We start from the raw sequence: 902,323 nt of genomic DNA, 5'->3' as shown, positions 1-902,323 counted from the left end.
GGTCACAACTCAAAACCAACCTTTCTTGTCAGACTCTCCGAACAACTCAGTCATCCGTCTCACCTGCCAAGCCCGCAAGTATAGACCACTTTCCTCACCCCCGTAGGAGAAAGATGACAAAAAATTGTCATCAAACCCCTCCCCTCACTCCGGCCTCCAACGCATCCACGAACAACGCTACTGGATCAATGCCAACTGCGCGTATCGGATTTCACCAAGGACCTCCGAGCCTCAAGCCTGAGGCCCAACAGGAGGTGCCATGAGTAGGCAGAGATATCCTGAAGAACTCAAGGATTGCGCGGTCAAGCAGATCACCATGCGCGGCCACGAGGTGCCAGACGTGTCGGCCCGGCTGGGCGTGAGTCCAGCACAGTCTTTATCAATGGCTCAAGACTCACCGCACGTCGATCAGTGATCGGCAGGCGCAGGCCTCGCAGACAGACAAACTGCGACGGCTAAAGGCGAGCTCAAGCGGTTCACCGAGGAGCGCGCGACATCCCAAAAAAGGCCGCAGCGTACTTTGCCAAGCAGTCCGGTGAGTACGCGTTTATACAGCGCCATGAACGCGAGCACAGCGTTCGCAGGCTTCGCAAGGCATAGCCGTTCATCCCGGCGGCTATTACGTCTGGAAGACCAAGCCGACGAGTCTCGTGGCAAGGACGATCAACGTCTGTTGGGCCTTCTCAAGCCACTTGGCTGGCGAGTGGTGGCGTCTACGGCTAGCGCAAGCTGACCATGAACATGTGCGATCTGGGCGACACGTGCGGCAAGCACCGCGTGGCTCTTCTGCTCACGCTCGAAGAACTGCTTTCCCAGATGGGCTACTGGTAACGGATTGGAGCTCGTGGGGACAAGCCTGCTGTGGTTGCGCCCAATCGCCTGCAGCGACGCTTCATCATCAGCGAGCCCAACCAGTCTTGGGTCACCGACATTACCTACATCCGCACCCAAGAGGACTGGCTGTACCTGAGCGTGGTGATCGATTTGTTATCTCGCCACGTCATTGGTATGCGTACGACAAAGGCACCTTGCATTTTTTAACATTTCCTGCATGCCGCTGGATCGGCAGGAACTGGGGCCAATGACCTTGGCGCATACTGTGCCGAACCCAGGCGACACGAGACGATTCCGCCATCACCTCGCTGCGACCGGCGCCACGCCGCAGCCCCACCAAGGCGATCAACATGCGCGGATTTCTACTGAACAATCGCGAAGAGCTCATTCAGCGATGCAAAGCCAAAGTTGCGCAGCGACCTTTACGAGGCGCTACCCTTGAGCAACTATCACACGGCATTCCGATGTTTCTTGATCAGCTGACTCGCACCATCGAAGCCGAAGATGATGGTGACATTGCAGGAGGGATGCGAATTTCAGGGGCGTCTGGGGGCGAAGGCTCGGCGCTCACTGAGATGGGCGTCTCGGCGACAGTTCATGGCGGCGAACTGCTTGCACTCGGCTACACCGTAGATCAAGTTGTCCATGACTATGGCGACCTGTGTCAGGCAATCACTGATCTCGCCGTCGAACGCGACGCCCCATTTTCGGTAGACCATTTCCGTACGCTGAACCGCTGCTTGGACAATGCCATCGCCGATGCAGTGACCGAATTTGCTGCCCAGCGCGACGTCGAAGTGGCAAGACGGCAGGTCGAGGATGAGAACGAACGGCTTGGCTTTTTCGCGCACGAGTTGCGCAACCATTTGCACGTCGCCAAGCTCGCGTTCGCAGCCCTGGAGTCAGGCAGGCTTCCGGTTGGTGGCTCGACGGGTGCGGTTCTCAGACGCAGCCTTGGCTCGATGGAAGGTTTGATCAACGATTCCTTGGCGGCTGTTCGCAACGCGGCTCTTGCACCCTTGCATCCGCGAATCTTCTCGCTCGCAATCTTTTTGGCCGATGCCGGTCGCGTTGCGCAGCTCTATGCTGCCGACACGGGGTGCGTGCTTCGCATCTCGGAAGTGGATGCCCAGTTCGCGATTGAAGGCAATCGCGAACTGCTAATGGCGGCACTCGGCAATTTGCTACAGAACGCCTTCAAGTTCACTCGTCCTGGTAGCGAGGTCACGCTGCGCGCGCAGACGTCCGCTGATTCGATCAACATCGATGTCGAAGATTGCTGTGGTGGGCTTCCCGAAGGAAGCGCTGACACGATGTTCAAGCCTTTCAAGCAAGGCTTCGACGACAAGCGGGGCCTCGGACTGGGACTTTCAATCGCAAGGCGCAGTGTCGAGGCAGATCGCGGGCGGTTGACAGTGCAAGACAGGCCGGGCAAGGGATGCGTATTCACGATCAGCTTGCCGCTGCGGGGGCTGGCGTAAGGGGAAAACCACGCTGCACCAAGTACCTTCCAGTTCATCGTGCGCTCGCGTTTTGCGACACAGTGACGTGGACGCCAGGGATGAATTTGATCAGGGTTGCCCGCGGTATGGCAATAGATCTCTGATGCGGGTATTAAGTTGCTTCGGCAGTCGTTCCAACACGTTCTTGAGATAAGCGTAGGGCTCCAGACCGTTAAGTCGTGCGGTGTGTGCAACAGGCTCATGATGGCTGCAGCTCTCTGGCACGCGCCCAGGCTGCCAGCGAACAGCCAGTTCTTGCGTCCCAACGCGATTGGGCGGATCATGTTTTCGATGCGGTTGTTGTCGGCTACCAGATCGCCGTTGTCAATGAAGCGCGTCAGCGCCGCCCAGCGTTCGAGGCTGTAGTCGACGGCCTTGGCTGTCGCGCTGCCATCGGGTGGGTTTCTGCTGGTTGGCCATCAACGATGGCATGCAGCAGATTGGCCGCCGGCCGGCTCTTGATCTGGCGGATGCGCAGCCTTTGCTGCCCGTCCATTTTCTTAACCTCACGCTCGACGTCGTAGAGGACGCAGGACAGCTTCAAGGCGCGCTCGGCCAGGATACTGGTGTGGCTGACCACAACTCCTGCAATTTGCGACGTGCATGTGCCAGGCAACCCGCTTAGGTCACGCCTGCATTCAGGGATTGCTTTTAGCCCGAGTAGTCATCGCAGATGAGCGTGCCGCGCCAGCCGCCCACCCCGCCTTCACCGATGCCCAGGAAGCGACGGGCGTTGTGCGCCCGGCCCGGCTCGCGGTGAAGTCGAAGACGACCGCATTGATGTCATTCCAGACCATGGTGCAGCAACTCCAAAGGTAAGCACGATGCGTCTCGCTAAGGCCCGGCTTGAGCATGACCACCGGTGTCTCGTCGGCATGCAATACATGGCCTGATGAGCAGGTCCTCGAGCATCGCCTGGATCATTTGGCGCCAGTTGCACGCCGATGGTGCCCACCCACTCGGCCGAGTGGAACGGAAAACGGACACACCCGAGCGACCTATGATGGCCTCCAGCCGGAATAGTGGTTGGTGGTCAATGTACTGGACACGACCAGATTCGCCATCAGGCCGGCAGTTGCGATGCCTTTGTCAATGACAGCCGCCGGCACCGGCGCCTGGATGAGCGTCTGGCATTTGGCGCAAGCCCACTGGCCTAGCACATGCCGCTCGACCGCGAAGCTGCCCGATAGGTAGTCGAGTTTCTCCTAGATGTCTTCGCCGATGCGCTTGAGCTGGCAGCCGCAGCCCGGGGTGCGGCAGGTGATGTTTTCAGTCTCGTGTTGAACATCGCGCCGTGGCAGGTATGGTGGCAGGACCTGACGCTTAGGGAAGGTCTGCATAAATCGCCCCACGGCATCCTCGGCACCGGCGTGAAGCACTGAGATTATACGGGTAATGCAGCAACACAGCTTGGGCTTGGGAATGACGGCGAAGCCGAACGCGGCGGCGGGAATTCCTGGATGAGATGGAGAAGGTCGTACCGTGGGCCGAACTGGTGGCCCTGGTGTCGCCGTACCTACCCGAAGGCAAGCGGGGGCGTCCTCCGTTCCCGTGCGAGACCATGTTGCGTATCCATTTCATGCAGCAGTGGTTCGCGCTGAGCGACCCGGCGATGGAAGAAGCGCTGCACGACATGCCGGTATTCCGCGAGTTCGCAGGGCTTGAAGGCTGGGACGAGCGGCTGCCCGACGAGAGCACGATCTTTCGGTTCCGGCATGTGCTGGAGAAGCACAAATTGGCGGCGCAAATCCTGCAGACCGTCAACGATCTGCTCAGCGCCAAGGGCGTGATGCTCAAGAGCGGCACGGTGGTGGATGCCACCTTGATCGCAGCACCCAGCTCGACCAAGAACAGCAGCGGAGAGCGCGACCCGGAGATGAAACAAAGCCGCAAGGGACCGCAGTGGTACTTCGGTATGAAGTGCCATATCGGAGTGGACGCCGACTCGGGCCTGGTGCATACCGTGCGCGGCACCAGTGGCGCGGTCAATGATGTGATCGAGGCCAACAGTCTGGTGCGCGCAAGCGACCGGGATGTCTATGCCGATGCCGGCTACCAAGGCGCGGGTCAACGCCCAGATGCCAGGCGCGACGTGAATTGGCACATCGCCATGCGGCCCGGCAAACGTCACCTGCTCGACCCGGCCAAACCGATCGAGGCCCTGACCGGGAAACTGGAGCGCGTGAAAGCCAGCATCCGGGCGCGGGTGGAGCACCCTTTCCGAGTGATCAAGCGCCAGTTCGGCCACATCAAGGTGCGCTACCGAGGGCTGGGCAAGAACACCGCACAGTTGCACACGCTGTTTGCGCTGGCCAATCTCTGGATGGTGCGGCGCAAACTGCTGGGAGCCTCGGCATGAGTACGCCCGTAGTTCGCCAAACCGGCCATTCAGGCCGCCAGTTCGTGCCACAGGCACCGGAGCTGAGATAAATCAGGTTGGCCGCATCGCATTCCAACTGGCTCAGGGCATCAGCACGTTCGTGCGTGCTTTCTGCAGAGCTTCCCTAGAAAACTCTTTATATAGGTTGCAGCCAAAATCACAATCGCCATTTATCCATTAATTTCTCAGGACTCAAATTATCATACCCCTCAAAAGGCTGATGAATCCAAGGATTAGTAGGCAAAAATTCAACGGAATAATCCGAGGTAAAGCTTGAAATTGCCTTAGTCCAAATTACAGCACTCCGCAACTCCACAATGGGAGCATATTGAGTCTTCAGCAATTCTATAACCGCATTCAAAGTATGCCCAGAATCAGCCAAATCATCTACCAAAAGCACCTTACCTGCGATTTCGCCTTTAGGTGTAGTGATAAATCTCGCTATATCCAAGTGCCCTTGAATTGTCCCCGCTTCTGCGCGATATGAACTAGTGGACATGATTGCAAGCGGCTTGCTAAATATTCGACTCAAAATATCACCAGGACGCAACCCGCCACGGGCGAGACACAAAATCGTATCAAACTCCCAACCAGACTGGTGAATCTTAAGTGCCAATTTTTCAATTAAGCCATGATATTCATCATAACTCACATATAGATGCTTACCGTCTTCCGTTAACATTCAGTACTCCTGATTCACGCACCAACCTCACACAGTGACTAACTAGTAAATTTCAACTTACCAAGTATGGGTTATGCAATGTAATGGTGTGATCTCGATCAGGACTCGTGGAAATCATAGCAATTGGAACCCCAGTCACCTCCTCAATTCGCTCCAAATACCTTCTCGCATTAGCAGGTAGCTCTTCATATCTTGTCACCCCCACAGTCGATTCAGCCCAGCCGGGAATCGACTCATAAATGGGAGTGCAGCGGGAAATCTCCTCTGCACCCATCGGTAAAATTTCGATTTGTGCTCCATCAAGCTCATACCCCGTGCAAAGCATGAGTTCCGACAACCCATCTAACACGTCCAGCTTCGTGATACAAAGCCCTGTCAGTCCATTGACTTGGGCACTTCGCTTCAAAAGTGCTGCATCGAACCAACCACAACGGCGACTGCGGCCTGTAGTGACGCCTTTTTCCGCGCCTACCGTGCTCATGTGATAACCCGGTGTACCAGGAACTTCCCAATCCAGTTCCGTAGGGAAAGGACCTCCTCCAACCCGCGTGCAATAGGCTTTGGTGATGCCCAAAACATAGTGAAGCAGGTTGGGGCCCACGCCAGATCCCGCAGCAGCATTGCCAGCGACACAATTGCTGGATGTCACATAGGGGTAAGTGCCATGGTCGACATCCAGCAAGGTTCCCTGTGCGCCCTCAAAAAGCAAATTGGCTCCCGCTACATGGGCGGCATTCAATTCGCTAGATACATCTGCAATCATAGGACCAAGCAGTTTCGCATGTTGCATAGCCTCGTCGAAGACCGCATTGAATTGCACTTCTCCGTCAACCAAATAGGGTGCCAACGACTCGCCAAAAACAAAAGAGCCGGAGTTTAAAAAAGTCTTAAGAACATGGTTATGCAGTGCCAGCAACTCACGCAGCTTTTCAGCAAAACGGGCTGGATACTTCAGGTCTTGGACACGAAGTGCGCGTCGAGCAATTTTGTCTTCGTAAGCAGGACCAATGCCACGACCTGTTGTTCCTATTTTTTCGGTCCCCTGGTGCTCGCGTGCAGCCTCTCGGGCCACGTCGATGGCTACGTGAAAAGGTAAAATAAGTGGGCAGGCTTCGCTTACTCGAAGGCGCGATCGAACCTCAACCCCAGCTTTTTCCAAGCCTTTTATTTCTTCAAACAACTTCGCAACCGACAGTACGACACCATTGCCGATGTAGCATTTGACGCCCGGCCGCATGATGCCGCTTGGAATCAGGTGCAATGCCGTCTTGACGCCATTGATGACCAAAGTGTGGCCTGCATTGTGGCCACCTTGGAAACGAACAACGCCTTGGGCGCTTTCAGTAAGCCAATCTACTAGCTTTCCCTTGCCTTCATCACCCCATTGGGTGCCTACAACGACTACGTTTCGACCTTTGGTTGCTTTCATTTCAAACCCGATTCAATATATCTAATGCTTCAGATAACTTTTACGATCCAACGGTCAGCAACTTTGGCCAACTCTCGGTCGTAACGAAACTCGTCGAACTCGCTCTCATTACCGGGAAAAACGCACACAACGGTTTCACCGCGGCTTCGCAAATCGGCAACCGCCTCATTCACTCCGGAATCTTGTATCCACGGAGCCCTGATAGCAGTCTTCAACGCCCGTGGGGAGACGACTCCTACCAATTGTTTGATGTCCAAACTAAACCCGGCTGCCGGCCGGTTGCGGCCAAACACCGCTCCAACCTCATCGTACCGACCACCACGAACCACAGCATCGCTTGCCCCCTTGGCATAGATGGTGAAGCGAGTTCCGCTGTAGTAGGCGTATCCCCTCAAGTCCGCCAAATCGAACGTGACGCTGGACCCTACAAGGTGAGCGGCCAGAGATCGTAAGTTGGACAATATTTCGTCTACGCCGGGAACGTGATGAAGCGCTTTTTGCGCCTCGTCCAAAACAGAAACGTCACCATACAACTTCAGTAGCGCATTCAGCCCATCACGCGATGCGGAAGGAAAGCTGCGCGTGAGGCTTGCCAATTCGCTCGCATCCTTGGCAGCAAGTGCGGCATGGACTCTTCGTACCGTTAGCGCATCCAAAGAGAGGTCAGCGAGAAGACGCCGCACGATGCGCACATCAGCCAAATCCACACTGGTATCACGAACCTCAGCCACACGCAGACAGTGCAACGCCAGCAAAACCGCCTCTTGATCAGCTTCTAGACCAGCGTGACCATAAATTTCAGCACCAAACTGCAGCGGCTCTCTCGTAGCATGGGGTCGATCTGGCCTCGTATGCAGCACAGGCCCGCAATAACAAAGCCGCGTGACACCTTTGCGGTTAAGCAAATGGGCATCAATGCGGGCAACCTGCTGTGTCATGTCCGCACGTACGCCCAAGGAGCGTCCCGACAGCTGATCCACCAATTTGAAGGTCTGAAGGTCGAGCGCCTCGCCCGTGCCCGTCAGCAATGATTCCAGATGCTCCATCAAGGGAGGCATGACTAGCTCGTAGCCGTAGCCTTGAGCGGTGTCTATCAGCCCGCGACGTAGTTCTTCGATGTGGCGAGCCTCGGAGGGCAAGACATCGGCAATGTGATCCGGCAGGACCCAGGCAGACATGGAAAGTGGGAGGCTGTTAAAAACGCGATTCTACCGGCATGACAGCCAGCAGTGACTGCCTCCACAGACCGCGGCGAACTGACCAAGCGCTCAAATGCACGCGCCATCGAGGCAATGGATCGACGGAACACGTGCTGCACCAAGACAGCAGTGTCAGAATTCACAAGAAAGTAAGCGCGCCCAGCGAGAGCGCGCTATCCGTGTCTTCTACTTGCGTGTAGTGGGGGAAGGTGCAGCACCAGGACTGGCCACACCTCCACGGAAAGCTTTGAAAAATTCAGTGGAGGACGGGTCTACCACCATGACATCGCTCTTCTTATTGAAGCTTGACTTGTAGGCTTCCAGGCTACGATAGAACTGCGCGAATTGAGGGTCACGTCCAAACGCCTCTGCATAAACACGAGCGGCTTCTGCATCACCTTCGCCCTTCACCTTCTGCGCATCTCTATAGGCATTGGCGATGGCGACTTCGCGCTGACGGTCCGCATCAGCACGAATTTTTTCGCCTTCTGCAGCCCCTGTGGACCGCAGTTCATTGGCCACCCTCTTCCGCTCCGCCTCCATACGACGGTAGACGGATTCCGTAATGGCTTCAACATAGTCAACCCGAGTGATGCGCACATCAACGACGTCAACGCCCCAAGGCTTGGCACCTTGAACAACCTCCAGCACCTCGCGCTTCACGTCCGACATCAATGCATCGCGCTTAAGAGACAACAGTTCTTTGACTGTCCGCCTGTTGACCTCTTCTTGGAAGGCGTTGCGCACGACCCGATTCAACTGCAAAGCTCCAGAATTCTCATCAAGACCAACATTGCGAATGTAAGCAGATGGATCGGAGATCCTCCAGCGTACATACCAGTCAATTACAACCCGCTGCTTTTCTGCAGTGAGCATCGATTCGGTATCAGTGCTATCCAGTGTGAGCAACCGCTTGTCGATGTATCGCACATTTTGAAAAGGTGGAGGCATCTTGAAGTTCAGACCTGGCTCCGTAATCACCTCTTTGATCTGTCCAAGCTGGTAGACCACACCGAATTGGCGCTGGTCCACTACAAACAAGGTCGAACTCAAAAGAGCGAGCAAAACCAAGACAGTGGAAACAAAAAATCCGACTCTGTTCACAATGCGCTCCTATCGAGACTCGCGCTCACGCGTACGGCTGGAGTCCCGAGCACGGGGGTCAGCGGGGAATGTGGAAGCAGCTCCCGAAGGCGGAACAGCAGACGACGCCGCTGGCGGCAAGGAATCATTCGAGGCTGCAGCACCAGTCTGTGCGACACCCTGCATGATCTTGTCCAAGGGCAGGTATAGGAGATTCGACCCTTGACGGGACTCCACCAGCACTTTGGTGACGTTCGTGTAGATCTGCTGCATTGATTCAATGTACAGGCGGTCCCTTGTCACCTGAGGCGCCTTTTGATATTCGGCAAGCAGCGAACTGAACCGCTGCGCATCGCCTTGAGACTGAGCCACAATCCGCGACTTGTAAGCTGCAGCTTCTTCAGCCAACCGAGAGGCAGAACCGACCGCGCGGGGAATGACATCGTTGGCATACGCTTGCGCTTCGTTCTTGGCCCGCTCTCTCTCCTGCCCCGCTTTCAGAACATCATCGAAAGCTGCCTGTACTTGCTCAGGAGGACGCACTCCCCCCTGCTGCAAATTGATGCCCACAACCTCTACACCAACCTTGTAGCGGTCCAAGATCGTCTGCATGAGGGTACGCACCCTTGGCGCAATTTGATCTCGCTCTTCAGCCAAGGCGGTGTCCATCCGCATCTTGCCGACGATCTCCCGCACCGCTGTTTCGGCTGCTTGCACCACGGCATCTGCTGGGTTACGGCTCTCAAATAACCAGGCCCTGGCATCGTTCAAACGATATTGCACAGCAAATTTGATTTCGACGATATTTTCGTCTTCAGTCAGCATTGCCGATTCACGTAAGCCAGTGCTTTTGATCACCACATCCCGACCGACATCGGCAGACCGAATCTGCGTCACGAAAACGAGCTCGTGACGCTGAATTGGATAAGGCAACCGCCAGTTGAAACCGGCATTCACCGTGCTCTTGTATTTCCCGAACTGCGTTATGACGGCCTGCTGACCTTCCTGCACAATGAAAAAACCGGTCCCAAGCCAGATCAACACCGCAATTGCAGCAATCAAGCCGACACCGAAACCCGCATTTTTCATATCTGGCTGGAAACCCCCGCCGGAAGGACCGCGGCCTCCACCCTGCTTCCCACCAAACAGACCGCCCAGCTTGCGATTGAGGTCACGCCAGAGTTCATCCAGGTCAGGAGGTTGACCGGCCGTATTTTTGTCACGTCCTCGATTACCCGATGGAGGCGTAGATGGAGGACGCTCCGAATCGGAGTTTCCCGCGCCATCGTTCTTATCATCGCCACGACCCCACCGGGGGTCATTCAGATTCAACATTCCCCGGATGCGCTCAGGCAATATGGCCCAGCGCGGAGTACGGCTTTGAGGATTCATTCGCAAAATCTCTGTTTCTCTGAATACGTGAACAAAGCGGCATTGTGCCCAATCAGGCACTGTCTGGAGGCAATTCAGCATCGGCACCTAGGGTCATGGATGTCGGCTGGGCCTTGGGCACGCTGTCCGACAATCCGCGCCTCAAGGAAGGAAGCCCTTCTCCAGAGCCAGCACTCAGGAAGAACCGCTGAACGGGGGTACCTTGCATGTCGTAGATGTCATTCAGGACTTCCGGCCGTTGGTCGAGCGACAACATGTCCAGCTTGTTGAAGACCAGTATCTGGGGCACGTTCGCAGCGCCGATTTCAGAGAGCACCCGCTGGACTTCCGCAATTTGCTCTGGAAAGTTGGGATTCGATGCATCCACCACATGCAGCAGAAGATCTGCATCCACTGCCTCCTGGAGAGTGGCCTGGAACGCATCAATCAGTCCATGGGGAAGATCACGAATGAACCCCACGGTGTCCGACAAAGACACCGATCGCCCTGCCTCTGCAAGATAGAGTTGGCGAGTCGTCGTATCCAATGTGGCAAACAGCTGATCTGCGGCGTACGCTCGCGCTTTTACCAGTGCATTGAACAGTGTGGATTTACCGGCATTCGTGTACCCCACCAACGATATGTTGAAGGTATCCCGGCGCTTGCGCTGGCGTCGCTGTGTGGAGCGCTGACGCTTGACCTTTTCGAGTCTTTCGCGCGTGCGCTTGATCGACTCACCGATCATTCTTCGATCAAGCTCGATCTGTGTTTCGCCTGGCCCACCCCGGGCTCCAATGCCCCCGCGCTGACGCTCAAGATGGGACCAGCGTCGGACAAGCCTAGTGCTCAGGTATTGGAGTTTTGCCAACTCTACCTGCAGCTTGCCCTCATGGCTTCTGGCACGCTGGGCAAAGATTTCCAAGATCAACAACGTTCGATCATTGACCGGGAGATCCAGATGCCGTTCGAGATTGCGTTGTTGCGCCGGACTCAAGGCCTGGTCGAACAGCACTTCCACGGCCTGATGCATCTGCGCGAGCAGCCGGATCTCGTCCGCCTTGCCACTGCCTACAAACAAGGCGGCATCAGGGGCTTTGCGCTTGCAGGTGATTCGCGCCACTGGATTCAAGCCCGCCGTTTGAGCAAGCAGACCCAACTCTTCCAACTCACCGTCGAAATGGGGCAAACCAAAATCAACGCCAACCAGGATGACTGGCGTCTTCGGCGAGTCAGGCGTATCGTATGAACTCAAGACGATCCGCCCAAAGGCGTGTTCGCTACATGCCCGTCGGGCATACCACCTTCGTTCAAGAGTTACCGGCCTCGGCGTCGGGCGCTTCAGCCGTGGAGAAGTTGACAGCGCGACCTGGGACGATGGTGGAAATGGCGTGTTTGTAGACCATCTGGGTGACCGTGTTACGCAGCAGCACCACGTATTGGTCAAATGATTCGATCTGGCCCTGAAGCTTGATGCCGTTCACGAGGTAAATCGAAACGGGTACATGCTCGCGACGGAGCGCGTTCAGGAAGGGATCTTGAAGAAGTTGGCCTTTGTTGCTCACGATATTCTCCGTGTTCAGGAATATTGTTGTAAAGCGGCACCTTACCACAGCTGCAAGGGTATCGAAGGAAAACCGACGAAACCCCTCGCAAGCGCTGGGCTAGTGGTCACCCTTGTCGGTGAAGGGATTGTGCGACGTCTTCAACTCGATGCGAAGGGGGGTCCCGACCAGATCGAACTCTTTGCGGAAACGGCCTTCTAGGAAGCGCTTGTACGCTTCCGTGACATGCTCCAACGAATTGCCATGAACCACGATGACAGGCGGATTCATGCCGCCTTGGTGGGCGTATCGCAACTTTGGCCGGAACATGCCAGAACGCTTGGGCGCCTGGAACTGCACCGCCTCCAGCAACAACCGCGTCAATACGGGCGTGGACATCTTGCACATCGCCGCTTTCTGGGCCTGCACGATGGATGTCCACAAAGGGCCCAACCCCTGGCGCTTCTTTGCCGAAATGAAATGCAACGACGCAAACTTGAGAAACGACAACCGCGTCTCGATGGAACGCTCCAGCAGCTGGCGACCGTAGTCGTCCATGGCATCCCATTTGTTGACCGCCAAGACCACCGCGCGGCCACTTTCAAGAATGTATCCAGCGATGTGCGCATCCTGGTCGGTGACCCCCTGTGTCGCATCGAGGACGAGAAGCACCACATTGGCAGACTCAATGGCTTGCAGTGTCTTCACCACCGAGAACTTCTCGATGGCTTCGAACACCTTGCCTTTTCGACGCAAGCCTGCGGTGTCGACCAGCTCAAAACGCTGGCCATTGCGCTCGAAAGGAACGGAAATGGCGTCCCGCGTGGTCCCTGGCATATCGAATGCCACCAAGCGCTCCTCGCCCAGCCACGTATTGATCAGGGTAGACTTACCGACATTCGGGCGACCAGCTACCGCAAGCTTGACCACGCTCTTGTCTTCGGCTTCCGCGTCTTCATCCGGATCCGGCGAGTGCAGAGGCTCCAGAGCCAACTCAACCAAGCTGCGAATACCCTGTCCGTGGGCTGCTGAAATGGGATAGACCTCGCCCAACCCCAACTCATAGAACTCGACGAGCTGCACCCCCTCGCGCATTCCCTCGGCCTTGTTGCCGACAAGGAGGCAGGGCTTGCCCAGGCGCCGCAGGTAGTTGGCGATGTCATGGTCCTGAGCAGAAAGCCCGGCGCGGGCATCGACAACAAAGATGACGACATCGGCCTCCGCAACGGCCTGCTGCGTCTGCTTGGCCATCTCGCGGTAGATGCCGCTGGCGGCATCGGGCTCGAAGCCTCCGGTGTCGATCACGATGTATTCGTGCTTGCCCTGCTTTCCGTTCCCGTAGTGCCGGTCACGCGTCAAGCCTGCAAAGTCGGCAACGATCGCATCTCTCGATTTCGTCAGCCGGTTGAAGAGTGTGGATTTCCCCACATTGGGGCGACCGACCAAAGCGATGACTGGTTTCATCCAGATCAACCCGTCAATCCGGGCGAAAGCCGTAAACGCCGCCATTGCGCGTTACGACCACCAGAGTGCCACCGGCCGACACCGGCGCTGCAGCGATGCCCGAACCATCCGTGGTCATCCGATTCAGCGGTGAACCATCTTCACGCGAAAGCAGGTGCACCAAACCCGTGTCATCTCCGACGACGACCGACCTGCCAAGCAACAGCGGTGCGGTCAAGCGGCGGTATTGAAGTCGGTCCGAAGACCAAGCGCGCGAGCCATCGGCACGCCGCCAGGCAACCACCACGCCATTGCTCTCCGTGCCGAAAATCGTGGTGTCATCGCCGTGAATGCCTTCCGTTCCGTTGGCCGGCTGTGTCCAGGCCACGGTACCTCGCACCGTGTTCACACAGCCCACCGTGGACACAAAAGCACGGGCACAAACACTGTCGCCCTCGCGGCTGGTGCGGCCGACCAATTCAACCAACCGCTCGACATCATTGGTTCCTCTGGGGCTGGCCAGCGGCGCTTCCCAACGTACCGTGCCATTGTCGGGATTGAATCCGACCATCCGGCCCGCCAGTCCCGCGACCAGCGTGTCGCCCACCGCCGTCAATACACCCGACTGGCGCAACACCAAAGGCTCTCCCGGCCTGGGTTGATTCCACAAACGAAGCCCCGTAGCAGCATCAAACGCAGAAACGGACCGATCGGCCGCCAAGACAAAGATGCGATTGCCCGCAACCAACGGCGCTGTGTACGCTTGCGCGGACAGAGGCTTGCGCCAGATCTCGCGGCCATCGGACAAGGCAATCAACTGGTTATCGACGGAAACCACAGCGGCCCACTTGCCGTCGCTGCCCACACCAGCAGACAAAGGCGTGCCAAGGCTGGCTCGCCAGACATCACCGCCGGTGCGCGCATCGACGGCAGCGACCACGCCATCCGAAGAAGCCACCGTCACTGTGTTGCCATTGACATGCACATCCAGCGGCAGGCGACCGATGCCGCCCACTTTCGACGTCCACGCCTGACGCACACCGATCACTGGCACGTTCGCACCCAACTCGGCGGGTTTCGGCTTTGCGGGACCGCCCCACAGGGAGCAACCGGTCAACAGTAGAAAGCACGCCGTTACCACGGCAGCGACCGCTGCGCGTGGCGCACCCAAACGTGTTGTCTGAAAACCCATGCGACCGCGCATCATTTGGAGTCTCCTGCAGTCGCTGCCGAGGCCACGAGTTGTGGCTGCACACCCAGGGCATGGAGCTTCACCTCGACCAAGCGGCGGTACTCCATGCCTTCTTCCAGCGATTTGTAGGCACGCTGGTATTCAGCGATGGCTTCCGACTTCTTGTCCAGCAGCGCCAATGCGTCGCCCTTGCGGTCCGCAACCAAGGCATCGAACTCTGCAGGAAAACTTCCAGACAACTGCTTCAGCGCTTCGTCGTATGCCTTTTGGTCCATCAGTAGGCTGGCAAGTCGCAGTCTGGCCAGTGCTTTGTAGCCCGCATCCGAAGCATTGTCGGCAACCCAAGCCAGGGCCGCCTTGGCACCGTCTGGATTGCCGCTTTCCACCAAGCTTTTGGCCACCAGAAGACCGGCTTGCCCCGCCTTTGTCGTACCGCCATACCGCGATTTGAGGTCGCCGAAAGCCTGCTCCAAGCGCGCGGTGTCTTTTGCCTGCGCAGCCGTTTCCACGGCATCGGATAGCGCAGCGGCTTGTGCCGCCTGTCGGTTCTGCCAATACTGGTATCCGTTCCATGCCGCAAACGCGCCGAAAACCAACACCAGGATGCCACTGATCAGCGTGCCCCAGGTGTTCCAGAAATGCTTGAGTTGGTCAAGCTGCTCTTGTTCTTCAAGATCGAGGTGATTTGCCATGTAGGGTCTCTGTTAGCGGGGGGATTGTAGAGTGGGCGCCCAGTCGGGCAGCGCATCGAGCGCCCGCTCCACTTGGTCACCCCCGCCTTCCCGCAGTGGTTTGATCGTCACGGCCGATCGCGCAAGCTCGTCGGAACCAAAGATCAATGCATGCCTGCAGCCGCTGGCATCGGCCTTCTTGAACTGCGATTTCATGCTGCCCATGCCTTCGCCCCGAACCGCAGGGCTGTGCATCTGCACGCTCACACCCAAGGCCCGCAACTGCTGCAGCACGGCCATGACTGCGGGCAACGACTTCTCGTCCGGCACGATGGCATAGGCATCGGCCACCAGCATGGGTGGGGCCGCTTCTTGCTCTTTGACGAGTTCCAGCACACGCTCGACTCCAAGGGCCCATCCCACCGCCGGCGCGGGCTTGCCCCCAATTTGCTCGAAGAGATAGTCGTAGCGCCCCCCGCCGCAAATGGTGCCTTGGGAGCCGAGTTGCTCCGTCACGAACTCAAAGACCGTGAGGTTGTAGTAGTCCATGCCCCGGACCAGGCGCGGATTGACGGTCCAGGCCACGCCATTCGCATCGAGGATGGCCTTGACGGTATCGAAGTGGCGCCTGGATTCTTCGCCAAGGTAGTCCAGGAGCTTGGGGGCCGCTTGCACCAAGCTCTGCATGGCTGGATTCTTCGTATCCAGGATGCGCAGGGGATTGCTGTGCAGGCGGCGGCGAGCATCCTCGTCCAAGAGCTCGGAATGGCTTTCCAGATAGGCGATGAGTGCAGCGCGGTGGGCTTTGCGCTCTTCAGGTTGCCCAAGGCTGTTGAGTTCCAGGCGAACGTCTTTCAGGCCCAGTTCCTTCCAGAGCGCATCCGCCAGCAGGATCAGCTCGGCGTCGACCTCAGCGCCATGGAAACCCATGGCTTCGGCACCGATCTGATGAAACTGCCGGTATCGGCCCCGCTGGGGACGCTCATGGCGGAACATCGGACCCATGTAGTACAGGCGTTTGCCGCCGTCGTACAGCATCGAATGCTCCGCTGCGGCACGAACAACGCCTGCCGTCGCCTCGGGACGCAGCGTCAGATGCTCGCCGTTCAAACGGTCCTCGAACGAATACATTTCCTTTTCGACGATATCGGTCACTTCGCCCAAGCCACGCACGAACAGCGCCGTCGGTTCGACGATGGGCGTTCGCACATTGCGATAGGCATATCGGGCCATGAGTGCCCGCACCTTGTCTTCCAGCCATTCCCAGCGCGCCGAGTCAGTGGGAAGAATATCGTTCATGCCTTTGACGGCCACCAATTTGCCGGTCTTTGGCAGAGGATTGCTTGTCTTGTTGCTCACGGAATGCATCAATGGGTTAAGTGACTGGCACGCCAGCAGCGGCCTGCGCATGCGCAGGCTCGGAAGGCGGCTTTCAATTCAGATCAAGAAGCAGCGACCGCCGTGCTGAAGCGATCGGCGATGTAGCGTTCGACGAGTTGCTGGAACTCCTGCGCGATATTGTCGCCGCGCAGGGTCAAGGCCTTCTCTCCGTCGATGAAGACGGGCGCGGCCGGGGCCTCTCCGGTGCCTGGCAAGCTGATGCCGATGTCGGCGTGCTTGCTTTCACCCGGGCCGTTCACGATGCAGCCCATCACTGCCACTTTGATCTTTTCGACCCCGGGGTATTTGAGTCGCCAGACCGGCATCTGCGACCGCAGAAAGTCATCGATCTGCTTGGCCAATTCCTGAAAGGTGGTGCTGGTCGTGCGCCCGCAACCAGGGCAAGCGGTCACGCTGGGCACGAACATGCGCAACCCCAGCGCCTGCAAAATTTCGGAAGCCACGACGACTTCCTGGGTGCGGGCCTCGCCAGGCTGCGGCGTGAGGGAGACGCGGATGGTGTCGCCGATGCCTTCCTGCAAAAGAATCGACAAGGCCGTAGTGGATGCCACGGTTCCCTTGGTGCCCATGCCCGCTTCGGTCAGGCCCAGGTGCAAAGCGTAGTCGCAGCGCTTTGCCAACTCACGGTAAACGGACACCAGATCCTGCACTCCGCTGACCTTGCACGAGAGGATGATCTGGTTGCCATCCAGACCCATTTCCTCGGCGCGCTTTGCCGATTCGATGGCCGAAGTGATCAGCGCTTCATACATGACCTGCCGCGCATCCCAAGGAGACGGCCGTCGATTGTTGGCATCCATGAGCTCGGCGAGCAACTCCTGGTCGAGACTGCCCCAGTTGACACCGATTCGCACGGCCTTGTCCCAGCGCATGGCCGCGTCGATCATCTGGCCGAACTGGCGGTCGCGCTTGTCGCCCTTGCCGACATTGCCGGGGTTGATGCGGTACTTGGACAGCGCCTGGGCGCAATCGGGGTATTCGGTCAGCAGCCGATGCCCGTTGTAATGGAAGTCGCCCACCAGCGGAACGGTTTCGCCCATGCGATCGAGCTGTTCACGGATATAGGGAACCGCCGCAGCCGCTTCGGGCGTGTTCACGGTGATCCGGACGAACTCGGAGCCGGCCTGCGCCAGTTCCTTGATCTGTATCGCAGTGCCAATTGCATCAACGGTGTCGGTATTGGTCATGGATTGCACGCGAACGGGTGCGTCTCCGCCCACCGTGACAACACGCGAGCCCCATGTGATTCGGGCTTGCCGCGAGCGTCGCGGCTGGGGCGCCGCCATCGCGATCGGAAAAGTGGGGGTCAAGAAATGATTCACGGTTTCACCTCAAATCGGGCAACGTTTTCGCGCGAAACGCCTTTGAGTTCCAAAGGCTTGCCGTGGACGACCACTTCGGTGACGTCGGCCTTGCCGATGACCACGGACCATGGCGGGGTTCCCGGAACCGTCACGCTCTCGCCGGCCGCCAGGACACGCTGAAGGACGGTGGCTCCCGCCGCACTGCGCACCTGAACCCACGATTCTCCGCGCGTGCGAATGACCAGGGCGGCATCCGGACTACCTGCCGGTGCAGATGCCGGGGCCTCAGGCGCGGCCACTGCAGCCGTCGCCGCGGGCGATACGCCCGATGGGCTTGCCATGGAAGATGGCACAGAAGCCGACGGGGCTGGAGCCGAAAGTGCAGTCACTGGCTGGGCGGGACTGGCAGGATCGGCCCCTTTGGTCCCTTCGGCTTCCGGGGCCGTGCCTGTCACCGCCACTGTTTCATTTCCGGCCACGCCATCGGGCCGATGGGGCCACAGCAGCACGGCAGCAGCGCCCACCAGCAACACGATCACCGCGAAGATGGCAGTGCGGGAACCCGACCCGCTGGAAGACGACGCCAACTGGCCGCTGCCAGGCTTGAACGATGCGTTGATGCCTCGGTGCGCCGACAGTGCAGGCGGCTCATTGCGCGGCAGCAGCGCCAGCACGGGCGCAGGGTCCACCTTGAGCGTGCGGCACATGCTGGAGGCCAGGGCACGCACAAAAACCACGTCCGGAAAAACCTCGAAGTAACCCGCTTCCAAGGCTTCCAGCTTGTGCACAGGCACCTTGAGGGCCACGGCCAGCGCCGCGACGTGCACACCTGCGGATTCGCGGGCTTGACGCAGCATCAGGCCCGCAGCCACGCTGTCCTGGGTTGGCGAGACTTCACTGTTCAAAGGCTGTCCCTCGTGCCCCACCACCGGCTCATTCATTGAACGCCCCTCGGTCATATGCCATCAATTCTTTGGAGTCAGGAAAACGCTTGCGCAGTTGTTCGGCGAGCTGCCGCATCGCCACCGAATCACTCAACGCCCGCTCGATCTTGATGCCCAGCCAAAGCGATTCCGCATTGGCGAACTCGCTGTTGTTCAGGCGGCGAATGTAGAACTGCGCACGCTTGATCTCGCCGCGGCGAAACATGAGCGACGACAGGTTGTATCCCACCACAGGGTTGCCCGCATCCAGTTCATACGCTTTGAGCAATGTCTGCTCGGCTTCTGCGATCTGCCCAGCACGCTCCTGGCAAAGGCCTTGGGCCATGAGCGTTTTGCTGCGAGCGGTATAGGTCCGGCTGGCCAGGGCTCGCTCGAAATACTGCTGGCTTTCCGCGTACTTCTGTTGCTGGCACAAAAGCCAGCCATAGTTGTGCAGCAGGTTGGGCTCGGACGGGTGAAAGCCGAGTGCACGGCGAAAGCTCTCTTCCGCCAGCGGCAGATCCCCCAGGCGCAGATAAATCAGCCCGCGCAAGTTGTAGGCATCGCCGTACGACGGGTCGGTGGTCAGCGATTGGCGCACTTCGTCCAGCGCCACCGTGGTCTGGCCCATCTCAAGATAATTGGCAGCCAGTTCCAACCGGAGCCTGGCGCGGCGGCGGGTTTCCGTCTCTTCCGATGGCGTGACGTACTCCGCACTGCCAGACGAGGCATTCGAGCCGCCAGGCGCTGCGCACCCACTCAAGCCCGCCAACCCGACCGCGGCAAGGCACAAGGCCATCGCCCATCGGGCATGCCGCTCAACAACCGCGACCGATCTCGTCATGTAGATCCTTCCTGCTTAAGGGCAATGCGTGCCATGCGCCAGCTTCCGGAAAAGGTGATTTGAAAATCCCAATGGCGGCATCGCTTCACCCCTTTGCCCGTCACGGCGCTCTCCGAGATGGCGGGCCCATGGGGGTCACGCCGCACCGAAAATCACATCACAGGCTTGAGCACGATGGTGCGCTGCTTGGCCATGCGCTCGGCGGCCCGGGTGCGGTCTTTCACATCTCCCGCCAGTTGGCCGCACGCGGCGTCGATATCGTCGCCACGCGTTTTGCGCACGGTCGTAACGATACCCGCATCACTCAACAACTTTGCGAAAACCGCAACTTGCTGCGGGGTCGATCGGTGGAGGCCGGAAGCGGGAAAGGGATTGAATGGAATCAGGTTGAACTTGCAGCGAACACCCTGCCCATGGCGGGGTCGCACCAGATCGATGAGTTGCCGGGCATGTTCTGCCTGGTCGTTCACGCCATCGAGCATGCAATATTCGAAGGTGATGAAATCGCGCGGCGCATGCGCCAGATAGCGCTGGCAGGCATCCAGAAGCTCCTGCAATGGGTACTTGCGATTGAGCGGTACCAGGTTGTCACGCAGCGGATCGTTGGGCGCGTGCAGCGAAACGGCGAGTGCCACGGGGCAGTCCTGGGAAAGCCGATCCATCATGGGAACGACGCCCGAGGTCGACACCGTCACGCGGCGCCGGGACAGGCCGTAGCCGTGATCGTCCAGCATGGCACGCAACGCGGGCACAAGCGCGGTGTAATTCTGCAGCGGCTCGCCCATGCCCATCATCACGACGTTGGAGATGATGCGTTCTTCGCTGCCCAGCCTTCGGCGCAGCGCATGCTCCGCGAACCACAACTGGGCGATGATCTCGCCTGTGGTCAGGTTGCGGCTGAAACCTTGGTGTCCGGTAGAGCAGAAACGGCATCCCACGGCGCATCCGGCCTGGGAAGAAATGCACAGGGTGCCCCGGTCATCCTCTGGAATGAACACGGTTTCGACCGCATTGCCGTCACCCACGTCGAACAGCCACTTGACCGTGCCGTCCGTCGAGACATGCTCGCTCACCACCGGCAATGCCTGCACATGGGCGCAGGACTTTAGTTTTTCCCGCAGCGACTTCGCCAGATCGCTCATCTGGTCGAAATCGTGCGCGCCCCGCTGGTGAATCCAGCGGAACAATTGGGTCGCCCGAAAACGCTTCTCCCCCAGCTGCTCGCAAAACGCAGCCAGACCGTCGAGGTCGAAGTCAAGGAGATTGGTGGTCATCGGAGCGAAGGCTGTTCACGTCGATCACCGCCCCCCGCGCTGGGCGCGCGGCCTGGGCAGCGCTCCGGCGCAAGGGTGGATCGCATATCAGCGCGAGTAGATGTTGAGGCCAGGGAAGAAGAAAGCCACTTCTGCCTGAGCGGTTTCCACGGCGTCGGAACCGTGCACGGCGTTGGCATCGATGCTGTCTGCGAAGTCAGCGCGGATCGTGCCGGCTTCTGCCTTCTTGGGGTCGGTGGCGCCCATGAGTTCGCGGTTCTTCAGGATGGCGTTCTCGCCTTCCAGGGCCTGGATCATCACCGGGCCGGAGATCATGAAGTCCACCAGGTCCTTGAAGAAAGGACGCTCCTTGTGCACGCCGTAGAACTGTTCGGCTTCCAGGCGCGACAGGTGGGCCATGCGTGCTGCGACCACCTTGAGGCCAGCGGCTTCGAAGCGGGCGTAAATTTGGCCGATGACGTTCTTGGCCACTGCGTCGGGCTTGATGATGGAGAGGGTGCGTTCGATAGCCATGTTGATTTTCCTGGAGAGTGGTTGATCTATTTGAATTTTTCGCCCTGCGGACAAAGCCCTCGATTCTAACTGGGCGGATTAATTCCCCAAGGCGCGAAGGCTCAGCGACCGCCGCGGCGCGGCGGGCCGTTGCGTTTCTGGTCCTGCCGGTAGCGCGACAAGCTGTCCGTGCCGATGTAGCCCACCGACGTCTTCATCGGATCCGGCTGGCTGCCAGCGCCGCCACCGCCGCCCTGGCGCCCACCGGGTGCGCCGTCCTTGCCGCGCCCTGCGCCAGATCCATAGCCCGGCTTGCGCGCAGAAGATGGCGCGGCCGCATCGCGCGGCGCGCCATTGTTGCGACCACGGGGCCCGCCACGGCGCAAGCCGCTCTTGCGGTCCGCAGGTCCGGCAGGTGCCTCGACCGTCTCTCTGGGGGCCTTGTTGCCACCACCCACGGCCTGCATGAGCGCGCGGATATCGCGCTCGTCCAGTTCCAGCCACGCGCCGCGCTTGAGCCCGCGGGGCAGCATCATCGCGCCGTAGCGGATGCGGATGAGCCGGCTGACCGCATGGCCCACGGCCTCCAGCATGCGCCGGACCTCACGGTTGCGGCCTTCGGAGATGGTCACGCGATACCAGCAGTTGGAGCCTTCGCCGCCGCCATCCTCGATGGAGCCGAACGAAGCCATGCCGTCGTCGAGCTGCACGCCGTCAAGCAACCGCTGCTTTTCTTCGTTGCTGAGTGCGCCCAGCACCCGCACGGCATATTCACGCTCCAGGCCAAAGCGGGGGTGCATCAACTGGTTGGCCAACTCGCCCGAACTGGTGAACAGCAGCAAGCCCTCGGTGTTCAGGTCCAGCCGCCCCACGGACTGCCACTTTCCGTGGGCGAGCCGCGGCAGCTTGCGAAACACGGTGGGCCGGTTCTGGGGATCGTCGTGCGTCACCACTTCGCCCGCTGGCTTGTGGTACGCGATGACCCGGGCCGGAGGGGGATCGATGCGGTAGCGAATGGGCCGGCCATTCACCTTCACCTGATCGCCGAACTGCACGCGTTGGCCGATGTGCGCCGGCTCGTTGTTGACCGAAATCCGACCTTCCAGGATCAATTGCTCCATTTCCAGGCGCGAGCCCAGCCCCGCCTGGGCCAGCACCTTGTGCAGCTTGGGCGTTTCCACCTGCGGCAGCAGGACGCGACGCGCTGGCACTGCGTCGGCGGCCGTCTCGTCCTCATCCAGGCGGCCGGACACCACGTCGGCGAACTGATAGCCCGGTGTGGTACGCGCCCCCGCGGCCGGGCGAGGCCCCGAAGAACGTTCCGATCTGGGTGAAGCGGGCTCAGTCCGCACTGGCGCAGGGGCAGCCTCCACCGCCGTCCCGGCCGGTGCAGCGACAGCCTCGGCATCCTGCGCGGACTCGGCAGAAGCCTCCACCGGCTGGCCTGCTGCCGCGTCGGACGCCTTCGGCGCCTTCTTGCGGGGCGGCTTGCGGGCCGCGGGCTTCTTCACGCTGTCGTCTGCCTCGGCGGGCAACGCGGGCTGGTCGTCGGCAGGTTCTGAAATGGGATCGTTCATGGGAGACTCTCTGGTGTGCCGTTATCGGCGTCTTTTGGCTTCTCGTGCGAGGGGGCCAGCACGTCTTCTTCGTCGGATGGGCGCGGCGTGTCTTCTGTGGATGGGCCGGTGACCGGCTCCGTTTCGGAGCCCTGCGGCACCGAAGGCACCGCCTCTGCCACAGGGGGGTGATCCCCCGGCGCCGGCTCGGCAGGTGCGTCGAGCGGCAAGGTGCCGCCAGAACCCAGGGCTTCGAGCACGCTGGCCTGCACGGCCGGATTTTCCATCACGGGCAACTGGTCGAGCGACTGCAGCCCGAGGTCGTCCAGAAACTGCCGCGTGGTGGCGAACAGGGCGGGCCGGCCCACGGTTTCGCGGTGCCCGATGACCTCCACCCAGCCCCGGTCTTCCAGCTGCTTGACAATCAGGCTGTTCACGGTCACGCCGCGGATGTCCTCGATGTCGCCGCGCGTCACCGGCTGCCGGTAGGCAATGATGGCCAGCGTCTCCAGGGTGGCCCGGGTGTAGCGCGGCGGCTTTTCCGGATGCAGCCGGTCCAGGTACTCGCGCATTTCAGGGCGGCTCTGGAAACGCCAGCCCGTCGCGACCTGCACGAGCTCCACGCCCCGCAATGCCCAGTCCTGCTGGAGTTCCAGCAGGATGGTTTTCAGGGTATCGGTTCCGAGAGCGTCGTTGAAGAGCGTGCGCAACTCGCGCAGGGTCGCCGGTTGCGGAGCGCAGATCAGCGCGGTTTCAAGGACCCGTTTGGCGTCCACCGTATTCATGGTTCAGCAATTGCGGGGAAAGAGACGCCACGTGTCGAAAAGGGCGCCATGCCTGTCAAAGGGTTCGTTCAGCGGGACCGCACGCAAAGACCTTGGTGCTGTTCCCAGCCCTGCAGTGTGTCCATGCGGGCGAGTCGGCTGGTACAGCCGCTAGGCGCGATTGTAGCGCAGGCCCCAAAAATCCAAGGCGTTTTCCATGTCCTGTGGCAGAGGCGCATGGAACTCCATCGGCTTACCCGTCATGGGATGGGCGAAAGCCAGCCGGTACGCGTGCAGCGCCTGGCGCGCGAGCCCCCCCGCCGCTTCTCCGCCGTACAAGGCATCGCCCACCAGGGGATGGCGAAGCGAGGCCATGTGCACCCGGATCTGGTGCGTGCGCCCGGTGTGCAGCGTGCAGCGCACGAAGCAGACCGGATCGACGCTGTCGAGCAAGGCAATGTCCGTGCGCGCGGGCTTGCCCGACTGCGTGGCCAGGTCCACCACGGCCATGCGCAGGCGATTGCGCGGGTCGCGGCCAATGCTTCCCTCGACCACGCGCTGCTCCGGCCCGCTCCAGGGGCGGTGGCCGATGGCGAGGTACTGCCGGCTCACTTCGCGGGCGGCGATCATGCGCACCAGCGCATCCATGACGCCCCGCTCGCGCGCCACGACCATCAACCCGCTCGTGTCCTTGTCGAGCCGGTGGACGATGCCCGCCCGGGGCACCAGCAGCGCCTTGGGATCGCGGGCCAGCAGGCCGTTGAGCAAGGTCCCGCTCCAGTTGCCGGGCGCGGGGTGAACGACGAGCCCCGCAGGCTTGTGGATGACCAGCAGGTGCGCATCCTCGAACACCACGTCGATGGGGATGGACTCCGGACGGAAGGCCTGGCTCTGCTGAGTGGGCCGCAGTTCCACCGCGACCACATCGCCCGCCTTGACGCGGGCGGCAGGCTTGGCCGCGGCCTGCCCGTTGAGCAGAACGCCCCCCTGGGCCAGCAATTGCTGCAGATAGCTGCGCGAAAACTCGGGCACCTGATCGGCGAGCGCCCGGTCCAGGCGCTCACCGTGCTGCGCCTCGCCAATGGCGAACTCGCGAATCTCCTGCGAGGCTTCGCCGCCCTCCTCCAGGTCTTCGGTGCCGGCCTCTCCCTCGGGGAGCAGGCCGGGGCTGGACGGCAGCGTGTTCAACGCGCCGGCAGGTAGCGGGACGGATCGACCGGCTTGCCCTGGCGGCGGATCTCGAAGTGCAGCTTCACCCGGTCGGTGTCGGAGCTGCCCATTTCGGCGATCTTCTGGCCGCGGCGCACCGTCTGGTCTTCCTTCACCAGCAGGGTCTGGTTGTGGGCGTAGGCCGTCAGGTAGGTGTTGTTGTGCTTGAGGATCACGAGGTTGCCGTAGCCACGCAGGCCGGCGCCGGCATAGACGACCCGTCCATCCGCGGAGGCGAGCACGGGGTCGCCCGCCTTGCCGCCGATGTCATAACCCTTGTTGCGGGCCTCGTCGAAACCCGCCACGAGAGAACCCGACGATGGCCAGATGAAGGCCATGTCGTCCTCGCCGCCGGTTGCCGCAGGCGCGGGGCTGGGCGCAGGAGCGGGGGCGGCGGCCACGGCGGGGGCCGATGCGCCGGGCTTGGCACCGCTGGCGGGGGTGGCCGGGGCGATCGCGGACGAGGTGACCGGGCGGGTGACCACGCCGGTATCGCTGGCCACCGAGGGCGCTGGCGTGGCCGACGGCGCGGCCACGCGGAGCACCTGGCCAACCTCGATGAGGTTGGCGTTGTCCAGGTTGTTCCAGCGGGCGATGTCCTTCCAGCTTTGGCCGTTTTCCAGGCCGATGCGAATCAGGGTATCTCCTGGCTTGACCGTGTAGTAGCCGGGTTTGCCGGCGTTTTCAGCACCGGGCAGGGGCTTGGCCGCGGGAGCGACCACCATGCCGGGCTGGGAGGCGGATGTGGAAGCGGACGTGCCACGATCTTCCACCGGTGCCCTGTTGACGCGGGTACCGCAACCCGTCAGCACCAAGGCTGCGAGCGCTACCGAACCCCAACCAACAAGACCACGCGTAACCAACATAAGCAATCCCTTCAGGCAATCCCCGATTTTAGGGGGACAAAATGAACGGCCTCCAAAACGTTCTGTTTCAATCCGTGCGCCGTTTTGTCGATGACCAGCAACACCTGGTGGCCGCCGGCGCCCACCATGGGCGCCACGAGGCGGCCACCCACGGCCAGCTGGTCGATCCACGCCTGAGGGAGGGTCTCGCCGCCTGCCGCGGCGATGATGGCCGCATACGGCGCGCCCTTCGCATAGCCCACAGTGCCGTCGCCGAAGATGAGGTGCACGTTCGCGAGGCGCCAGGGACGCAGGTTGTCGCGCGCCTTCTCGTGCAACGCGCGCAAACGTTCGATGGTGTACACCTCGCGGGCCACGCGCCCCAGCACTGCGGCCTGGTAGCCGCAGCCGGTGCCGATCTCCAGCACGCGCCCCAGCCCGGCGGCGCGCGCGCCCTCCGCGCCCAGCAGCAGCTCCGTCATGCGGGCGACGATGCTCGGCTTGGAGATGGTCTGGCCCAGCCCGATCGGCAGGCTGGTGTCTTCGTAAGCCTGGTTGACGAGGGCGGTGTCCACGAAGCGGTGCCGCTCCACCGAGCCCATGGCCTGCAGCACGGCTGGCGATGCGATGCCCGAGGCCGCCAGGCGCTGCACCATGCGCGCGCGCACGGCGGCCGAATCGAGCCCCACGCCCTGCGGCATGGGCGGGGCATCGCGGCGCGGCGCGGGCTGCGATGGCGGCCGGGGCGCAGCGCCCGGCGGCGGGTCGATGCGGGCCGGAAAGCCGGGGCGGCGCTGGGTCATCGGGCGGGGGCCGGCGCGGGAGCGGCGGGCGCGTCGGGCACCAGGCGCGCCGCGGTCTGCGTCCAGTAGCCCAGGCCTTCGTGGTCGGTCAGGTCCACCTTCAAAGGGGTGATGGCCACATGGCCCTGGGCCGTGGCATGGAAGTCCGTGCCCTCGGCGTCGTCCTTGGCCGCGCCGGCGCCCCCGATCCAGTACATGACCTCCCCGCGCGGGCTTTGCTGCTCGATGACGCGCTCGGCCGCATGGCGGCGGCCCAGGCGGCACAGCCGCAGGGGCCGCAGTGCATCGAACGGCAGGTTGGGAATGTTCACATTGAGGAGCCAGGGCGCCTCGCCCACCAGGCTCTGCGCCTGCATCTGCTCGACGATCTCGCGCGCCTTGCGGGCGGCGGATTCGATCTCGCCCCAGCCCTTGTCCACCTGCGAGAACGCGATGGCCGGAATGCCGAAGAGGTAGCCCTCCATCGCAGCGCCCACGGTGCCGGAATAGATGGTGTCGTCGCCCATGTTGGCGCCGTTGTTGATGCCCGAGACGACCAGATCGGGCCGGTAGCCGAGCAGGCCGGTGAGCGCGATGTGCACGCAGTCCGCCGGGGTGCCGTTCACGTACCGGAAGCCGTTGGCCGCCTGGTGCACGTACAGCGGCGAATGCAGCGTGAGCGCATTGGACTTGGCGCTGTTGTTGTGTTCGGGCGCCACCACCTCGACGTCCGCGATGGTCTTGAGCGCATCGTGCAGGGCCACGATGCCGGGTGCCTGGTAGCCGTCGTCGTTGGAAATGAGGATCTTCATGGGTGGCAGGAAGCAGGGTGCGAGCGATTGTAGGCCGCGTCCGACACGGCCAGGCCGGGCCGCATCCTGGGCGCCCGCCCCTGCCGGCGGCCGCCGTCGCTCCAGGGACTCGCCACGCCGGCCCCCGCGCCTATCATGCGGCCACACCGACAGGAGACCTTCCATGCATGCTTGGCTTTGCACCAACCCGACGGGCGTCGACGCCCTGGCCTGGACCGAACTGCCCACGCCCACGCCGAAGGCGGGCGAGGTGCTGATCGCGATCAAGGCCGCCAGCCTGAACTTTCCCGACCTGCTCATCGTGCAGAACAAGTACCAGATGAAGCCCCCCCTGCCCTTCGTGCCGGGGTCGGAATACGCCGGCGTGGTGGAGGCCGTGGGCGAAGGCGTCACCCACCTGCGCCCCGGGCAGAGCGTGGCCTGCCTCACCGGCACGGGCGGCTTCGGCACCCACGCGGTGGCGCCCGCGGCGCTGTGCATGCCGCTGCCCGAGGGCTTTTCGCACGTGGATGCGGCGGCGTTCATCATGATCTACGCCACCTCGCACCATGCGCTGGTGGACCGGGGGCAGCTCAAGGCCGGCGAGACGGTGCTGGTGCTGGGTGCGGCCGGCGGCGTGGGCACGGCGGCCATCCAGATCGCCAAGAAGATGGGCGCCCGCGTGATCGCGGCCGCCTCCACCGAGGAAAAATGCAAGCTGTGCCTGTCCGTGGGGGCGGACGCCGTCATCAACTACACCGAGGAAAACCTGCGCGAGGCGATCAAGTCGCTGACCGACGGCAAGGGCCCGGACGTGATCTACGACCCGGTGGGCGGCGACTTCACCGAGCCCGCCTTCCGCTCGATCGCCTGGCGCGGGCGCTACCTGGTGGTGGGTTTCGCCTCCGGCCCCATCCCGGCGCTGCCGCTGAATCTGGCGCTGCTCAAGGGCGCCTCGATCGTGGGCGTGTTCTGGGGCGAGTTCTCCAGGCGCGAGCGGCAGGCCAACGCCGCCATGATGGCCGAGTTGGCCGCCTGGTACGGCGAGGGCGCCATCAAGCCCGTGATCGACCGCACCATGCCGATGGCGCAACTGCCCGCGGCCTATGCCCACATGGGATCGCGCGGGGTGATGGGCAAGCTGGTCATGGTGAACTGACACTGGCGCCGGCCCCCGCCCGCCAGGCCCTTCACCCAGGCCGGTGGTGCGCGGGACCAGCGTTGCACGGATGCCCTGCGGGCGCCTGTTCAAGCGGTGCGCCGTCTGTCACACTCGCGCATCTTTGCCTTTCCGTGCACGCCAGATGGCCGACCGCCCCCCTTCAGAAATCGCGCGAGAAACCCTCAAGCAGCTGGCCGCGCGCCGTTTGGCGCCCACGCCCGACAACTACCAGGCCCTCTACGACGAGATCGCCGGCAACCCCAGCCCCACCGCCTTTCCGGAAGGCCCTCTGCGCCACATCCTGCGCGTGCTGCCCGGACAGACCCCGGCGCAAAAGCGCCTGCTGGGCCTGTTCGAATCCGCCATCGACAACACCGACTGGGCCCAGTTGCAGAGCGTGCTCGTGGGCTACGCCAACCTCGGGCTGGCCAGCGTGGCCGCACCGGCCGCCGCGGCCGCGGAGCCCTCGGCCGCCACGCACCTGCCCGAGGAACTGACCGAGCAGCTCGCCCGCCTGATCGACAACACCCTGCCCGCGCTGGGCGAGGACGATGCCCGCGTGCATGAACTGGCCGCGCAGCTGACCAACTTCCTGCGCCAGCCCTCGCCGCCGATCTCGACCTTCGGCCTGATGCTGAACAACTTCAGCTACCGGCTGTCGTTCGCCACCGAGGACCAGGCCGCCATCCGCGCCAGCCTGCTCGAACTGCTGCACATGCTGTTCGAGAACATCGCCGTGCTGAGCCAGGACGACCGCTGGCTGCAGGGCCAGGTCGAGGCGCTGATGGCCGCCTCCACGCCGCCGCTCACGCTGCGCCGGCTGGACGAGGTGCAGCGGCGCCTGAAGGACGTGATCTTCAAGCAGACGGAGGCCAAGGAGCGCACCGTACAGGCACAGGAACAGATGAAGGAGCTGCTGGCCACCTTCATCGAGCGGCTGGTGCAGATCACCGCCTCCAGCAGCACCTACCACGACAAGATGGAGCACTGCGCCGAGCGCATCGGCCAGGCCAACAGCCTGCAGGAGATCACCCCGCTGCTCGAGGAGGTGATGAGCGCCACGCGCGCCATGGCCCTGGACAGCCGGGTGGCGCGCGACGAGCTGCAGGACCTGCGCGCGCGCTCCGATGCGCGCCATGCCGAGATCACCAAGCTGCAGGAAGAGCTGGACCGCGCCAGCGCCCAGGCCCGGCACGACCCGCTCACCGGCTCGCTCAACCGCAAGGGCCTGGACGAGGTGATGGAGCGCGAGATCGCCCGCGCAACGCGCAACGGCTCGCCGCTGTGCGTGGCCCTGCTGGACGTGGACAACTTCAAGCTCATCAACGACCGCCTGGGCCACACGGCCGGCGACGAGGCGCTGGTGCACCTGGCCGGCGTCACGCGCGAGGTGATGCGCCCGCAGGACATGCTGGCGCGCTACGGCGGCGAGGAATTCGTGCTGGTGCTGCCCGACACCGACCTGGACCAGGGCGTGGAAGCCATGAAACGGCTGCAGCGCGAGCTGACCACGCGCTACTTCCTGAAGGACCGCGAGAAGGTGCTCATCACCTTCAGCGCCGGCGTGGCGCAGATGGCCGAGCAGGAGGGCAGCACGGAAGCCATCCGCCGGGCCGACCAGGGCATGTACCTGGCCAAGCGCGCGGGCAAGAACCGCGTGATGGCCGCCTGAGCCCCTCCCGGGCGGCCTTTTCCGAGCGCCCGGCCTGACCGTTTCCGCTCGCGCACTGCAACCCTTCCCATGACGCAAACACCCCTGCTCTCGCGCCGGGCACTGCTGCAACGGGCCGCCTGGGCCGCGGGCGTGGCCGCCTGGCCCCGTTGGGCCGGGGCAGGCACCGGCGCGCTGCGGCACGACCCGTTCACGCTGGGCGTGGCCAGCGGCGACCCCTCGCCCGATGGGATGGTGCTGTGGACGCGCCTCGTGCCAGCGGAACCCGGCGCATGGAACCGCCCGCTTGCCGTGCAGTGGGAGGTGGCGCACGACGACGCGTTTCGCCGCATCGTGCAGCGCGGCACGGCCACCGCCCTTCCGGAGTTCGCGCACAGCGTGCATGTCGAGCTGCGGGGGCTGGCCCCGGGGCGCTGGTACCACTACCGCTTTCTGCAGGGCGACGCCGTCAGCGCCACCGGCCGCACGCGCACCGCGCCGGCCGCCGGGGATGTGGCGCCGGGCCTGCGCATCGCCTTCGCGTCGTGCCAGCGGTGGGAGCACGGCCACTACGCCGCCTGGGCCGACGTGTGCCGCCAGTCGCCCGACCTGGTGCTGTTCCTGGGCGACTACATCTACGAATACGCCAGCCCCAAGGACCCGGCCGGGCTGGCGCGCGTGCACGGCCTGCGCCTGGCGCACACGCTGGCCGACTACCGCGACCGCTACGCGCTGCACAAGAGCGACCCGTCGCTGCAGGCCGCCCACGCGCTGTGCCCCTGGGCCACGACCTGGGACGACCACGAGGTGCAGAACGACTACGCCGGCACCCACGGCCGCGGCGACGCCGCCGACTTCCTGGCGATGCGCACGGCGGCATGGCAGGCCTTCTACGAACACACGCCGCTGCGCGCCGCGAGCCTGGCGGCCAGCGGGTTCGGCGCGCTGCAGGTGTACCGCGCGCTGCCCTGGGGGCGGCTGGCGACCATCCACCTGCTGGATGCGCGCCAGTTCCGCGACCGCCAGGCCTGCCGCGCGGAAGGCAGCAGCGGCGCGGGCGCTGTGCGGCCCGGCGACTGCGCCGAACTGCAGGCGCCCGAGCGCAGCTTCCTGGGCACGGCGCAGGAGCGCTGGCTGGATGCCGGCCTGGCCGCCGATGCACGCGGCGGCGGTGTGGGAAGCGCCAGCGGCGACGGCACCCGCTGGAGCGTGGTCGCGCAGCAGACGCTGTTCTCGCCGCGCCACTACCCCTCCGGCGTGCAATCGACCGACAGCTGGGACGGCTACCCGGCCGCGCGCCAGCGGCTGCTGCAATCGGTGACCCGGCATGCGCCGCGCAACACGGTGCTGCTGGGGGGCGACATCCACCAGAACTACGTCTGCAACGTGATGGCGCCGGCCGACGGGGCCGCGCCTGCCGAGTCCTCCGTGGCCCCCACGGCCCGCGTGCTGGCCAGCGAGTTCTGCGGCACCTCGATCAGCTCGCGCTCGGGCACCACGCAGGACAAGGTGGACGCCATCGTCCGCCACAACCCGCACGTGCTGCTGGCGCGCTGCGACCTGCGCGGCTGGGGGCTGGCCGAGGTCACGCCCCGGCGCTGGACCACCACGCTGCGCACCGTGGACGACCCGCTGCGGGCCGACAGCGGCGCTTCCACCCTGGCCCGCTTCGTGGTGGAAGACGGTCGCCCCGGGCCCGTGCGCGACCTTTGATTTGCTACAAAATAAATAGCTAAATGCCCTAGTATTGATTGCGCCGGAGGCCAAAAAGACCAAAGGCGTCCAACGCAGGGGCCACCCACGCGCGCCGTTTCGGTAGCGGGGTGTAACACCCGCAGGCCAGGCCTGCACCCCGCATTACCATGGCGCCCACCACACCGGGAGACTCCATGACCCCCAAGCACCTGCCCGCCGCCCGGCTGGCCGCCCTCGCTGCCACCGCCCTGCTCGCGGCCTGCGGCACCAGCCCCCGCCTGAACTACACGCTGCCCGACCAGCCCGAAGGCGCGTCCGGCTACACCGAGAAGCCCGGCTGGGCGACGCAGAAGTTCGCCGTGGCGGCCGCCAACCCGCTGGCCACCGATGCGGGCTACCAGGTGCTCCAGGCCGGCGGCTCGGCGATCGACGCCGCCATCGCAGTGCAGATGGTGCTGTCGCTGGTCGAGCCGCAATCGAGCGGCATCGGCGGCGGCGCCTTCCTGCTGCACTCGGCGGGCAGCCGGGTCGAGGCCTATGACGGCCGCGAGACGGCGCCGGCCGCCGCCACCGAGAACCTCTTTCTCGGCGCAGACGGCAAGCCCGTGCCCTTCTACGACGGCGTGGTGGGCGGCCGCTCGGTGGGCACGCCCGGCGCGGTGCGCATGCTGGAGCTGGCGCACCAGGAGCACGGCAAGCTGCCGTGGGCATCGCTGTTCCAGCCGGCCATCCAGCTGGCCGAGAACGGCTTCAAGGTGAGCCCGCGCCTGAACACCCTGCTGGCCAACGAAAAGTACCTGGCCCAGGACCCGGCCGCGCGCGCCTATTTCTTCGACGCGGCGGGCCAGCCCTGGCCCGTGGGCCATGTGCTCAGGAATCCCGAACTGGCCGCCGTGCTGAAAGGCATCGCGCGCAACGGCTCCAAGGCGCTGCTGGAGGGCGAGGTGGCGCAGGCCATCGTCGCCAAGGTGCAGGGCCACCCCACCAACCCCGGGCGCCTGGCGCTGGCCGACCTGGGCGGCTACCAGCCCAGGAAGCGCGAGGCGCTGTGCACGGACTACCAGGTGGCCTCCAAGGACTTTCGCCTGTGCGGCTTTCCGCCGCCCAGCTCGGGCGCGATCGCCGTGGGACAGATCCTGGGCATCCTGAAGAACACCGACGCCACCACGATGGCGCTGCAGGAAGGCCCCAAGGGCGCGGGCGACTGGCTGCCCAGCGCCGACTGGCTCTACCTGTACAACGAGGCCTCGCGCCTGGCCTTCGCCGACCGCGGCCTCTACGTGGCCGACCCCGACTTCGTGCAGCCGCCGGGCGGCAGCTGGAGCACCCTGCTCGCCCCCGCCTACCTCGCCCAGCGCGCCCAACTGATCGGCCCGCAGAGCATGAAGGTGGCGCAGCCCGGCAACCCCGGCGCGGTCCAAACCAGCCATGCGCCCATGCCCGACCAGATCGAGCACGGCACCAGCCACATCAGCGTCGTCGATGCCTTCGGCAACGCGGTGGCGATGACGACCACCATCGAAGACCAGTTCGGCTCGCGCCAGATGGTCAAGGGCTTCCTGCTGAACAACGAGCTGACCGATTTCAGCTTCGCGCCCAAGGACGCGCAGGGCCAGCCCATCGCCAACCGCGTGGAGCCCGGCAAGCGCCCGCGCTCGTCGATGGCGCCCACGCTGGTGTTCGACAAGCAGACCGGCCAGGTGGTGATGAGCGGCGGCAGCCCGGGCGGCGCGCTCATCATCCACTACACGGCCAAGACGCTCTACGGCATCTTCAACTGGGGACTGATGCCGCAGCAGGCGATCAACCTGCCCAATTTCGGCTCGCTCAATGGCCCGACGATGCTGGAGGAAAAACGCTTCCCGCCGGCCACGGTGGAGGCGCTGCGTGCCCGCGGCGCCGAGGTGCGCGAGATGAACATGACCAGCGGCCTGCAGGCCATCACCCGCGCCGAGGTGCACGGGCAGCCGATGTGGCTGGGCGGCGCCGACCCGCGCCGCGAAGGCGTGGTGATGGGGGACTGAGCGCCCGCCACCCAAAAAAAGAGCACCCTGCGGGTGCTCTTGGGCGTTGCGGCCCGGGGCTGGCCGCCGCGCCAGCGCCTACTGCTCGGCGATCACGTCCAGGAACACCAGGGGCTCGGTGCCGGTGTTGGTCAGCCCGTGCGATTCGCCCTTGCGCACGATGGTCACGTCGCCCGGCTTCACAGCCACGTCCACGCCGTCCTTGTCCTTGAAGGTGCCGCGGCCCGAGACGATCACGTAGGTGTCCTCGTTGCTGGTGTGCTTGTGGTAGCCGATGGAGTCGCCCGGCTGCAGCGTGAGCCAGCTGATCTCCTTGATGGCCTGGTCCTTGAGCGCCTTGTCGCGGGTGAAGGCGTATTCGCCGGCCAGCGTGCCCTTGCCGCCACCGGCGCCCTCCTTGTTGGCTTTCAGCAGCGCCTCCTTGGGGTACACCTCGGCCGACGCCGTCAATGCCACCCCCACCAGGGCGAATGCGGCGGCCAGCAGGCGGAACGTTTTTTTCATGGGTTGTCTCCTTTGGAATGGTCGGATGGCAGCGCGGGCCGCCGCAGCATGCCGCGGCCCGTCCGGTGCCGATGCGATCTTATGCGCGGCCCCGCGCGCCCCGCACCGGCCAGCACCCCGGCGGTGCCCTGCGAAGCAGGCTTGGTATCAAAACAGGCTCCAGCACAATCAACACTAGGGCATATTGCTATTAAAACAATAGCAATCGAATCACCGCCTCAAGCCGGGGCCTGGGCCGGCGCCACGGAGGCGCCCTGGATGCCGTGCCGCTCCAGCGCGGCCTGCACGAAGCCGCTGGCCTTGGCCTCCTCCACGAAGGCATGGAGCACGCCCGCCGCGGCCGCGCCCCGGCCCTTGGGCAGCCCCATGGCCTGCTGGATGACCATGAAGCGGCCCGGCAGCAGGCGCAGGCCGCCGCCCAGGCGCTGCGCATCGGCCTGCAGCTGCTGCTTGACGCCCGCGGCCACGTCGGCGCCTTCGGCCAGGAAGGTCTCCACGACGGCGGGCGACGTGGGGGCGCGCACCAGGGTGGCGGCCTTCATTTCGCGGCTCAGATAGAGGTCGTAGGCGCTGCCCTTGCCGACCACCACCCGGTGTCCGGGCCGGTCCACGGCCTCGTTGTCGCGCAGCGGTGAATCGTCCCGCACCAGGTAGCAGCCTTCGATGAGCACGTACGGCGCGGTGAACGCGATGCCGGCGCCACGCAGCGGGTCCACGGCGAAGAAGCCCACATCGGCCTGCTCCTGCGTGACGGCCTCGACCGATCGGCCGGCCGCATCGAACACGGCGAAGGCGATGGGCACGCCCAGGCGCTCGGCCAGGGCCCGCGCCAGATCGACGGACACGCCGGACGGGTCCGCCCCCGGCGCACCGGCCTTGGCCAAAATGGGGTTGCCCAGGTTGATGGAGGCGCGCAGCACACCGGTGGGTGCAAAGGCCTGGAGGACGGCGGGATCGATGGACATGCGGCGAAGGACGGGGGGGTTGAACGAAGGCCGAGCATCTTCCAGCCAGCGCGCCGTGTAAACCCCCGCGGCCGCCTGGCGACGCAGCGCGTCAGGTGGCGGCGTCCTGCGGCCAGCGCACGGGCGGCAGGGCCTGCAGCGCGGGCCGGGCCAACAGGTAGCCCTGGAACAGGTCGATGCCCAGGCCGCGCAGGGTGTGCAGCTCGGCATCGGTTTCGACGCCTTCGGCCAAGGCCTGCACGCCCAGGTCATGGCACAGGCCCACGATGCCGCGCACGATGGCTTGCCGCACCGGGTGGCGGTCGACGCCGCGCACCAGGGCCATGTCGATCTTCAGCAGATCGGGCTGGAAGTCGGCCAGCAGGTTCAGGCCCGCGTAGCCCGCGCCGAAATCGTCGATCGCGCTCAGGAAGCCGTGGCGGCGGTAGGCGTGCAGGATGCCCTGCAGGTGCGCCTTGTCCAGCAGGTTCTCGCGCTCGGCGATCTCGAAGATGATGCGCTCGGTGGGAAAGCCGCAGCGCTGCGCGGCCTGCAGCGTGGCGCGGATGCAGGCCTCCGGCTGGTACACGGCGTTGGGCAGGAAGTTGATGCTCAGCCGGCAGGGCATGCCCAGCGCCGCGGCCAGTTCCACGGCCTTCACGCGGCAGGCCTGGTCGAAGGCGTAGAGGTTCTGCTCGGTCACCCGATCCAGGATGCTCTGGGCCGAACTGCCGTCCAGCCCCCGCACCAGCGCCTCGTAGGCGTAGACGCTGCGGTCGCGCAGATCGACGATGGGCTGGAACGCCATGGTGAACTCGAAGTCCAGCGCCTGGCCGTCGCGGCAGGCGGCGCAGGCGGGCGAAGAGGCGGTGGCCGAAGAGGCGGCGTGGAGGGAGGCGGGCTGATTCATGACAGCGATGGGCCACGGGCAATGGCGGGGCGGCGATCGAGCCGACAGCTTACGCGCATCTTGCGGCACATCGGTCCCGCGCGCGTCCCGTGACCCACCGGGCCGCGAGGGCTTTGGCGCCCGCGCCGCTCCCTCAGGCGGCCTTGCGCGCACGACTGCGGGGCCCGGCGCACCGCACCGGGCCCCTCGCCGCGCTCTTCTTCTCTCCCCTCTCTCTCTTGGTTCCTGTGGCTGCGCGCCGGCTCTCGGCCGTGTTCGCTCGCTCGTGCTCGTTCACCCCTCACGCCACCACGTGCACCAGTTGCATCATTCCCAGGTCTTCGTGGTCGAGCGCATGGCAGTGCCATACGAACTGGCCATGGAAGTCGGTGAACCGCATGCGGAAGGTGATGCTGCCCATCGGCGGCACCGGCAGCGTGTCGGCCCAGTACGGGTCGACCGGCTCGCCGTTGACCCGGACCACATAGCTGTCGTTGACGTGGATGTGGAACGGGTGCGGGTAGCGGTTGAGGTTCTGGATGGTCCACTCCTCCACCGCGCCCAGCGCCACCGTCTGCGTGGCCGTGAGCGACGACTGGAACGGCGACAGCCGGGCCTGCGGCGAGGCGTCGCCGGACGAGAACACGGTGTCGGTGAAGCCGTCGACGCCGTCCGACAGCGGGATGAACCAGCCCTCCCCCGCCGGAATGGGCTGGGCCAGGCGCTCGCTCGTCTTGGGCAGTACGGCCAGCACCAGGCTGCGCTGCTTGCCGCCATGGGCCGCCAGTTCCTCATCGGTGATGGGCAGGTGCTCGGCATAGCGCGGCAGGCGCGCGGGCTGGGGCAGCGGGGTGGACAGCGGCGTTCCCTCCACCACGATGCGCGCGACGATCTCGTCCTGCGACTCGCTCGACGGCGCCTTGACCGAACGCAGGTAGTACGTGCCGGGCACGTCGCTGGCCTTCACCACGATCGAATGGCGGTTGCCGGGATACAGCGCGTTGCCGGGCCAGTGGGCGTTGTCGAATTGGTCCGAGGTGGCCGCGTTGATGGGCTTGAAACGGCGGTTGAACACGTTGCCGTCCTTGGCATACGCCCAGAGCGTATGGCCGTCCAGCACGGGGTTGAACGGGTAGAACGAAGCCGTGTTGACGAAGTGCCACTGCTGCACCTCGCCCGGCCGCATCACGATGGTGGGCTGGTAGGCGCCGTTGAGCAAAAAGCCCGACGACGCGGTGCGGATGGAGTCGTAGAACGATTCCGTTTTGCCGTCGTCGGTCAGGTTGACCTTGTGCACGTGGATCGCGCGCTCGCGGATGTCCGGCGTGTCGATGAAGGTGTCCTGGGGGTCGTGAATGAGGATGGCGCCGAACATGCCGCTGGAGACCTGCACGTTGGACGACCCGTGCAGATGGGGGTGGTACCAGTAGATGCCGTTGGTGTGGTCGGCCGGGATGGCCACCTCGTGCTGGCGGCTGGCCCCCGGGAGCACGCCGGCCTCGGCCATGTCCACCACGTAGTCGCCGAACACGCCGGGGCGGATCTCCCGCGGATCGACGTGCAGGCCGTGGAAATGCAGGTTGGTGCTGTTCTGGTGGTTGAGGTAGTCCAGCGAGGACTGGCCCTTCACGTTGGCCGGCAGTTCGTTCACCAGCCGGATGCGCAGCGTGTCGCCGGGCTGCAGGTGCAGCGTGGGCGCCATGTACTGGCCGTTGAAGCTGCGCAGCGCGGTCTGCACCGTGCGGGCCACGCCCGGATAGGCCGGCGGCTGCGATCCCGCGATGCGCAGCGGCTGCGCGCCGTAGCGGGCGAACAGGTCCAGGCTGAGCTGGCCGCCGGACGACGTCAGCGCGGCGGGCTCGGGCAGCGTGTCCGCCGTGGCGCCGGAGGCGCTGCCGCCGCAGCCGGCCAGCGGGGCAACCACTGTGCCCAGGGAGAGCCCGAACATCCACTGCAGGCTGGCGCGGCGCGTCGGCTCCGGGGTCGAGAAAGAATCAGTCATGGCGGGCCTTCAGGCGAATGCGATGGGATGGGGTCGGACCTGCACGGCGGTGGACGGAAACGCCCCGCAGGCGGACGAGCGGTTGTCGCCCCAGGCGAGCAGCCCGGTGCCGGTGCGCGCCAGCACGTGGCCCGATCCGGCCGCCAGTTGCAGCACGCCGCGCAGCGCCGGCACCCTCAGCGGCCTGGCGGAAAAGGCCAGGCCATCCCGCGCGAGCTGCCCCATGCCGTTCCAGCCCCATGCGAACACGTCGCCCTGGCGCGACAGCGCCACGGTGTAGAACATGCCCGCATCCACCTGCGCCACGGCAAAGCCGGTGCGCACCCGCACGGGCCGGGCGAAATAGCGGGCCTCGCCGCCGCCCGCCTGCCCGTACTGGTTGGAGCCCCAGGCCCACAGCCCGCCTTGCGCGTCCACCGCGAAGCTGTGCGTGTCGCCCGCGGCCACCTGCACGATGCGCCCGGGCAGGTCCACCCGCACCGGCACGGCGGATTCCTTCAGCGCCCCGTTGCCCAGTTGGCCGGCCGCGTTGGCCCCCCAGGCCCAGACGCGGCCGGCCCGGTCCAGCGCCAGCACGTGCGCATGGCCGGGCGCCAGGTGCGCGATGGCACCCAGGCCTTCGATGGCCTGCGGGCCGGATTCGCGCGAGGCCGTCGCGCGGCCCAGTTGCCCATAGGCCGCCATGCCCCAGGAGCGCACCGTGCCGTCGGCCTGCAGCGCGAACGCGGCGGCTTCGGTCTGCGCCACCTGGACCACGGGGGAAGGCAGGCCCGACACGCCCACGCGGTCGGCGCCGTGATCCGGCGACACCACGGGCCGGCAGGCCACCACGGCGCCGCCCTCGCGCACGGCCAGCGTGTGGGAATGCCCGTCGTGCACCGCGGTGAACGGCAGCCCGGGGTTCAGCCACTGGGGCTGCGGCTGCGCGTAGCGGTTGTGGCCGATCTCGGTGGGGCTGGACGTGCACAGCTCGCCCGGATAGCCGGGCGGCAGCTGGGCGCCGAGCCGCTTGACGCCGCCCCAGCCGTAGGCCGCGCCGTCCGCGGCGAGGGCGATGGACCGGTCGCGGCCGGCACTGATGGTGAGAAATGGCATGGAATGCGCCTCGCGGGTCAGGGCAGCAGCACGAGGTAGGCGAACCCTTCGGCGCCGCCGATCGTGGCCTTGATCTGGATCTGCTTTTTCGATGTGGGGGCCTGGGACACCGTCACCCGGCCGGAGGGGCTGATCTGCACGCCGGAATCGCTCGGGTTGCACGACCAGACGGCCATGTCCTTGTCGATGGCGGCCCCCGAACTCAGGACGCCCCGGATGCTGAGGTCGTACGAGAACGGGGATTGCTTGGTGATCTTCGTGGCCGGGGACAGCAGCAGCCGCTTGAGTACCGGCACCGGCGCGCTCTGGTTGCCGTAGAGGATGGCCTTGCCTTCCAGCCGGCCCGATTGCCCGGGCTGGTCCGACAGGTACCAGGGCAGTTCGGCCTTGATCGTGTAGGCACGTGGCGTACGCTCCTGGCTGCGCAGTTGCACCAGGCCGCTGGTGCCTTCGTGGTTGGACACGTGCACGTCCGAGGCGTGTTCGCCCTCGACGCTCCAGATGGCGTCCTGGGTCACGTCCTTCCAATCGCTGCTGTCGGAGTAGCGCACCAGCGCCCAACCCTGCGCCGTGTCGGCCGTGGATTTGAAACCCTCGTAGAACTCGACCTTGAACTCCACGGGAACGGGCGGCGTGCGCACGTACAGCACCGGCATGGTCCACGGCACGGGTGGCTGCGAGGAGCCGTATTGGGTATAGCACCTGCCGTCGCCACGGCAGAATTTGATGCGGATGTTTTCCTCGTCGCCGTTGTACAGGTTCATCACCAGCGTGCGCAGTTCGTAGTCCGACTGGCCCCACTGGCGATCGCGGCGCTTGTAGACGTTGCGGGTGACGATGTAGCCCGGGCCGAGGATCTTGTAGGGCCTGGACCCCGCCTGCCCCAGGTCGGCGAAATGCCGGTAGCGGGTGGTGCCGTCGTGCTGGTACGACTGCGGCTTGAAGCCGAAATACCGCATGACTTGAGGCGTCGCGGCCGACTGTTCGCCGGAAGGCAGCCGATGGCGCACGGCGTCCGGCGGTATCAGGCTCTGCAGTTCGGTGATGCTGGGCAGGCGCCAGGGATTGCCCGCGCTCGCCGGGTCGGCCATCAGCCCTTCCAGGCCGTCGTATTCGAACATCTCCGGTTTCCACATCAGGCCGGTGTCGCGGTCCAGGATGCTGCCGTCGGCGAAGGGCTTGAGCCCGTTGGGGTACATCAGCCGCTGGCGCTTGAGGTGGATGTGGTACTCGTCCAAGTGCCGCTCCGCCTTGTCCAGCTGCGGCGGATCGCCCGCATGGGCGGCCTCGACCTTGAGATTGAGTGCCTGGGCCTGCAGTGCGCGCGCCTGGTTGAAGGCGTTGAACAGCAGGTCGTCATAGGCCGTTCCGGTGCGGCCCGAATAGAACTTGGGGTGGTCGTCCAGCAGCAGGCGGATCAGCCCCTTGGCATCGGCACCGGAGCCCACCTGGTTGTCGTGCAGCTGGGTCAGCACCAGGCTTTCATTCACGGACTTGACGAATTGCTCCTGAAGCTGGTCGGCCGTCGGCGGCGCATCCCCCGCTGCGCTGGCCAGCAAATCGGTCTTGTCCTGCACGAACGCCTTCAACGCCTCCAGCGCCGTCAGGCGGGTGATGTAGGCCGTGGACCGCGGCACCCTGCCGATCGCCTCGCTCAGCCGCTTGATCTCGGCCGTGATCGCCTGCAGCTGCTTGGCGGTGGTGTCCTCACCTTCGCCCAGCCCCAGTTCGTTCAGGAAGCTGTTGATCCCGCTGACCCGCATGAGCCAGCCCTTGACCTTGCCGCCGGCCCAGTCCTTGAAGTTGCCGGACAAGCCATCCACCAGGTCCTTGATGGTGGCGTCGGGGCTTTTGTCGGCGCCCAGCAGGCCAGCGGCGTTCCGTCCGAAACGCTGGACGGAGACCGTGGCGTCGATGCCGTCCGCCACCTGCCGGGTCAGGGCCTGCGTGCCGCCCGCGCCGCGCGCGGCCTGGTGGAAGTGGTCCGCATCCAACCGGTCGCAGTCCAGGCTGAAGCCCAGAGTCCCCACGGGAAGGTCGGGCGGCAGCCCCAGCGACTCCAGCACGCGCGCCTGGGCCCGCGCCAGCGCCATCCCCGGCTGCGTGGCGAGGTAGGCATCCACCAGCGTGGAGATCGGAGACAGCACGACCGCCGTGCCGGACCGGTAGTCCTCGAGCCGGGCGGCCAGATGCAGGCCGTCCCCCAGGTCCAGGACGAGGCGCAGGCCGCCCTGCGCCGCGTGCACCAGCACCGTGGCATGGCCGTCGAAGGCCGTCTCCACCAGCGTCTGGCCGCCCGCGCCGAAGACCGTGAGCCTGCCCTGGCCCGGGCCGCCCGGCTCGGCATGGACCGGCACCGACAGCGCATGGGGTGCAGGGCCAAGTCCGCCTTCGCCGCAGCTTCGGACAAGGTCAAGATGCTGCAGGGGGTCGAGGGGGCTGTCCACAGGGTGCATAAATTGTGTCCGGCAGGCCGGTCCATTGGGGTGATGACGCAGTTTTTTAGCCCGGGATCGGGCGGCAGGCCTGCCGCCCACCGGTGCATCGTCCCGTTTCGCACCGGCCATTTCAACCCGCGGATCCAGTGGGGATTTCTTACCCATGCCACGGTGGGAGCCCTTCGGACGGGGAATTGAGACACGCGGCCATTCCAGGCCCAGCGGGTGAGACGCAGGATCCATTTCGACCCCGTCGGCCGCACAGGGTTTTTTTCTCGACCTGTCGCGCGTGCACTACATTTCGAGTGGAAACACACAGAAAGCAACAGACCGCGGAAGGGAATTCATGGCAAACGAGGTCCGTCCGGCTCCCGATTCCCCTCCACACCGCCGCCATGCGGCGCTGGCCAGTCCGCACGCGCCGGGGACGCTGGTGGAGGTCGCCACCGATCCCGTGCCCCCTCGGGAGCGCCTCGACTTCTGGCGGGAATCGGTGCTCAGCCGCATGCGCCCCGAATCCGACGTGCCGGACGGGGCGGCGTTCGGCGGGCGGTTGCGGCGCATCGTCGGCCATGGGGCCGATCTGGTCGAGCACGCGAGCGAGGCCGTGCATGCCGTGCGCACCGAGGCCATGTGCCGCCGGGACGGCGCGGACGACATCAGCCTGTCGCTGATGGTGGAGTGCGACTGGGCCACCCAGGAAAACCACGGAGCGCAGCAGATCTCGGCCGGCATGCTCTACCTCGTGGACTACGCCCGGCCGGTGGAGATCCGGCGCTCACGCCACCGCGACATGTCCCTCATCGTGTCGCGCAAGACGATCCATGACACCCTGGGCCCCGGCTTCACCCTGCCCGACCAGCTGCCGCAGCGCCCGGGCCTGGGCAGCGTGCTGCAGACCCTGATGGCCGCCACCTGGCGCGAGGCGCCGCGCATGGGGATCGACGAACGCACCGTGGCGCTGAAAGCCTGCACCGACATGGCCCTGGCCCTGCTGCAGACATCGCAAAAGGCCGGCCTGCAGGCCGATGCAGGCCGCTTCGACGACAGCCTGTACCGGGCGGCCTGGGGCCTGGTGCGGCGCCACTGCGGCGACCCGGCCTTCGGCGCCGAGCGGCTGGCGGTGCTGCTGGAATGCTCGCGTGCGTCGCTGTACCGCCTGTTCGCACGCCATGGCGAAGGCGTGGCGGCGGCCATCTGGAGCGCCCGGCTGGAGGCCGCCTGGCAGCAGGTCACCGCGACCGCGGGCGCCGGCACCGAGCGGCCCAGCCTCTCGGAGATCGCGCTGCGGTGCGGGTTTTCGGACCCCTCCACCTTCCAGCGCATGTTCAAGCGCCGCTTCGGCCTCAGCCCGCGCGAGGCGCGCCACCCGGCGAACTGACCCGCGGGCCGGCCGGCGGGTGCCGGCACCGGCGCGTTGGGGGACAATCGCCGGGTGTCCATCCCCCAGTCGTTCATCCAGGAATTGCTCGCCCGCGTCGATGTGGTCGACATCGTCGGCCGCTACGTGCAGCTCAAGAAGGGCGGCGCCAACTTCATGGGGCTGTGCCCCTTCCACGGGGAAAAATCGCCCTCGTTCAGCGTCAGCCCCTCCAAGCAGTTCTACCACTGCTTCGGCTGCGGCAAGAACGGCAACGCCATCAGCTTCCTCATGGAGCACGCCGGCATGGGCTTCGTGGAGGCCGTGCAGGACCTGGCCCAGCAAGTGGGCCTGCAGGTGCCGCAGGACGACGTCTCGCCCCAGGAACGCGAGCGCGCCGCCGCCCAGCGGCAAAAGCAGGCCACGCTGACGGACGTGCTCGAAAAGGCCGGTGAATCCTTTCGCAAGCACCTCAAGGATTCGCCGCGCGCGGTGGGCTACTTCAAGGGGCGCGGCGTCTCCGGCACGGTGGCCAAGCGCTACGGCCTGGGCTATGCGCCCGAGGGCTGGCGCAATCTGGCCAGCGTGTTCCCCGAGTACGACAGCCCCCTGCTGGCCGAAAGCGGACTGGTGATCGTGAACGAGGAGGACGACAAGCGCTACGACCGCTTCCGCGACCGCGTCATGTTCCCGATCCGCAACGTGAAGGGCGAATGCATCGGCTTCGGCGGGCGCGTGCTGGGCGACGACAAGCCCAAGTACCTCAACTCGCCGGAAACGCCCGTGTTCCACAAAGGCCGCGAACTCTACGGCCTGTTCGAGGCGCGCACCGCCATCCGCGAGCACGACTACGTGCTGGTCACGGAAGGCTACATGGACGTGGTGGCGCTGGCGCAGCTCGGCTTCCCGAACGCCGTGGCCACGCTGGGCACGGCCTGCACGCCCGACCACGTGCACAAGCTGTTCCGTTTCACCGACACCGTGGTGTTCAGCTTCGACGGCGACGCGGCCGGGCGGCGCGCGGCGCGCAAGGCGCTCGACGGAGCCCTGCCCTACGCCACCGACACGCGCAGCGTGAAGTTCCTCTTCCTGCCGGCCGAGCACGACCCCGACAGCTTCATCCGCGAACACGGCACCGACGCCTTCGCCCGCCAGGTGGGCGAGGCGCTGCCTCTCAGCCGCTTCCTTTTGGAGGCGGCCCGCGAGAACTGCGACCTGGGCACCGCCGAAGGCCGGGCCCACATGGTGAGCAACGCGCGGCCGCTGTGGTCCGCCCTGCCGGACGGCGCGCTCAAGCGGCAGTTGCTGACCGAACTGGCCGAGCAGGGCCAGCTCGACGCGCGCGATCTGTCCGACCTGTGGAACCAGGCCGCAGCGCAGGACGCCAGCCGCCAGGGCGGCGGCGCGCACCGGACGGCCTCCGGTGGCGCCCCCCCGCCCGCCTACGCCGACGAACCGCCCTGGGGCGCCTCCGCGCAGGACGCCGGCTGGGCCCCGGCCGGTGAGCCGCCCGGCGGCGGCCAAGGCTATGCCGCCAAACCGTTTCGCAAAAACAACGGCGACTGGAAAGGCAAGGGCCGCTGGAAGAAGGAGGACGAGCGACCCATGCAGCCGCGCCTGCCCCGCACCCCGGCGGCGAGCCGCACGGACCACGCGGTGCGGCTTCTGCTGTCGCACATGGAGTTCCTGGAAGAACTGGCCCATGAGGACCACGCGGTGCTGTGCGCCCAGGCGGCACCGCACGGGCCCCTGTTCACCTGGCTGGAAGGCCAATTGCACGAGCACGGCCCGCTGGCCTGGGCCGTGCTGCGCGAGAGCCTACGCGGGCATGAGTGCGAAGGGCTGGCCGAACGCGTGATGACCGGCTCGCACGCCCAGACCGAGGGCGACGTGCAGGAGCTGCGGGCCGAGCTGCGCGACCTGCTCGACCGCATGCTCATCGAGGAGCTCAAGCGCCAGCAAAACGAGCTCATCCTGCTGGCAGCGCGCGACCCGGCGGCTCTGGCGCAATACCAGGCCCTGGAGCAGCGGCTCAAGGCATTGCGCGGAATTTCGCTCAAGCCGGCTTGAAATTCCCCTGGGCCGCTATAATGTAGGGTTCATCGGCAAGAGCGACAGCAGCACCTCCGGGCCGGGCAACCGTGACACACACGCACGACCGCCCTTCACACCGCAAGGACTGCACACCAAATGTTCGCCCACACATCTTGCCCCTGAGGGTCGCTCCCTCGAACCGCGAAGGCTCCGGCCTTTGCCGTGCCACCCGCGCCGGGATCCATGGCGCTTGCGTTTTCTTTGTGTCCGTTTTTGATCCTGAGGTGTCCATGCCTGCTCAAAAGTCCGCGAAGTCGCCCAAGTCCGCCCCAGACACCGCCGCGAAGGCCGCTTCCAAACCTGCTGCCAAAGCCGCAACGACCGAGCCCAAGAAGGCCCTGGCCGCCGCTGCTCCAGCCGCCAAGAAAGTCCATACCGTGCCCGTGAACAAGTCCTCTGACAAGGCCGAAGCCTCCGAAGAAACCAAGAAGCCCGCCCGCGCCAAGGCCGCCGCGGCCTCCGCCGACGACGAAACGCCCAAGAAGCGCCCCGGCCGCCCGGCCAAGGCCGCCGGTGCCGCCGCAGCCGACAAGACCCCTGCCAAGCGGGGCCGCAAGCCCAAGGCCGGAGCGGACGACGATGCGGTGGGCGACGATGCCGACCTGTCCGACATCGAGGCCGACCTCGAAGGCGAACCCGAAGCCGAAGCCACCCCCACGGCCACGGTCGAGAAGGTCAAGCCCCTTCGCATGAAGATCAGCAAGGCGAAGGAACGCGCCTTGATGAAGGAATTCGGCCTCGACGAGACCGTCCTGTCCGAGGAAGACCTGGCCAAGCGCCGCTCGCGCCTGAAGACCCTGATCACCCTGGGCAAGACGCGCGGCTACCTGACGCAGGTCGAAATCTCCGACCACTTGCCCGACAAGCTGGTCGATGCCGAGACGATGGAAGTCGTGGTCACGATGCTCAACGACATGGGTGTGGCCGTGTACGAGCAGACGCCCGATGCCGAGACCCTGTTCCAGAACAACGTGACGCCCACCGCGGCGACCGTCGAGGAAGCGGAAGAAGAAGCCGAAGCGGCCCTGTCCACCGTGGACAGCGAATTCGGCCGCACCACCGACCCCGTGCGCATGTACATGCGCGAAATGGGCACGGTGGAGCTGCTGACGCGCGAAGGCGAAATCGAAATCGCCAAGCGCATCGAAGGCGGTCTGCAGGCCATGATGGAGGCGATCAGCGCATCGCCCGCCACCATCGCCGAGATCCTGAACATGGGCGAAGAGATCCGCGAGGGCAAGGTCGTCATCTCCACCATCGTGGACGGCTTCTCCAACCCCAATGAAGCCGACGACTACGTGGCCGAAGAAGACTTCGACGAATTCGACGAAGAGGACGACGACGACGGCAAGGGCGGCTCCAAGGCGCTGACCAAGAAGCTGGAAGAACTCAAGCGCGAAGCCCTGTCCCGCTTCGACACCATGCGCGACCTGTTCGAGAAGGTCCACAAGATCTACGACAAGGAAGGCTACGGCACGCCCGCGTACATGAAGGCCCAGCAGGCCCTGTCGGCCGAGCTGATGACCATCCGCTTCACCGCCAAGACCATCGAGAAGCTGTGCGACATGGTGCGCGGCCAGGTGGACGACGTGCGCAAGAAGGAGCGCGAGCTGCGCCGCATCATCGTGGACAAGTGCGGCATGCCGCAGGAAACCTTCATCAAGGAATTCCCGCCCAACCTGCTGAACCTGAAGTGGGTGGAAAAGCAGGCGGCGTCCGGCAAGCCCTGGAGCACCGTGCTGCAGCGCAACATTCCGCCGGTGCAGGAACTGCAGCAGCGCCTGATGGACCTGCAGGCGCGCGTGGTGGTGCCGCTGCCGGAGCTCAAGGACATCAACAAGCGCATGAACGAGGGCGAATCGTCCTCCCGCGATGCCAAGAAGGAAATGATCGAGGCCAACCTGCGCCTCGTGATCTCCATCGCCAAGAAGTACACGAACCGCGGCCTGCAGTTTCTGGACCTGATCCAGGAAGGCAACATCGGCCTGATGAAGGCCGTGGACAAGTTCGAATACCGCCGCGGCTACAAATTCTCGACCTACGCCACGTGGTGGATCCGCCAGGCCATCACGCGCTCGATCGCCGACCAGGCGCGCACCATCCGCATCCCGGTGCACATGATCGAGACGATCAACAAGATGAACCGCATCTCGCGCCAGCATCTGCAGGAGTTCGGCTTCGAGCCGGATGCGTCCATCCTGGCGGCCAAGATGGAGATCCCGGAAGACAAAATCCGCAAGATCATGAAGATCGCCAAGGAACCGATCTCCATGGAAACGCCGATCGGCGACGACGACGACAGCCACCTGGGCGACTTCATCGAGGACGGTGCCAACACCGCCCCGATCGACGCCGCCATGCAGGCCGGCCTGCGCGATGTGGTCAAGGACATCCTGGACGGCCTCACGCCGCGCGAAGCCAAGGTGCTGCGCATGCGCTTCGGCATCGAGATGTCCACCGATCACACGCTGGAAGAAGTCGGCAAGCAGTTCGACGTGACGCGCGAGCGCATCCGCCAGATAGAAGCCAAGGCGCTGCGCAAGCTCAAGCACCCCAGCCGCAGCGACAAGCTGCGCAGCTTCATCGACTCGCTGTAGTCAGCCCGCGGCCGCCCTCCGGGCAGCGTCCATCGAAAAGCCTGCCCCCGCCTTGCGGGAGCAGGCTTTTTTCATGGCTGGACGTTTTCGCGGAAGCACCCCTTGGCCCGCACGGGAAAGAGCCCCACCACCCTTCGGAAGATGGCTGGACGCCACATGCGGCGCTTGGCGAGACATGCGAAATTGGCACGTGTTGCTTTCCAAAATTTCGCTTTGGATTTGAAAATCTGAAACATAAACTTACGAACGACATTGCACTACCAGCAAGTTTCCACGCAGATGGACAGGGAGGGAGGGTAGAAGCCGAAGCGGCTGACCCATGGGGCGAACCGCACGCCGCAAGAGGAAAGCATTGAAGTGCGCGCCACCTGCAACTCCGCCCCGGCACTTGCGGGTGGCGCATTTTTTTCTGCCCACCAAGAAAGAAAGAGCCACTTCCATGAACCACCGATTCTTCGGAAACCTGCGCATCGGCCCCCGCATCACGCTCGCATTTCTTTCCACGATCGTGTTGCTGCTTCTCGTGGCCGGCATCTCCATGTCGGCCCTGGGCAACGTCAATCAGGCGCTGACGCTGGTGACCAAGGACTATTACGTCAAGGTCCGATTGCTGAACGAGATTTCCGACGAGGTCGATCAGCAGGCCCGCTACGTGCGCAACCTGGTGATCTTCGATGACGCGGCCCAGCGAGAGCAGGAGATCAAGGGCATCGAAGGCAGCCGCGCACTCATCACCGGCATGTACGCCAAGCTCACGCCCACCGTGCAGAGCGACACGGGCAAGCGGCTGCTCGCAGACACGCAGGAGCAGCGGGCCGCCTACGTGAAGGACGTGGACGCGTTCCTCTCGCTGATCCGCGCAGGCCAGCCCGAGGAAGCCAAGGGCCTGCTGGCCAACACGCTGCGGCGCAACCAGCTGGCCTACATGGCAGCCCTCGACAAGATGTCCGATCACCAGCAGCTGCAGATGGACAAGGCCAGCGACGGCGCGGACCGCGAGGTGAAGACAGGCTTTCAGCTCATCATCGCCATCGCGTGCGCGGCGGTGGCCGTGTCGTTCGTGCTGGGCTGGCTCATCACGCGATCCATCACCCGGCCCATCGGGCGCGCGGTGCAGATCGCCGAAACCGTGGCGGCGGGCGACCTGACGTCGCACATCGAGGCGAACAGCAAGGACGAGGTGGGCCAGTTGCTCAACGCGCTGCAGCGCATGAACGCCAGCCTGGTGCAGATCGTGGGCAACGTGCGCACGAGCGCCGACTCCATCGCCACCGGGTCGGTGCAGATCGCCAATGGCAACGCCGACCTGAGCCAGCGCACCGAGGAGCAGGCCAGCAACCTGGAGGAGACCGCGGCGTCGATGGAAGAGCTGACCTCCACCGTGCAGCAGAACGCCGACTCGGCCCGCCGCGCGCACCAGCTGGCCTCCGGCGCCTCGGCCGTGGCCACGCAGGGTGGCTCGGTGGTGGGCAACGTCGTGTCCACCATGCAGGACATCCAGCAGAGTTCCGGCCGCATGGCAGAGATCATCGGGGTGATCGACGGCATCGCCTTCCAGACCAACATCCTGGCGCTGAACGCCGCGGTGGAAGCGGCCCGCGCGGGTGAGCAAGGGCGCGGCTTCGCGGTGGTGGCCAGCGAGGTGCGGTCGCTCGCGGGGCGCTCGGCGGAGGCCGCCAAGGAGATCAAGGCGATGATCGAAGCCAGCGTGTCGCGCGTGAGCACCGGCAGCGATCTCGTGGCCCAGGCCGGACGCACCATGGACGAGGTGGTGGCGCAGGTCACACAGGTGTCCACGCTGCTGTCGGAGATCAGTGCGGCCAGCGCCGAGCAATCGAGCGGCATCAACCAGGTGGGCGATGCGGTGCAGCAACTGGACCAGGTCACGCAGCAGAACGCCGCCCTGGTGGAGGAGAGCGCCGCTGCGGCCGACAGCCTGAAGTTCCAGGCCGAATCGCTTTCGCGCATGGTGGCCCAGTTCCGCCTGCCGGGCGACACCGATGCCGGCACGGCCGGAACCCCGGCACCCCCCGTCCGCAGCAACAGCCGCACTGGCGCACTGCCGGCGCCCGCGCAGCGGCTGATCGGCTCGTCGGGCGCCTACTGAACCAGCCCGCAACCGGAGATCAGCAGCCGAGCTCCCGCACCTGGAAGTAATCCCGGGCCAGGTCCAGCCAGGCGCGCGCCGCGGGCGTGTGCGGCACGCCGCGGCGCCAGGCCAGCGTGAAGTGCCAGATGGAGGGCAGATCGTCCACATCGAGATAGCGCACGCCGGGGTGCTTGCTCCAGCGCGTGATGGCGCGCGGCAGCAGCATCACGCCCAGTTGCTGCGCCACCAGCTGCACCATGAAATCGACCTGCCCCGTGCCCATCACCGACACGCGGGGGCGCACGCCCTGCCGCGCACAGGCCTGCAGCAGGGCCTGGTTCACGGTGGTGCCCTCCTCGAACAGGATGAGCGGCCATTGCGCCAGGTCCGCGAGCGAAATGCGCGTGGTGCCGGCGGGCACGAAGGCCTGCGGCACCAGGGCCACCACGGGCTCGGTGCGCACATGCTGCCAGTCGAAGTCGTGCGCGGCGGGCGCCACCAGGGCCGCCAGATCCACCTCGCCCGCGCGCAGCTGCGCTTCCAGCCGGTCGAGCGGCTCGACCACCATGGCCACGTCGATGGCGGGAAAGCGCTGCCGGAACTCGGTGAACAGCCCCGCGTAGTACGCGCTGGTACCCATGCGGGGAAAGCCGATGCGCAGGCTTCCGCGCTGGACCTGCTGCATTTCCGCCAGCTCGCCCTCCAGCCCGCGCATCTCATGCAGGATGTTCACCGCGCGGCGAAGCAGCAGGTTGCCGGCGGCAGTGAGGCCCTTGCCCCGGCCCGAACGCGCGAGCAATTGCACGCCCATTTCGGATTCGAGGCCCTTCATCGCCTTGCTGACCGCCGACTGCGTGGCGCACACCACCTTGGCCGCTTCGGCGAAGCTGCCGTGTTTGGCGATTTCCACGAAAAGGCGAAGGGTCTTGATGTCCATGGGAGTGGGTGGGCGCGAGAGGACACGAGAACAATGACCATACAAGCAAATACCGCCCCGTCACAGCGCCTTGGCCAGCATAAAGGCTCGCGCACGCCCCGCGCTACCCCCAAAGGCAAAAGCCCGGCATCGCATGGCGAAGCCGGGCAGCGGGGCGATGCCACCGGGGTATCGATTGTGATCAAACAGGCCTGCAGTGCATATGCTACTAAGGCATATTGCTCATATTTTTATAGCAAAACGCTTCGCCATATTCTCAGGAAGCCAGGGCCCGCATCTCCGCGATCAGGTCGGACTTGCCCTCGAACCCGATGCCGGGCAACGGTGGCAAAGTGACGTAACCGTTTTCGACCTTCACGCCGTCCGGGAAGCCGCCATAGGGCTGGAACAGGTCGGGGTAGCTTTCGTTGCCACCCAGGCCCAGGCCCGCGGCGATGGCCAGCGACATCTGGTGGCCGCCGTGGGGGATGCAGCGGCTGGGGGACCAGCCATGGTCCTTGAGCATGTCCAGCGTGCGCAGGTATTCCACCAGCCCGTAGCTCAAAGCGCAGTCGAACTGCAGCCAGTCGCGGTCCTTGTGCATGCCGCCGTGGCGGATGAGGTTGCGCGCGTCCTGCATCGAAAACAGGTTCTCGCCCGTGGCCATGGGGCCTTGGTACACCTCGCCCAGCCTGGCCTGCAGTTCGTAGTCGAGCGGGTCGCCGGCCTCTTCGTACCAGAACAGCGGGTACTGCGACAGGGCGCGGCCGTAGTCGATGGCGGTCGGCAGGTCGAACCGGCCGTTGGCATCCACGGCCAGCTGCTGGCCCGGGCCGAGGATCTTGAGCACCGACTCGATGCGCTCGCAGTCGTCGGCCAGCGAGGCCCCGCCGATCTTCATCTTGACCACCGAATAGCCGCGCGCCAGGTAGCTCTCCATTTCCTTGCGGAGGCCGTCCAGCCCCTTGCCGGGGTAGTAGTAGCCGCCGGCGGCATACACGAAGACGCGCGGGTCGGGCGTGCCGTTGCCGTAGCGTTCGGCCAGCAGCTGGTAGAGCGGCTGGCCGGCGATCTTGGCCACCGCGTCCCACACGGCCATGTCGATGGTGCCGACGGCCACCGAGCGCTCACCGTGGCCACCGGGCTTTTCGTTGATCATCATGCGGGCCCAGACCTTGTGCGGGTCGAGGTTCTCGCCAGTGCCGTCCACCAGCGTGGCGGGGTCGGCTTCGAGCACGCGGGGGATGAAGCGGTCGCGCATCAGCGCGCCCTGGCCGTAGCGGCCGTTGGAATTGAAGCCGTAGCCGATCACCGGCTTGCCGTCGCGGACCACGTCGGTCACGACGGCCACCAGGCTCAGGGTCATCTTCGAAAAATCGATGTAGGCGTTGCGGATGTCGGATTGGATGGGCCGGGTGGATTCGACGATATCGACGATTTTCATGGTGCTTGGGTGGTTGAGAAAAGAAGGATCAGCGGGCGAGCGAGGAGCCCCCGCAGATGGCGATGTCCTGCCCCGTGATGGCCGCCGCCGGCGGCGACAGCAGGTAGCCCACGAGCGCGGCGATCTCGCCGGGCTCGATGAGGCGGCCGATGGGCGGCAGGCGCGGTGCGCTGCCGGCGCGGGCCGGGTCGTTCAGCATGCCGGTGGCCGTGGCGGCGGGCGAGACGACGTTCACCGTCACGCCCTGCCCCGCCACCTCGGCCGCCCAGCTGCGCGCCAGCGCGACCAGCGCCGCCTTGGTGGCCGCGTACTGGCCGCGCCCGGGCATGCCCTGCGCCACGCGGCTGCCGATGAACACCACCCGGCCGCTCCCACGTGCGGCCATGGCGGGCACGATGGCATCGGCCAGGCGCGTGGCGGCATCGACGTGCAGGCGCCACATCAACCCGCCGCCCGCGTGGTCCAGCTGGCCCAGCGGGCCCACGCGCAGCACACCCGCGGCATGCACCAGGGCCTGGACGGCCTGCAGCCCCGCGGCGGCACGGGCGATGTCTTCGCCATCGGTCAGATCGACGGCCACGGGCGTGAACGCGGCGTGTTCGATGGCTGGCGCGGCCACGTCCAGCCCGCTCACCTGCCAGCCCGCGGCCAGCAGCGACTCGGCGATGGCGCGGCCGATGCCGCTGCTGCTGCCGGTGACGGCGGCATGGGCGCCGGGTGATGGCGAGCCGTCATTCCGCACGGATGTTGCCCTCGGTCACGATCTTCTGGGAGCGCTCCATGTCGGCGCGCTGGAACTTGGCGAAGTCGTCCACGCTGCCCGGCGTGACGAGCAGCCCCTGGTCCTTGAGCTTCTGGGCCATGTCGCCGGCCAGGGCCTTGTTCACCTCGGCGTTCAGGCGCTGCACCAGCGAGGGCGGCGTCTTGGCCGGGGCCCACAGGCCGTACCAGCTGTAGAACTCGAAGCCGGGAAGGGTCTCGGCCACCGTGGGCACGTCGGGCAGGTTGGGCACGCGCTGGGCGGAGGTCACGGCCACCACCTTGAGCATGCCGCTCTTGTGGTACTGGAGCGAGCCGAGGATGGGGTCGATGAAGCCGTCGATCTGCCCGCCGATCAGGTCCTGGAAGGCCGGCGCCGTGCCCTTGTAGGGCACGATGAGGTAGTCGATCTTGCCGGCCCGTTTCAGCAGTTCGGTCGAGAGATGCCCGGCCGAGCCGATGGAGCCCACGGCGAAGGTCATCTTGCCCGGGTGGCTCCTGGCGTAGCCCAGCAGGGATTTGATGTCGGTCACCGGCAGGTCCTTGTTGACCGCCACCGACAGGGGCGCCTTGGCCACCAGCGCCACGGGTGCGAAGTCCTGCGTGACGCTGAACGGCACCGATTTGAGCGTCATCGGCGCGGTCGTGAAGGTGGAGGCGCTGAACAGCAGCGTGTAGCCGTCCGCCGCGGCCTTGGCGACCGCGTCGCCGCCGATCACGCCGCTGCCGCCGGGCTTGTTGTCGATCACGAAGCTCTGCCCGGTCTGCTCGCCGAGTTTTTGCGCCAGCATGCGGCCCACGGCGTCCAGCGTGCCGCCCGGCGGGAACGGGATCACCACGCGCACCGGCTTGTTCGGGTAGGTCTGCGTAAAGCCGCTGGCGGCGGCGGTGAGCGCGAGGGCGCCGAGGACGGCGCGAAGGAATGGCTTGCGTTGCATGGCGTGTCTCCTGTCTTTATGGGGTCGCGAATGTCCGGTGCGGGCCGTGCGGTGCGGCCCGTCTTGTCATGCCATCCGCAGATCAGCGCTGCAGCAGGCCCGCCTGCCGGACGGCGGCGCGCAGGGCCTCGACCTCCTGGGCGTTGGGCGCCTCGGTGGGCGGGCGCACGGTGGCGTCGTCGATCACGCCGGCCAGGTACATGCCGCCCTTCATGCGCGCATGGGCCTCGCCCGTGGGCTCGCCGCCGCCGTACACCGCGTCCTTGAGCGGCGTGATGACGGCCTGCACGGCCATGGCTTTTTTCAGGTCGCCGGCCTTCACGGCGTTCCACAGATCGATGATGAGCTGCGGGATGAAGGTGGCGAAGCCCACCAGCGCGCCATCGACGCCCTGCACCATCGAGGCCAGCAGGTATTCGTCGTGGCAGGTGAGGATGGCCTTGGAGGCGTCGGCCTCGCGGATCGCCTGGATGTCGCGGGCGTACTTGTTCATGTCGCGCTGCCCCACCTTGAAGGCCTGCAGGTAGGGCAGCCGGGCGAGCTCGGCCAGCAGCTGCGACGGGTACGAGGCGCGCGTCCACGCCGGGTACACGTGGCACACCAGGTCCAGGCCCGGCGCGGCCCGGTGGATGGCCTCGAAATACTGCAGCGCATGGCCCGGCGTGAAGCCAAAGCGCAGCCAGTGGTGGGGCGGCATGACATCCAGCGCCACGGCGCCGGCGGCCTGGGCGGCGCGGGCATGTTCGGCGGCCTCGGCCAGGCCCTCGCAGACGATGGAGGAGATGACGGGCGTGCGGCCCTTCAGTTCGTCGGCCACGATGCGCGTGACCTCGGCGCGCTCGGCGGGGGTGAGGGAAAACACCTCGCCGGTGTGTCCGTTGGTCATGATGGCCACCACGCCCTCGTGGCCGGCCAACCAGGCGGCGAGCTTGCGCAGGGCGGGCTCGTCGATGCGGTGGTCGGGGGTGAAGGGGCACGAGATGGCGGGGATGATCCCGCGATAATTCGCGATGGAAGGCATTCAAGGTCTCCGTTATGGGTGCAGGGGAACGACAACGCAGCGGATCTTCCGGCGACGGCCCCGCACCGTCCAATACCCGAATCGCATACATCTATCTGCACGGAACACGACGCCCATGGGACCTGGCAACCGCCCCCTCGATCTCGAATGGCTGGAAGACTTCCTGGCCCTGGCCGAGTGCGGCAATTTCTCGCGCGCCGCCGAGGCCCGGGCCATCGCCCAGCCCGCGTTCAGCCGCCACATCCGCGCGCTGGAGGAATGGGTGGGCGTGGAGCTGTTCGACCGCAGCGCGCACCCGGCCGCCCTCACGGCGGCGGGGCAGCGCTTTCTGCCACTGATGGAGACCCTGCTGGCCAACCTGGAGGCCGCGCGCATCAAGGCGCGCGCCGCGCACGACACGGCAGCCGCCAGCCTGCGCTTTGCGGCCACGCACGTGCTCTCGCTCACCTTCTTTCCGCGCTGGCTGGGCCAGCTGGAGGCGCAGCTGCGCCTGGGGCCCATCCAGACCATGTCGGACAGCTCCCGGGCGTGCGAAGACCTGGCGCTGCAGCGGCGCGTGCAGTTCGTGCTGTGCCACGGCCATGCGGAAGCGCCCGGGCGCCTGGACGAGGCGCAGTACCCCATGCAGCGGCTGTCGGACGACGTGCTGCAGCCGGTGAGCGCGGCAGGCCCCGACGGCGGGCCGCTGCACGCCATCGGCCGGGACGGCGCGCCGCTGCCCCTGCTGGCCTACAGCGACGCCTCGGGCCTGGGCCGCATCATGCGGGCGCGCATGCGCGGCGTGTACGGCGATGGCGGGGAATCGGCCGTGCCGGGCGGCGTGGCGGTGGTGTTCACCGCGCACCACGCGGTGCTGCTCAAGACCATGGCGCTGGAGGGGCGCGGCGTGGCCTGGCTGCCGCGCAGCCTCATCGCCGACGACCTGCGGGCCGGCACGCTGGTGGCGGCCGGCGAGGCGGCCTGGGACGTGCCGGTGGAGATCCGCCTGTACCGCCAGCGCGCCGGCATGTCGGAGGTGGCCGAATCGCTGTGGGCGCTGGCCGGCGGCCAGGCCATCCCGGCCAAATAGCCCCGATGCCGGGAGATCGATTGCCTGTGTAGCTATTATTTTCATAGCAACCGGGCGATCCGGGTGCCTGGCCTCTGGCAGGTTGCCGGCACCCGGCACGGAACATAATGCAGGCCCTTCGCACTCCGACGGCCCCATGTACCGCGCAAGACTCTCCCTGGCATTCGCCGCCCTCGTGGCCCTGGTATGCATCCAGGCCGCGTTCGTGTACTGGGGCACCCACCGCGTCAACGACTACGCCCAGCACAGCCGGCTGGCCAGCGACATCCTCTCGGAGTTGCTGGACCTGTCGGCCAACAAGCAGCGGCTGCGCGTGTGGGCCACCCAGCGCCTGATGAACGCCAATGCCGTGCCCGAGGTGCGCGAGCGGCTGCTCGAACGCATGCACCAAAGCGCGGCCGCCCTGGCGGAGCTGGCCCGCCGCGACCTGGCCCTGTGGCACGAACTGGCCCACCGCGAGGGCATGTCCATGCCCCAGGAGGTGCCGCAGCTCGTGCGCGTGACGGAGCTGCTGGAGGACAACATCCAGGCCGTGGAGGCCCGCCTGGCGCAGCTGCAGCCGCTGGAGCCCGGGGCCGACTTCCCTGCGGTGTGGGAAGAGCTGAACGCCACGTTCGACATGGCGCGCGGCCTGGACCTGCGCGAGCTCATCAACGGCGCCATCGAACGCCAGCGCAGCGCCGTTCCCGTGGCGCGCGCCGCCACCGAGCGCGGGCTGGACGTGCTGCGCCAGCAGGCGATCACGCTGGTGATCGTCACCCTCGCCGTGGCGGCCCTGCTGGCGCTGCACCTGAACCGCCGCCTGCAGCGCCCCCTGGACCGCCTGCTGGCCGGCACGCGGGCCTTGCAGGCCGGCGCGCTGGACCACCGCGTGGCCACCGGCTCGAAGGACGAATTCGACCGCGTCGCCCAGCACTTCAATGCCATGGCGGCGGAGCTGCAGCAGCACCGCGCCCATGCCGATGCGGCGCGCCGCGAACTGGAGGACGCGGTGCAGGCCCGCACGCATGAACTGAGCGTGGCGCACGAAACCCTGCAGCGCGTGGACCAGCGCCGGCGCCAGCTGTTCGCCGACCTGGGCCACGAACTGCGCACGCCCGCCACGGCCATCCGGGGCGAGGCCGAGATCGCGATGCGCGGCGGCGACCGGCCGGCGCAGGAATACCGCCAGACGCTGCAGCGCATCGTCGGCGGCGTCGACCAGCTCACCAAGGTGATCCACGACCTGCTGCTGATCGCCAGGACCGAGGCGGACCAGTTGGTGATCCGCCCACGCCGCATCGACCTGCAGGCCCTGGTGACCGATGCGGCGGAGCAGGCCGCCGCGCTGGGCGGACTGCACGGCGTGGCCGTGGAGCCCCTGCCGCCCGCCCCCGGCGGCCCGCTGATGGTGAACGCCGATGCCGACCGGCTGCGCCAGGCGCTGATGATCGTGCTGGACAACGCGGTGCGCTATTCGCAGCGCGGCGGCACAGTGCGCGTGGGCTGCCAGCCCGGCCCCGACGGCGAAGCCCAGGTGCTGGTGCGCGACGAAGGCATCGGCATCGAGGCCGAGGAACTGCCCGCCGTGTTCCAGCGCTTCGTGCGCGGCCAGCGCGCGCGGGCACACCGCGCGGACGGCACCGGCATCGGACTGTCGATCGCGCAGTCCATCGTGCACGCGCACCATGGCCGCATCGACATCGACAGCCAGCCCGGCGTGGGCACGGTGGTCCAGATCACCGTGCCTTCGGCCAGCCACCCCGAAACCCTGTCCCCCGAGGAAACCGCATGAACATCCTGGTGGTCGAAGACGATCCGCGCGTGGCGGACTTCCTGCTGCGCGGCCTCAAGGCCGAAGGCTACAGCGTGGAGCTGGCGCGCAACGGCCCGGACGGCCTGGCCCTGGCGCGCACCGGCGATCCCGGGCTGCTGCTGCTCGACCTCATGCTGCCCGGCCTGAGCGGCCTGGAGCTGTGCCAGACACTGCGCTCCGAAGGGCGCCACGTGCCGGTGCTGATGCTCAGCGCACTCAGCAACACCGAGGACAAGGTCAACGGCCTGCGGCTGGGCGCCGACGACTACCTCACCAAGCCCTTCGCGTTCGAAGAGCTGCTGGCCCGCATCGAGGCGCTGATGCGCCGGGGGCGCGAGCAGCGCCAGCGCGCCAGCACGCTGCAGGTGGCCGATCTGGTGCTCGACCTGGAGCGCATGCAGGCCACCCGCGCCGGCCAGCCCATCGCGCTGACCGCGAAGGAGCTGGCCTTCCTGGAGCTGCTCATGAGCGCGCCCGGCCGGGTGTACAGCCGCGAGCGCATCCTCTCCAATGTCTGGGGCACCAACGAGGACCCGCTGACGAACGTGGTCGATGTCTACGTGCGCCGCCTGCGCGCGAAAATCGACGAGGGCCATGCCATCTCGCTTCTGAAAACGGTGCGCGGCTTCGGGTACCGGCTGGACGCCGCAGCCGAGTGACACCGGGGCGAAAGCCTGTTCATCCGCGGTTCATTTTTGCGTCATCTGCCCTTCATGGGGCTGCAACGGCCGTGTTCATGCGCGCCTTGAAGAATAGGTCCTGTATCGCATTGAGCGATGCAGTGCAGGCGAAAGCCGGCGCTTGACCCACTTTTCTCAAAGGATCCCATGAAGACGCTTCACACCGCCCTCTCCGCAGCTGCCCTGGCTCTGTTCTCCGTCTCCGCCCCGGCCTTCGCGCAGGGCCAGGGTGAGCCGGTCTGCTTCCCTGCCGACGAAAAGCAGATCTCCGCGCTGTTCGACCGCTGGAACGACTCGCTGCGCACGCTGGACCCTGACAGGGTCACCGCGAACTACGCGCAGGACGGCGTGCTGCTGCCCACCGTGTCCAACCAGCCCCGCACGACGCCGCTGGAAATCCGCGACTACTTCGTGAAGTTCCTCAAGAGCGAGCCGCAAGGCAAGATCGACAGCCGCAAGATCCGCATCGGCTGCAACGTGGCACAGGACGTGGGCACCTACACGTTCCGCTTCAAGGACGGCAAGACCGTGCAGGCCCGCTACACCTACGTGTACGAGCGCGTGAACGGCCAGTGGCTGATCGCCCACCACCACTCCTCGGCCATGCCCGAGACGGTGGCCGCCAAGTAAGCGGCCTTTCCACCGGCGCTCCATCGCCGGGCAGCGCAGGGGCCGGCATGCCGGCCCCTGCGCCGTGGCACCCGGCGTCAATACACGTCGCGGCGGTAGCGCCCGCTGCGCACCAGGCCCTCCATCGCGTCCTCGCCGAGAGCGGCGCAAAGCGCGGCATGCACGCCCTGCGCCATGCCCACCAGGCTGCCGCAGACGTAGATGGCCGCGCCGTCCGCCACCCAGGCACGCAGTGCATCGGCGGCCTCGGCCAGGCGGTCCTGCACGTGCACCCGCTGCGCCTGGTCGCGCGAGAACGCCAGGTCCAGGCGCGTCAGCACGCCGCTGGCCTGCCAGGCCTGGATCTCCGCGCGGTACAGGAAATCGTGCGCCGCCTGGCGCTCGCCGAACACCAGCCAGTTCGGGCCCGCCCCCGCCGCGGCGCGCGCCCGCAGATGGCTGCGCAGGCCGGCGATGCCCGTGCCGTTGCCGATCAAGACGAGGGGCCGAGCAGCGTTGTCCTGCAACCGGAAAGGCCCGTGCGCGCGCAGGCGCAGCGGCACGGCATCCCCCGGCGCCATGCCAGCGCACAGCCAGCCCGATGCCGCGCCGGGCGTGCCGTCCTCGCGCACGGCCTGGCGCACGGTGAGATGGATGCGTCCGTCGCCCGGCACCGAGGCGATGGAATAGTCGCGCGGGCGTTGCGGGTCGGCCGGCGCGCACAGTTGCACCAGGTCGCCGGACGCCCAATCGGCCGCGGTACCGGGCGGGGGCGCCAGTTCGATGTGGAACACCGGCGCTCCCAGGCTGCCCGGGTTGAGGTGGCGGCGCGCGGCCAGCGTCCAGTCGGCGAATGGCGGTGCCTCCCAGGCAGGCGCCCCGTTCAGGTTCGCGACCTGCGACAGCTGGTGCTGCCATGCCAGGAGCGCGGCCGGGGCGCCGTTGTCCATCTCCACCCGCTCGAACAACGGCACCGCGCCCTGCGCGCGCAGCCAGCCGTCCAGCTGGCGGCCGAAGCCGCAATAGTGCGCGTATTGCCGGTCGCCCAGCGCCAGCAGGCCGTACTGCAGGCCTGCCAGCGAGGGCGCCGCGGCCGCGCCCATCCACTGCCCCTGGAAGCCCGCGGCGTTGTCGGGTGCATCGCCCTCTCCGTACGTGCTGGCCAGCAACAGCGCGCGGCGCGTGCGCTGCAGCAGCGCCGCATCCACCGCGCCCAGCGCGCACAGGTGCACGGGCTCGCCGGCCGCGTGCAGCAGGCGCGCGGTCTCGCGGGCCAGCGCCTCGGCCTGGCCCGTCTGGCTGGCATAGGCCACGAGCAGCGGCGGCGCTCCGGCGCGGGCCGAGGCCAGCTCGGCCGCCTCGGCCCGCGCACGGCGTGCGCGGCGGCGCTCGCGCCGTGCGATGGCGGCGCACATCAGCCCATAGAGCAGGACCAGGATGAATGCCGCGGCAAGGCGCGGCACGGGAATCGAAAGAACCATGGGATGCAGCAATCGATGGCGTCAGGCCCCCGCCAGCGCTTCGAAGGCCGGCGTCGCGGCCCAGGACAGGCCCCGCGGCGTGCGCTCGCACACCAGTGCGGCCAGGCCCTGCCACCGCGCGAAGTCCAGGCCGTCCTGCGGGCCCAGCACGGTGATGACGGTGGCCAGCGCGTCGGCTTGCATGCACTCGGCATGCAGCACCGTCACGCTCGCCAGCGCGTGGTGCACGGGCTCGCCGGTGCGCGGATCGATGGTGTGGGAATAGCGGCGGCCCGCATGGTCGAACGCATGCCAGAGGTCGCCCGAGGTGGCCACCGCCATGCCCTGGAGCACCAGCGCGCGCGGTGCATGGCCCGCGGGATCGGCCACGGCCACGCGCCAGGGCTGCCCATCCGGCCGGCGACCGCTGGCACGCAGCTCGCCGCCCACCTCCACCAGAAAATCGGTCCAACCCTGCGCCTGCAGATGCTGCGCCACGCAGTCCACCGCATAGCCCTTGGCGATGCCGCTCAGATCGAGCTGCGCGCCACCCGGCTGCCGGGCCTGGCGGCGCGCAGGCTGCAACGCGATGCGGCCATGGCCCACGCGGGCCCGTGCATCGCTCAGGGCCTGGGGCGATGGGATGCGCGCCACCGGCCCGGCCTGCGGATCGGCCCCCGGGCCGAAGCCCCACAGGTCCACGAGCGGGCCCACGGTGGGATCCCAGGCGCCGCCGCTGCGCTGCGACCAGTCGAAGGCGCATTGCAGCACGGTGAAGAATTCGTCCGGCAGCGTGTGCCAGGTGCCGGCGGCGGCGCGGTTGAAGCGCGAGAGGTCGGAGTCCGGCTTCCAATGGCTCATCTGCTGCACGACCCGGCCCAGCGCGGCGTCGATGGCGGCACGCACCGGCTCGAGCGGCGCGAAGCGCGGGTTGCCCAGGCGCACGCGCCAGGTCGTGCCCATGGACTCGCCCGACAGCGTGTGCAGCGCGGCCGGATCGGCACGGCGCGGGCCCGGCGCCGTGGCGTACCCGGCCGGCACGAACGAAGGCAGGGCCGCGCCGCCCGCTGGCCGCGGCGGCAGCACTTCGGTGGTGGCGCCGCTGCGGCCACCGCCCTGCAGCGGCACGCCCGCATAGCGCACCCGCACGGGGGCGGACGGGGTCAGGGCAGTACCTCCAACGTGCCCACGTACGACAGGCGGCGTTCCTTGGCCTGGGGCAGCGACACCTTGTCGTCCCTGGCATCGGCATCGACCCAGTACATGCCGGCCTGCGGCCAGGTCACGCTGAACTCGCCCTTGGCATCGGTGGTGGCCTTGATCTCGTCCTGCTTGTCGCGGTAGCGCGTGGCACCCGCCACCAGCACCACCTCCAGCCCGGCGGCGGGCTTGCCGTCGATGTGGAAGGCGAAGGTGGCCTTTTCGCCCTTCACCAGGTCGTTGGGGTGCGTCACGGGCACCAGCTCCAGCCCCTTGCCGCTGGCCTTCACGGCGCTGGGCTTGCCCACCGTCACGTAGGTTTCGATGCGCCCGGCCGACTGCGTGACCTTGAGGTCCTGCGCGTCGGCGGGCACCTCGGCCGCGAATTTTTCCGCCGTGCCGCGCCAGCGCCTGGGCTGGCCGGCCTTGTCCTTGTAGGTGGCGAACAGGCCGTTGTTCAGCACGGCCAGGCGGTAGGTGCCGGTCTGCGTGAGGTTCAGGTCGAACACGCTGCGCAGCTTGCCCTTGTGCGCGTTCTCGGGCGCCACGGCACTGCCGTCGGGGGCGGTGACGGTGAGGTTTTCCAAGCCCAGCGGGAAGTGGTTGAAGAAGAACAGGTCGTTGGACACCGCGGCGTCCACCGTGATCCATTCGGCCTTGGACAGCACGGTGGTGGACGGCAGCAGCCACACGTTGTGGGCTTGCGCGGAGGTGAACGCGCCGCAGAGGGCGACGAGGCAGGCAGCGGCGAGGCGCGATGGGGTCTTGGAATGCATGCGGAAACTCCGGACGGATGGGAATGGGGGGTGAAGGGCTTGCCGGGTCAGGGCTTGAGTTCGAGCGTGATCTCGCCCAGCTCCGTGGTGCCCTTGGCCCGCAGGGGCTCGCCCTTGGCGGCGGGCCAGGCGAAAGGCACGGTCACCACCTCGCGGCCACCGACCTCGCGCGCGGCCTCCACCACCAGCTTGTAGTTGCCGGCGGGCAGCCGGGCGAGCGGGTTCGTGCCTTCGGTGAACTGCAGCAGGTGCTTGCCAGCGGGGCGCGTGGGACTGGTCACGCCGTCGATCGGCACCGACAAGTCGCGGCCCGTGCGGCGCCACCACTGGCGCATGTCCTTGAGCCACTTGCTGCCCTCGGCGTCCTTCATCTTCACGTCGTACCAGACGGCCAGGGTGGAGGCCACGGTGGCATCGGCGCGCTCGACCCACACGGCCACGTAGGGGCGGTGGTATTCGGCCACGTCCAAGCGCGGGATCTCGACCCCCACGCCGAGACCGGCCGCGAAGGCAGGCGCGCCCAGGCAGGCCCCCATCGCCACGGTGTAGCGCAACTGCAAATGCTTTTTCATGGGCATTTTTCCTCTTTCGGTTCAGTGGATAAACAGGAACGCCAGCAGGGCCGGCAGCACCAGGCCCAGGCCGACCATCGGCCACGTGAAGGGCCGGTTGCCGGCATGCATCTTCAGGATGAACAGGCCCGTGATGCAGAACACCAGGCAGGCGGCGGCGAAGGCGTCGATGAACCAGCTCCATGCCGCGCCCGTGTTGCGGCCCTTGTGCAGGTCGTTGAAGTAGGAGATCCAGCCCCGGTCGGTGCGCTCGTACTCGGCCTCGCCATCCGCCAGGCCCACGCGGATCCAGGCGTCGCCGCCGGGGCGCGGCAGCGAGACATAGACCTCGTCGGCAGACCACTCGGCCTCGCGCCCTGCCGTGTCGACGGACCACTGCGCCCGCGCCCAATGCTGCAGGGCCGGCGGCCAGGGCGCGCGGGCCTGCCCGACGGGGGGCGCCACAGCCTGGAGTACCGGCGCTGGCACGGTCGCCCGCAGGCTGGTGACCCGGGGCTTGGCCTCGATCTGGCCGGCGTGGTTGAGCGTGAACCCGGTCACTGCGAACAGCAGCATGCCGACGAGGCAGATGGCGGAACTCACCCAGTGCCATTCATGCAGGGTCTTGAGCCAGCGGGCGCGGCGGCGAGGGTCCGAAGGGCGGGTCATGCGGGAACGGAAGGGGCCGGATGGAGGGACAGGGAGCGAGCCACCGCACAGGGTGACGCCCGGGAAAACCCGCAATTCTAGGGCGTCCAATTGAAAATGAATCGCATTTGCAAAATCTTTACCCGGAGGTCGCCGGTGCAGCGATCCGCAGGCCAGGGGTCGCGTGCCGCGCGCCTGGCACCGATGAATGCCCGCTTCGGCGTCGATGTGAAACGCCTGTGACCCACGGGGGGCGCGTCCCCTCCACCAGGCTTGCCGTCACACGGCGGCGACGACGCGATGGCGCGATGACGCGATAGCGGTTGACCGGCTCGGCCGCCCGCCGAGCGCGGGCGCGAACGCCGAAGGCATCCGACCGGCATGGATCTGGCGGCACGGCCCGTTTCGCATCGCGAGGGTGCTCCAGCGCCTGGAGCGCGCCGCACCTGCGTGAACCGGGGCCTGCACGGCCCCTTCTGAGCGCCATGCCGGCCTGCGCGAAGGCCGGTGCGTGGCGGCTGCGTTTCAGTCCATCTTCACGTTCGCGCTTTTCACCACCTGCGCCATGCGTGCGGCCTCGCTGCGAAAGAACACCGCCGCCTGCTCGGGCGGCGTGAGCTTGATGTCGTAGCCCTGGGCCAGCAGGGCCTCGCGCGCCTCGGGCATCTCCATGGCGGCCTTGAAGCCGTTGTACAGCCGCGCCACCTCGGCCTTGGGCAGGCCCGCGGGGCCGATGGGGGCGATCCACCCTTCCAGCTCGAAGCCCGACAGGCCCTGCTCGGCGATGGTGGGCACGCTGGGCAGCGTGGGCACGCGCACGGCGGTGGTGACGCCCAGAGCGCGCAGCGCGCCCGCCTTGATGTGCGCCGCGGCCGGCGCCACGGCCACGACGCCCAGTTGCACCTGCCCACCCAGGATGTCGTTCATCAGCGGCCCCATGCCCCTGTACGGGATGTGCTTGATGTCCACCTGCGCCTGGTCCACGAACATCGCCGCACCCAGGTGCAGGATGGTGCCGTTGCCGGACGAGCCGTAGTTCAGCACGCCGGGTTTGGCCCTGGCATACGCGATCAGCTCCTGCACGGTCTTGGCCGGCACCGACGGATGCGCGACCAGCACGAAGGGCGTGGCACCCAGCACGGTGATGGGCGTGATGTCGGCCAGCGAATCGAACGGAATGTTCTTGTAGACGGCCGGGTTCACCACGTGGTTGTTCGAGACGACACCGATCACCGACCCGTCCCGCGGCGCCCGCACGATCTGCGCCGTGCCGGTGATGCCGCCCGCGCCGGGCAGGTTCTCGATCACGACCGGATGGCCCAGGGCCTTGGCCAGGCTGTTGCTGATGGCGCGGATGGCGCCGTCCGCGCCCGAGCCGGCCGACAGCGGCAGGATCACGCGCAGCGGCTTGTCGCCTGGCTGCGCGTTGGCCAGGCCCGGCACCGCGAGCGCAGCGGCGCCCCAGGCCAGTGCGCGGCGGCGGGTGAGAACGGCGGGGCGCAGCGCCAGTGCGCAGGGGGTGGGCAGCGATGTCATGGTTTGTCTCCGTGATCGTTGGGGGGATGAAGCGGCGGCGCGGTCTTTGCCGCGCTCGCATGCCGGTGTTGGGGCCGAGCCCGTTCTCGTCAGGCCACGGCGGCGGCCCCGTGCAGCGCGGCGATGGCCTCGGGCGCGTAGCCCAGGCCAGCGAGCAGTTCGCGCGTGTGCTGGCCCAGCTGCGGCGGGTCCAGCCGCACGCCCATGCGCTGGCCGTCCAGCCGCAGCGGCAGCAGGGTCACCCGCGCGGTGCTGCCGGCGCGCTCGCCGTCGGGCAAGGTGACATCGGCCAGGCCGCCCGTGGCATTCAGGTGCGGATCGTCGAACAACTGCTCCGGGCGCAGGATGGGCGCGAACGGCAGGCCGTGCTGCTCGAAGATGGCCGACAGCGCCTCGGCCGTGTGCTCGGCCAGGCGGCGGCGCAGTTCGGGCAGCAGTGTGGCGCGGGCGCGCACGCGGTCGTTGTTCAAGGCCAGGCCCGGGTCGGCCTTCAGGTCGGCATAGCCCATGGCGTCGCAGAAGGTGACCCACTGCGCGTCGCTCACGGCGGCCAGAAAGATCTGCCCACCGTCCTTCACACTGAACACGTCGTACACGGCCCACGACGAGATGCGGTCGGGCATGGGCGCGGCGGGCTGGCCCGTCACGGCGTACTGCATCATGTGCTGGCCGACGAGGAACACGTTGTTCTCGAACAGGGCGGAATCCACCTCCTGCCCCCGGCCCGTCTGGGCGCGCTGCATCAGCGCCGCCATGGCGCCGATGGCGCCGAACATGCCGCCCATGATGTCGTTCACGCTGGTGCCCGCGCGCAGCGGATCGCCAGGGCGGCCGGTCATGTAGGCCAGCCCGCCCATCATCTGCACGACCTCGTCGAGCGCGGTGCGGTGCTCGTAGGGGCCAGGCAGGAAGCCCGTGTGGTTCACGTAGACCAGCCGCTCGTTCAGGCGGGACAGCGCGGCGTAGTCGAGACCATACTTGGTCATCACCCCCGGCTTGAAGTTCTGCGCCACCACGTCGGCCGACGAGGCCAGGCGGATCGCCACCTCCAGCCCCTCGGGCTTGCGCAGGTCCAGGGCGATGCTCTTCTTGTTGCGGTTGAACATGGGAAAGAACCCGGCGCCCGCGCCCAGCAGATGCCGCGTGCGGTCGCCGTCCACCGGCTCGACCTTGATGACCTCGGCGCCGAGGTCGGCCAGCACCATGCCGCACGTGGGGCCCATGACCATGTGGGTGAACTCCACCACGCGCAGGCCCTCCAGGGGCAGGCGCGGGCGCTCGGCATTGGGGACGGAAGAAGGATTCAAGGGAGCGTTCATGGGCGCAACGATAAGGGTTCGGTCAGGCAGCGGACGCAACCGCTGCAGTGAGGGACGCGGCCGTGCGGGGCAGTCCGGCCTGCCAGAGCGCTCCGTGCAGGGTCTCCCCCTCCAGCCAGCCGGCCACGCGCTCGCGCAGCGCCAGCAACGCGGCCACGTCGAGGCCGGTGGAAACACCCATGCGCTCCAGCATGAAGGCGAGGTCTTCGGTGGTGACGTTGCCGCTCGCGCCGGGGGCATGGGGGCAGCCGCCGATGCCGGCCAGGCAGGCGTCGAATCGGGTGATGCCGGTCTGCCAGGCGGCGTAGGCGTTGGCCAGCCCCATGCCGCGCGTGTCGTGGAAATGCGCGCAGGCCAGCCGCTCGCCGACGAGTCCGCGGGCTTTCTCGAACAGGCGCTGCACACCTGCGGGATCGGCATGGCCCACGGTGTCGGCCAGGCTCACGCGGTCGGCCCCGGCGTCGAGCAGTGCCTGCATCAGGCGCAGCACTTCGCTTTCGGCCACCTCGCCCTGGAGCGTGCAGCCGAAGGCCGTGCCCACCCCGCCTTCGATCAGGGTGCGGCTGCCCGCCGCATCGCGCGCCGCGCGGATGCGCGCCACCTCGGCCACCACCTCGTCCGGCGTCTTGCGCAGGTTGGCCAGGCTGTGCGCGTGGCTGGCGGACAGCGGCACGACCATCAGGTCGGCCTGGCATTCGATGGCCCGCTCCGCCCCGCGCAGGTTGGGCACCAGCACCGAGGCGACCAAACCCGGCAGGGATTTGGCGTGCGCGAGCACCTCGGCGGTGTCGGCCAACTGCGGCAGCAGGCGCGCCGGCACAAACGAGCCGACCTCGATCTCCCGCTGGCCGGCCGCATAGGCGGCATCGACCCATTCGATCTTGCGGGCGGTGGGCACCACGGTGGCGATGCTTTGCAGGCCATCGCGCAGGCCCACCTCTCTCACGATGGCCTGGGCGGACGAAGGGGGGAGCGGATGGGCGGGCGGGCCTGCGGGCGTGCGGGGGGTCACGGAGTCTCCTGTCTGGGGTCTTGTACAGGCATTCTAGAAATTCCCTTCCATCAATTCATGCCAATTTTGGAAGGCCTAAGATTCCAGGCAGGAAAATCTTGAATCCCTTCCCTTCTTCCACATTCCTTCCATGCGCCTGCCCGACCTCCAGACCCTCAAGCTCTTCGTGGCGGTGTGTGAGCACCGCAACATCGCCCGCGCGGCGGAGCAGGAGTCCATCGTCGGCTCGGCGGTGAGCAAGCGGCTGGCGCAACTGGAGGACACGCTGGGCACGCCGCTCCTGGTGCGCAAGCGCCACGGCGTGGTGCCCACCGCCGCCGGCGAAACCCTGCTGGAACACGCCCGCACCATGCTGGCGAGCGTGGACCGCATCGAGCGCGACATGGCGGCCTTCGCCACCGGCATCCGCGGGCACGTGCGCATGCTGGTCACGGCCTCCGTCATGGCCGAATCGCTGGCGGACGACGTGGCGGCCTTCCTGCAGAACCCCGCGCACCGCGACATCCAGGTGAGCATGGAGGAACGGGTGAGCCCCGAGGTGGTCCGCGGCATCCGCGAAGGCAGCGCCTCCATCGGCATCTGCTGGGACGCGGCCGATCTGCAGGGCCTGGAAACGCGCAGCTACCGGCACGATCACCTGGCCATCGTCGCCCACCCCTCGCACCCGGTGGCGCGCCAGGACAGCGTGCGGTTCGCCGACGTGCTGGGCTACGAGTTCGTGAGCATGCCGGCCCTGAGCGCCGTGCACGTGCTGCTGGCGCGCGCCGCGGCGGTGGAGGGCAAAACGCTGGTGCACCGCGTGCTGGTGTCCAACTTCGATGCGGCGCTGCGCGTGGTGCGCGCCAACCTCGCCATCAGCGTGGTGCCCGCCGAGGTGGCGATGCCGTTCGCCGCGGCCACGGGGGTGCGCATCGTGCCGCTGGCCGACCCGTGGGCCCGGCGGCGGTTCGCGCTGTGTTTCCGGCCGGCGCCGGGCCTGGCGCCGGCCGCCCAATTGCTGGTCGCGCACCTGGTGTCGGCGGGTGCCGCTGCGCGCTGAGGGAGCGTCCACCGGGGCCGTGGCAGGAGTGCAACAATCCTGTAACACCTGAGTATTTTTACCCCGCAGCGCAAGTGGGGTGCTGCTCTGGAGCTATTAAACTTGTAGCAAAATGGTTTCCACGCTATATTCACAGCGTTCCGGCCGCCCGGGTTTTGCCCGCTGCCGGATTTCTATCTCTCTATCGCGCAAGGAGAAGCTTTCATGAGCTCCAAGGAAAACGCCGCCATCAACCAGCTGTTCGAAAAGCTCGAATGCCGCTATGCGTTGCGCGTGCTCTGGGCCCTGCGCGACGGCCACCCCCAAACCTTCCGGCTGCTGCAGGACAGCGTGGGCGGCATCACGCCCAACACGCTGAACACCCGCATCAAGGAACTGCGCGAAGCCGGCCTGCTGGACCACGGCAACGACGGCTACACCGTCACCCCCTCGGGCGTGGACCTGCTCAAGCGGCTGTCCGACGTGCAGGCCTTCGCCACCCGCTGGGTCGCGGCGCGGGTCAAGAAGTAAGTCGAACAAGCCGGCGCGAGGCCCCTCCAGCGTCCGCCACCCTGCCCGACCCGCGCGCTGCGCGGGTTTGGTCTTTTAGGGCTCCAGCGCAATAAGCACTAGGGCATATCGCTATCATTTCAGTAGCACTTCGAAAGGAACACCCATGGCATTCACCACCACCCCCTCCGGCCTGCAATACGAAGACACCGTCGTGGGCGAAGGCGCCGAGGCCACGCGCGGCAACCACGTCAGCGTGCACTACACCGGCTGGCTCTACAACAGCGGCGAGCAAGGCGCCAAGTTCGACTCCAGCCGCGACCGCAACGATCCGTTCGAGTTCGGCCTGGGCGCCGGCATGGTGATCAAGGGCTGGGACGAAGGCGTGCAGGGCATGAAGGTGGGCGGCCAGCGCACGCTGATCATTCCAGCCGCCCTGGGCTACGGTGCCCGCGGCGCCGGTGGCGTGATCCCGCCGAACGCCACGCTGAAGTTCGACGTCGAGCTGCTCGGCGTCGGCGGCTGATCGGCGCGGCGCGGTCCGCACCGAGACCGGCGCCCGGTGGGCGCCGCCTCCCCCCAAAGGGCTGTGCCTTCGCAAGAAGGCATGGCCCTTTTTCCATGTGGAGCGCCCTTGCCTGCCCGCCAGCGCTTCCATTTTCTTTTCACCACCCCCCACAACCTTTGGCAACGCTGCCCGCACTCACGACGGCAGAAAAATGACTGCGATCTTCCAACGGAGCAATCTTGAAAATATCCAGAATCTTGTGGGGTGCGGTGCCGGCGACGGCGTTGGTGCTGGCCGGCTGCGGCGGGAGCGACGCCCCACCGACGGTCACCTCCTTCACGGCCAAGGCCGTGGTGTCCGACGGCAGCATTGCAGGCACGCAGACCGATGCCAACCTGAAGAACGGCTGGGGCATCGCCTTCAACCCGAACGGCTTCGTCTGGGTGACCGCCACGGCCACGCAGAAGTCCACGCTCTATGACGGCAACGGCGTGCCGCAGACCCTGGTGGTAACCGTGCCCCCGGCCGGCAGCGCTCCGGCCAACCCCACCGGCATCATCTTCAGTGGCACCAGCAGCTTCCCGGTCACCAAGAACGGCGTGACCGGCCCCAGCCGCTTCGTGTTTTCCAGCGAAGACGGCAGCCTCTCCGGCTGGAGCCCCGCAGCCGATCTGGCCAACGCCATCGTGACCTACCGGGACGGCGGCGGCGCGGTCTACAAGGGCCTGGCCGTGGCCACCCGCAGCGGCGCGGACTTCCTGTATGCCACCGACTTCCGCAACAACAAGGTCGACGTGTTCGACACCAGCTTCCAGAAGGTGCAGCTGGCGGGCAGCTTCGCCGATCCGCAGCTGCCCGCCAACTACGCGCCCTATGGCATCCAGACCATCGGCACGCGCATCTACGTGACCTATGCGCAGCAGGACGCCAACCGGCGCAACGCCGTGGCCGGTGCCGGCCTGGGCGCGCTGAACGCCTTCAACACCGACGGCACGCTGGCGCAGCGCATCGTCACGCCCGGCGCCACGCTCAACGCGCCCTGGGGCATCGCCCAGGCGCCTGGCAACTTCGCCGGGGCCAGCAGCCGTCTGATCATCGCCAATGAAGGCGACGGCACGCTGCAGGCGTTCGACCCCGCAACGGGCGAATGGAACGGTGCCCTGGCGCAAAAGGACGGAACGACCCTGCAGCTGGACGGCGTGCGTGGCATCGCGTTCGGCAACGGCCTGAACCAGCAGCCGCTGAACACGCTGTTCTATGTGGCGGGTCCGAACAAGGGCGTGAACGGCGCCTACGGCCGCGTGGACGTGCAGCCCTGATCCGCGCCTTCCTGCCGCATCGCCACGGCGCTGCGGCAGGACCGGCCCGCTGCGCAGGGCCGGTCAGCCGAACAGCGCCCGCTCCAGGCGCCGGTATTTTTCATCGCCCACCAGTTCGCGGATCTTCGGCGCCAGTGCGGCGAGGTCGTCGAAACTGCGCGCGCCCTCGACCGCCAGGTTCAGCCGAAAGCCGCGCAGCCCCAGGCTGGACGTGATTTCCGTGGCGATCGGATAGGCTGCCTGGTAGCGCTCCATGGGCGAGGATGCCTCGCCGGTTGCCGGGGCCGCACCCGACGCGTCCGCCGGGGCCGGCATGCCCTCGGGCGACGCGTTCTGCAGGTCCGGCGCACTGCCGTCCGGCAACGACAGCAGGCCCTGCCCGACCATTGCCAGCACGTCGTCCATGCCGATGCCCATGGTCGCGGTGGCCGCCAGTACCTGCGCCAGCGTGCGCTTGCCATCGAACAGGATGAAGGCCGAACGCTGCCGCGAGGTCAGCGCGCCGTGGCGGTCCTTGAGGGCCAGATGGCCTGCAGATGTCTTGACGAGTAGCACGGTTCCCCCTGATCGTGTTCGGCGGCGTCGGGGACACGCGCCCGGCCGATGGTTGGGCGCAGCGTCGCACGCGGTCGGGGCTTTGTGAATCCGGGTTTATCCATAACCACCATCCCCGCCGCATCGCCGCGAGCCCCAGCGTGCGCCGTGGCGCGCGCACCCGCCGTTCACATCCCCGGCAGGCGCGAATGGACCGACGGCCCGGCCCCCGGCGCCCGCGTGAGCAGGCTCACCAGCCACGCGGTCGCAAGGCCCACCGGCACGCCGAACACGCCGGCCGAGATCGGCTGGATGCCGAACCACAGGCCGTCCGCCAGCAGCACGGCAGGCACCACGGCGCGCACGGCCTCCACATGCGACAGCAGGTAGTACACGGTCACGCCCAGCCCGCACAACATGCCCGCCACCGCGCCCTGCCGCGTGGCGCCGCGCCAGAAGATGCCCAGCACCATGGCCGGCACGAAGGCCGAGGCGGCGAGCGAGAACGAGGCCGACACCATGGGCAGGATCTCCGAGCGCTTGAGCGCCGCCACGAACGCGGCGGACAGCGCCACCGCCAGCAGGGTGAACTTGGTCAGGATCACGCGCTGCTCGGGCGACGCCCTGCGGCCCGTCTCGTGAAAGTACAGATCGCGCACCAGCGCATTGCTGATGGTGAGCAGCAGGCCATCGGCCGTGGAAAGCGCCGCCGCCAGCCCGCCCGCGGCGACCAGCCCCGAGATCACATAGGGCAGCCCGCCCAGTTCGGGCGTGGCCAGCATGATCAGGTCGGCGCCGAAGCGGATCTCGCCGAACTGCACGATGCCGTCGCCGTTCACGTCCTCCACCGACAGCAGCGCCGCATCCACCCGTGCCCACTGCCCGATCCAGTTGGGCAGCGCATCGAACGGGCTGCCGACCAGGTTGCTCATGACCTCGAACTTCACCAGCACCGCCAGCGCCGGCGCGCTGAGGTACAGCAGCGCGATGAAGAACAGCGACCAGGCCACCGAAGAGCGCGCGGCCGCCACCGAGGGCACGGTGTAGTAGCGCGTGAGCAGGTGCGGCAGCCCGGCCGTGCCGACCATGAGGCAGAACATCAGCGCGAGGAAATTGCGCCGGGTGTCCTCGTACGCCCGCTGCGCCTCGGGCGGGCCATCCGGGTCGCCCACGTAGGGCTGGCTGTGCGCGGGCAGGCCGCCCAGGGGGCGGGCACGCTCTTCGCTCTCGCGCATTTCGCGGCTCCAGCGCTCGCGGGCCGTGTCCTCGTCGCGCGGCATGGTGGCCAGCTCCCGGCTGGCCGCCACGATGAGGCCGACGTCCGCGTTCTGGTCGCGCAGCTGGCGGATGCGCTGGCGGGCCGCTTCGCGCTCGCGCTCCAGCGCCGCGCCCACGTCCTGCAACCGGGCCTGCAGCTCCTGCGCCCGCGCCTGGTAGGCCGCCACCACCTGCCGCTCCGCGGGATCGGCGAGCAACCGGGCCTCCATGTCGGCGATCTTGCCGATCTGGGTGCCATACACCAGCGGCGCCAGGGGATTGCCCAGCTGCTTGTAGGCCAGCCAGGAGACGGGAATGAGGAACGCGAGCAGCAGCATCACGTACTGCGCCACCTGCGTCCAGGTGATGGCGCGCATGCCGCCCAGGAAGGAGCACAGCAGCACCCCGCCCAGTCCCAGCATGATGCCGATCTCGAACTGCACGCCCGTGAGCCGCGAGGCGATCAGGCCCACGCCGTAGATCTGCGCCACCACGTAGGTGAACGAGCACAGCACGGCCGCGAGCGCCGCGATCACGCGAGGCCAGCGCCCGCCGAAACGCACCTGAAAAAACTCCGGGATGGTGTAGAGGTTCATGGCCCGCAGGTGCGGCGCGATCAGCAGCGCCACGAGGCAGAACCCGCCCGTCCAGCCCAGCAGATAGGCCAGCCCGCCGGCCTGCCCCGGCACGCCCGAGAAGCCCTGCAGGTACAGCGCGCCCGACAGGCTGATGAACGAGGCCGCGCTCATCCAGTCGGCCGCCGCCGCCATGCCGTTGTACACGGGCGGAATGCGGCGCCCCGCGACGTAGTACTCGTCGGCATCGGTCGTGCGCCCGTACACGCCGATGGCCGCATAGACCATGACGGACAGGAACAGGAAGATGGGGCCGATCCAGTGGCGCGACAGGCCGCGCTGCTCGGCCCAGGCCATGATGGCCAGGAAAGCGATCACCCCGGCCACGTAGAGCGCGAGGATGCGGCGCAGCCGCCGGCCGTAGGCGGCTTGCGGCGGCGCGTCAGCCATGCGGCTTGCCGGGGGCGCCCGGGCCCGGCGCGTCGGGGGTGGACGGCGGCGTGCCCGCACCACCGGCCACCGCGTTCGCGTCCTGCCGCTCGAAATGGTTCATCGCCACGCAGTAGATCGCCACGATGCCGATGAACACCAGCACCGCGCCCTGCGACGCGATCCAGTACCCCAGCGGCCAGCCGCCCACCACCATGAACTGCAGGTCGCGGGCGAAGTAGCAGGCCCCGAAGGACACTGCGGCCCAGACCAGCAGCAGGCCCGCCTTCAGCCAGAGGTGGCGGGCATCGTGCAGGTCGGGCGGAAAGGGATGTCCGGCCCCGGGCTCCTCGATCGCCGATGGGCGCGTGGGCATGGTCGCCGGACCGGGCCCGTCAGCGGGCCAGTTGCTGCCAGGTGGCGATCACGCTGTCGGGGTTGAGCGAGATCGACGAGATGCCTTCCTTGGCCAGCCACTCGGCGAAGTCCGGGTGGTCGCTGGGGCCCTGTCCGCAGATGCCCACGTACTTGCCCTGGGCCTTGCAGGCGGCTATGGCGCGCGACAGCAGGGCCAGCACGGCGGGATCGCGTTCGTCGAAGTCCTGCGCGAGCAGCTCGAGCCCCGAGTCGCGGTCCAGGCCCAGCGTGAGCTGGGTCAGGTCATTGGAGCCGATCGAGAAGCCATCGAAGTACTGCAGGAACTCGTCCGCCAGCACGGCGTTGCTGGGCACCTCGCACATCATGATGACCTTCAGCTCCGCCTCGCCGCGCTTCAGGCCATGCTTGGCCAGCAGCTGGGTGACCTTGTCGGCCTGCCCCAGCGTGCGCACGAAAGGCACCATCACCTGCACGTTGGTCAGGCCCATCTCGCCGCGCACGCGCTTGATGGCGTCGCACTCCATCGCGAACGCCTCGCCGAAATCGGCGCTGATGTAGCGCGCCGCGCCACGGAAGCCCAGCATCGGGTTCTCTTCCTCGGGCTCGTAGCGGCTGCCGCCGATGAGCTTGCGGTACTCGTTGGACTTGAAATCCGACAGGCGCACGATCACCGGCTTGGGCCAGAAGGCGGCGGCGATGGTGGCCACGCCCTCGGCCACCTTGTCCACGTAGAACGCACGGGGCGAGGCATGGCCGCGCGCCACCGATTCCACGGCCTTCTTCAGGTCGGCATCGACGGCGGGGTAGTCCAGGATGGCCTTGGGGTGCACGCCGATGTTGTTGTTGATGATGAACTCCAGCCGGGCCAGGCCCACGCCGTCGTTGGGCAGCTGGCAGAAGTCGAAGGCCAGTTGCGGGTTGCCCACGTTCATCATGATCTTGGTGCCGATCTTGGGCATTTCGCCGCGCTGCACCTCGGTCACTTCGGTTTCGAGCAGGCCGTCGTAGATCTTGCCGGTGTCGCCCTCGGCGCAGCTCACCGTCACCAGCGTGCCGTCCTTGAGCAGGCTGGTGGCGTCGCCGCAGCCCACCACGGCCGGAATGCCCAGTTCCCGCGCGATGATGGCCGCGTGGCAGGTGCGCCCGCCGCGGTTGGTGACGATGGCGCTGGCGCGCTTCATCACAGGCTCCCAGTTGGGATCGGTCATGTCGGTGACCAGCACGTCGCCGGGCTGCACCTTGTCCATTTCGGCGATGTCGCTCACCAGGCGCACGGGGCCGGTGCCGATCTTCTGGCCGATGGCGCGGCCCTCCGCCAGCACGGTGCCCGTGCCTTTCAGCTTGAAGCGCTGCTCGGCCTGGCCCTTGGACTGGCTCTTCACCGTCTCAGGACGGGCCTGCAGGATGTAGAGCAGGCCGTCGGTGCCGTCCTTGCCCCATTCGATGTCCATCGGGCGGCCGTAGTGCTGCTCGATCACCAGGGCGTAGTGGGCCAGTTGCTCCACGTCGGCATCGGACAGCGAGAAGCGGTTGCGCTGCTCGGTCGCCACGTCCACCGTCTTGACCAGCTTGCCGGTGGCGGCCTTCTCCTCGGCCGAGGCGAAGACCATCTGCACCAGCTTGGAGCCCAGGTTGCGGCGGATCACGGCCTTGTTGCCCGCCTGGAGCATGGGCTTGTGCACATAGAACTCGTCGGGGTTCACGGCGCCCTGCACCACCGTCTCGCCCAGGCCGTAGCTGCTGGTGATGAAGACCACCTCTTCGAAGCCGGATTCGGTGTCGATGGTGAACATCACACCGGCCGCGCCCAGGTCGGAGCGCACCATGCGCTGCACGCCGGCCGACAGGGCGACCACGTCGTGCGCGAAGCCCTTGTGCACGCGGTAGCTGATGGCGCGGTCGTTATACAGGGAGGCGAACACCTCCTTCATCTTGTGCAGCACGTCGTCGATGCCGACCACGTTGAGAAAGGTTTCCTGCTGGCCGGCGAACGAGGCGTCGGGCAGGTCTTCCGCCGTGGCGGACGAACGCACGGCGAAGCTCGCCTGGGGGTTGCCTTCGGACAGTTTTGCGAAGGCTTCCGCGATCGCCTGCTGCAGGTCAGCCGGGAACGGCTGGGCCTCGACCATGGCACGGATCTCGGCGCCGGCAGCGGCCAGGGCACGCACGTCTTCGGTGTCCAGCGCGGCGAGGCGCTTGCTGATCTTGTCGGCCAGGCCGTCGTGGGCGAGGAACTGGCGGAACGCGTGGGCGGTGGTGGCAAAGCCCGTGGGAACGCGAACGCCCTGGGGCAGCTGGGAGATCATCTCGCCGAGGGAGGCGTTTTTGCCGCCCACCGACTCGACGTCGGTCATTCTCAGGTTTTCAAACGGAACGACCAGGGCGGTCGCGTTGAAGAGTGCAGACATGGGATAGCTCCAGAAGTTGAAACTGGGTCTGCGCCTGCGCTCCGGGGGAGCAATCGCGGGCGAGCGCCCATGCACGGCGTTCGGCTTTGGTGTTGTGGTTGTGGGCCGCCGGGGTGCATGGTGAGAATTTGGATAATGGGCGCCATTGTAGGCTTGCCCTGCGCGGCCGCGCTGGCGGCGGGCTGACGGATCGTCCCCCTTCTTCGGAACCCCTGCCCATGCACACGCGCACCGTTTTCTTCATCTCCGACGGCACCGGCATCACGGCCGAAACCTTCGGCAACGCCATCCTGGCCCAGTTCGACATGAAGCCGCGCCACGTGCGCCTGCCCTTCATCGACACCGAGGACAAGGCGCACCAGGCCGTGCGGCAGATCAACCACACGGCGGACGTGGAGGGCAAGAAGCCCATCGTCTTCACCACCTTGGTCAACATGGGCGTGCTGCGCGTCATCCAGGAAGGCTGCAAGGGCATGCTGCTGGACATGTTCGGCACCTTCATCCGGCCGCTGGAGACCGAGCTGGGCACCAAGTCGCACCACCGCGTGGGGCGTTTTTCGGACGTGAGCCTGAGCAAGGAATACACCGACCGCATCGAGGCGATCAACTTCAGCCTGGACCACGACGACGGCCAGAGCCACCGCGACCTGGCCGGCGCCGACGTGATCCTGGTGGGCGTGTCGCGCAGCGGCAAGACCCCCACCAGCCTGTACCTGGCCATGCAGTGCGGCCTTAAGGTGGCCAACTATCCGCTGATTCCCGAGGACTTCGAGCGGCGCCAGCTGCCCCCGGCGCTGGAGCCGCACCGCAAGAAGATCTTCGGGCTGACGATCCAGCCCGAGCGGCTTTCGCAGATCCGCAACGAACGGCGCCCCAACTCCCGGTACGCGGCGCTGGACAACTGCCGCAACGAGGTGTCCGAGGCCGAGGCGATGATGCGGCGCGCGGGCATCCGCTGGCTGTCCACGACCACCAAAAGCATCGAGGAAATCGCCACGACCATCCTGCAGGAAGTGCGTCCCGAGCGGCTGGTGTATTGAATCGCGGCGATTTCGACAAAGGTAAAAATGCATCCGCAACCCATGAACAAACCTTTGCGGATCACCCTGCATGTAGCGTCCATCCTGGGCCTGCTGATCATGGCGCTTCTGCCACGAAATCAATACGACTTCATGCACGGGATGGACCCGTCCATTCCCGCCAACGCCATCGAAAACGGGTCGGGCAATGCCATCGTGGCGGCGGGTGCGATCTTTGCCCTTGTCGCAGTGGTCCAGATCGCCATCGCGGCGAAGGCCTCCCGGCCACGGGCCCGCGTTCTGCCCGTGGTGCTCGTTCTGCTTGGCCTGGCGATCCTGGCGATCAAGGTGGCCGGCTGAGTCGAAGAGGCCCGATGTCCGGCCCAGTTCTGCCAAAGGTGCGGCAGGACCGCTGGCCTACTGCACCGCCTCCGGTGCCGCGTGCCACAGGGCCTGGGGGCGGGGCTCGGGGTCGCGGTTTTCTTGCGCTGCCGCCTGGCGCTCCGGCCCCGGGGTCCAGTGGGTCTGCAGGCTGCGCAGCATGGTGCGAAAGTGCGAGGTCAGCCCCGGCATCTGCGACAGGGCCTGCAGGTTCACGATGATCTTGCGGGCCATGGCATCGCGATACGGGGCCTCGGCGGTGTGCGCGTGTCCCGTCATGAGCGCCATCGTGCTGGCCAGCAGCGCCTCGGTGCAGGGCAGGCGGTATTCCTCGTCGGTGGGGTTTTCAGTGTCCGGGCACGGTGCATCGGCAGCCATGGTCAAGCCTCCTTCGGAATTGCAACAGACCAGGCCAGCCACACCGCGGGCAGCTTGCGGCCCGGAGGGCCAACGACACCGCACGCCGAATCCACCATCCACGGACCGGACAGCGGATGCGCCATGCGAACGGGCGCAAACCTGGATCATTTGGGAAACGAAAGCGCTGGCTCGGAGCGCCGCACCCCACGGGTTGGCGCCTGGCTGGCTGCAGCACAGTATATGAGAATAATTCTCAAGCCGATGATGTCATTCGGCCCGGTGCTCCGCCGCACGCAGGCTCTGCCTTTAGACTGACAGGCATGCTTCTGGACTACGACCCCAACGACCTCGACGTCAAGATTTCGGAGCTGCTGGTCGCCACCAGCGACTCCGCCGACCCTGAACTTCCTGCCGCCGTCCCGGCGGTGCTGAAACTGCTGCGCACGCGGCTGGGCATGGACGTGGCCTTCGTGTCCCAGCTCACGGACGACCACCGCACCATCATGGCCGTGGACAGCGCGCCGGATTTCTCGCCGGTGGAAGTGGGCCGGTCCGACCCGGTCGAAGAAAGCTGGTGCCAACGGGTGGTCGAAGGCCGGTTGCCGGAACGGATGGAAGATGCCGCGCCCTACATCGCGTCCGGCAAGGCGCCGGACCCGGGGTTCCCCGTCGGCACCCATCTGAGCACGCCGGTGCGCCTGTCCGGCGGGGCGGTGTATGGCACGCTGTGCTGCTTCAGCCGCGGCGTTCGTGCCGATGCGGACATCGACCGGCTGCGTTACACGGCCAACCTGCTGGCCGCGCGGCTGGCGCCGGGTTCGGCAGGGGCTTGAGCAGGCCTTGCGCCATGCCATCAGGGCGGCGAATGCGCGCCGGCCTTCAACGCCCCTGCCCTTCGAATTCAACCGGCTGCGTCAGACCACGGCATGCATCTGCAGCAGGCGCTGCCGCAGGGCCTCGGCCACCGGGCTGAGTTCGCGCGAGCGCCGCTGCAGCAGCCCCAGGGTGCGCCACAGGTCGGGCCCGGTCAGCGGCACACCGCACACCTGGGAATGCGCGGGCGGCAGCGCCAGCTGCGGCAAGGCCGCCAGCCCCAAACCGGCCTCGACCAGGGCCAGCGCGCCGGTCACATGGTTGCATTCGTACCAGGCGACGGGAGGATTCGGCAGTTCCGCCATGGCCTGGTCCAGCAGCAGGCGGTTGCTGCTGCGGCTGGAGACCGACACCAGCCGCTGGCCGGCCAGTTCCTCCCAACGCACCTCGGTGCGCCGGGCCCAGGCGTGGCTGCGCGGCATGGCCAGCACGTAGCGTTCGCGCAGCAGCGGCTGGAACAGCAGCGCCGACTCCTGGGTGCCAGTGAAGCTCAGGCCGAAGTCCGCCTCGCCGCGGGCCACGGCTTCCAGCACCTGCTGGGCGTTCTCGTCGATCACGTGCACCTGCACATCGGGCATCGCCTGCGCGAAGGACTGGAGCGCCCGCGGAAGCAGGTGGTTGGCCACGGACGGCACGCAGGCAATGGTCACGCGGCCCCGGCGCAGCTGCACCTGGTCGCCGAAGCGCTGAACCGCCTCGTCCAGCCCGGTCAATGCCATGCGCGCCTCGTGCAGGAACTCCTGGCCCATGGCGGTCAGCTCCACCGTGCGGGTGGTCCGCTCCAGCAGCCGGGCACCGAGCGCGGATTCCAGCCGTTCCACCCGCCGGCTCAAGGCCGGGGCGGACAGGCACAGGATCTCGGCCGCCACGCGGAAGCTGGACTGGTCCGCGGTGACCACGAAGGCCTGCAGTTCCTTGAGGTCGAATTTGATGCTTCGCATGCAACAGTCGTTTCGTAAATTGCAATTTACGGATCATTGTGCCCCTCCTACGATGCGCCCTTGATCGCCAGGCCAACGACCCGGCGGCGCTTTCCCGGAGACATACCCCATGCAACGACGCCCCCTCATCGCGGCAGCCTTCCTGGCCGCCAGCTTCCCCCTCGCCAGCACCGCCCAGGCGCAGGACTTTCCGCCCAAGAAGCCGGTGACCCTCGTGGTCGGCTTCGCCGCAGGCGGCTCGGCCGACATCGCCGCCCGCATCATCGCCAAGAAGCTGGGCGAGAACATCGGCCAGAGCGTGGTGGTGGACAACAAGCCGGGAGCCGGGGGCAACCTGGCCCATGCCCAGGTGGCCAACGGCCCGTCGGACGGGTCCATGCTGCTGTTCGGCTCCATCGGGCCGCTGAGCATCGCGCCCCATTTCATGAAGGTGGCGTACGACCCGCTCAAGGACCTGGCGCCCATCTCGATGGGCGTGGCCTTCCCGAACGTGCTGGTGGTGCCCGCGAGCACCGGCATCAAATCGCTCGGCGATTTCGTGGCCAAAGCCAAGCGCGAGCCCGGCAAGCTGGACTACGCCTCCACCGGCCCGGGCTCGGCCGCGCACCTGGCGGGAGAACTGCTCAACGACGTGGCGAAGATCGACACGCTGCACGTTCCCTACAAAGGGGGCGCCCCGGCGCTGCAGGACGTGCTGGGCGGGCGGGTCACCGCGTTCTACGCCGCACCGCCCTCGGCCCTGCCCCACATCGAATCGGGCAAGCTCATTCCCCTGGCGACCACCGGCCTGACGCGCCCGGCATACCTGCCCAACGTGCCCACCGTGGCGGAGACCTACCCGGGCTTCAACGCCACCAACTGGTATGCCTTCGTGGCCTCGGCCAAGACGCCCAAGCCCCTGCTGGACCGCTGGAACACCGAGATCGTCAAGGTGCTCAACACGCCGGAGGTGCGCGACAACCTGCTCAAGCACGGGCAGACCGCCAGCCCCACGGGCCGCGAAGAGCTTGGCCAATTCATCGCGGCGGAGCACGCCAAGTGGGGCCGCATCATCCGCGAACGCAAGATCACCGCCGACTGAGACGGCAGGCCGGACGCATTCCCCCAAAAAAATCAGGAGACAAAGGACATGCCGCTCAACCTCCCGCTCACACCGGCCCCCACCACGGCCACGCCCAGCAACGCCCGGCGCCGCATGCTGCGCACCCTGCTGGGCACCGCCCTGGGCCTGGGCCTGGCCCTGGGAGGCGCCGCGCCGCCCGCTGCCCAGGCCTCGGAGATCCGCGTGGTCACCTCCGGCGGCTTCTCGGCCGCCTACGACCAGCTGGTGCCGCTGTACGAGCAGGCCACCGGCCACACGGTCGTCACGGCGCGTGGCGCATCGCTCGGCAACGCGCCCGACTCCATCCCCAGCCGCATGGCGCGGGGCGAGCAGTTCGACATCGTGATCCTGGCCGATTCGGGGCTGGACGAATTGACGGCGCAGGGCAAGGTGCAAGCGGGCAGCCGCGTCGACCTGGCCCGTTCCATGATCGGTATGAGCGTGCGCAAAGGCACGCCCAAGCCGGACATCAGCAGCCCCGAAGCCCTCAAGCAGACGCTGCTCCAGGCCCAATCGGTCGCCTATTCCGCCAGCGCCAGCGGCACCTACCTGGTCAACGAACTGTTCCCGCGCCTGGGCGTGGCCGAGGCGATGAAGACCAAGGCCACCAGGATCTACAGCGAACGCGTCGGCGCGGTGGTGCTGCGGGGCGATGCGGAGCTGGGCTTCCAGCAGGTGAGTGAATTGCTGCCGTTCAAGGAGCTGGAATTCGTCGGCCCCTTGCCGGACGCCGTGCAGCAGCGCGTGTTCTTCTCGGCTGGCGTGGCCGAGGGCGCGCAGAACGCGGATGCCGCGCGCCATCTGATCCGCTTCCTGGCATCGCCAGCGGCCGCCCCGATCGTGCGCAGCACGGGCATGGAGCCCGCGGCCACGCGCTGAGCGGGCGGGCGCTGAGCGGGCGGGCGGTCCGCACCGGCAATCGCCCTGGAGAGGCCTGAGGCCAAAACGGCCTCCAGCACAATAAACACTAGGGCATTACGCTATACAAAATATAGCAAACCCACTACGACGGTGCCTCGGTGAGGCTGCTGCGCCCCCACCCGGGCGGCGCGGGCAGGCCCCTTCCTTGGCGATCAACGGCCGCCCTGCCCCATGGCGGGATCGCTGAAGCCGTCGCGGCCCGTCTCCACCCGCCCGGCAAAGCGGCGGACGAACCCCGGCAGCGCGCTGCACGTGACCTGGAAGTCGTACCAGCGGGCGCTGCCGCCCAGGTCCCACTGCAGGTCCTGCGCCTGGCCCGGCGCCACCGTGGCGGTCCAGGGGCCGTCCTGGCGGTAGGCCAGGGCCTGCACGCGCAGCACGGCTTCCGCAGCGCCCGCGTTCATCAAGGTCAGGTGCACGTTGCCGTTGGCGATGTCGTAGCACACCCGCACTTCGGGCTGGGGCACGCCGGGGGCGCGCAGCGCGCCGAGCTGGCCCGCGAAGCTGCGGTGGAACCCGTTCGGCCCCAGCACCCACAGGTCGTAGGCGCCCGCATCGTCCGTGCCGGCATTCCAGCGGTCGTCGAGCTGCTTGCCCGCCTCCACCACGTAGCGGCGCGGGGCGCGGTCCAGGTGCAGCCGGTCGTAGACGTGGAAGACGGCCGCGCTGGTGCCGGTGTTCGAGAACAGCAGTTGCACCGTGCCCGCGGCCGGCTCCGCCCGGGCGCTGGTGTGCAGCTCGTACGGCAGCGCGCGCGAGGGCCGGGCCTGCACGGCCTGCTGCGGCAGGGCCTGCGGCGTGGGCACGGCGATCTGCGGCAGCGCCCCTTGCGCGGCGCGCAGGGCGTCGGCATCGTCCCGCGTGCGGCGGCCGGCGAGCGTGGCGAGCGGCCCGTCGTTGGGCGTGGCGAAGTTGAAGGCCGTGGTGAGGTCGCCGAACACCGCGCGGCGGTAGGGGCTGATCTGCGGCTCCTGCACGCCGAAGCGGGCTTCGAGAAAGCGCAGCACGGAGGTGTGGTCGAAGTTCTGCGAATTCACCCAGCCGCCGCGGCTCCACGGGGAGATCACCCACATCGGCACGCGCGGCCCGGGGCCGTAGCAGTCGCCATCGGGCGGCGGCATGCCGGTGCCGGGGACCGGGGTGTGCGTGTAGTACTCGTAGGCCATGTCCCGGTCGCTCAGCGTGGACTTGCCGATCTTGCCGCCGCTGGCATCCAGCGACGGCGCGCACGGCGGCGGCAGGTGGTCGAAGTAGCCGTCGTTCTCGTCGAAGTTGATGAGCAGCACGGTCTTGCTCCACACGTCGGGATTGGCCGTGAGGGCATCGAGCACCTCCTGCACGTACCAGCCGCCCTGCACCGGGCTGGAAGGGCCCGGGTGTTCAGAGTACGTGGCGGGCGGGATGACCCACGACACCTGCGGCAGCGAGCCGTCGAGCACCGCTTTGCGGAAGGTGCCGAGAAAGCCGCCGTCCGGCATGGTGTTGGCAATGCCCTTGTAGAGCGGGTTGCCGGTGTTGTCGCTCGCGGGGTCGTAGGCGGGGTTGACGTCGCGGTCATGGTAGACCGGCTTGCCCGAGGCGAGGTTGGCCTGGCGGTACTGCGGAAAGCCGAAGAGCGGGTTGTCGGTGAAGTTGTCGGGCATGTTCTGGTAGACCATCCACGAGACGCCGGCCTTTTGCAGGCGCTCGGGGTAGGTGGTCCAGTCGTAGCCGCCGGTGCGGATGTCGGTGTCCGAGTCGAGCTCGTCCAGGGCGTTGTTCACCACCACCCGGCCGGAGGGACCCGTGGCGCCGTTGGTGCCGGTCCAGTGGAACAGCCGGTTGGAATTGGTGCCGCCGTGCAGCGAGCAGAAGTACGCATCGCACACCGTGAAGGCTTCGGCCAGGGCGAACTGGAACGGGGCCTCCTGCTGGGTGTAGTAGCCCATGGACTGGGGCTGCTTGTAGCGCGCCCACTCCTGCATGCGGCCACGGTCCCAGGCGTTGCGCGCGTCGACCCAGCTGTGGGGCGTGCCGCTCACGCGCTGGGCATTGCCGGCCTTCTGGTCCAGGTGGTAGGGCAGCACGGGCGCGCCGTTCTTGTCCAGTTGCTGCCACACGCTGCGGCCGCCGGCCACGGGGATGGTGAAGCGGTCGCCGAAACCGCGCACGCCGGGCAAGGTGCCGAAGTAGTGGTCGAAGGAGCGGTTTTCCTGCATGACGATCACGACGTGCTCCACGTCCTGGATCGTGCCGGTGCGGTGGTTGGCCGGAATGGCCAGAGCCCGGCGGATGCTGGGCGGGAACAGGCTCAGCGCCGCGGCGGACGCGGTGGTGCCGGCTGCGGCCTGGAGGAACTTGCGTTTCCGGGAATCGATGGTCATGGTGTGCTCTGCGTGGGTTCGACGGGGAAGGCGTGCGCGATCAAGGGGCGCAGCGCAGCTGGGTCTTTTCGGCGCCCGGGGCATCGGCGGAGGTGCCGCCTCCCCCACTGCCGCCGCAGCCCGCCAGGGCCAACGCCATCGCCGAACCGGCCAGGAACAAGAAAAACGGCCGCGCCCAGCGGGGGCGCGATCGGGGGGCTGCAGGGATCAAGGTCATGGAAAGGTCTCGCGGGTCGAGTGGATCAAGCGGCGGACTGGGCCAAAGACCGAACTTCGGGGCGACCGCCTTGCAGTTGCAGAAAAGTGCATAAACGCAGGAATCTGCAACCCGAATGATCCGCCCGCACCGTGTCAGCGCCATGACGGCAGTGGCCTTCCAGGGGCAGGGGCGCCCCTCCCCCGCGCACGGCAGAACGGCAAAAAGCACAAGGCGGCCCCGAAGGCCGCCTTGTGCTTTGAAAAGACAGAAAAGAAGGAGCGGGGCGCCGTGGCGCCCCGTCATCCACCAGGCGCCCGGGCGCCTGCGATCACGCCGGTGCGGTGGTGCGGATCAGGTGGTCGAATGCGCCCAGGGCCGCCTTGGCGCCCTCACCCGCCGCGATGATGATCTGCTTGTACGGCACCGTGGTCACGTCGCCCGCGGCGAACACGCCCGGCACGTTGGTGCGGCCATGCGAGTCCACCACGATTTCGCCGAACTTCGACAGCTCCACCGTGCCCTGCAGCCACTGGGTGTTGGGCAACAGGCCGATCTGCACGAAGATGCCTTCCAGCGCCAGTTGCTTCGCTTCGCCGCTCGCGCGGTCCTGGTAGGCCAGGCCCGTCACGCGGTTGCCGTCGCCCAGCACCTCGGTCGTCTGCGCCTGGGTGATGACGGTCACGTTGGGCAGGCTGCGCAGCTTGCGCTGCAGCACGGCGTCGGCCTTCAGATCGGCCGCGAACTCCAGCAGCGTGACGTGCGCCACCACGCCGGACAGGTCGATGGCCGCCTCCACGCCGGAGTTGCCGCCGCCGATCACCGCCACGCGCTTGCCCTTGAACAGCGGGCCGTCGCAGTGGGGGCAGTAGGTCACGCCCTTGGTGCGGTACTGGTCTTCGCCGGGCACGTTCATGTTGCGCCACCGCGCACCGGTCGAGAGGATGACCGTGCGCGAGCGCAAGGTGCCGCCGTTTTCCAGCTCGACCTCGATCAGGCCGCCTTCCGCCGCGGCGGGCTTCAAGGCCTTGGCGCGCTGCAGGTTCATCAGGTCCACCTCGTAGTCGCGCACGTGCTGCTCCAGCGCCGCGGCGAATCGGGGGCCGTCCGTCTTGCTGATCGAGATGTAGTTCTCGATGTCCAGCGTGTCGTTGACCTGGCCACCGAAGCGCTCCGCGGCCACGCCGGTGCGGATGCCCTTGCGGGCGGCATACACGGCGGCCGCGGCGCCGGCCGGGCCACCGCCGACCACCAGCACGTCGAAGGCCTCCTTGGCCGAGAGCTTGGCCGCATCGCGCGCCGCCGCGCCGGTGTCCAGCTTGCCCACGATCTCTTCCACGGTCATGCGGCCCGAGCCGAATACCTGGCCGTTCATGAACACCATGGGCACCGCCATGATTTCACGGTCGGTCACTTCCTGCTGGAAGGCGCCACCCTCGATCACCGTGGTCTTGATGCGCGGGTTGAGGACGGCCATCAGCGACAGCGCCTGCACCACGTCCGGGCAGTTGTGGCAGGTCAGGCTCATGTAGACGTCGAACTCGAAGTCGCCATCGATCGCCTGGATCTGCTCGATCACGTCCTGCTCGACCTTCGGGGGATGGCCGCCGGTCCACAGCAGGGCCAGCACGAGCGACGTGAATTCATGGCCCAGCGGCAGGCCGGCGAAGCGCAGGTGGGTCTGCGTGCCGGCGCGCTGCAGGGTGAACGAGGGCTTGCGCGCGTCGTTGCCGTCGGTGCGCAGGGTGATCTTGTCGCTGCGCAGGCCCTGGATGGTTTCCAGCAGTTCGCGGGTCTGGGTGGACACCTCGCTGCCGTCCAGGGACGCCACGATCTCGAACGTTTGCGTCACGCGCTCCAGGTAAGCCGAAAGTTGGGTTTTGAGTTGGTCGTCGAGCATGGTGGTGTCCTTTGCGATTCGAGTTGTGTCGTTGGGCGGTGCGGCCAGTGCCGGGCACGGAGCGGAGAAATCGGGGATGAGCGGGCGAAAAAAAGCCGGACGGCATGGCGCGCACGCCATGCTGCTGTCCGGCCAGGGGCGCCCGAGGCGCCCCGCTCCTGCGGGAGGCCGAGGGGCTTAGATCTTGCCGACCAGATCCAGGGAAGGCGTCAGCGTCTTGGCGCCTTCCTTCCACTTGGCGGGGCAGACCTGGCCTGGGTTGGCGGCGGTGAACTGGGCCGCCTTCAGCTTGCGCAGGGTTTCCGACACGTCGCGGGCGATTTCGTTGGAATGGATTTCCTGGGTCTTGATCACGCCATCGGGGTTGATCACGAACGTGCCGCGCAGTGCCAGGCCTTCTTCAGGAATGTGCACGCCGAACGCGTTGGTCAGCTGGTGCGTGGGGTCGCCCACCAGGGGGAACTTGGCCTTGCCGACGGCGTCGGAAGTTTCGTGCCACACCTTGTGCGAGAAGTGCGTGTCGGTCGTCACGATGTAGACCTCGGCGCCGGCCTTCTGGAACTCGGCATAGTTGTCGGCCGCGTCTTCGATTTCGGTGGGGCAGTTGAAGGTGAAGGCCGCCGGCATGAAAATCAGGACGGACCACTTGCCCTTGAGGTTGGCTTCGGTCACTTCAATGAAGTCGCCCTTGCCGTCGCGGTTCACGAAAGCGGTGGTCTTGAAGGGCTGGACTTGCGTATTGATCAGGGACATTGCTGTTTCCTAGGTTGATGGCTGAACACGAAAACCTGAAGTTTAGGCGCTCCCAAGCCATCAATCCAATTAATTGACTTCATCAAGTCGATTGCCACAGGCTATAAAAAGTAGCGACTCGATGGCGTGGGCCAGGAGCGAACGACTGTATCTGAGGACGCCCAACGCGAACACAACTCAGCATCAAACGCAGCCATACCGTCCGGGCAGGGAGATTGCCTTGCGCCACGTGGCCCGCGTCATGACAATCGCACCCCAAACCCACACAAGGAGAATCTCCATGCAAGGCGACGCACAGGTCATTTCGCATCTGCAGGCCCAGCTCAAGAACGAACTGACGGCCATCAACCAGTACTTCCTGCACTACCGGATGCTCAAGCACTGGGGCTTCGACAAGCTGGCGAAGAAGGAATACGAAGAGTCGATCGGCGAGATGAAGCATGCCGACAAGCTCATGGACCGCATCTTCATGCTGGACGGCCTGCCCAACCTGCAGGACCTGGCCAAGCTGCAGGTCGGCGAGGACGTGCCCGAGATCCTCGAATGCGACCTGCGCTCCGAGCGCGGCGCCCAGGCCACCATCAAGGACGGCATCGCCCACTGCGAAACGGTGCGCGACTATGTCTCGCGCGATCTGCTGCAGGGCATCCTCGACGACACCGAAGAGCACATCGACTTCCTCGAAACGCAGATCGACCTGCTGGCCAAGGTCGGGCTGCAGAACTACCTGCAGTCGCAGATGGGCGAGATCGAATAACGCACCACCTGCCCGGCACCCGCCCCCGGGTAACCCGTGCTCCAGCCGGCCTTCGGGCCGGTTTTTCGTTTCCGGCCCGGTCCCGCCCCTCAAAGTGTGGCGCGCACGCATCAGGTGGCGTGCCCATCGCGCCCAAGTTCCCACTGTTTGTTGCGATTGCACACAACGGAATGCGAACGATTCTCATGAAACCTAGAATACCGGCCTAGCCAGCCAGTCAGTCCGCCCCGGGCCCCGTGCCCCGCCTGCAGCCAGCGCCCCAACCTGCATGGAGCCTTTCGATGCTGCACTGTCCTGCGCGCGCCTGTTTCGCCACCCCGGCCGATCACCCCTTTTCCGACACCCATTCCTGCGCGGCCGCCATCGCTTTGGTGGGCGCCGCCCGGCCATGAAGGCGGCCCGCGTCGACTGGCGCTACCGCCTGGCGATCACCTCCCGCGCCCTGGCGGGGGGGCTGGGTGGCTACGCGCTGGCGGCGGCCGCCACCGCCGCCCTCACCCTCGGCCTGATGCCGTTCATGCCGCGAGTGGAGGCGGTGCTCACCGCCACGCTGCTGTCGTGGCTGGTTTATGCCTGCGCCGTGGCCTGGGCCTTCTATGCACGCACGGCCTGGGGCGCCTGGGCCGCTCTCGGGCTGCCGGCGCTCGCCCTGGGCGCGCTGGCGATGGCGCCCCGCTGGCTGGGGGGCGCATGAAGCCGAAGACCGCACCCGAGCGCGAGGGTTTCCGCCAGGCCATGGCCTGGCTGCACACCTGGTCCGGCCTGATCCTGGGCTGGCTGCTGTTCGCCATCTTCTTCACCGGCACGCTGAGCTTTTTCAAGACCGAGTTCAACCTGTGGATGCGGCCCGAGCTGCATGCCCTGCCGCCCGCCAGCGCCGACGTGGCCGAGCGCGCGCAGCAGGCGCTGCACCGCAAGGCGCCCGACGTGACGCAGTGGTTCATGCGGCTGCCCGACGAGCGCCAGCCCGGCGTGACCATCCTGTGGCGCGGCAAGGAGGGCGGGCGCTTCAAGACCTTGCTGATGAACCCGCAGACCGGCGAGGCCATCGAGACGCGCGACACCATGGGCGGCGAGTTCTTCTACCGCTTCCACTTCGAACTGCGCACCGCGCAAAAGGGCCGCTGGACGCTGGAGGGCCGCTGGGTGGTGGGCGTGGCCACCATGCTGATGTTCATCGCGCTGCTGACCGGCGTGGTCACGCACCGGCGCATCTTCAAGGACTTCTTCACCTTCCGGCCCACCAAGGGCGGGCAGCGGGCGTGGCTGGACGCGCACAACGTCTCGGGCGTGCTGGTGCTGCCGTTCTATCTGATGATCACCTTCAGCGGGCTGATGATCTTCCACTCGATGTACATGCCCTCGGGCATTGCCGCGGCCTACCCCGGCCCCAAGGGCACGGATTCGCAGACCTACTTCGCCGAGATGCAGGGCGACACGGCCTCGGGGCGCAGCGCGCGCCGCGCGCCGGGCGAGGCCTTGCCGGCGCTGCCCCTGACCGATCTGGCGCCCGTGCTGGCCAGCGCGCACCGCACCTGGGGCGATGCGCGCATCGGCGGGCTCAGCGCCCGCCGCGACGGCGACCGGGCGGTGATCGAGGTCACCCGCCACGACGGCGACCGCCTGCAGTACGGCCCCGCCCGCATGCGCTTCGATGCCGCCACCGGCGAGACGCTCGCGCTGATCGACCCCGATTCGCCCGCCCTGCGCACCTACCGCGTGCTCTACGGCCTGCACCTGGCACGCTTTGCCGGGCCGGGCATGCGCTGGGGCCTGTTCGGCTTCGGCGTGCTGGGCAGCCTGATGATCGCCACCGGCATGGTGCTGTGGAGCGTCAAGCGCCGCCAGCAGGCGCAGCGCAAGGGTGCCGCCGCGCCGCCGCTGCGGCGCGGCGAGCGCCTGGTGGCCAGCCTCAATGTGGCCCTGCTGGGCGGCCTGCCGCTGGCCACGGGCGTTTTCCTGGCCTCCAACCGGCTGCTGCCGCTGGACCTGGACGGCCGCGCCGATGCCGAGCTGTCGTGCTTCTTCGGCGCGTGGGGCCTGGCCCTGCTGATCGGCATCGTGCGGCCGGACCGCTGGGGCTGGAGCGCGTTGCTGGGCCTGGCGGGCGCGGTGTTCGCCGCGCTGCCGGTGTTGAACGCCTTCACCACGCACACCCACCTGGGCGTGACGCTGCCGGCCGGCGAATGGATGTGGGCCGGCATGGACCTGTCGTTCCTGGCCACCGGCGCCCTGCTCGGCTGGATGGCCTGGCGGCTGCGCCCCGCGCGCGGCGCTACAGCGGCCGCCGCCCAGGGCCGGTCCACCACCGAGACCGGCTCCGCCACGCCCCCGAGCACCCCCTCCACCCCTGCCGCAGGAGCCTGACCGCCATGTTCGAATTCTTTCTCTGCTTTGCCGGCTGGTCGGGCCTGGCGCTGGGCATGGACCGCCACCACCAGGACGCCTGGAACCGCGAAGGCGGCGAGCGCCAGCTGCGCACGCTGCGCCGCGTGGGCTGGGCGCTGCTGGCGTTGTCGCTCGTGCATGCCGCCGCGTGGCCGGGCGACAGCACCGCCGCGCTCAGCGTGACGTGGTGGACCATGGCCCTGTCGCTGGCCGCCGTGTGCGCCACGGCCGTGGCCACCTGGCAGCCCCGCCGCCTGCCCGTGCTGGGCCTGGTGGCCGGTGCCGCGGCCCTGCTGGCGCTGGCGCTCTAACCCAGGGCCCGCCGGCCGGGTTCGCGCCCGGTTTCGTTTCTCCAGCCACCCGCAGCCCCCCGGCGCGCGGGAAGCCATGTTCTCCACGCCGTGTCGTTTCTTTCATCGACGGAAAGCCTTTCATGCGATTGCCTCCCCTGAACGCCATCACCGCGGCCGCATGGCTCGCCGCAGCCACCACCGCCCACGCCCAGACGGCGGCGCCCACCGTGGCCCTGCCCGAGGTGAAGGTGACCGATGCCCCGCAGGGCGAGGCCACCGAGGGCTCGGGCCAATACATCGCCCGCGAGATCAGCGTGGGCAAGCTGGTGCAGTCGCCGCGCGAGACGCCGCAGTCGGTGAGCGTGATCACGCGCCAGCGGCTCGACGACATGAACCTCACCAAGCTGGAAGACGCCGTCAAGCAGACCACCGGCGTGAACGTGACGCGCCTGGATGGCGCCGGCAACTACAACACCATCCAGTCGCGCGGCTTCGACATCGGCGCGCTGCTGCTGGACGGCGTGCCGATCCCGCAGGGCCCCAACTACGCCACCGCGATGGACACCGCCATCTACGACCGCATCGAGGTGCTGCGCGGCCCGTCCGGCCTGCTGCAGGGCGCGAGCGAACCCGGCGGCACCATCAACCTGGTGCGCAAGCGCGCGCAGTCCGCATTGGGGCTGAACGCCAACGTGTCCGCGGGTTCGTGGAACATGCGCCGCGCCGACGTGGACCTGACCGGCGCGCTCAACGCCGCGGGCACGCTGCGCGGCCGCGTGGTGGCGGTGAAGGACGACCGCGACAGCCACGTCGCCACGCTGAAGAACGACAAGACCCTGGGCTACGGCACGCTGGAGCTGGACATCACCCCGTCCACCACGCTGTCGGTCGGCCACACGCGCCAGAAGGTGCGCGCCACGGTGGACCAGGGCCTGCCCGCGTATGCCGACGGCCGGCTGCTGGACGTGCCGCGCTCCACGTTCGCGGGCATCGCCGCCAACCGCCAGGACCTGGACAACACCGACACCTTCGCGGAACTGGAGCACCGCCTGTCCAATGGCGGGCAGGTCAAGTTCGTGGCGCGCGACGTGCACCGCGAATCGCTGTACCGCTCGGTGCGGGCCAACTCGGCCGTGGCGGCCAACGGCAACTACCAGCTGCAGTCGGTGGACTTCCAGCAGGACCTGAAGGACCGCAACTACGACCTGTACATCGCCTCGCCGCTGTCGCTGGCCGGCCGCACGCACCGCGTGCTGCTGGGCGTGAGCCACACGACCAGTGAAAGCCTGGACGGCAACTCCGCCTTCGGCGCGCCCCGCACCGCCAACATCTTCAATCCGCAGTACGACCTGCCCTACCCCAGCATCACGCTGCCCGGCTTTCAGAGCGCCACCCGGCGCACCGAGAACGCGCTGTACGGCCAGGCGCAGGTCAGCGTGGCCGAGCGCCTGAAGGTGCTGGCCGGCGGGCGCCTGTCCTGGGCCAAGGCCGAGACGCGCACGCTGAGCACGGGCCAGACCACGGCCACCGCCGACCCTGGACGGCAGTTCATCCCCTCGGTGGCCGCGATCTACGAGCTGAACGAAAACCTGTCGGCCTACACGAGCTATGCCGAGACCTTCGTGGTGCAGTCCAGCCTGGACCGCGCGGGCCGCCTGCTCACGCCGCGTTCGGGCTCGCAGATCGAGGCGGGCGTGAAGGGCGAGTTTTTGAACAAGCGCCTGCAGACGCACTTCGCCCTCTTCCGCATCCTGGACAAGGACCGCGCCATCGCCGACCCGGACGTTCCCACCGCCTCCCTGGCCGGCGGCAAGGTGCGCGCGCAGGGCTTCGAGACCGAGGTGAGCGGCCAGGTCGCGCCCGGCTGGGACGTGCTGGCCGGCTACGCCTTCACCGCCACCAAGTACCTGCAGGCCCCCGTGTCGCAGCAGGGCCAGGTGTTCAGCCCCATCACGCCGCGCCACAGCGTGAACCTGTCCACCCGCTATGCCTTCAAGGGCCCGGTGCTGCAGGGGCTGAGCGTGGGCGGCGGCGTGAGCTACCGCAGCGAGTTCTTCGCGCAAAGCGGCACGGTGCGCCTGACCTCGGGCGACTACGCGCTGTTCAACGCCCAGGTGGCCTACCAGATCAACGACAAGCTTTCGGTGAGCCTGAACGTGGACAACCTGTTCGACAAGACCTACTACGAGAAGGTCTCCAGCCTGGGCCGCCAGAACTTCTACGGCGAGCCGCGCCGCGTGACGGTGGCGCTCAAGGCGCGCTACTAGGCGCACGGCCGAGCGGGGCCCCAATGCAGCCGGCCGCCATGGCCCTTTTGCATCAAAACGGCCTCCAGCGCATGTTCTTCTAGGGCATACCGCTATTTATTTGATAGCAAACGTTTTTTCAACCTCTGTTTCACAGGAGCTTTCCGATGTCCACCTTGCTCAAGCCCATCACCGCCGCCGTGCTGTCCGCGCTGGCGGCCACGGCCGTCCAGGCCCACCAGGTCTGGATCGAGGCCAGCGGCGCCCAGGCCCGCGTGCAGTTCGGCGAGTATGCCGACGGCCTGCTGGAAAAGTCGCCCGGTGCGCTCGACAAGTTCAAGGGCGTGCCGGTGCTCGAGCAGCAGCCACGCGGCGGCGAGGCCCGGCGCATCGAAGGCCAGCGCACCGCCACCGCGTTCACCTACGCCCTGCCGGCGCCGGCCGACACGCTGTTCGCCGAGGCGCCGTATCCGCTGATCGACCGCACCAAGGCCGGCCAGCCACCGCTGCTGTGGCGTCCCGCCGCGCGCTGGGTGGCCAGCCTGGCGCAGCCCGTGGCCGCCACCGCGCCGCTGGACGTGGTGCCCACCGGCAAGGCGGGCGAACTGCGCGTGGTGTTCAACGGCAAGCCGCTGCCCAAGGCCCAGGTGACCCTGGTATCGCCCTCGGGCTGGGCCCGCGAGGCCGCCACGAATGCCGAAGGCACGGTGCACTTCGAGCTGCCCTGGAAGGGCCAGTACGTGGCCGAGGTCAAGCACAGCGACAAGCAGCCCGGCGAACACGCAGGCGAGAAGTACGGCGAGGCCAGCTACCTCACGACGCTCACCTTCGTGCAGGCGGCCGGCATGGAATCGCCCCCGCTGCCCGCCCCGGCCGCGCACTGACCGCCGCGCCGGCCCGGCGCTGACCGGCCCACCGTCCCCGAAGACCTTTCACGGCCGCCGCGCCGTGACGGCGGCGGCGCCCTGCGCGCCGCATTTTTGAACCAAACAGCCCTCCTGCCAGCGGATTCATTGCCAGGAGCGCTATTGAAAAAGTAGCAAAATGACCTCGCACCTCCCTTCCCCGCATGCCCACGGCGCGCCCTGCCGCCCCTTGCCCCTGGCCGCCGCCCTGCACACCGCGATCGCGCTGCTGTGCGGCCTGGGCGCCAGCGCCGCCCAGGCCCAGTCCGCCGCGCCCGTGGCGGAAACCACGCTCGCCCCCGTGACCGTCAAGGCCGGCGCGGACCAGGAAAGCCCCACCGCGCCCGTCAGCGGCTTCGTCGCCAAGCGCGCCCTCTCGGCCACCAAGACCGACACGCCGCTCATCGAAACCCCGCAGGCCATCAGCGTGGTCACGCGCGACCAGATGGAGGCGCAAGGCGCGCTGACCCTGCGCCAGACCACGGCCTACACCGCCGGCATGGTCTCCAACTACTTCGACAGCCGGGTGGACAACTTCACGGCACGCGGCGGCAGCGTGACGCAGTACCAGGACGGCCTGCTGCGCACCTACGGCACCTACAACAACACCAAGGCCGAGCCCTACCTGCTGGAGCGCGTCGAATTCCTGCGCGGCCCTTCGTCCGTGCTGTACGGCCAGGGCAGCGTGGGCGGCGTGCTCAACCTCACCAGCAAGCGCCCGCAGGCCGAGCCGCTGCGCGAAGTGCAGGTGCAGTTGGGCAACTACGCGCGCAAGCAGATCGCCGCCGACATGACCGGCCCGCTCACCCAGGACGGCGAGTGGCTCTACCGGCTGGTGGCCGTGGGCCGCGACAGCGACTCGCAGGTCGACCACGTGAGCGACGACCGCCTCATCCTCGCTCCATCGCTCACCTGGAAGCCCAACGCCGCCACCTCGCTCACGCTGCAGTTCACGCACCAGAAAGACCAAAGCGGCTCGCTGATCGGCTTCTTTCCCTGGCAAGGCACACGGCTGTCCAGCCCCTACGGCCAGATCCCGACCTCGACCTTCATCAGCGAGCCGGGCTGGGACGCCTTCGACACCGAGAACAACTCCTGGGGCTATCTGTTCAGCCACCGCCTGAACGACCAGTGGACGGTGCGCCAGAACCTGCGCCGCACGGTGAGCGAGGTGGACTACCGCAGCATCTACACCAGCTTCAGCGCCAACCGCGCCACCGGCCGGCCGGCGCGCCCGGTGTTCAATGCGGACAACCGCACCTTGCTGCGCGACGCCTCCTGGCAGATCAACTCCAGCCGCCTGCTGCTGGCGGACACGCAGATCGAAGGCAAGGTGCAGGCCGGCGCCACCGAGCACACGCTGCTCTTCGGCATGGACGCGCAGCGCAACGAAACCAGCCAGTCCTCGTGGTTCCAGACCATCTCGGGCATCGATGCCTATGCGCCGGTGTACGGCAACTTCACTGCGCCCTCGGCCTCCGCGCTGGTGCGCCAGCCCAACGTCACGCAGCGCCAGCTGGGCTTTTACGCCCAGGACCAGATCCGCTGGGGCCGCTGGACGGCCACGCTCGGCCTGCGCCACGACAGCGCCAAGACCGAGACGGTCGGCCGCCCCGCCGCCGCCGTGGACGACACCGCCTGGACGAAGCGCGTCGGCGCCACCTACCAGGCCGATGGCGGCTGGGCACCGTACGTGGGCTACTCCGAATCGTTCCAGCCGCTGGGCGGCGTGGACTTCTTCGGCACCCCGTTCAAGCCCCAGCGCGGCGAGCAGTGGGAAGCCGGCGTGAAGTGGCAGCCGCAGGACCGGGGCATCAGCGCCTATGCCGCCGTGTACCAGCTGCGCGAGAAGAACCGCAAGACCAACGACCCCTCCAACCCGCTCAACAGCCTGCAACTCGGCGAGGTGAAAACCAAGGGCTTCGAGACCGAGATGACCGCCAGCCTGGCCCGCAACTGGGACTGGACGGTGGGCTACGCCTACACCGACGCCGTCATTTCGCGCAGCAACGCCGGCGACCAGGGTCTGCCCGTGGCCAGCGTGCCCAAGCACACGGCGTCGAGCTGGCTCATGCACCGCTTCGCGGCCGAAGGGCGCGGCGGCTGGACGGTGGGTGCGGGCGTGCGCTACACCGGCTCGCAGTGGACCGGCACCACGGCCATCACCACGCCATCGGCGCTCATCGCCGATGCCATGGCGGCCTACGACGCCGGCAGCTGGCGCCTGGCCTTCAACGTGGTCAACCTGGCCGACAAGGTGCAGATCACCCAGTGCCTGGCGCGCGGCGACTGCTTCTACGGCCAGCGCCGCACGTACACGATGACGGGCACCTACCGGTTCTGATGGCGGTGCCGCACCGGGGCCTCACCCCAGCCACCACCGTGCCAGGGCGCCGTACAGCGGAATGCCCAGCACGAGGTTGAAGGGAAAGGTGATGCCCAGGGACAGGCCCACGTAGAGCGCCGGCCGGGCCTCCGGCATCGCGTGGCGCAGCACGGCGGGCACGGCGATGTAGGAGGCGCTGGCGCCCAGCACGGCCAGCAGCGTGGCCTCGGGCACCGCCAAGCCCGCCAGCTTGGCCAGCCCCAGGGCCAGCAGCCCGTGCGCCACCGGGCCCACCACGGCGAACAGTGCCAGCGGCAGGCGCTGCGCGCCGAGCCCGGCCAGGCCCGGGAGGCTGCGCGCCGTCATCAGGCCCATGTCCAACAGGAAGAACGCCAGCAGGCCCTTGAACAGGTCCACGGTGAAGGGATGCATGGCCTGTTCGCCCTGCGCACCCGTCAACAGCCCCACCAGCAGCGCGCCCAGCAGCAGCACGGCGCCGCCGTCGGTCAACGCCTCGCGCAGCACCGGGCCCAGTGGCGAGCCCACCCGCGCCGGCCCGATGCCCGGGCCGCCAGCCATCACGGCCTGCGATCCCACGGCAATGGGGGCCACCGAGGCCGGGGCGCGCAGCCAATGCGCCATCACCACCGCCAGCACGATGGCGGGCGACTCCATCAGCGCCATGGCCGCGGCCATGTAGCCGCCGGCAGGGGTGCCCTGCTGCTCCAGCAGGTGGCTGGCGGTCACGAACGTCACGGCGCTGACGCTGCCGTAGGTGGCCGCCACGGCAGCCGCATCGAAGGGCGGCAGCAGGCGGCGCAGCACGCACCATGCGATGGCCGGCACGGCGACGGCGAGCACCAGGGCACTGACCAGGGCGGCCGAGACCTGCACCGTCCAACCGGATTGGGCCAGAGCGAATCCGCCCTTGAGGCCCAGCGCCATGAGCAGGTACAGCGACAGAAAGCGCGACAGCGGCGCGGGAATCTCCAGGTTGGAGCGCAGCAGCCCGGCCGCCAGGCCGAGCACGAAGAACAGAATCGCGGGATCGAGCAGGTGTTTCATGGGGCGCGATGCTAGGCGGCAATGGCGATGAAGGAAAATCGATACTGTCGATCCGACCCATCGGGATTCCTCTATGCATGCCACTTTCCGCCAATTGCAGATCATGCTGGCCCTGGCCGAGACCGGCTCCATCACCGGGGCCGCGCGCCACTGCCACGTGACCCAGCCCACGGCATCGATGCAGCTCAAGGAGCTGTCGGACGCCATCGGCCTGCCGCTGTACGAGCGCGTTGGCCAGCGGCTGCACCTCACCCAGGCGGGCGAGGCGGCGGCGCAGACGGCACGCGCCATCGCGGCCGACTGGGAGGCATTGGAGCAGCGCGTGGCAGCGCTCAAGGGCGTGAGCCAGGGCCGGCTGCGCATCGCGCTGGCCAGCACCGCCAAGTACTTCATTCCGCGCATGCTGGGCCGCTTTTGCGAAGAGCATCCGGGCGTGGACGTGGCGATGCAGGTGCTCAACCGCGATGGCGTGGTGCAGCGCCTGCTGGCCAACGAGGACGATCTCTACATCCTGTCCATCCCGCCGCGCGGCGTGCCGCAGGAACGGCAGGTGCTGCTGAGCAACCCGCTGGTGGTCATCGCCGCGCACGACCATCCGCTGGTCGCGCGCCGGCGCGTGCGGCTGGAGCAATTGCTCAAGGAGCCGTTCATCCTGCGCGAGACGGGCTCGGGCACACGGCTGGCGACGGAGGAGCATTTCAAGGCCCTGGGCTTCGCGCCGCGGGTGCGCCTGGAACTGGGCAGCAACGAGGCCATCAAGCAGTCCGTGGCGGCACGCATGGGCCTGGGGCTGGTGTCGCGGCATGCGCTGGCCGCAGACCCTGCCAGCGAGGGCGTGGCCATCCTGGCGGCGGAGCGCATGCCCGTGCCCTCGTCATGGTATGTGCTGTGGCCGCAGGGCAAGCGGCTGTCTCCCATTGCCGAGACCTTTCTGCGGCAGCTGCTGCAACAGGCGCGCCGATGGGAAGTGCACTCCTGATGCCAGCGAGCGGCACGGCGCGGCGCAAGCGCTTTTTCCCACAAGACAATGGCCTGCGACGCCCATGCCCCCCGCGATCGCGATCCCGTCGATAGGCCGGGGTTCAGCGGCCCGCGATCATCTTCACGCCCAGGCCCACGAACACGGTGCCGGCCACACGGTCCAGCCACAGGCCGGCGCGCGGCCTGCGCTGGAGCCAGGCGCCAATGGCACCCGCAAAATAGCCCAGCAGCCCGAACAGCACCGCCGCCTGCAGCGTGAACAAGAGCCCCAGCAGGCCCAGTTGCAGGGCGACGTTGCCTTGCGCCGGCACCACGAACTGCGGCAGGAACGACAGGAAGAAAAGCACCACCTTCGGGTTGATCGCGTTGGCGAGCATGCCCTTGAAGAACAGGCTCCGGAGCGACTGCGCCGGTGCGCCCGTGGCATCGACGCGGCCGGCGCCCGGGCTGCGCAGCGCCTGAATGCCCAGCCAGATCAGGTAAGCCCCGCCCAGCCACCGCAACGCCGTGAAGGCGACGGGCGACGCGGCGATCAGCGCACTCACGCCCACCACGGCCAGCAGCGTGTGGCTCAGGCACCCCAGCGCGCAGCCCAGCCCGAACACGATGCCCTGCCAGCGCCCCCTGGACATCCCCATGCCCAGCACCAGCAGGTTGTCGGGACCGGGCGTGGCCGTGATGAGCACGGCGGTGAGCAAGAACGCGAGCAGTTGGGCGAAGGTGAGCATCGGACGATGATATTCGCGTGCGGCTCCCTCTCCACCAGCCTGGAGCGCAGCATGCCTCGACCCCAAAAAAAGGCCGCGCTGTGCAGCGCGGCCTTTCGACGAACCGGTGGCGATCACACGTTCATGATCGACACGAGGCGCGTGTTCAGATGGGCTTCCACGGCCTCGGAGCCGCCTTCGGAGCCGTAGCCCGAATCCTTCAGGCCGCCGAAGGGCAGCTCGGCTGCGGGTGCGGCGGCCTGGTTGATCCAGAGCATGCCGACCTCCAGGCGCTGGGCCAGCAGGTGCGCGTTCTTGAGCGAGCGCGTGAAGGCATAGCCCGCCAGGCCGAACGGCAGGCGGTTGGCCTCGGCGATGGCGTCCTCGATCTTCTCGAAGCCGCGCACGGCGGCCACGGGGCCGAAGGGCTCTTCGTTGAAGATGCGGGCCGACAGGGGCACGTCGTTGAGCACCGTGGGCTGGAAGAAATTGCCTTCGCTGCCGATGCGTTCGCCGCCGGTGGCCAGTTGCGCGCCCTGTTGCACCGCGTCGGCCATCAGGTCGGTCATGGCGGTGATGCGGCGCGGGTTGGCCAGCGGGCCCATCTGCGTGCCGTCGGCCAGGCCGTTGCCCACTTTGAGGCCCTGCGCGTGGCGCGACAGCGCGGCCACGAACTCGGCGCGGATGCTCTCATGCACCAGGAACCGCGTGGGCGAGATGCACACCTGGCCCGCGTTGCGGAACTTGGCGCCGCCGGCGGCCTTGATGGCCAGCTCGACATCGGCGTCTTCCGCCACGATCACCGGGGCGTGGCCGCCCAGTTCCATGGTCACGCGCTTCATGTGCTTGCCGGCCAGGGCGGCCAGCTGCTTGCCCACGGGCGTGGAGCCGGTGAAGGTCACCTTGCGGATGATCGGGTGCGGGATGAGGTAGTTGGAGATTTCCGCCGGGTCGCCATAGACCAGGCCCACGGCGCCTGCGGGCACGCCGGCATCGGCGAACGCGCGGATCAGCTCGGCCGGGCTGGCCGGGGTTTCTTCCGGCGCCTTCACGAGGATGGAGCAGCCGGCCGACAGGGCCGCGGCCAGCTTGCGCACCACCTGGTTGATCGGGAAGTTCCAGGGCGTGAACGCGGCCACAGGGCCCACGGGGTCCTTCACCACCATCTGGCGCGCGGCCAGGTTGCGGGACGGCACGATGCGGCCATACACGCGCTGCGATTCGTCGGCGAACCACTCGATGATGTCGGCGGAGGCCATGGTTTCCATGCGGGCCTCGGCCAGGGGCTTGCCCTGCTCCTGCACCATGATCGCGGCGATGGCGTCGGCGCGCTCGCGCATCAGGGCGGCGGCGCGGCGCATGGTCTTGGCGCGGTCCACGGCGGGAATGTCGCGCCAGGCCTCGAAGCCCTTTTGCGCGGCCTCCAGGGCACGGTCCAGGTCGGCCTTGCCCGCATGCGCCACGCGCCCGATCTCCTTGCCGGTGGCGGGGTTGTGCACGGCGATGGATTTGCCGTCGGCGGCGTCCTGCCATTGGCCGGCGATGAAAAGGCGGGTGCTGGGGTAACTCATTGTGCGAATGCTCCTGCTGTCGGGGGTGGGTGGAAGGAAGAAGGGGGCGAACCCCTGCCGCGGCGGACCCTGCCGCGCGGCGCCAACGGGCAACTATAGGCCCGTTCGCCGGGCCGTGCAGTCCGCGCGGTTACATCCCCAAAGCCCGTGCGGGGCCCGGCCGTGCACACACGGGGTGCCCAGCGGATCAGGGCCGCGCTGCCGCCACCTGCGCGGGCGCGTCGCCCCAGCCACCGCCCAGCGCGCGGATGAGCCCCACCGTCGCCGTGTACTGCGCGGTGCGCACCTGCAGCGCCTGGCGGCGGTTGCGCAGCTCGCTGCGGCGCGCGTCCAGCAGTTCGAGCTGGCTCACCAGGCCGTTGCGGTAACGCGAGTCCGACAGCTGCGTGGCGCGCGCGGCGGCCTGCACGGCGCGGCCCTGGGCCTCGGCCTGGCCCGCCAGCAGGCGCAGGGCGCCCAACTGGTCCTCGACCTCGCGGAACGCGGTGAGCACCTGCCCCCGGTGCGCGGCGAGCGCCCCTTCCAGGCGGGCACGGGCGCCCTCTTCCTGCGCGGCGCGCTGGCCGCCGTCGAAGATCGGCAGCGACAGCAGCGCACCGATGCCCCACGACCGGGCCGACCACTTGAACAGGTCGCCCAGCTCGGGCGAGGCGTAGCCGCCGTTGCCCGTGAGCGTGACGGCCGGAAACCACGCCGCCTGCGCCACGCCCACGCGGGCCTGCGCCGCCAGCACCGAGGCCTGCGCCGCCGACACGTCGGGCCGGCGCGCCAGCACCGTGCCGGGCACGCCGGCCGGGATCACGGGCAGCACCGCTTCGCCGGCAGCGCCTGCAGTGCCCGCAGGCGCCACGGCGAAGCCGCTCGCCACGTCGCCCACCAGCACGGCCAGGGCGTTGTTCAGCAGCACCTGCTGGCGCTCCAGCGCGAGCGCCTCCGATTCGGTGGCGGCCACTTCCGTCTGCACGCGCGCCAGGTCCAGCTCGGCCACATCACCGGCTTGGTAGCGGCGCTGCGTGAGGCGCAGCGTGTCGCGGTACGCGGCCAGGCTTTCCTCCACCAGCACGCGCTCGGCCTGCACCGCACGCCATTGCAGATAGGTCTGCGCCACGTCGGCCTGCACCATGAGCCGCGTGCTCTGCAGCAGCGCATCGCGTGCCTGGGCGTCGAGCCGCGCGGCATCGCTGGCCTGCGACAGGCGGCCGAACAGGTCGAGCTCATACGACACGTTCAGGCCCGCCGTGGCCAGCGTGGCCGGCACCGGGCCGCCCGTGGCGGTGTTGGCGCCCGCCTGCCGCGATACACCGGTGGACACGCCGACCTGCGGGGCGCGGTTGGCATCGGCCGAGCGCAGCAGCGCCCGCGCTTCGGCCAGCCGCGCGGCGGCCTCCTGCACGGTGGTGTTGCCGCGGCCGGCACGCTCCACCAGGCCGTTCAGCACCGGGTCCTGGAACCCCAGCCACCACTCGCCGCGCGGCTGCGCCTCGGCGGGAGGCGCGGTGGTCCACGACCGCGCGCCGTCGGCCTCGCTGAACGTGGCCGGCACGGCCACGCCCGCATGCTCGGGCGCGGGGGCGACCGGGCTGCTCATGCAGCCGGCCAGCACCAGGGCGGCCGCCAGCGGTGCCAGGCGGGACCAGGACGGCAGAAAAATCGACTTCAAGGGGGCAGTCATCGCACGAACTCCTTCGCTCATTCGTCATGCCCGCGCGGCGACGCCAGCACGGGGTGGGCCACGGCGCCAGGGCCGGTCCCGGGGGTATCGGTCAGGGGCGCGGTGTGGCTGCCGTGCTGCTGCAGCGGCCGGTTGCCGGCCAGGCGGCGCAGCGCCACGTAGAACACCGGCGTGAGGAACAGGCCGAAGGCCGTCACCCCGATCATTCCGGCGAACACCGCCACGCCCATGGCGCTGCGCATCTCGGCGCCGGCACCGGTGGACAGCACCAGCGGCAGCACGCCCATCACGAACGCCAGCGACGTCATCAGGATGGGGCGCAGCCGCAGGCGGCTGGCCTCGATGGCGGCCTGCACCGGCGTGCGGCCGGCAAACTCCAGTTCGCGGGCGAACTCCACGATCAGGATGGCGTTCTTGGCCGACAGCCCCACCAGCACGATAAGCCCGATCTGCGTGAACACGTTGTTGTCGCCACCGGACAGCCACACGCCCGTCATCGCGGCCAGCAGGCCCATGGGGACGATCAGGATGATGGCGATGGGCAGCGTGAGGCTTTCGTACTGCGCGGCCAGCACCAGGAACACCAGCAGGATGGCGATGGGGAAGACCAGCACGGCGGAATTGCCGGCCAGGATTTCCTGGTAGGTCAGCTCGGTCCATTCGAAGCCGATGCCCTGCGGCAGCGTCTCGGCGGCGATGCGCTCGATGGCGGCCTGCGCCTGGCCCGACGAAAAGCCGGGCGCGGGCCCGCCGTTCACGTCGGCCGACAGGAAGCCGTTGTAGCGCATGGCGCGCTCGGGCCCGAAGCTGGGCTCGATCTTCATCAGCGCCGACAGCGGCACCATCTCGCCGGTGGTGGAGCGCACCTTGAGCAAGCCCACGTCCTCGGCACGCGCCCGGAAGGCTGCATCGGCCTGAACGCGCACGCTGTAGGTGCGGCCGAACTGGTTGAAGTCGTTGGCGTACAGGCTGCCCAGGTAGATCTGCAGCGTCTCGAAGATGTCCGTCACCGGCACGCCCAGCTGCCGCGCCTTGGTGCGGTCGATGTTGGCGTACAGCTGCGGCACGTTGACCTGCCAGCTCGTGAACAGGCCGGCGAGTTCCGGCGTCTGGTACGCCTTGCCCATGAAGGCCTTCACGGCGGCGTCCATGGCCTCGTAGCCCAGCGAGGCGCGGTCCTCGATCTGCAGCTTGAAGCCGCCCGTCGTGCCCAGGCCGGCCACCGGGGGCGGCGGGAACATGGCGATGAACGCATCCTGGATGCTGCCGAAGGCCTGGTTCAACTGGCCCGCAACGGCACCGCCGCTCTGGTCCGCGCGGCCGCGCTCGGCGAAGGGCTTGAGCGTGACGAACACGATGCCCGAATTGGAGCTGTTGGTGAAGCCGTTGATCGACAGCCCCGGGAAGGCGATGGCGTCTTCCACGTTCGGGTTCTTCTTGACGATCTCGCCCATGCGGCGGATCACGTCCTCGGTGCGGTCCAGCGTGGCACCGTCGGGCAGCTGCGCGAAGCCCACCAGGTACTGCTTGTCCTGCGCCGGCACGAAGCCGCCGGGCACGACCTTGAACAGGCCCCAGGTCGCGGCCACCAGCGCGGCGTAGATCACCAGCATCAGCGCCTTGCGGCCGATGACGCGCTTGACGCCGCCGCTGTAGGCCTCGGAGCCCCGGTGGAACACGCTGTTGAAGCGGCGGAAGAACCCGCCCAGCACCTTGTCCATGCCGCGCGTCAGCGCATCCTTCGGTTCATGGTGGCCCTTGAGCAAGAGCGCGCTCAGGGCGGGCGACAGCGTGAGCGAGTTGATCGCCGAGATCACCGTGGAGATCGCGATGGTCACCGCGAACTGGCGGTAGAACTGCCCCGTGAGCCCGCTGATGAAGGCCAGCGGCACGAACACCGCCACCAGCACCAGCGCGATGGCGATGATGGGGCCGGACACTTCGCGCATGGCGCGGTAGGTGGCCTCGCGCGGGGTCAGGCCCGCCTCGATGTTGCGCTCCACGTTCTCCACCACCACGATGGCGTCGTCCACCACGATGCCGATGGCCAGCACCAGCCCGAACAGGGACAGCGCGTTGATCGAAAAGCCCAGCAGGTGCAGCACCGCGAACGTGCCCACCACCGACACCGGCACGGCCAGCAGCGGAATGATGGAGGCGCGCCAGGTCTGCAGGAACAGGATCACCACGATCACCACCAGCGCCACGGCTTCCAGCAGGGTCTGGATGACGGATTTGATGGAGGCGCGCACGAACTGCGTCGGGTCGTAGGCGATGCGGAACTCCACGCCCTCGGGCATGTTCTTTTGCAGTTCGGCCATGGTCTTGCGCACGTTCGACGAGATGTCGAGCGCGTTGGAGCCCGGTGCCTGGAACACGCCCATGCCCACGGCCGGGTCGTTGTTGAGCAGCGAGCGCAGCGAGTAGTCGGCCGCGCCCAGCTCCAGCCGGGCCACGTCGCGCAGGCGCGTCACCGCGCCGTCGCTGCCGGTCTTGACGATGATGTCGCCGAACTCCTCTTCGGTCTGCAGGCGGCCCTGCGCATTGATCGACAGCTGCATGTCCACGCCGGGCAGGCCGGGCGACTGTCCCACCACGCCGGCCGCAGCCTGCACGTTCTGGCCGCGGATGGCGGCCACCACGTCAGCCGCCGACAGGCCGCGCTGCGCGACCTTCTGCGGGTCGAGCCAGGCGCGCATCGAATAGTCGCCGCCGCCGAAGATCTGCACCTGGCCCACGCCCTGGATGCGGGCGAGCCGGTCCTTCACATTCAGCACGGCGTAGTTGCGCAGGTAGTCGATGCCGTAGCGGCCGTTGGGCGAGACCATATGCACGACCATGGTCAGGTCGGGGGCGCTCTTGACCGTGGTGACGCCCAGCCGGCGCACTTCCTCGGGCAGGCGCGGCTCGGCCTGCGAAACGCGGTTTTGCACCAGCTGCTGCGCCTTGTCGGGGTCGGTGCCCAGCGCGAAGGTGACGGTCAGCGTCATCACGCCATCGGTCGTGGCCTGGCTGCCCATGTAGAGCATGCCCTCCACGCCGTTGATGGATTCCTCCAGCGGCGTGGCCACGGTCTCGGCGATCACCTTGGGGTTGGCGCCCGGGTACTGGGCGCGCACCACCACGGAGGGCGGCGCCACCTCGGGGTACTCGGAGATGGGCAGCGCGCGCAGCGCGATCAGCCCGGACAGGAAGATGAGCACCGACAGCACCCCGGCGAAGATGGGGCGGTCGATGAAGAAGCGAGAGAGATTCATGGTGTTCTTTCGGTGCGCTCCGCGATCACGCCGCGGGCTGCTTGGCGGCGGCGCGGGCCTCGGCGCCATCGCCGGCCATGCCGGCCTTGGCGGTCATGGGCACGTCCTGGGGGGCGACCTGGGCGCCGGGGCGCACGCGCTGCAGGCCGTTGACGACGATGCGTTCGCCGGCCTTCAGGCCCGAGGTGACGACGCGCAGGCCGTTCACCGGCGCGCCCAGCTGCACCTCGCGGTACTCGGCCTTGTTGCCCTCCCCCACCACCATCACGTACTTCTTGTTCTGGTCCGTGCCCACGGCGCGCTCGTTGATGAGCACGGCCTGGGTGTTCTTCACCTGGCCCATGCGGATGCGCGCGAACTGGCCCGGCATGAGCACGCCGTCGGCGTTGTCGAACACGGCGCGCACACGCACCGTGCCGCTGCGGGCATCCACCTGGTTGTCGATGAGCTGCAGGTGCCCGGTGTGCGGCGTGCCGCCGGCCGTGCCCGTGCCCATCTGCACCGGAATGCTCTCGATCAGGGTGCGCGCGCTCTTGCCCGAACGCAGGCCCTCCAGCGCCTTCGCCACGATCTGCTCGTCGGTGTCGAAACTCGCGTAGATCGGGCTCACCGACACCAGCGTGGTCAGCACCGGCGCGCCGGCGCCCGCGGCCACCAGGTTGCCCACGGTGACCTCGATGCGGCCCACGCGGCCCGCGACCGGGGCGCGCACCTGGGTGTAGCCCAGGTTCAGGCGCGCCGTCTGCAGCGCGGCCTGCGCGGCGCGCAGGTTGGCGTCGGCCTCGCGCTGGGCATTCATGCGTTCGTCGTGCTCGCGCTGGGCGATGGCACGCTCTTCCCACAGGCGCGTGGCTCGCTCCATTTCGCTGCGGGTGTAGGACACGCGGGCCTGCGCGGCGACCACCTGGGCCTCGGCGCGGTCCACCTCGGCGGCGTAGGGCGCGGGGTCCACGGTGACCAGCAGGTCGCCCTGCTTGACCAGCGAGCCTTCGCGGAAATGCACGGCCTGCACGGCGCCGCCCACACGCGGGCGGATGTCCACGCGCTGCACGGCTTCGAGACGGCCCGAGAACTCGTCCCACAGCGCGATCTCCTGCTGCAGCACGGCGGCCACCGAGACGGGCACCGCGGGCGGCGCGGCTTCCGGAGCCGGGGATTCGGCATGCGAGCTGGGCAGTCCGAAGAGCGTGCCGCCCGCGGCGGCGATGGCGGCCGCGGCGCCGGCGGCAGCCCACCAGCGGCGACGGGAAGGGGAAGTGTGTTGCGGGTTCATGGTGGAAGTCCTTCGGGGTTTTTCAAGGCAAAGGCAAAAAGTCGAAATCGATCGGGCAAGGGTTGCCCCTTCCGGCCCATGGGGGCCAGAAAACAAAAGGGACGCAGCAAACAGCGGAAAGGCGGCGAAAGGCAGGTCGTGCGGCTCGCCGAAGCGGATCGCAGTATCAAACCTCAACCGGGGTTGAGGTCAATGCACCCCGCGGGTCAGCGCGCGGGCAGGTCGGTGGTGGTGAGGGTCAGGGCGCAGGACATCGGGTGGCCTCGAAGAAACGGCTGAACTGCGCCTGAACCTCGGGCGCACAAGGACATTCGCCCGAACCGGGCTGCAGCAGGGCATCGGGCCACTGGTTCGCCTTAGCGAACACGTGCTGCGTGACTTCCAGTCCCGCCGCCTGCAGCCGGTTGGCGTAGGCGAGGGCTTCGTCGCGCATGGGATCGTCGTCGCCCACCAGCACCAGCGTGTGCGGCAGGCCGGCCAGCCGCTGCGCCATCGCGGGCACGGCATAGGGGTGTTCGGCATCGCGGGTGCAGCGCAGGAACTGCAGCCAGCCATCGGCCCACTTGCAGGCGGTCGATTCGCCCATGGCGGCACGCACCGAGGGCGTGGCGCCGCAGGGGTCGAGCATGGGCGACAGCAGGATCTGTCCGGCCAGCGGCGGATGGGACTGGTCGCGCGCCATCAGCGCCACGCCCGCGGCCAGGTTGCCGCCGGCCTCCTCCCCCGCCACGTACACTCCGGCGCCGGGACCGGCCAGGCGGGTGCGGTGCTTGTGCGCCCACTTGAGCACCAGGTAGCCGGCGTCCACCGGCTGCGGGAAGGGATGGTCGGGCGAGAGCGGGTACGCCACCGACACCACCAGCGCGCCGGCGCGCTCCAGCAGCCGGGCCACCGTGCAGCCGTTGTCCAGATCGCCCGCCACGAAGGCACCGCCATGGAAGTGCACCACGAGCGGCAGCGTTTCCTTGGGCTTCTTGCGGCCGTACATGCGCACGGACACTTCCTGCCCCTTGGCCACCTCAATGGTGGTGTCGGTGCAGGTGGAAGACGATGGCGATGGCGACGGGGTGAAGGTGCTGGACATGGCGGTGACCGGACAAGACCGGGTGATGTGAAATGTAGCGACGCAGCCGCCGACGATAAACCAGCCAAATGCCACAGCTCTGTTTCCGATTGCCGAACAATCGGCGGCACGGGCCCGTGTGAGAATTCCTTGGCCCCATTCGGGGCCAGAGAGAAGGAGGGCCCATGGACCAGATCCAGGCCATGCGGGTTTTTGCAAGGGTGGTGGAGGCAGGCACGTTCACGCGGGCGGCCGATTCGCTGCAATTGCCCAAGGCAACCATTACCAAGTACGTGCAGGCGCTCGAGGCGCGGCTGCGCGTGAAGCTGCTCAACCGCACCACGCGGCGCGTGACCGTCACGGCCGATGGCGCGGCCTACTACGACCGCACCGTGCGCCTGCTCGCCGATTTCGACGACATCGAGGCGAGCATGACGCACGCGCGCGCCACGCCCAGCGGCCGGCTGCGCGTGGACGTGGGCACTTCGGTGGCGCGGCTGCTCATCATTCCGCGGCTGGAGGAGTTCCATGCGCGGTTTCCCGACATCCAGATCGACCTGGGCGTGAGCGACCGGCCGGTGGATTTGATCGGCGACAACGTCGATTGCGTGATCCGCGGCGGCGAGCTGACCGACCAGTCGCTGGTGGCGCGGCGCATCGGCAACCTGGCCTTCGTCACCGTGGCCGCGCCGGCCTACCTGGAGCGCTACGGCACGCCCACCCACCCCCTCGATCTGGAGGGCGACCACAAGAGCGTGATCTATTTCTCGCCGCTGTCCACACGCCGCTATCCACTGGAGTTCGTGCGCGACGGCGAGATGATCGAGGTCACCGGGCCCTCGCAACTGGCGGTGAACGAGTCCAACGCCTACTCGGCGGCGCTGGTCGCGGGGCGCGGCGTGGGGCAGATCACGCTGTTCCAGGCGGCCCGGCAGCTGGAGCGCGGTGACCTCGTGCGGCTGCTGCCCGAGTGGTCCATTCCGCCCATCCCGATCTACGTGGTGTACCCGCCCAACCGGCACCTGAGCGCCAAGGTGCGGGCCTTCGTGGACTGGGCGGCCGAGCTGTTCGCCAGCGAGCGGTATCTGCAGACCTGAACGTTCGCTATATTTTTCATAGCTAAACGCCCTAGTATCGATTGCACTGGGGCCCTTTTCGATGCACACCCGCGCCAGGCCGCCCCCCACCGGTCGCGCGGGGCCGTATGCTTCCCGGCATGACCGAACCCGAAGTCCCCGAACCTGGCGAAACCCCAGCCCCCACCGGCGCCAACGCGCCCTCCACCCCGAACGCCACGCCACCCGCGCCTCCGGCCAGGCAGCCGCGCAACCCGCTGCATGGCATCACGCTCGAAGCCATCGTGGTCGCGCTGCACGACTACTATGGCTGGGAAGGTCTGGCGCAGCGCGTGGCCCTGCGCTGCTTCGAAAGCGATCCCAGCGTGGCGTCCAGCCTGAAGTTCCTGCGCAAGACGCCCTGGGCGCGCGAGAAGGTCGAGAGCCTGTACCTGTTCATGCTGCGCGAGCACAAGCGCCAGGGCGGCGGGCCGGGCTGAACGCGGCCGGCCCTGACAACCAACCCATCCCTGACGGCCCATTCGCGCTGCGCCAGCGCAGCTCAGGCGCCCGGGCCGTGCGTTCGTCGCAATCGGCTCGCGGCGGCAGGCCCCGGTGGGCACATTGGAGGCACGGAGAGGCACACGCCTGTCCTGATCCCCCAACCCGCCCCAGGAGCCTTCCATGCCCACCGTTTTCGACCGCCGCAACACCATCGCCTCGCCCCACGCCCTGGCGCGCACGGCCCTCGCCGCCTGCGCCCTGCTGGCCGGCTCCCTGGCCATGGCACAGACCAGCGCGCCGCCGGATGCGGCCACCGCAGCCGCGACTGCGCCCCGAGTGGTTGCGATGGATGCCCCCGCAGGCCGCACGCGCGCCGAGGTGATCGCCGAGCTGCAATGCGCGCGCGCCTCGGGCGAACTGGAGGCCATGGCGATGCAGTCCTATGGCATGCCCACCCCGCCCGTGAACCGGGCCGTGCCCGAGTGCGCCGCAGCGGGCGGCACGGCCGTGGCCGGCAGCGCCGCCTCGCGCCCGGCCCCCTGAGCCGCGGCGGGCCGTGCTTCAGGCCGGCACGGGCACCAGGAAGTCGCGGCTGATGCCCGCGCCCAATTCGTTCACCCGGTCCAGGAACTGCGTGAGGTACGCATGCAGCCCGGTGGACAGGATCTCGTCGATGCGGCCGTAGCGCAGGTCGGCCAGCAGCCGGCCCGCCTTGCGCTGGGTCTCCGACGACTGGTCGTTGGCCACCACCGCCAGGTTCTCGCCCACCTCGTGCAGGCTGGCGTGCAGCGAGCGCGGCATGTCGCGGCGCAGGATGAGCAGGTCGGCCACACGCTCGGGCGTGATGACGTCGCGGTACACGCGGCGGTACACCTCGAACGCCGACACGCTGCGCAGGATGGCGCTCCAGTGGTAGAAGTCGAACTCCTGCGGCGCGGCCCGGCTGCGGTCGCGCGTGCCCGATCCGTGGAAGTCGCTCTGCACCGCGTGGAACTTCACGTCCAGCAGCCGCGCGGTGTTGTCCGAGCGTTCGAGGAACGTGCCCAACCGCAGGAAATGAAAGGCCTCGTCCTGCAGCATGGTGCCCAGCGTCACGCCGCGCGACAGGTGCGAGCGGTACTTGACCCATTCGAAGAACTGGCCCGGATCGCGCTCGAACAGGCTGCCTTCGAGCTGGCGGTGCAGCTCCAGCCAGGTCTGGTTCTGCGTTTCCCACACCTCGGTGGTGAGCGCTCCGCGCACGGCCCGGGCGTTCTCGCGCGCGGCGCGCAGGCACGACAGGATGGACGACGGGTTGTTGCCGTCGCGCACCATGAACTCCAGCACCCCTTCGCGCGTGACCTCGCCGTGCCGCGCGGTGTAGGCGGGGATCAGCTCGCTGATGGACAGCAGGCCCAGCCAGCTCTCCTGCGCCACGTCGGCCGACTGCGGGAGCAGCGAAGTCTCGTAGCTCACGTTGAGCATGCGGGCGGTGTTTTCTGCCCGCTCGGTGTAGCGGGACATCCAGAACAAGTGATCGGCAGTGCGGCTCAGCATGCGGTCTCCTCGGGCAGCAAACCCTGCACGCCTTGCGTACCAAGGCCATGGGATGATGAAAAACGATCGTGGGCCAGCCGCTTCATGCAACGCTCCCTTCTTCTCCCAGCACCCAGGTGTCCTTGGTGCCGCCGCCCTGCGATGAATTCACCACCAGCGACCCTTCCTTGAGCGCCACGCGCGTCAGGCCGCCGGCGGCCATCTGCACCTTCTGGCCGCTCAGCACGAAGGGGCGCAGATCGATGTGGCGCGGGGCGATGCCCGATTCCACGTAGGTCGGGCAGCTGGAGAGCGACAGCGTGGGCTGGGCGATGTAGCCCGAGGGGTTGGCCAGCACCGCGGCGCGGAACTCCTCGATCTCGGCTTTCGTCGCAGCCGGGCCGATCAGCATGCCGTAGCCGCCGGCGCCGTGCACTTCCTTCACGACCAGTTCGTGCAGGTGGTCCAGCACGTAGGCCAGGTCGTCGGGCTTGCGGCACACCCAGGTGGGCACGTTGGCGAGGATGGGCTCCTCGCCCAGGTAGAAGCGGATCATGTCGGGCACGTAGGGGTACACCGACTTGTCGTCGGCGATGCCCGTGCCCACGGCGTTGCAGATCGCCACATTGCCTGCGCGGTAGGCGTTCATGAGGCCTGCGCAGCCCAGGGTGGAGGTGGGCCGGAAGACCTGGGGGTCGAGAAAGTCGTCGTCCACGCGGCGGTAGATCACGTCCACCTGCTTGAGGCCGCGCGTGGTGCGCATGTACACGAAGTTGTCCTTGACCACGAGGTCCTGGCCCTCGACCAGTTCCACGCCCATCTGCTGCGCGAGGAAGGCGTGCTCGAAGTACGCGCTGTTGTACATGCCGGGCGTGAGCACCACCACCGTCGGCTGCGCCGTGGCGGCGGGGGCGCTGGCGCGCAGGGTGTCCAGCAGCAGGTCGGGATAGTGGGCGACCGGCGCCACGCGGTGCGTGCGAAACAGCTCCGGGAAAAGCCGCATCATCATCTTGCGGTTTTCCAGCATGTACGACACGCCCGAGGGCACGCGCAGGTTGTCTTCCAGCACGTAGTAGATGCCGTTGCCGCTCGCGTCCGGGGCGCGCACGATGTCGATGCCGGCGATGTGCGCGTACAGGTCGCGCGGCACGTCCACGCCGGCCATCTCGGGCCGGTACTGGGCGTTCTTGAGGATCAGGTCCGAGGGGATGATGCCGGCGTGCAGGATGTCCTGGCCGTGGTAGACATCGTGGATGAAGCGGTTGAGCGCCGTCACGCGCTGTACCAGCCCCTGCTGCATGCGCGCCCATTCGTGCGCGGGGATGATGCGGGGGATCAGGTCGAAGGGAATGAGCCGCTCGGTGCCGGCGCCATCCTCGTCCTTGGCGCCGTACACCGCGAAGGTGATGCCCACCCGGCGGAAGATCATCTCGGCCTCGGCGCGGCGCGCCTGCATGGCCTCGTCTGGCTGGCCCGACAACCATTGGCCGTAGCGCTTGTAGTGGGGGCGCACGTCGCTGCCGTCGAACGGCAGCATCGTGTACATCTCATCGAACTTCTGCATAACTGGTGCCTCCTGTAACCAGCATAGCAAGTTGTGAGCCGGGTTTTGGCGACCGGCGGGCACGGGCGCGTTTTACCGCCGGCACGCCGGGGTGATGGCGCGCCGTCCTCACGGCAACGGAGCGGGTGCATGGTGCCAGTAGCGCCGGCCCGCGTCGCGTTCGCACCGCCACTGGCCGGGCGCCTCGGACGCCCAGGTGGCGGCGCCGCAGCGCGGCGAATCGAGCAGCACGGCGCCCCGCTCGCGGTACCGCGCCACCACCTCCGGCGCGGGATGGCCGAAGCGGTTGCGGTAGCCGGCCTGCACCAGCGCGGTGCGGGGCCGGGCCGCATCCAGCAGCGCGGGCGTGGAAGACGTCTTGCTGCCGTGGTGCGGCACCAGCAGCACATCGACCGGCGCGATGGCGCCGCGCGCCACCAGCGCGGCCTCCTGCGCCTGCTCGATGTCGCCCACCAGCAGCGCGGACGGCGCGGCGCCCTGCCCCGAGGTGCCTTGCGGCGCCGGGGCGGCCGTGATCCGCAGCACGCAGCTCAGGGTGTTGGGCCGCACGGCAGGCCGGGGCCCCTCGGATGGCAGCGATGCCTGCGCCTCCAGCGGGTGCAGCACCTCGAACAGCACGCCGTCCCAGGCCCACCGCTGGCCCGCCAGGCACGGCGCCGCGGGGCGCAGTTGCCGCAGGGCATGCTCGTTCTCGATCGAACCCATGAGCCCCGCCTGCGGCTGCTGCGCCAGCACGGCGGCGGCCCCGCCGGTGTGGTCGGTGTCGCGGTGGCTCAGCATCAGCAGGTCGATGCGCTCGCCCATGCTGCGCAGCAGCGGCACCAGCACGCGGTCGCCCGCATCGCTGTCCAGCCCATAGCGGGGCCCCGCGTCGTACAGCATGGCGTGGCGCGCGGTGCGCACCAGCACGGCCTGGCCCTGCCCCACGTCGGCGGCCAGCAGGTCGAACTGGTCCGGCGGCGGGCGGTGCGGCTGCCACCACAGCACGGGGATCAGCAGCGGCACGCCCAGGGCCCGCAACGGCCAGGGCCAGCGCAAGGCCAGCAGCGTGCCGCCCGCCACCCCGGCCACGCCCGCCCACACCGGAGCGGCGGGCAGCGACACCGCGGCCCACGGCAACGCGGCCAGCCACTGCAGCAGGCCGGCAAACGGCAGCACGCACCACGCGGCGGCGGTCCACAGCGGCGCCCACAGGGTGCCGGCCAAAGCCAGCGGCGTGACCAGCAGCGTGATCCAGGGAATCGCCACCAGGTTGGCCAGCAGGCCGACGACGGACACCTGCCCGAACAGCAGCAGCGTGAGCGGCGTGAGGGCGAGCGTGACCACCCACTGCTCACGCAGCATGGCGGCCAATCGGCCCGATGCCCTAGATTCATTTGCCTCCTTTGCTATTGAATCAGTAGCAAAAAGCACCGCCACCGCGATGAAGCTCAGCCAGAACCCCGCCTGCAGCAGCGCCCAGGGATCGGCCAGCACGACCACCGCGCAGGCCAGCAGCCAGACCTGGGGCCAGGGCCAGCGCCGCCCGGAAAGCCGCAGCAGCGCCACAGTGGCCAGCATGCACACCGTGCGCTGCGCCGGCACGCCCCAGCCGCTGAACACGGCATAGGCCCAGGCCAGCAGCACGCCCCCGGCCAGCGCCGCCGTCGGCGCCGGCAGGGCCAGGCACCAGCGCGGCACGCGGCGCCACAGCGCACCGACCACTGCGGCGGCCAGCCAGGCGAACAGCGTGATGTGCAGGCCCGAGATGCTGACCAGGTGCGCCACGCCCGTGGCCCGGAACACGTCCCAGTCGGCCCGGTCGATCGCGCGCTGGTCGCCGGTGACCAGCGCGGCCACCACGCCCGCTGCGCGGGTGCGGGCGGCGTTGCCGCCTTCGTCCAGGCCCGTGCCGACATCGACCGGCGCGAGATGGGCCAGGATGGCATCGCGCACCGCCTGGCGCGCCCGCTGCACCGGGTAACGCCAGGTCGCCTCCAGCCGGCGGGGCGGTTCGTCCCGCGCGCCGGTGCGCACGTAGCCGGTGGCCTGCACGCCCTGCTCCCACCACGCCAGCTCGGCATCGAAACCGTGCGGGTTGCGCAGGCCGTGGGGTGCCTTCAGGCGCACGGTCATGCGCCAGCGCTCGCCAGCCTGCACCTGGGTGGACAGCCGCCGCACGTCCGCCGCGCCAGCGGCCTCGCCGAAGGTGCCCACGTACCAGGCCACATCGATCACCGGCGGCACCGCGACCGCCTGGCCCTCCAGCACCGCCGATTCCACCGCCATGCGCAGGCGCACGCCGGATTCGCCGGTCTGCGGCATGGCAGCCACCACGCCCACGATGGCAACGTCGCGGCCTTCCAGCGCCGGCGGCAAGGCCCCCTGCAGGAACAGCAGCGCCCGCAGCCCCGTCGCGCCGCCCATGAAGACCAGGCCGCAGGCCAGCATCCACCCGCGCGAGCCGCACCAGGCAAGCCGCCGCACGCGGCCCGACGGCACCACCGCCGCCACGGCCCCCAGCAGCCCGCCCAGCGCCGCCGCCGCATAGGCGGCCAGCGGCCACAACGTCGCCTGCGTGAGCTGCAGCGCCGCTCCCGCGAGCACCCCGGCCAGCCACCAGGGCCAGCGCCAGGGGCGCGCCATGGCAGGCGTGGCGAGGACGGCAGGGGCGGGAGACGGCTGCGGCATGCGCGCATGCTAATGGCGGTCGACGGCAGCGTTTCCTTTTCGCTACAGCCCGGTGCTTTCCGCCTATTGGCATAGCCCAACTTCATGGCCAATCTAGGGTCGATTCACCTTTACTTTTACAGAATGTTGCTTATCATTTGAATCATATTTATCAAATAACCCATTTGGAGTGCCCTATGTCGCTGCGAAATCTCACCGTCAAAGCCCAGTTGACGCTTTCCTTCGGGGTGCTGGCCTTGCTCGTGCTGCTGGCCTCCAGCGTGGCGGTGTGGGGGCTGAACGGGGCTAACGAGAACTTCAGCGATTACGTGCACGGCGTGGCCGCCCGCGCCAAGCTGTCCGAGCAGATCCGCATGGCGGTGGACCGCCGGGCCATCGCGGCCCGCAACCTGGTGCTGGTGAAGAGCGATGCCGACGTGGCGGTGGAGAAGGCGGCGGCGATCGAGGCGCACAAGGACGTGCAGGCCAACATGGCCAAGCTGAAAGACATGGTCAGCCACGGCGAGGTCCCCCCGGCCATCAGGACCCTGGTGGGTGAGATCGACAAGGTGGAGCAGGCCTACGGCACCGTGGCCCTGGACATCATCAACCTGGCCGTGTCGGGCCAGCGTGAGCAGGCCACCACCAAGATGAACGCGGAATGCCGCCCCCTGCTGGCCGCGCTGATCGCCAAGACGAACGAATACTCGCTCGCCACGGACCAGCGGGCGACCGCCATGGTCAAGGAGGCGGAGGCCGAGTTCCGGTGGCAGCGGTCCCTGCTGCTGGGCGCCTGCCTGCTGGCCTTCGCCGCAGCGGCCATCGCCGGCGTGCTGATCACGCGCAGCCTCACCCGCTCGCTGGGCGCAGAGCCTTCCGAACTGAGTTCCGCGGCCCAGCGCGTGGCGCAGGGCGACCTGTCCGACATGGCCGGCCTGTCCAACGCCCTGCCCGGCAGCGTGCTGGCCTCGCTGGGCACCATGCAGCAGAGCCTGGTGTCCATCGTGGCGGAGGTGCGCAACGCCAGCGACTCCATCGCCACCGGATCGATGGAAATCTCCACGGGCAACACCGACCTGAGCCAGCGCACCGAAGAACAGGCCAGCGCGCTGGAGCAGGTGGCATCGACCATGGAACAGTTCAGCACCACGGTGCGCAACAACGCCGACAACGCCAAGCAGGCCGATCAGCTGGCCCAGGACGCGACCACGGTGGCCACCCAGGGCGGCGGCGTGGTGACCCAGGTGGTCAAGACCATGAAGGACATCAACGACAGCTCGCGGCAGATCTCCGACATCATCGGCGTGATCGACGGCATCGCCTTCCAGACCAACATCCTCGCCCTGAACGCCGCCGTGGAAGCGGCCCGGGCCGGCGAGCAGGGCCGGGGCTTTGCCGTGGTGGCCTCCGAGGTGCGCAGCCTGGCCGGCCGTTCGGCCGACGCCGCCAAGCAGATCAAGGGCCTGATCGGCACCAGCGTGGAGCGGGTGTCGCAGGGCTCCGAACTGGTGGACGAGGCTGGCCGCACGATGCAGGAAGTGGTCGGCGCGATCCAGCGCGTGACTGAAATGGTGGCGCAGATCCGCGGTGCCAGCGCCGAGCAGAGCGCTGGCGTCGGGCAGATCAGCCAGGCCATCAGCCAGATCGACCAGACCACGCAGCAGAACGCCGCGCTGGTGGAGGAAAGCGCCGCCGCCGCGCAGAGCCTGGAGCAGCAGACGCGCCGGCTGGTGGACGCGGTCGCGATCTTCAAGCTCGATGCCCAGGCCGTGCTGTCCGCCCCCGGCCAGCCCGCCCTGCGCAGCCCCGCCAAGGCCGCCCTGCCCCCGGCCTTCCAGCCACGCCGCCCGGCCATCGCCTGAGCGGGCGGCCACGGGATGACCGATCCCGGCGCGTGAGCGGGACCGGCGCGCCCCAGGTGCCGGCGCCGCCGCGAGGAACGGCGAACGCAGAGAACCGCCAGCCGGTTGTGCAACACTTGCGCGCTGCGCCGCAGGCCCCCGGGGCTTGCGGCCTTTTTCTGCCTTCTCACTCCTCCCGTTGCCAAGGAACACCATGAGCGTTTACGACAAGCTGAAAGAACTCGACATCACCCTGCCCCCCGTCTCGGTCCCCGCCGCGGCCTACGTGCCCTACGTGCAGACCGGCAACCTGGTGTTCCTGAGCGGACACATCGCGCGCAAGGACGGCAAGCCCTGGGCCGCGCAGTTCGGCCGCAGCATCACTACCGAAGAAGGCAAGGCGGCCGCGCGGGCCGTGGCCATCGACCTGCTGGGCACGCTGCATGCGGCCACCGGTGGCGACCTGAACCGGGTCAAGCGCATCGTCAAGGTGATGAGCCTGGTCAATTCGACGGGCGAGTTCACCGAACAGCATCTGGTGACCAACGGCGCGAGTGAACTGTTCGGCCAGGTGTTCGGCGACCGGGGCGTGCACGCCCGCAGCGCCTTCGGCGTGGCGCAGATCCCCATGGGTGCGTGCGTCGAAATCGAATTGATCGCCGAACTGGGCTGATCGCGCGCCCCCGTTGGCGCAAGGGGTGGCTGGCGCAGGCCTGGGCCTGGGGCACCCACCCCGTCGAGACCGGGACCTGCCCGCGCTGCGGGTCACCCCTGCTTTCGAAGGCCATCCCGCGATGGCCCCACAGCCGGCAGCCCCCTGATGCATCGGGGGCGTCGCAGCCGGTGCGTGTCAATGATTCCCTAGAACGACGTCCAGTCATCGTCCCCACCGCCCGCCGTCGCGCGTGCTGCGGCTGCGGGCTTCGGGGCAGGCGTGCTGCCCTTCGGTGGGGGCGGACTGGCAGGCGCGGGGCGGCCGCCTGCGGCCGCTGCGCTGGCCGATGATGCGCCTGCCGCCTGGAGCGCCGGCGCAGGCGTTGGCCTGGCCCCCTGGGCCGGAACCTGGGCCGGCGCCTTTGACGGTACGGCAGCGGCACGCGGTGAGGGGTTCGGTGCCGGACGCGGCGCAAGGCGCGCTGCAGGCGCGGCCACCGGGGCCGACGCCGCCGCGGCACCCGGCGCAAAACCCACCCCGTGATCCACCCGGAACACTGAAACGGTGCGGGTCAACTGGTCCGCCTGCTCGCGCAGGCTCTGGGCCGCAGCAGCGCTCTGCTCCACCAGCGCCGCGTTCTGCTGCGTCATCTGGTCCAGGTGGCCGACGGCCTGGTTCACCTGCGAGATGCCGGCGCTCTGCTGCGACGTCGCGGCCGTGACCTCGCCGATCATGTCGGCCACGCGCTGCACGGACTGCACGATGTCCGCCATCGTGGCGCCCGCGTCCTGCACCAGGCGCGAGCCCGCATGCACCCGCTCCACCGAGGCGCCGATCAGGCCCTTGATCTCGCGCGCGGCCTCGGCGCTGCGCCCGGCCAGCAGGCGCACCTCGCCCGCCACCACCGCGAAGCCCCGGCCCTGCTCGCCGGCCCGCGCGGCCTCGACCGCGGCGTTGAGCGCCAGGATGTTGGTCTGGAAGGCAATGCCATCGATCACACCGATGATGTCCTCGATCCTGCGGCTGCTTTGCTGGATCTCCTCCATGGTGGCCACCACCTGCGCCACCACCTCGCCGCCGCGCCGCGCCACGCCCGAGGCGCCCTCGGCCAGGCCGCTGGCCTCGCGCGCGCTGCCGGCGCTTTGCTGCAGGGTGCTGGAGAACTGCTCCATGGTCGCGGCGGTCTGCTGCAGGTTGCTGGAGGTCTGCTCGGTGCGTGCCGACAGATCCTGGTTGCCCGCGGCGATCTCCGCGCTGGCGATGGCGATGCTGTCGGTGCTGCGGCGCACCTGCTGCACCACGCGACCCAGCGAATCGCCCATGGTCTGCAGCGAGCGCAGCAGGTCGCCCAGCTCGTCGCCCCGCACCGAGGCCTGGGTGCCACTCAGGTCACCGCCCGCGATGCGCGCGGCCAGCGCGTTGGCCTCGGCCAGCGGCTGCTGGATGCTGCGGATCAAAAAATAAGCCCCCGCCACCATGCCCGCCACCAGCAGCGCCACGGCCAGGGCGCCCATGCGCACGGTCACGAGCCGCTCCGCGGCCACGGCCTGCTGCCCGGCCTGGGCATTGCGCTGCTGCAGCTGCACGAAGTCGCGCAGCGTCTGCAGATAGGCGGACACGGCCGGGTTGTAGCTTTGCTTGACCAGTGCGGTGGCTTCGGCCTGCTGCCCCCCAGCCTTCAGCTGGCGGGCCCGCGTGCGCAGGTCGATCGTCGTCTTGCGCGCGGTGGCGATGGTGGCCATCTGCGCCTTGTCGGCTTCTGACAGCGGCAGGGCCTCCAGCGATTTCTGCACCTCGGTGATCTGCGCGGACGTGGCCGCGATCAGGTCCTTGAACTCCGCCTCCACGGCCGGATCGCTGCTCACGATGACGGCCTGCGTGCGCGCGGCATTGGTCTCGGTGAGCCCGGCCCAGCGCAGGGCCGCTTCCACCCGCATGGCCATGTCGGCCGTGACCTGCGCGGAGCGGGCCTGCGTGGCGGCCGAGCGGTAGGCCGAAGTGCCGACCACGGCGGCCAGCGCGATCACGATCGCGGCGACAGCCCCCCAGAGCTTGTGGGAAATGCGCAGATTCTTCATGGCCGATCTCCGTTGGCTCCAACAACCCAGGAAAGAGGTCTCCATGGTGCGCATGGTTGGATGGCCTTGTGCAGGGCACAAACCCTTGGGCGCGGACCCGCGCGCCTGCGCAGCCCCAGCGCCCGTCGCCGCGGGCCGCTGGGCGGCTGCGCGGCGACCGGGGGGTTATTCGACCCGGAACACCGCCGACGGCTTGAAGCCCAGATCGGCGGCCTTGCCCTTGCGCCCGCGCGGCGAGCGGGCGTTGTTCAGCGAACGGATCTCCAGCGTCTCCTCGCGCTCCTTGCCGCCGCGCCCCAGGCCTTCCAGGCGGATGCTGCGCGTGTACGCCACTGCGCCCGCCAGTGTGTCCTTCGGCTCCAGGTCGATCAGCATCAGGCCCCGGCCGCCGTTGGCCATGGTCTTGAGCTCGCCGATCTCGAAGGTCAGGATGCGTCCGCCCGCCGATGCGCAGGCCACGTGCGTGGCCGGCGCCAGCAGTTGCGCGCCACTGGTGCCCCAGGCGTGGGACGGGCGGCATACGGTCTCGCCCTCGCCCAGCGAGAGGAAGGCCTTGCCGCCCCGCTGGCGCGCCGTCATGTTCTCGACCGAGGCGAGGAAGCCGTAGCCGCCCGAGCCCGCCAGCAGCAGCGTGGCGACCGCCGGCCCGGCGAAATAATGCAGCAGCTGCGTGCCCGACTCCAGCTCGATGAGCGTGGTGACCGGCTGGCCATCGCCGCGCGCGCCGGGCAGCAGCGACACCGCCACCGAGTACACCCGGCCGTTGCTGCCGAAGGCCAGCAGCGTGTCGACCGTGCGGCATTCGAAGGTGGCATACAGGCCGTCGCCCGCCTTGAAGGCGAAGCTGCCCGGCTCGTGCCCATGGCCGCTGCGCGCGCGCACCCAGCCCTTTTGCGAGACGACCACGGTCACGGGCTCGTCCACCACGCGCACCTCCGCGATGGCCTTCTTCTCGGCCTGGATGAGCGTGCGGCGCGCATCGGCGAAGGTCTTGGCGTCGGCCTCGATCTCCCGGATCATCAGGCGCCGCAGCGAACCGGGGTTGCCCAGGATGTCCTCCAGCTTGCCCTGCTCGGCGCGCAGCTCCTTCAGCTCCTGCTCGATCTTGATGGCCTCCAGCCGCGCCAGCTGGCGCAGGCGGATTTCCAGGATGTCCTCGGCCTGCCGGTCCGACAGCGCGAAGCGCGCGATCAGCGCCGCCTTGGGCTCGTCGCTGGCGCGGATGATGGCGATCACCTCGTCGATGTTGAGCAGCACGATCTGCCGCCCTTCGAGGATGTGGATGCGGTCCAGCACCTTGCCCAGGCGGTGCTGCGAGCGCCGCACGATGGTGCCCTGGCGAAAGGCGATCCATTCCTCCAGCATCTTGCGCAGCGACTTCTGCACTGGCTTGCCATCCAGCCCCACCATGGTCAGGTTGATGGGCGAGGAGGTCTCCAGGCTGGTGTGCGCCAGCAGCGTGGTGATCAGTTCCTGCTGCGGCACCTTGCCGGTCTTGGGCTCGAACACCAGGCGCACCGGCGCGTCCTTGCTGGACTCGTCGCGCACGGCATCGAGCACAGCCAGCACGCTGCCCTTGAGCTGCACCTGGTCCTGCGACAGGGCCTTCTTGCCGGCCTTGACCTTGGGGTTGGTGATTTCCTCGATCTCCTCCAGCACCTTCTGCGTGCTGACGCCGGGCGGCAGCTCGGTCACGATGAGCTGCCACTGGCCGCGCGCGAGGTCTTCGATCTTCCAGCGCGCGCGCACCTTGAGGCTGCCGCGCCCCGTGCGGTAGGCGTCGGCGATGTCGCCCGCCGTGCTGATGATCTGGCCGCCGCCGGGGTAGTCCGGCCCGGGCACGATGGCCATCAGCTCCGCCTCGGACAGCTGCGGCGCCTTGATGAGCGCCACGCAGGCATCGGCGATCTCGCGCAGGTTGTGGCTGGGGATTTCGGTCGCCAAGCCCACCGCGATGCCGCTGGCGCCGTTGAGCAGCGCGAACGGCAGGCGCGCGGGCAGCTGGCGCGGCTCCTGCGTGCTGCCGTCGTAGTTGGGCATGAAATCAACCGTGCCCTCGTCGATCTCGTCGAGCAGCAGGCTGGTGATGCGCGACAGCCGCGCCTCGGTGTAGCGCATGGCCGCGGCGCCATCGCCGTCGCGGCTGCCGAAGTTGCCCTGGCCATCGATCAGCGGGTAGCGCTGGTTGAAGTCCTGCGCCAGGCGCACCAGCGCGTCGTAGGCCGACTGGTCGCCGTGGGGGTGGAAACGGCCCAGCACGTCGCCCACCACGCGGGCGCTCTTGACCGGCTTGGCCGCCACGTTGCGGGTTGGGCCCGAATACCCCAGGCCCATGCGGTCCATGGAATAGAGGATGCGGCGCTGCACGGGCTTGAGGCCGTCGCACACGTCGGGCAGCGCGCGGCCTTTGACCACGGACAGGGCGTACTCCAGGTAGGCGCGCTGGGCGTAGCCGGCCAGGCCCAGGCTGTCGTCCGATTCGGGCGGGGAAAGATCGAGAGGGGTTTGGTCGCTCATTCGGGAAATCGAAGGTCAAGGGGCGCGCGGGGCGCCGACGGTGCGGGCCGGCTGGCCGGCCGCAGCGCTTTGGGAAGGGGTGTCATCGGAACCGGCGCCCAGTTCCATGCGCACGCGGCCCGGCGTGGCCCGGTGGGCCAGCAGCGGTGCCGGGGGCTTGAGCTGGGCATACAGGCCCAGCACGCTTTTCACGTAGTTCTGCGTTTCGCGGTAGGCCGGGATGCGGTTGCCGGCGCGCTGCACGGCGCCCTCGCCCGCGTTGTAGGCGGCCAGCGCCAGGTCGGTGCGGCCGTCGAAGAGGTCCAGCAGGTGCCGCAGGTAGCGCGTGCCGGCCGACACGTTGATCGCCGGTTCGGTGAGCTTTTGCTCCACCGAGCGGCGCGCCTCGCCCGCCACGCCGAAGCGGGACGCCGTGGCCGGCATGAGCTGCATCAGTCCCACCGCGCCCTTGGGCGATACGGCGCGCGCGTCGAAGCCCGATTCGGTGGCGATCAATGCCTGCAGCAGTTCATAGTCCACGCCGTTCTGGCTGGCCGATGCGCGCAGGTGGTGCTTGACGCGCTTGTAGTCGGGGGAGATGTCGAAGAAGGCCAGCAGCCGGGCACCGGACGGCGTGGCCGCGGTGGCGCCCGCGGATGCCGCCGCCGGGCCGTCGCGGGTGGAGTCGAAATCGTTGCCGCGAAAGAACAGCCCGTAGCGCCCGTCCACCTGCTCGGCCGCGAAGTGGGTCACGCCGCGCTCGTCCACATAGGCCCACAGGTCGGCGCGCGCCGTTTGCTGCAAAAACAATAGCAGCATGCCGGCGCAAACCATGCGCCAGAGACCTGAAAGGTCTGAACGTCCGAACCGGTCGCGCCAGGCCATGGCTCAGATGTCCACTTCCACGGCGTCGCCGTGCAGTTCCATCAGTTCGCGGCGCGCGGCGGCCTCGCCCTTGCCCATCAGCTTGGTGATGAGGCCCTCGGTGGCGGCGAAGTCCATGTCGCCCAGCTGCACGGGCAGCAGGCGGCGCGTGTCGGGGTTGAGCGTGGTTTCCCACAGCTGCTCGGCGTTCATCTCGCCCAGGCCCTTGAAGCGGCTGATCTGGCACTTCTCGCGCGCCACGCCGTCCTTGGCGCATTTGTCGAGAATGGCCACCAGTTCGCCCTCGTCCAGCGCATACATCTTGGAGGCCGGCTTCTTGCCGCGCGCCGGCACGTCCACGCGAAACAGCGGCGGGCGCGCCACGTAGATGTGGCCGGTCTCGATGAGCTTCGGAAAATGGCGGAAAAACAGGGTGAGCAACAGCACCTGGATGTGCGAGCCGTCCACGTCGGCATCGGACAGGATGCAGACCTTGCCGTAGCGCAGGCCCGAGAGGTCGGGCGAATCGTTGGGTCCATGCGGGTCCACGCCGATGGCCACGGAAATGTCGTGGATCTCGGTGTTCCCGAAAAGCCGGTCGCGGTCCACCTCCCAGGTGTTGAGCACCTTGCCGCGCAGCGGCAGGATGGCCTGGCTTTCCTTGTCGCGGCCCATCTTGGCGCTGCCGCCGGCCGAGTCGCCCTCAACCAGGAAGACTTCGTTGTGGGCCAGGTCGCGGCTCTCGCAATCGGTGAGCTTGCCCGGCAGCACGGCCACGCCGGAGCCCTTGCGCTTTTCGACCTTCTGGCCGGCCTTCTGGCGCGTCTGCGCGGCCTTGATGGCCAGCTCGGCCAGCTTCTTGCCATAGTCGACGTGCTGGTTCAGCCACAACTCGAGCGCCGGGCGCACGAAGCCGCTCACCAGCCGCACCGCGTCGCGGGAATTCAGCCGCTCCTTGATCTGGCCCTGGAACTGCGGGTCCAGCACCTTGGCCGACAGCACGTAGCTGGCGCGGGCGAAGACGTCCTCGGGCAGCAGCTTGACGCCCTTGGGCAGCAGCGAATGCAGTTCGATGAAGCTTTTGACGGCATTGAACAGGCCGTCGCGCAGGCCGCTTTCGTGCGTGCCGCCCGCGCTGGTGGGGATCAGGTTGACGTAGCTCTCGCGCACCGGGTGGCCGTCTTCGGTGAAGGCCACGCACCAGGCGGCGCCCTCGCCTTCGGCGAAGCTCTCGTGGTGCCGGTCGGCGAAGCCTTCGCCTTCGAACAGCGGGATCACCGGATCGGCGTTCAGCGTCTGGCCGAGGTAGTCGCGCAGGCCACCCTTGTACTGCCAGGTCTGCGTCTCGCGCGTCTTCTCGTTCACGAGGGAGACCGACACGCCGGGCATCAGCACCGCCTTGCTGCGCAGCAGGTGCGTGAGCTCGCCCATGGGCAGCGCGGTCGCCTCGAAGTACTTGCCGTCGGGCCACACGCGCACCGTGGTGCCCTGCTTGCGCTCACCGGCGGCCAGCGGTCGGGCCACCAGCGGCTCGGTCACGTCGCCGCCTTCGAACACCAGGCGGGCCACCTTGCCCTCACGGTGGGTGCTGGCCTCCAGACGCAGGGCCAGCGCATTGGTCACCGAGACGCCCACGCCGTGCAGGCCGCCCGAGAAGCTGTAGGCGCCGCCCGAGCCCTTGTCGAACTTGCCGCCCGCGTGCAGGCGGGTGAACACGAGTTCGATCACCGGGGCCTTTTCTTCGGGGTGCAGGCCGAACGGGATGCCGCGGCCGTCGTCTTCCACGCTGACCGAGCCGTCGGCGTGCAGCGTGACCTTGATCTTCTTGCCATGGCCGGCGAGCGCCTCGTCGGCCGCGTTGTCCAGCACTTCCTGGATGATGTGCAGCGGGTTGTCGGTGCGGGTGTACATGCCCGGACGCTGCTTGACGGGTTCCAGTCCCTTGAGGACGCGGATCGAGCCTTCGGAGTATTCGCTTGGCGGGGTGGAGGAGGGTTTGGCTGCCATGGGGGCGGATTGTAGTGCCGCAGGGCCGGATGGGCTGGATATAAACCCAGCCCTCTTTTCACCCGCCGCCGATGCCCGCGGTGGAATGGGTCGCGAAGGCGTGCACGCGAATGCGCCGCTTTGGCTACATTTGCCGGATGCCTCAAGACCCCCAGAAATTGTCCATGGCCCAGGTATTGGCGTGTGGCGCCGCCATCGTCACGCTGTCCATGGGCATCCGCCACGGCTTCGGGCTGTGGCTGCAGCCCATCACCCAGGACATGGGCTGGACCCGCCAGTCGTTCGCGCTGGCCATCGCGGTGCAGAACCTCGCCTGGGGCTGCTTCGGCATCTTCGCGGGCATGGCGGCCGACCGGTTCGGCGCCTTCCGCGTGCTGATCGGCGGGGCCGTGCTGTATGGACTGGGCCTGGTCGGCATGGCCCTGTCGCCCACGCCGGCGCTCTTCGCCCTGACCGCGGGCGTGCTGATCGGCGCGGCGCAGGCGGGCACCACCTATGCGGTCATCTACGGCGTGCTGGGCCGGCAGATCGCGCCGGAGAGGCGCTCCTGGGCCATGGGCGTGGCGGCGGCGGCCGGCTCGTTCGGGCAGTTCCTGATGGTGCCGGTGGAGGGCCAGCTCATCGTGCGCCTGGGCTGGCAAGAGGCGCTGCTGGTGCTCTCGGCCATGGTGCTGCTGATCGTGCCGCTGGCCTTCGGCCTGCGCGAGCCGGGCTTTCGAAGCCGCACCGCCACCCCGCGCTCGCAGACGGTGGGCCAGGCCATGGGCGAGGCGCTGCGCTACCCGAGCTTCCTGATGCTGACGGCGGGCTACTTCGTCTGCGGCTTCCAGGTGGTGTTCATCGGCGTGCACATGCCCAGCTACCTCAAGGACCACGGCATGTCGCCGCAGGTGGCCAGCTACGCGCTGGCGCTGATCGGTCTGTTCAACGTGTTCGGCACGTACATCGCCGGCACGCTGGGCCAGCGCAATCCCAAGCGCTACATCCTCGCCTTCATCTACTTCGCCCGGGCCGTGGCGATCAGCGTGTTCCTGCTGGTGCCGCTGTCGCCGCTGTCGGTGTACGTGTTCTCGGCGGTGATGGGCGTGCTGTGGCTGTCCACCATCCCGCCCACCAACGCCACGGTGGCGCAGATCTTCGGCGTGCAGCACCTGTCCATGCTGGGCGGGTTCGTGTTCTTCAGCCACCAGATCGGCAGCTTCCTGGGCGTCTGGCTGGGGGGCTACCTGTACGACACCACCGGCAGCTACGACCTGGTCTGGTACCTGGCCATCGGCCTGGGCGTGCTGGCCGGACTGGTGAACCTGCCGGTCAAGGAAAGCCCGATCCACCGGGCGCCGCAACCGGCCTCCGCCTGAAAAGCGCCGGAACATGCCGCCCACCCCGCACCCCTCGCCGGGCCCTGCCCGCACCGCGCGCCCAGCTCGCGCCCACCGGGCGTGGGCCTGGGGCGCCGCCGGCGCGGTGCTGCTGGCCGCCGTGTTCCTCCTGTATGCGGAGCCGGACTTCGTGGTGATGATGGCCGACCAGCTGTGGGCCTGCTTCTGACGATGGCGCCAAATCGCCTTCATGCCGGCGATTTCATTGCCTTGAATGCTATTATTTTCATAGCAAATGCCAGCCATTCACAGCCTTGAGCCGCCTTCGGAATGGGTCCGGCGCTGGGCCCATCTCCTGCCGCCCGGCGCCAGCGTGCTGGACGTGGCCTGCGGCAGCGGCCGGCACCTGCGCTGGCTCCACGGGCGCGGGCATCCCGTGACCGGCGTGGACCGCGACCCCGACGTGCTGGCCCCGCTGCGGGGGCTGGGCGAAATCCTCTGCGCGGACATCGAAGCCGGGCCCTGGCCGTTGGCGGGCCGCACCTTCGGCGCCGTGGTCGTCACCCGGTACCTGTGGCGGCCGCTCCTGCCCACGCTGGTGGCCAGCGTCGCGCCCGGCGGCGTGCTGCTGTACGAAACCTTCGCCGCGGGCAACGAAACCGTCGGCCGCCCGGCCCGGCCGGACTTTCTCTTGCGGCCCGGGGAACTGCTGCAGGCCTGCGCGGGTCTGTGCACGGTGGCCTATGAAGATGGCTTCCTCGATGCACCGGAGCGATTCGTCCAGCGCATCGCCGCGGTCCGGCTGCAAGAGGGGGCCGCACCGGCACGCCACCGGCTCGCACCGCCGCTCTAGTTAGAATGCTCCTTTACCCGTTTTCCACCGCGGACATGACCCCTCCCAGCTCTCTCACCGGCAGCATCGTCGCCCTCGTCACCCCCATGCACGAGGACGGCAGCGTGGACTACCCCACCCTGCGCCAACTGATCGACTGGCACGTCGCCGAAGGCACCGACTGCATCGGCGTGGTGGGCACCACCGGCGAGTCGCCCACGGTGAACGTCGAAGAACACTGCGAAATCATCCGCGTGGCCGTCGAGCAGGCCGCCAAGCGCGTGCCCATCATGGCCGGCTGCGGCGCCAACTCCACGGCCGAGGCCATCGAGCTGGCCCGCTTCGCCAAGAAGGTCGGCGCCGACTCGCAACTGCAGGTCGTGCCCTACTACAACAAGCCCACGCAAGAGGGCCAGTACCAGCACTTCAAGGCCATCGCCGAAGCGGTGGGCGACCTGCCCATCGTGCTGTACAACGTGCCCGGCCGCTCCGTGGCCGATATGCTGCACGACACCGTGCTGCGCCTGGCGCAGGTGCCCGGCATCATCGGCATCAAGGAAGCCACCGGCAACATCGAACGCGCGCAGTGGCTGATCCGCGACGTGCCCAAGGGCTTCGCCGTGTATTCCGGCGACGATCCGACGGCCGTGGCGCTCATGCTGTGCGGCGGCCAGGGCAACATCAGCGTGACCGCCAACGTGGCGCCACGCCTCATGCACGAACTGTGCGTGGCCGCGCTGGCCGGCGATGTGCGCCGCGCCATGGAAATCCAGTTCCAGCTCATGCCCACCCACAAGCAGCTGTTCGTCGAAGCCAACCCGATTCCGGTGAAGTGGGCGATGCACCGCCTGGGCCGGTGCGGCGGCGCGATGCGCCTGCCCATGACCCCGCTGAGCCAAGGCAACGAAGCCGTGGTGGAAGCCGCCCTTCGCGCCAGCGGCCTGCTGTAAATCCATCAAAGCCTGCCGCCTTGCCTGCCCCGCTCTCCCCAGACACCAAAGAGGATTTCCGCGTGAACGCTATCAACCGCCTGGGCCTGCTGGGCCTTGCCATGGCCCTGTCCGCCTGCTCCGTCCTGGAGAGCGACAAGATCGACTACAAAAGCGCCACCAAGGGCGCGACGCTCGAAGTGCCGCCGGACCTGAACCAGATCTCGCGCGACTCGCGCTACGCCGTGCCGGGTGGCGTGGTGTCGGCGGCCGCCTTCGAGGCCGGCCAGTCGCAAAAGCCCGTGGGCGCCGTGAACGCGGCCACGCGCAACATCGGCGACGTGCGCATCGAACGCGACGGCAACCAGCGCTGGCTGGTCGTGAGCCGCCCCGCTGACGTCCTGTGGGACCCGGTGCGCGACTTCTGGACCGAGAACGGCTTCGTGCTGGTGCAGGACCAGGCCAACCTCGGCATCATGGAAACCGACTGGGCCGAGAACCGCGCCAAGCTGCCGCAGGACATCATCCGCTCCACCATCGGCAAGATGTTCGACTCGGTCTACTCCACCGGCGAGCGCGACAAGTTCCGCACCCGCCTGGAGCGCGGCCCCAATGGCAGCACCGAAATCTTCATCAGCCACCGCGGCATGGTCGAGGTCTACACCTCCGCCCAGAAGGAAAGCACCGTGTGGCAGCCCCGCCCGGTCGATCCGGAACTGGAAACCGAATTCCTGCGCCGACTGATGGTCAAGTTGGGGGTAAGCCAGGAACAGTCCCGCGCCATCGCCGCCGCGCCCGCACAGCAAGTGCCCACGGCCCGCATGGCGCGCCAGGGCAATGTGCCCGTCGTGGAACTGGACGAGAACTTCGACCGTGCATGGCGCCGCGTGGGCCTGGCGCTCGACCGCACCGGCTTCACCGTGGAAGACCGCGACCGTGCCCAGGGCATCTATTTCGTGCGCTACGTCGAGCCCACCGAGAAGAAGGACCCCGGCTTCTTCGGCAAGCTGCTGGGCCGCTCGTCGGATGCCGCGGCACCGGTCAAGTACCGCGTCGTGGTGCGCAGCGCCGAGAACAAGAGCACGGTGTCCGTCCTGAACGCCGCCGGTGCGCCCGAGACGTCGGCCAACGCCGAGCGCATCGTGCGCGTGCTGACGGACGACCTGAAGTAATTCAGGGCCCGGGACTGCGTGCTGCGTTTCAAGAACCTGGGCAGCGGCAGTTCGGGCAACGCCACGGTGGTGGAGGGGCGCTGCGGCACGCAGGTGCGGCGGTTGCTCATCGACTGCGGGCTGGGGCCGCGGCAACTGGCATCGCGCCTGGCCGCTGCCGGGCTGTCGATCGACGACCTCGACGCCCTGTTCATCACCCACGAGCATTCGGACCACGTGGGCTGCATGGAGAAACTGGCGCTCAGGCACCGCATTCCGGTCTGGATGAGCCATGGCACCTACGCGGCCATCGGCGCGCCCGAACTGGACGGGCTGCTGAACATCGCACAGGATGGCCTGCCCATCGATCTGGGCGCGTTCGAGGCCCTGCCCTTCACCGTGCCGCACGACGCCCGCGAGCCGCTCCAGCTGCGCTGCAGCGATGGCGCGACGCACATCGGCCTGCTGACCGACCTGGGCCATGCCACCGACCATGTGCTGGCCCACCTCAAAGGCTGCCATGCGCTGCTGCTGGAATCCAACCACGACCCCGATCTGCTCGCCGTCTCCAGCTACCCGGCGTTCCTGAAGCGCCGTATCAGCGGCCTCTACGGCCACTTGGCCAACACCGTGGCCGCCGACATCCTGCGGGTCATGCAGCACACGGGGCTGAGCCGCGTGGTGGCGGCCCACCTCAGCGCGCAGAACAACCGCCCCGAACTGGCCCAGGCCGCGCTGGCCTCGGCCTTGGGGTGGGAAACCTCGCGCGTGGACGTGGCCAGCCCGGTCACCGGCTCCGGCTGGATCGCCTGCGGCTGATCTTTCGGCAGGCCGCGGACTTGGTAAGGCCTTGAGGTCCGCAAGGCATCTCGCATTTCGTACCCCTTCGAAACCAGCCAAAACGGCCCGCCCAATAAAAAAAGCCCCGACCTGGTGGTACGGGGCTTTTTGCCAGACTCCGGCACGGTGTGCCGAAGCCGGTTGGAGCGATCGCTTACTTGGCGGTGGAAGCGCCGGCAGCGGCTGCTGCTGCAGCATCGGCAGCGGCCTTGGCAGCGTCGCCTGCGGGAGCGGAAGCAGCGTCGGATGCGGGAGCGGTCATGGCAGGGGCTGCGTCGGAAGCAGCAGGCGTCACCACGGGAGCGGGAGCCGGTGCTGGTGCGGGTGCTTCCACAGGAGCGGGAGCCGGTGCAGGCGCAGCGGCTTCTTCCTTCTTGCCGCAAGCGGCGAGAGCGACGGAGGCGACCAGGGCAGCCAGAACGAGAGAGTTCTTCATTTCAGTTTTTCCTATTGGACAGACGGATATTGGAATTGCCGCCATTGGCGCCCTCTTGCAGCGTGCTCTTTGGCGGTGCTTGGCGCTCAGGGGCGCCTTTTTTTACTTCAACCGCAAATTATAGGGAGATTCCGTCAATACAGACTAACACCGACGGGACGTTTTGTTTCTCTTCGGTAAATCGCAAAAATGGGGAGCGCATTATTCACAGCCCCAGCGTGGTCGCCGGGAACCCCGGTGAACTCTTGCGCAGCAGCCATTCGTTGAGGGCCTCGCGCGCCAGCAGGCGGCGCTCGGGCTCGCGGCCTGCTACGCCGGCGCAGCGCTCAGGGTCCAACCGTTGCAGCACCCAGGCATCGGACCAGAGCACGCTGGGCAGTTCCAGGCGGTCTGCCGTGGGCGCGCGGCGGCATTCGATCACATGGTCCCACACGCCCCGCCAATGCACGAAGCGCGCGTGGCGCCGCACCATTTCGTCATACGTTCCGGCCAGCATCGTGAGGCGGCGCCCGCGGCGCGCCCAGGACTGCAGCGAATCGATCACCTCGCGCTCGCCAAGCGGCCAATCATGAAAGTCGAAGTCGCTCAGCACGATCTCGTTCCAGCCTTCCCGAGCCGCGCAAGCCAACGCGTCGCGCACCCATTGGCGAAAGTCTTCCCGGCCGTTGAAACGCCCGGCGGGCAGTGCGGCGACCGCTTCGGGATGGCGGGGGAGTGCATCGGACATCGGTGGCTCCTTAAGGTGACTGCACCTTTGCGCGTTCAAAGGCCCATCAATCAGGCGGCGACCAGGCGTGCGCCCAACCCGTTTCGCACCAGGACGACAACAGCTCCAGCGCATCGTCGCTGGCGCGCGCGAGATCGCGGGGGCGCAGCACGCGCTCATCGGCCAGCCGGCGCATGAGGGTGGCGTCGCGGCCTGCCGCCAGGTAGCTGTCGCCGTTGATGAACACATGGCGCACGTCATACGCCATGCGGGTGCGGCGGTCCAGTTGAACGCCTTCCAGCAGGCCGCCCACCGCCCCGGGCTCGAACCACACGTTGGGCTTGGGCTCGGTCAGGCTCTCGCCCAGGGCGCGCTCCAGTGCCAGCGGCTCGGACAGGGCGCGCTCCAGCGCCTGGCGGGCAAAGGCCTGCAGCGCCGGGGGAATCTCGCCCGGCTGCGCCACCGCGGCCTGTGACGGATCGCGGTACAGCTGGGGTGGCGCATCGTCATCGGCGGCATCATCGGCCAGGCGCGACAGCAACTCCTGCGCGATCCCGTTGCGTGCGGGGGAGCGGAACCCGATGGAGTAGGTCATGCATTCGCCTTCGGCGATGCCATCGTGCGCATAGCGCGGCGGCAGGTAGAGCATGTCCCCGGGCTCGAGCACGAACTCCTGCTCGGGCTCGAACTGCGCCAGCACCTTGAGCGGAATGCCCTCGCGCAGCGTGAGGTCCTTCTGCCGGCCGATGCGCCAGCGCCGACGCCCCCGGGCCTGGAGCAGGAAGACGTCGTAGCTGTCGAAATGCGGTCCGACGCCGCCGCCATCGGAGGCATAGCTGATCATCAGGTCGTCGAGCCGCGCGCGCGGCACGAAGCAAAACTGCTCCATCAGCGCATGCACCGCGTCGTCATGCAGATCGACGCCTTGCACCAGCAGCGTCCACTCGCGCGTGGTGAGCGGCGGCAGTGAACGGCGCGCGAAAGGGCCGTGGCGCAGCTTCCACGCGCCGGCCTTGTGCTGCACGAGGCGCGATTCGACGCCCTCTTGCGCGGCGAGCGCGAACAATTCGGCACGTTGCACCGGCGGGTCGAACGCGGCGATGGCCTGGCGAACCAGCAGGGGCTTTTTCTGCCAGTGGCGGCGCATGAACTGCGCCGGCGTGAGCCCGCCCAGCAGCGCCAGAGGTTGTTGAACATCCATGGGGAATTGATGCCGCGTGCGCGGACGAGGGTCGAACTGCGACAATTCTCCTATGGAAATCAACCAACAATGTGTGGTCGCTTTGACCTGGATCCTGAAAGACACCCTGGGCGAGGAACTGGACGTGCTCGATGAGCCGGTGGAGTTTCTCGTCGGCGGCGACGATCTGCTCGCGCGCATCGAAGAGGCCCTGCAAGGCCATGCCGCGGGCACGTCGCTGTCGCTGCACCTGGAGCCCGAGGAAGCCTTCGGCGACTACCAGGACCAACTGCTGTTCCTCGAACCGCGCAACCTCTTTCCCGCCGATCTGGAAGAAGGCATGACGGTCGAAGGCAGCGCGCTGCCGCAGGGCACCAACCCGGCGGCCCCGCGCGACGTGCTGTACACCGTGGCCCAGATCTATCCGGAGCACATCGTGCTCGACGGCAACCACCCGCTGGCAGGCATCGCGCTGCGCCTGCACCTCACGGTGCAAAGCGTGCGCGAGGCCACCGAGGAAGAGATCGGCCGCGGCTCGGCCGGCACCGGCTTCTTTCGCATCCAGCCGCCCGCGGCGGACGCGCCGACCCTTCACTGACCGATTCATCGACCCATGCAAAACGGGCCCCGAGGGGCCCGTTTTGCATGGGTTGCCTGCCACGCGTGCGCGGCAGGCGACGAGAGCATGGCAGGTCAGATGCGCGAGATCTGGCCGCCATACAGGCGCACGCGGTCGCCGGTGCGCAGGTCTCCTGGCGTGGTCACGTCATAGACGCGCTGGCCGCCCTGATCCAGCTGGATCGTCAGGCGGTAGCCCTCGGCCTGGCCGTCGTTGTTGTTGCCGGTGCGGCCTTCGATCTGGTTACCCACCACACCGCCGCCCACGGCACCCAGCACGGTGGCTGCGGCGCGGCCGCTGCCCTTGCCCACCTGGTTGCCCAGCACGCCGCCGGCCACCGCGCCCAGCACGGCACCCGCGCCGCTGGTGCCGCGGTTGCGCGCATGCAGGGTTTCGATGTTGGAGACCACGCCGAACTCGGTGCCGTTCTGGTTCTGGTTCTGCGCAGCGGGGTAGGAGGAATAGCCCGGCTGGGGCTGGGCGGGGTAGTTGTTGGAATAGCGCGGTTGCTGGGCGCAGGCCGAGAGCAGGGTCACCAGGGCGACGGAACCTGCCAGGGTGGCGGAGCGGATGAAACGGGACATGAGAGTTCTCCTTCAGAGCGATGCGCAGGCCTTCAAAGCCTTTGACGTGAAGCGGATTGCACCATGCAGCCCACCCCGGAACCCGACGGGCAATCGCGGCCCGGCAGGCAAGACAGATACCGGCAGCCATGTCGGCGCCGGCCTACAAAAGATCGGAAACAGATGGCGCGGCAGGCCGTTCAGGCCTGACCCGTCGAGCCGTAGCCGCCTTCGCCGCGCTGCGTGGCTGGAAAGTCGCTGACCACGTTGAACTGCGCCTGCACCACCGGCACGATGACCAGTTGGGCCAGCCGCTCCATGGGCTCCAGGGTGAACGCCGTGTTGCTGCGGTTCCAGGCGCTGACCATGAGCTGGCCCTGGTAGTCGCTGTCGATCAGCCCCACCAGATTGCCCAGCACGATGCCATGCTTGTGCCCCAGGCCCGAGCGCGGAAGGATCAGCGCGGCATACCCGGGGTCTTTCAGATAGATGGCGATCCCGGTGGGTACCAGTTGCCAGGCGTTGGGCTGCAGCGTGAGCGGCTCGTCCAGGCAGGCACGCAGGTCGAGGCCGGCGCTGCCCGGCGTGGCGTAGGAAGGCAGCTGCGCTGCCATGCGGGGGTCGAGAATCTTGACGTCGATCTTCACAGGTTCAATTCACTTCTTGGGAAAACGGGAATTCGGGGGCTGGCGCGCCGCCTGGCGCAGCGCCTCCAGCACGGTTTGCAATGCCGCGGCGCGGTCGGTGCCGGGCGATGATGGCGAGCCGCCGGACAGCAGGCGCCCTGCCGCGCCCAGGCCCCACCACAGCAGGCCGAGCGAGACGACGCCGAACAGCGAACCCCAGGCGAAAGCCAGCCACGCCACCGCTTTCGCCAGCACCAGCAGGAGCAGCACCGCCCGTGCCAGGCGCAACAGCCGGAGCCCTTGGGCGCCCGGCATCGTCAGAGAGGCCTGACGCGTCACCGCATCGCGGACGGGCGCCTTCAAGGCTGCGCCTTTCGCAGCCGTACCAACGACAGTCGGGCGGGCGCCGTAGTGGCCAGGCTCCTCACCGGGCGCCAACGAATGGGCCGGATGCTGCATCCGGCTGAGCCGCTCCACGTAGCTTGCGAAATCGCCGTCGGGCGGCGTGTCCCATTCGGGGCGCAAGGGATGCTGCACGGGTTGGATCGGTTTCAGACGGGATGTCAGGCGGCGCCCGCAATGCGCCGGGCGATCTCGGCCACCAACTGGCGGGCCAGCTCGCGCTTGGAGGCGCGTGGCAGTTCGCGGTGCCCCTGGGCATCGATCAGCAGCAGCGCGTTGTCGTCCTGCCCGAAGGTGGCTGGGCCGATGTTGCCCACCAGCAGCGGCACGCCCTTGCGCTCGCGCTTGGCGCTGGCGTGGCGCAGCAGGTCTTCGCTCTCGGCCGCAAAACCGACGCAGAACAATTGCCCCGAGAGCGCGCGCTCGGATTTCGCGACCTGGGCCAGGATGTCCGTGTTCTCCACGAACGCCAGCGCAGGCACCTCGCCGGAGCCGTCCTTCTTGATCTTGTGGCGGGCTGCCTGCGCAGGGCGCCAGTCGGCCACGGCAGCGGTTGCTACAAAAACAGTAGCATCCGAGGCATATTCCACTACGGCATCGAGCATGTTTTGTGCCGATTGCACGTCCACGCGGCGCACGCCGCGCGGTGTGGGCAGGTGCACCGGCCCCGCCACCAGCGTGACTTGCGCGCCGGCCTCGCGCGCGGCGCGGGCGATGGAAAAGCCCATCTTGCCGCTGGAGCGGTTGGTGATGCCGCGCACCGGATCGATGGCCTCGAACGTGGGGCCCGCCGTCACCAGCACGTGCTGGCCGGCCAGCACCTTGGGCGCGAAGAACGCCGTCAGTTCCTCCAGCAGTTCGGCCGGCTCCAGCATGCGGCCGTCACCGGTCTCGCCGCAGGCCTGGTCGCCGTTGCCCACGGCCAGCACGACGGCGCCGTCGCGCGCGACCTGCGCCAGGTTGCGCTGCGTGGCCGGGTGCGCCCACATCTCGCGGTTCATGGCGGGGGCGAGCAGCAGCGGCACGCGGTCGATGGGCCGGGCCAGGCAGGTCAGGCTCAGCAGTTCGTCGGAGCGCCCCTGCGCCAGGCGCGCGATGAAGTCCGCGCTGCACGGCGCGATGACGATCGCGTCGGCCTCGCGGCCCAGGTTGATGTGCGGCATGTTGTTGGGCGCGCGCGCGTCCCACTGCGAGTGGTACACCGTGCGCCCGGTCAGCGCCTGCATCGTGACGGGGGTCATGAACTGCGCGGCCGCCTCGGTCATCACGACCTGCACGGTGGCCCCGGCCTTGATGAGCAGGCGGGCGAATTCGGCCGATTTGTAGCAGGCGATGCCGCCGGAGAGTCCCAGGAGAATGTGTTTGCCGGCGAGCTCGTTCATGGCGCGCAATTTAGCAGACGGAGCCTGCGGGCTTGCAAAGCGCCGGCCGGGGCCTTGATGGCCGCCCTCTATAATCCCGATTTCCCACCACCAAAAAAGACATGACCAAATTTGTCTTCGTCACCGGCGGTGTGGTGTCTTCCCTGGGCAAGGGAATCGCCTCAGCCTCCCTTGCCGCGATCCTCGAATCGCGGGGCCTCAAAGTCACCCTCATCAAGCTCGACCCGTACATCAACGTGGACCCGGGCACCATGTCCCCGTTCCAGCACGGCGAGGTCTTCGTCACCGACGACGGCGCCGAAACCGACCTCGATCTCGGCCACTATGAGCGTTTCATCGAAACGCGCATGAAAAAGACCAACAACTTCACCACGGGCCGCATCTACCAGAGCGTGCTGGAGAAGGAACGGCGCGGCGACTACCTCGGCAAGACCGTGCAGGTCATTCCGCACGTCACCAACGAAATCCAGGAATACATCAAGCGCGGCGCCGGCGTGGGCACGGGCGACGCGGTGGACGTGGCCATCGTCGAGATCGGCGGCACGGTGGGCGACATCGAGTCCCTGCCCTTCCTGGAAGCGGTGCGCCAGCTGAGCCTCAAGCTCGGCCCCAACAACGCCGCCTTCGTGCACCTGACCTACCTGCCGTGGATCGCCGCCGCGGGCGAGCTCAAGACCAAGCCGACCCAGCACACCGTGCAGGAGCTGCGCAAGATCGGCATTCAGCCCGATGCGCTGCTGTGCCGCGCCGACCGCCGCATTCCCGAGGAAGAGCGCGGCAAGATTTCGCTGTTCACCAACGTGCCCGAGTGGGGCGTGATCAGCATGTGGGACGTGGACACCATCTACAAGGTGCCGCGCATGCTGCACGAGCAGGGCCTGGACGGCCTGATCTGCGACAAGCTGCGCCTGAACACGCCGCCCACGACCCTCAAGCGCTGGGACCAGCTCGTCTACGAGACCGAGCATCCACAGGGCGAGGTCACCATCGCCATGGTGGGCAAGTACGTGGACCTGTCCGACAGCTACAAGTCGGTGAACGAGGCGCTGCGCCACGCCGGCATGAAGAACCATGTGCGCGTGAAGATCGAGCACATCGATTCCGAGACCATCGGCGCCGCCGACGCGGCCGAAAAACTCGCTAAATACGATGCCATCCTGGTGCCCGGCGGCTTCGGCGCGCGGGGCGTGGAAGGCAAGATCAGCACGGCCCGCTATGCCCGCGAGCACCAGGTGCCCTATCTGGGCATCTGCCTGGGAATGCAGGTCGCCACCATCGAGTACGCGCGCCACGTGGCCGGTCTCAAGGACGCCAACAGCACCGAGTTCGAGCCTGCCACGCCCCACCCCGTGATCGCCCTGATCACCGAGTGGAAGGACGCCGACGGCACGATCAAGACGCGCAACGAAAACTCCGACCTGGGCGGCACCATGCGCCTGGGCGCGCAGAGCTCGGACGTGGCGTCCGGCACGCTGGCGCACGAGATCTACGGCAACATCGTCACCGAGCGCCACCGCCACCGCTACGAAGCCAACGTGAACTACCTCGACCAGCTGCGCAAGGCGGGCCTGGTGATCTCGGCGCTCACGCAGCGCGAGCAGCTCACCGAGATCGTCGAGCTGCCCAAGAGCGTGCATCCCTGGTACATCGGCGTGCAGTTCCACCCCGAATTCAAATCGACGCCGTGGAACGGCCACCCGCTCTTCAACGCCTTCATCAAGGCGGCCGTGGAGCGCCAAAAGAGCCAGCAGCCAGCCCTCGCGGCGGCCTGAAAGCCTTCTTCCGAAGCAACGACGAGAAAAGAAAGAACCCCTGCCATGAAACTCTGCGGCTTCGACGTCGGCCTGGAACACCGCTTCTTCCTCATCGCGGGCCCCTGCGTGATCGAGTCCGAGCAACTGCAGATGGACGTGGCGGGTCAGCTCAAGGAGACGGCGGCGGCGCTGGGCATTCCGTTCATCTTCAAGAGCAGCTTCGACAAGGCCAACCGGTCTTCGGGCACCAGCTTTCGCGGCCCCGGCCGCGAGAAGGGCCTGGAGATCCTGGCCAAGATCCGGCGCGACCTGGACGTGCCCGTGCTGACCGACGTGCACACCGAGGACGACATCACCGAGGCCGCCAAGGTGGTCGATGTGCTGCAGACGCCCGCCTTCCTGTGCCGCCAGACCGACTTCATCCGCGCGGTGGCGCAGTCGGGCAAGCCGGTGAACATCAAGAAGGGCCAGTTCCTCGCGCCGCACGACATGAAGAACGTGATCGACAAGGCTCGCGCCGCCGCGCTGGAAGCCGGCCTGCCCGAGGACAGCTTCATGGCCTGCGAGCGGGGTGCGAGCTTCGGCTACAACAACCTCGTGTCCGACATGCGCGGCCTGGCCATCATGCGCGAGACCGGGGCGCCGGTCGTGTTCGACGCCACCCACTCGGTGCAGTTGCCGGGCGGCCAGGGCACGAGCAGCGGCGGCCAGCGTGAGATGGTCCCGGTGCTGGCCCGCGCCGCCGTCGCCGTGGGCGTGGCGGGCCTCTTCATGGAAACGCACCCCGATCCGGCCAAGGCCCTGTCGGACGGCCCCAACGCCGTGCCGCTCAAGCACATGAAGGCGCTGCTGGAAACGCTGGTGGCGCTGGACACCATCACCAAGCGCAACGGATTCCTCGAAAACAACTTTGGAGCCTGAGCCATGAGCAGTGGTTACGTCATCGCATCCGTCACCGTCACCAACCCGACGCAGTACGAGGAGTACAAGAAGTGGAGCACCCACGCCATGCAGGTGCATGGCGCCGAGGTCTGCATCCGCGGCGGCAAGGTCGAGGTGCTCGAAGGCGACTGGAACCCCGGCCGCACCGTGCTGCTGAAGTTCCCGAGCTTCGAGGCGGCCCGCGCGTTCTACGACACGCCCGAGTACCAGAAGGCCAAGGCGGCCCGCGAAGGCGCGGCCGTCATGCGCATGGTGTGCGTGGAAGGCGTGTGAGCCGAGCACCTTCATTTTGCTGATTGATCAAATCTGCTGCACTCGCAACCAGCCGATGGCTTACTTTCCAGTGGTCGTGCTGTCTTCGGTGGTGATGGGGTTGTTGCTTACTCCAATGATCTATGTCGCCATTGGTGCGCTCAGCGGTTTCGCAATGGCATTTGCGTTTCTCTCCTTGCCATCGCTGCTTGCTTGCACGCTGATTCTCTCGTACCGATTTCTCGCGCGGCCTGGGGTGCGTGAGTCTTCAAGAGCAAGGTTTTCAGCAGTCGAGTCCATTGCCTGGCTTTTGGTGGGCTCTTTCTTGTTTGTCATTTCAGATTTCACCCTGCTGACTCTCTCAGAGCGCGTCGGTCTGTTTTGCACGTTGCTGTTGATTGCATCCTTTTTGGCTGCGCCCTGGATGGCACTGCGCCCCTGCGCGCTGGTGGTCCGCATCGCGCAATGGCCTAAACCACTGGTTTTGGCATGCTCATTGAGCGCAACCGTGCTTTTGATCATGGGTTCCGCGATCTACCTATACAAACCCGACCCATTTTTATAGCCCCACACCCTTTGCTGCATGGGTGAGTGCGGAGGATGGTAGCGATCGTCGTTGCCGTTGCCAGAGCACTACCTGGGGCCAATCGATAATTCTTTAAAACTGGAGAACCTTGAATGAGTGCCATCGTTGATATCGTAGGTCGCGAAGTGCTGGACAGTCGCGGCAACCCCACCGTCGAATGCGACGTGCTGCTGGAATCGGGCGTGATGGGCCGCGCGGCCGTGCCCTCTGGTGCGTCCACCGGCAGCCGCGAGGCCATCGAGCTGCGTGACGGCGACAAGGGCCGCTACCTGGGCAAGGGCGTGCTCAAGGCCGTGGAGCACATCAACACCGAGATTTCCGAGGCCGTGCTGGGCCTGGACGCCTCCGAGCAGGCCTTTCTGGACAAGACCCTGATCGACCTGGACGGCACCGACAACAAGAGCCGCCTGGGCGCGAACGCCATGCTGGCGGTCTCCATGGCCGTGGCCCGCGCCGCTGCTGAAGAGTCCGGCCTGCCCCTGTACCGCTACTTGGGCGGCATGGGCGGCATCCAGTTGCCCGTGCCGATGATGAACGTCATCAACGGCGGCGCGCATGCCAACAACAGCCTGGATCTGCAGGAATTCATGATCGTCCCCGTGGGTGCGCCGAGCTTCCGCGAAGCCGTGCGCTGGGGCGCCGAGGTGTTCCATGCCCTCAAGAAGATCATCAACGACCGCGGCATGAGCACCGCCGTGGGCGACGAGGGCGGTTTCGCCCCCAGCGTCGAGAACCACGAAGCCGCGATCCAGCTCATCCTGCAGGCCATCGACGCCGCCGGCTACACCGCCGGCGAACAGATCGCCCTGGCCCTGGACTGCGCGGCCAGCGAGTTCTACAAGGACGGCCACTACGTGCTGGAAGGCGAAGGCGGCATCCGCCTGACGGCCCAGCAATGGACCGACATGCTCGCCGCGTGGGTGGACAAGTACCCCATCATCTCCATCGAAGACGGCATGGCCGAAGGCGACTGGGACGGCTGGAAGCACCTGACCGAACGCCTGGGCGAGAAGGTGCAGTTGGTGGGCGACGACCTGTTCGTCACCAACACCAAGATCCTGAAGGAAGGCATCGACAAGCGCATCGCCAACTCGATCCTCATCAAGATCAACCAGATCGGCACCCTGACCGAAACCTTCGCTGCCATCGAGATGGCCAAGCGCGCCGGCTACACGGCCGTGATCTCGCACCGTTCGGGCGAGACCGAGGACAGCACCATCGCCGACATCGCCGTGGGCACCAACGCGGGCCAGATCAAGACGGGCTCGCTGTCGCGCTCGGACCGCATCGCCAAGTACAACCAGCTGCTGCGCATCGAGGAAGACCTGGGCGACATCGCCCACTACCCCGGCCGCGCTGCGTTCTACAACCTGCGCTGACCTGAACCCACCGCCGTGGCACGGTCCTCCCTCCTTCTGTGAGGGCCGTGCCACGGGCGGTGACCGATCCCTTTCCTGCCGCCTGATCTGACCGCCATGAGTCCCCGCATCGTTCCGCTGGTGCTGCTCCTCCTCCTCGTGGGGGTGCAGGCGCAGCTGTGGTCCGGCCGCGGCAGCGTCCACCACGTGCAGGAAATGAAGGAAAAGATCGCTGCGCAAAAGCAGGCCAATGCCGAGGCCCGCCAGGCCAACGAACGCCTCACCTCCGAAGTGCACGACCTGCGCGAAGGCCTGGACATGGTCGAGGAAAAGGCGCGCAACGAACTGGGCATGGTCAAGCCCAACGAGATCTACGTGCAGGTGACCCACCGCTGAGCGGACGGGGCCTCTGCAGCGTTCATTCCCACCGCCCCCCGAGTCCCTTGGCCGCCGATCCGGTCCGCATCGCCCTGCTGGGCGCCCCCGGCACCGGGCTGGAGGCTTTAGCGCGCGCGGTGGCACGGCACCTGCAGCCGGGGCATGCCTTGGTCGATGCCTGCCCGGCGCTGCATGCGGCCGTGTCGCGCTGCCTGCAGGCGCCGGTGGGCCCCTTGCAAGATGCGGCGCAGCAGGCGCTGGCAGCGCTGGCGGCGACCCATGCGGCAACGTGCCGAGCCACGCTGCTCGGCGGACTGGACGGCGCGACGCCCTCGAAAGCCTCGGGCCAGACACCGCAGCCCTGCGGGCAGGAGCGGTTCGATGCCTGCCTGCGCGGGGCGCTTTCCGAGGCCGGTGTGGCCTATCGCGTGCTGTACGGCAGCGAGAACGAGCGGCTGCGGGCGGCCCTGGATGCTATTAAAAAAATAGCACCCAGGGCATATGATCCGCCGGCACCCACCGTTTTTGATCAAGAAGCGCCGGCACGGCCTGCCCGCCTTCGTGCATGGTCGTGCGAGAAGTGCAGCGACCCCGAGTGCGAGCACAAGCTGTTCACGGCGCTGCGCGGCTGATGCGGGACCCGCGGGCCTTGCAGCCGGCGGCTACTGAACGCTGGACGGCCCCGGCAATTGCTTGCCGGGCTCGGTGAAGATCTGCGCCGCATCCACCGCGTCGTAGCGGTACTGCTGGCCGCAGAACTCGCAGGCCACCTCGATGTCGCCGCGCTCGGCGAGGATGCTCTCGGCCTCTTCCACCCCCAGGCTGCGCAGCATGTTGCTGACGCGCTCGCGGCTGCAGGTGCAGGCGAACCGCGGGCCGTCCACGCCCTGCTGGGGCACGAAGCGCAGCAGTTTCTCTTCCCAGAAAAGGCGGCGCAGGATGGTGTCCACGTCCAGGCCCAGCAGTTCGTCGCGCGTCAGGCTGGCCGCCAGGGTGGCGATGCGGTTGTAGTCCTCGTTGTGGCCGATCTGGTCCTCGTTCTCGCGGTGGGTCAGTTCGCCGGCGAGGTTGCCCTCGCCCTTGATCGGCATGCGCTGGATGAGCAGGCCGGCGGCCACCTGGTCGTCGGCGGCCAGCACCAGCGTGGTGTCCAGCTGTTCGGACTGCAGCATGTAGTGCTGCAGCACGTCGCTGAGCTTTTCGATCTTCTCGTGGTGGTCGCCATGCAGCGGCACCACGCCCTGGTAAGGCTGCCGGCCCGGCAGGCGGTCCTTCGGATCGAGCGTGATGGCGCAGCGCCCGCCGCCGCCCACGTTCACCATGTCGCTCAGGCGGGCACCGTCCGGCACTTCGCCGTTCACCGAGGCCGTGGCGCGCAGGCTGAGGTCCGACTGCACCTCGGCCACCGCCAGCTTGACGGGGCCGTCGCCGAAGACCTGCAGCACCAGCGCCCCGTTGAACTTGATGTTGGACTGCATCAGCACGCCGGCCGCGGCCATCTCGCCCAATAGCTCGCGCACGGGCGGCGGATAGGCGCCGGAGGTGGTGTTGCCGGCGCGCCGCGCGAGGATCTCGGTCCAGGCGTCGGTGAGGCGCACGATCATGCCGCGCACGGGCAGGCCATCGAAAAGAAACTTGTGGAGTTCAGACACCCTGGTTTTCCTGAAATGTTGGCGCCGCTCAAGCCAGCTTGCGCAACCCGGCTCGAAAGCGCTGGGCGTTGTCGATGTAGGTCTGCGCATTCCGGCGCAGGCCCTCGATCTGCTCGGGCGAGAGCTGGCGCACCGCCTTCGCGGGACTGCCGATGATCATGGAGCCATCGGGAAACTCCTTGCCCTCCGTCACCAGCGCGCCGGCGCCGACGAGGCAATGCCTGCCGATCTTCGCACCGTTGAGCACCACCGCGCCGATGCCGATGAGCGATTCGTCGCCCACCGTGCAGCCATGCAGCATGACCTTGTGGCCGATCGTCACGCGCTCGCCCAGCACCAGCGGCTGGCCGGGGTCGGAGTGCAGCACGCTGCCATCCTGCACATTGGTGCCGGCGCCGATGGTGATCGGCTCGTTGTCGCCGCGCAGCACGGCCCCGAACCAGATGCTGGACGACTCTCCCAGCACGACGTGGCCGATGACTTCGGCACTGTCCGCCACCCACGCCGACGGCGCGGTGCGGGGAGAAATGCCATCGAGTTCGTAAAGCGCCATCCAGGTCTCCTTTTTTGTCAGCGGGGCCGAATCCTAGAATTGTAGGGATGGACCTTCGCCAACGTGCCCTCGAGGCCCTGTGCCTGACAGACCCCCAGGCCAAAGCCGCCGCCACCCTGGACCTGCACGCGCGTGCGGCCGACCATGGCGTGGCCGCGACCAGCCCGCAGGGCCCCGCCGACCCCGCCACTCTGCCCGGCCGCCCCGAGCGGCCCGCCCTGCTGCGCCACACGGAGGTGGCGCGCCGCTCGCCGGCCACGCACGAGGGCCGCGCGGTGCTGATGCACGCCATCGCGCACATCGAATTCAACGCCATCAACCTCGCCCTCGACGCGGTGTGGCGTTTCGACGGCATGCCGCCGGACTTCTACCTCGACTGGCTGCGGGTGGCGGCCGAAGAGGCCAAGCACTTCGGATTGCTGCGCGAACACCTGCGAAGCATGGGGCACGACTACGGCGATTTTCCCGCCCACCAGGGCCTGTGGACCATGTGCGAGAAGACCGCGGGCGACATCGTCGCGCGCATGGCCCTGGTGCCGCGCACGCTCGAGGCCCGCGGCCTGGACGCCACACCGCTGATCCAGCGCAAACTGCGGCAGGTGGGCACCGCCGACGCGCTGGCGGCTGTGGACATCCTGGACATCATCCTGCGCGAGGAGGTCGGGCATGTGGCGATTGGTAACCATTGGTATCGCTTCCTGTGCGATCGGGAAGGGCTGGACCCGATGGCGCACTACGCCCTGCTGGTCCGGCGCTACGAGGCGCCACGCCTGAAACCGCCCTTCAACGCCGATGCCCGCCGCGCGGCGGGCTTCAGCGACGCCGAAATGGAGTGGCTGCAGCATGGCTGACCCGGCCGCGTGGGCAGCCGTTCTTTCCTACAATGCGCCCAAGCCCCGCAACCCCTTTGCCGAAGGGACGCGGCCCCTCCACCGATCGCCTTCCGTTCGCCATCCATGCCCCACACGCCTGTCGCCGGCAATTCCCCGTCCATTGCCCCCGAGAGCAGCCCTGCCGGCGCCATGATCGCCCGCCAGGCGATCATGAACGGGCAGCAGGCCGTGGTGGGCTATGAACTCTTCAACCGCTCGCGCTCCGGCCATGGCCACACGGCGGCAACGGACGTGTTCCTGGTGTTTACCGCGCTGTCGCACGCCGGCAGCGAGGAACTGGTGGGCAAGAAGCTCATCTTCGTCAACTGCACGCACGAGAGCCTGTCCGGCGGCCACCTGGAGCTGGTCGATCCCGACAAGGTCGTGCTGGAGATCCCGCCCCTGGGCCACGCGGCCGCCGAAGAGGTGAGTACGCGGCTGCCGATCCTGTCGGGCCTGCGCGAGCGGGGCTTCCACCTGGCCTTCAACCACACGGTGCTGGAATCGGCCTATGCACCGTGGCTGCCGCTGGCCGACTACATCAAGCTCGACCTGTCCGTACTGGCGCCGGACCAGCTGGCCGTGCTCATCAAATATGCCGGGCGGCACTCCAAGGCCGAGCTGATCGCCGAGAAGGTGGAGACGGCCAAGCAGTACGACATGGCCTCCAGCAAGGGGGTGCAGCTGTTCCAGGGGTATTGGTTCTCCCGCCCCTCGCTGGTGGAGGCCAAGCTGCTCACCCCCGCGCAAAGCAGCATCATCCAGCTCATCAACCTCGTGCGCCAGCAGGCCAGCACGGACGAAATCGAAGAGGTTCTCAAAAAGGACGCGGGCCTGGCATTCAACCTGATGCGGCTCATCAATTCGTCGGGTTTCGGGCTCTCCCGCGAGATCACCTCGTTCCGGCAAGCCGTGATGCTCATGGGGCTCAAGAAGCTCTTTCGCTGGGCCGCGCTGCTGCTCACCGCCTCGCGCGGGGGCGGCATCTCCGCCGCCGTCGGCCACACGGCCGTGGTGCGTGGGCGGTTGATGGAGCTGCTGGCCCTGGAGACCATGTCGCAGGAAGACGCCGATCAGGCCTTCGTGGTGGGCATCTTCTCGATGCTCGACCGCATGCTGAGCATGCCCATGGAATCCGCTGTGGGGCTGCTGCACGTGCCCGGCACCGTGTCGGACGCCCTGCTGCACCGCGCCGGCACGCTGGGCGAACTGCTGCGGCTCGCCGAAGCCTGCGAATCCAGCGACGACGCCGCCTTCGATCAGGCCGCCAGTTCGCTGCAACTGTCCAGCCAGCAAATCAACATGGCCCATTTGCAGGCACTGGCCTGGGCGGACCAGTTGACGGAATGAGCCCCAGAGTGGGCGACAGCGTGCGGCTCTGGTGGTAAGGTCACCGAATTCATCCCACTCACTGACGCAGACCCTCCATGTCGAGCAACTCAGACAACGTACCGGCTTTCGAGAACACCGCCCCGCAAGGGGAGGACGAGGACTCGAGCAACCTGGCGATCATTGCGCGCCAGGCGATCGTGGATGAGCAGCGTGCCGTTTTCGGCTACGAGCTGTTCGACCGTTCCACCGCCTCCGATGCCCACACCGCGGCCAGCGATGCCGCCCTGCTCTTCAATGCACTGTCGTATGCGGGCACCGAGGCCCTGGTGGGCAAGAAGACGGTGTTCATCAACTGCACGCACGAAAGCCTGGCCGGCGGCCACCTCGAACTGATCCACCCCGAAAAGGTGGTGCTGGAAGTGCCCCCGTTGCACGACGGCGCCACGGCCGAAGAGATCGAAGGGCGCGTGTCCACGCTCGAAGGCCTGCGCACGCGTGGCTTTCGCCTCGCCTTCAACCAGAACGTGCTACGCCGCACCTATGCCAGCTGGCTGCCGCTGGCGGCCTTCGTCAAGCTGGACATGCAGGCCTTCCGGGCCGAGCTGGCCGAGCCCCTGGTGAAGTTCGCGCGCGCCAACTCCAAGGCGACGCTGGTGGCCGAAAAAGTCGAGACCGCCGAGCAGCACGAGCGCATGTCCGCCCTGGGCGTGAAGCTGTTCCAGGGCTACTGGTTCGCCCAGCCCGCGCTGGTGAAGGCCCAGACCATCCGGCCTTCGCAGGCGACCATCATCCAGCTCATCAACCTGGTGCGAAAGCAGGCCAGCACGGCGGAGATCGAGGAGCTGCTCAAGAAGGACCCCACGCTGTCCTTCAACCTGCTGCGGTTCATCAACTCGTCGGGCTTCGGGCTGTCGTGCGAGGTCACCTCGTTCCGGCACGCCGTCATGATCCTGGGGCTCAAGAAGCTGTTCCGCTGGGCGGCGCTGCTCATGACCACATCGCGCGCCGGGGGCTCTCCACCCGCCGTGGGCCAGACCGCCGTGGTGCGCGGCCGCCTCATGGAACTGCTCGCCGCCGAACTGCTGCCGCCCGAAGAATGCGACAACGCCTTCGTGGTCGGCGTGTTCTCGCTGCTGGACACCATGCTGGGCGTTCCGCTGGAAAAGGCGCTCGACTCCGTCGCGCTGCCCCAGCCCGTGATCGATGCGCTGCTGCACAACACCGGCGTGTTCGCGCCGTTCCTGGAACTCACCAAAGCCTGCGAAAGCGGCGACGAGGTGGCGTTCGCCCGCTCGGCCGACGCGCTGCACCTGTCCAACCGACAGGTGAACTGGGCCCACTTGCAGGCGCTGACCTGGGCGGAAAGCCTGGGCGAGTGAGCGGCAAGGCCCCCGGTCGGTCCAGGCCGGGCCGGGGCTGGTTCCACGTTCTAACCAGCGTGTAACAGTGGGCTTTCACCCCGTTGCCTGCGACGAAACTCCGCAGGAGAACAGCGCACTTCGCGTTTGAAGAATTTGGTGAAGTTGGTCGCCTCGTCAAAGCCCAGCCTGTCGGCAATGGCGCCAATGGGCAAGTCCGTGTGCACCAGCAGCCGCTTGGCTTCGAGATTGATCCGTGCCGCGATCCACCCTTTGGCGGTCATGCCTGTAGCGGCGGCCAAAGACCGGCCCAGACTCTTTTCTGTATATCCGAGGTGACTGGCGTAATCGGCCACCTGATGCCAATTCGCAAAGCGCTCTTCAACCAGCGCCTGAAACCGTTGGAAGCGCTGTGACGCAGCGGAAACCGGCGGCTCATCCAACGGCCGCTGCCTTCCTTTCAGAAGGCTCAATCGTGCCAGCAGGGCGTGAAGTTGATGGCGCAGCAGAGCGTGCACGTGATCGAGGGAAGCCTCGAGGTGCGCGTCCTCGTACATCTGCTGAATCGAGCGACTCACCGTTCTCAACTGATCCTGGTCCAGAAGCAGCTTTTCCGGCAACCCGACCCGATCCGACACGAGCGCGGGGTCGCCCGATGCAGCAGATACGGGCATCGCAAACTCCGAGCGAAACAGGACGATCCAACCCTCCCAGTCTTCATCGCTCCCGAGGTTATGGGCCTGCCCTGGTCGAAGAATCAAAAACGTCCCTTGTTCGCAGGCAAACGGCTGGAAATCCACCCATTGAACGCACTCTCCTTGCGTGATGCACACCAGCATGAAAAAGTCGTAGCGATGGGTCGTTTGCACTTTTTCCTTGCCGCCGCGGCGCCATAGATCACCCGCCGGATAGACCTCCAGATCGAGCCGGTAGGGCGCCGTGGGGTCGTACTTCAGCCGCGGGATACCCGCATTGCTCATCCCTTTTGGAACACTCGCCACCTTCGACATCACTTGCCTCGCCTTTTGCATGAATGTCCCAAAAATACCATTTATTGTCCCAATAACATCGGGCAATTGGCCTTTATTTGTCCAACAATCACCATTCATATTTTATTGAAAGGTGATTTTTCATGACTGGCATCGACATTTCCAAGGCCTATATTCATGCGGTCCAGACGGGCGATCAGACGGCATTGATCCGACTGATTTCTCCCGATGTGATCTGGCACCAGCCAGGCAATCATCAGTTTTCCGGAACGCATCGCGGCATGGCGCAAGTCGGTCCGATGCTGGGCAAGATGATGGAAATCTCCAAAGGCACCTTCACGATCACCCACGCCAGTCACTACATGGCCAATGGCGACTGGGTTGCCGTGACGCTGGAGTTCGCTGGCGAGGCCAACGGCGTCAAGTTGAAGCAGCCGGGGGTCGATCTGATCCGCATCGAGCACAGCCAGATCGCCGAAGTTCGTCTCTTCTCCAGCGATCCAGCTCAAGAAGACTTGTTCTGGGGACGCGGCGCGGAGAATGAACCAGAAAGCGCCGTTCGCGCTCCTTCTACCGGCCCGCGCGCAGCTGCGTAGCGGAGTGAGTGTCGCGCATGCTCAGCCAAACGACCCCGCCACCTCCTGACAGCCGCATCAGTTCATCTGAATGCCCGCCGCGCGGATGATGCGGGCGTTGTTCTGCGACTCCTCAGCAATCTGCCGCACAAAGTCAGCCGCCTTGCCCCCTTGGGGCACGTTGTCGGTGGCTTCGAGCCGGGCGCGCAGGTCCGGCAGGGCCAGGGCGCGATTGATCTCGGCATTCAAACGCTCCAGGATTGGCGCCGGCGTGCGCGCCGGCGCGAACACGCCAAACAGCGAACTCACGTTGGCGGCCGGAATGCCCAATTCGGCCAGGGTGGGCACGTCGGGCAAAGTGTCGAGCCGGGCGGGCGCACCCACGGCCAGCGCGCGCAGCTTGCCGGCCTGGATGTGCTGCATCACCGCGGGCCCGGCATTGGTGGACAGCACTTCGAACTGCCCGCTGAGCGCATCGTTGAGCTGCTGGCCGCCGCCCTTGTAAGGCACATGCGTGATCTGCGCCTGGGTGGACTGCATGATCTGCTCCAGCATGATGTGCCCGAGTGACGCCAGCCCCGAGGTGGCCCATCGCACCGCCCCTGGCTGCGCCTTCGCGGTGGCGAGCAACTGGCGGAAATCCTTGGCCTGGCTGGCGGGCGTGCCCAGCAGCAGCACGGGAGAGACCATCACGCTGGCCACCGGCGCGATGTCCTTGGCCGGATCGAACGGCGATTTGCCCAGGTGCGGGTTCAGGACCAGCGGGCTGATGGACGAAAAGCCCAGCGTGTAGCCGTCCGGCGCCGCCTTGGCCACGGCATCCATGCCGATGGAGCCGCCCGCCCCGGCCTTGTTGTCCACCACCACTGAAGTGCCCAACTGGGCCGACAGCTTGTCGCCCAGGGCCCGGGCGACCACGTCGCTCACCCCGCCGGCGGGATAGGCCACCACGATGCGGATGGGGCGGGACGGCCAGGCGGCTGCCTGCTGGGCGTGGGCAGCGAACGGCAGCGTGGACAGCCAGGAACAGCTGGCGGCCAGCATCCATTGCCGGCGGGAAAGATCGGTCATGCAAAGACTCCGGGTGCACAAAAGGAAACCGCGATTGTCCGCGCCCTGCGCAGCTCCCACCCGCTTCCCGGCACCCAACTATCCGCGGGGATGGTGCTGCGCGTGCAGCGCCTTGAGCCGTTCGCGCGCCACGTGGGTGTAGATGGTGGTAGTGGAGATATCCGCATGCCCCAGCAGCAGCTGCACCACGCGCAGGTCCGCCCCGTGGTTGAGCAGGTGCGTGGCGAAGGCATGGCGCAGCGTGTGCGGCGACAGCGGCACGGTGATTCCCGCCGCATGCGCCTGCTTTTTCACGATGACCCAGAACATCGCCCGGGTCATGCCCGCGCCGCGCTGCGTCACGAAAAGATCGTCGGTCTGCTGCCCGCCCAGGATGGCCGCGCGCGCCTCGCCCAGGTAGCGCTCCAGCCATGCCGCCGCTTCGTCGCCGAAGGGCACCAGCCGCTCCTTGCCGCCCTTGCCCATCACCCGCAGCACGCCTTCACGCAGGCCCACCTGGAAGGTCTTGAGCGTGACCAGCTCGGTCACGCGCAACCCGCTGGCGTACATCAGCTCCAGCATGGCGCGATCCCGCAGCCCCAACGGGTGGCCGGTGTCCGGGGCGCGCAGCAGGGCCTCCACATGGGCTTGCGAGAGCGTCTTCGGCACGCGCAGCGGCTGGCGCGCAGCCTGCAGCCGGACCGTGGGATCGGCCGCGATGCGCCGCTCGCGCAGCGCCCAGTGGAAATAGCGGCGCAGCACGGTCAGGCGCCGATTGGCCGAGGTGGCCCGGGTCTGCCCATGGCGGGCCGCGAAATAACCCTGCAGGTGGTGTTCCTGCGTGCTGTCGATGGCCAGCGCGGACGGTTGCTCCGCCAGCCACTGGGCATACAGCGTCATGTCGCGCCGGTAGGCCGCCAGGGTGTTGCGCGAGAGACCGTCCTCCAGCCAGAGCGCGTCGATGAAGGTGTCGATGGAGGTCTGGCTTTCGGGCAGCATCGCAAAACCATAGCACGATAAAAAAGGCCCGCAGGCGGTGCCGGCGGGCCTGGTCTGAGCAAGCGAAGACGCGCTGGCTCAGTCGAGCGACAGCTTCTGCTTTTGCACCACGGTCTTGTAGACCTCGAACTCGGCCTTGATCTGCTCGGCGAACTGCTCGGGCGTGTTGCCGACGATGATCGAGCCGGTGTCCTCGATGCGCTTGCGCACGGCCGGATCTTCCAGCGCCTTGCGCACGCCGGCGTTGATCTTGTCCACCACGTCCTTGGGCAGGTTCTTGGGGCCCAGGATGCCGTAGTACGCCATGCGGTTCACCGGTTCCAGGCCCACTTCCTTGAAGGTGGGCACATTGGGCAGCGCGGCCACGCGCTGGGGCGCGGCGACCACGATGGGCACCAGGCGGCCATCCTTGATGAAGGCCAGCGCCGAAGGCAGGTTGTCGAAGATCATCGGCACCTGGCCGGCCACCGTGTCGTTCAAGGCCGGGCCCGCACCGCGGTAGGGAATGTGCGTGACGAAGGTGTCGGTCAGGCTCTTGTACAGCTCCATCTGCAGATGGCCGATGCCGCCCGTGCCGGACGACGAGTACGAATACTTGCCCGGCACCTTCTTGATCTCGGCGGCGAAGCTCTTGTAGTCCTTGGCGGGAAAGCTGGGGTTCACCGCAATGATGTTGGGCGTTGCGGCGATGTTGATGATCGGCGTGAAGTCCGTCAGCGGGTTGTAGGGCGTCTTGGGGTTGATCGCCGGGTTGGCCGCCGTGGTGGACACGGTGGCGATGCCCAGGGCATAGCCGTCGGGCGTCGCCTTGGCCGTCTCGGCCGCGCCGACCACACCACCGCCGCCCGCGCGGTTGTCCACGATCACGGGCTGGCCCAGCGCGCGCGACAGCGGATCGGAGATCACGCGGGCGATGATGTCAGTCGTCCCCCCAGGAGCAAAGGGCACCACCAGCCGGATCGGTTTGGTGGGATAGCTCTGGGCCATGGCACTGCCCGTGGCCACGAGGACGGCCAGACCCAGCCAGTTTCGGCGCTGCATAGAAGTCTCCTTGTACTGCTTGAACACGATGAAAACGATGGTGTGCATCCTAATCGCTGACGCACGCCGATCGTGGTCCGCATGGCAGTCCACAGTGAGGGATTTCCCGCACGCGCAAGGGCGGTTCCCGTTGGCAGGAGAAGGGTTCAGTGCCGTCGTTGAGGGGGTGGCGTTGCTCCTTGCAAGTCAGAAGCACGGGCCGGACGGGCCCCATGCGGAGGACGGTACGGCATCACGCCATCGCGTCCCAGATCAGCTTGACGCCGACCAGCATCGTGCCTGCCAGAAACACGGTTTTCATGCGCTCGGGCGACAGCACCCGGGCCACCCAGGCGCCCATCACACCGCCCAGGGCGCAGCCGATGAAGAGTGGAATGCCCCACTGGAAATCGACCGCGCCGTGGGTGATGAAAGTCGTCACGGACGAGCCCACCACGAGCAGGTTGAGGCGCGTCATGACCGAAGCGCTGTCGGAAAACGAAAGGCCGAAAAAATGCATCAGCGCAAAGATGAGAAAAGTGCCGAAGCCCGCGCCGAAAAATCCCGAATACACGCACAGCGCGAACACCGTGGCGATGCCGGCCAGGGGCAGCCGCGCGGCTGGCGCCGAGGTGGCTGCGCGTGCGGAAAAATCCGTCCGGTAGGTGATCCACAACACCACGGCCATCATGGTGGCGACGATGATTCGCAGCACCCGGTCATCGACCCCGGTGACGATCAGCGAGCCCATCACGGACCCCGCTGCCGCCAGGGGCCAGAGCACCCAGGGAATGCGCACCGGGGCCGCCACGCCACGGCGGTGGGCCAGCGTGCCGGTGAAGAACGAGCCCACGAGCGCGAACTTCACGGTGGCGATGGCCGCGGCGGCGGAATGCCCCATCAGCAGCAGCAACGGCACGCCGATGGTGACGCCCCCTCCGACCGTCACGGCCACGCCACCCACAACGAGCCCCATCAGGGCCATTGCGCAGAGCATCACCATGCGAGGGACAACTCGTCGTTGCTGAGCACGTCGATCGCGCGGCGCGACAGCGCATCCGCCGCCAGTCCCCTGGCGCCACCACCACCGTTGCCGCCGCTTCCTCCCCCCAGCGGCTGCGTCATGTAGCGCCGCAGCACGGCCATGCGCAGCGGCACGCCGTACGCGGCCTGCAGGAAATACTTGTTTTGCGGGGTCGGGTCCACGTCGGTGTCCAGCTCGTCCGTGCGAGGCAGGCAATGCATGACCGCCAGCCACGGTGGCGCCTTGGCCAGCAGCGCGCGGTGCACGCGGCATTTTTCCAGCTGGCGCTGGTACAGCGCGGCGTCGCTGAACATCTCGCGCTGCACGCGCACGACGTACAGCAGATCGACATGGCCCAGCATGGCCTGCACCGAATCGTGCAGATGGATGGGGCGGCGCGCCGCAGCGGCGAGGTCGGCCGGCAAAGGGCTGCCGTCGTCGGCTTCGCTGGCGGCATCGACGGCATGCAGCTCGACGTCGCGGAACTGCCCGAGGCCGACCAGCAGCGACTTCACCGCACGCGAGTAGCGCAGGCCGCCCACCAGCCCCACGCGCAGGCCATCGAGGGTGTCGAAATGCTCGCGGGCGGTGTACAGGTCGATCAGCGTCTGGGTGGGGTGCCGGGCGAGCCCTTCGCCGGCATTGATCAGCGGCACGTCGAGGGTGCCCTTGATCTGCTCCATCACGCCATGGTCGGCGTGCCGCGCGACCAGCGCGTCGGAGTAGTAGCCGGCCATGCGGGTGGTGTCGAGCAGGCTCTCGCCCAGGGGTTGGCGGGTGCTGTGCATGTCGCAAACGCTCAGCACGCGCGCGCCGAGGCGGTAGGCCGCGGATTCGAAACTCAGCCGCGTTCGCGTACTGGGCTGGCAAAACAGGGTGAAAACGATTTTTCCGGCCAGCGCATTTCCAAATTCCCCGGGAAACCGCCGAATGTCGTCGACATCGGAAAACAGCGTCTCGATTTCGCTGCGCGAAAGGTCTTCGATGGATATCAGGTTTTTTGAGGCCATGCGCCATCAATCATTGCAGCCGACAAATACAAGGCGCTATCGGTGCGCCAATGCGCACCGATAGCAGCTTGCTCCTCCCCTCCCGGCTTTTATTCAAGTCTCTGGAGTTTTTGCACGGGATGAATATTGACGGCATTCAATCCATAAGTGAAGATTTGCCGTCTTATACAAAACATAAGCTAAGCCTATGGAACGTACCTTGGATCTCGATCAATTACGGACCTTCGCGCTGGTGCTGGAATTGGGGAGTTTTTCTGCTGCGGCGCAACGGCTGGGAGTGACCCAGCCCGCGGTGAGCCTGCAGGTGAGAAATCTGGAGCGCCGGCTGTCGGTGCGCCTCATCGAGCGCGTGGGCCGCCGCGTGGGCCCGACCTCAGCCGGCGCGGATCTGCTGGCCCATGTGCCGCATGTGACGGCTGCAGTGGCCAATGCCGTGAGCGCCGCCACCTTTCATTCGGCCGGGGTGACGGGGCGCGTGCGGCTGGGCACGGGCCTGACCTCGTGCCTGTACCTGCTGCCGCCCATCCTGCAGGACCTGCGCAAGCGCTTTCCATCGCTGAGCATCCTCGTGAGCACGGGCAACACGGAGGACTACGTGCGCCGCATCGAGGACAACTCGATCGATGCCGCCATCGTGACGCTGCCCATTGTCTCGCGTGCGGTCGCCGTGGTCCCCATCCTGGAGGACGAGCTCATGGCCATCTCCCGCCGAGGCACCTGCCACTGGCCGCGGGCGGTCACCGCGCAGATGATGAACCAGCACCCGCTGGTGAAGTTCGAGACGGGCAGCAGCACGCGCGGGATCGTGGACGACTGGCTGAGCGCCGGCGGCACCCTGCCCACGCCCGCCCCCGTCATGGAGTTCGACAGCGTGGAGGCCATCAAGGCGATGGTGGCGGCCGGCCTGGGCTGCGGCATCCTGCCGCGCATGGCGCTGTCGGGCCACAGCCGCCGCCATGAAGACCTCGAACTGCGGCCGCTGGACCCGCCCCTGTACCGCACCCAGGCCCTCATCACCCGCCACGACAAGCCCATGAACCGGGGGCTGCAAAAGGTGATCGAGGCCATCGTCGAGGGCGGCAGGGCCGCGGCGCGGCCTGGTCCCTGAGGCGTCACCCGGGCCCGGCTTCGGGGGCCACCGGGGCGGGCCGCGCGGTATCCTGCGGGCCGTGAATTACGCGCAGCTCCTCCTTCCCGACTTTGCCCTCATCCTGTGCGGTTACCTGGTCTGCCGCTACACGGCCCTCAACCGCACTGTGTGGCAGCCGGTGGAAAGCCTGGTGTACTACCTGCTCTTTCCCATCCTGCTGTTCCAGTCCATCGTCAAAAGCCCGATCCAGATCGGCGAGGCCTCGGGGCTGATCGGTGCCGGCGTGGCAACGGGCCTGGTCGGCATCGCGCTGGCCTACAGCCTGCCGCGGCTGCCCGGCCTGCGTGGCCGCATCGACCCACGCGACCACGCGGCCAGCGCCCAGGTGGCTTTCCGCTTCAATTCCTTCATGGGCCTGGCGCTGGCGGAACGGCTGGCGGGCCCGCAGGGCCTGCTGCTCATCGCCGTGCTGATCGGCGTGTGCGTGCCGCTGTTCAACGTGGCCGCGGTGTGGCCCATGGCGCGCGCGGGCCAGCACGGTTTTTTCAAGGAGCTGCTGCGCAATCCATTGATCGTGGCCACCGGATCGGGGCTGGCCGCCAACCTGCTGGGCTTTCACATTCCCGTGTGGATGGAGCCCACGGTGAGCCGCATCAGCGCGGCGTCGCTCGCGCTCGGGCTCATGGCGGCCGGCGCGGGCATGCAGTTCGGCCTGCTCACGCGCGGCAAGCTGCTGTCGGCATCGGTGCTGGCGATCCGCCACCTGGTGCAGCCGGTGATCGCGTTCGGCATGGCGCGGCTGCTGCGGCTGGACGGGGTGCAGACCACGGTGCTGATGGCCTTCTCCGCCCTGCCCACCGCGTCCACCTGCTACGTGCTGGCGGCCCGCATGGGCTACAACGGGCCCTACGTGGCCGGGCTGGTGACGCTGTCCACCGTGCTGGGGGTGGTCAGCCTGCCCTTCGCGCTCGCCGTGCTGCGCTGACAAACCCATGCGGCCCACGGGCCGCTCACCACACGCCGGCCCAGTGCAGGAGCGCCGCCATCGCTGGCATGAGCAGCGCCGTGGCGATGCCGTTGAGCGCCATGGCCAGCGCGGCGAACGAGCCGGCGGTGGCGTGGGTCTGCAACTCGCGCGCCGTGCCGATGGCATGCGCCGTCAGTCCCACGGCGAAGCCGCGCACCACCGGGTCGCCATCGAGTCGCAGCGCGCGCAGCAGCGGGCCGGCCATCACCGCGCCGGCAATCCCGGTGACCGCCACGGCCACCGCCGCCAGCGATGCGATGCCGCCCAGCCGCTCGGCCACGGCGGTCGCGATGGGAATGGTGGCCGACTTGGGCGCAAGCGACATCAGCGTCTGCATCGACCCGCCCAGCGCCCACGCCACGAGCACGGCCGACCCGATGGCCGCCACCGATCCGGCGAGCAGCGCGATCGCCACCGGCCGCCAGATCTGCCGGATCCGGCCCAGTTGCCCGTACAGCGGCACTGCCAGCGCCACCGTGGCCGGGCCGATGAAGAAATGGATCAGCTGCACGCCCTCGAAGTACACCGGGTACGGCACGCCGAGCGCCAGCAGCACGCACACGATGCCCACCACGGCCGTGAGCACGGGCAGCAGGAACGGGTTGTGGCCGCTGCGACGGTACAGCCACAGCGCTGCGAGGTAGGCCAGCAGCGTGAGCGTGAGCCAGGTCAGCGGGGAGCGCTCCAGCGCCCCCAGCGCGGCCAGGCCGGTGGTGGGATCCGTCATGCGGGCGCCTTCATGCCGGCGGACCCGCGCGCCGACCCCGCGACAGCAGCCAATGCAGGGTGAGGGCCGTCACGGCCATCGTCACCGCCGCACCGACGATGCAGGCGATGAGGAAGGGCTTCCACTCGTCCGCCACCCGGCCGAAGTGCACCATCACGCCGGTGACGGTGGGGATGAACAGCAGCATCATGTGCTGCAGCAGGGTGGACGCGGTGGTGGCCAGCGACTCGGGAACGCGCCGCCGCCAGGCGAGCCAGGCCAGCAGCCAGAGCATGCCGACCAGGGCGCCCGGCAACGGCCAGCCCGTCAGGCGCACCGTGGCCTCTCCGAGCAACTGGAAGGCGATGAGAAGGCACAGGGCTTGGATCATGGGCAGGCCGGTATTGTCGGCCAGCCGCAGCCCGCCCGCACCCGGGCGTTTTGCCGCAGGCGAATGCTATTTATTTAATAGCACAATGCCCTAGTACTTATTGCGCTGGAGGCCGTTTTTGCTCCAAGCCCCAGGCCACGTGCTCCCGCACCAGAGCGCTGGCGTCGGCGGCGCGGGACCGCAGCGCGGCCTCGATGCCGGCGTCCCCCGTGGCATGCAGCGCATTGCCCAGCGCCACGGCCACGTTGCGCAGCCACCGTTCGTGGCCGATGCGGCGGATGGGGCCGCCTTCCGTCATGCGCAGGAAGGTGGGCTCGTCCCAGGCGAACAGGTGCGCGAGCTGCTGCCCGCCCAGGCCGGGCCGCGCGTCGAAATCGGGCAGCCCGCTGACCTGCGCGAACTTGTTCCAGGGGCAGATGAGCTGGCAATCGTCGCAGCCGTAGATGCGGTTGCCCATCGGGCGGCGCAGTTCGACGGGAATCGGCCCCGCATGTTCGATGGTGAGGTAAGAGATGCAACGCCGGGCGTCCACTCGGTGCGGCGCGACGATGGCCTGCGTGGGGCACACGTCGATGCACGCCTGGCAACTGCCGCAATGCGCGGTCACGGGCGCGCTGGGCTCGAGCGGCATGTCCACATAGATCTCGCCCAGAAAGAACATGGAGCCCGCCTCGCGGTTGAGCACCAGCGTGTGCTTGCCGCGCCAGCCCTGCCCGCTGCGGCTGGCCAGCTCCGCCTCCAGCACGGGCGCCGAATCGGTGAACACCCGGTGCCCGACCGGCCCCACGGCCTCGCCGATGCGGTCGGCCAGCTTCTGCAGCCGCTGGCGCAGCACCTTGTGATAGTCGCGCCCCCGGGCGTACACCGACACGATGCCTTCGGAGGGGCGCTCCAGCCGCGCGAACTCCACGGCCTGCCAGCCAGGGCCGGCGCCCGGCGCGCCGTGCGCGGGCCCGGCTGGCGTGTCGCGCGGCAGGTAGTCCATGCGCGCGGTGATCACGCTCACGGTGCCGGGCACCAGTTCGGCGGGCCGGGCGCGGCGCAGGCCGTGGGTTTGCATGTAATGCATGTCGCCATGGAACCCTTGCGCCAGCCACTGCATCAACCCCGGTTCTGCGGACGACAAATCCACACCGGCCACGCCGATTTGGGAGAATCCCAATTCGCGGGCCCAGCCTTGCATTTGAGGAACGAGTTGACTGCTGCTGAACATCACCCCCGGATTGTAGAAAGCCCCCCCGCGGACACGCCCGTCGCACTGCGCTGGGAAAGCGAGGAAGACACCGCCGCCTTCGCCGCCCGGCTGGCCGCCCAAGCCCCGATCGCCAACGCCTTCATCACCTTGCACGGCGACCTGGGCGCCGGCAAGACCACGCTGGTGCGCCACCTGCTGCGTGCGCTCGGCGTGCAGGGCCGCATCAAGAGCCCGACCTATGCCGTGGTGGAGCCGCACGAGGCACCGGGGCTGGCCATCTGGCACTTCGACTTCTACCGCTTCAACGACCCGCGCGAGTGGGAGGACGCGGGCTTTCGCGACATCTTCGCGGGGCCGGGACTCAAGATCGCGGAATGGCCCGAAAAGGCCGCCGCGCTCATCCCCGTTGAAGACCTTGCTATACACATTGAAGCAGGGGATGATGGCGAGCGGCACGTCACCCTGCAGGCCCGCACCGCATCGGGCCGCACCCTTGCACAAGGATCGAAGGCATGAGCGAAGCGCCACCTCCCCATCCACCCACGCGGCGGTCGCTGCTCCAGGCCGGCACGCTGGTGCTGCTGCTGGGCACGCAGCAGATCGCGCGCGGTGCCAGCATTCTGGCCGTGCGCGTCTGGCCCGCGCAGGACTACTCCCGCGTCACCATCGAATCCGACCGCCAGCTGGTGGCCAAGCAATTTTTCGTGACCACGCCGCCCCGCCTGGCGGTGGACATCGAAGGCATCGACCTGAACCCCGAGCTGCGCGAACTGGTCGCCAAGGTGAAGGCGGACGACCCCAACATCGCCGGCATCCGCGTGGGCCAGAACGCGCCCAACGTGGTGCGGCTGGTGCTGGACCTCAAGCGGCCCGCCCTGCCCCAGGTGTTCACGCTGCCGCCGATCGCGGCCTACCAGCACCGGCTGGTGTTCGACCTGTACCCGGCCGAGCCCGAAGACCCGCTGGAGGCCCTCATCGCCGAGCGCCTGCGCGAAGTGCCGCCGACCGCGCCCCTGCCCAACGTCGCCGCCGCCAAACCCGGCACGGCGGGCGATCCGCTGGGTGAGCTGATCGCCCAGCAGATCCAGCGCCCCGGCGCGCCGCCGCCGCCGGTGGGCCTGCCCGCCCCGGCCGCGCCCGCCGCGCCGCCACCGGCCGTGGCAGCGGCCGCTGCCGCCCCCACCCCGCCGCACGCGCCCTCGCCGCCACCGGCCGCGCCCGCTATCGCGAAGGCGACCGACCGGCTCATCATCGTGGCGCTGGACCCCGGCCATGGCGGTGAAGACCCCGGCGCCACCGGCCCCGGCGGCACGCGCGAAAAGGACATCGTGCTCAAGGTGGCGCACCTGCTGCGCGACCGCATCAACGCCACCACGGTCGGCGGCAACCCGATGCGGGCCTTCCTGACCCGCGACGCCGACTATTTCGTGCCGCTGGGCGTGCGGGTGGACAAGGCCCGGCGCGTGCAGGCCGACCTGTTCGTGAGCATCCACGCCGACGCCTTCACCACGCCCGCGGCGCGCGGCGCCAGCGTGTTCGCGCTGAGCCAGGGCGGTGCCTCCAGCTCGGCCGCGCGCTGGCTGGCCAACAAGGAAAACCAGTCCGACCTCATCGGCGGCCTGAACGTCCGCGTGCAGGACCGGCACGTGCAAAGCGCCCTGCTGGACATGAGCACCACGGCGCAGATCAACGACAGCCTGAAGCTCGGCAGCGTGCTGCTGGGCGAGATCGGCAGCATGGCCAAACTGCACAAGCCGCGCGTGGAGCAGGCCGGCTTTGCCGTGCTCAAGGCGCCGGACATTCCGAGCGTGCTCGTGGAAACCGCCTTCATCAGCAACCCCGAGGAAGAGGCCAAGCTGCGCACCGCCGCCTACCAGCAGCAATTGGCCGACGCGCTGATGCGAGGGATCACGCGATACTTCGCCAAAAACCCGCCGCTGGCACGCAGCCGGTCCGTCTGACGGCTCGGCGGGCCTGCGAGCGTGACCTGAAACCACGAGGAGAACCCCATGGCCCTGCACCACGCACGTTCCGGAGAAGTCGTCAGCCTGAGCCCGCTGGGCGACCGGCTGGCGGGCGCCGCCACCACCGCCATCATCAAGGCCGCCCAGCTGGAAGTGATCCGCGTCGTGCTGCCGGCCGGCAAGGATTTGCGCCAGCACGACACGCCCGGCGAGATCACCGTGCAGTGCCTGGAGGGCGAGGCGGAGTTCCACACCGCCGGCGGGGCGCGCCTGCTGCGCCCGGGCGACTTCGTGCACCTGCAGCCCCGCGCCGCGCATTCGCTGCGCGCGGTGAGCGATGCCTCGCTTCTCGTGACCATCTGCCTGGCCCCGGGCTGATCGGCAGCGCCGCGGTCAGGTGGGGCACCTCCTACAGCAGGCGGCCTCGCCTGCCTACACCGCAGGCGCGGTGCCGGGGCGATAGTGCAGGCATGGGTTGGGACAGGCAAATGCAGCGGTTTGAACGGATCGCTGCCCTGTCCGGATCCCATGCCCTCACAGATACCAGGAGCCAAGTCATGAACTACCGCCATCTCGTTTCCGCCGCCGCTGTCGCAGCCGCACTCGGCCTCGTCGGCTGCTCTTCCAACCCCACCAATGCACAGATCGGTACCGGCGTAGGCGCCGTGGCCGGCGGCGTGTTGGGCAGTGCCGTCGGTGGCACCACCGCGACCGTGATCGGTGCCGGTGCAGGCGCGCTGGTCGGCCACGAACTCGGTGAAGACCGCGATCAACGCCGCCGCTGATCTCACGGGGATGGTTTAACTCCCATCCTTCCGATCACAAAACGCCTGCAGGGCCCCAGTGCCCTGCGGGCGTTTTTGCGTGGATGCCAATCGGCGCCTCCCACCAGCACCGGTGCAAAACGATAAGGCGTTCTTCCACTAAACGATACGTTTTAGTACATTTAAAGCGCGTGGGTGCGGCTAACATTCTTGGCCTGTTCCACTCTGCAGAATCACTCCATGCGCCCGTCGCCCCTGGCCCTAGCCAATGACCCTCTTTCACCCGAGCCTGCCCTGAACCGCCGCCGTGCCGCGCTGCAACTGATGGCCATACCCGCCGCCATCGCGTCGGGCAGTGCCCTGGCGAACGGCACAGCGGATGTGGCGAGCGCTGCAGCCAAGAAGCGATTCACCACATCGCAAGGCTGCCACCTGCACTACCAGGATCGTGGCCAGGGCCCGGTCGTGCTGCTCGGGCACAGCTACCTGTGGGATTCTTCGATGTGGGCGCCCCAGATCCAGGCGTTGTCGCGCCACTTCCGGGTCATTGCCCCCGACCTGTGGGGCCACGGCGCGTCGGGGCCGCTGCCCGCCGACACGCAGGACCTGAAAGGCCTGGCGGCGCAGATGCTGGAACTGCTCGACGCCCTGCATGTCCGCGAATGTGCCGTGGTCGGCCTCTCGGTCGGCGGCATGTGGGGAGCGGAGCTGGCGCTGAAGGCGCCGGAGCGGGTTCGCAGCCTCGTGATGATGGACACCTACCTCGGGGCCGAGCCCGAGGCCACGCGCCTGCGCTACTTCGGCCTGCTCGATGCGATCGAGGCCGGCGGGCAGATCACCCAGCCGCTGGTGGATGCCATCGTGCCGATCTTCTTTCGGCCCGGCACCGATCCCTCGAGCCCCCGCCCTGCCGCGTTCGGCCGCAGCCTGGCGGCGATGGCGCCCGATCGATTGCGCCAATCGGTGGTGCCGCTGGGCCGCATCATCTTCGGCCGCGCCGATGCGATGGACCGGCTGGCGGCGCTCCGCCCCCAGGCCACGCTGCTCATGTGCGGCGACGAGGACATTCCCCGCCCGCCGCACGAGATGCACGCCATGGCCGAGGTGATCGGCTGCGATGCCGTGGTCATCCCCGAGGCCGGGCACATTTCGAACCTGGACAACCCGGAGTTCGTCACCCGCCAGCTGCTGCAGTGGCTGGACCGCACGATGCGCTGACAGCGCATTCGCTCGGGCAACCGGAGGACGGGGCGCGGTACCCCCGGCTCCCGCTCAGGCCGTTTTCTGGCGGCCGGCGCGCCAGCCGCCGTAGAGCGCGATCAGGCCCGGAACCAGGATCAGCGCCCAGATGATCTTGTCCAGATTGGCCTGCACCCACGGGAAGTTGCCGAAGAAGTAGCCCGCCGTGCAGATGCCCAGCACCCACAGCAGCGCACCGCCCACGTTGAACGCCGTGAACTTCGCCCGGCCCATTTCGGCCACGCCGGCCACGAAGGGCGCGAAGGTGCGGATGAATGGCATGAAGCGCGCCAGCACGATGGTGACGCCGCCGTAGCGTTCATAGAAGTCGTGCGCCTGCTGGAACGCGCGCCGGTTGAACCAGCGCGAATCGGGCCACTGGAACACCTTGGGCCCGAAATAGCGCCCAATGGTGTAGTTGCACTGGTCTCCGAGGATGGCGGCCGCGATCAGCACGGCGCAGGCCAGCGGAAAGTTCATGAGCCCCGCACCGCACAGCGCACCGACGATGAACAGCAGCGAATCGCCGGGCAGGAACGGCATCACCACCACACCCGTCTCGACGAAGACGATGAGGAACAGCAACGCGTACACCCACGGGCCGTAGGCGCTGACGAAGGCCGCCAGGTGCTTGTCCACGTGCAGGATGAAGTCGATCAGGAACTGGATGATTTCCAAGGGCGGACCTTCTGAGGAAAGTGGGATGGCGGGATTGCCAATGCGGCGCGTACTCTAACCGCACTGCCTAGAATGCCGGGCAATGACCACAGAGCCCACCCTGCGCCGACCGATCCGTGACCTGCCCGACGAACTCATCAGCCAGATCGCGGCCGGCGAGGTGGTCGAACGGCCCGCCTCGGCCGTGCGCGAACTGGTGGACAACGCGCTCGACTCCGGAGCCACCCAGATCGCCGTGCGCCTGCTGGCCGGCGGCGTGCGGCTGATTTCGGTGGAAGACGACGGCAGCGGCATCCCCCAGGAAGAACTGCCGATCGCCCTGCGGCGCCACGCCACCAGTAAGATCACCAATCTGCACGACCTCGAGTCCGTGGCCACCATGGGCTTTCGTGGCGAGGCCCTCGCCGCCATCGCTTCGGTGTCGGAAATGGCCCTGCTGTCGCGCACCGCGGAGCAGGCCAGCGCTTTCCTGCTGGATGCGCGCAGCGGCGAGCTGCGGCCCGCCGCACGCAGCCAGGGCACGACGGTGGAAGTGAAGGAACTGTTCTTCGCCACGCCAGCGCGGCGCAAATTCCTCAAGACCGACGCGACCGAACTGGCCCACTGCATCGAGGCCGTGCGCCGCCACGCGCTCGCCCGTCCCGATGTGGGCTTCGCCATCTGGCACGAAGGCAAGCTGGTCGAGCAGTGGCGCGCCACCCTGGCCGCTGGCGACGCGTCCGATGGCGCGCTGCAGCAGGCGCTCGACCGGCGGCTGGCCGACGTGCTGGGAGACGACTTCCTCGCGGAATCGGTCGCCGTGCGCCACCGCCACGGCGCCATCACGGTGACCGGCCGCGCCGGCCTGCCGGATGCGGCCCGCTCGCGCGCCGACCAGCAGTTCTGCTACGTGAACGGCCGCTTCGTGCGAGACAAGGTGCTCACGCACGCCGCGCGTGCCGCCTACGAGGACGTGCTGCACGGGCAGAAGCAGCCCGTGTATGCGCTGTACGTGGCCATCGACCCGCTGCGGGTGGATGTGAACGTGCACCCCACCAAGATCGAGGTGCGCTTCCGAGACAGCCGCGAGGTTCACCAGGCCGTGCGCCATGCGGTGGAGAACGCCCTGGCCGTGCCCCGTGCCCAGGCACTCGCCGCGAGCGGCGCCACCGAGACGGCGCCAGGGGCGGCCGCCCCGGCGCCCGCTCCCGGGATGGCGCCCGGCTGGAAGGCGCAGGCGGCGATCCGGTTCGACGAGCCCGTGGTCGGCCACCGGGTGACCGACCTGCAGGCGCTGTGGGGATCGCCGAAGGGGCCCGGCGTCGGCGCACAAGACGGCGCCTTCCCGGCCAGCGTGCAGGAGCCGCGCGCCGAATGGGGCCATCCCGGCGCAGCCGGCGCCGCGGCGGCCGGCACCGTTGCCTGGACTCCGCCCCCCTCCCTGCAAACCATCCCCCCTTCAGCGGCCGACGTGACGCCTGCGCCGCCCGCGCCGGACGACAACGCGCCGGCCTGGCCCCTGGGCCGGGCCGTGGCGCAGATCCAGGGCGTCTACATCCTGGCGGAAAACGCCCACGGCCTGGTGATCGTGGACATGCACGCCGCGCACGAACGCATCGTGTACGAGCGGCTCAAGGCGCAGGTGGACGGCACCGAACGCATCGCCAGCCAGCCGCTGCTGATCCCCGCGACCTTCGCCGCCACGCCGCAGGAAGTGGCCACGGCCGAAGCCCAGGCCGACACGCTGTCGATGCTGGGACTGGAGATCGCCCCCTTCTCCCCGAAAACGCTGGCCGTGCGCGCCGTGCCCACCTCGCTGGCCCAGGGCAATGCGGTGGAACTGGCACGCAGCGTGCTCGCGGAGTTGTCAGCACACGACGCCAGCACCGTGGTGCAGCGCGCCCGCAATGAAATTCTGGGTACGATGGCCTGCCACGGCGCGGTGCGCGCCAACCGCCGGCTCACCCTCGATGAAATGAACGCCCTGCTGCGCCAGATGGAAGTCACCGACCGATCCGACCAGTGCAATCACGGCCGCCCCACCTGGCGGCAACTGTCCATGCGCGAGCTGGACGCCCTCTTCCTGCGCGGACGCTGATCCCTGGGCGCTGCAGGCCATACGGATCCCACCCATGCCACTGCGCCGCCACCACCCCCATCACCTTCGCTCCGCCTGCCAGGGCTATGGCGTGGCGGCCCTGGCGGCCATCGCCGCCGTCACGCTACCGGCCCACGCGGGGCGGCCCCTCACGGTGGACGACGCCGGCGTGAATGCCCCCGGCGAAGGGCACGTGGAAGTGTGGTGGGAGGGCGTGCACCGCGACCGCGGCGCCTTCTACGTGGCGCCGGCCTATGCCCCGGTGGCGCTGCCGGGTCTGGAACTGGGCGCCCTGCTGGCGCGCGATCTGGACGGCCGCGCCACGGTGCAAAGCGTGGTGGCCAAATGGCAGTGGACGCCGCCGCCCGAGCAAGGCTGCCATGCGGCCAGCAGCGTGGGCCTGTGGCACACCCACCGGGAGCCGCGCAGCACGCGGGCCCTCAACCTGCTGGGCACCTGCATCGCCAGTTGGGGGGCCGTGCACGCCAATGCCGGCACGCTGCACACGCCCGACCACCGCTGGCTGCCCACCTGGGGTGCCGCGGTCGAATCCACCTGGGGCGCGGTCACGGCGCACATCGAGGCGTTCGGACAGCGTGGCAGCCCGCCCACCTTCCAGACCGGCGCGCTGTGGGAATGGACACCGGGCTGGCAACTGGACGGGGTCGTCGGGCGCCGGCAGGGCCGGACCCTGCTGAGCATCGGCGTCAAGCACAGCTTCTGACGCGCCCCGAAACGGTGGCCTGCCGCCGGCAGGCCGTCGACCGAGGGATCAGTCGTCCCGCGCCGCCTTGGCATGGTCGGGGAAGTCGGCGAACACGCCGTCCACGCCCAGGCGGTAGAACATGCGGTATTCGGCCTTCGGGTCGCCCTTGAAGTCGGAAGCCAGGCGGCGCGCCTCGCTGCGGAAGGTGTACGGGTGCACGAAGAGGCCGGCCGCGTGCGCGTCGGACACGACAGAGGTCGCGGGCATCATCACGCGGTCGCGCTCGTCGATCTTGCCGTCGCCGTTCAGGTCGTCGGGCTGGCCGTCCTTGTTGTCATCCACCAGCTTCGAGGGGATGAGGTACGGCTTCCAGGGGCCGATGCCGTCCGCATACGTCCTGACCTCCTTCAAGCCCGCAGGGGTCAGCAGGCTGGCAAACGTGCGCTGGTCGCCGGCCACGGCGAAGTCATAGGGCTTGTCGTAGGGCGCGGTCAGGTCCATGCTGCCGTCGGCCTTGATGTCGTTGGCATCCACCAGTTGCACCAGGCGCACCTGGGTCTTGGTGCGCAGGTACTTGAGGTTGGACACTTCGAACGACTGCAGGATGACGGGCGACGCCGCGGTGGTGTAGCCGTACTGCGAGAGCGTGGTGAGCAGCCGGTCCTCGAGCTTGAGGTTCAGGTTGGCGTGGTAGGTGGGGTGCTTGGTTTCGATGTACACGCCCACGGTGCGGCCCACGCGCGTGCCTTCGGACCGGGCGAGGTCCAGCACTTCGACCAGCGTCGGGATCTGGTACTTGCCGTTGAACGACTGGTCGCGCTCGGCCAGGGGCTGGATGGCGCGCAGGGTCTTGATCTCCGCCAGGGTGAAGTCGGAGGCGAACCAGCCTTCTTCCTGAACGCCATCGACCATCTTCTTGGTCTTGCGGCTGGCGAATTCCGGGCGCTGCGACACGTCGGTGGTGCCGGTGATGTTGGGTTCGTGCCGTGCGATCAGCACGCCGTCCTTGGTGGCCACGAGGTCCGGTTCGATGAAGTCCGCGCCCAGTTCGATGCCCTTCTTGTAGCCTTCCAGCGTGTGGTCCGGCAGGTAGCCCGCGGCACCGCGGTGGCCGATCACCAGGGGCTTGGCGCCGTTCAGCGTGGGGAAATCATCGTCGTTGCCGCCACAGGCGGCCAGGGCGGCAGCGGCGGCCAGGGCCAGCGCGGCCCCTTTGAAACCAGACAGGTGCATTGCTCTACCTCGTTGATCGTTGAAGTGCGCCACTGTGGAGGCGCCACATGACAGGACGGTGACTCGGGGAACTTTGTCGCGGCAGCGGTATCTCGGCGCCGAACGCACCGTTGTTGTGCGTTGTTGCCCTCCTTTGCCCCCGGAGTGCGCATCCTACGGGCCACCCAGTCCGGCCGTCACGGCCTATCGATGCTGCGCTGCAGCGTCAATGGGCGCTTTTCCGGGCTCCGGCCCTGGGCAGCGGTGCCGAAATCAGGCCATCTCTCCAGCACAATCCGGATGTAACAAAGCGCATCGACGGGCGCGTTTCTTGCAAAAGGCGGAAAAGCCGGGGATTTCCCGATTTGCTATTGAAAAGTGAGCAACCAAGGCAATCAAGACGCCGGCATACCCGCTGAAACACTGCCATAGAACTTTCCCGACACCGCGGCACTCAGTCCTACCCATGAAACGCTGGCCCCTCCTTTCATCCATCGCCCTCGCCATGGCCGTCACGGCAGGTTGCGCTACCCTCGACGCCAAGCAGCGCGAGTGGATCTTCCAGCCCAGCGACCGTGCCTGGGGCGGTGCCCAGTCCACCGACGACATGGAAGATGTCTGGATCGCATTCGACTCGAAAGCCACCGGCAAGCCCGAGAAGCTGCACGGCCTGTGGCTGCCGGCCGCCAAAGCCGATGCGCCCGTGCTGCTGTACCTGCACGGCGCGCGCTGGAACGTGTCGGGATCGGCAGGCCGCATGCGGCGCATGCAGAGCATGGGGTTCTCGGTGCTGGCGGTCGACTACCGCGGCTTCGGGCGCAGCAGCGCGGCCTTGCCGTCGGAGACCACGGCCCTGGAGGACGCCCGCGCCGCGTGGGACTGGCTCGCGCAGCGCGCGCCCGACCAGCCGCGCTACATCTTCGGCCACTCGCTCGGCGGCGCCATCGCCATCGACCTGGCGGCGATGGTGAACGACGAGAAGGGCACCATCGTGGAAGGCACCTTCACCAACATCCCCGAGGTCGTGGCCACGTTCAAATGGGGTTGGCTGCCGGTATCGGGCCTCATCACGCAGCGCTTCGAGTCGGCGCGCAAGGTCGCGCACATCGGCTCGCCGCTGCTGGTAGTGCACGGCAGCGACGACAGCCTGATCCCGCCCACGCTCGGCCGCAAGCTGTACGACGCCGCCCAGGAGCCCAAGCGCTTCGTGCTGGTGGAAGGCGGCACGCACCACAGCACGAACACGGTGGGCGAGCCGCAGTACCGCGCCGCGCTGGCGGACCTCTTCCAGGTGTACTGATCCGGCCGGCATGCGCGGCGACGGCCATCTGCGCTCCCGGTCGGGTGGCGCCCATCTGGTAGGCTCGCCCGCATGTCCGTCCCCCCTTTCGCTGCGGCGGGCCAGGAGCCGCCGGCCGTGGCCGTCGCGCCGGGTCTGGCCATCACCGTGCTCGCGCTGCTGCTGAGCCTGCAGCCCGTCACCACCGATCTCTACCTGCCTGCGCTGCCCTCGCTCACGCGCAGCCTGGACGCACCCGTGGCGTCCGCCCAGCTCACGCTCAGCGCGCTGCTGCTGGCCTTCGGATGCTCGCAACTCGCCTGGGGGCCGCTGTCGGACCGCTTCGGCCGCCGGCCGGTGCTGCTGGCGGGTCTTTCCATCTACACCCTGGCATCCATCCTGAGCGTGCTTGCCCCGTCGATGCAATGGCTGATCGGCTGGCGCGTGGCGCAGGGCGCGGCCATGGGCGCGGTGGTGATGTGCGCCCGCGCCATCGTGCGCGACCTCTACACGCCGGCGCTGGGCGCGCGGGCGATGTCGCGGGCCCTCACCGGGCTGGGCATCGCGGCCAGCCTGTGCGCACCGGTGGGCGGGCTGCTGACGGAGTGGCTGGGCTGGCGCGGGGCGCTCTCGGCCCTCACCGCCTACGGCGCGGCCACGCTGGCCGTGGTCGCCCTGGGCCTGCCCGAGACGCTGGCGCGGCGCAACCCGCACGCCCTGCGGCCGGCCACGCTGGCACGCACCTGGGCCACGGTGCTGCGGCACCGCACGTTCTGGGCCTATTCGCTGCTGACCACGGCCAGCTACGGCGGGCTGTTCACGTTCCTGGCGGCATCGTCGTTCGTCTTCATCGAGGCCCTGGGACTGTCGCGACCGCAATACGGCGCCGTGCTGCTGTCGACTGCGCTGGCTTACCTGGTGGGCACCGTGCTCTGCCGGCAGTTGCTCGCGCGCCTGGGCGTGCGGCGCACCGTGGCGGTGGCCGGCGGCGTCAGCCTGCTCGGCGGCACGCTGATGGCCGCGGTGGCCTTCGCCGGCTGGCACACGCCGCTGGCACTGCTGCTGCCGATGTGCGTGTTCATGGTGGCGCATGGCATCCACCAGCCCTGCGGGCAAAGCGGTGCGGTGGGCCCGTTTCCGCAGGCGGCCGGCGTGGCCTCGGCCCTGAACGGCTTCATGATGATGCTGGTGGCCTTCGCCGTGGGCCGATGGGTCGGCGCGCGGCTGGACGGCACCGTGTGGCCGCTGGTGCACGGCGTGTGGGCCTGCTCGGCCGCGCTGGCGCTGACCGCCTGGACGCTGGTGCAACGACACGGAGAGCCCCATGCGCCTGCCTGAGACGCTGCCCTGCATCGCGCTGGCCGGCCCCACCGCCTCGGGCAAGACGGCGGGCGCACTGGCGCTGGCCGCATCGCTGGCGCCGCATTGCCCGGTGGAGATCGTGAGCGTCGATTCGGCGCTGGTGTACCGCGGCATGGACATCGGCACGGCCAAGCCGACGCCCGCCGAACTGGCCGCGGTGCCGCACCACCTGATCGACATCCGCGACCCGTTGCACGCGTACAGCGCGGCCGAGTTCGTGGCCGACGCGACCCGCCTCATCGCGCAGATCCGCGCCCGCGGCGCGCTGCCGCTGCTGGTGGGCGGCACCATGCTGTACTTCAAGGCCCTGCTGGACGGCATCGACGACATGCCGCCCGCCGACCCCGCCGTGCGTGCCGAACTGGAGGCCCAGGCCGCCGCCATCGGCTGGCCCGGCATGCACGCCGAACTGGCCCGCGTGGACCCGATCACCGCCGCGCGCCTGGCACCGGCGGACAGCCAGCGCATCCAGCGCGCGCTGGAGGTGTGGCGCATCGCAGGGCAGCCGCTGTCGAGCTTTCATACGATTAAAAAAGGAGCAGAAGACGGCGCCAATACGGCGGTGGATGCCCTTTTCTCTCTGGAGCCCGAAGACCGCGCCTGGCTGCACGGGCGCATCGCCCAACGCTTCGACGCCATGCTGGACGCGGGCTTCGTCGATGAAGTGCGCCGGCTTCGGGCGCGCGGCGACCTGCACCCCGACCTGCCCTCCATGCGCTGCGTGGGCTACCGCCAGGCCTGGGAGGTGCTGGATGCCGAGGCGGCCACCGGCACGCTCGATGTGGCAGGCCTGCGCGAACGCGGCATGGCCGCCACCCGCCAGCTTGCCAAGCGCCAGGTGACCTGGCTGCGCAGCATGCCGGCACGCCACGCCATCCCCTGCGATGCCCCCGGCGCCACCGAACGGCTGGTGCAGGCCGTGCACCGGCGGCTGGCCGACGAGGCCGCGGCATGAGCACCGCACCGTCCAGTACCGCCGGCTCCGCGAACGCCGTGCTGCGCGTCGAACAACTGGGCAAGCGCTACGGCGAGGCCGACGTGTTCGCGCAGGTGGACCTGGCCGTGCACCCGGGCGAGTTCGTGGCCATCGTGGGCGAATCGGGCGTGGGCAAGTCCACGCTGCTCAACTGCCTGGCGGGCCTCGATACCTGGGACGCGGGCCGCATCGTGCACGGCGGCACCGACCTGTCCACGCTGGACGACACGCAGCGCGCACTTTGGCGGCGCGCGCACGTGGGCTTCGTGTTCCAGGCCTTCCACGTGCTGCCGCACCTGGACGTGGCGCAGAACGTGGCGCTGCCGCTCATGCTGCTGGGCCGCACCGATCCGGCACGGGTGGCGCACATGCTGGCCGCCGTGGGCCTGGAGGGCCTGGGCGATCGCCTGCCCCAGCAACTGAGCGGCGGGCAACTGCAGCGCGTGGCCATCGCCCGCGCGCTGGTGCACCGCCCGGCCCTGCTGCTGGCCGACGAGCCCACGGGCAACCTCGACCCCGCCACGGCCGCCCGCGTGATGGACCTGCTGCTGGCCCAGACGCGCGAACACGGCGCCGCGCTGGTCCTGGTCACCCATTCGGACGCCGCCGCAGCCCGGGCGGACCGGCGGCTGCGCCTCACGGCCAGTGGCATGGCACCTTCCGCCGGCCAATCCGGTCCGGTTGTGCCGCCCGCGACCTGACTTGCACCGGCCTCCATTCCCATGCTTCGCCTGCTGCGCACCTTCTCCTGGCAGGAACTGCGCCACCACCCCTGGCGCGCCGCAGCCGCCGTGGCCGCCGTCATGCTGGGCGTGGCGTTGGCCTTCGCGGTCCATGTGATCAATGCATCGGCCCTGTCCGAATTCGCGCAGGCCGTGCGCAGCATCAACGGCCAGCCCGACCTGGAACTGCGCGCCACGCAGGGCAGCCTGCCCGACGCGCTGTATGGCCCGGTCGCCACGCACCCGCTGGTGGCACGCGCCGGGCCGGTGCTGGAAACGTCCGCCCAGGCCAGCCTGCCCGGAACGGCGGGGTCCGCGGCGGTGGCCTTGCGCGTGCTGGGCGCCGACGCGTTGCTGCTGCCGGCGATGGCCCCCGCCCTGGTGCCCCGGGCCTTCGAAGGCGCCGACCGGCTGGCGCTGCTGGCGCCGGCCACGGTGTTTCTGAACGGCGCGGCCCTGCAGGCACTCGGGCTGCGCGGCGATGCCGTGGTGCCGGCACTGCAGCTGCGCACGGGCCTGCAGGTGCACACGGTGCGCGTGGCGGGCACGGTGGCTGCGGGCGGCGCGCCGCTGGCCGTGATGGACATCGGCGCGGCGCAGGACCTGTTCCAGCGCGGCGGGCAACTGAGCCGCATCGACGTGCAGCTGCGCCCCGGCGCCAGTGCCGACGCCTTCCGCCAGGTGCTGCAGGCCCTGCCCGGCGCATCGGCCGGCGTGGCCGTGCTGCAGCCCGGGGATGCCACCGCGCGCACCAGCAACCTGTCGCGCGCCTACCGCGTCAACCTGACCGTGCTGGCGCTGGTGGCGCTGTTCACCGGGGCCTTCCTCGTGTTCTCGGTGCTGGCCCTGAGCGTGGCGCAACGCGCGCCGCAGTTCGCCCTGCTGGCCGTGCTGGGCGCCACGCCCCGACAGCGGCTGGCCCTGGTGCTGGCCGAGTCGGCGGCGCTGGGCGCGGCAGGCAGTGCCGCGGGCATCGCGCTGGGCACGGCGCTGGCGGCCCTGGCGCTGCGCTGGCTCGGCGGCGATCTGGGCGGCGGCTACTTCGCCGGCGTGCAGCCGGCCCTGCAATGGAGCGCACCGGCCGCGCTGCTGTATGGCCTGCTGGGCCTGGCCGCAGCGCTCGTGGGCGGCTGGTGGCCGGCCCGCGCGGCCCAGCAGTTGCCGCCCGCGCAGACGCTCAAGGGCCTGGGCGCGGCACTGGGCGGATCGCAACGCGGCGGGCTGGCGCTGCTGCTGATGGCGGGCGGCGCGCTGCTGGCCGGCGCGCCACCCGTGTTCGGCATTCCGCTGGCTGCTTATGTGTCGGTGGGCCTGCTGCTGGTGGGCGGCATTGCCCTGCTGCCGTGGATCGTGGGCGGGCTGCTGCGCGGGCTGGCCCCCCTGGCCGGGCGGCACCTGCTGCCCTTGCTGGCGCTGGAGCGCGCCCGCCGCACGCGTGGCACCGCCGCCGTGGCGGTGGGCGGCGTGGTGGCCAGCCTGAGCCTGGCCGTGGCGCTCACGGTGATGGTGAGCAGCTTTCGCGGATCGGTCGGCCAGTGGCTGGATGCGGTGCTGCCCGCGCCGCTCTACCTGCGCCTGGCCAGTACGGCGGGAGCCACCGCCGGGGTGGACGATGCCGCGGCCTTTCCCCCCGGGTTCGACACCGCGGTGGCCCGGCTGCCGGGCGTGGCGCGCGTGCAGGCCCTGCGCACCAGCAGCCTCTTGCTGGACCCCGCCCGCCCCGCCATCGCACTGCTGGCCCGGCCGCTGGACGGCGACCCGGCCCAGGCGCTGCCGCTGGTGGGCACGCCGCTGCCCGTGCCGCGGGGGCGCATCGGCGTGTACGTGAGCGAGGCGGTGCTTGACCTGTACGGCGTGCAGCCCGGCATGGACTGGCCGGCACTTTCACAGTCTTTTCGGCCGCTGGCGCAAGAAAGCTCCCGGCAGGTTGCTCCGTTTTTCATAGCGGGCGTGTGGCGCGACTATGTGCGCCAGTTCGGTGCGGTGACGCTGGACCGTGCGGACTTCGTGCGCCTGACCGGCGACACGCGCACGAACGACCTGGCGCTGTGGCCGCAACCGGATGCGGACGAGGCGGCGCTGCGCCAGTCGATCGAGCGGCTGGCCAGTGCCTCATCGGACGCGGCGGCAGCGGGCGGCGCGGCGATCCCGACGGGGGGCGCGCTGGAATTCGCGTCGGCGGCGGGCATCCGCGAACGCTCGCTGCGCATCTTCGACCGCAGCTTTGCCGTCACCTACTGGCTGCAGGCGGTGGCGATCGGCATCGGCCTGTTCGGCGTGGCCGCCAGCTTCAGCGCCCAGGTGCTGGCGCGGCGCAAGGAATTCGGGCTGCTCGCGCACCTGGGCCTGACGCGCCCGCAGGTGCTGGCCGTGGTGGCCGGCGAAGGCGCCGCCTGGACCGCCATCGGTGCCGTGGCGGGCACCGTGCTGGGCCTGGCCGTGTCAGTGGTGCTGGTGCACGTCGTCAACCCCCAGAGCTTTCACTGGACCATGGACCTGCGGGTGCCATGGCTGCGGTTGCTGGCGCTGTGCGCGGCCGTGCTGGCCACCGGCACGGTGACCGCCTGGCTGGCGGGGCGCGCGGCCGGGGGACGGCAGGCTGTGCTGGCCGTGAAGGAAGACTGGTAGGCGGGCTGACCTGCATCAACGAACGTGTGTGATCTGGCCTTCGCCATGGGCGTTTTCCCGAGTGATGCACTGTCGTCACAGGCGTTAAATTTTGTTTGCAAGACAGTATTTATTTAGCGATGATGCGGCGTCGATAGTCAATTAGAAAACCGCAATGCGGACTCACACGGACATGGCTGACCGGGCAGGAGTGACCCGGTCGTCGAGCCTGTCCGGTCAAATCAAGGAATTCGGTATGAAACAAGCACTCGGGCGGCTCCTGGTTGGGTTGGCGACCGCTTTGGTCCTGTGCAGCCCCGCTGCCGCGCAATGGGTCTTTCCACCCGGTTCGTCGCTCGACGTTCCTGCGGGAGGCCAGACGGATCTGGGCTGCTCCGCGCTCGACATGCAAGGCACGCTGAACCTCAATGGCGGCACGGTGACCGTGGACACCGACGCCACCTTCAGTTCGGGCTCCAATGTCACGGGCAGCAATGGCGTCATTTCGGTGGGTGGCAATCTCATCTCCGGCGGCAACATCAATACCGGCAACAACACCGTGGTGCTGCGCGACGGCTGCGATCCCGGCAACACCAGCCAGATCAGCGGCAACTTCGTGTTCCAGAACCTGACCATCTCCAGCACCACCGGCCGCACCTTCGTGCTGCCCGCCGGCACGAACATCACCGTGCTGGGCACGCTCACCGTGCAAGGCGCTCCGGGGCAGAACGTGCAGCTCGTGTCGTCCAGCGGCAGCACGGCCGTGGTCAACCTGGGTCCCAACGCCACCGTGGTGCGCAACTTCGCCACTGTGACCGGCACTGTCCAGATCGGCGCCGCAACCGCCGTGGCAGCCATTCCGACGCTCAGCGAGTACGGCCTGATGCTGCTGTCGCTGCTGATCGGCATGGCCATGTTCTGGAAGCGGCGCGACATCGCGGCCCCTTCCCGCCGGATCGGCTGACGGACATCACCAGCGGGCCCAACCGCTGGAAAAGACATTCAACACACTGCTAGACAAGAGAGGGTTTCCCCATGTCCAAGAATCGCCTGCACCGCTACTGGGTCGTTCCCGCACTGAGTTCCGTCCTGGCCCTGCATGCCGCCGGTGTGCTGGCCGCGGACATCACCGTCACGCCCCCTGCCGGCGGAGGCTTCGTGGTCAAAGGCCAGGGCGGCCAGGAGCGCCTGCGCGTGCAAGGCACGGGCGAGGTCTATGTGCCCGGCCTGTCCGCCTCGCCGACCAACAGCAACCTGACCTGCTACGACGCCGGCACGGGCCAGTTGACGCAGTGCGCGGCGGGCGTGGGCACGGGCGCGACCGGCGCCACGGGTGCGACCGGGGCCGTCGGTCCCACCGGCGCCACGGGCCCGGCGGGAGCCACCGGGGCTACGGGAGCCACCGGAGCAGGCGTGACCGGTGCCACAGGCGCAACGGGGGTGACCGGTGCCACGGGCGTCACCGGGGCGACCGGCGTGACGGGCGCCACTGGCGTCACGGGGGTGACCGGTGCCACGGGAGTGACCGGCCCCACCGGACCCCAGGGGATTCAGGGCGTCACCGGCGTCACGGGCGCGACGGGTGTGACCGGCGCGACGGGAACCACCGGCGCAACAGGGCCGACGGGGCCTCAAGGCGCTCAAGGCAATCAGGGAGTTCAAGGCATCCAGGGCGTGACCGGTGCCACGGGTGTGACCGGTGCCACAGGCGCGACCGGTGTGACGGGCGCCACTGGCGCAACGGGGGCCACGGGCAGCGTAGGCTCGTTGACCACATCCCAGTCTGCTGCCACCAATTGCAACGGCGGTACTGGCGAGGACACCCGGACGGCGACCTGCAGCGCGGGCAACGTCGTGTCCGGCGGGTGCAATTCGACCGACTTCCGCAACGTCATCGCATCATCCTATCGCTCGTCCGCAACGCAGTGGTCCTGCAAGTTCAACTGCACCGAAGTCGCCAACGTGGTGGCTGAAGCGTATTGCCAGTAACGCCCCTCCGTGAGGCATCCCGGGATATGAACGCCTTCGGCTTTCCGTGCCTGCGGGTGCCACGGCACCCACAGTGATCCGCCCCCGCGTCTGCCTGAACATGATCGTGAAGAACGAGGCACCGGTGATCACCCGGTGCCTCGCTTCGGTGCGGCCGTTCATCGACCATTGGGTCATCGTGGACACGGGCTCCACGGACGGTACGCAGGACATCGTTCGCCGCTTCATGCACGACCTTCCCGGCACGCTGCACGAGCGCCCTTGGAAGAACTTCGCGCACAACCGCAACGAGGCCCTGGAACTGGCCCGCCCGCATGCCGACTACCTGCTGTTCATCGACGCCGATGAGCAGCTGCGCATGCCGGCGCAGTACCGGTGGCCGGCGCTCGACGCGGACGGCTACCTCTTCCTGTGCGACATGAACGGCTGGGAATACCAGCGCAACAGCATGGTGGCCACGCGCGTGGACTGGCGCTGGGAAGGCGTGCTGCACGAGTACCTGGCCGCGCCCTCGCACGGGCCCTGGCAGACGCTGGCGGGCCCGGTCATCGAGGTGGCCCATGACGGCGCGCGCGGGCGCGATCCCGACACCTACCTGCGCGACATCGCGGTGCTGGAGCAGGACCTGCGCGAGCACCCGGACAACACCCGCAATGTGTTCTATCTGGCGCAAAGCTACCGCGACGCGGGCCGCCTGCAGGACAGCCTGGAGTGGTACCGCCGCCGCGCCGGCATGGGCGGCTGGGAAGAGGAATCCTGGTACGCACTGTTCCAGGTGGCGGTGCTGACCGAGCGCCTGCAGATGCCCGACAGCGCGGTGCGCGACGCCTACCTCGCCGCCTACGCACAGCGGCCCCAGCGCGCCGAGCCGCTGTGCGAGCTGGCGCGCTACCACCGCCTGAGGTCGGAGTTCGCGCTGGCGCACCTGTATGCCCAGCAGGCCGCGCGCATCCCGAGGCCGGCGGACATCCTGTTCGTGGACGGCGCGGTGTACGCCTGGCGCGCGCTGGACGAACTGGCCGTCAGTTCCTTCTACGCCCCCGGCGCGCAGGACCAGGGCCGGGACGCCTTGCGCCAACTGCTGCGCGACCAGCGCTTTCCGGCATCGGAGACCGCGCGCATGCAAGCCAATCGCACGTTCTACGGGCTGTGATGCCCCGCTGAGGAAACGGTCGCAGGCGCTGCGGCGCTCCCCGCCTGCCAACCCACCACGGGACGGTCTGCCGGCACCAGCCACCGCGCCATGGGGCTGGCCACGTGCAGGCACCGATCGGTTTGCGCCAACCGCTTTTTTCCGCGCGGTGACAATGGCTGGATGCCCCTGCCTGCTTTCGTCATCCCCCTTGCCACCCGCCGCACCCTGCGTGCGCAAGGCCACCCGCCATGCACCCCATGAAACCGCCAGCGCCCCCTGCCCCGCCCGCCGGCTGGACGCGCCGCTCCTGGTTGGCGGCCACGGCCCTGGCGGGCGGCGCGCCCTGGCTGCCCGCCCACGCCCTCGCGCCCCGCACGCTGGTGTTCCCGCAGGACCATGGCAGCCATCCGGCGCTGCGCACCGAGTGGTGGTACATCACCGGACAGGCGCGCGCGGCGGGGCAGCTGTGGGGGTTTCAGGTGACGTTCTTTCGCTCGCGGGTCGAGGCCGCGCAGCCGCTGCAGTCGGCCTTCGCCGCCAGACAACTGGTGTTCGCGCATGCCGCGCTGACCGACCTGGGCGGCACCGCGCTGCACCATGACCAGCGCATCGCGCGCGCCGGCTTCGGCATCGCCGGAGCCAGCGAAGCCGACACCGACATCCGCCTGGGCGACTGGACGCTGGCTCGCACTCCCCGCGGTGCGGGGAGCCGGTATGCGGCCCAGGTTCGCGCGGCCGACTTCGCGCTGGACCTGCAATTCGACACCACGCAGCCCGTGCTGCTGCAGGGCGCACAGGGCCTGTCGCGCAAGGGCCCGGACGCCACCCAGGCCAGCTACTACTACAGCCAGCCACAAATGTCCGTGACCGGGCACCTGCAGCTCGCGGGCCGGCGCATGGCCTTGGAGGCCGCGGCACCGGGCAGCCTGGACAACCGCGCCTGGCTGGACCACGAATGGAGCGATGCACTGGTGCACCCCGATGCCGTGGGCTGGGACTGGATCGGCATGAACCTGCAGGACGGCAGCGCGCTCACGGCGTTTCGCCTGCGGCGCGGCGACGGTTCGGCGCTCTGGGCTGGCGGCTCGCTGCGCGCGGCCGGGGGCACCACGCAGGTGTTCGGGCCGCAAGCCGTCGCGTTCACCCCGCAGCGCCACTGGACCAGCCCCGCCAGCCAGGCACGCTACCCGGTGCAGTGGCGCGTGGACACGCCGGCCGGATCGTTCGAAGTGCATGCGCTGCTGGACGCGCAGGAGCTGGACAGCCAGGCCTCGACGGGCGCCATCTACTGGGAGGGCCTGAGCGAGCTGCGGGACGGGGCCGGCCGCGCGGTGGGGCGCGGCTACCTGGAGATGACCGGCTACGCCCGGCCGCTGCGGCTGTAGCCGCAACAGGGGCCTATGCGAATCGCCCCGGAGTCAGCCACGTACCCCGCGCGCTTCACCCCCCTTGGGCTCAGGTCTTGCGCCCGGCGCGCCGCGGCAGGCGCGCGATGATCTCGCCCATGATCCCGCGGCGGAAGGCCAGCACGCACACCACGAAGATGAGGCCGGTGACCATGGTGACCGACTCGCCCAGGGTGTTGAACCAGTCCACGCCCGTGATCGAGGCGACCAGGTGCCCAAACTCGCCGATCTTGTTTTCCAGCAGCACGACCACGGCCGACCCGACCAGCGGGCCCGACAGCGTGCCCAGGCCGCCCACCAGCGTCATCAGGATGACCTGGCCCGAGGCCGTCCAATGCACGTCGGACAGCGTGGCGAAGCCCAGCACCAGGGTCTTGAGCGAGCCCGCCAGCCCGGCGAGCGCGGCCGAGATCACGAAGGCCAGCAGCTTGAAGCGGTGCGTGTCGTAGCCCAGCGAAATGGCACGCGGCTCATTTTCCTTGATGCTCTTGAGCACCTGGCCGAACGGCGAGTGGATGGTGCGCACAATCAGCAGGAAGGCCAGCACCACCACCACCAGTGCCACGTAGTACATGGTGAGGTCGCTGGACAGGTCGATGAGCCCGAAGAGCTTGCCGCGCGGCACGCCCTGCAGGCCGTCCTCCCCGCCCGTGAACGGCGCCTGCAGGCAGGCGAAGAACAGCATCTGCGCCAGCGCCAGCGTGATCATCGAGAAATAGATGCCCTGGCGCCGGATGGCCAGCCAGCCGAACAGCAGCCCCAGCAGCGCGCCGCCGGCGGTGCCGGCCAGCAGGCCCAGTTCGGGCGTGAGGCCCCAGACCTTGATGGCGTGGCCGGCCACGTAGGCCGCGCCGCCCAAAAAGGCCGCATGGCCGAACGACAGCAGTCCGGTATAGCCCAGCAGCAAATTGAACGCCGAGGCGAACAGCGCGAAGCACATGAGCTTCATCACGAAGACCGGGTAGGCGCCCAGGAAGGGCGCCGCCAGCAGGGCGGCAAGCAGCAGGCCGTAGCCGATGGGGGCGAGTTTTTGGGAGTTCATGCGTGCGGCCCCTGCTTATCTCTCTTTGCCGAACAGGCCGGCGGGGCGGATGAGGAGAACGATCACCATGATGACGAACACCACGGTGGAAGAAGCCTCGGGATAGAACACCTTGGTGAACCCTTCGATCACGCCCAGGCCCAGCCCGGTGAGGATGGAGCCCATGATCGAACCCATGCCGCCGATCACCACCACGGCGAACACCACGATGATGAGGTTCTGCCCCATGAGCGGCGTGACCTGGTACACCGGCGCGGCCAGCACGCCGGCGAAGGCGGCGAGCGCCGCGCCGAACGCGTAGGTGAGCGTGATCATCACCGGCACGTTCACGCCGAAGGCCTCCACCAGGCGCGGGTTCTCGGTGCCGGCGCGCAGGTAGGCGCCGAGCTTGGTCTTTTCGATCACGTACCAAGTGCCCACGCACACCACGAGCGAGGCCACCACCACCCAGGCGCGGTAGTTGGGCAGGATCATGAAGCCGAGGTTGGTCGCGCCTTCCAGCAGTTCGGGCGTGTCGTACCCCAGGCCAGAGACGCCGTAGATGGAGCGGAACACCCCCTCGATCAGCAGCGTGAGCCCGAGGGTCAGCAGCAGGCCGTAGAGGTGGTCGAGCTTGTAGATCCAGCGCAGCAGCAGCCGCTCGATCAGCACCCCCAGGATGCCCACCACCACCGGCGCCGCCAGCAGCATCACCCAGTAGTTGATGCCCAGGTAGGTCATGCCCATCCAGGTGAGCATCGCGCCCAGCATGAACAGCGCGCCGTGCGCGAAGTTGATCACGTTGAGCAGGCCGAAGATCACCGCCAGCCCCAGGCTGAGGATGGCGTAGAACGACCCGTTGACCAGCCCCAGCAGAAGCTGGCTCAACAGGCCCGGCAGTGAGACACCGAAGATTTGCATGGGAGGGCGCGAGTGGCGGTGAAGCGGTGAAAAAAGAGGGTCAGCGGAACGGGCGGCGCGTCAGGGGTGTCATTTCCAGGCCGCGCACTTGCTCTCGGCCTGGGTGGCGAACACTTCCTCGCCGGGCAGCTTCTTGACGAGCTTGTAGTAATCCCATGCACCCTTGGATTCGGCCGGTGACTTCACCTGCATCAGGTACATGTCGTGCACGTAGCGGCCATCGGGGCGCAGCGTGCCGGAGCCGAAGAAGTCGTTCATCTTCATGCCGCGCCAGGCCTGCATCACCTTGTCGGCATCGGTGCTCTTGGCGGCTTCGACGGCCTTCAGGTAGTTCATGGTGGCCGAGTAGTCGGCCGCCTGGATCTCGGTCGGACGGCGCTTGGTCTTTTCCATGAACTTGTCGGCGAACTTGCGCGTGTCGTCGTTCAGGTCCCAATACCAGCTCGTCGTGAACTGCAGGCCCTCGGTGGTCTTGAGGCCCAGGCTGTGGATGTCGCTGAAGAAGATCAGCAGGCCTGCGAGCTTCATGCTCTTGCCGATGCCGAACTCCTTGGCGGCCTTGATGGAGTTGATGGTGTCGCCACCCGCGTTCGCCAGGCCCAGCACCTGGGCCTTGGAGTTCTGCGCCTGCAGCAGGAAGGACGAGAAGTCCGACGCGTTGAGCGGGTGCTTGACGCTGCCCACCACCGTGCCGCCCTTGGCCTTGACCACCGTGCTCGCATCGGCCTCCAGTGCATGGCCGAACGCATAGTCCGCCGTGAGGAAGAACCAGCTCTTGCCCCCGCCATCGACGATGGTGGCGCCCGTGCCCTTGGCCAGCGCCACGGTGTCGTAGGCATAGTGCACCGTGTAGGGGCTGCACTGCTCGTTGGTGAGTGCCGAGGTGGCCGCACCGTTGTTGATGAACACGCGCTTTTTCTCCTGCGCCACCTTGGCCATGGCCAGGGCTGTGCCGGAATTGGTGCCGCCGAACACCAGGGTCAGGCCCTGTGTGTCGATCCATTCGCGCGCCTTCGATGCGGCGATGTCGGCCTTGTTCTGGTGGTCCGCGCTCATCAGTTCGATCGGCATGCCCAGCACCTTGCCACCGAAGTCGTCGATGGCCATCTGGATCGCCACCGCGCCGTTCTTGCCTTCCACGTCGGCGTACAGGCTGGACATGTCGGTGATGAAGCCGATCTTGACCTTGTCCTGGGCCTGCACGGCCGATGCGGCCAGGCCCAGGGCGCCCAGCACCAGGGTCAGTCGGGTGAGTTGTCTGTTTTTCATGGCTTTGTCTCCTGATCTCGGATGTGTTTTTTTCGATCGTGCGCGTCAGCTCATTTCCACAGCGCGCATTTGCTCTCGGCCTTGGTGGTCCACACTTGGTCCGCAGGCAGCTTGCTCACGACCTTGTAGTAGTCCCAGGGCTCCTTGGATTCGGCCGGGGCCTTCACCTGCACCAAGTACATGTCGTGCGCGAAGCGGCCGTCCGGGCGGATCACGCCCTTGCCATAGAAGTCGTCGATGGGCGTGGACTTGAGCTTCTCCATCACCTTATCGGCATCGAGCGTCTTGGCGGCCTCCACGGCCTTCAGGTAGTTCATGGTGGCCGAGTAGTCGGCCGCCTGGATGTCGGTCGGCATGCGCTTGGTCTTGGCGAAGAACTTGCGGCCGAAGGCGCGGGTCTTGTCGTCCAGGTTCCAGTCCCAGCTGGTGGTGAGCAGCAGGCCTTCGGTGTTCTTCAGGCCCAGGCTGTGGATGTCGGTCACGAAGACCAGCAGGCCCGCCATCTTCATGGTCTTGTTGATGCCGAACTCGCGCGCGGCCTTGATGGCGTTGATGGTGTCGCCGCCGGCATTCGCCAGGCCCAGGATCTGCGCCTTGGAGTTCTGCGCCTGCAGCAGGAAGGACGAGAAGTCCGACGCGTTGATCGGGTGCTTCACGCTGCCCACCACCTTGCCGCCCTTTTCCTTGACCACCTTGGCCGTATCGGCCTCCAGCGCGGCGCCGAACGCATAGTCCGCCGTGAGGAAGAACCAGTCCTTGCCGCCCTGCCCCACGATCGCGCCGCCCGTGCCCTTGGCCAGCGCCACCGTGTCGTAGGCGTAGTGCACGGTGTAGGGGCTGCACTGCTCGTTGGTGAGCGCCGAGGAGCCCGCGCCATTGACGATGAACACGCGCTTTTTCTCCTGCGCCACCTTCGCCATCGCCAGGCCCGTGCCCGAATTGGTGCCGCCGAACAGCATCGTCAGGCCCTGCGTGTCGATCCACTCGCGCGCCTTCGATGCGGCGATGTCGGCCTTGTTCTGGTGGTCCGCGCTCAGCAGTTCGATGGGCTGGCCCAGTACCTTGCCGCCGAAGTCGTCGATGGCCATCTGGATCGCCACCGCGCCGTTCTTGCCTTCCACGTCGGCGTACAGGCTGGACATGTCGGTGATGAAGCCGATCTTCACCTTGTCCTGCGCCTGCGCGGAGAACGTCGCGAGGCCCGCGGCCCCCAGCAGCACGGCGAGCGCCTTGAGGTTCATCTTTTTCATGTCGTTGTCTCCTTGGGTCTTCGATGGAAAGGGGGATCGGGGTGCTCTGGGCGAAGGCGGTGGTCGAAGCCGTCCCGCGCCGGGTCAGACGCCCAGCAGCTCGTTGAGCACGGGCATCTTGGCTTGCAGCTCGGCGGCGCCGAACTGCTCCACGATGCGGCCGTGCTCCATCACGTAGAAGCGGTCGGCCAGCGGCGCGGCGAAGTGGAAGTTCTGCTCCACCATCACCACGGTGTAGCCCTTCTGGCGCAGCGTGGTGATCATGCGGGCCAGGGCCTGCACGATCACCGGCGCCAGGCCTTCGGAGATTTCGTCGAGCAGCAGCAGCTTGGCCCCGGTGCGCAGGATGCGCGCCACCGCCAGCATCTGCTGCTCGCCGCCCGACAGGCGCGTGCCCTGGCTGTGGCGGCGCTCGGCCAGGTTGGGGAACATGGCGTAGATCTCATCGACCGACATGCCCTGCGTGCCGGTCTTGAGCACCGGGGGCAGCAGCAGGTTCTCTTCGCACGACAGGCTGGAAAAGATGCCGCGCTCTTCCGGGCAATAGCCCACGCCCAGGTGGGCGATGCGGTGCGTGGGCATCTGGATCGTCTCCTGCCCGTGGATGCGCACGGAGCCTTTGCGGGCGCCCGTCAGCCCCATCACGGCGCGCATGGTGGACGTGCGGCCCGCGCCATTGCGGCCCAGCAGGGTCACCACCTCGCCGGGCTGCACCGTGATGTCCACGCCGTGCAGCACGTGCGACTCGCCGTACCAGGCCTGCAGGCCACTGATTTCGAGGGCCGGCGCGCTCATGCGTGGGCCCCCTGCAGCTGGCCATCGGTGGTGCCCATGTAGGCCTCCATCACCTGCGGGTTGCGCGAGACCTCTTCGTACGGCCCCTCGGCCAGCACGGCGCCGCGCTGCAGCACGGTGATGCGGTCGGCGATCGTGGAGATCACCTTCATGTTGTGTTCCACCATGAGGATGGTGCGGCCGGCCGAAACCTTCTTGATGAGCTGCGTGACGCGGTCCACGTCCTCGTGGCCCATGCCCTGCGTGGGCTCGTCCAGCAGCATCAGCTCGGGCTCCATGGCCAGCGTGGTGGCGATCTCCAGCGCGCGCTTGCGGCCGTAGGGCAGGTTCACGGTGGTCTCGTCGGCCAGGTCCTGCAGGCCCACTTCGGCCAGCAGCTCCATCGCGCGGCCGTCGAGCTGCTGCAGGCTGCGTTCGCTGCGCCAGAAGTGGAACGCCGTGCCCAGCTTGCGCTGCAGGCCGATGCGCACGTTCTCCAGCAGCGTGAGGTGGGGGAACACGGCGGAGATCTGGAACGAGCGGATCACGCCGCGCCGCGCGATCAGCGCGGGCCGCTCGCGGGTGATGTCCTCGCCGTTAAAGCGGATCACGCCGGAGGTGGGCTCCAGGAACTTGGTCAGCAGGTTGAAGCAGGTGGTCTTGCCAGCGCCGTTGGGGCCGATCAGCGCATGGATGGAGCCCCGGCGGACCGCGAGATTGACATCGCTGACCGCGGTGAAGCCTCTGAACTCTTTGGTCAGGCTGTGGGTTTCGAGAATGACGTCGCTCATTGCGCCTTGGCCGCTCCGTGGTGGTGCTGGGCGGGGCGCTTCGCCCGGGGGAGCGAGGCACCCTGGCCTGCGTTAGGTTGCACCGCATCCTAAGGCGCGCCCCCGCTGCGCAGATACTGGGACAAATGCCTATGTATAAACGCCTACCCGGCCGGCCGGCCGGCACCGCCCCCCTGGGGACGCCCGGGCGCGGTCCGGCCCAAGCCTTCCGCCCCAGGCAGGGCTCTGGATGAAAACTGCTCCATGCCCTAGATCCAATTGTCCGGATAGCTATTAAATTAATAGCAAACCTGTTTCGCGGCAGGCTTCACGGCAAGGCGCATGCCGATCCGGGCGCGGGCTCCTACACTGCGACCATGCCCTCCTCCTCCCCCACCCCCGGCGCCCCGCGCTCGCTCGGCGGCCTGCTGCCCTTCCTCCGGCCCTACGCCGGGCGCATTGCGCTTGCGCTGGTCTTCCTGGTGCTGGCGGCGCTGGCCACGCTGGCGTTTCCCCTGGCGCTGCGCGAACTCATCGACGGCGGGCTGGTGGGCGCCACCCGCGGCGAGCAGGCCATGGCGCTGCGCGAGCATTTCGGGCTGCTGTTCGCCGTGGCCGTGGCGCTGGGGCTGTTCTCCGCCGCGCGTTTCTACACCGTGAGCTGGCTGGGCGAGCGGGTGACGGCCGACCTGCGCAACGCCGTCTATGCGCACGTGCTGGAACAAAGCCCGCAGTTCTACGAAACCACGCAGACCGGCGAAGTGCTGTCGCGCCTGACCGTGGACACCACGCTGGTGCAGACCGTGGTGGGCTCGTCGCTGTCGATGGGCCTGCGCAACGCGGTGATGGGCGTGGGGGCGCTGGGGATGCTCGTGTGGACCAATCCGTACATCATGTCGGTGGTGTTCGCCGCCATCGTGGTCGTGGTGCTGCCCACGCTGTGGATCGGCCGCTGGGTGCGCCGCCTCTCCCGGGCCAGCCAGGACCGGGTGGCCGATTCCAGCGCCATCGCGGCCGAGGTGCTCAATGCCGTGCCCGCCGTGCAAAGCTACACGGCCGAATCGCGCGAGGCCCGCCGGTTCGAAGCCTCCACCGAGAACGCCTTCCAGACCGCCGTGCGCCGCAGCCGGGCTCGCGCGGCGCTGGTGGCCTTCATCGTGATCGCCAACGCGGCGTTGCTGCTGTGGGGCCTGTACCGGGGCACGCAGGCGGTGCTGGCGGGCGAGATGTCGGCCGGCCACCTGGGGCAGACGGTCATCTACGTCATGTTCCTCGCGGGCGCCGTGGCCGTGCTCGGCGAGGTGTACGGCGACCTGCTGCGCGCCGCCGGGGCCACCGAACGGCTCATGGAACTGCTCGCCAGCCGATCGCCCATCGCCAGCCCCGCGCAGCCCGCGGCGCTGCCGGACACGGGCGGCGGGCTGCGCGTGGACTTCGACCGGGTGGCGTTCCACTACCCCTCGCGGCCGCAGGCGCCCGCGCTGCGCGGCTTCGACCTGCACCTGTCGGCCGGCGAAACCGTCGCGCTGGTGGGCGCCAGCGGCGCGGGCAAGACCACGGTGTTCCAGCTGCTGCAGCGCTTCTACGACGTGGATGCCGCAGGCGGCGGCATCGCGCTGAACGGCGTGGACATCCGCCGCCTGGCGCTCGGCGACCTGCGTGCCCACGTAGGCATCGTGCCGCAGGACGCGGTGATCTTCTCCGCCTCGGCCTTGGACAACATCCGCTACGGCCGCCCCGGCGCCACCGAGCAGGAGGTGCAGGAGGCCGCACGCGCCGCCTTCGCACACGAGTTCATCGCGGCCTTGCCCGAAGGCTACGGCACTTTCCTGGGCGAGCGTGGCGTGCGCCTGTCCGGCGGGCAGCGCCAGCGCATCGCCATCGCCCGCGCCCTGCTCAAGAACCCGCCGCTGCTGTTGCTGGACGAGGCCACGAGCGCGCTCGATGCGGAAAGCGAACGCATGGTGCAGGCCGCGCTGGACGCCGCCATGCAGCGCCACAGCGGCCAGCGCACCACGCTGGTCATCGCGCACCGGCTCGCCACGGTGCAGAACGCCGACCGCATCGTGGTGATGGACCAGGGGCAGATCGTGGAGGAAGGGCGCCATGCGGACCTGGTCCGGCAGGGCGGCGTGTACGCCCGGCTGGCGGCGCTGCAGTTCACGCAGTGAAGGCCGGCGGGCCGAGGCCTGCCATCCGGTCGGCGATGCCGACGCACCGGCAGGCGGCTACTGCAAGGTTTCCTTGGCCGCGTCCGGAAGCACCAGGGGCATCACGGCGATCCCCTCTTCCAGCAGTTCGGCCGCTTCCTGGGCACTGGCCTGGCCGCGGATACCGCGCTCTTCGGTTTCGCCGTGGTGCATGCGGCGCGCTTCCTGCGCGAAGCGGGGCCCCACGTCCTCCGTGTGGGCCACGATGTGCCGGGCCACCCGCAACCACGCGGCCTGCAAGGCGGAATCGCCCGGGGGCATGGAAGGGGATGGGTGGGCCACCGCAGTGCTGCCAGCACCGTCCTCGCGGGCGCGCGGGGCAGCCGGGTTGGGCGTTGCGCCCAGATTCAGACGCGGGGCGCTCAGGCCCTTGCGGATCTCGCTGCTGCCGCACAGGGGGCATTGAACGAGATCGCGCGCCAGCTGGCTCTGGAAATCGGCCTCGGACCCGAACCAGCCCTCGAAGGCATGGCCCTGTGCGCAATGGAGATCGAGCACTTTCATGGCAATGGGAATGGAGCAGGCAACGGAGGCAGCCAGCCGGCGATGCGCAGCACCTCAGCCCTTGTTGCGCCGCAGCAGGTAGCGGTAGATGAACCCGGGAAACGCCAGCGTGATGAACAGCGTGGCGGTGATCGCGTAGAACTCCCACTGCTGGGGCGCGATCTGCCCCACGCGGCGCTCCAGCAGCAGCGCGACGCCACCGACCAGAAAGTACAGCAGGGCCATTTCGCCCAGGCGCATCGCCATGGGCTTGGTGAGCGCCGCCTTCGGGCCCACCAGCAGCCAGCGCTGGCTGAAGAACGGCAGGTTGGCCCCGATGGCCGCCAGCACGATCACCAGCCAGATGGATGCGGTGGCGGACACGGGAGGGGCAACGGCCTGGGAAAAGGAAACCCGGGCGCGCTCAGGTCGCCAGCGCGCGCACGACGGCGTCGGCGCACAGCGCCATCAGGCCACCGGGCAGCAGGCCCAGCACCAGCACCAGCGCGCCGTTGAGCGTGAGCACCATGCGCACGTCCAGCGGGGCCGACACGTTCGCGGCGGTGAGCGGCGCATCGAAGTACATCACCTTCACGACGCGCAGGTAGTAGAAGGCGCCGATCAGCGACATCACCACCGCGAAGACGGCCAGGGCGATGTACAGCGTCTGGCCCGAAGCCACCAGGGCCTGCAGCACCGACAGCTTGGCGTAGAAGCCCACCAGCGGCGGCAGACCGGCCAGCGAGAACAGGCACACCGCCATCACGCCGGCATACAGTGGGCTGCGCTGGTTCAGGCCCGCCAGGTCGGAGATCTCTTCGCTCTCGAAGCCTTCGCGGGCCAGCAGCAGGATCACGCCGAAGCTCGCCAGCGTGGTCAGCACGTAGCTCACCACGTAGAACATGGAAGAGCTGTAGGCGTTCTCGACCGCGTTGGCATCCACGTTGCCGTTGACCACGCCCGACAGCAGGCCCAGCAGCACGAAGCCCATCTGCGAGATCGTGGAGTACGCCAGCATGCGCTTGAGGTTGGTCTGGGCGATGGCCGCCAGATTGCCCACCAGCAGCGAGCCGATGGCCAGCACCGCGAGCATCTGCTGCCAGTCGATGGCCAGCGGCAGCAGCCCGTCCACCAGCAGGCGGATGGTGATGGCGAAGGCCGCCAGCTTGGGCGCGCCGCCGATGATCAGCGTCACGGCCGTGGGAGCGCCCTGGTACACATCGGGAATCCACATGTGGAACGGCACCACGCCCAGCTTGAAGGCAAGGCCTGCCACCACGAACACCAGACCGAACACCAGCACCTGGTGGCGAATCTGGCCGGAGTTGACCGCCTTGAACACCTGGCCGATGTCGAGCGAACCGGTCGCGCCGTAGATCATCGACAGGCCGTACAGCAGGAAGCCGCTGGCCATCGCGCCCAGCACGAAATACTTCATCGCGGCCTCGGTCGAGGTCGCATGGTCGCGGCGCAGGGCCACCAGCGCATAGCTGGACAGCGTGAGCAATTCCAGGCCCAGGTAGATCACCAGGAAGTTGTTGCCCGAGATCATGATGAACATGCCCAGCAGCGCGAACATCGACAGCGTGAAGAACTCGCCGCCGCGCAGCATGTCGCGGTCGCCGGCATAGGGGCGGCCATAAACGAGCGTGACCATCATGGCCACAGTGGCGAAGCACTTGAGCCAGTTGCCCATGGCATCGCTCACCACCATGTTGCCGAAGCCGTAGAACGTGTTGCCGGTGTTGGCGTACAGGGCCTGCAGCACGGCCACCACGGTCAGGGTGAGCATGGTGAGCACATAGGTGCCCGTGCGCCGTGGGCTGGTCACGCCCAGGTCCACGAGCGCGATCACGCAGGCCATGACCAGGAGCACGATCTCCGGATACACCGCCAGCCAGCTGATGTTGTCAATCATCTCGAGTCTCTCGTTTCAGTCTGGTCAGTTGAGCTTGGACAGCGCCACGTGCTTGAGCAGCTGCGCCACCGAAGCATCCATCACGTCGGTGAAGGGACGGGGGTACAGCCCCATGTACAGCACGGCAATCGCGAGCACGGCCATCACCAGGAACTCGCGGGCGCCGATGTCCTTGAGGTCTCTCACGTGGTCGTTGGCGACGGGGCCGAGGTAGACGCGCTTGTACATCCACAGCGTGTAGGCGGCGCCGAAGATCAGCGCCGTGGCCGCGGCCAGACCGATCCAGAAGTTGGCCTTGACGGCGCCCAGGATCACCATCCACTCGCCCACGAAACCGGCCGTGCCCGGCAGGCCGCAGTTGGCCATGGCGAACAGCAGTGCGAAGGCCGCGAACTTGGGCATGGTGTTGACCACACCGCCGTAGGCCGCGATCTCACGGGAATGCACGCGGTCGTACAGCACGCCGATCGACAGGAACATGGCGCCCGACACGAAGCCGTGGGCGATCATCTGCACCAGCCCGCCCGACACGCCCAGGTCGTTGAAGATGAAGAAGCCCAGGGTCACGAAGCCCATGTGGGCCACGGACGAATACGCCACCAGCTTCTTCATGTCCTTTTGCACCATCGCCACGAGGCCCACGTAGATCACGGCCACCAGCGACAGCGCGATCATCAGCCAGGCCCATTCGCGCGCGGCGTCGGGGGCGATGGGCATGGAAAAGCGCAGGAAACCATAGGCACCCAGCTTCAGCATGATGGCGGCCAGCACGGCGGAGCCGCCGGTGGGGGCTTCCACGTGCACGTCGGGCAGCCAGGTGTGCACCGGCCACATCGGCACCTTCACAGCGAACGCGGCGAAGAAGGCGAAGAACAGCAGGGTCTGCGAACGGGCCGACAGCGGCAGCTGGTGCCACGTGGCGATGTCGAAGCTGCCACCGGACTGGTTGTACAGGTAGATCAGCGCGATCAGCATCAGCAGCGAGCCGAGCAGCGTGTACAGGAAGAACTTGAACGCCGCGTAGATCTTGTTGGGGCCGCCCCAGATGCCGATGATCAGGTACATCGGGATCAGCGTGGCCTCGAAGAACACGTAGAACAGCAGGCCGTCGAGCGCGCTGAACACGCCGATCATCAGGCCCGAGAGGATCAGGAACGCGCCCATGTACTGGTTCACGCGCTCGGTGATCGACTCCCACGACGCGATCACCACGATCACCGTGATGAACGCCGTGAGCGGCACGAACCAGAACGAGATGCCGTCCACACCCAGGTGATAGTGGACGTTGAAGCGCTCGATCCACTGCACCTTCTCGACGAACTGCGCTGCGGCGGACGTGGCCTCGAAGCCGCCGTACAGCGGCAGCGTGACGGCCAGACCCACCAGCGACCCGATCAGGGCCAGCCAGCGCACGGCGCGTGCGTGCTCATCGCGGCCAAAGGCCAGCAGCAGGGCGCCAAACGCGATCGGCACCCAGATGGCAAGACTCAACAAACCCATTTTTGTTTTCCCTCTACTTGTTGAGCCACACGAAGTACGTCATGAGCGCGAAGATGCCCAGGATCATGACCAGCGCGTAGTGGTAGATGTAGCCGGTCTGGAACCAGCGCACCACCCCCGCCACGCGGCCCACCAGCTTCCACGAGCCGTTGACCAGCGCGCCGTCGATCACGGCCTGATCGCCGCCCTTCCACAGGCCGGTGCCCAGCGCGCGGGCACCCCGCGCGATGATGTTTTCGTTGATCCAGTCGAGGTAGTACTTGTTCTCGAACAGCACGTAGATCGGATGGAAGATGCGCTTGATCGCGGCCGGCAGGGCCGGGTTGACCATGTACATGTAGTAGGACGCCGCCACGCCCGCCAGGGCCAGCCAGAACGGTGCAGTCTGCAGGCCGTGCAGCGCCATGCCCACGGGGCCGTGGAAGATCTCCGCCAGTTCCGCCATCGCGGGGTGCTTGGCGGCATCGACGAAGATCACGTCCTTGAAGAAGTCGCCGAACAGCATGGGCTGAATGAACAGGAAGCCGATGACCACCGAAGGAATGGCCAGCAGGATCAGCGGCACGGTGACGACCCAGGGCGACTCGTGCGGCTTGGCATCGTGGCCATGGCCGTGGTGGTCGTCATGGGCATGGTGGTCGTCGTGGTGCGCATCCGGGTTCTGGTCGTAGCGTTCCTTGCCGTGGAAGACCAGGAAGTACATGCGGAATGAATAGAACGCGGTGACGAACACGCCCGCCAGAACGGCGAAGTGGGCGAAGCCCGCGGCCGGCAGCGTGCTGGCATGCACGGCTTCGATGATGCTGTCCTTGGAATAGAAGCCCGAGAACAGCGGCGTGCCGATCAGTGCCAGCGAACCCAGCAGCGACGTGATCCAGGTGATGGGCATGTACTTGCGCACGGCGCCCATCCAGCGGATGTCCTGGTTGTGGTGCATGCCCATGATGACCGAGCCCGCGCCGAGGAACAGCAGCGCCTTGAAGAACGCGTGCGTCATCAGGTGGAACACCGCCACCGAGTAGGCGGAGGCACCGAGCGCCACCGTCATGTAGCCCAGCTGCGACAGCGTTGAATAAGCCACCACGCGCTTGATGTCGTTCTGGATGATGCCCAGAAAGCCCATGAACAGCGCCGTGATCGCACCGATCACGAGGATGAAGTTGAGCGCGGTGTCCGACAGTTCGAACAGCGGCGACATCCGCGACACCATGAAGATGCCGGCCGTCACCATGGTGGCGGCGTGGATCAGCGCGGAGATGGGCGTCGGGCCTTCCATCGAGTCCGGCAGCCACACGTGCAGCGGAAACTGAGCGCTCTTGCCCATCGCACCGATGAACAGGCAGATGCAGATGACCGTGATCAGCATCCAGCTGGTGCCCGGGAACGACAGTGTTCCGAGCTCACCCGCCTTGCCGAAGATCTCGCTGTAGTTCAGCGTGTTGGTGTACGCCGCGATCAAGCCGATGCCCAGGATGAAGCCGAAATCGCCCACGCGGTTCACCAGGAACGCCTTCATGTTGGCGAAGATGGCGGTCGGCTTGTTGAACCAGAAGCCGATCAGCAGGTACGACACCAGGCCCACCGCTTCCCAGCCGAAGAACAGCTGCAGCAGGTTGTTGCTCATGACGAGCATCAGCATCGAGAAGGTGAACAGCGAGATGTAGGCGAAGAAACGGTTGTAGCCGTCGTCTTCTTCCATGTAGCCGATCGTGTAGATGTGCACCATCAGCGACACGAAGGTCACCACGCACATCATCATGGCCGTGAGGCTGTCCACGAGGAAGCCGACCTCCATCTTGAGGCCGCCGACCACCATCCAGGTGTAGAGCGTTTCGTTGAAGCGCGCGCCGTCCATGGCCACGCTCTTGAGCGTCATGGCGGACAGGACGAAGGCCGCCAGCACGCCGAGAATGGTCAGCGTGTGGCTCAGCCGCCGGCCGATCCGGTTGCCGCCGAAGGCGGTGCCGAAGATACCCGCCAGGGCGGATCCCACCAGCGGTGCCATGGGCACCGCCAGCAGTGTCGAAGCAGAAAGGGTTTGGCTCATTCTTGAGGACCTTGGCTAGTACCGGCGACTCAACCCTTGAGGGTGTTGAGGTCTTCCGCGTTGATGCTGGATTTGTTGCGGAACAGCAGCACCAGGATCGCGAGGCCGATGGCCGACTCTGCCGCGGCGACCGTCAGGATGAAGAACACGAACACCTGGCCGTGCATGTCGCCCAGGTAGTGCGAGAACGCGACGAAGTTCATGTTCACGGCCAACAGCATCAACTCGATCGCCATCAGCAGCACGATCAGGTTCTTGCGGTTCAGGAAGATGCCGATGACGGCGAGCGCGAACAGCATCGCGCCCAGCGACAGGAAATGGCCCAGGGTCAATGTCATGCCTTCTTCTCCTCGGCAGCGGGCATTGCCGCTGCTTCCTCTGCAGGCTTTTGCGTCGCGGCGACCTTCACCAGCGCCACGCGGTCGCTGGCGCGCACACGGATCTGCTGCGATGGGTTGATCGCCTTGCTGTCCTTGCGCTGGCGCAGGGTGAGCGCGATGGCCGCGATCATCGCCACCAGCAGGATGACCGCTGCGATCTCGACGGGGTACAGGTACTCGGTGTAGAGCAGCTTGCCCAGCGCCTTGGTGTTCGAGTAAGGCAGCACATGGCCCGCCGCATCGACCACGGCCGCCACCGCCTTGGGCTCGTCCATGCCACGGAAGCCGCCCATCAGCACGGCCGCCATTTCCAGGGCGATCAGCGCGCCGATGAAGGCCGCCAGCGGAAAGTGCCGCCAGAAGCCCTGCCGGATGGAATCGATGTGGATGTCCAGCATCATCACCACGAAGAGGAAGAGCACCATCACCGCGCCGAGGTACACCAGCACCAGGGCGATCGCGAGGAACTCCGCCTTCAGCAGCAGCCAGATGGCGGCCGCCTGCGAAAACGCGAGGATGAGATACAGCACCGCATGCACGGGGTTGCGCGCGGTGATGACCCGGAAGGCTGCAAAGAGCAGCACGACCGAGAACAGATAGAAGAAACCAGTCTTGGCGTCCATGAATCGGGTCTTTGTAGGGGTTCAGGAGCCGCGCTCAGCGGTACTTGGCGTCGGCCGCCTTGGCTGCAGCGATCTCGGCCTCGTAGCGGTCCCCCACGGCCAGGAGCATGTCCTTGGTGAAGTACAGGTCGCCGCGCTTTTCGCCGTGGTATTCCAGGATCTGCGTCTCGACGATGGAGTCCACCGGGCAGCTCTCTTCGCAAAAGCCGCAGAAGATGCACTTGGTCAGATCGATGTCATAGCGCGTGGTGCGGCGCGAACCGTCCGCACGCACATCGGACTCGATGGTGATCGCCAGTGCCGGGCACACGGCTTCGCACAGCTTGCAGGCGATGCAGCGCTCTTCGCCGTTGTCGTAGCGGCGCAGCGCGTGCAGGCCGCGGAACCGGGGCGACAGGGGCGTCTTCTCTTCAGGGAACTGAACGGTCACCTTGCGCCGAAACGCGTAGCGACCCGTCAGGGCCATGCCCTTGACCAGCTCCACCAGCATGAAGCTCTTGACAAAATCCTTGATCGAAAAGGATGCAGTAGCAGCAACAGCAGTCATCGGTGTCCCCGCTCAATTCCAGATGTTCCATGGCGAGTGCAGCCACGCGCCAACGATAAGCAGCCACACCAGCGTGACCGGAATGAAGATCTTCCAGCCCAGCCGCATGATCTGGTCATAGCGAAAGCGCGGGAAGGTCGCGCGGATCCAGATGAACATGGACACCACGAGGAAGGTCTTGAGGCCCAGCCAGATCCATCCGGGGATGAAGTCCAGCGCCGCCACCGGCGACAGCCAGCCGCCCAGGAACATGAGCACGGCCAGGATGGACACGAGCCACATGCTGGCGTATTCGGCCAGGAAGAAGATGGCGAAGCCCATGCCCGAGTACTCGACCATGTGGCCGGCCACGATCTCGGCCTCGCCTTCGACCACGTCGAAGGGGTGGCGGTTGGTTTCGGCCACGCCCGAGATGAGGTAGACGATGAAGATCGGCAGCAGCGGCAGCCAGTTCCATGACAGGAAGCCAAAGCCCTTCGCGGCTGCCATGCCGGCGCCCTGCCCCATCACGACTTCGGTCAGGTTCATGCTGCCCGACACCATGATGACGACGAGGAAACAGAAGCCCATAGCGATTTCATAGCTCACCATCTGCGCGGAAGCGCGCAGCGCCCCCAGGAAGGCGTACTTGGAGTTGGAAGCCCAGCCAGCGATGATCACGCCGTACACCTCGATGGAGGTGATGGCCATCACCAGCAGCAGGCCGGCATTCACGTTGGCCAAGGCCACATCCGGACCGAACGGAATCGCCACCCAGGCCGCCAGCGCAGGCATGATGGCCATGACGGGGCCGAGCACGAACAGGCCCTTGCTGGCCGCCGTTGGCTGGATGATTTCCTTGGTCAGCAGCTTGAGGCCGTCGGCCAGCGGCTGCAGCAGCCCGAATGGGCCAACCCGGTTGGGACCATGGCGCACCTGCATGAAGCCGAGCAGCTTGCGCTCCCATAGCGTGAGGTAGGCCACGGCGCCCATCAGGGGGGCCACGATGGCCACGATCTTGATCAGGTTCCAGATCACCGGCCACACCGCCGCCGTCCACCAGGACTGGGCGAACAGGTGCAGGCCGCCGTTGTACAGCGCGTCGATCATGCGGCAACTCCTTCAGCGGCGCGGCGTGCATCGGCCGTCAACTGCAGCGACGGCGCACGGCGAACCAGCCCGTCGAGCTGGTAGATGCTGGCCACGACCGGCGCGGCACCCGCACCGGCGGGCACGGCGATGGCAGCGCGCGTGCTGTTGCTCAGGCGGTCGGCAGGCAGTTGGGCCAGCGGAGCGGCCACCGTCGCACCCGTGGCTTTCGCCAGCACGTCCTGAGAGGTCTCGAAGTCGAGGCCCTGCACACCCAGCAGGTTGCCCAGCACCCGCAGCACCTTCCACGCGGGACGGGCATCGCCCAGCGGCTTGACCACGGCGTGGAAGCTTTGCAGGCGGCCTTCGGCATTGACGAAGGTGCCCGAGGTTTCGGTGAACGGCGCGATGGGCAGCAGCACATCGCTGAATTCCATGTTGGCCTTGAAAGGGCTCAGCGTCACGACCATCTCGGCACCCGACAGCGCAGCCTCTGCCTGTGCACCTGCGGCGGAGTCATGGACAGGTTCGGTGTTCAGCAGCAGCGCCGCCTTGAGGCCGCCCGCCAGCATCTGGCCGGCGTTCAGGCCACCCTTCTGCGGCTGTGCGCCGACGAACTGCGCACCCACCGTGTTGGCGGCTTCGGTGAGGTAGCCCACCACCGCCCCCGTCTGGGCACCGATCCACTGGGCCAGCGCCAGCAGGCTCGAGGCCTGGGCGTGGTGCGCAGCGGCGTTGCCCAGCAGGATGGCCCGGCCCTCGCCCGAAGCCAATGCACGGGCCATGCCGGCAGAGGCGTCGGTCACACGGCCGCTGGCCACGGGGGCAGCCACACCGCGGTCCTGCGCCACGGCGGCGGCCACGTCGGCCAGGACCGCAGCCCAGTCCTGGGCCGGCGCCACGATGGACTGCGCCACAGGCATGGCCCAGTCATAGGCAGCGGCGTTGAGGGCGCTGACGGTACAGCCCTTGCGCGCAGCCTGGCGGATGCGCTGGGCGAACAGCGGATGGTCCTTGCGCAGGTTCGAGCCCACGACCAGCACCGACTGCAGCGAGGACAGCGAAGCGATGCTCGTGCCCAGCCAATGGATGCCATCGGCCTGGGTGAACTCGGCGTGGCGCAGGCGGTGGTCGATGTTGTCGCTGCCGATACCGCGCACGAGCGCGCCGGCGAGGAACAACTCTTCCAGCGTGCTGTGCGGGCTCACCAGCGCGCCGATGCTCTGGGCGCCGTGGTCGGTGCGAATGCCCTGCAGGCCATTGGCCACGTATTCCAGCGCGGTTTGCCAGTCGACTTCCTTCCACTGGCCGCCCTGCTTGAGCATCGGGCGCGTCAGGCGCTCGTCTCCGTTGAGGGCTTCGTAGGAAAAACGATCACGGTCGGCGATCCAGCACTCGTTGACGTCTTCGTTCTCGAAGGGAACGACGCGCATCACCTTGTGGTTCTTCACCTGGACGATGAGATTGGCACCGGTGGAATCGTGCGGGCTCACCGACTTGCGGCGCGACAGCTCCCAGGTCCGGGCGCTGTAGCGGAAAGGCTTGCTGGTCAGCGCGCCCACAGGGCAGATGTCGATCATGTTGCCCGACAGCTCGGAATCGACCGTATCGCCCAGCACCGTGGTGATCTCGGAGTGCTCGCCGCGATGGATCATGCCCAGCTCCATCACGCCGGCCACTTCCTGGCCGAAGCGCACGCAGCGGGTGCAATGGATGCAGCGGGTCATCTCCTCCATGGAGATCAGGGGACCCACGTCCTTGTGGAACACCACGCGCTTTTCCTCTTCATAGCGCGAAGAAGAGCCGCCGTAGCCCACCGCAAGATCCTGCAGCTGGCACTCGCCGCCCTGATCGCAGATCGGGCAGTCCAGCGGGTGATTGATCAGCAGGAACTCCATGACCGACTGCTGGGCCTTGATGGCCTTGTCGCTCTTGGTGCGCACGATCATGCCTTGCGTCACCGGCGTGGCACAGGCCGGCATTGGCTTGGGCGCCTTCTCCACGTCCACCAGGCACATGCGGCAATTGGCGGCGATGGAAAGCTTCTTGTGATAGCAGAAATGGGGAATGTAAGTGCCCGCCTTCTCGGCCGCATGCATCACCATGCAGCCCTCGGCGACTTCTACCTTCTGCCCGTCCAGTTCGATTTCAACCATATGCTTTTCTCGCGATCAGGCAGAGGCAGACGCCTGAGGGGTCTTGTTGCGGATCAGCGCTTCGAATTCCGGGCGGAAGTGCTTGATCATGGCGCGCACCGGCATGGCGGCGGCATCGCCCAGGGCGCAGATGGTGCGGCCCTGGATGTTGTCGGCCACCGAATTGAGCAAATCCAGATCGCCGTCGCGGCCTTCACCGTGCTGGATGCGATCGATCACGCGCCACATCCAGCCGGTGCCTTCGCGGCACGGCGTGCACTGTCCGCACGATTCATGTGAATAGAAATACGACAGGCGCAACAGGCTCTCCACCATGCTGCGCGAATCGTCCATCACGATCACGGCGCCCGAGCCCAGCATGGAGCCGGCCTTGGCGATGGAGTCGTAGTCCATCGTGCATTCCATGATGACGGACGCCGGCAGCACCGGAGCGGACGATCCACCGGGAATCACGGCCTTGAGTTGGCGGCCCTTGCGCACGCCACCCGCCAGTTCCAGCAGCTTGGCGAACGGAGTGCCCATGGGCACTTCGTAGTTGCCGGGCTTTTCGACGTCGCCGGAGACCGAGAAGATCTTGGTGCCACCGTTGTTGGGTTTGCCGCAGGCCAGGTAGGCCGCGCCACCATTGCGGATGATCCAGGGCACCGCGGCAAACGTCTCGGTGTTGTTGATCGTGGTGGGCTTGCCGTAGAGGCCGAAGCTCGCAGGGAATGGCGGCTTGAAGCGCGGCTGACCCTTCTTGCCTTCGAGTGACTCCAGCAGTGCGGTTTCCTCGCCGCAGATGTAGGCGCCGAAACCATGGGCGGCATGCAGCTGGAAGCTGAAGGTGCTTCCCAGGATCTTGTCGCCCAGGTAGCCCGCAGCGCGCGCCTCTTCGAGCGCTTCTTCGAAGCGGTCGTAGGTCTGGAAGATTTCGCCGTGGATGTAGTTGTAGCCCACGGAAATGCCCATCGCGTAAGCGGCGATGATCATGCCTTCGATGACGATGTGCGGGTTGAACTGCAGGATGTCGCGATCCTTGCAGGTGCCCGGCTCGCCTTCGTCGGAATTGCAGACAAGGTACTTCTGGCCAGGGAACGAGCGGGGCATGAAGCTCCACTTGAGGCCGGTGGGAAAGCCCGCACCGCCACGGCCACGCAGGCCCGATTCCTTGACGGTCGCAATGACCTGGTCCTGGGTGAGGCCCACGCCTTCGCCCTGCTCCAGGATCTTGCGCAAGGCGGCATAGCCACCCCGCGCTTCGTAGTCCTTGAGGCTCCAGTTGGTGCCATCCAGACCTGCATAGATCTGCGGATCGATGTGGCGGTCGTGGAAGCAGGTTTGAACGCCCGTCGCCTGGAATTGCGACAGGATCTTCTGCGCAGCGGTCGTCATGCTTGCCCTTCCGCCCGGGCCGGGGATGCCACGCCTTCGGCTTGGCGCAGGCCATCCACGAGCTGATCGAGCTTGTCGTTGTCCATGAAACTGCACATGGTGCGGTCGTTGACCAGCATCACGGGCGCATCGGCGCAGGCGCCTAGGCATTCGCACTGCTGCAGCGTGAACAGGCCATCGGCCGTGGTCTCGCCCATCGCCACGCCCAGTTTCTTTTCCAGGTGGTGCAGCGCCTTCTGGCCATCGCGCAGCTGGCACGGCAGGTTGGTACAGACGTTGAGCTTGTACTTGCCCGTCGGCTGCTGGTTGTACATGTTGTAGAACGTGGTGACTTCGTGCACGGCGATCTGGGGCATGCCCAGGTAGCTGGCGATCACGGCCTCGTTCTCGGTGCTGACCCAGCCCAGCTCCTGCTGGACGATGGCCAGGCAGGCCATGACGGCCGACTGCTTCTGTTCCGCAGGGTACTTCGCCACTTCGCGCGCAAAGCGCGCCAGCGTCGCGTCGGTGATCTGGGACGCGGCGGGCACCACCGTCTTCGTTTCGGTATTCATCGGTCAATCTCCCCGAACACGATATCCATCGTGCCAATGATGGCCACGGCATCGGCAATCATGTGGCCACGGGCCATTTCGTCCAAGGTGGCCAGGTGGGCAAAGCCGGGCGCGCGGATCTTCAGGCGGTAGGGCTTGTTGGCGCCATCGCTCACCAGGTAGATGCCGAACTCGCCCTTGGGGTGCTCCACGGCTGCATACGCTTCGCCTTCGGGCACGCGGAAACCTTCGGTGAAGAGCTTGAAATGGTGGATCAACTCCTCCATGTTCGACTTCATGGATTCGCGCGAAGGGGGTGCCACCTTGTGGTTGTCCGTGATCACCGGGCCGGGGTTGGCACGCAGCCAGTCCACGCACTGCTTGATGATGCGGTTGGATTGGCGCATCTCCTGCACGCGCACCAGATAGCGGTCGTAGCAGTCGCCCGTCTTGCCCACCGGCACGTCGAAGTCCATGCGGTCATAGACGTCGTAGGGCTGCGTCTTGCGCAGATCCCATGCGATGCCAGAGCCGCGGATCATTGGGCCGGTCATGCCCAGATTGAGGGCGCGCTCCGGCGTCACGACACCAATGCCGACCGTGCGCTGCTTCCAGATGCGGTTGTCGGTGAGCAGTGTTTCGTATTCGTCCACGCACTTCGGAAACCGTTGCGTGAAGTCGTCGATGAAGTCCAGCAGGGAGCCGCTGCGGTTCTGGTTCAGCGCCTCGATGGCCTTGGCATTGCGGATCTTGTTGACCTTGTACTGCGGCATCGAATCCGGCAGGTCGCGGTACACACCACCCGGACGGAAATACGCCGCGTGCATGCGCGCGCCGGAGACCGCCTCGTACATGTCGAACAGGTCTTCGCGCTCGCGGAAGGTATAGATCAGGATCGTGGAGCTGCCGCAGTCGTTGCCGTGCGAACCCAGCCACATCAGGTGGTTCAGCAGGCGCGTGATCTCGGAGAACATCACGCGGATGTACTGCGCACGCACGGGCACATCCAGGCCCAGCAGCTTCTCGATGGCCAGGCAGTAGGCGTGCTCATTGCACATCATCGAGACATAGTCCAGGCGGTCCATGTAGGGCAGCGACTGGATGAAGGTCTTGTGCTCGGCCAGCTTTTCGGTGGCGCGATGCAGCAGGCCGATGTGCGGGTCGGCACGCTGCACGACTTCGCCGTCCAGCTCAAGCACGAGGCGCAGCACACCGTGTGCGGCCGGATGCTGCGGCCCGAAGTTCAGGGAATAGTTCTTGATTTCAGCCATGGTGGATCACTTTTCGGCGCGAGCGCCTCAGTGCAGGCCTCCGTACTTTTCTTCGCGGATGATGCGGGGCGTGATCTCGCGCGGCTCGATCGTGACCGGTTCGTAGACGACGCGGCGCTGCTCGGCGTCGTAGCGCATTTCCACGTGTCCGGACAACGGGAAATCCTTGCGGAAGGGGTGGCCGATGAAGCCGTAGTCGGTCAGGATGCGGCGCAGGTCGCTGTGCCCGTCGAACACGATGCCGTACAGGTCGAACGCCTCGCGCTCGTACCAGTTGGCAGAGTTCCAGAGGTCCGAGACCGACGGCACGACCGGAAAATCGTCATCCGGGCAGAACACCTTCACCCGCACGCGCTGGTTCATGCTGACCGACAGCAGGTGCGAGACCACGCAGTAGCGCGGCCCCTCAACGCCGACGTCGCCATAAGAGGAGTAGTCCACACCGCACAGGTCGACCAACTGTTCGAACCGGCAGCCCGGCGCATCGCGCAGCAACTGCATGGCCGCCAGATAGTCCGCGGCAGAGACCACCAGGGTCACCTCATCCAGCGCCACCGAAAGCTGGCGCACCTTGTCGCCGAGCGCAGCGGCAATCGCGTCCCGAAGTGCTTCGGGTCGAATAGCAAAGGCAGTCATCGTCAACCCTTCAGACGCGAGCGATGGTGTTGGTGCGGCGGATCTTCTGCTGAAGCTGGATGATCCCGTAGATCAATGCCTCGGCCGTGGGCGGGCAACCCGGCACGTATACGTCCACCGGAACGATGCGATCGCAGCCGCGAACCACCGAATAGCTGTAGTGGTAGTAGCCGCCACCGTTGGCGCACGAACCCATGGACAGCACCCAGCGTGGCTCGGACATCTGGTCGTACACCTTGCGCAGGGCTGGCGCCATCTTGTTGCACAGCGTGCCGGCCACGATCATCAGATCGGACTGGCGCGGACTGGCGCGGAACACCTCGGCACCGAAACGGCCGATGTCGTAACGCGCCGCCGCGGCGTGCATCATTTCCACCGCGCAGCAGGCCAGACCAAAGGTCATGGGCCACAGCGAGCCGGTCTTGGCCCAATTCACCACCGAGTCGTAACTGGTGGTGATGAAGCCTTCCTTCATCACGCCTTCAATCATCGTGTCATTCCTTATGAAGACCGGTCATTCCCAATCCAGGGCACCCTTTTTCCACTCGTAGGCGAAGCCCACGACCAGGATGGCCAGGAAGATGACAACGGCAATGAAACCCGTCAGCCCCACTTCGTGGAGCGAAACCGCCCACGGAAACAGGAAAGCGATTTCCAGATCAAAAAGAATGAAGAGGATGGCGACGAGGTAGTAGCGCACATCGAACTTCATGCGCGCGTCTTCGAAGGCCTCGAAACCGCATTCGTAGGGGGAGTTTTTGGCCGCATCCGGGCGATTGGGGCCGAGGACATAGCCCAGCACCAGCGGCACGACGCCGACACCGATGCCGACCAAGATGAACAAAAGAACGGGGAGGTACTGATCGAGGTTCATCTGGAGGATGTGCTCACCGCTGAAGCTGCACCCAGACGCCCCAGGATGGGCGTGTTGGATGGGCTTTTGTTTTGGTGCCGTCGGCGAGACTCGAACTCGCACAGCTTTCGCCACTACCCCCTCAAGATAGCGTGTCTACCAATTTCACCACGACGGCTGATTTATGCATCTGGATGGCATGAGGAACCCGTTGGGTTTTTGGCTTTCCAGACAATCCGGGATTCTACTCCGGAAAAACCCTGCTCCGAGGAGCAGGATCAAATTTTGCGCTTTTCTTCTTACTTGGTGGGAATCTGCCCAGCACCGGAGGCCGGCACCACGGGTGCCGCAGGCACCTCGGACGCCGCACCGGAAGCCGGCTGAGCGGGCGCCACGACCCCAGGCACTTCCAGCACGCTGCCAACACCCGCAGGCCGGACGTTGCCAAAATATGCCAGCGCCAGCGTCGCCACGAAGAACACCCCCGCCAGCACCGCTGTGCTGCGCGACAGGAAATTGGCACTGCCGCTGGCACCGAACAGGCTGCCGGAGCTTCCGCTGCCGAAGGCTGCCCCCATGTCGGCACCCTTGCCATGCTGGATCAGGATCAAACCGATCATGCCCAGTGCAGCCAGAATCTGCACTGCCAAAATCACATTCACAAGCGCGTTCATTCTCTATTTACTCCTAATTTGATAGCTGTATGCCGGCGTCTTTATTGCACCGAAGCGATGATTTGCAAAAAGTCCTGGGCCTTGAGCGACGCCCCACCCACCAGACCGCCGTCAATATCGGGCTGGGCCAGCAACTGGGCGGCATTTGCCGCGTTCATGCTTCCGCCGTACAGCAAACGGATGCGATCCGCCTGAGGGCTTGCCGCCGCCAATTGGGCGCGCAGCACCGCATGAACCTCCTGCGCCTGCTCGGGCGTGGCGGTGCGGCCCGTACCGATCGCCCAAACGGGCTCATAGGCCACCACGATCTCGCTGATGCAGTGCCCGTTCGCGTGCACCACGGCCGCTAACTGGCGCTTGACGACGGCCTGCGTCTGCCCCGCTTCGCGCTCTGCCAGCGTTTCTCCGACGCAGACGATGGGCGTGATGCCCGCCACCAGCGCACGCTGCGCCTTGGCCGCGACCACCTCGTCGGTTTCTCCGTGGTACTGGCGCCGCTCGGAATGCCCCACCAGTACGTAGCGCACCCCGAACTCCAGCAGCATGGCGGCAGAGGCCTCGCCAGTGTAGGCACCGGACTCGTGCGCCGATACATCCTGCGCGGCGACTACGACAGCGGAACCCTCGGCCAGGGCCTGCACTTGCGCCAGGTAAGGCGCAGGCACTGCCACCACCACGTCGCAGCCGGGTTGCCCCATGCCTTGGCGCAACGCGTTCACCAATACCTGATTGGAAGCCAGGCTGCCATTCATCTTCCAGTTGCCGGCAATCAATTTCTTTTTCATGCGGTCCACGTCAAAACAATTTTCCCTGCATGCTGGCTGGACTCCATCAGCGCATGCGCCTTGGAAGCCTCCGCCGCGGCAAACGTGCTGTGCACGATCGGTCGAACCTTCCGGGATGCCAGCAGCGGCCACACCTGCTCGCGCAGGGCACGGGCAATCGCGCCTTTGAACGCCACGGACCGGGGCCGCAGCGTGGAGCCGGTGACGGTAAGACGGCGGCGAAGCACGAGGCCCGCATTCAACTCTGCCTTGATGCCGCCCTGAACGGCAATGATCACCAGGCGCCCGTCCTCCGCCAGACACTCGATCTCGCGGGCAACGTAATCGCCTGCCACCATGTCCAGCACCACATCCGCGCCCTTGCCACCGGTGATGCGCTGCACCTCCGCGACGAAGTCCTGGGTCTTGTAGTTGATGGCGTGATGGGCACCGATTTCCAGGCAGGCCGCACATTTTTCATCGCTGCCGGCCGTAACGATGACTGTGGCGCCGAATGCACGCCCCAATTGAATGGCCGCCACGCCGATGCCACTGCTTCCGCCCTGCACCAACAGCGTTTCACCGGATTGCAGACGACCGCGGTCGAACACGTTGCTCCACACCGTGAAAAGCGTTTCTGGCAGCGAGGCCGCCTCGACGTCGCTGAAACCGTCGGGCACGGGCAAACATTGTTCGACGGGGGCTACGCAGTACTCGGCGTAACCGCCGCCAGCGACCAGCGCGCAGACGCGGTCGCCCACCTTGAGGCCCGCCTTGTCCATCGCAGCCTGATCGCCCCGCTCGATCACCCCTGCCACCTCGAGCCCCGGCAAATCCGACGCGCCCGGCGGCGGGGCATAGTGCCCCTTGCGCTGCAGAACGTCGGGCCGGTTGATGCCACTGGCAGCGACCCGAATGAGCAACTCACCCTGGGCCGGCTCGGGCATCGGGCGCTCTGCCAGACGCAGAACCTCGGGGCCGCCCGGGCTTTCGATTTCCACCACACGCATAGCCATCACCTTGCTACAAAAGTCGAGATGAATAACGCGCCGGCGCAGACAAAGCCCGCGCCGGCAGCGCTCATTTCAATCGCGCAGGGGCTCAGGCGTCCATCTGACCCGACGAATCGCCGGAAGCCAGGGACTGTTGCTGTTGATCGGCACCGTCGCGGCGCTCACGGCGCTCACCACGGTCCGAGCGCTCCCCCCGCTCGGCAGGTGCAGGACGGCCGCCGCTGTCGCCCATGGGGCGATCGGCCAAAGCCTTCATCGACAGCTTGACGCGACCCTTCTCGTCCGTCTCCAGCACCTTGACCTTGACGATCTGGCCCTCGGTCAGATAGTCGGTCACCTTCTCGACACGCTCATGAGCGATCTGGCTGATGTGCAACAGGCCGTCCTTGCCGGGCAGCAGGTTGATCAATGCGCCGAAGTCCAGGATCTTGACGATGGGGCCTTCGTAGATCTTGCCGATCTCGACTTCCGCCGTGATCTGCTCGATGCGGCGCTTGGCCTCGTCTGCCTTGGCACTGTCGGTGGATGCGATCGTGATGGTGCCGTCTTCGTCGATGTTGATCTGCGTGCCGGTTTCTTCCGTCAGGGCACGGATCACCGCACCGCCCTTGCCGATCACGTCACGGATCTTCTCGGGGTTGATCTTCATCGTGAACAGCTTCGGTGCGAAGTTGCTGACCTCGGTCTTGGCCTCGCCCATGGCTTCCTGCATCTTGCCCAGGATGTGCAGGCGCGCTTCCTTGGCTTGCGCCAGTGCGACCTGCATGATTTCCTTGGTGATGCCCTGGATCTTGATGTCCATCTGCAGCGCGGTGATGCCACCCGTGGTGCCGGCCACCTTGAAGTCCATGTCGCCCAGATGATCCTCGTCGCCCAGGATGTCGGTCAGCACGGCAAAACGGTTGTCTTCCTTGATCAGACCCATGGCGATACCCGCCACGTGCGCCTTCATCGGCACGCCTGCATCCATCAGCGACAGGCAGCCGCCACACACCGAAGCCATCGAGGAAGAGCCGTTCGACTCGGTGATTTCAGACACGACGCGCATCGTGTAAGGAAACTCTTCCTTGGTCGGCAGCACTGCCACCAGCGCGCGCTTGGCCAGACGGCCGTGGCCGATTTCGCGGCGCTTGGTCGAACCCATGCGGCCCACTTCGCCCGTGGCGAAGGGAGGCATGTTGTAGTGCATCATGAAACGGTCTTCGTACTCGCCGGCCAGTGCGTCAATGCGCTGGGCGTCCCGCTCGGTACCCAGCGTGGAAACCACCAGTGCCTGGGTTTCGCCGCGCGTGAACAGGGCGGAACCGTGGGTGCGGGGAAGCACACCATTGCGGATTTCGATGGGACGGACCGTGCGGGTATCGCGGCCGTCGATGCGGGGCTCGCCCGCCAGGATCTGGCTGCGAACGATCTTGGCTTCGATGTCGAACAACAGGCCTTCGACCTTGACGGCGTCAAAGTCAGCACCTTCCGCCTTCAAAGCCGCCAGAACGGAAGCCGTGGCTTCGCGCAGAGCCTGCGTGCGGGCCTGCTTACTACGGATCTGATAAGCCGCGCGCAGCTTTTCTTCCGCCAGGGCGTTGACCTTGCCGATGAAGGGCTCGTCCTTGGCTGGCGGCTGCCAGTCCCAGACGGCCTTGCCAGCGTCGCGCACCAATTCGTGGATTGCGTTGATCGCGATGTTGCCTTGCTCATGGCCGAACACCACGGCGCCCAGCATGATCTCTTCGGACAGCTGCTGCGCTTCCGACTCGACCATCAGCACGGCGGCTTCGGTGCCCGCCACCACGAGGTCCATCTGGGAATTCTTGCGGGCCGTCTGGCCGGGGTTCAGCACATATTCGCCATTGATGTAGCCCACGCGAGCCGCACCGATCGGGCCGTTGAACGGGATGCCGGAGATGGAGAGCGCAGCGCTCACGGCGATCATGGCGGCGATGTCCGCATCCACTTCAGGATTCAGCGACACCGTATGGATGACCACGTGCACTTCGTTGAAGAAGCCTTCGGGGAACAGAGGGCGGATCGGGCGGTCGATCAGGCGGCTCGTGAGCGTTTCATGCTCGCTGGGCTTGGCTTCGCGCTTGAAGAAGCTGCCAGGGATCTTGCCTGCAGCGTACGTCTTCTCGATGTAATCCACCGTCAAGGGGAAAAAGTCCTGCCCGGGCTTGGCGGTCTTGGAGCCCACCACCGTGGCCAGAACGACGGTGTCATCGATGTTGACCAGCACGGCGCCGGACGCTTGGCGGGCGATTTCGCCCGTTTCCATGACGACGGTCTTGTCGCCCCACTGGAAGGACTTGGTGACTTTATTGAAAATGCTCATGTTTGCTCCATTTTTAATCGCTGGCTACACAGAACCAGCCTGCAAAGGAGTGCAATTCAGAACACGATGCCATTCCAGTGGCCCTGCCCTTTTCCTCGATGGAACAAGGCCATTGGAATGACACAGCTTCGCTCTGTTTTGCGGCTCCGAAGTAAAAAACGCCTGAGCTAGCGTGCTAACCCAGGCGTTTCGGCATGCGAATGCGCTTACTTGCGCAGACCCAGCTTGGCGATCAATGCCGTATAACGCTCAGCGTCCTTCGCCTTCAGGTAGTCCAGCAGCTTGCGGCGGCGGCTCACCATGCGCAGCAGGCCACGGCGACCGTGGTGATCCTTGGCATGGGTCTTGAAGTGAGGGGTCAATTCGTTGATACGGGCCGTCAGAAGGGCCACTTGAACTTCCGGGCTACCGGTATCGTTGGCAGCACGGGCATTGGCCTTGACGACTTCGGCCTTGATAGAGGATGCGATCATTGGTTTTCCTTGAATTGCGGGGCCGGTGATTGCAGCGCATGGCTGCCCTGCCCCTGTCTTACTTGCGCAAGCGGCTGGAATGGCCACAAGCGTGCGTCTTGCACCATGCAAAACCTAGCGATTATACCCCGAGCCATGTTTTGAGCCGTTGCACCCCTTGCACCAACCGCTCAGGATCGCGGGAGGCAAAGCACCAACGCAACCATCCTTGCGCCTCCAGACCGAACGCGTTGCCCGGTGCCAACCCCAAACCGGCTTCCCGCACCAACCGCTTGGCCAAATCCAGAGAGTCGCCCTGGCCGGGCAGCCGAAAGAACGCATACATGCCGCCACGCGGACTGGCGACCTCAATGCCCGGCAGCGCCTGCAGCAAGGGAACCAACGCATCCCTGCACACCTGGAGATGAGAGACGACACGGGGCGTGATTTCTGACGCATGCTGCAAAGCCGCAATGCCCGCCTGCTGCGTGAAGACACTGGTGCAAGACGTATTGAATTCGATGAGCTTGCCCATGTGATGGGTCATCTCGGCCGGCATGACCAGCCAACCCAGACGCCAGCCCGTCATGAGGAAGCTTTTGGAAAAGCTCTGCACCACGACCAATCGGTCCTCAGCCTCTGCCAGATCCAGAAAGCTGGGCGCGCACACCGAGTTGGATGGATCGTCGTAATAAAGCCGCTCGTACACCTCGTCGGCCAGTATCCACGTGCCCGTCGTACGGCAGTGCTGGATGATTTGACGCTGTTCGTCACGCGTGAGCGTCCAGCCCGTGGGATTGTTGGGTGCATTCACGATCAGCAAACGCGTGGAGGGGGTGATGGCAGCCAACAGCGCATCCATGTCCAACACCCATGCGCCCCCCGGCTGGGGACGCAACGGAATGCATCGCAGCCGCGCGCCCATGATCTGGGGCTGCGCCGTCAGGTTGGGCCACACCGGCGTCACCGCCACCACCTCGTCGCCAGGGTCGAGCAACGCCTGCACGGACAGCATCAGCCCGTTCACCCCGCCCGAGGTCACGGCCACCCGGTCTGCAGCGATCGGCCCATGCAATGCGCTCGTGTACGAGGCGATCGCGCTGCGCAGCTCGGACAGCCCCAGGTTATGAGAGTAGAAGGTTTCTCCCCGCCCAAGAGACTCCATGGCCGCCCGCCGCACAGGCTCAGGGGTGACCTCATCGCTTTCGCCAAACCAGAAAGCGAGCACATCGCTGCGGCCCATTCCCGCATTGGCCACTTCACGGATTTTGGATTCTTCAAGGTGGATGACGGTAGCGCGCATCGAAACTTCCAGAGCAAAAGATCAGCGGGCATCGTAGCGGCTTCCACCATGCTCTTGCGCCACAATATCCTGAAATCAAAATCCCAGGGAGGAACCCATGCCCACTCGAACCGCCAAACACCTTGCAGGATTTGCCTTCCTGCTTTGCGCCGGAGTCTCACTCGGCATGAATACGCTTGCGGCCCATGCAGCGACAACGACCGATGCCTCGAATTCAGCGCAGGACAACAAAAGAAAGAATACGGTCAAGTTGAAAACGACCACTCCACGAAGCACCTCCGAAGAGTCGACTGCCGAACGCGATCGCAGGCTGTACAGAGAATGCAAAGGGCGACCGAACGCCGGGGCGTGTCTTGGATATGCCAAGCCATGAGCCTTCAAAAAGCCAAAGCGAAAATCGGGTCTTAAAAATCAGCGTGGCCGGACAGCCGCGCGACCACGCGCAGGTCCGGGCCGACCATCTCGACCGATTGGAATGCCATGTCGGTTCCGTCGGATAGCCTGGACAATGCCACCCGGTGCGCAATGCCCAATCCAGGCCCCAACAATTTGGGGGCCAGATAAAGCAGCACATCGTCCACCAACCCCGCTTGCAGTAGCGCGCCATTCAACTGGCTGCCCGCTTCCACATGCACTTCATTCATTTGCAGGCGACCCAGATCCAACATCAGGGCAGCCAGGTCGATGTGCCCTTCCGCATTGGGCAAATGCAGCACGGTGACACCGCGCGAGGCGAGTAACGCCTCCTTTTCAGGGTTTTGGATGGCCGTGTAAATAAAAACCCGGCGCTCGGCTTTGAAAATGGCCGCGTGCAATGGCACCCTCAACTGACTGTCCAACAAAATCAGGTCAGGTTGGCGAGGAGTCTCGACCTCCCGGACATCCAGCCGTGGATCATCCGCCAGAACGGTGCCGATGCCAGTCAACACTGCACACGCCCGCGCACGCCAGGCATGGCCATCGGAGCGTGCCAAGGGCGACGTGATCCATTGGCTTTCACCTCCATGCAAGGCCGTCAAGCCATCCAGAGAGGCAGCTGCCTTCATGCGAACCCAGGGGCGTCGGCGGATCATGCGGCTGAAAAAGCCCAGGTTTAACTCGCGGGATGCTTGCGATTCAAGGCCCACGTCTACTTCCACGCCACGCTCGCGCAATCTGCTCACCCCTTGCCCCGCCACCATGGGATTGGGATCGGTGATAGAGGCAAACACCTTGCTCAATCCCGCGTCAGCCAAAGCATCGCAGCACGGACCGGTTCTCCCATGATGCGAACAGGGCTCCAAAGTGACATAGGCAGTGGCCCCTTCTACCGACAACCCACGCCCATGGGCATCGCGCAGCGCCATGATTTCAGCGTGCGCCTGACCTGCCGGCTGTGTAGATCCTTCGCCCAGCACCGTGCCAGAAGCATTGACGATCACGCAGCCGACTCGTGGATTGGGCGAGGTTCGAAAGAGGCCTTGCTGCGCCAGTTCCAATGCCCTACTCATGAAATTTGACTCTGCTGACTTGTTCATACGGCCTGAGAAAACTCCAGTCTTGGATGCCACGGTTGGCGGGCAGCCGCCCATTCTGCCGCCAAACGGTCAGCCTTATGGAGCCAACGGCACAGGAGGGGCGGGCGAACTGAAGGAGACCTCCGTAACATTCGCACATGACATTCTCTGCCCTGTTACCACCGTCCAGGCTGGCCGCCAAAACCCTTTCCTGTCCACGACCTATCAGGCAATCCCGGGGCTTCACCTTGGTTGAAGTCCTGGTCGCGATCATGGTGCTGTCTTTCGGCATGCTGGGCTTGGTTGGCATGCAGGCTTTCGCCCTTCAATCCAATAGAGAGGCTCGACTGCAAGCACAAGCAGCGATGTTGGCAAGAGAGTTGGCGGAGATGATGCGGGGCAATAAAGAAATCGGTGTAAAGACAACAACTGCCGATAACCCGTATCTTGTTTCACTGTCGAGCGGGTCCATGGTGCCAGCCACTCCATCGTATTGCTTGAGCGTGGGCAATGCTTCCACGGGTTGCACATCAGCGACTGATATTGCCAATGCCGAGATGACGGATTGGCTCGCCCGGGTAGACAACACCCTGCCAGGAGCTCGCGTAGTTATCTGTTTTGACAGTGCTCCGTACAACAGCAATGGAATACCCCAGTGGGCCTGTACCTCATCCGGAGCCACTGCGAATGAGATCGCCGTAATAAAAATTGGATGGACTCGCAATTCCACTGATAGAAGTAAAACTGGAAACGACGTATTGGAGCAGGCCAGTAGCTCAGGAAGCGTTCCCTACATTATTTTCCCAGTGACCAGTGGCAACGCCAGTTCAATATGAAAAAAAACAACTACATGCCACATTATTTGGCAACCAAGGGGCAGCAAAGGGGCTTAACCCTTATCGAACTGATGGTGGCAATGGTCATCAGCTTACTGATTGTGCTGGTCGCAGTAGCAGCATTGGTCGTTTCGAGGCAGGGCTTCAGCAGCGTGGATGCAGCGTCACAACTTCGAGACAACAGCAGATTTGCCGTCGATCTGATTCAACGCTTGGGCGTACAGGCGGGATATAAGGATGTGAGAGACGCGGCCACTCCAGTACCCAATAGTACTGCTGGCATTGAATCGAATCCACCGCCAAACATCTACGGTATCAATAACCAAAAACGCAGTGAAACCGACGCATGGGATGAAAGCTCCAATTGGGGCTCAGGCGTAGGTGCAGGCAGTGATATTCTGGTGTTGAGAAATCAAACCAGCCAACTGGTGCCGACAGCCACGACTTCCGATCAAACCATGATTGATTGCATGGGGGTGGCACCATCAGCGGTACCCGTTGATCGATATGACCGCATATTGAGCATATTGCACGTTGGTATCGGACAAGACGGCGAGCCGTCTCTCATGTGCACCCATATTGGTTCAACCGGTTCTCTGGAAGCGGAGCCTCTGATCAGGGGCGTGGAAAACTTTCAGGTGCTTTACGGGGTTGATGGTATCGGCCCGAACAACGCCACTTTGCCGGCAAGTGCAGCAAGTTCACCAGAAAATGGGCCTGAGCGTTATTTAAGGGCCGACCAGATCACCAACACGTCAAATGCGGCCGTCAGCTATTCCAATTGGCGACGCGTCAGGAGCCTGCGCATCGGCATGGTTATCAGAGGCCCCAGCGGCTCGGCTATTGACAAGAGCTCTCAAACCCTCTATCCGCTGGGTATTGCCAAAGGTTCCAGTTCTGGCGCGATAGGCAGCGGCCTGGCAGACGCCACCAATGATCCAGGCACCGTTTTCACGTCATCCGATGGAAGATTGCGACAAACCGTTACATTCACGGTACACCTGCGCAACTATCAACAAGACAATTAGCATGCTGAAATTCCAAGATTTATCTGTGAAATTCGCAGTTTTACCCCGGGCTTCAAAAGAACAAGGAGCGTCATTAATTGTAGTGATGCTGTTGCTGGTGATTGTTTCCATATTGGGAATATCAGGAGTGCAGATTTCGATGATGGCGGAGCGCGGCACCCGAAATGACCGAGATACTCAAATTGCTTGGCAATCCACCGAAGCTGCATTGATGGATGCGGAATTTGACATCCTGGGACAACCTGCGAGCTCTTCCACCAAGAGAAATAGCATCTTCAAACGAGGCAGTACAGATATTGCGCAGTTTGTTCAGGACTGCGGTACATCTGGCAACACGATTGGGTTATGCGCCCTCAATGCCACGGGTAAGCCGGCTTGGTTGGCCGTGGACTTCACGAATATATCAAACAGTGCGCCTACCACTGTATTCGGAACCTATACAGGACGGACATTTCCATCTGGAAATGCAGGAATTCAGCCCGCTCAACCTCCGCGCTATGTGATAGAGCCAATTCCCGATCCCTCCATGTCTCGCACAAAAGATCCAAAAGACGTCAAGTATATTTACAGAATCACTGCCATGGGCTTTGGTCCGAATGCGGATACTCAAACAGTATCGCAAGTAATTTTCAGAAATTGAAGAGGACTATATGAACAACTCTGATAGCTCCAGGACTGCGGCAGCAATAAAAATAATTGCAGGCTGCAAAGAGAGCATTCAAAAATCGTCTTCTGCGAAGTGGATTGCATTGGCAGCCGTGCCAATCATGGCAACCATTTCATTTGTTGCATTCAGCGCGGGCACTGCGCCTTCCATACCTGCAATTAATATTTCCGCAGATCCACTCTACGCAGCAGCGGCAGTGGACAAGCCCACTTTGGCTCTGGCTTTATCCGTTGAATATCCCACAGTAGGCTCACAATACCCATCAGGGGGCGCCACAGACAATACTTATTCCAATTTAAATGAGTATTTGGGATATTATGACGCGGAAAGTTGCTATGTATACAACGATTCTCCATCGGAAACACCTGCAAGCGGCTTGACAACGGCAGACTACAAGCGTTTCGATCGCAGCGGTGCTGCAACCGCACGGAAGTGCACCAATGCCTTCAGCGGCAATTTTTTGAACTGGGCCAGCAGTTCAGCCATTGATATGCTCCGCTTGGCATTGTCAGGCGGTGATCGATACATTGATACAGCCACTACCAACTCTTCCCTGACCATACTTCAACGGGCAGTCATTCCCAATGGGGACCCGGTCTGCATGTGGAATACCAGCAATTTTCCGGCCAAGCAACTGCAAAAAAATGGTGGAAGTGCAGGGACTTATTGGGGAGCTGTCCCTACAGCAATGATCACAGCTGCCAATGGAAACGATATATGGGTAGCCAATACCCTGAATAGAATCTATTTTGGCACTTCCAATACCGGAAACTGTTCGACAGGCCCGGCATCATATAAATTGGGCGCGCCAACCACTAATTCATCCGTGGGACCGGTCAGCGATGCATCAACAGATCGACCCGGCGGTACAACTCAATGCGCTACTGAAAATAATACCTGCAGTTTTACAGGAACGAAAGAGGTTTGGTATGGAGTCAAAGTCAATGGTGTGAATTACTGGAAGGTGGCTCCCGCATCGAATGGCGTGGCTTGTACCAATGACATCTTTGGCGACCCGAAGAGCGGCACTGCTAAACAGTGTTACTACCGAAACTACAGCGGATCGTGGACACCGCCTGTGAACGCAAACTTGAATAGCGATGGCTTTTTCTATGCACGCGTTCAAGTCTGCGATACCACCTCTGGCGTTTTGCAAGACGTGCGTGCTGCATACAATTTGTGCAGGCAGTACCCCAATGGCAATTACAAGCCAACCGGTGTTATTCAGAAATACAGTGATCAGATGCGATTGGCTGCCTTTGGTTATCTTATGGACCAGACGGCAAGCTATAACAACGGCCGCTATGGCGGGGTGCTTCGAGCACCGATGAAATATGTCGGCAGCAAAACTTTCAGCACCACGGGACAGGACAACACCCCCAGCGGCGGGAATCCCAATGCAGAATGGAATGCCAACAACGGAGTATTCCTATCCAATCCCGACAACAATACCAGTCAAACGCCGAACATTAGCGGCGTCATCAACTATCTGAACAAATTTGGCAGAACCGGACCTGTACCTGGTCGCTACAAAATGTATGACCCTGTCGGTGAACTCCATTACGAGACGATCAGATACCTGCAAGGCTTGCAGCCAAGCACCGCTGCGACGAGCAATATTTCATCTGATATGTATGATGGTTATCCGGCTTACTCGACCTGGACCGACCCATATGACAACAGAAGCAATGCATCGGATTATTCTTGCTTGAAAAGCAACGTGGTTGTCATTGGAGACGTGAACACCCATGACGGAAACAGACTGCCAACGCCTGATTTGGCAAATAATATTCCAAACATTAATGCATGGCGTAGTACGGTTCAAGCTTTTGAGCGAAATCAAGCAACGACCTATCAAGATGGTCAAAATGTGACCCGAACCACTGGCAATCCCAATGGGGCCAACGGTAGCGTGCCGAGTGGTACCCAAACCAGCCAGATCATGGGGTCGGCATATTGGTCTCACACGCACGACATTCGTGGAACCGATTGGACCGCAGCCCCTGCAAAACAGCGTCCAGGACTCCGAGTCAAAACGTTCCTTTTCGACGTCAATGAGTACGGGGACCAAAACAACGTCTCAACACGCCGTTTTGCCAATCAGTTTTTCATGGCCTCCAAGTATGGCGGCTTCGAATCGGATCCCAGCAACGCTGCAGCCAGGCCGTATAACACCTATGGCAATCCTTTCAAGCGCCAAGACGGCACCAATGACAACAATGTCTGGCAAAAGCAAAATGATCCTGGCGAGGCTGGCACCTACTACCTTCAAAGTAGTGCACGTGGCGTCCTTTCAGCCTTTGACGATATTTTCAGCAGGGCGTCGACCCAAGCCAGAAGCATCGCAGGCAGTTCAGCCTCTACCACGACCATCAGCAGCACGTCGGGAAGCGTCGTGTATTCTGCCAAGTTTGATACGAGTAACTGGAGCGGAGACGTTGTCGCCGAACCTCTGACAGCCTCCGGCACCAGCCTCAACGTGGGTTCTCAGAACTGGAGCGCAGCAGACCGTTTGTCGGTGATGGCTTCGCCCGCTGCCAATCGCAAGATTTTTGTGGGAAATACCGCCGGAAATGCGAATCCAGTGGCGGCGTCATTTACTTGGGCAACGATTGAAAGCGCCTTGCAAGGCTATCTCAATAAAGCAGAACCTACCGCATCTTCAGATGGGCAAGGTTCAGCGCGTGTCAGCTTTTTGAGGGGAGACCGAACCAAGGAAGGCAATCCTTTCCGGGTGCGCAGTTCGTTGCTCGGAGACATCGTCAACTCCAGCGTTGTGTATTCAGGTGCACCTACCGCGGCCTATTCCGGTGCCGGGTATGCTGCCTTCCGGAATAGCTATAACAATCGCACGCCAGCTGTTTTTGTTGGAGCAAATGACGGCATGCTGCATTCATTCAACGCGGGTACTGGCGACGAATTGTTTGCCTATATTCCCAGCTGGATGGGCCCCAAACTCTCAGCACTGACAAACACGAGCTATGTGACTAACCATCAAAGCTATGTCGATGCGCCACCAGTTGTGGGAGAGGCGCAAGTGGCATTCAATGGCACGGCATCCGATTGGAAAACTGTCCTGGTCTCGGGAACAGGCGGAGGAGGTTCCGGGGTTTTTGCATTGGATGTGTCTGACCCGTCCAATTTTGCTGCCTCCAACGTGATGTGGGAATTCAAGCGTTCCGACGATGCAGATATGGGCCAGGTAATCGGGAAACCGCAGATTCTAAAGCTGAAAACCAGCGGGAGCGCCAGCACCAGCACCTATCGTTGGTTTGCAGTCGTGGCAAGCGGTGCGAACAATTACGTGCCCGATGTCAATGGGGTATTTAGTACGACCGGACAGCCCGCCCTTTTCCTGCTGGCATTGGACAAGCAGCCTGGAACCTCGTGGACCTTGGGAACCAATTATTTCAAGATATCCTTGCCCATCGATAGCACGCTGAGCTCCACCAAAGCGACGGGGCTTGCCAATTTTCAGCCGCTCTGGGGCAGTGCTGGCGAGGTCACGCAGATCTACATGGGAGACTTTCATGGCAACCTCTGGAAACTTGATTTTTCAAAAAATCTGCCTACCAGCGATTGGAATATGAATAAATTGACGGCATTCAACAAAGGCACTGCAGGGTCGCCTGTGCCCTACCCCTTGTATATTGCCAAAGATTCGAGCAATACCATCCAACCGATTACTGCAGCACCAGCCATATTCTCGGGACCAACAGTATCCGGCTTGGAAACTTTTTATGTCACCTTCGGCACAGGAAAATATCTGGAGACGACAGACAACACGTCGACTGCAACCAACAGTTTCTATGCCGTTTACGACAATGGTCTTACGGCTGCAGACAGTTCCCCTGCGGCGGCAAGTGTCATCAGCGGACGGGCGCGGCTGAAACAAGGCGCCATCAATACCGGCACAAGGGTCATCACGGTGGGTGCATTCAAATGGGGCCGGGCCATGTCGGATACCGATGCAACACAACGTTCTGGGTGGTATTTTGATATGCCGGTTTCTGGAGAAAAATTGGTCAGTGCCATTGGTGACCAAGGCAGCCTTTATGCCACCTTTAATACGATCATTCCTGGCGCCACTGGTGCTACCGGAACTTGCACCAACACGCCCGGAACCAGCAATGCCTATGTGGTCAACATTGGCGATGGCTCAGGGAAATACAACCTTTCGACCGTGGGTCTGTTGGGACCGAGCATGTTCTTCGTGAATGAATCCGAAACGCCGCCCACTCCACTGGACAGCACCGGTCGGGGATGGAGAACCACGACGTTGAGGAGCACAACGATCGGGCAATCCGGCGCCAGCACAAGCACGCAGGTCGTCAGCATTACCGAGGCCGTGGGTCGTCTAAGCTGGCGCCAGATCAACAACTACCAAGACATGAAAAACAAGTGAGTCAAGCTATGAACGCGCAAGCAAACCGGGGGTTCACCCTGATAGAACTCATGATCGTGGTGGCAGTGATTGGCATTCTGGCAGCAGTTGCTTATCCTGCTTACAACGACTCCATTCTGAAAGGCCGGCGAGCGCAAGGGCGGGCCGCCTTGGCAGAGCTTCTTCAGCAGCAGGAGCGATACATGACACAAAATAATTGCTACTTGGCATTCAGCAACAGCAGCGGGACTGTTGCTGCCTTAGCCCCCTCTCCATCCACTGCCTGCGGGGGTGTCACGGCCTCCACGGTTCCCTTTAAAACATTTTCTGGCGATGGAGGCTTGTCTGCGGCGGCATACCTCCTGTCTGCCAGTACATGCCCTGCAACTGGCACCGGGACGTTGCCCATTTCACAATGCGTTAGAGTGATCGCAACTCCAGTAAAGTCAGATCCAGTCGTCGGCAATTTGGAATTAATGAGCAACGGCACAAAAAAATGCAGCGGCAACACAAGCAATCCCAGGCTTTGCTGGCCATGAGTAAAACATCAAAATCGCAGAATGGCTTTACCCTGATTGAACTGGTAATAACAATGGCCATTGCTGCAATACTGCTTTTGGTGGCCGTGCCAGGGTTCCAGGCCTTTCAGCGGAATTCTCAGCTATCTTCGCTTGCCAACTCTCTTCTGGTAGCCATCAATACTGCAAAAGCAGAGGCAATGAAGCAAAATGCCAGTGCCTATGTCATTCCAGCCAGTGGTGCCGATTGGGGCACCGGTTGGATCGTTTTCGTTGATAAGGATCGCAGCCAGACCTATAGCGAAAGCGGGGATGGAACTGTCATGAAGCAAGAGGCCCCAGCAAGTTATTTCACCATATCGGGAAACGGTACGGCCACTGGTGCCGATCCTTATTTAACATTTGACAGTTCCGGATTTTCTCGAAAAAAAGATGGAAGTTCTCCAGAAAATCTCACCTTGACCATCAAGCGGAATGATGTATCGACGGCCACTCAAAATGAAGAGATGCGAAGAATCATTATTTCAAAGACAGGCAGAGCACGATCTTGCAAACCATCGACCGACTCAAGCTGTACCGCAACGGCTTCGAACTGACCAACTAACCATCCAGCCCACAGCACCGGCACATCCATAAAAACCTAACGAGTGAGACATCCCAGTTTGTATATTTCGCGCGGTATTTCAGCACTCGTCGCATTGCTCTTCATTTCAGGTTGTGCCGGTCTGCCAGATAGAGTCGACCGTCCTGTCTCACGAGCAGAGTTACCTGCCAGCAATACAGTCTTGTCCAAGGTGCTGGAGGATCGCCGCCGCGCTGACCAAGCACGCCACGACTCCGGCTTTCTCCTGCTCAGCGGCCCCCAGGAAGCCTATGGCAGCCGCCTCGCCCTGGTGGAGAACGCACAGAAAACACTGGACCTGCAGTACTACGCCATCCATGCGGATGCCAGCAGCGAGCGGTTGCTGCGCGGCATTGCAGCGGCGGCACGGCGCGGGGTACGTGTTCGCATTCTCCTGGACGACTTTCACAGCACGGGGCGCAATGCCTTGGTCATGGGCATGGCGTTCCAACCCAATGTGGAAATGCGGATGTTCAACCCGGTCGCTGGACCGCGTGGTTCGATGCTGGGGCGCTTGTGGGGCTCTGTCACCGATTTTTCCCGGGTGCAGCAACGCATGCACAACAAGCTGTTCATCGCGGACAACGTGATGGGCGTAACGGGCGGGCGCAATCTGGGCGATGCCTATTTCGGCAATGCCGATTCGGGCAATTTCGTGGATCTGGACGTGCTCGCCGTGGGCCCCATCGTCCAGGATCTGTCTCGCAGCTTCGACAGCTACTGGAACAACCAGCGCGCCTACCCCGTGCAGTCGCTCATCACCCAGCAGGAACTGGCAAGGTTGCGCGAACAGACCTCGAAGGCGCCAGCGTCCGAACAGCAGCGACAGGGTGATGGTGACAACAGCAACGCCCCCCCTTCAGGGACGCGCACTGCGGCCTCCGACCGGCGGGATGGGCCCAAGCCGCCGGACGGCGAGCCCCGCCCATCCAGCGATGGACCCACGCAGGCGCAACGTGAGCGCGTCTGGAACGAACAAGCCATGGACCTCGGTGCGGCAGCCTTCGTCTGGGCGCCGGCCGCCATGCTGGCGGACCAACCCGCGAAGATTCCCGCCGAAGGCGAGCGCGGCATTCCCGTAGGCGACATGAAGCCAGGAGCAGCCGTCGAGGTGAGCGCATCCGGTTCCCATTCCGACAACAACGCGCCCTCACCCACGACACCGCGGACGCAGGCGCTCCAAGCCTCTGCAGAACATGCAGCGCAAGGAGAAACCGTGGTGGACGGCCTTCTGCAGTTGCTGGCCCAGGCACGGCAGGACCTGCTCATCATTTCGCCCTATTTCGTGCCCGGCGAGGACATGAAGAAGGCGTTTGCCGATGCCGTGGCACGGGGAGTCCGAGTGCGGGTGCTCACCAATTCGCTGGCGTCCAACGATGCGCCGGTTGCCCATGTGGGCTACGCACGGCACCGCGATGAATTGCTGGCCATGGGCGTGCAGCTGTATGAACTGCGCAGCGAGCAGGCAGGCCTCAAGTCGACGTTCGGTTCATCGGGGGCCGCCACCACGGGCGAGTCCCGGTCGATGCTGCATTCCAAGGTGCTGGTGCTGGACGGCCGGCTGCTGGTGGTGGGTTCGATGAACCTGGATCTGCGCTCCCAGTTGCAGAACACCGAGATTGCCCTGCTGATCCAAAGCCGGGCCCTCTCCCGCATGGCGTCAGAGCAGATCGAAACCGCCATGCGCGAAGGCGCCTGGCGACTGGAGAAGACCGAACAGGGATTGGTTTGGCGAGCCCCCCAGGGCAGCGGCCTCGAAGACGCCACGACGGACCCCGATACTGGTCTGGGACTGCGTTTGCTGCTGAAGCTCCTGGGGCCATTGGCACCGGATCACCTTTTGTAGCGCGAAACAGGCGGCCTGCTTCGCAGGCCCATGCCTCAGGTGCGACCTGACGGAACCGTCTGGTCCGCACTCAGCCGAGGCAGGCCCGCCCTACCCTCAGGGCAAGTTGGTTTCAAGCCGGATCGGGCATCGGCTGCCGGTGCAACCATTGCGTGATGTCTTGTTGATCCGTCATGGTGCGCACCTGTTGGTACGCCGCCTCCCCTTCCGGAAACCGCCGGCGCAGCAGATTGAGCCATTGCTTGAGCCGGCCCGCGCGCTGGCGGGGCTCCAGGTCTTCGCAGACCAGACGCCAGAAATCGGACAGATGCGGCTGCAGCGCCGACCAAGGCAATGCAGGCACGTCGGCGTCGCCTGCGTCCGCCGAGCGGATTGCAAGGGCCAGGCCGGGATCGGCCACCATGCCCCGCCCGAGCATCAGGGCGCTGCATCCCGACACCTCGCGGCAGCGCTGCGCATCGGCCACGGTCCAGATCTCGCCATTGGCCACCACCGGGATGGAGACGGCATCGCGCACAGCGGGGATCTGCTCCCAATAGGCCGGTGGCCGGTAGCCGTCGGCTTTGGTTCGCGCATGCACCACCAATTCGCACGCGCCGCCGGCCTGCATGGCCTGTGCGCATTCGCGGGCCAGGGAGGCATCGTGGTAGCCCAGCCGCATCTTGGCGGACACCGGCAGGTGCGGCGGCACGGCGCGGCGCACCGCCTCGACCACGGCAGCGATGCGCTCCGGCTCCTTGAGCAGCGCCGCACCGCCCCCATGGCGGTTGACCACGTTGGCCGGGCAGCCGAAGTTCAGATCGATCCCCTCGGGTCCCAGTGCCGCCAGGCGCGCCGCGTTCTCGGCCATGCTGACGGGATCGGAGCCCAGCAACTGCGCCCGCACCGGCACGCCCGCCAGCGTCCTGCCGCCATGGCGCAGTTCCGGGAGGTAGCGAAGAAACACCTTGTCGGGCAGCAAGGTGCCGGTGATGCGAATGAACTCCGACACGCAGCGGTCCACCCCACCCACGCGGGTGAGCACGTCGCGCAGCACGAAGTCGAGTAGCCCTTCCATGGGCGCGAGCAGCAAGGTCATGGCAGCGTGAATGGGCCTTTGCGCCACCGGCGCCGAGCGCCCATGGCCGTGAATCCGGAATTTCCGATGAAGGTAACGACAAGGAAAAGGACTGCCTGCAGCTCCACGATCGGCCCGGCGCCCCGGAAAAACAAAAAGGGCCCGAAGGCCCTGGCGAGCAGCCGACCGATGGCCGAAGCCACCGAAGCACGCTATTTTAGAAAGTCCCCTTTGGCAGGTCGATGCTCTTGCCGTTGAGCTTGACCTGGCCGGCTTCCATTTTGACCACGCTGGTCAGGTTGTCCCCCTCCTGTCGCAGGAACCCGGCAGCCTGGGCCATGCCGATCATGGCGTCCATGTCTTCGCTCTTCATGTCTTTCTTGCCTGCAGCCTCAGCGATGGGCGCAATCCACACCTTGGGCAAACGCGCGCTGGCATTCAGCATCGAGCCCTTGATCAACGCGGCCTTCCAGCCCGTCTGCGCAACCTCTTCGGCCGAGGGAGCGCGCTGCACTTCGCCACCGTATTCGATCTGTCCCTGCTGGCCTTGGTAGGTGGCCATGAGTTTCATCGAGTAAGCCGGAAGGGCTGCCACCAGGCGGGGAGCGCTCTCTTCCAGCAAAGCCAGAATGCGCTCTTCCGTTTGGGAGGCCGCGCTCGCCAGGCCCTGTGTGCGGTAGGCCTCGATCAGTGCCTGCTGAAAGCGCTTGATCGTTTCCAGGTCGATGCGCTGGAACTTTTCTTCAAAGCCCACCGATTCGAAATTCAGCGGGCCCATGCTGCCCTTGCCGTTGAGCGCAGTGGCGATGCTGATCGTGGCGCCATTGCTTTCGATCGTGGACGACCCGGCCACTTCTTTCAGAGAGAACAGGGACGTTGCCGCGCCGCCTGCGGCCGGGGTGCTGCTGGCGTCCATCTCCGCGAGCCGCACCGTGCCGGTGCCGGGCCCGAAAAGCCACATGCCTTCGATCACCTCGTTTTCAAACGTGCCGTCCATGCCCTTCATGGCCATGGTGATGCGGGCCGCCGGCCTGGCCTCTTCGTCTTCCTCGTCCGGGGTACCGCCGGGCACTCCAACCATCGCGAATTCGGGCCACTGGAAGCTGCCTTTGACGTGCTTGCGGTCCCCGCTGAGGGTCATGTCGGTGACCATGGCTTGCCAACGCAACGTCATCTCCTCGTTGCCGACTTCACCCGCGGGCAACTGGAAATGGAGGTCGTGCCGGCCCGTCAGGTGGTGCACGGTGGTCAGGGTGGGAGCGGTCACCTTGGCCAAGTCCTTGGTGGCCTGCGCGTCCAGCCCCTCCAGCGCAAAGCGCGAATCCACCACGGCGGCCGCCAGGCGGCGGCCCGCCAGCGGGCCATGGTGCACGGTGCTGTTCACGGCCAGGCGCAACGGCGGCGATGGCGGCACATTGGCCTCCACCTGCTCGGCCGTGCGGGGCGGGGTCCATTGCAGCACCAGCTTGGCCTGCGATGAGAAGAAGCCCTTGTGGTATTCCTCGGAAACGATGGCCTCCGGGCCCAGGGCCTGGCGCAGATCGACCAGCGCCTCCTGGTAGCTCGACTGGGCCCGTTGGCCCAGATACCAGGTCGCGCCACCATAGGCCACGACAGCCAGCGCCAAGGCGGCGCCTGCAATTGTTTTCTTGTTCATTGGGTGTTCCGTCAGCATGCTTCTCCCCCCTGGGCGAAGCCCGCGAGAATACCACCGGCCTTCGCGGCAAGTTCCGCACCCGGCATCAGAACCGTGGGCATTGGCCGCACGCGGCCGCGTGGCCCCGTTGGCGTCATCGCCACGTCACGGGAGTGCGGTGCAATCAGGCTCCCGCCTGATCTTTGCCCTTTCCATGCTGCTCCTGAGAACCGACAAGGCCCGCCTGGAACTGTCCCCCGGCGTGCGAACACTGAGCCTGCGAGAGCGCTCCCTGCTGCTGCTGGCCGATGGCCGGCCGATGAAGGACCTGCAGGCCATGTACAACGGCATCGGCGCCCAGATCGTCGAGCAACTGATGCGCCAGGGTTACCTGGCCAGCCCCAACACAACGCCCGCGCCTTCCACTGCGCCGGCCGCCACGAACGAAGCCCCGGCACCGTCGAACGCCCTGCGTTCGCTGGCCGGCGCCCGCATGTACCTGTTCGACATTTGCGAGCGCATGTTCGCGCGGCGCAATGCCGACCTGGCCCGCAATTTCCATGAAGCGCTGCGCGGTGCGCGCGACCGCGACAGCATGCTGGACGTGAGCGAGGCGCTGCTGGATGAAATCACCTTGCTGGCCGGCCCCGAACGCGCTGCCGCCGTGCGCGAGCGCATGGAGCAACTGCTGCCGGTGTAAAAAGGAAACCGGTGGCGCTTGGCGCAGTGCCTACAGCGCAGCCAGCCGCCAGAGCGAGGTGCGCTCGGCCGAACGTGCGGCATGCAGCGGATCGGTAGCGTCCCCGGCTTTGGGATGGCGGGGCTGCACCTCGTGCCGATCGACCACCCGCAGGCCTGCGCCGGCCACCCATTCGAGCAGTTGGTCACGCGAGCGCAAGCCCAGGTGCTCCGCCAGATCGGACAGGATCAGCCATCCTTCGCCGGCTGGCGCCAGGTGCGCCTTGAGGCCCGACAGAAAGCCGCGCAGCATGCGGCTGTCTTCGTCATAGACCGCATGCTCGATGGACGAGCTGGCACGCCCCGGCAGCCAGGGCGGGTTGCACACCACCAGCGGCGCCTGGCCCTCGGGAAAGAGATCAGCCTGCACCACCTCGACCTGGGCCGACAGGCCCAGCCGATGGATGTTGTCGCGGGCGCAGGCCAAAGCGCGGGGGTCCTGGTCGGTGGCCACGACGCGGTGCACGCCGCGCCGGGCCAGCACCGCCGCGAGCACGCCCGTTCCGGTGCCGATGTCGAAGGCCAGATCCCTGGCCGGTAGCGGCGCCTGGGCCACCAGGTCCACATACTCCCCGCGCACGGGCGAGAACACGCCGTAGTGCGGATGGATGCGGCGCGGGGCCTGGGGCGTGCCCAGGGCGGGAATCTCCACACCCTTCTTTCGCCACTCGTGTGCCCCGACCAGCCCCAGCATTTCGCGCAGCGACACCACGCAGGCGGTGCCGTCGGCCGGCCCCCAGGCCTCGGCGAATGCCTCTCGCCAATCGGGCGCACGGCGCAACGCGATGGTGCGGTCCCCCTCCACGGGCACGAGCAGCATGCCCAGCGTGCGCGCACGTTGCGCCTGGGCCTGCCGGTGCAGATGGAAGGCCTGCGCAGGGATCGTGCTCCCGGCTGCAGAGCCACCGGCCTGGGCCTTGCGGCCGGCCTTGGCCCCTTTGGCCTTGGGCTTCTTGTCCGCGCGGCGCATGAGCGCCTGGAGCAGGTGCCGCGCGTTCTGGAAATCGCCGCGCCACAACAGGCCCGTGCCCTCGCACGCCAGCCGATAGGCGGTGTCGGCCGCGAGCGTGTCGTCGGCCAGCACCACGCGCCGGGGCGCCGCAGCGTTGCTCTCGCTGCGCCAGGGCGCTGAGCGCTCCTCGCCGTGCTCGGTCCAGTGGATCATGAAGGGTGTGCGAAAAGGAAAGTCAGGGGAGGCTGCAGATCAGTTCAAGGGGCGCTTGAGGCGCACTTCCTCGATCTTCACACCGCCGACGACAGCGGTCTTGGCCGTGGACATTTCGCGCTTGAAGCCGGCCAGTTCATGGAAACGCAGCGCGCGTTCGTTGCGCAGCGGCACCCAGGCGGTGACATTGGTGCAGCCCTCTTCCTGCAGGCCGTCGCGTGCGGCGTCCCAAAGGGCCACGCCCACGCCCTGGCTCCAGTGGGTGGGGGCGGCGTAGATGGCCCAGATTTCACCGGTGGTGGGGCGCGATTTTTCATCGCGCGAGCGGTCGAAGCCGACGAAGCCGACGATCTTGTCGCCGTCCACGGCCACCTGGACCTGGGGCTCGCAGTACTCGATGGCCTCGCGCCAGTAGGCTTGGCGCTTCTCGACCGAAGAGAGGGATTTCAATTGGTCGTCAGGCAACAAGCCACGGTATACCTCGGCTGCGGAGACGGTATGGATCTGTGCAATGGCTTTGGCATCGCGAAGCGTGGCGGGACGGACCTGGATACTGGACATGGAAAAAACGGGACGAAAACAGGGGATGAAAAAACGAAAGGAGCGGCATTGTCGCCGCAAATGGTTTTTCCACTCCAGCCCCCGGCTGTCCCGGGCCCTGTGTGAGGGCCCCGCAGCGGCTAAAGCCAGCGGCGCAGCAGGCCCATGACGCGGTCGAAACGCGCGCCATAAGGCGGGTAGAGCGCCGAGCCCATGGACCAGCGCGATTGCACCAGCACCGACTTCTGGTGGCAAAAGCGCAGAAAGCCCGCCTCGCCGTGGTAGGCGCCCCAGCCACTGTCGCCGACCCCGCCGAACGGCAGGTTGTCGTGCGTGATGTGCATGAGCGTGTCGTTCACCGTGACGCCGCCGCTCACCGTGCGGCGCAGCACATCGTCGCGCACGGCTTCGTTGCGGCCGAACCAGTACAGCGCCAGCGGCCGCGGCCCGGCGTTGATGTGCGCGATGGCGTCGTCCAGCCGCTCGTAGCCCAGCACGGGCAGCACGGGGCCGAAGATCTCTTCCTGCATCACCTGCATGTTCAGGCTGGCGTTGAAGACCAGCACCGGCGGCATCTGCCGCCCCACCCCGTCTCCGATACCCTGCGCGGGCGGTGGCGGGGAATCGGGCACGGGTTCGAGCACCTGCACGTCGGCGCCTTGCGTCTGCGCCTGCTGCAGCATGGTGCGCAGGCGAGCCAGCTGCCGGGGGTTGATGACGGAGGCGTAGTCGGGGTTGCCCTCGAAATACGGAAAGAGCCGTGCCACGGCGGCGCGGTAGGCCTCGCCGAACGCGGCTTCGCGCCCGCGCGGCAGCAGCACATAGTCCGGGGCAATGCAGGTCTGGCCCGCGTTCAGCAGCTTGCCGTGCGCGATCTTGAGCGCGGCGTCCTGCAGGTCGCAGTCCGCATCGAGGATGCACGGGGACTTGCCCCCGAGCTCCAGCGTAGTGGGTGTCAGGTGCACGGCGGCGGCCTGCGCCACCTTGCGCCCCACCGCCGTGGAGCCGGTGAACACGAGGTGATCGAACGGCAGCGAGGCGACCAGCGCCGCCACCGCGGCATCGCCCTGCACCACGCAGAACTCGTCGGGCGAAAAGAACTGCGAGACCAGCGAGGCCAGTTGCGCAGAGGTGTGGGGCGTGAGTTCGCTGGGCTTGAGCATCACCCGGTTGCCTGCCGCGAGGGCGCCTATGGCCGGCGCCAGCGCCAGCTGCACGGGATAGTTCCATGGTGCGATCACGCCCACCACGCCGAGCGGCTGCCGCTGCACCCAGGCATGCGCCGGCTGCAGGAACATCGGGGTGAAGACCTTGCGGGGCTTGGCCCAGCGGGCCAGGTGCCGCAGCGTGTGCGACAGCTGCGCGCGCAGCACGAACAGATCGGCCACCTCGGTCAGGCGCGGCGATCGCATGCCGAAATCGGCCTGCACCGCCGCCGCGAGCACCGGGCCATGTTCGTCCAGCATCTTGCGCACCCGCAGCAGGCGTTCTCGGCGCACCAGCAGGGGCACGTCGGCATGGTCCCGGCTGGCACGCCGCTGGATTTCGAACTGGTGGCGGATATCGGCAGGGGTCATTGCACGCATCATAGGCAGCGCCCTTGCAACCGCCTGTAAATCCAGGTCTCCAAGTGCCTCATTCAGAAAAATAAGCGGGGAAACGCTTGCCCGATGGCCGCTGGCCCAGGCCGAGCCGGGCGCGGTGCGATCCCGGGCGCGGCCCGGCACCGGTGTCCCAGCACAGAGGCAGGCGAGCGGGCCACCGCTCTGCCGCGCCGCCGGCTCAGGACACGTCGCGCGCCTGCACGTCGGTCACCTCGCGCGCGCCGGGCAGTTCGCGCGAGCGCACCGCCGGCTCGGCGGGGCCGTCCGCCACCGGGCGGCCGCCCGGGGCAGCGGACCAGCGCGCCGTGCTGCGGTACACCGTGCTCCAGCCGGCACGCGGGTCCATGCGCATGGCCCAGGGCGTCACGGGGCGGCCGGTCACCCGCGCCCAAAGAGCACGGGCGCCCCAGACCACCGCCAGCAAAGCGGCCACGGTCAGCAGGCTCAGGAAAAAGACCACGCCGACGGCCACCACGGCCAGGCGCACTATCCACCGGATCACCCCGGCTGCAAAATCGTTCAAACCACGTCCTTTCCTGAGAAGGCCCGGCTCAACCCTGTATCAGGGCCTCGCCGAAGCGGAACACGCCCGGATCGAGCACCGGGTCCACATCGACCGGAATCACGCTCTTGGGCGCAAACCGGCCTTCCAGCAGCAGCTTGGACAGCGGATTCTCCAGCCGCTGCTGGATCGCCCGCTTGAGCGGCCGCGCACCGAACACGGGATCGAATCCCACCTTGGCCAGCTCGGCCAGGGCCGTGTCGGACACCTGCAGGTGCAGGTCCATTTTCGCCAAACGCGCTTCGAGCAACTGCAACTGGATGCGTGCAATCGCTTCGATGTTCTTCGCATCCAGCGCGTGGAACACCACCGTCTCGTCGATGCGGTTCAGGAATTCGGGTCGGAAATGGTTCTTGAGTTCCCCCCAAACCGCTTCCTTGATGTCGTCCGAGTCCTGGCCCACCATCGCCTGGATCAGGTGCGAGCCGATGTTGCTCGTCATCACAATCACCGTGTTCTTGAAGTCCACGGTGCGGCCCTGGCCATCGGTCAGGCGGCCATCGTCCAGCACCTGCAGCAGCACGTTGAACACGTCGGGGTGGGCTTTTTCCACCTCGTCGAGCAGCAGCACGCTGTAGGGCTTGCGGCGCACAGCCTCGGTGAGGTAGCCGCCTTCTTCATAGCCCACGTAGCCGGGCGGCGCGCCGATCAGGCGGGCCACCGAATGCTTTTCCATGAACTCGCTCATGTCGATGCGGATCAGGTGGTCTTCGCTGTCGAACAAAAAGCCCGCCAGCGCCTTGCACAGCTCGGTCTTGCCCACGCCCGTGGGGCCCAGGAACAGGAACGAGCCCGTGGGCCGGTTGGGGTCGGACAGGCCCGAGCGCGAGCGGCGGATGGCATTGGCGACCGCGGCAATGGCCTCGTCCTGGCCCACCACGCGCTCGTGCAGCTTGTCTTCCATCTGCAGGAGCTTGTCCTTCTCGCCCTGCATCATCTTGGCCACAGGGATGCCGGTGGCGCGGCTCACCACCTCCGCGATCTCCTCGGCGCCCACCTGGGTGCGCAGCAGGCGCGGCGCGCTGCCTGCGCCGTCCTTGCCGGCTTCCTTGGCCTGCGCTTCCTTGAGCTGCTTTTCCAGGTCGGGCAGCTTGCCGTACTGCAGCTCGGCCACCTTGTTGAAGTCGCCCTTGCGGGTGAACTCCTCGATCTGGAACTTGAGCTTGTCGATGGCCTCGCGCACGTGCGCGCTGCCTTGGGCCTGGGCCTTTTCGGACTGCCAGATCTCGTCGTAGTCGGCGATTTCCTTTTGCAGCCTGGCAATCTCTTCCTCGATCAGCGCGAAGCGCTTTTGCGAGGATTCGTCCTTCTCGCGGCGCACGGCCTCGCGCTCGATCTGCAGCTGGATCAGCCGCCGGTCGAGCCGGTCCATGACCTCGGGCTTGGAGTCCATCTCGATCTTGATCTTGGACGCGGCCTCGTCGATGAGATCGATGGCCTTGTCGGGCAGGAAGCGGTCGGTGATGTAGCGGTGCGACAGTTCGGCCGCGGCCACGATGGCCGGGTCGGTGATGTCCACGCCATGGTGCACCTCGTACTTTTCCTGCAGGCCGCGCAGGATGGCGATGGTGGCCTCGACCGTGGGCTCGCCCACGAGGATCTTCTGGAAGCGCCGCTCCAGGGCCGCATCCTTTTCGATGTACTTGCGGTATTCGTCGAGCGTGGTCGCGCCCACGCAGTGCAGCTCGCCGCGCGCCAGCGCCGGCTTGAGCATGTTGCCCGCATCCATGGCGCCTTCGCCCTTGCCGGCGCCGACCATGGTGTGCAGCTCGTCGATGAAGACGATGGTCTGGCCCTCGTCCTTGGCCAGCTCGTTCAGCACGCTCTTCAGGCGCTCCTCGAACTCGCCGCGGTACTTGGCGCCGGCCAGCAACGCCGCCATGTCCAGCGACAGCACGCGCTTGCCCTTGAGCGATTCCGGCACCTCGCCGGCCACGATGCGCTGGGCCAGGCCCTCCACGATGGCGGTCTTGCCCACGCCGGGCTCGCCGATCAGCACGGGGTTGTTCTTGGTGCGGCGCTGCAGCACCTGGATGGCGCGGCGGATCTCGTCGTCGCGGCCGATCACGGGATCGAGCTTGCCGATGCGGGCGCGCTCGGTCAGGTCCAGGCAGTACTTGGCGAGGGCGCCGCGCTGGCCTTCGGCCTCGGCGCTGTCCACCTTCTGGCCGCCGCGCACGGCGTCGATGGCGGCCTCCAGGCTCTTGCGGGTCAGGCCGTTGTCCTTGGCGATCTGGGCGGCGTCACCCTTGCTGTCCACCAGCGCGAGCAGGAACAGCTCGCTGGCGATGAACTGGTCGCCGCGCTTGATGGCCTCCTTCTCGGTGGCCTGCAGCACGCGGCCCAGTTCGGGGCCGCCCTGCACCTGGTCCTGCCCGTGCACCTGGGGCAGGCGCTTGACGGCGGCCTCGGCCGCGGACAGCAGCCCCGGCACGTTGGCGCCGGCGCGCTGCAGCAGTGCCCGCGGACCGTCTTCCTGGCGCAGCATGGCGACCAGCATGTGCACGGGTTCGATGTAGGCGTTGTCGTTGCCCAGCGCCAGCGACTGCGCGTCGCTCAGGGCTTCCTGGAACTTGGTGGTGAATTTGTCGAGACGCATGGTTGAAATGTCCTCCGAATTGCAACGCAGTTGGGGGAGGTGGAGGCACATTTCAAGCGCGCGCCCCACAGCAGGCCATGCGCCAGATCAAATTCAGGCAGGCATCTCAAAAAATGCCAAATGCTCACTTATCGATAGCAAAACGCCCTAGTGGAATATGCGGCGAAGGCCTTTTTTACCCCAAACCCTCATCCGCATTGGGAAGGGCCGCGATGCCCCAGCGCGCCAGCGCGGCGTCGTCGCTCACCCGGGCGTCGACCCAGCGCGCGCCCTGGGGCGTGACCTCCTTCTTCCAGAACGGCGCCTGGGTCTTGAGGTAGTCCATCAGGAACTCGCAGGCCTGAAAGCCCTGGCCCCGATGGGCCGAGGTCACCGCCACCAGCACGATCTGGTCCTGCGGCTGCAGCAGCCCCACACGGTGCACCACGCGGGCGCCAAACAGCTCGAAGCGGCGCAGCGCCTCGTCCACCATGGCTTCGATGGACTTCTCGGTCATGCCGGGGTAATGCTCCAGCTCCATCGATGCGACGGCGTCGCCGGCATTGTGATCGCGCACGGTGCCCACGAAGCAGCACACCGCGCCCACCCGCGGATCGTCCGCGCGCAGGGCCGCCAGTTCGGCGGACACGTCGAAGTCGGCCGCCTGGACGGCCACGCGGGGCAGGGCAATGGGATGTGGAGCGGAAACGGGGTTCATGGCCGCTGCGAAAGGGGTCTGGCGCCGGTGCGGCTCATGGCGAGCGGTGCAGGCGCGGGGCGGAGAGCAAACCGCGCTCTTCCTCGATGATCTGGTCGAGCTGGCGCCGCGCGGGGGACGCCGGCACGCGCGCCAGCATGGCCTGCAGCCGCACCACGTCGTTCACCGACGGCGCGACCTTCACCTGCGCAATGGCGGCCTGGGTGTTGCCGCCCTGGATGAGGGCGAAGACCTTGCCGGCCCACTCGTCTTTGTCTCTCGAATTGCGTGCCATGCGGCGGTGTCCTTGTGCGTGCGTTCGCAAACCGCGATTGTCACGGAAACCGCCGGGCCGCTGGCGCCGGCCGGGAAAAGAGCGCCTTTGCTAAAGTGGCCGGCTTGCCAGGCATGCCGCCGCGCCCGCCTCTTGCGCCTCGCACCGCTGCCATTCCCCCTTCGCTCTCCTTTCCGCATGGCCACCCAGACCGTCACCACCGACCGCTACAAGCTCTTTCCGTCACCGCGCAACCAGCACCGCGTGGTGTTCGAGCACGAGGTCTTCCAGCCCCACCCCTACGCGCTGATCGACCTGCCCAGCTACGACCTGCGGGGCCGCTACAGCCTGTTCGCCGCCCACCGCCTGGCGGACGGCAAGATGGGCCAGCTCGCCACGTTCGAGCTGGCCGAGGATGCCGAGCGGTTCGCGCGCCTGTTCACGCCCGACTGAGCCGCATCCGCCATGCACGACGAGAACCAGATCCACGTCCCGCCCTCGTTCCTGGCGGTGTACAGCGATGCCCGCCAGCGCCTGTCCGAGCCGGTCGCCGTGGTGCGCGAGCGCTACGAGCTGTGCGAAGACCTGGCCAGCCATCTGGTGGAGCAGGCGCAGACGCTCTACCACGTGCAGGCCCCGTCGGAGGCCGAGATCCTGCTGCGCATCCACGCCGGGCTGGCCACGCCCGGCTCCGGCGTGGCGCCACCCGAGGCGCGCTGGATCACGCTGCGCCTGGCCGAACTGCTGAACTGGCGCTGCCCGGAACTGCCGCCCCCTTCGGACGAGGCCCCGCAGGGCGGTGCCCCTGCGCCCTAGCCCCGCCACCCAGCGCGAGGGCACCGCCAGCGGCGCGACGAAGGGCCTGTACCGGCGCACCCTGGCTATACTGCCCCCCATGCCTTCGCACACCCCCTCGCCTTCGCGGAACCTCCGGTCCGTGGCGGCGTGCGCAGGCAAAGCCAAAAAACCCCAGCTCATCTGACCGGAGCTGCGGTTCCGTCCGGATGAGCGACGGAACCGCACGGCAGGCACCCTCTCCCCTTTTTTCTTTTTGAACGCCTGCCGCTTTGCCGGTCGGCGCACGCATCCCTGGACGGCTCCCTCGGTCGTTGCCTGAAAGGATGTTCCCGTGCGTTCACATTCCACCCACTCCCATGCCACCACCCGCCCTGCCACCCCGCGGGCCCGTGGCGATTTCTCCGGCCTCTGGATTCCCCTGGTCACCCCGTTTCGCCACGGCGCCGTGGACCATGACGCCCTGAAGGCCCTCGTGCAGCGGCTGCGCGGCACGGGCATCGCGGGGTTCGTGGCCTGCGGCTCCACCGCCGAAGCCGGGGCGCTGGACACGCCGGAGCAGGACGCCGTGCTGGCCACGGTGCTCGCGCACGCGGGGGGCCTGCCGGTGGTGATGGGCGTGTCGGGCTGCCACATGGGCCAGGTGCTGGCACGGGTGCGCAATCTGGCCCCGCAGCCGCTGGCCGGGCTGCTGGTGCCGGCGCCGCATTCCATCCGGCCGTCGCAGGCCGGGCTGCAGCAGTGGTTCGGGGCGATCGCCGATGCCAGTGCGGTCCCGCTCATCGTCTACGACATTCCCTACCGCACCGGCGCCACGCTCGACCTGGCCACCTTGCGCGGCCTGGCGGCGCACCCGAATCTCCGCGCCGTGAAGGACTGCGGCGGCAGCCCGGCGAAGACGCAGGCGCTGATCGCAGACGGCGCGCTGCAAATGCTGGCGGGCGAGGACGCCCAGGCCTTCACCACCGTCGCGCTCGGGGGCGCCGGGGCCATCGCCGCGAGCGCGCACTGGCAGACGGCCGAATGGGTGGCCTGCCTGGACGCCGTCGCGGCCGGGGACCTGGTGCAGGCACGCGGGCTCTGGCAGGGGATCGTTCCGTGGGTGGAGCGTTTCTTCGCCGAGCCCAACCCCGCCCCCATCAAGGCCCTGCTGGCCGCGCGGGGCGAGATGGCGGACGAGTTGCGCGCGCCGATGACGTCGGCCTCGCCCGCACTGGTACAGCGGCTGCAAGAGGCCCTGGCGGCCCTGCCGCGCGGCGAGCCGGCCGCCATCGCACCCCAGGGCGCTTAAGAGCCTGCGGGAGACGGGCCTCGGGCCGCCGCCATCAAGGCGGCGGCACCCCTTCGGCCCGTGCCGTCGGGGGTTCGGATTCGCCGGGGCCGCCGGGCGCGGCAGGCGTGCCCTGGTGGAAGCGCATCTGCCACCCGCGCGCAGACCGCTCCCACACCGAAGTGCGCAGCGTCCACCGCTCCAGGGTTCCGTCGTCCAACCGCTGCGCCGATCGGTACGTGAGCAGCGCGGCGAACTCACCGAGACGCCGGACCTCGAAGCGGTCCGCGACCACCACGGCATGCTGCGCCTGGGCCGGCAGTTGCGAGAGGACGTCCGCCTTGGTGTAGACCGCGCCGGAGCGGCCGAACTCGCGGAAGTCGTCGTGCAGCAGCGCGTCCAGCCGGGCCGCGTCCTGGCGCGCGGCCGGCCGGTGCAACTCCACCTCCAGGGCCTGCAGCCACGGCAAAAGGGGCGCGTCGGAAGCAGGCATCGAAAAGGGGCGCGTCAGGCCACGGGCGCGCCGGCCTTCAGCCGCCCGTGACAGGCGGAAAGAACGCCACTTCCGCCCCATCGGCCAGCGCTGCGGATTCGTCGCTCAGCGTCTGGTCGAGCGCCATGCGCACCGCGCGGCCGCGGCCCAGGCTGTGCGCCCAGGGCCCGCCGCGCGCGATGAGCTCGTCGCGCAGCGCGCCCAGCGTGGCCGCCTGCGTGGTCAGACGCTCGCTGCCCTGCCCCACGGCCTCGCGGATCGCGGCGAAGTAGCGCACGGTGACGGTGCGGCTCATGACTGCAGCTCCGCCCAGGGAATGAAGCGCACGGTATCGCCCCGCGCGATGGTCTGGCCGGCCGGGGTGTCCACCACGCCGTCGCCCCAGGCGACCGACGTGAGCACGCCCGATCCCTGGTGGGGAAACAGGTCCAGCCCGCCCGCCGCATTGCGCCGCACGCGCAGGAACTCGCGGCGCCGGTCCGCGCGCGGCCAGTCGAAGTCGGCCGTGGCCGCCACGCTCTGCGGGGCGACGGCCTGCACGCCCTGCAGCCGCAGCAGGAACGGGCGCACCAGCAGCGCGAAGGTCATGAAGCTCGATACCGGGTTGCCCGGCAGCCCCATGAAGTGCGCCGCGCCGATGCGGCCATGGGCGAAGGGCTTGCCGGGCTTCATGGCGATCTGCCACAGGTCCAGCCGGCCCAGGGCCTCGACGGCGGGCTTGACGTGGTCTTCCTCGCCCACCGACACGCCGCCGCTGGTCAGGATCAGGTCGTGCTCCAGGCTGGCGCCACGCAGCGCCTCCAGCGTGGCCTCGCGCCGGTCCGGCACGATGCCCAGGTCGGTCACCGCGCAGCCCAGGCGGCGCAGCAGCCCCCGCAGGAAGAACCGGTTGCTGTTGTAGATGGCGCCGGGCGGCATGCGGGCCGGGTCCACCTCGCCGGGCATGACGAGTTCGTCGCCGGTCGAAAACAGCGCCACGCGCGGGCGCCGCGCCACGGTGAGCCGCGCCAGGCCGATGCTCGCGGCCAACCCCAGCGCGGCCGGCGTGAGCCGCGTGCCCGCGGCCAGCACCTCGGCCCCGAGCGCGATGTCCTCGCCCGCGCGGCGAATCCACTGGTCGGCGGCGGGCACGGCATCGATCTGCACGCGGTCGCCCTCCAGCGCCTGGCAGTCTTCCTGCATCACGATCGCATCGGCCCCGGGCGGCACCGGCGCGCCCGTGAAGATGCGCGCCGCCGTGCCGGCGGCCAGCGGCAGGCCCGCGCTGCCGGCCGCGATGCGCTGCGACACGGGCAGCTGCGCCCCGGCAGCGGCCAGGTCGGCCCGGCGCACGGCATAGCCGTCCATGGCGCTGTTGTCATGGGGCGGCACCTGCAGCGGCGAGACGGCCGCCACGGCCAGCACGCGGCCATCGGCATCGAACGTGTCCACCGTGTCGGTGCCGGCCAGCGGCACGGCATGGGCCAGCAGGTCGGCCAGCGCCTCGTCCAGGGGCTTCATCGGGGGGCGGGCGGCAGCGGGCATTCAGCGGACTCCAGGCGGTGGCGGAACATAGTGAAAGCGTGGACCCTGGGCGATCAGCCAGTCGGCCAGGGCATCGACCGGGCCGGCCCAGCCATCGAAGACAGGCAGCCCGGTGGGCACGGGCAGGCGGGCGGGGGCATCGGTCACCACGGCGACGACGAACGGGTCCTGCGGATAGCGCACGCTGCGCTCGGTGTCATCGGGCGACGGCGAGCGCCACACCTCCACCTTGGGCAGATCGCACTCCTTGAAGCCCTCCACCAGGGCCCAGTCCACCCGGTTGTCCAGCTCGGCCAGCAGGCCGTGCACGTCGGGCTCGGTGGGCTGGGCGAACTCGCGCATCAGCACCATCCGTCGGTCCGAAGCCGCCACCACCTCGAACGCCCCGGCCTCGCGGTGGCGCCAGGTGTCCTTGCCGGGGTGATCGACGTCGAACCGGTGGTGCGCGTGCTTGACCACCGAAACGCGCTGCCCGCGCTGGCCCAGCGCCGGAATGAGCCGCTCGATCAGCGTGGTCTTGCCGCTGCCCGAGAACCCGGCAAAGCCCACCACCTTCATTGCGACCTCCTGGGATTTGCTATTAATTCAATAGCAAAAGGGACAATAAGCACTATGGCATCGGCCCGATTCGGCACAAAACCCGCCTGGAAGAACTCAGGCGCAGTGGCGGCTGATGTAGGCCTTGACCAGCACCACGTCGGCCGGCATGACCTGCACGCGCTTGGGCAGCGCCTCGATGCCCTCGAACTTGGCCGGCCGCTCGGGCGGTTGGCCCAGCGCCTCGACGATGGTCTCGGCGAACTTGATCGGCAGCGCGGTTTCCAGTACCAGCATCGGCACGCCGGGACGGATGTGCTCGCGCGCCACCTTCACGCCGTCGGCGGTGTGGGTGTCGATCGTCACGCCGAAACGCTGGAACGTGTCGCGGATGGTCGCGATGCGGTCTGCGTGCGTGCTCTTGCCGCTCACGAAGCCGTAGCGCCCCGCCGCCTCGGCGAAGGCTGGATCGCCGCTCAGGTCGAACGCGCCGTCCCGGGCCAGGGCCTCACCGAACAGCGCCTGCGTGCGGGCGCCGTCGCGGCCGAGCAGGTCGAACACGAAGCGCTCGAAGTTGCTCGCCTTGCTGATGTCCATGGACGGGCTGGAGGTTTCGTGCGTGTCGGCGCTGCCGCGCACGCGGTACACGCCCGTGCGGAAGAACTCGTCCAGCACGTCGTTCTCGTTCGTCGCCACCACCAGCTGGTCGATCGGCAGGCCCATCATGCGCGCCACGTGGCCCGCGCAGACGTTGCCGAAGTTGCCCGACGGCACGGTGAAGCTCACCTTCTGGTCGTTGGTGTCGGTGGCCTGCACGTAGCCGGCGAAGTAGTACACCACCTGCGCCAGCAGGCGCGCCCAGTTGATCGAATTGACCGTGCCGATCTTGTACTGGCGCTTGAAGGCCAGGTCGTTGCTCACGGCCTTGACGATGTCCTGGCAATCGTCGAACACGCCCTCGATGGCGAGGTTGTGGATGTTCTCGTCCTGCAGGCTGAACATCTGCGCCTGCTGGAACGCGCTCATGCGGCCGTGCGGGCTGGTCATGAACACGCGCACGCCCTGCTTGCCCTTCATGGCGTATTCGGCGGCGCTGCCGGTGTCGCCGCTGGTCGCGCCCAGGATGTTGAGCGTCTCGCCGCGGCGCGCCAGTTCGTATTCGAACAGGTTGCCCAGCAGCTGCATCGCCATGTCCTTGAAGGCCAGCGTGGGGCCGTTGGACAGGGCTTCGAGCCACAGGCTGTTTTCCAGGTGGCGCAGCGGCACGATCTCGCCGGTGCCGAACACCTCGGCCGTGTACGTCTTCTCGCACAGGCGCTTGAGATCCGCCGCGGGAATGTCGTCGATGTAGAGCGACAGGATCTGGAAGGCCAGCTCCGCGTAGCCCTGCTCGTGGTAGGCACGGCGCAGGCGGGTGAGCGCCGCGTCGTCGATCTGCGGGTAGCGCTCGGGCAGGTACAGGCCGCCATCGGGCGCGAGGCCTTCCAGCAGGATGTCGCAGAAATGCTTGCGGTCGGCGTGGCCGCGGGTCGAGACGTACAGCATCAGTTCAGCTCCTCCTTGCGGATGCGCGTGATGGGGCCCAGCACCGTGGGCAGCGCCTGCATCTGCGCGATGGCGTCGTTCATCGTGCCCTCGCGCGTGTCGTGCGTGAGGATGATGAGGTCGGTCTGCGTGGAACCCTCGCCGCCCACCTCGTCGGCTTCGCGCTGCAGCACCGCGTCGATGCTGATGCCGGCCGTGGCGAGCAGGCCCGTGACCTTGGCCAGCACGCCGGCCTCGTCGGCCACGCGCAGGCGCAGGTAATAGCTGGTGACCACCTCGCTCATGGGCAGCACGGGCAGCGTGCCCATGGCCTGGTCGAGCGTGTGCGACTGGAAGGCCAGGTGCGGCACGCGGTGCTCGGGGTCGGCCGAGGCCAGGCGGGCGATGTCCACCAGGTCGGCGATCACGGCGCTGGCCGTGGGCTCGCTGCCGGCGCCCTTGCCGTAGTAGAGCGTGGTGCCCACGGCATCGCCCTGCACCACCACGGCGTTCATGGCGCCTTCCACGTTGGCGATCAGGCGCTTGGCGGGCACGAGCGTGGGGTGCACGCGCAGCTCCACGCCGTCGGTCTGGCCGGAGGCCGCGCCCGCGCCGGAGCGGCGCTTGGCGATGCCCAGCAGCTTGATGCGGTAGCCCAGTTGCTCGGCGTAGCGGATGTCGGCTGCGCCGAGCTTGGTGATGCCTTCCACATAGGCCTTGTCGAACTGCACCGGGATGCCGAAGGCGATCGCCGACATGATGGTGGCCTTGTGCGCGGCGTCCACGCCCTCGATGTCGAAGGTCGGGTCGGCCTCGGCATAGCCCAGTCGCTGCGCCTCTTTCAGCACCACGTCGAAATCCAGGCCCTTGTCGCGCATCTCGGACAGGATGAAGTTGGTGGTGCCGTTGATGATGCCGGCGATCCACTGGATGCGGTTGGCGGTGAGCCCTTCGCGCAGCGCCTTGATGATCGGGATGCCCCCGGCCACGGCGGCCTCGAAGGCCACCATCACGCCCTTGGCCGACGCGGCCGCGAAGATCTCGGTGCCGTGCACGGCCAGCAACGCCTTGTTGGCGGTGACCACGTGCTTGCCGGCGGCGATGGCCTCCAGCACCAGGGCTTTGGCGATGCCGTAGCCGCCGATCAGCTCGACCACGATGTCGATGTCGGGGTTGGCGATGACGGCGCGCGCATCGCTCACCACCTGGGCGGTGTCGCCCACGACGGTCCTGGCGCGGGCCGCGTCGAGGTCGGCCACCATGGCGATCTCGATGCCACGGCCGGCGCGGCGGCGGATTTCCTCCTGGTTGCGTTGCAGCACGTTGAAGACGCCGCTGCCGACGGTGCCAATGCCCAGCAGGCCCACTTGGATCGGTTTCATGATCGAATTACCAGTCAAATTGCACTGCAGCGCTAGTTGAATATGCGCTGGCAGCTATGAAAATAGGAGTAAAAAATCAGGCGGTGCCATGCTGCTGCCGGTACCGGGCGAGGAAATCCGCCAGGCGGCCGATGGCCACGCGCAGGTCGTCCTCGTGCGGCAGGAACACGATGCGGAAGTGCTGTTGGTCGGGGTAATTGAAGCCCGAGCCCTGCACCAGCATCACGCGCGTGGCGCGCAACACCTCCATGAAGAATTGGCGGTCGTCGGCGATGGGGTACATCGCGGGGTCCAGGCGGGGGAACATGTAGAGCGCCGCCTTGGGTTTCACGCAGCTCACGCCCGGGATCGCCGAGATGAGTTCATAGGCCAGGTCGCGCTGGCGCCGCAGGCGCCCGCCTTCCCGGACCAGGTCGTTGATGCTCTGGTAGCCGCCCAGCGCCGTCTGGATGGCCCACTGGCCGGGCACGTTGGAGCCCAGCTTGATGTTGGCGAGCATGTTGATGCCCTCGATGTAATCACGGGCCACTTCCTTGTTGCCCGAGATCACCATCCAGCCCGCGCGGTAGCCGCACGAGCGGTAGGCCTTGGAGAGCGAATTGAAGGTCAGCGTGAGCACGTCGGTGGACAGGCTGGCGAGCGCCGTGTGCGTGACGCCGTCGTACAGCACCTTGTCGTACACCTCGTCGGCCAGCAGCACCAGGCCGTGCTCGCGGGCGATCTGCACCAGGGCCTTGAGCAGCTCGTCGGAGTACATCGCGCCCGTGGGGTTGTTGGGGTTGATGACCACCAGCCCCTTGGTCCGCGGCGTGATCTTGGCGCGGATGTCGTCCAGGTCAGGCATCCAGCCGTTGGCCTCGTCGCACAGGTAGTGCACGGGCTTGCCGCCCGACAGGCTGGCGACGGCGGTCCACAGGGGGTAGTCGGGCGCGGGCACCAGCAGTTCGTCGCCGTCGTCGAGCAGCGCGTTGGTGGCCATGCCGATCAGGTCGCTCGCGCCGTTGCCCAGGTAGATGTCGTCGAGCGTCACGCCCGCCACGCCCTGCTGCTGGCTGTAGTGCATCACCGCCTTGCGCGCGCCGAAGATGCCCTTGCTGTCCGAGTAGCCTGCCGAGTTGGGCAGGTTGCGGATCATGTCCTGCTGGATTTCCTCGGGGGCGTCGAAGCCGAACGGCGCGAGGTTGCCAATGTTCAGCTTGATGATCTTCTGCCCCTCGTCCTCCATCTGCTTGGCCGCGTCCACGATCGGGCCCCGGACATCGTAGAGAACGTTATTGAGCTTCGCGGATTTGTGGATGGTCTTCATGCGCTGGCGAAAAAAGGACGGGAGCCGGACACGGGGGGACTCAGAGACCCGCCAGGAGGCATTGCCTCTGTGGCGAAACCTATAATTTGACCACAGTTCCCGCAGCGCCCCGGGGCCTTTGGCCCCTTGCAGCGCCCCCTTTTCCCGAACGGGCTCCCCGCCCCCAACGCATGAAATTCCAGCCCGACCGCTCCGAAACGCAGACCATCAGCGCCTACGGCCCCGGCTGGATCGGCGTGGACGGCGAAAAGCTCACGACGAGCGTGATCCTCGGCTCGCGCGGGCTGCGCCAGGCGTGGGACTGCACGCGCTTCGAAGACCTGACGCCGGCGCACTTCGCACAACTGGCCGGGCTCGATGCGGAACTCATCCTTTTCGGCAGCGGCACGCGCAACCGCTTTCCGCCGCCCGCCTGGCTGCAGCCGCTGATGGCCAAGCGCATGGGGCTGGAGACCATGGACACCCCGGCGGCCTGCCGCACCTACAACATCCTGGCGGGCGAGGGGCGCAACGTGGTCGCCGCCCTGCTGCTGGAGCCTTGACCGCCAGTTGTGTACTTTGGTTACAGACTGCAGGACCTGAAAGAGTGCGAAAGAGTCCGTTTCAAGGTAAAATCTCCGGTTGCGGTCGGGGGCCCTCCAAGAGCAATAACACACACCGCTCCCCCGGCTTTTCAACGACTTTCATCCTGAGAGATTGAGTGCCATGGCGATCGTTGTCAACAAACCCCTACCTGAATTTGAAGCCAACGCGACCGGGGGGATCAAGGTCTCCAATACCTCGCATCTTGGCCAGGTTCTGATTCTGTACTTCTATCCCAAGGACAACACCCCTGGCTGCACCACCGAAGCCATGCAGTTCCGCGACAAGTACAAAGATTTCGTCAAGGCCGGCGCAGCCGTCTTCGGCGTGTCGCGCGACAACATGAAGTCGCACGACGACTTCAAGGAAAAGCTCGAACTCCCGTTCGAACTGATTGCCGACACCGAAGAAAAAATGTGCCACATGTTCGGCGTGGTTAAGAACAAGATCATGTACGGCAAGAAGGTCAAGGGCATCGAACGCAGCACGTTCCTGGTCGGCCCCGACGGCATCCTCGCCCACGAATGGCGCGGCCTCAAGGTGCCGGGCCATGTGGACGAAGTGCTCAAGGCCGTGAAGTCCATCAAGGCCCTCAAGAAAGCTGCCTGAAGCCGGCTGCGGCAGGCTGCCGCGGCCCGTCATGGGGAGCATGCATAATGGGTCGATGCTGCTGAGAAACGCAACGCCCTCCCCTCACCCAAAAGCCGCCTTGGCCTCCAGGCGGCTTTTTGCTTTCTGAACATCCCATCGAGGCCATTGCACCATGCCCCTGCCCCCCGCCCCCACCCGGCGCGCCGCGCTGCTTTCTCCGGATGCTTACCACCAGACCGCGGCCCGTGCGGACCTGACCGCCGTTGACGAACCGGTCGAAGCCTTCGAACCCGCCAACCCTCCCGCCACCCGTTCCACCCGCAGGCCCGCGCGCACGGCCCCGTCCGCCCGCGATGCGGCACCCCGCACTGAAAGCACTGCCGCGCGTGCACCCGCGCCAGTGGCCAGCGAGGCACCGCCGCAACCCGAGCAGCGCGCGCCGTCGCGACGCCGCGCCGCACCGGCCCCTGCGCCGGTGCAGGCCCGTGAGTCCGCCCTGGCCGAGCCGGTGCAGGCACGCACCGCCGCGCCCGAGCCCGCACCAGCCCCCGCTGCGGCATCCAGCGCGCGCAGCCGCAAGGTGCGCAGCAATGGCCCCAAGAAGATGTTCGTGCTGGACACCAACGTGCTGCTGCACGACCCGACCAGCCTCTTCCGATTCGAGGAACACGACATCTTCCTGCCGATGATCGTGCTCGAAGAGCTCGACGGCCACAAGAAAGGCATGACCGAGGTCGCCCGCAACGGACGCCAGGCCAGCCGCACGCTCGACGCCCTGGCCGCCGCGCAGGGCGCCGACATCGCGCGCGGGCTCAAGCTCGACTCCACCGGCCAGCGCGCGGCCGGCGGCTGCCTGTATTTCCAGACGGCGCCGCTTGACTACAGCCTGCCCACCAGCCTGCCACAGGGCAAGGCCGACAACCAGATCCTGGGCGTCGTCGAAGCGCTGCGCAAGCTGCATGCCCCGCGCGAAGTCGTGCTGGTGTCCAAGGACATCAACATGCGCGTCAAGGCGCGCGCGCTCGGCCTGAACGCCGAGGACTACCAGAACGACAAGACGCTCGAAGACGGCGACCTGCTGTACTCCGGCCTGCTCGCGCTGCCGGCCGACTTCTGGATCAAGACCGGCAAGAACGTGGAAAGCTGGCAGAGCGGCGTGCACACGTACTACCGCATCGGCGGACCGATCGTGCCGCAGCTGATGATCAACCAGTTCGTGTACTTCGAGGCGCCCGGCGAGCCCAGCCTGTTCGCCCGCGTGACCGAGATCCGCGACCGCACGGCGGTGCTGCAGACGCTCAAGGACTACGGCTCGGCCAAGAACGCCATCTGGGGCGTGAACACCCGCAACCGCGAGCAGAACTTCGCCATGAACCTGCTCATGGACCCGGAGGTGGACTTCGTCACCCTCACCGGCACGGCCGGCACCGGCAAGACGCTGATGGCGTTGGCCGCGGGCCTCACGCAGGTGCTGGACGAGCGCCGCTATACCGAGATCATCATGACCCGCGCCACGGTGAGCGTGGGCGAGGACATCGGCTTCCTGCCCGGCACCGAAGAGGAAAAGATGGGCCCGTGGATGGGCGCGCTGGACGACAACCTGGAATTTTTGGCCAAGGGCGACGGCGGCAACGCCGGCGAATGGGGCCGCGCGGCCACCAACGAGCTGATCCGCAGCCGCATCAAGATCAAGAGCATGAACTTCATGCGCGGGCGCACGTTCCTCAACAAGTACGTGATCATCGACGAGGCGCAGAACCTCACGCCCAAGCAGATGAAAACGCTCATCACGCGGGCGGGCCCGGGCACCAAGATCATCTGCATGGGCAACCTGGCGCAGATCGACACGCCGTACCTGACCGAAGGCTCCTCCGGCCTGACCTACGCGGTGGACCGCTTCAAGGGCTGGCCGCACAGCGGCCACATCACCCTGGCGCGCGGCGAGCGCTCACGCCTGGCGGACTTCGCCAGCGAAGTGCTGTGAGCGGGAGCACCCGGTAATGGCCGTGGGATGGATGACCGCGCTGAAACTGGTGCCCTGGGGCGACGTGATCGAGGCGACGCCTCAGATCCTGCAGGCCGCCCGGCGGCTGCTGGGCCAGACGCAGAAAGGGCCGGCAGCCGCCGCCGCGCCCCTGCCCAATGGCACGGAGGACGGCCTGGCCGCACTGCGCCAGCGGGTTCAGGCGCTGGAGGCCGAGCAGCAGGCGTCGGCCGTGCTGATCGGCTCGCTCGCCGAGCAGAACGCTCAGCTCGTGCGCACGGTGGATGCGCTGCGGGTGCGCAGCCAGCGCCTGACGATCGCCGTGGCACTGACCGGCGTCGCCACCGTGGGGCTGCTGGCCTGGGCGCTGGGCGGCAACTGACTGGGGCCGCACCGCATTCCACGTGTTTGCTATTTAATTCATAGCAATATGCCCTAGAAGGATATGCGCTGGCGGCCTTTTTGACCCCAGGCGCCTAGAAATCGTCGCCGGAGCCCATGGCGAGGTTTTCGAAGCGCGTCTGGTTCTTCTGGAAGAACAGCTTCACCGTGCCGGTGGGGCCGTTCCGTTGCTTGCCGATGATGACCTCGGCCACGTTCGGCTCCTTGCTGTCCTTGTTGTAGTAGTCGTCGCGGTAGATGAACATGATGATGTCGGCATCCTGCTCGATGGCGCCGGATTCGCGAAGGTCGGACATCATCGGCCGCTTGTCGGTGCGCTGCTCCACCGAGCGGTTGAGCTGCGACAGCGCGATCACCGGGCACTGCAGTTCCTTGGCCAGCATCTTGAGGCCCCGGGAGATCTCGCCCAGTTCGGTGGCGCGGTTGTCCGAGCTGGACGAACCCGAGCCGCTCATGAGCTGCAGGTAGTCGACCACGATCAGCCCCAGCTTGCCGCACTGGCGCGCCAGCCGGCGCGCGTTGGCGCGCAGCTCGCTGGGCGTGAGGCCCGGCGTCTCGTCGATGTGCAGCGACACCGTGCGCAGGCGCTCGATGGCCTCGGTCAGCCGCGGCCATTCTTCGTCGGTCAGCTTGCCGGTGCGCAGGTTGCCCTGGTTCACGCGGCCTATTGAGCCCACGATCCGCACCGCCAGTTGCGCCGCGCCCATTTCCATCGAGAAGATGGCCACGGGCAGGCCTTCGTTGAGCGCCACGTGTTCGGCGATGTTCACGGCGAACGAGGTCTTGCCCATGGACGGCCGCGCCGCCAGCACCACCATGTCGCCCGCCTGCAGGCCCGATGTCATGCGGTCCAGGTCGGCGAAACCCGTGGGCACGCCCGTGACGTCCACGGGGTTGTCCGCCATTTCCTGGACGCGGTCCAGCAGGTCCACCACCAGCGTGTCCAGCGACTGGAAACCCTGCTTCATGCGCGAGCCTTCTTCGCCGATGGCGAAGATCTTCTGCTCGGCCTCGTCCAGGATGCGCTCGACCGGCTTGCCCTTGGGGTTGAAGGCGTTGGTGGCGATCTCGTCGCTGGCCGTGACCAGCTTGCGCAGGATCGAACGCTCCCGCACGATCTCGGCATAACGCCGGATGTTGCTCGCGCTTGGCACGTACTGCGCCAGGCTGTTGAGGTAGGCCAGCCCGCCGATCTCCTCCGCCTTGCCCAGCCCCTGCAGCCGCTCGTACACCGTGATCACGTCGGCGGGCTTGCTGGCGTTCACCATCGCACCGATGGCCGAATAGATGAGCTGGTGCTCGTGCCGGTAGAAATCGCCGTCCACCAGCAGGTCGCCCACCCGGTCCCAGGCCATGTTGTCGAGCAGCAGGCCGCCCAGCACGCTGGACTCGGCCTCCAGGGAATGCGGCGGCACGCGCAGCTGGGCGACTTCGCGGTCCGGCGCCGGAGCGAAATCCTCGTCGATGGAAAGGGACTCGAGGGTCATGGCAAAAGGTCCTCTCGCGGCGGGCGCGGTGAATTACCGTCAGGCAGATGGAAGACTGGGATGACAAGTCTGTGGACAAGCTGTTCACAGGCGGTGGGTGACCGGTGCATGGAACAGCAGGCCAGAAACGCGAAAGCCGCCCGAGGGCGGCTTCGCGGTCGATGCCAGAGGCAGCGCTTTTCGTTAAGCGGTTTCGCCGTAGACCGACACGGTCACGTCCACCACCACGTCGGTGTGCAGTGCCACGCTCACCGTGTTGTCGCCGACGACCTTGATCGGGCCGTTGGGCAGGCGGATCTGCGACTTAACGACCTTGTAGCCTTGCTTGTTCAGCTCTTCGGCGATGTCGTGGTTGGTCACGGAACCAAACAGGCGGCCGTCCACGCCAGCCTTTTGCGTCAGCTTGATGGTCGTGCCACCGAGCTTTTCGCCTTGGGCCTGGGACTCGGCCAGCTTCGCGGCAGCGGCCTTTTCGAGTTCGGCGCGCTTGGCTTCGAATTCAGCCTTGGCGGATTCGGTGGCGCGGCGTGCGCGGCCCGAAGGAATCAGGAAGTTGCGGGCGTAGCCGTCTTTGACCTTGACGATTTCGCCGAGGTTGCCGAGGTTCACAACCTTGTCGAGCAGGATGATTTGCATGACTGTTGCTCCTTAGATCTTGTGCTGGTCGCTGTAAGGCACCAGGGCCAGGAAGCGCGCGCGCTTGATGGCGGTGTTCAGCTGACGCTGGTAGATGGCGCGCGTGCCGGTCAGGCGTGCGGGGATGATCTTGCCGTTTTCGGCGATGAAGTCACGCAGCGTGTCGACATCCTTGTAGTCGATCTCTTCGACGCCAGCGACGGTGAAGCGGCAAAAGCGCTTGCGCTTGAACAGCAGCGACTGGGTGTTGCGCTTCGGGCGCTTGTCTTTGTTGAACTTCTTGAACGTGGCCATTTTCGGACCTCTTGAAAATTAATCTTGTTGAATATCCTGGATGTGGAACACCAGCCCCTTGCCGTTGCGCGATGTCGCCAGAAACCCCCGGAAGATCCAGAGGCTGCCGAGCGCCTGTCTTGCCAGCCGCTCTGCGAGCGTGCCGAAGGCAATGGCCTTCACGACCGCCTTGACCTCGCGCTGTGCACCGGCTTCCTGCTGCTGAGACCCGTGTTCGAGCTTCAGATCAAGGGCCGGCAGGCCAGCGGGCGTGTAGCGCAGGGCCTGAGCCTCGGCGATACAGGCGGTGAGGACAACGTGGTTTTCCACTCCTCCAGTCGATGGATCAGCGCTCGCCCGAAGCGGCGAACTCGGCCTGGCTGGCCTTGCGGGCTTCTTCGCGCTCGACGGTCTTCATCATGGAGGAAGGGCCCGTGTCGGCCTTCTTCTTTTGAACCGTCAAGTGGCGCAGCACGGCGTCGTTGAACTTGAAGGCATGCTCCAGTTCCGCCATCACGGCCTGGTCGGCTTCGATGTTCACGCACAGGTAGTGGGCCTTGGCGAGCTTGTTGATCAGGTACGCCAGTTGACGGCGGCCCCAGTCTTCCACGCGGTGCACCTTGCCGCCGCCGGCGACGATCATGCCCTTGTAGCGCTCCAGCATGGCTGGAACTTGTTCGCTTTGATCCGGATGGATCAACAAAATGATTTCGTAGTGACGCATGCAAACTCCTTGTGGATGAAACCACCCGCTGCGTCTAGAAGCGGTGTGGCAAGGCAAAGCCGGCGATTATAGCCTCAAGGCCTGTCGCTTGTACACTCACGCCGGCCGAGACCGACGCCAGCCCGACGCATCTGCGTGCAAACGTCGCCTTTTCGCTTGAAATCCGCCGGGTGGCACCCATTTGCCGCGCGTACCGTTCACTTTCAGAAGAAATCGACATGTCCGATCAAAACAATCCAGCCACCGCCTCTCATGGGGACGCCTCCCCCTCTCCTGAAGAAGTCGAAGCCGCGATGGCGGCACATGCCTCCGATGAACTGGGCCGCCTGCAGGGCGAACTGGCCGAGCTGAAGGCCAAGAGCGCCGATCTCGCCGACCAATTCCTGCGCGCCAAGGCCGAGGCCGAGAACGCCCGCCGCCGCGCCGAGGAGGAAATCTCCAAGGCCCGCAAGTTCGGCATCGAGAGCTTCGCGGAAAGCATGCTCCCCGTGGCCGATAGCCTGGCCGCGGCCCTGGCCATCAAGGACGCCACGATCGAACAGTTGCGCGAAGGCTCGGACGCCACGCTGCGCCAGCTCACCTCCGCACTGGAGCGCAACAAGGTGCTGGCCATCAACCCCAATGCGGGCGACAAGTTCGACCCGCACCAGCACCAGGCCATCAGCATGGTGCCGGCCGACCAGGAGCCCAACACGGTGGTGTCCGTGTTGCAAAAAGGCTACGTGATCGCCGAGCGCGTGCTGCGCCCGGCCTTGGTCACGGTGTCCGCGCCCAAGTAAGCACCCGCCGACCCAAAGAAAAACTGACGGCGACGGCTTGAAGCCGGCCAAGTTATCCACAAGTTATCGGCATCCAAATCTTTTTCAAAATCTCGGAGAACAACATGGGAAAAATCATCGGTATCGACCTGGGCACCACCAACAGCTGCGTGTCCATCATGGAAGGCAACACCACGCGGGTGATTGAGAACTCGGAAGGCGCGCGCACCACGCCCTCCATCGTGGCGTACCAGGAAGACGGCGAAGTGCTGGTCGGCGCCTCGGCCAAGCGCCAGGCCGTCACCAACCCGCAGAACACGCTGTACGCGATCAAGCGCCTGATCGGCCGCAAGTTCACCGAGAAGGAAGTGCAAAAGGACATCGACCTGATGCCCTACAAGATCACGGCGGCCGACAACGGCGACGCCTGGGTCGAAGTGCGCGGCAACAAGATCTCGGCCCAGCAGGTCAGCGCCGACATCCTGCGCAAGATGAAGAAGACCGCCGAAGACTACCTGGGCGAGCCGGTGACGGAAGCCGTCATCACGGTGCCCGCGTACTTCAACGACGCCCAGCGCCAGGCCACCAAGGACGCCGGCCGCATCGCGGGCCTGGACGTCAAGCGCATCATCAACGAGCCCACGGCCGCGGCCCTGGCCTTCGGCCTGGACAAGCAGGAAAAGGGCGACCGCAAGATCGCCGTGTATGACCTGGGTGGCGGCACGTTCGACGTGTCCATCATCGAGATCGCCGACGTCGACGGCGAAAAGCAGTTCGAAGTGCTGTCCACCAACGGCGACACGTTCCTGGGCGGCGAAGACTTCGACCAGCGCATCATCGACTACATCATTTCCGAGTTCAAGAAGGACCAGGGCGTCGATCTGTCCAAGGACGTGCTGGCCCTGCAACGCCTGAAGGAAGCGGCCGAGAAGGCCAAGATCGAGCTGTCCAACAGCGCGCAGACCGACATCAACCTGCCCTACATCACGGCGGACGCCTCGGGCCCGAAGCACCTGAACATCAAGCTCACGCGCGCCAAGCTCGAAGCGCTGGTGGAAGAGCTGATCGAACGCACGATCGCCCCCTGCCGCACGGCCATCAAGGACGCCGGCATCAGCGTGTCGGACATCCATGACGTGATCCTGGTCGGCGGCATGACCCGCATGCCCAAGGTGCAGGACAAGGTCAAGGAGTTCTTCGGCAAGGACCCGCGCAAGGACGTGAACCCGGACGAAGCCGTGGCCGTGGGCGCCGCCATCCAGGGCCAGGTGCTGTCGGGCGACCGCAAGGACGTGCTGCTGCTGGACGTGACGCCGCTGTCGCTGGGCATCGAAACGCTGGGCGGCGTGATGACCAAGATGATCAGCAAGAACACCACGATCCCGACGAAGTTCGCGCAGACCTTCTCGACCGCCGACGACAACCAGCCGGCCGTGACGATCAAGGTGTTCCAGGGCGAACGCGAACTGGCCAGCGCCAACAAGCTGCTGGGCGAGTTCAACCTGGAAGGCATTCCGCCGGCAGGCCGCGGCGTGCCGCAGATCGAGGTGAGCTTCGACATCGATGCCAACGGCATCCTGCACGTGGGCGCCAAGGACAAGGGCACCGGCAAGGAAAACAAGATCACCATCAAGGCGAACTCGGGCCTGTCCGAGGAAGAGATCCAGAAGATGGTGAAGGACGCCGAACTGAACGCGGCCGACGACAAGAAGAAGCTGGAACTGGTCCAGGCGCGCAACCAGGGCGAAGCCGCCGTGCACAGCGTGACCAAGAGCCTGGCCGAGCACGGCGACAAGCTCGATGCGGCCGAGAAGGAGCAGATCGAGTCCGCCGTCAAGGCCCTGGAAGACGCGCTCAAGGGCGAGGACAAGGCCGCCATCGACGACAAGACGACCGCGCTGATGACCGCCAGCCAGAAGCTGGGCGAGAAGATGTACGCCGAAGCGCAGGCCGCCCAGGCTGCGGCAGCAGGTGGCACGGAAGGTGCAGCGCCCCAGGGCGGTGCCTCGTCCTCCGCCGGCGCAGCGCCGCACGACGACAACGTGGTGGACGCTGAAGTGAAGGAAGTGAAGAAAGGCTGAGCGCGCTCGCGTGCCCGACTAGCCGCCGCGCCGGGCCCTGCACAGGGGCCAGCGCGGCGTTCCTGTTCCAACCGAGCTCGGAAAGACCATGTCCAAGAGAGACTTTTACGAAGTTCTGGGCGTTCCAAAGAACGCCTCGGACGAAGAGATCAAGAAGGCTTATCGCAAGCTCGCGATGAAGCACCACCCTGACCGCAACCAGGGTGACGCGGCCAAGCCTGCCGAAGAGCGGTTCAAGGAAGCCAAAGAGGCTTATGAAATGCTCTCCGATCCGCAGAAGCGGGCCGCCTACGACCAGTACGGCCACGCGGGCGTGGACCCGAACATGCGCGGCCCCGGCGGCGCGGGTGCGGAAGGCTTCGGTGGCTTTGCCGAGGCCTTCGGCGACATCTTCGGCGACATGTTCGGCCAGGGCGGGGCGCGCGGGCGCGGCCAGGGCGGGCGCCAGGTCTATCGCGGCAACGACCTGAGCTACGCGATGGAGGTCACCCTCGAGGAGGCGGCCAAGGGCAAGGACGCGCAGATCCGCATTCCCTCCTGGGAGTCGTGCGAGACCTGCCACGGCAGCGGCGCCAAGCCGGGCACCAGTGCCAAGACCTGCACCACCTGTGCCGGTGCCGGCACGGTGCAGATGCGCCAGGGCTTCTTCAGCGTGCAGCAGACCTGCCCGCACTGCCGCGGCACGGGCAAGATCATTCCCGAGCCCTGCACCACCTGCCACGGCCAGGGCAAGGTCAAGAAGCAAAAGACGCTGGAAGTGAAGATCCCCGCCGGCATCGACGACGGCATGCGCATCCGCAGCACCGGCAACGGCGAGCCGGGCACCAACGGCGGCCCGCCGGGGGACCTGTACATCGAGATCCGCCTGAAGAAGCACGACATCTTCGAGCGCGACGGCGACGACCTGCATTGCCAGGTGCCGGTGAGCTTCATCACGGCCGCGCTGGGCGGCGAGATCGAAGTGCCCACGCTGCAGGGCAAGGCGGCCATCGACATTCCCGAAGGCACCCAGGCCGGCAAGCAGTTCCGCCTGCGCGGCAAGGGCATCAAGGGCGTGCGGGCCAGCTACCCCGGCGACCTGTACTGCCACATCGCGGTCGAAACGCCGGTCAAGCTGACCGAGCACCAGCGCAAGCTGCTGCGCGAACTGGAGGAGTCGCTCAAGAAAGGCGGCGCCAAGCACTCGCCCAGCGGCGAAAGCTGGACCGACCGGCTGAAGAACCTGTTCAGCTGATCGCAGCCAGGCCTTGACCGCCAACGGCGCCTTCGGGCGCCGTTTTTTTGCGTGAATGGGCAGCAAAGCCATCGCATACCACGATGGCTCGCGGCATTTTCATGGGAGAAAATACGGTAACTCTCTGATTCAGAGAATTCTCCAACCACGATGAAAAGCTCCGAGCGCAGTTTTGCGCGCCGAATCGACCTCACCTCGCTGCAGCTCTTCGTGGCCGTCTGCGAGCTGGGAAGCATCGGCCGCGCGGCGGAGCGGGAATTCATCGCCGCCTCCGCCGTCAGCAAGCGCCTGTCCGACCTGGAAACCGCGGTGGACACCGCCCTGCTCTACCGGCACAGCCGCGGCGTCACCCTCACGCCCGCTGGCGAAAGCCTGCTGCACCACGCCCGCACCGTGCTGTTCGGCCTGGAGCGCATGCAAGGCGAACTGAGCGAGTACGCCGACGGGGTGCGCGGCCATGTGCGCATGCACGCCAACATCTCGGCCATCGTGCAGTTCCTGCCCGAGGACCTGGGGGCCTTCGCCCGCGCGCACAGCCAGGTCAAGATCGACCTGCAGGAACACCTGAGCCCCGACGTGCTGCAAGCCGTGCGCGAGGGCGCGGCCGACCTGGGGCTGTGCCACACCGGCGCCGCCGCCGAACCCGAGGGCCTGCAAAGCCGCCCCTACCGCAGCGACCGCTTGGTGCTCGTCGTGCCGCAGGGGCATGCATTGTCCCGGCATGCCGCTATCAAATTTGAAGCAATTCTCGACTGCGACATCGTCGGCCTGCAGGCCAACAGCAGCATCAGCCTGGCCATGCAACAGGCGGCCGCGCAGGCCGGGCGCCCGCTGCGCCAACGCATCCAGGTCACCGGGCTGGACGCCATGTGCCGCATGATCGACAACGGCCTGGGCGTGGGCCTGCTGCCGGACCGGGCCTTCGCTTTGATGCGCGGCGTGGGCCGGCTGCAGTCCGTCGCGCTCGACGAACCCTGGGGCCAGCGCGAGTTGCGCCTGGTGGCCCGCGACTTCGACACCCTGCCGGTCACGGCCCGGCTGCTGGTCGAACACTTGGTGCCACCTGCCCCGCCCGAGCCTTCCTAAAATCATCCACCCCACCTGAAACCCACCAAAGAGACCGCCATGGGACGCACCCTGTACGACAAGATCTGGGACGAGCACGTCGTCCACACCGAGGAGGACGGCACCGCCATCCTCTACATCGACCGCCACCTGGTGCACGAAGTGACCAGTCCGCAGGCGTTCGAGGGCCTGCGCCAGGCCGGCCGCAAGGTCTGGCGCGTCAGCTCCATCGTCGCCACGGCGGACCACAACACGCCCACCACCGGCTGGGAGCGGGGCTACGACGGCATCACCGACCCGATCAGCAAGGAGCAGATCACCACGCTCGACAAGAACATCGCCGAGGTCGGCGCGGCGGCGTTCTTCCCGTTCATGAGCAAGCGCCAGGGCATCGTCCACGTGATCGGCCCCGAGAACGGCGCCACGCTGCCCGGCATGACGGTGGTGTGCGGCGACAGCCACACCAGCACGCACGGCGCCTTCGGCGCGCTGGCGCACGGCATCGGCACCAGCGAGGTCGAGCACGTCATGGCCACGCAGACCCTGCTGGCCAAGAAGGCCAAGAACATGCTCATCCGCGTGGACGGCCAGGTCGCGCCCGGCGTGACGGCCAAGGACATCGTGCTGGCCATCATCGGCAAGATCGGCACGGCGGGCGGCACCGGCTACACCATCGAGTTCGGCGGCCCGGCGATCCGCGCCCTCAGCATCGAAGGCCGCATGACGGTCTGCAACATGGCCATCGAGGCGGGCGCGCGCGCCGGCCTGGTGGCGGTGGACGACAAGACCATCGACTACGTGAAGGGCCGGCCGCTGTCGCCCTCGGGCGTGGAATGGGACCAGGCGGTCGCCTACTGGAAGACGCTGCAGTCGGATGCCGACGCGCACTTCGACACGGTGGTCACGCTGAACGCCGCGGACATCGTGCCGCAGATCACCTGGGGCACCTCGCCCGAGATGGTGCTGGGCGTGGATGCCCGAGTGCCCGATCCCGACAAGGAAAAGGACGCCAACAAGCGCGGCGCCATGGAGCGCGCGCTCACCTACATGAACCTGGAGCCCGGCAAGGCGCTGAACGACATCTTCGTGGACAAGGTGTTCATTGGCTCGTGCACCAACAGCCGCATCGAGGACATGCGCGAAGCCGCTGCCGTGGTCAAGAAGCTGGGCCAGAAGGTCGCCAAGAACATCAAGCTGGCCATGGTGGTGCCCGGCTCCGGCCTGGTGAAGGAGCAGGCCGAGCGCGAAGGCCTGCACGAGATCTTCAAGGCCGCGGGCTTCGAATGGCGCGAGCCCGGCTGCTCGATGTGCCTGGCCATGAACGCCGACCGCCTGGAGCCCGGCGAGCGCTGCGCCTCCACCAGCAACCGCAACTTCGAAGGCCGCCAGGGCGCGGGCGGACGCACCCACCTGGTCTCGCCGGCCATGGCCGCCGCGGCCGCCGTGCACGGCCACTTCGTGGACGTGCGCCAGTTCGCCTGAGCGCCCCGGCTGCATTCCATTCACCCCAAGGACACTTGCCGTGAACAAGACCGCCACCCTTCTCACCCTGGCCCTCGCTTGCCTGCTGGCCGGCTGCAACACCGTCAAGGGCATGGGCCAGGACGTGCAACGCGCGGGCAGCGCCATCGAACGGGCCGCCAAATGACCGGCCGCGCCACGCCCCAGACCTCCAGAAAGGACCGCCGCATGAAAGCCGTATGGCCCCTCTTCGCTGCCTGGCTCCTGGGCGGTTCCGCCACGGCCCTGGCGGCCGACCGCGCCTGCGTGATCGAAGGCAACGTGCCCGTCGCCGGCAAAACCGTGGCGGTGAAGGACTGCATGGAGTTCACCGCCGGCATTCCGGCCGAGCAACTCAAGGCGAGCTGCAACGGCCTGGCGCAGACCTCGGCCCAGCTCGGGGGCAAGGCAGGCAAGGTGACCTTCCTCGCCCAGTGCCCCCGGCCTGCCAGTGGCGCGTGCAAGGGGCTGATGGGCCAGCCGCTGGACGCCTACTACTACAACCTGTCGCCCGAAGCCGTGCAGGAAAAACGCAAGGCCTGCGAAATATCCACCGCCGCCATCAAGGGCGGCACCTGGGGCAACGGGCAGTAACGCACCGCTGCCTTCGAGCCCTTTCACGGACACATACCATGCAGAAATTCACCCTCCACCAAGGCCTCGTGGCCCCCATGGACCGCGAGAACGTCGATACCGACGCCATCATTCCGAAGCAGTTCCTCAAGTCGATCAAGAAGACCGGCTTCGGCGTGAACCTGTTCGACGAATGGCGCTACCTGGACCACGGCGAGCCGGGCCAGGACCCGGCGAGCCGCAAGCCCAACCCGGACTTCGTGCTCAACCAGCCCCGCTACGCCGGCGCGTCCATCCTGCTGGCGCGCAAGAATTTCGGCTGCGGATCGAGCCGAGAGCACGCGCCCTGGGCGCTGGACCAATACGGCTTTCGCGCCGTGATCGCGCCGAGCTTCGCGGACATCTTCTTCAACAACTGCTTCAAGAACGGCCTGCTGCCCATCGTGCTGCCCGAGGCCACCGTGGCGCAGCTGTTCGATGAGGTGCACGCCTTTCCCGGCTACCAGCTCACCATCGATCTGGAGCGCCAGGTGATCGTGCGCCAGAACCGCGACGAGGTCGTGGGCGAAGAGATTCCGTTCGAGGTGAACGCCTTTCGCAAGTACTGCCTGCTCAACGGGTTCGACGACATCGGCCTGACCCTGCGGCAGTCCGACAAGATCAAGGTGTTCGAGGCCCAGCGCCTGGCCACCAAGCCCTGGCTGGCCCACACCATGGCGGGCTGATCTGCACGGCAGCAGCCAAACATCAAGTATCCAATCGGCCCGCAGCGCAATAAGCACTAGGGCATATCGCTATCAAAAGAGAAGCAAAGACATGAAAATCGCAGTTTTGCCGGGTGACGGCATCGGCACGGAAATCGTGGCAGAGGCCGTCAAGGTGCTGGACGTGCTGGGCCTTCCGTTCGAGATGGAGTCCGCCCTGGTCGGCGGCGCCGCCTACGAGGCCCACGGCCACCCGCTGCCCGAAGCCACGCTGAAGCTGGCGCAGGACGCCGACGCCGTGCTGTTCGGCGCCGTGGGTGACTGGAAGTACGACAAGCTCGACCGCCCCCTGCGCCCCGAGCAGGCCATCCTGGGCCTGCGCAAGCACCTGGGGCTGTTCGCCAATTTCCGCCCGGCCATCTGCTACGAGCAGCTGGTGGGCGCTTCGAGCCTCAAGCCCGAGCTGATCTCGGGCCTCGACATCCTCATCATCCGCGAGCTGACGGGCGACATCTACTTCGGCCAGCCGCGCGGCCGGCGCACGGCCGTGGACGGCCACTTCCCCGGTGCCGAAGAGGCCTTCGACACCATGCGCTACTCCAAGCCGGAGATCGAGCGCATCGCCCACGTGGCGTTCCAGGCCGCGCGCAAGCGCAGCAAGAAGGTCACCAGCGTGGACAAGGCCAACGTGCTGGAAACCTTCCAGTTCTGGAAGGACGTGGTCACCGAAGTGGGTCAGCAGTACCCCGACGTGGAACTGCAACACATGTACGTGGACAACGCGGCCATGCAGTTGGTGAAGGCCCCCAAGGCCTTCGACGTGGTGGTCACCGGCAACATGTTCGGCGACATCCTGTCGGACGAGGCTTCCATGCTCACCGGCTCCATCGGCATGCTGCCCTCGGCCAGCCTCAACAGCAAGAACCAGGGTCTGTACGAGCCCAGCCATGGCAGCGCGCCCGACATCGCCGGCAAGGGCGTGGCCAATCCGCTGGCGACCATCCTGAGCGCCGCGATGATGCTGCGCTTCAGCCTGAACCAGGAAGCGGCCGCCCAGCGCATCGAAGCGGCCGTGCAGAAGGTGCTGGCCCAAGGCCTGCGCACGCCGGACATCTGGAGCGAAGGCACCACGAAGGTGGGCACGGCGCAGATGGGCGACGCCGTGGTGAAGGCCCTGGGCTGACCGTTGCAGCCCGGCACGCGCTGAAGCGGGCCGTTCCTGCCCAAAAGGGTGGCCCGCCGGCCACCCTTTTTTTATCGGTCCAGGCGTTGGCGATCGCTGGTATCAGCGCGCGTCGGGTGCGGCCTGCGGCGCGGCCGATGCCGCGCGAACGAAGGACCGGCGACGCACCCAGAAGGCCAGCGCCCCCACCGGTGCGGAGATGGTGAGGATGAGCGGAGCCTGGGGCCCGGCCTTCGCAAAGCCCGCTCCCAGCAGCTGCAGGCTCAACCACTGCGCGGACCATGCGCCCGTGGTCCAGTCCAGATGGCACTGCACCACGCCCACCGCCACCCCGGCACACCACAGCCACTTGCGCTTCGGGATCGGCGTGCGGACGCAGACCCACAGCGTATAGACGATCCCGAGCGGAATGCCGATCGCGAGCGCGAGGAACAGGTAGTGGCCAGGCGTTTTGCCTTCCAGCGAAAAGCGGTGGGTGGCGGCCAGGGACTGCGACGCCGGCGTCACCTGCAGTGCATTGAAGACGACCGCGCCGTCGCGCTGCTCCAGCATGGCAGAGACGACCAGCCAGGACTGCGGGTATTCGTACTCGAGCGTGAGGTGGTGGAAGGTGGCGGAATCGGTCTTCAGAACCTGAACGCCCACCGCCTCGGCGGATTGGGGCGGTCCCGGGGGGATCAATGCCGCCATCCGGCCCAGGCTCTGCCGCAGATCGGCGGTGCGCAACCGGGGCGCCAGCCGGGCCTCGATGGCCGGAAAATCCTGGCGGGCCAGTTCATCGACGGCATCGCGAACCCTCTGCGTCTCCTGCGGCGCGATCGATGCTGGGCTGTCCTGTGAGGCATTGCAGCCGCTCAACAGAGCGGCCAGGGCAAGAAAGGCGGTGGCGACGATGCGCATGCGGTGAGGGACCTTTGACGTGGAAAAAGGCCGGATGTTAAACAACACCTCCCGCCGCCCCTCAAAAAACAGCACCGTCGGCAAAAGGCCTTCCGCTACAATCGCCGCCTATGTTTGCCGCCCGCCCGTTCACCCTGCTGAACACTGCACCCGCCGCCCTGGCCGGTGGGGCCGCGCGCGCAACCACCACCAAAACCACGACCATTAAGGGCTGATCCAGCCTGGTTCGTCGTGCGCCCTTCCTGGCCAGACGAGCCAGGCGAAAAGTCCCGGTCGGGTACTGTTTCTTAAACTGAATAGGGGCGTTGAAATGAGCAAGTTGGTAGGTTTGGTCGGCTGGCGCGGCATGGTCGGCTCCGTATTGATGGACCGCATGCAGGCCGAAGGCGATTTCGGTCTCATCGAGCCCGTGTTCTTCTCCACGTCGAACGCAGGCGGCAAGGCCCCGGCGCAGGCCAAGAACGAAACCACGCTCCAGGACGCCTTCGACATCAACGCCCTCAAGCGCTGCGACATCATCCTGACCGCCCAGGGCGGCGACTACACCACCGAAGTGTTTCCCAAGCTGCGCGATGCCGGCTGGAACGGCCACTGGATCGACGCCGCTTCCACGCTGCGCATGAAGGAAGACGCGGTCATCGTGCTGGACCCGGTCAACCTGCCCGTGATTCACGATGCCCTGGCCAAAGGCGGCAAGAACTGGATCGGCGGCAACTGCACCGTGAGTTGCATGCTGATGGGCGTGGGTGCGCTGTACAAGGCCGGCCTGGTCGAGTGGATGAGCACGCAGACCTACCAGGCAGCCAGCGGCGGCGGCGCCCAGCACATGCGCGAACTGCTGACGCAATACGGCACGCTGAACGCGGAAGTCCGCTCGCTCCTGGACGATCCCAAGAGCGCCATCCTGGAAATCGACCGCAAGGTCATCGCCAAGCAGCGCAGCCTGTCGGACGCGGAAACCGCCAACTTTGGCGTGCCCCTGGGCGGCAGCCTGATCCCCTGGATCGACAAGGACCTGGGCAACGGCATGTCCAAGGAAGAGTGGAAGGGCATGGCCGAGACGAACAAGATCATGGGCCAGGGCGAAGGCTTCGATACGCCCGCGGTGCCTGTGGACGGTTTTTGTGTGCGGGTGGGGGCCATGCGCTGCCACAGCCAGGCCCTGACCTTCAAGCTGAAGAAGCACGTGCCCGTGGCCGACATCGAGGCCATGATCGCCGCCGACAACGAGTGGGTGAAGGTCGTGCCAAACACGCGCGAAGCCACCTTGAAGGACCTGACCCCCGTGGCCGTGACCGGCACCATGACGATTCCCGTGGGCCGCATCCGCCAGATGGCGATGGGGCCGGAATACATCGGCGCGTTCACCATCGGCGACCAACTGCTGTGGGGTGCCGCCGAACCGCTGCGCCGCATGTTGCGCATCCTGCTGGCCGAATGATGCGGCGGGCGCTGACACCGAACCGGTGCCAGCGCGTTTAAGCACCAACGTTTTGTTACTGCTCGTTGTCCTTTGACAACATTGCTGCGGTGCACATTGCCCTTCTGAAAGGCGCCCAAAGGTTGCGCCTTGGCTCAGCTTGTCAGTGCAAAACATTGATGCTATTGTGCTTTTTACACATTTTCACGCTTACGCGCGGAACCAAAACTGCCTGAATCTGGCACCTTGCCAGACCGCACAATCCTCTTTTGTTGATGGCACACATGCATCGTTGGAAACTCTCAATCCTGGCCGCCGCGGCCGTCATGTCGGCCGGCCTGTATGCCACCGATGCGAATGCTCTCGCCCTGGGCCGCCTTACCGTGCAGTCCGCCCTTGGCGAGCCCCTGCGCGCCGAGATCGAGCTGCCCCAGATCACTGCCGCCGAAGCGGATTCGCTGCGGGCAGCCCCCGCGTCCCCTCAGGTGTTCCGCGCCCAGGGGATGGAAGTGTCGCCCGCGCTGAACAGCCTGCGCGTGCAACTGCAGCGCCGCAGCGATGGCTCGATGGTGTTGCAGCTCACCAGTGACCGCCCCATCAACGACCCCTTCGTCGATCTGGTGCTGGATGCCACCTGGAACTCCGGCCAGATCGTGCGAAGCTACACCATGCTGTTCGACCCGCCGGCCCTGCGCCGCGCGCCGGCCACCGTGACCGCATCGCCCCAGGTGACGGCGCCGTCCGCCCCGGCCGCTGCACCGGCCCCGCGCACGCCCCGGACTGCCGAGTCGGCGCCGTCCCAAGCGGCAGCCACCGCCACACCACGCCTGGCGCCAGCCCCTACGCCCCGCCCTGCCGCAGCGCCGGCCCCGGCGGGTGCCGCCGGTTCGGTCACCGTGCAGGCTGGCGATACCGCGGGCCGCCTGGCCGCCGCCAACCGCCCCGCTGGCGTGTCGCTCGACCAGATGCTCGTGGCGATGATGCGTTCCAACCCCGACGCCTTCATCCGTGGCAACGTGAACCGGCTGAAATCGGGCGCGGTGCTGCAACTGCCCGATGAAACCCAGGCACGGGCCACTCCCCCCGGCGAGGCACGCCAGATCATTGCCGCGCAAAGCCGCGACTTCAACGAATTCCGCCGCCGCTTGGCCGGTGCCGCACCCTCCGCCGAGGTGGCCGCCGCCGAGCGTTCGGCCAGCGGCAAGGTCCAGACCCAGGTCGAGGACCGCAAGCCCGCCACGGCCGCGCCAGACAAGCTCACCCTGTCCAAGGGCGCCGTGCAAGGCCAGAAGGCTGCTGAAGACCAGGTGGCCAAGGACAAGCAGGCCAGCGCCGCATCGGCGCGCATGGCCGAGCTGTCGAAGAACATCTCCGACCTGAACAAGCTCGGAACCGCCTCCGCGCCGGTGTCCACGGGCTCCGGCAGCGCGCCGTCAGCCGCCGCCAGCGCCGCCACGGGCGCAGCCGTGGCCACGGGCGCCGTGGTACCGCCCGCTGCGGCGCCCGCGCCACAAGCCGCCGCCAGCGTGGCCAGCGCCCCTGCGGCCCCCGCTGCTGCCGTGACGCCCGCCAGCGCGGCGGCAACCCCGGCATCCAGCGTGGCGAGTGCCGAGCCAGCCCCGCCCGTGGTGGCAGCCCCTGCACCCGCACCGGCGCCAGCGCCCGTTGCCGTGCCCGCCCCAGCCCCCGACACGGAGGAGCCAGGCTTCTTCTCCAACCTGTTCGACGACCCCATGCTGCCGCTGGCCGGCGGTGCCTTGCTGGCATTGCTGCTGGGCTATGGCGTCTACCGCACGGTCCAGAACCGCCGCAACCAGCACGCGGTGGACAGTTCGTTCATGGAAAGCAAGCTGCAGCCGGATTCGTTCTTCGGCGCCAGCGGCGGCCAGCGCGTGGACACGGCCAGCAGCCAGCTGAGCACCGGTTCTTCGATGGCTTATTCGCCCAGCCAGCTCGATGCCGGCGGCGATGTCGATCCCGTGGCCGAAGCCGACGTGTATCTGGCCTATGGCCGCGACCTGCAGGCCGAAGAGATCCTCAAGGAGGCCGTGCGCCACAACCCGGACCGCACCTCGGTCCACGTCAAGCTCGGCGAGATCTATGCCAAGCGCCAGGACCGCAAGGCGCTGGAAGCCGTGGCGCAGGATGTCTTCCGGCTGACCGATGGCCAAGGCCCCGACTGGACCCGTGTGTCCGAACTGGGCCGCGAACTCGACCCCGAGAACGCGCTGTACCAACCCGGCGGCCGCCCTGGCGTGGTCCTGGACGACGACGGCCCCAACACCGGCAACGGCTTTGCCAGCACCTTCACGGACGGCCGTCCGCAGATGGCCGGCGCCACCAGTGCGGCCCTGCCGCCCGATCTGGACCTCGACCTCGATCTGGCGGATGACGCCCTGACCGAGGCGCCGCCCGCGCCGCCTGCCGCACCGGGTGCCTTCGCCGCTGCGGCCGCCGCCGCTGGTGCCATGGCCGCCGCGCCGGCCTGGGCTCCCGCACCGGCGCCGGCCCCCGCCGTTTCGGAGCCACCCGCTCTGGACACGGGTGCCCTGGACCTGCCCGATCCGTCATGGGACAAGCCGGTGGCCACCGCGGCCGACCCGCTGTCGCCACCTCCCGACACGGCCGACCTGGAATTCCCGACCGACCTGCGACTGATGGATTCCGCTCCGGCACCGCTGTCGTCCGCCGAAGCCGCCCCATCGGGCCCGGCGCCGCTCGAGTTCGACCTCGGAGCGCTGTCGCTGGACCTGGACACGCCTGCCGGCAATACCAGCCCATCCGCCAGCCCGGCCGTGCAGGATCTTCCGCAAGCGACCCCGGCCCTGCCCGACGATCCGCTGGCGACCAAGCTTGCCCTGGCGGAAGAATTCAACGCCATCGGCGACAGCGAAGGTGCACGCACCCTCATCGAAGAAGTCATCGCCGAATCGTCCGGCGCGCTCAAGACACGGGCGCAACGCCTGCTGTCCGAACTGGGCTGATGCACGGCACCAGCGCCGCCACGCTCCCTGCCGCACCGGGACGCCATCCATGAGGATGGCGCTCGGCGTCAGCTACAACGGGCAGGGCTACAACGGCTGGCAGAGCCAGTCTTCCGGCAGAACCATCCAAGACCACTTGGAAGCGGCGCTCGGCCGCTTTGCCACGCAACCCGTGTCCACCATCTGCGCCGGCCGCACCGATGCGGGCGTGCACGGGCTCATGCAGGTGGTCCATTTCGATACGCCGCTCGACCGCACGCCGTTTTCCTGGGTGCGCGGCACCAACACCTTCCTGCCTGCCGACATCGCCGTGCAATGGGCGCACCCGGTGCCGGAGACCTTCCATGCGCGTTTTTGCGCCACGTCCCGCCGCTACGCCTATGTGCTGCTGCAGTCGCCTGTGCGCCCCAGCGTGGACAGCGCGCGCGTGGGCTGGGTATTCCATCCGCTGGACGGCAGCGCCATGCGCGAAGCCGCCGCCCACCTGCTCGGAGAGCACGACTTCACCTCGTTCCGGGCATCGGCCTGCCAGGCCAAATCGCCGGTCAAGACCTTACAGCGCATCACGATCACGCGGCGGGGCCCCGCCGAAGGCGATGCCGGCCCGCCGGCCAATGCACCGCCGCACGACTGGCAGCCCTGCTACTGGCGATTCGAGTTCGAGGGCAATGCGTTCCTGCACCACATGATCCGCAACATCATGGGCTGCCTGGTCGCGATCGGGCAGGGAAATCAGCCCGCCAGCTGGATGCACGAGGTGTTGCGGGCCCGCTCGCGCGATGCGGCCGCGCCCACGTTTTCGCCCGACGGGCTGTACTTTCAGGGACCGCTCTACGATGCCGCATGGGGCCTGCCCCTGCGCACCGCTGCGTATGATTGGCTTCCATGAGCCGCTCCCAGCCCGCCAGCCCCCCACCTGCCCCCTTTCACCTCCACCACCGCACCCGCGTCAAAATCTGCGGCCTCACCCGAGAGGACGATGTGGATGCGGCCGTGGCGGCCGGCGCCGATGCCGTGGGTTTCGTGCTCTACGCCGCCAGCCCGCGCGGCATCACGCCGCAACGCGCCGCAGCCCTGGCCCGCAGGCTGCCTCCGTTCGTGACGCCGGTGCTGTTGTTCGTGAATGCCAACGCTACAGAAGTGATAGCAGCCTGCACAATGATTCCGTCGGCAACGGTCCAATTCCATGGGGATGAATCGCCACAAGACTGCTGGGCGGCAACTGCGGACGGCGCGCGGCCGTTCCTGCGAGCGGCACGCATTCCCCTTGGCGACGGTGCGGCGCGGTTCGACCTCGTACAATTCGCGGCAACCCACTCCCGCGCCCAGGCCATCCTGCTCGACGCCCATGTCGAAGGTTATGGCGGTGGCGGCAAGGCATTCAATTGGTCACTTCTACCTCCAAGCGTCGGCTCTCACCTCGTTTTGTCTGGTGGACTCACGCCTGCAAACGTGACCGATGGCATCTTGCAGGTGCGGCCGCGCGGCCTGTCGCTCGCGGTTGACGTCAGTTCCGGCGTGGAAGCCGATGGCCCCGGCGGCAAGCCGTTGCGGGGCATCAAGGACGCCGGCAAGATCCAACGCTTCATCGCCGCCGTGCAGGCGGCCGATGCGCAATTTGCAAAGATTCATTGATGTTTTCCTACCAGCAACCCGACGCCGCCGGCCATTTCGGCCCCTATGGCGGTAGTTTCGCGAGCGAAACTCTCACCCACGCCCTGACCGAACTGCGCGAGGCCTATGCCCGCTACCAGAATGATCCGGAGTTCCTGGCCGAATTCCATTCGGAGCTGAAGCACTTCGTGGGGCGCCCCTCCCCCGTCTACCACGCGGCACGCATGAGCCGCGAGATGGGCGGCGCGCAGATCTACCTCAAGCGCGAAGACCTTAACCACACCGGTGCCCACAAGATCAACAACGTGATCGGCCAGGCGATGCTCGCCCGGCGCATGGGCAAGCCGCGCATCATCGCCGAGACGGGCGCAGGCCAGCACGGCGTCGCCACGGCCACCATCTGCGCGCGATATGGCCTCGAATGTGTGGTGTACATGGGCTCGGAGGACGTCAAGCGCCAGAGCCCCAACGTGTACCGCATGAAGCTGCTGGGCGCGACCGTCGTGCCCGTCGATTCGGGCAGCAGGACGCTCAAGGACGCGCTGAACGAAGCCATGCGCGACTGGGTGGCCCATGTGGACGACACCTTCTACATCATCGGTACGGTGGCGGGCCCGCACCCCTATCCCATGATGGTGCGCGATTTCCAGAGCGTGATCGGCACCGAGTGCCTGGAACAGATGCCGGCCATGCTGGCCGAGCAGAAGGCCAGCACCCAGCAGCCCGACGCGGTGATCGCCTGCGTGGGCGGCGGCAGCAATGCCATGGGCATCTTCCACCCCTACATTCCCTATGAGAAGACACGCCTGATCGGCGTGGAAGCCGCCGGTGAGGGACTGGACAGCGGCAAGCACTCCGCCTCGCTGCAGCGCGGCAGCTCGGGCGTCTTGCACGGCAACCGCACGTTCATCCTGCAGGACGAGAACGGCCAGATCACCGAAACGCACAGCATCAGCGCGGGCCTGGACTACCCGGGCGTCGGGCCCGAGCACGCGTGGCTGCAGGAAATCGGCCGTGCCGAATACGTCGGGATCACCGATGCCGAGGCGCTGGCCGCCTTCCATTACCTGTGCCGCACCGAAGGCATCATTCCGGCACTGGAATCCAGCCATGCCGTGGCCTACGCCATGAAACTCGCCAAGACCATGCCAGCCGACCAGTCCATCCTGGTGAACCTGTCGGGCCGTGGGGACAAGGACATCGGCACGGTCGCCGACCTGTCGGGGGCCGATGTGTACGACCGGCCCTCCATGCGCGGCCTTGGGGTCAAGGGAGGGCCTGCCGCATGAGCTCGCCGCGCAACCGCATTGCGAACACCTTCGCAGAACTGCAGGCCAAGGGGCGCAAGGCGCTCATTCCCTATGTGACCGCCGGCTTTCCGTTCGCCGACATCACGCCCGCGCTCATGCATGGCATGGTCGAAGCCGGGGCCGACGTGATCGAACTGGGCGTGCCCTTCTCCGACCCCATGGCCGACGGCCCGGTGATCCAGAAGGCCGGGGAAAAGGCGCTCTCGCTGGGCGTGGGCATGGTGCAGGTCCTGGGCCATGTGCGCGATTTCCGCCAGCGCAACGACAAGACGCCCGTCGTGCTGATGGGCTACGCCAACCCGGTGGAGCGCTACGACCAGATCCATGGCGCAGGCGCCTTCGTGCGCGATTCCGCCGAGGCGGGCGTGGACGGCGTGCTCATCGTCGACTACCCGCCCGAGGAAAGCGAAGCGTTCGCGGCCAGCCTGCGCGAACACGGCATGGACCTGATCTTCCTGCTGGCGCCCACCAGCACGGAACAGCGCATGCAGCAGGTCGCGCGCGTGGCCAGCGGCTACGTGTACTACGTGTCCCTCAAGGGCGTGACCGGCTCGGGCGCTCTCGATACGACCGCCGTCGAGGCCATGCTGCCCGTCATCCGCCGGCATGTGCACATTCCCGTGGGCGTGGGCTTCGGCATCCGCGACGCGGCCACGGCCCAGGCGATCGGGCGCGTGGCCGATGCCGTGGTCATCGGCAGCCGCATCATCCAGTTGCTGGAAGACCAGCCGCACGAGAAGGTGGTGCCCGTCACCATCGACTTCCTGCGGGGGGTGCGCAAGGCGCTGGACGCATAATTGCAGCCCGCGCGCCCGGTCCGTGGCGCGCCGGCTGAGACTTGAAGCGAAGAGGAAACCGATATGTCCTGGCTCGAAAAACTCCTGCCCTCCAAAATCCAGCAGACCGACCCGACCGAGCGCCGCCAGGTGCCGGAAGGCCTGTGGATCAAGTGCCCGAGCTGCGAGACGGTGCTGTACAAGACCGATCTGGAGCAGAACCAGAACGTCTGCCCACACTGCAGCCACCACCACCGCATCAATGCCCGCCCCCGCCTGAACGCGTTCCTGGACGCCGAAGGCCGCTATGAAATCGGCCAGGAAGTGCTGCCGGTCGATGCGCTGAAGTTCAAGGACAGCCGCAAGTACCCCGACCGCCTGAAGGAAGCCCTGGAAAACACCGGGGAAACCGATGCGCTCATCGTGATGGGCGGCTCGGTGCGCAGCATCAACATCGTGGTGGCGTGCTTCGAGTTCGACTTCATGGGCGGCAGCATGGGCAGCGTGGTGGGCGAGCGCTTCGTGCGCGGCGTGGAAACCGCCATCGAGCAGAAGGTACCCTTCCTGTGCTTCACCGCCACAGGCGGCGCGCGCATGCAGGAAGGCCTGCTCTCGCTGATGCAGATGGCCAAGACCAACGCGGCCCTCACCCGGCTGGCCAAGAAGGGCCTGCCCTACATCAGCGTGCTGACCGACCCGACCATGGGCGGCGTCTCGGCCGGCTTTGCCTTCGTGGGCGACATCGTGATCGCCGAGCCCAAGGCACTGATCGGCTTTGCCGGACCGCGCGTGATCGAATCGACCGTGCGCGTGACGCTGCCAGAAGGCTTCCAGCGCGCTGAATTCCTGCAGACCAAGGGCGCCGTGGACTTCATCTGCGACCGCCGCGAACTGCGCGGCACCGTGGCCAAGAGCCTGGCGATGCTGCAGCGCCTGCCGGCAGACTCGGTGGCCTGATCGCCCACACGCTTCGGCCGATACCAAAACAATAGCCGCCACCGCTGACTGGATCAGCGGTGGCGGCTATTTTTTATGGGCGGGGCGAATTCCGCTGCCGGCCCCTACCGCAGCACCCATCCCTGTATGTTGCCCACCACGATCAGGCACACCTGCAGCAACACCAGCACCACCAGCGGCGACAGATCCACCCCGCCGAGGAGCGGCACCACGCGCCGCACGGGGCGCAGCAACGGCTCGCACAAGCGGGCAATCACGTCGGCAAGGGGTGAGCGCGTCTGAACCCACGAGAGCACGGCATAGACGATCAGCAGGCCGATCAGTCCGTAGATCGCCGCGCGCACCAGACCGAACACGGCCAGCCAGAGCAGCAGCACCAGGCCCGGGCCGGCGCCCAGCAGCAGCCAGAGCAACAGGTACTGCACCAGCTGGATCAAAATCGCCGCGACCAGGCTGGCCCAATCCCAGCGCCCCGTGGCAGGCACGATCCTGCGCAGGGGCAGGACCAGCCAGTCGCTCAGCGCGAAAACCAGTTGCCCGATAGGGTTGCCAAAAGGCACGCGCTGCAGCTGCATGTAAAGCCGCAGCAGGCAAGCCCCGGCAAGCAGGCCGCCCACCACGTCCAGCAGAAAAGAAGCGATCTGGTAAAGCATGAAACCTCGTGATGTGGAGAATCTGGGGCGATGGTGCGAAGGGTTCCGCCGTGGGATGATAGCGGGCCAACCCGCCTGCCCATGACCTTCGTGCCCCCACCTTCCGAGCCGTCATTGCCGCCGCTCACGCTGACCTCCCTGCCGCTCTTTCCGCTGGGGACCGTGCTGTACCCGGGCGGGATGCTCTCGCTTCGCGTCTTCGAGGTGCGCTATCTCGACATGGTGCGCAAATGCCAGCAGGCGGGCGCACCGTTCGGTGTCGTTGCCCTGACGAGCGGCCAGGAAGTGCGCCAGGCAGGTGCAGCGCCCGAGCAGTTCCACGATGCAGGAACGCTCGCGAACATTGCGGAGATCGACACGTCGCACCCTGGCCTCATCGTTCTGCGAGCCGAGGGCTCGGCCCGCTTTCGCATCGTGCGCCGCCACCTGCTGCCGCACGGCCTGTGGGTGGCCGACATCGAGCAGATGCCCCCGGATGTGCCGCTCCCCGTCCCGGAGGACCTGCGCAACACGGCCGCCGCGCTCGAGCAGGTGCTCGCACGCCTGCGCCACCGGGGTGCGGACGACCCCTCCAGCCTCCCCGACCCCACCCCCGAGCAACTGGGCGACTGCGGTTGGGTCGCCAATCGCTGGTGCGAACTGCTCCCCGTGCCGCTGGACCTGAAGCAGCAGCTCATGCAACTCGACAGCCCGCTGCTGCGCCTGGAACTCGTGGGAGACGTGCTGGAGCGCACGGGCATCGCGCCGTGAACACGAAGGGCGCAGCGGCCCGGCCTGGCGCGCCCCTGCCGTGAAGGTCCTGCAGGTCATCACCAAGGGCGAGGTCGGGGGCGCGCAGAGCCATGTGCTCACCCTCTGCCGGGAACTTGCCCGCCAGGGCGTTGCGGTCCAGGTGGCCATCGGCGGCGCCGAACCGCATCCGCCACTGGCCAATGCCCTGGAGGCTTCGCACCTCGCGGTGCATCGCGTCCCCGCGCTGGGCAATGCGCTCAACCCGGTGCACGTGGTGCGCGCCGCCTGGGCCCTGCGGGGCATCGTGCTCGAACAATCTCCGGATCTGCTCCATGCCCACAGTGCGATGGCCGGCGTCGTAGCCCGGTTGGCCGGTGCACTGACCCGCACCCCCGTGATCTACACCGTGCACGGCTTCGCCTTCAAGGCGGGACATCCCTGGAAGCGCCGCACAGTGGCCCTTGCCATGGAGTGGCTGCTGGCCCCGCTGACCCGGCGCATGATTTGTGTCTCGGACCATGAGCGCCGGCTGGCGCTCGTGTTACCGCTGCCTTCGCGGCGGGTGTCCGTCATCCACAACGGCGTCGAGGATGTGGCAGTCCCAGGCAATAGCGCAGCATCGACCGCCGAAGCGGCGCCGGCGATCGCGATGGTTGCCCGCATGGCACCGCCCAAGCGCCCGGACATCCTGCTGCACGCACTCGCCCAGTTGCGCGGCGCCCTGGGGCACGAAGTCCCCGCCACCTTTTTCGGCGGCGGCCCCGAGCTGGCAGCCCACCGCGCACTGGCCCATCGATTGGGCCTGCAAGCGGTGCGCTTCACCGGCGATGTGGATGATGTTGCGGCCCAACTGGCCAAGCACGCCATCTTCGTGCTGGCATCGGATCACGAAGGCCTGCCCATTTCGCTGATCGAGGCGATGCGTGCGGGCATGGCCATCGTGGCCAGCGATTTGCCGGGCATTCGCGAATTGCTGCCGGAGTCGGCTCATGCGCGCCTGGTGGCGCCCGATCCCGCAGCATGGGCCACGGCGTTGCGGCAACTGATAGAGTCGCCAGCACTGCGCGCCCGCATGGGCGCGGCAGCACGGCAACGCTACGAGCAGCACTACACCGCAAAGCGCATGGCTCTGGCCGTGCGCTCGGTCTACGCCGCGGCGACTTCGCGCACCCACTGACGATTCCATGAACAGCATTCCACGCCGCGAACTCGGCTCCTCCACGGCGCACCGACAGGGTGCCGTGCTGCGCTGGGCGCTGGGTGGCACCTTGATTCTGCTGGTGAGCTATCTGGCGGGGCTCGGCCTGGAGCGGTACGACTGGGTGACCTACCAGTTTCCGCAGACGGTGCTGTGGTGCGCCATTCCGTATGCCATGACCGCCCACTGGCTCTACAACGGCGCCTATCTGCCTCAGTTCGAGGGACGCCGCTTTCTCTTCGTCGCGACCGCAGCCCCCTACCTTGCCGCCCCGCTGGGTTTCGCCTTGCTGCAGCAGCCCTATTCCCGCGGCGCCGTTCTTCTCGTGTACCTGCTCTCGTCGGCATGGTTCCTGGTCGGCCATTGGCGCAACCGGAGGCACCAGGTGCTGTCCCTGGCCTATCTGGACGATACCGTGCCCCTGCGCCTTCGGGAGCTGCTGGGCGACACGGCCCAGGCCAGCCAGCACCACATCGCGCTGCTGCCCTGGACGCCCCTGGAAGAGTTCGGCACGGACACCGGCACAACCCACGCTGCCCCCCAATGGGCCGGCGTGGTGCTGGATCGCCATGCCCCCTCGAGCGCCGCACGCGAGCGATGGATCAGCGATTTGCGTCTGCAGCATGTGCGGCTCTACAGCGTGGAGGCCGTGGCCGAACTGCTGAGCGGCCGAAAAATATTGCCCCACCAGCAGACCCAGGACCTGTGGACCCTGGACGGCAACCCGGCCTACGACACCTTCAAGCGGCTGACCGACCTGCTCCTCACGCTGGCAGGGCTGCCGGTGTGGCTGCCGCTGTGCCTGGCCGCCGGCCTGGCGGTGAAGCTGGATTCGCCAGGGCCCATGCTTTTTTCCCAGATCCGCGTCGGCCGCAATGGCCGTGCGTTCCGCATCTGGAAGCTGCGCAGCATGCGCCATGCCGGCGACGACCGCACAGCGCGCTTTGCCCAGCCCAACGATGACCGGGTGACCTCCGTGGGCCGGTTCATCCGCCGCACCCGTCTGGACGAACTGCCCCAGCTATGGAATGTGCTGAAGGGCGAGATGAGCCTGATCGGTCCGAGGCCAGAGCAAACGGAGTTCGTGCGCGTGTTCGCCGACCGGATTCCCGCGTACCCCTACCGCCACCTCGTGCGCCCCGGACTGACGGGCTGGGCCCAGGTCCAGCAGGGTTACGCCGACAGCGAGGAGCAGACCGCCATCAAGCTCAGCTATGACCTCTATTACGTGGCGCACTATTCCGTGGCCCTGGACTTGCTGATTGCGTACAAGACGCTGCGCATCGTGGCGGGGGGATTTGGGTCGCGTTAGTTTCGTTCGGCGCTGGCAGTTCCAGAAAACGCGGCGAAGACTTCCGGCCTGCCCCATCCACCGCACCTCCCGCGGCTCATCCCCGCGCTTCGGGCGTTTCGAGGAAAGACCGATAGGTCTGGGCAATCCCGGTATCCAGCGGAATGCGCGCGCTCCAGCCACGGCGCCGCAACATGCCAACGTCCAGCAATTTGCGCAGCGTGCCATCGGGCTTGCTGGGGTCGAAAGCCAGCGTGCCCTCGAAACCGATCACGCCCATGATCCGCCGGGCCAGTTCTTCAATCGTCACGTCAGTTCCCGTGCCGACATTGAACAGGCCGTCCGTGATGTCGAGTTGCTCCATCAGGAACACACAGGCGTCTGCCATGTCGTCCACATGCATGAACTCCCGGCGCGGGCGCCCCGAGCCCCACAGCTTCATCACAGGGTCGCCACGCCGTTTCGCCTCATGGGCCTTGCGCAGCAAAGCAGGCAGCACATGCGAGGTGTTGAGGTCGTAGTTGTCGTTGGGGCCGTAGAGGTTCGTCGGCATCGCGCTCACGTAATGCCGGCCGTACTGACGGTTGAAACTCTCACAGAGCTTGATGCCCGCGATCTTGGCAATGGCATAGGGTTCGTTCGTGGGCTCGAGCGGACCCGTCAGCAAGTACTCCTCCTTGATCGGCTGTGGGCAGTCGCGCGGGTAAATGCAACTCGATCCCAGGAACAGCATCCGCTGCACATCGGCGGCATGCGCGGCATGGATCACGTTGGCCTCGATCATGAGGTTCTGATAGATGAAGTCTGCCCGCGACACGTTGTTGGCCTGTATGCCACCCACCTTGGCAGCGGCAAGGAACACGTAGTCGGGCTTTTCATGCGCCATGAAGGCATGTACCGCAGACTGATCCAGCAGGTCCAGCTCGGAATGCGTGCGCGTCACCAGGTTTTCGTAACCGCGCTCGGACAACTTGCGCACCAGGGCCGAGCCCACCATGCCACGGTGGCCTGCCACGTAGATCTTGGCTTTCCTGTCCATGTCCACCCTCGTCAACGTTGCCGTCATTCGTTGTAGTCGTAGGCAGAAAAACCGTACTTCTTGACCAGTTCGTCGCGCTGGGCGCTTTTCAGATCCTCGCGCACCATCTCGGCCACGAGTTCGCCAAATCCAATGCGCGGCGTCCAGCCGAGCTTCTCGCGCGCCTTGGTAGGATCGCCGAGCAACGACTCGACCTCCGTGGGTCGGAAGTATCTCGGGTCCACCTTGACAATGGCACGGCCCTGGGCGTCCCGGCCAACCTCGTCCACACCATGGCCCGACCATTCGATCTGCATGCCGAGCTCATGCGCCGCCGCCGAAACAAAGTCTCGCACGCTGTGCTGCACGCCCGTCGCGATGACGAAGTCTTCGGCCACCTCCTGCTGCATCATGAGCCACTGCATTTCCACGTAGTCCTTCGCGTGGCCCCAATCGCGCAGTGCATCGAGATTGCCAAGGTACAGGCAATCCTGCAGGCCCAGGTGGAGGCGCGCCATGGCGCGCGTGATCTTGCGCGTCACGAAGGTCTCGCCTCGCACGGGGCTTTCGTGGTTGAACAGGATGCCGTTGCAGGCATACATGCCGTAAGCCTCCCGATAGTTGACCGTGATCCAGTAGGCATAGAGCTTGGCCACGGCGTAGGGGCTGCGCGGGTAGAACGGCGTGCTTTCCTTCTGCGGCACTTCCTGCACCAGCCCATAGAGTTCGGAAGTGCTGGCCTGGTAGAAGCGCGTCTTGCGCTCCATGCCCAGGATGCGGATCGCTTCCAGGATGCGCAGCGTGCCAATACCGTCGACATTGGCCGTGTATTCGGGCGTCTCGAAGCTGACAGCCACGTGGCTCATGGCCGCGAGGTTGTAGATTTCATCGGGCTGTGATTGCTGGATGATGCGAATCAGGTTCGTGCTGTCGGCCAGATCACCATAATGCAGGATCAAATGGCGGTCAGTAATGTGGGGATCTTGATAGAGATGGTCGATGCGATCGGTATTGAACAACGATGCCCGGCGTTTTATGCCGTGCACGATGTAACCCTTGCCCAGCAGGAATTCGGCCAGATAGGCCCCGTCCTGGCCCGTGATGCCGGTGATAAGCGCGACTTTTTGCATGTATAGAGGTCAGGAAGACGACCCAATCATAGGCGCTGCGCTCTTTCATGTCCCTTAAGCGCAACATTCTGGCGAACTACGTCGGCTCGGGCGCGGTCGCGCTTGCGCCCATCCTCGCCCTGCCCTGGTATCTCGCTGCGCTGGGCCCCCTGCAATTCGGCTTCGTGGGCTTCGTCACGACGCTGCAGGCCGTACTCAACCTGCTCGACGCAGGCATGAGCCAGGCCTTGGTGCGCGAGATCTCGTTGCGTGCCGCCGGCGAAGGGGCGGCCAAGCCGCGCACAGCCGCACTGCTGTACGGCTTCGAGCGCATTTACTGGGCGCTCGCACTGCTGATCGGCCTCGGGCTGGTCCTGCTCGCAGCCCCGATCGCACGCCACTGGCTCCATCTGGATGAGGCCGCGAAGGCCAGCGGCCAGGCCGCGGTGATCGGAGCGGCCGCCATTTTCGCAACGATGTTCCCGGGATCGCTTTACCGTAGCCTTCTTGTCGGCACGGAACATCAGGTGGCACTGAACAAGATCCTGTTCGCTGCCACGCTGCTCCGCCACGGGGGCGCTGTTCTCGCCGTGACCACCTGGCCATCGCTGACCACCTATCTGGCCTGGCACGTCGCAGCAGGCCTGTTCGAAACCGCTCTACGTGCCCACGTTGCCTGGTCTGCAACCGGAACGCATCGTGGCGACGCACGGTGGCAAGGCGACGTGGTCCGCCAAGCCTGGCCGGCGATCGCCGGTCTCGCTGCCGCTTCGGGCCTGGGCGCACTCACGATGCAGCTGGACAAGGTGCTGCTCAGCAACCTGATACCGATCGCGGACTTTGGCTACTATGTGATCGCCTCTTCCGCAGCGGCGGGCGTGCTGCAGTTGGTGTACCCGCTGATGCAGGCAGTCCTGCCCCGCGCACTTCGCCTCAAGGACGACCCAGCCGCCCTTCGCCATCTGTACGGACGGCTCTTCGGACTGATCGCATTGGCCGCAGCCATCGGCATCGCCGTCTATGCCGTCGGAGGGGAACGGCTATTGGAGTGGTGGCTGAAGGACGGGCATGCCGTTTCGGTGGTCTACCCGCTGCTCGGCTGGCTGCTGTTCGGTGCCATCATCAACGCGTTCTACAACGTGGGCTACGCCCACTGGCTGGTGCGTGGAAAAATCCAGCGCATCCTGCAAGTCAACCTGCTGGCCGGGGTGCTGTGTCTGCTGGTCATTCCTCCCATGGTGTCGCGTTTCGGCATGGTTGGCGCGACATCGGGTTGGCTCATCATCAATTTCATCGGCTTTATCGCCAGTCTGCCCGGGCTCCTCAAGATCGACCATGAACGCTAAGCTGAAGAAGTTTTATTGGATCCTCTCGGAGCAGTTCGGCATCGACCCGCGTCGACTGCTGCGCTCGCTGCGCGGCACGCCGCGCTACCTGCGCGACCTTTTGCGCTTCCGACGCCAGTACCAAGGACGGCTCGAGCTCATGCCCTGCCTCCATGACTGGTACGAAGAGGGCGGTACGACCAAAAGCGAGTATTTCCTGCAGGATCTGCACGTGGCGCAGCAGATCCACCGGCATGGGCCGGAGCGCCATGTCGATATCGGGTCCCGTGTCGATGGTTTCGTGGCGCATATCGCCAGCTTTCGTGACATCGAAGTCTTCGATATCCGCGCCATCACCACGGAGCTGCCGAGCATCCGCTTCAAGCAGGCCGATCTGATGAACCCAGCCCCAGAACTGGCGAACTACTGCGATTCGCTGTCCTGCCTGCATGCCCTGGAGCATTTTGGACTTGGCCGCTATGGCGATGTGCTTGATCCCGCAGGCAGCGCCACAGGCCTGCGAAACATGGCCCATATCGTGCGTCCGGGTGGTCGGCTCTACCTTTCGGTGCCCGTCGGCATCGAACGCGTGCTGTTCAACGCCCACCGGGTTTTCTCGCCACGCAGCATCGTCCGAATGGCCGAAGCGGAAGGCCTTTCGCTGCGCCAGTTCGCGGCGGTTGGTGCCGAACGGCGCGTGATCGACTATCCGCATTGGGAAGCCGAACTGGACCGAATTGAGCAGCAGGACTACGCCCTCGGCATCTTCACCTTCGAGCGCATGCCCCCGCACACCGGCGATCCCATATGACGACCACACGTGTTTTTCTGCGCGGCGGGCTCGGCAATCAGTTCTTCGAATGGCTGCACGCGCTGACGCTGGCCGAGTCGGGAGCCGACGTTGCACTCGACACCAGCTTCCTGCGCAAAGTACCAGGCAACCAGGCCATCGGCGCGCTGGAATTGGCCAAGGTGTTCACTGACCTGCGATTGCCGACTCGCCGCACGGAAGGGCTGTGGCGTGTCGAGCGGGTGGTCGTGCGTGCAGCCCGGTTGCTGGGCCAACTCCACAATGATGCAACCCCTGCCCACGGCGATTGGCGTGCACGCTATCACTACGGCTACTACCAGCATCCCCGCCACCACAGCGAGCGCGCGCTGCGACAGGCACGCGAACTGCTGCGCCCGACGTTTCGCGCCGCACCCCCGGGCCTGTCACGCTATGCAGCCCTGCACGTGCGAGGGGGCGATTACGCTGCCTCGCGTTACAACCGCGAACAGATCGGACCGCTCGGCGCAGGCTACTACCGCGGCGTGCTGCAGGCACTGGAGCGCAGTTGGCCTGAACTGCAGTGGCTCGTCATTTCCGACGACTATGTCCACGCGCGGGCCATGCTTTCGCCGTTGGTGGCACCGGACCGCTGCCTGTTCCTCGACACCCACCTCGGCGGCAGGGAAACAGCCGACCAGGCATTGCAGGCCTTGATCAACGCCGACGTGCTGGCCTGTGCCAACAGTTCGTTCAGTGCGCTGGCTGGCTATGTGGGCCGTGCTCACACCGTGTTCGCGCCCACGCCGTGGTTCCGCGGCCTCGCGCTCACCGCGACCGACCCTTCATTGCCCTTGTGGCATCGACTCGACGCTGACTTCGCCATGGAACCATGAGCCTGCCGCGCGTCTCCGTTGTCATCCCCGTCTACAACGCCGAAGCGACCTTGCGGCGCGCTCTGGACTCGATACGCAACCAGACCTTGCCACCATTCGAGGTGATCTGCGTGGATGACGGCTCGCTCGACGGATCCGTCTCCTTGGCGGAGCACTATGACACCGCAGGCGCCTTCGTGCTGCGTGTGGTGAAGCAGCCGTGCAACGCAGGCGCTGCAGCCGCGCGCAACCGCGGCCTGGACCTGGCTGCCGGCGAGGTCGTCGCCTTTCTGGACGCAGACGACATCTGGTCGCCCGACAAACTCGGGCGCCAACTACACGCCATGCACAACCAAGGCCTGGACCTGATCGGGGGCCACTCCGGGGTGATCGCACAGAAAATACCGGCCTTCGTGCTGGAGAGTGCGTCTCAACCGCTGACTACCCGCGTTGTCGGCCTGGTCCCTGCCATGCTGTCGAATCCGTTTCACACGTCCTCCGTGCTGGTGCGGCGCGATGCGCGCGTGCGCTTTCCCGACAATGGCCAACTCAGCGAAGACTACGCACTGTGGCTGCAGCTGATCGCGGCCGGCTGGCGCTGTGCACACCACTCCCAGCAGCTGTCGTTCATGTACAAGCCTGCCTTCGGCAGCTCCGGCCTGAGCGCACAGCTATGGCGCATGCAGCGCGGTGAGCTGGCTGCGCTCGGCGCCGTCGGCCGACGCGGGCATCGGGGCGCGCTGGCGCTGGCGCTGCCGGTCTCTTGCTTGAAGTTCGGCGTCAGGCTGTTACGCACTTGGCTGCGCTAGGGCCGCTGGTCTGACTTGGCTCTTAAAATGGCCGGTTTCGTCGCGCGACGCCTCTCTTCGCCATCATTAATCTATGTCCGACAATCCCACCCCTGCCATTGACCACAACCAGCTCATCGCCGAGCGCCGCGAAAAACTCAAGGCCCTGCGGGAGGCCCAGGCAGCAGGCAAGGGCGTGGCGTTTCCCAACGATTTCAAGCCCGCGCACCATGTGGCGGACCTGCAGGCGCAGTACGCCGAAAGCGTGGCCGATGCACTCGAGGCGAGCCCTGTCACCGTGAGCGTCGCTGGCCGGATGATGCTCAAGCGCGTGATGGGCAAGGCCAGCTTCGCCACCGTGCAGGACGGCTCGCTGGGCACGACGGGGGGTCGCCTGCAGCTGTACGTCACGCGCGATGCGCTGGGTGAAGAGCTGTACGCCGCTTTCAAACACTGGGACCTGGGCGACATCGTGGGTGCCGAAGGCACGCTCATGAAGACCAAGACCGGCGAGCTGTCGATCAAGGTCACCACGCTGCGCCTGCTCACCAAGAGCCTGCGGCCCATGCCGGACAAGTTCCACGGCGTGGCCGACCAGGAGGTGAAATACCGCCAGCGCTACGTGGACCTGATGACCGATGAGACCGCGCGCAGCCGTTTCATCGCCCGCAGCAAGGCCGTGAGTGGCCTGCGCGAGTTCATGGTGCAGCACGGCTTCCTGGAAGTGGAAACGCCCATGCTGCACCCGATTCCCGGCGGCGCGAATGCCAAGCCGTTCGTCACCCACCACAACGCGCTGGAGCAGGAGATGTACCTGCGCATCGCGCCCGAGCTGTATCTGAAGCGCCTGGTGGTGGGCGGCTTCGAGCGGGTGTTCGAAATCAACCGCAACTTCCGCAACGAAGGCATCTCGGTGCGCCACAACCCCGAGTTCACCATGATGGAGTTCTACGCGGCCTACTGGAACTACCGCGACTTGATGGACTTCACCGAGCAGCTGGTGCGCGATGCGGCCATGAAGGCGGCCGGCACGCTGCAGCTGACCTACGGCGGCCGCGAGGTGGACCTTTCCCAGCCTTTCCAGCGGCTGACCATCCGCGAGGCGATCTTCCAGTACACCGAAGCCGGCGCCCATGTGGACGATGCCGCCTGGCTCGTCAGCGCCCTCAAGAAGCTGGGGCTGAGCGAAGAGAAGAACCAGCTGTCCAAGCGCACGCTCGCCAGCCTGCAGGTGCTGTACTTCGAAGAAACGGTGGAGGACAAACTCTGGCAGCCCACCTTCATCATGGAGCACCCGACCGAGATCAGCCCCCTGGCCCGGGCCAACGACACGCGCCCTGAAGTGACCGAGCGTTTCGAGCTCTACATCACCGGTCGCGAGTTCGGCAACGGCTTTTCCGAGTTGAACGACGCCGAGGACCAGGCCGCGCGCTTTCAGGCGCAGGTCGCGGCCAAGGATGGCGGCGACGACGAGGCCATGTTCTTCGACCACGACTTCGTGCGGGCGCTCGAGTACGGCATGCCTCCCACGGGTGGTTGCGGTATCGGCATCGATCGGTTGATGATGTTGCTCACCGACAGCCCCAGCATCCGCGACGTGATCCTGTTCCCCGCCCTGCGCCGCGAACATTGATCGGCTGGGGACTGCGGCCTTTGCGGCCGAAAGGCCTGCACCTGCCTTCAGGAAAGGGACCGTGATGACCACCACCCATCCCACCCCACTGCCCCCCGGTGGGGGCCGCATCGAGGACACCATGCCCTTCACCGTGCTGGTCGTGGAGGATCAGGCCTCCCTGCGCGCGGTGCTGGTGGCGGAACTGCGCAATGCCGGCGTCGTCGATGTGCTGGAGGCTGCGTCGGGCGACAAGGCGCTCGACCTGTTCCAGTTGCACCGGCCGGACCTGGTGCTTCTGGACATCCGCCTGTCCGACCACAACGACGGCTATTGGGTCGCGCAGCAGATGCGCGAGGCCGAACCCGGGGGCTGGACGCCCATCATCTTTCTCTCCGGCCTGGACGGCGACCTGGACGTGTGGCGCGGCATCGAGTCGGGCGGCGACGACTACCTGGTCAAACCGGTCAAGCCGATCGTCCTCGTTGCCAAGCTTCGCGCCATGCGGCGTCTGCTGGACATGCGCCGCCGGCTGGTGTCGCTGTCGCAGGAGCTGCACCTGGCCAATCAGCGGCTCAATGAGATGGTCGAGGTGGATGCCCTGACCGGGCTGGTGAACCGCCGCGGCCTGGACCGCATCCTGCACAACGAGATCGCCGCGGCGCGGCGGGAGGGCGAGCCGCTCACCCTGATGCTATGCGACCTGGACCACTTCAAGCGCTACAACGATTCCGCCGGCCACCTGCAGGGCGATGCCTGCCTGAAGGACGTGAGCCGCCTGCTGCGCGACGTGTGCACGCGCCCGCGCGATGTGGCGGCACGCTACGGCGGCGAGGAGTTCGCCCTCATCCTGCCCGGCACGCCCCGCTCCGGCGCGATGACCTTTGCACGGGCGCTGGGCAAGCTGCTGTCCGTGCGCGCCCTGCCTCACCCCAATTCGCCGCTCGGCCCGACGCTCACGCTGTCCGGCGGCATCACCACCTGCGTCCCTGACGAAGGCACCAGCGCGGAGGCCATGCTGATGCGCGCGGACCAGGCGCTGTATGCCGCCAAGGCCCAGGGACGCGCCCGCTTTTTCAGCTTCGAGATGCAGATGGACACCGTCGAGCAGCTGCGCGGCTGACAGGAGACCTTTTGCCGAACGACTGGACCTTCATGCTGCGCCTGCAACCTTACCTGCCCGACTGGATCCGGGACTGGCTCGACATCATCGTGCCGGGCCTGCAGATCCTCCTGATCCTGATCGTCGCCGTGGTGCTGCAGCGCACACTGCGACGGCTGGTGGGGCGTGCCGGCCACCATTACCAGTGGCCCATCGAGATGATGGTGCCGATCAACGGCCTGCTGCGCTGGATCATCATGGGCAGCGCGCTGCTGCTCGTGCTGGAGCGCCTGGGTGTTTCCGCCACCGTGCTGTGGACCGCCTTCACCGGATTCGCCACCGTGGGTGCCGTGGCCTTCTTCGCCGCGTGGAGCGTGCTGTCCAACCTGTTCTGCGCGCTGCTCATCTTCACCGTGGGCCCGTTCCGCCTGGGCGACTACATCGAGGTGTTGGACACGGCGGAAAAACCGGGTGCCAAGGGGCGCGTGATCGACATCAACCTGCTCTACACCACCCTGGAAGACTTCGACACGGGGCCGGACGGCGCACTGCTGCAGATTCCCAATACCCTGATCTTCCAGCGCGTGGTGCGGCGTTGGAAGGGCGGGCCTCCGCGCAGGGCGGATGCCGCGCCGGAAGACGCTGCCTCGGCCGAGGCCTCTTCCAGCCTGGAAACGGTCTGACCCTGCCAGGTCTGCTGCCGGCTCACGCAAGGCCGCAGCGATTTTCAGCGTGGCAGGCACCACGTGCCGGCCATTCAGCTTTCGCCGTGCCGGCGCCCTTCGGGCCGGTGGGCCGCTTCCGGCCCATGGCCATGCTGCGCTGGCGCCGGCGAGGCATGGGGCGGCTGCACGGCGACGGGTCGGGGTGCGGCCGGCCCGTGCGGCATCGCAGGCATGGGCCGCTGCATGGTGGGTGGCGGCATGTTGTGCGGGGCACGTTCCGCCGCGCCCTGGGCCTGCCCTTGCGGCGCCATGTGCTGAACATGCTCGGGCCTCGGCAGGGCCCGCTGTGCCTGTGCCTGTGCCTGTGCCTGTGCCTGTGCCTGTGCCTGTGCCTGTGCCTGTGCCTGTGCCTGTGCCTGTGCCTGTGCCTGTGCCTGTGCCTGTGCGCCGGGGCCGGCCCCCATCTGTACGCGCGGATTCTCCCGGTGGGGCTCCCGGCTCGAAGCGCCCGGCACCACCCCTGGTGCGGTCAGCGCGTGCGGCGCCATCCCTTCCGGTCTGTTGGACGGCAACGCCACCTCGCGGTGCGGCTGTGCTGCCCCGGGCACTGCCCGCGGGTCTGCAGCAGCATGGGCCTGCATTGGGGGTTGGCCAGGAACGCTGGGCAGCGCTGCCCGCGGGGCATGCACCCGCTCCTCCGCGCGCCCGGCGTTCTGGAATTCACGCGCCCCCTGGGGTCGCTGCGGAGGCACCATGGCCTGAACCTGCGGCGATGGCACCACGGCAGACTGGCCTGGCGGCACAAGATGCCGGTCCTGGCCCGGAGCGTGCGGCAGCATGGCCGCCTGCGCCATGGCATGGTGGTCGCGGTCTGGCGGGACACGCGATGCCATCGGATTCATGGCCGGCATCGGAGCGGCCGGCGCTGCCGGCATCGCGGCCGCCACGGCCGCAGGACGGCCACCGTCCGGTGCACGCTCGTAGATGTTGTTCACGGTGACTCGGTTGTGGATGTTCTCCACCACCGTGCGGGACTGCGAGATGTAGGTGTTGCCCCGGTACACCACGGCGGGACGCACCACCGGCGGCGGCAAGGGCGCGCCCTGGACCCAGGCCGCGCGCTCCGGTGGCCGACCCCAGTTGACGCCCCAGGCATCCCAGCCCCAATGGTGGTGGTGCGATGCGACCGCGCCCACCAGCACACCGACGCCGAAGGCCAGCGCGCCCACGGCCACGGGGTCGGGCCCCACGGCCACCCCTGACGAATAGACCGGGGCGGGCGCGGCCCAGCGATAGCTCGAGTACAGCGGCACCGGCGTGCCATACACCACCTGCGGGTCATAGCGCGGCACGTACACCGCCTGGACGTCGGCCGGTTCGATGGAGATATAGATGGGCGGCGGCACCACCACCGTGGGCCCGCTATAGACGGCCACGGGTTGCTGCAGGTCCGCCGGTGGCGGTGGGCTCGGCGGCGCGGCCGTGACGGTGGCCACGCGCAGGTGCGGCGAGCTTTTGAGCGTGCCCGCCTTGCTGGCGCGCGAGCGCATGACCTGGATGGCGTTCATCACGTCCGTCGGGTCGTTGTAGTAGGCCTTGCCCAGCGCCACCGTCCAGGGCAGGTTGGAGGCCATCTGCTCCAGCACGTTCGGGAAGGCGGTCAGCGACTTGATGCTCGGGTCCCACGGTTGCTGGTCCACCGCATCCGTCAGCGCGGCAGCCTTCAGCGACGGGTTTTGCCCCAGCCAGGTTTCCGCGGCCGTGACCTGGTCGGGGTAGGTCGCACCGGCCAGCACCTGCGCCACCAGCTTGTCCGGATACAGCGCGATGGGAGCAACCATCTGGTAGAGCGCATCCGCGCTGGGAGGCGTGTAGCGGACGGCCACGGGCGCGGCCTCCGGCGCAGCCACGGGCGCTGCCGCGGCGGATGGCGCGGGTGGCGGCACCCTCGGAGAAGAGTTCTGGCGATTGCAGGCGGTCAGGGCACAAACGGCGATGAGCGACAGCGCCATGCCGCTCGATGCGCGCTGCAGGCCCGCAGTGCGGAGGGATGTGGGTGCGGTCGCCGCCGGTTGGAGCGGCAAGGCGGCGTGGGTTTGGGAAGCACGAGGGTCTGCAAGGGGCGCCATGGTTTTTCTCCTGAACCATCCACCGTGGGCCGATGCGAAAACCCGGTCCGGCGTGCGTCGGCACTTCGTCGGCAGATGGTCTCTTCAGAACGGCACGTTATGCCTCGCGTTGACCGCCAGTTGTAGGCCAATGTTCGTCGTGCGCTGTCGGCCCTCGCCCCGGTGCCAGTCACTGCGAAGGCTGGAAACAGCGTTTTTCGCGGTTAATGGCAATGCGGGAGGCGACTTTTCCCTTTGAAGGCACCAGCCAGCCACCGGACGCAGCGGTGGGCCGCACAACGATTGGTTACCAATGCGCCGAGAAAGCCGCCCCGCTCATGGCAACAGTTCGAGCGCCTGCAGATAGGCGGGCTGCAGCATCAGTTCGTCCCAGGGCTGGGGCAGCGTTTCCGGCAGCAGCGCCACGCGGCGGGATTCGCTGTCGGGGCTGGCATGCCAGCGGCCATCGTCACAGGCCTGCTGCAATCCCTCCAGCAGTTCGTCCAGCGCTTCGCCTTGGCGGTCGCCCTCGCCCACGAGGCTCTGGTTGCACAGCAGCACCAGGTCGCAGCCCGCATCGAGCGCCGCCACGGCCGCATCGGTGTAGCTCACCGTCTGGCCGTCGATGCGGCGCGCGCCTTCCATGCTCAGGTCGTCGCTGAAGACCGCCCCGTCGAAACGCAGTTGCTGGCGCAGGATGTCCTGCAGCCAGCGCCGCGAAAAACCCGCCGGCCGGCTGTCCACCTTGGGGTAGATCACGTGGGCGGGCATCACGCTGGTGAGCGTGCTCGACAGCCAGGGGTACGGCGCCGCGTCGTCAGCCAGCAGGGCTTTCAGGCTGCGCGGGTCCACGGGAATGTCCGTGTGCGAATCGGCGCGAACGAAGCCATGCCCCGGAAAATGCTTGCCGCAATTGGCCATGCCCGCCTGCAGCAGACCGTGCATGAGGCTTTTGGCCAGCAGGGCCACCACGCGCGGATCGCGGTGGAAGGCCCGGTCGCCGATCACGCTGCTGCGGGAAACACCGGGCCGCTGCACGCGTCCCGCGCTGCCTCGGGGCGCCTCATCGGACCAGTCCAAGTCCAGCACCGGCGTGAAGCTGAAGTCCACGCCGCACGACCGCAGCTCGCTGCCCAGCACGTAGCCGGCGGCGGTCGCCGCATTGGTGGCGCGCAGCGCGCCGCTGCCCGGCACGGCCTTGGCGCCCCGGCCGTCGCCCTGCATCCACAGCTCGCCGAACGCCCGCATGGGCGGCAGCTGGGTGAAGCCATCGCTGCGAAAGCGCTGCACGCGGCCGCCTTCGTGGTCCACGCAGATCAGCAGATCGTCCCGCACGGCCTTGATGGCGCTGGTGAGCGCCAGCAACTGCGCGCGATCCTGCCAGTTGCGCGTGAACAGGATCACGCCGCCCGTGAGCGGGTGCGCCAGGCGGCGGCGGTCCGCCGCGGTGAGTTCGGTGCCGGCAACGTCGAGGATGAGGGGGGCGTGTTCGAAAGTCATGGCCAGGGGTTCACTCACTTTTTAATAGCAATCCAGGCAATACCGCATTGCGGTGGGGCCTTATTTCTTTTCGACCACGCAAAAGCTCGCCGCGTAGTCGGATTCGTCGGTCACGCTCAGGTGGCACTGCAGGCCCTGGGCCTCGAACCATTCCTTGAGCGCGCCGTGCAGCACGATCACCGGCTGCCCGCTGGGCAGCTTGGCCACCTCGCAGTGCCGCCAGGTCATGGGCATGCGCATCCCCATGCCGATGGCCTTGCTGAAAGCCTCCTTGGCCGAGAACCGGGTGGCGAGGTAGCGCACGCCGCGTTCGGGCCAGCGCGCGCCGCGCTCGCGCCAGGTGGACAGCTCGCCCTCGGCCAGCACCTTCTCGGCGAAGCGGTCGCCGTGGCGCTCCAGGCTGGCGCGGATGCGGCGGATGTCGCAGATGTCGGTGCCGATGCCGTAGATCATGTTTCAGGGTCCAATCTGCCTCCAAGGCATGAAAATCGCCGGCATATTGCTATCAAATCAGGAGCATTTGGCAGCCATGCCCTCTTCGATGCAGCGCTGGTAGGCCTGCACCGTGGCGGCATAGCCCAATTCCAGCGCATCGGCGATGAGCGCGTGCCCGATGGACACCTCCAACAATCCGGGCACGCCCTGCACGAAGGCGGCCAGGTTGTCGCGGTTCAGGTCGTGCCCGGCGTTCACGCCCAGGCCGGCATCCAGGGCGGCCTGGGCCGCCGCGCGGTAGCGCTCCAGTTCGGCGGCCTGGCCTCCGGTGCCCCAGGCGGCGGCATAGGGCTCGGTGTACAGCTCCACGCGGTCGGCGCCCACGGCACGGGCGGCGGCCATCTGGGCGGGCAGCGGGTCCATGAACAGGCTCACGCGCACGCCCAGTCGGTGGCATTCGGCGATCAGCGGCGCCAGCCGCTCGGCATCCTGCGGAAAGCTCCAGCCGTGGTCGCTGGTGAACTGGTCTTCGCTGTCGGGCACGAAGGTGGCCTGCTGCGGCCGCACCTCGCGGATGAAATCCATGAGGTTCTGCGACGGGTTGCCCTCGATGTTGAATTCGCGGTCCGGCCAGTCCTTCATCAGCGCGGCCAAGTCGTGCACGTCGCCAGCCCGGATGTGGCGCTCGTCCGGCCGCGGATGCACCGTGATGCCCTGGGCGCCCGCCTGCAGGCACAGCAGCGAAGCGCGCGTGACGCTGGGAATGCCCAGGTGGCGCGTGTTGCGCACCAGGGCCACCTTGTTGACATTGACCGACAGGGCGGTGCGGGCGGGAGCGGCGGAGGAAAGGGTCATAGCGATTGCAGGTCCATCATGAGCTGGCGCGTGCGCAGCACCGGGCTGCCGCAATGGTATTGCAGCAGCGTGCGCAACTGGGGTTTGAGTTCGGCCGCCATCGGCGTGCCGGCCTGGGCGATCACGCGCAGCGTGGCGGTGTAGCTGGCGCCCTCGCCCGCCTCCAGCGCGCGCTGCAGCGCCAGCCATTGCGCGCCGGCCAGCGTGGCGCGGTCGGTGGCTGTTGCGGCGCGCAGCCCGGCCTCGGGCACCAGCGTGTACCGGGTGGGTGGCTGCAAGGGCGCCAGCGTGACCGTTTCGGCGCCCAGGCTGGGCAGCAGCCCGATCTCGCGCAGCAGCAGCAGTTCGAAGCTGCGCAGCACGGGTTCGAGCGCATCGCCGTGCTCGCTGCCGAGCACCCGCACCACGCCGGCATAGGCGTCGAACAGAGGCGCATGGGCATCCTCGCGGGCCATCAGGCGCATCAGCAGTTCGTTGAGGTACAGACCCGACAGCAACGCATCGCCCGTGGGCATGACGTGCCCGCCCACCCACTCCGCGCCCTTGAGCGCATGGATCTCGCCCTGTCCATCGCCCGACAGGGTGTAGTTGACCCGCAGTGGTTGCAGCGGCAGCAGCACGGGGCGAAAGTTGGAGGTGGGCTTCTTGGCGCCCTTGGCGACCAGCGCGACCCGGCCATGGTGCCGCGTGAACACATCCAGGATCAGGCTGGACTCGCTCCAGTCGTAGCGGTGCAGCACATAGGCGGGTTCGTCGGCAATACGGCGCACAGCCATGGGTTGCTATTCTTTCAATAGCGACCAGTGCTTGATGGACAAGCGCTGGATGAGGGTTTTCTTTGGGTCGGGCACCCGGCACACGGGTGCGCCGAGCCCCGGGGTGGCCCACGGCGCCGAGGCCGCCGAAGCAGCGCAGGGTCGATTCACTCGTAGCCGAACGAGCGCACGCGCGCTTCGTCGTCGGCCCAGCCGGAACGCACCTTGACCCAGATCTCGATGAACACCTTGGCGTCCATGAGCTTTTCCAGCTCTTGCCGCGCTTCGGTGCCGATGCGCTTGAGGCGCTCGCCCTTCTCCCCGATCACCATGGCTTTGTGGCCGTCGCGCTCCACCACGATGGTGGCGGCGATGCGGATCATGCGGCTCTTGGTCTTGCCCTTTTCTTCCTCGAACTTGTCGATGACGACGGTCGAGGTGTAGGGCAATTCGTCCCCCGTGAAGCGAAACAGCTTCTCGCGCACCGTCTCCGAGGCCAGGAACTTCTCGCTGCGGTCGGTCAGCTCGTCCTCGGCATACCACCAGGCCTGCTCGGGCAGGTACTTGGCGCAGATGCCGAACAGGCGCTCGATGTCGCCCTTGTTCTTGGCCGACATGGGCACGAACTCGGCGAACGGATGGCGCTCCTGCATGCCCTTGAGCCACGGCGCGATTTCCGCGCGGCGGTGCACCGTATCGAGCTTGTTGGCGATCAGCAGCGTGGGGATGCCAGGCTTGAACAGCGACAGCACCTTGGCATCGGCCAGCGTGAAGCTGCCGGCCTCGACCACGAAAAGAATCAGGTCCACATCGCCGATGGCGCCCATCACCGTCTTGTTGAGCGACTTGTTGAGCGCCGTGCTGTGCTTGGTCTGGAAGCCCGGCGTGTCGACGAACACGAACTGCGTCTGCTCCATCGTGCGGATGCCGGTGATCCGGTGGCGCGTGGTCTGCGCCTTGCGCGAGGTGATGCTGATCTTCTGCCCCACCAGCGCATTGAGCAGCGTGGACTTGCCCACATTGGGCTTGCCCACGATGGCGATCAGGCCGCAACGCTGGCCGGTGGCATCCGCCGGGGCGCTGGCCGGCTTGGCGGCTGCCAGCATCGCTTCCAGGTCATTTTGGCCGTCAGCGCTAGATTCATCTGCGCCACCAGCTACATTTTTTGTAGCATCTTCATTCATGGATTCTTCGCTTTCAATAGGACCAGCATGGCCGCTGCCGCCGCCTGCTCGCCTGCCCGGCGTGAGCCGCCGATGCCGCGCTCGGTCAGGCCCAGTTCGGAGATTTCGCACTCCACATCGAAGGTCTGGCGGTGTGCAGCCCCCACCGTACCCACCACCCGGTACTGCGGCAACTTCATTTTGCGACCCTGCAGCCACTCCTGCAACGCGGTTTTGGGGTCCTTGGCGGCCGCCTCCATCTGCGGGTTGATCTCCACGCTCTGGAAGAGCCGGTGCACCAGGGCCTCGGCCTGCAGGTACCCGGCATCGAGGTACACCGCGCCGATGAGCGCCTCCAGCGCGTCGGCCAGGATGGATGGCCGCAGCTTGCCGCCCGATTTGGCCTCGCCCTCGCCCAGGCGCAGCACGTCGGGCAGCTTCAGGCGCAATGCCAGTTCATGGAGGGTCTCCTGCCGGACCAGATTGGCCCGCACGCGGGACAAATCACCCTCGGGCAGATCGCGCAGGCGCTGGTACAGCAGGCTCGACACCGCCAGGCTGAGGACGGAATCGCCCAGGAACTCCAGGCGCTCATTGTGGTCGGCGGAAAAGCTGCGGTGCGTGATGGCGCGCTGCAGCAGCGAAGGATCGGAGAAAGCATGCTGCAGGCGGTCCTGCAGTGCGGAAAGGCTGGGTTGCACCGACTACTTGGTCTGTTCTTGGAATCGATAAACGAGATAGGCCGGGCCGGCCAGGGCGATCTCGCGCGAGTAGCTGAAGGACACGACGATCTTCTCGTTGCGCTTGGTCACCTCGAGGTCCTTGCCCTGGACCGAGCTGATGTTGTCGATCGATGCGGCACGGTCGAAGATGGCGCGCACGTCCGGCACTGAACTGCCTTCCCGCGCGGCCTTGTTGGCGGCCTTGCTGATGGCCTGGTACTCCAGGAAGATCGGCACCGACTGCCCGCCGATGGCAAAGGCGGCCACGGCCAGCAGGCCGATGAAAATCAGTCCGATGAACGACAGGCCGCGCTGGCGCGCGCGGCTGGCGGTACGGTGCAATGCCATGGTAATCTACCCCTCTTTGGTATTGGCGGTGGTGAAACGTGCGAAGCCGGTGCTCAGCGAAACGGACCGATGCGCTTGAGGTTGCCGAAGTTCATCCAGACGAAGAAGGCCTTGCCCACGATGTTGGCGTCCGGCACGAAGCCCCAGTAGCGCGAATCGAGGGAGTTATCCCGGTTGTCGCCCATCATGAAATACTGGCCCTCGGGCACCTTGCACACCACCCCCTCGACGCTGTAGCGGCAGTTCTGGCGGTTCGCGAAATCGCTGGCGCCCTGGACGAAGGCCGGCACGTCGGGGTTGTTGATCATGCGGTGGCGGTGGTCGCCCAGCTGCTCTTCGAACTGCTTGAAGTAGCGCATCGTGTCTTCGTCGAAGAAGTCCGGCACGGCGGAGGTTTCCACCACCTGCCCATTCACCGTGAGGCGCTTGTTCAGGTAGGCCACTTCGTCGCCGGGCACGCCCACCACGCGCTTGATGTAGTCCATGCTGGGCTGGGGCGGGTAGCGGAACACCATCACATCGCCGCGCTGGGGCGCATTGCCCTGCGTGAGCTTGGTGTTGATGACGGGCAGGCGGATGCCGTAGGTGAACTTGTTCACCAGGATCAGGTCGCCCACCAGCAGCGTGGGAATCATCGAGCCCGAGGGAATCTTGAACGGCTCGAACAGGAACGAGCGCAGCAGGAACACCACGGCGATCACCGGGAACAGGCCGGCGGTCCAGTCCAGCCACCAGGGCTGCATCAGGATGCGGTCCTTGGCCTCCTGCACGTCGCCGTCCACCTTCTGGATGCCCATGCGGTCCAGTTCGGCGCGCCGCTGCGCCGCCGCATCTTCGATCGCCTGGGCCGCCCTGCGGCGGCGTGGCAGGAAGACCAGCCGCTCGGCCAGCCAATAGGCGCCCGTCACCACGGTGGCCAGGAACAGCAGCAGGGCGAAATTGCCTTCGATGGCCCCCATGTACCAGGCCCCGACATAGGCCACGAAGGCGGCGAGGATCACGGAGGTCACGTATTGCATGGCCTGCATCTCAGTCTTCCACCTGCAAAATGGCCAGGAACGCTTCCTGGGGCACTTCCACCGAACCGATCTGCTTCATGCGTTTCTTGCCTGCTTTTTGTTTCTCGAGAAGCTTGCGCTTGCGGCTGATGTCGCCGCCGTAGCATTTTGCCAGCACGTTCTTGCGCAACGCCTTGATGGTTTCGCGCGCGATGATGTTCGCGCCGATCGCCGCCTGGATGGCCACGTCGTACATCTGGCGGCTGATGATCTCGCGCATCTTGGCCACCACGGCACGGCCGCGGTACTGCGACTGCGAGCGGTGCACGATGATGGACAGCGCATCGACCTTCTCGCCGTTGAGCAGGATGTCCACCTTCACCACGTCGGAAGCTCGGTACTCCTTGAATTCGTAGTCCATCGATGCATAGCCGCGCGACACCGACTTGAGCTTGTCGAAGAAGTCCAGCACGATCTCGCCCAGCGGCATCTCGTAGGTCAGCATGACCTGGCGGCCGTGGTAGGCCATGTTCATCTGCACGCCACGCTTCTGGTTGGCCAGCGTCATCACCGGGCCGACGTAGTCTTGCGGCATGTAGAGATGCACCGTCACGATGGGCTCGCGCACCTCCTCCAGTCGGCCCTGGTCGGGCATCTTGGAGGGGTTCTCGACCATCACCACTTCGCCGTCGGCCTTCACCACCTGGTAGACCACGCTGGGCGCGGTCGTGATCAGGTCCTGGTCGAACTCGCGCTCCAGGCGTTCCTGCACGATTTCCATGTGCAGCAGGCCCAGGAAGCCGCAGCGAAAGCCGAAGCCCAGCGCCTGGCTGACTTCGGGCTCGTAGTGCAGCGAGGCATCGTTGAGCTTGAGCTTTTCCAGCGCATCGCGCAGCGAGTCGTACTCGCTCGCTTCGGTCGGGTACAGGCCGGCAAACACCTGGGGCTGGATTTCCTTGAACCCCGGCAGCGCTTCGGTCGCCGGACCGGCATTGTTGGGCAGCTTCTTTTCCAGCGTGATGGTGTCGCCCACCTTGGCGGCCTGCAGTTCCTTGATGCCGGCAATGATGTAGCCCACCTGGCCGGCGTCGAGCGAGTTGCGCGATTCGTTCGCGGGCGTGAACACACCCAGGTTGTCGGCGTTGTACACCGCGCCGCTGGCCATCATCTTGAAGCGCTCGCCCTTCAGCAGGCGGCCATCGACCACGCGCACCAGCATCACGACGCCGACGTACGGATCGAACCAACTGTCGATGATCATCGCGCGCAGCGGGCCATCGGCCTCGCCGCGCGGCGCAGGCACCTTGGCCACGATGGCTTCGAGAATCTCATCGATGCCCATGCCCGTCTTGGCAGAGCAGGGAATCGCATCGGTCGCATCGATGCCGATCACGTCCTCGACTTCGGCCTTCGCGTTGTCGGGATCCGCGTTCGGCAGGTCCATCTTGTTCAGCACGGGCACCACTTCCACGCCGAGGTCCAGCGCGGTGTAGCAGTTGGCCACGGTCTGGGCTTCCACGCCCTGCGACGCATCGACGACCAGCAGCGCACCTTCGCAGGCCGAAAGCGAGCGCGAGACTTCATACGAGAAGTCCACGTGGCCCGGAGTGTCGATCAGATTGAGGTTGTAGATCTGGCCGTCTTTGGCCTTGTATTGCAGCGCCGCCGTCTGCGCCTTGATGGTTATCCCACGCTCTTTTTCGATGTCCATCGAGTCGAGCACCTGGGCTTCCATATCACGCTCGGCAAGCCCGCCACAGCGCTGAATCAAGCGATCCGCCAAGGTCGATTTGCCATGGTCGATGTGCGCAATGATGGAAAAATTTCTGATGTGGTTCATCAAGGGAAAGCGACAAGTGATTGAATTAAAACGGAGCGCACAAGAAAAAAGGGCGCGTCAAATGGTGACGCGCCCTGAACCAACAATCATTTGGCAACTGCGATGGTTGGAACTTCATTGTAGGCAAAAAGGCCGAGAGGGAAAGTCCGCCCGAGAAGGTTCAGAAGGCGTTGCCGGCTTGCAACGCGCATTTTATACACAGCTTATTCACAAAACGCTTTCCACTTCCGGAATAACTTGTGGGCACACTGTGGATCACCTGTGAATGGTTAAAGACCATCCCACATGGTGGCGCAGAATTGAATCGATATGCAGTTAAGCCGTGCAAAGCAGGCGCCATTCTATCGAAAACGATCAATGGAAATGCCGCGCAAAAACGTTGAGGGACCAAACCGGATTTCTGCGCAAAGGCCCCAAACCCCACTTTGGGATGGGGCTTTGTGCGTTCACCGGTCAACGTGCCGGACGGATCAACGCATATTGGGCCCATTCGCCGCGGCGGAACAGCACGTTGATGGGCTTGCTCTTGTCTGCCTTGGCCAGGGCCGCCTCGAAGTCCTTCAGGTTGGCCACTTCGATATTGGCGATGGAAAGAATCACGTCACCTTCGCGCAGGCCGGCACGCGCGGCCGAATCCGTGGCCGCGTTGACACGCAGCCCTCCCTTGAGCTTCAGCTCCTTTTTCTGGGCTTCAGTCAGCTCTGCAACCGCCAGGCCCAGTTGCTGGGCGGCTGGAGAAGGCTTGGGTTTTGCGCTTTCACGCTCGCCACCTTTGCTCGCCACCGGCTTGTCATCCGACTCGATCTCGGCCACGGTAATGGAGAGATCTTTGCTGGCACCTCGGCGGAAGACCGTCACGGTGCTCTTGTTGCCCGGCTTGGTATTGCCCACCAGGCGCGGCAGATCGGCGGTTTTTTCGATGGTCTTGCCGTCGAACTTCGTGATGATGTCACCCGCCTCCACGCCCGCCTTGTCGGCAGGAGACCCCGCCTCCACCCCACTCACGAGCGCCCCCTGGGGCTTGCCCAGACCGATCGACTCGGCCACATCCTTGGTGACCTGGCCGATCTGCACGCCGATGCGCCCGCGCGTCACGCGACCCGTAGCACGCAACTGGTCGCTGACCCGAATGGCCTCATCCATCGGAATGGCGAAGGAGATCCCCATAAAGCCGCCCGAGCGAGAGTAGATCTGGCTGTTGATGCCGACGACCTCGCCACGCATGTTGATCAACGGTCCGCCGGAATTGCCCGGGTTGATCGCGACGTCCGTCTGGATGAAGGGCAGGTAATCGCCCGTATCGCGCTGCTTGGCGCTGACGATGCCCGCGGTCACAGAGTTTTCAAGCCCGAAGGGCGAGCCGATCGCCATGACCCACTCACCGACCCGCAGCCGGTTGAGATCGCCCACCTTGACGGCCGGCAATCCGGTGGCTTCGATCTTGACCACGGCCACATCCGTACGCTTGTCGGCGCCCACGATCTTGGCTTTGAACTCGCGCTTGTCGGTCAGGGTGACGATGACCTCGTCCGCGCCCTCCACCACGTGCGCGTTGGTCATCACATAGCCGTCTTGCGTGAGGATGAAGCCAGAGCCCACGCCGCGTGGCTGCTCTTCCTCGGGCTGTGCACGGGGGCGCTGCTGGCGCTGCGCATTGGGCGGCACGGGCACGCCGAAGCGGCGGAAGAACTCGAGCATCTCCTCGTCCATGGCGTTCGGGCCGGCACGCTCCGCGGCCTTTTCCAGCGTGCGGATGTTGACCACCGACGGCCCGACCTGATCCACCAGGTCCGTGAAATCCGGCAGGCCCCGGACCGTGGGTGGCGGCGTTTGCGCCAACACAGTGACAGGCACAGCCGCAGAGGCAGCGGTCAATGCCATCGCGACAGCCACCGCGCACGATTGCAGATTTTTCCAGTTCGTCGTCATCGGCATCATCGTTCTTTCAAAATTCAGAGGAGACATCGGGAGCAGCAAAAGGACTTCGTATTGCAAGGTTCACATTTGGTTCCCGCCACACCACAGTCAGCAGCCCATGCATCCGCCCCGGTGGGACGGCTTGGGCAGCAGCGGCACTGCTCAACGGGCGTATTCCAATTGCTCGGCCACCAGCCGCAAGGTTTCCTGCGGCACCTCACCCACCGCCGTGAGCCACATGTTGCCTGAAACGCGTTGCGCCAGGGTCTGGGTGGCCCCCATGCTGCCCGCGCTCGGGCCGGCAGCATGGCGGGAGGCGTCGTAAGGCTCCAGGAAGAGCGAGACCGTCGCCAGCCCATCCGAGAGCAGGCAATGCAAGGGAAGGCCCGACTGCGCAACAGCCGCATCCTCTTGCTTGTAGCAATCCCCAGGGGTGAACCCACCCACCGGCGCTCTCAGACGCCAGCCTTCGGCTTGCGCGGTGGTCTTGCGCATGGCAACCCTGACCACCCGGAAGTCGCGTACGTCATCCATCATGCCCACGAGGCGCGCAAATGGCACCGCGTTATCCAGCTCCAGCTGAGAAAACGCCGCCTGCTCCAGCACACGCCCTCGCAGGTCGAGGGTCTGCAGCTTCAAGATCAAACCCGAGGCTTCGGCCACCCACATGCGGTAACCGAATCGCAGCCCATCCCTGGGTCGCAGCCAAGCCACTTCACTTTCGTGGCCCGCAACGCGTTCACGCCCCAAGGTCTGCACCGTGTAGTGCGCATCCAGTCCGCGATCAGCCGTTTCCGGCAGCCGCGGGAACAAGCTGGGCATGTCGCGACGATCCTCGCGCACCATGCGCGCCTGGGGCAAGAAGGTGCGGACGAGCCCCTCCCGGCGATAGACCACGCGGGGCGACCCGTTCAATGCCTCGATGCGCTCGATCTGGTCATTTCCATCGGCCGCATGCCAGATTCGGGAACTCACCATGGCGCCCGATGCAGACAACACCACAAAAGTACCGCTGTAGCTGTGCTCTCGGGAGGCGCGATGAATGCGCTCCAGCCATCCGGAAATGGAGCGTGCGTCGCCAGACACCACCGCACTGGATGCAGCAACGGCGGGCGGCGGCCCGGCCAACGCGTGGCCCGAACCGGCCACTAGCAGCACCCACGCCAGAGCGTGGCGCATTGAAGCCGCCCTATTCAGGTAGCCCGCCAAGGCACGAACACCTCTGACTCGAGGCTGGTGAGCGGCGTACAAGGGGCCTTCCTGGCCTGTCTTCACGATCTCAGCGCGCCGGAGCCTCGAAGGTAGCATTGCGCAGAAAACCCGCCGGCATTTGCAGCGCCGACGTATTGCCAAACTGTTTGTGCGCGGCCAGCAACTCATCCAGCCGCGGATCGCGGATCATGACCTGCGGTGCGCTTCCTTCCGTTGCGTCTGCCACCGCCACCGCCGCAGGAGCGGCGGTCACTGGCGCAGCGGAAGCCATCTTCGCTCCTTCGGACCCAGCCTGAATCCCCGTCATGGCCGTCCATCCGATTGCCCCGACAGCGGCGAGCGAAGCAAAACCCGCAGCCATTTTCCAGCGAAACACGGAGGCATTGGCAGCCACAGCAGGCGTCACGACCTCCGCGACAGCCCCTTGCACGACGGCACTGGCCACCAACGGAGGGCGCTGAATGCCCTCCGCTTCGATCTGGCTGCGAAGCCGGTCCACCAGTGAGGAATTCACCGGACGCGCCAACTCGGAAGAGCGAAGCACGTCGCCGATCAGGTGATACATCTGCCACGTTTCAAAGCCGTCCGCATTGCTGCTGGCATAGTCCACGGCTTGACCAAACTCCTGCCCTCGCAGCTGCCCATCCGCAAGGGCAGACAAATGTTCACGCATTTTCAGATCGTCATTCATGGTCGTTCCCCAGCCATCACGTTTTGCTTCACTGCTCTGCCATTCACACCGCGCTACCACCGCTTGCCCGACTGCTTCTCCAACAAAGGGCGGACACGGGCCGATATGGCTTCCCGCGCTCGAAAGATACGGGAACGTACGGTGCCGATGGGGCAATCCATGGCAGCCGCAATCTCCTCGTAGGTCAACCCTTCAATCTCACGCAATGTCACCGCCTGGCGCAAATCTTCAGGCAGCGCATCCATTGCAGCGTTCACCGCCACCGCGATTTCCTGGGCTGCGAGCACGGTCTCGGGCGTCTCGTCGGTGGTTAGTTCATGCCCCAGTCGGGAAGTTTCATCGTCGTCATCACTTCCTCGCAAGGCATTTTCCGAGATGACGGGATTGCGCTTCATGTCGACCAGCGCCTTTTTGGCCGTGTTGACCGCGATGCGATAGAGCCAGGTATAGAACTGCGCCTCCCCCCTGAATTGGTGCAGTGCGCGATACGCTCGGATGAACGTTTCCTGGGCAATGTCCTGTACGAGATCGGAGTCGCGGACCATGCGACCAATGAGCCGTTCGATGCGCCGCTGATACTTGATCACCAGCAGTTCGTACGCCCTCTGGTCACCCGCAACCGTGCGCTCCACAAGCTGAAGGTCACTGTCGGCGGAAGGCGGGGGCATGGAAGCAGTCATGAAAAAAGGGGCTCACGCGTCGCCGCGCCGGACAGAGAACATGCCGTCGGCACGGGGCTCTGGCTTGGGGCGCGAATATACCGCACGGCGCAGCGCCGCCCAGGCCTCCCGCGGCTGGGCACGCTCGAGGCACAACCACTGGGTCCGGCCATCGACTCCATGCAGTTGCACCAAGAGGAAAGACTGGAAATCCGCATGGACAACCAATTCACCTGCAACAGGCATTTCTGCATTTTGATTCAAGGACCAATGCAAACCATCCCAATGCAGGGTACCCACGGGCAGCCGGAACCAAAAGCGCCAAGCCAGGCCGGCAAACGCGCCCCACAAGACGAAGAACACAGTGCCTCGAAGCAGGCCATCCCCAGCAGATTGCGCGATCCACGCGGCAAAGCCCCCAAGGCCAGCAAGCAGGGCGCCAGCAATGAACCAGCCCAACATGCGGCTCCGCGCCACCTCATGGCGGGTCGCTGGGGCATGAAAAGACTTGGCGGAGCGGGTCATTGCCGAGCCCACCCTTCCATCACAGCTGGCCGACCGGCACCGCGCAGCGGTCTGGCCACCCCGTCAAACGCGCTTGAAAACCAGCGTGCCGTTGGTGCCGCCAAAACCAAAATTGTTCTTCACCGCGATGTTCATCTTCATGTCTCGGGCGACGTTGGCGCAGTAGTCCAGATCGCATTCCGGGTCTTGCTCGAAGAGATTGATGGTTGGGGGCGCCTTCTGGTCACGCAACGCCATCACGGTGAACACGCTTTCAATCCCACCCGCACCGCCCAGCAAATGGCCGGTCATCGACTTTGTCGAGCTGATCACCGTCTTTTTGGCATGATCGCCCAAAGCGGCCTTGATCGCATGGGTTTCGTTCAAATCGCCCAATGGCGTTGAGGTGCCGTGAGCATTGAGGTAATCCACCTCCTCGGCGTTGACACCGGCATTGCGCAGCGCGGCCTGCATGGCGCGGCGAGGGCCGTCCATATTGGGCGCCGTCATGTGCCCCGCATCGGCGCTCATGCCATAGCCGGACAATTCTGCGTATATCTTGGCGCCGCGGGCTTTGGCGTGCTCGTATTCTTCCAGCACCAGCACCCCTGCACCCTCGCCCAATACGAAGCCATCGCGGCCTTTGTCCCATGGGCGGGAGGCAGTCTTTGGATCATCGTTGCGAGTGGACAAGGCGCGCATGGCAGCAAAGCCACCCACACCCAGGGGAGAAACCGTGGCTTCCGTGCCGCCGGCGACCACCACATCGGCGTCGCCATACTCGATCTTGCGCGCTGCCTCACCGATGCAATGCAGGCCCGTAGTACATGCCGTCACCACAGAAAGGTTCGGACCTTTGAAACCAAAGCGCATCGATACATGACCCGCCACCATGTTGATGATGGATGCTGGAACAAAAAAAGGCGTGATCCGGCGAGGACCCCGGCTTTCCAGTTCTGCATGGGTGTTTTCGATCAACGGCAACCCACCAATCCCAGACCCGATGATGCAGCCGATGCGCGTTGCCAGCTCTTCGTCCAACGCCTCGCCGGTCGGAAGGCCGGCATCACGCACCGCCTCATCCGCCGCAGCGATGCCGTAATGGATGAAGGTATCCATCGTGCGTGCATCCTTGGCGCTCATGTAGGCGCCAAGATCGAATCCCTTGACCTCACCCGCGATCTTGCAGGCAAAGTTCGAAGCGTCGAACTTGGTGATGAGGTCAATGCCGGATTGACCGGCCAGGATGTTGGCCCAGGCATCTGCCACCGTGTTTCCGACGGGGGTGATGCAACCCAGGCCGGTCACGACGACGCGACGACGGCTCATGCGCTAAGACTTTCTACGAATCTGTCTGAACTGAAGGCGCTCAGGCCTTCTGATGGGTATTAGCGTAGTCGATGGCGTTTTGCACCGTGGTGATCTTCTCTGCGTCTTCGTCAGGAATCTCGATGCCGAACTCGTCTTCCAGCGCCATCACCAGCTCCACCGTGTCCAGCGAGTCAGCGCCCAGGTCGGCCACAAAAGCCTTTTCATTGGTGACTTGCGATTCTTCAACGCCGAGTTGTTCGGCAATGATCTTTTTGACACGTGCTTCGATATCGCTCATGGTTTCCCTTTGAGGGTTGTGAATGAATCCGCGATTCTAGCTGCTTCGGGATCAGTCCCCTACCAGCCCGCCGTCGCGATGAATCGGCGCTAACTTTGCTCAATTACATGTACATGCCGCCATTGACATGCAACTCCTGACCCGTGACATAACCAGCCTCTGCCGATGCCAGATAGGCAACCGCATGGGCAATGTCTTCTGGGCGGCCCATGTGGCCCATTGGAATCTGCGATTGCAGCGATTGCTGCTGCTCGGCAGGGAGTTGCGCGGTCATGTCGGTCGCAATGAAGCCAGGGGCCACGCAGTTCACGGTAATGCCCCGGCTGGCCAGTTCACGGGCAAGGGCACGCGCCATGCCTGCCACGCCCGCCTTCGCTGCCACATAGTTGGCCTGGCCGGGATTGCCTGCCGACCCCACCACGCTGGTGATGTTGATGATGCGACCGAAGCGCTGTTTCATCATGGGTCGAATGACGGCGCGGCTCACCTGGAACACGGCCTTCAGATTGGTGTCGATGACCGCATCCCAGTCGTCGTCCTTCATGCGCATGGACAACGTGTCGCGGGTGATGCCAGCATTATTCACCAGCACATGCAAACCACCATGCTGCTTCACGATGGTGTCGATCAACGCATCGACAGCCGCCACATCCGTGACGTTCAGATTCACACCGTGGCCGCCGCCGGACGACAGTGCCTGAGAGATGCGCTGAGCGCCCTCATCCGTCGTCGCGGTACCGATCACCAAATAACCACGGGCCGCCAACACGGCCGCGATGGCAGCGCCGATGCCGCGCGATGCGCCAGTGACCAGCGCTACCTGGGGCTTTTCATTCAACGAAGGAGTATCGCTCATGCCAACAATGCTCGTGTTTCGGCCAGCGTGGCCGGGTCATAAATAGAAGCAGCGACCAGCTCTGGATCGATGCGCTTCGCCAAGCCCGCCAGCACCTTTCCAGGGCCGCACTCCACCAGATGCGTCACGCCGCGGGCTTTGAGCGCCTGCACGCACTCCACCCAGCGCACCGGACCGAAGGCTTGGCGGTACAGCGCATCGCGGATGGCATCCGCCTCCTGCCGGACCGCGACATCCACGTTGTTGACGACTGGGATCTGCGGGGCCGCCAAGGAAAGCGCCGACAGGGCCTCCCGCAATTTCTCGGCTGCCGGCTTCATTAGGCTGGAGTGAAAAGGAGCGGATACCGGCAAGGGCAACGCACGCTTAGCGCCAGATGCCTTCAACAGTTCGCACGCCTTGTCGACGCCGGCTTTCGTGCCCGCAATCACGGTCTGGATGGGGTCGTTGAAATTCACGGCCTCCACTACTTCACCGCCATCCACACCGAAAGATGCCGCCGCCGCAGCGCAACCTTCGATCACTTTGTGTGCATCCATGCCCAGAATGGCAGCCATGGCACCCACACCGACGGGAACTGCCTCCTGCATGGCGGCAGCACGCAGACGAACGAGCGGCGCGGCCTGCGCCAGCGTCAGCACCCCTGCCGCCACCAACGCCGAATATTCGCCGAGCGAGTGGCCGGCCACCGCTGCCGGGACATCACCGCCCTCCGAGACCCATGCGCGCCATGCGGCCACGCCAGCGACGAGCATGACCGGCTGGGTATTGGTCGTCAGCGAAAGCGCTTCTTTCGGGCCCTCATGAATCAAGCGTGCGATGTCTTCGCCCAGGGCGTCGGAAGCCTCCTGCAGGGTTTGCGCCACCACAGGGTGGTCGCCCCAGGCATCCAGCATGCCGACCGACTGGGAGCCCTGGCCGGGAAAAACAAATGCAAAAGATTTTTTGGTCGTCATAAACGAATGGTCAAAACCGCCTTCACCGCTTAATTTTTCAGCGTTTCAAGCTACAGCTTCAGGAGCACCGCACCCCATGTAAAACCGCCTCCCACGCCCTCCAGAAGCAACGTCTGTCCGGGCTTGGCCTGGCCGGTGCGAACCGCATGATCGAGTGCCAGGGGAATCGACGCCGCCGAAGTGTTGCCATGCTGGTCTACGGTGACGACCACCTTGTCCATCGACAGGCCCAGCTTCTTCGCCGTACTTTGCATGATGCGGATATTGGCTTGGTGAGGGATCAGCCAGTCCACGTCCGCATCGGTCAGGCCGGCCTTCTCCAGGGCAGCACGGGCTGCCTTTTCCAGCACACCCACAGCCAGCTTGAAAACGGCCTGGCCATCCATCTTGAGCAACGGGTCACCCAGAATCTGCCCGCCATAGACGTTGCCCGGCACGCACAGAATGCCCACATGCCGGCCATCGGCATGCAGATCGCTCGACAGGATGCCAGGAGTTTCCGAAGCTTCCAGTACCACGGCGCCTGCGCCGTCGCCGAACAGCACGCAGGTGGTGCGGTCATCAAAATCGAGGATGCGGCTGAATACCTCCGCACCCACAACAAGGGCGCGGCGAGCGCTGCCGGACTGGATCATGGCGTCTGCCACGGTCAGCGCATACACGAAACCACTGCAGACGGCCTGCACATCGAAAGCCGGGCATCCATTGGCCCCCAACTTGTTTTGCAAGATGCAGGCGGTCGAAGGGAAAACCATGTCCGGCGTGGACGTGGCGACGATGATCAGATCGATGTCCTGCGGCTGAACTCCAGCCGCCTCCAGCGCATTGCGAGAAGCCTCCAGCCCCAGATCGCTGCTGCAGACATCGCGCTCCGCGAAGTGGCGCGCCCGGATGCCGGTGCGCTCGACGATCCACTCGTCCGATGTCTCCACACCGCGCTGAGCCAACTCGGCCACGAGGTCGGCATTGGTCAGACGACGAGGAGGCAGGCTGCTGCCAGTGCCTGTGATGCGGGAGTAGCGTCTCATCAATATGGGGACCCGACGGCGGTGTTGACAGGCTGGGCATCCGAAGGCGCCAGCAAGGGCGCAGCATGCGCCACCCGCGTCCGGACGCGGTCGAGCAGGTTGTTGCGGGCTGCATCATACGCCCGGTTCAAAGCCTGCTCGAAAGCCATGGCGTCCGCCGATCCGTGACTTTTGAACACCAATCCACGCAACCCTAGCAACGCTGCCCCGTTGTAGCGCCGATGATCCATCCGCTTCATGAGAGCAGATAGCACCGGATAAGCCACAACTGCCGCCAGTTTGGTAAAGATATTGCGCTTGAACTCCTGCTTGAGCCCTCCGACGATCATGGAGGCTACGCCTTCGCTGGCCTTGAGAGCCACATTCCCCACGAAACCGTCACAAACCACGATATCGACCGTGCCCTTGAAGATATCGTTGCCTTCCACATTGCCAAAAAAACGAAGATCGCCAGAGTTACCTACCGTACGCAACAATTCACCCGCTTTTTTGATGACTTCACTACCCTTGATTGCTTCCTCGCCGATGTTGAGCAAGCCAACGGTGGGCTCCGAACCCTCTTGAAGCGCAGACACTAGGGCCGAGCCCATCACGGCAAATTGGAGTAGATGCTCAGCGGTGCAATCCACATTGGCGCCCAAATCCAGCACGGTCGTGGCACCACCCTTGGCATTGGGTATCTGGGTCGCAATCGCGGGGCGGTCGATTCCGTCCAGGGTTTTCAGGAGGTAGCGGGCGATGGCCATCAAAGCACCCGTATTGCCCGCAGAAATGGCGGCCTGAGCGGTCCCATCCTTGACCTGCTGGATTGCAACGCGCATGGACGAATCCTTTTTGCGGCGCAAGGCAATCTCCACCGGATCATCCATGGTGACGACCTCGCTGGCAGGGGTGACAGCAGCCCGATCGTGCTTGAAATCCTTCAGGCTTTCGGGCTGACCGACAAGGAGCAAACGGGCTTCGGGATGATTTTCTAGGAACTGGCGGCACGCCGCTAGCGTGACGCGGGGGCCGTGATCGCCCCCCATGCAGTCAACAGCCAGTGTGATCATGGGCGACTTGTCCGACCGCAGAAAACGACCGGAAGTGAAAATACAGCGAACAAAACAAAGGCCCGCGCTACCAATTTCGTAGCAGCGGGCCTCGGCGCGCGAGTTAAATCAGGCTTCAGACTTGTTCTTCAGCACTTGGCGGCCACGGTAGAAACCGTTGGGGCTGATGTGGTGGCGCAGATGGGCTTCGCCGGTGGTGGGCTCAACAGCCGTGCCAGGCACGTTGAGAGCGTTATGCGAACGGTGCATACCGCGCTTGGAAGGGGATTTTTTGTTTTGCTGAACAGCCATGGTGGCTCCTGAGTCTTGAAGGGTTGGTAAAAACGCGATCAGCCCATAAAGACACGAGGGGGATTCGCGCGAAGCCCTCGATTATAGCCCAAACGGTTTTCAGTCTTCCGCCTTGTCTTTTCGCAAGGCTGCCAGTGCCGCAAAAGGGTTGGGCTTTTGCGCGCTGGCCTCTTCGAAATCCTCGTCGCTGGATTCCATTGGCACGGGGGCTGGGCATTCGTCGTGCCGCGGCACCAGAGGCAATGCCATGAGCAGCTCGTCTTCGATCAACTCTCGCAGATTGAACTCGCGGCTCAAGGCCAGCAGGTCTTCATCGCTCTCGTCGTCCAGCGCTTCCGCCGTGGCTTCATCCGCCACGAAACGGAACTCACGCTGCACCTGAAGCGGCACGTCCACCGATCCGAGGCAGCGCTGGCAAGTCATGGGAAGCGCCGCGTTCACTGTGAGCCGCAGCCAGATCTGTCCGCCGATGCCATGCGTGCTGCGCACTTCGCCGTCAACCGCCCAATCCACCATGAGATCCGGGTGCAGGCCCTTGGCTTCCTGGGCCAGGCGTTCGTACTTCAAAAGGGAGTCATGGCCGGACAGGTGACCGCCCGCCTGCGCGAAGGCTTTGACATCGAGGCGCTGAGGGGAGAATTCCTTGGTCATGGCGGCAGTGTAAGAGAATCAGCGCATGCCTCAATCCCCTTCCCTGCCCCGCCGTCTGGTGCTGGGCTCGACCTCCCGCTACCGGGCCGAACTGCTCTCCCGCCTGCGTCTGCCTTTCGATGTCGCAGCGCCCGATGTCGACGAAACACCCCACGCCGGCGAGGCGCCCAGCACCCTCGCCTTGCGGCTGGCCATGGCCAAAGCCCGCGCCGTTTCTGCGGCCCACCCGGACGCCGTAGTGATCGGATCCGATCAAGTGGCGGATCTCTCGGGACAACCGCTGGGCAAGCCCGGCACACACGAGAAAGCGGTCGCCCAGCTGCAACGGATGCGGGGCCACAGCGTCGTGTTCCAGACCGCGGTGGCAGTGGTTTGCGCCGCCACGGGGTTTGAAAAGGTGGAGTTGGCCCCGGTGGAAGTTCGCTTCCGCGACCTGTCCGATGCGGAGATCGAGCGCTACCTGCTCGCCGAGCAACCGTACGACTGCGCCGGCAGCGCCAAAAGCGAAGGATTGGGCATCAGCCTGCTCGACAGCATCCAAAGCGATGACCCGACAGCGCTGATCGGCCTGCCGCTGATCCGGACCTGTCGCATGTTGCGCGCCGCCGGAATGGAACTGCCATGACAGCCGCATCGACCGGCACGCTCTACCTGGTGCCCGCACCGCTCGACTTCGGCTGCGACATCCAAGCCCCCCTGGATCAATCACTGCCTGCCGCGACATTGCAGGCGGCGTCGCAAATCACCCACTGGATCTGCGAGAACGCCAAGAGTACCCGCGCATACCTCAAGCGCGTCGATGCGTTGTTCCCCCTGAAGCTGCCGCTGCAGTCGCAGCAGATCGACGAGTTGCCGCGCGAAGTGCACAAGAAAGGCGACCATGGTGCAGACGGCCATGTGACCTTCGACGCCCGCACGTTGCTGACGCCCGCTTTGGCGGGCAACGACATGGGCCTGGTGAGCGAGGCGGGCATGCCTGCGGTGGCGGACCCTGGCAGCTCCGTGGTGCGTGCCGCGCACGATTGCGGGCTGAGGGTGGTGCCACTGGTAGGCCCCGTGTCGCTCTTGCTGGCGCTGGCGTCGAGCGGTCTCAATGGACAGGGTTTTGCTTTTGCAGGCTACCTGCCGCAGGATCCGGCCCAGCGCACCCAGCGCATCCGCGAACTGGAAGCCCTGGCGCTCAAGCAGGGACAAACGCAACTGTTCATCGAGACCCCGTACCGCAACGCCGCGCTGTGGCAGGCCCTGGTACAAACCTTGCGGCCCAATACCCGGCTGGCAATTGCCAGCGGGCTCACACTGCCGCAGGCGCGCACGGCAAGCCGGCTCGTGCGCCTATGGCGACAGCAAATGGAAGTGCCCGATAACCGGATACCGGCCGTCTTTGCCATCGGGCGCTAGGCCCGATCAACAGATCTCCGGGATTCCAACCGCTCATCCGGACCGCCGGGCACCGAGCCCGGCCCGGCGGCAGGCCCGGATAGCGAGCCCTCAGCGGATGGCCGGTGCGCCCTTGATGGCCTGCACGGCCGTCTGGCCCATGGCAGCGCCGAATTTTTTGACCAGCCGCTCAGCAACGTTGTCGCGGCGGGTGTAGTCGATGATGTCTTCCGCCTTGACGACCTCGCGTGCCACATAGTCGAGGTTGCCCAGGTGGTCGGCCAACCCCATCTCCACCGCCTGCTGGCCGGTCCAGAACAGGCCGCTGAAGGTGTCCGCCGTGGGCTTGAGCCGATCGCCGCGCCCTTCCTTGACCACATGGATGAACTGCTGGTGGATCTGGTCCAGCATGGCCTGCGCATAGGCGCGCTGCTTTTCGGTCTGCGGGCTGAACGGGTCGAGGAAGCCCTTGTTCTCGCCCGCCGTCAGCAGGCGACGCTCCACACCCAGCTTTTCCATCGTGCCGGTGAAGCCGAAGCCATCCATCAGCACGCCGATGCTGCCGACGATGCTGGCCTTGTCCACGTAGATCTCGTCGGCGGCGGCGGCGATGTAATAGGCGGCCGATGCGCAGGTTTCCTCCACCACGGCATAGACGGGCTTGTTGTACTTGGCCTTCAGGCGAATGATCTCGTCATTGATGATGCCGGCCTGCACCGGGCTGCCGCCCGGCGAGTTGATGAGCAGCACCACGGCCTGCGATCCGGAGTCTTCGAAGGCACTGCGCATGGCCGCCACCACGAACTCGGCGCTGGCTTCGGCCCCCGCGGCGATCTCACCCTTGATGTCCACCACCGCCGTGTGGGGCGTGCTCTTGCTCGTGCTGGTAGCGTCGCGCGCCAGCAACACCCAGGCCACGGCAATCAGGAAGACCAGCCACGCCAACCGGGTAAAAATGCGCCAGCGGCGTGCGGAGCGCTGCTCGGACAAGGTCGCGAACACCAGCTTTTCCAACACGTCACGCTCCCAGCCTGGCATCTTCGCAGGGTCTTTTGCTTCTTTTTCAGTAGCAGTCTGTGCCCACAGATCGGGCGCTGGCGGGGGAGTCTGCCCAGAACCAAAAGGTTCGGGCCGGGTCGGTTCGGTCATTTGTCAGAATTCGACAGGTTGCAAGTGGGGTTCAGTATGCCAGCGCACTACGCCCTGGCCTTCGGAGAGTTGGATCTTCACCAGGCCACCGCGGCACGGGCCACCCGCGCAAGCGCCCGTATCGGGCCGATAGGCGGCGCCGTGCGTGGCGCACAGCAGCCACTGGCCGGTGTCGTCGAAGAATCGGTCCGCCTGGTAGTCCATTTCCATCGGCACGTGCGTGCAACGGTTCAGGTAGGCATGGGGCCGGCCTTCGAAGCGCACGGCAAAGGCGCGGCAGGCCTGGCCGGCGTATAAAACATCGAAAGCAACGGCCTGCCCGCCGTCCACCAGATCGGCGCTGGGGCACAGGTCAATGGGTTGCAAGGAAGGGGCCATGGCAAGGTACCGACGATGGGCTGGCGGGCGGCTGCAGCGTCAGGCGTGCCGCAAAAGCCAGGCGTGCAGTTCCGGTACGGAATGCATGACGGCCAGGGGTTGGAGGCTGTCGAACTCGCCGGGCTCGTGCGCTCCGTAGCTCACTCCCACGCTGGAGCACCCGGCCGACAGGGCCATCTGCAGGTCGTGGGTGGTGTCGCCGATCATCAACACGCGTTCCGGCGCCACATCGAACTCGGCCATCAATTCCTGGAGCATGAGCGGATGCGGCTTGCCAGCGGTTTCGTCGGCCGTGCGCGAACCATCGAACATGCCCCGCAGCGCCACGGTGTGCAGCACCTCGTCCAGGCCGCGCCGGCTCTTGCCGGTCGCCACGGCCAGCAAGTGCCCTCGTGCACGCAGGTCTTCCAGCATGGGCAGCACGCCGGCAAACAGGCTCAGATCGTCCTGGTGCTTGAGGTAGTGATAGCGGTAGCGGTTGCCCAGTTCGGCGTGTCTTTCCGGCGGCACGTCGGGTGCGGCGTGGGTCAGCGCCTGCATGAGGCCCATGCCGATCACCCAGGCCGCGGCCTGGTCGGTCGGAACCGTGCCGCCGACGTCGCGCACGGAGTCCTGAATGCAGCGCACGATGATGGCGGTGGAGTCGTACAGGGTGCCGTCCCAATCGAAAGCGATGAGGTCGAAGCGGCGGCGTGGAGTCGTGGGCATGGTGTTCAGGCAGTGGCGGCGGTGAATTGCGCCAGATCAGGCGGCAACTCTGCGCGCAGTTCGATGCGCTCGCCGTGGGAGGGATGAGCGAACTGTAACCGCCACGCATGCAGGAACATGCGCTTGAGGCCGTGCTTGTGCAGCCGCTTGTTGAGTTCGAAGTCGCCGTATTTGTCGTCGCCCGCGATCGCATGGCCCTGGCTGGCCAGGTGCACGCGGATCTGGTGGGTGCGTCCGGTCTTGATGGTGACTTCCAGCAGACTCATGGCCGGCAGCCCCTCGGCCGCGCGCGCCGGCAGGTGGCTGCGCACTTTCACGAGGGTGATGGAGCGCATGCCGTCCGGGTCTTCCGGCGTGGTCACCCGCACCCGCCGCTCGCCATCGGCCTGCAGATACTTGTGCAGGGGCGTGTCGATCACTTTCTTGTTGGCGGCCCAGGTGCCGGGCACCAGGGCCAGGTAGGTCTTGCCGGTTTCCCGCTCCCGGAACTGGTCCTGCAGATGCGTGAGCGCGGAACGCTTCTTGGCCACGAGGAGGATGCCCGAGGTCTCGCGGTCCAGGCGGTGCACGAGTTCCAGGAACTTTGCCTGGGGACGTGCCTGCCGCAACTGCTCGATGACGCCGAAGCTCACGCCGCTGCCGCCATGCACCGCCACGCCCGCGGGCTTGTCGATGGCGATCAGGTGGTCGTCCTCCAGCAGGATGGGGAATTCGCGGGCCGGCGCCGGGCGCTCGGCCTTCTCAGCCACCTTGTCCGAGATGCGCACGGGCGGCAGGCGCACCTGATCGCCCGTGGCGACCCGGGTGTCCGCGCTGGCGCGGCCCTTGTTGATGCGCACTTCGCCGCTGCGGATGATGCGGTACACGTGCGTTTTGGGGACGCCCTTCAGATGGCGTATCAGAAAGTTATCGAGCCTTTGGCCGGCAGAGTCCTCGTCGACTTCGACGATGCGGGCTGCAGCGGGGGCGGGGTTCGGGGCACGGTCCGTCGCCGGTTTGCCCCCTATAATGTGTTTCACCTGCGCGATGTTCTGTAAGTGGTTGATTTGTCTGGAGTTTAGTCCACGCAACCTTGCAAGCCGCGCAGGCAGGTCGATGCCAACGGGTGTCGTGTGCGCAGATTGCAGGCCAGATGCCTGTGGTGGCTCCCACGCCGCGCGGCCGGCTGACAAATTGAAACACCGAAACCGGAATCCCCAGTCCGCAGGCCGCCCAACAGGCAGGTTCTGCGGGCGGATCAAAGCGAAAACATGTGGGCATTGTTGGCATGGATTGTGACCCTTTGGCGAAGGCGCCTGCCTTCGGCATGGGCTCCGCAATCGCCGGCATCGCCCGTGCAGCCCGCGCCATCAGCCAAGTCTTTCATGGCAACGCTGCACACATTTCCCCTCGCCCCCATCCACGCGCCCCCGCCACGACTGCGAAGCTAGTGCTTCGCAGCCGCGTGGCTTTGCGGCAATTCCCTTCGTTTCAACGCGTCGGCCCTGGCATCCATGGCTCCTGAAGAGCCTGTGTCATTGGTTTGAATGGTCGGGACGCGCGCCGATGCAGCTTTTTCGCTGCGCGCCGCCCGGCCGACAACGAAAAGGAATCCCATCATGAAGCGGATGCTCATCAACGCCACGCAGCCCGAAGAACGCCGCCTGGCCATCGTCGACGGCCAGAAGCTGCTGGACTACGAAATCGAGATCGAAGGGCGCGAGCAGCGCAAGGGCAACATCTACAAGGCCGTGGTCACCCGCGTCGAGCCCTCGCTGGAAGCCTGCTTCGTCGACTACGGCGAAGACCGCCACGGCTTCCTGCCCTTCAAGGAAATCTCCCGCCAGTACTTCGCCGAAGGCGTCTCGGTCAGCCAGGCGCGCATCAACGACGTGATCCGCGAAGGCCAGGAACTGCTGGTGCAGGTCGAGAAGGAAGAGCGCGGCAACAAGGGCGCTGCTCTGACCACCTTCGTGTCGCTGGCCGGCCGCTATGTGGTGCTGATGCCCAACAACCCGCGCGGTGGCGGCGTGTCGCGCCGCATCGAGGGCGAAGACCGGGCCGAGCTCAAGGAAGCGATGGACCAGCTCGAGTACCCCAAGGGCATGAGCATCATCGCGCGCACCGCCGGCATCGGCCGCACGGCGCCTGAACTGCAATGGGACCTGAACTACCTGCTCAAGCTCTGGACCGCCATCGACGGCGCGGCCAAGGGCGGCAAGGGCGCCTTCCTGATCTACCAGGAGTCGAGCCTGGTGATCCGCGCGATCCGTGACTATTTCAACGGCGATATCGGCGACATCCTCATCGACACGGACGACATCTACGAGCAGGCGCACCAGTTCATGGCGCACGTGATGCCCGAGCATGCCGGCAAGGTCAAGCGCTACCGCGACGACGCCGCGCTGTTCAGCCGCTTCCAGATCGAGCACCAGATCGAGTCGGCCTACGCCCGCACCGTGACCCTGCCCTCCGGCGGCGCCATCGTGATCGACCACACCGAAGCGCTGGTGAGCGTGGACGTGAACTCCGCCCGCGCCATCAAGGGCGGCGACATCGAGGAAACCGCCACCCGCACCAACCTGGAGGCCGCCGACGAAGTGGCCCGCCAGATGCGCCTGCGCGACCTGGGCGGCCTGATCGTGATCGACTTCATCGACATGGAAGAGTCGAAGAACCGCCGCGAAGTGGAAAACCGGCTGCGCGACGCCCTGCGCCAGGACCGCGCCCGCGTGCAGTTCGGCACGATCAGCAAGTTCGGCCTGATGGAGATGAGCCGCCAGCGCCTCAAGCCCGCGCTGAGCGAAGGCTCCTCCATCCCCTGCCCCCGTTGCGGCGGCTCGGGCCACATCCGCGACACCGAATCGTCGGCGCTGCAGATCCTGCGGATCATTCAGGAAGAGTCCATGAAGGACAACACGGCCGCCGTGCACTGCCAGGTGCCGGTGGAAGTGGCCTCGTTCCTGCTCAACGAAAAGCGCCCCGAGATCGCCAAGATCGAACTCAAGCAGCGCGTGACCGTGCTGATGGTGCCCAACAAGACCCTGGAGACGCCGAACTACAAGCTCGAGCGCCTCAAGCACGACGACCCGCGCCTGGACCACATCGATGCCAGCTACAAGCTCGTCGAAGAAGTGGAAGACCCCACCGCCGTCACGCGCCGCTCGCAGGAGCCCACCAACAAGCAGACCCCGGTGATCAAGGGCGTGCTGCCCGACGCGCCGGCGCCGATCGCCGAGCCCCGTCCGGAAGGCGCGGCCCGCAACCCGTCGCACAGCCGGCCCGCGGCAGCGGCCGCCGCTGCAGCTGCGGCGGCCACCCCGGCTCCGGCCCCCGCGCCGGCCGTGGCGCCCGCGCCCCAGGAGCAAGGGTTCTTCGCATGGCTCAAGAGCCTGTTCGGTTTCGGCGAGCCCCCACGTGCCCCGGCCCCCGTGGCCGCGCCGGCACCGGCACCGGTGGCCGAGCCCGCACGGGAAGGCCGGCGTGAAGGCCGTGGCGGCGAACGCGGCCGCCGCGGTGAACGCAACGGCAGCGAGCGCAATGGCTCGCGCGACGGCCAACGGGAAGGCAATGGCGAAGGCCGTGGCCGCCGCGATGGCCGTGACGGCCGTGCGGAGCGCCCGGAGGGCGAAGCCCCACGCAACGGGAACGGCAATGGCCGCGGACCGCGCGACGGCGAAGCACGTGGTGGCCGGGAAGGCCGCGAGGGCCGTCCGGAAGGCGAACCCCGCAATGGCGGGCGCGAGCCCCGTGAAGGCCGCGAACCCCGCGAGGGCCGTGAACCCCGCGAGCCACGCGAAGGCCGCGGCCGCGGCCGGGACGGCGAGCCCCGCCAGGCCCCGCTGAACGCCGAAACCGGCGCAGCGCTGCCTGCGACCGCTTCGGTCACCCTGGACGGTGCCGGCGAACCCGTGGAAGCCGCACGCAGCGAGCGCGGCCCCCGCCGCGAACGCGGCGAGCGCGGTGGCCGCGGCGAGCGTGGCGGGCGTGGTGAACGCGCTCCCCGCGTCGACGAGGCCGCCGGCGCAGGCCAGGGCCCCGTGGCGGACTTCGTGGACACCTCCCCCATGGCGTCCCTGCCCGACCTGGACCTGACCGGCAACGACGCCCCCCCGGCCGCACCCGCCGCCGGAGGCGATGAGCGCCGTGAACGCCGGTCGCGCGACCGTTACGGCCGTGACCGCCGCGAGCGTGGCGAGCGGGCTCCGCGTGAAAACGGTGCGGAGCAGGAGCAGCCCGCGGGCAACCTGATGGACTTCGATGTCAGCGCGACGGCCCCTGCCGACAGCGCGTCCGCCGAAGCCTCGCAGGAACCCGCACGCCGCAGCTACTTCAACGCGTCCGCTGCCACCGCGCCGCAGGCCCACGAGCCCGTCGCCGCACCAGCCACCGATGCGCCCTTGGAATCGGCAGTGCCCCGCGCGCCTGCCGTGGAGCCGGTGGCGCCTGCGCCGGTCGCCCCGCGCCCCGTCGCGGCCCCCGCTGCGGTAGCGGCCCCGGTCGCGCCGGTGGCCTCCACGGCGGCCCCAGTGGCTCCGGTGGCGCCAGCCCCCGTGCTGCAGCCTGCTGCCGCCGCTCCAGCCCAAGCCGCAGCCCCTGCCCAGCCGAATGGCGCCATGCCACGGGTCCAGGCATTCACCCTGCCGGTGGACGAGCTGAACCAGGTCGCCCAGACCTCGGGCCTGCAGTGGGTCAACTCCGATGCGGAGAAGATCGCCGCCGCGCAGGCCGCCATCGCGGCCGAACCGCGCCCGGTCCATGTGCCGCGCGAACGCCCCCCAGTGGTGGCGATCGATGAAGGCCCGCTGGTGCTGGTGGAAACGCGCCGCGACCTGCGCGACCTGACGCTGCCGTTCGAGCAGCCGCCTGCCGCCTGATGCGGCGCCGCCGGCCCGCGGTGCAATGCCCCGGGCCGGTTGTCGTCTTTGCTGGAAAGCCCGCCGCCGGGCTTTCCACTTCCCCCTCCGAGGTCACCGGACCATCGCGACCCCCATGCTGTTCCTGCTGTCTCCCGCCAAATCCCTGGACTACGACACGCCCCTGCCCGAAGGCGTCGGGCACACGCTGCCGCAGTTCGTCCCCCAGTCCACCCGGCTCATCGAAGTGCTGCGGCAGAAGTCGCCGCAGGACGTTGCCGCCCTGATGGGCGTCAGCGACCCGCTGGCCGCGCTGAACGTGGCGCGGTATGCCGCATGGCGTCCGAAGTTCACCGCGGCCAATGCGCGCCAGGCCGTTTTGGCCTTCAACGGCGATGTGTACGAAGGCCTGCAGGCCCGCTCGCTCACGCTGGATGAGCTGGACTGGGCCCAGCGCCATGTCGCCATCCTGAGCGGCCTGTACGGCGTGCTGCGCCCGCTGGACCGCATGCAGCCCTACCGCCTGGAAATGGGCACCCGGCTCGCCACCGATGCGGGCGCCAACCTGTACCAGTTCTGGGGCGCGTCGATTGCGGAGCACCTCAACCGGCAACTGGCGGCAGACGCCACGCCGGTGGTCGTCAACCTGGCGTCACAGGAATACTTCAAGTCGGTGGACCGCAAGGTGCTGAAGGCGCGCGTCATCGAGTGCGTGTTCGAGGACTGGAAAGGCGGGGCCTACAAGATCATCAGCTTCCACGCCAAGCGGGCGCGCGGGCTCATGGCGCGCCATGCCATCCAGCACCAGGTGACCACACCGCGCCAGCTCGAGGGTTTTGACCTGGAAGGCTATGCTTTCGCCAGTGCCGCCTCCACGCCGGAGCGGCTCGTGTTCCGCCGCAAGGCCGCCTGAGGGCGGATGGCCCCGCGCCCCCCGGCCCCGACGATCGACTGGATTCCTCTTCCCGAAACGCCAACGCCAACGCCACTGACGCCCACCACGCCATGCCCGCACGTTCCCGCCAGACCACCTCCTCCGCCCCGGCCGATGCCCCGTCCCAATCCGTGACGCCGGAGCTGCGCGAATGGATCATCGCGCAGGCCCAGGCCGGTTTTCAGGCGCCGGTGGTGCTCCAGTCCATGCTCGACGCGGGCTGGCGGGAGGACGTGGCCGCGCATGCCATGGAGCATGTGCTGCGCGACCACCTGGAAGCGCTGGCGGTGCAGCAGGGGCAGCCTCCCGCCTCCCGCGTGCCCGAGCCAGCCGTGGGCGAATCGCCGCTCTTCATCGACGTGGGCGACCGCCAGGTCGAGGTGCTCATGTCCATGGCCCAGCCCCGCGTGGTGCTGTTCGGCAACCTGCTCTCGCCCGAGGACTGCGAAGCGCTGATCGCCGAAGCCGAACCGCGCATGGCGCGCTCGCTCACCGTGGCCACGCGAACGGGCGGCGAAGAGGTGAACGACGACCGCACGAGCGACGGCATGTTCTTCCAGATCGGCGAGAACGCGGTGGTGCGCCTCCTGGAAGAGCGCATCGCCAAGCTGGTGAACTGGCCGCTGGAAAACGGCGAAGGCCTGCAGGTGCTGCACTACCGCCCGGGCGCGGAATACAAGCCCCACTACGACTACTTCGACCCTGCCGAGCCCGGCACGCCGACCATCCTGCGCCGCGGCGGGCAGCGGGTGGCCACGCTGGTGATCTACCTGAACAACCCGGACAAGGGCGGCGGCACCACCTTCCCCGACGTGCACCTGGAGATCGCGCCGCGCCAGGGCAACGCGGTGTTCTTCAGCTACGAGCGCCCCCACCCGTCCACGCGCACGCTGCACGGCGGCGCGCCGGTGATCGCTGGCGAGAAGTGGATCGCCACCAAATGGCTGCGCGAACGCAAGTTCGAATGAAATCGGCTTGACGCCCTAGTTCTCATTGCCTCCATAGCTATTAAATTAATAGCAAACAGAAACACGGAGTTCCATGAACACCCCCGAACAATCGCAGTTGGGCCGCGCATCCGCCTATGCGGACCAATACGACGCCGCCCTGCTCTTTCCGATTCCCCGGGCCGGCAAGCGGGCGGAGATCGGCATCGGCGACACACCGCCCTTCTTCGGCGCCGACCTGTGGACGGCGTTCGAGCTCTCCTGGCTCAACCCGCGCGGCAAACCGCAGGTGGCGATCGCCCATGTGACGGTGCCGTGCGAGACGCCGAACATCGTCGAGAGCAAGTCGTTCAAGCTCTACCTGAACAGTTTCAACAACACGCGCTTCACGGACGCCGCCGAGGTGCAGGCCCGCATCCGCGCCGACGTGAGCGAAGCCGTCTGGCGCGGGGCGGCCCATGCCGGCACGGTGGGCGTGAAGCTGCTGCAACCCGAGCTGTTCGACCGCGAGCCCGTGCAGGAACTGGACGGCTTGCTGCTCGACCGCCTGGACGTGGAATGCACGCAGTACACGCCGGCCCCCGAGCTGCTGTCGGCCAACCATGCCGAGACGCCGGTGACCGAGGCGCTCACGAGCCACCTGCTCAAAAGCAACTGCCTGGTGACCGGCCAGCCGGACTGGGGCAGCGTGCGCATCCACTACAGCGGCCCGCAGATCGACCAGGCCGGGCTGCTGCAGTACCTGGTGAGCTTTCGCAACCACAACGAATTCCACGAGCAGTGCGTGGAGCGCATCTTCATGGACGTGTGGACGCGCTGCAAGCCGATCAAGCTGTCGGTGTATGCGCGCTACACGCGCCGCGGCGGGCTGGACATCAATCCGCTGCGCACCAGCCACCCGCAAGCCCTGCCGCCCAACGTGCGCACGGCGCGCCAGTAAGAGGGCCAACAGAACCCTGGTGGCGCCGTTGCCGCTGCGCTGCGCCTCAGTTGCTGGCGCGGCGCAGCAGGCTCACGCGCTCGGCGATGGCGTCGATGTCGAGCCCGTCTTCCACGCGCGCCAGGTACGTCTCCAGGTCGGCCACGGCCAATGCCGTGTCGCCCCGCTCCGCATGGGCCAGGCCCCGGTCCCGCCACTCGCCCCAGGCGTCGGGCAGCAGCACGATGAGCCGGTCCTGCACGGCGACCAGCCGCGCCCAGTCCTTTTGCGAGCGGTGGATCTCCTTGAGGTTGCGCAGCATGCGCGCGATCACATCGCGCGGCGGCGCCGCCTGCAGGTACAGGCCCAGCGGAATGTCGTAGTCGTCCACCAGGCCGTTGCTGCGGTGCCGGTAGGGCTCCAGGCGCTCGGACAGCTCTTCCCGCGACAGCGACTGGCCCGTGGTCGGGTCCATCACCACCTGCCCCTTGGGCAGCAGCACCTTGATCATGAAGTGACCGGGAAACGAGACGCCGCGCGCATGCAGGTCCAGCCCCTGGGCCAGTTCCATCCACACCAGCGCCAGCGAAATCGGAATGCCCCGCCGCGTGCGCAGCACGGCATTGAGGTAGCTGTTCTCGGGGTCGTAGTAATCGTTGACGTTGCCCGCGAAGCCCAGGTCGCCGAAGAAGAACTGGTTGAGCGAGCGCAGGCGCTGCAGCGACGACGCATCGGCGGGCAACCGCCGGCGCAGCCGGGCAAGGAGCTGATCCACGTCGCCGAGCAACTGCTGTACGTCCAGCTCGGGATACTCGTCCTGCGCGATGGACGCCGCCGCCTCCAGCAGGGGAAACTGGTCGTCGCTGCGCACCAGCGTGGCGAAGTACTCCAGCGGAGTGGGAAGTGAATAGCTCAGGGCCATTGGAGGGTTGTAAGGGGCGTGCCGGGCCGCGTCAAGCGGGGTTCCGAAGGGAAGAAACCCGGCGCGAAGGCGGTCAGCGGCGCAGCAGTTCGCGCAGCTTGAGGCCCGCCGCCCAGAGCGCCCCGAAATACAGCACTGCCGCGCCGCCCATCAACAGGGCCAGGAGCCCGGCGCGCTGCCCCTCGTGCGCCCGCAGGGCCAGCCAGTCGAAATGGCGCGCGCCCCACATCAGCAGCACCGCCAGCAGGGCGCTGGCGGCCACCACCTGCAGCGCCAGCCGGGCCCATCCGGGCTGGGGCTGGTAGGTGCCGCGCCGCAGCAGGCCGATCAGCAGCCACAGCGCATTGATCAGCGCCCCGAGGCCTATGGACAGCGCAAGGCCCGCATGGTCGATCAGCGGCACTAGCGCGGCGTTCAGGAGCTGCGTGACCACCAGCACCACGATGGCAATGCGCACCGGCGTGCGGATGTCCTGGCTGGCGTAGTAGCCGGGCGCCAGCACCTTGATGGCCACCAGGCCCAGCAGCCCCGCGCCGTAGCCGGCCAGGGCCAGGGCGATCTGGCCGACGTCGCTGTCCTGCAGCGCGCCATGGTGGAACAGCGTGGCCACCAGGGGCTCGGCAAAGGTAAGCAGGCCCACCGCGCACGGCACGGACAGCACCACGACGATGCGCAGCCCCCAGTCGAGCATGGACGAATAGCGGGCGGCATCGCCGGCCGCCTTGGCGGCCGCCAGCTGCGGCGTCAGCACCACGCCCAGCGCCACGCCCAGCAGCGAGGTGGGAAACTCCATGAGCCGGTCGGCGTAGAACAGCCAGGTCACGCTGCCCGGCGCGAGGTACGAGGCGATCTGCGTGTTGATCATGAGCGAGATCTGCGCCACGCCCACGCCCAGCAATGCCGGGCCCATCAGGGTGAGGATGCGGCGAACGCCCGGGTCGTGCCACGCCGTGCGAATGGCCCCGGGAGTGAGCCCGATGCGCGGCAGCAGGCCCAGCCGGAACAGCGCGGGCAGTTGCACCGCCAGTTGCGTGATGCCGCCGAGCATCACGCCGCCGGCCATGGCATAGATGGGCTCGATGCCGCGCGCGGCCAGCTGCGGCGCGCCCAGCCAGGCGGCGGCGATCATGCAGACGTTGAGCAGCACCGGCGTGGCCGCCGGCACGGCAAAGCGCTTCCAGGTGTTGAGCACGCCGGCCGAGAGCGCCACCATCGACATGAAGCCGATGTAGGGGAACATCCAGCGCGTCATGACCACGGCGGCATCGAAACCGCCCGCGCTCTGGCGCAGGCCGCTGGCGAGCAGCCACACCAGCAGCGGCGCCCCCAGCACGCCCAGCACGCAGGTCAGCAGCAGCACCCAGAACAGCACCGTCGCGACGCTGGCGATGAGCCGGCGCGTGGCATCGTCGCCGTGCTGGGCCTTGTGCGCCGCGAGCACGGGCACGAAGGCCTGGCTGAAGGCCCCTTCGGCGAACAGCCGGCGAAACAGGTTGGGAATGCGGAAAGCGACGTTGAAGGCGTCGGTGAGCGCGTTGGCCCCGAACAGCGAGGCCATCAGCAGATCGCGCACCAGGCCCGTCACGCGGGAGGCCAGGGTCAGCAGGGAAACGGTGGAGGCGGCTTTGAACAGGGACACGGCCGCGAGTGTATGCGCTGCGCTCCACCCGGCCCGCGGTCCTTGGAATGCCAGCCCTTGAGGCTTCACCGAAGGGCGCCGCTTGTATCGCTTCGAAAGACCCCGGCGGCCCTACCCCAAGTCGCTGGGCTATAATCGCGGGCTTTGCTGACATCATCCTCAGACACTTAAGGAAAATTTACCATGGCATCTGCCAAGCCCAAGAAAAAGAACCCCCGTCTCGCCTCCGGCCGCAAGCGCGTCCGCCAGGACGTCAAGCTGAACGCCGCGAACACCTCGCTGCGCTCCAAGTACCGTACCGCGGTCAAGAATGTCGAGAAGGCCGTCCTGGCCGGCGACAAGACCAAGGCCACCGAACTGTTTGCGAAGATGCAAGCCGTCGTCGACACCATCGCCGACAAGGGCATCTTCCACAAGAACAAGGCCGCTCGCGACAAGAGCCGCCTGTCCGCCAAGGTGAAAACCCTGGCCCTAGCCGCCTGACCTTTCAGGCAAACAGCCCGGACGGCCCTGCCGTCCGCCGTTTGTAACGGGTGCGCTGTCAGCAAAACGAAAGAACCGCCTTCGGGCGGTTTTTTTGTGCCTGAAAGACGGCCAACCCAATATCCATGCGGGTTTGCGGCGGGTGATCCCCTTTTTCTCGGGCCGATTTCGTGAAACTTTGATTTTTGTCAGGGTCTTTACCTAATGGGACAATTCCCGATGTCAGGGAGCGTCAATTTTTGATAAGCGAAAGCCTGCCGATTGCGCAGGCTTTTCAATTGCAATCAGTCCAACCAAATCTATGAAAAAGTCGATCAAAGCGTTGTTCGGCGCCGTTGTGGTGCTGATCCTTGCGGCCGTCCTGTTCCTGTACTGGCCGCTCTTTCCCCGCTCCGTTCCTCCTGCCGAGAACGACCAGCCCGTCGACGTCGTGATGGTGGGCGCGGGCGTGATGAGCGCCACGCTCGCCACCTACCTGCAGGAGCTGCAGCCGGATTGGAAGATCGAAGTGTTCGAGCGCCTGGACGGCGTGGCGCTGGAAAGCTCCAATGGCTGGAACAACGCGGGCACGGGCCATTCGGGCTTCGCGGAACTGAACTACACGCCCGAGCTGCCCGATGGCACGATCGAGACCAAGCGCGCCGTCGGCATCGCCGAGCAGTTCGAGGTGTCGCGCCAGTTCTGGGCGCACCAGATCGGCCGCGGCAACATGCAGTCGCCCGAAACCTTTGTGAACCCCACGCCGCACATGAGCTTCGTCTGGGGTGACGAAAACATCGAATACCTGCGCAAGCGCCGGGAGGCCCTGGTCAAGAACCCCCTGTTCTACGGCATGGAGTACTCGGAAGACCAGGCGCAGATCCAGAAGTGGGCGCCCCTGATGATCGAAGGGCGCGACCCCAAGCAGAAGGTGGCCGCCACCTTCATGCCCCTGGGCACCGATGTCAACTACGGCGCCGTGACCAGCCAGCTGGTCCAGGGCCTGCGCAAGAGCCCCAACTTCCAGCTGCACCTGCAAAACGAAGTGCGTGCGCTGCGCCAGAACGACGACAAGACCTGGAACGTGACCGTGGCCCACCTGGGCGACGGCGGCAAGGAGCGGACCGTCAAGGCCAAGTTCGTCTTCGTGGGTGCCGGCGGCGCCGCGCTGCAGTTGCTGCAGGCCTCGGGCATTCCCGAATCGAAGGATTACGCCGGCTTCCCGGTGGGGGGCCAGTTCCTGTCCATCGAGAACCCCGCACTGACCGCCCGCCATACGGTGAAGGCGTACGGCAAGGCCGCCACGGGCTCGCCCCCGATGTCGGTGCCTCATCTGGACGCCCGGAATATGGACGGCCAGCCCGTCGTGCTGTTCGGACCGTTCGCGCTGGCCACCAGCAAATTCCTCAAGCAGGGCTCCTGGTTCGACCTGTTCTCTTCCGTCACGCACGACAACCTGGTGGGCATGCTGCGCGTGGGCATCCACAACCTGGACCTGGTCAAGTACCTGCTACAACAGGCCGAGCTGACCGATGACGACCGCCAGCGCGCGCTGCAGGATTACTTCCCCAACGCCAAGCGCGAAGACTGGAAGCTCATCACCGCGGGCCAGCGCGTTCAGGTCATCAAGCGCGACCCCAAGGAGGGCGCGGTGCTGCAGTTCGGCACCGAGATCGTGTCCGACAAGGACGGCACCATCGCCGCCCTGATGGGCGCATCGCCCGGTGCCTCCACCGCCCCGCACATCATGCTGAACCTGATGGCCAAGGCCTTCCCCCAGCAGATGACGGACACCGGCTGGAAGGCGCGCCTGAAGGAGATCATTCCTTCCTACGGCCGCAAGCTCAACGAAGACCCGGCCCTGACCAATGAGATCCGCCGCATGACCAGCAGCGCCCTGCACCTGCCCTACCTGGACGTGCCGGCCACCCTGGGCAAGACGGCGGCGACGGCGGCCGGCGCAGCGCCCGCGCAGCCCAAGGCGCCGGAGGCCGCAGGCCCCAAGACGAACAAGGAAATGCAGGCGCTCTGACGCCTGCGCCCCGCCTGCGCGGCTCCGGCCGCGCCTGATCGCCCCGCGACTGCGACGCCGCAGTGCGGGGCTTTTTCCATGGCGGCGCAGGCCATCTGCGGTGGGTCGACTCGGATTGGGTCGGGCCTCGAAAGCGCGGATCGCAAGGCGCTCCCCAGCCCGCCTTCCGACACCCATGAAAAAAGACCCCGAAGGGGCCTTTGACATTCTTTTCGGCCGCCCCTGATGCCGGGGCGCTGGGGCATGGCGCCGTCAGCCTTTGCGGGCGGTACCGGGCGCTTCGTCGGGCAGCAGACAGGCCTCGGCCACCTGCAACTGGTTGTCGCGCGCGAAGTTCATGACGAAATCCCAGGCCATGGGTTCGTGGCCCTGCAGGTCGCGGTGCACGATCACGCACTTGATGCCATTGAGCGTGGTGGGCACGCACCAGGGCGAATAGCTCAGGTGGCTGCCGGGGCGGGCGCCACCGGGACGGAACTGGCTCATGACCCCCGCCAGGCGCTCCGCCCAGTCGCTGGGGCGGAAGGTTTTCCCGTCGAGGGTGATGCCCTGGATGAAAACTTCTTTGGAGGTGGGGGAAACCATCAGGATCGGGGGTCGTTGGGGGGAAGTCGCCGCAGGATCGCCGCATGGCGCGCCACAGGCCGGCATTCTAACTCTTATATAAGAGCTAACCCATCCAAAGACCCCTGGATCGGCGCTGGCCAGCGCATGGCTGTGATGCGCAATCGTCAACAGCCATGCAAAGCCCTGCCCCTAGAATCGTGCTTCGTTTTGCCGGCCACGAGCCGGCTCAGCCCCCTCCCCCTTTCGCACTGCCCTTCTCTGGAGATTTCCGCATGACCGCTTCCGCCCCGGCCGCCTCGCCCCACGTGATGAACACCTACGGCCGCCTGCCGATCGCGCTGGAACGTGGCCAGGGCGTGCGCGTGTGGGACGTGAACGGCAAGCAATACATCGACGCGCTCGGCGGCATCGCGGTCAACACGGTGGGCCACAACCACCCCAAGCTGGTGCCCGCGCTGCAGGAGCAGATCGCCAAGCTGATCCACAGCTCCAACTACTACCACGTGCCCCTGCAGGAGCAACTGGCCGCCCAGCTGGTGGAGCGCTCGGGCATGACCAACGTCTTCTTCTGCAACTCGGGCCTCGAAGCCAACGAAGCCGCGCTGAAGCTGGCCCGCAAGTTCGGCCACGACAAGGGCATCGACAAGCCCGTGGTCGTGGTCTATGAAAAAGCCTTCCACGGCCGCTCGATCGCCACGCTGTCGGCCACCGGCAATCCCAAGGTGCAGGCCGGATTCGGCCCGCTGGTGGAGGGCTTCATCCGCGTGCCGATGAACGACATCGACGCCATCCGGCAAGCCACCGAAGGCAACCCGAACGTGGTGGCCGTGTTCTTCGAGACCATCCAGGGCGAAGGCGGCGTGAACCCCATGCGCATCGACTACCTGCAGCAGCTGCGCCAACTGTGCGACGAGCGCGACTGGCTGATGATGATCGACGAGGTGCAGTGCGGCATGGGCCGCACCGGCAAGTGGTTCGCGCACCAGTGGGCCGGCATCGTGCCGGACGTGATGCCCCTGGCCAAGGGCCTGGGCTCGGGCGTGCCGATCGGCGCCGTCGTGGCCGGCCCCAAGGCCGCGAACATCTTCGCGCCCGGCAACCACGGCACCACCTTCGGCGGCAATCCGCTGGCCATGCGCGCCGGGGTGGAAACCATCCGCATCATGGAAGAGGACGGCCTGCTGCAGAACGCCGCCGTCGTGGGCGCGCACCTGAAGGCCGCGCTGGAGCGCGAACTGGGCGGCCTGCCCGGCGTGAAGGAAATCCGCGGCCAGGGCCTGATGATCGGCGTGGAACTGACCAAGCCCTGCGGCGCGCTCATGGGCCGCGCGATGGAAGCCGGCCTGCTGCTGTCCGTGACGGCCGACACCGTGATCCGCATGGTGCCGTCGCTCATCCTCACCCAGGCCGAGGCCGACGAAATCGTGGCCCTGCTGGTTCCCCTGGTCAAGGCGCTGCTCGCCGAATGAACGTTCCGTTATGAAGCATTACCTGCAATTCAACGATCTCACCGCCGACGAGTACGCCTACCTGTTCAGCCGCGCGGCCGTCATCAAGGGCAAGTTCAAGAGCTACGAGAAGCACCACCCGCTGACCGACCGCACACTGGCCATGATTTTCGAGAAGGCCAGCACGCGCACCCGCGTGAGCTTTGAGGCCGGCATGTACCAGCTGGGCGGCAGCGTGGTGCACCTGACCACCGGCGACAGCCAGCTGGGCCGCGCCGAGCCCATCGAGGACAGCGCGAAGGTCATCAGCCGCATGGTGGATCTGGTGATGATCCGCACCTACGAGCAGACCAAGATCGAGGCCTTCGCTGCCCACTCCCGCGTGCCGGTCATCAACGGGCTGACGAACGAGTTCCATCCCTGCCAGATCCTCGCGGACATCTTCACGTACATCGAGCACCGCGGCACCATCCGGGGCAAGACCGTCGCCTGGGTGGGCGATGGCAACAACATGGCCAACACCTGGCTGCAGGCGGCCGAGCTGCTGGGCTTCACCGTGCACGTGAGCACGCCGCGCGGCTACGAGATCAATGAGAAATTGGCCCTCGGCGCAAATGGTTCTAGGGCAGATAGCTATAAGTTTTATAGCAATCCACTCGAAGCCTGTGCCGGCGCCGACCTGGTGACCACCGACGTGTGGACCAGCATGGGCTACGAGGCCGAGAACGAAGAGCGCAAGAAGGCCTTTGCCGACTGGTGCGTCGATGCCGAAATGATGGCGGCGGCCAAGCCGGACGCCCTGTTCATGCACTGCCTGCCCGCCCACCGTGGCGAGGAAGTCGAGGCCGACGTGATCGACGGCCCGCAGTCCGTGGTGTGGGACGAGGCCGAAAACCGCATGCATGCGCAGAAGGCACTCATGGAATACCTGCTGCTCGGCCGCATCACCAGCTGATAGATAGCCGAAATCGCCACGCCCTCCTCCGCCCCAACCGCCGCCGCATGAAGCCCAGCCAAGGTGAACTGCTGGTGCGCTGGCAGGCCCTGGGCACCGCGCTGGAGCGTGCCGGCCCCGCATGGGCCGCCGAGGGCCGGCGCCTGCTGCGCCACTGGAGCCGCTGGCCCCGCGCCTACCACGACACCCGCCACCTGCACGCCTGCCTCCTGCACCTGGAGGCCGTGCAGGCTGCCCAGCCGACGGCGCTGCAGCAGCCGCACGCGGTCGAACTGGCCCTGTGGTTCCACGACGCGATCTACTGGCCCTGGAGCGGGCACAACGAAGAACGCAGCGCGCAATGGGCGCGTCGGTTCCTGCTGTCCCAGCGGTTGCCCGAGGGCCTGGTGCAGACGGTGGAGCGCCACATCATGGACACGCGCCACAACCCCGATGCGCCACTGGAGGGCGACGCGTGCTGGGTGGTGGACATCGATCTCGCCGTGCTGGGCGCCCCGCCCGAGGTGTATGGCGAATTCGAGCGCAACGTGCGGCGCGAATACCGGTTCGTATGCTGGCCGCGCTACGTGGCGGGGCGCACCGCGGTGCTGCGGTCGTTCATGGATCGGCCACACGTCTACGCGACCCCCTGGTTCAGGGCGCAACGCGAAGCGCAGGCACGTGCCAATCTCCAGCAGGCCGTTGCGGCGCTGGGGCGGGGTGTGCTGTTCGGCGAATGATTTTCGAACAGCGTCTGGCGCCACCGAACCCGACAGGAGAACCGCCGAATGAGAGCCGAAACATCCAGGGCCATACGGTAATGACCATCAAGCACTTCCTGGCTTCGGCCCTTTTTGCATGCGCATGCATCGCTTCTTTCGCCGCCCCCACGAGCGATTTCGACAAGACGCTCCAGCCCAAGAAATACCGCCTCGGCCCGATCAAGTCAGTCGTGGTGCAGGACCGCACTGCCAAGGGTTTCGGCGCGGAGGCCGACTGCGGGCACCTAGCGATCGACGAGAAAAGGGTGCGTTTCTTTTTGGCGAATGCCCGGTTCCGCAGCGAGTATCCATACAGCCAGGAACTGCAGACCGGCGATTGCAACGCACAGGCCAGGGTGATATTCCAGGATGGCCGAATCGCCAAAGTCTCCATCGACAACTGGACGGGGTGGGGCGCGATCACGGCCCGGGGAGCGACCTACTTTATGCGGTGCGAAGCCTGCACCGACATCCTGGAAAGCAGCTTTCCATTCGATGCCCGCAAGCCGGCCCGGCCCTGAGCCGGTCTGGAGGTTTAACGCACCAAAGCATTCCTTCGAATGGCTTGTCAGAAAAGCGCATCGGACCGGGGCTGCCATCACCATCACGCCATGACCATTTGCCTGCCGCAACGCTTGCATCACGCCAAAATCGCAGCCTTCATTTCGATGCCTGCATTGGCGATTGCCTGCCACGTTGCAACCGCAGCGTCACAGGCCACGACCACCCGCTGTGGCTGGTTCGATCAGCCGACACCCGGAAATGCAACGCTAGTGGACAAAGCGGGGGAATGGACGGTGGGAATGCAGGGCGGCCACCAAGCCGAAGGTGACTGGCCCGTGTTTCCCCAAAACAGGTGGGTGGCAACCGGATCGGGCAGCGCAGGATACGGTTGCGCGTGCCTCGAAAGCAGCACGCGCGCCGATACGCAGGAAGTGACCCGAATCGTCTCGTGGCGTGCGTTGCCCCTGAAGACCTGCCGACGCGACAAGGCGCTGATGGGAAAGGAGCCGGAAAACCCTCTGCGCCAGCCATGAAACATGGGGGCGTTCCGCCGATGCCGCCCTACTTCGGCACCGAAGAACGGCTGCCCGGCATCTGCACGACCTGCTCCTGGCCCACCGCACCGCCGCCCGTTCCGCAGCCGCCCGAATCGCAGCTGCTGCAGCCCCCGCAACTGCTCGACTGCGCCAACGCCGGGTGCACGCGGTCCAGGCGGGCGCGCCAGCGGGCGGGCATCCACTTCCACACCATGTAGGCCACGGCGAGGGCGACGATCACGCCGACGATGATTTCCTGGGCCATGGGCTCAGCCTCCTCCCAGCGCCAGGGCCAGGCGATACGTGATGAAGCTGGCGGCGTACGCCAGCGCGAACAGGTAGCCGGTCATCAGCAGCGGATAGCGCCAGCTGTTGGTCTCGCGGCGCACGGCGGCGATGGTCGAGATGCACTGCGGCGCGAAGACGAACCACGCCAGCAGCGACAGCGCCGTGGCCAGCGACCAGCTCTGGGCGATCAGCGGGCCCAGTTGGGTGGCCACTTCCTCGCCCGTGGCCGAGAGGGCATACACGGTGCCCAGCGCCCCCACCGCCACTTCGCGCGCGGCCATGCCGGGCACCAGGGCGATGGCGATCTGCCAGTTGAAGCCGATCGGCGCCACCAGCACCTCCAGCACGCTGCCGATGCGGCCAGCGAAGCTGTACTGGATGGCCGCGCCGGTGGCGCCCTCGGGCGGCGCGGGATAGGTGGACAGGAACCACAGCAGGATGGTGACGGCCAGGATGATGCCGCCCACGCGGCGGATGAAGATCAGCGCGCGCTCGTACAGGCCCTGTGCCAGGCTGCGCACACTGGGCCAGCGGTAGGCGGGCAGTTCCATCAGCAGCGGCGCGTGGCCGGCGCCACGGCGCGCGAGGCGGGCGACCGCCGCCACGGCCATGGCGCTCACGATGCCGCCGAAGTACAGCGCGAACAGCACCAGCCCCTGCAGGTTGAACACGCCGCCCACGGTCTGCTCGGGGATGAACGCACCGATGAGCAGGGCATACACCGGCAGGCGCGCGGAGCAGGTCATGAGGGGCGCGATCATGATCGTGACCAGCCGGTCGCGCCAGTGGGTGATCGAACGCGTGGCCATCACGCCGGGCACAGCGCAGGCAAAACTCGACAGCAACGGAATGAACGACCGCCCCGACAGCCCCACCGTGCCCATGACGCGGTCGAGCAGGAAGGCCGCGCGCGGCAGGTAGCCGGAGTCTTCCAGTGCCAGGATGAAGAAGAACAGGATCAGGATCTGCGGCAGGAACACCAGCACCCCGCCCGCACCCGCCAGGATGCCGTCGGTGAGCAGGCTGCGCAGCACGCCGTCGGCCATGTGCGCATTGATCCAGGCCGACAGCCCGTCCACGCCGGCTTTGATGGCGTCCATGGGCATCGCGGCCCAGCTGAACACGGCCTGGAACATGAGGAACAGCGTGACGGCCAGCAGCAGCAGGCCCCACACCGGGTGGAGCACCACGGCATCGATGCGGTCGTCGTTGCGCAGGCTGACCGCGGGCTCGCGCACGGCGGCGGCCATGATGCGGCGCACCTCCTGGTGCAGCTGCAGCACCTGGGCGCGCAGGTCCACGCCCACCGCCCGGTGCACGGACGCCGTGCCCGCCAGCGCCTGCGGCGCCTGGGTGTCGAGCCACTGCAGCAATTCCTGCGCGCCGTCGCTGCGCACGCCCACGGTGGACAGCACCGGCATGCCGAGTTCGCGTGAGAGCGCTTCGCGGTCGATCTCGATGCGCTGGCGCGCCGCCATGTCGCTCATGTTGAGCACCAGCACCATCGGCAGCCCCAGCGCGCGGGCCTCCAGCACCAGGCGCAGGTTCAGGCGCAGGTGGGTGGCATCGGTCACGCAGACCAGCAGGTCGGGCACGGCCTCGCCGGGCCGCTCGCCGGTGACGATGTCGCGCGTGACGGCTTCGTCGGCGCTGTGGGCGTTCAGGCTGTAGGCACCGGGCAGGTCCAGCACGCGCACGCGGCGGCCGCTGGCGGTGTGCAGCAGGCCTTCCTTGCGCTCGACGGTCACGCCGGCGTAGTTGGCCACCTTCTGGCGGGCGCCGGTGAGCAGGTTGAACAGGGCGGTCTTGCCGCAGTTGGGATTGCCCAGCAGCGCGATGCGCAGGGGCGACGTGGCGGCCCCGCTCATGCGGGCGCTCCGGCCTGCACAAGCACCAGCGCGGCCTCGTGGCGGCGCAGTGCGAAGGTGGCCTGTCCCACGCGCACGGCCAGGGGATCGCCGCCGGGGAAGCCGCTGGCCACCACGCGCACGGGCTCGCCGGGCAGAAAGCCGATTTCCATGAGGCGCTGGATCACCGCGCGTTCCTGTTCGTTGCGGGCCGGCTGCAGCGCCGTCACATGGGCGTGCACCTGCCGCGGGAGGCGGTCCAGGCCCGTGGCGGCGGGCAAGGCGGTGCCTGGGGCCAGCGCAGGGCCCGAAGATTCTTCAGTCATCTTCATCGGATTGTTATGAATGAGTTTAGTTCTCATTTTAGGCCGCATCCTTTCGGCCGGCTTGAGGCGCATCAGCCCCGGATGCGATGCGCTGCCGGGCCAGCCCATGCGCCCGAGCCCGCACAATGCCGGTTTTGCGCCGATATGCCCCCCTGCCATGACCCATCCCTGCCTGAGCTGCGGCGCGTGCTGCGCCAGTTTCCGTGTCGATTTCTCGGTGCATGAATCGCAGGAGACGGGTGGCAGCGTGCCGCAGGGCCTGGTGGTGGAGGTGACCGACCAGTTGCGCCGCATGCGTGGCACCGACCACGCGTCGCCGCGCTGCGCCGCCCTCACCGGCACCGTCGGCGTGCGCGCCGCCTGCGGCATCTACGAATGGCGGCCCTCGCCCTGCCGCGAGTTCGAGGCGGGCAGCGATGCCTGCCGCCGTGCACGCCAGCGCCATGGCTTGGCGGCGCTGCCGGACAGCGCGATCCACTGATTGGGGATGGATCGCACCAGCCGCGGCGCAGGCCGCTGGTGCTACGCGGGCACAGGCAGGCCGCCGACCTGGCCCTTGAACTCCTGCAGCGAAAAATACGAGTGCATGTGCCGCACGCCCGGCAGGCGGTGCAGGCGGCGCTGCAGCAGCTCGGAATAGGCGTCCAGGTCTTTCGCGACCACGACGAGCATGAAGTCCTCCGGGCCCGAGATGCCGTGGAACATGACCACCTCGGGGATCGCGCACACCGCCTCTTCGAAGGCCTGGGACGAGATCTCGGTCTGGTGGTCGATGCCCACCATCACGAACGCCATCACCCCGAAACCCAGCGCACGCCGGTTGAGGCCCGCGTGGTAGCCGCTGATGACGCCGTCGTCCTCCAACCGCTTCACCCGGCGCCAGCAAGGCGACTGGGACAGGTGCGCCATCTGCGCCAGTTCGCCCGAGGTGAGCCGGGCATTGCCCTGCAGGGCTTCGAGCAATTGCTTGTCGGTGCGATCGAGGGAGGCGGCCTGCATGATTTGTTCTGTTTTCGGATTTAAAAGAATGGATTATTCAATTTTTACCAGTGCAGAGGATAACCCCTTTGGAAAACACCCCCGATGCGCATAGCATGCGCGCCATGAACACGAATTCACCCCGGCTGTGGGACATTTCGGCGCCGGTGCATGCCGCCACGCCGGTCTTCCCCGGCGACACGGTCTACACGCAGCAGTGGTGCGCCACCATCGGGCCCGGCTGCCCGGTGAACGTGAGCGCCCTCACGCTGTCGCCCCATGTCGGCTCGCATGCCGATGCCCCGCTGCACTACGACCCGGACGGTGCTTCCATCGGCGAGGTGCCGCTGGACGCCTTCATCGGCCCCTGCCGCGTGATCCATGCCATCGGCGCGGGGCCGCTCATCGAATGGGCGCACCTGGCCCACGCCATGCAGGACCTTCCGCCGCGGGTGCTGGTGCGCACCTACGAGCGCATGCCGGTCGATCGCTGGGACGGGGCCCTGGCCGCTTACGCGCCCGGCACCATCGAGCGGCTGGCGGATCTGGGCGTGGTGCTGGTGGGCATCGACACCGCCAGCATCGACCCGGCTGACAGCAAGACGCTGGACAGCCACCAGGTGATCCGCCGCCGCAGCCTGCGGGTGCTGGAGAACCTGGTGCTCGACGAGGTGCCGGAGGGCGACTACGAACTCATCGCCCTGCCCTTGAAGCTGACCACGGCCGACGCCTCGCCGGTCAGGGCCATATTGCGCCCATGCCGTTGATTTCATTGCCCTGATTGCTATCATTTTTGATTAAACCGAGCTTCTCATGACGACCTTGCAAGACTGCCGCGCACTCGATGCGCAGGACCCCCTGGCCCCGCTGCGCGCGCACTTCGACCTTCCCCCGGGCGTCATCTACCTGGACGGCAATTCGCTCGGCGTGCTGCCCCAAGCCACGGCGGCCCGTGTGGCCGACGTGGTGACGCGCGAGTGGGGCACGGACCTGATCCGTTCGTGGAACACGGCCAACTGGTTCGACCTGCCCCAGCGCCTGGGCAACCAGCTCGCGCCGTTCATCGGTGCCGGTGCCGATGAGGTGGTGTGCACCGACAGCACGTCCATCAACCTCTACAAGGTGCTGAGCGCGGCACTCAACATCGCCCGTGAAGAGAGCCCGGGCCGCCGGCGCGTGGTGAGCGAGCGCAGCAACTTCCCCACCGACCTCTACATCGCCGAGGGGCTGTGCAAGGAGCGCGGCCTGGAACTGGTGCTGGTGGAGCCCGAGGAGATCACCGCCTCGCTCACTGGCGAGGTGGCGGTGCTGATGCTCACCCACGTGAACTACCGCACCGGCGCCATGCACGACATGGCGGCCCTGACGGCGGCGGCGCATGCGGCCGGCATCCTCACGGTATGGGACCTGGCGCACAGCGCTGGCGCGGTGCCGGTCGACCTGCAGGGCGCCGATGCCGACTTTTCCATCGGCTGCGGCTACAAGTACCTGAACGGCGGCCCCGGTGCCCCGGCCTTCGTGTGGGTGCACCCGCGCCATGCCGACCGTTTCTGGCAGCCCCTATCCGGCTGGTGGGGCCATGCGGCGCCGTTCCAGTTCACGCCCGGCTACCAGCCCGCGCCCGGCATCACGCGCTACCTGTGCGGCACGCAGCCCATCATCAGCCTGTCGGCCCTGCAATGCGGCCTGGACGTGTTCGATGCCGCGCAGCCGCTGGGCGGCATGGCCGCGCTGCGCGCCAAATCGTTGGCGCTGACAGACCTGTTCATCCAGCTGGTGCAAGCGCGTTGCGGCGACCACGGCCTGGGCCTGGCGACCCCGCGCGAACACGCCCGGCGCGGCTCGCAGGTGTGCCTCACACGGGACGAAGGCCAGGGCCTCCACGGCCAGGGCAGCGGGGCTTATGCGATCGTGCAGGCGCTCATCGCGCGCGGGGTGATCGGCGACTTCCGCAAGGGCGACGGCGGCCAGGGCCCGCACAAGGACATCCTGCGCTTCGGCTTCACGCCGCTGTACATCGGCTTCGAAGACGTGTGGAATGCGGTCGAGCATCTTCGCCAGGTGCTCGACGGCGCCGAGTGGCAGCGCGCCGAGTTCAACCAGATCAACGCGGTGACCTGAGCCATGTGCCCCCATTCCCAATCCCCCGCGCCCGCCGGCAGCGAAGCGACCACCGGCAAGCCCGAATCCATCGTGCACGAAGAGCGGGCCCAGCTCGACTTCAGCCAGAGCATGAGCTACGGCGACTATTTGTCGCTCGATGCCATCCTCACCGCGCAGAACCCCCGCTCGCCGGCGCACGATGAAATGCTGTTCATCGTGCAGCACCAGACCAGCGAGCTGTGGATGAAGCTCATGCTGCACGAGCTGCGCGCGGCCATCGCGCTGGTGGCGCAGGACGAGCTGCAGCCGGCCTTCAAGATGCTGGCGCGCGTCTCCAAGATCATGGAGCAGCTGGTGCACGCCTGGGACGTGCTGGCCACCATGACGCCGCCCGAGTACAGCGCCATGCGGCCCTACCTGGGCAGCTCCAGCGGGTTCCAGAGCTACCAGTACCGCAGCATCGAATTCGCGCTGGGCAACAAGAACCGCGCCATGCTCCGCCCGCACGAGCACCGGGCCGACCTGCTGGCCCAGGTGCAGGCCGCCTACGAGGCGCCCTCGCTCTACGACGAGGCCCTGCGCCTGCTGGCGCGCCGCGGCATTCCGGTGCCGGACAGCCACACGGCCCGCGACTGGACCCAGCCCTATGAGGAAAGCGATGCCGTGGAGCAGGCCTGGCTGGTGGTGTACCGCAACCCGCGGCAGCATTGGGACCTGTACCAGCTGGGCGAAGAACTGACCGACCTGGAAGACGCCTTCCGGCTCTGGCGCTTTCGCCACGTGACCACGGTGGAGCGCGTGATCGGCTTCAAGCGCGGCACCGGCGGCACGGGCGGCGTGAGCTACCTGCGCAAGATGCTGGACGTGGTGCTGTTTCCCGAGATCTGGAAGCTGCGCACCGACCTTTGAAACCAAGCGGTGGCGGGCCCCGAAGGGCCGCCCCCGCGGCTCACACCGGCGCCACGACCCCGGTGCCCGCGAAGTGCCCGCCGGCGTTGGCCAGGAACTGGTTCACGCTGGCCTGCACGGCCTCGGGCGACCAGCCTGCCACGTGCGGCGTGAGCAGCACGTTGTCCAGCCCGATCAGCGCCTCGGGCGGGTGCGGCTCGCTTTCGTAGACATCGAGCCCCGCGCCGGCGATGCCGCCCACGCGCAGGGCCGAGGCCAGCGCCTCGGTGTCCACCACGCTGCCCCGGGCGATGTTCACCAGGTAGCCCAGCGGGCCCAGCGCCTGCAGCACCTCGGCATTGACGGCATGGCGCGTGGCCGCGCCGCCCGGCGTGGCGCACACCAGCACGTCGCACCATTTCGCCAGTTCCAGCAGGCTGCCGAAGTACTCGTAGGCCACGCCGTCGCGCGGCTTGCGGTTGTGGTAACCCACGGCCATGTCGAAGCCCGAGGCGCGGCGCGCGATCTTCTGGCCAATGGTGCCCAGGCCGAAGATGCCCAGGCGCTTGCCCGACACGTTGGGCGGCAGGCCGATGGCGTCGCGCCACACGCCTTCGCGGCACAGGCGGTCGAGCGGTCGCAGGCCGCGCACCGCGCCGATCAGCAGGCCGAAGGCGTGGTCGGCCACGCAGTCGTCGTTGGTTCCGGCGCCCGAGGCCACCACGATGCCGCGGGCGCGGGCAGCGGCCAGGTCCACGTTCTCATAGCCGGCACCCAGCACGCAGACGAGCTCCAGCGCCGGCATGGCCTCGATCTCCTGGGCGCTCAGGCCCAGCGAGCCGATGGTGAGCACCGCCCGGAACCGCCCGCCCTGGGTGACGATGGCCGCGGTGCGGTCCGCCGCCGTGGGGGCGTAGTGCAGGTCGTAAAGGGCCGCGATCTGGGCCTGGCTCTGCGGGGACAGGTGGTTGAGAACAAGCAGGGGAATGCGAGGACTGGACACGACAGGATGCTTCCATATTGATAGCTGAACGGGCAGGCGGATCAAGCGCTGCCGCCCCATTTTGCGCCAATCGACCGGGGCGCGCCACCGGGTTGCGTCACCCCCCGGGGCGCTCGGCCGATCATTCCCTCACGGTGACGGTGCTGTAGCCCGCGCTTGACGTGATCTCCGATTCCGAGAACGGCAGGCGCAGCCACTGCTTGGCCCCGTAGGCCCGGGTGTAGTCGCCGTTGCGGCTGGAGGCCGGATCGTCCGACAGGGAATAGGTGAGGAACGTGTGCGCCTCCACCCCGCCGGCCGGAAAACCCACCACCTGCATGTAGCTGTTGCCGTGCGGCTGCCCGTCCATGCTGTAGCCGCCCTGCTCGATCGGGTTTTCCGAGCAGTTGATGGTGAAGTAGCCCGGATCGCCGCAGCCGCCGTACAGCGCGATCTTGCTGTCGCCGCGCGTGGCGAACAGCACGTCGCCGCGCGGCGCATCCAGCGCGAAGCCACTGCGCTGCACGCTCAGCACGGCGGCGCCGAAGGCCTGCCGCAGCGCATCGGCGGCGCTGGCGCGCAGCTCGCGCGGCGTGTTCAGCGGGTCGGCGGCGCTGAACGGCACGGCATAGAGCTGCGCAGCCGGCACCTTCACGCGGTTCCAGAACTCGTCCCACACATGCGAGCCCCGCGCCGTGGCGTTGCCGGTGTTGTTCCAGGCGCGCAGCGTGGCGCAGGCAGCGGCCACGTCCACCGTCCGGCCCTCGACCGCGACCGTGATCTGAGGCGCCACGCAGACCAGGGAGAGGGCCTGCTCCTTGAAGCGCTCGGCGCTGAACACCCGGCTGTCGAGCACCATCTGCCGCACGATGGCGCTGGTGGCCTGCTGGCCGGCATAGGCGTCGGTGCCGGCCAGGCGCTCCAGCGCCATGGTGTGGCCCATGCGCGTGCGCAGGCTCTGCGCCTGCGTTCCGGCCGGGCCGAAGATCGCGGGAAAGCCCGTGAGCGGCGCTCTGGCGTTGGCCAGCCAGTAGCTGTCGTTCATGTTGCCCACATAGTCGTCGCGCAACAGGCTGGGCATGCGCGAAGCGCCCACGGTGCCCTTTTGCGCCGAGTCGCTGTCGGTCTGCCAGTCGCAGGCGCTGCGCGAGCCGTCGAAGAACGGCACGTTGGGCAGGGCCGCCGCCATCGCCTTGCCGAAGCCGGTGGTGCAGGTGGCCACCTGCTCGGTCGACACGTTGGGCACGGCGCCGATGTCGGCATACCAGGCGCGCGGGTTGCCGCGCCCCACGGCCACGGTGTTGACCCAGGGAATGGCCGATTCCTGCTTCTGGATGGCGATGAACTCGTCCAGCGAGGCCGCCTGATTCCAGCGCATCCAGTTGCGGAAGGTGCGGAAGTTCTCGCCGTTGACGTCGCGCATGGCGAAGGCCGTGGTCTGGCTCCAGGCCAGTGCCGGGTTGAGGCCGCCCAGGTTCACCACCGGCCCGTACTCGGTCTTGTAGAGGGTGCGCGTGACATCGGTGAGCGCGCCGGAGGCGCCGCGCACCTGCACGGTGATGGGGGTGGCGGCCATCTTCACCGCCTTGCCATCGCGCACGTAGGTCGTGCGGTCGCCATCGGCCAGCTGCAGCTGGAAGACGCCGAAACGCCGCGCGGTGGAGACGGTGTGGCTCCAGGCCACGTTGTCGTTGAAGCCGATCAGCACCACCGGCACGCCCAGGAACGACGCGCCGCTCACGTTCAGCTCGCCGGGAATGGTCAGGTGGGCCTGGTAGAACCGATCCGGTCCCTTCCAGTACCAGTGCGGGTTGCCGAAGAGCAGGCCACTCGACTCGCCGGTGGCGGCGGTGCCGAAGCCGTACATGTTGCTGCCGATGCCCGCGGTTCCGCCCACCTGCAGCCGGGGCGGCTGCGTGCGTGCGGGATCGAGCTGCGCCACCTTCTGGGGGGATGGCGACGCGGGCATGGCGGTCCCGGCCGTCGTGCTGGCGGCCGCACTGGGCAGCGTGGCATTCGCCAGCGGCGCCACGAAGTTGCTGTAGCCCCCGGCCAGATTGGCCGCATACATCCGCCGCCAGATGTCCCGCGCGGTGACGGGCTGCACCCATGCCGCCGTGCGGCAGGCCGCATGGGCGGTGCTGCCGGACTGGGCCTCGCGCAGGTAGCGGTTGTAGCCGGCGGCAAAGCCGGCCACCATCTTGCGCAGGTTGTCGGGCTGGGCCGCCACCATGGCGTCCACCACGTCGCTGGAGATCACGTGGCGGTGGAAGAAATCGGAGTCGAGATTGCGCGGACGGTCGATGGTGCTTTCGTACACCAGCAGCGCATCGCCCCCGAAGTAGCGCGAGCGCTCGCCGCGGTAGGTCACGAACGAATCGGCCATGGTGCACAGGTTGTCCTGCGCCTGCGCATAGCCGTATCCGAAGCCCGCATTGCCCCAGTTGGAGGCCTTGATATGCGGCACGCCCATGGCCGTGCGCCGGATCTCCGCGCTGTAGCGGCCGTTGTCGCCGCCTTCGCCGCCGCCCCCGCCGCAGGCAGCCAGCGCCGACAGCGCCAACACGGAAAGCGGCAAGCTGCCGCGCCAAAATCTCTCTCTCATGGCCTTGTCTCCTTGGGATGAGCCGCCTTTTGGATGCGGCGAACGGGCCCCAAGGATAAGCGCAGTGCGTACAGTGCTGTACGCATCCCCTGCCGGCGACAGGGGCGTCAATAGTCCTGCTCGACGCTTTGCTGAAAGCACACCTTCAGCCGGTGCTCCCAGTCGTGCTTGTCGGCCTCGGGCACGAAGCTCGCCTCGAAGCTGTTGAAGGCCAGCTGGTAGGCGTGGCGCGCCGTGAGCTGCGGATCGGCCGCGAACAGCTGCGTGAAGTTGTCGTTGATGTAGCCGCCGAAGTACGCCGGGTCGTCCGAGTTCACCGTGGCCGCCAGCCCGGCATCGAGCAATTGGCGCAGGTTGTGGTCGGCCAGGTCGGGGAACACGCACAGCTTCTGGTTGGACAGCGGGCACACCGTGAGCGCGATGCGCTCCTGCGCCAGCCGCTGCATCAGCGCCGGGTCGTGCACGGCCTGCACGCCGTGGTCGATGCGCTCGGCCTTCAGCACGTCGAGCGCGCTCCAGATGTACGCCGGCGGCCCCTCCTCGCCTGCATGCGCCACGCGCCGCAGACCCAGTTCGGCGCAGCGCGCGAACACGCGCGCGAACTTCTCCGGCGGGTGCCCGACTTCGCTGCTGTCCAGCCCCACGCCGATGAAATGCGCGCGCAGCGGCAGTGCCGCCTCCAGCGTGGCCAGGGCATCTTCCTCGCTCAGGTGGCGCAGAAAGCACAGGATCAGCGCGGACGAAATGCCCAGCGCCTGGCGCGCATCGGTGCAGGCCCGGTGCAGGCCGTGGATCACGGTCTCCATCGGCACGCCACGCGCCGTGTGCGTCTGAGGATCGAAGAAGATTTCGGCATGCACCACGTTGTCGGCCGCGGCGCGCTGCAGGTACGCCCAGGCCATGTCGTAGAAGTCCTGCTCGTGCAGCAGCACGCTGGCGCCGGCGTAGTAGATGTCAAGAAAGCTCTGCAGGTCGGTGAACGCGTAGGCATCGCGCAGGGCCTGCACGCTCGCGTACGGCAGTGCCACGCCGTTGCGCTGCGCCAGGGCGAAGATCAGCTCGGGTTCGAGCGAGCCTTCGATGTGGATGTGCAGCTCGGCCTTGGGCATGCTGCGCAGCAGCGCGGGCAGGCGCTGGGCGGGAATGGGGGGGACCTTGAACATCAGCGGACTCCAAAAAGGGATGCCGCGCGCCCGATCGGGGCGGCGGTAGGGCAATGATGCCTTGTCCGCGGCCCGCCGCCATCGGCGCCTGCCCCGGGCCAGGCAGGCCGCGCCAGGCCGGCACGCGCGCCGGCCTGGATTCGCTGCGGGATCGCTTACTTCTTGTCGCCGCCGGGCACGGTGCCTTCGACGCCCTTCACGTAGAAGTTCACGCCGCCCAGGAACTTGTCGTCGGCCACCGCGTCCTTCGCCAGCACTTCCTTGCCGGTGTTGTCGGCGATCGGGCCCTTCCAGATCGAGAAGCTGCCATCCTTGAGGCCGGCCTTCACCTGCTCGACCTTGGCCTTGGTGTCGGCGGGCACGTCCTCGGCGATGGAGACGAGATCGATCGCGCCTTCCTTCACGCCCCACCAGCTCTGGCCGGTCGTCCAGGTGCCGCCCAGCGCATCCTTGGTGGCCTTAATGTAGTAAGGGCCCCAGTTGATCACGGCCGAGGCCAGGTGGGCCTTCGGACCGTAGGCGGTCATGTCGGAATCCCAGCCAAAGGCGCGCTTGCCTTTTTCCTGCGCGGTCTTGAGCACGGCGGGCGAGTCGGTGTTCTGGAACAGCACGTCGGCGCCACCGTTGATGAGCGACGTGGCGGCCTCGGTTTCCTTCGGGGGGCTGAACCATTCGTTCACCCACACCACCTTGGTCTTGATCTTGGGATTGACCGACTGCGCGCCCAGCGTGAAGCTGTTGATGTTGCGGATCACCTCGGGGATCGGCACCGAGCCCACGACGCCCAGCGTGTTGGTCTGCGTCATGGCGCCGGCGATCACGCCGGCCATGTAGGCGCCCTCGTAGGTGCGGCTGTCATAGGTGCGCACGTTCTCGGCCGTCTTGTAGCCGGTGGCGTGCTCGAACTTCACGTCCTTGAAGTCGGGGGCGATCTTCTGGATCGACTCCATGTACCCGAACGTGGTGCCGAAGATCAGCTTGTTGCCCTGCGAGGCCATGTCGCGCAGCACGCGCTCGGCGTCGGCCGACTCGGGCACGCTCTCCACGAAGCTGGTCTGCACCTTGTCGCCGAACTCCTTCTCGATCGCCTTGCGGCCGTTGTCGTGCGCGAAGGACCAGCCGCCGTCGCCCACCGGGCCCACGTAGGCGAACGCGATCTTCAAAGGCTCGGCCTTCGCGGCGGGCGCGGACGCAACGGGCGCCGGAGCGGCGGCCGGCGCTGGCGCGGGCTCGTCTTTCTTGCCGCAGCCGGCCAGGGCGGCGGCGGCCACGGCGGAAAGCGCGGCCACCTTGAGCAGCGAGCGTTTGTGCAGATCGGTCATGTCGGTTCCTTCGAGGAAAAAAGTGAGGGGAAAGGCTACGAAAAAATAAATTATCGGGGGCCCGTGCAGCACCGCGCGGGCCGTGTGGGTCACGACCCGGGATGGAACGGCTTGCCAAGCGAGGCCGGCATGTTCACACGGATCCAGGCCGGGTTGCGCGAGATCAGCGCCAGCACCACGATGGTGGCCACGTAGGGCAGCATGCTCAGCAGCTGGCTGGCCACCTGCACGCCCGTGGCCTGCAGGTGGAACTGCAGCATGGTCACGCCGCCGAACAGGTAGGCACCAAGCAACACCCGTGCCGGCCGCCAGGTGGCGAAGGTGGTGAGGGCCAGCGCGATCCAGCCGCGGCCGGCCACCATGCCCTCCACCCACAGCGGCGTATAGACCGTGGAGATGTACGCGCCCGACAGCCCGCAAAGCGCCCCCCCGGCCACCACCGCCGCCAGGCGGATGCGCCGCACCGGGTAGCCCAGCGCATGGGCCGACTCGGGCGACTCGCCCACCGAGCGCAGCACCAGACCGGCGCGCGAGCGGTACAGGAACCACACCAGCCCCGCCACCAGCGCCATGGTGAGGTACACGAGGGGGTGCTGGCGGAACAGCGCGGGCCCGACGATGGGCAGGTCGCCCAGCCCGGGCACGGCGTACTTGGGCAGCTCCGGCAGCTTGGCCTGCACGTAGCGGATGCCCGCGAAGGCGGAAAAGCCCACCCCGAACAGGCTCAGCGCCAGGCCCGTGGCGTACTGGTTGGTGTTGAGCCAGATCACCAGCACGCCGAAGATGGCCGCCAGGAACGCCCCCGCCGCCATGCCGGCCGCGAAGCCCAGCCAGGTGTTGCCCGTGTGCACCACGGTGGCGAAGCCGGCGATGGCCGCGCAGAGCATCATCCCCTCGGCCCCCAGGTTGACGATGCCGGCCTTCTCGTTGATGAGCAGGCCCAGGGCGGCGATGGCCAGCACGGTGCCCGCGCTCAGCGTGGCGCCTAGAAGCAGTGCGTACGATTCCATTTAAGCGGCCCTCCCCTGGGACCCGACCCACCGCACGCGGTAGGCGATGAGCGTGTCGCACGCCAGCAGCGTGAACAGCAGCAGGCCCTGGAACACGCCCGTGAGCGACTTGGGCAGGCCCAGGCGCGACTGCGCCAGCTCGCCGCCGATGTAGAACATGCTCATCAGCACCGCCGAGAACACCATGCCCACCGGGTGCAGCCGCCCCACGAACGCCACGATGATGGCCGCGAAGCCGTAGCCCGCCGGCACGTAGGGAGTGAGCTGGCCGATGGGCCCCGCCACCTCCAGCGCGCCCGCCAGGCCCGCCGCGCCGCCCGAGATGAGCAGCGCCGTCCACAGCGCTCGGCGCGAGGAAAAGCCCGCGTAGCGTGCCGCCGCCGGGGCCAGGCCGCCCACCTGCTGCGCAAAGCCCGCCCGCGTGCGGAACAGGAACACCCACAGCGCCGCGGCGCCCGCCAGCGCCAGCAGCAGGCCGATGGACACGCGCGAGCCCTGCATGAGCCGCGGGATCTGCGTCACGCGCTCGAAGGTCTTGGTCTGCGGGAAGTTGTAGCCCATGGGGTCCTTCCACGGCCCGTAGACCAGGTAGCCCAGCACCAGCGTGGCCACGTAGACCAGCATCAGGCTCACGAGGATCTCGTTGGCGTTGAACCGGTCGCGCAGCAGCGCCGTGATGCCGGCCCAGGCCATGCCGCCCAGCACGCCGGCCAGCAGGATGGCGGGCACGATCCACGGGCCCGTGGTCTGGTCGGCCAGCAGCGCGATGCCGCCGGCCGCGACGGCGCCGATCACGAACTGCCCCTCGGCGCCGATGTTCCACACGTTGGAGCGAAAGCACACGGCCAGGCCCAGCGCGATCAGCAGCAGCGGCGTGGCCTTGACCATCAGCTCGCCGATGGCGTACTGGTTCTTGACGGGCTCCCAGAAGAACACCTGCAGCCCGCGCACCGGGTCCTTGCCCAGCGCCGCGAACAGCGCCAGCCCGATGAGCACGGTGACGGCCAGCGCCAGCACCGGCGAGCCGTAGGTCCACCAGCGCGAGGCCTGGGGTCGGGCTTCAAGCTTGAGCATGGGCCGCCTCCGTTTGCGCGCGCGCCGCTTCGGCCCGTGCGAGGTGCGACTGCACGTCGGCATGCCAGAGCCCGCTCATCCATTCGCCGATGCGCTCCACCGTGGCCTCGGCGCGCGGCACCGAGGGCGACAGGCGCCCCTTGGCCACCACGTGCAGGCGGTCGCAGATTTCGAACAGCTCGTCCAGCTCCTCGCTGAGCACCAGCACGGCGCAGCCGGCATCGCGCAGCGCCAGGATCTCGCCGCGGATCTGCGCGGCCGCGCCCACGTCCACGCCCCAGGTCGGCTGCGAGACGATGAGCAGGCGCGGGTTGGCATCGATCTCGCGGCCCACGATGAACTTCTGCAGGTTGCCGCCCGACAGCGACCGCGCGGCCGCATGGGGCCCGCCCGCCTTCACGTGGAAGCGCTCGATGATGGCGCGGGCATGCGCCTGCAGCGCGCCGGTGCGGATCCAGCCGCCCGGCCCCACGCAGTTGCTGCGCGTGAGCAGCAGGTTGTGCGCCAGGCCCATGGTGGGCACGGCCCCGCGGCCCAGCCGCTCCTCGGGCACGAAATGCAGGCCCAGCGCGCGGCGGCGGCGCGGGTTCATGCGCCCGGCGGCCTGGCCGGCCACCTGCACCATCGCGGGCTGGGCGCGCGTGTCCTCGCCCGACAGGGCATAGAGCAATTCCTTCTGGCCGTTGCCGGAGACGCCGGCGATGCCCAGCACCTCGCCCGCCCGCACCTCGAAGCCGAGGTCGATCAGATCGACGCCGAACGGGTCCATGCGCGGCAGCGACAGGCCCTGCACGCGCAGCACCGTCTCGCCCAGGTGCGCGGGGCGGTGGGTGAGCGCCGGTGGCTCAGCACCGATCATCAGGCGCGACAGCGAGGCGTTCGACTCTTCGGCCGGGTTGCACACGCCCGTCACCTTGCCGCCGCGCAGCACCGTGCAGGCGGTGCACAGCGCGCGGATCTCGTGCAGCTTGTGGCTGATGTAGAGGATGCTGCAGCCCTGGCTGGCGAGCTGGCGCAGCACCACGAAGAGCTTTTCGACCGCCTGGGGCGTGAGCACCGACGTGGGCTCGTCCAGGATCAGCAGCTGCGGCTGGGTGAGCAGCGCCCGGATGATCTCCACACGCTGCATCTCGCCCACGCTCAGGGTGTGCACGGGGCGCAGCGGGTCGATGTCCAGCCCGTACTCGGCCGCGGTGGCAGCGATGCGGCGCGTGACCTCGGCCAGCTGCAGCCGCTTGTCCAGGCCCAGCCACACGTTCTCGGCCACGGTGAGGGTGTCGAACAGGCTGAAATGCTGGAACACCATGGCGATGCCCAGCGCTCTCGCCTCCTGCGGATTGCGCACCGCCACCGGCTGGCCGTTGAAGTGCAGGGTGCCCTCGTCGGGCTTGACCGCGCCGTAGATGATCTTCATCAGCGTGGACTTGCCTGCGCCGTTCTCGCCCAGCACGGCGTGGATCTCGCCGGGCTGCACCGTGAGGGACACGCCGCTGTTGGCCACCACGGCCGGATAGCGCTTCGTGATGCCCGCCAGCTGCAGGCGCGGCACCGGCGCCGCGGCGGCGGGGGAGGTGTGGGAGGAATTCATGCGGGCGATTGTCTCTTGATTTTCAAAGGGGGTTGGGCACGAAACCGGAATGCTGCGCACGTCCTTCATGCGTTGGCCGCTATGCTTTTCGTAGCGATGCTGCCACGGTGCGCACGCTGTCGCGCAGCCACATGGCGGCGGCCGAATGGTGGGTGCGGGCATGCCACAGCTGGTAGTACATCAGGCGCGGGAAGGGCACCGGGCACGGCAGCACGGTGAGCGGCAGGCGGTCGGTGAAGCGTTCGCAGAACTGCCGCCCCGTGGTGAGCACCAGCAAGCTGGCGGCGACCATCTCCGGGATCAGGCTGAAATGGGCGCAGCGCGCGGTCACGCGGCGCTGCAGGCCCAGGGAGTCGAGGTGCGCATCGATCACGCCGCGCGCGCCGGGGTGCGTGGGCGTGGGGGCGATGTGCTCGGCGGCCAGCCACTCGTCCGTGTCCCAGCCGCGGCGCACCGCCGGGTGTGCGGGGCTCACGAGGCAGACCACCTCGTCGCCGAAAAGCCGCCCCATGTGCAGGTCGTCGGGCGGCTGGGGCCAGTTGCCGATGACCACGTCCACCTCGCCCTGCGCCAGGTGCGCGTGGTAGTGCGCGTCGGCCGACAGCGGCAGCACCTCGACCGGGCACAGTGGGGCCTCGGCCTTGAGGCGGGCCACCAGGCGCGGCAGGAAGAGCGGGTCCAGGTAGTCGCTCGCGGCGATGCGGAAGGTGCGCGTGGCGGTGCGCGCGTCGAACCCGCGCGCATCGGAGAACAGCGCCTCGGCCGACCGCAGGATGGCGCCCGCCGGCTCCACCATGCGCAGCGCGGCATCGGTGGGCAGCATGGCCGCGCCCGAGCGCACCAGCAGCGGATCGCCCGCCAGGTCGCGCAGGCGGCGCAGCGCCGCCGACACGGCCGGCTGGTGCATGCCCAGCCGCACGGCGGCCCGCGATACGCTGCGTTCAGTCAACACGGTGTGCAAGACCCTTATGAGATGGAGGTCTATCTTGTCGAAAAGGGCTTGGTCTCTCATAAGGGTCGGGGCATTCCAGCCATACGCCATCGCGTATGGCACGCCGGGCCTGCCGGTGGCGGAGCAAGGGCGCAGTGAAGAAGGCAAGGGGACATCGCACTGTAGCGCCGAGGCCGCGAGACCGCGAGCCAGGCAACTACCGAGGCGGCGGCGCGGGTGGTCAGATCTCGTCGATGGCCGTCGAACGTGCGGCGCCCGGCTGCGGCGCCAGGTCGAGCGAGAAGCGGTCGCCGGTCGTCACATAGAAGCTCGCGCCGAACCGCCCCACAGGGTGGTAGTCCTGCAGCCGCACGCGCCAGCGCTCGGTGTCCACCAAGCCCTCGCGCGCGCCCAGCCACTGCACGCGGCCGATGAAGACGTAGCGGCTGGCCGTTTCCATGGTTTCGTGCAGCACGCATTCGAACGCCACCGGGGCCTCGGCGATGCGCGGCGGGGCCACGCTGCGCGAGGGCACAGGGGTGAGGCCGGCATGCACCAGCTCGCTCTCGTGCGGAGGCAGCGCGTCGCCGCAGGCATGCATGCGCTCGGCCATGGCCTCGTCGGCGATGTGCACCACGAACTCGCCGGTGCGCAGGATGTTGGCGGCCGTGTCCTTGAGGCGGCCACCCTGCAGCCGGTTGATGCTCACCATCAGCACCGGCGGGTCCTCGCCCAGCATGTTGAACATGCTGAACGGCGCGGCGTTCACCGTGCCGTCCTCCCCGAGGGTGGTGATGAGCGCGATCGGGCGCGGCACGATCAGGCTGGCCATCAGCTTGTAGCGCTCGTAGGCGCCGAGTTGCGAGAAATCGATGTCCATCCGGTGTCCTTGGGGTCTGCGGCCTGCCACCTTGGCGTGGCGCCATGAAGGGACGCAGCATCCGTGCCAGGCGAAGGCAGTAAAGGGTGCCAAAGCAACGGCCGGTGTGCGGGCATGGCGCCCGGCGCATGGCCGTTATACGCTCGCCCATATGCGCCGCCACCCCCGGGCCCCCTACCCTGTACCGACATGGCGCGCACACTGGCCCCAACGACCGAACCCTGCCCTGCACAACGCATGACCACCACCCGCCCGCTGCGATTCATCCGCCGGGGCCAGCCCGTGACGCTGGCCCATGTCCCCCCCGACCGCACCCTGCTGGAGGTGCTGCGCGAAGACCTGGGCCACACCGGCACCAAGGAAGGCTGCGGCGAGGGCGACTGCGGCGCCTGCACCGTGGTGCTGGGCGAGGCCGTGGACGGCCACGTGCGCTACCGGGCCGTGAACAGCTGCATCCGCCTGGCCCACTCCATCGACGGTATGGCGCTGTGGACGGTGGAGGACCTGGACCAGGACCCGCTGCTCCAGCCCGCGCCGCCCGCCACCCCGCCCTCCAGCGGCGCCCCCTCCAGCGCGCCGGGCCTGCACCCCGCCCAGGAAGCCATGGTGCAGTGCCACGGCTCGCAGTGCGGCTTCTGCACGCCGGGCTTCGTGATGAGCCTGTTCGGCATGTACCAGAACCACGTGTGCCAGGGCCGCGCGGTCACGCGCGAGCAGGCCGTGCACGACCTGTCGGGCAACCTGTGCCGCTGCACCGGCTACCGCCCCATCCTGGACGCGGCCGAGCGGATGGCCGCCCTGCCCCGCATGCAGGTGGACGAAGCGCAACTGCTGCCGCAGCTGGCATCGCTGTCCCGGCCGGAGCCGGCCGCCAACGGCGCCTACCTGGCCCCGGCCACGCTGGCCGAACTGCTGGCCGCGCGCGCCGCGCACCCCACCGCCCAGGTGGTGGCCGGCGCCACCGACGTGGGCCTGTGGATCACCAAGCAGCACCGCCAGTTCGCGCAGATGCTCGACGTCACGCGGGCGCAGGAGCTGCGCCGCATCGGCACGCAGGGCGGTCGGCTGTCCATCGGCGCGGCCGTGCCGCTGGCCGACGCGTTCGATGCGCTGCAGGCCCACTGGCCCATGCTGCACCGCTTCGCCGCGCGCTTCGCCGGGCTGCCCGTGCGCAACTCCGGCACGCTGGGCGGCAACGTGGCCAACGGCTCGCCGATCGGCGACTCCATGCCCCTGCTGATCGCGCTGGGCGCCAGCGTGGTGCTGGCCAGCCTGCGCGGCGAACGCACATTGGCGCTGGAAGACCTGTACACCGGCTACCGCCAGAACGTGATGGCGCCGGACGAGCTGCTCGTGCGCATCGAGGTGCCGCTGCCCGCGCCGGGCGAATCGCTGGCGGCCTACAAGGTGTCCAAGCGCTTGGACGACGACATCTCCGCCGTGTGCCTGGTGCTGAACCTCGACATCGCCGACGGCCGGGTGCGGCGCGCCCGCATCGGCGCGGGCGGGGTCGCCGCCACGCCCGCGCGGGCCCGGCAGACCGAAGCCGCACTTGCCGGCCAGCCCTGGACCGTGGAGACGGTGGAGCGCGCCGCGGCCGCCCTGCAGGCCGAGTTCCAGCCCATCTCCGACATGCGGGCGAGCGGCGAGTACCGCCGTGCCGTCCTCGCGGGGCTGCTGCGGCGTTTCTGGCTGGAGCGCCAGGGGCCGCAGGCCGTTCCCCTGCCCGTTCCCCTGCCCATTCCCGTCTTGCTGGAGCAACTGCGCCCGGAGGCCCTCGCATGAAACGGCACGACGACGCCCCTTTGAGCCGCGACGCCGAAGACGACCCCGTGGCCATCGCCGCCAACGCGGCCGGTGCCGCCGGCCCCCAAACGCCCCAGGCCCGCCCACCCGAGGGCGCGCCCGCGCCGGCCCGCGCCATGGGCCGCTCGCACCCCCACGAAAGCGCGCGCGCCCAGGTGGCGGGCAGCGCCCATTACATCGACGATCTGCCCGAGGTGAAGGGCACGCTGTATGCCGCGCCCATCCTCTCGCCCGTGGCGCACGGGCGCCTGAACGGGGTGGACACCCGCGCGGCGCTGGCCCTGCCCGGCGTGCACGGCGTGGTGCTCAGCGCCGACGTGCCGGGCGACAAGCTGCTGGCCGCCTTCGCGCACGACGAGCCCGTGTTCGCCATCGACACCGTGCAGCACGTGGGCCAGGTGATCGGCCTGGTGGTGGCCGATTCGGTCATGCAGGCCCGCCGCGCCGCGCGCGCCGTGGTGCCGGACATCACCCCCCTGCCCGCGGTGCTGACCGTGCACGAGGCGCTGGCCGCCGAAAGCTACGTGCTGCCGCCCGTCTTCGTGCGCCGCGGCGACGCCGACGCGGGCCTGGGCCGCGCAGCGCACCGCCTTCAGGGCCGCTTCGAGGTCGGCGGGCAGGAGCATTTCTACCTGGAGGGCCAGATCGCCTACGCGCTGCCGCTGGGGCAGCGGCAGTGGTGGATCCACTCCAGCACCCAGCACCCGGGCGAGGTGCAGCACTGGGTGGCGCATGCCCTGGGGCTGGAGAACCACGCGGTGCGCGTGGAATGCCGGCGCCTGGGCGGGGGCTTCGGCGGCAAGGAGACGCAGGCCGGCCACCTGGCCGTGTGGGCGGCGGTGGCGGCGAACCAATTCGGCCGCCCGGTCAAGCTGCGGCTGGACCGGGACGAGGATTTCATGGTGACGGGCAAGCGCCACCCGTTCGCCTACGAGTACGACGTGGGCTTCGACGGCACGGGCCGCATCACGGGCCTGCGGCTGCGCATGGCGGCCAACTGCGGCTTCTCGGCCGACCTGTCGGGCCCCGTGGCCGACCGCGCCGTGTTCCACAGCGACAACGCGTACTTCCTGGAAAACGTCGAGATCGCCTCGTACCGCTGCAAGACGAACACGCAGAGCCACACGGCCTTTCGCGGCTTCGGCGGGCCGCAGGGCGTGATCGCCATCGAGGCCATCCTGGGAGACATCGCACGGGCCCTGGGGTGCGATGGGCTCGCGGTGCGCATGCGCAACCTCTACGGCACCACCGACCGCAACGTCACCCACTACCAGATGCCGGTGGAGGACAACATCCTCCACGATTTGCTACCAAAATTAGAGCAATCCAGCCAATATAAACGCCGGCATGAGGCCATTTTGGCCTGGAATGCCGCGAGCCCGGTACTCAAGCGCGGGCTGGCGATCACGCCGGTGAAGTTCGGCATCAGCTTCACCGCCACGCTGTTCAACCAGGCCGGCGCGCTGGTGCATGTGTACACCGATGGCAGCGTGCAGGTGAACCACGGCGGCACCGAGATGGGCCAGGGCCTGCACACCAAGGTGGCGCAGATCGTGGCCGACGAACTGGGCGTGCCGCTGGCGCGCGTGCTGGTGACCGCCAGCGACACCAGCAAGGTGCCCAATGCCAGCGCCACGGCCGCATCGAGCGGCACCGACCTGAACGGCCGCGCTGCCCAGTTCGCCGCGCGCCATGTGCGCGACAACCTCGCCGCCTTCGTGTGCGGCCTGGACCACTGCGGCGCCGGCGAGGTGCAATTCGCCGGCGGGCAGGTCATCACGCCCCACGCCGTGCGCAACTGGGGCGACGTGGTGAAGGAGGCCTATGCCAACCGCATCCAGCTGTGGAGCGACGGCTTTTACCGCACGCCCAAGATCCACTACGACAAGGCCACGCTCACCGGCCGGCCGTTCTACTACTTCGCCTACGGCGCGGCCTGCACCGAGGTGGCCATCGACACGCTCACCGGCGAGAGCCGCGTGCTGGCGGTGGACATCCTGCACGACGTGGGCCGCAGCATCAACCCGGCCATCGACATCGGTCAGATCGAGGGCGGCTTCGTGCAGGGCATGGGCTGGCTCACGACCGAGCAGCTGGTGTGGAACGACCAGGGCCGGCTCACCACCCACGCGCCCAGCACCTACAAGATCCCGGCCACGGGCGACATCCCCGAGCGCTTCACCGTGGCGCTGTGGCACGAGGCCAACCGGGAGGACAACGTGGGCGGCAGCAAGGCCGTGGGCGAGCCGCCGTTCATGCTGGCCATCAGCGTGTACGAGGCCCTGCGCAACGCGATTGCCGCAGCGCGCCCGGCTGAGGCGGCCCGGCAGCCGGTCACGCTGACCGCGCCCGCCACGGCCGAGAACGTGCTCCGGGCACTGGGCGGGATGGACCGGGCGGCGGACGCTCAGAAGCGGTAGGTGGCCGAGACGAACGCGTTGCGCCCCTGCCCCGGCGTGATCCAGCGGCTCACGTGCAGGTGGCTCGACACGAAGTAGTGCTGGTCGAACAGGTTGCGCACCGTCGCCTGGACCTCGACGCTCTGGCCGTGGGCCAGCGTCGTCGTCCAGGTCTGGCTCAGGTCGACGCGCGCGTAGCCCGGCAGCATCGTGGTGTTGGCCTCGTCGGCGAAGCGCCGGCTTTGCAGGTACAGGCCCGCGCCCGTCTTCCACTGCGCATTCCAGGCGTACTGCGCCCACAGCGTGGCCGCATGCCGGGCCACGTTGGGCACGGACATGCCGCCGTACACGGGGTTCTGCAGGTACTTCGCATGGGTGAAGGCATAGGTGGCGGCCACGGCCACCCGGTCCGTCACCTGGCCGGACAGCGACGCCTCGATGCCCTGCGACCGCGCGCTGCCGGCCGTGGTGAAGTCGAAGTTGTTCAGCGGCGTGCTCAGGTCAGACGCGATCATGTTCTTCTGATCGAGGCGGTACACCGCCAGGTCGCTGACCACCGCGCCGCCGCGCCACAGCGATTTCCAGCCGGCTTCGACCTGCGCCGAACGGCGCGAGGGCAGGGACTGGTTCGACGATGAAGCCACCTGGTTGGGCGAGGTGCCGGTGGACACGTTGGCATACAGCGTATCGGTCTCCGACAGCCGGCGCAGCACCGCCAGCTTCGGGTTCCAGCGCGACTCCTCCACGGGCAGCACGCCGGCCGTGCCGTACAGGAAGCGCTGGCGCGTGAAGCGCAGGCCCGCCACCACCGACCACGCGCCGAAGTCGATCTGGTCCTGGGCGGACACCGACACGGATTCGAGATCCTGCGTCGTCAGGCTCTGCGCCAGCACCGCCCCGGCCGGGGGCGCGGTCACCCGGCCATACACCGGGTTGAACACGTTGATGGCCGGGCTGGTCGAGGCCGGCACCGACAGCGCGGGCTGGTTCAGCACCTCCTTGTAGTAGTCCGCCCCGAAGTACAACTGGTGCGTCACCGCGCCGGTGCCCTGGGTGCTGGAAAGCGCGGTCGAGAAAGAGTCGATGCGGCGCTCGGTGCCCGGCTCCCAGGCCGAGACCCGGGCATAGGTGCCGGCGGGCTGGCCCGCCAGCGGCGAGCCGTTCAGCAGGTTCTTGATGGAGGTCGAATGCGCCTGCAGGTGCGTGAAATCGGCCGACCAGCGCGTGTGGGCCGACAGGGCGACATCGCCGTGCAGGTCGTAGATGCGGTTGTCGGTGGTCGAGTCGCCGAACGGCTCGCCGAGCTGCCGGTCCCGTGGCACGGCAACCGGCCGCCCGCCCAGCGCGGGAAGTCCATAGTCCGGCTGGTAGGTCTGGTTGGTGGCCTCCACGTTGGCACGCAGGTGGTAGCGGTTGCCATCGCTTTGGGCCAGGCCCAGCTTGATGCCGTCGAGGCGGTCTTCCACATGCCGCCATTGGCTGGCCTGGGACCGCGTGGCCGTCACGCGGGCGGCCAGTTCGTTCTCGGCCGACAGCACGCGGTTCAGGTCGATGGATGCCTCCAGCGCGCCGTGCGCGCCCGCGCCGAGCGAGGCGCTGCCGAAGTTCGCCAGCTGCGGTTGGCGCGTCACGAGGTTGACGGTGCCGCCCGGTTCGCTGCGCACGCCGAGGGCCGCGCCGGGTCCCCGCAGCACGTCGACGCTTTCCACGAACGCCGGGGTGTAGGGGTAGTTGGACAGCCGCACGCCGTCGCGCAGCACGCGGTTGGAGCCGGTACCGCTGTCGGTCACCGCGCCGCGCAGGATGAAGAACTGCGTGTGCGACCCGTTGAAGCCCGAGTCGGCCTGCGCGCCGGGCACGTTGCGCAGCGCGTCCTGCAAGGTGGTGCCGCCTTGCTGGCGGACCAGCTCACCGGGCACGGTGGTGACGGAAAACGGCGTGTCCAGCGACGATCCCGCCGTGCCGGTGGCGAGGCGGGAACTGCGCTGCGCCGCCGGTGTGGCCGGCGCCGTGACGGTGACGGCAGGCAGCGCCGGGCTGCGTTCGGCCGCCGGGTCTGCAGGGGTGGGCGTCTGGGCGGTGGCGGCCAGGGGCAGCCAGGCCAGGGCCATCCCCAGCGCGACGGGCCGTGCAATGGTTGGGTGCATAAAAAAGGGCTCTCTGTGGCGCCCCATCGGGCGCCGCTGATCGGTGCGAAAAACATCGCATCGCGTGGCCTGCCGTGGTGGCCGGCCCGCGCTGCGAAATCGGAAGGCGGATCAGGAGAGCGGCGGCGGCCCGCGGGCCGGAAGCGGCGCCGCGGTGGCCGCGGCGATGCGCGCGGCCGCAATGGATTGCACCGCGCGCGACAGCGCCAGCACGACCGGCAGGGCGACCGCCGGCGGCTGCGCCGGGGGCGCGGCCAGCAGGCACAGCGGGCAGTCCCAGTGCGCCAGGCCCGCGGGCTGCGCGCCCTCATCGGCATGCACGACGGCCTTCACCGTTCCGACGCCGGTGCAGACCCACTCGACCACCTGGGGGTGCACGATGGGCGAGGCCACCGCCACGCCCAGCGACAGCACGAACCACGCCATGACCCAGCGCACGCGGGCTTGCCAACGCGCCAGCCCGCCGTGGACAGCAAGGGGGTTGCGCAGCGGGCGATGGGGTTGGGGCACGGGGCGATTATCGGCAAACCGACGGGGCAAGGGCGAAGCATCCGGCGATGGGGCGGCGGCAGGGCGCGGTGGCCGCTGCGGCACATCCCGCCTTCACACCGCGCGCACCTGCGCGCGCCCACCCCGCACCGAGCGCACCTCGACCCGGTCGCGGCCCGCGCGCTTGGCCTCGTAGCACGCCATGTCGGCCGCATGGAGCACTGCGGTCACGTCGTACACGCCGCTGTCCAGCGGCACGAGGCCGATGCTCACGCCCAGCGTGTAGCTGCGGCCCTGGTATGAGGGCTCCCACGCCCGCACGGCAGCGCACAGCTGCTCGGCGATGGCCAGCCCGCGCCCCAGCGGGCAGCCGGGCAGCACCACGGCGAACTCGTCGCCACCCAGCCGCGCCGCCCAGCCCACCGACCGCACCTGGGTCTCGATGAGGCGGCCCACGTGGCGCAGCACGTCGTCGCCCGCCTCGTGCCCGGCAATGGCATTGACCACGGTGAAATGGTCCAGGTCCAGGAACAGCACCACGCCCTCGCCCGCCTCCCCGCCCGGGTGCGCCTGCACCGTGTCGGGGCGGGCCGCGCGGTCGGCCAGCAGCGCATGCAGGCGCTGGCTGAACGCGTCGCGGTTGGCCAACTGCGTGAGGGCGTCGAGCCCGCCCGCCCAGTTCTCGCGGCGGCGGGCCTCGCGCGCGGCGGTGAGGTCCTCCAGCATCCAGACCGTGCCCGCATCGCCTGAGGCGCCCCGCACCGAGCGGCCCAGCACGCGGGCCCATACCGCGCTGCCGTCCTGGCGCAGGAAGCACACGTCGCCATCGAAGGTGCCGTGCGCCGAGAACTCCGCCCGCACGCGCCGCTTGAGGTGCTCGTACTCGGCATCGCTCACGTAGAGCACGCGGGCCAGCCGCCCCTGCAGCTGCGCTGGCTCGTAGCCCAGCATGCGGCCGGCCTGCAGGCTCACGACCTGCAGGTTCTCGCCGCGCGTGATGATGATGCCGGTGGGCGCGTGGTCCAGGATGGACTGCAGCTGCCCCCGCAGCTGCCCCATCTGCGACTGGGTGCTGGCGCGCTCGTCGAGCAGGCCGCGGCAGGCCGCCGCCAGCCCGTCCACCTCGCCGGCGCCCTGCGGCCAGGGCATGTCTTCATGGGCGCCGGGCGCGCGGGCGCCCAGGTGCGTGGCGCGGCGGCACAGCCGGGCCAGGGGCTGCGCCAGCCAGGCCATGCAGGCCACAGCCAGCAATGCGGCCGCACCGATCAGGGCGGCCGCCAGCCAGGCGGCCCGACGCTGCGCGCCCTCCAGCGGCGCGAGCAGGGCCTGCGCATCGTTCACGCGCGCCACGGTCCACTGCGTCATGGGCATGCCGGCCAGGCTGACCACATGGCCCGGCAGCCGCTCGGTGAAGCCGCGCCCCATGACCGGCTGATCCTTGTCGCCCGACCGCGCGAACACCTGCGACAGGCCGGCCTCGTCGCGCACGCTGCCCATCACCCGCGCGGGGTCCGGGTGCGACAGGATGGTGCCGTCGCGCGTGAAGACGATGAGCCGGGAATCCTTGCGCGCCGGCAGCGACATCGAGGGCGGCAGCAACCCCTGCGACTGCAGGCGCAGCACGCCGGAGACGGCGCCCACCACCGTGCCCTCGTCCCGGTGCAGCGGGATCGTGAACATCACGCGCGCCTCGCTCGGCCGCCCGCCGATCAGGCCCGACACCAGCGGCTTGCCCTCCAGCATGGTGCGGCGCAGGCTGTCGCGTTCGGCCGGATCGAGGCTGGAGCCGCTGTCCAGGCGGCCGTATTGCAGATTGATGGCCACGGTGCCGTCCTGCCGTACCACCTGCATGGCATCGAAGAAGCGCACCGCCGGCAGGCCCTGCTGCAGCAGCCAACCGAGGGACGACGGCGAGTCGAGCATGACCGGCTGAATGCCCTCGGCCACGGTGCTGAGCACCTTCTGGCTCTGCTCGATCTTGCTGGCCAGCAGCCGCGCGACCACTTCGACCTCGTCGGTCTGCTGGCTCACGAGGCGGCGCATGGCCTCCTCGCCGGCCGCGCGCGATACGGTCCAGGCGGCCATCGCCCCGGCGAACACCACCGCCAGCACGGCCACCAGCATCAGGCGCTGCACCAGGCGGCCGGGCAGCAGCCAGCCGGGCGTGTCGCCCGCCGCGTCCTGCTCCGCCTCGAGTGCCTCGTGCGATGGCGGGGTCATCGGTGCTCCGTGGACGAAGCACCTCTGGCAAAGGAGCGGCGAAAGGCGCAGGGCATGCTGTCAGGCGGAATGTGCAATGGGGTGCGAACGAATATACGCAGCCCCCCGAACGCGCGGGTTGGGTGGAACCCTCGGTCGGTCCGGGGGAAACCCTGAGCCCCTTCGCACCGCCGCGCCATGGCCGCGCCGCCCCGATCACCCGCGTGTTGCAGACACCCCACCCACGCCCTTGCGCGGGACGGCAGCCCCCTTCAGCCGGCCCCGGCCACCACCTGCAGCGCGCCGGGCCGCGGCAGATTGAGCACATTGCCCGTGCCCGAAATGAGCCCGTGGTCGCGCAGGTGGCGCAGCACGCGCGACAGGGTTTCCGGCGCGATGCCCAACTGCGCGGCGATGAGCCGCTTGCGCTGGTGCAGCGTCACGCGCAGCGTGCCCGCATCGTCGTGCTGGGCGTGCCGCAGCAGCCATTGGGCGCAACGCGCCTCGGCGTCCTGCGCGAGCCGGCTCACGGCCAGTTCGGTCTGCTGGCAGTAGCCCCGCGCCATGTCGTACACCAGCGCGCGGGCGGGCGACGGCAGCGATTCGAAGCCGGACCGGAAGGCCTCCAGCGGCATGCGGCGCAGCAGCACGCGCGTGTCCGCCACCATGTCCACCATGCACGCCTGGCCGAGCAGCGCGGGGGCGGCATCGAGCCAGCACGGCCCCTCCACCGCACCCAACTGGTGCCGAAGCTGCCCATCCTCGCGCACCCCGAGCAGCACGCGGCCGCTGTCCAGGTACAGCACGCTGGCCGGACGCTGGTGGCGCTCGCGCAGCACCTCGCCGGCAGGGGCCTCGGTCTTGGTCGGCGCAGGGGAGGAAGGAGAGGGAAACATAGAGCCGCCACTGTGACCGCAGCACTGCCGCGCGGTGTTGAGCAAAGTCAAATGCGGTGCGCTCTGGCCGCAGCCGCCGCGCCCGGATGCCGCGGGCGCCGCATTCCCCCACAGGCCGAATGGTGAAGGCACGGTCCTTGCTTGGAGCCCTTTGCAAATCGACACGTTTTTCCTGGCCCGTTGAAGGCCCGTGTGCCCCGCCGAGCCATCGGCACCTTCCCTTCCCCTTTTCCCTTTTCCCTTTCGCAGGAGTCGTATGAAAAAGAATTGGATCGCGCTGGGTGCAGCGCTGCTTTGTTCCGCCGGGGCGCAGGCCCAAAGCTCCGTGCAGCTCACCGGCCTGGCCGACGTGTTCGCCGGGTCCATCAAGATGGCCGGCGATGCGGGCCGCAAGTCGGTCGTGGACAGTGGCGGCCTCACGACCTCGTGGTTCGGCTTCAAGGGCACGGAAGACCTCGGCGGCGGACTGAAGGCCAACTTCCAGCTGACCTCGTTCATCAAGGTGGACAACGGCTCGCAAGGGCGCTTCGCCAACGACACGTTCTTCTCGCGCGACGCCAACGTCAGCCTGTCGGGCGACTTCGGCTCGGTGATGCTGGGCCGCTGGATGGCGCCCAACTTCCTGCCCTCGGTGGTGGGCAATCCGTTCGGCGATTCGTTCACCTTCTCGCCGCTGATCCTGCACATGAACGTGCCGCTGTTCAACGGCACCGGCTGGGGTGCGACCACGCCGTCCGACACGGGCTGGAGCAACCAGATCGTCTACAGCACGCCGAAATTCGGCGGTTTCTCGGCCAACATCCAGTACCAGTTCGGCGAGCAGCCGGGCGACAACGGCAAGAAGAACTTCGGCGCGAACTTCTTCTACTTCGGCGGCCCCGTGACGCTGACGGGCTTCTACGAGCGCGACCAGATCAGCAACCCCGCCGTTCCCAATGCCTATCTGGGCACGAAGAAGACCGACTGGATGCTGCTGGGCGCCTACGACTTCGGCCTGGTCAAGCCCTTCGTGAGCTACGGCGAGGCCAAGGCCGACAACACCACCAACAAGGCCAAGACGGTGCAGCTGGGCGCCTCGGTGCCGGTCGGCCCGGCCGGCAAGGTGCTGGTGGAGTGGGTCAAGACCGAGATGACGCAGACCGACATCGACCGCAAGACCTTCACGCTGGGCTACGACCACTTCCTGTCCAAGCGCACCGACGTGTACGCCATGCTCATGAACGACCGCATCACGGCGCAGACGAAGGGCAACAGCTTCGGCGTGGGCATCCGCCACCGCTTCTGATCGCCGCACGGCGCGCAGGGCGCCCCAAAACAAAAAGCGCGGGAGTCGCCTCCCGCGCTTTTTTTATGGATGCGGCAGCGCTGCCGGATCAGACCTTGCGCGACAGGTCCCACATGGCATCGACCAGCAGGTCGATGTCGCGCGCGTCGTGCCACAGGTGGGTGGAGATGCGCACGCCGTAGTGGTTGGCCGGCGCGCCGATGACGGGAAAGTCGGCGTTGCGGATCACGAAGCCCTGCGGGTATTCGCTCAGCATGCGCGCCACGAAGGCCGTGGATTTCTGCGCGTTCATCACGTCGTCCTTGTTCGGGAACGGATTGAACGAGGTGAGCGCGGAGAGCAGCTTGGGATCGTCCTTGGGCGAGTACAGCGCATCCACGCCCCAGCGCTCGGCGATCTTTTCCTTGAGGTAGGACGACAGCGTGAGGTCGTAGGTCTCGATCTTCTTGCGCCCGATGCCGTCCCACTGCGCGCAGGCCTGGGCCAGCGCCATGAACATGGGCGTGTGCAGGCTGCCGCAGCTGGTGATCGTCGCGGCGATGTCGTAGGTCTCGGTGCCGTTGGTGGTGCGGTCCTTGGCGGCGTAGGAGCTGGTGTGCACCGGGAACCACCTGGGCAGCGGCAGCGGATTGGAGGCGCGCATCTTGTTGCGCACCACCAGGATGCCGGTCGAGCCCGGGCCGCACTGCCACTTGTGCCCCGCGCCGGACATGAAGTCCATGCCCAGCTCCGCATAGTTGTAGGCCATCATGCCCGGCAGGTGGGCGCCGTCCACGATGCTGATGAGCTCGTGCGCCTTCACCACCGCCATCAGCTCGGCGATCGGCAGCATGGTGCCGGTCTTGTACGTGGGCGAGGACCACATCATGGCGCGCACGCGCTTGCCCTGGGCCTTGAGCGCGCGGATGCGCTCGTCGAACAGGTTCACGTAGGTGGCGGCCGTCTGGTTGTTGCCCACCGGCAGCGCGATGCGCGAGACCTCGATGCCGTAGCGGTCGGTGGCGATCTTGAGCGGCGTGTCGCCGCCGCCGTGCTCGTGGTTGGTGGTGACCACCACGTCGCCGCGCTGCCAGTCCAGCCCCAGGATGGCGTGGCACATGCCCGAGGACGTGTTGGCCGAGAACGCGAGCTCGTCCGCATCCACGCCGAAGCCCGGGGCCACCTGCTTGCGCAGGTCCAGCAGGTTGCCGTAGCCGCTGCCGGAATCGGCCGCCTTCTTGCGGTTTTCGGCATCGAACGTTTCCAGCACCAGCTTGGGCATGGAGCCGCCGGTGCCGATGTTCATGTAGGTCTTCTCGGGCTTGAGCACGAACATGCCCTGCACGCCCGTCCAGAACGCCTCGTCGCGCATGAGCTGCTCGCGCAGGGCTTCGGCCTGGGTCTGCGCGCCGCTGCTGCCGCAGGCGGCCACCAGGGGCCCGAGCGTCGCGGCGCCGGCGCCATAGCCGAGCACGCGCAGAAAGTCGCGGCGCTTGGCGCTCCAGCGCGACACCGCGGACAGGTCCAGGGGAGCGGCGGCGCCGGGCGCGGCCATCAGGGGGGTGGCTTCATTCATGGGAAAACTCCTTGGGGCGTGGAGGCAGGACCACAGCGCTTCAGCGGCGGCCGACGATGGCCGAGATTTCGATCTTCACGTCGCGCGGCAGCCGCGCCACCTCCACCGTGGCGCGGGCCGGCGCAGCGGTGCGGAAGTACTCGCCGTACACCTTGTTCATGGCGGCGAATTCGTTCAGGTCCTTCATGTAGACCGTGGTGGAGAGCACGTCCTCGTACGACAGGCCCTGCGAACGCAGCTTGGCGCCCATGAAATCGAGCACGGCGCGGGTCTGCTCCTCGATAGTGGTGCCGTTGACCGCATTGCCCGCCGCATTGAGGGGCAGGACGCCCGAAAAATACAGCGTGTTTCCGTGGGCCACCATTTGCGAATACGGCCCGATGGCCGGATAGATCTGCGTGGTGGACAGCACCTCGCGCTTGGACGGCGCGGCGCAGCCCGTCATCAGCACGCAGGCCGCCAGGGCAGCGCCCGCCCAGGCCACGCGGTGGCGGTGGATCCGATTACTCATGGAATGTCCTTTGCAACGACTTTGAATATGACGATGAAAATGATTCGGCCCATGCACAGATAAACCGGCAGGCCCCATCCATTTCCATGCGACCGCATTTCCCATAATCTTCCGGCGCGCCTTCTTCTGTCCTGGAAATCCCGATTCGCGAAAGAATTTTAGGCAGCACAACCCGCTAAAACGAAGCACCTTTTTCCCTTACGCAGTAGTACGCAGACCGGCCTACGCAGGAGTACGCAAACCACCGCCTCGCCCGTGGCTGGCATGGCTTCTGCTGCAAAGGCCTTGCTGTGGTGCGGATGCTGCGGTAGCAAGCACTCACAAGGTGCGCACCAAGCCGGTGCCGACGCCCGATCCGCAGTGGCCCCAGGCACCACGGGGGTGATTATGGAAGCCGCCTTTCCATAATCACTCCCCAGGCCGCCCCGACGCATTTTGAGTTTTGGTGATTCTCCGCCCCATTCGACCGCACCGACCGTCTTTACATATGTTCACGGATTCCCGGAATACCCCATGATCCCTCGAAACAACCCGCTTGACATTGGCGTGCGGCGGCAGATAGTCATCGCTTTCCTATCCAAGAAACCCTTCATGCAATTGCGGCTCAAGCTTTTGCTGCTGTCGACCATTCCCATCCTGGTGGCGCTGGGTTCCGTGGCCGTCACCGTGCGCCACCAGACCCTGAAGCTGGCGCACCAGGAGCGGGAACTGGTCGAGTCGGCCTACCTGCACAGCAAGGAGACCGAGCTGCACCATTACGTGCAGCTGGCCCAGAGCGCGATGGCGCGCATCGCGGCCGATGTGGCGGACCCGGCGGCACGCCACCAGCAGGCGCTGGCCCTGCTCTCGCGCATGCAGTTCGGCAAGGACGGGTACTTCTTCGTCTACGACCGCCAGGGCAACGTGCTGCTGGACGCGCAGCAGATGGGACTGGCCGGCGTGGACCTGTGCGACCCGTCCAACCCGCAGAGCGAGGCGCCGGCCAACCTCATCCTCGCCAAGGCGCGCGAGGGCGGCGGGCTGGTGCGCTACCTGTGGCAAAAGCCCTCATCTCAGCAGACGGTGCCCAAGCTCGCCTACGTGATGACGCTGCCCGGCTGGGAATGGGTGATCGGCACCGGCCTGTACCTGGACGACGTGCACGACACGCTGCGCCGCATTGACCTGCGCGCCCAGGAGAACATCGACGGCACGCGCCGGCGCATCTACGGCATCGCCGCGCTGTGCATCGTGCTGATCGGGCTGGCCGGGCTGGCGCTGAACCTCAGCGACCACCGCGTGGCCAGCGCCAAGCTGCGCCGGCTCGCGCAGCGGGTGGTGCGCTCACAGGAGGAAGAGCGCGTGCGCGTGGCGCGCGAGCTGCACGACGGCGTGGTGCAGGTGCTGGTGTCCTCCAAGTTCCTGCTGGAAACCGCCCAGGTGCAGTGGGCCGAGCGCGCGGCGCACGGCCCGCACCACGTGCTGGACCAGGGCCTGGACCGGCTCAACCATGCGCTGCTGGAGATCCGCCGCGTCTCGCACGGCCTGCGGCCCGCGTTGCTGGACGACCTGGGCCTGGCGCCGGCCCTGGCCCTCATGGCGCAGCAGGTGCAGGAGCACACCGCGCTCGGCGTGCGGTTCGTGCTGCGCGGCACGGCGCACCCGCTGCCCACCAGCCACGGCACCGCGCTGTTCCGCGTGGCGCAGGAGGCGCTGACCAACGCCCAGATGCACGCCCACGCGACGCAGGTGGAACTGCTGCTGCGCTTCGGCCGCCGGCGCGTGAGCCTGTCGGTGATCGACGATGGCCGCGGCTTCGACGTGCAGCGCGTGCAGGCCGACGGACAGGGCGGCATCGGCCTGCGCAACATGCGCGAGCGCATCGAGGGCCTGGGCGGCACGTTCGGCGTGGCCTCCGGCCGCCGCGGCACGCGCGTGCTGGCCGTGCTGCCGCTGCAGGGCGACAACGACGCGCCCTACCCCGGGTTTGAACCGTCGCAGGTGCCCGCATGAGCGGCGGCGCCCCCATCCGCGTGCTGCTGGTGGACGACCACCCGCTGGTGCGCGACGGCGTGCGCATGCGGCTGGAGGCCACGGGCCACATCCGCGTCGCGGGCGAAGCGGGCGGCGTGCAGGAGGCGGTGGACCTGGCCGCCGCCCTGCAGCCCGACATCGTGGTCACCGACATCCGCATGCCGGATGCGAGCGGCATCCACCTGGCCACGGTGTTCCGCGACCGCTTTCCGCAGGTGCGCGTGCTGGTGCTGTCCATGCACCACGATGGCGAGTACGTGCGCCGTGCGGCCGCGCTGGGTGTGCGGGGCTACGTGCTCAAGGACGCGCCGGCGCGCCAGCTGGTGGAGGCGATCGAGGCGGTGCATGCCGGCGGGCGCTACTTCAGCGAAGGCGTGCAGGCCCTGCTGTACGAGCCGCCTCCCGTGCCAGCGCCGTCGGGCCGCGCGCTCACCCCGCGCGAGGCCGCGGTGCTGGAGCTGCTGGCCGAGGGCCGATCCAACAAGGACATCGCCCAGCGCATGGGCACCTCGGTGCGCACGGTCGAGACCCACCGCCTGCACCTGCGCCGCAAGCTGCGCATCGAGGGCCAGGCGGCGCTCGTCAAATACGCGGTGGACTACGCCGACCTGCGCAGCGACCCGTGAGCGGCGTGGGCGATCCCTGGCGGCATGGCACCTGTCATTTCGCTGTCATGGCAAACGGCTATGGTCCGCGGTGAAATTGTGTAAGGTTGTAACCATGATCGATGCATCTCCCCGGGGCCGGCGCGATGTCTTGCTGGCAGCGTTGTCGCCCGGGGTGCGCAACGGCCATGGGCCGCTGGCGCAGCTCATGCGCGGCGACGGCCTGCACTGTGTCTTCCAGCCCCTGGCCGATCTGCGCGAGGGCGGCATCTACGCGCACGAGGCGCTGATCCGCGGCCCGGAGGGCACGCCCCTGCACACGCCCGATGCGCTGCTGCGCTGCGCGGGCGACGAAGGCCTGCTGCAGGACTTCGAGCTGCTGTGCGTGTTCATCGCGCTGCAGCAGTGGGGCGTGCTGGGCGCGGCCGGCCGCCTGTTCGTGAACATCAGTGCCGATGCGCTGGTGCGCGGCGTGGCGCTGTGCGGTGGCGCCTCGCTGGCCGAGGCCGCGCAGGCGATGGGCGTATCGGCCCGCATGGTGGTGCTGGAGATCACCGAGCACGAGCGCGTGACGGACATGGAGCCGCTGCGCCACGCGCTGAAGGAAGTGCACGCCAGCGGCGCCCGGCTGGCACTGGACGACTTCGGCGACGGCCGGTCGAGCCTGCGGCTGTGGTCCGAGGCCAAGCCCGACTTCGTCAAGATCGACAAATACTTCGTGCGCGACCTGGGCGCGCACCCCGAGAACCTGCAGATGCTGCAGGCCATCAAGGGCATCGCCGACGTGTTCGGCACCACGCTCATCGCCGAGGGCATCGAGACGCAGGAAGACCTGCGCGCCCTGCGCGACCTCGACATCCCCTACGGCCAGGGCTACCTGCTGGGCCGCCCGGCCCCGCTGCCGCGCGACACCATCCTGCTGCCCGCGCTCGATGCGCTGCGCGACCGCCGCGTGGCCGTGCTGCCGCACCTGGGCCAGAACGTGCGGCCGGGCATCCTGCGCAACCTGCTCGTGGTGCAGGCGCCCACGGCCACGCCGGAGACCCGCAACGACACGGTGGCCGGGCTGTTCAAGGCCCATGCCGACCTGCACGCCATGGCGGTGGTGGACGGCACGCGGCCCGTGGCGCTCATCAACCGCCAGCAGTTCATGAACCACTACGCCACGCTGTACTTTCGCGAGGTGCACGGGCGCAAGCCCTGCATGGCGTTCGCCAACCACGCACCGCGCGTGGTGGAGCTCGACTGCGACGTGGACCAGCTCGTGGGCATCCTCACCTCGCAGGACCAGCGCTACCTGAACGACGGCTTCATCGTCACCGACAACGGCCGCTACGTGGGGCTGGGCACGGGCGACCAGCTGGTGCGCAGCGTGACCGAGGCGCGCATCGAGGCGGCGCGCCACGCCAACCCGCTCACCTTCCTGCCGGGCAACATCCCCATCAGCCTGCACATGCAGCGGCTGCTGGACAGCGGCACCGAGTTCGTCGCCTGCTATGCCGACCTGAACCACTTCAAGCCGTTCAACGACTACTACGGCTACTGGCGCGGCGACCAGATGATCCGCCTCGTGGCGCGCCTGGCCGTGGCCCACTGCGATGCGCAGCGCGACTTCGTGGGGCATGTGGGCGGCGACGACTTCATGCTGCTGTTCCAGAGCACGGACTGGCTGCACCGCTGCCAGCGGATCGTGGACGAGTTCGCGCAGGAGGCCCTGACCCTGTTCGACGATGCCTCGCGCAAGGCCGGCGGCATCTGGGCCGAGGACCGGCACGGCGTGAAGCGCTTTTTCACCTGCACCACGCTGTCGATCGGCGCGGTGCGCATCACGCCCGGCACCATCGCGCATGCGGAAGAAGTGGCCAACCTTGCGGCCCTGGCCAAGCACGATGCCAAGCTGGCCGCGAGCGGCCTGGCCTGGCGCGACGCGGCGGACGACTCGGAGGCGGACGGCCACGATCGCGACCCCGCCCGCATCGGCGGGATGGGCGCGGACCGCGCCATCGCCCTCCGGTCGGGCGCCCCGCTGGGCGCACGCAAAGCCGCCGCCCGCGTCGCGACGGACTGAGCGCCCCCGGCCGCGTCAGGGCACCGGTGCGCCGCCTTCGAACCAGCGCCGCACCACGTCGCGCTCCTCGTCCGTCATGCCGGTGGCGTTGTTCATCGGCATGAGCTTTTGCACCACGGCCTGCTGGTAGATGGCCTGGGCGTGCTGCTTGACCGACGGGGCCGAATCGAGCCGCAGGTTCTTCATCTGCACCTGCTCGCCGTGGCACAGGAAACAGCGCTGCGCCAGCACGGGCTGCAGCTTTTCGTAGCCGATCGTGCCCGATGCCGGCGGATTGCTTGCCCCCTTAGCTATCAAATCAGTAGCATTTCCTGCAGCCACCGGGGTGGTGGCCGGTGGCACGGGCCGCATCCACACGATGGCGCCGACGATGGCCGCCACGCCCACCAGCGCGCAGGGCAGCGGGTTGCCGTTGCGCCCGAGCTTGTGGCCGTGGCGCATGACGAAGAACTGCCGGATGGCCGCGCCGGCGAACATCATCACGATCAGCACCAGCCAGTTCTGCGGGTGGCTCCAGGTGAAGCTGTAGTGGTTGGAGAGCATGGCGAACAGCACCGGCAGCGTGAAGTACGTGTTGTGCACGCTGCGCTGCTTGCCGCGCTGGCCGTAGACCGGGTCCACGGGCTGGCCGGCCTGGATGGCGGCCACCATCTTCTTTTGCCCCGGAATGATCCAGAAGAACACGTTGGCGCTCATGGCCGTGGCGATCATCGCGCCCACCAGCAGGAAGGCCGCCCGGCCGGCGAACCAGTGGCAGGCCAGCCAGGAGGCCACGCACACCAGCCCGAACACGAGCGCGCCGACGATGGCGTCGCCGTTCCTGCGCCGCCCGAACAGGCGGCACACGGCGTCGTACAGCAGCCAGAAGACGACCAGGAAGCCCAGCGCCGCGCCGATGGCCGCAGGCGGCGCCCAGTCCATGCGCGATTTGTCGATGAGGTAGGTGCCGGCGCTCCACAGGTACGACACGGTGAACAGCGCGAAGCCGCTCAGCCAGGTGCTGTAGCTTTCCCAGTAGAACCAGTGCAGGTGCGCGGGCAGCTTCGGCGGCGAAACGGCGAACTTCACCGGATGGTAGAAGCCGCCGCCGTGCACGGCCCAGAGCTCGCCGCTCACGCCCTGCTTTTTCAGGTCGTCGTCGACCGGCGGCGTGAGGCTGCTGTCCAGGAAGACGAAGTAGAACGACGAGCCCACCCAGGCGATCGCGGTGATGACGTGGACCCAGCGCAGCAGCAGGTTGGCCCAGTCGAGGAGATAGCTTTCCATGTGTCTCAGCCTCGGCGGCGCACGAAGGCGCCATGGGGGCGGCGCGCGGCGCACCACCCGGTCAACCTGCTCACCACTGCGGGCGCTCTGAGCAGAAGAAAAGGCCGCGCACCTGGGGGCTGACGACACGCGTCGGCTCCGGGCACCGCTGCGACCTGTGCCGCGAGTGTATGCAGGAATCGTTCCTGCCGAACGCCCGGCGCGGCACGGCGGCGTGCGGATTTACCCGGGCTGCGCGGGGTCCGGCGGCACCGGCAGGGCCAGCAGCTGCGCCGCCACCGACACGGCGATCACCTCGGGCTCCTTGCCCGCGATGCCGGGCAGCCCGATGGGGCAGGTGACCCAGGCCAGTTCGTTGGGCGCGAAGCCGCGCGCGGCCAGCCGGTGCGAGAACGTCGCCCACTTCGTGCGGCTGCCGATGAGCCCGATGAAGGGCAGGTCGCCCCGTTCGCGCTGGCGCAGCAGGCAGGCGGCCACCACGTCCAGGTCCTCGGCGTGGCTGAAGCTCATGACCAGCACGCGCGAGCCCGGCGCGAGCGACGGCACGGCGGCGTGCACCGGATCGGAGTGCTCGCACGCCACGCCTGGCGGCGCCTCGGCCGGGGCCACAGGGAATGCGGGGAACACGCTGTCGCGGCTGTCGATCCAGGTCAGGGCGAACGGCAGGGCCGACAGCACGCGGACCAGCGCATGCCCCACATGGCCCGCGCCGAACAGCGCCACGGGCGTGCGCCGGGGTGCCAGCCGCTGCGCCAGCGCGGCACGCTCGCCCGCGCCCACCACGGTGAACCGCAGGAACACCACGCCACCGCAGCACTGCCCCAGGCTGGGCCCGAGCGCGAACCGCAGCACGGCGGGGCCCCCCTCGCCCGCCAGCCGGCGGCGCGCCTGCGCGATGGCATCGAACTCCAGCCGCCCGCCGCCGATGGTGCCGGCCAGGCCATCGGCCAGCACGGCCATCCACGCACCGCTTTCGCGCGGCACCGAGCCTTGGGTAGACTCCACCTCCACCATGCAGGCCGGGCCATGCGCCAAGCCCTCCAGCAAACGATGCAACGCCGCCATCACCATCCGAGTCCTCCGGTACGCCCCGCGCAACGGCAGCACGGGCACCGCACAGCATAGCCACAGCGACACCTGCCCATGCCCACCCCTTCTCCTGAACGGTTTCCTCGCCGGCCGCGCGGCCGGTGGCTGGCGGCCAGCGCCATGGCCGCCCTGGCATCCCTCCTCGCGGCCTGCCGGTCGTCGGGACCGGAACCGGCACCCCCGCCCGCCAAGGCCGCGTCGGACACCAGCAGCCCGCTGGGGAAGGAGGTGGTGGGCCCGGTGCCTGCCGAGCAAGGCTCCGCGCGCCCCTCGGCCGCCGAAACGCCCCGCGCCTACCGCCAGGACGCCGCCACCCACCTGTACGGCCTGAACGCCCACCGCATCTACAAGGGCAAGCTGCCGCCCTTGCTGTACGCCATCGGCACGCTGCAGGTGGACATCGACCGCGCCGGCCGCGTGACCCGGCTGAACTGGATGCGCGCGCCGCGCCATGCGCCCGAGGTGATCGCCGAGATCGAGCGCACCGTGCGCGCCGCCGCGCCCTACCCCGTGCCGTCGCGGATGGGCAAGGTCACCTACACCGACACCTGGCTGTGGCACAAGTCCGGGCGCTTCCAGCTCGACACGCTGACCGAGGGCCAGCTCTGAGCGGGGCCTGCGCACCGGCCCGCCCGGCGGCCCGCGCTCAGGAGCCGCGGTAGGTGGAGTAGCTCCACGGGCTGACCAGCAGCGGCACGTGGTAGTGCTGGTCCGCGTGGGCCACGCCGAAATCGAGGCTCACCTGGTTCAGGAAGTTCGGCTCGGGCAGTTGCACCCCCCGGCTGCGGAAATAGCCCGCCACGTCGAACGTGAGGCGGTAGGTGCCCGCGCGCAGGCTGGCGTTGTCGAACAGCGGCGCATCGGTGCGGCCATCGGCGTTGAGCACCAGCCGCTGCAGCAGCGTGGCGGCCTCGCCATGGGTGGCATACAGGGCCACGGCCATGCCCGCCGCGGGGCATCCGTGCATGGTGTCGAGAACGTGGGTGCTGAGGCCCATGGGCCATCTCCTTGGGGTGGATTGAAGGGATCGGAAACCGCCCCCGCCGGCAGCGCGGCGAGCGGACGACCCGCCGAGTATGCATGGCCGCCATGACCCGCACGGCGCGCCTGGCTCCTACCCCACGCAATGGGTCCGAATATCTTTCGGACATTTACAAAAATGCTTTTCGGCATACAAATCTCGGCGATTTTCCTGCCATGGCTTGGATATCATCGCCACGCTTGAATTTTCAAGCCGATATATTCAAAACCATGAATGGAGGTTTTTCCAATGCAACGCCTTGCCGCCGTTTTACTGGCTTCTTCGCTTTCCCTGATGGCCCTGCCGGCCAGCGCCAAAAGCCGGCTCGATAATCCGGCCGACATCCAGCAGGCGCTGGCCGCCGGGGACGCGGTGTCGGTCGCCATCGACCTCTCGCTGTGCACCCCCAACTCCGCCAACGCCACCCCGAGCCGCACGCGCGGCGGCCTGCGCATCGAGGCCTACCGCATCGTCGAAGACGGCACGCTGTCCTTCAGCGACGCCCATTTCACCGTCGCGCGCGACGGCCTGCCGATCCAGCAGCTGCTGCGCTACCAGGTGCGCCCGGACGGCACCATCGACTTCACCATGTTCGTCTTCGACCTGCCCGGCTACCAGCAGCGCGCCGAACCGCTGGCCTACCGTTGCGCGATCAACCAGGGCCTGCGCTTTCACGCCGATTAATCCCACCAAGGATTGACAAAGCACACCGCCCCGCCGATCCCAACGATCGGCGGGGCGGTGCAGGGCGATTTTCAAAATGCTGCCGCCCCATATTCCGGGCGGCATTTTTATGGATTATCGAAGCCGTTGAAGGCCCGCCGCGTCAACGCGCCGCGCAGAAACCGAATTCCGCCTTCGCTCCGGGGGCCAGCGTCTTGTTCCAGTCCACGCCCGAAGCGTGGAGCGTGCTGCCCGATTGCGACCACACGGCGTTCCAGAGGTTGTTCACCGTGCCGGTGATGGTCAGGTTCAGGGCCCAGTCGCCCGCCGCGCCGCCGGTGTTGGTGACCTGCACGCGCTCGCAGTAGCCGGTGTTCCATTCGCTGTCCACGATGACCTGGGTGCTGAAGCTGGCGCCGCCCGTGGGAGGGGTGGTCGGCGGAGTCGTCGGGGGCGTGGTCGGAGGGGTGGTGGGCGGTGTGGTCGGCGGCGTCGTGGGAGGGGTGCTGGAGCCGTCGCCCCACAGGCGCTGGAGCAGCGTGACCTTGTCGGTGCGCACCGTCGTCCAGTCGTCGTTCAGGATGCCGCCCGTGTCGCCGCTGTTGGGGTTCCACGACCAGTAGAAGCCGCTGCGGATGCCCTTGCCGATGAGGTAGTCCACCAGCTTGTTCTGCCAGGCCACGTCGCGGGCATCGCCCTGGCCGAACTTGCCGCCGAACTCGCCCAGCAGCACGGCGTGGCCGGCCTGCACGAAGCGGCCGAAGTGCTGCTCCCAGATGGCGGGCATGTTGTCGGGGAAATTGGAGGCGCCGAAATACGGCTGGCCGTACACGTCCGGCCCGTAGGCGTGCGGCGCGAGCAGCAGGCGGTCGGCCGGAATGTTCAGCGGCGTGCACTCCAGCGGCTCCAGGCTGCCGCCCCACCAGTGGCCGCCGCTGCTGGAGCAGCTGGGGTTCTCCGCCACGCCTTCCACCACGATCAGCCAGCGGGGCGCCACCTGCAGCACGGCGGCCGAGGCGCGCTCGGCCGCGCGGTTCCAGTCGGTGGCGGCATTGCCGGTGCCCCAGGTGGCGGCGCCGTGCGGCTCGTTCTTGAGGTCCAGGCCGATGACGCCGGGCACGCTGGCGTAGCGCTGCGCGACGAAGGTCAGGTCGGTGATCCACTGCTGCTCGCTGTACGAGCCGGTGTACCAGAGCTCGGAAATGCTCTGGCAGTCGGGCGTGTGGTGGTCCAGCAGCACGTACATGCCGCGGCTGCTCAGCTCGTTCACCACCTTGTCCAGCACCTGCAGGGCGCTCAGGCCCTGCAGGTCGGCGTTGCGGCCGTAGTCGATGCTGTTGGGCGGCGTGCCGCGCAGCGTCTGCGGGCAGAACGGCAGGCGCACGGCATTGAAGCCCTGGCCCTGCATCTGCGTGATCATGTCCTTCCAGTTGCGCGCCCACAGCCCGTGGACCACGTTGGTGTTGGTCTCGAAGCCGAACCAGTTCACGCCGCGCAGCTGCACGGCATTGCCGTTGTCGTCCACCACCTTGCCGGCATCGATCGCATAGCTCCAGGACAGGCTGCTGGCCGCCAGCAGGCAGCCGCCCAGCACGAGCTTCTTCAGTAAGGATTTCATCGCCATGTCGCACCTCCGTGGTTGAAAGGAAGGCCCGCCGGAGGGCCGCGACCACGGCCAACATTCTTCCTGGCGGAAACCGGCTGACATGCTAGAGCCAGAGTTCCCTGTCAAAGTGCAACTTTTCAACGCAGACGTTCGCAAATGCAAATGGGAGGTGCGCCAACAGGCGCGGCCACAGGGAAGCGGCAGGCAACTTCTCTACACTCGCCACGGCGCCGCCGCTGGGCGTCCACCGATTCATAACGAGGAGAGAGCATGAACCCCATCCAACGCACGCTGCTGGCCAGCAGCCTGGCCCTTGCCCTGGCCAGCCTGGCCGCCTGCACCAACGTGCCCACGGCCGGCCCCGGCAGTGCCGAGGGAGTGCCCGCCGCCGCGCCGCAGGCCGTTCAGCAGACGGCCGCGGCCCGCGCCGCCAGCAATTCCTACGATTTCGACATGGATGTGTTCCACCCGGTGGTGGCGCGCAACGGCATGGTCTCCACCGAACAGGAACTGGCCTCGCGCGTGGGCCTGGACATCCTCAAGGCCGGCGGCAATGCGGTGGATGCCGCGGTGGGCATCGGTTTCGCGCTGGCCGTGGTGCTGCCCAATGCGGGCAACCTGGGTGGCGGCGGTTTCATGATGGTGCACGACGCCAAGACCGGCAAGGACGTGGCGCTCGACTTCCGCGAAGTGGCGCCGCAAAAGGCCACCCGCGACATGTACCTCGACGCCAGCGGCAACGTGGTGGACGGCAAGTCCCTGTACACGCCCTACGCCGTGGGCGTGCCGGGCACGGTGGCGGGCATGGAGCATGCGCTCAAGAACTGGGGCACGCTGCCGCTGTCGCGCGTGATCGCCCCGGCCATCGCGCTGGCGGACAAGGGCTTTCCCGTCAGCCTCACGCTGGCCAAGACGCTGCACCAGGAGAAGGCCAACATGGGCAAGTGGCCGGCGACGCGCCAGATCTTCTGGCGCGGCGACAGCCCGCTCAAGGTCGGCGACCGGCTGGTGCAAAAGGACCTGGCGCAGTCGCTGCGGCTCATCAGCCAGCAGGGTGCGAAGGCGTTCTACCAGGGCCCCATCGCGCGCCGCATCGCTGCCGAGATGGCGCCCCACCCCGGTGCCCTCACGCTGCAGGACCTGGCGGCCTACAAGGTGGTGGAGCGCGAGCCGGTGCGCGGCACCTACCGCGGCTACCAGATCGTGACCATGCCGCCCCCGTCCTCCGGCGGCGCGCACCTGGTGCAGATGCTGAACATGCTGGAGCAGTGGCCGCTGTCGCAATGGGGGCAGAACAGCGCGCAGACGATCCACTACATGGCCGAGAGCATGAAGCTCGCCTACGCCGACCGCTCGGAATACCTGGGCGATCCGGACTTCGTGAAGATCCCGCTCAAGGGCCTGACCTCCAAGGCCTATGCGCAGTCGCTGGCCAAGGGCATCAGCCCCACCACGGCGCGCCAGGCCAAGGACATCAAGCCCGGCCAGCCCCAGCCGTATGAAAGCGACCAGACCACCCACTATTCGGTGGTGGACAAGGCGGGCAACGCCGTGGCGGTGACCTACACGCTCAACACCAACTTCGGCAGCGGCATCGTCGCCAAGGGCACCGGCATCCTGCTGAACAACGAGATGGACGACTTCTCCGCCAAGCCCGGCGTGGCCAACACCTACGGCCTGGTCGGCGGCGACGCCAACGCGGTGGCGCCCAACAAGCGCCCGCTGTCGTCGATGACGCCCACCATGGTGCTCAAGGACAGCAAGCCCATGCTCGTGACCGGCAGCCCCGGCGGCGCGCGCATCATCACCACGGTGCTGCAGACCATCGTGAACACCGTCGACTTCGGCATGAACCCGGCCGAGGCGGCCTCGGTGCCGCGCGTGCACCACCAGTGGACACCCGACGAGCTGCGCGTGGAAAAGGGCCTCAGCACCGACACCCTGTCGCAACTGCAGGCCCGCGGCCACCACATCGCCGTGAAGCCTTCGATGGGCCGCACGCAGACCATCCAGTTCCACGACGGGCTGCTGTACGGCGCCTCCGACCCGCGCAACCCGGACGGTGAGACGCTGGGCTACTGAGCCGCGCCGTCAGGCCGCGCTCCGCGAGGGGCGCGGCTTTTTTCATGGGGTCGCGCCTTCAAAGTTTGCATGGAAGCATGCAGGCCTTCAAATGCGGAACAACACTGAATCGGCCCGGGATTCGGCTTCTGCCGAACCGCACCTCATCAGGTTCTATGCGCAAGAACATAGTCTACAAACGCGCGCAGCTTTGGAAGAACGGTACTGCGGCTGGGATAGTAAAGCGCTAAACCGGGAAAGTCTGGGGAGAAGTCGCTGAGGATGACCTCAAGCGTGCCCGCGTGAATGTTGCGCGCGACGATCGACCGAGGAAGCCGGAACAGGCCGACACCTTGCTCTGCTGCAAGGACACAGGCAGCCACGTCATCCAGTATCAGGGGCCCACGCACGTGAATGCTGTGCAACTGTTCGCCGAACTTGAATGTCCACTCATCAAGCGCGATGCCGGATTGGCGAAACGTGATGCAGGGAATGTCCTGGATGTGTTCCGGTGCAGAGGGTCTTCCGTAGCGCGCCAACAACGCAGGTGAGCCAACGACCACTTGAGGCTCTTCGCTGGTAAGTGGTACCGCCACCATGTCCGAGTGCACGAATGAACGGGGGCGCACTCCCGCGTCGCACCCCTCGTGAACGATGTCCACCATCCTGTCGTCGCCAACGAACTCCAGTTGCAATTGGGGATGCGCAGCGAGAAACCCCGCAGCAAACCGCTCGGTCAGTATTTGAACGCTGGGCTTCGGAACACTGATACGCAATAGCCCCGTGACCGAATGACCGAGACTGCGAGCAGATTCGATTCCGTGTAGCAACTGCTGCGCCGCGGGTTTGACTTGCAGGAGCAGCCGTTCGCCAGCCTCCGTCAGGCCCACGCTCCGTGTCGTCCGCGCCAGCAACGTGACTCCGATCCGTCCCTCAAAGGCTCGAATCGCTTGGCTGATCGCAGAGGGGGTGATGCCCAGCCGTCTGGCGGCTGCTCGAAAGCCGCGTTCTTCAGCGACGGCAAGGAATACCACCACTCCGTCCAAATCGCCCCGCCCTATTGTGTAGTTCATCTACACAGTATGAGCAGTTGGACGCAGATTCTCAAGCGCTTCGCTTTTAGGAAAGATACGGAACTCCACCAACAAGGACTTCTGATGCCCATTTCAACCAAACAATCCCGTGCTTTTGGCATAGACAAAGCTACCGGAATTTCAGGCCTTTCCATTCGGACAAATTCAATCCCCACGCCAGCACCGGGTGAAGTGCTGGTTCGCGTGCGCGCTTCCTCCTTGAACTATCGGGACCTGATCATTTTGGGCGGCAACTACTACATGCCTATTTCGCCAAGCCGCGTTCCGCTTTCGGATGGCGCTGGCGAGGTGGTTGCGGTCGGGCAGGGAGTCACCCGTTTCAAGACGGGCGACCGGGTCACCAATTCGTTCTTCCCAGAGTGGATCGATGGCCCCTTCACGGGCAAATATTCACAGTACTCTGGCGACGTAGACGGTTGGCTTGCCGACTATCGCGCCGTGGCTGCTGAGGCTCTCATCCTCATTCCAGACAGCCTCGATTTCGACGAAGCCGCCACCTTGCCTTGTGCGGGCGTGACCGCATGGTCTGCCGTCAAGGATGTCGGGGCGGGTGACACCGTGGTCACCCTGGGAACGGGAGGCGTGTCGCTGTTTGCCCTCCAACTGGCGAAGGCGATGGGCGCCAAGGTCATTGCCACTACGTCCAGCGACACCAAGGCCCAGCAACTAAAGACATTGGGCGCGGACGAGACGATCAACTACAAGGAACATGCTGACTGGTCCAAGCAAGTGCGCGAACTGACCGGCGGAAACGGAGCGAACCGCATCGTCGAAGTGGGCGGCGCAGGCACTTTTGAACAATCGATCAAAGCCATTGCAGTCGGTGGGCAGGTCTCCATCGTGGGCGCGGTGGCTGGCCTGGAAGGCCAGGTGGATTTCATGTCCATGTTCATGAGCCATGCGCGCTACCACTGCATCGCGCTCGGCAGCCGGCAAGATCTTGAAGACTTGGCCCGGTTCATTGCCGAGCACAAGATTCGTCCCGTCATCGACAGCCGATTCGGTTTTGACGAAGCAACGCTCGCGTTCGAGCGACTCATGACACGCAACATTTTCGGCAAGGTAGTGGTCATCCACTGATACGGCTGCCGATTGCAAGCAACTCTCACTACAGGAAAATCATGACTGCTTACGTCATTTTTATCAGAGAAGAAACGCTCGATCAGCATGAGCTGGACATCTACGCTGAAAAGGTGCCAGACACCTTGCCCAATGTGCCCATCCAGCTGCTTTCCGCTTACGGCCGGATTGATGTATTCGAAGGGCCGCCTCCGGAAGGCGTTGTCCTCTTTTCATTTCCGACCGTTGAGGATGCCCAGGCTTGGTACTACAGCAAGTCATACCATGCAGCCGCAAAACACCGGCATGCCGGTGCGAGATACCGAGGATTCGTGGTTGAAGGTATGACGTAAAAAACCATCGCCGCTGGCTTTCGACCAGGCATCAGGACTGCCCCATAGGGGTTCCGGCCTGCGCGAAGCCACAGGATAGAAGCTGGCAGACAGAGAGTTCATGAACGGCAGGAGGTCTTCGCTACACATGTGAATCACTGCCGCTATTTCCTGATGATCAGTGGTTCGCATCCGAGATGGGCCGGTGTTCTGCGATTTAAGCCAAAAAGGCCTGCAGCGCATATTCCACTAGGGCATTTCGCTATTGAATCAATAGCACTCTGAAATCATTCACATTGGTGTGCGTGGGCCCGGTGACCACCAGATCGCCCAGCGCCGAGAAGAACCCGTAGGCGTCGTTGCGGTCCAGGTGGCGGGCCACGGCCAGGTCGGCGGCCCGGGCCCGTGCCAGGGTGTCGGGCGTGACGATCGCGCCGGCGTTGTCCTCCACGCCGTCGATGCCGTCGGTGTCGGCCGCCAGCGCCCACACGCCCGGCTGCCCCTGCAACGCCTGGGCCAGGCCCAGGCAGAACTCCCCCGCCCGGCCGCCCCGGCCCCGGGGCACGCCCTCGGCGCGCGGGCGCACGGTCACCGTGGTCTCGCCGCCCGACAGGATGACGCAGGGGCGCGCGAACGGCTGGCCACGCTGCGCCACCGAGCGCGCCAGCGCCGCATGCACGCGGCCCACCTCGCGCGACTCGCCCTCCATCTCGTCGGACAGGATGTACGCCGCCACGCCGGCTGCGCGCGCCGCCGCCGCGGCGGCCTCCAGCGATTGCTGCGGTGCGGCGATCAGGTGGACCGCGTGGCAGCCGAAGGCCGCGTCGCCGGGCTTGGGGGTCTCCAGCGCGCCGGCCTGCAGCGCCGCATGCACCGGCGCGGGCAGGTCGATGCGGTAGCGCGCCAGGATGTCCAGCGCCTCGGCGCAGGTCGTGCCGTCGGGCACCGTGGGGCCGCTGGCGATCACGGCGGGGTCGTCGCCCGGCACGTCGCTGATGGCCAGAGTGACCACGCGGGCCGGCGCGCACGCGGCCGCCAGCCGCCCGCCCTTGATGCGCGACAGGTGCTTGCGCACGCAATTCATCTCGGCGATGCCGGCGCCGCTCTCCAGCAGCGCGCGGTGGATGCGCTGCTTTTCCGCCAGGGTCAGGCCCTCGGCCGGCAGGGTGAGCAGTGCGGAGCCGCCGCCCGAGATCAGGCACAGCACCAGGTCATCGGCCGTGAGCCCCTGCGTGAGCGCCAGCATGCGCTCGGCCGCCGCCAGGCCCGCCGCATCGGGCACGGGGTGCGCGGCCTCCACGATCTCCACGCGCTGCGGCAGCCCGGGCGGCCGCTCGGGCACATGGCCGTAGCGGGTCACGACCAGGCCCGACAGCAGCGCATCGGCCGGCCACAGCGCCTCCAGCGCGTGCACCATCGAGCCTCCCGCCTTGCCCGCCCCGAGCACCAGCGTGCGCCCGCGCGGCGGCGGGGGCAGGTGCGCGGCCAGGCCATGGGCCGGCAACGCGGCGTGCACGGCCACGTCGTACAGATGGCGGAGGAACGCGGCCGGCTGGCTGGCCGGCGGCGACACGGGCAAGGCCGGCAGGCCGCCGGCGGCAGGGGTCTTGGGGATGGTCATCCCCGGATTCTGGCCGAACGGGTCGGCGCCACATCGTCCACCAAAACTGTATACACATTGCTGGGCCACGGCTATCATGCGCCGATGGAAACCTCCACCACCAGTGCCATCGTCGGCGACCTGACGCGGGCCATCGTCGAGCACCGGCTGCTGCCGGGCGCCAAGCTGGCGGAGCAGAAACTGGCCGACCATTTCGGCGTCTCGCGCACGCTGGTGCGGCAGGCGCTGTTCCAGCTGTCGCAAAAGCGGCTGGTGCGCCTGGCGCCCGCGCGCGGCGCCTTCGTGGCCGCGCCCTCCGCCGACGAGGCGCGGCAGGTGTTCGCCGTGCGCCGCATGCTGGAGGCCGAGATGACCCGCGCCTTCGTGCGGGAGGTCACCCCCGCCCGCATCCGCGCCCTGCGCGAGCACGTGGCCCGCGAGAAGGCGGCCGTGGACGGCGCCGACGTGCAGGACCGCACCGAACTGCTGGGCGACTTCCATGTGCGCATGGCCGAGCTGATGGGCAACCAGGTGCTGGCACAGATGCTGCAGGAGCTGATCTCGCGCTGTGCGCTGATCACGCTCATGTACCAGAGCGCCGACGAGGCCGCGCACTCGCACGACGAGCATGCCGAGATCGTCAGGGCCCTGGCCGCGCGCGACGAGGAGCGCGCCGTGCGCCTGATGGACGCGCACCTGCTGCATGTGCAGGACAGCCTGATGTTCGACCGCAAGCTGCCCCCCAACGACATCTCCATGGCTCTTTCGTGAGGACCCGATGACCGCCGCCCCGATCTACGACGCCACCCTGCCCTACCCCCGCGACCTCGTGGGCTACGGGCGCAATCCGCCGCACGCGCGCTGGCCGGGCAACGCCCGCATCGCCGTGCAGTTCGTGCTGAACTACGAGGAAGGCGGCGAGAACGCCGTGCTGCACGGCGATGCCGGCAGCGAGCAGTTCCTGTCGGAAATGTTCAACCCGGCCAGCTACCCCGACCGGCACATCAGCATGGAGGGGATCTACGAATATGGCTCGCGCGCCGGCGTGTGGCGCCTGCTGCGCGAGTTCGAAAAGCGCGGCCTGCCGCTCACCGTGTTCGGCGTGGCGACGGCCTTGCAGCGCCACCCCGACGTCACCGCCGCCTTCATGGAACTGGGCCACGAGATCGCCTGCCACGGTCTCAAGTGGATCCACTACCAGAACGTGCCCGAGGCCGTGGAGCGCGCCCACATGGCCGAGGCCCTGGCCATCTTCGAAGCGCTCACGGGCCAGCGGCACGGCGCTCCCGGCACGCTGCACGGCGCGGGCTGGTACACCGGCCGCGACAGCCCCAACACCCGCCGCCTGGTGGCCGACCACGGCGGCTTCGCCTACGACAGCGACTACTACGGCGACGACCTGCCCTTCTGGATGAAGGTCGCCCGGACCGACGGCAGCACGGCCCGGCAGCTCATCGTGCCCTACACGCTCGACTGCAACGACATGCGCTTCGCGCTGCCCCAGGGCTACTCGCACGCCGACCCGTTCTTCCAGTACATGAAGGACACGTTCGATGCGCTGTATGCCGAGGGCGACCCCGCTGGCGACGACCGTCCGAGGATGATGAGCATCGGCATGCACTGCCGGCTGCTCGGGCGCCCGGGCCGCATCACCGCGCTGCAGCGCTTCCTGGACCACGTGCAGCGGCACGACCACGTGTGGGTGTGCCGCCGCATCGACATCGCACGCCACTGGGCCGAGACCCATCCCTGCCCGGAGTGAACGCCATGCCCCTCACCCTCGAACAACTGAATGCCGCCCCCCCCGAAGAGGCCGCGCACCTGCTGGACGGCCTGTACGAGCATTCGCCGTGGATCGCCGCGCAGGCGCTCGCCGCGCGGCCCTTCCGCTCGCTCGCGCAGTTCAAGCACGCGATGGTGCGCGTGCTGGCCCAGGCGCCGCGCGAGGCGCAGCTGGCCCTGGTGCGCGCCCATCCGGAACTGGCGGGCAAGGCCATGGTGGCGAACGCGCTCACGGCCGAGTCGGCCCGCGAGCAGGGCACGGCCGGCCTCACGCAGTGCACGCCCGACGAGTTCGCGCGCATCCAGCACCTCAACGCCGAGTACAACGCACGCTTCGGCTTCCCGTTCATCCTCGCGGTGCGCGGCCCGCGCGGCACGGGGCTGCCCCGGCAGGACATCATCGACACCTTCGCGCGCCGACTCACCAATCCACCGGACTTCGAACTGGCCGAGGCGCTGCGCAACATCCACCGCATCGCCGAGATCCGCCTGAACGACCTGTTCGGCGTGGCGCCCGCACTGGGCAACGGCATCTGGGACTGGCAGGAAACCCTGGCGCAGCACAGCGACCCAGGCTTTGCCGAGAAGGGCCAGCTCACCGTCACCTACCTGACCGATGCGCACCGCGCCTGCGCGCAGCGCATCAGCCACTGGATGCGCGACTGCGGCTTCGACGAAGTGGCCGTGGACGCGGTGGGCAACGTGGTGGGCCGCTACCACGGCGCCACGCCCGATGCGCCCCTGCTCATGACCGGCAGCCACTACGACACCGTGCGCAACGGCGGCAAGTACGACGGCCGGCTGGGCATCTTCGTGCCCATGGCCTGCGTGCGCGAGCTGCACCGCCAGGGCCGGCGCCTGCCCTTCGGCATCGAGGTGGTGGGCTTTTCGGAGGAGGAAGGCCAGCGCTACAAGGCAACGTTCCTCGGTTCGGGCGCGCTCATCGGCGACTTCGACCCGGCGTGGCTCGACCAGAAGGACGCCGACGGCGTGACCCTGCGCGAGGCCATGCAGCATGCCGGCCTGTGCATCGACGACATTCCGAAGCTGAAGCGCGACCCGGGCCGCTACCTCGGCTTCGTCGAGGTGCACATTGAGCAGGGCCCGGTGCTCAACGAACTGGACCTGCCCCTGGGCGTGGTCACCTCCATCAACGGCAGCGTGCGCTTCGTGGGCGAGATGCACGGCATGGCGAGCCACGCCGGCACCACGCCCATGGACCGGCGCCGCGATGCGGCCGCGGCCGTGGCCGAACTCATCCTCGCGGTGGAGGCGCGTGCCGCGCGCGACGGCGACTCGGTGGGCACCGTGGGCCTGCTGAACGTGCCCGGCGGCTCCATCAACGTGGTGCCGGGGCGCTGCCAGTTCAGCCTGGACCTGCGCGCCCCCACCGATCCCCAGCGCGATTCGCTGGTGGCCGATGTACTGGCTGCGCTGCAGTCCATCGCCGCGCGGCGCGGCATGCACTACACGCTGGAAGAAACCATGCGCGCCGCCGCCGCGCCCAGCGCACCCGCGTGGCAGCAGCGCTGGGAACGCGCGGTGGACGCACTGGGCGTGCCGGTGCACCGCATGCCCAGCGGTGCCGGGCACGACGCCATGAAGCTGCACGAAATCATGCCGCAGGCCATGCTGTTTGTGCGCGGCCTGAACAGCGGCATCAGCCACAACCCCCTGGAAAGCACGACCAGCGACGACATGCAGCTCGCCGTCGACGCCTTCTCCCACCTTCTGAACCAACTGGCCACCGAAACCCCATGAGCAGCACCTACCAATCACTGGACGCCTGGATCGACCAACATTTCGACGAAGAAGTGCGCTTTCTGCAGGCACTGGTGCGCGTGCCCACCGACACGCCGCCCGGCAACAACGCACCGCACGCCGAGCGCACGGCCCAGCTGCTGCAGGCTTTCGGCTACGAGGCCGAGCGCCACCCCGTGCCCGACTCCGAGGTCAAGGCCTACGGCATGGAATCCATCACCAACCTCATCGTGCGCCGGCCGTATGGCGAGGGCGCCACCGCCGCGGGCGGCCGCACCGTGGCGCTCAATGCCCACGGCGACGTGGTGCCGCCCGGCGAAGGCTGGACGCACGACCCCTACGGCGGCGAGATCGTGGACGGCAAGATCTACGGCCGCGCCACCGCGGTGAGCAAGAGCGATTTCGCCAGCTTCACCTTCGCCCTTCGCGCCCTGGAGGCCGTGGCGAAACCGACCAAGGGCGCGGTGGAACTGCACTTCACCTACGACGAAGAGTTCGGCGGCGAACTGGGCCCGGGCTGGCTGCTGCGCCAGGGCCTGACGCGGCCCGATCTGCTGCTGGCCGCCGGCTTCAGCTACGAGGTCGTCACGGCGCACAACGGCTGCCTGCAGATGGAGGTGACCGTGCACGGCAAGATGGCCCATGCCGCCATTCCCCACACCGGCGTGGACGCGCTGCAGGGCGCGGTCGCGATCCTGAACGCCCTCTATGCGCAGAACGCCCGCTACCAGCAGATCACCTCGAAGGTGGATGGCATCGAGCACCCCTACCTGAACGTGGGCCGCATCGAAGGCGGCACCAACACCAACGTGGTCCCGGGCAAGGTCGTGTTCAAGCTCGACCGCCGCATGATCCCCGAGGAAAACCCCGCCGAGGTCGAGGCCGCCATCCGTCAGGTGATCGCCGAGGCCGCCGCGGGCTGCGCCGGCATCACGGTGGACATCAAGCGCCTGCTGCTGGCCAATGCCATGCAGCCGCTGCCGGGCAACGCCCCGCTGGTGGCCGCGCTGCAAAAGCACGGCGAGGCACTCTTCGGCCAGCCGATCCCGGCCATGGGCACGCCGCTGTATACGGATGTGCGCCTGTACGGCGAGGCCGGCATTCCCGGCGTGATCTACGGCGCCGGCCCGCGCACCGTGCTGGAGTCGCACGCCAAGCGCGCCGACGAACGCCTGGACCTGGAAGACCTGCGGCGCGCGACCAAGGTGGTGGCGCGAACGCTGCACGACCTGCTGGGGTGAAGAGAGGACGGCGGCTCGCCGGTCAGGGCATGACGGCGGACGCCGGCAGCCTGGGGCAATCCGTACATTCCGGCGGTACGTTCTCGAAAACGATGTCGCGCCCGACCTGCACTGCATTGACGGGCGGATTCAGCCACCAGTAGAGCTCCCCGTTCATCCAGAGATCCGCCACATTGCTTTCACCAAGAAGGGTTTCAGGCTGGATGCGGTATAGCCGGGCAAATGCAGGCATCTTGAAATCATGGTGGATGAGACTTTGCAGGTACGACGCCTCGTAATACTCGACTCGGTAGACCTTTCGAGGACTGATCGCGGTATGAAACAGGCGGGGTTGCGAACCCTGCCAGAGCCCGCTTACGAGCCCTAAAAATCGCGGTATGAAACAGGCGGGGTTGCGAACCCTGCCAGAGCCCGCTTACGAGCCCTAAAAAAATCGACAGCCAAAAGACTTTTTTCAGGTGGTTGCGGACGATTTGCATACGCTCACCAAGAGAATTTCTGCGGAAAAGGTAGTTTGATTCGATGCACGTTTGAAAGCACCATGAAATCACCGCCCCGGTGATGCTTCTCTCTCCAACGGCGAAAGTCTTGGTTCTGCACGATGTACTTGTAGCGCTGCACGGATGAAGGGGCCTCGTCTACTGTCACTTCTTCAATCGGCACATTCAATCTGGTGCGAATGCCGCATTCCATGCCGTTGAATCCCAGCAACCCAAAGGCTGAGAAATGAAAGATCGGCTGTCATTGAAATCGTACGCATCCCGCAGGTAAAAACCCAATTCGTCGATTTCCACAGTGACCCGCCCCTGCCCTGAAGAAGAGACCATTCCAGACACAGCCACCTTGAGTTGTGCTTCTCCCATCGCCCCATAAAAGTCGTCCATCGGATCGCTCCATTGGCCAAAGACAAGAAAGTTCACCTGGCAAGTATTTTCAAGAACTTTGGCGGGCAGGGCTAAATTCCCGAGACGCCAGCACTGTTGGACAAAAAGCTGGTCCCCGACCCGGCGCTTCAACATTGCCAATCCAGCTGGACTTGCCCAATTGGCTTGCAGCCTTGCCATCGCATCTCTAACACGAGCAAAGCCAAGAGCCCATTGCATGCTCACGAGATCTTCCGCAAGTTGCGAAGAAGGTATTTGAGTCAATCGCTGGCCCTCCGCGCTGGCTTTCACCTCTGGGGTGATTTGATACGCCGCCCCGTTGAACCACCGCTCCATCAAGTTCGACGCCACCGGCCACCCCAGCCGGGACCGCATCACATTCGGAATGTCACGCAGCTGAAAAAGCCGTGTGGCGTACTTGGGCGCGAGCTTGCGCACCAGTTCAGCGCGCAGTGCGGCTTGCGGCACTGTCACGATGTCATTCATGGCTTCACTCCCTTTGTTATTCAAGCCTTCCATTGGCAGGCGCGAATGATAGGCAGGAGATCGGTAAACGCCATCGCCCGCATGGTGATTAATAGTTACCAATCAAAAGCCTGCGGTTCCACGGATCGGTCTCCGAACCGACACCGGCGCTCTTCCGTGGAGCCTGCGCCACACACGGGATAACCCCCAACCCGCCGGGCCGACGAATGTCTACATTTCTTGTATGCAAGATTGGTGAACCAATGTGACGACTCTCGGAGATCCCATGCAACGCTTTTTCCGTTCCCTGTTCGGCCGGGTGGTCCTGGCCCTGATCGCCGGCGTCATCGTCGGTCTGCTGTGGCCCCAGTGGGCGGTGCAGCTCAAGCCCCTGGGCGACGGCTTCATCAAGCTCATCAAGATGCTGATCCCGCTCATCGTGTTCTGCGTGGTGGTGCATGGCATCGCGGGCACGGGGGATCTGAAGCGGGTGGGCCGCGTGGGGATCAAGTCGCTGATCTATTTCGAGGTGGTCACCAGCATCGCGCTGGTCCTGGGGCTGGTGCTGGCCTTCGTGTTCGAGCCGGGGGTGGGCATGAACGTGGACCCGCGGGCGCTGGACGCCTCGGCCATGGGCGCCTATGCCGACAACGCCAACAAGCTGGCGGGGGGCGGCTTCAGCGACTTTTTGCTCAAGCTGATTCCCAACACGGCGATCAGCGCGTTCTCCACGGGCGACGTGCTGCAGGTGCTGCTGTTTTCCATCGTGTTCGGCTGTGCGCTGTCGCTGGTGGGCGAGCGCGGCGCCCGGGTGGTCTCGCTCATCGATGATTTTTCCGCCGTGCTGTTCAAGGCGATGGGCCTGATCATCCAACTCGCACCCCTGGGCGTGCTGGGGGCCATCGCGTTCACGGTGGGCAAGTACGGCATCGGCTCGCTCAAGCAGCTGGGCCTGCTGGTCGCGCTGTTCTATGCGGCGGTGTTCATCTTCGTGGCCGTGGTGCTGGGGCTGATCATGCGGTTTTCGGGCTTCAGCCTGTTCAAGCTGCTGCGCTACCTGCGCGAGGAGCTGGCCGTGGTGTTCGCCACCACGTCGTCCGACAGCGTGCTGCCGCAGGTCATGGCCAAGCTCAAGCACATGGGCATCCGCGACTCGACTGTGGGCCTGGTGATTCCCACAGGCTATTCGTTCAACCTGGACGCGTTCTCGATCTACATCACCCTGGCGGCGGTGTTCATCGCGCAGGCCACGAACACGCCGATTTCCATGGCGGACCTGCTGACGATCCTGGCGATCTCGCTGGTGACCTCCAAGGGCGCGCACGGGGTGCCGGGCTCGGCCATCGTGGTGCTGGCGGCCACGCTGCATGCGATTCCGGCCATTCCCGCGATCGGCCTGGTGCTGGTGCTGTCGGTGGACTGGTTCATGGGCATCGCCCGCGCGGTGGGTAACCTGATCGGCAACTGCGTGGCCACGGTGGCCATCGCCTCGTGGGAAGGCGACATCGACCGGAACCGAGCACATGCCGTGCTGGATGGCAAGGCGCTGGATGCGCCCACGGACGTGTAGTGCGGCTTCCACACACATTCCAGGATGCTGTAAGCACCGGTAACGCAATTACGGTGTAATGCAGGACTTCTTTTTCCGAGGCCGCCATGATCCAGTCTCTGCGCTCCAAGATCCTCGTCATCAGCACCGCCACCGTCGTCTGTGCCCTGGCGGTGACCGGTGCCGCCACCTACTCCATCACCCGCACCAACACGTTCGAGACCATCGAACAGGACCTGAACGCCATCACGGCGGGCAACACGATGGCCATCGACCAGTGGGTGTCCGCCAAGGCGGCCGCCGTGAACGCCACCGCGGCGGTCGTGGAACAGGGCGATCCGCAGGGCTACGTGGCCCTGATGGGCAAGGCCAACGGCTTTCCCATCACCACCGTGGGCTGGGAGGACAAGACCTTCAAGTCCACCACGCAGACCCCCGCGGGCTATGACCCGACGGCGCGCCCCTGGTACAAGGCGGCGGTGCAGGCCGGCAAGCTGGCGGTCACCAAGCCCTATGGCGACTCCACCACCGGCGTGCCCTATGTGGCCTTCGTCGCGCCGCTGCTGCGCAACGGCGCGCTGCAGGGCGTGGTCAACGGCGCCGTGCCGCTGGAGGGCGTGCGCGAAGTGGTCGCCGCCATCCGCCCCACGCCGAGCAGCCTGGGCTTCGTGGTGAACAGCGACGGCCAGATCCTGGCCCACGCGGACGCCAAGCTCAGCCTCAAGCCGGTGACCGAACTCTCGCCCCTGCTCACCCCCGCCGCCATGGCCTCGCTCGCAAGCGCGACGCGGCCGATGGAGGTGGAGCTCAACGGCAGCGCCAAGCTGCTCAAGGCCCGCCCGGTGCAGGGCACCGACTGGTCGCTGATCGTGGCCCTGGACAAGGCCGAGGCCACCACCGGCCTGCGCAGCGTGCTGCAGACGCTGGCCGTGGCCATCGTGCTGCTGGCCGTGCTGGCGGCTGCGGTGGGCGCGATGCTCACCGCCAAGTCGTTCCGCCGCCTGTCGGAGGTGCGCGACGCCATGGACGAGATCGGCTCGGGCGGCGGCGACCTGACGCACCGCCTGCCCGTCTCCGGCAGCGACGAGGTGGCGCAGATCGCCTCGTCGTTCAATGCCTTCGTGGACAAGATTGGCACCGTGCTGCAGGACGTGCGCCACGGCGTCGAATCGATGAAGACGGCCACCGACGAAATCAAGGCCGGCAACCACGACCTGTCCAACCGCACCGAGACCTCGGCCAGCAATCTGCAGGAAACTTCGGCCTCGCTGTCGCAGCTCACCGTCACCGTCAAGCAGTCCGCCGAAGCGGCGGCACAGGCCACGCGCCTGGCCACCTCGGCCAGCGCATCGGCCAGCAAGGGCGGCGAAGTGGTGGCCAGCGCGGTCACCACCATGGACGAGATCTCCAAGGCCTCGTCCAAGATCGGCGAGATCATCGGCGTGATCGACTCCATCGCCTTCCAGACCAATATCCTGGCCCTGAACGCGGCCGTGGAAGCCGCCCGTGCCGGCGAGAACGGCCGGGGCTTCGCGGTGGTGGCGAGCGAGGTGCGCAGCCTGGCGCACCGCAGCGCCACGGCGGCCAAGGAGATCAAGACGCTCATCGACGCCTCGGGCGTGAGCGTGACGACCGGCACCCAGCGCGTGCGCGCGGCGGGCGAGACCATGGGCGAGATCGTGGACAGCATCCAGCGCGTCACGCAGATCATCGGCGAGATCAACAGCTCGATGACCGAGCAGAGCGCCGGCATCGGCCAGATCAATCAGGCCGTCGCCGAGATGGACCGCGCCACGCAGCAGAACGCCGCGCTGGTCGAGGAGTCCACCGCCGCCTCGGGCGTGCTCAACGAGCAGGCGCACAACCTGTCGCGCACCGTGGCCGGCTTCACGCTGGACAAGCACGCCGCAGGCCACGGCGGCGCGGCGCCCCTCGCCCTGCCACGCTGAAAAGCGACGGCCGCCACCGCCCCTTGCCCACCATGAACGGTGCCAGCAGCCAGACCCAGATCGCCCAGCAGGTGGTGGAATCCATCCTGGCGCAAAAGCTCGCCCCCGGCGAGCGGCTGGGCGAGCAGGCGCTGGCCACCCTGTTCGGCGTGAGCCGCACCCTGGTGCGCGAGGCGCTCATGCAACTGCAGGCGCGCGGCTTCGTCGAGGTGCGGCCGCGCCGGGGCTGGTACGTGGTGGAGCCTTCGGTGGAAGACGCCCGTGATGCCTTCTCGGCGCGGCGCATCGTGGAATCCGGCATCCTGGCCGAAGCCGGGCGGCCGCTGCAGGCAGTGGTGCGCCGGCTGCGCCAGCACATCGCGCAGGAGCAGCAGGCCATCGACGATGCGGATGCCGCCACCCGGGCCTTCCTGCTGGCCGACTTCCACGTGTGCCTGGCCGAAGCCCTGGGCCACCGCAGCCTGAGCGGCATCCTGCGTGACCTCACCGCGCGCACCACGCTGGCCGCCTCGCTCTACCAGTCGCGCCACGAGGCCAGCCAGTCGTGCGCCGAGCACGCCGCCATCGTCGAGGCCCTCGAGCGCGGCGATACGGCCCTGGCGCGCGAGCGCATGCTGGCGCACATCGGGCATGTGGAGCAGGCGCTCGATTCGCAGGCGCCCCGCACGCACGACCGCCTGCGCGACTCGCTGGCGCCGCTGCCGGCGCGGGACGGCACGCGGGGCTGATTCGCACGCGCCAGCCCATCGGGCGCGCCACCGGTTCGCCATCCCATCTCCGTTTAGAGGCAGTTCCCCAGGCGGCATGGGCGGCGCGGGCGTAGCATTCGTGCCCCACAGCGACAGACACGACCCGCCACCATGCCCCCAACCGAAGGTCGTGCCCCGTCCGTCGGCCGCTCCCCCCTCGGGCGCCCCAGCGCCCAGCGCGCGCAGGAGCTGCGCCAGATCATTGTCGATGTGGCAGCCGCCCTCATGCTGGAGCACGGCTACGCGGGCACCAGCATGGAAGCCATCGCCACTGCGGCGGGCGTGACGAAGCGCACCATCTACACCCGGTTCGAGTCCAAGGAAAACCTGCTGCGCGAGGTGCTGGCGGCCGCCGCGCTGCCGGCATTGCAGCTCGATTTCCAGTTCGCGCCCGGCCTGCCCCTGCAGGACAAGCTGGTGCGGATCGGCATGGAAATGAATGCCACGCTGCTGCACCCCGGCATGCAGAACTGGCTTCGATTCGCCATCCATGGCATCGCGCTCCACCCGGAGCTGGCCCCGCTGGTCCATGGATTGATCGAGCAATACCTGGCGCTGCTGGCACGGCATCTGGCGGACTTGTTCGCCAGCGAAGCCATGGTGGTGGTGGACCTGCCCACCCTGGCGAAGGTGTTCGCCAGCCTGATCTCGTCGCCGGCGCAGAACCTGGCGGCCTTCGCGATGCATCCCGGATCGCCCGAGGAGCAGGCGCAGCTCATGCACCGGTCCGTGGCGGTGTTCCTGGCCGGCTGCCGCGCCACCTGAGCGCCAGTAGGGTTTCAACATCTCCTCTTGTTGTTGCTTGCTGACAGGCCTGGCCATTAATGAAACCCATCAGTTTCATTTCTGATAGGATTTGAAACCATTGGTTACACAGGCAGTGGCACGGTCCCGCGATGGGTTTCTGCAAGGCTTCGCCATCCGCTCCCACAACGACAAAAGACAACAGCGGCTCTCGACCTTGCTGGCAAGAGGTGCATCACGGCGCCTCTTGAATCAACGCCCCTCCACCCCAGTGCTCACGAGGCACGGGCCATTCCTGCGGCAATCCAATGCGTCGCCAGCGCCACCGCTGGTTTTTGACAATCCAAACGGGCTTCGAAAATGGAATGGTTTAAACGAATGAAGGTCGGCACCAAGCTGATCGCCGGCTTTCTGGCAGTCGCGGCGATCGGCGCGTTGATCGGTACGGCCGGCATCCTGCGATCCAGTGAGATCAATGACCTGGCAGACCTGATGTACGAGCGCGAGATCACCGGCCTGTCCCACGCCACGGAGGCGAACATCCAGTTGATCGGCGCGAGCCGGGCGATCCGCAGTGCGGTGCTGGCGACGACGGAAGACGAGCGGCGCATGCACACGGTTTCCGTGCAGGCACGCCTGAAGACCACGCACGAAGAGCTGGCCAAGGCCAGCAACTTTTTCGTGACCGACGAGGGCAAGGCCCGGGTCCGCGAGACCCAGCAGGCGCTGCAAGCCTACGATGCCGGCCTTCAAGCGGTGCTGGCGCTCCTTCAGACCGAGGAGTTGTCGAACACGCGGGCCTCCGTGATGAAGATCAACGAGGTCCGGTCGATCGCGGACAAGGCCGACGACCTGCTGGGGCAGCTCGTCGATCGCAAGCGAGGCAATGCCAAGGAGTTGAACGACAAGACCACCGAGATCTACCTCCAGGTGCGCCTCATCCTCATCAGCCTCACGATCGGCGGGGTGGTCCTGGGCATCCTGGTCGGCGTCCTGCTCACGCGGGGGCTCACGCGCCAGTTGGGCGGCGAGCCGGGCGATGTGGCCCGGGTGGCCGGTGCCATCGCGCAGGGGGATCTGACCGTCCCCATCGACACCTCCCGCGCTGCTCCGGGCAGCGTGGTGGCGGCCATGCAGACCATGCAGACCTCGCTGCGCGAGGTGGTCGGCACGGTGCGCGCGAGCAGCGGCAACATCGCCGTGGGCGCGACCCAGATCGCCACCGGCAACGCCGACCTGTCGCAACGCACCGAAGAGCAGGCGAGCAACCTGGAGGAAACCGCTGCCTCCATGGAGGAGCTGACCAGCACGGTGATGAGCAGCGCGGACACCGCCAAGCAGGCCGCCCAACTGGCCCAGTCCGCCAGCCAGGCCGCGCAAAAGGGCGGCGAGGTGGTCGGGCAGGTCGTGTCGATGATGGGGGAGATCAACCACTCGTCCCAGCGGATTGCCGACATCATCGGCGTCATCGACGGCATCGCGTTCCAGACCAACATCCTGGCCCTCAATGCCGCCGTCGAGGCGGCCCGGGCCGGCGAGCAGGGCCGCGGTTTCGCGGTGGTGGCCAGCGAGGTCCGCAGCCTCGCCCAAAAGAGCGCCGAAGCCGCCAAGGAGATCAAGACGCTCATCCACGACAGCGTGGACAAGGTGGCCAACGGAAGCCAGCTCGTCAATGCGGCGGGCACCTCCATGGAGGACATCGTCGGGCAGGTCCAGCGCGTCAGCCACCTGATCCAGGAAATCACGTCGGCGACGCAGGAGCAGACCTCGGGCATCAGCCAGATCAACGAAGCCGTGATGCAGCTCGACCAGGTGACGCAGCAGAACGCGGCCCTGGTGGAGGAATCCGCGGCGGCGGCCGACAGCCTCGACCAGCAGGTCAAGCAGCTGGTGGCCGCCGTGGGCGTCTTCAAGCTCGACGAAGCCGCACCCATGCCTTCGGCACCGCCGGCTGCGGCCAGGGCGAATGCCCCGCTCCTGCGCCCGCGCGAGGCGCCTGTGCATCGCAGCCAGCCGGCCCGCGCCCTCCCCCACGCCAGGGCGGCGGCACCACGGCCCGCGCCGGCACGGGCCGTGCCGCGCGCGCTGCCTCCGAAGGACAGCCAGGAAGCGTGGGAAAGCTTCTGAAGCCGTGCGATGGCGGCGCGATGGCGACACCATGGCGACGGGATGCCCGCACCATGGCGGCGCCATCGCGCGGGCCCTTGCGAACGCGTTGCACGCCATGCGCAATCCGCATTGGCAGGGAGGATTTCCGCGCCCCGCTTGGAGTAAGCTCCCTGCGCATTTCTCCCTAGGATCTCCATCCATGACACAACACACACTGTCCGCAGCCGAGCAGGCCCTGCGCGAAGCCGCGCTCGAATACCACCGCAACCCCAGCCGCGGCAAGATTTCGGTCACGCCGACCAAGCCGCTGTCCAACCAGCGCGACCTGTCGCTGGCCTATTCGCCGGGCGTGGCCTACCCCTGCCTGGACATCCAGGCCGACCCGTCGCTGGCGTTCGACTACACGGCGCGCGGCAACCTGGTGGGTGTGATCACCAACGGCACGGCCGTGCTGGGCCTGGGCGACATCGGTCCGCTGGCCGGCAAGCCGGTGATGGAGGGCAAGGGCTGCCTGTTCAAGAAGTTCGCGGGCGTGGACGTGTTCGACATCGAGCTGGCCGAGCGCGATCCCGACAAGCTGGTGGAGATCATCGCGTCGCTGGAGCCCACGCTCGGCGGCATCAACCTGGAAGACATCAAGGCGCCCGAGTGCTTCTACATCGAGCGCGAACTCTCCAAGCGCCTGAACATCCCCGTGTTCCACGATGACCAGCACGGCACGGCCATCATCTCCAGCGCCGCGCTGCTGAACGGCCTGGAACTGGTGGGCAAGGAGATCGGCGCGGTGAAGGTGGCCGTGTCGGGCGCGGGCGCCGCCGCCATCGCCTGCCTGGACGTGATGGTGGGCCTGGGCGTGAAGCGCGAGCACATCTTCGTGGTGGACTCCAAGGGCGTGATCCACGACGGCCGCGCGAACCTCGACGAATCCAAGGCCCGCTACGCGCAAAAGACCGAGGCCCGCACGCTGGCCGACGTGGTCAACGGCGCCGACGTGTTCCTGGGCTGCTCGGCCCCCGGCGTGCTGACGGCCGAGATGGTCAAGACCATGGCCGACAAGCCGATCATCCTGGCCCTGGCCAACCCCGAGCCCGAGATCCGCCCCGAGCTGGCCAAGGCCGTACGCCCCGACTGCATCATCGCCACGGGCCGTTCGGACTATCCGAACCAGGTCAACAACGTGCTGTGCTTTCCGTACATCTTCCGCGGCGCGCTCGACTGCGGCGCGACCAAGATCACGCAGGAGATGAAGCTGGCCTGCGTGCGCGAGATCGCCGACCTCGCCAAGGCCGAGATGAGCGACGAGGTGGCCGCGGCCTATGCGGGCCAGGAGCTGTCCTTCGGCCCCGACTACCTCATCCCCACGCCCTTCGACGTGCGCCTGATCCTGCGCATCGCCCCCGCCGTGGCCAAGGCGGCCGAGGCCTCGGGCGTGGCCACGCGGCCCATCCAGGACTACGCGGCCTACCGCGAAAGCCTCACCCGCTTCGTCTACCAGACCAGCATGTTCATGCGCCCGGTCTTCACCGCCGCCAAGGCCGCCCCCCAGCGCGTGGCCTATGCCGAGGGCGAGGACGACCGCGTGCTGCGCGCGGCGCAGGTGGCGGTCGACGAAGGCCTGGCGCGTCCGATCCTGATCGGCCGCCCCGCCGTCATCGCCACGCGCATCGCGAAGGCCGGCCTGCGGCTGCAGCCGGGCAAGGACGTGGAGATCTGCAACCCCGAGGACGATCCGCGTTTTCGCCAGTACTGGGAGGCCTACCACCAGCTCATGGGCCGCGACGGCATCACGCCCGAGGCCGCCAAGGCCGCGGTGCGCCGCTCCAACACGCTGATCGGCGCGCTCATGGTGCGCCTGGGCGACGCCGACGCGCTGCTGTGCGGGCTGGTGGGCCGCTTCGACCACCACCTGGAGCATGTGCGCCAGGTGATCGGCCTGAAGGAAGGCACGCCGGACTTCGCCACGGTGAACGCGCTCACGCTGGACCAGCACACGCTGTTCATCGCCGACACGTACATCAACGAGGCGCCCGATGCCGAGCAACTGGCCGCGATCGCGCTGATGGCGGCCGAGGAAGTGCAGCGCTTCGGCCTGCCGCCGAAGGTGGCGTTCCTGTCGCACTCCAACTACGGCTCGTCCACGCGCCCCTCGGCCCGCAAGATGCGCGCGGCACGCGACCTGTTCGTGAAGGCGGCGCCTCACATCGAGTGCGACGGCGAACTGCACGGCGACTCGGCCCTGTCGGAGAAGATCCGCCACACCGCGCTGCTGGAAGGCACGCTGTCGGGCTCGGCCAACGTGCTGATCTGCCCCAACCTGGACGCGGCGAACATTCTGTTCAACGTGCTCAAGACCACCGGCAGCCACGGCACCACCATCGGCCCGATCCTGCTGGGTGCCGCGGCATCGGCCCATGTGCTGACGCCCTCCTCCACCGTGCGCCGCGTGGTCAACATGACCGCGCTGGCCGCGGCGAACGCGGCAGCGGCCAAGGCCCGCTGAACGCAAGGGCGCCGCCCGCACCATCCCCGCCCGGGGGATGGTGCGGGCGGCAGGCTCCTGCGCAAGGCACGGCGCCCCATGACCGGCTGACATCCCCGGGATGGAAGATCGATCCCCCGCGCCTCACGCGCGGCGGGGCCTTTGTGCCGGAACATCCAGGCGGTTGTCGATGTGCGAGGCCTCGGCCGCCTCCACGCTCGCCATCTGCACCACCAGATCCACGCCCTGTGTCTTCTGCACCGTGTTGCGCTCGTACGAGCGCAGCGAATAGGGCTGCTTGGCCGCCGGGTCCTTCCACTGCGCCTCGATCGTTTCGGCCAGCGCGGAGACCGCCTGCGGCAGGCCGCTCGGGTGCTGCGCGCACAGCTGCATCGACGAGCGGTAGGCATCGTCGCGCGCGCGGGCCTCGGGCGTCACGATGTAGCGCGCGGCGAAGCTGTGGGTGGGCGCCGCGTGGTCGCGGATGTCGGCCAGCAGGCCATCCAGGCGTTCAGGGTCGGCGCCGGCCTCCACCCATTCTCCGAGCTCCGGCGTCACCGCGTTCATGAAGGCGTCGACCTTCTGGTACTCCGTCTCGACGAACGACATCGGGTGCAGGCGGCCGTCCTCGTACACCGCCTCCCGCCGCTGGAACTGGCCCGCGAGGATGTGCTCCGCGCTCACGCCGGCTTGCACCGCCGCGAGCGCCAGGTCCACCCCGCCGGAAAACGAGGTGCTCGAAGCCACGCTGGCGGACGGGCCGGCCGACACCTTGGCCCCGGCCCCGACCCGCGTGGCATGCCCCGCGATCGACCGCTCCACGCGCATGCGCCCGGTGGCGTCGGCATAGTGCTTGGTGACGTTGCGCTGGGCCTCCACGAAGCCGCCCACGCCGGCGCTCACCTTGGCCCCCCATTTGCCGATCGAACCCATCAGGTCCGCACCCAGCCCATGCCGGCGGCGGCCATCGCCGGCCAGGCCGATGCGGTTGACCGTCAGCTCGGGAAATTCCTGCAGCAGGCGCTGCAGCAGCGGGGTGGCGTCGTCCGCCTGCGCCCCGCCCTCGCTGCCGTCGAGCAACGCGTCCACCAGCGCCGAGAACTCCGCCCGCAGCTCCGGCACCGGCCGGCCGACCCGCGGCAGGCGCAGGGAGATGCCCTGGATTTCGGCCTCTTCCTTGCCGTAGAACACGGTATCGACGTTGACCCCCGCCTTGGCCACACCGATGTCCGGCCCGACGAAGGCGCCGACCCCGATCTGCTTGGAGGCCTGGCGCTGCGATCCCAGCACCAGCTCCATGTCGTAGGGGGGCATGGCGATCTCGAAGACCGCCTGGCGGCCGCGCTGCGCCCGGCCATCGACCCGCCCGCGCAGGAAGAAAGCGCTCGCCACCGCGCTGATCGACGACGTGATCTGCCGCAGCCCCACCCCGACCAGCCCGCCGCTGCTCAGCCGCAGCCGGGAAGAGCCCTCGATGTTGGCGATGATGTCCTTCAGGGCCGAACGCACGGTCTCGCGCGTGATCACCGGCACCCGGGTGTCCCGCCCCTCGGCCTCTTCCTCGGCGCGCACGAGCGCCGTGGAGACGGCCTGCACCCAGGGCGCCTCCTGGGCTGGCGCTCCTTCCTCCGTGGGTTGCGCCGCCTGCGCCCCGTCGCTGCCGCTCGCTGGGCGGACCTCGGCAAACCACGCACTCATCGCCTGCGAATCCAGGCGCAGGTCCGCCAGGGCCTGCAGCTGCTTCGATTGGGCCAGTTGCTCCGCCAAGCCGGATCCGGCATTGCTCGACACCCGGACCGCCAGGCGGGCCGCGATGTCGGCGCGGGCCGCCTCGTCGAAGCCGGCGCGCTCCAGCGGCTGCGGTGCCGGCGTCTGCAGGCAATGCTCCAGCACGGCCGCTCGCAGCAAGCCATCGGGCACCAGCCCGGGGCCCGGCGAGCGCGCGCGTCGCGCAGCGGCGGCCAGCGGCTCCACCAGGGCGGCGGCGGCCTGGCGCAGCGCCGTCTCGCGCGCCAGGCGGTGGCGCGCGATGGCCGGGCCCCGCTCCACGTTCTGCGTTCCGTGCCGCAGGGCCCGGAAAGGCGACTTGCCGACGATCGGGTTGCGCAGCAGGCGCGCGCGCTCGGGCGTGGCGCGCTTGATCCAGCGGCCGGTCTTCATCAGGCGGGCGTTGATGGCGGCGAAGTCCGTTCCCGGCCCGGTCTGGAACAGGTCGTTGCGCACGGCGGTCAAGGCCCACTGGTGGGGCTGGGCCGCGTCCACCTCGCCCGCCATGCGCGCCGCCGCGCAGGCGACGGCCTTGCCGGTCAGCGTGTCCAGAGCCGATTCGCTGGCCAGGATGGCAGCAGGATCACCCCGCTCCGCGTGCTGGGGGGGCATCGCCGTTGCGGCCTTGAGCAGCAGCGTGAAGTCCTGGAGGTGGGCCGCATCCACGGGGCGGGCCACGATGGCCTGGAGCACTTCCAGGCCCGTGGGCGTACCGGCCAGGGCGGCCGCCACCTGCCACACCGCCCGCCGTGCCGCCAAGGTGGCATCGCTCGGCTGGCCGGCATCGGAGCGCCGCGGCGAGCCCGGCAGCGACCGGTCAGGGCCGCCATCCAGCGAAGCCGAGGGCGTGTGATAGACCGAACCCCCTTCCATCGACGAAGCCGATGGCGAGCGCGAACCCGGGGGTGACAAGGGAGCCGGCTCGCCGTCGCCCCCGTGCACGGAGCCTTCGGGCGTGTAGAAGACCAAGGCGGCATCATCGTCCGGCGCACCCGCCCGTTGCTGCCAGGCCGCGGCGATTTCCTGCTGCGGATCGAAATCCTGCAGGCGCTCCAGCGCGTCCAGCGCCAGCCGTGCGTCGCCGCCCGTCCCGGCGGCCAGGGCTTCGGCCAGGATCACGGTGGGCGCGCCAGGAAGCCCCGGAATCGGTGCCATGCGCGAAAAATCCAGGTGATTCAGCCCATGGACCAGGCCCTCCGTCACGCCGAAACCCCGCCGGCCCGGTCCGAACAGCGCATTCGTCAACACGGAGCCGTCGGGCTCGGCGTGCGCCATGGCATCGAGCAGCACATGGGTGGCTTGGGGCAGGACGGCAGCGGCCTGCGCGGCCGCCGGGACGTTGGCGTGGCCAGCGGCCTCATTCCTGTCCGGCAGAACGCCACGCGGCGGCAAGGTCGATGCTGCGGCGCTGGAGCGGCGACGCGCCGGGCCGTCCAGGGGCGGCCGCACCGCGGTACTGGGGATCGATGGGGTCTGCTGTGTCTGGCCCACGGGCGTGTCAACGCTGAAGCGGGCCAGACCGAAGCGGTTCGAGAGTTTGGAGAGCAAAGACATGCGAGCCATCGTCTTGCCTCGCCTGCCGGCTTTTTTTGGAAGTGCCGAAGCACCCGCCCGGGAAGCGAAACCACCACCTGGGGAAAACCCGCATATCGATATACGGAAAACGTTGGCGATCCAGGCCCGGCCACCCTTCAGACGGACCCGTCCCGCGTTTTACCAGGCACCACTGACAATGCCGCCACGTCGCCGTGACCATCTGTCGTGAAGCCGTGGTAGCTGGGGCGCTGCGTCAGCCCTTGTTCGGCCCGGATCGTGTTTTCCGAAGGCTCGGCGCCGGCATGGGCGCCAACGCCGACCGTGCGCAGTTCTGAGGGCAGCAGTGAACGGAAGATCGTCGATTGGCTGACAGGATGCAGGTAAACGGTTTCGTCGGCGGTGCGCGCGGGCCGGATGCCGTGCAGGCTGTCCCGGGCATGAATCAACTCATGTGCCAGCGTGGCGACGTAGTCTGCGGGGCTGGGCTCGCCGTCGCCGGACTCCGGCGTGGGGTACCGCCATGCGACCTCGGGGTCTGTGTAGACCCACACTTCATCCGCACCGGGCGTCTCGCGACCAGGCAAAGGGACCGCCGCCACGAACGGCATGAAGGCACTGGCCCCGGGCCGCTCGCTCAGGTAGGTGTCGATGTCCGAAGGGTTGTGCAAGCCGACACGTTCCTGCGTGGCGTCGTCACGCCGGAACGACCGCGCATGCACTTTGCCATTCTGGGCAGGGGTCAGAACCACCCGCTTGCGCGGAGCCATCGCGGTGATGGCCTCGATCTGCCGCAGCAGCGCACGGCCCGAATCCCGCGAGGCCAGTTGCTGCAACGCGGACTCGTTGCGCCGCACGAACTCGGCGCCCTGCAGCGCGGGGCCGCTTCCATCTCGGGACGCCCTCTCCGATGTGCGGATGAATACGCCAGGAAAGGCACTGGGCTGGATGGGCATGGCTCCGGCTCGCTCAAAAAAAGAAAATTGAAACACCACGGGGTGATACCGGTCACCACGGATGCGAACGCGCCGCCGGAATACCGAACCTGGCTCTGCCCGCCTTTCTTCCGCCTTCCTCCCGCCCTTCGACCGTGCCCGCAGGGGATCCGCCCGCCAGGCACCACTGTGGAGCCCCTCCCGCAGCATGCACCGCATTGGTTCACGCCAGCGCCGCACCACCGGGGTCAGCGCCTGGAACCGGGCATCGATCTTGCTGATCGGGATGCCATCGACCGACATGACCGGAGCCCTGATGCACAAACGTTCCCTTTTGAAAGCCGGGGTGGCCCTGGCCGCCGCCAGCGCGTTCACCCTGGCCCAGGCCGAGACCTTGACGCCCATCAAGTTCCAGCTCGACTGGCGCTTCGAAGGGCCGGCCGCGTTCTTCCTGCTGCCCACGGCCAAGGGCTACTTCAAGGAGGCCGGGCTGAACGTGACGGTGGACGCGGGCAACGGCTCCGGCGGCGCCGTGCAGCGCGTGGCCTCGGGCACCTACGACATGGGCTTCGCCGACCTGGCCGCGGTGATGGAATTCCACGCCAACAACCCCGACGCGCAGAACAAGCCCGTGGCCGTCATGATGGTCTACAACAACACGCCGGCCTCGGTCATGGCGCTCAAGAAGAGCGGCATCGCCAAGCCCGCCGACCTGGCCGGCAAGAAGCTGGGTGCCCCGGTGTTCGACGCCGGCCGCCGCGCCTTCCCCATCTTCGCCAAGGCCAACGGCATCGGCAACGTGCAATGGACCGCCATGGACCCGCCGCTGCGCGAGACCATGCTGGTGCGCGGCGACGTGGACGCCATCACCGGCTTCACCTTCACCTCGCTGCTGAACCTGGAGGCGCGCGGCGCCAAGGCCAGCGACGTGGTGGTGCTGCCGTATGCCGACTTCGGCGTGAAGCTGTACGGCAACGTGATCATCGCCAGCCCCAAGCTGGTCAAGGAGAACCCCGAGGCGATCCGCGCCTTCCTCAAGGCCTTCACCAAAGGCGCGAAGGAGGTCATGGCCAACCCGGGCGCCGCCATCGCCTCCGTGAAGGAGCGCGACGGCATCGTGAACGTGGCCCTGGAAACCCGCCGCCTGCAATTGGCCATCGACACCGTGGTCAACAGCGCCGACGCGCGGGCCGAAGGCTTCGGCCAGGCGAAGCCGCAGCGCCTGGCGCTGATGGCCTCGCAGGTGTCCGACGCCTTCAGCACCAAGTCCCGCGTGAACGCCGAGACGGTGTGGAACGGCAGCTTCCTGCCGCCGGCGGCCGAGCTCAACATCCTCCCCAGGAAGTGATGACACCAGGGGCCGGCCCATGGGGGGTCAGCCCCCCGGCCCGTCCGGGCCTCCCGAGCCCGCCACGCGCCACCCGGCAATTGCTACAAATTTAATAGCAATATGCCCTAGTACCAATTGTGCTGGTGGCCCTTTTCATTCCAAACCCATCTCTCATCCCATGCAGGCCGACGACACCTATTTCGTGGATTTTCGCGATGTCTGGCTCGCCTACAACGAAGAGTTGCTGCGCGCCAACCACTTTGCCGTCGAAGCCATCGACCTGCAGGTGCGCCGCGGCGAGTTCATCGCCATCGTGGGGCCCTCGGGCTGCGGCAAGTCCACTTTCATGAAGCTGACCACCGGGCTGCGCATGCCGTCGATGGGCAAGATCCGCATCGACGGCCAGCCCGTGACCGGCCCGCTCAAGATCTCGGGCATGGCCTTCCAGGCGCCCTCGCTGCTGCCCTGGCGCACCACCGTCGCCAACGTGCTGCTGCCGCTGGAGATCGTCGAGCCGCACCGCAGCCAGTTCAAGGCCCGCCGCAAGGAATACGAGGCCCGCGCGCGCGCCCTGCTGCAGAAGGTGGGCCTGGCCGGCTACGAAGACAAGTTCCCCTGGCAGCTGTCGGGCGGCATGCAGCAGCGTGCCAGCATCTGCCGCGCCCTCATCCACGAGCCCAAGATGCTGCTGCTGGACGAGCCCTTCGGCGCGCTCGACGCCTTCACGCGCGAGGAGCTGTGGTGCATCCTGCGCGACCTGCAGGCCGAGCAGCAGTTCAACGTCATCCTCGTCACGCACGACCTGCGCGAGAGCGTCTTCCTTGCCGACACCGTGTACGTGATGAGCAAGAGCCCCGGCCGCTTCGTGGTCAAGCGCGACATCGAACTGCCGCGCCCGCGCGAGCTGGAACTGACCTACACCAAGGAATTCACCGACATCGTGCTGGAGCTGCGCGGCCACATCGGCGCCCTGCGCAAGACCGGCGGGGAGATCACGCAATGAACGCGCTGAACAAGAAACGGGTGGAGCGCTGGTCGCCCTGGGTTTTGCTGTTCTCGGTGCTGGTGCTGTGGCAGGTGATCTGCTCGGGCCTGGGAGTGTCGGAGTTCATCTTCCCGAGTCCCTGGGCGATCTGGACGCAGTTCGTGGAGTTCAAGTGGATCATCGCGGGCCACGCCTGGCGCACCTTCTGGGTCACCATGGCGGGCTTCGGCATCGCCATCGTGGTGGGGGTGCTGCTGGGCTTCGTCATCGGATCGTCTCGGCTGGCGTATGCCGCCGTCTATCCGCTGATGACCGCCTTCAACGCCCTGCCCAAGGCGGCCTTCGTGCCCATCCTCGTCGTGTGGTTCGGCATCGGCGTGGGGCCGGCCATCCTCACGGCTTTTCTCATCAGCTTCTTTCCAATCATGGTCAACATCGCCACGGGCCTGGCCACGCTGGAGCCCGAACTGGAAGACGTGCTGCGCGTGCTGGGCGCCAAGCGCTGGGACGTGCTCACCAAGGTCGGCCTGCCCCGCTCCCTGCCGTACTTCTACGGCTCGCTCAAGGTGGCGATCACCCTCGCCTTCGTGGGCACCACCGTGTCGGAGATGACCGCCGCCAACGAGGGCATCGGCTACCTGCTGATCTCCGCCGGCTCGTCCATGCAGATGGGCCTGGCCTTCGCCGGCCTGATGGTGGTGGGCGCCATGGCGATGGTGATGTACGAGCTGTTCAGCGTGCTGGAAAAGCACACCACGGGCTGGGCGCACCGGGGGTCGCAAGGGGAGTAGGCAGCCGGGTCGCAACGGCAGACACCGCCCGCCGTTCCATGGGATCGCGGTTCAGGCCCCCAGGACCGCCGAAGCGCGGGCCGGTGCGTGCAGCGTCACCCGGGCCAGTTGCCAATCAACGAGGCTGAACACCGCCTGCACCACCATCCCCGAGGCCACGCGCCAGTAGTAAGAGCGCAATTCTTCGCTTTCGGAAACCTTTGCGGGAGGGTGCTTTGCCTTCGCGATGGCAATGTCGGGCCGGTCGCCAAAGTGCAGGCCAAAGGGCAGATCGCCACAATAGCCCAACGAGCGCAGGTCGCCCCGGCGTTTGTAGGTGATGGCCGAAACGATCTTTTTGGGCAACGCGTGCGCGTGGCCCAGCGCCTCGGGCAGCTCCTTGAAGTAGATGACGATGCCGTGCGATCTGGCACGTCCATTCATTTCCTCAGGGCAGCCGATGTCCTCATCGATTTCATCATTCAGGCCCAGACCAGCGAGAAAATCCTGAACCTCCGGCGCATCCGAGGAGCGCCCCAGTTGTGGCAGGCCCGGCATGGAGGCATCGGTATCGGGAGCAACCTCCAACATCCGCGGGTTCAGCATGACATCGTCGAAAACGTTCTTGCGACGGATGTGAACATGGGCCAGTGGCGGGTCTTGCTCCTTCTCCGGGAACCCGAAATTCAGCACCCAATCGCCCAAGGCGAACAGATCGGTGGAGGTTTCGTAAACGGATCGGCGGGCCAGCGGCGGCCCCAATGCCGCATAGGCGGTATCCGATCTGCGGGTGTGCATGCCCACGTCCCGGAAAACCACGCCCTCGAAGCCCTGGTAGATCTGAACGCCTTTGGCAAAGAACGCGATCTGCGCCAGAACGAACGGGGCTTCAACACCGCAAGGGGTGCGATGGACCAGATCATGGTCTTCGCGCGGCTGGAAGATCAGGCAAAACCCATGGCGCTCGGACTGGACCACCAGGGACTCCTTGGACCGGCGTGCCAGTTCGTATTCCACATCCGTGTCGCCATCGTCTTCCACCGCGCCTTCGTCTTCCAACTGGGCCGGGGTCATGGGGCGGTCATGGATGCGCTTGTGAACGAGAAACGCCTCCAGCCGAGGGTCTTCGCAAGAGCAGCCCAGGCATTCGACCAACGCCAGGACGTCGCCGTTGAGATCCGCCACTCCGGGTTCCACGCCGACGCCCTCAGGCACACAGGCCGTGCTTGCGCTTGCCGTTCGTCGGAACACCCACCTGCAAAAAACGCAATGTTTCCGCGTCGAACGCCACCGTCCAGACAAGGCCGTCCACAAAGTAGCTGTCGTTGTCCGGCAGGCGCCTTTTCAAGGTTTTCAGTTTGCGTTCGACCTCGCTGCGAGAATCCGTGGCAAGCAGGCCGTGAGGCAGGGGGCCCGTGTAGACGCCGTTGTCCTGGCCCTTGCCAGACAGCATGATTTCCAGCTGGTAGAAGACAAAAGTGCCTTCGCTTTTCTGCGCGATGCCCTCGTCTTCCGCATCGATTTCAAAGGACATGGAAAGGCCCTCGCCCGGAACCGCGATGAGGGTGTCGAGCGACTTCCCGATTTTTGGCCGCTTCTTCAAACCGGCGGCCGTCAGATATTCGTCGAAGGGCTTGTAGATACTGCTGTGCCCCAAAAAATCGATCAGTTCGATGGCATTCATGATGTCGCTTTCACTACGTTGTCGATGGCGTCCTGGATGTATTTGTCCCAGTCCATGTTCCTCAGCTCTTCGGCCGCCTTGTCATAAGCCTCTTTGCACCCGTGATCTTTCCCTTCCATAGCCTTCGAGATTTTTTCGGTGTTTCTTCTCACCGCGTCCTTCAAATTCGCCGCGTCTTTCTTGACGGTTTCCGGGGAATTCTTATGCCGCCAAGTATCCCCTTCGGCATGGATGTCCGGTGGTATCGCGATAGTGGGCGCCTGGTTTCGCACCGCGTTCCTGATCTTCTGCGCCTGGGCGTCATCGATGACCATACCGCCTTCGCGCAGGTCTTTGATTTTCCGTTCTGCGGCCCGCTCCAGCGCGGCCCCTGAAGGCGTGTGATCTTTCTCCAGCCCACTGCCTTTGAGCGACTTCTTGTCGTTATAAGGCACCTTCTTGCCGCAATCCTTGTGCTTCTTGGGCTTACCCTTGTCTTTGCCGCCCCCATTGCCCTCCGCTTTCTTCGCGGCAGCTTCCTCTGCCTCCTTGGCCTCTCTCTTCGCCAACGCCTCCTCCGCCTCGCGGGCGGTCTTCTTGCCCACCGCCTCGGCCGCGGCGCCCACGGCTTTCTTGCCGTATTTGGCGCCCGTGGCAGCCATGCCGGCGCCAGGAATCATGGCGGCGGCGCTGATCGCCGCGTTGACCTTGTCACCTTCGGCCAGATAGATCAGCGCATTGGCGCCGTCCGCGATCTCGCCGGCCCCCGGGATCAGTCCGATGACGTCCAGCCCGGTGTGCACCACGTCGCTGCCCCAGCGGCTCCACCAACTCTTCTCGGTCTCGGTGGGCTTGATGGGCGGAGCACTGTTGCCGTGCGGATTGGGGGCGGTGTCCGGCACCACGATGCCCGTGGTGTTGCCGATCGGCCCCGGCGCGGGGTAGTCGTTGGGCTTGATGCGCGCGTTGCGCGTTTCGGCCTCTGGCGGCCTGGGTCTTTTAGGCGCCATGGGGGGTTACGGCTTCTTCCAGTTCATCCACATCTTGTCGGCGGTGCGCACGATGGCGCGGCCGTTGACGTACACGCTCTTGCTGTGGTCGATGTCATGGCTGATGAAGACGTTGGTCTGGCTGACCACCCCCTTGCCCTGGCCGGGTTCGTCGCCCATCACGTTGTCCACGTAGCTCTGGTTGTGCAGGTATACGGGCTTGCCTTGCAGGAAGACGTTGGGCGAGCAGTGCTGGCTTTGGTCCAGCTGGTGCGTGATGGGGTACGGCACGGGCACGCCGTTCTTGCTGGGCGTCAGGCACACGTCGGGCGCGAGCGAGACGACTCGGAAACGCCCGTCTTTGGCGACGATGTTTTCATTGGCCACGGCCGGCCACCTGTGCATTCCGGCGGGCCTGCGCCGCCTTCTGCATGGCCTCGTCGAGGTGCACGCCGGTGCCCGCAGGCCAGGTGCCCAGCTCCAGTTGCCGCACATCGGCCTTGGCGCTGACGACTGCGCGGCGCACGATGCTGAGCGTGCCCGCCTCCAGGTCGAGGATCACGGTGTCGATGTGCATCGGCGCGAACATCAGCACGCCGACCTTCAGCCGCACCAGCAGCTGCAGGTCCTGCCGGGGCAGCCAGAATCGGTAGGGGCCGGCATGCCGTGCCGCCGCGGTGAAGTGCGCGAGCACCACTTCCTCGCCGCCCTGCGGATAGTCGATCTGCTGGTCTTCCGGCGCGCAGTTCCAATAGCGGTAGTCGTGGTCGAGCGGGCTCCTGGGCCACTGGGTCTGCTTCCAGCGCTCGTCGTGCGTGCCGGCCAGGGCCACGCGAGGGCTCCACCAGCGGCCCACTGGCCCGAGGCCGACCACCGGGTAGTCGGATTGGCCGGTATAGGGCTGCTGGAAGTCTTCGATCTGCGGCGCACGCCGAACGTCTTCGGTCCGCTGGGTCTCTGGCGGGGCAATCGCTGCACTGCCGCGCCCCTGCAATTGCGCCAGCGCCTCGTTGGCCTGCGGCACCGCCGTGGGCAGGCGCCCGCAGCCGATGGGGTTGGGCCCATGGAAAGGCGGCAGCGCTGCGTGCGCCTGGCTGGCGAGATGCCGCTGTGCGTCGGTCACTCCGCTGCCCGGCGCGCTGTCGATGAAGCGCTGCAGCAACCGCTCCTGGCGGATGAGGTGCGGCCCGCCGAATGCCAGCTCGTAGCCGATGCGCACCCGGTCCGTGGGCTCCGGCTCCGTCAACTGCAGCGCTCCCAGCGCCGCGACGGATCGCACGAAGCGGCGCGGGCCGGTCACCTGAAAGGTCTTCTCGATGGCATCGCCGAAACGAAAGCCCACCGGCCAGCGGGCCAGTGCCTTGCCATCCGGCGCGTGCGCGGTGGCATTGACCACCAGCACGTCGCACCGGGGCTTGAAAGGCGCGTAGTCGCTCTCCTGCAGCAGGCTGGTTTCGTTGACCTCGCCCTGGAACTGGTCGGCCTGGCACAGCGGCAGTTGCCGCTCCGGCGGCAGCAGCACGGGCTCCATGCGCCCGTCCTTCTCCTGCAGTTGCAGCAGGGAGTAGGAGATGCGGGTCACCATCACATGGAAGATGTCCCCATGCGGGTCCACATGCTGGAAGTACTGGCTCGGCCAGGGCGTGTGGTTGATGACTTCCGGAACGCCCGCGGCGTCGATGGGGCTGGGCAGGGCGTGGGATGGGAGCGCCATGGCGTCAACTCAATTCAGGTCGATGCGCTTGGAATCGAGGCCGATGTGCTTGGACCCCACCAGATCGATTTCCTTGCCGTTGACGGTGATCTGGCCGCCCTTTTCCATTCTGAGCACCGAGGCGCCGCACACCAGTTCGATGGAGTCGCCCGCCTCGATCCGGATCACCTTGCCGGTGGTCTGGCTCCAGTTCTCACCCACCTTCGTCGTCTGGCTCCGCCCCACGGTGACCGAGCGCCCCATCAGCACGTTGGTGCTCTGCGTCAGCCCCACGTTGACTACCATGGCCGCGCCCACGTTCACGTTGTAGGCCGCGCCGATGTTCATCATCTTGGCCAGCCCCACGTTCTGCAGGTAGGCCAGGCCGACGGTTTCGGTCTTGAAGCTGCCGACCTTGATCGACCAGTTGTTGCCGATCTTGTCCTTCTCGTTGCGGCCGATGGTCTTGCTGCGGTTCTTGCCGATGCTCACCGTCTCGTCGATGCCGACGTCTTCATTGCGGTTGTCGCCGATGCTGATCTTCTCGTCGTGGTCCACCCGCTCGGTGCGGTTGTTGTGCACGGTGATGTTTTCATCGCGGTCCACGGTCTCGGTGCGGTCGCGGTGGATGACGTTGGTCTCGTCCCGGTCGATGGTCTTGCGCCGGTCGTTCCCGACCCACTTGTCCTCGTCGTTCTCCACTTCGGTGAGCTGGTCCTTTTGCGCATGCAGCCACAGCTGCTCGGCCCCGGCCTTGTCCTCAAAGCGGATGGCGTTGGCATCGCCCGCGCCGTTCTTCAGTCCGTCACCGAAGGCCCCGCCCTTGCTCGATTTGGTCTTGATGCCCGACTGCGTGGCGTTGGCCGGCAGCGCCCACGGCGGCATGTTGTCGGCGTTGTACACGCAGCCGGTGATGAGGGGGTGGTCCGGGTCGCCATTGAGGAAGTCGACCACGACTTCCATGTTGATGCGCGGGATGAACAGGGCCCCGAAGCCGGAGCCGGCCCAGCTGCTGGAGACCCGCACCCAGCAGCTGGAGTTCTCGTTCATGGCACCCACCCGGTCCCAGTGGAACTGCACCTTGACGCGCCCGTACTGGTCGGGCCAGATCTCCTCGCCCGGCGGGCCGACGACGACGGCGGTCTGCGGGCCGGTGGTCCTGGGCTTCGGGGTGGTGCGCGCGGGGGTGTAGGGCACGCTGGTGGGCTGCGCCAGCAGGGTGAATCGCTGGAACGAGCCTTCTTCCTGCGCCGTGCCCTTGGGGCCCGGGGCGGCAGCGCTGACCTGGGGGTTTTCCTTGAAGTGGTATTCGAGACCGGTGAGCAGGTAGGCCTGGTTCTGGTCCTCGCGCGGGTAGTTCTCCAGCGTGAAGGTGTAGCCCGGGGCCAGCGCCCGGTGGCGCGACTGGCCCCGCACGGTGCTGTGCCCGGTGAGGCTTTCCTGCAGCCGCACCCGGGCATAGGCTTCGCCGTCGCCGAATTCGGTGTAGCCGCCCGGCCATTCGTAGATTTCGTGGGCGTCGTGCGCATGCCCCGGCGGGGTCTGGCGCATGTTGGACAGGTCCGCGCGCGGCTTCTTGAAGTCGTAGTCGTCGTTGTAGTGCCGCCCCGAATGGATGGCCTGGTGCAGTTCCCAGGCGTGGATGTTCTCTTTGTCGGCGACGGCGGCCTTCTCGGGCGGGTAGAACGGGATGACGGCGGCCCCAGGCAGCGGGCTGTGCGAGGCGACGATGTCGTCGGCCAGGGTCAGGATGTGCTGGCCGGCGCTGTGCTGGTGGTAGTAATAGATGCCCTCATGCTCCATGAGGCGCGAGACGAAGGCGCAGTCGGTCTCGCCGTACTGCACGCAGTAGTCCCAGCTGCGATACGCCCGCGTGAGCCGCTTTTGCAGGGGGTGGCCGTATTTGCCGAGCACCTCTTCGATGATGTCGGGAACGGTCTTGTTCTGGAAGATCCGGAAGTCGCTCTTGCGCGTGGCCAGCCACAGCCAGGGCTGCAGGCGCAGGCGATAAGCGTAATACCGGTGGTCTTCGCCCTGCAGTCCGAACCGGGTGACGATGCCGTCCAGGTAGCGCCGGCCGCCGCCTTCGGTCTCCACCTCCACCGTGGCGTGCTTGCCCAGCAGCGCCTTGGGGTCGAGGGACTTGCTCTCGCTCAGCAGATCCACATCCAACGCGAACAGCTCGGAGAGCGCTTCCTTGCCCTGCAGGCGGCGAAACTGCAGCTGTTCTCCCAATGGCGTTTGGATCGTGACGCGGCGTGTCATCGTGGGCAGGCCCGAAACGGGGCTGTGTCGCTGTGGTGGAAGCGGCCATGATGGCTTTCCAATATGACAATTCATCGACAACGCAGTAGACCGGCTGCGCCTGGGGTGGATTCCAACATTCAGCGCCATCGCGCTCCCCGCTACGGCCCGGCCATCAAAGACACTCACCCACATCGCCCGCGCCAGAAAGCCTGTTCACATGCCCCGCTTTGCCGCCAACCTGTCCCTGCTCTACCCGGAGTTCGATTTCCTCGACCGTTTCGCCGCGGCCGCACGCGATGGCTTTCGTGCGGTGGAATTTCTCTTTCCCTACGCCCACCCGCCCGCCGAACTGGCGGCGCGCCTGCAGGCCCATGGCCTCGAACAGGTGCTGTTCAACGCGCCACCGGGCCAGTGGGACGCAGGCGAGCGCGGCACGGCCTGCCTGCCAGGGCGCGAGGCGGAGTTCCGCGCCAGCATGGTGCAGGCGATCGATTACGCGCAAGCGCTGCAGTCGCCGCGCATCCACGTGATGGCGGGCCTGCTGCCGGCCGGCCGCACGCGGGGCGAGGTGCGCGCCACCTATGTGGCCAATCTGCGCGTGGCGGCCGCGATGGCCGCGCCGCACGGGCTGCAGATCCTCATCGAACCCATCAACGGACGGGACATGCCCGGCTACTTTTTGAACCGCCAGGACGAGGCCCATGCGCTGCTGGCCGAGATCGGCGCGCCGAACGTTCAGGTGCAGATGGACCTGTACCACTGCCAGATCGTCGAAGGCGACCTGGCCACCCAGATCCGCCAGTACGTGCCCACGGGCCGGGTAGGCCACATCCAGATCGCGGGCGTGCCCGAGCGGCACGAGCCGGATGTGGGCGAGGTCCACTACCCCTACCTGTTCCAGTTGCTGGACGAACTGGGCTACCCGGGCTGGATCGGCTGCGAATACCGACCCGCGCGCGGCCTGGGACCGGGGGGGACCACCGCCGGGCTGGGCTGGTTGCATCAATCCCGATGAGACGGACCCGGGCCCTCCGGCCACGAGCCGCCCCGATCACTTGTTCAAAGCCTTCTGCACTTCCAGCTGGAATTGGTCGCTGTTGCGCAAGCGCAGGTATTCTTGGTATGCGGCGTGGTACGCCTCTTTCTCCAGGCCATAGGAGTGCGCCAGCACGTCGTAACGGTCCACGCCCGCACGCCGCCACAGCGCGAGGTCGGCAACCACCTCTGCGCGTGTGAGGCGGCTGTCCTTTTCCTGGGCTTCGCCCGGGGGGGGCTGGGCTTGCGCAGGCAGGGCAAGCGATGCGGCCAGGGCGGCGGCCCCGAAAGCGGCCAGCATTGGGCGGGTGAGACGACGGGATGGGTTGGATTTCGTGTTCGGCATGAGAGCTCCTGTGGTGAGGGAGGGAAAGAACAAAGCCTTCCAAGGCACAGGCACGCAAACGGCTCAGCGCCGCTCTGTGCCCGCCGCTGACGCAACGGGTGGCGCCGCATCGGCGAAGCGAAAGGGTCGATCGGCTGGAACGGGCGAAAGGCCGGAAAGGACGGCCGGCGGCGCTTTCTCCGGCACCCACCCGCCGCCCAGCGCCTTGAAGATGGCAATGGCCGATCGCGCGGATTCCGTTTGCGCCTGGACCTGCCCATCGAGCACGCCGAGCAGCGCCTCGTCGGCCTGCAGGACTTCGATCAGGCTGACGACGCCCTTGTCGAAAGCGGCCGCCGAAGCATCCCGCGCCCGCGTGAGCGCGTCGGCACCCGCAGCCAACAGGTCGGCCTGTTCCCGTCGGCGCTGGAACGAGGACAGCGCGTTTTCCACCTCCTCGGTTGCTCGCAGCACGGCGTGGCGATAGCCTGCCAGTGCCTCGGCCTCCTGTGCCTCGGCGTACCGGATCTGGGCGTCAATGCGGCCGAAGTCGAACAGCCGCCAGCGCAGGCCCACGGTGGCGCCGGCCTGAGCCGCCCCACCGGTGAAGAGGTTGCCGCTGGAAATGGAGGTGGCGCTGCCCAGCAGGCCGCTGAGCGAGACCTTCGGGTAATACTCGGCCACGGCAACGCCGATGCGTGCGCTGCTGGCGGCCAGCCGCCGCTCGGCGGCGATCAGGTCCGGACGGCGGCGCAGCAAGTCGCCCGGCGCACCGCCGGATCCGATCTGCGGCAGTGCCGGCACGGGGCGGGGGACGGACAACTCGGCGCGGTGGGTGCCCGGATGGGTGCCCAGCATCACGTCCATTGCGTTCATCGCGGCTTCCAGGGCTGCCTGCGATACGGGGATCGAGGCCTTTACCCGCGCGAGCGCCCCTTCGGCCTGGCGCAGTTGCAACTCCGACGCCAGGCCCTTGTCGAACCGCAACTGGATCATGGAGAGCAGCCCCTGCTGTGTCTTGACCTGCCGTTGCGCAATCTCGATGCGCGCCTGCAGGCCACGCACCATGATGTAGGTGTCGGCGATCTGCGCAGCCACCGCCAGCCGCACCGCGGCCGCTCCCGCTTGCGACCCTTCGAAGTCGGCCCGGGCCGCCTGGATCTCGCGCTCGAGACCTCCGAAAAAGTCCAGCTCCCAACCGGCGGAGAGATTGGCCTCATACGCGCTGCCGTAACGATCGAAGCCGGGGGACGAATTCAGCACCTGCCCCAGCGGGGTTTCCACCGACTGGTAAGCCCTCGATGCCTGTGCCGCAACGCCCACTGCCGGTGCCAATGCGGCCCCGGCGGCCTGCAGCCCTGCCCTGGCCTGCAATACACGGGCGGACGCCTGGGCAAGCTCCCCGTTTTGCTCCAGCGCCAGCGTGACGAAATGGGTGAGCTGCGGATCACCGAAGGCCGGCCACCATGCGGCAAGGTCGGCATCCGCAAGGGCGGTTCCCGGGCTTTGCCGGGCCTGGCCAGAGTCGCCTTGGTATGTGCCGGGCATGGCCGGCACCGGCCGTACGTAATCCGGGCCGACCGCACATCCGGCGGACAGCGTGGCGACGAGGGTCATCAGGGCATGGCGAGTGCGAAACATGGGGAAATACGGTGGCTTGGATGTTGTAACTATATACGTTATTAGTCACTCGTTGTGATATTTTTGGCAGGGCGTTAAGCTCAGACCCATGAGTACCCCTACCGCTTCACCGATGCCCACGCGCGGCCCCGCCGATCACGACGTGCGGGCACAGATCGCCACAGCCGCCAAAGAGCACTTCAGCCGCTATGGCTACGAAAAAACCACCGTGTCCGACTTGGCAAAGGCCATCGGCTTCTCCAAGGCCTACGTCTATAAATTCTTCGAATCGAAGCAGGTCATCGGCGAGATGATCTGCACCCACTGCCTGGCGGAAATCGAGGCCGAGATCCGCCAGGCAGTGGAGGAGGGAGGCCACCCTCCCGAACAGCTGCGGCGCATGTTCAAGGCGATCGTGCAGTCCACGCTGAAGCTGCTGTCCCAGGACAGCAAGCTTTATGAGATCGCCGCGTCGGCGGCCACGGAAGGCTGGCAGTCTGCGGCCGCGTATGAAAAACGCATACGGCAGCTCCTCAACGAGATCCTCGAGGCGGGGCGCAAGTCGGGCGATTTCGAGCGCAAGACACCGTTGGACGAGGCCGGCGACGCCATCTTCCTCGTCATGCGGCCGTACCTGAATCCCTGGCTGCTGCAACACAGCCTTCACCACGCGGAGCGCGCTTCGATCCAACTGGCCAACCTGGTGCTACGCAGCCTTTCGCCTTGAACCGAACTTGTGACCATTGACATTAATGGTCACAAATCACAAAATCGAGTCCTGATTGTTTTTCAGGACTCCCATGCCTCGGCACTGCTCCCTGCCCCTTGCCGCGCTCTTTGCGCTGCCGCTTGCCCTTGTCGCCTGCGGCAAAAACCAACCCCCTGATCCCCGGACCGAGCCCCCTTTGGTGCGCACCGCTGTGGTTGCCCCCGGCAACGCGAGCCTGCGGGCTTTCACGGGCACAGTGGCCGCCCGCGTCCAAAGCGATCTGGGTTTTCGCGTTCCGGGCAAGGTGCTGGAGCGGCTGGTGGACGCAGGGCAGACCGTCAAGCGAGGCCAATTGCTGCTGCGCATGGACCCCATCGACCTGCGGCTTGCAGCAAACGCCCAGCAGGAATCGGTTGCGGCAGCCAAGGCCCGCGCCGAGCAGGCGAGCGACGAAGAGGCGCGGTACCGCGATCTGCGCGGCACCGGCGCCATCTCCGCGTCGGCGTATGACCAGGTCAAGGCGGCGGCCGAATCGGCAAAGGCCCAGCTCAAGGCCGCACAGGCGCAGGCGGAGGTCGCGGGCAACACCACGCGGTATGCCGAGCTGGTCGCCGATGCCGATGGTGTGGTGATGGAAACGCTGGCCGAGCCCGGCCAGGTGGTGGGTGCGGGCCAGACGGTGGTACGCATCGCGCGCTCCGGCAAGCGGGAAGCGGTCATCCACGTGCCCGAAACGCTTCGGCCCACCGTGGGCTCCAACGCGCAGGCAACGCTGTTCGGCAGCGAAGGCACGCCGGTGCAAGCCCGGCTGCGCCAGCTGTCCGATTCGGCCGACCGCGTGACCCGCACCTTCGAGGCACGCTATGTGCTCGAAGGCCCGCTGGCACAGGCGCCCCTAGGAACCACCGTCACGGTGCGCCTTCCGGGCGGCGCCCGCCCTGGAGCCCCTGCCTTGCGGGTCCCCCTGGGCGCCATCGTGGACGAGGGCCAGGGCGCTGCCGTATGGCAGGTCCAGGGCACGCAGGTGTCTCGCCGGCCCGTCTCGATCGCCAGCATCGAGGACGACCACGCCTATGTCACGGGCTCGCTCAAGGCAGGCGACACGATCGTGGCGCTTGGGGCCCACCTGCTGCGCGAAGGGGCCTCGGTCCGCTTGGCAGACGCAGTGCCGGTGAAGACGCTGGCGCCTGCGGGAGCCGGCCGTGAGTGAGGGACGCTTCAACCTTTCCGCGCTGGCGGTCCGCGAGCGCTCCATCACGCTCTTCCTGATCCTCCTGATCTCGCTGGCGGGCGTGGTCTCTTTCCTGAAACTGGGCCGCGCCGAGGACCCCGCCTTCACCGTCAAGGTGATGACCATCGTCACGGCATGGCCTGGCGCAACAGCGCAGGAAATGCAGGATCAGGTGGCTGAAAAGCTCGAAAAGCGGTTGCAGGAACTGCGCTGGTACGACCGCACCGAAACATTCACCCGGCCAGGACTGGCGTTCACCACCCTCACGCTACAGGACTCGACCCCGCCGTCCACGGTGCAGGAAGAGTTCTACCAGGCGCGCAAGAAACTCGGCGACGAGGCCCGCAACCTCCCGGGCGGCGTGATCGGCCCGATGGTGAACGACGAATACGCCGACGTCACGTTCGCCTTGTATGCCCTCAAGGCGCAGGGCGAGCCGCAGCGGGTACTGGCCCGCGATGCGGAAGCGCTGCGGCAGCGCCTGCTGCACGTGCCAGGGGTCAAGAAAATCAACATCATTGGCGAGCAATCCGAGCGCATCTATGTCGAGTTCTCACACGAGCGGCTGGCAACGCTGGGCATCGGACCGCAGGAGATATTCACCGCGTTGAACAACCAGAACGCGCTGACTCCCGCGGGCTCCATCGAAACGAAGGGCCCGCAGGTCTTCATCCGCATCGATGGCGCGCTGGACGAACTGCAGAAAATCCGCAACACACCGATCGCCGCGCAGGGCCGCACGGTGGTGCTCTCGGACATTGCCACCGTCAAGCGTGGCTACGAAGACCCCTCGACCTTTCTGATCCGCAACGGCGGAGAACCGGCATTGCTGATCGGCGTGGTCATGCGCGATGGCTGGAACGGCCTCGACCTGGGCAAGGCGCTGGACACCGAGGTGACAGCGATCAACGCCGGCATGCCGTTGGGCATGGCCCTGTCCAAGGTCACCGATCAATCCGTGAACATCAGTGCCTCGGTGGATGAATTCATGGTCAAGTTCTTCGCGGCCCTCGTGGTTGTGATGGTGGTCTGCTTCGTCAGCATGGGCTGGCGCGTGGGCGTGGTGGTGGCCGCCGCCGTGCCCCTCACGCTGGCCGCGGTGTTCGTGATCATGGCGGCCACCGGCAAGAACTTCGACCGCATCACGCTCGGCTCGCTCATCCTCGCACTGGGCCTGCTGGTGGACGACGCCATCATTGCGATCGAGATGATGGTGGTGAAGATGGAGGAAGGCTTCAGCCGCACGGCCGCTTCCGCCTACGCATGGAGCCACACCGCAGCGCCGATGCTCTCGGGAACGCTGGTCACCGCCGTGGGTTTCATGCCCAACGGCTTCGCGCGCTCTACCGCGGGCGAATACACCAGCAACATGTTCTGGATCGTGGGCATCGCGCTGATCGTCTCCTGGGTGGTCGCGGTGGTGTTCACGCCCTACCTGGGCGTGAAGATGCTGCCAGACCTGAAGAAAATCGAAGGTGGCCACGCTGCGATGTACGACACGCCGCGCTACGCCCGCTTTCGCCGCACGCTGGAAAGCGTCATCGCGCGCAAGTGGCTCGTGGTGGCCGCCGTCGTACTGGCGATGGTGCTGGCCGTACTGGGCATGGGCGTCGTGAAAAAGCAGTTCTTCCCGACATCGGACCGCCCCGAAGTGCTGGTGGAAATCCAGATGCCGTATGGCACGTCAATTGATCAGACCAGCGTGGCCACGGAAAAAGTGGAAACGTGGCTGTCAAAACAGCCCGAGTCGAAAATCGTCACCGCCTACGTCGGCCAGGGCGCGCCCCGTTTCTTCCTGGCCATCTCGCCGGAACTGCCGGACCCGTCGTTCGCGAAGATCGTGGTGCGCACCGACAACCAGGATGAGCGCGAAGCCCTCAAGGCGCGCCTGCGCGATGCGATTGCCCAGGGGCTCGCCCCCGAGGCCAGGGTTCGCGTCACGCAGTTGGTGTTCGGCCCCTACTCGCCTTTTCCGGTGGCCTACCGCGTTTCGGGACCCGACCCCGCAAAGCTGCGCGTGATCGCATCGCAAATGCAAGAGACGATGCAGTCGGATCCGATGATGCGCACGGTGAACGTGGACTGGGGCGTTCGCACCCCGGCACTGCACTTCAAGCTGCAGCAAGACCGCCTGCAGGCCGTCGGCCTGACATCGGCCGGGGTTGCCCAGCAATTGCAGTTCCTGCTCAGCGGCGTGCCCGTGACATCGGTGCGCGAAGACATCCGCACGGTCCAGATCACGGCCCGGTCCGCTGGCGCGAACCGTCTGGACCCGGCAAAGGTTGCGGACTTCACGCTCACGACGGTGACGGGCCAGCGAATTCCGCTCTCGCAATTGGGCGAGTTCGAGATCCGCATGGAAGAACCGATCCTGCGGCGCCGCGACCGCATGCCGACCATCACGGTACGGGGCGACATTGCGGAGGACCTGCAGCCACCGGACGTGTCCACAGCGATCTCCCGGAAATTGCAGCCGATCAAGGATGCATTGCCAGCGGGCTACCGCATCGATGAAGCAGGCGCCATCGAGGAGTCCGGCAAAGCGATGGCGGCGATGATTCCCCTGTTCCCGATCATGATCGCCGTGACCCTGATGATCATCATCCTGCAGGTACGCTCGATGTCCGCGATGGTGATGGTGTTCCTGACCAGCCCGCTGGGCCTGATCGGCGTCGTGCCCATGCTCCTGGTGTTCCAACAACCGTTCGGCATCAACGCGCTCGTCGGGCTGATCGCACTGTCGGGGATCCTGATGCGCAACACCCTGATTCTGATCGGGCAGATCCAGCACAACGAACAGGAGGGACTCGACCCGTTCCACGCCGTCGTGGAGGCCACCGTGCAGCGGGCCCGCCCGGTCATCCTGACCGCTTTGGCGGCCGTCCTGGCGTTCATTCCGCTCACGCATTCGGTTTTCTGGGGAACGCTGGCGTACACCCTGATCGGCGGCACCTTGGCGGGGACGGTGCTGACACTGGTCTTCCTGCCCGCCATGTATTCGATCTGGTTCGGAATCCAGCCTGCGGGGCCAAAGCCGGGGACCGCCATGGCCGCGTGAACCCGCATGCGCCGTGGTTGTCCCGGGGTGCGGGACGACTCGGGCGCCCCTGAGCGCCGGCCGGCGCGGGAAAAGCCGCCGCGCTCCGGGCCTTGCGCCATTGGCTGACACAGAGGGCGGCCCAATGGGGATGAAATGGCACATCGCCCGGCGCCTCGCCCGCCGGCCTGTCCTTCACTCCCACCGACCATTCCCATGCCACGCCTTTCCCAGAAAACCGCCCTCGTCACCGGCAGCACCCAGGGCATCGGTGCCGCGATCGCGCTGCGCTTCGCCCGCGAGGGCGCCGACGTCGTGCTCAATGGCCGCAAGCCCGATGGCGGTCCGCGCGAACTCATCGAACAGATCCAGGCACTGGGCCGCCGCGCGGTCTACGTGCCGGCCGACATCGGCACCGCCAGCGCGGCCACCGCGCTGGTCGAGCGCGCGGTCGAGGCGCTGGGCGGCCTGGACATCCTGGTCAACAACGCCGGCGTGGAGCGCCATGCCGATTTCTGGGACGTGACCGAAGAAGACTACGACCTGGTGATGGACACCAACGTGAAGGGCCTGTTCTTCGCCACCCAGGCTTTCGTTCGCCACCGCCGCGCGCTGCAGCGCGGAGGCGCCGTGGTGAACATCAGCTCGGTGCACGAAGAGATCGCGTTCCCCCACTTCGCCTCGTACTGCGCCAGCAAGGGTGCGCTGCGCATGCTGGCGCGCAATCTGGCGAGCGAACTGGCGCCGCTGTCCATCCGCATCAACAACGTGGCGCCGGGCGCGATCGCCACGCCCATCAACGAAAAACTGCTGAACGACCCGGCCAAGCTCAAGGCGCTGCAAGCGCAGATCCCCATGGGCCGGCTGGGTGTGCCGGAGGACGTGGCAGGGCTGGTCGCGTTCCTGGCGAGCGAGGACGCGGGCTACATCACCGGCGGCACCCATTCGGTGGATGGCGGGCTGACCTACCACTACACGGAGCAGTGACCGCGAGTCCGTGGCATGCGGCCGCAACGGCCGGTCACGCACGGACGCCTGCGGCTGAAGACCCTGCATGAAAATGGCCTGCGCCGCCGTATCCACCTCGCAATATTGCTATACATTCGCCGATCGTGACCGCGGTCCCGCCAAGGCACAGTACCGGTTCGTCCAATGTGACTCCACCGTCCTTTGGAGGTGCAGGAATCGGCTGGCAAGCCGAGGAATGGGCCGCAGGCGATGGGGCAGCGGAGCCCGCCCGCTGATGCCCGCGTTTTGCACCGTTCACCGAGGCTGCCCCTTCCAGGCAATCTTCCGAACGGATTTCGAATGTCCATGGCGCACGGAATGCGATGCCAGCCACCCAGCCCTTTGCACTGATTGCCGATCTGCAGCGTCTCAACCAGCAACTGGTGGAACTGCCCTGCCCTGCCTGCGGCGGGCACGATCCCCATCTGATATGGCGCCGTGACCGTTACTTTCTGACAGTGAACCTGTCGAGCTGTCGCGCTTGTGGCCTGGTGTATCTGGCGCGCGGGCTGCAGGGCGAGGCGCAGGACCGGTTCTATGCCCATTTCTATCCCCGCCTGATGAAGCAGCCGCCAGACGCCCACAGCGTGTGGAACTACCGGATGATCGCCGGCTATCGGCACAGCGAGATCAGCGCGGTGATCGGTCCGATCGACTCGGTGCTGGACATCGGCGCAGGCCTGGGCTTTTTCCTCGATGCCTGCCGCGGCCATGGCTGTGGGCAATATCTGGGACTGGAGCCCGGGGGACCGCAGCGCGAGCATGCCGTGCACACGCTCGGACTGGGTGGGCATGTCCTCGACCGGGGTCTGGACGAAGGAACGGTGCTGCCTTTCCGGCCCCGGCTGATCACCCTGTTCCATGTCCTGGAGCATCTGGAGGATCCGGGGAAGGCGCTGCAGCGGGCAGCGGCGCTGATCGATCCCGAGGGATGGCTGGTCATCGAGGTGCCCGACATCCGAGCGCCATGGCGCGGACTCGGCCTGCATCAGGTTCACGTATCGCACCGCAGCTACTTTTGCGAGGCCACCCTCACGGCCTTGCTGCAACGCAACGGGTTCGGCGTGCACCGCACGGTGCGGGAACCCCACGGCATCTACGAAGGCAACCTGCGCATGTACGCTCGGCCGGGGTTCCAGGCGCGGCAGGCCAGCCCACTGTCGCCGCCCTCCCCCTCGGCACTGGCCGAGTTGAAAGCACATGTGCTCCGGCACATCAGGCCCTGGAGCCTTCGCAATGGCTATCCCCGTTCGGCCATACGCCTTTGCAAGTTGTCGATGAAAGGCCACTGACCGTCCCCGAGGCGCAGGCCTCAGACCCCGTCGCCCAGTTCCCGCCGTGTGGGCAACCCGTCCGAGTCGCCCGGGAACTGCACCACCCGCGCGCCGATGGCGTTGCCGCGCGCCGCGGCGCGGGCCAGGTCCAGCCCTTCGAGCAGGCCGCTGACCACGCCCACCGCGAAGCCGTCACCAGCGCCGACCGTGTCCACCACGCGAGCCACCGGGCACCCGGGCGCGGTGCCCCGCGCACCGCCCTGCTGGGCGTAGAAGGCGCCTTCCGGCCCGAGCTTGACAACCACCTGCCGCGCGCCCTGGGCGAGGTAGAAGTCAGCCACGGCCCCGGGGGTATTGCGCCCTGTGAGGGTGCGGCCTTCGCCCAGGCCCGGCAGCACGGTGTCGCACAGCGCCGCCAGGGCGTTGATGCATTCGGCCATGGCGCCAGGCGAGGGCCACAGCCGGGGCCGCAGGTTGGGGTCGAAGGAGATCGTGGCGCCCGCCGCGCGCGCCTGCCGCGCGAGGTGGAAGACCAGCTCGCGCGTGCTGGGCGACAGCGCCGGCGTGATCCCGGTCAGGTGCAGATGGCGCGCCGGGAACGCGCCTTGCGGCGCATCGGCCAGGCCCAGGTGGCTCGCGGCCGAGCCCTTGCGGAAATATTCGATCTGCGGGTCGCTGCCGTCCTCGGCGCGGGTTTTGAGCATGAATCCCGTGGGGTGCGCGGCATCGGTGGCGACGTGGCGCCGGTCGATGCCCTCGCGCTCCATCTCGCCCTGCAGGAAGCGGCCGAACGAATCCGCACCCAGCCGCGTGATGTAGCCGGTGCGCAGCCCCAGCCGCGCCAGGCCGGTGGCCACGTTCAGCTCGGCGCCGGCCGCCGCGCGGCGGTAGTCGGCCACGGCGTGCAGCTCGCCCGGGACGGTGGCCATGAAAAGCGCCATGGGCTCGCCCACGGTCAGAGCATCGAGCGCAAGGGAGTCGGGTTGCATCGGGGCGTCGTCCATTCAGTGGGTCATCGGTCCGTCGTCACATCACGGCCCCGAGCTGCCAGGGCAGGAATTCGTTGTCGCCCAGGCCGTTGTCCTCGCTCTTGCTGCGCTGGCCCGAAGCCGTGGCGATCATGAGGCGAAACAGAGCCTCGCCGGCCTCGGCGATGCTCTGGCGCCCTTCCACGATGCCGCCGCAGTCGAAGTCCATGTCGAGCGCCATGCGCTGGAACATGGGCGTGTTGGTGGCCAGCTTGAGCGAGGGCGTGGGCTTGCAGCCGTAGGTGGAGCCCCGGCCGGTGGTGAAGCAGATCAGGTTGGCGCCGCCGGCCACCTGGCCGGTGGCAGACACGGGGTCGTAGCCGGGCGTGTCCATGAAGACCAGGCCCTGCGTGCGCACGGGCTCTGCGTAGCCCACCACGTCCATCAGTCCGCTGGAGCCGGCCTTGGCGACCGCGCCCAGCGACTTTTCCAGGATGGTGGTGATGCCACCGGCCTTGTTGCCGGGCGAGGGGTTGTTGTTCAGGTCGCCGCCGTGCAGCGCCGCGTAGCGCTCCCACCAGGCCAGGCGCTCCAGCAGCTTGGCCGCGACCTGGGGTGTGGCGGCGCGGTGCGTGAGCAGGTGCTCGGCGCCGTAGATCTCGGGCGTCTCCGACAGGATGGCGGTGCCGCCATGGCGCACCAGCAGGTCCACCGCCGCGCCCAGCGCCGGGTTGGCGCTGATGCCCGAGTAGCCGTCCGATCCACCGCACTGCAAGCCCACCGCCAGGTGCCGCAGCGGCACCGGCTCGCGCCGCGCTGCGTTGGCCTGCACGAGCATGTCACCGAGGATGGCCTTGCCGTGCGCGATGGTCTCGCGCGTACCGCCCTCGTCCTGGATGGTGAGCGTGGCGAACAGGCCGGGCGCGCGCGCCGTCAGCGTCTCCACCAGCGGCGCGATCTGGTTGACCTCGCAGCCCAGGCCGATGACCAGCACGCCCGCGAAGTTGGGGTGGTTGGCGTAGCCGCGCAGCGTGCGCTGCAGCAGTTCCAGCCCCTCGCCATTGCCACCCATGCCGCAGCCGCTGCCGTGGGTGATGGCGACCACGCCGTCCACCTGCGGGTACGCGGCCAGCGCCTCGCCCTTGAAGGCGTCGGCGATGTGGCGGCACACGGTGGCCGAGCAGTTCACGCTGGCGATCACGCCTAGGTAGTTGCGCGTGGCCACGCGGCCGTCGGCGCGCACGAAGCCGTCGAAGGTCAGCCCTTGCGCGCCCGAAGCGGGCGTGGGCCGGTAGCCCGCGCCCGCGCTGTGCCCGTGGCTCGATGCCGCCATGCCCACGTTGTGCACGTGCACGTGGTCGCCGGCCGCGATGTCGGCCGTGGCCGTGCCGATGCCCTGGCCGTACTTGAGCACGGCCGCGCCGCGCGGGATGGGCACGAGCGCCACCTTGTGGCCGGAGGCGATGGGCTCCCGGACCTGCACGGCGTGCCCGCCGATGGCCAGGCGCGTGCCGGCCTCCAGAGCCTGGCGCGCCACGGCCACGTTGTCGGCGGCGCCCAGCTGGAGGGCCAGGGGCGGGGTGGGCTGCAGGTCGGTGGTCATCGTCGGGGCTGCGCGGCAGGGTCGGTGGCAAGCAAGGAATGAAAGGATCAGGCGGCGGCCAGGGCCGCCTTCAGACGTGGCTGGGCCAGGTGCGGGGCGTGCTCGGCCGCCAGGGCCACCAGGGGGCCGAAGCGGCGCTGCTTCTTTTGCGCGTGGTTCTGCGCGATGTCGGCGATGCGGTGGTCCAGGAACGGGTTTTCGAAGCGCTCGCGCACGTCGACGAGGTAGGCCTCGGCCTGCGCGCGCGCGCCCAGGGCGCCGAACACGGGCAGGATCTCCTCGGCCCAGAGCGCCTCCAGCCCGGCACGCAGCGCGGCATCGGCCATGGCCTCGCGCACGGTCTCGCCGGCGGCGCGGCCTTCCTGCTGCCAGCGCTCGGCCAGGTAGGTATGGCCGGCATTGAGCAGCAGCAGCTTGAGCCGCTCGTGGAACGCCAGGTCGTCGGTGAGCACGATGGCCGGGTGCGTGCACGGCAGCGTGAGGCGCGGGTGGCGTTCGATCACCCACACGGCATAGGGCTCGGCCACCGCGCCCACGGGCGCGATGGCCTCGGACACGATGCGGTCCACCAGCGAGTTGCCCCACACGCAGTGCGCCGTGAGCCAGTCGGTGCATTCGGCCGGCAGCGCCCATTGGCGCGCCAGGCCCGCGACCACATCGCGCAGCACGTCGCCATTGCGCTCGACCAGTTCGCACGGCAGCAGCGTGATCGGCGCCTGCGGCGCGACCTGCCAGCGCCCGTGCAGCAGCACCAGCAGCTTGGCGGGAAAGCTGTGCGGTGGCGCGCTGCCTGGGCGCAGCGCGGCGGGGCCGTCGCGATCGTCGAGCAGGTAGCCGCGGTCTGCGGTGTTGGAGACGATCACGCGCACCGGGCCGGCCACGGCGGCGCGCAGCTCGGGCCAGTGCGTGGCGGCCTGCCAGGCCTCGCGCACCGCCGTGCATTGCACGGTGCGGTCCACGCGCTCGCCACCGGCGAGACCCCGAATGCGCACGGGGTAGCCCTCGCCGCGCGCCAGCGCCGCGACGCGGGCCGCGCCGTCGGGGCGGTCGGTGGTCTGCACCACGGTGATGCCGCCCAGCGCATCGCCCGCGCCGGGAGCGCCCGCGAGCGCCTCGGACACGAACAGATCGACGTGCGCCTGCAGGAACCGGCTGGTGCCGAACTGGAGGATGGGTTGGACCATGGCGGCGCGTTCCTCAGACTTCCACCAGGGCCTTGACCACGCCCTGGGCGGGGTCCAGCAGCCGCGCGAAATCGGCCGGCACGTCGGCCAGGGCCATGCGGTGCGTGTTGAGCGCCGCCGTGGGCACCTGGCCCGCGCGCATGGCGGCCAGCACGGTCTCGAAGTCTTCGGTGGTGGCGTTGCGGCTGCCCAGCAGCGTGGTCTCGCGCTTGTGGAATTCGGGGTCGGAGAAGGTGATGGTGTCGCGCACCACCGAGATCAGCACGTACTTGCCGCCGTGCGCCACGAAGCCAAAGCCGCGCTCGATGGCCTTGGCATTGCCCGTGGCATCGAACACCTGGTCGTAGAACTCGCCGCCCGTGGCGGCGGACAGCTGCGCCTCGTCGCCCTCGCCCAGCGCCACGGCATGGGCCACGCCCAGCTCGCGCTGGCAAAAGGCCACGCGGTCCTGCCGGCCGTCGATGGCCGTCACCTCCGCGCCGCGCAGCTTCGCGAAGATCATGGCGGCCATGCCGATCGGGCCGGCCCCCACCACCAGCACGCGCTGGCCGGGCTGAACGTCGCCCCGGCGCACGGCGTGCGCGCCGATGGCGAGGAACTCGATCATCGCGGCCTGGTCCAGCGTGGCGCCCTCGGCGCGGTGCACGAAGGCCTCGGGCAGCGAAAGCACCTCGGTGAAAGCGCCGTCGCGGTGCACGCCCAGCACCTGGATGTTGACGCAGCAGTTGGTCTTGCCCTGCCGGCAGGCCACGCAGGTGCCGCACGACAGGTAGGGCATGACGTAGACCACGTCGCCCACCGCCAGCCGCCCGCCAGGCACGGCCTCTTCCACCACGCCCGACAGTTCGTGCCCCATCACCCGCGGGTACTGCAGGAACGGCTGGTTGCCCGTGTAGATGTGCAGGTCGGTGCCGCACACGCCCACGCGCTTGACGCGCAGCAGCACTTCGCCCTCTCCGCGCACGGGGCGCTCGCGCTCCACGGCGCGCAGGGTGCCAGGGGTTTCACAGATGACGGTCAGCATGGGAGGCTCGCAATGCAGGAAAAAGAGGGGTGGGTGGGTCGGTGGACTGAGCCGCTGGCTCAGTTGCCGCCGTGGTACTTCTTGTAGATCGCCACGAGCTTGCCGTTCTCGGTGTTCTTGGTGATCCAGTCGTTGATCCAGGCCTTCAGCTCGGGCTCGTTCTTGCGCAGGCCGACGCCGAGCGGCACCTTCTGCATGACGAACTTCTGCACCAGGTCCTTCTGCGGCGATTTCGCCAGGACCGTGTTCACGATGGCGGGCGAGGTGGCGATGATGTCCGCCTGCCCGCTCACCGCGGCGGTGACCAGCGTGGCGTCGTCGTCGAAGCGCACGATCTGCGCGCCCTTGGCGCCCTGCGTGACGACCTTGTCGTTGTTGGAGCCGCGCGTGGTGGCCACGCGCTTGCCCTGCAGGTCTTCGAAGCCCTTGATGTCCGCGGCCTTGGGGGCGGCGACCACGGCGAGGATCTGCGCGTAGGGCACCGAAAAGTCGATGACCTTCTCGCGCTCGGGCGTGACCGACAGCGAGGCGACCACGATGTCGGCCTTGCCCGTCTGCAGGAACGGGATGCGGTTGGGGCTGGTGGTCTGCACCATCTCCAGGGCCACGCCCAGGTCCTGCGCCAGCAGCTGCGCGGTCTCCACGTCGGAGCCCACGGGCTTCATCGCGTCGTCCACGAAACCGTAGGGCGGCGATCCGGTGTCGAGAGCGATGCGGATCTTCTTGGCCTCGCGGATGTCCTTGAGCAGATCGGCATGGGCGCTGCCGGCGCCGAAGGCCATCAGGGCGGCCGAGGCCAGCAGGGTGCGCAGCAGGAAGGAACGCGGTGTTGTCATGGGGCTTTGTCTCCGTGTGAAAAGGAAGGGTTGGGGGTCGGCCCCGTCTGGCGCGGGGCTCGGGAATCACCGTGGCAGCGCTACAGGCCGTTGCCGACGAAATCGCGCAGCTCGGTGGTGGCTGGCGCATCGAGGATCGAGGCCGGACCGTGCTCCCACACGCGGCCCCGGTGCATGAAGATGACTTCGTCGGCCACCTTGCGCGCAAAGCCCATCTCGTGCGTGACGAGGATCATGGTCATGCCGCCTTCGGCCAGCTTTTCCATCACGCGCAGCACCTCGCCGGTCAGTTGCGGGTCCAGCGCCGAGGTCACCTCGTCGAACAGCATCAGCTGCGGCTGCATGGCCAGCGAGCGGGCGATGGCCACGCGCTGCTGCTGGCCGCCCGACAGCTGCGAGGGGTAGCAGTCGGCCTTGTCGGACAGGCCCACCTGCGCCAGCACGGCCTGGGCGCGCTCGCGCACCTCGGCCTTGGCGGCCTTTTGCACCAGGCGCGGGGCCAGCATGATGTTCTCCAGCACGGTGAGGTGCGGGAACAGGTTGTAGCTCTGGAACACGATGCCCACGTCGCGGCGCAGCTGGTGCAGGTTCAGCCCCGGCGCGGTCACCTCGTGGCCGCACACGCGGATGCGGCCGGCATCCACCGTTTCCAGCCGGTCGATGCAGCGCAGCGCCGTGCTCTTGCCCGATCCGCTCTGGCCGATGATGGCGACCACCGAGCCCTTCTTCACCGTGAACGACACGCCTTCCAGCACGCGGGTGGCGCCGAAGCACTTGGAGATGTTCTCGATCTCAACGATGGGCGACATGAAAGCTCCTCTCCAGGCGCCGGCTCAGCACCGACAGCGGGTAACACAGGGCGAAATACAGGGCGGCCACGATCACGAAGATCACGAACGGCTCGAAGGTGGAGTTGTTGATGATCTGGCCCGCCCGCGCCAGCTCCACGAAGCCGATGGCCGAGGCCAGCGAGGTGTTCTTGACGATCTGCACCATGAAGCCCACGGTGGGCGGCGTGGCGATCTTCACGGCCTGCGGCAGGATCACGTGCCACACGCGCTGGTGCCAGCGCAGGGCCAGGCATTCCGCGGCCTCGGCCTGCGTGCGCGGCACCGACTCGATGCAGCCACGCCAGATCTCGCCCAGGTAGGCCGACACGTAAATCGACAGCGCCAGCGCCGCTGCCGTGAGCGGCGCCACGTTGAACCCGAGCGAGGGCAGGCCAAAATACGCCAGCGGCAGCAGCACCAGGAGCGGCGTGCCCTGGATCAGCTTGATGTAGAGGGACACGGCCAGGCGCGACCAGCGCGGCCCGTACGAGCTGCCCAGCGCCACGGCAAAGCCGAGCAGCCCGCCGCCGGCGAACGCCAGCAGCGAAAGCCCCACGGTCCACAGCAGGCCGTCGAACAGGAAATGAAGGTGCGATGCGTTGAGAAAGCCCATGGTGCGTGCCTGCGGCTTTCAAAGGGGGGTGCCCAGGCGCCGGCGGCGCGGGAAGGCGACCATGGCCACCAGCCACAGCGCGCCGCGCATCACCAGCGACATGGCCAGGTACGCCGCGGCCACGATGAGATAGGTCTCTACCGAGCGGAAAGTGTCCGACTGGATGCGGTTGGCCACCGCCGTCAACTCCTCGGCCGAAATCTGCGAGCAGATCGACGAGGCCAGCATCAGCAGCACGTACTGGCTGGACAGCGCCGGGTACACGCGCTCGATGGCCGGCGGCAGCACCACATGGCGCAGCGTCTGCCAGCGCGACAGGCCCATGCACTCGGCCGCCTCCAGCTGGCTTTTGGGAATCGACTCGATACCGGCCCGCACGATCTCGCTGGTGTAGGCCCCCACGTTCACCACCAGCGCCACGATGGCCGCGGTGAAAGCGCCCACCTGCATGCCCAGCGAGGCCAGCCCGAAGTACACGATGAACACCTGCACCAGCAGCGGCGTGTTGCGGATGACCTCGATGTATACCCCCGCCAGCCGGGCCAGCCAGCGCGAGCGGCCCGTGTTGGCCAGGGCGCAGAACACGCCCACCAGGAAGCCGAAGAAGGTCGATGCCAGCGACAGCGACAGCGTGGTCCACGCCCCTGCCAGGAGGTCGGGCCAGTAGGCCAGCGGCGCGGAGAAGTCGAAAGCGTAGTTCAAGGCAGTGTCGGCGTGCGGACCGCTCGGCGGCCCATCGCAGGGGTTTCTGGTAAGGCCAATTTGAGCGCCAAATTCAAATTGGCCTTACCGGGTTAACCCCAGCCGCAGGGTTTTCAGCGATCCAATGCTTGGAATCTAGTGATTTCACCCTCTACACTGCGCGCAGCCCCTCGTTTGGTCAGGCCATATGGTCTGGCCAATTTCATGTACACGCTCGATGAACGACTCCACCAAAGCCCTCGAATCCCGCCGCCTGTACCAGCAGATCGCGGACAAGGTGCGCCTGCTGATCCAGCAGGGCGATTACCGGGAAGGCAGCCGCCTGCCGCCCGAGCGCGATCTGGCGCAGCAACTGGGCGTGTCACGCCCCTCGCTGCGCGAGGCGCTGATCGCCCTGGAGATCGAAGGCAGCGTGGAAATCCGCATGGGCTCGGGCGTGTATGTGTGCAGCCGCGCGCTGCGGCGCTCCGCCCTGCCCCCTTCCATGGGCGAGAGCCCGGCCGAACTGATGCAGGCGCGGGGCGCGGTGGAAGGGGCGGTCATCGTGCTGGCGTGCGTGCATGCCACGCCGGACGGCCTGGTCCGTGTGCAGGCCAGCATTGACGCCATGCGCGCCGACATCGCGGCCGGGCGCGACGTCCTGGAGCACGACCGAGAGTTCCACGTGCGCATCGCGGAGATGACCGGCAACTCGGTGCTGGTGCGGCTGGTGGGCAGCCTGTTCGACGAGCGCCGCGGGCCGCTGGCCAGCCACATGCGCGAGCGGCTGGAAGGCCAGCCGACCTGGCACGCGGCCCTGGCCGAGCATGAGCAGATCTACCGCTGCCTCGCGGCGCGCGACCCCTTGCTGGCGGAGTCGGCCATGCGCTCGCACATCCGGGCGGCGGCGGACCGCTGGGTGATGCCCTGAGCTTCGGCACCGAACGCTGAGCGTCGGGCGCGGCGCCCTGCTCTTTTCCTTCGCTGCTTCTTCATCGTCGCGCCGAGCCTCACGCCGGATGCGCCACTCCGTCCTGTTGCCGCTGCCTGGACCACCGTGCTCTGGGGGCCGAGCCGTGGCCTGCGCGACTGGCTGCCAACGAGCGCACACCCAGGAAACGTTTGCACACGTTTGAAATGAAAATGGCATAATTAATAAAAATGATATTTTCACCACCGTATTGACGAGGCACTGACCATGCAACACCTAAAGATCTCCACCCGATTGATCATCGGATTCGGGCTGCTCGCCACCCTCGGCGTCGCCATTGCGCTGCTCGCTGCGCTCCGCATGCAGGGCCTGGCCAAGGACCTGGCCGAGGTGTCGGCCAACCGCATGGTCAAGGTGGCACAGTTCACCGACATCAAGGACAACCTGAACAACGGCGCGCGCGCAGTGCGCAACATCATCATCTCCAGCGACCCGACACTGCGCCAGGGCGAGAAGAAGAAGGTTGCCGAAGCTCGCGCGGCCAATGCCGCACTGCTCCAGCAGCTGGATGCGTCGCTGGCCCTGCCGGTGACCCGCGAGCAACTGCGCATCATCAACGCCAACCGCGAGCCTTACAACCAGGCCATCGATCGGGCCATCGCTCTGGCGGAAGCCGGTGACAGCGCAGCGGCGGGAACGTTACTGATCAAAGAAGTGCGCACCCTGCAAAACGCCTTGTTCGGCGCCGTGGACGCATCCCGCGAAATCCAGCGTGGCCTGGCCAATCAAGTCGCCAAAGAGGCCCTGGCCCATGCCCACAACATGGCCGTGGTGCTGGGTGTGGCCGCAGCGCTGATGCTGGTCGTCAGCGTGCTGGTCGGCTGGCTCATCGTTCGTGATCTCTCCCGTTCGCTGGGCGCCGAACCTTCCGCGTTGGCGGCAGCCGCCAACAATGTGGCGGCCGGCGACCTGAGCGCGGCACTGGTGGTACGCAGCGGCGACACGGTGAGCGTGATGGCCGCCATGGCCCGCATGCAGGAGGCGCTGACTTCGGTAGTGGCCACCGTGCGCCATGGCTCCGACGGCGTGGCCACGGCCAGCGCCGAGATCGCCCAGGGCAACAGCGACCTGTCGGCCCGCACCGAACAGCAAGCCAGCGCGCTGGAAGAAACCGCGGCCTCGATGGAGGAACTGTCCAGCACCGTGAAACAGAACGCGGACAACGCCCGCCAGGCCAACCAGTTGGCCGTGAGCGCATCGACCGTCGCCGTTCAGGGCGGTCAGGTGGTGAACGACGTCGTGAGCACGATGAAGATCATCGACGATAGCTCCAAACGCATCGCCGACATCATCGGCGTGATCGACGGCATCGCCTTCCAGACCAACATCCTGGCGCTCAACGCCGCCGTGGAGGCCGCCCGGGCCGGCGAGCAAGGCCGTGGTTTCGCGGTGGTGGCCAGCGAAGTGCGCAACCTGGCGCAGCGCAGCGCAGAGGCCGCGAAAGAGATCAAGTCACTGATCGACAGCAGTGTCGCCCAGGTGGGCGAGGGCACGGCGCTGGTGGCGAAGGCCGGCAGCACCATGACCGAGGTGGTCACGGCCATCCGCCGCGTCACCGACATCATCGGAGAGGTGAGCGCCGCCAGCACCGAGCAAAGCCAGGGCGTAGCCCAGGTGGGCGAGGCCATCGTCCAGATGGACCAGGTCACCCAGCAGAACGCGGCCCTGGTGGAGGAAAGCGCTGCGGCAGCCAGCAGCCTGAGCACGCAAGCCCAGCAACTCCTGCAGGCCGTGGCCATTTTCAAGCTCGGCGCACAAACGGGCGTGAGCAACGCCATGGCACACCAGGCAGGTCCATCGTTCAGCGGGCAGGCGGGCGTCGGAAAAAGGCGTGCCCAGCCCGTAGCGGACCCCCGTGCCATCCCCAGGCTTAGCGCCATGGCCGGCCGCTGACGAAGGCGCCCTGCGGCTTCAGATCAAGCGTTCAGATGATCTCGCAGGGCTTTCCAGCCGGCCACAGCGGCAGGAACGTCTTCGGCGCAGGCGGCCTCTTCGAGGCGGCTGGCCACTTGGTGGCCTTCGCTGCGGCCCAGCGTGAGCAGTACGGTGCGCAGGTTGTGCGCCAGCCGGCGCAGCGCGGCCAGGTCGGCCACGGCGGCGGCCCGGTCCCCCTCCGCGCGATCCTTGGGGAATTGCAAAAGGCAGCGCTCGCGATAGCTCTCGAACAGGCGGCGGTTGTTGGCGAAGTGCGTGGCCACCGCGAGGGTTTCGTGCTCCGCCAGGCCCTCCACCGCCGGGGCGGCAGGCGCGGGCGGCGCAGGGGGAGGACTTTGGCCGGCCAGTTGCAGGGCATCCCGCACGCAGCCTTGCAGATCGCCCACCGAAGCCGGTTTGGCCAGCGTACGCCAGATGTTCATCGACGCCAGTTGCTCGCGCACCTTGGTATTCAATCCCGCGCTGAACACCACGACCTTGGCGTCCGCGGCGAGGGAGCGGTCGGCGGCCATGCGCTGGATCAGCCCCATGCCGGATTCTCCGGGCATCATCAGATCGGTGATCACCAGCTGGACACGGTGCTCCGCCAGAAACTGCAGCGCCTGCTCCACGCTGCTGCAGATCTGCAGCCGCACCGGCAGGTCGTCGAGCACCATGCCGACGAAACGGGACACCAGGGCATCGTCTTCCACCAGGAGGACGACGGGATCATCCATGGCGCAGCGTTTCCAGGCAGGCCTGCAGCGCCCCGGGCAGTTCGGCGACCAGCCGGGGCTTGTGGATGACGGCCACGCCCTGCAGGGCGAAGGCATAGGGCGCGCGCTGCGACTCGTCGAGCGAGGTCACCACGATCAACTCGCTGCGCGCGAACTGGGAATGGGACCGCAGCGTGGTGATCAGGGTCGCGCCATCCAGTCCGGGCAGCAGGATGTCCACGATGAGGATGTCCGGCTGCAGTTGCCCATACAGGGCCAGGCCGGCAATGCCGTCGTCGGCCACCTGCAGCCCCAGTTCGGGAAACTGCTGCTGCACGATGAGCTGGATGAGGTTCTGGAAGTGCGTCGAATCCTCGATGAGCAACAGCAGGGGCTTTTTCGGCGCGCCGGCCTCGGCCCCGGGCCGCGCGTCGTCCGCTCGTCGGTTGTGCGGCGGGGAGGGGGCGGCCTTGTTGCCCTGCAGCCATTGCTGAACGGACGCGCGGGAAATGCGCCGGTGTCCGCCGGGCGTCTTCCAGGCTTGGAGCTCCCCGCGGTCCACCATGAGTTGAACGGATCGAACGGCCATGCCGAGCAGCTTGGCCACCTCCAGGGTGGTGCAGTGATCGGTCAGATCGGAGATCTCAGGAACAGATGTTGCCATGCGTGAATTGTGCCGCTGTTGGGTTCAAAACAAACAAATTTAAAGATGATAAAAATGATTTTTCTGATTAAAATCCGCCCATCGCGCCATTTTTTTATTTCTATCATTTTCTCACCGCCCACGCCATGGTCATCACCGCTCGTCGCCCCCGCACCAGCGCCTGGCAAAAAGCCCGCTTCGCGCGCCCATGGATCGGGCAGGGGCCTATGATGCACGGACACCCCAGGCCGCCCTCCCGGCCGGCCCGCATCCCGAGGACATCGCGTGCCCTTTTCCCTGCAGGGCACGGCCCTGAAGAATGGATGGCATGAAGCGGATCGCCCTTTCCCTGTCGCTGCTGATTTGCATGGCCGCGTGGCCGGCTGCAAAGGCCGAGTCGGTGTCCGACCGGGTGCGCTCGACCGGGGTCTTGCGGGTCTGCATCTGGCCCGACTACTACGGGGTGACCTACCGCCATCCTCGCACGCGGGAGTTGAAAGGCATCGACATCGACCTGTCGGCCGAACTCGCGAAAGACCTGGGCGCGCGCCTGGAGTACGTGGATTCATCCTTTCCATCGCTGGTGGCCGACCTCACCAGCCGCCGCTGCGATGTGGCCATGTCCGCCATCGCCGTGACGCCGCAGCGCCGGCAGGTGCTGGACTTCACGCAGCCCTACCTGCACAGCGACGTGTATGCCATCACCACCAAGAACAATGCGGTGGTCACGCAATGGGCCGACATCGACCAGCCCGGCGTGCGGGTCGGCGTGCAGCAAGGCACCCTGACGGGGCCGATCATGACGGCGCAACTGCACCATGCGCGGGTGGTACCGGTCGACGCGCCGTCCACGCGCGAGCAGGAGCTCATCTCAGGCCGCGTGGATGTGTTCATGACCAATTATTTCTACAGCCGCCAGTTGCTGGACAACGCCAACTGGGCCAAGCTCCTCGTGCCGGCGCATTCGATCCAGGTCGTGCCCTACGCCTACGCGGTGCGTCCCGGCGATGGTGCGTGGCTGCGGCAGATGAACGACTTCGTGGTCCGCATCAAGCGCGATGGCCGGCTCAAGGCCGCCGCGGAAAAGAACGGCCTCGGCCAGGTGATCGAGCCCTGAAATGACGATGAAGCGCCGCGCGCCCTCCCCCCCATCGCCCGCGGCGGAACCGGCGCTGCGCTTTCGTGGGCTGCCGGCGAGCGGCCTTGTGCTGGCCGCCGGCGTGGCGGCCGCGCTGCTGGCCGCGGCCGCGATGGCCCTGCTGGCTGTGAACGACATGCGCGCGACGATGACCGCCAGCCAGGTACAGGCCCAGCTGCTGGCCCGAATCATCGAAGACCAGGCCGCCCGCACGTTCGATGCCGGCGACATGGCACTGGGCGTGCTCGCGCATTCGCAGGCACTGACCGAGGCACCCACCAGCACGCAGGCGATGGAGGTCGCGATGCGGCAGGTGCTGGCGGGGCTGCCCTTCATGCGCGGCGTGGCGGTGGTGGACACCAAGGGCCTGGTGGTCGCGAGCACCGTCAACGGCGAGGCCGGCACCTTCATCGACGTCACGGGCCTGGGGCCCTGGGTGGAGGAAGAACGCCAGCGCATCGGCCCGCTGGTGCCGGGCCGCAGCCTGGGCAGCCTGCGCCGCACCACGCCCCCCGACGTGGCTCCGGCGGGCATGTCGTTCATACCGCTGCTGCGCGGCTTTCGCACCAACGGCGGCCGGGACATGATGCTCGTGGGGCTGGTCAACCCTGGCGCGCTGTCGAACTTCCAGTACCTCACGCTGGAGTCCCTGAGTTACGACGCGGTGATCGCCACAGACGACGGCCAGGTGCTGGCCAGCTCGGCGCCCGCCGCCGCCCTGGCCGGCCGGCGGATCGACCACCTGCCCGTCTTCCACAGTTACCTGCCCCACCGCGACTTCGCCAGCTACGTCGGCCAGGGCGTGCTGGGCGGCGACCGCATCCTGGCCTTTCGTGCCTCGCGCGACAAGCCGCTGGTGGCGATCGTGGAGGAGCCCTACGCGATGGCGCTGGACCGGTGGCTGCAGGAAGCCCGGAGCATGCTCGGCATCGGCCTGGCCGCCGTGCTGCTCGCCCTAGGACTGACCGCGACCGCCTGGCGCGGCCTGCGCGCGCGCGAGGCCGCGCAGCGCTCGATGAACCTTGCACAACGCAAGATCGCACAGAGCCAGCACGATCTGGCGGTGCTCATCAGCAGCGTGCAGGAGCTGATCTTCCGCACCGATGCGCACGGCGTCATCACCTATGCCAACGCGCGGTGGGACACGATCAGCGGGCGCAGCCCCTCGCATGCCGTGGGGCAGACTCTGCCGGACATCGTGGACTCGATCAGCCGCAACGAGGTCCTGGCCATGCTCGACACCGAATCCACGGCGCAGGCGCGCACCTGCCAGGCCCTGATCCGCAGCGCCGATGGCCGACACCTGCTGTTCGAGCTGGCGGTGGTCCCGCTCGTGAGCGAAGGGCGCATTGCCGGCTTCGCCGGCAGCGCAGTGGACGTGACCGGCCGCTGGGAAGCGCAACTGAAGCTTCAGGCCCAGCTGGCCTTCCAGAACCTGCTGCTCGAAACCAACCCCCTGCCCATGTCCCTGACGGACAAGAACCATTGCGTGGTGCTCGTGAACCGCGCCTGGGAGGAATACAAGGGACGGGGCCGCGCGCAGGTGATCGGCGAGCGGCTGCATGCCTTCCTTCCGCCGGACGAGGCCAACGTCGTGGTGGAGGCGAACCAGTGCCTTCTGATGCAGGGCGGCAAGATGACGCTGGAGACCCGGCTGCTGCACGGCGACGGCACGCACCGCGACGCCCGCGTCTTCAAGGCGGCGCTGACCGACGAGATGGGCCATGCCACTGGCGTGCTGAGCATCCTGATGGACGTGACCGATTTCCGCATGGCCGAGCGAGCCATCCAGGAGGCGCGCACCGCGGCCGAGGAGGCCTCGCGCACCAAGTCGGAGTTCGTGGCCAACATGAGCCATGAGCTGCGCACGCCGCTGCAGTCGATCATCGGGTTCGCCGAACTGGGCACGCTGCGCAGCCCGGCCGATGCGCGGCTGGCCGGCATGTTCAACGACATTCATGCCGCAGGGCAGCGCATGCTCACACTGGTCAACGACCTGCTGGATGTGGCCAAGATCGAAAGCACGGTGGGCACCTTCCACCTGGAGCGCACCGACCTGCGCGGGCTCATCCGCTCGGTAGCGCGGGAGTTCGACCCCCTGCTCGCCCGGCACCGGCTGTATCTGCATCTGGACCTGCCGGATCTGCCGCTGGTCGCCAAGGCCGATCCGCTGCGGTTCCAGCAGGTCGTGCGCAACGTGCTGGCGAACGCGGTCAAGTTCTCGCCCGGGGGATCGACCATCGAGCTGCGCGGCTTCATGGACGGCCTGGGGCAGATCCACATCGAGATCGAAGACAGCGGACCGGGCGTGCCCGAGGAGGAACTCGAGCGCATCTTCGAGGCCTTCATGCAGTCCAGCACGACGCGCGACGGCTCTGGTGGCACCGGCCTGGGGCTGGCCATCTGCCGCAAGATCGTCGAGGCCTTCGGCGGGCGCATCCATGCGAGCAACGCGGCCCAGGGCAGCGTGTTTCACATCGTCCTGCCGGCGCGCGGCGCGTCCGAAACCATGCCGGCGCCGCTGACCTCGACGGTGTAGTGCCTGGGACCTGCTGCGGACTGGCTAAGCCCCGCGGCCGGGCCCTTCGAAAGCCGCCTGACGCGCTCAGTACTTCGCGAAATTCGCCGTGATGCGCTGGCGCAGGTAGTCGCCCGCGGTGATCGGCGGGTACTTGCGGCCCGGCCCTTCCACCACGGCATCCTCGTTCGCCTGGCAGAAGAACGCCAGGCTATAGCGCGCGCCCTGGTATTCGTGGGGCAGCGGATTGCGCACGCGGTGGAAGTTGCTGGGCAACTGGTCATCGCTCCAGCGCGTCAGCATGTCGCCGATGTTGCAGGTGATGACGCCTTCGGCCGGCTCCACGCTGGTCCACTGGCGGCTCTCCATTTCCTTGCCGGGCAGCACCTGCAGCCCGCCCTGGCCCGGGCGCTGGAACAGCAGCGTGAGGCAGTCGAAGTCCGTGTGCGCGCCCGCGCGCCACAGGCCCAGCTCGTCCTTGAGCGCCGGGTCCACGGCGAAGTAATGGAGCATGCGCAGGGTGCTCTGGTAGGCCGCGCTCGACGGGTCGTGCGCGCGGGTGAAGAAGTCCGGATCGAACCCCAGCCGGTCCGCAAAGCACGACAGCAGCTGCATGCCCACGTGCCAGCACTGCGCCTCGAAGCGCAAGGTGGCTTCCTGGAACCCCGGCAGCTCAGCCTCGCTGGGCCACAGGCCCGCCATGCGCGGCCGGGTGACCTGGTAGGACTCCTTCTGGTCGGGCGTGCGCGTGGACGGGCGCACCTGCGCCTTGTGCTCCCAGCCGGCATTGCGCGCCAGCGGCCACTGCGCCTTGGTCTCGCGCGGCAGGTCGAAGAACGCCTCGGCGCGCGCGAAGGCGTTGCGGATGTCCTCCACGGCAATGCCGTGGCCGGTGACCTGGAAGAAGCCGATCTCGACCGAGGCGCTCCACAACTGCTCGGCGATCTCGGCCTTGCGGTGCTCGAAGTCGGACAGGTCGATGCGCCGGATTTCTCGGGCGCTGGTTTCAGCGCCCATGCCGCCCATGCGGGCTTCCTTTTCCAGTTCGCCGCGCACATCGGCGGTGGCGTCTGCGGGGTCGGCAGGGGAGATGGCGGGGGGGTTGGCGGTGCTCTGCTGCATGGCGGGTTTCCTCTTTGGATGAACCAAGGCCCATGGCGGACACGGCCAGGCAGGCACGCGCCACGGGGCTCTTGAAGGGGACAAAGGCGGCGACCGTCGGCACGCATTCGCCAGGACGGCAACGGCGCGCCGGCGGCCACCACCGGCTTCAAGAGCAATGACCCGCCGATGGCCCGCGCGGTGCGGGCCATCGGGCTGAACGCTTCTACTCTTGCGGGGCGTGCAAGCAAATCGCAGGCCAATCCGTGTGCAGCGGGTGGGCAGGTGCCATGGCGCAGCGGCTGCACGCGCCGCGCCGCCGCGCCTCACCGCAACGGGGACGGCCATGCACCAGCCGCGTGCCTGCCCCGCCGGGAATGCACCAGCGGCGACACGCCTCGGCCATGCCTTACCCACCCACCCCGATGGGGCTCGAACTGCGTTGTGCAGGCACGCTTCATGCAACGCCGCCTCCGAGTAGAAGCGTTCAGCCCGGCCCGTTCCCCACAGCGCCGTTGCCCGGAAATTGCTCAGTTCGCACCGATGCACGGCGCAGATGCGCCGTGGCCGGTCGTTACCCCGAACCTGGAGCCACCGCCATGCAACGCCGCCGATTCCTCGCCACCTCCGCCACCACCCTCCTGTCCGCCACCCTGGCCGCGCCCGCCGTGCACGCCCAGGGCAAGGCCACCACACCGCTCAAGTTCACGCTCGACTTCCGCGTGACCAGCCAGACCGCGCCGTTCTTCCTGGCCGCCGCCAACGGCTACTACAAGGACGAGGGACTGGACGTGGCCATCGACGTGGGCTCGGGCTCCGTGGCCTCGATCACGCGCGTGGCCAGCGGGGCCTACGACCTGGGGCTGGGCGACATCAGCGCGCTGGCGGAGTTCCATGCGCAGAACGCCGATGCGCCGGTGCAGGCCATCTACCAGTACTACAACCGCGCGCCCTTCGTCATCATCGGCCGCAAGGACCGCGGCGTGACCACCGACTTCCAGTCGCTCAAGGGCAAGCGCGTGGCCGCCGCCGCCGTGGAATCCACGCGCCGCAGCTGGCCCATGGTGGCGCGCCAGCTCAACACCAGCCCCGACCTGTTCCAGTGGGTGACCACCGACTTCAGCGCGCGCGACAACGTGATGGTGCGCGGCGACGTGGACGCGGCCACCTATTTCCACGACTCGGCGGTATCCCTGTTCGCCCGCATGCCGCCACAGGACCTGGCCGTGCTCGAGTACGGCAAGACCGGGCTCAATCTCTACGGCAACGCCATCCTGGCCGGCCGGCTGCTGCAGGAGCGGCCCGACGTGGCGCGGGCCTTCCTGCGCGCCACGAACCGGGCGCTGCGCGAGACGCTCTCCAACCCCGACGCGGCGATGGCCGCCATCAAGGCGCGCGAGCCCATCCTGAACATGGACATGGAACGCGCCCGCTGGGCCATTACCCGGCAGTACCTCGCCACGCCCGAGACGCAGGCCATCGGCCTGGGCGGCGTGCAGGCGGACGTGCTGGCGCGGCAGATCGACGAGATCGCCACCACGTTCGGCCTGGCCCGCAAGCCGGCGGCCGAGCGCGTGTTCAACCCGGCGTTCCTGCCCCCTGCGGCCGACCGCAAGGTGCCGGCCTGACAGCGGAGACCGCCCGATGAACATGCCTGCCTCCCCCACTGGCGAACTGCCCGAGGAAGTCCCCCTCGCCCCGCGCGACGGCCTGTACCTGCGCCGCGCCATCGCCCTCGCCGACCAGGCCCGCGCGCGCGGCAACCGCCCGTTCGGCGCCGTCATCGTGGGTGCGGACGACCGCATCCTGGCCGAGGCCTGGAACGCCAACGGCGAGACCGGCGACTGCACCGCGCATGCCGAGACCTCGGCCGTGCGGCTGGCCAGCCCGCACCATCCGCGCGAGGCCTTCGCGCAGGCCACGCTGTATTCGTCCGGCGAGCCCTGCGTGATGTGCGCGGGCGCGATCTTCTGGGCCAACATCGGGCGCGTGGTGTACGGCATCGACGCCGTGCGGCTGCGCGCCTTTCGCGGCGAGCGGCTGGACCAGCGCGACGCCGAACTGTCGTGCCGCGACGTGTTCGCGGCCTCGTCCCATGCCATCGAATGCATCGGCCCGGCGCTGATCGAGGAGTCCTCGGCCTCGCACCGGGGCGCGTGGAAAGCCTGAAGCCCATCCCCTGTGCCCGGTCGGCATCGAATCGGCCCGATGCCGGCGGATATCATGCCGGTCTAGCTCACGATTTGATAGCAACCGCATGACCTGGCACGCCCACCTGCAACTGGACTACCGCCGCGAGGCCGAGCGCACGGTGGCGCGCTTCGAACACGGCGGCCCGCTGCGCATCCTGCAAAGCCTGTACCCCGAAGGCGACGCGGTGTGCCACAACGTGCTGGTGCACCCGCCCGGCGGGTTGGTGGGGGGCGACACGCTGGACATCCGCACCACCGTCGCGGCCGGCGCGCACGGCCTGGTCACCACCCCCGGCGCCACGCGCTTTTACCGATCCACCGGTGCCCCTGCCTTGCAGCGCGCGCACGCCGTGCTGGCGCCCGGCGCGCGGCTCGAATGGCTGCCGCTCGAAGCCCTTTGCTACAACGCCTGCCAGGCCGAGAACCGGCTCACGCTGGAGGTGTCCCCGGGCGCCGAATGCCTGGGCTGGGACGTCACCGCGCTCGGCCTGCCCCACGCAGGGCAACCCTTCGAATCGGGCCGTTTCACCCAGCACATCGAGGTGCCGGGCGTGTGGCTGGAGCGCGGCCGCATCGACGCGGCGGACCGGCTGCTGCTCGACGGCCCGCTGGGCCTGGCGGGGCACCGCTGCATGGCGTCGGTCTTCTTCATCGCCGGCGAAGCCCTGACGCGCGAGCGGCGCGAAGGCGCGCTGGACGCCGCCCGCGCCGCCATCGACGGGCACCCGTTGGCCGCCACGGCCGGCGCCACCAGCCCCCATCCGAACATGGTGGTGGTGCGGGTGCTCGCCCCCGTGGTGGAGCCCGCCATGGGCCTGCTGCAAGCCGTGTGGGGGGCTTGGCGTGCACAGTGCTGGGGCATGGCGGCGCAGCGGCCGCGCACCTGGTCGGTGTAGCGCGCCAGAGGGCGCGCGTTCAGCGTGCGGCGTGCGATACGTCCCGACACCCGACATTACAAAAACGCACGGGCCCCGGCAGAGCCCCCTCCTAGAATCGGCCGGCCGCGCTGAACCGCCCGGGCGCCCTGCCCGTTGCGCATGCCCTTTTGCGCGGCGACAACCCTTTCACCCTGCCATGTCCGATCCCTACGCCCTGGAGCGCAGCCGACCCCACGCCCCCGGATGCCTGCAATCGAAAATCGCACTGCAATTCGACGGAAAAGTCCTGCGCGGCACGGGCACGCAATCCGTCCTCGCGCTGCCCGCCGTGTCCGGCAAACCCAAGAACGGCCAATTCGACTACTCCACCGAATGGCAGAAGACCCGCAACGCCGGGCCCATCCCCGAAGGGGACTACTGGATCCAGCCGTCCGAGATGTGGGCCAACAACTGGCTCAAGAACCTGTACCGCTCGCCGCGCGCGGCCTGGGGCAATTTCCGGCTGACCATCCACCCCTATCCCGGCACAGAAACCTACGGGCGCGGCGGCTTCTTCATCCACGGCGGCTCGACGCCGGGCAGCGCCGGCTGCATCGACCTGACCGTGCACATCGACAAGTTCGTCGAAAAGCTCAAGAGCGAACTGGGAGGCCTTCCCGAATGCTACATACCGCTCACCGTCCGCTACCCACCCCAATGAAGGCCCGAAGCACCACCGCGCTCCTGGCCCTGGCCCTGGCACCGGGGCTGGCCATGGCCGAAGTCAGCGACAAGACGCCGGCGCTCTGGCACATCTGGGCCGTGGCCCTGGGCGCCTCGGCCGTGTGCATGGCGGGCATGGCCTGGCGGCGGTGGCTGGGCGCGGCGCTGGCCGTGGTGCCCGCGCTGTGGTTCGCCGGGCTGCTGCTGGAGATCCACTCCACCGACGTCGGGCCCTACCTGTATGCCGAGCAGGGCTGGAGCTACTACCTGCAGGCGTACCTGGCGCTCGCGGTGTTCCTCGCCAGCCTTGTGCTCGGCCTGCGCCTGGGCGAGCGGCGGCGAAGGGCATCCGGCGCGGCGGCCGGGGCCCAGTCGCGGACTTGAAGGGCCTGCCGCCCCCAAGGCGGCCCTCTTCGCGTCAGAACGTGCCCGGAAACGCCCCGCCGTCGGCCAGGACGTTCTGCCCTGTCAGGTAGCCCGCCTGCACGCTGCACAGGAACGCGCAGATCGCCCCGAATTCCTGCGGCGTGCCGTAGCGGCCCGCCGGAATGGCCGCCTGGTGCGCGCGGCGCACATCGTCTTCGCTCTTGCCGGTCTTCTGGACGGTCGCCTGGATGTTGGCCGACAGGCGATCGGTGTCGAACTTGCCCGGCAGCAGGTTGTTGATCGTCACGCCCTTCGCCGCAATGGAACTGCGCGAGGCGCCCGCCACGAAGCCCGTGAGGCCGCTGCGCGCGCCGTTGGAAAGGCCCAGGATGTCGATGGGCGCCTTCACCGCGCTCGACGTGATGTTGACGATGCGCCCGAAGCCCCGTGCCGCCATGCCGTCCACCGTGGCCTTGATCAGCTCGATCGGCGTGAGCATGTTGGCGTCCACCGCCTTGATCCAGGCATCGCGGTCCCAGTCGCGGAAGTCGCCCGGCGGCGGGCCACCCGCGTTGGTGACCACGATGTCGAACGCCGCCCCGGGCCCGCCCGCCACCGACAGCGCGGCGGCCCGGCCCTCGGGCGTGGTGATGTCCGCCGCCACGGCCAGCACGATCGGCTGCGGGTGCTTGTGCGCCAGCGTGGCCGACTCGTTGGCCGCGGCGGCCAGCAGCTGCGCCGCGGCCTGGTCCAGCGCCTCGGCGTTGCGGGCGTTGATCACCACGTTCACGCCCTCGCGCACCAGCGCCTCGGCGCAGCCATACCCCAATCCCTTGCTGGCGCCGCACACCAACGCCCATTTACCGGCAATACCCAGGTCCATAGTCTCCTTTCACGGCCGGTCGTCCGGCCCGTTGCGAATCACACCAAGAGGCACCGAAGGCGCCCTGCTTCCGGTGCGCCAGCGATCGAAGGACCATGATACGAAGCGCGACGCGCCAGCGCCGGGCAAGGGGAATGCGCGGCGCCAGGCACCGGCTCCGCAGGACGTCAGCCCGCGGGCTTGCGCGCCGCCATGCGGGTGAAGACGAAGATGCCCGTGAGCACCAGCGCCGTGCCCGACGCCACCCACAGCGTGAACGGCTCGTCCAGCAGCCACACCCCCATCAGGATCGTGGACAGGGGCCCCACCATGCCGGCCTGCGCGGCCAGGCCCGCGCCCACGCGCTCGATGGCCATCATCACCAGCAGCACCGGCACCGCCGTGCACAGCGTGGCGTTCAGCAACGACAGCCACAGCACCTCGGGCGCCACCACCGCCGCGCCCAGCGGCCGCAGCACCGCGAACTGCAGCAGGCAGCACACGCACGCCACCGTGGTCGCCAGGCCCACCAGGCGCAGCGAGCAGATGCGCTTGACCATCTCGCCGCTGTACACCAGATAGACCGCATAGCTCACGGCCGACAGGAACACCAGCAGCACCCCCCAGGCCACGTACGCGCCCTGCAGGCCCGCCTCGTGCCCGAACACCAGCACCACGCCGCAGTAACTGATCGCCATGCCCAGCATCTGCCCCCAGCGGATGCTGCGGCGATAGAGCATCCAGCCCAGCACCACCACCAGGGTGGGGTTGAGGTACAGGATCAGCCGCTCCAGGCTGGCGCTGATGTACGCCAGCCCGGCGAAGTCGAGAAAGCTCGCCAGGTAGTAGCCCGTGAACCCCAGCCACGCCACGCCCGCCCAGTCGCGGCGCGTGAGCGGCGGCTTGCCCCGGCTAGCCCACCACGCCATGGCCGCGAAGATCGGCAGCGCGAACAGCATGCGGTACATGATGAGCGTGACCGCGTCCACGCCGTGGCGATAGGCCAGCTTGACGATGATGGCCTTGCCGCTGAAGGCGATGGCGCCGACCAGGGCCAGGGCCATGCCGGCGGCCACGCCGGCATTCGGCGCGGGCAAAGGCCCCGAGGGCTGCACTGGAACGGAAGCGGACGCTTCGACGGCAGGGGCCGTGGAGCGCGCGGTATCGGGGGGTGTGGACTGCTGCATGGATTCGGCGGGTTGGGCAGCCCGGTGCGTTGGCCGGGTGCGCATTCATTCAGTGTCGCATGCAGGTGGCCGCACAGCCATCGGCCCTGTGCGCGGCCCGCCCCGCGATCAGCGATACCGGCGAAGTCGCGGTGCTTTGCGGCGGCATTGCGGGCGGTGCGGGATGGCTCCGCGAAGCACCACGATCATTTGCTGAACGGTTACGTCCCGCAACCAATCCATACAGCGACGGCCGGGGAATCAAGCCATTTCTTCGCCATAATCCGCCCCGTTTCACGCAAGCCTCAGCGTGACTGAAAAACAAAGGGAGTCAGGGTCAATGGTCGATCTTCTGAAGGCGCCGCAGGAAGCCCTGCGGTCCGTGCTCGGGCGCAAGAATGCGCCGCAATATGCCACCCGCCTGTTCCAGTTGCGGGACATTCCATCGGTGATGCGCTCGCGCTTGGGGTGGCCGGTAGCGGCGGCGTTGATGGAGCGGTGGTTCAGCAGTGCGGCCTTCGCGATGTCTCAGGAAATGAAAGAAAGCCGAGCGCCCTATCGGCTGAGTCAATTGAGCCCGGCGCAATTGGAGGCGACCACCGTCACTATGGCGTGGGCTCTGGGATTCGCACGCGTCCAGAATGCGATGGTCAGCCTGCAAGCCAAATGGTCGAGTCCAGCCGGAATTGCACAGCTGAAAGACCGTGTTGAAAAGCAAAGCAGGGGACGCAATCAATAGTGCTGGCGCTTTGGCGACTTGAATCAACCCGCCAAAATACTTGAAGACACCTGCCAGGTGAATTACCTCGCGTTTGGCCAATGGAGCGATCCGATGGACGACTTCTACGGCGCAATGGGCGAGACGCAGGTCAACGTGGCGGTGTCTGGATTGGTGACCCCACAGGGGCCAGGTAAAGCGACTGTGGACATCAATGAACTGGGCTTCTATTTGCGCGATGCCTACGATTTCAATGACGGCAAATCTTTCATTTCTCAACCGCTGGGCTGCTGGGGCTTCAGTGGCGTGGAATGTGGAGTTCGCACGCAGTTGAGCGTGCCTCTGCAGGAAGTGGTCGTGGACGAACCACCTGCGGCCGTGCAGAACCGCAAGTACATCGTCCAGAACAAGGATTTCCGCAACTGGCGCACGAAAAATCAAAGAGGAGGCGACTTTATGGTGCTATCGGATGTGCATCGAGTGCGGCTCCCTTTTCCACAAAAAATCTCTTGGTGAGATCCATGAAAAATTTTTCGAACCGATACCTTCGATGGGCATCCTGGGCCGTGCTCTGTGCCGCAGCGACAGCAGCGCTTTGGTATGCATGCACTCCAACATTGAAAGGCATCTCCATCAGTCCTCGCAAGGTCTATCGACTGGAGTATTACGACGCTTCGCTGTTACAGCGCCTGCGCTACCACCAAATGAAAATTCCTTCATTGGTTCGCTTGTACAAAATCCATCCAGAGACTTTGCTGGGCGAAAGCGATGTAGTGGACCTCTGGATCAACGGCCAGTTGTATTGGTACCTCAACCCGCCCATGAACAAGGTGCGCGTAGGACGCGACGTGGTGTTCGAAAACATTCCGCCGGAGTGCGTTGACTGTCCGCCGCTGACCGATGCCGAAATCATGCCCTGAGAAGAAAAAATACCGGGTTCTTCTAAAACGGGCTGCTCTCGCGATTGCCTTGATCGTCGGGGGCTGGTACTTCGTTACTCCAACCTACGATCGAAGTCACTACAGCCCCCGCCGTGTGTACCGGTTGGACTACTACGAAGCTTCCTGGCTTCAACGTTTAACGCATATGGACATGCGTTATCCCCACGTGATTCGGCTTTATCGCGTCGAGCCGAGAACACTGTTGGGCACCAGCGATGTAGCGGACCTCTGGATCAACGGCCAGTTGTATTGGTACCTCAACCCGCCCATGAACAAGGTGCGCGTAGGGCGCGACGTGGTGTTCGAGAACATTCCGCCGGAGTGCGCTGACTGTCCGCCGCTGACCGATGCCGAAATCATGCCCTGAGCCTCGCACCCTCCTCCCGACCGGCCCCAAAGAAAAACGGCACCCGAAGGTGCCGTCGTTCTCAATCGTGAGAGGGTACCCAGCCGGGACGTCAGTCCTCGACGAAGGCTTCCTCGCGCTTGTTCTTCACGGCCGGCAGCAGCACGATGATGAGCAGCAGCACGGCGGCAGCCAGCAGGCCGGCGGAGATGGGGCGCGTGACGAACACGCTCCAGTCGCCGCGCGACAGCAGCAGGGCGCGGCGCAGGTTTTCTTCCATCATCGGGCCCAGGATGAACCCGAGCAGCAGCGGCGCGGGTTCGGTGCCCAGCTTGTGGAACAGGTAGCCGATGAAGCCGAAGATACCGACCAGCCACACGTCGAACGTGTTGTTGTTCGTGCCGTACACGCCCACCGCGCAGAACAGCACGATGGAGGGGAACAGCCAGCGGTAAGGCACGGTCAGCAGCTTGATCCACAGGCCGATCAGCGGCAGGTTCAGGATGATCAGCATCGCATTGCCGAGCCACATCGAGGCGATCAGGCCCCAGAAGAGTTCGGGGTTGCTCGTCATCACCTGGGGGCCAGGCTGGATGTTGTGGATCGTCATGGCACCCACCATCAGCGCCATCACGGCGTTGGGCGGAATGCCCAGCGTCAGCAGCGGGATGAAGGAGGTCTGCGCGCCGGCGTTGTTGGCCGACTCGGGGGCAGCCACACCGCGGATGTTGCCCTTGCCGAAAGGAACTTCGCCGGGTTGCAGCTTGGTCTTCTTTTCGATGGTGTAGGCCGCGAAGGCCGCCAGCAGCGCGCCGCCGCCGGGCAGGATGCCCAGGGCCGAGCCGAGGGCCGTGCCGCGCAGCACGGCGGGGATCATGCGCTTGAAGTCTTCCTTGGTCGGCATGAGGCCGTGCACCTTGGCGGTGAAAACCTCGCGGTCGTCTTCGGGCTTGGACAGGTTGGCGATGATTTCGCCGTAGCCGAACACGCCCATGGCGATCACGACGAAGTTGATGCCGTCGGTCAGTTCAGGGATGTCGAAGCTGTAGCGGGCGACGCCCGAGTTCACGTCGGTGCCCACCAGGCCCAGCAGCAGGCCCAGCACGATCATGGCGACCGCCTTGAGCAGCGAGCCCGAGGCCAGCACCACGGCGCCGATCAGGCCCAGCACCATCAGCGAGAAGTATTCGGCGGGGCCGAACTTGAAGGCGACTTCGGTCAGCGGCGGCGCGAAGGCGGCCAAGATCAGCGTGCCCACGCAGCCGGCGAAGAACGAGCCCAGGCCGGCGGCTGCCAGCGCGGGACCCGCACGGCCCTTGCGCGCCATCTGGTAGCCGTCGATCACGGTCACCACCGAGGACGATTCGCCCGGCAGGTTCACCAGGATGGCAGTGGTCGATCCGCCGTATTGCGCGCCGTAGTAGATGCCGGCCAGCATGATCAGCGCGGCCACCGGGGGCAGCGCATACGTGGCGGGCAGCAGCATGGCGATGGTGGCCACGGGCCCGATGCCCGGCAGCACGCCGATCAGCGTGCCCAGCAGGCAGCCGATGAAGCAGTAGATGAGGTTCTGAAACGTGAAGGCGACGCCGAAGCCGGTCGCCAGGTTGTCAAACAATTCCATGGTCTTCGATGCTCCTGCTCAACCCGAAATGAAACTGGGCCACACAGGGAACTGCAGCTTCAGCGCCCACACGAAAGCCACGTAGCTGCCCACCGCGAGGACGGTGGCCAGAATAAACACTTCCTTGGCGTTGAAGGTGTCGCCGGCCAGGCTGGCGATGAACACCAGCGCATAGATCGCGACGATCAGCCCCATGGCCGGCACGCCGAACGAGGGCAGCCCCGCCAGCAGCACGCCGAACGCGAAGTTCGAGGCCAGGATGAAGAACAGCTGCTTCCACGCCCACTTGCCGACCTTGTCGCCATCCACGCTCTCCACCACCGTGGCGTAGAACGTGATCGCCACGCCGAGGATGGCGAGCAGGATGCCCAGGATCAGGGGGAAGTAGCCGGGGCCCATGCGGGCGCCGTTGCCGATGTTGTAGTTGGAGGCACCGACCGCGAAGGCCACGCCCACACCCATGAACATGAGGCCCGAAAAGAAATCTTTCTGGCTCTTGATTTTCACGAAAACGTCTCCTTACAAGAACTTGACGGGCGATTGTGCAGTCCGGTCCACTCGGGATCGATGTGGATTCCACCTATCCAGCGCCTAGGGAAAACCGCAGGGTGGCGCCTCGGAAAAAGCCGCGCCGGAGCACTACGGCAGAGCGTCCGCAGGCGGTGGATGAAGGGCCCGGCACGGCTCGGACAACGCGCGCGCAGCCGCCCCCGCCCGGGCCGCGCGCGGCGACACGGCCTACTCCATCGGCGGCGTGGCCGCCATCACTTCTTCCAGCGTGGTAATGCCTTCGGCCACGCGCAACGCGCCGGCCAGGCGCAGCGGGCGCATGCCGTCCTGCACGGCCTGGCGGCGCAGCACGTCGATGGAGGGCGCCTGGTTGATGCGGTCCTTGAGCGCCTCGCTCACGGTGAGCAGCTCATACAGGCCCATGCGGCCATGGAAGCCCGTCATGCGGCAGTCCACGCAGCCCACGGGCTTGTACGGGTGGTACCCGCCGTTGAGCTTCCACGGCTTGACCACGGCGGCCAGCGCCTCGGCCGAGGCCGCCTCGTCCTTTTGCTTGCACTGCTTGCACAGCGTGCGCACCAGCCGCTGCGCCAGGATGCCCAGCAGCGTGGCGTTGATGAGGTAGGGTGGCACGCCCAGCTCCATGAGCCGCGTGACGGCGCTGGGCGCATCGTTGGTGTGCAGCGTGCTGAACACCAGGTGGCCGGTGAGCGCGGCCTGCACGGCCATGTCGGCGGTGGCGAGGTCGCGGATCTCGCCCACCATGATGATGTCCGGGTCCTGCCGCATCAGCGCGCGCAGGCCCTCGGCGAAGTTGAAGTCGAGCTGCGGCTGCACCTGGGTCTGGTTGAAGCTGGGCTCGATCATTTCGATCGGGTCTTCCACCGTGCTCACGTTGACCTCTTCGGTCGCCACGCGCTTGAGCGTGGAGTACAGCGTGGTGGTCTTGCCCGAGCCCGTGGGCCCGGTCACCAGGATGATGCCGTGCGGGCGCTTGACCAGCGCCTCCCAGCGCGTGGCGTCGTGCTGCGCGAAGCCCAGCGCGTCCAGGTCCTTGACGGCGTTGTCGGGGTCGAAGATGCGCATCACCATCTTCTCGCCGAAGGCCGTGGGCAGCGTGGACAGGCGCATTTCCACCTCGTCGCCGCGCGGGTTGCGGGTCTTGATGCGGCCGTCCTGCGGGCGGCGCTTTTCCACCACGTCCATGCGCCCGAGCAGCTTCACGCGCGAGACCATCGCGTTGAGCACGCCCATGGGCATCTGGTAGACCGGGTGCAGCACGCCGTCGATGCGAAAGCGGATCACGCCCTGCTCGCGGCGCGGCTCCAGGTGGATGTCGCTCGCGCGCTGGTCGAAGGCGTACTGCCACAGCCAGTCCACCACCTTGACCACACCCTGGTCGTTGGCATCGAGCTGCTTGTTGCTCTTGCCCAGTTCCACCAGTTGCTCGAAGCTGCTGCCCGCCGAGGCCCCGCCGGCCTTCTGCGCGGCGCGCACCGACTTGGCGAGCGCGAAGAACTCGGCGGTGAAGCGCTGGATGTCCTGCGGGTTGGCGACCACGCGGCGCACCGAGCGGCGCGCCTGGCGCTCCACCTCGGCCACCCAGTCGTCGATGAAGGGTTCGGCCGTGGCGATCACCACCTCCTTGGGCGTGACCTGCACGGGCAGCACCTTGTGGCGCTCGGCGTAGCTGGCGCTCATGGTGTCGGCCACGCGGCCCACGTCCACCTTGAGCGGATCGATGCGCAGGTAGGCCAGGCCGCTGCGCTGCGCCAGGTACTGCGTGAGCGCCTCGGCATCGAGCGGGCGGCCATCGCTCGCGCGGGCCATGGCCACGTTGGCCAGGCGCACCAGCGGGTGCTGGCGGCTTTCGGCCTGCGAGCAGCGGGCGATGGTGCGGGCGGCCTCCTCGGCCGAAATCACGCCATCGGCCCGCAGCCAGTCCACCAGCCGGCGCCACTCCAGCGGCCCGGTATAGGCAGGGGGCTTCGTCGGGGTGTCGGTGGGGGTGGCGGTGCTCATGGGCGGGCCTCGTTCAAAGGTGAGGAAGGGCGAACGCAGCGGTGCGGCAGCAGCACCAGCACCCACCACGGCGGAAGGCCGGAGCGGCCCGCGTCATGCGGCCACCGGCTTGAAAACGCGCGCCCACTTGGTGGCCGGCAGGTCCCAGCGGGCCTGCACGGCCTCGGCGCGCGCAAGCAGGTCGGCGCGCTTGGGCCGCGTGGGCGTGCGCTGCGCCAGCACCACGGTGTTGCCTTCGCGCGTGGGCTTGAAGGCCCACAGCGCGTCGGCGCCGAAGGCCTCGGCCATCTTGCCCAGGCTGCGCTCGTAGCTGGAGGCGCGGCCGAACAGGTTGACGGTCATGGCGCCGTCCTCGGACAGCAGCGCGCGGCAGTCGGAATAGAAGGCGGCGCTGTCGAGCACGGGCGCGGCGGCGTCGTGGTCGTACAGGTCCACCTGCAGGGCATCCACCGTGCCCAGCCACATCGGGTCGCGGATCTCCGCGGCGGCATCGCCCAGGATCACGCGCAGCTTGGGGCCGTCGGGCGGCAGCTTGAACCAGGCACGGCACACGGCCAGCACCTGGGGATTGAGCTCGATGGCGGTGGCGCACATGCGCAGCTTCTTGTGGCAGAACTTGGTGAGGGCGCCGGCCCCCAGGCCCAACTGCATCGCATGGCGCTTGGTGACGCTGGCGGGCTCGACGAAGAGCAGCCAGGCCATCATGCGCTGCACGTATTCCAGCTCGAGCTCAAAAGGCTCGGCCACGCGCATGGAGCCCTGGATCCACGGCGTGCCCAGGTGCAGGTGGCGCACCTCGCCATCGTCGGAGACGCTCACCTCGGGCAGGGCTTCGCTGTCGTTTTTCTTGCGGGTCAAATCGTCACACCAATCCATAAGGGGCCAGGGCGGCAGCCCAGGCGTTCAGTTTCTTGTCAAAGCTCCACGAGGCGTTGGCCGGGCTGGTGGAGGGCAGCCGCAGGGACTGCACGCCGCCCTCCCGCAGCGCGGGCGGCAGCCCCAGGTGGGCGCGCACGGCCTTGGCGTGCCGGAAGCTCTCCCCGCCATTGTGGGCGATGGCGGCCAGGCGGGGGCACTGCGCCCGCAGCGCCCGGAAATCGTTCACCACGGCGTTGCGGATGTCGGTGTCCAGGCTGCCCTCGCGCTCGCAGGCGGCGTACACGTCCCACAGGCCCAGGCCCCGGTCCAGCAGCCAGGCGCAGCGCCCGGCGTAGTCGTCCCGCCCGGGCAGCACGGGCTGCGGCCACAGCGCCTGCAGGATGCGCCAGAAGTGGTTCTGCGGGTGCCCGTAGTACTGCCCTGCCCGCAGCGAGGCCGCGCCAGGAAAGCTGCCGAGCACCAGCACCACGGTGCGCGGCGAGACGACCGGCGCCAGCCCGACCAGGCGCGGGGCTGCCGGCACCGGACCGGAAGGCGGGGGGAACCAGGGCTCAGGCGGATCGGAGGCGGAATCCATGGCGGCCATCATCGGGGGGCATTGGGGAGAAAAAGAGGGGAACGGGGAATCGGCGGGCCCAGCCGGGTCGCGAGACCGGGCCGAGGCGCACGGCGGCGCAGCGGATTACTATCAATATCATAGCAACATGCCCTAGTACCAATTGCACTGGCGGCCCAAAAGGCTCAGATCGCCAGCAGCGCCTCCAGACGCGGCAGCGCCGCACAGGCGTTGGCCCGCGTGGCCTGTGCCAGCTCCGCCACCGGCATGCCGCGCAGCCCGGCCACCACCTCGGCGATGCGGGGCAGCTCGCCCGGCGCATTGCGCGCGGGCGGTGCGCCGGCGGCCCGCTGGGCGGCGGTCACATAGAGCCAATGCGGAGGAATGTCGGGGGCATCGGTCTCCAGCACCAGCGATTCGAGCGGCAACTCCGCCGCCAGCCGGCGCAGCTGCAGCGCGCGGTCGAACGTGACCGCCCCGCCGAAGCCGAGCTTGAAGCCCATGGCGATGAACGCCTGGGCCTGCTGCAGGCTGCCGTTGAAGGCATGGGCGATGCCGCCGCGCACCGGCCGCTCGCGCAGGCCCTTGAGCACCTTGTCCGACGAGCGCCGCACGTGCAGGATCACCGGCAGGTCGAAGCGCTGCGCCAGCTGCAGTTGCGCCCGGTAAAAGCGCTCCTGCCGCGGGCCGTCCAGCGTGGGCACGAAGTAATCGAGGCCGATCTCGCCGATGGCGACCAGGCGCGGGTCGGCGTGGTGGGTCTGCAGCGCCCCGGCCAGCGTGTCCACATCGCCATCGCCCGCGCGGCCGGTGAACAGCGGGTGGATGCCGAGCGCGTAGCTGTCGCCATGCTGGTGCGCCAGGCGGCGCACGGCGTCCAGGTTGCCCAGCTCCACCGCCGGCAGCACGCAGTGCGCGACACCGGCGCGCGCGGCCTCGGCGCGGATCTGGGCCAGGTGCGCGGGCCCGGCATGCGCCTCGAACTCGTCCAGATGGCAGTGGGTGTCGATCCAGGTGTGCATGCGCGGATGATGCCCGAGGCGGCAGGCCCTGCGGGCGCCATGGGCCGCCCCGATACGCCCTGTCACATGCGCGGCGGGCTTTTCCGTGCTACCGTGAACGCTCCGCCGCCGCCCGCCCGTGGCGCGCCCGCTTCCAGAGGTGTCAGCATGCCCAGGCCACCCCGCTACAGCAGCTCCCGCTCCGACCGCCGCAGCGCCCCCGAGGCGGCACCGCACCCGGCCGCACCGCGTGGCCCGGCCGGCGCCGCGCCACGCCCCGGCGCCGGGCGCTCGGCCGAAGCCGCGCAGGCGCCCGAGGCCCTTTCCGCCACGGCCGCCCCCACCGGCGATCGCCCCGTGCGCGCGGCCCCACGCCTGCACCAGCGTGCCCTGTGGGCCGCCATCGCCCTGCTGTCGGTGTTGCTGGCCGCCAGCGTCTGGATGGGCCAGCGCCCGTCCGCCCCGCCCCTCACGCAAAAGGACATCGACGCCGCCGTGCTGCGCACACTGGAGACCCAGCCCCTGCCCGCGGCCACGGAGCGCGCGGTGCAGACCATCGCGCCCTCGGTGGTGCGCGTGGTGGGCTATGCCCGCACCAAGAAGGGCAAGGAGGTCGAGCGCGGCATCGGCACCGGCGTGGTGATCCTGGACAAGGGCGTCATCCTCACCAACCTGCACGTGGTGCAGGGCACCACGCGCGTGCAGATCACGTTCTCCGACGGGATGGAGGCCGGCGCCAGCGTCACCGGCGTGCAGCCCGAGAACGACCTGGCGGTGCTGCAGGCCCACAAGATTCCCGACGATCTGGTGGCCGCCCCGCTGCGCTCCACGCAGAACCTGCGCCCGGGCGACCCGGTGGTGGCGGTGGGCTTTCCGTTCGGCATCGGGCCCTCGGCCTCGGCCGGCGTGGTGTCGGGGCTGGAGCGCGAGTTCGACTCGCCCGAGGGCAAGCGCGAGCTGCAGCACCTGATCCAGTTCGACGCCGCGGCCAACCCGGGCAACTCCGGCGGGCCGCTGGTCACGCTCGACGGCGAGGTGGTCGGCATCGTCACCGCCATCCTGAACCCCACGCCCGCGCGCACCTTCATCGGCATCGGTTTTGCCGTGCCCATCGAGAACGCGGCGGCCGCCGTCGGCATGCCGCCGTTTTGAAGATGAACACCCCCCTGAGCGGCTGCGCCGCTTCCCCCCGCTCTCGCAGCGCTGCGCACTGCGGGCAGGGGGACGACGCCAGCGCGGCGGGGCGGCCCTTGCGCGGCGTCTGCTGGCGCGGCCTGCTCCGCGGCCTTCGGAAGGGACAGCGCCCGCCAGTGCATGGGCCTTTGCACTTGCCGCCTCCTCGATAACGCATCAAAAAGGACAGCCATGGAACACGCCACACCGCACACCGCCACGCTGATGGAGCAGATCCTCTACGAGGTCAAGCGCGTCGTGGTCGGGCAGGACCGCTTCCTGGAACGCGTGATGGTAGCCATGCTGTCGCAGGGCCACTTGCTGGTCGAGGGCGTGCCCGGCCTGGCCAAGACGCTCACCGTCAAGACCCTGGCCAGCACCGTGCAGGGCCAGTTCAAGCGCATCCAGTTCACGCCCGACCTGGTGCCCGCCGACCTGGTGGGCACGCGCATGTACAACCAGCGCACGGGCGAGTTCAGCACCACGCGCGGCCCCGTGTTCACCAACCTGCTGCTGGCCGACGAGATCAACCGCGCGCCCGCCAAGGTGCAGAGCGCGCTGCTGGAGGTGATGCAGGAGCGCCAGGTGACCATCGCGGGCGAGACGCACCGCGTGCCCGAGCCCTTTCTGGTGATGGCCACGCAGAACCCCATCGAGACCGAGGGCACCTACGCGCTGCCCGAGGCGCAGGTGGACCGCTTCATGATGAAGGTGCTCGTGGGCTACCCGAGCGAAGAGGAAGAGTTCGTGATCGCCCAGCGCGCGCTCGCACCCGCCGTGCAGGTGGCCGCCGTGGCCACCACCGGCCAGCTCGCCGCGCTGCAGGCCGAGTGCCGCACGGTGTACGTGGACCCGTCCCTGCTGCAGTACGCCGTGCGCTTGGTGGCCGCCACGCGCGCGCCGGCCCAGTACGGCCTGCCCGGCCTGGCCCCGCGCATCGCCTGCGGCGCCAGCCCCCGCGCCACCATCCACCTGGCCGAGGGCGCGCGGGCCCTGGCCATGCTGCGCGGGCGTGCCTACGTGCTGCCCGAGGACATGGCCGACCTCGCGCCCGACGTGCTGCGCCACCGCATCACGCTGTCGTACGAGGCGCTGTCGGACGGGCTGGACGCCGACGCCCTGATCGGCCAGCTCATGGCCCACCTGCCCGCGCCGCCCCGGCCCCTGCACCACGACGCCCAGGACGGGGCCCGCCATGAGCCGCAGCGCGCCTGACGCCGCCCCGCCGGCCGCAAGCGCAGCGGCGCTGCCCGGCCAGGCCGAGCGGCTGCTGCGCCAGCTCGAGTGGACGGTGATCCGCCGGCTCGACGGCCTGCTGCAGGGCGACTACCGCACGCTGCTGCGCGGCGGCGGGCTGGACCTGGCCGACCTGCGCGAATACCAGCCGCACGACGACGTGCGCCACATCGACTGGAACGTGACCGCGCGGCTCGCCGTGCCGCACGTGCGCGTGTTCTCCGAGGACCGCGAGATGGCCGCGTGGTTTTTGCTGGATCTGAGCCCGTCGCTGGACTTCGGCCCGCCGGGGCAGGCCAAGCGCGACATCCTGGCCGGCTTCGTGGCCGTGCTGGCGCGCCTGCTCACGCGCCACGGCAACCGCGTGGGCGCCATGCTGTACGGCGCGGGTACCGCGGCCGCGGCCGCCCCCTCCCCTGCGCCCGCGGGCGCGGGACGGGCCCCGGGCGTGGACGCCATCCTGCCGCCGCGCGCCAGCCGCGCCCATGTGCTGCACCTGCTGCACCGCCTGCTGCAGGTGCCCGGGCCCGCTGCGGCGCCGCCCGGCGCCACCGACCTGTCGCACCTGCTGGGCACGGCCCTGGGCACCGTGCGGCGGCGCTCGGCGGTGTTCGTGGTGTCGGACTTCATCACCGCGCCCGGCTGGGAAAAGCCCCTGGCCCAGCTCGCGCAGCGCCACGACGTCGTCGCCGTGCGCCTGCTCGACCCGCTGGAGCTGGAACTGCCCGACGTGGGCCTGGTCACCCTGCGCGACCCCGAGACCGGCGACCAGCTGCAGGTGGACACGCGCGACAAGGCCTTTCGCCACCGCTTCGCCCGCCTGGCCGCGCAGCGCGAGGCCGCCCTGCGCGAATCGCTCGCGCGCGCCGGGGCCGACACGCTGGAGCTGGCCACCGGCGACGACCTGCTGGACGCCCTGGTGCGCTTCATGGAACTGCGCGGCCGCCAGCCGGCCAAGCCCGCCTACCGCGCCCCGGCCTCCCCCACCGTCGCGGGCGCTGCCGCCCGGGCCGCGTAGACAAAAAAAGTAGGAGCCGCTGCACCATGGTCTTTCTCTGGCCCACGTTCCTCTGGCTGCTGATCGCGCTGCCGGTGCTGGTGCTGCTCTACGCGTGGCTGCTGCGCCGGCGCCGGGCCACCGCCCTGCACTACCCCAGCCTCGCGCTGGTGCGCGAGGCCCTGGGCGCGCGCACGACCTGGCGGCGCCATGTGCCGCCCGCCCTGTTCCTGCTGGGGCTGGCCGCGCTGCTGCTGGCCGCGGCGCGGCCGCTGGCCGTCATCACCCTGCCCTCGCAGCAGCAGACCATCATGCTGGCCATGGACGTCTCGGGCAGCATGCGCGCCGCCGACGTGCTGCCCGACCGCATCACCGCCGCGCAGAACGCCGCCAAGGCCTTCATCGCCGACCTGCCGCGCCACGTGCGCGTGGGCGTGGTGGCGTTCGCCGGCAGCGCCCAGCTGGCGCAGCTGCCCACGCAAAATCATGAAGACCTGGTGAAGGCCATCGACAGCTTCCAGCTGCAGCGCGGCACGGCGACGGGCAACGGCATCCTGCTGTCGCTGGCCACGCTGTTCCCCGATTCGGGCATCGACATCGCCGCCCTGGGCGGGCGGCAGGCCATGCGCTCGCAGCCCATCGACGAGGTGGGCCGGGCGCAGGGCAGGAAGCCCTTCACGCCCGTGGCGCCGGGCTCCTACACCTCGGCCGCCATCATCATGCTGACCGACGGCCAGCGCACCACGGGCGTGGACCCGCTCGAGGCCGCCCAGTGGGCCGCCGACCGCGGCGTGCGCGTGTACACCGTGGGCGTGGGCACGGTGGCCGGCGAGACGATCGGCTTCGAAGGCTGGTCCATGCGCGTGCGCCTGGACGAGGACACGCTCAAGGCCGTGGCCCTGCGCACCAACGCCGAATACTTCCATGCCGCCACGGCGGCCGACCTGCAGAAGGTGTACGAGACACTCAGCTCGCGCCTCACGGTGGAGAAAAAGGAAACCGAGGTGTCCGCCCTGTTCGCGCTGGCCGGCGCGGTGTTCATGCTGCTGGCGGCCGCGCTGTCGGTGTGGTGGTACGGGCGGGTGATGTAGACGAAGGTTTCACGCCTGCCGGGGTTCTGGGACCGTCGGGCCTTTGGTTATTTTTGGCCTGCAGCGCAATCAGTACTAGGGCATATCGCTATTAATTCAATAGCAATCGCGATGCCAGCCGCAATCACGCCGGGTTGTCGATCTCGATGAACCGGTGGGCGATGCCCAGTTGCGCGGCCACCCTTTCGGCCACAGCGGGGGCGCCGTAGCGCTCGGTGGCGTGGTGCCCCGCCGCGATGAAGGCCACGCCCGTCTCGCGCGCTAGGTGGGCTTGCGGTTCGGAGATCTCGCCGGTGACGAAGGCATCGGCCCCCGCAGCGATCGCCCCCTCGAAATAGCCCTGCGCCCCGCCCGTGCACCAGGCCAGCCGCCGGATCGGGCGCGGCTCGGGTGCCACCAGCGTCACGGCGCGACCGAGCACGCTCTCCACATGGCGGGCCAGGGCGTGCGCGTCGGCGAACTCCGCGGGGCCGGCGAAGCCCAGGTCCTGCTCGCCGAAGCGCGCATCGGCGACCACGCCGAGCATGCGGCCCAGCTGCGCGTTGTTGCCCAGCTCGGCGTGCGCATCCAGCGGCAGGTGGTAGGCGAACAGATTGATGTCGTGGGCCAGCAGGCGCTGCAGCCGCTGCTTCATCCAGCCCGTCACGCGGCCGTCCTGCCCGCGCCAGAACAGGCCGTGGTGCACGAAGATCGCATCGGCACCGTCCTCGATGGCCGCATCGATCAGCGCCCGGCTGGCCGTCACGCCGCTCACGATGCGCGCGATGCGGTCCTTGCCCTCGACCTGCAGCCCGTTGGGGCCGTAGTCCTTGAAACGCTCGGGCTGCAGCAGGGTGTCGAACGCGCGCTGCAGGTCGTGCCGGGAAACCCCGGGGGTGGCGATGCCGTGGGCGGAGGAAGCGGTGGGGCGGGTCATGGGACGATTGTGGCAGCGCGGTCAGGCACTCGCCGCAGAGGAAGGTCTTGCTGCCTGCATGCCATGCCGCACTGCACTATCGCGCGGGTACCCAGCAAGGCATGGCAGGCGATGACCCAAAAAGCGGGTCACTGGCATGCCAACCAGGAGCCAGACCTTCGCAGGTGGGCCTGAAAAAGCGCCGCGTAGTCAGGCGGTGCTGCCGCGATCACGCTCGGCCGCAATGCAAGACTCTGGCGCCAGGCGCCGATCTTGGGCAACCCGTCGAAAAGCGCGGCGCTCCTTTGAGGGGGGAGGCCCTGGAAATAGCGAAAGATCGGAGCGAACACTGCGTCCACCATGCTGAAGCGGGTTCCGCCGAAATAGGGCCCGGTGAAGAGGGCTGCTTCAAGCCGCACGAGTTTGTCCCGAAAGGCCGTTGCCTTCGCATCGGCTGCCGCAGAACCTTTGGCATTCAGGTAGCCCCAGGCCTCTGTCAGCGTCGCCGATCCGAATTCAATCCACGCGCGGTGCTCTGCGCGTTCCACAGGGTCTTGCGGATGCAGTGGTGCGCCCGCCTGTGTCTCCTCCAGATACTCGCAAATGGCCATGCTTTCGAACAACACCTGGTGCGCACCGTGGTCACCATGGATCTTGAGCAAGGGCACCTTGCCGGTCGGCGAGATCTCGAGAAACCAAGCCGGTTTGGCCGAAAAGTCCACGTCGATCCTGTCGAAGGGGGTGTCTTTTTCCAGCAGCACGATCGCGACGCGCTGTACGTAGGGGCACAAAGGATGGCTGATGAGGCTGAGTGCAGCGGTCGACATGGTGGGGTCCAATCCGATATGGCGTGTGGAGGGGCAGTGGCATGGAACCACACCGGGACTGCCGCTGGCCCATGCCGTTTTCCGCAGGGGCCAGCAGGCCGTCAGAGCAATTGCCCGCCGGACACATCGAACGACGTGCCGTTGGCCCACGCCAGGTCGCTCGACAAAATGGCTGCCACCGCTCGCCCGATGTCGTCCGGCTGGCCCACGCGGCCCAGTGCGATGCCTTGGGCCACATAGGCGTTGACTCCTTCGTTGTCACGCACCGCCCCGCCCATGAAATCGGTTGCGATAGCCCCTGGGGCAATGGTATTCACCCGGATTCGGCGTTCGCCAAGCTCGACGGCCATATAGCGGGTCAATACCTCGATGGCGGCCTTCACTGCCGCATAGACGCTGTAGCCGGGCAGCGTGAAACGCGTGAAGCCCGATGAGACATTCAGGATGCTGCCGCCGTCTTCGATCAGCGGCAGCAGCCGCTGCGTGAGGAAAAGCGGTGCGCGCAGATGGGCATCCACCAGGGCGTCGAACTGCGCCTCCGTCGTGTCAGTGAACGGGGAATGCAAGCCAATACCAGCGTTGTTGACGAGGTGGTCGAAGCGGTGACGGCCAAAGCACTCTTGCAATGCAGCACCCACGGTATCGCCAAACGCCGCAAAGGATGCGGTGTCGGCCACATCCAGCCGACACATCACTGCCCTGCCGCCCTTTTCCTCGATCTCCCGTTGAAGCGCCTCGGCTTCGGCCTGGCCCGTACGATAGGTTCCGACAATGCCGATGCCGCGCTGGGCCAGATGGCGAGCCATGTTGAGGCCGAGCCCACGGCTTGCGCCGGTAATCAGAGCGATCTTTGCTGTCATCATTGAACTCATTTCATTTCCATGATTGATATGGCGGATATCGCCGAGAACCCACAATCTATGGCGAAGCGCTTTTCCAGGCTTGCCTGATGCGCTAGTTCCCTTGCACGATCGGCTCAACCACTCCAATCTCCGCTCAGCCTCCGTATGGACACCCCCGCCGCCAGCCTGCTTGAAACCGCGCTGAGGAACATGCAACCCGGTGGAAAGACGTCAGGCATTCCCCGCATCGAAGTGCATGTCGACCAGGGACAGGACAGTGAAAACGCGTGCCAGTACCGCGCCATGGCATGTTTCATCCTGCAAGGAAGCAAGCGCGTCTCCTTCGGGGACAAGGTGCTGCGTTACGAGGCTGGCCACTATCTGGTCAGCGCCCTGGATCTGCCGCTCATGGGACAGGTCTACAGCGACGCCCGGCAACGGCCCTATGTCGCGCTCACGCTGGTGCTGGACCCCGCGCTGCTCAATGAGTTGATTCTGGCCATGCCTGTAGCGCAAGACGACGAAGGCAGCGAACCGGGTTTGTCAACCGCGCCCATGACCCGGGAGATCGAGGATGTCCTGGCGCGCGCCTTGCGGCTGATGGACCGCCCCCAGGACATCTCCATCCTCGCGCCACTGGTGGAAAGAGAGTTGCTCTATCGGCTGTTGTCGGGCCAGCACGGCAAACTGTTGCGCCAGATCGCGAGTGCCAAGGGTCCACTTCCGAAGGTTCGCAAAGCCATCGGCTGGATTGGCCAGAACTTTGATCGGACATTCAAGGTCGATGACGTCGGCGCAGCCTGTGGAATGAGCCGGGCGACTCTCAATCGAAGCTTCCGGGAAATCACGGGCCTCAGCCCGTTGCAGTATCAAAAGCAGCTTCGACTGCTGGAGGCACGCCGCCTGCTGATCAGTGGCGATTACAACGTTTCCGGCGCGGCCTTTGCGGTGGGCTATGAGAGTTCATCGCAATTCAGCCGCGACTATCTGAGGCAATTCGAAGCCAGCCCCAGCCAAGACTTGCGACGCAGCGGCACCCTGCTGCCTTCAAGGCGAGCGGCCTGACAGCGATGGGCCATCACTGCGCAATCTCCGTGGCTTTTCTGCATCGGCCCTGCGCCGACCGCCTACCCGCCGCGCGCGTTGCCTTCAAGGTTCTCGGGTGTGGCGCACCGGATCGTCACCCCTGCGTTTTTAGAACAAAGAGACCCAAAGCCGCCCGTTCCCGGCCTGCACCCTACTCACCCGCAACCAGGTCGCGCACGACAGAGTTCAAGCCCGACACCACGCGCGCCAATTTGTCGAAGTCGACTTTGTCCGGCGTATCCTGGGCCGTGTGATAGTAGGGATATCGGTACGGAGCGGTGTCCGTCACCATCAGCGCCGGTATTCCTTCGTCCAGGTAGGCAGCGTGGTCGGAAAAATCCACGCCCGGCACGAACCGGGGCGCAGCGACTCCCTCGGACGGAAAAGCCGCCTGCGCGCGGAACGATTGGACGACTCGGCGAACGAGGCGCCAATCGGCAGTGGTCGCGACGAAGCCGATGAAGTCGCCCTGACTGGGATAGAACTGGTTGAGTGGCCAGGGATACTTTTGAGAATCTGGTTCGTCAGAAAAGTACCCCATCGTCTCCAGCGACAGCATGGCCTTGACCGTCATGCCCCGGGATACCAAGCCTTTTGCATGAACGACGCTCCCCATCTGTGAGGTACGAAAGTACGGGGGCTCTTCATTGGTGTACAGGACAAGGATGACGTCTGACCGCGCGGTTTCAGCGCCAGCTTTCAGGCTCTTCGCCAGTTCCAACACCGCTGCGGCACCGGTGCCGTTGTCATTGGCACCTGGACTTCCTTGGGCCGAGTCGTAGTGCGCCCCAATGACGACGGCACTGCGGCCCGGCGCCGACGGGCTTGGAATGGTGACTTCCAAGTTGCGCACGACCTTGCCAGCGACGCTGAATTCTTCGCGCCGCACCACGAAGCCGGAGCCCGCGAGTTCGGATTCGATGTATGCGGAGGCGGCTTCCAGCGCTTCGTAGTGCCGCCGGTTGTGCTCGGTGGACGCAATGGCCGTCACGTGTCGGCGCAACCGGCCCGAGAGTTCCCGTTCCTGGGCGCTCATGGCGGGAAGCGGTCCCCGGTGTGAACTCCCCGGCATGGTCGTCATGGCCACGACGAAAGCCAGGAGGCCGAACAACACCAGGGCCAAGGCGCCGCAAATTCGCAGCAGGCTCTGAAAAACTGCGTTCATTCTCAAATCTCAATTCTCAAGCGAGACGCGATTTCGTTTGAACGCGCCGGGGTGTCGGGTCTTGGCGCCCTCTTCCCCTTTACGTACGCGCCGAAGGCTGCCAGCCGCGCGAAGCCAGCGGCACGAAGCCCAGCGCGAACCCCAGCACGCCCATGGCCGCCACGTAGTGGGCATTGGCCAGCACGTCGTGCTGCTGCCACAGCGTGATGAGGATGGGCGTGATGCCGCCGAACACCGCATAGGCCATGTTGTACGAGAAGGACAGGCCGGTGAAGCGCACCTCGGGCGGAAACGCCCGCACGCCCACGATCGGCAGCAGCGCGATCGAGCCCACGAACAGGCCGATGAGCCCGTAGTTGAACACCAGCGTGGCCGGCGTGCCCGGCAGGCCCGTGTAGAACAGATAGGTGGTGACCACCAGGCCGCCCCAGCCCACCAGCATCACCGGGCGGGTGCCGAAGCGGTCCGTGGCCCAGCCGACGAGTACGCAGCCGATGGTGAGCGTGAGCGTGGCGACCGCGTTGGCCTCCAGCGCCAGCGTGGCGGGAATGTGGAACACCTTCTGCAGGTAGGTCGGCGTGATGAGCACCACCACCACGATGGCGGTGGACAGCACCCAGGTCATCAGGGCCACCAGCAGCATGGCGCCGCGGTGGTCGCGCAGCACGGTCTTGACCGGCAGTTCGCGCGCCACGGCGCGGCGGGCGGCCAACTCCTGGAACACGGGCGTTTCGTGCAGGAAGCGCCGCAGGTACACCGACACCAGGCCGAACACGCCGCCCAGGATGAACGGAATGCGCCACGCGAATTCCTGCACCTCGGCGGGCGCGTAGCTGCGGTTGATGCCGATCGCCACCAGCGACCCCAGCAGGATGCCGCCCGTGATGCCGGCCGTGAGCGTGCCCACGCCCAGGCCGTAGCGGTTGGCGGGCACGTGCTCGGCCACGAACACCCAGGCCCCGGGCATCTCGCCGCCGATGGCCGCGCCCTGCAGCACGCGCATGGCCAGCAGCAGCAGTGGCGCCGCCACGCCGATGCTGGCGTAGGTGGGCAGCAGGCCGATGACCAGCGTGGGCACGGCCATCAGGAAGATCGACAGCGTGAACATGCGCTTGCGGCCCAGCTTGTCGCCGAAGTGGGCAATGATGATGCCGCCCACGGGGCGCGCCAGGTAGCCGGCGGCGAAGATGCCGAAGGTCTGCAGCTGGCGCAGCCAGTCGGGCATGTCGGCCGGGAAGAACAGCCCGCCCAGCACCGCGGCGAAGAAGACGTAGATGACGAAGTCGTAGAACTCGAGCGTGCCGCCCAGGGCGGACAGGCCCAGCGTCTGGTAGTCGTGGCGGGTGAGCGGGCGGCGGGGCGCGGCGGCCAGGGCGCCGGCGGCGGGGGAAGGAGAAGTCATGGGCAGGTTCCGGAGAGATCGATGGCGGGACTGCGCGGCACCGCGGGCGCGGTGCGCGGCCGACGTTCAGCAGGCATTCCGGATGGGGCGTGTTGCAGGCGGCGGGGCCGGTGGGCCGGGCCGCGCGGGGAGAACGGGACGGGGGGTGCGGTGGCAGTCGCTGCGGCATTTTAAGGGTTTGCCCTGAGCGGCGCCCCCGTGGGGCTGACCCCGGGCTGACGGGCCGGGGACCTTGTTCGCCCAAGGTCTGGCCCAAACTGGCGACAATCGCCCTTCCCCCGGTTTTCTTCCCTGCCCACCATGAAGCGCTTTTGGCTGCTGTTTTCCCAGACCGTGACGGTGCTCGTCGCGGCCTACTTCGTCGTCGCCACCCTCCAGCCGGACTGGCTGCGGCGCGGCGCGACCCGCAGCGGCGCGGGGGTGGCGCTCATCGAGGCCCCCAGCACCCCGGCCGCGCCCCCCGCCCCCGGCAGCTTCGCCGCCGCGGCACGCAAGGCCGCGCCGGCGGTGGTCAGCATCAACACCAGCAAGGCCGCCGTTCGCCACCCGCGCAGCAACGACCCGTGGTTCCAGTTCTTCTTCGGCGACCAGGGAACGCAGCAGGCGCAGACCGGCCTGGGCAGCGGCGTGATCATCAGCCCGGACGGCTACATCCTCACCAACAACCACGTGGTCGAGGGCGCGGACGAGATCGAGGTCACCCTGACCGACAGCCGCCGCACGCGCGCCACCGTGATCGGTACCGACCCGGACACCGACCTGGCCATCCTGAAGGTGCAGCTGGACAAGCTGCCCGTGATCGTGCTGGGCAACTCCGACCAGCTCGCCGTGGGCGACCATGTGCTGGCCATCGGCAACCCGTTCGGCGTGGGGCAGACGGTCACCAGCGGCATCGTGAGCGCGCTGGGCCGCAGCCAGCTAGGCATCAACACGTTCGAAAACTTCATCCAGACCGATGCGGCCATCAACCCGGGCAATTCGGGCGGCGCGCTGGTGGACGTGAACGGCAACCTGATGGGCATCAACACCGCCATCTACTCGCGTTCGGGCGGCAGCATGGGCATCGGCTTCGCCATTCCCGTGTCCACCGCCAAGCTGGTGCTGGACGGCATCGTGAAGGACGGGCAGGTCACGCGCGGCTGGATCGGCGTGGAGCCGAACGAGCTGTCGCCCGAACTGGCGCAGACCTTCGGCGTGAAGGCCTCCGAGGGCGTGATCATCACCGGCGTGCTGCAGGACGGCCCCGCCGCCCGTGCCGGCATGCGCCCAGGCGACGTGATCGTGCAGGTGCAGGACACGCCGACTGCCAGCGTCTCCGCCCTGCTCACCGCCGTGGCCTCGCTCAAGCCCGGCGCGCCCGCCACGTTCCAGCTGCAGCGCGGCGATTCGCGGGTGGAGCTGGAAGTGGTGCCCGGAACCCGGCCCCGGCCGCAGCGGGCACCTCAGCCACAGCGCTGAGGCGGCGTTGTCCCGGGGGGGGGGGATTCATTCGCCGCGGGACACGATTGAAACGGGTGGGCGATGCATGGGGCCGTGCGGGGGGCCCAGGGGTGGCGCCGTGGTCTTGAAGGCTGGCCGGCGACGTGAACATCCGGCGCGGATCAGGCCATCGAGCAGGCCGTGGAGCGCACTGCAGGCAACCCCTGGCGCGGCATCAGCGCCGCCATGAAGAATCGATTACCCGATCACGCCATGCCCTCGACGATGCGACCGGGCCGCGACGCGCAAGGCACGCCGCGCAGGCGTTGCCCAGCTCCCCGTTCGATGTCAGGTCGGTTCCTGCGCCTGTTCGTCCTCGGGCGCCTTGGTGTGGCGGATGAAGAGCTGCGCCGCCCAGATGCCCAGTTCGTAGAGCAGGCACATCGGCACGGCCAGGGCCAGCTGGGACACCACGTCGGGCGGGGTGACCACGGCGGCGATGATGAAGGCCAGCACGATGAAATAGCCGCGAAAGCCCTTGAGCTTTTCCACGCTGACCAGCCCCATGCGCGCCAGCACGATCACGACGATCGGCACCTCGAACGACAGGCCGAACGCGAGGAACATGGTGAGCACGAAGCTCAGGTACGCCTCGATGTCAGGCGCGGCGGTGATGCTCTTGGGCGCGAAGCCCTGGATGAAGGCGAACACCTGCCCGAACACGAAGAAGTAGCAGAACGCCACGCCCACCAGGAACAGCAGCGTGCTGGACACCACCAGCGGCAGCACCAGCTTCTTCTCATGCGAATACAGGCCCGGCGCCACGAAGGCCCACACCTGCCACAGCACCACGGGCAGTGCCAGCAGGAAGGCCGACATCAGCAAAATCTTGAGCGGCACCATGAACGGCGAGATCACCGAGGTGGCGATCAGCGTGGCGCCCTTGGGAAGGTGCGCCACCAGGGGCGCGGCCAGCAGGTCGTAGAGCGCGCCCGGGCCGGGGTACAGGAACAGGATGCCCGCGGCGATGCCGATGGCGATCAGCGCCTTGACCAGGCGGTCGCGCAGCTCCATGAGGTGCTGCACGAACGGCTGCTCGGTGCCGGCCAGCTCGTCTTCTTTAGTGGGGGTTTCGGACATGGTGCAGGAGGGGCGGGCATTGCACCCGCGCGGGTGGCTGCGCGGGGTGCGCAGCCATCAATGGAATTTCTGGGGCCGAAAGCGGGCCACGCGCGCCGCGCCCGACTGGGCCTTGGTGCGCACGCCGCTGCGGGCTTTGTACCACTGCGGCGTGGCGCCCCGCTTGAGGCGCCAGTTCTTGCCGGGGTGCTTGTATGCCGGCACCACGCTGGCGTCGCCGGCCGCGTCGTACGGCACACCGGTATCGGTGCCCGTGCCGGATGCGGTGCCGGAAAAGTCGTTGTTCCAGTCTTTTTCGAAGTCGCTGGCGCTGGTGTGGATGCTCTGGTGCACGTCGCGTGCAGCACCTTCCATCGTTTCCTTCATCTTGCGCAGCTCGTCCAGCTCCATGGAACGGTTGACCTCGGACTTCACGTCGGCCACATAGCGCTGCGCCTTGCCCAGCAGCGTGCCGACGGTGCGCGCCACGCGCGGCAGCTTCTCGGGGCCGATGACGATCAGCGCCACGGCGCCGATCAGCGCCATTTTGGACAGGCCAATATCAATCATGGAAGCAGGGCCGGCAGGGCATTAGCCCTTGTGCTTGGCTTCGACGTCGATGGTGGTGCCCTTGGGGTCGGCGGCGGTGTGGTTGACGACCTGCCCTGCGGGGGGCGTGGCCGGCGGCACGTCGCTCGCGGAGCCGTCCTTCATGCCGTCCTTGAACCCCTTGACGGCGCCGCCCAGGTCGGAGCCCATGTTCTTGAGCTTCTTCGTGCCGAACACCATCACCACGATCAGCAGCACGATCAGCCAGTGCCAGATGGAAAACGAACCCATGTCAATCTCCTAACGAATACGGACCATTCTAGACCCGTCGCATGACGGGGAAGTTCATATCCCTGCGGCGCCCGGGCTCCACGCCCTCCCCGGCGGCCGCCGGTTCAGCCCTTGAGCCAGGGCCGCGGGCCGCCCATCACGTGCACGTGCAGGTGGTGCACTTCCTGGCCGCCCTCGGCGCCCGTGTTCACCACGATGCGGAAACCGCCTTCGGGATAGGGATTGCAGCCCTGCTCCAGCGCCAGGCGCGGGGCCAGCGCCATCATGCGGCCCAGCACACCGGCATGGGCCTCGGTCACGCCGGCCATGGAGTGCACATGCTCCTTGGGCACCATCAAAAAATGCACGGGCGCCCAGGGGTGGATGTCGTGGAAGGCGAAGATGTCTTCGTCCTCGTACACCTTCCTGGAGGGAATCTGGCCCGCGATGATCTTGCAGAAAAGGCAGTTCGGATCGTGCTGCATGGATGGGGGATGGGGTGGAACTGGAAAAACGGGGCCTGGCTGGAGGCGCCGGGTCAGGCATTGTCGGCCATGTTCACCGTGGGACGCACGCCGACGTCGGCCTGGTGGGCCTGGATCCAGCCCTGCCCCGCAGTGCGGCCCAGCTCGAACAGCTGGCGGATGAACGGCAGGTCCGCCCGCGTCTTGCTGGAGGCGCCAAAGCCCGCCAGCAGCGAGCCGCCGTCGATGCGGTGCATGCGCACGCTCTTGTAGCGCCGCGCATCCAGCTTGCCCTCGGCCAGCAGGCGCCGCACGAACTCGATGGCGCGCATCTCGCCCAGCAAGCTGGCGTTGAAGGTGACCTCGTTCATGCGCTCCATGATCTCGGAGGCGGTGTCGGGCACTTCGGCATGCTCGATGGGGTTGATCTGCACCAGCAGGACGTCGCTGCACTCGGTGTTGTAGATCAGCGGGTACAGGGCCGGGTTGCCGGAGTAGCCACCGTCCCAGTAGTGCTCGGTGCCGATCTGCACGGCCTTGAACAGGAGGGGCAGGCAGGCCGAGGCCATGACGGCATCGGCGCTCAGGGCCTTGCCGGAGAAGATCTCGCCGCGCCCGGTGCGCACGTTGGTGGCGCACACGAAGACGCGGGGGTGACGCGCGGCGCTCAGCACGTCGAAGTCCACTTCGCGCTCCAGCAGCCGGCGCAGCGGGTTGATGTCCAGCGGATTCGTCTGGTAGGGCGAGAGCCACTGGGTCATCATGCCCATGAAGGGGCTGGAGGCCAGTGGCACGCCCCACAGCAGGCTGCCCATGGCGCCCACGCCCTCCCACAGCCGCCGCAGCGTGGCGCGCGCCGCCTCGCAGCCGGCGCGGTGCGCCGCGTCGGCGCTGGCATGCCGGTGGGCCTTGGCGGCCTGCGCGAAGCCGTGGGCCAGGGCCACGGCGTTCATGGCGCCGGCGCTCGTGCCGCTGATGCCGTCGAGCGTGAAGCGCCCGTCTTCCAGCAGCGCATCGAGCACGCCCCAGGTCAGCGCGCCGTGCGAGCCACCGCCCTGCAGGGCGAGGTTGAGCCGCCGCGGCGCTGCGGGGGCGGCTGCCTCAGGCATCGATCGCCTGGCCCTTGTTCATCGCCACCATGCCGCGCACGATGCGGTACAGGAACCAGATGGAGATCAGGCCCCAGGCGATCCAGCCCGGCGCGATGAACAGCAGCCACAGCGGCGCGGTCACCACGTAGAGCACGCCGGCCCAGAGGACGGTGCGGATGCGGTACGAGAAATGGCTGGCCTGCCAGGTGCCTTCGGCATCGCTTTTCTTGACCAGGTCGATGACCAGGGCGATGACCAGCAGCAGGGCCCCGGGCTGCGCGCCGGGGATGACGGCGCCCACGGCGACGATCAGGTGCAGGAAGTAGCTGATCCAACCCACGGTCTTGAGCGATTCGGCCCGCTCGTTCGGCTCCACGTCGATGATGTCGCTCACGCGTTGGCTCCTTCGTCGTTGGCGCGGGCCAGGGCCTTGCGCAGGGATTTTTCCTCGATGCCGCTGGTGCCCTCGCGGCGCTCCAGCTCGGCCACCACGTCGGCCGGGGTCAGGCCGTAGTGCGCGAGGGCGATCATGGAATGAAACCACAGGTCGGCCACTTCGTACACCAGCTTGGATGGGTCGGCGCCATGGTCCACGTCCTTGGCGGCCATGACGACCTCGGTGGCTTCCTCGCCGATCTTCTTGAGGAAGGCGTCCGGCCCCTTGTGCAGCAGCCGCGCCACGTAGCTCTTGTCGGCATCGCCGCCGTGGGCGGGCTTGCGGCTTTCGATCACGGCGGCCAGCCGCGCGAGCGCGTCTTCGGACGGGCGGGCCTGCGGAGCAGCCGGGGCGTCGGTGAGGGGGATGGTCATGGGCATTGCCGTTATTTGTAGATGGACTCGGGGTCTTTCAAGACCGGATCGACCGCCTGCCAGGCGCCGTCCTTGAGCACGCTGAAAAAACAGCTGTGGCGGCCGGTGTGGCAGGCGATGCCCGGCTCGTGGCCGAGCTGCGTCACCTTCAGAAGCACCACGTCGTTGTCGCAGTCCAGGCGGATTTCGTGCACCGTCTGCACGTGGCCCGACTCCTCGCCCTTGAACCACAGCTTGCCGCGCGAGCGGCTGAAATACACCGCGCGCCCCAGTTCGGCCGTCTTGGCCAGGGCCTCGCGGTCCATCCACGCGAACATGAGCACGTCGCCCGTGGCCGCCTCCTGCGCGATGGCGGGCACCAGGCCCTGCGCATCCCATTTCACTTCGTCGAGCCAGTTCATGGAGTCATTCTCGGTCATTTGCTGCACTGCGGGAAAGGCCTGTTTTGCTATATTTTTTATAGCATAACGCCCTAGTATTGATTGCGCCGAAGGCCATTTTCATGCAAAAAGGCCTGCGGGCCTCACTGCACCGACAGGAACACCCATTTGCGGTCCCAGTTCGTGCGGCCCAGGTACTTGATGGCGAAGGCGTAGCGGCCGGGGGGCAGCGTGTCCTGCGTGAGCGTCTCCTGCTGCACCACGGCCGGGCGGCCGCCGATGCGCACGTCGGGGCTGGCGACGTGCTCGGTCTCGCTCTCCAGGTTCTGCCCGTCGAGGGCATACACCGTCACGTCGGCCTCCTCGCGGGGCTCGCCGACATGGGCACGCCCGAACGCGTTGGCGAACGTCTCCACATCGAGCGCCGCGGCCCTGCCCAGGGGGCGGCGCACGGTCCAGTACACGTCTCGCACGCCACCGTCGAGGGCGCGCAGCTGCGCCCGCAGGCGTTCGAATTCCTCGCGCGTGGCGATCACCTCCACCGGCTGGCCGCCGATGGTGGCGTCGAAGCAGCGGCCGATGCGGTCGGCGCAAGGCGCGCGGTCGAAGTAGCCCGAGGCATAGGACGGCGCCGGCGTGCTGCCCGCAGAGCGCGGGCCCTGCGCGCAGCCTGCCAGCACGGCGGCGAAAAGGACCGTGCAGATCCCCGCCCCGAGGCGGGCGCGGCCCCGGGTGCGGCCCGTCACAGCCGCACCGGAATGCCCCGCTCGGCCATGCGCGCCTTCGCCTGGCCGACGGTGTATTCGCCATAGTGGAAGATGCTGGCGGCCAGCACGGCATCGGCCCCGCCCTGCTGCACGCCGTCCGCCAGGTGGTCGAGGTTGCCCACCCCGCCCGAGGCGATCACCGGCACGCTGACCGCGTCGCTCACGGCGCGGGTGAGCTGCAGGTCGAAGCCGGACTTGGTGCCGTCGCGGTCCATGCTGGTGAGCAGGATCTCGCCCGCGCCGCGCCGCGCCATCTCGGTGGCCCATTGCAAAACGTCCAGCCCGGTGTTCTTGCGCCCGCCGTGGCTGTACACGTCCCAGCCTTCGCCCCGCGCCTGCAGGTCCTCGCCCTGGCGGCGCTTGGCATCGATGGCCACGACGATGCACTGCGCGCCGTACTTGGCCGAGGCGGCGCTGATGACATCCGGGTTGGCGATGGCGGCGGAGTTGAAGCTCGTTTTGTCGGCGCCCGCGTTCAGCAGGCGGCGCACATCTTCCACCGTGCGCACGCCCCCGCCCACGGTCAGCGGAATGAAGACCTGGCTGGCCACGGCTTCGATGATGTGCAGGATGAGGTCGCGCCCGTCGCTGGTGGCGGTGATGTCCAGGAAGGTCAGCTCGTCGGCGCCCTGGCCGTTGTAGCGCGCGGCGATCTCGACGGGATCGCCCGCGTCGCGCAGTTCGAGGAAGTTGACGCCCTTGACCACGCGACCGCCGGTCACGTCGAGGCAGGGAATGATGCGTTTGGCAAGCATGGGAAGTCCGAAGAAAGAAACGGGTGAAGGGGCGGCTCAGCCGGCCCCCAGGCGCTGCCAGCCCGACCAGCCGGCGCCGGGCGCCAGGTGCACGGGTTGGTCGATGCAGGCGGCTTCCACGCACACCATGTGCCGGTAGCCGTCGGGGGGCAGGTCGGCCAGCTTGGCGCACAGCGCGGCGCCGGGGTTCCAGACCACCGTGTTGCCCCAGGACGGGCTTTGCGCGAGGGTCAGCGCGTGGTCGCCCGCGTGCAGCCGAAGTGGCGCGGGCGCGGCCGAGAAGATGCAGTCGTATTCGCCGTCGAACGCCACGGGGCCCTGCTGCACCGAATGCACGTCGGCCACCGAATCCCAGCGGGCGCAGCCATCGAGCCCCTCCACGCGGGTGGCGGCGATGTCGCTCACGCGGTAGTAGCCGTGCAGCGCAGCGGTGAAATCCCACGCCGTGGTGCCGGTGTTGCGCACCGACAGGTCGAGCAGAAGGTGTTCGGCGGACAGCACCACCGTGAGGCGCGCCGCGAAGCCGTGGGGCCACCAGGCCCGCGTCTCGGGCGTGTCGTCCAGCGCGAACACGGCGCGGGCCACGGGGCCCTCGCTGCCGCTGTCGCCATCGGCCTCGCTGCGCTCCACCCGCCAGGGCAAGGTGCGCGCGAAGCCGTGCTTGGCCAGCGGGCCGCGCTGGTTGAACTGGGGAAAGCACACGGGAACGCCCCCGCGGATCGGCGAGTGGCCGTCCAGGGCGGCGCGCGGGCTCAGGAAGAACCGCTCGGCGCCATCGCGGCCGGTCCAGGACAGCACCTGGGCGCCCTGCAGCGCGATGGTGGCGGTCTCGCCCGTCGGCAGCGCCAGCTGCAGCGCGGGCAGGCCATGGAAGGTCACGGAGCGCGCGGAGGGCGGCACGGGCGGAGTGGCGGTCATCCGGCGATTGTAGGAGCCCGCCACGCGCCGGGCAGGGGCGCGGGGCCGGTGGCGGGGCGGCGTCCCGCATGCAGCACAATCGCGGGTTTTCCCCAAATCGGTGCATCGCCGGCTCCCCTTTCGGGGCCCGCCGGCCGCGCCCTGTCACCCATGCAGCCCAAGAAAAGAAAGCTCCCGCCCGCGGTCGGCATCCTCGTCGCGATGGCGCTCGGCATCGTGATCGGCCACCTGATCCACGCCAACGTGCTCCAGCCGGAGGAGGCCGCGCGCATCGCGGGCTACATCTCCATCGCCTCGGACGTGTTCCTGCGGCTCATCAAGATGCTGATCGCGCCGCTGGTGTTCTCCACCCTGGTGGTGGGCATCGCCCACATGGGCGATGCGTCGTCGGTGGGCCGGGTGTTCGCCAAGGCCATGGGGTGGTTCCTCACGGCATCGCTGGTGTCGCTGCTGCTGGGCCTGGTGCTGGCCAACGTCCTGCAGCCGGGCGCGAGCATGGGGCTGGCGCTGCCGGATGCGGGGCAGTCCGCGCACCTGGCGACGTCCAAATTCACGCTCAAGGACTTCGTGAACCACCTGGTGCCGCGCTCGTTCGTGGAGGCCATGGCCAACAACGAGATCCTGCAGATCGTGGTGTTCTCGATGTTCTTCGGCATCGCCCTGGCGGGCCTGGGCGAGAAGGCCCGCACGCTGGTGCGCGGCATCGAGGAGCTGTCGCACGTGATGCTCAAGATCACCGGCTACGTGATGAAGTTCGCCCCCGTGGCGGTGCTGGCGGCCATGGCCGCCACCGTGGCGGTGAACGGCCTGGGCATCCTGCTGAAGTTCGCCGTGTTCATGGGCGACTTCTACCTGGCGCTGGTGATCCTGTGGGCCGTGCTGATCCTGGCCGGCTACCTGGCCCTGGGCCGGCGCATCATCGTGCTGCTGCGCAACATCCGCGAGGCGTTCCTGCTGTCGTTCGCCACGGCCAGCTCGGAAGCGGCCTACCCCAAGCTGCTGGATGCGCTGGACCGGTTCGGCGTGAAGCGCCGCATCTCCAGCTTCGTGATGCCGATGGGCTACTCGTTCAACCTCGACGGCTCGATGATCTACTGCACGTTCGCCACGCTGTTCATCGCGCAGGCCTACGGCATCCACCTGCCGCTGGAGACGCAGGTGACCATGCTGCTGATCCTGATGCTGACCTCCAAGGGCATGGCGGGCGTGCCGCGCGCCTCGCTGGTGGTGATCGCCGCCACGCTCAACCACTTCAACATTCCCGAGGCCGGCCTGCTGCTGATCCTCGGGGTGGACACCTTCCTCGACATGGGCCGCTCGGCGACCAACGCGGTGGGCAACTCGATCGCCGCCGCGGTGGTGGCCAAGTGGGAGGGCGCGCTGCTGTCCGAGGAAGAGGCGGCCGTGCACGCCGCCACGCTGGACACCGAACCCGATGCGCCGCGCGGCGACGGCGTCCCGGCGCAGGCGCCGGTCTGAGACCGCGGCGCGTCAGAGCGTGCGCGCCGCCCCGTCCTGCCAGCGCCAGGCGTCGGCGCACATGCGGTCCAGGCCGTGGTGGGCCTTCCAGCCGAGCAGTTGCTCGGCCAGCGCCGGGTCGGCCCAGCACTGGGCCACGTCGCCCGGCCGGCGCGCCACCACGCGGTAGGGCACCGGGCGGCCGCTCGCGCGCTCGAAGCCGCGCACCATCTCCAGCACCGAAACGGGCCGGCCCGTCCCCAGGTTCACGGTGAGCAGGCCGGGGTGCTCGCGCAGGTAGCGCAGCGCTGCGACGTGGCCGTCGGCCAGGTCGCACACGTGGATGTAGTCGCGCACGCCCGTGCCGTCGGGGGTGGGGTAGTCGTCGCCGTAGACGCTCAGGCTCTCGCGCATGCCGACGGCGACCTGGGCCACGTAGGGCAGCAGGTTGTTGGGCACGTCCTGCGGGTCTTCGCCGATCAGGCCGCTCTCGTGGGCGCCCACGGGGTTGAAGTAGCGCAGCCGCGCGATGCGCCACTGGCCGGGCTCGGCCGCATCCACGTCGGCCAGCACCTGCTCCATCATGAGCTTGGTCCAGCCGTAGGGGTTGGTGGCTGACAGGGGGAAATCCTCGCGGATCGGCACCGAGGCCGGTTCGCCGTACACCGTGGCCGAGGAGGAGAACACCAGCGAACGCACCCCCGCCTTCTGCATGGCCCGCAGCAGCACCACGGTGCCGGCCACGTTGTTGTCGTAGTACGCGAGCGGCTGGCGCACCGACTCGCCCACTGCCTTGAGCGCCGCGAAATGCACCACGGCCTCGATGGGGTGCTCGGCAAAGATGCGCGCCAGCAGGGCCTCGTCGCGCACGTCGCCCTCGATGCATTCGGGCGCCTTTCCCGTGATGTGGGCCAGGCGGTCCAGCACCGAGCGGCGGCTGTTGCCGAAGTTGTCCAGGATGAGATAGGGAATGCCGGCGGAGGCCAGCGCGACGCAAGTGTGGGAGCCGATGAAACCGGCCCCGCCTGTGACGAGGATCACGAAATTTCTCCTTTTTTGAAACCCAACGGCCCGCCGTGCGTACCTGTGTGGTGCCAGCCTGGAAACGGGCCTCAACCCGGCACCACAAAAAACGACAGTGCGTCAACCCTGCAACAGCGAAGCGCCCTGGTATTTAACTCCGGCGCCGCCATCGGTGTGAAATCAGGGCAAATGAAAGCTATTGTGTCGATTGTTTTTATTAATACAAAGGTGTATCCATCTCCCTTTTCCATGCCAATGTGTCTATAAGTACCAACATCCAATGGAAGCACCCTCCGCTTCCACGGCTGCCGATCCAATGATCCGAACGAGGTCACCTGCATCCGAACCGCTTCTTCTTTTGCCTTCCCACCTTTGCCTGCTGTGCCAACCACGCTTCGACTGTTGTTTTTAAGCCTATTCCTGGTGCTGCCAGCCTGGGCGTGGGCCGCTGCGCCAGCGGTAGCGCTGCACTACGGTCCGGCTGCCCCGCTGTCGGAGCTGAAGGTGTTCGACATCGTGGTGGTCGAACCCGGCCATGGCCAGGACCCCGTGGCCTACCGCCAAAGCGGCAGCGAGCTGTATGCCTACGTCTCGGTGGCGGAGGTGCAGTCGTCCCGTCCCTACTACAGCGACATCCCCGCGGCATGGAAGCTGGCCCGCAACGGCGCCTGGAATTCCGAGGTGATCGACCAGACGCCGGCCGACTGGCCCGAGTTCTTCGCCTCCCGTGTGGTCGGCCCGCTGTGGCAAAGCGGCTACCGCGGCTTTTTCCTGGACACGCTCGACTCGTACCGGCTCGCCAACCAGTTCGACGAGGCGGCGCAGCAGGCCGGCATCGTGCGCGTGATCGAACTGCTGCACCAGCGCTTTCCGGGCATCAAGCTCATCCTGAACCGGGGCTTCGAGATCGTGCCCCGGGTCAAGGACAAGATCCAGATGGTGGCGGCCGAGTCGCTGTACCAGGGCTGGAACGCCGGCGCCCAGCGCTACGAGCCCGTCAAGGCCGAAGACCGCGAATGGCTGCTGGGCCAGTTGCGCACGATTCGCGAACGCGACGGCCTGCCGGTGCTGGCCATCGACTACGTGCCGCCCGCGGACCGCGAGCTGACGCGCGCCACGGCGCAGAAGATCAAGGACCTGGGCTTCATCCCCTGGGTGACGGACAGCCAGGTGCACACCGTCGGCATCGGCAGCATCGAGGTGGTGCCGCGGCGGGTGCTGGTGGTCTATTACGGCGGCGAAAGCCCGGCGCTGAACTACGCCGCGGCCCACCGCTTCCTGCAGATGCCGCTCAACCACATGGGCTACGTGGTGGACTATGCGGACGTGCGCAACGAACTGCCCGCCGGCGTGTACCAGGACCGCTACGCGGGCATCGTGACGTGGTTCTCCGGCTTCCTGCCCGAGACCCGCACCAAGGCGATGAACCAGTGGCTGCAGGCCCGGCTGGCCGAGCGCACGCCCCTGGCGGTGTTCGGCAACTTCGGCTTCGCGCTGGACCGCCAGCTCAACGACAAACTGGGCATCCAGGGCAATGCCTTGCCACCGCGCGGCACGCAAAAGCCCGTGGTCCAGGACCCGATGATGGGCTTCGAGATGGCGGTGGAGCCGGCGGCCCGGGCGCAGTTCGAGCCCGTCATGCGCAACGGCGTGCCGGTGCAGGCGGGCCGCTCGCTGGTGGAGTTCAAGGACCAGCGCGGCCAGTCCTTTGTCGGCGGCGCGATCATGCCCTGGGGCGGCTTCGTGGTGGACCCCTTCGTCGTGGTGGAGGTGCCGGGCACCGACTACGCACGCTGGGTGGTGGACCCCTTCGCCTTCCTCACGCAGGCGCTTCGCCTGCCGCCCATTCCCGTGCCGGACGTGACCACCGAGAACGGCCGCCGGCTGGTGTTCTCGCACGTGGACGGCGACGGCTTCCCCTCCTTGGCCGAACTGCCGGGCAGCCCCAACGCCGGGCTGGTGCTGCTCAAGGAAGTGTTCGAGAAATACCGCACCGTGCCACAGACCATGTCCGTGATCGAGGCCGAGATCGCGCCGCACGGCCTGCACCCGGAGATGAGCAAGGAACTGGAGGACATCGCGCGGCGCATGTTCCGCCTGCCGCACGTCGAGATCGCCAGCCACACCTACTCGCACCCCTTCCTGTGGGACCGCAGCGTGCGCCACGGGCTGTTCAGCGAGAACTCGGAAGCCGCCATGAGCCTGGACGTTCCCGGCTACACCATGGACCTGAAACGCGAGATCGTGGGCTCGACCGAATACATCAACACCCGGCTGGCGCCGCCGGACAAGAAGGTCAAGATCCTGCTGTGGTCGGGCGACACCGCGCCCGGCGCCGAGGCGCTGGAGATCACCGAACGCGCGGGCCTGCTCAACATGAATGGCGGCGACACGTCCATCACGCGCACCAACCCATCGCTCACCGCGGTAGGGGCGCACGGCATCCAGAAGAACGGCTACCTGCAGGTGTACGCGCCCATCACCAACGAGAACATCTACACCAACCTGTGGCGCGGCCCCTACTACGGCTACGAGCAGGTGCTGCAGAGCTTCGAGATGACGGAGACGCCCCGCCGCATCAAGCCCGTGGACATCTACTACCACGTGTACTCCACCACCAAGCGCGCCGGCCTCAACGTGCTGCGCAAGGTGTACGACTGGGCGGTGGCCCAGCCGCTGCACCCGGTGTTCGCCTCGGAGTTCATCCGCAAGGTGCGCGACTTCCACACCTACGCGCTGGCGCGCGACGGCGCGGGCTGGCGCGTGCGCGGTGACGGCGAGCTGCGCACGCTGCGCCTGCCCCGCGTGCTCGGCACGCCGCTGGTGCAGGGCAGCCAGGGCGTGGCGGGCTACCGCGCCGGTGCCGAGGGCACCTACGTGCACCTGACCGGCGGCGCGGCGTGGGTGCAAACCCGTGGCGCGGCGGCCGAGGCCGCGGCGCCTGCGGCCACGGCCAGCGCGCCCGCCGCGCTGGCGCAAGGCCCTTACCTGTTCGATGCCAACGGCCGGCTCGGCGACTGGAACGTGCGCGACCAGGGCGCGCGCACCGAGTTCACGCTGAAGGCCTACGCACCGCTCGCGTTCAGCGTGGCGGCGGCCGGCAACTGCCAGGTGCGCGCCAACCAGAAACTGCTCACCCCCACGCGGGCGGCCACTCCGGCCGGCCCGGATGTCCAACAATTCCGGATCGCCGATGCTGCTGCGCAAATCCAGCTCCAGTGCCCAGCCCGCTGAGCGCCCCGTCCTGGCGCCTTCGTGGCTGATCGCCCTGCTGGCCAGCATGGTCGGCGGGGGGCTGTGGCTGCTGTATCCCCGCCAGGATCTGGAGCGCCGGCTGTCCGAGACCACCGACATCGCGCTGTCGGTGGCCTACCTCACCAACCTGCTGCGCAGCGATCCCGACAACCCCCGCCTGCGCCTGCTGCTGGCGCAGCGCCAGATCGCCGTGGGCGAAATGGCGGACGCGCGGGCCACGCTGCAACCCGCGCTGGATTCCAGCGACCCGGAACTGCACCGCGACGCGCTGTGGAGCCTGTGGGACCTGTCGTACGCCGAGTACCAGCGCACGCCCGAGAAGGAAACCGAGCGCCGCAAAGCCCAGCGCGAGGACCTCAAGCGCCAGCTCCAGGCCCTGGCCAAGGAAAAGTGGCCCGCCAACCGCCAATTGCTGCTCGCCCGCCGCGCGGCCGAAATGGAAGACCGCGCCACCGGCGTCGCGATGAGCCGCCAGCTCGCGCAGGAGGCCAAGGACCCGCGCGAGGCAGCGCGCCTGTACGAGCGGGCCGCCAAGGAAGCGCTGGGCACGGGCGACTACGCGGGCAGCGCCGAGCTGTACGTGCTGGCGCGCCAGGTCACGCCCGACCCGGAACAGGCCAAGGCGTACTACCTGGCCGCCGTGCGCACGCTGCAGTCGGGCAACCAGCCCGTGGCCGCCCTGGCCCTGGCCGAGCGCGAGATCGGCCCCCTGGCCGACGACCCACAGACGCTGCTCATGATCACCAACCTGGCCCGGGCGGCCGGCAAGCCCGCGGTGGCGGACCGCTACGTGCGGCGCCTGCTGCGCATCTCGCTCAGCCCGTCCTGGCCGGCACCGGCCAGCGCGTTGGCCCAGGCCGACGATGCCGAAGCCATGCGGCCCGTGGGCGCCCTGCTGCGTCCGTTGAAGAGCCCTGCTGCAGCGGCCGCGCCGCTGCATCGGTACGACGACGGCGCCCACCTGATGGTGCCGCCGTGGCTGCGCCTGCAAGCGCCCGACACCGTGCCTGCAGGGCCCTGGCGCCTGCAGCGCATGGCGCAGGCGGCAGAAGCCACGCCAGCAGCCTCCGCCGCACCGGCCGCGCGGCCCGCGCCGCGCAACGTGCCGCCGCCCGGCCTGCCTTTCGACGACAAGATCTACACGCTGGGCTACGAGGTCTTTCTCGAAAACCGCAAGCTGGACGACGCCTGGGCGCTGGCCAACGCCGCCGTGCAGCAGCAGCCGCAGGACCTGGCGTGGCGCGAGCGGCTGGCCCAGGTGTCCGAATGGACGCAGCGCCCCGCCCCGGCGCTGGAAAACTGGCTCTTCATCGCCCGGCAGACGCAGAAGGAAGCCGCCTGGCAGGCCGTGCTGCGCCTGGCGCCGGGCCAGTTCGACGACGGCGCGCTGGTGCTCGCCCTGCGCCACCAGTTGCGCAGCCGGCCCGACGACTTCAACCTGGTGCGCGCGCTGGTGGATGCCTACGAGCGCATCGGCGAGCCGCAGCCCGCCATCGACTACCTGAAGGACCACGCCAAGAGCCCGCAGGCGGTGGAACTGCTGGCCAACCTCGCCGAACGCGCGGGCCAGCCCACCCTCGCGCTCGACAACTGGCGCCGCCTGCTGGCCGACAAGGCCCAGGTGACGCCTGCTCGCGCCATGCGCGCGGCCATTCTCGCCCTCACCCACGGCCGGCCCGACGAAGGCCTGAAGTGGCTGGAGACGGCCCAGCAGCAGCAATTGCCCGCGCAGGACATGGAGACCGACTTCTGGCGGCTCACGGGCCAACTGGCCGAAAGCCGCGAGCGCAACGACCTGGCCGTGCAGGCCTACCGGCGCCTGGTGGAAACCAAGGGCACGGACGTGTCGGACTTCGACGCCCTGGTGCGCCTGCTCATCACCGACCAGCCGCTGGAGGCCGCGCGCGTGTCCGTGCTGGCCTGGCAGCGGTTCGACGAGCCGCGCTACCTGGTCGAGGCCCTGGCGCTGTACTCGGGCCGCAGCCGGTGGGAGGCGTTCGGACCCCTGCTCGCGCAGCTGGACGCGAGCCCCACGGCGACCCGGCGCTCGCTGGCGCGCTTGTGGCAGATTCCCGAGTTCCTGCGGCTGGCAGGCACCTACTACCAGAACACCGGCAACCTGCCCGAGGCACGCCGGCACTTCGAAGCCGGCCTGCGGCTGAGCCCCGATTCGTCGGAAATGCGCCAGGCGCTGATGTGGCTGTTCATCGACAGCAACGATGCCGTCTCGCTGCGCACCCTGCTGGCCACGCAGGAGCGCAGCTGGGCACGCGACAGCGATGTGCACGATGCGCTGGCGGCGGCCTACCAGGCCCTGTCGCTGCCGCAGGTGGCGCTGGACCGCTACCTCACGCCGCACCTGCGGGAGCACCAGGACGACTTCCTGTGGCTCATGAACTACGCCGATGCGCTGGACCAGAACCAGCAGTCCGACCGCTCGTGGCGGCTGCGCCGCGAACTGCTGTCGCGCGAATGGAAGTCGGTGCGCAAGGGGGACGGCGGCGTGCGCCTCACGCCCGCGCAGGCGCGCCAGCGCTGGCTCACCGAAGAGGGCCTGGACCAGACCCGGCGCATCGCCCGTACCCGGCTGTTCCTCACGCAGCGGCCCGGCGACCCCTCGGTCGACGTGCTGCGTGAACTGCTGCGACTGGACCGCGACGCCCAGGGTGGCATGTCCAACGCGGCGGCCGAGACGGCCATCGGCTGGCTGCAGGACGCCGGCGAATACACGGCCGAGCGCGGCTTCCTGTGGCACCAGTACGCCCGCAGCCGCGGCGTGCGCAGCAACCGCCCGCTGTGGGCCGAGATCACGGTCGCGCTGGCCGAAGACGACAAGGCCGCCACGGGCCAGCTGCTGCAGGAGTTCGACGAACGCCTGCCCCGCTACGACCGCGTGAACGCGGCGCGCGCCGTGGACGACATCCGCCTCGCGCAGACCGCCGCCTTCGACGCCCAGCAGGACCAGCACGACGACCAGCCCCTGCACCTGCAGCTCACCGAAAGCCTGCTGGCCTTCAGCGACCACGCGGGCACGAAACTGCAGTTCCAGCAACTGGGCGGCATGGACGAGAGCGAGGCCGACGCGGTGTTCCACATCGCCATCAGCCCGCGGCTGGCCATGGACGTGAACTTCATCAGCATCCGCCGGCACGCCACCAATGCCCTCGTGGTGCGCAACCCGCCCGACGAGCGTGCGCTGGACGTGCAGGTGCGCTGGCGCCATCCCGACGGCGAGACGATGTTCCGCGCCGGCCGCCGCGAGAGCTTTCTGGCCTACACGCCGCTGCAGGTCGAGCACGAGCAGCGCATCGACAACCGGCTGACCCTGCGCATGGAACTCGGCATGCAGCTGCCCAGCCAGGAAAGCCTGGCGCTGCGCATCGCCGGCATGAAGGACCGCGCCGGCGCCAGCCTGCGCTACCAGGCCACGCGGCAGGACCAGTTCACCATCGGCTATGCCGACGAGCGCTACACGCTGCAGACCGGCGCCTCGCTGGGCAGCGGCCGCCATACGTCGATCAACTACACGCACACCTACCGGCAGGAAACGCCGCTGCTGGAGTTCGGCGCGTTCTGGTCGCACCACGATTTTTCGCGGCGCGACCTGAGCACGCTCGCGCCGCGGGACCTGGAAGTGCGCCGCTACGTGCCCGTGAACGCCGGCCCGCTGGGGCAGGACTTTTTCCTGCCCGAGAGCTTCAGCTTCTATGGCCTGCAGGTGTCCACCAACATGCGCTACGAGCAGGAATACACGCGCGCCCTGCTGCCGTTCGCCACGGCCAGCCGCACCTGGCATAGCGTGCTCGGCCCGGGCTACGAACTGCGCCTGGGCATGGCCGGCAGCGTGCTCGGCGCCGACCACCTGGGCCTGAGCTGGGGCGTGGGCAAGTCGGGCCTGCAGCTGCAGGGCCTCACGCGCAGCCTGCTGTTCACCTACCGTCTCCATTTCTGATGTCGTCTCCAAAGGAATCCACCATGCAACACCACCGCACCCTGCTGCAACGCCTGCAAGTTTTCGCCGCCGGCGGCGCCCTGCTGCTGCTGGCCGCCTGCTCCACCATCGACCGGGGCGAGCCTCCGGCGCTGGAGCGCAATGCCACGTGGGTGGTGCTGCCGTTCGCCAACCACACCGAGACTCCGCTGGCCGGCAACCGCGCCGAAGCCATTGCGCAGGCCCTGCTGCATGCGCGCGGCGTGGGCCGCATCCAGCGCTATCCCACCACCACGCAGCAGGAAGCGCTGTTCGATGCGGGCGACGCCAAGCGCCAGCAGGAAGTGCTGGCCTGGGCACGCGAGCAACAAGCGAAATACGCCCTCACGGGGGCGGTGGACGAATGGCGCTACAAGGTCGGCGTGGACGGCGAGCCCGCCGCGGGCGTGACGCTGCAGATCATCGATGTGGCCTCCGGCGACACGATCTGGAGCGGCACTGGCGGCAAGAGCGGCTGGAGCCGCGAAGCCCTCTCCGGCGTGGCGCAGAAGCTGATCCGCGACCTGCTGGATTCCGGCCTGGCCCGAGCCCGCTGAAGCCATGGCATCAGAGACCCCCTCGTCGGCGGAGCAGCGGCGGCGCACCGTCGGCGCGGCCGCGCCCGAGCCGCCGGCCAAGCCGAGCGTGCGGCACCTGCCCACCAACCTGCTGGGCAAGCTGGCCGACACCGACACCCGTCCGGCCATCATGCTGGGCGAGACGCTGCTGCTGCCGATCATCGCGCTCGCGCTGGGCATGCTGCTGGAGCCCTTCGACCCGCTGTGGAGCGAGGCCGCGTTCCCCTGGTCCTGGCTGGCCCCCGTGATCGTGGCCCTGCGCTACGGCCCGCTGGCCGGGCTGGGCGGCGCCTGCGTGCTGCTGGCCGGCTGGCTGGCGCTCAACTTCGGGCACTACGACACCTTTCCGCAGATCTTCTTTCTCGGCGGCCTGATCCTCGTGATGCTGGTGGGCGAGTTCTCCAGCCTCTGGCAGGCGCGCACCCGCCGGGCCGAGAACGTGCAGCTGTATCTGGACCAGCGCCTGGAGCACCTGGTGCGCCAGTACTACCTGCTGCGCCTGTCGCACGACCGCCTGGAGCAGGAGCTGATCGGCCGGCCGATGTCCATGCGCGATGCGCTGTCCACGCTGCAGGCGCTGGGCGGCTCCGAAGAGGATGCGGCCCAGGGCGCGCAGACCCTGCTGCGGCTGCTGGCCCAGTACTGCCAGCTCGAATCCGCGGCGCTGTATGCCGCCACCGAAGACCGCATCGAAGCCCGGGCCGTGGCCCGCATCGGCAGCGGCGCCGAACTGGACGCGCGCGACCCGCTCGTGCAGCAGGCGCTGGAAACCCGCAAGCTCTGCCACGTGAGCCAGATGCTGGCGGACCAGCAGCAGACCCGCTACCTCGCCGCCGCGCCGCTGCTGGATCTAGGGGGCGAGATCTACGGGCTGCTGGTGATCGAGGACATGCCGTTCTTTTCGCTGCAGGCCGAGAACCTGCAGACCATCAACCTGCTGCTGGGCTACTACACCGACGGCCTGGCCATGCAGACGGTGGCCGCGCCGATCCTGAAGGAGCTGCCGCAGTGCCCCGCCGATTTCGCCTTCGAAGCGCAGCGCCTGGCCCACATCCGCGACACGGCCAAGGTGCCCAGCGTGATCGTGGCGCTGGAGTTCCTGCCGCGCGCCATCGAGGCCGGCCTTCCGGGCCAGATCGAGCGGCTGAAACGCGAACTGGACGAAAGCTGGCTCATCACCGGCAAGGAACGCCAGGTGCTGGCCATGCTGATGCCGCTGGGCGACAACGCCACCGCCGAGGGCTACATCAACCGCCTGGAGATCTGGTCGGGCCAAAAGAGCGGCAAGCCGCTGGCCGAGGCCGGCGTTTTTCCGCACATCATCGCGCTGAACGGCGAGCCCCTGGCCGTGCTCCAGCGGCTCAACGGAATGGCCCATGCTTAACCTCAAGTTCGCCATCTCCGCGCTGCTGCTGGAGATCGGCGCGTGGAGCGGGCCCGCGCTGCTGCAAGGCCACACGGATGCGGCCCTGTCGAGCTACCTGCTGGTGCACGCCCTGGCCTGCGTGATGCTGTCCTTCTTTCTGCTGCCCCTGCTGTCGGGCGAGCAGGCCCGGCCGCGCGCGCCGGTGCTGGGCCTGATGGCGGTGTTCAGCTATGCCGTGCCCATCGTCGGATTCATCGGGGTGATCGCCGCCGTGGTGGTGCTGCGCATCTACCGCAGCCCTTCGTCGCAGGGCGACTTCGAATCGCTGCGGCTGCCGGAGTTCGATCGCCACCAGCGCATGCAGGGGAGCTTTCGCCAGTCCGGTTTGCGGTCCTTTTTGGGCAACAGCCAGGCCCCGATGCAGACGCGCATGCGTGCCATGGTGGCGCTGCAGCACGTGTCCGGCCGCATTGCCTCGCCATTGCTGCGCACGGTGCTGAGCGATCCGAGCGAGGATTTGCGCCTGCTCGCCTACGGCATGCTGGACACCCTGGAAAAGCGCATCAACCGCACCATCGACAGCGAACTGGATGCGCTGCGCCTGGCCAAGGAAACCGAAGGCGAAGTGCCGGGGCCGCTCACCGTCGAATCGGCCTTCCGGCTGTCCGACCTGTATTGGGAGCTGGTCTATCAGGAGCTGGTGCAGGGCGACCTGCGCGACCACGCCGTGAAGGAATCGCTGCAGTATTGCGACCAGGTGCTGGCGCAGCAGCCGGACCATCCGCAACTGAACCTGCGCCGCGGCCGCCTGTTGCACCTGCTGGGCCGCGTGGACGAGGCCGAAGCCGCCTACGCGCTCGCCCGCAACTTGGGATTGCCCGCCACGCGCGTACTGCCCTACCAGGCCGAACTGTGCTTTGAGCGGCGTGACTTCGCGCAGACGCGCGAACTGGTGCAGCAGCTCAACCAATGGCGCGCGCTGCCCCGGCTGCGCCCCGTCCTCGACTACTGGAGTGCGCCATGACAGGGCCCAAAGCCAGCGAGGCAGACGTCGCCCTGCTACTGGAGGGCACCTTCCCCTATGTGAGCGGGGGCGTGTCGAGCTGGATCAACCAGATCATCCGCGCCTACCCGGAATACCGCTTTGCCATCGTCTTTCTGGGCAGCCGCCGCGAGGACTATTCCGCGTTCAAGTACGAGCTGCCGCCGAACGTCGTGCACTTCGAGGAGCACTACCTCTACGACCACCTGGGCGTGCGCACCCTGCCCGCACGGCGCAAGGGCAGCCGCGCGGCCCTGGACATGGTGCACACCCTGGTCGAGTCGTTCCGCACGGGCGACCGCAGCCCGCAGACGATGGCCGCGTTCCGCGAGATCACCCAGCAGATGCAGCCGGGCGGGCGCCTGCCGCTGGAGGATTTCCTCTACAGCGAGCGGGCCTGGGAAATCATCTGCAAGAGCTACCGCGACCATTGCACCGATCCGTCGTTCGTGGACTACTTCTGGACGGTGCGCATCATGTACCAGCCGCTGTGGACGCTGGCCCGCGTGGCGCAGCAGCTCATTCCGGTGCGCGTGGTGCATTGCGCCTCCACGGGCTACGCCGGCTTTCTCGGCGGGCTGATCGAGCAGGCGCGCGGTGTGCCGCTGATCCTGTCGGAACACGGCATCTACACCAAGGAACGCAAGATCGACCTCTTCAAGAGCGAGTGGATCCGCGACAACCGCAACATCTTCCAGCGCGACCCGACCGAGCTGTCGTACTTCCGCCAGATGTGGATCCAGTTCTTCGAATGGCTGGGCTACTACTGCTACGCGGCGGCCGACCCGATCATCGCGCTGTACGAGACCAACCGGCTGCGGCAGGTGACCGATGGCGCCGAGGCATCGCGCACCTTCAACATCCCGAACGGCATCAACCTGGGCCGCTTCGCGCCGCTGCGCGACAAGCGTCCGGCCCAGGTGCCGCCAGTGCTGTGCCTCATCGGCCGCGTGGTGCCCATCAAGGACATCAAGACGTTCATCCGCGCCATGCGCCGCGTGGTCAACCAGCTGCCGCAGGCCGAGGGCTGGATCGCCGGCCCGACCGAGGAAGACCCGGCCTACGCGCAGGAATGCACGAACCTCGTGCGCAGCCTGGGGCTGGAGCAGAACATCCGCTTCCTGGGCTTTCAGCGCGTGGAAGACCTCATGCCGCGCATCGGGCTGGTGATCCTGTCGTCGATCAGCGAGGCGCTGCCCCTGGTGATCCTGGAGGGCTACGCCGCGGGCGTGCCCACCGTGTCCACCGACGTGGGCTCGTGCCGCCAGCTCATCGAAGGGCTGGACGATGAAGACAAGGCACTGGGCGCCTCGGGCAAGGTGGTGCCGATCGCCGACCCGCAGCGCCTGGCCGACGCTTCGCTGTCGCTGCTCAACGACCCCGCCGCCTGGGAGAGCGCCAGCCGGGCGGCCATTGCGCGCGTGGAGCGCTACTACACCGACACCATGATGTTCGACCGCTACCGCCGCGTGTATGAGACCGCGTTCCAGAAGACGGAGGGCCCCCGCTGATGGCTGGCATCGGATTCGAACTGCGCCGCATGCTGCGCAAGAACACGCTGGTGAGCCTGGTGCAGGCCTACGCCTATGCGGGCGTCATCGGCTCGGGCCCGTGGGTCTTCTCCATCGTGGGCATCCTGCTCATCGGTATCTTCAGCGCCAGCGTGGTGGTGCCGGGTTTTCTGGTCACGCAGTTCCAGACCTCGGTCACCTACATGGTGGCGGGCAGCCTGATTCTCACGGGGCTGGTGCAGCTGGCTTTCACGCGCTTCGTGTCCGACCGGCTCTTCGAAAAGCGCAAGGACCTCATCCTGCCCAACCTGCACGGGCTGCTGCTGGTGGTGACGCTCGTGGCCGGTGCACTGGGCACGATCGCGCTGTTCCTGCTGCTGCCCAACCTGGGGCTGGTGTACCGCATGCTGATGCTGGCGGGCTTCACCCTGATGTGCGACGTGTGGGTGCTGACGGTGCTGCTGTCCGGCATGAAGCGGTACAAGGAGATCGTGGTGCTGTTCGGTCTGGCCTACGCGGTGATCGTGATCGGCTCGCTCTTCATGCGCCCCTGGGGCCTGGAGGGGCTGCTGACGGGCTTCGTGCTGGGCAACTACCTGCTGCTGGCCGGCATGTGGATCCTGGTGGTGCAGGAGTTCAACCCCAAGGGCCGGCTGATCGCGTTCGACTTCGCGGAGCGCAAGCTGCTGTATCCGTCGCTCGTGGCCATCGGGTTCCTCTACAACTTCGGGATCTGGATCGACAAGTTCATGTTCTGGTACTTCCCGCCGACGTCCCAGAACATCATCGGCGGACTGCGCGCATCGCTCATCTACGACCTGCCGGTGTTCCTGGCCTACCTGTCCATCATTCCGGGCATGGCGGTGTTCCTGGTGCGCATCGAGACCGACTTCGTCGAGTACTACGACAAGTTCTACGACGCGGTGCGCAGCGGCGGCTCGCTCGAATACATCGAGGCCATGCGCGACGAGATGGTCTACTCGATCCAGCAAGGGCTGGGCGAGATCGGCAAGATCCAGACGCTGGCCATCCTGGTCACCTTCGTGGCCGGCCCGGCACTGCTGGACGTGCTGGGCATCTCGCGGCTGTACCTGCCGCTGCTGCACGTGCAGGTGATCGGCGCGGGCCTGCAGGTGGGTCTGATGGCCATCCTGAACGTGTTCTTCTACCTGGACCAGCGCCGCATCGTGCTGCTGCTGTGCGTGCAGTTCGTGCTGCTGAACATCGCGCTCACCGGCTTCACGCTGTATGCCGGCGCGGCCCTGTATGGCTACGGCTTCGCGCTGTCCACGCTGCTCACGCTGTGCACCGGCATGTACCTGCTGTCGCGCCAACTCAACCGGCTGGAGTACGAAACCTTCATGCTGCAGTAGCCCGGCCGGCGTTCGGTGGACAATGGCAAAAAACTGAAATCCATTCAGGCCAGAAAAAAGGGGGGTGCCATGCCGAACGCGATCCATCGTGCATTGCCGAGCCGCGCTGCACTGCGGCTGGTGCTGTGGTCGGCTTCCGGATTGCTCGCCGCAGGACTCGCCGGCTGCGGAGGCGGCGGTAGCAGCGAACCTGCACCAGCCTCCGAGCAAAAAGCCGAAGCCGCCACGGCTGGCGTGCAAGCCGCCTTCGCGGCCCCGCTCGACCAGGACGTGTTCGACACCGGGGCCAACGTGCCGGTCTCCCTCAGGGTGCAGGCGGGGGTTGCCAGCGCCATCCCCGACGGCGTGGCCGTCGACTTTTCCGCCACCTCGGGCAGCTTTGCACCACCGGTGGCCGCGCTGCGCGGCGGCGAAGCGGGCACCACTTTCACTGCCTCCGGGCTGGGGCGCCAGAACCTGACCGCTTCGGTGGCCTCGAGCGGCGGCGCCGTGACCGCCTCGCGCATCCTTTACGTGCGCCCGGCCGCCGCCCCCATGGAAGTGCTGGTCCCCGCGTATTTCTACCCCTCGGCGGGCTCGCCCTGGGACGCCATGACCGCCGGCGCCAGCGCGTACCCCTCCGTCAGCGTCACGGCCATTCTCAACCCCAGCAACGGCGTCTTCACCCGCGCCAACCCCGAGTTCACGGCCGCCGCCACGGCCTTCGTGCAGGCGGGGGGCAAGCTGCTGGGCTACGTGTACACCGGCTACGGATCGCGCTCGATCAGCAAGGTCAAGGGCAACATCGACAAATACCTCAGCCTCTACGGCACCGGGCTGGTGAGCGGCTTTTTCATCGACGAGATGTCGTCCGCGCCCGGCCGGATCAACTACTACCGGCAACTGTTCGACTACATCAAGAGCAAAGGCGCCAGCTTGCGCGTGGTCGGCAACCCGGGCACCGTGCCCAACGCCGCCTACGCCGCCGTGGCCGATGCCCTGGTGACCTTCGAGAACCGCAACGCGGCCTTTGCCGACTACGATCCCCGCGCCAGCGGTGGCTGGCTCTACCAGATGGCCAACACGCGCCAGAACGCCCTGGTGCACGACGCGGCCGACTGCGCGGCCATGCAGGCCGCCGTGCGCGCTGCGGCCACGGCACGCGCGAACAGCGGCATCCTCTACGTCACCGACGACACGTTCGACCCCGACACGCAGGAAGGCAACCCCTGGGACACCCTGCCGACCTACTGGACCCGCCTGCTGGGCACCGTGGATGCCGTCAACCGGGGCGCCGCGCCGCCCACCTGTTGATCCACGGATCCGCACCCGGCACGCCGATTGCCTCCACCTTGTCCGACACCTCACCCTTCCCTTTCCCGCTGCAAAGGATATCCCCATGCCACGCATTCCCGCCCGCATCACCCTGGTTGCCCGCATCACCCGCTGGTGCGGCCTGTCCCTTGCCGCCTTGCTGGCCGCCTGCGGCGGTGGCGGTGGAGGGGGCTCCACCGACCCGACGACACCGGTGACCCCCACTCCGACCAGCATCGCCATCACCCTGAACGCTCCGCAAGCCGAGGCCGTGTTCAATGCGAATGCCGCCCTGGCCATCAGCGCGCGCGTCACGGTGAACGGCGCCGACGCGGCCGATGGCACGGCGGTGAACTTCTCCGCCCTGCCCGGCGCGTTCTCCACCACCAGCGCGACCCGCGCAGGCGTGGCGACCGCCACCCTGTCCGGCGCCGCGGCAGGCCGGCAGGAGATCAGCGCCACCACCAGCGTATCGGGCCAGTCGGTCACCGCCACGCGCGTGGTGTATCTGCGCCCAGCACCCGCGGCACTGGAGGTGCTGGTGCCTGCCTACTTCCACCCCTCGTCGGGCCAGGGCTGGGCCCTGCTGGCCAGCGGTGCGGCGGCCAATCCGGCGGTGTCCATCACCGCGATCCTGAATCCCAACAACGGGGTGTTCACCACGGCCGAGGCCAGCTATGTGAGCGCCGTCGATGCGTTCGTTTCCGCGGGCGGCAAGGTGGTGGGCTATGTCTATACCGGCTACGGCACGGGCTCGCGGTCGCTGGCCAGCATCAAGGCCAACATCGACAACTACATCGCGCTGTTCGGGCGCGAGGCGATCAGCGGCATCTTCCTGGACGAAATGGCCTCCGAGACCACGCGGCTCGACTTCTACCGCGAGATCTACAGCTACATCAAGGCCAAGGACGCCAGCCTGCGCGTGATCGGCAACCCCGGCATGGTGCCTGCCGCCGGCTATGCCGCGGTGGCCGATGTGCTCGTCACCTTCGAAGGGCGCAACAGCACCTACGCCAGCTACGACCCGCGCACCACGCCCTGGCTGTACACCCTTGCCAACAGCCGCCAAAGCTCGCTGGTGCACAACACCGCCACCTGCGCCGACATGCAGCAGGCCGTGCAGACGGCCGCCTCGGCCCGGTACAACGCCGGCCCCATCTACATGACGAACCTCGAATACGACCCGGTGGCGGATGTCGGCAACCCCTGGGACGCCCTGCCTTCGTACTGGACGAACCTGCTGCAGACCGTGTCCGCGGTGAACCAAGGGCGGGCCGTCACGGGCTGCTGATCCCGAAGCGCGCCTGGCGCCGGCGTTGCCTGGCGCTCAGTGGCAATCGCGTTGGATGGAAAGCCGCCGGACCGATGGTCCGGATGGCACAGCACCGGGGCTTGCAAGGACCGGCGCCTGAAAACCCGCCTCAGCCGCCGCAAGGCATCCTGAGGCGGCCGGACTGAGGCGTCAGGCAGCGCCGTTCAATTCGTCCGCACGGGCCTGCGCCGCGGCGAAATCCAGGTCGCCGGAATAGATGGCGCGGCCACAGATCACGCCTTCGATGCCTTCACCTTCCACCGCGCACAGCTGCTCGATGTCGGCCATGTTGGCCAGGCCGCCCGAGGCGATGACCGGAATGGTGAGCGATTGCGCCAGCTTGACCGTGGCGTCAATGTTGATGCCCGAAAGCATGCCGTCGCGGCCGATGTCGGTGTAGATGATCGACTCCACGCCCCAGTCCTCGAACTTCTTGGCCAGATCGACCACCTCGTGGCCTGTGAGCTTGCTCCAGCCGTCGGTTGCGACCTTGCCGTCCTTGGCATCCAGGCCCACGATGATGTGGCCGCCGAAGGCGCTGCAGGCGTCTTTCAGGAACCCGGGGTTCTTCACGGCGGCGGTGCCGATGATCACGTAGCGCAGGCCGCCGTCGATGTACTTTTCGATCGTGTCCAGGTCGCGGATGCCGCCGCCGAGCTGCACGGGGATGTCGTCACCGACTTCCTTCAGGATGGACTTGATGGCCGTGTAGTTCTTGGGCGTGCCGGCGAAGGCGCCGTTCAGGTCCACCAGGTGCAGGCGTCGCGCCCCGGCTTCCACCCACTTGCGGGCCATGGCGCCCGGGTCTTCTCCGAAGGTGGTGGATTGGTCCATGTCACCTTGCTTGAGGCGCACGCAGTGTCCGTCCTTGAGGTCGATGGCGGGGATGAGCAGCATGATGGAAAGGCTAAGGATGTGCCAGGTCGGGCCGCAGGCCCGGCAAGGGGTTGAAGATCAGGGATTCCAGTGAAGGAAGTTGCGATAGAGCGCCAGGCCGTGCTCCGCGCTCTTTTCCGGATGGAATTGCGTGGCAAAAATATTATCGCGCGCAATCGCCGCTGCAAAGGGGCCGCCGTAATCGGCCTCGCCCGCGCAGTGCGCCGCATCCCGCGGGCGCGCATAGAAGCTGTGCACGAAATAGAAGTAGCTCTGGTCCGGCACGCCGGCCCACACCGGGTGCGCCGCGCCGCCATGGCGCACCTGGCCCACGCGGTTCCAGCCCATCTGGGGCACCTTGTAGCGGCTGCCGTCCGGCTGCTGGCGGCCGGCCAGGTCGAACTTGAGCACTTCGCCGTGGATGAGCGACAGGCCGGGCGTGTCGCCCTCGGCGCTGCGGTCCAGCAGCATCTGCATGCCCACGCACACGCCGAACATCGGCTTGGACGCAGCGGCCTCCAGCACCGACGCCTGCAGGCCCGATTCGCGCAGTTCGCTCATGCAGTCGGGCATGGCGCCCTGTCCCGGCAGCACCACGCGCTGCGCGGCGCGCACGTCCTCGGGCCGCGAGGTGACCACGACGGTCCAGCCGGTGCCCTCGGCTGCGGCCTGGACGGCCTGCGAGACGGAGCGCAGGTTGCCCATGCCGTAGTCCACGACGGCCACGGTTTTTGCTTCACTTTTCATAGCTGCTTGCGCATGTTGGATGAGCGCTGGAGGCCCATGGAGCCGAAAACCTCAGAGGGACCCTTTGGTGGAGGGAATGACACCGGCCGCACGGGGGTCGCGCTCCAGCGCGGCGCGCAGCGCGCGGGCGAAGGCCTTGAACACCGTCTCGCACTGGTGGTGGGCATTGATGCCCTTGATGTTGTCGATGTGCAGCGTGACGCCCGCGTGGTTCACGAAGCCCTGGAAGAATTCATACGTGAGCTGCGTGTCGAAGCCGCCGATGCTGCCCGCCGTGAACGGGATGTGCAGGTGCAGCCCCGGGCGGCCCGAGAAGTCGACCACCACGCGCGACAGCGCCTCGTCCAGCGGCACATAGGCATGGCCGTAGCGACGGATGCCCTTCTTGTCGCCCACGGCCCGCGCGAACGCCTGGCCGAGCGTGATGCCCACGTCTTCCACCGTGTGGTGGCCGTCGATGTGCAGATCGCCCTCGCATTCGATGCGCAGGTCGATCAGGCCGTGGCGCGCGATCTGGTCGAGCATGTGGTCGAAGAAGCCGATGCCCGTGGACAGGCGCGCTTCGCCCGTGCCGTCGAGGTTCACGCGCACGTGGATGCGGGTTTCCGCCGTGGTGCGGGACACCTCCGCGATGCGGTCGGCGTCGGGGCTGTCGGACAGGGCGGAAGGAACGAGTGCAGAAGAGGTCATAGGGAGGCCTGGAGCGCGGCGAGCATCTGGGCGTTGTCGGCCGCATTGCCGACCGTGAGGCGCAGGCAATTGGCCAGCAGTGGGTGCATTGTAGAAACGTTCTTGACGAGCACCTTGCGGGCCTTCATGCCCTCGTAGGTGCGGGCGGCATCGGCCACGCGCAGCAGCACCATGTTGGCCTCGCTGTCCCAGACCTTCTCGACGCCCGGCAGCACCCTCAGCGCAGCCAGCAGCGCGGCGCGCTCGTGCCGCAGTTCGGCCGCCTGGGCCGCGAACACGCCCGCATGCTCCAGGGCGAACAGCGCGGCCTCGCAGTTGAGCACGCTCACGTTGTAGGGTGGGCGCACCTTGTCGATCTCGGCCACCAGCGCGCTGGGCCCCATCAGGTAGCCCAGCCGCACGCCGGCCAGGCCGAACTTGCTGAGCGTGCGCATCAGCAGCACGTGCGCGTTGCGCCCGGGCTCGGCGCGCATGCGATCGATCCAGGTGCGGCTGGCGAAGGGCTGGTAGGCCTCGTCCATGGCCACGATGCCGCCTTGCGCGCCCGCGGCGTCGATGATGCGCTGCACCGCGCCTTCGTTCCACAGCGTGGCGGTGGGGTTGTTGGGGTAGGCGATGTAGGTGATGGCCGGGCGGTGCCGGGCGATGGCCGCGAGCATGGCCGGCTCGTCGAGCTCGAAGTCGGCCGTGAGCGGCACGCCGACGAAGTCCAGCCCCTGCAGCTGCGCGCTCAAGGGGTACATCACGAAGCCCGGCATGGGTGCGAGCAGCGTGGCGCGCTGGCCGGTGCCGGGCTGCGCGCAGGCCAGCGCCAGCAGCGTGATGAGTTCGTCGGAGCCGTTGCCCAGCACGATGGCGTGGCCGTCCGGCATGCCCACGTAGTCAGCCAGCGCGGCCTTCAGGTCGGCGATGCGGTCGCCGGGATAGCGGTTGAGCGCCAGCGCGCCCAGCCGCTCGCCCAGGGCCGCCTGCAGCTCCGCCGGCAGGCGGAACGGGTTTTCCATCGCGTCCATCTTGAGCAGGCCGGCCGAGGGCTGCACGGTGTAGGCGTGCATGGCGCGCACGTCGGGGCGGATGCGGTCGAGGGCGCTGGGCGGCGTGGCAGCGGGGGTGGCGGGGCTCGTCATTCGGCGGTGTCCAGTTCGTGGGGAGCGATGAGGAAGGGGTTGATGGGGCGAACGGCGTCCATGGGCTGGTCGTGCGGCAGTGCCTCGGTCAGCAGGTAGCGGCAGCCCTGCTGGTGCGCGGAGGAGAGGATGAGCGCATCCCAGTAGCCCAGGCCGTAGCGGTCCTGCAGATCCCACGCGCCGTCGACGGTGTAGGCGTCCAGGTGCGGCGGCTGCCACACCCGAAAGCGCCGCACCTGCGCGCGCACCTGCTGCAGCGTGTGCGGCCCCCGAAAGCGCTGGATGGCCTGGTTGTACAGCTCGTTGAGCACCTGCGAGCTGACGCGGCCGCTGCGTGTCTGCCAGCAGAACGTGAGCCATTCGCGCGCACGCGCCTGCCGGGCCGGATCGCGGTCGTCCACGCTGGACAGCAGCACTTCGGTGTCGACGAAGATCGGGGTCGTGCTCATCGCTGGAACAGGATTTCGCGCGGCACATAGGGCCCGTCGGAGGCGCCCCAGCTCTCGAAGCTCAGTGCCTCTCGCATGGCCTGGGCATAGGCATCTTCCTGCCGCATCTTCTCGGCCAGCCATTCGCCCACCAGGCGCGACACGCTGCTGCCCCGCTTGGCCGCTTCCACGCGCACCCACTCGGCTGCGGCGTCGTCCATGGTGATGGTCACGTTCTTCATGGGATAAATGCTACACGAACTTCGTGGTGCACGAAGTTCGTGTGATTTTCCTGTGGGGTCTCAAGCCACACGCATGGCGGCCGACCGCAGCATGCGGGTGGCCGTCTCCCCCACCTTGCGCAAGCCCTGCAGGTGCGCGGGCGTCCAGTCGCCGCCCACGCCGATGCGCAGGCAGTTGCGAAACCGCCCGCTGGCGCTGAACACCGTGCCCGGCGCGATGAGCAGGCCGTCGGCCAGGCAGGCCTCGTGCAGCAGCACCGAGTCGAGGGCGCGCGGCAACTCCAGCCACAGCAGCAGGCCGCCCGGGGGATCGCTGACGCGCGTGCCCGGCGGAAAATGCGCGGCGATCACACCGCGCACCGCGTCCATGCGGGCCGCGACCGCCGCGCGCAGTTGCCGCATCGATGCCGCATGGCCGGCCTGCGTGATGAGGTCGGCGAGCGCCAATTCCAGCACCGCAGACTGCCCGCCGGCCTGCAGGTCCTTGATGGCCCGCATCGCCTGGCTCCAGCGGCCCGCCTCCACCCAACCCAGGCGCAGGCCCGGCGCCAGGGTCTTGGAAAACGAATCGCACAGCATGACGTGGCCGGTGGTGTCGTACGACTTGACCGTGCGGCGCAGCTCGTCCACTTCCACGAGGTCGTTGTAGATCGCGTCCTCGATCACGGCCATGCCGTGGCGCGCGGCCATGTTCGCCAGGCGCCGCCGCTCGGCCTGCGGCATGCAGCTGCCCAGCGGGTTGCTGAGCGTGGGCACCACCATCACGGCCTTGACGGGCTGCGTCTCCAGCGCCAGCTGCAGCGCGTCCAGCGACAGGCCGTGGCGCGGATGGGTGGGGATTTCGAGCGCGCGCAGGTGCAACCCCTGCAGCACCTCCAGAAACGAGAAGTGCGTGGGCGACTCCAGCGCCACGATGTCGCCGGGCCGCGTGGCCGCCCGCAGGCACAACACGATGCTGTCCATGCAGCCCCCGGTGATCACGATGTTCTCGGGGTCGAGGCTGCAGCCCAGCCCCACGGCATAGCGGGCGAGCGCGCGGCGCGCCTCCTCGTGGCCGGACGAGGACGGATAGGTGCACAGCAGGTGGCGGTGGCGCTGCGCCGCGCGGGTGACGGCGCGCCGCACCCGGTCGGGGTTGAAGAGTTCGGGCCCGGGCGTGCCGCTGCTGTACGACACCATGTCGGCCGGCTGATCGCGTCCCAGGATGCGCTGGCCCAGCCAGTCCACCGAAACCTCGCGCGCACGGCGCAGCGGGCGTGGCGTGGTCGGCTCGGGCAGGCTGGCGGGGCGCGCCGCGACGAAGAAGCCCGAGCGCGGGCGCGCGGTGATCAAGCGCGCATCCTCCAGCCAGTGGTAGGCCTGCACCACGGTGCTCTGGGCCACTGCCCGCTGACGCGCCAGTTCGCGCACCGACGGCAGTTTTTCGCCCCGTGCCAGCGTGCCGTTGCGCACCAGCTCGGCCAGTTGCGCCGCGATCTGCAGATAAAGGGGCGTGGTGTCGGCGGCGTCCATCGTGCGATTCTGTACTGCCCAGCAATGGATGCAGCAGTACAGATGGGTGCCAACCGGTACCACACAGATGGCCCTGCGGCGCATCTGCACTGGCCGACATGGCGGGCGACTGTGGCTGGTGCGCCCTGGCACGCCCGAGCACAGTCGATCCCATGAAGTCCCTGACGCACCCCACCCCGGCCGCCCGGCCCTCCTTGCCTGCCGCCGCCGTCCCATCGGCCACACACCGGACCCTGCGGCCGCTCGCACCCGTGCAGACCCTCGCCTGCCCGGCCCATCAGTCCGCCGTGCTGGAGGTGGTGCAGGGCTGCGCCTGGGTCACCTGCGACGGCTGCGAGGAAGACTATTTTCTGGCGGCCGGCGAGCGCCTGGACCTGCACGGCCCCGCCACGCTGCGGGTGAGCGCCGAAGGCGCGCAGGCCGCGCGGCTGGCCTGGCGGTGCGGGCCCGCCGCCCATGGCGGCACCCGCGGTGCGCAGGGGCCCGCGCGGGCGGCCCGCGTGGAGGTGGCCCGTGTTTAGGGCTTGATGCGCATCTCGGCCGCCCGCGCGTGGGCCTGCAGGCCCTCGCCGTAGGCCAGCTCGGCGGCGATCTTGCCCAGCGTCTGCGCACCGGCCTCGCTCACCTCGATGAGGCTGCTGCGCTTTTGGAAGTCGTACACGCCCAGCGGCGACGAGAAGCGGGCCGTGCCGCTGGTGGGCAGCACGTGGTTGGGGCCGGCGCAGTAGTCGCCCAGCGATTCGCTGGTGTAGGCCCCGAGAAAGATCGCCCCGGCGTGCCGCAGCAGCGGCTCCCAGCGGTGGGGCTCGCGGCTCGAGACCTCCAGGTGCTCGGGCGCGATGCGGTTGCTGATGGCGCAGGCCTCTTCCATGTCGCGGGTGAGGATCAGCGCGCCGCGGCCGGTGAGGCTCCTGGCGATGATCTCGGCACGGGGCATGGTGGGCAGCAGCCGGTCGATGGCGGCCTGCACCGCGTCGATGTAGGCGGCGTCGGGGCTCAGCAGGATGGACTGCGCGAGTTCATCGTGCTCTGCCTGGCTGAACAGGTCCATGGCCACCCAGTCGGGCGGCGTGGAGCCGTCGGCCAGCACCAGGATTTCGCTCGGGCCGGCGATCATGTCGATGCCCACGGTGCCGAACACGCGCTTCTTGGCGCTCGCCACATAGGCATTGCCGGGCCCGGTGATCTTGTCCACCTTCGGAACGGTGGCCGTGCCATAGGCCAGTGCGGCCACGGCCTGCGCGCCCCCCAAGGTGAAGGCACGCGTCACGCCGGCCACGTGGGCGGCGGCCAGCACCAGCGGGTTGCGCGCGCCCTGCGGGGTGGGCACCACCATGATGATCTCGCCCACGCCCGCCACGTGCGCGGGAATGGCGTTCATCAGCACGCTCGAGGGGTACGCGGCCTTGCCGCCGGGCACGTAGATGCCCACGCGGTCGAGCGGCGTGACCTTCTGGCCCAGCAGCGTGCCGTCCTCGTCGCGGTAGCTCCAGCTTTCGCCGCTGGCCTTGCGCTGCGCCTCATGGTAGCGGCGCACGCGCGCAGCGGCAGCCTCCAGGGCCTCGCGCTGCGCGGTGGGAATGGCCTCGAAGGCGGCCTTCAGTTCGTCCTGCGACAGCTCCAGCCCGGCCATGGAATCGGCCTGCAGGCCGTCGAAGCGGCGGGTGTATTCCAGCACGGCCGCGTCGCCGCGGGCCTGCACGTCGGCCAGGATGTCGGCCACGCGCTGCTCGATGGCGGCATCGGTCTCGGCGGACCAATGCAGGCGGTCCCGGAACGCGGCCTCGAAATCGGCGCTATCGGTACGCAAACGAACAGGCGTGGCTTTCATGGCTTTTCTATCTCTATCGCGAAGGGGAAGAAGGGGCCGCCGGGCTCATTCGGTCTCTGCCGACACGTCGCCCGTCTTGCGGTTGTACTTGAGCGTGATCTTGTCGAGTTCGCAGAGGTTGAGACCCTCCCACTCGACTTCCGAGGCGTCGTCGGTGAACACGACCTTGATGTCCTGGATGCAGTGCTTGGTGTCGCCGAACTTGAACTTGCGCGAGGCGCCGTTCACCAGCTGGTTGCGGCCCAGGCGGTCGCTGCCCCACTTGTCCATCTTGGTGGGCGAAATATAGACCTCGTTGAGCGCATAGCCGGTGCGATTGACCAGCGTGAAGTCGGCATCGGCGGCAAACGAGGCGCCGCTCAGCGCCAGACAGCCCAGCACCAGGATTTTCTTGAACATGGAACACCTCAGATTTTTGAAACAAAAGATGCATCGAGAAACAATTTTCTCGACACAGCCCGGATTCTGCCCCGTCCTGGCCGGCGTGGGATTCGATCTGAGGCACCCGCGCAACGTCAGCCGCCGGCGGGGATGACCGACGCGAACGCGTCGATGATGCGGCGCAGCGGCGCCTGCTTGAGCTTGAGCGCCGCCTGGTTCACCACCAGGTGCGAGCTGATGTCCATGATCCGCTCCACCTCCACCAGGTGGTTGGCCCGCAGCGTGTTGCCCGTGGACACCAGATCGACGATGGCATCGGCCAGCCCCGTGAGCGGCGCCAGTTCCATGCTGCCGTAGAGCTTGATCATGTCCACGTGCACACCCTTGGCCGCGAAAAAATCGCGCGCGATGGCGGTGTACTTGGTCGCCACCCGCAGGCGCGAGCCCTGCTGCACCGCGCGGACGTAGTCGAAGTCGTCCCGCACCGCCACGCTCACCCGGCACTTGGCGATCTGCAGATCCAGCGGCTGGTACAGCCCCTGGCCGCCGTGCTCGATGAGCGTGTCCTTGCCCGTCACGCCCAGGTCGGCGCCGCCGTACTGCACGTAGGTCGGCACATCGGATGCGCGCACCAGCACCACGCGCACGTCGGGCTGGTTGGTGGTCAGGATGAGCTTGCGCGACTTCTCGGGGTCGTCCAGCACCGCAATGCCGGCGGCGGCCAGCATGGGCAGGGCTTCGTCGAAGATGCGGCCCTTGGACAGGGCAAGAGTGATCATGGTCATAGGGGTGAAGAAAAAAGGAACCCGGCCGCCACGCGCCATGGAACCGGGCAGCAGCGAAGGCGGCTCATGCCGCCCTCTCGATGTCGGCCCCGAGGCCGCGCAGCTTGGCTTCCATGCAGTCGTAGCCGCGGTCCAGGTGGTAGATGCGGTCCACCACGGTGGCGCCGTCCGCCACCAGCCCGGCGATGACGAGGCTGGCCGAGGCGCGCAGGTCGGTGGCCATCACCGTGGCGCCGGACAGGCGCGCGGCCGTGCTGCCCAGGCCCTCGATCACCGCGACCTTGCCATCGGTCTGGATCCTGGCACCCAGGCGCGCGAGCTCGTCCACGTGCATGAAGCGGTTCTCGAAGATGGTCTCGGTGACCGTGGAGGTGCCCTGCGCCACCACGTTCAGCGCCATGAACTGCGCCTGCATGTCGGTGGGAAAGCCGGGGTACTCGGTGGTGCGAAAGCCCTGCGCGCGCAATTGCGCGGCGCCCGGGCTTTTGACGCGGATGCCTTCCGGCTCGGCCTGCACCTGCACGCCGGCTTCGCGCAGCTTCTCGATCACGGCGTCCAGGTGGTCGGCGCGGCCGTGGCGCAGCAGGGCCTCGCCGCCCGTGGCCGCCACGGCGCACAGGAAGGTGCCGGCCTCGATGCGGTCGGCCACCACGCGGTGCGTGGCGCCGTGCAGGCGCTCCACGCCCTGGATGCGGATGCGGCTGGTGCCGTGGCCTTCGATCCGGGCGCCCATGGCGATCAGCATCTCGGCCAGGTCGGAAATCTCGGGCTCCTGCGCGGCGTTCTCCAGCACCGTCTCGCCCTCAGCCAGCGTGGCGGCCATGAGGAAGTTCTCGGTGCCCGTCACGGTGACCATGTCGGTGGTGATGCGCGCGCCCTTCAGGCGCGTGGCGCCCGCCGGCAGCCTGGCGATCATGTAGCCGTGCTCCACCAGGATCTCCGCGCCCATGGCGGTCAGGCCCTTGATGTGCTGGTCCACCGGGCGCGAGCCGATGGCGCAGCCGCCCGGCAGCGACACGGTCGCCTCGCCGAAGCGCGCCAGCAGCGGCCCCAGGGCCAGCACCGAGGCGCGCATGGTCTTGACCAGCTCGTAGGGCGCCTCGGGCGTGGAGAGCGCGCCCGCATCGATGCGCACCGTGCCGTCCGGCGAGCGCTCGGCCGCCACGCCCATGTTGCGGATGAGCTTGAGCATGGTCGCCACGTCCTGCAGCTGGGGCACGTTCAGCAGCGTGACGGGCTCGGCCGTGAGCAGCGCCGCGCACAGCTCGGGCAGGGCGGCGTTCTTGGCGCCGGAAACCAGCACCTCGCCATGCAGCGCGCGGCCGCCGCGAATCAGGAGTTTGTCCATGGCATCGAGCCCGGTGTTTCAGTCAAAAGTGCCGCCAGCGCAATCAGTACTAGGGCATATAGCTATCAAAAAGTGAGCAACCAACCACAGGCCATCAGGCGCCCTGCGCGGCCCACTCGGCGGGCGTGAAGGTCTTCATGGACAGCGCATGCACCTCGTCGGTCTGCATGCGGGTGCCCAGCGTGGCATAGACGCGCTGGTGGCGCTGGATGGCACGCTTGCCCTCGAACTCGGCCGAGACGATGGTGGCGTACCAGTGCCGTCCGTCGCCTTCCAGCGCGAGGTGCTCGCAAGGCAGGCCGGCGGCGATGAGGTCTTTGAGTTGGTCGGCGGTCATGGATGGGCTCGGGGGTCGTGGGTGCGTCGTCGCGTCGTCAATTGCGAATCTTGTAGCCGGTGCGCAGCAGGTGCACCGCCAGCGCGCTGACCAGCAGCCAGGCGATGCCCACGATGCCCAGGCTCAGCCACGGCGACGTGTCGCTCTGGCCGAAGAAGCCGTAGCGAAAGCCGTCGATCATGTAGAAGAACGGGTTCAGGTGGCTCACCGTCTGCCAGAACGGCGGCAGCGACTGGATGGAATAGAACACGCCCGACAGGAACGTCATGGGCACGATCACGAAGTTCTGGAACGCCGCCATCTGGTCGAACTTGTCGGCCCACAGCCCGGCGATCAGCCCCAGCGTGGACAGCAGCGCCGCGCCCAGCAGCGCGAACGCCAGGATCCACAGCGGCGCGGCGAAATCGGGCCGTGCGAACGCGAGCGTCACCACGAACACGCCCAGTCCCACGACCAGCCCGCGCACGATGGACGAGCCCACGTAGGCCACGAACCACGCCCAGTGCGACAGCGGCGTGAGCAGCACGAACACCAGGCTGCCCATGATCTTGCTCTGCACCAGGCTGGAGGAGCTGTTGGCGAAGGCGTTCTGCAGGATGCTCATCATCACCAGCCCCGGAATCAGGAAGGCGGTGTAGCTGATGCGGTCGTACACCTTCACGTGGTCTTCCAGCACGTGGCCGAAGATCAGCAGGTACAGCACGGCCGTGAGCACGGGCGCGGCCACGGTCTGGAAGCTCACCTTCCAGAACCGCAGCACCTCTTTGTAGAACAGGGTCTGCCAGCCGGTCATAGGCGCACCCCGCCTTCGGCCGTGGCCTCGGGTCCTTCGGGCGGCGCGGGCTCGCGCGCCGGGTCGGGGTAGCTGCTTTGCGCCATCACGTTGAGGAACACGTCCTCCAGATCGGCCTTGCGGATCTCCACGTCGTGCACGGCCACGCCCGCGGCGCGCAGCACGGCCAGGTGCCGCTCGATGTCCTGCGCGTCCTGCGCGGGCAGCTGCACCACGCGGCCGGTCACCCGGGCGATGGCCGCCAGGGCGGGCGGCAGCACGTCATCGGTCTTGAAGCGCATCACGTTCGTCGAGGCCCCGTGCAGCAGGTCGGAGGTGGTGGACAGCGCCACCATGCGCCCGCGCTTGAGCATGGCGATGCGGTTGCACAGCGCCTCGGCCTCTTCCAGGTAATGGGTGGTGAGCAGCACCGTGTGGCCTTCCTTGTTCAGACGGGCGACGAAGTGCCACAGCGTCTGGCGCAACTCGACGTCCACGCCCGCCGTGGGCTCGTCGAGCACGATGATCGGCGGCTTGTGCACCAGCGCCTGGGCCACCAGCACGCGGCGCTTCATGCCGCCCGAGAGCTGGCGCATGTTGGAGCCGGCCTTGTCGGCCAGGCCCAGGTTTTCCAGCAGCTCGTCGATCCAGGCCTCGTTGTTCTTCACGCCGAAGTAGCCGGACTGGATGCGCAGCGCCTCGCGCACGTTGAAGAACGGGTCGAACACCAGCTCCTGCGGCACCACGCCCAGCTTGCGGCGGGCGGCGGCGAAATCGGCCTGCACATCGCTGCCCTGCACGCGCACGTGGCCGCTGGTGGCACGGGCGAGGCCGGCAAGGATGCTGATGAGGGTGGTCTTGCCCGCGCCGTTCGGCCCGAGCAGGCCGAAGAACTCGCCCTCCTCGATGTCCAAGCTGACGTTGTCGAGCGCCTGGAAAGGGCCTTTGGGCGTGGAATAGGTTTTGGAGACGGACTGGAAGGAGACTGCGGGCATGGGAGCCGGTGATTTTACGGCGTGCCGGCAACCGGTGCCCGCGCAAGGCGATGGGAAAGAAAAACAGCGATGGACGGCGACTCGCGCCCGCACGGGGCAGCGCGAGAACCAGGCGGTGCGGCAGCCAGGCAACAGACGGGCCGGCGCCCCGTGCAGGCGCCGCACCCGAAGGGCTCAGGCGGCCGGCAGCAGCTCGCCCACCCCGTACAGGCCGGCGAGCTTTTGCAGCCCGTCCGGCAGCGACTTCACCTCGAACCGCTTGCCGTCCAGCAGCGCGGCGCGGCGGCAGCCCAGCAGCACCGCCAGCGCCGACGAGTCGAACGTGGTCAGCGCGCTGGCATCCACCACCAGCAGCTCGTCGCGGTGGGCCTTGAGCCCCTGCAGCAGCATGCGCAAGCTCGCATTGGCCTGCGCATGGGTCAGTTCCGAAGGAAGCACCAGCATCGCGATCGGCTCCGGCGAACGGTCAGCCGCCCTTGGCGGCGTTGGCCTTGTTGCGGGCCACCAGCGACTCGATCAGGCCGTCCACGCCCTTGGCGTTGATCTCCTGCGCGAACTGGCCGCGGTAGGTTTCCACCAGCCACACGCCGAGCACATTCAGGTTGTAGATCTTCCAGCCGGCACCGTCGCCGGGTGTCTTCTCCAGGCGGTAGTCGAGCTGGATCGGGTCGCCACGGCCCTGGATCTCGGTGCGCACCAGCACGTCCTTGTCGTCGGCGGCCATGCGCAGGGGCTTGACGGTGATGGTCTGGTCGTTCACCTGGCTCAATGCGCCGGAATAGGTGCGCACCAGCAGCGTCTTGAACTCGTCCTGCAGCCGCTTTTGCTGTTCGGGCGTGGCCTGGCGCCAGCCCGGGCCCACGGCCGCGGCGGTCATGCGGCGGAAATTGACGTGCGGCAGGATGGTCTTGTCGACCAGCGCCATGATCTTGTTCACGTCGCCGGCCTTGATGCTCTTGTCGTTGCGGACGGTTTCCAGCACGTCGGCCGACAGGCGCTTGACCAGCGCATCGGGCGCTTCTTCGGCGGCCAGTGCGGACAGCGGGGCGCCGAGCCAGAGCACGGCGGCGGTGCAGAGGGCGGCATGGCCCAGGGTGCGTCGATTCATCATCAGTGTCGTTCCTTCCTCTGGCACGCCCAGATGGCGTCCCTTCGATTCGTTCATTCTCGGGTCGGGCCTTCGCCAGGATGCGTCGGCCCGGTGCACGGATGCAAGCAACTGCAACCGCGCCGCGCCAAGGCCGAGGCCCTTCAGCGCGCCGGCTCTTCGGGCAGCTTGCCGCCGCCGTCGTCGTATTCTTCCTCGCCGCTGTTGGCCGGCGCGCCGCCTTCCTGGCTGCGAACCTGTAGGAACACATCGCGCGTGAAGCTGTACTTGTCGAGCGCCGCGGTGTCCAGCACCGAGCTGGCGCGCAGCAGGTTGGAGCGGATGTTCACCACGCGCAGGGCATACAGCGAGTTGCGCGCCGACACCGGGTCCACGTACGAGACGAGATCGCCCTTGGCATCGACCGGCAGCGCGAGCGTGTCGCGCACGGTGGACGGGCCCAGCAGCGGCAGCACGAGGTACGGGCCGGTGGGGATGCCCCAGTGGCCGAGCGTGAGGCCGAAGTCCTGCTTGGCGCGGTCCACGCCCATTTCGCTGGCCACGTCGAACACGCCCCCTAAGCCGAACACCGTGTTCACGTTGAAGCGCACCAGGCTGTTGAGCGCGCCCTCGCCGCGCAGCTGCAGCAGGTTGTTCACGAACGACCAGGCATCGCCCAGGTTGGAGAAGAAGTTGCTCACGCCGGTGCGCACGGGCGCGGGCGTGATGTCGCGGTAGGCCGTGGCGACCGGCCGCAGGATGATCGAATCGACGTTGTCGTTGAAGTTCGTCATGCTGCGGTTGTAGGGCTCCAGCGGGTCACGCGGGTTGGCCCCGGGGCCGCTGGCGCAGCCCGTCAGGAAGAGCGCGCCCAATGCCAGTGCGCTGCCGTGGGCCAGAGCCCGTTTCATGGTCGTTGTTGTCGTCATTTTTTGCCACCTGTGCTGGAGGAAGGCGCGCTGCTGCTGTTGCCGCCGCCCTCTGCCTTGCCATAGAGAAATTGTCCGATCAGGTTTTCCAGCACCACGGCCGACTGGGTGGAGGAGATCTTGTCGCCTTCCGCCAGGTTGGCTTCGTCGGCACCGGCCTGGATGCCGATGTACTGGTCGCCCAGCAGGCCGCTCGTGAGGATCTTGAGCGAGCTGTCCTTGGGGAACGCATAGCGTTTTTGCAGCTCCAGCGTCACCTTGGCCTGGAAGCTCTTGTCGTCGAAGGTGATGGACTGCACGCGGCCGACCACCACGCCGGCGCTGCGCACCGCCGCCTGGGGCTTCAAGCCGCCGATGTTGTCGAACAGCGCGGTGACCTGGTAGCCGGTCTGGAAGTTCAACTTGAGCAGGTTGGCGGACTGCAAGGCCAGAAAGACCAGCGCCGCGCCGCCCAGCAGGACGAACAGGCCGACCCAGATATCGTTCTTGGAATGCTGCATGGTGTGTGTTTCCTAGGGGTTGCGGGCGTGCGGCCCCGTCAAATACTGAACATCAGGGCGGTGAGGACGAAGTCCAGCCCCAGCACGGCGAGCGACGCCATCACCACCGTGCGCGTGGTGGCCCGCGACACGCCTTCGGGCGTGGGCTTGGCCAGGTAGCCCTGCAGCAGCGCGATGAACGTGACGGTAACGCCGAACACGAGGCTCTTGAGCACCCCGTTGCCCACGTCCTTCCACACGTCCACGCCGCCCTGCATCTGGCCCCAGAAGGCGCCGCCGTCCACGCCGATCATGAGCACGCCCACGATCCAGCCGCCGATCACGCCCACCGCGCTGAACACCGCGGCCAGCAGCGGCATGGTGAACACGCCGGCCCAGAAACGCGGCGCGAGGATGCGGCGCACCGGATCGACGGCCATCATCTCCATGGCCGAGAGCTGCTCGCCCGCGCGCATGAGGCCGATCTCGGCGGTGAGCGAGGTGCCCGCGCGGCCGGCGAACAGCAGCGCCGTGACCACCGGGCCCAGCTCGCGCACCAGCGACAGCGCCACCAGAAGGCCCAGCGATTCGGCCGAGCCGTAGCGCTGCAGCGTGTAGTAGCCCTGCAGGCCGAGCACGAAGCCCACGAACAGGCCCGACACGGCGATGATGGACAGCGAGTAGTTGCCCAGGAAATGGATCTGGTCGCGCACCAGCCCCGGGCGCTGCAGCGTGGGGCCGATCAGGGCCACCAGCCGGCCGAACAGGCGCGCCGCGCGGCCCACGCCGGCCAGATGGCTGCGCACCGCGAAGCCCACATCGGAGGGACGCCACCAGCTCATCGCGCACCTCCGGGGGTCGGGCCGAAATCCTGCGCCACGTCGGGGCCGGGGTAATGGAACGGCACGGGGCCGGTGGGCAGCGCGTGCACGAACTGGTGCACCAGCGGGTCGCGGCTGGCGCGCACCTCGTCGGGCGTGCCCTGCGCGGCCACGGTGCCGGGGCCGAGCACGATCACGTGGTCGGCCACGCGGAAGGTCTCTTCCACGTCGTGCGAGACGATGAGGGTGGTCAGGCCCATGGCGTCGTTCAGCTGCCGGATGAGCTGGGCCGCCGTGCCGAGGGAAATGGGGTCGAGCCCGGCGAAGGGCTCGTCGTACATGATGAGTTCGGGGTCCAGCGCGATCGCCCGGGCCAGCGCCACGCGCCGGGCCATGCCGCCCGAGACCTGGCTGGGCATGAGGTCGCGCGCGCCGCGCAGGCCCACGGCGTTGAGCTTCATCAGCACGATGTCGCGGATCAGCTCCTCGGGCAGGTCGGTGTGCTCGCGCAGCGGAAAGGCCACGTTCTCGAACACGCTCATGTCGGTGAACAGCGCGCCGAACTGGAACAGCATGCCCATGCGGCGCCGCGCGGCGTAGAGCGTGGCGGCATCCATGCGGCCCACGTCCTGGCCGCCGACCAGAACCTCGCCCTGCTGCGCCCGCTGCTGCCCGCCGATGAGGCGCAGCACCGTGGTCTTGCCGCCGCCGGAGGCGCCCATGAGCGCCGTGACCTTGCCGCGCGGCACGGACAGCGAAACGTCGCGCAGGATGTCGCGCTCGCCGTACGAGAACGTCACGTTGCGCAGTTCGACCAGAAATGGGTGCTCAGGCATTCAGAGGGATGAAGAAGGGGACCAACCGGTGATTGTCGCGGGTCAGGGCAAACCCCGGGCATGCGATGGTAACGCAAACATACATGCATGGATGTTTGCAAAAATCCAGGGGGCAAGAATGCTCATTTTTCGATAGCGACATGCCCTAGTGATGATTGCCCTGGAAGCCGATTTGGCTTGGATTTTTACCGGCCACCCAATGCCGGTCAAAGCATGCTGCGAAGAAATGCCTGGGTGCGCGCATGTTGCGGATTTGCGAAAAACGCCGCCGCCGGGGCCGATTCGATCAGCTCGCCCCGGTCCATGAACACCACGCGGTGGGCCACCTCGCGCGCAAAGCCCATCTCGTGGGTGACGACCAGCATGGTCATGCGGTCGCTGGCCAGCTCGCGCATGGTGCGCAGCACCTCGCCGGTCAGCTCGGGGTCGAGGGCGGAAGTGGGCTCGTCGAACAGCAGGATGTCGGGCTCCATGGCCAGTGCGCGGGCGATGGCCACGCGCTGCTTTTGCCCGCCCGACAACCGGCCGGGAAAGTGGTCGCGCTTGTCCGACAGGCCCACCTTGGCCAGCAGCGCCTCGGCGCGGGCCACCGCGGCCTCGCGCGGCATGCCGCGCACCACCATGGGCGCCTCGATCAGGTTCTGCAGCACGGTCAGGTGCGGGAACAGGTTGAACGACTGGAACACCATGCCCATCTTGCGGCAGATGCCGCGCACGCGGGCCTCGGGCACGTAGGTGCAGCGGCCCGCCGCGTCGGTGGTCGCCAGCGCCTCGCCTTCGATGGCGATGTGGCCGCTGTCGATGGTCTCCAGGTGGTTCAGGCAGCGCAGGAAGGTGCTCTTGCCCGAGCCCGAGGGCCCGATCACCGCCACCACCTCGCCGCGCCCGAGGGTGAGCGACACGTCGCGCAGCACCGGCGTGCCGCCGAAGGCCTTGTGCAGGCCGCGCGCCTCGATCATGGGCACCGCGCCCGCCGCGTCAAGCGTCGTGTCTGGCATAGCGTTTCTCCAGGCGCTGGAAGCCCCAGGTGAGCACCAGGGTCATGGTCAGATAAAAAGCCGCCGCCACGATGAACGGCGTGGTGGTGAAGTCGCGCTGCACGATGCCGCGCGCAGCGCGCAGCAGGTCGTTCAGGGCCAGCACGTAGATGAGGGAGGTGTCCTTGACCAGGGTGATGGTCTCGTTGCTCATGGGCGGCAGGATGCGGCGCACCATCTGCGGCAGCACGATGCGGCGCATGGTCTGCCCGTAGGTCATGCCCAGCACACGGGCGGCCTCGTACTGGCCCCGGTCCACCGACTGGATGCCGGAGCGGAAGATCTCCGCGAAGTACGCCGCGTAGTTGAGCGCGAAGGCCACCACGGCGGCGGGAAAGTCCGGCAGCCGCACGCCGATGACCGGCACGAACGGCAGCGCGAAATAGATGAACAGCATCTGCAGCATGAGCGGCGTGCCGCGCATGAGCCAGATGTAGCCGTTGACCAGCGCCGACAGCGGCGCCAGGCGCGACACGCGCGCCAGCGCCAGTGCGAGCCCGAGCGGCACGGCCAGCACCAGCGTGATGGCGAAGAGCTTCAGCGTGACCGCGGCGCCCTGCGCCATCGGCCCCAGAAGGGAGAGAACGTAATCCATCTATGAGCTACGAGAGTCCATGGCTAAACGACTGCGGCCGGCAAGGCCTGCAACCTGGGCAACTGGCGCGGCCCGATACCAGCGGCAGCCGCGCAAGGGCCGCCCCGCCGCGCCGGCTGCGTCCCCCTTCCCGCATCACGCAGTGAGGCGAGAGAAGGGGGAAGGCGCGCAGCGCCTCAGGGGGTTGTTCTTTATTTGACGATGTTCTTGCCGAACCACTGCGTGGCGATCTTTCCGGCCGTGCCGTCCTGCTTCATGTCGGCCAGGGCCTTGTCCAGGCGGCCCTGCAGCGCGGTGTCGTCCTTGCGCACGCCCACGCCGTAGTCTTCGGTGCCGAAGTGCTCGTCCAGCACGGCGTAAGCGCCGGGCTTCTTGGCCACGTAGTAGCGGCCCACCACTTCATCGACCACCACGGCTTCCAGGCGGCCGGTGGACAGGTCCATCAGCGCCGTCACGTTGTCGCCGAAGGTCTTGAACTCCTTGAACGACTTGAACACGGCGTCTTCCTTCTTGACCGCATCGACCGCGCTGCTGCCCTCCTGCGCGCCCACCACCTTGCCGGCCAGATCGGCCTTGGCCTTGATGGGGGACTGGGCCGACACCACGACGATCTGGTGGTTCTCCATGTACGGCGCGGTGAAGGCGATGTTCTGCTTGCGCTCGGGCGTGATGGTCAGCCCGTTCCACAGCGCATCCACGCGCTGGCCGGACAGCTCGGCCTCCTTGGCGCTCCAGTCGATCGGCTTGAACTCCACCGCCACGCCCATGCGCTTGGCAGCTTCGCGCGCCATGTCGATGTCAAAGCCCACCAGTTCGTTCTTCTCGTCGCGAAAGCCCATGGGCGGGAAGTTGTCGTCCAGGCCCACCACGATCTTGGTGGCGGCGGCCGGTGCGGGGGTGGCGGCCGCAGCGGGCTGCGCGCTGTCGTTCTTGCCGCAACCGGCCAGCAGGGCGCCCAGGGACATCAATAAAACGGCTGCAATCTTTTTCATGGCGTATCGGGTGTTCCAGAGAGACGAAAAGCAATGCGCGCGGCGGCCCGGGACAGCGGGCGGCCACGCGCGAAGGGGGTGGGACCAGGCCGGTATTGTCTCCGACCGCGCGAAACGCGCCCCAAGGCGGTGCAGCGCGCGCCAGCAGATGAGAACCAAAATGGCCTGCAGCGCAATCATCACTAGGGCATACCGCTATCATTTAAATAGCAAACCAAAACCAGAAGGGTGCACCAGAAGGCATCCCGGCCCGGGCAACGGGCCCGTGGTCGGGCCACCGCCCACGGATGAGATAATGCGATGCATTCTCATTGACCGCCCGCCGGGCGTTTACCCATCGGATTCCCGCCCGTGGCTCCCGTGTCCGCCGCCCACCACGCCGCCGCGCCCGCCCCTGGGCCGGCCGAAGAGATCGGCCGCCTGTACGGCGCGCACCACCGCTGGCTGCTGGGCTGGCTGCGCGCGCGGCTGGGCTGCCCCGACCAGGCGGCGGACCTGGCGCAGGACACCTTCGTGCGGCTGCTCGCCCACCGGCTGGGCGCCGAGGCCGGCACCGAGGCCGGCACCGAGGCCGACGCACACGCCGCCACGCCCCGCGAGCCCCGGGCCTACCTGGTCACCGTGGCGGGCCGGCTCGTGGCCAACCACTTTCGCCGGCTGTCGCTGGAGCGCGCCTGGCTCGACGCGCTGGCCACGCTGCCCGAAGCGCAGTGGCCCTCGGCCGAGCAGCACGCCATGGCCCGCCAGGCGCTGCACCGGCTGGATGCGGCCCTGGCCGGCCTGCCCGAGCGCGCGCGGCGCGCCTTCCTGCTGTCGCAGATCGAGGGGCAGGACTACGCCCGCATCGCCGCCACGCTGGGCGTGACCGAGCGCAGCGTCAAGCGCTACATGGCGCAGGCCTTCGAGGCCTGCATCCTGGCGGTGGATTGAGCCCCGCCGCCGCACCTTTGCCCCCGGACCGCGCCGCCGTGCGCGCGGCGGCGCAATGGCTGGCCCGGCTGCATGCCGGCGACGCCACGGTGCAGGACCACGCGGCCTGCGAGCGCTGGCGCAACGAGCACCCCGAGCACGAACGCGCCTGGCAGCGCGCGCAGCGCATGCAGGCGCAGCTGGCCCTCGTCGGCCCGCCGCTCGCGCAGGCCGTGCTGGGCCGGGCGCGCGGCAACGGGCGGCGCCGTGCGCTGCGCGCGCTCGGCGGCCTGGCCGTGGCGCTGCCCGCCGCGCACCTGGCCTGGCGCCAATGGGGCGAGGCCTTCACGGCCGACCACCGCACGGCGCGGGGCGAGCGCCGCGACCTCGTGTTGCCCGACGGCACGCGCCTGTGGCTCAACACCGCCACGGCCATCGACGTGGCCTATTCGCCCGCGCAGCGCACCGTGCGGCTGCTGCACGGCGAGGTGCTGGTGCAGACCGGCGCCGACGCCGGCGCGCCCGGCCACCGCCCCTTCGTGCTCGCCACGCGCGAAGGCGAGCTGCGCCCGCTGGGCACGCGCTTCGTGGCGCGCGACGCGCCGGACGGCTGCCGGCTCACGGTGCACGAAGGCGCCGTGGCCGTGCGCACCGCGCAGGGGCTGGCGCAGACCGTGCCGGCCGGGCAGGCGCTGCGCTTCACCGCCGGCCGGATCGCGCCGATCGCGCCCGCCGACCCGTTCGCCGGGCGCTGGACCGAGGGCCTGCTGGTGGCGCGCAACCAGCCGCTGGGCGAGTTCCTCGAAGACCTCGCCCGCTACCGTGCCGGCGTGGTGCAGTGCGACCCGGCAGTGGCCGCGCTGCGCATCACCGGTGCCTTCCAGATCGACCGCAGCGACGCCGTGCTCGACGCCCTGCCCCGCACCCTGCCGGTGCGCGTGGCCTGGCGCACGCGCTACTGGGCGCGGGTGCTGCCGGCCACCGTGCAGGACTGATGGCAGGGCGGATGGCCGGGCTGCGCACGCGGGCGGGCTGCCTGGCGCTGTGCCTGCTGGCGGGCGCGGCCGCGGCGCAATCACCCGCCCCCGCGCCGCGGGCGGTCGAACTGCCCCCGGGCCCGCTGGCCGACCGGCTGCCGGCCCTGGCGGCGCAGACCGGGGCCTCGGTGCAGGCCGATGCGGCGCTGCTGCGCGGACTGCAGGCGCCCGGCGTGGCGGGCCGGTTCACACCCGCCGAGGCACTGGCGCGGCTGCTGGCGGGCACGGGGCTCGCGGCAGCCGAGGAGGCGCCCGGCGTCTTCGTGCTGCGGCCCGCAGGCGCCATGGCCACCGCGCCCGCCGCACCCGCGTCGGCCCTGCCCGGGCCGGACGCCGCCGTGCTGCCCGTGGTGCGCGTGACCGCCCTGCGCGAGGCCGGGGGCACCGACGCCGCCCTCGGGAGCGGCAACGGCCGCGGGGCCGGCGCCGCCACGCGCACGGCCACGCCCGCGCTCGCGGTGCCGCAGGCCCTGTCCACCCTGCCGCGCCCGACCTTGGACGCCCTGGGCGCCACGCGCCTGGACGACGCGCTCGACTACGTGCCCGGCGTGTCGCGCCAGAACGACTTCGGCGGCACCTGGGACAACATCGCCCTGCGCGGCTTCGCCGGCCACGAGGACACCGGCATGAGCCTGCTGCGCAACGGCATGGCCGGCAACCGGGGCTACAACGCGCCGCGCGACACGGCCAACGTGGAGCGCTTCGAGTTCCTGCGCGGGCCCGTGGCGGCGCTGTACGGCGTGTCCGAGCCCGGCGGCACGCTCAACGTGGTGACGCAGCCCGCGCCGTGGGAGCCGCTGCGCACGATCGAGGCGAGCCTGGGCCGCTGGAACACAAGGCGCGCCGTGCTCACGCTCGGCGGCCCGCTGGATGCGTCGGCAGGCACCGCGCCGGAGTCGGGCGAACCCGCGCGCATCGCCTACCGCCTCACCGCCGTGGGCGAGGACAAGGGCAGCTTTCGCGAGCAGGTGCGCACGCGCCGCGACATGCTGGCGCCGGCGTTCACCTGGCGCCTCGCCGAGGCCACCACGCTGCGCTACGACGGCGAATGGCTGCGCCAGCGCGCGCCGCTGGACCGGGGCGTGGTGGCACTCGGCGGGCAGGTGGGCACCGTGCCGGTCACGCACTTCTATGGCGATCCCGGCGACGGCGACCTGGCCATGGTCAACCAGACGCACCAGTGGCTGCTGGACCACGCCCTGGCCCCCGGCTGGCGCGTGCATGCGGGGCTGATGGCGCGGCGCGGCACCATGGTGGGCTTCACCACCTACGGCCACGGCTACGGCGAGGCGCTGGCCGACCTGGAGGCACGCGGCTGGCTGTGGCGCCAGCGGCGCTGGCGCGATTTCGCCTCCAGCGACCGCTCGGGCCAGCTCGATCTGCAGGGGCAGTGGGAGGCGGGCGGACTGCGGCACACGCTGCTGGCGGGGATGGAGGTGTTTCGCTTCCGGCTCTCGCAGGTCATGCAGCAGTCGCCGGCCGGCACCTGGCAGGCCGATGGCATCGACGTGCGCCAGCCCGTGTACGGCGACGAGCGGCCGGCGACGCAGGATTTCCTGTCCACCGACGAGCACCAGCGCGGCCTGGGCCTGTACCTGCAGGACCAGATCGAACTGGCGCCGCGGTGGCAGGCGCTGCTGGGCCTGCGCCACGACCGCTTCCGGCAGGCCGTGGACGACCGGCTGGCCGGCGGCACGCGGCGCCAGTCGCAGGGCGCCCTGTCGCCGCGCGCGGGGCTGACCTGGCTGCCCGTGCCGGGCTGGGCGGTGTATGCCAGCGTCGGCGCCTCGTTCCGCCCGAACGTGGGCGTGGACGTGCAGGGCGGCGCCTTCGCGCCCGAGAAAGGCCTGGCGCGCGAGATCGGCGTGAAGTGGCAGCCGCCCGAGGGCCCCCTGTCGGCGTCGCTCGCGCTCTACGACATCGCCAAGCGCAATGTGCTCGTCACCGACCCGCAGCACCCGGACCACAGCGTGGCCGCCGCCCGCGTGCGCAGCCGGGGCGCAGAGTTCGAGCTGGCGGGCCGGCCCGCGGCCGGCTGGAGCGTGGTGGCCGGCGGCGCCTGGCTGCAGCGGTCGCTGCCGCAGTTTCCGCGCGCGAGCGGCAGCCTGCTGCTGGTGCGCGAATGGGCGCTGGACGGCAGCGTCGGCGGAGCGGGCGGGCACACCGTCGGCCTCGGGGGCGGGCTCACGCACGTGGGCGAGCGCACGGGCGATGCCGGATCGCCCCGGCTGCCCGCCTACACCACCATGCGGCTGCTGGCGCACTGGCAGGCAGGGCCCGCGCTGCGCCTGTCGCTGCAGGTGGACAACGCGTTCGACAAGCGCTACTACGCCAGCGCCTACAACCGCGTGTGGGTGGTGCCCGGCGCGCCGCGCCACGTCACGCTCACGGCCAGGCACACGTTCTGACCGCGGACTAACCGCCCCACAGGCACCACGCCAGCACAGCCAGCGCGGCCAGGGCGCCCCAGGTCGGGCGCGAGTGGCCCGTCAACGCGGGCCGCTGCGATCCGGGGGTGAAATGGCCCTGCCGGACCCGCCAGGCCTGGGCGATCGCCTGGCCCACGGCCGTGGCGGCCTCGGTGCCGGCGATGCCGGGCGTGAGGCGCACGCGGCCCCCTTCGGGCACCGGCGCGTACAGCGCGAAGTAGGCCTCTTCGCTGGGGCCGCTGCCCGTGACCCGTTGCAGCGCGCGGACCAGGGCCTGGGTGGCCTCGCCCGGCACCACCCGCGCGTGCGACCACAGCCAGGAGCGGCGCTGCACGACCAGGCCGGCGTCCTGCACCGTCAGCGTCCAGCGCCGGGATGCGGCATGCAGCAACGCCACCGCCAGGGCCCACCCGGCGCCCGCGGCCGCCGGGGTGCGCCACCCGGCGGCCAGGGACACACCCAGCCCGTCCAGGGCCACCGCGCCGAGCGCCAGGTTCACCAGCACGATGCCGGCCGCCCAGGTCCAGCCGCCCGGGCGAAAGACGAAGTGCCAGGCGTGCTGGGTTTCCTGCAGCGTGACAGCGGGCGGCAGGAACATGGGGGCCTCGTCATCCTGCTCCGCGCCCGGCCCCGCCGGGCGGGCACTGACGGGAACGGGCGTGCCCTTCCAGGCCGCCCGGCGGTCGAAGCGGTCCGGCGGCTCCCCTGACAGGGGCTGCGCTGCCGCCTGGACGGGCACGTCGCACGTCAACTCCGGCTCGCCTTGCGGCGTGCGCAGCAGGTCCAGCCGCCATTCCACGCGCTCGCCCGAGCGGCGGGCGCCGCTGGTCGGCGCATCGGGCGGCACCAGGAAACGCGCCACCAGCCGCAGCCGGCCGCCGCTGGCCGGCTGCATCGCCACGGGCTCGGCGAAAGACTCCACGCGCCGTTCGGGTGAGCCCGAACTCGCTTCGTCCACCCGGTACTGGGCCAGTCGCAATTGCAGGCTGTGCCCCTGCATGCGGGGCGCGGCACGGGCCGGCACCACCAGCGCCACCTCGACCAGATGCCCTGCGAGTGGCCGCGCGGGCTGCAAGGCGAGCCCGGTGCCCGCGTATCGCCAGGCCAGGTAGGTGACATGCCCCGAGTACCACAGCAGCCCGATGCCCACCAGAGCGCACAGGCCCACGACCCCCTTGGCGAGCCACGGAATATGGGGATCGGGCCACAGCAAGGCGGCCATCGGGACACTGAAGCCGCACCAAAACAACGCGATGAGCCACAGGATGCCGAGGGATCGGCGTGCCGGGTTCCCAGGCGGGGGCAACGGCCCGTCCGACAGGGACGCGGCATCGGCCTCTTCGCGAGCCATCTTGCGCCAGCGCAGCAGGACGAAGACGAACACCCAGGCCGCCACCAGGCCCACGCCGGTGAACACCAGGGCAAAGGGCAGACGAAACAGCTGCAGGCGCCAGCGGATGGCGGGGTCGATCAGCGATTGCGACGGGTTGGCCGGGTTCACCCACGCGGTGACGGTGTGCCCGCTGGCCCGGGCGCCTTGCAGTTGCGCGAGCCACCGGCGTTGCCAACCGTCGAAGTCCATCGATTCGCCATGGCCTGCCGGGTCCAGGCCCACGCGGGTGCCTTCATGGGGCTTGCCGTCCACGGCGTAGCGGTAGCGGGCCTGCACTTCGAACGCGGGCCCCGTACCGCTGCCCGAACGGCGCGCCTCCCGCCGAAGCTCCGCGGAGAGGACCTCGGCCTGCACCGGCTGCCAGCGGTGGTGCACCTCCCACGCCAGGCGCAGGGTGCTGGCCAGGGGCCGCAGTCCGTAGGTGTAGCCGAAGACGCCAAATGCCACGGCGAAGACGGCGCTGAACGCCAGCAGTGCCAGCCGGGTGCCGATGCTGCCTGCCCTCGTCCGCTCTCTGGCCACGGGTTCTCCTCGTCGATGTCGTTTCTTGTGGCTCGAAGAATATCAAGCCCCGCGCCACCAGGGGCCGCGTGGCGGGGCGCGAAACGCCCCGGCGCGGCGCGCGCGCAACACTTCGCACACATCGATCGAAACAAAGCAAAAGGGCTGTCCCCTTTCCGGGGGGCTGCGTGTCTTCTTCTCGACAACCACCAACGAGAGAAGCACCGATGCACCGCCACCCGACCCCTGACCGACGATTTCCGCCTCCCCCCTGCGCCGCCGCGGCCCGCGGCCCGCGCCGCTCTCTGCTGGCCGCCGCCAGCCTCGCGGCCCTGGTGCAGGGCACCGCCCTGCCCGCCTGGGCCCAGGCGCCCGCGGCCGCCGAGCCGCAATTGCCCGCCACCGAGGTCGTCGGCCGCCAGCAGTCCGGCCAGTACCACGCCCAGGAATCCGAGGGCGCGACCAGGACCGACACGCCGCTGCGCGAAGTGCCCCAGGCCGTGCGCGTGGTCACGCGCCAGCTGGTCGACGACCTGGGCGCCCAGCGCCTCGATGACGTGCTGGACTACGTGGCCGGCGTTTCGCGGCAGAACAACTTCGGCGGCATCTGGGACAACGTGGCCATGCGGGGCTTCGTGGGCCACGAGGACATGGGCATGAGTCTGCTGCGCAACGGCATGCCGGCCAACCGCGGCTTCAACGCGCCGCGCGACACCTCCAACGTGGAGCGCTTCGAATTCCTCAAAGGCACCATGGGCGCGCTGTACGGCAACAGCGAGCCGGGCGGCACGGTGAACGTCGTGACCAAGCCGCCCCGGTTCAAGGCCGCGCATTCGGTCGAGGCCTACTACGGCACGCACGACGCCAGGCGCATGGCGCTGGACAGCACCGGCCCGCTGAACGGCAGCGCCACCGAGCCCGCCACGCTGGCCTACCGCCTCAACGTGTCGGTGGAGGACAAGGACAGCTTCCGCGACTTCGTGCACAGCCGCCGCGAGCTGATCGCCCCCGCCATCACCTGGAAGCTCGGCCCCGACACCGTGCTGCGCTACGACGGCGAGTGGCTGCGCCAGCGCGCGCCGCTTGACCGGGGCGTGGTCTCGGTCAACGGCCAATTGGGCGCGGTGCCCACCTCGCGCTTCTACGGCGAACCCGGCGACGGCGACATCACCGTGGACAACCAGACGCACCAGTTCTTCCTGGAGCAGACACTGTCGGCCGACTGGAGCCTGCGCGCCGGCCTGCAGTACAAGCGCAACACGCTGGCCGGCCTGGCCAGCGAATCCCACCAATACGGCCCGTCGCCCTGCCAGACCTCGATCGAGGCCAGCGGCTGGCTGTGCCGCCGGCTCATCCGCCGCGACTTCCGGTCCGACGACACCACGGTGCAGCTCGACCTGAACGGGCGCCTCACGACCGGCGCCTTCCAGCACGAGCTGCTGGTCGGCGCCGAGGTGTCGCGCTTCGACATGGACCAGACCATGCTCACCCAGGCGGGCGGCGGCCGCGTCGGCTACGGCATCAGCGTGGCCAACCCGGTGTACGGCGCCGCCGCGCGGCCCGCGCTCACGGCCCGCGCCATCGACCGCACGGTGGAAGACCGCACCACCGCCTTCTACGTGCAGGACCAGATCAGCCTCACGCCCCAGTGGAAGCTCCTGGCCGGCGTGCGCCACGACCGCTACCGCGGCGAGATCGACGAGCGCAGCACGGGCCGCGTCACCACCCAGGACCCGAGCGCCACCTCGCCGCGCCTGGGCCTGACCTGGCTGGCCACGCCCGAGGTGTCGGTGTACGCCAGCGCCGGGCGATCGTTCCGCGCGCAGGCCCAGACCACCGCGTCCGGCCAGCAGATCCAGCCCGAGATCGGCACCGCGCGCGAGCTGGGCATGAAGTGGCAGAGCGCCGATGCGCGCCTGGGCGGCAGCGTGGCGCTGTTCGACATCAGCAAGCGCAACACGGCCACCTGGGACGACGACGGCGTGTACCTGGTGCCGGTGCCCGGCAAGGTCCGCAACCGGGGCCTGGAGGCCGAGTTGGCCGGCTGGGTCGCACCCGGCTGGCGCGTGGCGCTGAGCTACACCTACCTGGATGCCGACCCGCTCATCACCCAGTTCGCCCGCCAGAGCGCCAGCGCCTTCGTCACGCACGAAAGGGCGCTGGCCGGCGGCGGCCTGCTGGGCGTGGGCGGCGGCTTCACCCACGTGGGCGAGCGCCGCGGCGACACGGGCGAGCCGCGCCTGCCCGCCTACACCGTGGCCAAGCTGACCACCTACTGGAACCTGGACAAGCGCCTGCGCGTGTCGCTGGACGTGGACAACCTGTTCGACAAGACCTACTACCACAGCGCCTACAACCGCGTCTGGGTCATGCCCGGCAGCCCGCGGCAGGTGACGGTGGGCGTGCAATACAAGTTCTGAGGACCCAGAGCCAAAACAGCCTCCAGCGCAATGAACGCGCCGGCATGGCGCTCATTTTTTCATAGCAATCAGGAACGGTGCCGCAGGATGCCGTTCTTGATGCCAAGGCGGACAGCCGCACCGCGCACCGATCGCAGGGACTCGAGAAATTTCAGAACGTTTCAGGACTTCTCAGCCCCTGTTAAGGGCACAAAGAAGGCCCGCCGCCAGAATCCGTGGGCTGAACGACGCGATCGAAGAATCACCAGGAATTCGAAAACCGCACTCCGGTGACGAATGGACAGCCAGATTTCGGCAGGAGAGGGAGGTCAGAGAAAAAGAGAAAGGAAAGGGCGACCGGCGCCGCGCCGCAAACGCTGGCCTTTCCACGAAAGCCCCTGCCGTTCGGCAGGGGCTTTTTTTTGGGTCGTTCGGGCCATCGCTTCGGCGCAAAGAAAACGGCGCTCCGAAGAGCGCCGTGGCGTTTCAAAGCCTGCCGCTTTTGACGGGACTCAGCGCGGCAAGTCGGAGTACCCCATCAGGAACTCGTCCACCGCGCGCGCGGCCTGGCGGCCTTCGCGGATGGCCCACACCACCAGGGACTGGCCCCGGCGCATGTCGCCCGCAGCGAACACCTTGGGCACGTTGGTGGCGTAGCCGCCGTCAAAGTCGGTGGTGGCCTTTGCGTTGCCGCGGGCGTCCTTGTCCACGCCGAAGGCGTCCAGCACCTGCGCTACGGGGCTCACGAAGCCCATGGCCAGCAGCACGAGGTCGGCCTTGAGGACCTGCTCGCTGCCGGCCACCTCGACCATCTTGCCTTCCTTCCATTCGACGCGGACGGTCTTGAGGCCGGTGACCTTGCCCTTCTCGCCCAGCAGTTCCTTGGTGGAGATGGCGAACTCGCGCTCGCAGCCCTCCTCGTGGCTGGAGCTGGTGCGCAGCTTGATCGGCCAGTAGGGCCAGGTCATGGGGCGGTTCTCGACCTCGGGCGGCTGGGGCATCAGCTCGAACTGCGTGACGCTCACGGCGCCGTGGCGGTTGCTGGTGCCCACGCAGTCGCTGCCGGTGTCGCCACCGCCGATCACGATGACGTGCTTGCCATCGGCGCGCAACTGGCCCTTGAGCTTGTCGCCCGCGTTGACCTTGTTCTGCTGGGGAAGGAACTCCATTGCGAAGTGCACGCCGTCCAGGTCGCGGCCCGGCACGGGCAGGTCGCGCGACTGCTCGGCGCCGCCGGTCAGCAGCACGGCGTCGAAGTCCTTTTGCAGTTGCTCGGGCGTGATGGTTTCCTTGGCCCAGTTGGTGACCTTGGAGCCCTTGCCCAGGCCGTCCTTGGCGGCGCCGATGAACACGCCGGTGCGGATGGTGACGCCCTCGGCGGCCATCTGCTCGGCACGGCGGTCGATGTGCGACTTCTCCATCTTGAAGTCGGGAATGCCGTAGCGCAGCAGGCCGCCGATGCGGTCGTTCTTCTCGAACAGGGTCACGTCGTGGCCCGCGCGCGCCAGTTGCTGGGCCGCCGCCATGCCGGCCGGGCCGGAGCCGACCACAGCGACCTTTTTGCCAGTCTTGTGCTTCGGGGGCAGGGGCTTGACCCAGCCCTCGGCCCAGGCGCGGTCGATGATGGCGTGCTCGATCGACTTGATGCCCACCGGGTCGTCGTTCACGTTGAGCACGCAGGCGGCCTCGCAGGGCGCGGGGCAGATGCGGCCGGTGAACTCGGGGAAGTTGTTGGTGCTGTGCAGCACCGCGATGGCGCTCTTCCAGTCCTGCTGGTACACCAGGTCGTTGAAGTCCGGAATGATGTTGTTGACCGGGCAGCCGTTGTTGCAGAACGGCGTGCCGCAGTCCATGCAGCGCGCGCCCTGGATCTTGGCCTGCGCGTCATCCAGGCCGATGACGAATTCCTTGTAGTGCTTCAGACGCTCGCCGACAGGCTTGTAGCCCTCTTCGATGCGCTCGTATTCCATGAAGCCGGTGGTCTTTCCCATGATGTCTGTCCTTGAATCGTTGAATGCGGTGCGGGTGGATCGGGCGGGCCTTACTTGGCGGGCACCGTTTCCTTCGCAGGATGGGCGACTGCGGGCGTCGCGGGCTCCTCCAGCACCTTGCGTTCATGGATTTCGGACAGCGCGCGCTTGTATTCGGTCGGGAACACCTTCACGAACTTGGCGCGCGAGGCCGCCCAGTTGTCCAGCAGTTCGCGCGCACGCTTGCTGCCGGTCCAGCGGTTGTGGTCTTCCAGCATCTTCTTGAGCTGGGCTTCGTCGGTCTGGTCTCGGTGCCAGATGCCGCGCGAGATGCTGGCGGTCTGCTCGTCGCCGGGCAGGATGCGCTCCAGCGTCACCATGGACAGGTTGCAGCGGGTGTCGAACAGGCCGTCCTCGTCGTACACGTAGGCCACGCCGCCGCTCATGCCGGCCGCGAAGTTGCGGCCCGTCTTGCCGAGCACCACCACGGTGCCGCCCGTCATGTATTCGCAGCCATGGTCGCCGGTGCCTTCCACCACGGTGGAGGCGCCGGACAGGCGCACCGCGAAGCGCTCGCCCGCCACGCCGCCGAAGAACGATTCGCCGCTGGTGGCGCCGTACATCACCGTGTTGCCCACGATGGTGTTGCGCGTGGTGTCGCCGCGGAAGTCGATCGACGGACGCACGATGACGCGGCCGCCCGACAGGCCCTTGCCGGTGTAGTCGTTGGCATCGCCGATCAGGTACAGCGTGATGCCGCGCGTGAGGAACGCGCCGAACGACTGCCCGCCCGTGCCTTCCAGCTGGATGCGGATGGTGTCGTCCGGCAGGCCTTCAGGGTGGGCGCGCGTGACGGCGCCCGAGAGCATGGCGCCCACCGAGCGGTTCACGTTGCGCGCCACTTCGATGAACTGCACCCGCTCGCCCTTTTCGATGGCGGGCTGGCTGCGCTCGATGAGCTTGCGGTCCAGGGTCTTTTCGATGTTGTGGTCCTGCACGTCGACATGAAAGCGCGGCACGTCGGCCGGCACGTTCGGCTGGGCGAACAGGCGGCCGAAATCCAGGCCGCGCGCCTTCCAGTGGGCAATGCCGGCACGCATGTCGAGCAGGTCGGTGCGGCCGATGAGGTCGTCGAACTTGCGGATGCCCAGCTGGGCCATGATCTGGCGCACTTCTTCGGCGATGAAGAAGAAGTAGTTCACCACGTGCTCGGGCTTGCCCGAGAACTTCTTGCGCAGCTCGGGGTCCTGCGTGGCCACGCCCACGGGGCAGGTGTTCAGGTGGCACTTGCGCATCATGATGCAACCCTCGACCACCAACGGCGCGGTGGCGAAGCCGAACTCGTCGGCCCCCAGCAGCGCGCCGATGGCGACGTCGCGGCCGGTCTTCATCTGGCCGTCGGCCTGCACGCGCACGCGGCCGCGCAGGCGGTTGAGCACCAGGGTCTGCTGGGTTTCGGCCAGGCCGATCTCCCACGGGCCGCCCGCGTGCTTGATGGACGACCAGGGCGATGCGCCCGTGCCGCCGTCGTGGCCGGCGATCACCAGGTGGTCGCTCTTGCACTTGGTCACGCCCGCGGCGATGGTGCCCACGCCCACTTCGGACACCAGCTTGGTGCTGATGCTGGCGTGCGGCGCCACGTTCTTCAGGTCGTGGATGAGCTGGGCCAGGTCCTCGATCGAATAGATGTCATGGTGCGGCGGGGGCGAGATCAGGCCCACGCCGGGCACGCTGTGGCGCAGCTTGCCGATGTAGTTGGTGACCTTGCCGCCGGGCAGCTGGCCGCCCTCGCCGGGCTTGGCGCCCTGGGCCATCTTGATCTGGATCTGGTCGGCCGACGACAGGTATTCGGCCGTGACGCCGAAGCGGCCCGACGCCACCTGCTTGATGCGGCTGCGCAGCGAGTCGCCGTCCTGCAGCGTCAGGTCGACCTCGACGTTCTCGGCGCCGATCACGCTCTTGAGCGTGTCGCCCTGCTTGATCGGAATGCCCTTCAGTTCCTGGCGGTAGCGCGCGGCATCCTCGCCGCCCTCGCCCGTGTTGCTCTTGCCGCCGATGCGGTTCATGGCCACGGCCAGCGTGGCGTGCGCCTCGGTGGAGATCGATCCCAGCGACATGGCACCGGTGGCGAAGCGCTTGACGATCTCCTTGGCCGATTCGACCTCGTCCACGGCAATGGCCTTGGTCGGGTCGAACTTGAATTCGAACAGGCCGCGCAGGGTCATGTGGCGGCGGCTCTGGTCGTTGATGAGCTGGGCGTATTCCTTGTACGTGTTCCAGTTGTTGGCGCGCGTGGAATGCTGCAGCTTGGCGATGGCGTCGGGGCTCCACATGTGCTCTTCGCCGCGCGCGCGCCAGGCGTATTCGCCGCCGGCGTCCAGCATGGTTTCCAGCACCGGGTCGTCGCCGAACGCGGCCTTGTGCATGCGGATGGCTTCTTCGGCGATCTCGAACACGCCGATGCCTTCCACGCGGCTGGCGGTGCCGGTGAAGTACTTGACGATGGTGTCGGTGTTCAGGCCGATGGCCTCGAACAGCTGCGCGCCGCAGTAGCTCATGTACGTGGACACGCCCATCTTGGACATGATCTTCGACAGGCCCTTGCCGATGGCCTTCACGTAGTTGTAGATGGCTTTCTCGGGCGACAGGTCACCCGGCATGCCCGCGTGCATCTCGGCCAGGGTTTCCATGGCGAGGTAGGGATGCACGGCTTCGGCGCCGTAGCCGGCCAGCACGGCGAAGTGGTGCACCTCGCGCGCCGTGCCGGTCTCCACCACCAGGCCGGCCGTGGTGCGCAGCCCTTCGCGCACCAGGTGCTGGTGGATGGCCGACAGCGCCAGCAGCGCGGGGATGGCCACCTGCGTGGCGTTCACGGCGCGGTCGCTGATGATGAGGATGTTGGCACCGCCCTTGATGGCATCGACCGCCTGCGCGCACAGCGAGGCCAGCTTGGCCTCCACGCCTTCGCGGCCCCAGTCCAGCGGGTAGGTGATGTCGATGGTCGCGCTCTTGAACTTGCCCTGCGTGTGCTTTTCGATGGCATGCAGCTTGGCCATGCCGGCGAAGTCCAGGATGGGCTGGCTCACTTCGAGCCGCATCGGCGGGTTGACCTGGTTGATGTCCAGCAGGTTGGGCTTGGGGCCGATGAAGCTGTTGAGCGACATCACGATGGCCTCGCGGATCGGGTCGATCGGCGGGTTCGTCACCTGGGCGAAGAGCTGCTTGAAGTAGTTGTACAGCGGCTTGTTCTTGCCCGACAGCACGGCCAGCGGGCTGTCGTTGCCCATGGAGCCGATGCCCTCTTCACCGTTCTTGGCCATGGGCGCCATCAGGAACTTGATGTCTTCCTGCGTGTAGCCGAAGGCCTGCTGGCGGTCGAGCAGCGGCAGTTCGGCCGGCAGCGGACCGGCCGGCGCCTCGCCGCCCACGCTGTCGAGCTTGATGCGCAGGTTCTCGATCCACTGCTTGTAGGGCTTGGTGTTGACGACGTTGGCCTTGAGCTCCTCGTCGTCGATCATGCGGCCCTGCTCCAGATCGATCAGGAACATCTTGCCGGGCTGCAGGCGCCACTTGCGCACGATCTTGTTCTCGGGGATCGGCAGCACGCCGGACTCGGAGGCCATCACGACCAGGTCGTCGTCGGTGATGCAGTAGCGCGAGGGACGCAGGCCGTTGCGGTCCAGCGTGGCGCCGATCTGGCGGCCGTCGGTGAACACGATGGAGGCCGGGCCGTCCCAGGGCTCCATCATCGCGGCGTGGTATTCGTAGAACGCGCGGCGGCGCTCGTCCATGGTGGTGTGCTGCTCCCATGGCTCGGGGATCATCATCATCACGGCCTGGCTGATGGGGTAGCCGGCCATGGTCAGCAGTTCGAGGCAGTTGTCGAACGTGGCGGTGTCGGACTGGTCGGCGAAGCTGATGGGGTAGAGCTTCTTGAGGTCGGCCGCGAGCACGGGCGAGGCCATCACGCCCTCGCGCGCCTTCATCCAGTTGTAGTTGCCCTTGACGGTGTTGATCTCGCCGTTGTGCGCCACGTAGCGGTACGGGTGGGCCAGCGGCCACTCGGGGAAGGTGTTGGTGGAAAAGCGCTGGTGCACCAGGCCCACGGCCGAGACGCAGCGCTCGTCCTGCAGGTCCAGGTAATAGGTGCCCACCTGGTCGGCCAGCAGCAGGCCCTTGTAGACCACCGTGCGGCTGGACATGCTGGGCACGTAATACTCTTTGCTGTGCTTGAGCTTGAGGTTCTGGATGGCGGCGCTGGCCGTCTTGCGGATCACGTACAGCTTGCGCTCCAGCGCGTCCTGCACGATCACGTCGTTGCCGCGGCCGATGAAGACCTGGCGCAGGATGGGCTCCTTCTTGCGCACGGTGGGCGACATCGGCATGTCGCGGTTGACCGGCACGTCGCGCCAGCCCAGCAGCACCTGGCCCTCGGCCTTGATGGCGCGCTCCATCTCCTGCTCGCAGGCCAGGCGCGAGGCGTGCTCCTTGGGCAGGAAGATCATGCCGACGCCGTATTCGCCGGAGGGCGGCAGCACCACGCCGGTGGAGCCGTCGGGGGCCGTGCCGGCCCGGGCCATCTCTTCGCGGTAGAGCGCGTCGGGGATCTGGATCAGGATGCCCGCGCCATCGCCCATGAGCTTGTCGGCGCCCACGGCGCCGCGGTGGTCGATGTTTTCGAGGATCTTGAGCGCCTGCGTCACGATGTCGTGGCGCTTCACCCCCTTGATGTGGGCCACGAAGCCCAGGCCGCACGCGTCGTGCTCTTGGGTGGATGAATAGAGACCGTGCTCTTGCAGGTATTGGATCTCGGCAGCCGTCGTCATGGCGCTCTCCTCGGAAATGGGTCGCAGGGAGCGCAAGATTAGTGCATCGCAGCAAGGTCGGGCAAGCACTTTAAATGGGGTCAGATTCACATTATTGATGAGAATAGATCGCATTTATTTTTATTGGGGACACATCAAATTCAGGAGCAATGAAGCTTTTCGCCATATGGCCTGAAGGAATTATTCGGGAATGGGTCTCGGCATTGCGGGCGGGCGGCCGGCCTTGCCTTTGACCACCCGCCGCTCCGTCTGCTGTTGCAACGCCTGCACGAACGCGGCGTCTCCCAGGGCCCAGCCGGCGAGCGCGGAATCGGTCAGCGCCTGCTGCTGCAGCCGGCCGACGCCCGCCTGCATCAGCGCGGCGTAGGCCGCCTCGCGGGCGAAGGGCGTGTTGCCCAGCGCCCAGAACAACGCATGCGGCGTGATGAGCCGGTCGTTGCGCAGGCCCAGGCAATGGGCGTGGCTGGACCAGGGGTAGTCCACCGCCTGCGCGGTGGCGCCGGAGCGCACCGGATTCAGGTCCATGTAGGCCATGCAGGCAAGCAAATAGCGCTCGGGCTGCAGCACGGTGGAGCGGTAGCGCCCCTCCCACAGCGTGCCGGTGCGCGCGTGGCGGTTGTTGAAGTAGCGCACGTAGCTGCGCCCCACGGCCTGCATCATCAGTGGCAGTGCGTCGGCCGTCTGGGGGGTGGCCAGCAGGTGAAAGTGGTTGCCCATGAGCACGTAGGCATGGACGGCCACGCCGCAGCGGCGGGCCTGCTCGGTCAGCAAGGCCAGCATGGTTTCGTGGTCCTGCCGGTCGGCGAAGATGGCCTGGCGGTTGTTGCCGCGCTGGATCACGTGGTGCGGGTAGCCGGCAAGGGTCAGGCGGGGCAGTCGGGCCATGGGGTCGCACAAAGTGGAACAGGCGCCATGGTAGGGGGAATCCGTCCCCGATTCCGCATGTGCCGCCCGATCGGCGCGATTGCTACTATTTTTATAGCATCAAAGGCAAACAAAACCCCGGCATGCGGCCAAAAACCCTCAAACCGTTGCCGGAACCGCCTCGGGCGCCGTGTCCGCATGTGGCGGCAGGCCGAACCGCGCCGCCAGAGTCTGCTCCAGCCCGAACTCCGCCAAAATCGCCCGCAGCCGCTCGGCCGCGCTGCGCTTTTTCTGGCCGGTATAGCGGGCCACGATCAGCTCGTTCTTCATGCTGTGCTCCCAGCCCACCAGCTCGGTCACCGTCACCTGGTAGCCGCTGGCTTCCAGGTGCAGGCAGCGCAGCACATTGGTGATCTGGCTGCCCATCTCGCGCGTGTGCAGCGGGTGACGCCACAGTTCGGCCAGCGGCGTGCGCGACAGCTGCAGCGCCTTACCCTGGCGCAGGCACGCGGCCACCTCGGCCTGGCAGCAGGGCACCAGCACCATCGCGCGCGCCTGCTTGGCCAGCCCGAAGGCGATGGCGTCGTCGGTGGCCGTGTCGCAGGCATGCAGGGCCGTCACCACGTCGATGCGCTGCGGCAGCGCCGCGGCATCGGTGGATTCGGCCACCGACAGGTTCAGGAACGACATGCGCTCGAATGCCAGCCGCTGGGCCAGGGCGCGCGAGTGTTCCACCAGCTCGGCCCGCGTCTCGATGCCGTAGATGTGCCCGCGCCCCAGGGCCTTGAAGAACAGGTCGTACAGGATGAAGCCGAGATACGACTTACCCGCCCCGTGGTCCGCCAGCGTGGCCACGTGGCCTTCCTGCGACAGCTCCTGCAGCAGCGGTTCGATGAACTGGAACAGGTGGTACACCTGCTTGAGCTTGCGCCGCGAATCCTGGTTGAGCCGCCCTTCGCGGGTGAGGATGTGCAGCGCCTTGAGCAGTTCGATGGACTGGCCCGGCCGCAGCTCCTGCAGCACCTGGTCTTCGGGCGAGGGCTTCGGCGCGGTCCGCCCCGCCGATGACGAAGAAGCGCCTCCCTGCCCGGCCGCAGCTTTGGCGCGCTTCATGCGCCCTCCCCTGCGCCGGCAGCGCCCACCGGCGTGGCCCGCCCGGCCACCGGGCAGCGCGGGCCGACGTCCAGTGCCTTCCAGCCTTCGGCGCCCAGTTCCTCCAGCACTTCGATGTTGCGCTCGAAGATCGCCTCGGCCTCGGGGAAGGCCTCCACCGCACGGTCGATGCTCTCCTCGCGCAGCAGGTGCAACGTGGGATACGGCGCGCGGTTGGTGCTGTTGGTGACGTCGTCCACGTCGGTGCCGTCGAACTGGAACTGCGGGTGGAACGAGGCCACCTGCAGGATGCCGCCCAGGTCCATGGCCTCGACCAGATCGTCGGCGAGCGCGAGGAAGTCGTTGAAGTCCAGAAAATCCTCCATGCAGCCCGGCGCCATGAGCAAGGTGGTGTCACGGCGCTCGGCGGAGATTTCGGCCAGCGCCTCCAGCTCGCGCTGTAGGTCTTCCAGCAGGCCCCGCCCATCGGTCGCCTCGCTCACCACGTAGTGGATCTGCGCCTTCACGTGCACCGCCTTGGCGAAGGGGCACAGGTTCAGGCCGATCACCGCGCGCTCCAGCCAGCGCACCATGTCCTCTTTCACGGTGTCGAGCGGAAAGGCGTGGGGGGCGGCGGCGGGCAATTCGGTCATGGGGACTTTCTTCGGGGGGCGCCCATTTTATCGGCCGGGCGCGGGTGGGCCTTGCGGCGGGGCCGTGCCGCCAGACCGTGGCAGCGTTCGGCCCGCGCGCCCGGAGCGATCAGGACAACAGCCGTTGGCCCGTGAGCCGCTCGTGCTCACGCACCGCGAAGCGGTCCGTCATGCCGGCGATGAAGTCCGCCACCGTGCGCATCCGCTGCACCTCGTCACCGGCCGCGGCACGCGCCGCGAAACGCGGCTTCATCGCCTCGGGTGAGTCCGTGTAGGCCGCGAACAGATCGCGCACCACCTGCTGGGCCCGTCCGGTGGTTTCCATCACCTGAGGGTGGCGGTACAGGTTCTGGAACAAAAAGCGCTTCAGCCCCTGCGACTGCGCGCGCATCTCGGCGCTGAACGCCACCAGGGGCGGCGCACGGCGCACGTCATCCACCCGCGCCGGCGCGGACTGGGCGATGGCGGCGTTGGTCGCATCGATCACGTCATACACCTGTGCGCTGAGCATGCGCCGGATCGCTTCGTTCAGAAGCCGCCGCTGGCCCGCCGGCGCCGCCAGGTGTGGGTGGTCGCGCTCGGCCTCGGCGCGGTAGCGCTCGAACAGCGGCACCTCGCTCAGTTGCGCCAGCGTGATGAGGCCGGAGCGCACGCCGTCGTCGATGTCGTGCGCGTTGTAGGCGATCTCGTCGGCCAGGTTGCACAGTTGCGCCTCCAGGCTGGGCTGCCCGCGCTGCAGGAAGCGCTGGCCGATGCCGCCGGGCTCCAGCGCCTCCATGCGCTCGGCGTTGGCGCGCGAGCAGTGCTTGAGAATGCCTTCCCGCGCCTCGAACGTGAGGTTCAGGCCGTTGTAGTCGGGATAGCACTCTTCCAGCTCGTCCACCACGCGCAGGCTCTGCAGGTTGTGCTCGAAGCCGCCGTGCGCGGCCATGCATTCATGCAGGGCGTCCTGCCCGGCGTGGCCGAACGGGGTGTGGCCCAGGTCGTGCGCCAGGGAGATGGCCTCCACCAGATCCTCGTTGATGCGCAGCGAACGGGCGATCGAGCGGCCCAGTTGCGCCACTTCGAGCGAGTGCGTCAAGCGCGTGCGGAACAGGTCGCCCTCGTGGTTCAGGAACACCTGCGTCTTGTAGACCAGCCGGCGGAAGGCGGTGGAATGCACGATGCGGTCGCGGTCGCGCTGGTACTCCGAGCGCGTGGGCGCCGCCGACTGGGGATGGCGGCGCCCCCGGGTATCGGCCGGGTCGCAGGCGTACGGCGCCAATCCAGGGGGCTGCATCAAAAGGGTCTTCACCGCTCGACTGGCTTCAATTGCATGCGATTCAACCAATAGCCTCAGGCACAGCAGGCGTCGATGACTTCGCGCACCAGCGCATCCGGCGCGGCACGCACCGCCGCGCGCCCGGGGCCGTCGATCACCACGAAGCGGATCTCGCCCCCTTCGGATTTCTTGTCCACCCGCATCAGTTCGAGATAGCGGCCCGCGTTGTCCGCGGCATCGATCACCGGGCCGCGCACAGGCAACCCCGCACGCTCGATCAGCTGGCGCAGTCGCTGCACGAAGGCCGCGTCCACCAGCCCCAGCCGGTACGACAGCTCGGCCGCCATCACCATGCCCGCCGCCACGCCTTCGCCATGCAGCCAGACGCCGTAGCCCATGCCCGCCTCGATGGCGTGGCCGAACGTGTGGCCGAAGTTGAGAATGGCGCGCAGGCCGGCCTCGCGTTCGTCCTGGCCCACCACGAAGGCCTTGATCTCGCAACTGCGCCGCACGGCGTGGGCCAGCGCGGCATGGTCGCCGGCGCGCAGGGCATCCATCGCGGTCTCGAGCCAGTCGAGGAACGCCATGTCGGCAATCGGTCCGTACTTGAGGACTTCCGCCAGCCCCGCGCTCAGCTCGCGGGGCGGCAGGGTGTCGAGCGTGGCCAGATCGCACACCACCAGTTGCGGCTGGTAGAACGCGCCGATCATGTTCTTGCCCAGCGGGTGGTTGATCGCGGTCTTGCCCCCCACCGACGAATCGACCTGCGCCAGCAGCGTGGTGGGCACCTGCACGAACGGCACCCCACGCATGTAGCTGGCCGCGGCAAACCCCGTCATGTCGCCCACCACACCACCGCCCAGCGCGAACATCACGGTCTTGCGGTCGCAGCCGTTGGACAGCAGCGCATCGAAGATGAGGTTGAGCGTCTGCCAGGTCTTGTGTTCTTCGCCATCGGGCAGGACGACCTGCAGCACCCGTGGGTAGCGCGCCGTCAGCGCAGCCTCGAGCCGCTGCACATAGAGCGGCGCCACGGTCGAATTGGTGACGATCAGGGCCGACGCGGCGGCCGGCAAGGCCTGGTAGGTGGCCGGGTCGTCCAGCAACGATTCGCCGATGAGGATGGGGTAGCTGCGGTCGCCCAGGGCAATGTCCACCTGGGCGGGGCGATCGCCCTGCAGTGCCCTGGCGGATGGATGGGCGGCGCGGGAAAGGGGGGCCTGGGATACCAGGGGCATGTCGTGATCCATGGTCGAGAGTCTAGCGGGCCGCCGGGCCGCCCATGCGGACGGATGTCTGCAGCCAAAGTCCCGATCAGTACCGTGCTGCCACAACATGCGGACATTCGGAGGGAGAGATGGGAGAGGAAAAAGAGGCTCGCTGCACCAGCGCTGCCAGAGGCCAACGGGTGGACAGTATTGTTGCCGCGGGCATGCACCGTGCCGTCGGTGACCGGCGCGAAAGTGTGCAACCGTGGAAGCAGCGCCGCCGTCAGCCGACGGAGGCCAGTTCCAGTTGCATCGCGATGTGATTCACCAGCGCCGCGACGGTCTTGCCCCGCCCCGTGGACACCACATAGTGGGCCGTGGCCCGGTACAGCGCATCCCGCTGCTGATGCAGGTCCTTCAACCGGCCCAGCGGGTCCGCTCCCTGCAGCAGGGGGCGGGACGTGTCGTGCCGCACATGGCGAACGATGTCCTCGGGCGACGCGTCGAGATAGACCACCTTGCCATGCGCCCTGAGGCGGTCGCGGTTGGGCGCACGCAGCACGGCGCCGCCGCCCGTGGCCAGCACATGCGCCGGGCCCGCACTTCGACCCGCGGTCAGCTCATCGATCACCTGCTCTTCGATGTCGCGAAAGGCGGCTTCCCCCTCACGATCGAAAAAACCACGGATCGAGCAGCCGATGCGCTGCTCGATCACGTGGTCCGAATCGATGAAGGGAATCCCCAGCCGCCGGGCGAGTTGACGCCCGACGGTGGATTTCCCGGAGCCTGGTAGGCCGATGAGGTGGAGACTCAGTTGGGGTTGCTGCAACTGGTTGCTCTTCCGAAGGGGCTCACAACGGAAGCCGGAGGACTCGTTTTGTCTGTCAAGTCAGACACTGCGGCCCCTGCCACGAATGCAAAGAAGGAGCTGGATTCCGTCCCGGACACGATAGCCTTAGCCGCCAGTTCGAAATTCACCCAGAAGGCGTACTGCTGTCCGTAGGTCAACGTGAATTCGGCAGAGCCGGCCGCATCGGTCGTCACCGATGCAGGTGCAATCACTCCAGGCAAACCTGGCGTGAGTTGACCATTGCCATTGGTATCTTCGCCCGCATCCAGAATACCGTTGCGATTCGTGTCTTCGTTAAGACAAGAAATTACAGTACCTGCTTGGTTGTAGCCCCAAGCAGAGGCTGCATCGTTAAAGACCAAAGGCGAGCCTTTGAGATAGTTCGGAACCCAATAGGAAAGCGTCAGATTTTGATTCGCCACGGGTGCGCCGTTAGCATCGTTCACTTGAGCAGAGAACGTCTTGCGGTACGTCGTGTTCAGCTTTTCAACGGTGTTGTTGGCTGCGATCGTGATGAAAAGCGCTTGGCTGCTGATCGTGAGCGAAGACGTGGCCGTCACATTGGTGTTGGCAACGGTCGCACGAATCTGCACGCCGTTGGCGGCCGTGGACGTGGCACCAGAAATGAAGACGTCCGTCGCCAGGCCGTTGGCATCCGTGACGGCGGAGCCCGTCTTGATGCTGCCACCGCTCAGATCCTGCACTGCCGTGAAGAAAACGGTCTTGCCCTTGACGGCGTTGCCGGCGGCATCACGCACCGTGGCGCGCAACTGGACCTGGTTGGCGGAGCTGCCTGCCACGTTCGGGGGCAAAGCGGCGGAAGACGTCTGCAGCACCAGCGAGGCTGGCGTCGAAGCGATGAAATTCAGCGGCAGCGTGGTCACGGCACCGTTGTCCACCACCGCGCTGATCGTCGCCACGCCCACGGATGCGGCCGAAGCCTGGGTAGACGCAATGCCATTGGCATCGGTCGTCGCCTGGCTGGGAGACACCGAGCCGCGGGTGGTGCTGAACGAGATGACCTTGCCCGCCACACCGGCGCCGCCGGATGCGTAGCGCACGGAGACCGTCCGCGCCGTGTTGACCTCGACTTCGGTGTTGGCCGTGGGCGCCGAGAACGCGAAATCCACGCTGGTGACATTGATGGAAATCTGGGTCTGCGCACCGGCGCTCTGGATGGTCACCGTGTCCGTGCCGCTGCGCGTTGCCGCGTAAGCGAACGTCACAGCGCCATTGGCGTCCGTCGAAGTGCTGGCCATGGTGATGGCATTGCCCAGAGACGACGTGACGGCCACCGTGCTGGCGGCAATGGCCGCACCGCCGCTGTCCTTCACGCTCACTGCGAAATTGGTCGTGGCACCGGTCAGTAGAGACGACGAACCCGATGCGGTCAACGTGGTACCCGTCACCGGAATGGTGATGGATTTCGTGATCGATCCCGACTTCACCGTGACGGCGATGTCGCGGTTGGAACGGTCCGTGCCGGCGGTCAACACCGCCGTCGCCTTGCCGTCTGCAGCCGTGGTGCCCACGATGCTTGCCAGCGTGCCGCTGGATGCCGTGAACGACACCGCCTGTGCGGACAGCGCATTGTTGGCGGCGTCCTTCACCACGGCGGTCAACGTCAGGCCGGTCTTGTCGGCCGACGCCAAGCCCGTGGCAGACGTCAAGATTTCCACAGAGGCTGCCGTGCTGACCGGAGTCGTTCCTCCGGGCGTGGTGCCAGCGCTCCCCCCGCCGCCGCCGCAAGCAACCAGAGTGGCAGCCAGCGATAGGGCAATGATTTTGATGAATGACTTCATTATTTACCTATAGTTAACGAACTGGTCCGCGATCGGAAATGACCTTGGGTGTGATGAATACCAGCATTTCCCGCTTCGTGGATTCTTTGGTCCGGCTCTTGAAGAGGTTGCCCACCACCGGCACATCGCCCAGCACGGGAATTTTATTTTCCTGGTTGGTTTCTTCCATCTCGAAGATACCCCCGATCACCACGGTCCCGCCATTTTCGATCAACACCTGGGTCTTGATGTGCTTGGTGTCGATGGCCACGCCCTGCGTCGTGCTCTCGCCACGGCTGTCCTTGTTGACATCCAAATCAAGAATGATGTTGCCCTCCGGGGTGATCTGCGGCGTCACTTCCAGCTTCAACACCGCCTTCTTGAAGGCGATGGTGGTGGCGCCGTTGGGGGCCGTGACGGAATAGGGGTACTCGGTGCCCTGCTCGATCAAGGCTTTCGTCTGGTCTGCCGTGATCAAACGCGGGCTGGACACGATCTTGCCTTGGCCGTCGGCCTCCATGGCCGACAGCTCGAGGGTCAGGAAACGGTTGGCCGCCGAATTGAAGATGGACAGGGCAAACGAGCCCACCGCACTCGTCGTGGACAGCTGCGCCGGCAGATTGACGAACGTGCCTCCAGGATCGGTGGCCGTGGAACTGGCGCCGCTCGTGGACACGGCGTTGCTGTAGCTTGTGCCAAAAGCGACACGGTTGTTGCCACCGATGCCGTAGCCACCGTCGCCGCCGCGGCTGGCCCTCAGGTCAGACGCACCCAGCTTGACACCGAGCGATCGGCCGAAGGTGTCGCGCGCTTCGACAATCCGCGCTTCGATCATGACCTGGCGCACCGCCACATCCAGCGTCGACAGCAATTGCCGTACCTCTTCCAGCTTGCTCGGCGTGTCCGTCACGAAAAGCTGATTGGTTCGCGGCTCGGAGATCGCACTGCCCCGCTCGGACAGAAAGCGCGTGGACGTGCCATTGGTACCGCCGCTGTTCGTGCTGGTCGCCAGTTGGGTCACCATGTCGGCCGCCTTGGCGTAGTTCAACTGGAAGGCTTGCGTGCGCAGCGGCTCGAGCTTCTGGATCGCCAGCGCTGCCTCGTAGTCCTTCTTGGTGCGGGCGTCGATTTCGTCCTTGGGCGCGATCCAGAGGACCGTGCCGGACTTGCGCATGCCGAGACCCTTGGCGTCCATGATGATCTGCAGGGCCTGATCCCACGGCACGTCCTTCAGACGCAGCGTGAGCGCGCCGGTGACGGTGTCGGAGGTGACGATGTTGAAGTTCGTGAAGTCCGCAATCACCTGCAGCAACGAACGCACTTCGATGTTCTGGAAGTTGAGCGACAGTTTTTCGCCGCTGAACCCGGGGCCCTGCGTCAGCTTGCTCAGGTCCACCTTCTTCTGGCGGATTTCCACCACGAACTGGTTGTCGCTCTGGTAGGCGCTGTGCTCCCATTCGCCGATGGGATCGATGGTCATCCGAACACGCTCACCTTGCTGCGATGTCGTGACGATCTGCACCGGGGTGCCGAAGTCCGTCACATCCAGGCGGCGGCGCAAGCCCTCCGGCAGCGACGATTTCAGGAATTCGACCACCAGGCCCTTGCCTTGCTGACGCAGGTCCACGCCGACCTGGTTGTTGGCCAGGCCCACGATCACGCGGCCCGCGCCGTCACTGCCGCGGCGGAAGTCGAGGTCACGCAGGGGCAGGACATCGCTGTTGCGGTCTTCCGCGAAAACCGCCACCGGCGCCGGTTGCGCCGCCGCCGTGTTCGACACGGGCTCCAGTGCCACCATCAAGGACTTGCCCTGGATTTCGGCACGGTACGACGTGGGTTGCTTGAGGTTCAGGACGACGCGGGACCGGTCGCCTGCCTGCACGATGTTCACGGACTTCAGATTGCCTTGGTTGACTTCCACCAGCGACTTGCCTGTCGCATTGGTCGTCGCCGGAAAATCGAGCGCAATCCTGGCCGGGGCCTGAATGGCAAAACCGGTTGGCAGGGTGGAAAGGGGTTGCGACAAATCGATGCGTACCAATTCGGTCCCGCCCTGCATGACCCCCTGGACGGCTTCGATGGCGGTCTGGGCATAAGCCCAAGTGCTGCCCAGCGATGCCACAGCAGCCAACAACAACGCTCGATAGCGTGCACCAAAACTGTTTTTCTGAATCATTTCTTCCCCTCTTGGAGATCGAGCGTGGTTTGACGCTCTATCCAGTCACCCGTTGCATCCTGAACGATTTCCCGTAACTGAATGGCTGTTTCAGTGATTTGGGTAATCCTTCCATAATTCTGTCCAAGGTAATTGCCGACCCGAACCTGGTACAACAAGTTATCCACCTTGAGCAAGGCCGTCGGCGTGCCGGTTTTATTCAAACTGCCGACCATGGACATGGTATCCAGGGGATAAGCTTCCAAAGGCTCCTTGCGACGCGCCATTTCCGGCGCAATCAAGGTGGCGTTGGCCGCCAATTGGGTCGAATCGCGCCTGAGGGCCTGTGTCAATTTGATGGAATTGAAGGGATCCGTTGCTCCATCCGCCTGATAGTTCTGCGGCTGGAATTGCTTGGGTTCGGTAAGGGGGGTAATGCGCGGCTTGGTGTTGGCACGCAAATCCGTCATCCACTGGCGAAGCTCGTCCTGACCCGAAGATTCACAACCCATCAACGCCGCGCAGACTGCCAGCAAAGCGATGTGCCACATTCTCATTTCTTCGCTCCACCCGCTGCCTGGCGCTGCGCCTGAATTTCTTCAGGGTCCAGATAGCGGAACGTTCTCGCCGTGGCTTCCATCGTGAGGGTGCCGCCATCCTTGCCTGCAGGGAGGATGGAAATATTATTCAGCGTCACGATCCGGGAAAGATTGGCAATATCAGCGGCAAATGCACCGATATCATGGTATCGGCCGGTCACTCTAATAGAAATCGGCAACTCCGCATAATAATCCCTGACCACGATCTGGCCCGGCTTGAACGATTCGAACTGCAAACTGCGACCCAGGCCTGCCTGATTGATATCAGACAAAAGAGCCGCCATCTCCGCCTTGCTCGGCAACTGCTTTTCCAGCTGGATCACATACTGCTGCACCTGCTCGCGCTGCTTCTTGAGCGCGTCCAGACTCACGGCCTTCACGAGCTTCTTTTCATAATCGGCGCGCAAGGTGAGTTCCTTGGCCTGCTCGGCTTCCAGCTCCGCCTCGTACTCATTCAGCTTGAAGAACCACAGGAAGGTAGCGATGCCCGCCGCGATGGCGATGCAAAGCAGGATTCTCGGCAGCACCGGCCACAGAGAAGGATCTTTGGGATCGAGGTTGCGGAACTGCCGCTGCAAGCTGGACTGCAGCGCCACAAAGTCCACGGAGGACGCTTTTTTCGTTGCCATGATCACTTTCCAACCGCTTTGGGCGCAGTGGCAGGGGTACTTGCAGCGCCAATGGCTTTTTGCGCCTCGCTCGTGCGCATCAGCCGAAACCGGAGGTTGAAGGAGGCCACGCGGCGCTGCTCCCTCGGGTTCAGCGCGATGTTGGCCGCAACGATCTCTACCAATTCGGGCTTGGAGAACCACGGTGTGTTGTCGGCCAGATTGCGCAGCATCTCCGACACACGCTCGTTCGATTGCGCCATCCCCTGCATCGTGATCACCTGGTCGACTTGCTTGAGATTGGTAACGTAAACCCCATCTGGCAGCTGTTGAACCAGTTCATTGAGCAAGTGCACCGGCAGATTGCGATCCGACTGCAAGTCTTCCACCGCCTTCTGGCGCGCACGAAGGGCCGCGATTTCTTCTTCGATGGTCGCGATTTCCTTGATCTGGCCTTCCAGAACCTTGATCTCGCTTTGCAGGAACGTGTTCTTGTCCTGCTGGGCGGTGATCACCATCTGGTACCACCAGTAGATGCCGCCGGCAATGGCAAGCCCCACCAGAAAAGACGCGAACATCGTCGCCTGGAACGATTCCTTGCGGCGTTTTCGGGCCGCCTCGCGATGGGGAAGCAGGTTGATGAGAATCACTGCAGGAACCTCCGCATGGCCAGACCACATGACGTGAGGTAGGAAGGCGCCTCGCGCACCATCTTCTTCAATCGCACGGCGCTTCCGATTTCCATGCCGTCGAACGGGTTGATGGCGGTGCAGGCACAGCCTGAATGCTGGGTCACAGCCTCGGTCAAGCCAGGCAGTGGCGCGGAGCCGCCCGCGAGCATGATGTGATCGACCCGGTTGTAGGGCGTGCTGGTGAAGAAGAACTGCAGCGCACGGCCGATTTCCTGCGCCATGCTTTCCACGAAGGGACGCAGCACGGCCGACTGGTAGTCGTCCGGAAGGTCACCGCTGCGCTTCTTGCCTTCGGCCTCTTCCAGCGAGAACCCGTATTGCCGCACGATCAATTGCGTCAGCTGCGCTCCCCCGAAGGCCTGGTCGCGGTCGTACAGCACTTCGTCGTTGCGAAGCACCTGCATGCTGGTGGTCAATGCGCCGACCTCGAACAGCGCGACCAAAGCATCGTTGCCGTGGTTGGGCAGCGCTTCGATCAGGCGCCCCGCAGCCAGCCGGGAGGCATGCGATTCGATGTCGACGATCACGGGCTTGAGGCCCGCCGCTTCGGCCAGGCCCTGGCGGTCCTGCACCTTTTCACGGCGCGACGCCGCGATCAGCACATCGACATCGCCGGGCGAGCTCTTGCTGGGGCCGACCACGCAGAAGTCCAGGCTCACTTCATCGAGCGAGAACGGAATGTACTGGTTGGCTTCGGATTCCACCTGCACTTCCAGCTCCTGCTCGGACATGCCGCCGGGCAGGGTGATGCGCTTGGTGATGACGGCCGATGGCGGCAAGGCCAATGCCACGTTTTTCGTGCGGGTGCCGCTCTTCTTGACCAGCCGGCGCAGGGCCTCGGCGACCTCATCGAATTTTTCGATGTTGCCGTCGGTGATCCAACCGCGCTCCAACTGCTCGATCGCACATCGCTCCAGTACCAGCCCTCCCGCCTTGTCGCGCCCCAACTCCACCAGCTTGACGCTCGAGGAACTGATGTCGATACCCAGCAGTGGCGCGGACTGGCGACTGAACAAAGACCCCAAAGAGATCAAGATTAGCCCCCGTAACTTGCCAATTTGACGCAACAAAACTTAACACTTCACATGAATGCTATCAGTAAGGTTGCAGGCCAGCCAAGAGTTTTACGGCGCTGTTACGGACCGAACGTTGTCAAAAGCACACGCTCATTTGCCACCTCTTCCGATACCGATTTTCATGCGCCTGTGGTATAGGTGCGCCACCCTTTGGCGTGATTTGGCAGACGGGTGAGGCCCATATTTTTATAATGGCCGGTTGCTCTCTCCTGGAACGCTATGCCGTCATCACCTACCGACAAGACCCCCAACCCGAATCCGCCGAAACGGCCGGCATGGTGGCGCTGGATTGTCCGAAGCGCAGCGTGGTTGCTCGGGCTGGCGGCGGCCGGCGCCGTGGGCGTGGCGCTCACGATCGCCGTGGCGCTGGCGGTGGCTTACCCCAACCTGCCGGACATTTCGGACTTGGCGGACTATCGGCCCAAGCTGCCAATGCGGGTCTACTCGGTCGAAGGCGCTTTGCTGGGCGAGTTCGGCGAGGAACGGCGCAACCTCACTCCCATTCAGGACATCCCCAAGGTCATGACCAACGCGGTGCTGGCCATCGAAGACGCACGCTTCTTCCAGCATGGTGGCGTGGACTACAAGGGCGTGGTGCGCGCAGCGCTGGCCAACATGGGCCGTGTGAAGAGCCAGGGTGCCTCGACGATCACGATGCAGGTGGCCCGGAACGTTTACTTGTCATCCGAGAAAACATTTACCCGAAAAATTTACGAAATATTACTAACCTTCAAATTGGAGCACCTGCTGACCAAGAACCAGATTCTCGAGATCTACATGAATCAGATTTATCTCGGAAACAGGGCATACGGTTTTGCGGCAGCTTCGGAGGCTTATTTCGGCAAGCCCCTGCAGAACATCTCCATCGCAGAGGCCGCCATGCTGGCCGGGCTGCCCAAGGCCCCCTCGGCCTACAACCCCATCAGCAACCCCAAGCGCGCCCGCATCCGGCAGCTGTACATCATCGACCGCATGCAGGAGAACGGTTTCATCACCGCGCAGGAGGCCGCCGCCGCCAAGGAAGAGGACCTGAAGATCCGCTCCGGCCCGGATTCCACCCGCATCCACGCCGAATACGTGGCAGAAATGGCCCGCCAGCTCATCTTCGCCCAATACGGCAACGAGGCCTACACCCGCGGCCTCAACGTCTACACGACCCTCAATGCCGGCGACCAGGAAGCCGCGTACGTCGCCTTGCGCAAGGGCATCATGGATTACGAACGCCGCCAGCACTACCGCGGGCCCGAGAAGTTCGTGGCCCTGCCCACCAATGCCCAGGAAGCCGAGGACGTGATCGACGACACCCTCGCCCTGCATCCCGACAACGGGGACGTGATGTCGGCGGTGGTGCTGGAGGTGACGCCCAAGAAGATCGTGGCGGCGCGCGCCAGCGGCGAGCCGATCGAGATCACCGGCGACGGGCTGAAGCCGGCCCAGTCGGGCCTGAGCGACAAGGCGCCGCCGAACGTCAAGATTCGCCGCGGCGCCGTGATCCGCGTGATCCAGACCCCCAAGAAGACCTGGGACATCACCCAGCTGCCGGAAGTCGAGGGCGCCCTGGTGGCGGTCGATCCGCGCACCGGCGCGATCAAGGCCCTGGTGGGCGGCTTCGATTTCGACAAGAACAAGTTCAACCATGTGACGCAGGCATGGCGCCAGCCAGGGTCGAGCTTCAAGCCGTTCATCTACTCGGCCGCGCTGGAAAAAGGCTTCACGCCGGCCACCGTGGTGAACGATGCCCCGCTGTTCTTCAGCGCCGGCGTCACGGGCGGCCAGCCCTGGGAACCCAAGAACTACGACGGCAAGTACGACGGCCCGATGACCTTGCGCACCGCGCTGGCGCGCTCCAAGAACGTGGTGTCCATCCGCGTCCTGCAGGCTGTCGGCCCCAAGAACGGCCAGGAATGGGTATCCAAATTCGGCTTCGACGCCGAAAAGCACCCGCCCTACCTGACCATGGCGCTGGGCGCGGGGTCGGTCACGCCCATGCAGATGGTGTCGGCCTATTCGGTGTTCGCCAACGGCGGCTACCGCGTGAACCCCTACCTGATCAGCCGCGTCACCGACCACAAGGGCCGCATCCTGTCGGACTTCCAGCCGCCGGCCACCTCCGACAACCCCCGTGCAATCGATGCGCGCAACGCCTTCGTGATGGACAGCCTGCTGCAGGAAGTCACCCGCTCCGGCACGGCGGCGCGTGCACAGGCCACGCTCAAGCGCCCCGACCTGTACGGCAAGACCGGCACGACCAACGATGCCGTCGATGCCTGGTTCGCCGGTTTCCAGCCCACGGTGGCTGCAGTGACCTGGATCGGCTACGACACGCCCCGCAACCTGGGCAGCCGCGAAACCGGCGGCGGGCTGAGCCTGCCGATCTGGATCAGCTTCATGGAGCGCGCGCTCAAGGGCGTCCCGGTGGCCGAGCCCACCGTGCCGCCCGGCGTGGTGAACGTGGGCGGAGAATGGTTCTATGAGGAGTTCGCCCGCAACGCGGGTGTCGCCAGCGTGGGCATGGAAGATGCCTCCGCCGCCGTGCCCGGATCACCGCCGCAGGCCCCCCCGCCGACCGAGGAGCGCAACCGGATCCTGGATCTGTTCCGCAATTGACCCCATGGACCGCCGGCACGCGGTCCCGCCAAAAAAAGCCCTTGCGCGGCCATTGCGCAAGGGCTTTTTTGTTACAGACCGAAGGCGCTCAGGGCGCGAACGACAGCGCCAGTCCCGACTGCTCGCTGGCGCTGCGGTCCAGGGCTTCGAAGAACTCGCCCGCCCCCTTGGTGTCCATCCAGCGCTGGCCGTCGAACCGGTAGTGGTAGCCGCCGGACTGCGCGGCCAGCCAGATTTCGTGCAGCGGCTTTTGCAGGTTGATGACGATCTGGCTGCCGTTCTGGAACGCGATGGTCACCATGCCTCCGGAGCGTTGTGCGTCCAGGTCGGCGTCCGAGGTGTCGTTGATGCGATCGCAGCCTTGCTCGACAGCGAGCAGGAGCTTTTCCGCGTGGTCCAGGAATTCGAGGTCAGTCATTAGAATCGGCGGATGTTGAGAGCATCGCAAATTCTAGTCAGGACGCTTGCCCTTGCTGCGAGTGCGGCGGCCCTGTCGGGCTGCGGCCAGCGCGGCCCGCTGTACCTGCCCACCGACCCCGCTGCCAGCCAGCGGGCCACCCTGCCCCAGACGCTGGACCCGATGCGCGACACGCCCACGCCAGCGCCGATCGTCCCCACCGCCCCCTCCCGTTCCGCTTCCTCCCCGACTCCATGACCTTGCCTGCCCTGCCCGGCCATCCCCACATCGCCTACCGCGGCGACGCACTGTTCATCGAACAACTCCCCCTGGCCGACCTGGCGCGGCAGCACGGCACGCCGCTGTACGTCTATTCGCAAGCGTCCATGCTGGACGCGCTGGCCGCCTACCAGCGCGGCTTTGCCGGCCGCCAGGTGCAGATCTGCTACGCCATGAAGGCGAACTCGTCGCTGGCGGTACTGCAGCTTTTCGCGCGCCAGGGCTGCGGTTTCGACATCGTGTCCGGTGGCGAGCTGGAACGCGTGCTGACCGCCGGCGGCGATCCGCGCAAGATCATCTTTTCCGGCGTCGGCAAGACACGGGCCGAGATGCGGCAGGCCCTGCAGGCCGGCATCGGCTGCTTCAACGTCGAGAGCGAGTCCGAACTGGACGTGCTGAGCGAAGTGGCCGTGGCCTTCGGCACGAAGGCGCCGATCAGCATCCGCGTCAATCCCAATGTGGACCCGAAGACGCATCCCTACATTTCCACCGGGCTCAAGGGCAACAAGTTCGGCGTGGCACACGAGCGCATCGTCGCGGCCTACCAGCACGCCGCGTCGCTGCCGGGGCTGAAGGTGGCCGGCATCGACTTCCACATCGGCTCGCAGATCACCGACGAGACACCCTACCTCGACGCAACCGATCGACTGCTCGACCTGATCGAGGAGATCGAGGCCGCAGGCATTCCGATCCACCACATCGACTTCGGCGGCGGCCTGGGCATCGACTACAACGGCGACACGCCACCGGCCGCCGATGCGCTGTGGGCCAAGCTGCTGGCCAAGCTGGATGCGCGCGGCTTCGGCGACCGCCATTTCATGATCGAGCCCGGCCGCTCGCTGGTGGGCAATGCCGGGGTGTGCGTGACCGAGGTGCTGTACGTGAAGCCCGGCGAGCAGAAGAACTTCTGCATCGTCGATGCGGCCATGAACGACCTGCCGCGCCCCGCGATGTACCAGGCGTTCCACGCCATCGTGCCGGTGCAGGCGGCCGCGGCCGGCGCAGCGGCCGGGGTGTATGACGTGGTGGGCCCGGTCTGCGAGAGCGGCGACTGGATCGGCCGCGACCGCACGCTGGCGGTGCAGCCGGGCGACTACCTGGCCGTGCTGTCGGCCGGCGCGTACTGCAGCTCGATGGGCAGCAACTACAACACGCGCGCCCGCCCGGCCGAAGTGCTGGTGGATGGCACGCAGGCCCACCTGATCCGCGCGCGCGAATCGGCGGCCGACACCTTCCGCCACGAGAAACTGGTGGGCTGACTGGCCAACGCTTGATTCGCATCAAGCCCTGGGCACGGGGGGCGGCCTACATTGGCATTTTTCAAGAATGCTGCATGCCATGGCCCTGGAACCGCTGGAACTGTACCGAGACAAGCACCACGCCTGCCTGATGTTCTCCGACCTCATCGAGGAGGACGGGCAGGCCGTTCAGGCCAATCAATTCCTGATCGTGGACGGCGACACGGGCGCCATCATCGACCCGGGCGGCAATCTCGCCTTCAACGAGCTGTTCATGGGAATGTCCAAGCATTTCCCGCCGCACAAGCTGTCGTACCTGATCGCCTCGCATGCCGACCCGGACATCATCGCCTCGCTCGACCGCTGGATGACCAGCACCAAAGCCACGCTGGTGATCTCGCGCGTGTGGGAGCGCTTCGCGCCGCATTTCACCAAGGTCGGCAAGACGGAGAACCGGGTGATCGGCGTGCCAGACGGCGGCGGCCACCTGCCGCTGGGGCGGCACGAGCTGGTGCTTCTGCCAGCGCACTTCATGCACTCCGAGGGCAACTTCCACTTCTACGACCCGGTCAGCCGCATCCTCTTCACGGGGGACCTGGGCGTGTCGATGACCTCGGGCACCGAGGCGCGCGAGCCCGTGACCGATCTGGCGCCGCACATTCCGCGCATGGAAGGGTTCCACCGCCGCTACATGGTGTCCAACAAGATCCTGCGGCTGTGGGTGCGCATGGTGCGGCAGATGGACATCGCCATGCTGGTGCCCCAGCACGGCGCGCCGATCATGGGGCCGAAGGCCATCGGCGATTTCTTCGACTGGATCGAGAACCTGATGTGCGGCATCGACCTGTTCGACGACCGGGCCTACCAGTTCCCCACGGCCTTCATCGACCCGGCCACCCGGCAGGTGCGTCCGGCCCTGCACGCCGTGCAGGGGCGATCCTAGCCAAAAAGGCCTCCAGCACAATCAATACTAGGGCATATTGCTATTATTTTAATAGCATCATGCCGTGCGGGCGGCCACCGGGCGCCGGGCGTAGCGCTTCCACACGCGCCAGCCCAGCAGCGTGCCCAGGATGGCCGCGTACACCGCCACCTCGGCGAAGTTGTTCTTGCCCGCGCGCATCCAGAAAAAGTGCAGCAGCGCCAGCCCCGCGACCGCATAGACGATGCGGTGCAGCGCCTGCCAGCGCTTGGCGCCCAGCCAGCGGATGGCGCGATTGAACGACGTGGCCGCCAGCAGCGTGAGCAGCACGACGGCCAGCGTGCCCACCAGGATGAAAGGCCGCTTGCCGATGTCGTACACGATCTCCGGCCAGTCGAAGCCCATGTCCAGCCAGGCGTAGGCCATGAGGTGCAACACCGCATAGAAATACACGAACAGCCCCAGCATGCGCCGAAAGCGCGCCAGGGCCGGCGTGCCCGTGATGACGCGCAGCGGCGTCACCGCCAGCGCCAGGCACAGGGCCCGCAGCGCCCAGTCGCCACTCTCGCGGATCAGCGCCTCGGCCGGGTTGGGGCCGAGCCGGTCGGTGGCGGCGCCGAACACCAGCCACGCCAGCGGCAGCAGGCACAGGGCGAACACCGCCGGCTTGGCGGCGGGATGCATCAGCAGTTTTTTCATGGCGGCGGCCCTCGAAGGCGCTGGCGGCGGGATGTCGGACTCGGGGCGGGTCAGTAGAACTTCTTCAGGTCCATGCCGGCGTACAGCGAGGCCACCTGGGCCTCGTAGCCGTTGAACATCAGCGTCTTGCGCTTCTTGGCGAACAGGCCGTCCTCGCCGATGCGCCGCTCGGTGGCCTGGCTCCAGCGCGGGTGGTCCACGTTCGGGTTCACGTTGGAATAAAAGCCGTATTCCTGCTTGGCGGCCTTGTTCCAGGCCGTGCCCGGCTCCTTGTCGGTCAGGCGGATCTTGACGATGCTCTTGGCACTCTTGAAGCCGTACTTCCAGGGCACCACCAGCCGCACCGGCGCGCCGTTCTGGTTGGGCAGCACCTCGCCGTACATGCCGAAGGTGAGCAGCGTGAGCGGGTGCATGGCCTCGTCCATGCGCAGCCCCTCGGTGTAGGGCCAGTCGAGCACGGCGGAGCCGACGAAGGGCATGGTCTTCTTGTCGGCCAGCGTGACGAACTCCACGTACTTGGCACTGCCCTGCGGCTCCACGCGCTTGAGCAGCTCGGCCAGCGAGTAGCCCACCCACGGAATCACCATGGACCAGCCCTCGACGCAGCGCAGGCGGTAGATGCGCTCTTCCTGGGCGCTGAGCTTGATGAGGTCCTCGATGCCGAACTTGCCCGGCTTGTTGACCAGCCCCTCGACCTCGACCGTCCAGGGCGTGGTCTTCAGGGTGTGGGCGTTGCGGGCCGGGTCGGCCTTGTCCACGCCGAACTCGTAGTAGTTGTTGTAGGTGCTGGCGTCCTTGTAGTCGGTCACCTTTTCCATGGTGTTGGCGCCCGCCACCGCCGATTTGCCGCCGGCCAGGGCCGCCAGTTTGCCCGGACGCGTGGCCTGGGCGCCGGCATCGCGCGCGGCCCAGGTGGCCAGGGCCGCCCCGGCAGCGCCGCCGGCCATGAGCTTGATGAGGTCGCGCCGGCCTTCGTAGACGGCGCGGGGGGTGATTTCGCTGCTGGCGGCGTGGATGAAGCCGTTGTCTCTGCGGGGAATCGGCATGGGGAATCCTTGTGGTTCGGGGGGACGATGCCGGTTATACGCGCACCGGCCCCGAAAGGATTCATTGTGGGCTACAACGTTCCGTAGCTGTGCAGCCCCGACAGCCACATGTTCACGCCCAGGAAGGCGAATGTGGTCACACCCAGCCCCACCAGCGCCCACCAGGCGGACACGGTGCCGCGCAGGCCCTTCATCAGTCGCATGTGCAGCCAGGCCGCGTAGTTGAGCCACACGATCAGCGCCCAAGTCTCCTTGGGGTCCCAGCTCCAGTAGCCGCCCCAGGCCTCGGCCGCCCAGAGCGCGCCCAGCACCGTGGCGATGGTGAAAAAGGCGAAGCCCACGGCGATGGCCTTGTACATGACATCGTCCAGCACCTCGAACGACGGTAGACGGGCCGCGATGCGCCGGCGCCCGAGCAGGATGCCCGCCACGATGAACGCCGACACGCCGAAATACACCATCCAGTAGGCGCCGCCGTTCTCGGTGGCGCCCTGGCGGAACACGATGGGCTCGAAGCACAGCACCACGCCCAGCAGCCACAGGGGCGCGAGCTTGTACCAGCGCGTCTCGCCGGCCTGCTGCTTGACGAGGTAGGCGAACGCCACCATGGCCGACAGCGCGAAGGTGCCGTAGCCGATGAAGTTGGCGGGCACGTGCAGCTTCATCCACCAGCTCTTCAGTGCCGGCACCAGGGGCTGGATCTCGTGCGCCTCGCGCACCACGGTGTACCAGAGCAAAAAGCCCACGGCGGCGCTGACCACCAGCATGACGAAGCCGCCCAGCGCGCGGGTCTCGTACTGCGCCTCGTAATAGAGGTAGAAGGCCGCGGTCATCCAGCAAAACAGCACGAACACCTCGTACAGGTTGCTCACCGGGATGTGGCCCACGTCGGCGCCGATGAGGTAGCTCTCGTACCAGCGCACCAGCGTGCCGATGAGCGCCATGCCGATGCCCACCCACGCCAGGCGCGAGCCCAGCAGCGACAGGGTGCGGCCCTCGCCGCGGGAGAACATGCCGATCCAGTAGAACGCCGTGCTCATGAAGAACAGCATGCTCATCCACAGGATGGCCGACTGGCTGGACAGGAAATACTTGAGGCCGAACACCGTGTCGGCGCGCGCCAGGCTGCCAGCGCCGTCCTGCTGGTACAGGCCGATGGCCGCCAGGGCGAAGGCGGCCACCACGACCATCAGCACCCGCAGCGGCCGCCAGAACCAGCCCAGCCACACGGTGCAGGGAATGGCGCCCAGCAGGATGCCTTTTTCGTAGACATCCATGAACGCGCCGTAGCGCTGCAGCGCGAACAGCCCGCCCGCCGCGACCAACGCAGCGAAGACCCAGTCGAAGGCATTGCGCCGGACCAGGAACCCCTCGTTCAGGGTGATGGTGCGGTCGGCGCGATTCGTGCGATCGCGGGCAGTGTCCGTGGCGGCGGTGTTCATGCGGTGTCTCCGTGGGGCCGCGCCCCGATGAGTTTGTCGGTGAGCCGGGCGAACTCGCGGTCGCCGTCCAGGGTCTTGCGGTTGCTCGACAGCGCCATGGTGGCCTGGGCGCCCCCGTCCTGGGGCACCAGCCACACCCACAGGCGCCGTTCGCGCACGTAGAGCATCGAAAACACGCCGATGATCAGCAGCGCGCAGCCAAGGTACACGATGTTCTTGCCCGGCGCGCGGGCCACCTGGAAGACACTCGCCTGCACCTGGGTGAAGTCCTTGAGCTCGAACGCCAGGGGCACGGGGTAGGCCTGCGCGTCGCTGAGCGACAGCACCGCCTGCGTCATGAACGCCTGGGTGGCATCGCTCTGCGCCAGGGGTTTGAGGCCCGCACGCTCGCGCGTGAGCTGGGCCAGCTCGAACAGCGCGCCGTTCAGGATGCGGATCAGCACCTCGCCCGCCCGCTCGCGTTCGGCCGGCGGCACGTTGGCCTCCATGAAGTCCGAGATCGCCTGCAGGCCGCCGCGGCCCGGCGCACCGCCCTTGCCCGGGGTGGCGCCTGCCGCGCCGGCGTCCGCCCCGGCAAAGAGCGACAAGGCGCGCACGGTCGACTGCGCCAGCTGCTCGGCCAGCTCGGGGCGCGCGGGGTCCACCGCCTTGGCCACATACCGGCGCACCGCCTGCTCGCGCAGCGCCGGATCGGCCAGCGCCACGCGCATGCGCACGAAGCCCTGCATGCTGCCCTGGTCGTCCACCGGAATGCGCAGGAAGCGAAACGGCTCGGACGGCGTGTCGCGCACGCCGAGCAGGAAGACGGGCTGCCCGTCGCCCGCGTCCAGCGGCAGCATGTAGTTGTGGAATTCGCGCGCCTGGCCCGCCGCGTCGCGCAGCTTGTAGCTCACGCTGGGGCCGATGTTGCGCAGCTCCTTGCGGGTCACGGTCTTGTTGCCCGCGCCCAGGCGCGCCTCGATGGCCTGGCGCAGGTCCACCTTGCGCACGTCCGCGCCGGAGGTGACGGCGCCGGTGTCGGTGAAGTTCTCGACGTTGATGGTGCGCAGCGCGGTGAACTCCAGCGTGAACGGCTGGCCCGCGGCGCTGGCGGTGAGCGGCGTGGAACTGCCCACCACGCCCTCCACGTCGAAGGGTGCTATGCCGGGCGCAAGCGGCACCGCGCGCAGCTGCAGGCGCGAGCCGCCGTCGTCGAAGCTCGACTGGTAGATCTCGATGCCGCGGTAGCTCGCCGGGTGGTTGACCTCCACGCGCGCGGGCGTGGCCTCGCCCGTGGCCTTGTCGTGGATGACGATCTCGCTCGCGAAGAGCTTGGGCATGCCGGTGGAGTAGTGCTCGACGATGAACTTCTTGAGCTCGATGGCGAAGGGCAGCTCCTGCAGCAGCACGCCGTCGGACTGGTTCAGGATGGCGGTGCTCGACTGCGTGCCCTCGGCCACCAGCAGATTGCCGCGGAAGGTCGGGTTGCGCTCGGACAGGCGGTGCTCGGGCCGGACCTCGGAGATCAATCCGCCGCCGTTGTACGGCGTCTTGCCGCCCAGCCACATCTGCGCGCGCACGACCAAGTCGCCGTCCAGCAGGCCGCCCACGCACACCAGCACGATGGCGCTGTGCGCCGCGATGTAGCCGATCTTGTTGGCCGCACCCGCCTTGGCCGCCACCATCCAGCCCGTTCCAGGCCCGGCCGGCGTGGTGCGCTGCTGCAGCCGCACCTTCCAGCCGCCGCCGGCCAGCATGTCGCCGATGCGGCGCGCGGCGGCCTCGGGGGTTTCGCCGGGCAGCGGCCCTTTGGCCCGCAGCCCGAAGGCCTCCAGGCTTTGCTCGCGAACGTTTTCCTTGTAGTTGCGCACGTCGGCCAGGTAGCGCGGGCCGTTGCGCGCGATGCACAGCGAGGTGCTCGCCACCAGGAACGCCAGGATCAGCAGGAACCACCACGCGCTGTACACCGCGTTGAGCTTGAGCGCCATGAACAGCTCGGCCCAGAACGGCCCGAACTGGTTCACGTAGTTGGCGGCGGGTTCGTGCTGCTTGAGCACCGTGCCGATCACCGAGGCGATGCAGATCACCGTCAGCAGCGAGATCGCGAAGCGCATGGACGACAGCAGTTCCACCGCCGCGCGCATGGCCTGCGAGCGGGTGTGGATGCGGATGCCGTGGGTGGTTTCAGACATGGACGAAAGACAAAAGGGCGGGCCATCCGTTCAGATGGACCCGCCCGTCTTGGGTGTGATTATCGGCGGTTGGTTCAGGGGCGCGGCACGGTGGCCGGCCCGGGGGATTGACCCAGGTCAACGCAGGCCAGCGATGTAGTCGGCGACGGCCTTGATCTCGCGGTCGTTGAGCTTGGCGGCGACCTGCGTCATCTGCAGGCTGTTGCTGCGCACGCCGTCGCGGAAGGCGACGAGCTGCGCGGCGGTGTAGTCGGCGTGCTGGCCCGACAGGCGGGGGTACTGCACCGGAATGCCCGCGCCGTTGGGACTGTGGCAGCCGGCGCAGGCGGCGATGTTGCGGTCGGCGATGCCGCCGCGGTAGATGCGCTCGCCCAGGGCGACGAGTTCCTTGTCCTTGGCGAAGCCCGGCTTGGCCTGCTTGGACGCCACCCACCAGGCGATGTTGCGCATGTCGTCATCGGACAGGGCCGAGGCGAAGCCCTTCATGACGGGGTTGTTGCGCTTGCCGGACTTGAACTCCTGCAACTGCTTGACGAGGTATTCGGGGTGCTGCTGGGCCAGCTTGGGGTTGATGGCGATGGCGGAGTTGCCGTCGGCCGCGTGGCAGGCAACGCACACGGCCGTGAAGGTGGCCTCACCCTTGGCCAGATCCGGCTTGGCGGGTTTTTGCGCCGCGGCAGCGGGGGCGGCCCCCTGAGAAAAAGCCGGGAAAGCAGCAACTGCCAGCACGGCAGCCATCAGCATGGGAGCAAGCAATTTCTTCATATCGAGGGTTCTTGTGTTATGGGCGCAAAACGGCGCGATTCTACAATGCGACCCCCTGGCCCTCTATCCTTGGTAACCCCCGTTATGACGACTACATCACATGCGCCAGTTGCTGGCTCCCTCCCGCCCGCACCGGACGCCAAAGTCGCCATGGGGTGGATGCACACCACGCGGTTCCTGACGACGGCGGCGCAACTGCACCACCTGCCCCCCATCGAGGTGCCCGAGATCGCCTTCGTCGGCCGCTCCAATGCCGGAAAGTCCACCTGCATCAACACGCTCACGCAGCAAAAGCAGCTGGCCTTCGCCTCCAAGAAGCCCGGTCGCACGCAGCACATCAATTTGTTCTCGCTGGGCAAGCAGGGCGTGACCGACGCCGTGCTGGCCGACCTGCCCGGCTACGGCTACGCCGCCGTGTCGCGCTCGGACAAGATCCGCTGGCAGCAGGTGATGCTGAGCTACCTGGTCACCCGCCAGAGCCTGACCGGCATCGTGCTGCTGTGCGACCCGCGCCTGGGCCTGACCGAGCTGGACGAGGCACTGCTGGAGGCCGTGCGCCCGCGCGTCGAATCGGGCCTGAAATTCCTGGTGCTGCTCACCAAGGCCGACAAGCTCACCCGCGCCGAACAGGCCAAGGTGCTGTCCATCACGCGACTGCAGGCCGGCGGCGGCGAGGTCAAGATGTTCTCGGCCCTCAAGAAGCAAGGGGTGGACGAGGTGGCGCAACTGCTGTGGCAGTGGTCCCATCCGGTGGCCGGCCCGTCGCCCGATGCGCAGGACGGCACCGAAGAGGCGCCCCTGGACGAGGATTCGGAAGACAACTAGGCGCCCGCGCAGACAGGTCATGCGCGGGCTGCGATCCAAGGCAGAGCACCATGATCGACACCATTGCGCACGCCCTGCCCCACGGCACCACGCTGCACTGCCGCACCCGCGGCGAGCGCGGCCGCCCGGTGCTGCTGTTCCTGCACGGGTTTCCCGAAGGCGCCTTCATCTGGGATGCGCTGCTGGAGCACTTCGCCGACCCGGCCCACGGCGGCTACCGCTGCGTGGCGCCCTGGCTGCGCGGCTTCGCGCCATCGAGCGCCCCGCCGGACGTGGCCGCCTACCGCGCCAAGCACCTGGTGCAGGACATCACGGCCCTGATCGCGGCCGAATGCGGCAACTCGCAGCCCCTGGCCGCGCTGATCGCGCACGACTGGGGCGGCGCAGTGGCCTGGAACCTGGCCAACCAGCGGCCTGAGCTGATGCAGCGGCTGGTGATCGTCAATTCGCCGCACCCGGGCACGTTCCTGCGCGAGCTGCAGAACAACCCGGCCCAGCAGGCGGCCAGCCAGTACATGCACTTTCTCTGCCGGCCGGACGCCGAGGCGCTGCTTGCGGCCGACGACTTCCGGCGCCTGTTCGGCTTTTTCGACCGGGCCGACGGCACGGCGCCCGCGTGGCTCACCCCCAAGGTGCGCGACCAGTACCGCGCCACCTGGGGCGCCGGCCTGACGGGCCCGTGCAACTACTACCGCGCCAGCCCGCTGCGCCCGCCGCGCGAGGGCGATCCCGCCGCCGGCGCGCTCACCCTGCCGGATTCGATGCTCACCGTGAACGTGCCCACCCGCGTGGTCTGGGGCCTGGACGACCCGGCCCTGCTGCCCGGGCTGCTGCAGGGGCTCGCGCAGTGGGTGCCTTCGCTCACCCGCACCGAGGTGCCGGGCGCCTCGCACTGGATCGTGCACGAGCAGCCGGCGGCGGTGATCCGGGCCATCACCGAAAGCCTGACGCCCCAAACGCTACAAAATCAATAGCAATACAGGCAATCAAACCGCCGGCGTGGCAACGATTCGGCTAGAAACTGCTTTTATTTTTGGTACACCGAAGGCTCGCCATCCGGGCGCGACTTGAAGCGCTTGTGCACCCAGTAGTACTGGCCCGGCATGGTGTCGATCCACTGCTGCAGCTCGCGGTTCATGCGGGCCGTGTCGGCCTCCAGGTCGTCGGTGGGAAAGTGCTCCCACGCCGGCATCATCTCGGCGCTGTAGCCGGTGGGGGTCAGGCGGCCCACCAGCGGCACGACCTTGGCGCGGCCCAGGCGGGCGAAGCGCGACAGCGAGGGGATCGTCGCCGCGCGCACGCCATAGAACGGCACGAAGACCGACTCGCTCGGGCCGAAGTCCATGTCCGGCAGCAAATACAGCAGCCCGCCCTTGCGCAGCCCGCTCAGGATGGGCTTGACGCCGTCGCCCCGGTTGAGCATGCGCACGTTGCCGAAGCGCTGGCGGCCCGCGAACAGCCAGGCGTCCACGGCCGGATCCGGGTGCGGCGTAAAGATCGAGGTGAAGGCCCGGTCGGTCTGCAGGGTGAGCGCCGTGCCCGCCGCATCCATGCCGAGGAAATGCGGCGCGAAGATGATGGTGGGCGCATCGCCGTCCAGCTCGTGCAGCGCGCCGTGGATGGTGAGCCGCTTTTCGACCACCGCGCGCGGCGCCATCCACAGCCAGCTGCGGTCCAGCCAGGTCTGGCAAAAGCGCACGAAGGTCTCGCGGGCCCAGGCGCGCCGCTGGGCGGGGGACGCATCGGGAAAGCACAGCTCCAGATTGCGCAGCGCCACCTTGCGGCGCGGCGCGGCCAGCCGGTACAGCACCTGGCCGATCGCCCAGCCCAGGCCGCGCAGCACCGGCAGCGGCAGGCGGGCCAGCACGCCCATCAGCCACACGTTCATGCGGCCCGTCATGCCGCGGCCCCTGCGGCGTGCGCTTCGGCCCGCGGCTGCTTGTAGCGGGCATAGCCCCACAGGTACTGGTCGGGCCTCTGGCGGATGGTGCGCTCCATCGCCTGGTTGATCTGCAGCACGGCCGCGTCAAGGTCTTCGGACAGGGGCACGGACAACTCCTCGAAATGCAAGACATAGCCGCGGCCGGCGCCCAGCCGCTCGCAGCGCGCCAGCACCACGGCGGCGCCCGTCTGCTGCGCCAGCCGCGCGGCCAGGGTCATGGTGTAGGCCTCGCGGCCGAAGAACGGCGACCACACGCCCTGGCCCTGCGGCGGGACTTGGTCGGGCAGCAGGCCCACGGCCTCGCCGCGGCGCAGCGCCTTGATCATCTGGCGCACGCCCGTCAGCGCCGTGGGCACCGCGCGGATGCCGGGTCGGTTGCGCGCGGTGGCCATCACGCCGGCCAGCCAGGGCTGGCGCGCGGGGCGGTACAGGATGGTGATGGGTCCGCGCTCGGCGGCCCAGCGCTGGGCCGCGGCCTGCACCGACAGCTCGAAGCAGCCCAGGTGCGGCGTGAGAAAGACGATGCCCTTGCCCGCGCCCCAGGCACGCTCGACCGCGGCGGCGTTCTCGATGCGGCACGGCGTCTGCTCGCGCAGCCACAGGCGGGGCAGTTCGGCCGCCATGCGGCCGGCGTGGCCCACGGCCGCACGCACCTGTCCGAACGAATAGCCGGCCCGCGCCGCGTTCTCGCGAAAGCGCCGCCGGTAGGTGGGCGAGAGGCAGAAAACCAGCCAGCCCGCGGCCGCGCCGAGGGCATGGGCGAGCCAGAGCGGAAGCCGGGAAAGGAAACGGAAAAGGGTTGGCATTAAAATGGCGCGGTCGCTGAGTTAAATGAGCAACTTGCAGGGCGACGTAAAACAAATCTGCTAAAGCGTTCGCCAAAGCTCCCAAGGCTGAGGGCAACGCCCAAAATGCCGGAACACAGGAGTTTATTCAAATGGCGAACGATTTCCTTTTCACCTCCGAATCCGTCTCGGAAGGCCACCCCGACAAGGTCGCCGACCAGATTTCCGACGCGATTCTGGACGCGATCTTCAAGCAGGACCCCCGCAGCCGCGTGGCGGCCGAGACCCTCACCAACACCGGGCTGGTGGTGCTGGCGGGCGAGATCACCACCAACGCGCACGTGGACTACATCCAGATCGCGCGCGACACCATCAAGCGCATCGGCTACGACAACACCGACTACGGCATCGATTACAAGGGCTGCGCGGTGCTGGTGGCCTATGACAAGCAGAGCAACGACATCGCCCAGGGCGTGGACCAGGCGAGCGACGACCACCTGAACACCGGCGCCGGCGACCAGGGCCTGATGTTCGGCTACGCCTGCGACGAGACGCCCGAGCTGATGCCCGCGCCCATCTACTACGCCCACCGCCTGGTCGAGCGCCAGGCCCAGCTGCGCAAGGACGGGCGCCTGCCCTTCCTGCGGCCCGACGCCAAGAGCCAGGTCACGATGCGCTACGTGGACGGCAAGCCCCACAGCATCGACACCGTGGTGCTCTCCACCCAGCACCACCCCGACCAGAGCGAGACCTCCACCAAGATGAAGGCCAGCTTCACCGAGGCCATCATCGAGGAGATCATCAAGCCCGTGCTGCCCAGCGAGTGGCTCCAGGACACCAAGTACCTGATCAACCCCACCGGCCGATTCGTCATCGGCGGCCCGCAAGGCGATTGCGGCCTGACCGGCCGCAAGATCATCGTGGACACCTACGGCGGTGCCTGCCCCCACGGCGGCGGCGCGTTCAGCGGCAAGGACCCGACGAAGGTGGACCGCTCGGCCGCCTACGCCGCGCGCTACGTGGCCAAGAACATCGTCGCCGCGGGCCTGGCGCGCCAGTGCCAGATCCAGGTGGCCTATGCCATCGGCGTGGCCCGCCCCATGAACGTGACGGTGTACACCGAAGGCACGGGCGTGATCCCGGACGACCAGATCGCCAAGCTGGTGCAGGAGCACTTCGACCTGCGCCCCAAGGGGATCATCCAGATGCTCGACCTGCTGCGCCCCATCTACGAAAAGACCGCCGCCTACGGCCACTTCGGCCGCGAAGAGCCCGAGTTCACCTGGGAGAAGACGGACAAAGCAGCGGCACTGCGTGCCGCTGCCGGGCTGTAAGCCCGCCACGCGACCAGCGTGGTTGGGCCGGGCTTCGGCAAAGACTCGTATCGCACAGCGATGCGAAGGCCCACCGGGCCGGCCGGAGCCAAAAGACCGACAAGGCCGCTGCACTGCGGGCGGCCGCCGGGTGCTGAGCCCCTGAGGGCGCCAGGGCGGCGCCCGCCGGCGGGGCAATGCCGCCGTGCGAACGGCAGGCGCCCACCGCATCGGCCCCCTCCTACGCCCATGCCCCGCCCCGGCCGACGGGTGGGGCGCTTCCATGGCACTTATCGTCCTTGCATCCACCATCCAGTGCATGCACTGACTTTTCTAGGAGCTCTGCCATGCTGAAGTACGCCATCGTTTTCGCCATCATTTCCCTCATCGCCGGCGCGCTGGGGTTCACCGGGGTCGCCGCGGGCGCTGCCGGCATCGCGAAGATCCTGTTCTTCATCTTCCTGGTGATCGCCGTGGTGTTCGTTGTGCTGGCCGTGCTGGGCATCGGCGCGGCACGCAAGGCACTCAAGTGAAGGGGCCGCGCGCATGAACATCTTCGAAGCCCTGCGCGAAAGCCACGAGCGGCAGCGCGACATGGTCCGCCAGGTGGAGGCCACCAGCGGCGACACCCCGGAGCGGCACGAGCGGTTCATCGAGCTCAAGCGAGAACTGGCGGCCCATGAGCTGGCCGAAGACCGCCACTTCTACCGGCCGCTCATGGAGCACGATGCCGGCATCGACCTGTCGCGCCACGCCATCGCGGAGCACCATGCCCTGGACGAACTGGTCGAAGACCTGGAGGCCGCCGACCCCGGCAGCTCCGCCTGGCTGGCGGTGGCCAAAAAACTGGGCGAGAAGGTGCGGCACCATCTGGAGGAAGAGGAACACCGGTTCTTCCAGATGGCCGGCAAGCTGCTCACCGAAAAGCAGAAGACCGAACTGGCGAAGCAGTACCTGCAAACCTACGACGAAGCCAAGGCGGTCGCCGCCTGAGATGCGTCTTGCTCCGTTCGTCCCAAGCCCCGCAAGGGGCTTTTTTCTGTTCAGAGCGCGCGGGACGACAGTGCCAGGGCCTTGCGGAACGCGGGGCGCAGGCGGTACATCTGCGCGGGCCGGTGGGCACCGCCCTGCACCAGGCCGGGCACGGGTTCGAGCATGTCCAGCTCGTCCATCTTGCGGCGAAAGCTCACCTTGTTGAGCGGCTCGCCCAGCACCGCCTCGTACACCGCCTGCAACTGCGGCAGGGTGAACGCGTCGCCGCACAAATGCACGGGCATCGAGGAATACAGGCTCTTGCTGCGCACGCGCGCCAGCGCCGCATCCACCATGGCGCGGTGGTCGAACGGCAGGGGCGGCAAGGCATCGACCGGCACCAGCTTCACTCCCTGCCGGGGCGGGATGCCCTGGAGCGCCTCGCCAGGCACCAGCGCGCAATAGGCCACCGCCAGCGACCAGCCCCGCGGGTCGCGCGCCAGGCCCGAGAACGTGGCGAGCTGCTCCAGGTAAGGGCTTTGCAGGCCGGCCTTCTCGCGCAGCACGCGCGCGGCGCTGGCCTGGGCATCGGCATCGTCCTGCGCATGGATGTAGCCCCCCGGCAAAGCCCACGCGCCGGCATAGGGGGCCTTGTCGCGGCGCACGAGCAGCGCGTGGAGGGCGCCATCCTGCAGCGTGAGCAGCACGGTATCCACGGTGCAGATGACGGTGGGCGAAGCGGCGGAGGACATCGAGGGGATGGTTATGTGCAGGATTGGACGAACGAGCCTACCACTCCCGGAATGCCGATGCCACCCATCCAGTCACGTCGACCGGTTTTTCATTTCCTGACAATGCCTTTCGGTCCACTTAGTTGCAAAATCAAACTAACAGGAATAGACTGCACCCATTGCCCCGAGGACCTTGCACCATGACCCGATCCATGAACCGCCCCTTGACGACCCAGCTGCTGGTGATCGACCCACAGAACGATTTCTGCGACCTGCCCACCGAGTGGCAGCCGGCGCACCCGCTCACCGGCCAGTCCATCGCCCCCGCCTTGCCCGTGCCCGGCGCCCATGCCGACATGCAGCGCCTGGCCGCCTTCATCCGGCGCCAGGGCCAGGCGCTGGAGGCGATCACCGTCACGCTCGACTCGCACCAGCGCTACGACGTGGCGCACCCCTCGTTCTGGCGCCAGGGCGATGGCGGCGAGGTCGCCCCGTTCACGACCATCACCGCGGCGCAGGTGCGCGCCGGCGCGTTCGCCCCGCGCGATGCCGCAGCCCTGCCCCGCGTGCTGGCCTACCTGGACGCGCTGGAGGCGCAAGGGCGCTACACGCTGATGGTGTGGCCGGTGCACTGCGAGATCGGCAGCTGGGGCCACGGCGTGCATGCCGACGTGCTGGCCGCCTGCGGCGCGTGGCAGGCACAGCGCCAGCGCGCGGTGCACCCCGTGTTCAAGGGCACCAACCCCTGGACCGAGCACTACAGCGCCATCGAGGCCGAGGTGCCCGATGCCGACGACCCCGCCACCTTGCTCAACACCCGGCTGCTCCACGCCCTGGGGACGGCGGACCGCCTCGTCGTTGCGGGCGAGGCCGGCAGCCACTGCGTGCGCGCCACCACCGAGCACATCGTGCAGCACCTGCCCCGGCTGCAGCCGGGCTGGCGGGCGGACCGCCTCGTGCTGCTGACCGACTGCATGGCGCCCGTGGCCGGTTTCGGGGCGCAGCAGCAGGACTTTCTGGACGCCCTGCAGGCCCAGGGAGCGCAACTGGCGCGCAGCGATGAAATCCGCCTCTAGCGCAGGTTCGCTCCCGGCATCCCTTCCTAAAAACATAGCAAACGCCATGCAACCCGTCATCACCAGCCTGCTCGATACCGACCTCTACAAATTCACGATGTGGCAGGCGCTGCTGCACAGCCACCCGCAGACGCAGGCCGAATACCGCTTCGTCTGCCGCAACCGGCCGGCCTATCCGCTGGCCGAGCTGCTCGGCGAAGTGAACGCGGCGCTGGACGCGCTGTGCACGCTGCGGTTTTCCCCCGGTGAGCTGGACTACCTGGCCGGCCTGCGCTTCATCAAAAGCGACTTCGTGGACTTTCTGCGCCTGTTCCAGTTCCAGCGCGCGTTCATCGAGGCACGGGCCGAGGGCGGCGACCTGCACATCGTGGCGCGCGGCCCGCAGGTGCATGTGATGGGGTTCGAGATCTTCGTGCTGGCGATCGTGAACGAGCTGTATTTCCGCCGCTTCGACCCGGCCGCGGCGCTGGCCGAAGGACGCCGCCGGCTGGCGGACAAGATCGCGCACGTGCAGGCGCTCTCGGGCGAGTCCGAGCGCACGCACCCGTTCGAGATGTTCGACTTCGGGCTGCGCCGGCGCTACAGCGGCGCGTGGCAGCGCGAGGTGGTGCAAGCCTTCGCACAGCAGGCGCCGCAGTGGTTCAAGGGCACCTCCAACGTGATGCTGGCGCGCGACCTGAACCTGGTGCCCATCGGCACCATGGCGCACGAGTATTTGCAGACCTACCAGGCCCTGGGCGTACGGCTGCGCGACTTTCAAAAAGCGGCGCTAGAGGACTGGGTGCAGGAGTACCGGGGCGACCTCGGGATCGCGCTGACCGATACGGTGGGCATGGACGCCTTCCTGGCCGACTTCGACCTGTACTTCGCCAAGCTGTTCGACGGCCTGCGCCACGATTCGGGCGACCCGGTGGCCTGGGGCGAGAAGGCGCTGGCGCACTACGCCCGCCTGCGCATCGACGCGCACACCAAGCGGCTCGTGTTCTCCGACGGACTGAACGTGGACAAGGCGCTGTCGCTGCACCGCCATTTCAGCGACCGGGTGCAACTGGGCTTCGGCATCGGCACGCAGCTCACCAACGACATGGGCGTGGCGCCGCTCAACATCGTGATGAAGATCACCCACGCCAACGGCCAGCCGGTGGCCAAGCTCTCGGACAGCCCGGGCAAGACGCTGTGCGACGACGAAACCTACCTGGCCTACCTGCGGCAGGTGTTCAACGTGCCACCGCCATGAGGCACCGCGGCACGCCGCCGCCCCGCCACCGAACCATCGCCGCTTGAAGAAGAAAGACAGAAAGGAAAGACCCCATGCTCCGCATCACCCTGGCCCAACTCAACCTCACCGTGGGCGACATCGAAGGCAACGTCGAGCGCATGATCGCGGCGGCGCAGGAGGCCGCGGCCGCGCAGTCCGAACTCGTGGTGTTCTCCGAGTTGTCGCTGTGCGGCTACTACCCGGGCGACCTGCTGGAGGAGCCCGCCTTTCTCGAACGCCTGGACGCGGGCCTGGCCCGGCTGTGCGAGGCATCGGCCGGCCTGCCTGCGCTGCACTGGGTGGTCGGCATGCCGGTGCGCACACCGGGGCCGGGCAAGCGGCTGCTGAACGCGCTGCGGGTGCTGCGGGCGGGCGAGGTGCGGCTGTCGTATGCCAAGCAGCTGCTGCCCACCTACAACGTCTTCGACGAGCGTCGCCATTTCGAGCCCGGCCCGGACGTGGCCAAGGTGCTGCGCATCGGCACCTCGCAGGTGGGGTTCATCGTGTGCGAGGACGGCTGGAACGACAGCGGCGCCGACTACCAGACCAACCCCTTCCAGCGCATGGCCGATGCCGCGCCCGACCTGGTGGTGAGCATCAACGCCAGCCCCAGCCACATCGGCAAGCGCGAGCTGCGCCACCAGGTGTTCGGCGATGCGGCGCGCCGGCACGGCCTGCCCATCGTCTACGTGAACCAGGTCGGCGGGCACGACCAGCTGGTCTATGACGGCGCCTCCTTCGCGGTCGAGCCCGAGGACGGCGTGGTCTTCGAGTCGCGCCGCTTCGAGGAGGACGTGTCCACCGTGCAGCTGCTGGACAACGGCCACTTCGCCCGGCTGGACGGCACCGACCTGCCGCCCGTGCCGCGCGAGGGCCTGCCCACCATGGCGTTCTACCGCCAGCAGATCGTGCTGGGCCTGAGGGACTACGCACGCCGCTGCGGGTTCACGCAGGCGGTGGTGGGCAGCTCGGGCGGCATCGACAGCGCACTCACGCTGGCGCTGGCGGTCGAAGCGCTGGGGCCGGAGAACGTGGTGGGCATCACCATGCCCTCGCGGTTTTCGTCCAGCGGCTCGGTGGACGATTCGGTTCAGCTGTGCCACAACCTGGGCGTGGTGCTGCACACCCACCCCATCGCGGACCTGGTGGCGGGCTTTTCCGCGCAGTTCGAAACGAGCTTCGGGCAGCCGCTGCGCGGCCTGCCGCTGGAGAACGTGCAGGCGCGCATCCGCGGCACGACGCTGATGGAGTTTTCCAACGCCTTCGGCCACCTGCTGCTCACCACCGGCAACAAATCGGAAATCTCGGTGGGCTACTGCACGCTGTACGGCGACACCAACGGCGGCCTGGGCCTGCTGGGCGACCTGTACAAGACCGAGGTGTTCGAGCTGTCGCGCCACGTGAACGAGAACGCGGGGCGCGAGATCATTCCCCAGGCCATCATCGACAAGCCGCCCTCGGCCGAGCTCGCGCCCGGCCAGAAGGACGACGACAGCCTGCCGCCCTACCCCGTGCTGGACGAGATCCTCAAGCTGCTCATCGAAGGCGAGGGCCTGTCGCGCACCGAATACGCCAACGCGCAGGACTTCGCGCGCCAGCTGCAGGCCAGCGCGGACGGCCGGGCCCTGGCGCACCGCGTGCGCATGCTGGTGGCGCGCAGCGAATACAAGCGGCGCCAAGCCCCGCCCATCGTGCGCGTGCGGGCCAAGGCCTTCGGCACCGGGCGGCAGATGCCGATCGCCGCCCGGTATGTGTGAGGCGGTGGCCTGCGCCACGGAGAGGTTTGCATCAAAAATGCCTCCAGCACAATCATTACTAGGGCATATCGCTACTATTTTTATAGCAAATCGATGAATCCGGCCGCGTAGCGACCCATGCGGAGCGGTCGGCGCATTCGCCGCGCCCGCCCCCCGCCCCGGCCCGCCCGGCTACATTCCCAGCAGCCCCGACGGCGCCGCTCACGGCGCGGGGCGCCCAACCGGAACACACATGTACGACACCGCCATCTACATCGGCCGCTTCGAGCCCGTCCACAACGGCCACCTGGCCCTTTTGCAGCGCGCGCTGGACAGCGCCAACAACGTGATCGTGGTCATGGGCTCGGCCTGGCAGGCCCGATCGCCCAAGAACCCGTTCACCTGGGCCGAGCGCGAAGCCATGCTACGCAATGCCCTGCCCGAGGCCGACCGGGCCCGGCTGACCGTGCTGCCCGTGCGCGATCACTACAACGAGGCCCTGTGGGTGGCGGCGGTGCTGCGCGCCGTGTCCACGCACGTGCTGCCCGATGCGCGCATCGGCCTGGTCGGCCATTTCAAGGACGCGACCAGCAGCTACCTGGACGCCTTCCCCGGCTGGTCGCTGATCCCCATGGACCGGCAGGGCACCATCGATGCCACCGCCATCCGCGACGCGTACTTCGGCGCAGCGCCGCAGGGCGTGCTGACGGCGCTCGGCCCCCTGGCCGACCAGATGCCGGCCAGTACGCTCGAATTTTTGGACGTGTTCGCCCGGCAGCCGCACTACGCGGCGCTGCAGGAAGAATGGCGCGTGCTGCGCAGCTACCGCGAATCGTGGGCGCAGGCGCCTTACCCGCCGGTGTTCGTGACGGTGGACGCGGTGCTGCGCTGCCAGGACCACGTGCTCGTCATCCGCCGCGCGCACGCCCCGGGCAGGGGCCAGCTGGCCATGCCGGGCGGCTTCATCGAGCAGCGCGAGACGCTGTGGCAGTCGTGCCTGCGCGAGCTGGCCGAAGAGACGCACTGCGACGTGCCCGACGCCACCCTGCGCCGCGCACTGCGCGCCACGGCCGTCTTCGACCATCCCGACCGCAGCCAGCGCGGGCGCACCATCACGCACGCCCACTACTTCGACCTGGGCGATGCGCCCTTCCCTGCCGTGCAGGCCGATGACGACGCCATGCAGGTGCAGTGGATACCGGTCGCGGACCTGGCGGCCATGGAAGAGGCCTTCTTCGAGGACCACTTCCACATGCTGGACCACTTCCTGAACCTGACCGGCGCGCACGGCGCCGGCTAGTGACTGGCCGCCCGCCCCCAGCGGGCGCGGACGACCGACTCGAAGCCGGCAGCCGTCCGGCAGACGTTACTGGCTCAACTGGGCCGCAGTGGCGGCGTCGAGCCGGCCGGTGATGGGCAGGCCGCGCTCCTTCTGGAAGGCACGCAGGGCGGCCGCCGTCTTGGCGCCCATGGCACCGTCGGGCGTGCCGGTGTCGTGCCCCAGGGCGTTCAGCTTGGCCTGCGCATCGCGCAGCGACAGGCCGCCGGTGGCCGCCGACACGGGCTGCGCGCGCGGCGCCGAGGTCTGCGACGGCGCGGCGCCGCCATCCACCCCCAGGCGCCCGCCGCCGCCCAGGCCCTGGCCCTTGACCGACTGGGCCTTATAGCTGCGCAGCGAACGCACCATCTGGTTGAAGGCGTCCATGAAGGCCGCGGCGATCACCTTGCCTTCGGCCGTGTTGCTGTAGCCGCCCAGGCGTGCTCCGCCCGAGCCGCCGAACAGCTGGCCCACGGCGCCGAAATCGGTCTTGGAGGCGCTGCCTTCGGAGGCAGCGACCTGCACGCCGGAGCGGTGGTCGATGAGGGTGAGCAATGCGCTCGCTTCCTTGGTGTTCAAGCTGCCGCCCAGCGCCGCCAGCAAGCCGCCCGCGCGCCCACCCACCAGGCCGCCCAGCGATGCGGAGGCCCCGCCGGCGTTGTCGTTGTTGAACACGATTTCCGGGGACAGGCCGTAGTCGGAGGCGACCATCTGGCCCTTGCCGAAGTTGCTGCCGCCGCGCATTTCGCCCGACTGCATGATGGCGCGCTCGCGGTCCATGGCCGTCATGCCGGCCGCGCCGCGCTCGATCACGACGAAGCAGTTGGACTGCTGGACCAGCAGGCGCAGCAGGTTGGCCGTGGGCGGCAGGCGGTATTCGTTGCGCAGGATGGTGTACCAGCCGGCCTGCTGGTTCTCGATCAGCGAGACGGTGCCCAGTGGCGATTCGCAGCGTTCCAGCTCGCTGCTGGCGCCTTCGGTGGCACCGCCGGCCGCGCTGCCCGTGGCCACGGTCTTGGCATCGGGGCTGCCCATGCGCATGTTGGTGGTCTCGCAGCCGGCCAGGGCCAGCGCGGCCACCACGGTGGCGGCCACGAGGGTCGCGCGGGCGGGGGTGGAAGGAAAGCAGGCGGAGGCAGCGCGCCCAGCGGGCTGGTTCAGTGTCGTCATGGAAGGCATGGCTTCAAGCAAAGCGTTGAACGTTATGCGCTGCGGGGGCCTGCCACAACCCCACCGGGGGAGGGTTGCTGTAACACGGCGGCAGGCCGCCGCCCCAGCCACGCACCATTCAGGTGCCGGCGCGTTCCAGCATGGCATGCAGCAGCACGTTGCAGCCAGCGGTGATGTGCTCGGGTTGGGCGTCTTCGATCTCGTTGTGGCTGATGCCGTCCTTGCACGGAATGAAGACCATGCCCGCAGGTGCCAGGCGCGCCATGTAGACCGCATCGTGCCCCGCGCCCGACACGGCTGGCATGTGGCTGTAGCCCAGGCTGGCGGCCGCCCGGCCCACCGCGTCCACGCAGTCGGGGTGGAACACCTGCGCGGGGTAGCTGGACACCAGGTCGATCTGGATCGGCAGGCCGGTTTCGGCGCTGAGGCGGGCGGCCACGTCGCGGATGTCCCGGTCCATGCTTTCGCAATCGGCGTCGGTGGCGTTGCGCAGGTCGATGCTGAACTTGACCTGGCCGGGGATCACGTTGCGGCTGTTGGGATGCACCTGCACCATGCCCACCGTGCCGCGACCGTGCGGCGGGTGGCGGTGCGCGCAAGCCACCACCTCCTGCATGAGGCGCGTGGCAACCTGCAGCGCATCCTTGCGAAGGGCCATGGGCGTGGGGCCGGCATGGGCCTCCATGCCGGTCACGGTGCAGTCGTACCAGCGGATGCCGAGCACGCCCGTCACCACGCCGATGGTCTTGCCGTGGTCCTCCAGCACGGGCCCCTGCTCGATGTGGGTCTCGAAATACGCACCGATGGGGTGGTCGCCGGGCACCTGATCGCCCACGTAGCCGATGCGCTCGAGCTCGCCCTTCACCGTCTTGCCTTCGGTATCGGTGGCGGCGTAGGCATGCTCCAGGGTGAAAGCCTTGGCGAACACGCCCGAGCCCATCATCACGGGTACAAAGCGGCTGCCTTCCTCGTTGGTCCAGAAGGCCACCTCGATCGGCGCCTCGGTCTCGATGCCGTGGTCGTTCAGCGTGCGCACCACCTCGATGCCGGCCAGCACGCCGTAGTTGCCGTCGAACTTGCCGCCCGTGGGCTGGGTGTCGATGTGGCTGCCCGTCATGATGGGCGGAAGCTTGTTATTGCGCCCCGGGCGGCGCATGAAGCCGTTGCCGATCTGGTCGATGGTGACGGTCATGCCGGCCTCGCGCGCCCAGCGGGTGACGAGGTCGCGGCCCTGCTTGTCCAGGTCGGTGAGGGTGAGGCGACAGACGCCGCCCTTGGGCGTGGCACCGATCTGCGCCAGTTCCATGAGGGAATCCCACAGGCGCTCGCCGTTGACGCGCAGGTGGCTGATGTCGGTTCGGGTGGTCGTGTCCATGGTGTTCTCCGGATGCGTGGGCGGCCGTCAGCGGGCGACCGCCGTGGGGGCGAGGTCCTGCGCGCGCTTTTGCACGGCCTGGAACTGGGGGCCGAACGCGGGGCGCTTGATGTAGCGGCCCCGGCCCGGCTCGGCGCGCAGGTCGCCGTTGGCGAACACCACGCGCCCCTGGCTGATGGTGTGGCTGGGAATGCCGCGCACGGTGCGGCCCTCGAAGATGTTGAAGTCGCCCTTGCTGTGCTGCGTCTTCGCGGAAAACGTCTTCGTGCCTTGCGGGTCCCAGAGCACCAGGTCGGCATCGGCCCCGGCGCCGACGAAGCCTTTGCGCGGGTAGATGTTGAAGAGTTTGGCCGCATTGGTGGAGGTGATGGCGACGAACTCCGAGGGCGTGAGCCGCCCGGTGTTCACGCCGCCGTCCCAGATGGCGGCCATGCGCTCTTCCACGCCGCCGGTGCCGTTGGGGATCTTGGCGAAGTTGTCGCGGCCCATGGCTTTCTGCGCAGCGCAGAAGGTGCAGTGGTCGGTGGCCGTGGTGTGCAACTGGCCCGATTGCAGGCCGCGCCACAGCGCCTCCTGGTGGCCACCCGAGCGGGGGCGGAACGGCGGGCTCATCACGTGGGCGGCGGCGGTGGCGAAGTCCGGGTCGCGGTACACGCTGTCGTCGATCAGCAGGTGGCCGGCCAGCACTTCGCCGAACACGCGCTGGCCCCGGGCGCGGGCGCGGGCGATGGCCTCCGCCGCTTCGGCGCAGCTCACATGCACCACGTAGATGGGCACGCCCAGCACGTCGGCGATGGCGATGGCGCGGTTGGCCGCCTCGGCCTCCACCATGGGCGGGCGGGCCAGCGGATGGCCCTCGGGACCGGTGATGCCCATCTTGGCCACCTCCTGCTGCAGCAGGTAGACGAGTTCGCCGTTCTCGGCGTGCACGGTGGGCATGGCGCCCAGCTCCAGCGCGCGCCGGAAGCTGTTCACCAGGGTTTCGTCGTCGCACATGATGGCGTTCTTGTAGGCCATGAAGTGCTTGAAGCTGTTGACGCCCTCTTCCTGCACCAGCGTGCCCATGTCGGCCCGCACCTGCTCGCTCCACCAGGTGACGGCGACGTGAAAGCCGTAGTCGGACGCCGACTTTTCGGCCCAGCCGCGCCACTTGCGGTAGGCCTCCATCATCGGCTCCTGCGGATCGGGGATCACGAAGTCGATGATGCTGGTGGTCCCACCCGCCAGGCCCGCCGCCGTGCCGGTGAAGAAATCGTCCATGGTGACGGTGCCCATGAAGGGCAGCTGCATGTGCGTGTGCGGATCGATGCCGCCCGGCAGCACGTACTGGCCGTTCGCGTCCAGCGTCTCGGCACCGGCAGGCGCCTCGCCCGCCACATCGGGGCCCACGGCGGCGATGCGGCCGTCCACGCACAGCACGTCGGCGCGCTCTTCGCGGTCGGCATGCACCACGGTGCCGCCGCGGATCAGCACGGCGTTGGAAGGGGTCGGGCTCATGGCAGGTCTCCTGAAGGATGAAGGGGTGGTCGCCGTGCTCAGGCGCGGCGCAGCGGAGTGGGTGCCGGGTGCGTCTGGCCGGCCATGCCGAGGCGGTACACCACGGCGGCAATGGCCAGGCCGATGAACCAGGCATAGGCATAGATCTGCTTGAACACCTCGCCCACACCGGGGAAGGTGGCCGGGAACGCCGCGTTCAGAAAGCCGGGAATGTTGGGCGCCACGCCCAGCACGAAGGCCACCACGGCCACCGCATTCCAGCCGCCGCGGTAGCGGTAGGCGCCGCGCTCCTCGTACAGCGCGGCCACGTCCAGCTCGGTGCGGCGCACCAGGTAGTAGTCCACCATCAGGATGCCGGCCACCGGCCCCAGCAGCGCCGAGTAGCCGATGAGCCAGGTGAAGATGTAGCCCTGTGTCGATTCGAGGATCTTCCACGGCATCATCGCGATGGCGATGCCCACGGTGATGTAGCCGCCCACCCGATAGCTGATGCGCGACGGGCTCAGCGCGGAGAAGTCGTACGCCGGTCCCACGAGGTTGGCAGCGAGGTTCACGCTGACGGTGTCGATCAGCAGGATGATGAGCGCGATCAGCACGGCCGCGCCCGTCATGCGGCTGGCCAGGTCCACCGGGTCCCACAGCGCCTTGCCATAGATGACCACCGTGGCCGAGGTCACGAACACCGCCAGCGCGGCCAGCAGGCCCATGGGCACGGGCAGGCCGATGGCCTGGCCTACCACCTGATCGCGCTGCGACCGGGCAAACCGCGTGAAGTCGGGAATGTTGAGCGCCAGCGTGGCCCAGAAGCCCACCATGGCGGTCAGCGACGGCCAGAACACGGCGCTGAACTGCCCCGCCTTCTTGCCGCCGGGCGCGAACTGCGAGGGCTGGTCCAGGATGGGCCCGAAACCGCCCGCCTTGTCATACGCCCACCACAGCAGCAGAAAGCAGATGACGATCTTGATCGGCGCCGTCCACGTCTCGAGCTTGCGGATGGACTCGATGCCGTGCACCACGAAATAGAACTGGATGGCCCAGAACACCAGGAAGCACACCAGCTGGCCCAGGTTGATGCCCAGCCCCGCGATCTTGTCGCCCTCCAGGGGATGCCCGAGGAGCACGCCGGCCAGCGTGTAGATCATCATGCCGCCGAACCAGGTCTGGATGCCGTACCAGCCGCAGGCCACCAGTGCGCGCAGCAGCGCCGGCAGCTTGGCGCCGCGCGTGCCGAACGACGCGCGCGCCAGCACCGCATAGGGAATGCCGTACTTGGCCCCTGCGTGGCCGATGAGCAGCATGGGCACCAGCACGATCAGGTTGCCCAGGAACACCGTGCCCACCGCCTGTCCCCACGACATGCCGCTGTCGATCAGGCTGGCGGCCAGCGTGTAGGCGGGGATGCACATCACCATGCCCACCCACAGGGCCGCGAAGTGGTACCAGCGCCAGGTGCGCTGGTGCGGCTGGGTGGGCGCCAGGTCGTCGTTCCACAGTTCGTTGCTGGCACCGGGGGCATGCAGGGTCTTCATGGGGCGGTCTCCGAGACGTTGCAGACAGGCTGGCAGGCGGAAGGCGGGCGCGAAGGTGCGCACCAACGCGGGCAATGGGCCGCGGCAGCGCGGCTCAGGCGGCCACGCGCTGCGGGTTGTTGGGGTGCATGGTCCAGTTGGCGTACTCGCCTGTCACCACCTTGCCGGTGCGCGCATCGACCTCGCCAGGCGCGAGGCTGCGCAGCGTGATGCATTCGGGCACGGGGCAGATCGACACGCACAGGTTGCAGCCCACGCATTCGGCCTCGTTCACCTCGAACCGGCGCACGCCGCCATCCTTGGTGAAGGTGATGGCCTGGTGCGACGTGTCTTCGCACACCACGTGGCAGCGGCCGCACTGGATGCAGGCATCCTGGTCGATCACCGCCTTGTCGATGTGGTTCAGGTCCAGCTGCTTCCAGTCCTTGACCGTCGGCACGGCCTGGCCGCGGAAGTCGTCGAGGGTGTGGTAGCCGTGCGCGTCCATGAAGTTGGACAGCCCGTCGCACATGTCCTGCACGATCTTGAAGCCGTACACCATGGCCGCCGTGCACACCTGCACGGTGCCGCAGCCCAGGGCGATGTACTCGGCCGCATCGCGCCAGGTGGAGATGCCGCCGATGCCGCTGATGGGCAGGCCGGCGGTCTGCGCGTCGCGCGCGATCTCGGCCACCATGTTGAGCGCGATGGGCTTGACCGCCGGGCCGCAATAGCCGCCGTGCGAGCCCAGGCCGCCGGTGCTGGGACTCATGGCCATGCGCTCCAGGTCCACGCCCATGATGGAGTTGATGGTGTTGATGAGCGACACCGCATCGGCCCCGCCGGCTTGGGCAGCGCGGGCGGGCTGGCGCACGTCGGTGATGTTGGGCGTGAGCTTCACGATCACCGGCAGCCGGCTGTAGTGCTTGCACCAGGCTGTCACCATCTGGATGTATTCGGGCACCTGGCCTACGGCGGCGCCCATGCCGCGCTCGCTCATGCCGTGCGGGCAGCCGAAGTTCAGCTCGATGCCGTCGGCCCCCACGTCCTCCACCATGGGCAGGATGCGCTTCCAGCTTTCTTCCACGCAGGGCACCATGAGCGAGACGATCATTGCGCGGTCGGGCCAGTTGCGTTTGACGCGGCGGATCTCGTCCAGGTTGGTCTGCAGCGGGCGGTCGGTGATGAGCTCGATGTTGTTGAGCCCGATCACGCGGCGGTCCTGCGACATCAGCGTGGCATAGCGCGGGCCGTTGACGTTGACCACGTGCGGGTCTTCGCCCAGCGTCTTCCAGACCACGCCGCCCCAGCCCGCCTCGAAGGCGCGGGTGACATTGATTTCCTTGTCGGTGGGCGGTGCGGAGGCCAGCCAGAATGGATTGGGGCTCTCGATGCCGAGAAAGCGGCTGCGGATGTCTGCCATGGGAAATGCTCCGGGGGTGCGGGGTGTTGGAGGGAGAAGGCGCCGGCCGTCAGCCGCGCAGCGCCTCGCTGATGGAGAGGGCGGCCACCTTGCCGTGCTCGACCGCCTCGACCGTGAGGTCGCGCCCGCCGGCACGGCAGTCCCCGCCGGCCCACAGCCGCGCCACGCTGGTGCGGCCCATGTCGTCGGTGGCGATGCGCCCGCCCTGCAGGGCCACCGTGGGACCTGCATGCTCGGGCAGGTAGCTCTGGCCGATGGCCTTGAGCACCATGTCGGCCTCCAGCGTGAAGGATTCGCCCGTGTCCACGAGGCGTCCACCCGCCAGGGCCGTGGCCGCGAACCGCATGCCACGCACCACCCCGCCTTCGCTGAGCAGTTCCTTCGGCGCCGCCCAGTGGCGGATGGCCACGCCGTTCGTCTGCGCCCAGCGCTGCTCCACGGCGGAGGCGGACATGCCGTCGGCACCGCGGCGATAGACGATCGTCACCTCTTCGGCGCCCAGCTTGCGCGCCTGCACGGCAGCGTCCACAGCCGTCATGCCGCCGCCGATCACGACCACGCGGCGGCCCACGGGGACGGTCGAAAGGTCCTGCGCCTGGCGCACGTCGGCAATGAAGTCGACCGCGTTGCACAGCCCCTCGACCTGCGGCTCGGCGATGCCCAGCGCATTGACGCCCGCCAGTCCCAAACCCAGGAACACGGCGTCGTAGGCCTGAAGCAGGCTGTCCACGGTGGCATCGCGGCCCAGCACCTGGTTGCAGCGCACCTCGATGCCGCCGATGGACAGCAGCCATTCGATTTCCTTTTGCGCGAAGCCGCCCGTGGTCTTGTAGCTGGCCAGGCCGTATTCGTTCAAACCGCCCAGCTTGGGGCGCGCCTCGAACAGCACCACGTCGTGCCCGCGCACCGCCAGGCCATGGGCGCAGGCCAGCCCTGCGGGCCCCGCGCCCACCACGGCCACCCGGCGGCCCGTGGGCGCGGCACGGGTGAACAGGGGCGCGCCCGGGTCGGCAAAGTACGCATCGGTGGCGTGGCGCTGCAGCGCGCCGATCTCCACCGGCTTGTCGTCATGCGAGTTGCGCACGCAGGCCTGCTCGCACAGCACCTCGGTCGGGCAGACGCGGGCGCACATGCCGCCGAGCGGGTTGGCCTCGAGAATGGCGCGGGCCGCGCCGCGGTCGTTGCCCTGTGCGACGCGGTGGATGAATGCGGGAATGTCGATGCCGGTCGGGCACGCCGTGGCACACGGCGCATCGAAGCAGTAGTAGCAGCGCTCGGCCTCTACCAGAGCCTGCGCCTTGGTGAGCGGCGGATGCGCGTCGCCGAAGTTCACGGCGTAGTCGGCCAGGTTCAGGCGTGCGGCATGAATGCCGCACGCGCGGCTTGCGGTCGTTTCCATCGGTAGTCCTCGGGGCGAAGGGTCAGGGACGGGAGATCAGGGACGGGAGAGGGGCGCGCGAACGCGGCGGGGCGCGTGGGCGTGGCGCTTGCGGCGTTGGCGGGGCCAGGCGCAGGCGGCCGGGCGGCCGCACATCGGAACAGTCTGCAGAGGTTTCATCGGGGGGCCTCGCTGTCGTGGTGCAGGTGTCTTCGGCGGTGCCGTGCCCTGCTGGTTTTCAATTTACCAATCAGTAAAAATTTACCAATCGGTAAAATCCCCTAGTGCAAACACCGTGCCAGCGAAAACACCCCGCAGTCGTTCCACAATGGTGCAAATGAGCCCTTCGCCCAAGCCCTCCCGCCCCGCACCTGTGCGAACGCGCACCGCCCTTCAGCCCCCCGCGCCCGATGGAGCGCCCGCCGACCCGGGGCGCCCGCCCACCGCCTCGCGGCTCAAAAAGGAACAGGCCATCCTCACCGAGGCGGAGACGCAGTTTGCGCAGTTCGGTTTCGAGGGCGCGTCGCTGGAAAGCATCGCCGCGGCCATCGGGCTGAGCCGCCACAACCTGCTGTACTACTTTCCGAACAAGGAGGCGCTGTACCTGCGCGTGCTGGACGACGTGCTCAACCAGTGGCTGGCCGGCATGGAAGAGATGTCCCATGGCGATGATCCGCACGAGGCGCTGCGCCGCTACATCCGCGCCAAGCTGCGCTCGTCGCTGGAGCGGCCGAACGCCGCCAAGGTGTTCGCCAAGGAGGTCATCGCCGGTGCGCCGCGCTACGCGGGCGTGATCGCCGAACGCGTGGGCCCCGTGCTCAAGAACGATGTGCGCACCTTCGAGCGCTGGGCGCGCGAGGGCCGCATCGCCAAGGTGAATTTCACCCATCTCATGTTCATCATCTGGTCAGTGACCCAGGCCTACGCGGACCAGCAGGCCCAGTTCGCGCTGCTGCTGGGCAAGCCCGCGCTGACCGAGCGCGACTACGACAAGGCGGAGGAATTGCTCTGCCACCTGGTGCTGCGGGGCCTGGAACCCGGGCCGGCGGCGCCCGCCCAGGACTGAAATCGGGCCGCCGGGCCGCTGGCAATGGCCCGGCCTGGAGGCACCCCGCATCCGGCGGTGCCAAGCGGGTGCGAAAATTCCATCGCTTAGACTTCCCGGCTGCCTGCGCGCACTGCCACGCACCGCTGCGCCCGTCCACCTGCTTTCTATCCGCCCATGGCCAAACCGTCCATTTCCCTTGCTGTATTCGGCATCGCCGTTCTGGCGGCCGTGCTGGCCATCTACCTGCCCGGCTGGAACCATGCGTTGCTGTTCGACGATCTGCGGCTTTCCGACGGCGCGATCTTCGGTAGCTACGGCAGCCTGCTCACCTTCAAGCAGCGGATGCTGTCATATGGCAGCTTCATCTGGGTGGACTCCTTGGCTGGCCCCGGCTGGGGCAAGCAGCGACTCGTGAACATTGCACTGCATCTGGCCACGGTGGCCGCGCTGTATGCGCTGGTGCGTGACCTGCTGGCCCGCACGCGCTTCCCGGAGGAATTCGAATCGCAGCCGCATTTCGGCCTGTCGCAACAGGCGGCGGTGCGGGTGGGCGTGGCACTGTTCGCGGTCAATCCCATGGCGGTGTATGCCGTGGCGTACCTGGTGCAGCGCTCGATCGTCATGGCCACGCTGTTCTCGGTGCTGGCGTGCTGGTGTTTCGTGCGGGGCCTGTCCGGCCGGGGCGTGCTCTGGTATGGCCTGGCCCTGCTGAGCTACGTGGCGGCGGTGCTGTCCAAGGAACATGCGGTCATGGTCGCTGCGATGAGCGTGCCGCTGTATATCCATGTCCGCCGCCCGAGCTGGAAGACGGTCGCCACGCTGGCTGGCGCATCCGCCGCGCTGATCGCGGTGGCAGCGGTGGTCTTTTTCGGCATCTACGGCGAATTCATCGGCAAGCTCTTCGACCAGCGCTCGCTGGACTTCGCCCAGCAGCTGGATCGCCTGAGCCCGGGGATCACGCAGCGCATGTACCCGCTCAGCATCCTGAACGAGGCGGCGCTCTTCTTTGCCTACGGGTTTCTGTGGTTCTTCCCCAACGTGATGTGGATGTCGGTGGACCTGCGGCCGGCGTTCCCGCTGTCGTATGCCGCATTCCCGCAGATCCTGGGCATCTTCGGCTATTTGGCGCTGTGGGCCGCCGCGCTCTGGGCCGTGCTGCGCCGCCGCGGGGCGTTGAGCCTCGTGGGCGTGGCGCTGATGTTCCCGCTGCTGCTGTACGTGACCGAGTTCGCGACCGTGTGGGTGCAGGACCCGTTCGTGCTCTACCGCAGCTATCTCTGGGCCATCGCCGTGCCGATCTTGGTCGCCATCGTGCTGACCGGCTTCAAGCCGAAAACCATTTACGTGCTGGGCTGCATGGTGGGCCTGGTGTTCAGCCTGCTGGCGTTCGAGCGGGTGGAATCCCTGCGGGACGACTACGCCGCCTGGGGCGATGCGGCCGAAAAGATCGACCTGCAGGCATCGCCGAGCGCCGTGGGCCGCTGGCGTCCATTCCTGAACCTCGGGGCCTACCACCTCGATCGCGGTTCGGTGGCCGAGGCCCAGAAGAGCTTTGCCACCGCCGAGGCGCTGGGATCGCTGCAGGGCTCCGCCCGCTTCAATATCGGCGTCGCGCTGCAGCAGCAAAAAAAGCACACCGAAGCCTTGGCGGCCTTCGCAGAAGCGGAAAAGCAGGGATTCACCGACCTGCCGCTGTACTACCACCGGGGCGAGTCCGCCTTCGCGCTGGGACAGTTCGCCGCGGCGTATGACGCCTTCACCCAGGGCATGACACGCGCAGCCGAAGGCATCACCGACAAGGAGGTCGAGCGCATGCGCGAATCCATGCGCATGCGCCGTGCCGAAGCCGCCATCGGCGCGCAACGGTACGACGATGCCATCAGCGATTTCACCGCGTTGATGAAGGCCAGCCCCAACAACCAGCGCCTGATGCTGGGCCTGGGCATGGCGCAGGTGGGCAAGGGCGATGCGAAGGCAGCGATCGCGCTGTTCGACCAGATCATCGCGCGCACCCCCAACGCAGCGCCGGCGTACTACGGGCGGGCCATGGCCCACCGCGCGGCCGGCCGCCTGGACGACAGCCTCAAGGACCTGGACCGCGCCATCGCGATCGATCCGCGCAATCCGCAGTACCCGCAGGTGCGTGCCCAGGTGGCGGCCCTGAAGAAATAGCCTGAGGCAGCGAGACCCCTGTGGCACTGCGCGTCCTGCACATCGGCAAGTTCTTTCCGCCCTACCTGGGCGGCATGGAAGTGTTCCTGGCCGACCTCATCGAGGCCCAGCGGGCCCAAGGCATCGAGGCGTTCGCGCTGGTACACGGAACCCCACTACCGGACGACCCGCCCTGGCTGGTGCGGGTACCGGTGCAGTTCAACCTGGTCTATGCCCCCATCGCCCTGGGCTTTCGCTCGGCGCTGGGAAAGGCCATCCGGCACTTTCAGCCCGATGTGCTGCACCTGCACCTGCCCAACAATTCCGCGCTGTGGGCCCTGACACTGCCTGCGGCCCGCAAGGTGCCGTGCGTGGTGCACTGGCATTCCGACATCGTCGTCTCGGACATCAAGTTGTCCGTGGCGATGGCGTATTTTCTGTACCGCCCGTTCGAGCACGCGGTGCTGGACCGGGCGCAGTTGATTTTCGCCACATCGCCCCCCTACCTGGAGGCCAGCCGGGCGCTGCAGCCGTGGCGCAGCAAGTGCGAGGTCATTCCGCTGGGCATCGACCTGCACCGCCCTCCCCCGCCCACCGCCTTGCGCAGTGGACTGCAATGGAGACCCGAAACCCAGCTGCGGCTTCTGTCCATCGGTCGGCTCACCTACTACAAGGGGTTCGAGACACTGATCCAGGCCGTGCAGGCCATGCCGGGGGTCGAACTTTTGATCGCCGGCGAAGGCGAGTTGCGGGTGTCGCTGGAGGCCCTGATCCGGGATACCACGCCCGCCGGCCGTGAACCTGCAGTGCGCCTGGTCGGCTCGGTGCTCAATGCGGAAAAACACGCCTTGCTGGAAGGCTGCGACGTCTTTTGCCTGGCGTCGCGCGAGCGCACCGAGGCGTTCGGCATCGTGCTGCTTGAGGCCATGATGCACAAGCGCCCCTGCGTGGTGACGGACCTGCCCGGCTCCGGCATGCCCTGGGTGGTGGCCTACGCCCGTGCCGGGCTGCATGTGCCCATCGAAGACGTGGAGAGCTGGCGCAGTACCCTGGCGCGCCTGCAGCACGACACGCGGCTGCGCATCCAGTTCGGCGAGGCGGGCTACCAAGCGCTGCTCCAGCATTTCGACATTGCCCAGTGCGAACGCGCACTGGCGCACCAATACCAATACCTGGCCCTGGGCAGCACGCCGGCCGCGCCCAATCCACGCGTGCTCGTGGTGATCTCCACCCGCAACCATGCGGCAAGCATCCAGCACCTCATCCAGCGCGTTCGCGCGCTGGTGGGGGCCGACGTGCTCGTGGTGGACAACCGCAGCACGGATGGCACCTGCCATCTGGCCGAAAGCACAGGAGCGCGAGTGCTGCGTCCTTTGCTGGCGATGACCACCTGGGGGAGCTTGCAAACGGGGCTTCGCTACGGACTGGCCCGCGGCTACGACGGGGTGATCACCATCGACGCGGAAGGCCGCTATGAGGTGGAAGAAATTAAAACACTCCTGGATCAGCGGTATCAGGGAGACGTCGTCGTAGGCTTTTTCCCAGCGCGCATGAGTTGGATTCGCCGACTCGCCTGGCAGTGGTTTCGCTGGATCACAGGATTTGCGCTACGGGATTTCGTGTCCGGCTTCCGGCTCTATAACCGTCGTTCACTGGAGGCAGCCACCTCGACAGAGGCCACTTTGCTCGACTACCAAGACATCGGAACGCTGTTGCTCCTGCGGCGCCGTGGTCTTCGCATTGCAGAAGTAGCGCTGTCCATGCAGACCCTGAAGGTGGACAAATCGAAGATTTTTCAATCTTGGGCGAACGCCGTTCGATACATAGCCGTATCGTCTCTGCTATCCATTGCGCACTGGCGCTCCAAGTCTTAATTGTTGACCGACGGTAGGCCTTTGCGAGAACTGCCTGCGCAGTTCGATGGCATCCCGTCAATTAGACGGGCACCGCCCGCGCGGCGCCTTGCCACCGTTGTGCGAGAACGCGGCCTCGTTCGCGCAACGGCTTTTCAATGAGTTGATAAGACATTTCGGCAGCGACAAAGATCAACACTATCGTTCCAAATATCTGGTAGTCCATTATTTTCTGAGGTGCCCAATGGGTCCCCAGAAGCGAGTCCGCACTGAGAAGCAAAAAAGCGACCGGAATATGGCACAAGTAAATCGCATACGATCGCTTACCCAGGTAGCCCAAGACCTTTCCTGCCCAGGCGCGGAATTCAAACGCCTTGAGTTGCAGCACTGAAATTGCAACGATCAAGCAACAACAAATATCCAATACCCCCACCATGAACCATACGCCCCGCATGTGAACAGGTATGGCCATGATCGCAAGAAGCAGCAGAATTTGAACGGCAAACAGCACCTGCGACCTATTTGCCAACCTTCCCCTCACATTCAAATAGTGGCTTGTGAACGTCCACATATAGATAAAGCAACCCAGTATTAGCGCGTCATATCTCACCATGAATATTATTTTTGACTGGTCGACGGGACGAGGAAGCAAAAGCTGGACAACCGCCGCCACCAGCAAAACGGCAAACACCTTTTTCCTTGGCAAGAAGATCAGCAGGAGTGGAAAAATAATATAAAACTGCTCTTCTATCGACAGCGACCAATAAATTGACAGCTGCGGAATCACATCAAAAGTCAAATATATATTCTCCACAGAGAGAATGGATGCCCAAAAATGCCATATGACTTTTGAAACATCTCCAAATTTACCAACCCCCTGAAAATACCAACTAAAGAAGAGAACGACAGCCGCCCAGAAAAAAGCCTGCGGAAATATTCTGAAAAATCGTTTTACAAAGAAAATCTTAAGCCCATCGGTGTTGGCGCTCCATCCATCGCCAACGCGCAACAAGGCATGCAGCTGCTTGGAGATGACAAAACCGGATATGACGAAAAACAGATCCACGCCACCCCAAAACTGGGCCACATTTTGAATGACATACGCATACCACTCATTATTTTCATGGGTAAAAAAACCCAGGTGCGCCACCAATGTCATGACAATGGCCACGGCCCTCAGGTTGTCAACCTCTTTAATATGGTGATTCGAACTCATTAATTACCAACTATCTCAAATGCTTTTTCATTGATTGAATGAACTGCTTTTCGCTGAACAATACCGCTCGCCGCCGGCACAGTTCCGAGAGCGTAGGCCCCACAGACATTTCCATTTCTTCCACCGCGTCGATCAGCGCTTCGATGCTGGGCGGCGGATTCAATAGCAGTCCAGTCTCTGCCGGAACGACGGTTTCCAACAACCCCCCTTCGGCCACACCGATCACGGGTTTGCCTGCAGCCATGGCCTCCACGGGCGACATGCCAAAGTCCTCGTCCACCGGCAGGTAGATCACGCAGCGAGCGTTGCCTACCCAGCGCCGCAGCGCGTCATCGGCCTGCCAGCCGGTGAACCGGATGTTGGGCGACTCTCCGGCGATCGCTTTCAATCGCTCCAGTTCCGGCCCGCCAGAGAGCACCACCAGGGAGCGCTCGGGCATCTGAAGGAAAGCCCGCACGATCACATCCACCCGCTTGTTGGGCACCAGTCGTGCGGTAGAGAGGTAGTAGCCCTCATCGGCCAAAAACCGAAAGTGCTGTGTGGCCACAGGGGGGTAGACCACCTCGGCATCCAAACCTGTATACCGCTGGAGCCGTGCGCGAACGTTCTCCGAGTTCACAAAAATGCGATCCATCCGGCCGATGGCCGCTTCGTACTGCTTGCGAAACCACCGCACGAAGATTGCGTAGAACGGCCGAAGCCACCACGGAAAACCCGCCAGCGTGCTGTCGTACAGGTCGTAGGCGAATCGGGGGATGGTGTGGCAATAGTAAAAGCGCCGGCCAGACCGCTGCTGGTAGACCGCCAGCGGGGCATAGAAGCCGCTGTAGAGCACGGTGTGGGCGTCGTGCAACCGTCCGGCCCGAAACCGGAAGCACCACATGCTTTCCAGAATGCGCGGCAGGCGCGCAGACCAGCCACCCCGCAACTCCTGCACTTGGGCAGTGGAGGCATCCAGCAAGGGTTGGGCGTCAGGGTAGCACCGGCTGACCAGGGTCTGAAAGTCCGGAAAGGCCTCAGCCAGCGTGAGCGTGACCCGTTCCGCGCCTCCAGCCACCTGCATGAAGTCGTAGAGAAGGTAGTTTTTCATGCCAGCAACATCTCCAGACGGGCCAGCATGGTCTGTGCGCGCGTACCCCAGTCGTGGGCTCGCACGAAGTCTTTCGCGAAGCTCGCAGGGCGAACCTGCGCCTGCTCCCGGGCCTGAACGATGGCATCGGCGAATGTCCGCGCATCGTTGCCGTAGCAGGCCAGGTCACCCATCCCATGGCGCAAAGCGCCCAGATCGGTGCTGGCCACACCCAATCCCGCTGCGATGTACTCATAGAACTTCAAGGGACGCTCGACATAGCGCATGCGTCCATCGGCCTCGCAAAAAGGAATCAGGCCCACTTCATGGCTTTGGAGAACCGCTGGCAGTTCCGCACGGCCAACGCTGCCGCGCCATTGGAGGTTGGGCGGCCATCCGTGCTGCGGGGGCGTACCAGGGGCGTACACCGCAAAGGTCCAATCGGGAAGCAAACGCGCGGCCTGGGCGAGCAAGCCGGTGTCCAGCCAAGCCGTGAGCCCGCCGACATAGACCGCGCTGCGCGGCTGTCGCGCCACCGGGATTTGCGTGGCAGGCATCAAAAGACGGGCCTCTACCCCATTGGGAATGTGCACCACCTCACCCTGCGGGTTCAGCGCACGGGCATATTCCACCAGGGGTTCAGAGACGGCCCACACTTCATCGAAATCGGGGCCACCCACCATGGACCCGAGCGCGTTGATGAGCACCGGGTGCAGATCGCGAGCGAACCCCTGCGGCCAATCGTTGAGGCGGCAGATCTTGGCGCGGGCCGTGATCTGGTGCAGCAGCAACATGTTGGGTGCGACATCGGCAATGCATGCGTCGAACGGCACGTCGCGCAATGGCGACGGGCAGCGTTGGCCATACGCCGCCAATTGCCAAGGCCAACGCAGAAAAAGCCGATGCGCGGGAAACATCGATTGAAGGCTCCACTCGGTGAGACCTTGCGAAATGCCCACTGCTCGCTGCGGCATCCCATGTCCCCATGCTCTCGCCAGCCGGGCATGGCGCTGGCGGCCCACCACGTCCAGCGGGGAGGAGAGCGTGGGCACATAGTCGACCGACCAGCCCGCCGCCGCCAGCGCGTGCGCCAGATGCTGAGAACCCACCTTGGTGCCGCCGTCGATGAACGACTGGGTTCCGAGAACAATCGCGCGCATGGCGTCAATGCACCGGGCAGGCACGGTCGGCCAGCAAGCCGCGCACCTCGTCACGAAGCCATTGGCGAGTGGCCGCCGCATTGAACCGCTGGCTGGCCAAGTCCGAAGCGCGCTTCATGGCATCGATGTCCTGGGGTGTGAGGCGCGAGAGATGCGCGGCCAGGTCTGCTGCCTCGAAACTGCCGCTGACCACGCCGCAACCAAGCTCGGTCACCAGCGCTTGCATCTCAGGCGACGGACCGATGGCGATGGCCAGGCGTGCCTGCATGAATTCGAAGAACTTGTTGGGCAGTGCATGCAGGTAATTGAAATTGGTGGGGGGCAGCAGGAACAACCCGATGTCATAGCCGTTGGTGTGCGCGGCAATATCGCGCATGGGCACTGGCGGAATGAACCGGATGCGCGAATGCGGGGCCGCCCGATGCTTCAACGCGGCGAGGTAAGCAGGATCTTGCTCCATCAGCATCAGGTCGAGGCTGAAGCGATCGTCCAGATGGTCCATGAGGTCGATCATCACCTCGATCTTGCGCGAGGCGATGGCTGCGCCGTGGTGGATCAGCCGAATACGGTCAGCATGCGTTGGCTTCACCGGCAAGTTCTCTGGCTCGGGGCAATTGGGCATGACGGATACCGCAACGCCGTAGCACCGCTCGTATTCGCGCGCGATGCCTGCACACACGGTGCTCATGCGCGCAACCTGTGGCAGCGCATCGCGGCAGGTGGCATCGAAGAAAGGCCCCAGCAACGTGCGCCACGCCCAAAGGTCTTCGAACTCCCGCGGCGCGTACTCGTGCGCGTCGAGCCACACGGGCGCACTGCCCGCCAACCGCAGCGCCATGGGCAGAGCCATGACATCGTTGGCCAATACCAGGTCGAAACCCGCTGGCACCTGCGCTGCGGCCTTTTCCAGCGCGCGGATCTGAGGGTGTTGCCAGTAATAGGCGTCGTAGCGTCGAAAGGCCAGACGCAGCGCATTGCGCAAAACCCCTTTGCGATCCGCACGAGGCTGTTCGACGGAGGTGAAATGCAGCATCCCGGGTGGGCATTCTCCGAACCCCAACACATGGACTTCATGCTCGTCCTTCAGCGCCCCGTACTGGCGCATCACGCGGGGATCGGAGGCAATGGGTGAAAGCGACAACAGCATCAGACGGGCCACGGCCACCTCATTCAGCAAAATGCCGCGCATGCCAGCGCGTGAAGTTGATCCAGCGCCACACTTGCCAACTGAACGGACGCTGCCCGGCAACGACCTGATCGAACGCCTTCAGCACCTCGTCCTGGCGAAAGAACGGCAAACCCAGCGGGTACCGCAACCATTCCCGCACCTGCGGCGCCATTTGCAAAAGCCACGCTTGTTCAGGCGTGGCGAAGCCGATCTTGTCCCGGCGATCCAGCACTTCCTGCGGCACCAGGCCACGCATTGCTCGGCGCAATAGATGCTTGGTCTCACCTTGGGGCGACACCAGGTATTCCTCAGGCAGCGTCAGCAGAAAATCGGCCAGCCCCGTCGTAAGGAACGGGACCCGGCTTTCCACCGAGAACCGCATGGAATTGCGATCACCATGGCGCAAAAGCCCAGGCAGGCCGACGCCATGCAGCGAGCGGGCCAACTCTGCCACCAAACGGCGTCCCGGTGCCGTCTGGGGAGGCAGTTCTCGTGGGAAACGCAGCGCCACGCCTGCATCGGCCAGTACCTGTCCATCCAGCCAAGGCGGGCAGGCCTTCGCACCGTTCACGCGGCGCAGCGTTTGGTAGGCGGAATCGCTGGTGTATTCCGCTACTGCAGCCTTGAACCCTTCCAGCGACGCCCTGCCAGGCCAACGCCCCCAATCCCGCAAGAATGCAGCCGCACCCAGCCACTGCCCTTCGTCCAGGAGACTGCGTACGCGCGGCCCAGGATAGCCGACATAACCGCCGCACAGTTCATCCGCGCCTTGTCCATCGAGCGTCACGGTCACACCGTGCTCCCGTGCCAGCTGAAACACCCGGTATTGGGCATAAATGCTGGTGCTGCCGAAGGGCTCACCCTGCGTCTCGATCATGTCGTCCAGATCGGCTGCAAGCTCCTGCGGCGTGATGCTCAGCTTGTGCGAAACCGCACCAACGTGCGCAGTCATGCGGTCGACCCACTGCTCTTCCGAAACCGAGTCCCCGGCCGCAACGAAGCTGAACGTGTGGATGGTCGCTTCGGGCTCAAGGTGCCGCATGCAACCCACGATCGTGGAGGAATCCAGGCCACCTGATAACGCGGCCCCCAGGGGCACATCGCTGCGCAGATGAAGCCGCACGCTGTCCAACAGATGGCTGCGAAGCGCCTGCGCCGCGTCGTCGATCGTCAGCCGTTGAACAGGGGCAATTTTTGGCGACCACCAGCGCTGCAGATCCAGACGCTGGGAGTCCAGGTCGTAGGTGAAACGGTGTCCCGGTGGCAGCGCACGGACTTCGGCAAAGAAGGTGCGTTCGCCAGTGTCATAAGCACCATGCGCCAGATAGTCATAGGCGATCTGCCAGTCAAGTGCCGGGGTGAACGATCGCAATGCCTGGACCGCCGGGATCTCGGAGGCGAAACAGAAATTTCGATCATCCTGGTGGTAGTAAAGCGGCTTGATGCCAAAAGCGTCGCGGGCACCATGCAGCAAGTTCGTTTCGCGGTCGAAGATGACGAAGGCGAACATGCCGACCAACCGGGCAAGTGCTGCTTGACCCCATTGGGCCCAAGCCTGCAGCAGCACTTCGGTGTCGGACGCCGAGTGGACATGGCGGCCAAGAGATTGAAGTTCTGAACGGAGCTCGCGATAGTTGTAAATCTCTCCGTTGAAGACCAGCAAGAATCGCCCGTCCCGGCTCGCCATGGGCTGGTGTGCTGCATCGGTCAGGTCGATGACACTGAGACGGGTGTGTCCGAGGTGCATTTGGCCATCGGGTAACCACACGCTCGACAACCCATGATCGTCGGGGCCCCGGCGCCCCAACTTCGAAAGGCCCAGCTTGAGCCTGGCCTCAGCATTGTCGAGACGGCCAGCGCCATACAAACCAAGAATGCCGCACATGCTTATTTCGCCTTCAACGCTTCTTCGTACTTGGCCACGGTCAATGAAGCGACATGAACGGGGTCATGCCACCTGCGGGCATATTCAAAGCAGGCTTCTGCGTGTCCGGTTAACTTTGCGGGTGAATCCAATAACCCCTCAAGAACCTCTTCAATGGTGTTCGGATCTGCCTGAATGACGGCTTGCAAAAGCTCTTCGCGCATCGGTCCAGGCACCGCATGTGCATCCCGTGCATCTATCCGCACGACGACAGGCTTTCCCAGCATCATCGTTTCGACTGCGAATGCTCCATACCAGCCTATCAATAACTGGTCCACGATGACATCCGCGGCCCCATAGATTTCCAGCGCCTCGGCATGCGACTTGCCCTCGACCAACACAAGTTCGATGGCGTCGGGATGTCGCCTGTTAATTTGTTCCACCGCGTTCAGAAGAAACGCAGTGCCCTTGATTTCGCGGTTGGTAGGGGCATGCGCGACACGCAGGCGACGCTTGGCCTCGTTCCGCTGCGGCCTCGCTTTCTCCACAATGGGCACGGCATATGGAAGGAATCCAGACCGCTGGCTGGGCAAAAAGGGGAGCAAGTCGGGATTCAACGCCCAGAGGTGCTGGGCATGGCGTTCCATCTTGATGATTCCAGCCTCACGGCTCCTGTCGAGGGCTGGTCCGCAATCCCGGACGACGCAATGCTCACAGGCGCTAAAGCCTCCCTTGGCCAGCGTGGGCAATTTCTGACGGGCATCGCACCCGTTATAGGTCGCAAACAAGGCCGCTGTGTCAGGGTAGAAAGGCAGTTCAAGGTGCTGCAGATTGATCCCACGCATCGTGAACAATGACGAGCCCCAGTTGAAGTGAAATACGTCATAGCGCGCTCTCACAGACAGGAACGCCTTGAGCAGGAGGTACCACCTTCCCAATGCCGTACTGGAACCGCTGAGATCGACGATTGAGTCGGCAGGGTAGTCCAAATAGGACGTCTGAGTCACCAAAGTATCGCTGTGCACACCCAATGACCGTTCACCCCTGGAAAGGGCCCAGGCATTGTTGCCAATAGAGGTGGGAAGGTGAAGAACCCTCATTGCGAGGCTTCTAGCACCTTTTGAATGCCCTCTTTGAATGGGGTCAGCGGAGGGGTGTAGTGAGAGCGGAACAGAGACGTGTCCCCGATCAGATCTCCTGCCCGCTCATGATCGTTCACGGCCACCTGCGGCGAGGTACCAGCCACTTCGCCAATGATTTCCACCATCTGCCGGATCGAAAGCACTTCATCGCCTGCAAAGTTCATGACCGGCACACCGCGAATCCCAGCCACCATTTCGATGGCCCGCACAGTGTCATCGATATAGATGGGATTGGTTCTCAACCCTTCAGGCTGGGCCTCCGCAGCTGAGGGCTGGCGATCGACGGTCACGGTTTCACCCCGTGTCACGCGCGCTATGAGATTGGGGATGAGCTTGTCTGCTTGGCCGGGCCCGTACACGCCGAAAATCCTAAGGCATGTCAGGTCCATTCCACCGGCGGCCAGGCGCAAACCTTCCTCGCCCATTATTTTCGATAGCGAATACCAGTTCCCACGTTCCAGCGTGGAATGCTCCTTGAATGCATCAAAAGATGCTTGGTAGACGTTTCCCGTCGATGCGTAAATAAACTTGGAAACGTTCGATGCCTGAGCAGCGATCGCAACATGGACCGCACTGACGCAATTGACCGCCAGAAGATGGGGGGCCCGCTGAGGCAACTGCCGATAGAACGGCGACTGAGCCAGATACACCACAACGTCGACCTGTGCCAAATCCAACTCGGGCAACAGTCCTGTGGTTGGGTCGATGCCTCCTGCCAGCGAGGAGCTAACCTTGTCGACAGAGTGCCCCTGTTTGATCAAATGCTCGCAAAGAAACCGGCCTATATAACCACCAGACCCGACAACACAATATCTCATTTAGACACTCCAAGCTCTGTATATGCCTTGCCCAAGCGTTTGGCAAAAGCATCCATAGAATAATGCTTTTCAATAAAATTGCGGCCCTGCAGGCCCCGATTGAGACGTTCCGACCGACTCGCATTCACCCATGATCGAAGTACCTCTTTGATGTTCTCCGGATTGGCATTAATAATGGGAGAGTTTTTTGCATCAATAAGATAGCGCTCCGGCTCGCGAATGAAACACACGACCGGCTTGCTCATGGCCATTGCCTCAAGAGCAAAAAACCCATGAAAACCCACCATGACTTGATCCACAATAATATCCGCCGTTTGGTAGATCTTGAGGGCCTGCTGATTTGGAACCCTCTCAACCAGCACGAGCTCCACAGCCAATCCTTCGGCAGATAATTCAGAAACAGCCGCCTCTATGAATCTCGTGCCCTTGAACATCCGATGGTTGGGAGCGTGGACAATCCGCACCAATGGTGGATTCAATTCAGAAACAGTCTGGATATTTTTATATTTTTCATCGCCAATATCCAGCGGCCAGAAATATAGTGTATTTACGCTTCCGGGAGTGTACTCAATCATGTCCCCCATCGAGAAAATTGCCACGCATTTATCTCGCGCATAGTCATATCGAGGTAGAAACAAGCCTTCATCACAGATACATGCTGAATTTTGAGCGGTGCAATCCGTGCAGCAGTTCGGGTCGCCCAGCGACCGGGTGATGCGCTGGGTGCGGCAATCTCCACCATAGGTCCACGCAAACACATCTACTGCCAACAATTTATAGGTGAAAAGCTCCAATTTGTTGAAGGATCGCATCTTCGCATTCGGCAAGATACCCCCATCCAAATAAATATGAACACGATCAGCGATCAAACAAATGATCCAAAAAGCAATGTATCTATATTGCGTGTTAAAAACTCGCCCAAGAGGAAGCCTTTGAAGATCGAAATCGAATTTATTGGTAATGAAATAGGTATGAGCAACTACCGAATAAGACTTGGCACCTGTCAACCTCTCCGCGCTGGAGTTGATTGCCATATTTAGGATGGGTGCACCAGTCCAAATACTGACAGGCGCTTGCCCTCGCACCCACTTCAATGACATCCTCAGTGCCGCAATCAAGGGCAGCAAAAGAATGGAAACCGAATTGAGGAGAGAAATCATTCCTCCACGAAAAATATACATCGGCCAACCTAAAGATCCTGAATCGACACGAACATCATGGCAATATAGCCACCTCTGTGGTCAATGAATAACTATTGCCCGGATTTATGCGGCGATTTCTTTAATCAATCCAACGAGGCGCTCGGCGATCAATCTATTGGAATGATGCTGCAAATACCATTCTCGAGATTCATTCTCAACGCCATTGCGATAGGAAATATCACTTGCGAGTTGTTGTAGACGAGCGGCAACATCAACATGCGACTCCACGCTGATGAGCGGAGGAATCACATCGAAGCAAGCCCTGTGCGGCTCCGGGTCAATATGACACAGGGTCGCCTTTCCACACATCAACGATTTAGCGGCCAAGCTCCCGAAAGCACCTACACCGATTTGATCCACCACGACGTGAGACAGACTGATCATTTCAATCATGTGCTGATTGGGGAGGACCGGTATCCACACCACGGCATCTTCAATACCCAATTTTTTGATAAGCCGTCGGCTATGCTCTATCGTCAACCCCCATTCAGTAAGAACCAAAACAGTTTTGACACTGGTTGCCTTTTTAAATCTTGCAAAGCCTGCGATGATTTTGTCATTTCCCTTTTCCCAACTGGGATCGCGATGCCTATCCCAATGGTGCCGGGCGGGATGAAAGACGATAAATTCCTGTTCGTTAAGGCGCTCGGTACAACTGGGCGGAAGCTGCACCTTCTGAACCTCCTCATTGATCGGATGAGGTATAAATCGATAGTCTTTTAGCTGCAACTTCTTTGCAGCCTTGACGTTGTCGCAGTTGGTGATAATTACTTTATCTGCGGATTTATAAACGGCTTTGCAGATTCGCCCCAGAGCATCATCGACAAACGGAATTTTCCTGATCGTTCCATGCTCAAAGGCAATATATTTCTTATTGCATATCAGTGGATAAATTCCATCTATGGAATATCCGATAACCGCATCATATTTCTTAAAAACCCGTTCCCACAAAGCTTGATGAAAAAAATAAGGGACTGCCTCTGAGCGCCTCAGGTCACATTTGGTACGTCTGTTGATCTGATCCAAAGTAACGCGTATTTTTGCGAAACGATCCCCACCATTTTTTTTGAAGGCAGATTCAGCATAAAAATGCAATCGACACATGACATGCAGAATCGGAACCGAAACCCTCGTCAGCAGGTTGACCAAGGATTTTTGTTTGTATCCGAAAAGCTTCGTCCAAGCATCATTCAAAAGAAGCTCAAGCGTTCCCCCAAATGCGTGGCTGTGCGCTGTCCCGATGATTCGCGATAGACGCCCCATCTTCTGCTCTGGAGCCGCAGCGTCTCCAGCCAGTTCAGCCAGGATTTGACCTAAGGCACCCGAATGAAACCAATTTGGCCTTTGAAATCCTTGCAAATCCAGATTGGCCCAATCCGGATTGAAGTGATCGATTCCCTCAAAATTAAATACCGCATCCTCCCATTCTGGGGTGCCCATGATATGATAATAATCCGCGCAAATTACATCTGATTCAACGCCGTGCCGAAGAAGCAATTTCGCATTCAGATAAGCATTATTAGCAATATTACCAATATGCAGCACTTTATAGGGCCTCTCTGTGGAAATAATTCTCTTATTCATTTTTTATAAATTGTCTGATCATGGATTCCAGACTGATCAGCGACCAGATCTGCAAGCGGTGATTCATTTCCCCACTGCCGTGCTGCCGAACGATCTCATTCACATAATCACGGTTCAAGTATTGATGGGTCAAAGCATTAGGGCTGAGCAAAGTACGCTTGACATAATCAATGCTTTCACCTTTGAACCAACTCGCATCTGGGGCAGAGAACCCCTGCTTTTCACGATCCGTTATCACAGGTGGCAACAATCGCTGCATCACCTGGCGTAAGAGCAGCTTTCCATCTTTGGTTTTCTGAAAATATTTGGCGGTCTTCGCCCCGGGTTCATTTTCATTCAACTTGACGACTTCACCCAAATTTCCAAGCTTCATGCGTGCTGGCAATTGCATTGAAAAATCCACGAGATCATTGTCGAGGAATGGGACTCGCGTTTCGATCCCATGGGCCATGCTCAATTTGTCTTCAACTACCAGTAGCCCGTGGAGGAATGTCCTGGCCTCGAAATACAGGGAGTGATTGATATAGTCTTCCGGCCGGCCAATGTTCTGGGGCCGTTGATGAAAGACGGACTTGAACAGGTCTCGCGAGTCAATGTGCTGAACCTCCGCCCATACCGGAGCCAATGCGGTGGACATTTTCCCCTGGGGAATCAGACGCTGCCAGAAAGCGTGGTATTTATCTATATAGTGATCAAAATCATTATTGACTACCGCTCTATAGTATCGCCACGGATATCCACCGAAGAGTTCATCACCACCGGCACCAGACAGCACAACTTTGACAAATTTACTGGCCAGTTGAGCCGCATAATAATTCGGATAACTTTGTCCTACGCGCGGCTCTTCGATGTGCCACGCCAACTTGGGCATGACTCGCTCCATATCTCCCGCCTTGAGCACCATTTCATAATGCTCAGTTTTGAAGAGATAAGACATATATTCAGCCGTCGGGCGTTCATCAAACCCCAGTTCAATCCCTGAAGCCGAATTCAAATCGAAGCCGCAGGTGAATGTTTTCATGTATGGGATTTGCTGAGCGGCGACTGCTGTGATGGACCCGCTGTCCATCCCACCACTCAAATAAGATCCAATGTCTACGTCACTGACCAGTTGCCGAGAGACAGCCTGCACGAACAGGCGATCCAGTTCTTCTGCATACTCCTCCAATTTTCGCGGCGATTCAGGCTCAACGAATTGGTAGTCCCAATAACGGGTGAAACTGGCTTCCACAGATCCAGTACTGCCTCTTCTAACCGTTGCAAACGTTCCAGCAGGAAAAAGACTGATGCCGCTGAATATGGTTCGATCGGCAAGAAAATTTTGAAAACTCAAATATTCAAACAGCCCGATGGAATCGACTTTAGGATCGACAACGCCGTGTGCAAAAATTGCCTTGATTTCAGAGCCAAAAACAAATGATTTTCCAGAATTGTGATAATAAAGCGGCTTGACCCCGTAGCGATCGCGCGCGAGCGTCAAAGTCCTTTCAGCATTGTCCCAAATTGCCAATGCGAACATGCCGTTGAGGCGGCTGAAACATTTCACGCCCCACTCGACAAATGCATAAAGCAGGACTTCTGTATCGCTGTGGGTATGGAAATGGCGGCCCAAGCTCTCCAGTTCCATACGGATTTCTTTGAAATTGTAGATTTCCCCGTTGTAGGTGATAACGTATCGGCCATCTTCGGAGGCTTTGGGCTGGTGCCCCCCGGGCGAGAGGTCGATAATGGCAAGACGTCGGTGGCCCAAGGCCAACGCTTCATGAACGTAACTTCCTTCGCCATCTGGTCCCCGATGCGCAATCGCATCGGTCATGCGTTTGATCACCACCGCCGAGGCTGGGTATTGGTCCGTGTTGTAATAACCCGCGATGCCGCACACGTTGGATACCTCAGAGGCCGACGGAAGCGCGACGAGCAGCCACCTCTGCTTTATGTGACGCACGCCAATCGATCAGCTTGCGCAAGCCTTCGTCGAGATCGATCTCTGCATTGAATTGAATTTCTTTGCGAGCCTTGTCAGGACTCCCAATGCGGTTGCGCACGAGCGTGGCCTGACTACGGGGTGCATAAGTGATTTCTTTGGTTGAGCCGGTGATACGCAGAAGCTTTTCTGCCAACTCCTTCAACGACGTCCGCTTGCCGGTACCGACGTTGTAGAAAGCGTCAGTCGCGCTGGCCTTCATCGCACAGACGTTAGCCAACGCACAGTCTTCCACGGCAACAAAGTCGAACGCCTCGGAACCATCGCCCATGATGGTAGGGCTATTGCCGCTGTCGATTGCATCGAGCATTTTCATGATCACGGCAATATAGGCACCATGATAATCTTGACGGGGGCCATAAACATTCATGTATCGCAGCCCCACATAATCCAGGCCGTAGCGATGATGGTAAGCCCGCAAAAAAGCCTCACCTGCAATTTTGGTGGCTCCATAGAAATTCTTGTTATTGAATGGATGGTCCTCCGTCATGGGCTCCTCCACTGCATCGCCATAGACAGAAGCTGAAGAGGAATACACCAAGCGCTTCACCCCATTCCTCACACACGCGTCCATTACATTGAAAGTTCCCCGAACATTGGTTTCGAATGCGGTCCTGGGATATTCATGGCATTGAAGGAGCCAAAGCGCCGCCAGATGAAAAACCCCGTCGACGCCCTTGAGAGCAGCATCCAATATGTCTGTCTGCAGAATATCGCCGCCAGCTTCAAAGATTTTTACCCGTGGATCTTTGAGCGACTCCGTTAAATTCTCCATTCGACCGCGTACGAAGTTATCGTAGATCACCACTTCGGCTACGTCTTCTTTCAGTAGCCGGTCAACGGTATGGGATCCGATCAAGCCGCCACCACCGATGATGACGAAGCGTTTGTTTTTGATGTCCATGATCATTCTTTCTAACAATTGATTGGGCCTGCCGATAGGCTTCGATGCGAGGCGACTCCCGACGACGAAATCAGGCAGAGGGGTTTTCGAAATAAAACTGCTGAATAGCCCGGGCTACCAGGGACTGATCCGAGTCGCTCAGGTAAGGGCCCATGGGAAGACTTAAAACTTCATTGGGCAGCTGATCGCCAATGGGGAGTTGCTTGCTGCCATCTTCCACTGCAGGCTGCTTGTTCAGGGGCAACGGATAATGCACCGTGGTGGGTATGTCTAATTTTTTCAGTGCTTGCTGAAGGTCATCGCGATGATTCGACCGGATCGTGTATTGGGCCCAGACGCTCAGGTTGCCATTTTTGATGGATGGACAAGCTATTTGAGGAATTGGCAGCAATTTGCTTGCGTATTGATCCGCGATCATTTGGCGCTTGGCAATCTCTTCATCGAAAACCACCAGCTTTCCCAGAAGAACTGCAGCTTGCAATGTATCGAGGCGGCTATTCACACCTACGCGAACGTGGTGATAGCGGCGATCCTGTCCATGACGCGAAATCTGACGGAGGACCCGAGCCAATTCCTCGTCACTAGTGAAAATGGCTCCGCCATCTCCATAGCAGCCTAAAGGTTTGCTGGGGAAAAAGCTGGCGCAAGCCAAAGTGGTGAGGTTGCAACTCTTGCGCCCTTTATAGGTGGCACCAAAACTTTGAGCCGCGTCCTCGATGACAGGAATTCGGTATTTGGCGGCTATTTCATTGATATGATCAAATTCAGCGCATTGCCCATACAGGCTGACCGGAATGATGGCCTTCGTACGGGGCGTGATGGCGGCCTCGAGTAATGAGGGATCCAGGTTGTAGGTATCCGGCGACACATCTACATATACGGGCTTCGCACCAAGCAGCGCGACCGTCTCGGCAGTGGCGATATACGTGAAACCGGGGGTGATTACCTCGTCTCCAGGCCCAATGCCCAGAGCCATCTGGGCAATTTGAAGCGCATCAGTGCCATTGGCTACCGTAATGCAATATTTGGCTCCGGTGTACGTCGCCAATTGCTCTTCCAGTTCATGCACTTCCGGGCCCAGGATGTACTGGCCATGATCCAGTACTTTCTGAATGCGCACGTCGATATCAGACTTGAGCCGACGGTATTGCGCTCTTAGATCGGTGAATTCCATTACAACTCCATGCGATGGGTGGGGATCAAGCTCGCTGCAGCTCACCATCGATCAAACGATATAAATGACCGGTTTGCGGACAATGTGCTTGCGCGTCTCCAGTCAAGGGAAGATCGAGACGCTCCCCGTGTTCGCTCATCCATCCGATTTGCCGAGCAGGCACGCCTGCAACCAGTGCATAGGCCTTGACGTCGCGTGTGATCACCGCACCAGCGCCGACGAATGCGTGGGCACCAATGGTGGTGCCACATACCACGGTTGCATTGGCACCGAGCGTGGCCCCCTTGCAAACCCGGGTTCGCCTGTACTCGTTTTTACGCACGACGCTGCTGCGAGGGTTGTACACATTGGTGAAAACAACGCTGGGCCCGCAGAAAACATCGTCTTCCAGCGTGACCGCATCGTAGACACTGACATTGTTCTGAACCTTGACGTTGTTGCCGATCATCACGTCGTTGCCGACATAGACGTTCTGCCCGAAAGAGCAAGAAAGGCCAATCCGCGCCCCCGCTGAGATATGCACCCAGTGCCAGATGCGGGTCCCCGCGCCAATTTGCGCCCCTGCATCGACGATCGAAGTCGGGTGTGCGGTATAGGATGTTTCGCTCATGCTGCCCAAAATAATGAAGCTAGTTGCCGTGATAGGCAGCCAGACAGTCTTCGATACTTCCCTGCATGCGGATCTGGCCCTCGTTGAGCCATATCCCTGTATTGCAGAACGTTTTCAAGATCGAGTCGTTGTGTGAAGCAAGTACCAGGATCTTGACCTTGCTCATCATGTTTTCCAGCCGAATACGTGCCTTATCAATGAATTGCGCGTCGCCCACTCCAATCATCTCGTCCATCAGCAAGATATCGGGCGCGACGGCTGTCGACACTGCGAAGGCGAGACGGAGCATCATTCCGGAAGAGTACGTGCGCACTGGCAGATGCAGGTAGTCACCCAGCTCCGTGAACTCCTCTATATCGGGGACCAGGTCCTTGGCTTCTTTGCTTCCAATTCCCATCACGACGCACCGTGTGGCAATGAACTCGTAGCCACTGGCATCGGGATCCATGCCCAACATCAGGTCAATCAGGGAAGAGATGTGGCCATCCGCTCTCATCACGCCAGAGGTGGGTTCATACACGCTGGACAGTACCCGCAGCATGGTGGACTTGCCAGCCCCGTTGCGGCCGATCAGGCCCATCCGATCCCCATCCTTGAGAGACAGCGTGATGTCTCGCAGTGCACGCACTGCGATTGCGCCATGCCCGATGTCTTCGATTCGCCCCCGGTGACCTTGGGCCTTCCCGAGCAGAGTGTTCAGCAGTCCGCGTGAGCGTGATGAAAACAGCGGGAAGTCGACATTGACTCGCTCCAGTTCGATGCTTGCCATGATCAGAGCCAATACACAAGCCTGCGACGGCTCTGCAAAAACACGGTGAAAAATGCCAACAGCAATGCGAGAAAGGTGGCACCGGCCATCAGATAGCTGTAGGGATTGACGGATTCGCCCAAAACGGGGGCCCTCACCAAGTCAAGAAACGCAGCCAAAGGATTGACGTGCACGATCAATTGGGCCCGCTCACTGAGTTGCGATGCCTGCCACATGACCGGCGTGAGAAACATCGCAATCTGCATCAAGCTCGTGACAATCATGGGTATGTCGCGAAAACGCGCGCACAGGGCACCCAGGATGCAGGAAACGAGTACCGCGCACAACACCGTGAATGCGAGCCCAAACAAAAATGGGATGGGCCTCACATCATCCAGGCGCCCAAACGCCAGAAGAACGATCAAGGCAATCGGAATGTTGTGCCCCATCATCAACAGGTTGCGCCATATGACTCGCAAACCGAATGCAGTCTTGGGATAAGGTGTTTGTTTCAGGAATGCGCTGGAGCCAATAAACGTCTGGCAACTGTCGGAAATGCACTGTGAGATAAACAAAAACAGAACATGGCTGACACAGAAGAATGGCAGGTACGTCTGGATATCTATCTTGAAGACCTGCGATCCGATCAAGCCGAATGCGCCGATGAAAATAGCCGTGTTGATCGATATCCACACGGGTCCGAGAAACGAGCGGCGGTACTGCTTGAGGATGTCTTCCAATCCCAGATGCAGCCAGAAGCGCCAAAGCTTGAGCGCGCCCCGCACATCCCCGACCAGCAATTCGAACTGGGAAAGCGGCTTCAAACCAGAAGCTTGCATGCTCTCAATACCCCTTGTTGCGCACGAAGGGATGCACACGCTCATCCCTATCGGCCGCAATGGACGCGCTGCGAATCACGTCCACCGTTTCGATGCAATGCCGCGCATCCGCCAAGCCGTACCCTCGGCCCGCCAGGATTTCGCGGTAACTGGTAGTGTGCAGATCGGTGAAGCCTTCGGAAAACTCGAGTTGCTCACCGCTGACATCGATGTTCCGGTACGTGGGCTTCTTGCCTTTGACTTCTTCCGGTAGATCGTTGGCATCGATGGACAAAAACCATCGCACCCGGGCGCGTTCGTATTCCAGATAGCCGGCGGCCTTCGTTTCCTCACTCAGGTGGATGCGATTGTCCTGAAGCTTGCCGAAGATGAAGTGCAGCATGTCGAAGAAATGCACGCCGATGTTGGTGGCCACGCCAAACGATTTGCGCGGGTCGCCCTTCCAGCTCTCCAGGTACCACTTGCCGCGCGATGTGATGTAGGTCAGTTCGACATCGAATTTGGTGTCCTTGGGTGCCGCGGCCACTTTGTCGCGCAGCTTCAGGATCGCTTCATGGTGGCGCAACTGGAGAATGTTGAATACCCGCCGGCCCGTTTCCTGTTCGATGCGCGCCAGTTCGTCCATCAATTGCGGCGTGGGAACGAGCGGTTTTTCGCAGATCACATCACATCCCAGGCGCAGGCCAGCGGCGATGTGGGCATGGTGCAGGTAGTTGGGCGAGCAGATCGACACGTAATCGAGTGCGGTGGCTGGATCGCGCTTGAGCTGGTGCGCATGCTCCGCAAACCGTTCGAACCCGGTAAAGAAGTCGCTCTGCGGCGAAATGCTGTCGATGATGCCGACCGAATCGTTGATGTCGTAAGCCACGGCCAGATGGTTGCCGGTGTCCTTGATGGCACGCATGTGGCGCGGCGCGATGTAGCCGGCGGCGCCGATGAGGGCGAAGTTTTTCATGGCGGATCCGAAGGGGAGAATTAGAGGCGAAAAACGGTGAAGCCGGCTTCGGCGGCCTGCCCGCGGTGGTAGAGGCTTTTGACGTCGGCCAGGACAGGCTGTGCGCCACGGCAGTACGTGCGAAGCTCCGCGGGCGTGGCCTGACGGTATTCGTTATGGCCGACCGCCACCACCAGGGCATCGACCGGATGGTCGGCATCGACACGACCCAACGCCAAGCCGTACTCGTGGTCCACCTCTTGTGCGCTGGCCCAGGGATCGGCGATCACCACGTCCGCGCCCCACGCCAGGAACTCGCGCACCATGTCAACGACCTTGCTGTTGCGGATGTCCGGGCAGTTTTCCTTGAACGTGATGCCCAGGATGCCGATGCGGCAACGGGGCACGTCCATGCCGTTCTTGAGCATGAGACGAATGGTGTTGCGCGCCACGTAGCGCGCCATGTTGTCGTTGATGCGCCGCCCGGCCAGGATGACCTGCGGGTGGTAGCCCACTTCCTCGGCCTTGTGGGTCAGGTAATAGGGGTCCACACCGATGCAGTGGCCGCCCACCAGTCCCGGCCGGAAGGGCAGGAAGTTCCACTTGCTGCCCGCGGCCTCCAGCACGTCGAGGGTGTCGATGCCCAGCCGCTCGAAGATGACGGACAGCTCGTTCACCAAGGCAATGTTCAAGTCGCGCTGGGTGTTTTCGATGACCTTGGCCGCTTCGGCCACTTTCAGGCTGCTGGCCTTGTGGGTGCCGGCCGTGATGATGCTGCCGTACAGCGCATCCACCGCGTCGGCCACTTCGGGGGTGCTGCCGCTGGTGATCTTCTTGATCTTCGTGAGGGTGTTGACCCGGTCGCCCGGATTGATGCGCTCCGGGCTATAGCCGCAGAAGAAGTCCGTGTTGAAGGTCTTGCCGCTGAGCCGTTCGAGCACGGGCACGCACACTTCTTCGGTCGCGCCAGGGTACACGGTGGATTCGTAGATCACCACGGCGCCGTCCGGCATGACCCTGCCCACCGTTTCACTCGCCTTGACCAGGGGCGTCATATCGGGGCGGTTGGCCTTGTCCACCGGGGTGGGCACCGTCACGATGAAGACCTTGCAATCGCGCAGGTCCTCCGGGTTGGCGCTGTATTGCAGGTGGCTGGCGGCTTGCAGGTTTTCCGGGGTCACTTCCAGCGTGCCGTCCTCGCCCGATTGCAACTCGGCGATGCGTGCGGCATTGATGTCAAAGCCGATGACCGGCCTTTTGCGGCCGAACTCCACCGCCAAGGGCAGGCCCACGTAGCCGAGCCCGATCACGGCAATCCTTGCTTGTTCTAGATTCATGTTTTTATGTTGGAAGAATGGGGAGGGTCAAGTGCAGGTGCCGCACTGCTCGCACGCCGGGAAATGCGTGCGCGCGGGCCTGGCAATCGTCACGCCGGTCGCGAAGGCAATCCGATCCATCATGAAACGCCTTCGGCACCGGTAGAGCGCCCGTAGATGTCGTCGAACCGGACGATGTCGTCCTCACCCAGATAGTCGCCCGATTGAACCTCGATGATTTCGAGAGGCGTCTTGCCCGGATTGGCCAGCCGATGGCGGCGGCCCACCGGAATGAACGTGGACTCGTTCTGTGCCAGCAGATAGGTGTCGTCGCCATTGGTGATTTCAGCGGTCCCCCGCACCACCACCCAATGCTCAGCGCGGTGGTAGTGCATCTGCATGCTCAGGCGCGCGCCCGGGTTCACCACGATGCGCTTGACCTGGAAGCGTTCGCCGCTGTCGACAGCGTCGTACCAGCCCCATGGCCGGTGCACTTTCCGGTGGTGGTGGGCCAGCGCGTGCCCCAGCTGCTTCAGCCGGGCCACGATCCTCTTGACGTCCTGGGTGCGGCGCTTGTCGGCCACCAGGACCGCATCGGGTGTTTCGACGACCACGATGTGGTCGAGCCCCACGCCGGCCACGAGCCGGTGGGTGGACATCAACAGGGTGTCCTGGCTGTCTTCCAGCAGGGCATCGCCCACGGTGGCGTTGCCTTGGCCGTCGCGCGGCAGCACGCCCCACAGGGCATCCCAGGCACCCAGGTCGGACCAGCCGGCCTGCAGCGCGACCGCGAACGTGGGGATGCCTATCTCCGGCATCAGCGGCAACCGTTCCATCACGGCATAGTCGATGGAATCCGAAGGGCAGGCCTGGAAGGCGGCCGCGTCAGGCCGGATGAAGTCGAGATCACGCTGCGCCCCCGCCATCGCGGCCTCGCAGGCCTGGAGGATGTCGGGGCGGCAAGCACGCAAAGCGGCCAACCACTGGCTGGCGCGCACCATGAAAAGGCCGCTGTTCCAGAAATAATCACCCGCATCGAGATAGCGCTGCGCGGTCGCGGCATCGGGCTTCTCGGCAAAGCTGGCAATGCGGTGGATGCCAGCACCCTCCGGGCCCGCCGCATGGCACTGGATGTAGCCATAGCCGGTCTCCGGCCGGTCCGGCACGACGCCGAACGTCACCAGTCCGCCCGACAGGGCCATGGAATGGGCCCGCCGGACCGCGGCGTGAAACGCAGGCAGATCCTTCACCACGTGATCGGCCGGCATGGCCAGCATGATCGGATCATCGCCTCCGGCGCATGCCTGCAAGGCGGCCAGCGTCAGTGCGGGCGCGGTGTTGCGCCCCTCGGGCTCCAGGAGTACGCGTGCCGTCCGGATGCCGACTGCCAGCAACTGGCTGGCCGCGATGAAACGGTGCTCGGTGTTGCAGACCAGGATGGGATCGGGCGCGACGCCGATCTCCGGCGCCCACCCCTGCAGCCTCAGTGCCGTGTCCTGGAGCATGGTGCGGGGACCGGCCAACGCCAGAAACTGCTTGGGATAGGCCTCCCGCGACAGGGGCCACAAACGCGTGCCCGACCCGCCGCACAGGATGACCGGCAACAACGGCTGCGCCAAGGTCATGGCTGCGTTCCATCGCCCATCACGCGCGCGCGCAGGCTTTCATTGTCGGCCTGCAACAGGGCCAGCCGCTGGTTCAACCGGCGGACATCCCTCTCGATGCGGGTGTTCACCATGTCGGTGTGCAACGACTTCACCAGCAGCACCATGCTGGCCAGCAGCAGCAGCAGCGCAGGGGGATAGCTGATGCCCAGCAGCTTGGCCAGACGATCGATCAGTCCCGGCCAGGCCCCCAGCAAGGCAGCGGCCCCAGCCACCACCACCCAGAACAGGCCGTGCATCAGATACAGGTGATCCCTGCGGATCAGGTAAAGGATCAGCACCGCCAGGCCGATGCCCATCAGCGCGGTGGTTGCTTGCAAAGACGCCATTGGACTCCCGAATCTATGGATCTGACCCGCATCGGGCGTTTGATTGAGAGCACCGCCGGGAACAGCGCCCATCCCTGCTTGGGGACCAAGCGGACTGCGGGCGCCGAATCACCTCCGGCCTCAAGGAGGTCGGTATTGTAGGTGCACGCCTCATCCATCCCTCAGCCGCCGTCCTTCCTGTGGGCGCGCCGCACTCCCACTGCCAGTCCCCCTCTTGAAATGCGAAAGAATGCCCGTATCATTAGCACTCGACGCGACCGAGTGCTAGCAACGCTGGCGCCAAGCCGCTGAAGTCAGAAAGCGCCCGCACCCTGCGGGCGTGTTGTTGATGTCGCAATCCTTTTTTGAACCAGGAGAGATGCAATGAACCTTCGCCCCCTGCACGATCGCGTGATCGTCAAGCGCATTGAAAGCGAAACCACGACCGCTTCCGGCATCGTGATCCCCGACAACGCCGCTGAAAAGCCCGATCAAGGTGAAGTGCTGGCCGTCGGTCCCGGCAAGAAGAACGACAAGGGCGAGCTGATCGCCCTGAACGTGAAGGTCGGCGACCGCGTTCTGTTCGGCAAGTACTCTGGCCAGACCGTCAAGGTCAACGGCGACGAGTTGCTGGTGATGAAGGAAGACGACCTGTTCGCAGTCGTCGAGAAGTAAGCCTTTCGGCCCTTTTCCCGAACATCCTGTTTACTGAATCCGGAGAAATCAAATGGCAGCAAAAGACGTAGTTTTCGGCGGCGAAGCCCGCGCCCGCATGGTCGAAGGCGTGAACATCCTGGCCAATGCGGTCAAGGTCACCCTGGGCCCCAAGGGTCGCAACGTGGTGCTGGAGCGCTCGTTCGGCGCCCCCACCGTGACCAAGGACGGTGTGTCCGTGGCCAAGGAAATCGAACTCAAGGACAAGCTGCAGAACATGGGCGCCCAGCTCGTGAAGGAAGTGGCTTCCAAGACGTCCGACAACGCCGGTGACGGCACCACGACCGCCACCGTGCTGGCACAGGCCATCGTGCGTGAAGGCTTCAAGTACGTGGCCGCGGGCATCAACCCCATGGACCTCAAGCGCGGCATCGACAAGGCCGTGACGGCCCTGGTGGAAGAGCTGAAGAAGGCTTCCAAGGCCACCACGACCTCCAAGGAAATCGCCCAGGTGGGTTCGATCTCCGCCAACTCCGACGAAACCATCGGCAAGCTGATCGCTGACGCCATGGACAAGGTCGGCAAGGAAGGCGTGATCACCGTGGAAGACGGCAAGTCCCTCGAGTCCGAACTGGACGTCGTGGAAGGCATGCAGTTTGATCGCGGCTACCTGTCGCCCTACTTCATCAACAACCCCGAAAAGCAATCCGCGATTCTGGACAACCCCTTCGTGCTGCTGTTCGACAAGAAGATCAGCAACATCCGTGACCTGCTGCCCACGCTGGAGCAAGTCGCCAAGGCCGGCCGTCCGCTGCTGATCATTGCCGAAGAAGTCGAAGGCGAAGCCCTGGCGACGCTGGTGGTCAACACGATCCGCGGCATCCTGAAGGTCGTGGCAGTGAAGGCCCCTGGCTTCGGCGACCGCCGCAAGGCCATGCTGGAAGACATCGCCATCCTGACGGGCGGCAAGGTCATCGCCGAAGAAGTGGGCCTGACGCTCGAGAAGGTCACCCTGGCCGACCTGGGCCAAGCCAAGCGCATCGAAGTGGGCAAGGAAAACACGATCATCATCGACGGCGCCGGCGCCGCTGAAGACATCGAAGCCCGCGTCAAGCAAGTGCGCGTGCAGATCGAGGAAGCCACGTCCGACTACGACCGCGAAAAGCTGCAAGAGCGCGTGGCCAAGCTGGCTGGCGGTGTGGCCGTGATCAAGGTCGGCGCTGCCACCGAAGTCGAAATGAAGGAAAAGAAGGCCCGCGTGGAAGACGCCCTGCACGCCACGCGCGCAGCGGTGGAAGAAGGCGTCGTGGCTGGTGGCGGCGTGGCGCTGCTGCGCGCCAAGCAAGCCGTGGGCAACTCGATCAAGGGCGACAACGCCGATCAGGATGCCGGTATCAAGCTGGTGCTGAAGGCCATCGAAGCCCCCCTGCGCGAAATCGTGAACAACGCCGGCGGCGAAGCCTCGGTCGTGGTGAACGCCGTGCTGGCCGGCAAGGGCAACTACGGTTTCAATGCCGCCAACGACACGTATGGCGACATGCTGGAACTGGGCATTCTGGACCCCACGAAGGTCACCCGCACGGCCCTGCAGAACGCCGCTTCCGTGGCTTCCCTGCTGCTGACGACGGAATGCATGATCGCTGAAGCCCCCAAGGACGACGCACCGGCCGGCGGCGGCATGCCTGACATGGGCGGCATGGGTGGCATGGGCGGCATGGGCATGTAATTGCCAGCCGCACCGGACGGGATGCACTCCCGCCCGGCTGCTCCATCAAAAAACCCCGCAGGCTGCAAGGCCTGCGGGGTTTTTCTTTGGCGGGGCCGTGGGCGCGACCCGCAGGATCGAGGAGCCGCTCAGAAACGGTAGGTCGCGCTCAGCACCACGTTGCGCCGGGGCGCCCACCAGCAATCGCCGCGCGACAGGCAGGTGCTCATGTACTGCTTGTCGGCCACGTTGTTGATGTTGAGCGCGTAGCGCCATGCCTGGCTGTCATAGGCCAGCAACGCATCTCCGACGAGCGACGATGGAACGCGCGGGCCGGAACCATCGCGGAACGCGGAGAGATACCGCACCCCGGCCCCGGCCGAGAAGCCGCGAATCCCCGCGACGGAAAATCGATACAGCCCCCACACGGCCGCCTGGTTGCGGGGCAGTCCTTCCAGGGTCGGATCCACATCGGTGTAGTTGTAGTGGGCGATCAGATCGAACGCGGTGGTCACGCGGGTCTTCAGTTCCAGTTCCAGCCCCTTGTTGCGGGTCTGGCCGGCCTGCAGCGTGTTCATGGGATTGGTCGGATCGGTGACCTTCTGGTTCTTTTCCTTCAGGTCGTACACCGAGGCGGTGAACGAGGTAGAGCCGCCTTCGGGCAGGTACTTGACCCCCACTTCGATCTGCTCGCCTTGCAGCGGCTTGAAGCGGGCCCCCGAGGTGTTGGTGCCGCTTACCGGGCTGAACGACTCCGCATAGCTGATGTACGGCGTCCAGCCGCCGGCCAGTTGGTACATCACGCCCAGGCGCTTGGTGGTGTCGCTGGTGCGGTCATCGGCCGAGCCGGCCAGGGCATTCGCCACGCGGTCATGGCGCAGGCCGGCGATGAAGATCCATCGGTCCCACTTCATCTGGTCCTGCACATAAATGCCGGTCTGGCGCTGCACGTTCCGGGGCTGCGCGGTGAGCGGCCGGTCGGTCCGCCCGCTGTACACCGGCGCGAACGCGTCGATGGGCGAATCGTAGGCATCGCCGGATTCCGCCTTGTCCTCCGACTGGCGATTCCAGTCGAGGCCCAGCAGCAACTGGTGCTGCACGGCGCCCGTGGTGAGCCGGCCCAGCAGGTTGGTGTCGACCGCGGCCATGCGCGTGCGGGTCACGTTCTGCCCGTACAGCCGGCCGATCAGGCGCTGGTTGACCGGGTCGGCGCCCCACCCGCCCGGATCGGTGAAGAAGTCCGCATAGTGGTAGCCGCCCCGGTTCTCGTTGCGGGCCCAGCGCAGGTTCTGACGCGCCGTCCAAGCATCGTTGAAACGGTGTTCGAACTGGTAACCGATGGATTGCCGATCGGTGTCGTAGTAGTCGCCCGGCTCGCCGATGAACCGGCTGGTGGGCAGCTGCCCGTTGGGATTGGGAAGCAAGGTGCCCGACCAGGGCAGGAACTGCGACGTGCTGCCCGAGCGGTCCTGCTGCCAGTGCGCCTGGAGCAGCAGCGACGTCGCCGCATTGGGCCGCCACATCAGCGACGGCGCGATCAGGCGGCGGTCGTCGGGCACGTGGTCCACCTGCGTGTCGGCGTCGCGGGCCAGCGCCACGAGGCGGTACGACCACTGGCCATCGGCCGTGAGCGGGCCGGTCAGGTCGGTCTGCAGCTGCTTGCGGTTCCAGCTGCCGATCTGCACGCCCACTTCGCGCTGCGCTTCCTGCAGCGGGCGCTTGCTCACCATGTTGACCACGCCCGCCACGGTGCCGGTGCCGAACAGCATGCCCGACGGGCCGCGCAGCACCTCCAGGCGCTCCAGCGTGTACAGCTCCGCGGGCGTGGTGCTGGTGTAGTAGTTGTAGCTCTGGCGCAAGCCATCGAGGTAGATGTCCGGGTAGCTGCCGCGCACGCGCACGCTGTCGGAGCGGCTGTCCAGCCCATAGGCATCGCTGCGCACGCCCGCCGCATAGAGCAGCGCGCCCTGGAAGGTCGTCGCGCCCTGATCGACCATCTGGTCGCGCGTGATGACGGTGACCGATTGCGGGGTTTCGCTGAGCGGCGTGTCGGTCTTGGTGGCCGTGGTGGCGTTGCGGGCGCGGTAGCCCACCACGGGGCCGGTGGCGGATTCCTTTTCGGCGTTGGCATCCACCCGCACTTCGGACAGCGTGGCGCCCACGCCCTGTGCATGCGCCCAAGGCACCAACCCCAGGGCGGCGGCCACGCAGGCAGGGCCCCGCAGATCAATGAATTTCATGGCAAATATAAATAGTATTGATAACGATTCCCATTTTAGAAATCGATCGCCTATTCGTAAGCCATTTGTTGCAATCGGGCGACATCCCGGCGCGGCATTCCCGGCATGGTGCGCAACCGCCGGCCAGGCGCCTGCCCCGCCGTTCGCCCAGGAAAAATCCCCGCCGGTCTTGCAACTTGCGGGGATGGGGGGAGGCGCGGTGGATGGCAGCGCCGGCAGCAACCGCGCAGCGCCGGCCGTTCAGGTCAACGCAGCTGGCGCAACAGGCCGGCGGTCGAAGCGTCCAGCCCGTCGGTGTCTCCCGAGGACAGGCGGGGCTCCAGCTCCCGGGCCAGCACCTTGCCCAGTTCCACCCCCCACTGGTCGAAGCTGTTGATGCCCCAGACCGCACCGCTCACGAACACGCGGTGCTCGTAGAGCGCGATGAGCGCGCCCAGCGATGCGGGTGCCAACTGGTCCAGCACCAGGAACGTGCTGGGGCGGTTGCCGGTGAAGTGCCGGTGCCCGGACTCCTGCGGCCGGCCCAGCATCAGCGCCTTGGCCTGGGCCAGGGCGTTGGCCACGAGGCGCGAATGGTGGTGCGGCAGGTCGCGCGCGCCCTTGCGCAGCGCGATGAACTCCACCGGAATCACGTCGGGCCCCTGGTGGACCATCTGGAAGAACGCGTGCTGGCCGTTGGTGCCGGGTTCTCCCCACACCACGGGCGAGGTCTGCACCGCCAGCGGCCGGCCTTCCCAGTCCACGCCCTTGCCGTTGCTCTCCATCTCCAGCTGCTGCAGGTAGGCCGGCAGCCGGCGAAGGCCGTGGCTGTAGGGCGCCACGCAGCGGCTGGCGAACCGGTGGAAGTTGCGGTACCACACGTCCAGCAGGCCGAGGCGCACCGGCAGGTTGCGCTCCAGCGGCGCGTGGCGAAAGTGCTCGTCCATCGCGTGGGCGCCGGCCAGCAGGTCGCGGAAATGCGCTGCGCCGATGGCGATGGCGATCGGCAGGCCGATGGCCGACCACAGCGAATAGCGCCCGCCCACCCAGTCCCAGAAGCCAAGCGTGGTGTCGATGCCGAACTCCGCCGCGGCTTCGACGTTGGTCGTCAGCGCGACGAAATGGCGCGACACCGACACGCGCCCGGCCTGCCGTGGGCTGCCGCCGTGCGACAGGAACCAGTCGCGCGCCGCATGGGCGTTGGACATGGTCTCGGCGGTGGTGAACGTCTTGGAGGCGATGAGGAACAGCGTGCTCTCGGGCCGCAGCGTGTGCAGCAGCGTGCCCAGTTCCTGCCCGTCGACGTTGGAGACGAAGTGCAGGCGCTTGTCGCTCTGGCGCAGGTCGTCCAGCGCCTTCACCACCATGGAGGGGCCGAGGTCCGACCCGCCGATGCCGATGTTCACGATGTCGGTGATGGCGGTGTCGGCACGCACGCGCTCGGCCAGCGCCAGCATCGCGTCGAGCGTGGTGTGCACGTCGCGCAGGCTGTTTGCTACGAAATCAGTAGCACCAAGGGCATGGTTTTCTAGGGCATCGGCCTGATTTCGCAACAGCCAGTGCATCACCGCGCGCTGCTCGGTGTGGTTGATCGCCTCGCCGGCGAACATGGCGTCGCGGTAGGCCTCCAGACCGCATTCGCGCGCCAGCTGCATGAGCAGCGCCTCGGTCGGCCGGTCAATGCGGTTCTTGGACAGGTCGGCGAACAGGTGCGGCGCCTCCTGGCTGAAGTCCTCGAAGCGCAGCGGGTCGGTGGCGAACGCCTGGCGCACGTCGAAGGTGCGGCCGCTGTCGTCGTAGCGGGCCTGCAGCGCCGCCCAGGCGGTGGTGTGGTCGCAGCGGATGCGTTGGGGCATGGTCATGGGTCAGGCGGCCTGCATCATGTGTTCGAGCTTGGCCGCATCGGCCGCGAAGGCGCGGATGCCTTCGGCGAGCTTCTCGGTCGCCATGGCGTCGGCATTGAACGCGTAGCGGAAGGCGGGCTCGTCGTATTCGACGGCTGGCAGGTCCAGCGCGCGCGCCGCCTCGGGGTCGAGCGCGCGGGTCAGCGGCGCATCGCTGGCCGCCAGTTGCGCGAGCAGGTCGGGGGCGATGGTCAGCAGGTCGCAGCCGGCCAGCGCGGTGATCTGCCCCACGTTGCGAAAGCTCGCCCCCATGACCTCGGTGGCGATGCCGAAGTGCTTGTAGTACTGGTAGATCTGGCGCACCGACTGCACGCCAGGGTCGTTGGGGCCGGCCATGGCCGCCTCGTCCCACTGGGCGCCGGCCTGCTTCTTGTACCAGTCGTAGATGCGGCCGACGAAGGGCGAGATCAACTGCACCTTGGCGCGGCCGCAGGCCACGGCCTGCACGGGCGAGAACAGCAGCGTGAGGTTGGTGTGGATGCCGCGCTCTTCCAGGATGCGGGCGGCTTCGATGCCTTCCCAGGTGGAGGCGATCTTGATGAGCACGCGGGCGGTGTCCACGCCCTCGGCCTGGTACAGCTCGATGATGCGTTCGCCCCGCGTGACGGTGGCCATGGTGTCGAACGACAGGCGCGCATCCACTTCGGTGGAGACGCGGCCGGGAATGAGGGAGAGGATTTCGCAGCCGAACCGCACGATCAGCCGGTCCATGATTTCTTCCACCGGATGGCCCTTCCAGCGGGTCACGGCCTCTTGCAGCAGGGGGGCGTAGTCGGGCTTTTGCACCGCCTTGAGGATCAGCGAGGGGTTGGTCGTCGCATCCTGCGGCTGGTAGGCGCTCAGTTGGCGGAAGTCGCCCGTGTCGGCCACCACGGTGGTGACCTGTTTGAGGGCGTCGAGTTGGTTCATGCAATGCTCCCGTGAGGTGGCGTGCGGGGGCGCTCGGGCGGGCCCCGTCGGCACGGCAACCGCAGAGTGTATTGCGCGGTAACCCGGGTTCCTGTCAGTCGCCGCCTCATCATGAAACTCGGTAACATGCCCGGCAGCTTAATTACCAATTTTCTGGGACGCGACAACGATGAGTTTCGATCTGGTTCTGTTCGGCGGCACGGGCGATCTGGCATGGCGCAAGCTGCTGCCGGCCCTTTTCCAGGCGTTCCGCCACGGCTCGCTGCCCGCGGGCGGCCGCATCATCGGCGTGGCGCGGGACGACCTGACCGACGCCGCCTACCGCGAACTGATCGCCAGCCGCTTCGCCGCCGTGGTGGACGACAAGCGCCCGAGCGCGGAGGAGTTCCAGCAGTTCGCGGCCTTGCTGCAGTACCAGCGCATGGACCTGTCCAAGCCCGAGGACTACGCCCGGCTGGCCGAGCGGCTGGGCGAGCGGCAGGCCGACACCGTGGTGATGTACCTGGCCACCGCCCCGGGCCTGTTCACCACCGCCTGCGAGCAGCTCGGCGCCGCCGGGTTGGCCACCCCGAACACGCGCGTGGTGCTGGAAAAGCCGCTGGGCCACGACCTCGAATCCAACCGCGCCATCAACGCGGCGGTGCGCACGGTGTTCAACGAGTGGCAGATCTTCCGCATCGACCACTACCTGGGCAAGCCGTCGGTGCAGAACCTGCTGGCGCTGCGCTTCGGCAATGCGCTCTTCGAGCCCCTGTGGCGCCGCGAGACCGTCGCCAGCATCGAGATCACCATGGCCGAAAAGCTGGGCGTGGAAAAGCGCGGCGCGTTCTACGACGGCACGGGCGCCCTGCGCGACATGGTGCAGAACCACGCGCTGCAGCTGCTGTGCGCGATCGGCATGGAGCCGCCCATCAACGCCCATGCCGATGCCATCCGCGACGAAAAGCTCAAGGTGCTGCGCTCGCTGGTCCCCTGGACGCCCGCCACCCTGGCACGCGACGTGGTGCGCGGCCAGTACACGGCCGGCAGCCTGAGCGGCGAGCGCGTGAAGGGCTACGCCGACGAGGACGGCGTGGCGCCCGGCAGCCGCACCGAGACCTTCGTGGCCCTGCGCACCGAGATCGCCAACTGGCGCTGGGCCGGCGTGCCCTTCTACGTGCGCACCGGCAAGCGACTGGCCTCGCACGAGGCGCACATCGCCATCAACTTCCGGCCCACGCCCCACCCCATCTACCGCTCGCCGATGGGCGCGGCCAACCGGCTGGTGATCCACCTGCAGCCGCGCGACGGCGTGGCGCTGCACCTGTTCGCGGCGGGCCAGGAAAAGCGCGGCACCCGCGTGTCGGAGGCGCAGGCGCTCGCGCCGGTGCACCTGGACCTCGACTTCGAGCAGCGCTTCGGCACCGAGCGCGTGGGCGCCTACGAACGCCTGCTGCTGGACGTGATCGGCGGGCGCCTGAACCTCTTCGTGCGGGCCGACGAGCAGGAAGCCGCCTGGCGCTGGGTGGAGCCCATCATGCAGGCCTGGCGCGACTCCGACGACGGCCCCCGGCCCTACTCCGCCGGCAGCTGGGGCCCCAGCGCCGCCAGCGCCATGGTGGCGCGCGACGGCCACACCTGGATGGAAGAGACTTGAGCCGCCCCCTGTGTCGCCTGCGGCGCCTTCCCCCGGAGGGGGACGACGCCCGTGGCCTGGCCAAGCCAGTTCCACGGCGTCTGCTGGCGTGGCCTGCTCCGCGGCCTTCTGACGGTCAAGGCCGCGTCGGTGGCTCGCAGCACGCGTGCTGTCCGGCGATGAAGGGCCCCCGTCATGCTTGAACGAATCACCGCATCCCTGCCATCCCTGGCCCCGGCCGAGCAGCGCGTGGCCCAGCTCGTGCTGGACGACGCGCGGGCCTTCGCCCGGCTGCCGGTGCGCGAACTGGCCGCCCGCGCCAGCGTGAGCAAGCCCACCGTGGTGCGGTTTTGCCGCAGCATGGGCTACGACGGCCTGGCCGACTTCAAGCTCAAGCTGGCCGGCAGCGTGAGCGAAGGGGTTCCCTTCATCCACCGCAGCGTGGACGCCGACGACAAGACCGGCGACGTGCTGGTGAAGGTGGTGGACAACGCCGCCGCCGCTTTCCTGCAATACCGCAACGCCGCCAGCACCGGTGCCATCGAACGCGCCGCCAAGGCCATCGCGGACACCTGGCAGACCGGCCGGCGCATCGAGTTCTACGGCGCCGGCAATTCGGGCATCGTCGCGCAGGACGCGCAGCACAAGTTCTTTCGGCTGGGCATCACCAGCATCAGCACGAGCGACGGCCACATGCAGGTCATGAGCGCCACCCTGCTCGGCCCGGGCGACTGCGCGGTGATCGTCTCCAACTCCGGCCGCACGCGCGACCTGATGGACGCAGCCGACATCGCGCGCAAGAACGGCGCCACCACCATCGCCATCACCGCGAGCGGATCGCCCCTGGCCCTGGCCTGCCACATCCACCTGGCGGCCGACCACCCCGAGGGCTACGACCGCTACAGCCCGATGGTGTCGCGCCTGCTGCACCTGCTGGTGATCGACGTGCTCGCCACCTGCGTGGCCCTGCGCATCGGCGAACCCCTGCAGCCCCGCCTGCAGCAGATGAAGGACAACCTGCGGGCCAAGCGGTACACCTGATCCGGCCCGCCCGCCAGGAGGCAGAGGCTTTCAGGCCTCCAGCGCAATATCCACTAGGGCATTAAGCTATTATTTTTATAGCATTTCAGGACACCCATCGGCGGAACACCAGCGATGCGTTGACACCGCCGAAGCCGAAGCCATTGACCAGCGCATGCGCCAGCGCCATCGGGCGGGGCCGGTGGGCCACCAGGTCCAGGCCCTGGGCGAGATCGTCGGGCTGGTCCAGGTTCAACGTGCCGGGCACGACCTGATCGCGCAGCGCCATCACCGTGAAGACCGATGCCACCGCGCCCGCCGCTCCCAGAAGATGCCCGGTCGCCCCCTTGGTGGAGGCAATGGCCACCGCGGCCCCTTCGCCGAACAGGCGGCGGATCGCCGCCAGCTCGCCCCGGTCGCCGACATAGGTGGACGTGGCATGGGCATTGAGGTGCTGCACCTGCGCCGGCTGCAGCCCGGCCTGCGCCAGCGCCGCCTGCATGCTGCGCAGGGCACCGTCGCCGTCTTCCGGGCCCGAGGTGATGTGGTGCGCGTCCGCGGAGGTGCCGTAGCCCACCACCTCGGCCAGCGGCACGGCGCCGCGCGCCAGCGCGTGCTCCAGCGCCTCCAGCACCAGCACGCCGGCGCCCTCCCCCATCACGAAGCCGTCGCGCGCCGCATCGAACGGGCGAGATGCGGCGGCAGGGTGGTCCGCGAAGCCGGTGGACAGGGACTTGGCCGCGGCGAAACCGCCCAGACTGACGCGGTCGATCGCGGCCTCGGTGCCGCCGCACACGGCCACGTCGGCTTCGCCGCAGCGGATCATGCGCACGCCGTCGCCGATGGCCTGGATGCTGGCGGCGCAGGCCGTCACGGGTGCGCCGATGGGCCCTTTCAGGCCATGCCGTATCGACACGTGCCCCGCCGCCAGATTGATGAGGAACGACGGCACGGTGAAGGGCGACAGGCGCTGCGGCCCCCGCGTGTCGGTGGTGCGCACGGCCTCGGCAATGGCGCCGAAGCCGCCGATGCCGGAGGCGATCACCGTGGCCGTGCGGTGGGCCGCGTGGGCATCCGCCGGCGCCCATCCGGCCTGCGCCAGGGCCTGCTGCGCCGCGCCGAGGGCGAAAGGGATGAAGCGGTCCATCTTGCGCGCATCTTTCGTGCCGATCACAGACATCGGATTCCAGCCGCCCTGCCCGTCTTCCTCGATGGTGGGCACCACGCCGCCCACTTTGGCCGCCAGCCCCTCCACCGTGGCTTCGGGCAGGCGCCGCAGGCCCGATGCACCGGACAGCAGTCGGCCCCAAGCCAGTTCCACATCACAGCCCAGGGGAGACACCAACCCCATGCCGGTCACGACGACGCGCCGCATCAAACGGCCCCGCCCGAAAACACCCCGCCCGGGGTCACCTTGTGATTCACCATCATTGGCCTCGCTGGTTGATGCACGGCTGTCCGCGCTTTTATGATTGCGGCCGTCATCATAAATGCACGATCAGTTTTTGCGTACGGTCGCAATCAAAAAGGAAAATCAGCGATGAAAGTGTCGAAAGCCCAGTCGGCGGAAAACAGGCAAGGCATCCTGGACGCCGCCGCGCGGCTCTACCGCGAGCGCGGCCTGTCGGGCGTGGGGGTGGCCGACATCACCCGCGACGCGGGACTGACCCACGGCGGCCTGTATCGGCACTTCTCCTCCAAGGACGCGCTGGTGCGCGAAGCCTGTGCCCGTGCGTTCGATTGGTCGATCGCCCCGCTGGACGGCGCGGAAGGCGCGACCGACCTGGCTGCGCGCGTGAACAGCTATCTCTCGGCCACCCACCGTGACAGGCCCGGCGAAGGCTGTCCCGCCGCCGCGCTGGCGGTGGACGCGGCCCGGGCCGGCAGCGACCTGTCTGAGGTGTTCGCACGCGGCATCGAGCGCAACATCGACCGCTTCGCCCGGGTGATCGAAGAACTCGCCCCCGACGGCGGACCCATCAGCGCCGAAGGCCGGGCGCGCGCCATGGAAATGCTGGCGACCATGGTGGGCGGGCTCGTGCTGGCCAGAGCTACCGCCGCCGCCCAGCCTGCGCTGTCCGATGAAATCCTCGCCACGCTGCGCGACAGGCTGAACGCACCGGAGGACAAAGCGGTTTGACCGGCGGCAGCGCCCACAGTGCAGCGTGCTGCGCTGCGCTGAGCGGTCTGGGGTACACGGCGTGGTCCAGGTGCGACAGCCCTTCGGCCGATTGTGAGAAAACGCACTGACACCTCCCGAACGGGCCCGCATACTGCGATTTTTGACCTGGAGAGGAGAACCCCCATGAACAACGCATCCCGCCACCCCGCCTCCGCCGCCGCATCGGACGATGCCGGCAAACTCGTCCTGCGTGTCGCCGTCGGCGTGCTCGTGCTGCTGCACGGCATCTTCAAGCTGCAGAACGGGGTGGGCTTCATCAGCGGCATGCTGGAGCGGGCCGGCCTGCCGGGCGCCCTGGGCTACCTGGTGTTCGTCGGCGAAATCCTGGCGCCGGTGCTGATGATCGTCGGCCTGGCCACCCGCGCGGGCGCCGCCATCGTGGTGGTCAACATGCTGGTGGCGTTCGGCCTCGTGCACATGGCCGACCTGTTCGCGCTCAACAAGCAGGGCGGCTGGGCGCTGGAACTGCAGGGCCTGTACCTGTTCGGCGCGTTGAGCGTGGTGCTGCTGGGCGCCGGGCGCTACAGCGTGGGCGGCGTGAACGGCAAATTCAACTGAACGGGGGATGGGCGGTGGCGCCCACCGCCGCTCGTCCGAATCCACCCGAGCCACTCCTTATGCTATAAAAAATATAGCACAAGGAACATGATCCACTAGGGCATCGGCCCGATTTCGATCAAACCGCGGCGGGAACGGGCACCGCCACCAGCGGAATGCGGCCTTCCTCGATGCCGTGGCAGGCCACGCGGGCGCCGCCCTGGTTCAGCAACTGCGGCCGCTCGGTGCGGCACCGGTCGTTGGCGTGCGGGCAACGCGGGTTGAACGCGCAACCGGGCGGCGGGTTCAGCGGATTGGGCACCTCCCCCTGCACCGGCGTGCGCGAGCGGCCGGTGTCGTGCATCTTGGGAATGGCGTCCAGCAGCATGCGCGTGTAGGGGTGGCGTGGCGTGGCGAACAGCTCGCGCTTGTCGGCCAGCTCCACCAGGCGCCCCAGGTACATCACGCCCACCTGGTCGCTCACGTGGCGCACCACGGCCAGGTTGTGCGAGATGAACAGGTACGTCAGGTGCCGCTCGCGCTGCAGGTCCTTCATGATGTTCAGCACCTGCGCCTGCACCGACACGTCGAGCGCCGACGTGGGCTCGTCGCACACGAGGAATTCCGGCTCGGTGGCGAGCGCCCGCGCGATCGAGATGCGCTGGCGCTGCCCGCCCGAGAACTGGTGCGGGTACTTCACCATGTCCAGCGGCGACAGGCCCACCGACTGCAGCAGCTCGCCCACACGGGCCTTCAGCTCGGCCTTGTCGGTGATGAGGCCGTGCTCGCGCAGCGGCTCGCCGATGATGTCCTCGACCAGCCAGCGCGGGTTGAGGCTGGCATAGGGGTCCTGGAAGATCATCTGGATGCGTCGGCGCATGGCCTGCGCGTCCTTGCCCTTGAAGGCCGCGTGCGCATCCTGCCCGTCGAAGGTGAGGCCGCCGCGCGTGGGCTCGTACAGGCCCACCAGCAGCCGCGCCACCGTGCTCTTGCCGCAGCCGGATTCGCCCACGAGCGCCAGCGTCTTGCCGCGCTCAATCTCGAAGCTCACGCCGTCGACGGCGTGCAGCAGCGTGCGGGGCTTGCGCTCCAGCACGCGGTTGAGCCAGGGGGCGGACACATCGAAGGTCTTGGCCAGGTCGTGCGCCTGCACCAGGGGCTTGCCGGCGGCGGCGCTGGCGCTGGCCGAAGGGGTGGGAGTGTGGGCGCTCATGCGGCGGCTTTCTTGGGCAGGTCGTGCAGCCAGCAGGCGGCTTTCGTGGCGCCGGCCTGCAGCAGTTCGGGGCGCTCCACCTTGCAGCGGTCGAAGGTGTGGGGGCAGCGCGGATTGAAGGCGCAGCCCTGGGGAATGGCGTTCAGGCGCGGCATGGCGCCGTCGATCTGGTTCAGGCGCTCGCGCTCCTGCTCCATGTCGGGGATGGACGCCATCAGGCCGGCCGTGTAGGGGTGCGCCGGGTGGTTGATGACCTCGTGCACGGGGCCGATCTCGGCCACGCGGCCGGCATACAGCACCGCCACGCGGTCGCAGGTCTCGGCGATCACGCCCATGTCGTGGGTGATGAGCATCACGGCCGCGCCGCGCGATTTGCAGATGTTCTTGAGCAGCTGGATGATCTGCGCCTGGATCGACACGTCCAGCGCCGTGGTGGGCTCGTCCGCCACGATGAGTTGCGGCTCGGCCGCCAGCGCCAGGGCGATCACCACGCGCTGGCGCATGCCGCCCGAAAACTGGTGGGGGTAATGGTCCACGCGCTGCTCAGCGGCCGGGATGCCCGTGTCCTTGAGCAGGTCGATGGCGCGGCGGCGCGCCTCGGCGGCGTTCACCGGCAGGTGGGCCTGGATGGTCTCGACGAGTTGCTGGCCCACCGTGTACAGCGGGTTCAGCGAGGTCAGCGGGTCCTGGAAGATCGCGCCGATGCGCCGGCCGCGGATGTGCCGCATCTCGCGCGACGACAGGTTGTCGATGCGCTGGCCCTCCAGCACGATCTGGCCGGAGGCCACCCGCCCCGGCGGCTCCAGCAGGCCGATGATGGCTGCGCCCGTGAGCGACTTGCCGGCGCCCGACTCGCCCACCACCCCCAGGATTTCACCGGGCGCGATGGAAAAGGAGATGTCGTCCAGCGCGCGCAGGGTGCCGCGGCGGCTGGGGAATTCGACGACGAGGTTCTTGACTTCGAGAAGGCTCATTGGGTGCTTTCAGCGGAGGCGGGGGTTCAGCGCATCGCGCAGCCAGTCGCCCAGCAGGTTCACCGACAGGGCGATCAACACCAGCATGGCGCCCGGAAACACCGTGATCCACCACTCGCCCGAAAACAGGTAGTCGTTGCCGATGCGGATCAGCGTGCCCAGCGAGGGCGAGGTGGGCGGCGCGCCCACGCCCAGGAACGACAGGGTCGCCTCGGTGATGATGGCCGTCGCCACCTGGATGGTGGCCAGCACCATCACCGGGCCCATCACGTTGGGCAGCACGTGCTTGCGCATGATGCGCAGCGAGTTGACGCCCGTCACGCGCGCGGCCTGGACGTATTCCTTGTTGCGCTCCACCAGCGTGGAGCCGCGCACGGTGCGCGCGTACTGCACCCAGCCGGTGAGCGAGATCGAGATGATCAGCACCCCGAACGCCAGCGACTCGTGGGCGTTGGGAAACACCGCGCGGCCCACGCCGGCGATCAGCAGCGCCACCAGGATGGCCGGGAACGACAGCATCACGTCGCACAGGCGCATGAGCACCGCATCCACCCAGCCGCCGCGAAAGCCCGCCAGCAGCCCGAGCGCCACGCCGACCACCACCGACAGCACCACCGAGGCGAAGCCCACGATGAGCGAGATGCGCGCGCCGTAGATCACCGCGGACAGGATGTCGCGGCCCTGGTCGTCGGTGCCCAGCAGGTACTTGGTGGATCCTTCAGGGCTCCAGGCCGGCGGCAGCCGCGCATCGCCCAGTTCGAGCGTGGTCAGATCGAACGGGTTGTGCGGCGCGACCCAGCCCGCGAAGAACGAGCAGAACACGCAGATGAGCGCGATCACCGCCGCGCCGATGGCCACGGGCGAGGTGCGAAAGCTGTGGCCGACATCGCTGTCGAACCATCGGAAGAGCGTTTTTTTCATCGTGTTTGGAAACCCCAGGAAACTCACTGCGGCGGCGCCGGCTGGCCACCGCCTCGGTCGGGCACCTTGCCGGCGCGCCCTGCTTGGTTGGCTACGCCGCTGCGGCACTCATTTGACGATGCTCATCCATTTGAAGGGCATGAAGTTGTCGGCCATCTGCACCAGCCTGACCTTCTTGCTCACGCCCCAGGCCAGCGCCTGCTGGTGCAGCGGCACGTGGCCGATGTCGGCGGCGTGGATCGCGAACGCCTCGCGGATCATGGCGTTGCGCTGGGTCTTGTCGGTTTCCGCCTGGATCCGCCGGGTGAGCTCGTCGACCTTGGGGTTGCAGTACGCGCCCAGGTTGAACTGGCCGGCGCCCTTGTCGTCCACGCACGTCATGAGGGCATTCAGCGCGTTGTGCGCATCGTAGGTGGCGGGCGACCAGCCCAGCATGTAGAAGCTCGTGTCGCGGCGCAGCACCTTCGGGAAATAGGTGCCCTTGGTCTCGGCCTGCAGGTTGATCTTGACGTTGATGCGCGCAAGATTGGCCGCCACCGCCTGGCACACGCGGCCGTCGTTCACGTAGCGGTCGTTGGGGCAGTTCATCGTCAGCTCGAAGCCGTTGGCGTAGCCCGCCTCGGCCATGAGCTTCTTGGCCGCATCCACGTCGTAGGGCAGCCGCTTCATGTCGACCTGGAAGCCGTTGATGCCGGGGCCGACGAGCTGGGCGGACGGGTTGGCCGCGCCGCGCATGACGGTCTTGCGGATGCCCTCGATGTCGATGGCCTGGTAGAACGCCTGCCGCACCCGCTTGTCCTTGAAGGGGTTCTTGCCCTTCACGCTGGAATACAGCAGCTCGTCGCGCTTTTGGTCCATGCCCAGGAAGATGGTGCGCAGCTCGGGACCCGTCACGGCGCGGGTGTTGGGGCTGGTGTTCACGCGCTCGATGTCCTGCACCGGCACGGGCTCCATCACGTCCACCTCGCCCGACAGCAGCGCCGCCACGCGGGTGGCGTCGTTGCCGATCGGCGTGTAGATGATCTCGCTGGCGTTGCTCTCGATGGCGCCCCAGTAGCTGCCGTTGCGCGTGAACACCGTGCGCACGTTGGGCTGGCGCTCGCGCACGCGGAACGGCCCGGTGCCGTTGGCACGGAATGACGCGGCGTTCTCGATGCCCTTGCGGCGGTCCACCGGCGTCGTGGCCTGGTTGGTCTCGCACCACTTCTTGCTCATCATGTACACGAGCGTGAGCACGTCCGGCAGGATGGGATAGGGCGAGCGGGTCTCGATCTCGACCGTGTAGTCGTCGATCTTGCGCACCTCCTTGAAGTCGTTCGTGTAGCTCTTCATGTCCGAGCCCTCGACCTGCGTGCGGCCCAGCGAGAACAGCACGTCGTCCGCCGTGAAGGGCGTGCCGTCGTGGAACTGCACGCCGCGCCGCAATTCGAAGCGCCAGACCGTGGGCGCCGTCATCTTCCAGCTGGTGGCCAGCGCGGGCGCCAGGCTCAGGTCCTTGTTGCGGCCCACGAGCGGCTCGTAGACGTTGCCGGTCACGCTCAGCTGCAGCGATTCGTTGAGCGAGTGCGGGTCCATCGACAGGGCATCGCCCTGGTTCGCCACGCGGATGGTCTGCGCCCCTGCGACGGACACCATGGCGACCATCGCCAGGGCCAACGCCGTTTTTGTCTGGAATTTCATGGGGACTCCTGAGGAAGAAAAGGGGGATGTGCGCACACGGGCCGATGTGGGCGTCAGGCGCCCGCCAGCGGCATGGCCTGCTCGACCAGGCTGGCATGCAGCGCGGCGCCCAGCGGCAGGATGTCGTCGTTGAAGTCGTAGCGGTTGTTGTGTAGCGCGCTGTTGCCTGGGCCGGTGCCCTGGCCGATGCGCAGGTAGGCGCCGGGCTTGTTCTGCAGCATGAAGGAGAAGTCTTCCGCGCCCATGCTGGGGTCCATGTCGCGCACCACGTTCTCGCCGCCTACCAGCGATTCGGCCACGTCGCCCGCGAACTGCGCATGGCTTTCGGTGTTGATGGTGGCCGGATAGATGCGTTCGTAGCGCACCGTGGCGGTGGCGCCGAAGCCGAGCGCAATGGCGCTGCACAGCTCCTGGATGCGCCGCTCCACCATGTCCTGCACCACCGGATCGAAACTGCGCACCGTGCCCACCAGCGTGGCCGTGCCGGGCAGCACGCTGAAGGCGCCCAGGTCGCCCGCCTGGATCGCGCACAGGCTGATCACGGCGCTGTCGATGGGGCGCACGTTGCGCGAGACGATGCCCTGCACCGCGGTGATGATGTGCGCCGCCACCAGCACCACGTCCACCGTCTGGTAGGCATGGGCGCCGTGGCCGCCCCGGCCGGTGATCTCGATCGTCACGCGGTCGGCCGCGGCCATCATGGCGCCCGAGTTCAGGCCGATGGTGCCGGGTTTCATGGCGGGCCAGTTGTGCATGGCGTACACCGACTGCACGGGAAAGCGTTCGAACAGGCCGTCCTCCACCATCACCCGCGCGCCGGCAAAGCCTTCTTCGCCGGGCTGGAAGATCAGCACGGCGGTGCCGTCGAACTGGCGCGTGGCGGCCAGGTAGCGCGCCGCGCCGATCAGCATGGCGGTGTGCCCGTCGTGCCCGCACCCGTGCATGAGGCCGGACTTGCAGGACTTCCATGCGAAATCGTTCTGCTCGGTCATCGGCAGCGCGTCCATGTCGGCACGCAGGCCGATCATGCTGCGGCTGCCGCGGCCCTGCCCCCGGATGACGGCGACGATGCCCGTGCGCCCGATGCCGTCGTGGATCTCGTCCACGCCGCACACCTTGAGGGCCTCTTTCACGCGGGCCCCGGTGTACACCTCCTCGAAGCCGAGTTCGGGGTGGGCGTGCAGGTCCCGCCGGAATGCGGTGAGTTCGGGGTGGTACTGCGCGATGTGCGCGAAGGCCCGGCCCCCGGCCTTGAAGCGAAGCGCCTGCGCCATGTCTCAGTGCCCTCCGGCCTTGCCCACGCGCAGGCGCGGATCGACGGCGAAATACAGCAGATCGACCACGAGGTTGATCACCACGAAGATCAGCGCGATCAGGCACAGGTAGGCCGCCATCACCGGAATGTCCGCGAAGGTGACCGCCTGGATGAACAGCAGGCCCATGCCCGGCCACTGGAACACCGTCTCGGTGATGATGGCGAAGGCGATGAGGCCGCCCAGCTGCAGGCCCGTGATGGTCATCACCGGAACCAGCGTGTTCTTGAGGGCATGGCCGAAGTGGATCGCCCGGTCGGACAGGCCGCGCGCGCGGGCGAATTTGATGTAGTCGGTGCGCAGCACCTCCAGCATCTCGGCGCGCACGAGCCGCATGATCAGCGTGAGCTGGAAGATCGCCAGCGTGATCGCCGGCAGCGTGATGTGGTGCCAGCCCTTGGGGGTCAGCAGCCCGGTGCTCCACCAGCCCAATTGCGTGACGGGGCCCCGCCCGAAGCTCGGGAACCAGCCCAGGTGCACGGCGAACACGAGGATCAGCAGGATCCCGATCAGGAAGGTGGGCAGCGACACGCCGAGCAGGGACAGCGTCATGAACAGCTGGCTCGCGAAGCTGCCGCGCCGCAGGGCGGCATACACGCCCATCGGCACGCCGATCAGCAGCGCGAGCACGGCGGCCACGAGGGCCAACTCCAGCGTGGCGGGAAAGCGCTCGGCGATCAGCCGCGACACCTTCGCGCCCTGGCGCAGGCTGAGGCCGAACTCGCCCTGCGCGGCATTCACCAGAAAGTGCCAGAACTGCACGATGAAAGGCTTGTCCAGGCCGAGCGCCGCGCGCAGCTCACGGATCTGCTCGGGCGTGGCATCCTGGCCGAGCAGGAAGGTGACGGGATCTCCGACGTACTGGAACAGCATGAAGGAGATGAAGGCCACCGCGATCATCACGATGACGGCCTGAATCAGGCGTCGCAGAATAAAGGCAAGCATCAGTGAACCGTGAGTGAATCGGGCATGCTAGCAGGGGGATGGGCCATCGCCGCGAATACCCCCCGGCCGGCAGTTGGGCAAGCGCCAGGCCGGGTTGGCAGCCTGGGCAGGATCGCGTGCATCAATTGATCTTGACCGTGCGCATGTCCACGCGGTTGTCGGCCCGGTGAACCACGTCCACCGTCTTTTTCATGGCCCAGGGAATGATCTGGTCGTACAGCGGAATGTGCGAAACCGTGTCGTTGGACAGCTGCAGCGCCTCGGTCAGCATGCGCGAGCGCACCGGTGCATCCGTCTCCGCCTTGATGCGGTCCACGAGGTAGTCCATGCGCTCGTTGCTGTAGCGGCCCACGTTGTAGTTGCCGTCGCCGCCCGTGCCGACGGTGCGCACCAGCGACTGCAGGCTGTAGAGCGCGTCGAACGTCGGCACGCCCCAGCCGAGCATGTAGATGCTGGCCTCGCTGCGCTGGATCATCGGAAAGTACGTCACCTGCGGCAGCGTGCGCAGCTTGGCTTTCACGCCGATGCGCGCCCACATGGCCGTCACGGCCTGGCAGATGGCCTCGTCGTTGATGTAGCGGTTGTTGGGGCAGGCGAAGTCCACCTCGAAGCCGTCGGCGTAGCCGGCGTCCGCCATGAGCTTCTTCGCGGCCTCGACGTCATAGGGCATGCGCTTGCCTACCGCTTCGGTCCAGCCCGCGACCTGGGGCGCCACCAGCGTGCCGGTCGGTTTGCCCAGGCCGCGCATGATGCTGCGGGTGAGCGTGTTCACATCGACGGCCTGATAGAGCGCACGGCGCACGCGCACGTCCTTGAACGGGTTCTTGCCCTTCACGCTGGAGCCCACCAGTTCCTCGCGGAACTGGTCCATGCCGAGAAAGATGGTGCGGTTCTCCACGCCATCGACCACCTTCAGGTCGGCGCCGGAGCGCAGCCGTGCCAGGTCCTGCGGGGAGGGATCGAGCACCATGTCCACCTCGCCGGAGAGCAGGGCCGCCACGCGCGTGGACGCGGATTTGATGGGCGTGTAGATGATCTCCGTCACGTTGCCTTCCATCGTGCCCCACCAGTTCGGGTTGCGCTTGAACACCATGCGCACGTCCGGCTGCCAGGACTCGAGGGTGTACGGCCCCGTGCCCATGGCATTGCGGTGCGCGAAGTTCTCGTCGGTGCCCTTGATGTCCTTGGGCTCCACGGACTTGTTCTTTTCGGCCCAGGCCTTGCTCATGATGCGCAGCTCGGTCAGCTGGCGCAGCAGCACGGGATTGGGCGACTTGAGGAAGATGTCGAACGTCTGGGCATCGACCTTCACGATCCGGTCGAAACCTTGTACGAACGGCGTGTAGTTGGAGGTCTTGGCCATGGCCCGGGAGAGCGAATACACCGCATCGTCGGCCGTGAACGCCGAGCCGTCATGGAACTTGACGCCCTGCCGCAGCGTGAAGCGCACCTGCGTGGGGCTCACCTCGCGCCACGCAGTCGCCAGCACGGGTTCGATCTCGAAGGTGCGGCTGTTGTAGTACGTCAGCGTTTCGTACACGTTCGCGTGCAGCCCGTTCTGCAGGGCATTGTTCTGCGAATGGATGTCCCAGGTGGAGATTTCGCCTTGGCTGGCCCATTTGAACGTCTTGGAATGAGCCAGGGGCGACGCGAGGATCGCACAGGCGGCAGCGCCCGAAACAATGGCAGTGATGAGCTTCATGGAACCCTCTTGGATAAAGCGTGGAACATGCCGCTTCCTTTTTGAGGAATGCGGAAGGTCGCTGGAAGCCGGGGTCTGGCCGGCCCAGGATCTGGCATGAGCGGGAAACCCATGCAAGGAAGGTGCCAGTCCCCGCCCTGCGCGGATCGGCGCTGGCGGGCCACCCGGCCCTTCGTGTGCACTCCGTGCAGACAGCCTCTTTCGAAGAGACTGGCGTTCGCATCGATGAACGGCTGCGCCTCGGCGCGCAGCCAGTGCCCGTCAGAAGCGGTGACGCAGGCCGATCGTGTAGCCCGTGCGGCTCTTGGCGCCATTGACCTGGCCCGCCGCGTTGCTCAGGCTGATCTGGTCGCCCTTGAGCTTGGTGTGGTCGAGTTCGAGGTACGCGTCAGTGCGTTTGGAGAACGCGTAGTCGAAGGCCATCGTGAAGAAGTCCGCCTTGCCCTTGGCGGCCGCCGTGCTGCCCTTCTGCTCGGCACGGAAGTAGTGCGCACCGATGTTCAACTGGGGCGTGATCTGATAACCCGCACCGATCTTGTAGATGGTTCGCTTGTTGGCAGCCAGGAAGGCCGGCCCGCCGAAGCCGCCGTTGATCGTGCCCTGCCACATGGCGCCCAGCACAGCCCGGTCGACCGCCGTGAGGCCGTCATCCACCTTGTTCTGGCCGTAGCCCGCATTGAAGTACCAATCGCCCAGGCGGTAGGAGCCACCGACGGTCCAGGCATCGACCTTCTTGCCCGAAGCGAACTCGTAGTTCTGGTACCCCAGGCCAGCAGCCAGGCCGCCCGCTGCATAGCGCAGGTAGCCCCCGGCCGTCTTGCCACCGGTGGGGCTCTTCTCATCGAACGAATACTGCAATGCGCCCCGCCATGGACCGACCTCGGCCATGTACTTGAGCATGTTGTCGGCCCGCGCGCCCAGTGCGAAACCGATTTCCGGCTTGTACACGTCCATGTAGGGCGAATAGGGATAGGAGGCGTAGGTGCTCGTGACCAGGTCGAACAGGATGTTGTATTGACGGCCCATGGTCAGCCGTCCGAAGCCTCCCTGCACACCCACCCAGGACTGCTGGAAATAAGGCGTCGCCGGGGTTCCCGTGTCTGCCCCGAATCGGTTCTCCAGATTGACCAGGGCCTTCAGACCACCGCCCAGGTCCTCGGTCACATTGATGCCCCAACGGCTTTGAGACATGCCGCCGCCCACCATCTGGTTCAGCGAGCCCCCGGGACTGCCGGCCGGGCCTTCGTTGTTCGTGTGGCGATATGCCATATCCACAATACCGTACAGCTGCACGCTACTGGTATTGGCCTGGGCGAAAAGCAATGGCGAGGCCACACCCAACGCTGCAGCAGCGATGGTCTTTGTCACAAACGAAGTACGCATGTGTTGTCTCTTTCTGCTTGGAATAAGGGAAATTCATTTTAGAAATCCCGGTTTTTGCAGAACAGAGCGTATGGCAGCATACCCACAGGCGTTTTCCCTAGTTTTTTGTTACATACGCGACACAGGGGACACCAATGCAAAAAGCCGCCGACCCGAAGGTCGGCGGCTTTTTTCTTCTCAAGAACCGCTGACTTGCGTCAGCACCCTATTAGAAGGAGTGGCGGATACCAACTTGGTAGCCGTTGACGTTCTCGCCAGGCAGAGCGGTAGCGCCGGTCAGGCCGTTGCTGGCCAGAACGCGCGTCGCGCCGCCCTTGTTTTGCATGTGAGCGATCGTGCCGTACACAGCGGTGCGCTTGGACAGGTCATACACGTAGCCCAGAGCCAGCACGCGGGAATCGGCGCTGCTGTTCTTCAGGTCCAGGTTCGCGAACGAAGCCTTCACCGTGCCAGGACCGACAGGAGCGGTCAGGCCGATCAGGTACGTGCTGTACTTCGTTTGCACAGCAGCGTTGTTCTTTTCTTGGTGCCAGATGAAGATTGGCTTCACGACGCCCAGATCGTACGAACCAGCGATGGAGTACGTGGTCACGTCTTGGGGAGCCGTAGCGCCGCGCAGCTTGTCAGCTGCCAGGGTCACGCTCAGAGGACCGTTTTCGTAGCCACCGGCCAGGCCGAGGTAGTTGCCAGCCTTGTCGTAGGCAGCGTTGGAAGGCGTTTCGCCGAAAGCGTAGTGCACGGTACCGAAGAAGCCACCCAGGTTGCCAGGGGTGCGGTAGCTCACGCCGTTGCCGATACGGAAAGGTTGACCGCCGATGCCGAAGCCCAGGAAGTTACCCACGCCGACTTGGCCGAACGGATCGTACGAGCTGGGCTTGTCGTAGCCAGCCGTCAGTTCACGACCCAGACGAACTTCACCGAAGTTGCCCATCAGGCTGACCGTGGAACGGCGCTTGAATTCGAAGCCAGGACCCGTAGCGCCGCCGCCAGCACCGGTGCCGGTGTCGTTCTGGATAGCGCCTTCGAGCCAGAAACCAGCCTTCAGACCGCCACCGAGGTCTTCAACGCCGCGGAAACCCAGACGGCTGGTTGCATTGCCGCTGTTGTACACGCCGGTCACGGAATTGTCGGCGGAGATGCGGCCAACGCCTGCATCAACGATACCGAACATCGTGACGGAAGATTGAGCCATTGCAGCGCCGGAAGCAGCCAGCACAGCCAGGGCAATCAGGGATTTTTTCATTGCGAGTTACTCCAAGGTTAAACGAGGGCGCCGGTTCGGGGGGCTGAGATGCACAAGCGCAGTCCGCCGGATCCCCGGGCCAACCTCCTGGTGGGGAAGTTGTCCTTATTGCAACAGAGCCACGTCCGTTTCGCAAAGGAATTCCCTCACAATTGCACCGAAAGGCCCAAATCGTTGCTGTGTTGCAACAACCCTTGGGGCGTCACGGAACTGACTTATCGCGGCGCCCAGCGGGCAAAGGATGCTCGCATTTTTGTATCCATTCGAAAATTCTGTAGCGCTTTCGAACTTCACCCGATTTTTCCATGGATCCACTTCTGACGGCGGTCGATACCGCACTGCGCACCCTCTTCGCCAAGCCCCGGGCAGGGGAGCCCTCACCGGCACGCGCCCATTCTGAAGCCAACCTCTCGCCCGCGGAAAAACGCTTGGCAGGCGCGCTCATGCGGGTGAACCACGTGGGCGAAGTGTGTGCCCAGGCACTCTACACCGGCCAGGCCGCCGTGACGCGCGATGCGCACCTGCGCGCCCACCTGCTGGAGGCGGCGCGAGAGGAAACGGATCACCTCGCCTGGACGCGCGAGCGGCTCGACGCCCTGGGCGACCGGCCGAGCCTGCTCAATCCGCTCTGGTTCGCCGGGGCGTTCGCCATCGGATGGACTGCCGCCCAGGTCAGCGACCGGGTGAGCCTGGGGTTCGTGGTGGAAACCGAGCGGCAGGTGGCGCAGCACCTGCAAAGCCATCTGGAGCGCTTGCCGGCGCAGGACCTGGCGTCCCGCTCGGTCGTGGCACGCATGAAGAGCGACGAAGAGCGGCACGCGAGCGGCGCCCTGGCCGCGGGCGGCCAGGAATTGCCGGCCCCGGTGCGCCTGCTGATGAAGGCCGCCGCCAAGTGCATGACCACGGTGGCGCACCGCATCTGAAGGAATGCCCTCGGTGCAGTGGCCGCCGTCAGCGCGCCGCCAGGCCGATCACCCCTCGACGATGTCGAAGCCCGTGGTGATCTCCGCCATCTTGCCCAGCATGATGCTGGCGGAACAGTATTTTTCGTGGCTCATGGCGATCGCACGTTCGACCGCCGCCGCAGGCAGCGCCTTGCCCGTCACGGTGAATTGCATGTGGATGCGGGTGAACACCTTGGGATCGACCGGCGCGCGTTCGGAGGTGAGCTTGACGCTGCAGCCGCGGACATCGTGCCGGCCGCGCTTGAGAATCAGCACGACGTCGTAGGCCGTGCACCCCCCCGTGCCGGCCAGGACTGTCTCCATGGGGCGCGGCGCCAGGTTCTGGCCCCCGTTGGCGGGGTTGGCAGCATCGGGCGCTCCGTCCATGGCCAAGACATGGCCGCTGCCGGTTTCGGCGATGAATCCCATACCGGACCGGGTGCCCGTGGCGCCCGTCCAGGTGACTGTGCATTCCATGTTGTTTTTCTCCATCAAAAAAAGCGAAAAACCGCGTTTCCATCCTGGGATGGTCTATCAATTTTGCTGCAACGCAGCATGGTTTGGGCTACACTTCGCACCATGCGTTGCCCGAAAGGGTGGACAGCAAGCCCAAACGGTTTGTTCGCACCCATTGTCTCCTCCATCTCCTCAAAGGATGGATTCGGCCCCGGACTTCACAGTCCGGGGCCGTTTTTTTTGCCCTGCGCACGACGGCAGCAGCGTCGGGCCACCGCCTATGATGGCGGCCCTGCCCGCGACCGGCGCGGCAACGATCCGCACGACATGACCCAGCACCTCACGCCCCTGGACTACCTGAAGAAGATCCTCACGGCCCGCGTTTACGACGTGGCGGTCGAATCGGCCCTGGAACCCGCCAAGGCGCTGAGCCGCCGGCTCCACAACCAGGTACTGCTCAAGCGTGAGGACCAGCAGCCGGTGTTCAGCTTCAAGCTGCGGGGCGCGTACAACAAGATGGCGCACCTGTCGCCCGAGCAGTTGCAAAAGGGCGTGATCTGCGCCTCGGCTGGCAACCATGCCCAAGGCGTGGCGATGAGCGCGCACAAGCTGGGGACCCGCGCCGTCGTCGTCATGCCGACGACCACGCCCCAGCTCAAGGTGGATGCCGTCCGGACGCTGGGCGGCGAGGTCGTGCTGCACGGCGACAGCTATTCCGACGCCTATGAGCACGCGGCACAGCTGCAGGCGGCCCAGGGCCTGACCTTCGTACACCCCTTCGACGATTCCGACGTGATCGCCGGCCAAGGCACGATCGCCATGGAAATCCTGCGCCAGCTGCAGAGCCTGGGCAGCAACCGGCTCGATGCCGTGTTCGTCGCCATCGGCGGCGGCGGGCTGGTGAGCGGCGTGGCCAACTACATCAAGGCAGTGCGCCCCGAGATCCGCGTGATCGGAGTGCAGATGAACGATTCCGACGCCATGGCGCAATCCGTGGCGTCCGGCAGCCGGGTCACACTGGCCGACGTGGGCCTGTTCTCCGACGGCACGGCCGTCAAGCTGGTGGGCGAGGAGACCTTCCGCGTGGCCAAGGGCCTGGTGGACGAATTCATGACCGTGGACACCGACGCCGTGTGCGCCGCGATCAAGGACATCTTCGTGGACACGCGCAGCATCGTGGAGCCGGCCGGCGCCCTGGCCGTGGCCGCCATCAAGCAGTACGTGGATACGCACAAGACGCGGGGCGAGACCTACGCGGCCATCCTGTGCGGCGCCAACATGAATTTCGACCGCCTGCGCTTCGTGGCCGAGCGCGCCGAGGTGGGCGAGGAACGCGAAGCCCTGCTGGCGGTCACCATTCCGGAAGAGCGCGGCAGCTTCAAGCGGTTCTGCGAGGTGGTGGGGGAACTGCCCGGCGGCCCGCGCAACGTGACCGAGTTCAACTACCGCATCAGCGACGCCGCGCGCGCCCACGTGTTCGTGGGCCTGACCACGCACGGCAAGGGCGAGTCGGAAAAGATCGCCCGCAACTTCCAGCGCCACGGGTTCGAGGCGCTCGACCTCACGCATGACGAACTGGCCAAGGAGCACCTGCGCCACCTGGTGGGCGGCCGCTCGGCGCTCGCGCAGGAGGAGCGGCTGCTGCGCTTCGTCTTCCCTGAGCGGCCGGGGGCGCTGTTCAAGTTCCTGAGCCTGATGCAGCCGAGCTGGAACATCAGCCTGTTCCACTACCGCAACCAGGGCGCCGACTACGGGCGCATTCTGGTGGGCATGCAGGTGCCGCCGGGCGATGCGGCGGCGTTCGACGCTTTCCTGGCCACACTGGGCTACCCGTACGTGGAAGAAACGCTGAACCCGGCTTACCAGTTGTTCCTGCAGGCCGGGCGCGCCTAGCCCGAAGGCTTGGCACCAAAACGGCCTCCAGCGCAATTAATACTAGGGCATATAGCTATTTATTTGATAGCAAACAGCATGCAGGCGCTTCGCCACTATCTGCTGGCCGTGCAGTTCTTCACCCGGATTCCCGTCACCGGCCGGACCGCGGCCTGGGTGGGCTACAGCCCGGCCCTGCTGCGCGCCAGTGCCGGACATCTGCCGGGCGTGGGCTGGCTGGTGGCGGCGGTCGCGGTGGCGGTGCATGCCGCGCTCGCGTGGGCGCTGGGGCCCCAGCCCGCGGCGCCCTGGGTGTGTGCGGTGTTCAGCACCGTGGCCACCGTGCTGGTCACGGGGGGGTTCCACGAAGACGGCCTGGCCGACGTGGCCGATGGCCTGGGCGGCAGCCTGCAGCGCGAGCGGGCGCTGGAGATCATGAAGGATTCGCGCATCGGCGCCTTCGGGGCCATGGCGCTGGTGCTGGTGCTGGCCGCCAAGCTGGCCTTGCTGGCGCTCTTGGGCGCCGGCGGCCTGGGCGTGGTGTTGCCGGCGCTGGCCGCAGCGCATGTGCTGTCGCGCTTTTGGCCCCTGGTGCTGGTGCGCACCCTGGCCCATGTGGGCGACACGGCCACCTCCAAGAGCAAGCCGCTGGCGGACCAGATCAGCGGGCGCTCGCTGGCCACCGCGCTTTTGTGGTCGATCGGGTCTCTGGCGCTGATGGGCTATGCGCTGGGCATTGCGGTATGGATAGCGTCCCTCGCGGCCAGCGCCCTGGCCGCGCTGGGCATGCGCCGCTGGTTCGCGCGGCGGCTGGGCGGCTTCACGGGCGACTGCCTGGGGGCCACGCAGCAGATCGGCGAAATTGCCATCTACCTGGCCACCGCCGTCGCGCTGGGGCCTGGCCTGCGGTGACGCAGCGGCGCCTGTGGCTGGTGCGGCATGCGCTGCCGCTGGTGGCGCCGGGCGTGTGCTACGGCGCGCTCGACGTGCCCGCCGACCCTGCCGCGACGGCCGATGCCGCCCGCCGACTGGCCCACGCGCTGCCCGGCACGCTCGCGGACATGCGCCACTCGCCGCTACAAAGATGTGAGCAGCTTGCGCAGGCCCTGATGGCGCTGAAGGCCGATTCGGCCAGCGAGCCCGATGCCCGCCTCGCCGAGATGGATTTCGGCACCTGGGAAGGCCGCGCCTGGGACGCCATTGCCCGGGCCGACATCGATGCGTGGACGTCGGATTTCGGCGCCCCCCGCGCCAGCGGCGGCGACAGCCTGGCCGCGATGCTGCTGCGCGTGGACGCAGCGCTGGCAGAGGCACGCCGGTTGTCCCACGACCGGGATGGCGATGTGCTGTGGATCACCCACGCGGGGGTGGCGCGCTGCGTACAGTGGCTGCAGGCCCGGCCCGGGCGCCTGCCGCGGGCCGACGAATGGCCGGTGGCCGCACCGGCCTATGGGGAATGGACCACGGTGCCGCTGGACGAGCCAGCGCACTGAACGCGTCGGAGACAGCGGCTTTCGCCCCACCTGAAACAGGTGTCTTTCTTTGTGCCGCACACCCCGCGTGCGGCCCCCGAACCGCTACCGTTTTTCTGGAATTTCCAGCGTGACCGTGGCCGCGCCGTCGTGCGACGGCCCCAGCCGCGCCTGGCGGCGGCCCAGGGCCTGCAGCACCAGCCCTTCGGCCACCGTGGCCCCGACGCGAAACGGCTTGGCCGGCTGGTTGTCCACGGCGATCAAGGCCGCGCCGCCACCGCTGGACGTGCCCGCCAGCACGCCCACCAGCGCGAACCGGCTGGGTTCGCGCACTGCCGGCGCCGACGGCGCGGCGGGCCCTGCCCCGAGCAGCCGCGCCAGGGCCTGGGCGTCGGGTGCCAGGGGCGCGGGCGCTGCCGCCGCCACACCCGGGCCCGCAGGCCGGGCCGAGAGGCGCAGGCCCCAATAGACCACGCTGGCGCCCGCCAATGCCCACAGGGCCATCGTGCCCAGGCGCACGCCCCACCTGCCGTATGTGTTTGTCACCATCGCACGATTATGATTGACCGCATCTGCCCTATCCGAGTCGCCCCTCAGTGAATTCACACGCTTTCTCCCTTGCCCGCACCGCACGCCGCCGCCTGGCGGCCGGTTTCACCCTGATCGAACTGATGGTGGTGCTGGTGATCATCGGCGTGCTCGCTGCGCTGATCGTGCCCAACGTGCTCGACCGCGCCGACGACGCCCGCAGCACGGCGGCACGCACCGACATCACCAACATCGTGCAGGCCCTGAAGCTGTACCGGCTGGACAACCAGCGCTATCCCACGGCCGAGCAGGGCCTGCAGGCGCTCATCGCCAAGCCCACCTCGGGCCCCGCGCCCGGCAACTGGCGCCCCTACCTCGAGAAGCTGCCCAACGACCCCTGGGGCCGCCCCTACCAGTACCTCAGCCCCGGCATCAAGGGCGAGGTCGATGTGATGTCGTTCGGGGCCGATGGCCAGTCCGGCGGCGAGGGCAAGGATGCGGACATCGGCAGCTGGCAGTGACGGCTGCGCCACGGGGCCCCGGCTTGCGGCCGCCGCCCGCATGAACGCGCCGGCCCCCGCCCCTGTGGCGATCGACGTCCTGTGACCCCGAATCCTTTCCGCCGCGCCCGGGGCTTCACCCTGTTCGAGCTGCTGGTGGTGGTTTCGATCATCGCGCTGGCCACGGCCGGCGTGGGCTTTGCGCTGCGCGACAACGGCCAGACGCTGCTGGACCGCGAGGGCGAACGGCTCTCGGCGCTGCTGGAGGCGGCACGCGCGCAATCGCGGGCATCCGGCGCCACCGTGCGCTGGCGCGCGTTCGCGGGCGGCTTTCGCTTCGAAGGGCTGCCGGGCAATCCGTCGGCCGGCGCCTGGCTGAACCCCGGCACGCAGGTGCTGGGGCCGGGCCTGCTGCAGCTCGGGCCGGAGCCGCTCATCGGCCCGCAGCAGGTCGTGCTGGCCAACCAGGGCCACCCGGGGCGCGCGGTGCGCGTGGTCACCGACGGGCTGCGGCCCTTCGCCGTGGAGCCCGCGCCATGACCGGCCGCCCCGGCGGGCCGCGCCGGCCGCGCGAGCGCGGCTTCACGCTGGTCGAGGTGATGGTGGCGCTGGCCATCGTGGCGATCGCGCTCATGGCGGGGCTGCAGGCCACGTCGGCCCTCACGCGCAATGCCGCGCGGCAGACCGACGTGCTGCTGGCCCACCTGTGCGCCGAGAACGAACTCGTGAAGGTGCGCCTGTCGCGCCAGATGCCGGCCATCGGCGACAGCACGCTGGCCTGCGAGCAGGCCGGGCGCCGCTACGACGTCACGCTGGTCGTGCGGCCCACGCCCAACCCGCAGTTCCGCCGGGTCGATGCCCAGGTGTCCGACGGGCAGAACTCCGTGCTGCGCCTGTCCACCATCGTGGGGAGGTACTGACATGCGCCGCCCGAACCGGCTTTCGCGCGGCTTCACGCTGATCGAGCTGCTCGTGGCCATCGCCATCATGGCGATCCTGGCGATCATGAGCTGGCGCGGGCTCGACGGCATGGTGCGCGCGCAGGAGCAGACGCGGGAGCGAGCCGACGGCCTGCTCGTCATCCAGGCGGCGCTCGCCCAGTGGGGCACCGACCTGGATGCGCTGCAGGCCATCGACCAGACCGAGCCGCTCGACTGGGACGGCCAGGTGCTGCGCATGACGCGCCGCAGCAGCGCCGAGCCCGACGAAGGCCCGGTGGTCGTGGCCTGGACCCGGCGCAACGTGAACGGCATCGACCAGTGGCTGCGCTGGCAGTCGCCGCCGGTGCGCACGCGGGCGCAATGGCGCGAGGCCTGGCAGCGCGCGGCGCAATGGGCCCGCACGCCGGGCGAGGCCGAGCGGCGCACCGAGACCGTGCTCATGCCGCTGGTGAACTGGCAGATCTATTACTACCGCGACGGGGCCTGGTACAACGCCCTGTCCAGCAGCGAGACGACCGCCAACCTGCCGCAATCGCAGGGCCCGACGGCGGCCACCAACATCCCCGAAGGCGTGCGCCTGCAGTTAACGCTGCCACCCGGCCGCGCGCTGGCGGGCACGCTCACCCGCGACTGGGTCAACCCGGTGAACGGCGGAGGCAAGACATGACCCGCGCCCGCCGCACACTGCCCCGCCGCCCCGCCGCACGCGGCGCGGCGCTGCTGGCCGCCATGCTCACGGTGACGCTGGTGGCCACGTTCGCGGCCGCGGCCATGTGGCAGCAGTGGCGCGCGGTCGAGGTGGAGACCGCCGAGCGCGCACGCGCGCAGTCGGCCTGGATCCTGGCCGGCGCGCTCGACTGGTCGCGGCTCATCCTGCGCGAGGACGCCGCCGCGCGCGACAGCGACGGCACCGACCACCTGGCCGAGCCCTGGGCGGTGCCGCTGGAAGAAGCGCGCCTGTCCACCTTCCTCGCGGCGGACCGCAACGTGAGCCAGCCCGAGGATGCGAGCACCGACACGGCCGATGCCTTCCTGTCCGGCCGGATCATCGACCTGCAGTCGCGCCTGAACCTCTTCAACCTGGTGGACGGCAATGCCGTGCAGGAAATCCCCCTGCGCCAGTTCACCCGCCTTTTCGAGCAGCTCGGCCTGCCGCGCCAGCAGCTGAACCTGCTGGCCGACGGGTTGCGCCAGGCCAAGGCCACGGGCGGCGATGCGGGCAACGCGCCCCTGATGCCTCGCACTTTGTCGCAGCTGTCCTGGCTGGGCGTGGACGCCGCTACCATCGCGGCGCTGGAGCCCTACGCCACCGTGCTGCCGCGCAGCACGCGGGTGAACCTGAACACGGCCAGCGCCCAGGTGCTGCAGGCCAGCATCGAGGGGCTGGACATGGCCGGCGCGCAGCAACTGGTGCAGGCGCGCGAGGCCCGGCACTTTCGCAACGAGGAAGACGCGCGCAAGCTGCTGAGCGGCTCGGCGCAGATGGACACCACCACGCACACCGTCTCCTCGTCGTACTACGAAGTGCTTGGCCGGCTGCGGCTGGGAAGCACCGTGGTGCAGGAACGCTCCCTGGTCTACAAGGCCGGCCGCGAAGCCCGCACGCTGTGGCGCGAACGCGGGGTCTTCGCGCGCAACGACGCCGCCACGGCCACCCGCTGACCCCGGCCGCGCGATCCGTCATGCCACGCCCCTAAAATGGCCCGCGAAACCCATCCATGAGCACCCTCATCCTTTCCTTGCCCCCGGGCCACCCGGGGCCGGCCACCGAGTACGGCTACACGCTGACCACCGACGGCCATACCGCCACACGACACGCGAACGCGCCCGCCGCGCTGCTGCCCGACCCGGGCCGCGCCGGCGAGGTGGTGGCCGTGGTGCCGGCCCGCGCCCTGTCGTGGCAGCGCGTCACCCTGCCGCCCGGTGCCGGCACGCAGGCGCCGCGCCTGCGCGCCGTGCTCGAAGGGCTGCTCGAAGAGCGCCTGCTGGACGATCCCGCCGCACTGCATTTCGCGCTGGAGCCGGGGGCCCGCCCCGGCGCGCCCGCCTGGGTCGCGGTGTGCGACCGGGCCTGGCTGCGCGCCGCGCTGCAGGCCCTGGAGGCGGCCGGCCGCCCGGTGCAGCGGGTGGTGCCCGAGTTCGCGCCCGGCCCCACCGCCAGCGGAGCGCCCGACCACTTCGCCCTGGGCACGCCCGAAGACGCCCATCTGGTGGCCACCGCGCAGGGCCCCGATCAGGCCGTGGCGGTGCTGCCGCTGTCGCCCATGGCCCTGCAGCTCACCGGCGCGATGGCCGGTGCGGATGCGGGGGGGCAGCCCCCCGCCGTGCGCGCCGAACCCGCCGTGGCCGCGCTCGCCGAGCAGATGCTGGGCCGCCCCGCCGTGCTCTACACCGCCAGCCAGCGCGCCCTGGACGCCGCCCGCAGCGACTGGGACCTGGCGCAGTTCGACCTGGCCAGCAGCGGCCGCACCCGCGCGCTGCGCAAGGCCGGCAGCACGCTCGGCACCTTCGCGCGCGCGCCGCAATGGCGCGCCGCGCGCTGGGCCCTCGGGCTGCTGGTGGCCACGCAGCTCGTGGGCCTCAATGCCTGGGCCTGGCAGGAACGCCAGGCACTGGAGGCCAAGCAGGCCGGCGTGCGCGCCGCGCTCACGCAGACCTTTCCCCAGGTGAAGGTGGTGGTCGATGCGCCCGTGCAGATGGAGCGCGAACTCGCTCAGTTGCGCCAGGCCGCCGGCAGCGTCTCGCCGCGCGACCTCGAACCCATGCTGGCCGCCGCGGGCGCCGCGCTGCCGCCGGGCCAGTTGCCCACCGCGCTCGACTACAGCGCGGGCGATCTTCGCCTGCGCGGGCTCGAGCTGCCCGCCGAGGCGCTGGCCAGCGCCAACCAGCGGCTGTCCGCCGCCGGGTATTCCTCCCGCATGCAGGACGGGCAGTGGCTGCTGCGCACCGGAGGCCAGCCATGAAGCGCCCCGCACCCGCCGCCCCCTCTTCGCCCTCCAGCGCCGTCGCGCCCCTCAAGGCGCGCTGGAAGGCCCTGGCCCCGCGCGAGCAGTCGCTGGTGCTGGCCGCCGGCGGCCTGGTCGCCGCCGCGCTGCTGTGGTGGGTGGCGGTCGCGCCCGCACTGCAGACCCTGCGCAGCGCGCCCGCCCGCCATGCCGAACTGGATGCGCAGCTGCAGCACATGCAGTCGCTGCAGGCCGAGGCCCTGCAGCTGCAGAGCGCGCCGCGTGCGCCGCTGGGCGACACCGCCCAGGTGCTGCGCAGCTCGCTCACGCAGCGCCTGGGCACCACCGCGCAGATGGCGGTGCTGGGCGACCGCGCCACCGTCACGCTCAAGGGGGCGCCTGCCGATGCGCTGGCCCTGTGGCTTTCGCAGGCGCGCAGCAATGCCCGCACCGTGCCCATCGAGGCGCGCCTGGCGCGCAGCAGCACGGCCGTGGTCGGCCCCACGCCGGCCGGCAAGCCGCCCGCGGCCCTGTCCAACCAGCCTGCGGCGCCCGACATGCCGCGCTGGGACGGCACCCTGGTGCTGGCCCTGCCGCCGGGCTGATCCGCTGGTCCTTGCCATCCCTCCTCTTGCCCACCCCTTCCCCGAGCCCCCTTCTTGAACGCCACCGTGTCCCGCAGCACCGCCCCCCGCCCTCCGTTCGCCGGCTCCGCCGTGCCGCGCTCGCCGCGCGGCTGGGCGCTGGCCGGCGTGCTGCTGGGCGCATTGCCGGCGCTGCTGGTCTTCGCTCCCGCGCGGTGGCTGGCCAGCGCCGTGGAGCAGGCCAGCGGCGGGCAGGTGCGGCTGGCGCAGGCGCGCGGCACGGTGTGGACCGGCTCGGCCCAGATGGTGCTCACCGGCGGCCGCGGCAGCCAGGACCAGGCCGCCCTGCCCGGGCGCCTGCAGTGGCGCCTGCGCCCGGCGTGGGACGGCGCCCGCGCCGAACTGCGGGCCGATTGCTGCACGCCCCAGCCGGTGCAGCTGCGGCTGCGCCCGCACTGGGGCGGTGCCCGCGTGACCGTGGCCGACGGCCGCAGCCAGTGGCCGGCCGCCGTGCTGGCCGGCCTGGGCACGCCCTGGAACACGCTGCAGCCGCAGGGCCAGCTGGCCCTGGGCACGCAGAGCCTTTCGTTCGACTGGTCCGCCGGCCGCCTCGTGGTGGACGGGCAGGCGCAGGTCGATGCGCTGGACATGTCCTCGCGCCTGTCCACGCTGCGCCCCATGGGAAGCTACCGGCTGGTGTTGCAGGGCGGGCAGGCGCCCACCCTGGCGCTGTCCACCCTCGACGGCGCGCTGCGCCTGTCCGGCAGCGGCCAGTGGGTGGGCCAGCGCCTGCGCTTCACCGGCGAGGCCACCGCGGCGCCCGAGCGCGAGGGTGCGCTGGCCAATCTCCTCAATATCATCGGGCGGCGCACCGGCGCGCGCTCCATCATCACCGTGGGTTGACCCTATGACTTCCTTGACTTCGCAACGCCTGCGGTTCGCACTCCACGCTTTGGCCGCAGGGGCCTTGCTGGCCTGCGCGGGCGGCACGCTCCAGGCCCAGACGGCCGTGGGCACCGGCACCAGCAGCGTGCGCGCCGGCGAGCCGGTCACGCTGAACTTCGCCAACGCCGAGATCGAGGCCGTGGCACGCACCATGGCCACCATCACCGGCCGCAACGTGGTGGTGGACCCGCGCGTGAAGGGCCAGCTCACCCTGGTGACCGAACGCGCGGTGACACCCGCGGCCGCCTTCCAGCAGTTCCTGGCCGCGCTGCGGCTGCAGGGCTTCACGGTGGTGGAGGCCGCGGGCCTGTACAAGGTCGTGCCCGAGGCGGATGCCAAGCTGCAGGCCGGCAGCGTGAACGTGTCGGAAAGCGGCCTCGGCGGCACGCGCGGCGGCGGGCAGATCGTCACGCAGATCTTCAAGCTCAACTTCGAGAACGCGGCCAACCTGGTGCCGGTGCTGCGCCCGCTCATCAGCCCCAACAACACGATCAACGTGAACCCCGGCAACAACTCGCTGGTGATCACCGACTACGCCGACAACCTGCAGCGCCTGGCGCGCATCGTGGCGGCCATGGATGTCTCCAACGCCAGCGACGTGGAAGTGATCCCGCTGCAGAACGCGCTGGCCACCGAACTGGCGCCGCTGGTGTCGCGCCTGCTGGAGGGCAGCGGCACGGCCGCCGGGGCCGTTCCGGCCGTGGCCCAGGGGCAGTCGGACACGTCGTTCCGCACCACGCTGCTGGCCGAGCCGCGCAGCAACTCGCTCATCCTGCGCGCGGCCAACCCGGCGCGCCTGGCGCTCGTGCGGTCGCTGGTGCAAAAGCTCGACCAGCCCGCCACGCCCGGCAGCAGCGCCGCGGGCGGCAACATCCATGTGGTGTACCTCAAGAATGCCGACGCCACCAAGCTTGCGGCCACGCTGCGCGCGGCGCTGTCGGCGGCCACGGGCAGCGGGTCTTCGGGCTCGGGCACCACCTCCAGCGCGCCCACCGGCTCGGGCCTGGGCTCGACCGGGCTGACGGGCGGCATGTCGCAGACCGGGGGCAGCAGCTCCATGAACAACAACTCCACGTTCGGCGGGAGCAGCAGCAGCGGCGGGCTGGGCAGCAACGCCAGCAGCGTGGGCAACTCGTCCAACAGCAACCAGCCTTCCACCGGCGGGCAGATCCAGGCCGACCCGACGACCAACTCGCTCATCATCTCGGCGCCCGAGCCACAGTACCGGCAACTGCGCGCGGTGATCGACCAGCTGGACGGCCGGCGTGCCCAGGTGCTGGTGGAAAGCCTGATCGTCGAAGTCGCCGCCAACAAGGTGGCCGAGTTCGGCATCCAGTGGCAGAGCGTGGTGGGCAACACGGGCAGCGGCACGGTGGGCGTGATCGGCACCAACTCCACCCAGGGCGGCGGCTCCAACATCATCAACCTCGCCCTGGCGGCGGCCAGCGGCAACTCGACCAGCATCGCCTCGGCGCTCACCTCCAGCGGCAGCAGCCTGGGCAACGGCCTGAACGTGGCCGTCGCGCCGCGCATCAACGGCAACTACTACCTGGGCGCGCTGGCCAACTTCCTGGAGAACACGGGCGATGCCAACGTGCTCTCCACCCCGAACCTGATGACGCTGGACAACGAAGAGGCCCAGATCATCATCGGCAACAACGTGCCGTTCGTGACCGGCTCCTACGCCAACAGCACCGGCAGCAGCACCGTCAACCCGTTCACCACCGTCGAGCGCAAGGACGTGGGCCTGATGCTGCGCGTGCGCCCGCAGATCAACGAGAACGGCCAGGTCAAGCTCACGCTGTACCAGGAAGTCTCGCAGGTGGATTCGGCCACGCTCACCTCCGCCAACGGCCCCACGACCAGCAAGCGGTCGATCGAATCCACCGTGCTGGTGAACGACGGCAGCGTGATCGTGCTGGGCGGCCTGCTGGAAGACCGATACGCGCTCGGCCAGGACAAGGTGCCGTTGATGGGCGACCTGCCCCTGGTGGGCGGCCTGTTCCGCAACGAGAACCGCTCGCGCAGGAAGACCAACCTGATGGTGTTCCTGCGCCCGCTCGTGATCCGCGACGCGGCCACCAGCGACGCGGTGATGACCGACCGCTACGAAGCCATCCGCGCGCTGCAGCAGACCACGCAGCCCGCGCCCAGCACCGTGATGCGCAGCGTCTCGGACGCCCCCGTGCTGCCGGCCCTGCCCGCCGCCCCGGTGGTGCCGCAGGCGCCGACCCGCACCGCGCCGCTCGCACCGCTCCTGCCCGAGCAGCGCGCCATCCCGCGGCCGGTGCCCACGCCGTCCGAGTACACCGCGCCCCCGGAAAAGCTCAGCCCCCAGTAAGCCCATGCGCCACCCGCTTCCCTACGCCTTCGCGCGCACCGCCCAGCTGCTGCTCGAGGACGACGGCCAGACCACCGTGCTGTGGCACGGCCCCGCGCCCGATGCCGGCGCCCTGTCGGAGGTGCTGCGCAAGTACGCCGTGCGCGAGCTCATGCCGCTGGACGCCCACGGGCTGGCGCAGCGCATCAGCGCGGCCTATTCGCAGGGCGAGTCGAGCGCGGCCACGGTGGTGAGCGAGGTCGAATCCGATGCCGACCTCTCGCGCATGATGCAGGAGCTGCCGGCGGTGGAAGACCTGCTGGAATCGGCCGGCGACGCGCCCATCATCCGCATGCTGAACGCGCTGCTCACGCAGGCCGCGCGCGACGGCGCGAGCGACATCCACATCGAGCCCTACGAGCGCCACTCCAGCGTGCGCTTTCGCGTGGACGGCACCCTGCGCGAGGTGGTGCAGCCCAACCGCGCGCTGCACGCCGCGCTGATCTCGCGCCTGAAGATCATGGCCGACCTGGACATCTCGGAAAAGCGCCTGCCGCAGGACGGCCGCATCAGCCTGCGCCTGGGCACCCGCGCCATCGACGTGCGCGTGTCCACCCTGCCCAGCGCCCATGGCGAACGCGCCGTGCTGCGCCTGTTGGACAAGAGCGAGAGCAAGCTGAGTCTGGAGGCCGTGGGCATGCAGGGCAACACCCTGCGCCGCTTCGACAGCCTGATCCACCAGCCGCACGGCATCATCCTGGTGACCGGGCCCACGGGCTCGGGCAAGACCACCACGCTGTATGCCGCGCTCGGCCGCCTGGACGCGGCCAGCAGCAACATCATGACGGTGGAAGACCCCATCGAGTACGAGCTGCCGGGCGTGGGCCAGACGCAGGTGAACGCCAAGATCGACCTCACCTTCGCCAAGGCCCTGCGCGCCATCCTGCGCCAGGACCCGGACGTGATCATGATCGGCGAAATCCGCGATTTCGAGACCGCGCAGATCGCCATCCAGGCCTCCCTCACCGGCCACCTGGTGCTGGCCACGCTGCACACCAACGACGCCGCCAGCGCCGTCACGCGGCTGACCGACATGGGCGTGGAGCCCTTCCTGCTGTCCAGCTCGCTGCTCGGCGTGCTGGCCCAGCGCCTGGTGCGCAAGCTCGATCCGTCCGACCCCAGCGGCTACCGCGGCCGCACGGGCGTGTTCGAGATGCTGGTGGTGGACGACACGCTGCGCGCGCAGATCCACAACCAGTCTTCCGAGGCCGACCTGCGCGCCACGGCCCTGGCCGGCGGCATGACGCTGATGCGCGACGACGGCGAGCGCCTGGTGCGCGCCGGCATCACCAGCCCCGAGGAAGTGCTGCGCGTCACGCGGGACTGAGCGGGCAGGCACGCCAGAGAGCGGCCACGGCGCGAAGCATCGATCGCTATTATTTTAATAGCACGATGCCCTAGTACTGATTGTTCTGGAGGCCTATTCGGCCCCAATCGCCATCGGCGGCCAGGGCAGGCCGGAGTCTGAAGGTGGCGGTGCCTGTCGCCGAGCCGCTCCGCTTCAGCGCCCCAGCCCGCGCTTGAGCTCCTTGAGCAGCAGCACCACCTGCTTGGACGCGTGCTGGCAACCCTTGAACGCCTGCTGCGCCAGTGCCATGTCGCCCGCCTCGGCGTGCCGCACCAGGTCCGCCGCCTGCTGGTGGAAATGGCGGTGGCGCCGCGCCATCATGTCGAAGGCCGGAAAGTGGCCCAGCGCGATGCGCCCGTCCCCCTGCAGCCACTGGCCCAGTTCCGAGCAGCCGTCGTCCTGGATCACCTCGGGCCGCAGCCGCTCGTCGCGCGCGCCCTGCAGCACCTGCTCCAGCCAAGGCAGCCAGCGCTCGTGGCTGGCGATGGCGGCGTCGATGTCGATCTCGGCCAGCAGCTTGGCGGCCTCCTCGCCCATCACCACCAGTTCGCTGGCGTTGCTGTCGGGCAGCGAGGTCCAGTCGTCTTCCACGGCCTTGCCATCCGCCCGCGGCGTGAACAAACGGCTGAAAAATCCCATGGCTTCCTGGTCCTGGTGCGTGCCCCGCTCGGCCACGCCGCGGACTGCGGCGATGCAGGGGACAGGGACGGCGGCGCCGTCATAGCCTGGGATTATCGACGCTGGCTCAGCCATCGCCAAACTTGGCATTCGCGGCGCCCCGCATGGCACGCCTAGCACCGAACCGATGGCCGCGGGCGAGCACAGGTTTGGCCGGCGCCCCACAATCGTCCGCATGACCTCTACGCAACGCCCCACGCAACGATTCCCCGCTCTCTCCATGCTCGATCTGGTGGCCGTTCGCGAAGGCGGCACGGTGGCCGAGGCCCTGCAGATCGCCGTGCGCACCGCCCAGCATGCCGAATCGCTGGGCTTTTCGCGCTACTGGCTGGCCGAACACCACAACATGCCCGGCATCGCCAGCTCGGCCACGGCCGTGCTGGTCGGCCACATCGCCGGCGCCACGCAGCGCATCCGCGTCGGCTCGGGCGGCATCATGCTGCCCAACCATGCGCCGCTGGTGGTGGCCGAGGCCTTCGGCACGCTGGCCGAGCTGTACCCCGGCCGCATCGACCTGGGCCTGGGCCGCGCGCCCGGCACCGACGGCCCCACCATGCGCGCCCTGCGCCGCGACCGCGTGGAGACCGAGCAGGACTTTCCGCGCGACGTGGCCGAGCTGCAGCGCCTGCTGGGCCCCGTGCAGGCCGGCCAGCGCCTCGTGGCCATGCCCGGTGCCGGTACCGAGGTGCCCATCTGGCTGCTGGGCTCCAGCCTGTTCTCGGCCCAGCTCGCGGCAGAACGCGGCCTGCCCTACGCCTTCGCCTCGCACTTCGCGCCGCGCATGCTGCACCAGGCGATCGATCTGTACCGGCGCCTGTTCCGCCCCTCGCCCACCCTGGCCTCGCCCTACGTGGTGGTCGGCGTGCCGGTGATCGCCGCCCCGACCGACGCCGAGGCCGAATACCTCGCCAGCAGCACCTACCAGCGGGTGCTGGGCATCCTGACGGGCAACCGCCTGCAGCTGCAGCCGCCGGTGGAGGACTTCGCGGCGCGGTTGTCGCCCCAGGAGCGCGCCGCCATCGGCGACTTCCTGGCTGCGGGCGTGATCGGCGGGCCGGACACGGTGCGCGCCGGCCTGCGCGAACTGGCCGAGGAAACCCGCGCCGACGAGTTCATGCTGGTGAGCGACGTGTACGACCCGGCGCTGCGCCTGCGGTCGCTGGACATCGTGGCCGCCGCCAACCGGGCGGAGTGAGCGGCCGGCCTGGCGCCGCGCGCGACGGACGGCGCCGGGGCGGCAGGGGCATGCCGGCCCGCCATCGCCGCGCGACACCGGCCTGCCACCGGCAGCGGCTACCATCACGCACCGCCCCGTTGCCCATTCCCCTCGCCGATCCCGACTGAACCGCATGCCCGCCTTTTCCTTTGAAGCCCTCGACGCGCAGGGCCAGACCCGCAAAGGCACCATCGAAGCCGACACCGCCAAGGCCGCCCGCAGCCTGCTGCGCGCCCAGGCGCTCGTGCCCATGGCCGTGGAGGCGCTCGCGGCGGGCCAGGGCCCCACCGGCGGGGGCGCGGCCACCTTCAGCCAGCGGCTCTTCACGCGGCCGGTGTTCGGCGCCACGGCGCTCTCCATCTGGACCCGCCAGCTCGCCGGGCTCGTCGCCTCGGGCCTGCCGCTGGAACGGGCCCTCACCGCCCTGGCCGACGAGGCCGACGACGAGCGCCAGCGCCACCTCGTGGCCACCCTGCGCGCCGAGGTGAACGCCGGCTCCACCTTCGCCCGCGCCCTGGGCGCCCACCCGCGCGAGTTCTCGGCCATCTACTGCGCCGTGATCGGCGCCGGCGAGCACAGCGGCAACCTCGGCCTGGTGCTGGAGCGCCTGGCGGACGATCTGGAGGACCGGCAGGCGCTCAAGGCCAAGCTGATCGGCGCGGCGCTCTACCCCGCCATCGTCACCCTGGTGGCCATCGTCATCGTGCTGTTCCTGGTGGGCTATGTCGTGCCCCAGGTGGCGGCCGTGTTCGCCGGCACCAAGCGCGCCCTGCCCTTTCTGACCGTGGCCATGCTCGCCATCAGCGACGCGGTGCGCCACTACGGCTGGGCAGCGCTGATCGCTATTATTTTCATAGCATTCGGGGCAAGGTATGCCCTGGCGCAGCCGCGTTTTCGCGAAAAATTCGATGCCGTGTGGCTGACCCTGCCGCTGGTGGGCAAGCTGGCGCGCGGCTACAACGCGGCGCGCTTCGCCGGCACGCTGGCCATGCTGGCGGGCGCCGGCGTGCCCATCCTGCGGGCGCTGCAGGCCGCCGCCGAAACGCTGAACAACCGCGCCATGCGCGCCGACGCGCTCGACGCGCTGGTGCTGGTGCGCGAGGGCGCACCGCTGGCGTCGGCCATGGCGCAGAAAAAACGCTTTCCCGGCCTGGTCGCCATGTTCGCGCGCCTGGGCGAGCAGACCGGCCAGTTGCCCGTGATGCTGCAGCGCGCGGCCATGCAGCTGTCCACCGAGGTGCAGCGCCGGGCGCTGCAGCTGGCCACCATCCTGGAGCCCCTGCTCATCGTCGCCATGGGGCTCATCGTCATGCTGATCGTGCTGGCCGTGCTCATGCCCATCATCCAGCTCAACCAGTTCGTCAAATAATGACCGGCCTGCCTTCCCTCCGCCGCCGGAGCCCTCCATGGCCATGACCCTGGACGACAAGCTCGTCGTCGCCATCTCCTCGCGCGCGCTGTTCGATTTCGAGGAGGAAAACCGCCTGTTCGATCCGCTGCAGCCGCAGACCTACATGCAGCTGCAGCTCGACCGGCTGGACACGCCCGCGCGCCCCGGCGTGGCGTTCTCGCTGGTCAAGAAGCTGCTGGCCTTCAACGAGCCCGGCCACCAGCGCGTGGAGGTGGTGGTGCTGTCGCGCAACGACCCGGTGAGCGGCATGCGCATCTTCCGTTCGGCCAGCGCCGCGCACGTGCCGCTGGAGCGCGGCGTGTTCACGCAGGGGCGCGACCCGTTCCGCTACCTGCGGCCGCTGGGCGCGCACCTGTTCCTGTCCGCCAACGAGGCCGACGTGCGCCAGGCCCTGCAACTGGGCTACCCGGCCGCGCGCGTGCTGACCGAATCGGTGCAGGCCAGCCACGCCAATCCGCACGAGGTGCGCATCGCCTTCGACGGCGACGCCGTGCTGTTCTCCGACGAGGCCGAGCGCGTGTACCAGGCGCAGGGGCTGGCCGCCTTTCAGCGCCACGAGACCGACAAGGCCGCGCAGCCGCTGCCCGACGGCCCCTTCAAGCCGCTGCTGGCCGCGCTGCACCGGCTTCAGCAGGCGGCGGGCAGTTCGTCGGGCATGCGCCTGCGCACGGCCCTGGTCACCGCCCGCAGCGCGCCAGCGCACGAACGCGCCATCCAGACGCTCATGAACTGGAACATCGCCGTGGACGAGGCCATGTTCCTGGGTGGGCTGGACAAGGGCGGGTTCCTGCGCGAGTTCGAGCCTGATTTCTTCTTCGACGACCAGACCGGCCACGTCACCTCGGCGGCGCGGCACGTGCCCTCGGGCCACGTGAACAGCGGCATCTCCAACCCCGGTTGAAGGCGGTGGGCCCAGCCACCCCGCCATCAAAAGGCAAAGAAGCGCAAACCTTTGCAACCGCCGGTGAAACCCTGCCGCCCCCGATTGCAAAAACCCGCCGGCCCCACCATCTGTGACACCATGCCCCGAATGAATACCCCTGCCGCTCCCCTGCCGTCCCGTGTCCATGCCGCCCGCGCCGCCGCGGCGCCGGTCCAGCCCGGTGCGGCCGCCCTGCGTGCCATCGCACTGTTTTCCCTGCTCGCCATCGGCCTGGCCTTCAGCGCCGTCGCCGCGACGCCCCCGGCCACCGCGCCCCAGGCCAAGGCGAGCGAGCCCCTGAGCAAGGGCGAAATCAAGGCGCAAAAGGAATTCAAGATGCTGGACTTCAATGGCGACGGCAAGCTGAGCCGCTCGGAAGTGGCGCTGTTCCCACGCCTGGCCAACGCGTTCGACGACGCCGACACCAACCACGACGGTTTCGTGTCGTACGAGGAAGTGCGGGCGTTCGCGGCCAAGTACCGGGCCGAACGCGACCGCGCCCGGGCCGAGGAAGCGAAAACCCCGGCCAGCGCGGCCAAGCCCTAGCCGCTGCTCGCTACCGCCACCGCCACCGGACTCGTCGTTTTATAGCCAAAACGGCCTCCAGCACAATCAGTACTAGGGCATTCTGCTATTGATTTAAGAGCAAATCGCCTTACAGCCCGCCCGTTCGCTTGACCTTGGGGTCGGCATAGGTGAGGGGCTCGTCCTTGGCCTCCTGGGCCAGGCGCTCCTGCAGCGGGGTCTTGTTGAGCTCCTGCGCCATCTCGACGGCGCTGCCGCTGGCGCGCCACATCGACTGGATGAACTCGAGCAGCTGCTTGTAGATGGGCTCCGGCGGCGGCTCCTGTTTCTCTTCGACCGTGTCCTTCTTCTTGACCTCGGTCCAGTCGCGGTTGCGCGTGTCCGGGTCGGAGGGCTTGTCCGGCTCTCGCACGATGGCGCCCTCGCCCAGCCGGTCCATCGACTCGACGGGGTTGGCCGCATGGATGGGCCGGACAGGAACCGCGCCGGAGGCCCCCGTGGAATACAAATCGGCGCCCTGGGGACGCCAGCTCGGCGATCGGTCAACAGGTGGCATTTGCATGGCGGGGTCCGTTCGTGAAAGTGGAGCGGCAAGGGGAATTCATCCCTCGTCGTATTTCATAACGGCAAAAAGAAAGGGAAATTAAGGCCTTTTTAACGGATCAAGGCAAAAATCAGGGTTTACCCCTATCCCTTGGCCACGCCTGTGCCCCGCCACGCCGCAAGGCAGGGCGGTAGCAACCGCCGCCGGCTCATGCCCGGCGCGGCCGGGGTGCTATAGAAAACGCTCCAGCAGCCGGCGCGAGGATTTGTCCAGCGCCGCCACATCGGGCACGCGGAACTGCACGCCGTCGGCCGAGGCGATCAGCAAGGTGGTGCGCCCGCCCAGCCGGCGGATGTCCTCCTCGGCCTTGAGCACCAGCTGCGCGGGGCCGCGGTCCGTCTCCACCACCCAGGTGCTGGGGGTGGAAAACCCCGAGACGCTGACCAGCCTCTGCAGGATCGGCACGAATTCGCGGGCGTGAAGGTCTTCCTCGACCAGCGCCCGGGCGGCAGCAGGCAGGTGGTCCAGGTGCTCGATCCACTGCAGCTCATGGCCGTCCGCACCGACCAGGGAGATGCCCTCGGCCGGCGCGGCGATGGGAAAGGCCCGCACCGGCACCACTTCGGCGTGCTCGGCGCCGCCGGGCTGGGTGAGCACCAGGCGGCCGTGAGCGTTGCGCTGCAGGCGGATGCCGGCCACGGCCGAAGCGTTGGCAGGGACGGCGGCCGCGGTGGACGCGGCTGCGGACAAAGGAGAAGGCGAAGCAGTCATGGGCGTGCGCTCTCTTTCAAGGATCAGGAGTTGCCCGCGGGATGGGCGGGGTGCAGCAACGCGCTGTCGATGACGAGGCCCGACGCCTCGGCGTCCTCCTCGGCCCGGCGGGCCTGGGCTTCGTAGAGGCGCCAGTAGGCGCCCTGCTTTTCCATCAGGGCGTCGTGCGGGCCGACCTCGACCACCTCGCCCCGGTCCATGACCACCAGGCGGTCGGCCTTGCGCAGCGTGGACAGGCGGTGGGCGATGGCGATGGTGGTGCGACCCTGCACCAGGTTATCGAGCGCCTTCTGGATTTCCTTCTCGGTCTCGGTGTCCACGGCGGAGGTGGCCTCGTCCAGGATCAGGATGCGCGGGTCGATCAGCAGCGCGCGGGCGATGCTGATGCGCTGGCGCTCCCCGCCCGACAGGCCCTGGCCGCGCTCGCCCACCAGCGAGTCGTAGCCCTGGGGCAGGCGCAGGATGAATTCGTGTGCGTGGGCGGCGCGCGCGGCCGCCACGATCTCGGCGCGCGTGGCCTCGGGCTTGCCGTAGGCGATGTTCTCGGCGATGGTGCCGAAGAACAGGAACGGCTCCTGCAGCACCAGCCCGATGTGCCGGCGGTAGTCGGCCACGCGCAGCCGGCGCACATCCACGCCGTCGACCTGGATCGAGCCCTCGGTCACGTCGTAGAAGCGGCTGATCAGGTTGACCAGCGTGCTCTTGCCCGAACCGCTGTGGCCCACCAGGCCGATCATCTCGCCCGGCCGGATATCCAGGTTCAGCCCCTTGATGACCGAGCGGCTGCCGTAGCGAAAGCCCACGTTGCGCATCGCGATGGCGCCCTCGACGCGCTCCATGGTCACCGGCTGCACCGGATCGGGCACGTTGCTCACGTGGTCCAGGATGTCGAAGATGCGCTTGGCGCCGGCCGCGGCCTTCTGCGTGACCGAAACGATGCGGCTCATGGAGTCGAGCCGGGTATAGAAGCGCCCGATGTAGGCGATGAACGCTGCCAGCACCCCGACGGTGATCTGGTTGTGCGCCACCAGCCAGATGCCGAAGCCCCAGACGATGAGCAGGCCGATCTCGGTCATCAGCGAAACCGTGGGCGTGAACAGCGACCAGGTCTTGTTGAGCCGGTCGTTCACCTCCAGGTTGTGCTGGTTGGCATCGCGAAAGCGCTGCGCCTCGCGCTTTTCCTGGGCGAAGGCCTTCACCACGCGGATGCCGGGAATGGTGTCGGCCAGCACGTTGGTAACCTCGGACCACACGCGGTCGATCTTCTCGAAGCCGGTGCGCAGGCGGTCGCGCACGTTGTGGATCAGCCAGGCGATGAAGGGCAGCGGCACCAGCGTGACCAGCGCCAGCCAGGGGTTGATGGAAAACAGGATGGCCGCCGTCATCAGGATCATGAGCACATCGGTCATGAAGTCGAGGGCGTGCAGCGACAGGAAGACGTTGATGCGGTCCGTCTCCGAGCCGATGCGCGCCATCAGGTCGCCGGTGCGCTTGCCGCCGAAATAGTCGAGCGACAGGCGCAGCAGGTGCTCGTAGGTGGTGGTGCGCAGGTCCGCGCCGATGCGCTCGGACACCAGCGCCAGGATGTAGGTGCGCGCCCAGCCCAGCCCCCAGGCCAGCAGCGCCGACAGCAGCAGGCCGCCCAGGTACAGCCCCACGAGGTGCACCGGAATCTGCTGGCCGTTCTGGTAGGGGATGAGGATGTCATCCATCAGGGGAATCGTGAGGTACGGCGGCACCAGGGTGGCCGCAGTGGAGGCGAGCGTGAGCCCGAAGCCCGTCGCCAGTTGCTTGCGGTACGGCCGGGCGAAGCGCCACAGGCGCAGCAGCACCCAGGTGGAGGTCTGCGGGGCCGGCGCGCGGGCGCAGGCGGGGCATTCTTCGGTGTCGGGCGGCAGCGCCGTGTGGCAGACCTCGCAGCGGGCCTCGTCCGCGGGCTCGGACTCGACCGTGGCATCGTGCGGCATGCCCAGCGCGGCCAGGCGCTGGTCGAACTTCTGCAGCATGCGCAGGGCCTGGGGATGCGCGCCGAGGGTGAAGCGCCACAGCGCCAGGCGGCGCTCGGTGTCGTGCAGTTCCAGGGCGCCCACACCACCGTGGTCGGACAGGCGCAAGGCCATGCCGGCGGCCAGCGGCCATTCCTGCACGGCACCGCCATCGGTGCGCGACAGCAGGCGTTGGGAGGTCAGCACCAGCAGGCCGGGCGCGAAGCGCAGGGCCGGGCTCAGGTCAACCTGCAGCGCGGCCAGCACGTTTTCGTGGGGGGCGAGCCTGGCTCGCCATTCGGCCCCGTCAGGGCCATTCAAGACACTCGAGGCGTCCACAGGATGTTGATGTTGCATTTTGGTTGGTTTTTCCGCCCTGGACGGCCCGAGAAGCCAGCCCGTGCTCTGGTCCCCATTCTCCCCGATGCTCCACAGGCCGCTTTGGCATCTGCATGTAACGCCTTCCCCACGGGCCACGCTGACATCCTTTAGGCCACCCCCGAGTGGGCGCACAATTGACCGACACTCCTTCCGCAAATCGGTCCGCTTCGGGCCGCAGTTTCCTTTACGCTGCACTCCATGGCGACATTCAATGACATCCAACTGCTGCGCATCAACTACCTGCGCGGTCCCAACATCTGGACTTACCGTCCAGTGCTCGAAGTCTGGCTGGATCTCGGCGCGCTCGAAGACTACCCGTCCAACGCCCTGCCGGGATTCAACGAGCGCCTGACCACCTGGCTGCCGGCGCTCATCGAGCACCACTGCGGCGTGGGCGAGCGCGGCGGCTTCCTGCAGCGGCTGGAGGGCGGCACCTGGTGCGGCCACGTGCTGGAGCACATCGTGATCGAGCTGCTCAACCTGTCGGGCATGCCCACGGGCTTCGGGCAGACGCGCAGCACCTCGCAGCGCGGCGTGTACCGCATGGTGTTCCGGGCGCGCGACGAGCGCGTGGCGCGCGTGGCGCTCGAGCAGGGCCACCAGCTCATCATGGCGGCCATCAATGACACGCCGTTCGACGTGCAGGCCGCCGTGGCGCGGGTGCGCACCGAGGTGGACGACCAGTACCTCGGCCCCAGCACCGCGTGCATCGTCACCGCCGCGACCGATCGCGGCATTCCGCACATCCGGCTGAACGACGGCAATCTGGTGCAGCTGGGCTACGGCGCCTCGCAGCGCCGCATCTGGACGGCCGAGAGCGAGTTCACCAGCGCCATCGCCGAAGGCATCGCCAGCGACAAGGACCTGACCAAGAGCCTGCTCAAATCGTGCGGCGTGCCCGTGCCCGAGGGCCAGGTCGTCAACAGCCCCGAAGAGGCCTGGCAAGCCGCGCAGGACATCGGCCTGCCGGTGGTCGTCAAGCCCTCGGACGGCAACCATGGCCGTGGCGTGACGCTGGACCTGCGCAAGCAGGCCGACATCGAGGCGGCCTACCACGTGGCTTACCCCGAGGGCAGCGACGTGATGGTCGAGCGCTTCATCCCCGGCGACGAGCACCGGGTGCTCGTGGTGGGCGGCAAGGTCGTGGCCGCCGCGCGCGGCGAGGTGGTGAGCATCACCGGCAACGGCCGATCCACCGTGCAGGAGCTGATCGACACGCAGCTCAACTCCGACCCGCGCCGCGGCTACGAAGAGGAATACCCGCTCGAGCTGATCCAGGTGGACACCAACGTGGCCGTGCAGCTCGAACTCAAGCGCCAGGACCTCAGCGCCACGGCCGTGCCCGAGGCCGGCCGCGAAGTCGTGGTGCAGCGCAACGGCAACGTGGCCGTCGACTGCACCGACGAAGTGCACCCCGAGGTGGCCTACATCGCCGCACTGGCGGCCAAGGTGGTGGGCCTGGACATCGCCGGCATCGACCTCGTGGCGCGCGACATCGGCCGCCCGCTGCAGGAGCAGAGCGGCGCGATCGTCGAGGTGAACGCCGGCCCCGGCCTGCTCATGCACCTGAAGCCCGCCATCGGCGCGCCGCGCCCGGTGGGCCAGGCGATTGCCGAGCACCTGTTCCCGGCCGAGGAAAACGCCGACGGCACGATCGGCCGCATTCCGCTGGTCGGCGTGGCCGGCACGCGCGGCACCAGCACCATCGCCCGCGTGGTGGGCTGGCTCATGCACCTGGGCGGGCGCCACACGGGCCTGGCCTGCCGCGAGGGCCTGTTCCTGGACCGCCGCTGCGTGGACACCACCGACAGCGCCCACTGGGAAGCCGCGCACCGCCTGCTGATGAACCAGATGGTGCAGGCCGCCGTGATCGAGAACGACGCCCGCACCATCCTGCGCGACGGCCTGGCCTACGACCGCTGCCAGGTGGGCGTGGTGACCGACATGGACGGCAAGGACGGGCTGGCCGAGTTCGACGTGTTCGAGCAGGACCAGATGTTCAAGGTGCTGCGCACGCAGATCGACGTGGTGCTGCCCGGCGGTGCCGCCGTGCTGAACGCCGCCGAGCCCCAGGTGCTGGAGCTGGCCCCGCTGTCGGACGGCGCCGTGGTGCTGTACGCCCAGGACGGCACGCTGCCCGCGATCGCGGAGCACCGCGCGCAGGACAACGGCCGCGCCGTCTTCGTGAAGGCAGGCCGGGTGGTGCTGGCCACCGGCTCGGCCGAGCATGTGCTCGGCGCGCTGGCCGACCTGACGTTCGGCCGCAATGCCGTGCAGACCGAGCCCGACACCCTGCTGGCCATCGTGGCAACGGCCTGGGCGCTGGACATCGCGCCGGACCTGATCGGCGCGGGCATCAAGACGTTCGAGCCCGAGCTGCCCTGCGCCGCACCGGCCCGCTAGACCCCTTTCAACGACCGCATGGACTCGAGCCGGCGCCCGCGCCGGCAACCCCAAGAAAGAGACGCTTTTCCATGGACGTATCCCGCACCCGGGCCCTGCGCGGCCCCAACCTCTGGAGCCGCCACACCGCCATCGAGGCCGTGGTGACCTGTGCCGAATCCGAACTCGCCATGCGCCAGATCGATGGCTTCGAATCCCGGCTGCGCGCGCTGTTTCCCGCCGTGGGCGTGCTGCACCCCGAGGGCAGCGATGCCGATGTCTCCCTGGCCCATGTCCTGGGCGGTGCGGCCCTGGCGCTGCAGGCGCAGGCCGGCTGCCCCGTCAGCTTCAGCCGCATCTCGGCCACCGTGGACCGCGGCGTGTACCAGGTCGTCGTCGAGTACAGCGAAGAGGCCGTGGGCCGGCAGGCCTTCGAGGATGCCCAGGCGCTGATCCAGGCCGCGCTGCAAGGCGGCCACTTCGACGCCGAGGCCGCCGTCGCCCGCCTGCGCGAGCTGGACGAGGACGAACGGCTGGGCCCCAGCACCGGCTCCATCGTCGAGGCCGCCGCGGCACGCGGCATTCCGTGGCGCCGGCTGACATCGGGCAGCCTGGTGCAGTTCGGCTGGGGCTCCAAGCAGCGCCGCATCCAGGCCGCCGAGGTCGATTCGACCAGCGCCGTGGCCGAATCCATCGCGCAGGACAAGGACCTCACCAAGCGCCTGCTGCACGCCGCCGGCGTGCCCGTGCCGCTGGGCCGCCCGGTCGAGTCGGTGGACGATGCCTGGAAGGCCGCGCAGGAAGTCGGCCTGCCCGTGGTGGTCAAGCCCCAGGACGGCAACCAGGGCAAGGGCGTGACGGTGAACATCACCGAGCGCTCGCAGCTCGATGAGGCCTTCCGCGCCGCCGCCGAATACGGCACGGTGATGGTCGAGCGCTTCCTGCCGGGCCATGATTTCCGCCTCCTGGTGGTGGGCGACCAGCTGGTGGCCGCCGCGCGCCGAGAGCCGCCGCAAGTACTGGGCGACGGCGAGCGCACCGTGCGCGAGCTGGTGCACCTGGTCAACCTCGATCCGCGCCGCGGCGAGGGCCACGCCACCTCGCTCACCAAGATCCGCCTGGACGACATCGCCGTGGCGCGGCTGGCCATGCAGGGCCTCACGCCCGACGCCGTGCCGGCCAAGGGCCAGCGCGTGATCCTGCGCAACAACGCCAACCTGTCCACCGGTGGCACCGCCACCGACGTGACGGACGACGTGCACCCCGAGGTGGCGGCCCGCGCCATCGCCGCGGCCCAGATGGTGGGCCTGCACATCTGCGGCGTGGACATGGTGGCCGAAAACGTGCTGCAGCCGCTGGAAGTGCAAGGCGGCGGCTTCGTCGAGGTGAACGCCGCGCCCGGCCTGCGCATGCACCTGGCGCCCAGCTACGGCAAGCCCCGCAACGTGGGCCAGGCCATGGTGGACAAGCTCTTCGCCAACGGGCAGGACGGGCGCATTCCCGTGGTGGCCGTGACCGGCACCAACGGCAAGACCACCACCGCGCGCCTGATCGCGCACCTGTTCTCGGCCCAGGGCCTGCGCGTGGGCATGACCAACACCGACGGCGTGTACGTGAACGGCCGCCAGATCGACAGCGGCGACTGCTCCGGCCCCAAGAGCGCGCGCAACGTGCTGCTGCACCCCGAGGTGGATGCGGCCGTGTTCGAGACCGCGCGCGGCGGCATCCTGCGCGAGGGCCTGGGCTTCGACCGCTGCCAGGTGGCCGTGGTGACCAACATCGGCGCCGGCGACCACCTGGGCCTGAACTACATCACCACGGTGGACGACCTGGCCGTGCTCAAGCGCGTGATCGTGCAGAACGTGGCGCCGGACGGCTACGCCGTGCTCAACGCGGCCGACCCCATCGTAGCGGCCATGGCCTCGTCCACGCCGGGCAAGGTGATCTACTTCGCCAGCGACCGCCACCACCCGGTGATGGCCACGCACCGCGCGCAGGGCCACCGGTCGGTGTACATGGACGGCGAGTCCATCGTCGCGGCCGAAGGCTCGTGGCGCGAGACCATCCACCTGCGCGACGTGCCCATCACGCGCAACGGCAAGATCGGTTTCCAGGTCGAGAACGTCATGGCATCGGTGGCCGCCGCCTGGGGCGCGGGCCTGCCATGGCAGACCATCCGCCGCGGGCTCTCGGGCTTTGTGAACGACAGCGACAACGCCCCCGGCCGCTTCAACGTGATGGATTTCAAGGGCGCCACGGTGATCGCCGACTACGGCCACAACCCGGACGCGATGCGAGCCCTGGTGGCCGCCGTCGATGCGCTGCCGGGCAACCGCCGCAGCGTGGTCATCAGCGGCGCGGGCGACCGGCGCGACGAGGACATCCGCGACCAGACGGTGATCCTGGGCGCGGCGTTCGACGACGTGATCCTCTACCAGGACGCGGCCCAGCGCGGCCGTGCCGACGGCGAGGTGATGGCGCTGCTGCGCGAGGGCCTGGCGGGCGCCTCGCGCACCAAGCACATCGAGGAGATCCGCGGCGAGTTCATCGCCATCGATTCGGCGCTGGACCGGCTGCAGCCGGGCGACCTGTGCCTCGTGCTGGTGGACCAAGTGGAAGAAGCCCTGGCGCACCTGGCCAAGCGCTGCGCGGAGGTGGCCGCATGACCGCCGCCCGCCGCCTCTCCCATGCCCTGCCCCGTGCCGCGCTGGCACTCGGGCTGGCCGCCGCCGCGCTGTGCGCCCAGGCCGAGACCATCGGCACCGTGGACACCGCGTTCAAGCTCCTGGGCCGCGACCACGACATCATCGTGGAAGCCTACGACGACCCGGCCGTGCAGGGCGTGACCTGCTACGTGTCGCGCGCCCGCACCGGCGGCATCAAGGGCTCGCTCGGGCTGGCCGAGGACAAGGCCGAGGCCTCCATCGCCTGCCGGCAGACCGGGCCCATCGCGTTCCCCAAGCCGCCGCTCAAGCAGCAGGACGAGGTGTTCAGCGAACGCATCTCCATTTTGTTCAAGCGCCTGCGCATCGTGCGGATGGTGGACCCGGCCCGCAACACGCTGGTGTACCTGACGTACTCCGACCGGCTCATCGAAGGCTCGCCGCAGAACGCGGTGACCGCCGTGCCGGTGGACCGCGCCACGCCGATTCCGCTCAAGAAGTGACCAACGGGGCACGGGCCAAGCGATTCGTGACCGAATCGCCCCCATGCCCTAGTACCCATTGCCTCCATTGCTACTATTTATATAGCAAACAGCTGATCCGGATCACTGGCCGGCGGCGATCTGGCGCAGCGCCTGCTCGAACACCTCGGGCGGCTGGCCGCCCTGGATGAGGTGGCGGTCGTTGATGATGACCGCCGGCACCGAATGGATGCCGTGCTGCTGGTAGAACGCCTCGCGTTCGCGCACCGCGTCGGCGTATTCGCCCGAGGCCAGCACGGCCTGCGCCCGGTCCGCATCCAGGCCGGCGCCGGCCGCCGCGCGCACCAGCACGCCATGGTCGCCCGGGCTCTGCCCATCGGTGAAGTAGGCCTTGAACAGTGCGTGCTTCAGGGCCGTCTGTGCAGCCTCGCCGCCCGCCTCGCCCGCCCAGTGCAGCAGGCGGTGCGCATCGAACGTGTTGTAGATGCGGCTGCGCTGCCCCATGTCGAACGTGAAGCCCAGCGCGGCGCCGCGTTCGGCGATGGCTTCGCGGTTGCGCTGCGACTGCTCGGGCGTGGCACCGTATTTTTCGGCCAGGTGCTCGGCGATGTCCTGGCCTTCCGGCGCCATCTGGGGATTGAGCTCGAACGGCTGGAAGTGCAGCTGCGCCGCCACCGTGCCGTCCAGCCGGTCCAGGGCCTGCTCCAGCGCGTGCAGGCCGATGGCGCACCAGGGGCAGGACACGTCGGAGACGAAATCGATCTTGAGGGGGACGGGGGTGGCAGGGGCCGGGGGGGTGGTCATGGCAACTCCATTGCAAAGGGTCGAACGCGTGATGCTAGGCCGCCTCCCATGACCGTGCACGCCTGTGGGCACTGCCTGTCGGCTTGCGAATGCGATCGCAAGAACCGGGGTGCGGGCCCGCCGCGCCGTGCGTAGATTCAAGGCCAGGCCCTTACCATTGAACGAGGAATCGACGCCATGGCTTCCCGCCCCCACTCCTGTCCCACCCCCCGCACCATTTCCCCGGCGGCGCAGCGCGCTGCCGCCACGCTGGCCGATCCCCGGTGGGCGGCCGTCGCGGCGCGGGACGCCCAGGCCGATGGCCGCTTCGTCTATTCGGTCCGCACCACCGGCGTGTATTGCCGGCCCTCGTGCGCCGCCCGGCCCGCCCGGCCGGAGAACGTGGACTTCCATGCCACGGCCGAGGCGGCGGCGCGCGCCGGCTTCCGGCCCTGCCGGCGCTGCCACCCGGACCGGCCCGCCGGCTTCGATCCGCATGCCGAGACAGTGGCGCGGCTGTGCCGCGTGATAGAAGCCAGCGAGCCTCCACCGTCGCTGGACGCGCTGGCGCAAGCCGCCGGGCTCAGCCCGCACCACCTGCACCGCGTGTTCAAGGCAGCCACCGGCCTCACGCCGCGCGCCTATGCCGCAGCGCACCGCGCGGGAAAGCTGCGCGAGCGCCTGCCCCACGCCGGCACGGTGACCGAGGCCCTCTATGCCGCGGGCTATGGATCGCAGGGGCGCTTTTACGAAGAGGCTGGCCGCGTGCTCGGCATGGCGCCCAGCCGCTACCGCACCGGGGGCGCGCAGGTGCGCATCCGCTTCGCGGTGGGCCAGTGCAGCCTGGGCGCGGTGCTGGCGGCGGCCAGCGAGCGGGGCCTGTGCGCCCTGCTGCTGGGCGATGACCCCGACGCGCTGGTGCGCGATCTGCAGGACCGCTTTCCGCGCGCGGAACTGCTCGGGGCCGATGCCGCGTTCGAGCAGTGGATGGCGCAGGTGATCGGCTTCGTTGATGCGCCCCGGCGCGGGCTGGCCCTGCCGCTGGACGTGCAGGGCACGGTGTTCCAGCAGCGGGTGTGGACCGCGCTGCAGGCCATCGCCCCCGGCGAGACGGCCAGCTACGCGCAGATCGCCGAGCGCATCGGCGCGCCGCGCGCGGTGCGGGCCGTGGCCCAGGCGTGCGGGGCCAATGCCCTGGCCGTGGCCATTCCGTGCCACCGGGTGGTGCGCACCGACGGCGCGCTCTCCGGCTACCGCTGGGGCGTGGAGCGCAAGCGGGCGCTGCTGGACAAGGAGGCCCAGGCATGAGCGCGCGCGACCCGTGCGCCATCGACTGGAACGCCGTGGCCCAGGCGCTGGACGGCCAGGGCTGCGCCGTGATCGACGCGCTGCTGCCCGCGGCCGACTGCCGCGCCCTCGCCGGCCTCTACGCGCAGCCCACGCGCTTTCGCAGCCGCGTGGTGATGGAGCGCCACGGCTTCGGGCGTGGCGAATACCAGTACTTCCAGTACCCGCTGCCCGAGGCCATCGCGGCGCTGCGCACCGGGCTCTATCCGCACCTCGTGCCGGTGGCCAACCGGTGGCAGGCGGCCCTGGGCCTGAAAGACCGCTTTCCGGCGGACCACGCGGCGTTCATCGCGCGGTGCCATGCGGCCGGCCAGACGCGCCCCACCCCGCTGCTGCTGCAGTACGGCCCCGGCGACTACAACTGCCTGCACCAGGATCTGTATGGCGCGCACGTGTTTCCGCTGCAGGTGGCCATGCTGCTCTCCGCGTCGGGGACCGATTTCACGGGTGGGGAGTTCGTGCTGACCGAGCAGCGCCCGCGCATGCAGTCGCGGCCCGAGGTGGTGCCGCTGCGCCAGGGCGATGCGGTGGTGTTCGCGGTGCACCACCGGCCGGTGCAGGGCACGCGCGGGCCCTACCGCGTGCAGATGCGGCACGGCGTGTCGCGGGTGCGCTCGGGACAGCGGCATACGATGGGCCTCATTTTTCATGACGCGGCCTGACGGCAAGGCCCCCGGTGGTGGCTCTGGCCTCGGCCCTTCTTCGCTCGTTCCATGACCGACGACCTGTCCGACACCGATGAAGCGCCGGGCGGCCGGCTCGTCCTCGGGCCCAGCGCGGTGCTGCTGCGCGGCTTCGCCCGCCCCGTGGCCGTGGCGTTGCACGCGCAGGTGGCCGCCATCGCGCGGCAGGCGCCGTGGCGCCACATGGCCACGCCGGGCGGGCGCCGCATGTCGGTGGCCACCACGAACTGCGGCGCCCTGGGCTGGGTGAGCGATGCCCGCGGCTACCGCTACGTCGCCGTGGACCCGGACAGCGGCAGGCCGTGGCCCGCCCTGCCTGCCGTGCTGTCCACGCTGGCGGGCGAGGCGGCGGCAGCGGCCGGCTTTGCGGATTTCGTCCCGGACGCCTGCCTGGTCAATCGGTATGCCCCGGGCACGCGCCTGTCGCTGCACCAGGACCGCGACGAACGCGACCTGCGGGCGCCCATCGTTTCGGTCTCGCTCGGGCTCCCGGCCACGTTCCTCTGGGGCGGCCTGGCGCGCGGCGACCGCGCCCTGCGCGTGCCACTGCGCCATGCCGACGTGGTGGTGTGGGGCGGGGAGGACCGCCTGCGCTTTCACGGCGTGCTGCCGGTGCCGCAAGGCCACCACGCGGAGTGGGGCGCGGTCCGCGTGAACCTGACCTTCCGCCGGGCGGGGTGATCGGCGGTCGCGTGGCGCTACCGCCGCTCCCGTGCCCGCGCCAGCCACTGGCCCACGGCCTCCCGCACGCCGTCGGACAGCGATTCGGCCACGCCACGGGCGTACCCCTCGCCCAGCACGCCCTGCCCCGCATGGTGGAGGGCCACCACCGCGTTGGCCAGGACCACGCGGTCCAGCCCTGCGCTTCGTGGGCGGGGAGGTTCCCCATGCGCCGTGGTGGTGACCGGGGTCGCGGTGGTGTCCGGCACCTCCGGGGGCGAAATCGGCGCAGGCGCCGGGGCGCGGTGCTTCAGGTGCCAGTGGGCCATCACCGCGCCGATCCCCAGGAACAATTGAAGTCCTGCCACGTCGCGGTCGGGCAGCCGCTGGAGCAGGCCCTGGACCGCCTCGCCCAGCAGCTCGCCCGCCAGCCGTGCGGCATCCAGGTCCACCAGCGCTTGCGCGATGCGGGCCACGGCCTGCGGATCGTCGCGCTCCTGCAATTGCCGCGACAGCGCGGCGGTGCCGGTGGCCAACAGCCCGGCCGCCAGCGCCACACGCTGCGCCAATGCGGCGGCAGAGGCTGGGTCTTGCAGCGTGTGCACGGCCAGCAGGGTCCATTCGGAATGCGTTCGCATCTGCTCGCCCAGCCACAGGACGGGAGACGCCAGGTGCCGGGCACCGAACCGCAGCACGGCGGGATGGGGCTGCAGCAGGTGCATGCCGCGCGAGGCCAGCGCGCCCCAGGCGGGACCAGGGGGCGAAGCTTGGGGCAAAGCACGGGGCGGCAAGCTGGCCGCGCTCGCGGCGGCGGGGTCACCGGGAGGGATGGGCGAGCGCGGCAGGATCGCGGTGGGCTCCTGCCGTTGCGCCGAAGCACGGGGAGAGGCCGGTGCACGAGGGTGCGGACCAGCCCGAGGGCTGCCGGACGCAGCCCCCTCGTGCAAACCGCCGTCCAGCGCCACGCGGCGGGAAGGGAGCGATGAAGGAAGGGCAGCGGATGGCATGAAAGGCGCTCGGCGTTGCAGGGTGGCGAAAGAAAGGTTTCGCACGCGCGGGCCCGAAGCTGGTATTCCAGCCCGTGTTCGCCCTGTACCTGCCGCCAGGCCCTGTACAGCAGGGCCTGGCCACCTCTCCGTGAGGCTGCATTCCAACCCTGCCACGAACGGAAAGGAGGGATTCACCCGAAGTGCCATGCAACTGCGCGAAGCGGGGCCGACCTGCCCGCGCCGGACATCGGAGATGCCATGACCGCCTTGGCGCACCTGTGCCGAGGCCTCGATTGCTACTAAATATATAGCAATCAAGCCAATGATTACTAGGGCATCGAGCAGTTTTCACGGTCACCAGGCATACCGGCTGCTTCCGCCAGCCAGCGATGCCCCCGGGCAGGGCCGCAGACAGCCCGGGCCCGAGCCACTGCGTTCCCGGCCCGTAGGCCTCAGCCGGCCATCACCGAGTGGCCACCGGACATCAAGGGTGACGCGCCCGAACTCTGCGGCGCATCGGTGGACAATGCCAAGGACGAATGCTGCGGCAACTGCAAGCCCCGCGACGGGTCCTGGACGGCCCATGCGCGGATCTTCGGCGGTTGTGACTGCACGCTGCCGAAGATGGTGGCGAACGCCACGTCGGCGGCATCCCGGCCGGTGGCCAGGCGCAGCATGCCCATGGGAATGGCCGTGCCCGACGGATCGAACAGGTACCAGCGGTCGCCGAGATAGGCCTCGACGTAGGCGTGGAAGTCCGGCGGCCCCAGCGCCGGGTCGGCGCCGTAGTCGGTGCCGGTGGCGATGCGCGCGGGAATGTTCACTGCCCGGCACAGCGCGATCATCAGGTGGGCGAAGTCGCGGCAGACGCCAACGCGCTCGACGAACGTGTCGACCGCCGAGGTGGTCGAGTTGGAGGTGTTGGAGCGGAAGGTCACGTGGTTGCGCACCCAGTCGCAGATCGCCTGAACACGGCTGTAGCCCTGCCACAGGTGACCGAACTCGCGCATCGCCAGCGTGGCCAGCCGGTCCGACTGGCAGTAGCGGCTGGGAAAGATGTAGCCCACGACATCGTCGGGCAGGTGGCGAACGCCGACCTCGGGAATGAGCGCCGGATCGGCGGTGTGGTGGTGCAGGTCCACCGTCGCGGTATAGGCCAGCGTGAGGGGCCCGGGTTCGGCATGCAGCCGCAGGCAGCGGGTGCCCGTGGCGGGATCGGTGTGCAAGTGGGTCGGAATGTCCTGGCTGATGACCAGGTTCTCGTCCTGAACGATCTGGCAACGCGTCTGCGCTGCGTGGATGTTGAAGACGAAGTCAGCGCCGGGATCGCCTACCGCGTACTCCAACTCCAACTGGAGTTTCATTCGGATCATGGGGCCTGCCGTGGTGGTAGATGGGAAAGAGCCTGCGTCTGGTGGGTCGGTCATTCGATCGATGCCGCATCAGCCGCTACTGGAGTATGTGCCCCATCGCGGGCGCGCCTTGTCAGTGGACATCGCATCGAAGTGCCAGCCCGCGCGGTGGGTCGCCCGGTGATCCGCCCTGCGGGCAGTCCGGCCGACGCGGGCTTGTCCTACACCAGCGTCCCCCTGCACGGCAAAAGATCGGCGGTCCCACGGCAATCTCAACCAAAAGGCCCCTCCATGGCAAAAGCACCCGCAGTTCCACGTCCCGTGAAAAAGGCCTCCGCCCCCTCGTCCCAGGCCCACGAAGGCGAAGAACTGCGCGGCACCGGGGGCGAATTGCAGCAGCAGGCCGCAGGCGCCCACCCGGTGCTCACCACCCAGCAGGGCATTCCGGTCGGGGACAACCAGAATTCGCTGCGGTCCACGCCCCGCGGCCCCACGCTGCTGGAGGACTTCATCCTCCGCGAAAAGATCACGCATTTCGACCACGAGCGCATTCCCGAACGCATCGTGCATGCCCGTGGCACCGCCGCGCACGGCTTCTTCGAGCTGACCGAATCGCTGTCTCAGTACACCACCGCCCGCATCCTCACCGAGGTGGGCAAGCAGACGCCACTGTTTTGCCGCTTCTCCACCGTGGCCGGCGGCGCCGGCTCGGTGGACACCCCGCGCGACGTGCGCGGCTTCGCCGTCAAGTTCTACACCGAAGAAGGCAACTGGGATCTGGTGGGCAACAACATCCCGGTGTTCTTCATCCAGGATGCGATGAAGTTTCCCGACCTGGTGCATGCCGTCAAGATGGAGCCCGACCGCGGCTTTCCGCAGGCGGCCAGCGCGCACGACACGTTCTGGGATTTCATCTCGCTGATGCCCGAGGCCATGCACATGATCATGTGGGCCATGAGCGACCGCACCATTCCGCGCAGCCTGCGCACCATGGAAGGCTTCGGCGTGCATTCCTTCCGACTGCTCGACGCAGAAGGCCAGAGCACGTTCGTGAAGTTCCACTGGCGTCCCAAGCTGGGCATCCAGTCCACGGTGTGGGACGAGGCTTTGAAGCTGCAGGCGGCGGACAACGATTTCCATCGCCGCGACCTGTTCGAGTCCATCCAGGCCGGCAGCTTCCCCGAGTGGGAACTGGGCGTGCAGCTGTTCACCGAAGAAGAGGCCGAGGCGTTTCCCTTCGACCATCTGGACCCGACCAAGCTCATCCCCGAAGAGCTGGTGCCGCTCAAGATGATCGGCCGCATGGTGCTCAACCGCTGGCCCGACAACTTCTTCGCCGAGACCGAGCAGGTGGCGTTCTGCCCCGCCAACGTGCCGCCGGGCATCGACTTCTCCAACGACCCGCTGCTGCAGGGCCGCCTGTTCTCATACCTGGACACGCAGCTGTCGCGCCTGGGAAGCCCGAATTTCGTGCAGATCCCGATCAACGCGCCCAAGTGCCCCTTCCACAACATGCAGCGCGACGGCCACATGCAGATGCAGGTGCCCAAGGGCCGCGTGGCCTATGAGCCGAGCAGCCTGCTCGGAGACAGCCCGCGCGCCTCGCTGGCACAGGGCACACGGCATTTCGCCGAAGTGGCCGATGGCGGCGCCAAGGGCCGCGTGCGGCCCGAGAGCTTTGCCGACCACTACAGCCAGGCGCGCATGTTCTTTCGCAGCCAGAGCCCGCTGGAACAGGCCCACATGGCATCGGCCCTGGTGTTCGAGTTGTCCAAGGTCGAAACGCCGGCTGTGCGGACGGCCGTGGTGGCGCAATTGCGCAATGTGGACGACAGCCTGGCCGGCCGCGTGGCGGACGGACTGGGCATGCCGGAACTCCCCGAGCCGTTCCCTGCAGCCGCCGCCGTGCAAGACCTGCCGCTGTCACCCGCGCTGCGCATCATCGACCGCATGAAGCCCACGCTGGAGGGTCGCTGCGTGGGCATCCTGGTGGCGGACGGCTCGGCCGCCGCACCCATCGCCGCGCTGCGCAAGGCGGCGGAAAAGGCCGGTGCCACAGTCAAGATCGTGGCCCCGAAGGTGGGCGGCGCCGTGCTGGCGGACGGCTCGCGGCTGCCAGCCGATGGCCAGTTGGCCGGCACGCCCTCCACGGTGTTCGACGCCGTGGCCTCGGTCCTGTCGCCCGAAGCGGGCGAGCAACTGTCGCGCGAAGCCGCTGCCGTGGACTGGTTCCGCGACGCGTTCGGCCACCTCAAGGCCATCGCCGCGTGCAAGGGCTCGCAGCCGATCCTGAAGGCCGCCGGCATCCAGCCGGACGCCGGCGTGGTGGACCCCGCTGAGACAGCAGCTTTCATTCAAGCGGCCAGCACGCGACAATGGGCGCGCGAACCCTCCGTGCGCACGCTGGCATGATGCAAGCGCTGGCCCACCCCTCCACCCCGTTTTCCACTGACGCGCGACCGCCAGCCGGAGACCTTCACAGACCGCTCGACCGGACCGACTACAGCATGACCCCTCCCTTGCGCATCCTTTACGTAGAGGACAACGCGGAACTCCGCGAAACCATCGGCATGCTGCTGGAGGGGGACGACCGTGAAGTGTCGCTGTGCGCGACCGCCGAGGAGGCGCTGAAGCTGGATGCGCAGGGCCCCTACGACCTGGTCGTTACCGACGTCAGCCTGCCCGGCATGTCGGGCACCGACCTGTGCCGCCAACTGGTGGCGGAGAATCCGCAGCGCTGGATCGTGCTGTGCTCGGGCTACCAGTTCGGCCACGGACTGAATGCCCTGGGCCCCAATGTGCGTGCGCTGCTCAAGCCATTCGAGCTGGAAGAGCTGGAAGAGCTCATGGATTCGATTCGCGATCAATTGCGCGGATCCAACTCCAATCACCCCGCCTGACCGCAGAGCACCGCCACAGTGAACGGGGACTTCGTGCCCCTTTTTTTTCGTTCCTCTGGCAGCGCAGCCGCCGCGGCCACGCCAATAGATCCCAACGCTCGCTGAAGCAGGCCCAGGCCGTGTGCGGCCCGTGGGGCAGATCAGCGTGCTGCCGGACGGGCCACGGCCGGCTGGCGGGGCAATTGCACATGGAAGGCCGTGTGGCCCTCGCGCGAGCAGACGTCGATGCGGCCGCCATGGCGCTGCACGATCTGGTGCACGATGTAGAGGCCCAGCCCCAGCCCCTGGTGTTGCCCCGGCTCGCGCTCCCGCCCCCGGAACGGATCGAACAGGTGGGGCACCAGTGCCGGGGGAATCGTGCCGGCATTGCGCACGGTGAACTCCACCCGGTCGGGCGCCGTGCCGTCCAGCATCACCTGCACCGGCTCGGCCGCATCGCCGTGGTGAATGGCATTGCCCAGGAGGTTGGCCGCCACCTGGCACAGGCGCTCGGCATCCCACTGGCCCGTCAGGTTGCCCTTTTGCGTGATCTCGATGGTCCGGTCGGGGTGGCTGACGTGCAGCTCGTGCACCGGGCGCTGCACCAGCTCGCCCAGGTCGGCGGGCCCGGTCTTCACGGGCAGCCCGCCGGACTGGCGCGCCCGCGTCACATCCAGCAGGTCCTCGATCATTCGGCCCATGCGCTGTGCGCTCGACTGCATCTTGCCGGCGATGGCCTGCACCTTGTCGGGCTCCTGCGGCCGCTGAAGCACCAGCGCGCTCGCCAGGAGGGCGCTCAAAGGCCCCCGCAGGTCATGGCTCAGCACGGCCATGAACATCTCGTTCACCCGCAGGGCTTCGGTGCGTTCCTGCAGTTCGCGCGCGAGGGCCACCTTCTGCTTTTGCAGGTCGAAGAACACGTTGGCCTTGTTCACCAGCACGTGCGGATCGATGGGCTTGTAGAGAAAGTCGACCGCACCGGTCTCGTAGCCCTTGAACTGCCAGTTCTGGTCGCGTGAGCCCGCCGTCATGAAGATGAGCGGCACATGCCGGGTGCGCTCGCTGCCGCGGATCAGCTCGGCCAGCTCGAAGCCGTTCATCTCGGGCATCTGCACGTCCAGCAGCGCCAGGGCCACGTCGTTGTGCACGAGGAGCAGCTCCAGCGCCTCGGAGCCCGAAGCTGCCTTGAGAACCTGCACGTCATCGCGCTGCAGCAAGGCCTCCAGGGCGATCAGGTTTTCCTCCACGTCGTCGACGATCAGGCACTTCACCGGGGCAGTGCGCATGGGGGACGGCGGGATGGGGGCGGGTATCAAGAAGCTCTCCGATGGAACAGGGTCTCGAGCAGCGAAGCGATGCGCTGCGGGGAAAGGACATGGCCGGGGGTGCAGGCGCTCATCGCGGCTTCGGGCATGAAGGGCATGGGGGCGCTGTCCGGGTCCTGCACGACCGTGGTGCCCCCCGCGGCCTGCACGGCTGCCAACCCTTGCGCTCCGTCGCTGTTGGCGCCCGACAGCAGGATGCCAAGCAAGCGCTCACCATACGCATCCGCCGCGGATTCGAACAGCACATCGATGGACGGGCGCGAAAAATGCACCGGATCGTCCACGGACAGGGCCAGCGAAGGCCCGGCATCGATCAGCAGATGGTAGTCCGGCGGCGCGAAGTAAACGGTCCCGGGCTCCACCGGCTCCTTGTCCTGGGCTTCGCGCAAAGGCACGGCACAGCTCGGCTGGAAGATTTCGCACAGCAGGCTGGGCCGCTCGCGCGGCAGGTGCAGCACCACGAAGACCGCGGCCCGCAGGCCGGATGGCAGCGCCGGCAGCAGGACCGAGAGCGCTTCGATGCTCCCCGCGGAGCCGCCGATCACCACCGCCTGCGGGCGGATGCGGTCGCTCATGCCCCGCCCTTCTTCTGGTACAGGCGGTCCTGCGGCACGAGCTCTTCGAACTCGCCCGCATGCGACGAAAAGCGCAGCGACTCCTTCGACCCCAGCCCAAGAAAGCCCTTGCGGCACAGCGCATCGCGGAACAGGCCCAGTGCGCGGTCCTGCAGCTCGCGGTCGAAATAGATCAGCACGTTGCGGCAGGACACCAGTTGCACTTCGGCGAACACGCTGTCGGTGGCGAGGCTGTGGTCCGAGAACACGATGTGCTTGCGCAGGCTCTTGTCGAGCACCACGCGCCCGTAGGCGGCGGTGTAGTGCTCCGACAGCGAGGTGCGCCCGCCCGAGCGGGCATGGTTTTCCGTGAAGGCCGGTACGCGCTCGATGGCGTAGATGCCCGCCTCGGCCTTCTGCAGGGCGTTGGCGTTGATGTCGGTGGCATAGATCAGGGTGCGCTCCAGCAGTCCCTCCTCCCGCAGCAGGATGGCCAGCGAATACACCTCCTCGCCCGTGCTGCAGCCCGCCACCCAGATCTTGAGCGACGGATAGGTGCGCAGCACCGGCACCACGGTTTCGCGCAACGCCCGAAAGTACGTCGGGTCGCGGAACATCTCGCTCACCTGCACCGTGAGGTATTCCAGCATGGCGGGAAACACTTCCGGGTCGTGCAGCACCAGGTGCTGCAACTGGGACACCGACCGGCAATGGAAACGCGTGAGCGCGGTCTGCAGGCGGCGCTTGAGCGAGGCCTGCGCATACCCGCGAAAGTCGTAGTGGTAGCGCTGGTAGATGGCCTCGACCAGCAGGTGCTGCTCGATGTCGAACGTCTTCTTTCGCTGCTGCTGCGCCGCCGGGTCTTCGCTCATTTGGGCATCCACACGCGCACGAGCGACAGCAGTTTCTCGACATCCAGCGGCTTGGCGATGTAGTCGTTGGCACCGGCGGCCAGGCACTTTTCCTGGTCGTCCTTCATGGCCTTGGCGGTGAGCGCGATGATGGGCAGGCGACGCCATTCGGGGCGTTTGCGAATCTCGCTCATGGCGGTGAAGCCGTCCATCTCCGGCATCATGATGTCCATCAGAACGAGATCGACCGTGGCCGCATCGCCGGACTGCGCGCGCTGCAGGGCTTCCAGCGCCTCGCGGCCGTTGCGCGCGATCTGCACCTTGGCACCGGTGGGCTCGAGCACGCTGGACAGCGCGAAGATGTTGCGCACGTCATCTTCGACCACCAGGATGTTGCGCCCCTCGAAGGTGGACTCCCGGTCGCGGGCCATCTGCAGCATCTGCTGGCGGTCCGCGGGCAGTTTGGACTCCACCTGGTGAAGGAACAGCGTGACCTCGTCCAGCAGCCGCTCGGGCGAGCGCGCGTCCTTGATGATGATGGACTTGGAGTAGCGCCGCAGGCGCTGCTCTTCGTCGCGCGACAGCGAGCGGCCGGTGTAGACGATGACGGGCGGGAACGCCACCTCTTCCTGGCCGGCCATCTTCTCCAGCAGCTCGTAACCACTCAGATCGGGCAGGTTCAGGTCCATCACCATGCAGTCGAACGTGCTCGTGCGCAACAGTTCGAGCGCGCGCTGCGCCGTCTCGGCACCGACGATCTCCACATCGCCATTGGCCAGCAGGTGGTGCATGCTTTCGCGCTGGCGCTCGTCGTCCTCCACCACCAGCACGCGGCGCATGGCCTGGGTGAACTTGGCCTCCATGCGCTCCAGGGCCTGCACGAGTTCTTCGCGCTTGACGGGCTTGAGAGCGTAGCCGATGGCCCCCCGGCCCATGGCCTCCTGGGCGTAATCGGCCACGGAGACGACATGCACCGGAATGTGCCGCGTCACCGGATTGCGCTTGAGCTGGTCGAGTACCGCCAGGCCGGAAATGTCCGGCAGGTTCATGTCCAGCACGACCGCGCTGGGCATGTATTCAAGCGCTGCGGCCAGGCCTTCGCCACCGGTGTGGGTGATCACGGACTGAAAACCCATCTCCCGCGACAGGTCCAGCAGGATGCGCGCGAAACGCACGTCGTCCTCGACCACCAAGATGGTGCGGCGGCCCGGCGCCAGTTGGTCCCGGTCGTCCGCTACGGCATTTGCCGGGCGCCGCACCGGGGCGGGCGGTGGCAGCACGACGGGCAAGCCGTCCGCCTGCGGCACGGACGGGCGGCTGGCCGGCGCGGGAACCGTGGAGGCCGGAGACGCCTGCGCGGTGGGCCGCGCCGCGTCCTGCGGTGCATTCAGCGGCGCCACGAGGGGCAGCACCAGGGTGAACACGCTGCCTTGTCCCGGCGTGCTTCGCACGGCGATGCTGCCGCCGAGCAATTGCGCCAAGTCACGGGAAATGGACAGTCCGAGGCCTGTGCCGCCATACCGGCGGTGCGTGCTGCCATCAGCCTGCCGGAACGCCTCGAAGATCAGTTCCTGCTGGTGCTCTGGAATGCCGATGCCCGTGTCGCTGACCGCGAACGACACCGTGCCGTCGGCGTTGCCGAAGACGCGCAGCGAAACCTCGCCCTGCTCGGTGAACTTCAGGGCGTTGGACAGCAGGTTCTTCAGCACCTGGCCGAAGCGCTGCACGTCGGTCTGCAAGGTGGCCGGGGCGCCCGGCTCCACCGTGCAATGCAGGGCCAGCCCCTTGTCGTGCGCGATGGGCCGCAGCGGGTCCACCAACGCGTTCACCGCACGGGCCACGTCCATCGGTTCGATGGAGATGGTGGCCTGCCCCGCTTCGATCTTGGACAGGTCGAGGATGTCGTTGATGAGGGACAGCAGGTCGTTGCCCGCACCATGGATGGTCTGGGCATATTTGACCTGCTCGCCCGTCAGGTTGCCGGACTTGTTGTCGGCCAGCAGCTTGGCCAGGATGAGGCTGGAGTTCAGCGGCGTGCGCAACTCATGGCTCATGTTGGCCAGGAACTCGCTCTTGTACTGACTGGCCTGCTCCAGGTCGTTGGCCTTTTGCGACAGGGCATCCTGCGCGCGCAGCAACTGCTGCTTCTGGTACTCCAGCTGCTGCGTCTGCTCTTCCAGCTGGGCGTTGCTCTGCTCCAGCTCGGTCTGCTGCGCTTCCATCTGGGCTTGGGACTCCTGCAGCACCCGGCTCTGCTGCTCGAGCTCTTCGTTGCTCACGCGCAATTCCTCCTGCTGTGCCTGCAGTTCTTCGGCCTGGCGCTGGGTTTCTTCCAGCAGGGCTTCGAGCCGGGTCCGGTCGATGGCCGAGCGGATGGAGGTGGCGAGCAATTCCGACGCGCGGGTGAGCAACTGCAGATCGGCGTCGCGCAGCGTACGGAAGAATCCGAATTCGATCACCGCATGCACGACACCGTTGTGCACGGCCGGCACCAGCACGATCTCGGCCGGCGTGGCGTGCCCCACCCCAGAGGAGATCGGCAGGTAGTTCGTCGGCACGTCCGTCACATGCATCAGCTGGCGGGAATCGGCGGCCTGCCCCAATAGGCCCTGGCCGCTCAAGACACGGGCACCGGCCTGGGGATCGGCCAGTGCATAGCTGCCGAACCGCTGAAACACGCCGCCGCCTTCGGCCACATACGCCGCGCCCACCCGCGCGCCCAGCCAGTCTGCCAGGTAGTCCATCACGATCGGGCCCAGATCGCTCAGGCGGTGATCGCCCTGCAGCCGGTTGCCCAGCCCCACCAGGCCGCCCTTGATCCAGTCCTCCTGGGCTTTGGCGCGGTGATCGCTTCGGGCGAGGACAGCGGACATCAGGATCAGCAGCAGCAGCACGAACGAACTGACCCAGGTGAAATACGCGCCGAAGGTCGCCGCGGCATCCCATTCGCCGCGCCGGGTATCCAGTTCCTGGCGCTCAGCGTTCAGCATTTCCCGAAGGATGTTGCGGATCGCGTCCATGGTTGCACGGCCCTTGTCCGTGCGCACCACGTCTGCCGCACCCTCCGCATTGCCTGCGCGCCGCATGTTCACGGTTTCGTCGAGTTCCGTCATCTTCTGCGCCACCAGGGCCTGCAGATGCTCGAAGCGCTGCACCTGCTCGGGCGATGCCTGCACCAGGGTGCGCAGCCGTCCCATCTCGGGCTTGAGCGCGGCCTGCGCTGCCGTGTAGGGCTGCAGGTAGCGGGTTTCGCCCGTGAGCAGATAGCCGCGCTGACCGGTTTCCGCATCTTTCGTGATGGACAGGACGGTCTGCATCTGCGTGAGCGATTCCACGGCCGCATTGATGCGAGTCACCGCTTCGGCCCGCTCCTGCTGCGACTGGTAGGTGAACAGGGCGATGATGGTCGTGGCCAACGCGGCCAACATGAAGCCAGCGAACAGCCGGATCGGCATGCCTCGCTGGATCTGGGAGGAAGGGGCGTTAGATGTCATGGCGCGGATCGGAGTGGGCCCAAATCATAGAGCCCAATGGCATGGCAGTAACACCCGCACACAAGGTGCGGATACCTTCGAAAAAATGGGGCGCGGCGTCTAAAACCGCCCGTGCGCCCCCCGCCCTGACGCTAGGCGCCCGGCTGTGCCTGCCAGGCCGCCAGCTGGCGGCGCAGTTCCTCGTTCTCGGCCGTGAGTTCGGCCACGCGTTCACGCAACGACTGCAGGGTCTCGGGCGATGGGACATCGGCCTCGTCCCGGGGCTTGCGCCTGGCCTCGCGCACCCGCTTGGCCGCCTGCTTGAGTTCGTCACCTCCCGCCATGGCTGCCGCACGCTGTTCGTCCTGCGGCAGCGTGGCCACGGCCGCCGCTGCGTTCAGTGAGAGGGCGCCCGCCTTGACCGCTGCCACCACCTCGGGCGCGGCCTGCTTGCGTATTTTTTCGATCATCACCACCTGGCTGCTGCTCAGCCGTGCGGCCTTGGCAATGGCCTCCCGACTGGACAGCGGCTGGGGCTCTGGCGATGCCTCCTGCGCCAGCGCATCGGCTGCAGTCGGGGCCGGGGCGGCGGCACCGGGGGGGTGTGCATCCTCCCCGGGTTCGCCGGGGGAAGCCCCCCGAAGGGCCTCGCCATTGGCGGCACGCACGTTGCGATCGGCCAGAATCTCCCGCTTGCGCAGGGCCAGCACGCCGCGCTGGAAGTCCGATACGCTACGCCGACCCAGGTGCTGGTCGATCATCCACAGGTGCACGTCTTCCATGGAGCGGAAATTCTGATTTTGAACCGTCTGGAACGGCAACCCGTGCTTTTGGCAGATACCGTACCGGTTATGGCCATCCACCAGCACATCGCCCCACAGCACCAGCGCATCGCGGCACCCTTCCGCCAGCAGGCTGCGCTCCAGGGCCGTGTGCTCCTCGGGGCTCAGGGGGTCGATATAGGCCTTGAGTTCTTCGTTGACGACGATATGCATGGGCGGGGTTTCCAGGACCAAAGGGCCGGCATTGTAGAGAGCCCCTTCTGATCCGGAGAAAATCGAAAGGCTATGCAAACCACCGACAAGGCCAAGGGCTCGCGCCAGAGCTTCAGGGGACAGCTCACCCTGCTGTTCGGCGGGCTGTCGCTTGCCAGCCTGCTGGGCGTGGGGGTCTACGTGGGCCACATCGCCACGGGGGAGCTGGCCCGGTTCGGCGGTGAACTGCTGCACACCAGTGCCCGATCGGCCGCCGACCTGCTGGCGACCAACCTGCGCGAGCGGGCCCAGGAAATCGACCTCCTGCGCCAGTTGGCGCTCTTCACCCGCGGCGACCTTTCCGCTCAGGAGATGCGGCAGGCGTTGGACCTGCGCAAGACCACCCACAACGAATACGCCTGGATCGGCGTCACCGACGCGAGCGGACGGGTCACGCAAGCCACTGATGGCGTGCTGGTCGGTGCCCAGGTCGAGCACCGGCCTTGGTTCCAGTCCGCCCGCTCCGGGCTGTTCGTGGGCGACGTGCACGAGGCCGTGCTGCTCGCCAAGCAGTTGCCCAACCGCAACCCGGACCAGCCGCTGCGCTTCATCGACTTCGCGGCCCCCATCCTGGACGAGCAGGGCCAGTTGCGGGGGGTGCTGGGTGCCCACGCCCACTGGTCCTGGGTGACCGAGACGGTAGAGTCCATCGTGGTGAACCGGGTCGGCCAGCACGGTGCGGAGGTGCTGATCGCGGACAGGGCCGGGCACATTCTTTACCCGTTCCAGCATGTCGGACTGTTGAATCTGCCTGCCGGCGCTTCTCCGCAGGCGCAGTCGGAACGCCTGCAATGGAGCGATGGCGCAGAGTACCTCACCAGCATGGTGGAGCTGCCAACCGTGGCGCACACCGATCTGGGCTGGCGCATCGTTCTGCGCCAGCCGCTGGACAATGCACTGGCCCCGGTGAAGGCGCTGCGCCAGCAACTGATTCTGCTCGGCCTGCTCACGGCCCTGGCCTGCGCCCTGGTGGCCTACCGGCTGGCAGCGCGCATCAGCCGGCCCATCGAGCAGTTGGCCCGCGCCGCCCGCATGATCGAAAACCGCGCTGGAACGCCGATCTATCCGGGCGACGAACACGCATCGGAGATCACGCAGCTCAACCACTCCTTCCAGTCGATGACGGCGTCCCTGCTCGAGCGGGAGCGCGAACTGTCCCAGTTGAACACGTCCCTGGAAGCCCAGGTGGCGGAACGCACGCTGGCGTTGCACCGCGCCAACCAGGAACTGGAGAACCTGGCCATTCACGACGCGCTCACCGGGCTCTACAACCGCCGCAGGTTCGATGAAAAGCTGCGCGAGTACGTGCAGCTCTTTCAGCGCACGGGCCGGACCTTCGCGCTGCTGGTCATCGACGCCGACCATTTCAAGCATGTCAACGACCACCATGGCCACCAGGCCGGCGACGCGGTGCTCCAGCAATTGGCCCAGGTGATCTCGGGCAGTGTGCGAATCACCGATTTCGTGGCGCGCTACGGCGGCGAGGAATTCGTGGTGCTGCTGCCGGAGCCGCAGGACCGGCAGGAGGGCCGTGTGGTGGCTGAAAAGATCCGCTTCGCGGTGAGCCAGAGCCAGTTCCCGGCCGTCGGCCAGTTGACCGTGAGCCTGGGCATGAGTTTTTGCAGCCTGAAGGACACCAACGAAACCGACATCGTCCAGCGTGCCGACCAGGCGCTCTACCAAGCCAAGCAGCAAGGGCGCAACCAGGTGGTGGTGGCGACCGAAAGCGCCTGACCCCTTTTGCCTCGGCGGGAAAGCGGCAAAGACGCCGCTATGATTCGGCGCCCTCGCCATGAACCATCGCCGCGCCCTCCTTCGCCTGCTCCTGCTTGCCGTGTTCCTGCACACGTGCATCGGGCTGCCCTTGCACGAGGCGGAGCATCTGCAAGCCGCCATGGGCACGGGCCCGGAGACCGCCAGCGCGGAGCAAAACGATGCGCCCCAGCCGGCGAAGCCGGCACACGCGTTGGAGCACGGCCCCTGTGCCGGTTGCCTGGCATTCGCGCAGCCCGCCGCATTGTCAGGCGGCATCGGACTGCCGGTGCCGCAGGCAGGCGCCGGCCCCAAATGCCCACAGCCCACAGCGGCATTTGCCTTCGTGCCGGCACCTGGCCGCTGGCCTTTTGCATCGCGCGATCCCCCTCTTCCCATCGCCTGATGCATGCCGCACCGCAAGGCGGCCGCATCCCAGTTGGATCTTCTCTCTCTCGCCGTGGCGGCTTTGCCGCCGCGGGCGGGTCCGTGCATGCCATCCGGCCGCCCTGAATCGTGGCCGGCGATTTTTCTTCCGTACGTTCATGTTCCTTATTGCCTGCCGGGGCGCTCGCGCCCCCTTTCCCCTCACGCTCGCCATGGCGGCCCTGTCGTGCGGCTCTGCCATGGCGCAAACCGCCGACAGTGCGCCCCAGCTGTCCACTGTCGAGATCGTCGGACGAACCGAGTCCGGGGCCTACCATGCCGAAGAAGCCGCGGGCGCCAAGACCGACCTGCCATTGCGGGAGCTGCCGCAATCGGTGCGGATCGTCACCCGCCAGGCCATCGATGACCTGGGCGCCACGCGGCTCGATGACGTGCTCGATTACGTGGGGGGTGTGTCCCGCCAGAACAATTTCGGCGGGCTGTGGGACAACGTGGCCATCCGTGGCCTGCCTGGCAATGAAAACACCGGCATGGCCACGTTGATGAACGGCTTTTCTTCCAACCGGGGCTTCAACGCGCCGCGCGATCTGGCCGGCGTGGAGCGCATCGAATTTCTCAAAGGCCCCGCAGCAGCGCTTTATGGCAGCAGCGAACCCGGCGGCACCCTGAACATCGTCAGCAAGCGGCCCTTGTGGAAAGCAGCCAATGCCGTCGAGGGCTCCGTGGGCAGCCAAGGCCTCAAGCGGGGCGCATTCGACAGCACCGGGCCCATCGGCGAGAACTTCGCCTATCGCCTCAACGTGGCAGCGGAGGACCGCGACAGCTTCCGCGACCATGTGAGTTCCGAACGGCGCGTGGTCGCCCCGGCATTCACCTGGAAGCTGAGCCGCGACACGTCGCTGGAATACGCCGGGGAGTTTCTGCGCCATGCCACGCCTTTGGACCGAGGCGTCGTGGCCGTGGGCAATCGGTTGGGCACCATCCCGCGCAGCCGATTCCTGGGCGAGCCGGGCGATGGCGATGTGACGGTGGAGAACCAGACCCATCAGTTCATCCTGTCGCACGAATGGAGCCCGCAATGGCGCAGCCGCTTGGGCTTGTCGTACCGCGAGACCTCCATCCAGGGCTTCTCCACCGAAGCCAGCGCACTGCAGTCCAGCGGCTTGCTCACCCGCCAGCGCCGCTTTCGGGACTTCGCCTCGGACGACATCGCATTGCAGGCCGAACTGCAGGGGAACGTCAAGGCCGGCGGCATGGAACACGAGCTGCTGTTCGGCGTGGAAAGCTTCAAGTTCCACCTGGACACGCTGATGCTGCGCGCCAACCCCACGGCGGCCTCGCCCTATGCGATCGACATCCAGGCCCCTGTCTATGGACAGTCCCAGCCCACGCCATTGCCCAACACGGACACCCTGGAGCGCCAGCGCAACACCGCGCTTTATTTTCAGGATGCCATCAAGCTGTCGCCGACGTGGCGCCTGGTGGGCGGGGTACGCGTGGACCAGTACCGGCAGTCGCTGGAAAACCGGCGCAATGGCACCACGGTCCGCCAGGAGCCTTCATCCACCTCGCCGCGCGTTGGCCTGAGCTGGCTGCCATCCTCGCAATGGACGGTGTACGCAAACGCGGGGCGCTCGTTCCGCCCGAACGTGGGGTCCGACAGTGCTTCGCAGCCCTTCGATCCGGAAACCGGGCGTTCCCTGGAAGTCGGCGCAAAGTGGGAGAGCGCCGACCAGCGCATGGGTGCCACGGCCGCCCTGTTCGACATCCGCAAACGCAATGTACTGACCTCCGACCCGCTCAATTCGAGCTATTCCGTGGCCGCAGGCGAAGTGCGCAGCCGGGGCCTGGAGCTGGATTTCGCAGGCCAGGTGACGGCCCGCTGGCGGGTCAATGCCAGCCTGGTTCTGAACGACGTGGAAATCACCCGTGACAACACCCTGGAGGTCGGGGGCCGGCTGCTCAACGTGCCCAAGGTCAATGGCAGCGTGCTGGCGGTGTACGAGAACGCCTTCGACAATGGGCAACGCTATGGCATCGGGGGCGGCGTCACGCACGTCGGCCGCCGCCTGGGCCAGGCCCGTACCCAGGCCGAGGCCAATGCGGGATCGGCGGCCTTCGATCTGCCCAGCTACCGCACAGCCAAACTGGTCGCCTACTGGCGCATCACCCCGGCCGTGCGGCTGACCCTGGACGTGGACAATGTTTTCGACACCACGTACTACACCAGTTCGTACAGCCGCCTCTGGGTTGCACCGGGCACGGCGCGCGCGGTGACGCTGGGCGTGCAGGCACGCTTCTGACGCACCGGGCAGAGGGGTGGAGGGCAGAGACAGCGGATGACATTCGGCGTGAGCAACGTCTGACGCGGGGGAGATGCGGCCCCCGCCAGCATGGCAGCCTATGCCTGTCACCCCGCCACAGCCCACACCCGCCTCTCCCAAACGTGCCCGCCAGCCGCGAGCACCCCGCACGCCGTCAGCGGCCCGAATCCAGTCGGTGCTGAAGAAGACGTTCGGTTTGCGCGCATTGCGGGCGGGCCAGCGCGAGGTGATCGACCGAGTGCTGCAGTCCGAAAACACGTTGGCTGTGATGCCGACCGGGGCGGGCAAGTCGCTTTGCTACCAATTGCCTGCCCTGATGATTGAAGGCAGGACGGTGGTGGTGTCACCGCTCATCGCGCTCATGCGGGACCAGTGCGACTCGCTGCGCGAGCGGGGTGTTCCTGCCGTGCAGTTGCACAGCGGACTCACACCGCAGGAAACGCGCGAGGCAGAGCAAGCCATTGCCGACGGTAGCGCACGCATCGTGCTGACCACCCCGGAGCGGCTCGCCGATGCAGAATTTCTGGCCCTGGTCGCTTCCAGCGGACCGATCGGCCTGCTCGCGGTGGACGAAGCCCACTGCATCTCCCAATGGGGCCATGATTTTCGGCCGGCCTTTCTCGAAATCGCCGGTGCGGTGGCACGGCTGGGCCGCCCGACCGTGCTGGCGCTGACCGCTACGGCGGCCGGGCCGGTGGCGGCGGACATTCGCAAGCAACTGGGCATTCCTGCGGCGGGCGTCGTCGACACGGGGACCTACCGGCCGAACCTCCGCTACCGCGCCGAGGCGCTGGCCAACGAAGCCGACAAACGGGCCCGCCTCATCGATATCGTGAAAGCGGCCGAGGGTTCCGGGCTGGTCTATGCCGCCACGGTGAAAGCAGCGCAGGAGGTTCATGCAGCACTGCGCGCTGCGGATGTGGCGGCCGGCCTCTACCACGGGCGCATGCCAGCCGCAGAGCGCAGTGAAGCCCAGGATGCGTTCATGAACGGAAAGGCCCGCGTGATGGTCGCCACCAATGCGTTCGGACTGGGCATCGACAAGCAGGATGTGCGCTTTGTCGTGCACTACCAGATGCCGGGCGGCCTCGATGCGTACTACCAGGAATCAGGGCGTGCGGGGCGCGATGGCGATCCAGCAGACTGCACGCTGCTGTTTCTCCGCAAGGACAAAGCGGTTCAGCAGTTCTTTCTGGCAGGCCGCTACCCCAGCGCGGACGACATCGACGCGCTGTATCAGGCATTGCGCGATCCCGCGCCGCAAGACCCGGGCTTCTGGACGCTCGACAGCCTGCAGGCGCGCCTGGACCGGCCCCGCAGCAAGCTCCAGGTGGGGCTGGGCCTGCTGCAGCGGCACAAGATGGTCTCGAAAGCACGCAGCGGCGCACTCACCCTGCGCAAGACGGAACTGGAGCCCGCGTCGGTGCGTGCGCTTCTGCAGGCCTATGCCGACAAGCGGGAGCAAGACCAGCAGGCGCTGGAGCGCATGGTGTTCTATGCGCAGACGGGTCGCTGCCGTTGGCAGGTGCTGCTCGAGTATTTCGATCCATCGAACGAACCGCAGCGTTGTGGCACCTGCGACAACTGCATTCGCATGGCCGAGCTGGCCCGACAGGCTTTGGTCGAACGGGCTGCCGACACGGTGCGGAAACTGGGGGCGAGCGACCTGGGCGAAATGGGAGAACCGGTCATCGCATCGGCAGCCCAAGCCCGTCATGATGCCCAGGCGCTCGAACTGGGGGCAACCGTTCGCGTCAAACGGTATGGCCAGGGCACCGTGGCGGCCATCGACCCGATTTCCGTCACGGTGGATTTTGCCGACGGGACCCAACGCTGTTTTCAGCCGGACTTCGTGCAGCGGTTTGTTCCCCGGGGCACCCGGGCCAAACCGCTGTCTTGAGCCGGGCCCACAGACCGGAGTGGGTTGGCTGAACGGGGCCTGCCGCTTACGCCGTCGCTGGGCGTCCAAACCCTGCCAGTTGTGCTTACCGTGCAAAGCCCTTCAACTGTTGCGCGTTCCCCGGCAAGAAGGGTAATCAGAGCATCCCCAGAAAGATTGACCGGCCAGCACGCCTTGCTTGGCTGTGCGCCGCACCATTCGGCTGCCGCATTGAGGGCAGGACACTTCGGACCGCACTGCCGGGGTCTCCTGAGGTGAGGAAGGGACCGACACCTTGGACGCGATTTGCGGGGCCTGGCTGCGATCCGCAGTGGTTTCGCGAATGAGTTGCAGCAGTGCTGCACCATCGATCAGGCGGATGTTGCGCCCGCTGGCGAACGCCGTGGCGTCTTGCGTGAAGCGCCCTGAGGTCACCACGAAGCCGGCGGACGCCCCGTGGGCGGCCATCACGCCGTACAACTCGCGGACTACCTGGACGCCGACCTGGAAGGCTTTCCAATGCTTGCACTGGACGAGGGACATCTCCCCTGCCTTGGTGAGGACCAGATCCACCCCGCCATCCGCGCCCTCTTGCGCCCGCTCCTGCACCGCATAGCCGCGTCGCCGGAACCCCTCACCCACGAGCTTTTCGAAAGCCTGCCAGGACATGCCTTGCAAGGCCTGTGCGCTGGAGCTGGCGGTCCCGCAGTCGTCCAGCAGATGGCGCCGCTCCCGACGCCTCACGGCGGAAAGCACCGCGCCCGTCAGGCACAGAAGCGGCAGCACGAATTGCCCGGCATAAGCCAGACTGCGCCAGAGCGCGCCGGTGATCACCTGTCCCATCTCGTGCGGCGTTCTCATCGCTGGCATGGGCTGGGATGCCAACATATGCAGCGCCCAATAAATCATGGCCGCCAGTCCAAGTCCAATCCACCATGGAAGCCGTGCCACCCAATCCATGAAATCGCCTGCGGCACTTTGTTTTTGACGTCTTCTTGCCATTTCTCCCCTCCTGCATTCCGCCAAGCGGATCAATCGAACATTTTGCAACAAATCTTCGGTCAGAGGACAGGGGGCCAGGAAATTTGCGGAACAGAGGAGGTAAGGAATCTGCCCGGGCGGAGATAACATGCTGTCGCCTTCCACCCCTGCCCTGCACCCAGGCCACGCCGCAAAACGGTCATGCTTGCGCCTGCCCATTGCGCCACACCCGCCCGTCTCAGTGGACACAACGCCTTTCGAAACCCGTGCGCACCGTTCCCTTGAAAACCCAACTGCTGCTGGTGGCTGTGGCGGCGATCCTGCCGCTGGCGATCGTGTGCGGCATCTCCCTGTCCGCCCTTTTCGAAAGCCAGCGTGCGCAAAACGAGGCGTCTAGCCTGGGTGTCGCACGCGCGCTGTCCACGGCAGTGGAGGGAGAGCTGCGACTGACGATGTCCGCCTTGCAAACGCTGGCTCTGGCAGATCCGTTGGGCACGGCGGATGGCGAGGGCAGAGCGCAGGCCCTCGCACTCAGCCGGGCGGTGCGCGCCTCCCATCCGGAGTGGCGCGGCTTGCTGCTGGCGGACCCTTCCGGACGCGTGGTGTTTTCCACTGAAACCGACCGCCCCAACAGCGCGAACGTGGTGGAGCGATCCAGCTTTGACGCAGCCGTCCAGACCCGACGACCCGTCGCCGGGTCCATGGCGCGTGGTGCCGGGGGCAATCTGGCCTTTCCGGTCCGCGTTCCGGTGATACGGGATGGCGTGGTGAAATATGTGTTGACAGCCATCATTCGACCGGAGGCCATTGCCGCCGTGCTGCGTGCGCAGCGCGTTCCCGAAGGGTGGTACGTGTCCGTCTTCGATGCCAATCTGGCTCGCATCGCCCGCACGGTGGACGACGAAAAATGGCGGGGTTCCGGCCCCAGTGAATCGCTCAAGCCCCTTTTCCAGGCACTGGGCTCCGACAAGCAAGAACTCCTGGGCACCAGCACCAATGTCGATGGTGTGCTTGCGAAGACTGTGCTCGCGCGGCTCGGCGAAGGGGGCTGGACGCTCGTCCTGGGCACATCGCTGTCGAAGGCAGAAAGCTCCTGGTGGCGCACCGCCGGGGCCTACGTGCTGGGTCTTCTGGCATCACTGGTTCTCGGGGGGACGGGTGCCTGGTGGATGTCGAAGTCCATCACGATGCCCATGCGCAGCCTGCGAGACGACGCCGATGCCCTGGGCCGGGGCGAATTGCGGCCATCCGGCATGTCGCGCATCACGGAAATCGACGCCGTGGCACGGGCGCTCGAATCGGCCGCCGTGCAGCGCGCCGGCAGTGAGGCAGAGCGGGAAGAGTTGCTGCAGCTTGAAAGCCATGCACGGTCCGCAGCCCAGGCGGCCGAACAGCGGCTGGGGTTGCTGGTCAATGCCAGTGCCGTACTTTCCGGATCACTGGAGGAGTCGGATACGCTTGACGCGATTGCCCGCCTGGTGGTGCCTGCCATCGGCGATGCCTGCCGGATCGATCTGCTGGATGAGCAAGGGGCCTTGCTGCCAAGGCTGAGCCACTCCAAATGGGCGGAGCACAGCGGCAGGCTTGCCGAACAGGACCACGTGCTGGTCCATGCCGCGGAAACGCCGCAGGTGCTGATCACCGCCCTCAAGACCGGCAAGCCCCGCCTGTATCCGTCCGGCCAGACCGGCGAAGTCGAGGGCCAGATCAAAGACATTTCAGCGCTTGTGCTGGAACTCGAAGCCGGCGCGGCCTGCGTCGTTCCACTCATTGCGCGGGGACGCACCATCGGCACCATGGCGGTGCTCCAGGCCGGCCCTAACCGCATCTTTGAAGCGGAAGACAGCGCACTGATCGGCGAACTTGCGCAACGCGCAGCCTTGGCGCTGGACAATGCGCTGCTCTTGTCGGAGGCACGGAAGGCGCAGCGCGAAGCCGAGTCGGCCAACCGCTCGAAAGATGAATTCCTGGCCATGCTGGGCCATGAACTCCGCAACCCTCTGGCGCCCATCGTGCTGGCCCTGCAGTTGATCGCCCGCCGCGATCCCACCGCATTTTCCCGGGAACGTGAAATCATCGACCGGCAGGTCAAGCACCTGTCGCGCCTGGTGGACGACCTGCTCGACATCTCGAGAATCGTGTCGGGAAAGATCACCCTGTCGCTGGAACCCGTGGATCTCCGAGAGGTGATGGAGCGTGCGCTGGAGCTGACGATGCCCGCCTTGCAGGCGCGCAGCTCCACGCCCCAGTTGAGCATGCCGACGACGCCTGTCCTCGTGCAGGGCGAATTGCTCCGGCTCGTTCAGATCGTCTGCAACCTGCTCAACAACGCCGCGAAATTCAGCCCACCGGACACACCCATCCGGATGGAACTCGCCAGCGAGGCGGGCTGGGCAGTGCTCCGCGTCAGCGATGAGGGCGTGGGCATCCCTGCCCACCTGCTCCACCACGTATTCGAGCGGTTCGTGCAGGGTGAGCAGGCCTTGGAGCGCGCGTCCGGGGGGCTCGGCCTGGGACTGGCCATCGCCCGCAGCTTGACGGGTCTGCACTCCGGCACCATCGCGGCGCACAGCGACGGACCGGGCAAAGGAAGCACTTTCACGCTGCGGTTGCCCTTGCTCGGCCGACCACGGGCCACCGATGACCCGCGAGGAGATACGGGATCGGAGGCCTTGCCTGCATTGCGACTGCTTTTGGTCGATGATAATACCGATGCCGCCGACCTTTTGGCGGAGTGGTTGGTAATGGAAGGCCATCGGGTGCGGGCCACCTACAGTGCCGCTGGCGGCCTCGCCCAGTTGGCCGAAGCACGGTTTGACGCGGCCATCTTCGACATCGGCCTGCCCGAGATCAGCGGGTACGAACTGGCGCGCCGCGTTCGCTCTCAGCCAGACACCCGGCACCTTCCTTTGATTGCATTGACAGGCTATGGAAGCGATGCCGACCGGCTGCTCGCGCTGGAGGCAGGTTTCGACGACCATTTCTCCAAGCCGGTGGACATGGGCAGATTGCTGGAGCGCCTGAGGGCGCTGCTGGCCGATCGCCACGAAAAGGACGCAGCATGGCATCCACGCCCATGAATCCGGACTGACGACCCGCCACGATCCGGTCGCATGCGGCGGCGGCCCTGGCCGCCTACAAGGACACAGCGTCCTCCGCGGAAGACGGCACGGCCGGTGGTGCAGGGAGCATCACCTTGTCAGGCGTCATGGGGGTGGAGCGAACGCGCCGGCCAGTGGCATGGAAGATGGCATTGCACACGGCCGCCGCCACACCCACGATACCGATCTCGCCCACCCCCTTGGCGCCCAGGCGGCTGACGATCCGGTCATCCTCCTGCACAAAAATCACGTCGATCGGCGGAATGTCGGCGTTGGTGGCAATGTGGTATTCCGCATAGTTGTGGTTCATGAACCGGCCCAGGGCATGGTCGGTCTGCGTCTCTTCATGCAATGCCTGGCTGATACCCCAGACCACGCCCCCGGTGATCTGGCTGTGGGCCGTTTTGGCATTGAGAATGCGCCCCGCAGCGATGGCACTGACGACCCGCGTGACACGAACCGTTCCCAGAGCCTCGTCTACCCGCACTTCGCAGAACACGGCGGAGTGGGTGGCCCTGACGAACTTCTTTTGCCGGAGCACGTTGGGAAGCATGAGGTGCCGCACCTCGATCATCGAGCGCCCTTGCGACGCCAGGATGTCGGCGAACGTGACACCCAAGTCCTGCGGTGGGGCGTCCCGGCGACGCATGCGACCCTCCTTGAATTCCACCTCCTGGAGCAGCACCTTGCCGAAGCCCATGCTCCGACTGCGCCTTGCCAGCGCCCAGAGCAACCGTTGCAGCTTCTCGCATGCGCCCTCCACCGCGGCACCGACCGTCGCTACATGCGACGAGCCGCCTTCCACAGGGGCCAACGGCAGGTTCGAGTCGCCCAGGGCGAAGGTTACCTGTTCCAGTGGCAATCCCATCGCTTCGGCGGCGATCATGGCCATCACCGTGTAGGTGCCGGTACCGATGTCGGAGGCCGCACTGCTCACGACCAATCGCCCGTCCGCATACATCACCGCGCGAACGCGCGCGAACATCTGCATGGCATCCCAGGTGCCCGTGGCCATGCCCCAGCCAATCAGCTCTCGCCCCTGCTGCATGGAGCGTGGCTCCAGCGGGCGCTGCGCCCAACCGAACCGCTCCGCACCTTGCTGGTAGCACGCATGCAGCTCCTTGGTAGAAAAGGGCAACCCCTTGGAGGCATCGCGATCGGCGTAGTTCTTGAGCCGCAAGATCAGCGGATCCATGCGCAGCTGATAGGCCAATTCGTCCATGGCCACTTCCAGCGCGTGCACGCCATGGGCGGCACCCGGTGCGCGCATATCGAGGGGGCTGTACTGGTCGAGAGGGACCAATCGGTAGCCGAGGCTGACGTTGTCGCACTGATAGAGCTGGCCGGACCAGTTCACCACCACTTCCACGTAGTCTTCAAGGCGCGAAGTCTCTGCCACAGCTTCGTGCATGACAGCCTTCAGAGAGCCATCGTGGTCCGCGGCCAGCCTGACGCGCTGCCATGTCTCGGGCCGGTGCCCGAACGTGAACATCTGCTGGCGCGTGAGCACCACCCGCACCGAACGCTGCAGGTGCAATGCAGCCATCACCGCCAGGATGAGCTGGTACTGCGGCCGCAGGCCCGACCCGAATGCCCCGCCAACGAAGGGATTACGAACGGTCACCTCTTCCTGCGAAAGACCGAACACGCGCGACACCACCCACCGGCTGTTCTGCGGGCTCTGGGTCTTGTCATAGATGGTGAGATGGCCATCGGCACTGCGCAGTACGGTGGAGGCATGCATCTCCATCGGATTGTGGTGCTCCACGCCGCTGTAGTACTGGGCATCGATCCTGACCGGAGCCGCGCCGAACGCTCGGGGGGCATTCCCCCGGGGCTTGGGTGGCGGTGAGTAGCCAGCCTTGAGCCGGCTCGATTCCCGCGCATGGCGCAAGTTGTGCACCAGATGGGTCTCGTGTTTTTCAACCTCGTAATCCAGCTCCACCAAGGCAGCGGCACAGCGCGCCGCCTCGAACGACGTGGCAACCACCAGCGCGACCGGCTGGCCGCTGTAGTGGATGCGCGCGTCGTGCAGAGGCTTGAACGGCGAGCCCCCAGGGGAAGTCATGTCCTTGTAGAAAAGATCGAGCGACCGAACCGCGGGGCGGTTCATGTGTGTGATGACATCGAGCACGCCCGGCACTGCACGCGCTCGATCCGTCCGCAGATTCAGAATCCGCCCTTTTGCCACGGTGCTGTTGACGACCACTCCATAAATCAGGTCATCGCTGGCATGCTCCGCAGCGTAGCGCGCCTGGCCCATGACCTTAAGGCGACCATCGATGCGGGAGACGGGCGCACCCGTCTTCACCAGCCCGGTGCCAGGCTCCGCCATGGGCTGCTGGGAGAGGGCCTGCCCGGCGCCGGGGTCTGTGCGGAAATCATCGTGGGTGCTCATGGTTGAAATTCCTGTACAGGTCCGGCACCCAGCTCTCCGGTGTTGGTCAGTTCGCCATCGCGCGCCATCTCGAGCGCACGCACGATGGCACGCCGGGCCAGAACGATCTTGAAACGGTTGTCACCGGGTCCACCCGGGGCACCGTGGCCGCAGGCATCCCGCAAGAGCAACTGCGCCGCCGCATGGAAGGCCGCAGCTTCCGGCGGCTGCCCCTCCAGAATCTGTTCCGCTTCGGCGTCGCGCCAGGGCTTGTGGGCCACGCCGCCCAACGCAATGCGAGGGCTTCGCATCAGCCCGGCAGCGTCCAGCTCGAACGCCGCAGCCACCGACACCAGGGCGAAGGCATAGGAGGCCCTGTCACGCAGCTTCAGATAGGTGCTGTGCTGCTGCAGCCCGTTGGCCGGCAGTTCGATGTGCACGATGAGTTCATCGCCCGACAGCGTGTTGTCGCGCTGCGGCGCGTTGCCTGGCAATCGATGGAAATCGGCGAACGCGATGGTTCGCTGCCCGTTCGGCGATTGCACATGCACCACCGCATCGAGCGCGGCAAGCGCCACGCACATGTCCGACGGATGCGTGGCCACGCAATGGTCGCTGGTCCCCAGGATGGCCAGTTGCCGGGCCAGCCCCTCACGCGCTGGACAACCCGTGCCCGGCTCACGTTTGTTGCAGGGTGTTCCCGTGTCGTAGAAGTAGTGGCACCGCGTGCGCTGCAACAGGTTGCCCCCATTGGTCGCCATGTTGCGAATCTGCGGCGATGCGCCCGCCAGGATGGCCGCCGACAGCAACGGATAGCGTTCGCGCACCAAGGGATGGCGCGCAGTGGCCGCATTCCGTGCCATGGCTCCAAGGCGCACGCCTCCATGGGGCAGGGCCTCGATGGAGGCCAGCGGCAGGCGGCTGATATCGATCAGCCACTGTGGGCGCACGACGTCTTCCTTCATCAGGTCGATCAGGTTGGTTCCCCCCGCGAGAAACTTGGCCTGCGGTGCGGTCTCGCCAGAGTCTGGCGCTTGGCCGCGCATTGCAGACAGGGCGGCATCCGCAGTGGCGACGGCTTCGTACCCGAATGCCCTCATGCCTGGCTCCCCTGCACCTTGAAGGGGCCGGGCGATGAATAACGCATGGCATCGACCCGAATGCCAGCCACCTGAGCGACCGCCTGCACGATCTGCGGATAGGCCCCGCAACGGCAGAGGTTACCGCTCATGCGCTCCCGAACCTCCTCAGCCGTGTGCACTGCCCCTTCGTTCAGCAGACCCACCGCGGAGCACAGCTGCCCTGGTGTGCAATAGCCGCACTGGAATGCGTCATGGTCGATGAAGGCCTGCTGCAAGGGATGCAGTCCGGTGTCTGTGAGCCCTTCTCCGGACAGGGCGGGTAGCCCTTCCACCGTGGTGATGTCCACCCCATCCTGCATGACCGCGAGCGTGAGGCACGCGTTGATGCGCTTCCCATCAGCCAGCACGGTACAAGCGCCGCACTGGCCATGATCGCAGCCTTTCTTGGTTCCCGTTAGCCCCAGCCGATCGCGCAGCAGGTCAAGCAGCGTGACCCAACTGGGAACTTCGACATGGTGGTCTTGGCCATTCACGCGCAGTCGCACGGAGTGGGCAGAAGCAAGGCGGTCGCCGCAGCTCTCATTGCGAGCTGCCGACAAAGGTTGGCTGGATTGCATGGCGCTTCTTTCACGGCCTGGTGGGCGAGCCAGTTTGCTCGGCAGGCCGCAGCCGGGTTGTAGGAATTGCGCCTGCATCCGCCGTCGCATGGAAATTTCTGTCAAGCTGTGGAACAAAGCACTGCCCACACGCCGTTTCCGCCCCTTGCCGCCTCCCCAGATGCCAGCCGCTGCCCCTGCGGATGCCCTCACTTTGCAGTTTCCCCCATCCATGCACTGGCGGGCCGTGGGCACCCTGCAAGGTCTGTGCTTGCACAGTCAGGCCGCTCCAGGCTCCCAGTTGGTATCGGAGGCCATGGCCATGGCCGATCAGGGATTGCTTGGCGACCGGTATGCCAATCGGCTTTCGCCACGCCAGGTTTTGCTGGCGGGGATAGATGCGTATCGCGACCTCCAACTGCCACCTTCCACGCTGCGCGAAAACCTGCTCATCGATGGCCCCACGGCAAGCCTGACCTCCGGGTCGCTGTTGAGAATCGGCCCGGAGGTGGTGCTCTGGATCACCTTCCAATGCGAGCCCTGCGCCCGCCTGGAGCAATGCCAGCCGGGCGTCGTCAAAGCGTTGAAGGGACGTCGCGGCACACTGGCGCGGGTGCTGCAAGGCGGCATGCTGCGGGTGGGCGATGCCATCTGCCAAGGACCTGCGCCGATTCCCCCTCTGAGCGACGATTGGAAGGGACGCATCGTCGACATCGTGCGGCGGATACCGGCTGGCAAGCGCGTCGGGTATGGGCAGTTGGCCGAACTCGCTGGCGTCGCCAAGGGGTACTGCCGGGCATTCCCACGGGTGTTGAGCCAGTGGTGTCCTGACACGGCAGAGCGTGCGCAAGCAGGCGTGGTGACGCATGCACAAGAGCGCTGGGAGGGCACCGAACTCTTTGATGTGCATGCCCTCCTGGCTGCGCAGGCCGCGCGCCACGGAATGGGCGTCCAGACCGTCGCATGGGCCGCACAAGGGTTCCCGGAAAAAACGCGTTGAATCCCGAAGGAATTTTCGCGGCGGCCGATGGCACGGCGATCAACCGCCCATTGCGACGACCAGTGAACGGGGCCGCATGTCCCTCCAGTGCGTTTCGATGTACGAACGGCACGCTGCTCTGTCGGATGCAGGCAAGGCCACCTCCCAGCCAGCGGGCACATCGAGAAACGCGGGCCACAGTGAGTGCTGGCCTTCGGGATTGGTCAGCACCAGGAAACGGCCGTTCTCGTCGTCGAATGGATTGCTCATGTCAGGTCTCCTTGGAAAATCATGCAAATTCCGCGATGGCGGGGGCTCTTTCATGCAACGTCACCAGGGCCGATGCGATCTCGGTCAGCGCGTGGTGGCGTGCGAAATCCAGTCGCAGCGCTTGGGCGCGCTGCCGGTAGGAAGGGTCGTCCAGCAGTTTGCGCACCGCATCGCCGATTTGACGCGCGCTGGGCTGCCCGGTGGCCAGGTTGATGCCGGCGCCCGACCAGGCGACTCGCGCGGCGATTTCCGGCTTCTCCTCGGTCGCGCCCGCCACGACCAGCGGCACGCCCAGACTGAGCGCATGGTTGACTGAGCCATATCCACCATTGGTGACCATGGCGTGCACCTTGGGCAACAGCCGGTCATATGGCAAAAATGGCACCACACGGGCGTTGGCGGGCAGCATCGCGGTGCTGAGGCCTGGGGGCACTGGTCCGCCCGTGGTCGCAATCACCTGGATGTCATCGAACCTGGCCAGCGCCTGCACGGTGGGCCCGATCAACTGCGCAGGGTTCTGATTGGCCAGCGTGCCCTGCGTGACCAACACGACGGACCGGCCGTCATCCAGTTCCGGCCACCAGCCAGGTGGGTTGAAGTCGGCACGTGACGGTGCCAGCAGCGGCCCCACGAACCGGACGGAGCCAGGCAGGTCGCTGCGTGGATACTCGAAAGATGCCGACGTCAGTTGGAGGTACCGATCCGGCAGCGTCACCATCGCATCGATGAAAAAATGGGGCAGTGCCGGCGCTCCCAAGCGCGCCAGTTCACCATTGAAATGGCGTTGCACATCGCCGAACATCACCTGCTGAAGATTGCGGTTCATGGCTTGGTTGCGAGTGCGACCTTCGGCCGTGGACGAAGGCGGCAGCGCCGTGCCAAAAAAGGCAGTGTCCCGGCTGGACAGCGCCAGCGCCGAAATGCCGATGGCGACGATGGCGGGCCGCTCCTCCCGCGGTCCCAGCAGCATCGGGAACGTGCCGCAAAACATCGTGTCCACCAAAATGGCATCGGCATCGAAATGCGCCAGGATGCGCCGCAACCCCGCCAGTTGCGGCGCCATCGCGTCGGCAAAGAAGTGCTTCAGTCCAAAGCACAGCTGCGCATGGGCGGAAGGCTGTTGCAGACGTTGCGGAAACCGCCGGTCCAGCTCCTGGTGCTCGAAGTCAATCGACGGATCGAACGCGGTGAAGGACGCGCCCGTGGCCAAGGCCTGTTCCTTGAAGTGGCTGGCAGTGTGCACCCGCACCTGGTGTCCCTGACGCACCAGATGCTGGGCGATGGCCAGCATGGGCAACACATGTCCCGGCAGGGCGGTTGCTGCAATGAGATAACGTGCCATGGTTTCCTCCTTCGTTCAAGAAATGCTGGTTTCCAGGGCACGGTGTGCCTTGGCATCGATACCCAGATCGACGAAATAGCGGTGCAGCAGATCACGATCCACCGGCCGGATTGCCGCACCGATGGATTCAAGTTGCGCGTGGGTTGCCGCGCCGCACACCTTCGGTGGCGTGGCTGATGCGTCATAGCGGTCCAGGATGGCCAGCACAGCAGCCAAATCGCGGTCCTGCCCCTCGGCCAGCCGCACGTGGGCACGCCGCAGCCAGGACTCCAGCGCCACCGGTTCCAGATGCAGCCCGAGACGCTCGAACACCGGAGGAATGTCCCGCACCCGCAGCGGCGCCGGACTCACCAGGTGGTACACCTGCCCCCACGAAGATGCCCGGGCAGCCAGGCCCAGGATGGCCCGCGCCACATCGTCCACCGGGGTCATGTTCAGAGGCAAGTCCATGTCGGGGATGGACTGCAGGTCCGCATACAGGTGTGCCACCCGCCAGATCAGGTCAGCGGCATTGCAAATCGCGTGATCGTGGTCACCGGTCACGGCACCGAGCCGATAGATGGCCACCGGCATTCCCCGCGCCTGCGCTTCCCGGGCCAACGCGTCGGCGACCCACTTGCTCTGGCTGTAGCCGTCCACCAGGCCGTTCCAGGAAGGCAGCGCCGAACGCTCCGTGACCGTGCCACCGTCCTCGTTCTGGCCAATCACGGCCAGCGTCGAGACGTAATGCAGGGTCTTTGGCCGCCCTTGCGATGTCCATTCGAGCAATGTGACCACGCTGTCCACATTGGGGCCCTTCAGGCTGGCGTACGGATGCAGAAAATCCACCTGCGCGGCGCAGTGGTAGATGGAGTCGCAGCCGTCGCGGACCCGTTGCACGGCGGCTTCATCCAGCCCCAACTGCGGTGCACCCAGATCGCCCGTGACCACCTGGATTCGCGCATCGTCCCATATCGCGCCAAGCTGCCGCTCTGCCATGGCGCGTTGCAGGCGCTGCCGCCCCTGCGCCTCGTCGGCAGCCCGCACGTGGCAGACCACGCAAGCCGAGGTGTCGCGCAACAGCGCAGCCAGCAGATGGCTTCCGACGAATCCGCTGGCCCCGGTGAGAAAGACATGCGCCGGCGTCAGACTGGGCGCCCCGGGCTGTCCCTGGATGTGCTCTGGCAAATGGATCTCGCGCGCAAGATCCAGGGAGACTCCATCGTCGCCAGCCTGGTCCATCCACTGGGCCAATTGTGCGATCGACGGGCGGTTGTAAACCTCCGCATGAGGAAAGTCAGGGTGGATCTGGTCCCGGATCCGCATGCCCAACTGGATTGCCATCAGCGAATGGCCACCGATTTCGAAAAAGTTGTCGTGAATGCCCACTCGCGGCAAATGCAGGATGTCAGCCCACAACGCGGCCAAAGCGATTTCCGTGTCGGTGCGCGGCGCGGCGTAAGGCTGGTCGCCCGGCGCCTGCGGCTCGGGCAGCGCCTTACGGTCCAGCTTTCCACTCGGGCTCAGCGGCAATGCCGGTAATTGAACGAACGCCGATGGCACCATGTACTCGGGCAGCGACAGCGCAAGATGGCTGCGCAGTTCCCCTGACGCAGGCTCGCCCTCACCGGTGGACACCACGTACGCCACCAGCCGCTTTTCCCCTGCCACGTCCTCGCGGGCTATCACCGCCGCCTGCGCCACCAGAGGGTGCTGCAGCAAGGCCGATTCGATCTCTCCCGGCTCAATGCGCAAGCCCCGGATCTTCACCTGCTGGTCGGCCCGGCCCAGGAAGTCCAGACTGCCGTCGGTGCGCCAGCGCGCCAGATCGCCTGTGCGGTACATGCGGCTGCCCGGACCGCCATGCGGATTGGCCACAAAGCGCTCTGCGCTCAGCACCGGGCGGCCCAGGTAGCCCCGCGCCAGGCCCATGCCCGCGATGTACAACTCGCCCGTCACCCCCACGGGCACCGGCTGAAGGTCTCCGTCCAGCACGTACATATGCGTGTTGCAGATCGGTTGCCCGATCGATGGCACGGTCCCGGCCTGCATGGGCTCGCTCAGGCTCGCGCAGATCGTGATCTCCGTCGGGCCGTAGGCGTTGATCATGCGGCGCCCTGTCGCCCACTGCGCTGCGAGCGCGGGCGGGCACACATCGCCACCGACCACCAGCGTGCGCAGCGCTGGAAATTCGCCGGGCGGCACCGAAGCCAGCGCGGCAGGCGGAATCAGGGCATGGCTGATCGACTGGCGAACCAGCCCCTGCGCCAGATCCTGTCCCAGCCATGGCGCAGGCCCGGGCAACACCAGCGCCGCGCCAACGTGAAAGGCCATCAACAGGTCCATCACCGACGCATCGAAACCACTGGAAGAAAACTGCAGTACGCGGGCGTCCTGCCCAATGTCCATCTGCTCGGCCATGGAAGCGGCCAGGGAGTGAAGGCCTGCGTGCGGCACCACGACCCCCTTCGGGGTTCCGCTGGAGCCCGACGTATAGATGAGGTATGCCGCCTCCTGCGCGTGAGGGCCATCATGGTGTCGCGCAGCGCCCCAACCGCCTGGGCGGCTGTCCGACTGGATCGCCAGGGCCGCAACCGTCAGGTCGCTGTCAAGCGCCATGCAATTCGCCACATCGCTCAGCCTCGGCAGCAACGCTTCGTGCGTAAGGACGGCGGTGGGAGCGGCCTCTTGAAACACCAGCGCACTGCGTCCTGCCAGATGGTTCGGATCGAGGGGCAGGTAAGCTGCCCCCGCCTTGACGATGGCCAGGTGCGCTACGACCAGATCGAGCGAGCGCGGCAGCACCGTCGCGACGATGGACCCAGCAGCCACGCCCCGTGCCTGCAGCAGGTGGGCCAGGCGGTTGGCCCGTGTGTCGAGCTCGCCATAGCGGATCGTGGTGCCATCCAGAATCACCGCAGGTGCCTGGGGTCGCCGGCTGGCGTGGCCCTCAACCATCGAGGCAATGGTCTTGGTAACCAAGGGGCGCTCGAAGCCGCTCCACTCCTGCAACAAACGGCGGCGCTCCTGGGGATGCAGGATGTCGATGCGGCCCATCGCCTCGTCCGGGGTGTCGCACGCCTGTTCCAGCCAGCTTACCAGCCGGACCGCCAGGGACTCCACGGTGGACCTGTCGAACAGATCGGTGCTGTATTGAATGCCACCCGAAATCCCACCGGGCAGGCCATCGTGATGGCGTTGCTCCGTCAGGATGAAGGACAGATCGAATTTGGCAGTGTCCACGGCCACAGGCTGCGGCGTGATCGACAGCCCCGGAAGGCTGAATGACAACCGGCTGCTGTTCTGGAATCCCAGCATGACCTGAAACAGCGGCAGATTGGACCGCGAGCGCCCCGGCCGCAGCAACTCCACCAGGCGGTCGTAAGGAAAATCCTGGTTCGCATAGGCCGACAGATTGGTGGCACGCACACGCGCAATCAGTTCGCGCAACCCTGGCTGGCCCGACGTATCGGTACGCAAAACGAGCGTGTTAACGAAACAGCCGATCAGCCCATCCAGGGCGTGGTCACTGCGCCCCGCGACCGGGCTGCCGATCACGATGTCGTCGCCAGCCCCCAAGCGGCTCAGCAACGCGGCCAAGGCAGCCTGGAGCACCATGAAAACGCTGGCTTGCCCGTCTCGGGCCAGCTGCAGCATGCGTTCATGGACCGCAGCCGGTATGTGCAGCGGGACCACGTCGCCACGGTGGCTGGGCACCAGGGGGCGGGGACGGTCGACAGGCAATGCCATTTGCTCAGGCAGGTCGCGCAGCGCGTCATGCCAGAACCTGCGCTGCCGGCCGGCCAGGCTATCGGGATCGTCTTCGCTGCCCAGCAGCGCCTGCTGCCACAGTGCGTAGTCAGCGTACTGGAGCGGCAGCGGCTCCCAATCTGGAGTCTGGCGGCTGCAACGCGCGGCGTAGGCCACGCTCAGGTCCCGCGCCAATGGCAGCAGCGAAGCACCATCGCCTGCGATGTGGTGGGTGAGCAGCAACAGCACATGCTCGTCCTCGGCCAGCCGGAACAGCGAGACCCGCAAAGGCATCGAATGGCACAGGTCGAAGGCGTGGCGGGCCGCCGCGTGCAACTGCGCAGTCAAATCGTCTTCGCAGGCCTCCGCCTCAATCACGGGTGGGTGGGCGTCGGCACCGTCAAGGATCTGTTGGTATGGCAGCCCCGCCTCATGCGGGTAGATCGTGCGCAAACTCTCATGGCGCTGCACCAGATCGCCCAAGGCGGCGTGCAGCGCCACGCGGTCTAGCATGCCGGACAAGCGTAACGCCAGGGGCATGTTGTATGCCGGATTGGCACCATCCAGCTGGTTCATGAGCCACAGGCGACGTTGTGCGGACGACAGCGGAATCCGCGCCGGGCGGGGCATCGGTGCCAGGCGCGGCCGCGCCACCGCCTCCTGGTCCAGCCGCTCCGCCAACCCCGCAATGGTGGAGACCTGGAACAAGGTGTCCAGGGGCAGATCGATCAGGAACTGCTGCCGGATCATCGAGATCAACTGCACGATCATCAGAGAATGCCCGCCCAACTCGAAGAAGTTGTCGTGAATGCCGACACGGGGCAGATGCAGTGTCTCGGCCCACAGGTCCGCGAGTGCCTTCTCCGTCGGTGTGCGCGGTGCCGCATAGGCAACGGCGCTTTGTACCTCTGGCGCAGGCAGCGCCTTGCGGTCCAGCTTTCCACTCGGGCTCAGCGGCAATGCCGGTAATTGAACGAACGCCGATGGCACCATGTACTCGGGCAGCGACAGCGCAAGATGGCTGCGCAGTTCCCCTGACGCAGGCTCGCCCTCACCGGTGGACACCACGTACGCCACCAGCCGCTTTTCCCCTGCCACGTCCTCGCGGGCTATCACCGCCGCCTGCGCCACCAGAGGGTGCTGCAGCAAGGCCGATTCGATCTCTCCCGGCTCAATGCGCAAGCCCCGGATCTTCACCTGCTGGTCGGCCCGGCCCAGGAAGTCCAGACTGCCGTCGGTGCGCCAGCGCGCCAGATCGCCTGTGCGGTACATGCGGCTGCCCGGACCGCCATGCGGATTGGCCACAAAGCGCTCTGCGCTCAGCACCGGGCGGCCCAGGTAGCCCCGCGCCAGGCCCATGCCCGCGATGTACAACTCGCCCGTCACCCCCACGGGCACCGGCTGGAGTCCACTGTCCAGCACCACCATTTGCGTGTTCCAGATGGGGTGGCCGATGGGTACGCCCTCCGAACCCGACTCCATCAGCGGCGTGCTTGGGCAGGCCCATGCAGTCACATCGACAGCCGCCTCCGTGGGACCGTACAAGTTGTGCAGTTCACATCCCAACTGCTGGTGAAATTTGCCTGCCAGCGCAGACGACAGGGCCTCGCCGCTGCAGACCACGCGCCGCAGGCTGGCACAGGCGGATGCTGCCGGCTCCAGCAGGAAGACCTCCAGCATCGAGGGCACGAAATGCAGGGTGGTGATGCCTTCGCGAACGATGATCTCGGCCAGGTAGGCTGCATCCTTATGCCCTCCCGGCTTGGCAAGCACCAGCGTGGCGCCGTCGATCAGGGGCCAGAAGAACTCCCACACCGACACATCGAAGCTGGAAGGGGTCTTCTGCAGCACTCGGTCATCGGCTTGCAGGCCATATTGGTTCTGCATCCACCGGAGCCGGTTGACGATGGCACGGTGCGATACAGCGACCCCCTTCGGATTTCCGGTCGATCCAGACGTGTAGATCACATAGGCCGGCTGCGCCGTGTCAAGCGTTCCCAGCGGCTCCGGGCGGGTCTCGGGATGTCTGCCCAATTCGTCGATGGTTTCCGGGTCATCGAGCAGCACAAACGACACTGTTGCGGCCAGGGTTTGCACTAAAGACTTGGTCGTGACAAGGCATACCGGCCGGGCATCGCCCAGCATGTAGGCAATGCGATCCGCCGGAAAGTCCGGATCGACCGGCAAATAGGCGGCCCCGGTTTTCAGAATGGCCAGCAAGGCCACCATGAGATCCAGCGACCGCGGCACGGCGATTGCCACAACACGCTCCGGCCCTGCGCCACGCGCACGCAGCAGGTGCGCCAACCGATTCGCCCTTTGATTCAGTTCACCACGGCTCAGCACTTGGTCCTCGAACCGCAAGGCAGTGGCTTGGGGGTCAGCCAGCAAACCAGCCTCAATGCAGGTCGACAGGTGAATGTCGGGCACCGTCTGCTCCGTGTCATTCCAACCCGCCAGCACCTGTTGGCGCTCCTGCGCGCCCAGCAACTCGATGCGTCCGATGGCCTGATCCGGCCGCTCGATCACGGCCGCCATGAGCGTCAGCAGCCGCCGCTGATGCTCGGCCAGGGTCTGTGCGGTGTACAGCGCTGGATTCGCATCGAAATCGATCTGCAGATCCTGGCCGTTGCCGCGCTCGTACAGAAAGATGCCCAGATCCTCTGCCGTTCCGTTGGAAAGATTACGTGGTTTGGCCACGTGCCCCGCAAAACGGAAGTCGTAGTCGAAAGGCTCCACATTGACGACAGTGGTGAAGAGTTGCCGGTGGTTCAGCAGAAGATTCAAATCGCCCCGCAGGGTCTCGTAGCGATAGCACTGGTGCCGCAGGATCTGGCGCATTTGGCGGCCCACTTCGCGAACGAGCTCAGGGAAGGAAAGGTCAGGGCGCATGGACAGGCGCAGCGGCAATGCATTCGCCACCATGGCAGGAACCCGTCGCATGCGCTCGTTGTGCCGCGCGGTGACCGGGATGCCGATCACCATGTCTTCAACCCCCGTGGTGCGATAGAGATAGGCAGCCGTCGTGGCGATCAGGATCTGAGGCAGCGTGCTTCCCCAGGCCTGGCCGATGGCATGAAGCGCTTGAACGCTGTCGGCCGGCAGGTGCACGGTCTGGCGCAGCAGGCCGCCGATGTTCACCGACTGACGCGACGCCAGGGTCAAGGGTTCCGGCACGTCAGCAAAGCGCTCCATCCAGTATTGGCGGTCTCTCGGAAACCGACCGGATTCACGGTAGGCGCGCTCCTCTTCGGCCAACTGTGCCATCGGTGCAAGTCGCGAGGTTTCAGAAATGGTGTTCCCCTGGACCAGCGCCGTGTAGATATCCGCAATGCGCCGCGCCACCAAGCCGCCACCGAAACCATCCAGCAGGATATGGTGGCTGCGCTGATAGCAGACATGCCGCCCTGGCGCGAGTCGGATCAGCGCGCAGAGCCACAACTGCCCTGATGCCAGTTCTGCCCGATGACTGAAATCAGCCTGCATCCATACCTGCGCTGCGGCCATCGGGTCGGCCTCGCCGCTGAAATCGAGGAAGGGCAACTCTCCATTGAAGGTCGGTGCGAGCACCTGCTTCGGGCCTTGCCCCGCATCGAGAAAGTTGAGCCGCGTGGCCTCGGCTTCGTCGGTGACTCGGCGCACCGCCTCGGCGAACAATGCGGGATCGATGTCTCCCTCGATGTCGATGGCCTCAGCCAAATTGAAGTTGGTGTCTGCCGAAGCGAACTGAGACCCCAGCCACATGGCCATCTGGCCTGCCATGAGCTCGGCGGAGCCACCGGATTGATCGACCGTATTCATGCAATTCTCCCTGTCGTATGGACGAAAGTCAGCATCCGCACCTGCACCGCACGGACGTATGTCGCTCTTGAAATCGTTATTGGCAGGCTCGCAGGAGCCTGAGATCGCGCTGGCCGGCCAGAGCCGGCCGGGTGTGGAACGTGCCGGCATCGCGCGGCCTTGGCGGCCCGCGCCTGCCGGGCTTAGTCGACGTTCGAGATCAAGGGAAGAAAGCCCTTCACCGCCGCTCTGGACAGCCGCCTGAATGCACCGGCCAGCCGGCCTCGCCCCCGCCGCATGGCGGAGCAGTGGCGCGTTGCAGCGGCGTGAGGCAAAAACATCCACACACATCCAATGCGCCAAAGACACCGGAGCGTTTACTCGCGTGGGGGCGCCGGTAGGCGGAGCAAGACCAAGCCCTCCCATGGCCCGCGGGTGGAAACATTCTGCGGCGTCCGACGTCGCTTTTTTGAATGCACGCCCGCAGACGCAACCCCGGCCTCCCAGCACCTTGGACGCCCATGCAATGACGCGCCTTCCAAATCACGCCCATACGCTGCGCCCACCCTCTCCATTGATTCAATGACATGAATCCCTCCCGTCCCTGTCTATTACGGCTGTTTATTTTGAGCCGACACATTTATTTTCAAAAAGTCTAGTAGGGGTGGCCGCTCTCAATGCAAGGGTTTACCCTTATTATTCAAACAGTGAATAATCCCTTCAAACGCAATTCCACAAAGAACCGTTACCAATAGAAAAATATAATGATCAATCACTGCCCGTTCCACCATTCCATATAGCACACAGGCCATGAGTACTCCGAGATGAGATTCAGGCCCCCTTCTGCTAACGATGAATGCCTCACGCACCAAAGTATTTTTTACTCACAGCATCGATAAATATTTGAGATTCTTTATTCACATAACCACAAAGAATGTCTTATTGGACGCGAGAAAAAAACTTCTTATGAATTTTTATCAGATGCAATTATTGAAGGAGTTGATTAAATCAATTATCGGTATTTGATAAAAATGGGCGAAACTGCTTAATCACATCGACAGAAACATCCACGCTCGTGGTGCGGCGACGCTGCAGAGCCATCCAGCCTCCAGTGAATCAATCGCCCGGACGCGCTTGGCATGCCCGCCAACCAAGTGGCTTCCTGCGTTCGGAAATCAGAACGAGCGTTGTCGCCGCAACACCTGACCTGCATGCGCATTGACGGTATGGCCATGCGCGCAAGCCAGCTGGCCATTGATGAACACTGCATCAATGCCTGCGCTGGGTGCGGTAGGCTGTTCGAACGTGGCACGGTCCGCGATGCACGTCTCATCGAACACCACGATGTCCGCCGCATGACCCTGGGCGATCACCCCCCGGTCGCGCAGCCCGAAGCGGCGGGCGCTCAACCCAGTCATCTTGTGCACCGCTGTTTCGAGAGAAAACAGGCGCTGGTCGCGCGCGTAATGCCCCAGTACGCGGGGGAAGGTTCCCCATAGACGAGGATGCGGCACCGCATCGTGGGCCAGTCCGTCCGAGCCGACCATCGTCAAAGGGTGTCGGAGGATGCGGCGCACATCATCTTCATGCATGGCAAAGTACACCGCACCCGCGGGAGACAACGGCTCCACCAAGGATTCGGGGGAACAGCCCCGTTCGCGCGCCATTGCAAACAGCGATTTCCCAGCCGCCGATGGATCGCCAACAGACCAAGTCACCAGGACCTCCCGGGACTGCCCGACGCGGCTGGCCAGCAGCATGGTGGACGAAGCGTTGTAGGGATAGCAGTCCATACAAACGGGTTGCGACAGCGCGGCGGTGTCGACCATGGCCAAGGTGTTCACCGAGCGCCCATGGTTGCGTTGGCCAATCAACTTGTGATGCGACAGCACAGTGCTCACCCCCAGCGCCTGGCCAATGTGCAAGGCTTCGCGCAATGCATCGTCAATGGCATCTGCCTCGTCGCGGATATGCATCGTGATCAGGCCCTGCGCCGCCGAAAGCGGAGCGCCCACCGCAATCACCTCTTCTGCCGTGGCCGCCCGGGCGGGAGGGTAGTAAAGCCCGGTGGACAAGCCGAAAGCGCCCGCATCCAATCCTTCGGCCAGATCCATGGCCATGCGCTCAGCTTCGGGCGGGGTGGCCGGTCGACGCAGGTCCGGCACATGGCGCACCCGCAAAGTGGAGTGCCCCACCAGGCATGCCGCATTCAGCGCCGGCCCCGAGGCCTCCAGAGCATCGAGGTAGTCACCGAACCGGTCATACCGCCAGTCGTCCGCGCCAAGCAGGTCCAGTGGTGCTGGCGGTGTCTCATTGCTCAGAAGCGGCGCCAGGCTGATCCCGCAATTTCCGGTGACCACTGTGGTCACGCCTTGCGTGAGCTTGGGATGGGGGCCGGCCGGTGATGTGAGCAACAACCGATCATCATGGGTATGGACGTCGATGAAGCCGGGGCACACGATGCGCCCGACAGCGTCGTGGCGTTGGCGGGCAGGCTGTGCTGAGAGGTCGCCAACGGCGAGAATGCGCCCGCCTGCAATGCCGACGTCGGCCTGCCGACGAGCCGCTCCGCTGCCATCCACGACGGTGCCTCCGAAAATGAGGAGATCGAACATGGCCTGCCTCACCCCACCTGGGCACCAGAGCGCTTGACGACGTCTGCCCACATTGGTGATTCCTTTCGGGCCCGCTCGATCAGGCGCTCAGGAGGACCAGGCGTCAGTTCGAAGCCGAGGGCCGCGTATTTCTCTTGCACGGGGGGCAGGCGAAGAGCGTCATTGAGGGCCTTGTTGAGCTGGGCGGCAATCGCGCTGGGCGTGCCAGGCGGGGCGACGATGCCACCCCAGCCCACGGTCTCGTAACCCTGCACGCCGGCCTCTGCCACGGTGGGCACCTGCGGCAGTTGCGGACTGCGCGCGGCGCCTGTCACGGCCAGCACGCGCACCCGGCTCGACTGGATGTGCGGAAGAATGGAGCTGAGGTTGTCGAACATCAGGTCCACCACGCCGCCCATCAGGTCAGTGATGGCCTGCGGGCTGCCCTTGTAGGGGATGTGCGTCATCGACACCTGGGTCGATGCCTTGAACAACTCGCCGCTCAGGTGCCCCGTGGTACCGCTGCCGCCCGAAGCCACCGTCAACTCCCCGGGCTTGGCGCGCGCAAGCGCGATGAGGTCCTTCACGCTCTGCACGGGCAGGTCTTTGCGCACCACCAGCGCGTTCTGCACGAAGCCGATCAAACCGATGGAAACCAGAGCGTCAGGGTCGTAAGGAAGCTTGGAATACAGGGCCTTGTTGATGGCCAGGGTGCCCACGTTGGCATAGCCCAGCGTATAGCCGTCTGCAGGGGCACGAAACACGTCGGCCATGCCGATATTGCCGCTGGCACCGGGCTTGTTGTCCACCACGAAGGGCTGGCCCAGTGCTTTGGGCAACTCGTTCGTCAGGATGCGGCAGACGGCATCCGGAGAACCGCCTGCGGCCGATGGCACGACCAGGCGAATGGGACGATCCGGATACCCTGGCGCCGCCCGGGTCGAATCCGGCAACAGTGCGACGGAGGGGGTGAGAGAGACCGTCTGCAGCCAGCGGCGGCGCGACAGGGATGCGGGGCGGAGCGGAGCGTTCATCGGTGCATTCCTTCAGTTCGTTGGATTCAACCGCATGAATGCTAGAAATCGATCTGGCTTGGCACAAACCATGTTTGCTGGGGATACCATGTCTTTTTCTCATGCACTATTGCGGTGATCTTTGACCCCTTCCCGGTGCATCTTGCTGCCGGCATGTGCATTGCTCATGGTTTCCCTTCATGTACCGTGCTCCATCCACCATGTCCCTGCTATGCCTGGAGGCCAGCGCGCGCCTCGGCTCGTTCACTGCCGCAGCCCAGGAATTGCACCTCACCCAGGGCGCGGTGAGCCGGCAGATACAGGCCTTGGAATCACGGCTGAACGTGCGTCTGTTCGTTAGGCGGCGTGAATCGCTGATCACCAGCGATGCCGGACGCTACTACCTCGAGGAGATTGCGCCATTGCTTCAGCGCCTGGAGCGGGCCACGGTCAATGTGATGGCGTTCAAAGGGCGCGGCGGCGGGTTGGCTTTGTCGGTGGGCGCTTCGATCGGTGCGTATTGGCTCATCCCCCGCCTGCCTGCATTCACCCGGGCGCATGGAGAAATTACGCTGAGCTTGAGCACACGCGTGGGCCCCGCCGACTTCAAGACTGGCAACATTGATGCTTCCTTAGAATTCGGCGATGGCCAGCGCGCCGGCCTGTGCTGCGACTTCGTGGCGGCACTGGACCTCGCACCCTATGCCGCCCCCGCGTGGGTGGCGCGCCACGGCGCGCAGATCGGGGCAGCAACGCCCGGTTCGGGGCTGCTGCATCACCACACACTGCCGGATGCGTGGGAGCAATGGTTTCTGGCAGAGCAAATCGACGCTGACCCCGGCCGCGCCGGCCCCCGCTTTGAGATCATGTCCATGGCACTGAATGCCGCTGTGGCGGGCCTGGGCGTGGTCTTGCTGCCGGACTACATGGCCGACGACATGGTGCAGGCCACGCGGCTTGTGCGCCTGTCTTCGCGCACATGGCGCAGCCCCAAGGGCTACTACCTCGTTTATCCGGAAGAGTCAGTGCAATCACCGACCCTGCAGACCTTTAGAAGTTGGCTGCTGGATTCAGCGCAGCAGCATTGATGGGAGACCCTCCAAGCCAGTGCGTTCACTCTGCTGCCGTGAACGGGCTCAACAAGCCCAACCTCTCGTTCACCCCCTCACACAAGGATCAGTGCATTCCGCAGAAGACGACATGGCCTCGCCCGGACTTCCTACAAGGCGTGGCTGACAACGCATGGAAGCTCTGGGCTTCATCAAACGGAGTCTTCAGATGCGAAAAATGATTCTCATGGCTGTCGCTGGCTATCTCTGGAAAAAATACCAGTCTCGCAAGACGACAGGTAGCACAACCACCCCATCACGCGGTTAAGCGGGGCGGTGCATCCTGCCGTTACTCATGGGTTCCTGCTGGCTTAGGCTTCAGTTGTGATCACTCCCAACACCGCTTTCAGGTAGGCGGCGGTGCGAGACTCTGCACAGCGTGCCACCTCCGCCGGAGTTCCGCTCACCACGATGCAACCGCCCTGGGCGCCTGCCCCCGGACCGATGTCGATCACCCAATCGCTAGAGGCGACGAAATGCATGTCGTGCTCAACCACTACCACCGTGTTCCCTGCCTGCACGAGAGCATCCAACTGGGACAGCAGGCGGTCCACATCGGCTGGATGCAAACCGGTGGTCGGCTCGTCCAGCACATACAGCGTGTGCCCGCGTTGCGTGCGCTGTAATTCCGTGGCGAGCTTGATGCGTTGTGCTTCGCCACCCGACAGTTCCGTGGCGGGCTGGCCAAGGCGCAGGTAGCCGAGACCGATGTCGCGCAGGACTTGCAAAGACCGGAAAACAGTGGGTTCGTCCACGAAGGTATCGCATGCTGCGTCCACGGTAAGTGCCAGCACGTCGGCAATCGACAGTCCGTTCCAGGTGATGGCCAATGTCTGGGGGTTATAGCGTGCTCCGTGACAAGTGGGGCAAGGCGCATAGACACTGGGCAGAAAGAGCAACTCCACGCTGACAAAACCTTCGCCCTCGCAGGTGGGGCACCGACCTTTCGCGACATTGAACGAAAACTGCCCTGCGTCGTACTGCTTCTTTCGTGCAGCAGGTGTGCTTTCGCACGGCATCGAAAAGGCCCGTGTAAGTGGCCAAATTGGAGCGGGGCGTGCGTCCAATGGGTTTCTGATCCACCCGCACCAGCCTGCGCACCTGATCGGTTGCGCCACCCAGTCGGCCCACGGTGAGAATGGCTCCACCCAACTCAAGGGTAGCGCCCGGATCATCATCGCCAGCAGCCGCATCGGGCGGTCCTTCCGGCATGCCACCGTCCTCGGGCGTCGGCATGGGCTGCCCCAAATGGGCGCTGACCAGTTCCAGGAGCGCTTGGCTGACCAGACTCGACTTGCCTGACCCTGAAACACCGGTTACGGCGGTCAGGCAGCCGATGGGGAAAGCCGCATCCACACCATGCAAATTGTGCCGATGCACATCCTCCAATGTCAGCCAGGCTTGCGGTGATCGCTGAACGCGGCGATCACGTGCAGCGTCGTCGAACAGATACCGGCGCGTATGGGAGTGCGGCACGCAGGCCAATCCTGGCGGTGGGCCGCTGTAGAGCACCTGCCCACCATGCTCTCCGGCGTCCGGTCCCACATCCACCAGCCAGTCGGCACGGCGCATGGTGGCGATGTCGTGCTCCACCACGAAGATGGAGTTGCCAGCGGCTTTCAGACGCTCCAGCGCCGTGAGCAACGACGCGCTGTCGGCGGGATGCAGGCCTGCAGAAGGCTCGTCGAGCACGTACACGACCCCGAAGAGTTGCGATGCGAGCTGGGTCGCCAGACGCAACCGCTGCAACTCGCCAGGCGACAGGGTAGGTGTGGCGCGATCGAGCGACAGATAGCCCAGTCCGAGGTCCGTCAATGCGCGAACACGGGAAAGTAGCTCTTGCGAAATGCGCTGAGCGGCCAATTGCTTCTCCGCCGACAGGTTGGGCGTACGGCGGACGTCGGACGCGCCCGTGTGGCCCGGAGCTCCTGCCGCTTCGCGCTTTGCGGCCGCACGCATGCGAGCCGCTTTCGACAAGCTGGCGCCTGCATGTTCCGAGGGCCCACTGGATGGCGAACCCTCTGCCACCGGCCCGAGTACATCGGCCAATGCGGACAGGGACAGGTGCGCGAGGTCGCCGATGTCCAGTCCGCAAAAAGTGACGGACAGGGCCTCCGGCTTGAGCCGTTTTCCATGGCACACGGGACAGGGCGTCCCCACCATGAACTGGGCCACCTTGCGCTTCATCATGGCGCTCTGGCTGGTGGCGAAAGTCTGCATCACGTAGCGGCGAGCGCCGGTGAAGGTGCCCATGTAGCTGGGCTGCTGCTTTGCACGTCGTGCCCGGCGTACCTCCTCCATCGTGAAGCCTGCGTACACAGGGACTGTCGGCTGCTCGTCGGTGAAGAGAATCCAGTTCCGCGTCTTGCGCGGCAGATCTCGCCAAGGCACATCGACGTCATGCCCCAGCGTGGTCAGGATGTCGCGCAGGTTCTGCCCTTGCCAGGCGCTGGGCCAAGCCGCCACAGCCCGCTCGCGCAGGGTGAGTGAATCGTCGGGCACCATCGAAGCCTCGGTCACCTCGTAGATGCGGCCCAAGCCGTGGCAGTGCGGACAAGCGCCCTGTGGGGTGTTGGGCGAAAAGTCTTCCGCATACAGCATAGGCTGTCTGGCTGGGTAGGTTCCAGCGCGGGAGTACAGCATGCGTACCAGGCTGGAAATAGTGGTCACGCTGCCCACGGAAGATCGTGCGGTGGGCGTGCCCCTTTGCTGCTGGAGGGCCACAGCGGGCGGCAAACCCTCGATGGCATCGACCTGAGGCACGCCCACCTGGTCGATCAAACGACGCGCATAGGGCGCCACCGACTCAAAATACCGGCGCTGCGCTTCCGCATAGATGGTGCCAAACGCCAGCGAAGATTTACCGGAGCCAGAGACGCCGGTGAACACCACGATGGCATTGCGGGGAATCTCGACATCCACATTTTTCAGGTTGTGTTCCCGTGCGCCCCGCACAAGAACGAATCCATCGTGGTTATTCGCCCGCTTCGATTGGTTTGGCATAGGATGGATTGTCGTTTCCGTTGATTTGCAGCGATATGCCGCGCAAAAGGAGAAAGGGTCAGCGCTCGCCACGATCGGCAAAATCCACGCATCGTTCACTTTGGCATCTGAACTGCCCATGTCCGACCATACCCTTGATCCGTCCTCGCTCGCCTTAATTGAAACCTGCTCGGAAGCTGCGCTGACGCTGCTGGAGAGCAACCTCACCCAGCACGGCATTTTGGCGGCAAGCCGCACTGCGGCTGCAGAGGCGCGACGCTACACGCGCATCTTCGGGCGGGATGCAGCGATCTGCGTGATGGCCATGTGCGGCAGCGGAGTGCAGGCGCTCGAACAAGGCGCTGTGGCCAGCCTGGATGCGCTGGCAGTGAAGCAGGCGCCTAACGGGCAAATTCCCAAGTACGTAGATCCGGAAGGCCATGATGCGGACTTCTGGTACCTGGGTTGCATTGACGCCACGCTGTGGTGGCTGATCGCGGTGGACCACGTGCGGCGCCATGGTGAGGTGGGGGCGGACCACTGGGCCAGCGAAGTCGACCGAGCGATCGGATGGCTGCTGGCACAAGAGCATCAGCACTTTCGCCTCTTGCAGCAGAACGAGGCAAGCGACTGGGCGGACATCATGCCGCGCTCGGGGTACGTGCTCTACACCAACGCGCTGTGGTTTGACGTCAAGCGCCGCTTCGCGCTGTGCCATGCAGACGAGACGCAGCACCACTTCAACCATCTCTTCAATCCGTTCCAGCGCGATCTGCACCAGTACCACCGTGCGCGCCTGCTGCAGCACTATGCGCGCCGTGGCCGCCGGGATCGTGGGCTCTACCTGAGCTTCGTGAATCTGGCGGTCGTGGGGGACGAAGGCGATGTGTTCGGCAATTTGCTGGCCATCCAATGCGGCCTGGCCGACGAGGCCATGTCGCACAGCATCACGAACGCGATCGGGGCCGCGCGGGCCAGCGATCCTTATCCGGTGCGGGTGGTGCTGCATCCTCTGTCGGAACAGCACGATCTCTGGCGAGCCTACATGGGACGGCATCGACAGAACCTTGCGCACCAATACCACAACGGAGGTATCTGGCCCTTCGTCGGTGCTTTCTGGGTCATGGCACTGACGAAGGTGGGCCTGCAAGCAGAAGGCTGGGCCGAACTGGTCAAGCTGGCGCGCACGAACGAACTCGACAATTGGCGCTTCACCGAGTGGTTCCACGGCCGCACGCTGGCGCCGCTCGGCATGGCCGGGCAAAGCTGGAATGCAGCCACCTTCCTGATGGCCCGGCGTGCGCTGCAGGGTCAAGAGACGGCTTGGTGAAAGGGGCTTGCTGAAGTTTGGCCGGGCAGGCATCTTGGTGCCGGCTCTCAGCGTGCCACCCATTTCCCGAAGGTGGTGCAGAGCTTCCAAGATATATTGCGCAGCAGCACTGCATCCAAGGCAGTTGCATCGGCCGTCTCGGCCAGCCTGACAGCGCCAGGGGACGCGCGACCATGAGCGCCGCAGTGAACTCTCCGCCCTCTCCCTCCCAAGCCACCGCCCCATCGAGCGATGCAAAGGCCGACACCGACAGCACGCCGGTCGGCTACAGCGATGCCGTGCTGGGCATTGCATCCTGGCCAAGCACCACCATGGCATGGCGTTTTTTGCCTGCCAGTGCCGAGACAACGGGCGCCACATTGGCGGTGAACATCGCCATGCGTCCCGAAGGCCTGCTGCCCGCACCCACAGCGGCGGGCGATGCGGCGGCAGCCATGGCCAGCGAAGTCGCAACCCGCTTCGAAGCCATCATGTGGCAGTTGGTACAGCCGGACATGCAACTGTCCCTCGCCACCTCGCTGAACCAGCCGGCTGGCGGCACGCCGATCCAAATGCCGGTGGAAATCCCGCCGCTGCGCGCCTATGCCGCAGCGTGCCACGCATTCAGCCAAGCGGCTGCAACGCTGGGCGTGGCCATGGCCGACCCCGTCGCAGCAGCCACGCTGGCCGATGTCTATTCGCATTACGGTGTGGATTGGCAGGCGATGGGCCTGGCCGCTCGAGACCGCACGATTGGCACCCTGGTGCACCTACCACCCGAGGGCCTGTGGATGCCCAGCTATGCCGCTTTCGTGGCCGGTGGCACCGTGGCAGCGCTGGTGGCCGAGGACCTGGACCCTGCTGCCGTGCTGACCGACCCGAACAACATCTCACTGCCGTTGAACCCCGGCATCGAGTTGGCGATTCCGACCACCGACCAGACACAACCCACCGGCGGCCTGCCGCTGTCGGTAGTCGCCGCCACGCTGCACCTGACTCCAGCCAGCCTGGTGGCGGCCAACTACACCCGCCCCGCTCTGCTGGCGCCAGGTTTTGTCTTCGAAGCCGAAGGCGTGGCGGTGCAAGTTCCGGCCGAAGGCGATCCAGGCGCCGATGCCTGCCTGAACGACATCGCGCACCTCTTTTCAGACAAAGGTGTACCGATTGAAGCGGCCATGGTCGCCCTGGCCAACGCAGACAAGCCAGGCATGTTCCGCCCCGGTATCACGCTGGCAGTGGACCGCAGGCTGATCGAAGCCGGCTGGACGCTGGCGGACAACCCCACCGGCATTGCCATGGGCCCGCTGGCCAGACTCAATGTCGGTACGGTCGATCTGCTCCCTGCAGGTTCGGCGCTTTTGCTCAAAACCACGCTGACCACAGGCCTGGATGCAGAGCCTCTCGGCGCCTTGGCCCACGCCCATGCCATCGGACCGGGCGATCTGCTGCGCCACAACGCGGGACTGGCGGTGCGCGATTTGCCCGTGCCCGGCTTGGCGGCATGGCCTGGCACATCCCTTTCGCTGCGCATTCCTTACCGCGTTCGCGCTGGTCAAACACTGTCCACCATTGCTGGGCTGTTCGTCCCGGCCGCAGCGACAGACACAGAGCAAACAGACGAACAGGCATTGTGCGAGACCAACCGCTCCATGCCCGCCACGCTGGCGCCAGGCCAGGTGATCATCGTCGCAGGCCAGCCACTGACCACCCAATCCGGCGACAGCTTCGACACGCTGGTCGCGCGAGCCAACCCAGCCGTCACTCTGGATGAATTTGCCACAGCCATCGCCACCGATCCCGAAGCACTGGCCGCTGGCGCGCTGCTACTTTGTCCACCCGCTGTTTTGGCAAGCGCTACCACGCCAGAGGATCTGGCTATCGCTTATGGCCTGAGTGCGACAGCACTGCTCAGCGCCAATGCGGCCACGCCGAAGCTGATCGTGCCAAGCGTCTTGCTCAAGCCATCGCAAGTCGCCGATGAACCCACCATTGAGACCGCGCAAGGCGACAGCATCCATGCCATCATCCGCCGCTTCGCGTTGGCCGGGAATGACGTCAGCATCGAGGACTTGGTCCGCGCGAATCAGTGCACCGCGTTTCTGGCAGCCGGCGCGCAATTGCTTCTGCCGCCGGTCGATACGGTACTGCGCGCTGCCTTCGGCGCTGGCGGCTGGCAACTGCCGGGAGCGATTTTTCCTTTGCGTACCTGGGTTACGCTGAAGCGCGACGCTGACAAAGTACCACCGGCGTTGCGCGGCACCACAGAAGCGCCCGGCGCGGCGGTGCAGGACAGCAGCGTGGTGGTGTCGGTGGGCAACGGCATTGGCGATGGCCAAGAAAGCAACGCTGTCGCGCTGGGCCAGCTGGCTGTTGCCATCGAGAGCACTGTGATCGGCCTGAAACTGGCCATGGTGCATGGCACTACTCCTGCCGATGTATGGGGCATCTCTTTCGTCGACCCTGGCGGCATCGCCGAAGTGAAGGTGTCGCCACAGGCCAGCGTGCCCGGGGTTGAAGGGCTCCAGCCGCTGAGCTTCGCGCTGCGCCCTCTGTCAAACACGTTGGAGCACGCGACTGGCGTCGAAATCCGATCCATTGACGAGACCACCGGCGGCTGGGGTGCCTCCACTGTCAACGATTACCAGGGCATTGACCTGGAGGCCTGGGCGCGCATCTGGTTGGCGGGATTGGACCAGCTTTGCACTGGCCGCCATGCCGTGCCCGCTGCACAAGTGGCGCCCGAAGCGCTCGCTCGGCTGATGACCGCCAAGAAGGTTCTGTCCCGCGCCGTGGCAAACGGGCTTTCCCCCGTCCTGGTGATCCAGGAGGCAAGCCTTGGTGCCTTAGATTCGGAGGCATGGCAAGCGGCTCGCGAAGCACTGCAACAGCGCCTGCAGGACCAATTGCTGAGTGGCTACGACACCGCTGCCATCCTGCAGTTCAATGCCGCTGTCACATCCCCAGCCACCGCGTCCATGGCACGGCTCTGGGGGACTGGGCGCGTGGGCAATCCACAGGCTGCAGGCGCACACGACTCCGTCGCCGACGATCCAAGCGCGTGGAAAATCTGCCAGTTGGGAAATGCCGCGACCGCCCTGGCCAACACCCGCAAAGGCACTGTCTCCTTCCCGCTGGATGTCGACCAGCCCGCCCTTCACCGAGCGGTGGCACTGCAACCAGACTATGCCGTCCATGACATGGAGGTCGCCGGCCAGCTTTTGGAGAACGACAGTGGCAAGCCAAAGCGACTGAGCTTCTTGCGCGACTTCGAACGGTTCCCACCCGCGGCCTTCAGCGCGCCGCTGGGCACGACGGTCGTACCGGTGCCGCTGCGCGCCTGCCCCAACCCGCCGCTCGTGGTCTCGCATCAGGCCGAAGGGCCGACCGACCCAGCCACGCTGGCAGAGGCTCTGCACTGGTCTTATGTGTTCACCCATGCCCACGACAATGCAGCACAAGACCAAGCCCTCATCGAGATTGAATTCAACGGTCAGCCGCCCGTTGCCACCGACCTCGGAAACCGGGGTGACAACGCGCTGTTCCAGGCCCTGGCGCAGTACACGGCCGTGCAGGAACCCCTTTGGGCCATCCTTGAGCAACTGCAAGCGCCCAGTGTTTCGCCGAAGGACCCGGTGCTCGTGACAGCACTCCATGCCTTCGCCGACCTAGCCGAACGTGTGGGCGCACTCTGGTCGGATTGGTGGCCCAGCCATGATTCGCAGGACTCGCCCCCTGCCACGCACTGCATGGACGGACATCGGGCGCCACACCTTTCCGGCAGCGACGAAAGTACCGCCCATGGCGTCGCCATGCCAAGTTTGACCGATGCGAGTGTGCCGCATGAGTGCTACCAATACCTGGCAACGCTGCACACCACCACAGCCGCTGGCGACGGGACCAATCCACCGGCCTACTGCAAACTGACGCTGCAGCGGCTGCAAGCCGATGGTCCCTTAGCATGGCCCGAGATCACCATCCTCTGCGCAGACGGCGTGAACCTCCCACTGATCGGAGCAAAGCCCATGGACCAGAGTCGTGACTACAACTTTCCTGCGGGTGAAGGCGTTCCCAATGTGCCGGCTTTCACTCCTGTGTCTTGCCAATGGACGCTTTCCGGTCTGCACGTGGCTCGCTATCAACGGGCCAACGCGACCGTGGCCGTCATACGCAATGCGCAATTGCTGGGCACCGACGGCGCCCTGACCTGCCCAGCCTTTGTCTACCGAACCCCGCAGACGGGGTTTTCAGAACCTCTGATCCCACTCATCCGCATCGATACCCCGCTGCCCATCGGCATCTGGACCGACGACGTGGCCACCAACCCACTGACGCCACTGTTCAACGCGTTGTTCGATAGCGATGAAACGGGTCGCGAGATCATGGTCCGTACCACCTATGGCTACCGTGTCGCAAGCTCCACACCGGCCATTGAAACCCTGACTCCAGTGATGTTCTTACCACTCTCTGAATTCAATGCGACCAGCACGGTGCAGAGCATCATCGGCGCGTTCGAAGCCTGGAGAACCAATACGGGCAGCCCAACCCATGGGGGGTTTCTGACCTTCGAGATCCGCTTGTACGCCCATGCTGGTCTGGCGCACCCTCAGCCCTTGGTGGTACTGCAGCAAATTGTTTCAGCGCTTGCATGAAGGACGGACGGCGAGGCAAAGTCATCCATTTCAGACGCACAAGCCAGTTCGTGATCCCAACGAACGGCGCAGGCGACTTGAACCACAGACAGGAATCAACCCTTGCAACGTCTTCCATGCACCAGATGCGGCGACTCCATTCACCCCGATACGGCAGCAAGCAACGGTGGCCTGTGCATGCCTTGTGTGCGAGGCAATACCCGCTCCATTGAAGAGCGTCGCGAGGAACATCGGCAGCGCCGCGAGGCCGAGCGTGCCGATCGAGAATCCCCGGAACGCCTGTATTGGATTGCCCTCGTCGACCGGGTGTACAAGGGCGAGGGCTTTGAATCGCTCTCGCATGGCGACCAGCTTTATTACTTGCTCAGCGTCCTTTCTGGCGAGGTCCACAACGGAGGCTTCGATCAGTTCTTCTCCAACTCCAGCGGTAACCGCTACCGCGAAACCGTCGATGCGCTCCAAGAGATCGGGGATACCTTGGCCCTGGACCTTCTATTGCAGGCAAAGGCTGCGGTATTCGGTGACGCACCAGTACCCACCAACCGCGTGGCTCGCTTCGACCTCATGCGCACGGCATCGGAAGACCACCCTGAATATGAAATTGCGAACCAGGTGCTCGATGGCCTGGACCGGCGCTTTTGGAGCCATGCGGAACAGTTCGGTGCACAGCTCGAGAATTTGGCCGCTTCCCATCAGCTGTACAAAATGACCTGACCTCTCAGGCCCAAGGTCGTGATCGCGGTGGCCGCCATGGATGTCCCATGACCGCGATACAGACAACACCCATCGGTGATCGGGGAATGGTTTTTGACTTCGCGGCCAGGAAAGGGCTATGTCACCTGGCCCGGAATGCTTTGCCGTGTGAACAGCCGGGCCGGCGATAGCCCTTCCACCACCAAGCCCTCACGCACCAATTCCTCAGGCAGTGGCTCGCCGCGCAGCAATTGCCGAGCAAGCAGCGACGCGCCAGCAGCACTCTGAATGCCATACCCGCCCTGCCCTGCCAGCCAGAAAAAGCCCGGCACATGGTTGTCCCACCCGATGACCATGTCGCCATCCGGCACAAATGAGCGCAGCCCCGCCCAGGTATGGGATGGACGGCGGATCTGGAAAGTCGTCATTTCCTCGATGTGATAGATGCCGGTGGCGACATCCAGCTCTTCGGGCACCACGTCGTGCGGATGGGTGGGGTCGGCATTGGCAGGGGAACCCAGCAACTGGCCTGCGTCAGGCTTGAAGTAAAAACTTTCGTCAATGCCTACCACGGCCGGCCAGTGGGCGGCATCCAGGCCCTCGGGCACGGCGAAGGTGAAGGCGGTGCGCCTGCGCGGCTCCAATCCGATGGGCGGCACGCCGGCGAGGCCTGCCACCACATCGGCCCAGGCGCCCGCCGCGTTGACGATGGTTCCGGCCTGCAGCTGCCGGCCATCTGCCAGTGTGACCCGCCAACCGCCGCCCTGGCGCTGCAGATCCGTTACCTCGGCATGGGTCAGCACCTGACCACCACGCTGCCGCAGCCCACGCAGATAGCCTTGGTGAAGCGCATGCACGTCGATGTCGGCAGCGTCGGGCTCGCGCATGCCTGCAGCCACGGCATCGTGCCTCAGGCATGGCAGTTGGGCCAGCAGTGCTGCCTTTTCCACCCATTCCACATTGGGCGATGCAGCCCGGGCTTCGTCATAAGCCTGCTGCAGCAGGTCCAGTTGGTCAGGCCCCGCCACATAGACCACGCCACGGGGCGAGAGGATGGGGTCCGCTCCGAACTCGGGCGGCGGCGCATCATAGAAGGCGCGGCTTGCGCGGGTCAACGCCTGGATGTTGGGAGTGCCGTAGGTGGCCATGTAGAGCGCCGCGGAACGCCCTGTGGTGTGATAACCGGGCTGGGATTCACGCTCCAGCAGCAGCACGCCGGGGCGGTCGCTCTCACCCTCCGAATTGACCAATTGCCAGGCCAGCGAGGCACCTGCGATGCCTGCGCCGATGATGATGAAGTCCACTGATTGCATGGTTTCACGCTCCCCCATCACACCGCAGACACCTTCGCCGCCGAGGCCGCTCGGTCATCGCGCGGCAGGCTGCGGACATCGCGCGGATCAGGTGCGCCGGTCACGATCGAGGTCAGTGCGGGCTCCACGCGGGTTGCCACCAACTTGGCCAGGTCCGGCCTTGGGCGGTCCAGCCCGGCGATGCCCTTGAAGGCCTGCTCCATCGCATGGCCCACGCCCAGCGTGTGGCGGTCTGCCCGGAAACGTCCCACGATCTGCAGGCCAAAGGGCATGCCTGCGTCGTCCAGCCCGCACGGCAGGCTCAGCGAGGGGTGTGTGGTGAGCGTGGTCACATAGGTCAGTGCCAGCCAGCGGTAGTAATTGGCCTGCGGCTCGCCGTTGATGTGACTGGCAAACAGCTGCGTCCATGCGAAGGGAGACACGGGCGTGGTAGGAGACAGGATCACGTCGTACTGCTCGAACAGCACCTGAAACCGCGACAGAATGCGCGTTTGCTCGGCCTGTGCCCAGGCGCTGTCGAGCAGCGTCATAGCGGCACCCATTTCGTAGTTGGCACGGGTATTGGGACCCAGGCTATTTGGGTCGCGCTGGTAGGCTTCGAGCATGCCGGCCACGAAGGCCTCGGCGCGCAGTACGTCGAAGCAGCGGTGCACGTCGCCCAGATCCATGTCGATCGTGTCGCACGTGCCGAACAGGTGCTTCATGGCTTGCACCTTGGTGCGAAACACAGCGCGGATGCCGTTGTCCACCGCGCAGGCACCAAAGTCCTCCGTAATCGCCACGCGCAGGCGGCCCAGGTCCACCGTTTCGGGTAATAGAAAGCTCGTGGGGTCCAACGGGTAGCTCAGCGGATCGCCGGCCGACATGCCCGCCGTCGCGGCCAGTTGCAGGCAAGCTTCTTCCACCGTGCGGCCCATCGGGCCCACGACGGAGATGGGCGTCCAGCCAAGCAGCTTGCGCGAGCTCGGCACCACGCCGGGTGACGGCCGAAAACCCACCACGCCGCAGATGGAGGCGGGAATGCGCAGCGAACCGCCCGTGTCCGAGCCCGTACACACGGGCAGCATGTCGCAGGCAAGTGCCGCGGCCGAGCCGCCCGATGAGCCCCCGGCATTCAGCGTAGGGTTGAACGGGTTGCCCGTAGCCCCCCACACGGTGTTGCGCGAGTTGGCGCCGGCGCCCATTTCGGGAATGTTGGTTTTACCCGCCACGATGGCGCCAGCGGCTCGCAGGCGGGCCACCAGCACGTTGTCTTGCACAGGGATGTGGTCGCGATAGATTTCCGAGCCATAGGTGGTCAGTAGCCCAGCCGTGGCTTCCAGATCCTTTACGCCCAGCGGCAGGCCATGCAGCAGACCTAACGGCTCGCCGCGCAGCACGGCCTCCTCAGCCACCCTGGCCTCAGCGCGAGCGCGGTCATAGCAGGTGGCGGTGATGGCGTTAACGGACGGGTTTACGGCCTCGATGCGTTCGATGCAGGCGTCCAGCAGTTCCACAGGTGATACCTCTCGGGTGCCGATGCGGTGACGCAGTTCGTTGGCGGTCAACTCGACCAGCGTGCTGGGGGTGATCATGGGGTATTCGTCTCCTTGTCGATTTGGCAGTGCACATCCGGCAGCGCGTATCCATTCGTTATCCATGATGTCTGCGAACCACCGTCAGCCTCTGAACCTGCGGCAGTCCAAAGCAGTGCCGCAGCGCAAAGTCTTTCTGTCCCGCGGGCAACGTCCTACCGCATGGCACGGTGAATACAGCGCGGTGTGGGTCTCAATCGGCCGTGATGCTTGCTCGCTGGGCAATGGCGCGCATCAGGGGCAGTTCCCTGTCGATCAACTCGGCCACCGTTTTGGACGAAGCATAGGCAGGCTCAAAGCCCACAGCGATCATCTTGTCGCGGGTTTCCGGGTCCGACACCACCTGGGCCAGGGTCAACTCCAGCCGCGACTTGACGGCGGGCGGCAGCCCGCGCGGCGCCACCATGGCCAGCCAGGTGTCCATCTCCAGGCCGGGGTATCCGCTTTCCACCAGCGTGGGGACCTTGGGCAGCAGGGCCGAACGCTTGCCCGCCGTGACGGCAATGGCCTTGATCTTGCCGTCCTTGAGCTGAGGCAGTGCCGCCGACACGGTGTCTACCGTGAACGGAATCTGCCCACCCATCAGGTCCGTCATGGCGGGCGCACTGCCCTTGTAGGGCACGTGCTGAATCTTCAAACCCGCGGCGTGAAAGAACATCTCGCCTGCAAACTGCGACGTGGTGCCCGCGCCAAAGGAGCCATAGGAATATTTATCGGGTGCGGCCTTCACCAAAGCCACAAACTGCTTCAGGTCAGCCGCCGGCACGTCCTTGTTTGCCAAGAGGATCAGGCTGGTGCGCCCGGCAATGCCGATGGGCTCGAAGCTCTTGACCGGGTCGTAGGGCAGCTTGGGGCGCACCGCAGGGTTCACGGTAAAGGTTGTGCCTGAACTCATGAGCAACGTGTAGCCGTCGGGCGTTGCCTTGGCCGCATAAGCAGCCCCAATGGTGGTGCCCGCCCCGGCGCGGTTGTCGATGACCACGCTTTGCCCGAGCAGATCGCCCATCTTCTTGCCAATCAGCCGGCCCAGCACGTCGGTGGCGCCGCCGGGCGGAAACGGAATCACCAGCGTGATGGGCTTGGTGGGGAATGGCGCTTCCTGTGCCATGGCAGGGGCCCACGAAGCCGCGCCCAAGGCACAGATCACAGCGGACAAAAGCAGCTTCTTGCGGTTCATGACGTTAGCTCCAAGGGTCAAACAAGGGTATAGAAAAAAAGAGACATCGAGAAATGCCGCAGACGCACGCTGCGTCAGTCACGCGCGGCAAGCAAATCCCGCCCGCGCTTCACAAAGCCCTGATACTGCGCATCAGGCACCAAGAGCCCGCCAGTGGTCCACAGGAGGTGGGTGGCCTGGGGCAGCACTTCGCCCACGCCGGTGCTGCGAAGCCAAGCCTGCCCCGCATCGGTGCCGGTCAGCATGCCGGGGCCGCTGAAGCCTGCCGCGGCCGAGGGCTCGATGCGCTCGCCCAGCGCATCCAGCACCTGCACCAAATGGGCGAACAAGGTGTCGTCCGCCACCGTGAATACCCCGGACAGCAGCGGCGCCATCAATTCGGCCGCCAGCAACGAAGCGCGCGGCACGGCCAGCCCATCGGCCTCCGTCTGGTTGGTCAGGCCCCAGTCATATACCGAAGGGTGCGCTGAACCGCTTGCCAAGCCGGCTTGCCCACCCAGCATCTGCACCAGGAAACATGGCGACTGAACCGGCTCCGCGAAGAAGCAATGCACATGGGGTCCCAGCAACTGCCGCAGGCCAAAGGTGATGCCCGCAGGTGCTCCGCCCACCCCGCAAGGCAGGTAAACGATGAGGGGGTGACCGGCATCCACCACGATGCCCTGCTCTGCCAGCTGCTTTTGCAGATGCAAGGCCGCGGTGCTGTACCCCAGCAACAGCGAGAACGACTGCTCGTCGTCCACGAAGTGGCACGTGGGATCGGCTCCGGCCTGGGAGCGACCGGCGGCCACTGCGCGCTCATAGTCGCCCGCATGCTCCACCACCAGCACGCCACGCTGGCGCAGACGCTCCTTTTTCCACTCCTTGGCATCGGCCGACATGTGTACCGCCGCCTTGAATCCCAGGGCCGAGGCCACCACGCCGATGCTCAGCCCCAGATTGCCGGTAGACCCCACTGCCACTTGGTAGCGTCCCAGCACTTCGCGTGCCGCAGTGCCGGCCAGCGCAAGGTAGGCATGTTCGTCACCGCTCTGCGACACCAACCCATGCTTCAGCGCCAGTTGTTCGGCGAACTCCAGCACCTCATGCATCCCGCCACGCGCCTTGATGGAGCCCGCCACTGGCAGGCGGTGATCGGCCTTGATGAACAGGTTGCCCTGCCCTGGCTGCAGGCCGAGCACAGGCTTCAACGCGGCAGCTGGCAGCAGGGGCGACTCCACGACGCCCTTCGCGTCTGCCAATTCCGTAAACACCTGTGCCAGCAATGCCTCGAAACGTTTCAGGCGAGCGGCAGCGGTTTTCGTATCATCCAGACTAATGCTGCGCCCCAGTGCCTCCAACGTGGCCGGCGGATGTTCCAGGCGTTCAGGATTGGTCCACAGGCACGGTTGGGCCTGCCGGAGGCGGATTGCCAAGGCGTCAACTCCAGCCTGCGGGGAACGGTTGATTGGATAGGACATATCAGGTTCAGGCAGCAATGGGACACGGTTTTCGGGCCGATTTCCAAAGGGCCCCGGTAACGCATTCTTCGCCCGTCACCCTGTTGCCACAACGCATTTATAGTGGCGAACGCATTAGCCAAAGTAATGGACATCCACCTCTCCGCCTCCTTGCTCGCCTGGCTGCGCTGTTTTGATGCAGCCGCCCGCCACGGCAGCTTCACCAAGGCCGCTGCCGAACTTTGCATCACCCAAGGCGCCGTCAGCCAGCAGGTCAAGCACCTCGAAGACTGGCTGCACCGTCCGCTGTTCCTTCGCACACCGCGCGCGCTGGTGCCCACGCCCGAGGGCCAGTGGCTGGCTGTGGTGCTGCGCGAGAGCTTCACCGCGATCGAAAACACACTGGCGCAGATGCGCCGGCCGCAGGAGGCCGCTACTGCCACCCTCAGTTGCTCACCGTCGTTCGCCATGAGCTGGCTCACGCCCCGGCTGGGCGAATTTTTCCGCCAGTATCCGAGCATGGGCCTGCGGGTGTTTGGCGAGTTCCACAGACTGGACCGCACCCGCATGGTGCGGGACGGTATCGAGGCCGCAGTGCGTTTCGATTTGGGCGGCTACCGTGATCTGAACGCAACGGTGTTTCTCGATGAGTGGCTCCTGCCCGTGGCGAGCCCCGATTTTTTGGCGCGGCATCCACCCATCACATCACCCCAGGACCTGCACCGCGACTGGCTGTTGCACGACGGCAGCGCATGGGACGGCGCCGACACGTACGAGGAATGGCAACACTGGTTTACCCAAATGGGCGCCGCGCCACCACTGTGTGCGGGTGGCCAGCAATTCAATCTGTCTCAATTGGCCCAGGGCGCCGCACTGGCCGGCCAGGGCATTGCCATGGGCCGCGCCGCACTGGTATTGCAGGACGTCAAGGCAGGGCGTTTGGTGCCGGTTCTTCAGCGCAGCGTACTGTCGCGCGCGTCTTACTCGTTTGTGACCACCGCGCATCCCAGCCCGGCCATGGAGCAGGTCCGGGAGTGGTTGGTAGAAGAGGGACGGGGATTTTGTGAGGAGCGGCGACAGGCGCTGCCGGCGCCGTGAAAAAACCCTTCACAGCTCCCGCACTTGCAGCGAAAGGTGTTCCGGCACACATCGTGCCGACGAAAACGCAATGCTCCGAACCAGCATCACTGACCGTTTCGTGTGATATTGCTGCGATTGGAATCTGGCATCGAAGTGTCGACGAGCACTGTTCGGAGTCAGAGGCGCGTTGCGCCTGCGTATCCGAGATCATGATGGATCACTCTGTACTTTTCAGCACAAGCAGCGGGGAGCGGAAAAGTCGATGACGCTTTTGATGATTTTTCGCATTTCCGTGATGAGCGGCCTCACATCGTCGCGCCGCCACTGCACGGTATAGGTCAGGGGTGCCAACGCATTGCCTGCAGACAGAATCCTCAGCATCCCGCGAGCTTGCAGCGCTTCGGCCCACCCGTGGGGCATGTACGTGAAGCCCAGGCCTTCGGCCACCATTCCCACCACCGCACCCCAACTGTTGCAGCTGAGCCGCCGCTCGACGCTCATCGATTGACCGCTCAGCCATTCATCCAGGATGCGGGTAGCACCTGAGCCCTCAGGCAGGGCAATCAGCATCTGCTCGCGTACCAGGCGCTGCGGCAAGTCAGTACCGGCTTTCACGAGAAATGCCTCGCTTGCAGCCCAGACGAATCGCACCTGCGCTACGCGTTCGAAAGCCAAGGTACTGCGCGATGAGGGGCCTGCGATCACCACGCAGTCGAGTTCGCCATCCACGATGCGCTGCTCCAGCACTTGGCCAATGTCGGTATGCGGCTCCAACTGCAGCGCAGGATGCAGTTCGGCCACCTTCTGCACCAGCTTCGGCAGCCAGGTCAGTCCACTCAGTTCGCCAAAGCCAATCCGGCAACGCCCTTGCAAACCAGTACTTTGACCGATGGCCTGTTGCAACTGGGCCGCGTCATGCAGCAACGCACGAACACGCGGCAACAGCAGTTCGCCATGGGGCGTCAACTCGGCTGACCGCCCGCTCCGGTCGAACAGCAGGGTCCCCAGCGAAACCTCCAATTCAGCAATGCGCTTTGACAGGGAAGAAATGGACAGGTGCACCCGTTCAGCCGCGACCGTGAAATTGAGACAAGTGGCGGCCCAGTAGAAGGCCTCGAGTTGCTTGAGGGTCATGAATTTAGTTTACTAAAAGCGAAATTAGAAGTTCGAATTTTTTCTCTTTTATTTCAATATCAACCGGCGCACCATGGTTGCGCCATGCCTTCTTCTCCCCTACTCATCCCCAAAGCCTGCCGACAGGTGCTGTCCCTGGACGACTTCGAGAAGTTGGCCCGCCGCCACCTGCCTCGGCCCATCTTTGCCTACATCAGCGGCGCCGTAGAGGACAACCAGTCGCTGGCGGAGAACCGCCGGGCCTTCAATGATTTGGCCTTCCGCCCGCGCATGCTGGTCGGCGTCGCGCAACGCGACCTCGGATTCGAACTCTTCGGCCGCCGCTACGCCACGCCGGTGGGACTCGCGCCCATGGGTATTTCCGCGCTCTCGGCCTACCGTGGCGATGTCGTGCTGGCCCAGGCAGCACAGCAAGCCAATGTGCCGGCCATCATGAGCGGCTCTTCGTTGATTCGGCTCGAAGAGGTGATGGCGATCGCTCCGCAAACCTGGTTCCAGGCCTACCTGCCGGGCGAGCTTGCGCAGATCGATGGCCTGCTCGATCGCGTGCAAGGCGCAGGCGTACAGACCCTGGTGGTCACTGTGGACACACCCGTCGCAGCGAACCGTGAAAACAATGTGCGTGCAGGCTTTTCAACGCCGCTCAAGCCCAGCCTTTCGCTGGCTTGGCAAGGCCTGAGCCATCCGCGCTGGTTGCTGGGTACGTTTCTGAAGACGCTGCTGCTGCATGGCATGCCCCACTTCGAGAACAACTACGCCACGCGCGGCGCGCCCATCCTTTCCTCCAATGTGCTGCGCGATTTCTCAGACCGCGCCCACCTGGCTTGGCCCCATCTGGCAGCCATACGCAAGCGCTGGCCGAATCAACTCGTGGTCAAGGGCATCCTGACGCCGGAGGACGCTGTGCATGCACGCGACCATGGCGTCGACGGGATCATCGTCTCCAACCACGGAGGGCGTCAGCTGGACGGTGCGGTGGCACCGCTGCGCGTGTTGCCCGCCATCGCACGCGCCGTTCCCGAAATGCCGGTGATGCTCGACAGCGGCGTTCGCCGCGGTACCGACGCCGTCAAAGCGTTGGCCCTCGGGGCACGCTGCGTATTCGTGGGCCGGCCCTTCAACTATGCCGCCTCGGTCGCTGGACAAGGCGGCGTGGCCCATGCCATCTCCCTGCTGCACGAAGAAATTTCTCGGGATATGGCCATGCTGGGGCTCACGCGCATTGCCGACATCACATCCCGCTGCATCCGTCCAGTTGCCAGTCCCATCGACTATTTCCCCATCACTTCGAACCAACCATGAGCAAAATCCAGGGTTTCCACATTCATGCGCGCCCCTCGACCGTCGTGAGTGACGCACTCTTGGCGCAGTACCGAGGCTTTCAAGTCGCCAACATCAGCGACGCCATGAGCCGCACCACCGGAACTTCGTCGCTGAAACCGTTCCACAAACGCGATGGTGGACTCGCAGGCCGTGCGCTGACGGTGCGCACCAGGCCTGGTGACAACCTCATGGTGCACCACGCCATCGACACCTGCGCACCGGGTGACGTCATCGTGGTGGATGCCGGCGGAGTGGGTCCGAACGCCATCATTGGCGAAATCATGCTCGCGCTGCTGATCGCGCGCGGCGCGGCAGGCATCGTCATCGACGGGCTGATTCGTGACAGCGACGCCATCGGTCAGCATAGTCTGGCGGTGTATGCACGCGGCGTTGCACACCGTGGCCCATACAAGGATGGCCCAGGCGAGTTGCATGTGCCAGTCACCATTGACGGGATGGTGGTGCATCCCGGGGACATTGTGGTTGGCGATGGCGATGGCCTGCTGGCGGTGCCGCCCGAAGAGGCCGAAGACATTGCGGCACGTGTCGAAGCCATTGAACGCATCGAAGCCGATGCGCTGCAGGCCATCGCTGAAGGCCGCGCCGACCGGAGCTGGGTTGAACGCACGCTGCGCGAGAAGGGCGTTCTGTGAGCCAGGTCGTCCGCTTCGACTATTGGCTGGACCCGGCCTTCAATCGCATCATCTCCGCAGCCCCTGGCGTGACATTGCAGACCTGCGCACGGGAAGGCGCTGACCGTGCAGCATGGGAGGCGCTGGCCCAAGCGCAAGTGCTGCAGATCACTGCGGCCAAGGATGAGTTGCCGCGACGCTGGTTCGTCAGCGCTGAGTTGCTGGCACGCTGCCCCAAGCTGCTGGCGGTTTCGTCGAGTGGTTCAGGTTGCGACACCATCGACATCGAAGCGTGTACGCGCGCTGGCGTGGTGGTCATGAACCAGGCCGGCGGCAACGCCGATTCAGTCGCCGAATTGGCACTCGGCCTGATGCTGGCGGTGCTGCGCCGCATTCCGGAATCGGATGCGTTGCTGCGCTCGAAACAACGCAGCTTCAGTCGCGAAGACTTGATGGGCCACGAACTGCGCGGACGCACACTGGGCATTGTGGGTGTCGGCGAAACCGGCCGGCGCACCGCAGCACTGGGTCGGGCCTTCGGCATGCAAGTGCTGGGCGTTGATCCCGCACTGGACGACGCCGAGATGAGTGCACGAGGTGCGCAATTCGTGTCACTGGATGAATTGCTGCGTCGTTCCGACATTGTCTCGCTGCACTGCCCGCGCAATGCCAGCACCCTCGGGCTGATGAACGCAGCCGCATTCGCAGCGATGAAGCCAGGCAGCATCTTCGTCAGCACCGCACGCGGCGGCATTCACGATGAGAACGCCCTGCATGCTGCAATCGCCAGCGGCCATCTCAAGGGTGCAGGTCTCGATGTGTGGGACCAGGAGCCTCCACCCGCCAGCCATGCCCTGTTGCGCCTCCCGAATGTCGTGGCAACGTTCCACACGGCTGGTGTCACACATGAAGCCCGGCGCAACAACGCCACGCTGGCCGCCATACAGATCTTGCAGTTGCTCTCGGATGGCGAGCGACCTGAGCGCCTGGTCAACCCTGACGTCTGGCCACGGGCCAGGGAGCGTATTGCCGCCGCGCTCGGCCACTGATTTCCATAAGCCCGAAACGGGCACACATCACGGAGACAAGCATGAACAAACAATGGACCCGTCGCACGCTGTGCGCCGGACTGCTCGCTACTGCATTTGCGCTTCCCTCAGCAGCGCAGCCCGCCGCGCCGTACCCTTCTAAACCCATCGAGCTGATTGTGGCCTACGGTCCTGGTGGAGGTACCGACCTTGTCGCCCGGTTGCTGGCACGGCACCTGGAAAAGCAACTCGAAGGCAGTGTCGTGGTACTCAACCGTCCTGGCGCGGGAGGCGGCATCGGCTTTGGCGAGCTGGCACGCGCGAAGCCTGATGGCTACACCATCGGCTTTATCAACACACCCAATGTGTTGACCATTCCGATTGAGCGCAAGAGCAGTTTCCACTGGAGCGAGTACGACCTGCTTGGCAACCTCGTGGACGACCCGGGCGGCTTCGCGATACACAACACAAACAACATCACCTCGCTGGCGGGCCTGGCGGCCTATTCCAAGGCGAACCCTGGCGCTGTGACTGTTGGCACGACAGGCACCGGATCGGATGACCACCTGGCGATGCTGCTGTTCGAACGCGCTACGGGAACCAAGCTCATGCATGTGCCTTACAAAGGCGCTGGCGAGGTGCGTGCCGCGGCCACGGGCCAGCAAATTGTGATTGGCGCCATCAACATCGGGGAGGTGCTGGCATATCAGAAGGGGGGCACCCCGATCCGACTGCTGGGTCAAATGTCAGCTGAGCGCTCATCCCTGGCGCCACAGGTGCCGACCTTCAAAGAGCAAGGGATTGCCATTGAGTTGGCCTCGCTGCGTGGCCTGGCGGCTCCCAAGGGCTTACCGGAGGCGATCCGCAAGAAACTGGTTGATGCGATTGCCACTATCGCCGCGGACCCTGCGTTCAAGCAGCAGGCCGAAGCCATGTACGCACCTTTGCGATACCTGGGGCCAGCGGCTTATGCGGCCGAACTCGAAGCCACGGAAGCCAACTTTCGCAAACTCTGGGCAGAAATGCCCTGGCAAGACAAACCGTGAAGCGTGGAGTCCGCTTGTCCGCCGAGGCAAACGCGCCACCCCCATTTCCCGGAACACCCTTGAAGGACTCACCACTCAATGGGTTCGCTGCAGGCCTGCAAGCTCCTCGATGAAAGCACACCATGACCACACTGACTCGCCGTCGCTTCTCCGCACTCGCATTGGCGGTTGCGCTGCTACCTCAAATCCACGCCATGGCCCAGGGCGCTCTATCGGCCGGCCCCATCACCATGATCGTGGGCTGGCCTGCCGGAGGCCCCTCCGACAACGTGGCACGGCTCACGGCCGTCCGCATGTCCGAGGCATTGGGCCAATCCATCGTCATCGACAACAAGGGGGGCGCTGGGGGCAACATCGGCAGCGATGCGGCTGCACGCGCGAAGCCGGATGGCAGCACCATCATGCTGGCGACGGTGGCATCGCACGGTCTGAATTCTGCGCTGTACCCGAAACTCAACCATGACCCCATAAAAGACTTCGCACCCATCGGCATGATTACGACATCTCCGAGCGTGCTGCTGGTACCGACCGATTCGCCGTTTCTCTCGGTTGCGGACTTGCTCAAGGCCGCTCAAGCCCGACCAGGCCAGCTCAATTACGGATCAGGCGGCGTCGGCTCCAGTCAGCATCTGGCTGGCGCCAACTTCAAGAAGATCACTGGCGCCGACGTGACCCACATCCCTTACAAGGGAACGGCCCCGGCGATGACCGACCTGATGGCTGGCCGCGTGGATTTCGTTCTGACGACGGGCGCAATGTCCTTCATCCGCTCGGGCAAGCTGCGCCCGCTCGCGGTGGCCGCTCGACAGCGCCTGCCAGCGCTACCCGACGTACCGACTTTCGAGGAAGCCGGGGTGAAGGGGTTCCATACCGACTCCTGGTACGGACTGGTCGCGCCGGCAGGCACGCCGCGTGCAGCGTTGGACAAGCTCAATGCTGCGCTCGCTACCGCCCTGCGCAATCCCGAGGTGCAAAAGCAGTTCCTGGACCAGGGTTCGCTGCCCGTCAAGCCGATGGGCGTCGATGAATTCTGGAGCTTCGTGCAGCAGCAGATGCCATTGGCTGCCGAGCAGGTGCGGGTGTCCGGTGCGAAAGCCGAGTAACTGATAACAAGGACCGCAAGGACCGCCTTCACTCTCGTACTTTGGAGCCCATGCGTTTGCTGGAGCAGATCACTCGTCAGATGCCCACCCGGTCATGGCGCAGATCCAGTGGCTGATCACGGAGTGCGAAGTTTCATGAAGAGCGGCGGCAGGTGCTGCCTGCGCCGACGGGGTGGAAGCCCCGCCCTCGCCCCCGCGTCAATCCAGCGTGACCCGCGCCTCCTGAATCACTTTGGCCCATTTGACCGTTTCCGACGCGATGAAGGCATCGCATTCCTGAGGGGTGGAGCCTTCAGCGAACGTCCCCATGGTCTGCTCCAGCCGCTGCGTCACTTCGGGGCTGCGGACGATGCGCGCCACTTCGTCGGACATGCGCTGCACGATTTCGCGGGGCACGCCGGAAGGCGCGAGCATCGCGGCCCAGGTACTGCCCACCAGGCCAGGGTAGCCCTGCTCGGCAAAGGTCGGGACATCGGGCAAGGCAGGAAGGCGCTTTTCGCTGGCCACCCCGATGAGGCGGATCTTTCCGGCCCTGGCTGGCTGGATCAGGTTGGGCGGTGGATCCAGGAACAGCGGTACCTGCCCACCCATGAGGTCTGCCAGCGCAGGTGAAGCACCTTTGTACGGGATGTGCACCATCTCGGTCTTGGTGATCAGGCGCATCAGCTCGGAGGTGAGGTGGGCGGCAGATCCGTTGCCAGACGACGCGAAGCTCAGCTTGCCTGGATTGGAACGCGCATAGGCCACCAGTTCGGCCGTCGTCTTGAAGGGCGCATTCATCGCTACGGCGGCCACCAGGGGCGACACCCCCATCAGCGACACGCCCACCAAATCCTTCTTCGGGTCATACGGCAGCTTGGGATACAGCGTGGTGTTGGCGGCATAGGCGGCGATGAACACGCCGAAGGTGTAGCCGTCCGGCGCGGCCTTGGCCACGGCGTCCACGCCGATGATGCTGTTGGCGCCCGGCTTGTTGTCCACGATCACCGGCTGGCCCAAGCGCTGTTGCAAGCCCACCTGCAGCAAGCGCGCCATCTGGTCGGTGAAACCGCCCGCAGTGTAAGGAACCACGATCCGAATCGGCTTGCTCGGCCAGGGGACGCTGGCCAAGGCCGGCGCGCTGACAGCCGCTCCGGCGAAACCCGCCGTGGCGGCGAGCAACAGTTGGCGGCGGCGAAGGAATGTGTGCATGTGTGTCTCCTATCTCCAGGAATCAGGGGAAATGACCGGCACACGGCATGGCGTGTGGCTCTGGTCCATAGGTCAGAGCCGGTCCACCAGTTCCGGCACGGCCGTGAACAGGTCGGCCTCCAGGCCGTAGTCGGCCACGCTGAAGATCGGCGCCTCCGGGTCCTTGTTGATCGCCACGATCACCTTGGAGTCCTTCATGCCCGCCAGATGCTGGATCGCGCCCGAGATGCCCGCCGCGATGTACAGCTGCGGCGCCACGATCTTGCCCGTCTGCCCCACCTGCAGGTCGTTGGGCGCGTAGCCCGCATCCACCGCCGCGCGGCTCGCGCCGATCGCCGCACCCAGCTTGTCGGCCAGGGGCGTCATCACTTCGTTGAACTTCTCGCTGCTGCCCAGCGCCCGCCCGCCCGAGACGATGATCTTGGCGGCGGTGAGCTCGGGGCGGTCGCTCTTGGTGACCTCGCGGCCCACGAAGCTGCTCTTGCCCGAATCGGCGGCGGCCTCCTGCTTCTCGACGGCGGCCGAGCCCCCCGTGGCGGCCGCGGCATCGAAGCCGGTGGTGCGCACGGTGATGACCTTGGTCGCATCGCTGCTTTGCACGGTGGCGATGGCGTTGCCGGCGTAGATGGGGCGCTCGAAGGTGTCGGGGCTGTCGACCTTCGTGATGTCGCTGATCTGGGCGACGTCGAGCTTGGCGGCCACGCGGGGGGCCACGTTCTTGCCGCCCGCGGTGGCGGGGAACAGGATGTGGCTGTATTGGCCGGCAATGGCCAGCACCTGGGCGGCGACGTTCTCGGCCAAGCCGTCCTGGAGGCTCGCGCCATCGGCCAGGATGACCTTGCTGACGCCGGCGATCTGCGCGGCGGCCTGGGCGGCGGCATCGGCGCCGCTGCCCGCCACCAGCACGTGCACGTCGCCACCGCAGGCCACGGCGGCCGTGACGGTGTTCAGGGTGGAGGGCTTGATGCTGGCGTTGTCGTGTTCGGCAATTACGAGGGCTGTCATGTTCAGATCACCTTTGCTTCGTTCTTGAGCTTGTCCACCAGGGCGGCCACGTCGGGCACCTTGATGCCGGCGCCGCGCTTCGGCGGTTCGGAGACCTTCAGGGTCTTCAGGCGCGGCTTGACATCGACGCCCAGGTCTTCGGGCTTGACGGTGTCGAGCTGCTTTTTCTTGGCCTTCATGATGTTGGGCAAGGTGACGTAGCGCGGCTCGTTCAGGCGCAGGTCGGTGGTGACCACGGCCGGCAGCGTGAGGGAGATGGTCTCCAGCCCGCCATCGACTTCACGCGTGACGTTGACCTTGTCGCCGCTCACTTCCACCTTGGAGGCGAAGGTGGCCTGCGGCAGGTCGGCGAGCGCGGCGAGCATCTGCCCGGTCTGGTTGGCATCGTCGTCGATGGCCTGCTTGCCCAGGATGATGAGCTGGGGCTGCTCCTTGTCCACCAGCGCCTTCAGGATCTTGGCCACCGCCAGGGGCTGCAGCTCTTCGGTGGTCTCCACCAGGATGGCACGGTCGGCACCGATGGCCATCGCGGTGCGCAGCGTTTCCTGGCACTGCGCGACGCCGCAGGAGACGGCGATGACTTCGGTCACCACGCCCTTTTCCTTCAGGCGCACGGCCTCCTCGACGGCGATCTCGTCAAAGGGGTTCATGCTCATCTTCACGTTCGCGATGTCCACACCCGTGTTGTCCGACTTCACCCGGACCTTCACGTTGTAGTCCACCACGCGCTTGACAGGGACCAGAATTTTCATGGCAGTGTTCTTTCCTGTGTTTAAAGGATGGGTTGAAGGAGTGCTCGGCGGACCACTCCAGCCACGCGCTCGCTGACGGGTGCCTGGACTTCACCCATGAGGCGGACGATGGATTGCTGCACGGATCACTCCGACGCAATGCCTTTGTCTCGGATCAGTTGGCCCCATTTGGCATAGTCTTGCTGAACATGCTTACCCATCTGCGCGGGGTCTTCGAAACGCGCGATGGCGCCAGCGTGCAGCAGCTTCTCCTGCGTTTCTTTTTCAGCCAGGATCTGCTTGACCTCGTTCGCCACCCGGTCCACCACCAGTTTCGGCGTACCGGGTGGTGCAAGCAGTCCGCCCCAGGACACGGCGTCGTAACCCTTGAAGCCTTGCTCGGCGATGGTTGCCACATCCGGCAGCATGCTGACGCGCTGGGGTGAGCCCACGGCGATGGCCCGCAGCTTGCCGGCCTGGATATGCGGAAGTGCAGCGACCAGGTCGGCATACATGATGGGCACCTGGCCGCCGATGGTGTCGGTGATGGCAGGAACGCCGCCCTTGTAGGGCACATGCTGCATATCGAAATGGCCCATCTGCTTGAGCAACTCCATGCTGAGATGGCCAAAGCTGCCGGTCCCGGAACTGGTGTAGTTGAGCGGCGTCTTCTGCGCCTTGGCGTGGGCAATGAGCGTGCGCAGGTCGGTCACGTCCGGCAACTGCGCCGGGTTGACCACCACCACGATGGGCAGGTCATAGACCGTGGCGACGGGGGTGAAATCCTTCACCGTGTCGTAACTCAGCTTCTTGTAGAGATGCGGGGCCAGCAAGGTCGGAGTGGCCAGCATCATGAAGGTGTAGCCATCCGGGTCGGCCTTGGCCACCTGGGAGGCGGCGATGGAGCCCGAGGCACCAGGACGGTTGTCCACCACTACGGACTGCTTCAACCGGTCGGCCAGCTTCTGCCCGACGATGCGCGAAGCCGTGTCCGTGGGCCCCCCTGCCGGAAAAGGCACCACCAGCTTGATCATCTTGGTCGGCCAGACGGCCGCCGCTTGCTGCGCGCTGGCGCTCCCGAAAAGCCAGGGGGCGGCGGCCAGCGCCAGAAGGGTGTTCCGGCGCGTGCAGGCAAGAAACGTTTTGTGAGGCAAAGGCATGGTGTTTCCCGTCAATCCATAGGTCAGTCATTGCAGGGGCAGCCACTGACTCGTTGCTGAGCTGCGGCCGCCAGGTTTCAGTCGAGCTTGGCGCCAGCTTCGTCGACCAAAGCCTTCCAGACAGGCATGTCGCGCTGGTAGTTCTCGCGAAAGGCTTCCGGGCTGTTCATCAGGGGCATGAAGCCGGCCCCAACGGTGCGCTCCAGCACCTTCGGGTCCTTGGCGATCTCGCGCAGGTGGCCGTAGAGCTGGTCCACGATCTCCTTGGGCAGTCCGGCAGGGGCACCCATGGCCACCCAGCCGAAGATGGCATACGCATCGTCCGGCACCCCCTGCTCGTAGATGGAGGGCAGCGTGGGCAGAATGTCCATGCGCTGCTTGCCCGTCACGCCGATGGCCTTCAGGCGGCCCGCATCGATGAAGGGCTTGGTGTTCAGCGCACTGGAGAAGCACAGCTGCAGCTGGCCGCCGATCAGCTCCTGGATCATGGGTGCCTCGCCCTTGTAAGCCACGTGGGTCATGTCAGCGTCCATCGTCTTGCTCATGTAGGCCCCGGCCAGGTGCGCGTAGGAACCCACGCCCCAGGAACCGTACGAGAGCTTGCCCTTGTGGGCCTTCACGTAGGCCAGCAACTCTTTCATATTGCTCGCGGGCACCGACGGGTGCACCACCAGCGTGACGGGCGCTGCCGCGATCTGGGTGATGGGCGTGATGTCCTTCTGCGGGTCGTAGGGCAGCTTGGTGTACAGAAACTGGTTGATCAGCATCGATGTGCTGAGCGATACCAGCAGGGTGTGCCCGTCCGGTGCGGCCTTGGCGACTGCGTCGGTACCCAGGATGCCGGCGGCACCACCCCGGTTGTCCACCACCACGGGCTGGCCCACGCGTTTTTCCAGCGCTTCGCCCACCGTGCGGGCGATGATGTCCGTCGCCCCCCCGGCGTTGAAGGGCACGATCAGCCGGATGGGCTTGGTCGGCCAGGCTGCTTTGGCGGTTTGCGCTGCGGCCTGGCCAAGCAGGCTGGTGCCCCCCAGCGCCGCCAGCCCCTGAAGCAGGTTGCGGCGGTTGTATTGGATTCCCATAGCGTTGTCTCCTGGATCAGTGCGATCGTCGTCAAGGGATGAAAACGGCCCCATGCACCATCTGATGCGGTGTTTTCGCAAGGGACCGGGCGGTGAAATGGAAGGCCTTCAGGCCGGTGGCGAATCGTCCGGCAGGGTCAGCACGCCGCGCTGCTGCAGTTGCTGCAGTTCGGCGTCGCTCATCGACAGCAGGCGGTGCAGCACCTCGCGTGTGCCCTCGCCCAGCGTGGGCGGCGCGCTGCGGATGGGCAGGCGCTGGCCGTCCATGCGGTAAGGAGGTGCAAAGACGGGCGTGGTTCCGACCACGGGGTGCGGCATGTCGCGCAGCAGGCCGCTGCGGCGAGTTCTCTCGCTGGTCAGCGCCTCATGCAACCCCGTCACACGGCCGCAGGGAATGCCGGCGGCCGTGAGGCGCTCCAGCAGCAGATCGCGCGGGAAGGCATGGATCAGTGCCTTCAACAAGGGGCCCAGTTCAACGCGGTTCCTGGCCCGGTTCACGTTGGTGGAAAAGCGCGGGTCTTCCACGATGTCGGGCCGCTCGATGACCTGGCGGCAGAACTTGTCGAACTGCGCGTTGTTGCCTACGGCGATGATCAACGGACCATCGGCCGCGTCGTACATGCCGTAGGGAACGATGGATGGGTGCGCATTGCCGTAGCGCTCCGGATCGCGGCCCAGCTGCATGGCGTCGAGGCCGTAGTAGCCTGTGACCATGATGCCGCAGTCGTACAAAGCCATTTCGATGAGCCGGCCGTGCCCAGTGCGCTCCCGGCGAAACAGCGCCGCCAACACGGCCTGCGCGGCGTACATGCCGGTCATCAGGTCCACCACAGCCACGCCGAATTTCAGCGGTGGCTGCGTGGCCTCGCCGTTGAGCGCCATCAGGCCCGTCTCGCCCTGGATCACCAAGTCGTAGCCAGGGCGTTTGGCCTCCGGGCCGCTGCTGTCGTAGCCAGCCACTGCGCAATAGATCAGGCCAGGCCGCAGCGCCTTCAACTGCTCGTAGCCCAGGCCCAGCTTCTCGGCCCCACCGGTCTTGAAATTGTGGATGACGACATCGAACTGCGGCAGTAGGTCACGGATGATCTGCAGGCCCTCGGGGCTTTGCAGATCCATCGTAATGGACCGTTTGTTGCGGTTCATGCTGTTGTAGTAAGTGGTCTCGGTCTTGCCGATGCGCAAGCCCCAGTCGCGCGTGTCATCGCCGCGGCCCGGGTGCTCGACCTTGATGACCTCGGCGCCGAAATCGGCCAGCACCTGGCCGCACAGCGGCCCGGCGAACACGCGCGACAGATCGAGCACGCGCACGCCTTCCAGCGGAAAATCGATGTCCTGTGACGGGTCTGGGGCGGTCATGGTGTTGTCTCCTGTGTTGGTCGTAGTGGGCATGCGTGCGTCAGTCCGCACCGCGCAGCGGTGCGAAGTCCGGCGTGCGCTTTTCCAGGAACGCGCCGATACCCTCGCGCGACTCTTCGGTGGCTTGCGACATCACCATGAAGCGGGCTTCACTTTCCAGCTGTTCCTCCAGCGACGCATGGGGCGCAGTACGGCACAAGGCCTTGATGCGTGCCATCGCCCGTTGCGGACCGTCCGCCACGCTGGTGGCCAGTGCCACAGCACCTGCCAGAGCCTTGCCCGGTTCGACCAGGCGGTTGACCGCACCCAGGGCATGCAGGCGTTCGCCCGACAGACGCTCGCCCGTCAGGCACAACTCGGTCAGCACCTGACGGGAAACGAACTCGGCCAGGAACGCCGTCGCACCGCCGTCGGGAGTGAGGCCGACCTTCACATAGGCCACGGAGAACACGGCATCGCGCGCCGCCACCAGCATGTCACACGCCAGGGCGAGGGACAGGCCAGCACCCGCGGCGGCGCCCTCCACTGCAGCGATCACGGGCTTCTCGCAGTCGCGCACGGCGCGGATGAGGTCGTGCAGGCCTTCGAGCTTCTCGCGTCGCTGTTCGACGCTCAACTCACGCCGTTTGGCCAACTGCCTCAGGTCGCCACCCGCGCAGAAATGGCCGCCCTCTCCGGTCAGCACGACAGCGCCCACCGAGGGATCGGTCTGCGCGTCAGCCAAGGCCTGCGTCAGCGCGGCGTAGAAGGCGGGCGACAGCGCATTGCGCGCGCCCGTGTTGTTGTTGCTCAGCACCAGCACGGCGCCATCGCGCCGCTGCAGCAAAGGCGGGGTGGTCTCTGTCATGGCCGTCCTTTCGAGGAATCAGCGGATGCCGCGCCCAGAGCGATGAACCGGGCCAGGTGGTGGTCTTCGTCGCCGAACTGATGGTCGATCAGCACCAGGCGCTTGGCGTAGTGCGACAGGGGCAACTCCCAGGTCATGCCGATACCGCCGTGCAGTTGGATGCTTTCCTCCGCGACCAGCGCGCCCACATAGCCTGCGGTGTACTTGGCAGCCGACAAAGTGCGTTCGCGCGCCCCGCCCCGCGCGTTGTCGATGGCGTCGGCCGCGTTGATGACGGCCGAACGCATCTGCTCTACCTCCAGCAACAGGTCGGCCATGCGGTGCTGGAGGGCCTGGAAGGTGCCGATGGCCACGCCGAACTGCTTGCGCGTTTGCAGATACTCCAGAGTGCTCTGCTTGGCCACATCCATGGCCCCCAGGGCTTCGGCCGCCAGTGCCAGCAGCGCATAGCCCTGCACGAGCTCTAGCAGCGCGTAGCCCTCCCCTTCCTGGCCCACTAGCGCTTCGGAGCCAAGCTGCACATCGGTGAACGTCAGTTCAGCCGCACGGCCGCCGTCAATCCGGCTGTAGCCGCGTTTGGCGATGCCAGCCGCACTGCCATCTACCAGGAACAGGCTGATGCCGGCGGTGTCGAACGGGCTGCCCGCCGTGCGTGTGGAAACCAGCAGCAGATCGGCCTTTCCACCAAATGCCACCACCGACTTGGCACCGTTCAGCACCCAGCCCTGGGCGGTCTTGACAGCTGTCGCCGAGACATTGGAAAGCTCGTAGTGGCTGCCGGGTTCGTCGTGGGCCAAAGCAGCGACCACGCCACCGGCGGCAATGTCTTGCACCCTGGCTTTCTGCGCCTCGGTGCCCGCCGCGATCAGCGCCTGGCCCACGACCAGGGCCCCCAGCAGGGGCTCAGCCACCAAGCCTCTGCCCAGGGCTTCGAACACCACGCTGATGTCGAAACCTCCGCCGCCAAATCCTCCTGCGGCTTCGGGAAACAAAGCACCGATGGCGCCCAGCTCTGCGAACTGGGCATAAAGGGCGGAGCTGTGGCCCTCGTCGCCATAGGCGAGCTGGTTGCGGCGCTCCATGCCGTACTGCTCGGCGATGAAGCGGTTCAGGCTGTCCGCCAGCATGCGGCGGTCTTCGGTGTGTACGAAGTTCATAGGAAGCTCTTTCTCAATCCATGGGGCCCGAAAGCGGCCACCGCGCAGGTCGTCTCCTCGCAAGGGGCAGGCGCTAAACGACTCAAGGGGTCTTGCATGGCTACAGGCCGAGAATCATCTTGGAGATGATGTTCTTCTGGATTTCATTGGAGCCGCCGAAGATCGACAGCTTGCGGTAGTTGAAGTAGTTGGCGGCGGCCGTTGCAGCCTCCTGCGGGCCCACCGGCGCTTGCGTGTAGCCCTCGTACTGCGCTTCCTCGATGAAAGGGGCGGCATAAGGGCCCATGGCGCGGCGGATCAGCGAGAGGATCTCCTGGCGGATCTCGGTGCCGCGGATCTTGAGCATGGAGCTTTCCGCGCCCGGCACCCCGCCGCCGGCCACGGCGGCAATCACACGCAGGTTGGTGGTCTTCATGTTCTCCAGGTCGATCTCGACGCGGGCCATGCGCGCGGCGAACAGCGGGTCCCGGTCGATGGGCCTGCCGTTCTTTTGCACCTTGGCAGCGATGATCTTGAGCTTGGCCAGGGCCGAGATGCAAAAACCCACGCCCGCGATGCCCGTGCGCTCATAGGTCAACAGGTACTTGGCATAGGTCCAACCCTTGTTCTCCTCGCCTACCAGGTTGTCCACGGGCACCTTCACGTCGGTGAAGAAGACTTCGTTGACCTCGTGATCGCCGTCCAGTGTGCGGATCGGGCGCAACTCCACGCCGGGACTGTTCATGTCCACCAGCAGGAAGCTGATGCCGGCCTGGGCCTTGGCTTCGCGTTGGGTGCGCACCAGGCAGAAGATCATGTTGGCGTGCTGGCCCTGGGTGGTCCAGGTCTTCTGGCCGTTGACGACGTAATGGTCGCCCTGCCGCACCGCCATGGTCTTGACCGAGGCCAGGTCCGAGCCCGCGCCGGGCTCGGAATAGCCCTGGCACCACCAGTCGGCGCCGCTCAGGATGCGCGGCAGCCAGTAACGCTTCTGCGCTTCATTGCCGTACTTGATGAGTACCGGGCCCAGCATGCTCACGCCGAACGGCACGATGCGCGGGCCACCGGCCAGTGCGCATTCGGTATCGAAGATGAACTTCTCGACCGCGCTCCAGCCCGGGCCGCCGTGCTCCTGCGGCCAGTGGTTGGCCAGCCAGCCGCGCGCGTTCAGGATGGCGTGCCACTCCTCCTGGTCGGCCTTGGTCAGTCGCTGTCCGGCCTTGACCTTGGTAGCGATGCGCACCGGCAACTCGGCCTTCAGGAAGGCTTGCACTTCGGTGCGGAAGGCTTCTTCCTGCGGTGTGAATTGGAGATCCATTTGCTATTTCCTCAGTCATCCCTGGAACCAAGCGCCTTTCGCCCCTGCCGGGGAGACGGCGCACAGCGATTCAGGGGCATCAATACATCTCGAACAGGCCGGCCGCTCCCATGCCGCCAGCGATGCACATGGTCACCACGCCGTACTTCGCCTTGCGGCGCCGGCCTTCGAGCAGGATATGGCCGGCCAGGCGCGCGCCCGTCATACCGAAAGGATGGCCGATGGAGATGGCTCCCCCATTGACATTCAGGCGTTCCATGGGAATGCCCAGTTGCCGCTGGCAGTACAGGGCCTGCGAGGCGAAGGCTTCGTTCAGCTCCCACAGCCCGATGTCATCCATCGTGAGCCCATGGCGCTTCAGGAGCTTCGGCACTGCGAACACCGGGCCGATGCCCATCTCGTCCGGTTCGCAGCCCGCCACGGCCATGCCTCGAAAGACGCCCAGGGGCTGCAGGCCCAGGCGTTCGGCCTGCCTGGATTCCATCAGCACGCAAGCGCTGGATCCATCGGACAGCTGCGAGGCATTGCCGGCTGTCACGAAGTGGCCCTCGCCTCTGACGGGTTCAAGTTTGGCCAGCCCCTCCAGCGTGGTGCCGGGGCGGTTGCAATTGTCCCGGGTGGCGATCACGTCGCGGTAGGTGACCTCCCCGGAGTCTTTGTTCTTCTCGGCCATGCGTGCGGCGCAGGCGATGATTTCCTCGGCGAACACGCCCTTGTCTTGCGCGGCGGCGGTGCGTTGCTGGCTCTGCAGCGAGAAGGCGTCCTGGTCTTCGCGCGTGATGCCATAGCGCTGGGCCACCATGTCGGCCGTGTCGATCATGGCCATGAACAACTCGGGCTTGCACTCCACCAGCCAGGGGTCCAGGTCGGCCGGGGTGCCCAGGGCGCGCGCGCCCGAGATGCTTTCCACCCCGCCAGCGATCATGGCATCCACGCCTTCGGCAACGATACGGCCGGCAGCGATGGACAGCGCCTGCAGACCCGAAGCGCAGAAACGCGTGACCGTGGTGCCAGCGATAGACAGCGGCAGCTCGGCCCGCAACACCGTTTGGCGGCCCAGATTCTTGCCCTGCATGCCCTCGGGATTGCCGCAACCCAGGATGAGGTCCTCGATCATCCCAGGGTCGATACCCGCGCGCTCCACGGCGGCCTTGACCGAATACGCCGCCAACTGGGGCGCAGGGGTGGCGTTGAACTCGCCGCGGTGGGACTTGGCCAGGGGCGTGCGGGCGGTGGAAACGATGACGGCTTCGCGCATTTTTTTCTCTTGTCTCGGTGGGTGGTTCACTGCGTTTTCAGTAGCGGCTTGCGCTGGCGCCACGGAAGACCCAGCGCCAAAGGCATCTGAATCTGCCGACAGTCCAACAGCAAACGCTCTCAGTTTTGATTTCGACCGACAGCGCCCGTCTCAGGCCTTTGCCACAGCTTGGTTCAGGCTGTCGAAGTTCCGGCCTTCGGCCACCAGCTTTTCCAGCAATGGCGCAGGCTGCCAGAACAGCGGGTCCTCCTTCGCGAACTCGCGGATGTCTGCCAGGATGGCGTCCAACCCCACCATGTCGGCGTACTTCATCGGTCCGCCGCGAAAACGCGGGAACCCGTAGCCCGACAGGAAGGTCACGTCCACATCCAGCGGGCGCAGGGCGATGCCCTCGTCCACGACCTTGGCGCCTTCGTTGACCATCGCGGCCATGTAGCGGCGAACGATCTCTTCCGGGGTGAAGCTGCGCGGCGTGATGCCTTTCCTGGCGCGCTCGGCATCGACGATGGCCAGCACCTCGGAGTCGGGCTGGCCCGCGCGGGCGCCCTGTGGGCACACATAAAAGCCCCGGCCTGTCTTCTGACCGAACCAGCCGCGCTCGCAAATTCGGTCGGCGATCTCCACATAGCGGGCCTTCGGGTCGCGCGTAGCAGCGCGGCGCTTGCGCGTCGCCCAGCCGATGTCGCCACCCGCCAGGTCGGTCACCTGGAAAGGGCCCATGGGGTAGCCGAAGCCGCGCAACGCAGCGTCGATCTCATAGGGCGAAGCGCCGTCTTCCATCAGGAAGTCGGCGGCCTGCTTGTACACCGCCAAGATGCGGTTGCCGATGAAGCCATCGCACACGCCAGCGCGCACCGGAGTCTTCTTCATGCGCTTGGCCAATTCGAAGGCCGTCGTCACTACGTCGGGGGCGACCCGGGCCGGCACCACGATTTCCAGGAGCTTCATGATGTTGGCCGGGCTGAAGAAGTGCAGACCGATCACATCCTGCGGGCGCGAGGTGGCCGCCGCAATGGCATCGATGTCGAGGTACGAGGTATTGGTGGCCAGCACCGCACCGGGCTTGCAGACACGGTCCAGCTCTTTGAACACGGCCTTCTTGACTTCGATGTCCTCGAACACGGCCTCGATCACCAGGTCCACCGCCTGGATGTCTTCATAGCGGGTGGTCGGCACGTAGCGTGCCAGGATGGAAGCCTTGGCCTCGTCACTCATGCGGCCCTTGGCGATCAGGCCGTCATAGACTTTTTCCACATTGGCCTGGCCCCGCGCGATGGCCTCGGCATCACGCTCCAACATCACCACCGAGAATCCGGCATCGAGTGCAGACACTGCAATGCCCGCGCCCATGGTGCCGCCCCCGATGACGGCGATCCGATCGACAGTGCGCGGCGCTGCGGCCCGGGCCTCGGGGATCTTGGCAGTCTCGCGCTCGGCAAAAAACGCATGAATGAGGCCAGCGCGCTGTGGGCTGTTCAGGCACTCCACGAACAGCGCGCGCTCCTTGGCCAGTCCCTCGTCGAACGGCAAGTCGACTGCGGCGCGCACGCATTCGACGATCTTCGAGGGTGAAAACAAGCCTCGGCTCTTTTTGGCCGTGTCGATTGCCAACGCGTCCAGATCGGCCAGCGCCGCAGCCGCGTCCGGAATGGGCAGGTCGCGCGTGCGGCGCACCGGAGCGTTCTGGGCCAGCAAGGCGTTGGCAAAGGCCAAGCCTGCAGCCGTGGCATCGGAGCCCTCCACGCACTGGTCCAACAGGCCTGCGGCCAGCGCCGCCCGTGCCGACATGGGCTTGCCGCTCAGCATCAGTTCGGCTGCGGCCTTGGCACCCATCAGGCGCGGCGCACGCTGCGTGCCTCCAGCGCCTGGCAGCAGGCCCAGGTTCACTTCGGGCAGGCCCAATTGCGCACCACCGGCAGCGTTGTGCAAGCCCAGGCGGTAATGGGCCGCCAGCGCCACCTCCAGCCCTCCGCCCAGCGCAGCACCATGGATGGCAGCGACGACCGGCTTGGTGCACGCCTCGATCCGTGCACAGACTTCAGGCAGCGACGGCAGCACGGCAGGCTGGCCGAATTCACGGATATCGGCACCAGCGATGAACGCCTTGCCCTCGCCCACGATCAGCACGGCCTTCACCGCTGCGCTGGCTTCGGCCTGCGCCACCGCAGCCAACAGGCCCTGGCGCACGGCGGCGCCCAAGGCGTTGACGGGCGGATTGTGGATGCCGACCACCAGCACATCGCCTTGTTGGCGGGTTTGAACGACGGAAGCCGCTGCCTCACGGGTCATGCGTTTGTCTCCTTTGTTATGAATCTGGAACGTCCAGCATCCATTCTTGCGGCGACAATGATTTCTAACAATCCCATGAATCATTGACAGACTGTCAAATGATTTAAACCAATACGCTTGAGACATGGACTCCCAATCGCTGACCCTGCTGGTGGAAATCATCGACAGCGGCAACCTGAGCCAGGCCGCCCGCAAGCTGAAGATGACGCGCGCCAACGTGAGCTACCACCTCGCCAAGCTGGAGAAGGACGTGGGCGTGCAGCTGGTGCAGCGCACCACGCGCCGCGTGGAGCCCACGGAGATCGGCCTGCGCCTTTACCAGCACGGACGCACCATCCACAACGAGATGCTGGCCGCGCGTGAAGCCATCACCACCCTGGGCCAGGGCTTGCAGGGCCGCGTGGGCATCAGCGTACCCAGCGGCTATGGACAGATCGTGGTGAGCGACTGGCTGATCGAGTTCAAGCGCGCTTACCCGGGCATCGTGCTGGACGTGCTGTTCGAGAACCGCGCCGACAATCTGCGCGACGAAGTCGATATCGCCATCCGCGTGGTGCAGGAGCCGCCACTGTCATTGGTGGCCCGCAGCCTGGGCACCGTGCGCTACCTCGCCTGCGCCTCCCTCGACTATGCTCATCGCCACGGGCTGCCGCGCACCCTGCACGCCCTGCGCACCAGCCCTGTGATCACCGCCGGCGTGACCGGGCGGCAACTGCGCCTGGCGGCCTACCAAGGCAGCGAACGGAATGAGGTGATGCTGGAGCCCACGCTGATCTCCGAGCATTTCCCTTTCCTGCGCCAGGGCATCCTGGCCGGCATCGGAGTCGGTCTGGTGCCGGACTACGTGGTGCAGGACAAGCTGGAAAGCGGCGAGGTGCTGACCACGCTGGACGAGTACCGCCTGAGCATCTTCGGCACCCACATGTACCTGCTGTATCTGCCCAACCGCCACCAGACGCGGGCGGTGCGCACCTGTATTGATTTTCTTCTGGCCAAGGCCTCACCTGGAAGCGGTACCGTCGAGAGCGTGAGATGAACCTCCTGCCGCTGCCAAGTCCTTGCTCGCCGGTCGGGGTGCCATACGTCGAAAGAGATGCGCTCAACGCGATGCAGCCCTCGCTACCGCGCAGCATCGGGAAGCATGCGCAAGATGGATTTTCCTCGGCCCAGCCAGTGCAATGCGTTGAAGGCTTCACGCAAGCCATGCTGGCACTGCGGCGCCTGGAGGTTCACCCATGCCAGTCGTCCTGATGCTCCCAGCTTGCCAGGGCGGCGGTTCGATGGGCCTCCACTCTAGCGGCGCTCTCGCCAAGCCAGGAAACCGCCCATTTGCAAACCGTGCGAGAGCACGTTGAGATATTCCTCGCGCCTTGGTTCAGCAGAGAGCGCATCGTGGGGCCAGGCGTCGAGCAGGCCTTGCAGCCGCTGCAGATCGAGTACACGGCACGCGAGAGGAGACGTGTGCAACCGATCGAGTTGCTGCTGCAGTGCTCCTCGCTGCGCGCTCAAGCGCGCGAACCAGTCACCGTGCTGCACACCCACCGCGCGATTGGCATGCACCTCGGCTGGACCGCCTTGTGCCGCCAGCAGGCGCCGAGGCAGGGAGCGGCGAATGCCATCGCGCAGAAACTGGTCCAGCGGCAAAGCACCGAAGAAATCGATCACCCGCCGGTCGCCCAGGGGCATGCGCACGTCGGTGCCGGATATGGCACGCAGCGCACCCCATCCGTCCATCGCAGCGGCATTGCCCAGGAGCCATTCACGCAGCACGCTCAACGATCGATGGCTTCCACCCAATCGAATCCTGTAGCGACCGCGGTCCAGCTTTTGGTGCATGCCGAGCTCCTGCGCCAGTGCGGGATGCAGGGCCCCGTGACGCTCCCATACCGCCGCTGGCAGGCCATGCCAGTAACGCAGAAGCGTCGTCGGGGCAAATGGCCGCAGCAGATAGCGCTGAAAGGCTTTGCGCGCGCTCAACCCCTCGGCCTTCGCCAGGGCACGCGTCTGCCGCGTCAACGTTTGCCAATCGCCGTCGCGCAGCAGTTGCGAAAGGCGCGACAGGCCGTCGTAGCTGAAAAATGAATTGCCCAGCTCACCACCGATCAAAACGCGCCCACCGCGCGAATGCAGCATACGGTAAAGCGGAAAGAACCAGGCCATGTTCAGCGGCGAGCGTGCTGGCTGGCCGCTTTCCTTCCACCAGCGCTCCGGATCGTGTTCGCCCCAATCGTCGTCATCATCACCCACGGGGTGCCAGTCGATGTTGGAGCGGCTGGCAGCGAGCAGGCGCGCACGGGGCGATTCATCGTAATAGTGGGTTGCATTGGCCCTGGCAGTTTCCACCCGCGGAACCCTCGTGAGGGTCAGCAACGGTGCCGGTGCCAGCTGCCGTGCGGCCGAAAGCACTATCGAGCCGCTGTCCAGCCCTCCGGTGAGGCACGCTGCCACGGCCCCCCGCGCCCGCAACGCATCGGCGACGGCACGGTCGAGCACCTCGGCTGCAGCCGCCTCGACCTCTGCATCACTCCCCAGGCGCAACGAGCCTGCCTCGGGTGGCCGCCACCATCGTTCGCTATGGGTCGTCTCCGATGTCAGCACCATGAAATGCGCCATCGGCACCCTGTCAATGGCGCGGTAGATCGTGCGTGAGGCACACGACGGGTCCATCACGAGCTGATCGGCCAAGGCCTGCTCGTCCAGATCGAGTGAAATCCCGGGGATCGCCAATAAAGCCCTCAACCGCGTGGAAAACGCGATCATGCGCGGCCCACGATGCACGAACAACGAGCGCTGTCCTAGCGGGTCACGCGCAAGCACCAGCTGCCGCCGCCTGGGACTGTAGAACGCCAGTGAAAAGGATCCATGAAGACGCGACAGCGCATGAATATCCCACCGCTGCAAAGCATCCAACATCAGATCACTGTCGGGACGTGCGGGGTGTGCCGTTGCGCCCAGCGCAGTGGCCAGTTCAGTACGTGCCCCCAGGCAAACGTCTGCCGCCAGCACTGCGCCCGAGTCACCGACCCGCGGCATGGTTTCACAATGGTCTTCGTCTGTGAAAAAGTGCTGGCGGTGCACCATAGCCATGTCGCCGCCGTGCCAGATTGCGGGAGGTCCGATGCCCCGCCCCTCTAATTCGCCCCCCAGCGTGACGAGCCACTCAGGGGGTACGGGCTTTCCGTCCAGTTGCCAGATTCCAGCAAAGTCACTCATTCAACTCGTGGCGACAGCAACTGCTGCACTCATGAACCGGTGCTAGCGCCAACGCCGTCATTGCCACCGAACGTACCATTCGCTGTCTCTTCAATCGCCAGAAACGAGACCACTGGCGCTGTCCAGGCCTTGCGCACAACTTGCGCCGGCTGATCGTTACGCACGGGAGGATTTTGTTCGTTCATCTCAGTATCCTTGCAGTTTCAGTCGCGAAACGCGGCGCCTGCCGCACCATCGGGTCGATGATACGACGGCTTGCTGGCAAGCCCCGCACGCGAGCCGTGTAAATCACTGTTCGCCAATGTTGGATCGCCCATGCACCTTCTCGACGCCCGGCTTTGCTGGATCGACCGCCACACCAGGACTGTCAGCACCCTGCCCAATGTACTCAGGGCGTGGTGTGGCAAAAAACCGTTTCCATGAGTTGGTCCGTCTTTGACTGGCGCAGTCTGCTGGAGAGCGCCGGAGGGCGCCTGCTCTACCGCGCGCTGCGTCATCGCGAGGGCCGCAGCTACGTTTGGCTGCGACTGACCTCTTCGGCACCGCTGTTCCAAGACTACGGCACCACTTCGATGAATCGATATCCTCGCCTGTTCGCGTTCGTACGTGAAGCACTGACCGACTGCGCGTCTCCCAGACTGCTTTCATTCGGCTGCTCCACGGGCGAGGAAGTCCTCAGCCTGCGCCAATACTTTCCCCACGCCGACATCACGGGCCTGGACATCCATCCAGGCCACATTGCCCGATGCCTTCAACAGCAGCAGGGGCAGCCGGATCCCGGCATGCGATTTCGCGTGGCAGGCGATACCGCTGCGGAGGCTACCGCCACGTACGATGCGATCTTCTGCCTCGCTGTGATGCGGCGGGGCGACTTGGCCAGGCACCGCGGCGAATGCTGCGACCATCTCATTCGCTTCCAGGATTTCGATGCCCAGTTGGAAGATTTTGCCCGCTGTTTGCGACCTGGCGGCCTCCTGGTACTGCGTCATGCCAACTTCCGGCTGCGCGACGCCCGCGCGGCACGCTGGTTCGACCCGGTCCTGCGCGTGCCGACACCGGCACGGGCGGACACGCCCCTTTTTGGCCCGGACAACCGGCGGCTTACACAACAGGGGGATGACGAGGCAGTATTCCGGCGCCGCCCCCTCCCCTCAGGTGTTCCATCGGGCAAAGGGATCCAGTGAGCACTCCGAAATGCCACTATAGAATTTGAACTCCTGTGTTCCTGAGCGATGTGCCCTTTTTTGAACGAAAGAAGCCACGGATGAACGTCGATTCGGATGCCTTGATTGCCCAAACCCCGGATTGCCTCGCTGCTGACATGGGCGAGGAACTGGTCATCATGATCGCCGGACGTTCCATCTATCTGGCCTTGGATCCGATCGGACGGGATGTGTGGTCGCGCATCGCAACGCCTTGCACGTTCAGTACCTTGTGCGACGGGCTGAGCGAGACCTACGAAGCATCCAGAACCAGCATTGAGGCGGATGTGGCCACGTTGCTCGGCACCCTTCACGATGCCGGCGCAGTCGACATAAGCCATTGAACAGCGGCGCAACCAGGGCGATTGCAACATCCGACCAGGGACCTTGCCTGTGAGCCTATACAACTACCAACTATGCGGATGGCACGTTCGCAGCGAAATTTTCCTGCCTGAGTTGCCCGAATGGACGGGAACCGGTGCGGGAGAAGACCTCATCATCGAAGAAGGGCCCGTGCTTGAGCGGCTTGACGGCTTTGAAGGGCCAGCGCCCTGGTTGAGCGTGAGTCCGGATGGAAGCATTCTGTTGAGCATTCAGAATTTGGTGCGCATCCTCATCTGGGACGGCCGCTCCATACGGGTGGATCGTCTGCAAACACAAGACGAGGGATGGCGCTTGTTTCTGCTCGGATCGGCACTTGCCTACCTGTGCCTTCAGCGTGGCCTCTTTCCGCTGCATGCAGCATGTGTGCGTGTCGGGACACGCACACTGGCCATTGCGGGGCACAGCGGTGCTGGCAAGTCCACGCTCGCCGCAGTGCTGCTCCGGCGAGGCCATTGCCTCCTGAGCGACGACCTGACCGTTTTGCAGACGTCCGAGGACCGCGGCATTGAGGTGCTGCCCGCTTTCCCGCGGCTGAAACTGTGGCGCGAAACGATGGATGCGCTGGAACTTCCTGTGGATGGGCTGCCGCAGATACGGCCCGGCATGAACAAGTACGACTTGCGGCCGCACGCGGGCTTCGATGTTTCGACGCAACAGTTGGATGCGGTACTGGTGCTGCGCGATGCGCCCTCCTCTCTATTGAAGCATTGCACACCTTCGGAAGCCTTGCCGATACTGCACAGCTATCTCTCACGGCCGCAAGTCGCTCAACGCCTGGGCCTGCGTGCGGCCACATTCGCCCAGGCAGCTGCAATTGGACGGTTAACCCCCGTCTGGGAATTGCATCGTCCGCGAAGCTTCGATGCACTTGATGCAACTGCTGATTTGATCGAAGCGAACTTCGCCACATGAACCGCCGTGGCATTTTCTGGATCGCCTCGTACCCTAAATCGGGCAACACGTGGGTGCGGTGTTTGATCGCCAGTCTCCAAGCGCAGGGGGCGCCCGTGAAACTGCACGGGCTGGGCAAAGCCTTGCCCAATGCCGCCGTGCGCACCTGGCTGGAAGCCTATGTGGATGTGGCAAGCGAGGATCTGAATCCCGACGAACTGCGCGCAATGCGGTTGCAGGCCTACCGGCTCTGTGCAGGGCAGCACCACGGCATGCTGAAAGTACATGACCGTTATGACGCAACGCTGTTCCCCGCAGACGCCACCCTGGGAACAGTCTACATCGTGCGCGATCCGCGCGACATCGCTCCTTCATGGGCCGACCACATGGGCGTGGATGTGGAGACCGCCATTGTGCGGATGGCCGATGCTGAATTCACTGTAGGCCGTGGCATGTCTGCATTCAGGTCGCAGACCTCGCAGCACCTCGCCTCCTGGTCGGAACACGTGCGGTCTTGGCTGGACGATGCGCCGGGTCCGCTATTGCTGTTGCACTACGAGACCTTGCTGGCCGAACCGCTGCGAGAAGCCGCGCGGCTTGCGGAGTTCCTGGGTCTGCCAGCGGATTCCGAGTGCGTGGCGCGTGCCGTCAATGCGTGCAATTTCCAGACACTGCGCAGCATGGAGGAGGAGCATGGTTTCATCGAGCGCGGCGCGGTGCAGCAGCGCTTCTTCCGCCAAGGCCGGGCGGGTGCATGGCGTGGGACCTTGCAACCCAATCAGGCCGAGCGCTTGGTGGAACAACACGGGACCATCATGCAGCGGCTGGGTTACGCCGCTGACCGAGCGCCCATAGAGAACCTGCAGGCCCAATGATGAAGGTGCCCCCACAGGTCACCGCAAGCTCGCACACCACGGCAATGCCGGGCACCGCTCTGCAACGCATCGGGGCTCTATGCACCCCGCTGGCAACAGATCGCCCGCATCAATGGCACCCGACCCCGTGATGCACACATCGGCACAATGGTCGCCGGCGTTCCGCTACGCACTGTATCTTTGGCAAGCGGAAGCGAAGGCACCCACCGATGCAGCGCTGGCCCTGGTCGACGCACGGTCGTTCACGCATACGCTGGCGCGGCATCGGCTGGCGCTTGCACTGCCATCGGCCGATACTTTGCCCCCGGGCATGCCAGAAACGCTGCGTGCCGTTCTGCGCCAACGCCAGCGCCAAATGACACTGCGAATGCTGCAACAGACGGCCGCATTGCGGGAGATCGTGGCATCCCTTGAGCAGGCTGGCCTTCGCTACTGCCTGCTCAAGGGTCAGGGTTATGCGGCGCTGTTCGAAGCCACGCAGCGCAGGGAAGCCTGCGATATCGACATTTTGATCTCCGCGGCAGACCGAAACCCGGCACTACGGCATTTGCAGGCCCTGGGCTACAGGCTGGATCCCGCCGCCGCAGCCGATCTGGAGCAATACTGCGCCGACAACCATGCCTTGCCGCTGCGACACGCGACGAGTGGCGTAGTGCTGGAGTTGCATCTCCGTCTTGCCAACAATCCCGGCCAGTTCCAACTGGAAAATCTGCAACTGTGGGACCGGCACCTCACAAAGGTGATGGTGGGCGGCATTGAAGTCTCCACACTGGCGGCGCCCGCAGCGGTGGCTTATGCGGCGTTCCATGGCACAAAACACAACTGGTGCCGGGCATTCTGGCTGGCGGACATGGCTTTGGCGATGCGCAGCACCACCCTGGACTGGGCGAAGGTGCTGGACCTGGCGCAGCGCCTGGGGACCGAGCGCCATCTGGCGATGTCGGTCCTGCTTGCCGAGGCCACACTCGGTGTCGCAACGCCGGAGGTATTCCGTTCGCATGCCCTGCTGCTTCGTGCAGCGCGTCCCGCCGCCGACGCACTGCTGCCGCATCTGGACGCGCTTGGCTCCGATCGCGGTGCCGACCTTGCCGCACGGATGGGCATGGTCCGCTACGGGCTGCGGCTGCTGTCGCTGGAATCCAGTTGGCATGGACGTCTGCAGCTCATACCCTTTCTGCTGGCTCCCACGGAGGATGATCGCGCGGCCGTGGCACTCCCCCCCTATCTGCGGTGGGCCTATCCGGGCGTTCGTGCGGTGCGGCTCGCGCACCAGCACATGACCAAGCGAAGACGTGTCTAGCCTTACCAGCCCAACCACCGACTTCGATTGGGGGATGCCACTCTTCCTGAACAGGCGCGCCGCCGCAGGTGCGGCCTTAGCGCCCGAATGGCCTTGCGAACTTCGGGCATGCGTCGAATCAGGTCTTCGGCGAGGTGGTGCATGACTCCACCGCCGCGCCGCCAGATATCCCACTTTGACCGGGTGCTGGCATTTCTGCATTTGCCGCGCTTCGAGCGCTGGCTGCTTCTGCCGGCCTGGCTGCTTCTGGGTGCGGCCCGTGCGGCGGTGCGGTGCCTGGGTTTTCGCCGGTTGGCACCGTGGCTGGGTCAAAGCGTGGCAGTGCCTCCTCCCATGCCGGCGCCGGACGAACGTGCGCAACGTCGTGCGGTGCAGATCGCGCGGACCATCAGGCTGGCCTCCGGGCACACGCCGTGGCAGTCCAACTGCCTGACCCAGGCGCTGGCAGCGCATTGCTTTCTCTGCCTGTTTCGGGTTGGTCACATGGTGTGCTTCGGCGTCGCGCGTTCCGATGCGACGCAACTGCAAGCCCATTCCTGGGTGCTCGCCGGAGACTTTTGCGTCACTGGCGGCGCAGGTGCAAAGCGCTTCACCAGAGTGGCCTGCTACGTCAGCCGTCCCGGGAAGGCCCCATGACGGCGGCTCGGGCCCTGATGCGGCTGATGTCATGGGCGAGTCCGCAGCGTCGAGTCTCGTTGTTCCTGCTGATGGTTCTGACCAGTGTCAGTGAAGGTCTGGGCGTGTTGCTGCTCGTGCCCTTGCTCAGTGCCTTGCAGGGTGACGCCGGTGGCGGCGAGAGCATGGTTGCACGCGCGGCCACCCAGGCCATCGCCGCTTTCGATCTGCGAGCGACGGCGTCGCTACCCTGGCTGCTGCTTTCTTTCTGCGCGCTGCTGCTGTTGCGCAACGTGGTTCAGCATGCACGCGAGTGCGCTGCGGCACGGCTTCAGCAGGACGTGGCCGAGCGCCTGCGCGAAGCCAGCTTTTCCGCGTTGCTCGGCGCACAATGGCGTTGGCTCCAAGCGCAGCGCACCGCAGACCATGCCAGCCTGATGCTGAGCAATGCCAGCCGTGTGGGGGTGGGACTGGGTCACGGTCTGGCGATGCTGGCCTCTTTTGCCACTGCGGCGATCTATGTGCTTGCAGGATTCACGCTGGACTGGAAGCTGGCCTTGGCATCGACGCTGGGCGGAGCGCTGCTGCTGGCGCTTTTGGCCGGCCAACGCCGAGGTGTCTTGGCGCTGGGCCGACAGTTGACCTTGTTCAGCAAGCGGCTCCATGCCAGCCTGCAAGACAGCCTGGCCGGTTTGCGACTGGCCAAAATTCTGGGCGCCGAGTCGCGCTACGCGGCCTGGATCGCCCGTGACGCCAGCGCGCTGCGCGATCAGCACCTGCGTTTCGCATCCGCACTGAGCTTGTCAAAAGCGTTGCTGCACAGTAGCGGTGCGATGCTGCTTGCAGCCTACATCTACCTGGGGCTTCGGGTCTGGCAGGTGCCTGTAGCCGAATTGCTGACGTTGGTGTTGGTGTTCGCGCGCCTGCTGCCTCTTTTGGCGGCAACGCACCAGCAACACCAGTACTGGCTGCACGCGCTGCCGACGTTCACCGAGATGGATCATCAGATCGGCCAGGCCCGTGAGTGGGCCGAGCCGGATGCTGCGCAGCCCGCTGCGCAGCCGCAGGTGCGCAGGTCGATAACACTGCGTGCGGTAAGTGTCCGCTATGCCGAACGGACAGTGCCGGCCTTGAACTCGGTGTCCTTGACGCTCCCCGTGCACACCACTACTGCGATCATTGGCGCTTCCGGTTCCGGCAAGAGCACGCTGGCCGACGTGCTGTGCGGTCTGCTGGGTCCGGACGAGGGCAGTCTGGCGATCGATGGAGTGCCGCTGGACGGAAGGATGCGCAGGTCGTGGCGGCAGGCGGTGGCGTACGTCTCGCAGGACACATTCCTCTTCAATGACACCATCCACCACAATCTGCGCATTGCCGCACCGCAAGCCGACGATGAGATGTTGCGCGCCGCACTGGAAAAAGCCTCCGCCGGATTCGTGCATGCATTGCCGCAGGGGTGGGACACGATCGTGGGCGAGCGCGGCGTGTGCCTGTCCGGAGGTGAGCGGCAGAGGCTGGCGCTGGCACGCGCGCTGCTGCAGCGCCCGGCGCTGCTGATACTCGATGAGGCCACCAGCGCGCTGGACCACGAAAACGAGGCACGTATCCACGCCGCTATCGAGCAACTGCATGGCCAGTTGACCGTGGTCGTCATCGGCCACCGGCTGGGGCTACTGGAACGTGCGGACCAAGTCGTCCTGCTGGAGCAAGGGAGGGTTCGCGCACAAGGACTCTGGCATGAGGTTTCGCCGGCCTGGACGGAAGGTCCATGACGCTCGCCGGCGAGGACCGACCATGACTTCACTGAATCCGCGTCGTTGGCATGCAGGCGTCTGGGCACTGTCGGCTCAGTGGCTATCAGTGCTTGTGACGGCGGCCATATCGCTGGCCCTGTCTGTGTGGCTGGCGCGGCGCATGGAGCCGTCCGGCTTCGGCCGCTATGCTTACCTGCTGAACTTGGCCACGCTGCTGGCCCTTGCGCAGGACGCAGGGCTGCGCACTCTCGTGCTGCGAGAGCAAGTCTCACCCAGCCCCGCCCTCAAGTCGTTCGAGGCGGTGCTGCCGGGGCTGGCCCGAGGCCACCTGCTGGTGACCACGTTGCTGCTCGTAGGCGGCTGTCTCGCGCTGATACCTTTCGGCGCAGATCTCGCATTGCCTGCGGCTGTGTGGTGCTTCGCTGCCGTGTCGCTCTCGCAGTTGGTATCGGTGCAGTTGAAGGCAGCGGGGCAGTGGCAGCGCGAAGGCCGGTGGCAGGCGGGAGCGCGCATGTCGAGTGCCCTGGCGATCATTTCCGGGGTGCTGCTGTTTGGGCCCGAGCCCGGCATCGTGTTCGGCGCCTGGGGGATAGGCCTGATGCTGGCGTATGCCGTACTTGGGCAGGATGTGCGCGATCGAACCCGGTGGCCGCCGCCTGCCCCGCTCTATCACGCCGCGGCAGGCTTTCTGTGGATCGATTTGGCCACGTGCCTTTACCGGCGCAGCGACATCGTGATCCTGCAAAGGATGGCAGATCCTGCAGAGATTGGGCAGTATGCTGCGGCTTATCGCCTGTTCGACGGTGTGCTGCTGCTGGCCATGCCACTGGCGCTGTTCTTTTTCCGTCGCCTGCGCAAAACCCGCGACCATGCGGCCGCGGCGCGCAGGCTGCTAAGGCGCAGCTTGTTCGCCGCAGGGGCCGCCGGCCTGGGGCTGGCCCTGGGCGGCGCCTGGCTGGGTCCGTGGCTGATCGAATTTCTGTTCGGCCCTGCATACCAGTCGGCAGGATCGCTGCTGGGCTGGCTGTTCGCGGCGTTCGTTTTCGTGCTGCCCAACTATGTGCTGACGCAGGCCGCGATCGCGCTGGATCGAGCACGTTGCTATGCATGGGGAGCGGGCTTGGCAGCAGTGACCAACCTGGCCCTCAATCTGCTGCTGGCCCCGCAGCATGGCGCGCGGGGCGCGGCCACGGCCGTGATCGCAACCGAAGCCATGCTGTGTGCCGCGCTGTGCATAGGCCTGTTTGGGCGGCACAAGCCAGAACAGCCGCGAATCCCTTTGCGGTGAGATTTGTGTGGCAAGATGTTTTCGTTTCTCGCCTCTGGCCGCATACCTCGATGGAGACCCAGCATCGTGTCGGATGGAAGATACACCCCCTGTAAATACATTGAACACCGGCCCATATTCCGATGCCAGGGATGAACAACGTGCGGGAGCGCGGCGACGATGTGTCGCTGGCCGACTTGCTGCTGGAACTGCTGCGCTTTTACCGCGAATTCGGCCGATTGCTGGTCCCGGTCGCTTTGCTGTTTGCCTTGGTCGCCGGGGCAGCCGTCGCATTGGTGCCGGTCTACAGCGCCGTCGCCCTGCTGGACACGGCACAGATGCCGCTGGACCAGTGGCGCAGGCTGCAGCCCATGCTGTCGGACCGGCATTTGGTCGCTGCGTCGTTGGCCGAAGCAAAGTTGCCTGCCGGACAGCGAGACCGATTGCTGATGCAGTTTCAGCAACCGCGCTACTGGAGTTCCCGCGTGAGCTACCGGAGCACCGTGGGGCGCGATGACATCCGCGAGCAGATCAACATCGATCCCAAAAAGGTGGGCGCGCTGGGACTGGAAGTGTCTCTCCTGGTACGCGACGACGCGGCGGCGTCCCAGCAGTTCGAACTGATCGCGCAGCACATCCGCCAGGTCATGTGGTGGTCGGACCTGCGCGAATACCTGGACAAGCTGCAGCTCGAGGTACTTGAGCAGCGCGCACGTCTGCAGATCGAACAGATCAGGCAACAGTTCTCCATCGAACAAAACCTGAAGCAGGTCCAAGAGATGCAGAAGCTGCTGCAGCAGTACCCTGAGCTGCGGCGCAACGGTTTCAGCACGGTGGTATCCGTCGGCGATGGAGGCGGCAAGTACCTGTCGCCGCTCGCGCAAACGGTCGCATTGCAGTCCACTGTCGCGGAGACACGGGCCAGCCTGCGCAAGGGGCAGCGCGAACTCGAACAACTGGACTGGAAGCAGCGCTATCTCGGCCGGGTCGATGCACGCATGCGCAGCTTGTATTCGGGGACTGCGCTGGCGGACTGGCTTCGGCTGAACCAGCATGAGATGTTTCCACCCGACGCCACCGTGGATGCGGCTCAGCAACAGGTTGGCAGCGAAATACAGATGACCTTGGGCCAACTGCAATACAAGGCCGAGCAATTGCGCTACAAGGCCCAGCCGGCGATTTCGGCGGCGCCGGTGCCGTCGCGCCGGCCGTGGCTGGTGGCCTTGGCGGCGTTCTTGTGCACCCTGGGTGTGCTGTCTCTGGCGCTTGCGTCCTACGCGGCACTGCGTCGCAGGGACAGCGCAGCGCAGCTGCCATGGTCAGCCCATAGCGACCCATTGTTTGCCTGGTTGCCCGCCGGCCTGCGGCGCAGGCTGCTGCCGGAGCGTGCGTCCATCGCTTACGACAAGGATTCAGCGTGAGGCGGGTGCTTGTCACCGGTGCGGCCGGCATGATTGGGCGCCGCCTCGTTTCCGCCTTGCTGCGCCGTGGCGATGCCGTGGCGGGCTTGGACAATTTGTCCAGTGGCATGCCGATGCCGCTGGGACTGACCCTCAGTGTGGTGGCTGATGTGTGCGATACCGCCACCGTGGAGGCCGCGCTGAGGGATCTCCGTGCGGACGCCATCGTTCATCTGGCGGCGGTGCATCACATTCCCACATGCGAGACACAGCGCATGCATTGTCTGCGGGTGAACGTGGAAGGCACCGAAAGCGTGCTGCATGCCGCGACGCAGACTGGTCTGCAACAGGTGGTCATCGCATCCAGCGGCGCTGTCTACGCGTGGGGCCGCGAGATGCTGACCGAGGCCGACAGCCCCACCGAAGCACGCGACAACTATGCGCTGTCCAAACTCTGCAACGAGAGCCAGTTGCGGTTGTGGTGCTCCCGCGCCCAAGGACGCCGCGGGCGCGTGGCGCGACTCTTCAACAGCATCGCGCACGACGATCCTAATGCCCATCTGATTCCAGACGTTCTGGCTCAATTCCGGGCGGACCCGGGGACGGAGCCGGTATTGCGACTTGGAAATCTTCAGCCTCGCCGCGACTACATGCATGCGGACGACGCGGCGGCCGGCGTTCTGGCACTGCTCGACGATCCCCATCTGACACCGGCTTTCGATGTTTTCAACCTTTGTTCGGGCGTAGAGCATTCGGTCGGCGATCTCGTCTCAGAAATCGGCAAATTGCTGGGACGCAGTCCACGGATCGAGGTGGATCCACAACGCCAGCGGCCCAACGACCGCGCCCACCAATTGGGCGATCCTGGCAAGGCGTGGTCACGTCTGGGCTGGCGCACGCGATGGAGCCTGCACCAGGCGCTGCAGATGACGCTCGATCCCCCGTCCTCGGATGTCGATGGCCGTATGGGCTAGCTGCTGCAGGAAGTTCGGGCTGTCGCGGGCGCTCCGCGCAGGCAGCCGATGCGCATGATCCCCTTCGTGTGGTTTGGCAAACCTGCTGGTGAACGCTCGCATGCGAAAATTCCGCGCACATCGGCAGAACCGTATTAACCAGTTGCTCAGGGCGTGCCATGCGCCCGTCGGAGATTCAGAGTTGGATGCCGGCTTTCTTCATTGTGTGTGGGCATGGCGCGCGCTCCATCGTGTTTGCCCTAGCACCCATTCCTGCGTCTTTTGCGTCGGCGATCACGGTGTTCGCCCGGCTTGCGCTACCCGTCCAAACCATGCGCCATCCGGCGTGGGGGCCGTGTTTCCGTGAACACGACCGCCCGCATGCAGGCGGGCTTCGTCGCCGGTGCAGCCCTGTACACGCTCGGCCAGAGTTGCACGCTGCTGTTCCAGTGGCTCCTGGTACGCCAGTTCGGCCTGCAGGGCTATGGCGAGGTGGGGCTGGCGCACCTCTGGCTCATGAGCGTGCTGTTCGTGGCGGATCTGGGCTATGCATCCTGGTTCCTGCGCGAGGATCCGGCGTCTCCCGATTGGGGCGATCGATGGCGGCGTGCCCTGTTCCACCGCCTTCTTGCCACACTGTTCCTCGACTTGGTATGGACTGCAGCGGCATGGTGGAGCTATGGAGGGCAGGGAAACGCCTTTGAATACACGATCGCCGTGCTCCCGGCAACGCTGCTCGGGCTGGTCGGCTATTCCGCGCCTTTGCTGGCGCAGGGTAAACGGCTGCTCGGATTCGCGGTTCAACAGGTCGCCATGCCGGTGGCGATACTGGCCTGGCTGGTTTTGCATCTGCATCCGGAGAGCGCCGGGCCAGCCGGTGCAGGCCTGGCCGTGAGCGTGGGATATCTGGTGCAAGCACTGGTCAATGTGGCTGCGTTCGGCATGCGCTGGCAATTGCTATGCCCCAGTCCAGGCCGCTCCCGGCAGATGCTCGGGATGTCGCTGCAGCTGTCCTTGATGGGCATGGTGGGAACTTTGCACGACCGCCTGACGCCCCTGCTTCTGGCCGCCATCGCGCCAGCATTTCTGCCGATTTATCTCATGATTGGATATTTGGTCAACGGAGCCAGTGGCGTTTTCAATCAGTTCAACCGGCTCCTGCTGATCGAGGCGCGCAGCGAGGTGGGCGAGCGCTGGGCCACGGCGCTGATTTCACTGGTGCTGGGCTTTTCCGCGCTGGGCATGCAACTGCTGGTCGCGGTCATCGATGCGGCGGGCACTGCAGAGCAACGGGCCTGGATTGTCTGGGTTGCTCCGGTACTGGCCGCTGGTATGGTGATTCTGCCCAGCAGCGTACTGTCTGCACTGCTGATCGGGCGCCATCGCGAAGCCGCGCTGCTGCGGGTGCTGTTGTTGGGTTTCCTGTGCAGCGGCTTGCTGCAACTGGCCGCTGCGGCCTGGACAGCGCCGCAGTGGTTGCTATGGGCACGTCTGCTGTGTCTTCTGGGAATGGCTGGCGCAGCGCTGCGCCTGTGCGGTCTGTGGTTGAATCTGGGCGGGTACGCCGCGCTGCTGTCTGTGCTCTTAGCAGCGGCTCTCTGGAGCAGTCCTGCTGGACGCGGAATTGCCGCCATCCTCCTGCTAGCCACCGCATGGAAAGCGTGGCGCCACCACAATCTTTTGCGCGCCAGCGCACGATCTGCGCGATGGCGTGCGATCTCCTGGTAGCGGCATTCGGTAACCGATTGGGTTTTGTTCAATGTGCGGAATAGTCGCCCTGCGGAGTTTCGTGGCCGATTCGGCGCTGCAGCCACGCGCCCAGCATGCTCTGGATGCACTGTCGAGCCGCGGGCCGGATGCACAAGGTCTGCTGTGCCTGGACCAGCCCGTACCGACGGCGCTGGGCCACCGCCGGCTGGCGATCCTCGATCTGAGTGATGCTGCCACGCAACCGATGCGGTGTGCGGAGAGCGGCAACGTGGTGGTGTTCAATGGAGAAATCTACAACTTTCTGGAGTTGCGCCGCGAACTGGAAGCGCTCGGCCACCGCTTCCGCACTGACAGCGACACCGAGGTGATCCTGCACGGTTGGCGAGCATGGGGCGAGGCATTGTTCCCGCGCTGCAACGGAATGTGGGCAGTGGTGCTCCTGGAACAGGCGACCGGCGAACTGGTCTACTGCCGCGACCGGCTTGGCGTGAAGCCGCTCTACATGCACCACGACGGCCAGCGATTGGTGCTGGCGAGCGAAATCCGTGCGATCGCTTGTGCACTGGGCGGATACCCGCCACCCAACCCGGCCGCAATCTTCGACTTCCTCGTCGCGGGCCTGTCCGATCACAATTGCGACACTTTCTACCAGGGGATCCGCGCCGTGCCCCCTGGCTGGCTGTACCGGGTATCGCCAACTGGCCACAGCCGCCGCCACCGCTATCACGACTGGCCCGCTCCAGGCGCCGCCGATCCCCTTGACGCAGAGGCAGCCCGGGCCCTGCTCGAAGACGCCACGCGCCTGCGTCTGCGCTCAGATGTTCCCACCGTGACCCTCCTGTCCGGCGGGTTGGACAGTTCCATCCTGACCCGCATCAGCCTGCAAGCCGATTCCGCACCCCGCACCTGTTTTGCAGGCGCGTTCACCTACGGATATTGCGATGCTACCCATGCAGCGTTCGATGAAACGGCCGACGCCGCCGCCCTGATGAAGGAGTGGGGTCAAATCACCCGGCACCACGTTCATCGCGCCCACGCGGTCCCGGACGAGGAGGAACTGCGGGCGCTGGTGGTCGCGCAGGAAGCGCCTTTCTGCACTCCATCGATCTTCGCCAGCTTCCGCATGTACCGGGCGATCCGCGAGGCAGGATACAAGGTGGTCCTCAACGGAGAAGGCGCCGACGAGTTGTTTGGCGGTTATGTGGGTTTGTACCTACCCCTGGCCGCACGGGACGCTCTGCGCGGCGCACACCTGCCTGCGCTGGTGAAACTGCTTGCCAGCGGCGCCGTGCTGCCCCGTGCGTTGCTCCACCGCCTGGCCTGGGATCTGCCGGGACCGCTGCTGGGCGCGATGCTGCGGCGAAACCGGCCCAGCGTGGCCTGCATGTCCGGCGCGCTCTGGCACGACCAGTCGCCGCGCCTGCGCGCATTGCAGGTCGACCGCCGGGCTGGCGTGGAGATGCGCATGCGCAGTGACGTGCTCTCCACCAATCTGCCAATGGTGCTGCGCATGGCCGATCGCAATAGCATGTCCGCCGGCATCGAGGTGCGAGCGCCTTTCCTGGACTACCGGCTGGTGGAGCGTGCGCTCGCGACCCGGGCAGACACCCGCATGGGCGACTACCACGGCAAAGCGCTGCTGCGGCGGGCCTTCGCTGCCGACATGCCTCCGCGCATCGTGGAACGGCGCAAGAGCACTGGCTTCGGTCACGCCGAGCAATTCCTGTTGGACCGCATGCCCGTGCAGCGGACCTTGTCATCGCTGCCGCCGGAGTTGGGCGAATTCCTCGACGTGCCCCGGCTGCGAACCGAACTGGCCCGGGGACGCGCACACACCACGCTCTGGCTCGCGGTGTCAGTCGCCCTGTGGCACCGGAGCATTTATGCATAGCGTCTGTCTGGTCAACCGAGGCGGTCAATGAACGCAGACTTCGCTCCTGACGACGGCCGTTGCCGTTGCTGCGGCGCGACCTGCGCGCAGCGCACGGTGTGGCGGGAGGTGTACCTCGGCAGCGGCCAGGAACTGCGGCGGTGCGGACTGTGTGCTGCTGCCTACCTCGCTCCGGACTTCAGCGAAGAAGCATTGGCGCGCTTCTACGCGCACGACTACCGCCGCTTGTTTCCGATGGAAGTGCCCTGGCGCAGCGAGGAACGCTTCTTCGCCTTGCGCGGCGACCGGTTGGTCGCAAATCGTCGGCTGCGCCGGATTTCGCCGAATCTTCCAAGGGGTGCGCGCCTGTTCGAGTTGGGCTCTGGCTTTGGTGCCTTCCTGGGCGCCGCCGCTGCGGTGCGTCCGGACCTGCATTTACTGGCGTCGGAGCCGGATATGGCGCACCGCGAGCGCCTGCTGGATGGCGCCCGCGTTCAGTTCCTGCCCCAGCAGCAGGTGATGGACGAAGCCACGCTTGATGCGGTCGTGGCCTTCCACGTGATGGAGCATTTACCGGATCCGCGCGATTTCCTGGCAACGGTGGCACGGGTTTTGGTCCCTGGCGGTCAGGCATGGATCGAGGTGCCGGACGTGATGAGCGACTGGCGTTCGCGGAACTATGTGCATCCTGCACATCTGAGCTATTTCTCGGCCTCGCTGTTGCAACGGCTGGCGCAAGCCGCAGGACTGGATGTGATCTACTGCGATGCCTACCCTGGCGGGGGCATGCTGGCGGACAACCTGTGGCTGCACCTGCGGCGTCCACGGCACGCGTGTGTGTCCAAGCCGTTGGCGGCGGCAACCGCGCAGGAGGTGCGCCTGCTCGATCGGCAACTCAATCGGGTGTCCTGGGCGCTGCGGGATCGGATGCGGCGCGTGCTCAAGCAGGCCATCGTGAGTCTGTTCGGCAGTGGCCTGGTTGGAGAACTGCAGCGTCGGCGGAACCAGTGGCGTGTGTTGCAAGAGGACTGCGATGCAATTCCGTGACTTTCATCGGACCCTGCGGATCCAGTATGGCGAAGACGCCGCAGCAGTGCGCCACGAACTCTATTTCCTGTCCTTGCGAGGTCGCAGCGCAGTGCTGCGTGCCGTACTCGCTTTGCTGCGGGATGCCTGGCTGTGTGCGACGCTGCCACGGCGCGCGATGCCAGTGGCGGGATGGGCCGCGCTGGCCACCCTACCGGGCAGCAATGGCTGGGGCGCCCTCGCACCGTGCGTTGCCGATCTGGCCCGGCGCGGCATCGCCTGCACCGTCCTCATCCATCCGCGCCTGCGCGGGCAGGTCGCTGGACAGCTTCCGGCCCGGCCGCCAGCATCGGCTTGGCGCCATGCCTGGTCAGCCTGGCGGCTCCGGCATGCGCCAGGCACGACACCGGTCGCCGCGCCCTGGCTGGTGCGCTGCTGCGTGTTTCGGCAACGCCTTTGGTGCGGCGCCTGGTCGAGCGTGATGTGCTCGGGCACGACCGCCACGCTGCTGCTGCACAACGATTTCGATCTCTACGCCGTGGCGGCACAGCAGGCCGCCGGCGCCGGCTGGCGCAGCATCTGCGTACAGCACGGCTTGCCTACCGAAGAATTCTTTCCCGTGCGGGCCCAGCACCATTTGCTGTGGGGACCAAGCAGCGCAGAGGTCTACGCCCGGCATGGTGTGGCCGCACATGCGTGCAGCTACGGTCCGGCGCGTCCCCAGGCTGAAGCCAGTGCCCATGCCGCGCCTTCAGTTCTGTATCTCGTATCGCAAACGCACACACCGGTGTATGGGCTCTCGCTCGCGGGCTATTTTCAAGCCCTGGCAGACGCCCTGATCCAGGCCCGGCTCGAGGGCATCACATTGCAAATCCTGCTGCATCCCGAGGAAGTGCGCAACGGTCATCCCTACGCTAAAAGCGCGATGGCCTCATTGTGCCGGCCGCCGCCACATGCCTTGTTGGAGGACACCGCAGCACCCGCGCTGGTAGTGGGTTTCTGTTCCACTGCGCTGTTGCAGGCGGCTTGTCGAGGCCACTATGTCATCGGCCTGGCATGGCCGGCCTCAGGGTCTGCGGATGCGCAGGAGATCGGGCGGCCGGCCCAGCAGGTGCCCGACGTGACGACGTTGTGCGAACTGGTCCGCCGACTGCGAGAGGATGCCTGCACGCGCGGCGCTTTCCTTGAACGGCAGCAACAATGGCTGTCACGCAGTTTCGCTTCCGACCCAGACTGGCCCAGCCATGTTGGAGCCAGCCAATGAAACGCTGGGGCTTGGCGTTGCTCATCCTTTGGGTGCATGTCGGCGATCCGCTGGTGGCGTGGTTGTACGGCGGTGGCACCTGGTTGCAGGCCACTTGGCTGCGCCCGATACGGGACCTCACAGTGTTGGCGCTGGCAGCGCTGTGCCTGTTGACGGTGCGCATGCCGCGGGCGCTGCTGGTGTCGGTGCTGGCGTTCGGCGGATTGGCTCTTGCCTACGCGCCGGTGGGCCTCGTGCATGGCCTTCCAGCCGGGGTGGTACTGGGATCGCTTGGCGTCATTTTGGTGCCGATGGTGTTCCTGTTGGCGGGATACGGCTGCTTTTCGACACCTCGGAATCTCCGTTTCGGCGCGTCCGCCCTGGTCTGGCTGGGCTTGGCCAGCACTTTGTTTGGCATGTGGGAAATCGTCAACACCCAGTTCTGGGTGGACACCGTGCGCCTGCCTGACTACCTTGCGAACATCAAGGGCGTGATGCCAAAGGACACCGATCCCCATACCGGCCTGCCATGGAATTTTTTTGGCGGAGAAACGTATGCGCGCCGCGCTGGCGGCTTATTGGCGGCACCGCTGGCGCAGGGGCAGTTCCTGGTCACTGCGGCCCTGGCAGCGCTGGGGTTGTGGCAGACGCGCTGGCCCTGGCGCGCACTGCTGGTGTGTGCCGGGCTTTTCGTCGGCGTGTGGATGTCGGGAACCCGTGGTTCGATGCTCGCAGGCATCGTTGCGCTGCTCGGCTATTTGTTGACCAGCCGCGGTCTGGTCCGCTCCGCCACTGCGCGGGTGCTGCTGGTCGGCGCCGCATTGGTTGCGATGGTTTGGGCGTCCTACGGCATTGTGGTGGCCTCGTGGAATTTCCGTGACGGCTCCACGATTGGCCATTGGTGGGCACTGCAGCGCAACCTGGCCGACCTGGGCCAAGTCGCTCTGTGGGGAGGTGGTCTGGGACGCCAGGGCGCTTTCGCCGCCCGGCAAGCGCTGACCGATCTGGGAGGTGGGGAAGGTGCCTTGTTCAGCATCGCCTACCAGATGGGAGTGCCCTGCGCGCTTTTGTTTCTTGGCCTTGTCTTTTGGTGCCTGCGCACCCTGTGGCAAGCCCACGTCCGGCACGGTGACCGCCTGGCATTGGCCACTTTCTGGCTGCTGTGCGGGATGGTGACGACCTTCGTGTCTTCCGAAAATGCGTTGACCGTCTCCGGCGCCGGCGGATTCTGGCTGCTGCTCGGTGGCATGCTGCGCCAATGCGCAGCAGCCACGCGCTTCGGCGCGGCTGTCGAGCCCGGAACCATCCGCGCACCGTGCATCCATGCGGCGAGGGCGTGACTCCATGCGCATCCTGCACGTCTACAAAGACTTTGCCCCCCATGGCGGGGGCGGCGGCGTCGCCCGGCATATCCATGGGCTGGCCGTGCTGGCCGTGGAAGCAGGCCATGCCGTGCGCGTTGCGGCACCGTCGGCTGCGAGCGAGCACGTGCACGCCTACGAAGTGGTGCGCGTGAGTGCCCGGGCGATGTGGCAGCACATCGGCTGGGCCGACGCCGTGCATGTCCATGGCGCGCGGACCCCCATTTCCGCGTTGGCAGCGTCAATGGCCTGGCTGCTTGGCAAGCGCTTGGTCTATACGCCCCACTGCTATTACGACGACGATCCCGCTTTGGGCAAGCGCCTGGGAAAACGGTGTTGGGACGGATTGATCGAGCGCGCGCTGCTGCGAGGCGCAGACCGGGTGGTGCTCCTGTCGGCCTACTGGCAGGACTACCTGACGCGGCGCGGTCTCCGTCCCGCGCACCCGGTGCTGCTGCCCAATGCGGTGCTCGAGGCGCAATTGCACGCTCCACCAATGGAAGTACCAGGGCTGGAAGGGGCGCCGGCTTTGCTCTCCGTGGGGCGACTCGACGCGGTCAAGCGCCTGCACGATGCCATCGCGCTGCTGGGCGAGCCGGGCATGGAACATGCAGTTCTGCATGTGGTTGGGCGGGGGCCGGATCGCGCGCGGCTTGAATCTTTCGCGCAGACACGCGGATGGGCCGATCGGGTGCGGCTCCATGGTTTTGTCGACGATGCCGATGTGGCCGCCATGGCCTCGGTCGCCGATCTGTTCGTCATGCCATCGGCGATGGAGGGCATGCCGACGGTACTGATAGAGATGCTATTGCTCGGTTGCCCGGTCGTGGCCAGCGACATCCCAGGCAACCGGGCGATTTTGGAGGCCGTCGGACTGTCCGATGCCCTCTATCCACTCGGTAACGTCGCCGCACTGGCAGCCTGCGCAGCCACCCAGCGGCAACGACGCGTGTTGCCGCACACCATTGCGCAGGTTCGCGCAGGCTTCACGTGGGAGCACATGCGATCACGTGTAGGGGCACTGTACGATGCGCCGAAAAAGGAGCCTGCGCCTTGATATACCGTCCCGAACGGATTCGTTTCTTCGATTGCCCATTGGATCTCGTCTCTCCCACGCAGTTGCTGCAGCGTGCACAGGAGGCCGCCCACGGTGGAGACCCGGTTCGCATCGAAGGGCTCAATGTGGCCAAGCTGATCGACGCAAGAGTGCAGGGACTGCTGCGTGACGCACTGGATGAGGCCGAGCTGGTTCACATCGACGGGAGCGGCATCAGTGCTGGCCTGCGCTGGCTGGGAGTCAATCCCCCGGCTCGACGCGCCGGCATTGACCTGATGCAAGACCTCTGCGGCCAGGCTGCACAGTCCGGTGTCGGGGTCTACCTGCTGGGTGCGCGGCCGGCCATCGTTTTGGCGGCCGCTCAACGGCTGCGCGAGATGTTTCCCGGACTTCACATCGCCGGGACAAGCGACGGCTATTTCCGGGACGACGAAGTGACGCACGTCGTCGCTGCGATCCGGAACTCGGGAGCGCGCTATCTTTTTGTCGGCATCAGCTCGCCGAAGAAGGAACTCTTTTTGCAGCGGCATTGGTATGAACTGGGCGTGGCACTGGCGATGGGGGTGGGAGGATCGTTCGATGTCGTGTCCGGCATGCTGCCGCGCGCTCCACTGCTGATGCAGAGATTCGGCATGGAATGGATGTTCCGTTTGTGGCTGGAGCCCAGGCGCCTGTTCGCCCGGTATCTGCGAACCAATTGCGCCTATCTACTGCTGCTGTTACGCGCGCGCATGAGCAGACGCCATCGTTCGCGTGCCATCGTCCGCACGGGTGCATGAACTCACGTTTCGATCCCTCCCCGGCGGCCGTACCGCCGCGCGGGCAACTGCTCCTGGTGAGCATTTGCCTGGCCCTTTATCTGCTGTTTTGCTTGCAGCAGATCGTGCTGCCGTTTCGGTTTTTCGGCATGACCCTGTCATTGGGGTCCGTGACGATGCTGGGCTGCATGCTCGCCATTTCCGCAGGATCGCTCGTGCGGCATGGCGTGCCATCTGAATTGGTACGTCCCCTGCTGGCCATCCTGATGTGCATCGCGGCCCTGTCCGCATCGGTCCTGGCTTCGAACCACATCGGGCTGGCATGCGCATTCGCCGTGCGGTATGCCACCAGTCTTTTGGCGCTTTGGGCCATGCTCAGCCTCGCTGCGGCCTGCCCGCGCTGGCCGCGGGCGGCGACGCTGGCAGCACTCATCGCCGTGTGGTTCAACCTGGCGCTGGCCGGGGCCGTCTGGTTCCAATGGCCTGGGGCGCTGCGCGTGGCCCTGGCATTCCATCCAGAAGAGACTTTCAAGTACCTGCCGCGAATTTCGGGCATGTACGAGCACCCTGCACTGTTGGCCACGTCCGCGGCCATGGTGCTGCTGTTGGTGCTGAGGCTGCAGCAGCGGGGTGAAGTCGGGAGGATCTCGCTGGCGCTCGCGTTGGTGGGCGCCGTGTTGGCGCTGGCGTTGACCCAGGTACGCAACACCCTGCTGCCCGTCGGGGTGCTGATGGCATGGTGGGCATGGCCAAGGTCATGCACGTCTAATAGACAGCGCCACATCGCACGCGTGGCGTTGGGCGGAATCGCTGTGCTTGCCGTCTTCGTGTTGTGGCTACGTTATCCAGACATGACCAGCGCGGCACAGGAAAACATGATGACGGCCTTCACGCTAGGGCGGACGTACCTTTGGAGCGGCGCGCTGGATGCTTGGCGCGAACACCCCTGGTTCGGTCTTGGGGCAGGCGTGTTCCAGTTCATGGTTCCGGACTACACCGGCGGCCGCTTCCACCGCGGCGAACTGCACGCTCACAACCTGTTGCTGGCGGCACTGTCCGAAACGGGACTCTTCGGCCTGCTTGCCGGATTGGCGCTGATTTTTGCGCTGTGGCGTCCCCTGCTGCGCATTGCGGCCGAGCGTCAATGGGCGATCGCGTGGCTGATTCTCGTGCTGGGTCTGAGCACGTTTGATTTTTACTTCCCGTTTTTCCCGTTCTCGATGCATGCCGCATTGGCAGTGGCCTCACTGCACGCGGGACATTGCGCGCCCTCGCAGGCCGACGGCGTATCACGATCCACAACTTGACGGTTCAGCCAAAGCGCTCGGGCTTGGGTTTGCGGTCTGTGCACTGACGTGCATGTCGCGCTGCATCCGCCGCCGGATCTCTTGGACGAAGGGCTGCGCTGACGTCTGATCTTGAAAGCCGGCTAGCCTGCCTAGGCCGGTCTTCAGTGAGTGGTTCTGTGGTGCCGATGGCGTGGGGACGATGTGTCTTCCTGGCCCTTCGCGAGCAGGATATCCAGAATGCGCCGGAAGGCGTTTCCATCACCCAATGGATTGCTCCATGCCACCACACGCGCCAGCAACTTTTCCAAAGCCGTCCGCAGGTCACCGTCGCTCAGGCTGGCCGGCAGCTCGGCACCGCCACGCTCTAGCGTCTCCGGGCGCTCGGTGCTGGTGCGCAGCAAAAGACACTTGCGCTGCAAGATGCAGGCTTCCTCCTGCACGCCGCCGCTGTCTGTCATGACCAGCGCAGCGCCCTGCAACAACGCCAGCATGTCCAGGTAGCCGACCGGCTCGATGGCCAGCAGCCCAGGTCGGCCAGCCAGCGTAGAACGCCCCATGGCCGCCAGGCGCGGGTGCATCGGAAACACCAGAGGCATGCCTGCAGACCACGACATCGCACACACGGCGTCCATCAGCCTCTCGAAATGCGTTTGCTCTTCGGTATTGGAACGGCGGTGACACGTCAGCAGCCAATAGCCGTTGCTGGGCAAGCCCAATCTGCGCAGGACGTCCGAGCGTTGCCGTGCAGCCGGTGCATAGGCCAGCGTCGCATCGACCACCGTGTTGCCTGTCACGTGGATGCGCCTTTCGGACACCCCTTCGCCACGCAGAATCTGCGCCTGCAGCGGGGTGGGGCAGAACAGGTGGTCCGCCATCTGATCGATCAGGATGCGGTTGATTTCCTCTGGCATGCGCCGGTCACCGCTCCGCAGCCCAGCTTCCACGTGCGCCACCGGAATACCAAGCTTGCTGGCAGCCAATGCACCGGCCAAGGCACTGTTGGTGTCGCCCTGCACGACCACAATGTCCGGCTGCATCTCCGCCAGGACAGGCGCCAGGCCACACAGCATGCGCCCTATCTGTTCGCCTTGCGGTGCAGACCCCACCCCGAGATGAATGTCGGCCGGCGGCAGATCCAGTTGCTCGAAGATGACGCGGTCCATGGATTCCGCGTAGTGCTGGTTGGTGTGAATGACGCTATGGCCAATGCCCTCCCGCTGACTGGCGGCAATCAGGGAAGACATCTTGATGATTTCTGGGCGTGTGCCTAGCACATAGGCAATCTGAGAACGCATGGACTCCGGCCTTGTCAGTAAGCATCGCGATCGAACAGCACGATCGCGCAGGTCTGCGCAATGATGCTCAGATCCAGCCAGAGCGACCAATGCTGGATGTAGTACAGGTCGTACTCCACACGCTTGCGCATCTTTTCCAGCGAGTGGGTCTCTCCGCGCAACCCGTTGACCTGCGCCCATCCCGTCATGCCCGGCTTGACCCGGTGCCGCTGCAGATAGTTCGGGATCAGATCCTGATATTCCGCATTGTGTCGCAGTGCATGCGGCCGCGGCCCGACAATCGACATCCTTCCCTGCAGCACGTTCACGAACTGCGGCAGCTCATCGAGGCTGGTACGGCGCAGGAACGCACCAAAGCGGGTCACCCGCGAGTCCGTGCGCGAGGTCTGAAGCGGCGCTTCTGCCGGATCGTGGGCATGCATGCTCCGAAACTTCCACACCTCGAAAGCCTTCCCGTCCCACCCATGCCGCATCTGCCGGAAAATCACAGGCCCCGGGCCCGAGAGCTTGACGCCCACGGCCAGCGCCAGCAGCAACGGGCTCGCCAGAACGAGCATCGCGCTGGCGATCAGTTTGTCAACCACCAACTTGACGAGTTGCGAGGTGAGGGACAAGGGGCGTACCGACAACTCCAGCATGGGAGTTCCGACCACTTCAGCCATCCCATGGTGAATCAGACGGAACGCAAAAATGTCCGGAATCCATCGAATCTCGACACAGCTGGCGTCCAGATTGCGCACGCTCTCGCGAATCAGCCGCTCGTCGCGCATCGGCCAAGCCAGCCAGACTTCGATGACGCTGTGCTGACTCAACCAGTCTGGCAAAGCGGCGAAGTCCCCCGCATTGATCGCGGGCGGCACGGGAATCACCTCGATGCCTGACCAGGGGCCACGCTGGATGCGCTCCGACACCTGCGCCACCCTGTCCGGCGGCCCCAGGAGCGCAACCCGCCGATTGCCGATGCCACGGGAGTGCAGCCAGCGCAGCAGTCGATCCAGCAGCACCCGTGCGCCGACCAAACCGAGGATTCCGATCCCCGCCCAGTACAAGAACCACAGACGGGAAAAGCTCGGGCCCGTTTTACTTAAAAAACTCAGCGACGCCAGGGCGACCAGCACCAGGCACCATCCCCACAGCAGCCGCCCCAGCACCATGGAGGGAAGCGCCAAGCGCCAGCTTTGATACAGCGCCAGTTGCACAAACACGAACAAATTGAGAAGTGCTCCGGCCAGCAGGGCATAGAAATAGTGGGGCGCATCAGGCAACTCGACATGCCCTGTCCGCAACGCGTACGCGAGCAACCCGCTGGCAACCACCACCGCCATGTCCGCCAGTTTCAACACTGCCGCGGCCATTGCCATGCCGTCGCCGGCCGCGCGCGGGGACACGGCCACGTGGGCCAACAATCGCTCCATCACGCTCATGCGGGATAGTCCTTCGGGGCGCGCGGGCGGGTCGTCGCGAAAATGAACCGCAACTGGTTCTCCTCCATACCGTCTTCTGTATTGTGGTTGCCTTGGTCGCATGCACCCCAGCCTCCAGGGCGATGCATACAGAATCTTAAGACTTCAGCTTTGCCGCAGACAGCAGGCCCATGCTCGCGCACAGCGTCAACTCGCCGCGTCAACGCGTCACTGGGCTTGCTGCTGGCCAATTCGCAGTTCATGGGCGGTCAGGTCGTGGCGGAGACAAGGGAGCCGGTCGTTCGCCGTACGGCACCTGTCCCCGTGAGAACGTCACGGTAAGCTTGAGCGGTGAGTTCGGCACACCGTTGCCAGCTGAATTGCGCGGCGCGTTGACGCCCCGCGGCGCTTGCGGCAGTGCGCCAGGCTTCGTCTTCCAAGCCGCGCGCCAGCTGGGCAGCCAGCGCTTTCACGTCCATCGGTTCAAACAAGGCTGCAGCCTCGCCGGAGACTTCTGGTAGCGCCGCCGCATCCGAGCACAGAACCGGTGTGCCCGTGGCCATGGCCTCCAAGACCGGCAGGCCGAACCCCTCGTACAGCGAAGGGAAAACGAAGAGCCGTGCGCCAGCGAAGAGTGCGGGCAGGCGAATGTCTTCGATATAGCCGAGGTAACGTAGCCAACCGGCCTGTTCGGCCAGGCGCATGCGCTCGTGTTCAGCCGAGCTGTTCCAGCCAGGATGACCGACGACCACCAACGGCCATCTTGCACGCAATGCCGCAGGCAATTGCGCATAAGCGTCCATGAGGTTCAGCAGGTTCTTTCGTGGCTCGATCGTGCCCACGAAAAGACTGTAGCCATCCTGCCTCAATCCTGCCGCTTGCAAAGGCGCAACCAGTTCCGCTTCATTGTGAGGACGGAAAGCACCGCTGCATGCAAGCGGTATGGCCCGTATGTGCTGCAGCGGCCAATCAAACTGCGCCGCAATTTCGCGTCGGGAGAACTCCGACACCGTGAGGATGAGCTGCGTCCGGCGCAACGATAAAGCCACTTCTTTGCGCATGTAACGCACCCGATCTGCACGGTGGCACTGCGCCCAGCGGTAAATCGACATGTCGTGAAAAGTCACGACACAGGGCCCGTCGTGATGCGGCAAAGAATAGTTGCAACCGTGAAAGATCGCGGCGCCTGAACCGCGTAGCGCCTGCGCTTTGGCGACTTGATTCAAACGCTGATACGTGTCGAGAGTCCAGTGAAACCGTGAAAGACGATCTCCAATCCAAGGGATGACGGTCCTTGCAACCCCGGGCTTTGGCAGCTGTTCACTGAGCCGGTGCCCGTGCAAGAACCGCAAGGATTCGATCTGCGGCAGTTCGGCAAGATGCCGTGCCAGTTCGTGCGTGTAGCGGCCAATCCCGGTCAACGGGTGTCGGATCGATTCCGTGGCCAGAATGACGTTCACTGCCGACTCACCTCTCGAGTTGACGGGATCTCCCTGGTGGACACAGGGGCTGCGGATGTGCCATTGACGAGCCTGCCGGGGCGCTCGACAGCGACTGCACTGGCATCCCTGCATTCCAAAGGAGTGCGGGAAAATGCCAGAGTGCAACTGGTGGCGTCTGAACATGGCGGCTTGTCATGTTCAGAGTGGTGTTGATTGTATGTGGGCTGCCGAAGAGCGATCCAGTGGCCCAGCCCCTTGTGCAGGCCATGGCTGGGACATTCAGAACGCTCTTCTATGCAGGCTCCTTGATACCCACACCAATTCATATATGGGAGCATCAACCAGGAAAAGGCATGGGCTTGGAGCCGGAGCACCCACCTGGATGCCGAGGCTGATTCACGAGCTCATTCGCGTGTCGGCCGCCGCAGGCACTCACTCCACCGTCACGCTCTTGGCCAGATTGCGGGGCTTGTCCACATCCGTCCCCCTGGCACAAGCCGTGTGGTACGCGAGCAATTGCAGTGGCACCACATGCAGCAGCGGCGACAGCGGGCCGTAATGCTCGGGCATGCGAATCACGTGCAGGCCCTCGCCGCTTTCGATCCGTGTGTCGCCATCGGCCAGCACATACAGCACGCCTCCGCGCGCGCGCACTTCCTGCATGTTGCTCTTGAGCTTTTCCAGCAGCGTGTCGTTGGGCGCGACGGTCACGATCGGCATGGCGCTGGTCACCAGGGCCAGGGGGCCGTGCTTGAGTTCCCCTGCCGGGTAGGCCTCGGCGTGGATGTAGCTGATTTCCTTGAGCTTCAAGGCGCCTTCGAGCGCGATGGGGTAGTGCAGCCCGCGCCCCAGGAAGAGCGCGTTTTCCATGCGCGCGAAGTCCTCGGCCCAGCTGATGATCTGCGGCTCCAGCGCCAGCACGGCCTGCAGCGCGACGGGCAGGTGGCGCATGGCTTTCAGGTGCTCGGCCTCCTGGTCGTCGGTCAGGCGGCCGCGCGACTGCGCGATGGCAAGGGTGAGAAGGAACAGCCCCGCCAGCTGGGTCGTGAAGGCCTTGGTGGAGGCCACGCCGATCTCGACCCCCGCACGCGTGATGTAGGCCAGCTTGCATTCGCGCACCATGGCGCTGGTGGACACGTTGCAGATGGTGAGCGTGTGCAGCATGCCCAGGCTTTGCGCGTGGCGCAGCGCGGCCAGCGTGTCGGCCGTTTCCCCCGACTGGCTGATGGTGACGACCAGCGCGCGCGGGTTCGGCACGCTGGTGCGATAGCGGTACTCGCTGGCCACCTCCACCTGGGTGGGAATGCCGGCGATGGACTCCAGCCAGTACTTGGCCGCGCAGCCGCTGTAGTAGCTGGTGCCACAGGCCAGGATGAGCACGGAGTCGATCTCCTTGAACACACGCCAGGCGGCGGCGCCGGGCTCGCCGTCCGGGCCGGGCGCACCGTCGAACAGCTCGGGCACGATGCCGCGCACGCCCTCCAGCGTGTCGGCAATGGCGCGGGGCTGCTCGAAGATCTCCTTTTGCATGTAGTGTCGGTAGGGGCCCAGCTCGGCGGCGCCGCTGTGCGCCTGCACGGTGCGCACCGGGCGCCGATGGGCCTCCAGCGGTTGCCCGCCCTTGCCCACGATCCAGTAGCGGCCCAGTTGCAGGTCCACCAAGTCGCCCTCTTCCAGGTACACGATCTGGTCGGTCACCCCAGCGAGCGCCATGGCATCGCTGGCCAGGAAATGCTCGCCCTCCCCCACGCCCAGGATGAGCGGCGAGCCGGCGCGTGCGCCCACCACGCGGTGGGGTTCGTCCTTGTGGATGACGGCGATGGCATAGGCGCCATGCAACTGGGTGACGGCGGCCTGAACGGCCTGGAACAGGTCGCCGCTGTAGTGGCTGTCCACCAAGTGGGCGATGACTTCGGTGTCCGTCTGGCTGGTGAAGGTGTAGCCACGTGCCTGCAGGGCGGCGCGCAGCTCTTCGTGGTTTTCGATGATGCCGTTGTGCACCAGCGCCACGCGGCCCAGGCGCAGCGGCTCATCCGCCGTGGGATCGCCCGTGCCCGTGCCATGGCTGAAGTGCGGATGGGCGTTGTGCACCGCCGGGGCGCCGTGCGTGGCCCAGCGGGTGTGGGCGATGCCGGTGGCCCCCTCGACCTGCTCGGCGTTCACCTGCTCGAGCAACTCGGCCACGCGGGCCGTGCTGCGGGCGCGGCGCAGGCCGCCCGTGCGGGAGGCGCCCAAGCTGGCATCGTGGATGGCCACGCCGCAGGAGTCGTAGCCGCGGTACTCCAGGCGCTGCAGGCCCTGCACGAGGATGGGGACGATGTTGCGCGTGGATACCGCGCCGACGATGCCGCACATGGACGATCTCCTGAAAGGAATGTGGATGGGCGATGGTAGGCAGGGCGTCAAGAAATATGTATAAATTATTCAAACAATATTTGGAATTAAATTTCCCTCAAAACACACATTGAAATTTAATTCCATAAAATTTAACTCCATGGAATCATTATTTCTCGACGACACCGACCTTCAACTGCTGAACGCCCTGCAAGACGATGCCACGGCCAGCAATCAGGACCTGGCCGCGGCGGTTCACGTGTCGCCCCCCACCTGCCTTCGCCGGGTCAAGCGCCTGCGCGAGGCGGGCCTGATCGAGCGGGAGGTGGCCCTGGTCCAGCCCGATGCCCTGGCACGGCACCTGGGCCACGGCATCACCGCGATCGTGGAAGTGACGCTGGACCGGCAGGACACCGAACGCCTGGCAGCCTTCGAGCAGCGCATGCAGCCGGAAGCCGCGGTGCAGCAGTGCTACCGCGTCTCGCCGGGGCCCGATTTCATCCTGGTGCTCTACGCGCAGGACATCCCGGGCTATCTGACCCTGGCCCAGCGCCTGTTTTCCAGCGACGGCAACGTGCGCAACGTGAAGGCCTTCTTCAGCCTCAAGCGCAGCAAATTCGAGCCGAAGCTGCCGTGCGTGCGTCCGGAGAGCCTGCCCCCCCGCACGCCATGAGCCGCCGGACGGGCGCGGCGGCCATCGCCGCGCTCAGCTGGCAGCGGCGTCCGGACCAGCCGTCCCCGCGGCCGGCAATTGCAGGCACACGGTGCAGCCTTGGTGGGGCGCTGCACTGATGCCAATGGTGCCGCCCATGCGCGCCACCAGGCGCCGGCACCGCGCGAGCCCCAGGCCCAGGCCCTCGAACTGGCTCGCCGGATGCAGCCGCTGGAACACCTGGAACAACTGCCCCGCCTGCGCGGCAGGAAAGCCGGCGCCGTTGTCCTGCACCGTGATGTCCACCCGATTGCCGGGTGCCGGCCGCACCTGCACGGCGATGCGTGGCGGCTGGGCCCCGCGCGAGAACTTGAGGGCGTTGTCCAACAAGGCCACCAGCACCTCCTGCAGCCAGCCCGCGTCCGCCCACAGCACGGGGCAGGCCTCGGCCGCGGGCAGATCCCAATGCACGGTGTCGATCCAGGCGCTGGCCACCCCCTCCCCGGAAGAGGCGGGCTCCTTCGTGGCCGCGCTTTTTTTCAGCGCAGGTGCCGCAGCGGCGGCCGTCCGCGCCGCAGCCACCGCGCTCTGCAGCACCGGGCCCAGCGCGACCGGGCCCGGCGTGGCGGGAGCTGAGCCGATGCGCCCCAGCTGGATCAGCCCGTCGATCATGCTGCCGAGCTGCTGGCCTGCCTGTGCGATGGTGTCCAGAAACTGCAACGCCTCGGGATCGGCATTGCTCTGTGCGACGGTCTCCCGCACCAGCCGGCCGTAGGCGAGGATGTGGCGCACGGGCGCACGCAGGTCGTGCGACACGGCCCGCAGGAACGCCTCCTGCTCCTGCCGCGCCGCGTCCAGTTCCGCCCGCAGGCGCGCCACTTCATCGGCCTGCGCTTGTTGACCCCGTTCGTCGCCGGGCAGATCACCGAGCCCGTCCATGGCTCAGGCCTTGGGCAGCTTGGCGGGCCGTTTCCAGTTTTCGATGGTCACCTGCCGGCCGCGCGCCACGCTCAAGGCGCCCGGCGGGGCGTCCTTCGTGATGGTGGAGCCGCCGGCGACCGTGCCTCCGGCACCGATGGTGACGGGCGCCACCAGCACGCTGTTGCTGCCGATGTGCACGTCGGCCTCGATGACGGTGCGGAACTTGTTGGCCCCGTCGTAATTGGCCGTGATGCTGCCCGCGCCGTAGTTCACGCGCTCGCCCACCGTGGCATCGCCCAGATAGGCCAGGTGGTTGGCCTTGGCGCCATCGGCCAGCGTGGAGTTCTTCACTTCGACGAAGTTGCCGATGTGCACCTCCCGGCCCAGTTGGGCACCCGGGCGCAGGCGGGCGAAAGGCCCGATGAGGGCGCCCGGGCCGACCTGCACGCCGGCTTTCTCGCCATCGATGTGGGTGTAGGGGTGGACCACCGCGCCCGCCGCGATGGTGGCATTGGCGATGCAGCAGTGCGCACCGATCTGCACGCCCTCGCCCAGCTCCACGTGGCCGGTGAAGACGCAGTTCACGTCGATCTCCACGTCCTGCCCGCAGACCAGCCGGCCCCGGACCCCGATGCGGGCATCGTCGCGCAGATCGAAGCGCGCCGGGTCGGCCAGGCGCACGCCCTGCTCCATCAGCGCCGCGGCCTGACGGGCCTGGTGCGCGCGCTCCAGCTCCGCCAATTGCAGTGGGCTGTTCACGCCCGCCACCTGCAATGCGTCGGTGATGCGATGGGCCACCACCGGCACCCCATCGGCCACGGCCATGGCGACGATGTCGGTCAGGTAGTACTCGCCCTGGGCGTTGTCGTTGCGCAGCCGGGCGAGCCAGCCGGCCAGCCGTTGCGCCGGCACGGCCATGATGCCGCTGTACACCTCGGTGATGGCGCGCTGGGCCTCGCTCGCGTCCTTGTGCTCCACGATGCCCTGCACCGCACCGGCGGCATCGCGCACGATGCGGCCGTAGCCGGCCGGGTCGGGCAGCGTCACGGTCAGCAGCGCGAGCCGCTCCCGAGCCGAGGCCTCCACCAGCGCATGCAAGGTGGCGGCCTGGGTCAGGGGCACGTCGCCCGACAGCACGACCACGGAGCCGTCACCCGCCAGCGCGGGCATCGCCTGCTGCACGGCATGGCCGGTGCCGAGCTGCGGCTCCTGGCGGGCGAACTTCAATTCGAAACCGGCGCCGGAATCGCCCCCCGGACCGCCGGCGACGGCGGCCTCCACTTGGTCAGCGCCATGGCCAGTGATGACCACCACGCGCCGGGCCCGCAGGCTGGCCGCTTGGTCCAGCACATGGCGCAGCAGCGGGCGCCCCGCCAGGTGCTGCAGGACCTTGGGGGTGCGGCTTTTCATGCGCGTGCCTTTGCCCGCCGCCATGATGATGATGTCCAGTGCTGTCATGAAAGGGTCCGTTCGGTTGCGGCCGCGCGGCACGGCGACCGGCGTCCCAGGGGAATCCGCCGATTATCGGCGCCCTGCCGCGCCCGCCAGGGGTTTTAAGATTGCTACAAAATTAATAGCAATATGCCCTAGTACTTATTGCACTGGAGGCCGATTTCACCCAAAGCCTAGAGCAGGGGCACCGGCCGGGGGATGGCGTCGTAATACTCGGCGATGCGGGCCAGCGCGCGCGGATTGATGATGCGCAGCCGCCCATCGGCGATCTCGTGCAGACCCAGTTGCGCCAGGCGCCGCAGCGTCTTGTTGGTGTGCACGAGCGACAGCCCGAGCGAGTCGGCGATGTGTTGCTGGGTGATGGGGAATTCGACGGTGCCGTTCTCGGACAGTCCCAGGCGGTCAAGCCGGCGGTACAAGTGCATGAGCAGCATGGCCACGCGCTCGGTGGCATTGCGACGGCCGGTGGTGAGCAGGTTGTCGTCCACCATGCCTTCGCCGCGCGCCGCGAGCCAGGTCACGTCGTAGCCCAGCCGGCCATGGTCGCGAAACAGCGACCACAGCCCGTCGGCCGGGAACACGCAGAACGCGCAAGGGGTGACGGCCTCCACGCCGTGCATCGCGGTGTCGCCGAATTCCTGCTGCAGCCCCACCAGGTCGCCCGGCAGCAGGAAGTTGAGGATCTGGCGCCGCCCATCCGACAGCGTCTTGTAGCGGAATGCCCAACCGGTGTAGAGCGTGTAGAGCTTGCCGTTGGGTTGGTGCTCGCGGATCAGCGTGCCCCCAGCCGCCACGGTGGCGGTGCCGCAGCGGAACTGGTCGATGAACTGCAGCTCCTGCGGCGATACCGGAGTGAAAGCGGAAGGGGTGTTGCGCAACCGGCAGGCATCGCAATGGCGCGGAATGGCGTGCGCCAGGGATTCAGAAGCAAAGTCCACGCTCATAAAGGCGAATCGGTGAGAACTGGTGGGCGGCGATTCTAGGCACACCAGGGTACTCCTCCCTATGTCTTTTGACACTGTGCACGGCACGCCACAGACCTTGCGCCGGCGCACCAGCGCCGATTGACTTTCTCCCCCGCTGGGAGGTCTTTCATCAGCCTGCCGACCGGCCCTGAAATGTCAAACGGGCCGGGAGCTTTGACAGCTTCCGGCCCGCCTTCAGCGCCACCGCGCCAGTTTCTTGCCGCCTCGCTGCGATTCCCTGGGGGAACGGCAGCAAGACGGACTTCAGGCGCAGCAGGCCTCGCCTTGCGTGGAGCGGGCCTTCAAGGCACTGTCCGCATGGCGCACCACCGCCGAAGCGCTGAAGCGGTACTGCACGGCATCGCGGCCCAGGGGCTCGATGACGGCGTGCTGGCCGGCCGCCACCCACAAGGTCTGGCCGGCATTGAGAAAGACGTCGCCGGCTGCCACGTCGCGTTCACCGTTCGGGCCGTCGTCGAGCGTGACCCAGGCATGGCCGGACATCACGCGCAGGGCCATCGGCACACGGGGGCGCAGGCTGTGGGCATTGCCGATGGCCAGCATGCAAATGTCTTTCGCCTCTCCGCGAGGCAAGACAGCGGATTGTTGAAAATTCAGAACATTTGAAGCGGTCATTTCTTTCTCCTGGAAAACCCTAGCAATGTGCCTATCATGCGTCTGGCAATGTGGCACCGTCCAATGAAAACGCCCCAGGCGATTCATGCCGGAATCACATCAATGCAAAAGACCTCCCTGATCTATTCGCATTGCGCATCAATGCAGGTCCGAGGTGCAGTCGTCGGCGCCCAACGGCCTGCGCCCGCCCACTGCAGCAGCCCTTTCACCAGCCGGGCCCCAGCCCACGCCGCCCCGCGCAAAGCCCCCACCAAGTCCGCCCAAGGCGCTACGACGCCCCGCGACCAAGCCTCGGACTGCACCGCCGGCACTGGCAGGGCGACCGGATCCCAGCGAAATTGCACGCCTTCGGCCAGCGCCCCACCCGAAAGCGCGGCCCGACCGCCGTGCCATGGCTCGATGACGGCATGGACGCCGGGCTCGAGCACCTGCTCATCGCCTTCGCCGAGGAACCAGTCGCCGGGCAATGCGCCCTTGCCGCCTGTCACCGTGAGCCAGACACCGCCGCGCTCGATGCGCAGCCGCGACCGCTGGGTGGGATACAAACCCAAGGCGCGGCGTGGGGGCAAAATCCAGCAACCCGCCATGGTCCGGGCCGACGCAGCGCCCACCCGGGATTGTTGCGATTCCAGAACGGAAGGGTTTGACATGGAGTGCTCCTTGCATGAATTTCGGTGTTGACAGGACTGGATATTCGACTCACCACCCCCATCCGGTCCAATGAAAAGCCGGAGATAATTTGATTCCCAAGCCTCATCAATCCCAGCCATGAATCTGCCTGCCCCCATCACCCACTTGCGCACCCGGCCAGTGGCGGTCGGCCACTGGCGCGCCTTTCTCGCGGTGGCCCGCCACCTGAACTTCCGGGCGGCCGCGGAAGAGCTGTCGCTCACCCAGTCGGCGGTCAGCCGCCAGATCCAGGCGCTGGAAGAAGAAGTGGGCGTGCCGCTGTTTCTGCGCCACACCCGGGCGGTGGAGCTGACCAGCGCCGGCGCGCAGTTGCAGCGGGCCGTCGCCCCGGCTCTTGAACGCATGGATGCCTGCGTGCGGCTGGTGCGGCAGACCGCGGGCCGCAAAAGCGTGGCCATCACCACCTGGGCCAGCTTCGCCTCGATGTGGCTCATTCCCCGCATGGAGGAGTTCCAGCGCGAAAACCCCGACATCGACATCCGCATCGACGCGAGCGATGTGGCCGTGGACCTGGAAACCGCCGACGTGGACCTGGCCCTGCGCTACAGCCTGCCCAGCGCCAACATGAGCGGCTCGCAGCGCCTGTTCGGCGAGCAGCTGGCCGTGGTGGCAAGCCCCTGGCTCATCAAGAGCAATCCGCCCATCCGCGGGCCCGCGGACGTGGCGCGCTTCACGCTCATCGAAGCGGGCGATGCGCACCGCACCATGCACCTCGAATGGCTCACCTGGCGCCGCTGGTTCGAACTCAACGGGCAGGAAAAGCTGCAGCCCAAGCGCTGGCTGTACTTCAACTACGCCCATCAGATCGTGCAGGCCACGCTCACCGGCCAGGGCCTCGCCCTGGCGCGCATGCCGCTCATCGCCGACGCGCTGGCGTCGGGCGATCTGGTGGAAGTGCTGCCGGGCTACCGGCTCGATTCACCGCTGGCGTACTGGCTGCTCGTGGGGCCGCGCAGCGGGCAGCGGCCGGAAATCCGGGCGTTCTGCACCTGGCTCACCCTGCAGGCACAGGCCACGCGCGAGGCCATCGGCGACGTGCCTGACCCCGACCTGAGCGACAACCTGGACTGACGCGCGTGCGGCGCGTGCCGCGTTCAGGCGCTGAGCGTGACCCGCGCGAACTTGCGCTTGCCCACTTGGAGCACGTAAGTGCCCGCTTCCAGCTTGAGCCCCTTGTCGCTGACGACACCGCCGTCCACCCGCACGCCACCACCATCGATCAGGCGGCTGGCCTCGCTGCCGGAAGGCGCCAGATTGGCCTGGCGCAGCAGCGCGCCAATGCCCAGCGGCGCCCCGGCCAGGGCCAGCTCGGGAATCTCGTCGGGCACCCCGCCCTTGCTGCGGTTGATGAAGTCCGCCTCGGCCGCATCGGCGGCCGCCGCGCTGTGAAAGCGCGCGGTGATCTCCTTGGCGAGCATCACCTTGGCGTCCTTGGGGTTGCGGCCGGCCTCCACCTCGGCCTTGAGCGCGGCGATCTCGGCGAGGGACTTGAACGACAGCAGCGTGTACCAGTCCCACATCAGCGTGTCGGAGATGGACAGCACCTTGGCGAACATGGTGTTGGCGTCTTCCGCAATGCCGATGTAGTTGTTCTTGGATTTCGACATCTTGTCGACGCCGTCCAGACCCACCAGCAGCGGCATGGTGAGCACGCACTGCGGTTCCTGGCCGTACTCCTGCTGGAGATGGCGACCCATGAGCAGGTTGAACTTCTGGTCGGTACCGCCCAGTTCCAGGTCGCTCTTCAGTGCCACCGAGTCGTAGCCCTGCATGAGTGGGTAGAGGAATTCGTGCACGCTGATCGACTGCCCGGTCGAAAAGCGCTTGTGGAAATCGTCGCGCTCCATCATGCGCGCGACCGTGTACTTGGCGGCGAGCTGGATCATGCCGGTCGCGCCCAGCGGCTCGCTCCATTCGCTGTTGTAGCGGATCTCCGTTTTGGCCGGGTCCAGCACCATGCTGGCCTGGCGGTAGTAGGTCTCGGCATTGGCCTTGATCTGCTCGGGGGTGAGGGGCGGCCGGGTGCTGTTGCGGCCGGAGGGGTCGCCGATCAGGCTGGTGAAGTCGCCGATCAGGAAGATCACCTGATGTCCCAGGTCCTGCAGCTGGCGCATCTTGTTGAGCACCACGGTGTGGCCGATGTGGATGTCCGGCGCCGTCGGATCCAGCCCCAGTTTGATGCGCAGCGGCACGCCGGTCGCCTCGGAGCGTGCCAGCTTCTTCGTCCATTCGTCGCGGGGCAGCAATTCGTCAGCGCCCCGGAGCGATACCTCAAGCGCCCGTCCTACACCATCGGTGATTGGGAATGTTGTAACAGCAGATTGATTCATAAGGGTTTTTTTGGGGGTTTCCGGGGCGCTCGTCGTTATACTCCGGCCCACATTTGCAGTGGCGGATTCTAGTGGTCCTGCCGGTTCGGACCCTTGCACCGAATGGCTGCAGCCTGACCAAGCTCGTGCGTTCCGCCCCCACCCGGCCCGAACGCACCTCACCCTGGGGTAAGACACTTTGAACAATGGCTTGACATCCGCCAGCCTCGCACTGCTGGACCGGCTATCGCGCATCGCCCAGACCCATCCCAAACGCATTACCGCCGCCATCGCAACGCTGTTGCTGACGGGCGGCGGCGGCGCTTTCGCCGTCGCCTCCTTCGCGCCGGACCCCGCCGACCTGCCCCGCAGCACGGTCGAATACGCGGTGGATTCGCTGGCCAGCGACCAGTCCCTGCCAGCGCTGGTGGACATTCCCAACTATTCCCTCTACCGCTCGGACCAGACCCGCAGCAGCGACACCGCCGAGGCCATCCTGCAGCGCCTGGGTGTGGCGGACCCGGCGGCTGCCGCCTTCCTGCGCAGCGACGGCCAGGTGCGCCAGACCCTGCTGGGTCGCTCGGGCCGCTCGGTATCGGCAGAAACCACGGACGATCACCGCCTCATCAGCCTCACAGCGCGCTGGGTCCAGGACGACAGCGGCAATTTCCGCCGGCTGGTCGTGCAGCGCAAGGGCAACGAATTCACCTCGCGCGTCGAGACGGCGCCGCTCACCGTGGGCACGCGGCTGGCCGGCGGCATCATCCGCAGCTCGCTGTTCGCCGCCACCGACGCTTCCAACATTCCCGATGCCGTGGCGACGCAGATCGCCGAAGTGTTCGCGAGCAACATCGATTTCCACCGCGCCCTGCGCAAGGACGACCGGTTCTCGGTGGTCTACGAAACGCTCGAAGCCGATGGCGAGCCGCTGCGCAGCGGCCGCGTGCTGAGCGCGGAGTTCCACAACAACGGCAAGACGCACGACGCCGTCTGGTTCCAGGACACGCCCGCCTCCAAGGGCGCCTACTACACGCTGGACGGCGAGAGCATGCGCCGCGCCTACCTCACCTCGCCGGTGGAGTTCTCGCGCATCTCGAGCGGCTTCAAGATGCGCTTTCATCCCATCCTGCAAAAATGGCGCGCCCACCTGGGCACCGACTTCGCAGCGCCCACCGGCACGGCCGTGCGCACCGTGGGCGATGGCACGGTCGATTTCGCCGGGGTGCAGAACGGCTATGGCAATGTCATTTACGTCAAGCACCGCAACCAGCACGTCACCGTGTATGCCCACCTGAGCCGCATCGACGTGCGCAAGGGCCAGAGCGTGGAGCAGGGACAGACCATCGGCGCCGTCGGCGCGACGGGATGGGCCACCGGCCCCCACCTGCACTTCGAATTCCGCGTGGATGGCCAGCACCAGGACCCCATGGTGATCGCGCAGCAAAGCGAAGCTGCCACGCCGGTGTCCAGCGCCTCGCGCGCCGCCTTCAACCGCCTGGCATCGAACATGCGCATCCAGTTGTCGGCCGCCGCCCAGGTGCAACAAGCCAGCGCCCAGTAAGCGCGTTGCGCGTTCCAGCCCCATGCCAGCGTTGTACATCGGACTCATGTCGGGCACCTCGCTCGACGGAGTCGATGGGGTGCTGGCAGATTTCTCCGAGCAAAAATGCAAGGTCGCGCAATATGCATGCGCGCCTTTTGCTCCTGACTTAAGAGCAGCGCTGCTCGCGCTCAACACACCCGGTGCCGACGAACTGCACCGCGCTGCGCTGGCCGGAAACGCATTGGCGCGCGCCTATGCCGGCGTGGTGCACACGCTTTTGAGCCAGGCCGGCCTGCCACCCTCCGCCGTTCGCGCCATCGGCGCTCACGGGCAGACGGTGCGCCATCGCCCCCAGGCCTTCGACGGCACCGGATACACGCTGCAACTGGGCAATGCCGCCTTGCTGGCCGAATCGACGGGCATCGACGTGGTGGCCGACTTCCGCAGCCGCGACGTGGCGGCGGGCGGCCAGGGTGCGCCGCTGGTACCGGCGTTTCACCAGGGGGTGTTCGGCCAGTCCGGCCGGACAGTCTGCGTGTTGAACATCGGCGGCATCTCCAACCTCAGCGTGCTGGGTGCGCAGGGTGCGGTGCTGGGATTCGATTGCGGGCCAGGCAACGCACTGATGGACCACTGGTGCCAGCAGCACACGGGCCAGCCGTTCGACCGCGACGGTGCCTGGGCTTCCAGCGGGCAGGTCCTGCCCGCGCTGCTCGGTGCGTTGCGGTCCGAGCCGTATCTGTCGCAGCCACCACCCAAAAGCACAGGGCGTGACCTTTTCAACCCCGCCTGGCTGGAAGGGCACCTGCCGGCGTTCGCATCGGCCGCTCCGGCCGATGTCCAGGCCACCCTGACCGAATTCACGGCCAGCGTCTGCGCCGATGGCGTGCGCCGTTTCGGCGACGGCGGCAACCCGCTGATCGTGTGCGGCGGCGGCGCCCTCAACGGCCACCTCATGCACCGATTGCAGGCACTTCTGCCCGGGGTCGCCGTATCGGCCTCCGACGAGCACGGCATGCCGGCCCTGCAGGTGGAAGCCGCCGCCTTCGCATGGCTGGCCCACCGAGCCGTGGAGCGACAAAGCGGCAACCTCCCCAGCGTCACCGGCGCGGCGGGGCCGCGCATCCTGGGCGCAATCTACCCCGCCTGACGGCTCAGACGTGCTCCGGCACGTCGGGCACGTCGTCCGCAGCCGCGCCGCGTTCGGAGTCGCGTGGAGACAACTGCCAGAAGATGCCTGCCGAGGCGATGGTCACCAGCCCCATGCAGGCGAAGGTGCCTTGGAAGGCCCACAGCGTCTGCTGCGCGCCCCCGCTCCCGAAGTGGCCCGTGAATGCCGAGAGCACCCCGCCCGCGGCGGCCACCCCCATGCCCATGGCCACCATCTGCACCATCGACAGCAGGCTGTTGCCGCTGCTGGCCATGCCCTGGTTCAAGTCCTTGAGCGTGACCGTGTTCATGGCCGTGAACTGCAGCGAATTCACCGCCCCGAACATCGCCAGCTGCACGATGTGCCACCACAGCGGCTGCGAGGGGGTCGAGAGGGCAAAACTCGCCATCGTGATCCCCACCATCAGCGTGTTGCCCACCAGCACACGGCGGTATCCGAACCGCGTGATCAATGGCGTCGTGAAACGCTTCATCGACATGCCGGCCAGTGCCACCGGCAGCATCATCAGTCCGGCATGCAGGGGGGTGTAGCCCATCGTCACCTGCAGCATCAGGGGGATCAGGAAGGGCATGCACGAGCTGCCCAGGCGCGAAAACAGGTTGCCCAGCAGCCCGATGCGCAGCGTGGCCACCGAGAACAGCCGAGGCGAGAACAGCGGGTTCGGCTTGCGTGCCGCATGCAGCCAGTACGCCACCAGGCTCGCCAGCCCGAAAATCAGCAGCACGAGCACACTCGCCTGCCGCAGCCCCAGGCTCGACAGTCCATCGAGCGCCAGAGACAGCGCCGCCATGCCGAAGGCCAGCATGAGATAGCCCGCCAGGTCGAAGCGGGCCACCGGGGCGCCGGGCACGGCCGGCATGTACCGCAGCGTCGCCAGGCACCCGATCAGGCCGACCGGCACGTTGATCAGGAAGATCCAGTGCCACGATGCCACCTCCACCAGCCAGCCACCCAGCGTGGGGCCGATCAGCGGCCCGATGAGGCCGGGGATCGCCACGAAGCTCATGGCCTGCAGGAACTTCTCGCGCGGAAAGGTGCGCAGCACCACCAGCCGCCCCACCGGCAGCAGCAGCGCACCGCCCAGGCCCTGCACCACCCGCGCCGCCACCAGTTGGTCCAGCCGGCTCGACACGGCGCAAAGCACCGATCCCACGACGAACAGAACGATGGCGCTCAGATACACCCGCCGTGCGCCGAAGCGGTCGGCCACCCAGCCCGATGCCGGGATCAGCAGCGCCATGGACAGCGAATACGCCACCACGACCGATTGCATGCGCAGCGGACTTTCCCCCAGGCTGTGCGCCATGGTGGGCAGGGCCGTGTTGACGATGGTGGCGTCCAGCGTCTGCATGAAAAAGCCGACGGCCACCAGCCATAGCAGGATTTGAAGGGAGCGCTCTTGTTGCATGCCGTTCCGATCAACGGCGGAAATGGGTTCCGCCGCACGTGCCCAGCAAAAAGCCGCCCGAAGGCGGCTTTTGAGTCAGGCGAAAAATCGCGCCATCAGGCGGAGAAACTCGATCCGCAGCCACAGGTGGTGGTCGCATTCGGGTTCTTGATGACGAACTGGGCGCCCTGCAAGTCTTCCTTGTAGTCGATTTCGGCACCGACCAGGTACTGGTAGCTCATGGCATCAATGAGCAGCGACACACCGTTCTTGGTCATGGTGGTGTCGTCTTCGTTCGTGATTTCATCGAACGTGAAACCGTACTGGAAGCCCGAGCATCCGCCGCCCTGGACGAACACACGCAATTTCAGGTCGGGGTTGCCTTCTTCGGCAATCAGGTCAGCCACCTTGGCCGCCGCGCTGTCGGTGAACAGAATCGGGGCGGGCATTTCGGTCTGGATGTTTTCGGCTACGGCGCTCATGGAGTGCTCCTTCGGGAGGGTTTGCCGTCGATGGTACTGCAACACCCCTCAAATGTGCGTCAGCTGGCGTTTGACGCCAACTTCAGTGTGGGTTTTTCCTCGACCAGCACGGTCGATGGGCTCATCTGTCCCGATATCGTGGCTCCTTGGTGCATTTCAAGCGATTTGTAGTGCACGTTTCCGGTGATGCGGGCCTTGGGCTGCAGCTCCAGCAGTTCCGCGGCATGCACCGGTCCGAGAACCGTGCCATTGACGATCACGTGGGCTGCATGCACCGCGCCTTCGACCCGGGCGGACTCCGATATCACCAGGATACTGGGCTGCTCGTCGCTGGCCCGCACGTCCCCCGCCACCTCGCCATCAATCCGCAGGCCCTCGGAAAACCGCACTTCGCCGTTGATGCGGGTGCCATGAGCGATCAGGCTCTTGATCGGGGGCTGCTTCTTGCGAGAGAACATGGAACACTCCAGTCGGTTGGCACGGGAGGGAATGGGCCCATTGCTGACGCCGCCACCGCCGCTATTCTTCGATGCTCAGGGTCTGGGTGGCACGCACCGCACTGCCCTCCAAGACCCGCGCGGTCACGGTTTTTACCACGGCATTGCCGGGCAACGGCCACAACCCTTCCACCCGGCGGTACTGCTGGAACTGAAGGGGTTGCCCATCCGCGGGAATCGCCTGTGTCCAGGGGCGTCCATCGCGCGTACCTGCCAGCATCAACTCCAGCCGCCCACGGAATTCGGGCGCGTTGCGCACCGGCTGAATCACCAGCACCTGCCAGCGCAACTGGCTGCCCCCCACCACGTCGGCCTGCAGTCCACGGATGCTGACCCCTTCGGTCTTGCCCGCCGGGATGAGCTTTTCGAAAAAGCCCAGGTCGTCCCGGAGGGCGCGGTTGTCCGCCTCCAGCTGGCGCATCTGGGCCATCAGGCGATCCATCGTGGTGCGCTCGGCGGTCAGCAGCGTGCCGGTAGAACTCGACGTGTCCTTTTGCAGGCGCTGCTCCTCGCGCAACTGGGCTACCTCTTCGCGCAAGCGCACCAGTTCTGCCCGGGAGCGGGAATCCAGCCCCGCGATGCTCTTGCCGAACTCGAAGGCCCAGAGCGCCAGCGCGGCGCACAGGCCGAAGAAAATGGCCAGCAGCACCCAGCGGACAGGCCATGGCATCGCGCTTCGGACCGACACCCGCGGCGCACTGATGGTCAAACGGCGACGTAGCAGCTTGAGTCGCATGTTTCCCTATTCAACAAATGGAGGAGCAGAAATGAAAAAACCGCCGGACAGGCGGTTTTTTGAAGCCGGAAAGCACCCGAAAGTGCTTTCGGCCGACTGACACGTCGCTCTTGCAGCCTTTGTAAAGGCCCAGCACGGCATGGCAGTCTTTTGCAGCGGCGAAGCTTAACGCTTGGAGAACTGCTTGGCGCGGCGTGCAGAACGCAGGCCGACCTTCTTCCGTTCGACTTCACGTGCATCGCGGGTCACGAAGCCGGCTTGGCTCAGTGCGGGCTTCAGCGTTGCGTCGTAGTCGATCAGGGCGCGGGTGATCCCGTGGCGGGTGGCACCGGCTTGGCCGGATTCACCGCCGCCGTGCACGTTGACCTGGATGTCGAAGGTTTCGACATGGTTGGTCAGCGCGAGCGGCTGCTTGGCGATCATGATCGAGGTTTCGCGGCCGAAATACTGCTGAATGTCTTTGCCATTCACAGTGATCTTGCCGGAACCCTTCTTAAGAAACACGCGGGCGACGCTGGACTTGCGACGGCCGGTGCCATTGTTCCATTCACCAATCATCTCAAGGCTCCTTAGATTTCCAGCGCCTTGGGCTGCTGGGCGGTGTGGGGATGCTCAGCACCGCCATACACCTTGAGTTTCTTGATCATCGCGTAGCCCAGGGGACCCTTGGGCAGCATGCCTTTGACAGCCTTTTCCAGCGCGCGGCCGGGGTGCTTGGCTTGCATGTCGCGGAAGTTCGTGGCCGTGATACCGCCGGGATAGCCCGAATGGCGGTAGTACACCTTGTCCAGGGACTTGGTGCCGGTGACCTTGAGCTGAGCGGCGTTGATGATGACGATGAAGTCACCGGTATCGACGTGAGGCGTGTAAATGGCCTTGTGTTTGCCGCGCAAACGGAGAGCAACTTCGCTGGCTACTCGTCCGAGGACCTTGTCGGTCGCGTCAATCACAAACCACTCGTGCACGACCTCAGCGGGCTTTGCGCTGAAAGTAGACATGAGTTTCTCTTTTCAAAGAACGGGGGGTTTGTCGGTCCTTTTCCACGGTCGGTGCATCTCTGAAGGAAGCCTCTTAGGTGGTGTGAATGCTCCGCCGCGGGACCAAAAAAGCGCTGCGAAGCCCGCCATTATACGAAGCGGCGGGAAAATGCCAAGGCAGGGCTATTGGGACAGCATCGTGCGACGGCGTTCTTCGGCTTCCAGCCGGCGGCGGTTCTCGACGCACAGCGGGTGGTTGGCCACCGCCGCGTTCTGGCATTGCTGGTGGATGCACATCGGTCGGGCGATGAATCCGGCGTTGGCGCACGCTTCGTCCGGCCCTGCCACGCGTGCGACCGCCGGTTTGGGCGTGGCGGCCGGAACCGGCGCAGGCTCGGGCGATGCAGGCGCTTCCGCAGCCACGGCAGCAGGCGTGGGCTCGGCCACCTTGCGAGGAACAGGCTTGGGCCGTGGTGCCGATGCAACGACGAATGCGGGCGCTGCGGCCACCGAGGCTGCGGATGCGGCCGGCAGAGCCGGTGCGGTGGCCGCTTCATCGACCACGGGGATCAATTCGGCGGGTGCAGAGGCCACCGGCGCTGGCGGCTCGGCCAGTTCCGTGATGATCTGGTCTTCTGGGGTGTACTTGGTGGGATGGGGCGTGTCGCGCGAGGCGCTCCACCACAGTCCGGCAGCGACCACAGCCACAGCCACCACGCCGGCGCTCGCCCAAAGCAAGGGACGGTGGCGCACGCCAGCGACTGCCGATGCCGGTGCCTCCTCGCCCGCAGCCTGGCTGCGGCGGGTCTTCGGACGCCCCAGCCTTTCTGGATGCTGAGGACGGCGCTCCTCGAAAACCGTATCGCCACCTGTCACGGTATCTGCCACCTCTTGTCCTCCATCCATGAAAACCGTGTCCTGCCCATCGGACACCACGGTGTCGCCAGCCTCCTGCCGATCGATGTGCAACTGCGCACCCGTGTCCACCGTCGGCGCCTCCACCGCAGCGGCCAGAGGCGCAGGCAAGGGTACGCCCACCGCCGGCAGAGGCACGGAGGTGATGTCGATCATGGGCACCGCCACGCCCGTACCACGCCGGTCGGCCGGCTCCACCCAGATATCGCCCAGCTCGGCGCGGAAATCGAACTGGTCGATGCCCTCCGGCGGAGCGACCATGTCCATGGTGCGCAGGAATTCGTCGATGCTCTGGGGACGCTCGTCCGGCCGCAGGGCCAACGCCTGCGAAATCGCGGCCACGAAGGGCGTGGAATATTCCACACCGAACTGTCGCCGCACGGTCTTGGCCACCCGTGAGAACGGCACCATTCGGTCGCGGATCGACCGCAGCGTGGCCGGCAGCGGCGTGTCGTTGCACAGGCTGCCATGCACCACGGCACCGAGGGCATACAGATCGCTCCAGGGCCCCTGCCGTAGATCGCTCTCGCCGTCGTTGTACTGCTCGATGGGCGCGTAATTGACCTTCAGGACGGCCGTGTGCTGGTGCCCGTGGTCGCTGATCGCATGGCGTGCAGCCCCCAGGTCCAGCAGCACGGGAGGGCCGCTGTCCTGCAGGAAGATGTTGTCGGGCGAAATGTCGCGGTGCAGCGTCTGGCCGTCGTGCAGCACGCGCAGCGCGCTCAGCACCGACCACAGCATCTTGCGCAGCCAGGCCTCCGGCGGCGGCGTGCGCATGTGCGCGCGGGCCTGCTTGAGCGTCATGCCCGTGTAGAGCGGCATGACCATGTAGGCGGTGTGATTGGCTTCCCAGAAGCGAAAGACCTTCACCAGCGAGGGATGATCGAACTGGGCAAGCAGCCTGGCCTCGCTCACGAACGAGGCCAGCCCCGCCTGGAAGGATTGCTCCTGGGTCGAAGACCGCACCCACAGCGACTGCCCCTGCGCGCGCGCTGCCAGCGCCGACGGCATGTATTCCTTGATGGCCACGAAGCGCAGGAGCGAATGGTCGAATGCCTTGTAGACCATGCCGAACCCGCCCACCCCCAGCAGCGAAAGCACCTCGAACTCTCCCAGACGCGTCCCGGCCGGCAGGGCGTCGACGTGGTGGACGTCGGTCGGGGGTTCGGTGCTGGTGATGGCGGACATGGTGACGGCTGGGCTTTCGGGCGGCAATGGTGCACCAGCAACGGCGCACCCGGCAACGGACAAGTGGATGGATTGCAACACATTGGCCGAAGCCGCCATCATGCAGCAAGCCCGCTCCCTGGCGGCAACAAGGCGCCCGGCGACTGCTCCAAGCCATCGCCCCGGCCCCCACTGCGCCACGATGAAGCGGGCACGATCACGCGGCACCGGGCGGTGCGTGGTTACCATTGGCCCCATCATGTTCAGTTACCGCCACGCCTTCCATGCGGGCAACCACGCCGATGTGCTCAAGCACACGGTGCTGATTGCCACTTTGCAACACCTTACGCAGAAAGACGCAGCGCTCACCGTGCTGGACACCCATGCCGGCGCCGGCCTGTTCCGCCTGGACGGCGACTACGCCGCCACGAGCGGAGAGGCGGGGGACGGCATCCTTCGCCTGGTACCGCCTGCCGTGCTCAAAGAGCCCCTGGCGCCCGCGCTGCAAGCCTATGTCGACATGGTCGGCGCCTTCAACCAGGGCAACGTGACGCGGGTCTATCCCGGCTCGCCCTTCATCACGCAGCGCCTGCTGCGCGACCGCGACAAGCTCAAGGTGTTCGAATTGCACCCGACCGACCTGCGCGCGCTGGCCGGCAACGTGGCCCAGCTGGAGGCCGGCCGCCAAGTGGCGGTGCTGCATGAGGACGGTTTCGAAGGCATCAAGAAATTCCTACCCCCACCGGCCCGCCGCGCTCTCGTGCTGTGCGATCCCAGCTATGAAATCAAGAGCGATTACGGGCGCGTCCTGGACATGGCCGCAGACTCGCTCAAACGCTTTGCGACAGGCACCTATGCCGTCTGGTACCCGATCATTCCCCGGCCCGAAGCCCATGACCTGCCGCGGCGGCTCAAGACGCTGGCCACCAAGGCCGGCAAGTCGTGGCTGCATGCCACGCTCACCGTGAAATCGAGCAAGGTGACGGGCGCCGCGGACGGACAGGCCCGCCGCCCGGGGCTGCCGGCCAGCGGCATGTTCCTGATCAATCCACCGTTCACGCTGAAAGCGGCGCTCAAGCCCGCACTGCCGCAGATGGCCGAGCTGCTGGCGCAGGATCACCACGCCTCGCACACGCTCGAGTCGGGCGGCTGAGCCCGCCCGCCTATTCGCCAGAGGCTGGCAGCGGGCTGGCCTGCGACAGGCCGGAAACCGAGGCATCAGGGCACTGCGCCGCGGCGTCTTCCGGCGCCTGGGAGACCACGACCGGCTTGGTGCCCAGCCCCAGCAACCCCAGCGCCCCGGCGGCGGCGCGGCTCACATCGATGATGCGGCCGGGCGAGTGGGGCCCGCGGTCGTTGATGCGCACCTGCACGGCGCGGCCGGTCACCAGGCTGCGCACGCACACGCGCGTGCCGAAGGGCAAGGTGCGGTGGGCAGCAGTGAATTCGTTCATGTCGAAGCGCTCCCCGCTGGCCGTGCGGCGGCGGTGGAACCCGGCCCCGTACCAGGAGGCCAAGCCTTCCTGCACGAACGCATCGGCGGCATCGCTCTCGGAGGACGCATCCGCGTCCGACGGTTTGGAGGGCGCCTCACCCGCGATGGCCGGCGGGGGCTTCACAGGGGCCGATGCGCGGGGCGGCTGGGCTGGCGCCGGCAGGGGAATCAATGGCTTTTGCGTCGCCGCAATGGTGTCGTCGCCAGGCGCGGGCGCCTTGACCGCGCAGGCCACCAGGGCGCACGACAGCAGCGCGCCAGACAACAGCGCACCGAGGCGGCGGGGCAGTTCAGCGCTGGCAGCGCGTTTCGTAGGCGTCTTCAAAACGCTTCAGGTCCTTTCTTTCGCCTTCGGTCAGGTCCGTGCGGGCCCGCTTGGCGGTGAGAATGCGGCGCGACTCCCGGCATTGCTCGGCGTGGCGCGTGGCCTCTTCGCGAGAGGCCTGGGCTGCCACGCGCAGTTGCTGCTCCTGCTCCTGCCGCTGCTTGCGCGCCTCGCTCTGCTCCCTGAAATAGCGGGAGGAAGCGTCGGATTCCTCGTCGTGGCAGTCGCGCTGGTACTCCCGGCGCATGCCAGCATAGGCGTCGGGCTGAATGCCGGAGGAGCCTCCGCGCAGCGTGTCGCTCAGGGAGCGGCAACGGGCGCTCATGTAGCGCTGGTACGCCGGCCCTTCGGGCACGGAGCGCACCGGGGGCTCATATCGCCACGCCGGAGGTGGTGCGACAGGCCCCGTGGCCGCCACCGACGTCGTCGTGCCGGAGGGACAGGGGCGCGACATCGTGAAGCTGTTGCCCGCGGCATCCCGGCAGAAGTACCGCGTCTGGGCCCACGACGGGGCAGACGCCACGCAGCACAGGGTGGCGACCAACAGGGGAGCGAAGGCGGACGTCATGGTGGGCAGAAAAACGAAGGGGCGATATTACCGGAGTGGCCGCCGGCGTCTAAAGGCCCAGCCGGCGGCAGATCTCCAGCGTGGTGGCGCTCTGGTTCATCGTGTAGAAGTGCAGGCCCGGCACGCCACGGTCGCGCAGTTGCTCGCACAAGCCGGTGACCACGTCCAGGCCGAAGGCCTTGATGCTGGCCGTGTCGTCGCCGAAGCCCTGCAGGCGCATGCGAATCCAGCGGGGAATCTCGGCGCCGCAGGCGTCGGAGAAACGCATGAGCTGCGTGGAGCCCAGGATGGGCATGATGCCCGGCACCACGGGCACATCCAGCCCCAGCCGCCGCGTGTCGTCCACGAAGCGGAAGTAGGCGTCGGCATTGAAGAAGTACTGCGTGATGGCCGAGTGCGCGCCGGCTCGCACCTTGAGCGCGAAGGCCTGCAGATCGGCTTCGGGCGAACGGGCCTGGGGGTGCACTTCCGGGTAGGCGGCCACTTCCACGTGAAAGTCATCGCCCGTCTCCGCGCGGATGAAGGCCACCAGATCGCTGGCGTAGTGGAACTCGCCGCCCGCGCCGTAGCCACTCGGCAGGTCGCCTCGCAGGGCCACCAGGCGCTTCACGCCCATGGCCTTGAGCGTGGCCAGCTGGCTGCGCACCGTCTCGCGCGTGGCGCCGATGCACGAGAAGTGCGAGGCCGCGCTCACGCCCTCCGCCAGAATCTCGCGCACGGTGGTGAAGGTGCCCTCCTGCGTCGAGCCGCCCGCACCGTAGGTGACGGAACAGAACTCGGGCCGCCGGGCATACAGTGCCTGCCGCACGGCACGCAGCTTTTCGGCCCCTTCGGGCGTCTTGGGGGGGAAAAATTCGAAACTGACGGGTACGGGTGGATTGGAGGCAGTCATGCCGCCCTCCTTGCATGGACGAAGAATTCACGGTTGCCGTCGCCGCCATCGATGGAACTGTCCATCCAGGCGGCCACGGTCAGGCCCAGTTCCGCGCAGCAGCCGCGGATGCGCTGCTCGACCACGGCGTAGAGCGCCACATCGCGCACGATGCCGCCCTTGCCCACCTGGCCGGGCTGCAGTTCGAACTGCGGCTTGACCAGCATGAGCAGGTCGCCGCCGGCCTTGAGCAGCGGCGCCACCGCCGGCAGGATGAGCGTGAGCGAGATGAACGACACGTCGCCCGTCACCAGGTCGAACACCGGGGTGATGTCCACCTGCTCCAGCCCTGCCCGGCGCCGGCGCACGGTGGGCAGGGCGCCCTCCGCGCGGGCCCGCGCCCGGGCCGAGCGCTCGGCCTTGAAGGCTTCGACGTCGTGTTCCTTGGCATCGTCGCTGTCGTCGTACTCGTCGTCGATCAGGCCGCCGTTGCGCATCCAGCCGTAGGGCGCTTCGGGCTGGGTCTCGTTGTCGTCGGGGTCTTGCTCGACCTGCTCGGACAGGGCGTCCTCGCAGGCTTCCTGCAGCGATGCGGCCGTCAGGGACCGGGCGTTGACGCCTTCCACGGCCACCACGCGCGGATCCTGGCGCAGGCGGTCGTGCAGTTGGCTGTGGCCCACGTCCACACCGATCACCTGGGCCGCGCCGCGCTGCAGCAGGCAGTCGGTGAAGCCCCCGGTGCTCTGGCCCACGTCCAGGCAGCGCCAGCCCGCCACGTCCAGGCCCGCGGACACGAGCGCGCCTTCCAGCTTGAGGCCACCGCGCGAGAGGTAGCGCGCCTCGGACTGGTCGAGCAACTGCACTTCGGCGATGTCCGGAATCTCGTCACCGTTCTTGGCCACCTTGTGCCAGGGCAGGCTGGGTGCCAGCCGCCATTGCACGCCGGCCGCGATCAGGCGCTGCGCCTGCGACCGGGTCGCGGCGTGGCCCTTGTCCACCAGATACACGTCTGCGCGCATGCACCCGTCCTTTTCAGAGTCAAAAAGGCCTCCAGCGCATATTCATCTAGCGCAAGAAGCTATTATTTTTTATAGCAAAACAGGGCAGACAGGCCGGAGTCACCGGCCGCCGCCCCGGGGCGCGAAGCCCCGCCCGATCAGTAGCGGTAGGTGTCGGGCTTGTAGGGGCCGCTCTTGCTCACGCCGATGTAGGCGGCCTGCGAGTCCGTCAGTTCGGTCAGCATGGCGCCGACCTTCTTCAGGTGCAGGCGCGCGACCTTCTCGTCCAGCAGCTTGGGCAGCACGTAGACCTTGCCGGCCTCGTAGGCATCGGGCTTGGTGAAGAGCTCGATCTGCGCGATGGTCTGGTTGGCGAACGACGACGACATCACGAAGCTCGGATGGCCCGTGCCGCAGCCCAGGTTCACCAGGCGGCCCTTGGCCAGCAGGATGATCTTCTTGCCGTCCGGGAAGGTGATGTGGTCCACCTGGGGCTTGATCTCTTCCCATTCGTACTTCTCGATCGACGCGACGTCGATCTCGTTGTCGAAGTGGCCGATGTTGCAGACGATGGCCTGGTCCTTCATCTTCACCATGGTGTCGTGGGTGATGATGTCCTTGTTGCCTGTCGTCGTCACGAAGATGTCGGCCTTGTCGGCGGCGTAGTCCATCGTCACCACGCGATAGCCTTCCATGGCGGCCTGCAGGGCGTTGATGGGGTCGATCTCGGTGACCCACACCTGGGCCGACAGCGCGCGCAGCGCCTGGGCGGAGCCCTTGCCCACGTCGCCGTAGCCGGCCACCACGGCGACCTTGCCGGCGATCATGACGTCGGTGGCGCGCTTGATGCCGTCCACCAGCGACTCGCGGCAGCCGTACAGGTTGTCGAACTTGGACTTGGTGACCGAGTCGTTCACGTTGATCGCGCGGAACAGCAGGGTGCCCTTGGCGGACATCTCGTTCAGGCGGTGCACGCCGGTGGTGGTTTCTTCCGTCACGCCGATGATCTCGGCCGACTTGCGGGTGTACCAGGTCGCGTCTTCCGACAGTTTCTTGCGGATGGCGGCGAACAGGATGCGCTCTTCCTCGCTGGCACCGTTGCCGGCGACCAGGGAGGCGTCCTTCTCGGCGCGCTGGCCCAGGTGCATCAGCAGCGTGGCATCGCCGCCGTCGTCCAGGATCATGTTGGGGCCTTCGCCCGCGCTGCCCTTGGGCGCAAAGTCGAAAATGCGGTGGGTGTAGTCCCAGTAGTCTTCCAGCGACTCGCCCTTGATGGCGAACACCGGCGTGCCCGTGGCGGCGATGGCGGCAGCGGCGTGGTCCTGGGTGGAGAAGATGTTGCACGAAGCCCAGCGCACGTCGGCGCCCAGGGCTTTGAGCGTTTCGATCAGCACGGCAGTCTGGATCGTCATGTGCAGCGAGCCGGTGATGCGCGCGCCCTTGAGCGGCTGGCTGGCCGCGAACTCGTCGCGGATGGCCATCAGGCCGGGCATTTCGGTCTCGGCGATGCGGATTTCCTTGCGGCCCCACGCGGCAAGGGAAAGGTCGGCGATGGCCTGGTCGGCCTGGGGCTTGAGAACTGCGCTCATGGTTTTCTCCGGTAAAGAAGGTAAAAAACCACGCATCGGAGGGGAATGGCTCACTCACCGCACAAGAAGCGTGGGCGAGCGTCGTTGCAAAATGATGATCCGAGCCTCGCGTCCCTGCCGCACACCGGGCACCGGGGGTAAAGACGCTGCAACGCTCCTCGGAAAGCGGCGATTATAAGGATATCGCGCTTCGCGCCCATGCCAGCGCGCCGACCGTGGCACGCTACAGAGCAGAGACCGGCATGGATTCGAGGTGCCGGCATGACAACAAGACAACCAGCGATACGCCCGCAAAGGGCCAGAAGAACCCAGAGACAATGTCCACACAGCACCGGGGCAACCTGTTCGATCTGATGCGGATCTGCGCGGCGAGCGCGGTGATCTTCAGCCACCACTTCCACATCACGCACACCGCGTCGCCCACCTGGCTGCATTCCGACATGGTGGGTGGCGTGGCGGTGATGACGTTCTTCACGATCAGCGGCTACCTCGTCACCCAGAGCTGGCTGCGCCAGCCCAAGGCGCTGGCGTTCCTGTCCAAGCGGTTCCTGCGGATCTGGCCCGGGGTGCTGTTCGCCGTGCTCACCAACGTCTTTCTGTTCGGGATCTTCTTCAACTCGATGCCGGCCGCGGACTTTCTGGCCCACCCCGATACGCTCGGCTACTTTCGCAACCTGCTGCTGATCAGGGACTACCCCTACCTGCCGGGCGTGTTCGAAAACAACCCGATCAAGCACCTGATGAACGGGCCCTTGTGGACCATCCCGATAGAAAGCCTGTGCTACCTGGTGCTGGCAGGCGCAGGGTTGCTGGGCGTGTTCCGGTCTCGCTGGCTCGCCGGCCTCGCCGCTGTGGCCTATCTCGCGTTCTTTCTCACCGCGCGCAATGCTGACCTGACCGGCGAGATGCAGCACTGGTTCGAATACCCCGCCTACTTCACCTATGGCGCGCTCATCGCCGTCTTCCGCGATGCATTCCAGGCCCGCTCCGGCCGGCTGCTGCTCCTGCTGGCGCCGCTGGCCGCCGTGCTCTTCTTCGGATTGCAGATGGAGCACACAGCGGGCCTGCTCCTGCTGCCGCCGCTGCTGATCCATATCGGCTCGCTGAACGTGCCCGCGCTGGCCTTCCTGCAGCGCGGCGGGGACCCGTCGTACGGCATCTATCTGTACGGCTGTCCGGTGCAGCAGTCGGTGTATGCGCTCTGGCCCGATCTGGCGTTCATTCCGAGTCTGCTGCTGTCGGTGGCACTGGCCGCCGTGGCAGGCTATGCCTCCTGGCATCTGGTGGAATCGCCAGCGCTGCGGTTCAAGCGGTGGTTCCAGCGGACGCCCGTGGCGCCCCAAGCGGCTCCCTGACCCCTGCGAGGGGCCAAGGCGGCGGCCCTGGGGCCGGGCCGGGGCGGTCCCACCGAGGTCCGGCATGGGGGCCGCCATTAGAATACGGCCACTTTTCCGCGGGCGCCCTCCGCGGCGGCACGCCAGCGCGCCGGCCCTGGCGCCCGTACTTCGGCCCACCCGCGTGCGCCGCGCCACTCACCAAAAAACACTGTGTCCTACGTCTCCGAAACACGGCGCCGCCGCACCTTCGCCATCATTTCCCACCCGGACGCGGGCAAGACCACGCTCACTGAAAAGCTGCTGCTGTTCTCGGGCGCGATCCAGATCGCCGGCGCCGTCAAGGGCCGCAAGGCCAGCCGCCACGCCACCAGCGACTGGATGGAGATCGAAAAGCAGCGCGGCATCTCGGTGGCCAGCTCGGTCATGCAGATGGCCTACCGCGACCACGTGGTGAACCTGCTGGACACGCCGGGCCACAAGGACTTCTCGGAAGACACCTACCGCGTGCTCACCGCCGTCGATTCGGCCTTGATGGTGATCGACGCGGCCAACGGCGTGGAGGCGCAGACGCGCCGCCTGATCGAGGTCTGCCGCCAGCGCGACACGCCCATCATCACCTTCGTGAACAAGATGGACCGCGAAGTGCGCGAACCGCTGGACATCCTGGACGAGGTCGAGCGCGAGCTGGGCATGCCTTGCGTGCCCATGACCTGGCCCGTGGGCCAGGGCAAGGGTTTCGGCGGCATCATCAACCTGCGCACGCAGGCCATGACGGTGTTCGAGTCGGGCAGCGAGCGCCGCCCGCAGGACTTCGAGACCATTCCCCTGTCGGACGCCGCCAACCTGCGCGCGCGTTTCGGCAGCGAATTCGACGCCGCCATCGAGAGCATGGAACTCGCCGTGGGCGCCTCGCCCACCTGGGACCACGAGGCCTTCCTCGCCGGCAAGCAGACGCCGGTGTTCTTCGGCTCCGGCGTGAACAACTTCGGGGTCATGGAAGTGCTGGATGCGCTGGTGGACCTGGCCCCCTCGCCGCGTCCCCGCCTGAGCAGCCTGCAGGTGAACAAGCAGCCGGTCGAGAAAACCGTGCAGCCCGAAGACCAGAATTTCTCGGGCGTGGTGTTCAAGGTGCAGGCCAACATGGACGCCAACCACCGCGACCGCATCGCCTTCGTGCGCGTGGCCTCGGGCCGGTACACGCCGGGCATGAAGCTCAAGGTGCAGCGCACCGCCAAGGAACTGCGCCCCACCAGCGTGGTGACCTTCATGTCGCAGCGCCGCGAGGCGGTGGAAGAGGCCTATGCCGGCGACATCATCGGCTTCACCACCCATGGCGGCGTGCAACTGGGCGACACCATCACCGACGGCGCCAGCCTGCAGTTCACCGGCCTGCCGTTCTTCGCGCCCGAACTGTTCATGACGGTCATCCTGAAGAACCCGCTGCGCACCAAGCAGCTGCAGCAGGGCCTGGCCCAGCTCGGTGAGGAAGGCGCGATCCAGGTCTTCAAGCCCGACGCCGGCGGTGCCATGCTGCTGGGCGCGGTGGGCCAGTTGCAGTTCGAAGTGGTGCAGCACCGCCTCAAGACCGAATACGACGCCGACGTGCGGCTGGAGGGCTGCCAGTACACCGGCGCCCGCTGGATCACCGCCGACAGCCCGGCCGACCTGCGGGCGTTCACCGACGCCTACCCGCTGCGGCTCGCGCACGACGCAGCCGACACGCTGGCCTACCTGTGCACCTCGCCCTACGACGTGCGCCTGGCCCAGGAGCGGTTTCCCAAGATCCATTTCCACCCGTTGCGCGAGCACGCCGGCCTGGCGCTGCAGGCCGCCGGTTGAGCGCAGACCATCGCCCGGCCGTGGGAGCGACGCTGCCATCTCCGTCCATTGCCCGCGCGGTCCGCGCCCCGCGGGATGGCTGGCGGGCAGCCACCCCGTTCCTGGTGATCTGGAGCGCCCTGATGGCGCTGTACGGCACCTGGCTGATGGCCTTCTGGCCCGGCATCCTGGGCGAGGACTCGGTGTCCATCCTGCTGGAGGTGGAGCGCGCAGGCGACTTCCGCTCCGGCAAGACCGTCTTCTGGTACTACTTCGTGCGCCTGTTCTACGAAGGCACGCGGCGGGTGGAGGTGCCCGTGGCGGTGCTGCTGTGCCTGTGCGCGCTGATCTTCGCCCGCATGCTCGCGTGGTACTGGCGGCAGGGCCTGAGAAAGAGCTTCGCGGTGGTGCTGGTGCTGGTGTGCCTGGCGCCGCACATGATTTACTTCATGGGCACGCTGTACCCGGACGGCATCTTCGCCGTGGCGTCCTGCGGCCTGCTGTTCGAGCTGTGGCTGGCCGCCCGCCAGCGCACGATGGGCGCGGCCTCGCTGGCCATGGTGGCCGTGGCGCTGCCCTTCGCGGCCTTCGCCCGGCCGAACGGCATCGTCTTTCTGCTGCCGGCGGTCGCCGTGCTGCTGGTGCTGGAGCGCCGCAGCCGCTGGACGCTGGCGGCGGTCATCGGTGCGGTGTGCGCGGCGATGTTCGCGGGCCACCAGCTGCATCCGTCCAGGACACAGGAAGCCGTCTATCCCATGGTGGTCTTCGAGACCGTGAACTTTCTCAAGCCCCGGGCCATGAACCGCCTGTGGGACCAGTATCCCCACATGAACGATCCCTGGGTGCTGGACCGGCCCAAGGTGTCGCCCGCCACGATCGAGATGCTCGGGCGCTACCGCCCCCTGCCGCAATTGCAGGCCTATGCCGACCCGGCGTACTGGGACATGCTCGTCTTCCACCCCGAGGGACCGCAGGTGCAAGGCCTGCCGCAGCCGGACCAGAAGGCGCTGGTGCGTGAATTCCTCACCTACAACCTCTGGCAGAACCTGCCCGACTTCATCGCCAGCCGGGTCAACGTCTTCCTGGCCGCCGCGCTCGCGCAGGGCGGCTTTCCCTCCGTGACCTACGCCACCTACGTGCTGCAGCGCACGCAGGGGGTGTCGGTCTTTCGCCAGTTCGACCTGCGCGGCGTGGAGCGCCGCTTCAGCGCCCTGCAAAAGGCCAGCCATGCATGGCGGTGGCTGCTGTGGACCCCTTGGCTCGGCATGCTTTTGCTGGCGTGGGCCCTGTGCCGGGGCATCGCCCGGCGCGACCTGCCCCTGCTGATCGTGGCGTTGCCCATGGCCGTGCAGCTGGTGGCCATCTTCCTGCTGTCCACGGCGGGCGAATACCGTTACCTCCTGCCGTTTTTCACCCTGCCCCTGGCCCTGCTTCCCGCTTTCGCCTTGCGCCGCCCCGGCCCGGCCCGCTCCGTGTCGGCATGACACGCCCCCAGCCTTCTCACCATGTCCCTTTTACTCACGTCCCTGACCCTGTTGTGCGTGCTCGGCATCTCGCTCGGGCAACTGCTGTTCAAGAAGGCCGCCATGATGCTGCCGGCCCAGCCGGTGCTGACCGACTGGATCTTCAACGGCTGGCTCATCGTCGCCCTGGCGCTCTACGGCGTGACCACGCTGCTGTGGATCTGGGTGCTGCGCAGCGCACCGCTGCACCTGGCCTATCCGTTCATGGGCCTGGCCTTCCTGATCGTGCCGGCGCTGGGGTGGCTGTTCCTGGAAGAGCCGCTGCATCTGCAGACCTTCATCGGGGGCGCGCTGATCCTGGCAGGCATTGCCGTGGCGGGGAGGGCTTCGGCATGACGAAGCACACCATGAGCGTCGCGGTCGCCATCCCCTGCTACAAGGTCACCCAGCATGTGCTGGAGGTGATCCGCACGATTCCGGCCAGCGTGTCCCGCATCTACGCGGTGGACGACGCCTGCCCCGACGGCAGCGGCGCCTTCGTCCAGCAGCACTGCACCGACCCGCGCGTGCAGGTGCTGTTCAACCCCGAGAACCAGGGCGTGGGCGGGGCCGTGGTCACGGCCTACCGCCAGGCCGTCGCGGACGGCATCGACATCGTGGTCAAGATCGACGGCGACGGCCAGATGAACCCCCGCCTGCTGCCGCTGTTCGTGCGCCCCATCCAGGACGGCCGGGCCGACTACACCAAGGGCAACCGTTTCTTCCGGCCCGAATCGGTGCGCGGCATGCCCGGGATGCGCCTGTTCGGCAATGCCGTGCTGTCGTTCATGACCAAGCTCAGCTGCGGCTACTGGTCCATCATGGACCCGACGAACGGCTACACCGCCATCCACACCAGCGTGCTGCGCGAGCTTCCGCTGGACAAGCTGGAGCGCCGCTATTTCTTCGAGACCGACATGCTGTTCCGCTTGAACACGCTGCGGGCGGTGGTGCGCGACGTGCCCATGGACGCCGTGTACGCGGACGAAGAATCGAACCTCAAGATCGGCAAGGTCCTGCCCGAATTCCTGAAAAAGCACGCCTCGCGCCTGGCCCGGCGCTACGTGTACAGCTACCTCGTGCGCGACTTCAACGTGGGCTCCATCTACAGCCTCTTCGGCATGCTTTTGCTGCTGGCGGGGGGCCTGTTCGGGGCGATGCACTGGATCAACAGCGCCTACGGCACCCATCCGGCCACGAGCGGCACCGTGATGCTGGCGGCGCTGCCGGTGCTCATCGGCATCCAGTTCCTGGTGGCGTTCCTGCACTACGACGTGGGCAGCGTGCCCACCGAGCCCCTGAGCACCTACCTGCATCCGGACGACCTCGATGCCGCCGCCGATCCAGCCGGGAAGGCCGCGCCATGAGCGTCTCCCCAGGCCACATCGCTCCCAACGACAGCCACACCCTCGCACCGTCCGAGCGCGCCACCCTGCACTGGATGCTGTGGGGACTGGTCGTGCCCCTCATCTTCTACGCGGCGCGCACGGTGGAAGTGCTCACGCGGGTGGAAATCCCGTTCGACTCGCTGCACACCTACCTGCCGCTGGCGCGCCAGTTGCTGGAGGATGCAGCGCAGCTGTTCAGCGATCCGAAGATGCTCAAGGTGGCGCCCGGCGCGGTCGTCTACATGGCGCTTTCGGGGGCGGACCCGGTGGCCGTGAAGGCGGCGAATCTCGCGATCTCGCTCGTGGCGCTGGTGCTCACGTTCGATGCCGCACGCAAGATCGGCGGCCGCGTGGCCGCCGCCGCCGCGGCCTGGCTGTTCGTGCTGCCCCACATGCTGGTGGAGGCCGGGGCGGTCCTCATGGGCGAAGCGCCCTTCGTGTTCCTGGTTGCCGTGTGGCTCTGGGCCACCACCTATGCGGTAGACACCACGGCCGGTACGCGCGCAGCGCGCTGGCGGATCGGCGCCGTGGTCCTGGCGGGCCTGGCCCTCGCCGCGGCCACCCTGACCCGCGGGACCTACATGTACTGGCTGCCGTTCGCCGTGGTGGCGTTCTTCGCCGCATCGCGCAAGCTGCAGGGCGCGCAACGAGGCGCGGCCGTGCGCATCGCGGCGGTGCACCTGATCGCCCTCGCGCTGGTGGGCGCCTACATGGCGCGGCAGAACGAGGAATTCGGCCGGCCCATTGTCGCCACGGGCACAGGCGCGGCGCTGTACTTCGGCAGCAACCCCGTGCTGTCCGGCTACGAGCCGCCGTACTTCGGACTGGTCCATGATGAGTCCACCATCACGGACGGACAGGGGCACCTTTCGATCGAGGGCGACCGCCGCCTGATGGCCGTGGCCAAGACCATGCTGCGCGAAACGCCCTTCCCGGTGCTGGCGCAGATGTACGTGCAAAAGCTCGGTGCCGTGCTGTTCTTCAGCCGCGCGCACCTGGACCGCCATGTCATGAACGACCGGTCCTGGCGCGTGGTGCTGGTGATCCTGGCGTGCCTGGGTGCGTGGGGCGGGCGCCGGCACCTGATGGTGTGGATGGTCACCGGCGCCGCGGCCTACCAGTGCGCGGTGCATGTGCCGGTGCTCTACAACCCGCGCTACAGCATCAGCGCGCTCGACATCCTGTTCGTGCTGCTGGCCGCACAAGGCGTGGCGATGCTGTGGCGCCAGCCACGCCGGGGCATGGCCCTGGGCGGCGCCCTGGTCACCATCGTGGCGGGCATCGGGCTGGGCTACTACCACCTGCGCGCCAGCGCGCCGCTCATGCCCGACCTGAGCCTCGGGCACCCCGTGCTGCTGCAGATGGCCGAGCCTGGCACGGTCCAGACCCAGGGGTGGGAGGGCGACCCGTTCGCGGCCGAGGTGCCCATGGCGTCCGGGAAAGCCCTGGTCGAGTGGCGCGCGAAGGCCTTCAAGATGGATGGCATCTCCATCCTGCGGCTGCCGCTGGAGCGCCTGGAAGGCCAGTGCCAGCGCCTGTGGGTGGGCTACACCCGGCCCGACGGTGCCGCACGCGCCAGCCTCGTGCGCCTGGACGGACTGAAGGCCGGACAGGACATCACCTGGGGCACGATGCCGCTGGTGATGCCCGGCCCGCCAGGGCGCCTGACGATGGAGTTCCACTGCAAGCCGGGCACGCGCATGCAGTTCGGCGAGCTGGGTTTGTACGAGGCCAGCGAAGGACGTTTCTACCGGGAAAAAGCGCTCAGCCCACCCTGAGGCTCCGCTTTTTCCCAGCCCCCACCGGGGCCCTTCTGCACGGCCGGACATGGCCTTGCAGTTCTTTTCCTTGACGGACACTCTGCCATGCGCTTTTTCAACGCTCACCGGATTCTGGCGGCGGCACTGTCCCTGCTGGGAGCCGCTGCGCACGCGGACACCGCCCCCCGCCCGGCGCGCGCGCCGTTCATCGTCGCCCCGACCATCGTCGGCACGATGGTGTGCGACGAGGCCGCCAGCGACCCGCGGATCAAGACCTACGAAGCCGCCATCGATCTGTGCCGCGCGCGCAAGCGCACGGGCGCGGCAGCGATCAACCGCCTGCTCGACACACTGGAGCCCGGCGGCCCGCGCGGTCAGGTGCAGATCGGCTTCACGTCCACGCTCCAGCTGCTGGCGCTGTACCGCAGGACCGCTACGGGCTGGGAGATCGACACGGCGCGGGTCGATGAATTCCTGCAGCTCGTCGCCGATGTGAAACGCCCCGTCGTGCTGTACCTGGCCGGGGACCATTTCGACTCCGCCGGCCCCCTGACCGACGAGCTGGAGAAAGACCCGCGCAACCTCATGCAACTGCCCGGGGGCAAGCCGCTGGAGCTGGGCTATTTCGGCTACCGCATCGCGCCCTACACGCTGGAGACGGATGCGAGCATTCCGGTCAACCGCTACCGCTACGAGGCCCTGCGCTACGTGGCCCGGCGCATCAAGGCCCTGCCTGCGGAGCAGCAGCAGCGCATCGTCGCCATCACGCTCGCGGGCGAACTGCACCACCTGTTCCCTGATTTCGAACACGGCATGGGCGAGTACCAGAACATCCGCACCACCGACTACAGCCCGGCCTCGGTGGCGGGCTTCCAGGCCTACCTGGCCAGGCAGTACGGCAGCATCGCGGCGCTGAACCGGCAGGCCGGGACGGCCTACGCCGCGTTCAACACCGTTCCCGCCCCGTCGCACGATGTGAGCCGCGAGCCGGCCAGCAGCCTGGGCGAGCACTACGACGCCTTTGCCGACGGCACCCTGCCGCTCTCCGGCTGGCTGTGGGACCCCGCAGGCCGCGTGACCGGCCTCGACCTGTACCTGGATGCGCGCTACATCGGCCCGGTGGCGCGCGGCTACAACCGGCTGGACGTGTACCGCGCGCTGGACGAGGTCACCACGCCGAACGTGGGCTTTCGCACCGACGTGGACTTCAGCGCCCTGCGCCCCGGCAAGCACATGGCGCAGATCGTGGCGCGCGTGGGCGGAGCGCGCTTCGAGGTGGCGCAGACCGAATTCACGGTGATGCCGCGCGACCGCCGCGTGGCACCGCCCAACCGCCGCCCGCCGGAGGTCTTCGGCATGAAAGCCGCGAGCGAGTTGCCCGGCGTGCGCTCGTGGCTCGACCTGCCCAAGCCGCAGCAGGGCGTGCTGTTCAATCCGCTGGCGCGGGACTGGAACCGTTACCGCGAGCAGCAGGTGGCGCGGCTGCTGGGCGAGTTCCACCGCATCGCCTCGAGCGAAGGGTTGCCGGCCGACAAGCTGTACTCCCACCAGATCGTGCCCAACGTGAACTCCTCCTGGAACCCGCAGCTCTTCGCGGCGGACCAGACCCTGCACGGCTCGCTGCCCTGGAAGCACGGCATCAACCTGTATGGCGGCGCCACCGACAGCGACTGGGTGCGTGGGTTCCTGGCCGAACGCAAGATCGCCGACTACGGCGTGCCCGAATTCAATCCACAGCAGTGGAAGCGCGACGGCGCCCACCTGGCGGCCATGCAGTCGCACTACGCCGGCGGCGCGCGGTTCATCAGCCCGTACTACTTTTCCGTCATTCCGAACCGGTTCAAGGGCAGCGCCGAAAACGGCGTGAACCGCATGGAGCTGGGCCCGGACAACACGAAGGACGGCTCCGACCGCTTCTACCGGGCCATCATCGAGTTCGCCAAGCGCTGAGGGCCTGGGGACGCCCCCGCGGGCGGCCCAGGCCCTGATCGCGCGTCCCCCTACTTTCCGGCCACGCCTTTCCCTGCCACCGCCATGCCTTCGCCCTCCCCCCTCCCCGCCACCTTGCAGCCTCTGGCCGCTTGGCAGCCGCCGGCCACCCTCGCCGGGGTGTTCACCGACATCGACGACACCCTCACCACCGATGGCGCCATCACTGCCGATGCGCTGGCCGCCATCGCGGACCTGAAAGCGGCGGGCCTGCATGTGATCCCGATCACCGGGCGCCCCGTGGGCTGGAGCGAGCCTTTCGCGGCCGCGTGGCCCGTGGACGCCATCGTGGCGGAGAACGGCGCGGTGGCGCTGGTGGCGGAGCGGAACCAGAATGCCCTGGAGCGCAATGAAAATGCCGGCATCGTGCTATCGAAATGGTATCAACAGGATGCGCCGACGCGGGCGGCCAACTACGCGCGGATGCAGGCCGTGCTCGCGCAGATCGAGCGCGAGGTGCCGGGCGCACGCCGCGCCACCGATTCCGCCGGGCGCGAGTGCGACATCGCCATCGACCACAGCGAGTTCGTGCACCTGCCGCAGGCCGCCATCGACCAGGTGGTGGACCGCCTGCACGCGGCGGGCATGCATGCCACGGTGAGCAGCATCCACGTCAACGGCTGGTTCGGGACACACAACAAGCTGGAGGGTGCCCGCTGGATCGTGCGCGAGCGCCTGGGGCGCGACCTGGACGCCGAGATCGACCGATGGGTCTACGTGGGTGACTCCACCAACGACCAGCTGATGTTCGAGCGCTTCGCCCACAGCGTGGGCGTGGCGAACGTGGCGCGCTTCGTGCCGCAGCTGCGCCACCGGCCGCGCTACGTCACCCGGGGCGAGCGCGGCGCGGGCTTTGCCGAGGTCGCGCAGGCCATTTTGGGTGCGATGGGCCGCGTGCCCTAGAAAATATTGCCCTTGTAGCTATTATTTTCATAGCAAATCAATCCATCGCAAGCGGCGCTCCATCCCGGTGCGCGAGGGACTACAGCGGCTTGCCCAGGCCCAGCTTTTCCACCAGCGCCTTCTCGCGCGTGAAGGTGTCCTGCGCGAACTGGCGGTAGCGCGCGCTGTCCATGTAGATCGGCACCATGTCGTATCGCGCCAGCGCGGTGCGGTAGGACTCCTGGTCCATCGCCTGCTTGAACGCATCGTGCAGGCGCCTGACCACGTCCGGCGGCGTGCCCTTGGGCGCGCCGATGCCGAAGGGCGAGTTCTGCACCACGTCGATGCCCAGCTCCTTGAGCGTGGGCGCATCGGGGAATTTCGCCAGGCGCTCGGCGCCCCAGGTGTTCAGCACGCGCAGCTTGCCCGCCTCGACCTGCGGCGCGAAACCGGTGGAGTCGGCCGCGGCCATGATCTGCCCACCCAGGATGGACTGCATCAGGTCGGCACTGCCCTTGTACGGCACGTGCAGCAGTTGCAGGCCCAGTTGCTGCGCGGCCAGTTCCATGGTGAGGTGCGGGCTGGTCAGCGTGCCGGTGGAGCCGTAGCTGAGCTTGCCGGGGTTGGCCTTGGCATAGGCCACGAAGTCCGCCCAGGTCTTGAACGGCGAGTCGGCCGGCACCACCACGCCGAAGGCGTAGCCCGTGACGTTCAGCACATAGGTGATGTCCTTGACCGGGTCCCAGTTGATCTTGGTGGTGTAGGGCATGCGGAACACGCCCAGCGGGATCTGCGCCACGGTGTAGCCGTCGGCCGCCGAGGACTGCAGCAGCTGCGCGGGCAGCGTGCCGCCGGCGCCGGGCTTGTTGTCCACGATGACCGGCTGGCCCAGCGCCTTGCCGGCGCTGTCGGCCAGCACGCGCATGGTGATGTCGGTGGGTCCGCCGGCCGGGAAGGCGATCACCAGCTTGATGGGCCGGGCGGGGAAGGATTGGGCACGGGCGGTAAGGGCGGGGGCGGCCAGGGCCGCGGCCCCGAGCTGCATGAGATGGCGGCGCTGCATGGTCGGTCGGTTCTCGCAAAGTAAGCAACCACCATTGCAGCGCAGCACAGCCCCATCCCTGCAGGCCGGAAACCCTGAGGCCCTGTCGCGCACGCGTCATGCAAGGCTCCAAAGCACCGGTGCCGGGGCCCGGTGCGTTCGTCCTACATGGGGCGACGGGCGGAACCGACACGGCGGCGCGGGGTGCCCGCTTAACGTCACCCCCGGCGCACGCGACTTCCAGCGTGCCGCTTCCCAGCCCCAACCCCCGCACATCCGGCCGCAGGCCATGCCCGGGAACTGCCTATTCAAGAGGAATGGTCATGCCCAACCAACGCCACGCGCCTGTTTTCCTGGGGGTGCTTCTCGTCGTGATCGGCCTGGCCATCGGCGTCGGCGGGGTCTGGCTCATCGCCCTGGGCGGCTCGTGGTACTACCTGCCCGCGGGCCTGGCCACCCTGCTCGCCGGCTGGATGCTGGCCCAGCGCAACCCCGCCGCCCTGTGGGTCTATGCCGGGCTGGTGCTGGTGACGCTGCTGTGGTCGCTGTGGGAGGCCGGGCTGGACTGGTGGCCGCTTGCTGCACGGGGCGACGTGTTCTTCGTGCTGGGGGTGCTGCTGCTCACGCCCTGGGTGTCCCGCGGCCTGGTCTCGCCATCGCAGCGCGGCCCGCGCCGCGCGCTGGGCGTGACGCTGGCGGCCTTTCTGGCCGTGGCCGTGGCCTCGTGGTTCCATGACGCGCACGACGTACCCGGCGCCTTCGCCGCGCATGCCGCCCCCACCCCCACCACGGCGGTGCCCGCCGCGGCTGGCAGCCCTGGCGACAACGGCGCCATCCCGCCCGGCGAATGGCATGCCTACGGCCGCACCGGCGAGGGCCAGCGCTACTCCCCGCTGGGCCAGATCACCCCCGACAACGTTCGCGGCCTGGAGGTCGCCTGGCAGTACCGCACCGGCGACGTGCGCGGCGAGCCCGGCGATCCGCAGGAGACGACCTTCGAGGTCACGCCGCTGAAGGTCGGCAACCGCCTGTACCTGTGCACCCCGCACCAGTCGGTCATTGCGCTCGACGCGACCACCGGCGCGCAGGTCTGGCGCTACGACACCCAGGTGCAGGGCAAAGGCGAACTGGCGCTGCAGCACCTGACCTGCCGCGGCCTGTCGTACCAGCCGCCCGAGCCGGCCACCGCCGGCGCCGCGGCCGTTCCGACGGCCGCGCCAGCGCCCTCTTCCCCACCCGCAGCCAAGCCGGCCACACCCGTGCCGGCCTCGGCACCCGCCCTGCCCACGGCGTCGTGCGAAGGGCGTTTGTTCATGCCCACGGCCGATGGCCGGCTGCTCGCGCTGGACCCGCGCACCGGCGGCCTGTGCACCGATTTCGGCAACGGCACCGGGCAGATCGACCTGTGGACCGGCATGCCCAACCGCCGCCCCGGCGCTTACTACTCCACCTCGCCCGCCGTGGTCACGCGCGATCTCGTCATCATTGGCGGCACCGTGCTGGACAACGCCTCCACCAAGGAGCAGTCCGGCGTGATCCGCGCGTACGACGTGCACACCGGCGCGCTGGTGTGGAACTGGGATTCGGCCAAGCCCGAGGCCACCGCGCCCATCGGCCCCGGCGAGACCTACACCGCCAATTCGCCCAACAGCTGGTCGATCTCCAGCGTGGATGAAACCCTGGGCCTGGTCTACGTGCCCATGGGCAACCAGCCGCCCGACCAGTGGGGCGGCCGCCGCAGCCCCGAGGTGGAGCGCTATTCGTCCTCCGTCGTCGCGCTCGAGCTGGCCACCGGCCGCGTGCGCTGGCACTTCCAGACCGTGCACCACGATCTGTGGGACTACGACGTGCCCGCGCAGCCCAGCCTGGTGGACCTGACCGTCAAGGGCGAGCGCGTGCCCGCGCTGGTGCAGCCCACCAAGCAGGGCGAGGTCTTCGTGCTCGACCGTCGCACCGGCACCCCCATCCTGCCGGTCACCGAGGTGCCCGCCCCCCAGGGCGCCGCCGAAGGCGACCGCACCGCGCCCACGCAGCCCAAATCGGCCCTGTCGTTCGACCCCGCACCGCTCACCGGCGCGGACATGTGGGGCGTGACCCTCTTTGACCAGCTCATGTGCCGCATCGCGTTCGAGAAGCTGCGCTTCGAAGGCCGCTTCACCCCGCCCTCCACCCGCGGCACCCTGGTCTATCCCGGCAACTTCGGCGTGTTCAACTGGGGCGGCGTGGCCGTGGACCCGCAGCGCGAGATGGCGTTCACCACGCCCACCTACCTGGCCTTCACCTCGCAGCTGATCCCGCGCACCGACGACACCACCTTGCTGGTCCAGCCCGGCGGCGCGCCACCGCACGGCATGCTGCCCGCGCTGAACGAAAACGTGGGCGCGCCTTTCGCCGTGCGCCTGAAGCCCTTCGTCTCGGTGCTGGGCATTCCCTGCCAGGCGCCGCCCTGGGGCTACGTGGCCGGCGCGGACCTGACCACCGGCAAGATCGTCTGGAAGCACAAGAACGGCACCGTGCGCGACCTGGCTCCCGTGCCCGTGCCGTTCAAGATGGGCGTGCCCAACCTGGGCGGCCCGGTGACCACGGCCGGCGGCGTGGCCTTCCTGTCCGGCACGCTCGACTACTACGTGCGGGCCTACGACGTCTCCAATGGCAACGAGCTGTGGAAGAGCCGCCTGCCCGCAGGCGGCCAGGCCACCCCGATGACCTATACCGGGGCCGATGGCCGGCAGTACATCGTGGTGGCGGCGGGCGGGCACGGCTCGCTCGGCACGCGCACGGGGGACTGGCTGATCGCCTACGCCCTGCCGCGCACCTGACGAGGCTTTGAGACAAAAAGGCCTCCAGCGCAATCGATACTAGGGCATATAGCTATTATTTTTATAGCAAACTGCCCGGGTCCTTTGGGGGATGGACCGCTCCCTCAGGCACCCGCAGCGGCGGCGCATCGCAGCCGATGCCGGCCGCGATCCAGCGCCGGGCCAGCGCGCGCATCAGCCGCACGGCCCAGGCGCTGCGCCAGCCCGTGACCTCGCCGGGGTCCGCGACCATGCCGCAGACATAGCGGCCCGGTGCGGCATCGCCCCCAGCGCCTTCTTCGCGCCAGCGCAGCGCCGCACACGGGCCATGCCGGCGGCGCGACACCAGCATGCCCAGCGGGCAGGGCTCGGCCAGGCAGCACAGGCCGCAGCCGTTGCAGGGCGCGCCTTGCGCCGGCTGCGGCGGGGCCGAGGGGTGCAGGTGCACGACCTGCCAATCCGGGCCATGCGCTCCCGCACGGGCATCCACCTCCCGACCCGCACCAGCGCCTGCACGCGCGCCGCCAGCGGCTGCATCGTCGGCCTGAACGTCATCGGGCAGTGGCATGGGCAATGGGAATCCAGGAAAGGCGGGCAATGCGCACGCAGGGGAAAAGGGAAGCGGACGGCCGCGAACCACCGCCCCATCCGCCAGGGCGCCCCATTGTTGCGCTGCCCCGCCCTCCCTGCCCGGATGCCCATGAAAAAAGCGCCCCGGGGGGCGCTTCTCGTTCGTGCCCTGCTGCCGCCGACAGGGGCGCAGGGGCTCGGAGGCTCGCAGCGGATCAGTGCTGCAGGATCTTGTTGAGGAAGTCCTTGGTGCGTGGCTGGCGGGCATCCGGGTTGTTGAAGAAATCGTCCTTGGAGCAGTCCTCCAGGATCTTTCCGCCCACGTCCATGAAGATCACGCGGTTGCTGACCTTGCGCGCGAAGCCCATTTCGTGGGTCACGCACATCATGGTCATGCCTTCGTTGGCCAGGCCCACCATCACGTCCAGCACTTCGCCCACCATTTCGGGGTCGAGGGCGGACGTGGGTTCGTCGAACAGCATCACGATGGGGTCCATCGACAGCGCACGGGCAATCGCCACGCGCTGCTGCTGGCCGCCCGACAGCTGGCCGGGGAACTTGTCCTTGTGCGCCGACAAGCCCACGCGGTCCAGCATCTTGAGGCCGCGCTTCTTCGCCTCGTCCGCGCCGCGGCCCAGCACCTTGACCTGCGCGATCGTCAGGTTCTCGGTCACCGACAGGTGGGGGAACAGTTCGAAGTGCTGGAACACCATGCCCACGCGGCTGCGCAGCTTGGGCAGGTTGGTCTTGGGATCGTGCACGGCGATGCCGTCCACGAAGATCTCGCCCTTCTGGAAGGGCTCGAGCGCGTTGATGGTCTTGATCAGCGTGGACTTGCCGGAGCCCGAAGGGCCGCACACCACCACGACTTCGCCCTTCTGGATGGAAGTGGAGCAGTCGGTCAGCACCTGGAAGCTGCCGTACCACTTCGAGACATTCTTCATTTCAATCATTGCTATTTCCTCACTCTTTCCGCTCAGCGGATGATGGCGATTTTCCGGTGCAGGCGCTTGACGACCCAGGACAGTGCGAAGCACATCGCGAAGTACACGACGGCTGCCAGCAGGTAGGCCTCGATCGGCCGCCCGTAGTTCTTGCCCGCCGTCTCGAAGCCCTTGAGCATGTCGTAGGCACCGATGGCGTAGACCAGCGAAGTGTCCTGGAACAGGATGATGGTCTGCGTGAGCAGCACGGGCAGCATGTTGCGGAACGCCTGCGGCAGGATCACGAGCTTCATGTTCTGGCCGTAGGTCATCCCGAGCGCCTGGCCCGCGAACACCTGTCCGCGGGAGATCGACTGGATGCCGGCCCGCATGATCTCGCTGAAGTACGCGGCCTCGAAGGCGATGAAGGTGATGATGGCCGACAGCTCCGAGCGGTAGCTCGTGCCGATTCCGCCGGGCAGGGCCGCGTAGAACGAGGCCGGCACCAGCAGGAAGAACCACAGGATCACCATCACCAGCGGGATGCTGCGCATGCCGTTGACGTAGAACGTGGCCGGCGCGTCCAGCCACTTCTTGCCCGACAGGCGCATCAACGCCAGCACGGTGCCCAGCAGGATGCCGCCGACCGTGGCGATCAGCGTCAGCATGATGCTGAAGTAAAAGCCCTTGACGACGAACTTGCTGATGATGTCCCAGCTGTAGAAGGAAAGGTCGAGATTCATCATGTCAGTGGCCTCCCCCCGTGCCGCCGGACACGATCAGGCCGGGAACGCGCGTGCGCTTTTCGATGAAGGCCATGATGCGGTTGATGGCGAAGGCCGAGATCACGTACAGGCCCGTCACGGCCAGGTAGATTTCGATGCCGCGCGAGGTCTCTTCCTGCGCCTGCATCGCGAACATCGTCAGTTCGGCCACCGACACGGCGAAGGCCACGGACGAGTTCTTGAAGATGTTCATCGTCTCGCTCGTGAGCGGCGGAATGATGATGCGAAATGCCATCGGCAGCAGCACGTAGCGGTAGTACTGCACGGTGGTGAAGCCCATGGCCATGCCCGCGTAGCGCTGGCCGCGCGGCAGGGCCTGGATGCCCGCCCTCACCTGTTCGGCGATCCGCGCCGAAGTGAAGAAGCCCAGCGCCAGCACCACGAGGATGAAGCCCGAGACGCCCTTGAGCACCGGAAAGATCGCCGGCAGCACGTGGTACCACAGAAAAATCTGCACCAGCAGCGGAATGTTGCGAAACAGCTCGACCCAGGCATTGCCGAAGCCGACCAGCACCTTGTTGTCGGGCAGCGTGCGCAGCGTCCCGACGATCGATCCCATCACCAGCGCGATGACCAGGGCCAGCAGGGCCACCGACACCGTCCAGCCCCAGGCAGAGAGCATCCACTGGAGGTAGGTCGGGTATTCACCCCCTGGGTCCTGCAGGAAGACTTGCCAATCCCAATTTGATCCCATGGGAAATCCTTCTCAAATCTCGTTGTCTTCAAACTTGGCGCCCCATCCCGGGCATCCCTGCCGGGGAAACAAACAAACGCCCACCGTCAGGTGGGCGTTTGCCGCATGCGAGCGCCGGGCGCTCAGTCCTTGGTGGCGTACTCTTCCATGGGCTTGTCGTTGGGGTTCGCCCAGGCGGCCTTCGTCGCTTCGCTCACCGGCAGGCCGATCTTCACGTTGTTCGGAGGCACGGGCTGCATGAACCACTTGTCGTACAGCTTGGCCATGTCGCCGGACTTGATCTGCGCCTTGATGCTGTCGTCCACGGCCTTCTTGAAGGCGGGGTCGTCCTTGCGGATCATGATCGCGATGGGTTCCACGCTCAGCACTTCGCCGACGATCTTGAAATCGTTGGGGCTCTTGGACTTGGCGATGTTGGAAGCCAGGATCGAGCCGTCCATGATGAAGGCGTCAGCGCGGCCGGATTCCAGCAGCAGGAAGCTGTCGGAATGGTCCTTGCCGAACACTTCCTTGAACGTCAGGCCTTCGGCGCGCTTGTTCTTGCGCAGCGTCTGCACCGAGGTGGTGCCCGTGGTGGTGGCGATGTTCTTGCCGTTCAGGTCCTTGATGCCGGTGATGCCCGAATCAGCCTTGACGGCGATGCGCACTTCTTCGACATAGGTCGTGACCGCGAAGGCGACGTCCTTCTGGCGGGCCGCGTTGTTGGTGGTGGAGCCGCACTCGATGTCCACGGTGCCGTTTTGCACCAGGGGGATGCGGTTTTGCGACGTGACGGGCTGGTACTTGACGTCCAGCTTGGCCAGGCCGAGCTGCTTTTGCACATCGGCGATCACCTTGGCGCACACGTCGTAGTGGAAGCCCGTGTACTTGCCGTCACCCAGGGTGTACGACAGGCCGGAGGATTCGCGCACACCTTCGGTGATCGTGCCGGAGGCCTTGATCTTGGCCAGCGTGTCATTGGCTTGCGCGAATGCGCTCCCTGCAGCCAGGGCGGTGATGGCGACTGCCAGCAAATGCTTCTTCATCAGGATCTCCTTAGAACTTACGGATACAACGGAAACAATCATTCTAGATATTGGCACGGAGTGAAATTCGCCACCATGCCGAATACCCGGAACATCGGGTCAGCGCAGCTAAAAAACGGCGCTCAAAACGGAACCTGATCGGTGGGATAGCGCCAGAAATCCCGCAAGAGATAGCTCACCGGAAGATTGAGCGCGCGGTTGGACGGCGGTATGGGCTGGGCGAACCACTTGTCGTAGATGGGATAGATCTCGCGGCTGGTGATCAGCCGGCGCATCTCGTCGTCCACCACCTTCTTGAACGCAGGGTCGTTCTTGGGCAGCATGATCGCCAGGGGCTCGGTGGTGATGAACTTGCCGACCACCTTCAAGGCGGCCGGATTGGGGCGGTTGGACGCCAGGCCGTAGAGCAGCACGTCGTCCATCGCGAAGGCATCGGCCTCGCCCTTTTCCACCATCTCGACGGCCCGGGCGTGGTCCGGGGCTTCGACGATGTTGATCTGCAGGAGCCGCTCGCGGTTGATCTGCTGGACCGCCTTCAAGGGCGTGGTGCCCTTGGTGGACACGAGCTTCTTGCCGCTGAGGTCTTCGATGCGGTCCACGTTGCTCTGGGCCGGCACCAGCAGGCGGGCGCCGGTGATGAAGTGGGGCACGGTGAACGCCACGACCTGGCGGCGTTCGGCATTGTTGGTGGTGGAGCCGCACTCCATGTCGGCGCGGCCTTTCTCGATGGTTTCCATGCGGTTGGCCGAGGTGACCGGCACGAATTCCACTTCCATGTCCTTGCGGCCGGTCTTCTTGCGCACGACCTCGGCGATCCGCTGGCACAGCTCCACCGCGTAGCCCAAGGGCTTGCCGGCGTCCACATAGGAAAAGGGCACCGAGGATTCCCGGTAGGCCAGCACCAGCTTGCCGCCTGCGGTGACCCGCTCCAGTACCCCCTGCGCGGAGACAGCCATGCCCCAGCACAAGGCGGCAACGCCCCATACGGCCTTCCAATGGAATGTTTTCATGGCTTGTCTCAAAGTTCGTAAGTTCTAACCTGAGCAAACACCGTGCCAGGCCGGGCGTCTCTGTTGGGCGAAGGCTTGTGCACTTCGCTCCGGACGCCGGGACGGAATGTACGTCCCGTCACACGGTCTTTCCAATGCCAAATGCACGGTGGAATATGCATTTGACACATAACCTGACCCTGCGGTCAAAGGGGCTTGTCCGTACTGTGGGCCTGCAGGTAGGTCCACAACGACTGGGCGATGCCCTTGGAGGGTTCCTTGCCGGACGGCTTTTCGCGGTAGGCCCGCACTTCCATCGCCATCTGCAGGTCCTCCACGCCCGGGGGCGCCGCACTGACCAGGCGGCGCGAGCGCAGTTCCTTCTTGACCGCGCTGTGCGGCAGGAAGGCCACTCCGTGCCCCTCGACCGCCATCGCCTTCAGTCCCTCGGCCATGTCGGTTTCATAGACGCGGTCCAGGTGGATGGCCGTGCCCGACTGCTTGAGGATCAAATCCGTCACGCGGCCCAGATAGGCCCCGGGTGCATACCCCAGGTAGGGCAGCGGCTCGCCCGCGCGGCCCGGCAGGCTGAACAGCGGCTGGCCGTCGGCATTGGCGCGCGAATAGGGCGAGAGGATTTCCTGGCCCAGGGTCACCATTTCATAGCGGTCGGCGTCGAGCTGGAAGGGCTGCGAGGGATGGTGGTAGGCGATCAGCAGGTCGCACCCACCCTCCACCAGGCGCAGCACGGCATCGTGCACGTTGAGCGCGATGAGGCGGCTCTTGACCGGCCCGAAACGCTCGCGCAGGCTCGACAGCCAGGCGGGAAAGAACGTGAAGGCCAGCGTGTGCGGCACTGCGAACTCGATCATGTCCTTGCCGGCGCTGGTGTGGGCCCGCAGCATGGCGCGGGTGTTCTGCATGGCCTGCAGCATCTCCAGCGCTTCCTCGTAGAGCGTCTTGCCCGCGGGCGTGAGCCGGGTCGGGTAGGAACTGCGGTCCACCAGATCGGTGCCGGCCCAGGCCTCCAGCGCTTGGATGCGGCGCGAGAACGCCGGCTGGGTCACGTGGCGCAATTGCGCTGAACGGCTGAAGCTGCGCGTTTCCGCGAGGCTGACGAAATCCTCGAGCCACTTGGTTTCCATGGCGCGCATTATCGGGGGCCGCGCGTGCCTGCGGCGCAAGGCCCCTTGGGGAAACCCTGCACCGGACCCTGCCACGTTTGCTTGCAAAATGGCTTCGGCGCTCCGAGCGCCGCCCCGTCCGGGCCCCTGGCGCACAAGGCCGGCGGGCAGAGTGACCCGCATCGCCACGTTGTCCGTTCTCTCGACCCTCTGCCTCCCATGTCCTCACTTCCCCCGTCCGGGCCCGCGCCCCACGACGCGGCACGGCCTGCCGCACCGCCCGACGACGCTCCCCGCTCCCTGCGCATCGAAGACTGGCTCACCGTCATCGTGATGGCGGCGCTGGCCCTCATCACCTTCGCCAATGTGCTGGTGCGCTACTTCACCAACTCCTCCTTCGCCTGGACCGAGGAGATCTCGGTCTTCCTCATGATCGTCCTGGCGCTGGTGGCGGGCTCCGCCGCGGTCGCGCGCGACCAGCACATCCGCATCGAATGGTTCGCCGAGGGCGGCTCGGCCGCGCGCCGGCACGTGCTGGCCCGCTTCGGTGCACTGATGGTGGCGCTGCTGTTCGGCGCGATCGCCGTGCTGAGCGTGCGGGTGGTGTGGGACGACTACCGCTTCGGCGAGACCTCCCCCGGCATCGGCGTGCCGCAGTGGTGGTACTCGGTGTGGCTGCCGCTGCTGTCCGCACTGATCACCTGGCGGGCGGTGGGGCTGTTCATCCGCCGGGGCCGCACGGCCTCCTCGGCGGGCCGGCAGGACACCTCCGCATGATCGCGACCCTGCTGTTCGTGGCGTTCCTCGCCATGATGTTCGTGGGCGTGCCCATCGGCGCCGCGCTGGGGCTGGCGGGGGTGGCGGCCATTGCCCTGGCCAATGCCGACAGCCAATGGTTCGGCCTGCTGGCCGTGCCCCAGAACTTCTATGCCGGCCTGGGCAAGTACCCGCTGCTGGCCATCCCCATGTTCGTGCTCGTGGGCTCGATCTTCGACCGCTCCGGCGTGGCGCTTCGGCTCGTGAACTTCGCCGTGGCCATCGTGGGCCGCGGCCCGGGCATGCTGCCCCTGGTGGCCATCGCCGTGGCGATGTTCCTGGGCGGCATCTCCGGCTCGGGCCCGGCCAACGCGGCCGCGGTGGGTGGCGTGATGATCGCGGCCATGTCGCGGGCGGGCTATCCGGGCTCGTTCTCCGCCAGCGTGGTGGGCGCCGCGGCGGCCACCGACATCCTGATCCCGCCCTCCGTCGCGTTCATCATCTATTCGGTGCTGGTGCCGGGCGCCTCGGTGCCCGCGCTGTTCGCGGCCGGCATGATTCCCGGCGTGCTCGCCGGCATCGCGCTGATCGTGCCCGCGGTGTGGCTGGCCCGCCGGCACAAGATGGGCGCGCTCGAATCCTCCATGCCACGCCCGCCGTTCTGGCGCAGCCTGCGCGAAGCCTCCTGGGGCCTGGCCGCGCCGGTGCTGATCCTGGGCGGCATGCGGGCGGGTTGGTTCACCCCCACCGAGGCGGCCGTGGTGGCGGTGTTCTACGGCCTGTTCGTGGGCATGTGCATCCACCGGACCATCCGGGTGCGCGACCTGTTTCCCATCCTGCGCGAGGCGGGCGAGCTCTCGGCCGTGATCCTGCTGGTGGTGTCGCTGGCCGGCATCTTCGCGTTCTCGCTGTCCACGCTGGGCGTGATCGATCCGGTGGCCAAGGCCATCGTGAACTCGGGCCTGGGCGAATACGGCGTGATGGCGCTGCTGATCCTGCTGCTCATCACGGTGGGCATGTTCCTCGACGGCATCTCGATCTTCCTGATCTTCGTGCCGCTGCTGCTGCCCATCATGCAGCACTACCAGTGGGACCCGGTGTGGTTCGGCGTCATCCTCACGCTCAAGGTCGCCCTGGGCCAGTTCACGCCGCCGCTGGCCGTGAACCTCATGGTGTCGTGCCGCATCGCCGGCGTGCGCATGGAGTCCACCGTGCGCTGGGTGGGGCCGATGCTGCTGGCGATGTTCATCGTCATGGTGCTGGTCATTGCCTTCCCGCAACTGGCGCTGTGGCTGCCCGCCCGCCTGGGCTACTGACCCCATCGACCCCACCGCCCCCTTTTCACCGAGAACCAGGAGACTGAAACCATGAAACTGCGCACCTTCCTCACCAGCGCCGTCGCTGCCGCCGCCGCACTGGCCTTCGCCACGCCGGCCCTGGCGCAAAACTACAAGAGCGAATACCGCATGTCGCTGGTGCTGGGCACCGCCTTCCCCTGGGGCAAGGGCGGCGAACTGTGGGCCAGCAAGGTCCGCGAACGCACGCAGGGCCGCATCAACATCAAGCTGTACCCCGGCGTTTCGCTGATCCAGGGCGACCAGACGCGCGAGTTCAGCGCGCTGCGCCAGGGCGTGATCGACATGGCCGTGGGCTCCACCATCAACTGGTCGCCCCAGGTCAAGCCGCTCAACCTGTTCTCGCTGCCCTTCCTGTTTCCAGACTACGCCGCCGTGGATGCGGTGACGCAAGGCGAGGTGGGCAAGAGCATCTTCCAGACGCTGGACAAGGCCGGCGTGGTGCCGCTGGCCTGGGGCGAGAACGGCTACCGTGAAATCTCCAACTCCAAGCGCCCCATCAAGAGCCCCGAGGACCTCAAGGGCCTGAAGATCCGCGTGGTCGGCTCGCCGCTGTTCCTGGACACCTTCTCCGCACTGGGCGCCAACCCCACCCAGATGAGCTGGGCCGACGCCCAGCCCGCCATGGCCAGCAGTGCCGTGGACGGGCAGGAGAACCCGGTGTCGGTCTACATGGCTGCCAAGCTCTACACCGTGGCGCAGAAATACATGACCCTGTGGGGCTACATGAACGACCCGCTGATCTTCGTGGTCAACAAGGACATCTGGAATTCCTGGACGCCCGCCGACCGCGAAATCGTCAAGCAGGCCGCCATCGACGCCGGCAAGGAACAGATCGCCATCGCGCGCAAGGGCATGGTCGAGGCCGACAAGCCCCTGCTCAAGGAAATCGCCAGCCACGGGGTGACGGTGACCCAGCTCAGCCCCGCCGAACGCACCGCCTTCGCCAAGGCCACGCGCCCGGTGTTCGACAAGTGGAAGGGCCAGATCGGCGCGGACCTGGTGGACCAGGCCGAGAAGGCGATCGCCGCGCGCAAGCCCTGAAGGGCCGGGTCGGCCTGCGGACCGGCGCCCGCGCACCAGGGCGCGTTGCGGCGCCCCGTCAGCCGGCCTCTCCGCTTTGCTGCAGCGCCCACATGCTGGCGTAGCGGCCGCCCTGCTCCAGGAGCGCGGCATGGGTGCCGCGCTCGATGATGCGGCCGGCTTCCATCACCAGAATCTCGTGCGCATCCACCACCGTGGAGAGGCGGTGCGCGATCACCAGGGCCGTCTTGTTGCGCGCCGCGCTTTTCAGCTCGGCCTGAATGGCCCGCTCATTGGCGGAATCGAGCGCGGAGGTGGCTTCGTCGAAGATCAGGATCGGCGGGTTCTTCAGCAGCGTGCGGGCGATCGCCACCCGCTGCTTCTCGCCGCCCGAGAGCTTGAGGCCGCGCTCGCCCACCTGCGTGGCGTAACCCAGCGGCGTGGCGGCGATGAAGCCGTGGATGCGCGCGGCCTGGGCGGCGGCTTCCACGGCATCCTGGCCCGCGCCCGGGTGGCCGTAGGCGATGTTGTAGGCGATGGTGTCGTTGAACAGCACGGTGTCCTGCGGCACGATGCCGATGGCGCGCCGCAGGCTGTCCTGTGTCACGGCCCGGATGTCCTGCCCGGCCACCGTGATGCGGCCCGACTGGATGTCGTAGAAGCGAAAGAGCAGGCGCGCCAGCGTGGACTTGCCCGAGCCCGAGGGCCCCACCACCGCCACCGTCTTGCCGGCGGGAATCTCGAAGCTGATGCCGTGCAGGATGGGCCGCGCGCTGCCCGCACGGCTTTCGTAGGCAAAGTGCACGTCTTCAAAGCGCACGGCCGGGTGCTCCAGGTGGACCAGCGGCTGGGCGCCGGGCGCATCGGCCACCTCGCGCTCCTTGTCCATCAGGGTGAACATCTTGTCGAGATCGGTCAGGCTCTGCTTGATCTCGCGGTAGATCACGCCCAGAAAGTTGAGCGGGATGTAGAGCTGGATCATGAAGGCGTTCACCATGACCAGATCACCCAGCGTCATGCGGCCATCGGCCACGCCTTGCGCGGCGCGCCATAGCATGGCCACCAGGCCGGTGGCGATGATGAGCTGCTGCCCGGTGTTCAGCAGCGACAGCGAGGTCTGGCTCTTGAGGCGCGCATGGCGCAGCCGCTGCAGGCTTTCGTCGTAGCGCTGGGCTTCGAACGCCTCATTGTTGAAGTACTTGACGGTCTCGTAGTTCAGCAGCGAGTCCACCGCCTTCGCGTGCGCGGCCGAGTCGAACTCGTTGGCCTGCCGGCGGAATTTCGTGCGCCATTCGGTCAGCAGCACGGTGAACGCGATGTACAGGCCCAGGGCGCCCAGCGTGATCCAGGCGAACCACGCGTCGAACTTGACGGCCAGCACGGAGAGCACCAGGAACACCTCGATCAGGGTGGCGCCGATGTTGAACAGCGTGAACGAGATCAGCGACTCGATGCCGCGCACGCCGCGTTCGATGTCGCGCGTCATGCCGCCCGTCTGCCGCTCCAGGTGAAAGCGCAGGCTCAAGGCATGCAGGTGCTCGAACGTCTGCAGCGCGATGCTGCGGGCGGCGCCCTGCGTGGCCTTGGCGAAGACCAGTTCCCGCAGTTCGGTCAGGATGGAGGTGGACAGGCGCAACCCGCCATAGGCCAGCAGCAGGGCGATGGGCACGACCACCACGGCGGCGGGGTCGCCCGGAGCGATCGACATGGCATCGATCAACTGCTTGAGTAACAGCGGCACCCCGACGTTGGCCACCTTGGCCCCCACGACGAAGACCAGCGCCGCGATCACCCGCCACTTGTATTGCCAGAGATAGGGAACGAGCCGGCCGAGCGTGGCCCAGTCGGTGCGGGAGCCGGCGCCGGAGCGCGAGGCGAGAGGGGGTGGGGATTCGCCGTGGGGGCGCATGAAGGACAATTCCGGTTGTTGTTTTACCGAGATTGTGCCCATGACCGCCGTTACCAGCGCTGCGTTGACCGAACTGCCCACCGACAAGGAGCTGGTGCTCAAGGTGATTCCGATGCCGGCCGACTGCAACGCCAACGGCGACATCTTCGGCGGCTGGGTCATGGCCCAGGTGGATCTGGCGGGATCGGTGCTGCCGGCGCGCTACGTGCAGGGCCGCATGGCCACCGTGGCGGTGAACGAATTCGTGTTCAAGCAGCCCGTTCGCGTGGGGGACATCCTGTCGTTCTTCTCGGCAGTCACGCGCACTGGACGCACCTCGGTCACGGTGGAGGTCGAGGTGTATGCAGAGCGCTTTTCAGCGCAGGGCCGGTATGTGAAGGTCACGGAAGCGCGACTGACCTATGTGGCCATCGATGCCGCAGGCAGGCCCCGCCCGCTGCCGGCCACCGCTGTGCCCGAAAGCGGCACGGCAGGCTGAGAACATGCAGTAAGAACCCCGGCGCGAAACGCCTGGCCTGCCACGGGCCGTACGTGGCAGATCGGTGACGTGCGCCCTCGGCGCACGCCGGGGTGGGTCGCAATGCCCGCCGAGGCTCAGGCCGCGGCGAGTGCAGGCGCTTCGTTGCGCGCGTTGGCGGTGTTGTTGTTCACCGCATTGGCACGGGGAGCGGGGCCCGACGTGCCGGCAAAGATCTCGCCGGCCAGCTGGCCGCCCTCTTCGATCACCACCTTGCCGTAGCGGATCTTGCCGGTCACCTTGCCGGTGCTGTAGATCACGAGCTTTTCGCGCACGGTGAGCGTGCCGTCGAACTCGCCGTGGATCTCGGCGATGTCGATTTCGGCGGAGCCGCGGAAGGCGCCCTGCTCAGCGATGTGGATCACGCGGGAGTCCATCGTGGCCTCCACCGTGCCTTCGACCACGAGCGTGTCGCAATCGGTGATCTCCACCCCTTTGAGCTTGATGTTCGGGCCCACCGTCAGCTTGCTGCCCACGCCGTCGGAAACGGCACTGCCAGGCGCCGTGCCGGTGGATACCGGCTTGGCGGAAGAAGGGGCCGTGGTCGTGGCACTGTTGCCACCGGGCACCACGGTGGTCGCACCACCGAGGACGGAAGAAGGTTGGCGAGGCTGGAATGCGTCGGGTTCACGCTTGCCGAAGAAGGGGTTTTGCACGGCCATCAGATCTCCTTGAAAAAGAGCCATGCTAGAAGCGACGTTCCGCGAAAACTCCCCGCGTTACGCAAGAACGGTAACCAAACCATTCGATCGTTGCATGCACTTGCATGCTTTGCAGCGACATACATCGCCGCGATCGCGCGCAGGCCGAGGCTACGAAACGATGTAGGCCGCAGCGCCTGCCGACATCAGGGTGCCATCGGGGCCGAAAAACTCCATGCGCGTGCTGGCCACGCGGGAGCCCAGCCGCAGCACTTCGGCCCGCAGGGTGAAGTGGCTCCCGATGCCTGGCCGCAGATAGTCGATGCGCAGGTCGATGGTGCCCAGCTTGCCGAAGCGGTGCAGGCGCTGCGCGGGCGGCTCGTCCATGTGGCGGGCGCCGATGGCCGCCATCACGGCGAGCCCCCCCATGGCATCCAGCCCCGCGCTGATGACGCCGCCGTGCACGCGGTTGTAGGCGTAGTGCCCCACCAGCTCGGGCTTCATCTCGATGCGCGCCTCGACATGTGCGGCTCCCAGGTGCGTCACCTTGAGACCGAGCAACTGGTTGAAGACGATGCGCTGCTCGAAGATGTCCTTCAAACCATCGATGAACTCGGCCTCGAACGGAGAGGGCTGGGCGGAATCAGGGGGTGGAGTCATCGAGGAAGGGGCAAGGGTTCAGGGCTGAAAGCCCGAATGGCGGACCACCGGCGCCCATTGCGCCTTGTAGGCCGTCAGCATTTTGGCGGTCTGGTCGCGCGAGCTGACCACGGGCACCATGTCGGCCGCCACGAAGCGGGCCTGCAGGGCCGGGTCCGCCATGACCTGGGTCACCGTGTCGGCGATGCGCCGGGCCCGGGCCGGCGGCAGCCACGCAGGCGCATAGAGCACGTTCCACCCGAGGGCGGACAGGCCCAGCCCCGCCTCCTTGAAGGTGGGCACCGTCGGCAGCGTGGGAGACCGCTGATCACCCGACACCGCCAGAATGCGCAGTTTGCCGGCCTTGTGCAGGGGCTCCAGCGCATCCAGTGTGTCCACGGCGATGGGCACGTGGCCGCCCATCAGATCGTTGAGCAGCGGCGCGGAACCACGATACCCCACGACGGGCAGTTGCAGGGAGAGCTTCTCGGCCAGCATCAGGGCAAAGAAATGCGGCAGACTGCCGGTGGCCGGCACGCCGGCGGCCAGCTTGTCCTGATTGGCCAGCATCCAGGCGTGCAGGTGGGCGAACTCCTTGACCGGCACGGCCGTGGACACGGCCAGGCCGAACTGGTAGCTCGTGATCTGGGACAGGGCCACATAGTCCTTGTCGGGGTCGTAGCCGTTGTCCTTGAAGACCAGCGGCGCCACCAGCATGGTGGCCGGGTTGGCCAGCACGACCTGGTTCTGGCCGGAGCTGTCGCGGTGCAACTGCTGGACGGCCAGCCGCCCCCCCGCGCCCACGCGGTTTTCCACCACCACCGGCACCGCCAGCCGGGGCCCGAGGGCATCGGCCAGCAGGCGCGCGGCCCGGTCGGATGCTCCACCGGCTGCATACGGCACCACGACCTTGAGGATGCCTCCTTCCAGTGGCACGGGCGCCGAAGCGGTCGTCCCCTGAGCCAGGGCCGACGCCCCCAGGGCCCCGCAGGCAAGCGATGCGCCCCATTGCACAAAGGCGCGGCGCGACGGCGCACGGGGAGCAGCGAATGGCGATGGTGGTTTGGCAGCAGTCATGGCACGGTCCGGCAGGGGGTGGATGGATGAGCAGCAATGTACTGCCAGATTCATGCCACCGGCATCTATCGTTATGCCCGGTTTCCAGGCAAAACGCCAGGCCCACGCCCCCCGCAGATGCGGTCACACCGCGCTGAAATCCGGCCGGCGTTTCTCGACGAAAGCGCTGAACGCCTCGCGTGCAGCAGGCTCCTGCAGCATGCGGCCGAAGCTCGCGCCTTCCTCGGCCATGCGCTCCAGCACGGCGGCCGTCTGGCCCTGCTTCATGAGGCGCTTGGTCTCGATGAGCGCGGAAAGCGGCTTGGCCGCCAGCTTGCGCGCCTGGGTCTGGGCCACCATGTTGCACTCGGTGGGCGGCACCACGCGGTTGACCAACCCCACCTCCAGCGCCGCCTCGGCCAGGAAGGGCTCGCCCAGCAGCAGCGCCTCGGCCGCGCGGTGGTAGCCCATCATCTGAGGCACGAGCAGGCTGGACGCGGCCTCCGGGCACAGCCCCAGGTTGACGAACGGCATGGAGAACGCGGCGTTGTCACCCGCATAGACCAGATCGCAGTGAAAGAGCATGGTGGTACCGATGCCCACGGCCGGGCCGCAGACCGCAGCCACCACCGGCTTCGGGAACGTGGCGATGCCGCGCAGGAAGCGGAACACCGGCGAGTCCTGCGTGGATGGCGGCTTGTTCAGGAAGTCGCCGATGTCGTTGCCGGCGCTGAAAATGGCCACATCGCCCTGCAGCACGACCACGCGCACGGCGCTGTCGGCCGCGGCGGACTCCAGCGCATCCGCCAGCGCGGCGTACATCGCGGTGGTGATGGAGTTCTTTTTCTCCACGCGGTTGAAGGTGATGGTGGCCACGCCGGATTCGGTGTGAACGAGGATGTCCTGGGTCGAGGTATCGGTCATGGGAAAGCTCCTGCCATGGAAGGTCGTGGGCGGGGAAAGCGAACGGGGCGCCAGGGGGCGCCTCATTCCTTGTAATAAACGATCTGGTGGCTGCTGGCCAGCATGGTGCCGGCATCGTTCCACAACTGGGCCGTCTGGTCGAAAAAGCCGTTGCGGAATTCTTGCGCACGCGCCTGGCCCAGCAAAAATCCGGTGCCCGTGGCGGCCAGCTGCTCCCGCCCCGCGTGGAAATACACCGTGAGGGACACCGTGCCTGCCGGCACCCGGTGCGCACGGCGCAGCCAGACCCGCGGAAAGAACACATCGGCCAGCGCCGCCAGCGCGCAGAAGTCGAGCGGGCGGGCGGGCGCATCGCGCATCCACAGCTGCGAGAGGCTGCTGTCGCCGTTGCCGTCCCAGCGCTGCGGCAAGGCCCCGGTCACCGGCCGCAGGTCGTAGCGGTCGAGCCAGGCCACGCCCAGCCCTTTGGCCAGCGGCTCCAGGGTGTCGGGGCCGGGCGCTGTCGGCATGGGGGTGTCGGCCAGGCTCCAGGTTTCGCGGCGGGCGGCGGTCACGGCGGTGCCCGTGGTGGTCGTGACCCACTCGCCGTCGGCGCCGGGCTGCACGATGGACAGCGTCCAGTGCTGTGTGGACCGGTTGGTGCGTACCGGCGTGGCCTGCACCGTGAAGGGGCCCTGCGCCACCGCACCGGCGTAATTGACGGTGAGCGACAGCGGCTCCCCCAGGCGGTCGGGGTGCTGCAGCACGGCCTGCAGCAGCACCGCGGCCGTCGCGCCGCCGAAAGGGCCGACCATGTTCCAGTAGGCGGGCGTGGTCCGGCCGGTGTACCGGTGGGCGCCGGCCGGCTCCAGGGCCAGCGCGTCGTCCAGGGGATGGAGATCGAGGGTCATGGTGTGCGAGTGTGCCGTGATTGCTTTCTCCGTCCCGTCGTGCCGGCGACTGCCTGAACCCCGGAATGCCGGGGCGCGCAATGCGCCCCCGACCTCAGACGCGCTCGAAAATGCCCGCAGCGCCCTGCCCCATGCCCACGCACATGGTCACCATGCCGTACTTGAGGTTCTTGCGGCGCAGCGCATGCACCACCGTGGCGGCGCGGATGGCGCCCGTGGCGCCCAGCGGGTGGCCCAGGGCGATGGCGCCGCCCATGGGATTGACCTTGGAAGGGTCCAGGCCCAGTTGGCGCACGACCGCCAGCGACTGCGCGGCGAAGGCTTCGTTCAGCTCGAACCAGTCGATGTCTTCGTGCTTGAGGCCCGCATAGCGCAGCGCGGCCGGAATGGCCTCGATGGGGCCGATGCCCATGATGCTGGGCGGCACGCCCTTGCTCGCGAAGCTCACGAAGCGGGCCAACGGCGTGAGGCCGAAACGCTTCACGGCTGCCTCGCTCGCCAGGATCAGCGCGCCCGCGCCGTCGCTGGTCTGCGAGCTGTTGCCGGCGGTGACGGAGCCCCGCGCGGCGAACACCGTCTTGAGCTTGGCCAGGCCTTCCAGGCTGGTGTCGGGCCGTGCGCCTTCGTCCAGCGCCACGGTGCGGGTCTTGGCGATGCTCTCGCCCATCTCCAGGTCCGCCGTGCGGTCGGTCACCTCGATGGGCGTGATCTCGTCGGTGAACTCGCCGGCCTGCTGCGCGGCCAGCGCCTTCTGGTGCGACTGCAGCGCGAAGGCGTCCTGGTCCTCGCGCGACACCTTCCACTGCTGCGCCACCTTCTCGGCCGTGAGGCCCATGCCGTAGGCGATGCCCACGTCGCCGTCCTTGGCGAAGATGCTGGGCGACAGCGAGGGCGTGTTGCCCATCATGGGCACCATGCTCATGCTTTCCACGCCGGCGGCGATCATCACGTCGGCCTCGCCCACGCGGATGCGGTCGGCCGCCATCTGCACGGCCGACAGGCCCGAGGCGCAGAAGCGGTTCACGGTGATGCCGCCCACGCTGGTGGGCAGCCCCGCCAGCACCGCGCCGATGCGCGCCACGTTCAGCCCCTGGGCGCCTTCCGGAATCGCGCAGCCGCAGATGATGTCTTCGATGGAGGCCGGGTCCAGCCCGGGCACCTGGGCCAGGGCCGCCTTGAGGGTGGTCGCCAGCAGATCGTCGGGGCGGGTGTTGCGGAAGAAGCCGCGGTGCGACTTGCCGATGGGCGTGCGCGTGGCGGCGACGATGTAGGCGTCCTGCATTTGTTTTGCCATGAAGAAGGCTCCTTCAATCGATCAATCGATCGGTCAGTCAATCAGTCAGTTACTTGGCGGGGCGGCTGGACGGAATCCAGGCCCACGTGAATTCGCATTCCACCGGCTCGATGCCGGCCTCGTCCGTCACGGTGACCTGCACCTGCATCTCGCCCTTGTCGCTGTCCTGCATGGCCTGGCGCTGCGCGTCGGTCAGCACCGCCACCGCGCGCAAGGCGCCCGTGGCGCGCTTGCGAAAGGCCATCTTCAGGTCCTTGGCCAGCGGCAGGCAGTCGTCGCGCACGTTCAGGCCCATCGCCATGCCCGTGGCCGTCTCGGCCAGCAGGTTCATGGCCGAGGCGTGGATGCTGCCGACGTGATTGCGCACGCGGTGCTCGTTGGGCAGGCGCACTTCCACGCGGTTCGGCGACATCTCGATGAACTCCACCCGCGCCGTGCGGGTGAACGGCACGGCGCGGCGCAGCACCAGGTTGCGCACCCAGGGGCGCAGGAACTTCGGGAACTCGTCCACCTGTTCCAGCTGGAGCTGCATGCGGTTGGGCGGGAATGCGCCGGTGGAGGTCGTCATGCGGTCGTCCGATGGCACATCAGTTGCGCAGGGGCTTGCCGGTGTTCAGCATGCCCAGGATGCGCTCCTGCGTCTTGGGATGCTGGATGAGCGCGCAGAAAGCCTTGCGCTCCAGCGCCATCAGGTATTCCTCGCTCACCAGCGTGCCGGCATCCACGTCGCCGCCGCACACGATCTCGGCGATCAGGGTGGCGATGTGCTGGTCGTGGTCGCTGATGAAGCCGCCGTCGCGCATGTTCACCAGCGAGCCGCGGATGGTGGCGATGCCGCTGCGGCCGGCCACGGGGAACAGGCGCTTGTTAGGGGCGCGCCAACCGCTGGCCGCCATCGCCTTGGCTTCGTTCAAGGCGACGAACAGCACCTCGTCCTTGTGCGGCACGACGATGTCGCTGTCCAGCAGGTAGCCGAGCTTCTTCGATTCCAGCGCGCTGGTGCCCACCTTGGCCATGGCCGCGGCGGTGAAGCCTTCGGTCAGGAAGGGCAGGATGTCCTTGCCCGTGGAGGCGGCGGCGTTCTCGGCCGCACGGCGCGCGATGTAGGTCAGGCCGCCAGCGCCCGGCACCAGGCCCACGCCCACTTCGACGAGGCCGATGTAGCTTTCCATGTGCGCCACGCGGCGGGCCGAATACACGGCCAGCTCGCAGCCGCCACCCAGTGCCATGCCGTGGATGGCGGACACCACCGGCACCTGCGCGTAGCGCAGGCGCAGCATGAGGTTCTGCAGCTCTTGCTCGACGCTCTCGATGGCCGAGATGCCGGCCACGACGAAGGCCGGCATGGTGGCGGCCAGATCGGCGCCCACGCTGAACGGCGCGTCGCCGGACCAGATCACCAAGCCGTCGTATTCGCGCTCGGCGATGTCGATGGCTTCGACGAGCCCCTCCATCACGTCGGGGCTGATCGCATGCATCTTGCTCTGGATGCTGGCGATCAGGATCCGGCGACCGGAGGAGCCTCCATCCTTGTCCAGCGTCCAGGTGCGCAGCGCATCGGACTCGGACACCGTGGTGCCGGCCGTGCGCCAGTCGGGCAGCGCCTCGCCCAGCAGCTTCTCGGGGAAGTGCTGGCGCTCGTACACGGGCAGCTGGCGGCGCGGGACGAACTTGGCGCGCGAAGCGCTCCACGATCCTTCGGCCGTGTGCACGCCGCCGGCCTCGGCCACCGGGCCCTTGAACACCCAGTCGGGCAGCGGCGCCTTGCTGAACGCCTTGCCGGCGTCGATGTCCTCCTGGATCATCTTCGCCACCTCCAGCCAGCCGGCTTCCTGCCACAGCTCGAAGGGGCCCTGCTTCATGCCGAAGCCCCATCGCATGGCCTGGTCCACGTCGCGCGCGTTGTCGGCGATGGTGCCCAGATGCACGGCAGCGTAATGGAAGCTGTTGCGCAGGATGGCCCAGAGGAACCGGCCCTGTGCGCCCTCGGCATGGCGCAGCAGTTTCAGGCGCTCGCCGGCAGGCTTCTTCAGCATGCGGGCATACACCTCGTCGGCCTTCTGGCCACCGGGCACGTACTCGCCGCTTTCCAGGTCGAAGCGCAGGATGTCGCGGCCCACCTTCTTGTAGAAACCCGCCTTGGCCTTCTGGCCCAGGTTCTTCATCTCGATGAGTTTGTTCAGCACCTCGGGCGTGCCGAAGCTGCCGTAGAACGGATCAAACTGCGCAGCCCCTTTGGTAGCGTCTTCGCTCAGGTTGTCCTGCAGCGTCTTGATGACGTGGGCCATGGTGTCCAGGCCCACCACATCGGCGGTGCGGAAGGTGCCGCTGCTGGCGCGGCCCAGCTTCTTGCCCGTGAGGTCGTCCACCACGTCGTAGGTCAGTCCGAAGTTCTCCACTTCCTTCATCGTCGCCAGCATGCCGGCGATGCCGACGCGATTGGCGATGAAGTTGGGCGTGTCGTGCGCGCGCACCACGCCCTTGCCGAGGCCGCTGGTCACGAAGGCTTCCAGCTGGTCGAGCACCTCGGGCCGGGTCGTCGGCGTGTCGATCAGTTCCACCAGCGTCATGTAGCGCGGCGGGTTGAAGAAGTGGATGCCGCAAAAGCGCGGCTTGATGGCGTCGGGCAGCGCCTCGCTCAAGCGCGTGATCGACAGGCCGGAGGTGTTCGAGGCCACGATGGCGCCGGGTGCGACGAAGGGCGCGATCTTCTTGTAGAGATCGAGCTTCCAGTCCATGCGCTCGGCGATCGCCTCGATGATGAGATCGCACCCGCGCAGCTGCTCCAGGTGCTCTTCATAGTTGGCCTGGCCGATCAGCGCGGCGTCTTCCGCCACGCCCAGCGGCGCGGGCTTGAGCTTCTTGAGCCCCTCGATGGCCTTGGTGACGATGCCGTTCTTCGGGCCTTCCTTGGCGGGCAGGTCGAACAGGACGACCGGCACCTTCACGTTGGCGAGGTGGGCGGCGATCTGCGCACCCATCACGCCCGCGCCGAGCACGGCGACTTTCTTCACTTGGAATCGGGACATGGTTGGTTTCTTTGGAATGGGTTACTGCATGCGCTGCCAGACCTGCGTGCGCCAGAACGGGCCGAGGTAGCCGCGCACCTCCAGCTTGGCGCCGCCGTCGATGGGCGTGAAGCTGGCGCGGTATTCCTTGCCGTTTTCGGGATCGAGGATCTTGCCGCCCTCCCACACGTCCTTGCCTTCGGCCTTCTTGCCGCCCCGGATGATCTCCAGGCCGGCGATGGGCTGGCCCTTGCGGTCGTCCTGGCATTCGACGCAGACCGCATCGGCGGGCGTGTCCTTCTTCAGCGACTTCTCGATGCGCCCGGTGAGCGCGCCGCCCGTTTCGGCGATGCGGATCTCGGCCTTGGCCTCGCCCGTCTTGTCGTCGATGCTGCGCCACCCGCCCACGGGCGACATCTGGGCCCACGCGGGGGCGGCCATGGCCACACACAACATCGTTGCTAGCGCTTTATTCATAACGGCTCCAGTGCAAAAAAAGGCGGGGAAGGGGGCCGCCGGTGCGGTCAGGCCAACGCGGCGTCGGTGTCCATCAGCGGCTTGGCGCCGGCACGCGCGGTGCGCATCAGCGTGGCCGTTTCGGGGAACAGCTTGGCGAAGTAAAAACGCGCCGTCTGCAGCTTGGCGACATAGAACGGGTCGGTGTTGCCGTTGGCGATCTCGCGCAGCGCCACCTGGGCCATGCGGGCGAACAGGTAGCCGAACACCAGGTGGCCGGCCACGCGCAGGTAGTCCACGGCGGCGGCGCCCACTTCGTCGGGGTTCTGGAAGCCCTTGAAGCCGATCTCGGTGGTGAACTTGGTCATCTGCTCGCCCAGGTAGGCGATGGGGTTGATGAACTCGGCCATCTTCTCGTTCACGCCCTCTTCCTGCACCAGCTGGCCCACCAGCTTGCCGAACTTCTTGAGTGTGGCGCCGTTGTTGCCCAGCACCTTGCGGCCCAGCAGGTCCAGCGACTGAATGGTGTTGGTGCCTTCATAGATCATGTTGATCCGGTTGTCGCGCACGAACTGCTCCATGCCCCATTCCTTGATGAAGCCGTGGCCGCCGAAGACCTGCATGCAGGCGTTGGTGGCGATGTGCCCGTTGTCGGTGATGAAGGCCTTGACGATGGGCGTGAGCAGCGCCACCAGTTCGTCGGCCTCCTGGCGCACCTTCTCGTCGGGGTGGCTGTGCGCCTTGTCCAGCAGCAGCGTGCAGTAGATCTGCAGCGCGCGGGCGCCCTCGGCATAGGCCTTGGCGGTCAGCAGCATTTTGCGCACGTCGGGGTGCACGATGATCGGATCGGCATCCTTGTCCTTGGCTTTCGTGCCCGACAGGCTGCGCATCTGCGTGCGGTCCTTGGCGTAGGCCAGCGCGTTCTGGAACGCCACTTCGGTCAGGCCCAGCGACTGGTTGCCCACGCCCAGGCGCGCGGCATTCATCATCACGAACATGGCCTGCAGGCCCTTGTGCGGCTGGCCCACCAGCGTGCCGATGGCGCCGTCGATCGCGATCTGCGCCGTGGCATTGCCGTGGATGCCCATCTTGTGCTCCAGCCCGGCGCAAAAGATCGGGTTGCGCTCGCCCAGCGAGCCGTCGGCGTTCACGTGGTACTTGGGCACGATGAACAGGCTGATGCCCTTGCTGCCCTTGGGCGCATCGGGCAGGCGGGCCAGCACCAGGTGAACGATGTTCTCGGTGAAGTCGTGCTCGCCCGCGCTGATGAAGATCTTGTTGCCGGTGATCTTGTAGGTGCCCTCGGGCGCGCCCGCCACGGGCTCGGCCTTGGTGCGCAGCAGCCCCAGGTCGGTACCGCAATGGGGCTCGGTCAGGCACATGGTGCCGGTCCATTCGCCGCTGGTCAGCTTGGGCAGGTAGAGCTTCTTTTGCTCGGGCGTGCCGTGCGCATGCAGCGCCTCGTAGGCGCCGTGCGACAGTCCGGGGTACATCGTCCAGGCCTGGTTGGCGCTGTTGAGCATTTCATACAGACACTGGTTCAGCACGAACGGCAGGCCCTGGCCGCCGTATTCGGTCTCGCAGCTCAGGGCCGCCCAGCCGCCTTCCACGTACTGCGCGTAGGCCTGCTTGAAACCCTTGGGCGTGGTCACCTCGTGCGTCGCCTTGTCGAGCGTGCAGCCTTCCTCGTCCCCGCTGATGTTGAGCGGGAACGCCACGCCCGTGGCGAACTTGCCCGCCTCTTCCAGCACGGCGTTGATGGTGTCCACGTCCACGTCGGCATGCTTGGGCAGGGCCTTCAGTTCTTCGGTCGCCTTGAACACCTCGTGCAGTACGAATTGCATGTCGCGAAGGGGCGGCGTGTAGGTCGGCATGGGGGGCTCCTTGGATGGAAAGGGTGGGAAATGAAAAGGAAAGAGGGAGAGAGAAAAGCAAAACGGGTCGGTCAATCCTGCGCGGGCGGCGGTGCGCCATAGCGGGTGAGGATGCTGTCGAAGCCGGCATTGGCCCGGTCGATGGAGCCGGGTGTCTGCAGGAAGCGCGCCTCGTAGTGCAGCGCCAGGATGAGGCCGTGGATCTCGAACAGCATCTGCTCGGCATTCACGTCGCCGCGCAGTTCGCCCTGCTCCTTGCACTGGTCGATGGCGCGCTTCATGGCGGCCAGCCAGGTCAGCACCGAACTGGCCAGCGCATCGCGCACGGGGCCGGTGCGGTCGTCGAACTCCACGGCACCGCTGATGTAGATGCAGCCCGAATCGATTTCGATGGAGGTGCGCTTCATCCAGTTGCCGAACAGGGCCCGCAGCCGCGGCAGGCCCCGTGGGGCGGACACGGCCGGGTAGAACACTTCCTGCTCGAAGCGCGCGTGGTATTCGCGGATGACGGAGATCTGCAGCTCCTCACGCGAACCAAAATGGGCGAACACGCCGGACTTGCTCATGCCCGTCACGTCCGCCAGCGCACCGATCGACAGGCCTTCCAGCCCGATGTGCGTGGCCAGGCCCAGTGCGGCCTCGACGATCGCCGCCTTGGTCTGCTGGCCCTTTTGCAAGGCGCGGCCTTCGCGGGTGCTGGCGGAGCGAACGGAGCGGGATGGGAGGGGGGTGACCGGCATGGAAAAAATAAAACGAACGATCGTGCTATTTTGCATGAAAACGCCGGGCCTGCCCATCCCGCAGGGCGATGAGGGGCTCTGCACCGGGAAAACCCCTAGCCGCGCGCGCAACGCTGGAACAGTGGGACGAAGCAACGCAGTGCGACTTGCACCAAGCGGCACCGCCAGCCCGGCCGGTCTGGCGCGCTTCGGGGAAGTAGAACGTCTGGAATGCCTGGCATCACCCAGGCAGCAGGATCTGCAGCCGGTCAGGGACAGCGGGTCAGAGCAGCAGCGCGAGCGTGGCCTCGAGGTGCTCGCTGGGCGCGCGCCGAAAGCCCGAGCGCGCATGCCGCTGCAGCCGCCCCCGCACCAGATCGCACAGCGCCGCGGCGCGCACCTGGGCCTCGACCGTGGGCGCATCGGCCCCGGCGGCCTGCGCGGCGGGGCGCAGGCACTGCCGCAGGCTCGATTCGATCTTGTCGAAGAACTGGTTCATGCGCTGCTGCAGGCGCTCGTTCTCCAGCACCAGGGCATCGCCCACCATCACGCGCACCATGCCCGGATTTCGCTCGCCGAACTGCAGCACCATGGCGACGATGCGCGCGGCCTGCTGCGTGCCCGAGGTGTCGGACTGCGCACCGCGCTCGATGATCTGGTTCACCAGCGTGAGGACCGATTGCTCGATGAAATCGATCAGGCCCTCGAACATCTGCGCCTTGCTCGCGAAGTGCCGGTACAGAGCCGCCTCGCTGACCGAAAGGCGCGCCGCCAGCGCGGCCGTGGTGATGCGTTCCGAGCCGGGTTGCTCCAGCATGCCGGCCAGCGCCTGCAGGATCTGCACCCGCCGCTCCCCCGGCTTGGGACGTTTGCGGGCCGCAGGGACGTCTTGCGCCACGGTGGCGACAGGTTCAGGCAGGGACTGGAGTTCAGGCATGGGCAACAGATGTATGCAATTGATTCTCGCACACGGTCCCGCCGGACTTCGGTGCAGGCGGCCCCGCCTTTCCAGCGCCACGCTGCGCCGTCAGGGCGGCGGAACCATCAGCGGCACAGGCGGCTAGCGAACCTTGCGCGCCGGCGCGAAAAACACCGTCACCACCAGCCCCCGGCCGGACGGCCCGCGCCCCAGGCCCAGCGCCGCGCCGTGCACGCGCGCGATCTCGTCGGCAATGGCCAGCCCCAGTCCGGTGCCCTCCCCCGCAGCCCCCGGCACCCGGTAAAAGCGCTGCAGCACCCTCGCCTGCTCCGCCTCGGGAATGCCCGGTCCGTCGTCCTCGACCTGCAGGAACGCGCCGCCGTTGGCAGCGCCGCCGCAGCGGATGGTCACGGCACCACCGGCCGGCGTGTATTTGATGGCGTTGTCCACCAGGTTGGTGAGCAGCTCGCGCAGCAGCCAGCCGTGGCCCACGGCGCGGGCCGGCGCGACCTCCAGCCCCAGGTCCAGCCCCTTGGCGGTGGCCGCGTCGAGGAACGCCTCCAGCAGGCTTTCACACAGGTCCTTCAGATCCACGCTCTGCATGGCCTGCGCGTCCAGGCTGCGGGCATCCGCGCGCGACAGGGCCAGCAACTGGTGCGCCAGCTTGGAGGTGCGGCGGGTGGCCTGCCGCAGCTTCTCGATCTGGTCCGCTCCTAAATATATAGCGCCATGCCCTAGTACTATTTGCGCTGGAGCTTGTTTTGATCCATGGCCCTCCCGGCCGCTGCCCGCCTGCGCGGACAGCGCCCAGGCTTCCACCTGTGCCTGCAGGCTGGCCAGCGGCGTGCGCAGCTGGTGCGCGGCGTCGGCCACGAAGCGCCGCTGCCCCTCGGCCTGCTCGTTCACGAGGGCGAACAGCCGGTTCAGCGAGTACACCAGGGGCCGCACCTCCACGGGCGACGCGGCTTCGTCGATGGGGTTCAAGTCCCGGGGCGAGCGCCGGGCGACGGCCTCGGCCAGGTCCACCAGCGGCTTGAACGCGCGGCGCACGGCCCAGTGGATGGCCAGCGCCGCGGCCGCCACCAGCACCAGGTTGGGCAGCAGCACGCGCAGCAGCATCTGCTTGCCCCACTGCTGGCGCGGATCGGAGCCGTCGGCCAGCGCCACCACCAGCTCCCCCGCCCCCGTGCGGCTGCGCTGGACGGCCACGCGGTAGGTGACGCTGTCGTACTCGACGCTGTGGAACTCGGGGTCGTGCGTGGCCGGCACGGCGCTCTGCACCCAGTCCTCGCCCAGCAGCACGCGGCCGGACAGGTCCTGCACGCTGTAGCCGGAAAAGCCGCTGTTCTGGCGCAGGAACTCCTCCACCGGGGGCGCGAGCAGCAGCAGCGGCGGGCCGCCGTCGCTCACGGGCGGGGCCACCACCGAGTCGGCCAGCGCCGGCAGCAGCCGCAGCAGGCGCTGGTCGTGCCGGCTGGCGGCCTCGTCCGCCGAGCGGTAGTCGAGCCACGCGCCCGCCAGCGCCAGGGCGCACAGCGGCAGGATCAGCAGCAGCAGCAGCCGGATGCGCAGCGCGGAGGTCATGGCGGCGGCCGGGGTGGGCGGGTGCAGGGGTGGGCGGGCGCGCTCAGCCGCGCGGCGGCTGCAGCTCCAGCCGGTAGCCGAAGCCCCGGATGGAGCGCAGCGCCACGCCATTGGGCTCCAGCTTGCTGCGCAGGCGGGACACGTACACCTCCACCGCATTGGGCGTGATTTCCTTGTCCCAGCCGGTCAGGGCCTGCAGCAGCTTTTCCTTGCTGGCCGGCTTGGGCGCGTGGATCAGCAGGTATTCCAGCACCGTCCACTCGCGCGGGCCCAGTTCGATGGGCTGGCGCGCATGGGGGTCGCTGGCGGTGCGGATGCTCACGGTGCGGCCGGCGGTGTCCAGCTCCAGCGGCCCGAAGCTCAGGATGGCCGTGGTCGCGGCCTGAGAGCGCCGCAGCAGGGCGCGCAGCCGCGCCAGCAGCTCGGGCAGCTCGTAGGGCTTGACCATATAGTCGTCGGCGCCCAGGTCGAGCCCCTGCACGCGGTCGTGCAGGGCGTCGCGCGCCGTGAGGATGAGCACCGGCATGGCCGGATGGGCCATCTCGGGGCGGCGCAGGCAGCGCGTGAGCTCCAGCCCGTCCATGCCCGGCAGGCCGATGTCGATGATCGCGGCGTCGAACGATTCGGTGCGCAGCACCTCTTCGGCCCGCTCGCCGCTGCCCACCCAGTCCACCGCATAGCCCGCGTCGGTCAGGCCCAGCTTGATGCCGCTGGCCAGCATGACGTCGTCCTCGACCAGCAGCAGGCGCATCGCCCTGTCACCCGCTCAGGAACGGACCGGCGCGGCACCGCCGGGGGCGGCGCGCTGCACGGCGGGCGAGGCGCAGGCGGGCATCTCAGTGGCTGCGGATCATGGTGCCGTAGGCCTGCTCGGTCAGGATTTCCAGCAGCATGGCGTGCGGCACGCGGCCGTCGATGATGTGCACCGCGTTCACCCCGGCCTTGGCGGCATCGAGGGCACCGGCGATCTTGGGCAGCATGCCGCCGGAGATGGTGCCATCGGCGAACAGCGTGTCGATCTCGCGGGCGGTGAGGTCGGTGAGCAGTTCGCCCGCCTTGTTCAGCACGCCCGGGATGTTGGTGAGGAGCACGAGCTTTTCGGCCTGCAGCACGGTGGCGAGCTTGCTGGCCACGACGTCGGCGTTGATGTTGTAGCTCTCGTTGTTCTCGCCGAAGCCGATGGGGCTGATGACGGGGATGAACGCATCGTCCTGCAGCGCCTTGACCACGCTCGGGTCGATGGAGACGATGTCGCCCACCTGGCCGATGTCGTGCTCGATGCTCGGGTCCTTGCTGTCCACCATCTTGAGCTTCTGGGCGCGGATCATGCCGCCGTCGCGCCCGGTGAGGCCCACGGCCTTGCCGCCCGCCTGGTTGATCAGGCCCACGATGTCCTGCTGGACTTCGCCCGCCAGCACCCACTCCACGACTTCCATGGTTTCGGCGTCGGTCACCCGCATGCCCTGGATGAACTGGCCCTTCTTGCCCAGGCGGTTGAGCGCGGTCTCGATCTGCGGGCCGCCGCCGTGCACCACCACCGGGTTCATGCCCACCAGCTTGAGCAGCACCACGTCCTCGGCGAAGTCGGCCTGCAGCGCCGGGTCGGTCATGGCGTTGCCGCCATATTTGATGACCATGGTCTTGCCATGGAACTTGCGGATGTAGGGCAGCGCCTGGGCCAGGATTTCGGCCTTGTCGCGCGGAGCAATCGAAAGAAGGTCGGTCGTCATGAAGAGCTCGCGGCTGAAGGAGCGGTTAAGCGATGGAGATGCGCATTGTGCCTTGCCCCGGCCCCCGGACGGCGCTGGGGCGGGACGGGCGCAGGAACGGGCCCGGACGGCACCGGGCGATGCCATTCAGCATCGGCCCGTGGGCGGTCTTCAATGCCGCAGCCAGCTGGGCACCTTGAAGCGCACGATGGCCAGGTAGGCGGAGACGTAGGCGATCATGAAGAGGGCGCAGAAGATCGCCAGCACGACCGTGTTGCTCCAGAACAGCACTGCGGGCACCACCGTCAGCAGGGTGAAGCCCCACAGGTAGGGCGAAGTGCGGTTGTTGCGCATGAGCACGCGGCGGGACTCGTCGTCGTGGAACACCCCGCGCACGATGCGCCGATAGATGAGCTGATGGAAGTGCAGCGCGTCCGCCACGCCGGGCGAGACCCCGCGCACCAGCTTGCGGTAGATGGAGAAGACGGTCTCCCAGACCGGGTAGATCAGCAACAGCATGGGGAACCAGGGCGACACGTCCTGGTTGCGCTGCACGAGCGAGATGCTGCCCAGCGCGATCACCACGCCCCAGATGTAGGAGCCCCCATCGCCGGCGAAGATCATGCCGCGCGGGTAGTTCCACACCAGGAACCCGGCCGTGGCCGCCGCCGTGCACACGAACAGCGTCGCGAGCGACCGGTCCCCCACCTGCAGGCTGACGTGCGCCAGCGCCAGGCAGACGATGAACGCCACCATGCCCGCCAGGCCGTTGTAGCCGTCGATGATGTTGAAGGCGTGCGGCAGGCCGGCCACCGCCAGCACCACGATCACCATGCCCAGCCAGGGCGTCTGGGCCAGGAAGCCGTCCAGCCAGGGCAGGCCCATGCGCTGCACGTTCAGCTGCAGCACCATCAGCGCCAGCCCGCCCGACAGCGCCGTGAGCAGCAGGCGATAGCGCACGGTCAGGCGCTGCGTCAGGTCTTCCACGATGCCGCCCACCGCCGACGGCAGGAGCGCCACGATCCACCAGACCACCCAGGCGCCGAGCCGCAGCGAGCCCGGATCGCCCATCCACGACGTCTGAACCACCCCCAGCATCCAGCTGCAGACCATGCCGGCCAGCAGCGCCGCCCCGCCCAGCCGGGGAATATCCCCCAAGTGGAACCGCTGCGGCATGGTGTCGCCATACACGGACGCGTGGTCGCGCCCCCAACGGACGATGCCCGCAGCCACCAGCGTGGAAACCAGAAACGCAACCAGAGACAACCAGATCATGGAGCGCCGATGGTATGCGGGCCGCGGGGGCCCTCCGGTAACAAAGATCGTGCCTGCCGATACACCGGCGAGCGCCACAGCCGCCACAGGCTGCGCACGTGCCAGGCGAGGTAGGCCATGCGGCGCTGGCTGTCGCGCTGCCCGACATGGCCCACGCGGGCCGCGCCCTTGTGCAGCCGCAGGCCCCTCAGCCGCATGCGCAAGCTCAAATCCACATCCTCGCAATACATGAAATACCCTTCATCGAATCCCTCCAGCGCGTCCCACACCGCCCGCCGCATCACCAGGAACGCCGCGTTCACCCAGTCCACCCGATGCTCCCGTTGCCCGAGCACGCGGCGGCGCCACAGCGCGGCGGGCGACGGCAGCTCGCGCTCGGAATCCTGCAACTGGCCGCGGCCGTCCACCTGCTCCGGGTAGGCGCAGCCCACGTCCGCCGGCAGGGCGGCCTCGCACAGCGTGGGAAACGGGTTCGCGCCGAGCAGGCTGACGTCCGGATTCAGCACGCAGACCATCGGTTCGGCCGCCCCGCGCAATGCGCGGTTGTGGTTGGCGCCGAAGCCCAGGGGCGACGCATTGCGGCGAATCTCCAGCACGAAGGGCCAGCCTCCGGCGGGGGCCTGCGGCTCGGCCTCGGGCAGGTTGAGCGTGAGCACCACGCGCGAGACGCTGGCCCCGCACAGGCGCGCCAGATCCTGCAGCAAAACCTGCACCCAGGGCCCGTGGCCATGGCTGATCAGCGAGACCACCAGGCCCCGTTCCGCATTGAGAGATGACATCATGAACACGCTATTGTCGTCTGCCTCGCACACCGTCCTGCCAGGCGGGCCGCTGCCATGCGCCCGTCATAATCCGGGGATGACCCAAACAATCGAGGATTTGCACGTCTATCTGCGCACCATCAAGCAAGACGAACGCACCTCCCTTTCCGTGCTGGCGAGCCTTGTCCGCGAGGGATCCACGGTGCTCGACCTGGGCTGCGGCAGCGGCGCACTCGGGCAATATCTGGCAGAGACCCGGGGCTGCACCAGCGATGGCGTGACGCTCAGCGAAGCCGAGGCCGAACACGCCCGCCCCCACTACCGGCGCGTGGAAGTGTCCGATCTGGAGACATGCGATCTGGTTACCCTTTTTACCGGCCAGCGCTATGACTACATCGTGTGTGCCGACGTGCTCGAGCACCTGCGCCGCCCGGAGGGCATCCTGGCGCAATGCCGCGAACTGCTGGCAACCGGTGGTCAACTGCTGATTTCGGTGCCCAACGCCGGCTACTGCGGCCTGGTGGCCGAATTGCTGCAGGGTGAATTCCGCTACCGCGAGGAAGGCCTGCTGGACCGCACCCACCTTCGCTTCTTCACCCGGCGATCATTGGGGCGGTTCCTGGGCGAGCAGCGCTGGGCCGTCGACCAGATCGACACCGTGCGCCGCGAGGTGCCCGAATCGGAGTTCAAGGCCGCCTTCGACCTGCTGCCACCGGCCGTCTCGCGCCATCTGCTCGGAGCGCCCGATGCCATGGCCTACCAGTTCATCGCCGTGGCGCAGCCTGCCGCTCAGGCCATCGCCGAGGACCAGAGCGGCACGCCGGACCCGCAGGAAGCCCACGCCCTGTTCACGGCGCAGCTCTACCTGGGCCAGAACGGCGAATACGCCGAAGACCGCAAGCTGACCGCCACCGGCATCATCGGCCGCGAACGCCAGACGGTGCGTTTCACCCTGCCCGATACGCCCACGCCCCTCACGAACCTGAGGCTCGACCCGGCGGACCGCCCCGGCTTCATGCACCTGCATGGCATCGCCCTGCGCAATGCCCAGGGCGACGCGGTGTGGACGTGGCAGGCCGACACTGCATCGCGCTCGCTGCTGGCCCGCTCGCCCCACCGCCAGATCGTGTGGGAGCAGCCCATGCCGGCCGCCTCCCCCGCCACCCTGCTGCTGCTCACCGGGGACGACCCCTGGATGGAGTTGCCGATCCCCCGGGACGTCCTGACCGGCCACGCCGGCGGCGGGGCCGTGCTGGACATCGACCTGGGGTGGCCCATGTCCGCCGACTACCTGGCCCTTTCGAGTGCCATCTTCCCGCTGCAGGAACAGATTTCCGACCTGAAGACGGCAGCAGCCCTGGCCCAGGCGCAGGCACAGCGCGAGGCTGATCGACTGCTTCGGGAGACCCGCGAGGCGCTCGAGCTGGAAAAGCGCGCTTTGGGCGAGCAAAAGGAAGTGCTCGAGGGCGACAAGCTCACCCTGGAGTACACCAACCAGGCCTTGCAGGAACACAACGCCACGCTCAAGGACAGCACCCAGACGCTGCTGCGCCAGCGGGCCGATTTGCAGCAGGAGTCCGCCCAGTTCCAGCGCAACGCCACCCGACTGCAGCATGAACTGGGCCGCCTGCAACACGACTACGGCGCCCTCGCCCACCACTTGAAAACGATCGAAAACTCCACCGTGTTCCGCGCGACCCGCCCACTCGTCCACACCAAGATGCGCCTGGACCGCCTTCTGGGCCGTGCGCCCAAGCATGCCGCCGCAGCGGCGGCGCAGGGGCCCGTGCAGGTCACGCCGCCGCAGCACCCCGTGGATGTGATCGTGCCGGTCTACCGGGGCCTGGCCGACACGCAGATGTGCGTCGATTCCGTGCTGGCCAGCCCGTGCGCCACGCCCTACCGCCTCATCGTCATCAACGATGCCAGCCCCGAGCCCGAAGTCACGGCCTGGCTGCGCGAGCGGGCCAAGCAGGACGAGCACATCGTGCTGCTGGAAAACGAGGAGAACCTCGGCTTCGTCGGCACCGTCAACCGCGGCATGGCCCTGAGCGGCACCAACGACGTGCTGCTGCTCAACAGCGACACGGAAGTCGCCAACGACTGGCTCGACCGCATCCGCAACGCGGCCTACGGCGACGCCAAGGTGGCCTCGGTCACCCCGTTCTCCAACAACGCCACCATCTGCAGCTACCCGCGCTTTTGCAAGGACAACGACCTGCCGCCCGGCTACGACACGGCCCGCCTGGACGCGCTGTGCGCCAGGACCCACCCGGGCGCGGTCGTGGACGTGCCCACGGGCGTCGGCTTTTGCATGTACATCCGGCGCGATTGCCTGGTGCAGTTGGGCTTGTTCGATACCGAGCATTTCGGCAAGGGATACGGCGAGGAAAACGATTTCTGCCAGCGCGCGCACGCGGCCGGCTGGCGCAACCTGCACCTGCTGGACACCTTCGTGCTGCACACCGGCGGGGTCAGCTTCGGCGACAGCAAGAGCCCGCGCGAACTCGCCGCCATGGAAACCCTGCGCCGCCTGCATCCGCGCTATGAGCGCGACGTACATGCGTTCGTGCAGGCCGATCCGGCGCAGCCCTACCGGCTGGCGCTCGACGTGGCCCGCATTGCCGAGGCCGGCCTGCCGGCCGTGCTCGCCGTGCTGCACGACCGGGCCGGTGGCACGGTCCGGCATGTCCGCGAACTGGCCGCGCACCTGGCGGACCAGGCCACCTTCCTGACCCTCACGCCCGCGCCTGGGCACAGCGTGCGGCTGCGGATGGCGGGGCAGGACGAGGGCTTCGAACTCACCTTCCGCCTGAACGACCAGTACGACGACCTGCTCGGCGTGCTGCGGCAGCTGGGCGTGCGGCAGGTGCACTTTCACCACCTGCTGGGCCACGGCCAGGAAGTTCGCAACATCCCGCACCTGCTGGATGTGCCCTACGACTTCACCGCGCACGACTACTACAGCTACTGCACGCACATCTCGATGACCGACACGACCAACCGGTACGCCGGCGAGATCGGTCCCGGGCAATGCAAGTGCTGCACGCCGGAGATGCATTCCCCCCTGGGCGGCACCGTCGCCGAATGGCGTGGCGCGAATGCGCGCCTGCTCACCGGCGCACGCCGGGTGCTCGCGCCCAGCCACGATACGGCGCGGCGCATCGCCGGCTTCGCGCCAGCGGCGCACGTGCACGCCGTACCACACACCGATCTGCCCGACAGCGCGGCGCTGCCGCTGCCCGCGCCGCGCACGCTGCAGCCTGGCCAACGGCTGCGGGTGGTGGTGATCGGCGCCCTGAGCGCCATCAAGGGCGCGGACGTGCTGGAAGCCGTGGCCGCCGAGGCGGCCCGCCGCAACGCCCTCGTGGATTTCCACCTGATCGGCTACGGCTACCGCCACCTTCAGACGCAGCCCCGCGCCCGCCTGACCATCCATGGCGAGTATGAAGAGAAGGACCTGCCCGGCCTGCTGCAATGGCTGGAGCCGGACCTGGTCTGGTTCCCCGCCCAATGGCCCGAGACCTACAGCTACACCCTGAGCGCCGCGCTGCTGGCCGGCCTGCCGGTGGTCGTGCCCGACATCGGCGCCTTCGCCGAGCGGCTGGCGGGCCGGCCCTGGAGCTGGGTGCACCCCTGGGATGCCACGCCCGCCCAATGGCTGGCCTGGTTCACCGAGGTCCGCGACCGGCATTTCGCCCAGGGCGAGGCCCCGGCCCTGGCCGAGGCACAGCCGACTGCCCTCTTGCCGCATGAATCGTCGGCGCCGTTCCGCTACGAGACCGACTACCTGGCGGACTCCAGGCCCGTGGCTGCGCTGACCCCCATGACCCTGGCCGACCTGCAGCCCTACCTGCCCCAGGCCACACCCACCGCCGCCGCCAAATCAGGCGTGCTGTCGGCGGTGGTCTATCTGCGCTCGCTGCCGGTGCTGCGTGGCGTTGCACGGCGCATCCCGGCGCAGTGGCAGCGCCGGGTCAAGAACTGGCTGCAAGCCTGAACCGGCTTCGCGCCGCACGGCGCCGGAACGAAAAAAGGGCTGCCTTCTCCGGCAGCCCTTTTTTGTTTGCGGAAGGCCCGTCGACGCACTCGGTGCGATGGATGGCACCGAAGGGCGATCCGGGCCCTATTTGCCCAGCAGCAGAAAGATCTCGTTGTTGAGCAGCAACTCGTCCGGATATTGGCCGTGCAGGGCCGCTGGAATGTCCATCTGCACACTGCGCCGCTCCTGGCGAATGACCCGAAAGCCCACCCGGGTCATCAGGGCCACCAGCTCGTCCGCCGTCACCCGGTTCAATGCCTTGTACTCGTTGAAGACGAACTTCTTGTACCCCTCGACACCGAAGTCGTCGAAGCCGAAATCGCGCTCGGCGCCATCGATCGGCCCTTCGTGCGCCTGGATGATGGCCCACAGCTCGTCATCGCTCACCAGCAGGTGGTGCCAGGGCACCTCGTCATAGCGTCGCAGGTGCGAGCCGAAGGGAGAAAAATACAGCGGCTCGATCTGCAGGAAGAACACGCCCCCGGGATTGAGCGCCGCGTACAGGTCGCGGGCGATGGGTTCGAGCTGGTCCTGGCTCACATGCTCGAACGTGGACCAGCTGAAAATCCCGTCCACCGGCCGCCTTCCCGCCAGCGGGGTGGCGGGTGCGATGGTCTCGAAGCTCAGGGCCTTCGGCACGCGGCGAAGGCCCAGTTGCTCCTTCGCGATGCGCGGCAGCTTGGCGTACTCCTGCCGGATATCGATGCCATGGATCGACGTCGCCCCGTGGCGCAGGACCAGGGCCAGGTCCGTGATGCCGTCGCCACAACCGAAGTTGAGGAGCCGCGCCGTCTTCACATCCAGCGCCGAACCCAGCCAGTGCTGGACCACATCGGCCGCATAGTGGAAGTGCGCCCGGAACCACTCGTCGGAAATGCGCTCGGCATCCCACTGGGGCGGTCCCCAAAATCGTTGCTGGATGCGATCGAACAGAGTGGTCATGGAGGAAAACGCCTGTCGCAGGATTTCAATCAGTCAAAGGGCTCGGAGCCAGGAAGGGGGTCAGTCAGGCCCACCACACCCTGCGCTCAGGGCTTGGCGAGCACATAGGCATCCTGGTGGTTCCAGAAATGCACCAGCGAACGGTGAACGAGCTTGTCCGCGCCCACCGTCTCCGCGATGCGCGCGAGGACGAAGTCTTCGGACGTGAACGCGGTGCCGTATTCCTGCACATCGATGGCCTGGGATTCGCTGGACGGAGCGAAGAAGAAGCCGTCATCGTCCAGCGCAACGCTGTCGTGCGCCGCCGCCTTCAAGCCATGCGTGGAGAACACCAGAACCCCTCCAGGTGCCACGCCGTCGTACAGGCACTGCAGCCAGCGGGCCCAGGTGCGGCGCGGCAGGTGGCTGAACAGCGACAGCACGAACACCACGTCGTACTGCTGATCCCACACCAGACTCTCCGGCACGGTGGACGACAGCACGCTCCGCACGCCGAAAGTGCGCTGCGCGAACGCCATGGCGTCCGGCACGACGTCGGACACCGTCACCCGGTCCGCGCCCAGCGCCTTCACCAGATGCCGCGTGAAGCGGCCGTGCCCGCTCGCGAACTCCATGAACCGCGGGGTCTTGAGCAAAGGCCGATCCACGGTCTCCAGCAGCGTCATCAGCTCGGACAGCGTGCGCCAGCCATCCGCGAGATAGTCGCGCAGAGGGTTGGTACTGGAGGGATGGCCCTCGAAGAAGCGAAAGATGTCGTCGGCGCGCGCGATCTCGCAGTTCAGCCCCATCATCTGGGAGAAGGCGCCCGGCAACGTGTGCTGCTCGATGAGCTGGTGGGCGGTGAGGCGCGTTTCGCGGTCCTGCAAGGCATGGCGCAAGGCCTCTGCGGCCAGGACGCGCTCGTCGCGTTCGAGGTGCTGGATTCCGAGGGCCAGCCAGTCGGAGGCCTTTTGAGGAGGGGCGGTCAGATCGTTCATGGGGTCAAGGGCCGGGGGAAGATCCTGCCGAAAGGCGGAAAACCGTCATTGGCAAAAAATGGCTCCAGCGCATATTCTACTAGGGCATTAAGCTATCAAAAATATAGCATCTCGTTGGGGGGAGATCCCAGCCGTCCACGGTGGCAGAACGCAAGCGCCCTGCAGTGGGCCGGCCGGCATGCTCACCCCCAGTGGTGCGGCAATTTCACCAGCCCCGGCATAAGGGTCGGAGCGACCCAGTTGAAGTTCAGGAACTGGAACCACTCGTCGTACACCACCAGGCCGCTCTCGTCGAAGAGGAACGCACTGATCACGTAGTCCCCGCTGTGCAGCGGCAGGCTGGGAAACGTCAGCACCGAGCGCCACAGGCCATCGCCCAGCGACACGGGCGCCGCGCCCTCTTCGTGGGTGGCCAGCGACGTGATGCCGACCCCTTTGGACTGCTCGATCATGAAGCCGACATTGGGCCGCTCGCTCCCCCGGCCGCGCACGGTGATGTGGGCGATCAGGTCTTTGCCGGACAGCCGGCCGTAGCCGCCGTCCTGCGGTTCGCCCAGGTTCTGGATCTCCACCGACAGAATGCGGGCGGAGCCATCGTCGCGGGCCGGGGCATTGCCATTGCGCTGCCGGCGGCCGGCGGCGGAAGCTGCCGCAGCGTCCGAAGCCTCGGAGGCATCTCCGTCGTCCAGCGGAGCGCCGTTGTCCGGCGCGGGCGCATCGCTGGCGCCCTCCTGCCCCGCCGCCGCGTGGTGATGGCTCTCTGCATTGCGCAGGCGGGAGTGCACGTCATAGGCGCCCAGCACGGGCTCCGTCAATCCGAACTGCTTGACGCGCCCCCCGTCCAGCCAAAGCGCCAGATCGCACAGATGGCGGATGTGGTATGGGCTGTGCGAGCAGAACAGGATCGTGCAGCCGGCATTGCGGAACGCCATGATGCGGTCCACGCATTTCTTCTGGAAATGCTGATCGCCCACCGCCAGGGCTTCGTCGATGATCAGCACGTCGGGCTGCACCGCGGTCACCAGCGCGAAGGCCAGCCGGACCGACATGCCCGAAGAGTAGGTCTTGACCGGCCGGTCCAGCGCCTCGCCCAGCTCGCAGAACTCGATGATCTCCGGCTCCAGCCGCTCCATCTCTTCGCGGTCGATGCCGATCAGGCTGCCGCCGAAATACAGGTTGTCGCGGCCGCTGAAGTCGGGGTGGAAACCCGCGCCCAACTCCAGAATGGCAGTGACCCGGCCCACCCGCTCGATCGAGCCCGTGGAGGGCTGCAGCGTGCCGGCCAGCAGCTTGAGCAGCGAACTCTTGCCCGCCCCGTTGTCGCCGATGACGCCGATGCATTGGCCGCGCTGCAGTTCGAAGGAGACGCCTTTCAAGGCCCAATGGCTGCGGTGCGCCGATCGCCCGGTGATCAAGGACTTGAGCCGCTGGCGGGGAGAGGCGTAGAGCTTGTACTCCTTGCCAACGTCCTGCACTTTCAGAACGGTCTCGGAGGTGCGTTCGATCATCGTCATAGCCAGTCCACCAACTGATCACGGCTGCGTTTGACCAACGTGTTCAAAGCCAGCGCCAGGACGACAAGCCAGACCACGCCCGCCACCCAGACACCCATCGGCGGCCAATTGCCCTGCAGCAGCACTTGCTGGTAGCCGATCACCAGGGCCGTCATGGGATTGAGCCAAAGCACCCAGCGCCAGTTGGCCGGGAACATCGTCAGGGGAAAAAGAATGGGCGTGAGATAGATGCCCACGGACAGCAGAAAGCCGACGATCTGAACGGTGTCTCTCAGCGCCGCAGCCAGGATGGCCAGCAGGTAACCCAGCAGCACGCAGAGGACCAACTGCAGGGCCATGAGAGGCACCATGGCCAGCATGGCAGGACGGAACCCGTGCAGCGGCGTGTATACCAGCGCCACGAGACACAGGAGCGGCCCGAAAATCACCGCGCTCGCCAGCACCGAACGGGTCGTGAAGAGCACTGGGGGCAGCGGGTTTTTCTGCAGCATGCTTCCCGCCTCGATGAGGCTGTTCATGCCGCGCGACACCGCATCGCAGAAAGCCATCCAGGGCAGCGCACCCACGACCAGGAACGTGCCAACGGCATGCGTCGGCGCGCCTTCTCCCAAACGCATGGAAAAGACCACATCGAAGACAAGATAGTAGGCAGCCACCGTCAACAGGGGCTGGAGATAGGGCCACAGCACGCCGACAGCGGTGCCTGCGTGGCGCGCGGCCACCTCGCGTTGCACCAGAACCCACACCAGAGAGCGCGCACTCCAGATCGCGCGCCATTCATTCCACAAAGTTTGCATGCAGCTTGTTCAGAGGATGGCAGTCGGCCCACCAGAAATAAAAGAAGCAAGTACCCGAAAGGGCACTTGCTTCACCTCCACCAACGTGGAGCTTCAGGGAGCGATCTTAGTGGGCGGAATTTTTGCCGCATAAGACTGAGAGTAAGAAGCGATGGCGGACGCATCAATCTTTGCTTCTTGCTGCATCTTCTGCGCTTCGGCAACACGTGCCTCCTGGCGAACGTTGTTGCGCACTTCGTTCATCAACTCTTCGCGGACTTCGCTGAACGAACGGGTGCGTGCGGGGATGCGCTCTTCGAGCTTGAGGATGTGAAACCCGAACTGGGTCTCGACGATATCGCTGAGCTGACCAGGCTTGGTCAACGCAAAAGCGGCTTCATCGAATTGTGCTGCCATGCGGCCGCGTTCGAAAGCGCCTAAATCTCCACCCTTTTCGGCAGAGCCCTTGTCCGCGGAACGCTCTTGGGCCAGCTTGGCGAAGTCAGCACCGGCTTTGAGTTCCTGCATGATCTTTTCGATCTGCGCGCGCGAGTTGGCGTCGGAACCCTCCACCAGAATGTGCCTCACTCGAACTTGTTCCGCCACCTTGAAGCGCTCAGGCTTGGCCTTGTAGATGTCTCGCGCCATGCCTTCGGCAGCGACATCGTTCGGCGTGCTTTGCTTGTCGATTTTTGCGATGTAAGCATCTGACAGCACCTTGTCCCGCGCAATCTTCAGGGCTGCTGCCACCTCGGGGTCCTTCTCTACCCCTTCAGTTTCGGCCCGTGCGGCCATCACCCGGCGTGCGTAAAGATTAGAGGCAATCTGCGTGACGGTCTGAGGACGCGCCAGAACGGTGTCGCGCATCTCGGCAGGCATGCGAAGAGAGTCCGCTTGAATGTCCAGCGTATCGATCGCGACTTTCGGCCCCTGAATCAACACCGGAGCTTGGGCATGGGCCGAAAGAGCGGTTGCAGAAAGTGCTGCCAAAGCAAGCAGGCGATAGGTTGAGCGAATCATGTGCAAATCCAACACTCCATCAAAAAAGCATTAAAAAAAAAGGCGGGGTTGCCCCCGCCTTTTTTGGTTCACATTGCTGTGAAAAGTGCCGTTCAAATTACTGAGCGACAAACGTCGGGAACGTGAAGCGGTGGGGCCACGTGATACCGTAGGTACCGGACGTGCCAGCCGCAGCGCTGGGGTTCGACAGCTTGATGAACGAAGCGCCCAGGATTGGCAGACCCAGCGAGTTGCCAGCCACCGAGTTAGGCACATCCACGCGGCTCCAGCCGTTGGTGAACGAACCGCTCGACAGATCTTGACGAGCCACCGAAGCGCCCAGCACAGAGGTGCCGCCGTCACGGAAGCTCAGCACGCTGGTTTCGCCGCAGAAACGGGTCTGCGTGATGGAACCAGGCGAGAACACTGCGCCGGTCGTGGTCGTGGTTTCTTCGCGGTCGAAGAACGCTTGGCCCGTCGAGCTCACGCAGATGGCACCACCGGTGGTAGCCAGCGACGTGTTGCCTGGGTTGAAACGCTCGTCAGCAACACCGTTGCCGGTGGCGATCAGGTCGGAGAAGTAGCGAACTTGAGCAGCGTTGCCACCGGTTTGCGCAGCAGCGTAGTTAGACGCCACGTTGTAACGACGGGTAGGCATGGAGAACACCCAGTCCGTCTTGGCGGAGATGCTCGTGTCGTTAGCGTACTGGTTAGCGATCGAGGTCACAGCCAGGGCGTTCGTCAGCAAGCGAGCTTGCGTCAGAGGAGCCGTTGCGCTAGGAGCCGTCACGTAAGGCGTCGACATGTCGGGCAGGTCATAGTTCGCGGCAGCGATTGCTGGCACGGTCGTAGGAGCCGTCGTACCCGTGGTGAACACGTTCACCGTACGGAACAGCGGGTCAGCCGTGTACGTGTCAGGCGTAGGTGCTGCGCTGGCCGATTGCGGGAAGTGCACGAAGTTAGCAATGGCTTGAGCGCCGTTGTTTTCAGCACGGATTGCAGTAGCGCCACCCGAGAACGTCGTCGTTTGAGCGACGTTGATGATGTACCAGTCGCCCAGCAGGCCGGTCGAAGGCGTGTCGAAACCAGCTGCAGCCACGGCGGCAGGCGTCGTGAAGTTTTGCAGCGTAGCGTTCAGGGTGGAGGACGTGCAAGGTGCAACGCCGTTCACGTGCTTGATAGCCGTGTACAGGGGGTTGACCGTGGTCGTGCCAGCCAGCAGCTGAGGAATGTCAGCCATGTTGAAGATTTCAACGTAGCCTTCACGCGTGTTGTTGGCCTTGTCGGCTTCCGAGATGCCAGGATTCAGACGGTCGGTCACGAAACGTTGGTTCACACCCTTGGCCAGCGTGGGCAACGTGCAGGTGCCGTCAGCGGTCACAATTTGTGCCACGCCATCGGAACCAGCCGTCACGGCAGCAGTCCACACGTCACCAGGCGACATGAAGACTTGGAAGTCAAGAATGTCGTCGGAGTTCAGGGCGCCGCGGAAACGAACCTTCACGGCCTTGCCGTTGGAGGTGTCGGTGTTCACAACGTGCATCACGGTCATGTTGCCGTTTTGTGCGTTGAAGTAAGGAACCAGCAGTGCATGACCCACGCCGCCTTCCGCGAACGACATCGTCGTAGCGGTCGTCGTCTTCAGCGGAGCCGTACCAACGACCACATCAGCAGATGCGGCGCCAGCAAAGCCCAGGCCACCAATCATGGCAGCAATGCTCAGGGCCAGAACATTTTTTCTCATATCAAGAACTCCAGTTAAAAAGTTGGTAAGCGCAACTACCACGATTGATTACGCTAAGGGATGGTAGCACAGCGCTCTGACGTGTTGTACAACGGAACCGCTGTAACAAAACCTGTTGTTGAGGAAATGCAACACCGTATGCGGTGAGGTGAATCTTGCTTCGCAAGACCGCTTGCAAACGCCTTCGAAGATCCCTATCAAAGATCTTGATAGTGCCACCACTGGCCATCTTCAAGCAGCCATGTCTCGTTCAGGTAGCTGTCGATCGTACCAAGCTTTGAACCGATCACGGCAGGCTGAACTCCCAATTTCACCTGAGTGGTGCATTTCTCGCCCTCACAAGTGACTTTCGTGACCTCCACGCTCTTGACGGCAACACCAGCACCAAATTGCATCTTGAATTGGTCGGCTGTCCTGGTTTTGCGGTAAGAAGGCGTGGACAAGGCATAGGCCTTGTCGTACTGACCGGCCACTCTCGCTTTCCAATACTCCGTTGCCCGCTGCTCGACGATCTGTTCTGGAGTGGCAGGCTTGAAGGCGGCGCATCCTGAGAGTGCCACGACGCCTGCAGCCAAGACAATGGCGCCCATCCGGCGACGGAAAGTGGTGTTTTGAACCATGGTTGTGTTGATCTCCTGTTAACGATCTGGTTGAACGACGCTGTTCGACTCAGTTTGGCTGGACTGGTTGCACCGGTGCCTGAGGCGCTTTGAGGGGGTTACGGCTCCCCTGTTCCTTGAGTTCGATGACTCTCAAACCCTTCATTCGGTCACGCAAGTCTTCACTCACTTCCCGAATGTCGATATCAGTGCGCACCACACGCGGCGTGAGAACAACCAGCAGTTCCGTCCGATTGCTGGTGTTGCTATTGGTGCCAAACAAATTTCCGAGGACCGGAATGTCCTGTAGCAAAGGAACGCCGGCCTTACCAACTGTACTGTTGTCCTTGATCAGGCCACCCAGCACGATGGTTTCACCCGACCGCACAGCGACTTTGCTGCTGATCTGGCGTTGCAAAAATGCAGGCTGATTGTTGGCGTTGCTTCTGACAGCGCCCAAATCGGTCACCGTCTGATCCACCTGCATGTTCACGATGTTGCCAGCGTTCACGGACGGCGTGACAACAAGGTTGACGCCCGTGTCCTTGTATTGAACCGAGCTGGTGGACGCGTTTGCATTGTCCACAAAACTAACTGTCGTCGTGCTGACCGGCTCTTGGTTGCCGACATTGATGGATGCGGTGTGATTGTCCAGCACCATCAGCGATGGGCTGGAGATCACCTTCAAAAGGGATTTGTCAGCCAGGGCATTGAGCACAGCCTGCACGCCCGTTGAACTGCTGAGCACATAGGAGAAACCTTGAGATGCACCTCCCAGCAGGGTATCCCTGCTGACGGTGGTCGGATTGCGCCCGCTGATCAGCCCCTGCCCGGTGTATCCATTTCGACTGTTGTTGAACGACCATTGCAGGCCGTACTGGAGATCATCGTTTAAGGTCACTTCAATGATGCTGGCTTCGATCAGAACCTGTGTGGGGGGAAGATCCAGTCTCTTCAGCGCCGCTTCAATCTTTGAATACTCAGCGCGCGTCCCCCAGATGAGCACTGAATTGTTCAGTTCATCGGCCATCACCCGAACGCTGCCCAGATTGGCACTCAAGGTGCCCTGCTGCTGTGTACCTTGTGAGTTGGTATTGCGGTTGCCGAAGGCCCCGGTCCCGGAACCACTGGAGAAAGCACTGCCCGTCAGACCCGAAGAGCGGACGCCGCTGCCGCCCATGTAACTGGACCCGCTGCTGCTGAAAGTGCTGCCAACGCCGCCGAATCCGCTTTGCGTCTGGCCGAAAGAGTTCCCCGTCGCGCTTCCAAATCCGGGTGCCACCCCGCTGTTGGCCACGTTCGATCCACCGGTCTGGCCCCCGAAAATCCCGCTGAGCACGCTCGCAAGGTGCTTGGCATTGACGTTCTGCACCTGGTAGATGAATAGCTGTGGCTCAGACCCGTTGTCGCTGGGCTGGTCCAACTTCTCGATCCAGCGGCGGGCTTCCTCCAAATAGGAAGCGCGTGGCGTGACCACCAGAATGCTGTTGAGCCGCTCGATGGGCATGATGCGCAGAGCGCCGAAAAGAGGATTGCCTTCACCCAGCATGGCCTGCGCCGCGCTGGCCGCATTCGCCTGCGCAGCACCCGGTGTGCCTGTAGCGACGGCTCCTCCGACATTCGGGGAAGCCGCTGCAGCACCACCGCCACTGACCAGGCGCAGCGCGGTTTCCACTTCCTTGATCGACGCATGCTTCAAGGGGAACACCCCAACCGACATGCCTTTGAGCAGATCGATGTCAAAGGTGTTCACCAGATCGAGCCACCCTTCGGCCTGGGTGCGTGTGCCACTCAGAATCAGCAGATTGCGCACGTTGTCTACCCGCACGACGGCATCGGGGGGCATCATCGGCCGAAGAATGGATGCCATTTCGCTCGCACCGATGTATTGCAGCGGCACGATGATGGCGCCCGAGCCCGGGGGCAACGGACCGTTGCCTACCTGGCGAACGGACCCACCGATGCTCCGCAATGCATCAGGCCGCCCGACGTGGTAGGTGCCGCGGGCATCGCGCAACATGGCGAGTCCGTTGGCCTGCAAAGAACTCTCCAGCAGGAAAACCGCCTGATCCGGTGCAATGGGCGTGCGTGTCGCCAAAGTCACCGTCCCGCTCAACGGCGGGTGAAGCACATAGTCCGTCTTGAGGATATCTCCCAAAATAGTACGCACGACCTCTGCCACCGGCGCCTCTTCGAAATTGAAGGACAACGGAGCGCCTTGTACGGCAGCCACCGGCTTGGCCGGGGCGATCACACGATCGTTTCCGATGATGAAACGCGGCTCCGCTGCAGGAAGCTCGCCCTCTGCCAAAGGTTTGTCCGCCTTCTTCGACGCGGCATTGGCGGACGAATCAGACGCGGAGCTTGGCACCACTGCACCGCTCGACTCCGTGACGATGTTGCTGCTCCCGGTTGCGGGGGCGGACTGCTGCGACTGGGCTATGGCCAACTGACAAGTGGCCAGCGCAATAGCGGTGAGTGCGTGTCGGTAAGGGGTCATGACTGCTTGCCTGGAAACGGGGAGAAACGAACAGATAGGAAGCACGCTCATTAAGAACGACCGCCAAATGTTGCGCGAGGGGGGGCGGACCGGGCTGGAGGTTGCACCGCCCCTCGTCCGATCGATGTGGGACCGCTGACCGGTGCAGCTGGAGCCATGCCGGTATACGAAGTAACGGCCGCACGAGGCAGCTGCAGGACACGGCTTTGGTCACCTTTGATGAAGGTGACATTGCGACCGTTGATGGACTGGAGCGTCCACCCTTCGATGTTGTCATTCAGACGTGCACGGCGGTGCTTGCCGGCCACTTCGATGATGATGCCTCCCGCACCATCGCCGACAAAGACGCCTGACAGGCGAGCGGTGCTGAGGTTGTCGACCTGCACTTCCTCGGCGGCCTTGGGCGGCGGAGGCGGTGGAGGCGGCCTGCGCGTGAAAGCAAACAATGGCCGATCCAGCATCGCAATGAACTGCCCGGTATCTGCGTTGGTCACCCCTGGCAAAGCGGGAAGCATGGCAGCGAAATCCGTTCGGTGAGGCGTTGGTTCTTGCCAATGCACATTGCGAACGCTTCCATCCGGCGCAACCCACATCCATGCCAGAAGGATCAGCAACGCTGCATTGGCCAGCAGCAGCAGATGCAAGGCATACCGCTTCATGTGCGCTCCCGCAATACGCTGAGGCCAAACTGCGCCGACAGCCGGGGAGCGACCTTGGGATCCGAGTTGGCATAGCCGCCTTGGAGCTGAATGTCCAGATCATTGATGACGATGATGGGCATTTGACTGGTCAGAACGGCCAGCGCGCTTTGCAGGGCCAGCATTTCGCCCTCGGTCCGCACCGTCAGCGGAATGCGATCAAAGCCCTTCTCGTCCTTGGCAGGCAGCACCTGGCTACTGATCACCTGCAAGCCCGCCGCACTGAAGATATCCCGGATCCGCTGCTGAGCCGCATTGCCAGTCTGGTTGGCATCCTGGGATGCCGGATAGATGTACTGCGTTCTTGCCGCATTGGCCTGCGCAAGCACGGCTTCAATATCCGTCCGCTGCGACTCCAGGCCCAGAAGCCGCGCATAGCGCGGCTCCATTTGCGCCAGTTGAGACTCGGCACCTTGGTGCTTTTCAGCGATGTACCAGCCCAACATGACCAGGGGGAGGATCGCCAGAGCCAGAGTACAGACGAGGATCAGCCCCTCACGGGATGAAATGCGTTTCATGGCTTGGTACGGTTCGCAGGCGAAGAAGCGGGCAATGCAGGTGCAGTGGTGGTACGGCCGCCGAATGTGGCGACCGATCCGCCAAAGGCAGCTCCACCAGCCGATGGAGAGGCACTGGCCGGCGGCGGTGCGACTGCGCTGGAGGATGAATTGGCGGGCAACGAAGCTGGGGCGACAGGCGCTCCGGCCACGCTAGCGCCCGAAGCAGCAGCGCTGGCAACACCCCCCGGGGCAAGGACCGGCGTCGCGGCTCCAGTGGAGGCGACTGCGGCCTTGCCTGCGACTACACTTCCCACCACCCCGAAAAACTGAGGATCCAGCGTGAATTCAATGGCAAACGTTTCCTTGGGGGAATTCCCCATCCGGGTGGCAGCAGATGGGGCACGGACCTCTCGCAACCCCGGCTCATTGCCCAGCACCTGCATCAGGGCGGCCGCATTTCCGGTCATTCCCACAATGGTCACTTTGGCGCCTTGCATGCGAAAACTCTGCAGATAGGTATCGTCCGGCAGCAGCTGGGTCAGTTTGTCCAGCACACGCAAAGGCTCGATGCGCGTGGCAAGCACTTCCGACAGCATTCCGAGCTTCTCTGCCGATTGCATGAGCGCATCCCGCTTGGCGACGACCGGAGCCGTGCGCTTGGCCGCATCCTGATAGCTCTGCGCCGCCTCGATCGCGCGCTCACGCAATTGGAGCGTAGGGGTCACCGCAATGACCATGGCCAGTACAGCCATCGAGAGCAAAAGCCCATAACCCGCGCGCCTCCATCTCAGTGCATGCGCATGGCGCAAGCCTTCACCATAGCCACCAAGCACGATGGGGCGCTGTTGATTGCTGCGCACCCAGACTTCCGGGTTTGACACGCCGCCAAGGCGAGCGGCCTGGGAGGCGAGGTATTGGGCGACCTGCCTGCGAGACGCCAGGGCCAGCTCGATTCGGGAAGTGCCCGTGGAGCCTTCGATCAAGCGATAGCCCCACACCAGATCCGCCTCAGGAAAGGGACTGATGGCACGCACTTCCAAAGCACCGGCTTTGGCGATGTCCGATTCAGCCATGGGCGGCAAGGTCAGCGTCCTGCGAAGCACGAATTCTTCAGGCAGTTCAACGGCGGTGAAGCTGGCCTTGACCGGGCCCGCCACCTTGGACTGCTTTTCGTCCCCCAGCCAGAAAGAGAGGCCGTCCTCGGGATGGAGCAGCACGACCGGCGCGGACGGCGTCAGCCAGGAGAACAGCGGCCACGCATGCATGCCCTGCCAGGGGCTGCGGACATCACGCCAGAGCGCGTGCAAGTCGATTCCCAGGAAACGGGCATCGGAGGAAATGGAAGGCATGGGTGGCTCAGGAGTTTTTACGTATCACGGGCTCAACGCTTGAACTGGCACGGAAGGTCTGCCACGGCAAACCGCCCTTCGCACGTGCGTTGAAATCGATGCTGCGCGATACGCGCAACCAAACACCGTCCGGCATGGGAACCCTTGCCTGGATTCGCAGCCGCCGAACCGTCGAGTTATCCAAAAATGCGGCCTCCAGGGCCGTGGTATCGATGCCTTCAGCGCCGGCATCCCGGTCCGCTACGATGCGCATGGCGACTGCAGCGTTTCCTCCGGCAAGGACGGTCAGTACTTCCAAGGGCGCAGCCATCGGATTGACCAAGCCTCGCCCTCGAAGATCTGCAGTGATGAGCGGCGAAAGTCTAGCATAGAGGGTGTAGTCCACCCCGGGCACCTTGAGCAGGTCTTCTTCCGATTCAAAACGCTGCGGCACGCCGCGTGGATCGCGCCGCTCACGCATTTCCACTGTGGCTTGAGCGAGCCCCTGGGCCGCCTCTGCCGGCATTTCGCCGGCAACGGAAAAGAGCTTCGCCAGCAAGGCAACAGGCGCACCATTGATGTCGATCAAGCCGTTCAAAGGCATGGCCTGGACCTGCATCGTGACCCCGCGATAGTCGATCTGTGCCTGCCGGGTGCGGGCCAGGGGGGTGTTGCTGGCCACCAGCGCCTGCAATGCCAGTTGAATCGCCGCGTCGCCCAGCGCTTGGGCCTGGACGTTCTGGCGCGACAAGGACATGACGCGCGCCTCTTCCCTGATGGATCGTGTCAGGCCAGACACGATGATGGTGAGGGCTGCGACCATCCAGAGCACGGCCAACAGCGCCATGCCGCGCTGTTTCTTGTTACGGTGCTTACTTGGCTTGCGCTGATTCACGAGCGGCTCCCGCCAAAAGTGGCTCCGTCGCTGGCCGGATCGCTGGATGGCAGAACGCGCATCGGAATGACGATGTCCGGCCAAACGCCTGCGGAGGTCCGGATCGCGATCGAAACCCGTTGAGGCAGCCGATCAACCGCCTTCCAGGGAGCGCCCCAGACAGGAGGCTCCTCGTTGGCGTCTTCGTACCGGAGTGAAAAGCCGGTCATCCCATCCACCAGCACGTAGCTGGCGGCCTGGCTCCAATCCGGCGCCACGCCTCCATCGATCCAAGGCAAGTACCGCAATACCAAAGCAGGCCCCGATGCCTGGTCCAGCACGCCCAATCGAAAATGGTAGCGCCCACCCGCACCGTAACGGGCGGGCATCACCCCCACCCAAGCCATCTCTTCGGGCAGCCCGATGAAAAAGTACGGGCTCTCGTCGATGGAGACGACAGCCGCCCGCTTTTGCAGAGACACCCGGCCCAGCACCGAGCGCAGAAACCCGTTGGCCACCCGCAGTTCATCGGTCCGCAGCATCCGGCGATCCACCCTCTCTTCCGTTTGTGCCGTGGTACGCAACGCGGACCCCAGGGCTAGCATCACGAGCGACAGCAAGGTGATGACCACCAGCAGTTCCACCAGCGTGAAGCCGCGCTGGCGCAGCGCCTTCGAGCCTTCAGGCCACCGCTTCATCATCCACGCCCCGGCTCGGGCGGCTTGCGCTGCGGCCGCAAGGTGCTCAGTTCGAAGTTGCGCAGGCGCACACCGTCCGACCAGGAAATGACGATGTTCACCTCGTGCAAAGGCGGAATGGCGGGCCCTTTGAACTCCGTCGCATAGGGCGCCGTGGTGATGCGCCACTGGTAGCCAGCGGACTCCCCCGACTGGTTCAAGCCCTGCTCGGGGATGGCGTCGCGCAGGGAGAGCAACGACTCGGCCAGCACCACCGCGCGTTGATACCGATCCACGTCCGCAACGCTGCGCGCGCTGCTGCCCATGGCGCGGTAAAGCATGCCAAGCGACAACGCCATGATGGCGAAGGCCACCAGTAACTCCAGCAAGGTCAAGCCCCGCTGTCGGCGATGCAAGCCGCGCGTCATCGGGTGAGGGCCTCTTGCGTCACGCGCCCGGACAGCCAGTCCACCCGCAGGCGAGTGCCGACTCCGGGCGCCCTCAGGATTTCGATGCTGCCGCCCGTGGCGCCGCCACCCGGAAGGAAGCGGATGGCCGCCTGGCTCTGCGCATTCAATTCAGTACCGGCCACGATGGCACGCAACTGCAGCGGCTGCGGCAACGGCTTCAAGGCGGAGTCGTTGCCATACATGCGATTCTTCAAGTCCACAGAGAAGCGGACCTCCCGCCCTTCCGCCATGGCGGTGACACGGGCGGCACGCATCTGGCTGATCATCGTGCGGACCGTGTCACGGTACTGCGCCGAATCCCGCAGCCGATCGAAAGCCAGCGGTGCCAAGCCGATCACGAGCGCCAGGATCGCGAACACGACCAGCAACTCGACCAGCGTAAAGCCGCGCTCGCGCCGCATGGCAGGACGCCTGGAGATGCAGGCGATCAGGGCGTGTTGCGGATGTCGGCCGCTTCGCCTTCACCGCCGGGGGCGCCATCGGAGCCAAGCGACAGGATCTCGATGCCGCCGTTCGGGCCCGGGTTGGCATAGCGGTAAGGATGGCCCCAGGGGTCAGAAGGCACGCCGCCTTTGAGGTAAGGGCCTGTCCAGCCGTTCACGGAGCCGGGGCGCTTCACCAGTGCCTCCAGGCCTTCTTCGGTCGAAGGGTAGCGGCCTACGTCGAGCTTGAACAACTCGAGCGACTTGTCCAGGTCGGCGATCTGCACACCGGCCGTCTTGGCCTTGGCGCCGCCCAGTTGGTTCAGCACACGGGGGCCGACCAAGCCGGCGAGCAGCGTCAGGATGGCCAGCACGACCAGCAATTCGATGAGGGTAAAGCCGCGGGCGGATTTGCGTTGCATAGGGGTGCCACAGGAGCGGCCAGCACGGGAATGCGCCATGGAAGAGGACTCCTTGGACAAACAAAAATTATACGGCGAGGTCATTGATGGACAGGATCCCGAGAAGGATGGAAACAATGATGGCGGCAATCAAAATACCCAGCACCAGAATGAGCACCGGCTCCACCAGCGTGAGAAGGCGTTTGATACCGGTTTCGACTTCGCGGTTCAATATATTGGACAGCTCGAGCATCATCTGACCGATGCGGCCGGTTTCCTCACCCACCCGGATCAGGTTGATCGCCAGCGGTTCGAAGATGCCCGTCGCGGAAACGGCCTGGACAACCTTGCCCCCTTCTTTCACGATGGGCGCGACACGGGACAGGGCCTGCTGCAAGACCGTGTTGCTGACGGTTTCGGTCGCAATGTGCAGGGCCGTCAGCATGGGCACGCCATTGCCGAGCAAGGTGCCCAGGGAGCGCGAGAACAGCGTGAGCTGGTATTTCAGCGCCAGACGCCCCATGAGCGGCAGCTTCAGCAGCCGCGCCTGCCACCATTGGCGCCCGGCGGGAGAGGCCGCCCAGCGGCGCACCATCAGTCCCAGGCCCAGCGCCACGATGCCGATGAACAGGCCGTAGCGCGTGAAGGCATGGCCCAGCGCCATGACGATCTGGGTCGGCATCGGGAGCGCATCGCCCATGTCGGTGAACAGCTTCTCGAACTGCGGCACGACGAAACCCAGCATGGCGATGAGCGACAGCACGGCCACGCCCAACAGAATCGCGGGGTAGATGGTGGCGGAGATGACGCTGTCGCGCAGTGCGCGCTGCCGCTCCATGTGCTCCACGAGCCGCTCCAGCACCGACGACATCTGGCCGCTGGCCTCGCCCGAGCGGATCATGTTGATGTAGAAATCGCCGAACAGCTCGCGGTGCTGCGACAAGGCGCGGCTGAGCGGCGTGCCGCCCTTGACCGCGTCCAGAATGCCTTGCAGCAGCTCGGCCATGCTGGGTTTGTAGCTCATGTCGATGAGCACGCGCAACGCGTTGTCCAGGGCCAGTCCGGCCCGCAGCATGATGGACAGCTCGGAGGTGAGCGCGAGCACATCGGCCGCCTTGACCGGCCCCTTGCCGCTGCGCCCCTTGGGTACGGCAGCGGCCCCGATGGCCTCGTTGGCGGAGGCGGTACCCATGGCACTGCTGGCGCCCGGGCCGGCCGAAGCACCGATCGAGTCGCTGATGGTCAATGGCGTGAGGCCCTGCGCCCTCAGCTGCTTGAGCGCCTGGGCTTCGTTGATGGCCGTGAGTCGGCCCTCGGCCACCTTGCCCGAGGCGGCGGCGGCCCGCCAGACGTAATCAGGCATCGGCTTGGTCCTGCGTCACACGGGCGAGTTCGTCGAGCGTGGTCATGCCGGCGGCCACCTTGCGCAGCCCGTCCTCGTACAGGTTGAGCATGCCGCCCTGCGCCGCCAGCGCATTGAGCGCGTTGGCATCGCGGCCTTCGATGATGGCGCGGCGCATGGGCTCGTCCAGCACGAACAGTTCATGGATGCCGGTCCGGCCCCGGTAGCCGGAACCTCGGCAGTGCTCGCACCCCACGGCCCGGTATATGGCCTGGCCGACGCCGCTGAAGCGCGCCAGCCCCGTGCTCTGGCGCACGTCCTCTCCCGGCTCGAAAGGCTCCTTGCACTGGCCGCACAGCGTGCGCACCAGGCGCTGGGCCAGCACGCCGTTGACGGCGGAGGTGATGAGGTAGCCCTCCACACCCATGTCCTTCATCCGGATCACGGCGCCGGCGGCCGTGTTCGTGTGCAGGGTGGAGAGCACCAGGTGCCCCGTGAGCGCCGATTGCACGGCGATCTGGGCGGTTTCGCCGTCGCGCATTTCGCCGATCATGATGATGTCGGGGTCCTGGCGCAGAATGGAGCGCAGCGCGTTGGCGAAGGTCAGGTTGATCTGCGGATGCACCTGGATCTGGTTGATGCCTTCCAGCTGGTACTCGACCGGGTCCTCCACCGTGATGATCTTGTTGGCCCCCGCATCGATCTTCGACAAGGCCGCATACAGCGTGGTCGTCTTGCCCGAACCCGTCGGGCCGGTGACCAGCAAGATGCCGTGGGGCCGTGCGAGCAGGCTGTTGAACCGCTCGAGCGTGTCCTTCTCGAAACCCATGGTTTCCAGCTGCAGGCGCACGCTCGCCCGGTCCAGCACCCGCATCACCACGCTTTCGCCGTGCACGGTGGGCACGGTGGACACCCGCAGATCGAGCTCGCGGCCCTTGACGCGCGTCTTGATGCGGCCGTCCTGCGGCAGGCGGCGCTCGGCAATGTCCAGGTGGGCCAGCAGCTTGACCCGCGAGTTCACGGCGGCGCTCAGGCGCGGCGGCACCAGTTCGCCCGCATGGATCACGCCGTCCACCCGGTAGCGCACGTGCAGTCCGTCGTCGAACGGCTCCAGGTGGATGTCCGAGGCGCGCAGATCGATCACGCGGCCGATGATGGCGTTCACCAAACGGATGACCGGCGCTTCGCTGGCCAGGTCCTTCAGATGCTCGACGAAGTCGCCGCCATCGGAGCCATCACCGAAACCGTCGTCGGCCTCGTCGTCTTCGGCACCCTGCTCCACCACGGGCTCGGACAGGGCTTTCTCGATGTCGCTGTCCAGCGCCAAGTGCGGAACGATCACATGGCCAGTGGCCAGATGCAGCGCCTTGACGACGAACGCATCCTGCGGAACGGCCATTGCCACGTGCATGCGGCCTTCGCTGACCTGCAGCGGATACACGCTGTTGGCGTGCAGGAATTCCGGCAACAGCCCCTCGACCTCGGGCATGAGTTCGGGAAACTCGCCAGCCGGCACGATGGATATCCCCAGCTGGCGCGACAGCGACTGGATCACGTCCAGCTCGGACACCAGTCCCAGCCGCACCAGCACGCGGCCCAGCAGTCCGCCCATTTCCTGCTGCGCGGAGAGGGCGCGCTCCAGGTCGCGGGCGCTCAGCTTGCCCGACTGGACAAGCAGCTCTCCCAGCGGAGGACGCGGCGCGGGCGTCGCGTCTGCCAGCGGTTCGATGCGGTCGGGAAGGGTATTCGTCGTCATGGAGGTTTGGGATGGCGCCGCGAGCGGCGTTGCGCGCCCTCGGGCGCGCGCAATGGGCCCCAAGTGTAGCCGCGACGGCCTGGGGCCCACTCCCGCCCAAGCCATGGCCTTTGCACACCCCGCGGGCCAGCCGGGCCTTCGCTTAAAGTCGCGGGCCTCCCCCGATCAATTGACGCGACTGCCCGCCCCGCCCATGCAAAACCCTCCCAGACGGACTGCCCTGCACGTTTCCATGGCCCTCGCGGCCCTGGGTGTTCTTCTGGCCGGCGCGGGCGGCCTGGCGCTGCTCCAGCCGCATGCGCCTGCGCATCCGCTCCGTGCGGATCGCCTGCTGCTGGCCCCGATGGTCAGCGTCATCGAGCCCTGCGTGCTCTCGCCCGAGACCCTGCCGGCGGCGATGCAGGACCTGGCCGAGCGCTGCCAGGGCCCGCAGGGCTCGGCCGCCGCGCTCATCGAATCCACGCTGAAAACGCTGCAGCCCACGGAACCGCCATCACCCCGTGAAGCCCTGGGCTACACCCTGCCCGTGCCGCTGCTGCGCCTTTTCCACCAGACGGCGGACGGGGACTGGCGCATCGACGACGAGAAAGTGGGGCGCTTGGTGCGCACGTTGCGCGACACGCCCCGGCCGGCGATCCTTTACCTGTTCTCCACGCATTTCTCGGCGGAGGCACCGATAGAGGCCGCGCTGGCCACCGACCCTGCCAACATGGGCCACACCCGGGATGGGGCATTGGGCACCGACGACTATTACGACTCCAAAGTCTTCAACTGGACGTTCGCCACCACCCGCAACACCCTGACGCAGCGGCGCGCACAGGCCATGCAGGCCGTGCTGGACGCGGCCTGCCAGCTGCCAGCGCAGGACCGCGCCAAGATCCGGGGCATCACGCTGCTGGGGGAACTGCACCACCTGTTTCCTAATTTCCAGGCGGGCATGGGCTTCGATGGCGCCTACCGGGTGACCGACTACAGCGCGGCCTCGGTCGAAGGGTTTAGGCACCACCTGCAGGCCGAATTCGGCCGCATCGAGGCGCTCAACCGTGCCGTGGGCGGCGACTACGCCGCGTTCTCCGAGGTGGAGCCTCCGTCCCGCGACATCCGCACCGAGCCGCTGCGCCGCTACACCGAGCACATCGATGCGTTCGCGCAGGGCAGCCTGCCCATTTCGGGCTGGGCGCATGTGGAAGGCGCCACCCCGGAGCACCCGGCCTGGATCCACATCTACCGCAACGGCCGCCTGGTGGGCAAGACCGCCGTGCGGCTGGGGCGGCAGGACGTGCTGGCGGCCAAGCCGGAGTTCGGAGACGCCAACACCGGCTGGCGCATGGACCTGGATTTCCGGCGCCTGCGGGCCGGGGTGCACCGGTTGGACATCTTCCTGGAAACGCGGCCGGGCGCCCTCACCCACCTGGGCCGCCGCGACGTGGCCATCATGGACCGGCAGCAGAGCACGCCACAGCCGCAGCCCCAGGCAGCGCTGCCGGCCAGCACGCCTGCCGGGCCCGGCGTGCAGGCGCACATCGACACGCCGCGGGACGCGTCGTCGTACTACTACAACCCGCTCGTGCCGCTGTGGCATGCCTTTCGCGCGAAGCAGGTGGTCGACTATCTGCGGTATTTCGATGGCGAGGTGGCACGCTCGTGCCTGGCGGACGTGCCCCGCTACACCCACCAGATCGTGCCGTTCACGAACCCGGGCTGGGACGAGAACAAGTTCGCGATCCAGGCATCGCTGCGGCCGCTGGGCTCCATCCGGCTGGGCGTGAGCCTGTACGGCGAGCCGACCTACGGGCATTCCTACTTCGACTGGCTGGGCCGCAGCGGCCACACCCGCTACGGCATCACCGAGTTCCATCCCTTGAAGGCGATGGACGCGGCCGCCCTGCAGCGCGTGTTCGATGCCCATTCAGAGCGGGGGGCGGACTTTCTCTCGTTCTTTGCCGAGCCGCGCTGGCATGGCACGCTGGTGCCCCGGGGGCACAACATGTTCTCGTTCGATCCGGACAACCCGAAGTTCGGCTCCGACCACCTGTACCGGGCCACGCAGCAGACGCTGGCGCCCAAGGGCCCGTGAGCCGCTGCGGACCGGGCCCTGCCCCGCACAGCCCGCCGCAGGCGTCAGTCAGTCAAACACCTCGGCCTGGTCGAGCGGCAGGCCCTTCATGTCCTTGGCGGACAGGCTGGGCTCGCCGTCGAAGCGCCAGTCGATCGCCAGGGCGGGATCGTTCCAGGCGATGCAGCGCTCATGCTCGGGGGCGTAGTAGTCGGTGGTCTTGTAGAGGAAATCCGCGCTCTCGCTGAGCACCACGAAGCCATGGCCGAAGCCGGGCGGCACCCACATCTGGCGCTGGTTTTCCTCGCTCAACTCCTCGCCCGTCCATTGGCCGAACGTGGGCGAGCTCCTGCGCAGGTCCACCGCCACGTCGAACACCGTGCCGCGCACCACGCGCACGAGCTTGCCCTGGGGCTGGCGCAACTGGTAATGCAGGCCCCGCAGCACGCCGCGGGCGCTGCGGCTGTGGTTGTCCTGCACGAACGCATGGCGCGTGCCGGTGGCCTCGTCGAAGGCACGCTGGTTGAAGCTCTCGAAGAAAAAGCCCCGGGCATCGCCGAACACCTTGGGTTCGAGGACGACGACATCGGGCAGGCGGGTGGGAATGACGTTCATGGAGGAATTGCCAACAACGAAAAGAAGAAGAAAACCGGCGGAAGAACGGGACACGCGCGACGGACGCCAGCCTGGCGCGGCGGCGCGCCGGGCCTGTTGCGATCCTCGCGCTACTCGCGCGGCTCCCGCAGCAGCCGCTGCAGGTACTGGCCGTAGCCGTTCTTGGCCAGGGGTTGCGCCAGCCGGGCCAGCTGGGCATCGTCGATGAAGCCGTTGCGCCAGGCGATTTCCTCGGGGCAGGCGATCTTCAGGCCCTGCCGGTGCTCCAGCGTCGCGATGAACTGCCCGGCTTCCAGCAGGCTTTCATGCGTGCCGGTGTCGAGCCAGGCATAGCCACGGCCCATGATCTCGACGTGCAGCGCGTCCTGCTCCAGGTAGAGGCGGTTCAGGTCGGTGATTTCGAGTTCGCCCCGGGCGGACGGCTTCAGGCGCTTGGCCAGTTCCACCACCTGCGCGTCGTAGAAGTACAGGCCGGTCACGGCATAGCTGGACTTCGGGGCCTTGGGCTTTTCCTCGATGGACAGCACCTTGCCGCGGGCATCGAACTCGGCCACACCGTAGCGCTCGGGGTCCTGCACGTGGTAGGCGAAGACGCTGGCCCCCTCCTCGCGCTGCAGCGCGCTGCGCAGCAGGTCCTCGAAATCGTGCCCGTGGAAGATGTTGTCGCCCAGCACCAGGGCGCTCGGGCTGCCCGCCAGGAATTCCTCGCCGATGAGAAACGCCTGGGCCAGCCCGTCGGGGCTGGGCTGCACGGCGTAGCGCAATTGAATGCCCCACTGGCTGCCGTCGCCGAGCAACTGCTCGAAGCGCGGGGTGTCCTGGGGCGTGCTGATGACCAGGATCTCCCGGATGCCCGCCAGCATCAGCGTGCTGAGCGGGTAATAGATCATGGGTTTGTCGTACACCGGCAGCAATTGCTTGCTGATGGCGAGCGTGGCCGGGTGCAGGCGGGTGCCCGAACCTCCGGCGAGGATGATGCCCTTGCGTGCGGTCATGTGGTGCTCTCTCTGCCCTGGGTGCTAAAGGATTTCGGCCAGCATGCGCGAGACGCCCGCCTGCCAATGCGGCAGAACGAGGCCGAAGGTGGATTGCAGCCGGCGGGTGTCGAGCCGCGAATTGTGCGGGCGCACGGCCGGCGTGGGAAACGCGCTCGTCGGCACAGCCGCCACGTCGTTAGCTACTATTTTTATAGCACCACCCCCTAGTACCGATTGCGCCAGCACGTATTTTGCATAGGCATGCCAGTTGGTCTCGCCCCCGGCCACCAGGTGGTAGAGCCCGGCATCCTCGGGGCGCCGCTCCAGGTGGCGCAGGGCATGCGCCGTAACGTCGGCGATCAGGTCGGCGCCGGTGGGGGCGCCCCACTGGTCGTCGATGACCGTCAGGCGCTCGCGCTCCTGGGCCAGGCGCAGCATGGTCTTGGCGAAGTTGCCGCCGCGGGCGGCGTAGACCCAGCTGGTGCGCAGGATGAGGTGGCGGGCCCCGCTCTGCTGGATGAGCCGCTCGCCCTCGAGCTTGGTGCGGCCATAGACGGACAGCGGCGCCGGCGTGTCGGTCTCCACCCAGGGGCGCTCGCCGCTGCCGTCGAAGACATAGTCGGTGCTGTAGTGCACCAGCCAGGCCCCGCTGCGCGCGGCCTCCTCGGCCAGGACGCCCGGCGTGGTGGCGTTGAGCGTGCGTGCGAACTCCGGCTCGCTCTCGGCCTTGTCCACGGCCGTGTGGGCGGCCGCATTCACGATGACGTCCGGGCGCAGCGCGCGCACGGTGTCCACGATGCCGGCGGGATCGGCGAAGTTGCCGCAATGGTCGGTGCTGTCGTGGTCCAGCGCCGTCACGGTGCCCAGCACCGACAGGCTGCGCTGCAGCTCCCAGCCGACTTGGCCGCCCTTGCCGAAAAGCAGGATGTTCATGCGCTGGCCGCCATGGCGTTCGGTGCCGCAGCCGCTGCGCCGGGCACGGCCTGGTACTGCGTCTGCACCCATTCGCGGTAGGCGCCGCTGGTCACCGCCGCAACCCACTCGGGGTTTTCGAGGTACCACTGCACCGTCTTGCGGATGCCCGTCTCGAAGGTTTCGGCGGGCTTCCAGCCCAGTTCGCGCTCGATCTTGCGGGCGTCGATGGCATAGCGCCGGTCGTGGCCCGGGCGGTCCTGCACGTAGTGGATCTGCGCGGCATAGCTCTGGCCGTCGGCGCGCGGGCGCAGTTCGTCGAGCAGAGCGCACACCGTGCGCACGATCTCGATGTTGGGCTTTTCATTCCAGCCGCCCACGTTGTAGGTTTCGCCCAGTGCGCCGCCTTGCAGCACGCGGCGGATGGCGCTGCAGTGGTCCTTGACGTAGAGCCAGTCGCGGATCTGCATGCCGTCGCCGTACACCGGCAGCGGCTTGCCCGCCAGGGCGTTCACGATCATCAGCGGGATCAGCTTTTCCGGGAAGTGGTACGGCCCGTAGTTGTTGCTGCAGTTGGTGGTGAGCACCGGCAGGCCGTAGGTGTGGTGCCAGGCGCGCACCAGGTGGTCGCTCGCGGCCTTGCTGGCCGAATAGGGGCTGTTGGGCTCGTAGGCATCCGTTTCGGCGAAGGCCGGATCGCTGGCCGACAGCGTGCCGTACACCTCGTCGGTGGAGACGTGCAGGAAACGGAACGCGGCCTTCTCGCCCTCCGGCAACGCCAGCCAGTGGTGCCGTGCGGCCTCCAGCAGGCGGAAGGTGCCGACCACGTTGGTCTGGATGAAGTCCTCCGGCCCGTGGATGGAGCGGTCCACATGCGACTCGGCGGCGAAGTTGACGATGGCGCGGGGCTTGTGCTCGGCCAGCAACCTGGCCAGCAGGGCCGTGTCGCCGATGTCGCCTTGCACAAAGACATGCCGGGGATCGCCCTGCGCGCTCGCCAGGTTCTGCAGGTTGCCTGCGTAGGTGAGCTTGTCCAGGTTGACCACGGGCTCGTCGCCCGAAGCCAGCCAGTCCAGAACGAAGTTGGCGCCGATGAAGCCTGCGCCGCCGGTGACAAGAATCATGGGATGGGGGGGTCGCGCGAAGGCGCCGCTGTGTCAAAGCGGCGGATTATCCCATCGCGTGCCGGGGCCCTGTTACGAGCCGCAGCGGGCCCGCCGCGCCGTTTAGGGGGCGCACACTACCCACGGCGCGCGCAGCGCACGTAAAGTCTGGAGCCGATGCCGCAGCAAATCATCCGGTCCGCGCGGCGCCGTTGCACCACTTGCCCCAAGGAAAGCCATCCATGCCCCGATCCACCAAAAACCCCGACGCACCGGACGACGCCGACCCGGCCGGCAGCGGCCCGTTCTACGGCAGCAAGGCGCGCGACTCCGCGCAGCAGATCTGGCAGGCGGGCCTGGGCGCGTTCGCCAAGGCACAGCAGGAAGGCAGCAAGGTGTTCGAGGCGCTGGTCAAGGAAGGCGCGGCCATGCAGCGCAAGGGCCAGTCCACCGCCCAGGAGCGCCTGTCCGAAGCGGCCGAACGCATGACCAGCGCGGCCAGCGAATTCGGCACGCGCGCGGCGGGCCAGTGGGACAAGCTGGAAACCATCTTCGAAGACCGCGTGGCCAAGGCGCTCGCCCGGCTGGGCGTGCCCACCGCGCGCGAGGTGCAGGCGCTGCACGAGCGCATCGATGCGCTCACCCGGGCCCTGGAGGCCGCCACCCAGGCACAGGCCGCCCCCCGCCCCGCCGCCAAGCGCGGCGCGGCCAAGCCGCCCACCGGCCGCGCCACGGCCGCCCGCAAGACCACCGCCGCGGCCCGCCCCATGGCCCCCAAACCGCCGGCCGACTGACGATCCGGGCGGTGCGGCCGCCCTGCAGGAAGCGGGCATTCCAAAGGATTGCCTATTCCTTGCATGATGCACTGCAACACCGTGCGGACGGACCACCTCGGTTAGAGTGGGTGAAAGAGACAACCACCCACGCACCGGGAGGCCGCCGATATGGTGAAAAAAGCGCCGCGCCGCACTGCCGAGCGCATTCTGGAATCCACGCTGGAGCTGTTCAACCGCTTTGGCGAACCCAACGTGTCGACGACCGCGATCTCCGCCGAGCTGGGCATCAGCCCGGGCAATCTCTACTACCACTACCCGGCCAAGGACGAGCTGGTCAACGTGCTGTTCTCGCGCTACGAGGCGGCCCTGAACGAGCTGCTGGATGCGGCCGACAGCGTGCGCGACGTGGAAGACGCCTGGTTCTTCCTGCACACGCTGTTCGAGCTGATCTGGCAGTACCGCTTCCTGTACCGCGACCTGAACGACCTGCTGTCCCGCAACCGCCGCCTGGAGACCCACTTCCAGACCCTGCTCGGGCGCAAGACCCAGGCCCTGCGCACGCTGCTGGGCGGCATGGAGCGCACCGGCGCCCTGCACCTGGGCACCCGCGATGCCGGCTCCATGGCCACCAGCATGGTGGTGGTGCTGACCTACTGGCTCAGCTTCGAATACGTGAGCGATCCGCGGCACGCCCTGGAGCCCGAGAGCGCGCAGAGCGCCCTGCTGCGGGGCGCGCACCATGTGCTGGACCTGCTCATGCCCTACCTGGAAGACAGCCAGCGCGAGCACCTGCAGGCGCTGAGCGGCGCCTACAGCACCCAGGCCCTGGCCGCCTGACCGACCCACCCCCACCCCGAGGAGACGCACCGTGAAGCCCTGGACGCCCTTCCCGTACTCCGACGCCTACCCCTTCACCGCCGCTTCGGTGCGCAGCCAATGGAAGCGCCTGCATGCGGGCGATGCCGAGCCCTGTCCGGACGATGCCGCCGTGCTCGACGCCTGGGTGCTCTTTCACCGCGGCGCCTTCGAGGAGGCGGCCCGCGCCGGGCTGGCGGCCGGCGGTGCCGGCATCACCGTGGCCAACAAGGCCACCATCGTCTATGCGAACTACCTGGAGCCGCACGAGGACCGGCGCCTGGCGCTGCTGACCGAAGCGGCCGAGCGGGCCAGCGAGCAGATGCGGGCAGAGCCCACCAACCCCAACGCCTGGTTCTGGCATGCCTACGCCATCGGCCGCTACAGCCAGGGGATCAGCGTGGCCAAGGCCATGGCGCAAGGCCTGGGCAGCCGCGTGCGCAAGACGCTGGAGCAGGCCATCGTGCTGTCGCCCATCCATGCCGATGCGCGGCTGGCGCTGGCCGTGTTCCATGCCGAGATCATCGACAAGGTCGGCGAGATGGTGGGCAGCATGACCTATGGCGCCCGCAAGGCCAGCAGCCTGCGGCTTTTCGAGGAGGCCTTCGCCATCAACCCGGACTCGGTGATCGGCAAGATCGAATACGCCAACGCGCTGCTCATCCTGGAAGGCGATCAGCGCATGGGAGACGCCACGCGCCTGTACGAGGAGGTCGCCACCACCCAGCCCGCCGACGCGCTGGAGCGGCTGGGCGTGGAACTGGCCCAGACCGAACTGGCCGAAGGCTAGCCCCCGCCTTTCAGCGGCGGTCCCGGCCCTCGTCCCGCTCCGCGGCGGTTTTTGCGAAGCGCTGTTCGGCGATGGCCAGCAGGCCGTCGAAAATCAGGTTCTCGACCAGGTCGAACGGCCGGGTCATGCTGGGCGCCATCTTCCAGCCCGCGCCGCCGGTCATCATGCAGGCGGGCGCTTCGCCGCAGTGCTGCGTGATGTGCTGCACCATGCGCTCGACCGCGCCGGCGATGGCGTAGGTGCCGCCGCTCGTGAGCGCATCGCTCGTGTTGGTGGGAAAAAGGCTCACCTCGCCCGTGGGCACATGCAGGCCCGCCGTGCCGGATTCGAGCGCCCGCAGCATGATCCCGTGGCCGGGCAGGATCAGCCCGCCCAGGAAGCGGCCCTGCGCGTCGATCGCCTCGACCGTCACGGCCGTGCCGACCATCACCACGATCAGCGGCCGCGCCGGGCCCTGCGACAGCAGGCGATGGCGCGCGCCGATCATGGCCACCCAGCGGTCCGAGCCCAGGCGCGTGGGATGGTCGTAGCCATTGACCAGGCCGGCCTCCTGCGCGGACGACACCACCCACTGCGGCAGCACGTCCCACAGCTCCATCTGCTCCATGACGCGGCGGCGCACGGCGTCGCCCGCCACCACGCAGCCCAGCATGCGCTCGGGCACGGGCAGCCCGGCCCACGAGCTTTCCGCCAGCCGTTCGATGTTGTCCAGGAATTCAGCGCCGTGGGCGAGCACTGCGGCGCCCGGCTGGGGAGCGTCGTACATCGCCCATTTGAGGCGGGTGTTGCCGACGTCGATGGCCAGAAAAGTCATGCGGGATTATCACGAGTTTTACAAATCGCCTTGACGCGCAGGTTTACCCGCACGCGACACGCGGACTCTGCGGCGCCGGCTCGCGGATATCGCGGCACGCGGCACCGCTGGCGGGAGCTGCCTGGCCCTTCGGGCGGCTGTCCGACACGGGCCGGACTGGCGATGGCGCTACAGTGGCCGGTCCGATCCACAGACCATACCAAGGAGCCAGCACATGGGACTTTTCAGCTTCATCAAGGAAGCCGGCGAAAAACTGTTCGGCGGCAAGGATGCCCAGGCCGCAACGGCGGCAGCCCCCACGCAGGACGAACTGAACGCCAAGGCGGGCAAGGCCATCGAGACCTACATCGCCTCGCAGAACCTCGGCGTGAGCAACGTCCAGGTGGCGTTCGCAGGCCCGGAGGGCAAGGTCACCGTGAAGGGCGAAGCGCCCACGCAGGCCGCCAAGGAGAAGGTGACCCTGTGCTGCGGCAATGTGGCCAGCGTGACCAGCGTGGACAACCAGATGTCCGTCACGAATCCCGAGCCCGAAGCGCAATACCACGACGTGGTGCGCGGCGACACCCTCTCGGCCATCGCCAAGAAGTTCTACGGCGACGCCAACAAGTACCCCAAGATCTTCGAGGCCAACCAGCCCATGCTGACGCACCCCGACAAGATCTACCCCGGCCAGAAGCTGCGCATTCCCGCGCTCTGACCGTCCTTCAAAGCGCGCTACGGCGCGCGCCTCCCAACGGGCCCTCACGGGCCCGTTTTCGTTGCGGCAGGCGCGGCAGCGGGCGATGGGAAGGCAGCGAGCCCTTCGCGCTCAGCCCTGGCGCCACGGCAGGCCGCGAAAGCGCCAGCCGCCCTTCAGATTGCGGTGGCCGTTCTCGTCGGGGTCACCCTCGAAGCCTTCCAGAATGTTGTACGCCTTGAGCCCCAGCTCCGTGGCGCGCCGCGCGGCCGCCACCGAGCGCACGCCGCTGCGGCACAGCAGCACGGCCTGGCGACCCGGGGGCACGGCGGCGAGGATGGCCGCGTCGTACTGGGGGTTGGGCGCCATGCCGGGCCAGTGCTTCCAGGGCACGGCAACGGCGCCGGGCACGAAGCCGACCCAGTCGCGCTCGGCATCGGTGCGCACGTCCACCAGCACGGCCTCGCCCGACTGCACCCATTGCCATGCGAGCTGTGGCGACACATCGCCCGCATAGCCTTCGGCCGGCTGCGGACCGCCGTCCGGAACCGTGGAGGGAGCAGCGGGAGCGGAGGAAGAGGAAAAAGCTTTGGAAGTCATGCGCGGCATTTTGTCAGCACCCGCAACCGGGCCGCGCGGGCTTTCAAGCACTGGCGCCAGGGGCTTGGGCGCGGCGTCAATCCCAGGGCGGCGCGGGTTCGTCGCGCAGGCGCCCTCGCAGGTCGGCGTAGTCGGGCACGACGCTGCGCACGGTGTCCCAAAAGCGCGGGCTGTGGTCCATCACCCGCAGGTGCGACAGCTCGTGAGCGACCACGTAGTCGATGACCGCGGGGCGGTAGTGCAGCAGCCGCCAATTGAGGCGGATGGAGCCGTCGCTGCGCGCGCTGCCCCAGCGCGTCTGGGCGCTGGACAGGCGCAGGCTGCTCCAGCGCACGCCCAGCAGCGGCGCGAAGTGGTCCAGCCGCGCGGTGAAGCGCTGGCGCGCATCGCGCATGAGCCACGCCTGCACCGCATCGCGCACCTGCGCGGGCGAGGCGGCGCGGGGCAGGCCGATGTGCAGCTGGCGCTGCCCCTCGGGCCCCTCGACCAGCGCGCCGCCCGTGCCGCGAAAGCCGTGCGTCGGGTCCAGCACCACGGTGAGCGGCTCGCCCAGGTACGGCAGCACGGCGCCGTCGCCCCAGGCGATGCGGGCGCCGTCCACGCGCTGTTGGCGGTCCTGCGCCTCGCCCAGCTTGCGCAGGATCCAGGCGGATTTTTCCTGCAGCGCCGCATCCACGGCCGCGAGCGACACCCAGCCCGGCGCGCGCACCGCCAGGCCGTCCGCCCCCACCGTGAACCCGATGGTGCGCCGCCGCGCCCGCTGCAGCGCATAGGCCACGACGGCATCGCCCAGCAGCACCTCGCGGCTCGCGCGGGGGTGGCGGAAGATCGCGGGGCTGAGCAGCGTGCCCAGGGGAACGGGCGGCGCTTTCGCCACCGGTGGAGCGGGCGATGGCGATGGCTTGGCAGCGTCTTTTGCTACCAAATCAATAGCATCATCGGCAATCGAACCGCCGGCATCTGCGGCATTCGGCCTGGAATTCCTGGCACGGGGCGCCGAGGCAGGCGCAGTCGGCGGCCCGGCCGGCGCCGCGCCGCCGAACAGATCAAGCGCCAGCTGCACCAGCCGCTGCATCACCGGCCCGGCGCGTAGGCCTCGGGGTCGAGGCGCTGCATTTCGGATTCGATCCAGGCCTCGACCTCGCGCATCAGCTCGTCGGGCTTGCGGCCTTCGGTCGGGATGGGGCGACCGATGGACACGTCCACCGTGCCCGGCCGCTTGATGAAGGCCTTGCGCGGCCACACCTTGGCCGACGTGACGGCGATCGGCACCACGGGCACGCCCGCCTCGATGGCCAGCCGCGTGCCGCCGCTCTTGTACTGGCCCTTGCGCCCGCGCTCCACGCGCGTGCCCTCGGGGAACATGATGACCCAGGTGCCCTTGGCCAGCAGCGCGCGGCCCTGCTGCAGCACCTTCACGAAGGCGCGCGCGCGCTGGCCGCGGTCGATGTGGATCATGTCCAGGCTGCCGATCGACCAGCCGAAGAACGGCACGTACAGCAGCTCCTTCTTGAACACGTAGGCCAGGGGGCGCGGCATGATCGCCGGCATCAGGAAGGTCTCGTAGGTGGACTGGTGCTTGACCAGCAGCACCACGCCCTGCGTGGGGTCGGTGGGCAGGTGCTCCATGCCCGTGATGCGCGTGCGGATGCCCATGATGACGCGCGCCGCATCGGTGCTGAGCTTGAGCCACGCCCGCGCGATGCGGTAGCGCGTGCGGCTGCTGGCGCCGAACAGCCGCACCAGCAGGATGAGCAGCGTATAGGGCACCACGGTGATGCCCATCCAGAGCAGGTGGACGATGGAACGGATCAAGGCCATGGCAATCAGGAAAAAATGGGTTTTTTAGGGCTCATGCCCTAGGAATATATGCCGTTGTAGCTATTAATTTGATAGCACATCAGACGGCGATGTTCAGGCCCGGCGCCGCCACGGCGGATTGCGCGGCCACGTGGTCGGCAAAGTCGGCCAGGCTGGCATGGAACTGCGTGCCTTCGGGCCACGGGCTGGGCAGCAGCGCATCGCCCGAGGCGACCAGGGTCGCTTCGGCGGCCTGGGCCGCACCGACCCGATGCAGCTGCGCACCGATGGCCGCGCCGGCCCGCAGATGCTCCACGCAGTTGCCGGCCACCAGCACCTCGTCACCCTCCACGCCGTAGCGGTCGCGGATCTGTTCCATCAGGCCCGGCGCCGGCTTGCGGCAGGCGCACAGGTCGTCGGGTGCGTGCGGGCAGTAGAACACGGCGTCGATGCGACCGCCCACCGCCGCGAGCTTGCGGTGCAGCTTGGCGTGGATGGCGTTGAGCGCCATCACGTCGAACAGCCCGCGCCCCAGCCCGGGCTGGTTGGTGGCGACGACGACATGCCAGCCGGCATGGTTGAGCCGCGCCACGGCCTCCAGCGCCCCGGGCAGCGGGGTCCACTCGTCGGGCGAAGCGATGAAGCTCTCGCCCGAGGGGTTGAGCGTGCCGTCGCGGTCGAGGATGGCGATTTTCATGGTGTGGGAGCGCCTGGTGAAAGACTGCGCCAGCCTACCACCAGCGCGGCCCCCGGCCTCAGGCCGCCAGCCGGGACAGGTCGGCCACGCGGTTCATGGCCACGTGCAGGCGCTTGAGCAGGCCCTGGCGGTTCAGGCGCAGGTCCAGTTGCTCGGCGTTGACCATCACGTCGTCGAAGAACGCATCCACCGGCGCGCGCAGCACGGCCAGCGTCTGCAGGCTGGCGGTGTAGTCGCCCGCGTCAAACTGCGCATCGGCCTCGGGCACGAAGCGCTGCAGCGCGGCGTAGAGGTTCTTTTCCGCCTCTTCCTGCAGCAGGTCGGGGTTGACGTGCGGGTCCACGGGCCCGGCCACCTCGGCCTTCTTGAGGATGTTGCCCACGCGCTTGTTGGCCGCGGCCAGGGCCGGGCTCTCGGGCAGTTCGGCAAACGCGCGCACGGCGGCGAGCTGCTTTTGCACCAGCGACAGGCGCTGCGGGCGCAGGGCGATGACGGCATCGACCTCCTGCGCGCTGTAGCCCTGCTCGCGCAGGCTGCCGGCGAGGCGGTCGTACATGAAGTCGGCCAGGGGCACCGAGGCGTCTTCGATCTTGTCGCCGAAGGCGGGCACCGCGCTGCGCAGCAGGGTTTCCAGGTCCAGCGGCAACTCCCGCTCGACCAGCATGCGGATCACGCCGAGCGCGTGGCGGCGCAGCGCGAACGGGTCGCGGTCGCCCGTGGGCAGGTTGCCGATGCCGAACATGCCGACCAGCGTTTCCAGCTTGTCCGCGATGGCCACGATGACGCCCACGTTCTCGCGCGGCAGCTCGTCGCCCGCGAAGCGCGGCTTGTAATGGTCTTCGATGGCATGGGCCACCTCGTGGGCCAGGCCGTCGTTGGCGGCGTAATAGCCGCCCATGATGCCCTGCAGCTCGGGGAATTCGCCCACCATGTCGGTCACCAGATCGGCCTTGGACAGCCGCGCGGCGGTGTCCACGCACGACAGCAGGTAGTTGCGGGCGATCTCGCCCTCGGCCGAATCCAGGTCCGCGTGGTGCGTGCCGATGCCGGCGAACAGCTGCTCGGCGATCGCCTTGGCTATTGTCCTAACGCGCTCCACCCGCTCGCCCTGCGTGCCCAGCTTGTTGTGATAGACCACCTTGGAGAGGCTCTCCACGCGCGACAGCAGCGTCTTCTTGCGGTCCTGGTCGAAGAAGAACTTGGCGTCGGCCAGGCGCGGGCGCACCACGCGCTCGTTGCCCTGCACCACCGCGCTCGCATCGGCGGGCGTGATGTTGCTCACCACCAGGAATTGGTGCGACAGCCGGCCATCGGCCTGCAGCAGCGGGAAGTACTTCTGGTTGGCCTTCATCGTGAGGATCAGGCACTCCTGCGGCACATCGAGAAACTCTTTTTCGAACTCGCAGATGAGCACGTTGGGGCGCTCGACCAGCGCCGTCACCTCGTCGAGCAGGGCGTCGTCCTCGATGGGGCGCACGCCGCCACCCACGCGCGCAGCCGCGGCCTGCAGCTGGCGCACGATCTCGGCGCGGCGCTCGGCGAAGCTGGCGATCACCGCGCCCTGCTCGGCCAGTTGCTGGGCGTAGCTGTCGGCACTGGTGACGACGACCGGGTCCACGGCCGCCTCGAAGCGGTGGCCGTGCGTGGTGTTGCCGGCGGTCAGGCCCAGCGCCTTCACCGACAGCAGCACCTCGGTGCCGTGCAGGGCCACCAGGCCATGCGCGGGGCGCACGAAGCTCACGCTGGTCCAGCCGGGCTGCTCGCAGCCGGAGGCGAGCTGGTAGCGCATCACCTTCGGGATGGGCAGCTTGGCGATGGATTCCTGCAGGGCCTTCTGCAGGCCCTCGGACAGCGTGGCGCCGCGCACGGTGCTGTCGTGGAACAGCACCTCGGCCTTGCCGTCCGGCACGCGGCGCAGCGCGGCCACGGCGGAGGCGTCGGCGCCCAGGGCGGCCAGCTTCTTGAGCAGCGCGGGCGTGGCGTTGCCGGTGGCATCCAGCCCCACGGCGACGGGCATGAGCTTTTGCGAGACGGCCTTGTCGGCGGCCTGGGGCGCCACCTCGGTGATGTGCGCGGCCAGGCGGCGCGGCGAAGCGAAGGCCGTCAGGCGCGAGCCCGGCGCGGCCAGCCCTTGGGCCTGCAGCTGCTCGAACAGCACGCCCGCAAAGGCGTCGCCCAGCTTTTGCAGGGCCTTCGGGGGCAGTTCTTCGACGAACAGTTCAACGAGAAGATTCGGATGGGTCATGGTGGTCTGTGTTCCTTCCTGATGCGCGTGCGTGCCTCAGGCCGCCTTCTTCTGCTGTTGCTGCTGCTGGTCGGCGCGGGCCAGGTCGGCCAGCACTTCGGCGGCCCATTCCTGGGGCGCCATGGGAAAGCCCAGCCGCGCGCGGCTGTCGAGGTAGCTCTTGGCCACGGCGCGCGCCAGGTTGCGGATGCGGCCGATGTAGGCCGCGCGCTCGGTCACGCTGATGGCGCCGCGCGCATCCAGCAGGTTGAAGCTGTGCGCGGCTTTCAGCACCTGCTCGTAGGCCGGCAGGGCGAGCTGCTGCTCCATCAGGTGCTGGGCTTGGCTTTCGTGCGCGCTGAACGCGGTGAACAGGAAGTCGGCATCGGAGTGCTCGAAGTTATAGGTGGACTGCTCCACCTCGTTCTGCTTGTACACGTCGCCGTAGGAGAGGCCGTCGGTCCAGGTCAGGTTGTAGACGTTGTCCACGCCCTGCAGGTACATCGCCAGGCGCTCCAGGCCGTAGGTGATCTCGCCGGTGGCGGGCTTGCAGTCGATGCCGCCGACCTGCTGGAAATAGGTGAACTGCGTCACCTCCATGCCGTTGAGCCACACCTCCCAGCCGAGGCCCCAGGCGCCGAGCGTGGGGTTCTCCCAGTCGTCCTCGACGAAGCGGATGTCGTTCTTCTTGAGATCGAAGCCCAGGGCCTCCAGCGACCCCAGGTACAGCTCCAGGATGTTGGCCGGCGCGGGCTTGAGCACGACCTGGAACTGGTAGTAGTGCTGCAGGCGGTTGGGGTTCTCGCCGTAGCGGCCGTCCTTGGGGCGGCGGCTGGGCTGCACGTAGGCGGCCTTCCAGGGCTCGGGGCCCAGCGCGCGCAGGAAGGTGGCGGTGTGCGAGGTGCCGGCGCCCACTTCCATGTCGTAGGGCTGCAGCAGCGCGCAGCCCTGTTCGGCCCAGTACGACTGCAGCTTCAGGATGATTTGCTGGAAGGTCAACATGCGTGTGTCTGGCATGGCGGGGCCATGCGGTTGGTAGAGAGGGTTTGCACGCAGGCGCGCGCAAAAGCGGTCGATTTTACGAGGCGCGCCCGGCGCATCGGCCACGCCCGGCACGGGGCCGCCACGCCCGCATGCAAAAATAGCCGCCACCGCTTATGTACCAAGCGCTGGCAGCTATCATTTTCATAGCAATACACCGCGGTTGCACCGCGGGCGTCCACTCAATCCTGCCAGCGGCGCAGCACCAGGCTGGCGTTGGTGCCGCCGAAGCCGAAGCTGTTGGACAGCACGGTCGTCAGCGATGCATCGCGCGAGGTGCGCACGATGGGCATGCCCTCGGCGGCCGGGTCCAGGTTTTCGATGTGGGCCGAGCCGGCGATGAAGCCGCCCTGCAGCATGTACAGGCAGTAGATCGCCTCCTGCACGCCCGTCGCGCCCTGCGAGTGGCCGGTGAGCGACTTGGTGGAGGAGAACGGTGGCACCGCGTCGCCGAACACCTCGCGCAGCGCGCGCAACTCGGGCAGGTCACCCACGGGGGTGGACGTGCCGTGCGTATTCACGTAGTCGATCGTGCCGCCGCCCGCTTCGGCGATGGCCTGGCGCATGCAGGCGATGGCGCCGTCGCCCGAGGGCGCGACCATGTCTTCGCCGTCCGACGACAGGCCGAAGCCGACGATCTCGGCCAGGATGGTGGCGCCGCGGGCCTGGGCGTGCTCCAGGCTCTCCAGCACCAGCGCACCGCCGCCGCCGGCGATCACGAAGCCGTCGCGGTCCACGTCGTAGGGGCGCGAGGCCGTCTCGGGCGTGGCGTTGAATTTGGCCGACATGGCGCCCATGCCGTCGAACAGCGTGGCCAGGCCCCAGGAGAGCTCTTCGCCGCCGCCCGCGAACATCACGTCCTGCAGGCCGAAGGCGATCTGCTGCGCCGCCATGCCCACGCAGTGCGCGGAGGTGCTGCAGGCCGAGGTGATCGAGAAATTGATGCCCTTGATGGCGAACGCCGTGGACAGGTTGGCCGACACGGTGGAGCCCATGCAGCGCGTGACCTGGTAGGGCCCCACGCGGCGGATGCCCTTGGAGCGCAACGTGTCCGCCGCCTCGATCTGGTTGGCCGGCGAGCCGCCGCCCGAGCCCATGATGAGGCCGGTGCGGGGGTGGGATACCTGGGCGGGCGACAGGCCGGACTGGGCGATGGCGTCCTTCAGCGACAGGTAGGCGTACGCCGCGGCATCGCCCATGAAGCGGCGCTGCTTGCGGTCGATGAGCGCGTCCAGATCGATCTGCGGCGCGCCCGCCACCTGGCTGCGCAGGCCGAGTTCGGCGAACTCGGGCATGGCGCGGATGCCGGACTTGCCTTCGCGCAGCGACGTGGTCACTGCCTGCTGGTCATTGCCGATGCACGAGACGATGCCCGCACCCGTGATGACGACGCGCTTCTTCATGGTCATGCCGTGGCTCCCGCTGCGGGTGCTCCGTCCTTCCCGTCTTCACGCTTGAAAAGGCCCACGCGCAGGTCGTTGGCCACATAGATCTCCTGGCCGTCGGCCAGCAGGCGGGCATCGCCGATGGCCATGACCAGCTTGCGCTTGATCACGCGCTTGATGTCGATTTCGTAGGTGACCAGCTTCACGTTGGGGCCGACTTCGCCGGTGAACTTGACTTCGCCCGCGCCCAGGGCGCGGCCCCGGCCCGGCAGCTGCAGCCAGGTGAGGTAGAAACCGATGAGCTGCCACATGGCATCCAGCCCCAGGCAGCCCGGCATGACCGGGTCGCCCTGGAAGTGGCAGTCGAAAAACCAGAGGTCGGGGCGCACATCGAGTTCGGCCCGGATTTTCCCCAGCCCATGCGCCCCACCATCGCTGTCGATGTGCGTGATGCGGTCAAACATCAGCATGGGCGGCAGCGGCAGTCGTCCGCTGTCAGGGGTGAACAGCTTGCCCTCGCCGGAGGCGATCAGTTGTTCATAGGAAAAGGAATCAGCCATTGTCAGTCGTGCTCCAGATCGGCGGTGCGCCCGCCGGATTTTGATTGCGCGCCACCGAGGTCTTTTCGGTGGCGGGGCATCCATTATCAAGGCACACGGAGGGCCGACTGTGACACAGGGCCAAGGGTGATTCCCTAATTTGATGAAAGCGGACCGCGCCGGACCGCGTCAGCGCAGGCCGCACGGGCGTGCGGCCGCGCGGATCGGGCCCCGGTCAGTACTGCCAGAAGATGCGCTGCAGGTCCTTGCTGGTCTGGGGCTTGGTCAGCGCCACGGCGGCCAGGATGCGGGCCTTCTGGGGGTTCAGGTCGTGGGCGACCACCCAGTCGTACTTGTCGTCGGGCTGCTCGGCGTTGCGCAGCACGAAGCCGTCGGCGATGCGCGAGGAACGGATGATCTGCACGCCCTGGCCGCGCAGTTCCTGCAGCGCAGGCACCACCCGGTCGGCCACCGAGCCGTTGCCGGTGCCGGCATGGATCAGCGCCTTGACGCCCGAGCGGCCCACGGCGTCCACCGTGGAGCGCGGCACGTTGCCGTAGCCGTAGACGATCTCCACGGGGGCGAGCGTCTCGATCTCGTCGATGTTGAACTCCGATTGCGCGGTGTGGCGCTTGACCGGCGCGCGGAACCAGTAGTTGTTGCCCTCCACCACCATGCCCAGCGGGCCCCACTGGCTGCGGAACGCCTGCGTCTTGATGTTGACGCCCTTGACCACGTCGCGGCCGCTCTGGATCTCGTCGCTCATGGTCACGAGGACGCCCTTGCCCGAGGAATCCTTGCTGGCCGCCACCGAGACGGCGCTCAGCAGGTTCAGCGCGCCGTCGGCCGACAGCGAGGTGCCGGGGCGCATGGAGCCCACGACCACGATGGGCTTGTCGGTGCGCACCACCAGGTTCAGGAAGTACGCCGTTTCCTCCAGCGTGTCGGTGCCGTGGGTGATGACGATGCCGTCCACGTCGGCCTGCTTGGCCAGGGCCGACACGCGCTTGCCCAGCTTGAGCAGCTGCTCGTTGGTGAAGCTCTCTGAAGCGATCTGGAAGACCTGCTCACCCTTGACGTTGGCCACGTTCGCCAGCTCGGGCAGGCCCGCGATGAGCTTGTCCACCGGCACCTTGGCCGCGGCGTAGGACGCGCTGTTGGTCGCCGAGGCGCCTGCGCCGGCAATGGTGCCGCCCGTGGCCATGACCACGACATTGGGCTTGGCGGCGGGCTGGGCCGCGGCCACCACGGCCCAGGCTGCGAAGGCGGCGCCGGCCAGCAGGCGCTTCAGTTTCAGAGGGGAAAGCATGTGAGTCTCCGTAATGAATGACACTTTTTGTGCCCGCGGCATTTCCGCGGGTGCCGTATGGTAGGAAGCCGCATGGCGGGCTGTGGGGAATAATCGCCGGCCGGGTGTGACTTCCGGTCATATTCTCGTTTTCCCTCCCCTGCGATGAATCTCCGCCAACTCGAAGTCTTCCAGGCCGTTATGCAGACCGGCAACATGAGCGCGGCTGCCCGGCTGATCAACATCACGCCGTCGGCGGTGAGCAAGACCATCGCGCACGCGGAACTGCAACTGGGCTACGCGCTGTTCAGCCGGGCCCGCGGGGCCCTGCTGCCCACGCCGGAGGCGCAGGCGCTGTTCACCGCCTCCAGCCAGATCCACAGCCAGCTCGACGCGCTGCGCCGCACCGCGCACAACCTGCGCCAGCCCGAGGGCGGCCTGGTGCGGCTGGCGGCGATTCCGTCCGTCACGCACGAATTCCTGCCCGCGGTGCTGGAGCGCCATGCCCAGCAATCGCCCCGGGTGCGCGTGGAAGTGCGCACCCTGCACCAGGACCAGATGGCGCAGGCGCTGCTCACCCGCTCGGTGGATTTCGCGCTGGGCTTCTACGATCACCCGCACCCGCAGCTGGAGAGCAGCATCCTGGTGAGCGGGCCGCTGTTCATCGCCGTGGCGCGGGACATCTGGCTGCGCGCGGTGCGGCTGAACCGGTCCGACCCGATCACATTCCTGGCCAACACGCCCATGATCCAGTTGCTGGGCGACGAGCCCATGCGCCAACCCATGGCCGAACTGGCACAGAGCCTGGGCGTGCACACCGAACTGGGCATCCAGATGCAGACCTCGCAGCTGGCCCTGGCGCTGGTCAAGCGCGGCATGGGGTGGACGGTGGTCGATTTCCTGACCGCGCGCAACCTCGACCCGGCCGCCATCACCGCGGTGCCGTTGCGCGACCTGCCTCCCATGGCGCTGCATGCCTACCACGCCGCCAACCGCCCGCCGGACCGCCATGCCGCCCGCATGCTGGCCCTGCTGTCGGACGTGCTCATGCAAACGATGGCGCGCGCGCCCTCCGAAGCGGCCGCGCTCTGAGCGGGCCCTTCGATCAGCGCCAGGCGCGCGGGGGTTTCAGGCGGTGGCGGCCCTGCGGGCGCGGCGCCGGCGCACCCAGGCCCAGCCTGCCACCAGCGCGCCGAGCGCCCACAGCGGCCACAGGCCCCAGCGCGAGACCCAAGATGCATAGGGCGTGACCGCCCCGCTGCGCCCCAGCACCTCGCCGGTCAGCACGCCGCGCACGTGCGACGGCAGGCGCTGCGTGACCACGCCCCGGTGGTCGATGATGGCGGTGGCCCCCGTGTTGGTGGCCCGCACCATCGGGCGCTCGAACTCCAGCGCGCGCATGCGGCTGATGGCCAGATGCTGGTCGATGGCCACCGAATCGCCGAACCAGCCGATGTTGCTCAGGTTCACGAAGATCGTCGGCGCCTGGGCGGGGTCGGTGAAGCGCGCGCCCAGTTCTTCGCCGAACAGATCCTCATAGCAGATGTTGGGCGCGATGCGCTCGCCCGCCCAGAGGAACGGCGCCTGCCCCACGGCGCCCCGGTTGAAGTCGCCCAGCGGGATGTTCATCATCTCGGTGAACCACCGGAAGAACGGCGGGATGAACTCGCCGAAGGGCACGAGGTGGTGCTTGTCGTACTGGTACGGCGCGGCCTGGCCGGGCGCGAAGCCCATCACCGAGTTGGTGTAGCCCAGCGCCATGTCGCCCAGCGGAATGCCCAGCAGCGCCGCCTGCCGGCCGGCGCCCTGCCCCGCCGCGGGGGGCTGGGTGTAGCGCGCGGTGACCGAATCCAGGTAGCCGGGCACCAGTTGCTGCGGCAGCAGCGGGATGGCCGTCTCGGGCGCCACCACCAGCGCGGCCTGGGCGCTGCGCAGCTGCTCGGCATACCAGCGCAGGGCGGTCGGCACGCCGCTGCCGGCCTGGAATTTCTCGTCCTGGGGGATGTTGCCCTGCAGCAGGGCCAGCGACAGCGGCGCGGGGCGCTGCATCGGCGTGTGGCACAGCTCGACGGCGCAGTGGCGCTGCACCGCCAGCCCGGCCCAGGCCAGCACGGCCAGCCCCACCAGGGCCCACGCCTTCAGGCTGCGCAGGTCGCTGCGCCGCCCCTGGGCCACGAGCATGACCAGCACGGCCGCGATGCAGCCGATGCCGTACACCCCGACCGACCGGGCCAGCACGGCCAGCGGGCCTTCGACGTGCGCATAGCCGCCGGCGCCCCATGGAAAGCCCGTCCACCACTGGCCGCGCGCCAACTCGGCCAGCAGCCAGAATGCTCCGAAAACAATAGCAACATGCCAGCGATTTGATTGCCCCAGGGCCTTGAAACACCCCGCAGCCACCGCGTAATAGCTGCCCAGAAACGCCGCCAGCCCCAGCACCGCGAGCGCGGCCAGCGGCGCGGCCAGCCCGCCGTAGGTGTGCATGGAAATGAAGAGCCACCAGAAGGTGCCCGTCAGCCAGGCGGTGGCGAACATCCACCCCAGCACCGCGGCCTGCCGGGCGCTGCGGCTGGCCAGCAGCAGCCGCGCGAAGCCGCCCAGGGACAGGAGTTGCAGCCACCACACCGGCTCGCCGCCGAAGGGCCAGGCGATCGAGGCGGCCTGCGCCAGGCCCGCCAGCAGCGCGAGCCCCCCTGCCAGCGCCACCGGCCCGAGCGGGCCGCGGCGCGCGCCAGCGGCGCCCATCAGTGCGCAGCCCGGTCGTCTTCGGCGGGAACCGGCGACACCTTGAACCAGCGCACCGCGCCGCCCTTGGTGTGCAGCACGACGAACCGCAGCCCGCCCAGGTCGAGCGTCTCGCCGCGCTTGGGGGCACGGCCCATCTCGTGCGCGATCAGGCCGCCGATGGTGTCGAAGGGCTCGGTCCGGTCGGAGCCCGCGAGCACCGCGCCGAACGCCTCGGCCACCCGCTCGACCGGCGTGTCGCCGCTCACGCGGTAGGTGCGGTCGGCCAGGCCGAAGATGTCGCCCTCGTCCTCGGGGATGTCGAACTCATCCTCGATCTCGCCCACGATCTGCTCCAGCACGTCCTCGATGGTGACCAGCCCGGCCACGCGGCCGAACTCGTCGATCACCACCGCCATGTGGATGCGGTTCACGCGGAACTCGCGCAGCAGGTCATTCAGGCCCTTGCTCTCCGGCACGAAGGCCGCAGGGCGCAACAGCGCGCGGATGTTCAGCTCCGGCGCGCGCTGCAGCTTGAGCAGGTCCTTGGCCATCAGGATGCCGATGATGTTCTCGCGCTCGCCCTGATAGACGGGAAACCGCGAGTGCGCGGTGTCGATCACCTGGTGCAGCAGGGCATCAAACGGCGCCTCGATGTCGATCAGGTCCATGCGCGGGGCGGCCACCATCACGTCGCTGGCCCGCATCTCGGCCATGCGCAGCACGCGCTCGAGCATCACGCGGGCATCGGCGTTGATGATCTGGTTGTCTTCGGCTTCCGCCAGGGTGGCGATCAGCTCGTCGGTCGAATCCGGGCCGGGGTGGATGAACTCGACGAGCCGCTGCAGGAACGTGCGCTTGTCCTCTCGTTCGGACGGGCGCGCGGAATGGGGGTCGGACACGGTCTTGGAATGCAGGACGTGCGGTGGTTGATCAGGCCCCAAGGATAGCGGAAGCGCCGCGCTGGCGGCCCTGCCGGGCGCCCAGGGCCGTCATTCGGCCGACTGGTGGCGCCCGTCGCGCACGCCGCGCCGCACTTCCTGCAGCCCGGCCAGGAGCCGCCAGAACTGGCGGGCCTGCTTCTTGAAGCGGTAGTCCATCTCGGCGAACTGGTGCACCACCATCTGCGCCATGCGGGTGTCCAGGCCGGCGCGCGGCAGTTGCAGGTAGGCCTCGGACTCCGAGCCGTCGCGGCGCACGGTGGCGCCGGCATTGCGCGCGATTTTCAGCATGGCGGTGTTCTCGCTCAGGGCATGGATGAACACCATGCTCACGCCCTGGTTGCGCGCATGCATCACGGCGCGATCGAACAGCCGCGCGCCGAAGCCGCGCCCCCGCGCCTGACCCAGCACGGACACGCCGAACTCGGCGCAGCTTTGGTGCTCCGGCGAATCGGCGTAGGCGAGGTGGGCGACGGCGATGAGTTCGAGCCGCCGGTTGTAGATGCCGAAGATCTCGTCGCGCACGAAATCCAGCTGGTCCACATAGCGCTGCACCTGTTCGTCGCTGGCGGCGTAGCCGAAGCGCAGGTAGCGGTCCGCAGGCTCCAGCCGCAGCAGGTGGGCGGCGATGCGCTCGCGGTGCCCGGGGCCGAGCGAGCGGATCGGCACCATGACCGGCGAGCTGCCCCGCCGGTGCGGCGGACGGGGCGCTTCGCTGCGCAGCACAGTGCCGCCTGCATCGGGGGACGCGCGAAGCCAGTCTTGGGTGGGGATCATGATGGCGCGATTTTAGGGTTTTCCCTTATTCCTGGCCAAACTTTTTGTTGCACTGCGGCACAGCAGGCGAAGCCTCTCCGCCCCCGGACGGCGCCACCGACGGGCCCGAGGGCGCGGGCAGCTATGGATTCAAGAGCGCCTGCGCGCTACACCGGCACGGCGGTGGTGGCCTTCACGCGGTCCAGCACGAAGCTCGTCTTGCAATCCTGCACGCTGGGGTGCTTAAGCAGCGTGTCCATGATGAAGCGGCTGTAGTGCGCCATGTCGGCCACCACGACGCGCAAAAGGTAGTCCATCTCGCCCGTGAGCGCGGCGCACTCCACCACCTCGGGCCAGGTCTGCACGCTGGCGCGAAACAGGTCCATGGGGTTGCGCTTGTGGCTCTCGGTGTGCTTTTCGAGGCGCACGTTCAGGTAGGCCGTGAGGCCCAGGCCCACCGACTCGGGCCGGACCAGCGCCACGTAGCGGTCGATCACGCCACTGTCCTCCAGGCGCTTGGCGCGGCGCAGCACGGCGCTGGGCGACAGTCCCACCCGCTCGCCGATTTCGTCGTAGGTCTCGCGTCCGTTCACCTGTAAACAGCGCAAGATGGCGCGGTCGAGCTTGTCGAGTGCGTGGTCAGCGGTCATGGCGCAGGATTCTACGGATCTCGGGCACGGCTGCGAAGGTGGATTCCATCGCCGCCGAATGCACGTATGTCCCGATGTGGAAGGCCGCGCATCGTCGCAAAATCTCCAAAAAAGAACGGTCGTTCTTTTTTATAAGAGAGTGTTTTCACACCACCACCGGAGACAAACCATGTTCGTTGCATTCAGCCGCCTGCTGCGCGGTTTCGCTTTCGTCCTGGCCGCGTTCGCATTGCAGGGCTTGCAGGGCGCCAGCGCCCAGTCCGGCTACGCGCAGACCCGCTACCCCATCGTTTTGGTGCACGGCCTGTTCGGATTCGATTCCGCGCTGGGCGTGGATTACTTCTACCGCATTCCGCAAGCGCTGCAGCGCGATGGCGCCCGCGTGTTCGTGGCGCAGGTGTCTGCGGCCAACAGCACCGAGGTGCGGGGCGAGCAGTTGCTGGCCCAGGTGAAGAACATCCGGGCGCTCACGGGCGCCGAGAAGGTCCACCTGATCGGCCATTCGCATGGCGGCCCGACGGCGCGGTACGTCGCCGGGGTGGCGCCGCAGTGGGTGGCGTCGGTCACCTCCGTGGGCGGCGTCAACCGCGGCTCGCGCGTGGCGGACGTGGTGCGCGGGGTCGCGCCCAAGGGCAGCGTGAGCGAGGCGGTGGCCAGCCAGGCGGCTTCGGCGCTGGTGGCGCTCATCAATCTGTCGTCGGGCGGCAGCGGCCTGCCGCAGATGCCGACCGCGGCGCTGGATTCGCTCACCACCGAGGGTTCGGCGCGCTTCAACCAGCGCTTCGGCGCGGGCGTGCCCACCAGCGGCTGCGGCGACGGGGCCGATCTGGTCAACGGCGTGCGCTACTACTCGTGGACCGGTGTGCGCACGGTCACCAACGTGCTCGATGCCAGCGACGCCCTGCTCGCCACGACCGGGCTGGTGTTCAACGAGGCCAACGACGGCCTGGTGTCGGCCTGCTCGGCACGCCTGGGCAAACACCTGGGCGACTACCGCCAGAACCATCTGGACGAGGTCAACCAGTTGCTCGGCCTGCGGGACTGGCTGTCGGTGGACCCGGTCACGCTGTACCTGGACCAGGCCAACCGCCTCAAGAAAGTAGGCCTGTGACAAGCCGGCCGATAGCGCACCCGCCTGTGGCACGCATCCCCGGCGCGGCACTGGCGGCGTGCGGCATCGCCGCGGCCGCCGCCCTGCTCTGGTGGGCCACGGGCGGCCCGGCGGCGCAGGCGCCCCGCCCGCCCGGCGCCGAGACCGCCCTGGCCCTGGTGGTGGAAACCCGGGGCCGAGGCCCGGCCACGCCGGCGGTGTGGGACGCACCCGCACCGCCCGTGGCCGCCGCCAGCGACGACCCGCTGCTGGGACCCGGCCTGCGCGACACGCTGGAAGCCCTGCTGCACGCGGCGGGCGAAGCGCCGGAGCCCGGCCTTCTCAAGGCACGGCTGGAGGGCCTGATCGGCCAGTTCTTCCCGCCGCAGGTCGCCACCCGGGCCCTGGCGCTGGCCCACCGCTACGTGGACTACCGCGTGGCGCTGGGGCGGCTGCAGGCGCCCGCCGATCTGCGCGATCCCCAGGCCCTGCGCCAGGCCCTGGCCGCACGCCAGAAGGTGCGCATGGCCGCCTTCGAGCCGGACGAGTACCAGGCCCTGTTCGCCGCGGATGCACAGATGGACGAATACCTGCTCTCCCGCCTGGAGATCGAGCGCGACCCGTCGCTCACGGCCGACCAGAAAAGTGCCGCCCTGCACCAGGCCGAAAGCGCCCTCGGCCCCGCGTTGCAGGCGCAGCGCAGCGAAGCGGTGGCGCACGTGGGCCTGGCCCGGCAGACCGCGGACTTCGACGCCCAGGGCATGGACGCCACGGCCCGCTTCAATGTGCGCAGCGCGCAATACGGCAGCGAGGCCGCGCAGCGGCTGGCCCAGGTGGACACGCAGGACCGGCAATGGCAGGGCCGGCTCGACCAATATCAGGCGGCGATGGGCTCAGGGTCTTCTTCGGCCCGGCTGGCGCAACTGCGGTCGGAGCTGTTCACGCCGCAGGAGCAACTGCGCCTGGAGGGCGCCCTGGCGCTGCGGGCGCTGCCCGCACAGGCTCGCTGACCGCCGGACAACCTTCGGCTGCGGCATTGCGGCCATTCATGCAGGTTTCCTGCAAAACGGGCTCGCCGGGGGCACGATTTCGCCCGAATGCTGAGTCTCTACGGCCTAAAGTGGATGGCAGACATTCATCCACGAACGGAGACGCCAATGAACGCAGCCTTGCCCGAGCAAGCCACGCAACAGACCGCCGCCTGGGAGAACCCCATGGGCACCGACGGTTTCGAATTCATCGAATACGCTGCACCCGATCCGCAGGCCATGGGCAAGGTGTTCGAAGGCATGGGCTTCAAGCCCGTGGCGCGGCACCGCCACAAGAACGTCACCCTGTACCGCCAGGGCGAGATCAACTTCATCATCAATGCCGAGCCCGACAGCTTCGCGCAGCGCTTTGCGCGCATGCACGGCCCCAGCGTCTGCGCCATCGCCTTCCGCGTGCACGATGCCAAGGCCGCCTACGAACGCGCCCTGGGGCTGGGCGCCTGGGGCTATGCCGGCACCGCCGGCCCGGGCGAGCTGAACATTCCCGCCATCAAGGGCATCGGCGACAGCCTGATCTATCTGGTGGACCGCTGGCGCGGCAAGGGCGGCGCGCAGCCCGGCGACATCGGCAACATCGGCTTCTTCGACGTGGACTTCGAACCGCTGCCCGGCGTGTCGGCCGAAGAGGCGCTCAACCCCCACGGCCATGGCCTCACCTACATCGACCACCTGACGCACAACGTGCACCGGGGCCGCATGAACGAATGGGCCGGGTTCTACGAGCGCCTGTTCGGCTTCCGCGAGATCAAGTACTTCGACATCGAAGGCCAGGTCACCGGCGTCAAGAGCAAGGCCATGACCAGCCCCTGCGGCAAGATCCGCATCCCGATCAACGAAGAGGGCAAGGAGAAGGCCGGCCAGATCCAGGAATACCTGGACATGTACAACGGCGAAGGCATCCAGCACATCGCCATGGGCTCGGACGATCTGTACGCCACGGTGGACGCACTGCGCGGCGCCGGCGTGCGCCTGCTGGACACCATCGACACCTACTACGAATTGGTGGACAAGCGGATTCCCGGCCACGGCGAGCCGCTGGCCGAACTGCACAAGCGCAAGATCCTCGTGGACGGAAAGAAGGACGCGCTGCTGCTGCAGATCTTCAGCGAGAACCAGCTCGGCCCCATTTTCTTCGAGTTCATCCAGCGCAAGGGCGACGACGGTTTCGGCAACGGCAACTTCAAGGCGCTGTTCGAGAGCATCGAGCTCGACCAGATGCGCCGGGGCGTGCTGAAGTCGGAATAGCACCGCCTGTAACCGAATGCAGCTTCACGGCGACGCATCTCTATACTGCGGCACGTCTTAGAACCGGAGGAGATACCGTGAAGCTATTGAGTGCCAGTGCCTATCTGGGGGGTGCATTGCTGTGCATGGCAGGACTTGCCGCGCACGCGCAGACCCCTTCCGCGCCGCTGAAGATCATCGTGCCCTACCCTGCGGGCGGGCCGGTCGATGCCTCGGCCCACATCGTTGCCGAAGGCGCCAAGGCGGCGCTAGGCAACGTGGCGGTGGAGAACAAGCCCGGCGCGGGCGGCAACGTCGGCGCCGATCTGGTGGCGAAAGCCCCGGCCGGCGGCAACCTGCTGGTGATGGGCGCAGTGGCCACGCATGCGGTGAACCCCTGGCTGTACAAGAACTTTCCGTACGACCCGATCAAGGACTTCAAGCCGATCGCCCTCGTCGCGCGCACGCCCAACGTGCTGGTGATGAGCGCCGAGCAGGCCAAGAGCCTGAACATCGGCAGCACGACCGACCTGGTGCAGTACCTCAAGAAGCACCCGGACCAGCTCAAGTACGGCTCGGGCGGCAACGGCAGCATCGGCCACATCGCGGCCGAGATGTTCAAGTCGCTGACCAACACGCGCATGGCGCACGTGCCGTTCCAGGGTTCGCCCCCGGCGCTCAAGGCCCTGCAGGCGCAGGAAGTGAGCCTGGTGTTCGACAACCTGGCTTCGTCGCTGCCGCTCATCAAGGCGGGCAAGCTGAAGGCGCTGGGCGTGACCTCGCTGGGCCGGGACGACGACCTGCCGGACGTGCGCAGCATCAACGACGAGGTGCAGGGCTTCAACGTGGTGACGTGGTTCGGGCTCTTCGCCCCGGTCGCGCTGCCCGATGCCGACGCCCGCCGCTACGCCATGGCCTTCAGCGCGGGCATGAAGTCGCCGGCCAGCACGGAGCGCTTCAAGAAGATGGGCCTCGACCCCGAGGACCTGACGCTGGAGAGCTTCGGCCAGTTCGTGCGCTCGGAGCACAGCAAGTACGGTTTTCTGATCAAGGCCGCAAAGATCAAGATGGATTAGCCGCGGCCGGGGGCAGGACGCCCGGGGCTGCGGCATGGATACAAAAACCCAAGGAGCCAAGCATGGGACAGCCCCCCGTCGTCTACGGACAATCCGATCGCCCGCCCCGCGGCGACTACGCCCGCGCCAACGCCGACTACACCTGCGCGCAGGACTACGAGGCCTACACCGCGGCCGACCACGACACCTACCGGCGCCTGTACGAACGCCAGTCGGCCCTGCTGCCGGGCCTGGCGAGCGATGCGTTCATCGAGGCCCTGCCCTCGCTCGGCGCGCGCGACCGCATTCCGCGCTTCGAGGAAGTGAACGAGCGCCTGTACAAGGCCACGCGCTGGGAACTGGTGGGCGTGCCGGGGCTGATCCCCGAGGTGCCGTTCTTCACGCTGCTGGCCAACCGCAAGTTCCCGGTGACCGACTGGATCCGCACGCCGCAGGAGTTCGACTACATCGTCGAGCCCGACATCTTCCATGACCTGTTCGGCCATGTGCCGCTGCTGTTCAACCCGGTCTTCGCCGACTACGTGCAGCGCTACGGCCAGGGCGGCCTCAAGGCCCACGGCCTGGGCGCCTGCGAGCTGCTGTCGCGCCTGTACTGGTACACGATCGAGTTCGGCCTGATCCGCCAGGACGATGGCCTGCGGGCCTATGGTGCGGGCATCCTGAGTTCTTCGGGCGAGCTGGCCCATTCGGTGCGCAGCCCCGAGCCGCAGCGCATTCCCCTGCAGCTGGAGCGCACCATGCGCACGCGCTACAAGATCGACACCTACCAGCAGACCTACTTCATCATCGACAGCTTCCAGCAGCTGTTCGACATGACCGCAGCCGACTTCGCCCCGATCTACGAGCGCCTCAAAGGCCAGCCCGAGTTCGCGGCCGACGAGCGCGAGGCCGTGCCGGCCTGACGGCGCGCACCCGGCCGGCCGCCGCTTCTTCGCACGCGGCGGCATGGCTTCGCGCCGGGGGCGGGGCAGCCCCCAGCGACTGCGGATGATCGACTCCGTCATCCGCCGCAAGGTCCAACGGGCGCCCAGCGCGAGGCACATTGGCGGCGGATTCCCCGAGGAATCCATCCATGTCGCGCATTTCTGGCATTTCGTCACCGCTGCGTCCCGCACCGGGCATCGTCGTCGATCCCTCGCCGGGGCTGATGACGCCCGTCGCGCCCGTGCGGCGCAGGCGCCAACCGCCCTCCGCCGAACCAACGCTGCCCGAGCTGGCCCGGCGCCTGTCCTCCGCCCCGTCGATGCCGCCGCGTGCGCCCCTGCACGTGGTGCGGCATTCGCTGCTGCCGCCGCAGTTCCAGTCGCCCCAGCGGCCCGGCACCGAGCCGCCCGAGACCTACCAGCGCCATTCGAAGCTGCCGCCGCAATACCAGTCGCCGCTGCGCCAGAGCTTTCTGCCGCCCCAGGCGTACCAGTCGCACTCGGCGATGAACACGTTCCAGTCGCCCTATGCGCCCGCGCCGCAAGGGGCGTTCGGCAGCTCGGTGCTTCCCCCGGCCCCAGCGCCGCAGGACCCCGCCCGGCCGGAGGCTGCCGCACAGCGCCCCCCGCGGGCGTCGGTGCTGCCGCAGGTGCGCCCCTCCATCCTGCAGGGCGCCAGCCCGCGTCCGCAGGCGCCCCGCCCTTCGGTCCTGCCCCAAAGACCGTCCTTCCAGAGCAGCGGCAGCAGCGCAGCCAGCGGCGCGGCCTCCGCCCAGGCGCCCATGGAAACGCGGTACTCGGTGCTGCCGGCCAGGCTGCAGGCGGCGTCGGCGGCCTTCCAGTCCGTGGCCCATGCCGCCGTGGCCATCGGCCTGGAAAGCGCCAACACCGTGCAGATCACCACCGCCGCGCAGGCCCAGGAGGTGCTGGCCCGGGTGCAGCGCCTGGCCACCCAGGCTGCACCGGCCTTGCATGCGCTGTCCGGCGCGCTCCAGCACATGGTGGAGAACAAGACGCGGCTGTCGCAGGAGATCCGCGAAGAACTGGCCGACATCGGCCAGTCGCTGCTGACCACCGGTCAGTCACTGCAGAAGTTCCTGAACCACACCCTGGGACGGTTCGCCCCGCAAACCATGCCGCCCGCAGAGCCGCCGGCCGAAACCCCGGCGGACGCGGCCGCCGCCGCCGAGACGGCCGCCGTGGCCGAAACCACTGCCAAGGCCGAAGCCGAGGCCGCCGCCGCTCCGCCGCCGCCCCCGCCTCCACCACCCAAGGCGCACCTCAAGCCCCGCCCGCCAAAGCACCCAGCCGCGAAACCGGCGCTGCACCCGGTCTCCGCCACGCCGGCGCCAGCGGCCAAACCGGTGCCGGTCGATGTGATGGCCATCTCCACCGAAGAAGGCCGGGCGGCGCTGCGCGCGGGCTTTGGCACGCCCGAATCCGCCGATGCGGGCCTGCGGGAAATCGCCCTGGCATTCAAGGCCGCGCAAAACGGCTCGACGGACGACAAGCGGGCCTTCCAGCTGGCCTACCAGGACCGGCTCACGCTGCCCGACGATTTCAGCAGCGGCAACGTGGCCGCCGTGAAGCAGCTCAAGCGGCTGCTGGCCGGGGTCAACGTGGCCTATGTGTCGCCGCAGTACGGCAAGGACATGGGCGTGGGATCGGACGACTTCAACGCGCGGCGCTCCGCGGCGGCCGCGGCGTAGAAGCAGGCGGCAATGCCCTGCGGGCCTACGGCGCCGCGATGAGGTCCAGGCACTCCCGCACCACCGGCGGATGGAACGCCATCTGCACGTGCGCCAGGCCCTCGCGAAGGCGGTTGTCCGCGCCGTCCAGCGTGGCCGTGGCGGCCGGGTACACCGCGTTGTCGCAGTTGGAATAAAAGCAGGTGAACAGCGCCGCGCGCCCGGGCGGCTCGTCCTGCGCCAGCTGCCGCAGCCATTCGCCCCCGGGCACCATCTGCCGGCCGTTGGCGGACCGGCTGAACCGCGCCGCCCAGGCGCCCTGGTGGGGCGAGCCCAGCGTGATTACGCGGTGCACGCGCGCATCGGCCTGCCGCGCCCGCAGCCACGCCCGCACGGCCAGACCGCCCATGCTGTGGCCCACCACGACCGGCGGGCGGCCCGTGGCGGCGGTGACCCGGCGCACCGCCTCGTCCAGCGTGTCCACATAGTCATCGATGGTGCCGAACGCGGGCTCCATCGTCACCGCCACGAACGGGTGGCCGCGGCTGCGCAGCACCTTCATCCAGGGCGTCCAGAACCCGCGGTTGCAGATGAAACCGTGCACCAGCACCACGCCGCGCGCGGGCGGCGGGCCGCCGGCAACGGGGGGCGGCAGCCAGTCGGGCACGGCGGTGGAGCGAAACGGCTGCCACCATCCGAACACCACGCTGGCCCAGCGCGCCTCGGCCGACCAGGCGCGCACCATCTGCGCCAGCGACGGCGCCGGCACCCCGTCGGCCCGGCTGGCCCGCCGGTTCACGCGGGCCATGCACACGAACTGCAGCCCCATGAACAGCCGCAGCAGCAGCATCACCGCGGCCAGGCCCGCCACCGCCCGCAGGGGCGAGGCGGGCCATTGCCACACCAGCCAGCCGGCGGCCAGCAGCAGGTTGCACACCACCATTCCGCGTTGCCATCGTGCATTGGTCAAGACCGGCGCTCCTGAAAAAAAACGAGTCCGCATCATGTCACTTGCGGGACGGGCCTAGGACAAGCCCCCTGGACAGGGCGCGAGCCGCTTCCACAATCGTGCCCACCTCCACCCGCGCACGAAAGGGACGACCGCATGGAACGGATCTGGCTGAAAAACTACCCTCCGGGGGTGCCGCACAGCGTGGAGCCCGAGCAGTACCGCTCGCTGCCGCACCTGTTCGAGGAGTCGTTCCGCAAGCATGCCGACCGCCCCTTCTCGGTCTGCATGGACCGGTGGATGACCTACGGCGAACTCGACCGCCTGTCGGCCCAGCTCGGCGCCTGGCTGCAGGGCCAGGGGCTGGAGCCCGGGGCGCGCGTGGCCATCATGCTGCCCAACGTGCCGCAGTTCGGCGTGACCATGGCGGGCGTGCTGCGCGCCGGCTACACCTGCGTGAACGTGAACCCGCTGTACACCGCGCGGGAGCTGGAGCACCAGCTCAAGGATTCCGGCGCCACCGCCATCGTGATCCTGGAGAACTTCGCCCACACCCTGGCCGAGGTGATCGACCGCACCGCCGTGCGGCACGTGTGCGTTGCCAGCATGGGCGACCTGCTGGGCGCGGCCTTCGGGCGCTGGATCACGTTCGCCGTGCGCCACCTGGCCAAGATGGTGCCGGCCTACGAGATTCCACTCACCAACGGCCGCCAGGTGGTGCCGTTCAACAAGGCGCTGGCCCTGGGCGAGCGGCGCACGCTGGCGCCCAGCCAGGCCACGCTGGATTCGACCGCCTTCCTCCAGTACACGGGCGGCACCACGGGGCTGTCGAAGGGCGCGGTGCTCACGCACCGCAACATCGTGGCCGCCACGCTGCAGGCCGAGGCGTGGTTCACGCCCGCGCTGTCCAAGGTGGGCGACGTGCGCCATGCCAACAGCATCGCGGCGCTGCCGCTGTACCACATCTTCGCGCTCACGCTGTGCCTGCTGGCGATCCGCCAGGGGTCCCACCTCACGCTGATCCCCAATCCGCGCGACATTCCGAAATTCGTCGCGGTGCTGAAGAAGCGGCCCTTCCACATGCTGCCGGCGGTCAACACGCTGTTCAACGCGCTGCTGCACCACCCGCAGTTCGCTGCGCTCGATTTTTCGCACCTGTGCGTGTCGCAGGCCGGCGGCATGGCCGCGTCGGAGGGCACGGCGCGCCAGTGGCAGAAGGTGACGGGCAGCACCATGATCGAGGGCTGGGGCATGAGCGAGACCTGCGCCATCGGCACCAACAACCCGGTGAACAACACGCAGTTCACCGGCACCATCGGCCTGCCCCTGCCGGGCATCGACATCGCCATCAAGGACGATGCCGGCGAGAGCCTGCCCATCGGCCAGTCCGGCGAGATCTGCATCCGCGGCCCCAACGTGATGACCGGCTACTACCAGCAGCCCGAGGAGAACGCCAAGGCCTTCACGGCGGACGGTTTCATGCGCACGGGAGACGTCGGCATCATGGACGAGGCCGGCTACACCCGCATCATCGACCGCAAGAAGGACATGATCCTGGTGAGCGGCTTCAACGTGTTCCCCAACGAACTGGAGCAGGTGATCTCGCTGTGCCCCGGCGTGCTGGAATGCGCGGCCATCGGAGTGCCGGACGAGAAACAGGGCGAGGCCATCAAGGTGTTCGTGGTGAAAAGCGACCCGGCGCTGTCGGAGGAAGACGTGGAGCGCTACTGCCACGAGCACCTCACCGGCTACAAGCGGCCCCGGCACATCGAGTTCCGCGATGCGCTGCCCAAGACGAATGTGGGCAAGATCTTGCGCCGGGAACTGCGCAGCTGACTGAGTTCGGCCGGCGCACGCCGGGCCGTGGCAGCCCGCGGCGGATGACGTGCCGCCCGGCCGGGGTGGCACGCGGAAGTAACAGCTGCATCCGCTGATGTCAGCCCACCCGGGTCCTGCTACTGGTCTTTCCCAGGCCGGCAACAACCCGTTCGCCCTCCTTCAGCCGACCCGCGCCCCTGTGCGCGCACCCCGTCTCTCTTCCGGCCGCAGCCGCCCGCCGGACTCCCTTCCCAAGCACCACCGCACCCTGGGCTCAGGGATAATCCCCACGCGCAAACGTTTGCGCAAACGTTTGCTTTCGCTACCATGGCGGTCCGCGGCGGTTTTTCCGGATGGAGATCGGGGCTCTTTAGACAGCCCCATCGGGTCCGCAACCGGCGCATTCCGTATCCCGACAACGCCTTTTCCAGGAGACACCATGCCCTTCACCCGCCGCTCCGTTCAAACCGCCGCCGCCCTCGCCGTGCTGGGGGGCCTGCTGGCCTCGCCCGCGTTCGCGCAGGACAAGCCCAAGATCGCGCTGGTGATGAAATCGCTGGCCAACGAGTTCTTCCGCACCATGGAAGACGGCGCCAAAGCGCACCAGAAGGCGCATGCCAGCGAATACACGCTGGTGGCCAACGGCATTAAGAACGAGACGGACACCGCCGCGCAGATCAAGATGATCGAGCAGGCCGTGGCGCAGAAGGTCAACGCCATCGTGCTGGCGCCGGCCGATTCCAAGGCGCTGGTCCCGGCCGTCAAGGCGGCGGTGGACAAGGGCATCCTGGTGGTGAACATCGACAACCGCCTGGACACCGATGCACTCAAGGAAAAGAACCTGACCGTGCCCTTCGTCGGCCCCGACAACCGCGCAGGCGCCAAGCTGGTGGGCGACTACCTGGCCAAATCGATCAAGGCGGGCGACAAGGTCGGCATCATCGAAGGCGTGTCGACCACGTTCAACGCCCAGCAGCGCACGCTGGGCTTCCAGGATGCGATGAAGGCCGCCAACATCAAGGTGGTGGGCGTGCAGTCCGGTCAGTGGGAGATCGAGAAGGGCAACACGGTTGCTGCCGGCATGCTGCGCGAGCACCCCGACCTGGTGGCGCTGCTGGCCGGCAACGACAGCATGGCGCTGGGCGCGGTGGCCGCGGTGAAGGCCGCCGGCAAGGCCGGCAAGGTGCAGGTGGTGGGCTACGACAACATCAACGCGATCAAGCCCATGCTGGCCGATGGCCGCGTGCTCGCCACGGCCGACCAGTACGCCGCCAAGCAGGCCGTGTTCGGCATCGAACTGGTGCAGAAGGCCCTGGCCGCCAAGACGCCGCAGGCCCAGCTGCCGGCCGAGGTCAAGACCGAGGTGGTGCTGGTCACCAAGGACAGCAAGTAAGCGCGCCCGCAGCGCCTGCCGACCTCCTCGCCTGCCGCCTTTGATCTGAGGACCGACCCCGTGCCCCCTTTGCCGCCCGCCGCCGCGCCCGCGTCCGCCCCCCTGCTGGAGATGATCGGCGTGGGCAAGGACTACCACGCCACCACGGTGCTCCATACGGTGACGCTGTCGCTGCATGCGGGCGAGGTGCTGGCCCTCACCGGGGAGAACGGCGCGGGCAAGAGCACGCTGTCCAAGATCCTGTGCGGGCTGGAGCCGGCCTCGCGCGGCAGCATGCGGCTCGCGGGCCACCCCTATGCGCCCGCCTCGCGCCGCGACGCCGAGGGCCAGGGCGTGCGCATGGTCATGCAGGAGCTGGGCCTGATTCCCACGCTCACCGTGGCCGAGAACCTGCTGATGGGCCGCCTGCCGCACCGCGCGGGCTGGCTGCGCCGCGGCGCGCTGCATGCGGCCGCCCGCACGCAGCTGGCCAAGATCGGCCTGACCGACATCGACCCGGCCACGCCGGTCGCGCGGCTGGGGCTGGGGCAGCAGCAGATGGTGGAGATCGCCCGCAACCTGCACGACGACACGCGCGTGCTGGTGCTGGACGAGCCCACCGCCATGCTCACGCCGCGGGAGACCAACTACCTGTTTGAGCAGATCGCGCGGCTCACGGCGCGCGGGGTGGCGATCGTCTATGTGTCGCACCGGCTGGAGGAACTGCGCCGCATCGCCGACCGCGTGGCCGTGCTGCGCGACGGCGCGCTGGTGGATGCCCGCCCCATGGCCGGACTGAGCGAGGCCGATCTGGTGCAGCGCATGGTGGGCCGCGCGGTGAGCGACCTGGAACACCGCCCACGCCGCCAGGCCGGCCCGGTGGTGCTGCGCACCGAGGGCCTGGGCCGGGGCACGGCGGTACAGGACGTGAACCTGGAGCTGCGCGCGGGCGAGGTCTTCGGCATCGCCGGCTTGGTGGGCTCGGGCCGCACCGAGCTGCTGCGCCTGCTGTTCGGCGCCGACCGGGCGGACCGGGGCACGGTGGTGCTGTCCGAAGGACATGATCCAAATCGGCCTCCAGCACAATCGGTACTAGGGCATACCGCTACAAATTCAATAGCAAACAATTTCTACGAGCCGCGCGAACGCCGCATTCCGCGTGGCTTCGCCTCGCCGATGCAGGCCATCGCCGCGGGCATCGGGCTGGTGGCGGAGGACCGCAAGTCGCAGGGCCTGCTGCTCACGCAGCCGATCCGCGTGAACGCCACGCTGTCCGACCTGTCGGCCGTCTCGCGCCTGGGCTGGCTGCGCCGGGCGCACGAAAGCAGCGTGGTGCAGGGTTTCATCCGCACGCTGGGCGTGCGCTGCCGCGGGCCCGAGCAGCCCGTGGGCCAGCTGTCGGGGGGCAACCAGCAGAAGGTGGTGTTCGCCCGCTGGCTGCACCGCGACGGCCGCGTGCTGCTGCTGGACGAGCCCACGCGCGGCGTGGACGTGGGCGCGCGCGCCGACCTGTATGCCGAACTCGACCGCATGGCGGACGCCGGGCGTGCGCTGTGCATGGTGTCGTCCGACCTGCGCGAACTGATGGCCATGGCCGACCGCATCGGCGTGATGAGCGCCGGGCGCCTGGTGGCCGTGTTCGAACGCGGCCAGTGGACCGAACAGTCCCTGCTCGCGGCCGCTTTTTCCGAACCCGGTGGCCGCACGGCCGCCCAAAAACCCCTTTCCGCATGAACACCCCCGCACCGGCGCCCCAGGCCGCCGCCCCTTCTTCTTCCGCCGCCACATCCGCCTCCGTCTGGCGCACGCAACTGGGCACCTTCCTGGGGCTGGCGGCGGTGCTGGTCGGCATGGTCGTGCTGTTTTCGTGGATGTCCGAGTACTTCTGGAGCCGCGAGACCTTCGTCACCATCGCCAACGAGATCCCGGCGCTGGCCGTGATGGCGGTGGGCATGACGTTCGTGCTCATCATCGCGGGCATCGACCTGTCGGTGGGCTCGGTGATGGCGCTGTCGGCAGCCACGTCGGCCGCCGCCATCCTGCAGTGGAAATGGAGCGTGCCGGCCGCGGCCGCGCTGGCGCTGGCCACCGGCCTGATCTGCGGCACGGTGACCGGTGCGGTGTCGGTGGCCTGGCGCCTGCCCTCGTTCATCGTCTCGCTGGGCATGCTGGAGGCGGTGCGCGGCGGCGCCTACGTGGTGACCGATTCGCGCACGCAATACGTGGGCGATGCCATCTCCTGGCTGTCGGCACCCGTGGCGGGCGGCGTCTCGGTCGCGTTCGTGCTGGCCCTCGTGCTGGTGGTGGTGGCGCAGCTGGTGCTGTCGCGCACGGTGTTCGGCCGGTGCCTGGTGGGCATCGGCACCAACGAAGAGGCCATGCGCCTGGCGGGCGTGGACCCGCGCCCCATCCGCATCGCGGTGTTCGCGCTCACCGGCCTGCTGGCCGGGCTGGCGGGGCTGATGCAGTCCGCGCGCCTGGAAGCGGCCGACCCCAATGCCGGCACCGGCATGGAGCTGCAGGTGATCGCCGCCGTGGTGATCGGCGGCACCAGCCTGATGGGCGGGCGCGGCTCGGTCATCACCACCGCGTTCGGCGTGCTCATCATCGCGGTGCTGGAGGCGGGCCTGGCGCAGATCGGCGCGAGCGAGCCGAGCAAGCGCATCATCACCGGCTGCGTGATCGTGGCCGCCGTGATCGTCGATACCGTGCGCCAGCGCCGGGCAGCCGTTTAATCCCCGGGCCGCCCCGCACCTGCACCCCTGATCCCATGGCCACCATCAAGGACGTCGCCCGCCGTGCCGAAGTGTCGGTGACCACCGTGTCGCACGTGGTCAACGGCACGCGCCACGTGAGTGCCGAGGGCCGCGCGCGCGTGGAGGCCGCGATCCGCGAGCTGGGCTACGTGCCCAGCGCCATCGCGCGCAGCCTCAAGCGCAACCACACGCGCACCCTGGGCATGCTGATCCCCAACAGCTCCAACCCGTACTTCGCCGAGGTGGTGCACAGCGTGGAGGACCGCTGCTTCGGCGCCGGCTACAACCTCATCCTGTGCAACACCAACGACGAGGCGCAGCGCCAGGCCTCCTACCTGCAGGTGCTGGCCGAGCGGCGCATCGACGGGCTGATCGTGGTCTCGACCGGGCACGACGCCACGCTGGCGCGGCAGCTGGAAAACCTTTCGATCCCCACCGTGCTCGTGGACCGCGAGATCGAGGTGCCCCAGCCGCCCTGCGACCTGGTGGAAACCGCGCACGCCCAGGGCGGGCGGCTGGCCACCCGCCACCTGCTGGACCTGGGGCACCGCCGCATCGCCTGCATCGGCGGGCCGCAGGGGCTGGCGCCCAGCGAGCAGCGCATCGCGGGCTGGCGCGAGGCGCTGGCCGAGGCCGGTGCTTCCTCCGAGGGCATGCTGTCGCACGGCAACTTCACCAGCCAGAGCGGCTACGAGGCCATGCAGGCGCTGTTCCGTGCTCCTTCCGCACCGAGCGCCGTCTTCGTGTGCAACGACCTCATGGCCATGGGTGCGCTGTGCGCCGCGAACGAGCGGCAGCTGCGCATTCCCGATGCCCTGTCGGTCGTCGGCTTCGACGACATCGAACTGGCCGCCTTCACCAGCCCGCCGCTCACCACCGTCGCCCAGCCCAAGCTGCGCATCGGCACGCTGGCGGTGGACATGCTGCTCGAACGCATCGACGGCAAGCGGCAGGAGCCGCGCCAGATGCTGCTGCAACCCGAACTGCGCGTGCGGGCTTCCACGGCCCGGTACCTTTTTTCCTGACCCTGCCGGGCTCCTTTCCTTTTTTTGTCCCTTCTTTCCCGCGCATGAACGCCGCCTCTCCCTCCCGCCCCCGCATTGCCGTCGTCGGCAGCCTCAACATGGACCTGGTGCTGCGCGTGCCCCAGGCGCCCGGCGCCGGCGAAACCGTCATGGCGCACTCGCTGAACCACATTCCCGGCGGCAAGGGCGGCAACCAGGCCGTGGCATGCGCCCGCCTGGGCGCGGACGTGCACCTGTTCGGGCGCGTGGGCGCCGACGGCAACGGCCAGGCGCTGCGGGCAGCGCTTGACGCCGACGGCATCGACCACTCGGGTGTGCAGACCGACGACAGCGCCCCGACCGGTCTGGCCGCCATCGTGGTGGACGACGCGGCGCAAAACCGCATCGTCGTGGCCGCTGGGGCCAACCTGCAGTTCGTGCTGGACCCCGCCACCCTGGCACCCGCGGTGCAGGGAGCAGCCTGCCTGGTCGCCCAGTTCGAAGTGCCGCTGCCCCAGGTGCTGGCCGCGGCCGCCCAGGCGCACGCCGCCAGTTGCCGCGTGGTGCTGAACCCCTCGCCCATGCAGCCCCTGCCCGATGCGCTGTGGCCGCTGGTGGACACGCTGGTCGTGAACGAGGTCGAGGCCGCCGCCCTGGTGGGTGGTGCTGTCCAGACCCCGGACGAGGCGGCGCACGCCGCCCGGCGGCTGCGCGCGCGCGGCCCGGCGCGCGTCGTGGTCACGCTCGGCGCCGCCGGCGCCGTGGCGGCCGATGCCTATGGCTGCCGCCACCACCCCGGCATGGCCGTGCAGGCCGTGGACACCACCGCCGCCGGAGACACCTTCCTGGGGGCGCTCGCCGTCGCGCTCGGACGGGGCGAGGCGCTCGACCCCGCCGTGCAGGGCGGCATCCGTGCCGCGGCGCTGTGCGTGACCCGGCCCGGCGCCCAGCCCTCCATCCCCACGCGCGACGCCGTCGCCGCCAGCCCCCGCCCACCCGACTGGAGATTGCTATGAAACGCCGCGCTTTGCTGCACGCCGAACTCTCGCATGCCATCGCCTGCATGGGCCACGGCGACATGCTGGTCATCGGGGACGCGGGCCTGCCCATTCCCTCCGGGCCACGCCGCATCGACCTGGCCGTCACGGCCGGCATCCCCGCCGTGGACGAGGTGCTGTGCGCCGTCCTCTCCGAACTGCAGGTGGAGCGCGCCATCGTCGCCACCGAAGCCGTCGAACGCGCCGAAGGCCAGTTGCCGGACTGGTGCCTGCTGCCCGTGGCACCCGAGACCGTGCCGCACGAGGAATTCAAACGGCTGTGCCAGCAGGCGCGGGTGATGGTGCGCACCGGCGAATGCACGCCCTATGCGAATGTCATACTCATTGCCGGCGTGACGTTCTAGACGGCCCGGGGCGGCGCGCCATGAAAGCCACCGCCATGCCCCCCCTTTCGACGCCCTCCGGCCCCGCGCCCCTGCCCCCCGGCATGACCGTGCTGGAGCGCGGCTGGCTGTCGGCCAACAACATCGTGTTCATCGGCGCCGGGCACACGGCGGTGGTGGACACCGGCTACTGCACCCATGCCGCGCAGACCGTCGCGCTGCTGCAGGGCGCACTGCAGGGCCGCGCGCTGGACCGCGTGCTCAACACCCACCTGCACAGCGACCATTGCGGCGGCAACGCCGCGCTGCAGGCGGCCTGGCCCGCCCTCGGCACCTTCATCCCCCCGGGCCAGGCGGCCCATGTGCGCCAGTGGGACGCCGACGCCCTGAGCTACACGCCCACGGGCCAGGACTGCCCACCGTTTCGCATGGACGGAGTGCTGCAGCCGGGCACTGAAGTGATGCTCGGCGACCGGGCCTGGCAGGTGCATGCGGCCCCCGGGCACGACCCGCATTCGATCGTGCTGTTCGAGCCGGTCGACGCCGTGCTGATCTCGGCCGACGCGCTGTGGGAGAACGGCTTCGGCGTGGTCTTTCCCGAGCTGGAGGGCGACAGCGCCTTCGCCGACGTGGCGGCCACGCTCGACCTGATCGAGTCGCTGGCGCCGCGCACCCTCGTGCCCGGGCATGGCCGCGTCTTCACCGGACTTGCCCCGGCGCTGGACGCCGCCCGGCGGCGGCTGGACGGCTTCGTGCAGGCACCCGAAAAGCACGCGCGCTACGCCGCCAAGGTGCTCGTGAAGTACAAGCTGCTGGAGTGGCAGCAGGCCGAGGCGCAGCGGCTCTGGGCCTGGGCCGCCGCGACGCCGTACTTCGCGCTGCTGCACGCGCGCTACTTCGCCGAGCAGCCGCTGCAGGCCTGGATGGAGGGCACGGTGCAGGACCTCGTGCGCTCTGGCGCGGCCGCCCTCCAGGGCACGCAGATCCACAACCGGTAGGGCAGAAGGCGCGGCCCCCGGCCTTGCTGGCGCGGCACGCCCGTGCCGGGGCCGCTTGCACCTCCCACCCCTCGCCCGGCGCACCTCCCGTGCGCAATTTGTGGCGGAAATCTTACAAATTGTCAGATTCCACGCCACGCCCCTGTCAGACAACACCTTAACGAGAGTGATTCGTATCAATAATCGCGGCTGTTTTTGGTTCTGACAACAAAATGAAACACTCCAACCCCGTCAAGAAACCCCGCAGCCTCCGCTTGGCCGAGGGCGTTGCCGCCAGCCTCTCCACCGCCATGCTGCTGCCCTGGGCCGCCATGGCCCAGACCGCACCGCCGCAGGACGCCACCGTCCTGCCGACCGTGACGGTGCAGGACCAGGCCATCGATCCCAACCCCAACGCCGAAGTGGGCGCGCCCTACAAGGCCAAGACCTCGGCCGACGTGCGCCACACACGGCCCCTGGCGGAAACGCCCCAGACCATTTCGGTGGTGACCAAGGCCGCGATCGACGACTCCGGCTTCACCGACCTCAAGCAGATCCTCGCGGCCCAGCCCGGCATCACCCTGGGCACGGGCGAGAACGGCAACGCCTTCGGCGACCGCTACATCATCCGCGGCCAGGAAGCCCGCAGCGACGTGTTCGTGGACGGCCTGCGAGACCCCGGCATGACGACGCGCGAGAGCTTCGCCATCGAGCAGCTCGAAATCACCAAGGGCCCGAACTCGACCTTTGCCGGCCGCGGCTCGGCCGGTGGCGCGATCAACGCCATCACCAAGCAGGCCACGCTGGACTACGACTTTTCGCGCATCTCCGTGGGCGCGGGCAGCGACGGCTACCGCCGCGCCACGCTGGATGCCAACAAGGGCTTCTCGGATCAGTTCGCGCTGCGCGCCAACGCGCTGTACAGCACCGAAGGCGTGCCGGACCGCGACCCGTCCAAGCGCCGCCGCGAGGGCCTGGCGCTGTCGGGCCTGTGGGAAGCCAATGCCAACCTGTCGGTCACGCTGGACTACTACGGCCTGCGCGCCAGGGACAAGTACCCCGACCTGGGCAGCTACCTGCTCGGCACGGTGCCCAACCGCGTGCCCGCCACCGGCGTGCCCGTGTACGCGCAGAGCCAGGACTTCCTGAACTCCGACGTGGACGCCCTGACGGCACGCGTCAAGTGGCGCATCGCGCCCGACAAGACCCTCACCAGCCTGACGCGCTACGGCACGTCCGACAACGGCTACGTGGTCACCGGCGCCTCGGGCGGCACGCGCTACAGCAACGGCACGCCGTTCACCAGCGCCTCGCTGAGCACGCACAACGGCTGGCAGGAAGTGAAGTACTTCGCGCACCAGACCAACCTGCGCTGGGACACCGAGATCGCCGGCAAGAAGAACGAACTCATCTTCGGCCTCGAATACACGGACCACCAGGTGACGCGCGGCAACTACGCCGTCACCAACACCGGCGCATTCAACTGCCGCACGCAGGCGGGCACGGGCGCCAACACGGCCTATTGCCTCTCGGGCCCCTCGGGCGCCGTCACGCCGGGCCTGAACTCCATCATGGGCCGGCAGATCGCCCAGACGCCCTGGGCCAACGACTGGCAGGTCAAGAGCTTCGCGCTCAGCGCCATGGACACGGTGGACCTGACCGACCAATGGACGGTGTTCGGCGGCGTGCGCGCCGACTACACCGACTTCAGCCTCGTCACGCGCAACGCCACCACGGCCGCGCAGACGGGCAACTACAGCTACACCGACACCCTGCTCAACGGCCACCTGGGCGTGTCGTACAAGATCAACCCCATGGGCATCGTGTACGCCAGCTACGGCTCGGCCCAGGACATCAACGGCGGCGAATCCGACACCGGCACCAGCAGCGGCTACGGCGGCCTGGTGGTCTACAACGGCAGCGCCGCCGGCGCCAAGCCCGAGACCTCGCGCAATCTGGAAATCGGCACCAAGTGGAACCTGCTGGACAACAAGCTGCTGTTCACGGCCGCGGCGTTCCAGACCACCAAGTCCGACGTGATGGAAGGCGCCAACTACGACTCGCTGGGCACCTTCAACACCGGCAAGAACCGCGTGCGCGGCGTCGAATTCGGCCTGGTGGGCAACGTGACCTCCCAGTTCACGGTGCAGGCCGGGGTGGCGTTCATGAAGTCCAAGGTGCTCAAGTCGGCCACGGCGGCCAACGTGGGCCTGCCGCTGTCGAACTTCGCCGACCGCTCGTTCTCGGTGCAGGGCAAGTACCAGCTGACCCCCGCGCTGTCCGTGGGCGCCACGGCGCGGCACGAAAGCGACCGCTGCGGCGGCCAGCCCGACACCGGCGCGAGCTACACCAACGGCACCTGCGCGCAGCCCGTGCCCTCGTTCACCGTGTACGACCTGTTCGCCTCGTACCGCCTGAACAAGCACGCCGACATCCGCGTCAACGTGCTCAACGCCGGCGACAAGGACTACTACACGGCGGTGTACCGCTCGGGCTCGTTCCTGTACAAGGGCGACGGGCGTGCGGTGCGCGTCACGCTCGACTACGAGTTCTGATCGGCGCGCTGGCAACGGCGCCCCGGGTCTGATCCAATGCCGGGCTCTGCCCGGCATTGCCGCTTTCAACGATGACCCCAGCCCCTCCCTTCACCGCACCGCCTCCGCCGCCGGACCGCATTCCGCCCGGCGTGCACGGCGCGCTCGACTACGCCCTGCTCGCGCCCAAGCACATGGATGCCGCGCACCACGCCTACGTGGCGGGCGGCGGCGGCCTGGGCACGTCGGCACAGGCCAACCGGCGCGCCTTCGACGGCTGGGCCGTGCTGCCCCGGCTGCTGCGCGACGTGCGCCATGGCCATGTGCGGGCGGTGGTGGGCGGCGAGGCCTGGGAGCACCCGCTGGCCCTCGCACCGGTGGCGTTCCAGGCCCTGGCACACCCGCACGGCGAGATCGCCATCGCGCGCGCGGCCGAGGCCACCGGCACCTGCCTGGTCGCCAGCACCCTGTCGTCCCGCACGCTCGAATCGATCGCGCAGGCCAGCGGCCCGGCGCGCTGGTTCCAGCTGTACTTCCAGCCACGGCGGGAGGACACGCTGCAGCTGGTTCGCCGCGCCGAGGCGGCCGGCTACCGCGCGATCGTCGTCACGCTGGACGCGGCCCTGCAGACCGCCGGCCGCCAGGCACTGGCGGCGGGCTTTCGCATGCCGCCGACCTGCGTGGCCGAGAACCTGCGCGGCCAGGCGGCGGTGGAGCCGCCCGCCCCGCAGCCGGGCCAGGGCCGGGTCTTCCATGCCATGCACTTCGCGCCCACCTGGGCCGACCTGGACTGGCTGATGGCGCAGACGCACCTGCCCGTCTGGATCAAGGGCGTGCTGCACCCCGACGACGCCACCGCCTTGCAGGCCCGGGGCGTGGCGGGCATTGTCGTCTCCAACCACGGTGGGCGCGGGCTGGACGGCGCCCCCGCCAGCCTGCAGATGCTGCCCGCCGTGCGAGCGGCGGTGGGCCCCGGCTGGCCCGTGCTGTTCGATGGCGGCATCCGGAGCGGCACCGACGTGTTCAAGGCGCTGGCGCTCGGCGCCGATGCCGTGCTGATCGGCCGGCTGCAGGTCTATGCGCTGGCGGTGGCCGGCGCGCTGGGCGTGGCCCACCTGCTGCGCCTGCTGATCGAAGAACTGCAGGCCTGCATGGCGCTGGCCGGCTGCGCCACGCTGGCCGACATCGGCCCGGGCGCGCTCGTGGCCCAGCCGCCGGCCTTTCCCTCCTTGTCCGAAGAAACGCCATGCTGATCACCCTCGAACACGTTCTGGACGCGGACGAAATCCGCCACTTCCGCCAGCGCCTGGATGGCGCCGACTGGCGCAGCGGCAGCGCCACCGCCGGCACGCTGGCGCGGTCGGTCAAGCGCAACGAACAGCTCGACGACGCCAGCGAGGTGGCGGTGGAACTGGGCCAGCACCTGCTGCGGGTGCTGGGCCGCCACCCCACCTTCATCGCGGCCGCCCTGCCACGCAGGATCCACCCGCCGAAGTTCAACCGCTACGCCGACGGCGGCACCTATGGCGCGCACGTGGACAGCGCCATCATGCAGTGGCCCGGCACGCAGCAGTCGATGCGCACCGACGTGTCGGCCACGCTGTTCCTCGCCGATCCGCACGAATACGACGGCGGGGAGCTGGAGATCGAAGGCCCGTTCGGCGTGCAGAGCGTCAAGCTCGAAGCCGGCGACCTGGTGCTCTACCCTTCCAGCAGCCTGCACCGCGTGACGCCGGTCACGCGCGGCGCGCGCATCGCCTCGTTCTTCTGGATCGAAAGCCTGGTGCAGGACGAGGGCGACCGCACGCTGCTCTTCGATCTGGACCAGACCATCCAGCGCCTGACCCCCTCGCTGGACGCCGCCGACCCGCGGCTGCTGCAGCTCACGGGCGTGTACCACAATCTCCTGCGCCGCTGGGCGCAGACCTGACACGCTGCGCTGTTCGAAACCGTTTCGTCCTCCCATTCCCTTTCTTTGCAGGAGCCCACCATGAATTCCACCCCCTTTCGCCGTGCCGCCATCGCCCTGGCCCTGACTGTGGCCGCCAGCGGTGCCTGGGCGCACGGCGACGTGCAGTGCCCCGCCCATCCCGCTTCGGAATGGCGCCCCCACACCGAGTTGCAGGAAAAGCTGGTCAAGGAAGGCTGGACCGTGCGCCGCATGGAAAAGACCCCCACCTGCTACGAGGTGTACGGCAAGGACCCGCAGGGCAAGCGCGTGGAAGCGTTCTTCGACCCCAAGACGCTGGAACGCGTTGAAGAAAAGTAACCCGCCCCACCCGCCTGTTCCCGTGTGGGACGCGGCGGTGCGGCTCCTGCACTGGTCGCTGGTGGCCTCGGTCGCCGCGGCCTGGATCACCCGCCACCGGCTGGGGCCCCTGCACGAGAACCTGGGCTACGCCGCCCTGGCCATCGCCTGCGCACGCGTGGCCTGGGGCTTCGCGGGCCGGCACCACGCGCGCTTCGCGCAGTTCGTGCGCGGGCCGGCCGCCACCTGGGCCTACGCGCGGGCCGTGGGCGCGGGACGCGCGCCGCGCCACCTGGGCCACAACCCGCTGGGCGGCTGGATGGTGGTGGCGCTGCTGGGCTGCATCGGTCTGCTGGGGTTCACCGGTTGGCTCTACACCACCGACTTGTTCTGGGGCTACGGCTGGCTCGCCAACCTGCACGAGGGCCTGGGCTGGACCCTGCTGGGCCTGGTCGCCCTGCACGTGGGCGGCGTGCTGTTCACCGGGTACAAGCACCGCGAGAATCTCGTGCGGGCCATGGTCACCGGGCGCAAGGCCCCGCCCACGGGCGACGACGTGCCTTGAGCGCCGGCAGGCCGGGCTTCAGAAGCGGTGCTGCTGCGCGCACCCCATCACGTGGTTGCGGTCGTTGGAAATGCACTGGTAGAAGTCGCGCTTGACGCCCGTGGCCGATTCACAGTCGCCGACCGTGATGTGGCTGCGCGTGGCGCGGATCTTGCCCGCCGTGGCTTCGTATTGCTCGCGGGTCAGGTAGCCGTCGCGTGCGTTCTTGTCGCCGGTCTCCAGCATGGTGTCCAGGCCCGAGGTCGCGTTGCTCACTGCCCTGCCGCAGGACAGCGGCACCTTGCCCGGCTGCGTCTTGGTCAAACCCTGCGCCAGGCCATTCACCTGGTCCTGCACGTCCCGGGGCAGCTTGCGCGGCGCGGCGGCGGAACCGGTCCCGCCGCTGCTGCCGAACGGCACCGTGTTGTGCAACTGCGGCTGCTCGGCCGTGGACAGGTCCGGCGGCTGCTGGCCATACTGCGTGCGGCCCTGCGCATCCACCCACTTGTAGACCGGCTGCGCCGAAACGGCCCCGCACAGCAACCCGGCTGCCAAGGCGATGGCCGCAGCGGCCCCGATTCTCTTCTTGTTGGACATGGTTTTTTTTATGAAACGGCCGCCCTCCGCGGCGGGGTGAAACCGCGGTGCCGGGCGCCCTCGCACCCGGCACCGCGCAGGAATCAGGGCAGGTCCTTGTTCGGCTCCGGCACCGCGGCATCGCGCGGCCCCACGCTGCCCAGCCGCCCCTTGAGCGACTGCGGCTGTCCGCTCAGGATCGCGGCGTACAGCGTCGTGTTGGCCAGCACCTTCTTCACGTAGTCGCGCGTTTCGCTGAAAGGCACGTTCTCCGCCCAGATGGCCGCCTCCAGCAGCGGGCCGTTGCGCCAGTTGCGCGGGCGGCCCGGGCCGGCGTTGTAGGCCGCAGCGGCCAGGGGCATGGAGCCGTCGAAATCGTCCAGCGCCAGCTTGAGGTAGGCGGTGCCGATGGTGATGTTGGTCTCGCGGTCGTTGATCTGGTCGGGCGTGAAATTCGCCATGCCGATCTTGCGGGCCGTCCAGCGGGCCGTGGCCGGCATCACCTGCATGAGGCCGGAAGCCCCCACGCCCGAGCGCGCGTCCATGACGAAGCGGCTTTCCTGGCGGATGAGCCCGTACACGTAGGCCGGGTCGAGCCCGATGGCCTGCGACCGCGCCACCACCGTGCTGCGAAACGGCATGGGAAAGCGCTGCGATGCGTCGAACGCCGCCTTGGTGCGCTCGCTGGTGTTGATGCAGCGGTCCCACACCTCGCGCTGGCAGGCGAACTCGGCGGCGGCCAGCAGCTCGCGGTCGGCCATGCCGCCCGGGCTGTGCAGGTTGGTGGCGTAGTTCCATTCGCGCACGCCTTCGCCGCGAAGCCCCAGCAAGATGGCGTACAGCCCGCGGTTGAGCGACGGGTTGGCGCGCACGGCGGCCTTTTCCTCGGGCGTCGGCGGCAGGGGCGCGGCCGGCAGCACCACGCGATGTCCCAGCTCTTCCAGGGCCAGCATTTCATAGAAGCCGTTGGTGCCCGCGATGCGTTCGAGCAGCTCGCGGGCGCGGGCCTTGTCTTCGTCGCCCGGACGGTTGGACAGCCAGGCGCGGGCACGCCAGTAGGTCCACGTGCTGTCCTGGCGGGCGGTGGGCGACATGGCGTCGATGGCGCGCGCCACCTGCTTCCACTGCCCGGCCCGCAGGGCGGCGCGCACCTTCCAGCCCAGGGTGTCGTCGGACAGGTCGGCGTCCTTGGACACGTTGCCGAAGTAGCCCATGGCGTCCGGCGACAGCGCGATCGCCGTCTGCTTGCCGATCACGCCCCAGACCCAGTTGCGCTCCTCGGACGACAGCTGCACGCCCCACTTGGCATCCAGCAGCCGCGCCGCGGCGCCGGGGTCGGCCATGGCCATCTTGATGAGCCCGAGCACGACCAGCTCCTGGCGCACGCGCCCGGCGGCCGTGGCGCGGCTGGCCAGGAACTTGACGGGCGAATCGAACACCTCGCGCAGCTGCGGCAGCGCCTCGGGCGCCACGATCTCGACCGCGTTGCGCGTGGCGCGGGCGCGGTTGGCCTCGGCCGACAGGCGCGCCTTGCGCCAGATGTCCATGGCCGTGACCTTCTTGTCGGCATAGAACTCGGCCACCGCGTGCGTGCAGCCATCGTCGGCCTCGCGCTGGCCGTACCAGTTGCGCAGCACTTCCTCGATGGCGCCGGCCGGCGCCGTGCCCTTGATCTGCTCGATCAGCAGCGCGTAGCAGCGCACCTCGCGGTCGTCTCCCATGCGGAACTGCGGGTGCAGCTCGGAAAACTGCACCCAGTCGCGGCGCTGGCCCACCAGCAGCAGCCAGTCGTTGCGCAGGCGGTCTTCCTGGTAGGTGCCGGCGTAGCGCTGCAGGAAGGCGCCCACCTCCTGCGGCAGGGCCTCGCCGAGGCGGGTCCGCAGCTCCCAGTAGGCGGCCCAGGGCTCGAGCACGTGGCCACGGGCACTCGGCAGCAGCTGGGTGAGCCGTTGCCGGTCGCCCTTGCGGAAGGCCTGCTGCATCTCCAGCAGGGTATCGTCACCCCGGTTTTGCGCGACCGCAAGGGTCGCGCCACCGGCGAGCAAGGCGCCCGCGACGAGCGGTGTCAGAATCTTGAGCAATTGCATTGGGGGAATTATGTGATGGACAAAGCAGCCCTGCGCCGCGCACTGGTAGAAGAACGCCTGAACCTCCCCGACCGCCTACAGCGGGCGGACCTGCTTCAGCGCGTCATGCGAATCTGGCTGGTGGACCGGCCCGACACCGTCATCGGAGCCTACTGGCCCATCAAGGGCGAGTTCGACCCGCTCCCGGCGCTGCACCGCTGGAAGGAAGACGGCGAACTGCTCGACGAGCCCCAGCGGCGCCGCATCGGCCTGCCGGTGGTGGACAAGGTGCACAAGACCCTCACCTTCCATGCCTGGTACCCCGGCTGCCCGATGGAGGAGGACGCCTACGGCATCCCCAAGCCCAAGGACACCGAGGTGATCGTGCCCTCGCTGCTGTTCGTGCCCTGCGTGGGCTACGGCCCCGGCGGCTACCGGCTGGGCTACGGCGGCGGCTTCTACGACCGCACGCTGGCCACGCTGCAGCCGGTGCCCACCACGGTGGGCCTGGGCTTCACGCACGGCTACATCGACGACTTCGAGCCCGAGGCCCACGACCTGCCACTGAACGCCATCCTGAACGACAACGGCGTGGTCTGGCCGATCTGACCGGCCAGGGCCGCCAGGCACCGCTGATGCGCGGCGCGCATCAGTCGCCCGGCGAAAAGGCATCGAAAGGCTGCTCGACGGCGTCGTAGGATGCACCTCCCGTTTTCCGAGGTGAATCCCATGTTCCAGCTCTACATCGGCAACAAGAACTACTCCTCCTGGTCCATGCGCCCCTGGGTGCTGCTGCGCCAGGCCGGCATCGCGTTCGAGGAAGTGCCGCTGCGTTTCGACAGCTTCGACGAAGGCTCGCAGTTCAAGCAGAAGATCCAGGCGGTCACGCCCACCGGCAAGGTGCCCGTGCTGGTCGACGGCAACCTGGCCGTGTGGGACACCCTGGCCATCGCCGAATACGTGGCGGAAAAGCACCCGGACAAGGCGCTGTGGCCCGCCGACGCGGCCGCCCGCGCACGGGCCCGCAGCGTGTGCGCCGAGATGCACAGCGGCTTCGCCGCGCTGCGCGGCGCCTGCCCCATGAACATCGAGGCCCGCCTGCCCGACACCGGGGCCCTGCTGTGGCGCGACCGCCCCGCCGTGCGCGCCGACGTGGCGCGGCTGATCGAAATGTGGACGGCGCTGCTGCAGGCGCACGGCGGCCCGCTGCTGTTCGGCGGATTCACCATCGCCGATGCATTCTTCGCCCCCGTGTGTTCGCGCCTGACCACCTACGCCCTGCCGCTGCCGGCGCACATCGCAGGCTATGTGGAGCGCGTGCTGGCGCTGCCGGGCGTGCAGGACTGGGTGCGCGGGGCCGAGGCCGAAGCGGACTTTCTCGACTTCGAGGAACCCTACCGGATGAGCCGCACGGCGCGCTGATCGGCGAAGCGCCCGCAGGAGGGGCGTTTCGCAAAATGGAACATCGCTTCCGGGCTGCGGCAGGGGCGTGGCGGGAGCGGCGGCACGCTGTGAACGCAGCCACTCCAGGACCAGCGTTCCATGCGTTCCACCTACTTCAGCACCCCGCCCGATCCGTCCCTGATGGGGGTGGACCGGCCCGGCCGCCCGCCCACGCGGTTCGCCATTCCACCCCCGCCGTTCACGCCGGGCCACGGCAACCTGCCGGACAGCGATTTCGGTCCGAGGGCAGACGGCAGCCTCTCGTTCGACCGGGCCGTGGCCGCGCGCCACCACCCCGAACTGCTGGCCTGCCTCGACCGGCTGCAGGGCGATTTCGAGGCGCGCGCCATCTCGGGACCGCACGGCATCAAGACCCTGCGCTACAGCCATTCCTACGAGGCCCAGCGCATCGAGGTGATCCGCGGCGCGCTCGCGCGGCTGACGGCCGACAAGCGCTGAGCGGCGCGAGGGCGGCGACGCCGCGCAGCCCCCGGGCGCCAGCCGCCGTCAACTGTCTTTTGCTATATTTTCAATAGCAAACCAGGCATGAAATCCGCCGGCATGGCACCTGTTTGGCCTTGAATCGATCGCGCGGACCGTTGGGCAGATGCCAACCGGGTCCGCAACGCCGCGCCGTACACTGCCGCCCATGCAAATCTACATGGTGGGCGGCGCGGTGCGCGACAGGCTGCTGGGCCGCCCGGTCAACGACAGGGACTGGGTCGTCGTCGGCGCCACGCCCGACGAGATGGCGGCGCAGGGCTACCTGCCCGTCGGGCGCGACTTCCCGGTGTTCCTGCATCCCCAGACGCACGAGGAATACGCCCTGGCGCGCACCGAGCGCAAGAGCGGGCGCGGCTACCGCGGCTTTGCGGTGCAGGCCTCGCCCGAGGTCACGCTGGAGGAGGACCTCTCGCGCCGCGACCTCACGATCAACGCCATCGCGCAGCCGGCCGATGCGGCCGGTGCCTCTGCCTCCGACCCCTCGGCAACGCATGGCCTGTGCGACCCCTACGGCGGCGTGCGCGACCTGCAGGCGCGCGTGCTGCGCCACGTGACTGACGCCTTCCGCGAAGACCCCGTGCGCATCCTGCGCGTGGCCCGCTTCGCCGCGCGCTTCACCGACTTCACCGTGGCCCCCGAGACCCTGGCGCTCATGCGGGAGATGGTCGAGGCCGGCGAGGTGGACCACCTGGTGGCCGAGCGTGTCTGGCAGGAACTGGCCCGCGGCCTGATGGAGCCCGCGCCATCGCGCATGTTCGAAGTGCTGCGCGCCTGCGGGGCGCTGGCCGTGCTGCTGCCGGAGCTCGACCGCCTGTGGGGCGTGCCCCAGCGCGCGGAGTACCACCCCGAGGTCGACACCGGCGTGCACGTGATGATGGTGCTGGACATGGCCGCGCGGCTGCAGGCGCCCCTGGCCGTGCGCTTCGCCTGCCTGGTGCACGACCTCGGCAAGGGCACCACCGCGGCCGACGTGCTGCCGCGCCACATCGGCCACGAAACCCGCAGCGCCGAACTGCTGCGCGACGTGTGCGAGCGCCTGCGCGTGCCGGTGGACTGCCGCGAAACCGCCGACGTGGTGGCGCGCGAGCACGGTCACATCCACCGCAGCGCGGACCTCAACGCCGCCGCCCTGGTGCGGCTCCTGGAGCGTTGCGACGCCCTGCGCAAGCCGGCGCGCTTTGCCGAGGTGCTGCTGGCCTGCGAATGCGATGCGCGGGGCCGGCTCGGCTTCGAAGAGACGCCCTACCCCCAGCGCCCCCGGCTGGCAGCCATCCTCGCGGCGGCGCAGTCGGTGGTGACGGCGGAGATTGCCGCCCGCGCCGCGGCGGCGGGCGCGGCGGGCTCCCAGGTGGGCGAATGGATCCGCAAGGCGCGGGTGAGCGCGGTGGCCGACTGGCTGGCCGCACAGGGCGGATGCCCTTCCTCTGCCCGGGGGCGCCCGCCAGCGGACCGTTGAAAGCGATCGCCCGCTGAACAGTCAGCGGGTCGCGGTGCGCACCCAGCGCACGATGTCCGCCGCGCCCAACGCGCCGGACATGCGCGCGGACTCGCGGCCGTTCTGGAACAGGATCATCGTCGGGATGCTGCGGATCTGATGGCGCGCCGCCAGCGCCGGATGGGCCTCGGTGTCCAGCTTGGCCAGGCGCACCTGCGGCTCCAGCTCGCGCGCGGCCTGCGCGAACGCCGGGGCCATCGCGCGGCAGGGGCCGCACCAGGGCGCCCAGAAATCCACCAGCACCGGAATGTGGCTGCGCTGCACGTGGCGCTCGAAACCATCGGCATCCAGCGCCAGAGGGGCGCCGGCGAAGAGCGGCTGATGGCACTGCCCGCAGTCGGGCGCGCTCGCCAGCTGGTCCGTCCGCACGCGATTGGTGGTGTGGCAATGGGGGCAGACGATGTGGAGGGGCGAGGTGTCGTTCATGGAAGGCCGCAATGAAGAAGGGTGGTGGCCCAGGCTGGCACAGGGCACCGGGGCAGGCCCATCGCACATGGGCGCTGCGGCGGGCGTTTTCAACCCGCCTACAGCCGCCCTGCCTTGGCGCCTACAGCCCGCGCGAAGGCTTCTGGTAAGGTGGCTGGCAATGCAAAATCTACCGCTACTGACTGCGAGATACGCACTTTTCCTCGATTTTGACGGCACGCTCGCCGATATTGCGTCCCACCCCGATGCGGTGCAGGTGCCCCCGGGCATCGTGCCGGCGCTGCAGGCGCTGCACGAAAGGCTGGGCGGTGCCCTGGCCATCGCGACGGGCCGCACGCAAGCCGACATCGACCGCTTCCTGTCCCCCCTTCAGCTGCCGCTGGCCTGCGAGCATGGCGCCCAGTACCGCCTGAACAGCGGGCTCGTGGGGGCCGTGCCGGCCATGGATCTGACGGCGGTCATCCGCACCATCGAGGCACTGCGCGACCGCTATCCCGCCCTGGTCCTGGAACGCAAGAGCGCCGGCGTCGCGCTGCACTACCGGCAGGCGCAGGAACTCGAAGCGCTGTGCCGATCGACGCTGGAGCATGCGCTGAAGCACGCGCCCGGGCTCGAACTGATGCAGGGCAAGTGCGTGCTGGAGATCAAGCCCTCGGGACCTAGCAAGGGACGGGCGATCACCGACTTCATGCAGCACCCGCCCTTCCAGGGCCGCATCCCCGTATTCGCGGGCGACGACGTGACGGACGAGAACGGCTTCGTTGCCACCCAGGCCCTGGGCGGCATTGGCATCAAGGTGGGCCCTGGCGAGACGCAGGCGACGGTGCGCTGCGACGACACCACCGTCCTGCGCGAATGGCTCTACCAGATGGCGGCGCCGGAAAGGCCCGCCGCATGAAGACCGGTTCCCATTTCGGCCCGCCCGCCGATCCCTCGCTCACCCTGGGCCTGATCGGCAACTGCGCCATCAGCGCCCTGGTGGATGCGCAGGCGCACATCGTGTGGTGCTGCCTGCCCCGCTTCGACGGCGATCCGGTGTTCAACGCCCTGCTGCAGCCGGGCGACGAAGGCAGCCGCTTCGCCATCGAAATCGAAGACCTCGCCACCACCGAGCAGTGGTACGAGCCCAATACCGCGGTGCTGCGCACGCGGCTCACCGACCGTTCGGGCAACAGCATCGAGATCACGGATTTCGCCCCGCGCTTCTACGCCCGGTCGCGCTACTTCCGGCCCATGATGCTGGTGCGCCGCGTGCGCCGACTCGAGGGCGCACCGCGCATCCGCGTGACGGTGGACGTGCGCTACGGCTGGGGCAAGGACGCGCCCGAGATCACGCAGGGCAGCAACCACATCCGCTACGTGGGCGAGGAGCTGACGCTGCGGCTGAACACCGACGTGCCCATCTCCCACGTGCTGTCGGGCCAGCCCTTCGTGATGGCGCGCGAGCACAACTTCCTTCTGGGTGCCGACGAGTCGCTGCCCGCCGGCATTGCCGACACGGCGCGCCACTACGAGCAGGAAACCGTGTGGTACTGGCGCCATTGGACGCAGCGCCTGGCCGTGCCGCTCGAATGGCAGGACGCGGTGATCCGCGCGGCCATCACGCTCAAGCTCTCGCTGTTCGAGGACACCGGCGCCATCGTGGCGGCCATGACCACGAGCATCCCCGAGTCGGCCGACAGCGGCCGCAACTGGGACTACCGCTACTGCTGGCTTCGCGATGCGTTCTTCGTCGTGCGGGCGCTCAACAGCCTGTCCGAGACGGCGACGATGGAGGATTACCTGCGCTGGCTCAGCAACGTGGTGGCCGAGGCCAGCGACGGCCACATCCAGCCGCTGTACGGCATCGGCCTGGAGCACGACCTGCCCGAGGCCTTCGTACCGCACCTGGCCGGCTACCGGGGCATGGGCCCGGTGCGGGTGGGCAACCAGGCGGCCGAGCATTTCCAGCACGACGTGTACGGCAACATCATCCTGGGCGCGGCCCAGGCCTTCCACGACCAGCGGCTGCTGCACCCGGCGGGCGCGACCGAGTTCTCGCGCATGGAGCAGATCGGCGAGCTGGCCGTGCGCGTGTACGGCCAGCCCGACGCCGGCATGTGGGAGCTGCGCACCCGCGCCCGCGTGCACACCTCGTCGGCGCTGATGAGCTGGGCCGCCTGTGACCGCCTGGCCAAGATCGCCCGCTCGCTGCAGTTGCCGGAACGCGCCGACTACTGGAGCGCGCACGCCCGGTCGATGCGCGACGAGATCCTGGAAAAGTCCTGGAGCGAGGAGCGCCAGGCCTTTGCCGAGAGCTTCGGCGGCAACGAACTGGACGCCAGCGTGCTGCTGATGGCCGAGGTGGGCCTGATCGACCCGATGGACCCGCGCTTCGTCTCGACGGTGGACGCCATGGAGGCGTCGCTCTGCGACGGCCCCTACATGCGCCGCTATGAGGCCCCCGACGACTTCGGCAAGCCCGACACCGCCTTCAACATCTGCGCGTTCTGGCGCATCGACGCGCTGGCCCGCATCGGCCGAAAGGCGCAGGCGCGCGAGATCTTCGAGGCCCTGCTGGCCACGCGCAACCCGCTCGGACTGCTGTCCGAGGACACGCACGCGCAGACCGGAGAGATGTGGGGCAACTTCCCGCAGACCTATTCCATGGTCGGCATCATCAATGCCGCCGTCCGGCTGTCCGACCCCTGGGACAGCGTGATCTGAAAGGCGCCGCATCCGCCACGCCCACCCCGACTGCCCGTTCGCACCGCAAGGAAATTTCCCATGAGCCGCCTCGTCGTCATCTCCAACCGCATCGCCGATCCCCGCAAGCCCGCCGCCGGAGGCCTGGCGGTCGCGCTGGGCGAGACGCTGAGCCGCACCGGAGGCCTGTGGTTCGGCTGGAGCGGCAATATCTCCGAAGACGGCCTGCCCGGTGAAGGCAAGCTGCAGACGCGCCAGGCGGGCACCGTCACCCTGGCCACCGTGGATTTGTGCCAGGAAGACCACGACAGCTACTACAGCGGCTACAGCAACAGCGTGCTGTGGCCCGTGTTCCATTACCGGCTGGACCTGGCGGATTTCAACGCCAGCTACATCGCCGGCTACCGCCGCGTGAACCAGATGTTCGCCCGCAAGCTGCTGCCGCTGCTCAAGGAAGACGACACCATCTGGGTGCATGACTACCACCTGATCCCGCTTGCCGCCGAGCTGCGGGCGCTGGGCTGCCGCCAGCGCATCGGGTTCTTCCTGCACATCCCGGTGCCCCCGCCGCTCATCATGGCCGCCATCCCGCAGCACGAATGGCTCATGCGCTCCCTGTTCGCCTACGACCTCGTGGGCCTGCAGAGCGAGGCCGACGTGTCGCACTTCACGCGCTACCTGAGCAACGAGGCCAATGCGGAAACCGTCGGCCCGCAGCACCTGCGCGCGTTCGGCGCCACGGTGCAGGTGGGGGCCTTCCCCATCGGCATCGACGTGGACGAATTCACCCGCCTGGCCGCCGCGCCCGAGGCCGTGCAGACCTTCACCGCCATGCGCGACGAGTATTCGCGCCGGCGCCTGCTGCTGGGCATCGACCGGCTGGATTACTCCAAGGGCATCCCGCAGCGCGTGCGCGCCTTCCGCGAGCTGCTGGCGCGCTACCCCGAGAACCACCACAGCGCCACGCTGGTGATGATCGCCTCGCCCACCCGCGACAGCGTGGACGCCTATGCCGACCTGCGCCAGGAACTGGAAGGCCTGTGCGGCGCCATCAACGGCGACTACGGCGAACTCGACTGGATGCCGCTGCGCTACATCCACCGCACCGTGGCCCGCAAGCGCGTGCCGGGCCTGTGCCGCGCCGCCGCCGTGGGCCTGGTGACGCCGCTGCGCGACGGCATGAACCTCGTCGCCAAGGAATACATCGCCGCCCAGGACCCGGACGACCCCGGCGTGCTGGTGCTGTCGCGCTTCGCCGGCGCGGCCGAGCAGATGAAGGAAGCGCTGCTGGTCAACCCCTACGACACGCAGGGCATGGCCGACACCATCCAGACCGCGCTGCAGATGCCGCTCAAGGAACGCCAGCGGCGCCACCAGGCGCTGATGGAGCGCATCCGCGAGCACGACATCCACTGGTGGCGCAAGACGTTCCTGGAGACGCTGGGCTGAGGGGTTGCAGCCGGATGGCCCGGCTCGAAAATGCCGGCAAGACCGCCTCGGCCGCCACGACCACGGCGCGCGCCTGAATCGCCCGCCCCCCCTCAGAACGCCTTCAGCCGCGCCTGCAGAAAATCCAGAAAGCACGCGATGCGCACGGCCAGCTGTGTGTTGCGGTAGTACACCGCGCTGATCGGCTGGCGCACGTCGGCCGTGTCCTTCGCCAGGACCTGCACCAGATCGCCCCGGTCGCGGTCGGCGGCGGTCATGAAGTCGGACAGGCACACGATGCCCGCACCCCGCAATGCCAGCTGGCGCAGCGTTTCGCCGCTGGAGGCGGTGATGTCTGGTGCAATGGCCCATTCGTCGCCATGCGCGCCGCGCAGCGGCCAGCGGTTGAGCGATTCGACCTGTGAAAAACCCAGCAGCGTGTGGCGGCCGAGGGCCGCCGCGGTCCTGGGCCGGCCGTGTTCGGCCAAATAGGCCGGACTCGCCAGTACCCGGATGCGGCTCGTGGCCAGCGGCCGGGCGTGCAGCGTGGAGTCGCGCAGCGGGCCGATGCGGATCGCAACGTCGGTGCGGCGCGCCAGCAGGTCGATGTTCAGCTCGTCGGTGTCCAGCTCCAGCGTGATCTGCGGGTAGGCGCGGCAGAACTCGGGCACCAGCGGAACGACGGCGTGCAGCATGAACGGCGTGGCGGCGTTCACGCGCAGTCGGCCGGCGGGCTGGAGCCGGCGTGCGGCCATGTGCTCCTCGGCGTCGTCCAGCGCGGCGAGGATCGCGCGGGTGCGGGCCAGGAAGGCCTGCCCCTCTTCGGTGAGTTCGATGCGGCGCGTGGTGCGGCGCAGCAGGGTGGTCTCGAGCTTCTTCTCCAGCCGCGCCAGCGCCCGGCTGATGCCGGAGACGGTCTGGCCCAGGTGCTCGGCGGCGGCCGTGATGGAGCCACCGTCCACCACGGCGGCAAAGGCCTGGAGTTCTTCGAGCGTGGTCTTCATGGTGCGTGGTCCGGCCGTTTCATTGTTGATTCCAGGGCAAGTATCTGTGGAGTGAAACCGGGTGTTTCTGCAAAGGATAAACCCGCAGACTCGGCGCATCTTCAGGAGTGCTTCCATGCCCATTGCCTTGTTCGCGCTGACGCTCAGCGCTTTCGCCATCGGAGCGACTTCGTGATCGTCAGCCTGCTGCCCACGGCGGCGGCGGATGTTTCCATCGGCCTGCCCTCGGCCGGCCTGCTGGTGTCGCTGCCCCTCACGCACTACAGCGCGGTGCTGGACCGCCGCAGCCGCTTCGCGGTGCGCACGGGCAATCCGGCCGTCGCAGTCCATTGATCTGGCCGCTTTGCATGGCCAACCTTTTTCCGTTCACCCCTTCATTTCCATCGGAGACTTTCATGACCACACCCGTTGCCTCCCCCACCGTGCCTGCCTTCGGCCTGGGCACCTTCCGCCTGAAGGACCAGATCGTCATCGACTCGGTGAAAACCGCGCTGGCGCTGGGCTACCGCCACATCGACACCGCGCAGATCTACGGCAACGAGTCCGAGGTCGGCCAGGCCATCGCCGAGAGCGGCGTGCCGCGCGACGAACTGTTCATCACCACCAAGGTCTGGACCGACCACCTGGCGGCCGACCGGCTCGCTCCCAGCCTGAAGGAAAGCCTCGCCAGGCTGCGCACCGACCGGGTGGACCTCACGCTGATCCACTGGCCGTCGCCCGGCGGCGCGGTGCCGGTGGGAGAGTCGCTGGGCGCACTGGCCGAGGCCCAGGCGCAGGGACTGACGCGGGCCTTCGGCGTATCGAACTTCAACATCCCCCTGCTGCGCGAAGCCATCGCTGCCGTGGGCGCGGACCGCATCGCCACGCACCAGATCGAGCTGCACCCCTACCTGCAGAACCGCGCGGTGGTGGACTTCGCGCGCAGCCAGGGCATCCACACCACGTCGTACATGACGCTGGCCTACGGCCAGGTGCTGCAGGACCCGGTGATCCAGGCCATCGCGGCGGAACTGGCGGCCACGCCGGCGCAGGTGGCCCTCGCCTGGGCCATGCAACTGGGCCATGCGGTGATTCCCTTGTCCACGCAGCACGCTCACCTGCAAAGCAATCTGAAAGCACCGCAGCTGCGCCTGACGGACGGGCAGATGCAGCGCATCGCCGCACTGGAGCGCGGCGGCCGGCTGGTCGATCCGCAAGGCCTGGCACCGGCCTGGGACTGACCCGGCCCGCCCCGTGCCCGGCGGCGGCTATTCCTCGGACGAAAAGCCCGACGCCGCCACCACGGGTGCCCAGCGCTCGCGCTCCTGCGCCAGTTGCCGCGCGAACTCTTCGGGGGTGCTGCTGACGGGCTCGAAGCCCAGCTTGGCCAGCGACTCCACCACGGCCGGATCGCGGATCGCCTGCTGCGCCAGCGCCAGCAGCCGGTCGACCTGCGCGGCGGGCGTCTTGGCGGGCAGGTACAGCCCATAGCTTTCCACGCCGTGGATGCCGGCGAAGCCCTGCTCTTCGAACGTGGCGACATCGGGCAGGAAGCGCGAGCGCCGCGTGTCGGTCACGCCCAGCACGCGCACCCGGCCGGTGGGCAGATGCGGCAGGCAGTCGCCCACGCTGAAGCAGCCGGAGGCGACCTGCCCGCCCATCAGGTCCTGCAGGCCCGGGGCCGCGCCACGGTAGGGCACGTGCGTGAGCTGGATGCCGGCCGCGCGGGCGAACTGGGTGCCCAGAAAGTGCGGCATGGCACCGGCCGCGGGCGAGGCGTAGCCCTCGGGCTCGGTCCGCGCCTTCGTCCAGTCGGCGAACTGGCGCAGGGTCTTGACCGACTCGGGCACCTTCGGCCCGACCATGAAGCCGCAGGTGGACAGGGCCACCGGCGTCACGGCGATGAAGTCCGTGGCCGGCCGGTACTGCAGGCGCTTGTAGACGTGCGGGTAGATGGTCAGCATGGACGAGGGGCTGAGCACCAGGGTGAGCCCATCGGGCGGCGCGTCCTTGAGCGTGGCCAGGGCAATGCGCCCGCCCGCGCCCACCTTCTGCTCGACCACCGTGGTGGTGCCGGTGCGGCCACGCCACTGCTCGGCCAGGCGGCGGGCCACCACGTCGATCGATCCCCCGGCGGGAAACCCCACCAGGATGCGGGGCACGCCCTGCTGCGCCCGTGCGGGCGCTCCCAGGCCAGCGGCGGCCAGCCCTGCCAGCGCCAGGCCGGCCTGGCGTCGGTTCATCTTCGTCATGCGTTGTCTCCTTGTGTGGGTTCTGTTGGGGCAAGGCCGGAAAGCATGCCAGACGGCCGCGCCGGCCGGAACCATGGGGCCATCAGGGGGGGGCGGGGATCAAGGGAGGGGCGCGGACGACGCCGCTGCCGCCGCCGTTGCCAGGCGCTCCAGCAGCGGATGCAGTTGCCCGCCGCCCTCGCCCACCGCCTGCACCAGCGCCGCATCGTGCGCCAGCACCGCCTCGCTCAGCCGCTGCAGCGCGGCGCGGCCCGCGGGCGTGGGGTGCAGGGTCCAGCCCCGGCCATCCAGCGGATCGGCGGCGCGGCGCACCCAGCCCTGGGCGTGCAACCAGTCCACCAGGCGCATGCCGCCGCTGCGGTGCAGCCCCATCGCATCGGCCAGCACGCCCTGGCGCAGACCCGGGTTGCCCGCCACCAGCACGAGCGCGGCGAAGCGCTGCGGGCTCACGTCGGCCTGCGCGGCGACGGCCCGCTGAAAGTGCAGGTACAGCGCGTTCTGCGCGCGCCGCAGCGCATAGCCCATGAGCTGGTCGAGCACGCCGTAGTCCAGGCCCGGCAGGGGGCGCAGTTCGCCCTCGGGCGCATCCGGGGCGCGCGCCGGCGCCGCAGGCTTGGCCGGCGCATGGGAGGGCAGGGTTTTCGCGCGTGCCGATTTTTGTTGCATGGCGCAACAATAGGCCGCGCCATCGCACGGCGTCAAGCAGGACAACCCGGAGACACACCATGCCCTCTGCACCGCTCCACATCGTCGTCGCCGGCGGCGGCATCGGCGGCCTCACGGCCGCGCTGGCCCTGGCGGCGCAAGGCCACCGCATCACCGTGTGCGAGGCGTCCGCGCACCTGAAGCCGCTCGGCGTCGGCATCAACCTGCTGCCGCACGCCGTGGCGGTGCTCGATGGCCTGGGGCTGCTGCCCGCGCTGCGCACGATGGGGGTGGAGACCGCGGCGCTGGTCTTCGCCAACCGCCACGGCCAGCCGATCTACGAAGACCGGCGCGGCGTGGCCGCGGGCTACAGCCATCCGCAGTTGAGCGTGCATCGCGGGCAGCTGCAGATGTTCCTGTGGGACGAGGCGGCGCGGCGCCTCGGCGCGGCGGCGATGCGCAGCGGCGCCCGCATCACCGGCAGCACGCAGGACGACGCCGGCGCCACCGCCCACATCGCCCATGCCGATGGCCGCACCGAGGCGCTGCCCTGCGACCTGCTGATCGGCGCGGACGGCATCCATTCGGCGCTGCGGCGCCAGTTTTTCCCCGATGAAGGCGCGCCGTGCTGGAACGGCATGATGATGTGGCGCGGCACCACGGTCGCGCGGCCTTTCCTGGACGGGCGCACCATGGTGCAGGCCGGCCACCGCCGGGCGAAGTTCGTGGTCTACCCGATCGCGCCGCCCGCGGCGGACGGCACGCAGCTCATCAACTGGGTGGCCGACCGCCGCCTGCGCGAGGACGGCTTCGGCGGCGGGCTCCGGGCGCCCGACCGCGCCGACTGGAGCCGGCCCGGCGCGGTGGACGACCTGCTGCCCACCTTCGGCGCGTGGCGCTTCGACTGGCTGGACGTGCCCGGCGTGATCCGTGCGGCCACGCAGATCCTGGAGTGGCCCATGGTGGACCGCGACCCCCTGCCCCGCTGGCGCCACGGCCGCGTCACCTTGCTGGGCGATGCCGCGCACCCCATGTACCCCATCGGCTCCAACGGCGCCACGCAGGCCATCCTGGACGCCCGCGCGCTGGCCGATGCGCTGCACGGGCAGCCCGACCCCGTCGCCGCGCTGGAACACTACGAGGCCGCGCGCCGCCCCGCCACCGCCCGCATCGTGGCCCTGAACCGGCAGGAGGGCCTGGACGCCATCCTCGACATGGTGGAAGAACGCGCCCCCGAGGGCTTCGCGCGCATCGCGGACGTGATGGACCCGGCCGTGCTGGCGCGCTGGGTGCAGGAATACAAGGCCGCGGCCGGCCACCGGCAGGTCGAAGCAAAATCGGCCTCCAGCACATGATTGACTAGGGCATAATGCTATTATTTTTATAGCAATCGGCCGTCTAGCTCCCCAACGGGGCGCGGGCGGGCGGCGCCCCGGCGCCCACTGCCGATAATCGCCCGATGCCCCGCACCTCCCAACAACTCCATCCCCACCGCGAACCGGTGGCCACGCGCGCCGCGGCCACCGTGCTGCTGCTGCGCGACGCGCCGGCAGCCGGCGGCGGCACCGGGCTCGAAGTGCTGATGACGCGCCGCTCGCCCAACGCCAGCTTCGCGCCCGACGCCTACGTGTTCCCGGGCGGCGGCATCGACGCGCTGGACGCCGCGCCCGCCTCGCACGCCGCCGCGGACCGGCGCGCCACGCAGAACGACCTGCGCGTGACCCAGGCCATCGCCGCCATCCGCGAGAGCTTCGAGGAACTGGGCGTGCTGCTGGCGCGCCATGCCGATGGCCGCTTCGCCGGTGCCGCTGACATCGCCGCGCTCGACCGCCACGCGCCGTTCGTGGCGCAGTGCCAGGCGCGCGGGCTGCGGCTGGCTGCCGATGCCGTGTTCCTGCTCGCCCACTGGACGGCCGACCGCGACCTTCCGCGCCGCTTCGACGTGCCCTTTCTCGTGGCGCGCATGCCCGAGGGCCAGGAACCCGTGGCCGACGAGGCCGAGCAGTTCGAGCCGGTGTGGGTGCGCCCGGCCGACGCGCTGGAGCGCCATGCCGCAGGGCGCTTCTTCATGATCTACCCCACCATCCGCACGCTGGAGCGCCTGGCGCGGTTCGACGGTGTGGACGCCGTGCTGGCCGCCGTGGCGCACGAGGCGCCGCTGTGGACCAGCTGCCCGCGCGCCGGGCTGCTGGCGGGCCGGGAGTCGCGCCACATGGAGCACGAGCCGCCCTTTGGCGAACTGGCGCTGGTGTGCCCCGACGGCCAGATCGTGCACCCGCTCGACTGGCAGAGCGACCGCCCGGTGCCGCTGCTGCGCAATGTGCAGCGCCTGACCGCGCCCAACCCCGGCGTGATGACCGGCCCCGGCACCAACAGCTACCTGGTGGGCGACCCGGCCACGGGGTTCATCGCCATCGACCCCGGCCCGCAGGATGCCGAGCACCTGGAGCGCCTGTGGCGCGCGGCCGGCGGCGACATCCGCATGATCGTGTGCACGCATTCGCACCCCGACCATTCCCCCGGCGCGCTGCCGCTGCAGGCCCGGGTGGCCGCCCATGGCCGCGCGGCGCCGCCCATCCTGGGCCTGCCGTCGGCGCCCACCGCGCGCGCGGCCAGCCACTTCGTGCCCGAGCGCGCACTGGCGCAGGGCGAGCGGCTCGTGCTGGCCGGCCCGTCGCCCGAGGGCGAAGTCACGCACACGCTGGAGGTGGTGCACACCCCCGGCCACGCGGCCAACCACCTGTGCCTGCTGCTGGTCGAAGACAGCCTGCTTTTCAGCGGCGACCACATCCTGAACGGCAGCACCACGGTGGTGGACCCGCCGGACGGCAACATGGCCGACTACCTCGATTCGCTCGACCGGCTCGATGCGCTGTGCGAGCGGCACGGCGTGCAGTTCATCCTGCCCGCGCACGGCTACGTGCTGGGCGATGCGCGCGGCGCCATCGCCGGCCTCAAGGCCCACCGCCTGGCGCGCGAGGCCAAGGTGCTGGCCGCGATGCGGGCCTTTCCCGATGGCAGCCCGGACGACTGGGTGCGCCACGCCTACGGCGATGTGCCCGAGCGCATGTGGCCGGTGGCCCGGCGCTCGCTGCTGGCCCATGTCGAGCGCATCCGCGCACTGAACCTTTCCCTGGAGCCCGGCCATGTCTGATCCCAACCGCGAACACATCCGCCTTGCCAAGCGCGTGGCCGAACAACTGGGCTGCTCGCGCAGCACGGCCGAGCAATACATCGAGGGCGGCTGGGTCCGCGTGGACGGCCGCGTGGTCGAGGCGCCCGGC

General features: G+C 67.0%; 796 protein-coding genes, 1 tRNA gene, 7 pseudogenes and 1 riboswitch (1 of these 805 only partly in view). Of the genes and pseudogenes, 336 read left to right on the top strand and 468 right to left on the bottom strand.

Features of this window, described 5'->3' with window-relative positions; genetic code table 11:
- Positions 1-259 precede the first annotated feature (259 nt).
- Both AVME950_RS13765 and AVME950_RS13760 read left to right on the top strand, forming a co-directional pair.
- A pseudogene (locus AVME950_RS13765) lies at positions 260-1,008 on the top strand (IS3 family transposase); the annotation flags it as partial.
- A gap of 176 nt (positions 1,009-1,184) precedes the next feature.
- Complete coding sequence (locus tag AVME950_RS13760) at positions 1,185-2,315, top strand: sensor histidine kinase (protein ID WP_284430225.1); 1,131 nt, start codon at positions 1,185-1,187, stop codon at positions 2,313-2,315.
- A gap of 90 nt (positions 2,316-2,405) precedes the next feature.
- Here AVME950_RS13760 and AVME950_RS24410 read toward each other — a convergent pair whose 3' ends face one another.
- From AVME950_RS24410 to AVME950_RS24325, 4 genes and pseudogenes are all read right to left on the bottom strand, one after another.
- Entirely contained in the window at positions 2,406-2,477 is a 72-nt protein-coding gene (locus AVME950_RS24410) for a hypothetical protein (RefSeq protein ID WP_502869409.1), read from the bottom strand.
- 140 nt (positions 2,478-2,617) lie between these two features.
- Positions 2,618-2,683: pseudogene (locus AVME950_RS24405) on the bottom strand (hypothetical protein); the annotation flags it as partial.
- Positions 2,674-2,916: a hypothetical protein gene (locus AVME950_RS13750; RefSeq protein WP_284430224.1), complete on the bottom strand. Its 243-nt coding sequence runs from the start codon at positions 2,914-2,916 to the stop codon at positions 2,674-2,676. The gene AVME950_RS13750 and the pseudogene AVME950_RS24405, both read right to left, overlap by 10 nt.
- 58 nt (positions 2,917-2,974) lie before the next feature.
- Positions 2,975-3,220 (bottom strand): annotated as a pseudogene (locus AVME950_RS24325) (IS66 family transposase); the annotation flags it as partial.
- 511 nt (positions 3,221-3,731) lie between these two features.
- On the opposite strand from AVME950_RS24325, the gene AVME950_RS13745 reads away from it, so the two are divergent.
- A protein-coding gene (locus AVME950_RS13745) for an IS5 family transposase (RefSeq protein WP_284430223.1) occupies positions 3,732-4,695 on the top strand; the annotation gives its coding sequence in 2 pieces (ribosomal slippage) (positions 3,732-3,770 and positions 3,772-4,695; 963 coding nt in all).
- 178 nt (positions 4,696-4,873) lie between these two features.
- On the opposite strand, the gene AVME950_RS13740 is transcribed toward AVME950_RS13745, so the two are convergent.
- The 22 genes from AVME950_RS13740 to surE all read right to left on the bottom strand — a co-directional run bounded on the left by AVME950_RS13740 (position 4,874) and on the right by surE (position 27,533).
- Positions 4,874-5,398: a phosphoribosyltransferase gene (locus AVME950_RS13740; protein WP_284430222.1), complete on the bottom strand. Its 525-nt coding sequence runs from the start codon at positions 5,396-5,398 to the stop codon at positions 4,874-4,876.
- 52 nt (positions 5,399-5,450) lie between these two features.
- The gene (locus tag AVME950_RS13735) at positions 5,451-6,827 is read right to left on the bottom strand and encodes an adenylosuccinate synthase (protein ID WP_284430221.1); all 1,377 of its coding nucleotides are present in this window, start codon (positions 6,825-6,827) and stop codon (positions 5,451-5,453) included.
- Positions 6,828-6,856: 29 nt separating this feature from the next.
- Entirely contained in the window at positions 6,857-8,005 is a 1,149-nt protein-coding gene (locus tag AVME950_RS13730; RefSeq protein WP_284430220.1) for an ATP phosphoribosyltransferase regulatory subunit, read from the bottom strand.
- A 207-nt stretch (positions 8,006-8,212) separates the two neighbouring features.
- Complete coding sequence (gene hflC, locus AVME950_RS13725) at positions 8,213-9,130, bottom strand: protease modulator HflC (RefSeq protein WP_284430219.1); 918 nt, start codon at positions 9,128-9,130, stop codon at positions 8,213-8,215.
- Positions 9,131-9,139: 9 nt separating this feature from the next.
- The gene (gene hflK, locus AVME950_RS13720) at positions 9,140-10,501 is read right to left on the bottom strand and encodes an FtsH protease activity modulator HflK (RefSeq protein WP_284430218.1); all 1,362 of its coding nucleotides are present in this window, start codon (positions 10,499-10,501) and stop codon (positions 9,140-9,142) included.
- 52 nt (positions 10,502-10,553) lie between these two features.
- The gene (gene hflX, locus AVME950_RS13715) at positions 10,554-11,732 is read right to left on the bottom strand and encodes a GTPase HflX (protein ID WP_284430217.1); all 1,179 of its coding nucleotides are present in this window, start codon (positions 11,730-11,732) and stop codon (positions 10,554-10,556) included.
- Between the two features lie 55 nt (positions 11,733-11,787).
- Positions 11,788-12,042 (bottom strand): RNA chaperone Hfq, encoded by a 255-nt coding sequence (gene hfq / locus AVME950_RS13710; RefSeq protein WP_272568224.1) that lies wholly within the window; start codon positions 12,040-12,042, stop codon positions 11,788-11,790.
- Positions 12,043-12,141: 99 nt separating this feature from the next.
- Positions 12,142-13,485, bottom strand: coding sequence for a ribosome biogenesis GTPase Der (gene der, locus AVME950_RS13705; protein ID WP_284430216.1), 1,344 nt, complete (start codon positions 13,483-13,485; stop codon positions 12,142-12,144).
- A 13-nt stretch (positions 13,486-13,498) separates the two neighbouring features.
- Positions 13,499-14,671: an outer membrane protein assembly factor BamB gene (bamB, locus tag AVME950_RS13700; RefSeq protein WP_284430215.1), complete on the bottom strand. Its 1,173-nt coding sequence runs from the start codon at positions 14,669-14,671 to the stop codon at positions 13,499-13,501.
- Complete coding sequence (locus tag AVME950_RS13695; protein ID WP_284430214.1) at positions 14,668-15,348, bottom strand: YfgM family protein; 681 nt, start codon at positions 15,346-15,348, stop codon at positions 14,668-14,670. Before AVME950_RS13695 ends, bamB begins: the two co-directional genes overlap by 4 nt.
- 12 nt (positions 15,349-15,360) lie before the next feature.
- Complete coding sequence (gene hisS / locus AVME950_RS13690; RefSeq protein WP_284430255.1) at positions 15,361-16,695, bottom strand: histidine--tRNA ligase; 1,335 nt, start codon at positions 16,693-16,695, stop codon at positions 15,361-15,363.
- 74 nt (positions 16,696-16,769) lie between these two features.
- Positions 16,770-18,014 carry a flavodoxin-dependent (E)-4-hydroxy-3-methylbut-2-enyl-diphosphate synthase gene (gene ispG / locus AVME950_RS13685; protein WP_284402501.1) on the bottom strand — a complete coding sequence of 415 codons (1,245 nt, stop codon included), beginning with the start codon at positions 18,012-18,014 and terminating at the stop codon, positions 16,770-16,772.
- Between the two features lie 32 nt (positions 18,015-18,046).
- Complete coding sequence (locus tag AVME950_RS13680) at positions 18,047-18,973, bottom strand: helix-turn-helix domain-containing protein (protein WP_284430213.1); 927 nt, start codon at positions 18,971-18,973, stop codon at positions 18,047-18,049.
- Positions 18,966-19,799 (bottom strand): type IV pilus biogenesis/stability protein PilW, encoded by an 834-nt coding sequence (gene pilW / locus AVME950_RS13675; RefSeq protein WP_284430212.1) that lies wholly within the window; start codon positions 19,797-19,799, stop codon positions 18,966-18,968. Before pilW ends, AVME950_RS13680 begins: the two co-directional genes overlap by 8 nt.
- Positions 19,800-19,951: 152 nt before the next feature.
- Positions 19,952-21,073 (bottom strand): dual-specificity RNA methyltransferase RlmN, encoded by a 1,122-nt coding sequence (gene rlmN / locus AVME950_RS13670; protein ID WP_284430211.1) that lies wholly within the window; start codon positions 21,071-21,073, stop codon positions 19,952-19,954.
- A gap of 87 nt (positions 21,074-21,160) precedes the next feature.
- On the bottom strand, positions 21,161-21,586 hold the full coding sequence (gene ndk, locus AVME950_RS13665; protein ID WP_272568219.1) for a nucleoside-diphosphate kinase: 426 nt from the start codon (positions 21,584-21,586) through the stop codon (positions 21,161-21,163).
- A 101-nt stretch (positions 21,587-21,687) separates the two neighbouring features.
- Complete coding sequence (locus AVME950_RS13660; RefSeq protein WP_284430210.1) at positions 21,688-23,142, bottom strand: pseudouridine synthase; 1,455 nt, start codon at positions 23,140-23,142, stop codon at positions 21,688-21,690.
- Positions 23,139-23,906: an SMC-Scp complex subunit ScpB gene (gene scpB / locus AVME950_RS13655; protein WP_284430209.1), complete on the bottom strand. Its 768-nt coding sequence runs from the start codon at positions 23,904-23,906 to the stop codon at positions 23,139-23,141. The genes AVME950_RS13660 and scpB overlap by 4 nt, the downstream gene beginning before the upstream one ends.
- A 150-nt stretch (positions 23,907-24,056) precedes the next feature.
- Positions 24,057-25,073, bottom strand: a complete 1,017-nt coding sequence (locus tag AVME950_RS13650; protein ID WP_502869404.1) for an RluA family pseudouridine synthase — start codon at positions 25,071-25,073, stop codon at positions 24,057-24,059.
- A complete protein-coding gene (locus tag AVME950_RS13645) occupies positions 25,070-25,960 on the bottom strand; it encodes a peptidoglycan DD-metalloendopeptidase family protein (RefSeq protein ID WP_272568212.1) in 891 nt (296 codons plus the stop codon). The genes AVME950_RS13650 and AVME950_RS13645 overlap by 4 nt, the downstream gene beginning before the upstream one ends.
- An 11-nt stretch (positions 25,961-25,971) precedes the next feature.
- Positions 25,972-26,742, bottom strand: a complete 771-nt coding sequence (locus AVME950_RS13640; RefSeq protein ID WP_272568210.1) for a protein-L-isoaspartate(D-aspartate) O-methyltransferase — start codon at positions 26,740-26,742, stop codon at positions 25,972-25,974.
- Positions 26,739-27,533: a 5'/3'-nucleotidase SurE gene (surE, locus tag AVME950_RS13635; RefSeq protein WP_284430208.1), complete on the bottom strand. Its 795-nt coding sequence runs from the start codon at positions 27,531-27,533 to the stop codon at positions 26,739-26,741. Before surE ends, AVME950_RS13640 begins: the two co-directional genes overlap by 4 nt.
- Positions 27,534-27,696: 163 nt before the next feature.
- On the opposite strand from surE, the gene AVME950_RS13630 reads away from it, so the two are divergent.
- The 4 genes from AVME950_RS13630 to AVME950_RS13615 all read left to right on the top strand — a co-directional run bounded on the left by AVME950_RS13630 (position 27,697) and on the right by AVME950_RS13615 (position 34,044).
- Complete coding sequence (locus AVME950_RS13630) at positions 27,697-28,671, top strand: NADPH:quinone oxidoreductase family protein (protein WP_284430207.1); 975 nt, start codon at positions 27,697-27,699, stop codon at positions 28,669-28,671.
- 145 nt (positions 28,672-28,816) lie between these two features.
- Entirely contained in the window at positions 28,817-30,346 is a 1,530-nt protein-coding gene (locus tag AVME950_RS13625; RefSeq protein ID WP_284430206.1) for a GGDEF domain-containing protein, read from the top strand.
- Positions 30,347-30,415: 69 nt separating this feature from the next.
- Positions 30,416-32,038, top strand: a complete 1,623-nt coding sequence (locus AVME950_RS13620) for an alkaline phosphatase D family protein (protein ID WP_284430205.1) — start codon at positions 30,416-30,418, stop codon at positions 32,036-32,038.
- 176 nt (positions 32,039-32,214) lie between these two features.
- Positions 32,215-34,044: a gamma-glutamyltransferase family protein gene (locus AVME950_RS13615; RefSeq protein ID WP_284430204.1), complete on the top strand. Its 1,830-nt coding sequence runs from the start codon at positions 32,215-32,217 to the stop codon at positions 34,042-34,044.
- Between the two features lie 78 nt (positions 34,045-34,122).
- Here the strand turns inward: AVME950_RS13615 and AVME950_RS13610 are convergent, their stop codons facing one another.
- From AVME950_RS13610 to AVME950_RS13585, 6 genes are all read right to left on the bottom strand, one after another.
- Positions 34,123-34,548 (bottom strand): cupin domain-containing protein, encoded by a 426-nt coding sequence (locus AVME950_RS13610; protein ID WP_284430203.1) that lies wholly within the window; start codon positions 34,546-34,548, stop codon positions 34,123-34,125.
- A gap of 218 nt (positions 34,549-34,766) precedes the next feature.
- Entirely contained in the window at positions 34,767-35,513 is a 747-nt protein-coding gene (locus tag AVME950_RS13605) for a transporter substrate-binding domain-containing protein (protein WP_284430202.1), read from the bottom strand.
- A gap of 91 nt (positions 35,514-35,604) precedes the next feature.
- A complete protein-coding gene (locus tag AVME950_RS13600) occupies positions 35,605-36,402 on the bottom strand; it encodes an EAL domain-containing protein (protein ID WP_284430201.1) in 798 nt (265 codons plus the stop codon).
- Between the two features lie 280 nt (positions 36,403-36,682).
- Entirely contained in the window at positions 36,683-38,383 is a 1,701-nt protein-coding gene (locus tag AVME950_RS13595) for a multicopper oxidase family protein (protein ID WP_284430200.1), read from the bottom strand.
- Between the two features lie 9 nt (positions 38,384-38,392).
- The gene (locus AVME950_RS13590) at positions 38,393-39,478 is read right to left on the bottom strand and encodes an RCC1 domain-containing protein (RefSeq protein WP_284430199.1); all 1,086 of its coding nucleotides are present in this window, start codon (positions 39,476-39,478) and stop codon (positions 38,393-38,395) included.
- 17 nt (positions 39,479-39,495) lie between these two features.
- The gene (locus AVME950_RS13585; RefSeq protein WP_284430198.1) at positions 39,496-41,925 is read right to left on the bottom strand and encodes an Lcl C-terminal domain-containing protein; all 2,430 of its coding nucleotides are present in this window, start codon (positions 41,923-41,925) and stop codon (positions 39,496-39,498) included.
- Between the two features lie 337 nt (positions 41,926-42,262).
- Here AVME950_RS13585 and AVME950_RS13580 point away from each other — a divergent pair, with 337 nt between their 5' ends.
- The 4 genes from AVME950_RS13580 (at position 42,263) to AVME950_RS13565 (ending at position 50,074) form a co-directional block, all read left to right on the top strand.
- Positions 42,263-43,297, top strand: a complete 1,035-nt coding sequence (locus AVME950_RS13580; RefSeq protein WP_284430197.1) for a helix-turn-helix domain-containing protein — start codon at positions 42,263-42,265, stop codon at positions 43,295-43,297.
- 54 nt (positions 43,298-43,351) lie between these two features.
- Positions 43,352-45,346 (top strand): DNA primase, encoded by a 1,995-nt coding sequence (gene dnaG, locus AVME950_RS13575; RefSeq protein ID WP_284430196.1) that lies wholly within the window; start codon positions 43,352-43,354, stop codon positions 45,344-45,346.
- Positions 45,347-45,600: 254 nt separating this feature from the next.
- The gene (gene rpoD / locus AVME950_RS13570; RefSeq protein WP_284430195.1) at positions 45,601-47,967 is read left to right on the top strand and encodes an RNA polymerase sigma factor RpoD; all 2,367 of its coding nucleotides are present in this window, start codon (positions 45,601-45,603) and stop codon (positions 47,965-47,967) included.
- A 439-nt stretch (positions 47,968-48,406) separates the two neighbouring features.
- Positions 48,407-50,074, top strand: a complete 1,668-nt coding sequence (locus AVME950_RS13565; RefSeq protein ID WP_284430194.1) for a methyl-accepting chemotaxis protein — start codon at positions 48,407-48,409, stop codon at positions 50,072-50,074.
- A 19-nt stretch (positions 50,075-50,093) separates the two neighbouring features.
- Here the strand turns inward: AVME950_RS13565 and AVME950_RS13560 are convergent, their stop codons facing one another.
- The 5 genes from AVME950_RS13560 to AVME950_RS13540 form a co-directional block, all read right to left on the bottom strand.
- Positions 50,094-50,993: a LysR substrate-binding domain-containing protein gene (locus tag AVME950_RS13560; RefSeq protein ID WP_284430193.1), complete on the bottom strand. Its 900-nt coding sequence runs from the start codon at positions 50,991-50,993 to the stop codon at positions 50,094-50,096.
- A 256-nt stretch (positions 50,994-51,249) separates the two neighbouring features.
- Positions 51,250-52,416, bottom strand: a complete 1,167-nt coding sequence (locus AVME950_RS13555) for a mandelate racemase/muconate lactonizing enzyme family protein (protein WP_284430192.1) — start codon at positions 52,414-52,416, stop codon at positions 51,250-51,252.
- A 28-nt stretch (positions 52,417-52,444) separates the two neighbouring features.
- Positions 52,445-53,158 (bottom strand): SDR family NAD(P)-dependent oxidoreductase, encoded by a 714-nt coding sequence (locus AVME950_RS13550; RefSeq protein ID WP_284430191.1) that lies wholly within the window; start codon positions 53,156-53,158, stop codon positions 52,445-52,447.
- The gene (locus AVME950_RS13545; protein ID WP_284430190.1) at positions 53,148-54,113 is read right to left on the bottom strand and encodes a Bug family tripartite tricarboxylate transporter substrate binding protein; all 966 of its coding nucleotides are present in this window, start codon (positions 54,111-54,113) and stop codon (positions 53,148-53,150) included. The genes AVME950_RS13550 and AVME950_RS13545 overlap by 11 nt, the downstream gene beginning before the upstream one ends.
- An 82-nt stretch (positions 54,114-54,195) precedes the next feature.
- Positions 54,196-55,134, bottom strand: a complete 939-nt coding sequence (locus AVME950_RS13540; RefSeq protein ID WP_284430189.1) for a dihydrodipicolinate synthase family protein — start codon at positions 55,132-55,134, stop codon at positions 54,196-54,198.
- 115 nt (positions 55,135-55,249) lie between these two features.
- Between AVME950_RS13540 and AVME950_RS13535 the strand changes: the two genes are divergently transcribed.
- The 4 genes from AVME950_RS13535 to AVME950_RS13520 all read left to right on the top strand — a co-directional run bounded on the left by AVME950_RS13535 (position 55,250) and on the right by AVME950_RS13520 (position 59,308).
- Positions 55,250-56,203, top strand: a complete 954-nt coding sequence (locus tag AVME950_RS13535) for a LysR family transcriptional regulator (RefSeq protein ID WP_284430188.1) — start codon at positions 55,250-55,252, stop codon at positions 56,201-56,203.
- Between the two features lie 136 nt (positions 56,204-56,339).
- On the top strand, positions 56,340-57,977 hold the full coding sequence (locus AVME950_RS13530; RefSeq protein WP_284430187.1) for a sensor histidine kinase: 1,638 nt from the start codon (positions 56,340-56,342) through the stop codon (positions 57,975-57,977).
- Positions 57,974-58,657: a response regulator transcription factor gene (locus AVME950_RS13525; protein ID WP_284430186.1), complete on the top strand. Its 684-nt coding sequence runs from the start codon at positions 57,974-57,976 to the stop codon at positions 58,655-58,657. The genes AVME950_RS13530 and AVME950_RS13525 overlap by 4 nt, the downstream gene beginning before the upstream one ends.
- Before the next feature lie 168 nt (positions 58,658-58,825).
- Positions 58,826-59,308: an SgcJ/EcaC family oxidoreductase gene (locus tag AVME950_RS13520; protein ID WP_284430185.1), complete on the top strand. Its 483-nt coding sequence runs from the start codon at positions 58,826-58,828 to the stop codon at positions 59,306-59,308.
- 77 nt (positions 59,309-59,385) lie between these two features.
- Here AVME950_RS13520 and AVME950_RS13515 read toward each other — a convergent pair whose 3' ends face one another.
- The 8 genes from AVME950_RS13515 to AVME950_RS13480 form a co-directional block, all read right to left on the bottom strand.
- A complete protein-coding gene (locus tag AVME950_RS13515) occupies positions 59,386-60,768 on the bottom strand; it encodes a sulfite reductase subunit alpha (protein WP_284430184.1) in 1,383 nt (460 codons plus the stop codon).
- Positions 60,769-60,789: 21 nt separating this feature from the next.
- Positions 60,790-61,896, bottom strand: coding sequence for an FAD:protein FMN transferase (locus tag AVME950_RS13510; protein WP_502869403.1), 1,107 nt, complete (start codon positions 61,894-61,896; stop codon positions 60,790-60,792).
- A 14-nt stretch (positions 61,897-61,910) separates the two neighbouring features.
- Positions 61,911-62,723 carry a DUF4198 domain-containing protein gene (locus AVME950_RS13505; RefSeq protein WP_284430183.1) on the bottom strand — a complete coding sequence of 271 codons (813 nt, stop codon included), beginning with the start codon at positions 62,721-62,723 and terminating at the stop codon, positions 61,911-61,913.
- Positions 62,724-62,770: 47 nt separating this feature from the next.
- The gene (locus tag AVME950_RS13500; protein WP_284430182.1) at positions 62,771-63,295 is read right to left on the bottom strand and encodes a DUF2271 domain-containing protein; all 525 of its coding nucleotides are present in this window, start codon (positions 63,293-63,295) and stop codon (positions 62,771-62,773) included.
- 21 nt (positions 63,296-63,316) lie between these two features.
- Positions 63,317-63,943, bottom strand: a complete 627-nt coding sequence (locus tag AVME950_RS13495; RefSeq protein WP_284430181.1) for a PepSY-associated TM helix domain-containing protein — start codon at positions 63,941-63,943, stop codon at positions 63,317-63,319.
- A 504-nt stretch (positions 63,944-64,447) separates the two neighbouring features.
- Positions 64,448-65,458, bottom strand: coding sequence for a tripartite tricarboxylate transporter substrate binding protein (locus AVME950_RS13490; RefSeq protein WP_284430180.1), 1,011 nt, complete (start codon positions 65,456-65,458; stop codon positions 64,448-64,450).
- An 89-nt stretch (positions 65,459-65,547) separates the two neighbouring features.
- Positions 65,548-66,777 (bottom strand): CaiB/BaiF CoA transferase family protein, encoded by a 1,230-nt coding sequence (locus tag AVME950_RS13485; RefSeq protein ID WP_284430179.1) that lies wholly within the window; start codon positions 66,775-66,777, stop codon positions 65,548-65,550.
- Positions 66,778-66,799: 22 nt separating this feature from the next.
- Positions 66,800-67,789: a hydroxymethylglutaryl-CoA lyase gene (locus AVME950_RS13480; RefSeq protein WP_502869402.1), complete on the bottom strand. Its 990-nt coding sequence runs from the start codon at positions 67,787-67,789 to the stop codon at positions 66,800-66,802.
- 130 nt (positions 67,790-67,919) lie between these two features.
- Here AVME950_RS13480 and AVME950_RS13475 point away from each other — a divergent pair, with 130 nt between their 5' ends.
- The 4 genes from AVME950_RS13475 to AVME950_RS13460 all read left to right on the top strand — a co-directional run bounded on the left by AVME950_RS13475 (position 67,920) and on the right by AVME950_RS13460 (position 71,144).
- Positions 67,920-68,828, top strand: a complete 909-nt coding sequence (locus AVME950_RS13475; RefSeq protein WP_284430178.1) for a LysR family transcriptional regulator — start codon at positions 67,920-67,922, stop codon at positions 68,826-68,828.
- A 204-nt stretch (positions 68,829-69,032) separates the two neighbouring features.
- Complete coding sequence (locus AVME950_RS13470; protein WP_092744314.1) at positions 69,033-69,338, top strand: winged helix-turn-helix transcriptional regulator; 306 nt, start codon at positions 69,033-69,035, stop codon at positions 69,336-69,338.
- A gap of 145 nt (positions 69,339-69,483) precedes the next feature.
- The gene (locus AVME950_RS13465) at positions 69,484-69,843 is read left to right on the top strand and encodes an FKBP-type peptidyl-prolyl cis-trans isomerase (protein WP_284430177.1); all 360 of its coding nucleotides are present in this window, start codon (positions 69,484-69,486) and stop codon (positions 69,841-69,843) included.
- Positions 69,844-70,064: 221 nt separating this feature from the next.
- Positions 70,065-71,144: a TIGR03118 family protein gene (locus tag AVME950_RS13460; protein ID WP_284430176.1), complete on the top strand. Its 1,080-nt coding sequence runs from the start codon at positions 70,065-70,067 to the stop codon at positions 71,142-71,144.
- Between the two features lie 63 nt (positions 71,145-71,207).
- Here AVME950_RS13460 and AVME950_RS13455 read toward each other — a convergent pair whose 3' ends face one another.
- The 4 genes from AVME950_RS13455 to ppsA all read right to left on the bottom strand — a co-directional run bounded on the left by AVME950_RS13455 (position 71,208) and on the right by ppsA (position 76,725).
- Positions 71,208-71,699, bottom strand: a complete 492-nt coding sequence (locus AVME950_RS13455; RefSeq protein ID WP_284430175.1) for a hypothetical protein — start codon at positions 71,697-71,699, stop codon at positions 71,208-71,210.
- Between the two features lie 167 nt (positions 71,700-71,866).
- Positions 71,867-73,960 carry a VC_2705 family sodium/solute symporter gene (locus AVME950_RS13450; RefSeq protein WP_284430174.1) on the bottom strand — a complete coding sequence of 698 codons (2,094 nt, stop codon included), beginning with the start codon at positions 73,958-73,960 and terminating at the stop codon, positions 71,867-71,869.
- Positions 73,953-74,315, bottom strand: a complete 363-nt coding sequence (locus AVME950_RS13445; RefSeq protein WP_284430173.1) for a DUF4212 domain-containing protein — start codon at positions 74,313-74,315, stop codon at positions 73,953-73,955. Before AVME950_RS13445 ends, AVME950_RS13450 begins: the two co-directional genes overlap by 8 nt.
- Before the next feature lie 19 nt (positions 74,316-74,334).
- On the bottom strand, positions 74,335-76,725 hold the full coding sequence (ppsA, locus tag AVME950_RS13440; RefSeq protein WP_284430172.1) for a phosphoenolpyruvate synthase: 2,391 nt from the start codon (positions 76,723-76,725) through the stop codon (positions 74,335-74,337).
- 218 nt (positions 76,726-76,943) lie between these two features.
- Here ppsA and ppsR point away from each other — a divergent pair, with 218 nt between their 5' ends.
- The gene (gene ppsR, locus AVME950_RS13435) at positions 76,944-77,765 is read left to right on the top strand and encodes a posphoenolpyruvate synthetase regulatory kinase/phosphorylase PpsR (protein ID WP_272568151.1); all 822 of its coding nucleotides are present in this window, start codon (positions 76,944-76,946) and stop codon (positions 77,763-77,765) included.
- Between the two features lie 42 nt (positions 77,766-77,807).
- A complete protein-coding gene (locus AVME950_RS13430) occupies positions 77,808-78,104 on the top strand; it encodes a hypothetical protein (protein ID WP_284430171.1) in 297 nt (98 codons plus the stop codon).
- A gap of 57 nt (positions 78,105-78,161) precedes the next feature.
- Here the strand turns inward: AVME950_RS13430 and AVME950_RS13425 are convergent, their stop codons facing one another.
- Positions 78,162-78,503, bottom strand: a complete 342-nt coding sequence (locus AVME950_RS13425; RefSeq protein WP_284430170.1) for a hypothetical protein — start codon at positions 78,501-78,503, stop codon at positions 78,162-78,164.
- A gap of 302 nt (positions 78,504-78,805) precedes the next feature.
- Between AVME950_RS13425 and AVME950_RS13420 the strand changes: the two genes are divergently transcribed.
- The gene (locus AVME950_RS13420; protein WP_284430169.1) at positions 78,806-79,318 is read left to right on the top strand and encodes a GAF domain-containing protein; all 513 of its coding nucleotides are present in this window, start codon (positions 78,806-78,808) and stop codon (positions 79,316-79,318) included.
- Positions 79,319-79,399: 81 nt separating this feature from the next.
- On the opposite strand, the gene AVME950_RS13415 is transcribed toward AVME950_RS13420, so the two are convergent.
- Positions 79,400-80,299, bottom strand: a complete 900-nt coding sequence (locus tag AVME950_RS13415) for a LysR family transcriptional regulator (protein ID WP_284430168.1) — start codon at positions 80,297-80,299, stop codon at positions 79,400-79,402.
- Positions 80,300-80,408: 109 nt separating this feature from the next.
- Between AVME950_RS13415 and AVME950_RS13410 the strand changes: the two genes are divergently transcribed.
- Positions 80,409-81,380, top strand: a complete 972-nt coding sequence (locus AVME950_RS13410; protein ID WP_272568140.1) for a Bug family tripartite tricarboxylate transporter substrate binding protein — start codon at positions 80,409-80,411, stop codon at positions 81,378-81,380.
- A 48-nt stretch (positions 81,381-81,428) separates the two neighbouring features.
- Complete coding sequence (locus tag AVME950_RS13405; RefSeq protein ID WP_502869401.1) at positions 81,429-82,280, top strand: substrate-binding domain-containing protein; 852 nt, start codon at positions 81,429-81,431, stop codon at positions 82,278-82,280.
- A gap of 194 nt (positions 82,281-82,474) precedes the next feature.
- Here AVME950_RS13405 and AVME950_RS13400 read toward each other — a convergent pair whose 3' ends face one another.
- The 4 genes from AVME950_RS13400 to ahpC all read right to left on the bottom strand — a co-directional run bounded on the left by AVME950_RS13400 (position 82,475) and on the right by ahpC (position 87,534).
- A complete protein-coding gene (locus tag AVME950_RS13400) occupies positions 82,475-84,685 on the bottom strand; it encodes a phosphocholine-specific phospholipase C (RefSeq protein ID WP_284430167.1) in 2,211 nt (736 codons plus the stop codon).
- 40 nt (positions 84,686-84,725) lie between these two features.
- The gene (locus AVME950_RS13395) at positions 84,726-84,902 is read right to left on the bottom strand and encodes a hypothetical protein (protein WP_284430166.1); all 177 of its coding nucleotides are present in this window, start codon (positions 84,900-84,902) and stop codon (positions 84,726-84,728) included.
- Positions 84,903-85,212: 310 nt separating this feature from the next.
- Positions 85,213-86,781 carry an alkyl hydroperoxide reductase subunit F gene (gene ahpF, locus AVME950_RS13390; RefSeq protein WP_284430165.1) on the bottom strand — a complete coding sequence of 523 codons (1,569 nt, stop codon included), beginning with the start codon at positions 86,779-86,781 and terminating at the stop codon, positions 85,213-85,215.
- A 177-nt stretch (positions 86,782-86,958) separates the two neighbouring features.
- A complete protein-coding gene (gene ahpC, locus AVME950_RS13385) occupies positions 86,959-87,534 on the bottom strand; it encodes an alkyl hydroperoxide reductase subunit C (RefSeq protein ID WP_272551795.1) in 576 nt (191 codons plus the stop codon).
- A 280-nt stretch (positions 87,535-87,814) separates the two neighbouring features.
- Here ahpC and bfr point away from each other — a divergent pair, with 280 nt between their 5' ends.
- The 7 genes from bfr to AVME950_RS13350 all read left to right on the top strand — a co-directional run bounded on the left by bfr (position 87,815) and on the right by AVME950_RS13350 (position 96,467).
- Positions 87,815-88,291 carry a bacterioferritin gene (bfr, locus tag AVME950_RS13380; protein WP_092744334.1) on the top strand — a complete coding sequence of 159 codons (477 nt, stop codon included), beginning with the start codon at positions 87,815-87,817 and terminating at the stop codon, positions 88,289-88,291.
- Positions 88,292-88,679: 388 nt separating this feature from the next.
- On the top strand, positions 88,680-88,985 hold the full coding sequence (locus AVME950_RS13375; RefSeq protein ID WP_284430164.1) for a DUF3649 domain-containing protein: 306 nt from the start codon (positions 88,680-88,682) through the stop codon (positions 88,983-88,985).
- The gene (locus tag AVME950_RS13370; protein WP_284430163.1) at positions 88,982-90,658 is read left to right on the top strand and encodes a PepSY-associated TM helix domain-containing protein; all 1,677 of its coding nucleotides are present in this window, start codon (positions 88,982-88,984) and stop codon (positions 90,656-90,658) included. Before AVME950_RS13375 ends, AVME950_RS13370 begins: the two co-directional genes overlap by 4 nt.
- Before the next feature lie 5 nt (positions 90,659-90,663).
- Positions 90,664-90,990, top strand: a complete 327-nt coding sequence (locus AVME950_RS13365; protein WP_284395364.1) for a DUF3325 domain-containing protein — start codon at positions 90,664-90,666, stop codon at positions 90,988-90,990.
- 122 nt (positions 90,991-91,112) lie between these two features.
- A complete protein-coding gene (locus AVME950_RS13360; RefSeq protein WP_284395366.1) occupies positions 91,113-93,239 on the top strand; it encodes a TonB-dependent siderophore receptor in 2,127 nt (708 codons plus the stop codon).
- Positions 93,240-93,385: 146 nt separating this feature from the next.
- The gene (locus AVME950_RS13355; protein WP_284424185.1) at positions 93,386-94,102 is read left to right on the top strand and encodes a DUF4198 domain-containing protein; all 717 of its coding nucleotides are present in this window, start codon (positions 93,386-93,388) and stop codon (positions 94,100-94,102) included.
- 160 nt (positions 94,103-94,262) lie between these two features.
- Positions 94,263-96,467, top strand: coding sequence for a TonB-dependent siderophore receptor (locus AVME950_RS13350; protein WP_284430162.1), 2,205 nt, complete (start codon positions 94,263-94,265; stop codon positions 96,465-96,467).
- Positions 96,468-96,488: 21 nt separating this feature from the next.
- On the opposite strand, the gene AVME950_RS13345 is transcribed toward AVME950_RS13350, so the two are convergent.
- Positions 96,489-97,514 carry a sodium-dependent bicarbonate transport family permease gene (locus tag AVME950_RS13345; protein WP_284430161.1) on the bottom strand — a complete coding sequence of 342 codons (1,026 nt, stop codon included), beginning with the start codon at positions 97,512-97,514 and terminating at the stop codon, positions 96,489-96,491.
- Positions 97,515-97,587: 73 nt separating this feature from the next.
- On the opposite strand from AVME950_RS13345, the gene AVME950_RS13340 reads away from it, so the two are divergent.
- Positions 97,588-98,493: a LysR family transcriptional regulator gene (locus AVME950_RS13340; protein WP_284430160.1), complete on the top strand. Its 906-nt coding sequence runs from the start codon at positions 97,588-97,590 to the stop codon at positions 98,491-98,493.
- A 103-nt stretch (positions 98,494-98,596) separates the two neighbouring features.
- Here the strand turns inward: AVME950_RS13340 and AVME950_RS13335 are convergent, their stop codons facing one another.
- The 6 genes from AVME950_RS13335 to AVME950_RS13310 form a co-directional block, all read right to left on the bottom strand.
- Entirely contained in the window at positions 98,597-99,223 is a 627-nt protein-coding gene (locus AVME950_RS13335; protein ID WP_284430159.1) for a LysE family translocator, read from the bottom strand.
- Between the two features lie 113 nt (positions 99,224-99,336).
- Complete coding sequence (locus tag AVME950_RS13330; protein ID WP_284430158.1) at positions 99,337-100,773, bottom strand: NAD-dependent succinate-semialdehyde dehydrogenase; 1,437 nt, start codon at positions 100,771-100,773, stop codon at positions 99,337-99,339.
- 187 nt (positions 100,774-100,960) lie between these two features.
- Positions 100,961-102,445 carry an efflux transporter outer membrane subunit gene (locus AVME950_RS13325; RefSeq protein WP_284430157.1) on the bottom strand — a complete coding sequence of 495 codons (1,485 nt, stop codon included), beginning with the start codon at positions 102,443-102,445 and terminating at the stop codon, positions 100,961-100,963.
- Between the two features lie 17 nt (positions 102,446-102,462).
- On the bottom strand, positions 102,463-105,702 hold the full coding sequence (locus AVME950_RS13320; protein WP_284430156.1) for an efflux RND transporter permease subunit: 3,240 nt from the start codon (positions 105,700-105,702) through the stop codon (positions 102,463-102,465).
- A gap of 25 nt (positions 105,703-105,727) precedes the next feature.
- Complete coding sequence (locus AVME950_RS13315) at positions 105,728-106,975, bottom strand: efflux RND transporter periplasmic adaptor subunit (protein ID WP_284395390.1); 1,248 nt, start codon at positions 106,973-106,975, stop codon at positions 105,728-105,730.
- A gap of 238 nt (positions 106,976-107,213) precedes the next feature.
- The gene (locus AVME950_RS13310; RefSeq protein ID WP_284395392.1) at positions 107,214-108,059 is read right to left on the bottom strand and encodes an alpha/beta hydrolase; all 846 of its coding nucleotides are present in this window, start codon (positions 108,057-108,059) and stop codon (positions 107,214-107,216) included.
- A 164-nt stretch (positions 108,060-108,223) separates the two neighbouring features.
- On the opposite strand from AVME950_RS13310, the gene AVME950_RS13305 reads away from it, so the two are divergent.
- The 3 genes from AVME950_RS13305 (at position 108,224) to AVME950_RS13295 (ending at position 110,140) form a co-directional block, all read left to right on the top strand.
- Positions 108,224-109,135 (top strand): LysR family transcriptional regulator, encoded by a 912-nt coding sequence (locus tag AVME950_RS13305; protein ID WP_284395394.1) that lies wholly within the window; start codon positions 108,224-108,226, stop codon positions 109,133-109,135.
- Positions 109,136-109,254: 119 nt separating this feature from the next.
- Positions 109,255-109,593, top strand: coding sequence for a VF530 family protein (locus AVME950_RS13300; RefSeq protein ID WP_284430155.1), 339 nt, complete (start codon positions 109,255-109,257; stop codon positions 109,591-109,593).
- 184 nt (positions 109,594-109,777) lie between these two features.
- Entirely contained in the window at positions 109,778-110,140 is a 363-nt protein-coding gene (locus AVME950_RS13295) for a DUF4148 domain-containing protein (protein WP_284430154.1), read from the top strand.
- Positions 110,141-110,158: 18 nt separating this feature from the next.
- Here AVME950_RS13295 and AVME950_RS13290 read toward each other — a convergent pair whose 3' ends face one another.
- From AVME950_RS13290 to AVME950_RS13280, 3 genes are all read right to left on the bottom strand, one after another.
- Positions 110,159-111,133: an alpha-E domain-containing protein gene (locus AVME950_RS13290; protein WP_272568093.1), complete on the bottom strand. Its 975-nt coding sequence runs from the start codon at positions 111,131-111,133 to the stop codon at positions 110,159-110,161.
- Positions 111,134-111,215: 82 nt separating this feature from the next.
- Positions 111,216-112,676 (bottom strand): circularly permuted type 2 ATP-grasp protein, encoded by a 1,461-nt coding sequence (locus AVME950_RS13285; protein WP_272568087.1) that lies wholly within the window; start codon positions 112,674-112,676, stop codon positions 111,216-111,218.
- Between the two features lie 108 nt (positions 112,677-112,784).
- Positions 112,785-115,346, bottom strand: coding sequence for a DNA internalization-related competence protein ComEC/Rec2 (locus tag AVME950_RS13280; RefSeq protein ID WP_284430153.1), 2,562 nt, complete (start codon positions 115,344-115,346; stop codon positions 112,785-112,787).
- 176 nt (positions 115,347-115,522) lie between these two features.
- Here AVME950_RS13280 and AVME950_RS13275 point away from each other — a divergent pair, with 176 nt between their 5' ends.
- Both AVME950_RS13275 and AVME950_RS13270 read left to right on the top strand, forming a co-directional pair.
- Positions 115,523-117,187 (top strand): methyl-accepting chemotaxis protein, encoded by a 1,665-nt coding sequence (locus tag AVME950_RS13275; protein ID WP_284430152.1) that lies wholly within the window; start codon positions 115,523-115,525, stop codon positions 117,185-117,187.
- Between the two features lie 193 nt (positions 117,188-117,380).
- A complete protein-coding gene (locus tag AVME950_RS13270; protein ID WP_284430151.1) occupies positions 117,381-117,839 on the top strand; it encodes a RidA family protein in 459 nt (152 codons plus the stop codon).
- Between the two features lie 188 nt (positions 117,840-118,027).
- Here the strand turns inward: AVME950_RS13270 and AVME950_RS13265 are convergent, their stop codons facing one another.
- The 4 genes from AVME950_RS13265 to AVME950_RS13250 all read right to left on the bottom strand — a co-directional run bounded on the left by AVME950_RS13265 (position 118,028) and on the right by AVME950_RS13250 (position 125,266).
- Positions 118,028-119,899 (bottom strand): methyl-accepting chemotaxis protein, encoded by a 1,872-nt coding sequence (locus AVME950_RS13265; protein WP_284430150.1) that lies wholly within the window; start codon positions 119,897-119,899, stop codon positions 118,028-118,030.
- 165 nt (positions 119,900-120,064) lie between these two features.
- Positions 120,065-122,416 carry a DNA topoisomerase IV subunit A gene (parC, locus tag AVME950_RS13260; RefSeq protein WP_272568080.1) on the bottom strand — a complete coding sequence of 784 codons (2,352 nt, stop codon included), beginning with the start codon at positions 122,414-122,416 and terminating at the stop codon, positions 120,065-120,067.
- Between the two features lie 15 nt (positions 122,417-122,431).
- The gene (locus AVME950_RS13255) at positions 122,432-123,214 is read right to left on the bottom strand and encodes a lytic transglycosylase domain-containing protein (RefSeq protein WP_284430149.1); all 783 of its coding nucleotides are present in this window, start codon (positions 123,212-123,214) and stop codon (positions 122,432-122,434) included.
- Between the two features lie 69 nt (positions 123,215-123,283).
- Positions 123,284-125,266 (bottom strand): DNA topoisomerase IV subunit B, encoded by a 1,983-nt coding sequence (locus AVME950_RS13250; protein ID WP_272568075.1) that lies wholly within the window; start codon positions 125,264-125,266, stop codon positions 123,284-123,286.
- A 137-nt stretch (positions 125,267-125,403) separates the two neighbouring features.
- Between AVME950_RS13250 and AVME950_RS13245 the strand changes: the two genes are divergently transcribed.
- From AVME950_RS13245 to AVME950_RS13220, 6 genes are all read left to right on the top strand, one after another.
- Complete coding sequence (locus AVME950_RS13245; RefSeq protein ID WP_284430148.1) at positions 125,404-126,624, top strand: MFS transporter; 1,221 nt, start codon at positions 125,404-125,406, stop codon at positions 126,622-126,624.
- 13 nt (positions 126,625-126,637) lie between these two features.
- Positions 126,638-126,814, top strand: a complete 177-nt coding sequence (locus tag AVME950_RS13240) for a hypothetical protein (RefSeq protein WP_284430147.1) — start codon at positions 126,638-126,640, stop codon at positions 126,812-126,814.
- Between the two features lie 66 nt (positions 126,815-126,880).
- A complete protein-coding gene (locus tag AVME950_RS13235) occupies positions 126,881-127,438 on the top strand; it encodes a class I SAM-dependent methyltransferase (protein ID WP_502869399.1) in 558 nt (185 codons plus the stop codon).
- A gap of 35 nt (positions 127,439-127,473) precedes the next feature.
- The gene (gene dapA / locus AVME950_RS13230; protein ID WP_272568071.1) at positions 127,474-128,367 is read left to right on the top strand and encodes a 4-hydroxy-tetrahydrodipicolinate synthase; all 894 of its coding nucleotides are present in this window, start codon (positions 127,474-127,476) and stop codon (positions 128,365-128,367) included.
- Between the two features lie 62 nt (positions 128,368-128,429).
- The gene (gene bamC / locus AVME950_RS13225; protein ID WP_284430146.1) at positions 128,430-129,518 is read left to right on the top strand and encodes an NlpB/DapX family lipoprotein; all 1,089 of its coding nucleotides are present in this window, start codon (positions 128,430-128,432) and stop codon (positions 129,516-129,518) included.
- 18 nt (positions 129,519-129,536) lie between these two features.
- On the top strand, positions 129,537-130,316 hold the full coding sequence (locus AVME950_RS13220) for an MBL fold metallo-hydrolase (protein ID WP_284430145.1): 780 nt from the start codon (positions 129,537-129,539) through the stop codon (positions 130,314-130,316).
- 175 nt (positions 130,317-130,491) lie between these two features.
- Here the strand turns inward: AVME950_RS13220 and AVME950_RS13215 are convergent, their stop codons facing one another.
- The 3 genes from AVME950_RS13215 to AVME950_RS13205 form a co-directional block, all read right to left on the bottom strand.
- Positions 130,492-130,773: a hypothetical protein gene (locus AVME950_RS13215; RefSeq protein WP_284395434.1), complete on the bottom strand. Its 282-nt coding sequence runs from the start codon at positions 130,771-130,773 to the stop codon at positions 130,492-130,494.
- Positions 130,774-130,978: 205 nt separating this feature from the next.
- The gene (locus tag AVME950_RS13210; protein ID WP_284430144.1) at positions 130,979-131,500 is read right to left on the bottom strand and encodes a hypothetical protein; all 522 of its coding nucleotides are present in this window, start codon (positions 131,498-131,500) and stop codon (positions 130,979-130,981) included.
- Positions 131,501-131,546: 46 nt separating this feature from the next.
- Positions 131,547-132,680 (bottom strand): JmjC domain-containing protein, encoded by a 1,134-nt coding sequence (locus AVME950_RS13205; protein ID WP_284430143.1) that lies wholly within the window; start codon positions 132,678-132,680, stop codon positions 131,547-131,549.
- A 52-nt stretch (positions 132,681-132,732) separates the two neighbouring features.
- Between AVME950_RS13205 and AVME950_RS13200 the strand changes: the two genes are divergently transcribed.
- A complete protein-coding gene (locus tag AVME950_RS13200; RefSeq protein ID WP_272568063.1) occupies positions 132,733-133,257 on the top strand; it encodes an FKBP-type peptidyl-prolyl cis-trans isomerase in 525 nt (174 codons plus the stop codon).
- 95 nt (positions 133,258-133,352) lie between these two features.
- Here the strand turns inward: AVME950_RS13200 and AVME950_RS13195 are convergent, their stop codons facing one another.
- From AVME950_RS13195 to coaBC, 4 genes are all read right to left on the bottom strand, one after another.
- The gene (locus AVME950_RS13195; RefSeq protein ID WP_272551741.1) at positions 133,353-133,862 is read right to left on the bottom strand and encodes an outer membrane lipoprotein; all 510 of its coding nucleotides are present in this window, start codon (positions 133,860-133,862) and stop codon (positions 133,353-133,355) included.
- A 179-nt stretch (positions 133,863-134,041) separates the two neighbouring features.
- A complete protein-coding gene (dut, locus tag AVME950_RS13190) occupies positions 134,042-134,488 on the bottom strand; it encodes a dUTP diphosphatase (RefSeq protein WP_284430142.1) in 447 nt (148 codons plus the stop codon).
- A gap of 9 nt (positions 134,489-134,497) precedes the next feature.
- Positions 134,498-135,004, bottom strand: coding sequence for a hypothetical protein (locus AVME950_RS13185; protein ID WP_284430141.1), 507 nt, complete (start codon positions 135,002-135,004; stop codon positions 134,498-134,500).
- A 26-nt stretch (positions 135,005-135,030) separates the two neighbouring features.
- Positions 135,031-136,251, bottom strand: a complete 1,221-nt coding sequence (coaBC, locus tag AVME950_RS13180) for a bifunctional phosphopantothenoylcysteine decarboxylase/phosphopantothenate--cysteine ligase CoaBC (RefSeq protein WP_284430140.1) — start codon at positions 136,249-136,251, stop codon at positions 135,031-135,033.
- A gap of 101 nt (positions 136,252-136,352) precedes the next feature.
- Between coaBC and pyrG the strand changes: the two genes are divergently transcribed.
- From pyrG to AVME950_RS13145, 7 genes are all read left to right on the top strand, one after another.
- Positions 136,353-138,023, top strand: a complete 1,671-nt coding sequence (gene pyrG, locus AVME950_RS13175; protein ID WP_272568057.1) for a CTP synthase — start codon at positions 136,353-136,355, stop codon at positions 138,021-138,023.
- A gap of 45 nt (positions 138,024-138,068) precedes the next feature.
- Positions 138,069-138,926: a 3-deoxy-8-phosphooctulonate synthase gene (kdsA, locus tag AVME950_RS13170; RefSeq protein ID WP_272568056.1), complete on the top strand. Its 858-nt coding sequence runs from the start codon at positions 138,069-138,071 to the stop codon at positions 138,924-138,926.
- Positions 138,927-138,929: 3 nt separating this feature from the next.
- Positions 138,930-139,220, top strand: a complete 291-nt coding sequence (locus AVME950_RS13165) for a DUF1330 domain-containing protein (RefSeq protein ID WP_272568055.1) — start codon at positions 138,930-138,932, stop codon at positions 139,218-139,220.
- Between the two features lie 55 nt (positions 139,221-139,275).
- Positions 139,276-139,764 (top strand): hypothetical protein, encoded by a 489-nt coding sequence (locus AVME950_RS13160; RefSeq protein WP_284430139.1) that lies wholly within the window; start codon positions 139,276-139,278, stop codon positions 139,762-139,764.
- A gap of 113 nt (positions 139,765-139,877) precedes the next feature.
- The gene (eno, locus tag AVME950_RS13155; protein ID WP_272568051.1) at positions 139,878-141,164 is read left to right on the top strand and encodes a phosphopyruvate hydratase; all 1,287 of its coding nucleotides are present in this window, start codon (positions 139,878-139,880) and stop codon (positions 141,162-141,164) included.
- 96 nt (positions 141,165-141,260) lie between these two features.
- Complete coding sequence (locus AVME950_RS13150) at positions 141,261-141,539, top strand: septum formation initiator family protein (protein WP_272551727.1); 279 nt, start codon at positions 141,261-141,263, stop codon at positions 141,537-141,539.
- Positions 141,540-141,586: 47 nt separating this feature from the next.
- Positions 141,587-142,153, top strand: coding sequence for a hypothetical protein (locus tag AVME950_RS13145; protein WP_284430138.1), 567 nt, complete (start codon positions 141,587-141,589; stop codon positions 142,151-142,153).
- Positions 142,154-142,183: 30 nt separating this feature from the next.
- Here AVME950_RS13145 and hslO read toward each other — a convergent pair whose 3' ends face one another.
- Entirely contained in the window at positions 142,184-143,173 is a 990-nt protein-coding gene (hslO, locus tag AVME950_RS13140; protein WP_272568048.1) for an Hsp33 family molecular chaperone HslO, read from the bottom strand.
- A 28-nt stretch (positions 143,174-143,201) separates the two neighbouring features.
- Complete coding sequence (locus tag AVME950_RS13135; protein WP_272568047.1) at positions 143,202-143,726, bottom strand: gamma carbonic anhydrase family protein; 525 nt, start codon at positions 143,724-143,726, stop codon at positions 143,202-143,204.
- Positions 143,727-143,773: 47 nt separating this feature from the next.
- Here AVME950_RS13135 and AVME950_RS13130 point away from each other — a divergent pair, with 47 nt between their 5' ends.
- The 3 genes from AVME950_RS13130 to AVME950_RS13120 all read left to right on the top strand — a co-directional run bounded on the left by AVME950_RS13130 (position 143,774) and on the right by AVME950_RS13120 (position 147,309).
- Entirely contained in the window at positions 143,774-144,577 is an 804-nt protein-coding gene (locus AVME950_RS13130; RefSeq protein ID WP_284430137.1) for a ferritin-like domain-containing protein, read from the top strand.
- A 105-nt stretch (positions 144,578-144,682) separates the two neighbouring features.
- A complete protein-coding gene (locus AVME950_RS13125; RefSeq protein WP_284430136.1) occupies positions 144,683-145,948 on the top strand; it encodes an EAL and HDOD domain-containing protein in 1,266 nt (421 codons plus the stop codon).
- A gap of 77 nt (positions 145,949-146,025) precedes the next feature.
- A complete protein-coding gene (locus AVME950_RS13120) occupies positions 146,026-147,309 on the top strand; it encodes an EAL and HDOD domain-containing protein (protein WP_284430135.1) in 1,284 nt (427 codons plus the stop codon).
- Positions 147,310-147,359: 50 nt separating this feature from the next.
- On the opposite strand, the gene AVME950_RS13115 is transcribed toward AVME950_RS13120, so the two are convergent.
- Complete coding sequence (locus AVME950_RS13115) at positions 147,360-148,298, bottom strand: AraC family transcriptional regulator (RefSeq protein ID WP_284430134.1); 939 nt, start codon at positions 148,296-148,298, stop codon at positions 147,360-147,362.
- A 122-nt stretch (positions 148,299-148,420) separates the two neighbouring features.
- Between AVME950_RS13115 and AVME950_RS13110 the strand changes: the two genes are divergently transcribed.
- Positions 148,421-148,873: a nuclear transport factor 2 family protein gene (locus AVME950_RS13110; protein ID WP_284430133.1), complete on the top strand. Its 453-nt coding sequence runs from the start codon at positions 148,421-148,423 to the stop codon at positions 148,871-148,873.
- Between the two features lie 57 nt (positions 148,874-148,930).
- Here AVME950_RS13110 and AVME950_RS13105 read toward each other — a convergent pair whose 3' ends face one another.
- From AVME950_RS13105 to pyrB, 5 genes are all read right to left on the bottom strand, one after another.
- Positions 148,931-149,923 carry a Bug family tripartite tricarboxylate transporter substrate binding protein gene (locus tag AVME950_RS13105; RefSeq protein WP_284430132.1) on the bottom strand — a complete coding sequence of 331 codons (993 nt, stop codon included), beginning with the start codon at positions 149,921-149,923 and terminating at the stop codon, positions 148,931-148,933.
- Positions 149,924-150,001: 78 nt separating this feature from the next.
- Complete coding sequence (gene xerD, locus AVME950_RS13100) at positions 150,002-150,901, bottom strand: site-specific tyrosine recombinase XerD (protein ID WP_284430131.1); 900 nt, start codon at positions 150,899-150,901, stop codon at positions 150,002-150,004.
- Between the two features lie 78 nt (positions 150,902-150,979).
- Complete coding sequence (locus tag AVME950_RS13095) at positions 150,980-151,942, bottom strand: tripartite tricarboxylate transporter substrate binding protein BugE (RefSeq protein ID WP_284430130.1); 963 nt, start codon at positions 151,940-151,942, stop codon at positions 150,980-150,982.
- Between the two features lie 232 nt (positions 151,943-152,174).
- The gene (locus AVME950_RS13090; RefSeq protein ID WP_284430129.1) at positions 152,175-152,924 is read right to left on the bottom strand and encodes a sulfite exporter TauE/SafE family protein; all 750 of its coding nucleotides are present in this window, start codon (positions 152,922-152,924) and stop codon (positions 152,175-152,177) included.
- Complete coding sequence (pyrB, locus tag AVME950_RS13085; RefSeq protein ID WP_284430128.1) at positions 152,918-153,955, bottom strand: aspartate carbamoyltransferase; 1,038 nt, start codon at positions 153,953-153,955, stop codon at positions 152,918-152,920. Before pyrB ends, AVME950_RS13090 begins: the two co-directional genes overlap by 7 nt.
- Positions 153,956-154,142: 187 nt before the next feature.
- Between pyrB and AVME950_RS13080 the strand changes: the two genes are divergently transcribed.
- Positions 154,143-155,063: a LysR family transcriptional regulator gene (locus tag AVME950_RS13080; protein WP_284430127.1), complete on the top strand. Its 921-nt coding sequence runs from the start codon at positions 154,143-154,145 to the stop codon at positions 155,061-155,063.
- Between the two features lie 49 nt (positions 155,064-155,112).
- A complete protein-coding gene (locus AVME950_RS13075; RefSeq protein WP_284430249.1) occupies positions 155,113-156,030 on the top strand; it encodes an AEC family transporter in 918 nt (305 codons plus the stop codon).
- Between the two features lie 25 nt (positions 156,031-156,055).
- Here the strand turns inward: AVME950_RS13075 and AVME950_RS13070 are convergent, their stop codons facing one another.
- The 3 genes from AVME950_RS13070 to queG all read right to left on the bottom strand — a co-directional run bounded on the left by AVME950_RS13070 (position 156,056) and on the right by queG (position 158,352).
- On the bottom strand, positions 156,056-156,799 hold the full coding sequence (locus tag AVME950_RS13070; RefSeq protein ID WP_284430126.1) for an LrgB family protein: 744 nt from the start codon (positions 156,797-156,799) through the stop codon (positions 156,056-156,058).
- A 10-nt stretch (positions 156,800-156,809) separates the two neighbouring features.
- On the bottom strand, positions 156,810-157,169 hold the full coding sequence (locus tag AVME950_RS13065) for a CidA/LrgA family protein (RefSeq protein ID WP_284430125.1): 360 nt from the start codon (positions 157,167-157,169) through the stop codon (positions 156,810-156,812).
- A 97-nt stretch (positions 157,170-157,266) separates the two neighbouring features.
- Positions 157,267-158,352, bottom strand: a complete 1,086-nt coding sequence (gene queG, locus AVME950_RS13060) for a tRNA epoxyqueuosine(34) reductase QueG (protein WP_272568028.1) — start codon at positions 158,350-158,352, stop codon at positions 157,267-157,269.
- A 12-nt stretch (positions 158,353-158,364) separates the two neighbouring features.
- On the opposite strand from queG, the gene tsaE reads away from it, so the two are divergent.
- The 5 genes from tsaE to AVME950_RS13035 all read left to right on the top strand — a co-directional run bounded on the left by tsaE (position 158,365) and on the right by AVME950_RS13035 (position 162,310).
- On the top strand, positions 158,365-158,880 hold the full coding sequence (tsaE, locus tag AVME950_RS13055; protein ID WP_284430124.1) for a tRNA (adenosine(37)-N6)-threonylcarbamoyltransferase complex ATPase subunit type 1 TsaE: 516 nt from the start codon (positions 158,365-158,367) through the stop codon (positions 158,878-158,880).
- A complete protein-coding gene (locus AVME950_RS13050; RefSeq protein ID WP_284430123.1) occupies positions 158,877-160,325 on the top strand; it encodes an N-acetylmuramoyl-L-alanine amidase in 1,449 nt (482 codons plus the stop codon). Before tsaE ends, AVME950_RS13050 begins: the two co-directional genes overlap by 4 nt.
- A gap of 48 nt (positions 160,326-160,373) precedes the next feature.
- Entirely contained in the window at positions 160,374-160,706 is a 333-nt protein-coding gene (locus AVME950_RS13045) for a cupin domain-containing protein (RefSeq protein ID WP_284430122.1), read from the top strand.
- A gap of 179 nt (positions 160,707-160,885) precedes the next feature.
- A complete protein-coding gene (locus AVME950_RS13040) occupies positions 160,886-161,113 on the top strand; it encodes a YMGG-like glycine zipper-containing protein (RefSeq protein WP_272551696.1) in 228 nt (75 codons plus the stop codon).
- A gap of 219 nt (positions 161,114-161,332) precedes the next feature.
- Positions 161,333-162,310 (top strand): alpha/beta fold hydrolase, encoded by a 978-nt coding sequence (locus AVME950_RS13035; protein ID WP_284430121.1) that lies wholly within the window; start codon positions 161,333-161,335, stop codon positions 162,308-162,310.
- Between the two features lie 54 nt (positions 162,311-162,364).
- On the opposite strand, the gene AVME950_RS13030 is transcribed toward AVME950_RS13035, so the two are convergent.
- Positions 162,365-163,009 carry a DedA family protein gene (locus tag AVME950_RS13030; RefSeq protein ID WP_272568021.1) on the bottom strand — a complete coding sequence of 215 codons (645 nt, stop codon included), beginning with the start codon at positions 163,007-163,009 and terminating at the stop codon, positions 162,365-162,367.
- An 82-nt stretch (positions 163,010-163,091) separates the two neighbouring features.
- Here AVME950_RS13030 and mutL point away from each other — a divergent pair, with 82 nt between their 5' ends.
- Entirely contained in the window at positions 163,092-165,086 is a 1,995-nt protein-coding gene (gene mutL, locus AVME950_RS13025; RefSeq protein WP_284430120.1) for a DNA mismatch repair endonuclease MutL, read from the top strand.
- 34 nt (positions 165,087-165,120) lie between these two features.
- Positions 165,121-165,810 carry a PA4824 family protein gene (locus AVME950_RS13020; protein ID WP_284430119.1) on the top strand — a complete coding sequence of 230 codons (690 nt, stop codon included), beginning with the start codon at positions 165,121-165,123 and terminating at the stop codon, positions 165,808-165,810.
- Between the two features lie 48 nt (positions 165,811-165,858).
- Here AVME950_RS13020 and AVME950_RS13015 read toward each other — a convergent pair whose 3' ends face one another.
- On the bottom strand, positions 165,859-167,025 hold the full coding sequence (locus AVME950_RS13015) for a glycerophosphodiester phosphodiesterase (RefSeq protein ID WP_284430118.1): 1,167 nt from the start codon (positions 167,023-167,025) through the stop codon (positions 165,859-165,861).
- Positions 167,026-167,470: 445 nt separating this feature from the next.
- On the opposite strand from AVME950_RS13015, the gene AVME950_RS13010 reads away from it, so the two are divergent.
- The 9 genes from AVME950_RS13010 (at position 167,471) to AVME950_RS12970 (ending at position 178,459) form a co-directional block, all read left to right on the top strand.
- Positions 167,471-168,304 (top strand): alpha/beta hydrolase, encoded by an 834-nt coding sequence (locus tag AVME950_RS13010; protein ID WP_284430117.1) that lies wholly within the window; start codon positions 167,471-167,473, stop codon positions 168,302-168,304.
- Between the two features lie 72 nt (positions 168,305-168,376).
- The gene (locus AVME950_RS13005; protein WP_284430116.1) at positions 168,377-169,621 is read left to right on the top strand and encodes a multidrug effflux MFS transporter; all 1,245 of its coding nucleotides are present in this window, start codon (positions 168,377-168,379) and stop codon (positions 169,619-169,621) included.
- On the top strand, positions 169,608-170,600 hold the full coding sequence (gene miaA / locus AVME950_RS13000; protein WP_284430115.1) for a tRNA (adenosine(37)-N6)-dimethylallyltransferase MiaA: 993 nt from the start codon (positions 169,608-169,610) through the stop codon (positions 170,598-170,600). Before AVME950_RS13005 ends, miaA begins: the two co-directional genes overlap by 14 nt.
- The gene (locus AVME950_RS12995) at positions 170,597-171,322 is read left to right on the top strand and encodes an ABC transporter ATP-binding protein (RefSeq protein WP_284430114.1); all 726 of its coding nucleotides are present in this window, start codon (positions 170,597-170,599) and stop codon (positions 171,320-171,322) included. Before miaA ends, AVME950_RS12995 begins: the two co-directional genes overlap by 4 nt.
- A 21-nt stretch (positions 171,323-171,343) precedes the next feature.
- Positions 171,344-173,971, top strand: a complete 2,628-nt coding sequence (locus AVME950_RS12990) for an ABC transporter permease (RefSeq protein ID WP_284430113.1) — start codon at positions 171,344-171,346, stop codon at positions 173,969-173,971.
- 235 nt (positions 173,972-174,206) lie between these two features.
- Positions 174,207-174,914, top strand: coding sequence for an IPTL-CTERM sorting domain-containing protein (locus tag AVME950_RS12985; RefSeq protein ID WP_284430112.1), 708 nt, complete (start codon positions 174,207-174,209; stop codon positions 174,912-174,914).
- A gap of 71 nt (positions 174,915-174,985) precedes the next feature.
- The gene (locus AVME950_RS12980) at positions 174,986-175,939 is read left to right on the top strand and encodes a collagen-like protein (RefSeq protein WP_284430111.1); all 954 of its coding nucleotides are present in this window, start codon (positions 174,986-174,988) and stop codon (positions 175,937-175,939) included.
- 100 nt (positions 175,940-176,039) lie between these two features.
- Positions 176,040-177,092, top strand: coding sequence for a tetratricopeptide repeat-containing glycosyltransferase (locus AVME950_RS12975; RefSeq protein WP_284430248.1), 1,053 nt, complete (start codon positions 176,040-176,042; stop codon positions 177,090-177,092).
- Between the two features lie 239 nt (positions 177,093-177,331).
- Positions 177,332-178,459 (top strand): lipocalin-like domain-containing protein, encoded by a 1,128-nt coding sequence (locus AVME950_RS12970; protein WP_284430110.1) that lies wholly within the window; start codon positions 177,332-177,334, stop codon positions 178,457-178,459.
- A 70-nt stretch (positions 178,460-178,529) separates the two neighbouring features.
- Here AVME950_RS12970 and AVME950_RS12965 read toward each other — a convergent pair whose 3' ends face one another.
- The 6 genes from AVME950_RS12965 to AVME950_RS12940 form a co-directional block, all read right to left on the bottom strand.
- Entirely contained in the window at positions 178,530-179,522 is a 993-nt protein-coding gene (locus AVME950_RS12965; RefSeq protein WP_284430109.1) for a branched-chain amino acid ABC transporter permease, read from the bottom strand.
- A 15-nt stretch (positions 179,523-179,537) separates the two neighbouring features.
- Positions 179,538-180,422, bottom strand: coding sequence for a branched-chain amino acid ABC transporter permease (locus AVME950_RS12960; protein ID WP_272568004.1), 885 nt, complete (start codon positions 180,420-180,422; stop codon positions 179,538-179,540).
- A 69-nt stretch (positions 180,423-180,491) separates the two neighbouring features.
- A complete protein-coding gene (locus AVME950_RS12955) occupies positions 180,492-181,691 on the bottom strand; it encodes an ABC transporter substrate-binding protein (protein WP_284430108.1) in 1,200 nt (399 codons plus the stop codon).
- Between the two features lie 50 nt (positions 181,692-181,741).
- On the bottom strand, positions 181,742-182,941 hold the full coding sequence (locus AVME950_RS12950; RefSeq protein ID WP_272568000.1) for an ABC transporter substrate-binding protein: 1,200 nt from the start codon (positions 182,939-182,941) through the stop codon (positions 181,742-181,744).
- Between the two features lie 84 nt (positions 182,942-183,025).
- Positions 183,026-183,736 (bottom strand): ABC transporter ATP-binding protein, encoded by a 711-nt coding sequence (locus AVME950_RS12945; protein ID WP_284395527.1) that lies wholly within the window; start codon positions 183,734-183,736, stop codon positions 183,026-183,028.
- Entirely contained in the window at positions 183,733-184,506 is a 774-nt protein-coding gene (locus AVME950_RS12940) for an ABC transporter ATP-binding protein (RefSeq protein WP_272551665.1), read from the bottom strand. The genes AVME950_RS12945 and AVME950_RS12940 overlap by 4 nt, the downstream gene beginning before the upstream one ends.
- Positions 184,507-184,862: 356 nt before the next feature.
- On the opposite strand from AVME950_RS12940, the gene AVME950_RS12935 reads away from it, so the two are divergent.
- Complete coding sequence (locus AVME950_RS12935) at positions 184,863-186,656, top strand: ABC transporter transmembrane domain-containing protein (protein ID WP_272567998.1); 1,794 nt, start codon at positions 184,863-184,865, stop codon at positions 186,654-186,656.
- Between the two features lie 57 nt (positions 186,657-186,713).
- Here the strand turns inward: AVME950_RS12935 and AVME950_RS12930 are convergent, their stop codons facing one another.
- The 23 genes from AVME950_RS12930 to AVME950_RS12820 all read right to left on the bottom strand — a co-directional run bounded on the left by AVME950_RS12930 (position 186,714) and on the right by AVME950_RS12820 (position 208,616).
- Entirely contained in the window at positions 186,714-187,199 is a 486-nt protein-coding gene (locus AVME950_RS12930; protein WP_284430107.1) for a DUF1178 family protein, read from the bottom strand.
- Between the two features lie 54 nt (positions 187,200-187,253).
- Positions 187,254-187,562, bottom strand: coding sequence for a DUF2818 family protein (locus AVME950_RS12925; RefSeq protein ID WP_284430106.1), 309 nt, complete (start codon positions 187,560-187,562; stop codon positions 187,254-187,256).
- 40 nt (positions 187,563-187,602) lie between these two features.
- Positions 187,603-189,096: an NADH-quinone oxidoreductase subunit NuoN gene (gene nuoN / locus AVME950_RS12920; RefSeq protein WP_272551660.1), complete on the bottom strand. Its 1,494-nt coding sequence runs from the start codon at positions 189,094-189,096 to the stop codon at positions 187,603-187,605.
- A 24-nt stretch (positions 189,097-189,120) separates the two neighbouring features.
- Positions 189,121-190,596 carry an NADH-quinone oxidoreductase subunit M gene (locus AVME950_RS12915; RefSeq protein ID WP_284430105.1) on the bottom strand — a complete coding sequence of 492 codons (1,476 nt, stop codon included), beginning with the start codon at positions 190,594-190,596 and terminating at the stop codon, positions 189,121-189,123.
- 13 nt (positions 190,597-190,609) lie between these two features.
- Positions 190,610-192,643 carry an NADH-quinone oxidoreductase subunit L gene (nuoL, locus tag AVME950_RS12910; RefSeq protein ID WP_284430104.1) on the bottom strand — a complete coding sequence of 678 codons (2,034 nt, stop codon included), beginning with the start codon at positions 192,641-192,643 and terminating at the stop codon, positions 190,610-190,612.
- A gap of 29 nt (positions 192,644-192,672) precedes the next feature.
- Positions 192,673-192,981, bottom strand: coding sequence for an NADH-quinone oxidoreductase subunit NuoK (nuoK, locus tag AVME950_RS12905; RefSeq protein ID WP_005793248.1), 309 nt, complete (start codon positions 192,979-192,981; stop codon positions 192,673-192,675).
- Positions 192,978-193,646, bottom strand: a complete 669-nt coding sequence (locus AVME950_RS12900; RefSeq protein WP_272551655.1) for an NADH-quinone oxidoreductase subunit J — start codon at positions 193,644-193,646, stop codon at positions 192,978-192,980. The genes nuoK and AVME950_RS12900 overlap by 4 nt, the downstream gene beginning before the upstream one ends.
- 34 nt (positions 193,647-193,680) lie before the next feature.
- Positions 193,681-194,193, bottom strand: a complete 513-nt coding sequence (gene nuoI, locus AVME950_RS12895; protein WP_284430103.1) for an NADH-quinone oxidoreductase subunit NuoI — start codon at positions 194,191-194,193, stop codon at positions 193,681-193,683.
- Between the two features lie 12 nt (positions 194,194-194,205).
- Positions 194,206-195,282: an NADH-quinone oxidoreductase subunit NuoH gene (gene nuoH, locus AVME950_RS12890; RefSeq protein ID WP_272567990.1), complete on the bottom strand. Its 1,077-nt coding sequence runs from the start codon at positions 195,280-195,282 to the stop codon at positions 194,206-194,208.
- A complete protein-coding gene (gene nuoG, locus AVME950_RS12885) occupies positions 195,279-197,417 on the bottom strand; it encodes an NADH-quinone oxidoreductase subunit NuoG (protein WP_284430102.1) in 2,139 nt (712 codons plus the stop codon). Before nuoG ends, nuoH begins: the two co-directional genes overlap by 4 nt.
- A 15-nt stretch (positions 197,418-197,432) precedes the next feature.
- The gene (nuoF, locus tag AVME950_RS12880) at positions 197,433-198,791 is read right to left on the bottom strand and encodes an NADH-quinone oxidoreductase subunit NuoF (RefSeq protein WP_284430101.1); all 1,359 of its coding nucleotides are present in this window, start codon (positions 198,789-198,791) and stop codon (positions 197,433-197,435) included.
- Positions 198,788-199,345, bottom strand: coding sequence for an NADH-quinone oxidoreductase subunit NuoE (nuoE, locus tag AVME950_RS12875; protein WP_284405989.1), 558 nt, complete (start codon positions 199,343-199,345; stop codon positions 198,788-198,790). Before nuoE ends, nuoF begins: the two co-directional genes overlap by 4 nt.
- Positions 199,342-200,595, bottom strand: a complete 1,254-nt coding sequence (locus AVME950_RS12870; protein ID WP_272567984.1) for an NADH-quinone oxidoreductase subunit D — start codon at positions 200,593-200,595, stop codon at positions 199,342-199,344. Before AVME950_RS12870 ends, nuoE begins: the two co-directional genes overlap by 4 nt.
- A 27-nt stretch (positions 200,596-200,622) precedes the next feature.
- Complete coding sequence (locus tag AVME950_RS12865) at positions 200,623-201,231, bottom strand: NADH-quinone oxidoreductase subunit C (protein WP_272551646.1); 609 nt, start codon at positions 201,229-201,231, stop codon at positions 200,623-200,625.
- Positions 201,232-201,241: 10 nt separating this feature from the next.
- On the bottom strand, positions 201,242-201,721 hold the full coding sequence (locus tag AVME950_RS12860; RefSeq protein ID WP_007849129.1) for a NuoB/complex I 20 kDa subunit family protein: 480 nt from the start codon (positions 201,719-201,721) through the stop codon (positions 201,242-201,244).
- Between the two features lie 24 nt (positions 201,722-201,745).
- Positions 201,746-202,105, bottom strand: coding sequence for an NADH-quinone oxidoreductase subunit A (locus tag AVME950_RS12855; RefSeq protein ID WP_092744429.1), 360 nt, complete (start codon positions 202,103-202,105; stop codon positions 201,746-201,748).
- 72 nt (positions 202,106-202,177) lie between these two features.
- Positions 202,178-202,262 (bottom strand) — tRNA-Leu (locus tag AVME950_RS12850).
- 121 nt (positions 202,263-202,383) lie between these two features.
- Positions 202,384-202,758, bottom strand: coding sequence for a preprotein translocase subunit SecG (gene secG / locus AVME950_RS12845; protein WP_272567979.1), 375 nt, complete (start codon positions 202,756-202,758; stop codon positions 202,384-202,386).
- A 41-nt stretch (positions 202,759-202,799) separates the two neighbouring features.
- Positions 202,800-203,543, bottom strand: coding sequence for a triose-phosphate isomerase (gene tpiA / locus AVME950_RS12840; protein ID WP_284430100.1), 744 nt, complete (start codon positions 203,541-203,543; stop codon positions 202,800-202,802).
- Complete coding sequence (locus AVME950_RS12835; RefSeq protein WP_284430099.1) at positions 203,540-204,532, bottom strand: NAD(P)H-quinone oxidoreductase; 993 nt, start codon at positions 204,530-204,532, stop codon at positions 203,540-203,542. The genes tpiA and AVME950_RS12835 overlap by 4 nt, the downstream gene beginning before the upstream one ends.
- Positions 204,533-204,623: 91 nt before the next feature.
- Entirely contained in the window at positions 204,624-206,861 is a 2,238-nt protein-coding gene (gene pnp / locus AVME950_RS12830) for a polyribonucleotide nucleotidyltransferase (RefSeq protein WP_284430098.1), read from the bottom strand.
- A gap of 206 nt (positions 206,862-207,067) precedes the next feature.
- Positions 207,068-207,334, bottom strand: coding sequence for a 30S ribosomal protein S15 (rpsO, locus tag AVME950_RS12825; protein WP_007849123.1), 267 nt, complete (start codon positions 207,332-207,334; stop codon positions 207,068-207,070).
- A gap of 121 nt (positions 207,335-207,455) precedes the next feature.
- The gene (locus AVME950_RS12820; protein WP_284430097.1) at positions 207,456-208,616 is read right to left on the bottom strand and encodes a pyridoxal phosphate-dependent aminotransferase; all 1,161 of its coding nucleotides are present in this window, start codon (positions 208,614-208,616) and stop codon (positions 207,456-207,458) included.
- Positions 208,617-208,713: 97 nt separating this feature from the next.
- On the opposite strand from AVME950_RS12820, the gene AVME950_RS12815 reads away from it, so the two are divergent.
- Positions 208,714-208,989: a hypothetical protein gene (locus AVME950_RS12815; RefSeq protein ID WP_284405983.1), complete on the top strand. Its 276-nt coding sequence runs from the start codon at positions 208,714-208,716 to the stop codon at positions 208,987-208,989.
- Positions 208,990-209,020: 31 nt separating this feature from the next.
- On the opposite strand, the gene ribD is transcribed toward AVME950_RS12815, so the two are convergent.
- Positions 209,021-210,133 (bottom strand): bifunctional diaminohydroxyphosphoribosylaminopyrimidine deaminase/5-amino-6-(5-phosphoribosylamino)uracil reductase RibD, encoded by a 1,113-nt coding sequence (gene ribD / locus AVME950_RS12810; protein WP_284430096.1) that lies wholly within the window; start codon positions 210,131-210,133, stop codon positions 209,021-209,023.
- Between the two features lie 137 nt (positions 210,134-210,270).
- Between ribD and pilV the strand changes: the two genes are divergently transcribed.
- The 7 genes from pilV (at position 210,271) to AVME950_RS12775 (ending at position 220,013) form a co-directional block, all read left to right on the top strand.
- Entirely contained in the window at positions 210,271-210,948 is a 678-nt protein-coding gene (pilV, locus tag AVME950_RS12805; protein WP_284430095.1) for a type IV pilus modification protein PilV, read from the top strand.
- Positions 210,945-211,976 carry a PilW family protein gene (locus tag AVME950_RS12800; protein ID WP_284430094.1) on the top strand — a complete coding sequence of 344 codons (1,032 nt, stop codon included), beginning with the start codon at positions 210,945-210,947 and terminating at the stop codon, positions 211,974-211,976. Before pilV ends, AVME950_RS12800 begins: the two co-directional genes overlap by 4 nt.
- A 1-nt stretch (position 211,977) precedes the next feature.
- Positions 211,978-212,616, top strand: a complete 639-nt coding sequence (locus tag AVME950_RS12795) for a pilus assembly PilX family protein (protein WP_284430093.1) — start codon at positions 211,978-211,980, stop codon at positions 212,614-212,616.
- Between the two features lie 10 nt (positions 212,617-212,626).
- Complete coding sequence (locus AVME950_RS12790) at positions 212,627-217,048, top strand: pilus assembly protein (protein ID WP_284430092.1); 4,422 nt, start codon at positions 212,627-212,629, stop codon at positions 217,046-217,048.
- A gap of 8 nt (positions 217,049-217,056) precedes the next feature.
- Complete coding sequence (locus AVME950_RS12785) at positions 217,057-217,566, top strand: type IV pilin protein (RefSeq protein ID WP_284405977.1); 510 nt, start codon at positions 217,057-217,059, stop codon at positions 217,564-217,566.
- On the top strand, positions 217,563-218,141 hold the full coding sequence (locus AVME950_RS12780; protein ID WP_284405976.1) for a GspH/FimT family pseudopilin: 579 nt from the start codon (positions 217,563-217,565) through the stop codon (positions 218,139-218,141). Before AVME950_RS12785 ends, AVME950_RS12780 begins: the two co-directional genes overlap by 4 nt.
- Before the next feature lie 66 nt (positions 218,142-218,207).
- Entirely contained in the window at positions 218,208-220,013 is a 1,806-nt protein-coding gene (locus tag AVME950_RS12775; protein WP_284430091.1) for a phospholipase D family protein, read from the top strand.
- A 112-nt stretch (positions 220,014-220,125) separates the two neighbouring features.
- Here the strand turns inward: AVME950_RS12775 and AVME950_RS12770 are convergent, their stop codons facing one another.
- Both AVME950_RS12770 and AVME950_RS12765 read right to left on the bottom strand, forming a co-directional pair.
- Complete coding sequence (locus AVME950_RS12770; protein WP_284430090.1) at positions 220,126-221,091, bottom strand: tRNA dihydrouridine synthase; 966 nt, start codon at positions 221,089-221,091, stop codon at positions 220,126-220,128.
- Positions 221,092-221,287: 196 nt separating this feature from the next.
- A complete protein-coding gene (locus tag AVME950_RS12765; protein WP_284430089.1) occupies positions 221,288-222,727 on the bottom strand; it encodes a YdgA family protein in 1,440 nt (479 codons plus the stop codon).
- Positions 222,728-222,920: 193 nt separating this feature from the next.
- On the opposite strand from AVME950_RS12765, the gene AVME950_RS12760 reads away from it, so the two are divergent.
- Positions 222,921-223,406, top strand: coding sequence for a hypothetical protein (locus AVME950_RS12760; protein WP_284430088.1), 486 nt, complete (start codon positions 222,921-222,923; stop codon positions 223,404-223,406).
- Between the two features lie 30 nt (positions 223,407-223,436).
- Here the strand turns inward: AVME950_RS12760 and AVME950_RS12755 are convergent, their stop codons facing one another.
- From AVME950_RS12755 to AVME950_RS12725, 7 genes are all read right to left on the bottom strand, one after another.
- A complete protein-coding gene (locus tag AVME950_RS12755) occupies positions 223,437-224,609 on the bottom strand; it encodes a methyltransferase (protein ID WP_284430087.1) in 1,173 nt (390 codons plus the stop codon).
- Between the two features lie 39 nt (positions 224,610-224,648).
- On the bottom strand, positions 224,649-225,170 hold the full coding sequence (locus AVME950_RS12750) for a GNAT family N-acetyltransferase (RefSeq protein ID WP_092744242.1): 522 nt from the start codon (positions 225,168-225,170) through the stop codon (positions 224,649-224,651).
- Positions 225,171-225,289: 119 nt separating this feature from the next.
- Positions 225,290-226,726, bottom strand: coding sequence for a coniferyl aldehyde dehydrogenase (locus AVME950_RS12745; RefSeq protein WP_284430086.1), 1,437 nt, complete (start codon positions 226,724-226,726; stop codon positions 225,290-225,292).
- A gap of 205 nt (positions 226,727-226,931) precedes the next feature.
- Positions 226,932-227,276 (bottom strand): hypothetical protein, encoded by a 345-nt coding sequence (locus AVME950_RS12740; RefSeq protein WP_284430085.1) that lies wholly within the window; start codon positions 227,274-227,276, stop codon positions 226,932-226,934.
- Positions 227,277-227,304: 28 nt separating this feature from the next.
- Positions 227,305-229,914, bottom strand: a complete 2,610-nt coding sequence (gene clpB, locus AVME950_RS12735) for an ATP-dependent chaperone ClpB (protein ID WP_284424262.1) — start codon at positions 229,912-229,914, stop codon at positions 227,305-227,307.
- 175 nt (positions 229,915-230,089) lie between these two features.
- Positions 230,090-230,611, bottom strand: coding sequence for a molybdopterin synthase catalytic subunit MoaE (gene moaE / locus AVME950_RS12730; RefSeq protein WP_284430084.1), 522 nt, complete (start codon positions 230,609-230,611; stop codon positions 230,090-230,092).
- Positions 230,612-230,645: 34 nt separating this feature from the next.
- On the bottom strand, positions 230,646-230,885 hold the full coding sequence (locus tag AVME950_RS12725; protein ID WP_272567946.1) for a hypothetical protein: 240 nt from the start codon (positions 230,883-230,885) through the stop codon (positions 230,646-230,648).
- Between the two features lie 177 nt (positions 230,886-231,062).
- Here AVME950_RS12725 and AVME950_RS12720 point away from each other — a divergent pair, with 177 nt between their 5' ends.
- The 3 genes from AVME950_RS12720 to AVME950_RS12710 all read left to right on the top strand — a co-directional run bounded on the left by AVME950_RS12720 (position 231,063) and on the right by AVME950_RS12710 (position 232,950).
- Positions 231,063-231,317, top strand: a complete 255-nt coding sequence (locus AVME950_RS12720) for a hypothetical protein (protein WP_272567945.1) — start codon at positions 231,063-231,065, stop codon at positions 231,315-231,317.
- A 12-nt stretch (positions 231,318-231,329) separates the two neighbouring features.
- Positions 231,330-231,680, top strand: a complete 351-nt coding sequence (locus tag AVME950_RS12715; RefSeq protein WP_284430083.1) for a hypothetical protein — start codon at positions 231,330-231,332, stop codon at positions 231,678-231,680.
- 313 nt (positions 231,681-231,993) lie between these two features.
- On the top strand, positions 231,994-232,950 hold the full coding sequence (locus tag AVME950_RS12710) for a dihydrodipicolinate synthase family protein (RefSeq protein WP_502869397.1): 957 nt from the start codon (positions 231,994-231,996) through the stop codon (positions 232,948-232,950).
- Positions 232,951-232,984: 34 nt separating this feature from the next.
- Here AVME950_RS12710 and AVME950_RS12705 read toward each other — a convergent pair whose 3' ends face one another.
- The 7 genes from AVME950_RS12705 to AVME950_RS12675 form a co-directional block, all read right to left on the bottom strand.
- Positions 232,985-233,422, bottom strand: coding sequence for a nuclear transport factor 2 family protein (locus tag AVME950_RS12705; RefSeq protein WP_284395730.1), 438 nt, complete (start codon positions 233,420-233,422; stop codon positions 232,985-232,987).
- Between the two features lie 37 nt (positions 233,423-233,459).
- The gene (moaD, locus tag AVME950_RS12700) at positions 233,460-233,717 is read right to left on the bottom strand and encodes a molybdopterin converting factor subunit 1 (protein ID WP_284430082.1); all 258 of its coding nucleotides are present in this window, start codon (positions 233,715-233,717) and stop codon (positions 233,460-233,462) included.
- Positions 233,714-234,946, bottom strand: coding sequence for a molybdopterin molybdotransferase MoeA (locus tag AVME950_RS12695; protein ID WP_284430081.1), 1,233 nt, complete (start codon positions 234,944-234,946; stop codon positions 233,714-233,716). The genes moaD and AVME950_RS12695 overlap by 4 nt, the downstream gene beginning before the upstream one ends.
- Entirely contained in the window at positions 234,947-235,504 is a 558-nt protein-coding gene (mobB, locus tag AVME950_RS12690; protein WP_284411331.1) for a molybdopterin-guanine dinucleotide biosynthesis protein B, read from the bottom strand. It abuts the gene before it with no gap.
- A gap of 96 nt (positions 235,505-235,600) precedes the next feature.
- Complete coding sequence (gene thrC, locus AVME950_RS12685; RefSeq protein WP_272567933.1) at positions 235,601-237,028, bottom strand: threonine synthase; 1,428 nt, start codon at positions 237,026-237,028, stop codon at positions 235,601-235,603.
- Positions 237,028-238,389 carry a homoserine dehydrogenase gene (locus tag AVME950_RS12680; protein WP_272567932.1) on the bottom strand — a complete coding sequence of 454 codons (1,362 nt, stop codon included), beginning with the start codon at positions 238,387-238,389 and terminating at the stop codon, positions 237,028-237,030. Before AVME950_RS12680 ends, thrC begins: the two co-directional genes overlap by 1 nt.
- A gap of 76 nt (positions 238,390-238,465) precedes the next feature.
- The gene (locus AVME950_RS12675) at positions 238,466-239,695 is read right to left on the bottom strand and encodes a pyridoxal phosphate-dependent aminotransferase (RefSeq protein WP_284405962.1); all 1,230 of its coding nucleotides are present in this window, start codon (positions 239,693-239,695) and stop codon (positions 238,466-238,468) included.
- Between the two features lie 170 nt (positions 239,696-239,865).
- On the opposite strand from AVME950_RS12675, the gene AVME950_RS12670 reads away from it, so the two are divergent.
- The 4 genes from AVME950_RS12670 (at position 239,866) to AVME950_RS12655 (ending at position 243,234) form a co-directional block, all read left to right on the top strand.
- Entirely contained in the window at positions 239,866-240,237 is a 372-nt protein-coding gene (locus tag AVME950_RS12670; RefSeq protein ID WP_284395750.1) for an Mth938-like domain-containing protein, read from the top strand.
- A gap of 163 nt (positions 240,238-240,400) precedes the next feature.
- Complete coding sequence (locus AVME950_RS12665; protein ID WP_272551605.1) at positions 240,401-240,886, top strand: peroxiredoxin; 486 nt, start codon at positions 240,401-240,403, stop codon at positions 240,884-240,886.
- Between the two features lie 154 nt (positions 240,887-241,040).
- Entirely contained in the window at positions 241,041-242,852 is a 1,812-nt protein-coding gene (locus AVME950_RS12660; RefSeq protein WP_284430080.1) for a PhoH family protein, read from the top strand.
- 16 nt (positions 242,853-242,868) lie between these two features.
- Positions 242,869-243,234 (top strand): hypothetical protein, encoded by a 366-nt coding sequence (locus AVME950_RS12655; protein WP_284430079.1) that lies wholly within the window; start codon positions 242,869-242,871, stop codon positions 243,232-243,234.
- 94 nt (positions 243,235-243,328) lie between these two features.
- Here the strand turns inward: AVME950_RS12655 and dnaB are convergent, their stop codons facing one another.
- From dnaB to rpsF, 5 genes are all read right to left on the bottom strand, one after another.
- The gene (dnaB, locus tag AVME950_RS12650; protein ID WP_284395760.1) at positions 243,329-244,741 is read right to left on the bottom strand and encodes a replicative DNA helicase; all 1,413 of its coding nucleotides are present in this window, start codon (positions 244,739-244,741) and stop codon (positions 243,329-243,331) included.
- Between the two features lie 183 nt (positions 244,742-244,924).
- Positions 244,925-245,377 carry a 50S ribosomal protein L9 gene (gene rplI, locus AVME950_RS12645; RefSeq protein WP_272551600.1) on the bottom strand — a complete coding sequence of 151 codons (453 nt, stop codon included), beginning with the start codon at positions 245,375-245,377 and terminating at the stop codon, positions 244,925-244,927.
- A gap of 12 nt (positions 245,378-245,389) precedes the next feature.
- Positions 245,390-245,671 (bottom strand): 30S ribosomal protein S18, encoded by a 282-nt coding sequence (gene rpsR, locus AVME950_RS12640; RefSeq protein ID WP_011794373.1) that lies wholly within the window; start codon positions 245,669-245,671, stop codon positions 245,390-245,392.
- Positions 245,672-245,689: 18 nt separating this feature from the next.
- Entirely contained in the window at positions 245,690-245,980 is a 291-nt protein-coding gene (gene priB / locus AVME950_RS12635) for a primosomal replication protein N (protein WP_272551598.1), read from the bottom strand.
- Between the two features lie 16 nt (positions 245,981-245,996).
- On the bottom strand, positions 245,997-246,374 hold the full coding sequence (gene rpsF, locus AVME950_RS12630) for a 30S ribosomal protein S6 (protein WP_272551597.1): 378 nt from the start codon (positions 246,372-246,374) through the stop codon (positions 245,997-245,999).
- 218 nt (positions 246,375-246,592) lie between these two features.
- On the opposite strand from rpsF, the gene grpE reads away from it, so the two are divergent.
- From grpE to leuB, 9 genes are all read left to right on the top strand, one after another.
- Positions 246,593-247,153 (top strand): nucleotide exchange factor GrpE, encoded by a 561-nt coding sequence (gene grpE, locus AVME950_RS12625; protein ID WP_272567926.1) that lies wholly within the window; start codon positions 246,593-246,595, stop codon positions 247,151-247,153.
- A 104-nt stretch (positions 247,154-247,257) separates the two neighbouring features.
- Positions 247,258-249,213: a molecular chaperone DnaK gene (gene dnaK, locus AVME950_RS12620; protein ID WP_284430078.1), complete on the top strand. Its 1,956-nt coding sequence runs from the start codon at positions 247,258-247,260 to the stop codon at positions 249,211-249,213.
- A gap of 88 nt (positions 249,214-249,301) precedes the next feature.
- Positions 249,302-250,447 (top strand): molecular chaperone DnaJ, encoded by a 1,146-nt coding sequence (gene dnaJ / locus AVME950_RS12615; RefSeq protein ID WP_272567922.1) that lies wholly within the window; start codon positions 249,302-249,304, stop codon positions 250,445-250,447.
- A 150-nt stretch (positions 250,448-250,597) separates the two neighbouring features.
- Positions 250,598-251,533 (top strand): LysR family transcriptional regulator, encoded by a 936-nt coding sequence (locus AVME950_RS12610; RefSeq protein ID WP_284430077.1) that lies wholly within the window; start codon positions 250,598-250,600, stop codon positions 251,531-251,533.
- A 39-nt stretch (positions 251,534-251,572) separates the two neighbouring features.
- Entirely contained in the window at positions 251,573-252,994 is a 1,422-nt protein-coding gene (gene leuC, locus AVME950_RS12605) for a 3-isopropylmalate dehydratase large subunit (protein WP_272567918.1), read from the top strand.
- A 67-nt stretch (positions 252,995-253,061) separates the two neighbouring features.
- Entirely contained in the window at positions 253,062-253,160 is a 99-nt protein-coding gene (locus AVME950_RS12600) for an entericidin A/B family lipoprotein (RefSeq protein WP_372588273.1), read from the top strand.
- Between the two features lie 41 nt (positions 253,161-253,201).
- Positions 253,202-253,606, top strand: a complete 405-nt coding sequence (locus AVME950_RS12595; RefSeq protein ID WP_284430076.1) for a hypothetical protein — start codon at positions 253,202-253,204, stop codon at positions 253,604-253,606.
- A 38-nt stretch (positions 253,607-253,644) separates the two neighbouring features.
- Positions 253,645-254,310 carry a 3-isopropylmalate dehydratase small subunit gene (gene leuD, locus AVME950_RS12590; RefSeq protein ID WP_272567913.1) on the top strand — a complete coding sequence of 222 codons (666 nt, stop codon included), beginning with the start codon at positions 253,645-253,647 and terminating at the stop codon, positions 254,308-254,310.
- A 91-nt stretch (positions 254,311-254,401) separates the two neighbouring features.
- Positions 254,402-255,472 (top strand): 3-isopropylmalate dehydrogenase, encoded by a 1,071-nt coding sequence (gene leuB, locus AVME950_RS12585; protein WP_284395897.1) that lies wholly within the window; start codon positions 254,402-254,404, stop codon positions 255,470-255,472.
- A gap of 102 nt (positions 255,473-255,574) precedes the next feature.
- Here leuB and AVME950_RS12580 read toward each other — a convergent pair whose 3' ends face one another.
- The gene (locus AVME950_RS12580; protein ID WP_284430075.1) at positions 255,575-256,372 is read right to left on the bottom strand and encodes a hypothetical protein; all 798 of its coding nucleotides are present in this window, start codon (positions 256,370-256,372) and stop codon (positions 255,575-255,577) included.
- A 310-nt stretch (positions 256,373-256,682) separates the two neighbouring features.
- On the opposite strand from AVME950_RS12580, the gene asd reads away from it, so the two are divergent.
- The 7 genes from asd to accD all read left to right on the top strand — a co-directional run bounded on the left by asd (position 256,683) and on the right by accD (position 265,433).
- Positions 256,683-257,813, top strand: coding sequence for an aspartate-semialdehyde dehydrogenase (gene asd / locus AVME950_RS12575; RefSeq protein WP_284430074.1), 1,131 nt, complete (start codon positions 256,683-256,685; stop codon positions 257,811-257,813).
- Between the two features lie 263 nt (positions 257,814-258,076).
- Complete coding sequence (locus tag AVME950_RS12570; protein ID WP_284430073.1) at positions 258,077-260,776, top strand: motility hub landmark protein FimV; 2,700 nt, start codon at positions 258,077-258,079, stop codon at positions 260,774-260,776.
- A gap of 49 nt (positions 260,777-260,825) precedes the next feature.
- Positions 260,826-261,665, top strand: coding sequence for a tRNA pseudouridine(38-40) synthase TruA (gene truA, locus AVME950_RS12565; RefSeq protein ID WP_284430072.1), 840 nt, complete (start codon positions 260,826-260,828; stop codon positions 261,663-261,665).
- On the top strand, positions 261,662-262,411 hold the full coding sequence (locus AVME950_RS12560) for a phosphoribosylanthranilate isomerase (protein WP_284430071.1): 750 nt from the start codon (positions 261,662-261,664) through the stop codon (positions 262,409-262,411). Before truA ends, AVME950_RS12560 begins: the two co-directional genes overlap by 4 nt.
- Positions 262,411-263,679, top strand: a complete 1,269-nt coding sequence (gene trpB, locus AVME950_RS12555) for a tryptophan synthase subunit beta (RefSeq protein ID WP_284430070.1) — start codon at positions 262,411-262,413, stop codon at positions 263,677-263,679. Before AVME950_RS12560 ends, trpB begins: the two co-directional genes overlap by 1 nt.
- Complete coding sequence (gene trpA, locus AVME950_RS12550) at positions 263,676-264,497, top strand: tryptophan synthase subunit alpha (protein ID WP_284424282.1); 822 nt, start codon at positions 263,676-263,678, stop codon at positions 264,495-264,497. The genes trpB and trpA overlap by 4 nt, the downstream gene beginning before the upstream one ends.
- Positions 264,498-264,560: 63 nt before the next feature.
- Entirely contained in the window at positions 264,561-265,433 is an 873-nt protein-coding gene (gene accD, locus AVME950_RS12545) for an acetyl-CoA carboxylase, carboxyltransferase subunit beta (protein ID WP_272567902.1), read from the top strand.
- 104 nt (positions 265,434-265,537) lie between these two features.
- Here the strand turns inward: accD and AVME950_RS12540 are convergent, their stop codons facing one another.
- Positions 265,538-266,086, bottom strand: a complete 549-nt coding sequence (locus AVME950_RS12540; RefSeq protein WP_284430069.1) for a YggT family protein — start codon at positions 266,084-266,086, stop codon at positions 265,538-265,540.
- Between the two features lie 81 nt (positions 266,087-266,167).
- Between AVME950_RS12540 and AVME950_RS12535 the strand changes: the two genes are divergently transcribed.
- Genes AVME950_RS12535 through AVME950_RS12525 form a run of 3 tightly spaced genes read left to right on the top strand, consistent with a single transcriptional unit; the run spans position 266,168 to position 269,328 of the window.
- Entirely contained in the window at positions 266,168-266,836 is a 669-nt protein-coding gene (locus AVME950_RS12535) for an LON peptidase substrate-binding domain-containing protein (RefSeq protein WP_284430068.1), read from the top strand.
- Between the two features lie 40 nt (positions 266,837-266,876).
- Positions 266,877-267,995: a glycosyltransferase gene (locus tag AVME950_RS12530; protein ID WP_284430067.1), complete on the top strand. Its 1,119-nt coding sequence runs from the start codon at positions 266,877-266,879 to the stop codon at positions 267,993-267,995.
- 7 nt (positions 267,996-268,002) lie between these two features.
- Complete coding sequence (locus tag AVME950_RS12525; protein WP_284430066.1) at positions 268,003-269,328, top strand: sugar transferase; 1,326 nt, start codon at positions 268,003-268,005, stop codon at positions 269,326-269,328.
- A 76-nt stretch (positions 269,329-269,404) separates the two neighbouring features.
- On the opposite strand, the gene AVME950_RS12520 is transcribed toward AVME950_RS12525, so the two are convergent.
- On the bottom strand, positions 269,405-270,346 hold the full coding sequence (locus tag AVME950_RS12520; protein ID WP_284424286.1) for a GDP-L-fucose synthase family protein: 942 nt from the start codon (positions 270,344-270,346) through the stop codon (positions 269,405-269,407).
- Positions 270,347-270,369: 23 nt separating this feature from the next.
- The gene (gene gmd / locus AVME950_RS12515) at positions 270,370-271,455 is read right to left on the bottom strand and encodes a GDP-mannose 4,6-dehydratase (RefSeq protein WP_284430065.1); all 1,086 of its coding nucleotides are present in this window, start codon (positions 271,453-271,455) and stop codon (positions 270,370-270,372) included.
- Positions 271,456-271,502: 47 nt separating this feature from the next.
- Between gmd and AVME950_RS12510 the strand changes: the two genes are divergently transcribed.
- The 7 genes from AVME950_RS12510 (at position 271,503) to AVME950_RS12480 (ending at position 278,588) form a co-directional block, all read left to right on the top strand.
- Entirely contained in the window at positions 271,503-272,780 is a 1,278-nt protein-coding gene (locus AVME950_RS12510; protein ID WP_284430064.1) for a lipopolysaccharide biosynthesis protein, read from the top strand.
- Complete coding sequence (locus AVME950_RS12505) at positions 272,770-273,570, top strand: DUF268 domain-containing protein (protein ID WP_284430063.1); 801 nt, start codon at positions 272,770-272,772, stop codon at positions 273,568-273,570. The genes AVME950_RS12510 and AVME950_RS12505 overlap by 11 nt, the downstream gene beginning before the upstream one ends.
- Positions 273,567-274,424, top strand: a complete 858-nt coding sequence (locus AVME950_RS12500) for an O-fucosyltransferase family protein (RefSeq protein ID WP_284430062.1) — start codon at positions 273,567-273,569, stop codon at positions 274,422-274,424. The genes AVME950_RS12505 and AVME950_RS12500 overlap by 4 nt, the downstream gene beginning before the upstream one ends.
- Complete coding sequence (locus AVME950_RS12495; RefSeq protein ID WP_284430061.1) at positions 274,421-275,212, top strand: glycosyltransferase family 2 protein; 792 nt, start codon at positions 274,421-274,423, stop codon at positions 275,210-275,212. The genes AVME950_RS12500 and AVME950_RS12495 overlap by 4 nt, the downstream gene beginning before the upstream one ends.
- A gap of 73 nt (positions 275,213-275,285) precedes the next feature.
- Positions 275,286-276,824 carry a lysine--tRNA ligase gene (lysS, locus tag AVME950_RS12490; protein ID WP_284430060.1) on the top strand — a complete coding sequence of 513 codons (1,539 nt, stop codon included), beginning with the start codon at positions 275,286-275,288 and terminating at the stop codon, positions 276,822-276,824.
- A 64-nt stretch (positions 276,825-276,888) separates the two neighbouring features.
- On the top strand, positions 276,889-277,926 hold the full coding sequence (locus AVME950_RS12485; RefSeq protein WP_372588250.1) for a GGDEF domain-containing response regulator: 1,038 nt from the start codon (positions 276,889-276,891) through the stop codon (positions 277,924-277,926).
- 32 nt (positions 277,927-277,958) lie between these two features.
- Positions 277,959-278,588, top strand: coding sequence for a mechanosensitive ion channel family protein (locus tag AVME950_RS12480; RefSeq protein ID WP_284430246.1), 630 nt, complete (start codon positions 277,959-277,961; stop codon positions 278,586-278,588).
- Between the two features lie 74 nt (positions 278,589-278,662).
- Here AVME950_RS12480 and AVME950_RS12475 read toward each other — a convergent pair whose 3' ends face one another.
- From AVME950_RS12475 to lepA, 10 genes are all read right to left on the bottom strand, one after another.
- The gene (locus AVME950_RS12475) at positions 278,663-280,654 is read right to left on the bottom strand and encodes a DUF3300 domain-containing protein (protein WP_284430059.1); all 1,992 of its coding nucleotides are present in this window, start codon (positions 280,652-280,654) and stop codon (positions 278,663-278,665) included.
- Positions 280,655-281,014: 360 nt separating this feature from the next.
- Entirely contained in the window at positions 281,015-282,178 is a 1,164-nt protein-coding gene (nagZ, locus tag AVME950_RS12470) for a beta-N-acetylhexosaminidase (protein ID WP_284430058.1), read from the bottom strand.
- Between the two features lie 60 nt (positions 282,179-282,238).
- Positions 282,239-282,631, bottom strand: a complete 393-nt coding sequence (gene acpS, locus AVME950_RS12465) for a holo-ACP synthase (protein WP_284407044.1) — start codon at positions 282,629-282,631, stop codon at positions 282,239-282,241.
- Between the two features lie 57 nt (positions 282,632-282,688).
- Complete coding sequence (locus AVME950_RS12460; protein ID WP_284430057.1) at positions 282,689-283,468, bottom strand: pyridoxine 5'-phosphate synthase; 780 nt, start codon at positions 283,466-283,468, stop codon at positions 282,689-282,691.
- Entirely contained in the window at positions 283,465-284,244 is a 780-nt protein-coding gene (gene recO, locus AVME950_RS12455) for a DNA repair protein RecO (protein ID WP_284395947.1), read from the bottom strand. The genes AVME950_RS12460 and recO overlap by 4 nt, the downstream gene beginning before the upstream one ends.
- 146 nt (positions 284,245-284,390) lie before the next feature.
- Positions 284,391-285,407, bottom strand: a complete 1,017-nt coding sequence (gene era, locus AVME950_RS12450; protein ID WP_284430056.1) for a GTPase Era — start codon at positions 285,405-285,407, stop codon at positions 284,391-284,393.
- Entirely contained in the window at positions 285,404-286,087 is a 684-nt protein-coding gene (gene rnc / locus AVME950_RS12445; protein ID WP_284395950.1) for a ribonuclease III, read from the bottom strand. The genes era and rnc overlap by 4 nt, the downstream gene beginning before the upstream one ends.
- A 3-nt stretch (positions 286,088-286,090) precedes the next feature.
- Positions 286,091-286,456, bottom strand: coding sequence for a DUF4845 domain-containing protein (locus AVME950_RS12440; RefSeq protein WP_284395952.1), 366 nt, complete (start codon positions 286,454-286,456; stop codon positions 286,091-286,093).
- A 53-nt stretch (positions 286,457-286,509) separates the two neighbouring features.
- Positions 286,510-287,484, bottom strand: a complete 975-nt coding sequence (gene lepB / locus AVME950_RS12435) for a signal peptidase I (protein WP_284395954.1) — start codon at positions 287,482-287,484, stop codon at positions 286,510-286,512.
- 1 nt (position 287,485) lies between these two features.
- Entirely contained in the window at positions 287,486-289,294 is a 1,809-nt protein-coding gene (gene lepA, locus AVME950_RS12430) for a translation elongation factor 4 (protein WP_284430055.1), read from the bottom strand.
- On the opposite strand from lepA, the gene AVME950_RS12425 reads away from it, so the two are divergent.
- Positions 289,284-289,559, top strand: coding sequence for a hypothetical protein (locus tag AVME950_RS12425; protein WP_284430054.1), 276 nt, complete (start codon positions 289,284-289,286; stop codon positions 289,557-289,559). The two genes, lepA and AVME950_RS12425, sit on opposite strands and share 11 nt — an antisense overlap.
- A gap of 188 nt (positions 289,560-289,747) precedes the next feature.
- Here the strand turns inward: AVME950_RS12425 and AVME950_RS12420 are convergent, their stop codons facing one another.
- From AVME950_RS12420 to AVME950_RS12360, 13 genes are all read right to left on the bottom strand, one after another.
- The gene (locus AVME950_RS12420; protein WP_502869408.1) at positions 289,748-291,232 is read right to left on the bottom strand and encodes a DegQ family serine endoprotease; all 1,485 of its coding nucleotides are present in this window, start codon (positions 291,230-291,232) and stop codon (positions 289,748-289,750) included.
- A gap of 141 nt (positions 291,233-291,373) precedes the next feature.
- Positions 291,374-292,390, bottom strand: coding sequence for a MucB/RseB C-terminal domain-containing protein (locus tag AVME950_RS12415; RefSeq protein ID WP_284430053.1), 1,017 nt, complete (start codon positions 292,388-292,390; stop codon positions 291,374-291,376).
- Between the two features lie 100 nt (positions 292,391-292,490).
- Complete coding sequence (locus AVME950_RS12410) at positions 292,491-293,114, bottom strand: sigma-E factor negative regulatory protein (RefSeq protein ID WP_284430052.1); 624 nt, start codon at positions 293,112-293,114, stop codon at positions 292,491-292,493.
- Between the two features lie 53 nt (positions 293,115-293,167).
- Complete coding sequence (gene rpoE / locus AVME950_RS12405) at positions 293,168-293,794, bottom strand: RNA polymerase sigma factor RpoE (protein ID WP_284430051.1); 627 nt, start codon at positions 293,792-293,794, stop codon at positions 293,168-293,170.
- A 12-nt stretch (positions 293,795-293,806) separates the two neighbouring features.
- Positions 293,807-294,298 carry a hypothetical protein gene (locus tag AVME950_RS12400; protein WP_284430050.1) on the bottom strand — a complete coding sequence of 164 codons (492 nt, stop codon included), beginning with the start codon at positions 294,296-294,298 and terminating at the stop codon, positions 293,807-293,809.
- A 63-nt stretch (positions 294,299-294,361) separates the two neighbouring features.
- Positions 294,362-295,606 (bottom strand): beta-ketoacyl-ACP synthase II, encoded by a 1,245-nt coding sequence (gene fabF, locus AVME950_RS12395; RefSeq protein WP_284430049.1) that lies wholly within the window; start codon positions 295,604-295,606, stop codon positions 294,362-294,364.
- 40 nt (positions 295,607-295,646) lie between these two features.
- Positions 295,647-295,886, bottom strand: a complete 240-nt coding sequence (gene acpP, locus AVME950_RS12390; RefSeq protein WP_003058049.1) for an acyl carrier protein — start codon at positions 295,884-295,886, stop codon at positions 295,647-295,649.
- Between the two features lie 103 nt (positions 295,887-295,989).
- Positions 295,990-296,742, bottom strand: a complete 753-nt coding sequence (gene fabG / locus AVME950_RS12385; protein WP_284430048.1) for a 3-oxoacyl-ACP reductase FabG — start codon at positions 296,740-296,742, stop codon at positions 295,990-295,992.
- Positions 296,739-297,698 carry an ACP S-malonyltransferase gene (gene fabD / locus AVME950_RS12380; protein WP_284430047.1) on the bottom strand — a complete coding sequence of 320 codons (960 nt, stop codon included), beginning with the start codon at positions 297,696-297,698 and terminating at the stop codon, positions 296,739-296,741. The genes fabG and fabD overlap by 4 nt, the downstream gene beginning before the upstream one ends.
- A gap of 50 nt (positions 297,699-297,748) precedes the next feature.
- Complete coding sequence (locus AVME950_RS12375) at positions 297,749-298,726, bottom strand: beta-ketoacyl-ACP synthase III (RefSeq protein ID WP_272567863.1); 978 nt, start codon at positions 298,724-298,726, stop codon at positions 297,749-297,751.
- Positions 298,726-299,778 (bottom strand): phosphate acyltransferase PlsX, encoded by a 1,053-nt coding sequence (gene plsX, locus AVME950_RS12370; RefSeq protein ID WP_284430046.1) that lies wholly within the window; start codon positions 299,776-299,778, stop codon positions 298,726-298,728. The genes AVME950_RS12375 and plsX overlap by 1 nt, the downstream gene beginning before the upstream one ends.
- Before the next feature lie 108 nt (positions 299,779-299,886).
- Positions 299,887-300,069 (bottom strand): 50S ribosomal protein L32, encoded by a 183-nt coding sequence (gene rpmF, locus AVME950_RS12365; RefSeq protein WP_092744121.1) that lies wholly within the window; start codon positions 300,067-300,069, stop codon positions 299,887-299,889.
- 99 nt (positions 300,070-300,168) lie between these two features.
- Positions 300,169-300,720: a YceD family protein gene (locus tag AVME950_RS12360; protein ID WP_284430045.1), complete on the bottom strand. Its 552-nt coding sequence runs from the start codon at positions 300,718-300,720 to the stop codon at positions 300,169-300,171.
- A 25-nt stretch (positions 300,721-300,745) separates the two neighbouring features.
- Here AVME950_RS12360 and AVME950_RS12355 point away from each other — a divergent pair, with 25 nt between their 5' ends.
- The gene (locus tag AVME950_RS12355; protein ID WP_284430044.1) at positions 300,746-301,345 is read left to right on the top strand and encodes a Maf family nucleotide pyrophosphatase; all 600 of its coding nucleotides are present in this window, start codon (positions 300,746-300,748) and stop codon (positions 301,343-301,345) included.
- On the top strand, positions 301,342-302,121 hold the full coding sequence (locus tag AVME950_RS12350) for an SAM-dependent methyltransferase (RefSeq protein WP_284430043.1): 780 nt from the start codon (positions 301,342-301,344) through the stop codon (positions 302,119-302,121). The genes AVME950_RS12355 and AVME950_RS12350 overlap by 4 nt, the downstream gene beginning before the upstream one ends.
- 90 nt (positions 302,122-302,211) lie before the next feature.
- On the opposite strand, the gene AVME950_RS12345 is transcribed toward AVME950_RS12350, so the two are convergent.
- The 5 genes from AVME950_RS12345 to AVME950_RS12325 form a co-directional block, all read right to left on the bottom strand.
- A complete protein-coding gene (locus tag AVME950_RS12345; protein WP_284407055.1) occupies positions 302,212-303,249 on the bottom strand; it encodes a S49 family peptidase in 1,038 nt (345 codons plus the stop codon).
- A gap of 3 nt (positions 303,250-303,252) precedes the next feature.
- Positions 303,253-303,627, bottom strand: coding sequence for a Rieske (2Fe-2S) protein (locus tag AVME950_RS12340; RefSeq protein ID WP_284430042.1), 375 nt, complete (start codon positions 303,625-303,627; stop codon positions 303,253-303,255).
- A gap of 39 nt (positions 303,628-303,666) precedes the next feature.
- Positions 303,667-304,335: an HAD family hydrolase gene (locus AVME950_RS12335; RefSeq protein ID WP_284430041.1), complete on the bottom strand. Its 669-nt coding sequence runs from the start codon at positions 304,333-304,335 to the stop codon at positions 303,667-303,669.
- A 5-nt stretch (positions 304,336-304,340) separates the two neighbouring features.
- Positions 304,341-305,354, bottom strand: coding sequence for an RluA family pseudouridine synthase (locus AVME950_RS12330; protein WP_284430040.1), 1,014 nt, complete (start codon positions 305,352-305,354; stop codon positions 304,341-304,343).
- A 407-nt stretch (positions 305,355-305,761) separates the two neighbouring features.
- On the bottom strand, positions 305,762-305,950 hold the full coding sequence (locus tag AVME950_RS12325; protein WP_272567848.1) for a hypothetical protein: 189 nt from the start codon (positions 305,948-305,950) through the stop codon (positions 305,762-305,764).
- Here AVME950_RS12325 and AVME950_RS12320 point away from each other — a divergent pair.
- The 4 genes from AVME950_RS12320 to queF all read left to right on the top strand — a co-directional run bounded on the left by AVME950_RS12320 (position 305,934) and on the right by queF (position 311,991).
- Entirely contained in the window at positions 305,934-309,191 is a 3,258-nt protein-coding gene (locus AVME950_RS12320; protein WP_284430039.1) for an Rne/Rng family ribonuclease, read from the top strand. The two genes, AVME950_RS12325 and AVME950_RS12320, sit on opposite strands and share 17 nt — an antisense overlap.
- 115 nt (positions 309,192-309,306) lie before the next feature.
- Positions 309,307-310,083 (top strand): peroxide stress protein YaaA, encoded by a 777-nt coding sequence (gene yaaA, locus AVME950_RS12315; RefSeq protein ID WP_284430038.1) that lies wholly within the window; start codon positions 309,307-309,309, stop codon positions 310,081-310,083.
- Positions 310,084-310,175: 92 nt separating this feature from the next.
- Positions 310,176-311,072, top strand: coding sequence for a 2OG-Fe(II) oxygenase (locus tag AVME950_RS12310; RefSeq protein ID WP_284430037.1), 897 nt, complete (start codon positions 310,176-310,178; stop codon positions 311,070-311,072).
- Positions 311,073-311,145: 73 nt separating this feature from the next.
- Entirely contained in the window at positions 311,146-311,991 is an 846-nt protein-coding gene (queF, locus tag AVME950_RS12305) for an NADPH-dependent 7-cyano-7-deazaguanine reductase QueF (RefSeq protein WP_284430036.1), read from the top strand.
- 46 nt (positions 311,992-312,037) lie between these two features.
- On the opposite strand, the gene AVME950_RS12300 is transcribed toward queF, so the two are convergent.
- Together AVME950_RS12300 and murJ are read right to left on the bottom strand one after the other, a co-directional pair.
- Positions 312,038-312,892 (bottom strand): SirB1 family protein, encoded by an 855-nt coding sequence (locus tag AVME950_RS12300; RefSeq protein ID WP_284430035.1) that lies wholly within the window; start codon positions 312,890-312,892, stop codon positions 312,038-312,040.
- A gap of 73 nt (positions 312,893-312,965) precedes the next feature.
- Complete coding sequence (gene murJ, locus AVME950_RS12295; protein ID WP_284430034.1) at positions 312,966-314,531, bottom strand: murein biosynthesis integral membrane protein MurJ; 1,566 nt, start codon at positions 314,529-314,531, stop codon at positions 312,966-312,968.
- 183 nt (positions 314,532-314,714) lie between these two features.
- Here murJ and rpsT point away from each other — a divergent pair, with 183 nt between their 5' ends.
- Both rpsT and mqo read left to right on the top strand, forming a co-directional pair.
- Positions 314,715-315,014: a 30S ribosomal protein S20 gene (rpsT, locus tag AVME950_RS12290; protein ID WP_272551520.1), complete on the top strand. Its 300-nt coding sequence runs from the start codon at positions 314,715-314,717 to the stop codon at positions 315,012-315,014.
- Positions 315,015-315,315: 301 nt separating this feature from the next.
- Entirely contained in the window at positions 315,316-317,025 is a 1,710-nt protein-coding gene (gene mqo, locus AVME950_RS12285) for a malate dehydrogenase (quinone) (protein WP_284430033.1), read from the top strand.
- A gap of 252 nt (positions 317,026-317,277) precedes the next feature.
- On the opposite strand, the gene AVME950_RS12280 is transcribed toward mqo, so the two are convergent.
- On the bottom strand, positions 317,278-317,610 hold the full coding sequence (locus AVME950_RS12280; protein ID WP_284430032.1) for a DUF3579 domain-containing protein: 333 nt from the start codon (positions 317,608-317,610) through the stop codon (positions 317,278-317,280).
- Positions 317,611-317,864: 254 nt separating this feature from the next.
- Between AVME950_RS12280 and AVME950_RS12275 the strand changes: the two genes are divergently transcribed.
- From AVME950_RS12275 to AVME950_RS12255, 5 genes are all read left to right on the top strand, one after another.
- Positions 317,865-319,061: an aspartate aminotransferase family protein gene (locus tag AVME950_RS12275; protein WP_284430031.1), complete on the top strand. Its 1,197-nt coding sequence runs from the start codon at positions 317,865-317,867 to the stop codon at positions 319,059-319,061.
- 10 nt (positions 319,062-319,071) lie between these two features.
- Positions 319,072-319,995 carry an ornithine carbamoyltransferase gene (gene argF, locus AVME950_RS12270; protein ID WP_272567832.1) on the top strand — a complete coding sequence of 308 codons (924 nt, stop codon included), beginning with the start codon at positions 319,072-319,074 and terminating at the stop codon, positions 319,993-319,995.
- A gap of 47 nt (positions 319,996-320,042) precedes the next feature.
- Entirely contained in the window at positions 320,043-320,714 is a 672-nt protein-coding gene (locus tag AVME950_RS12265; protein ID WP_284430030.1) for an HD domain-containing protein, read from the top strand.
- A gap of 80 nt (positions 320,715-320,794) precedes the next feature.
- Entirely contained in the window at positions 320,795-321,256 is a 462-nt protein-coding gene (locus tag AVME950_RS12260) for a hypothetical protein (RefSeq protein WP_284430029.1), read from the top strand.
- A 90-nt stretch (positions 321,257-321,346) separates the two neighbouring features.
- Positions 321,347-321,772 (top strand): DUF4087 domain-containing protein, encoded by a 426-nt coding sequence (locus AVME950_RS12255; RefSeq protein WP_284430028.1) that lies wholly within the window; start codon positions 321,347-321,349, stop codon positions 321,770-321,772.
- 28 nt (positions 321,773-321,800) lie between these two features.
- On the opposite strand, the gene AVME950_RS12250 is transcribed toward AVME950_RS12255, so the two are convergent.
- Genes AVME950_RS12250 through AVME950_RS12240 form a run of 3 tightly spaced genes read right to left on the bottom strand, consistent with a single transcriptional unit; the run spans position 321,801 to position 324,242 of the window.
- On the bottom strand, positions 321,801-322,040 hold the full coding sequence (locus tag AVME950_RS12250) for a hypothetical protein (RefSeq protein WP_284407067.1): 240 nt from the start codon (positions 322,038-322,040) through the stop codon (positions 321,801-321,803).
- 4 nt (positions 322,041-322,044) lie between these two features.
- Positions 322,045-323,931: a ferrous iron transporter B gene (feoB, locus tag AVME950_RS12245; RefSeq protein WP_272567822.1), complete on the bottom strand. Its 1,887-nt coding sequence runs from the start codon at positions 323,929-323,931 to the stop codon at positions 322,045-322,047.
- A complete protein-coding gene (locus tag AVME950_RS12240) occupies positions 323,928-324,242 on the bottom strand; it encodes a FeoA family protein (protein ID WP_284430027.1) in 315 nt (104 codons plus the stop codon). Before AVME950_RS12240 ends, feoB begins: the two co-directional genes overlap by 4 nt.
- Positions 324,243-324,393: 151 nt before the next feature.
- Between AVME950_RS12240 and AVME950_RS12235 the strand changes: the two genes are divergently transcribed.
- Positions 324,394-324,717 carry a YkgJ family cysteine cluster protein gene (locus AVME950_RS12235; protein ID WP_284430026.1) on the top strand — a complete coding sequence of 108 codons (324 nt, stop codon included), beginning with the start codon at positions 324,394-324,396 and terminating at the stop codon, positions 324,715-324,717.
- A gap of 41 nt (positions 324,718-324,758) precedes the next feature.
- Here AVME950_RS12235 and AVME950_RS12230 read toward each other — a convergent pair whose 3' ends face one another.
- Positions 324,759-325,235 carry an Lrp/AsnC family transcriptional regulator gene (locus tag AVME950_RS12230; RefSeq protein WP_272551503.1) on the bottom strand — a complete coding sequence of 159 codons (477 nt, stop codon included), beginning with the start codon at positions 325,233-325,235 and terminating at the stop codon, positions 324,759-324,761.
- Positions 325,236-325,339: 104 nt separating this feature from the next.
- On the opposite strand from AVME950_RS12230, the gene kynB reads away from it, so the two are divergent.
- From kynB to kynA, 3 genes are read left to right on the top strand one after another with little or no spacing between them, the layout of a single operon-like run.
- Complete coding sequence (gene kynB, locus AVME950_RS12225; protein ID WP_284430025.1) at positions 325,340-325,981, top strand: arylformamidase; 642 nt, start codon at positions 325,340-325,342, stop codon at positions 325,979-325,981.
- 46 nt (positions 325,982-326,027) lie between these two features.
- Positions 326,028-327,335, top strand: a complete 1,308-nt coding sequence (gene kynU / locus AVME950_RS12220; RefSeq protein ID WP_284430024.1) for a kynureninase — start codon at positions 326,028-326,030, stop codon at positions 327,333-327,335.
- Between the two features lie 3 nt (positions 327,336-327,338).
- Complete coding sequence (gene kynA, locus AVME950_RS12215) at positions 327,339-328,226, top strand: tryptophan 2,3-dioxygenase (RefSeq protein ID WP_284407073.1); 888 nt, start codon at positions 327,339-327,341, stop codon at positions 328,224-328,226.
- Between the two features lie 40 nt (positions 328,227-328,266).
- Here the strand turns inward: kynA and AVME950_RS12210 are convergent, their stop codons facing one another.
- The 9 genes from AVME950_RS12210 to AVME950_RS12170 all read right to left on the bottom strand — a co-directional run bounded on the left by AVME950_RS12210 (position 328,267) and on the right by AVME950_RS12170 (position 339,760).
- Complete coding sequence (locus AVME950_RS12210) at positions 328,267-329,268, bottom strand: 2-hydroxyacid dehydrogenase (protein WP_272567814.1); 1,002 nt, start codon at positions 329,266-329,268, stop codon at positions 328,267-328,269.
- A 61-nt stretch (positions 329,269-329,329) separates the two neighbouring features.
- Positions 329,330-331,792 (bottom strand): penicillin acylase family protein, encoded by a 2,463-nt coding sequence (locus tag AVME950_RS12205; RefSeq protein ID WP_284430023.1) that lies wholly within the window; start codon positions 331,790-331,792, stop codon positions 329,330-329,332.
- 107 nt (positions 331,793-331,899) lie between these two features.
- The gene (locus AVME950_RS12200; protein ID WP_272551495.1) at positions 331,900-332,955 is read right to left on the bottom strand and encodes an adenosine deaminase; all 1,056 of its coding nucleotides are present in this window, start codon (positions 332,953-332,955) and stop codon (positions 331,900-331,902) included.
- Between the two features lie 155 nt (positions 332,956-333,110).
- Entirely contained in the window at positions 333,111-334,277 is a 1,167-nt protein-coding gene (locus AVME950_RS12195; protein WP_284430022.1) for a BMP family ABC transporter substrate-binding protein, read from the bottom strand.
- 89 nt (positions 334,278-334,366) lie between these two features.
- On the bottom strand, positions 334,367-335,287 hold the full coding sequence (locus AVME950_RS12190) for an ABC transporter permease (protein ID WP_284396176.1): 921 nt from the start codon (positions 335,285-335,287) through the stop codon (positions 334,367-334,369).
- A complete protein-coding gene (locus AVME950_RS12185; protein ID WP_284407077.1) occupies positions 335,288-336,361 on the bottom strand; it encodes an ABC transporter permease in 1,074 nt (357 codons plus the stop codon).
- The gene (locus AVME950_RS12180; RefSeq protein WP_284430021.1) at positions 336,348-337,949 is read right to left on the bottom strand and encodes an ABC transporter ATP-binding protein; all 1,602 of its coding nucleotides are present in this window, start codon (positions 337,947-337,949) and stop codon (positions 336,348-336,350) included. Before AVME950_RS12180 ends, AVME950_RS12185 begins: the two co-directional genes overlap by 14 nt.
- A gap of 79 nt (positions 337,950-338,028) precedes the next feature.
- Entirely contained in the window at positions 338,029-338,961 is a 933-nt protein-coding gene (locus AVME950_RS12175) for a LysR family transcriptional regulator (protein ID WP_284407080.1), read from the bottom strand.
- Between the two features lie 160 nt (positions 338,962-339,121).
- Entirely contained in the window at positions 339,122-339,760 is a 639-nt protein-coding gene (locus tag AVME950_RS12170; RefSeq protein WP_284430020.1) for a flavin reductase family protein, read from the bottom strand.
- 237 nt (positions 339,761-339,997) lie between these two features.
- Between AVME950_RS12170 and xdhA the strand changes: the two genes are divergently transcribed.
- Positions 339,998-341,545 carry a xanthine dehydrogenase small subunit gene (gene xdhA, locus AVME950_RS12165; protein WP_284430019.1) on the top strand — a complete coding sequence of 516 codons (1,548 nt, stop codon included), beginning with the start codon at positions 339,998-340,000 and terminating at the stop codon, positions 341,543-341,545.
- Positions 341,542-343,986: a xanthine dehydrogenase molybdopterin binding subunit gene (gene xdhB / locus AVME950_RS12160; protein WP_284430018.1), complete on the top strand. Its 2,445-nt coding sequence runs from the start codon at positions 341,542-341,544 to the stop codon at positions 343,984-343,986. Before xdhA ends, xdhB begins: the two co-directional genes overlap by 4 nt.
- Here xdhB and AVME950_RS12155 read toward each other — a convergent pair.
- The 4 genes from AVME950_RS12155 to AVME950_RS12140 form a co-directional block, all read right to left on the bottom strand.
- Entirely contained in the window at positions 343,974-346,112 is a 2,139-nt protein-coding gene (locus AVME950_RS12155; RefSeq protein WP_284430017.1) for a TonB-dependent receptor, read from the bottom strand. The two genes, xdhB and AVME950_RS12155, sit on opposite strands and share 13 nt — an antisense overlap.
- A gap of 111 nt (positions 346,113-346,223) precedes the next feature.
- A complete protein-coding gene (locus AVME950_RS12150; RefSeq protein ID WP_502869396.1) occupies positions 346,224-346,622 on the bottom strand; it encodes a hypothetical protein in 399 nt (132 codons plus the stop codon).
- A 93-nt stretch (positions 346,623-346,715) separates the two neighbouring features.
- Positions 346,716-348,821 carry a sensor domain-containing diguanylate cyclase gene (locus tag AVME950_RS12145; RefSeq protein WP_284430016.1) on the bottom strand — a complete coding sequence of 702 codons (2,106 nt, stop codon included), beginning with the start codon at positions 348,819-348,821 and terminating at the stop codon, positions 346,716-346,718.
- A gap of 251 nt (positions 348,822-349,072) precedes the next feature.
- Positions 349,073-349,696: a Crp/Fnr family transcriptional regulator gene (locus tag AVME950_RS12140; RefSeq protein ID WP_284430015.1), complete on the bottom strand. Its 624-nt coding sequence runs from the start codon at positions 349,694-349,696 to the stop codon at positions 349,073-349,075.
- A gap of 256 nt (positions 349,697-349,952) precedes the next feature.
- Here AVME950_RS12140 and AVME950_RS12135 point away from each other — a divergent pair, with 256 nt between their 5' ends.
- Complete coding sequence (locus AVME950_RS12135) at positions 349,953-350,981, top strand: porin (protein WP_272567786.1); 1,029 nt, start codon at positions 349,953-349,955, stop codon at positions 350,979-350,981.
- Between the two features lie 88 nt (positions 350,982-351,069).
- On the opposite strand, the gene AVME950_RS12130 is transcribed toward AVME950_RS12135, so the two are convergent.
- Together AVME950_RS12130 and AVME950_RS12125 are read right to left on the bottom strand one after the other, a co-directional pair.
- Complete coding sequence (locus AVME950_RS12130; protein WP_498739635.1) at positions 351,070-352,536, bottom strand: aminotransferase class V-fold PLP-dependent enzyme; 1,467 nt, start codon at positions 352,534-352,536, stop codon at positions 351,070-351,072.
- 40 nt (positions 352,537-352,576) lie between these two features.
- Entirely contained in the window at positions 352,577-353,047 is a 471-nt protein-coding gene (locus AVME950_RS12125) for a Rid family detoxifying hydrolase (RefSeq protein ID WP_284411172.1), read from the bottom strand.
- A gap of 591 nt (positions 353,048-353,638) precedes the next feature.
- Between AVME950_RS12125 and AVME950_RS12120 the strand changes: the two genes are divergently transcribed.
- The 3 genes from AVME950_RS12120 (at position 353,639) to AVME950_RS12110 (ending at position 357,733) form a co-directional block, all read left to right on the top strand.
- Positions 353,639-355,039, top strand: a complete 1,401-nt coding sequence (locus AVME950_RS12120; protein ID WP_284430014.1) for a cache domain-containing protein — start codon at positions 353,639-353,641, stop codon at positions 355,037-355,039.
- A complete protein-coding gene (locus tag AVME950_RS12115; protein WP_284430013.1) occupies positions 355,036-355,686 on the top strand; it encodes a response regulator in 651 nt (216 codons plus the stop codon). Before AVME950_RS12120 ends, AVME950_RS12115 begins: the two co-directional genes overlap by 4 nt.
- A 94-nt stretch (positions 355,687-355,780) precedes the next feature.
- Complete coding sequence (locus AVME950_RS12110; RefSeq protein ID WP_284430012.1) at positions 355,781-357,733, top strand: EAL domain-containing protein; 1,953 nt, start codon at positions 355,781-355,783, stop codon at positions 357,731-357,733.
- Positions 357,734-357,748: 15 nt separating this feature from the next.
- On the opposite strand, the gene AVME950_RS12105 is transcribed toward AVME950_RS12110, so the two are convergent.
- A complete protein-coding gene (locus AVME950_RS12105) occupies positions 357,749-358,999 on the bottom strand; it encodes a urate hydroxylase PuuD (RefSeq protein ID WP_284430011.1) in 1,251 nt (416 codons plus the stop codon).
- A 222-nt stretch (positions 359,000-359,221) separates the two neighbouring features.
- The gene (gene xdhC, locus AVME950_RS12100) at positions 359,222-360,064 is read right to left on the bottom strand and encodes a xanthine dehydrogenase accessory protein XdhC (RefSeq protein ID WP_284430010.1); all 843 of its coding nucleotides are present in this window, start codon (positions 360,062-360,064) and stop codon (positions 359,222-359,224) included.
- Between the two features lie 144 nt (positions 360,065-360,208).
- On the opposite strand from xdhC, the gene AVME950_RS12095 reads away from it, so the two are divergent.
- On the top strand, positions 360,209-360,697 hold the full coding sequence (locus tag AVME950_RS12095; RefSeq protein ID WP_284430242.1) for a hypothetical protein: 489 nt from the start codon (positions 360,209-360,211) through the stop codon (positions 360,695-360,697).
- A 37-nt stretch (positions 360,698-360,734) separates the two neighbouring features.
- On the opposite strand, the gene uraH is transcribed toward AVME950_RS12095, so the two are convergent.
- Positions 360,735-361,085, bottom strand: coding sequence for a hydroxyisourate hydrolase (gene uraH, locus AVME950_RS12090; protein WP_284396223.1), 351 nt, complete (start codon positions 361,083-361,085; stop codon positions 360,735-360,737).
- Between the two features lie 273 nt (positions 361,086-361,358).
- Here uraH and AVME950_RS12085 point away from each other — a divergent pair, with 273 nt between their 5' ends.
- The gene (locus AVME950_RS12085) at positions 361,359-361,793 is read left to right on the top strand and encodes a VirK family protein (protein WP_284430009.1); all 435 of its coding nucleotides are present in this window, start codon (positions 361,359-361,361) and stop codon (positions 361,791-361,793) included.
- Positions 361,794-361,935: 142 nt separating this feature from the next.
- Here the strand turns inward: AVME950_RS12085 and AVME950_RS12080 are convergent, their stop codons facing one another.
- Positions 361,936-363,396, bottom strand: a complete 1,461-nt coding sequence (locus AVME950_RS12080; protein ID WP_284430008.1) for a cellulase family glycosylhydrolase — start codon at positions 363,394-363,396, stop codon at positions 361,936-361,938.
- Positions 363,397-363,648: 252 nt separating this feature from the next.
- Here AVME950_RS12080 and ggt point away from each other — a divergent pair, with 252 nt between their 5' ends.
- On the top strand, positions 363,649-365,460 hold the full coding sequence (gene ggt / locus AVME950_RS12075) for a gamma-glutamyltransferase (RefSeq protein ID WP_284430007.1): 1,812 nt from the start codon (positions 363,649-363,651) through the stop codon (positions 365,458-365,460).
- A 146-nt stretch (positions 365,461-365,606) separates the two neighbouring features.
- Here the strand turns inward: ggt and AVME950_RS12070 are convergent, their stop codons facing one another.
- Complete coding sequence (locus AVME950_RS12070; RefSeq protein ID WP_284430006.1) at positions 365,607-366,512, bottom strand: LysR family transcriptional regulator; 906 nt, start codon at positions 366,510-366,512, stop codon at positions 365,607-365,609.
- A gap of 84 nt (positions 366,513-366,596) precedes the next feature.
- On the opposite strand from AVME950_RS12070, the gene AVME950_RS12065 reads away from it, so the two are divergent.
- Both AVME950_RS12065 and AVME950_RS12060 read left to right on the top strand, forming a co-directional pair.
- Positions 366,597-367,613 (top strand): zinc-dependent alcohol dehydrogenase family protein, encoded by a 1,017-nt coding sequence (locus AVME950_RS12065; protein WP_284430005.1) that lies wholly within the window; start codon positions 366,597-366,599, stop codon positions 367,611-367,613.
- A 41-nt stretch (positions 367,614-367,654) separates the two neighbouring features.
- Complete coding sequence (locus AVME950_RS12060) at positions 367,655-367,945, top strand: DUF1330 domain-containing protein (RefSeq protein ID WP_284430004.1); 291 nt, start codon at positions 367,655-367,657, stop codon at positions 367,943-367,945.
- Between the two features lie 241 nt (positions 367,946-368,186).
- Here the strand turns inward: AVME950_RS12060 and AVME950_RS12055 are convergent, their stop codons facing one another.
- Positions 368,187-369,545 carry a glycerate kinase type-2 family protein gene (locus AVME950_RS12055; RefSeq protein WP_284430003.1) on the bottom strand — a complete coding sequence of 453 codons (1,359 nt, stop codon included), beginning with the start codon at positions 369,543-369,545 and terminating at the stop codon, positions 368,187-368,189.
- A gap of 84 nt (positions 369,546-369,629) precedes the next feature.
- Between AVME950_RS12055 and AVME950_RS12050 the strand changes: the two genes are divergently transcribed.
- Genes AVME950_RS12050 through AVME950_RS12035 form a run of 4 tightly spaced genes read left to right on the top strand, consistent with a single transcriptional unit; the run spans position 369,630 to position 374,308 of the window.
- Entirely contained in the window at positions 369,630-370,295 is a 666-nt protein-coding gene (locus AVME950_RS12050) for a GntR family transcriptional regulator (RefSeq protein WP_284430002.1), read from the top strand.
- Between the two features lie 7 nt (positions 370,296-370,302).
- Positions 370,303-371,286, top strand: coding sequence for an allantoinase PuuE (gene puuE, locus AVME950_RS12045; RefSeq protein ID WP_284411150.1), 984 nt, complete (start codon positions 370,303-370,305; stop codon positions 371,284-371,286).
- A 5-nt stretch (positions 371,287-371,291) separates the two neighbouring features.
- Positions 371,292-373,067 (top strand): 2-oxo-4-hydroxy-4-carboxy-5-ureidoimidazoline decarboxylase, encoded by a 1,776-nt coding sequence (gene uraD, locus AVME950_RS12040; RefSeq protein WP_284430001.1) that lies wholly within the window; start codon positions 371,292-371,294, stop codon positions 373,065-373,067.
- Positions 373,064-374,308 (top strand): M20 family metallopeptidase, encoded by a 1,245-nt coding sequence (locus tag AVME950_RS12035; RefSeq protein WP_284430000.1) that lies wholly within the window; start codon positions 373,064-373,066, stop codon positions 374,306-374,308. The genes uraD and AVME950_RS12035 overlap by 4 nt, the downstream gene beginning before the upstream one ends.
- Before the next feature lie 22 nt (positions 374,309-374,330).
- Here AVME950_RS12035 and AVME950_RS12030 read toward each other — a convergent pair whose 3' ends face one another.
- The 3 genes from AVME950_RS12030 to AVME950_RS12025 all read right to left on the bottom strand — a co-directional run bounded on the left by AVME950_RS12030 (position 374,331) and on the right by AVME950_RS12025 (position 375,678).
- Positions 374,331-374,540: a hypothetical protein gene (locus AVME950_RS12030; RefSeq protein ID WP_349817235.1), complete on the bottom strand. Its 210-nt coding sequence runs from the start codon at positions 374,538-374,540 to the stop codon at positions 374,331-374,333.
- Between the two features lie 251 nt (positions 374,541-374,791).
- Positions 374,792-374,929, bottom strand: a complete 138-nt coding sequence (locus tag AVME950_RS24320; protein WP_349817234.1) for a DUF6402 family protein — start codon at positions 374,927-374,929, stop codon at positions 374,792-374,794.
- Positions 374,930-374,973: 44 nt separating this feature from the next.
- Complete coding sequence (locus AVME950_RS12025; protein WP_349817233.1) at positions 374,974-375,678, bottom strand: DUF6402 family protein; 705 nt, start codon at positions 375,676-375,678, stop codon at positions 374,974-374,976.
- A 265-nt stretch (positions 375,679-375,943) separates the two neighbouring features.
- Between AVME950_RS12025 and AVME950_RS12020 the strand changes: the two genes are divergently transcribed.
- From AVME950_RS12020 to AVME950_RS11995, 6 genes are all read left to right on the top strand, one after another.
- A complete protein-coding gene (locus AVME950_RS12020) occupies positions 375,944-377,227 on the top strand; it encodes a C4-dicarboxylate transporter DctA (RefSeq protein ID WP_284426197.1) in 1,284 nt (427 codons plus the stop codon).
- 86 nt (positions 377,228-377,313) lie between these two features.
- The gene (locus AVME950_RS12015; RefSeq protein ID WP_284429999.1) at positions 377,314-379,155 is read left to right on the top strand and encodes a methyl-accepting chemotaxis protein; all 1,842 of its coding nucleotides are present in this window, start codon (positions 377,314-377,316) and stop codon (positions 379,153-379,155) included.
- 32 nt (positions 379,156-379,187) lie between these two features.
- Entirely contained in the window at positions 379,188-379,883 is a 696-nt protein-coding gene (locus AVME950_RS12010) for a GntR family transcriptional regulator (protein WP_272567760.1), read from the top strand.
- 132 nt (positions 379,884-380,015) lie between these two features.
- Entirely contained in the window at positions 380,016-380,669 is a 654-nt protein-coding gene (locus tag AVME950_RS12005) for a TetR/AcrR family transcriptional regulator (RefSeq protein WP_284429998.1), read from the top strand.
- 357 nt (positions 380,670-381,026) lie between these two features.
- Positions 381,027-382,775 (top strand): methyl-accepting chemotaxis protein, encoded by a 1,749-nt coding sequence (locus AVME950_RS12000; RefSeq protein ID WP_284429997.1) that lies wholly within the window; start codon positions 381,027-381,029, stop codon positions 382,773-382,775.
- Positions 382,776-382,956: 181 nt separating this feature from the next.
- The gene (locus tag AVME950_RS11995) at positions 382,957-385,257 is read left to right on the top strand and encodes an NADP-dependent malic enzyme (RefSeq protein WP_284411130.1); all 2,301 of its coding nucleotides are present in this window, start codon (positions 382,957-382,959) and stop codon (positions 385,255-385,257) included.
- A gap of 123 nt (positions 385,258-385,380) precedes the next feature.
- On the opposite strand, the gene AVME950_RS11990 is transcribed toward AVME950_RS11995, so the two are convergent.
- Together AVME950_RS11990 and AVME950_RS11985 are read right to left on the bottom strand one after the other, a co-directional pair.
- Positions 385,381-388,557: an amino acid adenylation domain-containing protein gene (locus AVME950_RS11990; RefSeq protein ID WP_284429996.1), complete on the bottom strand. Its 3,177-nt coding sequence runs from the start codon at positions 388,555-388,557 to the stop codon at positions 385,381-385,383.
- 137 nt (positions 388,558-388,694) lie between these two features.
- On the bottom strand, positions 388,695-389,774 hold the full coding sequence (locus AVME950_RS11985; RefSeq protein WP_284429995.1) for a M91 family zinc metallopeptidase: 1,080 nt from the start codon (positions 389,772-389,774) through the stop codon (positions 388,695-388,697).
- Between the two features lie 13 nt (positions 389,775-389,787).
- Here AVME950_RS11985 and AVME950_RS11980 point away from each other — a divergent pair, with 13 nt between their 5' ends.
- The 3 genes from AVME950_RS11980 (at position 389,788) to AVME950_RS11970 (ending at position 392,577) form a co-directional block, all read left to right on the top strand.
- Positions 389,788-390,819: an ABC transporter substrate-binding protein gene (locus AVME950_RS11980; RefSeq protein WP_284429994.1), complete on the top strand. Its 1,032-nt coding sequence runs from the start codon at positions 389,788-389,790 to the stop codon at positions 390,817-390,819.
- Between the two features lie 160 nt (positions 390,820-390,979).
- Positions 390,980-391,804, top strand: a complete 825-nt coding sequence (locus AVME950_RS11975) for an ABC transporter ATP-binding protein (protein ID WP_284429993.1) — start codon at positions 390,980-390,982, stop codon at positions 391,802-391,804.
- Positions 391,801-392,577 carry an ABC transporter permease gene (locus tag AVME950_RS11970; RefSeq protein ID WP_284429992.1) on the top strand — a complete coding sequence of 259 codons (777 nt, stop codon included), beginning with the start codon at positions 391,801-391,803 and terminating at the stop codon, positions 392,575-392,577. The genes AVME950_RS11975 and AVME950_RS11970 overlap by 4 nt, the downstream gene beginning before the upstream one ends.
- A gap of 51 nt (positions 392,578-392,628) precedes the next feature.
- Here AVME950_RS11970 and AVME950_RS11965 read toward each other — a convergent pair whose 3' ends face one another.
- Genes AVME950_RS11965 through AVME950_RS11940 form a run of 6 tightly spaced genes read right to left on the bottom strand, consistent with a single transcriptional unit; the run spans position 392,629 to position 399,166 of the window.
- A complete protein-coding gene (locus tag AVME950_RS11965) occupies positions 392,629-393,741 on the bottom strand; it encodes a hypothetical protein (RefSeq protein ID WP_284429991.1) in 1,113 nt (370 codons plus the stop codon).
- A gap of 22 nt (positions 393,742-393,763) precedes the next feature.
- Positions 393,764-394,240, bottom strand: a complete 477-nt coding sequence (locus tag AVME950_RS11960) for a hypothetical protein (protein ID WP_284429990.1) — start codon at positions 394,238-394,240, stop codon at positions 393,764-393,766.
- Positions 394,237-395,229: a hypothetical protein gene (locus tag AVME950_RS11955; protein ID WP_284429989.1), complete on the bottom strand. Its 993-nt coding sequence runs from the start codon at positions 395,227-395,229 to the stop codon at positions 394,237-394,239. Before AVME950_RS11955 ends, AVME950_RS11960 begins: the two co-directional genes overlap by 4 nt.
- 6 nt (positions 395,230-395,235) lie before the next feature.
- Positions 395,236-395,595 (bottom strand): DUF4150 domain-containing protein, encoded by a 360-nt coding sequence (locus AVME950_RS11950; RefSeq protein WP_228316159.1) that lies wholly within the window; start codon positions 395,593-395,595, stop codon positions 395,236-395,238.
- Positions 395,585-396,922 carry a DUF2169 family type VI secretion system accessory protein gene (locus AVME950_RS11945; RefSeq protein WP_284429988.1) on the bottom strand — a complete coding sequence of 446 codons (1,338 nt, stop codon included), beginning with the start codon at positions 396,920-396,922 and terminating at the stop codon, positions 395,585-395,587. The genes AVME950_RS11950 and AVME950_RS11945 overlap by 11 nt, the downstream gene beginning before the upstream one ends.
- Positions 396,923-396,931: 9 nt before the next feature.
- On the bottom strand, positions 396,932-399,166 hold the full coding sequence (locus AVME950_RS11940) for a type VI secretion system Vgr family protein (protein WP_284429987.1): 2,235 nt from the start codon (positions 399,164-399,166) through the stop codon (positions 396,932-396,934).
- Between the two features lie 199 nt (positions 399,167-399,365).
- On the opposite strand from AVME950_RS11940, the gene otnI reads away from it, so the two are divergent.
- Positions 399,366-400,163, top strand: coding sequence for a 2-oxo-tetronate isomerase (gene otnI, locus AVME950_RS11935; protein ID WP_284429986.1), 798 nt, complete (start codon positions 399,366-399,368; stop codon positions 400,161-400,163).
- 36 nt (positions 400,164-400,199) lie between these two features.
- Here the strand turns inward: otnI and AVME950_RS11930 are convergent, their stop codons facing one another.
- Positions 400,200-400,529, bottom strand: coding sequence for a DUF4148 domain-containing protein (locus AVME950_RS11930; protein WP_284429985.1), 330 nt, complete (start codon positions 400,527-400,529; stop codon positions 400,200-400,202).
- A gap of 63 nt (positions 400,530-400,592) precedes the next feature.
- Positions 400,593-402,149 carry an efflux transporter outer membrane subunit gene (locus AVME950_RS11925; RefSeq protein ID WP_502869395.1) on the bottom strand — a complete coding sequence of 519 codons (1,557 nt, stop codon included), beginning with the start codon at positions 402,147-402,149 and terminating at the stop codon, positions 400,593-400,595.
- An 88-nt stretch (positions 402,150-402,237) separates the two neighbouring features.
- Between AVME950_RS11925 and AVME950_RS11920 the strand changes: the two genes are divergently transcribed.
- From AVME950_RS11920 to AVME950_RS11900, 5 genes are all read left to right on the top strand, one after another.
- Complete coding sequence (locus AVME950_RS11920) at positions 402,238-402,855, top strand: TetR/AcrR family transcriptional regulator (protein ID WP_284429983.1); 618 nt, start codon at positions 402,238-402,240, stop codon at positions 402,853-402,855.
- 73 nt (positions 402,856-402,928) lie between these two features.
- Positions 402,929-404,047 (top strand): efflux RND transporter periplasmic adaptor subunit, encoded by a 1,119-nt coding sequence (locus tag AVME950_RS11915; protein WP_284429982.1) that lies wholly within the window; start codon positions 402,929-402,931, stop codon positions 404,045-404,047.
- Positions 404,040-407,126 (top strand): efflux RND transporter permease subunit, encoded by a 3,087-nt coding sequence (locus AVME950_RS11910; RefSeq protein WP_284429981.1) that lies wholly within the window; start codon positions 404,040-404,042, stop codon positions 407,124-407,126. Before AVME950_RS11915 ends, AVME950_RS11910 begins: the two co-directional genes overlap by 8 nt.
- A gap of 195 nt (positions 407,127-407,321) precedes the next feature.
- On the top strand, positions 407,322-408,092 hold the full coding sequence (locus AVME950_RS11905; RefSeq protein ID WP_284429980.1) for an SDR family NAD(P)-dependent oxidoreductase: 771 nt from the start codon (positions 407,322-407,324) through the stop codon (positions 408,090-408,092).
- A gap of 344 nt (positions 408,093-408,436) precedes the next feature.
- A complete protein-coding gene (locus AVME950_RS11900; protein ID WP_284429979.1) occupies positions 408,437-409,405 on the top strand; it encodes a class I SAM-dependent methyltransferase in 969 nt (322 codons plus the stop codon).
- A gap of 20 nt (positions 409,406-409,425) precedes the next feature.
- Here AVME950_RS11900 and AVME950_RS11895 read toward each other — a convergent pair whose 3' ends face one another.
- From AVME950_RS11895 to AVME950_RS11860, 8 genes are all read right to left on the bottom strand, one after another.
- Positions 409,426-410,376 (bottom strand): sugar kinase, encoded by a 951-nt coding sequence (locus tag AVME950_RS11895; RefSeq protein WP_284429978.1) that lies wholly within the window; start codon positions 410,374-410,376, stop codon positions 409,426-409,428.
- A gap of 37 nt (positions 410,377-410,413) precedes the next feature.
- Complete coding sequence (locus AVME950_RS11890) at positions 410,414-411,958, bottom strand: UxaA family hydrolase (RefSeq protein ID WP_284429977.1); 1,545 nt, start codon at positions 411,956-411,958, stop codon at positions 410,414-410,416.
- 47 nt (positions 411,959-412,005) lie between these two features.
- On the bottom strand, positions 412,006-413,142 hold the full coding sequence (locus tag AVME950_RS11885; RefSeq protein ID WP_284429976.1) for a mannitol dehydrogenase family protein: 1,137 nt from the start codon (positions 413,140-413,142) through the stop codon (positions 412,006-412,008).
- Positions 413,143-413,155: 13 nt separating this feature from the next.
- Positions 413,156-414,166: a zinc-binding alcohol dehydrogenase family protein gene (locus AVME950_RS11880; protein WP_284396881.1), complete on the bottom strand. Its 1,011-nt coding sequence runs from the start codon at positions 414,164-414,166 to the stop codon at positions 413,156-413,158.
- A 59-nt stretch (positions 414,167-414,225) separates the two neighbouring features.
- Positions 414,226-415,002, bottom strand: coding sequence for a transporter substrate-binding domain-containing protein (locus tag AVME950_RS11875; protein ID WP_272567691.1), 777 nt, complete (start codon positions 415,000-415,002; stop codon positions 414,226-414,228).
- 80 nt (positions 415,003-415,082) lie between these two features.
- Positions 415,083-415,811 carry an amino acid ABC transporter ATP-binding protein gene (locus AVME950_RS11870; RefSeq protein ID WP_284429975.1) on the bottom strand — a complete coding sequence of 243 codons (729 nt, stop codon included), beginning with the start codon at positions 415,809-415,811 and terminating at the stop codon, positions 415,083-415,085.
- On the bottom strand, positions 415,795-416,445 hold the full coding sequence (locus tag AVME950_RS11865) for an amino acid ABC transporter permease (protein ID WP_284429974.1): 651 nt from the start codon (positions 416,443-416,445) through the stop codon (positions 415,795-415,797). The genes AVME950_RS11870 and AVME950_RS11865 overlap by 17 nt, the downstream gene beginning before the upstream one ends.
- Before the next feature lie 18 nt (positions 416,446-416,463).
- On the bottom strand, positions 416,464-417,147 hold the full coding sequence (locus tag AVME950_RS11860; RefSeq protein WP_284429973.1) for an amino acid ABC transporter permease: 684 nt from the start codon (positions 417,145-417,147) through the stop codon (positions 416,464-416,466).
- Positions 417,148-417,364: 217 nt separating this feature from the next.
- Between AVME950_RS11860 and AVME950_RS11855 the strand changes: the two genes are divergently transcribed.
- Together AVME950_RS11855 and AVME950_RS11850 are read left to right on the top strand one after the other, a co-directional pair.
- Positions 417,365-418,057: a FadR/GntR family transcriptional regulator gene (locus tag AVME950_RS11855; protein WP_284426163.1), complete on the top strand. Its 693-nt coding sequence runs from the start codon at positions 417,365-417,367 to the stop codon at positions 418,055-418,057.
- Positions 418,058-418,324: 267 nt separating this feature from the next.
- Complete coding sequence (locus tag AVME950_RS11850) at positions 418,325-420,010, top strand: methyl-accepting chemotaxis protein (protein ID WP_284429972.1); 1,686 nt, start codon at positions 418,325-418,327, stop codon at positions 420,008-420,010.
- Between the two features lie 23 nt (positions 420,011-420,033).
- Here the strand turns inward: AVME950_RS11850 and AVME950_RS11845 are convergent, their stop codons facing one another.
- Genes AVME950_RS11845 through AVME950_RS11835 form a run of 3 tightly spaced genes read right to left on the bottom strand, consistent with a single transcriptional unit; the run spans position 420,034 to position 421,632 of the window.
- On the bottom strand, positions 420,034-420,768 hold the full coding sequence (locus AVME950_RS11845; RefSeq protein WP_284429971.1) for a response regulator: 735 nt from the start codon (positions 420,766-420,768) through the stop codon (positions 420,034-420,036).
- Positions 420,761-421,411: a response regulator gene (locus AVME950_RS11840; RefSeq protein ID WP_284429970.1), complete on the bottom strand. Its 651-nt coding sequence runs from the start codon at positions 421,409-421,411 to the stop codon at positions 420,761-420,763. Before AVME950_RS11840 ends, AVME950_RS11845 begins: the two co-directional genes overlap by 8 nt.
- A complete protein-coding gene (locus AVME950_RS11835) occupies positions 421,378-421,632 on the bottom strand; it encodes a hypothetical protein (protein ID WP_284429969.1) in 255 nt (84 codons plus the stop codon). The genes AVME950_RS11840 and AVME950_RS11835 overlap by 34 nt, the downstream gene beginning before the upstream one ends.
- An 86-nt stretch (positions 421,633-421,718) precedes the next feature.
- Here AVME950_RS11835 and AVME950_RS11830 point away from each other — a divergent pair, with 86 nt between their 5' ends.
- Together AVME950_RS11830 and AVME950_RS11825 are read left to right on the top strand one after the other, a co-directional pair.
- The gene (locus AVME950_RS11830) at positions 421,719-422,507 is read left to right on the top strand and encodes an ABC transporter substrate-binding protein (protein ID WP_284429968.1); all 789 of its coding nucleotides are present in this window, start codon (positions 421,719-421,721) and stop codon (positions 422,505-422,507) included.
- Between the two features lies 1 nt (position 422,508).
- Positions 422,509-425,067 (top strand): sensor histidine kinase, encoded by a 2,559-nt coding sequence (locus AVME950_RS11825; protein WP_284429967.1) that lies wholly within the window; start codon positions 422,509-422,511, stop codon positions 425,065-425,067.
- Positions 425,068-425,133: 66 nt separating this feature from the next.
- Here AVME950_RS11825 and AVME950_RS11820 read toward each other — a convergent pair whose 3' ends face one another.
- The gene (locus tag AVME950_RS11820; protein ID WP_372588157.1) at positions 425,134-426,168 is read right to left on the bottom strand and encodes an isopenicillin N synthase family dioxygenase; all 1,035 of its coding nucleotides are present in this window, start codon (positions 426,166-426,168) and stop codon (positions 425,134-425,136) included.
- Positions 426,169-426,746: 578 nt separating this feature from the next.
- Between AVME950_RS11820 and AVME950_RS11815 the strand changes: the two genes are divergently transcribed.
- The 5 genes from AVME950_RS11815 to AVME950_RS11795 all read left to right on the top strand — a co-directional run bounded on the left by AVME950_RS11815 (position 426,747) and on the right by AVME950_RS11795 (position 430,303).
- A complete protein-coding gene (locus AVME950_RS11815) occupies positions 426,747-427,775 on the top strand; it encodes an ABC transporter substrate-binding protein (RefSeq protein ID WP_284426158.1) in 1,029 nt (342 codons plus the stop codon).
- A 16-nt stretch (positions 427,776-427,791) separates the two neighbouring features.
- The gene (locus AVME950_RS11810; RefSeq protein WP_284429966.1) at positions 427,792-428,316 is read left to right on the top strand and encodes a nucleoside deaminase; all 525 of its coding nucleotides are present in this window, start codon (positions 427,792-427,794) and stop codon (positions 428,314-428,316) included.
- Positions 428,317-428,404: 88 nt separating this feature from the next.
- Entirely contained in the window at positions 428,405-429,235 is an 831-nt protein-coding gene (locus AVME950_RS11805; RefSeq protein ID WP_284429965.1) for an urease accessory protein UreD, read from the top strand.
- A gap of 178 nt (positions 429,236-429,413) precedes the next feature.
- A complete protein-coding gene (locus AVME950_RS11800; protein ID WP_284426156.1) occupies positions 429,414-429,917 on the top strand; it encodes a tlde1 domain-containing protein in 504 nt (167 codons plus the stop codon).
- Positions 429,914-430,303 (top strand): hypothetical protein, encoded by a 390-nt coding sequence (locus AVME950_RS11795; protein ID WP_284429964.1) that lies wholly within the window; start codon positions 429,914-429,916, stop codon positions 430,301-430,303. Before AVME950_RS11800 ends, AVME950_RS11795 begins: the two co-directional genes overlap by 4 nt.
- Before the next feature lie 34 nt (positions 430,304-430,337).
- Here the strand turns inward: AVME950_RS11795 and AVME950_RS11790 are convergent, their stop codons facing one another.
- Positions 430,338-431,168: an SDR family oxidoreductase gene (locus tag AVME950_RS11790; protein WP_284426154.1), complete on the bottom strand. Its 831-nt coding sequence runs from the start codon at positions 431,166-431,168 to the stop codon at positions 430,338-430,340.
- 167 nt (positions 431,169-431,335) lie between these two features.
- The gene (locus tag AVME950_RS11785; protein ID WP_284430239.1) at positions 431,336-432,211 is read right to left on the bottom strand and encodes a DMT family transporter; all 876 of its coding nucleotides are present in this window, start codon (positions 432,209-432,211) and stop codon (positions 431,336-431,338) included.
- A 442-nt stretch (positions 432,212-432,653) separates the two neighbouring features.
- Between AVME950_RS11785 and AVME950_RS11780 the strand changes: the two are divergent.
- The 3 genes and pseudogenes from AVME950_RS11780 to AVME950_RS24400 all read left to right on the top strand — a co-directional run bounded on the left by AVME950_RS11780 (position 432,654) and on the right by AVME950_RS24400 (position 434,339).
- A pseudogene (locus AVME950_RS11780) lies at positions 432,654-433,547 on the top strand (DUF6402 family protein).
- A 5-nt stretch (positions 433,548-433,552) separates the two neighbouring features.
- Positions 433,553-433,951, top strand: a complete 399-nt coding sequence (locus AVME950_RS11775; RefSeq protein ID WP_284429963.1) for a hypothetical protein — start codon at positions 433,553-433,555, stop codon at positions 433,949-433,951.
- 172 nt (positions 433,952-434,123) lie between these two features.
- Entirely contained in the window at positions 434,124-434,339 is a 216-nt protein-coding gene (locus AVME950_RS24400) for a hypothetical protein (protein WP_502869394.1), read from the top strand.
- A 91-nt stretch (positions 434,340-434,430) separates the two neighbouring features.
- Here AVME950_RS24400 and AVME950_RS11765 read toward each other — a convergent pair whose 3' ends face one another.
- The 6 genes from AVME950_RS11765 to AVME950_RS11740 form a co-directional block, all read right to left on the bottom strand.
- The gene (locus AVME950_RS11765; protein ID WP_284396834.1) at positions 434,431-435,942 is read right to left on the bottom strand and encodes a tripartite tricarboxylate transporter permease; all 1,512 of its coding nucleotides are present in this window, start codon (positions 435,940-435,942) and stop codon (positions 434,431-434,433) included.
- An 18-nt stretch (positions 435,943-435,960) separates the two neighbouring features.
- On the bottom strand, positions 435,961-436,449 hold the full coding sequence (locus AVME950_RS11760) for a tripartite tricarboxylate transporter TctB family protein (RefSeq protein WP_284429961.1): 489 nt from the start codon (positions 436,447-436,449) through the stop codon (positions 435,961-435,963).
- A gap of 231 nt (positions 436,450-436,680) precedes the next feature.
- Entirely contained in the window at positions 436,681-438,474 is a 1,794-nt protein-coding gene (gene tfpB / locus AVME950_RS11755) for a type IV pilus assembly ATPase TfpB (protein ID WP_284429960.1), read from the bottom strand.
- Positions 438,475-438,567: 93 nt separating this feature from the next.
- Entirely contained in the window at positions 438,568-439,350 is a 783-nt protein-coding gene (locus tag AVME950_RS11750; RefSeq protein ID WP_502869393.1) for a class I SAM-dependent methyltransferase, read from the bottom strand.
- Positions 439,337-439,930: a DNA-deoxyinosine glycosylase gene (locus AVME950_RS11745; RefSeq protein WP_284429958.1), complete on the bottom strand. Its 594-nt coding sequence runs from the start codon at positions 439,928-439,930 to the stop codon at positions 439,337-439,339. The genes AVME950_RS11750 and AVME950_RS11745 overlap by 14 nt, the downstream gene beginning before the upstream one ends.
- Before the next feature lie 164 nt (positions 439,931-440,094).
- Positions 440,095-440,931, bottom strand: a complete 837-nt coding sequence (locus AVME950_RS11740) for a TatD family hydrolase (protein ID WP_284429957.1) — start codon at positions 440,929-440,931, stop codon at positions 440,095-440,097.
- A gap of 147 nt (positions 440,932-441,078) precedes the next feature.
- Between AVME950_RS11740 and AVME950_RS11735 the strand changes: the two genes are divergently transcribed.
- From AVME950_RS11735 to AVME950_RS11720, 4 genes are all read left to right on the top strand, one after another.
- Positions 441,079-442,062 carry a S1C family serine protease gene (locus AVME950_RS11735; protein ID WP_284429956.1) on the top strand — a complete coding sequence of 328 codons (984 nt, stop codon included), beginning with the start codon at positions 441,079-441,081 and terminating at the stop codon, positions 442,060-442,062.
- A gap of 213 nt (positions 442,063-442,275) precedes the next feature.
- The gene (locus AVME950_RS11730; RefSeq protein ID WP_272567651.1) at positions 442,276-443,298 is read left to right on the top strand and encodes an AAA family ATPase; all 1,023 of its coding nucleotides are present in this window, start codon (positions 442,276-442,278) and stop codon (positions 443,296-443,298) included.
- Positions 443,279-444,337, top strand: a complete 1,059-nt coding sequence (locus tag AVME950_RS11725) for a DUF58 domain-containing protein (RefSeq protein ID WP_284429955.1) — start codon at positions 443,279-443,281, stop codon at positions 444,335-444,337. Before AVME950_RS11730 ends, AVME950_RS11725 begins: the two co-directional genes overlap by 20 nt.
- Positions 444,338-444,363: 26 nt before the next feature.
- Positions 444,364-445,407, top strand: a complete 1,044-nt coding sequence (locus tag AVME950_RS11720) for a VWA domain-containing protein (RefSeq protein WP_284429954.1) — start codon at positions 444,364-444,366, stop codon at positions 445,405-445,407.
- A 124-nt stretch (positions 445,408-445,531) separates the two neighbouring features.
- Here AVME950_RS11720 and AVME950_RS11715 read toward each other — a convergent pair whose 3' ends face one another.
- The 3 genes from AVME950_RS11715 to AVME950_RS11705 form a co-directional block, all read right to left on the bottom strand.
- Positions 445,532-446,323: a Nif3-like dinuclear metal center hexameric protein gene (locus tag AVME950_RS11715; protein WP_284429953.1), complete on the bottom strand. Its 792-nt coding sequence runs from the start codon at positions 446,321-446,323 to the stop codon at positions 445,532-445,534.
- 128 nt (positions 446,324-446,451) lie between these two features.
- Positions 446,452-447,129, bottom strand: a complete 678-nt coding sequence (locus AVME950_RS11710; RefSeq protein ID WP_284429952.1) for a glutathione S-transferase family protein — start codon at positions 447,127-447,129, stop codon at positions 446,452-446,454.
- A gap of 101 nt (positions 447,130-447,230) precedes the next feature.
- The gene (locus tag AVME950_RS11705) at positions 447,231-447,989 is read right to left on the bottom strand and encodes an SDR family NAD(P)-dependent oxidoreductase (protein ID WP_284429951.1); all 759 of its coding nucleotides are present in this window, start codon (positions 447,987-447,989) and stop codon (positions 447,231-447,233) included.
- A gap of 147 nt (positions 447,990-448,136) precedes the next feature.
- Here AVME950_RS11705 and AVME950_RS11700 point away from each other — a divergent pair, with 147 nt between their 5' ends.
- On the top strand, positions 448,137-449,036 hold the full coding sequence (locus AVME950_RS11700) for an AraC family transcriptional regulator (protein WP_284429950.1): 900 nt from the start codon (positions 448,137-448,139) through the stop codon (positions 449,034-449,036).
- 172 nt (positions 449,037-449,208) lie between these two features.
- On the opposite strand, the gene AVME950_RS11695 is transcribed toward AVME950_RS11700, so the two are convergent.
- Together AVME950_RS11695 and AVME950_RS11690 are read right to left on the bottom strand one after the other, a co-directional pair.
- Positions 449,209-450,222 carry a M28 family peptidase gene (locus AVME950_RS11695; protein WP_284429949.1) on the bottom strand — a complete coding sequence of 338 codons (1,014 nt, stop codon included), beginning with the start codon at positions 450,220-450,222 and terminating at the stop codon, positions 449,209-449,211.
- A gap of 79 nt (positions 450,223-450,301) precedes the next feature.
- Positions 450,302-451,624 carry an MFS transporter gene (locus AVME950_RS11690; RefSeq protein ID WP_284405149.1) on the bottom strand — a complete coding sequence of 441 codons (1,323 nt, stop codon included), beginning with the start codon at positions 451,622-451,624 and terminating at the stop codon, positions 450,302-450,304.
- Between the two features lie 300 nt (positions 451,625-451,924).
- Here AVME950_RS11690 and AVME950_RS11685 point away from each other — a divergent pair, with 300 nt between their 5' ends.
- The gene (locus AVME950_RS11685) at positions 451,925-453,082 is read left to right on the top strand and encodes a S1C family serine protease (protein WP_284429948.1); all 1,158 of its coding nucleotides are present in this window, start codon (positions 451,925-451,927) and stop codon (positions 453,080-453,082) included.
- A gap of 309 nt (positions 453,083-453,391) precedes the next feature.
- On the opposite strand, the gene tatC is transcribed toward AVME950_RS11685, so the two are convergent.
- The 11 genes from tatC to AVME950_RS11630 form a co-directional block, all read right to left on the bottom strand.
- The gene (gene tatC / locus AVME950_RS11680; protein WP_272567636.1) at positions 453,392-454,183 is read right to left on the bottom strand and encodes a twin-arginine translocase subunit TatC; all 792 of its coding nucleotides are present in this window, start codon (positions 454,181-454,183) and stop codon (positions 453,392-453,394) included.
- Positions 454,184-454,240: 57 nt separating this feature from the next.
- Positions 454,241-454,732 (bottom strand): Sec-independent protein translocase protein TatB, encoded by a 492-nt coding sequence (gene tatB / locus AVME950_RS11675; protein WP_284396785.1) that lies wholly within the window; start codon positions 454,730-454,732, stop codon positions 454,241-454,243.
- Positions 454,733-454,753: 21 nt separating this feature from the next.
- On the bottom strand, positions 454,754-455,002 hold the full coding sequence (tatA, locus tag AVME950_RS11670) for a Sec-independent protein translocase subunit TatA (RefSeq protein ID WP_284396782.1): 249 nt from the start codon (positions 455,000-455,002) through the stop codon (positions 454,754-454,756).
- A 104-nt stretch (positions 455,003-455,106) separates the two neighbouring features.
- Positions 455,107-455,466 carry a histidine triad nucleotide-binding protein gene (locus tag AVME950_RS11665; protein ID WP_284405146.1) on the bottom strand — a complete coding sequence of 120 codons (360 nt, stop codon included), beginning with the start codon at positions 455,464-455,466 and terminating at the stop codon, positions 455,107-455,109.
- Between the two features lie 53 nt (positions 455,467-455,519).
- Complete coding sequence (locus AVME950_RS11660; protein ID WP_284429947.1) at positions 455,520-456,554, bottom strand: patatin-like phospholipase family protein; 1,035 nt, start codon at positions 456,552-456,554, stop codon at positions 455,520-455,522.
- Positions 456,547-456,930 carry a DUF4870 family protein gene (locus tag AVME950_RS11655; RefSeq protein ID WP_272567628.1) on the bottom strand — a complete coding sequence of 128 codons (384 nt, stop codon included), beginning with the start codon at positions 456,928-456,930 and terminating at the stop codon, positions 456,547-456,549. Before AVME950_RS11655 ends, AVME950_RS11660 begins: the two co-directional genes overlap by 8 nt.
- Positions 456,927-457,346 carry a phosphoribosyl-ATP diphosphatase gene (locus AVME950_RS11650; RefSeq protein WP_284396774.1) on the bottom strand — a complete coding sequence of 140 codons (420 nt, stop codon included), beginning with the start codon at positions 457,344-457,346 and terminating at the stop codon, positions 456,927-456,929. Before AVME950_RS11650 ends, AVME950_RS11655 begins: the two co-directional genes overlap by 4 nt.
- Positions 457,347-457,357: 11 nt before the next feature.
- Positions 457,358-457,765 carry a phosphoribosyl-AMP cyclohydrolase gene (hisI, locus tag AVME950_RS11645; protein WP_487090342.1) on the bottom strand — a complete coding sequence of 136 codons (408 nt, stop codon included), beginning with the start codon at positions 457,763-457,765 and terminating at the stop codon, positions 457,358-457,360.
- Positions 457,766-457,869: 104 nt separating this feature from the next.
- The gene (locus tag AVME950_RS11640) at positions 457,870-458,472 is read right to left on the bottom strand and encodes a hypothetical protein (protein ID WP_284429946.1); all 603 of its coding nucleotides are present in this window, start codon (positions 458,470-458,472) and stop codon (positions 457,870-457,872) included.
- Positions 458,469-459,248 carry an imidazole glycerol phosphate synthase subunit HisF gene (gene hisF, locus AVME950_RS11635; RefSeq protein WP_272551361.1) on the bottom strand — a complete coding sequence of 260 codons (780 nt, stop codon included), beginning with the start codon at positions 459,246-459,248 and terminating at the stop codon, positions 458,469-458,471. The genes AVME950_RS11640 and hisF overlap by 4 nt, the downstream gene beginning before the upstream one ends.
- A 36-nt stretch (positions 459,249-459,284) precedes the next feature.
- Positions 459,285-460,166: a D-hexose-6-phosphate mutarotase gene (locus AVME950_RS11630; RefSeq protein ID WP_284429945.1), complete on the bottom strand. Its 882-nt coding sequence runs from the start codon at positions 460,164-460,166 to the stop codon at positions 459,285-459,287.
- Positions 460,167-460,316: 150 nt separating this feature from the next.
- On the opposite strand from AVME950_RS11630, the gene AVME950_RS11625 reads away from it, so the two are divergent.
- On the top strand, positions 460,317-461,645 hold the full coding sequence (locus tag AVME950_RS11625) for a dicarboxylate/amino acid:cation symporter (protein WP_284429944.1): 1,329 nt from the start codon (positions 460,317-460,319) through the stop codon (positions 461,643-461,645).
- A 12-nt stretch (positions 461,646-461,657) separates the two neighbouring features.
- Here the strand turns inward: AVME950_RS11625 and galE are convergent, their stop codons facing one another.
- On the bottom strand, positions 461,658-462,665 hold the full coding sequence (gene galE / locus AVME950_RS11620) for a UDP-glucose 4-epimerase GalE (protein WP_284429943.1): 1,008 nt from the start codon (positions 462,663-462,665) through the stop codon (positions 461,658-461,660).
- A 363-nt stretch (positions 462,666-463,028) separates the two neighbouring features.
- Between galE and AVME950_RS11615 the strand changes: the two genes are divergently transcribed.
- From AVME950_RS11615 to AVME950_RS11575, 10 genes and pseudogenes are all read left to right on the top strand, one after another.
- Positions 463,029-465,881, top strand: a complete 2,853-nt coding sequence (locus tag AVME950_RS11615; RefSeq protein ID WP_284429942.1) for a bifunctional glycoside hydrolase/polysaccharide deacetylase family protein — start codon at positions 463,029-463,031, stop codon at positions 465,879-465,881.
- Positions 465,817-468,360: pseudogene (locus AVME950_RS24395) on the top strand (tetratricopeptide repeat protein); the annotation flags it as partial. The gene AVME950_RS11615 and the pseudogene AVME950_RS24395, both read left to right, overlap by 65 nt.
- A gap of 213 nt (positions 468,361-468,573) precedes the next feature.
- The gene (locus AVME950_RS24390) at positions 468,574-469,854 is read left to right on the top strand and encodes a hypothetical protein (RefSeq protein ID WP_502869407.1); all 1,281 of its coding nucleotides are present in this window, start codon (positions 468,574-468,576) and stop codon (positions 469,852-469,854) included.
- Positions 469,855-469,877: 23 nt separating this feature from the next.
- Complete coding sequence (locus AVME950_RS11605; protein ID WP_284429940.1) at positions 469,878-470,429, top strand: penicillin-binding protein activator LpoB; 552 nt, start codon at positions 469,878-469,880, stop codon at positions 470,427-470,429.
- A 4-nt stretch (positions 470,430-470,433) separates the two neighbouring features.
- A complete protein-coding gene (locus tag AVME950_RS11600; RefSeq protein ID WP_284429939.1) occupies positions 470,434-471,834 on the top strand; it encodes a PelD GGDEF domain-containing protein in 1,401 nt (466 codons plus the stop codon).
- On the top strand, positions 471,827-472,840 hold the full coding sequence (locus AVME950_RS11595) for a tetratricopeptide repeat protein (protein ID WP_284429938.1): 1,014 nt from the start codon (positions 471,827-471,829) through the stop codon (positions 472,838-472,840). Before AVME950_RS11600 ends, AVME950_RS11595 begins: the two co-directional genes overlap by 8 nt.
- Complete coding sequence (gene pelF / locus AVME950_RS11590) at positions 472,837-474,369, top strand: GT4 family glycosyltransferase PelF (RefSeq protein ID WP_284429937.1); 1,533 nt, start codon at positions 472,837-472,839, stop codon at positions 474,367-474,369. Before AVME950_RS11595 ends, pelF begins: the two co-directional genes overlap by 4 nt.
- Positions 474,369-475,742 carry an exopolysaccharide Pel transporter PelG gene (pelG, locus tag AVME950_RS11585; protein WP_284396747.1) on the top strand — a complete coding sequence of 458 codons (1,374 nt, stop codon included), beginning with the start codon at positions 474,369-474,371 and terminating at the stop codon, positions 475,740-475,742. The genes pelF and pelG overlap by 1 nt, the downstream gene beginning before the upstream one ends.
- A 69-nt stretch (positions 475,743-475,811) precedes the next feature.
- On the top strand, positions 475,812-477,035 hold the full coding sequence (locus tag AVME950_RS11580) for a spherulation-specific family 4 protein (protein ID WP_284429936.1): 1,224 nt from the start codon (positions 475,812-475,814) through the stop codon (positions 477,033-477,035).
- Between the two features lie 85 nt (positions 477,036-477,120).
- Positions 477,121-478,326 carry a spherulation-specific family 4 protein gene (locus AVME950_RS11575; RefSeq protein WP_284429935.1) on the top strand — a complete coding sequence of 402 codons (1,206 nt, stop codon included), beginning with the start codon at positions 477,121-477,123 and terminating at the stop codon, positions 478,324-478,326.
- 171 nt (positions 478,327-478,497) lie between these two features.
- On the opposite strand, the gene hisA is transcribed toward AVME950_RS11575, so the two are convergent.
- The 7 genes from hisA to AVME950_RS11540 are packed head-to-tail and all read right to left on the bottom strand — an operon-like array spanning position 478,498 to position 483,969.
- Positions 478,498-479,244, bottom strand: a complete 747-nt coding sequence (hisA, locus tag AVME950_RS11570; RefSeq protein WP_284396741.1) for a 1-(5-phosphoribosyl)-5-[(5-phosphoribosylamino)methylideneamino]imidazole-4-carboxamide isomerase — start codon at positions 479,242-479,244, stop codon at positions 478,498-478,500.
- A 57-nt stretch (positions 479,245-479,301) separates the two neighbouring features.
- The gene (gene hisH, locus AVME950_RS11565; RefSeq protein WP_284405133.1) at positions 479,302-479,970 is read right to left on the bottom strand and encodes an imidazole glycerol phosphate synthase subunit HisH; all 669 of its coding nucleotides are present in this window, start codon (positions 479,968-479,970) and stop codon (positions 479,302-479,304) included.
- Positions 479,971-480,021: 51 nt separating this feature from the next.
- Positions 480,022-480,660 carry an imidazoleglycerol-phosphate dehydratase HisB gene (gene hisB / locus AVME950_RS11560; protein ID WP_284429934.1) on the bottom strand — a complete coding sequence of 213 codons (639 nt, stop codon included), beginning with the start codon at positions 480,658-480,660 and terminating at the stop codon, positions 480,022-480,024.
- The gene (locus tag AVME950_RS11555) at positions 480,657-481,787 is read right to left on the bottom strand and encodes a pyridoxal phosphate-dependent aminotransferase (RefSeq protein WP_284429933.1); all 1,131 of its coding nucleotides are present in this window, start codon (positions 481,785-481,787) and stop codon (positions 480,657-480,659) included. Before AVME950_RS11555 ends, hisB begins: the two co-directional genes overlap by 4 nt.
- Positions 481,784-482,236, bottom strand: a complete 453-nt coding sequence (locus AVME950_RS11550) for a PIN domain-containing protein (protein ID WP_284429932.1) — start codon at positions 482,234-482,236, stop codon at positions 481,784-481,786. The genes AVME950_RS11555 and AVME950_RS11550 overlap by 4 nt, the downstream gene beginning before the upstream one ends.
- Positions 482,233-482,457: a CopG family transcriptional regulator gene (locus AVME950_RS11545; protein WP_284396732.1), complete on the bottom strand. Its 225-nt coding sequence runs from the start codon at positions 482,455-482,457 to the stop codon at positions 482,233-482,235. The genes AVME950_RS11550 and AVME950_RS11545 overlap by 4 nt, the downstream gene beginning before the upstream one ends.
- Positions 482,458-482,517: 60 nt before the next feature.
- The gene (locus tag AVME950_RS11540) at positions 482,518-483,969 is read right to left on the bottom strand and encodes an aminotransferase-like domain-containing protein (RefSeq protein WP_284429931.1); all 1,452 of its coding nucleotides are present in this window, start codon (positions 483,967-483,969) and stop codon (positions 482,518-482,520) included.
- Positions 483,970-484,121: 152 nt separating this feature from the next.
- On the opposite strand from AVME950_RS11540, the gene AVME950_RS11535 reads away from it, so the two are divergent.
- On the top strand, positions 484,122-484,490 hold the full coding sequence (locus AVME950_RS11535; protein ID WP_284429930.1) for a DUF2917 domain-containing protein: 369 nt from the start codon (positions 484,122-484,124) through the stop codon (positions 484,488-484,490).
- Here AVME950_RS11535 and hisD read toward each other — a convergent pair.
- The 16 genes from hisD to AVME950_RS11455 all read right to left on the bottom strand — a co-directional run bounded on the left by hisD (position 484,487) and on the right by AVME950_RS11455 (position 497,194).
- Positions 484,487-485,800: a histidinol dehydrogenase gene (gene hisD, locus AVME950_RS11530; RefSeq protein ID WP_284429929.1), complete on the bottom strand. Its 1,314-nt coding sequence runs from the start codon at positions 485,798-485,800 to the stop codon at positions 484,487-484,489. The two genes, AVME950_RS11535 and hisD, sit on opposite strands and share 4 nt — an antisense overlap.
- 45 nt (positions 485,801-485,845) lie before the next feature.
- Positions 485,846-486,199 (bottom strand): hypothetical protein, encoded by a 354-nt coding sequence (locus AVME950_RS11525; RefSeq protein ID WP_272567598.1) that lies wholly within the window; start codon positions 486,197-486,199, stop codon positions 485,846-485,848.
- A 116-nt stretch (positions 486,200-486,315) separates the two neighbouring features.
- Positions 486,316-486,960 (bottom strand): ATP phosphoribosyltransferase, encoded by a 645-nt coding sequence (hisG, locus tag AVME950_RS11520; protein ID WP_372588159.1) that lies wholly within the window; start codon positions 486,958-486,960, stop codon positions 486,316-486,318.
- A gap of 70 nt (positions 486,961-487,030) precedes the next feature.
- Entirely contained in the window at positions 487,031-488,314 is a 1,284-nt protein-coding gene (gene murA, locus AVME950_RS11515; RefSeq protein ID WP_284410983.1) for a UDP-N-acetylglucosamine 1-carboxyvinyltransferase, read from the bottom strand.
- Positions 488,315-488,408: 94 nt separating this feature from the next.
- Complete coding sequence (locus AVME950_RS11510; RefSeq protein ID WP_272567594.1) at positions 488,409-488,651, bottom strand: BolA family protein; 243 nt, start codon at positions 488,649-488,651, stop codon at positions 488,409-488,411.
- A gap of 37 nt (positions 488,652-488,688) precedes the next feature.
- Positions 488,689-489,444 (bottom strand): ABC transporter permease, encoded by a 756-nt coding sequence (locus tag AVME950_RS11505; RefSeq protein WP_272567593.1) that lies wholly within the window; start codon positions 489,442-489,444, stop codon positions 488,689-488,691.
- Complete coding sequence (locus tag AVME950_RS11500) at positions 489,441-490,418, bottom strand: ABC transporter ATP-binding protein (protein WP_284429927.1); 978 nt, start codon at positions 490,416-490,418, stop codon at positions 489,441-489,443. Before AVME950_RS11500 ends, AVME950_RS11505 begins: the two co-directional genes overlap by 4 nt.
- Positions 490,419-490,592: 174 nt before the next feature.
- Positions 490,593-490,862, bottom strand: a complete 270-nt coding sequence (locus AVME950_RS11495; protein WP_284426007.1) for an STAS domain-containing protein — start codon at positions 490,860-490,862, stop codon at positions 490,593-490,595.
- Between the two features lie 22 nt (positions 490,863-490,884).
- On the bottom strand, positions 490,885-491,529 hold the full coding sequence (locus AVME950_RS11490) for an MlaC/ttg2D family ABC transporter substrate-binding protein (RefSeq protein ID WP_284429926.1): 645 nt from the start codon (positions 491,527-491,529) through the stop codon (positions 490,885-490,887).
- Positions 491,530-491,669: 140 nt separating this feature from the next.
- Entirely contained in the window at positions 491,670-492,434 is a 765-nt protein-coding gene (locus tag AVME950_RS11485; protein WP_284429925.1) for an MlaA family lipoprotein, read from the bottom strand.
- Entirely contained in the window at positions 492,431-492,934 is a 504-nt protein-coding gene (gene mlaD / locus AVME950_RS11480; RefSeq protein ID WP_284396724.1) for an outer membrane lipid asymmetry maintenance protein MlaD, read from the bottom strand. Before mlaD ends, AVME950_RS11485 begins: the two co-directional genes overlap by 4 nt.
- A 38-nt stretch (positions 492,935-492,972) precedes the next feature.
- Positions 492,973-493,755, bottom strand: a complete 783-nt coding sequence (mlaE, locus tag AVME950_RS11475) for a lipid asymmetry maintenance ABC transporter permease subunit MlaE (protein ID WP_272567584.1) — start codon at positions 493,753-493,755, stop codon at positions 492,973-492,975.
- Positions 493,752-494,570 (bottom strand): ABC transporter ATP-binding protein, encoded by an 819-nt coding sequence (locus AVME950_RS11470; protein WP_284426005.1) that lies wholly within the window; start codon positions 494,568-494,570, stop codon positions 493,752-493,754. Before AVME950_RS11470 ends, mlaE begins: the two co-directional genes overlap by 4 nt.
- Before the next feature lie 206 nt (positions 494,571-494,776).
- Positions 494,777-495,568 carry an amino acid ABC transporter ATP-binding protein gene (locus AVME950_RS11465; RefSeq protein ID WP_284429924.1) on the bottom strand — a complete coding sequence of 264 codons (792 nt, stop codon included), beginning with the start codon at positions 495,566-495,568 and terminating at the stop codon, positions 494,777-494,779.
- Complete coding sequence (locus AVME950_RS11460; protein ID WP_272567580.1) at positions 495,549-496,202, bottom strand: amino acid ABC transporter permease; 654 nt, start codon at positions 496,200-496,202, stop codon at positions 495,549-495,551. Before AVME950_RS11460 ends, AVME950_RS11465 begins: the two co-directional genes overlap by 20 nt.
- Positions 496,203-496,393: 191 nt before the next feature.
- Positions 496,394-497,194 (bottom strand): amino acid ABC transporter substrate-binding protein, encoded by an 801-nt coding sequence (locus AVME950_RS11455; protein ID WP_284429923.1) that lies wholly within the window; start codon positions 497,192-497,194, stop codon positions 496,394-496,396.
- 360 nt (positions 497,195-497,554) lie between these two features.
- On the opposite strand from AVME950_RS11455, the gene AVME950_RS11450 reads away from it, so the two are divergent.
- Genes AVME950_RS11450 through AVME950_RS11440 form a run of 3 tightly spaced genes read left to right on the top strand, consistent with a single transcriptional unit; the run spans position 497,555 to position 501,548 of the window.
- Positions 497,555-498,124, top strand: a complete 570-nt coding sequence (locus tag AVME950_RS11450; protein ID WP_284429922.1) for a sigma-70 family RNA polymerase sigma factor — start codon at positions 497,555-497,557, stop codon at positions 498,122-498,124.
- The gene (locus tag AVME950_RS11445) at positions 498,121-499,098 is read left to right on the top strand and encodes a FecR domain-containing protein (RefSeq protein ID WP_284429921.1); all 978 of its coding nucleotides are present in this window, start codon (positions 498,121-498,123) and stop codon (positions 499,096-499,098) included. The genes AVME950_RS11450 and AVME950_RS11445 overlap by 4 nt, the downstream gene beginning before the upstream one ends.
- Entirely contained in the window at positions 499,098-501,548 is a 2,451-nt protein-coding gene (locus AVME950_RS11440; RefSeq protein WP_284429920.1) for a TonB-dependent siderophore receptor, read from the top strand. Before AVME950_RS11445 ends, AVME950_RS11440 begins: the two co-directional genes overlap by 1 nt.
- Before the next feature lie 7 nt (positions 501,549-501,555).
- Here the strand turns inward: AVME950_RS11440 and AVME950_RS11435 are convergent, their stop codons facing one another.
- Positions 501,556-503,484, bottom strand: a complete 1,929-nt coding sequence (locus AVME950_RS11435; RefSeq protein WP_284429919.1) for a DUF3592 domain-containing protein — start codon at positions 503,482-503,484, stop codon at positions 501,556-501,558.
- A 206-nt stretch (positions 503,485-503,690) separates the two neighbouring features.
- On the opposite strand from AVME950_RS11435, the gene AVME950_RS11430 reads away from it, so the two are divergent.
- Positions 503,691-505,883, top strand: a complete 2,193-nt coding sequence (locus AVME950_RS11430; RefSeq protein WP_284429918.1) for a TonB-dependent siderophore receptor — start codon at positions 503,691-503,693, stop codon at positions 505,881-505,883.
- A 491-nt stretch (positions 505,884-506,374) separates the two neighbouring features.
- On the opposite strand, the gene AVME950_RS11425 is transcribed toward AVME950_RS11430, so the two are convergent.
- The 14 genes from AVME950_RS11425 to AVME950_RS11360 all read right to left on the bottom strand — a co-directional run bounded on the left by AVME950_RS11425 (position 506,375) and on the right by AVME950_RS11360 (position 525,455).
- A complete protein-coding gene (locus AVME950_RS11425) occupies positions 506,375-507,853 on the bottom strand; it encodes a glutamate synthase subunit beta (protein ID WP_284429917.1) in 1,479 nt (492 codons plus the stop codon).
- 50 nt (positions 507,854-507,903) lie between these two features.
- A complete protein-coding gene (locus AVME950_RS11420; protein ID WP_284429916.1) occupies positions 507,904-512,658 on the bottom strand; it encodes a glutamate synthase-related protein in 4,755 nt (1,584 codons plus the stop codon).
- 180 nt (positions 512,659-512,838) lie between these two features.
- The gene (locus AVME950_RS11415; RefSeq protein ID WP_284429915.1) at positions 512,839-513,543 is read right to left on the bottom strand and encodes a transposase; all 705 of its coding nucleotides are present in this window, start codon (positions 513,541-513,543) and stop codon (positions 512,839-512,841) included.
- 138 nt (positions 513,544-513,681) lie between these two features.
- The gene (locus AVME950_RS11410) at positions 513,682-514,635 is read right to left on the bottom strand and encodes a class I SAM-dependent methyltransferase (protein ID WP_284429914.1); all 954 of its coding nucleotides are present in this window, start codon (positions 514,633-514,635) and stop codon (positions 513,682-513,684) included.
- The gene (locus AVME950_RS11405; RefSeq protein WP_284429913.1) at positions 514,632-515,267 is read right to left on the bottom strand and encodes a DUF1415 domain-containing protein; all 636 of its coding nucleotides are present in this window, start codon (positions 515,265-515,267) and stop codon (positions 514,632-514,634) included. The genes AVME950_RS11410 and AVME950_RS11405 overlap by 4 nt, the downstream gene beginning before the upstream one ends.
- 109 nt (positions 515,268-515,376) lie before the next feature.
- A complete protein-coding gene (locus tag AVME950_RS11400) occupies positions 515,377-516,546 on the bottom strand; it encodes a deoxyguanosinetriphosphate triphosphohydrolase (RefSeq protein WP_284430238.1) in 1,170 nt (389 codons plus the stop codon).
- 56 nt (positions 516,547-516,602) lie between these two features.
- On the bottom strand, positions 516,603-517,766 hold the full coding sequence (aroB, locus tag AVME950_RS11395) for a 3-dehydroquinate synthase (protein WP_284429912.1): 1,164 nt from the start codon (positions 517,764-517,766) through the stop codon (positions 516,603-516,605).
- 253 nt (positions 517,767-518,019) lie between these two features.
- Positions 518,020-518,565, bottom strand: coding sequence for a shikimate kinase (locus tag AVME950_RS11390; RefSeq protein ID WP_284429911.1), 546 nt, complete (start codon positions 518,563-518,565; stop codon positions 518,020-518,022).
- The gene (locus AVME950_RS11385; protein WP_284429910.1) at positions 518,547-520,388 is read right to left on the bottom strand and encodes a beta strand repeat-containing protein; all 1,842 of its coding nucleotides are present in this window, start codon (positions 520,386-520,388) and stop codon (positions 518,547-518,549) included. Before AVME950_RS11385 ends, AVME950_RS11390 begins: the two co-directional genes overlap by 19 nt.
- 13 nt (positions 520,389-520,401) lie before the next feature.
- The gene (locus AVME950_RS11380) at positions 520,402-522,543 is read right to left on the bottom strand and encodes a type IV pilus secretin PilQ (RefSeq protein WP_284429909.1); all 2,142 of its coding nucleotides are present in this window, start codon (positions 522,541-522,543) and stop codon (positions 520,402-520,404) included.
- Positions 522,540-523,079, bottom strand: coding sequence for a pilus assembly protein PilP (locus AVME950_RS11375; RefSeq protein ID WP_272567557.1), 540 nt, complete (start codon positions 523,077-523,079; stop codon positions 522,540-522,542). The genes AVME950_RS11380 and AVME950_RS11375 overlap by 4 nt, the downstream gene beginning before the upstream one ends.
- Positions 523,076-523,750: a type IV pilus inner membrane component PilO gene (locus tag AVME950_RS11370; RefSeq protein ID WP_284396664.1), complete on the bottom strand. Its 675-nt coding sequence runs from the start codon at positions 523,748-523,750 to the stop codon at positions 523,076-523,078. The genes AVME950_RS11375 and AVME950_RS11370 overlap by 4 nt, the downstream gene beginning before the upstream one ends.
- Before the next feature lie 2 nt (positions 523,751-523,752).
- Positions 523,753-524,379, bottom strand: coding sequence for a PilN domain-containing protein (locus tag AVME950_RS11365; RefSeq protein WP_284410955.1), 627 nt, complete (start codon positions 524,377-524,379; stop codon positions 523,753-523,755).
- On the bottom strand, positions 524,376-525,455 hold the full coding sequence (locus AVME950_RS11360) for a pilus assembly protein PilM (RefSeq protein ID WP_284429908.1): 1,080 nt from the start codon (positions 525,453-525,455) through the stop codon (positions 524,376-524,378). The genes AVME950_RS11365 and AVME950_RS11360 overlap by 4 nt, the downstream gene beginning before the upstream one ends.
- A 261-nt stretch (positions 525,456-525,716) precedes the next feature.
- Here AVME950_RS11360 and AVME950_RS11355 point away from each other — a divergent pair, with 261 nt between their 5' ends.
- Complete coding sequence (locus AVME950_RS11355) at positions 525,717-528,104, top strand: penicillin-binding protein 1A (protein WP_284429907.1); 2,388 nt, start codon at positions 525,717-525,719, stop codon at positions 528,102-528,104.
- A gap of 88 nt (positions 528,105-528,192) precedes the next feature.
- Here AVME950_RS11355 and cyaY read toward each other — a convergent pair whose 3' ends face one another.
- Positions 528,193-528,522, bottom strand: a complete 330-nt coding sequence (cyaY, locus tag AVME950_RS11350) for an iron donor protein CyaY (RefSeq protein WP_272567550.1) — start codon at positions 528,520-528,522, stop codon at positions 528,193-528,195.
- Between the two features lie 12 nt (positions 528,523-528,534).
- On the opposite strand from cyaY, the gene lptM reads away from it, so the two are divergent.
- From lptM to AVME950_RS11335, 3 genes are all read left to right on the top strand, one after another.
- Positions 528,535-528,759 (top strand): LPS translocon maturation chaperone LptM, encoded by a 225-nt coding sequence (gene lptM / locus AVME950_RS11345; protein WP_272567549.1) that lies wholly within the window; start codon positions 528,535-528,537, stop codon positions 528,757-528,759.
- Positions 528,756-530,039, top strand: a complete 1,284-nt coding sequence (lysA, locus tag AVME950_RS11340) for a diaminopimelate decarboxylase (protein WP_284429906.1) — start codon at positions 528,756-528,758, stop codon at positions 530,037-530,039. Before lptM ends, lysA begins: the two co-directional genes overlap by 4 nt.
- A gap of 79 nt (positions 530,040-530,118) precedes the next feature.
- The gene (locus AVME950_RS11335; RefSeq protein WP_272567546.1) at positions 530,119-530,961 is read left to right on the top strand and encodes an oxygen-binding di-iron domain-containing protein; all 843 of its coding nucleotides are present in this window, start codon (positions 530,119-530,121) and stop codon (positions 530,959-530,961) included.
- A gap of 57 nt (positions 530,962-531,018) precedes the next feature.
- Here AVME950_RS11335 and msrQ read toward each other — a convergent pair whose 3' ends face one another.
- The 5 genes from msrQ to AVME950_RS11310 all read right to left on the bottom strand — a co-directional run bounded on the left by msrQ (position 531,019) and on the right by AVME950_RS11310 (position 537,063).
- A complete protein-coding gene (msrQ, locus tag AVME950_RS11330) occupies positions 531,019-531,639 on the bottom strand; it encodes a protein-methionine-sulfoxide reductase heme-binding subunit MsrQ (protein WP_284429905.1) in 621 nt (206 codons plus the stop codon).
- 50 nt (positions 531,640-531,689) lie between these two features.
- Complete coding sequence (gene msrP, locus AVME950_RS11325; protein WP_284429904.1) at positions 531,690-532,685, bottom strand: protein-methionine-sulfoxide reductase catalytic subunit MsrP; 996 nt, start codon at positions 532,683-532,685, stop codon at positions 531,690-531,692.
- A 71-nt stretch (positions 532,686-532,756) separates the two neighbouring features.
- The gene (gene ccsB / locus AVME950_RS11320) at positions 532,757-534,127 is read right to left on the bottom strand and encodes a c-type cytochrome biogenesis protein CcsB (protein ID WP_284429903.1); all 1,371 of its coding nucleotides are present in this window, start codon (positions 534,125-534,127) and stop codon (positions 532,757-532,759) included.
- Entirely contained in the window at positions 534,124-536,298 is a 2,175-nt protein-coding gene (locus tag AVME950_RS11315; RefSeq protein WP_284429902.1) for a cytochrome c biogenesis protein ResB, read from the bottom strand. Before AVME950_RS11315 ends, ccsB begins: the two co-directional genes overlap by 4 nt.
- Positions 536,299-536,415: 117 nt before the next feature.
- Complete coding sequence (locus tag AVME950_RS11310; protein ID WP_284425978.1) at positions 536,416-537,063, bottom strand: c-type cytochrome; 648 nt, start codon at positions 537,061-537,063, stop codon at positions 536,416-536,418.
- Between the two features lie 84 nt (positions 537,064-537,147).
- Between AVME950_RS11310 and yihA the strand changes: the two genes are divergently transcribed.
- Together yihA and AVME950_RS11300 are read left to right on the top strand one after the other, a co-directional pair.
- Positions 537,148-537,888: a ribosome biogenesis GTP-binding protein YihA/YsxC gene (gene yihA, locus AVME950_RS11305; protein WP_284429901.1), complete on the top strand. Its 741-nt coding sequence runs from the start codon at positions 537,148-537,150 to the stop codon at positions 537,886-537,888.
- 50 nt (positions 537,889-537,938) lie between these two features.
- Positions 537,939-538,862, top strand: coding sequence for an alpha/beta fold hydrolase (locus AVME950_RS11300; protein ID WP_284429900.1), 924 nt, complete (start codon positions 537,939-537,941; stop codon positions 538,860-538,862).
- Positions 538,863-538,915: 53 nt separating this feature from the next.
- Here AVME950_RS11300 and AVME950_RS11295 read toward each other — a convergent pair whose 3' ends face one another.
- Positions 538,916-539,788 carry a lysophospholipid acyltransferase family protein gene (locus AVME950_RS11295; protein WP_284429899.1) on the bottom strand — a complete coding sequence of 291 codons (873 nt, stop codon included), beginning with the start codon at positions 539,786-539,788 and terminating at the stop codon, positions 538,916-538,918.
- Complete coding sequence (locus AVME950_RS11290) at positions 539,785-540,636, bottom strand: lysophospholipid acyltransferase family protein (RefSeq protein ID WP_284429898.1); 852 nt, start codon at positions 540,634-540,636, stop codon at positions 539,785-539,787. The genes AVME950_RS11295 and AVME950_RS11290 overlap by 4 nt, the downstream gene beginning before the upstream one ends.
- Before the next feature lie 131 nt (positions 540,637-540,767).
- Here AVME950_RS11290 and metK point away from each other — a divergent pair, with 131 nt between their 5' ends.
- The 3 genes from metK to AVME950_RS11275 all read left to right on the top strand — a co-directional run bounded on the left by metK (position 540,768) and on the right by AVME950_RS11275 (position 542,921).
- A complete protein-coding gene (gene metK / locus AVME950_RS11285) occupies positions 540,768-541,949 on the top strand; it encodes a methionine adenosyltransferase (RefSeq protein ID WP_272567533.1) in 1,182 nt (393 codons plus the stop codon).
- Between the two features lie 326 nt (positions 541,950-542,275).
- Complete coding sequence (locus AVME950_RS11280) at positions 542,276-542,461, top strand: DUF1328 family protein (RefSeq protein WP_272567532.1); 186 nt, start codon at positions 542,276-542,278, stop codon at positions 542,459-542,461.
- 13 nt (positions 542,462-542,474) lie between these two features.
- Entirely contained in the window at positions 542,475-542,921 is a 447-nt protein-coding gene (locus AVME950_RS11275; protein WP_284429897.1) for a hemerythrin domain-containing protein, read from the top strand.
- Positions 542,922-542,971: 50 nt separating this feature from the next.
- Here the strand turns inward: AVME950_RS11275 and AVME950_RS11270 are convergent, their stop codons facing one another.
- Positions 542,972-543,652 carry an NUDIX hydrolase gene (locus AVME950_RS11270; RefSeq protein ID WP_284429896.1) on the bottom strand — a complete coding sequence of 227 codons (681 nt, stop codon included), beginning with the start codon at positions 543,650-543,652 and terminating at the stop codon, positions 542,972-542,974.
- A 179-nt stretch (positions 543,653-543,831) separates the two neighbouring features.
- On the opposite strand from AVME950_RS11270, the gene AVME950_RS11265 reads away from it, so the two are divergent.
- From AVME950_RS11265 to AVME950_RS11250, 4 genes are all read left to right on the top strand, one after another.
- Entirely contained in the window at positions 543,832-544,707 is an 876-nt protein-coding gene (locus AVME950_RS11265; RefSeq protein ID WP_284429895.1) for a cysteine hydrolase family protein, read from the top strand.
- Positions 544,708-544,753: 46 nt separating this feature from the next.
- Positions 544,754-545,944, top strand: a complete 1,191-nt coding sequence (gene pncB, locus AVME950_RS11260) for a nicotinate phosphoribosyltransferase (RefSeq protein ID WP_284410935.1) — start codon at positions 544,754-544,756, stop codon at positions 545,942-545,944.
- A 74-nt stretch (positions 545,945-546,018) separates the two neighbouring features.
- Positions 546,019-547,722, top strand: a complete 1,704-nt coding sequence (locus AVME950_RS11255) for an NAD+ synthase (protein ID WP_284429894.1) — start codon at positions 546,019-546,021, stop codon at positions 547,720-547,722.
- A 232-nt stretch (positions 547,723-547,954) separates the two neighbouring features.
- Positions 547,955-549,001 (top strand): bifunctional nicotinamide-nucleotide adenylyltransferase/Nudix hydroxylase, encoded by a 1,047-nt coding sequence (locus AVME950_RS11250; RefSeq protein ID WP_284429893.1) that lies wholly within the window; start codon positions 547,955-547,957, stop codon positions 548,999-549,001.
- A gap of 66 nt (positions 549,002-549,067) precedes the next feature.
- Here AVME950_RS11250 and AVME950_RS11245 read toward each other — a convergent pair whose 3' ends face one another.
- The 6 genes from AVME950_RS11245 to AVME950_RS11220 all read right to left on the bottom strand — a co-directional run bounded on the left by AVME950_RS11245 (position 549,068) and on the right by AVME950_RS11220 (position 557,391).
- On the bottom strand, positions 549,068-550,189 hold the full coding sequence (locus tag AVME950_RS11245) for a peptidoglycan-binding domain-containing protein (RefSeq protein ID WP_284429892.1): 1,122 nt from the start codon (positions 550,187-550,189) through the stop codon (positions 549,068-549,070).
- A gap of 118 nt (positions 550,190-550,307) precedes the next feature.
- Positions 550,308-551,564 carry a Zn-dependent hydrolase gene (locus AVME950_RS11240; RefSeq protein ID WP_284429891.1) on the bottom strand — a complete coding sequence of 419 codons (1,257 nt, stop codon included), beginning with the start codon at positions 551,562-551,564 and terminating at the stop codon, positions 550,308-550,310.
- A 27-nt stretch (positions 551,565-551,591) separates the two neighbouring features.
- Positions 551,592-553,061, bottom strand: coding sequence for a dihydropyrimidinase (gene hydA, locus AVME950_RS11235; RefSeq protein WP_284429890.1), 1,470 nt, complete (start codon positions 553,059-553,061; stop codon positions 551,592-551,594).
- A gap of 38 nt (positions 553,062-553,099) precedes the next feature.
- Complete coding sequence (locus AVME950_RS11230) at positions 553,100-554,590, bottom strand: NCS1 family nucleobase:cation symporter-1 (protein ID WP_284396603.1); 1,491 nt, start codon at positions 554,588-554,590, stop codon at positions 553,100-553,102.
- Positions 554,591-554,684: 94 nt separating this feature from the next.
- Positions 554,685-555,992, bottom strand: coding sequence for an NAD-dependent dihydropyrimidine dehydrogenase subunit PreA (preA, locus tag AVME950_RS11225; RefSeq protein WP_284429889.1), 1,308 nt, complete (start codon positions 555,990-555,992; stop codon positions 554,685-554,687).
- Positions 555,993-556,041: 49 nt separating this feature from the next.
- Complete coding sequence (locus tag AVME950_RS11220; protein ID WP_284425965.1) at positions 556,042-557,391, bottom strand: NAD(P)-dependent oxidoreductase; 1,350 nt, start codon at positions 557,389-557,391, stop codon at positions 556,042-556,044.
- Positions 557,392-557,707: 316 nt separating this feature from the next.
- Here AVME950_RS11220 and AVME950_RS11215 point away from each other — a divergent pair, with 316 nt between their 5' ends.
- The 3 genes from AVME950_RS11215 (at position 557,708) to AVME950_RS11205 (ending at position 562,443) form a co-directional block, all read left to right on the top strand.
- Positions 557,708-558,436: a TetR/AcrR family transcriptional regulator gene (locus tag AVME950_RS11215; protein ID WP_487088013.1), complete on the top strand. Its 729-nt coding sequence runs from the start codon at positions 557,708-557,710 to the stop codon at positions 558,434-558,436.
- A 156-nt stretch (positions 558,437-558,592) separates the two neighbouring features.
- On the top strand, positions 558,593-560,590 hold the full coding sequence (locus AVME950_RS11210; protein WP_284429888.1) for a tetratricopeptide repeat protein: 1,998 nt from the start codon (positions 558,593-558,595) through the stop codon (positions 560,588-560,590).
- 74 nt (positions 560,591-560,664) lie between these two features.
- A complete protein-coding gene (locus tag AVME950_RS11205; RefSeq protein WP_284430237.1) occupies positions 560,665-562,443 on the top strand; it encodes a glycosyltransferase in 1,779 nt (592 codons plus the stop codon).
- Positions 562,444-562,504: 61 nt separating this feature from the next.
- Here AVME950_RS11205 and AVME950_RS11200 read toward each other — a convergent pair whose 3' ends face one another.
- The 19 genes from AVME950_RS11200 to AVME950_RS11110 form a co-directional block, all read right to left on the bottom strand.
- Positions 562,505-563,638 carry an acyltransferase family protein gene (locus AVME950_RS11200; RefSeq protein ID WP_284429887.1) on the bottom strand — a complete coding sequence of 378 codons (1,134 nt, stop codon included), beginning with the start codon at positions 563,636-563,638 and terminating at the stop codon, positions 562,505-562,507.
- A 10-nt stretch (positions 563,639-563,648) separates the two neighbouring features.
- A complete protein-coding gene (locus tag AVME950_RS11195; RefSeq protein ID WP_284429886.1) occupies positions 563,649-564,728 on the bottom strand; it encodes a glycosyltransferase in 1,080 nt (359 codons plus the stop codon).
- The gene (locus tag AVME950_RS11190; protein ID WP_284429885.1) at positions 564,725-565,948 is read right to left on the bottom strand and encodes a glycosyltransferase; all 1,224 of its coding nucleotides are present in this window, start codon (positions 565,946-565,948) and stop codon (positions 564,725-564,727) included. Before AVME950_RS11190 ends, AVME950_RS11195 begins: the two co-directional genes overlap by 4 nt.
- Positions 565,872-567,056 carry a glycosyltransferase family protein gene (locus AVME950_RS11185; protein ID WP_284429884.1) on the bottom strand — a complete coding sequence of 395 codons (1,185 nt, stop codon included), beginning with the start codon at positions 567,054-567,056 and terminating at the stop codon, positions 565,872-565,874. Before AVME950_RS11185 ends, AVME950_RS11190 begins: the two co-directional genes overlap by 77 nt.
- The gene (gene asnB / locus AVME950_RS11180; protein ID WP_284429883.1) at positions 567,034-568,920 is read right to left on the bottom strand and encodes an asparagine synthase (glutamine-hydrolyzing); all 1,887 of its coding nucleotides are present in this window, start codon (positions 568,918-568,920) and stop codon (positions 567,034-567,036) included. Before asnB (AVME950_RS11180) ends, AVME950_RS11185 begins: the two co-directional genes overlap by 23 nt.
- Before the next feature lie 2 nt (positions 568,921-568,922).
- The gene (locus tag AVME950_RS11175) at positions 568,923-569,999 is read right to left on the bottom strand and encodes a glycosyltransferase (RefSeq protein WP_284429882.1); all 1,077 of its coding nucleotides are present in this window, start codon (positions 569,997-569,999) and stop codon (positions 568,923-568,925) included.
- Positions 569,996-570,859: an NAD-dependent epimerase/dehydratase family protein gene (locus AVME950_RS11170; protein ID WP_284429881.1), complete on the bottom strand. Its 864-nt coding sequence runs from the start codon at positions 570,857-570,859 to the stop codon at positions 569,996-569,998. Before AVME950_RS11170 ends, AVME950_RS11175 begins: the two co-directional genes overlap by 4 nt.
- A complete protein-coding gene (locus AVME950_RS11165; protein WP_284429880.1) occupies positions 570,856-572,019 on the bottom strand; it encodes a glycosyltransferase in 1,164 nt (387 codons plus the stop codon). Before AVME950_RS11165 ends, AVME950_RS11170 begins: the two co-directional genes overlap by 4 nt.
- A 105-nt stretch (positions 572,020-572,124) precedes the next feature.
- Positions 572,125-573,645 (bottom strand): glycosyltransferase family protein, encoded by a 1,521-nt coding sequence (locus tag AVME950_RS11160; RefSeq protein WP_284429879.1) that lies wholly within the window; start codon positions 573,643-573,645, stop codon positions 572,125-572,127.
- A complete protein-coding gene (gene asnB / locus AVME950_RS11155; protein WP_284429878.1) occupies positions 573,638-575,527 on the bottom strand; it encodes an asparagine synthase (glutamine-hydrolyzing) in 1,890 nt (629 codons plus the stop codon). Before asnB (AVME950_RS11155) ends, AVME950_RS11160 begins: the two co-directional genes overlap by 8 nt.
- Before the next feature lie 10 nt (positions 575,528-575,537).
- On the bottom strand, positions 575,538-576,533 hold the full coding sequence (locus AVME950_RS11150; protein ID WP_284429877.1) for an NAD-dependent epimerase/dehydratase family protein: 996 nt from the start codon (positions 576,531-576,533) through the stop codon (positions 575,538-575,540).
- Positions 576,534-576,603: 70 nt separating this feature from the next.
- Entirely contained in the window at positions 576,604-577,707 is a 1,104-nt protein-coding gene (locus AVME950_RS11145) for a DegT/DnrJ/EryC1/StrS family aminotransferase (protein WP_284429876.1), read from the bottom strand.
- Between the two features lie 25 nt (positions 577,708-577,732).
- Complete coding sequence (locus AVME950_RS11140; RefSeq protein ID WP_284429875.1) at positions 577,733-578,317, bottom strand: acyltransferase; 585 nt, start codon at positions 578,315-578,317, stop codon at positions 577,733-577,735.
- Between the two features lie 19 nt (positions 578,318-578,336).
- Complete coding sequence (locus AVME950_RS11135) at positions 578,337-579,086, bottom strand: ABC transporter ATP-binding protein (protein WP_121454445.1); 750 nt, start codon at positions 579,084-579,086, stop codon at positions 578,337-578,339.
- Between the two features lie 2 nt (positions 579,087-579,088).
- Positions 579,089-579,904: an ABC transporter permease gene (locus AVME950_RS11130; protein ID WP_284429874.1), complete on the bottom strand. Its 816-nt coding sequence runs from the start codon at positions 579,902-579,904 to the stop codon at positions 579,089-579,091.
- Positions 579,905-579,908: 4 nt separating this feature from the next.
- Positions 579,909-580,859 (bottom strand): Gfo/Idh/MocA family oxidoreductase, encoded by a 951-nt coding sequence (locus AVME950_RS11125; protein WP_284429873.1) that lies wholly within the window; start codon positions 580,857-580,859, stop codon positions 579,909-579,911.
- 20 nt (positions 580,860-580,879) lie between these two features.
- Positions 580,880-582,175: a nucleotide sugar dehydrogenase gene (locus AVME950_RS11120; RefSeq protein WP_284429872.1), complete on the bottom strand. Its 1,296-nt coding sequence runs from the start codon at positions 582,173-582,175 to the stop codon at positions 580,880-580,882.
- A 119-nt stretch (positions 582,176-582,294) separates the two neighbouring features.
- The gene (locus tag AVME950_RS11115; RefSeq protein ID WP_284429871.1) at positions 582,295-583,779 is read right to left on the bottom strand and encodes a mannose-1-phosphate guanylyltransferase/mannose-6-phosphate isomerase; all 1,485 of its coding nucleotides are present in this window, start codon (positions 583,777-583,779) and stop codon (positions 582,295-582,297) included.
- Positions 583,776-584,147 (bottom strand): DUF2304 domain-containing protein, encoded by a 372-nt coding sequence (locus AVME950_RS11110; RefSeq protein ID WP_272567478.1) that lies wholly within the window; start codon positions 584,145-584,147, stop codon positions 583,776-583,778. Before AVME950_RS11110 ends, AVME950_RS11115 begins: the two co-directional genes overlap by 4 nt.
- A 363-nt stretch (positions 584,148-584,510) precedes the next feature.
- Here AVME950_RS11110 and AVME950_RS11105 point away from each other — a divergent pair, with 363 nt between their 5' ends.
- Both AVME950_RS11105 and groL read left to right on the top strand, forming a co-directional pair.
- Complete coding sequence (locus tag AVME950_RS11105; protein ID WP_011804151.1) at positions 584,511-584,801, top strand: co-chaperone GroES; 291 nt, start codon at positions 584,511-584,513, stop codon at positions 584,799-584,801.
- A gap of 52 nt (positions 584,802-584,853) precedes the next feature.
- Entirely contained in the window at positions 584,854-586,506 is a 1,653-nt protein-coding gene (gene groL / locus AVME950_RS11100) for a chaperonin GroEL (RefSeq protein WP_272567476.1), read from the top strand.
- Positions 586,507-586,634: 128 nt separating this feature from the next.
- Here the strand turns inward: groL and AVME950_RS11095 are convergent, their stop codons facing one another.
- The 3 genes from AVME950_RS11095 to tal form a co-directional block, all read right to left on the bottom strand.
- On the bottom strand, positions 586,635-588,725 hold the full coding sequence (locus AVME950_RS11095; protein ID WP_284429870.1) for a TonB-dependent siderophore receptor: 2,091 nt from the start codon (positions 588,723-588,725) through the stop codon (positions 586,635-586,637).
- A gap of 245 nt (positions 588,726-588,970) precedes the next feature.
- Complete coding sequence (gene pgi / locus AVME950_RS11090; protein WP_502869392.1) at positions 588,971-590,560, bottom strand: glucose-6-phosphate isomerase; 1,590 nt, start codon at positions 590,558-590,560, stop codon at positions 588,971-588,973.
- 9 nt (positions 590,561-590,569) lie between these two features.
- Positions 590,570-591,517: a transaldolase gene (gene tal, locus AVME950_RS11085; RefSeq protein WP_284429868.1), complete on the bottom strand. Its 948-nt coding sequence runs from the start codon at positions 591,515-591,517 to the stop codon at positions 590,570-590,572.
- Positions 591,518-591,686: 169 nt separating this feature from the next.
- On the opposite strand from tal, the gene zwf reads away from it, so the two are divergent.
- Both zwf and AVME950_RS11075 read left to right on the top strand, forming a co-directional pair.
- Positions 591,687-593,153, top strand: coding sequence for a glucose-6-phosphate dehydrogenase (gene zwf / locus AVME950_RS11080; RefSeq protein ID WP_284410876.1), 1,467 nt, complete (start codon positions 591,687-591,689; stop codon positions 593,151-593,153).
- A 174-nt stretch (positions 593,154-593,327) separates the two neighbouring features.
- On the top strand, positions 593,328-594,173 hold the full coding sequence (locus AVME950_RS11075; RefSeq protein ID WP_272551228.1) for a MurR/RpiR family transcriptional regulator: 846 nt from the start codon (positions 593,328-593,330) through the stop codon (positions 594,171-594,173).
- 85 nt (positions 594,174-594,258) lie between these two features.
- On the opposite strand, the gene fabF (AVME950_RS11070) is transcribed toward AVME950_RS11075, so the two are convergent.
- On the bottom strand, positions 594,259-595,527 hold the full coding sequence (fabF, locus tag AVME950_RS11070) for a beta-ketoacyl-ACP synthase II (RefSeq protein WP_284429867.1): 1,269 nt from the start codon (positions 595,525-595,527) through the stop codon (positions 594,259-594,261).
- A 165-nt stretch (positions 595,528-595,692) separates the two neighbouring features.
- On the opposite strand from fabF (AVME950_RS11070), the gene AVME950_RS11065 reads away from it, so the two are divergent.
- Positions 595,693-596,292: a TetR/AcrR family transcriptional regulator gene (locus AVME950_RS11065; protein WP_284429866.1), complete on the top strand. Its 600-nt coding sequence runs from the start codon at positions 595,693-595,695 to the stop codon at positions 596,290-596,292.
- Positions 596,293-596,457: 165 nt separating this feature from the next.
- On the top strand, positions 596,458-596,892 hold the full coding sequence (locus tag AVME950_RS11060; RefSeq protein WP_284429865.1) for a DoxX family protein: 435 nt from the start codon (positions 596,458-596,460) through the stop codon (positions 596,890-596,892).
- Positions 596,893-597,010: 118 nt separating this feature from the next.
- Here the strand turns inward: AVME950_RS11060 and AVME950_RS11055 are convergent, their stop codons facing one another.
- From AVME950_RS11055 to AVME950_RS11015, 9 genes are all read right to left on the bottom strand, one after another.
- The gene (locus tag AVME950_RS11055) at positions 597,011-598,084 is read right to left on the bottom strand and encodes an ABC transporter ATP-binding protein (RefSeq protein WP_284429864.1); all 1,074 of its coding nucleotides are present in this window, start codon (positions 598,082-598,084) and stop codon (positions 597,011-597,013) included.
- A complete protein-coding gene (locus AVME950_RS11050; RefSeq protein WP_272567463.1) occupies positions 598,081-599,058 on the bottom strand; it encodes an ABC transporter ATP-binding protein in 978 nt (325 codons plus the stop codon). Before AVME950_RS11050 ends, AVME950_RS11055 begins: the two co-directional genes overlap by 4 nt.
- Positions 599,059-599,067: 9 nt before the next feature.
- Positions 599,068-599,979, bottom strand: coding sequence for an ABC transporter permease (locus AVME950_RS11045; protein ID WP_284405054.1), 912 nt, complete (start codon positions 599,977-599,979; stop codon positions 599,068-599,070).
- A 108-nt stretch (positions 599,980-600,087) separates the two neighbouring features.
- On the bottom strand, positions 600,088-601,659 hold the full coding sequence (locus tag AVME950_RS11040; RefSeq protein WP_284429863.1) for an ABC transporter substrate-binding protein: 1,572 nt from the start codon (positions 601,657-601,659) through the stop codon (positions 600,088-600,090).
- Positions 601,660-601,712: 53 nt separating this feature from the next.
- Positions 601,713-602,933 carry a M20 aminoacylase family protein gene (locus tag AVME950_RS11035; protein WP_284429862.1) on the bottom strand — a complete coding sequence of 407 codons (1,221 nt, stop codon included), beginning with the start codon at positions 602,931-602,933 and terminating at the stop codon, positions 601,713-601,715.
- Positions 602,934-602,936: 3 nt separating this feature from the next.
- Positions 602,937-603,917, bottom strand: coding sequence for an ABC transporter permease (locus AVME950_RS11030; protein WP_272567456.1), 981 nt, complete (start codon positions 603,915-603,917; stop codon positions 602,937-602,939).
- Positions 603,918-604,038: 121 nt separating this feature from the next.
- Positions 604,039-605,619, bottom strand: a complete 1,581-nt coding sequence (locus AVME950_RS11025) for an ABC transporter substrate-binding protein (protein ID WP_284429861.1) — start codon at positions 605,617-605,619, stop codon at positions 604,039-604,041.
- A gap of 261 nt (positions 605,620-605,880) precedes the next feature.
- Positions 605,881-607,002 (bottom strand): porin, encoded by a 1,122-nt coding sequence (locus AVME950_RS11020; RefSeq protein ID WP_284429860.1) that lies wholly within the window; start codon positions 607,000-607,002, stop codon positions 605,881-605,883.
- Between the two features lie 208 nt (positions 607,003-607,210).
- On the bottom strand, positions 607,211-608,245 hold the full coding sequence (locus tag AVME950_RS11015; RefSeq protein WP_284396449.1) for a porin: 1,035 nt from the start codon (positions 608,243-608,245) through the stop codon (positions 607,211-607,213).
- A gap of 305 nt (positions 608,246-608,550) precedes the next feature.
- On the opposite strand from AVME950_RS11015, the gene coq7 reads away from it, so the two are divergent.
- Complete coding sequence (gene coq7 / locus AVME950_RS11010; RefSeq protein WP_284429859.1) at positions 608,551-609,168, top strand: 2-polyprenyl-3-methyl-6-methoxy-1,4-benzoquinone monooxygenase; 618 nt, start codon at positions 608,551-608,553, stop codon at positions 609,166-609,168.
- 48 nt (positions 609,169-609,216) lie between these two features.
- Here the strand turns inward: coq7 and AVME950_RS11005 are convergent, their stop codons facing one another.
- On the bottom strand, positions 609,217-609,666 hold the full coding sequence (locus AVME950_RS11005) for an OsmC family protein (protein ID WP_284396445.1): 450 nt from the start codon (positions 609,664-609,666) through the stop codon (positions 609,217-609,219).
- 306 nt (positions 609,667-609,972) lie between these two features.
- Between AVME950_RS11005 and ilvA the strand changes: the two genes are divergently transcribed.
- The 3 genes from ilvA to AVME950_RS10990 all read left to right on the top strand — a co-directional run bounded on the left by ilvA (position 609,973) and on the right by AVME950_RS10990 (position 613,010).
- On the top strand, positions 609,973-611,538 hold the full coding sequence (gene ilvA, locus AVME950_RS11000) for a threonine ammonia-lyase, biosynthetic (protein ID WP_284429858.1): 1,566 nt from the start codon (positions 609,973-609,975) through the stop codon (positions 611,536-611,538).
- 78 nt (positions 611,539-611,616) lie between these two features.
- Positions 611,617-612,429: an adenosylcobinamide-GDP ribazoletransferase gene (cobS, locus tag AVME950_RS10995; RefSeq protein WP_284429857.1), complete on the top strand. Its 813-nt coding sequence runs from the start codon at positions 611,617-611,619 to the stop codon at positions 612,427-612,429.
- Positions 612,426-613,010: a histidine phosphatase family protein gene (locus AVME950_RS10990; RefSeq protein WP_284429856.1), complete on the top strand. Its 585-nt coding sequence runs from the start codon at positions 612,426-612,428 to the stop codon at positions 613,008-613,010. Before cobS ends, AVME950_RS10990 begins: the two co-directional genes overlap by 4 nt.
- A gap of 84 nt (positions 613,011-613,094) precedes the next feature.
- Here AVME950_RS10990 and AVME950_RS10985 read toward each other — a convergent pair whose 3' ends face one another.
- On the bottom strand, positions 613,095-613,538 hold the full coding sequence (locus tag AVME950_RS10985) for a general secretion pathway protein C (protein WP_284429855.1): 444 nt from the start codon (positions 613,536-613,538) through the stop codon (positions 613,095-613,097).
- Between the two features lie 47 nt (positions 613,539-613,585).
- On the opposite strand from AVME950_RS10985, the gene gspG (AVME950_RS10980) reads away from it, so the two are divergent.
- The 10 genes from gspG (AVME950_RS10980) (at position 613,586) to AVME950_RS10935 (ending at position 623,139) form a co-directional block, all read left to right on the top strand.
- On the top strand, positions 613,586-614,038 hold the full coding sequence (gene gspG / locus AVME950_RS10980) for a type II secretion system major pseudopilin GspG (protein ID WP_284396434.1): 453 nt from the start codon (positions 613,586-613,588) through the stop codon (positions 614,036-614,038).
- A gap of 81 nt (positions 614,039-614,119) precedes the next feature.
- A complete protein-coding gene (locus tag AVME950_RS10975; RefSeq protein WP_284429854.1) occupies positions 614,120-614,557 on the top strand; it encodes a prepilin-type N-terminal cleavage/methylation domain-containing protein in 438 nt (145 codons plus the stop codon).
- Positions 614,554-614,937, top strand: a complete 384-nt coding sequence (gene gspI / locus AVME950_RS10970; RefSeq protein WP_272567444.1) for a type II secretion system minor pseudopilin GspI — start codon at positions 614,554-614,556, stop codon at positions 614,935-614,937. The genes AVME950_RS10975 and gspI overlap by 4 nt, the downstream gene beginning before the upstream one ends.
- Position 614,938: 1 nt before the next feature.
- On the top strand, positions 614,939-615,625 hold the full coding sequence (locus AVME950_RS10965) for a PulJ/GspJ family protein (protein WP_284429853.1): 687 nt from the start codon (positions 614,939-614,941) through the stop codon (positions 615,623-615,625).
- Positions 615,622-616,620 (top strand): type II secretion system minor pseudopilin GspK, encoded by a 999-nt coding sequence (gspK, locus tag AVME950_RS10960; protein WP_284429852.1) that lies wholly within the window; start codon positions 615,622-615,624, stop codon positions 616,618-616,620. The genes AVME950_RS10965 and gspK overlap by 4 nt, the downstream gene beginning before the upstream one ends.
- Positions 616,621-616,676: 56 nt before the next feature.
- Positions 616,677-617,921 carry a type II secretion system protein GspL gene (gspL, locus tag AVME950_RS10955; RefSeq protein ID WP_284429851.1) on the top strand — a complete coding sequence of 415 codons (1,245 nt, stop codon included), beginning with the start codon at positions 616,677-616,679 and terminating at the stop codon, positions 617,919-617,921.
- Positions 617,918-618,508 carry a type II secretion system protein M gene (locus tag AVME950_RS10950; protein WP_284429850.1) on the top strand — a complete coding sequence of 197 codons (591 nt, stop codon included), beginning with the start codon at positions 617,918-617,920 and terminating at the stop codon, positions 618,506-618,508. Before gspL ends, AVME950_RS10950 begins: the two co-directional genes overlap by 4 nt.
- A gap of 54 nt (positions 618,509-618,562) precedes the next feature.
- Positions 618,563-619,390 (top strand): type II secretion system protein N, encoded by an 828-nt coding sequence (gene gspN / locus AVME950_RS10945; RefSeq protein ID WP_284429849.1) that lies wholly within the window; start codon positions 618,563-618,565, stop codon positions 619,388-619,390.
- Between the two features lie 4 nt (positions 619,391-619,394).
- Positions 619,395-621,773: a type II secretion system secretin GspD gene (gspD, locus tag AVME950_RS10940; protein ID WP_284429848.1), complete on the top strand. Its 2,379-nt coding sequence runs from the start codon at positions 619,395-619,397 to the stop codon at positions 621,771-621,773.
- 4 nt (positions 621,774-621,777) lie between these two features.
- Positions 621,778-623,139 (top strand): GspE/PulE family protein, encoded by a 1,362-nt coding sequence (locus AVME950_RS10935; RefSeq protein ID WP_272567432.1) that lies wholly within the window; start codon positions 621,778-621,780, stop codon positions 623,137-623,139.
- Positions 623,140-623,313: 174 nt separating this feature from the next.
- Here AVME950_RS10935 and AVME950_RS10930 read toward each other — a convergent pair whose 3' ends face one another.
- Entirely contained in the window at positions 623,314-623,799 is a 486-nt protein-coding gene (locus AVME950_RS10930) for a CZB domain-containing protein (RefSeq protein ID WP_284429847.1), read from the bottom strand.
- A gap of 214 nt (positions 623,800-624,013) precedes the next feature.
- Here AVME950_RS10930 and AVME950_RS10925 point away from each other — a divergent pair, with 214 nt between their 5' ends.
- The 4 genes from AVME950_RS10925 (at position 624,014) to AVME950_RS10910 (ending at position 627,933) form a co-directional block, all read left to right on the top strand.
- Positions 624,014-625,033 (top strand): LLM class flavin-dependent oxidoreductase, encoded by a 1,020-nt coding sequence (locus tag AVME950_RS10925; protein ID WP_284429846.1) that lies wholly within the window; start codon positions 624,014-624,016, stop codon positions 625,031-625,033.
- A 154-nt stretch (positions 625,034-625,187) separates the two neighbouring features.
- Positions 625,188-626,423, top strand: coding sequence for a type II secretion system inner membrane protein GspF (gene gspF / locus AVME950_RS10920; protein WP_284429845.1), 1,236 nt, complete (start codon positions 625,188-625,190; stop codon positions 626,421-626,423).
- Between the two features lie 37 nt (positions 626,424-626,460).
- Positions 626,461-627,366 (top strand): 5'-nucleotidase, encoded by a 906-nt coding sequence (locus tag AVME950_RS10915; protein WP_272551189.1) that lies wholly within the window; start codon positions 626,461-626,463, stop codon positions 627,364-627,366.
- A gap of 129 nt (positions 627,367-627,495) precedes the next feature.
- The gene (locus tag AVME950_RS10910; RefSeq protein ID WP_284429844.1) at positions 627,496-627,933 is read left to right on the top strand and encodes an EF-hand domain-containing protein; all 438 of its coding nucleotides are present in this window, start codon (positions 627,496-627,498) and stop codon (positions 627,931-627,933) included.
- A 109-nt stretch (positions 627,934-628,042) separates the two neighbouring features.
- Here the strand turns inward: AVME950_RS10910 and AVME950_RS10905 are convergent, their stop codons facing one another.
- The 3 genes from AVME950_RS10905 to AVME950_RS10895 all read right to left on the bottom strand — a co-directional run bounded on the left by AVME950_RS10905 (position 628,043) and on the right by AVME950_RS10895 (position 631,569).
- Positions 628,043-628,474 carry a hypothetical protein gene (locus AVME950_RS10905; protein ID WP_284396393.1) on the bottom strand — a complete coding sequence of 144 codons (432 nt, stop codon included), beginning with the start codon at positions 628,472-628,474 and terminating at the stop codon, positions 628,043-628,045.
- Positions 628,475-628,687: 213 nt separating this feature from the next.
- Positions 628,688-629,227, bottom strand: coding sequence for a cyanophycin metabolism-associated DUF1854 family protein (locus AVME950_RS10900; protein ID WP_284429843.1), 540 nt, complete (start codon positions 629,225-629,227; stop codon positions 628,688-628,690).
- Positions 629,228-629,250: 23 nt separating this feature from the next.
- Entirely contained in the window at positions 629,251-631,569 is a 2,319-nt protein-coding gene (locus tag AVME950_RS10895) for a cyanophycin metabolism-associated ABC transporter (RefSeq protein ID WP_284429842.1), read from the bottom strand.
- 222 nt (positions 631,570-631,791) lie between these two features.
- Here AVME950_RS10895 and AVME950_RS10890 point away from each other — a divergent pair, with 222 nt between their 5' ends.
- From AVME950_RS10890 to AVME950_RS10880, 3 genes are all read left to right on the top strand, one after another.
- Positions 631,792-633,996: a cyanophycin synthetase gene (locus tag AVME950_RS10890; protein WP_284429841.1), complete on the top strand. Its 2,205-nt coding sequence runs from the start codon at positions 631,792-631,794 to the stop codon at positions 633,994-633,996.
- A 71-nt stretch (positions 633,997-634,067) separates the two neighbouring features.
- Positions 634,068-636,641: a cyanophycin synthetase gene (gene cphA, locus AVME950_RS10885; protein ID WP_284429840.1), complete on the top strand. Its 2,574-nt coding sequence runs from the start codon at positions 634,068-634,070 to the stop codon at positions 636,639-636,641.
- Positions 636,638-637,141: a CreA family protein gene (locus AVME950_RS10880; protein WP_284405033.1), complete on the top strand. Its 504-nt coding sequence runs from the start codon at positions 636,638-636,640 to the stop codon at positions 637,139-637,141. Before cphA ends, AVME950_RS10880 begins: the two co-directional genes overlap by 4 nt.
- A gap of 102 nt (positions 637,142-637,243) precedes the next feature.
- On the opposite strand, the gene AVME950_RS10875 is transcribed toward AVME950_RS10880, so the two are convergent.
- On the bottom strand, positions 637,244-637,924 hold the full coding sequence (locus AVME950_RS10875) for a DsbA family oxidoreductase (protein ID WP_284429839.1): 681 nt from the start codon (positions 637,922-637,924) through the stop codon (positions 637,244-637,246).
- Positions 637,925-638,101: 177 nt separating this feature from the next.
- Between AVME950_RS10875 and ada the strand changes: the two genes are divergently transcribed.
- From ada to alkB, 3 genes are read left to right on the top strand one after another with little or no spacing between them, the layout of a single operon-like run.
- Positions 638,102-639,211 (top strand): bifunctional DNA-binding transcriptional regulator/O6-methylguanine-DNA methyltransferase Ada, encoded by a 1,110-nt coding sequence (gene ada / locus AVME950_RS10870; RefSeq protein WP_284429838.1) that lies wholly within the window; start codon positions 638,102-638,104, stop codon positions 639,209-639,211.
- On the top strand, positions 639,208-639,912 hold the full coding sequence (locus AVME950_RS10865) for a 2OG-Fe(II) oxygenase (RefSeq protein WP_284429837.1): 705 nt from the start codon (positions 639,208-639,210) through the stop codon (positions 639,910-639,912). Before ada ends, AVME950_RS10865 begins: the two co-directional genes overlap by 4 nt.
- Before the next feature lie 51 nt (positions 639,913-639,963).
- Complete coding sequence (gene alkB / locus AVME950_RS10860; RefSeq protein WP_284429836.1) at positions 639,964-640,614, top strand: DNA oxidative demethylase AlkB; 651 nt, start codon at positions 639,964-639,966, stop codon at positions 640,612-640,614.
- Positions 640,615-640,631: 17 nt separating this feature from the next.
- Here alkB and AVME950_RS10855 read toward each other — a convergent pair whose 3' ends face one another.
- On the bottom strand, positions 640,632-641,600 hold the full coding sequence (locus AVME950_RS10855; protein ID WP_284429835.1) for a hypothetical protein: 969 nt from the start codon (positions 641,598-641,600) through the stop codon (positions 640,632-640,634).
- Between the two features lie 434 nt (positions 641,601-642,034).
- The gene (locus AVME950_RS10850) at positions 642,035-642,955 is read right to left on the bottom strand and encodes a transglutaminase-like domain-containing protein (RefSeq protein WP_284429834.1); all 921 of its coding nucleotides are present in this window, start codon (positions 642,953-642,955) and stop codon (positions 642,035-642,037) included.
- Positions 642,956-643,225: 270 nt separating this feature from the next.
- Between AVME950_RS10850 and AVME950_RS10845 the strand changes: the two genes are divergently transcribed.
- Entirely contained in the window at positions 643,226-645,346 is a 2,121-nt protein-coding gene (locus AVME950_RS10845; RefSeq protein WP_284429833.1) for a catalase, read from the top strand.
- A gap of 95 nt (positions 645,347-645,441) precedes the next feature.
- A complete protein-coding gene (locus tag AVME950_RS10840; RefSeq protein ID WP_502869391.1) occupies positions 645,442-645,834 on the top strand; it encodes a response regulator in 393 nt (130 codons plus the stop codon).
- A 140-nt stretch (positions 645,835-645,974) separates the two neighbouring features.
- On the opposite strand, the gene AVME950_RS10835 is transcribed toward AVME950_RS10840, so the two are convergent.
- From AVME950_RS10835 to AVME950_RS10815, 5 genes are all read right to left on the bottom strand, one after another.
- A complete protein-coding gene (locus AVME950_RS10835; protein ID WP_284429832.1) occupies positions 645,975-647,099 on the bottom strand; it encodes a hybrid sensor histidine kinase/response regulator in 1,125 nt (374 codons plus the stop codon).
- A gap of 26 nt (positions 647,100-647,125) precedes the next feature.
- Positions 647,126-647,713 (bottom strand): chemotaxis protein CheB, encoded by a 588-nt coding sequence (locus AVME950_RS10830; protein WP_284405024.1) that lies wholly within the window; start codon positions 647,711-647,713, stop codon positions 647,126-647,128.
- Positions 647,710-648,564 (bottom strand): CheR family methyltransferase, encoded by an 855-nt coding sequence (locus tag AVME950_RS10825; RefSeq protein WP_284429831.1) that lies wholly within the window; start codon positions 648,562-648,564, stop codon positions 647,710-647,712. Before AVME950_RS10825 ends, AVME950_RS10830 begins: the two co-directional genes overlap by 4 nt.
- Positions 648,561-652,037 (bottom strand): response regulator, encoded by a 3,477-nt coding sequence (locus AVME950_RS10820; protein WP_284429830.1) that lies wholly within the window; start codon positions 652,035-652,037, stop codon positions 648,561-648,563. The genes AVME950_RS10825 and AVME950_RS10820 overlap by 4 nt, the downstream gene beginning before the upstream one ends.
- 131 nt (positions 652,038-652,168) lie before the next feature.
- Positions 652,169-653,011, bottom strand: a complete 843-nt coding sequence (locus AVME950_RS10815; protein ID WP_284429829.1) for a plasmid replication/partition related protein — start codon at positions 653,009-653,011, stop codon at positions 652,169-652,171.
- Positions 653,012-653,083: 72 nt separating this feature from the next.
- Here AVME950_RS10815 and AVME950_RS10810 point away from each other — a divergent pair, with 72 nt between their 5' ends.
- From AVME950_RS10810 to AVME950_RS10800, 3 genes are all read left to right on the top strand, one after another.
- The gene (locus AVME950_RS10810) at positions 653,084-654,784 is read left to right on the top strand and encodes a sensor domain-containing diguanylate cyclase (RefSeq protein WP_284429828.1); all 1,701 of its coding nucleotides are present in this window, start codon (positions 653,084-653,086) and stop codon (positions 654,782-654,784) included.
- Positions 654,785-655,347: 563 nt separating this feature from the next.
- The gene (locus tag AVME950_RS10805; protein ID WP_372588162.1) at positions 655,348-657,492 is read left to right on the top strand and encodes a TonB-dependent siderophore receptor; all 2,145 of its coding nucleotides are present in this window, start codon (positions 655,348-655,350) and stop codon (positions 657,490-657,492) included.
- A gap of 100 nt (positions 657,493-657,592) precedes the next feature.
- Positions 657,593-659,413 carry a RecQ family ATP-dependent DNA helicase gene (locus tag AVME950_RS10800; protein WP_284429827.1) on the top strand — a complete coding sequence of 607 codons (1,821 nt, stop codon included), beginning with the start codon at positions 657,593-657,595 and terminating at the stop codon, positions 659,411-659,413.
- A 102-nt stretch (positions 659,414-659,515) separates the two neighbouring features.
- Here AVME950_RS10800 and AVME950_RS10795 read toward each other — a convergent pair whose 3' ends face one another.
- Entirely contained in the window at positions 659,516-660,394 is an 879-nt protein-coding gene (locus AVME950_RS10795; protein WP_284430234.1) for a restriction endonuclease, read from the bottom strand.
- 245 nt (positions 660,395-660,639) lie between these two features.
- Between AVME950_RS10795 and AVME950_RS10790 the strand changes: the two genes are divergently transcribed.
- On the top strand, positions 660,640-663,453 hold the full coding sequence (locus AVME950_RS10790) for a hybrid sensor histidine kinase/response regulator (RefSeq protein WP_284429826.1): 2,814 nt from the start codon (positions 660,640-660,642) through the stop codon (positions 663,451-663,453).
- Between the two features lie 55 nt (positions 663,454-663,508).
- Here AVME950_RS10790 and AVME950_RS10785 read toward each other — a convergent pair whose 3' ends face one another.
- Genes AVME950_RS10785 through AVME950_RS10775 form a run of 3 tightly spaced genes read right to left on the bottom strand, consistent with a single transcriptional unit; the run spans position 663,509 to position 667,550 of the window.
- Complete coding sequence (locus AVME950_RS10785) at positions 663,509-665,872, bottom strand: xanthine dehydrogenase family protein molybdopterin-binding subunit (protein WP_284429825.1); 2,364 nt, start codon at positions 665,870-665,872, stop codon at positions 663,509-663,511.
- Positions 665,869-666,951, bottom strand: a complete 1,083-nt coding sequence (locus tag AVME950_RS10780) for an FAD binding domain-containing protein (protein WP_284429824.1) — start codon at positions 666,949-666,951, stop codon at positions 665,869-665,871. The genes AVME950_RS10785 and AVME950_RS10780 overlap by 4 nt, the downstream gene beginning before the upstream one ends.
- A complete protein-coding gene (locus AVME950_RS10775) occupies positions 666,948-667,550 on the bottom strand; it encodes a (2Fe-2S)-binding protein (protein ID WP_284429823.1) in 603 nt (200 codons plus the stop codon). Before AVME950_RS10775 ends, AVME950_RS10780 begins: the two co-directional genes overlap by 4 nt.
- Positions 667,551-667,638: 88 nt before the next feature.
- Between AVME950_RS10775 and AVME950_RS10770 the strand changes: the two genes are divergently transcribed.
- Positions 667,639-668,529, top strand: coding sequence for an MOSC domain-containing protein (locus AVME950_RS10770; RefSeq protein ID WP_284429822.1), 891 nt, complete (start codon positions 667,639-667,641; stop codon positions 668,527-668,529).
- 39 nt (positions 668,530-668,568) lie between these two features.
- On the opposite strand, the gene AVME950_RS10765 is transcribed toward AVME950_RS10770, so the two are convergent.
- From AVME950_RS10765 to AVME950_RS10745, 5 genes are all read right to left on the bottom strand, one after another.
- A complete protein-coding gene (locus tag AVME950_RS10765) occupies positions 668,569-668,778 on the bottom strand; it encodes an MbtH family protein (protein ID WP_284429821.1) in 210 nt (69 codons plus the stop codon).
- Between the two features lie 19 nt (positions 668,779-668,797).
- Complete coding sequence (locus AVME950_RS10760) at positions 668,798-670,120, bottom strand: glycosyltransferase (protein ID WP_284429820.1); 1,323 nt, start codon at positions 670,118-670,120, stop codon at positions 668,798-668,800.
- Between the two features lie 15 nt (positions 670,121-670,135).
- Positions 670,136-677,650: a non-ribosomal peptide synthetase gene (locus AVME950_RS10755; RefSeq protein WP_284429819.1), complete on the bottom strand. Its 7,515-nt coding sequence runs from the start codon at positions 677,648-677,650 to the stop codon at positions 670,136-670,138.
- 1,154 nt (positions 677,651-678,804) lie between these two features.
- On the bottom strand, positions 678,805-680,244 hold the full coding sequence (locus AVME950_RS10750) for an N-acyl-D-amino-acid deacylase family protein (protein WP_284429818.1): 1,440 nt from the start codon (positions 680,242-680,244) through the stop codon (positions 678,805-678,807).
- Positions 680,245-680,252: 8 nt separating this feature from the next.
- Positions 680,253-681,257 carry a Bug family tripartite tricarboxylate transporter substrate binding protein gene (locus tag AVME950_RS10745; protein WP_284429817.1) on the bottom strand — a complete coding sequence of 335 codons (1,005 nt, stop codon included), beginning with the start codon at positions 681,255-681,257 and terminating at the stop codon, positions 680,253-680,255.
- Between the two features lie 200 nt (positions 681,258-681,457).
- On the opposite strand from AVME950_RS10745, the gene AVME950_RS10740 reads away from it, so the two are divergent.
- Positions 681,458-682,324: a LysR substrate-binding domain-containing protein gene (locus tag AVME950_RS10740; RefSeq protein WP_284429816.1), complete on the top strand. Its 867-nt coding sequence runs from the start codon at positions 681,458-681,460 to the stop codon at positions 682,322-682,324.
- 332 nt (positions 682,325-682,656) lie between these two features.
- Here AVME950_RS10740 and AVME950_RS10735 read toward each other — a convergent pair.
- Positions 682,657-685,348, bottom strand: a pseudogene (locus tag AVME950_RS10735) (excinuclease ABC subunit UvrA).
- A gap of 118 nt (positions 685,349-685,466) precedes the next feature.
- Between AVME950_RS10735 and AVME950_RS10730 the strand changes: the two are divergent.
- The 3 genes from AVME950_RS10730 (at position 685,467) to AVME950_RS10720 (ending at position 691,999) form a co-directional block, all read left to right on the top strand.
- Positions 685,467-686,657: a glycoside hydrolase 100 family protein gene (locus AVME950_RS10730; RefSeq protein WP_284429815.1), complete on the top strand. Its 1,191-nt coding sequence runs from the start codon at positions 685,467-685,469 to the stop codon at positions 686,655-686,657.
- A 173-nt stretch (positions 686,658-686,830) separates the two neighbouring features.
- Positions 686,831-691,285, top strand: coding sequence for a LysM peptidoglycan-binding domain-containing protein (locus tag AVME950_RS10725; RefSeq protein ID WP_284429814.1), 4,455 nt, complete (start codon positions 686,831-686,833; stop codon positions 691,283-691,285).
- A gap of 102 nt (positions 691,286-691,387) precedes the next feature.
- The gene (locus AVME950_RS10720) at positions 691,388-691,999 is read left to right on the top strand and encodes a DMP19 family protein (RefSeq protein ID WP_284429813.1); all 612 of its coding nucleotides are present in this window, start codon (positions 691,388-691,390) and stop codon (positions 691,997-691,999) included.
- A gap of 116 nt (positions 692,000-692,115) precedes the next feature.
- Here the strand turns inward: AVME950_RS10720 and AVME950_RS10715 are convergent, their stop codons facing one another.
- The 4 genes from AVME950_RS10715 to dsdA all read right to left on the bottom strand — a co-directional run bounded on the left by AVME950_RS10715 (position 692,116) and on the right by dsdA (position 697,502).
- Positions 692,116-693,291, bottom strand: a complete 1,176-nt coding sequence (locus tag AVME950_RS10715; RefSeq protein ID WP_284429812.1) for an NAD(P)/FAD-dependent oxidoreductase — start codon at positions 693,289-693,291, stop codon at positions 692,116-692,118.
- A 17-nt stretch (positions 693,292-693,308) separates the two neighbouring features.
- Positions 693,309-694,865, bottom strand: coding sequence for an amidase (locus AVME950_RS10710; protein ID WP_284429811.1), 1,557 nt, complete (start codon positions 694,863-694,865; stop codon positions 693,309-693,311).
- Between the two features lie 193 nt (positions 694,866-695,058).
- Positions 695,059-696,042, bottom strand: a complete 984-nt coding sequence (locus tag AVME950_RS10705) for a Bug family tripartite tricarboxylate transporter substrate binding protein (protein ID WP_284429810.1) — start codon at positions 696,040-696,042, stop codon at positions 695,059-695,061.
- 74 nt (positions 696,043-696,116) lie between these two features.
- Positions 696,117-697,502 (bottom strand): D-serine ammonia-lyase, encoded by a 1,386-nt coding sequence (gene dsdA, locus AVME950_RS10700; protein ID WP_284429809.1) that lies wholly within the window; start codon positions 697,500-697,502, stop codon positions 696,117-696,119.
- A 126-nt stretch (positions 697,503-697,628) separates the two neighbouring features.
- On the opposite strand from dsdA, the gene AVME950_RS10695 reads away from it, so the two are divergent.
- A complete protein-coding gene (locus tag AVME950_RS10695) occupies positions 697,629-698,579 on the top strand; it encodes a LysR substrate-binding domain-containing protein (RefSeq protein WP_284429808.1) in 951 nt (316 codons plus the stop codon).
- 213 nt (positions 698,580-698,792) lie between these two features.
- Here the strand turns inward: AVME950_RS10695 and AVME950_RS10690 are convergent, their stop codons facing one another.
- Positions 698,793-699,695: a LysR family transcriptional regulator gene (locus tag AVME950_RS10690; protein WP_284429807.1), complete on the bottom strand. Its 903-nt coding sequence runs from the start codon at positions 699,693-699,695 to the stop codon at positions 698,793-698,795.
- 84 nt (positions 699,696-699,779) lie between these two features.
- On the opposite strand from AVME950_RS10690, the gene AVME950_RS10685 reads away from it, so the two are divergent.
- From AVME950_RS10685 to AVME950_RS10665, 5 genes are all read left to right on the top strand, one after another.
- Positions 699,780-700,997, top strand: a complete 1,218-nt coding sequence (locus tag AVME950_RS10685) for an alpha-hydroxy acid oxidase (RefSeq protein WP_284429806.1) — start codon at positions 699,780-699,782, stop codon at positions 700,995-700,997.
- On the top strand, positions 700,994-701,671 hold the full coding sequence (locus AVME950_RS10680; RefSeq protein ID WP_284429805.1) for an RraA family protein: 678 nt from the start codon (positions 700,994-700,996) through the stop codon (positions 701,669-701,671). The genes AVME950_RS10685 and AVME950_RS10680 overlap by 4 nt, the downstream gene beginning before the upstream one ends.
- Positions 701,668-702,699 carry a hydroxyacid dehydrogenase gene (locus tag AVME950_RS10675; protein ID WP_284429804.1) on the top strand — a complete coding sequence of 344 codons (1,032 nt, stop codon included), beginning with the start codon at positions 701,668-701,670 and terminating at the stop codon, positions 702,697-702,699. Before AVME950_RS10680 ends, AVME950_RS10675 begins: the two co-directional genes overlap by 4 nt.
- Before the next feature lie 41 nt (positions 702,700-702,740).
- Positions 702,741-703,724: a Bug family tripartite tricarboxylate transporter substrate binding protein gene (locus AVME950_RS10670; RefSeq protein WP_284429803.1), complete on the top strand. Its 984-nt coding sequence runs from the start codon at positions 702,741-702,743 to the stop codon at positions 703,722-703,724.
- 122 nt (positions 703,725-703,846) lie between these two features.
- Complete coding sequence (locus AVME950_RS10665) at positions 703,847-704,827, top strand: Bug family tripartite tricarboxylate transporter substrate binding protein (RefSeq protein WP_284429802.1); 981 nt, start codon at positions 703,847-703,849, stop codon at positions 704,825-704,827.
- A gap of 198 nt (positions 704,828-705,025) precedes the next feature.
- On the opposite strand, the gene AVME950_RS10660 is transcribed toward AVME950_RS10665, so the two are convergent.
- From AVME950_RS10660 to AVME950_RS10610, 11 genes are all read right to left on the bottom strand, one after another.
- Positions 705,026-706,018, bottom strand: coding sequence for a tripartite tricarboxylate transporter substrate binding protein (locus AVME950_RS10660; RefSeq protein WP_284429801.1), 993 nt, complete (start codon positions 706,016-706,018; stop codon positions 705,026-705,028).
- 72 nt (positions 706,019-706,090) lie between these two features.
- Positions 706,091-707,023: an electron transfer flavoprotein subunit alpha/FixB family protein gene (locus AVME950_RS10655; RefSeq protein WP_284429800.1), complete on the bottom strand. Its 933-nt coding sequence runs from the start codon at positions 707,021-707,023 to the stop codon at positions 706,091-706,093.
- 2 nt (positions 707,024-707,025) lie between these two features.
- A complete protein-coding gene (locus AVME950_RS10650) occupies positions 707,026-707,775 on the bottom strand; it encodes an electron transfer flavoprotein subunit beta/FixA family protein (protein WP_284404994.1) in 750 nt (249 codons plus the stop codon).
- Positions 707,776-707,900: 125 nt separating this feature from the next.
- Positions 707,901-708,914: a tripartite tricarboxylate transporter substrate binding protein gene (locus tag AVME950_RS10645; protein WP_284429799.1), complete on the bottom strand. Its 1,014-nt coding sequence runs from the start codon at positions 708,912-708,914 to the stop codon at positions 707,901-707,903.
- A gap of 77 nt (positions 708,915-708,991) precedes the next feature.
- Complete coding sequence (locus AVME950_RS10640) at positions 708,992-709,996, bottom strand: Bug family tripartite tricarboxylate transporter substrate binding protein (protein WP_284429798.1); 1,005 nt, start codon at positions 709,994-709,996, stop codon at positions 708,992-708,994.
- A 108-nt stretch (positions 709,997-710,104) separates the two neighbouring features.
- Complete coding sequence (locus AVME950_RS10635; protein WP_284429797.1) at positions 710,105-711,352, bottom strand: CaiB/BaiF CoA transferase family protein; 1,248 nt, start codon at positions 711,350-711,352, stop codon at positions 710,105-710,107.
- A 40-nt stretch (positions 711,353-711,392) separates the two neighbouring features.
- Positions 711,393-712,199: an oxepin-CoA hydrolase, alternative type gene (locus AVME950_RS10630; RefSeq protein WP_284429796.1), complete on the bottom strand. Its 807-nt coding sequence runs from the start codon at positions 712,197-712,199 to the stop codon at positions 711,393-711,395.
- Positions 712,196-713,356, bottom strand: a complete 1,161-nt coding sequence (locus AVME950_RS10625; protein WP_284429795.1) for an acyl-CoA dehydrogenase family protein — start codon at positions 713,354-713,356, stop codon at positions 712,196-712,198. The genes AVME950_RS10630 and AVME950_RS10625 overlap by 4 nt, the downstream gene beginning before the upstream one ends.
- Before the next feature lie 100 nt (positions 713,357-713,456).
- The gene (locus AVME950_RS10620; RefSeq protein WP_284429794.1) at positions 713,457-714,653 is read right to left on the bottom strand and encodes an acyl-CoA dehydrogenase family protein; all 1,197 of its coding nucleotides are present in this window, start codon (positions 714,651-714,653) and stop codon (positions 713,457-713,459) included.
- A 79-nt stretch (positions 714,654-714,732) separates the two neighbouring features.
- Positions 714,733-715,911, bottom strand: coding sequence for an acetyl-CoA C-acyltransferase (locus tag AVME950_RS10615; RefSeq protein WP_284429793.1), 1,179 nt, complete (start codon positions 715,909-715,911; stop codon positions 714,733-714,735).
- 150 nt (positions 715,912-716,061) lie between these two features.
- Complete coding sequence (locus AVME950_RS10610) at positions 716,062-718,200, bottom strand: 3-hydroxyacyl-CoA dehydrogenase NAD-binding domain-containing protein (RefSeq protein ID WP_284429792.1); 2,139 nt, start codon at positions 718,198-718,200, stop codon at positions 716,062-716,064.
- Positions 718,201-718,324: 124 nt separating this feature from the next.
- On the opposite strand from AVME950_RS10610, the gene AVME950_RS10605 reads away from it, so the two are divergent.
- Complete coding sequence (locus AVME950_RS10605; protein WP_284429791.1) at positions 718,325-719,236, top strand: LysR family transcriptional regulator; 912 nt, start codon at positions 718,325-718,327, stop codon at positions 719,234-719,236.
- A 257-nt stretch (positions 719,237-719,493) separates the two neighbouring features.
- On the opposite strand, the gene AVME950_RS10600 is transcribed toward AVME950_RS10605, so the two are convergent.
- Both AVME950_RS10600 and AVME950_RS10595 read right to left on the bottom strand, forming a co-directional pair.
- On the bottom strand, positions 719,494-721,413 hold the full coding sequence (locus AVME950_RS10600; protein ID WP_284429790.1) for an asparagine synthase-related protein: 1,920 nt from the start codon (positions 721,411-721,413) through the stop codon (positions 719,494-719,496).
- A 29-nt stretch (positions 721,414-721,442) separates the two neighbouring features.
- Positions 721,443-721,598, bottom strand: coding sequence for a hypothetical protein (locus AVME950_RS10595; RefSeq protein ID WP_284429789.1), 156 nt, complete (start codon positions 721,596-721,598; stop codon positions 721,443-721,445).
- A gap of 234 nt (positions 721,599-721,832) precedes the next feature.
- Between AVME950_RS10595 and AVME950_RS10590 the strand changes: the two genes are divergently transcribed.
- From AVME950_RS10590 to AVME950_RS10505, 18 genes are all read left to right on the top strand, one after another.
- Positions 721,833-722,597 (top strand): class I SAM-dependent methyltransferase, encoded by a 765-nt coding sequence (locus tag AVME950_RS10590; protein WP_284429788.1) that lies wholly within the window; start codon positions 721,833-721,835, stop codon positions 722,595-722,597.
- An 80-nt stretch (positions 722,598-722,677) separates the two neighbouring features.
- The gene (locus AVME950_RS10585; RefSeq protein ID WP_284429787.1) at positions 722,678-722,959 is read left to right on the top strand and encodes a PqqD family protein; all 282 of its coding nucleotides are present in this window, start codon (positions 722,678-722,680) and stop codon (positions 722,957-722,959) included.
- 49 nt (positions 722,960-723,008) lie between these two features.
- Positions 723,009-723,911 (top strand): phosphoenolpyruvate carboxykinase (ATP), encoded by a 903-nt coding sequence (locus AVME950_RS10580; protein WP_284429786.1) that lies wholly within the window; start codon positions 723,009-723,011, stop codon positions 723,909-723,911.
- Positions 723,908-724,765 carry a sulfotransferase domain-containing protein gene (locus tag AVME950_RS10575; RefSeq protein WP_284429785.1) on the top strand — a complete coding sequence of 286 codons (858 nt, stop codon included), beginning with the start codon at positions 723,908-723,910 and terminating at the stop codon, positions 724,763-724,765. The genes AVME950_RS10580 and AVME950_RS10575 overlap by 4 nt, the downstream gene beginning before the upstream one ends.
- A 112-nt stretch (positions 724,766-724,877) precedes the next feature.
- On the top strand, positions 724,878-726,065 hold the full coding sequence (locus AVME950_RS10570; RefSeq protein WP_284429784.1) for a nucleotidyltransferase family protein: 1,188 nt from the start codon (positions 724,878-724,880) through the stop codon (positions 726,063-726,065).
- A 141-nt stretch (positions 726,066-726,206) separates the two neighbouring features.
- Complete coding sequence (locus AVME950_RS10565; RefSeq protein ID WP_284429783.1) at positions 726,207-726,701, top strand: lasso peptide biosynthesis B2 protein; 495 nt, start codon at positions 726,207-726,209, stop codon at positions 726,699-726,701.
- Positions 726,702-726,760: 59 nt separating this feature from the next.
- The gene (locus AVME950_RS10560; protein ID WP_284429782.1) at positions 726,761-728,452 is read left to right on the top strand and encodes an ABC transporter ATP-binding protein; all 1,692 of its coding nucleotides are present in this window, start codon (positions 726,761-726,763) and stop codon (positions 728,450-728,452) included.
- A gap of 22 nt (positions 728,453-728,474) precedes the next feature.
- The gene (locus AVME950_RS10555; protein WP_284429781.1) at positions 728,475-729,722 is read left to right on the top strand and encodes a lipopolysaccharide biosynthesis protein; all 1,248 of its coding nucleotides are present in this window, start codon (positions 728,475-728,477) and stop codon (positions 729,720-729,722) included.
- A gap of 131 nt (positions 729,723-729,853) precedes the next feature.
- Complete coding sequence (locus AVME950_RS10550) at positions 729,854-731,122, top strand: hypothetical protein (RefSeq protein ID WP_284429780.1); 1,269 nt, start codon at positions 729,854-729,856, stop codon at positions 731,120-731,122.
- Entirely contained in the window at positions 731,119-732,075 is a 957-nt protein-coding gene (locus AVME950_RS10545) for an NAD-dependent epimerase/dehydratase family protein (protein WP_284429779.1), read from the top strand. Before AVME950_RS10550 ends, AVME950_RS10545 begins: the two co-directional genes overlap by 4 nt.
- 342 nt (positions 732,076-732,417) lie before the next feature.
- Positions 732,418-733,782, top strand: coding sequence for a hypothetical protein (locus tag AVME950_RS10540; protein WP_284429778.1), 1,365 nt, complete (start codon positions 732,418-732,420; stop codon positions 733,780-733,782).
- A 31-nt stretch (positions 733,783-733,813) separates the two neighbouring features.
- Positions 733,814-735,655 (top strand): asparagine synthase (glutamine-hydrolyzing), encoded by a 1,842-nt coding sequence (gene asnB / locus AVME950_RS10535; RefSeq protein WP_284429777.1) that lies wholly within the window; start codon positions 733,814-733,816, stop codon positions 735,653-735,655.
- A gap of 27 nt (positions 735,656-735,682) precedes the next feature.
- Positions 735,683-736,681, top strand: coding sequence for a class I SAM-dependent methyltransferase (locus AVME950_RS10530; RefSeq protein ID WP_284429776.1), 999 nt, complete (start codon positions 735,683-735,685; stop codon positions 736,679-736,681).
- Positions 736,668-737,924 carry a hypothetical protein gene (locus tag AVME950_RS10525; protein WP_284429775.1) on the top strand — a complete coding sequence of 419 codons (1,257 nt, stop codon included), beginning with the start codon at positions 736,668-736,670 and terminating at the stop codon, positions 737,922-737,924. The genes AVME950_RS10530 and AVME950_RS10525 overlap by 14 nt, the downstream gene beginning before the upstream one ends.
- Positions 737,921-739,243: an O-antigen ligase family protein gene (locus AVME950_RS10520; RefSeq protein WP_284429774.1), complete on the top strand. Its 1,323-nt coding sequence runs from the start codon at positions 737,921-737,923 to the stop codon at positions 739,241-739,243. The genes AVME950_RS10525 and AVME950_RS10520 overlap by 4 nt, the downstream gene beginning before the upstream one ends.
- A gap of 4 nt (positions 739,244-739,247) precedes the next feature.
- A complete protein-coding gene (locus tag AVME950_RS10515; RefSeq protein WP_284429773.1) occupies positions 739,248-740,321 on the top strand; it encodes a glycosyltransferase family 4 protein in 1,074 nt (357 codons plus the stop codon).
- Positions 740,318-741,100, top strand: a complete 783-nt coding sequence (locus AVME950_RS10510; RefSeq protein WP_284429772.1) for a WecB/TagA/CpsF family glycosyltransferase — start codon at positions 740,318-740,320, stop codon at positions 741,098-741,100. Before AVME950_RS10515 ends, AVME950_RS10510 begins: the two co-directional genes overlap by 4 nt.
- Positions 741,097-742,386 (top strand): O-antigen ligase family protein, encoded by a 1,290-nt coding sequence (locus AVME950_RS10505; protein ID WP_284429771.1) that lies wholly within the window; start codon positions 741,097-741,099, stop codon positions 742,384-742,386. Before AVME950_RS10510 ends, AVME950_RS10505 begins: the two co-directional genes overlap by 4 nt.
- Positions 742,387-742,529: 143 nt before the next feature.
- Here the strand turns inward: AVME950_RS10505 and wecB are convergent, their stop codons facing one another.
- The 4 genes from wecB to glmS all read right to left on the bottom strand — a co-directional run bounded on the left by wecB (position 742,530) and on the right by glmS (position 748,863).
- Positions 742,530-743,663 carry a non-hydrolyzing UDP-N-acetylglucosamine 2-epimerase gene (gene wecB / locus AVME950_RS10500; protein ID WP_284429770.1) on the bottom strand — a complete coding sequence of 378 codons (1,134 nt, stop codon included), beginning with the start codon at positions 743,661-743,663 and terminating at the stop codon, positions 742,530-742,532.
- A 14-nt stretch (positions 743,664-743,677) separates the two neighbouring features.
- On the bottom strand, positions 743,678-745,087 hold the full coding sequence (locus AVME950_RS10495; RefSeq protein ID WP_284429769.1) for an undecaprenyl-phosphate glucose phosphotransferase: 1,410 nt from the start codon (positions 745,085-745,087) through the stop codon (positions 743,678-743,680).
- Positions 745,088-745,335: 248 nt separating this feature from the next.
- The gene (locus AVME950_RS10490; protein ID WP_284429768.1) at positions 745,336-746,526 is read right to left on the bottom strand and encodes a glycosyltransferase family 4 protein; all 1,191 of its coding nucleotides are present in this window, start codon (positions 746,524-746,526) and stop codon (positions 745,336-745,338) included.
- Positions 746,527-746,940: 414 nt separating this feature from the next.
- Entirely contained in the window at positions 746,941-748,863 is a 1,923-nt protein-coding gene (gene glmS / locus AVME950_RS10485; RefSeq protein WP_284429767.1) for a glutamine--fructose-6-phosphate transaminase (isomerizing), read from the bottom strand.
- A 139-nt stretch (positions 748,864-749,002) separates the two neighbouring features.
- Between glmS and AVME950_RS10480 the strand changes: the two genes are divergently transcribed.
- Complete coding sequence (locus AVME950_RS10480; RefSeq protein WP_284429766.1) at positions 749,003-749,515, top strand: Lrp/AsnC family transcriptional regulator; 513 nt, start codon at positions 749,003-749,005, stop codon at positions 749,513-749,515.
- Between the two features lie 33 nt (positions 749,516-749,548).
- Here the strand turns inward: AVME950_RS10480 and AVME950_RS10475 are convergent, their stop codons facing one another.
- The 5 genes from AVME950_RS10475 to AVME950_RS10455 all read right to left on the bottom strand — a co-directional run bounded on the left by AVME950_RS10475 (position 749,549) and on the right by AVME950_RS10455 (position 754,118).
- Complete coding sequence (locus tag AVME950_RS10475) at positions 749,549-750,433, bottom strand: sensor histidine kinase (protein WP_284429765.1); 885 nt, start codon at positions 750,431-750,433, stop codon at positions 749,549-749,551.
- Positions 750,434-750,436: 3 nt separating this feature from the next.
- Positions 750,437-751,873, bottom strand: coding sequence for a bifunctional UDP-N-acetylglucosamine diphosphorylase/glucosamine-1-phosphate N-acetyltransferase GlmU (glmU, locus tag AVME950_RS10470; RefSeq protein ID WP_284429764.1), 1,437 nt, complete (start codon positions 751,871-751,873; stop codon positions 750,437-750,439).
- 167 nt (positions 751,874-752,040) lie between these two features.
- The gene (locus AVME950_RS10465; protein ID WP_284413751.1) at positions 752,041-752,811 is read right to left on the bottom strand and encodes a Crp/Fnr family transcriptional regulator; all 771 of its coding nucleotides are present in this window, start codon (positions 752,809-752,811) and stop codon (positions 752,041-752,043) included.
- Positions 752,812-753,096: 285 nt separating this feature from the next.
- Complete coding sequence (locus AVME950_RS10460) at positions 753,097-753,396, bottom strand: DUF2917 domain-containing protein (protein ID WP_284413753.1); 300 nt, start codon at positions 753,394-753,396, stop codon at positions 753,097-753,099.
- 194 nt (positions 753,397-753,590) lie between these two features.
- Positions 753,591-754,118: a DUF2917 domain-containing protein gene (locus tag AVME950_RS10455; protein WP_284429763.1), complete on the bottom strand. Its 528-nt coding sequence runs from the start codon at positions 754,116-754,118 to the stop codon at positions 753,591-753,593.
- Between the two features lie 118 nt (positions 754,119-754,236).
- Here AVME950_RS10455 and AVME950_RS10450 point away from each other — a divergent pair, with 118 nt between their 5' ends.
- Entirely contained in the window at positions 754,237-755,229 is a 993-nt protein-coding gene (locus tag AVME950_RS10450; RefSeq protein ID WP_284429762.1) for a LysR substrate-binding domain-containing protein, read from the top strand.
- Between the two features lie 23 nt (positions 755,230-755,252).
- Here AVME950_RS10450 and tyrS read toward each other — a convergent pair whose 3' ends face one another.
- Positions 755,253-756,488, bottom strand: coding sequence for a tyrosine--tRNA ligase (gene tyrS / locus AVME950_RS10445; protein ID WP_284429761.1), 1,236 nt, complete (start codon positions 756,486-756,488; stop codon positions 755,253-755,255).
- A gap of 178 nt (positions 756,489-756,666) precedes the next feature.
- Between tyrS and AVME950_RS10440 the strand changes: the two genes are divergently transcribed.
- On the top strand, positions 756,667-758,028 hold the full coding sequence (locus AVME950_RS10440) for a M23 family metallopeptidase (protein WP_284398334.1): 1,362 nt from the start codon (positions 756,667-756,669) through the stop codon (positions 758,026-758,028).
- A 22-nt stretch (positions 758,029-758,050) separates the two neighbouring features.
- Positions 758,051-759,160 carry an anhydro-N-acetylmuramic acid kinase gene (locus AVME950_RS10435; protein ID WP_284429760.1) on the top strand — a complete coding sequence of 370 codons (1,110 nt, stop codon included), beginning with the start codon at positions 758,051-758,053 and terminating at the stop codon, positions 759,158-759,160.
- A gap of 4 nt (positions 759,161-759,164) precedes the next feature.
- Here AVME950_RS10435 and mdtD read toward each other — a convergent pair whose 3' ends face one another.
- From mdtD to AVME950_RS10400, 7 genes are all read right to left on the bottom strand, one after another.
- Entirely contained in the window at positions 759,165-760,589 is a 1,425-nt protein-coding gene (gene mdtD, locus AVME950_RS10430; protein WP_284429759.1) for a multidrug transporter subunit MdtD, read from the bottom strand.
- Between the two features lie 95 nt (positions 760,590-760,684).
- Positions 760,685-761,050, bottom strand: a complete 366-nt coding sequence (gene erpA, locus AVME950_RS10425; protein WP_008907234.1) for an iron-sulfur cluster insertion protein ErpA — start codon at positions 761,048-761,050, stop codon at positions 760,685-760,687.
- Between the two features lie 59 nt (positions 761,051-761,109).
- Positions 761,110-761,508 carry a bactofilin family protein gene (locus AVME950_RS10420; RefSeq protein WP_272565112.1) on the bottom strand — a complete coding sequence of 133 codons (399 nt, stop codon included), beginning with the start codon at positions 761,506-761,508 and terminating at the stop codon, positions 761,110-761,112.
- A 61-nt stretch (positions 761,509-761,569) separates the two neighbouring features.
- The gene (locus tag AVME950_RS10415) at positions 761,570-762,283 is read right to left on the bottom strand and encodes a DUF6776 family protein (protein ID WP_284429758.1); all 714 of its coding nucleotides are present in this window, start codon (positions 762,281-762,283) and stop codon (positions 761,570-761,572) included.
- 165 nt (positions 762,284-762,448) lie between these two features.
- Positions 762,449-762,841 carry a 30S ribosomal protein S9 gene (gene rpsI / locus AVME950_RS10410; protein WP_092745279.1) on the bottom strand — a complete coding sequence of 131 codons (393 nt, stop codon included), beginning with the start codon at positions 762,839-762,841 and terminating at the stop codon, positions 762,449-762,451.
- Positions 762,842-762,852: 11 nt separating this feature from the next.
- Positions 762,853-763,281 (bottom strand): 50S ribosomal protein L13, encoded by a 429-nt coding sequence (rplM, locus tag AVME950_RS10405; RefSeq protein WP_092745280.1) that lies wholly within the window; start codon positions 763,279-763,281, stop codon positions 762,853-762,855.
- A gap of 162 nt (positions 763,282-763,443) precedes the next feature.
- Complete coding sequence (locus AVME950_RS10400; RefSeq protein WP_284429757.1) at positions 763,444-765,363, bottom strand: serine/threonine protein kinase; 1,920 nt, start codon at positions 765,361-765,363, stop codon at positions 763,444-763,446.
- Positions 765,364-765,601: 238 nt separating this feature from the next.
- Here AVME950_RS10400 and AVME950_RS10395 point away from each other — a divergent pair, with 238 nt between their 5' ends.
- Entirely contained in the window at positions 765,602-766,495 is an 894-nt protein-coding gene (locus AVME950_RS10395; RefSeq protein ID WP_272565115.1) for a 23S rRNA (adenine(2030)-N(6))-methyltransferase RlmJ, read from the top strand.
- Between the two features lie 10 nt (positions 766,496-766,505).
- Here AVME950_RS10395 and AVME950_RS10390 read toward each other — a convergent pair whose 3' ends face one another.
- The 5 genes from AVME950_RS10390 to ahcY all read right to left on the bottom strand — a co-directional run bounded on the left by AVME950_RS10390 (position 766,506) and on the right by ahcY (position 771,188).
- The gene (locus AVME950_RS10390) at positions 766,506-767,162 is read right to left on the bottom strand and encodes a septal ring lytic transglycosylase RlpA family protein (RefSeq protein ID WP_284429756.1); all 657 of its coding nucleotides are present in this window, start codon (positions 767,160-767,162) and stop codon (positions 766,506-766,508) included.
- Positions 767,128-767,730, bottom strand: coding sequence for a hypothetical protein (locus tag AVME950_RS10385; RefSeq protein ID WP_284429755.1), 603 nt, complete (start codon positions 767,728-767,730; stop codon positions 767,128-767,130). The genes AVME950_RS10390 and AVME950_RS10385 overlap by 35 nt, the downstream gene beginning before the upstream one ends.
- 49 nt (positions 767,731-767,779) lie before the next feature.
- Positions 767,780-768,622: a methylenetetrahydrofolate reductase [NAD(P)H] gene (gene metF, locus AVME950_RS10380; RefSeq protein WP_284429754.1), complete on the bottom strand. Its 843-nt coding sequence runs from the start codon at positions 768,620-768,622 to the stop codon at positions 767,780-767,782.
- Positions 768,619-769,620: a TlyA family RNA methyltransferase gene (locus AVME950_RS10375; RefSeq protein WP_284429753.1), complete on the bottom strand. Its 1,002-nt coding sequence runs from the start codon at positions 769,618-769,620 to the stop codon at positions 768,619-768,621. Before AVME950_RS10375 ends, metF begins: the two co-directional genes overlap by 4 nt.
- Positions 769,621-769,757: 137 nt before the next feature.
- On the bottom strand, positions 769,758-771,188 hold the full coding sequence (gene ahcY / locus AVME950_RS10370; protein ID WP_284413776.1) for an adenosylhomocysteinase: 1,431 nt from the start codon (positions 771,186-771,188) through the stop codon (positions 769,758-769,760).
- A 69-nt stretch (positions 771,189-771,257) separates the two neighbouring features.
- Positions 771,258-771,354: riboswitch (S-adenosyl-L-homocysteine riboswitch) on the bottom strand.
- A 151-nt stretch (positions 771,355-771,505) separates the two neighbouring features.
- Between ahcY and AVME950_RS10365 the strand changes: the two genes are divergently transcribed.
- From AVME950_RS10365 to AVME950_RS10330, 8 genes are all read left to right on the top strand, one after another.
- Complete coding sequence (locus AVME950_RS10365) at positions 771,506-772,543, top strand: acyltransferase family protein (RefSeq protein WP_284429752.1); 1,038 nt, start codon at positions 771,506-771,508, stop codon at positions 772,541-772,543.
- 192 nt (positions 772,544-772,735) lie between these two features.
- Positions 772,736-774,364, top strand: coding sequence for a peptide chain release factor 3 (locus AVME950_RS10360; protein ID WP_284429751.1), 1,629 nt, complete (start codon positions 772,736-772,738; stop codon positions 774,362-774,364).
- A complete protein-coding gene (locus AVME950_RS10355) occupies positions 774,361-775,827 on the top strand; it encodes a hypothetical protein (protein ID WP_284429750.1) in 1,467 nt (488 codons plus the stop codon). The genes AVME950_RS10360 and AVME950_RS10355 overlap by 4 nt, the downstream gene beginning before the upstream one ends.
- 21 nt (positions 775,828-775,848) lie before the next feature.
- Positions 775,849-776,202 carry a DMT family transporter gene (locus tag AVME950_RS10350; RefSeq protein ID WP_284429749.1) on the top strand — a complete coding sequence of 118 codons (354 nt, stop codon included), beginning with the start codon at positions 775,849-775,851 and terminating at the stop codon, positions 776,200-776,202.
- Between the two features lie 11 nt (positions 776,203-776,213).
- Complete coding sequence (locus AVME950_RS10345; RefSeq protein ID WP_284429748.1) at positions 776,214-777,212, top strand: glycosyltransferase family 2 protein; 999 nt, start codon at positions 776,214-776,216, stop codon at positions 777,210-777,212.
- Positions 777,209-779,011, top strand: coding sequence for a hypothetical protein (locus AVME950_RS10340; RefSeq protein ID WP_284429747.1), 1,803 nt, complete (start codon positions 777,209-777,211; stop codon positions 779,009-779,011). Before AVME950_RS10345 ends, AVME950_RS10340 begins: the two co-directional genes overlap by 4 nt.
- 87 nt (positions 779,012-779,098) lie before the next feature.
- A complete protein-coding gene (locus AVME950_RS10335; protein WP_284429746.1) occupies positions 779,099-780,943 on the top strand; it encodes a hypothetical protein in 1,845 nt (614 codons plus the stop codon).
- 114 nt (positions 780,944-781,057) lie between these two features.
- The gene (locus tag AVME950_RS10330; RefSeq protein ID WP_502869406.1) at positions 781,058-781,885 is read left to right on the top strand and encodes an HAD-IIB family hydrolase; all 828 of its coding nucleotides are present in this window, start codon (positions 781,058-781,060) and stop codon (positions 781,883-781,885) included.
- Between the two features lie 79 nt (positions 781,886-781,964).
- On the opposite strand, the gene AVME950_RS10325 is transcribed toward AVME950_RS10330, so the two are convergent.
- Positions 781,965-782,927, bottom strand: coding sequence for a tripartite tricarboxylate transporter substrate binding protein (locus tag AVME950_RS10325; RefSeq protein ID WP_284429744.1), 963 nt, complete (start codon positions 782,925-782,927; stop codon positions 781,965-781,967).
- Positions 782,928-783,229: 302 nt separating this feature from the next.
- On the opposite strand from AVME950_RS10325, the gene AVME950_RS10320 reads away from it, so the two are divergent.
- Complete coding sequence (locus tag AVME950_RS10320) at positions 783,230-785,725, top strand: glucose/quinate/shikimate family membrane-bound PQQ-dependent dehydrogenase (RefSeq protein WP_284429743.1); 2,496 nt, start codon at positions 783,230-783,232, stop codon at positions 785,723-785,725.
- Between the two features lie 61 nt (positions 785,726-785,786).
- On the opposite strand, the gene AVME950_RS10315 is transcribed toward AVME950_RS10320, so the two are convergent.
- The 7 genes from AVME950_RS10315 to AVME950_RS10285 all read right to left on the bottom strand — a co-directional run bounded on the left by AVME950_RS10315 (position 785,787) and on the right by AVME950_RS10285 (position 791,835).
- Positions 785,787-786,194 (bottom strand): hypothetical protein, encoded by a 408-nt coding sequence (locus AVME950_RS10315; protein ID WP_284430233.1) that lies wholly within the window; start codon positions 786,192-786,194, stop codon positions 785,787-785,789.
- 295 nt (positions 786,195-786,489) lie between these two features.
- Positions 786,490-787,227: an amino acid ABC transporter ATP-binding protein gene (locus tag AVME950_RS10310; RefSeq protein WP_092745297.1), complete on the bottom strand. Its 738-nt coding sequence runs from the start codon at positions 787,225-787,227 to the stop codon at positions 786,490-786,492.
- A gap of 23 nt (positions 787,228-787,250) precedes the next feature.
- On the bottom strand, positions 787,251-787,943 hold the full coding sequence (locus AVME950_RS10305; protein WP_272565133.1) for an amino acid ABC transporter permease: 693 nt from the start codon (positions 787,941-787,943) through the stop codon (positions 787,251-787,253).
- A gap of 1 nt (position 787,944) precedes the next feature.
- Positions 787,945-788,676, bottom strand: a complete 732-nt coding sequence (locus tag AVME950_RS10300) for an amino acid ABC transporter permease (protein WP_272565134.1) — start codon at positions 788,674-788,676, stop codon at positions 787,945-787,947.
- Between the two features lie 122 nt (positions 788,677-788,798).
- Positions 788,799-789,701, bottom strand: coding sequence for an amino acid ABC transporter substrate-binding protein (locus AVME950_RS10295; RefSeq protein WP_284429742.1), 903 nt, complete (start codon positions 789,699-789,701; stop codon positions 788,799-788,801).
- Between the two features lie 122 nt (positions 789,702-789,823).
- Positions 789,824-790,711, bottom strand: a complete 888-nt coding sequence (locus AVME950_RS10290; RefSeq protein ID WP_284429741.1) for an amino acid ABC transporter substrate-binding protein — start codon at positions 790,709-790,711, stop codon at positions 789,824-789,826.
- A gap of 185 nt (positions 790,712-790,896) precedes the next feature.
- Positions 790,897-791,835: a LysR substrate-binding domain-containing protein gene (locus tag AVME950_RS10285; protein ID WP_272565137.1), complete on the bottom strand. Its 939-nt coding sequence runs from the start codon at positions 791,833-791,835 to the stop codon at positions 790,897-790,899.
- A gap of 198 nt (positions 791,836-792,033) precedes the next feature.
- Between AVME950_RS10285 and AVME950_RS10280 the strand changes: the two genes are divergently transcribed.
- The 3 genes from AVME950_RS10280 to AVME950_RS10270 are packed head-to-tail and all read left to right on the top strand — an operon-like array spanning position 792,034 to position 794,969.
- A complete protein-coding gene (locus tag AVME950_RS10280; protein ID WP_284429740.1) occupies positions 792,034-792,591 on the top strand; it encodes a TRAP transporter small permease in 558 nt (185 codons plus the stop codon).
- Positions 792,588-793,886 (top strand): TRAP transporter large permease, encoded by a 1,299-nt coding sequence (locus tag AVME950_RS10275; RefSeq protein WP_284429739.1) that lies wholly within the window; start codon positions 792,588-792,590, stop codon positions 793,884-793,886. Before AVME950_RS10280 ends, AVME950_RS10275 begins: the two co-directional genes overlap by 4 nt.
- 51 nt (positions 793,887-793,937) lie before the next feature.
- Positions 793,938-794,969, top strand: a complete 1,032-nt coding sequence (locus AVME950_RS10270; RefSeq protein ID WP_272565140.1) for a DctP family TRAP transporter solute-binding subunit — start codon at positions 793,938-793,940, stop codon at positions 794,967-794,969.
- Positions 794,970-795,027: 58 nt separating this feature from the next.
- Here AVME950_RS10270 and AVME950_RS10265 read toward each other — a convergent pair whose 3' ends face one another.
- Positions 795,028-796,857 carry an ABCB family ABC transporter ATP-binding protein/permease gene (locus AVME950_RS10265; protein ID WP_284429738.1) on the bottom strand — a complete coding sequence of 610 codons (1,830 nt, stop codon included), beginning with the start codon at positions 796,855-796,857 and terminating at the stop codon, positions 795,028-795,030.
- A 40-nt stretch (positions 796,858-796,897) separates the two neighbouring features.
- Between AVME950_RS10265 and AVME950_RS10260 the strand changes: the two genes are divergently transcribed.
- A complete protein-coding gene (locus AVME950_RS10260; RefSeq protein WP_284429737.1) occupies positions 796,898-797,335 on the top strand; it encodes an acyl-CoA thioesterase in 438 nt (145 codons plus the stop codon).
- Between the two features lie 116 nt (positions 797,336-797,451).
- On the opposite strand, the gene AVME950_RS10255 is transcribed toward AVME950_RS10260, so the two are convergent.
- The 17 genes from AVME950_RS10255 to AVME950_RS10175 all read right to left on the bottom strand — a co-directional run bounded on the left by AVME950_RS10255 (position 797,452) and on the right by AVME950_RS10175 (position 815,144).
- Entirely contained in the window at positions 797,452-798,036 is a 585-nt protein-coding gene (locus tag AVME950_RS10255) for a bactofilin family protein (protein WP_284429736.1), read from the bottom strand.
- A 150-nt stretch (positions 798,037-798,186) separates the two neighbouring features.
- A complete protein-coding gene (locus AVME950_RS10250; RefSeq protein WP_284398167.1) occupies positions 798,187-798,675 on the bottom strand; it encodes a thioesterase family protein in 489 nt (162 codons plus the stop codon).
- An 18-nt stretch (positions 798,676-798,693) separates the two neighbouring features.
- Entirely contained in the window at positions 798,694-799,590 is an 897-nt protein-coding gene (locus AVME950_RS10245; RefSeq protein WP_284429735.1) for a tripartite tricarboxylate transporter substrate-binding protein, read from the bottom strand.
- A 264-nt stretch (positions 799,591-799,854) separates the two neighbouring features.
- Positions 799,855-800,634 (bottom strand): enoyl-CoA hydratase, encoded by a 780-nt coding sequence (locus AVME950_RS10240; RefSeq protein ID WP_284429734.1) that lies wholly within the window; start codon positions 800,632-800,634, stop codon positions 799,855-799,857.
- A gap of 62 nt (positions 800,635-800,696) precedes the next feature.
- On the bottom strand, positions 800,697-801,524 hold the full coding sequence (locus AVME950_RS10235; RefSeq protein WP_284429733.1) for an acyl-CoA thioesterase: 828 nt from the start codon (positions 801,522-801,524) through the stop codon (positions 800,697-800,699).
- A 94-nt stretch (positions 801,525-801,618) separates the two neighbouring features.
- Entirely contained in the window at positions 801,619-802,818 is a 1,200-nt protein-coding gene (locus tag AVME950_RS10230; RefSeq protein ID WP_284429732.1) for an acetyl-CoA C-acyltransferase, read from the bottom strand.
- A gap of 49 nt (positions 802,819-802,867) precedes the next feature.
- Positions 802,868-803,386, bottom strand: coding sequence for a DUF4442 domain-containing protein (locus AVME950_RS10225; protein ID WP_272565149.1), 519 nt, complete (start codon positions 803,384-803,386; stop codon positions 802,868-802,870).
- Between the two features lie 19 nt (positions 803,387-803,405).
- Positions 803,406-805,847, bottom strand: coding sequence for a 3-hydroxyacyl-CoA dehydrogenase/enoyl-CoA hydratase family protein (locus AVME950_RS10220; protein WP_284429731.1), 2,442 nt, complete (start codon positions 805,845-805,847; stop codon positions 803,406-803,408).
- 21 nt (positions 805,848-805,868) lie between these two features.
- Positions 805,869-806,303, bottom strand: coding sequence for a DUF2147 domain-containing protein (locus AVME950_RS10215; protein ID WP_284429730.1), 435 nt, complete (start codon positions 806,301-806,303; stop codon positions 805,869-805,871).
- 47 nt (positions 806,304-806,350) lie between these two features.
- Complete coding sequence (locus tag AVME950_RS10210; protein ID WP_284429729.1) at positions 806,351-808,156, bottom strand: acyl-CoA dehydrogenase C-terminal domain-containing protein; 1,806 nt, start codon at positions 808,154-808,156, stop codon at positions 806,351-806,353.
- Positions 808,157-808,227: 71 nt separating this feature from the next.
- Positions 808,228-808,896, bottom strand: coding sequence for a TetR/AcrR family transcriptional regulator (locus AVME950_RS10205; RefSeq protein WP_272569803.1), 669 nt, complete (start codon positions 808,894-808,896; stop codon positions 808,228-808,230).
- 262 nt (positions 808,897-809,158) lie between these two features.
- Positions 809,159-809,812 (bottom strand): nucleoid occlusion factor SlmA, encoded by a 654-nt coding sequence (slmA, locus tag AVME950_RS10200; RefSeq protein ID WP_284429728.1) that lies wholly within the window; start codon positions 809,810-809,812, stop codon positions 809,159-809,161.
- A 123-nt stretch (positions 809,813-809,935) separates the two neighbouring features.
- A complete protein-coding gene (locus AVME950_RS10195) occupies positions 809,936-811,378 on the bottom strand; it encodes an ATP-binding protein (RefSeq protein ID WP_284429727.1) in 1,443 nt (480 codons plus the stop codon).
- Between the two features lie 43 nt (positions 811,379-811,421).
- Entirely contained in the window at positions 811,422-812,129 is a 708-nt protein-coding gene (locus AVME950_RS10190) for a response regulator transcription factor (RefSeq protein WP_272565155.1), read from the bottom strand.
- Positions 812,130-812,214: 85 nt separating this feature from the next.
- On the bottom strand, positions 812,215-813,108 hold the full coding sequence (argB, locus tag AVME950_RS10185; protein ID WP_284404937.1) for an acetylglutamate kinase: 894 nt from the start codon (positions 813,106-813,108) through the stop codon (positions 812,215-812,217).
- Positions 813,109-813,258: 150 nt separating this feature from the next.
- A complete protein-coding gene (locus tag AVME950_RS10180; RefSeq protein ID WP_284404934.1) occupies positions 813,259-814,362 on the bottom strand; it encodes a glycosyltransferase family 4 protein in 1,104 nt (367 codons plus the stop codon).
- The gene (locus AVME950_RS10175) at positions 814,359-815,144 is read right to left on the bottom strand and encodes a glycosyltransferase family protein (protein WP_284429726.1); all 786 of its coding nucleotides are present in this window, start codon (positions 815,142-815,144) and stop codon (positions 814,359-814,361) included. The genes AVME950_RS10180 and AVME950_RS10175 overlap by 4 nt, the downstream gene beginning before the upstream one ends.
- Positions 815,145-815,220: 76 nt before the next feature.
- On the opposite strand from AVME950_RS10175, the gene AVME950_RS10170 reads away from it, so the two are divergent.
- Positions 815,221-819,123 carry a methyltransferase domain-containing protein gene (locus AVME950_RS10170; RefSeq protein ID WP_284429725.1) on the top strand — a complete coding sequence of 1,301 codons (3,903 nt, stop codon included), beginning with the start codon at positions 815,221-815,223 and terminating at the stop codon, positions 819,121-819,123.
- Between the two features lie 126 nt (positions 819,124-819,249).
- Here AVME950_RS10170 and AVME950_RS10165 read toward each other — a convergent pair whose 3' ends face one another.
- The 18 genes from AVME950_RS10165 to AVME950_RS10080 all read right to left on the bottom strand — a co-directional run bounded on the left by AVME950_RS10165 (position 819,250) and on the right by AVME950_RS10080 (position 837,684).
- Entirely contained in the window at positions 819,250-820,107 is an 858-nt protein-coding gene (locus AVME950_RS10165; RefSeq protein WP_284429724.1) for a methyltransferase domain-containing protein, read from the bottom strand.
- Between the two features lie 86 nt (positions 820,108-820,193).
- Complete coding sequence (locus AVME950_RS10160; RefSeq protein ID WP_284429723.1) at positions 820,194-821,084, bottom strand: class I SAM-dependent methyltransferase; 891 nt, start codon at positions 821,082-821,084, stop codon at positions 820,194-820,196.
- A 182-nt stretch (positions 821,085-821,266) separates the two neighbouring features.
- A complete protein-coding gene (locus AVME950_RS10155; protein WP_284429722.1) occupies positions 821,267-822,598 on the bottom strand; it encodes an ABC transporter ATP-binding protein in 1,332 nt (443 codons plus the stop codon).
- Complete coding sequence (locus tag AVME950_RS10150) at positions 822,595-823,395, bottom strand: ABC transporter permease (protein ID WP_284398121.1); 801 nt, start codon at positions 823,393-823,395, stop codon at positions 822,595-822,597. Before AVME950_RS10150 ends, AVME950_RS10155 begins: the two co-directional genes overlap by 4 nt.
- 93 nt (positions 823,396-823,488) lie before the next feature.
- Positions 823,489-824,394: a peptidylprolyl isomerase gene (locus AVME950_RS10145; RefSeq protein WP_284429721.1), complete on the bottom strand. Its 906-nt coding sequence runs from the start codon at positions 824,392-824,394 to the stop codon at positions 823,489-823,491.
- A gap of 97 nt (positions 824,395-824,491) precedes the next feature.
- Positions 824,492-826,117: a cell surface protein gene (locus AVME950_RS10140; RefSeq protein ID WP_284429720.1), complete on the bottom strand. Its 1,626-nt coding sequence runs from the start codon at positions 826,115-826,117 to the stop codon at positions 824,492-824,494.
- 197 nt (positions 826,118-826,314) lie between these two features.
- Positions 826,315-826,737, bottom strand: coding sequence for a hypothetical protein (locus AVME950_RS10135; RefSeq protein WP_284429719.1), 423 nt, complete (start codon positions 826,735-826,737; stop codon positions 826,315-826,317).
- A 49-nt stretch (positions 826,738-826,786) separates the two neighbouring features.
- On the bottom strand, positions 826,787-829,216 hold the full coding sequence (gspD, locus tag AVME950_RS10130; RefSeq protein ID WP_284429718.1) for a type II secretion system secretin GspD: 2,430 nt from the start codon (positions 829,214-829,216) through the stop codon (positions 826,787-826,789).
- A 50-nt stretch (positions 829,217-829,266) separates the two neighbouring features.
- Positions 829,267-829,875: a hypothetical protein gene (locus AVME950_RS10125; RefSeq protein ID WP_284429717.1), complete on the bottom strand. Its 609-nt coding sequence runs from the start codon at positions 829,873-829,875 to the stop codon at positions 829,267-829,269.
- Positions 829,872-830,432 (bottom strand): type II secretion system protein GspM, encoded by a 561-nt coding sequence (gene gspM / locus AVME950_RS10120; protein ID WP_284404909.1) that lies wholly within the window; start codon positions 830,430-830,432, stop codon positions 829,872-829,874. The genes AVME950_RS10125 and gspM overlap by 4 nt, the downstream gene beginning before the upstream one ends.
- Positions 830,429-831,763 (bottom strand): PilN domain-containing protein, encoded by a 1,335-nt coding sequence (locus AVME950_RS10115; RefSeq protein WP_284429716.1) that lies wholly within the window; start codon positions 831,761-831,763, stop codon positions 830,429-830,431. The genes gspM and AVME950_RS10115 overlap by 4 nt, the downstream gene beginning before the upstream one ends.
- Positions 831,764-831,770: 7 nt before the next feature.
- The gene (locus AVME950_RS10110; RefSeq protein ID WP_284429715.1) at positions 831,771-832,637 is read right to left on the bottom strand and encodes a type II secretion system minor pseudopilin; all 867 of its coding nucleotides are present in this window, start codon (positions 832,635-832,637) and stop codon (positions 831,771-831,773) included.
- Complete coding sequence (locus tag AVME950_RS10105) at positions 832,634-833,317, bottom strand: prepilin-type N-terminal cleavage/methylation domain-containing protein (protein ID WP_317353180.1); 684 nt, start codon at positions 833,315-833,317, stop codon at positions 832,634-832,636. The genes AVME950_RS10110 and AVME950_RS10105 overlap by 4 nt, the downstream gene beginning before the upstream one ends.
- Positions 833,314-833,721: a type IV pilus modification PilV family protein gene (locus AVME950_RS10100; RefSeq protein WP_284429714.1), complete on the bottom strand. Its 408-nt coding sequence runs from the start codon at positions 833,719-833,721 to the stop codon at positions 833,314-833,316. The genes AVME950_RS10105 and AVME950_RS10100 overlap by 4 nt, the downstream gene beginning before the upstream one ends.
- Complete coding sequence (locus AVME950_RS10095; protein WP_284413849.1) at positions 833,718-834,164, bottom strand: GspH/FimT family pseudopilin; 447 nt, start codon at positions 834,162-834,164, stop codon at positions 833,718-833,720. The genes AVME950_RS10100 and AVME950_RS10095 overlap by 4 nt, the downstream gene beginning before the upstream one ends.
- A 26-nt stretch (positions 834,165-834,190) precedes the next feature.
- The gene (gspG, locus tag AVME950_RS10090) at positions 834,191-834,646 is read right to left on the bottom strand and encodes a type II secretion system major pseudopilin GspG (RefSeq protein ID WP_092745333.1); all 456 of its coding nucleotides are present in this window, start codon (positions 834,644-834,646) and stop codon (positions 834,191-834,193) included.
- 28 nt (positions 834,647-834,674) lie between these two features.
- Positions 834,675-835,949 carry a type II secretion system F family protein gene (locus AVME950_RS10085; protein ID WP_284429713.1) on the bottom strand — a complete coding sequence of 425 codons (1,275 nt, stop codon included), beginning with the start codon at positions 835,947-835,949 and terminating at the stop codon, positions 834,675-834,677.
- Positions 835,942-837,684 carry a GspE/PulE family protein gene (locus AVME950_RS10080; protein WP_284413851.1) on the bottom strand — a complete coding sequence of 581 codons (1,743 nt, stop codon included), beginning with the start codon at positions 837,682-837,684 and terminating at the stop codon, positions 835,942-835,944. The genes AVME950_RS10085 and AVME950_RS10080 overlap by 8 nt, the downstream gene beginning before the upstream one ends.
- 232 nt (positions 837,685-837,916) lie before the next feature.
- Here AVME950_RS10080 and AVME950_RS10075 point away from each other — a divergent pair, with 232 nt between their 5' ends.
- Positions 837,917-839,761, top strand: coding sequence for a hypothetical protein (locus AVME950_RS10075; protein ID WP_284429712.1), 1,845 nt, complete (start codon positions 837,917-837,919; stop codon positions 839,759-839,761).
- A gap of 48 nt (positions 839,762-839,809) precedes the next feature.
- Here AVME950_RS10075 and rfbC read toward each other — a convergent pair whose 3' ends face one another.
- The 4 genes from rfbC to rfbB form a co-directional block, all read right to left on the bottom strand.
- Positions 839,810-840,355, bottom strand: coding sequence for a dTDP-4-dehydrorhamnose 3,5-epimerase (gene rfbC / locus AVME950_RS10070; RefSeq protein WP_284429711.1), 546 nt, complete (start codon positions 840,353-840,355; stop codon positions 839,810-839,812).
- Positions 840,356-840,465: 110 nt separating this feature from the next.
- Positions 840,466-841,350, bottom strand: a complete 885-nt coding sequence (gene rfbA / locus AVME950_RS10065; RefSeq protein WP_272565182.1) for a glucose-1-phosphate thymidylyltransferase RfbA — start codon at positions 841,348-841,350, stop codon at positions 840,466-840,468.
- A gap of 24 nt (positions 841,351-841,374) precedes the next feature.
- Positions 841,375-842,265: a dTDP-4-dehydrorhamnose reductase gene (gene rfbD / locus AVME950_RS10060; protein ID WP_284429710.1), complete on the bottom strand. Its 891-nt coding sequence runs from the start codon at positions 842,263-842,265 to the stop codon at positions 841,375-841,377.
- On the bottom strand, positions 842,262-843,368 hold the full coding sequence (gene rfbB, locus AVME950_RS10055; protein WP_272565184.1) for a dTDP-glucose 4,6-dehydratase: 1,107 nt from the start codon (positions 843,366-843,368) through the stop codon (positions 842,262-842,264). The genes rfbD and rfbB overlap by 4 nt, the downstream gene beginning before the upstream one ends.
- 221 nt (positions 843,369-843,589) lie before the next feature.
- Between rfbB and AVME950_RS10050 the strand changes: the two genes are divergently transcribed.
- The 3 genes from AVME950_RS10050 (at position 843,590) to AVME950_RS10040 (ending at position 845,768) form a co-directional block, all read left to right on the top strand.
- Complete coding sequence (locus tag AVME950_RS10050) at positions 843,590-844,141, top strand: phasin family protein (protein ID WP_284429709.1); 552 nt, start codon at positions 843,590-843,592, stop codon at positions 844,139-844,141.
- 150 nt (positions 844,142-844,291) lie between these two features.
- Positions 844,292-844,960, top strand: coding sequence for a TetR/AcrR family transcriptional regulator (locus AVME950_RS10045; RefSeq protein WP_284429708.1), 669 nt, complete (start codon positions 844,292-844,294; stop codon positions 844,958-844,960).
- Between the two features lie 31 nt (positions 844,961-844,991).
- Positions 844,992-845,768: a tetratricopeptide repeat protein gene (locus AVME950_RS10040; RefSeq protein WP_284398069.1), complete on the top strand. Its 777-nt coding sequence runs from the start codon at positions 844,992-844,994 to the stop codon at positions 845,766-845,768.
- Positions 845,769-845,778: 10 nt separating this feature from the next.
- Here AVME950_RS10040 and AVME950_RS10035 read toward each other — a convergent pair whose 3' ends face one another.
- Complete coding sequence (locus AVME950_RS10035; protein ID WP_284429707.1) at positions 845,779-846,582, bottom strand: type III pantothenate kinase; 804 nt, start codon at positions 846,580-846,582, stop codon at positions 845,779-845,781.
- A gap of 214 nt (positions 846,583-846,796) precedes the next feature.
- Here AVME950_RS10035 and lysM point away from each other — a divergent pair, with 214 nt between their 5' ends.
- On the top strand, positions 846,797-847,279 hold the full coding sequence (gene lysM, locus AVME950_RS10030; RefSeq protein WP_272565189.1) for a peptidoglycan-binding protein LysM: 483 nt from the start codon (positions 846,797-846,799) through the stop codon (positions 847,277-847,279).
- Between the two features lie 111 nt (positions 847,280-847,390).
- Here the strand turns inward: lysM and AVME950_RS10025 are convergent, their stop codons facing one another.
- The 9 genes from AVME950_RS10025 to AVME950_RS09985 form a co-directional block, all read right to left on the bottom strand.
- Complete coding sequence (locus AVME950_RS10025; RefSeq protein ID WP_502869390.1) at positions 847,391-847,867, bottom strand: rhodanese-like domain-containing protein; 477 nt, start codon at positions 847,865-847,867, stop codon at positions 847,391-847,393.
- 67 nt (positions 847,868-847,934) lie between these two features.
- Entirely contained in the window at positions 847,935-848,933 is a 999-nt protein-coding gene (locus AVME950_RS10020) for a M48 family metallopeptidase (protein WP_284429705.1), read from the bottom strand.
- Positions 848,933-849,679 carry a lysophospholipid acyltransferase family protein gene (locus AVME950_RS10015; protein ID WP_284429704.1) on the bottom strand — a complete coding sequence of 249 codons (747 nt, stop codon included), beginning with the start codon at positions 849,677-849,679 and terminating at the stop codon, positions 848,933-848,935. The genes AVME950_RS10020 and AVME950_RS10015 overlap by 1 nt, the downstream gene beginning before the upstream one ends.
- Positions 849,680-849,758: 79 nt before the next feature.
- The gene (gmhB, locus tag AVME950_RS10010) at positions 849,759-850,355 is read right to left on the bottom strand and encodes a D-glycero-beta-D-manno-heptose 1,7-bisphosphate 7-phosphatase (protein WP_284429703.1); all 597 of its coding nucleotides are present in this window, start codon (positions 850,353-850,355) and stop codon (positions 849,759-849,761) included.
- 58 nt (positions 850,356-850,413) lie between these two features.
- Entirely contained in the window at positions 850,414-852,600 is a 2,187-nt protein-coding gene (gene glyS / locus AVME950_RS10005) for a glycine--tRNA ligase subunit beta (protein ID WP_284429702.1), read from the bottom strand.
- 36 nt (positions 852,601-852,636) lie between these two features.
- A complete protein-coding gene (gene glyQ, locus AVME950_RS10000) occupies positions 852,637-853,581 on the bottom strand; it encodes a glycine--tRNA ligase subunit alpha (RefSeq protein WP_284398394.1) in 945 nt (314 codons plus the stop codon).
- A gap of 221 nt (positions 853,582-853,802) precedes the next feature.
- Positions 853,803-855,029, bottom strand: a complete 1,227-nt coding sequence (gene fabB / locus AVME950_RS09995) for a beta-ketoacyl-ACP synthase I (RefSeq protein ID WP_284404857.1) — start codon at positions 855,027-855,029, stop codon at positions 853,803-853,805.
- Positions 855,026-855,565, bottom strand: a complete 540-nt coding sequence (gene fabA, locus AVME950_RS09990; protein WP_272565196.1) for a 3-hydroxyacyl-[acyl-carrier-protein] dehydratase FabA — start codon at positions 855,563-855,565, stop codon at positions 855,026-855,028. The genes fabB and fabA overlap by 4 nt, the downstream gene beginning before the upstream one ends.
- A gap of 214 nt (positions 855,566-855,779) precedes the next feature.
- A complete protein-coding gene (locus tag AVME950_RS09985; RefSeq protein ID WP_284429701.1) occupies positions 855,780-856,853 on the bottom strand; it encodes a type II asparaginase in 1,074 nt (357 codons plus the stop codon).
- Between the two features lie 144 nt (positions 856,854-856,997).
- Between AVME950_RS09985 and AVME950_RS09980 the strand changes: the two genes are divergently transcribed.
- A complete protein-coding gene (locus tag AVME950_RS09980) occupies positions 856,998-857,924 on the top strand; it encodes a LysR family transcriptional regulator (protein ID WP_284398041.1) in 927 nt (308 codons plus the stop codon).
- A gap of 36 nt (positions 857,925-857,960) precedes the next feature.
- Here AVME950_RS09980 and lnt read toward each other — a convergent pair whose 3' ends face one another.
- The 4 genes from lnt to AVME950_RS09960 form a co-directional block, all read right to left on the bottom strand.
- A complete protein-coding gene (gene lnt / locus AVME950_RS09975) occupies positions 857,961-859,577 on the bottom strand; it encodes an apolipoprotein N-acyltransferase (protein ID WP_284429700.1) in 1,617 nt (538 codons plus the stop codon).
- Complete coding sequence (locus tag AVME950_RS09970; RefSeq protein WP_272565200.1) at positions 859,577-860,458, bottom strand: CorC family transporter; 882 nt, start codon at positions 860,456-860,458, stop codon at positions 859,577-859,579. The genes lnt and AVME950_RS09970 overlap by 1 nt, the downstream gene beginning before the upstream one ends.
- Before the next feature lie 90 nt (positions 860,459-860,548).
- Complete coding sequence (locus AVME950_RS09965) at positions 860,549-861,274, bottom strand: GNAT family N-acetyltransferase (RefSeq protein ID WP_284413882.1); 726 nt, start codon at positions 861,272-861,274, stop codon at positions 860,549-860,551.
- 146 nt (positions 861,275-861,420) lie between these two features.
- Positions 861,421-861,903, bottom strand: a complete 483-nt coding sequence (locus tag AVME950_RS09960; protein WP_092745358.1) for an Lrp/AsnC family transcriptional regulator — start codon at positions 861,901-861,903, stop codon at positions 861,421-861,423.
- Between the two features lie 169 nt (positions 861,904-862,072).
- Between AVME950_RS09960 and AVME950_RS09955 the strand changes: the two genes are divergently transcribed.
- The 6 genes from AVME950_RS09955 to AVME950_RS09930 all read left to right on the top strand — a co-directional run bounded on the left by AVME950_RS09955 (position 862,073) and on the right by AVME950_RS09930 (position 868,974).
- On the top strand, positions 862,073-863,014 hold the full coding sequence (locus tag AVME950_RS09955; protein ID WP_284429699.1) for a lipase family alpha/beta hydrolase: 942 nt from the start codon (positions 862,073-862,075) through the stop codon (positions 863,012-863,014).
- 26 nt (positions 863,015-863,040) lie between these two features.
- The gene (locus AVME950_RS09950) at positions 863,041-864,003 is read left to right on the top strand and encodes a lipase secretion chaperone (protein WP_284429698.1); all 963 of its coding nucleotides are present in this window, start codon (positions 863,041-863,043) and stop codon (positions 864,001-864,003) included.
- A 147-nt stretch (positions 864,004-864,150) separates the two neighbouring features.
- On the top strand, positions 864,151-865,287 hold the full coding sequence (gene hppD / locus AVME950_RS09945; protein ID WP_284429697.1) for a 4-hydroxyphenylpyruvate dioxygenase: 1,137 nt from the start codon (positions 864,151-864,153) through the stop codon (positions 865,285-865,287).
- 125 nt (positions 865,288-865,412) lie between these two features.
- On the top strand, positions 865,413-866,342 hold the full coding sequence (locus AVME950_RS09940; RefSeq protein WP_284430231.1) for a Bug family tripartite tricarboxylate transporter substrate binding protein: 930 nt from the start codon (positions 865,413-865,415) through the stop codon (positions 866,340-866,342).
- A gap of 62 nt (positions 866,343-866,404) precedes the next feature.
- Entirely contained in the window at positions 866,405-867,244 is an 840-nt protein-coding gene (gene phhA / locus AVME950_RS09935; RefSeq protein WP_284425364.1) for a phenylalanine 4-monooxygenase, read from the top strand.
- A gap of 170 nt (positions 867,245-867,414) precedes the next feature.
- Positions 867,415-868,974 (top strand): hypothetical protein, encoded by a 1,560-nt coding sequence (locus tag AVME950_RS09930; protein ID WP_284429696.1) that lies wholly within the window; start codon positions 867,415-867,417, stop codon positions 868,972-868,974.
- Positions 868,975-868,999: 25 nt separating this feature from the next.
- On the opposite strand, the gene AVME950_RS09925 is transcribed toward AVME950_RS09930, so the two are convergent.
- Entirely contained in the window at positions 869,000-869,923 is a 924-nt protein-coding gene (locus tag AVME950_RS09925; protein WP_284429695.1) for an esterase/lipase family protein, read from the bottom strand.
- Between the two features lie 135 nt (positions 869,924-870,058).
- Between AVME950_RS09925 and AVME950_RS09920 the strand changes: the two genes are divergently transcribed.
- From AVME950_RS09920 to AVME950_RS09860, 13 genes are all read left to right on the top strand, one after another.
- Positions 870,059-871,738: an AMP-binding protein gene (locus AVME950_RS09920; protein ID WP_284429694.1), complete on the top strand. Its 1,680-nt coding sequence runs from the start codon at positions 870,059-870,061 to the stop codon at positions 871,736-871,738.
- Positions 871,739-872,159: 421 nt separating this feature from the next.
- Positions 872,160-873,113 carry a sugar ABC transporter substrate-binding protein gene (locus AVME950_RS09915; protein ID WP_284398004.1) on the top strand — a complete coding sequence of 318 codons (954 nt, stop codon included), beginning with the start codon at positions 872,160-872,162 and terminating at the stop codon, positions 873,111-873,113.
- Between the two features lie 111 nt (positions 873,114-873,224).
- Positions 873,225-874,826, top strand: coding sequence for a sugar ABC transporter ATP-binding protein (locus AVME950_RS09910; protein ID WP_284430230.1), 1,602 nt, complete (start codon positions 873,225-873,227; stop codon positions 874,824-874,826).
- Positions 874,823-875,827, top strand: a complete 1,005-nt coding sequence (locus AVME950_RS09905) for an ABC transporter permease (RefSeq protein WP_272565210.1) — start codon at positions 874,823-874,825, stop codon at positions 875,825-875,827. The genes AVME950_RS09910 and AVME950_RS09905 overlap by 4 nt, the downstream gene beginning before the upstream one ends.
- Positions 875,828-875,862: 35 nt before the next feature.
- The gene (locus AVME950_RS09900) at positions 875,863-876,873 is read left to right on the top strand and encodes a LacI family DNA-binding transcriptional regulator (protein WP_284425368.1); all 1,011 of its coding nucleotides are present in this window, start codon (positions 875,863-875,865) and stop codon (positions 876,871-876,873) included.
- 44 nt (positions 876,874-876,917) lie between these two features.
- Complete coding sequence (rbsK, locus tag AVME950_RS09895) at positions 876,918-877,868, top strand: ribokinase (RefSeq protein ID WP_284429693.1); 951 nt, start codon at positions 876,918-876,920, stop codon at positions 877,866-877,868.
- Complete coding sequence (gene rbsD, locus AVME950_RS09890) at positions 877,865-878,254, top strand: D-ribose pyranase (RefSeq protein WP_284429692.1); 390 nt, start codon at positions 877,865-877,867, stop codon at positions 878,252-878,254. Before rbsK ends, rbsD begins: the two co-directional genes overlap by 4 nt.
- A gap of 35 nt (positions 878,255-878,289) precedes the next feature.
- Positions 878,290-879,231 (top strand): MBL fold metallo-hydrolase, encoded by a 942-nt coding sequence (locus AVME950_RS09885; protein WP_284429691.1) that lies wholly within the window; start codon positions 878,290-878,292, stop codon positions 879,229-879,231.
- A 212-nt stretch (positions 879,232-879,443) separates the two neighbouring features.
- Positions 879,444-881,765 (top strand): TonB-dependent receptor, encoded by a 2,322-nt coding sequence (locus AVME950_RS09880; protein ID WP_284429690.1) that lies wholly within the window; start codon positions 879,444-879,446, stop codon positions 881,763-881,765.
- A gap of 71 nt (positions 881,766-881,836) precedes the next feature.
- Entirely contained in the window at positions 881,837-882,997 is a 1,161-nt protein-coding gene (locus tag AVME950_RS09875; RefSeq protein WP_284429689.1) for an alpha-hydroxy acid oxidase, read from the top strand.
- A complete protein-coding gene (locus tag AVME950_RS09870) occupies positions 882,991-883,674 on the top strand; it encodes a Fe2+-dependent dioxygenase (protein ID WP_284429688.1) in 684 nt (227 codons plus the stop codon). The genes AVME950_RS09875 and AVME950_RS09870 overlap by 7 nt, the downstream gene beginning before the upstream one ends.
- 60 nt (positions 883,675-883,734) lie before the next feature.
- Positions 883,735-884,013: a PepSY domain-containing protein gene (locus tag AVME950_RS09865; RefSeq protein ID WP_284404820.1), complete on the top strand. Its 279-nt coding sequence runs from the start codon at positions 883,735-883,737 to the stop codon at positions 884,011-884,013.
- Positions 884,000-884,557: a cytochrome b/b6 domain-containing protein gene (locus AVME950_RS09860; RefSeq protein WP_272565220.1), complete on the top strand. Its 558-nt coding sequence runs from the start codon at positions 884,000-884,002 to the stop codon at positions 884,555-884,557. The genes AVME950_RS09865 and AVME950_RS09860 overlap by 14 nt, the downstream gene beginning before the upstream one ends.
- A gap of 18 nt (positions 884,558-884,575) precedes the next feature.
- Here the strand turns inward: AVME950_RS09860 and AVME950_RS09855 are convergent, their stop codons facing one another.
- Both AVME950_RS09855 and AVME950_RS09850 read right to left on the bottom strand, forming a co-directional pair.
- Positions 884,576-885,133 carry a DUF4124 domain-containing protein gene (locus AVME950_RS09855; protein ID WP_284429687.1) on the bottom strand — a complete coding sequence of 186 codons (558 nt, stop codon included), beginning with the start codon at positions 885,131-885,133 and terminating at the stop codon, positions 884,576-884,578.
- 83 nt (positions 885,134-885,216) lie between these two features.
- Entirely contained in the window at positions 885,217-887,199 is a 1,983-nt protein-coding gene (locus AVME950_RS09850; protein ID WP_284429686.1) for a lytic transglycosylase domain-containing protein, read from the bottom strand.
- Between the two features lie 15 nt (positions 887,200-887,214).
- Between AVME950_RS09850 and AVME950_RS09845 the strand changes: the two genes are divergently transcribed.
- From AVME950_RS09845 to AVME950_RS09830, 4 genes are all read left to right on the top strand, one after another.
- A complete protein-coding gene (locus AVME950_RS09845; protein WP_272565224.1) occupies positions 887,215-887,787 on the top strand; it encodes a 5-formyltetrahydrofolate cyclo-ligase in 573 nt (190 codons plus the stop codon).
- Between the two features lie 120 nt (positions 887,788-887,907).
- Positions 887,908-888,600 (top strand): glutathione S-transferase family protein, encoded by a 693-nt coding sequence (locus AVME950_RS09840; RefSeq protein ID WP_284429685.1) that lies wholly within the window; start codon positions 887,908-887,910, stop codon positions 888,598-888,600.
- Positions 888,601-888,720: 120 nt separating this feature from the next.
- Positions 888,721-889,080, top strand: coding sequence for a hypothetical protein (locus tag AVME950_RS09835; RefSeq protein WP_284429684.1), 360 nt, complete (start codon positions 888,721-888,723; stop codon positions 889,078-889,080).
- Positions 889,081-889,270: 190 nt separating this feature from the next.
- Entirely contained in the window at positions 889,271-890,581 is a 1,311-nt protein-coding gene (locus AVME950_RS09830) for a multifunctional CCA addition/repair protein (protein WP_284429683.1), read from the top strand.
- A gap of 21 nt (positions 890,582-890,602) precedes the next feature.
- Here AVME950_RS09830 and trxC read toward each other — a convergent pair whose 3' ends face one another.
- Positions 890,603-891,046, bottom strand: coding sequence for a thioredoxin TrxC (gene trxC / locus AVME950_RS09825; RefSeq protein WP_284429682.1), 444 nt, complete (start codon positions 891,044-891,046; stop codon positions 890,603-890,605).
- Between the two features lie 160 nt (positions 891,047-891,206).
- Between trxC and otsB the strand changes: the two genes are divergently transcribed.
- The 3 genes from otsB to otsA are packed head-to-tail and all read left to right on the top strand — an operon-like array spanning position 891,207 to position 895,180.
- Positions 891,207-891,944, top strand: coding sequence for a trehalose-phosphatase (gene otsB, locus AVME950_RS09820; protein WP_284429681.1), 738 nt, complete (start codon positions 891,207-891,209; stop codon positions 891,942-891,944).
- Positions 891,941-893,752 (top strand): glycoside hydrolase family 15 protein, encoded by a 1,812-nt coding sequence (locus AVME950_RS09815; protein WP_284429680.1) that lies wholly within the window; start codon positions 891,941-891,943, stop codon positions 893,750-893,752. Before otsB ends, AVME950_RS09815 begins: the two co-directional genes overlap by 4 nt.
- Before the next feature lie 60 nt (positions 893,753-893,812).
- Positions 893,813-895,180: an alpha,alpha-trehalose-phosphate synthase (UDP-forming) gene (gene otsA, locus AVME950_RS09810; protein ID WP_272565231.1), complete on the top strand. Its 1,368-nt coding sequence runs from the start codon at positions 893,813-893,815 to the stop codon at positions 895,178-895,180.
- Between the two features lie 92 nt (positions 895,181-895,272).
- On the opposite strand, the gene AVME950_RS09805 is transcribed toward otsA, so the two are convergent.
- On the bottom strand, positions 895,273-896,163 hold the full coding sequence (locus tag AVME950_RS09805; RefSeq protein WP_284429679.1) for a LysR substrate-binding domain-containing protein: 891 nt from the start codon (positions 896,161-896,163) through the stop codon (positions 895,273-895,275).
- Between the two features lie 115 nt (positions 896,164-896,278).
- Between AVME950_RS09805 and AVME950_RS09800 the strand changes: the two are divergent.
- A pseudogene (locus tag AVME950_RS09800) lies at positions 896,279-896,412 on the top strand (MFS transporter); the annotation flags it as partial.
- Between the two features lie 146 nt (positions 896,413-896,558).
- Complete coding sequence (gene dkgB / locus AVME950_RS09795) at positions 896,559-897,383, top strand: 2,5-didehydrogluconate reductase DkgB (protein ID WP_284429678.1); 825 nt, start codon at positions 896,559-896,561, stop codon at positions 897,381-897,383.
- Positions 897,384-897,410: 27 nt separating this feature from the next.
- Here the strand turns inward: dkgB and AVME950_RS09790 are convergent, their stop codons facing one another.
- Both AVME950_RS09790 and AVME950_RS09785 read right to left on the bottom strand, forming a co-directional pair.
- The gene (locus AVME950_RS09790) at positions 897,411-898,394 is read right to left on the bottom strand and encodes a Bug family tripartite tricarboxylate transporter substrate binding protein (protein ID WP_284425388.1); all 984 of its coding nucleotides are present in this window, start codon (positions 898,392-898,394) and stop codon (positions 897,411-897,413) included.
- A gap of 99 nt (positions 898,395-898,493) precedes the next feature.
- Positions 898,494-899,060, bottom strand: a complete 567-nt coding sequence (locus AVME950_RS09785; protein ID WP_284429677.1) for a MarR family winged helix-turn-helix transcriptional regulator — start codon at positions 899,058-899,060, stop codon at positions 898,494-898,496.
- A 59-nt stretch (positions 899,061-899,119) separates the two neighbouring features.
- On the opposite strand from AVME950_RS09785, the gene AVME950_RS09780 reads away from it, so the two are divergent.
- From AVME950_RS09780 to AVME950_RS09770, 3 genes are all read left to right on the top strand, one after another.
- Positions 899,120-900,394, top strand: coding sequence for a flavin-dependent oxidoreductase (locus tag AVME950_RS09780; protein WP_284429676.1), 1,275 nt, complete (start codon positions 899,120-899,122; stop codon positions 900,392-900,394).
- A gap of 104 nt (positions 900,395-900,498) precedes the next feature.
- Entirely contained in the window at positions 900,499-902,193 is a 1,695-nt protein-coding gene (locus AVME950_RS09775; protein ID WP_284429675.1) for an MBL fold metallo-hydrolase, read from the top strand.
- On the top strand, positions 902,186-902,323 hold the start of the coding sequence (locus tag AVME950_RS09770; protein WP_284413923.1) for an RNA pseudouridine synthase. It continues 684 nt past the right edge of the window; 138 of the gene's 822 nt are visible here — the first part of the coding sequence; it begins with the start codon at positions 902,186-902,188; its stop codon lies off the right edge, out of view. Before AVME950_RS09775 ends, AVME950_RS09770 begins: the two co-directional genes overlap by 8 nt.

Source organism: Acidovorax sp. SUPP950 (assembly GCF_030158935.1).
Lineage (GTDB): Bacteria > Pseudomonadota > Gammaproteobacteria > Burkholderiales > Burkholderiaceae_C > Paracidovorax.
Note: the sequence above shows the minus strand (reverse complement) of the source record. Positions and strands in the feature narration are given on the sequence as shown.

Bases quoted from the DNA above. Each gene is read 5' to 3' on its own strand.
- AVME950_RS13760 (WP_284430225.1), top strand. From the start codon at position 1,185: ATGCGCGGATTTCTACTGAACAATCGCGAAGAGCTCATTCAGCGATGC.
- AVME950_RS13740 (WP_284430222.1), bottom strand. From the start codon at position 5,398: ATGTTAACGGAAGACGGTAAGCATCTATATGTGAGTTATGATGAATAT.
- AVME950_RS13735 (WP_284430221.1), bottom strand. From the start codon at position 6,827: ATGAAAGCAACCAAAGGTCGAAACGTAGTCGTTGTAGGCACCCAATGG.
- AVME950_RS13730 (WP_284430220.1), bottom strand. From the start codon at position 8,005: ATGTCTGCCTGGGTCCTGCCGGATCACATTGCCGATGTCTTGCCCTCC.
- hflK (WP_284430218.1), bottom strand. From the start codon at position 10,501: ATGAATCCTCAAAGCCGTACTCCGCGCTGGGCCATATTGCCTGAGCGC.
- der (WP_284430216.1), bottom strand. From the start codon at position 13,485: ATGAAACCAGTCATCGCTTTGGTCGGTCGCCCCAATGTGGGGAAATCC.
- bamB (WP_284430215.1), bottom strand. From the start codon at position 14,671: ATGATGCGCGGTCGCATGGGTTTTCAGACAACACGTTTGGGTGCGCCA.
- AVME950_RS13695 (WP_284430214.1), bottom strand. From the start codon at position 15,348: ATGGCAAATCACCTCGATCTTGAAGAACAAGAGCAGCTTGACCAACTC.
- hisS (WP_284430255.1), bottom strand. From the start codon at position 16,695: ATGCATTCCGTGAGCAACAAGACAAGCAATCCTCTGCCAAAGACCGGC.
- ispG (WP_284402501.1), bottom strand. From the start codon at position 18,014: ATGGCGGCGCCCCAGCCGCGACGCTCGCGGCAAGCCCGAATCACATGG.
- AVME950_RS13680 (WP_284430213.1), bottom strand. From the start codon at position 18,973: ATGAATGAGCCGGTGGTGGGGCACGAGGGACAGCCTTTGAACAGTGAA.
- pilW (WP_284430212.1), bottom strand. From the start codon at position 19,799: ATGACGAGATCGGTCGCGGTTGTTGAGCGGCATGCCCGATGGGCGATG.
- rlmN (WP_284430211.1), bottom strand. From the start codon at position 21,073: ATGACCACCAATCTCCTTGACTTCGACCTCGACGGTCTGGCTGCGTTT.
- ndk (WP_272568219.1), bottom strand. From the start codon at position 21,586: ATGGCTATCGAACGCACCCTCTCCATCATCAAGCCCGACGCAGTGGCC.
- AVME950_RS13660 (WP_284430210.1), bottom strand. From the start codon at position 23,142: ATGAACGATCCCATTTCAGAACCTGCCGACGACCAGCCCGCGTTGCCC.
- scpB (WP_284430209.1), bottom strand. From the start codon at position 23,906: ATGAATACGGTGGACGCCAAACGGGTCCTTGAAACCGCGCTGATCTGC.
- AVME950_RS13645 (WP_272568212.1), bottom strand. From the start codon at position 25,960: ATGTTGGTTACGCGTGGTCTTGTTGGTTGGGGTTCGGTAGCGCTCGCA.
- AVME950_RS13640 (WP_272568210.1), bottom strand. From the start codon at position 26,742: ATGACCCAGCGCCGCCCCGGCTTTCCGGCCCGCATCGACCCGCCGCCG.
- surE (WP_284430208.1), bottom strand. From the start codon at position 27,533: ATGAAGATCCTCATTTCCAACGACGACGGCTACCAGGCACCCGGCATC.
- AVME950_RS13630 (WP_284430207.1), top strand. From the start codon at position 27,697: ATGCATGCTTGGCTTTGCACCAACCCGACGGGCGTCGACGCCCTGGCC.
- AVME950_RS13625 (WP_284430206.1), top strand. From the start codon at position 28,817: ATGGCCGACCGCCCCCCTTCAGAAATCGCGCGAGAAACCCTCAAGCAG.
- AVME950_RS13620 (WP_284430205.1), top strand. From the start codon at position 30,416: ATGACGCAAACACCCCTGCTCTCGCGCCGGGCACTGCTGCAACGGGCC.
- AVME950_RS13615 (WP_284430204.1), top strand. From the start codon at position 32,215: ATGACCCCCAAGCACCTGCCCGCCGCCCGGCTGGCCGCCCTCGCTGCC.
- AVME950_RS13610 (WP_284430203.1), bottom strand. From the start codon at position 34,548: ATGAAAAAAACGTTCCGCCTGCTGGCCGCCGCATTCGCCCTGGTGGGG.
- AVME950_RS13605 (WP_284430202.1), bottom strand. From the start codon at position 35,513: ATGTCCATCGATCCCGCCGTCCTCCAGGCCTTTGCACCCACCGGTGTG.
- AVME950_RS13600 (WP_284430201.1), bottom strand. From the start codon at position 36,402: ATGAATCAGCCCGCCTCCCTCCACGCCGCCTCTTCGGCCACCGCCTCT.
- AVME950_RS13595 (WP_284430200.1), bottom strand. From the start codon at position 38,383: ATGACTGATTCTTTCTCGACCCCGGAGCCGACGCGCCGCGCCAGCCTG.
- AVME950_RS13590 (WP_284430199.1), bottom strand. From the start codon at position 39,478: ATGCCATTTCTCACCATCAGTGCCGGCCGCGACCGGTCCATCGCCCTC.
- AVME950_RS13580 (WP_284430197.1), top strand. From the start codon at position 42,263: ATGGCAAACGAGGTCCGTCCGGCTCCCGATTCCCCTCCACACCGCCGC.
- rpoD (WP_284430195.1), top strand. From the start codon at position 45,601: ATGCCTGCTCAAAAGTCCGCGAAGTCGCCCAAGTCCGCCCCAGACACC.
- AVME950_RS13565 (WP_284430194.1), top strand. From the start codon at position 48,407: ATGAACCACCGATTCTTCGGAAACCTGCGCATCGGCCCCCGCATCACG.
- AVME950_RS13560 (WP_284430193.1), bottom strand. From the start codon at position 50,993: ATGGACATCAAGACCCTTCGCCTTTTCGTGGAAATCGCCAAACACGGC.
- AVME950_RS13555 (WP_284430192.1), bottom strand. From the start codon at position 52,416: ATGAAAATCGTCGATATCGTCGAATCCACCCGGCCCATCCAATCCGAC.
- AVME950_RS13545 (WP_284430190.1), bottom strand. From the start codon at position 54,113: ATGCAACGCAAGCCATTCCTTCGCGCCGTCCTCGGCGCCCTCGCGCTC.
- AVME950_RS13540 (WP_284430189.1), bottom strand. From the start codon at position 55,134: ATGCCTTCCATCGCGAATTATCGCGGGATCATCCCCGCCATCTCGTGC.
- AVME950_RS13535 (WP_284430188.1), top strand. From the start codon at position 55,250: ATGGGACCTGGCAACCGCCCCCTCGATCTCGAATGGCTGGAAGACTTC.
- AVME950_RS13530 (WP_284430187.1), top strand. From the start codon at position 56,340: ATGTACCGCGCAAGACTCTCCCTGGCATTCGCCGCCCTCGTGGCCCTG.
- AVME950_RS13525 (WP_284430186.1), top strand. From the start codon at position 57,974: ATGAACATCCTGGTGGTCGAAGACGATCCGCGCGTGGCGGACTTCCTG.
- AVME950_RS13520 (WP_284430185.1), top strand. From the start codon at position 58,826: ATGAAGACGCTTCACACCGCCCTCTCCGCAGCTGCCCTGGCTCTGTTC.
- AVME950_RS13515 (WP_284430184.1), bottom strand. From the start codon at position 60,768: ATGGTTCTTTCGATTCCCGTGCCGCGCCTTGCCGCGGCATTCATCCTG.
- AVME950_RS13505 (WP_284430183.1), bottom strand. From the start codon at position 62,723: ATGCATTCCAAGACCCCATCGCGCCTCGCCGCTGCCTGCCTCGTCGCC.
- AVME950_RS13500 (WP_284430182.1), bottom strand. From the start codon at position 63,295: ATGAAAAAGCATTTGCAGTTGCGCTACACCGTGGCGATGGGGGCCTGC.
- AVME950_RS13495 (WP_284430181.1), bottom strand. From the start codon at position 63,943: ATGACCCGCCCTTCGGACCCTCGCCGCCGCGCCCGCTGGCTCAAGACC.
- AVME950_RS13490 (WP_284430180.1), bottom strand. From the start codon at position 65,458: ATGACATCGCTGCCCACCCCCTGCGCACTGGCGCTGCGCCCCGCCGTT.
- AVME950_RS13485 (WP_284430179.1), bottom strand. From the start codon at position 66,777: ATGAACGCTCCCTTGAATCCTTCTTCCGTCCCCAATGCCGAGCGCCCG.
- AVME950_RS13475 (WP_284430178.1), top strand. From the start codon at position 67,920: ATGCGCCTGCCCGACCTCCAGACCCTCAAGCTCTTCGTGGCGGTGTGT.
- AVME950_RS13470 (WP_092744314.1), top strand. From the start codon at position 69,033: ATGAGCTCCAAGGAAAACGCCGCCATCAACCAGCTGTTCGAAAAGCTC.
- AVME950_RS13465 (WP_284430177.1), top strand. From the start codon at position 69,484: ATGGCATTCACCACCACCCCCTCCGGCCTGCAATACGAAGACACCGTC.
- AVME950_RS13450 (WP_284430174.1), bottom strand. From the start codon at position 73,960: ATGGCTGACGCGCCGCCGCAAGCCGCCTACGGCCGGCGGCTGCGCCGC.
- AVME950_RS13445 (WP_284430173.1), bottom strand. From the start codon at position 74,315: ATGCCCACGCGCCCATCGGCGATCGAGGAGCCCGGGGCCGGACATCCC.
- ppsA (WP_284430172.1), bottom strand. From the start codon at position 76,725: ATGTCTGCACTCTTCAACGCGACCGCCCTGGTCGTTCCGTTTGAAAAC.
- ppsR (WP_272568151.1), top strand. From the start codon at position 76,944: ATGCACACGCGCACCGTTTTCTTCATCTCCGACGGCACCGGCATCACG.
- AVME950_RS13430 (WP_284430171.1), top strand. From the start codon at position 77,808: ATGAACAAACCTTTGCGGATCACCCTGCATGTAGCGTCCATCCTGGGC.
- AVME950_RS13425 (WP_284430170.1), bottom strand. From the start codon at position 78,503: ATGGCTGCCGATGCACCGTGCCCGGACACTGAAAACCCCACCGACGAG.
- AVME950_RS13420 (WP_284430169.1), top strand. From the start codon at position 78,806: ATGCTTCTGGACTACGACCCCAACGACCTCGACGTCAAGATTTCGGAG.
- AVME950_RS13415 (WP_284430168.1), bottom strand. From the start codon at position 80,299: ATGCGAAGCATCAAATTCGACCTCAAGGAACTGCAGGCCTTCGTGGTC.
- AVME950_RS13410 (WP_272568140.1), top strand. From the start codon at position 80,409: ATGCAACGACGCCCCCTCATCGCGGCAGCCTTCCTGGCCGCCAGCTTC.
- AVME950_RS13405 (WP_502869401.1), top strand. From the start codon at position 81,429: ATGCCGCTCAACCTCCCGCTCACACCGGCCCCCACCACGGCCACGCCC.
- AVME950_RS13400 (WP_284430167.1), bottom strand. From the start codon at position 84,685: ATGACCATCGATTCCCGGAAACGCAAGTTCCTCCAGGCCGCAGCCGGC.
- AVME950_RS13395 (WP_284430166.1), bottom strand. From the start codon at position 84,902: ATGACCTTGATCCCTGCAGCCCCCCGATCGCGCCCCCGCTGGGCGCGG.
- ahpF (WP_284430165.1), bottom strand. From the start codon at position 86,781: ATGCTCGACGACCAACTCAAAACCCAACTTTCGGCTTACCTGGAGCGC.
- ahpC (WP_272551795.1), bottom strand. From the start codon at position 87,534: ATGTCCCTGATCAATACGCAAGTCCAGCCCTTCAAGACCACCGCTTTC.
- bfr (WP_092744334.1), top strand. From the start codon at position 87,815: ATGCAAGGCGACGCACAGGTCATTTCGCATCTGCAGGCCCAGCTCAAG.
- AVME950_RS13375 (WP_284430164.1), top strand. From the start codon at position 88,680: ATGAAGGCGGCCCGCGTCGACTGGCGCTACCGCCTGGCGATCACCTCC.
- AVME950_RS13370 (WP_284430163.1), top strand. From the start codon at position 88,982: ATGAAGCCGAAGACCGCACCCGAGCGCGAGGGTTTCCGCCAGGCCATG.
- AVME950_RS13365 (WP_284395364.1), top strand. From the start codon at position 90,664: ATGTTCGAATTCTTTCTCTGCTTTGCCGGCTGGTCGGGCCTGGCGCTG.
- AVME950_RS13360 (WP_284395366.1), top strand. From the start codon at position 91,113: ATGCGATTGCCTCCCCTGAACGCCATCACCGCGGCCGCATGGCTCGCC.
- AVME950_RS13355 (WP_284424185.1), top strand. From the start codon at position 93,386: ATGTCCACCTTGCTCAAGCCCATCACCGCCGCCGTGCTGTCCGCGCTG.
- AVME950_RS13350 (WP_284430162.1), top strand. From the start codon at position 94,263: ATGACCTCGCACCTCCCTTCCCCGCATGCCCACGGCGCGCCCTGCCGC.
- AVME950_RS13345 (WP_284430161.1), bottom strand. From the start codon at position 97,514: ATGAAACACCTGCTCGATCCCGCGATTCTGTTCTTCGTGCTCGGCCTG.
- AVME950_RS13340 (WP_284430160.1), top strand. From the start codon at position 97,588: ATGCATGCCACTTTCCGCCAATTGCAGATCATGCTGGCCCTGGCCGAG.
- AVME950_RS13335 (WP_284430159.1), bottom strand. From the start codon at position 99,223: ATGCTCACCTTCGCCCAACTGCTCGCGTTCTTGCTCACCGCCGTGCTC.
- AVME950_RS13330 (WP_284430158.1), bottom strand. From the start codon at position 100,773: ATGAGTTACCCCAGCACCCGCCTTTTCATCGCCGGCCAATGGCAGGAC.
- AVME950_RS13325 (WP_284430157.1), bottom strand. From the start codon at position 102,445: ATGACTGCCCCCTTGAAGTCGATTTTTCTGCCGTCCTGGTCCCGCCTG.
- AVME950_RS13320 (WP_284430156.1), bottom strand. From the start codon at position 105,702: ATGAATCTCTCTCGCTTCTTCATCGACCGCCCCATCTTCGCCGGGGTG.
- AVME950_RS13315 (WP_284395390.1), bottom strand. From the start codon at position 106,975: ATGAACCCGCAACACACTTCCCCTTCCCGTCGCCGCTGGTGGGCTGCC.
- AVME950_RS13310 (WP_284395392.1), bottom strand. From the start codon at position 108,059: ATGTCCAGCACCTTCACCCCGTCGCCATCGCCATCGTCTTCCACCTGC.
- AVME950_RS13305 (WP_284395394.1), top strand. From the start codon at position 108,224: ATGGACCAGATCCAGGCCATGCGGGTTTTTGCAAGGGTGGTGGAGGCA.
- AVME950_RS13300 (WP_284430155.1), top strand. From the start codon at position 109,255: ATGACCGAACCCGAAGTCCCCGAACCTGGCGAAACCCCAGCCCCCACC.
- AVME950_RS13295 (WP_284430154.1), top strand. From the start codon at position 109,778: ATGCCCACCGTTTTCGACCGCCGCAACACCATCGCCTCGCCCCACGCC.
- AVME950_RS13290 (WP_272568093.1), bottom strand. From the start codon at position 111,133: ATGCTGAGCCGCACTGCCGATCACTTGTTCTGGATGTCCCGCTACACC.
- AVME950_RS13285 (WP_272568087.1), bottom strand. From the start codon at position 112,676: ATGCAGAAGTTCGATGAGATGTACACGATGCTGCCGTTCGACGGCAGC.
- AVME950_RS13280 (WP_284430153.1), bottom strand. From the start codon at position 115,346: ATGCCGCAGCCGTCTCCCGCCCCTGCCGTCCTCGCCACGCCTGCCATG.
- AVME950_RS13275 (WP_284430152.1), top strand. From the start codon at position 115,523: ATGTCGCTGCGAAATCTCACCGTCAAAGCCCAGTTGACGCTTTCCTTC.
- AVME950_RS13270 (WP_284430151.1), top strand. From the start codon at position 117,381: ATGAGCGTTTACGACAAGCTGAAAGAACTCGACATCACCCTGCCCCCC.
- AVME950_RS13265 (WP_284430150.1), bottom strand. From the start codon at position 119,899: ATGAAGAATCTGCGCATTTCCCACAAGCTCTGGGGGGCTGTCGCCGCG.
- parC (WP_272568080.1), bottom strand. From the start codon at position 122,416: ATGAGCGACCAAACCCCTCTCGATCTTTCCCCGCCCGAATCGGACGAC.
- AVME950_RS13255 (WP_284430149.1), bottom strand. From the start codon at position 123,214: ATGCTGCTATTGTTTTTGCAGCAAACGGCGCGCGCCGACCTGTGGGCC.
- AVME950_RS13250 (WP_272568075.1), bottom strand. From the start codon at position 125,266: ATGGCAGCCAAACCCTCCTCCACCCCGCCAAGCGAATACTCCGAAGGC.
- AVME950_RS13245 (WP_284430148.1), top strand. From the start codon at position 125,404: ATGCCTCAAGACCCCCAGAAATTGTCCATGGCCCAGGTATTGGCGTGT.
- AVME950_RS13240 (WP_284430147.1), top strand. From the start codon at position 126,638: ATGCCGCCCACCCCGCACCCCTCGCCGGGCCCTGCCCGCACCGCGCGC.
- AVME950_RS13235 (WP_502869399.1), top strand. From the start codon at position 126,881: ATGCCAGCCATTCACAGCCTTGAGCCGCCTTCGGAATGGGTCCGGCGC.
- dapA (WP_272568071.1), top strand. From the start codon at position 127,474: ATGACCCCTCCCAGCTCTCTCACCGGCAGCATCGTCGCCCTCGTCACC.
- AVME950_RS13215 (WP_284395434.1), bottom strand. From the start codon at position 130,773: ATGAAGAACTCTCTCGTTCTGGCTGCCCTGGTCGCCTCCGTCGCTCTC.
- AVME950_RS13210 (WP_284430144.1), bottom strand. From the start codon at position 131,500: ATGTCCGATGCACTCCCCCGCCATCCCGAAGCGGTCGCCGCACTGCCC.
- AVME950_RS13205 (WP_284430143.1), bottom strand. From the start codon at position 132,680: ATGGATGTTCAACAACCTCTGGCGCTGCTGGGCGGGCTCACGCCGGCG.
- AVME950_RS13200 (WP_272568063.1), top strand. From the start codon at position 132,733: ATGGAAATCAACCAACAATGTGTGGTCGCTTTGACCTGGATCCTGAAA.
- AVME950_RS13195 (WP_272551741.1), bottom strand. From the start codon at position 133,862: ATGTCCCGTTTCATCCGCTCCGCCACCCTGGCAGGTTCCGTCGCCCTG.
- coaBC (WP_284430140.1), bottom strand. From the start codon at position 136,251: ATGAACGAGCTCGCCGGCAAACACATTCTCCTGGGACTCTCCGGCGGC.
- pyrG (WP_272568057.1), top strand. From the start codon at position 136,353: ATGACCAAATTTGTCTTCGTCACCGGCGGTGTGGTGTCTTCCCTGGGC.
- kdsA (WP_272568056.1), top strand. From the start codon at position 138,069: ATGAAACTCTGCGGCTTCGACGTCGGCCTGGAACACCGCTTCTTCCTC.
- AVME950_RS13165 (WP_272568055.1), top strand. From the start codon at position 138,930: ATGAGCAGTGGTTACGTCATCGCATCCGTCACCGTCACCAACCCGACG.
- AVME950_RS13160 (WP_284430139.1), top strand. From the start codon at position 139,276: ATGGCTTACTTTCCAGTGGTCGTGCTGTCTTCGGTGGTGATGGGGTTG.
- eno (WP_272568051.1), top strand. From the start codon at position 139,878: ATGAGTGCCATCGTTGATATCGTAGGTCGCGAAGTGCTGGACAGTCGC.
- AVME950_RS13150 (WP_272551727.1), top strand. From the start codon at position 141,261: ATGAGTCCCCGCATCGTTCCGCTGGTGCTGCTCCTCCTCCTCGTGGGG.
- AVME950_RS13135 (WP_272568047.1), bottom strand. From the start codon at position 143,726: ATGGCGCTTTACGAACTCGATGGCATTTCTCCCCGCACCGCGCCGTCG.
- AVME950_RS13130 (WP_284430137.1), top strand. From the start codon at position 143,774: ATGGACCTTCGCCAACGTGCCCTCGAGGCCCTGTGCCTGACAGACCCC.
- AVME950_RS13125 (WP_284430136.1), top strand. From the start codon at position 144,683: ATGCCCCACACGCCTGTCGCCGGCAATTCCCCGTCCATTGCCCCCGAG.
- AVME950_RS13120 (WP_284430135.1), top strand. From the start codon at position 146,026: ATGTCGAGCAACTCAGACAACGTACCGGCTTTCGAGAACACCGCCCCG.
- AVME950_RS13115 (WP_284430134.1), bottom strand. From the start codon at position 148,298: ATGTCGAAGGTGGCGAGTGTTCCAAAAGGGATGAGCAATGCGGGTATC.
- AVME950_RS13110 (WP_284430133.1), top strand. From the start codon at position 148,421: ATGACTGGCATCGACATTTCCAAGGCCTATATTCATGCGGTCCAGACG.
- AVME950_RS13105 (WP_284430132.1), bottom strand. From the start codon at position 149,923: ATGACCGATCTTTCCCGCCGGCAATGGATGCTGGCCGCCAGCTGTTCC.
- xerD (WP_284430131.1), bottom strand. From the start codon at position 150,901: ATGCTGCCCGAAAGCCAGACCTCCATCGACACCTTCATCGACGCGCTC.
- AVME950_RS13095 (WP_284430130.1), bottom strand. From the start codon at position 151,942: ATGCAGCGCCGAAACTGGCTGGGTCTGGCCGTCCTCGTGGCCACGGGC.
- AVME950_RS13090 (WP_284430129.1), bottom strand. From the start codon at position 152,924: ATGGTGATGCTCTGCGCAATGGCCCTGATGGGGCTCGTTGTGGGTGGC.
- pyrB (WP_284430128.1), bottom strand. From the start codon at position 153,955: ATGGCCTCAAAAAACCTGATATCCATCGAAGACCTTTCGCGCAGCGAA.
- AVME950_RS13080 (WP_284430127.1), top strand. From the start codon at position 154,143: ATGGAACGTACCTTGGATCTCGATCAATTACGGACCTTCGCGCTGGTG.
- AVME950_RS13070 (WP_284430126.1), bottom strand. From the start codon at position 156,799: ATGACGGATCCCACCACCGGCCTGGCCGCGCTGGGGGCGCTGGAGCGC.
- AVME950_RS13065 (WP_284430125.1), bottom strand. From the start codon at position 157,169: ATGATCCAAGCCCTGTGCCTTCTCATCGCCTTCCAGTTGCTCGGAGAG.
- queG (WP_272568028.1), bottom strand. From the start codon at position 158,352: ATGCAAGGCTGGGCCCGCGAATTGGGATTCTCCCAAATCGGCGTGGCC.
- AVME950_RS13050 (WP_284430123.1), top strand. From the start codon at position 158,877: ATGAGCGAAGCGCCACCTCCCCATCCACCCACGCGGCGGTCGCTGCTC.
- AVME950_RS13045 (WP_284430122.1), top strand. From the start codon at position 160,374: ATGGCCCTGCACCACGCACGTTCCGGAGAAGTCGTCAGCCTGAGCCCG.
- AVME950_RS13040 (WP_272551696.1), top strand. From the start codon at position 160,886: ATGAACTACCGCCATCTCGTTTCCGCCGCCGCTGTCGCAGCCGCACTC.
- AVME950_RS13035 (WP_284430121.1), top strand. From the start codon at position 161,333: ATGCGCCCGTCGCCCCTGGCCCTAGCCAATGACCCTCTTTCACCCGAG.
- mutL (WP_284430120.1), top strand. From the start codon at position 163,092: ATGACCACAGAGCCCACCCTGCGCCGACCGATCCGTGACCTGCCCGAC.
- AVME950_RS13020 (WP_284430119.1), top strand. From the start codon at position 165,121: ATGCCACTGCGCCGCCACCACCCCCATCACCTTCGCTCCGCCTGCCAG.
- AVME950_RS13015 (WP_284430118.1), bottom strand. From the start codon at position 167,025: ATGCACCTGTCTGGTTTCAAAGGGGCCGCGCTGGCCCTGGCCGCCGCT.
- AVME950_RS13010 (WP_284430117.1), top strand. From the start codon at position 167,471: ATGAAACGCTGGCCCCTCCTTTCATCCATCGCCCTCGCCATGGCCGTC.
- AVME950_RS13005 (WP_284430116.1), top strand. From the start codon at position 168,377: ATGTCCGTCCCCCCTTTCGCTGCGGCGGGCCAGGAGCCGCCGGCCGTG.
- miaA (WP_284430115.1), top strand. From the start codon at position 169,608: ATGCGCCTGCCTGAGACGCTGCCCTGCATCGCGCTGGCCGGCCCCACC.
- AVME950_RS12995 (WP_284430114.1), top strand. From the start codon at position 170,597: ATGAGCACCGCACCGTCCAGTACCGCCGGCTCCGCGAACGCCGTGCTG.
- AVME950_RS12990 (WP_284430113.1), top strand. From the start codon at position 171,344: ATGCTTCGCCTGCTGCGCACCTTCTCCTGGCAGGAACTGCGCCACCAC.
- AVME950_RS12985 (WP_284430112.1), top strand. From the start codon at position 174,207: ATGAAACAAGCACTCGGGCGGCTCCTGGTTGGGTTGGCGACCGCTTTG.
- AVME950_RS12980 (WP_284430111.1), top strand. From the start codon at position 174,986: ATGTCCAAGAATCGCCTGCACCGCTACTGGGTCGTTCCCGCACTGAGT.
- AVME950_RS12975 (WP_284430248.1), top strand. From the start codon at position 176,040: ATGATCGTGAAGAACGAGGCACCGGTGATCACCCGGTGCCTCGCTTCG.
- AVME950_RS12970 (WP_284430110.1), top strand. From the start codon at position 177,332: ATGAAACCGCCAGCGCCCCCTGCCCCGCCCGCCGGCTGGACGCGCCGC.
- AVME950_RS12965 (WP_284430109.1), bottom strand. From the start codon at position 179,522: ATGAACTCCCAAAAACTCGCCCCCATCGGCTACGGCCTGCTGCTTGCC.
- AVME950_RS12960 (WP_272568004.1), bottom strand. From the start codon at position 180,422: ATGCAAATCTTCGGTGTCTCACTGCCGGGCCTGTTGAGCCAGCTTCTG.
- AVME950_RS12955 (WP_284430108.1), bottom strand. From the start codon at position 181,691: ATGAAAAACAGACAACTCACCCGACTGACCCTGGTGCTGGGCGCCCTG.
- AVME950_RS12950 (WP_272568000.1), bottom strand. From the start codon at position 182,941: ATGAAAAAGATGAACCTCAAGGCGCTCGCCGTGCTGCTGGGGGCCGCG.
- AVME950_RS12945 (WP_284395527.1), bottom strand. From the start codon at position 183,736: ATGAGCGCGCCGGCCCTCGAAATCAGTGGCCTGCAGGCCTGGTACGGC.
- AVME950_RS12940 (WP_272551665.1), bottom strand. From the start codon at position 184,506: ATGAGCGACGTCATTCTCGAAACCCACAGCCTGACCAAAGAGTTCAGA.
- AVME950_RS12935 (WP_272567998.1), top strand. From the start codon at position 184,863: ATGCCCTCCTCCTCCCCCACCCCCGGCGCCCCGCGCTCGCTCGGCGGC.
- AVME950_RS12930 (WP_284430107.1), bottom strand. From the start codon at position 187,199: ATGAAAGTGCTCGATCTCCATTGCGCACAGGGCCATGCCTTCGAGGGC.
- nuoN (WP_272551660.1), bottom strand. From the start codon at position 189,096: ATGATTGACAACATCAGCTGGCTGGCGGTGTATCCGGAGATCGTGCTC.
- AVME950_RS12915 (WP_284430105.1), bottom strand. From the start codon at position 190,596: ATGGGTTTGTTGAGTCTTGCCATCTGGGTGCCGATCGCGTTTGGCGCC.
- nuoL (WP_284430104.1), bottom strand. From the start codon at position 192,643: ATGAGCCAAACCCTTTCTGCTTCGACACTGCTGGCGGTGCCCATGGCA.
- nuoK (WP_005793248.1), bottom strand. From the start codon at position 192,981: ATGACATTGACCCTGGGCCATTTCCTGTCGCTGGGCGCGATGCTGTTC.
- AVME950_RS12900 (WP_272551655.1), bottom strand. From the start codon at position 193,646: ATGGACGCCAAGACTGGTTTCTTCTATCTGTTCTCGGTCGTGCTGCTC.
- nuoI (WP_284430103.1), bottom strand. From the start codon at position 194,193: ATGACTGCTGTTGCTGCTACTGCATCCTTTTCGATCAAGGATTTTGTC.
- nuoH (WP_272567990.1), bottom strand. From the start codon at position 195,282: ATGATCGACGCGCTGTACAACGGCGGCCTGCACCTGTTCGCCCAGTCC.
- nuoG (WP_284430102.1), bottom strand. From the start codon at position 197,417: ATGGTTGAAATCGAACTGGACGGGCAGAAGGTAGAAGTCGCCGAGGGC.
- nuoF (WP_284430101.1), bottom strand. From the start codon at position 198,791: ATGACGACCGCTGCGCAGAAGATCCTGTCGCAATTCCAGGCGACGGGC.
- nuoE (WP_284405989.1), bottom strand. From the start codon at position 199,345: ATGAATACCGAAACGAAGACGGTGGTGCCCGCCGCGTCCCAGATCACC.
- AVME950_RS12870 (WP_272567984.1), bottom strand. From the start codon at position 200,595: ATGGCTGAAATCAAGAACTATTCCCTGAACTTCGGGCCGCAGCATCCG.
- AVME950_RS12865 (WP_272551646.1), bottom strand. From the start codon at position 201,231: ATGACTGCCTTTGCTATTCGACCCGAAGCACTTCGGGACGCGATTGCC.
- AVME950_RS12860 (WP_007849129.1), bottom strand. From the start codon at position 201,721: ATGATTGAAGGCGTGATGAAGGAAGGCTTCATCACCACCAGTTACGAC.
- AVME950_RS12855 (WP_092744429.1), bottom strand. From the start codon at position 202,105: ATGAACCTCGATCAGTACCTCCCCGTTCTTTTGTTCATCTTGGTCGGC.
- secG (WP_272567979.1), bottom strand. From the start codon at position 202,758: ATGAACGCGCTTGTGAATGTGATTTTGGCAGTGCAGATTCTGGCTGCA.
- tpiA (WP_284430100.1), bottom strand. From the start codon at position 203,543: ATGAAAAAGAAATTGATTGCCGGCAACTGGAAGATGAATGGCAGCCTG.
- AVME950_RS12835 (WP_284430099.1), bottom strand. From the start codon at position 204,532: ATGCGTGTGGTGGAAATCGAAAGCCCGGGCGGCCCCGAGGTTCTGCGT.
- pnp (WP_284430098.1), bottom strand. From the start codon at position 206,861: ATGAGCATTTTCAATAAAGTCACCAAGTCCTTCCAGTGGGGCGACAAG.
- rpsO (WP_007849123.1), bottom strand. From the start codon at position 207,334: ATGATCGCATCCTCTATCAAGGCCGAAGTCGTCAAGGCCAATGCCCGT.
- AVME950_RS12820 (WP_284430097.1), bottom strand. From the start codon at position 208,616: ATGCGCGCTACCGTCATCCACCTTGAAGAATCCAAAATCCGTGAAGTG.
- AVME950_RS12815 (WP_284405983.1), top strand. From the start codon at position 208,714: ATGCCCACTCGAACCGCCAAACACCTTGCAGGATTTGCCTTCCTGCTT.
- ribD (WP_284430096.1), bottom strand. From the start codon at position 210,133: ATGAACAAGTCAGCAGAGTCAAATTTCATGAGTAGGGCATTGGAACTG.
- pilV (WP_284430095.1), top strand. From the start codon at position 210,271: ATGACATTCTCTGCCCTGTTACCACCGTCCAGGCTGGCCGCCAAAACC.
- AVME950_RS12800 (WP_284430094.1), top strand. From the start codon at position 210,945: ATGAAAAAAAACAACTACATGCCACATTATTTGGCAACCAAGGGGCAG.
- AVME950_RS12795 (WP_284430093.1), top strand. From the start codon at position 211,978: ATGCTGAAATTCCAAGATTTATCTGTGAAATTCGCAGTTTTACCCCGG.
- AVME950_RS12790 (WP_284430092.1), top strand. From the start codon at position 212,627: ATGAACAACTCTGATAGCTCCAGGACTGCGGCAGCAATAAAAATAATT.
- AVME950_RS12785 (WP_284405977.1), top strand. From the start codon at position 217,057: ATGAACGCGCAAGCAAACCGGGGGTTCACCCTGATAGAACTCATGATC.
- AVME950_RS12780 (WP_284405976.1), top strand. From the start codon at position 217,563: ATGAGTAAAACATCAAAATCGCAGAATGGCTTTACCCTGATTGAACTG.
- AVME950_RS12770 (WP_284430090.1), bottom strand. From the start codon at position 221,091: ATGACCTTGCTGCTCGCGCCCATGGAAGGGCTACTCGACTTCGTGCTG.
- AVME950_RS12765 (WP_284430089.1), bottom strand. From the start codon at position 222,727: ATGAACAAGAAAACAATTGCAGGCGCCGCCTTGGCGCTGGCTGTCGTG.
- AVME950_RS12760 (WP_284430088.1), top strand. From the start codon at position 222,921: ATGCTGCTCCTGAGAACCGACAAGGCCCGCCTGGAACTGTCCCCCGGC.
- AVME950_RS12755 (WP_284430087.1), bottom strand. From the start codon at position 224,609: ATGATCCACTGGACCGAGCACGGCGAGGAGCGCTCAGCGCCCTGGCGC.
- AVME950_RS12750 (WP_092744242.1), bottom strand. From the start codon at position 225,170: ATGTCCAGTATCCAGGTCCGTCCCGCCACGCTTCGCGATGCCAAAGCC.
- AVME950_RS12745 (WP_284430086.1), bottom strand. From the start codon at position 226,726: ATGACCCCTGCCGATATCCGCCACCAGTTCGAAATCCAGCGGCGTGCC.
- clpB (WP_284424262.1), bottom strand. From the start codon at position 229,914: ATGCGTCTCGACAAATTCACCACCAAGTTCCAGGAAGCCCTGAGCGAC.
- moaE (WP_284430084.1), bottom strand. From the start codon at position 230,611: ATGAACCCCGTTTCCGCTCCACATCCCATTGCCCTGCCCCGCGTGGCC.
- AVME950_RS12725 (WP_272567946.1), bottom strand. From the start codon at position 230,885: ATGGCACGCAATTCGAGAGACAAAGACGAGTGGGCCGGCAAGGTCTTC.
- AVME950_RS12720 (WP_272567945.1), top strand. From the start codon at position 231,063: ATGGCCACCCAGACCGTCACCACCGACCGCTACAAGCTCTTTCCGTCA.
- AVME950_RS12715 (WP_284430083.1), top strand. From the start codon at position 231,330: ATGCACGACGAGAACCAGATCCACGTCCCGCCCTCGTTCCTGGCGGTG.
- AVME950_RS12705 (WP_284395730.1), bottom strand. From the start codon at position 233,422: ATGCCTGCTTCCGACGCGCCCCTTTTGCCGTGGCTGCAGGCCCTGGAG.
- moaD (WP_284430082.1), bottom strand. From the start codon at position 233,717: ATGAGCCGCACCGTCACCGTGCGCTACTTCGCCGCGATCCGCGAGGCC.
- AVME950_RS12695 (WP_284430081.1), bottom strand. From the start codon at position 234,946: ATGCCCGCTGCCGCCCGCCCCCCGATGAAGCCCCTGGACGAGGCGCTG.
- mobB (WP_284411331.1), bottom strand. From the start codon at position 235,504: ATGAAGGTGGTGGGCTTTGCCGGGTTCTCGGGCAGCGGCAAGACCACG.
- thrC (WP_272567933.1), bottom strand. From the start codon at position 237,028: ATGCTGTACGTCTCGACCCGCGGCCACGCCGACCGCAAGCATTTCTGC.
- AVME950_RS12680 (WP_272567932.1), bottom strand. From the start codon at position 238,389: ATGAAACCGATCCAAGTGGGCCTGCTGGGCATTGGCACCGTCGGCAGC.
- AVME950_RS12675 (WP_284405962.1), bottom strand. From the start codon at position 239,695: ATGAAGACCATCCACAAATCCGCGAAGCTCAATAACGTTCTCTACGAT.
- AVME950_RS12670 (WP_284395750.1), top strand. From the start codon at position 239,866: ATGAAATTCCAGCCCGACCGCTCCGAAACGCAGACCATCAGCGCCTAC.
- AVME950_RS12665 (WP_272551605.1), top strand. From the start codon at position 240,401: ATGGCGATCGTTGTCAACAAACCCCTACCTGAATTTGAAGCCAACGCG.
- AVME950_RS12660 (WP_284430080.1), top strand. From the start codon at position 241,041: ATGCCCCTGCCCCCCGCCCCCACCCGGCGCGCCGCGCTGCTTTCTCCG.
- AVME950_RS12655 (WP_284430079.1), top strand. From the start codon at position 242,869: ATGGCCGTGGGATGGATGACCGCGCTGAAACTGGTGCCCTGGGGCGAC.
- dnaB (WP_284395760.1), bottom strand. From the start codon at position 244,741: ATGACCCTCGAGTCCCTTTCCATCGACGAGGATTTCGCTCCGGCGCCG.
- rplI (WP_272551600.1), bottom strand. From the start codon at position 245,377: ATGCAAATCATCCTGCTCGACAAGGTTGTGAACCTCGGCAACCTCGGC.
- rpsR (WP_011794373.1), bottom strand. From the start codon at position 245,671: ATGGCCACGTTCAAGAAGTTCAACAAAGACAAGCGCCCGAAGCGCAAC.
- rpsF (WP_272551597.1), bottom strand. From the start codon at position 246,374: ATGCGTCACTACGAAATCATTTTGTTGATCCATCCGGATCAAAGCGAA.
- grpE (WP_272567926.1), top strand. From the start codon at position 246,593: ATGTCCGATCAAAACAATCCAGCCACCGCCTCTCATGGGGACGCCTCC.
- dnaK (WP_284430078.1), top strand. From the start codon at position 247,258: ATGGGAAAAATCATCGGTATCGACCTGGGCACCACCAACAGCTGCGTG.
- dnaJ (WP_272567922.1), top strand. From the start codon at position 249,302: ATGTCCAAGAGAGACTTTTACGAAGTTCTGGGCGTTCCAAAGAACGCC.
- AVME950_RS12610 (WP_284430077.1), top strand. From the start codon at position 250,598: ATGAAAAGCTCCGAGCGCAGTTTTGCGCGCCGAATCGACCTCACCTCG.
- leuC (WP_272567918.1), top strand. From the start codon at position 251,573: ATGGGACGCACCCTGTACGACAAGATCTGGGACGAGCACGTCGTCCAC.
- AVME950_RS12595 (WP_284430076.1), top strand. From the start codon at position 253,202: ATGAAAGCCGTATGGCCCCTCTTCGCTGCCTGGCTCCTGGGCGGTTCC.
- leuD (WP_272567913.1), top strand. From the start codon at position 253,645: ATGCAGAAATTCACCCTCCACCAAGGCCTCGTGGCCCCCATGGACCGC.
- leuB (WP_284395897.1), top strand. From the start codon at position 254,402: ATGAAAATCGCAGTTTTGCCGGGTGACGGCATCGGCACGGAAATCGTG.
- AVME950_RS12580 (WP_284430075.1), bottom strand. From the start codon at position 256,372: ATGCGCATCGTCGCCACCGCCTTTCTTGCCCTGGCCGCTCTGTTGAGC.
- asd (WP_284430074.1), top strand. From the start codon at position 256,683: ATGAGCAAGTTGGTAGGTTTGGTCGGCTGGCGCGGCATGGTCGGCTCC.
- AVME950_RS12570 (WP_284430073.1), top strand. From the start codon at position 258,077: ATGCATCGTTGGAAACTCTCAATCCTGGCCGCCGCGGCCGTCATGTCG.
- truA (WP_284430072.1), top strand. From the start codon at position 260,826: ATGAGGATGGCGCTCGGCGTCAGCTACAACGGGCAGGGCTACAACGGC.
- AVME950_RS12560 (WP_284430071.1), top strand. From the start codon at position 261,662: ATGAGCCGCTCCCAGCCCGCCAGCCCCCCACCTGCCCCCTTTCACCTC.
- trpB (WP_284430070.1), top strand. From the start codon at position 262,411: ATGTTTTCCTACCAGCAACCCGACGCCGCCGGCCATTTCGGCCCCTAT.
- trpA (WP_284424282.1), top strand. From the start codon at position 263,676: ATGAGCTCGCCGCGCAACCGCATTGCGAACACCTTCGCAGAACTGCAG.
- accD (WP_272567902.1), top strand. From the start codon at position 264,561: ATGTCCTGGCTCGAAAAACTCCTGCCCTCCAAAATCCAGCAGACCGAC.
- AVME950_RS12540 (WP_284430069.1), bottom strand. From the start codon at position 266,086: ATGCTTTACCAGATCGCTTCTTTTCTGCTGGACGTGGTGGGCGGCCTG.
- AVME950_RS12535 (WP_284430068.1), top strand. From the start codon at position 266,168: ATGACCTTCGTGCCCCCACCTTCCGAGCCGTCATTGCCGCCGCTCACG.
- AVME950_RS12525 (WP_284430066.1), top strand. From the start codon at position 268,003: ATGAACAGCATTCCACGCCGCGAACTCGGCTCCTCCACGGCGCACCGA.
- AVME950_RS12520 (WP_284424286.1), bottom strand. From the start codon at position 270,346: ATGGACAGGAAAGCCAAGATCTACGTGGCAGGCCACCGTGGCATGGTG.
- gmd (WP_284430065.1), bottom strand. From the start codon at position 271,455: ATGCAAAAAGTCGCGCTTATCACCGGCATCACGGGCCAGGACGGGGCC.
- AVME950_RS12510 (WP_284430064.1), top strand. From the start codon at position 271,503: ATGTCCCTTAAGCGCAACATTCTGGCGAACTACGTCGGCTCGGGCGCG.
- AVME950_RS12505 (WP_284430063.1), top strand. From the start codon at position 272,770: ATGAACGCTAAGCTGAAGAAGTTTTATTGGATCCTCTCGGAGCAGTTC.
- AVME950_RS12500 (WP_284430062.1), top strand. From the start codon at position 273,567: ATGACGACCACACGTGTTTTTCTGCGCGGCGGGCTCGGCAATCAGTTC.
- AVME950_RS12495 (WP_284430061.1), top strand. From the start codon at position 274,421: ATGAGCCTGCCGCGCGTCTCCGTTGTCATCCCCGTCTACAACGCCGAA.
- lysS (WP_284430060.1), top strand. From the start codon at position 275,286: ATGTCCGACAATCCCACCCCTGCCATTGACCACAACCAGCTCATCGCC.
- AVME950_RS12485 (WP_372588250.1), top strand. From the start codon at position 276,889: ATGACCACCACCCATCCCACCCCACTGCCCCCCGGTGGGGGCCGCATC.
- AVME950_RS12480 (WP_284430246.1), top strand. From the start codon at position 277,959: ATGCTGCGCCTGCAACCTTACCTGCCCGACTGGATCCGGGACTGGCTC.
- nagZ (WP_284430058.1), bottom strand. From the start codon at position 282,178: ATGACTTTCGAACACGCCCCCCTCATCCTCGACGTTGCCGGCACCGAA.
- acpS (WP_284407044.1), bottom strand. From the start codon at position 282,631: ATGATCTACGGCATCGGCACCGACATCTGCGACATCCGCCGCATCCGC.
- AVME950_RS12460 (WP_284430057.1), bottom strand. From the start codon at position 283,468: ATGACCCTTTCCTCCGCCGCTCCCGCCCGCACCGCCCTGTCGGTCAAT.
- recO (WP_284395947.1), bottom strand. From the start codon at position 284,244: ATGGCTGTGCGCCGTATTGCCGACGAACCCGCCTATGTGCTGCACCGC.
- era (WP_284430056.1), bottom strand. From the start codon at position 285,407: ATGAATGAAGATGCTACAAAAAATGTAGCTGGTGGCGCAGATGAATCT.
- AVME950_RS12440 (WP_284395952.1), bottom strand. From the start codon at position 286,456: ATGGCATTGCACCGTACCGCCAGCCGCGCGCGCCAGCGCGGCCTGTCG.
- lepB (WP_284395954.1), bottom strand. From the start codon at position 287,484: ATGCAGGCCATGCAATACGTGACCTCCGTGATCCTCGCCGCCTTCGTG.
- AVME950_RS12425 (WP_284430054.1), top strand. From the start codon at position 289,284: ATGTGGTTCATCAAGGGAAAGCGACAAGTGATTGAATTAAAACGGAGC.
- lepA (WP_284430055.1), bottom strand. From the start codon at position 289,294: ATGAACCACATCAGAAATTTTTCCATCATTGCGCACATCGACCATGGC.
- AVME950_RS12420 (WP_502869408.1), bottom strand. From the start codon at position 291,232: ATGATGCCGATGACGACGAACTGGAAAAATCTGCAATCGTGCGCGGTG.
- AVME950_RS12415 (WP_284430053.1), bottom strand. From the start codon at position 292,390: ATGCGCCACGCTCTGGCGTGGGTGCTGCTAGTGGCCGGTTCGGGCCAC.
- AVME950_RS12410 (WP_284430052.1), bottom strand. From the start codon at position 293,114: ATGAATGACGATCTGAAAATGCGTGAACATTTGTCTGCCCTTGCGGAT.
- rpoE (WP_284430051.1), bottom strand. From the start codon at position 293,794: ATGACTGCTTCCATGCCCCCGCCTTCCGCCGACAGTGACCTTCAGCTT.
- AVME950_RS12400 (WP_284430050.1), bottom strand. From the start codon at position 294,298: ATGACCCGCTCCGCCAAGTCTTTTCATGCCCCAGCGACCCGCCATGAG.
- fabF (WP_284430049.1), bottom strand. From the start codon at position 295,606: ATGAGCCGTCGTCGCGTCGTCGTGACCGGCCTGGGTTGCATCACCCCC.
- acpP (WP_003058049.1), bottom strand. From the start codon at position 295,886: ATGAGCGATATCGAAGCACGTGTCAAAAAGATCATTGCCGAACAACTC.
- fabG (WP_284430048.1), bottom strand. From the start codon at position 296,742: ATGAGCGATACTCCTTCGTTGAATGAAAAGCCCCAGGTAGCGCTGGTC.
- fabD (WP_284430047.1), bottom strand. From the start codon at position 297,698: ATGACGACCAAAAAATCTTTTGCATTTGTTTTTCCCGGCCAGGGCTCC.
- AVME950_RS12375 (WP_272567863.1), bottom strand. From the start codon at position 298,726: ATGAGACGCTACTCCCGCATCACAGGCACTGGCAGCAGCCTGCCTCCT.
- plsX (WP_284430046.1), bottom strand. From the start codon at position 299,778: ATGATCACACTGGCTGTTGACTGCATGGGGGGCGATCACGGCCCCCGC.
- rpmF (WP_092744121.1), bottom strand. From the start codon at position 300,069: ATGGCTGTTCAGCAAAACAAAAAATCCCCTTCCAAGCGCGGTATGCAC.
- AVME950_RS12360 (WP_284430045.1), bottom strand. From the start codon at position 300,720: ATGACCAAGGAATTCTCCCCTCAGCGCCTCGATGTCAAAGCCTTCGCG.
- AVME950_RS12355 (WP_284430044.1), top strand. From the start codon at position 300,746: ATGCCTCAATCCCCTTCCCTGCCCCGCCGTCTGGTGCTGGGCTCGACC.
- AVME950_RS12350 (WP_284430043.1), top strand. From the start codon at position 301,342: ATGACAGCCGCATCGACCGGCACGCTCTACCTGGTGCCCGCACCGCTC.
- AVME950_RS12345 (WP_284407055.1), bottom strand. From the start codon at position 303,249: ATGACCGAACCGACCCGGCCCGAACCTTTTGGTTCTGGGCAGACTCCC.
- AVME950_RS12340 (WP_284430042.1), bottom strand. From the start codon at position 303,627: ATGGCCCCTTCCTTGCAACCCATTGACCTGTGCCCCAGCGCCGATCTG.
- AVME950_RS12335 (WP_284430041.1), bottom strand. From the start codon at position 304,335: ATGCCCACGACTCCACGCCGCCGCTTCGACCTCATCGCTTTCGATTGG.
- AVME950_RS12320 (WP_284430039.1), top strand. From the start codon at position 305,934: ATGAAGCGGATGCTCATCAACGCCACGCAGCCCGAAGAACGCCGCCTG.
- AVME950_RS12325 (WP_272567848.1), bottom strand. From the start codon at position 305,950: ATGAGCATCCGCTTCATGATGGGATTCCTTTTCGTTGTCGGCCGGGCG.
- yaaA (WP_284430038.1), top strand. From the start codon at position 309,307: ATGCTGTTCCTGCTGTCTCCCGCCAAATCCCTGGACTACGACACGCCC.
- AVME950_RS12310 (WP_284430037.1), top strand. From the start codon at position 310,176: ATGCCCGCACGTTCCCGCCAGACCACCTCCTCCGCCCCGGCCGATGCC.
- queF (WP_284430036.1), top strand. From the start codon at position 311,146: ATGAACACCCCCGAACAATCGCAGTTGGGCCGCGCATCCGCCTATGCG.
- AVME950_RS12300 (WP_284430035.1), bottom strand. From the start codon at position 312,892: ATGGCCCTGAGCTATTCACTTCCCACTCCGCTGGAGTACTTCGCCACG.
- rpsT (WP_272551520.1), top strand. From the start codon at position 314,715: ATGGCATCTGCCAAGCCCAAGAAAAAGAACCCCCGTCTCGCCTCCGGC.
- mqo (WP_284430033.1), top strand. From the start codon at position 315,316: ATGAAAAAGTCGATCAAAGCGTTGTTCGGCGCCGTTGTGGTGCTGATC.
- AVME950_RS12280 (WP_284430032.1), bottom strand. From the start codon at position 317,610: ATGGTTTCCCCCACCTCCAAAGAAGTTTTCATCCAGGGCATCACCCTC.
- AVME950_RS12275 (WP_284430031.1), top strand. From the start codon at position 317,865: ATGACCGCTTCCGCCCCGGCCGCCTCGCCCCACGTGATGAACACCTAC.
- argF (WP_272567832.1), top strand. From the start codon at position 319,072: ATGAAGCATTACCTGCAATTCAACGATCTCACCGCCGACGAGTACGCC.
- AVME950_RS12265 (WP_284430030.1), top strand. From the start codon at position 320,043: ATGAAGCCCAGCCAAGGTGAACTGCTGGTGCGCTGGCAGGCCCTGGGC.
- AVME950_RS12260 (WP_284430029.1), top strand. From the start codon at position 320,795: ATGACCATCAAGCACTTCCTGGCTTCGGCCCTTTTTGCATGCGCATGC.
- AVME950_RS12255 (WP_284430028.1), top strand. From the start codon at position 321,347: ATGACCATTTGCCTGCCGCAACGCTTGCATCACGCCAAAATCGCAGCC.
- AVME950_RS12250 (WP_284407067.1), bottom strand. From the start codon at position 322,040: ATGGCCCAGGAAATCATCGTCGGCGTGATCGTCGCCCTCGCCGTGGCC.
- feoB (WP_272567822.1), bottom strand. From the start codon at position 323,931: ATGAGCGGGGCCGCCACGTCGCCCCTGCGCATCGCGCTGCTGGGCAAT.
- AVME950_RS12240 (WP_284430027.1), bottom strand. From the start codon at position 324,242: ATGAAGATGACTGAAGAATCTTCGGGCCCTGCGCTGGCCCCAGGCACC.
- AVME950_RS12235 (WP_284430026.1), top strand. From the start codon at position 324,394: ATGACCCATCCCTGCCTGAGCTGCGGCGCGTGCTGCGCCAGTTTCCGT.
- AVME950_RS12230 (WP_272551503.1), bottom strand. From the start codon at position 325,235: ATGCAGGCCGCCTCCCTCGATCGCACCGACAAGCAATTGCTCGAAGCC.
- kynB (WP_284430025.1), top strand. From the start codon at position 325,340: ATGAACACGAATTCACCCCGGCTGTGGGACATTTCGGCGCCGGTGCAT.
- kynU (WP_284430024.1), top strand. From the start codon at position 326,028: ATGACGACCTTGCAAGACTGCCGCGCACTCGATGCGCAGGACCCCCTG.
- kynA (WP_284407073.1), top strand. From the start codon at position 327,339: ATGTGCCCCCATTCCCAATCCCCCGCGCCCGCCGGCAGCGAAGCGACC.
- AVME950_RS12210 (WP_272567814.1), bottom strand. From the start codon at position 329,268: ATGGGGCGGCAGCGCTTGATCCGCCTGCCCGTTCAGCTATCAATATGG.
- AVME950_RS12205 (WP_284430023.1), bottom strand. From the start codon at position 331,792: ATGAGAGAGAGATTTTGGCGCGGCAGCTTGCCGCTTTCCGTGTTGGCG.
- AVME950_RS12200 (WP_272551495.1), bottom strand. From the start codon at position 332,955: ATGTTCAAGGTCCCCCCCATTCCCGCCCAGCGCCTGCCCGCGCTGCTG.
- AVME950_RS12195 (WP_284430022.1), bottom strand. From the start codon at position 334,277: ATGACCGATCTGCACAAACGCTCGCTGCTCAAGGTGGCCGCGCTTTCC.
- AVME950_RS12190 (WP_284396176.1), bottom strand. From the start codon at position 335,287: ATGGAATCGTACGCACTGCTTCTAGGCGCCACGCTGAGCGCGGGCACC.
- AVME950_RS12185 (WP_284407077.1), bottom strand. From the start codon at position 336,361: ATGCTCAAGCTTGAAGCCCGACCCCAGGCCTCGCGCTGGTGGACCTAC.
- AVME950_RS12180 (WP_284430021.1), bottom strand. From the start codon at position 337,949: ATGAATTCCTCCCACACCTCCCCCGCCGCCGCGGCGCCGGTGCCGCGC.
- AVME950_RS12175 (WP_284407080.1), bottom strand. From the start codon at position 338,961: ATGAGAGACCAAGCCCTTTTCGACAAGATAGACCTCCATCTCATAAGG.
- AVME950_RS12170 (WP_284430020.1), bottom strand. From the start codon at position 339,760: ATGGACATCGATTTCTCGCAACTCGGCGCCTACGAGCGCTACAAGCTG.
- xdhA (WP_284430019.1), top strand. From the start codon at position 339,998: ATGACCACCACCCGCCCGCTGCGATTCATCCGCCGGGGCCAGCCCGTG.
- xdhB (WP_284430018.1), top strand. From the start codon at position 341,542: ATGAAACGGCACGACGACGCCCCTTTGAGCCGCGACGCCGAAGACGAC.
- AVME950_RS12155 (WP_284430017.1), bottom strand. From the start codon at position 346,112: ATGCACCCAACCATTGCACGGCCCGTCGCGCTGGGGATGGCCCTGGCC.
- AVME950_RS12145 (WP_284430016.1), bottom strand. From the start codon at position 348,821: ATGACCCCGCCATCGCACGAGGCACTCGAGGCGGAGCAGGACGCGGCG.
- AVME950_RS12140 (WP_284430015.1), bottom strand. From the start codon at position 349,696: ATGTTTCCCTCTCCTTCCTCCCCTGCGCCGACCAAGACCGAGGCCCCT.
- AVME950_RS12135 (WP_272567786.1), top strand. From the start codon at position 349,953: ATGAAAAAGAATTGGATCGCGCTGGGTGCAGCGCTGCTTTGTTCCGCC.
- AVME950_RS12130 (WP_498739635.1), bottom strand. From the start codon at position 352,536: ATGAATGAAGCCACCCCCCTGATGGCCGCGCCCGGCGCCGCCGCTCCC.
- AVME950_RS12125 (WP_284411172.1), bottom strand. From the start codon at position 353,047: ATGAGTAATCGGATCCACCGCCACCGCGTGGCCTGGGCGGGCGCTGCC.
- AVME950_RS12120 (WP_284430014.1), top strand. From the start codon at position 353,639: ATGCAATTGCGGCTCAAGCTTTTGCTGCTGTCGACCATTCCCATCCTG.
- AVME950_RS12115 (WP_284430013.1), top strand. From the start codon at position 355,036: ATGAGCGGCGGCGCCCCCATCCGCGTGCTGCTGGTGGACGACCACCCG.
- AVME950_RS12110 (WP_284430012.1), top strand. From the start codon at position 355,781: ATGATCGATGCATCTCCCCGGGGCCGGCGCGATGTCTTGCTGGCAGCG.
- AVME950_RS12105 (WP_284430011.1), bottom strand. From the start codon at position 358,999: ATGGAAAGCTATCTCCTCGACTGGGCCAACCTGCTGCTGCGCTGGGTC.
- xdhC (WP_284430010.1), bottom strand. From the start codon at position 360,064: ATGGCGGCGTTGCATCGTTTGCTGGAGGGCTTGGCGCATGGCCCGGCC.
- AVME950_RS12095 (WP_284430242.1), top strand. From the start codon at position 360,209: ATGGCCGCCCTGGCATCCCTCCTCGCGGCCTGCCGGTCGTCGGGACCG.
- uraH (WP_284396223.1), bottom strand. From the start codon at position 361,085: ATGGGCCTCAGCACCCACGTTCTCGACACCATGCACGGATGCCCCGCG.
- AVME950_RS12085 (WP_284430009.1), top strand. From the start codon at position 361,359: ATGCAACGCCTTGCCGCCGTTTTACTGGCTTCTTCGCTTTCCCTGATG.
- AVME950_RS12080 (WP_284430008.1), bottom strand. From the start codon at position 363,396: ATGGCGATGAAATCCTTACTGAAGAAGCTCGTGCTGGGCGGCTGCCTG.
- ggt (WP_284430007.1), top strand. From the start codon at position 363,649: ATGAACCCCATCCAACGCACGCTGCTGGCCAGCAGCCTGGCCCTTGCC.
- AVME950_RS12070 (WP_284430006.1), bottom strand. From the start codon at position 366,512: ATGAACTACACAATAGGGCGGGGCGATTTGGACGGAGTGGTGGTATTC.
- AVME950_RS12065 (WP_284430005.1), top strand. From the start codon at position 366,597: ATGCCCATTTCAACCAAACAATCCCGTGCTTTTGGCATAGACAAAGCT.
- AVME950_RS12060 (WP_284430004.1), top strand. From the start codon at position 367,655: ATGACTGCTTACGTCATTTTTATCAGAGAAGAAACGCTCGATCAGCAT.
- AVME950_RS12055 (WP_284430003.1), bottom strand. From the start codon at position 369,545: ATGACCATCCCCAAGACCCCTGCCGCCGGCGGCCTGCCGGCCTTGCCC.
- AVME950_RS12050 (WP_284430002.1), top strand. From the start codon at position 369,630: ATGGAAACCTCCACCACCAGTGCCATCGTCGGCGACCTGACGCGGGCC.
- puuE (WP_284411150.1), top strand. From the start codon at position 370,303: ATGACCGCCGCCCCGATCTACGACGCCACCCTGCCCTACCCCCGCGAC.
- uraD (WP_284430001.1), top strand. From the start codon at position 371,292: ATGCCCCTCACCCTCGAACAACTGAATGCCGCCCCCCCCGAAGAGGCC.
- AVME950_RS12035 (WP_284430000.1), top strand. From the start codon at position 373,064: ATGAGCAGCACCTACCAATCACTGGACGCCTGGATCGACCAACATTTC.
- AVME950_RS12030 (WP_349817235.1), bottom strand. From the start codon at position 374,540: ATGCCTGCATTTGCCCGGCTATACCGCATCCAGCCTGAAACCCTTCTT.
- AVME950_RS12025 (WP_349817233.1), bottom strand. From the start codon at position 375,678: ATGAATGACATCGTGACAGTGCCGCAAGCCGCACTGCGCGCTGAACTG.
- AVME950_RS12020 (WP_284426197.1), top strand. From the start codon at position 375,944: ATGCAACGCTTTTTCCGTTCCCTGTTCGGCCGGGTGGTCCTGGCCCTG.
- AVME950_RS12015 (WP_284429999.1), top strand. From the start codon at position 377,314: ATGATCCAGTCTCTGCGCTCCAAGATCCTCGTCATCAGCACCGCCACC.
- AVME950_RS12010 (WP_272567760.1), top strand. From the start codon at position 379,188: ATGAACGGTGCCAGCAGCCAGACCCAGATCGCCCAGCAGGTGGTGGAA.
- AVME950_RS12005 (WP_284429998.1), top strand. From the start codon at position 380,016: ATGCCCCCAACCGAAGGTCGTGCCCCGTCCGTCGGCCGCTCCCCCCTC.
- AVME950_RS12000 (WP_284429997.1), top strand. From the start codon at position 381,027: ATGAAGGTCGGCACCAAGCTGATCGCCGGCTTTCTGGCAGTCGCGGCG.
- AVME950_RS11995 (WP_284411130.1), top strand. From the start codon at position 382,957: ATGACACAACACACACTGTCCGCAGCCGAGCAGGCCCTGCGCGAAGCC.
- AVME950_RS11990 (WP_284429996.1), bottom strand. From the start codon at position 388,557: ATGTCTTTGCTCTCCAAACTCTCGAACCGCTTCGGTCTGGCCCGCTTC.
- AVME950_RS11985 (WP_284429995.1), bottom strand. From the start codon at position 389,774: ATGTCGGTCGATGGCATCCCGATCAGCAAGATCGATGCCCGGTTCCAG.
- AVME950_RS11980 (WP_284429994.1), top strand. From the start codon at position 389,788: ATGCACAAACGTTCCCTTTTGAAAGCCGGGGTGGCCCTGGCCGCCGCC.
- AVME950_RS11975 (WP_284429993.1), top strand. From the start codon at position 390,980: ATGCAGGCCGACGACACCTATTTCGTGGATTTTCGCGATGTCTGGCTC.
- AVME950_RS11970 (WP_284429992.1), top strand. From the start codon at position 391,801: ATGAACGCGCTGAACAAGAAACGGGTGGAGCGCTGGTCGCCCTGGGTT.
- AVME950_RS11960 (WP_284429990.1), bottom strand. From the start codon at position 394,240: ATGAATGCCATCGAACTGATCGATTTTTTGGGGCACAGCAGTATCTAC.
- AVME950_RS11955 (WP_284429989.1), bottom strand. From the start codon at position 395,229: ATGGCGCCTAAAAGACCCAGGCCGCCAGAGGCCGAAACGCGCAACGCG.
- AVME950_RS11945 (WP_284429988.1), bottom strand. From the start codon at position 396,922: ATGGCGCTCCCATCCCACGCCCTGCCCAGCCCCATCGACGCCGCGGGC.
- AVME950_RS11940 (WP_284429987.1), bottom strand. From the start codon at position 399,166: ATGACACGCCGCGTCACGATCCAAACGCCATTGGGAGAACAGCTGCAG.
- otnI (WP_284429986.1), top strand. From the start codon at position 399,366: ATGCCCCGCTTTGCCGCCAACCTGTCCCTGCTCTACCCGGAGTTCGAT.
- AVME950_RS11930 (WP_284429985.1), bottom strand. From the start codon at position 400,529: ATGCCGAACACGAAATCCAACCCATCCCGTCGTCTCACCCGCCCAATG.
- AVME950_RS11925 (WP_502869395.1), bottom strand. From the start codon at position 402,149: ATGTTTCGCACTCGCCATGCCCTGATGACCCTCGTCGCCACGCTGTCC.
- AVME950_RS11920 (WP_284429983.1), top strand. From the start codon at position 402,238: ATGAGTACCCCTACCGCTTCACCGATGCCCACGCGCGGCCCCGCCGAT.
- AVME950_RS11915 (WP_284429982.1), top strand. From the start codon at position 402,929: ATGCCTCGGCACTGCTCCCTGCCCCTTGCCGCGCTCTTTGCGCTGCCG.
- AVME950_RS11905 (WP_284429980.1), top strand. From the start codon at position 407,322: ATGCCACGCCTTTCCCAGAAAACCGCCCTCGTCACCGGCAGCACCCAG.
- AVME950_RS11900 (WP_284429979.1), top strand. From the start codon at position 408,437: ATGCCAGCCACCCAGCCCTTTGCACTGATTGCCGATCTGCAGCGTCTC.
- AVME950_RS11895 (WP_284429978.1), bottom strand. From the start codon at position 410,376: ATGCAACCCGACTCCCTTGCGCTCGATGCTCTGACCGTGGGCGAGCCC.
- AVME950_RS11890 (WP_284429977.1), bottom strand. From the start codon at position 411,958: ATGACCACCGACCTGCAGCCCACCCCGCCCCTGGCCCTCCAGCTGGGC.
- AVME950_RS11885 (WP_284429976.1), bottom strand. From the start codon at position 413,142: ATGGTCCAACCCATCCTCCAGTTCGGCACCAGCCGGTTCCTGCAGGCG.
- AVME950_RS11880 (WP_284396881.1), bottom strand. From the start codon at position 414,166: ATGCTGACCGTCATCTGTGAAACCCCTGGCACCCTGCGCGCCGTGGAG.
- AVME950_RS11875 (WP_272567691.1), bottom strand. From the start codon at position 415,002: ATGACAACACCGCGTTCCTTCCTGCTGCGCACCCTGCTGGCCTCGGCC.
- AVME950_RS11870 (WP_284429975.1), bottom strand. From the start codon at position 415,811: ATGTCGCCCATCGTTGAGATCGAGAACATCTCCAAGTGCTTCGGCGCC.
- AVME950_RS11865 (WP_284429974.1), bottom strand. From the start codon at position 416,445: ATGGGCTTTCTCAACGCATCGCACCTTCATTTCCTGTTCGACGGCCTG.
- AVME950_RS11855 (WP_284426163.1), top strand. From the start codon at position 417,365: ATGAACGACTCCACCAAAGCCCTCGAATCCCGCCGCCTGTACCAGCAG.
- AVME950_RS11850 (WP_284429972.1), top strand. From the start codon at position 418,325: ATGCAACACCTAAAGATCTCCACCCGATTGATCATCGGATTCGGGCTG.
- AVME950_RS11845 (WP_284429971.1), bottom strand. From the start codon at position 420,768: ATGGATGATCCCGTCGTCCTCCTGGTGGAAGACGATGCCCTGGTGTCC.
- AVME950_RS11840 (WP_284429970.1), bottom strand. From the start codon at position 421,411: ATGGCAACATCTGTTCCTGAGATCTCCGATCTGACCGATCACTGCACC.
- AVME950_RS11830 (WP_284429968.1), top strand. From the start codon at position 421,719: ATGAAGCGGATCGCCCTTTCCCTGTCGCTGCTGATTTGCATGGCCGCG.
- AVME950_RS11825 (WP_284429967.1), top strand. From the start codon at position 422,509: ATGACGATGAAGCGCCGCGCGCCCTCCCCCCCATCGCCCGCGGCGGAA.
- AVME950_RS11820 (WP_372588157.1), bottom strand. From the start codon at position 426,168: ATGCAGCAGAGCACCGCCAACCCCCCCGCCATCTCCCCTGCCGACCCC.
- AVME950_RS11815 (WP_284426158.1), top strand. From the start codon at position 426,747: ATGCAACGCCGCCGATTCCTCGCCACCTCCGCCACCACCCTCCTGTCC.
- AVME950_RS11810 (WP_284429966.1), top strand. From the start codon at position 427,792: ATGAACATGCCTGCCTCCCCCACTGGCGAACTGCCCGAGGAAGTCCCC.
- AVME950_RS11805 (WP_284429965.1), top strand. From the start codon at position 428,405: ATGACCTGGCACGCCCACCTGCAACTGGACTACCGCCGCGAGGCCGAG.
- AVME950_RS11800 (WP_284426156.1), top strand. From the start codon at position 429,414: ATGTCCGATCCCTACGCCCTGGAGCGCAGCCGACCCCACGCCCCCGGA.
- AVME950_RS11795 (WP_284429964.1), top strand. From the start codon at position 429,914: ATGAAGGCCCGAAGCACCACCGCGCTCCTGGCCCTGGCCCTGGCACCG.
- AVME950_RS11790 (WP_284426154.1), bottom strand. From the start codon at position 431,168: ATGGACCTGGGTATTGCCGGTAAATGGGCGTTGGTGTGCGGCGCCAGC.
- AVME950_RS11785 (WP_284430239.1), bottom strand. From the start codon at position 432,211: ATGGCCCTGGCCCTGGTCGGCGCCATCGCCTTCAGCGGCAAGGCCATC.
- AVME950_RS11775 (WP_284429963.1), top strand. From the start codon at position 433,553: ATGAAAAATTTTTCGAACCGATACCTTCGATGGGCATCCTGGGCCGTG.
- AVME950_RS24400 (WP_502869394.1), top strand. From the start codon at position 434,124: ATGCGTTATCCCCACGTGATTCGGCTTTATCGCGTCGAGCCGAGAACA.
- AVME950_RS11765 (WP_284396834.1), bottom strand. From the start codon at position 435,942: ATGGAATTGTTTGACAACCTGGCGACCGGCTTCGGCGTCGCCTTCACG.
- tfpB (WP_284429960.1), bottom strand. From the start codon at position 438,474: ATGAGCACCGCCACCCCCACCGACACCCCGACGAAGCCCCCTGCCTAT.
- AVME950_RS11750 (WP_502869393.1), bottom strand. From the start codon at position 439,350: ATGGATTGGTGTGACGATTTGACCCGCAAGAAAAACGACAGCGAAGCC.
- AVME950_RS11745 (WP_284429958.1), bottom strand. From the start codon at position 439,930: ATGGATTCCGCCTCCGATCCGCCTGAGCCCTGGTTCCCCCCGCCTTCC.
- AVME950_RS11740 (WP_284429957.1), bottom strand. From the start codon at position 440,931: ATGCACACCTGGATCGACACCCACTGCCATCTGGACGAGTTCGAGGCG.
- AVME950_RS11735 (WP_284429956.1), top strand. From the start codon at position 441,079: ATGCCCAGGCCACCCCGCTACAGCAGCTCCCGCTCCGACCGCCGCAGC.
- AVME950_RS11730 (WP_272567651.1), top strand. From the start codon at position 442,276: ATGGAACACGCCACACCGCACACCGCCACGCTGATGGAGCAGATCCTC.
- AVME950_RS11725 (WP_284429955.1), top strand. From the start codon at position 443,279: ATGAGCCGCAGCGCGCCTGACGCCGCCCCGCCGGCCGCAAGCGCAGCG.
- AVME950_RS11720 (WP_284429954.1), top strand. From the start codon at position 444,364: ATGGTCTTTCTCTGGCCCACGTTCCTCTGGCTGCTGATCGCGCTGCCG.
- AVME950_RS11715 (WP_284429953.1), bottom strand. From the start codon at position 446,323: ATGACCCGCCCCACCGCTTCCTCCGCCCACGGCATCGCCACCCCCGGG.
- AVME950_RS11710 (WP_284429952.1), bottom strand. From the start codon at position 447,129: ATGTCGACCGCTGCACTCAGCCTCATCAGCCATCCTTTGTGCCCCTAC.
- AVME950_RS11705 (WP_284429951.1), bottom strand. From the start codon at position 447,989: ATGACAGCAAAGATCGCTCTGATTACCGGCGCAAGCCGTGGGCTCGGC.
- AVME950_RS11700 (WP_284429950.1), top strand. From the start codon at position 448,137: ATGGACACCCCCGCCGCCAGCCTGCTTGAAACCGCGCTGAGGAACATG.
- AVME950_RS11695 (WP_284429949.1), bottom strand. From the start codon at position 450,222: ATGAACGCAGTTTTTCAGAGCCTGCTGCGAATTTGCGGCGCCTTGGCC.
- AVME950_RS11690 (WP_284405149.1), bottom strand. From the start codon at position 451,624: ATGACTTCTCCTTCCCCCGCCGCCGGCGCCCTGGCCGCCGCGCCCCGC.
- AVME950_RS11685 (WP_284429948.1), top strand. From the start codon at position 451,925: ATGAAGCGCTTTTGGCTGCTGTTTTCCCAGACCGTGACGGTGCTCGTC.
- tatC (WP_272567636.1), bottom strand. From the start codon at position 454,183: ATGTCCGAAACCCCCACTAAAGAAGACGAGCTGGCCGGCACCGAGCAG.
- tatB (WP_284396785.1), bottom strand. From the start codon at position 454,732: ATGATTGATATTGGCCTGTCCAAAATGGCGCTGATCGGCGCCGTGGCG.
- tatA (WP_284396782.1), bottom strand. From the start codon at position 455,002: ATGGGTTCGTTTTCCATCTGGCACTGGCTGATCGTGCTGCTGATCGTG.
- AVME950_RS11665 (WP_284405146.1), bottom strand. From the start codon at position 455,466: ATGCAGCACGATCCGAACTGCCTTTTCTGCAAGATCATCGCGGGCCAG.
- AVME950_RS11660 (WP_284429947.1), bottom strand. From the start codon at position 456,554: ATGCCTGAGGCAGCCGCCCCCGCAGCGCCGCGGCGGCTCAACCTCGCC.
- AVME950_RS11650 (WP_284396774.1), bottom strand. From the start codon at position 457,346: ATGACCATCCCCCTCACCGACGCCCCGGCTGCTCCGCAGGCCCGCCCG.
- hisI (WP_487090342.1), bottom strand. From the start codon at position 457,765: ATGACCGAGAATGACTCCATGAACTGGCTCGACGAAGTGAAATGGGAT.
- hisF (WP_272551361.1), bottom strand. From the start codon at position 459,248: ATGCTTGCCAAACGCATCATTCCCTGCCTCGACGTGACCGGCGGTCGC.
- AVME950_RS11630 (WP_284429945.1), bottom strand. From the start codon at position 460,166: ATGACCGCCACTCCGCCCGTGCCGCCCTCCGCGCGCTCCGTGACCTTC.
- AVME950_RS11625 (WP_284429944.1), top strand. From the start codon at position 460,317: ATGCAGCCCAAGAAAAGAAAGCTCCCGCCCGCGGTCGGCATCCTCGTC.
- AVME950_RS24390 (WP_502869407.1), top strand. From the start codon at position 468,574: ATGTCCAACGCGGCGGCCGAGACGGCCATCGGCTGGCTGCAGGACGCC.
- AVME950_RS11605 (WP_284429940.1), top strand. From the start codon at position 469,878: ATGCAACACCACCGCACCCTGCTGCAACGCCTGCAAGTTTTCGCCGCC.
- AVME950_RS11600 (WP_284429939.1), top strand. From the start codon at position 470,434: ATGGCATCAGAGACCCCCTCGTCGGCGGAGCAGCGGCGGCGCACCGTC.
- AVME950_RS11595 (WP_284429938.1), top strand. From the start codon at position 471,827: ATGCTTAACCTCAAGTTCGCCATCTCCGCGCTGCTGCTGGAGATCGGC.
- pelF (WP_284429937.1), top strand. From the start codon at position 472,837: ATGACAGGGCCCAAAGCCAGCGAGGCAGACGTCGCCCTGCTACTGGAG.
- pelG (WP_284396747.1), top strand. From the start codon at position 474,369: ATGGCTGGCATCGGATTCGAACTGCGCCGCATGCTGCGCAAGAACACG.
- AVME950_RS11580 (WP_284429936.1), top strand. From the start codon at position 475,812: ATGCCGAACGCGATCCATCGTGCATTGCCGAGCCGCGCTGCACTGCGG.
- AVME950_RS11575 (WP_284429935.1), top strand. From the start codon at position 477,121: ATGCCACGCATTCCCGCCCGCATCACCCTGGTTGCCCGCATCACCCGC.
- hisA (WP_284396741.1), bottom strand. From the start codon at position 479,244: ATGCTGCTCATCCCCGCCATCGACCTCAAGGACGGACACTGCGTGCGC.
- hisH (WP_284405133.1), bottom strand. From the start codon at position 479,970: ATGAAAAGTGAAGCAAAAACCGTGGCCGTCGTGGACTACGGCATGGGC.
- hisB (WP_284429934.1), bottom strand. From the start codon at position 480,660: ATGACCTCTTCTGCACTCGTTCCTTCCGCCCTGTCCGACAGCCCCGAC.
- AVME950_RS11555 (WP_284429933.1), bottom strand. From the start codon at position 481,787: ATGACGAGCCCCGCCACCCCCGCTGCCACGCCGCCCAGCGCCCTCGAC.
- AVME950_RS11550 (WP_284429932.1), bottom strand. From the start codon at position 482,236: ATGAGCACGACCCCGATCTTCGTCGACACCGAAGTGCTGCTGTCCAGC.
- AVME950_RS11545 (WP_284396732.1), bottom strand. From the start codon at position 482,457: ATGAAGAACGTGACCATCACCATGGACGACGCCGCAGCCGAGTGGGTG.
- AVME950_RS11540 (WP_284429931.1), bottom strand. From the start codon at position 483,969: ATGGACGCCGCCGACACCACGCCCCTTTATCTGCAGATCGCGGCGCAA.
- AVME950_RS11535 (WP_284429930.1), top strand. From the start codon at position 484,122: ATGAAGTCCCTGACGCACCCCACCCCGGCCGCCCGGCCCTCCTTGCCT.
- hisD (WP_284429929.1), bottom strand. From the start codon at position 485,800: ATGAAAGCCACGCCTGTTCGTTTGCGTACCGATAGCGCCGATTTCGAG.
- AVME950_RS11525 (WP_272567598.1), bottom strand. From the start codon at position 486,199: ATGTTCAAGAAAATCCTGGTGCTGGGCTGTCTGGCGCTGAGCGGCGCC.
- hisG (WP_372588159.1), bottom strand. From the start codon at position 486,960: ATGATCACTCTTGCCCTGTCCAAGGGCCGCATCTTCGACGAAGCCCTG.
- murA (WP_284410983.1), bottom strand. From the start codon at position 488,314: ATGGACAAACTCCTGATTCGCGGCGGCCGCGCGCTGCATGGCGAGGTG.
- AVME950_RS11510 (WP_272567594.1), bottom strand. From the start codon at position 488,651: ATGACCGCCGACCAACTCAAAGACCTCATCGCCGCCGGCCTGCCTTGC.
- AVME950_RS11505 (WP_272567593.1), bottom strand. From the start codon at position 489,444: ATGACCGGCTGGCAGACCCTGTTCTACAAAGAGGTGCTGCGGTTCTGG.
- AVME950_RS11500 (WP_284429927.1), bottom strand. From the start codon at position 490,418: ATGCCCGCAGTCTCCTTCCAGTCCGTCTCCAAAACCTATTCCACGCCC.
- AVME950_RS11495 (WP_284426007.1), bottom strand. From the start codon at position 490,862: ATGCTGGTGCTTCCTTCGGAACTGACCCATGCGCAGGCCAATGCGAGC.
- AVME950_RS11490 (WP_284429926.1), bottom strand. From the start codon at position 491,529: ATGATGAATCGACGCACCCTGGGCCATGCCGCCCTCTGCACCGCCGCC.
- AVME950_RS11485 (WP_284429925.1), bottom strand. From the start codon at position 492,434: ATGACGACAACAACGACCATGAAACGGGCTCTGGCCCACGGCAGCGCA.
- mlaD (WP_284396724.1), bottom strand. From the start codon at position 492,934: ATGCAGCATTCCAAGAACGATATCTGGGTCGGCCTGTTCGTCCTGCTG.
- mlaE (WP_272567584.1), bottom strand. From the start codon at position 493,755: ATGAGCTGGTGGCGTCCCTCCGATGTGGGCTTCGCGGTGCGCAGCCAT.
- AVME950_RS11470 (WP_284426005.1), bottom strand. From the start codon at position 494,570: ATGCCTGAGCACCCATTTCTGGTCGAACTGCGCAACGTGACGTTCTCG.
- AVME950_RS11465 (WP_284429924.1), bottom strand. From the start codon at position 495,568: ATGCCAGACACGACGCTTGACGCGGCGGGCGCGGTGCCCATGATCGAG.
- AVME950_RS11460 (WP_272567580.1), bottom strand. From the start codon at position 496,202: ATGGATTACGTTCTCTCCCTTCTGGGGCCGATGGCGCAGGGCGCCGCG.
- AVME950_RS11455 (WP_284429923.1), bottom strand. From the start codon at position 497,194: ATGAAAAAGATTGCAGCCGTTTTATTGATGTCCCTGGGCGCCCTGCTG.
- AVME950_RS11440 (WP_284429920.1), top strand. From the start codon at position 499,098: ATGGCAGGGCGGATGGCCGGGCTGCGCACGCGGGCGGGCTGCCTGGCG.
- AVME950_RS11430 (WP_284429918.1), top strand. From the start codon at position 503,691: ATGCACCGCCACCCGACCCCTGACCGACGATTTCCGCCTCCCCCCTGC.
- AVME950_RS11425 (WP_284429917.1), bottom strand. From the start codon at position 507,853: ATGGGAAAGACCACCGGCTTCATGGAATACGAGCGCATCGAAGAGGGC.
- AVME950_RS11420 (WP_284429916.1), bottom strand. From the start codon at position 512,658: ATGACGACGGCTGCCGAGATCCAATACCTGCAAGAGCACGGTCTCTAT.
- AVME950_RS11415 (WP_284429915.1), bottom strand. From the start codon at position 513,543: ATGGCCCGACTGCCCCGCCTGACCCTTGCCGGCTACCCGCACCACGTG.
- AVME950_RS11410 (WP_284429914.1), bottom strand. From the start codon at position 514,635: ATGAAGCGCGCCAAAGCTGCGGCCGGGCAGGGAGGCGCTTCTTCGTCA.
- AVME950_RS11405 (WP_284429913.1), bottom strand. From the start codon at position 515,267: ATGACCGAATTGCCCGCCGCCGCCCCCCACGCCTTTCCGCTCGACACC.
- AVME950_RS11400 (WP_284430238.1), bottom strand. From the start codon at position 516,546: ATGCAGCCCCCTGGATTGGCGCCGTACGCCTGCGACCCGGCCGATACC.
- aroB (WP_284429912.1), bottom strand. From the start codon at position 517,766: ATGCCCCTGGTATCCCAGGCCCCCCTTTCCCGCGCCGCCCATCCATCC.
- AVME950_RS11385 (WP_284429910.1), bottom strand. From the start codon at position 520,388: ATGAAGTCATTCATCAAAATCATTGCCCTATCGCTGGCTGCCACTCTG.
- AVME950_RS11380 (WP_284429909.1), bottom strand. From the start codon at position 522,543: ATGATTCAGAAAAACAGTTTTGGTGCACGCTATCGAGCGTTGTTGTTG.
- AVME950_RS11375 (WP_272567557.1), bottom strand. From the start codon at position 523,079: ATGAGAATGTGGCACATCGCTTTGCTGGCAGTCTGCGCGGCGTTGATG.
- AVME950_RS11370 (WP_284396664.1), bottom strand. From the start codon at position 523,750: ATGGCAACGAAAAAAGCGTCCTCCGTGGACTTTGTGGCGCTGCAGTCC.
- AVME950_RS11355 (WP_284429907.1), top strand. From the start codon at position 525,717: ATGCCGTCATCACCTACCGACAAGACCCCCAACCCGAATCCGCCGAAA.
- cyaY (WP_272567550.1), bottom strand. From the start codon at position 528,522: ATGACTGACCTCGAATTCCTGGACCACGCGGAAAAGCTCCTGCTCGCT.
- lptM (WP_272567549.1), top strand. From the start codon at position 528,535: ATGTTGAGAGCATCGCAAATTCTAGTCAGGACGCTTGCCCTTGCTGCG.
- lysA (WP_284429906.1), top strand. From the start codon at position 528,756: ATGACCTTGCCTGCCCTGCCCGGCCATCCCCACATCGCCTACCGCGGC.
- AVME950_RS11335 (WP_272567546.1), top strand. From the start codon at position 530,119: ATGGCCCTGGAACCGCTGGAACTGTACCGAGACAAGCACCACGCCTGC.
- msrQ (WP_284429905.1), bottom strand. From the start codon at position 531,639: ATGAAAAAACTGCTGATGCATCCCGCCGCCAAGCCGGCGGTGTTCGCC.
- msrP (WP_284429904.1), bottom strand. From the start codon at position 532,685: ATGCCGATTCCCCGCAGAGACAACGGCTTCATCCACGCCGCCAGCAGC.
- ccsB (WP_284429903.1), bottom strand. From the start codon at position 534,127: ATGAACACCGCCGCCACGGACACTGCCCGCGATCGCACGAATCGCGCC.
- AVME950_RS11315 (WP_284429902.1), bottom strand. From the start codon at position 536,298: ATGTCTGAAACCACCCACGGCATCCGCATCCACACCCGCTCGCAGGCC.
- AVME950_RS11310 (WP_284425978.1), bottom strand. From the start codon at position 537,063: ATGAAGAAATTGCTTGCTCCCATGCTGATGGCTGCCGTGCTGGCAGTT.
- yihA (WP_284429901.1), top strand. From the start codon at position 537,148: ATGACGACTACATCACATGCGCCAGTTGCTGGCTCCCTCCCGCCCGCA.
- AVME950_RS11300 (WP_284429900.1), top strand. From the start codon at position 537,939: ATGATCGACACCATTGCGCACGCCCTGCCCCACGGCACCACGCTGCAC.
- AVME950_RS11295 (WP_284429899.1), bottom strand. From the start codon at position 539,788: ATGACGGGCCGCATGAACGTGTGGCTGATGGGCGTGCTGGCCCGCCTG.
- AVME950_RS11290 (WP_284429898.1), bottom strand. From the start codon at position 540,636: ATGCCAACCCTTTTCCGTTTCCTTTCCCGGCTTCCGCTCTGGCTCGCC.
- metK (WP_272567533.1), top strand. From the start codon at position 540,768: ATGGCGAACGATTTCCTTTTCACCTCCGAATCCGTCTCGGAAGGCCAC.
- AVME950_RS11280 (WP_272567532.1), top strand. From the start codon at position 542,276: ATGCTGAAGTACGCCATCGTTTTCGCCATCATTTCCCTCATCGCCGGC.
- AVME950_RS11275 (WP_284429897.1), top strand. From the start codon at position 542,475: ATGAACATCTTCGAAGCCCTGCGCGAAAGCCACGAGCGGCAGCGCGAC.
- AVME950_RS11270 (WP_284429896.1), bottom strand. From the start codon at position 543,652: ATGTCCTCCGCCGCTTCGCCCACCGTCATCTGCACCGTGGATACCGTG.
- AVME950_RS11265 (WP_284429895.1), top strand. From the start codon at position 543,832: ATGACCCGATCCATGAACCGCCCCTTGACGACCCAGCTGCTGGTGATC.
- pncB (WP_284410935.1), top strand. From the start codon at position 544,754: ATGCAACCCGTCATCACCAGCCTGCTCGATACCGACCTCTACAAATTC.
- AVME950_RS11255 (WP_284429894.1), top strand. From the start codon at position 546,019: ATGCTCCGCATCACCCTGGCCCAACTCAACCTCACCGTGGGCGACATC.
- AVME950_RS11250 (WP_284429893.1), top strand. From the start codon at position 547,955: ATGTACGACACCGCCATCTACATCGGCCGCTTCGAGCCCGTCCACAAC.
- AVME950_RS11245 (WP_284429892.1), bottom strand. From the start codon at position 550,189: ATGACGACACTGAACCAGCCCGCTGGGCGCGCTGCCTCCGCCTGCTTT.
- AVME950_RS11240 (WP_284429891.1), bottom strand. From the start codon at position 551,564: ATGGACACGACCACCCGAACCGACATCAGCCACCTGCGCGTCAACGGC.
- hydA (WP_284429890.1), bottom strand. From the start codon at position 553,061: ATGAGCCCGACCCCTTCCAACGCCGTGCTGATCCGCGGCGGCACCGTG.
- AVME950_RS11230 (WP_284396603.1), bottom strand. From the start codon at position 554,590: ATGAAGACCCTGCATGCCCCCGGTGCCAGCAACGAACTGTGGAACGAC.
- preA (WP_284429889.1), bottom strand. From the start codon at position 555,992: ATGGCAGACATCCGCAGCCGCTTTCTCGGCATCGAGAGCCCCAATCCA.
- AVME950_RS11220 (WP_284425965.1), bottom strand. From the start codon at position 557,391: ATGGAAACGACCGCAAGCCGCGCGTGCGGCATTCATGCCGCACGCCTG.
- AVME950_RS11215 (WP_487088013.1), top strand. From the start codon at position 557,708: ATGAGCCCTTCGCCCAAGCCCTCCCGCCCCGCACCTGTGCGAACGCGC.
- AVME950_RS11210 (WP_284429888.1), top strand. From the start codon at position 558,593: ATGGCCAAACCGTCCATTTCCCTTGCTGTATTCGGCATCGCCGTTCTG.
- AVME950_RS11205 (WP_284430237.1), top strand. From the start codon at position 560,665: ATGGAAGTGTTCCTGGCCGACCTCATCGAGGCCCAGCGGGCCCAAGGC.
- AVME950_RS11200 (WP_284429887.1), bottom strand. From the start codon at position 563,638: ATGAGTTCGAATCACCATATTAAAGAGGTTGACAACCTGAGGGCCGTG.
- AVME950_RS11195 (WP_284429886.1), bottom strand. From the start codon at position 564,728: ATGAAAAACTACCTTCTCTACGACTTCATGCAGGTGGCTGGAGGCGCG.
- AVME950_RS11190 (WP_284429885.1), bottom strand. From the start codon at position 565,948: ATGCGGCGGCCACTCGCCAATGGCTTCGTGACGAGGTGCGCGGCTTGC.
- AVME950_RS11185 (WP_284429884.1), bottom strand. From the start codon at position 567,056: ATGCGCGGCATTTTGCTGAATGAGGTGGCCGTGGCCCGTCTGATGCTG.
- asnB (WP_284429883.1), bottom strand. From the start codon at position 568,920: ATGTGCGGCATTCTTGGTTTGTATGGCGCTGGCCGTCTCGACAATGCT.
- AVME950_RS11175 (WP_284429882.1), bottom strand. From the start codon at position 569,999: ATGAGGGTTCTTCACCTTCCCACCTCTATTGGCAACAATGCCTGGGCC.
- AVME950_RS11170 (WP_284429881.1), bottom strand. From the start codon at position 570,859: ATGAGATATTGTGTTGTCGGGTCTGGTGGTTATATAGGCCGGTTTCTT.
- AVME950_RS11165 (WP_284429880.1), bottom strand. From the start codon at position 572,019: ATGATTTCTCTCCTCAATTCGGTTTCCATTCTTTTGCTGCCCTTGATT.
- AVME950_RS11160 (WP_284429879.1), bottom strand. From the start codon at position 573,645: ATGAATAAGAGAATTATTTCCACAGAGAGGCCCTATAAAGTGCTGCAT.
- AVME950_RS11150 (WP_284429877.1), bottom strand. From the start codon at position 576,533: ATGGACATCAAAAACAAACGCTTCGTCATCATCGGTGGTGGCGGCTTG.
- AVME950_RS11145 (WP_284429876.1), bottom strand. From the start codon at position 577,707: ATGGAATTCACCGATCTAAGAGCGCAATACCGTCGGCTCAAGTCTGAT.
- AVME950_RS11140 (WP_284429875.1), bottom strand. From the start codon at position 578,317: ATGAGCGAAACATCCTATACCGCACACCCGACTTCGATCGTCGATGCA.
- AVME950_RS11135 (WP_121454445.1), bottom strand. From the start codon at position 579,086: ATGGCAAGCATCGAACTGGAGCGAGTCAATGTCGACTTCCCGCTGTTT.
- AVME950_RS11130 (WP_284429874.1), bottom strand. From the start codon at position 579,904: ATGCAAGCTTCTGGTTTGAAGCCGCTTTCCCAGTTCGAATTGCTGGTC.
- AVME950_RS11125 (WP_284429873.1), bottom strand. From the start codon at position 580,859: ATGAAAAACTTCGCCCTCATCGGCGCCGCCGGCTACATCGCGCCGCGC.
- AVME950_RS11120 (WP_284429872.1), bottom strand. From the start codon at position 582,175: ATGAATCTAGAACAAGCAAGGATTGCCGTGATCGGGCTCGGCTACGTG.
- AVME950_RS11115 (WP_284429871.1), bottom strand. From the start codon at position 583,779: ATGACCTTGGCGCAGCCGTTGTTGCCGGTCATCCTGTGCGGCGGGTCG.
- AVME950_RS11110 (WP_272567478.1), bottom strand. From the start codon at position 584,147: ATGGCGTCTTTGCAAGCAACCACCGCGCTGATGGGCATCGGCCTGGCG.
- AVME950_RS11105 (WP_011804151.1), top strand. From the start codon at position 584,511: ATGAACCTTCGCCCCCTGCACGATCGCGTGATCGTCAAGCGCATTGAA.
- groL (WP_272567476.1), top strand. From the start codon at position 584,854: ATGGCAGCAAAAGACGTAGTTTTCGGCGGCGAAGCCCGCGCCCGCATG.
- AVME950_RS11095 (WP_284429870.1), bottom strand. From the start codon at position 588,725: ATGAAATTCATTGATCTGCGGGGCCCTGCCTGCGTGGCCGCCGCCCTG.
- pgi (WP_502869392.1), bottom strand. From the start codon at position 590,560: ATGCCCCAACGCATCCGCTGCGACCACACCACCGCCTGGGCGGCGCTG.
- tal (WP_284429868.1), bottom strand. From the start codon at position 591,517: ATGAACCAACTCGACGCCCTCAAACAGGTCACCACCGTGGTGGCCGAC.
- zwf (WP_284410876.1), top strand. From the start codon at position 591,687: ATGAGTTTCGATCTGGTTCTGTTCGGCGGCACGGGCGATCTGGCATGG.
- AVME950_RS11075 (WP_272551228.1), top strand. From the start codon at position 593,328: ATGCTTGAACGAATCACCGCATCCCTGCCATCCCTGGCCCCGGCCGAG.
- fabF (WP_284429867.1), bottom strand. From the start codon at position 595,527: ATGCGGCGCGTCGTCGTGACCGGCATGGGGTTGGTGTCTCCCCTGGGC.
- AVME950_RS11065 (WP_284429866.1), top strand. From the start codon at position 595,693: ATGAAAGTGTCGAAAGCCCAGTCGGCGGAAAACAGGCAAGGCATCCTG.
- AVME950_RS11060 (WP_284429865.1), top strand. From the start codon at position 596,458: ATGAACAACGCATCCCGCCACCCCGCCTCCGCCGCCGCATCGGACGAT.
- AVME950_RS11055 (WP_284429864.1), bottom strand. From the start codon at position 598,084: ATGAGCGCCCACACTCCCACCCCTTCGGCCAGCGCCAGCGCCGCCGCC.
- AVME950_RS11050 (WP_272567463.1), bottom strand. From the start codon at position 599,058: ATGAGCCTTCTCGAAGTCAAGAACCTCGTCGTCGAATTCCCCAGCCGC.
- AVME950_RS11045 (WP_284405054.1), bottom strand. From the start codon at position 599,979: ATGAAAAAAACGCTCTTCCGATGGTTCGACAGCGATGTCGGCCACAGC.
- AVME950_RS11040 (WP_284429863.1), bottom strand. From the start codon at position 601,659: ATGAAATTCCAGACAAAAACGGCGTTGGCCCTGGCGATGGTCGCCATG.
- AVME950_RS11035 (WP_284429862.1), bottom strand. From the start codon at position 602,933: ATGGCGCAGGCGCTTCGCTTCAAGGCCGGGGGCCGGGCCTTCGCGCAC.
- AVME950_RS11030 (WP_272567456.1), bottom strand. From the start codon at position 603,917: ATGCTTGCCTTTATTCTGCGACGCCTGATTCAGGCCGTCATCGTGATG.
- AVME950_RS11025 (WP_284429861.1), bottom strand. From the start codon at position 605,619: ATGAAGCTCATCACTGCCATTGTTTCGGGCGCTGCCGCCTGTGCGATC.
- AVME950_RS11020 (WP_284429860.1), bottom strand. From the start codon at position 607,002: ATGCGTACTTCGTTTGTGACAAAGACCATCGCTGCTGCAGCGTTGGGT.
- AVME950_RS11015 (WP_284396449.1), bottom strand. From the start codon at position 608,245: ATGAAAAAATCCCTGATTGCCCTGGCTGTGCTGGCTGCTTCCGGCGCT.
- coq7 (WP_284429859.1), top strand. From the start codon at position 608,551: ATGGATCCACTTCTGACGGCGGTCGATACCGCACTGCGCACCCTCTTC.
- AVME950_RS11005 (WP_284396445.1), bottom strand. From the start codon at position 609,666: ATGGAATGCACAGTCACCTGGACGGGCGCCACGGGCACCCGGTCCGGT.
- ilvA (WP_284429858.1), top strand. From the start codon at position 609,973: ATGACCCAGCACCTCACGCCCCTGGACTACCTGAAGAAGATCCTCACG.
- cobS (WP_284429857.1), top strand. From the start codon at position 611,617: ATGCAGGCGCTTCGCCACTATCTGCTGGCCGTGCAGTTCTTCACCCGG.
- AVME950_RS10985 (WP_284429855.1), bottom strand. From the start codon at position 613,538: ATGGTGACAAACACATACGGCAGGTGGGGCGTGCGCCTGGGCACGATG.
- gspI (WP_272567444.1), top strand. From the start codon at position 614,554: ATGACCGGCCGCCCCGGCGGGCCGCGCCGGCCGCGCGAGCGCGGCTTC.
- AVME950_RS10965 (WP_284429853.1), top strand. From the start codon at position 614,939: ATGCGCCGCCCGAACCGGCTTTCGCGCGGCTTCACGCTGATCGAGCTG.
- gspK (WP_284429852.1), top strand. From the start codon at position 615,622: ATGACCCGCGCCCGCCGCACACTGCCCCGCCGCCCCGCCGCACGCGGC.
- gspL (WP_284429851.1), top strand. From the start codon at position 616,677: ATGAGCACCCTCATCCTTTCCTTGCCCCCGGGCCACCCGGGGCCGGCC.
- AVME950_RS10950 (WP_284429850.1), top strand. From the start codon at position 617,918: ATGAAGCGCCCCGCACCCGCCGCCCCCTCTTCGCCCTCCAGCGCCGTC.
- gspD (WP_284429848.1), top strand. From the start codon at position 619,395: ATGACTTCCTTGACTTCGCAACGCCTGCGGTTCGCACTCCACGCTTTG.
- AVME950_RS10935 (WP_272567432.1), top strand. From the start codon at position 621,778: ATGCGCCACCCGCTTCCCTACGCCTTCGCGCGCACCGCCCAGCTGCTG.
- AVME950_RS10930 (WP_284429847.1), bottom strand. From the start codon at position 623,799: ATGGGATTTTTCAGCCGTTTGTTCACGCCGCGGGCGGATGGCAAGGCC.
- AVME950_RS10925 (WP_284429846.1), top strand. From the start codon at position 624,014: ATGACCTCTACGCAACGCCCCACGCAACGATTCCCCGCTCTCTCCATG.
- gspF (WP_284429845.1), top strand. From the start codon at position 625,188: ATGCCCGCCTTTTCCTTTGAAGCCCTCGACGCGCAGGGCCAGACCCGC.
- AVME950_RS10915 (WP_272551189.1), top strand. From the start codon at position 626,461: ATGGCCATGACCCTGGACGACAAGCTCGTCGTCGCCATCTCCTCGCGC.
- AVME950_RS10910 (WP_284429844.1), top strand. From the start codon at position 627,496: ATGAATACCCCTGCCGCTCCCCTGCCGTCCCGTGTCCATGCCGCCCGC.
- AVME950_RS10905 (WP_284396393.1), bottom strand. From the start codon at position 628,474: ATGCAAATGCCACCTGTTGACCGATCGCCGAGCTGGCGTCCCCAGGGC.
- AVME950_RS10900 (WP_284429843.1), bottom strand. From the start codon at position 629,227: ATGACTGCTTCGCCTTCTCCTTTGTCCGCAGCCGCGTCCACCGCGGCC.
- AVME950_RS10895 (WP_284429842.1), bottom strand. From the start codon at position 631,569: ATGCAACATCAACATCCTGTGGACGCCTCGAGTGTCTTGAATGGCCCT.
- AVME950_RS10890 (WP_284429841.1), top strand. From the start codon at position 631,792: ATGGCGACATTCAATGACATCCAACTGCTGCGCATCAACTACCTGCGC.
- cphA (WP_284429840.1), top strand. From the start codon at position 634,068: ATGGACGTATCCCGCACCCGGGCCCTGCGCGGCCCCAACCTCTGGAGC.
- AVME950_RS10880 (WP_284405033.1), top strand. From the start codon at position 636,638: ATGACCGCCGCCCGCCGCCTCTCCCATGCCCTGCCCCGTGCCGCGCTG.
- AVME950_RS10875 (WP_284429839.1), bottom strand. From the start codon at position 637,924: ATGACCACCCCCCCGGCCCCTGCCACCCCCGTCCCCCTCAAGATCGAT.
- ada (WP_284429838.1), top strand. From the start codon at position 638,102: ATGGCTTCCCGCCCCCACTCCTGTCCCACCCCCCGCACCATTTCCCCG.
- AVME950_RS10865 (WP_284429837.1), top strand. From the start codon at position 639,208: ATGAGCGCGCGCGACCCGTGCGCCATCGACTGGAACGCCGTGGCCCAG.
- alkB (WP_284429836.1), top strand. From the start codon at position 639,964: ATGACCGACGACCTGTCCGACACCGATGAAGCGCCGGGCGGCCGGCTC.
- AVME950_RS10855 (WP_284429835.1), bottom strand. From the start codon at position 641,600: ATGCCATCCGCTGCCCTTCCTTCATCGCTCCCTTCCCGCCGCGTGGCG.
- AVME950_RS10850 (WP_284429834.1), bottom strand. From the start codon at position 642,955: ATGATCCGAATGAAACTCCAGTTGGAGTTGGAGTACGCGGTAGGCGAT.
- AVME950_RS10845 (WP_284429833.1), top strand. From the start codon at position 643,226: ATGGCAAAAGCACCCGCAGTTCCACGTCCCGTGAAAAAGGCCTCCGCC.
- AVME950_RS10840 (WP_502869391.1), top strand. From the start codon at position 645,442: ATGACCCCTCCCTTGCGCATCCTTTACGTAGAGGACAACGCGGAACTC.
- AVME950_RS10835 (WP_284429832.1), bottom strand. From the start codon at position 647,099: ATGCGCACTGCCCCGGTGAAGTGCCTGATCGTCGACGACGTGGAGGAA.
- AVME950_RS10830 (WP_284405024.1), bottom strand. From the start codon at position 647,713: ATGAGCGACCGCATCCGCCCGCAGGCGGTGGTGATCGGCGGCTCCGCG.
- AVME950_RS10825 (WP_284429831.1), bottom strand. From the start codon at position 648,564: ATGAGCGAAGACCCGGCGGCGCAGCAGCAGCGAAAGAAGACGTTCGAC.
- AVME950_RS10820 (WP_284429830.1), bottom strand. From the start codon at position 652,037: ATGACATCTAACGCCCCTTCCTCCCAGATCCAGCGAGGCATGCCGATC.
- AVME950_RS10815 (WP_284429829.1), bottom strand. From the start codon at position 653,011: ATGCATATCGTCGTCAACGAAGAACTCAAGGCCTATATCGACCCCCTG.
- AVME950_RS10810 (WP_284429828.1), top strand. From the start codon at position 653,084: ATGCAAACCACCGACAAGGCCAAGGGCTCGCGCCAGAGCTTCAGGGGA.
- AVME950_RS10805 (WP_372588162.1), top strand. From the start codon at position 655,348: ATGTTCCTTATTGCCTGCCGGGGCGCTCGCGCCCCCTTTCCCCTCACG.
- AVME950_RS10800 (WP_284429827.1), top strand. From the start codon at position 657,593: ATGCCTGTCACCCCGCCACAGCCCACACCCGCCTCTCCCAAACGTGCC.
- AVME950_RS10795 (WP_284430234.1), bottom strand. From the start codon at position 660,394: ATGGCAAGAAGACGTCAAAAACAAAGTGCCGCAGGCGATTTCATGGAT.
- AVME950_RS10785 (WP_284429825.1), bottom strand. From the start codon at position 665,872: ATGAGCACCCACGATGATTTCCGCACAGACCCCGGCGCCGGGCAGGCC.
- AVME950_RS10780 (WP_284429824.1), bottom strand. From the start codon at position 666,951: ATGAGGGCATTCGGGTACGAAGCCGTCGCCACTGCGGATGCCGCCCTG.
- AVME950_RS10775 (WP_284429823.1), bottom strand. From the start codon at position 667,550: ATGCAATCCAGCCAACCTTTGTCGGCAGCTCGCAATGAGAGCTGCGGC.
- AVME950_RS10770 (WP_284429822.1), top strand. From the start codon at position 667,639: ATGGAAATTTCTGTCAAGCTGTGGAACAAAGCACTGCCCACACGCCGT.
- AVME950_RS10765 (WP_284429821.1), bottom strand. From the start codon at position 668,778: ATGAGCAATCCATTCGACGACGAGAACGGCCGTTTCCTGGTGCTGACC.
- AVME950_RS10760 (WP_284429820.1), bottom strand. From the start codon at position 670,120: ATGGCACGTTATCTCATTGCAGCAACCGCCCTGCCGGGACATGTGTTG.
- AVME950_RS10755 (WP_284429819.1), bottom strand. From the start codon at position 677,650: ATGAATACGGTCGATCAATCCGGTGGCTCCGCCGAGCTCATGGCAGGC.
- AVME950_RS10750 (WP_284429818.1), bottom strand. From the start codon at position 680,244: ATGTTCGATCTCCTCATTTTCGGAGGCACCGTCGTGGATGGCAGCGGA.
- AVME950_RS10745 (WP_284429817.1), bottom strand. From the start codon at position 681,257: ATGAACGCTCCGCTCCGCCCCGCATCCCTGTCGCGCCGCCGCTGGCTG.
- AVME950_RS10740 (WP_284429816.1), top strand. From the start codon at position 681,458: ATGTCCCTGCTATGCCTGGAGGCCAGCGCGCGCCTCGGCTCGTTCACT.
- AVME950_RS10730 (WP_284429815.1), top strand. From the start codon at position 685,467: ATGTCCGACCATACCCTTGATCCGTCCTCGCTCGCCTTAATTGAAACC.
- AVME950_RS10725 (WP_284429814.1), top strand. From the start codon at position 686,831: ATGAGCGCCGCAGTGAACTCTCCGCCCTCTCCCTCCCAAGCCACCGCC.
- AVME950_RS10715 (WP_284429812.1), bottom strand. From the start codon at position 693,291: ATGCAATCAGTGGACTTCATCATCATCGGCGCAGGCATCGCAGGTGCC.
- AVME950_RS10710 (WP_284429811.1), bottom strand. From the start codon at position 694,865: ATGATCACCCCCAGCACGCTGGTCGAGTTGACCGCCAACGAACTGCGT.
- AVME950_RS10705 (WP_284429810.1), bottom strand. From the start codon at position 696,042: ATGAACCGCAAGAAGCTGCTTTTGTCCGCTGTGATCTGTGCCTTGGGC.
- dsdA (WP_284429809.1), bottom strand. From the start codon at position 697,502: ATGTCCTATCCAATCAACCGTTCCCCGCAGGCTGGAGTTGACGCCTTG.
- AVME950_RS10695 (WP_284429808.1), top strand. From the start codon at position 697,629: ATGGACATCCACCTCTCCGCCTCCTTGCTCGCCTGGCTGCGCTGTTTT.
- AVME950_RS10690 (WP_284429807.1), bottom strand. From the start codon at position 699,695: ATGACCCTCAAGCAACTCGAGGCCTTCTACTGGGCCGCCACTTGTCTC.
- AVME950_RS10685 (WP_284429806.1), top strand. From the start codon at position 699,780: ATGCCTTCTTCTCCCCTACTCATCCCCAAAGCCTGCCGACAGGTGCTG.
- AVME950_RS10680 (WP_284429805.1), top strand. From the start codon at position 700,994: ATGAGCAAAATCCAGGGTTTCCACATTCATGCGCGCCCCTCGACCGTC.
- AVME950_RS10670 (WP_284429803.1), top strand. From the start codon at position 702,741: ATGAACAAACAATGGACCCGTCGCACGCTGTGCGCCGGACTGCTCGCT.
- AVME950_RS10665 (WP_284429802.1), top strand. From the start codon at position 703,847: ATGACCACACTGACTCGCCGTCGCTTCTCCGCACTCGCATTGGCGGTT.
- AVME950_RS10660 (WP_284429801.1), bottom strand. From the start codon at position 706,018: ATGCACACATTCCTTCGCCGCCGCCAACTGTTGCTCGCCGCCACGGCG.
- AVME950_RS10655 (WP_284429800.1), bottom strand. From the start codon at position 707,023: ATGACAGCCCTCGTAATTGCCGAACACGACAACGCCAGCATCAAGCCC.
- AVME950_RS10650 (WP_284404994.1), bottom strand. From the start codon at position 707,775: ATGAAAATTCTGGTCCCTGTCAAGCGCGTGGTGGACTACAACGTGAAG.
- AVME950_RS10645 (WP_284429799.1), bottom strand. From the start codon at position 708,914: ATGCCTTTGCCTCACAAAACGTTTCTTGCCTGCACGCGCCGGAACACC.
- AVME950_RS10640 (WP_284429798.1), bottom strand. From the start codon at position 709,996: ATGGGAATCCAATACAACCGCCGCAACCTGCTTCAGGGGCTGGCGGCG.
- AVME950_RS10635 (WP_284429797.1), bottom strand. From the start codon at position 711,352: ATGACCGCCCCAGACCCGTCACAGGACATCGATTTTCCGCTGGAAGGC.
- AVME950_RS10630 (WP_284429796.1), bottom strand. From the start codon at position 712,199: ATGACAGAGACCACCCCGCCTTTGCTGCAGCGGCGCGATGGCGCCGTG.
- AVME950_RS10625 (WP_284429795.1), bottom strand. From the start codon at position 713,356: ATGAACTTCGTACACACCGAAGACCGCCGCATGCTGGCGGACAGCCTG.
- AVME950_RS10620 (WP_284429794.1), bottom strand. From the start codon at position 714,653: ATGGATCTCCAATTCACACCGCAGGAAGAAGCCTTCCGCACCGAAGTG.
- AVME950_RS10615 (WP_284429793.1), bottom strand. From the start codon at position 715,911: ATGCGCGAAGCCGTCATCGTTTCCACCGCCCGCACGCCCCTGGCCAAG.
- AVME950_RS10610 (WP_284429792.1), bottom strand. From the start codon at position 718,200: ATGACCCGTGAGGCAGCGGCTTCCGTCGTTCAAACCCGCCAACAAGGC.
- AVME950_RS10605 (WP_284429791.1), top strand. From the start codon at position 718,325: ATGGACTCCCAATCGCTGACCCTGCTGGTGGAAATCATCGACAGCGGC.
- AVME950_RS10600 (WP_284429790.1), bottom strand. From the start codon at position 721,413: ATGAGTGACTTTGCTGGAATCTGGCAACTGGACGGAAAGCCCGTACCC.
- AVME950_RS10595 (WP_284429789.1), bottom strand. From the start codon at position 721,598: ATGAACGAACAAAATCCTCCCGTGCGTAACGATCAGCCGGCGCAAGTT.
- AVME950_RS10590 (WP_284429788.1), top strand. From the start codon at position 721,833: ATGAGTTGGTCCGTCTTTGACTGGCGCAGTCTGCTGGAGAGCGCCGGA.
- AVME950_RS10585 (WP_284429787.1), top strand. From the start codon at position 722,678: ATGAACGTCGATTCGGATGCCTTGATTGCCCAAACCCCGGATTGCCTC.
- AVME950_RS10575 (WP_284429785.1), top strand. From the start codon at position 723,908: ATGAACCGCCGTGGCATTTTCTGGATCGCCTCGTACCCTAAATCGGGC.
- AVME950_RS10570 (WP_284429784.1), top strand. From the start codon at position 724,878: ATGGCACCCGACCCCGTGATGCACACATCGGCACAATGGTCGCCGGCG.
- AVME950_RS10565 (WP_284429783.1), top strand. From the start codon at position 726,207: ATGACTCCACCGCCGCGCCGCCAGATATCCCACTTTGACCGGGTGCTG.
- AVME950_RS10555 (WP_284429781.1), top strand. From the start codon at position 728,475: ATGACTTCACTGAATCCGCGTCGTTGGCATGCAGGCGTCTGGGCACTG.
- AVME950_RS10550 (WP_284429780.1), top strand. From the start codon at position 729,854: ATGAACAACGTGCGGGAGCGCGGCGACGATGTGTCGCTGGCCGACTTG.
- asnB (WP_284429777.1), top strand. From the start codon at position 733,814: ATGTGCGGAATAGTCGCCCTGCGGAGTTTCGTGGCCGATTCGGCGCTG.
- AVME950_RS10530 (WP_284429776.1), top strand. From the start codon at position 735,683: ATGAACGCAGACTTCGCTCCTGACGACGGCCGTTGCCGTTGCTGCGGC.
- AVME950_RS10525 (WP_284429775.1), top strand. From the start codon at position 736,668: ATGCAATTCCGTGACTTTCATCGGACCCTGCGGATCCAGTATGGCGAA.
- AVME950_RS10520 (WP_284429774.1), top strand. From the start codon at position 737,921: ATGAAACGCTGGGGCTTGGCGTTGCTCATCCTTTGGGTGCATGTCGGC.
- AVME950_RS10515 (WP_284429773.1), top strand. From the start codon at position 739,248: ATGCGCATCCTGCACGTCTACAAAGACTTTGCCCCCCATGGCGGGGGC.
- AVME950_RS10505 (WP_284429771.1), top strand. From the start codon at position 741,097: ATGAACTCACGTTTCGATCCCTCCCCGGCGGCCGTACCGCCGCGCGGG.
- wecB (WP_284429770.1), bottom strand. From the start codon at position 743,663: ATGCGTTCTCAGATTGCCTATGTGCTAGGCACACGCCCAGAAATCATC.
- AVME950_RS10495 (WP_284429769.1), bottom strand. From the start codon at position 745,087: ATGAGCGTGATGGAGCGATTGTTGGCCCACGTGGCCGTGTCCCCGCGC.
- glmS (WP_284429767.1), bottom strand. From the start codon at position 748,863: ATGTGCGGCATCGTCGGCGCGGTATCCACGCGCAACATCGTCCCCATC.
- AVME950_RS10480 (WP_284429766.1), top strand. From the start codon at position 749,003: ATGGAATCATTATTTCTCGACGACACCGACCTTCAACTGCTGAACGCC.
- AVME950_RS10475 (WP_284429765.1), bottom strand. From the start codon at position 750,433: ATGGACGGGCTCGGTGATCTGCCCGGCGACGAACGGGGTCAACAAGCG.
- glmU (WP_284429764.1), bottom strand. From the start codon at position 751,873: ATGACAGCACTGGACATCATCATCATGGCGGCGGGCAAAGGCACGCGC.
- AVME950_RS10465 (WP_284413751.1), bottom strand. From the start codon at position 752,811: ATGAGCGTGGACTTTGCTTCTGAATCCCTGGCGCACGCCATTCCGCGC.
- AVME950_RS10460 (WP_284413753.1), bottom strand. From the start codon at position 753,396: ATGCTGGCCATCGGCAATGCCCACAGCCTGCGCCCCCGTGTGCCGATG.
- AVME950_RS10455 (WP_284429763.1), bottom strand. From the start codon at position 754,118: ATGTCAAACCCTTCCGTTCTGGAATCGCAACAATCCCGGGTGGGCGCT.
- AVME950_RS10450 (WP_284429762.1), top strand. From the start codon at position 754,237: ATGAATCTGCCTGCCCCCATCACCCACTTGCGCACCCGGCCAGTGGCG.
- tyrS (WP_284429761.1), bottom strand. From the start codon at position 756,488: ATGAATCAATCTGCTGTTACAACATTCCCAATCACCGATGGTGTAGGA.
- AVME950_RS10435 (WP_284429760.1), top strand. From the start codon at position 758,051: ATGCCAGCGTTGTACATCGGACTCATGTCGGGCACCTCGCTCGACGGA.
- mdtD (WP_284429759.1), bottom strand. From the start codon at position 760,589: ATGCAACAAGAGCGCTCCCTTCAAATCCTGCTATGGCTGGTGGCCGTC.
- erpA (WP_008907234.1), bottom strand. From the start codon at position 761,050: ATGAGCGCCGTAGCCGAAAACATCCAGACCGAAATGCCCGCCCCGATT.
- AVME950_RS10420 (WP_272565112.1), bottom strand. From the start codon at position 761,508: ATGTTCTCTCGCAAGAAGCAGCCCCCGATCAAGAGCCTGATCGCTCAT.
- AVME950_RS10415 (WP_284429758.1), bottom strand. From the start codon at position 762,283: ATGCGACTCAAGCTGCTACGTCGCCGTTTGACCATCAGTGCGCCGCGG.
- rpsI (WP_092745279.1), bottom strand. From the start codon at position 762,841: ATGATTGGTGAATGGAACAATGGCACCGGCCGTCGCAAGTCCAGCGTC.
- rplM (WP_092745280.1), bottom strand. From the start codon at position 763,281: ATGTCTACTTTCAGCGCAAAGCCCGCTGAGGTCGTGCACGAGTGGTTT.
- AVME950_RS10400 (WP_284429757.1), bottom strand. From the start codon at position 765,363: ATGTCCGCCATCACCAGCACCGAACCCCCGACCGACGTCCACCACGTC.
- AVME950_RS10395 (WP_272565115.1), top strand. From the start codon at position 765,602: ATGTTCAGTTACCGCCACGCCTTCCATGCGGGCAACCACGCCGATGTG.
- AVME950_RS10385 (WP_284429755.1), bottom strand. From the start codon at position 767,730: ATGACGTCCGCCTTCGCTCCCCTGTTGGTCGCCACCCTGTGCTGCGTG.
- metF (WP_284429754.1), bottom strand. From the start codon at position 768,622: ATGACTGCCTCCAATCCACCCGTACCCGTCAGTTTCGAATTTTTCCCC.
- AVME950_RS10375 (WP_284429753.1), bottom strand. From the start codon at position 769,620: ATGCGCGCAGACGTGTATCTGGTGGACAAGGGCCACGCCGCGACCCGG.
- ahcY (WP_284413776.1), bottom strand. From the start codon at position 771,188: ATGAGCGCAGTTCTCAAGCCCCAGGCCGACCAGGCCATCGCCGACCTT.
- AVME950_RS10365 (WP_284429752.1), top strand. From the start codon at position 771,506: ATGTCCACACAGCACCGGGGCAACCTGTTCGATCTGATGCGGATCTGC.
- AVME950_RS10350 (WP_284429749.1), top strand. From the start codon at position 775,849: ATGTCCCTTTTACTCACGTCCCTGACCCTGTTGTGCGTGCTCGGCATC.
- AVME950_RS10345 (WP_284429748.1), top strand. From the start codon at position 776,214: ATGAGCGTCGCGGTCGCCATCCCCTGCTACAAGGTCACCCAGCATGTG.
- AVME950_RS10340 (WP_284429747.1), top strand. From the start codon at position 777,209: ATGAGCGTCTCCCCAGGCCACATCGCTCCCAACGACAGCCACACCCTC.
- AVME950_RS10335 (WP_284429746.1), top strand. From the start codon at position 779,099: ATGCGCTTTTTCAACGCTCACCGGATTCTGGCGGCGGCACTGTCCCTG.
- AVME950_RS10325 (WP_284429744.1), bottom strand. From the start codon at position 782,927: ATGCAGCGCCGCCATCTCATGCAGCTCGGGGCCGCGGCCCTGGCCGCC.
- AVME950_RS10320 (WP_284429743.1), top strand. From the start codon at position 783,230: ATGCCCAACCAACGCCACGCGCCTGTTTTCCTGGGGGTGCTTCTCGTC.
- AVME950_RS10310 (WP_092745297.1), bottom strand. From the start codon at position 787,227: ATGATTGAAATGAAGAATGTCTCGAAGTGGTACGGCAGCTTCCAGGTG.
- AVME950_RS10305 (WP_272565133.1), bottom strand. From the start codon at position 787,943: ATGATGAATCTCGACCTTTCCTTCTACAGCTGGGACATCATCAGCAAG.
- AVME950_RS10300 (WP_272565134.1), bottom strand. From the start codon at position 788,676: ATGGGATCAAATTGGGATTGGCAAGTCTTCCTGCAGGACCCAGGGGGT.
- AVME950_RS10295 (WP_284429742.1), bottom strand. From the start codon at position 789,701: ATGAAGAAGCATTTGCTGGCAGTCGCCATCACCGCCCTGGCTGCAGGG.
- AVME950_RS10290 (WP_284429741.1), bottom strand. From the start codon at position 790,711: ATGAAAACATTCCATTGGAAGGCCGTATGGGGCGTTGCCGCCTTGTGC.
- AVME950_RS10285 (WP_272565137.1), bottom strand. From the start codon at position 791,835: ATGGAAACCAAGTGGCTCGAGGATTTCGTCAGCCTCGCGGAAACGCGC.
- AVME950_RS10280 (WP_284429740.1), top strand. From the start codon at position 792,034: ATGTCCTCACTTCCCCCGTCCGGGCCCGCGCCCCACGACGCGGCACGG.
- AVME950_RS10275 (WP_284429739.1), top strand. From the start codon at position 792,588: ATGATCGCGACCCTGCTGTTCGTGGCGTTCCTCGCCATGATGTTCGTG.
- AVME950_RS10270 (WP_272565140.1), top strand. From the start codon at position 793,938: ATGAAACTGCGCACCTTCCTCACCAGCGCCGTCGCTGCCGCCGCCGCA.
- AVME950_RS10265 (WP_284429738.1), bottom strand. From the start codon at position 796,857: ATGCGCCCCCACGGCGAATCCCCACCCCCTCTCGCCTCGCGCTCCGGC.
- AVME950_RS10260 (WP_284429737.1), top strand. From the start codon at position 796,898: ATGACCGCCGTTACCAGCGCTGCGTTGACCGAACTGCCCACCGACAAG.
- AVME950_RS10255 (WP_284429736.1), bottom strand. From the start codon at position 798,036: ATGGCCGTGCAAAACCCCTTCTTCGGCAAGCGTGAACCCGACGCATTC.
- AVME950_RS10250 (WP_284398167.1), bottom strand. From the start codon at position 798,675: ATGACTCCACCCCCTGATTCCGCCCAGCCCTCTCCGTTCGAGGCCGAG.
- AVME950_RS10240 (WP_284429734.1), bottom strand. From the start codon at position 800,634: ATGACCGATACCTCGACCCAGGACATCCTCGTTCACACCGAATCCGGC.
- AVME950_RS10235 (WP_284429733.1), bottom strand. From the start codon at position 801,524: ATGACCCTCGATCTCCATCCCCTGGACGACGCGCTGGCCCTGGAGCCG.
- AVME950_RS10230 (WP_284429732.1), bottom strand. From the start codon at position 802,818: ATGGCAAAACAAATGCAGGACGCCTACATCGTCGCCGCCACGCGCACG.
- AVME950_RS10225 (WP_272565149.1), bottom strand. From the start codon at position 803,386: ATGACGACCTCCACCGGCGCATTCCCGCCCAACCGCATGCAGCTCCAG.
- AVME950_RS10220 (WP_284429731.1), bottom strand. From the start codon at position 805,847: ATGTCCCGATTCCAAGTGAAGAAAGTCGCCGTGCTCGGCGCGGGCGTG.
- AVME950_RS10215 (WP_284429730.1), bottom strand. From the start codon at position 806,303: ATGAATAAAGCGCTAGCAACGATGTTGTGTGTGGCCATGGCCGCCCCC.
- AVME950_RS10210 (WP_284429729.1), bottom strand. From the start codon at position 808,156: ATGCCGACCTACACGCCGCCCCTTCGCGACATGCAATTCGTACTGCAC.
- AVME950_RS10205 (WP_272569803.1), bottom strand. From the start codon at position 808,896: ATGCCGGTCACCCCCCTCCCATCCCGCTCCGTTCGCTCCGCCAGCACC.
- slmA (WP_284429728.1), bottom strand. From the start codon at position 809,812: ATGCCTGAACTCCAGTCCCTGCCTGAACCTGTCGCCACCGTGGCGCAA.
- AVME950_RS10195 (WP_284429727.1), bottom strand. From the start codon at position 811,378: ATGACCTCCGCGCTGCGCATCCGGCTGCTGCTGCTGCTGATCCTGCCG.
- AVME950_RS10190 (WP_272565155.1), bottom strand. From the start codon at position 812,129: ATGCGCCTGCTGCTGGTCGAGGACGACGTCATGCTGGCCAGCGGCATC.
- argB (WP_284404937.1), bottom strand. From the start codon at position 813,108: ATGACGACCGACCTTCTTTCGATTGCTCCGCGCGACAAGGCCGAAATC.
- AVME950_RS10180 (WP_284404934.1), bottom strand. From the start codon at position 814,362: ATGATCTGGTTGTCTCTGGTTGCGTTTCTGGTTTCCACGCTGGTGGCT.
- AVME950_RS10175 (WP_284429726.1), bottom strand. From the start codon at position 815,144: ATGATGTCATCTCTCAATGCGGAACGGGGCCTGGTGGTCTCGCTGATC.
- AVME950_RS10170 (WP_284429725.1), top strand. From the start codon at position 815,221: ATGACCCAAACAATCGAGGATTTGCACGTCTATCTGCGCACCATCAAG.
- AVME950_RS10165 (WP_284429724.1), bottom strand. From the start codon at position 820,107: ATGACCACTCTGTTCGATCGCATCCAGCAACGATTTTGGGGACCGCCC.
- AVME950_RS10160 (WP_284429723.1), bottom strand. From the start codon at position 821,084: ATGAACGATCTGACCGCCCCTCCTCAAAAGGCCTCCGACTGGCTGGCC.
- AVME950_RS10155 (WP_284429722.1), bottom strand. From the start codon at position 822,598: ATGACGATGATCGAACGCACCTCCGAGACCGTTCTGAAAGTGCAGGAC.
- AVME950_RS10150 (WP_284398121.1), bottom strand. From the start codon at position 823,395: ATGCAAACTTTGTGGAATGAATGGCGCGCGATCTGGAGTGCGCGCTCT.
- AVME950_RS10145 (WP_284429721.1), bottom strand. From the start codon at position 824,394: ATGATTCGCTCAACCTATCGCCTGCTTGCTTTGGCAGCACTTTCTGCA.
- AVME950_RS10140 (WP_284429720.1), bottom strand. From the start codon at position 826,117: ATGAGAAAAAATGTTCTGGCCCTGAGCATTGCTGCCATGATTGGTGGC.
- AVME950_RS10135 (WP_284429719.1), bottom strand. From the start codon at position 826,737: ATGGTTCAAAACACCACTTTCCGTCGCCGGATGGGCGCCATTGTCTTG.
- gspD (WP_284429718.1), bottom strand. From the start codon at position 829,216: ATGACCCCTTACCGACACGCACTCACCGCTATTGCGCTGGCCACTTGT.
- AVME950_RS10125 (WP_284429717.1), bottom strand. From the start codon at position 829,875: ATGAAGCGGTATGCCTTGCATCTGCTGCTGCTGGCCAATGCAGCGTTG.
- gspM (WP_284404909.1), bottom strand. From the start codon at position 830,432: ATGAAACGCATTTCATCCCGTGAGGGGCTGATCCTCGTCTGTACTCTG.
- AVME950_RS10115 (WP_284429716.1), bottom strand. From the start codon at position 831,763: ATGCCTTCCATTTCCTCCGATGCCCGTTTCCTGGGAATCGACTTGCAC.
- AVME950_RS10105 (WP_317353180.1), bottom strand. From the start codon at position 833,317: ATGATGAAGCGGTGGCCTGAAGGCTCGAAGGCGCTGCGCCAGCGCGGC.
- AVME950_RS10100 (WP_284429714.1), bottom strand. From the start codon at position 833,721: ATGACGCGCGGCTTGCATCGCCGACAGCGGGGCTTGACCTTGCTGGAG.
- AVME950_RS10095 (WP_284413849.1), bottom strand. From the start codon at position 834,164: ATGCGGCGCGAGCGCGGCTTTACGCTGGTCGAGTTGCTGGTCGTGTTC.
- gspG (WP_092745333.1), bottom strand. From the start codon at position 834,646: ATGGCGCATTCCCGTGCTGGCCGCTCCTGTGGCACCCCTATGCAACGC.
- AVME950_RS10085 (WP_284429713.1), bottom strand. From the start codon at position 835,949: ATGCCTGATTACGTCTGGCGGGCCGCCGCCGCCTCGGGCAAGGTGGCC.
- AVME950_RS10080 (WP_284413851.1), bottom strand. From the start codon at position 837,684: ATGACGACGAATACCCTTCCCGACCGCATCGAACCGCTGGCAGACGCG.
- AVME950_RS10075 (WP_284429712.1), top strand. From the start codon at position 837,917: ATGGCCCTCGCGGCCCTGGGTGTTCTTCTGGCCGGCGCGGGCGGCCTG.
- rfbC (WP_284429711.1), bottom strand. From the start codon at position 840,355: ATGAACGTCATTCCCACCCGCCTGCCCGATGTCGTCGTCCTCGAACCC.
- rfbA (WP_272565182.1), bottom strand. From the start codon at position 841,350: ATGACCGCACGCAAGGGCATCATCCTCGCCGGAGGTTCGGGCACCCGC.
- rfbD (WP_284429710.1), bottom strand. From the start codon at position 842,265: ATGAACATCCTGCTTTTCGGCAAGGGCGGCCAAGTCGGCTGGGAGCTG.
- rfbB (WP_272565184.1), bottom strand. From the start codon at position 843,368: ATGATTCTTGTCACCGGCGGCGCAGGCTTCATCGGCGCCAACTTCGTT.
- AVME950_RS10050 (WP_284429709.1), top strand. From the start codon at position 843,590: ATGCCCCGATCCACCAAAAACCCCGACGCACCGGACGACGCCGACCCG.
- AVME950_RS10045 (WP_284429708.1), top strand. From the start codon at position 844,292: ATGGTGAAAAAAGCGCCGCGCCGCACTGCCGAGCGCATTCTGGAATCC.
- AVME950_RS10035 (WP_284429707.1), bottom strand. From the start codon at position 846,582: ATGACTTTTCTGGCCATCGACGTCGGCAACACCCGCCTCAAATGGGCG.
- lysM (WP_272565189.1), top strand. From the start codon at position 846,797: ATGGGACTTTTCAGCTTCATCAAGGAAGCCGGCGAAAAACTGTTCGGC.
- AVME950_RS10025 (WP_502869390.1), bottom strand. From the start codon at position 847,867: ATGCCGCGCATGACTTCCAAAGCTTTTTCCTCTTCCTCCGCTCCCGCT.
- AVME950_RS10020 (WP_284429705.1), bottom strand. From the start codon at position 848,933: ATGCAGCGGCTGGTGCAGCTGGCGCTTGATCTGTTCGGCGGCGCGGCG.
- AVME950_RS10015 (WP_284429704.1), bottom strand. From the start codon at position 849,679: ATGGCCTTGATCCGTTCCATCGTCCACCTGCTCTGGATGGGCATCACC.
- gmhB (WP_284429703.1), bottom strand. From the start codon at position 850,355: ATGAAAATCGCCATCCTCGACCGCGACGGCACGCTCAACCCCTCGGGC.
- glyS (WP_284429702.1), bottom strand. From the start codon at position 852,600: ATGACCCATCCGAATCTTCTCGTTGAACTGTTCGTCGAAGAACTGCCC.
- glyQ (WP_284398394.1), bottom strand. From the start codon at position 853,581: ATGTTGACCTTCCAGCAAATCATCCTGAAGCTGCAGTCGTACTGGGCC.
- fabB (WP_284404857.1), bottom strand. From the start codon at position 855,029: ATGACCATGAAGAAGCGCGTCGTCATCACGGGTGCGGGCATCGTCTCG.
- fabA (WP_272565196.1), bottom strand. From the start codon at position 855,565: ATGGCTGATTCCTTTTCCTATGAACAACTGATCGCCTCCGGCGAGGGC.
- AVME950_RS09985 (WP_284429701.1), bottom strand. From the start codon at position 856,853: ATGCTTTCCCCTCTGAAACTGAAGCGCCTGCTGGCCGGCGCCGCCTTC.
- AVME950_RS09980 (WP_284398041.1), top strand. From the start codon at position 856,998: ATGAATCTCCGCCAACTCGAAGTCTTCCAGGCCGTTATGCAGACCGGC.
- lnt (WP_284429700.1), bottom strand. From the start codon at position 859,577: ATGGGCGCCGCTGGCGCGCGCCGCGGCCCGCTCGGGCCGGTGGCGCTG.
- AVME950_RS09965 (WP_284413882.1), bottom strand. From the start codon at position 861,274: ATGATCCCCACCCAAGACTGGCTTCGCGCGTCCCCCGATGCAGGCGGC.
- AVME950_RS09960 (WP_092745358.1), bottom strand. From the start codon at position 861,903: ATGACCGCTGACCACGCACTCGACAAGCTCGACCGCGCCATCTTGCGC.
- AVME950_RS09955 (WP_284429699.1), top strand. From the start codon at position 862,073: ATGTTCGTTGCATTCAGCCGCCTGCTGCGCGGTTTCGCTTTCGTCCTG.
- hppD (WP_284429697.1), top strand. From the start codon at position 864,151: ATGAACGCAGCCTTGCCCGAGCAAGCCACGCAACAGACCGCCGCCTGG.
- AVME950_RS09940 (WP_284430231.1), top strand. From the start codon at position 865,413: ATGGCAGGACTTGCCGCGCACGCGCAGACCCCTTCCGCGCCGCTGAAG.
- phhA (WP_284425364.1), top strand. From the start codon at position 866,405: ATGGGACAGCCCCCCGTCGTCTACGGACAATCCGATCGCCCGCCCCGC.
- AVME950_RS09930 (WP_284429696.1), top strand. From the start codon at position 867,415: ATGTCGCGCATTTCTGGCATTTCGTCACCGCTGCGTCCCGCACCGGGC.
- AVME950_RS09920 (WP_284429694.1), top strand. From the start codon at position 870,059: ATGGAACGGATCTGGCTGAAAAACTACCCTCCGGGGGTGCCGCACAGC.
- AVME950_RS09915 (WP_284398004.1), top strand. From the start codon at position 872,160: ATGCCCTTCACCCGCCGCTCCGTTCAAACCGCCGCCGCCCTCGCCGTG.
- AVME950_RS09910 (WP_284430230.1), top strand. From the start codon at position 873,225: ATGATCGGCGTGGGCAAGGACTACCACGCCACCACGGTGCTCCATACG.
- AVME950_RS09905 (WP_272565210.1), top strand. From the start codon at position 874,823: ATGAACACCCCCGCACCGGCGCCCCAGGCCGCCGCCCCTTCTTCTTCC.
- AVME950_RS09900 (WP_284425368.1), top strand. From the start codon at position 875,863: ATGGCCACCATCAAGGACGTCGCCCGCCGTGCCGAAGTGTCGGTGACC.
- rbsK (WP_284429693.1), top strand. From the start codon at position 876,918: ATGAACGCCGCCTCTCCCTCCCGCCCCCGCATTGCCGTCGTCGGCAGC.
- rbsD (WP_284429692.1), top strand. From the start codon at position 877,865: ATGAAACGCCGCGCTTTGCTGCACGCCGAACTCTCGCATGCCATCGCC.
- AVME950_RS09885 (WP_284429691.1), top strand. From the start codon at position 878,290: ATGCCCCCCCTTTCGACGCCCTCCGGCCCCGCGCCCCTGCCCCCCGGC.
- AVME950_RS09880 (WP_284429690.1), top strand. From the start codon at position 879,444: ATGAAACACTCCAACCCCGTCAAGAAACCCCGCAGCCTCCGCTTGGCC.
- AVME950_RS09875 (WP_284429689.1), top strand. From the start codon at position 881,837: ATGACCCCAGCCCCTCCCTTCACCGCACCGCCTCCGCCGCCGGACCGC.
- AVME950_RS09870 (WP_284429688.1), top strand. From the start codon at position 882,991: ATGCTGATCACCCTCGAACACGTTCTGGACGCGGACGAAATCCGCCAC.
- AVME950_RS09865 (WP_284404820.1), top strand. From the start codon at position 883,735: ATGAATTCCACCCCCTTTCGCCGTGCCGCCATCGCCCTGGCCCTGACT.
- AVME950_RS09855 (WP_284429687.1), bottom strand. From the start codon at position 885,133: ATGTCCAACAAGAAGAGAATCGGGGCCGCTGCGGCCATCGCCTTGGCA.
- AVME950_RS09850 (WP_284429686.1), bottom strand. From the start codon at position 887,199: ATGCAATTGCTCAAGATTCTGACACCGCTCGTCGCGGGCGCCTTGCTC.
- AVME950_RS09845 (WP_272565224.1), top strand. From the start codon at position 887,215: ATGGACAAAGCAGCCCTGCGCCGCGCACTGGTAGAAGAACGCCTGAAC.
- AVME950_RS09840 (WP_284429685.1), top strand. From the start codon at position 887,908: ATGTTCCAGCTCTACATCGGCAACAAGAACTACTCCTCCTGGTCCATG.
- AVME950_RS09835 (WP_284429684.1), top strand. From the start codon at position 888,721: ATGCGTTCCACCTACTTCAGCACCCCGCCCGATCCGTCCCTGATGGGG.
- AVME950_RS09830 (WP_284429683.1), top strand. From the start codon at position 889,271: ATGCAAATCTACATGGTGGGCGGCGCGGTGCGCGACAGGCTGCTGGGC.
- trxC (WP_284429682.1), bottom strand. From the start codon at position 891,046: ATGAACGACACCTCGCCCCTCCACATCGTCTGCCCCCATTGCCACACC.
- otsB (WP_284429681.1), top strand. From the start codon at position 891,207: ATGCAAAATCTACCGCTACTGACTGCGAGATACGCACTTTTCCTCGAT.
- AVME950_RS09815 (WP_284429680.1), top strand. From the start codon at position 891,941: ATGAAGACCGGTTCCCATTTCGGCCCGCCCGCCGATCCCTCGCTCACC.
- otsA (WP_272565231.1), top strand. From the start codon at position 893,813: ATGAGCCGCCTCGTCGTCATCTCCAACCGCATCGCCGATCCCCGCAAG.
- AVME950_RS09805 (WP_284429679.1), bottom strand. From the start codon at position 896,163: ATGAAGACCACGCTCGAAGAACTCCAGGCCTTTGCCGCCGTGGTGGAC.
- dkgB (WP_284429678.1), top strand. From the start codon at position 896,559: ATGACCACACCCGTTGCCTCCCCCACCGTGCCTGCCTTCGGCCTGGGC.
- AVME950_RS09790 (WP_284425388.1), bottom strand. From the start codon at position 898,394: ATGACGAAGATGAACCGACGCCAGGCCGGCCTGGCGCTGGCAGGGCTG.
- AVME950_RS09785 (WP_284429677.1), bottom strand. From the start codon at position 899,060: ATGCAACAAAAATCGGCACGCGCGAAAACCCTGCCCTCCCATGCGCCG.
- AVME950_RS09780 (WP_284429676.1), top strand. From the start codon at position 899,120: ATGCCCTCTGCACCGCTCCACATCGTCGTCGCCGGCGGCGGCATCGGC.
- AVME950_RS09775 (WP_284429675.1), top strand. From the start codon at position 900,499: ATGCCCCGCACCTCCCAACAACTCCATCCCCACCGCGAACCGGTGGCC.